The organism is Flavobacterium hankyongi (assembly GCF_036840915.1).
Classification (GTDB): Bacteria; Bacteroidota; Bacteroidia; order Flavobacteriales; family Flavobacteriaceae; genus Flavobacterium; species Flavobacterium hankyongi.
The window spans coordinates 634,385-1,557,130 of sequence record NZ_CP085725.1 but is presented as its reverse complement, the minus strand read 5'-3'; the positions used below and the strand labels follow the sequence as shown (position 1 = coordinate 1,557,130).

At 31.8% G+C, this 922,746-nt stretch carries 828 protein-coding genes, 13 tRNA genes, 3 rRNA genes, 2 other RNA genes and 5 pseudogenes (2 of these 851 only partly in view); 428 read left to right on the top strand and 423 right to left on the bottom strand.

The features are described 5' to 3' along the window. Window positions 1-623, top strand: the 3' portion of a protein-coding gene (gene folP, locus LJY17_RS07210; RefSeq protein WP_264543171.1) for a dihydropteroate synthase. It extends 199 nt beyond the left edge of the window; the window shows 623 of its 822 coding nt (coding positions 200-822); the start codon falls outside the window, past its left edge; its stop codon occupies window positions 621-623. On the opposite strand, the gene LJY17_RS07205 is transcribed toward folP, so the two are convergent. The 11 genes from LJY17_RS07205 to LJY17_RS07155 form a co-directional block, all read right to left on the bottom strand. Further along, the gene (locus LJY17_RS07205; RefSeq protein WP_264543170.1) at window positions 620-1,018 is read right to left on the bottom strand and encodes an acyl-CoA thioesterase; all 399 of its coding nucleotides are present in this window, start codon (window positions 1,016-1,018) and stop codon (window positions 620-622) included. The genes folP and LJY17_RS07205 overlap by 4 nt on opposite strands. A 14-nt stretch (window positions 1,019-1,032) precedes the next feature. Then, window positions 1,033-2,787 (bottom strand): ABC transporter ATP-binding protein, encoded by a 1,755-nt coding sequence (locus tag LJY17_RS07200; RefSeq protein WP_264543169.1) that lies wholly within the window; start codon window positions 2,785-2,787, stop codon window positions 1,033-1,035. Next, the gene (gene truA / locus LJY17_RS07195; RefSeq protein WP_264543168.1) at window positions 2,774-3,526 is read right to left on the bottom strand and encodes a tRNA pseudouridine(38-40) synthase TruA; all 753 of its coding nucleotides are present in this window, start codon (window positions 3,524-3,526) and stop codon (window positions 2,774-2,776) included. The genes LJY17_RS07200 and truA overlap by 14 nt, the downstream gene beginning before the upstream one ends. A gap of 207 nt (window positions 3,527-3,733) precedes the next feature. Continuing rightward, entirely contained in the window at window positions 3,734-4,258 is a 525-nt protein-coding gene (locus LJY17_RS07190; RefSeq protein ID WP_264543167.1) for a hypothetical protein, read from the bottom strand. A 91-nt stretch (window positions 4,259-4,349) separates the two neighbouring features. Then, window positions 4,350-4,934, bottom strand: a complete 585-nt coding sequence (locus LJY17_RS07185; RefSeq protein WP_264543166.1) for a Maf-like protein — start codon at window positions 4,932-4,934, stop codon at window positions 4,350-4,352. Then, the gene (locus LJY17_RS07180) at window positions 4,924-5,847 is read right to left on the bottom strand and encodes a geranylgeranylglycerol-phosphate geranylgeranyltransferase (protein ID WP_264543165.1); all 924 of its coding nucleotides are present in this window, start codon (window positions 5,845-5,847) and stop codon (window positions 4,924-4,926) included. Before LJY17_RS07180 ends, LJY17_RS07185 begins: the two co-directional genes overlap by 11 nt. A gap of 9 nt (window positions 5,848-5,856) precedes the next feature. Next, on the bottom strand, window positions 5,857-6,384 hold the full coding sequence (locus LJY17_RS07175; RefSeq protein ID WP_264543164.1) for a KdsC family phosphatase: 528 nt from the start codon (window positions 6,382-6,384) through the stop codon (window positions 5,857-5,859). Continuing rightward, window positions 6,368-7,132: a Rossmann-like and DUF2520 domain-containing protein gene (locus LJY17_RS07170; RefSeq protein ID WP_264543163.1), complete on the bottom strand. Its 765-nt coding sequence runs from the start codon at window positions 7,130-7,132 to the stop codon at window positions 6,368-6,370. Before LJY17_RS07170 ends, LJY17_RS07175 begins: the two co-directional genes overlap by 17 nt. 95 nt (window positions 7,133-7,227) lie before the next feature. Then, the gene (locus tag LJY17_RS07165) at window positions 7,228-8,619 is read right to left on the bottom strand and encodes a hypothetical protein (protein WP_264543162.1); all 1,392 of its coding nucleotides are present in this window, start codon (window positions 8,617-8,619) and stop codon (window positions 7,228-7,230) included. Window positions 8,620-8,756: 137 nt separating this feature from the next. Further along, window positions 8,757-10,583, bottom strand: coding sequence for a tetratricopeptide repeat-containing sensor histidine kinase (locus tag LJY17_RS07160; protein WP_264543161.1), 1,827 nt, complete (start codon window positions 10,581-10,583; stop codon window positions 8,757-8,759). A gap of 80 nt (window positions 10,584-10,663) precedes the next feature. Next, on the bottom strand, window positions 10,664-11,287 hold the full coding sequence (locus tag LJY17_RS07155; protein WP_264543160.1) for a response regulator: 624 nt from the start codon (window positions 11,285-11,287) through the stop codon (window positions 10,664-10,666). A gap of 180 nt (window positions 11,288-11,467) precedes the next feature. Here LJY17_RS07155 and LJY17_RS07150 point away from each other — a divergent pair, with 180 nt between their 5' ends. The 3 genes from LJY17_RS07150 (at window position 11,468) to LJY17_RS07140 (ending at window position 15,781) form a co-directional block, all read left to right on the top strand. Further along, window positions 11,468-11,908, top strand: coding sequence for a hypothetical protein (locus LJY17_RS07150; protein ID WP_264543159.1), 441 nt, complete (start codon window positions 11,468-11,470; stop codon window positions 11,906-11,908). Between the two features lie 139 nt (window positions 11,909-12,047). Continuing rightward, the gene (gene ccsA, locus LJY17_RS07145; RefSeq protein WP_264543158.1) at window positions 12,048-15,179 is read left to right on the top strand and encodes a cytochrome c biogenesis protein CcsA; all 3,132 of its coding nucleotides are present in this window, start codon (window positions 12,048-12,050) and stop codon (window positions 15,177-15,179) included. Between the two features lie 2 nt (window positions 15,180-15,181). Beyond that, window positions 15,182-15,781, top strand: a complete 600-nt coding sequence (locus tag LJY17_RS07140) for a glutathione peroxidase (protein ID WP_264543157.1) — start codon at window positions 15,182-15,184, stop codon at window positions 15,779-15,781. A gap of 33 nt (window positions 15,782-15,814) precedes the next feature. On the opposite strand, the gene LJY17_RS07135 is transcribed toward LJY17_RS07140, so the two are convergent. Next, window positions 15,815-16,894 carry a serine hydrolase domain-containing protein gene (locus LJY17_RS07135; RefSeq protein ID WP_264543156.1) on the bottom strand — a complete coding sequence of 360 codons (1,080 nt, stop codon included), beginning with the start codon at window positions 16,892-16,894 and terminating at the stop codon, window positions 15,815-15,817. A gap of 86 nt (window positions 16,895-16,980) precedes the next feature. Between LJY17_RS07135 and LJY17_RS07130 the strand changes: the two genes are divergently transcribed. Beyond that, on the top strand, window positions 16,981-17,409 hold the full coding sequence (locus LJY17_RS07130) for a lipocalin family protein (RefSeq protein ID WP_264543155.1): 429 nt from the start codon (window positions 16,981-16,983) through the stop codon (window positions 17,407-17,409). Beyond that, window positions 17,390-17,686 carry a DUF721 domain-containing protein gene (locus LJY17_RS07125; RefSeq protein WP_264543154.1) on the top strand — a complete coding sequence of 99 codons (297 nt, stop codon included), beginning with the start codon at window positions 17,390-17,392 and terminating at the stop codon, window positions 17,684-17,686. The genes LJY17_RS07130 and LJY17_RS07125 overlap by 20 nt, the downstream gene beginning before the upstream one ends. 43 nt (window positions 17,687-17,729) lie before the next feature. Here the strand turns inward: LJY17_RS07125 and aceA are convergent, their stop codons facing one another. Continuing rightward, window positions 17,730-19,007: an isocitrate lyase gene (gene aceA / locus LJY17_RS07120; protein ID WP_264543153.1), complete on the bottom strand. Its 1,278-nt coding sequence runs from the start codon at window positions 19,005-19,007 to the stop codon at window positions 17,730-17,732. 76 nt (window positions 19,008-19,083) lie between these two features. Next, the gene (gene aceB, locus LJY17_RS07115; protein ID WP_264543152.1) at window positions 19,084-20,664 is read right to left on the bottom strand and encodes a malate synthase A; all 1,581 of its coding nucleotides are present in this window, start codon (window positions 20,662-20,664) and stop codon (window positions 19,084-19,086) included. A gap of 148 nt (window positions 20,665-20,812) precedes the next feature. On the opposite strand from aceB, the gene LJY17_RS07110 reads away from it, so the two are divergent. Continuing rightward, complete coding sequence (locus LJY17_RS07110) at window positions 20,813-22,291, top strand: helix-turn-helix domain-containing protein (protein WP_264543151.1); 1,479 nt, start codon at window positions 20,813-20,815, stop codon at window positions 22,289-22,291. 46 nt (window positions 22,292-22,337) lie between these two features. On the opposite strand, the gene LJY17_RS07105 is transcribed toward LJY17_RS07110, so the two are convergent. From LJY17_RS07105 to bshC, 4 genes are all read right to left on the bottom strand, one after another. Beyond that, a complete protein-coding gene (locus tag LJY17_RS07105; RefSeq protein ID WP_264543150.1) occupies window positions 22,338-22,757 on the bottom strand; it encodes a nucleoside-diphosphate kinase in 420 nt (139 codons plus the stop codon). Window positions 22,758-22,829: 72 nt separating this feature from the next. Further along, complete coding sequence (locus tag LJY17_RS07100; RefSeq protein ID WP_264543149.1) at window positions 22,830-23,651, bottom strand: formylglycine-generating enzyme family protein; 822 nt, start codon at window positions 23,649-23,651, stop codon at window positions 22,830-22,832. Between the two features lie 160 nt (window positions 23,652-23,811). Continuing rightward, window positions 23,812-25,524, bottom strand: coding sequence for a carbamoyltransferase family protein (locus tag LJY17_RS07095; RefSeq protein WP_264543148.1), 1,713 nt, complete (start codon window positions 25,522-25,524; stop codon window positions 23,812-23,814). 71 nt (window positions 25,525-25,595) lie between these two features. Further along, the gene (gene bshC, locus LJY17_RS07090) at window positions 25,596-27,185 is read right to left on the bottom strand and encodes a bacillithiol biosynthesis cysteine-adding enzyme BshC (protein WP_264543147.1); all 1,590 of its coding nucleotides are present in this window, start codon (window positions 27,183-27,185) and stop codon (window positions 25,596-25,598) included. Between the two features lie 114 nt (window positions 27,186-27,299). Between bshC and LJY17_RS07085 the strand changes: the two genes are divergently transcribed. Next, window positions 27,300-29,489, top strand: a complete 2,190-nt coding sequence (locus LJY17_RS07085) for a B12-binding domain-containing radical SAM protein (protein WP_264543146.1) — start codon at window positions 27,300-27,302, stop codon at window positions 29,487-29,489. 69 nt (window positions 29,490-29,558) lie between these two features. Here the strand turns inward: LJY17_RS07085 and LJY17_RS07080 are convergent, their stop codons facing one another. The 4 genes from LJY17_RS07080 to LJY17_RS07065 all read right to left on the bottom strand — a co-directional run bounded on the left by LJY17_RS07080 (window position 29,559) and on the right by LJY17_RS07065 (window position 34,361). Further along, entirely contained in the window at window positions 29,559-30,110 is a 552-nt protein-coding gene (locus tag LJY17_RS07080; protein WP_264543145.1) for a YfbU family protein, read from the bottom strand. Window positions 30,111-30,262: 152 nt separating this feature from the next. Beyond that, window positions 30,263-31,567, bottom strand: a complete 1,305-nt coding sequence (gene rimO / locus LJY17_RS07075; protein WP_264543144.1) for a 30S ribosomal protein S12 methylthiotransferase RimO — start codon at window positions 31,565-31,567, stop codon at window positions 30,263-30,265. A 147-nt stretch (window positions 31,568-31,714) separates the two neighbouring features. Further along, on the bottom strand, window positions 31,715-33,226 hold the full coding sequence (locus LJY17_RS07070) for an OmpP1/FadL family transporter (RefSeq protein ID WP_264543143.1): 1,512 nt from the start codon (window positions 33,224-33,226) through the stop codon (window positions 31,715-31,717). Between the two features lie 64 nt (window positions 33,227-33,290). Next, window positions 33,291-34,361, bottom strand: coding sequence for a hypothetical protein (locus LJY17_RS07065; protein WP_264543142.1), 1,071 nt, complete (start codon window positions 34,359-34,361; stop codon window positions 33,291-33,293). Window positions 34,362-34,460: 99 nt separating this feature from the next. Here LJY17_RS07065 and proS point away from each other — a divergent pair, with 99 nt between their 5' ends. The 4 genes from proS (at window position 34,461) to rpsT (ending at window position 36,645) form a co-directional block, all read left to right on the top strand. Continuing rightward, on the top strand, window positions 34,461-35,939 hold the full coding sequence (proS, locus tag LJY17_RS07060) for a proline--tRNA ligase (RefSeq protein ID WP_264543141.1): 1,479 nt from the start codon (window positions 34,461-34,463) through the stop codon (window positions 35,937-35,939). Between the two features lie 119 nt (window positions 35,940-36,058). Continuing rightward, window positions 36,059-36,130 (top strand) — tRNA-Glu (locus LJY17_RS07055). Between the two features lie 33 nt (window positions 36,131-36,163). Continuing rightward, a tRNA-Glu gene (locus LJY17_RS07050) sits at window positions 36,164-36,235 on the top strand. 158 nt (window positions 36,236-36,393) lie between these two features. After that, window positions 36,394-36,645 carry a 30S ribosomal protein S20 gene (gene rpsT, locus LJY17_RS07045; RefSeq protein ID WP_264543140.1) on the top strand — a complete coding sequence of 84 codons (252 nt, stop codon included), beginning with the start codon at window positions 36,394-36,396 and terminating at the stop codon, window positions 36,643-36,645. Window positions 36,646-36,706: 61 nt separating this feature from the next. On the opposite strand, the gene LJY17_RS07040 is transcribed toward rpsT, so the two are convergent. Next, on the bottom strand, window positions 36,707-37,459 hold the full coding sequence (locus tag LJY17_RS07040) for a DUF5995 family protein (protein ID WP_264543139.1): 753 nt from the start codon (window positions 37,457-37,459) through the stop codon (window positions 36,707-36,709). A gap of 187 nt (window positions 37,460-37,646) precedes the next feature. On the opposite strand from LJY17_RS07040, the gene typA reads away from it, so the two are divergent. Beyond that, window positions 37,647-39,446, top strand: coding sequence for a translational GTPase TypA (gene typA, locus LJY17_RS07035; protein WP_264543138.1), 1,800 nt, complete (start codon window positions 37,647-37,649; stop codon window positions 39,444-39,446). 48 nt (window positions 39,447-39,494) lie between these two features. Here typA and LJY17_RS07030 read toward each other — a convergent pair whose 3' ends face one another. The 12 genes from LJY17_RS07030 to LJY17_RS06975 all read right to left on the bottom strand — a co-directional run bounded on the left by LJY17_RS07030 (window position 39,495) and on the right by LJY17_RS06975 (window position 53,806). Then, a complete protein-coding gene (locus LJY17_RS07030; RefSeq protein ID WP_264543137.1) occupies window positions 39,495-39,743 on the bottom strand; it encodes a GlsB/YeaQ/YmgE family stress response membrane protein in 249 nt (82 codons plus the stop codon). 106 nt (window positions 39,744-39,849) lie between these two features. Next, the gene (locus LJY17_RS07025) at window positions 39,850-44,214 is read right to left on the bottom strand and encodes a T9SS type B sorting domain-containing protein (protein WP_264543136.1); all 4,365 of its coding nucleotides are present in this window, start codon (window positions 44,212-44,214) and stop codon (window positions 39,850-39,852) included. Between the two features lie 37 nt (window positions 44,215-44,251). After that, the gene (locus LJY17_RS07020; protein ID WP_264543135.1) at window positions 44,252-46,540 is read right to left on the bottom strand and encodes a T9SS type B sorting domain-containing protein; all 2,289 of its coding nucleotides are present in this window, start codon (window positions 46,538-46,540) and stop codon (window positions 44,252-44,254) included. Window positions 46,541-46,571: 31 nt separating this feature from the next. Further along, window positions 46,572-47,408: an ABC transporter permease gene (locus LJY17_RS07015; RefSeq protein ID WP_264543134.1), complete on the bottom strand. Its 837-nt coding sequence runs from the start codon at window positions 47,406-47,408 to the stop codon at window positions 46,572-46,574. Window positions 47,409-47,422: 14 nt separating this feature from the next. After that, window positions 47,423-48,331, bottom strand: a complete 909-nt coding sequence (locus tag LJY17_RS07010; RefSeq protein ID WP_264543133.1) for an ABC transporter ATP-binding protein — start codon at window positions 48,329-48,331, stop codon at window positions 47,423-47,425. A 130-nt stretch (window positions 48,332-48,461) separates the two neighbouring features. Next, window positions 48,462-48,707, bottom strand: coding sequence for a hypothetical protein (locus tag LJY17_RS07005; RefSeq protein ID WP_264543132.1), 246 nt, complete (start codon window positions 48,705-48,707; stop codon window positions 48,462-48,464). A 187-nt stretch (window positions 48,708-48,894) separates the two neighbouring features. Next, window positions 48,895-49,953: a nucleoid-associated protein gene (locus tag LJY17_RS07000; protein ID WP_264543131.1), complete on the bottom strand. Its 1,059-nt coding sequence runs from the start codon at window positions 49,951-49,953 to the stop codon at window positions 48,895-48,897. Window positions 49,954-50,033: 80 nt separating this feature from the next. Continuing rightward, window positions 50,034-50,570: a plasmid pRiA4b ORF-3 family protein gene (locus tag LJY17_RS06995; protein ID WP_264543130.1), complete on the bottom strand. Its 537-nt coding sequence runs from the start codon at window positions 50,568-50,570 to the stop codon at window positions 50,034-50,036. Between the two features lie 79 nt (window positions 50,571-50,649). Then, window positions 50,650-51,531, bottom strand: a complete 882-nt coding sequence (locus tag LJY17_RS06990; protein ID WP_264543129.1) for a tetratricopeptide repeat protein — start codon at window positions 51,529-51,531, stop codon at window positions 50,650-50,652. 4 nt (window positions 51,532-51,535) lie between these two features. Further along, window positions 51,536-51,922, bottom strand: coding sequence for a VOC family protein (locus tag LJY17_RS06985; RefSeq protein WP_264543128.1), 387 nt, complete (start codon window positions 51,920-51,922; stop codon window positions 51,536-51,538). Beyond that, window positions 51,912-52,526 carry an HPP family protein gene (locus LJY17_RS06980; RefSeq protein WP_264543127.1) on the bottom strand — a complete coding sequence of 205 codons (615 nt, stop codon included), beginning with the start codon at window positions 52,524-52,526 and terminating at the stop codon, window positions 51,912-51,914. The genes LJY17_RS06985 and LJY17_RS06980 overlap by 11 nt, the downstream gene beginning before the upstream one ends. After that, entirely contained in the window at window positions 52,526-53,806 is a 1,281-nt protein-coding gene (locus LJY17_RS06975) for a chloride channel protein (protein WP_264543126.1), read from the bottom strand. The genes LJY17_RS06980 and LJY17_RS06975 overlap by 1 nt, the downstream gene beginning before the upstream one ends. 445 nt (window positions 53,807-54,251) lie before the next feature. Here LJY17_RS06975 and LJY17_RS06970 point away from each other — a divergent pair, with 445 nt between their 5' ends. From LJY17_RS06970 to LJY17_RS06935, 8 genes are all read left to right on the top strand, one after another. After that, window positions 54,252-56,393, top strand: coding sequence for a TonB-dependent receptor (locus tag LJY17_RS06970; protein WP_264543125.1), 2,142 nt, complete (start codon window positions 54,252-54,254; stop codon window positions 56,391-56,393). Window positions 56,394-56,480: 87 nt separating this feature from the next. Next, the gene (locus tag LJY17_RS06965) at window positions 56,481-58,169 is read left to right on the top strand and encodes a T9SS type A sorting domain-containing protein (RefSeq protein WP_264543124.1); all 1,689 of its coding nucleotides are present in this window, start codon (window positions 56,481-56,483) and stop codon (window positions 58,167-58,169) included. A gap of 228 nt (window positions 58,170-58,397) precedes the next feature. Then, window positions 58,398-59,018: a hypothetical protein gene (locus LJY17_RS06960; protein WP_264543123.1), complete on the top strand. Its 621-nt coding sequence runs from the start codon at window positions 58,398-58,400 to the stop codon at window positions 59,016-59,018. Window positions 59,019-59,041: 23 nt separating this feature from the next. Further along, the gene (locus LJY17_RS06955; RefSeq protein ID WP_264543122.1) at window positions 59,042-60,382 is read left to right on the top strand and encodes a 2TM domain-containing protein; all 1,341 of its coding nucleotides are present in this window, start codon (window positions 59,042-59,044) and stop codon (window positions 60,380-60,382) included. Further along, window positions 60,382-60,705: a 2TM domain-containing protein gene (locus tag LJY17_RS06950; RefSeq protein WP_264543121.1), complete on the top strand. Its 324-nt coding sequence runs from the start codon at window positions 60,382-60,384 to the stop codon at window positions 60,703-60,705. Before LJY17_RS06955 ends, LJY17_RS06950 begins: the two co-directional genes overlap by 1 nt. Further along, complete coding sequence (locus tag LJY17_RS06945; RefSeq protein WP_264543120.1) at window positions 60,705-61,007, top strand: 2TM domain-containing protein; 303 nt, start codon at window positions 60,705-60,707, stop codon at window positions 61,005-61,007. The genes LJY17_RS06950 and LJY17_RS06945 overlap by 1 nt, the downstream gene beginning before the upstream one ends. A 2-nt stretch (window positions 61,008-61,009) precedes the next feature. Continuing rightward, window positions 61,010-61,396 carry a 2TM domain-containing protein gene (locus tag LJY17_RS06940; RefSeq protein WP_264543119.1) on the top strand — a complete coding sequence of 129 codons (387 nt, stop codon included), beginning with the start codon at window positions 61,010-61,012 and terminating at the stop codon, window positions 61,394-61,396. A 20-nt stretch (window positions 61,397-61,416) separates the two neighbouring features. Beyond that, window positions 61,417-62,169, top strand: coding sequence for a LytR/AlgR family response regulator transcription factor (locus LJY17_RS06935; RefSeq protein WP_264543118.1), 753 nt, complete (start codon window positions 61,417-61,419; stop codon window positions 62,167-62,169). A gap of 55 nt (window positions 62,170-62,224) precedes the next feature. On the opposite strand, the gene LJY17_RS06930 is transcribed toward LJY17_RS06935, so the two are convergent. The 3 genes from LJY17_RS06930 to LJY17_RS06920 form a co-directional block, all read right to left on the bottom strand. After that, window positions 62,225-63,250, bottom strand: a complete 1,026-nt coding sequence (locus LJY17_RS06930; RefSeq protein ID WP_264543117.1) for a COX15/CtaA family protein — start codon at window positions 63,248-63,250, stop codon at window positions 62,225-62,227. A gap of 65 nt (window positions 63,251-63,315) precedes the next feature. Then, window positions 63,316-64,734, bottom strand: coding sequence for a CCA tRNA nucleotidyltransferase (locus LJY17_RS06925; RefSeq protein WP_264543116.1), 1,419 nt, complete (start codon window positions 64,732-64,734; stop codon window positions 63,316-63,318). A 55-nt stretch (window positions 64,735-64,789) separates the two neighbouring features. After that, entirely contained in the window at window positions 64,790-65,356 is a 567-nt protein-coding gene (locus LJY17_RS06920; protein ID WP_264543115.1) for an L-threonylcarbamoyladenylate synthase, read from the bottom strand. A gap of 187 nt (window positions 65,357-65,543) precedes the next feature. On the opposite strand from LJY17_RS06920, the gene LJY17_RS06915 reads away from it, so the two are divergent. Further along, window positions 65,544-66,587, top strand: coding sequence for a glycosyltransferase family 2 protein (locus LJY17_RS06915; RefSeq protein WP_264543114.1), 1,044 nt, complete (start codon window positions 65,544-65,546; stop codon window positions 66,585-66,587). Window positions 66,588-66,613: 26 nt separating this feature from the next. Beyond that, on the top strand, window positions 66,614-67,750 hold the full coding sequence (locus tag LJY17_RS06910; RefSeq protein WP_264543113.1) for a glycosyltransferase: 1,137 nt from the start codon (window positions 66,614-66,616) through the stop codon (window positions 67,748-67,750). Here the strand turns inward: LJY17_RS06910 and LJY17_RS06905 are convergent. The 3 genes from LJY17_RS06905 to LJY17_RS06895 are packed head-to-tail and all read right to left on the bottom strand — an operon-like array spanning window position 67,745 to window position 70,638. Further along, window positions 67,745-68,932, bottom strand: a complete 1,188-nt coding sequence (locus tag LJY17_RS06905; RefSeq protein WP_264543112.1) for a glycosyltransferase — start codon at window positions 68,930-68,932, stop codon at window positions 67,745-67,747. The genes LJY17_RS06910 and LJY17_RS06905 overlap by 6 nt on opposite strands. Further along, on the bottom strand, window positions 68,920-69,843 hold the full coding sequence (locus LJY17_RS06900; protein ID WP_264543111.1) for a glycosyltransferase family 2 protein: 924 nt from the start codon (window positions 69,841-69,843) through the stop codon (window positions 68,920-68,922). The genes LJY17_RS06905 and LJY17_RS06900 overlap by 13 nt, the downstream gene beginning before the upstream one ends. Next, complete coding sequence (locus LJY17_RS06895; RefSeq protein WP_264543110.1) at window positions 69,844-70,638, bottom strand: glycosyltransferase family 2 protein; 795 nt, start codon at window positions 70,636-70,638, stop codon at window positions 69,844-69,846. Window positions 70,639-70,710: 72 nt separating this feature from the next. Between LJY17_RS06895 and LJY17_RS06890 the strand changes: the two genes are divergently transcribed. Next, on the top strand, window positions 70,711-71,472 hold the full coding sequence (locus tag LJY17_RS06890) for a Kdo domain containing protein (RefSeq protein ID WP_264543109.1): 762 nt from the start codon (window positions 70,711-70,713) through the stop codon (window positions 71,470-71,472). 3 nt (window positions 71,473-71,475) lie between these two features. Here LJY17_RS06890 and LJY17_RS06885 read toward each other — a convergent pair whose 3' ends face one another. Then, a complete protein-coding gene (locus LJY17_RS06885; RefSeq protein ID WP_264543108.1) occupies window positions 71,476-72,537 on the bottom strand; it encodes a glycosyltransferase family 9 protein in 1,062 nt (353 codons plus the stop codon). Between the two features lie 72 nt (window positions 72,538-72,609). Here LJY17_RS06885 and LJY17_RS06880 point away from each other — a divergent pair, with 72 nt between their 5' ends. From LJY17_RS06880 to LJY17_RS06870, 3 genes are all read left to right on the top strand, one after another. Continuing rightward, the gene (locus tag LJY17_RS06880; protein WP_264543107.1) at window positions 72,610-73,323 is read left to right on the top strand and encodes a polysaccharide deacetylase family protein; all 714 of its coding nucleotides are present in this window, start codon (window positions 72,610-72,612) and stop codon (window positions 73,321-73,323) included. A gap of 6 nt (window positions 73,324-73,329) precedes the next feature. Beyond that, entirely contained in the window at window positions 73,330-74,088 is a 759-nt protein-coding gene (locus LJY17_RS06875) for a glycosyltransferase family 2 protein (protein WP_264543106.1), read from the top strand. A gap of 163 nt (window positions 74,089-74,251) precedes the next feature. Next, the gene (locus LJY17_RS06870) at window positions 74,252-75,016 is read left to right on the top strand and encodes a glycosyltransferase family 2 protein (protein ID WP_264543105.1); all 765 of its coding nucleotides are present in this window, start codon (window positions 74,252-74,254) and stop codon (window positions 75,014-75,016) included. On the opposite strand, the gene LJY17_RS06865 is transcribed toward LJY17_RS06870, so the two are convergent. Then, a complete protein-coding gene (locus LJY17_RS06865; RefSeq protein ID WP_264543104.1) occupies window positions 75,013-75,744 on the bottom strand; it encodes a biotin--[acetyl-CoA-carboxylase] ligase in 732 nt (243 codons plus the stop codon). The genes LJY17_RS06870 and LJY17_RS06865 overlap by 4 nt on opposite strands. Before the next feature lie 100 nt (window positions 75,745-75,844). On the opposite strand from LJY17_RS06865, the gene rsfS reads away from it, so the two are divergent. From rsfS to LJY17_RS06830, 7 genes are all read left to right on the top strand, one after another. Beyond that, complete coding sequence (gene rsfS, locus LJY17_RS06860) at window positions 75,845-76,216, top strand: ribosome silencing factor (protein ID WP_073311152.1); 372 nt, start codon at window positions 75,845-75,847, stop codon at window positions 76,214-76,216. Between the two features lie 10 nt (window positions 76,217-76,226). Then, window positions 76,227-78,152, top strand: coding sequence for an ATP-dependent zinc metalloprotease FtsH (ftsH, locus tag LJY17_RS06855; protein WP_264543103.1), 1,926 nt, complete (start codon window positions 76,227-76,229; stop codon window positions 78,150-78,152). Window positions 78,153-78,261: 109 nt separating this feature from the next. Continuing rightward, window positions 78,262-78,867 (top strand): lactate utilization protein, encoded by a 606-nt coding sequence (locus LJY17_RS06850; protein WP_264543102.1) that lies wholly within the window; start codon window positions 78,262-78,264, stop codon window positions 78,865-78,867. A gap of 1 nt (window position 78,868) precedes the next feature. Further along, window positions 78,869-79,675 (top strand): phosphatidate cytidylyltransferase, encoded by an 807-nt coding sequence (locus LJY17_RS06845; protein ID WP_264543101.1) that lies wholly within the window; start codon window positions 78,869-78,871, stop codon window positions 79,673-79,675. Next, a complete protein-coding gene (locus LJY17_RS06840) occupies window positions 79,665-80,315 on the top strand; it encodes a phosphatidylserine decarboxylase family protein (protein ID WP_264543100.1) in 651 nt (216 codons plus the stop codon). Before LJY17_RS06845 ends, LJY17_RS06840 begins: the two co-directional genes overlap by 11 nt. A 5-nt stretch (window positions 80,316-80,320) precedes the next feature. Next, a complete protein-coding gene (locus tag LJY17_RS06835; protein ID WP_264543099.1) occupies window positions 80,321-80,617 on the top strand; it encodes an acyl-CoA-binding protein in 297 nt (98 codons plus the stop codon). After that, window positions 80,607-81,503, top strand: a complete 897-nt coding sequence (locus LJY17_RS06830) for a superoxide dismutase (protein WP_264543098.1) — start codon at window positions 80,607-80,609, stop codon at window positions 81,501-81,503. The genes LJY17_RS06835 and LJY17_RS06830 overlap by 11 nt, the downstream gene beginning before the upstream one ends. A gap of 67 nt (window positions 81,504-81,570) precedes the next feature. Here LJY17_RS06830 and LJY17_RS06825 read toward each other — a convergent pair whose 3' ends face one another. From LJY17_RS06825 to LJY17_RS06795, 7 genes are all read right to left on the bottom strand, one after another. Beyond that, window positions 81,571-82,386 carry a 2,3,4,5-tetrahydropyridine-2,6-dicarboxylate N-succinyltransferase gene (locus LJY17_RS06825; protein ID WP_264543097.1) on the bottom strand — a complete coding sequence of 272 codons (816 nt, stop codon included), beginning with the start codon at window positions 82,384-82,386 and terminating at the stop codon, window positions 81,571-81,573. Window positions 82,387-82,477: 91 nt separating this feature from the next. Beyond that, complete coding sequence (locus tag LJY17_RS06820) at window positions 82,478-82,912, bottom strand: META domain-containing protein (RefSeq protein WP_264543096.1); 435 nt, start codon at window positions 82,910-82,912, stop codon at window positions 82,478-82,480. A gap of 56 nt (window positions 82,913-82,968) precedes the next feature. Further along, window positions 82,969-83,670: a hypothetical protein gene (locus LJY17_RS06815; RefSeq protein ID WP_264543095.1), complete on the bottom strand. Its 702-nt coding sequence runs from the start codon at window positions 83,668-83,670 to the stop codon at window positions 82,969-82,971. Window positions 83,671-83,823: 153 nt separating this feature from the next. Continuing rightward, the gene (locus tag LJY17_RS06810) at window positions 83,824-84,285 is read right to left on the bottom strand and encodes a hypothetical protein (protein WP_264543094.1); all 462 of its coding nucleotides are present in this window, start codon (window positions 84,283-84,285) and stop codon (window positions 83,824-83,826) included. A gap of 499 nt (window positions 84,286-84,784) precedes the next feature. Further along, window positions 84,785-85,135: a hypothetical protein gene (locus LJY17_RS06805; RefSeq protein ID WP_264543092.1), complete on the bottom strand. Its 351-nt coding sequence runs from the start codon at window positions 85,133-85,135 to the stop codon at window positions 84,785-84,787. A 190-nt stretch (window positions 85,136-85,325) separates the two neighbouring features. Next, complete coding sequence (locus tag LJY17_RS06800) at window positions 85,326-85,700, bottom strand: DUF4160 domain-containing protein (protein ID WP_264543091.1); 375 nt, start codon at window positions 85,698-85,700, stop codon at window positions 85,326-85,328. A gap of 126 nt (window positions 85,701-85,826) precedes the next feature. Further along, on the bottom strand, window positions 85,827-86,294 hold the full coding sequence (locus tag LJY17_RS06795) for a hypothetical protein (protein WP_264543090.1): 468 nt from the start codon (window positions 86,292-86,294) through the stop codon (window positions 85,827-85,829). 253 nt (window positions 86,295-86,547) lie between these two features. Here LJY17_RS06795 and LJY17_RS06790 point away from each other — a divergent pair, with 253 nt between their 5' ends. Continuing rightward, complete coding sequence (locus LJY17_RS06790; RefSeq protein WP_264543089.1) at window positions 86,548-87,147, top strand: hypothetical protein; 600 nt, start codon at window positions 86,548-86,550, stop codon at window positions 87,145-87,147. A gap of 7 nt (window positions 87,148-87,154) precedes the next feature. Continuing rightward, on the top strand, window positions 87,155-88,075 hold the full coding sequence (locus tag LJY17_RS06785) for a T9SS C-terminal target domain-containing protein (protein ID WP_264543088.1): 921 nt from the start codon (window positions 87,155-87,157) through the stop codon (window positions 88,073-88,075). Here the strand turns inward: LJY17_RS06785 and LJY17_RS06780 are convergent. Both LJY17_RS06780 and LJY17_RS06775 read right to left on the bottom strand, forming a co-directional pair. Then, on the bottom strand, window positions 88,068-88,445 hold the full coding sequence (locus tag LJY17_RS06780; RefSeq protein WP_264543087.1) for a YchJ family protein: 378 nt from the start codon (window positions 88,443-88,445) through the stop codon (window positions 88,068-88,070). The two genes, LJY17_RS06785 and LJY17_RS06780, sit on opposite strands and share 8 nt — an antisense overlap. Window positions 88,446-88,450: 5 nt before the next feature. Next, window positions 88,451-89,404 carry a TerC family protein gene (locus LJY17_RS06775; protein WP_264543086.1) on the bottom strand — a complete coding sequence of 318 codons (954 nt, stop codon included), beginning with the start codon at window positions 89,402-89,404 and terminating at the stop codon, window positions 88,451-88,453. Between the two features lie 189 nt (window positions 89,405-89,593). On the opposite strand from LJY17_RS06775, the gene LJY17_RS06770 reads away from it, so the two are divergent. The 5 genes from LJY17_RS06770 (at window position 89,594) to LJY17_RS06750 (ending at window position 95,051) form a co-directional block, all read left to right on the top strand. After that, entirely contained in the window at window positions 89,594-91,783 is a 2,190-nt protein-coding gene (locus LJY17_RS06770; protein ID WP_264543085.1) for a glutamine synthetase III, read from the top strand. A gap of 67 nt (window positions 91,784-91,850) precedes the next feature. Then, window positions 91,851-92,735, top strand: coding sequence for an OmpA family protein (locus tag LJY17_RS06765; RefSeq protein ID WP_264543084.1), 885 nt, complete (start codon window positions 91,851-91,853; stop codon window positions 92,733-92,735). Between the two features lie 128 nt (window positions 92,736-92,863). Further along, a complete protein-coding gene (locus LJY17_RS06760) occupies window positions 92,864-94,042 on the top strand; it encodes an AIR synthase related protein (RefSeq protein WP_264543083.1) in 1,179 nt (392 codons plus the stop codon). Window positions 94,043-94,144: 102 nt separating this feature from the next. Further along, window positions 94,145-94,501 carry a hypothetical protein gene (locus LJY17_RS06755; RefSeq protein ID WP_264543082.1) on the top strand — a complete coding sequence of 119 codons (357 nt, stop codon included), beginning with the start codon at window positions 94,145-94,147 and terminating at the stop codon, window positions 94,499-94,501. Window positions 94,502-94,610: 109 nt separating this feature from the next. Then, the gene (locus LJY17_RS06750; protein ID WP_264543081.1) at window positions 94,611-95,051 is read left to right on the top strand and encodes a hypothetical protein; all 441 of its coding nucleotides are present in this window, start codon (window positions 94,611-94,613) and stop codon (window positions 95,049-95,051) included. An 87-nt stretch (window positions 95,052-95,138) separates the two neighbouring features. On the opposite strand, the gene LJY17_RS06745 is transcribed toward LJY17_RS06750, so the two are convergent. The 6 genes from LJY17_RS06745 to LJY17_RS06720 form a co-directional block, all read right to left on the bottom strand. Continuing rightward, entirely contained in the window at window positions 95,139-96,242 is a 1,104-nt protein-coding gene (locus LJY17_RS06745; RefSeq protein WP_413614506.1) for a peptidylprolyl isomerase, read from the bottom strand. A 23-nt stretch (window positions 96,243-96,265) separates the two neighbouring features. Then, window positions 96,266-96,844, bottom strand: a complete 579-nt coding sequence (gene gldI, locus LJY17_RS06740) for a gliding motility-associated peptidyl-prolyl isomerase GldI (RefSeq protein WP_264543079.1) — start codon at window positions 96,842-96,844, stop codon at window positions 96,266-96,268. A gap of 5 nt (window positions 96,845-96,849) precedes the next feature. Continuing rightward, window positions 96,850-97,857: a DHH family phosphoesterase gene (locus LJY17_RS06735; protein WP_264544884.1), complete on the bottom strand. Its 1,008-nt coding sequence runs from the start codon at window positions 97,855-97,857 to the stop codon at window positions 96,850-96,852. A gap of 308 nt (window positions 97,858-98,165) precedes the next feature. After that, entirely contained in the window at window positions 98,166-98,720 is a 555-nt protein-coding gene (locus LJY17_RS06730) for an REP-associated tyrosine transposase (RefSeq protein ID WP_264543078.1), read from the bottom strand. 145 nt (window positions 98,721-98,865) lie between these two features. Continuing rightward, window positions 98,866-99,324, bottom strand: coding sequence for a hypothetical protein (locus tag LJY17_RS06725; RefSeq protein WP_264543077.1), 459 nt, complete (start codon window positions 99,322-99,324; stop codon window positions 98,866-98,868). Window positions 99,325-99,404: 80 nt separating this feature from the next. Then, window positions 99,405-100,073, bottom strand: coding sequence for a hypothetical protein (locus LJY17_RS06720; protein WP_264543076.1), 669 nt, complete (start codon window positions 100,071-100,073; stop codon window positions 99,405-99,407). A gap of 241 nt (window positions 100,074-100,314) precedes the next feature. Between LJY17_RS06720 and LJY17_RS06715 the strand changes: the two genes are divergently transcribed. Together LJY17_RS06715 and LJY17_RS06710 are read left to right on the top strand one after the other, a co-directional pair. Continuing rightward, the gene (locus tag LJY17_RS06715; protein WP_264543075.1) at window positions 100,315-100,992 is read left to right on the top strand and encodes a hypothetical protein; all 678 of its coding nucleotides are present in this window, start codon (window positions 100,315-100,317) and stop codon (window positions 100,990-100,992) included. A 269-nt stretch (window positions 100,993-101,261) separates the two neighbouring features. Next, entirely contained in the window at window positions 101,262-101,828 is a 567-nt protein-coding gene (locus tag LJY17_RS06710; RefSeq protein ID WP_264543074.1) for a DUF2199 domain-containing protein, read from the top strand. Window positions 101,829-101,866: 38 nt separating this feature from the next. Here the strand turns inward: LJY17_RS06710 and LJY17_RS06705 are convergent, their stop codons facing one another. Next, the gene (locus LJY17_RS06705) at window positions 101,867-102,067 is read right to left on the bottom strand and encodes a hypothetical protein (protein WP_264543073.1); all 201 of its coding nucleotides are present in this window, start codon (window positions 102,065-102,067) and stop codon (window positions 101,867-101,869) included. A gap of 255 nt (window positions 102,068-102,322) precedes the next feature. Here LJY17_RS06705 and LJY17_RS06700 point away from each other — a divergent pair, with 255 nt between their 5' ends. Further along, the gene (locus tag LJY17_RS06700) at window positions 102,323-102,778 is read left to right on the top strand and encodes a hypothetical protein (RefSeq protein ID WP_264543072.1); all 456 of its coding nucleotides are present in this window, start codon (window positions 102,323-102,325) and stop codon (window positions 102,776-102,778) included. 110 nt (window positions 102,779-102,888) lie between these two features. Here the strand turns inward: LJY17_RS06700 and LJY17_RS06695 are convergent, their stop codons facing one another. The 4 genes and pseudogenes from LJY17_RS06695 to LJY17_RS06680 form a co-directional block, all read right to left on the bottom strand. Then, a complete protein-coding gene (locus LJY17_RS06695; protein ID WP_264543071.1) occupies window positions 102,889-103,596 on the bottom strand; it encodes a hypothetical protein in 708 nt (235 codons plus the stop codon). A gap of 64 nt (window positions 103,597-103,660) precedes the next feature. Beyond that, window positions 103,661-104,464, bottom strand: a pseudogene (locus tag LJY17_RS06690) (RHS repeat-associated core domain-containing protein); the annotation flags it as partial. A 201-nt stretch (window positions 104,465-104,665) separates the two neighbouring features. Beyond that, window positions 104,666-104,941 (bottom strand): Txe/YoeB family addiction module toxin, encoded by a 276-nt coding sequence (locus LJY17_RS06685; RefSeq protein ID WP_264543070.1) that lies wholly within the window; start codon window positions 104,939-104,941, stop codon window positions 104,666-104,668. Between the two features lie 3 nt (window positions 104,942-104,944). Continuing rightward, the gene (locus LJY17_RS06680; RefSeq protein WP_264543069.1) at window positions 104,945-105,211 is read right to left on the bottom strand and encodes a type II toxin-antitoxin system Phd/YefM family antitoxin; all 267 of its coding nucleotides are present in this window, start codon (window positions 105,209-105,211) and stop codon (window positions 104,945-104,947) included. 997 nt (window positions 105,212-106,208) lie between these two features. Here LJY17_RS06680 and LJY17_RS06675 point away from each other — a divergent pair. Continuing rightward, window positions 106,209-106,649 (top strand): hypothetical protein, encoded by a 441-nt coding sequence (locus LJY17_RS06675; protein ID WP_264543068.1) that lies wholly within the window; start codon window positions 106,209-106,211, stop codon window positions 106,647-106,649. Window positions 106,650-106,706: 57 nt separating this feature from the next. Here the strand turns inward: LJY17_RS06675 and LJY17_RS06670 are convergent, their stop codons facing one another. The 13 genes from LJY17_RS06670 to LJY17_RS06610 all read right to left on the bottom strand — a co-directional run bounded on the left by LJY17_RS06670 (window position 106,707) and on the right by LJY17_RS06610 (window position 117,783). After that, window positions 106,707-107,756 (bottom strand): restriction endonuclease, encoded by a 1,050-nt coding sequence (locus LJY17_RS06670; protein ID WP_264543067.1) that lies wholly within the window; start codon window positions 107,754-107,756, stop codon window positions 106,707-106,709. A gap of 18 nt (window positions 107,757-107,774) precedes the next feature. Then, the gene (locus LJY17_RS06665; RefSeq protein WP_264543066.1) at window positions 107,775-109,208 is read right to left on the bottom strand and encodes a hypothetical protein; all 1,434 of its coding nucleotides are present in this window, start codon (window positions 109,206-109,208) and stop codon (window positions 107,775-107,777) included. Between the two features lie 118 nt (window positions 109,209-109,326). Next, on the bottom strand, window positions 109,327-110,196 hold the full coding sequence (locus LJY17_RS06660) for a tyrosine-type recombinase/integrase (protein ID WP_264543065.1): 870 nt from the start codon (window positions 110,194-110,196) through the stop codon (window positions 109,327-109,329). Between the two features lie 10 nt (window positions 110,197-110,206). Further along, window positions 110,207-111,127, bottom strand: coding sequence for a tyrosine-type recombinase/integrase (locus tag LJY17_RS06655; RefSeq protein ID WP_264543064.1), 921 nt, complete (start codon window positions 111,125-111,127; stop codon window positions 110,207-110,209). Window positions 111,128-111,238: 111 nt separating this feature from the next. Then, complete coding sequence (locus LJY17_RS06650; protein WP_264543063.1) at window positions 111,239-111,766, bottom strand: hypothetical protein; 528 nt, start codon at window positions 111,764-111,766, stop codon at window positions 111,239-111,241. 18 nt (window positions 111,767-111,784) lie between these two features. Next, window positions 111,785-112,909 (bottom strand): hypothetical protein, encoded by a 1,125-nt coding sequence (locus tag LJY17_RS06645; RefSeq protein ID WP_264543062.1) that lies wholly within the window; start codon window positions 112,907-112,909, stop codon window positions 111,785-111,787. Window positions 112,910-112,913: 4 nt separating this feature from the next. After that, the gene (locus LJY17_RS06640) at window positions 112,914-113,477 is read right to left on the bottom strand and encodes a hypothetical protein (protein WP_264543061.1); all 564 of its coding nucleotides are present in this window, start codon (window positions 113,475-113,477) and stop codon (window positions 112,914-112,916) included. 13 nt (window positions 113,478-113,490) lie between these two features. After that, window positions 113,491-114,075: a hypothetical protein gene (locus tag LJY17_RS06635; RefSeq protein WP_264543060.1), complete on the bottom strand. Its 585-nt coding sequence runs from the start codon at window positions 114,073-114,075 to the stop codon at window positions 113,491-113,493. Window positions 114,076-114,339: 264 nt separating this feature from the next. Next, on the bottom strand, window positions 114,340-115,134 hold the full coding sequence (locus LJY17_RS06630; RefSeq protein ID WP_264543059.1) for a phage Gp37/Gp68 family protein: 795 nt from the start codon (window positions 115,132-115,134) through the stop codon (window positions 114,340-114,342). A gap of 43 nt (window positions 115,135-115,177) precedes the next feature. Further along, on the bottom strand, window positions 115,178-115,471 hold the full coding sequence (locus tag LJY17_RS06625) for a hypothetical protein (RefSeq protein ID WP_264543058.1): 294 nt from the start codon (window positions 115,469-115,471) through the stop codon (window positions 115,178-115,180). An 83-nt stretch (window positions 115,472-115,554) separates the two neighbouring features. Next, on the bottom strand, window positions 115,555-116,574 hold the full coding sequence (locus LJY17_RS06620; RefSeq protein ID WP_264543057.1) for a hypothetical protein: 1,020 nt from the start codon (window positions 116,572-116,574) through the stop codon (window positions 115,555-115,557). A gap of 32 nt (window positions 116,575-116,606) precedes the next feature. After that, complete coding sequence (locus tag LJY17_RS06615; RefSeq protein ID WP_264543056.1) at window positions 116,607-117,449, bottom strand: recombinase family protein; 843 nt, start codon at window positions 117,447-117,449, stop codon at window positions 116,607-116,609. Window positions 117,450-117,471: 22 nt separating this feature from the next. Beyond that, window positions 117,472-117,783: a hypothetical protein gene (locus tag LJY17_RS06610; protein ID WP_264543055.1), complete on the bottom strand. Its 312-nt coding sequence runs from the start codon at window positions 117,781-117,783 to the stop codon at window positions 117,472-117,474. 198 nt (window positions 117,784-117,981) lie between these two features. Here LJY17_RS06610 and LJY17_RS06605 point away from each other — a divergent pair, with 198 nt between their 5' ends. Next, window positions 117,982-118,971, top strand: a complete 990-nt coding sequence (locus LJY17_RS06605; RefSeq protein WP_264543054.1) for a DNA cytosine methyltransferase — start codon at window positions 117,982-117,984, stop codon at window positions 118,969-118,971. A gap of 34 nt (window positions 118,972-119,005) precedes the next feature. Here the strand turns inward: LJY17_RS06605 and LJY17_RS06600 are convergent, their stop codons facing one another. Both LJY17_RS06600 and LJY17_RS06595 read right to left on the bottom strand, forming a co-directional pair. Beyond that, window positions 119,006-119,275, bottom strand: a complete 270-nt coding sequence (locus tag LJY17_RS06600; RefSeq protein ID WP_264543053.1) for a hypothetical protein — start codon at window positions 119,273-119,275, stop codon at window positions 119,006-119,008. A gap of 26 nt (window positions 119,276-119,301) precedes the next feature. Next, a complete protein-coding gene (locus tag LJY17_RS06595) occupies window positions 119,302-120,198 on the bottom strand; it encodes a hypothetical protein (RefSeq protein ID WP_264543052.1) in 897 nt (298 codons plus the stop codon). Between the two features lie 99 nt (window positions 120,199-120,297). On the opposite strand from LJY17_RS06595, the gene LJY17_RS06590 reads away from it, so the two are divergent. Then, window positions 120,298-120,543: an XRE family transcriptional regulator gene (locus LJY17_RS06590; RefSeq protein ID WP_264543051.1), complete on the top strand. Its 246-nt coding sequence runs from the start codon at window positions 120,298-120,300 to the stop codon at window positions 120,541-120,543. Here the strand turns inward: LJY17_RS06590 and LJY17_RS06585 are convergent. Continuing rightward, window positions 120,540-120,722 carry a hypothetical protein gene (locus tag LJY17_RS06585; RefSeq protein ID WP_264543050.1) on the bottom strand — a complete coding sequence of 61 codons (183 nt, stop codon included), beginning with the start codon at window positions 120,720-120,722 and terminating at the stop codon, window positions 120,540-120,542. The two genes, LJY17_RS06590 and LJY17_RS06585, sit on opposite strands and share 4 nt — an antisense overlap. 304 nt (window positions 120,723-121,026) lie before the next feature. Here LJY17_RS06585 and LJY17_RS06580 point away from each other — a divergent pair, with 304 nt between their 5' ends. The 6 genes from LJY17_RS06580 to LJY17_RS06555 all read left to right on the top strand — a co-directional run bounded on the left by LJY17_RS06580 (window position 121,027) and on the right by LJY17_RS06555 (window position 128,073). Continuing rightward, on the top strand, window positions 121,027-121,272 hold the full coding sequence (locus tag LJY17_RS06580; protein ID WP_264543049.1) for a hypothetical protein: 246 nt from the start codon (window positions 121,027-121,029) through the stop codon (window positions 121,270-121,272). A 490-nt stretch (window positions 121,273-121,762) separates the two neighbouring features. Further along, window positions 121,763-123,175 carry a hypothetical protein gene (locus LJY17_RS06575; protein ID WP_264543048.1) on the top strand — a complete coding sequence of 471 codons (1,413 nt, stop codon included), beginning with the start codon at window positions 121,763-121,765 and terminating at the stop codon, window positions 123,173-123,175. 84 nt (window positions 123,176-123,259) lie between these two features. Further along, a complete protein-coding gene (locus tag LJY17_RS06570; RefSeq protein ID WP_264543047.1) occupies window positions 123,260-126,238 on the top strand; it encodes a hypothetical protein in 2,979 nt (992 codons plus the stop codon). Next, the gene (locus LJY17_RS06565) at window positions 126,213-127,064 is read left to right on the top strand and encodes a hypothetical protein (RefSeq protein WP_264543046.1); all 852 of its coding nucleotides are present in this window, start codon (window positions 126,213-126,215) and stop codon (window positions 127,062-127,064) included. The genes LJY17_RS06570 and LJY17_RS06565 overlap by 26 nt, the downstream gene beginning before the upstream one ends. Before the next feature lie 53 nt (window positions 127,065-127,117). After that, window positions 127,118-127,762, top strand: coding sequence for a PIN domain-containing protein (locus LJY17_RS06560; RefSeq protein WP_264543045.1), 645 nt, complete (start codon window positions 127,118-127,120; stop codon window positions 127,760-127,762). Then, on the top strand, window positions 127,717-128,073 hold the full coding sequence (locus LJY17_RS06555; protein WP_264543044.1) for a hypothetical protein: 357 nt from the start codon (window positions 127,717-127,719) through the stop codon (window positions 128,071-128,073). Before LJY17_RS06560 ends, LJY17_RS06555 begins: the two co-directional genes overlap by 46 nt. A 155-nt stretch (window positions 128,074-128,228) precedes the next feature. Here LJY17_RS06555 and LJY17_RS06550 read toward each other — a convergent pair whose 3' ends face one another. Beyond that, the gene (locus tag LJY17_RS06550; RefSeq protein WP_264543043.1) at window positions 128,229-128,783 is read right to left on the bottom strand and encodes a hypothetical protein; all 555 of its coding nucleotides are present in this window, start codon (window positions 128,781-128,783) and stop codon (window positions 128,229-128,231) included. A gap of 316 nt (window positions 128,784-129,099) precedes the next feature. Here LJY17_RS06550 and LJY17_RS06545 point away from each other — a divergent pair, with 316 nt between their 5' ends. Next, a complete protein-coding gene (locus tag LJY17_RS06545) occupies window positions 129,100-130,218 on the top strand; it encodes an RES domain-containing protein (protein ID WP_264543042.1) in 1,119 nt (372 codons plus the stop codon). On the opposite strand, the gene LJY17_RS06540 is transcribed toward LJY17_RS06545, so the two are convergent. Beyond that, window positions 130,208-131,434, bottom strand: a complete 1,227-nt coding sequence (locus tag LJY17_RS06540; protein ID WP_264543041.1) for a hypothetical protein — start codon at window positions 131,432-131,434, stop codon at window positions 130,208-130,210. The genes LJY17_RS06545 and LJY17_RS06540 overlap by 11 nt on opposite strands. A 175-nt stretch (window positions 131,435-131,609) precedes the next feature. Here LJY17_RS06540 and LJY17_RS06535 point away from each other — a divergent pair, with 175 nt between their 5' ends. Next, window positions 131,610-132,356 carry a toll/interleukin-1 receptor domain-containing protein gene (locus tag LJY17_RS06535; protein WP_264543040.1) on the top strand — a complete coding sequence of 249 codons (747 nt, stop codon included), beginning with the start codon at window positions 131,610-131,612 and terminating at the stop codon, window positions 132,354-132,356. A 130-nt stretch (window positions 132,357-132,486) separates the two neighbouring features. Here LJY17_RS06535 and LJY17_RS06530 read toward each other — a convergent pair whose 3' ends face one another. From LJY17_RS06530 to LJY17_RS06510, 5 genes are all read right to left on the bottom strand, one after another. Then, on the bottom strand, window positions 132,487-133,140 hold the full coding sequence (locus LJY17_RS06530) for a hypothetical protein (RefSeq protein ID WP_264543039.1): 654 nt from the start codon (window positions 133,138-133,140) through the stop codon (window positions 132,487-132,489). Continuing rightward, the gene (locus LJY17_RS06525; protein ID WP_264543038.1) at window positions 133,140-136,577 is read right to left on the bottom strand and encodes a DUF6443 domain-containing protein; all 3,438 of its coding nucleotides are present in this window, start codon (window positions 136,575-136,577) and stop codon (window positions 133,140-133,142) included. The genes LJY17_RS06530 and LJY17_RS06525 overlap by 1 nt, the downstream gene beginning before the upstream one ends. A gap of 14 nt (window positions 136,578-136,591) precedes the next feature. Continuing rightward, on the bottom strand, window positions 136,592-139,834 hold the full coding sequence (locus tag LJY17_RS06520) for a hypothetical protein (RefSeq protein WP_264543037.1): 3,243 nt from the start codon (window positions 139,832-139,834) through the stop codon (window positions 136,592-136,594). A gap of 2 nt (window positions 139,835-139,836) precedes the next feature. Further along, a complete protein-coding gene (locus tag LJY17_RS06515) occupies window positions 139,837-141,486 on the bottom strand; it encodes a T9SS type A sorting domain-containing protein (protein ID WP_264543036.1) in 1,650 nt (549 codons plus the stop codon). A 997-nt stretch (window positions 141,487-142,483) separates the two neighbouring features. After that, window positions 142,484-143,233: a hypothetical protein gene (locus tag LJY17_RS06510; protein ID WP_264543035.1), complete on the bottom strand. Its 750-nt coding sequence runs from the start codon at window positions 143,231-143,233 to the stop codon at window positions 142,484-142,486. A gap of 345 nt (window positions 143,234-143,578) precedes the next feature. Here LJY17_RS06510 and LJY17_RS06505 point away from each other — a divergent pair, with 345 nt between their 5' ends. From LJY17_RS06505 to proC, 10 genes are all read left to right on the top strand, one after another. Further along, entirely contained in the window at window positions 143,579-143,764 is a 186-nt protein-coding gene (locus LJY17_RS06505) for a hypothetical protein (protein ID WP_264543034.1), read from the top strand. A 222-nt stretch (window positions 143,765-143,986) separates the two neighbouring features. Further along, the gene (gene guaA, locus LJY17_RS06500; protein ID WP_264543033.1) at window positions 143,987-145,516 is read left to right on the top strand and encodes a glutamine-hydrolyzing GMP synthase; all 1,530 of its coding nucleotides are present in this window, start codon (window positions 143,987-143,989) and stop codon (window positions 145,514-145,516) included. Between the two features lie 110 nt (window positions 145,517-145,626). Continuing rightward, on the top strand, window positions 145,627-147,534 hold the full coding sequence (locus tag LJY17_RS06495; RefSeq protein ID WP_264543032.1) for a LysM peptidoglycan-binding domain-containing protein: 1,908 nt from the start codon (window positions 145,627-145,629) through the stop codon (window positions 147,532-147,534). A 40-nt stretch (window positions 147,535-147,574) separates the two neighbouring features. Then, window positions 147,575-149,533 (top strand): LysM peptidoglycan-binding domain-containing protein, encoded by a 1,959-nt coding sequence (locus LJY17_RS06490; protein WP_264543031.1) that lies wholly within the window; start codon window positions 147,575-147,577, stop codon window positions 149,531-149,533. Continuing rightward, window positions 149,533-149,937: an OsmC family protein gene (locus LJY17_RS06485; RefSeq protein ID WP_264543030.1), complete on the top strand. Its 405-nt coding sequence runs from the start codon at window positions 149,533-149,535 to the stop codon at window positions 149,935-149,937. Before LJY17_RS06490 ends, LJY17_RS06485 begins: the two co-directional genes overlap by 1 nt. Window positions 149,938-149,943: 6 nt before the next feature. Continuing rightward, entirely contained in the window at window positions 149,944-150,843 is a 900-nt protein-coding gene (locus tag LJY17_RS06480; RefSeq protein ID WP_264543029.1) for a TlpA family protein disulfide reductase, read from the top strand. Between the two features lie 23 nt (window positions 150,844-150,866). Next, window positions 150,867-151,097: a DUF3820 family protein gene (locus LJY17_RS06475; protein WP_264543028.1), complete on the top strand. Its 231-nt coding sequence runs from the start codon at window positions 150,867-150,869 to the stop codon at window positions 151,095-151,097. A gap of 164 nt (window positions 151,098-151,261) precedes the next feature. Next, window positions 151,262-152,872, top strand: a complete 1,611-nt coding sequence (locus tag LJY17_RS06470; RefSeq protein WP_264543027.1) for a CTP synthase — start codon at window positions 151,262-151,264, stop codon at window positions 152,870-152,872. A 130-nt stretch (window positions 152,873-153,002) separates the two neighbouring features. Beyond that, window positions 153,003-154,892, top strand: a complete 1,890-nt coding sequence (gene yidC / locus LJY17_RS06465; protein ID WP_264543026.1) for a membrane protein insertase YidC — start codon at window positions 153,003-153,005, stop codon at window positions 154,890-154,892. Between the two features lie 98 nt (window positions 154,893-154,990). Next, window positions 154,991-155,791 (top strand): pyrroline-5-carboxylate reductase, encoded by an 801-nt coding sequence (gene proC, locus LJY17_RS06460; RefSeq protein WP_264543025.1) that lies wholly within the window; start codon window positions 154,991-154,993, stop codon window positions 155,789-155,791. 59 nt (window positions 155,792-155,850) lie between these two features. On the opposite strand, the gene LJY17_RS06455 is transcribed toward proC, so the two are convergent. Both LJY17_RS06455 and LJY17_RS06450 read right to left on the bottom strand, forming a co-directional pair. Continuing rightward, on the bottom strand, window positions 155,851-156,813 hold the full coding sequence (locus tag LJY17_RS06455; RefSeq protein ID WP_264543024.1) for a fasciclin domain-containing protein: 963 nt from the start codon (window positions 156,811-156,813) through the stop codon (window positions 155,851-155,853). A gap of 193 nt (window positions 156,814-157,006) precedes the next feature. Continuing rightward, window positions 157,007-159,337 (bottom strand): outer membrane beta-barrel family protein, encoded by a 2,331-nt coding sequence (locus LJY17_RS06450; RefSeq protein WP_264543023.1) that lies wholly within the window; start codon window positions 159,335-159,337, stop codon window positions 157,007-157,009. A gap of 217 nt (window positions 159,338-159,554) precedes the next feature. Here LJY17_RS06450 and LJY17_RS06445 point away from each other — a divergent pair, with 217 nt between their 5' ends. The 8 genes from LJY17_RS06445 to pafA all read left to right on the top strand — a co-directional run bounded on the left by LJY17_RS06445 (window position 159,555) and on the right by pafA (window position 168,276). Continuing rightward, on the top strand, window positions 159,555-160,625 hold the full coding sequence (locus LJY17_RS06445) for a sensor histidine kinase (RefSeq protein ID WP_264543022.1): 1,071 nt from the start codon (window positions 159,555-159,557) through the stop codon (window positions 160,623-160,625). Beyond that, on the top strand, window positions 160,615-161,328 hold the full coding sequence (locus tag LJY17_RS06440; RefSeq protein ID WP_264543021.1) for a LytR/AlgR family response regulator transcription factor: 714 nt from the start codon (window positions 160,615-160,617) through the stop codon (window positions 161,326-161,328). Before LJY17_RS06445 ends, LJY17_RS06440 begins: the two co-directional genes overlap by 11 nt. Before the next feature lie 154 nt (window positions 161,329-161,482). Next, window positions 161,483-162,205, top strand: coding sequence for a toxin-antitoxin system YwqK family antitoxin (locus LJY17_RS06435; protein WP_264543020.1), 723 nt, complete (start codon window positions 161,483-161,485; stop codon window positions 162,203-162,205). Window positions 162,206-162,335: 130 nt separating this feature from the next. Further along, window positions 162,336-163,523, top strand: a complete 1,188-nt coding sequence (gene mnmA / locus LJY17_RS06430) for a tRNA 2-thiouridine(34) synthase MnmA (RefSeq protein ID WP_264543019.1) — start codon at window positions 162,336-162,338, stop codon at window positions 163,521-163,523. A 55-nt stretch (window positions 163,524-163,578) separates the two neighbouring features. Continuing rightward, the gene (locus LJY17_RS06425; RefSeq protein WP_264543018.1) at window positions 163,579-165,213 is read left to right on the top strand and encodes a S8 family serine peptidase; all 1,635 of its coding nucleotides are present in this window, start codon (window positions 163,579-163,581) and stop codon (window positions 165,211-165,213) included. A 3-nt stretch (window positions 165,214-165,216) separates the two neighbouring features. Beyond that, window positions 165,217-166,155, top strand: coding sequence for an NAD(P)H-dependent flavin oxidoreductase (locus LJY17_RS06420; RefSeq protein WP_264543017.1), 939 nt, complete (start codon window positions 165,217-165,219; stop codon window positions 166,153-166,155). 1 nt (window position 166,156) lies between these two features. Beyond that, a complete protein-coding gene (locus LJY17_RS06415; protein ID WP_264543016.1) occupies window positions 166,157-166,561 on the top strand; it encodes a hypothetical protein in 405 nt (134 codons plus the stop codon). Window positions 166,562-166,635: 74 nt separating this feature from the next. After that, window positions 166,636-168,276 carry an alkaline phosphatase PafA gene (gene pafA / locus LJY17_RS06410; RefSeq protein WP_264543015.1) on the top strand — a complete coding sequence of 547 codons (1,641 nt, stop codon included), beginning with the start codon at window positions 166,636-166,638 and terminating at the stop codon, window positions 168,274-168,276. A gap of 51 nt (window positions 168,277-168,327) precedes the next feature. Here pafA and LJY17_RS06405 read toward each other — a convergent pair whose 3' ends face one another. From LJY17_RS06405 to lysA, 6 genes are all read right to left on the bottom strand, one after another. Next, window positions 168,328-168,939: a hypothetical protein gene (locus LJY17_RS06405; RefSeq protein ID WP_264543014.1), complete on the bottom strand. Its 612-nt coding sequence runs from the start codon at window positions 168,937-168,939 to the stop codon at window positions 168,328-168,330. Between the two features lie 53 nt (window positions 168,940-168,992). Then, complete coding sequence (locus LJY17_RS06400; protein ID WP_264543013.1) at window positions 168,993-169,487, bottom strand: SRPBCC family protein; 495 nt, start codon at window positions 169,485-169,487, stop codon at window positions 168,993-168,995. Continuing rightward, a complete protein-coding gene (locus tag LJY17_RS06395) occupies window positions 169,477-169,803 on the bottom strand; it encodes an ArsR/SmtB family transcription factor (protein WP_264543012.1) in 327 nt (108 codons plus the stop codon). Before LJY17_RS06395 ends, LJY17_RS06400 begins: the two co-directional genes overlap by 11 nt. A 142-nt stretch (window positions 169,804-169,945) precedes the next feature. Continuing rightward, window positions 169,946-170,383 carry a DUF1801 domain-containing protein gene (locus tag LJY17_RS06390; protein ID WP_264543011.1) on the bottom strand — a complete coding sequence of 146 codons (438 nt, stop codon included), beginning with the start codon at window positions 170,381-170,383 and terminating at the stop codon, window positions 169,946-169,948. Window positions 170,384-170,388: 5 nt separating this feature from the next. Beyond that, window positions 170,389-171,066: a hypothetical protein gene (locus LJY17_RS06385; RefSeq protein ID WP_264543010.1), complete on the bottom strand. Its 678-nt coding sequence runs from the start codon at window positions 171,064-171,066 to the stop codon at window positions 170,389-170,391. A 99-nt stretch (window positions 171,067-171,165) separates the two neighbouring features. Further along, on the bottom strand, window positions 171,166-172,371 hold the full coding sequence (lysA, locus tag LJY17_RS06380) for a diaminopimelate decarboxylase (protein ID WP_264543009.1): 1,206 nt from the start codon (window positions 172,369-172,371) through the stop codon (window positions 171,166-171,168). 210 nt (window positions 172,372-172,581) lie between these two features. Between lysA and sucC the strand changes: the two genes are divergently transcribed. Next, a complete protein-coding gene (gene sucC, locus LJY17_RS06375; protein ID WP_264543008.1) occupies window positions 172,582-173,775 on the top strand; it encodes an ADP-forming succinate--CoA ligase subunit beta in 1,194 nt (397 codons plus the stop codon). 318 nt (window positions 173,776-174,093) lie between these two features. Then, window positions 174,094-174,432, top strand: a complete 339-nt coding sequence (locus LJY17_RS06370) for a hypothetical protein (RefSeq protein WP_264543007.1) — start codon at window positions 174,094-174,096, stop codon at window positions 174,430-174,432. A gap of 46 nt (window positions 174,433-174,478) precedes the next feature. Here LJY17_RS06370 and LJY17_RS06365 read toward each other — a convergent pair whose 3' ends face one another. Further along, on the bottom strand, window positions 174,479-175,315 hold the full coding sequence (locus LJY17_RS06365; RefSeq protein ID WP_264543006.1) for a hypothetical protein: 837 nt from the start codon (window positions 175,313-175,315) through the stop codon (window positions 174,479-174,481). 385 nt (window positions 175,316-175,700) lie between these two features. Here LJY17_RS06365 and LJY17_RS06360 point away from each other — a divergent pair, with 385 nt between their 5' ends. Further along, window positions 175,701-176,135, top strand: a complete 435-nt coding sequence (locus LJY17_RS06360) for a hypothetical protein (protein WP_264543005.1) — start codon at window positions 175,701-175,703, stop codon at window positions 176,133-176,135. Between the two features lie 59 nt (window positions 176,136-176,194). On the opposite strand, the gene LJY17_RS06355 is transcribed toward LJY17_RS06360, so the two are convergent. Next, a complete protein-coding gene (locus LJY17_RS06355; protein WP_264543004.1) occupies window positions 176,195-176,617 on the bottom strand; it encodes a DUF1456 family protein in 423 nt (140 codons plus the stop codon). 7 nt (window positions 176,618-176,624) lie between these two features. Further along, window positions 176,625-177,425: an alpha/beta hydrolase gene (locus tag LJY17_RS06350; protein WP_264543003.1), complete on the bottom strand. Its 801-nt coding sequence runs from the start codon at window positions 177,423-177,425 to the stop codon at window positions 176,625-176,627. A gap of 49 nt (window positions 177,426-177,474) precedes the next feature. On the opposite strand from LJY17_RS06350, the gene LJY17_RS06345 reads away from it, so the two are divergent. Next, on the top strand, window positions 177,475-177,876 hold the full coding sequence (locus tag LJY17_RS06345; protein ID WP_264543002.1) for a TerB family tellurite resistance protein: 402 nt from the start codon (window positions 177,475-177,477) through the stop codon (window positions 177,874-177,876). On the opposite strand, the gene LJY17_RS06340 is transcribed toward LJY17_RS06345, so the two are convergent. Together LJY17_RS06340 and LJY17_RS06335 are read right to left on the bottom strand one after the other, a co-directional pair. Continuing rightward, window positions 177,873-178,619, bottom strand: coding sequence for a LytR/AlgR family response regulator transcription factor (locus LJY17_RS06340; protein WP_264543001.1), 747 nt, complete (start codon window positions 178,617-178,619; stop codon window positions 177,873-177,875). The genes LJY17_RS06345 and LJY17_RS06340 overlap by 4 nt on opposite strands. Next, window positions 178,616-181,378: a sensor histidine kinase gene (locus LJY17_RS06335; protein WP_264543000.1), complete on the bottom strand. Its 2,763-nt coding sequence runs from the start codon at window positions 181,376-181,378 to the stop codon at window positions 178,616-178,618. Before LJY17_RS06335 ends, LJY17_RS06340 begins: the two co-directional genes overlap by 4 nt. Window positions 181,379-181,667: 289 nt before the next feature. Between LJY17_RS06335 and LJY17_RS06330 the strand changes: the two genes are divergently transcribed. Beyond that, window positions 181,668-183,632 (top strand): LamG-like jellyroll fold domain-containing protein, encoded by a 1,965-nt coding sequence (locus LJY17_RS06330; protein ID WP_264542999.1) that lies wholly within the window; start codon window positions 181,668-181,670, stop codon window positions 183,630-183,632. Between the two features lie 55 nt (window positions 183,633-183,687). Here the strand turns inward: LJY17_RS06330 and uvrB are convergent, their stop codons facing one another. The 13 genes from uvrB to trmD all read right to left on the bottom strand — a co-directional run bounded on the left by uvrB (window position 183,688) and on the right by trmD (window position 198,261). Beyond that, entirely contained in the window at window positions 183,688-185,676 is a 1,989-nt protein-coding gene (gene uvrB, locus LJY17_RS06325) for an excinuclease ABC subunit UvrB (protein ID WP_264542998.1), read from the bottom strand. Between the two features lie 77 nt (window positions 185,677-185,753). Then, window positions 185,754-186,692: an alpha/beta fold hydrolase gene (locus LJY17_RS06320; RefSeq protein ID WP_264542997.1), complete on the bottom strand. Its 939-nt coding sequence runs from the start codon at window positions 186,690-186,692 to the stop codon at window positions 185,754-185,756. Window positions 186,693-186,728: 36 nt separating this feature from the next. Further along, the gene (rlmF, locus tag LJY17_RS06315; protein WP_264542996.1) at window positions 186,729-187,721 is read right to left on the bottom strand and encodes a 23S rRNA (adenine(1618)-N(6))-methyltransferase RlmF; all 993 of its coding nucleotides are present in this window, start codon (window positions 187,719-187,721) and stop codon (window positions 186,729-186,731) included. Window positions 187,722-187,766: 45 nt separating this feature from the next. Beyond that, entirely contained in the window at window positions 187,767-188,972 is a 1,206-nt protein-coding gene (locus LJY17_RS06310) for a DUF3570 domain-containing protein (RefSeq protein WP_264542995.1), read from the bottom strand. A 12-nt stretch (window positions 188,973-188,984) separates the two neighbouring features. Beyond that, entirely contained in the window at window positions 188,985-189,188 is a 204-nt protein-coding gene (locus tag LJY17_RS06305; RefSeq protein WP_264542994.1) for a DUF4266 domain-containing protein, read from the bottom strand. A 4-nt stretch (window positions 189,189-189,192) separates the two neighbouring features. Next, window positions 189,193-190,086, bottom strand: coding sequence for an FAD:protein FMN transferase (locus LJY17_RS06300; RefSeq protein WP_264542993.1), 894 nt, complete (start codon window positions 190,084-190,086; stop codon window positions 189,193-189,195). Window positions 190,087-190,112: 26 nt separating this feature from the next. After that, window positions 190,113-190,538 carry a thioredoxin family protein gene (locus tag LJY17_RS06295; protein WP_264542992.1) on the bottom strand — a complete coding sequence of 142 codons (426 nt, stop codon included), beginning with the start codon at window positions 190,536-190,538 and terminating at the stop codon, window positions 190,113-190,115. A gap of 2 nt (window positions 190,539-190,540) precedes the next feature. Beyond that, on the bottom strand, window positions 190,541-191,203 hold the full coding sequence (locus LJY17_RS06290; protein ID WP_264542991.1) for a thiamine diphosphokinase: 663 nt from the start codon (window positions 191,201-191,203) through the stop codon (window positions 190,541-190,543). Window positions 191,204-191,255: 52 nt separating this feature from the next. After that, entirely contained in the window at window positions 191,256-192,086 is an 831-nt protein-coding gene (locus LJY17_RS06285; protein ID WP_264542990.1) for a DUF4249 domain-containing protein, read from the bottom strand. Window positions 192,087-192,089: 3 nt separating this feature from the next. After that, window positions 192,090-194,474 carry a TonB-dependent receptor gene (locus LJY17_RS06280; RefSeq protein WP_264542989.1) on the bottom strand — a complete coding sequence of 795 codons (2,385 nt, stop codon included), beginning with the start codon at window positions 194,472-194,474 and terminating at the stop codon, window positions 192,090-192,092. 119 nt (window positions 194,475-194,593) lie between these two features. Next, a complete protein-coding gene (locus LJY17_RS06275; RefSeq protein WP_264542988.1) occupies window positions 194,594-196,816 on the bottom strand; it encodes an NADP-dependent isocitrate dehydrogenase in 2,223 nt (740 codons plus the stop codon). Window positions 196,817-197,045: 229 nt separating this feature from the next. Continuing rightward, a complete protein-coding gene (gene rplS / locus LJY17_RS06270; RefSeq protein ID WP_264542987.1) occupies window positions 197,046-197,396 on the bottom strand; it encodes a 50S ribosomal protein L19 in 351 nt (116 codons plus the stop codon). A 187-nt stretch (window positions 197,397-197,583) separates the two neighbouring features. Next, complete coding sequence (trmD, locus tag LJY17_RS06265) at window positions 197,584-198,261, bottom strand: tRNA (guanosine(37)-N1)-methyltransferase TrmD (protein ID WP_264542986.1); 678 nt, start codon at window positions 198,259-198,261, stop codon at window positions 197,584-197,586. 110 nt (window positions 198,262-198,371) lie between these two features. Between trmD and LJY17_RS06260 the strand changes: the two genes are divergently transcribed. Continuing rightward, entirely contained in the window at window positions 198,372-199,517 is a 1,146-nt protein-coding gene (locus LJY17_RS06260) for a sterol desaturase family protein (RefSeq protein ID WP_264542985.1), read from the top strand. Window positions 199,518-199,689: 172 nt separating this feature from the next. Here LJY17_RS06260 and LJY17_RS06255 read toward each other — a convergent pair whose 3' ends face one another. Then, the gene (locus LJY17_RS06255) at window positions 199,690-200,487 is read right to left on the bottom strand and encodes a class I SAM-dependent methyltransferase (RefSeq protein ID WP_264542984.1); all 798 of its coding nucleotides are present in this window, start codon (window positions 200,485-200,487) and stop codon (window positions 199,690-199,692) included. 2 nt (window positions 200,488-200,489) lie between these two features. Further along, window positions 200,490-200,975, bottom strand: coding sequence for a GNAT family N-acetyltransferase (locus LJY17_RS06250; RefSeq protein ID WP_264542983.1), 486 nt, complete (start codon window positions 200,973-200,975; stop codon window positions 200,490-200,492). A gap of 21 nt (window positions 200,976-200,996) precedes the next feature. On the opposite strand from LJY17_RS06250, the gene LJY17_RS06245 reads away from it, so the two are divergent. From LJY17_RS06245 to LJY17_RS06225, 5 genes are all read left to right on the top strand, one after another. Beyond that, window positions 200,997-201,929, top strand: coding sequence for a peptidylprolyl isomerase (locus LJY17_RS06245; RefSeq protein WP_264542982.1), 933 nt, complete (start codon window positions 200,997-200,999; stop codon window positions 201,927-201,929). A 174-nt stretch (window positions 201,930-202,103) separates the two neighbouring features. Further along, window positions 202,104-202,349: a microviridin/marinostatin family tricyclic proteinase inhibitor gene (locus LJY17_RS06240; protein WP_264542981.1), complete on the top strand. Its 246-nt coding sequence runs from the start codon at window positions 202,104-202,106 to the stop codon at window positions 202,347-202,349. Between the two features lie 49 nt (window positions 202,350-202,398). After that, entirely contained in the window at window positions 202,399-203,415 is a 1,017-nt protein-coding gene (locus tag LJY17_RS06235; RefSeq protein ID WP_264542980.1) for an MvdC/MvdD family ATP grasp protein, read from the top strand. Further along, entirely contained in the window at window positions 203,415-204,437 is a 1,023-nt protein-coding gene (locus LJY17_RS06230; RefSeq protein WP_264542979.1) for an MvdC/MvdD family ATP grasp protein, read from the top strand. Before LJY17_RS06235 ends, LJY17_RS06230 begins: the two co-directional genes overlap by 1 nt. 50 nt (window positions 204,438-204,487) lie before the next feature. After that, window positions 204,488-204,784 (top strand): c-type cytochrome, encoded by a 297-nt coding sequence (locus LJY17_RS06225; protein ID WP_264542978.1) that lies wholly within the window; start codon window positions 204,488-204,490, stop codon window positions 204,782-204,784. 27 nt (window positions 204,785-204,811) lie between these two features. Here LJY17_RS06225 and LJY17_RS06220 read toward each other — a convergent pair whose 3' ends face one another. Then, on the bottom strand, window positions 204,812-205,267 hold the full coding sequence (locus tag LJY17_RS06220) for a 2-dehydro-3-deoxyphosphooctonate aldolase (protein ID WP_264542977.1): 456 nt from the start codon (window positions 205,265-205,267) through the stop codon (window positions 204,812-204,814). A gap of 81 nt (window positions 205,268-205,348) precedes the next feature. On the opposite strand from LJY17_RS06220, the gene LJY17_RS06215 reads away from it, so the two are divergent. From LJY17_RS06215 to LJY17_RS06205, 3 genes are all read left to right on the top strand, one after another. Continuing rightward, window positions 205,349-205,909 carry a YeeE/YedE family protein gene (locus tag LJY17_RS06215; protein ID WP_264542976.1) on the top strand — a complete coding sequence of 187 codons (561 nt, stop codon included), beginning with the start codon at window positions 205,349-205,351 and terminating at the stop codon, window positions 205,907-205,909. 2 nt (window positions 205,910-205,911) lie between these two features. Next, window positions 205,912-206,325: a DUF6691 family protein gene (locus tag LJY17_RS06210; RefSeq protein WP_264542975.1), complete on the top strand. Its 414-nt coding sequence runs from the start codon at window positions 205,912-205,914 to the stop codon at window positions 206,323-206,325. Window positions 206,326-206,399: 74 nt separating this feature from the next. Further along, a complete protein-coding gene (locus LJY17_RS06205) occupies window positions 206,400-206,666 on the top strand; it encodes a heavy-metal-associated domain-containing protein (protein ID WP_264542974.1) in 267 nt (88 codons plus the stop codon). Here LJY17_RS06205 and LJY17_RS06200 read toward each other — a convergent pair. The 5 genes from LJY17_RS06200 to LJY17_RS06180 are packed head-to-tail and all read right to left on the bottom strand — an operon-like array spanning window position 206,663 to window position 210,349. Then, window positions 206,663-207,325, bottom strand: a complete 663-nt coding sequence (locus LJY17_RS06200; RefSeq protein WP_264542973.1) for a lysoplasmalogenase — start codon at window positions 207,323-207,325, stop codon at window positions 206,663-206,665. The genes LJY17_RS06205 and LJY17_RS06200 overlap by 4 nt on opposite strands. Before the next feature lie 4 nt (window positions 207,326-207,329). Then, window positions 207,330-208,601: a sterol desaturase family protein gene (locus tag LJY17_RS06195; protein WP_264542972.1), complete on the bottom strand. Its 1,272-nt coding sequence runs from the start codon at window positions 208,599-208,601 to the stop codon at window positions 207,330-207,332. Window positions 208,602-208,661: 60 nt separating this feature from the next. Continuing rightward, on the bottom strand, window positions 208,662-208,937 hold the full coding sequence (locus tag LJY17_RS06190; RefSeq protein ID WP_264542971.1) for an ATP-dependent Clp protease adaptor ClpS: 276 nt from the start codon (window positions 208,935-208,937) through the stop codon (window positions 208,662-208,664). A 25-nt stretch (window positions 208,938-208,962) separates the two neighbouring features. Further along, entirely contained in the window at window positions 208,963-209,799 is an 837-nt protein-coding gene (gene prmA, locus LJY17_RS06185; protein WP_264542970.1) for a 50S ribosomal protein L11 methyltransferase, read from the bottom strand. Between the two features lie 55 nt (window positions 209,800-209,854). Then, a complete protein-coding gene (locus LJY17_RS06180; protein WP_264542969.1) occupies window positions 209,855-210,349 on the bottom strand; it encodes a GNAT family N-acetyltransferase in 495 nt (164 codons plus the stop codon). Window positions 210,350-210,704: 355 nt separating this feature from the next. Here LJY17_RS06180 and LJY17_RS06175 point away from each other — a divergent pair, with 355 nt between their 5' ends. Continuing rightward, window positions 210,705-211,091, top strand: a complete 387-nt coding sequence (locus LJY17_RS06175) for a hypothetical protein (protein ID WP_264542968.1) — start codon at window positions 210,705-210,707, stop codon at window positions 211,089-211,091. Window positions 211,092-211,139: 48 nt separating this feature from the next. Here the strand turns inward: LJY17_RS06175 and LJY17_RS06170 are convergent, their stop codons facing one another. The 6 genes from LJY17_RS06170 to LJY17_RS06145 form a co-directional block, all read right to left on the bottom strand. After that, window positions 211,140-211,667 carry a GNAT family N-acetyltransferase gene (locus LJY17_RS06170; RefSeq protein WP_264542967.1) on the bottom strand — a complete coding sequence of 176 codons (528 nt, stop codon included), beginning with the start codon at window positions 211,665-211,667 and terminating at the stop codon, window positions 211,140-211,142. An 8-nt stretch (window positions 211,668-211,675) separates the two neighbouring features. Next, window positions 211,676-212,134, bottom strand: coding sequence for an SRPBCC domain-containing protein (locus LJY17_RS06165; RefSeq protein ID WP_264542966.1), 459 nt, complete (start codon window positions 212,132-212,134; stop codon window positions 211,676-211,678). Window positions 212,135-212,328: 194 nt separating this feature from the next. Then, a complete protein-coding gene (locus tag LJY17_RS06160; RefSeq protein WP_264542965.1) occupies window positions 212,329-212,751 on the bottom strand; it encodes an arsenate reductase ArsC in 423 nt (140 codons plus the stop codon). A 132-nt stretch (window positions 212,752-212,883) separates the two neighbouring features. Then, the gene (locus LJY17_RS06155) at window positions 212,884-213,330 is read right to left on the bottom strand and encodes a DUF6428 family protein (protein WP_264542964.1); all 447 of its coding nucleotides are present in this window, start codon (window positions 213,328-213,330) and stop codon (window positions 212,884-212,886) included. A gap of 57 nt (window positions 213,331-213,387) precedes the next feature. Next, entirely contained in the window at window positions 213,388-213,717 is a 330-nt protein-coding gene (locus tag LJY17_RS06150) for an ArsR/SmtB family transcription factor (RefSeq protein ID WP_264542963.1), read from the bottom strand. Window positions 213,718-213,945: 228 nt separating this feature from the next. Further along, on the bottom strand, window positions 213,946-214,365 hold the full coding sequence (locus tag LJY17_RS06145) for a winged helix-turn-helix transcriptional regulator (protein WP_264542962.1): 420 nt from the start codon (window positions 214,363-214,365) through the stop codon (window positions 213,946-213,948). A 106-nt stretch (window positions 214,366-214,471) separates the two neighbouring features. Between LJY17_RS06145 and LJY17_RS06140 the strand changes: the two genes are divergently transcribed. From LJY17_RS06140 to LJY17_RS06130, 3 genes are read left to right on the top strand one after another with little or no spacing between them, the layout of a single operon-like run. Further along, entirely contained in the window at window positions 214,472-215,269 is a 798-nt protein-coding gene (locus LJY17_RS06140; RefSeq protein WP_264542961.1) for an SDR family NAD(P)-dependent oxidoreductase, read from the top strand. A gap of 22 nt (window positions 215,270-215,291) precedes the next feature. Further along, window positions 215,292-215,852: an NAD(P)H-dependent oxidoreductase gene (locus LJY17_RS06135; protein WP_264542960.1), complete on the top strand. Its 561-nt coding sequence runs from the start codon at window positions 215,292-215,294 to the stop codon at window positions 215,850-215,852. Window positions 215,853-215,856: 4 nt separating this feature from the next. Continuing rightward, window positions 215,857-216,861, top strand: coding sequence for an NADP-dependent oxidoreductase (locus LJY17_RS06130; RefSeq protein WP_264542959.1), 1,005 nt, complete (start codon window positions 215,857-215,859; stop codon window positions 216,859-216,861). 226 nt (window positions 216,862-217,087) lie between these two features. On the opposite strand, the gene LJY17_RS06125 is transcribed toward LJY17_RS06130, so the two are convergent. Beyond that, window positions 217,088-219,589: a cation-translocating P-type ATPase gene (locus LJY17_RS06125; protein ID WP_264542958.1), complete on the bottom strand. Its 2,502-nt coding sequence runs from the start codon at window positions 219,587-219,589 to the stop codon at window positions 217,088-217,090. A gap of 383 nt (window positions 219,590-219,972) precedes the next feature. Between LJY17_RS06125 and LJY17_RS06120 the strand changes: the two genes are divergently transcribed. Continuing rightward, window positions 219,973-220,947, top strand: coding sequence for an IS110 family transposase (locus LJY17_RS06120; RefSeq protein WP_264541930.1), 975 nt, complete (start codon window positions 219,973-219,975; stop codon window positions 220,945-220,947). A 53-nt stretch (window positions 220,948-221,000) separates the two neighbouring features. On the opposite strand, the gene LJY17_RS06115 is transcribed toward LJY17_RS06120, so the two are convergent. The 6 genes from LJY17_RS06115 to pepT all read right to left on the bottom strand — a co-directional run bounded on the left by LJY17_RS06115 (window position 221,001) and on the right by pepT (window position 224,784). Beyond that, window positions 221,001-221,384: a DUF4160 domain-containing protein gene (locus LJY17_RS06115; protein ID WP_264542957.1), complete on the bottom strand. Its 384-nt coding sequence runs from the start codon at window positions 221,382-221,384 to the stop codon at window positions 221,001-221,003. Next, complete coding sequence (locus LJY17_RS06110) at window positions 221,384-221,776, bottom strand: XkdF-like putative serine protease domain-containing protein (RefSeq protein ID WP_264542956.1); 393 nt, start codon at window positions 221,774-221,776, stop codon at window positions 221,384-221,386. Before LJY17_RS06110 ends, LJY17_RS06115 begins: the two co-directional genes overlap by 1 nt. 168 nt (window positions 221,777-221,944) lie before the next feature. After that, on the bottom strand, window positions 221,945-222,373 hold the full coding sequence (locus LJY17_RS06105; protein ID WP_264542955.1) for a hypothetical protein: 429 nt from the start codon (window positions 222,371-222,373) through the stop codon (window positions 221,945-221,947). Next, window positions 222,370-222,738, bottom strand: a complete 369-nt coding sequence (locus LJY17_RS06100; protein WP_264542954.1) for a hypothetical protein — start codon at window positions 222,736-222,738, stop codon at window positions 222,370-222,372. Before LJY17_RS06100 ends, LJY17_RS06105 begins: the two co-directional genes overlap by 4 nt. Window positions 222,739-222,894: 156 nt before the next feature. Next, window positions 222,895-223,419, bottom strand: coding sequence for a hypothetical protein (locus tag LJY17_RS06095; protein WP_264541941.1), 525 nt, complete (start codon window positions 223,417-223,419; stop codon window positions 222,895-222,897). Between the two features lie 123 nt (window positions 223,420-223,542). Further along, window positions 223,543-224,784 carry a peptidase T gene (pepT, locus tag LJY17_RS06090; RefSeq protein WP_264542953.1) on the bottom strand — a complete coding sequence of 414 codons (1,242 nt, stop codon included), beginning with the start codon at window positions 224,782-224,784 and terminating at the stop codon, window positions 223,543-223,545. A 91-nt stretch (window positions 224,785-224,875) separates the two neighbouring features. Here pepT and LJY17_RS06085 point away from each other — a divergent pair, with 91 nt between their 5' ends. Both LJY17_RS06085 and LJY17_RS06080 read left to right on the top strand, forming a co-directional pair. Further along, on the top strand, window positions 224,876-225,895 hold the full coding sequence (locus tag LJY17_RS06085; protein ID WP_264542952.1) for a quinone-dependent dihydroorotate dehydrogenase: 1,020 nt from the start codon (window positions 224,876-224,878) through the stop codon (window positions 225,893-225,895). Window positions 225,896-225,915: 20 nt separating this feature from the next. Next, on the top strand, window positions 225,916-226,785 hold the full coding sequence (locus tag LJY17_RS06080) for a hydroxymethylglutaryl-CoA lyase (RefSeq protein ID WP_264542951.1): 870 nt from the start codon (window positions 225,916-225,918) through the stop codon (window positions 226,783-226,785). Here LJY17_RS06080 and LJY17_RS06075 read toward each other — a convergent pair. Together LJY17_RS06075 and LJY17_RS06070 are read right to left on the bottom strand one after the other, a co-directional pair. Next, window positions 226,782-227,474, bottom strand: coding sequence for a DUF3307 domain-containing protein (locus LJY17_RS06075; RefSeq protein ID WP_264542950.1), 693 nt, complete (start codon window positions 227,472-227,474; stop codon window positions 226,782-226,784). The two genes, LJY17_RS06080 and LJY17_RS06075, sit on opposite strands and share 4 nt — an antisense overlap. Continuing rightward, on the bottom strand, window positions 227,474-228,163 hold the full coding sequence (locus tag LJY17_RS06070; RefSeq protein WP_264542949.1) for a helix-turn-helix transcriptional regulator: 690 nt from the start codon (window positions 228,161-228,163) through the stop codon (window positions 227,474-227,476). Before LJY17_RS06070 ends, LJY17_RS06075 begins: the two co-directional genes overlap by 1 nt. Window positions 228,164-228,425: 262 nt before the next feature. On the opposite strand from LJY17_RS06070, the gene guaB reads away from it, so the two are divergent. Continuing rightward, the gene (gene guaB, locus LJY17_RS06065) at window positions 228,426-229,898 is read left to right on the top strand and encodes an IMP dehydrogenase (RefSeq protein ID WP_264542948.1); all 1,473 of its coding nucleotides are present in this window, start codon (window positions 228,426-228,428) and stop codon (window positions 229,896-229,898) included. Between the two features lie 50 nt (window positions 229,899-229,948). Here guaB and LJY17_RS06060 read toward each other — a convergent pair whose 3' ends face one another. Beyond that, window positions 229,949-232,189 (bottom strand): cation:proton antiporter, encoded by a 2,241-nt coding sequence (locus tag LJY17_RS06060; protein WP_264542947.1) that lies wholly within the window; start codon window positions 232,187-232,189, stop codon window positions 229,949-229,951. A gap of 237 nt (window positions 232,190-232,426) precedes the next feature. On the opposite strand from LJY17_RS06060, the gene LJY17_RS06055 reads away from it, so the two are divergent. Then, complete coding sequence (locus tag LJY17_RS06055; RefSeq protein ID WP_264542946.1) at window positions 232,427-233,740, top strand: ammonium transporter; 1,314 nt, start codon at window positions 232,427-232,429, stop codon at window positions 233,738-233,740. 30 nt (window positions 233,741-233,770) lie between these two features. On the opposite strand, the gene purB is transcribed toward LJY17_RS06055, so the two are convergent. Further along, the gene (gene purB / locus LJY17_RS06050) at window positions 233,771-235,114 is read right to left on the bottom strand and encodes an adenylosuccinate lyase (RefSeq protein WP_264542945.1); all 1,344 of its coding nucleotides are present in this window, start codon (window positions 235,112-235,114) and stop codon (window positions 233,771-233,773) included. An 81-nt stretch (window positions 235,115-235,195) separates the two neighbouring features. Further along, window positions 235,196-235,879 (bottom strand): SIR2 family NAD-dependent protein deacylase, encoded by a 684-nt coding sequence (locus LJY17_RS06045; RefSeq protein WP_264542944.1) that lies wholly within the window; start codon window positions 235,877-235,879, stop codon window positions 235,196-235,198. Window positions 235,880-235,921: 42 nt separating this feature from the next. Here LJY17_RS06045 and LJY17_RS06040 point away from each other — a divergent pair, with 42 nt between their 5' ends. After that, window positions 235,922-236,599, top strand: a complete 678-nt coding sequence (locus LJY17_RS06040) for a TrmH family RNA methyltransferase (RefSeq protein WP_264542943.1) — start codon at window positions 235,922-235,924, stop codon at window positions 236,597-236,599. A 29-nt stretch (window positions 236,600-236,628) separates the two neighbouring features. On the opposite strand, the gene LJY17_RS06035 is transcribed toward LJY17_RS06040, so the two are convergent. The 3 genes from LJY17_RS06035 to LJY17_RS06025 form a co-directional block, all read right to left on the bottom strand. Next, window positions 236,629-237,387 carry a carboxypeptidase-like regulatory domain-containing protein gene (locus LJY17_RS06035; protein ID WP_264544883.1) on the bottom strand — a complete coding sequence of 253 codons (759 nt, stop codon included), beginning with the start codon at window positions 237,385-237,387 and terminating at the stop codon, window positions 236,629-236,631. A gap of 85 nt (window positions 237,388-237,472) precedes the next feature. After that, entirely contained in the window at window positions 237,473-239,383 is a 1,911-nt protein-coding gene (locus LJY17_RS06030) for a DEAD/DEAH box helicase (protein ID WP_264542942.1), read from the bottom strand. A 178-nt stretch (window positions 239,384-239,561) separates the two neighbouring features. Further along, window positions 239,562-240,134, bottom strand: coding sequence for a non-canonical purine NTP diphosphatase (locus LJY17_RS06025; RefSeq protein ID WP_264542941.1), 573 nt, complete (start codon window positions 240,132-240,134; stop codon window positions 239,562-239,564). A gap of 630 nt (window positions 240,135-240,764) precedes the next feature. Here LJY17_RS06025 and LJY17_RS06020 point away from each other — a divergent pair. Beyond that, complete coding sequence (locus LJY17_RS06020) at window positions 240,765-242,024, top strand: aminotransferase class I/II-fold pyridoxal phosphate-dependent enzyme (protein WP_264542940.1); 1,260 nt, start codon at window positions 240,765-240,767, stop codon at window positions 242,022-242,024. Between the two features lie 58 nt (window positions 242,025-242,082). On the opposite strand, the gene LJY17_RS06015 is transcribed toward LJY17_RS06020, so the two are convergent. Together LJY17_RS06015 and LJY17_RS06010 are read right to left on the bottom strand one after the other, a co-directional pair. After that, the gene (locus LJY17_RS06015) at window positions 242,083-243,201 is read right to left on the bottom strand and encodes a GNAT family N-acetyltransferase (protein ID WP_264542939.1); all 1,119 of its coding nucleotides are present in this window, start codon (window positions 243,199-243,201) and stop codon (window positions 242,083-242,085) included. A gap of 5 nt (window positions 243,202-243,206) precedes the next feature. Continuing rightward, the gene (locus LJY17_RS06010; RefSeq protein ID WP_264542938.1) at window positions 243,207-244,295 is read right to left on the bottom strand and encodes a transporter; all 1,089 of its coding nucleotides are present in this window, start codon (window positions 244,293-244,295) and stop codon (window positions 243,207-243,209) included. A 96-nt stretch (window positions 244,296-244,391) separates the two neighbouring features. On the opposite strand from LJY17_RS06010, the gene LJY17_RS06005 reads away from it, so the two are divergent. The 4 genes from LJY17_RS06005 (at window position 244,392) to LJY17_RS05990 (ending at window position 248,830) form a co-directional block, all read left to right on the top strand. Then, window positions 244,392-244,667, top strand: coding sequence for a DUF4834 family protein (locus LJY17_RS06005; RefSeq protein ID WP_264542937.1), 276 nt, complete (start codon window positions 244,392-244,394; stop codon window positions 244,665-244,667). 102 nt (window positions 244,668-244,769) lie between these two features. Continuing rightward, entirely contained in the window at window positions 244,770-247,190 is a 2,421-nt protein-coding gene (locus LJY17_RS06000; protein WP_264542936.1) for a YfhO family protein, read from the top strand. Then, the gene (gene crcB, locus LJY17_RS05995; protein WP_264542935.1) at window positions 247,191-247,556 is read left to right on the top strand and encodes a fluoride efflux transporter CrcB; all 366 of its coding nucleotides are present in this window, start codon (window positions 247,191-247,193) and stop codon (window positions 247,554-247,556) included. Beyond that, entirely contained in the window at window positions 247,553-248,830 is a 1,278-nt protein-coding gene (locus tag LJY17_RS05990; RefSeq protein ID WP_264542934.1) for a glycosyltransferase family 4 protein, read from the top strand. Before crcB ends, LJY17_RS05990 begins: the two co-directional genes overlap by 4 nt. A gap of 175 nt (window positions 248,831-249,005) precedes the next feature. Here LJY17_RS05990 and LJY17_RS05985 read toward each other — a convergent pair whose 3' ends face one another. After that, window positions 249,006-249,650, bottom strand: coding sequence for a hypothetical protein (locus LJY17_RS05985; RefSeq protein ID WP_264542933.1), 645 nt, complete (start codon window positions 249,648-249,650; stop codon window positions 249,006-249,008). Between the two features lie 223 nt (window positions 249,651-249,873). On the opposite strand from LJY17_RS05985, the gene LJY17_RS05980 reads away from it, so the two are divergent. Beyond that, on the top strand, window positions 249,874-251,058 hold the full coding sequence (locus tag LJY17_RS05980) for a M20/M25/M40 family metallo-hydrolase (protein ID WP_264542932.1): 1,185 nt from the start codon (window positions 249,874-249,876) through the stop codon (window positions 251,056-251,058). 28 nt (window positions 251,059-251,086) lie between these two features. Here LJY17_RS05980 and uvrA (LJY17_RS05975) read toward each other — a convergent pair whose 3' ends face one another. Then, window positions 251,087-253,873 carry an excinuclease ABC subunit UvrA gene (gene uvrA / locus LJY17_RS05975; RefSeq protein ID WP_264542931.1) on the bottom strand — a complete coding sequence of 929 codons (2,787 nt, stop codon included), beginning with the start codon at window positions 253,871-253,873 and terminating at the stop codon, window positions 251,087-251,089. 165 nt (window positions 253,874-254,038) lie between these two features. On the opposite strand from uvrA (LJY17_RS05975), the gene LJY17_RS05970 reads away from it, so the two are divergent. From LJY17_RS05970 to LJY17_RS05935, 8 genes are all read left to right on the top strand, one after another. After that, window positions 254,039-256,837, top strand: a complete 2,799-nt coding sequence (locus LJY17_RS05970; protein WP_264542930.1) for a helix-turn-helix and ligand-binding sensor domain-containing protein — start codon at window positions 254,039-254,041, stop codon at window positions 256,835-256,837. A 251-nt stretch (window positions 256,838-257,088) separates the two neighbouring features. Further along, window positions 257,089-260,136, top strand: a complete 3,048-nt coding sequence (locus LJY17_RS05965; RefSeq protein WP_264542929.1) for a SusC/RagA family TonB-linked outer membrane protein — start codon at window positions 257,089-257,091, stop codon at window positions 260,134-260,136. Window positions 260,137-260,146: 10 nt separating this feature from the next. Continuing rightward, window positions 260,147-261,625: a RagB/SusD family nutrient uptake outer membrane protein gene (locus tag LJY17_RS05960; RefSeq protein WP_264542928.1), complete on the top strand. Its 1,479-nt coding sequence runs from the start codon at window positions 260,147-260,149 to the stop codon at window positions 261,623-261,625. A gap of 55 nt (window positions 261,626-261,680) precedes the next feature. After that, the gene (locus tag LJY17_RS05955) at window positions 261,681-263,234 is read left to right on the top strand and encodes a hypothetical protein (RefSeq protein ID WP_264542927.1); all 1,554 of its coding nucleotides are present in this window, start codon (window positions 261,681-261,683) and stop codon (window positions 263,232-263,234) included. A gap of 5 nt (window positions 263,235-263,239) precedes the next feature. Further along, window positions 263,240-264,895, top strand: coding sequence for a glycoside hydrolase family 16 protein (locus LJY17_RS05950; protein ID WP_264542926.1), 1,656 nt, complete (start codon window positions 263,240-263,242; stop codon window positions 264,893-264,895). Window positions 264,896-264,992: 97 nt separating this feature from the next. Continuing rightward, window positions 264,993-267,281: a beta-glucosidase BglX gene (bglX, locus tag LJY17_RS05945; protein ID WP_264542925.1), complete on the top strand. Its 2,289-nt coding sequence runs from the start codon at window positions 264,993-264,995 to the stop codon at window positions 267,279-267,281. A 45-nt stretch (window positions 267,282-267,326) separates the two neighbouring features. After that, window positions 267,327-269,966, top strand: a complete 2,640-nt coding sequence (locus LJY17_RS05940) for a beta-1,3-glucanase family protein (protein WP_264542924.1) — start codon at window positions 267,327-267,329, stop codon at window positions 269,964-269,966. A 368-nt stretch (window positions 269,967-270,334) separates the two neighbouring features. Next, the gene (locus LJY17_RS05935) at window positions 270,335-270,919 is read left to right on the top strand and encodes an RNA polymerase sigma factor (RefSeq protein ID WP_264542923.1); all 585 of its coding nucleotides are present in this window, start codon (window positions 270,335-270,337) and stop codon (window positions 270,917-270,919) included. 217 nt (window positions 270,920-271,136) lie between these two features. On the opposite strand, the gene LJY17_RS05930 is transcribed toward LJY17_RS05935, so the two are convergent. Further along, window positions 271,137-271,793, bottom strand: a complete 657-nt coding sequence (locus tag LJY17_RS05930) for an endonuclease III domain-containing protein (protein WP_264542922.1) — start codon at window positions 271,791-271,793, stop codon at window positions 271,137-271,139. A 63-nt stretch (window positions 271,794-271,856) separates the two neighbouring features. Here LJY17_RS05930 and bcp point away from each other — a divergent pair, with 63 nt between their 5' ends. Beyond that, entirely contained in the window at window positions 271,857-272,309 is a 453-nt protein-coding gene (gene bcp, locus LJY17_RS05925; RefSeq protein WP_264542921.1) for a thioredoxin-dependent thiol peroxidase, read from the top strand. A gap of 35 nt (window positions 272,310-272,344) precedes the next feature. Here bcp and LJY17_RS05920 read toward each other — a convergent pair whose 3' ends face one another. Beyond that, on the bottom strand, window positions 272,345-273,820 hold the full coding sequence (locus tag LJY17_RS05920) for a TonB-dependent receptor (RefSeq protein WP_264542920.1): 1,476 nt from the start codon (window positions 273,818-273,820) through the stop codon (window positions 272,345-272,347). An 83-nt stretch (window positions 273,821-273,903) separates the two neighbouring features. Here LJY17_RS05920 and LJY17_RS05915 point away from each other — a divergent pair, with 83 nt between their 5' ends. Together LJY17_RS05915 and LJY17_RS05910 are read left to right on the top strand one after the other, a co-directional pair. Next, window positions 273,904-274,668, top strand: a complete 765-nt coding sequence (locus LJY17_RS05915; protein WP_264542919.1) for an MBL fold metallo-hydrolase — start codon at window positions 273,904-273,906, stop codon at window positions 274,666-274,668. A 1-nt stretch (window position 274,669) separates the two neighbouring features. Then, window positions 274,670-275,137, top strand: a complete 468-nt coding sequence (locus LJY17_RS05910) for a hypothetical protein (RefSeq protein WP_264542918.1) — start codon at window positions 274,670-274,672, stop codon at window positions 275,135-275,137. Window positions 275,138-275,169: 32 nt separating this feature from the next. Here the strand turns inward: LJY17_RS05910 and LJY17_RS05905 are convergent, their stop codons facing one another. The 6 genes from LJY17_RS05905 to LJY17_RS05880 are packed head-to-tail and all read right to left on the bottom strand — an operon-like array spanning window position 275,170 to window position 281,242. Next, the gene (locus LJY17_RS05905; protein ID WP_264542917.1) at window positions 275,170-275,820 is read right to left on the bottom strand and encodes an alpha/beta hydrolase; all 651 of its coding nucleotides are present in this window, start codon (window positions 275,818-275,820) and stop codon (window positions 275,170-275,172) included. Beyond that, entirely contained in the window at window positions 275,820-276,143 is a 324-nt protein-coding gene (locus tag LJY17_RS05900) for a DUF4870 domain-containing protein (RefSeq protein ID WP_264542916.1), read from the bottom strand. Before LJY17_RS05900 ends, LJY17_RS05905 begins: the two co-directional genes overlap by 1 nt. A gap of 2 nt (window positions 276,144-276,145) precedes the next feature. Further along, window positions 276,146-277,402 carry a dihydroorotase gene (locus LJY17_RS05895; protein WP_264542915.1) on the bottom strand — a complete coding sequence of 419 codons (1,257 nt, stop codon included), beginning with the start codon at window positions 277,400-277,402 and terminating at the stop codon, window positions 276,146-276,148. Beyond that, a complete protein-coding gene (locus LJY17_RS05890; protein ID WP_264542914.1) occupies window positions 277,399-279,327 on the bottom strand; it encodes a BatA domain-containing protein in 1,929 nt (642 codons plus the stop codon). Before LJY17_RS05890 ends, LJY17_RS05895 begins: the two co-directional genes overlap by 4 nt. Before the next feature lie 45 nt (window positions 279,328-279,372). After that, complete coding sequence (locus LJY17_RS05885; protein ID WP_264542913.1) at window positions 279,373-279,888, bottom strand: PaaI family thioesterase; 516 nt, start codon at window positions 279,886-279,888, stop codon at window positions 279,373-279,375. Window positions 279,889-279,895: 7 nt separating this feature from the next. Next, window positions 279,896-281,242 carry a DEAD/DEAH box helicase gene (locus tag LJY17_RS05880; protein ID WP_264542912.1) on the bottom strand — a complete coding sequence of 449 codons (1,347 nt, stop codon included), beginning with the start codon at window positions 281,240-281,242 and terminating at the stop codon, window positions 279,896-279,898. Window positions 281,243-281,379: 137 nt separating this feature from the next. Between LJY17_RS05880 and LJY17_RS05875 the strand changes: the two genes are divergently transcribed. Both LJY17_RS05875 and LJY17_RS05870 read left to right on the top strand, forming a co-directional pair. Next, on the top strand, window positions 281,380-284,184 hold the full coding sequence (locus LJY17_RS05875; RefSeq protein WP_264542911.1) for a PAS domain-containing protein: 2,805 nt from the start codon (window positions 281,380-281,382) through the stop codon (window positions 284,182-284,184). Further along, window positions 284,181-284,564, top strand: coding sequence for a response regulator (locus tag LJY17_RS05870; protein ID WP_264542910.1), 384 nt, complete (start codon window positions 284,181-284,183; stop codon window positions 284,562-284,564). Before LJY17_RS05875 ends, LJY17_RS05870 begins: the two co-directional genes overlap by 4 nt. Window positions 284,565-284,630: 66 nt before the next feature. Here LJY17_RS05870 and dnaN read toward each other — a convergent pair whose 3' ends face one another. From dnaN to LJY17_RS05845, 5 genes are all read right to left on the bottom strand, one after another. Next, entirely contained in the window at window positions 284,631-285,749 is a 1,119-nt protein-coding gene (gene dnaN / locus LJY17_RS05865; protein ID WP_264542909.1) for a DNA polymerase III subunit beta, read from the bottom strand. Window positions 285,750-285,870: 121 nt separating this feature from the next. Then, entirely contained in the window at window positions 285,871-287,535 is a 1,665-nt protein-coding gene (gldG, locus tag LJY17_RS05860) for a gliding motility-associated ABC transporter substrate-binding protein GldG (protein ID WP_264542908.1), read from the bottom strand. Continuing rightward, window positions 287,535-288,266, bottom strand: coding sequence for a gliding motility-associated ABC transporter permease subunit GldF (gene gldF / locus LJY17_RS05855; RefSeq protein WP_264542907.1), 732 nt, complete (start codon window positions 288,264-288,266; stop codon window positions 287,535-287,537). The genes gldG and gldF overlap by 1 nt, the downstream gene beginning before the upstream one ends. A 74-nt stretch (window positions 288,267-288,340) precedes the next feature. Then, the gene (locus LJY17_RS05850) at window positions 288,341-288,637 is read right to left on the bottom strand and encodes a putative quinol monooxygenase (RefSeq protein ID WP_264542906.1); all 297 of its coding nucleotides are present in this window, start codon (window positions 288,635-288,637) and stop codon (window positions 288,341-288,343) included. A 2-nt stretch (window positions 288,638-288,639) separates the two neighbouring features. Further along, window positions 288,640-289,488 carry an SAM hydrolase/SAM-dependent halogenase family protein gene (locus LJY17_RS05845; protein ID WP_264542905.1) on the bottom strand — a complete coding sequence of 283 codons (849 nt, stop codon included), beginning with the start codon at window positions 289,486-289,488 and terminating at the stop codon, window positions 288,640-288,642. A 94-nt stretch (window positions 289,489-289,582) separates the two neighbouring features. Here LJY17_RS05845 and LJY17_RS05840 point away from each other — a divergent pair, with 94 nt between their 5' ends. From LJY17_RS05840 to LJY17_RS05820, 5 genes are all read left to right on the top strand, one after another. Beyond that, window positions 289,583-290,533, top strand: coding sequence for a PhoH family protein (locus LJY17_RS05840; RefSeq protein WP_264542904.1), 951 nt, complete (start codon window positions 289,583-289,585; stop codon window positions 290,531-290,533). Next, on the top strand, window positions 290,526-290,951 hold the full coding sequence (locus LJY17_RS05835; protein ID WP_264542903.1) for a hypothetical protein: 426 nt from the start codon (window positions 290,526-290,528) through the stop codon (window positions 290,949-290,951). Before LJY17_RS05840 ends, LJY17_RS05835 begins: the two co-directional genes overlap by 8 nt. A 163-nt stretch (window positions 290,952-291,114) precedes the next feature. Then, entirely contained in the window at window positions 291,115-292,551 is a 1,437-nt protein-coding gene (locus LJY17_RS05830) for an alpha-amylase (RefSeq protein ID WP_264542902.1), read from the top strand. A 105-nt stretch (window positions 292,552-292,656) separates the two neighbouring features. Then, window positions 292,657-293,604, top strand: a complete 948-nt coding sequence (locus tag LJY17_RS05825) for a phosphoribosylaminoimidazolesuccinocarboxamide synthase (protein ID WP_264542901.1) — start codon at window positions 292,657-292,659, stop codon at window positions 293,602-293,604. Window positions 293,605-293,777: 173 nt separating this feature from the next. After that, complete coding sequence (locus LJY17_RS05820; RefSeq protein WP_264542900.1) at window positions 293,778-294,143, top strand: ankyrin repeat domain-containing protein; 366 nt, start codon at window positions 293,778-293,780, stop codon at window positions 294,141-294,143. A gap of 59 nt (window positions 294,144-294,202) precedes the next feature. Here LJY17_RS05820 and LJY17_RS05815 read toward each other — a convergent pair whose 3' ends face one another. The 3 genes from LJY17_RS05815 to LJY17_RS05805 form a co-directional block, all read right to left on the bottom strand. Beyond that, window positions 294,203-294,736, bottom strand: coding sequence for an SRPBCC family protein (locus tag LJY17_RS05815; RefSeq protein WP_264542899.1), 534 nt, complete (start codon window positions 294,734-294,736; stop codon window positions 294,203-294,205). Between the two features lie 25 nt (window positions 294,737-294,761). Continuing rightward, complete coding sequence (locus LJY17_RS05810) at window positions 294,762-295,223, bottom strand: DUF1801 domain-containing protein (RefSeq protein ID WP_264542898.1); 462 nt, start codon at window positions 295,221-295,223, stop codon at window positions 294,762-294,764. A 75-nt stretch (window positions 295,224-295,298) separates the two neighbouring features. After that, window positions 295,299-296,387 (bottom strand): M42 family metallopeptidase, encoded by a 1,089-nt coding sequence (locus LJY17_RS05805; RefSeq protein ID WP_264542897.1) that lies wholly within the window; start codon window positions 296,385-296,387, stop codon window positions 295,299-295,301. Between the two features lie 79 nt (window positions 296,388-296,466). On the opposite strand from LJY17_RS05805, the gene LJY17_RS05800 reads away from it, so the two are divergent. From LJY17_RS05800 to rrf, 6 genes are all read left to right on the top strand, one after another. Then, a complete protein-coding gene (locus tag LJY17_RS05800) occupies window positions 296,467-297,150 on the top strand; it encodes a DUF4294 domain-containing protein (RefSeq protein WP_264542896.1) in 684 nt (227 codons plus the stop codon). Window positions 297,151-298,235: 1,085 nt separating this feature from the next. Beyond that, window positions 298,236-299,751 (top strand): 16S ribosomal RNA (locus LJY17_RS05795). A 90-nt stretch (window positions 299,752-299,841) separates the two neighbouring features. Further along, window positions 299,842-299,915 (top strand) — tRNA-Ile (locus tag LJY17_RS05790). Between the two features lie 94 nt (window positions 299,916-300,009). Continuing rightward, window positions 300,010-300,083 (top strand) — tRNA-Ala (locus tag LJY17_RS05785). Window positions 300,084-300,189: 106 nt separating this feature from the next. Further along, window positions 300,190-303,067, top strand: a 23S ribosomal RNA gene (locus tag LJY17_RS05780). 139 nt (window positions 303,068-303,206) lie between these two features. Continuing rightward, window positions 303,207-303,316, top strand: a 5S ribosomal RNA gene (gene rrf, locus LJY17_RS05775). Together the 16S, 23S and 5S rRNA genes with 2 tRNA genes alongside form the textbook arrangement of a ribosomal RNA operon. Before the next feature lie 299 nt (window positions 303,317-303,615). Here rrf and LJY17_RS05770 read toward each other — a convergent pair. Next, window positions 303,616-304,215 (bottom strand): ACP phosphodiesterase, encoded by a 600-nt coding sequence (locus LJY17_RS05770; protein ID WP_264542895.1) that lies wholly within the window; start codon window positions 304,213-304,215, stop codon window positions 303,616-303,618. A gap of 129 nt (window positions 304,216-304,344) precedes the next feature. Here LJY17_RS05770 and glmM point away from each other — a divergent pair, with 129 nt between their 5' ends. Then, window positions 304,345-305,733 (top strand): phosphoglucosamine mutase, encoded by a 1,389-nt coding sequence (gene glmM / locus LJY17_RS05765; protein ID WP_264542894.1) that lies wholly within the window; start codon window positions 304,345-304,347, stop codon window positions 305,731-305,733. Window positions 305,734-305,772: 39 nt separating this feature from the next. On the opposite strand, the gene LJY17_RS05760 is transcribed toward glmM, so the two are convergent. Genes LJY17_RS05760 through LJY17_RS05750 form a run of 3 tightly spaced genes read right to left on the bottom strand, consistent with a single transcriptional unit; the run spans window position 305,773 to window position 308,268 of the window. Further along, on the bottom strand, window positions 305,773-306,186 hold the full coding sequence (locus LJY17_RS05760) for a hypothetical protein (RefSeq protein WP_264542893.1): 414 nt from the start codon (window positions 306,184-306,186) through the stop codon (window positions 305,773-305,775). Window positions 306,187-306,231: 45 nt separating this feature from the next. Continuing rightward, window positions 306,232-306,663 carry a VOC family protein gene (locus LJY17_RS05755; protein ID WP_264542892.1) on the bottom strand — a complete coding sequence of 144 codons (432 nt, stop codon included), beginning with the start codon at window positions 306,661-306,663 and terminating at the stop codon, window positions 306,232-306,234. Between the two features lie 39 nt (window positions 306,664-306,702). Next, complete coding sequence (locus LJY17_RS05750; RefSeq protein ID WP_264542891.1) at window positions 306,703-308,268, bottom strand: protein adenylyltransferase SelO; 1,566 nt, start codon at window positions 308,266-308,268, stop codon at window positions 306,703-306,705. 113 nt (window positions 308,269-308,381) lie between these two features. Between LJY17_RS05750 and LJY17_RS05745 the strand changes: the two genes are divergently transcribed. Beyond that, complete coding sequence (locus LJY17_RS05745; protein ID WP_264542890.1) at window positions 308,382-309,869, top strand: aminotransferase class V-fold PLP-dependent enzyme; 1,488 nt, start codon at window positions 308,382-308,384, stop codon at window positions 309,867-309,869. Between the two features lie 18 nt (window positions 309,870-309,887). Here LJY17_RS05745 and LJY17_RS05740 read toward each other — a convergent pair whose 3' ends face one another. Then, window positions 309,888-310,763 (bottom strand): lysophospholipid acyltransferase family protein, encoded by an 876-nt coding sequence (locus LJY17_RS05740; protein WP_264542889.1) that lies wholly within the window; start codon window positions 310,761-310,763, stop codon window positions 309,888-309,890. 92 nt (window positions 310,764-310,855) lie between these two features. On the opposite strand from LJY17_RS05740, the gene LJY17_RS05735 reads away from it, so the two are divergent. From LJY17_RS05735 to LJY17_RS05710, 6 genes are all read left to right on the top strand, one after another. Beyond that, window positions 310,856-311,482 (top strand): rhomboid family intramembrane serine protease, encoded by a 627-nt coding sequence (locus LJY17_RS05735; RefSeq protein ID WP_264542888.1) that lies wholly within the window; start codon window positions 310,856-310,858, stop codon window positions 311,480-311,482. Window positions 311,483-311,524: 42 nt separating this feature from the next. Next, a complete protein-coding gene (locus tag LJY17_RS05730) occupies window positions 311,525-312,217 on the top strand; it encodes an SIMPL domain-containing protein (RefSeq protein WP_264542887.1) in 693 nt (230 codons plus the stop codon). An 89-nt stretch (window positions 312,218-312,306) separates the two neighbouring features. Continuing rightward, window positions 312,307-313,092, top strand: coding sequence for a patatin-like phospholipase family protein (locus tag LJY17_RS05725; protein ID WP_264542886.1), 786 nt, complete (start codon window positions 312,307-312,309; stop codon window positions 313,090-313,092). A 503-nt stretch (window positions 313,093-313,595) separates the two neighbouring features. Continuing rightward, window positions 313,596-314,678, top strand: coding sequence for a Fic family protein (locus LJY17_RS05720; RefSeq protein WP_264542885.1), 1,083 nt, complete (start codon window positions 313,596-313,598; stop codon window positions 314,676-314,678). Between the two features lie 150 nt (window positions 314,679-314,828). Then, window positions 314,829-318,482 (top strand): hypothetical protein, encoded by a 3,654-nt coding sequence (locus LJY17_RS05715; RefSeq protein ID WP_264542884.1) that lies wholly within the window; start codon window positions 314,829-314,831, stop codon window positions 318,480-318,482. Between the two features lie 94 nt (window positions 318,483-318,576). Then, a complete protein-coding gene (locus tag LJY17_RS05710) occupies window positions 318,577-322,833 on the top strand; it encodes a hypothetical protein (protein ID WP_264542883.1) in 4,257 nt (1,418 codons plus the stop codon). Between the two features lie 351 nt (window positions 322,834-323,184). Here LJY17_RS05710 and LJY17_RS05705 read toward each other — a convergent pair whose 3' ends face one another. The 4 genes from LJY17_RS05705 to LJY17_RS05690 all read right to left on the bottom strand — a co-directional run bounded on the left by LJY17_RS05705 (window position 323,185) and on the right by LJY17_RS05690 (window position 328,525). Continuing rightward, complete coding sequence (locus tag LJY17_RS05705) at window positions 323,185-323,937, bottom strand: HNH endonuclease (protein WP_264542882.1); 753 nt, start codon at window positions 323,935-323,937, stop codon at window positions 323,185-323,187. Next, a complete protein-coding gene (locus LJY17_RS05700) occupies window positions 323,937-325,256 on the bottom strand; it encodes an AAA family ATPase (RefSeq protein WP_264542881.1) in 1,320 nt (439 codons plus the stop codon). Before LJY17_RS05700 ends, LJY17_RS05705 begins: the two co-directional genes overlap by 1 nt. A 495-nt stretch (window positions 325,257-325,751) precedes the next feature. Then, window positions 325,752-328,070: a hypothetical protein gene (locus LJY17_RS05695; protein WP_264542880.1), complete on the bottom strand. Its 2,319-nt coding sequence runs from the start codon at window positions 328,068-328,070 to the stop codon at window positions 325,752-325,754. 218 nt (window positions 328,071-328,288) lie between these two features. Then, window positions 328,289-328,525, bottom strand: coding sequence for a helix-turn-helix domain-containing protein (locus tag LJY17_RS05690; protein ID WP_264542879.1), 237 nt, complete (start codon window positions 328,523-328,525; stop codon window positions 328,289-328,291). Between the two features lie 569 nt (window positions 328,526-329,094). Here LJY17_RS05690 and LJY17_RS05685 point away from each other — a divergent pair. From LJY17_RS05685 to LJY17_RS05675, 3 genes are all read left to right on the top strand, one after another. Further along, complete coding sequence (locus LJY17_RS05685) at window positions 329,095-332,064, top strand: SusC/RagA family TonB-linked outer membrane protein (protein ID WP_264542878.1); 2,970 nt, start codon at window positions 329,095-329,097, stop codon at window positions 332,062-332,064. Between the two features lie 15 nt (window positions 332,065-332,079). Beyond that, window positions 332,080-333,453: a RagB/SusD family nutrient uptake outer membrane protein gene (locus tag LJY17_RS05680; protein WP_264542877.1), complete on the top strand. Its 1,374-nt coding sequence runs from the start codon at window positions 332,080-332,082 to the stop codon at window positions 333,451-333,453. 347 nt (window positions 333,454-333,800) lie between these two features. Further along, window positions 333,801-336,080, top strand: coding sequence for an alpha/beta hydrolase family protein (locus LJY17_RS05675; protein WP_264542876.1), 2,280 nt, complete (start codon window positions 333,801-333,803; stop codon window positions 336,078-336,080). Window positions 336,081-336,128: 48 nt separating this feature from the next. Here the strand turns inward: LJY17_RS05675 and LJY17_RS05670 are convergent, their stop codons facing one another. The 4 genes from LJY17_RS05670 to LJY17_RS05655 all read right to left on the bottom strand — a co-directional run bounded on the left by LJY17_RS05670 (window position 336,129) and on the right by LJY17_RS05655 (window position 339,543). Further along, entirely contained in the window at window positions 336,129-336,413 is a 285-nt protein-coding gene (locus tag LJY17_RS05670; protein WP_264542875.1) for a DUF6520 family protein, read from the bottom strand. Window positions 336,414-336,495: 82 nt separating this feature from the next. Next, on the bottom strand, window positions 336,496-337,983 hold the full coding sequence (locus LJY17_RS05665; protein ID WP_264542874.1) for a DoxX family protein: 1,488 nt from the start codon (window positions 337,981-337,983) through the stop codon (window positions 336,496-336,498). Window positions 337,984-338,233: 250 nt separating this feature from the next. Continuing rightward, complete coding sequence (locus LJY17_RS05660) at window positions 338,234-339,097, bottom strand: AraC family transcriptional regulator (protein ID WP_264542873.1); 864 nt, start codon at window positions 339,095-339,097, stop codon at window positions 338,234-338,236. 62 nt (window positions 339,098-339,159) lie between these two features. Next, window positions 339,160-339,543 (bottom strand): hypothetical protein, encoded by a 384-nt coding sequence (locus LJY17_RS05655; RefSeq protein WP_264542872.1) that lies wholly within the window; start codon window positions 339,541-339,543, stop codon window positions 339,160-339,162. 227 nt (window positions 339,544-339,770) lie between these two features. On the opposite strand from LJY17_RS05655, the gene LJY17_RS05650 reads away from it, so the two are divergent. The 26 genes and pseudogenes from LJY17_RS05650 (at window position 339,771) to LJY17_RS05520 (ending at window position 366,580) form a co-directional block, all read left to right on the top strand. Beyond that, window positions 339,771-341,684, top strand: coding sequence for an aminotransferase class I/II-fold pyridoxal phosphate-dependent enzyme (locus LJY17_RS05650; RefSeq protein WP_264542871.1), 1,914 nt, complete (start codon window positions 339,771-339,773; stop codon window positions 341,682-341,684). 52 nt (window positions 341,685-341,736) lie between these two features. Beyond that, the gene (locus LJY17_RS05645; RefSeq protein ID WP_264542870.1) at window positions 341,737-342,198 is read left to right on the top strand and encodes a hypothetical protein; all 462 of its coding nucleotides are present in this window, start codon (window positions 341,737-341,739) and stop codon (window positions 342,196-342,198) included. Between the two features lie 37 nt (window positions 342,199-342,235). Then, the gene (locus tag LJY17_RS05640; RefSeq protein WP_264542869.1) at window positions 342,236-343,075 is read left to right on the top strand and encodes an RteC domain-containing protein; all 840 of its coding nucleotides are present in this window, start codon (window positions 342,236-342,238) and stop codon (window positions 343,073-343,075) included. Window positions 343,076-343,414: 339 nt separating this feature from the next. Next, complete coding sequence (locus LJY17_RS05635) at window positions 343,415-343,693, top strand: helix-turn-helix domain-containing protein (protein ID WP_264542868.1); 279 nt, start codon at window positions 343,415-343,417, stop codon at window positions 343,691-343,693. A 396-nt stretch (window positions 343,694-344,089) separates the two neighbouring features. Next, entirely contained in the window at window positions 344,090-344,734 is a 645-nt protein-coding gene (locus LJY17_RS05630; RefSeq protein ID WP_264542867.1) for a transcriptional regulator, read from the top strand. Next, window positions 344,718-345,374, top strand: a complete 657-nt coding sequence (locus LJY17_RS05625) for an ATPase (RefSeq protein WP_264542866.1) — start codon at window positions 344,718-344,720, stop codon at window positions 345,372-345,374. The genes LJY17_RS05630 and LJY17_RS05625 overlap by 17 nt, the downstream gene beginning before the upstream one ends. A gap of 121 nt (window positions 345,375-345,495) precedes the next feature. Beyond that, entirely contained in the window at window positions 345,496-345,867 is a 372-nt protein-coding gene (locus tag LJY17_RS05620) for a hypothetical protein (RefSeq protein WP_264542865.1), read from the top strand. A 189-nt stretch (window positions 345,868-346,056) separates the two neighbouring features. After that, the gene (locus LJY17_RS05615; protein WP_264542864.1) at window positions 346,057-346,929 is read left to right on the top strand and encodes a DUF3347 domain-containing protein; all 873 of its coding nucleotides are present in this window, start codon (window positions 346,057-346,059) and stop codon (window positions 346,927-346,929) included. Between the two features lie 18 nt (window positions 346,930-346,947). Further along, complete coding sequence (locus LJY17_RS05610; protein ID WP_264542863.1) at window positions 346,948-347,997, top strand: YncE family protein; 1,050 nt, start codon at window positions 346,948-346,950, stop codon at window positions 347,995-347,997. A gap of 76 nt (window positions 347,998-348,073) precedes the next feature. Further along, window positions 348,074-348,550, top strand: coding sequence for a TlpA family protein disulfide reductase (locus LJY17_RS05605; protein WP_264542862.1), 477 nt, complete (start codon window positions 348,074-348,076; stop codon window positions 348,548-348,550). A gap of 2 nt (window positions 348,551-348,552) precedes the next feature. Then, on the top strand, window positions 348,553-349,050 hold the full coding sequence (locus LJY17_RS05600) for a heavy-metal-associated domain-containing protein (RefSeq protein ID WP_264542861.1): 498 nt from the start codon (window positions 348,553-348,555) through the stop codon (window positions 349,048-349,050). Beyond that, window positions 349,050-349,865: a hypothetical protein gene (locus LJY17_RS05595; RefSeq protein WP_264542860.1), complete on the top strand. Its 816-nt coding sequence runs from the start codon at window positions 349,050-349,052 to the stop codon at window positions 349,863-349,865. The genes LJY17_RS05600 and LJY17_RS05595 overlap by 1 nt, the downstream gene beginning before the upstream one ends. Before the next feature lies 1 nt (window position 349,866). Further along, window positions 349,867-350,523, top strand: a complete 657-nt coding sequence (locus LJY17_RS05590; protein ID WP_231836797.1) for a class I SAM-dependent methyltransferase — start codon at window positions 349,867-349,869, stop codon at window positions 350,521-350,523. A gap of 35 nt (window positions 350,524-350,558) precedes the next feature. Next, window positions 350,559-351,029, top strand: a complete 471-nt coding sequence (locus tag LJY17_RS05585) for a hypothetical protein (protein ID WP_264542859.1) — start codon at window positions 350,559-350,561, stop codon at window positions 351,027-351,029. 36 nt (window positions 351,030-351,065) lie between these two features. Then, window positions 351,066-351,815, top strand: coding sequence for a DUF3347 domain-containing protein (locus tag LJY17_RS05580; protein WP_264542858.1), 750 nt, complete (start codon window positions 351,066-351,068; stop codon window positions 351,813-351,815). 1 nt (window position 351,816) lies between these two features. Continuing rightward, the gene (locus tag LJY17_RS05575; RefSeq protein ID WP_264542857.1) at window positions 351,817-352,287 is read left to right on the top strand and encodes a heme-binding domain-containing protein; all 471 of its coding nucleotides are present in this window, start codon (window positions 351,817-351,819) and stop codon (window positions 352,285-352,287) included. Window positions 352,288-352,293: 6 nt separating this feature from the next. Next, a pseudogene (locus tag LJY17_RS15860) lies at window positions 352,294-355,521 on the top strand (efflux RND transporter permease subunit). After that, a complete protein-coding gene (locus LJY17_RS05560; protein ID WP_026704796.1) occupies window positions 355,508-356,761 on the top strand; it encodes a TolC family protein in 1,254 nt (417 codons plus the stop codon). The pseudogene LJY17_RS15860 and the gene LJY17_RS05560 overlap by 14 nt, the downstream one beginning before the upstream one ends. A 2-nt stretch (window positions 356,762-356,763) precedes the next feature. Beyond that, complete coding sequence (locus LJY17_RS05555; protein WP_231836801.1) at window positions 356,764-358,011, top strand: HlyD family efflux transporter periplasmic adaptor subunit; 1,248 nt, start codon at window positions 356,764-356,766, stop codon at window positions 358,009-358,011. Between the two features lie 2 nt (window positions 358,012-358,013). Beyond that, complete coding sequence (locus LJY17_RS05550) at window positions 358,014-359,261, top strand: efflux RND transporter periplasmic adaptor subunit (RefSeq protein WP_026726773.1); 1,248 nt, start codon at window positions 358,014-358,016, stop codon at window positions 359,259-359,261. 14 nt (window positions 359,262-359,275) lie between these two features. Further along, window positions 359,276-360,520 carry a hypothetical protein gene (locus tag LJY17_RS05545; protein ID WP_264542855.1) on the top strand — a complete coding sequence of 415 codons (1,245 nt, stop codon included), beginning with the start codon at window positions 359,276-359,278 and terminating at the stop codon, window positions 360,518-360,520. Between the two features lie 10 nt (window positions 360,521-360,530). Then, window positions 360,531-361,091, top strand: a complete 561-nt coding sequence (locus LJY17_RS05540; protein ID WP_026726771.1) for a helix-turn-helix domain-containing protein — start codon at window positions 360,531-360,533, stop codon at window positions 361,089-361,091. Between the two features lie 78 nt (window positions 361,092-361,169). After that, window positions 361,170-363,707 (top strand): heavy metal translocating P-type ATPase, encoded by a 2,538-nt coding sequence (locus LJY17_RS05535; RefSeq protein WP_264542854.1) that lies wholly within the window; start codon window positions 361,170-361,172, stop codon window positions 363,705-363,707. 18 nt (window positions 363,708-363,725) lie between these two features. Beyond that, a pseudogene (locus tag LJY17_RS05530) lies at window positions 363,726-364,064 on the top strand (MerC domain-containing protein); the annotation flags it as partial. Window positions 364,065-364,115: 51 nt separating this feature from the next. Continuing rightward, on the top strand, window positions 364,116-364,334 hold the full coding sequence (locus tag LJY17_RS05525; RefSeq protein ID WP_026726769.1) for a GDCCVxC domain-containing (seleno)protein: 219 nt from the start codon (window positions 364,116-364,118) through the stop codon (window positions 364,332-364,334). A 17-nt stretch (window positions 364,335-364,351) separates the two neighbouring features. After that, a complete protein-coding gene (locus LJY17_RS05520; RefSeq protein WP_264542853.1) occupies window positions 364,352-366,580 on the top strand; it encodes a multicopper oxidase domain-containing protein in 2,229 nt (742 codons plus the stop codon). 40 nt (window positions 366,581-366,620) lie between these two features. On the opposite strand, the gene LJY17_RS05515 is transcribed toward LJY17_RS05520, so the two are convergent. The 3 genes from LJY17_RS05515 to LJY17_RS05505 are packed head-to-tail and all read right to left on the bottom strand — an operon-like array spanning window position 366,621 to window position 369,493. Continuing rightward, window positions 366,621-367,847 carry a hypothetical protein gene (locus LJY17_RS05515; protein ID WP_264542852.1) on the bottom strand — a complete coding sequence of 409 codons (1,227 nt, stop codon included), beginning with the start codon at window positions 367,845-367,847 and terminating at the stop codon, window positions 366,621-366,623. A gap of 1 nt (window position 367,848) precedes the next feature. Next, the gene (locus LJY17_RS05510; protein WP_264542851.1) at window positions 367,849-368,289 is read right to left on the bottom strand and encodes a Rieske (2Fe-2S) protein; all 441 of its coding nucleotides are present in this window, start codon (window positions 368,287-368,289) and stop codon (window positions 367,849-367,851) included. 1 nt (window position 368,290) lies between these two features. Beyond that, window positions 368,291-369,493: a di-heme oxidoredictase family protein gene (locus tag LJY17_RS05505; protein ID WP_264542850.1), complete on the bottom strand. Its 1,203-nt coding sequence runs from the start codon at window positions 369,491-369,493 to the stop codon at window positions 368,291-368,293. 121 nt (window positions 369,494-369,614) lie between these two features. Here LJY17_RS05505 and LJY17_RS05500 point away from each other — a divergent pair, with 121 nt between their 5' ends. The 13 genes from LJY17_RS05500 (at window position 369,615) to LJY17_RS05440 (ending at window position 386,763) form a co-directional block, all read left to right on the top strand. Beyond that, entirely contained in the window at window positions 369,615-369,941 is a 327-nt protein-coding gene (locus LJY17_RS05500; RefSeq protein ID WP_319800119.1) for a DUF6660 family protein, read from the top strand. A gap of 99 nt (window positions 369,942-370,040) precedes the next feature. Then, a complete protein-coding gene (locus tag LJY17_RS05495) occupies window positions 370,041-374,357 on the top strand; it encodes a CusA/CzcA family heavy metal efflux RND transporter (RefSeq protein WP_264542848.1) in 4,317 nt (1,438 codons plus the stop codon). Window positions 374,358-374,368: 11 nt separating this feature from the next. Next, entirely contained in the window at window positions 374,369-375,637 is a 1,269-nt protein-coding gene (locus tag LJY17_RS05490; RefSeq protein ID WP_264542847.1) for an efflux RND transporter periplasmic adaptor subunit, read from the top strand. Between the two features lie 29 nt (window positions 375,638-375,666). Then, window positions 375,667-376,026, top strand: coding sequence for a heavy-metal-associated domain-containing protein (locus LJY17_RS05485; protein ID WP_264542846.1), 360 nt, complete (start codon window positions 375,667-375,669; stop codon window positions 376,024-376,026). Window positions 376,027-376,284: 258 nt separating this feature from the next. Then, window positions 376,285-376,683 carry an STAS/SEC14 domain-containing protein gene (locus LJY17_RS05480; RefSeq protein WP_264542845.1) on the top strand — a complete coding sequence of 133 codons (399 nt, stop codon included), beginning with the start codon at window positions 376,285-376,287 and terminating at the stop codon, window positions 376,681-376,683. A 51-nt stretch (window positions 376,684-376,734) separates the two neighbouring features. Next, complete coding sequence (gene lpdA / locus LJY17_RS05475; protein ID WP_264542844.1) at window positions 376,735-378,132, top strand: dihydrolipoyl dehydrogenase; 1,398 nt, start codon at window positions 376,735-376,737, stop codon at window positions 378,130-378,132. Window positions 378,133-378,162: 30 nt separating this feature from the next. Further along, window positions 378,163-378,630 carry an MgtC/SapB family protein gene (locus LJY17_RS05470; protein ID WP_264542843.1) on the top strand — a complete coding sequence of 156 codons (468 nt, stop codon included), beginning with the start codon at window positions 378,163-378,165 and terminating at the stop codon, window positions 378,628-378,630. Between the two features lie 17 nt (window positions 378,631-378,647). Then, window positions 378,648-379,547 carry a cation diffusion facilitator family transporter gene (locus LJY17_RS05465; protein ID WP_264542842.1) on the top strand — a complete coding sequence of 300 codons (900 nt, stop codon included), beginning with the start codon at window positions 378,648-378,650 and terminating at the stop codon, window positions 379,545-379,547. Window positions 379,548-379,748: 201 nt separating this feature from the next. After that, window positions 379,749-380,642 (top strand): bestrophin family protein, encoded by an 894-nt coding sequence (locus LJY17_RS05460; RefSeq protein WP_264542841.1) that lies wholly within the window; start codon window positions 379,749-379,751, stop codon window positions 380,640-380,642. Window positions 380,643-380,921: 279 nt separating this feature from the next. Then, the gene (locus LJY17_RS05455) at window positions 380,922-382,613 is read left to right on the top strand and encodes an LTA synthase family protein (protein ID WP_264542840.1); all 1,692 of its coding nucleotides are present in this window, start codon (window positions 380,922-380,924) and stop codon (window positions 382,611-382,613) included. A gap of 64 nt (window positions 382,614-382,677) precedes the next feature. Next, on the top strand, window positions 382,678-384,717 hold the full coding sequence (locus LJY17_RS05450) for a heavy metal translocating P-type ATPase (RefSeq protein ID WP_264542839.1): 2,040 nt from the start codon (window positions 382,678-382,680) through the stop codon (window positions 384,715-384,717). A 1,411-nt stretch (window positions 384,718-386,128) separates the two neighbouring features. Further along, entirely contained in the window at window positions 386,129-386,551 is a 423-nt protein-coding gene (locus tag LJY17_RS05445; RefSeq protein ID WP_264542838.1) for a DUF6943 family protein, read from the top strand. A 32-nt stretch (window positions 386,552-386,583) separates the two neighbouring features. Next, entirely contained in the window at window positions 386,584-386,763 is a 180-nt protein-coding gene (locus LJY17_RS05440; RefSeq protein ID WP_264542837.1) for a hypothetical protein, read from the top strand. A gap of 235 nt (window positions 386,764-386,998) precedes the next feature. Here LJY17_RS05440 and LJY17_RS05435 read toward each other — a convergent pair whose 3' ends face one another. The 5 genes from LJY17_RS05435 to LJY17_RS05415 all read right to left on the bottom strand — a co-directional run bounded on the left by LJY17_RS05435 (window position 386,999) and on the right by LJY17_RS05415 (window position 391,473). Continuing rightward, on the bottom strand, window positions 386,999-387,277 hold the full coding sequence (locus tag LJY17_RS05435) for a hypothetical protein (protein ID WP_264542836.1): 279 nt from the start codon (window positions 387,275-387,277) through the stop codon (window positions 386,999-387,001). A 28-nt stretch (window positions 387,278-387,305) separates the two neighbouring features. After that, window positions 387,306-388,061, bottom strand: a complete 756-nt coding sequence (locus LJY17_RS05430; protein ID WP_264542835.1) for a hypothetical protein — start codon at window positions 388,059-388,061, stop codon at window positions 387,306-387,308. Window positions 388,062-388,591: 530 nt separating this feature from the next. Next, the gene (locus LJY17_RS05425) at window positions 388,592-389,830 is read right to left on the bottom strand and encodes a site-specific integrase (RefSeq protein ID WP_264542833.1); all 1,239 of its coding nucleotides are present in this window, start codon (window positions 389,828-389,830) and stop codon (window positions 388,592-388,594) included. Between the two features lie 273 nt (window positions 389,831-390,103). Then, window positions 390,104-390,184, bottom strand: a tRNA-Tyr gene (locus LJY17_RS05420). Window positions 390,185-390,354: 170 nt separating this feature from the next. Then, window positions 390,355-391,473, bottom strand: coding sequence for a TlpA disulfide reductase family protein (locus LJY17_RS05415; RefSeq protein WP_264542832.1), 1,119 nt, complete (start codon window positions 391,471-391,473; stop codon window positions 390,355-390,357). A gap of 107 nt (window positions 391,474-391,580) precedes the next feature. Here LJY17_RS05415 and LJY17_RS05410 point away from each other — a divergent pair, with 107 nt between their 5' ends. Beyond that, the gene (locus tag LJY17_RS05410) at window positions 391,581-392,120 is read left to right on the top strand and encodes a hypothetical protein (protein ID WP_264542831.1); all 540 of its coding nucleotides are present in this window, start codon (window positions 391,581-391,583) and stop codon (window positions 392,118-392,120) included. After that, complete coding sequence (locus tag LJY17_RS05405) at window positions 392,117-392,257, top strand: hypothetical protein (protein ID WP_264542830.1); 141 nt, start codon at window positions 392,117-392,119, stop codon at window positions 392,255-392,257. Before LJY17_RS05410 ends, LJY17_RS05405 begins: the two co-directional genes overlap by 4 nt. On the opposite strand, the gene LJY17_RS05400 is transcribed toward LJY17_RS05405, so the two are convergent. From LJY17_RS05400 to LJY17_RS05355, 10 genes are all read right to left on the bottom strand, one after another. Then, complete coding sequence (locus LJY17_RS05400) at window positions 392,254-392,439, bottom strand: YgaP family membrane protein (protein WP_264542829.1); 186 nt, start codon at window positions 392,437-392,439, stop codon at window positions 392,254-392,256. The two genes, LJY17_RS05405 and LJY17_RS05400, sit on opposite strands and share 4 nt — an antisense overlap. Before the next feature lie 15 nt (window positions 392,440-392,454). Continuing rightward, window positions 392,455-395,646, bottom strand: a complete 3,192-nt coding sequence (locus LJY17_RS05395; RefSeq protein WP_264542828.1) for an efflux RND transporter permease subunit — start codon at window positions 395,644-395,646, stop codon at window positions 392,455-392,457. Window positions 395,647-395,714: 68 nt separating this feature from the next. Continuing rightward, window positions 395,715-396,800 (bottom strand): efflux RND transporter periplasmic adaptor subunit, encoded by a 1,086-nt coding sequence (locus LJY17_RS05390; RefSeq protein WP_264542827.1) that lies wholly within the window; start codon window positions 396,798-396,800, stop codon window positions 395,715-395,717. A 45-nt stretch (window positions 396,801-396,845) separates the two neighbouring features. Next, complete coding sequence (locus tag LJY17_RS05385) at window positions 396,846-398,153, bottom strand: TolC family protein (RefSeq protein WP_264542826.1); 1,308 nt, start codon at window positions 398,151-398,153, stop codon at window positions 396,846-396,848. Window positions 398,154-398,293: 140 nt separating this feature from the next. Further along, entirely contained in the window at window positions 398,294-398,485 is a 192-nt protein-coding gene (locus LJY17_RS05380; protein ID WP_264542825.1) for a hypothetical protein, read from the bottom strand. Window positions 398,486-398,502: 17 nt separating this feature from the next. Then, on the bottom strand, window positions 398,503-398,688 hold the full coding sequence (locus LJY17_RS05375; protein ID WP_264542824.1) for a DUF6132 family protein: 186 nt from the start codon (window positions 398,686-398,688) through the stop codon (window positions 398,503-398,505). A 4-nt stretch (window positions 398,689-398,692) separates the two neighbouring features. Further along, a complete protein-coding gene (trxA, locus tag LJY17_RS05370) occupies window positions 398,693-398,995 on the bottom strand; it encodes a thioredoxin (protein WP_264542823.1) in 303 nt (100 codons plus the stop codon). 193 nt (window positions 398,996-399,188) lie between these two features. Beyond that, the gene (locus tag LJY17_RS05365; protein WP_264542822.1) at window positions 399,189-400,601 is read right to left on the bottom strand and encodes an MBL fold metallo-hydrolase; all 1,413 of its coding nucleotides are present in this window, start codon (window positions 400,599-400,601) and stop codon (window positions 399,189-399,191) included. A 69-nt stretch (window positions 400,602-400,670) separates the two neighbouring features. After that, entirely contained in the window at window positions 400,671-401,456 is a 786-nt protein-coding gene (locus tag LJY17_RS05360; RefSeq protein ID WP_264542821.1) for a sulfite exporter TauE/SafE family protein, read from the bottom strand. A gap of 71 nt (window positions 401,457-401,527) precedes the next feature. Continuing rightward, the gene (locus LJY17_RS05355) at window positions 401,528-402,154 is read right to left on the bottom strand and encodes a Crp/Fnr family transcriptional regulator (RefSeq protein ID WP_264542820.1); all 627 of its coding nucleotides are present in this window, start codon (window positions 402,152-402,154) and stop codon (window positions 401,528-401,530) included. Between the two features lie 119 nt (window positions 402,155-402,273). On the opposite strand from LJY17_RS05355, the gene LJY17_RS05350 reads away from it, so the two are divergent. Beyond that, the gene (locus LJY17_RS05350; RefSeq protein ID WP_264542819.1) at window positions 402,274-403,878 is read left to right on the top strand and encodes a class I SAM-dependent methyltransferase; all 1,605 of its coding nucleotides are present in this window, start codon (window positions 402,274-402,276) and stop codon (window positions 403,876-403,878) included. A gap of 27 nt (window positions 403,879-403,905) precedes the next feature. On the opposite strand, the gene LJY17_RS05345 is transcribed toward LJY17_RS05350, so the two are convergent. The 6 genes from LJY17_RS05345 to LJY17_RS05320 all read right to left on the bottom strand — a co-directional run bounded on the left by LJY17_RS05345 (window position 403,906) and on the right by LJY17_RS05320 (window position 409,641). Beyond that, a complete protein-coding gene (locus LJY17_RS05345) occupies window positions 403,906-405,546 on the bottom strand; it encodes a phospholipase D-like domain-containing protein (protein ID WP_264542818.1) in 1,641 nt (546 codons plus the stop codon). A 139-nt stretch (window positions 405,547-405,685) separates the two neighbouring features. Then, on the bottom strand, window positions 405,686-406,237 hold the full coding sequence (locus LJY17_RS05340) for a 2'-5' RNA ligase family protein (protein ID WP_264542817.1): 552 nt from the start codon (window positions 406,235-406,237) through the stop codon (window positions 405,686-405,688). Between the two features lie 18 nt (window positions 406,238-406,255). Further along, complete coding sequence (locus LJY17_RS05335; protein WP_264542816.1) at window positions 406,256-406,813, bottom strand: DUF6642 family protein; 558 nt, start codon at window positions 406,811-406,813, stop codon at window positions 406,256-406,258. Between the two features lie 125 nt (window positions 406,814-406,938). Continuing rightward, window positions 406,939-407,601 carry a response regulator gene (locus LJY17_RS05330; RefSeq protein WP_264542815.1) on the bottom strand — a complete coding sequence of 221 codons (663 nt, stop codon included), beginning with the start codon at window positions 407,599-407,601 and terminating at the stop codon, window positions 406,939-406,941. Beyond that, window positions 407,598-408,380: a sensor histidine kinase gene (locus LJY17_RS05325; RefSeq protein WP_264542814.1), complete on the bottom strand. Its 783-nt coding sequence runs from the start codon at window positions 408,378-408,380 to the stop codon at window positions 407,598-407,600. The genes LJY17_RS05330 and LJY17_RS05325 overlap by 4 nt, the downstream gene beginning before the upstream one ends. Window positions 408,381-409,032: 652 nt before the next feature. Then, a complete protein-coding gene (locus LJY17_RS05320) occupies window positions 409,033-409,641 on the bottom strand; it encodes a hypothetical protein (RefSeq protein WP_264542813.1) in 609 nt (202 codons plus the stop codon). A gap of 263 nt (window positions 409,642-409,904) precedes the next feature. On the opposite strand from LJY17_RS05320, the gene LJY17_RS05315 reads away from it, so the two are divergent. The 4 genes from LJY17_RS05315 (at window position 409,905) to LJY17_RS05300 (ending at window position 414,472) form a co-directional block, all read left to right on the top strand. Continuing rightward, a complete protein-coding gene (locus LJY17_RS05315; RefSeq protein WP_264542812.1) occupies window positions 409,905-410,300 on the top strand; it encodes a hypothetical protein in 396 nt (131 codons plus the stop codon). Between the two features lie 11 nt (window positions 410,301-410,311). Further along, window positions 410,312-411,211, top strand: a complete 900-nt coding sequence (locus LJY17_RS05310; RefSeq protein ID WP_264542811.1) for a hypothetical protein — start codon at window positions 410,312-410,314, stop codon at window positions 411,209-411,211. A 40-nt stretch (window positions 411,212-411,251) separates the two neighbouring features. Next, the gene (locus LJY17_RS05305; protein WP_264542810.1) at window positions 411,252-413,252 is read left to right on the top strand and encodes a hypothetical protein; all 2,001 of its coding nucleotides are present in this window, start codon (window positions 411,252-411,254) and stop codon (window positions 413,250-413,252) included. Window positions 413,253-413,416: 164 nt separating this feature from the next. Next, window positions 413,417-414,472: a hypothetical protein gene (locus LJY17_RS05300; RefSeq protein WP_264542809.1), complete on the top strand. Its 1,056-nt coding sequence runs from the start codon at window positions 413,417-413,419 to the stop codon at window positions 414,470-414,472. 177 nt (window positions 414,473-414,649) lie between these two features. Here the strand turns inward: LJY17_RS05300 and LJY17_RS05295 are convergent, their stop codons facing one another. Continuing rightward, window positions 414,650-415,198 carry a helix-turn-helix domain-containing protein gene (locus LJY17_RS05295; protein ID WP_264542808.1) on the bottom strand — a complete coding sequence of 183 codons (549 nt, stop codon included), beginning with the start codon at window positions 415,196-415,198 and terminating at the stop codon, window positions 414,650-414,652. A 594-nt stretch (window positions 415,199-415,792) separates the two neighbouring features. On the opposite strand from LJY17_RS05295, the gene LJY17_RS05290 reads away from it, so the two are divergent. The 14 genes from LJY17_RS05290 (at window position 415,793) to LJY17_RS05225 (ending at window position 430,777) form a co-directional block, all read left to right on the top strand. Next, window positions 415,793-416,140 (top strand): GIY-YIG nuclease family protein, encoded by a 348-nt coding sequence (locus tag LJY17_RS05290; RefSeq protein ID WP_264542807.1) that lies wholly within the window; start codon window positions 415,793-415,795, stop codon window positions 416,138-416,140. A 164-nt stretch (window positions 416,141-416,304) separates the two neighbouring features. Further along, complete coding sequence (locus LJY17_RS05285; protein ID WP_319800118.1) at window positions 416,305-416,553, top strand: GIY-YIG nuclease family protein; 249 nt, start codon at window positions 416,305-416,307, stop codon at window positions 416,551-416,553. 342 nt (window positions 416,554-416,895) lie between these two features. Continuing rightward, the gene (locus LJY17_RS05280; protein ID WP_264542806.1) at window positions 416,896-418,464 is read left to right on the top strand and encodes a type I restriction-modification system subunit M; all 1,569 of its coding nucleotides are present in this window, start codon (window positions 416,896-416,898) and stop codon (window positions 418,462-418,464) included. Continuing rightward, window positions 418,448-419,713: a restriction endonuclease subunit S gene (locus tag LJY17_RS05275; RefSeq protein WP_264542805.1), complete on the top strand. Its 1,266-nt coding sequence runs from the start codon at window positions 418,448-418,450 to the stop codon at window positions 419,711-419,713. The genes LJY17_RS05280 and LJY17_RS05275 overlap by 17 nt, the downstream gene beginning before the upstream one ends. Window positions 419,714-419,729: 16 nt before the next feature. Then, on the top strand, window positions 419,730-421,070 hold the full coding sequence (locus LJY17_RS05270) for a hypothetical protein (RefSeq protein WP_264542804.1): 1,341 nt from the start codon (window positions 419,730-419,732) through the stop codon (window positions 421,068-421,070). 98 nt (window positions 421,071-421,168) lie between these two features. After that, window positions 421,169-422,707 (top strand): ATP-binding protein, encoded by a 1,539-nt coding sequence (locus LJY17_RS05265; protein WP_264542803.1) that lies wholly within the window; start codon window positions 421,169-421,171, stop codon window positions 422,705-422,707. An 11-nt stretch (window positions 422,708-422,718) separates the two neighbouring features. Next, a complete protein-coding gene (locus LJY17_RS05260) occupies window positions 422,719-423,723 on the top strand; it encodes a hypothetical protein (RefSeq protein ID WP_264542802.1) in 1,005 nt (334 codons plus the stop codon). 5 nt (window positions 423,724-423,728) lie between these two features. Continuing rightward, window positions 423,729-424,187 carry a DUF6998 domain-containing protein gene (locus tag LJY17_RS05255; protein WP_264542801.1) on the top strand — a complete coding sequence of 153 codons (459 nt, stop codon included), beginning with the start codon at window positions 423,729-423,731 and terminating at the stop codon, window positions 424,185-424,187. A gap of 2 nt (window positions 424,188-424,189) precedes the next feature. Continuing rightward, complete coding sequence (locus LJY17_RS05250; RefSeq protein ID WP_264542800.1) at window positions 424,190-425,314, top strand: PD-(D/E)XK nuclease family protein; 1,125 nt, start codon at window positions 424,190-424,192, stop codon at window positions 425,312-425,314. 22 nt (window positions 425,315-425,336) lie between these two features. After that, window positions 425,337-428,522 carry a type I restriction endonuclease subunit R gene (locus LJY17_RS05245; RefSeq protein ID WP_264542799.1) on the top strand — a complete coding sequence of 1,062 codons (3,186 nt, stop codon included), beginning with the start codon at window positions 425,337-425,339 and terminating at the stop codon, window positions 428,520-428,522. An 11-nt stretch (window positions 428,523-428,533) separates the two neighbouring features. Next, on the top strand, window positions 428,534-429,292 hold the full coding sequence (locus LJY17_RS05240) for a LytR/AlgR family response regulator transcription factor (RefSeq protein ID WP_264542798.1): 759 nt from the start codon (window positions 428,534-428,536) through the stop codon (window positions 429,290-429,292). A 138-nt stretch (window positions 429,293-429,430) separates the two neighbouring features. Next, window positions 429,431-429,577 (top strand): hypothetical protein, encoded by a 147-nt coding sequence (locus LJY17_RS05235; protein WP_264542797.1) that lies wholly within the window; start codon window positions 429,431-429,433, stop codon window positions 429,575-429,577. Between the two features lie 5 nt (window positions 429,578-429,582). Then, window positions 429,583-429,744, top strand: a complete 162-nt coding sequence (locus LJY17_RS05230; RefSeq protein ID WP_264542796.1) for a DUF1737 domain-containing protein — start codon at window positions 429,583-429,585, stop codon at window positions 429,742-429,744. Between the two features lie 475 nt (window positions 429,745-430,219). Continuing rightward, window positions 430,220-430,777, top strand: coding sequence for a DUF4494 domain-containing protein (locus LJY17_RS05225; RefSeq protein WP_264542795.1), 558 nt, complete (start codon window positions 430,220-430,222; stop codon window positions 430,775-430,777). 86 nt (window positions 430,778-430,863) lie between these two features. Here the strand turns inward: LJY17_RS05225 and LJY17_RS05220 are convergent, their stop codons facing one another. Beyond that, on the bottom strand, window positions 430,864-431,796 hold the full coding sequence (locus LJY17_RS05220; RefSeq protein WP_264542794.1) for a hypothetical protein: 933 nt from the start codon (window positions 431,794-431,796) through the stop codon (window positions 430,864-430,866). Between the two features lie 230 nt (window positions 431,797-432,026). Beyond that, window positions 432,027-433,916 (bottom strand): T9SS type A sorting domain-containing protein, encoded by a 1,890-nt coding sequence (locus tag LJY17_RS05215; protein WP_264542793.1) that lies wholly within the window; start codon window positions 433,914-433,916, stop codon window positions 432,027-432,029. 1,027 nt (window positions 433,917-434,943) lie between these two features. Between LJY17_RS05215 and tssD (LJY17_RS05210) the strand changes: the two genes are divergently transcribed. From tssD (LJY17_RS05210) to LJY17_RS05030, 37 genes are all read left to right on the top strand, one after another. After that, window positions 434,944-435,330 carry a type VI secretion system tube protein TssD gene (gene tssD / locus LJY17_RS05210; protein WP_264542388.1) on the top strand — a complete coding sequence of 129 codons (387 nt, stop codon included), beginning with the start codon at window positions 434,944-434,946 and terminating at the stop codon, window positions 435,328-435,330. 126 nt (window positions 435,331-435,456) lie between these two features. Then, on the top strand, window positions 435,457-435,852 hold the full coding sequence (tssD, locus tag LJY17_RS05205; RefSeq protein WP_264542389.1) for a type VI secretion system tube protein TssD: 396 nt from the start codon (window positions 435,457-435,459) through the stop codon (window positions 435,850-435,852). Between the two features lie 72 nt (window positions 435,853-435,924). Next, window positions 435,925-437,757 carry a type VI secretion system Vgr family protein gene (locus tag LJY17_RS05200; RefSeq protein WP_264542792.1) on the top strand — a complete coding sequence of 611 codons (1,833 nt, stop codon included), beginning with the start codon at window positions 435,925-435,927 and terminating at the stop codon, window positions 437,755-437,757. 3 nt (window positions 437,758-437,760) lie between these two features. Continuing rightward, entirely contained in the window at window positions 437,761-439,449 is a 1,689-nt protein-coding gene (locus LJY17_RS05195) for a T6SS phospholipase effector Tle1-like catalytic domain-containing protein (RefSeq protein WP_264542791.1), read from the top strand. A gap of 40 nt (window positions 439,450-439,489) precedes the next feature. Further along, window positions 439,490-439,924, top strand: a complete 435-nt coding sequence (locus tag LJY17_RS05190; RefSeq protein ID WP_264542790.1) for a hypothetical protein — start codon at window positions 439,490-439,492, stop codon at window positions 439,922-439,924. 118 nt (window positions 439,925-440,042) lie between these two features. Further along, window positions 440,043-441,059, top strand: a complete 1,017-nt coding sequence (locus tag LJY17_RS05185) for a DUF2931 family protein (RefSeq protein WP_264542789.1) — start codon at window positions 440,043-440,045, stop codon at window positions 441,057-441,059. Window positions 441,060-441,865: 806 nt separating this feature from the next. Further along, entirely contained in the window at window positions 441,866-442,252 is a 387-nt protein-coding gene (gene tssD / locus LJY17_RS05180) for a type VI secretion system tube protein TssD (protein WP_264542788.1), read from the top strand. Window positions 442,253-442,378: 126 nt separating this feature from the next. After that, window positions 442,379-442,774 (top strand): type VI secretion system tube protein TssD, encoded by a 396-nt coding sequence (tssD, locus tag LJY17_RS05175; RefSeq protein ID WP_264542389.1) that lies wholly within the window; start codon window positions 442,379-442,381, stop codon window positions 442,772-442,774. A gap of 72 nt (window positions 442,775-442,846) precedes the next feature. Then, window positions 442,847-444,676, top strand: a complete 1,830-nt coding sequence (locus tag LJY17_RS05170) for a type VI secretion system Vgr family protein (protein WP_264542787.1) — start codon at window positions 442,847-442,849, stop codon at window positions 444,674-444,676. A 1-nt stretch (window position 444,677) separates the two neighbouring features. Continuing rightward, a complete protein-coding gene (locus LJY17_RS05165; protein WP_264542786.1) occupies window positions 444,678-444,851 on the top strand; it encodes a hypothetical protein in 174 nt (57 codons plus the stop codon). A 61-nt stretch (window positions 444,852-444,912) separates the two neighbouring features. Beyond that, on the top strand, window positions 444,913-445,869 hold the full coding sequence (locus LJY17_RS05160) for a DUF2931 family protein (RefSeq protein ID WP_264542785.1): 957 nt from the start codon (window positions 444,913-444,915) through the stop codon (window positions 445,867-445,869). 19 nt (window positions 445,870-445,888) lie between these two features. After that, a complete protein-coding gene (locus tag LJY17_RS05155) occupies window positions 445,889-447,289 on the top strand; it encodes a T6SS phospholipase effector Tle1-like catalytic domain-containing protein (RefSeq protein ID WP_264542784.1) in 1,401 nt (466 codons plus the stop codon). An 8-nt stretch (window positions 447,290-447,297) separates the two neighbouring features. Beyond that, window positions 447,298-448,455: a hypothetical protein gene (locus LJY17_RS05150; RefSeq protein ID WP_264542783.1), complete on the top strand. Its 1,158-nt coding sequence runs from the start codon at window positions 447,298-447,300 to the stop codon at window positions 448,453-448,455. A 9-nt stretch (window positions 448,456-448,464) separates the two neighbouring features. Then, complete coding sequence (locus LJY17_RS05145; protein WP_264542782.1) at window positions 448,465-448,956, top strand: DUF4280 domain-containing protein; 492 nt, start codon at window positions 448,465-448,467, stop codon at window positions 448,954-448,956. Window positions 448,957-448,967: 11 nt separating this feature from the next. Then, window positions 448,968-451,292 carry a hypothetical protein gene (locus LJY17_RS05140; RefSeq protein ID WP_264542781.1) on the top strand — a complete coding sequence of 775 codons (2,325 nt, stop codon included), beginning with the start codon at window positions 448,968-448,970 and terminating at the stop codon, window positions 451,290-451,292. Beyond that, window positions 451,285-452,238 carry a hypothetical protein gene (locus LJY17_RS05135; protein WP_264542780.1) on the top strand — a complete coding sequence of 318 codons (954 nt, stop codon included), beginning with the start codon at window positions 451,285-451,287 and terminating at the stop codon, window positions 452,236-452,238. The genes LJY17_RS05140 and LJY17_RS05135 overlap by 8 nt, the downstream gene beginning before the upstream one ends. Window positions 452,239-452,288: 50 nt before the next feature. Continuing rightward, window positions 452,289-453,029 (top strand): hypothetical protein, encoded by a 741-nt coding sequence (locus LJY17_RS05130; RefSeq protein WP_338442008.1) that lies wholly within the window; start codon window positions 452,289-452,291, stop codon window positions 453,027-453,029. A 298-nt stretch (window positions 453,030-453,327) separates the two neighbouring features. Then, on the top strand, window positions 453,328-454,164 hold the full coding sequence (locus LJY17_RS05125) for a hypothetical protein (RefSeq protein ID WP_264542779.1): 837 nt from the start codon (window positions 453,328-453,330) through the stop codon (window positions 454,162-454,164). 2 nt (window positions 454,165-454,166) lie between these two features. Next, window positions 454,167-454,634 carry a hypothetical protein gene (locus LJY17_RS05120; protein WP_264542778.1) on the top strand — a complete coding sequence of 156 codons (468 nt, stop codon included), beginning with the start codon at window positions 454,167-454,169 and terminating at the stop codon, window positions 454,632-454,634. Window positions 454,635-455,549: 915 nt separating this feature from the next. Further along, the gene (locus tag LJY17_RS05115; RefSeq protein ID WP_264542777.1) at window positions 455,550-455,780 is read left to right on the top strand and encodes a hypothetical protein; all 231 of its coding nucleotides are present in this window, start codon (window positions 455,550-455,552) and stop codon (window positions 455,778-455,780) included. 11 nt (window positions 455,781-455,791) lie between these two features. Further along, window positions 455,792-456,487, top strand: a complete 696-nt coding sequence (locus LJY17_RS05110) for a hypothetical protein (RefSeq protein WP_264542776.1) — start codon at window positions 455,792-455,794, stop codon at window positions 456,485-456,487. A gap of 8 nt (window positions 456,488-456,495) precedes the next feature. Beyond that, window positions 456,496-457,278: a hypothetical protein gene (locus LJY17_RS05105; RefSeq protein ID WP_264542775.1), complete on the top strand. Its 783-nt coding sequence runs from the start codon at window positions 456,496-456,498 to the stop codon at window positions 457,276-457,278. Continuing rightward, entirely contained in the window at window positions 457,278-458,036 is a 759-nt protein-coding gene (locus LJY17_RS05100) for a hypothetical protein (protein ID WP_264542774.1), read from the top strand. Before LJY17_RS05105 ends, LJY17_RS05100 begins: the two co-directional genes overlap by 1 nt. Before the next feature lie 117 nt (window positions 458,037-458,153). Beyond that, entirely contained in the window at window positions 458,154-458,792 is a 639-nt protein-coding gene (locus tag LJY17_RS05095; protein WP_264542773.1) for a hypothetical protein, read from the top strand. A 7-nt stretch (window positions 458,793-458,799) separates the two neighbouring features. Continuing rightward, window positions 458,800-459,573, top strand: coding sequence for a hypothetical protein (locus tag LJY17_RS05090; RefSeq protein ID WP_264542772.1), 774 nt, complete (start codon window positions 458,800-458,802; stop codon window positions 459,571-459,573). Between the two features lie 28 nt (window positions 459,574-459,601). Further along, complete coding sequence (locus LJY17_RS05085) at window positions 459,602-460,759, top strand: hypothetical protein (protein WP_264542771.1); 1,158 nt, start codon at window positions 459,602-459,604, stop codon at window positions 460,757-460,759. Between the two features lie 12 nt (window positions 460,760-460,771). Continuing rightward, window positions 460,772-461,332 (top strand): LemA family protein, encoded by a 561-nt coding sequence (locus LJY17_RS05080; protein ID WP_264542770.1) that lies wholly within the window; start codon window positions 460,772-460,774, stop codon window positions 461,330-461,332. Beyond that, on the top strand, window positions 461,316-461,672 hold the full coding sequence (locus LJY17_RS05075; RefSeq protein ID WP_264542769.1) for a hypothetical protein: 357 nt from the start codon (window positions 461,316-461,318) through the stop codon (window positions 461,670-461,672). The genes LJY17_RS05080 and LJY17_RS05075 overlap by 17 nt, the downstream gene beginning before the upstream one ends. 147 nt (window positions 461,673-461,819) lie before the next feature. After that, window positions 461,820-462,584 carry a hypothetical protein gene (locus LJY17_RS05070; protein ID WP_264542768.1) on the top strand — a complete coding sequence of 255 codons (765 nt, stop codon included), beginning with the start codon at window positions 461,820-461,822 and terminating at the stop codon, window positions 462,582-462,584. 31 nt (window positions 462,585-462,615) lie between these two features. Then, entirely contained in the window at window positions 462,616-463,107 is a 492-nt protein-coding gene (locus LJY17_RS05065; RefSeq protein ID WP_264542767.1) for a DUF4280 domain-containing protein, read from the top strand. Next, a complete protein-coding gene (locus LJY17_RS05060) occupies window positions 463,107-466,370 on the top strand; it encodes a LysM peptidoglycan-binding domain-containing protein (protein WP_264542766.1) in 3,264 nt (1,087 codons plus the stop codon). The genes LJY17_RS05065 and LJY17_RS05060 overlap by 1 nt, the downstream gene beginning before the upstream one ends. Further along, window positions 466,367-467,302, top strand: coding sequence for a hypothetical protein (locus LJY17_RS05055; RefSeq protein ID WP_264542765.1), 936 nt, complete (start codon window positions 466,367-466,369; stop codon window positions 467,300-467,302). The genes LJY17_RS05060 and LJY17_RS05055 overlap by 4 nt, the downstream gene beginning before the upstream one ends. Before the next feature lie 15 nt (window positions 467,303-467,317). Beyond that, complete coding sequence (locus tag LJY17_RS05050; protein ID WP_264542764.1) at window positions 467,318-467,938, top strand: hypothetical protein; 621 nt, start codon at window positions 467,318-467,320, stop codon at window positions 467,936-467,938. A 17-nt stretch (window positions 467,939-467,955) separates the two neighbouring features. Continuing rightward, the gene (locus LJY17_RS05045) at window positions 467,956-468,561 is read left to right on the top strand and encodes a hypothetical protein (RefSeq protein WP_264542763.1); all 606 of its coding nucleotides are present in this window, start codon (window positions 467,956-467,958) and stop codon (window positions 468,559-468,561) included. 135 nt (window positions 468,562-468,696) lie between these two features. Beyond that, entirely contained in the window at window positions 468,697-469,410 is a 714-nt protein-coding gene (locus LJY17_RS05040) for a DsbA family oxidoreductase (RefSeq protein WP_264542762.1), read from the top strand. 73 nt (window positions 469,411-469,483) lie between these two features. Beyond that, window positions 469,484-470,056 carry a Crp/Fnr family transcriptional regulator gene (locus LJY17_RS05035; protein WP_264542761.1) on the top strand — a complete coding sequence of 191 codons (573 nt, stop codon included), beginning with the start codon at window positions 469,484-469,486 and terminating at the stop codon, window positions 470,054-470,056. A gap of 156 nt (window positions 470,057-470,212) precedes the next feature. After that, window positions 470,213-470,995: a type 1 glutamine amidotransferase domain-containing protein gene (locus LJY17_RS05030; protein ID WP_264542760.1), complete on the top strand. Its 783-nt coding sequence runs from the start codon at window positions 470,213-470,215 to the stop codon at window positions 470,993-470,995. A gap of 86 nt (window positions 470,996-471,081) precedes the next feature. Here the strand turns inward: LJY17_RS05030 and LJY17_RS05025 are convergent, their stop codons facing one another. From LJY17_RS05025 to LJY17_RS04990, 8 genes are all read right to left on the bottom strand, one after another. After that, complete coding sequence (locus LJY17_RS05025) at window positions 471,082-471,771, bottom strand: Bax inhibitor-1/YccA family protein (protein ID WP_264542759.1); 690 nt, start codon at window positions 471,769-471,771, stop codon at window positions 471,082-471,084. Between the two features lie 284 nt (window positions 471,772-472,055). Continuing rightward, window positions 472,056-472,931 carry a cation diffusion facilitator family transporter gene (locus tag LJY17_RS05020; protein ID WP_264542758.1) on the bottom strand — a complete coding sequence of 292 codons (876 nt, stop codon included), beginning with the start codon at window positions 472,929-472,931 and terminating at the stop codon, window positions 472,056-472,058. 111 nt (window positions 472,932-473,042) lie between these two features. Next, window positions 473,043-473,768: a phosphodiester glycosidase family protein gene (locus LJY17_RS05015; RefSeq protein ID WP_264542757.1), complete on the bottom strand. Its 726-nt coding sequence runs from the start codon at window positions 473,766-473,768 to the stop codon at window positions 473,043-473,045. Between the two features lie 40 nt (window positions 473,769-473,808). Continuing rightward, a complete protein-coding gene (locus tag LJY17_RS05010; RefSeq protein WP_264544881.1) occupies window positions 473,809-474,450 on the bottom strand; it encodes a class I SAM-dependent methyltransferase in 642 nt (213 codons plus the stop codon). A 143-nt stretch (window positions 474,451-474,593) separates the two neighbouring features. Continuing rightward, window positions 474,594-474,977 (bottom strand): DoxX family protein, encoded by a 384-nt coding sequence (locus LJY17_RS05005; protein WP_264542756.1) that lies wholly within the window; start codon window positions 474,975-474,977, stop codon window positions 474,594-474,596. A gap of 20 nt (window positions 474,978-474,997) precedes the next feature. After that, complete coding sequence (locus LJY17_RS05000) at window positions 474,998-475,411, bottom strand: VOC family protein (RefSeq protein WP_264542755.1); 414 nt, start codon at window positions 475,409-475,411, stop codon at window positions 474,998-475,000. 32 nt (window positions 475,412-475,443) lie between these two features. Continuing rightward, the gene (locus tag LJY17_RS04995) at window positions 475,444-475,893 is read right to left on the bottom strand and encodes an SRPBCC family protein (RefSeq protein ID WP_264542754.1); all 450 of its coding nucleotides are present in this window, start codon (window positions 475,891-475,893) and stop codon (window positions 475,444-475,446) included. 12 nt (window positions 475,894-475,905) lie between these two features. Next, a complete protein-coding gene (locus tag LJY17_RS04990; protein ID WP_264542753.1) occupies window positions 475,906-476,319 on the bottom strand; it encodes an SRPBCC family protein in 414 nt (137 codons plus the stop codon). Between the two features lie 143 nt (window positions 476,320-476,462). On the opposite strand from LJY17_RS04990, the gene LJY17_RS04985 reads away from it, so the two are divergent. Continuing rightward, window positions 476,463-477,440, top strand: coding sequence for a GlxA family transcriptional regulator (locus tag LJY17_RS04985; RefSeq protein WP_264542752.1), 978 nt, complete (start codon window positions 476,463-476,465; stop codon window positions 477,438-477,440). Window positions 477,441-477,469: 29 nt separating this feature from the next. Here the strand turns inward: LJY17_RS04985 and LJY17_RS04980 are convergent, their stop codons facing one another. The 7 genes from LJY17_RS04980 to LJY17_RS04950 form a co-directional block, all read right to left on the bottom strand. Next, complete coding sequence (locus LJY17_RS04980; protein ID WP_264542751.1) at window positions 477,470-477,967, bottom strand: MepB family protein; 498 nt, start codon at window positions 477,965-477,967, stop codon at window positions 477,470-477,472. Between the two features lie 23 nt (window positions 477,968-477,990). Further along, window positions 477,991-478,335: an MmcQ/YjbR family DNA-binding protein gene (locus LJY17_RS04975; RefSeq protein WP_264542750.1), complete on the bottom strand. Its 345-nt coding sequence runs from the start codon at window positions 478,333-478,335 to the stop codon at window positions 477,991-477,993. A 57-nt stretch (window positions 478,336-478,392) separates the two neighbouring features. Continuing rightward, window positions 478,393-478,848, bottom strand: coding sequence for a DUF1440 domain-containing protein (locus tag LJY17_RS04970; RefSeq protein ID WP_264542749.1), 456 nt, complete (start codon window positions 478,846-478,848; stop codon window positions 478,393-478,395). Between the two features lie 154 nt (window positions 478,849-479,002). Next, window positions 479,003-479,341: a hypothetical protein gene (locus LJY17_RS04965; RefSeq protein WP_264542748.1), complete on the bottom strand. Its 339-nt coding sequence runs from the start codon at window positions 479,339-479,341 to the stop codon at window positions 479,003-479,005. Between the two features lie 220 nt (window positions 479,342-479,561). Continuing rightward, window positions 479,562-479,906, bottom strand: coding sequence for a hypothetical protein (locus LJY17_RS04960; protein ID WP_264542747.1), 345 nt, complete (start codon window positions 479,904-479,906; stop codon window positions 479,562-479,564). Next, entirely contained in the window at window positions 479,878-480,525 is a 648-nt protein-coding gene (locus tag LJY17_RS04955; protein WP_264542746.1) for a hypothetical protein, read from the bottom strand. Before LJY17_RS04955 ends, LJY17_RS04960 begins: the two co-directional genes overlap by 29 nt. 361 nt (window positions 480,526-480,886) lie before the next feature. Next, entirely contained in the window at window positions 480,887-481,522 is a 636-nt protein-coding gene (locus LJY17_RS04950; RefSeq protein WP_264542745.1) for a heavy metal-binding domain-containing protein, read from the bottom strand. Between the two features lie 468 nt (window positions 481,523-481,990). Here LJY17_RS04950 and LJY17_RS04945 point away from each other — a divergent pair, with 468 nt between their 5' ends. The 8 genes from LJY17_RS04945 (at window position 481,991) to LJY17_RS04910 (ending at window position 492,303) form a co-directional block, all read left to right on the top strand. Beyond that, a complete protein-coding gene (locus LJY17_RS04945; protein WP_264542744.1) occupies window positions 481,991-483,346 on the top strand; it encodes a sigma-54-dependent transcriptional regulator in 1,356 nt (451 codons plus the stop codon). Between the two features lie 165 nt (window positions 483,347-483,511). After that, complete coding sequence (locus LJY17_RS04940; protein WP_264542743.1) at window positions 483,512-483,793, top strand: DUF7674 family protein; 282 nt, start codon at window positions 483,512-483,514, stop codon at window positions 483,791-483,793. A gap of 163 nt (window positions 483,794-483,956) precedes the next feature. Next, window positions 483,957-485,645 (top strand): potassium-transporting ATPase subunit KdpA, encoded by a 1,689-nt coding sequence (gene kdpA / locus LJY17_RS04935; protein ID WP_264542742.1) that lies wholly within the window; start codon window positions 483,957-483,959, stop codon window positions 485,643-485,645. Window positions 485,646-485,711: 66 nt separating this feature from the next. Further along, window positions 485,712-487,757 (top strand): potassium-transporting ATPase subunit KdpB, encoded by a 2,046-nt coding sequence (gene kdpB, locus LJY17_RS04930; RefSeq protein ID WP_264542741.1) that lies wholly within the window; start codon window positions 485,712-485,714, stop codon window positions 487,755-487,757. Between the two features lie 16 nt (window positions 487,758-487,773). Then, a complete protein-coding gene (locus LJY17_RS04925) occupies window positions 487,774-488,334 on the top strand; it encodes a K(+)-transporting ATPase subunit C (protein ID WP_264542740.1) in 561 nt (186 codons plus the stop codon). Between the two features lies 1 nt (window position 488,335). Continuing rightward, window positions 488,336-489,421: a porin gene (locus LJY17_RS04920; RefSeq protein WP_264542739.1), complete on the top strand. Its 1,086-nt coding sequence runs from the start codon at window positions 488,336-488,338 to the stop codon at window positions 489,419-489,421. Between the two features lie 20 nt (window positions 489,422-489,441). Next, window positions 489,442-490,569: a universal stress protein gene (locus LJY17_RS04915; protein WP_264542738.1), complete on the top strand. Its 1,128-nt coding sequence runs from the start codon at window positions 489,442-489,444 to the stop codon at window positions 490,567-490,569. A 3-nt stretch (window positions 490,570-490,572) separates the two neighbouring features. Beyond that, a complete protein-coding gene (locus LJY17_RS04910; protein WP_264542737.1) occupies window positions 490,573-492,303 on the top strand; it encodes a cell wall metabolism sensor histidine kinase WalK in 1,731 nt (576 codons plus the stop codon). 155 nt (window positions 492,304-492,458) lie between these two features. Here LJY17_RS04910 and LJY17_RS04905 read toward each other — a convergent pair whose 3' ends face one another. The 21 genes and pseudogenes from LJY17_RS04905 to LJY17_RS04805 all read right to left on the bottom strand — a co-directional run bounded on the left by LJY17_RS04905 (window position 492,459) and on the right by LJY17_RS04805 (window position 511,260). After that, window positions 492,459-493,103: a hypothetical protein gene (locus LJY17_RS04905; RefSeq protein WP_264542736.1), complete on the bottom strand. Its 645-nt coding sequence runs from the start codon at window positions 493,101-493,103 to the stop codon at window positions 492,459-492,461. A 29-nt stretch (window positions 493,104-493,132) separates the two neighbouring features. Beyond that, entirely contained in the window at window positions 493,133-494,146 is a 1,014-nt protein-coding gene (locus LJY17_RS04900) for a D-alanine--D-alanine ligase (RefSeq protein WP_264542735.1), read from the bottom strand. Beyond that, window positions 494,146-494,856 (bottom strand): NRDE family protein, encoded by a 711-nt coding sequence (locus LJY17_RS04895; RefSeq protein ID WP_264542734.1) that lies wholly within the window; start codon window positions 494,854-494,856, stop codon window positions 494,146-494,148. Before LJY17_RS04895 ends, LJY17_RS04900 begins: the two co-directional genes overlap by 1 nt. Continuing rightward, the gene (locus tag LJY17_RS04890; RefSeq protein ID WP_264542733.1) at window positions 494,844-495,332 is read right to left on the bottom strand and encodes a DinB family protein; all 489 of its coding nucleotides are present in this window, start codon (window positions 495,330-495,332) and stop codon (window positions 494,844-494,846) included. The genes LJY17_RS04895 and LJY17_RS04890 overlap by 13 nt, the downstream gene beginning before the upstream one ends. Further along, window positions 495,333-495,731 (bottom strand): DoxX family protein, encoded by a 399-nt coding sequence (locus tag LJY17_RS04885; RefSeq protein WP_264542732.1) that lies wholly within the window; start codon window positions 495,729-495,731, stop codon window positions 495,333-495,335. Continuing rightward, window positions 495,731-496,189 carry a YHS domain-containing (seleno)protein gene (locus LJY17_RS04880; protein WP_264542731.1) on the bottom strand — a complete coding sequence of 153 codons (459 nt, stop codon included), beginning with the start codon at window positions 496,187-496,189 and terminating at the stop codon, window positions 495,731-495,733. Before LJY17_RS04880 ends, LJY17_RS04885 begins: the two co-directional genes overlap by 1 nt. A 24-nt stretch (window positions 496,190-496,213) precedes the next feature. Then, complete coding sequence (locus tag LJY17_RS04875) at window positions 496,214-496,807, bottom strand: peroxiredoxin-like family protein (RefSeq protein WP_264542730.1); 594 nt, start codon at window positions 496,805-496,807, stop codon at window positions 496,214-496,216. A gap of 80 nt (window positions 496,808-496,887) precedes the next feature. After that, entirely contained in the window at window positions 496,888-497,568 is a 681-nt protein-coding gene (locus LJY17_RS04870) for a Crp/Fnr family transcriptional regulator (protein WP_264542729.1), read from the bottom strand. A 186-nt stretch (window positions 497,569-497,754) separates the two neighbouring features. After that, a complete protein-coding gene (locus LJY17_RS04865; protein ID WP_264542728.1) occupies window positions 497,755-498,441 on the bottom strand; it encodes a phosphatidylserine decarboxylase in 687 nt (228 codons plus the stop codon). Further along, on the bottom strand, window positions 498,416-499,144 hold the full coding sequence (locus LJY17_RS04860) for a phophatidylserine decarboxylase associated domain-containing protein (protein ID WP_264542727.1): 729 nt from the start codon (window positions 499,142-499,144) through the stop codon (window positions 498,416-498,418). The genes LJY17_RS04865 and LJY17_RS04860 overlap by 26 nt, the downstream gene beginning before the upstream one ends. Before the next feature lie 144 nt (window positions 499,145-499,288). Continuing rightward, entirely contained in the window at window positions 499,289-499,852 is a 564-nt protein-coding gene (locus tag LJY17_RS04855; protein WP_264542726.1) for a YdeI/OmpD-associated family protein, read from the bottom strand. 98 nt (window positions 499,853-499,950) lie between these two features. Beyond that, the gene (locus LJY17_RS04850; RefSeq protein ID WP_264542725.1) at window positions 499,951-500,472 is read right to left on the bottom strand and encodes a superoxide dismutase family protein; all 522 of its coding nucleotides are present in this window, start codon (window positions 500,470-500,472) and stop codon (window positions 499,951-499,953) included. Between the two features lie 108 nt (window positions 500,473-500,580). Then, window positions 500,581-502,378: pseudogene (locus LJY17_RS04845) on the bottom strand (acyl-CoA dehydrogenase family protein). Between the two features lie 44 nt (window positions 502,379-502,422). Next, on the bottom strand, window positions 502,423-502,773 hold the full coding sequence (locus LJY17_RS04840; protein WP_264542724.1) for a four helix bundle protein: 351 nt from the start codon (window positions 502,771-502,773) through the stop codon (window positions 502,423-502,425). A gap of 36 nt (window positions 502,774-502,809) precedes the next feature. Next, a pseudogene (locus LJY17_RS04835) lies at window positions 502,810-503,992 on the bottom strand (acetyl-CoA C-acyltransferase). Window positions 503,993-504,067: 75 nt separating this feature from the next. Continuing rightward, window positions 504,068-506,458, bottom strand: coding sequence for a 3-hydroxyacyl-CoA dehydrogenase/enoyl-CoA hydratase family protein (locus tag LJY17_RS04830; RefSeq protein WP_264542723.1), 2,391 nt, complete (start codon window positions 506,456-506,458; stop codon window positions 504,068-504,070). A gap of 5 nt (window positions 506,459-506,463) precedes the next feature. Then, window positions 506,464-506,907, bottom strand: a complete 444-nt coding sequence (locus tag LJY17_RS04825; RefSeq protein ID WP_264542722.1) for a MarR family winged helix-turn-helix transcriptional regulator — start codon at window positions 506,905-506,907, stop codon at window positions 506,464-506,466. Window positions 506,908-507,026: 119 nt separating this feature from the next. Beyond that, entirely contained in the window at window positions 507,027-508,064 is a 1,038-nt protein-coding gene (locus LJY17_RS04820; RefSeq protein ID WP_264542721.1) for a proline iminopeptidase-family hydrolase, read from the bottom strand. Between the two features lie 11 nt (window positions 508,065-508,075). Then, entirely contained in the window at window positions 508,076-509,848 is a 1,773-nt protein-coding gene (locus tag LJY17_RS04815; RefSeq protein WP_264542720.1) for an AMP-dependent synthetase/ligase, read from the bottom strand. A 61-nt stretch (window positions 509,849-509,909) separates the two neighbouring features. Beyond that, the gene (gene msrB / locus LJY17_RS04810) at window positions 509,910-510,299 is read right to left on the bottom strand and encodes a peptide-methionine (R)-S-oxide reductase MsrB (protein ID WP_264544880.1); all 390 of its coding nucleotides are present in this window, start codon (window positions 510,297-510,299) and stop codon (window positions 509,910-509,912) included. 106 nt (window positions 510,300-510,405) lie between these two features. Beyond that, window positions 510,406-511,260: an alpha/beta hydrolase gene (locus LJY17_RS04805; RefSeq protein ID WP_264542719.1), complete on the bottom strand. Its 855-nt coding sequence runs from the start codon at window positions 511,258-511,260 to the stop codon at window positions 510,406-510,408. Window positions 511,261-511,403: 143 nt separating this feature from the next. Between LJY17_RS04805 and LJY17_RS04800 the strand changes: the two genes are divergently transcribed. The 13 genes from LJY17_RS04800 to LJY17_RS04740 all read left to right on the top strand — a co-directional run bounded on the left by LJY17_RS04800 (window position 511,404) and on the right by LJY17_RS04740 (window position 528,885). After that, window positions 511,404-512,222: a M48 family metallopeptidase gene (locus tag LJY17_RS04800; RefSeq protein ID WP_264542718.1), complete on the top strand. Its 819-nt coding sequence runs from the start codon at window positions 511,404-511,406 to the stop codon at window positions 512,220-512,222. 77 nt (window positions 512,223-512,299) lie between these two features. After that, entirely contained in the window at window positions 512,300-513,595 is a 1,296-nt protein-coding gene (locus LJY17_RS04795) for an MFS transporter (protein ID WP_264542717.1), read from the top strand. A gap of 36 nt (window positions 513,596-513,631) precedes the next feature. After that, on the top strand, window positions 513,632-514,603 hold the full coding sequence (locus LJY17_RS04790) for a DUF6252 family protein (RefSeq protein WP_264542716.1): 972 nt from the start codon (window positions 513,632-513,634) through the stop codon (window positions 514,601-514,603). Between the two features lie 194 nt (window positions 514,604-514,797). Beyond that, on the top strand, window positions 514,798-517,248 hold the full coding sequence (gene lon / locus LJY17_RS04785; RefSeq protein WP_264542715.1) for an endopeptidase La: 2,451 nt from the start codon (window positions 514,798-514,800) through the stop codon (window positions 517,246-517,248). Between the two features lie 85 nt (window positions 517,249-517,333). Further along, the gene (porQ, locus tag LJY17_RS04780; protein WP_264542714.1) at window positions 517,334-518,350 is read left to right on the top strand and encodes a type IX secretion system protein PorQ; all 1,017 of its coding nucleotides are present in this window, start codon (window positions 517,334-517,336) and stop codon (window positions 518,348-518,350) included. 138 nt (window positions 518,351-518,488) lie between these two features. Continuing rightward, entirely contained in the window at window positions 518,489-519,169 is a 681-nt protein-coding gene (gene cmk / locus LJY17_RS04775; RefSeq protein WP_264542713.1) for a (d)CMP kinase, read from the top strand. Window positions 519,170-519,249: 80 nt separating this feature from the next. Beyond that, window positions 519,250-520,503, top strand: coding sequence for a nucleoside permease (locus LJY17_RS04770; RefSeq protein WP_264542712.1), 1,254 nt, complete (start codon window positions 519,250-519,252; stop codon window positions 520,501-520,503). A gap of 261 nt (window positions 520,504-520,764) precedes the next feature. Then, window positions 520,765-522,534, top strand: a complete 1,770-nt coding sequence (rpsA, locus tag LJY17_RS04765; RefSeq protein WP_264542711.1) for a 30S ribosomal protein S1 — start codon at window positions 520,765-520,767, stop codon at window positions 522,532-522,534. Between the two features lie 104 nt (window positions 522,535-522,638). Further along, entirely contained in the window at window positions 522,639-524,801 is a 2,163-nt protein-coding gene (locus tag LJY17_RS04760) for a DUF7619 domain-containing protein (protein ID WP_264542710.1), read from the top strand. Window positions 524,802-524,865: 64 nt separating this feature from the next. Then, window positions 524,866-526,983, top strand: a complete 2,118-nt coding sequence (locus LJY17_RS04755; RefSeq protein ID WP_264542709.1) for a DUF7619 domain-containing protein — start codon at window positions 524,866-524,868, stop codon at window positions 526,981-526,983. A 77-nt stretch (window positions 526,984-527,060) separates the two neighbouring features. Then, a complete protein-coding gene (gene pyrR / locus LJY17_RS04750) occupies window positions 527,061-527,615 on the top strand; it encodes a bifunctional pyr operon transcriptional regulator/uracil phosphoribosyltransferase PyrR (RefSeq protein WP_264542708.1) in 555 nt (184 codons plus the stop codon). Between the two features lies 1 nt (window position 527,616). Further along, entirely contained in the window at window positions 527,617-528,543 is a 927-nt protein-coding gene (locus LJY17_RS04745) for an aspartate carbamoyltransferase catalytic subunit (RefSeq protein ID WP_264542707.1), read from the top strand. 9 nt (window positions 528,544-528,552) lie between these two features. Next, a complete protein-coding gene (locus tag LJY17_RS04740) occupies window positions 528,553-528,885 on the top strand; it encodes a ribonuclease Z (RefSeq protein WP_264542706.1) in 333 nt (110 codons plus the stop codon). Between the two features lie 51 nt (window positions 528,886-528,936). On the opposite strand, the gene LJY17_RS04735 is transcribed toward LJY17_RS04740, so the two are convergent. Genes LJY17_RS04735 through aroB form a run of 5 tightly spaced genes read right to left on the bottom strand, consistent with a single transcriptional unit; the run spans window position 528,937 to window position 533,120 of the window. Next, window positions 528,937-529,341, bottom strand: a complete 405-nt coding sequence (locus tag LJY17_RS04735; protein WP_264542705.1) for a DNA primase — start codon at window positions 529,339-529,341, stop codon at window positions 528,937-528,939. 17 nt (window positions 529,342-529,358) lie between these two features. Beyond that, window positions 529,359-530,333, bottom strand: coding sequence for a deoxyhypusine synthase family protein (locus LJY17_RS04730; RefSeq protein WP_264542704.1), 975 nt, complete (start codon window positions 530,331-530,333; stop codon window positions 529,359-529,361). A 31-nt stretch (window positions 530,334-530,364) separates the two neighbouring features. Further along, a complete protein-coding gene (locus tag LJY17_RS04725; RefSeq protein ID WP_264542703.1) occupies window positions 530,365-531,765 on the bottom strand; it encodes an arginine decarboxylase in 1,401 nt (466 codons plus the stop codon). Between the two features lie 54 nt (window positions 531,766-531,819). After that, window positions 531,820-531,996: a hypothetical protein gene (locus LJY17_RS04720; protein WP_264542702.1), complete on the bottom strand. Its 177-nt coding sequence runs from the start codon at window positions 531,994-531,996 to the stop codon at window positions 531,820-531,822. Between the two features lie 56 nt (window positions 531,997-532,052). Next, window positions 532,053-533,120, bottom strand: coding sequence for a 3-dehydroquinate synthase (gene aroB / locus LJY17_RS04715; protein WP_264542701.1), 1,068 nt, complete (start codon window positions 533,118-533,120; stop codon window positions 532,053-532,055). A gap of 99 nt (window positions 533,121-533,219) precedes the next feature. Between aroB and LJY17_RS04710 the strand changes: the two genes are divergently transcribed. From LJY17_RS04710 to LJY17_RS04695, 4 genes are all read left to right on the top strand, one after another. Next, entirely contained in the window at window positions 533,220-534,395 is a 1,176-nt protein-coding gene (locus LJY17_RS04710; protein ID WP_264544879.1) for a proline dehydrogenase family protein, read from the top strand. Next, window positions 534,395-535,300, top strand: coding sequence for a ribonuclease Z (locus tag LJY17_RS04705; RefSeq protein ID WP_264542700.1), 906 nt, complete (start codon window positions 534,395-534,397; stop codon window positions 535,298-535,300). The genes LJY17_RS04710 and LJY17_RS04705 overlap by 1 nt, the downstream gene beginning before the upstream one ends. Window positions 535,301-535,317: 17 nt before the next feature. Continuing rightward, a complete protein-coding gene (gene pdxH, locus LJY17_RS04700; RefSeq protein ID WP_264542699.1) occupies window positions 535,318-535,962 on the top strand; it encodes a pyridoxamine 5'-phosphate oxidase in 645 nt (214 codons plus the stop codon). A gap of 147 nt (window positions 535,963-536,109) precedes the next feature. Beyond that, a complete protein-coding gene (locus tag LJY17_RS04695; protein ID WP_264542698.1) occupies window positions 536,110-536,607 on the top strand; it encodes a CAP domain-containing protein in 498 nt (165 codons plus the stop codon). A gap of 75 nt (window positions 536,608-536,682) precedes the next feature. Here LJY17_RS04695 and LJY17_RS04690 read toward each other — a convergent pair whose 3' ends face one another. Both LJY17_RS04690 and LJY17_RS04685 read right to left on the bottom strand, forming a co-directional pair. Continuing rightward, window positions 536,683-537,966, bottom strand: coding sequence for a DEAD/DEAH box helicase (locus tag LJY17_RS04690; RefSeq protein WP_264542697.1), 1,284 nt, complete (start codon window positions 537,964-537,966; stop codon window positions 536,683-536,685). 30 nt (window positions 537,967-537,996) lie between these two features. Continuing rightward, a complete protein-coding gene (locus tag LJY17_RS04685) occupies window positions 537,997-539,031 on the bottom strand; it encodes a formimidoylglutamase (protein ID WP_264542696.1) in 1,035 nt (344 codons plus the stop codon). 103 nt (window positions 539,032-539,134) lie between these two features. On the opposite strand from LJY17_RS04685, the gene LJY17_RS04680 reads away from it, so the two are divergent. Next, a complete protein-coding gene (locus LJY17_RS04680) occupies window positions 539,135-540,013 on the top strand; it encodes a hypothetical protein (RefSeq protein WP_264542695.1) in 879 nt (292 codons plus the stop codon). Window positions 540,014-540,237: 224 nt separating this feature from the next. Then, on the top strand, window positions 540,238-541,032 hold the full coding sequence (locus LJY17_RS04675) for a hypothetical protein (RefSeq protein WP_264542694.1): 795 nt from the start codon (window positions 540,238-540,240) through the stop codon (window positions 541,030-541,032). A 60-nt stretch (window positions 541,033-541,092) separates the two neighbouring features. On the opposite strand, the gene LJY17_RS04670 is transcribed toward LJY17_RS04675, so the two are convergent. The 5 genes from LJY17_RS04670 to panB are packed head-to-tail and all read right to left on the bottom strand — an operon-like array spanning window position 541,093 to window position 545,174. Beyond that, window positions 541,093-541,821, bottom strand: a complete 729-nt coding sequence (locus LJY17_RS04670; RefSeq protein WP_264542693.1) for a hypothetical protein — start codon at window positions 541,819-541,821, stop codon at window positions 541,093-541,095. A gap of 5 nt (window positions 541,822-541,826) precedes the next feature. Beyond that, window positions 541,827-543,155 carry an aldehyde dehydrogenase gene (locus LJY17_RS04665; protein WP_264542692.1) on the bottom strand — a complete coding sequence of 443 codons (1,329 nt, stop codon included), beginning with the start codon at window positions 543,153-543,155 and terminating at the stop codon, window positions 541,827-541,829. Window positions 543,156-543,186: 31 nt separating this feature from the next. Beyond that, window positions 543,187-543,888, bottom strand: a complete 702-nt coding sequence (locus tag LJY17_RS04660) for an RluA family pseudouridine synthase (protein ID WP_264542691.1) — start codon at window positions 543,886-543,888, stop codon at window positions 543,187-543,189. Beyond that, window positions 543,878-544,369 carry a GNAT family N-acetyltransferase gene (locus LJY17_RS04655; RefSeq protein ID WP_264542690.1) on the bottom strand — a complete coding sequence of 164 codons (492 nt, stop codon included), beginning with the start codon at window positions 544,367-544,369 and terminating at the stop codon, window positions 543,878-543,880. The genes LJY17_RS04660 and LJY17_RS04655 overlap by 11 nt, the downstream gene beginning before the upstream one ends. Beyond that, the gene (gene panB / locus LJY17_RS04650) at window positions 544,356-545,174 is read right to left on the bottom strand and encodes a 3-methyl-2-oxobutanoate hydroxymethyltransferase (RefSeq protein ID WP_264542689.1); all 819 of its coding nucleotides are present in this window, start codon (window positions 545,172-545,174) and stop codon (window positions 544,356-544,358) included. The genes LJY17_RS04655 and panB overlap by 14 nt, the downstream gene beginning before the upstream one ends. 94 nt (window positions 545,175-545,268) lie before the next feature. On the opposite strand from panB, the gene LJY17_RS04645 reads away from it, so the two are divergent. Beyond that, window positions 545,269-545,703 (top strand): nuclear transport factor 2 family protein, encoded by a 435-nt coding sequence (locus tag LJY17_RS04645; protein WP_264542688.1) that lies wholly within the window; start codon window positions 545,269-545,271, stop codon window positions 545,701-545,703. A 156-nt stretch (window positions 545,704-545,859) separates the two neighbouring features. Here the strand turns inward: LJY17_RS04645 and LJY17_RS04640 are convergent, their stop codons facing one another. After that, window positions 545,860-547,278 (bottom strand): L-serine ammonia-lyase, encoded by a 1,419-nt coding sequence (locus LJY17_RS04640; RefSeq protein ID WP_264542687.1) that lies wholly within the window; start codon window positions 547,276-547,278, stop codon window positions 545,860-545,862. A 70-nt stretch (window positions 547,279-547,348) separates the two neighbouring features. After that, on the bottom strand, window positions 547,349-548,209 hold the full coding sequence (locus LJY17_RS04635; protein ID WP_264542686.1) for a DMT family transporter: 861 nt from the start codon (window positions 548,207-548,209) through the stop codon (window positions 547,349-547,351). Window positions 548,210-548,370: 161 nt separating this feature from the next. Here LJY17_RS04635 and LJY17_RS04630 point away from each other — a divergent pair, with 161 nt between their 5' ends. Continuing rightward, window positions 548,371-550,614, top strand: a complete 2,244-nt coding sequence (locus LJY17_RS04630) for a tetratricopeptide repeat-containing hybrid sensor histidine kinase/response regulator (RefSeq protein WP_264542685.1) — start codon at window positions 548,371-548,373, stop codon at window positions 550,612-550,614. Window positions 550,615-550,639: 25 nt separating this feature from the next. On the opposite strand, the gene purL is transcribed toward LJY17_RS04630, so the two are convergent. The 5 genes from purL to LJY17_RS04605 form a co-directional block, all read right to left on the bottom strand. Beyond that, complete coding sequence (gene purL / locus LJY17_RS04625; protein ID WP_264542684.1) at window positions 550,640-554,308, bottom strand: phosphoribosylformylglycinamidine synthase; 3,669 nt, start codon at window positions 554,306-554,308, stop codon at window positions 550,640-550,642. A gap of 98 nt (window positions 554,309-554,406) precedes the next feature. Continuing rightward, window positions 554,407-556,242 (bottom strand): endonuclease, encoded by a 1,836-nt coding sequence (locus LJY17_RS04620; protein ID WP_264542683.1) that lies wholly within the window; start codon window positions 556,240-556,242, stop codon window positions 554,407-554,409. Between the two features lie 330 nt (window positions 556,243-556,572). Further along, the gene (locus LJY17_RS04615) at window positions 556,573-558,354 is read right to left on the bottom strand and encodes an endonuclease (protein ID WP_264542682.1); all 1,782 of its coding nucleotides are present in this window, start codon (window positions 558,352-558,354) and stop codon (window positions 556,573-556,575) included. A gap of 66 nt (window positions 558,355-558,420) precedes the next feature. Further along, window positions 558,421-559,527, bottom strand: coding sequence for an endonuclease (locus tag LJY17_RS04610; RefSeq protein ID WP_264542681.1), 1,107 nt, complete (start codon window positions 559,525-559,527; stop codon window positions 558,421-558,423). Between the two features lie 111 nt (window positions 559,528-559,638). Further along, the gene (locus LJY17_RS04605) at window positions 559,639-560,853 is read right to left on the bottom strand and encodes an RsmB/NOP family class I SAM-dependent RNA methyltransferase (protein WP_264542680.1); all 1,215 of its coding nucleotides are present in this window, start codon (window positions 560,851-560,853) and stop codon (window positions 559,639-559,641) included. A 250-nt stretch (window positions 560,854-561,103) separates the two neighbouring features. Between LJY17_RS04605 and lpdA (LJY17_RS04600) the strand changes: the two genes are divergently transcribed. The 16 genes from lpdA (LJY17_RS04600) to LJY17_RS04525 all read left to right on the top strand — a co-directional run bounded on the left by lpdA (LJY17_RS04600) (window position 561,104) and on the right by LJY17_RS04525 (window position 581,175). After that, the gene (gene lpdA / locus LJY17_RS04600; protein ID WP_264542679.1) at window positions 561,104-562,492 is read left to right on the top strand and encodes a dihydrolipoyl dehydrogenase; all 1,389 of its coding nucleotides are present in this window, start codon (window positions 561,104-561,106) and stop codon (window positions 562,490-562,492) included. Between the two features lie 172 nt (window positions 562,493-562,664). Further along, entirely contained in the window at window positions 562,665-563,441 is a 777-nt protein-coding gene (locus LJY17_RS04595) for an ABC transporter permease (RefSeq protein WP_338441974.1), read from the top strand. Between the two features lie 17 nt (window positions 563,442-563,458). Further along, window positions 563,459-564,181: an ABC transporter ATP-binding protein gene (locus LJY17_RS04590; RefSeq protein ID WP_264542677.1), complete on the top strand. Its 723-nt coding sequence runs from the start codon at window positions 563,459-563,461 to the stop codon at window positions 564,179-564,181. Between the two features lie 6 nt (window positions 564,182-564,187). Next, window positions 564,188-565,162 carry an MlaD family protein gene (locus tag LJY17_RS04585; protein ID WP_264542676.1) on the top strand — a complete coding sequence of 325 codons (975 nt, stop codon included), beginning with the start codon at window positions 564,188-564,190 and terminating at the stop codon, window positions 565,160-565,162. 12 nt (window positions 565,163-565,174) lie between these two features. Beyond that, window positions 565,175-567,394, top strand: coding sequence for a M20/M25/M40 family metallo-hydrolase (locus LJY17_RS04580; protein WP_264542675.1), 2,220 nt, complete (start codon window positions 565,175-565,177; stop codon window positions 567,392-567,394). A 230-nt stretch (window positions 567,395-567,624) separates the two neighbouring features. Then, complete coding sequence (locus tag LJY17_RS04575) at window positions 567,625-569,529, top strand: SPFH domain-containing protein (RefSeq protein WP_264542674.1); 1,905 nt, start codon at window positions 567,625-567,627, stop codon at window positions 569,527-569,529. 223 nt (window positions 569,530-569,752) lie between these two features. Further along, the gene (locus tag LJY17_RS04570; RefSeq protein WP_264542673.1) at window positions 569,753-570,667 is read left to right on the top strand and encodes a GLPGLI family protein; all 915 of its coding nucleotides are present in this window, start codon (window positions 569,753-569,755) and stop codon (window positions 570,665-570,667) included. A gap of 54 nt (window positions 570,668-570,721) precedes the next feature. Next, window positions 570,722-570,889 carry a hypothetical protein gene (locus tag LJY17_RS04565; RefSeq protein WP_264542672.1) on the top strand — a complete coding sequence of 56 codons (168 nt, stop codon included), beginning with the start codon at window positions 570,722-570,724 and terminating at the stop codon, window positions 570,887-570,889. Window positions 570,890-571,199: 310 nt separating this feature from the next. Beyond that, a complete protein-coding gene (locus LJY17_RS04560) occupies window positions 571,200-573,200 on the top strand; it encodes a prenyltransferase/squalene oxidase repeat-containing protein (protein WP_264542671.1) in 2,001 nt (666 codons plus the stop codon). A 2-nt stretch (window positions 573,201-573,202) separates the two neighbouring features. Beyond that, complete coding sequence (locus tag LJY17_RS04555) at window positions 573,203-574,432, top strand: hypothetical protein (protein WP_264542670.1); 1,230 nt, start codon at window positions 573,203-573,205, stop codon at window positions 574,430-574,432. Continuing rightward, window positions 574,419-575,828 (top strand): radical SAM/SPASM domain-containing protein, encoded by a 1,410-nt coding sequence (locus LJY17_RS04550; RefSeq protein ID WP_264542669.1) that lies wholly within the window; start codon window positions 574,419-574,421, stop codon window positions 575,826-575,828. The genes LJY17_RS04555 and LJY17_RS04550 overlap by 14 nt, the downstream gene beginning before the upstream one ends. 2 nt (window positions 575,829-575,830) lie before the next feature. After that, window positions 575,831-577,024, top strand: coding sequence for a cytochrome P450 (locus tag LJY17_RS04545; RefSeq protein ID WP_264542668.1), 1,194 nt, complete (start codon window positions 575,831-575,833; stop codon window positions 577,022-577,024). A 1-nt stretch (window position 577,025) separates the two neighbouring features. Next, window positions 577,026-577,679, top strand: coding sequence for a hypothetical protein (locus LJY17_RS04540; RefSeq protein WP_264542667.1), 654 nt, complete (start codon window positions 577,026-577,028; stop codon window positions 577,677-577,679). Continuing rightward, window positions 577,663-577,908, top strand: a complete 246-nt coding sequence (locus tag LJY17_RS04535) for a hypothetical protein (protein WP_264542666.1) — start codon at window positions 577,663-577,665, stop codon at window positions 577,906-577,908. Before LJY17_RS04540 ends, LJY17_RS04535 begins: the two co-directional genes overlap by 17 nt. 82 nt (window positions 577,909-577,990) lie before the next feature. Continuing rightward, window positions 577,991-578,497, top strand: coding sequence for a hypothetical protein (locus LJY17_RS04530; RefSeq protein WP_264542665.1), 507 nt, complete (start codon window positions 577,991-577,993; stop codon window positions 578,495-578,497). 26 nt (window positions 578,498-578,523) lie between these two features. Next, window positions 578,524-581,175 (top strand): hypothetical protein, encoded by a 2,652-nt coding sequence (locus LJY17_RS04525; protein ID WP_264542664.1) that lies wholly within the window; start codon window positions 578,524-578,526, stop codon window positions 581,173-581,175. A 46-nt stretch (window positions 581,176-581,221) separates the two neighbouring features. On the opposite strand, the gene LJY17_RS04520 is transcribed toward LJY17_RS04525, so the two are convergent. Both LJY17_RS04520 and LJY17_RS04515 read right to left on the bottom strand, forming a co-directional pair. Beyond that, window positions 581,222-582,106: a glycerophosphodiester phosphodiesterase gene (locus LJY17_RS04520; RefSeq protein WP_264542663.1), complete on the bottom strand. Its 885-nt coding sequence runs from the start codon at window positions 582,104-582,106 to the stop codon at window positions 581,222-581,224. Next, window positions 582,107-583,234, bottom strand: coding sequence for a cysteine desulfurase family protein (locus tag LJY17_RS04515; protein WP_264542662.1), 1,128 nt, complete (start codon window positions 583,232-583,234; stop codon window positions 582,107-582,109). Window positions 583,235-583,280: 46 nt separating this feature from the next. On the opposite strand from LJY17_RS04515, the gene LJY17_RS04510 reads away from it, so the two are divergent. Further along, complete coding sequence (locus tag LJY17_RS04510) at window positions 583,281-583,775, top strand: metallophosphoesterase family protein (protein ID WP_264542661.1); 495 nt, start codon at window positions 583,281-583,283, stop codon at window positions 583,773-583,775. On the opposite strand, the gene LJY17_RS04505 is transcribed toward LJY17_RS04510, so the two are convergent. The 4 genes from LJY17_RS04505 to LJY17_RS04490 form a co-directional block, all read right to left on the bottom strand. After that, the gene (locus LJY17_RS04505; protein WP_264542660.1) at window positions 583,776-585,551 is read right to left on the bottom strand and encodes a sensor histidine kinase; all 1,776 of its coding nucleotides are present in this window, start codon (window positions 585,549-585,551) and stop codon (window positions 583,776-583,778) included. After that, on the bottom strand, window positions 585,541-585,855 hold the full coding sequence (locus tag LJY17_RS04500) for a hypothetical protein (RefSeq protein WP_264542659.1): 315 nt from the start codon (window positions 585,853-585,855) through the stop codon (window positions 585,541-585,543). Before LJY17_RS04500 ends, LJY17_RS04505 begins: the two co-directional genes overlap by 11 nt. Before the next feature lie 26 nt (window positions 585,856-585,881). Next, the gene (locus LJY17_RS04495) at window positions 585,882-586,547 is read right to left on the bottom strand and encodes a response regulator transcription factor (protein WP_264542658.1); all 666 of its coding nucleotides are present in this window, start codon (window positions 586,545-586,547) and stop codon (window positions 585,882-585,884) included. A gap of 189 nt (window positions 586,548-586,736) precedes the next feature. Further along, the gene (locus LJY17_RS04490; protein ID WP_264542657.1) at window positions 586,737-587,147 is read right to left on the bottom strand and encodes a DUF4293 domain-containing protein; all 411 of its coding nucleotides are present in this window, start codon (window positions 587,145-587,147) and stop codon (window positions 586,737-586,739) included. A 171-nt stretch (window positions 587,148-587,318) separates the two neighbouring features. On the opposite strand from LJY17_RS04490, the gene rho reads away from it, so the two are divergent. Continuing rightward, window positions 587,319-589,049 carry a transcription termination factor Rho gene (gene rho / locus LJY17_RS04485; RefSeq protein ID WP_264542656.1) on the top strand — a complete coding sequence of 577 codons (1,731 nt, stop codon included), beginning with the start codon at window positions 587,319-587,321 and terminating at the stop codon, window positions 589,047-589,049. Between the two features lie 48 nt (window positions 589,050-589,097). On the opposite strand, the gene yaaA is transcribed toward rho, so the two are convergent. From yaaA to LJY17_RS04440, 9 genes are all read right to left on the bottom strand, one after another. Beyond that, the gene (yaaA, locus tag LJY17_RS04480) at window positions 589,098-589,856 is read right to left on the bottom strand and encodes a peroxide stress protein YaaA (protein WP_264542655.1); all 759 of its coding nucleotides are present in this window, start codon (window positions 589,854-589,856) and stop codon (window positions 589,098-589,100) included. A gap of 128 nt (window positions 589,857-589,984) precedes the next feature. Then, window positions 589,985-590,542, bottom strand: a complete 558-nt coding sequence (locus LJY17_RS04475; protein ID WP_264542654.1) for a fasciclin domain-containing protein — start codon at window positions 590,540-590,542, stop codon at window positions 589,985-589,987. Window positions 590,543-590,658: 116 nt separating this feature from the next. After that, entirely contained in the window at window positions 590,659-591,111 is a 453-nt protein-coding gene (locus tag LJY17_RS04470) for a hypothetical protein (protein WP_264542653.1), read from the bottom strand. Between the two features lie 74 nt (window positions 591,112-591,185). After that, window positions 591,186-591,593, bottom strand: a complete 408-nt coding sequence (locus LJY17_RS04465) for a response regulator (RefSeq protein ID WP_264542652.1) — start codon at window positions 591,591-591,593, stop codon at window positions 591,186-591,188. Next, window positions 591,583-592,707 carry a PAS domain-containing sensor histidine kinase gene (locus LJY17_RS04460; RefSeq protein WP_264542651.1) on the bottom strand — a complete coding sequence of 375 codons (1,125 nt, stop codon included), beginning with the start codon at window positions 592,705-592,707 and terminating at the stop codon, window positions 591,583-591,585. Before LJY17_RS04460 ends, LJY17_RS04465 begins: the two co-directional genes overlap by 11 nt. 192 nt (window positions 592,708-592,899) lie before the next feature. Next, window positions 592,900-595,302, bottom strand: coding sequence for an alpha-ketoacid dehydrogenase subunit alpha/beta (locus LJY17_RS04455; protein WP_264542650.1), 2,403 nt, complete (start codon window positions 595,300-595,302; stop codon window positions 592,900-592,902). Window positions 595,303-595,484: 182 nt separating this feature from the next. After that, window positions 595,485-598,310 carry an aminopeptidase gene (locus tag LJY17_RS04450; RefSeq protein ID WP_264542649.1) on the bottom strand — a complete coding sequence of 942 codons (2,826 nt, stop codon included), beginning with the start codon at window positions 598,308-598,310 and terminating at the stop codon, window positions 595,485-595,487. Between the two features lie 51 nt (window positions 598,311-598,361). Further along, a complete protein-coding gene (locus LJY17_RS04445) occupies window positions 598,362-599,225 on the bottom strand; it encodes a bestrophin family protein (RefSeq protein ID WP_264542648.1) in 864 nt (287 codons plus the stop codon). Then, a complete protein-coding gene (locus tag LJY17_RS04440) occupies window positions 599,226-601,211 on the bottom strand; it encodes a KUP/HAK/KT family potassium transporter (RefSeq protein WP_264542647.1) in 1,986 nt (661 codons plus the stop codon). 114 nt (window positions 601,212-601,325) lie between these two features. Here LJY17_RS04440 and LJY17_RS04435 point away from each other — a divergent pair, with 114 nt between their 5' ends. Beyond that, window positions 601,326-602,414 (top strand): sialidase family protein, encoded by a 1,089-nt coding sequence (locus LJY17_RS04435; RefSeq protein ID WP_264542646.1) that lies wholly within the window; start codon window positions 601,326-601,328, stop codon window positions 602,412-602,414. A 20-nt stretch (window positions 602,415-602,434) separates the two neighbouring features. Here LJY17_RS04435 and LJY17_RS04430 read toward each other — a convergent pair whose 3' ends face one another. From LJY17_RS04430 to LJY17_RS04420, 3 genes are read right to left on the bottom strand one after another with little or no spacing between them, the layout of a single operon-like run. Continuing rightward, complete coding sequence (locus LJY17_RS04430) at window positions 602,435-602,881, bottom strand: sensor of ECF-type sigma factor (RefSeq protein WP_264542645.1); 447 nt, start codon at window positions 602,879-602,881, stop codon at window positions 602,435-602,437. A 1-nt stretch (window position 602,882) separates the two neighbouring features. Then, a complete protein-coding gene (locus tag LJY17_RS04425; RefSeq protein ID WP_264542644.1) occupies window positions 602,883-603,272 on the bottom strand; it encodes a hypothetical protein in 390 nt (129 codons plus the stop codon). A gap of 30 nt (window positions 603,273-603,302) precedes the next feature. Next, window positions 603,303-603,845 (bottom strand): RNA polymerase sigma factor, encoded by a 543-nt coding sequence (locus tag LJY17_RS04420; RefSeq protein ID WP_264542643.1) that lies wholly within the window; start codon window positions 603,843-603,845, stop codon window positions 603,303-603,305. A 99-nt stretch (window positions 603,846-603,944) separates the two neighbouring features. Between LJY17_RS04420 and LJY17_RS04415 the strand changes: the two genes are divergently transcribed. Continuing rightward, entirely contained in the window at window positions 603,945-604,580 is a 636-nt protein-coding gene (locus LJY17_RS04415; RefSeq protein ID WP_264542642.1) for an HAD family hydrolase, read from the top strand. Here the strand turns inward: LJY17_RS04415 and LJY17_RS04410 are convergent. The 3 genes from LJY17_RS04410 to LJY17_RS04400 are packed head-to-tail and all read right to left on the bottom strand — an operon-like array spanning window position 604,577 to window position 607,781. After that, entirely contained in the window at window positions 604,577-606,037 is a 1,461-nt protein-coding gene (locus LJY17_RS04410) for a cryptochrome/deoxyribodipyrimidine photo-lyase family protein (protein ID WP_264542641.1), read from the bottom strand. The two genes, LJY17_RS04415 and LJY17_RS04410, sit on opposite strands and share 4 nt — an antisense overlap. Next, window positions 606,037-607,323 (bottom strand): cryptochrome/photolyase family protein, encoded by a 1,287-nt coding sequence (locus LJY17_RS04405; protein WP_264542640.1) that lies wholly within the window; start codon window positions 607,321-607,323, stop codon window positions 606,037-606,039. Before LJY17_RS04405 ends, LJY17_RS04410 begins: the two co-directional genes overlap by 1 nt. Next, the gene (locus LJY17_RS04400; protein ID WP_264542639.1) at window positions 607,320-607,781 is read right to left on the bottom strand and encodes an SRPBCC family protein; all 462 of its coding nucleotides are present in this window, start codon (window positions 607,779-607,781) and stop codon (window positions 607,320-607,322) included. The genes LJY17_RS04405 and LJY17_RS04400 overlap by 4 nt, the downstream gene beginning before the upstream one ends. A 126-nt stretch (window positions 607,782-607,907) precedes the next feature. Between LJY17_RS04400 and LJY17_RS04395 the strand changes: the two genes are divergently transcribed. Next, complete coding sequence (locus LJY17_RS04395; protein WP_264542638.1) at window positions 607,908-608,753, top strand: DUF2911 domain-containing protein; 846 nt, start codon at window positions 607,908-607,910, stop codon at window positions 608,751-608,753. A gap of 51 nt (window positions 608,754-608,804) precedes the next feature. Here the strand turns inward: LJY17_RS04395 and LJY17_RS04390 are convergent, their stop codons facing one another. Genes LJY17_RS04390 through LJY17_RS04370 form a run of 5 tightly spaced genes read right to left on the bottom strand, consistent with a single transcriptional unit; the run spans window position 608,805 to window position 613,700 of the window. Next, window positions 608,805-609,641 carry a GNAT family N-acetyltransferase gene (locus LJY17_RS04390; RefSeq protein WP_264542637.1) on the bottom strand — a complete coding sequence of 279 codons (837 nt, stop codon included), beginning with the start codon at window positions 609,639-609,641 and terminating at the stop codon, window positions 608,805-608,807. Then, window positions 609,642-611,750 carry an ATP-dependent DNA helicase RecG gene (gene recG, locus LJY17_RS04385; protein WP_264542636.1) on the bottom strand — a complete coding sequence of 703 codons (2,109 nt, stop codon included), beginning with the start codon at window positions 611,748-611,750 and terminating at the stop codon, window positions 609,642-609,644. It abuts the gene before it with no gap. Window positions 611,751-611,756: 6 nt separating this feature from the next. Continuing rightward, window positions 611,757-612,458, bottom strand: coding sequence for an aspartyl/asparaginyl beta-hydroxylase domain-containing protein (locus tag LJY17_RS04380; RefSeq protein ID WP_264542635.1), 702 nt, complete (start codon window positions 612,456-612,458; stop codon window positions 611,757-611,759). A gap of 3 nt (window positions 612,459-612,461) precedes the next feature. After that, window positions 612,462-612,962 carry a hypothetical protein gene (locus LJY17_RS04375; protein ID WP_264542634.1) on the bottom strand — a complete coding sequence of 167 codons (501 nt, stop codon included), beginning with the start codon at window positions 612,960-612,962 and terminating at the stop codon, window positions 612,462-612,464. A gap of 6 nt (window positions 612,963-612,968) precedes the next feature. Further along, window positions 612,969-613,700 (bottom strand): diphthine--ammonia ligase, encoded by a 732-nt coding sequence (locus tag LJY17_RS04370; RefSeq protein ID WP_264542633.1) that lies wholly within the window; start codon window positions 613,698-613,700, stop codon window positions 612,969-612,971. Between the two features lie 72 nt (window positions 613,701-613,772). On the opposite strand from LJY17_RS04370, the gene LJY17_RS04365 reads away from it, so the two are divergent. Continuing rightward, window positions 613,773-615,848 carry a M1 family metallopeptidase gene (locus LJY17_RS04365; RefSeq protein WP_264542632.1) on the top strand — a complete coding sequence of 692 codons (2,076 nt, stop codon included), beginning with the start codon at window positions 613,773-613,775 and terminating at the stop codon, window positions 615,846-615,848. Between the two features lie 28 nt (window positions 615,849-615,876). Here LJY17_RS04365 and LJY17_RS04360 read toward each other — a convergent pair whose 3' ends face one another. Next, on the bottom strand, window positions 615,877-616,398 hold the full coding sequence (locus LJY17_RS04360) for a hypothetical protein (protein ID WP_264542631.1): 522 nt from the start codon (window positions 616,396-616,398) through the stop codon (window positions 615,877-615,879). A gap of 102 nt (window positions 616,399-616,500) precedes the next feature. Here LJY17_RS04360 and LJY17_RS04355 point away from each other — a divergent pair, with 102 nt between their 5' ends. From LJY17_RS04355 to LJY17_RS04345, 3 genes are all read left to right on the top strand, one after another. Continuing rightward, window positions 616,501-617,691 carry a carboxypeptidase-like regulatory domain-containing protein gene (locus tag LJY17_RS04355; RefSeq protein ID WP_264542630.1) on the top strand — a complete coding sequence of 397 codons (1,191 nt, stop codon included), beginning with the start codon at window positions 616,501-616,503 and terminating at the stop codon, window positions 617,689-617,691. A gap of 80 nt (window positions 617,692-617,771) precedes the next feature. After that, window positions 617,772-620,102, top strand: a complete 2,331-nt coding sequence (locus LJY17_RS04350) for an ATP-dependent helicase (RefSeq protein ID WP_264542629.1) — start codon at window positions 617,772-617,774, stop codon at window positions 620,100-620,102. A 65-nt stretch (window positions 620,103-620,167) separates the two neighbouring features. After that, window positions 620,168-620,788: an L-threonylcarbamoyladenylate synthase gene (locus LJY17_RS04345; RefSeq protein WP_264542628.1), complete on the top strand. Its 621-nt coding sequence runs from the start codon at window positions 620,168-620,170 to the stop codon at window positions 620,786-620,788. A gap of 68 nt (window positions 620,789-620,856) precedes the next feature. Here LJY17_RS04345 and LJY17_RS04340 read toward each other — a convergent pair whose 3' ends face one another. The 3 genes from LJY17_RS04340 to LJY17_RS04330 are packed head-to-tail and all read right to left on the bottom strand — an operon-like array spanning window position 620,857 to window position 623,181. Next, window positions 620,857-621,711, bottom strand: a complete 855-nt coding sequence (locus tag LJY17_RS04340) for an OmpA/MotB family protein (protein WP_264542627.1) — start codon at window positions 621,709-621,711, stop codon at window positions 620,857-620,859. Window positions 621,712-621,729: 18 nt separating this feature from the next. Beyond that, the gene (locus tag LJY17_RS04335) at window positions 621,730-622,719 is read right to left on the bottom strand and encodes a glycosyltransferase family 2 protein (RefSeq protein WP_264542626.1); all 990 of its coding nucleotides are present in this window, start codon (window positions 622,717-622,719) and stop codon (window positions 621,730-621,732) included. A 9-nt stretch (window positions 622,720-622,728) separates the two neighbouring features. Then, window positions 622,729-623,181 carry a type I restriction enzyme HsdR N-terminal domain-containing protein gene (locus LJY17_RS04330; protein WP_264542625.1) on the bottom strand — a complete coding sequence of 151 codons (453 nt, stop codon included), beginning with the start codon at window positions 623,179-623,181 and terminating at the stop codon, window positions 622,729-622,731. Window positions 623,182-623,219: 38 nt separating this feature from the next. On the opposite strand from LJY17_RS04330, the gene holA reads away from it, so the two are divergent. From holA to LJY17_RS04315, 3 genes are all read left to right on the top strand, one after another. Then, window positions 623,220-624,224 carry a DNA polymerase III subunit delta gene (holA, locus tag LJY17_RS04325; RefSeq protein ID WP_264542624.1) on the top strand — a complete coding sequence of 335 codons (1,005 nt, stop codon included), beginning with the start codon at window positions 623,220-623,222 and terminating at the stop codon, window positions 624,222-624,224. 13 nt (window positions 624,225-624,237) lie between these two features. Next, window positions 624,238-624,651 (top strand): hypothetical protein, encoded by a 414-nt coding sequence (locus LJY17_RS04320; RefSeq protein WP_264542623.1) that lies wholly within the window; start codon window positions 624,238-624,240, stop codon window positions 624,649-624,651. 87 nt (window positions 624,652-624,738) lie between these two features. Next, on the top strand, window positions 624,739-624,915 hold the full coding sequence (locus tag LJY17_RS04315; protein WP_264544878.1) for a CAL67264 family membrane protein: 177 nt from the start codon (window positions 624,739-624,741) through the stop codon (window positions 624,913-624,915). Window positions 624,916-624,922: 7 nt separating this feature from the next. Here the strand turns inward: LJY17_RS04315 and LJY17_RS04310 are convergent, their stop codons facing one another. Continuing rightward, a complete protein-coding gene (locus LJY17_RS04310) occupies window positions 624,923-626,416 on the bottom strand; it encodes a carboxypeptidase-like regulatory domain-containing protein (protein ID WP_264542622.1) in 1,494 nt (497 codons plus the stop codon). 167 nt (window positions 626,417-626,583) lie between these two features. Here LJY17_RS04310 and ettA point away from each other — a divergent pair, with 167 nt between their 5' ends. Beyond that, window positions 626,584-628,272, top strand: a complete 1,689-nt coding sequence (ettA, locus tag LJY17_RS04305) for an energy-dependent translational throttle protein EttA (RefSeq protein ID WP_264542621.1) — start codon at window positions 626,584-626,586, stop codon at window positions 628,270-628,272. 43 nt (window positions 628,273-628,315) lie between these two features. Here the strand turns inward: ettA and LJY17_RS04300 are convergent, their stop codons facing one another. The 3 genes from LJY17_RS04300 to LJY17_RS04290 are packed head-to-tail and all read right to left on the bottom strand — an operon-like array spanning window position 628,316 to window position 635,705. Continuing rightward, window positions 628,316-630,259, bottom strand: coding sequence for an OmpA family protein (locus tag LJY17_RS04300; protein WP_264542620.1), 1,944 nt, complete (start codon window positions 630,257-630,259; stop codon window positions 628,316-628,318). 17 nt (window positions 630,260-630,276) lie between these two features. Further along, window positions 630,277-631,188, bottom strand: coding sequence for a PorP/SprF family type IX secretion system membrane protein (locus LJY17_RS04295; protein WP_264542619.1), 912 nt, complete (start codon window positions 631,186-631,188; stop codon window positions 630,277-630,279). A gap of 5 nt (window positions 631,189-631,193) precedes the next feature. Next, entirely contained in the window at window positions 631,194-635,705 is a 4,512-nt protein-coding gene (locus tag LJY17_RS04290) for a gliding motility-associated C-terminal domain-containing protein (protein ID WP_264542618.1), read from the bottom strand. Window positions 635,706-636,048: 343 nt separating this feature from the next. Between LJY17_RS04290 and LJY17_RS04285 the strand changes: the two genes are divergently transcribed. The 3 genes from LJY17_RS04285 to LJY17_RS04275 are packed head-to-tail and all read left to right on the top strand — an operon-like array spanning window position 636,049 to window position 639,563. Further along, on the top strand, window positions 636,049-636,531 hold the full coding sequence (locus LJY17_RS04285) for a SixA phosphatase family protein (protein ID WP_264542617.1): 483 nt from the start codon (window positions 636,049-636,051) through the stop codon (window positions 636,529-636,531). Window positions 636,532-636,534: 3 nt separating this feature from the next. Beyond that, complete coding sequence (gene ppk1, locus LJY17_RS04280) at window positions 636,535-638,649, top strand: polyphosphate kinase 1 (protein WP_264542616.1); 2,115 nt, start codon at window positions 636,535-636,537, stop codon at window positions 638,647-638,649. A gap of 23 nt (window positions 638,650-638,672) precedes the next feature. Beyond that, window positions 638,673-639,563, top strand: a complete 891-nt coding sequence (locus LJY17_RS04275; protein ID WP_264542615.1) for a Ppx/GppA phosphatase family protein — start codon at window positions 638,673-638,675, stop codon at window positions 639,561-639,563. A 10-nt stretch (window positions 639,564-639,573) separates the two neighbouring features. Here the strand turns inward: LJY17_RS04275 and LJY17_RS04270 are convergent, their stop codons facing one another. From LJY17_RS04270 to LJY17_RS04260, 3 genes are all read right to left on the bottom strand, one after another. After that, a complete protein-coding gene (locus LJY17_RS04270) occupies window positions 639,574-639,912 on the bottom strand; it encodes a hypothetical protein (RefSeq protein WP_264542614.1) in 339 nt (112 codons plus the stop codon). A gap of 329 nt (window positions 639,913-640,241) precedes the next feature. Beyond that, on the bottom strand, window positions 640,242-641,327 hold the full coding sequence (gene dnaX / locus LJY17_RS04265; protein ID WP_264542613.1) for a DNA polymerase III subunit gamma/tau: 1,086 nt from the start codon (window positions 641,325-641,327) through the stop codon (window positions 640,242-640,244). A 108-nt stretch (window positions 641,328-641,435) separates the two neighbouring features. Continuing rightward, window positions 641,436-641,738 carry a hypothetical protein gene (locus tag LJY17_RS04260; protein WP_264542612.1) on the bottom strand — a complete coding sequence of 101 codons (303 nt, stop codon included), beginning with the start codon at window positions 641,736-641,738 and terminating at the stop codon, window positions 641,436-641,438. Window positions 641,739-641,835: 97 nt separating this feature from the next. On the opposite strand from LJY17_RS04260, the gene rnpB reads away from it, so the two are divergent. Beyond that, window positions 641,836-642,148, top strand: an RNA gene (gene rnpB, locus LJY17_RS04255) — RNase P RNA component class A. Window positions 642,149-642,192: 44 nt separating this feature from the next. Beyond that, window positions 642,193-643,059 (top strand): cupin-like domain-containing protein, encoded by an 867-nt coding sequence (locus tag LJY17_RS04250; RefSeq protein ID WP_264542611.1) that lies wholly within the window; start codon window positions 642,193-642,195, stop codon window positions 643,057-643,059. Here LJY17_RS04250 and LJY17_RS04245 read toward each other — a convergent pair. Genes LJY17_RS04245 through LJY17_RS04235 form a run of 3 tightly spaced genes read right to left on the bottom strand, consistent with a single transcriptional unit; the run spans window position 643,056 to window position 645,147 of the window. After that, window positions 643,056-643,736: a DUF4328 domain-containing protein gene (locus tag LJY17_RS04245; RefSeq protein ID WP_264542610.1), complete on the bottom strand. Its 681-nt coding sequence runs from the start codon at window positions 643,734-643,736 to the stop codon at window positions 643,056-643,058. The two genes, LJY17_RS04250 and LJY17_RS04245, sit on opposite strands and share 4 nt — an antisense overlap. A gap of 20 nt (window positions 643,737-643,756) precedes the next feature. Beyond that, the gene (gene rsmD / locus LJY17_RS04240; RefSeq protein ID WP_264542609.1) at window positions 643,757-644,332 is read right to left on the bottom strand and encodes a 16S rRNA (guanine(966)-N(2))-methyltransferase RsmD; all 576 of its coding nucleotides are present in this window, start codon (window positions 644,330-644,332) and stop codon (window positions 643,757-643,759) included. Beyond that, window positions 644,323-645,147, bottom strand: coding sequence for a DUF3822 family protein (locus tag LJY17_RS04235; RefSeq protein ID WP_264542608.1), 825 nt, complete (start codon window positions 645,145-645,147; stop codon window positions 644,323-644,325). The genes rsmD and LJY17_RS04235 overlap by 10 nt, the downstream gene beginning before the upstream one ends. 106 nt (window positions 645,148-645,253) lie before the next feature. Between LJY17_RS04235 and LJY17_RS04230 the strand changes: the two genes are divergently transcribed. Genes LJY17_RS04230 through kdsB form a run of 3 tightly spaced genes read left to right on the top strand, consistent with a single transcriptional unit; the run spans window position 645,254 to window position 647,980 of the window. Beyond that, window positions 645,254-646,678, top strand: coding sequence for an ATP-dependent DNA helicase (locus tag LJY17_RS04230; RefSeq protein WP_264542607.1), 1,425 nt, complete (start codon window positions 645,254-645,256; stop codon window positions 646,676-646,678). Window positions 646,679-646,684: 6 nt separating this feature from the next. Next, window positions 646,685-647,242 (top strand): DUF4126 domain-containing protein, encoded by a 558-nt coding sequence (locus tag LJY17_RS04225; RefSeq protein WP_264542606.1) that lies wholly within the window; start codon window positions 646,685-646,687, stop codon window positions 647,240-647,242. A 12-nt stretch (window positions 647,243-647,254) separates the two neighbouring features. Further along, on the top strand, window positions 647,255-647,980 hold the full coding sequence (gene kdsB / locus LJY17_RS04220) for a 3-deoxy-manno-octulosonate cytidylyltransferase (RefSeq protein ID WP_264542605.1): 726 nt from the start codon (window positions 647,255-647,257) through the stop codon (window positions 647,978-647,980). A 4-nt stretch (window positions 647,981-647,984) separates the two neighbouring features. Here kdsB and LJY17_RS04215 read toward each other — a convergent pair whose 3' ends face one another. Together LJY17_RS04215 and LJY17_RS04210 are read right to left on the bottom strand one after the other, a co-directional pair. Continuing rightward, the gene (locus LJY17_RS04215) at window positions 647,985-648,695 is read right to left on the bottom strand and encodes a potassium channel family protein (protein ID WP_264542604.1); all 711 of its coding nucleotides are present in this window, start codon (window positions 648,693-648,695) and stop codon (window positions 647,985-647,987) included. After that, the gene (locus LJY17_RS04210) at window positions 648,679-649,353 is read right to left on the bottom strand and encodes a spermidine synthase (RefSeq protein WP_264542603.1); all 675 of its coding nucleotides are present in this window, start codon (window positions 649,351-649,353) and stop codon (window positions 648,679-648,681) included. Before LJY17_RS04210 ends, LJY17_RS04215 begins: the two co-directional genes overlap by 17 nt. A gap of 53 nt (window positions 649,354-649,406) precedes the next feature. Between LJY17_RS04210 and LJY17_RS04205 the strand changes: the two genes are divergently transcribed. From LJY17_RS04205 to LJY17_RS04185, 5 genes are all read left to right on the top strand, one after another. Next, the gene (locus LJY17_RS04205) at window positions 649,407-649,967 is read left to right on the top strand and encodes a 1-acyl-sn-glycerol-3-phosphate acyltransferase (protein ID WP_264542602.1); all 561 of its coding nucleotides are present in this window, start codon (window positions 649,407-649,409) and stop codon (window positions 649,965-649,967) included. A gap of 64 nt (window positions 649,968-650,031) precedes the next feature. Beyond that, complete coding sequence (locus LJY17_RS04200; RefSeq protein ID WP_264542601.1) at window positions 650,032-651,048, top strand: hypothetical protein; 1,017 nt, start codon at window positions 650,032-650,034, stop codon at window positions 651,046-651,048. A gap of 240 nt (window positions 651,049-651,288) precedes the next feature. Further along, window positions 651,289-652,443, top strand: a complete 1,155-nt coding sequence (locus LJY17_RS04195) for a M14 family metallopeptidase (RefSeq protein WP_264542600.1) — start codon at window positions 651,289-651,291, stop codon at window positions 652,441-652,443. Between the two features lie 78 nt (window positions 652,444-652,521). Continuing rightward, window positions 652,522-653,001, top strand: coding sequence for an Lrp/AsnC family transcriptional regulator (locus tag LJY17_RS04190; protein ID WP_073310450.1), 480 nt, complete (start codon window positions 652,522-652,524; stop codon window positions 652,999-653,001). A 42-nt stretch (window positions 653,002-653,043) separates the two neighbouring features. Further along, complete coding sequence (locus tag LJY17_RS04185; RefSeq protein WP_264542599.1) at window positions 653,044-653,556, top strand: DinB family protein; 513 nt, start codon at window positions 653,044-653,046, stop codon at window positions 653,554-653,556. Window positions 653,557-653,589: 33 nt separating this feature from the next. On the opposite strand, the gene LJY17_RS04180 is transcribed toward LJY17_RS04185, so the two are convergent. From LJY17_RS04180 to LJY17_RS04165, 4 genes are read right to left on the bottom strand one after another with little or no spacing between them, the layout of a single operon-like run. Beyond that, window positions 653,590-653,973, bottom strand: a complete 384-nt coding sequence (locus LJY17_RS04180) for a DUF4258 domain-containing protein (protein ID WP_264542598.1) — start codon at window positions 653,971-653,973, stop codon at window positions 653,590-653,592. 36 nt (window positions 653,974-654,009) lie between these two features. Continuing rightward, entirely contained in the window at window positions 654,010-655,203 is a 1,194-nt protein-coding gene (locus LJY17_RS04175) for an alanine dehydrogenase (protein ID WP_264542597.1), read from the bottom strand. 37 nt (window positions 655,204-655,240) lie between these two features. Continuing rightward, on the bottom strand, window positions 655,241-655,654 hold the full coding sequence (gene tsaE, locus LJY17_RS04170) for a tRNA (adenosine(37)-N6)-threonylcarbamoyltransferase complex ATPase subunit type 1 TsaE (protein WP_264542596.1): 414 nt from the start codon (window positions 655,652-655,654) through the stop codon (window positions 655,241-655,243). Between the two features lies 1 nt (window position 655,655). Next, window positions 655,656-657,206: a bifunctional response regulator/alkaline phosphatase family protein gene (locus tag LJY17_RS04165; RefSeq protein ID WP_264542595.1), complete on the bottom strand. Its 1,551-nt coding sequence runs from the start codon at window positions 657,204-657,206 to the stop codon at window positions 655,656-655,658. Window positions 657,207-657,334: 128 nt separating this feature from the next. Between LJY17_RS04165 and LJY17_RS04160 the strand changes: the two genes are divergently transcribed. The 9 genes from LJY17_RS04160 (at window position 657,335) to sucD (ending at window position 666,829) form a co-directional block, all read left to right on the top strand. Beyond that, window positions 657,335-659,380, top strand: coding sequence for a M13 family metallopeptidase (locus LJY17_RS04160; protein ID WP_264542594.1), 2,046 nt, complete (start codon window positions 657,335-657,337; stop codon window positions 659,378-659,380). Between the two features lie 89 nt (window positions 659,381-659,469). After that, on the top strand, window positions 659,470-660,705 hold the full coding sequence (locus LJY17_RS04155) for an HD domain-containing protein (RefSeq protein ID WP_264542593.1): 1,236 nt from the start codon (window positions 659,470-659,472) through the stop codon (window positions 660,703-660,705). Between the two features lie 32 nt (window positions 660,706-660,737). Continuing rightward, complete coding sequence (lpxD, locus tag LJY17_RS04150) at window positions 660,738-661,757, top strand: UDP-3-O-(3-hydroxymyristoyl)glucosamine N-acyltransferase (protein WP_264544877.1); 1,020 nt, start codon at window positions 660,738-660,740, stop codon at window positions 661,755-661,757. A gap of 3 nt (window positions 661,758-661,760) precedes the next feature. Further along, window positions 661,761-663,149, top strand: a complete 1,389-nt coding sequence (locus LJY17_RS04145) for a bifunctional UDP-3-O-[3-hydroxymyristoyl] N-acetylglucosamine deacetylase/3-hydroxyacyl-ACP dehydratase (protein ID WP_264542592.1) — start codon at window positions 661,761-661,763, stop codon at window positions 663,147-663,149. Between the two features lie 9 nt (window positions 663,150-663,158). Continuing rightward, window positions 663,159-663,941 carry an acyl-ACP--UDP-N-acetylglucosamine O-acyltransferase gene (lpxA, locus tag LJY17_RS04140; RefSeq protein ID WP_264542591.1) on the top strand — a complete coding sequence of 261 codons (783 nt, stop codon included), beginning with the start codon at window positions 663,159-663,161 and terminating at the stop codon, window positions 663,939-663,941. An 82-nt stretch (window positions 663,942-664,023) separates the two neighbouring features. Continuing rightward, a complete protein-coding gene (efp, locus tag LJY17_RS04135) occupies window positions 664,024-664,584 on the top strand; it encodes an elongation factor P (RefSeq protein WP_264542590.1) in 561 nt (186 codons plus the stop codon). A 3-nt stretch (window positions 664,585-664,587) separates the two neighbouring features. Next, window positions 664,588-665,529, top strand: a complete 942-nt coding sequence (locus LJY17_RS04130) for a UDP-3-O-(3-hydroxymyristoyl)glucosamine N-acyltransferase (RefSeq protein ID WP_264542589.1) — start codon at window positions 664,588-664,590, stop codon at window positions 665,527-665,529. Continuing rightward, on the top strand, window positions 665,519-665,881 hold the full coding sequence (locus LJY17_RS04125) for a nuclear transport factor 2 family protein (RefSeq protein ID WP_264542588.1): 363 nt from the start codon (window positions 665,519-665,521) through the stop codon (window positions 665,879-665,881). Before LJY17_RS04130 ends, LJY17_RS04125 begins: the two co-directional genes overlap by 11 nt. Window positions 665,882-665,956: 75 nt before the next feature. Then, window positions 665,957-666,829 carry a succinate--CoA ligase subunit alpha gene (sucD, locus tag LJY17_RS04120; RefSeq protein ID WP_264542587.1) on the top strand — a complete coding sequence of 291 codons (873 nt, stop codon included), beginning with the start codon at window positions 665,957-665,959 and terminating at the stop codon, window positions 666,827-666,829. A gap of 46 nt (window positions 666,830-666,875) precedes the next feature. Here sucD and LJY17_RS04115 read toward each other — a convergent pair whose 3' ends face one another. From LJY17_RS04115 to recJ, 14 genes are all read right to left on the bottom strand, one after another. Next, window positions 666,876-667,136: a hypothetical protein gene (locus LJY17_RS04115; RefSeq protein WP_264542586.1), complete on the bottom strand. Its 261-nt coding sequence runs from the start codon at window positions 667,134-667,136 to the stop codon at window positions 666,876-666,878. Window positions 667,137-667,184: 48 nt separating this feature from the next. Continuing rightward, a complete protein-coding gene (locus LJY17_RS04110) occupies window positions 667,185-667,592 on the bottom strand; it encodes an MFS transporter (protein ID WP_264542585.1) in 408 nt (135 codons plus the stop codon). A 58-nt stretch (window positions 667,593-667,650) separates the two neighbouring features. Next, a complete protein-coding gene (locus LJY17_RS04105) occupies window positions 667,651-668,964 on the bottom strand; it encodes an alpha/beta fold hydrolase (RefSeq protein ID WP_264542584.1) in 1,314 nt (437 codons plus the stop codon). 25 nt (window positions 668,965-668,989) lie between these two features. Further along, window positions 668,990-669,610, bottom strand: coding sequence for a Pr6Pr family membrane protein (locus LJY17_RS04100; protein ID WP_264542583.1), 621 nt, complete (start codon window positions 669,608-669,610; stop codon window positions 668,990-668,992). A gap of 13 nt (window positions 669,611-669,623) precedes the next feature. Continuing rightward, window positions 669,624-670,070 (bottom strand): GNAT family N-acetyltransferase, encoded by a 447-nt coding sequence (locus LJY17_RS04095; RefSeq protein ID WP_264542582.1) that lies wholly within the window; start codon window positions 670,068-670,070, stop codon window positions 669,624-669,626. A 29-nt stretch (window positions 670,071-670,099) separates the two neighbouring features. After that, on the bottom strand, window positions 670,100-670,498 hold the full coding sequence (locus LJY17_RS04090) for a hypothetical protein (protein ID WP_264542581.1): 399 nt from the start codon (window positions 670,496-670,498) through the stop codon (window positions 670,100-670,102). Window positions 670,499-670,672: 174 nt separating this feature from the next. Next, window positions 670,673-671,059 carry an RDD family protein gene (locus tag LJY17_RS04085; RefSeq protein ID WP_264542580.1) on the bottom strand — a complete coding sequence of 129 codons (387 nt, stop codon included), beginning with the start codon at window positions 671,057-671,059 and terminating at the stop codon, window positions 670,673-670,675. A 204-nt stretch (window positions 671,060-671,263) separates the two neighbouring features. Then, entirely contained in the window at window positions 671,264-671,701 is a 438-nt protein-coding gene (locus tag LJY17_RS04080) for a DUF4844 domain-containing protein (RefSeq protein ID WP_264542579.1), read from the bottom strand. 122 nt (window positions 671,702-671,823) lie between these two features. Then, window positions 671,824-672,546, bottom strand: coding sequence for a TIGR00730 family Rossman fold protein (locus LJY17_RS04075; protein WP_264542578.1), 723 nt, complete (start codon window positions 672,544-672,546; stop codon window positions 671,824-671,826). A gap of 29 nt (window positions 672,547-672,575) precedes the next feature. Further along, on the bottom strand, window positions 672,576-675,407 hold the full coding sequence (uvrA, locus tag LJY17_RS04070) for an excinuclease ABC subunit UvrA (protein ID WP_264542577.1): 2,832 nt from the start codon (window positions 675,405-675,407) through the stop codon (window positions 672,576-672,578). 44 nt (window positions 675,408-675,451) lie between these two features. Then, window positions 675,452-675,577: a hypothetical protein gene (locus tag LJY17_RS04065; protein WP_264542576.1), complete on the bottom strand. Its 126-nt coding sequence runs from the start codon at window positions 675,575-675,577 to the stop codon at window positions 675,452-675,454. 32 nt (window positions 675,578-675,609) lie between these two features. Then, complete coding sequence (locus tag LJY17_RS04060) at window positions 675,610-676,200, bottom strand: hypothetical protein (protein WP_264542575.1); 591 nt, start codon at window positions 676,198-676,200, stop codon at window positions 675,610-675,612. Next, window positions 676,197-677,456: an MFS transporter gene (locus LJY17_RS04055; RefSeq protein ID WP_264542574.1), complete on the bottom strand. Its 1,260-nt coding sequence runs from the start codon at window positions 677,454-677,456 to the stop codon at window positions 676,197-676,199. Before LJY17_RS04055 ends, LJY17_RS04060 begins: the two co-directional genes overlap by 4 nt. Window positions 677,457-677,463: 7 nt before the next feature. Continuing rightward, the gene (gene recJ, locus LJY17_RS04050) at window positions 677,464-679,152 is read right to left on the bottom strand and encodes a single-stranded-DNA-specific exonuclease RecJ (RefSeq protein WP_264542573.1); all 1,689 of its coding nucleotides are present in this window, start codon (window positions 679,150-679,152) and stop codon (window positions 677,464-677,466) included. 106 nt (window positions 679,153-679,258) lie between these two features. Between recJ and ade the strand changes: the two genes are divergently transcribed. Beyond that, window positions 679,259-680,881 (top strand): adenine deaminase, encoded by a 1,623-nt coding sequence (gene ade / locus LJY17_RS04045; RefSeq protein WP_264542572.1) that lies wholly within the window; start codon window positions 679,259-679,261, stop codon window positions 680,879-680,881. Here the strand turns inward: ade and LJY17_RS04040 are convergent, their stop codons facing one another. The 4 genes from LJY17_RS04040 to LJY17_RS04025 are packed head-to-tail and all read right to left on the bottom strand — an operon-like array spanning window position 680,882 to window position 683,283. Next, the gene (locus LJY17_RS04040) at window positions 680,882-681,214 is read right to left on the bottom strand and encodes a HopJ type III effector protein (RefSeq protein ID WP_264542571.1); all 333 of its coding nucleotides are present in this window, start codon (window positions 681,212-681,214) and stop codon (window positions 680,882-680,884) included. It lies immediately after the preceding gene. Next, complete coding sequence (locus LJY17_RS04035) at window positions 681,204-681,662, bottom strand: DUF2750 domain-containing protein (protein ID WP_264542570.1); 459 nt, start codon at window positions 681,660-681,662, stop codon at window positions 681,204-681,206. The genes LJY17_RS04040 and LJY17_RS04035 overlap by 11 nt, the downstream gene beginning before the upstream one ends. 28 nt (window positions 681,663-681,690) lie before the next feature. Further along, window positions 681,691-682,365, bottom strand: a complete 675-nt coding sequence (gene rsmI / locus LJY17_RS04030) for a 16S rRNA (cytidine(1402)-2'-O)-methyltransferase (RefSeq protein WP_264542569.1) — start codon at window positions 682,363-682,365, stop codon at window positions 681,691-681,693. Beyond that, window positions 682,366-683,283 carry a hypothetical protein gene (locus tag LJY17_RS04025; RefSeq protein ID WP_264542568.1) on the bottom strand — a complete coding sequence of 306 codons (918 nt, stop codon included), beginning with the start codon at window positions 683,281-683,283 and terminating at the stop codon, window positions 682,366-682,368. Window positions 683,284-683,427: 144 nt separating this feature from the next. Here LJY17_RS04025 and LJY17_RS04020 point away from each other — a divergent pair, with 144 nt between their 5' ends. From LJY17_RS04020 to LJY17_RS03995, 6 genes are all read left to right on the top strand, one after another. Further along, window positions 683,428-684,036 carry a thymidine kinase gene (locus tag LJY17_RS04020; RefSeq protein ID WP_264542567.1) on the top strand — a complete coding sequence of 203 codons (609 nt, stop codon included), beginning with the start codon at window positions 683,428-683,430 and terminating at the stop codon, window positions 684,034-684,036. Between the two features lie 3 nt (window positions 684,037-684,039). Then, window positions 684,040-686,484 carry a bifunctional UDP-N-acetylmuramoyl-tripeptide:D-alanyl-D-alanine ligase/alanine racemase gene (locus LJY17_RS04015; protein ID WP_264542566.1) on the top strand — a complete coding sequence of 815 codons (2,445 nt, stop codon included), beginning with the start codon at window positions 684,040-684,042 and terminating at the stop codon, window positions 686,482-686,484. A 69-nt stretch (window positions 686,485-686,553) separates the two neighbouring features. Then, a complete protein-coding gene (mscL, locus tag LJY17_RS04010; protein WP_264542565.1) occupies window positions 686,554-686,979 on the top strand; it encodes a large conductance mechanosensitive channel protein MscL in 426 nt (141 codons plus the stop codon). A 120-nt stretch (window positions 686,980-687,099) separates the two neighbouring features. Continuing rightward, complete coding sequence (locus LJY17_RS04005) at window positions 687,100-688,089, top strand: aspartate-semialdehyde dehydrogenase (RefSeq protein ID WP_264542564.1); 990 nt, start codon at window positions 687,100-687,102, stop codon at window positions 688,087-688,089. Between the two features lie 69 nt (window positions 688,090-688,158). Continuing rightward, a complete protein-coding gene (locus LJY17_RS04000) occupies window positions 688,159-688,506 on the top strand; it encodes a hypothetical protein (RefSeq protein WP_264542563.1) in 348 nt (115 codons plus the stop codon). A gap of 47 nt (window positions 688,507-688,553) precedes the next feature. Beyond that, the gene (locus LJY17_RS03995; protein WP_264542562.1) at window positions 688,554-690,761 is read left to right on the top strand and encodes a TonB-dependent receptor; all 2,208 of its coding nucleotides are present in this window, start codon (window positions 688,554-688,556) and stop codon (window positions 690,759-690,761) included. A gap of 122 nt (window positions 690,762-690,883) precedes the next feature. Here the strand turns inward: LJY17_RS03995 and LJY17_RS03990 are convergent, their stop codons facing one another. Genes LJY17_RS03990 through LJY17_RS03980 form a run of 3 tightly spaced genes read right to left on the bottom strand, consistent with a single transcriptional unit; the run spans window position 690,884 to window position 694,353 of the window. Next, window positions 690,884-691,738, bottom strand: a complete 855-nt coding sequence (locus LJY17_RS03990) for a phytanoyl-CoA dioxygenase family protein (protein ID WP_264542561.1) — start codon at window positions 691,736-691,738, stop codon at window positions 690,884-690,886. A gap of 28 nt (window positions 691,739-691,766) precedes the next feature. Beyond that, the gene (locus LJY17_RS03985) at window positions 691,767-692,183 is read right to left on the bottom strand and encodes a thiol-disulfide oxidoreductase DCC family protein (RefSeq protein ID WP_264542560.1); all 417 of its coding nucleotides are present in this window, start codon (window positions 692,181-692,183) and stop codon (window positions 691,767-691,769) included. A 1-nt stretch (window position 692,184) separates the two neighbouring features. Beyond that, window positions 692,185-694,353 (bottom strand): endonuclease MutS2, encoded by a 2,169-nt coding sequence (locus LJY17_RS03980; RefSeq protein WP_264542559.1) that lies wholly within the window; start codon window positions 694,351-694,353, stop codon window positions 692,185-692,187. Between the two features lie 73 nt (window positions 694,354-694,426). On the opposite strand from LJY17_RS03980, the gene LJY17_RS03975 reads away from it, so the two are divergent. Continuing rightward, window positions 694,427-695,095, top strand: a complete 669-nt coding sequence (locus LJY17_RS03975) for a uracil-DNA glycosylase (protein ID WP_264542558.1) — start codon at window positions 694,427-694,429, stop codon at window positions 695,093-695,095. A gap of 3 nt (window positions 695,096-695,098) precedes the next feature. On the opposite strand, the gene LJY17_RS03970 is transcribed toward LJY17_RS03975, so the two are convergent. From LJY17_RS03970 to LJY17_RS03940, 7 genes are all read right to left on the bottom strand, one after another. Continuing rightward, on the bottom strand, window positions 695,099-696,043 hold the full coding sequence (locus LJY17_RS03970) for a transglutaminase domain-containing protein (protein ID WP_264542557.1): 945 nt from the start codon (window positions 696,041-696,043) through the stop codon (window positions 695,099-695,101). A 26-nt stretch (window positions 696,044-696,069) separates the two neighbouring features. Continuing rightward, complete coding sequence (locus tag LJY17_RS03965; protein ID WP_264542556.1) at window positions 696,070-696,915, bottom strand: substrate-binding domain-containing protein; 846 nt, start codon at window positions 696,913-696,915, stop codon at window positions 696,070-696,072. 20 nt (window positions 696,916-696,935) lie between these two features. Continuing rightward, window positions 696,936-697,460: a GNAT family N-acetyltransferase gene (locus LJY17_RS03960; RefSeq protein ID WP_264542555.1), complete on the bottom strand. Its 525-nt coding sequence runs from the start codon at window positions 697,458-697,460 to the stop codon at window positions 696,936-696,938. Further along, entirely contained in the window at window positions 697,460-697,906 is a 447-nt protein-coding gene (locus tag LJY17_RS03955; RefSeq protein ID WP_264542554.1) for a DinB family protein, read from the bottom strand. Before LJY17_RS03955 ends, LJY17_RS03960 begins: the two co-directional genes overlap by 1 nt. After that, window positions 697,906-698,778, bottom strand: coding sequence for a nucleoside phosphorylase (locus LJY17_RS03950; protein ID WP_264542553.1), 873 nt, complete (start codon window positions 698,776-698,778; stop codon window positions 697,906-697,908). The genes LJY17_RS03955 and LJY17_RS03950 overlap by 1 nt, the downstream gene beginning before the upstream one ends. Window positions 698,779-698,790: 12 nt before the next feature. After that, a complete protein-coding gene (locus LJY17_RS03945; protein WP_264542552.1) occupies window positions 698,791-699,123 on the bottom strand; it encodes a translation initiation factor in 333 nt (110 codons plus the stop codon). 78 nt (window positions 699,124-699,201) lie between these two features. Further along, complete coding sequence (locus LJY17_RS03940) at window positions 699,202-700,155, bottom strand: isopenicillin N synthase family dioxygenase (protein WP_264542551.1); 954 nt, start codon at window positions 700,153-700,155, stop codon at window positions 699,202-699,204. Between the two features lie 177 nt (window positions 700,156-700,332). Here LJY17_RS03940 and LJY17_RS03935 point away from each other — a divergent pair, with 177 nt between their 5' ends. The 3 genes from LJY17_RS03935 to LJY17_RS03925 all read left to right on the top strand — a co-directional run bounded on the left by LJY17_RS03935 (window position 700,333) and on the right by LJY17_RS03925 (window position 706,485). Beyond that, window positions 700,333-702,309, top strand: coding sequence for an alpha-ketoacid dehydrogenase subunit alpha/beta (locus LJY17_RS03935; RefSeq protein WP_264542550.1), 1,977 nt, complete (start codon window positions 700,333-700,335; stop codon window positions 702,307-702,309). A 795-nt stretch (window positions 702,310-703,104) separates the two neighbouring features. Then, window positions 703,105-703,590, top strand: a complete 486-nt coding sequence (locus LJY17_RS03930; RefSeq protein WP_264542549.1) for a T9SS type A sorting domain-containing protein — start codon at window positions 703,105-703,107, stop codon at window positions 703,588-703,590. Between the two features lie 3 nt (window positions 703,591-703,593). After that, the gene (locus LJY17_RS03925) at window positions 703,594-706,485 is read left to right on the top strand and encodes a hypothetical protein (RefSeq protein WP_264542548.1); all 2,892 of its coding nucleotides are present in this window, start codon (window positions 703,594-703,596) and stop codon (window positions 706,483-706,485) included. A gap of 514 nt (window positions 706,486-706,999) precedes the next feature. Here LJY17_RS03925 and LJY17_RS03920 read toward each other — a convergent pair. From LJY17_RS03920 to LJY17_RS03910, 3 genes are all read right to left on the bottom strand, one after another. Further along, window positions 707,000-708,472 carry a T9SS type A sorting domain-containing protein gene (locus LJY17_RS03920; RefSeq protein WP_264542547.1) on the bottom strand — a complete coding sequence of 491 codons (1,473 nt, stop codon included), beginning with the start codon at window positions 708,470-708,472 and terminating at the stop codon, window positions 707,000-707,002. A 296-nt stretch (window positions 708,473-708,768) separates the two neighbouring features. Then, the gene (locus LJY17_RS03915; RefSeq protein WP_264542546.1) at window positions 708,769-710,223 is read right to left on the bottom strand and encodes a T9SS type A sorting domain-containing protein; all 1,455 of its coding nucleotides are present in this window, start codon (window positions 710,221-710,223) and stop codon (window positions 708,769-708,771) included. A 162-nt stretch (window positions 710,224-710,385) separates the two neighbouring features. Next, window positions 710,386-710,736 carry a DUF2200 domain-containing protein gene (locus tag LJY17_RS03910; protein ID WP_264542545.1) on the bottom strand — a complete coding sequence of 117 codons (351 nt, stop codon included), beginning with the start codon at window positions 710,734-710,736 and terminating at the stop codon, window positions 710,386-710,388. Window positions 710,737-710,962: 226 nt separating this feature from the next. Here LJY17_RS03910 and LJY17_RS03905 point away from each other — a divergent pair, with 226 nt between their 5' ends. From LJY17_RS03905 to LJY17_RS03895, 3 genes are read left to right on the top strand one after another with little or no spacing between them, the layout of a single operon-like run. Next, window positions 710,963-711,904, top strand: coding sequence for a multicopper oxidase domain-containing protein (locus LJY17_RS03905; RefSeq protein WP_264542544.1), 942 nt, complete (start codon window positions 710,963-710,965; stop codon window positions 711,902-711,904). Window positions 711,905-711,920: 16 nt separating this feature from the next. After that, window positions 711,921-712,349: a hypothetical protein gene (locus LJY17_RS03900; protein ID WP_264542543.1), complete on the top strand. Its 429-nt coding sequence runs from the start codon at window positions 711,921-711,923 to the stop codon at window positions 712,347-712,349. A gap of 38 nt (window positions 712,350-712,387) precedes the next feature. Further along, window positions 712,388-713,857, top strand: a complete 1,470-nt coding sequence (locus tag LJY17_RS03895; RefSeq protein ID WP_264542542.1) for a tyrosinase family protein — start codon at window positions 712,388-712,390, stop codon at window positions 713,855-713,857. A gap of 122 nt (window positions 713,858-713,979) precedes the next feature. Here LJY17_RS03895 and LJY17_RS03890 read toward each other — a convergent pair whose 3' ends face one another. The 3 genes from LJY17_RS03890 to LJY17_RS03880 all read right to left on the bottom strand — a co-directional run bounded on the left by LJY17_RS03890 (window position 713,980) and on the right by LJY17_RS03880 (window position 716,305). Next, the gene (locus LJY17_RS03890) at window positions 713,980-714,534 is read right to left on the bottom strand and encodes a DUF4256 domain-containing protein (RefSeq protein ID WP_264542541.1); all 555 of its coding nucleotides are present in this window, start codon (window positions 714,532-714,534) and stop codon (window positions 713,980-713,982) included. A gap of 89 nt (window positions 714,535-714,623) precedes the next feature. Then, on the bottom strand, window positions 714,624-715,658 hold the full coding sequence (locus LJY17_RS03885) for a helix-turn-helix transcriptional regulator (protein WP_264542540.1): 1,035 nt from the start codon (window positions 715,656-715,658) through the stop codon (window positions 714,624-714,626). 35 nt (window positions 715,659-715,693) lie between these two features. After that, window positions 715,694-716,305, bottom strand: a complete 612-nt coding sequence (locus tag LJY17_RS03880; RefSeq protein ID WP_264542539.1) for a hypothetical protein — start codon at window positions 716,303-716,305, stop codon at window positions 715,694-715,696. 116 nt (window positions 716,306-716,421) lie between these two features. On the opposite strand from LJY17_RS03880, the gene LJY17_RS03875 reads away from it, so the two are divergent. From LJY17_RS03875 to LJY17_RS03845, 7 genes are all read left to right on the top strand, one after another. After that, window positions 716,422-717,939, top strand: a complete 1,518-nt coding sequence (locus tag LJY17_RS03875; protein WP_264542538.1) for a TROVE domain-containing protein — start codon at window positions 716,422-716,424, stop codon at window positions 717,937-717,939. A gap of 446 nt (window positions 717,940-718,385) precedes the next feature. Continuing rightward, complete coding sequence (locus LJY17_RS03870) at window positions 718,386-718,616, top strand: phosphate ABC transporter substrate-binding protein (protein WP_264542537.1); 231 nt, start codon at window positions 718,386-718,388, stop codon at window positions 718,614-718,616. A gap of 327 nt (window positions 718,617-718,943) precedes the next feature. Further along, window positions 718,944-719,477: an SMI1/KNR4 family protein gene (locus tag LJY17_RS03865; protein WP_264542536.1), complete on the top strand. Its 534-nt coding sequence runs from the start codon at window positions 718,944-718,946 to the stop codon at window positions 719,475-719,477. A gap of 70 nt (window positions 719,478-719,547) precedes the next feature. Next, window positions 719,548-719,994, top strand: coding sequence for a hypothetical protein (locus LJY17_RS03860; RefSeq protein WP_264542535.1), 447 nt, complete (start codon window positions 719,548-719,550; stop codon window positions 719,992-719,994). Between the two features lie 339 nt (window positions 719,995-720,333). Continuing rightward, window positions 720,334-721,755, top strand: coding sequence for an RtcB family protein (locus LJY17_RS03855; protein ID WP_264542534.1), 1,422 nt, complete (start codon window positions 720,334-720,336; stop codon window positions 721,753-721,755). Window positions 721,756-721,820: 65 nt separating this feature from the next. After that, window positions 721,821-722,630 carry a TatD family hydrolase gene (locus LJY17_RS03850; RefSeq protein WP_264542533.1) on the top strand — a complete coding sequence of 270 codons (810 nt, stop codon included), beginning with the start codon at window positions 721,821-721,823 and terminating at the stop codon, window positions 722,628-722,630. Window positions 722,631-722,842: 212 nt separating this feature from the next. Continuing rightward, window positions 722,843-723,382 (top strand): helix-turn-helix domain-containing protein, encoded by a 540-nt coding sequence (locus tag LJY17_RS03845; protein ID WP_264542532.1) that lies wholly within the window; start codon window positions 722,843-722,845, stop codon window positions 723,380-723,382. 58 nt (window positions 723,383-723,440) lie between these two features. On the opposite strand, the gene LJY17_RS03840 is transcribed toward LJY17_RS03845, so the two are convergent. Next, window positions 723,441-723,620 carry a hypothetical protein gene (locus tag LJY17_RS03840; RefSeq protein ID WP_264542531.1) on the bottom strand — a complete coding sequence of 60 codons (180 nt, stop codon included), beginning with the start codon at window positions 723,618-723,620 and terminating at the stop codon, window positions 723,441-723,443. A 484-nt stretch (window positions 723,621-724,104) separates the two neighbouring features. Here LJY17_RS03840 and LJY17_RS03835 point away from each other — a divergent pair, with 484 nt between their 5' ends. From LJY17_RS03835 to LJY17_RS03825, 3 genes are all read left to right on the top strand, one after another. Then, window positions 724,105-726,210: a hypothetical protein gene (locus tag LJY17_RS03835; protein ID WP_264542530.1), complete on the top strand. Its 2,106-nt coding sequence runs from the start codon at window positions 724,105-724,107 to the stop codon at window positions 726,208-726,210. Window positions 726,211-726,222: 12 nt separating this feature from the next. Then, window positions 726,223-727,155, top strand: a complete 933-nt coding sequence (locus LJY17_RS03830) for a hypothetical protein (RefSeq protein WP_264542529.1) — start codon at window positions 726,223-726,225, stop codon at window positions 727,153-727,155. 642 nt (window positions 727,156-727,797) lie between these two features. Next, the gene (locus LJY17_RS03825) at window positions 727,798-728,100 is read left to right on the top strand and encodes an endonuclease domain-containing protein (protein WP_264542528.1); all 303 of its coding nucleotides are present in this window, start codon (window positions 727,798-727,800) and stop codon (window positions 728,098-728,100) included. Window positions 728,101-728,923: 823 nt separating this feature from the next. Here the strand turns inward: LJY17_RS03825 and LJY17_RS03820 are convergent. Further along, window positions 728,924-730,402: a hypothetical protein gene (locus LJY17_RS03820; RefSeq protein WP_264542527.1), complete on the bottom strand. Its 1,479-nt coding sequence runs from the start codon at window positions 730,400-730,402 to the stop codon at window positions 728,924-728,926. 166 nt (window positions 730,403-730,568) lie between these two features. On the opposite strand from LJY17_RS03820, the gene LJY17_RS03815 reads away from it, so the two are divergent. From LJY17_RS03815 to LJY17_RS03725, 19 genes are all read left to right on the top strand, one after another. Continuing rightward, window positions 730,569-731,105, top strand: a complete 537-nt coding sequence (locus LJY17_RS03815) for an ExbD/TolR family protein (RefSeq protein WP_264542526.1) — start codon at window positions 730,569-730,571, stop codon at window positions 731,103-731,105. Between the two features lie 399 nt (window positions 731,106-731,504). Further along, the gene (locus LJY17_RS03810; RefSeq protein WP_264542525.1) at window positions 731,505-731,846 is read left to right on the top strand and encodes a hypothetical protein; all 342 of its coding nucleotides are present in this window, start codon (window positions 731,505-731,507) and stop codon (window positions 731,844-731,846) included. 33 nt (window positions 731,847-731,879) lie between these two features. After that, window positions 731,880-732,545 carry a hypothetical protein gene (locus tag LJY17_RS03805; protein WP_264542524.1) on the top strand — a complete coding sequence of 222 codons (666 nt, stop codon included), beginning with the start codon at window positions 731,880-731,882 and terminating at the stop codon, window positions 732,543-732,545. A 12-nt stretch (window positions 732,546-732,557) separates the two neighbouring features. After that, the gene (locus LJY17_RS03800; protein WP_264542523.1) at window positions 732,558-733,580 is read left to right on the top strand and encodes a hypothetical protein; all 1,023 of its coding nucleotides are present in this window, start codon (window positions 732,558-732,560) and stop codon (window positions 733,578-733,580) included. A 123-nt stretch (window positions 733,581-733,703) separates the two neighbouring features. After that, on the top strand, window positions 733,704-734,009 hold the full coding sequence (locus LJY17_RS03795) for a hypothetical protein (protein ID WP_264542522.1): 306 nt from the start codon (window positions 733,704-733,706) through the stop codon (window positions 734,007-734,009). A gap of 26 nt (window positions 734,010-734,035) precedes the next feature. Continuing rightward, window positions 734,036-734,890: a phytanoyl-CoA dioxygenase family protein gene (locus tag LJY17_RS03790; protein WP_264542521.1), complete on the top strand. Its 855-nt coding sequence runs from the start codon at window positions 734,036-734,038 to the stop codon at window positions 734,888-734,890. Next, a complete protein-coding gene (locus tag LJY17_RS03785; protein ID WP_264542520.1) occupies window positions 734,891-735,760 on the top strand; it encodes a phytanoyl-CoA dioxygenase family protein in 870 nt (289 codons plus the stop codon). Further along, window positions 735,744-736,862, top strand: a complete 1,119-nt coding sequence (locus tag LJY17_RS03780) for a prenyltransferase/squalene oxidase repeat-containing protein (protein ID WP_264542519.1) — start codon at window positions 735,744-735,746, stop codon at window positions 736,860-736,862. Before LJY17_RS03785 ends, LJY17_RS03780 begins: the two co-directional genes overlap by 17 nt. A 29-nt stretch (window positions 736,863-736,891) precedes the next feature. Then, window positions 736,892-745,123, top strand: a complete 8,232-nt coding sequence (locus tag LJY17_RS03775) for an RHS repeat domain-containing protein (RefSeq protein WP_264542518.1) — start codon at window positions 736,892-736,894, stop codon at window positions 745,121-745,123. 18 nt (window positions 745,124-745,141) lie between these two features. Then, window positions 745,142-745,729 (top strand): 2OG-Fe(II) oxygenase, encoded by a 588-nt coding sequence (locus tag LJY17_RS03770; RefSeq protein WP_264542517.1) that lies wholly within the window; start codon window positions 745,142-745,144, stop codon window positions 745,727-745,729. Between the two features lie 21 nt (window positions 745,730-745,750). Further along, window positions 745,751-747,469: a cholesterol oxidase substrate-binding domain-containing protein gene (locus LJY17_RS03765; protein WP_264542516.1), complete on the top strand. Its 1,719-nt coding sequence runs from the start codon at window positions 745,751-745,753 to the stop codon at window positions 747,467-747,469. 18 nt (window positions 747,470-747,487) lie between these two features. Then, entirely contained in the window at window positions 747,488-747,763 is a 276-nt protein-coding gene (locus tag LJY17_RS03760) for a hypothetical protein (RefSeq protein ID WP_264542515.1), read from the top strand. Window positions 747,764-748,669: 906 nt separating this feature from the next. Further along, window positions 748,670-748,741 (top strand) — tRNA-Arg (locus tag LJY17_RS03755). A gap of 27 nt (window positions 748,742-748,768) precedes the next feature. Beyond that, window positions 748,769-748,842: transfer RNA gene (locus tag LJY17_RS03750), tRNA-Asp, on the top strand. 4 nt (window positions 748,843-748,846) lie between these two features. Then, a tRNA-His gene (locus tag LJY17_RS03745) sits at window positions 748,847-748,917 on the top strand. Between the two features lie 4 nt (window positions 748,918-748,921). Beyond that, window positions 748,922-748,994 (top strand) — tRNA-Pro (locus LJY17_RS03740). A gap of 100 nt (window positions 748,995-749,094) precedes the next feature. Beyond that, a complete protein-coding gene (locus tag LJY17_RS03735; protein ID WP_264542514.1) occupies window positions 749,095-749,487 on the top strand; it encodes a hypothetical protein in 393 nt (130 codons plus the stop codon). A 172-nt stretch (window positions 749,488-749,659) separates the two neighbouring features. Further along, window positions 749,660-749,715, top strand: a tRNA-OTHER gene (locus LJY17_RS03730). A gap of 340 nt (window positions 749,716-750,055) precedes the next feature. Then, on the top strand, window positions 750,056-751,153 hold the full coding sequence (locus LJY17_RS03725) for a slipin family protein (protein WP_264542513.1): 1,098 nt from the start codon (window positions 750,056-750,058) through the stop codon (window positions 751,151-751,153). Between the two features lie 77 nt (window positions 751,154-751,230). On the opposite strand, the gene LJY17_RS03720 is transcribed toward LJY17_RS03725, so the two are convergent. Both LJY17_RS03720 and LJY17_RS03715 read right to left on the bottom strand, forming a co-directional pair. Beyond that, on the bottom strand, window positions 751,231-752,037 hold the full coding sequence (locus tag LJY17_RS03720; protein ID WP_264542512.1) for a tetratricopeptide repeat protein: 807 nt from the start codon (window positions 752,035-752,037) through the stop codon (window positions 751,231-751,233). After that, entirely contained in the window at window positions 752,022-752,582 is a 561-nt protein-coding gene (locus LJY17_RS03715; protein ID WP_264542511.1) for an RNA polymerase sigma factor, read from the bottom strand. The genes LJY17_RS03720 and LJY17_RS03715 overlap by 16 nt, the downstream gene beginning before the upstream one ends. Before the next feature lie 173 nt (window positions 752,583-752,755). Between LJY17_RS03715 and LJY17_RS03710 the strand changes: the two genes are divergently transcribed. The 5 genes from LJY17_RS03710 (at window position 752,756) to LJY17_RS03690 (ending at window position 759,730) form a co-directional block, all read left to right on the top strand. Continuing rightward, window positions 752,756-754,057, top strand: coding sequence for a S8 family peptidase (locus tag LJY17_RS03710; RefSeq protein ID WP_264542510.1), 1,302 nt, complete (start codon window positions 752,756-752,758; stop codon window positions 754,055-754,057). Between the two features lie 78 nt (window positions 754,058-754,135). After that, window positions 754,136-756,886, top strand: coding sequence for a CHAT domain-containing protein (locus LJY17_RS03705; protein WP_264542509.1), 2,751 nt, complete (start codon window positions 754,136-754,138; stop codon window positions 756,884-756,886). A 103-nt stretch (window positions 756,887-756,989) separates the two neighbouring features. Next, complete coding sequence (locus LJY17_RS03700; protein ID WP_264542508.1) at window positions 756,990-758,189, top strand: T9SS type A sorting domain-containing protein; 1,200 nt, start codon at window positions 756,990-756,992, stop codon at window positions 758,187-758,189. Between the two features lie 179 nt (window positions 758,190-758,368). Beyond that, window positions 758,369-758,515, top strand: coding sequence for a hypothetical protein (locus LJY17_RS03695; protein ID WP_264542507.1), 147 nt, complete (start codon window positions 758,369-758,371; stop codon window positions 758,513-758,515). A gap of 141 nt (window positions 758,516-758,656) precedes the next feature. After that, the gene (locus LJY17_RS03690; RefSeq protein WP_264542506.1) at window positions 758,657-759,730 is read left to right on the top strand and encodes a T9SS type A sorting domain-containing protein; all 1,074 of its coding nucleotides are present in this window, start codon (window positions 758,657-758,659) and stop codon (window positions 759,728-759,730) included. A 41-nt stretch (window positions 759,731-759,771) separates the two neighbouring features. Here LJY17_RS03690 and LJY17_RS03685 read toward each other — a convergent pair whose 3' ends face one another. The 11 genes from LJY17_RS03685 to LJY17_RS03635 all read right to left on the bottom strand — a co-directional run bounded on the left by LJY17_RS03685 (window position 759,772) and on the right by LJY17_RS03635 (window position 770,560). Next, a complete protein-coding gene (locus tag LJY17_RS03685) occupies window positions 759,772-760,521 on the bottom strand; it encodes a maleate cis-trans isomerase family protein (protein ID WP_413614505.1) in 750 nt (249 codons plus the stop codon). 12 nt (window positions 760,522-760,533) lie between these two features. After that, on the bottom strand, window positions 760,534-761,568 hold the full coding sequence (locus tag LJY17_RS03680) for a DUF4932 domain-containing protein (RefSeq protein WP_264542505.1): 1,035 nt from the start codon (window positions 761,566-761,568) through the stop codon (window positions 760,534-760,536). A gap of 66 nt (window positions 761,569-761,634) precedes the next feature. After that, window positions 761,635-762,543: a fumarylacetoacetate hydrolase family protein gene (locus LJY17_RS03675; protein ID WP_264542504.1), complete on the bottom strand. Its 909-nt coding sequence runs from the start codon at window positions 762,541-762,543 to the stop codon at window positions 761,635-761,637. A gap of 49 nt (window positions 762,544-762,592) precedes the next feature. Then, on the bottom strand, window positions 762,593-763,705 hold the full coding sequence (locus LJY17_RS03670; protein ID WP_264542503.1) for a cupin domain-containing protein: 1,113 nt from the start codon (window positions 763,703-763,705) through the stop codon (window positions 762,593-762,595). A gap of 99 nt (window positions 763,706-763,804) precedes the next feature. Continuing rightward, on the bottom strand, window positions 763,805-764,116 hold the full coding sequence (locus LJY17_RS03665) for a GIY-YIG nuclease family protein (protein ID WP_264542502.1): 312 nt from the start codon (window positions 764,114-764,116) through the stop codon (window positions 763,805-763,807). 65 nt (window positions 764,117-764,181) lie between these two features. Further along, the gene (locus LJY17_RS03660; protein WP_264542501.1) at window positions 764,182-765,162 is read right to left on the bottom strand and encodes a carbon-nitrogen hydrolase family protein; all 981 of its coding nucleotides are present in this window, start codon (window positions 765,160-765,162) and stop codon (window positions 764,182-764,184) included. 7 nt (window positions 765,163-765,169) lie between these two features. Further along, complete coding sequence (locus LJY17_RS03655) at window positions 765,170-765,595, bottom strand: acyl-CoA thioesterase (protein WP_264542500.1); 426 nt, start codon at window positions 765,593-765,595, stop codon at window positions 765,170-765,172. A gap of 15 nt (window positions 765,596-765,610) precedes the next feature. Continuing rightward, window positions 765,611-767,200, bottom strand: coding sequence for an AMP-binding protein (locus LJY17_RS03650; protein WP_264542499.1), 1,590 nt, complete (start codon window positions 767,198-767,200; stop codon window positions 765,611-765,613). Window positions 767,201-767,202: 2 nt separating this feature from the next. Next, complete coding sequence (locus tag LJY17_RS03645) at window positions 767,203-769,494, bottom strand: FAD-dependent monooxygenase (RefSeq protein ID WP_264542498.1); 2,292 nt, start codon at window positions 769,492-769,494, stop codon at window positions 767,203-767,205. A 2-nt stretch (window positions 769,495-769,496) separates the two neighbouring features. Then, window positions 769,497-769,952 carry an SRPBCC domain-containing protein gene (locus tag LJY17_RS03640; protein WP_264542497.1) on the bottom strand — a complete coding sequence of 152 codons (456 nt, stop codon included), beginning with the start codon at window positions 769,950-769,952 and terminating at the stop codon, window positions 769,497-769,499. A gap of 2 nt (window positions 769,953-769,954) precedes the next feature. Further along, window positions 769,955-770,560 (bottom strand): flavin reductase family protein, encoded by a 606-nt coding sequence (locus tag LJY17_RS03635; protein ID WP_264542496.1) that lies wholly within the window; start codon window positions 770,558-770,560, stop codon window positions 769,955-769,957. Between the two features lie 258 nt (window positions 770,561-770,818). Here LJY17_RS03635 and LJY17_RS03630 point away from each other — a divergent pair, with 258 nt between their 5' ends. From LJY17_RS03630 to acs, 8 genes are all read left to right on the top strand, one after another. Next, window positions 770,819-771,238: an IS1/IS1595 family N-terminal zinc-binding domain-containing protein gene (locus LJY17_RS03630; RefSeq protein WP_264542495.1), complete on the top strand. Its 420-nt coding sequence runs from the start codon at window positions 770,819-770,821 to the stop codon at window positions 771,236-771,238. 98 nt (window positions 771,239-771,336) lie between these two features. Then, window positions 771,337-772,635, top strand: a complete 1,299-nt coding sequence (locus LJY17_RS03625) for a hypothetical protein (protein WP_264542494.1) — start codon at window positions 771,337-771,339, stop codon at window positions 772,633-772,635. A 28-nt stretch (window positions 772,636-772,663) separates the two neighbouring features. Further along, the gene (locus LJY17_RS03620; protein WP_264542493.1) at window positions 772,664-774,202 is read left to right on the top strand and encodes an MFS transporter; all 1,539 of its coding nucleotides are present in this window, start codon (window positions 772,664-772,666) and stop codon (window positions 774,200-774,202) included. Window positions 774,203-774,214: 12 nt separating this feature from the next. Beyond that, entirely contained in the window at window positions 774,215-774,430 is a 216-nt protein-coding gene (locus LJY17_RS03615; RefSeq protein ID WP_264542492.1) for a DUF6814 family protein, read from the top strand. 247 nt (window positions 774,431-774,677) lie between these two features. After that, window positions 774,678-777,377, top strand: a complete 2,700-nt coding sequence (locus tag LJY17_RS03610; protein WP_264542490.1) for an ATP-binding protein — start codon at window positions 774,678-774,680, stop codon at window positions 777,375-777,377. A gap of 2 nt (window positions 777,378-777,379) precedes the next feature. Then, entirely contained in the window at window positions 777,380-777,745 is a 366-nt protein-coding gene (locus LJY17_RS03605; protein WP_264542489.1) for a response regulator transcription factor, read from the top strand. 23 nt (window positions 777,746-777,768) lie between these two features. Next, entirely contained in the window at window positions 777,769-779,676 is a 1,908-nt protein-coding gene (locus LJY17_RS03600) for an acetate--CoA ligase (RefSeq protein WP_264542488.1), read from the top strand. Window positions 779,677-779,789: 113 nt separating this feature from the next. Next, window positions 779,790-781,697, top strand: a complete 1,908-nt coding sequence (acs, locus tag LJY17_RS03595; RefSeq protein ID WP_264542487.1) for an acetate--CoA ligase — start codon at window positions 779,790-779,792, stop codon at window positions 781,695-781,697. 25 nt (window positions 781,698-781,722) lie between these two features. Here the strand turns inward: acs and LJY17_RS03590 are convergent, their stop codons facing one another. The 3 genes from LJY17_RS03590 to LJY17_RS03580 all read right to left on the bottom strand — a co-directional run bounded on the left by LJY17_RS03590 (window position 781,723) and on the right by LJY17_RS03580 (window position 785,826). After that, a complete protein-coding gene (locus LJY17_RS03590) occupies window positions 781,723-782,262 on the bottom strand; it encodes a 3'-5' exonuclease (RefSeq protein ID WP_264542486.1) in 540 nt (179 codons plus the stop codon). A 1-nt stretch (window position 782,263) separates the two neighbouring features. Further along, window positions 782,264-784,171, bottom strand: a complete 1,908-nt coding sequence (locus LJY17_RS03585) for a DUF294 nucleotidyltransferase-like domain-containing protein (protein ID WP_264542485.1) — start codon at window positions 784,169-784,171, stop codon at window positions 782,264-782,266. A 116-nt stretch (window positions 784,172-784,287) separates the two neighbouring features. Then, window positions 784,288-785,826: a DEAD/DEAH box helicase gene (locus LJY17_RS03580; protein WP_264542484.1), complete on the bottom strand. Its 1,539-nt coding sequence runs from the start codon at window positions 785,824-785,826 to the stop codon at window positions 784,288-784,290. A 169-nt stretch (window positions 785,827-785,995) separates the two neighbouring features. On the opposite strand from LJY17_RS03580, the gene LJY17_RS03575 reads away from it, so the two are divergent. After that, window positions 785,996-786,280: a DUF3817 domain-containing protein gene (locus LJY17_RS03575; RefSeq protein ID WP_264542483.1), complete on the top strand. Its 285-nt coding sequence runs from the start codon at window positions 785,996-785,998 to the stop codon at window positions 786,278-786,280. After that, entirely contained in the window at window positions 786,273-787,535 is a 1,263-nt protein-coding gene (locus LJY17_RS03570; protein ID WP_264542482.1) for a mechanosensitive ion channel family protein, read from the top strand. Before LJY17_RS03575 ends, LJY17_RS03570 begins: the two co-directional genes overlap by 8 nt. Before the next feature lie 6 nt (window positions 787,536-787,541). Here the strand turns inward: LJY17_RS03570 and LJY17_RS03565 are convergent, their stop codons facing one another. Both LJY17_RS03565 and LJY17_RS03560 read right to left on the bottom strand, forming a co-directional pair. After that, the gene (locus LJY17_RS03565) at window positions 787,542-787,937 is read right to left on the bottom strand and encodes an acyl-CoA thioesterase (RefSeq protein ID WP_264542481.1); all 396 of its coding nucleotides are present in this window, start codon (window positions 787,935-787,937) and stop codon (window positions 787,542-787,544) included. A 10-nt stretch (window positions 787,938-787,947) separates the two neighbouring features. After that, a complete protein-coding gene (locus LJY17_RS03560; protein ID WP_264542480.1) occupies window positions 787,948-788,355 on the bottom strand; it encodes an NUDIX hydrolase in 408 nt (135 codons plus the stop codon). Window positions 788,356-788,447: 92 nt separating this feature from the next. Between LJY17_RS03560 and LJY17_RS03555 the strand changes: the two genes are divergently transcribed. Then, complete coding sequence (locus tag LJY17_RS03555) at window positions 788,448-788,846, top strand: glyoxalase (protein ID WP_264542479.1); 399 nt, start codon at window positions 788,448-788,450, stop codon at window positions 788,844-788,846. Here LJY17_RS03555 and LJY17_RS03550 read toward each other — a convergent pair. The 11 genes from LJY17_RS03550 to LJY17_RS03500 all read right to left on the bottom strand — a co-directional run bounded on the left by LJY17_RS03550 (window position 788,843) and on the right by LJY17_RS03500 (window position 798,009). Then, complete coding sequence (locus tag LJY17_RS03550) at window positions 788,843-789,508, bottom strand: DUF2461 domain-containing protein (RefSeq protein WP_264542478.1); 666 nt, start codon at window positions 789,506-789,508, stop codon at window positions 788,843-788,845. The genes LJY17_RS03555 and LJY17_RS03550 overlap by 4 nt on opposite strands. A gap of 43 nt (window positions 789,509-789,551) precedes the next feature. Further along, window positions 789,552-790,151 carry a bifunctional phosphoribosyl-AMP cyclohydrolase/phosphoribosyl-ATP diphosphatase HisIE gene (gene hisIE / locus LJY17_RS03545; protein WP_264542477.1) on the bottom strand — a complete coding sequence of 200 codons (600 nt, stop codon included), beginning with the start codon at window positions 790,149-790,151 and terminating at the stop codon, window positions 789,552-789,554. A 26-nt stretch (window positions 790,152-790,177) separates the two neighbouring features. Further along, entirely contained in the window at window positions 790,178-790,933 is a 756-nt protein-coding gene (gene hisF / locus LJY17_RS03540; RefSeq protein ID WP_264542476.1) for an imidazole glycerol phosphate synthase subunit HisF, read from the bottom strand. Between the two features lies 1 nt (window position 790,934). Then, window positions 790,935-791,663: a 1-(5-phosphoribosyl)-5-[(5-phosphoribosylamino)methylideneamino]imidazole-4-carboxamide isomerase gene (hisA, locus tag LJY17_RS03535; RefSeq protein ID WP_264542475.1), complete on the bottom strand. Its 729-nt coding sequence runs from the start codon at window positions 791,661-791,663 to the stop codon at window positions 790,935-790,937. Beyond that, on the bottom strand, window positions 791,660-792,250 hold the full coding sequence (gene hisH, locus LJY17_RS03530; protein ID WP_264542474.1) for an imidazole glycerol phosphate synthase subunit HisH: 591 nt from the start codon (window positions 792,248-792,250) through the stop codon (window positions 791,660-791,662). The genes hisA and hisH overlap by 4 nt, the downstream gene beginning before the upstream one ends. Further along, window positions 792,250-793,386 (bottom strand): bifunctional histidinol-phosphatase/imidazoleglycerol-phosphate dehydratase HisB, encoded by a 1,137-nt coding sequence (hisB, locus tag LJY17_RS03525; RefSeq protein ID WP_264542473.1) that lies wholly within the window; start codon window positions 793,384-793,386, stop codon window positions 792,250-792,252. Before hisB ends, hisH begins: the two co-directional genes overlap by 1 nt. Then, window positions 793,379-794,422, bottom strand: a complete 1,044-nt coding sequence (gene hisC / locus LJY17_RS03520; protein WP_264542472.1) for a histidinol-phosphate transaminase — start codon at window positions 794,420-794,422, stop codon at window positions 793,379-793,381. The genes hisB and hisC overlap by 8 nt, the downstream gene beginning before the upstream one ends. Then, the gene (hisD, locus tag LJY17_RS03515) at window positions 794,412-795,704 is read right to left on the bottom strand and encodes a histidinol dehydrogenase (protein WP_264542471.1); all 1,293 of its coding nucleotides are present in this window, start codon (window positions 795,702-795,704) and stop codon (window positions 794,412-794,414) included. Before hisD ends, hisC begins: the two co-directional genes overlap by 11 nt. A gap of 12 nt (window positions 795,705-795,716) precedes the next feature. After that, on the bottom strand, window positions 795,717-796,574 hold the full coding sequence (gene hisG / locus LJY17_RS03510; protein ID WP_264542470.1) for an ATP phosphoribosyltransferase: 858 nt from the start codon (window positions 796,572-796,574) through the stop codon (window positions 795,717-795,719). A 228-nt stretch (window positions 796,575-796,802) separates the two neighbouring features. Continuing rightward, complete coding sequence (locus LJY17_RS03505) at window positions 796,803-797,525, bottom strand: VIT1/CCC1 transporter family protein (RefSeq protein ID WP_264542469.1); 723 nt, start codon at window positions 797,523-797,525, stop codon at window positions 796,803-796,805. Next, window positions 797,515-798,009, bottom strand: a complete 495-nt coding sequence (locus tag LJY17_RS03500; protein ID WP_264542468.1) for a hypothetical protein — start codon at window positions 798,007-798,009, stop codon at window positions 797,515-797,517. Before LJY17_RS03500 ends, LJY17_RS03505 begins: the two co-directional genes overlap by 11 nt. A 120-nt stretch (window positions 798,010-798,129) precedes the next feature. Here LJY17_RS03500 and LJY17_RS03495 point away from each other — a divergent pair, with 120 nt between their 5' ends. Next, complete coding sequence (locus LJY17_RS03495; protein WP_264542467.1) at window positions 798,130-800,220, top strand: LTA synthase family protein; 2,091 nt, start codon at window positions 798,130-798,132, stop codon at window positions 800,218-800,220. Window positions 800,221-800,222: 2 nt separating this feature from the next. On the opposite strand, the gene LJY17_RS03490 is transcribed toward LJY17_RS03495, so the two are convergent. Beyond that, a complete protein-coding gene (locus tag LJY17_RS03490; protein WP_264542466.1) occupies window positions 800,223-802,250 on the bottom strand; it encodes a hypothetical protein in 2,028 nt (675 codons plus the stop codon). An 82-nt stretch (window positions 802,251-802,332) separates the two neighbouring features. Continuing rightward, entirely contained in the window at window positions 802,333-803,079 is a 747-nt protein-coding gene (gene fabG, locus LJY17_RS03485) for a 3-oxoacyl-[acyl-carrier-protein] reductase (RefSeq protein ID WP_264542465.1), read from the bottom strand. Between the two features lie 141 nt (window positions 803,080-803,220). Between fabG and pheT the strand changes: the two genes are divergently transcribed. From pheT to LJY17_RS03450, 7 genes are all read left to right on the top strand, one after another. Next, entirely contained in the window at window positions 803,221-805,641 is a 2,421-nt protein-coding gene (pheT, locus tag LJY17_RS03480) for a phenylalanine--tRNA ligase subunit beta (RefSeq protein ID WP_264542464.1), read from the top strand. 77 nt (window positions 805,642-805,718) lie between these two features. Continuing rightward, window positions 805,719-806,402 carry a hypothetical protein gene (locus LJY17_RS03475; RefSeq protein ID WP_264542463.1) on the top strand — a complete coding sequence of 228 codons (684 nt, stop codon included), beginning with the start codon at window positions 805,719-805,721 and terminating at the stop codon, window positions 806,400-806,402. Between the two features lie 91 nt (window positions 806,403-806,493). Beyond that, entirely contained in the window at window positions 806,494-807,372 is an 879-nt protein-coding gene (locus LJY17_RS03470; RefSeq protein WP_264542462.1) for a pirin family protein, read from the top strand. 27 nt (window positions 807,373-807,399) lie between these two features. Beyond that, window positions 807,400-807,714 (top strand): GNAT family N-acetyltransferase, encoded by a 315-nt coding sequence (locus tag LJY17_RS03465; protein ID WP_264542461.1) that lies wholly within the window; start codon window positions 807,400-807,402, stop codon window positions 807,712-807,714. A 27-nt stretch (window positions 807,715-807,741) separates the two neighbouring features. Continuing rightward, window positions 807,742-808,623: a pirin family protein gene (locus LJY17_RS03460; protein WP_264542460.1), complete on the top strand. Its 882-nt coding sequence runs from the start codon at window positions 807,742-807,744 to the stop codon at window positions 808,621-808,623. A gap of 15 nt (window positions 808,624-808,638) precedes the next feature. Further along, window positions 808,639-809,400 carry a hypothetical protein gene (locus LJY17_RS03455; protein ID WP_264542459.1) on the top strand — a complete coding sequence of 254 codons (762 nt, stop codon included), beginning with the start codon at window positions 808,639-808,641 and terminating at the stop codon, window positions 809,398-809,400. A 27-nt stretch (window positions 809,401-809,427) separates the two neighbouring features. Further along, window positions 809,428-809,820, top strand: coding sequence for an OsmC family protein (locus LJY17_RS03450; RefSeq protein ID WP_264542458.1), 393 nt, complete (start codon window positions 809,428-809,430; stop codon window positions 809,818-809,820). Window positions 809,821-809,853: 33 nt separating this feature from the next. Here LJY17_RS03450 and LJY17_RS03445 read toward each other — a convergent pair whose 3' ends face one another. Beyond that, window positions 809,854-812,598, bottom strand: coding sequence for a fibronectin type III domain-containing protein (locus LJY17_RS03445; RefSeq protein WP_264542457.1), 2,745 nt, complete (start codon window positions 812,596-812,598; stop codon window positions 809,854-809,856). Window positions 812,599-812,843: 245 nt separating this feature from the next. On the opposite strand from LJY17_RS03445, the gene LJY17_RS03440 reads away from it, so the two are divergent. Genes LJY17_RS03440 through LJY17_RS03430 form a run of 3 tightly spaced genes read left to right on the top strand, consistent with a single transcriptional unit; the run spans window position 812,844 to window position 814,757 of the window. Continuing rightward, a complete protein-coding gene (locus LJY17_RS03440) occupies window positions 812,844-813,389 on the top strand; it encodes a carboxymuconolactone decarboxylase family protein (RefSeq protein ID WP_264542456.1) in 546 nt (181 codons plus the stop codon). 58 nt (window positions 813,390-813,447) lie between these two features. Further along, entirely contained in the window at window positions 813,448-813,861 is a 414-nt protein-coding gene (locus LJY17_RS03435) for a nuclear transport factor 2 family protein (RefSeq protein WP_264542455.1), read from the top strand. Then, on the top strand, window positions 813,861-814,757 hold the full coding sequence (locus tag LJY17_RS03430) for an AraC family transcriptional regulator (RefSeq protein WP_264542454.1): 897 nt from the start codon (window positions 813,861-813,863) through the stop codon (window positions 814,755-814,757). Before LJY17_RS03435 ends, LJY17_RS03430 begins: the two co-directional genes overlap by 1 nt. A gap of 354 nt (window positions 814,758-815,111) precedes the next feature. Here the strand turns inward: LJY17_RS03430 and LJY17_RS03425 are convergent, their stop codons facing one another. Then, the gene (locus LJY17_RS03425; protein WP_264542453.1) at window positions 815,112-816,728 is read right to left on the bottom strand and encodes an ABC-F family ATP-binding cassette domain-containing protein; all 1,617 of its coding nucleotides are present in this window, start codon (window positions 816,726-816,728) and stop codon (window positions 815,112-815,114) included. Window positions 816,729-816,879: 151 nt separating this feature from the next. Between LJY17_RS03425 and LJY17_RS03420 the strand changes: the two genes are divergently transcribed. Beyond that, window positions 816,880-818,274 (top strand): TlpA family protein disulfide reductase, encoded by a 1,395-nt coding sequence (locus LJY17_RS03420; RefSeq protein ID WP_264542452.1) that lies wholly within the window; start codon window positions 816,880-816,882, stop codon window positions 818,272-818,274. 79 nt (window positions 818,275-818,353) lie between these two features. On the opposite strand, the gene fsa is transcribed toward LJY17_RS03420, so the two are convergent. From fsa to ffs, 4 genes are all read right to left on the bottom strand, one after another. After that, on the bottom strand, window positions 818,354-819,010 hold the full coding sequence (gene fsa / locus LJY17_RS03415; RefSeq protein WP_264542451.1) for a fructose-6-phosphate aldolase: 657 nt from the start codon (window positions 819,008-819,010) through the stop codon (window positions 818,354-818,356). Between the two features lie 74 nt (window positions 819,011-819,084). After that, window positions 819,085-819,888, bottom strand: a complete 804-nt coding sequence (locus LJY17_RS03410; protein WP_264542450.1) for an SDR family oxidoreductase — start codon at window positions 819,886-819,888, stop codon at window positions 819,085-819,087. 11 nt (window positions 819,889-819,899) lie between these two features. Further along, window positions 819,900-820,895, bottom strand: coding sequence for an enolase C-terminal domain-like protein (locus tag LJY17_RS03405; protein ID WP_264542449.1), 996 nt, complete (start codon window positions 820,893-820,895; stop codon window positions 819,900-819,902). A gap of 74 nt (window positions 820,896-820,969) precedes the next feature. Further along, window positions 820,970-821,068: signal recognition particle sRNA small type (ffs, locus tag LJY17_RS03400), an RNA gene on the bottom strand. An 88-nt stretch (window positions 821,069-821,156) separates the two neighbouring features. Between ffs and LJY17_RS03395 the strand changes: the two genes are divergently transcribed. Next, on the top strand, window positions 821,157-822,224 hold the full coding sequence (locus LJY17_RS03395) for a glutaminyl-peptide cyclotransferase (RefSeq protein ID WP_264542448.1): 1,068 nt from the start codon (window positions 821,157-821,159) through the stop codon (window positions 822,222-822,224). A 78-nt stretch (window positions 822,225-822,302) separates the two neighbouring features. Further along, window positions 822,303-822,989 (top strand): carboxypeptidase-like regulatory domain-containing protein, encoded by a 687-nt coding sequence (locus tag LJY17_RS03390; RefSeq protein WP_264542447.1) that lies wholly within the window; start codon window positions 822,303-822,305, stop codon window positions 822,987-822,989. Window positions 822,990-823,031: 42 nt separating this feature from the next. On the opposite strand, the gene LJY17_RS03385 is transcribed toward LJY17_RS03390, so the two are convergent. From LJY17_RS03385 to LJY17_RS03360, 6 genes are all read right to left on the bottom strand, one after another. Further along, window positions 823,032-823,604, bottom strand: a complete 573-nt coding sequence (locus LJY17_RS03385) for a hypothetical protein (RefSeq protein WP_264542446.1) — start codon at window positions 823,602-823,604, stop codon at window positions 823,032-823,034. A gap of 83 nt (window positions 823,605-823,687) precedes the next feature. Continuing rightward, window positions 823,688-824,056, bottom strand: a complete 369-nt coding sequence (locus LJY17_RS03380; protein WP_264542445.1) for a methylglyoxal synthase — start codon at window positions 824,054-824,056, stop codon at window positions 823,688-823,690. A gap of 2 nt (window positions 824,057-824,058) precedes the next feature. Beyond that, window positions 824,059-824,910, bottom strand: coding sequence for an N-acetylglucosamine kinase (locus LJY17_RS03375; protein ID WP_264542444.1), 852 nt, complete (start codon window positions 824,908-824,910; stop codon window positions 824,059-824,061). Between the two features lie 168 nt (window positions 824,911-825,078). Continuing rightward, window positions 825,079-826,086 (bottom strand): type I glyceraldehyde-3-phosphate dehydrogenase, encoded by a 1,008-nt coding sequence (gene gap, locus LJY17_RS03370; protein WP_264542443.1) that lies wholly within the window; start codon window positions 826,084-826,086, stop codon window positions 825,079-825,081. Window positions 826,087-826,200: 114 nt separating this feature from the next. After that, entirely contained in the window at window positions 826,201-827,187 is a 987-nt protein-coding gene (gene pfkA, locus LJY17_RS03365) for a 6-phosphofructokinase (protein ID WP_264542442.1), read from the bottom strand. Between the two features lie 126 nt (window positions 827,188-827,313). Then, window positions 827,314-831,843, bottom strand: coding sequence for a translocation/assembly module TamB domain-containing protein (locus tag LJY17_RS03360; RefSeq protein ID WP_264542441.1), 4,530 nt, complete (start codon window positions 831,841-831,843; stop codon window positions 827,314-827,316). Window positions 831,844-831,978: 135 nt separating this feature from the next. Here LJY17_RS03360 and tsaD point away from each other — a divergent pair, with 135 nt between their 5' ends. The 8 genes from tsaD (at window position 831,979) to LJY17_RS03320 (ending at window position 839,822) form a co-directional block, all read left to right on the top strand. Beyond that, a complete protein-coding gene (gene tsaD / locus LJY17_RS03355; RefSeq protein ID WP_264542440.1) occupies window positions 831,979-833,001 on the top strand; it encodes a tRNA (adenosine(37)-N6)-threonylcarbamoyltransferase complex transferase subunit TsaD in 1,023 nt (340 codons plus the stop codon). Between the two features lies 1 nt (window position 833,002). Then, window positions 833,003-833,707, top strand: coding sequence for a 16S rRNA (uracil(1498)-N(3))-methyltransferase (locus LJY17_RS03350; RefSeq protein ID WP_264542439.1), 705 nt, complete (start codon window positions 833,003-833,005; stop codon window positions 833,705-833,707). Between the two features lies 1 nt (window position 833,708). Then, window positions 833,709-834,350: a DUF4159 domain-containing protein gene (locus LJY17_RS03345; protein ID WP_264542438.1), complete on the top strand. Its 642-nt coding sequence runs from the start codon at window positions 833,709-833,711 to the stop codon at window positions 834,348-834,350. Between the two features lie 327 nt (window positions 834,351-834,677). After that, complete coding sequence (locus tag LJY17_RS03340) at window positions 834,678-835,643, top strand: zinc metalloprotease (RefSeq protein ID WP_264542437.1); 966 nt, start codon at window positions 834,678-834,680, stop codon at window positions 835,641-835,643. Between the two features lie 299 nt (window positions 835,644-835,942). Next, a complete protein-coding gene (locus LJY17_RS03335) occupies window positions 835,943-836,899 on the top strand; it encodes a zinc metalloprotease (RefSeq protein WP_264542436.1) in 957 nt (318 codons plus the stop codon). 79 nt (window positions 836,900-836,978) lie between these two features. After that, window positions 836,979-838,067 (top strand): AI-2E family transporter, encoded by a 1,089-nt coding sequence (locus tag LJY17_RS03330; RefSeq protein WP_264542435.1) that lies wholly within the window; start codon window positions 836,979-836,981, stop codon window positions 838,065-838,067. 2 nt (window positions 838,068-838,069) lie between these two features. Beyond that, a complete protein-coding gene (locus LJY17_RS03325) occupies window positions 838,070-839,248 on the top strand; it encodes a class I SAM-dependent methyltransferase (protein ID WP_264542434.1) in 1,179 nt (392 codons plus the stop codon). A gap of 4 nt (window positions 839,249-839,252) precedes the next feature. Then, the gene (locus LJY17_RS03320; protein WP_264542433.1) at window positions 839,253-839,822 is read left to right on the top strand and encodes a hypothetical protein; all 570 of its coding nucleotides are present in this window, start codon (window positions 839,253-839,255) and stop codon (window positions 839,820-839,822) included. Window positions 839,823-839,824: 2 nt separating this feature from the next. On the opposite strand, the gene LJY17_RS03315 is transcribed toward LJY17_RS03320, so the two are convergent. Beyond that, a complete protein-coding gene (locus LJY17_RS03315; protein WP_413614504.1) occupies window positions 839,825-840,508 on the bottom strand; it encodes a M15 family metallopeptidase in 684 nt (227 codons plus the stop codon). A gap of 258 nt (window positions 840,509-840,766) precedes the next feature. Here LJY17_RS03315 and LJY17_RS03310 point away from each other — a divergent pair, with 258 nt between their 5' ends. Continuing rightward, window positions 840,767-841,489: a hypothetical protein gene (locus tag LJY17_RS03310; protein ID WP_264542432.1), complete on the top strand. Its 723-nt coding sequence runs from the start codon at window positions 840,767-840,769 to the stop codon at window positions 841,487-841,489. Window positions 841,490-841,877: 388 nt separating this feature from the next. After that, complete coding sequence (locus LJY17_RS03305) at window positions 841,878-843,419, top strand: hypothetical protein (RefSeq protein WP_264542431.1); 1,542 nt, start codon at window positions 841,878-841,880, stop codon at window positions 843,417-843,419. 235 nt (window positions 843,420-843,654) lie between these two features. Here the strand turns inward: LJY17_RS03305 and LJY17_RS03300 are convergent. The 3 genes from LJY17_RS03300 to LJY17_RS03290 form a co-directional block, all read right to left on the bottom strand. Next, window positions 843,655-843,728: transfer RNA gene (locus LJY17_RS03300), tRNA-Arg, on the bottom strand. 35 nt (window positions 843,729-843,763) lie between these two features. Further along, a tRNA-Pro gene (locus LJY17_RS03295) sits at window positions 843,764-843,838 on the bottom strand. 13 nt (window positions 843,839-843,851) lie between these two features. Then, window positions 843,852-843,935: transfer RNA gene (locus LJY17_RS03290), tRNA-Ser, on the bottom strand. A gap of 257 nt (window positions 843,936-844,192) precedes the next feature. Here LJY17_RS03290 and LJY17_RS03285 point away from each other — a divergent pair. Next, complete coding sequence (locus LJY17_RS03285) at window positions 844,193-845,368, top strand: acetyl-CoA C-acyltransferase (protein WP_264542430.1); 1,176 nt, start codon at window positions 844,193-844,195, stop codon at window positions 845,366-845,368. A 141-nt stretch (window positions 845,369-845,509) separates the two neighbouring features. After that, on the top strand, window positions 845,510-846,271 hold the full coding sequence (locus tag LJY17_RS03280) for a C40 family peptidase (protein ID WP_264542429.1): 762 nt from the start codon (window positions 845,510-845,512) through the stop codon (window positions 846,269-846,271). A 62-nt stretch (window positions 846,272-846,333) separates the two neighbouring features. Here LJY17_RS03280 and LJY17_RS03275 read toward each other — a convergent pair whose 3' ends face one another. Together LJY17_RS03275 and gyrA are read right to left on the bottom strand one after the other, a co-directional pair. Next, window positions 846,334-847,611 (bottom strand): tetratricopeptide repeat protein, encoded by a 1,278-nt coding sequence (locus LJY17_RS03275; protein ID WP_264542428.1) that lies wholly within the window; start codon window positions 847,609-847,611, stop codon window positions 846,334-846,336. 15 nt (window positions 847,612-847,626) lie between these two features. After that, window positions 847,627-850,173, bottom strand: coding sequence for a DNA gyrase subunit A (gyrA, locus tag LJY17_RS03270; protein WP_264542427.1), 2,547 nt, complete (start codon window positions 850,171-850,173; stop codon window positions 847,627-847,629). A 258-nt stretch (window positions 850,174-850,431) separates the two neighbouring features. Here gyrA and LJY17_RS03265 point away from each other — a divergent pair, with 258 nt between their 5' ends. The 5 genes from LJY17_RS03265 to LJY17_RS03245 all read left to right on the top strand — a co-directional run bounded on the left by LJY17_RS03265 (window position 850,432) and on the right by LJY17_RS03245 (window position 856,289). Next, window positions 850,432-852,978: an ATP-dependent Clp protease ATP-binding subunit gene (locus LJY17_RS03265; protein WP_264542426.1), complete on the top strand. Its 2,547-nt coding sequence runs from the start codon at window positions 850,432-850,434 to the stop codon at window positions 852,976-852,978. Window positions 852,979-853,036: 58 nt separating this feature from the next. Then, on the top strand, window positions 853,037-854,407 hold the full coding sequence (gene rimK / locus LJY17_RS03260) for a 30S ribosomal protein S6--L-glutamate ligase (protein ID WP_264542425.1): 1,371 nt from the start codon (window positions 853,037-853,039) through the stop codon (window positions 854,405-854,407). After that, window positions 854,407-854,916 carry a DUF421 domain-containing protein gene (locus LJY17_RS03255; RefSeq protein ID WP_264542424.1) on the top strand — a complete coding sequence of 170 codons (510 nt, stop codon included), beginning with the start codon at window positions 854,407-854,409 and terminating at the stop codon, window positions 854,914-854,916. Before rimK ends, LJY17_RS03255 begins: the two co-directional genes overlap by 1 nt. 206 nt (window positions 854,917-855,122) lie before the next feature. Beyond that, window positions 855,123-855,710, top strand: a complete 588-nt coding sequence (locus LJY17_RS03250; protein WP_264542423.1) for a TMEM175 family protein — start codon at window positions 855,123-855,125, stop codon at window positions 855,708-855,710. Window positions 855,711-855,926: 216 nt separating this feature from the next. Then, window positions 855,927-856,289: a DUF1304 domain-containing protein gene (locus LJY17_RS03245; protein WP_264542422.1), complete on the top strand. Its 363-nt coding sequence runs from the start codon at window positions 855,927-855,929 to the stop codon at window positions 856,287-856,289. Here LJY17_RS03245 and LJY17_RS03240 read toward each other — a convergent pair. Then, on the bottom strand, window positions 856,278-856,760 hold the full coding sequence (locus tag LJY17_RS03240) for a GyrI-like domain-containing protein (protein WP_264542421.1): 483 nt from the start codon (window positions 856,758-856,760) through the stop codon (window positions 856,278-856,280). The two genes, LJY17_RS03245 and LJY17_RS03240, sit on opposite strands and share 12 nt — an antisense overlap. Further along, complete coding sequence (hutH, locus tag LJY17_RS03235; RefSeq protein WP_264542420.1) at window positions 856,760-858,262, bottom strand: histidine ammonia-lyase; 1,503 nt, start codon at window positions 858,260-858,262, stop codon at window positions 856,760-856,762. Before hutH ends, LJY17_RS03240 begins: the two co-directional genes overlap by 1 nt. A 126-nt stretch (window positions 858,263-858,388) precedes the next feature. Between hutH and LJY17_RS03230 the strand changes: the two genes are divergently transcribed. Then, the gene (locus LJY17_RS03230; protein ID WP_264542419.1) at window positions 858,389-859,753 is read left to right on the top strand and encodes a TlpA family protein disulfide reductase; all 1,365 of its coding nucleotides are present in this window, start codon (window positions 858,389-858,391) and stop codon (window positions 859,751-859,753) included. Window positions 859,754-859,780: 27 nt separating this feature from the next. Here the strand turns inward: LJY17_RS03230 and LJY17_RS03225 are convergent, their stop codons facing one another. Next, the gene (locus LJY17_RS03225; protein WP_264542418.1) at window positions 859,781-860,629 is read right to left on the bottom strand and encodes an NAD(P)H-hydrate dehydratase; all 849 of its coding nucleotides are present in this window, start codon (window positions 860,627-860,629) and stop codon (window positions 859,781-859,783) included. Between the two features lie 92 nt (window positions 860,630-860,721). Here LJY17_RS03225 and gcvT point away from each other — a divergent pair, with 92 nt between their 5' ends. The 4 genes from gcvT to LJY17_RS03205 all read left to right on the top strand — a co-directional run bounded on the left by gcvT (window position 860,722) and on the right by LJY17_RS03205 (window position 865,314). After that, window positions 860,722-861,804, top strand: a complete 1,083-nt coding sequence (gene gcvT / locus LJY17_RS03220; protein ID WP_264542417.1) for a glycine cleavage system aminomethyltransferase GcvT — start codon at window positions 860,722-860,724, stop codon at window positions 861,802-861,804. 5 nt (window positions 861,805-861,809) lie between these two features. After that, window positions 861,810-863,828: a S41 family peptidase gene (locus tag LJY17_RS03215; protein ID WP_264542416.1), complete on the top strand. Its 2,019-nt coding sequence runs from the start codon at window positions 861,810-861,812 to the stop codon at window positions 863,826-863,828. 88 nt (window positions 863,829-863,916) lie between these two features. Next, on the top strand, window positions 863,917-864,627 hold the full coding sequence (locus LJY17_RS03210; RefSeq protein WP_264542415.1) for a YebC/PmpR family DNA-binding transcriptional regulator: 711 nt from the start codon (window positions 863,917-863,919) through the stop codon (window positions 864,625-864,627). 150 nt (window positions 864,628-864,777) lie between these two features. Next, entirely contained in the window at window positions 864,778-865,314 is a 537-nt protein-coding gene (locus tag LJY17_RS03205) for a hypothetical protein (RefSeq protein WP_264542414.1), read from the top strand. 85 nt (window positions 865,315-865,399) lie between these two features. Here LJY17_RS03205 and LJY17_RS03200 read toward each other — a convergent pair whose 3' ends face one another. Together LJY17_RS03200 and LJY17_RS03195 are read right to left on the bottom strand one after the other, a co-directional pair. Then, a complete protein-coding gene (locus tag LJY17_RS03200; protein ID WP_264542413.1) occupies window positions 865,400-866,440 on the bottom strand; it encodes a PLP-dependent cysteine synthase family protein in 1,041 nt (346 codons plus the stop codon). Between the two features lie 77 nt (window positions 866,441-866,517). Next, window positions 866,518-868,578 (bottom strand): S9 family peptidase, encoded by a 2,061-nt coding sequence (locus LJY17_RS03195; RefSeq protein WP_338441888.1) that lies wholly within the window; start codon window positions 868,576-868,578, stop codon window positions 866,518-866,520. A 142-nt stretch (window positions 868,579-868,720) separates the two neighbouring features. Between LJY17_RS03195 and LJY17_RS03190 the strand changes: the two genes are divergently transcribed. Beyond that, a complete protein-coding gene (locus LJY17_RS03190) occupies window positions 868,721-869,047 on the top strand; it encodes a YbaB/EbfC family nucleoid-associated protein (RefSeq protein ID WP_264542411.1) in 327 nt (108 codons plus the stop codon). Between the two features lie 64 nt (window positions 869,048-869,111). On the opposite strand, the gene LJY17_RS03185 is transcribed toward LJY17_RS03190, so the two are convergent. Next, window positions 869,112-870,137, bottom strand: coding sequence for a threonine aldolase family protein (locus tag LJY17_RS03185; protein WP_264542410.1), 1,026 nt, complete (start codon window positions 870,135-870,137; stop codon window positions 869,112-869,114). 185 nt (window positions 870,138-870,322) lie between these two features. Between LJY17_RS03185 and prfB the strand changes: the two genes are divergently transcribed. Both prfB and LJY17_RS03175 read left to right on the top strand, forming a co-directional pair. Next, a protein-coding gene (prfB, locus tag LJY17_RS03180; RefSeq protein ID WP_264542409.1) for a peptide chain release factor 2 occupies window positions 870,323-871,418 on the top strand; the annotation gives its coding sequence in 2 pieces (ribosomal slippage) (window positions 870,323-870,385 and window positions 870,387-871,418; 1,095 coding nt in all). A 25-nt stretch (window positions 871,419-871,443) separates the two neighbouring features. Beyond that, on the top strand, window positions 871,444-872,244 hold the full coding sequence (locus LJY17_RS03175) for an HNH endonuclease (protein WP_264542408.1): 801 nt from the start codon (window positions 871,444-871,446) through the stop codon (window positions 872,242-872,244). A 43-nt stretch (window positions 872,245-872,287) separates the two neighbouring features. Here the strand turns inward: LJY17_RS03175 and LJY17_RS03170 are convergent, their stop codons facing one another. From LJY17_RS03170 to LJY17_RS03155, 4 genes are all read right to left on the bottom strand, one after another. Beyond that, window positions 872,288-872,710, bottom strand: coding sequence for a DoxX family protein (locus LJY17_RS03170; protein WP_264542407.1), 423 nt, complete (start codon window positions 872,708-872,710; stop codon window positions 872,288-872,290). 63 nt (window positions 872,711-872,773) lie between these two features. Beyond that, on the bottom strand, window positions 872,774-874,402 hold the full coding sequence (locus LJY17_RS03165; RefSeq protein WP_264542406.1) for a M1 family metallopeptidase: 1,629 nt from the start codon (window positions 874,400-874,402) through the stop codon (window positions 872,774-872,776). Window positions 874,403-874,487: 85 nt separating this feature from the next. Further along, window positions 874,488-875,009 carry a hypothetical protein gene (locus tag LJY17_RS03160; RefSeq protein WP_264542405.1) on the bottom strand — a complete coding sequence of 174 codons (522 nt, stop codon included), beginning with the start codon at window positions 875,007-875,009 and terminating at the stop codon, window positions 874,488-874,490. A gap of 16 nt (window positions 875,010-875,025) precedes the next feature. Further along, a complete protein-coding gene (locus tag LJY17_RS03155) occupies window positions 875,026-876,669 on the bottom strand; it encodes an acyl-CoA carboxylase subunit beta (protein ID WP_264542404.1) in 1,644 nt (547 codons plus the stop codon). 182 nt (window positions 876,670-876,851) lie between these two features. Here LJY17_RS03155 and LJY17_RS03150 point away from each other — a divergent pair, with 182 nt between their 5' ends. The 3 genes from LJY17_RS03150 (at window position 876,852) to LJY17_RS03140 (ending at window position 879,699) form a co-directional block, all read left to right on the top strand. Continuing rightward, complete coding sequence (locus tag LJY17_RS03150) at window positions 876,852-877,496, top strand: DUF47 domain-containing protein (protein ID WP_264542403.1); 645 nt, start codon at window positions 876,852-876,854, stop codon at window positions 877,494-877,496. A gap of 21 nt (window positions 877,497-877,517) precedes the next feature. Further along, on the top strand, window positions 877,518-878,837 hold the full coding sequence (locus LJY17_RS03145; protein ID WP_264542402.1) for an inorganic phosphate transporter: 1,320 nt from the start codon (window positions 877,518-877,520) through the stop codon (window positions 878,835-878,837). A gap of 133 nt (window positions 878,838-878,970) precedes the next feature. Next, window positions 878,971-879,699 (top strand): DUF2490 domain-containing protein, encoded by a 729-nt coding sequence (locus LJY17_RS03140; protein WP_264542401.1) that lies wholly within the window; start codon window positions 878,971-878,973, stop codon window positions 879,697-879,699. Between the two features lie 47 nt (window positions 879,700-879,746). Here the strand turns inward: LJY17_RS03140 and LJY17_RS03135 are convergent, their stop codons facing one another. Further along, the gene (locus LJY17_RS03135; RefSeq protein ID WP_264542400.1) at window positions 879,747-880,793 is read right to left on the bottom strand and encodes an AMP-binding protein; all 1,047 of its coding nucleotides are present in this window, start codon (window positions 880,791-880,793) and stop codon (window positions 879,747-879,749) included. 10 nt (window positions 880,794-880,803) lie between these two features. Next, window positions 880,804-881,739, bottom strand: coding sequence for a CPBP family intramembrane glutamic endopeptidase (locus LJY17_RS03130; RefSeq protein ID WP_264542399.1), 936 nt, complete (start codon window positions 881,737-881,739; stop codon window positions 880,804-880,806). Between the two features lie 74 nt (window positions 881,740-881,813). Here LJY17_RS03130 and arsC point away from each other — a divergent pair, with 74 nt between their 5' ends. After that, entirely contained in the window at window positions 881,814-882,155 is a 342-nt protein-coding gene (arsC, locus tag LJY17_RS03125; RefSeq protein WP_264542398.1) for an arsenate reductase (glutaredoxin), read from the top strand. Between the two features lie 74 nt (window positions 882,156-882,229). Next, window positions 882,230-884,779 (top strand): outer membrane beta-barrel family protein, encoded by a 2,550-nt coding sequence (locus LJY17_RS03120; RefSeq protein WP_264542397.1) that lies wholly within the window; start codon window positions 882,230-882,232, stop codon window positions 884,777-884,779. Between the two features lie 49 nt (window positions 884,780-884,828). On the opposite strand, the gene LJY17_RS03115 is transcribed toward LJY17_RS03120, so the two are convergent. Together LJY17_RS03115 and corA are read right to left on the bottom strand one after the other, a co-directional pair. Next, window positions 884,829-885,005 (bottom strand): hypothetical protein, encoded by a 177-nt coding sequence (locus LJY17_RS03115; RefSeq protein ID WP_264542396.1) that lies wholly within the window; start codon window positions 885,003-885,005, stop codon window positions 884,829-884,831. A 170-nt stretch (window positions 885,006-885,175) separates the two neighbouring features. Further along, entirely contained in the window at window positions 885,176-886,246 is a 1,071-nt protein-coding gene (gene corA, locus LJY17_RS03110; RefSeq protein WP_264542395.1) for a magnesium/cobalt transporter CorA, read from the bottom strand. A 343-nt stretch (window positions 886,247-886,589) separates the two neighbouring features. On the opposite strand from corA, the gene hutI reads away from it, so the two are divergent. Next, entirely contained in the window at window positions 886,590-887,825 is a 1,236-nt protein-coding gene (hutI, locus tag LJY17_RS03105; RefSeq protein ID WP_264542394.1) for an imidazolonepropionase, read from the top strand. 72 nt (window positions 887,826-887,897) lie between these two features. On the opposite strand, the gene LJY17_RS03100 is transcribed toward hutI, so the two are convergent. From LJY17_RS03100 to LJY17_RS03035, 14 genes are all read right to left on the bottom strand, one after another. Beyond that, window positions 887,898-889,301 carry a tetratricopeptide repeat protein gene (locus LJY17_RS03100; protein ID WP_264542393.1) on the bottom strand — a complete coding sequence of 468 codons (1,404 nt, stop codon included), beginning with the start codon at window positions 889,299-889,301 and terminating at the stop codon, window positions 887,898-887,900. Window positions 889,302-889,381: 80 nt separating this feature from the next. Next, on the bottom strand, window positions 889,382-890,233 hold the full coding sequence (locus tag LJY17_RS03095) for a hypothetical protein (RefSeq protein WP_264542392.1): 852 nt from the start codon (window positions 890,231-890,233) through the stop codon (window positions 889,382-889,384). Next, a complete protein-coding gene (locus tag LJY17_RS03090) occupies window positions 890,223-893,303 on the bottom strand; it encodes a Het-C domain-containing protein (RefSeq protein ID WP_264542391.1) in 3,081 nt (1,026 codons plus the stop codon). Before LJY17_RS03090 ends, LJY17_RS03095 begins: the two co-directional genes overlap by 11 nt. Before the next feature lie 3 nt (window positions 893,304-893,306). After that, on the bottom strand, window positions 893,307-895,142 hold the full coding sequence (locus LJY17_RS03085) for a type VI secretion system Vgr family protein (protein WP_264542390.1): 1,836 nt from the start codon (window positions 895,140-895,142) through the stop codon (window positions 893,307-893,309). Window positions 895,143-895,214: 72 nt separating this feature from the next. Next, window positions 895,215-895,610, bottom strand: coding sequence for a type VI secretion system tube protein TssD (gene tssD / locus LJY17_RS03080; protein WP_264542389.1), 396 nt, complete (start codon window positions 895,608-895,610; stop codon window positions 895,215-895,217). Window positions 895,611-895,736: 126 nt separating this feature from the next. Then, the gene (tssD, locus tag LJY17_RS03075; protein ID WP_264542388.1) at window positions 895,737-896,123 is read right to left on the bottom strand and encodes a type VI secretion system tube protein TssD; all 387 of its coding nucleotides are present in this window, start codon (window positions 896,121-896,123) and stop codon (window positions 895,737-895,739) included. 255 nt (window positions 896,124-896,378) lie between these two features. Then, complete coding sequence (locus tag LJY17_RS03070) at window positions 896,379-896,915, bottom strand: hypothetical protein (protein ID WP_264542387.1); 537 nt, start codon at window positions 896,913-896,915, stop codon at window positions 896,379-896,381. Window positions 896,916-896,973: 58 nt separating this feature from the next. Continuing rightward, window positions 896,974-898,341 (bottom strand): DUF5458 family protein, encoded by a 1,368-nt coding sequence (locus LJY17_RS03065; protein ID WP_264542386.1) that lies wholly within the window; start codon window positions 898,339-898,341, stop codon window positions 896,974-896,976. A gap of 28 nt (window positions 898,342-898,369) precedes the next feature. Beyond that, window positions 898,370-898,810, bottom strand: coding sequence for a hypothetical protein (locus LJY17_RS03060; RefSeq protein WP_264542385.1), 441 nt, complete (start codon window positions 898,808-898,810; stop codon window positions 898,370-898,372). Window positions 898,811-898,838: 28 nt separating this feature from the next. Then, complete coding sequence (locus LJY17_RS03055) at window positions 898,839-899,354, bottom strand: type VI secretion system transmembrane protein TssO (protein ID WP_264542384.1); 516 nt, start codon at window positions 899,352-899,354, stop codon at window positions 898,839-898,841. A 6-nt stretch (window positions 899,355-899,360) separates the two neighbouring features. Beyond that, window positions 899,361-900,515, bottom strand: a complete 1,155-nt coding sequence (locus tag LJY17_RS03050; RefSeq protein ID WP_264542383.1) for a hypothetical protein — start codon at window positions 900,513-900,515, stop codon at window positions 899,361-899,363. A 28-nt stretch (window positions 900,516-900,543) separates the two neighbouring features. Continuing rightward, window positions 900,544-901,476 (bottom strand): TssN family type VI secretion system protein, encoded by a 933-nt coding sequence (locus LJY17_RS03045; protein WP_264542382.1) that lies wholly within the window; start codon window positions 901,474-901,476, stop codon window positions 900,544-900,546. 1 nt (window position 901,477) lies between these two features. Continuing rightward, on the bottom strand, window positions 901,478-902,410 hold the full coding sequence (locus LJY17_RS03040) for a hypothetical protein (protein ID WP_264542381.1): 933 nt from the start codon (window positions 902,408-902,410) through the stop codon (window positions 901,478-901,480). A gap of 9 nt (window positions 902,411-902,419) precedes the next feature. After that, entirely contained in the window at window positions 902,420-902,977 is a 558-nt protein-coding gene (locus tag LJY17_RS03035) for a C40 family peptidase (protein ID WP_264542380.1), read from the bottom strand. A 333-nt stretch (window positions 902,978-903,310) separates the two neighbouring features. Between LJY17_RS03035 and LJY17_RS03030 the strand changes: the two genes are divergently transcribed. From LJY17_RS03030 to LJY17_RS03020, 3 genes are all read left to right on the top strand, one after another. Then, on the top strand, window positions 903,311-904,387 hold the full coding sequence (locus LJY17_RS03030) for a PKD domain-containing protein (protein WP_264542379.1): 1,077 nt from the start codon (window positions 903,311-903,313) through the stop codon (window positions 904,385-904,387). 99 nt (window positions 904,388-904,486) lie between these two features. Next, on the top strand, window positions 904,487-905,476 hold the full coding sequence (locus LJY17_RS03025) for a PKD domain-containing protein (protein ID WP_264542378.1): 990 nt from the start codon (window positions 904,487-904,489) through the stop codon (window positions 905,474-905,476). Window positions 905,477-905,490: 14 nt separating this feature from the next. Next, a complete protein-coding gene (locus LJY17_RS03020) occupies window positions 905,491-907,938 on the top strand; it encodes an ATP-dependent Clp protease ATP-binding subunit (protein ID WP_264542377.1) in 2,448 nt (815 codons plus the stop codon). Between the two features lie 43 nt (window positions 907,939-907,981). On the opposite strand, the gene LJY17_RS03015 is transcribed toward LJY17_RS03020, so the two are convergent. From LJY17_RS03015 to LJY17_RS03005, 3 genes are read right to left on the bottom strand one after another with little or no spacing between them, the layout of a single operon-like run. Then, on the bottom strand, window positions 907,982-909,826 hold the full coding sequence (locus tag LJY17_RS03015) for a type VI secretion system baseplate subunit TssF (protein ID WP_264542376.1): 1,845 nt from the start codon (window positions 909,824-909,826) through the stop codon (window positions 907,982-907,984). 5 nt (window positions 909,827-909,831) lie between these two features. After that, the gene (locus LJY17_RS03010) at window positions 909,832-910,266 is read right to left on the bottom strand and encodes a GPW/gp25 family protein (protein ID WP_264542375.1); all 435 of its coding nucleotides are present in this window, start codon (window positions 910,264-910,266) and stop codon (window positions 909,832-909,834) included. Continuing rightward, entirely contained in the window at window positions 910,266-910,982 is a 717-nt protein-coding gene (locus LJY17_RS03005) for a hypothetical protein (RefSeq protein WP_264542374.1), read from the bottom strand. The genes LJY17_RS03010 and LJY17_RS03005 overlap by 1 nt, the downstream gene beginning before the upstream one ends. Before the next feature lie 895 nt (window positions 910,983-911,877). On the opposite strand from LJY17_RS03005, the gene LJY17_RS03000 reads away from it, so the two are divergent. Genes LJY17_RS03000 through LJY17_RS02985 form a run of 4 tightly spaced genes read left to right on the top strand, consistent with a single transcriptional unit; the run spans window position 911,878 to window position 913,419 of the window. After that, entirely contained in the window at window positions 911,878-912,636 is a 759-nt protein-coding gene (locus LJY17_RS03000) for a hypothetical protein (RefSeq protein WP_264542373.1), read from the top strand. Beyond that, window positions 912,636-913,031: a DUF5675 family protein gene (locus LJY17_RS02995; protein ID WP_026713551.1), complete on the top strand. Its 396-nt coding sequence runs from the start codon at window positions 912,636-912,638 to the stop codon at window positions 913,029-913,031. The genes LJY17_RS03000 and LJY17_RS02995 overlap by 1 nt, the downstream gene beginning before the upstream one ends. 9 nt (window positions 913,032-913,040) lie before the next feature. Continuing rightward, window positions 913,041-913,256 (top strand): hypothetical protein, encoded by a 216-nt coding sequence (locus LJY17_RS02990; RefSeq protein WP_026713550.1) that lies wholly within the window; start codon window positions 913,041-913,043, stop codon window positions 913,254-913,256. Beyond that, window positions 913,243-913,419, top strand: a complete 177-nt coding sequence (locus tag LJY17_RS02985) for a hypothetical protein (protein WP_264542372.1) — start codon at window positions 913,243-913,245, stop codon at window positions 913,417-913,419. Before LJY17_RS02990 ends, LJY17_RS02985 begins: the two co-directional genes overlap by 14 nt. 70 nt (window positions 913,420-913,489) lie before the next feature. Here LJY17_RS02985 and LJY17_RS02980 read toward each other — a convergent pair whose 3' ends face one another. Beyond that, window positions 913,490-913,912: a DUF6943 family protein gene (locus tag LJY17_RS02980; protein ID WP_264542371.1), complete on the bottom strand. Its 423-nt coding sequence runs from the start codon at window positions 913,910-913,912 to the stop codon at window positions 913,490-913,492. A 380-nt stretch (window positions 913,913-914,292) separates the two neighbouring features. On the opposite strand from LJY17_RS02980, the gene LJY17_RS02975 reads away from it, so the two are divergent. Further along, window positions 914,293-914,424: a hypothetical protein gene (locus tag LJY17_RS02975; protein WP_264542370.1), complete on the top strand. Its 132-nt coding sequence runs from the start codon at window positions 914,293-914,295 to the stop codon at window positions 914,422-914,424. Window positions 914,425-915,363: 939 nt separating this feature from the next. On the opposite strand, the gene LJY17_RS02970 is transcribed toward LJY17_RS02975, so the two are convergent. The 4 genes in view from LJY17_RS02970 to LJY17_RS02955 are tightly spaced (at most 49 nt apart) and all read right to left on the bottom strand, a layout consistent with a single transcriptional unit that may run on beyond the window. After that, window positions 915,364-919,410 carry a hypothetical protein gene (locus LJY17_RS02970; protein WP_264542369.1) on the bottom strand — a complete coding sequence of 1,349 codons (4,047 nt, stop codon included), beginning with the start codon at window positions 919,408-919,410 and terminating at the stop codon, window positions 915,364-915,366. 20 nt (window positions 919,411-919,430) lie between these two features. Then, window positions 919,431-921,182, bottom strand: a complete 1,752-nt coding sequence (locus LJY17_RS02965; RefSeq protein ID WP_264542368.1) for a hypothetical protein — start codon at window positions 921,180-921,182, stop codon at window positions 919,431-919,433. Between the two features lie 49 nt (window positions 921,183-921,231). Further along, entirely contained in the window at window positions 921,232-922,029 is a 798-nt protein-coding gene (locus tag LJY17_RS02960; protein WP_264542367.1) for an HNH endonuclease, read from the bottom strand. A gap of 2 nt (window positions 922,030-922,031) precedes the next feature. Continuing rightward, window positions 922,032-922,746, bottom strand: partial view of a retron system putative HNH endonuclease gene (locus LJY17_RS02955; RefSeq protein WP_264542366.1) — the 3' portion only. Its footprint extends 179 nt past the window's final position; 715 of the gene's 894 nt are visible here — the last part of the coding sequence; its start codon lies beyond the right edge, outside the window — the gene reads right to left on this strand; it ends in the stop codon at window positions 922,032-922,034.

The window sequence follows — 922,746 nt, the reverse complement described above, 5'->3', positions numbered from 1 at the left end:
ATTTGATTACTGCTGAAGAAGAATTACTACGCGTAATTCCAGTAGTAGAATCAGTTTTGAAGAATTTTCCCGAAACCTTACTTTCTATCGATACATTTTATGCTAAAGTGGCTGAAGAAAGCATTAAAAGCGGAGCAGCAATTATTAACGATGTTTCGGCTGGGAATATAGATTCAGAGATGTTGCCAACTGTTGCAAAACTTCAAGTGCCTTACATCATGATGCATATGAGAGGAACTCCTCAAACCATGCAAAAATTGACTACTTATGATGATTTGGTCAAAGAAGTATTATTTTATTTTTCTGAAAAAATAAGTACTGCAAGAACTTTAGGAATAAATGATATTATTTTTGATCCAGGCTTTGGTTTTGCAAAAACAACTGAACAAAATTTCGAATTGTTTTCTAAACTAGAGTTATTTCAAATGTTTGAATTACCAATTTTAGTTGGTGTTTCTAGAAAATCAATGATTTATAAAACACTTGAAACAACACCACAGAATGCTTTAAATGGAACAACAGTTCTTAATACATTAGCCTTGAGTAAAGGTGCTAACATTTTAAGAGTTCATGATGTAAAAGAAGCAGTAGAATGTGTGAAGCTTTTAAATAAGTTTAATTAACTCAAAAAGCCTTCAATTTGCGGAATAGTGTCTGGAGCAACGGGTCTTCCGTTTTTGATGGCTACTCCAGTTACTTTAGCAGATAAAATGGCTTTGTTGTCAGCTAATCTTATGATATCTTGATGGAAAACCACTTTTAAATTTCCTTCTTTTTCAGCAGAAACTTCAATTTTGAATTTGTCACGACTTACTAACGAATTTTTAAAATTCATTTCGATAGTTTTTACAACTAACATAATATTGTTTTGAGCAAAATCTACAAAATCAATTCCATGATGATGTAAAAATTCATGGCGTGCATGTTCTAGATAATTTTGATAAACAGAATTATTCACGATGCCTTGAACATCTAATTCGTAGTCTCTTACGTCTAATTCAATTGAAAATTTTTGCATTTTTAAATAATGATTTATACTTCTTCGTGGTTAATAAATTGTGCTTCGTATAGTTTTTTGTAATAGCCGTTATCTTTCTGTAGTAATTGTTGATGGTTTCCTTCTTCTACAACTATTCCTTTGTCTAATACTACGATTTTATCTGCATTGATAACAGTAGCTAAGCGATGCGCAATAACAATAGATGTTCTGCCTTTTGTTAAGGTATCAGTCGCTTTTTGAATTAATTCTTCTAAATATGCATCAATTGATGAAGTAGCTTCGTCTAAAATTAAAATACTCGGATTGCTAACATAAGCTCTTAAAAAAGCGATTAGTTGTCTTTGACCAGAAGATAACATTATTCCTCTTTCTTTTACATCATAATCGTAATTACCAGGCAAACTCATGATGAAGTTGTGCGCTCCAATTTCTTTTGCCGCAGTAATAACTTCTTCTCTCGATATGTTTAGGTTGTTTAGTGTTATATTGTTGTGAATAGTATCTGCAAATAAGAAAACATCTTGAAGTACAATAGCAATTTGTTTGCGAAGACTCTCTAAAGTGTACTCATTTATATTATGACCGTCAATGCATATTTCACCCGATTTTATTTCGTAAAACCTGTTTAGTAAATTAATGATTGTCGATTTTCCTGCTCCAGTAGCTCCAACAATAGCAACAGTTTGTCCTTTATTGATGTGTAAATTGATGTTTTTTAGGACGTCTTCATCTTTTTTGTATCCAAAAACAACATTTTTAAATTCGATATTTCCTTCAAAATTAGGAGCTGGTTTTGTGCCATCAGTTTCAATGTGATTATTATTATCCAAAACTTCAAATACACGATTTGCAGCAATCATTCCCATTTGCATTTCGTTGAATTTATCAGCAATTTGACGAAGCGGAGTGAAAAATATTGAAATGTACATCGTGTAAGCAAATAAATCACCTTTAGCTGTAAAAGGATCATGGTTTAGTACCAAAATTGCTCCATAATAAATAATGAAGCTTAGTGTTAAGGAGGTAACAATATCTGCAATTGGGAAAAATATGGAGTTGTACCAAACGTTTTTCACCCATGCTACTCTGTGCTTATGATTTATTTCTTTGAATTTTTCATATTCGATATCTTCTCTTGTAAAAAGCTGAACGATTTTCATTCCGGTTACTCTTTCTTGAACAAAGGTGTTCATTTCGGATATTTGATTTCGAACTTCTTCAAAAGCATCTTTCATTTTTATTTGAAAAACCCTTGTCGCATAGATCAAAATAGGCATCGAAAATAAAACAATCATTGTAAGCTTCCAGTTCATGTAAAACATGAAAATCAAGATAGCAAACATTTTCATTAAGTCACTTATAATCATAAATAGCCCTTGGCTAAATATTCTGGCGATTGCTTCAATATCTGAAACAGTTCTTGTTACTAATTTTCCAACGGGTTCATGATCATAATAACTCATTTTAAAGCTTGATAAATGCTTGAAGAGTTTAATTCGAATGTCTTTAATAATATCCTGACCCAACCAGTTTGCCCAGTATACAAAATAGAACTGTGCTAAAACCTCAAGAACCAGTGTGATTCCCATAATGGTTAACATTAAAATGAATCCGTTGTTGTTTTTTGGGAAAACGTAATCGTCAATTATATTTTTTAAAAGATAGGGGCGAAGTGCAGCAAAAATAGAAAGCAAAATTGCCCAAATAATTACACTGTTGTAGCGAAATTTATATGGTTTAGTGTATTCTAATATACGTTTAAAAAGTCGTGTATCAAATGTTTTCATCGTTGTTGATGTACGGATATTTTATTTGTGTTAGAAATAATCCTTGTGCTGGTACTGAAAATCCTGCTTTTTTTCGGTCTTTACTTTCTATGATAGTAATAAAATCTTCAATTGTTATTTTGTGCAATCCTATATTTACTAATGTTCCGACAATAGCGCGAACCATATTGCGAAGAAACCTGTCGGCAGTAATTGTGAAAATCAATTCATTGTTTTTTACTGTCCAATATGCTTCTGTTATGTCGCAGTTGTATGTGAAAACGTCAGTATTTGATTTTGAAAAGCATTGAAAATCAGTAAATTCTAATAACTTTTTCGCAGCTGTATTCATAGCTTCAATATCTAACTTTTGCTGAGAATACCACGTTAATTCATTGTTAAAAACATCTTTTACAGTTGAAATGTGGTAATGATAGGTTCTTGAAGTAGCGTCAAATCTAGCATGAGCATCGTTGTGAACTTTTATAATATTGAAGACAGCAATGTCTTTTGGTAAAAATGAATTTGCCTTGTATTTGAGTTGGTCTAAATCGAAAAGTTTCTCGGTATCAAAATGACCATACATTTGAGAAGCATGAACACCAGAGTCGGTTCTTCCAGCTCCAACAATATCAATTTCGTCTTGTAAAAGGGTAGAAAATACCTTGTTTAAGATTTCTTGTACTGATATGGCGCTTGGCTGGTATTGCCAACCGTGATAATGAGTCCCTTTGTAAGCGAATTCTATAAAATACCTCAATGTAAAATCTTTTTTGCAAAGATAATGTAATTGATGCAGGAATAAAATGTTTTAAAGTACTCCTTTTGTTGGCCTTTAGTCCGATGGGAGTAAGGTGCCGTGCACCACGGACAGCGGGAATTACGATAGCTGAAAAGCCTTATGTGTATGCTTCAAAAAAAAAACAGAGAACCGAAGTTCTCTGAATTTATAGTAAGTAGATGATTGTTAACGTCTTCCGTGTCCATTACCATGTCCTCTTCCGTTTCCGTGTCCTCCTCTGTCATCATCATCGCGATCTCTTTTGTAATAACGTGGACCATTATCGTAATCTCTATGTTGAACTACAGCTACATGTTTGCTTCTTCTGTATTGTGGACCATAGTATTCTTGGCGATAGTTACGGTATCCATCTCTGTAATACATACGACGGTGATCGTTAAAATATCTCCAAGGCGAATGTCCTCTGTAATCAATAACTACGTAACGAGCTCTGTTTATATCATATCCATGGCAATATTCAGGTAAATATCTTGAACGAATCCATCCATTAGGTCCCATATAAAGATACACAGATGCATAATTATCGTAATAACACTCTAATTCTGGTAAGTAAACATATTGAACTCTTTCGTCATGATGATCGCACCAGTCACGAGGTCCTCCAATGTTTAAACTAACTGATACTTGTGCACTAGATTGCAACGCAAAAAGTAGTATAAATGTTCCTAAAATTAATTTGATATTTTTCATAATCTATGGTTTTAAGTTATGGGTAATACTATAACGAACTTGTTTGGGTAATATTATCCAACAACTGTGCCAGAAAAATTATGAAGAGGTTTTAAAATTGAAATTTTAACAGATACTGATAGACTTTTTCGGTAGGTAAACCAACTACATTTGTATAAGATCCTTCTATTTTTGAAATCCCGATAAGGCCAATCCAGTCTTGGATTCCGTAGCTTCCTGCTTTGTCAAGAGGTTTGTATTTTGTAATATAATATTGTATGCTTTCTAAGGATAATTCTGCAAAAGTAACTTTTGTTATATCGTGTAAGATTTCGGTTTTGTTTTTTGTTTTAAAGCATACAGATGTAATAACATCGTGAGTTTTTCCTGATAGATTTTGGAGCATTTTGATAGCATCTTCTTCGGAAGTTGGTTTTCCTAATGTTTTTCCATCCAATAAGACTAAAGTGTCACTTGTAATTAGTAATTCGTCTGAATCTAAATCATTAAAAGCATTGGCTTTAAGCTCTGCTAAATAATTTGTGATTTCATAAGATTGTAGGTGAGGCGGGAAGACTTCTTTAACTTCACGTATTCTTATTTCGAATTCTAAATCTAAATCTTTGAAGAATTGTTGTCTTCGTGGAGATCCAGAAGCTAAGATTATTTTGATGTCTTTAAGTTTATTATGCAACATAATATTTTATGTTTAATCCAATTACTCCTATGCAAAGAATTCCGAAGAATATGATTAGTTTTAAAACATCACTTAAATGTTTAAAATCTTTTTTGGTTTTAGCTGCACTAACTTTAATCATAAAATAAATTAGAGGACCAATTAAAAAAGCCAATATATAAATAGTCGCATATTGCAAGTGAAATAAATAGGTGTAAGTATAGTATAAAATACCTACAAAAGGTAAAACTGATAAAGCTAAAGTAACTTTTGCTGTTCTTGTAGTTCCTAAAACAATAGGTAATGTTTTGATACCATTGTTATAATCACCATTGATATCTTCAAGGTCTTTGACTATTTCTCTAATGAAGTTGATAATAAATGCAATAATGGAAAAATCAACAAGAATAGAGAAAGTCATTTTCATTTGAGGCTGGTTACCAGTATGGGTAACAGGGAAAATGTCTAATAATCCAACTATTATAATGCTAAAAGCAAGTAGGAAGGCGACAACGAGATTTTTAACTAATAATATTTGTTTAAAGTTTGTTGCATATATATAAAGTAATGCAGCACAAAGAATGAAAAGCGTTACGAAACTTGGTTTTTCAACAAAGTTTGACAAATAAAATCCAATACCCACACCAACAATTGTAAAGCCAACATACAAATTGTAGGCTAGTGATTCGGTAATTTGAGTGCCAACAATTACTCTTTTTGGATTATTTATTTTATCTGAATCTTGATCATTAATATCATTAATAATATATCCACCAGCAGCAATACAAATTGTAGAAAGTATTAGTAAAAAGTATTGCCAATCATTTAATGCTAAATCTATACTCTGTACTTTTAAAAAACCATACAAAACAATTAATTGCATTAAAGCAATTAGAATTAAATTTGGATATCGAATAAGTTTAAGATATTTCATTTTATGTTATTAATCGTGTTTTCCGTTAAAGTAAGTATTCCATTTATCTTGAACTTTCATCACTTGTTCAATCACATCCCTAACAGCACCTTTACCGCCATTTTTGTGTGAAATGTAGTTAGATATTTCTTTTATCTCTGGGCTTGCGTCTTGCGGGCATGTTGGTAATCCTACTAATTTCATTACGTGATAATCTGGAATATCATCACCCATATACAATACTTGTTCGGGTTTGATGTTATAAATGTCACAATATTCTTTAAAGGTTTCTACTTTATCTGGAGATCCTAAATAAATATCTTTTATTCCTAAATTACGAAGTCTAATACGAACGCCTTCGTTGCTTCCTCCAGAAATTATGCAAATATGATAATTGCTTTCTATGGCTGCTTTCATTGCAAATCCGTCACGAATATTCATTTCGCGGAGCATTTCGCCAGTTTGAGAAACATGTACAGTTCCATCAGTTAATACTCCATCGACATCAAAAATAAATGTGGTGATGTCGTTCATAAGTTCTTTATAGCTTTTTGACATGGGTGTCTATAATAGATTTTGTTAGTAATTTATAGATTTCTTTATTGGTTTCGTTTGATAAAAAATTCAAGTGTGTATTAATGGTTTCGGTATCATTTCTTTTAGCAGGTCCTGTTTGTGCTTCAATTGGAGAAAGAGTTTTGATTTTATTTGCTGTTTCTTCAATAAGTGGGTGAAGAATTTCAAAAGGAATATTGTTTTGCATACAAATTTCATTTCCTATTTGGTACAAATGATTTACAAAATTACAAACAAATACTGCCGAAACATGAATGGCTTTTCGCTGTTCTGACGTTATTTTTATTGCTTTTTCAGATATAGTTTGCGCTACTTTCTGTAAAAAAGTATAATCTTCTTCATTTTGAGCTTCTAAACAAATAGGGATTTCTTTAAAATCGACTTCTTTACCTTTTGTAAAAGTTTGCAAAGGATAAAAAACACCTTTTCTGTTTTTATTATTTAAGATGTCCATTGAAGTTGTCCCCGAAGTATGTACAACTAGTTTATTGTTAAAAGGTAAATTTCCTGAAACTTCTGCAATCGAATTATCTGTAACAGATATAATGTATAAATCAGCCTCTTTAATTGCAGTTATATCATTAGTTACTTTTTCTGAAGAAATAATTGAATTATCTAAATTGTTACTTCTTGAATAAACTTGAATCACTTCAATATCTGTACTTTTTTTAAAAGCTGAAATCAAGTGTTGCGCGACATTTCCTGAACCAATAATTACTATCCGAATCATTTGGCTAAAATAATAAAAAGGTTTCACTAGAGTAAAACCTTTTTATAACTAACAATAAATTAAGTATGAAATAATTTTTTAAGAATCATTATTTTTTAATGAGCAGCATAGAAAATATAACCTCCAGATATCCAACTTCCGTTGCTGTAATTCCAGTAACCGTCCCAATCACCACTAGCAGGCATGGTTGCATTACCGTCACCATTAGTGTCTCCACCTTTTGAGTCATCTTTAATGGAAGTAAATACAGCTCCAGTACCAATATTTACAGTTCTTGAATTGCCTTTTGAGATTCCCGCACTAGCGCCAGCAAATTTTACTATAACATTAGGTCCTATATTAACAGTGTCTGTGGCACCGCTACCACCTCCATTAAAAAACGCAGAAACTACATAAGGTACTTCACTAATATTCCAAGAAACCGTGGCTCCTTGATTAGTGGTGTTGTACAACCAAATACCATTTCGGGCATTTTTTTGATTGACATTAGCGGGGTTATGAAAAATATTATTTGTGTTTAAAGTATAATATGAATTTAAATAAATAGGTCTATCACAATCGTAGAAAGCATTGTTTGTAAATTTAGAAACTGTGTTGTCAATCATATATGATCCACCATGAAAAGCAAAAGCTGTCGAATTAGAACTTGATAAAGAATGCACGAAAGTACAATTGTCAAATTCAAATTTATAACCAACTACACTAATTAATACTGAATTGTTGTAACCTCCATCGTTTCCTCCTGCATATAAAAAGTCACAATATTTAAATGATGTTGTAGCTGAACTATTTAAGTACAAACTTTTCCAATCTCCTTTTTGTGGTAATGTTGCATTTCCATCATTATTAGTGTCCCCACAAAAGCTATCGTCTGAAAGTGAAGTAAAAACGATGCGATTAGTACTTGTGCCGTTAGCTATAATTGTTCCGCTAGAATCAGTTCTTAAAGTTGCATTTTGAAGTTTAATGATTGTACCTGGTTCAATTGTTAATGAAGATGTTACAGATACATTGCTGGTAAGAACATATACTTTATCAGATGTCCATGTAGTTGGAGAAGAAATAGTACCTGAAACATTAACAATTTGACAACCTGATGATCCTAAAGTTGTAAAACTTTTATCCTCTCCATACACTGTTTTTTCGGATGTTTTAGCATAAGCTCTAACATGATAAGATGTTGCTGGATCAAATCCAGAAAAGTTATCAGAAAAGAAATTATTTGCCAAATCAATATTGATTGTCATATCGTTAGGGTCTTCAAGTGTTGGGTTAATGTCATAAGAAATACAAATCCCTGTTTCTATAATTGGTTTATCTCCAACGATTAATACTTTGCCTCCTAATGTTGCAGTTGTTTCTGTAATGTCTGATGGAATGTTTGTTTCAACTTTTAATTGTTCAATTGGAGTAGTCTCGCTATCTTCTGAACACGAATTAAATGCAACCATGCATATTGATAAAAATAATAGTTTTAGTGTTTTCATGATTTTTTAGTTTACTAATTATGATGTAAAATTACTTTTGAGAGTATCACCTGTCAATCAACCTTTTGTACCATTTTTAAAATGAGAAAGGGAGTAAATAATAAATTTGCTCCCTTTCTTTAAAAATTAAAATTTGTTTATAATGGAATATTGTATTCTATTGTGGTTCCTTTTCCAATTTCGGAGTTTATGTTGTAACTGCCTCCAAGTTTTTCAATTCTTTTAGCATAATTATTCAAACCGTTTCCTGGATACTTTTTTGAACTGTCAAATCCTTTTCCATCATCTGATATGATAATTTTTAGTTTTAAATCAATTTCAAATTTCAAATAAATATTTTTTGCGTTTGAGTGTTTAATGGCATTGTTTATTGTTTCCTTAACAAGTAAATAGGTGTTTCTGTTTCGCATCCATCCAAAGCTTATGTTGGGTATTGTTTCAGGTAGTTCACCAGTGAAGTTTATGTTGGCGTTTTCTACCATTTCATAAGAGTTTGAGCGAATGTGATATATTAGTTCTTCAAGATTTTGATTATTTTCATTAAGAGCCCAAATTATTTCACTCATTTTCCCAATAGAATCGTCACTTATTTCGGTTACTTTATTTAAACCTTCTTGAGGAGGTGTATTTCCTTCCTTTATCGAGTTTATAATATATCTAATTCTGCTCAGTCCTGTGCCTACATCATCGTGCATATCACTAGCTATACGAAGTCGTTCTTCTGCTACAGCTGTTTTTTGTTGTTCTATAAGTAGTTCTTTTTTTGTTTTGAAATTTTTAAACTGTAGGAATGCAAAATATGCCAAACTCAATAAAATGAGACTTAATGTTAGCATTATCCAAAAACGACGTTTTATTTTTAAGTTTTGAATATCATTCTCTTGAGTTAGGTTTTTAATTTTAAGTTCTTTTTTTTCGGTTTCATATTTGAGCTTAAGATCTTCAATTTTATTTCTTGTTTCATCTAGTTTTATAACATTTGAGATAGAATCTGCTTTAAATTTTAGATAACTTCCCTTTGAAGGATTTTGTTTGCTAAAAGCTATTTCTGATAGTAAAATTAATGTTTCGTATAATCTAGACTTGTTTTCATATTTTTCTGCCTCATTGAATGAATTTAAAGCATAAAACTGTGCTTTATCATAATCTTTTTGATGTAGATAGTAAATTCCGAGTCCTTTTAAAGCAAGTATTTTACTTTCTAAAAAATTTATTTCCTGAGCTATTTTAAGAGCTTCTTCGGCATAGGGTTTTATCTCATTGAATTTTCTCGATTTTATTTTTAAATCACAAATATTAAGTAATGATGTTGCATATAAATTCTGGTTGTTTATTTGTTTGCTTTTAATTAAAGCTTCATTTAGTGGCGCTTCAGCTTCTTTAAGGTTATCTAAAAAAATATATGCAATGCCTTTGTTGTTGAGAGCCATACATAATTCATTAACCATATTTAATTCTCTAAAAATTGTTTCGGCTTTTTTAGAGTAATATAAATATTTGTCATTTTGACCAAGTTCATTGTAAATTACACCTATGTTTAAGTATAAATTTGCTTGATATTGGTTTATGTTTAGTTTTTTAAAAATTTTTGATGAAGCAATCATATAATTTATTGCCTCTTCATATTTTCCCATCAACTGATAAGAAGCTCCAGTATTTGCATAAGCTTTTCCTATGTATTTATTGTCTTTTAGTCGCTTTGCTAATGCAATAGCCTTTTTGTTTAAAAAAAGCGACTGTTTGAAGTCACCTTCATTGTTTAGGATGAAAGTATAGTTCGCAATAAAATTTAATTCACCTCTAACATAATTTAATTGTCTACTCAAATCGCGAGCTTTGAAATAATAATATTTAGAAGAATCAATAATGTTTCCTTCATATTGTTGTCCTATGTCTATATATAATTGAACTAATGAAGTGTCTTTTTTTGTTTTTATTAATGATAATAAGCTGTCTTTATTCATAAATGTTTGTGAATAAAGAGTATTAAAAAGCAAGAATAAAAACAGCAAAAAAGTTTTTTTAAGATTCATTGATCGTAAATTTATCGTCCCAACATTTTGTTTATGGCTTCAGTTTTATTTTGTACTTGTAGTTTTTGATAAATATGGTTCAAATGTCTTTTAACCGTACTTATAGAAATATTTAGTTTATCTGCGATTTCTTTATATAAAAAACCTTTACTTAATAATACTAAAACTTCATGCTCACGTTTACTAATTAAATCTAAAACATTATTTTTAGAAGCATCATATGAAAATGAACTTAAAACTTTTCGAGCTATTTTAGGCGACATTGGACTTCCGCCATCATAAAGTTCTATCAATGAATCTATGATTTTTTCTGGAGATGTATTTTTTAGTATATATCCACTAGCTCCCGCCTTTAAGGCATCAAATACCTGGTCACTATCTTCATATATAGTAAACATTATAAATTGTATTTCAGGAGAATTTGGTTTTATTTCCATCAAACAATCAATTCCAGACTTTTGTGGCAAATTAATGTCAGTCAATACCAAACTTGGATTCAATGAAGGGATTTCGTTTATAGCGTCTTCAGCATTAGTGAAACTTTTGAGTAGATTAAAACGATTGTCTTTTTTAATAATTGATTCTAATTCGTTGAGAATGTCTAGAATGTCTTCAATAATACAAATTGTAATCATTTTGAATGAGTTATATTTTACAAAGTAATGTTTTTAAAGATAATTATTCAATTGTACAAAAGGTTGATTTTTTTAATTTACATTTTTTAACTATTAAGTTGTTGATAAATAATTTTTTAAATTTTTTACAAAAACATTTTTTTGTTATGTTTGGCAAATATTAATTTTAACCCAATGACCATGAAAAAAATCATTACAGCTCTTGCACTTCTTTTAAGTTGTATGGCATTTAGCCAAATTAAGGTATTACCAACTACTCCTTTAGAAAAATTAGGAAGAGTAGGTACAAATGATGTTTATATTCAAAAAGAAGGATCACAGTATACTTTTTTCTATAAAAATATCGAAAACAAAGAAGATGAAAGCATTAGAAACTTTTCATTTAAAAACGTTGAGAATGATTTTGAAAATTTCTATAAAATTATCATTGATGGATTTAATGCAAACCCAATCTATGATATTAAATTAGAATTACCTAACGATTATGTTTGGTTACATTACACAAAAACAACAAGTAAATTAGGAGTTCAATTCATGACTACTAACAAGGTTACTCAATCTACAGGAATTTCTCAAATAATGTCTGTTGAAGATGTGAAAAAACTTTTCGAGAAAATCTAATTATCAATAAAGTTTTAAAAAAAGGCGAAACATTTGTTTCGCCTTTTTTGTTTTTTTTAACATGATAAAGTTCCAACCAATAATGCTTTACAATAACAAATTGAGTATTTTTGTTGCACTAAAAATATAATCCAAACTAATGGACAAAAAAATATTCTCCTTCCTATTTTCAACAAAACTTATGGCTGTTTTATTTATTGTATTTGCAGCAGCCATGGCAGCAGGAACTTTTATTGAAGATGCTTACAATACAGACACAGCTAGAATCATAATTTACAATTCCTGGTGGTTCGAAGTAATCATGTTTTTCTTTATGATTAACTTTTTAGGTAATATAAAAAGATATCAGTTGTATAAAAAAGAAAAATGGGCAACTTTAACGCTGCATCTGTCATTTATTTTAATTCTTTTGGGAGCTTTCGTAACAAGATATATTAGTTATGAAGGAATGATGCCTATAAGAGAAGGAGCTACTGAAAGTCAGTTTTTTTCTGACAGGACTTATCTTACTCTGTATGTTGATGGTCAACATGAAGGTGAAACTAAAAGACGAACATTTGAAAAACCGTTACTGCTTTCTGGAGCTGTAGATAACACTTTTACAGACGAGTATCAGTTTAGTAAAATTCCTTTTAAAGTTGAGCTTCTAGATTATATTATGGGAGCAAAAGAAACCATAAAACAAGATGACAAAGGCGTTTTATATCTAAAAATGGTTGAAGCTGGTCAAGGTGGTCGTCATGAACATTATTTGAAAGAAGGGGAAGTTCAAAGTATTCATAATATTTTATTCGCGCTCAATAAGTATACAAAAGGAGCCGTAAATATTACTATAAATGATAAAATCTCTACAATAGAGACACCTTTTGATGGTAATTTCATGCGTATGGCTGATCAGTTCAAAGGAAATGTTGTAAAAGATACTAAAGCTGATTTAATGTACCGATCATTGTATAATGTAGGAGGAGCACAGTTTGTATTTCCAGAAGCCGCATTAAAAGGAATCAAAGAGTATAAATCTAACGGTGATTATAAGGATAAAGAAACGGATGATGCTTTAGTGTTAAAAATTTCTAACCAAAATCAAGAAAAAACAATCACATTATTAGGTTCAAAAGGAAAAATAAGTGAGCCACAAAGTTTTAAAATTGGCGATTTAGATTACACTGTTATTTTTGGTAGTAAAGTATATGACTTACCTTTTAAAATAAAGCTTAATAAATTCATTGCGTCTAAATACCCTGGAACAGAAAAGAGTTATTCTGCTTTTGAAAGTCAAGTAACAATTCAAGATGAGAAACCATTTGATGCTCGAATTTTCATGAATAATATTTTAGATTATAAAGGATATCGTTTTTTTCAAGCAGGCTTCGATCCAGATGAAAAAGGAACTAAATTATCAGTTAACCATGATTTTTGGGGAACTTGGATAACATATATAGGATACTTTTTATTATATTTTGGGATGATGGCAATTTTATTTACCAAGTATTCTCGTTTTGGGGAACTTAAAGAAAAATTGGATAAAATACGAATTAAAAAATCGGCACTTTCTGTAATCATTCTATTATTTTCATTCGCTGGTTTTGCACAGCATGATAATCATGCACACCAAAAGGTTACTGAAAAACAAATAGATTCCATACTAAATAAATTTTTAGTGCCAACAGAACACGCAGAAAAGTTTGGACGACTTGTTATTCAGGATGAAGGTGGTCGTATGAAGCCTATCAATACTTTTTCATCTGAATTACTTCGTAAAGTAAGTAAAAGTGATACGTACAAAGACATGAATGCTGACCAAGTATTTTTGTCAATTACGCAATTTCCACAAGTTTGGTATGAAGTACCAATTATTTTCTTGAAAAAAGGAAATGATAGTATCAGAAAAGTTATTGGAGTAGATAAAGAAGCAAAGTATGCTAAAATGATTGATTTTTTTGATGAAAAAGGAAATTATAAGTTAACTAATCAAATAGATAAAGCATACAAAGCAGCTGTGCCAACTCAGTTTGAAAAAGATTTTATCGATGCAGATAGAAAAGTAAATCTTTTGTATTCGGCTTTAAGTGGACAAATATTAAAGATTTTTCCTAAACCGTATGACAAAAACAATAAATGGGTAAGTTATCTTGAACTCAATGAGACAACTAATACGGCTTTAGATACAATAAAAAATGTATTACCATTTTATTTAAATTCGTTAGATAAAGCCGCTTTATCAAACGATTATAAACTGGCTAATAGTTTAGTAGTTGGATTAGATAAGTACCAGAAAAAGTATGGCTATGAAGTTCGACCTACAGACAAACAAATTGGTCTTGAAGTAGCATATAATAAATATGATGTCTTTAAAAAGCTTTATTCTTGGTATATCTATGCGGGATTATTAATGTTTTTATTTGTAATCATTAATATATTCAACAAAAAGAAATGGGTTTCAGTTACTATTAATGTTTTTCATGGAATCATCGCTTTGTTGTTCTTATTGCATACAGCTGGATTAATTGCCAGATGGTATATTTCTGGACATGCACCTTGGAGTAACGCCTATGAGTCAATGATATATGTGGGTTGGTCAATAATGTTCTTTGGATTGGCTTTTGGTAGAAAATCCAAATTAACTGTGGCATCAACAGCATTTGTTGCAGCTATGATTTTAATGGTGGCACATTGGAGTTGGATGGATCCTGAAATTGCGAATTTGCAACCTGTACTAAATTCTTATTGGTTGATGATTCACGTAGCAGTGATTGTGGCTAGTTATGGTCCTTTTGCATTAGGAGCAATTTTAGGTTTGGTAGCTATGTTATTGATGCTGTTTACTACTAAGGAGAATAAAAAAGTAATGGATCTTAATATTAAGGAAATAACTTATATTAACGAAATGGCGTTAACCGTTGGTTTAGTGATGCTTACAATAGGTAACTTTTTGGGAGGTCAATGGGCAAATGAAAGTTGGGGACGTTATTGGGGTTGGGATCCAAAAGAAACTTGGGCGTTAATCAGTATAATGGTTTATGCTTTTGTAATTCATATGCGTTTTGTTCCTGCTTTGCGTGGCAAATTCATCTATAATTTCATGAGTGTACTAGCATTTGCTTCTATTCTAATGACTTACTTCGGGGTTAATTTTCACTTAAGTGGTCTGCATTCATATGCTTCTGGTGAGAAACAAAATGTTAAAATTTATGGATATGTGTTAATTTTTTTCATAACGTTTTCGATAATTGTTTATATTAGACGCAAGCTAATTGAAAAAACCAAATAACCATGAAACGAAAATTACTTACTATTGGCCTAATGGCGGTTGTTGCATTTAGTTGCAAAAATCAAGAAGACAGTATTAAAAACAAAGCAGTAAACGTGGAATCAATTCAAGAAAACACAGCTGGTGAGGATATCTATCAATTCAAAGTCAAAGATATTTCTGGAAAAGAATTTGATCTTGCCTCATTAAAAGGGAAAAAGGTGATGATTGTAAATACAGCTTCAGAGTGTGGTTTAACACCTCAGTATGAGCAATTACAAGCATTGTATGACGAATTTAAAGGAAAGAATTTTGTTGTAATTGGATTTCCGGCAAATGATTTTGCAAATCAAGAGCCTGGAACAAATGCAGACATTGCTACTTTTTGTACTAAAAATTATGGAGTGACTTTTCCTATGATGGAAAAAATTTCTGTAAAAGGGGAAACAATGCATCCGTTGTACCAATTTTTAACTTCAAAAGCTAAAAATGGTATTGAAGAAAATAAAGTAGAATGGAATTTTCAAAAATACTTAATTAACGAAAAAGGACATTTGGATAAAGTGTTATCGCCTCAAACACTACCTATTGACGAAGTTATTATCAACTGGATTAGCTCTTAAATAAAATACAAATATTATATTAAAATAAATGCACTATGGAAATAGTGCATTTATTTTTTGCCAAAGAACTTCGTCAAAATCAGATAATGCCATGTTGCTTCCGTCCGCAGCATCTCCCATTCTAATAATCACCATTTTTTTGCTAGGAACTACATAGATTTTCTGGTCATTTTTGCCTAGAGCCATAAACATATCACTAGGTCCCGAAGGTATAATACTTCCATTAAATTGAAGTTGACTTTGAGGGAGATGATAACTTGATTTGCCATTAAGCCACCAAAGATACCCATATGACTGATTTATATTTTGTGAAGTTGAAGTAGCTTCATTAAAATAGGCTTGATTAACAATTTGTGTTCCGTTCCAATTGCCTTTGTTTAGAGCTAATAACCCAAAACGAGCCATACTTCTACTGTCACTTGCGTAAACCGAATTATCACCGCTCTGAACCCAACTTCCATTCATCCCAATTTTGTCTCTCAGTTTTGTGTTAAAATAGTTACTCCAAGTCTGGCCAGTTGCTTGTGCTATAACATCCTGAAGTTTAACATAAACATTATGGTATGCCCATCTTGTGCCCGCATCTGCTTTATATTGCAAGTTGCTTGGATCAACATTATCTCCTAAAGCATCATCAAGTCCTGACGACATGCTAAGTAAGTGTTTACAGGTAATGAGGTTTTCTTTTACTAAAGTCTCACTTGTCCATCCTGTACCAATATATGTAGATACTTTGCTATTAATATTTAAAAAGTTTTCCTGCTGTGCGATTCCTGTTACTGTTGATGTAAGCGTTTTTCCAGCGCTTGCCCAATACCATAATGAAGTTGATGTATGGCTGTTGAAATAATTTTCCATTACGATTCTTCCATTTACTAAAATGATGAAAGATTTAGTATGTTTTAAATCTAAATAATCTAATAGTGGTTGAACAGCAGTTTGATTCCAGTTTAGTGATGAAATTGATTTTGTTTCCCATGTCGAAGAATTATTAGGAGGGAAATACATATTCTCTTCTGGAATTGCTTGGGAAGGAGTTGTTGTAGTTTCATCATCTGAACTGCAGCCTACAATACTCATAAGACAAAGGCTTAATGCATAAAATAGTTTCATTTTGGTCGATTTAGTTATTTTCAAATTTAGACTATAATTTTTCAAAAAGGTTTAACCGAATGTTTTAATTTTACGATATGAAAAAAATGGCATTTATAATAGCGTGTTTGGTTGTTCTTTCTTGTAAGGAAAAAGCAACTATAAAAAATATTGATAAAATTAAAGGATACTGGCAAATTACAAAAGTAGAAACTGTTGAAGGTAATGAGAAAGATTATCCAGTAAACGAAAATTATGAATATTTTGATATTAAGGATAAAGTAGGGTTTCATAAAAAAGTAAGATGGCAACCTATGGGAACATTTTTGGTAGATGATTTACAAGAAAAAATAGTTGCTTCTGAGAAAGATGGGCAACTAGTGTTGGATTTCTCTTCTAATTTTGGAAAGCATACAGAATCAGTAATTGAATTATCTGATAGTTTATTGGTTCTAGAATCAAAGGAAGGAGCTGAATTTTATTATAAAAAAGTAAACGTTAACGCATTATCACAATATGACAAAAAGGCTGAGTAACGAGAGTTCTATTAGTGATGTTTTAAAAGAAATCATTGAAGTAAATAAGTTAGATAAAGGCTTGAATCAGATTTCTGTGGCTGATGCATGGAAAAATTTGATGGGAAATGGAGTAAACAATTACACTCGAAATGTGTTGCTGAAAGGTTCAACCTTATATGTGGAACTTACTTCTTCAGTCTTACGAGAAGAATTAAGTTACGGTAAAGATAAAATCATCAAAATGATCAACGAAGAACTCAAGAGAGAAGTCGTTAAAGAAGTTGTCTTAAAATAAAAAATGCCCCAATTCGGGGCATTTTTACTAACCAATAAAAAAATTAAAATTGCGCACTTTCGGTCGAATCTTTCATAGCTACAGTTGAAGCTAATCCTGCCGTTACTGCATTTTGTACTTCGTCAAAGTAAGTTGTTCCAACAAAGTTTTGATGTTTTACAGCTCTGAATCCTTCAGCTTGTAATGCAAATTCTTTTTGCTGTAATTCTGAATAACCAGCCATTCCTTTTTTCTTATAAGCTAAAGCTAACTCAAACATTGATGTGTTTAAAGCATGGAATCCAGCCAATGTGATAAATTGGAATTTATAGCCTAAAGCGGCTAAATCTTCACGGAATGTTTCCATTTCGGCTACCGATAATTTTACTGCCCAGTTAAACGATGGTGAACAGTTGTATGCTAATAATTTACCTGGATATTGTGCATGTATCGCTTCAGCAAATTTTCGTGCTTCGGTAATATCAGGAGTTGATGTTTCTAACCAAATTAAATCAGCATATGGTGCATAAGATAAGCCGCGACTAATTCCTTGTTCTAATCCAGCATTAACATAAAAGAAACCTTCGGGAGTTCTTTCGCCAGTAATGAATTTTCTGTCTCTATAATCCACATCACTTGTTAGTAAATTTGCTGCATCAGCATCTGTACGGGCAACAATTAATGTTGGAACTCCCATTACATCAGCTGCCAAACGTGCTGCTACTAATTTATTGATTGCTTCTTGTGTTGGTACTAAAACTTTTCCACCTAAATGCCCGCATTTTTTCGCCGATGATAATTGATCTTCAAAATGTACACCTGCAGCTCCAGCCTCGATCATACCTTTCATTAATTCGAACGCATTTAAGTTTCCACCAAAACCAGCTTCTGCATCTGCAACAATTGGAACTAGATATTCTTTTTTATTTTCTACTTTATTAACCGATTGAATTTGATCGGCACGCAACAAAGCATTATTGATTCTTTTTACCACCTGTGGAACGCTATTTGCGGGATATAATGATTGATCTGGATACATTTCGCCTGCTAAATTAGCATCGGCTGCTACTTGCCATCCACTTAAATATATAGCTTCCAATCCGGCTTCCACTTCCTGGATTGCCTGATTTCCTGTCATAGCTCCTAATCCGGCCACCCAGTCCTGAGAATGTAATTTTTTCCATAGTACTTCAGCGCCACGACGTGCAATGGAATGTTCAATTTGATAAGAGCCTTGTAAATCCACTACTTTTTCAGCAGTGTATGGTCTTTCTATACCTTTCCATCTTGGGTTTGTTGTCCAATCTGTTACTAATTGTTGAATTCTTTCTTCAGTTTTCATAATTTTGTTGTGCTTTAAATAGTTATTGTTAATTATTTGAATTTAAGCTGTCAGATGTTGCCGCATCTGGCAGTTTTTAAATATACTTGTAGGCAGTAGTTGTTAAGAAATCGTCTAATTCGGGTTTAAATGACATTTCAGTGAACAGTTCTGCAGCCAATCCGAATCTTCCTTTAACATATCTTTCTTCACCTACCTCTTCTTTAATTTTTAGCATTTCTATTTCGGTCAATTCTTTTAGTAGGTAAGGAGTGAATGTTTTTCCGTTTTCTAAAACTACTTTCTTTTGTAACCAAAGCCATATTTGTGTTCTTGAAATTTCAGCAGTGGCAGCATCTTCCATTAAATAATATAGTGCAGCAGCGCCAACACCACTTAACCAAGATTCAATATAAAGAATTGCAATATTGATATTTTTTTGAATACCTTTCAAAGTGATATTTCCTTCAGGAATTTCTAATAGCTGTTTTTCAGTAATACTTATTTCATTTCGTTTGATATGCATTTGATTTTTAGTACGCATGTTATCATTAAAAACTTTCATGGCAATCGGAACTAATGCTGGGTGGGCAACCCAAGTGCCATCATGACCGTTTTTTACCTCACGTTCTTTATCAGCTATTACTTTGTTAAAAGCAGCTTGATTGGCTTCATCATTGTTTTTGATTGGAATTTGGGCTGCCATGCCTCCAATGGCTAATACATTACGTTTGTGACAAATTTGTATTACACGTAATGAGTAGGCACTCATAAATGGACTTGTCATGGTAATTTGGTCACGATCAGGAACAATGAAGTCTTTGTGGTTTTTTAGCTTTTTTATATAAGAGAATATGTAATCCCAACGACCACAATTCAAACCAGCGATGTGATCTTTTAATTCGTAGATAATTTCATCTAACTGAAAGCTGGCAGTGATAGTTTCGATTAGAACTGTAGCTTTAATTGTTCCTTGTTTAATTCCTAAATAGTCCTGACTAAATGCAAAAACTTCATTCCACCAACGCGCTTCTTCATAATGTTCTAGTTTAGGTAAATAAAAGTAAGGACCAAATCCTTGTTCAATCAATGTTTTGGCATTGTGGAAGAAAAACAGTCCAAAATCCACTAATGATCCCGATGCTAATTCGTCATCAAATACAATATTTTTTTCTTTTAAATGTAAACCACGTGGACGTACTAAAAGAACAGCAGTTTTTTCATTAAGAGTGTATTCTTTTCCATTTTGTACAAAATTGATGGTTTTGTTAATGGCATCTTTCAAATTTTGTTGGCCTTCTATTAAGTTTGACCAAGTAGGAGAGCAGCTGTCTTCAAAATCGGCCATGAATGTTTTAGCGCCCGAATTCAATGCGTTAATTACCATTTTTCGGTCTACAGGTCCAGTAATTTCAACTCTTCGGTCTAATAATGCATCAGGAATTTTTGCAGCAGTCCAAGCAGTATTTCTGATTTTTTTTGTTTCTAATGGAAAAATTGGTTTTTCACCAGAATTAAAAATTTCTTGTTGTATTTCTCTTTTTTCTAAAAGTGAAATTCTACTTTGATTGAATTTTGTGTGTAGGGCTTCTAAAAAAATCAAAGCATCCTCTGTGAGAATCTCAGAATATAACTCTTGATTTTTTATTGTTGTGGTTTTATTGATTGTTAGTTCCATGCTGTGGTTTACTATTTAGTTGTTTTCTGCGAACAAATTTATAAAATAAAAAAATACAAAACAAGCGAACGTTCGCAAAATATTTTAAAATTGCAAAATTCATTAAAAGTTATATCTTTGTTTGTAAGTAATAATTCCAGTATTTATAATGATTGAAGAAGAATATATACGTTTGATCTTCGGATTGAAATTGAAACAGATGCGAACTGAGAAAAATCTGTCACTATTTGGTTTGGCCAAAATGACTGGCTTGTCTAAATCGTATCTGAATGAAATTGAGAAAGGGAAGAAGTATCCGAAACGAGATAAGATATTATTGTTAGCGGAAGCATTGGAATCAAATTATGATCATTTGGTTTCCTTAAAACTGGATAAAAACCTGGCGCCAATCGGTGAAATTCTTCAATCTAATATACTGAAGGAAATTCCTTTGGAGTTATTCGGAATAAAGGAAAGTGACTTGATCGATATTATTGCTGAAGCACCAGTAAAAGTCAATGCTTTTATCAGTACACTTTTTGAAATCGCAAAGCATTATAACCTGACTCGTGAAAGCTTCTTTTTGGCAGCCTTACGATCGTATCAGGAGGCAAATAATAATTATTTTGATGAAATAGAAAGTCAAGTAGAGAAATTTGCAAAAGCTTACTCTATAGATTTGAACAAGAGATTGGCTGTTTCTGAATTAGAAGAAATTTTAATTGAAGAATATGGTTATACGATCAACAATGAAGAATTGTCACAGCATAAGGAATTGATTAATCTCCGCTCTGTTTTTGTTCCAACTTCTAAGACGCTTTTGGTTTCTTCTGAAACAGACGAGTCACAGCGAATGTTTATTTATGCCAAAGAAATTGCCTACAACTTTTTGAATATTACCGATAGATTGTACACATTCTCTTGGATTAAGTTTGAACGTTTCGATCAGGTGTTGAATAATTTTCTTGCTTCTTATTTTGCAGGTGCTTTGCTAATCCCTAGAAAACCATTGGTAAAAAAACTGAAAACTTTTTTTGAAAAAAAAACATTCGATGCCGTTGAATTCCAAAGTTTAATAGCTGAGTATACTGATTCTCCTGAAACTTTCTATCAGCGTCTTACTAATATTCTTCCGAAGGACTTCAATCTTAAAAACTTATTCTTTTTGCGTTTCAGTTACAAGCCAGATCGTAGCGATATCAAATTGACAAAGGAATTACATATCACCAATTTATTAGAGCCACACGCCAATGAAAGTTATGAGCATTATTGTAGAAGATGGATTTCGTTAAAAACCATAAAAGAAATCCCGAATGTAAATGATGAGCATTTGTTTGACAGTCAGATTTCTTCCTACACACATAGCGGAGTGGAATATTTTACGATGTCATCGGCGACTAAAGATCCGTTCAGAAAAGGGTATTACAGAAGTATTGGTTTTGGAATCATGATTACGCCGAATTCGTCTTCTAAAATTGCTTTCTTAAATGATGAAAAGATAAAAAGACGTGAAGTAGGGGTGACCTGTGAATCTTGTAGGATTTTAGATTGTGCTGAAAGGGTTGTGCCACCAAAAACAGTAGAGAAAAAAGTCAGATTTGCCCAAACTGATGAAGTAGTTCAGGGTATTTTTGAAAAGTATAAATAATAAAAAAGCCGTTCTATTGAACGGCTTTTTTATATTGTATGTTTTATTAGAACATTTCTCTTCCTGCAAAGTGGAAAGCACCTTCGATTGCTGCATTTTCATCAGAATCAGATCCGTGAACTGCATTTTCTCCAATTGAAGTAGCGTATTTTTTTCGGATTGTCCCTTCAGCTGCATCAGCCGGGTTAGTAGCTCCGATTAAAGTACGGAAATCTTCAACAGCGTTATCTTTTTCTAAGATAGCAGCTACGATTGGACCTCTTGTCATGAATTCTACTAATTCACCGAAGAATGGTCTTTCAGCGTGAACTGCATAAAATTTTTGAGCATCAGCTACAGTTAACTGTGTTAATTTTAAAGAAACGATTCTGAAACCACCTTCAGTAATCATGTTTAAAATTCCACCGATGTTTCCTTTTTCAACCGCATCCGGTTTGATCATAGTAAAAGTTCTATTACTTGCCATTTTTTCCTTTTTTAATTTGCGTGCAAAAGTATAACTTTTTAATCAATCTGAAAGAAAAGTTTTAATGATATTTTAGTTAAGAGTTCTAGCCAATCTAAATCCGTAGAATTCATTCGTTTTATTAGGATCAGTACTAATTCTGTTTGCAGTTCTTAAATAATTTTCTTGGCTGTCCCATGAACCACCACGAACTGCTTTTTTCTCACCGCGTATTGGTCCTCTTGGATTATTTCCATCTTCTGTTTTGTAATAATCTTTGTTGTACCAATCCCAACACCATTCCCAAACATTACCACTCATATCATGTAGACCTAATTCATTGGGTAATTTTGTACCAACTGAATGTGGTTTTCTATCACTATTTTTAATCCACCAAGCTATTTCATTTGAGTTGTTTGCCCCAGCAAAAACATTTCCTTTTGATTTGTTTCCACCTTTAGCAGCAAATTCCCATTCTGCTTCTGTTGGTAAACGATAGCCATTTGCCGTAAAATCACATTTTACATTTGGTCCTACAACTATATAGGCTTGTTTTAAACCTTCAACTTTACTTAACCAATTGCAATATTCAACAGCATCAAACCATGTAATATTAGTAACTGGATTATTGTCATTCCAGCCCCAAACTGGAGTTTGCGGCATTTTTTTCTTTGTTTTTTTGCAATAGTCTTTCCATTCCCAAACAGTTACTTCCAGTTTATTAATTTCGAAAGAATTTAATTTTACTTCGTGCTGTTTTTGTTCGTCGTTCTCAGCAACACGGTTATCGTCTTTTGAGCCCATCATAAAAGTTCCACCTTCAACTTTTACCATTTCAAGTACAGGATTTCCTATTCTGTAAAATGATAGTAAAGTAAAAGAGACAGCGCTCACGAGTATTAATTTTTTTAACATAAGGGTTTTGTTTTGTTATAAAAATTTCAATCAAATCGGGCGCAAAAGTATATTTAATTATGAATTAAGTTAAGTGTTTGTGTGTTTAATCGATATAAATGCAAAAATAATCGTTAAAACGACTATTATATTGAAAAATTATCAATAAATGATTAAAAATTTAAATTTCGAGTTGATTTTTTTCAATTACAAAATTCTCCAAGACCAAAATGTCAAGTGCTGTTTCTTCAAAAAGGGTTATTGCTTGTTCTGGTGTTTCTACCATTGGCATACCCCGTCTGTTTAAGCTTGTGTTTAATAAAATTGGAATTCCTGATTCTTTTTCAAAATATTCAATAAGTTTATAGAAACGCTCATTCCATTGTTTATTAACGGTTTGCACCCTGGCAGAACCATCTTCATGGGTTGTGTTTTTAAGTATTTCTATGAATTCTTCACGAGTTTTATCTACTAGAATCATGTAAGGACTGTTTCTTCCTTTTTCAAAATATTCTGAAACTTTTTCTTCTAATACAGCAGGAGCAAAAGGTCTAAAATCTTCTCTGAATTTAATATTACTGTTGATGTGCTGTTTCATCCCTTTTATACCAGGATGTGCTAAAATACTTCGCCTTCCCAATGCTCTTGGGCCAAATTCTGATTCGGCATGAAACCAAGCAATTGTTTTGCCTAAGTTAATTTTTAAAGCACAATGTTTTAATAATTCATCTTCTGTTTGAAAATGACTTATTTGATAATGATTGTACAGCTCTTCTTGTATTGCTTTTTCAACTTCATTTTCAGTATATTTTTTTCCAAAACAGGTTGAACCATTATGAGGTATTTTAGACATTTTTAAATGTTGAAGCCAACCGTAAAAAGCGCAACCCAAAGCCAAACCATTATCCGCTGCTGCGGGTTCCCAATAGATGTTTTGCGCTAACTTAGTATCTTGGAGTTTGGCATTGGCTACTGCATTTAAAGCCACACCACCTGAGTAGCAAAGATTGGGATGGGAAAAGAGGGAATAACGATTGGTTATGCATTCCAAAACTGCTTTTTCAACTTGTTCTTGAGCCCATTTTGCTACATCTGCATAATAGGAAAAATTAGCTTTGAAATAATCATAACCTTCAGATGGGTTGTTTAATAGTGCTTTCCAATCGTCAGAAACATATACATTCTGATTTTTAAAATAAAAAGCTTCCATGTCAAATACTTCTGTTTTTCCATAAGGAGCCAGCCCCATTAATTTTCCTACGTCGTCCATGTTTCCAAAAACATAATGGCTTACAGCAGCATAAAAGCCTCCTATAGAATGGCGAGTTGTAGGGAGTTTTAATAAGTCTTTTTGTGCTTCAGCCATAGGACTAAAATCCTTATAAATGGTCGTTAGTTTTGTTCCGTCATAATAATAAAAACTATCTTTTTCACATAGCATTTCATTGGCAGCTAAAAAGTGTTCTGCTATTGTGTGTTTTTCATTTGGATTTAATTCTAAAAAATGTTCCAATGGACTTCCGCATCCATCAATAACCATGACAGCACATTCGGTAAAAGGTGAGGTTCCAATTGCACTGTAAGCATGAGCAAGATGATGAGAAATAGTAATAATTTCAGGATTGGATTTTTCTGCAAAGATTCGTTTTCCCTTGAAACGCTCTCGAGATGGAATTGTGAAGTTTTCACTCTGTACAACTAGAGTAATATCGTTGATTGTTATGTTTTCTGCTTCGAGACAGTATTGAATAGCTTCTGTGTCGTTACCACCATCGTGTTTTATTCTTGTAATGCGTTCTTTTTCAATAGCTACACAAACTTTTCCGTCTTTTAATAATACAGCAGAACCATCATGAGATAATCCGGTTCCCAGTACGTAAATTGGCTTATTCATTCTTCGATTTTGTTCAATCGAAAGTTATAAATAATCTTTTGATTTACTAATTGAATTTTTTAGCTATGTTTTTATACAATCAATGTTGAAAAATTTTGATCCAACGGATTTAATTCGGAGAGTAATTTTGAAATCAATTCATCTCCACTTTCGATATAAAATTCCGAAAAATTCTGTTTGCGTTCTTGAAGTCCACCATTAGGGAATAATTCGTTTTGTATATTGGTTATACGTTCCAATTGATCTGCTAAAACTCTTTTTTCTGCTTTAAGTAAACGCTTTTCGAGGTTTTCTAATCCTTTAATTTGTTTTGCTTCCTGTGCTTTTACAGCACCTAAAAAAGATTTGTCAGTTTGCTGAGCAATTTTGTTAAGTGTACTAAATTGCTGTTTTAAGAACTCTTTCTGTAGTGTAAAATCAATGTTATAGTTAGAAAGTTCTTTGGCTTTTTTATTAATTAAATCTTGTTGTTTTAGGAATAAATCAGACCAATTCAAATGAAGTTTGTCAATTTTACTGACTTGTTTAGTAAATGCCAGAAGAACCGAATTACGCAATAGTAGAATAGGAAAGGTTATATTATTGCTTTCAAAATTAGATTTAAGTTGCAACCAATAAGCAATTTCTCCACCACCACCGATGTAGCATAAATTTGGAAGTATAATTTCTTGATATAGTGGGCGTAAAATTACATTAGGACTGAATTTTTCAGGGTGATTTTTTAATTCAGTAAGAATTTCATTTTTAGAAAATTCAATCTTGGTATTATTTACAATGTATTTTCCTTTCTCATATACAATTCGTTCACGTAGATTATCTTCTATATAAAATAGATTGATTTCTCTAGGATTTACCTGGATATCGTATTCATTAAGTTTTTTATTGCTTTCTGAAACGTTCTGAAATGAGGTTTGCTCTACTAATTCTTTTTGGACATAAGGAGCGAACAGTTTTTTTAAACTCAAATCATCTCCATCAACAATTATCAATCCTTCTTCCTTAAATAATTCATTAGCCAGAAAACGGGTAGCTTCAGTTAAATTATCATGTTCCAAATAAGCTTTTCTGAATAACTCTTTTAAGTAATTTGCATTATCACCAATTCCCAGTTCTTTTGCAAATTGTTCATATACTTCATCTAGTCCTTGAGTAGATAGTCTTCCTACTGGACCTTTACTAGAAGTGTCCCATTTTATCTTTTTATTTTTGAAAGTAAAATGATTGATTTCTTCAAAATCATGGTCCTCTGTTGCCATCCAATATACCGGAACAAAATCGTAAGTAGGATATTTTACTTTTAATTCCTTACTCAGATTAATTGTAGACACAATTTTGTAAAGAAAATATAAGGGACCAGTAAATAAGTTTAACTGATGACCAGTTGTAATAGTAAAAGTTGTTGATTCTTTCAGTAACTCAATGTTTTCTAGAGACTTCTCTGATAAAACAAAGTTTTTATTTTGCTCAAACAGACTATCAACTAGTATTTGTCTATTTTCCTGAGAGAAATTTTTTGTTTTTTCTTCAATTTGGGGAAGAAAATTTTCAATCTTTGGGAAACGATGATATAATGACTGTAATTCAGGTTTTTGGTTTAAATAATCAATAATAAGTTTTGAGAAATATCCTGAATTTTGATAGCTGATACAGTCTGATGGCATAACTTTTCTTTGTTTCTGCTAAATTAGCAAAAATAAAGGTAGCTAAAATCGGTTTAACAAAGGGTTATGATTTTAGTTTTTTAGGATTACTTTTGTAGTCTAATTAAAGAAGTTTTGAAAAATATTCTCCTTATCACACCACCTTTTACCCAGCTTAATACTCCGTATCCAGCAACGGCTTATTTAAAAGGATTTCTGAATACTAAAAGAATCTCTTCATTTCAGATGGATTTGGGAATTGAAGTGATTCTGGAATTGTTTTCGAAAAAAGGATTAACTACTATTTTTAATTTTGTTTCAGGGAATGGAATGGAAATGTCTCAGAACTCTGAAAGAATTTTAGCATTACAGAAAGATTATATAAAGACAATAGATTCAGTAATTGAATTTTTACAAAGTAAAAATCCAACATTGGCGAGGCAAATATGTTCCGGGAATTTTCTTCCGGAAGCATCACGTTTCGAACAGCTTGATGACATGGATTGGGCTTTTGGTTCTATGGGTATGCAGGATAAAGCAAAGCATTTGGCTACTTTATACCTTGAGGATTTATCTGATTTTATTGTTGAATGTATTGATGAAAATTTTGGTTTTAGCCGTTATGCTGAACGATTAGGAAGAAGTGCAAATTCGTTTGATGAATTATATGGATACCTACAAACAGAATCAACATATATTGATGGTATAACTCTTGATATTTTGGAGCAAAGGATTAAAGATATAAGCCCAAAACTTGTTTGCTTGTCTGTTCCATTTCCAGGTAATTTGTATAGCGCTTTTCGTTGTGCACAGTTTATAAAAGATAATTATCCTCAGATCAAAGTATCAATGGGAGGTGGTTTTCCTAATACTGAGTTGCGTGACTTAAAGGACGCACGTGTATTTGAGTTTTTCGACTATATTACACTTGATGATGGAGAACTTCCTGTAGAATTACTGATTTCTAATTTGAATGAAGAAAATACTAAAGAATTCAAACGCACTTTTCTTCTTGAAAACGGAGATGTAGTGTATAAAAATGATACACTACGCCATGATTATAAGCAAAGTGATGTAGGAACCCCTGATTATACAGATTTATTGTTAGATAAATATATTTCGGTTATTGAAATAGCAAACCCCATGCACAGTTTGTGGAGTGATGGGCGCTGGAATAAACTCACAATGGCACACGGATGTTATTGGGGAAAATGTACGTTTTGTGATATTTCATTAGATTATATTAAAGTATACGAGCCTATTCATGCTAAAATTTTAGTGGATAGGATGGAAGAGCTCATTGCTCAAACTGGAGAAAATGGTTTTCATTTTGTAGATGAAGCAGCTCCTCCGGCTTTGATGCGTGAGGTCGCCATAGAAATTTTACGAAGAAATCTGACAGTAACTTGGTGGACAAATATTCGTTTTGAAAAAAGTTTTACTACTGACTTATGTGTTTTGTTGAAAGCTTCAGGTTGTATTGCTGTCTCTGGAGGTTTAGAAGTGGCTTCGGATCGTTTATTGGAGCTTATTAAGAAAGGAGTCACAGTTGAACAAGTTGCAAAAGTGACAAGAAATTTTACTGAATCAGGAATTATGGTGCATGCCTACTTAATGTATGGTTATCCTACACAAACTGTTCAAGAAACGGTTGATAGTCTTGAAATGGTTCGTCAAATGTTTGAATTAGGTATTCTGCAATCGGGATTTTGGCATCAGTTTGCAATGACTGCGCATAGTCCAGTGGGAATGAATCCTGATGAATTTGGTGTAGTACCTCAATTAAACGAGATTACTTTCGCAAATAACGACATTGAGTTTAAAGATAAAACTGGAATCAATCATGATAAATTCAGTTTTGGTTTAAAAAAATCTCTTTTTAACTATATGCATGGAATTTGTTTTGATTATCCTTTGCAGGATTGGTTCGATTTTAAAATACCGAATACAAAAATAAATCCTGATTTTATTAATGAGTGTCTTCATGAAGAAAGTGAGTTTCATAATAAACCTAACTCTAAAGTTGTTTGGATTGGCGGAATACCTTCTTTTGAAACGTTTTCAAAATCAAAAAAAGGAAATACTTGGGAAATGATGAAGTTTACTTTTCACGACAAAAGAGAAACTTTTGATATTGCAGTTGATAAGGAAAAAGGGGAGTGGTTAAAGAATATTTTGGTAAAGATATCTATTTCAAGCGAAAAGTTAATGACTTATCAAAATGTAAAATTAGATTATGAAAACAATGGATTGGAAGATTTTGAGTTGTTTTGGCTTTCTAAGTCCATTATTACTTTGAGGGAAATTGGATTGTTACTATTATAAAATATAAAAGTCTTCACTTTTTGAGTTGTGAAGACTTTTAAAATCCTAGGAATATTGTATAACTAAAAGTTAAACAGCTAACTGAAATGGATTTGAATTACTAGGATCGGCTACAACGTTTATTAGATGACACAAATCTTCTTTTCTTAATATATACTGATCATTATCAAGTAAGAAAATTTGATAATCTAGCATTTTTTTATATTTACTTAATTGAGATTCATCAGCTGAAATAAAATACATTTCTGAATATTCATCCCATTGATTAGTTTTCTCAACTAAAAATTCAAAATATTGGTAATGCAAGTTTCTTCTTGCATTGAATCCTTCAAAACGAATGATATCTAAATCTAATTCTTGCTTTTCAGATTCTGTTAATGATTCAATTGCAGCATTGATTCTTTTGTACATGAATAGAATTTGTGTAGTTTCTTCACATATTTCTATTGGAATTTCCTCAATTGCTACATCAAAGATTTCATAATACTTTTCTGTATAACCATTTTCAAGAATATCAATTCTTAAGTCATAGTTCTCAGATGGATCACCTATCTTCGATAATATTCTAAATTGATTGACAAGCATTTGTCTCTCAACTACTGATAGTGTTTCTGGTATCATGTTGGCTAAATTTGTTAAGTCAAAGATAGAGCTACAGTTTTGTTTGATATTACGGTTTTACCGTAAGAAATGTTAAACTTTGAGTTAAGAAATTAATTATATAAGAAAAGACCTTCATTGAAGGCCTTTTTAAATTTATTATGTAACTAAAATTAGTTTACAGGAGTTCCATATAAATCAAATTCTGTTGCTTCTGTTATTTTTATATTTACAAAATCTCCAGTTTTTAAATAATGGGTTGTTGCATCTATTAAAACTTCATTGTCAACATCAGGGCTATCAAACTCTGTTCTAGCTACAAAATACTGTCCTTCTTTTCTGTCTACTATACATTTGTATGTTTGGCCAATTTTCTCTTGGTTTAGTTCCCAAGAAATTTGAGCTTGTAGTTCCATGATTTCATTAGCACGAGCTTGTTTTACATCGGCAGGAACATCATCTTCTAAAGAAAAAGCATGTGTGTTTTCTTCATGTGAATACGCAAAACATCCTAAACGTTCAAAGCGCATTTCTTCTACCCAATTTTTAAGAATCTGAAAATCTTCTTCTGTTTCTCCAGGATAGCCAACAATCAAAGTTGTTCTAATTGCCATTCCTGGAACGGCAACTCTAAAATCTTTTAATAACTGTGTGGTTTTGGCATATGTTGTCCCACGGCGCATCGATTTTAGAATATTATCAGAAATATGTTGTAAAGGTATATCAATGTAGTTGCAAATTTTAGGTTCGTTTTTCATTAACTCTAAAACATCCATAGGGAAACCCGTTGGGAATGCATAATGTAGACGAATCCATTCGATACCTTCAACTTTTACTAAATTTTCAAGTAATTCAGCAAGATTACGCTTTTTGTATAGGTCTAAACCATAGTAAGTTAAGTCTTGTGCAATTAAAATAAGCTCTTTTACGCCATTGGCAGCTAAGCCTTCAGCTTCTTTAACTAATTTTTCAATTGGCTGAGAAATGTGTTTTCCTCTCATTAATGGAATAGCACAAAAGCTACATGGTCTGTCACAACCTTCGGCAATTTTTAAATAAGCATAATTTTTAGGAGTTGTAGTTAAACGCTCTCCTAGTAGTTCATGTTTATAATCGGCACCTAATGCTTTTAATAATTGAGGGAGTTCAGTAGTTCCAAAATATTTATCTACATCTGGAATTTCTTTTTCTAAATCTGGACGATATCTTTCAGATAAACATCCTGTTACAAAAACCTTGTCTACAATACCTTGTTCTTTTTTATCTACATACTCTAAAATAGTGTTTACAGATTCTTCTTTAGCATTGTTGATAAAACCACATGTGTTAATTACTACAATATTGCCTTCTTGCTCATGTACTACGTCTTTTCCACTTGCTTTTAATTGTCCCATTAGCACTTCACTGTCGTAAACGTTTTTTGAACAACCTAAGGTAATTACATTGATTTTATTTTTTTTTAAAGACTTGGTTCTCATATATTTAGTATTCTACTTTTTTAGAAAGTGTGCAAAATTACGCTTTTTATATTAAGGAGCGTTAACGTTTGTGATTTTTTTAAAGGTTGAAAATAAAAAAGCCTTCATAAAAGAAGGCTTTTTATTGTTTATATAAGAAATTTAATTTTATAATTTAAATGATATTGTAGCTATGAAGTTGTCCATTCTATTGTTAATTGCTGCTCTATCGTTAAGTCCAGCTAAAAATAGTTGCTCACCATAATTTCTTTTAGCAGTTGAATATGCAAAATCTAACTTAGTTCTTCCAAAATCGTATCCTATACCTGCAGAATATCCTTTAAGATCATCCATGATTTTTTTGCCTTTATAAGGACTTTCTTCAAAACGATAACCAGCTCTTAAACTCCATTGATGGATTTTATGTTCTGCTCCAATACGTAATTCTCTAGTATTGTCAAGGTTGTCTCTTAAAGCTTTATTTAATCCGTCATAATCTCTTATTGGCTTAAATTTTGTATTGCCATAGTCTTTAAACGAATAATCAAGACTCAATAAACCAATTTTGGCAAAAACCAAAGCTCCACTCAATGTAACTTTTCCTGGAGTTTTTAAATTATAAGGATCATATACGATTGTTATGTTAGGGTCTGCTGTATCAGGATATAATTCTCCATTGGTACTTCCGCTTACTCCTTTTGCATTTTGAGTTAGTTCATCTGTAAATTCATACCATGTAGGTGATTCATATGCAGCCCCAAGTCTTAAAATATTAGTTACTTTAAAAATTGCTCCAAGTTGAAAAGAAAATCCATTTCCGGTAGTATGTAGGTCATTGTTAAAATATACTCTTTTAATTTTGTCTATTGTAGTTGTGTTGTTTTCATTGCTTTCGAAGAAATATGAACTTCTTTTAAAATCTGAAAAATGTGAATTTAAACTTAAACCAATTGACAGCCACTCTGCATATTGTGCTGATGCGTTAAAAGTAAGTTTTCCATTATAACCTGTTGTTTGAATACTTTTTTCTTGATAATAATTCCCTCCTGAAGGAACTAAGGAAGTGTATAGTCTATTGTTGCTTTCATTGTAGCTAGGATCTGTATCAATAATATATGATTGATATCCTAACCAAGCTTGCTGCTCTTCATAAGTTAATTCATCGTAATAATAATTATCCAAATTAAAAGCAGACACACCACCATCTCTATTGGCATAGTATAGGAAATATTTGTCTATAGAATTTGTTGGGTTTATTCCGCTGAAGTATAAAGAATTGTCAAAATTATTTTGATTTTCATAGTTTATAGACAATGCAAATTTATTCCATTGGTTCTTCTCACCACTTTTTTCAAAAACGAAAACACCTCCTACTTGATTTAAATCAAAAGCATTGGATGATTCTGAATTTTTAGTTCCAAAATAATTTGAATTATTTTTATTGTTTGAATTATTAAGTGTAACTGATATTTGGTTATTATTAAAGATAGAAGAACTAGCTGGATTTATACTAATGGCTGATAGATCTCCGCCAAGAGCTCCCATGGCACCACTTAAAGCTCTAAAACGAGCTGTGCCTAATTGGTTGGTTTGACTGTATCTTAAAGCATCAGTAAAATCTTGAGCTTGTGTGGCACTTGATCCAATAATTATAATTAATAATGATAGATATTTTTTCATAACGTATGTATTAAAAAGCCTATACATGCCAATTGTTTAGTTGTATAGGCTGTGTAGATTTTATTTATCCTCTGCGACCACCTCTTCCACCACCGCCAAAAGATCCACCGCCATTACCACCAGAAGATCGAGGACTGTCAAAACTTCTCGGGCTTTCACTACGGGGTCTCGGTGTGTTATAGTCAGAACTTCTTGGACTTTCAGGTCTAGGTCTAGGATTCATGAATTCAGAATTTCTTGGATTTTCTGTTCTCGGTCTTGGAGTGTTGTATTCTTGATTCCTAGGATTGTCAATTCTTGGTCTTGGATTTACATTATCATTTTGTGAATCTCCTTTTGGATTGCTAATTCTTGGCCTTGGAGTGTTGTTAATCATACTATTATTGTATTCACCTCTTCTTGGTCTCGGAGTATAATTTCTTGGAGAATTTGATGTGCCATAATTGCTTGAGGTATATGATCTTCTTCCAATTGAATAGCCATTAGAATTGTATCTGTCATTGTAATATGAAGAACCTCTGGTTCCATGACTATAAGCATAATTTCTTCCATAATAACCATTACCATAATAATAAGGTGATCCATAATAACCTCCATAGTAGTAGGGATTGTACCAGCTCCATGAAGGACCATAATAACCAGTATATCCCCAATAAGGATCGTACCAACCATAATTCCATGAGCTCCATCCTAAATAAATTCCAGATCTCCATGGTCTGTATCCCCAGTAATTATTCCAATACCAGCCTGAATTCCATCCCCAATCGTTATTGTAATAGTTTATAGTAACATTACTGTTGTTATCTCCCCATCCGGCATAACTTTTACTCTCTGTTTTCTTAATTGTGTCATTTGTATCACTCGAGTATCCTTCTACATCAGTAAAAACTTCTGTATTGTTATTACTGTAGTTGTTTGCGTTTGCGGCAAAATATTCTTTGTATTTGTTTCCTGACGGATTTTCTACAACAGAACTTTCATTTTGTGCAGTTTCTCTTTTCTCACTGCCATAAATCCCGTCATTATCGTAATAGGATTTATTTTGATAAGAACCACAAGAAACTACAGTTAGTCCTAATAATCCAACAAGGGACATAAGGATTCTGTTTTTAAAAGAAAAGTAGTAAGTTTTCATTTCTATTTAGTTTTTATTGTTGGACAACACAAAAATAGTTAGTTTTGCCAAACTATTTCAAGTATAAATATAAACAATTTTTGTGCCAAACTATTCAATATGAGCAAGAACTTAACAAAACGCGAAGAAGATTATTCTAAATGGTATAACGAGCTAGTTGTCAAAGCTGATTTAGCTGAGAACTCAGGTGTAAGAGGTTGTATGGTAATCAAGCCCTATGGGTATGCGATTTGGGAAAAAATGCAGGCAGAATTAGATAGAATGTTTAAAGAAACTGGACATAGTAATGCTTATTTTCCTTTGTTTGTGCCAAAAAGCATGTTCGAAGCTGAAGAGAAAAATGCAGAAGGATTTGCAAAAGAATGTGCTATTGTTACTCATTATCGCTTAAAAAATGATGAAGAAAGACCAGGTAAATTGATGGTGGATCCAAATGCTAAACTAGAGGAAGAACTAATTGTTCGTCCTACGAGTGAAGCTATCATTTGGAGTACTTATAAAAACTGGGTTCAATCCTATAGAGATTTACCATTGTTGATTAATCAATGGGCAAATGTAGTTCGTTGGGAAATGCGTACACGTTTGTTTTTACGTACCGCTGAATTTTTATGGCAAGAAGGACATACTGCCCATGCAACAAAACAAGAAGCATTGAATGAAACAGTTCAGATGATGAATGTGTATGCTGATTTTGTTGAGAACTTTATGGCGATTCCAGTTGTAAAAGGTGTAAAAACAGAAACGGAACGATTTGCAGGAGCTGATGAGACTTATTGTATTGAAGCATTAATGCAAGATGGTAAAGCTTTGCAAGCAGGAACTTCTCACTTTTTAGGACAAAATTTTGCGAAAGCATTTGATGTAAAGTTTGCTAATCAAGAAGGCAAGCAGGAACATGTTTGGGGGACTTCTTGGGGAGTTTCAACACGTTTGATGGGAGCCTTAGTGATGACTCATTCTGATGATAACGGATTAGTGTTGCCTCCAAATTTGGCACCTATTCAAGTTGTTATTGTACCAATTTTTAGATCTGATGAAGAATTTGAAGCAATTTCGGCTGTAGCCAAAGATTTGATAACTAAATTCAGAAAATTAGGTATTTCTATTAAGTATGATGACAGAACGACACAAAAACCAGGATTTAAATTTGCTGAATGGGAATTAAAAGGTGTGCCAGTTCGTATAGCTGTTGGTCCAAAAGATTTAGAGAATGGAACTTTTGAAGTAGCTCGTCGTGATACGTTGTCAAAAGAAGTAATCGCTGCTAATGGAATTATAGATTATATCGAAGGGTTGTTGGAGCAAATTCAAAAAGATTTATTTGATAAAGCGTTGAATTATAGAAATACTCATGTAACAGAAGTGAATTCATTCGATGAGTTTAAAGATGTTTTAGATGGTAAAGGTGGTTTTGTATCAGCACATTGGGATGGTACTGCGGAAACTGAAGAAAAGATAAAAGAATTAACAAAAGCGACCATTCGTTGTGTGCCTTTAGATAGAAAAGAAGAGGAAGGAGTTTGTGTTTTGACAGGAAAACCTTCAAATGGAAGAGTCTTATTTGCAAAGGCTTACTAAGAAAGTCGAAAAAAAAGATAAAAAAAAACGAAAGTAGTGTTGCAGGAATAAAAAATGTGTATATCTTTGCACTCGCATTACAGAAATGAGTACTCTTGAAGAGTTCAGAGTAAGTAAAAGGCCCGTTCGTCTATCGGTTAGGACGCCAGGTTTTCATCCTGGTAAGAAGGGTTCGATTCCCTTACGGGCTACAATTTTTGAAATACTGAAATTAGATTATAGATGGCCCGTTCGTCTATCGGTTAGGACGCCAGGTTTTCATCCTGGTAAGAAGGGTTCGATTCCCTTACGGGCTACAAAATTAGTTGTAAATAAGTTTTATAAAATAAACTCTTAGTGTCTCAAGATTTATTTTATTAGTTAAAACCAAAGTGATTGCAAAAGTAATTGTGGGAGGTTTTTCTTTTTTAACTGATAGTTTATAAATAATTATTACAATTAAAATTAAAAGAAAATGGCAAATCATAAGTCAGCTCTAAAGAGAATTAGAAGTAACGAAAAGAAAAGAGTATTAAACAGATATCAGCACAAAACTACTCGTAATGCTATCAAAGCAATCCGTTTAGCAACTGATAAAGCTGAAGCTTCTGCAAAATTATCAACTGTTATTTCAATGATTGATAAATTAGCTAAGAAAAACATTATTCACGATAACAAGGCATCTAACTTAAAGTCTAAATTGACTAAACACGTAGCTGCTTTATAATTCAATTAGTGTTCAAAATTTACTCAAAAGCCTTGCATTTGCAGGGCTTTTTTGTTTTATACTATGATAATTTCTTTTCCAGTGTCTCCATTTTGGATTTGACAGTACCATATTCAAAAAAACGAATAGTGTTTAGTATCCATTGTAAAGTCCTTACTGGATTGATTAGTTTGAAGGCCAGATTGGCAATTTGAATGTCTCTTTCTTTAATTAAGTTATCTGATTTATCTGGATCTTTGTATAAACATTCTGCAAATGTCCAAGCCCCATCTCTGGCAGTTTCAATACTGAATTGAATTACTTTATCATCCCATTTTTTTGCTAAAGGCATTAGTATTCCAAAAACTGGAGAAATACTTCCCATGTTTTGTTTAACTTCATCTGTCATATCAGAAAGAAGTTTATTGATGTGGTTAAAATCACTTTTTATCCCTTCTAATGGTTCTTTTTCTATGGTATTGATGGTGACAATTCCTAAATCTAGATTGATATGAGCATTAATGCCTAATAATAAATGTTGTAATACAAGGTATTCTCCAGCGCCTGCTTTTAGAGCAGTTTCCCAACTTTTAGTAGTGGGTTGGTTGTTTTTTAAGTCAAAATAAGCTTTGAAGTAACGGTTAGCAAATATAACATCAAGTTTTTCCATTCTTTTATTGTCTTCAAAACGATTGTTTATAATGCCTTCTTTTACATTGATGGTTACTTTTCTGTATAATACTGCAAAATATCCTAATGGGTTGTTGGTGTTTTTGCATTCTTCAACTATTATGTTTAGAATGTCTATTACTTCGTTTATAGTATTGGCTTGCATGTAAGTTAATTCTTCTAATTTTTTATAAATGTATTAATTAAATTTGATTGGTTTCGAGTTTTTTATCCTATAAATTGAGTTGATTTTGTTTAATTATTATGTCTTAATTGTTAAGTATTTAGCTCATGAATTAAAAATGTTTTTTATGTAAAAAATAATCGTACTTTTGCACCACAAAAAAATACACATGGAATCAATTAGAAATATTGCGATTATTGCGCACGTTGACCACGGAAAGACTACGTTGGTTGATAAAATCATGTATCACTGTCAGTTATTTCGTGAAAACGAAAACACAGGTGATTTAATTTTGGATAACAATGACCTTGAACGCGAGCGCGGAATTACAATTACTTCTAAGAACGTTTCGGTAACTTACAAAGGAACAAAAATCAACATTATCGATACTCCGGGTCACGCCGATTTTGGTGGTGAAGTAGAGCGTGTATTGAATATGGCTGATGGTGTTTGTTTATTGGTAGATGCTTTTGAAGGACCAATGCCACAAACACGTTTCGTATTACAAAAAGCAATCGACTTAGGTTTAAAACCATGTGTTGTAATCAATAAAGTTGATAAAGAGAACTGTACTCCTGAAGAAGTTCATGAAAAAGTTTTCGACTTAATGTTCGAATTAGGTGCTACTGAAGAGCAGTTAGATTTCCCTACTGTTTATGGTTCTGCTAAGAACAACTGGATGAGCGAAGACTGGAAAAATCAGACTGAAAACATTGAGCCGTTATTAGACATGGTTTTAAATAATGTGCCAGCTCCAAAAGTTTCTGAAGGTACTCCTCAAATGTTAATCACTTCATTAGACTTCTCTTCTTTTACTGGTCGTATCGCTATTGGTCGTTTACAAAGAGGTGTTTTAAAAGAAGGAATGAATGTTTCTTTAGTAAAACGTGACGGTTCTATTTCTAAATCAAAAATTAAAGAGTTACATACTTTTGAAGGTTTAGGACGTAAGAAAGTTACTGAAGTTGTTGCAGGTGATATTTGTGCTATTGTTGGTTTAGAAGGATTTGAAATTGGTGATACTGTTGCTGATTTTGAAAACCCAGAGGCTTTAGCTTCAATTGCTATCGATGAGCCTACAATGAGTATGTTGTTTACAATTAACGATTCACCTTTCTTTGGTAAAGAAGGTAAATTTGTTACTTCTAGACACGTAAAAGATAGATTGACAAAAGAATTAGAGAAAAATTTAGCGTTACGCGTTAATGAAACTGATTCTGCAGATAAATTCATGGTATTTGGACGTGGGGTATTACACTTATCAGTTTTAATTGAAACTATGCGTCGTGAAGGATATGAGTTACAAATTGGTCAGCCACAAGTAATCATCAAAGAAATTGATGGAGTTAAATGTGAGCCAATCGAAGAATTAACTATTGACTTACCAGAAAACGTTTCAGGTAAAGCGGTAGAATTCGTAACAGTTCGTAAGGGTGAAATGTTGAGTATGGAACCAAGAGGTGAGCGTATGATTATTAAATTTATCATTCCTTCACGTGGTATTATTGGTTTACGTAACCAATTATTAACGGCTACGGCTGGTGAAGCTATCATGGCACACCGTTTCTTAGAATACCAACCATACAAAGGAGAAATTGCTGGACGTATCAACGGTTCATTAATTTCAATGGAAAATGGTAAAGCAATTCCTTACTCTATCAATAAATTACAAGATCGTGGTAAATTCTTCGTAGATCCAAATGAAGATGTTTATGAAGGTCAGGTTATTGGTGAGAATTCAAGAGGTGATGATATGGTTGTTAATATCACTAAAACTAAGCAGTTAACAAACTTCCGTTCTGCTGGTGCTGATGATAAGACTAGAATTGTTCCTGCTATCAAATTCACTTTAGAAGAAGCTTTAGAGTACATTCAAAAAGATGAATATGTAGAGGTTACTCCTAAGTCATTACGTTTACGTAAAATTTACTTAAACGAAAATGATAGAAAGCGTTTTAAAATAGCTTAATATACTTTTATTATAAAAGAAAAGCCTCTCAAATTTGAGAGGCTTTTTTTATTTTGATTTGAAAATTAAATTGAGAACTGCTAAAATTACTATTGCTCCAAAAGCTCCAGTTATAATTGAACCAATAAGTCCGCTACCAATACTGATACCAAGCTTACCAAAAACCCAAGAACCAACAAAGCTTCCTAAAATTCCAACAACAATGTTGCCAATTAATCCTAAACTACTCCCTTTAAAAATTTGACTACCAAGCCAACCTGCAATAGCACCAATAATTAATGTTACAATAATTCCCATAATTTAATTTTTAGGTAAAACGTTTTAATAAAAATACGTTTTTTCTTTCAAATATTTATGTTTGATTTTTTCAATAAAAAAATCCCGAACATTGTCGGGATTTAATTTATCGTTTTAAAGTAAAATGTCCTTTTGCTGTGCGTCCATTTTCTAATTCTAAAGTATACCAATAATCATCAGCTGGTTGAGGTTCTCCATTAAATGTTCCGTTCCAACCTTGATCAGTAGCACTTATTTGTTTCATTAGTTTACCATATCTGTTATAAATGTGAATTTTGGCATTAGCATTAAATGTTTTACTAAAGCCAATAATATTCCAATGATCATGATATCCATCACCATTAGGAGTGAAGAATTTAGGAGCACCAACCACGTTTACAGTTTCTTGAGAAGTTCTACAGCCAAATAAGTCTTTTACATAAGCTGTATGAATACCAGGAGAAACTTCGTAAAATGTATTACTCTCTTGAAATGGACCTAGCTCATTATCCAAGCTGTAAACATAATTACCATCTCCTGTAACATTAATTGTAACCGTATTCTCTTCTTGTAAATCTATGATAGTCGTTCCAAGAAAAACAGCAGCATTAGATTTGGTAACAGTTATAGTTCTTGTTCTAGAGCAATTAAAACTTGTAGTCACTTCAACTGTATATACTCCTTCTTGATTCACTTGTAAAGTTGAACCTGTTTGACCAACTACCTCTACAGTATTTTTAAACCATTTATAAGTGTAATTTGCTGTAGAACTTCCATCATTGATTCCAGCGTTTAATGTAATTAAATATAATGGGTTATCTGAACAAATATAATCTTGATCAGTCAAGTCTATACTTGGAAGAGGATTAACAACTAAATTTATTTTAGCATAACCAAAACAAGCATTACTTACTGAGCTATCGACACGTGCCCATATTACTTGTGCATTCGGGATGTCATTTCTAAAGTTTGATGGATTTGCAATAGCGTTTAATTGTGAGTCTCTATCAGCTACATTTCTATAGTATTTTATTGAATATGTCCCTGCAGGAAGCACGTTAGTTGTTAAATCAATTGTAACTGAAGATACGTCAAAAGTTGCGAAACCGTCTGTATCAGGATTCGCTGCATCGATATAATCATCACAAACATTAAATGTTTGTGTGTATGAAGCAGGAATTTGTGTAGTAATTACCTGAACATTTATCTGAGCTATTCTAAAGCATCCGTTAGCATTTTCAACTCTTGTCCACACAGTGAAAAATCCTGGGGAAGCAGAATTCAGATAAGCTGTAGGATTTGTAATTTGAGTTGCTGTATTTTCGTTTTGTGCATCCGTTTGACTCGTGTAATAAGTAAATGTTTGTGTTGCAGCATCAACAGATATTTGAGAATTGTTAACTGTTAAATTTACTGTTGCAATTCCGTCAAGATTATCGTCACATTGTACAATCGTAATAGGTGAACTTACAACAGGTAGTGCAAGGATTGATAAGGAAGTATCATTTGATAATAATCCACAAGAATTTCCTGTTTTGTCTAAACGAACTCTATATTTATAACTACTCATTGCATTAGTAATGTTGTTTACAGACAAAGTGTTTGTAGTAACATTTGAATATATAGTGTTGTTTGATAAATTACTCCATGTTGCACCATTATCTGTAGATAATTGCCATTGATAAGTATTTCCTCCATTGTCAGCAACAGTAATTGTAGCTGTTTCTAATTCACATGTTGGATTTGTCTGTGGTTGTTGCGTGATTTCTATTGGAGCAGAAACAATATAATTTAAATTTGGAGTTGTGTATCCTACACCGCTTGTTACCAATCCATTTTGGTTGACAGTTGGGGGCGTTAGTGCTCCTAAAATTCCATCACTATTTCCGTCTAAAAACCCTGCTTCAATAACATCATTACATAAATCGTTATCAGAATCTAAATCTCTATAATTTTTAATTCCGTCATTGTCTGTATCAACAATTCCTTCATTTAAATCTGTAATTCCATCATTGTCTGAATCAAGATCTAAATAATCTGGAATTAAATCTAAATCAGTATCGACAGGTGTTAAGCCTGGTTCGAAAGCATTATCTAAGCCGTTTGAATTAGTATCAGCATTTGATAAAGCAAGCGCATTGTTTCCTTGCACTTCTGTGATGTCTAAAATACCATCATTGTCGTTATCGGAATCTAATTGATTTGGAATACCATCACCATCTGTATCATTTGGAACACAAGTAGCTGTTAATTTAAAAGTTGATTTGTTGCCTGTTGAATCAAGTAAGTTTTTGTGTGTTACTTTGAATGTTGATGTTTGATACGATTGAAATTTAAATGTTCCTGTTCCTGCTGCTAATGGAACACTACCATTTAATCTGAAACGAATTTCAAATGATGAAAATTCTGTAACACCACTTTCATAAATTCCATCATAATTAGTGTCAATTAATAATTGATTTGTTGGATTAAGTACAGTTACAGTTTTATTCGTATCAGCATTAACAACATATTCTGCATTAGCATTAATCAAATCAGTTGCATTTGCAGTTAATGGATATTCTAAAGTTATATTTATAGGTTGAGCATAGGTTTGTTTATATGATACATAATAACCTTTTCCTGCGGGTATTTCCGTTACAAAACTGCCATTTGCATTGCCAATAAATGGTGTTGTTGCAGTTGGTAATGAATTAGTAATTAATCCAGTAAAGGTATTATTGTAAGTTCCTACAGAAACAAGTCCTGAATTTGGATTTACAATATTGATATCTTGATTTCCATAAGATTCTGCGCAGTTTAAAATGCCGTTATTATTGTTGTCTATATCAATATTATCATTTGCTAAATCTCCATCAATATTAGTAGGACATGAACTTACTGGAATTTCATCTGATTCAATTGGTGTTCCACAACCAGAAATACTAGCTTTTACTTTGTAATACCCTGGTTGGGTTGGTGTGTATTCATTAGTAATTGCTCCAGGAATTAAAACACCATTAAAAAACCATTCAAAAGTGTCAAATGAAGTAATACTATTTACAGCTAGTTTTACATTAGGAATACAATTAGTTGATGTTACTGTAATTTTATTGAATGATATTTCTGGCTTGAATGTAAATCCAGAATAAAACCCTCCATATGTAGCTGCGCCTGACGAACCATAGTAAGATAAATAAACTGATTTACTTGAAAATACAGACACATTGCCCGTTAAACCATTTATCATATAGGTTTGATATAATGGATTTCCTGTAACATTAAATGGACCATTAGCTACTACTCCAGGTGGAAGATTAGTTAAAGTATGGTTTGTACCATTAATTATGAAATCTAGAGAAGCACCTGTTTCAGTAACTAAGCAAACTGTTCCTGTGAAACTCGGATTTGAGCCTACTGAATTAATAAAAGGAATGTTGTTTATTGCTTTTGGAGTTTCACAACTAAGTGGAGGTAAAAAATGCATGTTTTGATTGGCCTGTGTACTTCCTCCAATTCCTTGATATGCAAAAGCTTTTTTTGAAGTTTTAACATATAAGTTGTTTAAAACAGAAAATTGAGAACCATTTAAGGCTACATATTCACCAGCATTTAAAACTATAAAAGGAGTAGTATTTCCATTTAAAAATACTTCGGTGTTATTTTCGTTTGCAACAATTGTTGGTCGTTCAATAACATCTTCACCATCACCTCTAATAAATATATATTCTGTTCCTGTTCTTTCTGCAGAAACAATTTGATCGAAACCAATATCAGAGTTGTTGCTAATAGTTCCATTAGACCCTCCATAAGAACCACAATTTACTGCCACAGGCTTGGTTGAAGATATTAAAGCTCCAATTAAGCCGTCAGCATTTTGTAGATGGGGTCCTTCTGCAGAGATAATGTAACTTTCGCCAGCATTTAATGTTACATTCGCAGGAGTATTGCCTGCTGCTGTATTGTTGTTAAGTATAACCCCAGGTTTTATATCACTAAAAGAAATGACCGTATTATTTTCTGTAGCTAAAATTGAAGCAAATGTATAGTGTCTGGAATCTGTAGCTATTCCAGTATTTATCATAGCACCAATTCTAAACTGAGTTCCTAATGCTGCCAGTCCTTTGGAAACCAATCCTCCAGCGTGGTTGTTACTAGCTGCGGTCAATCTTACAGTTACATAAATCAGATCATCAGCTTCAACTATATAGCCTTTATCGTTTAGAATTGTACTTACATCATGGCCATTAGCTAATAATTGAGTATCTGAACCTGTTCCAATAAATACTGTTTGAGGATTGTCTCTTCTTACAGTTCCTGTAGTAACGGCTCCTCCAATGGCGATTACTCTATAATTTATATCTGTAATACTCGGAGTAGAAATATACATGTATTGGCCTAATGTTTCATAGGCATCGGTATTTGATAAAGGCGGAATATAATGTGTTTTACTAAACTGAGAAAAACAATTTAAACTAAAAAATAAGGCTAATAAAAGTAACTTTGATTTCATGCGGTTTTTATATAACAAAAACCCCAAAGATAGTTTTTTATCTCTTAAGCGCGAAATGCCCTCTTACTATATTTCCATTAGTAAGTGTTAAAGTAAACCAATAATCTGTTGCTGGTAAATTTTGACCATTAAAAGTACCATTCCAACCTTCTGAATTAGAATTAAATTGTTTTACAAGCTTTCCAAACCTATCAAAAACGCTAATTAATGTATTTGGTTTCGTTTTTATATTTTTAATTACCCAAGTATCGTTATAACCATCTCCGTTTGGAGTAAAAAAGCTAGGGTAATCTAGAACATAAATTGTTTTTGTTGGAGTTGGAAGACATCCATTTAGATCTTTAACTGAAATAGTATACTCTCCAGCTGGAACATTTTCAAATAAAGGACTTGATTGATAATTTATTTGGTCAATTGAGAATGCATAATTACCTCCATTATCTGTGTAAGTAATTAAAATTGAATTGTTTTCATTGCCAGTAAACTCAGTTATTTCTGCATTAATATTAGATGCAGGGGCAGAAGTCTTAACAATGAAGTTTTTAGTTGCTTTACATCCGTTAGCATCGGTAACTACAACTGAATAATTTCCAGAGGAAGAAATAGTTGCTTCATTTGTAGTACTTACAACATTTAACCATGAATAATTGCTATAGATATTTGGAACACTTAAGGTTAAAGGACTTCCTTGACAAATACCAAAAGTTTCGGTATTAAAATTGATTGGATCCAGATAGTTTACTGTTAAGTTTACTTCAACTAAACCATAGCAATCTGGACCATTTATAATTCTAGCAAAAATGGTTTGATTGTTTGCAGTTGTATTTATAAAATTATTTGGAAGTGCATTATTTTCTGTTGTAGCATTAACTTTTGAAGAATAATATTGAACTGTTAAACCTGAAGGTAGTCCAGTTGTTACAATTGGAGTTATTTCTGCATTTAAATCAAAGGTTGTTATTCCGTTTTTAGTACCATCTTCATCACATTTTTGGTATGAAACGGGAGAATTGACAGGATTATTGGCAATTTGTAAATTTATTTGGCAAGTCGATTTACATCCGTTAGAATTTGCTACTTCAGCATAAATAATCTTAGGAATACTTGTATATGATGTTGTATTGACAATTGCTGTACCTCCAATAGTTTCATAATAAGATACATTTCCTAATGAAGTGTCGCCGTTTTTTATTAAGTTGTCTAATTTTGTAAGGTTAAAAATAGCACTACCATCGTTATTGTCATCACATTGGACTAAAACTTGATTACTTAAATTGGGAAGAGCGGCAAACTGCAATTTTACTTCACCAGTAGAAAGACAAGAACCATTTATCAAAACTTCTACCTTATATGTAACAACATTTGAATTAGTATTATCCGTTACAGGGAATGTTGGTGTTGTAATTCCTGTATCAATACCATTCTTAAACCATTTATAAGTATTTGTTCCAGGTTGTGTTGCATTTAATGTTACATTTTCTCCTGCACAATAAGGATTATTTGTTGTAATTAAATGATCTACTCCTAAATCGGTACTACTTTGAAAACTTCCTCCACCTAGAAATATAGCAGAATCGTATAAATTATTTCCTTGGTCAGCAATTACTAATTTGATATGGTAGGTTACTCCAGGCGTTACTACTGATTTTGCTTTTAAAATTTTAGTTTGACCGTTAAAAGTTGTTGGATGATTAAATCCGTTGAAAGCATCAAAATAAGGTTCGTTTGCCGGAGGACAAATTGTTCCAGATCCTCTAATAGTATTAACACTCACAGGAATATTTGTACCTGGTACCAGTGCCAAATTTTGATAAGTTGAGGATCCTACTGGTTTAAGTAAAAACGCAAATCCATCAGTATAACCACATTGATTTGCTGATGGACTTGATAAATATTGTTCTGATGAAAAAATATAATCAAAACTTATATTGTTTGTAAAAGGAATGAAATCAAATTCAATGACAGTTGCATTGATTGTATTGTTAACACTAATGGCTTGTTCTAAATCCGCATCACCACTCCAAGAAGTATCCCCTTCGCTAGAGTTTCCTGTATTAGGACCAATCGCAGAAACTGCTTTTCCTGTACTTAAAACTATACCATTAGCAAACGGAAATGTACTGGTGCCTTGGTTGAAATAACCATAACTTTGCTCTGCTCCAAAGTTTCCTCCAGAAACAACTACATTAGATACATTTGCACATCCACTGCTTGCAAAGACATTCTGAATAAGTTGTTGCGCTGTATAAGTATCATCAACTTGAATGTATTGAGCGTTACTAATTGTAAAACTTAAGAATGTAAGTAGTTTTAAAAATGATTTCATGTATTTTACACATTTTGGGCGTGCAAAGATACTACAAATCTCTTCTTTTGAGTATTTTATAAGATAAAATTATGAAAATTGCTGTCCAAACTATAACTGTAATAATCGAAAGATAATCAACACTATAGTTTTTGGTATTTTCAACTCCTATTTGAGTTCCAATTGTTTTTACAAAAGATAATCGTGTAAACGGTTCTACTATCAGACTAGACATTGATTCTAAAGGGAAAAACTGAAATGCTGTATCTACTTTTTCACTTCCGTTGAATATTTTGAACTTTAAAACTCCATAGGCAATATTTTCTAAAATACTCCAAATTAAAAGGAAACCTAATGCAAAAGCAGAACGTTTAACTAAGATTCCTAAAAACAAGCAGAATGAGAAAAATCCAACAAGCTTTACAAAATAGGCTAATAGATAATCTAAATCTGAAAAAATTATTGAAAATTCATTATACGATGAAAATAAAAGTCCTAAGATTAGCGACATTACAAAAACAAATGCAGTCGAAATTCCTGAAAACGCTAAGACAGTTAAAAACTTTGATTTTATGAACTCTTCTTTACTCATTCCGTCAATCAAGTTTTGTTTTAAAGTGCCATAGCTGTATTCATTTGCCATCATAGAAACTATAACAACAGCTAAAAAGAATTTAAGAATTGCTGCGATGTAAGTATTAAAATGCCATATGAAAGGAAAATTGAAAATGCCAGTTTCTGCCAAGTCTATTTTAATAGGTCCTATTTCAAATTTTATAGAAGCAATAAGTGCTATGAATGATAAAATAACGAAGTAAGCAATACTTAATACTCGACTCGCTTTATTTTTCCATATTTTTTGAAATTCTATTGATAGTAATCGTTTCATTTTGATTGATGATGTTAGTTTGATTGATGATTGTTTGTTAATTCTAGGAATTGTGCTTCTAGACTATGTTTACGTTTTACCAAATGTTGTAAAACAATATTTTTTTGAAACAAATATTGATTAAGTTCTTCTGATTCAAGATCTGATTTTAGATAAACCATTAACTTTCCTTCTTCTTCAGTTATTTTTTCTACTGATGAATGATGTTCTAAAACAGATTTTAGTTCATTGTTGTCTTTAGATTTTAGTTCAAAAAATCCTTGCTTATTTGTCATTCCATCGACAGTTCCTGAATATAACATTTCCCCTTTTCTGAGAACAAGAACATGAGAACACACTTTTTCTACTTCGTCTAAAAGGTGAGAGGCAAGTAAAATTGTAGTTCCTTGAGAGGCGATAAGTTTTATAATATCTCTAATTTGGTGAATTCCTTGAGGATCTAAACCATTTGTTGGTTCGTCAAGAATTAAAATTTCAGGGTCATTCAATAGAGCAGAAGCAATTGCTAAACGTTGTTTCATTCCCAAAGAAAAAGTGCTGAATTTACTATTCATTCGCTCAGTTAATCCAACGATTTCTAGTTTTTCCTGAACTTTAGTAAAAGGGATGTTTTTTATTTTACAAACTAGCTCCAGATTTTCTTTAGCAGTCATGTAAGGATAAAAGTTAGGACGTTCAATTATAGCTCCAACTTTTTTTAATGCGTCATGAGTTTGCATCTTTCCTTCAAACCATTGGTAATCACCAGATGTTTTGTTTACCACATTAAGAACTATACCAAGTGTTGTTGATTTTCCAGAACCATTAGGACCAAGGATACCATAAACATTGCCTTTGTGTATTTCCAGAGATAGGTTTTTTACAGCATGAACATATTTATTGTAAACCTTGTTAAGATTTGTAATTGTTAAGATTGTTTCCAAAATAATTGTTTTTTGATTGATAAAAGTAAGACGAAATAGTTTTATAAATGTTACAAAAAAAATCCTCAACTTGTGAGTTGAGGATTCATGGTATTTAAGGAGGTAATAGGTTATTTTGAACAATAATATGCTAAGCTGATAAATGATGGTGCTTTTTTTTATAAAACTGTAATAAAGTTTCATTCACTTCTTTCAATTCAGGAGTAAGATAAGTTTTACTTCCCTTAATATCGTTTGTAAGCTCCAACTGACAATGAACACATTGATATTCACTAAAGTGATTTGTAACTTTTCGTGTTGTAACTAGTTTATGACCAAAAAGGTAGCAGAAAATTTTTTTCGAAAACCATTTTTCTTTGAAGCTCATCTTGTTCATAACTAGAGTATTAACATTATTGTTATGTAAAAATATAAATATTTCGATAAAGCGTGTAAAAAAATCGTTTAAATGTAATTCTTAATATATAAATTGATATTTTTCTTACAAAATTATCAATTTTTAAATAAAAAATACTCAACGTTAAGTATTGAGGATTAGGTTATTATGTTTTAAAAGTTGATGGTTAACTTTTTTGTTCTTTATTAAAATATACTAAGTAGTAATACATTTGTTTTTCTTCGTCCCAGCCTTTTTCAACAAATTTTTCAGCACTCTCTGGATTTACAAAGTCTAATTTGATTTGAATGTTTGTATCTAATTCGATAACATTTTTCATTTTACGACGCGCATCAGTAACTGCGGCATTTGCAATCGGGAAAGTCGTCAAATCTTCGATACTGTATTTTTCTCCTTTATCTATTTTATAGTTTTTAAACTCCGAAATCAAATCAGGATTATCAATCACTTCATTTAAGAAATTAGTTTCTTCAAAATTATCATTCTTAGCAAAGTGATTTACTGCACGATTCATGAATAAAACTTCTTCTTTTTTATCTTCTGCAGGTAAAACAACATCTTTTGCAAAGTCCTGACAGAATTTTAAATACTTTTTAGTCATGAAGTTCTCATCCTGAAAAGCATCCACAGAAAGGAAATGTTCTAACCAATAACGAGCATCATATCTGTTGCTATCAACTGTTAAAATTTTGTAACCTTCTTCTTTTTTATAATTGAAAATTAAACACCCTTTATCTAGTTTTTGAAGATTGATTCCTTGTTGAAGAATCATTTCTAGATTTGTTTCTTTCTCTTCAAACTGAAGGAAATCGGTTTTAATTTCACTTTTAAAAATCCCAATTGCATCTACAGGGTTATTATCGATGGAAACATTTGTTAGATAAGCGATATAAACTTCACCGTTTTTAATGTGCGGATGATTAGACTGCTCAAATAAGTGTTTTGTAATCTTTTTAGAAACTTCATGAACATTGCTTGGGTTGTTGAAAATTTCTGAAGCCAAATTGTACATTTCGTTGTATTCTAAATCAACATCATGTGCAAACTGATAGTAGTTTTCTTCGCCACTTCTAAACGGTTTGAAGAAAAATTCTTTAAGTAAAGGCATTATTTCATCATTTAGTGCATAGGGTTGTTCTGAAACAAAAACAGCTTCATTTCTACTTTTATTTCCAACTCTATGAATAGAAAGATTGTCGATGTGGGTATTAAAAAGATTTATCATTTTGATACTATTTTAGATAAAAAAACCAAGAAAAAAGAGAAATCTAAAATCTTGGTTCTATAATAATTTATTTTAATTTTTTAGTTCCAATTGTCTTCGAATCCATAATCTTCGAAAGAATCATCTCCTTCAAACATATCAAGGTCTTCGTCGTCGTAATCGTCTTCGAACTCACTTCCAAATTCATCTTTTTCTGAAGCAAATTCTTTATCAGGAGCTGTCATTGGCATAATTCCGTGAGAAAATAAAACATCAGGATAGCTTACGCCGCTTTCTGGTTCTTCAATAGCCGCAAGTTCTACAAAGAATGTCCACATATTGAAAAAATCATATACATAAATCATTTTTGTACTGTCCTTATCAAACATACCAGACAATAAATAATCTGCCATTGTTAATCCTTCTCCAGGATTGTCACCTGTATCAAATAAAGGAATTTCTTGGTCTTGATTCCATTTGTCATCACAAGTGTAAAACGCAGCCATTTCCATGCCATCAAAATCAAAAGAATTTACAATACTATTGTGTAAATCCTCTAAAGTATCATTTTCATCTATAGCGATATCTCTAAATATATCTTCTTCTGCATCTAAAATGACTCTAAATTTGTAAATCATAAGCTTGAATTATTGAAAGGTCAAAGGTAAAATATTAATTACGAATTATTAATTATGAATTACGATTTGTTGATAATATTTATTCCATCTGTTTAAGTTTCTCTTTTGCAAGCTTTTTTTGATTTTCATCTCCTTTATCTAAAAGAACAGTGAAGAAACGTTTTGCGTTTTTGTAATCTTTATTGTTGAAATATGACAAAGCCAAATTGTTAATTATGATAGTGTCATCAGATTTTAATGAATACGCTTTTTCAAATATTGGAAGTGCTTTTTCCAGTTTATTATCCATTAGATAAGCAGAACCAAGGGTACATAAAATAATAGGATCATTAGGGAAAATACTATTCATTTTTTCAGCTAATTGAAGCATATTACCATCTTCATTATTTTTATATAAAGTGTTTTGGTAATCTTGAACCGCAGCTTTTAAGAAATTAATTTCGTCTTTTAAAGGCTCATTATTTGACCATAACCACTTGTGGTTTATTTTTTTTGAGTATTCTAAGGTCTCAAGTAATTCCCTCGTAAAATCATTGAATCGATTAAAAGTTCCCAAAGCATATATTTTCCCAAATCGCATATCTAATCGCTTTGGGTTTTTCTTAATACCTTCCACTAAAAAGTTTTGTGAAACATTAAACAAAGAATCATTTTGTGTTTTTTGACCTCCTAGGTAAGCAACAGGTTTTTTTGTAGAGTCTTGTACTTCATACTGAGGATTCTCAGTAGGAGAAGGTGTTAGACTCATTATTTCTTTAGTGGCTTCTTGGTAATAGAAATTGAATCCGCCAATATATAATTCAGGATTTGAAGGTTCTTTTTGTTTCCATTCTTTAAATAGGTTATCCATTGATTTTGCATCTGAACCTAATTGCATTAAAATTTTAAATCGGTCATTGAAACTTTGACTTTGAGATGCTACAGAACAAAGAACAGTAAGTATAAAAAGTACTTTTTTCATTTTTTTATTTTTGGTAAAATTCGATTGGTAAATTGTCAGGATCGGTAATAAAGAAAAATTTCTTCTCAGTGTATTCGTCTATTCTTATTGTTTCACATTCTATTGAATACGAAAGTAAATAATTTCTAGTTTTTTCTATATCATCTACTTCAAAAGCTAAATGTCTTAATCCCGATGCTTCTGGTCTGGAAACTCTTTCGGGAGGATTAGGAAACGAAAACAACTCTATGGCATAATTTCCGTTTATTGCCAAATCGAGTTTATACGATTTCCTTTCAGATCTAAAAACTTCTTCAATAATCTCTAAACCTAAAATTTGCGTATAAAAACGCTTTGATTTTTCATAATCAGAACAAATGATAGCAATATGATGGATTTTGTTAATTTTCATCTGTTTTTTTGAAAGAAATTTTATGTTTAATTCGCTTTTTAAATTTAGTAAACTTTTTGCTAGTCGGATATTGTCTGTTGGACGTCATATTGTTAAAGACCAAAGCCACTAATAAAAGTATTGTAGCTCCAGTTAATACTGGTGTTATAACATACCAATAACCCAATTTTAAAATGGTAGGTGACCCTGTTACAGCAATTAAAGCTGTAGCTCCCCCTGGAGGATGTAATGTTTTTGTTACTTGCATTAAAACGATTGCTCCAGCAACCGCTAAAGCCGAAGCCAACCAAATAATATCAGGGAAAAGTTTAGCCATTGATACTCCTACTATTGCTGAAACTATATGTCCACCAATTAAATTTCGTGGTTGTGCGAGCGGACTCTGAATTACTCCATATACTAAAACACATGAGGCACCAAATGAACCAATAAGAAAAACAAAATCTTCTTTAGGAAAAGCATCATATTGCAAATAGGCAATAATTCCCATGCCAACAAAAGCTCCAACAAAGGCCCAAAAATGCTCTTTGAAATCAACTAATGTTTCTTTGTAAAGAATATATTTTGTCCTACGATAACCACGTTTAATAATTTTTTTTGGCATTAATTGATATTCTTTGGTTTGTATGTATAAACGGTATACGGATAAATAAACTGTGCAGTTGTTTTAGAAATTAAACAAACTACTAAAATTGGAATGAATAATGTGTAGTCGTTTATTAGTCCGCAAATTAAGAAAATTGATGTGAAAGGAGCGTGAATACTAGCACTAAGCATGGCAGCCATACCAATTACCATAAAGTTGATAGGAATCACATTAGCGTTAAAGAAAGTATTTAAAATTACTGCTACCAATAGCCCTAAAAATGCACCTAAAAACATACTTGGAGCAAATACACCTCCATCGCCACCAGATGCTAGTGTTACCGAAGTAATGATGGGTTTTAAAAATAAGATTCCCAATACGGTAACTGCAAATGATGTTGAGAAGGTTAAGTTTTGTGCATTAAAAAATAGTTCTTTTACCGCATGATAACCTTCTCCATATAATTGAGGTAAAAGCAGTAAAGAAACACCAATAGTTAATGAGCCAATTATAATTTTAGTACTATATTTTTCAATTTCAATAAATTTAGATTTTATATAGATGACACATCTTGTAAGGTATACCGAATTTACTCCTGCAAGTAATCCTAGTAAAATAAAATAAGGAAATGCTTTTAAGTGCCAAGTTGTAATAACTACTTCAAAAAGTGGTTTTTCATCCAATAATAAAATGAAAGTATAGGAAATAGCCACAGCAATAGTAATGGTTATGGCATAAAAGCGAGATATTTTTCTCGAAATTACTTCAAAAGAAAAAAGTATCCCTGCAATTGGACTGTTAAATAAAGCGGTAATTCCTGCTGCAATTCCTGCACAAACTAATTCGGTTTTATGACGTTTAAAAACATTCTCCTTTTGCTGCGCAACAGAACCAATTGCTGCCGAAGCTACCACCGTCGAGACTTCGATACCTGTAGAACCACCAAAAATAACAGTTAGTAATCCATTAAAAAAGTGAGAAGGAATTTTATAAACTGGAAGTCTCTTTGTTGGAGAACCAGTGCTTTCAAAAATTTCTTTTATGCCTTTATTTTCTTTCTTTTTAAATAAATATTCGCGTAAAAAATAAATTACAGATAATCCAAATAATGGGAAAACTAGAAATAAGAACCAATTAGCATTTGCCTTATGAAATAGGATTTCTTCATAATGTTCTGTCAATTTTTTTAAAGAAACAGCTAAAAATACAGCCGAAAAACCAATTAACACCGAAGCTATAATTAGTTTTTGAGAAGTAATTGCTTTATGATTTTTACGAAGTTGTGTTGTTTTGTTCATCAATAATAGATTCTACCCATGTTGGTTTACAAAAATAAGCACTCAACCTCAAAAAGTATTTTAAAAAAAGTTAAAAGTTGAAAATAATTGACTGAAATCTAAATTAATGCAAGCTCTTTTTAAATTTTTAAAGGCAATTTTTCTTCTGCAGTTGCCTTAGTATTTGATACTGTTTTTATAATATAGAAAAATAGTCTTTATCCCATATTCATCGGCAGCTAATTCCTTGTTCAATTTTCCGTCATAAGGAGTAAGGTTATCTTGAGCTAGTAATACTGAAAAGGCTAATAATAGTATTGATAGGATATGTTTTTTATAACTGGTTTTATTTCAAAGAAAAAAATGGAGCATTTACAATTCGGTATCAAAATTCTACATTTCAGTAATTATAAATTTAATAGTATCGATTGAGATTGCAATTTTGCTTCATCAAATAAACAAAACCATGAAGACTACAATTACATTTATTTTAACTTTATTTTCGACTTTTAGCTTTGCTCAAACAACAGTTTCGGGAAAAGTGTTCGATAATAAAAACAAACCACTCGAAGGAGTTAACGTATACATCGAAGGTACTTATGACGGTGTTATGACAAATGCAAATGGGGAATTTGTGTTTACTACTTTCGAAAAAGGGCAGCAAATATTAGTAGCTACTTTACTCGCTTTTGATGATTTTAAATTAGTTATTGAAGTTGAAAAATCACAAAATCTTATTCTTAAAATGCGTCCAAGTGTAAATACGCTTGATGCTGTGGTTATTACTGCAGGAACTCTTGAAGCTGGAGATAAAGCAAGAGTTTCAGTTTTAAAACCGCTTGATATTGTTACAACAGCAGGGTCTGCGGGTGATATTGTTGGTGCTTTACAAACACTACCAGGAACACAAACAGTAGGTGAAAGTGGAAGATTATTTGTACGTGGTGGAGAAGCAGATGAAGCACAAACCTATGTTGATGGATTACGAGTTTCACAACCTTATGGAGCTTCTACAAATAATTTACCAACTAGAGGGCGTTTTTCACCTTTCCTTTTTAGCGGAATTTCTTTCTCAACAGGTGGTTATTCAGCTGAGTATGGAGGAGCACTTTCAAGTATTTTACAGTTAAATACTATTGAAGAACCAATACAGGATCAAACAGATATATCACTAATGACAGTTGGATTAGGTTTAGGCCATACAAAAAAATGGGAGAAAAGCTCCATAAGTGTAAACACTGCTTATATAGATTTGGCTCCATACCAAGCCGTTGCTCCACAAAATGTAAGTTGGAATAGAGCTTTTCAATCTTTATCTGGTGAAACAGTGTATCGATACAAATTTAATTCTGGAATGTTTAAAATGTATGCTGCTTTTGATGCTTCTCGTTTTGATGTTAACCAAGAATCAATTAATACACCACTTCCAACTCGTGTAAATCTTAACAACAACAACTTTTACTTTAATTCTTCATATAAAGGGAAATTTGGAAGTAATTGGCAGTTAACAACAGGTTTAAGTTACGGTTATGGAGCAACTAATACATCTTTAATTATTGGTGATATAGAAAATAAAGAACATGCTTCTCATTTAAAAGTAAAATTGAAAAAGAGTTTTTCAGATAGAGTTAAACTTTCTTTTGGTGCAGATTACTTTATCACAAAGTTTGATGAAAGTTTTAATGTAAATGCAAAAGTGAATTACAATCAAAACATTGTTGCTGCTTATAGTGAAGCTGATATTTTCTTCTCTAAAGAGTTTGCTGCAAAAGTGGGAGTACGTTTAGCCAATGATAATTTGCTTAATGAAACATCTATTTCACCAAGAGCTTCTTTAGCTTATAAAGTTAGTGATGGGAGTCAGTTTTCATTTGCTTACGGAATGTTTGATCAAGCGCCTAATCAAAGTTATTTAAAATATAATTCTTCATTGCAAAACGAAAGAGCGTCTCATTATATCTTTAATTATCAGTACACAAAAAACAAACGTACGTTGCGTACAGAACTTTACTATAAAGATTATAAGAATCTAATAAAGTATGATAATGGAATGCCAATGTTTAACAGTAATTTCAATAACGATGGCTTTGGTTATGCAAAAGGATTAGATGTTTTTTGGAGAGATGGTAAATCAATTAAATATTTAGAATATTGGTTGTCGTATTCTTACATCGATACAAAAAGAGATTATAAAAACTATACTACACAAGTAACCCCAAGTTTTGTTGCGACACACAATGCATCATTGGTGACCAAATATTTTATAGAAGAATGGAAGTCACAAGTTGGTTTTTCTCATACGTTCAATTCAGGAAGACCATATAACAATCCTAATGAGTCAACTTTTATGAATGGTAAAACTAAAACGTATAATAATTTAAGTGTTAACTGGGCTTATCTTATAACACAACAAAAAATATTGTATTTCTCGGTTTCAAATGTAATGGGAACACAAAATGTATTTGGTTACGAATATGCAAATACTCCAGACTCAAATGGTACATACAATAGAAGAGCAATTACACCTACAGCAGATAGATTTTTCTTTGTAGGATTCTTTTGGACGATTAGTAACGATAAGAAAACGAATCAGTTGGATAATCTTTAGAAGTTTGTGTAAGGATTGTAAAAATTAGCAAAATTTTTTTGTTAAAGTAAAATTAGTTACCTTAGTTAGGAACTAAAACAATATCTTATGAGAAAAATTACGCTAATTTTTACATTTCTAATTTTAAATATTGGATTTACCTATGGTCAGGTAACAGCTGTTGTTAATGCCCCGCCAAACGATGCTTCAACAACACAAAATCGTGCCCCAAATGGCACTAGTACACATTCTTTTATGAGAGGTTCTGCGCTCGTATTAACATCAGAATTAACCTCAATTCCAGTTAGTTCTTCGTTGAATTTATTTGGTTTTGTTACTACAGCAGGTGCAAATGTTGCCGTTACTGGAACATTAACTGTTTATATGAAAAATAGTACTGATACTTCTTTTACTTTAGGAACAAATTGGAGCACAATTATTACTGGCATGACACAAGTTTATTCTGGTACTTATACAGTTCCTGCAAGCGCTACAAATATTGATTTAACTTTGAGTACTCCATTGGTTTATACTGGAGGTTCTATTTATGTTGCTTATGATTTTGTAAGAACAGGTACAGCAGCTACAACGGCAGCTACTTATGGTTCTAATTCCACTGGATTAGTAGGTGGATGTGTTTCGGCTGCAAGTGCAAGTGCAGCGCCTACAACATTAGCTTCAACAAGTTTTAGACCTGTTATGCGTTTTGGATACCCTAATCCTTATTCGAATGATGTGTCTATTGAGAGCATTAATAGTTTAGGAAATGTAGCAAATGTGTTAGGCACACCAGTTCCAATCTCTGCATTAGTAATGAATAAAAGTAACACTACTTTAAATAATGTTACAGTAAATGCTAACTTGACAGGTGCTAATGCTTATACCGATGCAAAAATTATTGCTACAATAGAGCCAGGTGCAACTCAAACAGTAAACTTTAATGATTGGACTCCAACAACTTTAGGAGCAAATACATTAAATGTAAGTGTTCCCACCGATCAAGTGAATACAAACAACTCCTTAAGCTTTAACAATACTGTAAGTTGTAATACTTTTGGTATATCCCAAAATCCTGTAAGTTATACTGGAGCCGTTGGTTTTGGTACAGGTTCAGGAATTTTGAGCACACCGTTTCAAGTTTCTACCGCAACAACAATTACAGGTGTAAATGCTGCTATTTCAAATAATACAGCATCAGTAGGTAGAAATGTATATGGTGTAATTTTAAGTAGTACAGGTACTATTTTAGCAACTAGTACAAATACCTTAACTATTGCAAATGGGGATTTAAATAGTATAAAAACATTTAACTTTAGTCCTTCTGTTTCAGTTGCAGCTAATCAATTAGTATATTATGGTTTAGCTCAAACAGCAAACGCAACAGCTTATTATCCTTTGGGAACTTATACAAATGCTTATTTAACCACTTCTTACTATACGACCGCTTTAACAGGAGGAGCGCAAACTCTTGTGCCATCAAATTTAGGACAAATGGGTATTGAACTAAATTTAACAGGAACTTGCGCTCTAGGAGTAGAATCTTTAGAATCGATTGATAATAATTTAACTGTATTCCCTAATCCAGCAAGTTCTATTTTAAGTGTAAAATTGAATTCGTTTAATAATAATACAAGTTTTGAAGTTTACAATACAATAGGTCAATTAATAATTCCAACTAAAAAAATAGATAATAATAAGTTTGAGATTAATGTTGCATCACTAACAAAAGGAGTTTACTTTTTAAAAGTAAATGACAACAATAAGTTAAGTAGTGTAAAATTTGTAGTAGAAAGATAGTTTATTTATATCATAAATTTTTTATAAACCTGAAGCTAAGTACTTCAGGTTTTTTTTATACTGTATTAATACTATAACGTTTATAAAAACAATTCATCCTCAAAAAACAACAGTTCAGTAAGTATAAATTTTATGAGAGATATTGTCGAAGTACTTTTGATTCAGAAATTCAAACAAAGGGTTTCAATCATCAAATATCAAATTATTAACAAACTAAATTTTAAAACTATGTTACGAATTATTACTTTTTTAGCTTTATTGATTAGCACAACAATTTTCGGTCAAGCAAAATACGAACAAGGAATGGGACAAGCTCTTGGAATGTGGAAAGAAGGAAAATCTACTGAAGCTTCCGCATTATTTGAAAGAATCGCATCTGTAGAGAAAACAAATTGGTTACCAAATTATTATGTCGCAATGGTTAACTGTGTGGAAGCATTCAAACCAGAAAACAAAGAAAAAATATCTGTATTGCTTGATAAAGCACAAAAAGCAACAGATGAAGCATTTTTGCAAAGTCCAAACAACCCTGAAGTAATGGTAATGCAAGCTATGATTTACACAGTGTGGATTGTTCAAGATCCAATGACAAATGGAATGAAATATTCAGGAAAGGCAATGGAGCAATATTATAAAGCACAAGCAATTGCACCTAACAATCCACGTGTGGTTTTTTGCAAAGCCGAATTTGAATTAGGCGGAGCGAAATGGTCTGGTGCCGATACTAAACCTATCTGTGCTCAAGTGGAGAAATCAATCGAACTTTTTGCTAATTTTAAACCAGAATCTCCTTTTCATCCAAACTGGGGATTGGACAGAGCAAAACAAACTCTTGAAAGTTGTAAATAATATAAAGATAAAAGCATAGATTAATGAAAATTAGTAATAAAGAAATTGGTAAAGTATTCTTTTTTGGGATAATAGTTTTTATTATCATTCAACTAATCAACTTAGCTTATGGTGGAGAGATAAAATTTAATAATCATCTTTTGATAAGTTTTATTTACACAATGCTTTATACTTTTTCTTTAGGTTATGCTAATAAAGCGGTCTTTATTTTTCTGGATAAAATTTTTGAAGAAAATAGGTTTTCCTTAAAAAGAATAATAATTGGTTTTTTCGCATCATTTATAGTGTCATTAGTTGTTATTTTTCTGCTTCGCATTACTGAAGATGTAATTATAGAAAAGAAAACATTTGCAGAGTTTATAGCCAATGAAAATGCAGGAAACTATGTTTTTGCGATAATTATTACTTTCATGGTTTCTATTTCTCTATATGCTTTTCACTTTTACAGAGCATATCAAGAAAATAAATTAAAGGAACAAAAGGTGATTGCAGGAACAGCTTCTGCAAAGTTTGAAACTCTAAAAAATCAAATCGATCCTCATTTCTTATTTAATAGTTTAAATGTGTTAAGTTCATTAATAGAAGAGAATCCTGAAAGTGCTCAAAAATTTACTACTTCTTTATCTAAAATTTATAGGTATGTTTTAGAACAAAAAGATAAAGAATTGGTTTCGGTTGATGAAGAATTATCATTTGCAAAAACCTATATGAATTTGCTTAAAATGAGATTTGAAAACAGTTTAACTTTCGAATTGCCTTCAGATTTTAGTAATAACGAAGCAAAAGTAGTTCCTCTTTCATTACAATTACTTTTAGAAAATACAATTAAACATAATGTTGTGAGTGAAAAAAAACCGCTGAACATTAAAATTTATATCCAAAATAATTATCTGATAGTAGAAAACAATTTGCAAAAGAAAGAAGTGCTTCAAGATCGTAAAGGAGTAGGGCTACAAAATATTGTAAATCGCTACGGATTAATATCTGAACGAAAAGTATTAATAGAAGAAAACGAATCATTCTTTAGAGTTATGATTCCAATTTTAACAAAACAAGTTGCATACATGGAAAGTCAAAATATATATAACGAAAATATGGCTTACGTTAAAGCCAAAGAGCGAGTAGAACAGTTGAAAGGATTTTATGGAAATTTAATTTCCTACTGTTGTGTAATACCAATTTTAATAGCAATAAACTTAAATACAAGTGTTGGTTTTCAATGGTTTTGGTTTCCATTGTTAGGTTGGGGAATGGGATTAACTTTTCATGCTATTGAAGTTTTTGGATACGGGAAAAATTGGGAAGAACGTAAAATTCAAGAAATTCTTAAAAAGGAAGATCAACAAAACAACAAATGGAACTAATGGAAGAATATAAAACCCCTGAAGAAAGAAGAATAGAACAAGCTCGAGATAGAGTTCAAAAAATTAAAAAATACTACGGTAATTTGTTTATTTATGCAGTTGGAATTGTAATTTATGTTGCTAAGACTTATTTTGGGGCTCCATTAAACTTTTTTCCAATTAGATATTTAAATGAGTTTGTAATGTGGTGTTGGACTTTCTTTATCGTCATTCAAACCTTGAAAATATTGTTTGCTGAGAAATTATTTGGAACTAATTGGGAACAAAGAAAAATTAATGAGATTTTAGAGAAAGATAATCAATCAAAAAAACGCTGGGAATAATGGAAAATTTAAACGAAGAATATAAAAGATATGAACGCGCAAAAGAGCGTGTCAAAGATATAAAAGAATTTTACACACATCTTTTTACTTACATCTGTGTAATCTCATTTTTGGTATTTATCAATTTAAAATATTCACCCGAACATTTATGGTTTTATTGGCCAATGTTGGGTTGGGGAATAGGATTGTTATTTCATGGGTTAAAAGCTTTAGATGTTACTTTTATGAGTAAAGATTGGGAAGAAAGAAAAATCCGAGAGTATATGGAAAATGAAAAGAAAAATCAAAACAAATTCGAATAAGTATGAGTATTCAAGATAGAATTGATCGTCGTGCTGCACGCCGAATTGATCGTAGAAATATGAAAAATTTTGTTCCTTCAAACGAAGAAGAGGCAAAATACTTTGAAGCTTACAAAAGAGTAAAGAGAGTAAAAGGTTTTTATACCCATGCTATAGTTTACCTTGTTATTAACATTATGATTGTTATCATAAATATTCAAGATTTAGATCCAGGAGAGTCATATTTTCAAATGCATAACTTTTTTACCGCTTTTTTCTGGGGATTAGGGTTACTTGCCCATGGTTTATCTGTATTTTTACCTAACCTGATTTTAGGGAATAACTGGGAAGAAAGAAAAATTCAGGAGTTAATGGAAAAGGAGAGAAGTAATCAAAACAAATGGAAATAATTTAGTTTTAAACTAGTACAATGAATATTATCATTATAGAAGACGAAAAGCCAGCGGCACGTTTATTGCAACGAAAACTTGAAAAATTAGGATTACAAGTCAATCAAATGTTACATTCTGTAGAAGAAGCTGTAATTTGGTTCCAAGATAACACACATCCTGACTTGATTTTCTTAGATATTCAACTTTCAGATGGTTTGTCGTTTGAAATTTTCGAAACTATTGATATTAAAAGCGCAGTTATTTTTACTACTGCCTATGATGAGTATGCTTTACGCGCTTTTAAATTGAATAGCATCGATTATTTGTTAAAACCTATTGACGAGGATGAACTAGAAGTTTCCATAAATAAATTCAAGCAACGCAATCAACCACAAAATTTGTCCTTAGATTTTGAAATGATAAAACGTATGCTAGTTAACCCTGTTGAGAAAGAATATAAAAAGCGATTTACAGTAAAAATTGGGCAACAATTAAAATTGATAGATATTCAAGAAGTTGAATGTTTCTTTAGTCAAGATAAAGGAACGTATTTGCATACTTTAGATAATCGTGATTACTTACTCGAAGGTACTCTTGAGCAATTGGAAACAGAACTTAATCCAGAAGACTTCTATCGCGTTTCCCGTAAATTCATTGTACCAATGAAAGCCATAAAAGAAATCCAAATGCATAGCAACTCTCGTTTAAAACTTATTTTACCTACCTACAAAGAAGATGAGGTAATTGTAGCTCGTGAACGTGTTGGCGATTTCAAGGATTGGATTGGTTAATTAATAAAAAATAATCATTTTATGAGATTGAGCTTCATAGTTGTTTCTCTTTTATTTATTTACTCAATCGATGCAACGTAAATGTCATTGCAGTCAATAAAAAGAAAGCCATTACCTGATGGATTAATCCCAACCAAAGTGGTACACTGTATAAAAGTGTGAAAACACCCAGAGCAAATTGCAGAAACACAATAATGACTAAAGTTTGAATTCCTTTGCATTGTGTGGTTGTTAAAATGAATTTTTTACTTTTGAAATACAAGAACAAAATTAATCCAACTACTACATAAGCCATTGTTCGGTGCACAAATTGTACGCCACTTTTACCTTCCGTAAAACGCAATAGCCAAGAATCTTTTTCTAAAGCAATACTTTCATGAAAAAACTGTCCGTCACTCATCAAAGGCCAATGATTGTGAATTAATCCTGCATTTAAACCAGCAACAAATCCACCATAAATGATTTGAATCAACAAGAAAACAATAGCAAATCGTGCAATTTTACGCAACGGAACTATAACTTCATTACGTTCTGGATAAATCAAGTCTAAAGCCACCCATAATGTATAGGCAAATGTTAAAAATGCAAACGTTAAATGCAATGATAATCTGAAATGGCTTACATCCGGATTGTCAACCAATCCACTTTTTACCATGAACCAACCAAAAAAACCTTGTAAGGCTCCCATGCCCAGAAGTATAAAACATTTTTTGAGCGTGGGTTTGTCAATCTTCTTTTTAAGTAAAAAGTAAAAGAATGGTATAATGAATACCAATCCTATAATACGTCCGATGAATCGGTGAAACCATTCCCAGAAATAAATAAACTTATAATCAGAAAGAGTAAAACCACCCTCTTGATACTGGTTAATTTTTTGATATTCAGGAAATTGCTTGTAAGCATCAAAAGCTTTCTGCCATTTTTCTTCTGTTAAAGGAGGAAAGGTGTCGGTAACTAAATGCCAATCGGTCATAGACAACCCTGAATTGGTCAAACGGGTAATTCCACCCACTACGACCATTATAAAAACTAATACACAACCCGAAAGTAACCAATAAATTACGGCTTTGTTTTGTTTCATATCATACTATTTTGTCATGAATTCACTATACTATTTTAAATTGTCTGTGAATTCTTGATAATTTTTTAATTCACTCTTTTCAATCCCATTCTTTCAGCCTTCTTCATTACAAAATCAAATGCGGCTTGGTATTCATTTGGGATTTCACCTTCTAAAATTGCTTCTTTTACAGCTTCTTTTAAAATACCAATTTCACGTGAGGGTTTTAAATTGAATAGCTCCATAATTTCTTCTCCGGTAATTGGCGGTTGAAAAACCCGAACTTTGTCACGTTCCTCTACTTCAACTATTTTTTCACGAACAGTCTTGAAGTTGTTATGATATTTCTGAAACTTTTTAGGGTTTTTGGTGGTAATATCGGCTTCACACAAAGTCATCAAACTCTCTACATCTTCACCAGCATCAAAAACTAATCTACGTACAGCACTATCAGTAACTATATCTTGAGCCAAAACGATAGGTCGTGAACTCATAATAACCATTTTTTGAACAAATTTCATTTTATGGTTTAATGGCATATGTAATCGTTCAAAGATTTTCTTAACCATTTTTCCACCTAAAAATTCGTGACCATGAAAAGTCCAACCTTGTTTTTTATGAAATTTTTTGGTTGGAGCTTTACCAATGTCGTGTAATAATGCACTCCAACGTAACCAAACATCGTCAGTATTGGGACAAATATTATCAACTACTTCTAACGTGTGGTAAAAGTTATTTTTATGAGTATGACCTTCTACTTCTTCAACATTGTTTAAAGCAGTTAATTCTGGAAGAATAATATCAAGTAAGCCAGTTTTATGAAGCAATAAAAAACCGACAGATGGTTGGACTGATAGTAATATTTTGTTGAGTTCGTCAACAATTCTTTCTCCAGAGATGATTTTAATACGTTCTTTATTTCGAGTAATAGCTTCCAAAGATTCTGTTTCAATTTCAAAATGCAATTGAGAAGCAAAACGAATAGCACGCATCATTCGCAATGGATCGTCAGAATAGGTAATATCTGGATCAAGTGGTGTACGGATGATTTTATTTTCTAAATCAGAAACACCATTAAAAGGATCTACCAATTCACCAAAATTATCTGAATTTAAAGAAAAAGCCATTGCGTTGATTGTAAAATCCCTACGATCTTGATCGTCTTTTAAAGATCCGTTTTCTACCAAAGGTTTACGACTATCAAAGTTGTAGCTTTCTTTACGGGCACCTACAAATTCAATATCCATATCTTCAAAACGAAGCATAGCAGTACCATAGTTTTTAAAAACCTGAACTTTAGGGTTATGAGGAATTAATTCAGATACTTTTAAAGCCAAATCAATACCGCTGCCTACTGCTACAATATCTATATCTTTTTTATGCTCTCTTTGTAATAAAATATCACGAACAAAACCACCAATAACATAACAATCAACGTTAAGTGATTTAGCTGCTTGCGATACAATATCAAATATTTTATGTTCTAAATGTTGCTTGTAGTTCATTATAATAGTCTAAGGTTTAAAGTCGATTTCAGAGACTTTAAACTAGAAATAAAATTTACTTACGAATAATTTTCACTTGACAATCATTTGTTAATTTAATGATAGTAGAAGGCTTATCGCAAATTTTATCGTGGTGCAAATTTACTACATAGTCAACACCTTTAATAATTTCAGGCGATATTTCTTTAAAAGATTTTGGTGTAGGTTCTCCAGAAATATTTGCTGAGGTAGAAACTAGTGGTTTTTTCATTCGTTCCATTAGCTTAAAGCAAAATGGTTCTGTTACCATTCTAACCCCAAGAGTTTTGTCTTCGGCTATTACATTATCAGCCACATTTCTTGGATTGTCAAGAATTAAAGTAGTGGGTTTTTCAGATAAATCGAGGATTTGCCAAGCTACTTCTGGAATTTCCTTGAATATATTGTACATCATACGGTCACCATTTGTAAGTACAATCATACTTTTAGTTTCTTCACGTTGCTTTAGTGCAAAAATTTTCTTGATCGCTTCTGGATTTGTAGCATCACAACCTATTCCCCAAACGGTATCTGTTGGATAAAGAATAATTCCTCCATTTTTAATGACTTCGAATGCGTTGTGAACTTCTGTGTTGATGTCCATTTTATTGTTTTTTTACAAATATAAATCAAACTGTAAAAAAATCAATCAGTAAGGTGTAATAATCAAAGATGTGATTTCTGTATTAATTAAGGGTTGAAAAGAAATTTTAATGCAAATAAACCAATACTGACTTATTAGGTTCGTGTTAAGTATTTTTTTAAATTTGATGCCTATTCTAAATTTTTAAATGAACAACATTTTAGTTTCAATTATCATTCCTGTCTACAATGTAGAAAAATTTATTGTGGAAACTATTGAAAGTGTTCTAAATCAAAATTTTAAAGGGATAGAGCTTATTTTGGTTGACGATGGTTCTACTGATAACTCTTTAAAATTATGTGAACAATTTTTAGAAAAGGATTATAATATTACACTTTTAAGGCAAAAAAATTCAGGTGTTTCAATAGCAAGAAATAATGGATTGAATCAAGCAAAAGGTAAATATATTTATTTTTTAGATTCAGACGACACTATTGCTACTGATTTTATTAAAACCTCTTATGAAATTGCTAAAAAAGGAGATTGCGATATAGTAGTTGTTGGAGATTATTATTGTAATCGCATTCAAAATGTTTTTGTGTTGCCTACATGTGCTTTGTTTCTTAAGCTAGACTTTTTAGAAAATCATCAAGACATAAGATTTCCTGAAAAAATTCAGCCTTGTGAAGATGGATTGTTTTCTCATCAATTATTAGTCTTAACAGATAAAATAGGAATCAATCCTGCAGCTGAATATTATTACAGGGAGCATGAAAATCAAAATCATCTAATGATAAACAATCAGGCAGAAAAATTACTAAGACAGATACCCGAATGGTTTAGAATATTAATTGATTTTTATAAAAGATATAATTTATTTCAAACTCATTCTATAGATCTTGCTCGTTTTGTTGAGCATGAACCTTTTGAATTGAGATATCTTTCAATGCCTTTTAATTTGAACCAAAAAAAGGAATTACATCAGTTAATAAAAGACTTTGTGACCAAAGAGATATTTCCTTTTATGTCGAGAAAGCAACAAAAAAGATTGAGTTCTTCTTTCTTGTTGTTTGTAAATTCTAAAAATTCTTTGGAATTCGATAGAAAGTATATACTTAAACTTAGAAAAGAGAAAATTATCTGTAAAGCTAAGTTGATACTAATAAATACCATTCCTTTTCGGAAAATTAGAAAAAGTCTCAGAACGCAATTGAAGGAAAAGTACAATAAATTGCAGATCTCGTCTATTTAGAGTGAATAAAAAAAGTTAATTAACCTATGAGAATATTATATTTCTATCCAGAGAATCCGTTATTAAAAAACCAAGGAAATAACGCTAGGGCGTTGTCCTTGCTTAATTATTTTAAAAATAGAAATATAACGGTTGATTTTGTTGGAGTTGCTGAAGATAAATTTAAACAAGAAGATATTATAGAAATTGAGAAATCAGGATTAATAAAAAAAGGGTATTTGCTTAATTGTTTCAAGAGAAGTAAGCATCAGCTTAAGTATTTTTTTTGCTTTTCATTGCCAAATAAAATTTTTAAGAAAATTAAAGAGTTCGATAGAATTCGTTTTGGACAGAAAGAAAATTTTGAAACCATACTAAAACAAAATCAATATGACTACATTATCATATCTTATGTTTATTGGGCAAATTTAGTTAAAAACAGAAGTTTGTGTAAAAATGCTAAATTACTAATAGATACACATGATTTTTTAACTTCTCAATTTCAAGAATCTAAAAACTTTAAACTAGGAAAATGGTTTGAAAAGGAAATTTCAATTTTAAATACTTTCGATAAGATTTTGGCAATTTCTATTGAAGAGCAATTTGTTTTTTCTCAGTTTATAGATAAAGAAATTAAAATAGTGGCTCATACTTTGTCTAATAAATCTTCTTTAAAAACAGATCCAACTTATGATATTGTATATGTAGCGAGTGATAATGATCATAATAAAAAAGCTGTAAAATGGTTTTTTGATAAAGTATATCCTTTGTTGCCTAAAAATTTAAAAATATGTGTTGTGGGGAGGATATCAAATTATATTGATGATTATCCAAATGTAGAAAAAAATGTATTTGTGGAAGATTTAGACTCTGTTTATTCCGCTTCAAGAATTGCTATTTGTCCGATGCTTAGCGGGACAGGTGTAAAAATAAAAGTGATAGAAGCTATGTCTTTTGGTTTGCCTATTGTATGCAATGATAGAGGTGTTGATGGATTAACCAATAAAACACACAATGGATGCTTAGTTACAAATAACGAAGTAGAGTTTGCTCAAAATATAGAAAAACTACTTTCAGATAGTAGTTACTATGACAAAGTTTCGACTGAAGCTAAAATCTATTTTAATGAAAATCATAATCAAGATACTGTTTACAAGGAACTTGATAAAATTTTTAATTTATAAGTCTATGATAGTTTCGTTTAATTTTTCTTTTGAAAATGGATAAAGACTTTTTTCAGAATTATTAGACAATAGATTCCAGTGAGATTTGTTTGAATATGTATTAATAATTCTTTCAGCAAATTCATTTGTATCGTCTGTGATATCAGCATTAATTTTATCTATTAAAAACATACCTTCAGCTCCAATTGATGTGGTTACCACAGGAAGATAAAATTCAAATGCTTGGCCAATTTTCCCTTTAACACCAGCGCCATAAGTTAGTGGTGCAACCATTAATCTTGAATTAAAAAAATAAGATTCAACATTTTCAACAAAGCCAAGAAAATGAAAATTTGGATGATTTATAGAATCAATACATTCTTTAACATTACCAATAATGTTAACATTGATTTCAGGGAGTTTTTTCCATACAAGAGGCATTATTTTATTGTATAAATAATGAACAGCATCTATGTTTGGGGTATGTGCAGAACCAATGAAAAGAATATCTTTTCTTTCTTCAAAAGTTGGAACAGAATGCTTATCTACTTTAGGGTAGTGAACATTTGAAATAATTATAATGTTGCTTTCTGGAAGATATTTATGCATAAAACCTTTTTCTTTTTCAGAAATAGCAACAACAATATCAGCCTTTTTCGCTAACTGCGTTTCAATTTTGAAGTATTTATTATATCTTTTTTTTAAGGAAATTTTTGAAGGATTTAATTCTATAGCCCTTTTGTATCGCAAAAAATGGATATCCACCATATCAAAAATAGATTTGGCGTTGGGAAATCTTTTTGAAAGATTTTCAAGATGAGTTTTTAATGTGTTAGGGCCATAGAACCATATGTAATCTATAGTTTTTATTGATCCTAGAAAGGTAGTTAGATTTTTAAATTTATTGGATTCAACATAAACAATGATTCCTAAATTTTTATAAAATTGAACATATTTGTCGTTCTCAAATACATTTTCGACAGAGAGAATACAATTGTAATTTTGATTTTTAAATGCTAAAATTATTTCCAATAACCGATTAGATCCTGAATCTTTATCATGGGTTGGTAGTGCTCCAGAAACAAAAACAATGGTTCTTTTATCTGAATCAAAGAAATTCAAATTAGGAATGTTTTCTGTTTTTAGTTGTTTTAGCTTTTCTTTTTTATGGAAATATTTTTTTATTTTTTTTACAACTCCCATATTTTTTGTTTTTGTTTTAGTGAACTTGATAAATGAGCTCCTTTAATTAAAACGAAAAATAGTGGCCAATATTTCGATTTAAAAAGACTACTAAAAAAGTAACGAATGCTTAAAAAAAGCAAGAAAAACTTGTGCCAAAGGTAGCCATAATGTTTTCGAATTATATATAATAAAGAGATTTTTAATTCTGTTTTTATGGCTATTGATTTTGGAGTACTTGCTCCATGATAATGGATAAATTTTGCATCAGGAATGAGATAAGCAAATTTGTTTATTTTTTGTAAACGTTTACAAACATCAGTTTCTTCATAATAAAGAAAAATGTTTGTGTCAAATCCTCCCACACTATTAAAATCTTTTGATCTTACCATCATAAAGCTACCTGATACAAATTGACCTTGTTGTGGTTTTGTGTATTCTTTTTTTCTGTTAGGGTATTTTTCTGAATTTATTTTTTCAAGAATTGAACGTCCAAATAATTCTTTGATAGGTGAGGCAAAATGGTCGAGAGTAGGTAGTAGTTTTCCATCTTCCTTATAACACATTGGACCACAAATTCCATATTCATTATTATTTTCCATATGATTGTAAATAATCCCCAAACAATCATTGATGAAAATTGAATCGTTATTTATAAAAGCATAATATTTAGCATTGCTAAATTGAACACCGTGCATATTTCCTCCTCCAAATCCCGTGTTTATTTTGCTTCTAACCAATTGAAGATTACTAAAAGAAATTGATTTTATCTTTTCAGATAATTTTAAAAAATCTTCTTTTTCTGAAGCGTTGTCAATTACAATGATTTGATAATTAAGATTTTTTTTACTCTTTTCAATTATACTATTAATACAATTAATTGTGTAATCACTAGAATTGTAATTGATTATAATGGCTGCTATATCAAACATCTATAAATATTGATTTATTCCTTTTTCAATAAATTTAATTTTCTTTTCCCTTACCTCGTCTTCAATGGCATTGTTTAGAGCAATGTGACTTTTATCTTGTTCCTTGTGATAAATGTGAAACGCAATACCGGCATGTTTTAATCTCTTGCCAACAATTCCAATATTGTGTAATCTTTGAATCATTTCAGAATCATCGACTCCCCAACCTACAAGACTTTCATTAAATCCATTGATTTTAATAAAATCCTCTCTCCAAAAAGACATGTTACAACCTCTTAATTTTTTAGAAATTGATGTATGTTCTTTTTCGAAATTCATAAAAAAAGGCATTCTTAGTGTACGAGTCCTTTTTTTAATTCCTTTAGAGAAAAAGCCAAAATGGGTTGTTTTATTTTTGAAAATATCTTCTAAAATTATTTTTTGAATATTTACTCTTGAACCAAAAAGATATTGCCCTTTTTTAGCAAAAGTTAAATGGTCTTTCACAAAATCTTTGTGCATGATTATGTCACCATCTATTTCGACGATATAATCGTATTTGGCTTTGGCAATAGCTTTGTTCATAATGGCTGGTTTTTGATTGCCATTATCTTCATGCCATATATGAACTAGAGGAATGGGGAAATTTTCTTGAAATTTTTTTATAAGTTCAGTAGTTTCAGGTCTTGATCCATCATCAGCAATAATAACCTCATTTGGCAATACACTTTGATTTTTTATGCTTAATAGCAGTAATTCAAGAGCTTGTGGCCAGTTGTATGTAGGAGTTACTAATGAACAAGTAGGTAAATGCATGCAATTTTTTGGTAAAAATAAGCAAATGTTTTCTTGAAAAATAATTTACATTTGTATTCCTAGTTTTAATACATGAGATATTCAATAAATCCTAAGTTTTTAGCATTAGAGAAACGATTGCTAACTATTATAAGCAACTTTGATAATCAAGGTGAAGTATTAGTAAAAGGACAAAGAAATTCTATAAAGTTATTTACAGAAGAAAATCTTGTTATTAATATAAAATCATTCAAAAAACCTAATTTAGTGAATAAATTTGTGTATCGTTTTTTTAGAAAATCGAAAGCACAACGCTCTTATGAATTTGCTTTAGAATTGCTTAAAAAAGGAATTGGAACACCAAATCCAATTGGATATTTTGAAAACAGAAGTCTTTTTACACTTCAGGACAGTTATTATGCTTGTGAGCATTTAAAATATGATTTGACCTATAGAGAACTTGTCGAAACTGATTATCCGGATGCAGATAATATTTTACGTCAATTTACACAGTTTACTTATATGATGCATCAAAAAGGAGTAGAATTTCTTGATCATTCTCCTGGAAATACATTAATCCAAAATAAAGGAAATGGGAAATATGAGTTTTTTTTGGTCGATTTGAATAGAATGAAATTTCATGAAAGCATTGACTTTAAAACTAGAATGAAAAACTTGTCTAAAATTACGCCTCATAAAGAAATGGTTGCTGTAATGAGTAATGAGTATGCTAAACTTTCGGGCGAAAGCGAACAACTTGTCTTTAATACTATGTGGCAACTAACCGAAGATTTTCAGTACCGTTTTTACAGAAAAAAGCGCATCAAGAAAAAATTAAAATTTTGGAAGAAGTAATCTTTATAATATAGTTTTATAGAAATCCTGTAATTTTTCTAACAATAACTCAAACGGATATTCTTCAAAATATTTGAAAGTTTCTACTTTGATTTCCTTCTCTGTGAATTGTTTGTATATTTCAGGTTTAAGATCTTTTAAATGGATAGAAATATTCTTTTCGTCTTCAAAAATCTGCCATGTTTCTTTATCTACCGAAGGGGAAAAGATTGAAAAAGTAGGAATATTTAATCCTTTTGCCATGTTTACCGCACCACCTTCATTACCGATTAAAGCATCGCAATGTGAAAGTAAGCCTAAGAATCCTCTGAGCTCTTTTGCATATAAATCAAATACTATATTCTGTTTCGTTTCGTTTTTACAAATGTCATAAATCTTTTGAGCATCTTCTTTTTGTGACGGAATGTAGTTAAAAAGTATTGTTGCGTTTGTTTTTGCTACTGTGAAATCAATAATCTGTGCCATTTTTTCAATTGGATAAGTTTTGTACCATTCGCTACCTAAAATTCCAAACATGAAAATTGGTTTGTCTTTTTTTATATCAAACTGTTTTAATAACGCTAATCCTTGGAGTTTTTCTGCTTCGGTTAAAAAAATCTTAGGTTTGTAATCTATAATTTCTTCCTTTATTAATGGTTTTAATAGAAGTAATCTATTAATGATGGCTAGGCCAATGTCTGATTTAGTACCAACTTCAACACGTTTAATATTATGATTGTAAAATAAGTTAGAATATCCTTTATCGTATGAAATTCGATATTTTGCTCCTGAGAAAAAGGTGATTAAATTACTTTCCAATTTACTGTAAACATCAATTACAGCATCATATTTCCTTTTTTTGATTGAGAAAATAAATTTAGCTAATGAAAGATAATTTTTCCTTACTTTTTCTTCCAAAACTATAACTTCGTTTATGTTTGGATTATTTTCTAAAATAGCTACACAATTTGCATAACACATATAATCAATTTTAGCATCAGGATAATATTTTTTTAAATTGTTGCTAATGATGGTACTAGTAAGTACATCGCCAATTCGCTTTTGCTGAATCACTAAAATTTTCATTTGTGTATGAGATGTTTTTTTAAATAAAAAAGGTACTTTTGAAAAGTCATCAATATTACAAAAAAATAATTAATGTCGAAGCTACCAATCTTAATGTATCATAATGTTACAGATGATGTTTCTAAGTCTATAGATTTAACTATTTCTAAAGAAAAGCTTGAGTCTCATTTCAAGTTTTTACATGAAAAAAAATATAAAACATTTCATTTTGATGAATTAGAAGGGATTACAAAATTACCCAAAAAAAGTGTTGTAATTACTTTTGATGATGTTACCGAAAATCAACTTGTTTATGCTGTTCCTTTACTTGAAAAGTATCAATTAAAAGCTTCTTTTTTTGTTCCTTTCTCATATGTTGGTAACTACGATTATTGGATTGAAGGGAAAGAGAAAATAATGAGTGTTGAGCAATTGAATGGATTAGATAGTAATCTTATTGAGTTAGGATATCATTCTTTTGAGCATAAGAAGTATGCATCAATGTCTGAAGAGGAACTAATGGTTGATTTTGAAAAATGTAATTCTTTTATAAAAGATAATGAACTAAAAATTAAACCTTTTTTAGCATATCCATTTGGTAATTACCCCAAAAAAAAGGATCAATTTGATATTTTTGAAAAAGTGCTCCAAGAAAATAATATAAAGTTTGGTCTTAGAATAGGAAATAGATTAAATAAATTTCCATTTAAAAATAATTATCTAATTAAAAGAATTGATATTAAGGGAGAAGATGGTTTATTTAGATTTAAATTAAAATTAAGAATAGGAAAGCTTAAGTTATTTTGATATAGTATGAAGATTAGTGGGTTAGTTATAACGTATAACGAAGAGAAGCATATAGGTAAATGTATTGATGCACTTAATAAAATTTGTGATGAAGTAATTGTGGTTGATTCATTAAGTATTGATAATACAGTAAAAATAGCAGAAGAAAAAGGTGCTAAGGTTATTTTGCAATCTTTTTTAGGAGATGGTCCTCAACGAATCCATGGGCTTGATTACTGTAAAAATAATTGGATTTTGAATCTTGATGCTGATGAAATTTTAGCTACTGATGCTGAAGAATTTATAAAATCTGGTAAATATGAAAATGATGAGTTCGATCACTATGCTTTTAGATTGTATAATTTTATGGGAGGAGATAAATTAATCAACTTTTCAGGTTGGTATCCAGATTATACAGTTAGGTTTTTCAATAAAAAAACTGCTTCACCATCAAATGACAGAGTCCATCAAAAAGTCTCTGGTTTGAAGAAAAAAGAACTTGAAGTTCATATAAATCATTACGCTTGGGAAAATTTTAATCAATTAATTGCTAAAAAGAATTTGTACTCTTCTTGGCATGCCCAACAACTTTATGATCAAGGAAAAAGAGTAAGGAGTTTTAAACCCGTTTTAAATGGCTTGGTAAGTTTTTTTAGACTTTATTTTTTTAAAAAAGGAATTTTTAAAGGCATTGATGGTATTACTTTCGCATTAATTCAGGCCTTTTCAACTTATATGAAATATGCTAAACTCATTGAAATTCAAAATAAAAATAGCTTTAAGTAATAAAATCAAATCCCAATTCGTTCTTAATTGGGATTTTTTATTGTAGTCAATAATTTAATTTTTTGATAGAGGTATTAAACCAAAACAATAAATTATAGTCCAATAGTTGATGTAGATGTTTTTTTCTAGATTCTAATTTAATGGTATTAATTGATTTTGGTGTATGAGTATAAGTGGATTAGTGATAACTTATAACGAAGAAAAAAACATTGGTAAATGTATTGATGCTTTGTTTAAGGTCTGTGATGAGATTATAATAGTCGATTCGTACAGTAAAGATAAAACTGTAGAGATAGCTAAAAGTAAAGGGGCTATAGTTGTTTTACAATCTTTTCTAGGAGATGGTCCTCAGCGTAAAGTTGGATTGCCATATTGCAAGAATGATTGGATTTTGAATCTTGATGCTGATGAGTTTTTAGACACAGATGCCGAGGAATTTCTTTTAAAAGGGAATTACCTAGAAGGAAATTACGACGCTTTTTCGTTTAGAGTAAAAAACTTTCTAGCAGATAAGCTGATTGATTTTTCAGGATGGTATCCAGACCATAAAGTACGTTTTTTTAATAAAAAGACTGCTTCTCCATCTGAGGCAAAAGTGCATCAGAAAATAGTGACTACTAAAGAGAAAAAAGTATCAGTTCACATATTGCATTATGGTTGGGATTCGTTTAATCAAATTATCGCTAAAAAAAATCAGTATTCAACATGGCATGCACAACAACTTTTTGATCAAGGAAAAAGAGTTGGGCCATTCAAGCCGATTATAAATGGATTGGTAGCATTTATACGTTGTTATTTTTTTAAGAAAGGGATTTTTAATGGTATAGATGGAGTAACAATTGCTTTAATTCAAGGTTTTTTCTCCCATATGAAGTATGCAAAGCTTATAAACTTACAAAATGAAGAAAAGAACTTATTAAGATTTTAATAAAGCATCTTAATTTCTTTGATTCCGTATTGTTTAACCAAATCGTTTTCGAGTATTATTTCTAGTTTTCCATCTTTGTTAACTCCTTGAATTATACCCATAAATCGTTCTCCTTGTTCGTTTTCAAATGCCATTGGAGTACCTTTTTTGTAAAGCCATTTGTGATAGTTTTCCCATAAATATGCTTCTTGATTAAAAAGTATTTTTTCAATATTGAGTTTTAGCTCTGTTACTATTTTGTTTAGTATATATTCAATGTCAAATTCTTTGTCAGTAATGTTTTTTAGTGAACTGGCCTTAGTTAAATCCTCAAATTTTGTTTGGTTTACATTTAGACCAATACCAACAATAGACTCAATTTTCCCTTTTTCTTTTATTAAACTTTCAATTAATATGCCAGCAATTTTTTTATTTTCTGACATAATGTCGTTTGGCCATTTAATATGCAAAGAAGGAATTTTTAAAGTTTTTAAGGCTTCAATGATACTCAATGCCACTGAAATATTTAGTAAAAACACACCTCTAATGTCGCTTATAGTGTTTGATATTAAAATACTGGTTATTAGGTTCTTTCCTGGCTCTGAAAGCCATTTTGCTCCTTGTTGTCCTTTCCCTTTATTTTGAGTTTCGGCAAGTACTACAGTGAAATTTTCTAGCTCCTGATTTTGTGACATCTTCTTCAAAAAATCGTTAGTAGAATCTATGGCATTGAGTTTGATTAATTTCATGTGTCAGAATTTGAAACGCTATCAGAAAAGTTACTTTAATATTAAGTTCAAAATAAAGACAAAAATCAATAACTTTGTGCAAAATATTTTTAAGATTTAAATGACGAAAAAAGAAGTAAGCAACGATATTTTATTAGCAAATATCATTAAAGGGATTGAAGAAGTTAAAGGTAACGATATAGATATTCTTGATTTAAGAGAATTGGATAATACGGTTTGTGATTATTTTGTAATTTGTAATGGTAATTCAAATACACAAGTGAACGCAATTGTAAATTCAATTCAAAAAGTAGTTTCAAAAGAACTCAAAGACAAACCTTGGCATGTAGAAGGAACAGATAACGGGGAATGGGTTTTAATGGATTACATTCACATTGTTGTGCATGTGTTTCAAAAACACATCCGTGAATACTACAATATAGAAAGTCTTTGGGGTGACGCAAAAATCACATCTATTGAAAATAAATATTAATTAAATATCTATGTCTAACGAAACAAAGCAAAACAATTTTAAGTTTAATCCTTGGTGGATTTACGGTATCATAGCAGCCATATTTGTTGTTATGTGGATATCTGGGCAATCACGTTGGGTTGAACCTTCAAAAACATCTATTTCTAAATTTTATGAGTATTTAGATGCAGGAGATGTAGATAAGGTCGAGGTAGAAAATGATAAATTTGTTACTGTATATCTTAAGGAATCAGCACTAAAAAAAGAAGCTTACAAAAAACTTCCCAAAGAAGATATTTTAGGAAATAAAAATCTGGGGCCTCATTATACTTTTCAAATAGGAACAGGTGATGAAAACTTTTCTAAAGATTTAAAAGAAGCAAAGACAAACAAAAAAATTACAGATTACGATTATAAAACATCTAGTGATTTTACTGATTTGTTGATCAATCTACTTCCAATAATTTTATTATTAGGTTTCTGGATTTTCATGATGCGTCGCATGTCTGGCGGAGGTGCTGGCGGAGGTGGAGGCCAAATCTTTAGTATAGGGAAATCGAAAGCTAAATTATTTGATGAAAAGAATGATGTAAAGACAACATTTAAAGATGTTGCTGGACTTGAAGGAGCTAAAGAAGAAATTCAGGAAATAGTTGAATTTTTAAAGAATCCTAAAAAATATACTGATTTAGGAGGTAAAATTCCTAAAGGAGCATTATTGGTTGGGCCTCCGGGAACAGGTAAGACATTGCTGGCTAAAGCAGTAGCTGGTGAAGCAAAAGTTCCTTTCTTTTCATTATCTGGTTCAGATTTCGTTGAAATGTTTGTTGGAGTAGGTGCTTCAAGAGTGCGTGATTTGTTTAAACAAGCTAAAGAAAAATCGCCAGCGATTATTTTTATTGATGAAATTGATGCTGTAGGTCGTGCGAGAGGTAAAAACAACTTCTCAGGATCTAACGACGAACGTGAAAACACATTAAATCAGTTGTTAACTGAAATGGATGGTTTTGGTACAGATACTAGTGTGATTGTACTTGCAGCTACAAATAGAGCTGATGTTTTAGACAAAGCTTTAATGCGTGCTGGACGTTTTGACCGTCAAATCTATGTTGATTTACCAGACATTAGAGAACGTAAAGAAATCTTTGAAGTGCATTTAGCGCCACTTAAAAAAGTTGAAAATTTAGATACTGACTTTTTGGCAAAACAAACTCCGGGATTTTCTGGTGCAGATATTGCAAATGTTTGTAACGAAGCTGCCTTGATTGCTGCACGTAATAATAAAACAGCTGTTGACAAACAAGATTTTCTTGATGCAGTTGATAGAATAGTTGGAGGACTTGAAAAGAAAAATAAAATTATTACTCCAGAAGAGAAAAAAGCTATTGCTATTCATGAAGCTGGACATGCAACTGTGAGTTGGATGTTAGAACACGCTGCTCCGCTAGTTAAAGTGACAATTGTTCCTCGTGGTCAAAGTTTAGGGGCTGCATGGTATTTGCCAGAAGAAAGACAAATTGTTCGTCCTGATCAAATGCTTGATGAAATGTGTGCAACCATGGGTGGTCGTGCTGCAGAAAAAGTAATTTTTGATAAAATTTCGACAGGAGCTTTAAGTGATCTTGAGAAAGTTACAAAGCAAGCTCGTGCAATGGTTACCGTTTATGGTTTAAATGATAAATTGGGTAATATTACTTATTATGATTCGTCTGGTCAAACAGATTATAATTTTTCTAAGCCTTATTCAGAAGAAACTGCTCGTACAATAGATCAAGAAATATCTGTAATTATTGAAGCGCAATATCAAAGAGCTATAAAGCTTCTTGAGGAAAATAAAGACAAGCTTAATCAATTAGCAAATATCTTAATTGAAAAAGAAGTAATCTTTAAAGATGATTTAGAAACAATTTTCGGAAAGAGACCTTTTGATAAGGTTTCGCATGAAGAAATTGTTTAAAACTTAGTTAATAAAATGCTTTAAAATCTTAACCTATTTCAAAAAAATGGGTTAGGATTTTTTTATCTTTGGTACATATAGCAATTAATATCCTTGGGATTCTAGGCGTATGAGTATATTTAAAAAAATATTTGGTTCAGGACATGATGCTTCAAACGATGCGGGAGAAAGTGAATATAATCCGTTTCAAGATTTACATTCACAATTGCCAGTAGATGAGCAATTCACGCATAATTTCAAGAAAAACGGAGGTAAGTTTTTATATTGTGAAAATGTTGCTGAACTTAATGAACAATTTGAAAATATATTGGAAGAAAATGATTGGTTTGAATCGGAAGCGATGTGTTTAGAGCCAAGATTATTCAAGATGCTAGAGGAAAATAATATTAAATATCAAAATGTTGTTAATCCAAAGTTTTTATTTGCTAGTTGCGAAAATTTAATTGCCGAGGATGGTTCAATACTTTTTTCTTCTAATCAAATAAAGCAAAACAAACCAAATCAATTGCCTGACAATATCGTATTAGTAGCAACTACCAGTCAAATTATTTTAAGTAAAAGTGATGGTTTGAGAGAAATTAAAAAAAGATATACTACAGATTACCCAACAAACATCACAAGTATTAAATATTTTGAAAAGGTTAAAGAAGAAGACTTTTTACACTACGGAAGTTCTCCAAAAAACTTATATTTGTTGCTGCTAGAGGATTTATAGGATGAATGAAAATGTTATACGTTCATTATCAGGGTTAGTTTATATTTTTCTACTGGTATCTGCAACGCTTTTTTCCAGAGAGACATTCTTGGCTCTTTTTGGACTTTTCTTATTACAAACGGTTAGAGAGTTCTCTTCTTTAATTAATTTGCCTAAAATGCCAGCGGTTATAGTTTCTGGTTTGATGTATTTACTATTTACTTTATTCGTAGAAACTACTTACTTCTTAGATTTTGGTTTAATTATAGCTTCAATGTTTGTTTCGATTCAGCTTCTTTTTTGGCTTTTTTCAGATAAATTCGAACATCAAGATTTACAATCAAAATGGGTGAAATTGATAGGATATATTACTTTGCCGTTTATACTCATAGCTAAAATTCCTTACGAGCAAAATCAATTTACGCCTTCAATTATAATTGCTATCTTTATACTTATATGGACAAACGATACTTTTGCCTACATAGTAGGTAAATCTATTGGAAAAAATAAATTATTAGAAAAGATTTCACCTAAAAAAACGATCGAAGGATTTTTTGGAGGAGTTGTTTTTGCGATTATAGCAGGAGTTATTATTGCTAAGTATTATATACACTCATCTATTCTTGTCTGGATTATAACTGCATTAATAGTCAGTGTTTTTGGAACCATCGGTGATTTAATTGAATCTAAATTCAAAAGATTGGCAAATGTTAAGGATAGTGGTAATATTATGCCAGGTCATGGAGGTATTTTAGATAGGCTAGATAGTATTATATTTGTAGCTCCATTTTTATTTTTATTTTATAAAATCATAACTTATGTTTCATAAAGAAGGATCAAAGATCATTTTAACAGCTTCGGTAATTGTAATTCTTTCCGTTTTATTAGCCGATAAATTTATAGATATTGCTTGGTTAAGAATGGCCATTCAAATTGTTGCATTATTTTTTTATGTAATGATTTTACAATTTTTTAGAAATCCTAATCGAACAGTAGCACCAAACGAGAATCAAATCGTTGCGCCTGTTGACGGTAAAGTTGTTGTTATCGAAGAGGTTTTTGAAGAAGAATATTTTAAAGATAAAAGATTAATGGTGTCTATTTTTATGTCGCCTATTAATGTTCATGTGACAAGATATGCAGTTTCTGGAAAGGTAAAGTATAGTAAATATCATCCTGGGAAATATTTAGTGGCATGGCATCCAAAAGCTAGTACCGAAAACGAACGTACATCTGTAGTAATTGAAAGTAAGGTTTTTGGTGAAATCATGTATCGTCAAATAGCTGGAGCTCTTGCTAAACGTATAGTAAATTACGCTGAAGAAGGAACTGAAGTTGTTCAAGGAACCGATGCAGGTTTTATTAAATTTGGATCAAGAGTAGATTTATATTTGCCTTTAGGAACAAAAGTAAATGTAAAGCTTAACGAAAAAGCTACAGGAAATAAAACAGTTATTGCAATTGGATAAATTGTATGTCTGAAAAAGATTTAGATACTTTATTTAAGGAAGCTTTTGAGAAAGCTTCTAATATGGAACAAGATTCTGTGCCACAGGATACTATGTTGCGTCTTTATGCTTATTATAAACAAGCAACACATGGTGCAATAGGAGCAAATCCAAATAGTTTCAATTATTACACAGGACAAGACGTTCGTGATGCTTTCAAAACAAATGCATGGCTTCAAATAAGTAATGTGTCTGAAGAAGAAGCAAAGCGTTGTTATATAAATTTAGTAAATGAAATTCTTGAAGGAAAGAATGAAAAATAATAAAATTTTATACATCAGTTTTATTGCTGTTTCTACATTAGTTTCTTGTAAAAAAGACACTTTGGTTGAAGTGGTTGACGTGCCAGATACTCCTATAGTTAAAATTGAACAAAAAGGAGGAAAGCCTTCAGATATTAAGGCAAATGAAGGGGCTTTTAGTCTTTATGCATTGCCTTTTGATTATAATGAATTAGAGCCAGATTTTGATGCTGCTACTATGGAATTGCATTATTCTAAGCATTATTTAGGATACGTAAATAATTTGAATAAGTCAATTGTTGGTACCAAGTATGAAATTTTAGAACTTGATCCTATATTAAAAAATTTAAATTTATCTGATGCCGTTATTAGAGATAATGCTGGAGGAGTTTATAACCATACTTTTTTCTTTGAAGCACTTGCGCCAAAAGCAGGAGGGGAACCATCAGGTAGTTTATTAGAGTCTATTAATAAGGATTTTGGTTCTTTTGATGAATTTAGAAGACAATTTGTAGAGACTTCTGTAAGACTCACAGGTTCTGGATGGACATGGTTGGTTTCAGATAAGACTGGAAAGCTTAAAATTGTCAGTTCTGCAAATAATGATAATCCGTTGATGAAAAATTTAGGAATTTCAGGTATTCCAATTTTGAATCTTGATATGTGGGAACATGCTTATTATTTAAAGTTTCAAACAAGAAAAAGAGAATATGCAAATACTTTTTTTAGTGTAATAAATTGGGAAGTAGCTCAAAAAAGATATGAAGCTTTTGGTAAATCTGCAAGAGTTGAAGTTACAGAAGGAACAACAACAACAACAGAAGCTCCAGTACAGCAAACTACTCAGCCTGTAAAACAACCGACCCCTGTGAAGCAACCAGAAAATAGTGTTGATGAGTTTCAATAAAAATTTATAAATAAATAAAAAAGCCATTCTTTTTAGAATGGCTTTTTTATTTAAACAGTTTATATTATTATACTGCTACGTTATATTCACGTAAAGCATCGTTTAATGATGTTTTTAAATCAGTTGATGGTTTACGTTTACCAATAATTAAAGCGCAAGGAACTTGGTATTCACCAGCTTCAAACTTTTTAGCATAGCTTCCAGGGATTACTACAGAACGAGCTGGAACAATACCTTTGTATTCTACTGGTTCAGGACCTGTAACATCTATAATTTTAGTTGATGCTGTTAAACATACATTAGCGCCCAATACAGCTTCTTTTTCAACACGAACACCTTCTACAACTATACAACGAGAACCAACAAAAGCACCATCTTCGATGATAACTGGAGCAGCTTGTAATGGCTCTAAAACACCACCAATACCAACACCACCACTCAAGTGAACATCTTTACCTATTTGAGCACAACTTCCTACAGTTGCCCATGTATCTACCATAGTTCCCTCATCTACATAAGCACCAATGTTTACATAACTTGGCATCATAATCACACCTTTTGAAATGTAAGCACCATGACGCGCTACAGCATGAGGAACTACACGAATCCCTTTTTCAGCATAACCTCTTTTTAGTGGAATTTTATCATGATATTCAAAAATACCAACTTCAAATGTTTCCATTTTTTGAATAGGAAAGTACATTACTACTGCTTTTTTTACCCATTCGTTTACCTGCCAACCTTCAGCTGTTGGTTCTGCAACGCGTAAAGTTCCTGCGTCTAGTAAATCAACAACTTCTCTAATCGCTTTTTGAGTTGCTTCTTCTTGTAATAAAGCTCTGTTTTCCCAAGCCTGTTCTATAATTGATTGTAACTTTTGCATAAAAAATCTATTTAGAGCAAAGATAAAGTTTTGAAAGTGCCAAAACTACTGATACACTAAAAAACTTGATTTTGTTAAAAAATGAGTATTATCAATCCCAATCAGCGGCAATAAACTTCATTTGCTGTTCTTTTTCATTGTATAAATAAAGGAAATGACCTTCAATTTTATAATGAGTTATTTTTTCTATTGCTTTTGAAAAGTCATTTTCAAGATTTTCAGGACAAAACATACGTGTACTTATCAGGTCAGAGAAAGTGACTTTACCATCATTGGAAAATTTGGCTTTCAATCTTATATTGTTGCAACCCATGTAAGCAGTACCAGATTCAGAATTATCTTCGCCTTGTATTGGAGAAAGATTTAATGCGGCTTTTTTTTCTATTAAAAATTCTTTGGTATAATCCTTAAAAGTAACCAACATCCATTGTCTTTTGTAATTTGTTGTTTTCTGTGAACTACAACCATTTAATAGTATAATAATAAATGCGGCAAGCAGAACTTGAATGTATTTATTTGTCTTCATGAGATTATATTTATAATATAAAATTATAAAGTTTTGATTTGATGATGAATATTAATTTAGAATATATTTCTATCGTCAGTAACCAAGGTTAGTTTTTCAAAAATGCTTCGGTCAAATTTTAAGCGACTGGCTTTTACAGCAATAGGGAAAAAATTATCTCCTTCCGAAATCATTTTTAAGGTATTATTGTTTTTCATTGTAAAATCAATTTTGCCATCGGCTATGTTATTTAGTTTTGCGATTAATGATACGTCTAGAGAAAAATCGGTTTCAATTTCTACAATTAAGTTTTTAGCAAATACAGTTCCTGTAATAATCAGGATATTATCACGATTGGCATTTTTTAACAATTGTGGGTTGGGATGTACAAAGTCAGCAACAGATAAATAACTTTCAATATTTCCTATCGCATATTCTTTTGTGATGGAATTATCATAACTAATCACTACTTTTTTTCCAGTTTTGACCGATGCAAAAATTTCAACATCTCCTAATCCTAACGAACTCAATATTTCTTCTAATAATGTAATTCCAATATTAAAACCATATTCGTTAGTGTTTGAAGTATTTACCGTAAGTGCTTGATTCTCTATTTCGATTAAAACTTCTTCACTTTTAAAAGCATGTTCTAGTGTTGCATAATACAGTTCAGCCTCGCTAAATGTTTTTTTTATCCATAATTGTAGGGGTTTGTGGTTTCGTATAGGTCCTTCAATTAGATCGTAGCCTTGATTGCTTAAGTATTGGGTAAGTTTCATAAATTATAGTTTTGTACGAATATACATATAATAACTATGAAGGGAAATGGTAATACTAAAATTAACAGTATATTTAAAAAGCAAAACTAAAGTTTTTTACGGTTGTAGTTTGTGTTCTTTGTTGGCATAGATTGTAAATTCATACGATATTAATCAATTTATTTTAGAAAATATCCAGCTCGATAATCTTGGATAACAAATTAAATTTTTACAAGCTAAATTCTCTTTGTCAGGATCAACAAGTTTTATATTAAGAAGTGATTCAATTTTTAATATTGATATTTCAAAAATCGAATAAAATCCTTCTTTAGAATCAATTAATTTGTTTTTTACTCTATGCTCTCCATTAATAAGATAATAGTTTGATAAGTAACAAAATGTCTTGTTATTATCTTTGTTTAAATAAGTTTTAAAAGAACTAATAGGTTGGAAATTTTCGTCTAATTTTATAACTTGTGATTTTAAATTATCAAATCCAAAATTTATTGTCATTAAATTTTTTTTAGAAAAATTGATTGAGCCAGCTCCCATATCAGAACTAATATGTATAAGACTATTATTAATTCTATCATAGATTAAAAAGGATTCAATTGAATTTGGTTTAGAAATATTCATTTTGGCTTTTTTTACATCATTAAGTCCATCAATTATCATAGAATTAGGTAAATAAACATAAACGTCAAACTCATTTATTGAGTATAAATGAATTAAACTAATATCAAGCTTTTTGTTATTTTTTGAATATAAGTCTATTATTTTTGAGCGGGAAGTATTTTTTAAATTATTTTCTCCAATAAAATATTTTTGTTTTTACTAGATATGTGAATTTTTACTTCACCATTGATCAGTTTTTGGTTTTTTAATATCGTTTCTAAAGTAGTTTGTGAAAAAACAGTATATACAATAAGTAAACTTGTGTATAAGATTAAGTTTTTCATATTTTATTTTTTAAAACCCTATAATGTCATTTTTTGTAGCTCTTATTCCATAAAAATTTAAAGGAGATTCTCCATTACAATTAGTTCTGTATTGTTTAATATGAAATGGTAAATTATCTTGCCTTATTACAAAATCAGAGTTGTAGTTTGTGTTATTTGTGGGCTCGGATTGTAAATCATAAGTGTTCGAAACCAACTTTTTTAATCTTATTAATATCAGTAACTTCTTCATTGTATAATATTTCGCTATCATTTGGATATTTACTTGATAAGATAATTTTATAATATTTTCCTATATACTTTTTAGGATTATCATGAACAATTTCATAGGTTTCATATCTCTTGCCTTTAAAATAAAAATAACCACTAATATCTTTAGAACTTCTATTTATGTTTCCGTTATTTACATAGCAAATTGTTTCAAATTCAATTTTTCTTCTCTCTTCTTTACATTTATTCAAACCTAAAAAGATACATAGAAATAATATAGTAATTATAAAAAACTGTATAACTTTAACTTTATTCATAAATACTTTATTTAGTTAATCAATCACTAGTTTTTTTACCTCTCAAAGATCACGCGAGCTTCCAGCTCGTGCACACAATTAAAATTAATGTACTTCAATTTCTGAAATTCAGCTAAAAATATTTTGTTTTAAAATTGACAAGAGCGAGACGCTCTCGCCAGCTAGGGGGGAACCGTTTTTAGAGGTAGTTTTAATTTAAAGCGGATAAATCAATTGTCTGCCCGGATTGGATATTATTCCAAATGATTAATAATTTATCACTATTTTTAGAGATCCACTCAAATACTTTTCTTTCATATTTTCTTTCAATTGAACCAGCTAAAATTCTAGGGTTATTAATACTAATACTTGCACCATGTATAGATTTTCCAATATCAACATGAATATGAGGTTCTCCATGATGTTCTTGATACATTTTTATTTTGACATTTAAATCCATTTTGAAAATGAGCTGTTTAATAACAAATTCTCCAGGATTGGATTTTTCATTAATCAAATCGATAAATTGAATTGACTTTTTTAATTGTAAAGCTTCTTGATATAATTTTTCAAGTATTTTTTCCATTAGTAATTGATAATTTAACGTAATTATATTGTGATATCTGAAGCCCACTCAGCTACGCAAAGTCTCCTGACTTAGAGTAAAGAATATATTTTGTTTTTTTAATTAGGCACGAGCGAGACGCTCGCGTCAGCTAGAGGTAGTATTATTTTTTGCTTTCAGCTTGTTAATTTTATTTTCGATTACTTGTATTCTTTCTTTTATTGACTGTGTTTCGCGATTCGTTTGTCCATTATTTTTTAGAATAACTAAAATTGTTATTATTAAAGATAAAACGGGAATCAAAATGCTTACAATGTCTTTAATGTTATTTTTTATTCTCGAATTTCTAGCGCGCAAATATTTTTTGTACGTATATGAAGAAATACCTTTTTCAGTAGCGCACAAGCCATTAACTCCATAATTATTATGATAAATTACTTCTTTTTCTATATATAGTAAAGAAGATATTTGATATAATTCCGTTCTATCACATTTTAATTTTTTACAAATCTCTTCGTATGATACTCCTGTAGCACTTTCTTTGATTTCCCTAAGATTAATAGCAATTGCTCTAGTCGCTAAAATTTCTAAAAGCTTATGCCTTTTTGTTTCCATAAAATCTATTCGTAAAGTTTTTCCAAACTGACACATAACTCAAAAATAGGTTAACCTATTCAATCGCGTTTACATTGCTTCTCCCAAATATAACGAAAATGATTGTTAAAATAAAGGTATTGTACTCTTGTGTTAGCTTCTTGAAAACAAATGTGATAATTTTATTTATCACAAAAAAAATATCACAAAGTAGTAATGGTGAACAACGATAAATAGTTCGTTACATTTACAAGGATTAACTTTTACAATATAAATGGCAATAGAAACCCATCCCAATTGGTTTTACGATTTTTCACCAATGAAAACCTTAGTGTTGGGGAGTTTTCCGCCCTATCAAAGCAAATGGTCATTTCCGTTTTACTATCCCAACAAACAAAATAGATTTTGGAAAGTCATGGCGCAAATTTCTGGGATAGAGTTGGTAGCTAATCTTTCCGATACACGCAAAGCTATTGAAGAACGTAAAGCGATAATGAGGAAACTTCATTTAGGTATTCACGATATCGCTTTGAAAATAAAAAGGAAAAACAATAGTTCGCTAGATTCGAACATAGAAATTGTCGAGTTTCAAGATATAATTTCAATCGTGAATAATCATCCAGAATTAGAGCAAATAGTATTACTTGGTTTCTCCGCCAAAAATAGTGCGGCTCAAAACTTTATAAAGTATACAGAAAAGCAAAAGCTATTTGCAAAGTATCCTATCGATTTTAAAATAGCCTCCGAAAGAAATTTTCATATTTACATCGACAAACGAAAAATAAATTGCATCATTTTAAATTCTACTTCCTCAGCAAGCCGAATTACATTAGAAGAGCTTGTTAGTCAATTTTCAAAATATATTAAAATGTAATTTTTTGATGAGTAATTTTAATTTTTTTAGGACTAAAACGACTATTTTATTTTGCTTGATACTTTCAACTTTGATGAATGCTCAAGAGATAAAAAAAGAAACTTTTAAAAAGAATAAAATAAGGCTTACTAATTCTTTGATTCTAGAGAATAAGCTAAAAGAAACCTCTGGCTTGATTCATTGGAATGGAAAACTTTGGACGCATAATGACGATACTGATACTAGTTTGTATGCATTAGATACATTAAACGGTTCAATTCTGGAAACATATTCATTGCCTAATGTTGTGAATCAAGATTGGGAAGAAATTGCTCAAGATGAGGGGTTTGTTTATATAGGAGATTTAGGTAATAATACTTCAGGTAATAGACAGAATTTAAATATTCTTAAAATTGATAAGTTGTTATTAATTAATAAATCACCTAAAATTGAATACATCAAATTTAAGTATGAAAATCAAAACGAATTTGATCATAAAAAGCCCAATAATACCAATTTTGATTGTGAAGCTTTTGTTGTAACTCAGGACAGTATTTATTTGTTTACGAAAGAATGGAAAACTAATTATACAACTATCTATACTTTGCCTAAAGCGTCTGGAGAATATATCGCAAAGCAAAAGGAAGTATTTAATGTAAAAGGATTAGTGACTGGTGCTTCTTTGTTTGAAAACAGATTGCTCTTATGTGGTTATTCTAAAAAAGGTAAGCCTTTTATTGATTTGTTTTATGATTTTTCAGCAAATGATTTCTTTTCAGGAAGTCATAAAAAGATAAAAGTAAAACCAAGATTTCTTCAAATTGAGTCCATTACTACTAAAGATGGTAAAAAATATTATCTAACTAACGAAGAATTGAAATTTGGACCAATTCATAAGCCCCAACAAATGCACAAACTTGATTTATCAAGATTTTTTAATGCTAATTAAACTCGCCATCTACATAAAACCAAATTCCGTTTTCTAAAGCAAAAGTTGATTTTTCGTAATGAATTTGCGCTTTTAGTCTTTCGTCTAAGTAATAGGCTTTAAAAGTAACTGTGGTTTCTGTAGCTTCTAAAACCTCCAAACGAATCCATTGGTTACTTTTTGACCAGTTTAAAATGTCATCTTTTTTATGGAATTTCCGAGTCGAAATATGAGTAGTTTTAACCAAATAATCAGCTGCACCAGTTGCAAATGCACTATAGCGTGAACGCATTAAATCTTCTGCTGAAGAAGCTTTTTTCTTGCCTTCAATTATTGGTTTACAACAATCTTCAAAAGAAAGTGTTTTGCCACAATAACAGTTAGAACTCATTTTGATTATTCTTCTAAATCTTCTTCTCCTCCTAATCTAATAGAAACTAAAATGCCAGTTATCAAAGAAATTGCAATAAATCCTAATGAAACCCATTCAGGGAATTTGTAGTAATGAACTAAAAGCATTTTAATACCTACGAAAGTCAAAATCGCTATTAAGCTATATTCTAAGTAGCTAAATTTTTCGAGCATATTAGCTAAGAAGAAATACATGGATCTTAAACCAAGGATTGCAAAAATATTAGAACTGAATACTAAAAATGGATCAGATGTAATGGCTAAAATAGCAGGAACGCTATCAACAGCAAATAAAACATCCATTACTTCAATAACTATTAAGGCTACAAATAAAGGGGTTGCAGCTCTTCCTTTTTTAGTGGGTATGAAAAATTTTTCACCATCACTTTCTGAAGTAAGTGGCATGACTTTGCCTAGTGCTCTGTAAATAAAAGATTCTTTAGGTTCAAAGTCATCTTCTTCACTATTAAATAACATTTTTATTGCTGTGAACAATAAGAATCCGCCAAACAAATAGGTAGTCCAACTGAATTTGTTGATAATTAATACGCCAAAGTATATCATTAATCCTCTAAAAACAATGGCGCCAAGGATTCCCCAAAACAAAACTCGGTGTTGGTATTTTTGCGGAATCTTAAATGAGGCAAAAATTACGGCTATTACAAATATATTGTCAATACTTAAGGATAGTTCAATTAAATAACCAGTAATGTATTTCATTGTGGCCGCTGCAGGCTTCAATTGATCAGGATTTGCTACATAACCACTTTGGTATAGCCAGTAAATAACGCCTGAAAAAGCAAATGATAAAGAAACCCAAATTGCTGTCCACATGCTGGCTTCTTTTGTGGAAATGATATGTGGGTTTTTGTTAAAAACCCCTAAGTCTAATGCAAGAAAAATAAATACGGCTACTAAAAAACAAATCCAAACAATCATATCTTACTATTTTGAGGTTTACAAATATAATCTTTGATTTTGGAATATTAAAGTTTTAGAGGTTTTGTGTCTTGAAATTAAATTTTTTACAATTTACCATTAAATTTACAGGGGTGTATGTTGATTAAATTCAAAATTTGAATATATTTGCTTAAAATTTAAGGGGTATAACTCAAATTATTTAATTTTATGGCAACACTACGATTTCAATCTCTACAAAAAGCGACTAGCAGAAAGCCGGTAGCAGTGGAAGAACTAGACAGAAAGTCGGCAATTTTTGGTACAAACGTTTTTGGCGATAAAGCCATGCGACAATTTTTAACTCCAGAAGCTTATAAAGCAGTACAAAGCGCTATTCAGCACGGAACTAAAATTGACCGTAAATTAGCAGAATACATCGCTATGGGGATGAAAGAATGGGCGTTGTCTAAAGGAGTTACTCACTATACACACTGGTTCCAACCTTTAACAGGTACTACTGCTGAAAAACACGATGCTTTCTTTGAAACATCTATGGACGGTAGTGATCCAGTAGAGAAATTCGGTGGAAGTCAATTAGTACAGCAGGAGCCAGATGCTTCTTCTTTCCCTAATGGTGGAATTAGAAATACTTTTGAAGCTCGTGGATATACAGCATGGGATCCAACATCTCCTGCGTTCATCTTTGGTACTACTTTATGTATTCCAACGGTTTTCGTATCTTATACTGGGGAAGCGCTGGATAATAAAACGCCTTTGTTAAGAGCGTTACATGCTATCGATACAGCTGCAACGGATGTAGCTAAATATTTTGATAAAAACGTTAAAAAAATTACGCCAACATTAGGTTGGGAACAGGAATATTTCCTTGTAGACAGTGCTTTGGCTTATTCACGTCCTGATATCTTGGCAACAGGAAGAACGTTATTGGGGCACACGTCTTCTAAAGGGCAACAATTGGATGATCATTATTTTGGTTCGATTCCAACGCGTGTATTACAATACATGAGAGACCTTGAAAATGAGTGCATGTTATTAGGTATTCCGGTAAAAACACGTCATAACGAGGTGGCTCCTAACCAGTTTGAGTTGGCTCCAATTTTTGAAGAGACTAACTTGGCTGTGGATCATAACTCTTTGTTAATGGATGTTATGCAAAAAGTGGCAGAGCGTCATGACTTTAAAGTATTATTCCACGAAAAGCCTTTCAAAGGAGTAAATGGTTCAGGTAAACACAATAACTGGTCATTGGCAACAGATACGGGAATTAACTTGTTAAGTCCTGGTAAAACGCCTATGAGTAACTTACAGTTCTTAACGTTCTTCATCAATACGATCAAAGCGGTTCACGACTATGAAGAATTATTGAGAGCATCAATCGCTTCGGCAAGTAATGACCACCGTCTTGGTGCTAACGAAGCACCTCCCGCTATCATCTCTGTGTTTATCGGACAACAGTTGACGAAAGTATTGGCTGAATTAGAAGGGGTGTCTAACGGAAAATTATCTCCTGAAGAGAAAACCGATTTAAAACTAAACGTGGTTGGTAAATTACCAGACGTTTTATTGGACAATACCGACAGAAACAGAACGTCTCCGTTCGCCTTCACAGGTAATAAATTCGAATTCCGTGCTGTAGGTTCTTCGGCTAACTGTGCTGTTTCAATGACAACTCTAAACTCAATTGTAGCGAAGCAGTTAATTGATTTCAAAGCGGAAGTAGATGCATTGATCGATAAAAAAGGATTGAAGAAAGATGAAGCAATCTTCAATGTATTGAGAGAATATATCAAAGTAACTAAAAATATCCTTTTCGAAGGAGATGGTTATAGCGAAGCTTGGGAAAAAGAAGCTAAAAAGCGAGGTTTAAGCAATCATAAAACAACTCCAAAAGCATTAAAATCTAAAGTTTCTAAAATAGCAATGGATTTATTCCATGAATTAGGAGTAATGAACCATGTTGAGGTTGAAGCTCGTTACGAAATCGAATTGGAAGAATACACTAAGAAAATTCAAATCGAAGGACGTGTGTTAGGTGATATAGCTCGTAACCATGTTATCCCAACGGCTATTCGTTACCAAAATATCCTAATCGAAAACGTGAAAGGGTTGAAGGAAATTTTTGGAAAGGATTTTGAAAAAATTGCAAAAGAGCAAATCGGTTTAATCAAAGAAATCTCTGAACATATCGAAGGAATCAACAGTAATGTGGATGCTATGATCGAAGAGCGTAAGAAAGCAAATAATTTGACTAGTACCGAAAAAATGGCAGAGGCTTACTGTGATAAAGTGAAACCTTATTTCGATGTTATACGCGAACACTGCGATAAGTTAGAATTATTGGTTGATGACGAAATTTGGACATTGACTAAGTACAGAGAATTATTATTTACAAAATAATTTTGAACTTCATAATATTGAAGCTGTCTGGAGTAATCCAGACAGTTTTTTTGTTTATATTCGTTATATGAAGAATTTGGTTGTGTTATTGTTGTTTGGTCTTGTAGCATCTTTAAAAATAAATGCTCAGGAACAATATTCTATTTATTTTGACAGTAATAAGCATACTTTAAACACCTCTGAATACGAGTCATTCCTCAATTGGATGATGAAAAACAAAGAGTCTAAAATTTTATCGATGTATGGTTTTACAGATGAAGATGGAACCAATCAATACAACGATACTTTAGCAGTAAAAAGAGTTGAATCAATCTATAAAATCATTAACGGAAAAGTGAAAATTCGTGAAGATTTTAAAAAGATAAGTTTTGGTGAAAACTTTCAGCAATCTCCTAATAAAAAAGAAAATAGAAAGGTTATTATTTATTACTTACTTTCCAAAGATTTGTCACGCGAAGAAGAAATTTTGGGATTAAAAGCAAAAGGATATACTATTAAGAAAAAACCATCTTTCCCAAGTAAAGTAACGGTTACGAATCCTAACGGCACAAAATCGGAATATAGCTTAGATGTTAACTTTATGAAGACATTAAATGAAGCTCAAAAAGGTCAAAAACTAAAAATAGAGAACCTAAATTTTATTTTAAATACGTTTGCTGTAACTAATGAATCAAGAGGTAAATTGTACGAATTACTCTTGGTAATGCAAAACAATCCAAAACTCAAAATCGATATTCAAGGTCATGTGTGTTGTGTAAAATCAGACAAGCAAGATTTATCTACACAACGAGCCAAAGCTGTTTATAAGTTTTTAGAAATCAATGAAATTGATAAGGCACGCATGAGTTACCAAGGTTTTGGAAGTACGCAGCCATTATTTGTTTTACCTGAAAAAACAGAAATAGAACGAGCAGCCAACCGCCGCGTAGAAATTGAAATAATTGCAAACTAAAAATGAACTCATAATTCATAATTAAATTTTATCTTTGCAAAACAACAACTAATTAGTGCACTGAGCTGCTTGTGCTGAACATAGTCGAAGCATCGAAGTGAAACTGAAAAAACAACACTAACTATTTCATGAGTTCAGATACTTCAAAAAGGTATGCACTTCGTGGCGTTTCTGCTGCCAAAGAAGATGTGCATAATGCTATCAAAAACATTGACAAAGGATTATTCCCAAAGGCATTTTGTAAAATTGTTCCAGATTATTTAACAAACGATGATGATTATTGCTTAATCATGCACGCAGACGGTGCAGGGACAAAATCATCATTGGCATACATGTATTGGAAAGAGACAGGTGATATTTCTGTTTGGAAAGGTATTGCTCAGGATGCATTAATCATGAATATTGATGATTTATTGTGTGTGGGTGCTGTCGATAATATTATGTTGTCTTCAACCATTGGAAGAAATAAAAATCTGATTCCTGGTGAAGTACTTTCAGCAATCATCAATGGGACAGAAGAATTAATAGAAGAATTAAAATCATTTGGTGTTACCATCAATTCTACTGGCGGTGAAACTGCCGATGTGGGAGATTTGGTACGCACAATTATAGTAGATTCTACAGTTACAGCACGTATGAAACGTAGCGATGTAATCGATAATGCTAATATTAAGGTAGGTGATGTTATCGTAGGATTAGCTTCTTTTGGTCAGGCAAAATACGAGAAATCATATAATGGCGGAATGGGTAGTAACGGATTAACTTCTGCCCGTCACGATGTTTTTGCTAAATATTTGGCAGAAAAATATCCTGAAAGTTACGATGCTTCGGTTCCAACTGATTTAGTGTATTCAGGAAATGTAAAATTGACAGATACTGTAGAAGGTTCTCCTATAGATGCTGGTAAATTGGTGTTATCACCAACACGTACTTACGCACCTATTATTAAAAAAATACTAGAAAAATATACTCCAAACGACATTCACGGAATGGTACATTGTAGCGGTGGAGCACAAACAAAAGTGTTGCACTTTGTAGACAATGTACATGTGATTAAAGATAATTTATTCCCTGTGCCTCCTTTGTTCAAATTGATTCAGGAGCAATCTGGAACCGATTGGAAAGAAATGTATCAGGTTTTTAACTCTGGTCACCGTATGGAATTGTATGTTCCTGCAGAAATCGCTTCAGATATTATAGAAATTTCTAATTCTTTTGGAGTAGATGCGCAAATCGTAGGTAGAGTAGAAGCTTCAGACGACAAAAAACTGACTATTACATCTGAATTTGGTACTTTTGAATATTAGTAGCAATTTCCCGCTGTACGCTGTATCTTTTTTGTAGCCTGAGGTTCTCGAAGGCTGCAAAAAAGGATGCCGCTTCCATCGGGGCTAAAATAAAATTCAAACATGTACGAACTACTTTTCTGGAAATACTTAGATGAGGTTTATTTAAATCATCAAGAAGTTTATGAATCTTTAATTGAAAATCAACCTGTTGAAGGTCTGGAAGAATTACCAATTCAAGTAATTTTGAGTAGAATTGCTAATGCTTTTTCAAATTGGGAAAGAGTAGACGAATTTAGTTTTAAGAATACAAAAGGAGCAGGGGCGTTTCATATAGTTACCACAAAGCAAAGTGTTCAAATTAATTGTTACGGAACAAAAGGAAATGATATGGAAAAACTATGTCAAATGATGGAAGAATTTAAATGTCCGTTATATGATCCCCAAGTGCCAGTGCGTTACGATGAGTTTAATGAGTAAAATTAGTTTTCATTAATAAGTAAAAGAAATTTTGTAAATCTTTTTTAGTATTGAACCCTGAGCGGAGTCGAAGGGTGGTCAAGAAAAGAAATTAGCATAAATAAAAAATATGAAAATAAATCCGAAAATAGGTATTGACCAATTAGTATTCGGGATGAAACAAAAAGACGTAGAAAAAATCTATGGCACTCCTGATAAACAATTTAATGACGAAGATCAAAACATCATTTATATCTATAATGATAAAAAATGGCGCTTGACATTTTATGAAGACGAAGAATTTCGTTTTGGTTACATCATTTCTTCAAATCCTGAATTAGAATTGTTTGATGAGAAGATAATCAATCAACCAATCCAAAAAATTGAAGAATTATTAAAGTCAAAGAATTTTAAAGCAATGGAAGTAGAATCGTTTGATTCGGTTGACAATTACTTTAACGAAAGTAACTGGATGATTTTTCAGGTAGAATATAACGAAGTTATTCGTTTCGAATTAGGAGCTGTTTTTAACGAAAAAGCTGATGAATTCGACTGGAAGTTTAAAGGTTAAATCTTCTTAGGATCCCTGAGCGTAGTCGAAGGGAGAGTTGTATAAAATAAAAAAATCCCGCCTTTTGAGCGGGATTTTTTATTTGTATTATTTCGTTAAAGTTGCATTTGGCATAACTTCTAATAATTCTAATTCGAAAACTAAATTAGTATTAGGAGGAATAACACCACCAGCACCTTGAGCTCCGTATCCTAAATTTGATGGAATGAAAAGTAATGCTTTGTCACCAATGTTCATTTTCTCTAAACCTTCTAAAAAGCCTGGGATTAAACCATCTTTTTTTCCAGCTTGGAAAGGGAAAGGTTGGTAGCCATTTTGAGCAGCACGTTGAGCATCCCATTTCCCGTATGCTTTATTTATATCTGCATAACTTGAATCAAATAAGTTGCCATCTTCAAAATATCCAGCGTAGTTAACATATACTGTAGAACCTGCTACTGGCTTTTTGCCAGAACCTTTTTGGATAATGTTATAAACTAATCCAGATTCTGTTTTTGTTCCTGATGCTTTAGCTTGTGCAAATGCCGCTACTTTATCCGCTTTTACTTTTGCATATTTAGCTTCATTAGCCTTTTGTTCAGCTACTTGATTTTGCACGTGATCTTTAAAGATTTTTGCTGCATCAAACTTTTTAGCTTTTGCACCTTTACGGATGATAGTAACTTTTTTAATTACATCATCTTGAGCAATAGCATTTACAACATCTTGACCAGTTACCACATGACCAAATACTGTATGACGACCGTCTAACCAAGGTGTTGCTTTGTGAGTAATAAAAAATTGTGAACCATTTGTACCTGGTCCAGCATTTGCCATCGACAAAATTCCTGCTCCTGTATGTTTTAATTCAGGAACTATTTCATCTTTAAATTTATATCCTGGTCCTCCAGAACCGTTTCCGTCAGGATCACCACCTTGAATCATGAAATCAGCAATAACTCTATGAAATTTTAATCCGTCATAAAAAGGTTTGCCGCTGTATTTTTCATTAACCATAGTGTTTTTTCCTTCGGCTAATGCAACGAAGTTGGCAACCGTTACCGGAGTTTTTTCGTATTCTAATTGTAAAACGATTTTTCCTTTGCTTGTTTCTAATTCTGCATACATTCCGTCAGGTAAATTTTGATCACCTGAATTGCATGAAAATAAGAAAGCGAAAAAACTTAAAAATAAACTTGTCATTCGATTCATTTTAGTTAATAATAGTTATATAGTTATTCAATTTTAGTTTCTGGTTTTGCTGTAGGGTCTGGTTTAACATCATTAAGTGTAACAATACACATTAAAGGTTGGTTCGTGCCAATTCTGTTATTGTCACCATGATACCCAAAAGCCAAATGAGAAGGGAAAAGGAATTTAACCTTATCGCCTGTATTCATTAGTTTAAGACCGTATCGTATTCCAATCAGCATGTCTTGTTTGTCAACTCTATATTGCTGAGGCTTCAATTCGGTTTGAGAATAAATGGTCTTACCGTTTAAATCTTTAATTTCGTAATCAAAGAAAGCAATTTCACCTTTTTCAGGTTTTTCTGTCGAGGCTTCGTTTTTAGCTAAATAGGTGTACCAATATCCTTTTGTCGAAGCAATATAATCTGAAGCTGTATCTTTTTTAATGATATTAGCAATAATGCTTTCTTCGTTTTGGTTTAATTTTTTATTTCTTTCTACTGATTGTTTCATAAACTCACCCGAAGCATGAGAAACAGGTCTTCTTGCTTCTTGTTTTTGTGAACAACAAGTAACTAAATTCATGCCAAGAAGTAAACATCCTACAATTTTTAAAGCCTTCATATTTTTTACTTTTTAGTTTCTTTTACAATTTTGATGAATTTGGCAACGGTTTCTTCCAATGTCTCTAATGATTTTCCGCCAGCTGCATTTATATGCCCTCCACCGTTAAAATAATCTCTGGCAAACTGATTTACATCAAAGTGACCTTGAGAACGGAATGAAATTTTAATGATTCCTTCCGATTTATTTTCGATAAAGATAGCAGTAAAATCGATTCCGTCAATAGTTAATCCATAATTAACAAAACCTTCTGTATCTCCTTTTTGATAATAATGTGAATCAAGCTCTTCTTGAGTAAGAGTAATATAGGAAGTTTTGTATTCAGGCATAAGCTTCATGTTTTGTAAAGCCTTTCCTAAAAGCTGTAATCTATTGTACGAACTTGTATCAAATAAGTTGTTGTGAATTTGAGCACTGTTAACACCTTTGTCTACTAAATTGGCTGCAACGCGTAAAGTGGTGCTAGTTGTTGATGAAAATCGAAATGAACCAGTATCGGTCACTAAACCTGTATATAAACAAGTGCCAACAGTAGCATTTATTAAATCTTCTTGACCCAATTGAGTGATAAAATGATACACCATTTCACAGGTCGAACTCATTTTAGTATCAGAATACATGTATTTTGCATATCCATCTGGTAACTGATGATGGTCTATCATGATGAAAGTTTTATCTAATTTTTCCAAAAAACTTCCCATGAACTCACCAGTTCTATGAAGTGCGTTAAAATCTAAAGTAAAAATAATGTCAGCCTCGTTTAATTTAGGTTCGCAAGCTTCATTATTTTCTTCAAAAAGCAATACTTTATCGGCATCAGGCATCCAAGCTAAATAATCTGCAAATTCGTTGGGTGAAATTACAGTTACTTCGTGTTGCAACTGAATCAAAAAATGATACAATCCTAAGGTCGAGCCCATAGAGTCTCCATCCTGATTGCGATGTGGTATTATAATTATTTTTTTTGGTGAAGCTAATAGTGTTTTTATTGCTTCAATATCTTGTTCATTCATCATGTTGCGAAAATACAATTTATTCTACTTAAAAAATAAACTTATAAAGTGTGTTTTTTTGAATAAAAAAAGCTGTAATGTTTTTGTTATAGCTTTTGTATTAATATCTCTCAAAGTCGTGAAATCGAAAATTCGACGTAGTCATACTTTGTTCAGATGTGTTATTCGTTAATTATTAATTCTTTAAAATTTCTAGCTTTTCTGATGTTTTCTGCCCATTTTATTTTATATTCATTTGTTTCCAGATTATTTACTCTTTTTAAAATAAAACCCGATAGCGCGGATTTGCAATCCGTGCCATAAATAAATTAAAACAAATCTAACAAAATCAGTTCTAAATCATTTTCTAAACCCGCATAATTTCTTGCTGAGCTAAAATAATAATCTTCTGGTAATGACACTATTTTGTCTTTTACAGGATTATTATGAATATAGTTTATCTTCTGTTTTATAAACGAATTGCTATAAATCTGTTCTGCATGATAACCATCTTGCCAAACCTTATAATGCTGCTCTCTTTTTAAATGTTCGCACGTTTTTTTAAAATACTCTAATAACCATTCTCTTCGACTTTCAGGCTCATCAATTATAGTTTGGATTATCTTTTTTGAAGTAAATTTTTTAAAATCTCTGATGACATCTGATAAAATGAAACCATCTGTAGCTTTGCAAAGCAAGTGTAAATGACTTGACATAATGCAATAAGCATAAATTTCGAGTCCTTTATGTAACTGGCAGTAGTGTAGTGCATTGATGATGTTTTGTTTTTGATTTAATCTTGTAAACACATCTATCCAGCCTACAGTTGTAATAGTGATAAAATAGGCTTCATCTGTAGTTGTGGCTTTATATTTTGTTGACATGGTGTATGTAAAAAAAAACAAAACTACAACTTTTTACAGTTGCAGTTTATATTCTTTGATGGCACGGATTGCAAATCCGCGCTATCGGGTTGATGCCCATCCCTTTAGGTGCGTTATAATGCCGAATGCCATTGCTGGAAACAGATTATTTTTCCTTTTTATAAACAACCTGAATTCCAGTTCCTTGTATAATCATTTCTTTATCTGTCAATTTTAAAACTTTAGAGTCATCCTTCTGATAATACTTACCGTCTTTTTGCTTTTTTGCTAATCCTTGCTTTATTAAGTCTTTACCAATAAAATCTGTACTATCAATGAACAAATCATGTTCTATGGTCATGGTTTTAGAATTAAATTTCCATTTTCCAGTATCAGAATTTTCAGGAGTAAATATCTTTTTGTAATTAAAATCATTACTATAAAATAGGTTAGGTTCATTCATTAAAATTCTTATCCCATTGTCGGGTTCTATTTTCTTTCCTTGTTCATCTCTTGACTCTACGTAACTCCAAGAACCAATTAGTTTTGATGAATAATCAACTTTCTGACCAAAACATTGTAAAGAGAAAACAGTCATTAATAATAAACTATAAAATTTCCACATTGTTGTTTTTTTTAATTCAATTTTAAATCCGCGCTATCGGTTTTTTTGTTATGTAATAGTTTCAATAGAAAAACTTAGCTTTAATTTTCGGGAGCAATTCCTACGTAAATATTATTAGTTTTTTCATTTTCATCCCACTTTATTTCAGCACCATAAAAAGGTGGAGTTCGCATATACGTTCTAATATTTTGATATACGTTTGAATATTTTGAAGTAATTAAAAAGGTATGAATCTGTTTCGCAAATTTATAAGATTCAGGGTCACCCATAAGTGACCAGACAGTTATGGCTTGGTCTTTATATGGCAATTTGACTGATAAAGAAACTTCATCCTGCATTTTCAGAACCCTATCTTTTTTTATTTTTTCGATAGTGACTTTATTAGCGGTTATCCCCCCAGATTGATTATAGCTGGTAACATTTACTTGGGAAGATGTACTTTTAGATGTATCAACCTTTGTTAATTCAGGTTTAGTTTTTATGTATATAATTTTCGGGTTATCGCTTTTCTCTTTATTTTCAATAGAATTGGGTTCGTTTTTTTTAGTAATTATTGTTGGATTATTTTCTTTTTTTTGGGGAGCAAATTCTCCATATTTTCCGCTGTAAACATAACCATGGGTAAAACCATAAATAATACAACCAGATATAACCAGAGCAACGAAGCTAGCAATTGTTACAAATGTTATTTTCATCCATCTATTTGCGTGGAGTAATGACCAAAATCCATTAACTTCATTCTTTGCCATCTTTTTTAAAATTTGAATTTACTTACAAACCTAAACACAATTCATTAAAAAACCTAACCACAGATTCCTTCATCTATTGATTAAGGTGGGGTGGTGGAAACAAAAAAGAGATGAGCGTGATGCCCATCCCTTTAGGTGCGTTTTAATGCCAAATCAGATTAACAAAATGCATTATCGATGTTTTTCTTTAGTTTTGTTATACATATAAATAAGTTAGCGGTCATTGTAAACAAAACTTTCCATGAAACAATCATATTTTATAATAGGCTTTTTTTTACTGCTTATCGGGTGCAGAAATGAAGAAAAAAAGGTTAAACCAAAATCCGAACTCCCAACTGCATTTCCAACAATAATAAATCCAATAAATATAAAATATGAATCCACTTTTGGAGAGGAAAATCCAACATGGATTTCTACAGCAGATTACAATTTTAATTATCTAGGAAAGTTACAAGACTCAATTTCATTGAAGAGAATATCATTTTCAATTCTTGAAACTTTAGAAAGCCCCCCAAAAAAATCTAAAATTAAAAGAAAAAAGCGACCATATGCAGATTATTATATTGAATGGGATAAAGAAAATCGATTTTCATTTATGTCAGAGCCAAAAATCGAAATTCAAGTAAGCTCAAAACAAATCAATAATTTTCATCCAGCATTATTAAGAAATAGAACAAAAGATACTATCCCAATTGGCTATGGTGATATAATTCCTTTGATTTTAGAAGCAAAAGACAAATCGGGCAAATGGAAACCTATACAGGAAAAGTTCGTATATATGTGTGGAAATGGTGTTGGAACAATCGTTTTACCTCCCAAAGAAATAGCCGTAACATTAGTACCAATTTTTAACGGAAATTATAAAACTCAATTACGCCTTTCAATGGGGAGCAATAAATCCAATGTTTTTTGGGGGTAAAATTAACCATAGACAATTCGAAAGTATGTTTGATGAAAATGGAAATTATAAAGAAGAATATAAAAAAGAAATGAAAATACAAGAAAACAACGACCACTAACAACGATAGAATTAAACTTAATTATAAATTTGTCTAAACTTTTGGGCGCACTCTGTTGACGCTCATTCCTTTAGGTGTGTTTGTATGCCAATGCCATTTTGCTTCGTTGGTAAGTTTTGTCATACATATGAGTAAGTTAGCAGGGATTGGTCAAAAAAAATGAAAAGAAATGAACGATTCAACCAAATACATTTGTGAATGTTGTGGGAAGACACATGAAAGTTGGCCAGCATTAACATTCATTTCACCCGATAATTATGATTATCTTTCACAGCATGATAAAGAAAATATTGCTGAACTAGACAGTGATACTTGCATAATCAATCATTCAAATCAAATTGATAGATTTATTCGTTGCACGTTGACACAAACGGTTAATGACCATTGTGAGGATTTAGATTATGGTCTTTGGGTTTCTTTAAGCGAGAAGAGTTTTCAGGATTATATGGAGAACTTTGATAATGAAAACCATGAAACACAATATTTCGGTTGGCTAAGCAATGATATCCCAGAATATGAATTCTCAGAAAGTATTCCAACAACAGTTAGAACAAAAAAAGGAAATCAAAGACCTGAAATTTTCCCTCATGAAAGTTTTGACCACCCATTTGTAAAAGATTATTATAATGGGATAAGTAAAGAGGAAGCTGAGACAAGAATTAAAACTATGCTTCAAAAAACTGAAAATGATGAATCAGTCATTTATTCTAAAAAAGCATGGTGGAAATTTTGGTAATAAACAAAAAACATCTGATTCATCATTCAATTCTTAGTTTAATTTATTGCTAGTATGTTTCTCAACCAGATTTTTATTTTTCCATCTGGACAAGGATATTTTACTGAATTTCCATCCAATCTGTTGTAGGATTTTCTAGTTGTTTGACCTAATTCTCTTTTAACATCTGCTATCCAGCAAGTTTTAATAGTTCTGTTAAAAGTTTCTCTGTAAAGTTCCTGAATCATTTTGTATGTCATGATAAAATTTTATGATTTAAGTTAACATATAACTTAAATTTTTAAAATCAAAATGTCTGTTATATATCAAATAAAAAAGAGATGAGCGTGATACCCATCCCTTTAGGTGCGTTTTAATGCCGAATGCCATTGCTGGAATTATATTTTTTTAGTGTCGTCACTTGTAGCATTCATCAACTTAAAAGGTCTTTTGATAATTTATATTTTAATTACTATTTTAGCGGATAAATATAGCTCTTGCAACACATAACCTACATGAAAAAAATATATCTTTTACTTATAAGTTTTTGTTTTCTATCGTTCACAAATGATAATGGAAATTCATTCAATATTGAATTGAAACAGAAAATAGTTTTAAAGGTAACTCGGAAAAATTCAACTGAATTTGAATTTACTGAAATAAAAAGAGAACCTTTTGATAAAATTATTGATATTTGGAACAATAATGAAGCATTATCAAGAATTGAAAAAAAGGAAACAATTGAATTTTACTTCTGTCAAGCTCAAGAAAATGAAGAAGAAGCTACAGTGCTTTTAATTAATAGCAGAAGTAAATTTTCATTTCAATTTGACACCGAAATTCAGAAAACTGACAAATCAGAGTTTGAAAAAGTTCCAAATGTAGGAACTCATAGAAATTCCAAAACACAAGAAAGTTGGGCATGGAAAATCAAACAAATTCGGATTAGTAATTTTAGATTAAAAAAGTAAACAATACTGCCAACTTAGTTTAGAATTATAGCCTTTATTATAAAAAAAGGGATGGGAAACCATCCCTTTTGATACGTTTTAAATAATGCTATTGAAAACGAATTAATACTTTAATTTACATTTACATCAAACGAAAGTGTATCAGTAAAAACAGGTGTAACCTTGTCGTTGAACTCATAACGAACAATACTCCTGATAGTATTTTTACCTTTTTTGGTTAACACTTCCTCTACATCTATTTGAGTAGGGGGAACATTTTTTAAAATTCGCTCAGCTTTAGCATTATCAATTCCTATATTTTCAATCGTAAAACTACGTTTTGCATTAGGAATGTTAGCAACCATATAACTGTATTTTAATTTATCTCCAACTTTTAGAGAATTTTGGATTTGCTCATTTTGATGAGTTTGGATATTGACTTTATGTTGATATATTTCTAATTGTGGATTACCTTTATAACTGTCTATTACACCACTTTTATCATATTTTATAATAAAAATTGGTTCTCCAAAATTGGCATACATTGTATATTGTTCAGTTTTACCATCAGGATAGTTATCAATAGATTCTAAAGTTATTTTGCTGTTTTGACGATAATAAATTGATTTTATATTTTTATTATCATAATAGTAAACACATTTTCCATAAATATCACCATCAATAAATTGACCTTCTGCTATTTTATTACCTTGTTCATTGTAGTTTACAAATTTACCATGCATAATGGTATCTCCGTTTCTAATTACATATTCGTTTGTTCCTACCAATTTCCCTGATGGACTAAACTCTTGTAGAATAGATATTTTATTAGATTCCATTTTATAATAAAAAAACACACACAATAGAAATCCAATGAATCCTATAATAATAATTGTTTGCTTTTTATTTATCTTTTTTTCGTGTACCATCTTCGTTGTAAAAAGTTTTATTTAAATAGGTAGTGTTCCCTGTTTTCTTGTCTTCATTTATGTAATAAATATCTTCAGGCTTTTGCTTTTCTGGCTCAGCTTCTTCCTTATTTGCTTGTTCAATAGCATTTTTTCCTTCAGTAGTTGCACCTGCGCCTGCGCCAACAGCATCAATTGCTTCACCAGTTTTACTGTCTGCATTGCCAGTACCATTAGTACCTTTTCCATTATCATGTGCTTTCCCCATTTTACCTGGTTCTCGTCCTAGTAGTAAGTCAATCAGTCCTATCAATCCTTTTAAGTCAACCCACTGTGCATTTCTTCCACCTCTATCTAAAGAACTAGGGTCTTGACTGTTTCCGCCATCTGCAAGTGCATATCCACCATATTCAGCTTTTGGATTTTGACTAAAATCTGCCAGAACCTTACCGTTATAAGAAATTTGCTTGGTATCTCCATCTAACAATGCTCTATTACCATTTTTATCTGTATACCCACGAGTATGTCCCAATCTTTCATAACCTAATCTTTCCTTTTGACCATCTTTCCAAGATATTTTACCCGTTATCTTATGGCGATACCAATCCACAGGTTTCATTCCATCAGGGTCAGTAAATCTCATTGGATTGTTAAAGCAGTAATTATATGGTGACCATCTCCTCATTTCTTCAGCTTTAGGGTCAATATTACTCCAACCCGCTCTCGCTGGGTCGTATAAGCGACTACCATAATCATACATGTTCAGTCCCAGCTCGTCCTGCAACTCTTTACCGTTGAACTTATACTTATAGGACTTTGTGAAATTTCCCTAATTCAGTAAAGCAAAAGGTCTCCAATCGTGATTAATAAGAACGTTTTCTCTGACGAAAATAATGGGATTTGTATAGAAATCCTAATAAATCGATTATTTAGTGATTATCAGTACGACCAAAACAATAGCCCATAAAAAAAGCCCCCGATTTGGGAGCTAATCTTTTTATTAATCATCGTAATGAAACCTACATTGAAGTATAATACACCTCTGGTCAGTTCCTTTCGTACCAGTCACCTTGTAAACTAATCGATGTTCATCGGTAATTCTTCGTGACCAAAACCCTTTCAAATCATACCGTAATGGTTCTGGTTTTCCAAGACCTTTAAACGGGTCTTGCTTTATTGACATCATTAAATCTTTGATTTTTACTACTATACTTGCGTCATTTTCAATCCAGTATTCAAAATCTTCCCAGCCGTTTTTTGTAAAATCGATATTCATTGATTATGCTGGTTCTAATTCATCAAGGTTGTATGCTTTCAATTCACCTTTTTCAATTTGTTCAACGGATTCAAAAAGTCTTTTTCTATTTGCATTGGTTGATAATAGGTGTTGTGTTTCCATAAAGGAATTATATTCTTTAATCGATATAATAACCACAGCATCGTCATCGTTATTTCTAGGAACGATAATTGTTTCTGAGGATTCTGAAACTTCATCAAAATAATCTTTGATGTGTTTTCTTAATGTTGATATAGTTACTGCTTTCATAATCTTAAATTTTGTTGTACTTCTTATTGTACGTTCAAATGTACAAAAAAGTTACAAACATTTGCAAACAATTTGAAACAAATACAAACAATTAACAACATTTTACAAACTTGTTTGTATTTTACTACAACGGAAAGCGAAGGTTATTTTTTGTCTTTGTCAAAATAAGCTATCAGAGCATTACAGATAGGAGCTATTACTAAACTCAAAGCAAAAAAAACAATGACAACTCTGTCAGGAAAAGCCAATCCAAGTATAATTACTAAAAGGAAAAAGACAAGCACGATTATTAATTTATTCATTTTCTAATATATTTTTAAGTTATATCCTGATTTTTGAATTTGTTTACAAATTGATTCATATTATTTTCAACGATAGGAAACAATTTGTCACTTTCTCGTGAGCTAAGGTATTTACTGAGGTTCTGAAAAAATAGGACAGAAAAAATCCAGTAAAATCAGTAGTTCACAATCATGGTGCTAAATAAATTCATTCGTTTTTTTAATTTAAGACATGAAATTTTAGCGATTCAAATATTCAGATTACGAATGACATAAAAAAGGACATCAAAGTGCAAGAAAAAATCGATGAGAAAGCCTATGAATAAAGGACTTTTGATTTTATAGTCTTTTTTATAAAAATGAAAACCCCAGTAAACACTGTGGCCTGTGGTGGACAATTTGCGGGAAAAAAAATTTGTCCACTTTTTAATTTGTCAATTTCTTATTTTTTGTATTTTCACTTTATGGATTTAGAAAGTTTTATAGGAACTCTAGCTAGTTTGCTAGGAATTTATTCATTTTTAAAAAATGACACTTCACTATTTCCGTCAAAAAAAAAACTGAATGTTGTGCAAATGTTGTGCAGATTTTAAATTCACAATTTGTATCTCAGTAAATCCAACGCTTTACGAATGTTTTTTGTGACCTCGATTTGATTCGGTTTTTGTAGATTTTTTTATGTATTGTTATAAATCCAAAAAATATTTTTAAAAATTATGGCAGGATTAAGTGGTCCAGGAAATGACTTTAGACATCAGCAAATCATATCCTATGTAATTTATGATTTAATGAAAAAAATGGTTGAGGTTAAAAGCTACAGGAATTTTATTGCTTTACCCGAGCTTTCTCTCAAACCTAAAAGTCCTAAAATTCCAGATTTAACTGTTTACAAGACGATAAGAGGAATTCCAGCAGAAGCTGTTTTGCTAATTGAAATATGTAATGCCGGTAAAGTAAAAGATGATGCTAGGAAATTATCTGAATTAATGGAAAATATGCAATCAGTAAAAGAAGCTTTCGTTATTGATAAAGAAAGTTTAGAAATATATAAAATTAGCAGAACCAAAACTAATAAACCAACCGCATTCAAGAGAGATTCTAGGGTAGAGTTGTTAAAAGTAGATTTGTGTAAAGTTTTGGAAGTTTTAAAACACTAACCCAGTTAAGTTATTAAAATATAGCACCACACTTATTGACTCTAAAATCTGATACTTTTACTCAAAAATTTCTAAATAACTTTTGTAGTCTTCTATAATTGTTCCACTTTTATTAATTGCAATTTCAGAAATTTTATCAGGATTGAAATCGTTTATGATTCTTATCTGAGTCTCATCGTCATTAAAAATTTCAAATGCAACATCTTCAAAAATTACAAAAACGTAAAGTCCAACTTTCCAATTCTCAGTTTCTTTACTTGGAAATAGATGTAAATGATAAAATTGAAAATTAAAGTTTCCAACTTCATCTTCCTCGTCTAAATATCCAATATTTTCCATTTCGTCAAGAAATCCAACACCACCTAATACATCAAAATCATTTTTATATTTATTAAATGAATTCAATTCATCATTAGTAATTATTTGCTTAAGATGAGCTAGAATCTTGTCAATAATTGTAATATCAAAATTACCTGTATATTCACCCGCTAAATCAAATAAGTTATACTGCATATAAAAGTTAACAATAATAAATCCAAAATCTTCAATTTCAAGCTTTGAATAATCTATGTTCTCAATAATTTCTTTTAAAACTTCATAACTTGGCTTAATACCAAATTTGACTTTAAAATCTTTTATGCTTCTAAATAAATCTTCGTATTGGTTTTGAGAAAAATATCGTTCAACTAAGTCTGAATATTTTACTATTTTATTTTTAATTTCTTCACCTTCTACTGTAATTATTTTGTAACTCTTTTGCGATTGTATCATTTCTAACCAAGTTCGTGTCGCGTTTGTTAGATATGAACTAATAAAAAAAACAAGATAATTTGGTTGTTCAGCATCAGCCCACGCTATTTTAGAAGTCAATTCATTGACTGGAACTCCATTTGAATAATGTTTACATTCAAAAAACCATTTTGTTTCAACATTGTTTATTGGATTAGCAAAATTATAACTTGCTTCTATATCTCGTCCATTATCAGCGCCTCCCTCTCTCCAAATAAGATTGTGGAAATTATATTGAACTAATAAGTCATAACACAAGTTTTCAAAACCTCTTGGTGAAACATTTTTAAAATCTATATCCTCAACTTTGTATTTCATTTTATTTTCTTTAAAGCCTTATCTTAAAAGTGTTCTCAAATTTTCTACAGAGGTTTTTACAGTTTTATCGTTCATTAAGAATTGAGGCTTTCCTTTGTAATCATTTTGAATATAATTAATTAAATCATTTACAGGTGGTGAAGTAATGCTTGGTTTCACAATTTCAATTAATTGCTGAAATTTCCTTTGAGAAAGTGTAAACTGTAACCTACTGCTTATTCTCGTATCAGTAAAAGATAGAATTGCAATATTGGCTTGATGTGAATCAAGATTTGACAATATTTCTGTATAAATATCATTAGCACTTACAGCAACTCCATTGCCATTTGTGAGAAATGTTTCTACAATTGCAATAATAAATTTCTTCTCAACAGATTTAGGTACTTTGATAGGTTGACCTATAATTCTTTGTAACTGACGTGCAAAAGCAGGTTCATTATAAAAATTATTAAAGCCTCTATGGGCTGATAGCAAGTTGTTAATTGTATTGTCTATTTCTATAGCTCGCAAATCATCAGGAATATAACTTTCCGCTCCAACAATTTGTAAAAATTGTCTAGAAAGTCTTTTCTCATCTTGACTATTGTTAGCCGTAAAATGGGCATACTTAAGGCCAAAAGTTTGTTTCACATCCTCATCAACTCTTCCCCATATTTCAGGCAAAAGCTTATTAATATTTTGATGCGTTTGACTCTCAGTTTCGGGTTTTACATATATTCCAAAAAAACCAGATGCTAAGTTATTTATCTGCTCTTGTGTTAAACTGGTTGTAAAGACAGCTATTTCTTGAGCATCACTATTTGAAATTACTGTATTCTTAACTCCTTGCAGTAACTGCTTTATTCTAATTGTAACGTTAGAAATTGGTAGCGTTATTACTTCTTTTATACAAGTTTCAAGCCAAGAAACCAACTGAAGTCCAGTTATCTCACTATTATTTGGATGAGCTGCGCTTGCCCAATTTCTCATATAATTAATATATTCAAGATGCTTAAACCCTAAATCGGAAATCAATCCTATTTCTTTTGCACCTCGTATTAAATCGTAATCATCAACTTTATTTAAATCATTTTCATCTTTTAAGCGCTTTCTCCTGTCTTCAGTTACAGCATTATCATAAAAAAACTCAATATCATATTGTGAAACTCTTTTCCTAATCTGCAAAATGGTTTCATCCCACAAATAATTTAAAGAAGCATCAAATAAGCCTGATGCAGTACTTGCAATAAATTTAGATAGATAGAGAGATTGACCTTTTTCATCAACTGAAATTTGAGCTAAAACTGAATCAAGATTTTTAAAGACATTAACTCTTTCTGGAATATCTACAAATACACCTTCACTTGGTAGCGAATGCAAACTTAATACTTGTTTTAATCCAGATTCAAATTCCTTCAATTGTATTAAGCTATTATTACTTGAATCCTGAACTTGTGGTAAATTTTCATTCATATATTTTTTTAATTGGTTAATAATAATTTCATGTGTAATGTATTATAAAACCAAATATCAAACAATCCCTATTTATAATGATTTTCTTAGTAACTAAATTTAGTGATATACTATAAGTCTAAATCAGGGGAAAATACCTATTTATCAATTCCCTTTCTGCATTTACATCAACTCGGATATATTTCTCAGTTGTCCCAGGCCATTTATGTCCAGCCAATTCCTGAACCTTTACCAAATCATATTTTTTTTCATTCAGCCAATTACAAATCACACTCATTCGAATAGTTTGCGGATTCAATTTCCTGTCTGGAAACAAAGTCTTTAATGGTTCGATAATCGAATGAATGCCATCAACCGAAATCGGTTTTCCAAGCTTATTTAAAATGAGCTTATCAGTATTGCAACGAAGCATTTTTTGTCTAACCTCCTCAATGTATTTGGATAATGGAAGTATTTGCTTGTTGAGGAGTTCAAGGGTTCTTCTGTTAAGGGTATTAGATGCTTTGATATATATGGTCCCGTTTTCCAAATCAATGTCTTTTAATTCAAGGTTCGTGATTTCTTCACTGGTAAGACCTTGATAAATTAAAAGCGACAAAAGCACATTGTTTCGGGATTCCAAAAACCAATAGCGGTTTTCCCTTTGTAGTAGCAATTGCAATTCTTCGCTGCTAAACAAATCCTGTAATTGGATATCCTGATTGCTTCTGTTTTTAATATTCAGTTTTTTGCAGGGATGGTCTTTTCTTACTCCAGTCATCACCAGATACTCGTAGTACTTTTTAATGGCTGATAGGATTCGGATTCTGTATTGGGTATTGGATTGTTTCTGCGTAACCTCATCCATATAGTTGATGATATCGTGAAACTTATATCGTTTACACTTGGGATTGGTCTTGATAAAATTATTGATAGTGAAAAGATAGCTCTGGGCTGTTTTATCTGCCAATCGCTGTTTTAGATAATCCTCTAATTTGATTTTTTCCATAAGCTTGATTTTAAAAGGTTACTACTGGCTTTCGCTTTTTGTTCTTAATGGCATATATGTAGGTGGTATTGATTTCAGAATGACCAAGGAAACGCCTAATAAATTCAATACCTGCATCATTATCGGAAAGATGACTGGCAATACTATGGCGAAGACAATGGAGCGAGATGTCTTTTTGAATCAGCTCATAATTATCTGTTTGCTCGATAATCCTTTTCAGCATATCATTGAGGATTTCACCACTTGCTCTTTTTCCTCTGGCATTGACAAAAAGAGCCTCTTCCAACTGGTTTCTACCTATCAGTTTCTGATACCGTTCTTCAGTAATGTATTGCTTTAAGCATTTAAGAACCGAGTCACTCATAGGGACTTCACGTCTCTTGCTACCTTTTCCCTTACGGACCATCAGCATTCCACTTGTGAGTTGTACGTCTTTGACATCCAGTTTCTCAATTTCAGACCTTCTAAGACCACAGCCATAGGCAACTGACAACAAAGCTCTTTCAATTTCAGATGTACAGTTATCGAAGAGCATTTTAACCTCAACAGTTGAAAGTATGTTTCTCGGATTCTGAATCCCGTTTCCGTACGTTGGAATGTAGAACTCTTTATCAATTTCCTTGTTTTCCAAAAGGTTCAACATGAAAAGTCCCATAGTGAATAAATGAAATTTGATGGTCTTCTCGGCCAAAGTGCCTTCACCTCGTTGTTTGGGTCTCGCTATTAGGTATTCAAAATAACTTATTGTCTCTTGGCTGTCTACATCCTTTATCTTGGTCACTCCCGAATCTTCCAGCCAAATGAGAAACTCCTTTACTGCATTCTGGTACATTTTCCCTCTTTGACCCTGTTTGTAGTTCCTTACTTTTACAAACCTGTCAAACTCTTTAAGAAGGTTCTCATAGGCTGGTGTTTTTATCGTCTTTTTCATGGTCATTATCATTTGGTTTTACAATCTTTCCTTATGCACACTTTCAAAAACATCGAACACTAGCATCATATAACCTTATTTTACTGGCATTCCAGTGTTCTTTTTGGTGTTTTACAATTGTTTTAGCTGATTATTCAAGTCTTCCCTGATTTTAGCTTTCATCTTTTCCATATTATCCCAATAGGAAATGACATACTTGAATCCCTTATTGGGAGAACCTTCCACGGCTTGTATGTATTCCAGCTTCTGCAATAATTCAAAATACTTGAAAGCCGATGTCTTGCTCATGTTCAGGCTTTGGCGAACTTCTCTTGCCGTAAACCTGTAAGTTGAACCGTTGGGTTGGCTCTTTACATAGCCTTTTAGTTGCTCAAAGAACTGTCTGCTGCTTTTATCCAATTCATCCACCTTGATTACAATCGAGCTGAAGAAAACCTCAACCGCTTTTTCAATATCCTCTTTGGTTGTGATTAACCTTCCTTTGTCATCGATTTTTCTCCTGAATTGATTCAGGATAGTGATTTGGGAAACGAAATTCTGGAAATGGCTGTTGAGTCTTCTAAGCATCTTGGCTTCCAATGGCAACATCAATTGATTGGCAAACGGATTGACTACTTCATAGGATTTGAGTACCCGCATGCAGTTTCTAAGAAGCTGTTAGGCCTGTTGTTCGCTTTCTTTATCATAAAGCCCAGCAATGCGTTTGTTTTGGGCTTCTATGATTTTAAGCGTCTGTTCACGGCTTTCATCCACTCCCAATACTACCGAACGGCTCATATTGTCAAAATACACATCGGATTTGGTAGTAGCTGTAAGACTGGAAAAATGAGCTTGAACCGTTTTCATCTTTCCTCTTGTATTGCCAAACATATCTTTGACAACCGTAGAACTTGACAGGAACTTGGCCGACTGCATTTCCCGAAATGCTAACTGTGCGTCTTCATCAAGTCCATCAAAATCCTGAATCAGCACCAGTTTGTTCATCAATTCCTTTTCTTTGTAATGGTATAAGGATTTGCTTGTAATTCGGGTCATGTTCATCACATCTTCCTGCGGCATGCAATCTGCAATGGCATTGATGAGATGGCTCTTTCCTTCACCGCTGGAGCCTTGCACGAGTCCATGAAGCAGATAAGGCATTTTATAGCTGCTTGCGATGATGAACATCAAAAGCCTATTGTCTTCTTCACCAACAATCCCGCTTTGCCCCAATAGTTTGCTTACATTCTGCAATACCCTAGGATTCTTAAGGAATTCTATTGCTTTTTCATGGGCTTGTGGAGTAAGCTCTTTCTCCGAATATTGGTCGGTCACTGGATTCATTTCTTCATTGAATAGTGATTCCCTATATTCTTCCAAAAGGTCAGTAAAAAGTATCAAATCGGCTTCCAATAGGTTCGCATCAAAACCTTGTTTTTCATTGAGTTCCCTACATTGGTTCTGGACATTTACAAAATCAAACAAATCAATTTTCAATCGGTGTTTCTTCTGGTTGTGCTTTTCCACAATTTGGAGTGATACCCTAAGGTTTCCCAAATCCATCGGTAAGGCTCCGATTACATAGAACATCCCCGTTCTGCCCTTAAAGCCAATTTTGAAATCCCCAATGATTTCCAAGACATTGCTTTCTTCTTCTCCCGTTGGATTGTTTAAGAATTCTCCAATGCTTTCAGGGCCGTAGTTGACCAGCATCGTATTTAGGTTTTCCCCTTCAGGCAGTTCAATCAAGTTGATTGGTAAATCAGGTCTAGTGTTTTGCAATTGTAGTTTTATGGTTTCCATAGTTTTAGTTTTTAATGATTATTATTTCTTCCAGTTCATGTAGGGATTTGATAGCTTCCAAATGCTGGGTTAATAGTTTTCCATTGTGCATCGCCATAACGGCATCCCTGTTTTCCAATGTCTTGCTTTGCAGTAGGCTGGCGCATTCCATTACCGTTGTGGTCAGGTAGAGTCTTTTAGTATTTCTATTGGGGTGGCTTGGATAGATGCCCGTTTCGTTGAGATATTCCTCTCTTTGGGTTTCCATGTCAAACCTCAGCGCAAAGAAATTTACAATCCTATTTTGCTCATTCAGTAGGGGGAAGACCAGCCCATACCTACCAAATACGGTATAGGCTGTCAATCCTTCTTTATTTACCCCGGCATCACTCTTTTTTAGCACTCCTAAAGCCTCGAATTCATCTTTGGTGGTTTGGCTTTCCCGATGATGGAATTGACCTGAATTAAAGCCAATTCTAAGCTCGTTGTAGTCCAATCCGATTTCCTTTAGGTATTCTTTTGGCTTTATGGCCTTACTGCTTCTAATGCCTGTCTCGAAAGACAGAAATAATGATTCCAATGTTTCCATAATTAAAAGGCTTTTAGTTTGTAAATGAGACAAAATCATTTTTGACAAATCCATCATTTCTTTGGATTCTCGCAAACCATCTCTCATTTGAAATCGATAGCATAAATCCAATTAAATCTTCCTCTTTTACAGCGCAAATACCTTTTGAGTCTCCTTTTAAATCCAGTATATTGACAAAGAAATCATATTCATTTTCCATGGTTTCATCAATGAATTCTTCTAGGGTCTGCACTTCAGGGTTCCACGAAATTGGGCTTTGAGTTTCATCGTCTGTTAAAATCTCATGAACTTTTGAAGATGGACATTGCATATCCATATCATGGTACATTTCTTCATCTTTATCCCAGAACTCATCGAGTGCGGACATCAAAACGATTAAACGAATGTTGGTATGGGATTCCAGTTTTAGAAATAATTCCTCTTTGTCAACTTGCCACCTTTGAAAATGGTTTTGCTCTTCATTGGAGTAATCTCTTAAGCCAGACATGAAAGTCGCTCTCCAATATACATCCGTAAAATCAACGGTTCTACCATTCATAAAATCACACATTAGGTTAAACTCTCTTGGGTTTAACTCATCAAAAAAACTTTTTTTCATAATACTTATTTTTTAAATTAATAATTAGGTTAAATCAGGATAAAAGAATCCCTGTTCGGATATTTCACCGAATACTTTCTACTGATAAACAGTTATTTATATTTTATTGATTTGGTGAAAGATTACCTTTCTTTCACATTTTTGAACTTAATGAATAAGCAATCGAATTGCTTAATTACTGCGAGGATAGAAGGAAAATTTGATTCTCGCCAGCTTTTTTGGATTTTTCCTCTCCGTTGTATTGAAATAGGGCTTTTAGAACTTTTAAGCTACCCTGTATTTTTCAATGCTTTCAGGAAATTCCCTAATCTGTAAAGATTCTTCCCATTCCTCAATATTGCCCCCGTGACGGTCTTTTAAGCCAAATTCACCTGCCAAGTGCGTTCCCAACTGTTTCACGAAGACTTTCATATTTGTTTGTCGTGAGACATCAATCAGCTTTGTGAACCATTCCATTTTACATTCTCTGAATAGGTATTTTCCAGTTTTGTTACCACTTTCACCACCAAGGATAATCCAATGAAATTTCTGTGTTAGGATTTCAGAATAATCCTCTAGGTTCAGTTCACCAATTAATGGTTCTGCTGAAAAGAATCGGATTCTAGCTGGAACTTTTGAAAGCGTTTCGATTCGGTGCTTTTCTGCATCACTCTCAACACTTACCCCAAGCCATACGTTCGGATAACCATCACCCCAATCTTCTGGAAGACATTCTAAAATTCTTTCTGGTCTTTTGGTCAGGATTTGATAAGTATGTTCTGGAGTGTTCTTGATGATTTCCCAAGCATCTTTTCTCCATTCATCCGCATCTTTGATGAACCAATCTGACCAACTGCAAGTGAATATCAGTTGCGGCTCTTTCCATTTTAGTGGGGCATCGAAGCTAGTCTTTGATTTCAATACTGTCGTTGGGTTTTGTCCATAACGCTCTTTATCCCTAAACATATAGCAAAATTTACACGCGGCACTTACTTTAGCACAGCCATGCCAAGGATTCCATGTTGGTCCAGTCCATTGAATTTTGGATAATTCTACTTTACTTTTTTTGTTTTTTTCCATAATAAAATAATTTTAAATTAATACTTAACTATCTGCTTTGCTATTAGAATTCATTTTCTTCCAAGAAAACTTCAATAAATTCATTCATTTGATGAAAGTCTGGTATAAAGTCAACAACATCGCTATAAACTTTATCACATGCTTTTTCAAGACCTTCAGGGAATTCCCATAAATCTATTTCATGATGAAAAACTATTCCACCTGAGCCCATTTGTAAAATATCTTCAAGTACTCCTGAATCATAATACATTTCATTTGAATTGAGAATTTCGATAATTGATTCAATTTGACTTTTAATAGAATCTAATTGTTCTGTGGTGATGTTAAATTGTTCCATAATAATTTTTGGTTTTAAATTTCTATGGTACAAAGAGAGTTGGGGTACAAAAAAGGGTCTACCGAAATAGACCCTTTTTTAATTTATTTATTTAATTTTATTTTATTCCTTTCCATGAAATCCTTTATTTCATTGGTGATTTCAGCTTTTTTAATTTTTGCTTTTTCTTTGTCGGGGTTTAATTTATAAGTACCATTAAGAAGTTTTTTTGCATTTTCAACACTGACCCCCATTATTAATCCAAGTAACATGTTTTTACTGTTTTTAGATGTATCTAGCTTTGATATAATATTTTCAATCCCCAATTGAACTAATATCTCATATCTCTCTGCTAAACTATAACTTGGCAGTTGAGAAAGGTTAAGAGATGTGTCTTCATCATTATCAATAAAACTTTCAACTATGGGTATTAGATTAATTTTGATTTCATCTCCATCTTGTAAAGCTTCAATTTGGAAACCATGACTTTTAATCTCCTCAGCAATAAAATCTATTTTTCGCTGATTAACTAAACTAAAAAACATATCGTTTTCAAAATCTAATTTTGAATTAAAGTATAAAAAACCATTCAAATATTTATTTGTAATTTCTTTATGAACTACATTTACTTTGTTTTCTTTATTTAAGTAAAAATATTGATATTCTGATTTTAAAAAATCCAACTCATTAGAAATAGGGTATTTCTCTGAAAAAATTACTTTCAGCACAGAATAATTAGATTTATAAACATCTACTGAACTATAGCACCAAAACTTATCATTTGCCTCACAAAATTCATAGATTATCCTAATTAATTCACTAATTTTTTTATTACATACGACCATTTTATTTGATAAATCCAGAAATTTTTTCCTTACTTTTTCCTCTTCCTCATCATCTAAAACATGTGATTTCTTGATTAATCGTTTTATTTTCCTTTCTAATGAATTTGATAAACTTAAACCCGAATGGTAAGCTTCTGAAAAATTTTTAAGCTCTATATTTATTTCCTCTTCACTGTCTAAAATATATTTTGGCGATGAGTCTTCAAGAAACTCTAATTCTTCTTCTGACAAAAAATCTTCATCATCTCCTGAAAAATCGTGAACTATATTATCTCCCATTTTAATTGCATTTAAAACGTAAATATATAATTTTAGCTAATAGGTAATGTATTTAGATGCCTTTTGTACAATCTGTGTACACTTGTAGAATTATGCATTTTACCGTTAGCAGTACCAAAGTTTAATTGATTTAGTGCATTTGCTATCTTGTCATAGCTGAACCCCTTTGCTCTATACTCAACAATGAGTGCAGTTGCTTGAATATTGGCTTTATTGTTGATTGCCTTCTGTCTGATTATTTCAAGCCCTTTCTTTTTTGATTCATCGGTAAGATTTGCTGGTGTTCCAAGCTTAAACCCCTGTTTTTTCTTTTCAGCCAAAGCATTTCGGGTACGTTCAGCTATAAGTTTGGCCTCCATCTCTGCTAGAGCTGCATATAGATGAATGGTAAAATTGGTGGCCTGTGGCAAATCACAAGCAACGAACTCAACGCCTGTTTCCATCAAGGAAGAAACGAAGAAAACATTTCTGGCCAACCTATCAATTTTTGCTATTACCAAAACCGCATTATTCTTTTTAGCAAAATCTATGGCTTTGTAGATTTCAGTACGTTTTCTCTTTGAGGTACCAGTTTCGATTTCAGTGAAGCTGTCAATCAAAACTCCATTGTTAGAGTTCACAAAATTATCCACAACCGATTTTTGAGATTCCAGACCCAAACCAGATTTACCCTGTTCGGAAGTACTCACACGAAAATAACCCACATATTTCTTCATAATCCTAAAATTTTGTTCTTTTATGGCGGACTCTAAACGAGTGTTTGGAATCCGCTGTACTCCACGAGTGTAAGAGGAAATATCTTCCTGCGCCAGCTTTTTTGAATATTTTTTTCTATTTCTTCCAAAAAGAAAACCCTGCTCAAAAGCAGGGTCCATACTTATATATTATATAGGTGAATTATTTTCCCTCAATGAAGTCGATAACTGGAACCAGCATATCACAATAACAGCCTTCAACAGTTTTCACAACTTCACGATTCTTATTGATGAATATGATTGTGTAATCATCAACCCAACGCAAACACACTTTTACCCATCCTTTATGGGTTAATCCATTTACCTGAAAAGCTAAACCGCCTTGAAATTCTTTTGATTCACTAATTGCTGCGAAATGTTTAGCTCCCCATGCCCAAAGTGCCGAACGGTCAGCATATTTGATTTGGTCCATAATTGCTTGAGCGATTTCCATTGTTCTTTCCGATGTTTTCATAATACTATATTTTAATATTCCTTGTATCCCACGAGGATACAAGGAATATTATTCCCGTGCCAGCTTTTTTGCAATTATTTTAAAAAATATTTATCTGTAAAGCCCCGTGAATAGGGAGATTATAAAAATATTTCAATTCTCCCATAGCAAAATCTGTCTTTTCCTCCAGGGCGAAATATTTATCAATAAACGATAAATATGATAAATGAAAAGACTGAAGGGATTAATATACTTTCCCTATTTGACGGCATTTCATGTGCCAAATTGGCCCTTGAGAGAGCAGGAATAAAAATCAATAAATATTATTGCTCCGAAATCGATAAATCAGCATTGGCCATCCAAAAGCATCACTACGGAAAAGACAAGAATTTTATCCAATTGGGTGATGTAAAAGACATCAATGGAATCGAATTAAGCGATGAAATTGATTTGGTGGTATTTGGTAGCCCTTGCACCAATTTAAGCAGCATAAATCCTATTGATAGGCGTGGATTGGAAGGTGAGGAATCCAAATTGTTTTACGAAGCTCTTAGGATATTAACCGAAATTAGGGTGTCCAAACCAGCAAGTAAAAAACTTTATTTTCTAATGGAAAATGTAGCGAGCATGAAAGCAGTCGATAGGGATAAGATAACCGAGGAACTATCAAAGATATTTTATGATGCCCAGCTATTGAAAATCGATTCGGCCTTGATTACACCAGCACATAGAAGACGCTTATACTGGACCAACATTCCAAATGTTTCAGTTCCTGATGCTACGGATGTAACGTTTTCGGATATATTGGAGAATGGTTTTGTGGACCGTGATAAGGCTAATGTTTTATTATCTGGAAATGTAACGTTGACCAATGGAATCTTTAGGCATTTCAAGATGAATATAGGCAACATCATTTATAAGGATGAATCATTTGCCAAACTGCCAAAAGAAGAAAAATTATTGAGATATCCTGCCATTCTGGAAGCATCGGGATATATCGGTAAATCTGGAAGCAATCCTGAAGAATTGGATTTCCCGAATGGTTGTTACCGTCACCCAAGCATTAAGGAATACTCAAGATTAATGACTGTACCTGACCTCTATGTTGATGGAGTGCCGAAAATTTCCAAAACCGATAAACTGAAAGTGTTGGGGTTAGCGTTTTCAGTTAATGTTGTTGCACACTTGTTTAAAGGATTAAGACAGTAAAAGAAAAAGAGCCGGAGACGGCTCTTTTTTATTTCTAATCATATCCTTCGGCTTGTATTTCTCTATGGACATCTCGCATTGTTGCTTTATAGCATGGAGTACAGTAGTAATTTCCATTCCCATTTGGCGAAATCCTATTGTAATCTTCTGTTAGGTCTTTACCACAAACCATACAGTTTATTTTCTTTTTAGGTTCGGTATTGGTTTCTGCTTCTTTGTTTAGATTGTTGTCGCATTTATTAGCCCACATGAATATAAGAAATATGAATCCTATAATATACAGCCAATTATTGTTACTTTTCATTTTTATAGCTTTAAGATTAGTATTATTTATTTCGGTTTTATTGGTGAAATGTAATAAGAGTTGAATAGTCTTATTCTATCCCCTGGATTATAAAATGTGACTTCATCAATTATTCGTGGGGAAAGTCCATTTATTCTAATTGCCAAATGACCAACTTTACCATTTTTTTGTGCAACGAAATAATATACGTCCCATTCTAGTTGATTATAATCAAATATATCGTCTGGTTCTCCAAGCATCTCTTTGATAGTTGATATATTAGTTTCTTGAATTAAAGTCCCTCTTATATCAGCATAACTTGGTAGATTTTTACTTGCTACATTATTTTCTAAAATTTCTAAATTGAGATATTTTGAAAGTTCGGGCATAGCATTTAAAATTTCATTTGGTATTTGCTCTTCCTTATAACATTCAGTAAAACCCTCAATCTCATCCCATTTTTTTAAATCATTATTTTTTGTTACATCTTGCTTTTTAAAAGTCATGAACTGCTCATAAATTTCCCCATAGCCTTCAAAATAGTTGTAATCACCTGTTTTAAAATAATTAAGAGTTACTTGTTTATAGCTAAACTGAATAATATTTCCTTCTAGTTCACAATCTTTGAATTCACATATTTCTTTTAAATTATGCTTAGGATTATAAGTAAACAAACAACCTGTACAAGCTCCATTTTGGTACTTTACTATTATTCCAGATTGTTGAGTTGGTGTGTAATCATTTTCAGGAAACATAAAGACTTTTACATAGTTTAATCCTTTTGCTTTGTTGGTATGTTCTTCTTCAGTTGTTGATGCAACCGAATCATTCTGCTCTATTGTTTGATTTTTTCCATTTTCTTTAGGAGGTGTTTCTTTTGGATTTTGGCAAGAAACGGACAAAAGGGTTACAATTATAATTTTGATAAATGAAGTTACTTTCATGGCTCTTATATTAAGTTACAGAGCAAATATAAATAAAAAACGGAGTAAACTCCGTTTGCGTAAAACTTTATTCTAGGAAGTCTTATGCAATTTTGCTATATGCAGAAACAGCTAGACGATATTAAAAAAGAAGTGACTCGTAGAATCCATCAAGAATTCTTAAAGAAGTTTGATGGGAATAAGACACACTTTGCTAAAAAGGCTGGTTGTGATGAAAAAACAATACGCTTACTTTTCGATTTTGGACAAGGAATGACTTTGAATTTACTTTTTAAATTGGCATTTGCTTTAGATTTAAATCCTAGTGATATAATTAAAGATTTATCAATAAAAAAGGAAGATTAACTCTTCTTTTTCTTTTTTAGTAGCTTATAAAGCTCATCCAATTCCTTATCGGTAATCCCATCCATTATTAGTATCAAAGGAAATTTAGGCTCTTCCGTGCTTAATATTTCTCTCAGTTGCGAGAATTTTATTTTCAGTTTTCTTTTCATAATATCTTTTATAATAAATACTTTCCCCATAGGATTTAGTCAAAATTTTACCAAAAAAATTTTCAGAAAATTTCTGAATCTCTCTGAGTGCTTCAAAAAATGGGAAAATTAAATTCTCTTGAAGAGGGCGGTCATCGCAGATTGAATAACTTTAAAGACTTACATACCTTGAAGTTATGAGCAGGGAGCCCCTAGGGATGTTTTTAAGTTTCTAAATTAGACCTCACCAGCAAAGAGTTGTCCATCAAGTGCGGAAAACACCAGGTTTTATGGGCTTTATGTTGGTTTATTCATATGGTTTTGATACATTCACGGAGTATAAAATCCTGTAAACATGAGCAATAAACAAGATTTCAATAGTTTCTTCCCAACAGATAATTCATCAAAGACCAATTTAAAGTACGATTTGGTATCCAGTAAATTCGTGACTGGAATTGAAAATCATCAAATGAGGCAGTATCATAATTCCCAATCTACTGCATTCCTTTTTGGAATGATTGGAGGAATATTCCAAATTGTCATTGGAATAATCATCTTCTCATTTGGACTTTTGAGAACCATTTTCAAAGCCTTAAACTAGTAAAATTCCTTAAATATTCATTTTTGCGAAATTTATGAATTTTGTGAAGTATTGATTTTATTGGCACTTCCAACTATTTTTTACATTTTTGATACACATAAGGAGCGGTGCGCTTTGAAAATTCCAACCGCAGGCGGTCCTTATGTGTATTATTTTTTCAAAATATCTTCCGAAAGCCTTACTAATAAAGGGATTGAATAGAATCATAAATTTCGCATTTTTGAATTTCTCATTAAAATCCTATTATTTCTGGTGTTTTCATTTTTCTCAGATACTTATTAATAAATGCCCATGGCAAATTTTCTTACCCAATTCACTTGACAATGTTTTAAACAATTCGTATATTTTAACAAAAACGGATAAGTAGGAGAATAAACTCTATAAAATTCTTGCTTGCTGACAGGTCGCAACTGTCAGCTGCTCTTAGCAAGTAAAATAAGGAGCAAATAAGCATTCCGTAAGGAATGGGAGAATAAGAGCATAAATATTAATGAAAATTGCAAAAAATGAGCAGAGGTATGTTACCCAACCAATTTTAGATTACATTACCAAAACAGATTACAAAAGAAAAGATGATTTATACTGCATCATCGATTTAATTTACAGAAGACAAATCTACTTCAAGACTGAACTCCAAAGGCGTTACGGCTATATTGAAATCCCAAGGTCTTCATTCCAAAAACTAATACCAAGCCCAAATTACATCAGGGAAGCATTGGACTTCTTGGTGGAAAACGGACTTATTAAAAGAAACGACTTCTACCAGTATGGGACCATATCCAAAGCCAAAGGATATAAGATAATGACTGAATATCTTGGTTCAAAGGTTCCTGTTGAAATAACTGATTCCAAAATCAATAAGCGCATCAAGGAAATCAAACTGAATAATAGGAAAAAAAGAGTGAAGAATCTGGAATTCTTCAAATCCAAATACTATAAGAATTTCAAGATTGACTTTGATGCTGCTATGTCTGCCATTACTGAAAATGCCATAAGTGAGATTAGTGAATTATGCAAAAAAATCAAATACGATATCAGTGACAAAAGGATATTGGAGTTAATCGAATGCAGAAGTAATACAACAATGGACAGGATAATCATTACGCAACGTTGCGGTTATGAACTGAATAATATATTGCATCGATTGATGGTCCACCAACAGCAGGTTTATGCCATTCATGATGGTTATTTATTCTTCAAAAGAAACAAGACTAACGGGCGTTTGGATACCAATCTAACATCATTGCCATCTTATCTTAGAAAGTTCCTTAAAAGCGATGAAAAGCTATTTAGTTTGGATATCAAAAACAGTCAGCCGTTCTTCCTCTACACTAAACTCCAAAATGAAATTGGAATCAATAAAGATGAACTGGAATTGTATGGTGAATTGGCAGTTAATGGGGTGTTGTATGAATATTTGGCTAATGATTTTTTTGGAATTGATTACGATTCTTTGGATGATGAAAACAAGGTGGTTTACCGTGAAAAATCCAAAATCAACCTATTTAGGATTCTCTACTCGAAAGTGGAATCATATCTGAGTATAAAGGAGGTATTTGCGGAGAAATTTCCAACAATTATGAAGTACATCAATCAGGTGAATTTCAAGAAGAACAACACACTTGCGGTTTTGCTTCAGGAAAGGGAATCATTGACTGTATTGGATATGGTCATGGTCAGACTTCAGGAGAAGAATATAAATCCGTTTACGATTCACGATTCTTTTCTGGTTACTGAAAGTGAGTTATCGGTTGTAAGGGAGACTTTGGTGAGTGTTTGTATTGAAATGTATGGTATTGCACCGCAATTGCATGAAAAGGATTTATTGGAGGAAAAAATGGATTCTGAAGAGGATTATAAATTTATTGATGATGGATATGATTTACCTGAGAGTTTTTTTTGAATAAGTGAATAATCACGATGCAGAAATAAATTAGTATTTATAACTTTTACATATTTGTTTTTCATATATTGTAAATAAAAGACTATGAGATTTATAACTACAAATGATATAGAAAACTGGAGCAATTCGGTAGATTGTAGATACCATCTACCTCATTTAATAAGAAAGCTGATTCTTGCAACGATTAATTTGAACAATATAAAATCGATTAATTTTTCATATGGTGATGACATTCAAACAGGTGGATATGATGGGGAACTTCTTGTTGATTCAGAAAATTTATTTATTCCATTAGGAGATAGTGTATGGGAATTTGGTTCAACCAACAATAAAAAAGGTAAAGCTGATGAAGATTATCAAAAAAGAAAAGCGGATACCTTAGGCAAAATTCCAAATGAAACTACATATATAAATGTCACAGCAAAAAAATATCGTGACAAGAAAAAATGGTCTGATGATAAAAAAGCTGAGGGTTTTTGGAAAGATGTAAAATACTATGACGCTCTTGATATAGAGCAATGGCTAGAAATAGCTCCATCAGTAGAGATATGGTTAGCTGAAAAATTAGGAAAGCCAACATACGGAATATATTCTGCCGAAGAATATTGGAATAAATGGAGTAATAATGGTAGAATAAAAGTTCTACCTGAAATTATTGCTGGAAATAGTCGAAATAAACAAATTGAAATAGTAAAAGATTTTTTTGATAGTAAAGATGACATTCTGTATTTAAAATCTATAACTAAAGATGAAGCAGTAATCTTTCCCCTAGCTATAATAGAGCAGTTAGATTCTTACAATAAAACTGATTTATCAAATAGAACTATAGTAATCGATAATAGAGAATCATTTAGTAAAATTATAAACAATAATTCTCAATTAATAATAATTATAAAATTTAGTATTGAAAATATTGATATTAATGCCTCAATATTAAAAGGACATAAATTAATTATACCATTAAGCCCCTCAGATGAAATTAGAGGAAATAGTATTCAACTACCTATCGTATCAGGAGATGATTTTGAAAACAGTCTTATTAGAATGGGAATTGACCGTGAAAAATCAAGAGTATTGACATCTAGTTCAGGAAGAAACATATCAGTTTTGAGGAGGGTCTTAGAAATTGATACCACTTCTCCTAAATGGATGAGTAATATTAACTATTCGGATATTATACCAATCTTAATTTTAAATCAATATAGTGAAAATTATGATGGGGATAAATATATTGTAGAAACAATAACAGGTAAATCTTATATAGAATATGAAAAATTTCTATTTTTCTTATTAAATCAGGAAGACACACCTATTTATCATATTAACGGGGTTTGGAGATTGATTTCACCAACAGATTTATGGTTGCATTTTTCAAAGTTCTTAACTCAAAATGATTATGACAATATTCATAAAATAGCAGTTGAAATATTAAGTGAAATACATTATAAATTCACAATTCCATTGGATGATAGAGGAGTATTTTTTCAAACCCCTGAAAATCGGCCAAAATATTCTTCAAAACTAAAAAAAGGAATTTGTGAATCACTTAATATAATTTCCGTCTTTGGAGAGAAATATGGAGTTAGCATCATATCTACTGAAACATTTATTAATAATGTAGTTAATGAAATTTTAAACAAAGATTTAGCTGTTTGGTGTTCACTATCTACAGAATTAATGGTTTTAGCTGAAGCATCTCCAATAGTGTTTTTGAATCATTTGGAAAGAACTATTAAAAGTGGAGAAATCAAAATGTTTTTTGATGAAGAGAAAAGCCTTATAATGGGGAATTCAAATTATCTACCTTCTTTATTGTGGTCATTGGAAATAGTTGGCTGGATGCCAGAAAATCTAATGCGAGTATCAACTGCATTATGCGAATTAATATTGTCATCACCTGAAAAACTTCCTACATCAAATACACCATATAATTCTTTAAAAAATATTTTCAGGACTTGGTATCCGCAAACAAATGCCAATGCAGAAGAAAGGAAAGCAATATTGGAAATACTTGTTAAAAAATATCCAGATATTATATTCAACTTAATGATTGGTATGGTCAGCAGCAAAAATGACACAGCAATGCATGTACCAAGACCAAAAATGCGTTTGTTTTCTGAATTAAGGGAAATTCGTGTTACAACCAAGGAAATTGTCTATATGTTAAACTTTTATATTGATGTTATTATCGAAAAATCTAAGAATGATTTTTCCAAAATCTTAATATTAATTGACTTATTAGACGATATTGATTGGCATAGAATTGACGAGATTCTTGTTGTAATAGGAACACTGGATTCGAATAATGCAGAGAAGAGAAATGAAATTTACCAAAAGTTTAGACAATTTATTGGTCGACACCGTAGCTATCCAGATGCGAATTGGTCTTTACCTGAAGATATCTTAAAAAAGATTGAAGAAACAGCTAATAAATTTAAAACAGATGATATTATTTTAAATGGATTGTTTCTATTTGATGAGCATGTCCCAACATTCATTGATGGTAAAGAGGAAGAAGATTGGCAAATTAGAAATCAAATGATTTCGGATAAAAGAGTAGTATTTATTAAGGAAGTCATTTCAAAAAATAATTTAGAAAAGATTTTTGAATTAGCTAACAAATCAGAATGCCCATTTTTATTTGGAAATGCATTAGCCTTATTTAGTGATTTATCCGATGAAGACAAACTCAAAGTTTATAAAAAGATAGAATCTGAAAATAGCAAAGAAATATCGTTAGCAAATGAGTTTATTAGAGTTTGCGAAATTAAAAACTCACAAGCTGTACAATTTGAGATACTTGAGGAATTAGTAAAGAGTGGTTTGTCAAAAGATGGTATAGTTAGGTTTTACAACGCTCTTAATAGTAATGTTAATTTATGGAAATATATTCAAGAAAAAGGTGCTGAAATTGAAAGCCTCTTTTGGAAATCTCAAGGTAGGGAATTATATATAAATGACAAAATAAGACTGCTGTTTGCTGTAGATAAATTAAATATTTTTAATAAACATATTGTACTCTTAAACACTTTTAGGGATGAGTTTATTTCAGCAAAATGTTAAAAAAGAATTTACATCTGATGAGATTCTAAATATTTTGGAAGGAATTGATTTAAATTCTATTGATGACAATGCACAATTTGACCAAAATCATTTTAATTATATAATGGAGTTTTTATATGAAAAGGATGATTATGATGAAGAAAGAGGTGCAAAAGTTGAAATGAAATTTTTCTTTGCATTTAGTAGTTATTATTCCGTTACTCCCAAAAATCTTTTCAAGGTAATGTCTAAAAACCCACAAGAATATTTTGATTTTCTTACTTGGTTTTATTTACCAGAAGACGAAGAATTGGCAGAAAAAGAACTTCAAGAAAGAGAAAAGCAAGAAAATTCAAAATTATTTTATGAATTCAAATATCATATATTTGATAAGTTTAATTTAATACCTTCAATGCAGGAAGATGGTTCGCTGGATGAGGATATACTTACAGGTTGGATAAATAGAGTTAGGGAGTTGGCAGAAGAAAAAACAAAATTAAAATCGGCTGATAATTGTATCGGAAAAATGTTAGCTAAATATCCGATAAGCTTACAGGAGAAAAGAGGTTTTCCAAAAGCAATTTATAATATTATTGAAAATATAAACAGTAATGCGATGAAATTAGCATTTGATGTTCAGCTTGGGAATAACTTAAGTTTTACCAGCAGAGGAGCTTTCGAAGGTGGAAATATCGAAAGATTTAGGGCTGAATATTTTGATTCACTATTTGAACAAACTAAAATAACTCATCCTAACGTATCCATAATTTTCAAAAATAAGAGAGATGAATATATAAAAGAGTCTAATCGGGAAGATGAAAACGCTTTATTGAGAAGTTTAAATTAGCCTTATTCAAATGGAAAAATTAGACCCTAAAATTTAACGCTATTATCTATGTCATGAGAAGAAATTTATATATAGATACTAATGTTTATCTGACTTTCTATCATTTTTCTAATGAAGACTTAGAAGAATTGAAAAAACTTATTGCATTAATTAATACTGACAATATCAAATTGTACCTCCCTGAGCAAACAAAAAATGAGTTCGATAGGAATAGAGAAGTTAAAATTGCAGATTCTTTAGATAAACTAAGAGGAGTAAAACTCGGAAATCAATTTCCAATGATTTGTCATTCTTATGATGAATATGATTTAATGAAAAAAGCTATCAAGCAGTTTGAAACAAATAAAAGTAAGTTATTAGAGAAACTTCAACATGATGCTGAATCTGAGACTCTGCTTGCAGATGAAGTTTTAAATCAATTATTTTCAAAAGCTGAATTTATTGAAACAAGTAATGAAGTTTTAAATAGAGCAATTTTAAGATATGATATTGGCAACCCTCCTGGAAAAGACAAATCATATGGAGATGCCATAAATTGGGAAAGTCTTCTAGAGGATGCTTCCGACTATGAAGATTTATTTTTCATTTCAGATGATAAAGACTATTATTCGAAACTTAATGATAAAAAATTTAATGAATACTTGTTAAAAGAGTGGAAAGAAAAAAAGATTCCGATTTACACTATTTTAAAAAAATAACAGATTTTTTTAAAAAATTCTACCCAGATATAGAAATATCAAGTGAGACTGAAAAAGAAATAATTATTAAAAATCTATTCGAGGCTTATTCATTTGATAATGCAAAAAGCGTTATTAGAAAACTTAGAGATTTTGATAATTTTTCAATTAAACAATTGAATGACATCACAAGTGCATTTGCTTCAAATAATCAAATATATTGGATAAAAAATGATTATTCTGTCTCTAATGCAAGAAGAGAAATTATTGAAGCTAATAAAGACAAGATTGATTCAGTTATATACAAAACATTCGAAAAAACATTTGGATAGAACATTATTATTTTTCGATTGGTTAGGAATTTGAAATTTGGGATAATAAGAATGAGTACAAAACTCATCCTTATTTTATATGTTTGTAAAAAAAATCAACAGTTTAGAAAACTATATTTTTGACATATTCTTAGTTATTTTTTCCAAAAGTATTTTTAAAGATTATGGGCAATTTTTACTTCATTTTTAATATTCTCAATAATTAGTTTAGAAGAATTTAATCTAAAAATTTTGTATGCTCTCTTTTTTTCTAGCAAATGTTTAGTGGGCGTTAAATTTATGTTGCGATAAACACCAGCATATCCATTGGATATAATTATTGGTTCATTTTTATATTTAGTCATATACTCCGAAGTACCAATTTGGGATTTAACAAATTTTGCCAGTTCATCAAAAACTTTTCTTTCATTTTCGTCTAGCTCATAAATTCCTCCTTTTGTGACAGAACACTTGACTTGAATTAACATAATGTGCCAATAACCTTTTCTTTTAGCAACAGTATAAATATCTGATGGTGTTTGGCTACCTTTTGATTTTATCGAAATATATTTTGGGTTTAAAACTTTTATTTTTCTTAAGATATAATCTTCCGCTAAATCCCCAACTTCTCTGTTACTTGGGCTTCCAAGTCCTTTATTTTCAAGAATGGCTTTTTTTTCTTTTCTCCATTTACCAACTATTTCATCAACAAATAATTCAAAATTCTTCATTTTATAAAGTTTATTTATGCGTTAATAATTAGGGACAATATATAGGAATATTTTAATGCTAAACAATCCTTAATTTTGAGGATATTTCATCTAACTAAATTTAGTTAGACACTTGAATTCTTAACGCATAAATAAACTTTATAAATTCATTATTTCATTACTGAAAACCATAACAAGGAAATAAATCCTACAATATTACACAATACGTATTTATAATGATTTTTATTTTAGATTATCTCAAAATGACTAAGTAATTGTAATATTTTAATACATTTACAGGAATAGTTAACTATTAAATTGCTTGATAAAATAGATTATGACTTTTGAAGATATAATTACAAATCCATTTTTGCATTTACCACTTAAAAAAAGTTCCCAAGATTCATTCAGAACTTTCCTGTTTAAAACTTTAGATGACTATTTAGAGTTATTGGGAAAAATAACGGAAGAAAGTTTTAAAATTGATGGACTTTCTGGGACAAAAAAAATATCTAACACAATTAGAATACAGTCAGAATTCATAGAAGGTTTAAAGGACACACTAAATTTTTATTTAAACGGTCAGCCTTCCAATTCTTATCAAAAGTTTAGTGATACATTGGATAATAGAGCAAAAAAGTACAAACAAATTTTTAATATAAATTCATTTGATACTGACCAAAATTTTTATCGCATCAGGATTAAAAAGGAAAATTTTGCGCTGAATCAAACAGAAATGTTTCACATCCCGTTTGAGTTACGAAATAGAGTTAATACCCAAAGATATAGTATCCCAGGATTTCCTTCGCTATATTTAAGCAAAACACTATATGTAGCTTGGGAAGAGCTAAAAAGACCTTCTGTTAATAATTTTCAAGCGGTTCGATTGAAAAGCGTTCAAAAAATAAAATATTTAGATTTAACAGGTAGCAACATATCAAATAATTATTATTCTGACATTGCTTATAAGTATCTAATGACTTGGCCTCTTATAGCTTGCTGCTCTGTGAAAGTTAATAATTATGACGATAGTTTCAAACCTGAATATATTTTTCCTCAACTATTACTCCAATGGATTAGAAATAATAAAGATATAGATGCTATTAAATATAACTCAACACATATAAGTTATGATGGTATTGAAACCAAAGGAGATTTGTACAATTTGGTATTACCAGTTAAAGAAAATAAAGATGTTGGTCATTGTGAAGAGTTATTATCCATGTTTGAAATGACTAGTACTATTTCTAATCAGTTACTTGAATTTTCTTCAGGAGGTATGATGTTTTTTGAGAGTGATGAACAAATAAGAAAAATAAACGATAAAATACCAAGAATTGAATTCATAGCAGGAAGTAAATCACCATACGGTTATTCAATATTAGGAAAGATTGAAAGAAAACTAGATTCCATGAGAACGAAAGAAATTGTTTCAAGAGGACATATTAATTCATAAGAGGGTCTTGATTCAATATCCTATTTGTTTTTTGCATATCTATGAAAACACTTTGCCCTCGATTTATAATCTTATCTAGTATTTTTTTGGAAATATTCATTTGTTCCATCAAACCTAAACCTACTGTATAGTCCAAAAGGAAACTAATGTACAGTAATTCAAAATCAGAAAATATATTGTTATTTTTTAAATTACTGTGAACATGGTAATCTCTGGAACGAACTAATTTCGAAGCAAAATCATAAAATTCGCTTTCGTCTATTTTACTCATTGCCATTATGTTTTCGATATTAGAGTTTAAATAATTTGTGAGTTTGGTGTTTTTCTGATTCTTAAATAATTTATTGAACGCTTCAAAAGTTGAAATTGAATTTGTAAATCTTCTACTATGGCTAAGCTTTATTCCTAGCAAATTTTCCATCAGTTTATCTAAACAAAACTTAAATTCATCAGAAGTGTATGCATTTTTAATCAATATTGGTAGTTCTTCTGAAATTTCATTATAGCTTAAATGAATATAGCTTGACCCTGATTTTTCAAATCTATCTTCTTTATAATAAACACTAATCCATTCACCACAAGTTAAACATTGGTAAGAAAAAAATGTAAATTGCTTCGTATTTGCAGAAAGGAATTGCAATAATTTTTGAAATGTTTTATAATACTCAAATGCATCCAGAAGGAGAATTTCATTTTCTGATTCAAAATTTAAATATCCGTTATTAATAAGTTTAAATTCTTTATGCCCCAAATTAGAAGAGGTAGATTGTTTTAATTCAATTGACAATCCAATTTCACTTATATTGAATACTTGAGAAACATCATCTTTTTTTATCAATTTATCTTCCGTAAAATTATACCAATGCATCTGGTGAATCCAATCCACTATTGCATCATTTGAAATTTGAAATTTTTTAAATTTAAGACCTTGAGTTTCTACATGGTGTGAAGCCGAAATGAAAGAATATTTTGGTTGATATATATTAGTTTCAATAATTCCATTCTCATTGTATTTAATCTTGCAGTCTATAAATGTTAAATGTCCTAAACCAGTAAAATGACCTAAAATTATTTGATGTTTGAAAACAGGCTTTCCATAACTTAAATTTGTTTCTAATAATACTTCACCATTTGTAAATGTCAGAATACAAAAGCATTTGAAATCTTCTTGACTTACAAACCAAACTTCGCCATAGTATTTATTTTCTTTAAACATATCTCAATATTTATATTTTACCTCATCAGAATTCATATATCAAATGTAATAAAAAAATAAAGGGACGGTTTTCCATCCCTTTAGGTGCTTTTACATGCTGAATACCATAGGAAATGGATTGAAAATTTTGAATACTATTCCTTAATTATTATTATATTAGTCAAAAGCAAATATTATGAGTGAGGACACCCTGCTTGATGTTATTGTTAAAAGTTTGAATTCGGATGATTTTAAAAAAATTGACCCACACGGTTATGCACGTAAAATCGGAATAATCCCAATTGAGATGTTTGACGCATTAAATCAAGCAAAACATGAAGGCTTGATAGAATTAGAGGATAATGATTTTACAGTAGTTAAATTAACCCCTTTTGGTGAACGAGTTAAAAATGTTGGTGGGTGGCTTGAGTTTAAATTTCTTGACAAAAGTGAGCAGAAGCAAATCAAAAAACCTAAGAAGCCAAAGAAAGAAAAAAAGCCGAAAGAGGTTATAATAGTTGCGGAAGAAAGCACAGATTCTAAAGAGTTTGATTTTTTTATTTCTCATGCGTCCGAAGACAAAGACGATATCGTAAGAGAATTGGCTGAAGCACTAAAAGAAAATGATTTTGAAGTTTGGTATGATGAATTCGAATTGAAAATAGGAGATAGTTTAAGAAAAAAAATAGATAGTGGTCTTTCAAAATCTCGATTTGGAATAGTAATAATTTCACCTTCTTTTGTGAAAAAAAATTGGACTGAATATGAACTTAATGGAATGGTAGCAAGAGAAATGAATGGACATAAAGTTATATTACCCATTTGGCACAAAGTATCTAAAGATGAAGTTTTAAAATTTAGTCCATCACTTGCAGATAAAATGGCATTAAATACATCTATTCATACAATTCAAGATATTGTTAATTCACTTAAAGAATTGTAGAATGACACTAGTCTTTGTTTATGGTGGGGTGGTGGTATAAAAAAAGAGATGAGCGTGATGCCCATCCCTTTAGGTGCGTTTAAATGCCGAATGCCATTGCTGGAAACGGATTATTTTTCCTTTTATAATTCTACCAGATAACACTCCAGTAAATTACTGTTCCTTTTTGTTTGTCAATTGCAATTCCTTTAGAATATCCATTTTTCCAGTCATCTGGCATTTGAGGATTAGGCTCTAAATTGAATTTTTCAAAGTGATTACCCGATTTAGCATCCAAAACATAAATCACAAAATTTTCATCTTTCCAAAAATCCGTATTACGTTGTATTGAAAAATCAATAAAGTTTGGAACAGGTAAAAGATTTTTATAACATGGGTCATTCACTTTGCTAATATCTTCGACTGTAACGATTTCAAGACTGTCTTTAGTTCTTTTTGTTTCAAAACGATTCACTATCAATAGACATTTTTCACGACTGTCGTACTTATATTTCAAATCCTTTGAAAACTTTTTCTCTAATAATTTGATAGAATCTTTTGGGACTTTATATTCAATTAAAAATAAGCTAACATCGTTTTTCTCTTGATTAGTATTTAAAATTTTAAAACTTTCGACATACTCAATCTTATTAGGAAAGTGACTTACTAATGTTGAATCAAATTCTTTTTTATACTCTAAATAACTATCTTGATTAACATTTGCGCTATTGTTAAAAGATTTTTTTTCATTGCAACCATTAAGTGATAACAAAAATGAAAAAAATATAAAACTTAATTTAACCATTATTTTATTGATTTTAAAATTGCTTTTATAACGTGAATTGTTTTGTCAACGAATGTTGCTCCCGCAGCTAAATTAGTTCCTCTATTACTATAATACTCTGCTGTTACATGGTTGTCTTGTCCTACGGTTTTAGGTATGGTATATGTTATACTTCTTGAAGAAGAGTATGCACTAGAGCCTTCAGTTTTACCCAATACTGTTTTTTTATTCATATCAGCATCTTTAACATAAGTTATCTTTGATTCACCTATTTGTTTTAAATCAGAATTAACCTGTGTTATTCTTTCTTCACCACCCATATTACCACCGCTTGTGAACTCAGTTTCCTTAATTTTAACTTTTTCTGCCTTTTCATATCCTTGATTATCCATAAATTTTTCAGGATTTTCAACATTATAGGCACCACCATCTAAAATATTGCTATCCATACCATAAGCAACCTTATCGCCAAACATTTTATCTCCGCCTAATCTGTCATAATTTTTAGCATCTCCAGCCCCAATTTTATCAGCTGTTGCTTGAGTAAGTTTAGATTCGCCAGGAACATATACGACAGCTCCAGTTTTATTATTGACAAACCAATCTGGTGGGGTTGTATCCTGTGGAGACATTCCGTCAGGGTCAACAAACCTCATTGGATTGTTAAAGCAATAACTGTAAGGACTGTATCGTCTCATTTTCTCTGCTAGCTGGTCAAGATTATTTCTTCTACCCAAAGCAGGGTCATACATCATCATCCCATAGTCATAAACATTAAGCCCTAATTCGTCTTGCAGCTCTTTTCCGTTATACTTATAATTATAAATAGGTTTAATTATTTCTATTGTTCCAGTATCACCACCACCTCTTAAAGCAATTCTTCCAGATTCTATTTCTTCAAACTTCATCCAATCACTATTGTAATTAGTGTGTTTTAGACCAAAAGGATAGTAATGGTTTTCTTCAATAATTTTAAGAGTATTTGTCGCTGGGTCAATACCATAACTTAAACGGATGTTACCTAAATGGTCTGTATAGTTAAATACATAATTGTAATTACTTTCACCCAATATTAAAGTATTATTTACATATCCTTCGGCATGAGGGAAAAACTGCAATACCTCATCTTTGTACTGGAATCCTGTTAAATAATCTATTGAAGCACTACTTCTACCAATTATATCAATAATAGTTTTTTTAACTTTCTGACCTAGAGCATTGTAAATATACTCGATTTTGTTTCCTGAGCCAAATTGAATTTCAGTAGGTAAGTTTAAGTGGTTATAGATTATTTGTGTAATATTTTTATTCTCATCTTTAGTTAGATTTCCGTTAGCATCGTACTCATAATCATCATTAGGATCATTTATACCGTCAGAATCATCTGTAAAGCCTTTTGGGCTGTTACTCATATCCAAAACTTTCATCAGTTGGTTTTTTTTCTCTGAATGATAGGTATATTCTAAATCATCAATAACGTTTTCGCTAACATTACCATCAGAATCCAGATCTCCGTTTCGTCCTAAAGTAAGTATATTACCATTTTTGTCATAAGACATATACTCTTTATAATTATCTTGACTTGATGAAGATTGCGGTTTTGCATACGAAGCACCTAACAAACGGTTCAGGGAGTCATAATCGTAATTATATTTTCTAACGGTATTATCACCACTAGTACGCCAATACGCTTCGGAAATGTTACCATTATAAAGTAATGTAGACTGAGAATCATTTGAGCCTATATCATTATGAGCATTATATCCTATTCTAAAAGCAAACATGTCTGTTGCATTAAGGCTACTGCCTTGATATAAATTTGTGACATCATTAATATCTGTAAGCCATCCCCTAATGTTGTATTTATAATCAATGCTTTGCAATCCTTGAGATCCTGAAACATCATTTCCGCCAACATTTTTAGAAGTTAATTGCCCTAATTCATCATAGGTGTTTTTAGCAATAAGTTCTTCAGGGCCATTGTTAATTTGTTGTTTGCGTAATGATAATCTGTCTTGGGCAGTATATTCAAACATATCTTTAACAACGAGTTCAATATCTCCATTAAGGCGTTTGTGTCTTGTAGTGGTGCTTAACGTTTTTCCAGCCCAGTCTAATTGTGTTTCAATTTTAGTATATCCTCCTAAATAATTAGTTGTGTGGGTAACTACAGGACGATATTTGTAATCATACAACGTGTATGATAATTCACTGGCATTAGGATTAGTAGGATCAAGTACTTTTACCCAACTTCCTGTTTGTAGTCCCTTTACATTTGTAGCGTAGGGTGAACCTACAGATAGTCCTGAAAAGCTATAGTTATCATAAAATTTTTTAGTTAAAATATCAGTAGTGCTTAGTGTAAAAGGATTACTCCCAGTGTTAATGTTATTTTGCCATGTACCACGTGAGTTTTCATCAACACTCATAGCTTTCCACCCAGTTTGTGTAACTCGCCCAAAAGCATCGTATTGAGTAATCATCATTCCTACAGCTCCTGTTCCTAGTGGTGCAAAAGCAGGCCCTGTAGCCACAGGTCTATCCAGTTTGTCATACACAATGTATTCCCATTGCTTTCCGGGTAGTTTTTTAGCGGCCAGTCTATTTCGATAATCATATTTGTATTGATAACATAAACCATTTAAATTATTTTCAGAGATATCATCATCTGCTAATGGAGGAATTACATAAGTTAAGTTACCATATTGATCATAAACATAATAGGTGTCATATTTTTCTTCTACTCCTTTAGTATTGATATTGAATGTTCTTTTCAAAACTGCTCTTCCTTCTTTGTCTTTAAACTCTTGAGTAGTGTTGTTGTTACCCGATGTCCAGTTTTCGTCTTTGGTTATAGTTTTGTATAACTGATTGGCTTGATAATTTTCTGAATTAGAAATAGCAATTTCATACAATGCTTTTGATGCACTCCATGTTGTTGTTACGTTAAATCGTTTTACCTCAGTATCAGTATTGGTTTGATAATCAAATTTTATTTCGTGTCCATTACCCATAGCCCAATCATTACCTGGAGCAGCTTGTTTTAATACACGATTTAAAGGAGAGGCCTCAAGTTGCTTTTCGCTGTATGGATTGTTTGTTGCTTCAGCATTTGGGTTTCCATTACTTGAAGGGTTAGGATTCCCATAATAAGGAATCAATTGCGTTAGTGGATTGGTTACATAATCTAATGTTGTGACATCTGATTTATAAGGCAAATAGTCTTTAACTTGTCTCCCATAAGCATCATATTCTATATGAGTTACAATATTTTTTCCTGAATTGGATTGGGCATTGTCTACTTTTTGAATAGGTCGTCCAAGACCGTCAAAATAAACGACTTGATGTAAAGGTTTTGTTGCCCCTTGATCTCTGTATGTAGTGGTTTTAACAAAATTCTGATTTGTACTTTGTGCTAAAGCAAAACCAGGAATCAATAAAAATAATAATTTCTTCATTTTTGCTTTAGTATTTAGTTAGGTCTGTAATTGTAATTGTGTTCTTTAATAATATTTCCTTGATGGTCTTTAATGTATTTTAATCGGTTAAAGCTATCATAATCATAAGTTGTCTGGTTGCCTTTAGGGTCAGTAATGGTGCTTACTCCAACAAGTGGTTTATAAGTATAAGTGGTAACCATAGCATTAGGTAATGCATTACGAAGATTATTTAAATCTTCAATTAGCTCATTTTCAGTTCCTGTATTTGATTTAGATTGTAAATTACTTACATACGATTGTACGTCAGCATAAGAAGCATTTTCTATTTTAGCAATAGGTAAGGTTTTATTGTATCCCCAGATATAGACTATTTTTATACCGTCTACTTGTTGAACTTCTAACGGATTGCCGTTAGTATCAACTAAATTGTATTTGATTCTGTCCTCTAAGTTTTGGTTTGCTTTAGAAGTTTTTATTATTTCAGGAGCCAACAAATTATTTCCCCAATCTTTATAAGTGGTTACTTGAGTAGATAGTTTTTCATTGTTTCTAAAAGTTTCTGTTATTAAAGGAATACCTATCATGTTTCTATTAATCATGGCTAGGTTGTTTGCTTCATGCGCATATTGGTATTTGGTTTCTACAATTTCTCCTGTTGAACTTTTGAAAATTTGGGATGTTAATTGAGCACTTGTAGGATTATCATATTTATAATTTTCCTCAGTTTTTAAAATAGTACCATTAAGGTTTTCTTCTGTTGTTTTTTTATCCATATAATACCAAGCGGATATCAACTTGGAACTATTGTAACCATATATATTCCATGAGGCTGGATTTCTTCTCCAAGATAGAATTGCTAAACTTCTTTGATGAAACTCATTTGGAAATGTAGGGTTAGACAAGTGATTACCAGGCTCTAAAGAAGGAACACTTGTACTCGGGGTGTCTAAAAAACGATAGAAGAATTGTGTTTTTCTAATAATATTATTTTGATTGAATTCATTAACTTGAGAAAGTAAACCCCGTTTCCAATCATATGATATTTTCGAAAAATAACTTTGTTCACCGTATCGCAAATCATCTTGAAAACTGAAATATTTTTCAACTTTTATATTGTTACTCAAGTTATTTATGTCATTGTTTTTTTCGGTTACTTTTTGGTAAAAAATATGATAGCCACCAAAACCAAATAAATCTATTGGTAGTCTTGAGTGTTGTACAGCAAAATGTTGAGCTCCTGCTGAAAGTGAATTACTATAGTCTGTATTTAATGGAACAAAATAACTGTATTCATCAAAATAAGAAGGCTTTTCATATAGAATACCAGAAGATTGATTATTGTCACTTAGATATTCAAAAGAACGAAGACTTATTAAGTTACTATTATCCTTTGTTTTTATATCTTTTATTCGCAGACCACCAACAAAAGGATTTGCAATATGAATATCTGTTCTTTTTAAAAAACCGAAACCTATATATTTGTTTTCATTTTCCATATTATCAACACATTCTAAAACCAGCTTATATGTTTTTCCATTTTGTAGAAGACCTCCATCAAGAGGTTTTGTTTGATTACCTATGCCTATTGCCTGAAAATTTACAAGATGATTTTGATCATCATAAAGGGAAACTGATGCATAGTTTGTTGTTGTAAGTTCTCCACCATCAAATAAATTAAATTGAACAATAGGGATACTTTCAAAATTTTCAGGAACAGTAAAAATAACTTCATGTGATTCCCAATCATTGCTAAAGTTATCATTGGCATTAGAATAAACTGAATATGTTTCCCAAGTATACTCAGGATAAGTAATAGCACAATCAGAACAGGTATTTAGTTCATAATCAAATTCTACTTCCCCTTTTGTTGGTAGGATAATGCTTTTCAATATATTGGTTTTACTTCTTTCTAAATTAGGTTCTTTTAGATTGTTGTTAAAGTCTCCAAAAAGGAAATTCATAGTGTATCTGCCACAACTATGACTATAATAGCCCCAATGATCCAAACAAGAAGTGTATTTCTCTGTAGCAGCTTCATTATAGTATGAAAAAATATATGGGTTTTCTCCTGTTTTTTGAAAACTTTTTAATTTTAATCTATATGTTGTATCTTCATTCACTGCTATTCCCTCAAAAACAGTTGGATTATATACACTTTCATTAATACCAAAATACCCATAGTTAAAATGATAGGATTCAATTTCGTTTCCATATTTAATTTTAATTTCATCTAGAGTCTTTGGAGCATTTACTTGGGCATAACCTTTTAAATCTTTTCTATACTTATTGTACAAGAAATCAACTTCATAATTTTGATTAACTATTATTTTATTGAGAACCTTACTAGTAATTTCAGAATAATAGGATGTGATTTTTTCTGCACCTCCCAAGAATGAATGAAAATATCTTGTGTAATCTTTATCATTAATCAATTTATATTTTATGGTATCATATATAAATTCTACTGTTTCATTATTAGGTGTTATTATTTGTGTTAAATAATAAGTATATGAGTTATTCATTGAGTTTCCAGCTAATCTGTCGTTTGCATAGCATACATTTGTTGTAAAGTTTATATTTTCGGTTCTTATGCTGTATAAATACCTTACACCATCAGTATCTGTAATTTCAAAACTATGATTAGCAGCGTTGTAAATTATTTTTTCTTTTCCAAAAGGTATTTGTTTTGCTTCAAAATTATTGGCAAAGAAAAATTTACCAGATTTAGTTGGTGTTGAATAGTAAAAAGTATCAGGTTGAAGATCAATGTTATTTTGTTCAATTTGAGTAAACATAAAATAATCTGTACCTGCCGCATTTATACTATCCATATACTGTTGATTTATTAAGCTAAGAGAAGCCCCTTCAGCTGGTACCTCTTTTGGTATTTTAAAATCTCTGTTGTTTGGCAAATTCCAAAAAACGTTCCCTGGGCCAGGTACATCTATATCGTTTTGTCCAACTACATTTTGTACTATTTTGCCACCCACATTAAGTTCCCATCCTAAGCCTACGTTACTAGCAACTTCAGAAGGTTTGAATCCTGAAGATTGGTGTGATAAAGTGATTGGTATGTTCAAACCTTTCAATTTTATGTTGTGTACAGGGATTGAATAATTTGTAACTCCTGTCGAATAATTAACAGGAATATCAACATATTTAATTAATGAACTGGCTTCCGGAGCAGGAGGAAAGTAATTATCTTTTCCATTTTGAGACAGTAAAAAAGTGAATTTTAGTAGCAATAATGTTGTTATAAGAAATCTATTTTTCATGTCTATTTTTTAATAATTTTCAGAGAGTTCTCTCCGTTGTTTGTTTTAATGTTTACGATGTAAATTCCTTGAGGAAGGTTGTGTAATTGAATAGGGATGGTGTGTTCACCATGAAGTTCTATTTTTTGTAATTGTCGTCCGTTTAGGTCGTATAAAGTGGCCCAACCGTCACTATAATCGTAGTTTACAAGAGTATTGGTAAAACTCTCGGCAGGGTTAGGGTATGCTTCTATAGCTACTTTTGTTTTTTCTTTTTTGGCTTTGTCTTTTAGTTTCACTACCCAAAAATCGTTTCCACCTATAGAACTTGCTTTATCTCTTGATTGTTCTCCTTTAGAAGTTCCTGCCAGTAAATAACCTCCATCTCTGGTTTCTAAGAGTTTATTCATCACTTCATCTCCTTTACTGCCCACAGTTTGAGTCCAGATCTCTTCACCATTATCTTTTATCTTTAAAGCAATATAATCGTTTATGCCTTCTTTGTCTGATGTCTGAGTAAATTTTCCGGTTATTCCATTTTTGGAGGCTGAGGTTCTCGAAGCCTCACTTTGTGCATACCCACCTATAAGAAATGTATGATCCTCGTTTTCTACAATCGAAGTCAATACATCGGTTTTACCATAATCATAGGTTTCTTGCCATAAAATTTCTCCACTCTCATCAAGTTTAACCACCCAAAAATCAGTTCCTTTTCCGTTTCCTTTCTTTTTAGAGTTTGTAGCGTTTGAGTTTGAATTTCCTCCTAAAAGAAAGCCTTTGTCTTTGGTTTGAATTAAAGTAAATAAGTTATCATCTTTATCACCACCAATAGTTTTTTGCCAACTGATATTGCCAGTTTCGTCTAATTTTACAATCCAGTAATCTCCAAGACCAAAATTGTCAGCAGTTTTGTCTCCTGATATTGGAGAATTAGAATAACCTCCTAAAATATAGCCACCGTCGATAGTTTGCTCTATGCTTTTAAGTTCATCAAAATATTTCCCTCCTATAGTTTTTTGCCATTCAGGAGTTCCATTTGCACTAAGTTTAACTACCCAGTAATCTAAATTTCCTCTACTATTTTCAGATTTTTGATAAAGAGAGTTTCCTTCTTTGCTAAAAGTATTTTTGTCTGAACTAGACGAACCACCAATAATATAGCCGCCATCTTTTGTGCAAGCTATACTTTGTAATTTTTCTTGACCTGCACCGCCAATTGTTTTTTGCCACATTATGCCACCTTTAGCATCAAGTTTTATGATCCAAAAATCAGAATCACCATTACTGTCATTTTTTTTATCTTCAGATTTATTAGAAGTAGAAGCACCTGCTAAAATAAACCCACCATCGTTGGTTAGTGTTATACTTTGAAGTAAATCGGTGCCAGAACCACCAAAACTTTTTTGCCAGTCTAGTCCACCTCTTTCATCCATTTTCCAAACCCAATAATCTAAATCTCCTTTATTATTGTCAGATTTGTTACCATTTTTATTGGAAATTGAGCTTCCAGCAAGTATAAAACCATAATCAGGTGTTGGGATAGCATCAAAAAGATATTCGGCGTGTTTTCCTCCATATGATTTTTCCCAAAGAATGTCTTGAGAATATATTTGAATTGAAAAGAATAGTAAAAAACCAAAAAGTAGCTTTTTGTAAGTGTAATTTTGGGACATAATATTTCTTGTTTTTGTTAAGTGCTTGAAAAACAGTACATTTTTTGACAAGTAAAGTTTTACAAAATTACCGCAATATTACTCTTAACAAACCAATTACACAATAACTAATTTTAATGATTTTTTGTAAGAATTAAAAAATATTTTCCAAAGTGTCATTGGTTTCGCAAGTGAGTTTCCAATCATTGAAAAATCCGTTGAAAAGCAAAAGCTGTTTGATCTCGTCAGTCATGACGAGAGAGTTTTTTTGCTTTAGGATTTGAAATGCAATTGGAACACTGAGAAACTCAGACTTGAATTTTGGCACTTTAACTCATAAATAACATTTGTTTTGCTATTCGTTGAATCGTTGATGTGTTTGAAGATAAAATGTTATTAACGGATAGTATCAGCAATTAACAGTTTGAGTTATTCAACATAAAGATTCTCGTGTATAATTATAAAATGTCATTGGTTTCGCAAGTGAGTTTCCAATCATTGAAAAATCCGTTAAAAAGCAAAAGCTGTTTGATCTCGTCAGTCATGACGAGAGAGTTCTTTTTGCTTTAGGATTTGAAATGCAATTGGAATACTGAGAAATCCAGACTTGAATTTTGTCACTTTAACTCATAAATAACATTTGTTTTGCTATTCGTTGAATCGTTGATGTGTTTGAAGATAAAATGTTATTAACGGATAGTAATAAGCAATTAACAGTTTGAGTTATTCAACATAAAGATTCTCGTGTATAATTATAAAATGTCATTGGTTTCGCAAGTGAGTTTCCAATCATTGAAAAATCCGTTGAAAAGCAAAAGCTGTTTGATCTCGTCAGTCATGACGAGAGAGTTTTTTTGCTTTAGGATTTGAAATGCAATTGGAACACTGAGAAACCCAGACTTGAATTTTGGTACTTTGTTTCAAGACAAAGTACAACACTAAATTAACTATTAATCCATAGTTATTTTTAAACTTAAAAGCAGAACCCAGTAGTTTACTACTGGGTTTAAATAAAAAATTAAATAACATCTAAAATACAGAGTACATTATATTCTTCATTTTTTAACGAATATTGCACACCATTAACTTGTTGATAGAACGATATCATAAGCATAAAAAATTGCTGTCCACTTCCTGTAGGCATTTGTGAAGGAGATAAAAGCACTGAACTAGCCGTCATATTCAATGGTAAATTAATACTTGGACTGTAGAACATTTCTGAATTTTCGGTTTCAAAATCCAACATCAAAACCGAACTTTGAAAACTTACATGAGTAGCTCCTTGTGGAAATAAAATTTGTTCTGCGGTTAATAAATTAGGAATGGTTATCGTACCTGTTGTGGTGTCTAGGGTATAGGGAGCCATTAATACGCCACTCAAGGTAGATTTTGCATTAAAGTTGAATCCTCTTAATGCTTGTTTACCTTCAGGAGTACTTAAGCCTATAGATACTTTTCTTTCCCCTCTTGCAGATACAGTATCCATATTCTTGATTTGTGACATAACAGCTAACAATCGACTGGATAATTTACTGTCTTTAGCCTTTAATGCCATAGAACCTAGAGCACGACGCAAAATTTTGCCGCTGGTACCACTATGTCCAAATTCATTGTTGTTTTCTCTGGTTCTTACAAAGTTAGAATCAGAATTAATACGCTCTTTAGATACACCTCCTTTTCGGCGTACATAACTAACACCTTCTTTTTTGTAAAAGGTTAAATCTTCTACTGTTCCCTCAATTTTAATGAGGCCATTTACTCTAGCCATATGTTTGTGTTTTAAATGATTATGAAGCAATAGTAAAACAAGAAAAATTAATGTAAAAGAGGTATTGCCGTAATAGCCTTTTATTGCAGATAATTGCAGTTTTTTGCAGGAATAGTTAAAAGAAAAGTTAATTAAAATTAATTGTAAGAATAATAACATAAAATAGCATGATTCTTGTATGTGATTAAGAAGTAATAGAATTATTATACTTCGACTATACTCCGAGTTAAAGCCGAGGATACTCCGACTGTACTCCAAGTTAAAGCCGAGGATACTCCGACTGTACTCCGAGTTAAAGCCGAATAATGATAAAAGAAAAAGTTTAAAATATAAAATAGATTCCTAATGAAAAGAATTTGTATATACGCAAAAGACATTCAACAAATAACAGGTAAAAGCGAAAGGCAAAGCCGCTATATTATTATGAAAATAAGAGAATTACACAACAAACAAAAACATCAGGCAATAACTGTGGATGAGTTTTGTAGTTATATGGGAATAAACCCTGCAAGTGTAATGCAGTTACTTTAAATTTTATTTTAATTATATCTAGAAATGCTTAATAACTTTTTTAACACGACTGAGGTTCTCGAAGCCATATTTAGGAATAATCGAAAAGTAATAATATGTGTTTTATAAATAGTGGGGCTGTATATCAAATAACAGTTCTTCATTAAAAGGGAGAGATAGAAATATAAATCAAAAAACTTTTCGAGCTATTTTTCAGTCTAACAGAAATGTCTATTTTTGCACATGCAACACAACGTCCTTATTTTAGATTTTGGGTCTCAGTACACACAGCTGATTGCCCGTAGAGTTCGCGAGTTAAATATTTTCTGCGAAATTTTTCCTTACAATCACTTTCCAAGTGATTTATCAAGTTACAAAGCCGTGATTTTATCAGGTAGTCCTTTTTCGGTTCGTGCCGAAGATGCGCCGCATCCCGATTTATCTCAAATTCGTGGTAAAATGCCTTTATTAGCGGTTTGCTATGGAGCACAATACCTAGCACACTTTAGTGGTGGAGAAGTAGCACCTTCAAACATCCGTGAATATGGTCGTGCAAATTTATCGTTTATCAAAGAAGACGAATTGTTCTTTGATGATGTAAATTTAAACAGTCAAGTGTGGATGAGCCACAGCGATACCATTAAAAAAATGCCAACAAACGGTGTGCGTTTAGCGTCTACTAAAGATGTTGAAAATGCAGCATATCGTATCGAAGGAGAAACAACCTATGCTATTCAGTTTCATCCTGAAGTATATCACTCAGAAGATGGAAAACAAATGCTAGAAAACTTCTTAGTTAAAATCGCTGAAGTACCTCAAAACTTTACACCTAGCTCATTTGTGGAAGATATCGTTGCTGAAATGAAAGCAAAAATAGGAAACGACAAAGTAGTTTTAGGTCTTTCGGGTGGAGTAGATTCTACGGTAGCTGCAGTTTTATTAAACAAAGCGATTGGTAAAAATTTGTACTGTATTTTCGTTAATAACGGATTGCTTCGTAAAAATGAGTTCGAAAATGTTTTAAAACAATACGAAGGTATGGGATTAAACGTAAAAGGAGTAGATTCTTCTGAGCGTTTTCTTTCTGAATTAGCTGGAATTGATGATCCTGAAACAAAGCGTAAAACGATTGGTAGAGTTTTCATTGAAGTATTCGATGATGAAGCTCATAAAATAGAAGATGTCAAATTCTTGGCACAAGGAACAATCTATCCGGATGTTATCGAATCAGTTTCGGTAAAAGGACCATCTGCAACAATTAAATCACATCACAATGTAGGCGGATTGCCAGATTTTATGAAACTTCAAATTGTTGAGCCTCTTCGTATGTTGTTTAAAGATGAAGTACGTAGAGTAGGTAAAACATTAGGTATAGATGATGAGTTGTTAGGACGTCATCCTTTCCCAGGACCAGGACTTTCAATTCGTATTTTAGGAGATATCACTCCAGAAAAAGTTAGAATTCTTCAAGAAGTAGATTATATTTTTATTCAAGGATTAAAAGATCACGGGTTATACGATAAAGTATGGCAGGCAGGTGCTATTTTATTACCTGTGAATAGTGTAGGAGTAATGGGTGATGAGCGTACTTATGAAAAAGTGGTAGCCCTTCGTGCTGTAGAATCTACAGACGGTATGACTGCTGACTGGGTGCATTTACCATACGATTTCTTAATGAAAATTTCTAACGAAATTATTAATAAAGTAAAAGGGGTAAACCGCGTGGTATATGACATTAGCTCAAAACCACCAGCAACAATTGAATGGGAATAAATTAAAACATAATAAAATGTTAAAAAAGTCGTTACAAAGAATATATTTGTAGCGACTTTGTTTTTTTAATAAAGTTGGGACAAGAAAAACCAAACCAAAAACGAACCTACATGAAACAATTTTTACTCCTTTTTTTAGGAATGAGTCAGCTTGTACTTGCCCAACAAGAAAAGTCATTTAAACATAAAGTTGCTGCAAATGAAACTGTAGCTCAAATCGCAAAAAAATATAATGTTTCTGAAAGAGAAATTGTAGAACTCAACCCTGGTTCAGAACGTGGTCTTCAGGAAAATACGACTCTTATTATCCCCAATCCCCAATCTATTTCTTATTTATTAAAGAAGAATGACGTGTCTTCTGTGAATTATACAAAGCACGAAGTACAACCAAAAGAGACATTGTATAGCATTTCTAAACAGCATAATATCTCAGTAGAAGATATTCAAATGGCTAATGAATCGGTTTTAAGAGAAGGACTTAAAATTGGTCAAACACTTAATATTCCAGATAAAAAGATTGCAGTTGCTGAAAAAAAAGAATCATTGTTAAATGGTAATTTACATGAAGTTCTGCCAAAAGAAACCTTATTTAGCATTGCTCGTTTATACAATGTTTCGGTAAAAGATTTAGACGAATTAAATACTGATCTTTTAAAAGAAGGACTAAAAATTGGTCAAAAAATAGCTATTCCTAATAAAAAGAAAACCATAAATGGTCAGGCACGTATCATTAACAATGAGACTATTTTTCATGTAGTGCAGTCAAAAGAGACAAAGTATTCTATTTCTAAAAAATATGGCATAACTATTGAACAGTTAGAATTGCAAAACCCTGAAATTATTAATGGTTTAGTGGAAGGAAATAAATTAGCAATTAATAAATCAATGTTGAAGGCTAAGAATGAAAATGAAGAGTTGATGATTGCTTTGGCTGAAAAACAAGCGATTACTGAAAAATCAAAAGCTCAAAATGCAAAAATTGAAGATCTGGAAGATAGATTGACAGTACAGAAAGAGTTGAATAAAAAAATGATTACCCTTAACAGGTTAAACATTAATTTAAATGCTATTGATGAAACTAAAACAGGTTCTGTAGAGAAATTGAGATTAATTTTAGATGCCAATAAAAAAATACAAGATGTATTGGTTTGGAAATTAGATTCATTAGCAACTACAATGGCACAGGATTTGGCTCAATTAAAAGAGAAAGATATAGAAACCCTTGAAGAGTCTAAAAAATTAGAAAAAGAATCGTATAAAAACATTGGGGAGACCAATAAGTTAATCATTCAATTAAAAAGAGATTTAGCAGAAAATAGAAAGATTTTTACTGGAGTAATGCAAAAAGTACAGCGCTTAACAGTTCAGGAAAATCAAGAATATAAAAAGAAAGTTAGAGAAAATTTATCTGATAGAGATATAGCGTCAATTGATGAAATGAATAAATTAAATTTAGGTCAGACAATCAATGAGAGAAGAAATGAGGCTTTGTTTGCAAAAATTGAAAATATCGATGCCGAAAAGAAAACAGAGTTAAAAAGAAAAATTTCTAAAGCCTCTTTTTATAGCTCTGAAGCTCGTGAATATGATGATAAGTTGGCATTGGTAAAACTTCAGCGTCATCAAAAAACGATTAGTGAAAATCAAAAAGATGTGGCTTCTACAAATGAAAAAATGCCAGAATCAACGGAGGTTAGAAAGAAACTAAACGATAATGTTATTGATGTAGAAAGACCAACTAGAATTGAGATTGTTAGAAACTTGAAAGAACAAGAAAACGGATTTTATTTAGTAGCTGATATTTTCGAAGATGCAAAGCTACGTGATGAGTTTGCCGTAAAGCTTTCAGATTCAGGTGAAATGCAGACAAGCTTTTTCTATAACGTGAATAATTTTTCTTACTATGTTTATGTGAAAAAGTATGAAACATCAGATGAAGCGATATATGCTTACAATCAAAAGATAAATAAACCAAATTTTGATAAATTATTTATTGTACATATCCAAAATGAGCAATAATTTTGCGGATAAACAGTTTGAATCTTAAAGAATGAAAAAAATGAAGAGTTTAGTTAAAGTTTTAATTCTATTAGGTTTTACAACTGTATTCGGACAAAATTTAATAAAGCATAAAGTTTCTAAAGGCGAAACCATTACTAAAATTGCCCAAAAATACAGTGTTACGCCTAATGATATTTATAAAGTAAATCCAGATGCTTCAAAAGGAGTAGAGGAAAATACAATCCTGCTTATCCCTAATAAATCAAATGTGACTCCAAAAGCGGTTGCAGAGAATAAGCCTAAACTTAACTTAAAAAAACATGAGGTTAAGCCAAAGGAAACGTTGTATGGAATAGCAAATAGTTATGGTATAACAATTCAGGAATTAGAAAAAGCTAATGCTGAAGCCTTAAAAGAAGGGCTTAAAATAGGCTTGGTCTTAAATATTCCAGTAAAATCAAATACTACTAAGCCAGAAGTGAAAACTAATGTGGCAGATACCAAGAAAACAATTCTACATGAGGTTAAACCTAAAGAAACAAAATATGGAATTGCAAAAGAGTATGGTATTTCTGTCGAAGAATTAGAAAAGAAAAACCCTGAAATTAAGGACGGATTGCAAATTGGTTTTCAGTTAGTAATTAAAGGAGAAAGACCAAAACAACAAGTATCTCAGCCAATTGTTACAAAAGAAGTTAAAGAAGACACACCAAAAACTCAAACCTCAATCCCTGTAGTTGATAAAGTTTTAAGTACTAATGAATACACTGTTAAGCCAAAGGAAACATTGTATAGTTTGTCAACTCAATTTGGTGTTTCTCAAGAAAAACTTATCGAGCTTAATCCTGAATTAAAAGATGGACTAAAAGACGGAATGATCATCAAAGTGCCTGCAAAAGCTATTGTTGCAGTAACACCAAATCGCCAAAATAGCGACTTGTCTAAAACTGTAAAAAAAGGACAGAATAAAAAATTAGCGATGCTATTACCTTTTAACATTGCAAAATTAGATCAAGACACAATCAATTCTACGAAGTCAAGACTTAAAAAAGATAAATTTTTAAATATGACACTCGATTTTTATGCGGGTGCATTAATGGCGATAGATTCAGCAAAAACATTAGGAATAAATGTTGATATTTCAATTTTTGATTCAAATGAAACGAAATCTACTTCAGATGTTTCAGGATTGATTCAGAATAAAAATTTAAAAACGATGGATGCCATTATTGGTCCATTTTATCAAAATAATGTAGAAAAAGCAGCGTCATTATTGACTGATGTGCCAGTGATTTCCCCATTGTCGAAAGATTATGATAAAAAATTTCCAAACCTTATTCAAGCAACACCTACTAATGAAGATGTAAAATTGGCGATGTTTAATTTTATGCGTGAAAAAGGAGGAAACATTATTGCTGTTGTAGATCCTAAAAAAATGTCTTCAAAGCAATACATCTCTGAAAATCATAAAGATGTTTTGTTTGCAACAGTTAGTGATGCTGGTGTTCTTGATGTAGCAAGTTTAAAATCATTTTTAGTGAAAGATAAAATGAATTATGTCATTTTAGAAACTGAAAAAACGAACTTGATTTTAAGTACCACAACAGCGTTACTAGCTTCATTAAAAGATTTTCAAATTAATTTGGTAATTCTTGGAGAAAACGATGCCTTGGATTTTGATGAAATTCAAATGAACAGGTTAACTAAACTTAAAATGCATTATCCATCAATGGTTAGAGTAAATGATTCTGATGCTGCTACAGATTTCGAATCGGTTTTTAAAAAGAAAAATAAAATTCTTCCAAATCAGTTTGCTACTCGTGGTTTTGATGTTACTTTTGATGTGTTAATGCGTTTATCTCAAGAAAAGTCTTTAATTGAAACATTCAATGATGCGTCAACAGAGCAAGTAGAAAGTAAATTCAACTATGTTCAAAATCCAGATGGAGGCTATATGAACAAAGGAGTTTATATTTTATACTACGATACCGATTTAACAGTAAAACAAGAAAACTAATGGCAACTTCAAAAGTGACATATCTAGGCGATTTACGTACGTCTTCAATTCATATTAGTTCAGGATCTGAAATTATTTCTGATGCACCAGTAGATAATAACGGAAAAGGTGAAGCCTTCTCACCAACTGATACTGTGGCAAATGCTTTGGCGTCTTGTATGTTTACCGTTATGGGAATTAAGGCTCGTGAAATGGATGTCGATTTTTCAGGTTCTACTGCTGAGGTTACAAAAGTAATGGCTACAGATCCAAGAAGAATTTCAGAAATTCATATCACTTTCAATATGAATCTAGAAGTTGATGAAAAAACAAAAACTATCTTAGAACGTACCGGAATGACTTGTCCCGTGAATTATAGCTTGCATCCAGATATTAAAAAGGTGATTGTTTTTAATTGGAAGTAATTTTCTATGTTTAAAAAAAAATATAGAATACTTATTTCGCTGTTTTTTTTATTTTCCTTAAATGGATTTTCTCAGCAAAAAAATGATTGTTCAAAACTAGAGTTAGACAAACTGCATTCAAAAACAAAGTTTGTTAAGGATTCTATTACGGTTTTAAAAAAGACTGTTGAGGCTAAAATTAAAGATGAATCTAATAATTTGAAGAAAGATTTGTTAAAACTTAAATTAGACTCTTTATATAATGTTTTAGATAAAAATGATATAGAAGAATTAAAAATTGATATTCAGTTTTGTAAGCAAAATCCAGATTGTCTTTATAGCTTTGATCTTGTTAATGGTCAAGTTTCAAGACAGCCAGGGAAAGATTTTTACAATGATTTTGAATACGTTTATAATAATTCATCTAAAGAAATCAAAGAAAGTGAATCTGGGAAAAAAATGATAGAAAAGCTAAAATACTTTAAACAAAGTATGGTTGGAAGCTTGGCACCTAATTTATCAGGAATAGACATAAATGGAAAAAATATATCACTAACTAATTATAGGAAAAAGAAATTTGTCTTAATTGATTTTTGGGCAAGTTGGTGTGCGCCATGTAGAGAAGAAATACCATTTATAAAAACTGTTGGGAAAAAATATCAAGAATATTTAGAAATAATTGCTATTTCTGATGATAAATACATCAGTAAAATGATTGAAGCTATTAATAAAGAAGGGATAGAAGAGTGGAAGCATTATTCTATTGAACAAAACAATAGCTCAGCCCGAAAAGATTATTTTGTGAACGGAATTCCTCATAAAGTTTTAATTGACTTGAATGGAAAAATAATTGGTAAATGGAAGGGTAGTGGTGAATTAAATAAAAAAGAAATTAGTGTCTTACTGTTCAATACCTTTGGCTTTTAAAATTACAACTTATAGTTTATAATGTGACTACTAACAAAGACCTCCTCATAAAACTTGCACATACAAAAATGCCTTTCGGGAAATACGAAGGACGCTATCTTATAGACTTACCCGAACACTACGTAGTTTGGTATTCCCAAAAAGGATTTCCAAAAGGACAATTAGGGGAACAATTACAACTGGTTCATGAGTTAAAACTTAATGGATTAGAAGAACTGGTTCGTAACATTAAAAGAAACTTTCCCAAACCATAATTTCTTAACGAATAATTGTCAAATAGAGGTTGTCAATTATCAATTAATAATTGTATTTTTGCGCGGTTTTAATTTAAAATCAGAACAACAACTAAATTTACCCTAAGCTTAGTTTATGCTGAGCGTAGTCGAAGCAAAGGGCAACAACGCAACAACACAATAAAATGAATCAAACAAAGTATATTTTTGTTACAGGAGGTGTTACTTCTTCTTTAGGAAAAGGTATTATTGCAGCTTCGTTAGCAAAATTATTGCAAGCAAGAGGTTACCGAACGACTATTCAAAAATTCGATCCTTATATCAATGTGGATCCAGGAACCCTGAATCCTTACGAGCACGGAGAATGTTATGTGACAGATGATGGGGCAGAAACAGATTTGGATTTAGGTCACTACGAGCGTTTTTTGAATGTGCCTACTTCACAGGCGAATAACGTAACTACTGGAAGAGTATATCTTTCGGTTATTGAGAAAGAAAGAAGAGGAGAATTTTTAGGAAAAACAGTTCAGGTGGTACCTCATATCACTAACGAAATCAAGGAGCGTATGCAGTTGCTTGGACAAAGTGGTGACTATGACATTGTGATTACAGAAATTGGTGGAACTGTTGGTGATATAGAATCGTTACCATATATAGAGTCGGTTCGTCAATTGTTATGGGAATTGGGAGATAATAATGGAATTGTGATTCATTTAACATTGGTTCCTTATTTGTCTGCTGCAGGTGAGTTAAAAACAAAACCTACACAACACTCTGTAAAAACATTAATGGAAAGCGGAATCAAAGCAGATATTTTAGTTTGTCGTACCGAGCATGAAATTTCTCAGGACTTACGTCAAAAATTAGCTTTATTTTGTAATGTAAAGAAAGAAGCTGTTATTCAATCGATAGATGCTTCAACAATATATGACGTTCCTAATTTAATGTTGGAAGAAGGCCTGGATAAAGTGGCTTTAAAAAAGCTTGATTTACCTGAGAAAGCGACACCAGATTTAAAACAATGGAACGAGTTCTTGCACAGACTGAAAAATCCAAAGCACGAAATTAATATTGGTTTAATAGGTAAATATGTTGAATTACAAGATTCTTATAAATCTATATTAGAAGCTTTCATTCACGCTGGAGCCGCAAATGAGACAAAAGTGAATGTAATTTCAATTCATTCTGAACATTTAGATGCCAAAACGGCAGAAGAACAGTTAAAAGGATTAGATGGTATACTTGTTGCTCCAGGATTTGGCGAGAGAGGAATTGAAGGAAAAATTGAAACAGTGCGTTATGCTCGTGAGAATAAAGTTCCTTTCTTTGGAATTTGCTTAGGAATGCAAATGGCTGTAATAGAGTATTCTCGTAACGTGTTAGGTCATGTTGATGCGAACTCGACAGAAATGAATCAAAACACTTCTCATCCAGTGATTAACTTGATGGAAGAACAAAAAAATATTACTGATAAAGGCGGAACTATGCGTTTAGGAGCATGGAAATGTCATTTAGAAGAAAATTCATTGGCATACAAAATTTACGGAAAACAAGATATTTTGGAACGCCACCGTCACCGTTATGAGTTCAACGGTGATTATTTAGAAGCATTGCAAAATGCTGGTTTAAAAGCATCAGGTATTAATCCTGATACTGGTTTGGTAGAAGTGATAGAATTGGATAATCATCCGTTTTTCATTGGAGTACAATACCATCCAGAATATAAAAGTACAGTAGCAAATCCGCATCCTATTTTTGTCAAGTTTGTGGAAGCAGCTGTGAAAAATAAAAAATAATAAGTTTCTAGAGTACCTTGAAAAGCTTGTGTTAAGCGAAGTCAAAGTATGATTTTAGTAACAAATTATAAATTGAATAGACTAACAAGCTTACTGCTTAGAGCCTAATGCTTAGAGCAAAATTTTAAAAATGGAACAAAAAAAATTCGACCTTAATTCAATTATTGGATTTGCATTGATTTTTGGTATTATGATGTGGATCATGTATCAAAATCAGCCAACACAAGCTGAAATTAATGCAGAAAAAGCTAAAAAAGAGCAAGCTACTAAAGTAAAAGAGCAATCGCAAAAAGTTGCAGAAACAACTGCTTTGGTTACTTCAGCTACTTCAGATTCTACTAAAGTTTCGGCTGCGTTACAAGCTTCTTTAGGGAGCTTTGCATATTCTGCTTCTTTACCATCTGCAAAAAATGAATTCACTACTATTGAAAATGATTTGGTGACTTTAAAAATTGCTAATAAAGGAGGTTATATTGCTGATGCAACTCTTAAAAAATATAAGTCAATTGATAAGAATGGTAAATTAGTTCAATTAATTAAAGACAATAATGCTGGACTAAACATTGCTTTACAAACAAAAGATGGTAAAAAAGTAAATACTAAAGATGTTTTCTTTGAACCAACTCTAACTAAAGTTGATGGAAATCAAGTGCTTTCGATGAAATTGAAAGCAGGGGAAAATCAATTTTTAGAATATAAATATGTATTGAAAGCTAACGATTATATGTTAGATTTTGATGTGCGTTCACAAGGATTGGCATCAGTTCTTAATACAAGTAATGGAGCAAATTTAGAGTGGAACTTAAAAGGATATCGAAATGAGAAAAGTGTTAGCTATGAAAATACTTTAACAGAAGCTGTTTACGAGTACGAAGGAGGTAAGGATACGTATTTAGGTCAGTCACAAGACGAAAAAACAGTTGAAGATTTAACGTATGTCGCTTACAAACAACATTTCTTTACTTCAATCTTATTGACAAAAACACCTATTAAATCGGCTAAATTAACTTCTGAGAATTTAATTAAGGATACGGCAAAAGATACTATTTTTACAAAATCATTTAAATCTTCATTGCCTTTAGCATTCACAAATGGTGAATTAGATTATAAAATGAACTGGTATTATGGACCAGCCGATTACAAAACATTGAATGCATACGATAGAAATCTTGACGAAATTATCTCTTTTGGATGGGGAATATTCGGGTGGATTAACCAATTTATATTTGTGCCATTATTCGGTTTCTTGAGTGGTTTCTTGTCTTACGGAATTGCAATTATTTTATTCACTGTAATTATTAAATTGGCAATGGCACCGATTACCTATAAATCATTCTTGTCACAGGCAAAAATGAAGGTATTGCGTCCAGAATTGAATGAATTAAATGAGAAATTTAAAGATCCTGTAAAACGTCAGCAAGAGACTATGAAGTTGTACAACAAAGCAGGTGTGAATCCTATGGCAGGTTGTATTCCAGCTCTGATTCAAATGCCATTCATGTTTGCTTCGTTTAAATATTTCCCTTCAGCAATCGAATTAAGACAACAAGGGTTTTTGTGGGCAAAAGATTTATCATCTTATGACTCTATTATAAAGTTACCATTTAGTATTCCATTATACGGTGACCATGTGAGTTTGTTCCCTATTTTGGCAGCAATTGCAATTTTCTTTTACATGAAATATACAACTGGTGATCAACAAATGGCAGCGCCACAACAAGAAGGAATGCCAGATATGAGCAAAATCATGAAAATGATGATTTGGATTTCGCCAGTAATGATGTTAATTTTCTTCAACAACTATGGTTCAGGTTTGAGTTTATATAACTTGTTTTCTAATATTATGACATTAGGAATCATGTTCTATATCAAAAATTATGTGGTGGATGATAAAAAAATCCATGCACAAATTCAAGAGAATAAATTAAAAGAGCCTAAAAAACCCAGCAAGTTCCAGCAAAAATTACAAGAAGCTATGGAACAGGCTGAAGCACAGAAAAATGCGAAAGGAAAAAAATAATTAAAATAATTTCCTAAAAAATACAGTCCCTGTTTTGATTCTTGTTGAAGAATTGAAACAGGGATTTTTTTATTTGTTTAATTTTAAAAGCAATAATTATGAAAATTGCCATTATCGGTTTCGGGAATTTAGGCAAAACATTTGCCAGTAGTTTTATTAAATCAAGGGTCATTAAGAATGAAGATATTTATGTAGTAAGTAGAACGCTGCCCAAACTCGAGATGTCTTTAGGAATACCGATGATTAATTTTCAAAATACGCCTAGCTTAAAAATTGCTGAATCAGATATTATAATTCTTTGTACAAAACCACAGGATTTTGAAGAGGTAGTTAAAACTTTAAAACCAGTTATTTCAGAAGAACAAATTATATTATCTGTAATGGCTGGAGTTTCTATTGAAAAGATTAAAGAAAAATTAGGGATAAAAAAAGTGATTCGTTCGATGCCAAATTTAGGAACACAAATTGGCTTGGGAATGACAGTTTTTTCGGCTTCGGCAGAAATTGATAGAAAAGATTTGTTTATTGTTCAGAATCTAATAAATACCACAGGAAAATCAATTTATGTTGAAGACGAATCATTGATTAATCCAGCTACAGCAGTTTCTGGAAGCGGACCAGCCTATGTTTTTTATTTTATGAATGCAATGATTAAAGCGGCTGAAGAATTTGGGTTCTCATCATCAGAAGCAGAGGTCTTAGTGCATCAAACTTTTCTTGGTGCTGTCAATCTTCAAAGTGCTAGTAATTTATCCAACGAAGAATTAATCATGAAAGTAGCTTCAAAAGGAGGAACTACAGAAAGTGCATTAAATGTTTTTATTACTAATGCGTTAGATGAAACAATTGCCCAAGCCATGCAAAGTGCTAATAGCAGAGCTATTGAATTAGGAGCATAGAAGCTTTTAAATAAAAGACCGAATGTTACATTCGGTCTTTTTATTACATGACACTTTTGTTAAAATGAAGGTAACAATACTTTGTCAAGTACATGAATTACCCCATTGCTGCATTGTACATCTACAGCGGTTATATTGCTTACTCTTGCATTGACATCTGTAATTCTTGAAGGTGAAAGATTTACTGTGAAATTTTGCCCAAGAATAGTAGTTACCGATTGGTTATTGGTTAATGTATTTGAAAGTACATTTGCAGGACTAACAACATGGTATTGTAGCACTTTAGTTAAATTAGCAGTAGATACACCTGCAATGCCTCCTGGAGCTAATTCAGTATTTAAGTTTGTAAATGCAGTATTTGTTGGAGCAAATACAGTAAATGGACCAGTCCCTGATAAAATTCCTACAAAGTCGGGTTGACCGGCTCCTGTTAAGACTCCTACTAGTGATGAGAAATTTGGATTTGCTGTAGCGTGTGTTACTACGGTAGGAAGACCAATAACAGCATCTACAACATGAATTACTCCGTTTGAAGCCAATATGTTGGCTGTAGTTACAGATGAAACTCCATTTAATCGTACTCCGTTGGAAGTATTAACAAACATACTTAAGGTATTGGTTGATGAAGCACTTCCTTTTCCTAAAGTTTTAACATAACCTGTTGTTAAGGAAGAAGATTGTATTGAACCTGAAACTACATGGTTTAATAAAATTTCTTTTAGAGTAGCTACTGGAACAGCATCAAGATTTGCAAAACCGTTAGCAGTCAGAAAAGTGTTAAACGCAGCATTAGTAGGAGCAAAAACCGTGTAAGGACCATTACCTTTTAAAGTAATTGCTAAATCTGCTTTTGTAAGTGCTTGAACCAATACAGATAGATTGTCTGTTCTACTTGCAATACTAGTTATAGTATTATCAGTAACGATTGGTGTACTATCGTCATCATCATTACTGCATGAATTAAGCACTAAAATTCCTAGAAATAGTGCTGTAAAAAATTTAATTTTTCCAATGAATTCCATGATTTTGAGTTTTAAAGTTGAGTAAATTTAAAAATAAAAAAATATTTTGTTTAATCTTTTTAATTAAAAATTAAACAAAAATAAAATTTTAATATTTCTTTAACTTATTCATGGTCATGCTATTGGCTTTGTTTTTAATTTTTGTAATAATTAAAGCCGCCTCGTTATAAGAACGAGACAGCTTTTTGTATCTTTATTGAGGAAGACGATCTCTATCACCTTTTTTACGGTTGAATTTGTAGGTAAACGTTAAAGTTGCTCTAGTGCCAGAAAATCGTCTTTCGGCATCAATTGTGTAATTGTTTCCGCTGATATAATCTTTACTGATTCGGCTATCAAATATATTATCGACTTTTAATGTTAAAGAAGCTTTCTCTTTACAGAATTCTTTAGCGATAGCGATATCTGTCCAAAGTTGCTTTTGAGAATCTATTTGTCCGCTTTTTTTGGCTCCAATAATGTTGAAATTATTTTGAACTGACCAAGATGTTAGTTTTATTCTTGAATTTAATCGAGAAGTCCAACTATTATTAGATACATTGAATATTCCTTTTTGATCAAACTTATAAAAATTAAAATCACTTGATAAAAACCACCATTTGTAAGGCGTATATGTGGCATTTATTTCAAAACCATAACGATTTTCGGTTCCTAAATTGATTGATTTTTCGACCAAATAATCATTACTATTACGTGTTACAATAATGTCAAATAAATTGATAGTGTGTTGATGATAAACTGATGGATTCAAAGTTAATTTTTCCCATTTGTAAAGCGTTCCTAATTCGTACGAATCAATGTACATCGGATTTAGGTCTGGATTACCAATTCTGATATTTCTTCTGTCGGCAATCCCACCAAAAGGATTTAACTGAAAAAATGATGGTCTGTCAATTCTTCGGCTATAGCTTAACTGAACGTTAAAATTATTTTTTATTTCATAAGTAAGATGAACTGTAGGGAATAGTTTTGTGTAATTTTTATCTGTTTTGAATTCATTTTTTAAATCACTACTTCCTGTATTGAAATGTTCAGCTCTTAAACCTAATTGGTATTGAAATTTTTTAAATCCGTTTGAGTATTGTGAATACACGCCAAATATGCGCTCGTCATAATGTAGTAAGTTAGTTAAAGAATCTATTTGAACGGTATTGTCCCAAACGATGTAATCACTGTTTATTCTTCTAATTTCACCTTTTAAGCCAATATCAAATTTTGATTTCTCAGTTAAAGGAAATGACATGTCCGATTGAAAAACGACATCTTTACTGCTTTCAATGTCACGGCTTTTAAGTGTTTTTACTGTTGGTATCGGTATTTCGTTTCTTTCAACAATCCATTCGTTTTCATCATCATTCCAAAAATCGTACTGAACACTTGCTGTTAGTTTTTTGCCTTTCTTTTCAAAAGTTTTTACATAGTTCAGTTCTATTTGGTTTGAGATTTGTGGTTCTTTATAAGTTTCATTAGCAGTTGTTAATTGTGTGATGTTTTTATTAGTATCAAGATAAGCAAAACGGTAATCTACATTATTCTTGCTAACGTTGTTTCGGTAATAATAGCTTAAAGTCATAGTGTTATTTGTGTTGATGTAATAATCACTACCTAAATAAAGATTGAAACGGTTGAAATTTCGATTACGATCTGTTTTTTGGTCAATATAGTTTGTAACTTTTCCGTTTTCATAATTGGTACGAAATAATTCATCATCGCCAAAAACCGACATTCTACCGTAACCAATATCACTAAAAAGATTAAATTTTTCTTTTTTGTAGTTCATATTTACACCAATTAAATTGTAGTTTGGTACACCAACAGTTGCAGTTACAGAGCTTCCGAAGCCATTTGTTTTATTTTTCTTTAAAATAATATTGATAATACCCGAAGCACCTTGCGCATCATATTGAGCTGACGGGTTTGTAATTACTTCGATGCGTTCAATTGTTTCTGCTGGTATTTGCTGCAATCCGTTATTTTGTGTCATTACTGAAGGTTTTCCGTTAATGAGAATGCGTACGCTTGTATTTCCTCTTAAACTCACAGCGCCCAAAGCATTTACACTTACAGAAGGTACATTGTTTAATATATCATTTGCAGAACCACCTTTTGAAATTAAATCTTTTCCAACATTGAATATTTTTTTATCAAGACGGGTTTCTATCGATGATTTTTCTGCTACTATTTTGACTTCATCAAGGACTTTGGTTTCTTTTGCTATTAAAAACACTTTTCCTATGTTTTTATCTTCTAAAATTTGAATTTGGTTAAGTATTGCAGGCTCAAAATCAAAGAAATTAATGTGTAAATGATATTTTCCGGGTTTTATTTTTACTTCGAAATCTCCCTTCGCATCCGAAGTTGTTTCCTGAATTATAACATTAGTTTCACTATCAAATAAAGTGATACTTGCTAATTCGATAGGGTTTTGGTTTGTTTTTTCAAATACAGTACCTTTTACTATTACATCCTGTCCAAAGATTAGTGCAGGAAGCAATAAGGTGAGGGCATAAATTAATTGTTTCATTTGTTCGTTTTTTAATTTGGACCAAAAGTGATTATAATTAACAGACAAAATAATTGCAGTAGATAAATACCCCAAAAATCAAGATGTAAAGCTATTTTTAGCTTTTTATTCAAATTCGACGTTAGGTTTGGTATATTCGTGTTCAATTTTAACCCATTGGTCGACTGTTGGACTGTAAAAACTTTTAGTTGGTTACATTTGGGTAGATTTTTCACTTATGGATTTACACATTTTTAAATTACCTCGTGTTGTAAAGCACCTATTATTTTGGTTTGTTTTTATTGCTGTGGGAGTTTTTAGCGATTTTTCTAATTTAAATGAAGATTGTTTTATTGAAATAGTGGTTTACCACATTAATGACGCTTTTTTTGGAGCTGTATTGGCCTATTTAATGGCTTATTATTTTTTGACTGAACGATTTCTGAAAAAAGGTTATATAGTTTCTTCAATTGTTTTTTTATTTTCAGTTTACCTTTTGGCTGCTTTAAGCAGATTGTCTACAGTTCATTTGGCAGAACCATTAGTACGCAAGCCTCCTTTTATACAAGAATCACCATTTGAAATTCTTACTGATTTACGTTATATTGCTTTTAAATATGGACCAAGTGTTTTAACGGCAACCTTCATTTTTTATCTGGCCAAATTTTTCTCCGATTATTCAAAAGAAAGAGAAAAAAGGTTGTTGTTAAGTAAAGAAAAAACAGAAATTGAATTAAAGTCGTTGCGGTCACAACTTAATCCTCATTTTTTATTCAATACACTAAATAATATTTATTCATTATCTATAGATAATTCACCAAAAACTTCTCCGGCAATAGGAAAATTGTCCGATATTTTAGATTACGTATTGTATCGTTGTAATGATGATTTTGTTTCTGTGTCAAACGAAATGAAACTTATTGATGATTATATCGAATTGGAAAAGCTACGCTATGATGAACGTCTTGAAATAACGGTTGATACTTTTATTGAAATAGAAAATCAAGTGCCTCCACTTATTTTTCTTTCATTAGTTGAAAATGCTTTTAAGCATGGAGCAGGTGAGGACAGTGGCTTGCCAAAAATTTGGATAACTCTAAAAAGTACGATAGATCAAACGACATTCTCGGTTGTAAATACATGTTTAGATGTTGTTGTTGAAGAATTAAAGGAATCAATTGGATTAACCAACATAAAAAAGCAGTTGGAGTTAATATATGATAAACGTTACAGCATGTCTATAGAAAAAAAAGGTGGCTTATTTAGTGTAAATTTAATTCTGAAAAACGAAATTACTCATGAAAATTAAATGTCTTATAGTTGATGATGAACCTTTGGCTATAAGGTTGATTGAAAATCATATTTCAAAAATTGATGTATTAGAGGTCGTAGCTACTGCGAATAATGCAATGAAGGCGTTTGAAATTCTTAATACACAACAAATTGATTTACTTTTCTTGGATATAAAAATGCCTAATATTACAGGAATCGATTTTTTAAGAAGTTTGAAACATCCTCCAAAAACAATTTTTACTACGGCTTATAGAGATTTTGCTATTGAAAGTTATGAGTTGGAAGTTGTAGATTATTTGTTGAAACCAATAACATTTGAACGCTTTTTTAAATCAGTTGATAAGTTTTTGAGAGAAAAAATCTCTGTAAAAGTGGTTGATACAATACCTCAAAAAAAAGAAGAGTATATTTTGCTAAAATCAGCAGGTAAAAATTATAAAATAGCTTTAAATGATGTGGTTTATGTTGAAAGTATAAAAGATTATATTAAAGTTCATAAAACAGATGGTAGTTCTATCATTTCAAAATATAAAATTGGGAATCTTGAAGAAGAATTGCTAACACATGATTTCATAAGGATTCATAGATCTTACATTGTTAATGCTTCAAAAGTTACCGCTTTTTCTAATACAGATATTGAAGTTTCTGGTAAAGAGTTTCCCATTGGAGCTAGTTATAAAGATCAAGTTGATCTTTTCTTAGAAAAATTAAAAAAATGAAACTCCCATAGTGCTTTTTCTATGAGAAGTTACAAATCAATTAACATATTGTTAATGCAACTTGATTTATAATTCCTAAATAGTAAATTTGGGGAAAATTGTATAGACAATTAAAATTAAAAATCACAGTTATTGTTATATAAGAAATATTGAAATGAAATTGAACAAAACATTATTAATACTATTTGTTTTTACGCTAACTCTAGTAGGGTATAGTCAAGAAAAAATTAATCAATCAAATGCAAAAGGAGAGCGTCATGGTTTATGGAAAGGAATCTATGATGATTCAAAATTGCCTCGATATGAAGGGAATTTTGTAAATGGAAAGGAGCAAGGTGTTTTTACATATTATGCTAATAGCGATAAAAAAATAGTCATGGCTACTCGTAATTTTGATGGAAAGGGAGGAGCATATACCATATTTTTTGACGAAAAAGGAAATAAAGTTAGTGAAGGGAATGTCATAAATAAACTTAGAGAGGGTATTTGGAAATATTATCATAAAGGTGCTAACACAATTATGACAACCGAAAATTATATTAAAGATAAAATAGAAGGAGTTAGAAAAGTTTTTTATACAAATGGAGTCTTAGGAGAAGAAGTGATGTATAAAAATAATCTCAAACATGGTATTTCAAAAAAATACAATAAAGAAGGAAAACTTATTGAAGAATCTGTTTTTGCCCAAGATTTACTTCAAGGTCCATACAAAGTGTATGATGAATCTGGAAACCTTATTGTTGTTGGTAAATACAATAGTGATAAGAAAAAAGGAATTTGGAAATACTATGATAAAGGGAAATTAGTTCGTCAAATGAATGCTGATACTATAAACGGATATAAAAAACCAAGTGAGGCAAAAAAGATAAAAAAATAAATCTTTTTTGAGTAAAGTTTTAATTTGTTTTAAACTTTTGTTAAAAGCCACCTTACAGAGGTGGCTTTTATATTTGTTTTAAGATAGTACCAATAAATATTTTTAACTTTGCATCCTTAAAATTAATTTCATGAAAAGAGTTGTTGTAGGTTTATCAGGAGGAGTTGATTCGAGTGTTGCTGCTTATTTATTGAAGGAGCAGGGCTATGAAGTTATTGGCTTGTTTATGAAAAACTGGCACGATGATTCTGTTACAATTTCAAATGAATGTCCGTGGCTTGAAGATAGCAACGATGCATTACTGGTAGCTCAAAAATTGGGGATACCATTTCAAACTGTTGACTTAAGTGAACAATACAAGGAGAAAATTGTTGATTACATGTTCAGTGAATATGAAAAAGGACGTACGCCAAATCCTGATGTATTGTGTAATCGTGAGATCAAATTTGATGTTTTCATGAAAATAGCTCTTTCTCTAGGAGCAGATTATGTAGCAACTGGACATTATTGTCGCAAAGGTGAAATTGAAGTAGATGGAAAACCAATGTATCAGTTGTTAGCAGGAGTAGATGGAAATAAAGATCAATCTTATTTTTTATGTCAATTATCTCAAGATCAATTGGCTAAAGCATTATTTCCAATTGGTGAATTAACTAAACCTCAGGTTCGTGAAATTGCGGCTAAAATAGAATTAATTACAGCAGAAAAGAAAGATTCACAAGGACTTTGTTTTATTGGAAAAGTGCGTTTGCCAGAGTTTTTGCAACAACAATTACAGCCAAAGGAAGGGTTGATTTATGAAGTTTCTGCCGAAAATGAATTGTATCAAGAAAAACAAATTAATTTCGATTCTTTAGAAGAAAAATTAAAATACGAAGCAAAAAATACTCATTATACACCTAATACTGCCAAATTAGTTGGTAAGCATCAAGGAGCACATTACTATACAATTGGTCAACGAAAAGGATTGAATGTTGGAGGAACCAAAGAACCGTTGTTTATTATCGCGACAGATATTGAAACAAACTCAATTTATACAGGTCAAGGGCATAATCATCCAGGACTATTTAAAAAGGCTTTATTTGTTGCCAATGATGAGGTACACTGGATTCGTACAGATTTGAGTTTAAAATCGGGTGAAATCCTAAAAGTCAAAGCTCGTATTAGATATCGTCAGGAGTTGCAAGATGCAACACTTTATCAATTTGATAATGGAATGTATGTTGAGTTTAATCAGCCACAATCTGCTATTACAGAAGGACAATTTGTTTCATGGCATATTGGAGAGGAGTTAATAGGTTCGGGAGTTATTTCTTAAATAATTGTTTTATGAGATACTAGTTGTGTATATTTGAAAACCAAAAAACAACACAATGAAAACCATACTACTTGTATTTTTCTTCTTTTTCTCCCTTATTGCTTTTTCGCAGGAAGATGCATGGGTCTTTTTTACGGATAAACCCAATGCAAGTACTTTTTTCTCAAACCCATTGTCTGAATTAACTCAACGTTCTTTAGACAGAAGAACAACTCAGAATATAGCATTAGATATTAAAGACGCTCCTTTGCATCAACCTTACGTAAATCAAATTACTTCTGCTGCAGGAATTACTGTTTTAGCGAAGTCAAAATGGTTAAATATGCTTCATGTTAGAGGAACACAAGCTAATATTGCTGCTTTATCATCGTTGTCGTTTGTAGATCATATACAGTATGCTAACCATTCGTTAAATCCTGGAGGTAAAATTTCTGATTCATTTAATAAATCAAATTATGTTGATAAATGGTTAGATATAAATAACACTCAAGTGAATTATAACTATGGAAATTCAGCTGCACAAGTGCAAATGCTCAATTGTCATATTCTGCACCAACAAAACCATACTGGGCAAGGAAAAGTTGTAGCTATTTTAGATGCTGGATTTCCAGGTGTGAATACAGCTGCTCCTTTTTTAAGTTTGCGAGATAGAGGTTTAATACTTGGAGGATATGATTTTGTAAATAATTCGACTAGTTTTTATACAGGTAACCCTCATGGAACTAATGTGTTGTCAACTATGGGGGGCAATGCTGTCAATTTAGTTGGAACTGCCCCAGATGCATCATATTATTTGTTTATTACTGAAGATGTAGCTAGCGAAACGCCATTAGAGTTATCAAATTGGGTTGAAGCCGCTGAAGAAGCTGATAGGTTAGGGGTAGATGTTATTAATTCTTCTTTGGGATATTTTGGTTTTGATAATCCGGCTTATAGCTATACATATGCTAAGATGAACGGACAAACATCTGTTGCTTCAAGAGCTGTAGATATTGCTTTTTCAAAAGGAATGATTTGTGTGATTTCTGCTGGAAATGAAGGAGGTAAGGCTGAACCACATGTTGGTACGCCTGCAGATGCTCTTCATGCAATTACTGTAGGTTCAGTAACATCTGCTGAGGTAAAATCAGGGTTTAGTTCTATTGGCCCAACAGGTGATGGAAGAATGAAACCAGATTTAATGGCAATGGGTACTGCATCTGTTATTTCCAATACTTCAGGGACCATTACAACTGCTAATGGGACTTCTTTTTCATCTCCAATTTTAGCAGGAGCGATTGCTTCTTTTTGGTCGGCTTTTCCAAATAAAAAGAATTCGGAGATTGTACAGTTAGTTAAAGCGTCTGCAGATAGATATGCAGCTTCTGTTGTAACGCCAAACAATGATTATGGTTATGGTATTCCAGACTTCCAATTAGCCTTAAATACTGCTTTGTCTGTAACAGATTTTGAAAAAGAGAAAATTGCTTTGTATCCTAATCCAGTAAATGATTCATTTGTGGTTTCACTTCCTGAAAATTTACTTAATTCTCAGTTTGAACTTTTTAATTCTTTGGGGCAAAAAGTAAAATCAGAAATAATAGCACAACAAAAACAATCTATATACGTTCAAAATTTAAATTCTGGAATGTATTTTTATACGCTTTCTAATGGACAAAATAAGACTTCTGGAAAGCTAATCAAACAATAATTAATGAATAAAATAACTCAACTTTTTAATATTAAGTATCCAATCGTTCAAGGAGGAATGATTTGGAATAGTGGTTACAAACTTGCAAGTGCAGTTAGCAATGCAGGAGGATTAGGTTTAATTGGAGCAGGGTCAATGTATCCCAATGTTCTAAGAGAACATATTCAAAAATGTAAAAAAGCAACAGATAAACCGTTTGGAGTGAATGTTCCAATGTTGTATCCAAATATTGAAGAAATAATGGATATAATTGTTGAAGAGGGAGTGAAAATTGTATTTACTTCTGCAGGAAATCCAAAAACATGGACTAGTTTTTTAAAAGAAAAAGGAATTACAGTGGTTCATGTAGTAAGTAGTTCTAAATTTGCCTTGAAAGCACAAGAAGCGGGTGTAGATGCTATTGTAGCCGAAGGATTTGAAGCAGGCGGTCACAATGGAAGAGAAGAGACTACGACCTTGACGCTTATCCCTATGGTTAGAGAGAAAATTAGTATTCCCTTAATTGCTGCTGGAGGAATTGCGACAGGCAGAGGTATTTTGGCAGCAATGGTATTAGGAGCAGATGGTGTTCAGGTAGGTTCGCGTTTTGCGGCTTCGGTAGAAAGTTCTGCTCATGATGATTTCAAGAAAACCATAGTTGATTTAGAAGAAGGAGGAACACATCTTACTCTAAAAGAATTGGCACCAGTCAGACTTATAAAAAATAAATTCTACAACGATGTGCAAGAATTGTATACAAAATGTCCATCTGTAGATGATTTAAAAAACTTATTAGGAAGAGCAAGAGCAAAAAGAGGAATGTTTGAAGGGGATCTTGTAGAAGGGGAATTAGAAATTGGACAAATTTCTGGTCTTATTAAGGATATAAAACCAGTAAGCGAAATCGTTAACGATATGGTTACTGAATTTGAGAATGCTAAAAATAATATTCCACAATTATAATATGAAAAAATCAATCATAATCGTTTTTTTATTTTCAATTTTATTTACTTCAAAAGCTTTTAGTCAAAACTATAGATTTGAAATTTCTGAAGTTGCAATGTCTGTAAAGCAAGATGGGAAATGGAGCCCATTTACACCATTTAGAGAAGCAAAAATTGTTGCTACTTTAAATTCTAAAAAAAATCTAATTGCTATATACTCAGAATTGGTACAATTTTATAGAATTTATGAGTACAACGATAAGGTGAGTGTAGACGGAAAAGATATAGTTGGGTTTAACTGTATCGATCAGGATGGAGAAAAATGTAGAGTAGAAATTCATACCCGAAAGTCGAATAATACAAATCAATTATATGTAAGGCACCAAGGAAGAATTTTGGTCTATAACATGAAATATACAAAATAAAAAATCCCCTCAACTACGAGGGGATTTTTTACCTTTGCACTTAGCTACATGTTTAATTTTCTAATTAACAAAAAATGAAAAGAATACTATTATCTATAAATATTTTAATTGGTTTTACTGCTTTTGCTCAGCAACAACCACAGCCATCAACTCAACCTGCTCCAAAACCAAAGCTTGTTGTTGGAATTGTTGTAGATCAAATGAAAATGGAATATTTATATCGTTTTTCTGATGATTTTACTGAAGGCGGATTTAAGCGTTTAATGAACAACGGATTCACGTTTCATAATATGCATTACAATTATATGCCTACTTACACAGCTCCTGGTCACGCTTCAGTATATACAGGAACAACACCTGCTAGTCATGGTATTGTAGGTAATGAATGGTTTCATAGAACTTTAGGTAAAGAAGTATATTGTACAGATGATGCTTCTGTACAAACATTAGGTAATGGTACTGAAAAAGAAGGACAAATGTCACCTAAAAATTTGCAAGCGACTACAATTACTGATGAATTGCGTTTGGCAACAAATTTTAAAGGAAAAGTCATTGGAATAAGCATAAAAGATCGTGGTGCGATATTGCCTGCGGGACATTTTGCCAATTTTGCTTTTTGGTATAGTAAAACAGGATCTTTCATATCTAGTACTTTTTATGGAAAAGAATTGCCTTCATGGGTAACAGCTTTTAATGCAGAGAAAAATTATGAGAGATATATAAATCAAGGTTGGGGTCTTTTAAAGCCAAAAGAAGTATATAACGAAAGTCTTCCTGATGATAACCCTTATGAAGGTAAATTGTATAAAAAAGCAGCTTTTTTTCCGTACAACATGAAAGAAATGATGGATGCTAATGATGCAGGAGTTTTGCGTTCAAGTCCTTACGGAAATAACTTATTGGCTGATTTTGCGATAAGAGCAATCGATAAAGAAGGTTTGGGTACAGATAATATTACCGACTTTTTAACGGTTAGTTTTTCTTCGACAGATTATGTTGGACACACATTTGGCCCACGTTCTATAGAACTTCAGGATACTTATTTGCGTTTAGATCAAACTATTGGTTCATTTTTACAATATTTAGATGTTAAAGTAGGTAAAGGAAATTATTTGGTTTTCTTAACTGCTGACCATGCTGGAGCCGAAAATGTTAATCATTTAAAGGATAACAAATATGATGTAGAAAATATAAGTGAGAAAAATTTAGAAATGGCTATGGCCGAATTTTCTAAAACTTATTTTGGAGATGACTTGTTATTGAACTATTCAAATTACAATGTCTTTTTTGATAAAGAAAAATTAAAAGCTAAGGGATTAGAATTAGTTAAAGTAAAACAAGCTTTTAAAGAGTTTTTAATGACTCAAAAACATGTTCGTAGAGTTTATACAGAAGAAGAAATTTTAGCATCATCTGGAGCTGATTATTATTTAAATTTCATGCTGAAAGGGTATGATCCAACTCAAAATGGTGATTTAATTATTTTAGATAAACCGGGTTATATAGAATATTATGGAACAGGAACATCACATGGAACTCCATACAGCTATGATACCCATGTACCATGTATTTTCTTTGGTTGGGATATTAAGAAAGGTGAGTCTCATGATAAAAAAGAGATCACTCAAATTGCACCAACATTGGCACAAAAACTAAAAATCACTTTTCCAAATGCTACAGAAGCAAAAGTAATGACGGAAATATTTAATAAATAAAATAAAAGCCTCTTTTAAAGAGGCTTTTATTTTAAAAGTAATGTTTGAAAATTAATTTAACTTGTTGATATCAATTTTATTATAGAGTTTTCCATTGTTTGGGAAGTAATAGAACCCATCTTTTTCTTTTTCTTTGAATTTTTCCTCAGATTGTACTTTTGAAATCATTTTTAAGGTATTATTTTCATAAAAATAGATTCCTTCTTGTTTTGGCAATTTTCCTTTCCAATTTCTAGGAATTGAATCAACACTAAATTTTATACCATTTGTTTTAAAAACAAAACTACCCTCTGTATAAAAATCTGAATAAACCCAAATGCCGTTCTTTCTATTGTCACTATTCTCGTCAATTAAAAATTCTACAATTTTTGTATGAATAACTGAATCATTTGCTAGCTCACAATCTGAATTAAAAAGATATAATTTGTTGGATTTTACTAAAAGATTGGGATAAGGATCTGTTGCAGAATCGCCAGCTTTGTATATTGAATATTTAGGTTTTTTGACTAATGTTTTTTGAATGCTAAGATTTCGTAAGTCATTTTCATTTATTACTTTGTAAGGACTTTCACATGAGAAAAAAGTTATAGCCAATAAAAAAATAAAAAGCCATTTTATTTCAAATAGCTTTTTAGATAAATTACTGTAATTATGTTTTAGCATCGTAAAGTTCTTTAAAAAAAAGATTTTATTTCTTAATAAATATAGACATCTTTTTAAGATAATGATTTCAATAATTCTTCAAGATTGCTAATTGATGCTGTAAAACCTTCTTTGAAACCCATTTCTATCATTTTTTCCATGCGTTCACGCGATTCATTATAAATAGTAATACAAACATTTGTTTTTCCTTCCAGTTCACTAAATACATAATCCCAGTTTGATCCTGGTAATTGTGGGTTTTCATTTTCATCTGCAAAAGCATTAAACATTTTGAAATTTGTTTTTGGCTTTATAGCACTAAATTCTTGAATGGCCCAAAATTCTTTTCCATCAGGACTTACCATGGCATAAAATCTTTTACCTCCTTCTTCAAAATTCATGTATTTCGTTCTAGCCGTCCAAGGTTTTGGTGCTACCCATTGATCTAGTAGTTCTGCAGTGGTGAAAGCATCCCAAACTAATGAAAGATCTGCTGCAAATTCTCTGTTAATTGTTACCGTTTTTGCTTCTTTGTCAACGATAAAATCGAATAATAAATTACTTTCCATTTTTACTTTTTTTAATTGTTGATAATATTTTGTCAAGTTGATTGAAACTGGTTTCCCAAATTTTTCTGTATTGCTCTAACCAGTTGTCTATTTCTTTCATTTTGTCTATTTGAAGCGAATAATAAATCTCTCTTCCTTGATGCTCTTGTTTTACAAGTTCACATTCGGTCAAAATTTTTAAATGTTTTGAAACTGCCTGTCGTGTAGTGTTAAAATTATCAGCTATAGCATTTGGAGTCAATGCTTCAATAGCTATTAATGCTATAATGGCTCTTCTTGTAGGATCTGCTATCGCCTGAAAAACATCTCTTCTCATTGGTTTAAAAATTAAATTACGAAACCATTCAGTTGCAAATTTATATGAAACTTTTTGGTTGCGCAAATATTTTTTAAGTTTTTTATTGATTATTAGATACTTGAGGTGTAGAATGATTATTGTTTGATAAAAGGATTGCAATTTATTTTTGTCTGCAAGCACATTCATGATGTTTGTTAAGATTGTCAAAAGTATCCTCGCACATTTTTTTAAGCGTTTCAATATTGATATCTGATAGCTTTTTTATGTATATGCAAGCTTTACCCATTTTATACTTTCCAAGTTCGTCTAATAAATGTTTGTTTTCTTCAGTTGGTGAATATACATATAATGAAAATTCAGCTTTTCGGGGAGAAAAACCAATTAAAGGCGCATCACCTTCATGCCCGCTTGTGTATTTGTAATGATAACTCCCAAATCCAATTATCGTTGGTCCCCACATTTTAGGTTCAAACCCTGACCATTCACTCATTAGTTCAATGAGTTTTAGGCTGTCAGCCTTTTTTTGCTCATTGTCAACATAAGAATTCACAAATTCAATGACATTAACTTCGGTAGATGTAGTTTTGTTTTTTGCCATGTTTACTATAAAGCTTTACTATTTTCTGATTTTCTTTTATCATCTAGTTTTTGACCAGCTTGATAATAAATGAATAGTGTAAAAACTCCAATAATTATTGGTGTAAAAATAAATACATAATCAAGTATTTCATTCAAGCCTGTTTTTAAGTATAATGTTTTAACAGTGTAATATTCAAATAAGAATGGAAAAAAAACTAATCCAATAATTGTAGGAATCAAAAATAATCCAAGTATGCATCCTAATTTTTTAGATTTAACTTGGGTGTTATGATATATGATGTGATCGACAAATGAAAATGGTTTTAATCTCTCATTTAAATATGAGTATTCTTTGATTGAAAAAATTTTTGATGTAAGATTTTTGAAAATAAATTTTTGTTCAATTAATTCAATCCATAATGTTGCATATTTATAATAACTGTATGCAAAAATTGATGGTATTATTGAAATCGCAAACAAATGATCATCAAGTTTAAATGGACCAATTGAAATTTCGCTGATTTTTGTTTCAACTATTAAGGGGAAAGCAAAGGCCGTTAGTATGAGAATTATTAAAAGTGAGTTAAGAGATTTTCTATTTTCATCAATTCTTAAGTTAAGAAGATTTAAATATTTTTCTTTTAATTCAATTGTATTTAACTTTTCAAGTATAATTTTTGATATTTCTTCATCTTTTGTCATTTTAGTTTTTTTTAAGTCACTATCCCAAATATACGGAACTACTATTAATCTCAAATTACATAAAAACAAAAATCCCTAATTTATATTAGGGATTTTGTGCTAGAACTCAAGTTCTATTTGGTTTAGTAGTAAATCATCAAAAGTTTCTTTTTGTCGTATTAGGTGCGCTTTGCCATCTTTCCAAAGTATTTCTGCGGGTTTGTAGCGAGAGTTGTAGTTAGACGACATGCTAAAACAATACGCTCCAGCATTTTTAAAGCTTAAAATGTCGCCTTCTTTAATTTCGGCAATACGTCTGTTAGTGGCAAAAGTATCTGTTTCACAAATATATCCAACAACTGAGTAAAATCGTTCTTTCCCTTTTGGATGTGTAATGTTTTCTATATAATGTTCTGAACCGTAAAACATTGGGCGGATTAAATGGTTAAATCCAGAATCAATTCCTGCAAAAACGGTTGAAGTGGTTTGTTTTACCACATTCACTTTTGCTAAGAAAAAGCCTGCTTCACTTACTAAAAATTTACCTGGTTCAAAAGCTAATGTCAATTCTCTTCCGTATTCTTTTTCGAAAGCTAAAAATCGTTTAGTTAATTTTCTTCCTAATTCCTCTACATTGGTTTCAATATCACCTTTTTTGTAAGGTACTTTAAATCCGCTTCCAAAATCTATAAAGTCTAACTCTTTGAAATGTTTGGCAGTATCAAATAAAATTTCGGCAGCATATAAAAACACCTGAATATCTAAAATGTCAGATCCTGTATGCATGTGAATTCCGTTAATGTGCATTCCGGTGTTTTCTACAATGCGAAGAATGTGAGGTAATTGATGTATTGAAATACCAAATTTACTATCAATATGGCCTACGGATATGTTCGAGTTTCCGCCGGCCATGACATGAGGATTTATTCGGATGCAAACTGGGGTTTTGGGATGTTTTGCTCCAAATTGCTCTAATATAGAAAGGTTGTCGATGTTAATTTGTGCTCCTAATGCAGCTACTTCTTCAATTTCATCCATTGAAACACCATTAGGAGTATAGATAATGTTATCTGGAGAAAAGCCTGCACGGAGTCCTAATTGTACTTCTTGAATAGAAACAGTGTCTAATCCTGAGCCAAGCTGTTTAAAAAGTTTTAAAATGGAAATGTTAGATAAGGCCTTAACTGCATAATTAATACGTAGTTTTTCAACCTTAGCAAAAGCCGAAGTTAATCTATTATACTGTGATTCAATTTTATGGGCATCGTATACATAAACTGGTGCTCCATATTCATTTGCAATTTGTAAAAGTTGTTGCGTTTCCATTTCATTTAAATTTTGGCAAAAATAGGTTTATATAAATTAAGAATAAAATTATTAAACAAATAATATAAAAAAATAACAAAAAGTTATATTTAAAACAAAAGATAAAAAATATATTTTAAAAAACACACAAAAAAGAAAGTGATTTTAAGTATTAAATTGTTTAGGAATTTATTATTTTTGTTGCACTTTATTAAAGTCAAAAGATACATTATGAATTTACACGAATATCAAGGAAAACAGATATTAGCAAGCTACGGAGTGCGTGTTCAACGTGGTTATGTGGCGAACAACGCTGAAGAAGCGGTTGCAAAAGCAAAACAACTTACGGCAGAAACTGGAACAGGTTGGCACGTAATTAAAGCTCAAATTCACGCTGGTGGTCGTGGAAAAGGAGGAGGAGTGAAGTTGGCTAAAAATTTAGATCAAGTTCATGAAATTGCAGGTCAAATCATTGGAATGGATTTGATTACACCTCAAACACCTCCAACTGGTAAAAGAGTTCATAAAGTATTAGTAGCTGAGGATGTTTACTATCCAGGTGAAAGTGAAACTAAAGAGTTTTACATGTCGGTTTTATTAAACCGTGGTAAAGGTCGTAATATGATCATGTATTCTACAGAAGGTGGTATGGATATCGAAGAAGTGGCTGAGCACACTCCAGAGAAAATCTTTACTGAAGAAATTGATCCTGCTGTAGGTTTACAAGGTTTCCAAGCTAGAAGAATTGCTTTCAACTTAGGTTTATCTGGTGAAGCATTCAAAGAAATGGTAAAATTTGTTGATGCTTTATACAAAGCATATATTGGTTCAGATTCATCTATGTTTGAAATCAACCCAGTATTAAAAACTTCTGACAATAAAATCATGGCAGTTGATGCTAAAGTATCGTTAGATGACAATGCTTTATACCGTCATGCTGATTTAGCAGAAATGAGAGATATTACAGAAGAGCGTCCAATTGAAGTTGAAGCTAAAGAAGCTGGATTAAACTATGTTGATCTTGATGGAACTGTAGGTTGTATGGTAAACGGAGCTGGTTTAGCAATGGCTACTATGGACTTAATTAAATATGCAGGTTTCGAACCAGCTAACTTCCTTGATGTAGGTGGTACAGCTGATGCTAAACGTGTTGAGACAGCTTTCCGTATTATCTTAAAAGATCCTAACGTAAAAGCTATCTTAATTAACATTTTTGGTGGTATCGTTCGTTGTGACCGTGTTGCTCAAGGTGTTGTTGATGCTTACAAAAATATGGGAGACGATATTAAAGTGCCTATCATTGTACGTTTACAAGGAACAAATGCAGAAATTGCTAAAGAATTAATCGATAATTCTGGAATGCCAATCTTATCTGCAGTACAATTCCAAGAAGCTGCTGATCAAGTTAAAGCTGCTTTAAGCTAATAAAAGACATTTAGTCAAAATAATAAAAAAAGCCTTAGTGAAAACTAAGGCTTTTTTGTTACCACATTGTAAATTTTTAAGTTTCTTTTAAGATTAGTTAAGGTAATGCTTACTAATTTGAAAATTAGAATTGTGTTTTTTATAATAAATTTCTTTCTTATTTATGAGGTTGTTAAAGTTTTTTAATTTTCTTAAAAGGATTGATAATGTGTAATTTTTGAAAGATTAAAAGTAAGTTAAGCTATTGATTTGCATGTTTTTGTATGTATATCTGAAGTAATTTTGGACTGTAATCTTAAACAAATAAAAAAAGAAAACATGAAAAAATTAATGCTATTATTAGGTGTTTTATTGTTGAATGTTACGTTTGCAAAAGCAAATGATGTATTGCCTGTTGATGACTATCCAAAAGCTGTAAAAAACATTACTAAATTACTTGGATCATTAACTATTAATGAAGAATTTGAAAAAGCTGAAACAATACGATTTACTGCAATGGTGAATAATAATGATGAGCTTATTGTATTACAAGTAAATAGTAAAAATGATTCTTTTAAGAACTACTTGGTGAAAAATTTAAATTATCAAAAAATAGAAAAAGAAATAATGACTCCTGGTAAATTGTATTCTTTCGTAGTTACTTTTAGACCAGAATAATTCCATTAGAATAGATAAAAAATAAAAGGGCTTTTAAGCCCTTTTATTATATCGTATTTTGCTCTTGCGTTTCTTTGACTTCAGCAGAAAGATAGTTGTAATCAGGATTGTGGTTATCCCAAATTTTCCAAACACCTTGCCTCTTTTTAATAAAATAGGTTTGCTTGTTTAGCTTGTTATAGTTTTTAGCTATCCTGTTGTTTTCATCTAGCCATTCTATATTCCAAAATTCATTGACTTGAGCAACAACTAAGTCATTGTCTAAATGTTTGGTTTTGAAATCAAATACTTCGAAGTTAGATCTATTATCTTCATTATTTACTCTGTACTTTAGTTTGGCATGCCTTTCTAAATAATCTGATATCCTTTTTTTAAAAGGCGCATCATCAAATACATATTCAGTAATAGGAGTTAAATCTATAGTAGGAAGTTTTTGCATACAGATAAATTCTGAATGACAATAATTGTAAACTATATCTTGAAAAAAAAGATCATTAATTTCTTCTTCAATAATATTTTTTTTAGTTGTTACTTCATTAATGATTTCAGATTTCGATTGGTTTTTTAAGTAATTGTTTAGTGATGAATATCCTAAAAAAATCGCCAGTTTATCTAATGTTTTTAAAAAACGTAAATCTGGATTTTCTTTTGCTGAATAATCATCGTTAAAAATTCGTTGAAGCGTAATACTCGATATAGTAGTTCCTAGTTCATTTCGTTTCTTTCCTTGTAGATGCTCGGAGTTTGAAAGGGTATCTGCTATAATTTCAGAAAGTGTTATAAATTGTGCTCTTTTCCATTTTGTACAAACTCCTATAGAGCTGTTGGTTACAATTGGGGAATTGCAAATACTCATCTTAAGCAAATCAATTATCGCTTTCATGGTAGGTTCGGTTTTTGGTTGTTAAACATTAACTTAATTTGTTATTGTGATTAAGTTAATATTTTTTTATGAGTATTTTTCTGTCAAATTTTTGTTTTAAGGGTTAATAATTTTGCAATATTAAATAATTAACTACGTAAACCAAAGTATTTTATGAAAAAAACAATAAAATCGACAATTAAATCGTTAGGATTTTTTCTTTTTGCTATTTTAGTGTTTATTTCTTGTGAGAAAGACGTAGGTGATAACTGACAAGAAGGAAAGTTAATGAATGGAAAAGTCAATCTCCTTGATCCAAGAAGATATGGCTGTGCCGAATTTTCTCCAGAATATTTAAAATCATTGATTTACTTCTCCAGATGAATATAGAGCACAATTATCTCTATTGCGTCTAGATTTAACAGATTCACAAAAGAGTATTGCCAATATAACTGCATTACCTACAACACAAAAAAGAACTTGGGCAGCAGGAAGAAAATCGAATGGCTGGTTTTATGTTAACTCTACGTCTGTAGATGACATTAAATATTTTTTAAGTCAGAACCTATCCTATCCAGTTGCGGCTTGTTTTGATGTAAATCAGAGTTTTTATGATGCTAGAGACTATAATTATGTTTGGTCTTCGCTTTATGGTTCAAGACAAGGCGGGTATTGTGTTTGTATTGTTGGCTATAATGATACTACAGACAGTTTAAAGTTCAAAATTCTTGGGGATCAGGCTAGGGAGGGAATAAGTGGCTATTTTTATGTAACCTATGATAATATAACAAGAGGAGCATTTAATTGGTTAGGATGTATTTTACCAAATTTGGCTCAATAAATTAAGTATGGTTAATTAAAAAGAGCGGTTCAATTGGTCCGCCCTTTTGTTATATAATTTTATTGATTTTTCTTTGGTTTATTTTTACCATTTTTGAACTTCACATTTTGAACTACGGGTTCTTTTTTTGTAGTTGAAGATGATTTTGAATTAAAATTCTTCTTAAAATCAGTCTTTGGTTTATCTGTTTTAGGAGCGATTTTTACAAACGATTTTGCTTCAGTTTGATTTTTCTTTAAAACTTCTTTAGGATTCTTAGGATTTTCTTTTGTTCCTCTTAAATGAATAACCAATCCATTCAAAAAATTTCGTAATACCTGATCACCACATTCAATATATTTAGGGTGGTCATCTTGACGAAAAAAGTTTCCAACCTCTCCTTTAGACATTCTGAAATTTACTAATTGCATAATCTCTACAATTTGATCATCGCGTAATTGAAGTGCTACTCTAAGTTTTTTGAATATTTCATTGTTATTCATACATCATTTATTTTAAAAGCCAAAGGTACGCTTTTGGAAACGCTTCTCGCCATAATTTTTCATTATGTTGTCCTCCTTCAACTACTTGAATTTCAATTTGACTGAATGAATTCACTTTTCGTTTTAGTAAATCGGTCATTTTATTCATGTCAGTTACCATAGCTTCATCTTCATTATCACCACATAGAAAATACATTTTGGCATTAGTTTTCGGGCTATTTTCTGTCAAAGTATAGATTTCGTTACTAAACCAAAACGAGGGAGAAAAAACGATGGCTTTATCAAAAATATCAGGATATTGTAGTAATGCATAATAAGAAACCAAACCTCCTAATGAACTTCCTGCAATAGATGTTGATTCAGGTTTTTTTAATGTTCTGTAGTTTTTGTCCACATGAGGTTTTAAAGTTTTAACAATAAAATCCAAGTAGTTATATGCATCTCCACCACCGTATTTTTCATTTTTATATGGAGTTAATTCGCTTATTCGTTTATCATTGCCGTGTTCTATTCCAACAACAATTGTTTCGGCATTTAAACTGTCTAAAGTTTCGTCGATATTCCATTCACCAGAAAAAGAAGTTGATTTGTCAAACAAGTTTTGAGCATCATGCATGTAGATAACTGGATACTTCTTTTTGCTTTCTTCATAGTTTTTAGGTAAGTAAATCCATATTTTTTTTGAAGTTTTTAGTTGTGGAGCATCAATAGTAAAAGTAGAAACCTGTTTACTGGCAGTACTTTCCTGAGCTTTTAATCCTTCAAAAGCTAAAACGAACATAGTAAGTAGCAATATTTTTTTCAACATATTTCAGATTTACATTAAAAAGTATAGTTTTGCTAAAAATAGGTATTTTATGGATTCATACGAAGAGAAAATAAGTTTACTATCAGAAATGATTGCTTTTGCTGTAATTGATGGGGAATTACACGATCGAGAGTATGATTTTTTAAAAATGGTCTCGGAAGAATTACAGATTGATAAAGAGACTTTTTTAAGCTTGTTTAAAATGAGAAATGAGTTTGAAGTAATAAAAGACGAATTCCATAGAATATTACATTTCTATCGTTTAGCATTATTAATGTATTGTGATGGGATATTACACAATAGAGAGAAAATAGCAATTCACGAAATAGGAATTAACATGGGATTAAACCCAAATGCTATGAAAAAAATACTTCATTTGATGGAAGAGTCACCTGATAAAATGGTTGAAGCAGAAACACTTTTGTGTGCTTTCCACGAGCAATTGAATTAACGTTTTATAATAGTGATTGCCTCCAAAATCATGTCAACTTTATCGGACGAAATGGGTAAATGCAATCCATTTTTTAGCACAATACTTCCACCATCAGATTTGTTGTAGGCACTAATAAAATGGGTGTTGGCTATATATGATTTTTGGATGCGAATAAAGTTAGGGTAGGTACACAAAATGTCTTCAAAATTCTTTAGATTACGGCTTACTAGATGTTTTTCTTCTGTACAAATTATTTCTGAGTAAGCCCCTTCTCCTTTAATATAAATGATTTTATCCGTTTCTATGAAGACTAAACTGTTACCTAATGGAACAGCTATTTTTTTTAAGGAATCTTGTTTGATGTTTTCTTTTAAGAGTGCATAATTTTCTGTTTTTTGCTTTTCTTTTGACAGTCGTTCAATTGCTTTTGATAATTCTTCTGGATTAATGGGTTTTAACAAATAATCTACAGCCGAAAATTTGAATGCTTGAATGGCATATTCTTGATAAGCGGTCGTGAAAATAATTTTGAAATTGATGTCGTTCTGATCAAAAAAGTCTAGTAATTCCAGACCACTGTGTCCAGGCATCTCAATATCCAATAAAACTAAATCAGGCTGATGTTTTCGTATGGCTTTTACTCCTTCGGGTAAATTTTCGCATTCTGCCATAACAGACACATTAGGACAATAAGATTCAATTAATAGTCTCAAATTTAAACGGGCACGTTTTTCGTCGTCTATAATTATGGCTTTTATCATGAGGATATAGGAATTGTGAGAACAACAATAGTCCCTGAGGGCTGTTGTGTCGTGTTGTACTTATCAGTAATGGTTATGGTGATGTCTTGATGATTGTATTGGTTTAATAGATTAATTCTATTTTGTAAAGCATCAGTAGCAAAGGATTGATGCATTTTGTTTTTAATTTGATTTAATTCGCTACTTTTCTGTCTGCCAATACCATTGTCATCGATGGATATCTTTATATTTTTAGCTTCTTTGTCAAAGGAAATGATTAAAACTTTTATGCCAACTTTATGAAGTAATCCGTGTTTTATAGCATTTTCTACAAAAGGTTGTAAAAGCATTGATGGTATTCTAGATGTTTCGTCATCAATTTTCGGATCCACTATAATTTCATATTGAAAATCATCCTCAAAACGCCCTTTTTCTATATCTAAATATAGTTTTAGTGTTTTAACTTCTTCCGCAACAGAAATCCAATCTTTTTCTGTCATTTCTAAAATAGTCCGGGTTAAATTAGAAAATTTAGACAAGTATTCTATAGCTTCTTTTTTTTCATTAGATAAAATATAGGATTGCAAAGTGTTTAAGGCATTGTAAAAGAAATGAGGATTCATCTGGGATTTAATGGCTTTTAACTTGGATTGGTTTGCATTTTTTTCCAGATTGATTTTGTCCAAAACCATTTGATTTCGCTTTTCAATTTTTTTAATATTTTTTCTGTACAACCCATAGATAAGTCCCAAAACAAGGAGTGATGCTCCAATAACAAAAGGGAATCGTAACCAAAACGGGCGATGAATTGTAAAATAGATTTTTTTAGTATTCTTAAAATCAGAATTTAGTGCAAATTCAACAGTATACTTGCCATGGTTTAGGGAATTTAGTACTAATTCAGGATTTAAGATATCTGCTTTTTGCCAATGTGATTCGTTAATTCGATAGAGTAATTCATGTTCTTCAAAGGGTGTAGGTGATAAAATAGAATAATGAATTTGGATGTTATTTTCATCATAAGCCAAATCATCCAGATCTAATTTATCAAAAACTTGATTGTTTACTTTAATGGTTTTGATAGCAAAAGCAGGATTTGTTCGTTGATAAACTTCTTGTTTTTTTATAATTAGCCCTCTATTGGTTGAAATATAGTAACGGTTGTCTTTTAAAATAACATCATTTATTTCTATATTACTGTTAATGTGAATAACCTGCTTGAGGTCTTGTGAAGTTAGATTGTATTCGAAGATGTATTTGTTGGTAATTAGAAAAAGCAAATCGTCTTTTATAATAGCTTTTTCTATATTGTCTTTTTTGATGTTCTTGGGGAAATCAATTTCAGAAAGTTTTTTGTTTTGAATTTGAAAAAGTTTTAAGTCTCCATTACAAGCATACAGCCTTCCTTTTTTACAAGATAGTTTACTAATGTTTAAGGAAGTATTTTGGTATTTTAATTCTATAGGAATTCCTTTAACATCCAAGTAGAATAATCCATTATTAGTAGCATAATAAATGGTTTTATTTATCGAGTCGTAGACAGTGGCTTTTCCCTTTGCGTTAATAAGTAAATTGCTGTATGGTAATTTTTTTGACACAACTTTAGCATCAAAAGCATTATCCCAAGGGCTTATTGTCGTTGTATTGGTTTTAAAAATTCCAGAAGAACTACTTGCGGCATATGCTAAATATTTGTTGTCAACCGAGTAAACACTTTTTACTGCCATTGGTAATGTGGCTACTAGGCGTAAATTCTTGTCCAGCATTCCAAATTTTGACGAAGTAAAGAATAATTGATTCGAATAGTTATCATAAAATAGTTGCCCCATTTGATGATTGTCTTTTCCGGTATAAATCGTTTGGAATTGATTCTCTTTGAAAGTGAGAATTTTATCATTTTTGGTTCCGATGAAAAGTTGGTTGTTTTTGAAACATAAAGAAGTTAAGCTTTCATTAGAGCGTATTAATTGCGTATCAAAATCTTCAATATAAAACAAACCATCTGTTAAGGTTGATATCCAATAGTTGTTATTTTTGGTTTTGTAGATATAAGAAATATTGACATCTTTAAAGAATTCTTTTTTTGAATTGGAATTATTATCAATAGCAATAATTCCTGTGGTGGTACAAAGCCAATTTTTACCATTACACCAACTTAAGTTTTGAACAATAGTGTTTTTAATGTCTATGGTTTGTTTGATGAATTGATTATTCGCAAAAAAGTAGCAATAGTTTGAAAATTTAGAACTAATGATAAGACCATTATTTGTTTTTTCTACTAAAATGGAATTAAATGTTGAAGAGAAATCTTCTGGAAAATTAATTCTATGTATAATTTTATCATTTTTTATAACCAGTAATTGATTCGCAAAAACATAAATGGTGTCATCTGTAAAAAAGATAGTTTTAACGTCATTAGTGTTTAAATCAATTTTTTTTAAAGGTATGAGCCTTCTAGCATCATATACATCAATTGTTCTTTCACTAATAACATATAATTGGTCCTTGATAAAGCCATATTTAAAATAACCAATGGACTTGTTTTGATTTAATTTTTTTAATTGGTTGTTTTCAACATAATACAAATAACCATCAAAGTTTTCATACCAAATTCTTCCTAATTCATCTTGTTTAATACATGAACCTGCTTTAGAAGTCATTTTTTCTTCACTGTAATAGTGAAAGCTGTATCCATTAAATTGACATAAACCTTTTTCGGTTGCAAACCACATATAGTTGTCTTTGTCTTGAAAAATATCATAAATACTGTTAGTCAGCAAACCTTGTGATTTGTCTATAGTGTTGAAATAGGGATTTTGCCCGAAAATTACTTGGGTGGTTAGTAGTATAAATATGCAGTGAAAATATTTCAACTTTAGATTTTGTTCAAATGTAATAATATAGTGAAGATATCAAATCTTGAGTTAATGAAATTCGTCTTTCGGTTTAGGAATATCATAAAAAGGCTCTACAAGGTTTGGTTAACCCAAAAGGCGGTTTGGTTAACTCTGCCTAATTAGTATGGATTTCACCCTATAATTTTACATCGAAATTTTAAATTCTATACTTATGAAAACAAAATTATTTTCTTTTTTAAGCTTACTAGTAGTTGGTTTATCAACCGCACAAATTAATATTTCGGAAAGTTTTGAAACAGCTTTCCCAACTGGTTGGACTACTACTGGACAGTCGTTAGGATTTACAAGAAATAACAATACGACGTATTCATGTTCAGGAAGTTGGCTTATGTATACTACATTATACAGTAGTAATATGTATTCGGCAATTTACACTTCTGCTTATGTTTCTGATGGTAATCCAATTTCTGTGTCTTTTCAATATAATAGAGGGATAGGAAGTATTACAGGAAATGCTTATTTGTATTATGAAGTAAACAATAGTGGCTCTTGGCAACTAGTATCTTCAAGTTCAAATTTTAATTCTGGTTGTAAATTAGTTCAAGGAACTATTGCGGCAAGTAATGTTCCTGCAGGTGCTTCAGTAAGATTTAGAATGCAGCTTAATATGACCAATTCAGGAAATGTTGCGGTATATATTGACAATTTTAATGCGTCTCAAGTCTTACCTCTTAGTTCAACCGAATATACATTTAATAACACTTTAAACAACACAGTTGGAACTAATCCTTTTGGGTCAAATGTTGGTACTTCATTTGTTGCAGATAGAAACGGAAATGCAAACAGTGCTCTTAATATTTTAAATTCAGGTACTTCAGCAACAATCCCAGGGTTACCTTATGGCAATGCGCCAAGAACAATATCTTTTTGGGCTAAAACAAATACAATGCAATCTCCTTATAATGTGACTTTTTCTTATGGACTAGGATCGTTAGGAAATGCTTGTGGTGGTTCTTTTAATGATTCAAATATTGATTTCTTTGGATATGGATCTTCTTATAATACAAGTGCCGCAACTAGTAATACAGCAAATACCTGGTATTGTTTTACTTATGTTTATGATGGTGTTAATGCAAAAATTTATAAAAATGGTGTCTTATTAAATAGTACTGCTAAATCATGGAATACGATTAATAATAGTAATATATTTAAATTAGGAATAGGAGTAGCAGGTGAATTAAGTTTTGATGGAGCCATTGATGATTTAAAGATTTTTGGTTACGCATTAACGGATACTCAAATCTCGAATTTATATAATTATAATTCTTTAGAAAATAATTCTTTAGCCTACCAATTTAATTTTGATAATAATTATCAAGATACTACAGGAACAAAAAGTTTTGGGAGTGTTGGAAATTTTGAAGCGGATAGAAATGGAGTTGCTAATAAAGCATTACGTTTAAATAACTTAGGTACTTTTACTAACTTAAACGGAATTCCTGTTGGAAATGCTTCTCGTTCGGTTTCTATATGGTTTAAAATGTATGGGTTTAATAGTGATAATTTTTTATTTAGTTATGGTTCATCAACATCAAATCAATCGTATGGGTTTTCATTAACCTCAAATCAAATTAATAATTATGCATGGGCAAATGATTTAACACATACTACTAGTATTCCTTTAAATACTTGGAAACATTTAGTAGTTACTTTTGATAGTGCAACAGATGTAGCTTCCATATATTTAAATGGTGTTTTGATAACAAGTGCTGTTAAATCGGCATGGAATACATCAAATGATGTTAATTTTTATTTAGGAGCATCGCCTAATTCGGGTGATTTTTTTAATGGTGCAGTGGATGATTTAAAAATTTACAATTATCCATTAACACAAACAGAAATTACAAACCTATATAACAATAATGTATTGACTGCTTCAGATTTCAATCAAAACAATTTAAAAGTGTCCATGTATCCAAATCCTGTTCAAGAGGTTTTGAATATTCAAACTGAAACGAATTTGAAATCAATAGAAATATACAATTTGCAAGGACAAAAGGTATTAGAAGCAAAACAAAATAAAATCAATATTTCAAATTTGAAATCGGGAGTTTATATGGTCAGAATTGAAGATGAAAATAGTGGAGTAGCAAATAAAAGGATAATAAAAGAATAGTAAAATACATTATTATAAAAGGATTGTTTTAAAGTGATTTAAAGCAATCCTTTTTTTATATTTTTTCTTGTAAAACTTTTATCTCATCACGTAATTTTGCCGCTTGCATAAAATCTAAATCTTTAGCTGCTTTTTCCATAGCTTTTCTTTTTTCCCGAATTTTCTTTTCGATTTCAGGTTTCGATAAGTATTCGCTTTCTGGTTCAGCCGCTTTCAGCACTTGATTTTCGTAATATTTTGTAGAAACAGAATTTCCGCTCAAAGCACTTCCTAAACTTTTATTCAAGGCCTTTGGAACCAAGTTATTAGCAGTATTGAAATTCATCTGTTTTTCGCGACGATAATTGGTTTCGTCTATGGTTTTTTGCATCGAAGCCGTGATCTTATCAGCATACATGATTGCTTTACCGTTTACATTTCGGGCGGCACGACCAACCGTTTGAGTTAATGAACGGTGACTGCGTAAGAATCCTTCTTTATCTGCATCTAAAATGGCAACTAATGAAACTTCTGGTAAATCCAATCCTTCACGAAGTAAGTTTACTCCAATTAGCACATCAAATAATCCTTTTCGTAAATCCTGCATTATTTCTACACGCTCTAAAGTATCTACATCAGAATGTATATAACGACAACGAATAGAGACTTTAGTCAAGTATTTTGTCAATTCTTCGGCCATACGTTTGGTTAAAGTTGTTACTAAAACACGTTCATCAACCTCACAACGTTGTTGAATTTCTTCTATTAAATCATCAATTTGATTCAAACTAGGACGAACTTCTATAATTGGATCTAATAGACCTGTTGGACGAATAACTTGTTCTACATAAATACCTTCCGATTTTTGTAATTCATAATCGGCTGGAGTGGCAGAAACATATAAAACTTGGTTTTGTAAAGCTTCAAATTCTTCAAACTTTAACGGACGGTTGTCCATAGCAGCTGGTAAGCGGAAGCCATATTCTACGAGGTTTTCTTTACGACTTCTATCACCACCATACATGGCATGAACTTGCGAAATTGTAACATGACTTTCATCAACCACCATCAAGTAATCATCAGGGAAATAGTCTAACAAACAGAAGGGTCTTGTACCAGCTTCACGTCCGTCTAAATATCTTGAGTAGTTTTCAATTCCAGAACAATAACCTAGTTCCCGAATCATTTCTAAATCAAAATTGGTACGTTCTTCCAAACGTTTGGCTTCAAGATGTTTGTCAATTTCTTTAAAATAATCGACTTGTTTGACTAAATCTTGTTGAATCGCCCAAATGGCATTTTGAAGCACATCAGGTGAAGTCACAAACATGTTCGCTGGATAGATATTGAGCTTTTCGTAGCGTTCAATTACTTTTGAGGTCTTTGCATCAAAAGCTTCTATTTCTTCAATATCATCACCAAAAAAATGAATACGGAAAGGCTCATCAGCATAACTCGGGAAAACTTCTACAGTATCACCTTTAATGCGGAAAGTACCAGGATTGAAATCTGCTTCAGTACGCGCATATAAACTTTGAACTAAACGATGTAAAAATTTGGTTCTCGATATAGTCTGGTCTTTTTCTATAGAAACTACGTTTTTTTGGAACTCAACAGGATTTCCTATACCATATAAGCATGAAACAGAAGAAACTACGATCACATCTCTTCGACCAGAAAGAAGGGCAGAGGTAGTACTTAAACGTAGTTTTTCTAACTCCTCATTAATAGATAAATCTTTCTCAATATAAGTTCCAGTAACAGGAATAAAGGCTTCGGGTTGATAATAGTCATAATATGATACAAAGTATTGTACCGAATTGTTTGGAAAAAATTGTTTGAACTCAGAATATAATTGTGCAGCAAGTGTTTTGTTATGTGCTAAAATAAGCGTGGGCTTTTGTACTTCTTGAATTACATTGGCTACAGTAAATGTTTTTCCTGAACCAGTAACACCAAGTAGTGTTTGGTATTTTTCACCATTAACAATTCCTTTAGACAATTTTTCAATTGCCTGTGGTTGATCTCCCATGGGAGCAAATTCGGATACAACTTGGAACTTCATTTACGTAAAGGATTATATTAATTTTTATTGGTGATTTTGGCTTGAGTGTAAATTTACAAAGTAATCTGAAATAGAAATTACCTTTTTTGTTTAAGAAAATCTAAAATTACTTTATTTACAATTTCAGATTGATCAATACTTAAAAAATGTCCTGCATTTTTAATTGTTTTTGTTTTACAATTTGGTAAAAGTTTTTCGGCATTTTTGATGCTTTCTTCTGAATTGATTACATCGTGATCGCCAATAAGTACCAAGACAGGAATTTTTATTTTTTTTAAATCTTCATCAGAAAAAGGTAATAATTGCAGAAAACTAGAACTAGACTTAGCATGTTTATTGGCTAAATAAAGCTGATTTTTATAGTCTAAATTTATATTGTTGGGATAAAAAGAAAACGATTCTAAAGTTTTGTTTAATTTTTTTCTGGTTGGAAAAAGTTTTAAAAACAAAGCGGATGAAGCTTTTCCAGCTTTGTCTATTCCTTTGAAGGTTTCAGATGGACTGAGAAGTACAAGTTTATTTATTTTATGATTTTCCTGAGTTGCTAATAAAGCTCCTATCCAACCACCTTTGGAGGCGCCTATGACATCTACTTTTTTTAGTTTATAATGGTCGAAGATTTCGTTGTACCATTTTACAATTTCTTCTTTTGAAAGCGATTTTTCTATTGATTGTGATTTTCCAACTTCATTCAAAAAGTCTATGGCGTAAATTCGATGGTTTTTCGATAATGCTTTAATGTTTGGAAACCACATAGTTGATGTGGCATCCATTCCATGTAGTAATATCAATGGAGAACCATCTTTTTGTCCAGAAATAATTATATGTGCTTTTCCAAAACTTGTTTGAATATCTTCTTCCTGAAAGGGAACATCCCAAAGTTTTAATGATTTGTCATAAGATTGAATAAAGACTTTTTTATGATGCGGTCCTTTAAAAACATAGTCTTTTTCTTTAGTGGTAGCACAGCTAATTACTAAAATACAAATCAGTATTTTTAAGAATAACTTTTCCATAACTTAAAGTTGAATTCAACTCAAAATTACGAAACATCAAAAGAGTCTTTTAATACTATTTTTGAAAAATGTATTAAATTTCCAGCTTTTTTGTTGATTTTCAGTTAAAAAAGTCCATGCAACTATTCGACTGTTTTTTTGTCCTTGTGCCATATCAATAGTTTTGACATCAATAGCACCAACTTTTTTAAGTAATTTGTAAATAGCGTTCAGATTTTCTTTTTTGGATACCAAAGTAGTAAACCATAAAACATTTTCTGGGTATTTCACGCTTTCGTAAATCATTTGGGTAATGAAGGCAATTTCTCCGCCTTTACACCATAATTCAGCGTTTTGACCACCAAAATTTAATACTGGATTTGTAGTTTTTTTGTTTTGCAGGTTGCTAACTTTTCTTGAAGATGCTTTTACTGCTTCTTCTGCCGAACCATGAAAAGGGGGATTACAAATAGTAAAAGCAAAACGATCCTCAGGTTCGATGACGTTTTTGAAAATGAATCGAGATTCTACTTGTTTCTGTAAGCTTATAGCATCTATCAATTCAGGATTGTTTTGGATTATTTTTTTACAGTTTTGTAATGAATCTTCATTAATGTCAGTTCCAACAAAACTCCATCCGTAAGCTGAATTTCCAATGATAGGATAAATACAATTGGCTCCAATTCCAATATCCAAACCTTGTACAGTTGATCCTTCGGGAATATTTTGATTGTTGGTTTCGGCTAATAAATCAGCGATATAATGGATGTAATCGGCTCTTCCAGGAATTGGAGGACAAAGATAATCTTTGGGAATATCCCAAAACTTTATACCATAATGAGTAACCAAAAGCGCTCTATTGAGCGCTTTTACTGCTTTAGGATCACTAAAATCAATTGTTTTTTCTTTTGAATCAGGATTGAATTTATTTGGTTTAAGAAAATCTTTTAACTCCAAATTAGCCAAAATTAATTGCTCAAAATCATACCCAAAACGGTGTGGATTTCTTGAATGTAAATTCTTTTTTTCTGTAATTACTTTTGATTTCATTTATTAGCGAGCAAAGATTCTTTGATACAAAGGTATAAGATATCTTTACTTGAATTTCAACAAAAGAGTAACAATGTGAGAATTTAATCCATTATCTCTGGTGTAATATCCATACCTCAATTCGAGAGTGTTTATTCTTTTTACGTGAAAAATTCCATTTCCTGAATCTAATACTCTATAACTTGCCCCAATCATGTGACTGTTAAACTTAGATAAATCATAATCGCTAGTATATAAATCGTCTAAAACGGTATGTTTTTGGAAAGGTTTGAAATAATCGGCAGCACTTTGTGTATAAAAACGATACGGAATACTTATAGAACTAAATGCCGAAAATTTATAACTTGGTTCTAAGCTGATTGTATGCGAGTTGATTCCCCAATCGTCCCAATAATAACGGTAGTAACTTCTTAAAACAACATTGTCTCCTAAGAAATAATTAGCACGAACACCAAATGGAATTTTTAGTCTCGTATCAGGTAATTTTTCAGATTTTACCTCTCCAGTTTCTAAATATACACGGTTGAATTTGGTAGCCAAAAGCCCTTGTTGGTAGCCTAAATCGGTTAAGAATGCTATTTGAAATTCTCTGTTTATTACTTGCGATAAGGCAAAACCTAAATTATATGAAGTTCTTGGTTTACTATCTAAATGATTGGCTTCATTGTCTGATGGATTACTCCTTAGCTCAATAGGAAGAATTACTTTCCAAGTATCAAAAAAGGCCATCCCTTTGACCGAGAATTCTCTGTTTTTATCTTTTGAAAGTTTTGTAAAACCTGCATTTGCACCAATTGATGTGTAATCAAACTCTACAGAACCCGAAAGGCCCGCATTCAGACTATAATTCTTGTCTTCGTTTTCAAATGTATAGTTAAACGATGGGTAGATTCTTATATCTTGGTAAGAAGCAGAAGTTACTGTGCTTGGATCAATTTTATCAGATGAAGCTGAAGAGTATGAGTCAACGCCAATTTCAGCCACTAAACTGTGTTTGTGATTGTTTTTGTCATATTTAGAAAGATGAACGTCAATCGTGGTAGCGATATCGGTTAATTTTTCTGTTCCGATTCCTCCAGTTACAGCCGAATTGTTTCCATCTTGAGAATAATAACTAGAAATGAAGTTAACTTCTTCGATTTTTAATTTTTGTTTTTTATAAGCTGAACTATCTTGAACTGTATCTTGAGCTTTTGATTGGTTTCCAAAAATAAAAGCTAATAATGATGCTGTAATGATTCTCTTTTTCATTTTTTTAAAAAATTAGTTACAGCCGCAGCCACCACCTGTTTTACCTCCGTTTGCTCCCGAACTTGCCTCACGATACAACTCAAAAGTGTTCTCAAACTTTTCTGTTTTTTTTGCTGTCAGAGCCATTTCTGCATCGTTGATTTTTGATTTTTCGTATTCTTTTACCGAAGTACAACTTACTCCAAGTAAAAATAGTAGGCAAACAATAGGTTTCATAGTTCTAAGTTAGGTTTATATTTTTAGAAAAATATTTTCTGTCATTATCATCAATAATAATACAGCCAATGTGTTTTAATTGATTTATAAAATCCATTCCTACTTCGATACCCATTACTGTCACCGGAGTAGCTAATGCATCAGCAATTTCGGCATTTTGAGCAATTATTGTCACGCTTTTTATTCCTCTAACAGGAAAACCTGTTTTTGGGTCTATAGTGTGGGAATATTTTTTATTTCCAATCATTACAAATTTTTCATAATTTCCAGAAGTTGCAACAGCTGTATTAGAGATATTAAATGTAGAAAAAATTTCGTTACGGTGGTTAGGGTCGGCAACGCCAATTGTCCAATTTTTTCCGTTTTCTTGATTTCCCCATGCACATAAATCTCCAGAAGCATTTACAATACCGCTTTCAACTCCATTTTCAATGAGTTTTTTCTTTGCCATTTCGGCTGCATAGCCTTTTCCAATTCCACCAAAACCTATACGCATTCCTTTGTTTTTAAGGAAAATAGTTTTCTTTTCGGTATCAAGTAGAATATTTTTATAATTGATTAATGCAACTGATTTTTTTGCTAGTTCAGGATCTGGTAAAGAAGTCATTTTGGTGTCAAAATTCCAAAATTTTTTGTCCAATCCTCCATAACTTATATCAAACGCTCCTTGAGTCATTTGAGAAATCATTTGACATCTTTGAATTAGATTAAAAACTTCTTCTGGAACAACAACAGGTTTTATTCCAGCATTCTCATTTATCTGATAAGTAATACTTTCGTTTGAAAAAGTGGTTAAAAGTTTTTCGATACGCTTTATTTCTTGTATTGCTAAATTAATTTTATCAGAACACCAATTTTCATCAGCACCGATGACGGAAATCTCGAAGCGATTTCCCATTAATTTCTCAACCTTTTTTAAAAGCATTATGATTTTAGCTTTTCAATAAATTGTTCTAAAGTTTCTGTTGGAAGTTGTTCCCATTTTTTTAGCACATCTCCTTTTTCATTTAAAAGTAAAATCATTGGGAAATAACCTTTGGAGTTGTATTTCTCTGCTAATTTTCCATTTTCTTCCGCAACTTCTTTGGGTAATTGGTTTTTTTTCTGACGTGGAAAATCAGCATTATAAACAACTAAATTGCTATCAGCAAAAGATTTAAAAGTATCTGTTAAAACAAATTGTTTTTTAAATTTTACACATGGTGCGCACCAGTCTGAACCAGAAAAGAAAAGCATTACGTTTTTATGTTCTGTTTGAGCTTTTGAAAGTGATTGGTCAAAAGTTAGTTTTTCTTGTGCATTTACAGATAAACCAATAAGTAGAATTAAAATTTTAAATAGATTTTTCATGTTTAATCAAAGGATTCTATTAATAATAAGTTGCCTGTTTCGTAGACAACAATAACCATACCATCTTCTGCAACATGATTACTACTGCCTGTTCTGAAACCCAATGTTAAGTTATCATTTTCAAGTGGATAAAACAAATTTTTAGAATGTATTCCAGTAACATCTCCAATTGGAATAAGAGAAATGATACTGTCTTTTGTATACCATTTTTCAAATTTTTTTGGCAGAAGGAAAATTTTAGAATGATCATCAATAATGACAATTTTTAATTCGTCTTTAAAGCGTATGATATTTGTAATATTAGTTATAGTGTGATCTGCTCTTTTTCCTGTTGCCCAAACTACATTTACGGCTTTGTGTCCTTTTTCGATAAGGAATTCGAAAGCTTTTTCTAAATCTGTTTTTTCCTGATCAGGAGCATAAACAATTTCTAATGGATATTGTCTTTCCGTATAATATTCTGGGTTAAAACCTCGGTCAAAATCACCTAACAATACATCGACTTTAATTCCTAAATCAAAAACTCTTTCTATAGCTGAATCAAGTACTATTACATACGGAGACCACTCTAATAGTTGGCCTAGTAATTCAGAAGAGCATTCGGCTCCATTTGCTATGATTAAAGCAGGTTCTTGATCGTCGCGAACAATGTGATGTGATGACATTTTTATAAACTCAAAGTGAAAAGCACAAAGTTATAAGTTATTTGCAGTTATTTTACTGAATAATATAATCTCTTGTGTCTGTTTCACCTAAACTAAAATAGCCCAATGGATAATCATCTGGATTAGACTGATTAATAATGTTTCCTCTCAAAGTGGCTGGAGGCGTTGCGAACGGATTCCCATTGTTTGTTCCACTAATTGTAATTAGTTTGTTCATGTAATTGTAATAAGGATTTGAAACTCCTTGTAAATACAGTTTTAGATTTTGCCCAGGTTTAAGATTGTCATTTGCGTAGAAACCAAACATAACATTACCTTGAAAAAATTCATCATTTATTACTCCGTAATCTGGAGTTACGTAATTAGGATTTTGAACACCTACTAAATAAAAATTATCTTCTAATCCGTTGTCCTGAAAGAAAAATTTTACTTGAACAATTTCTTCACCACCACCAATGGGAGGGACGTTTGTTTGTTGAGTGTATAGAATAGGAGGTGTGGCATAAAGTTTATCAGTCGCAGTATATGTTTGTCCTTCAAAAGTTATATGTAAAGTATATGACTCGTTAATTGCTGGAACAAAATTATTACAGATATAATTACCAGTATTACCATCTTCAATGAAATTGAAAACTGTATTGATACTATTTGTAATAGTTACAGTGGCGCCTGAGGCAGGAGGAACTTCGTTGTTGTAAAAATTACTTGTTTTGGTTAGTTTAATTGTTTGACTCTCTCCAGTTGTTCCTTTTTGCCATTTTATCACGGCATCAACAACTAACTTTGGTTGTTCATCATTTAAATCGACATCGATAACTTTTTCACAACTAAAAAAAGTAAATGTGAATAGAGAGAGTAGTATGTATGGGATTATTTTTTTCATTTGTTAGTATTTAAAATTATAAGAAACTGAAGGAATTATACCAAATATCGATAATCTAGTTGCTTCGTTGACTCCTGTTTCATTGTTTTTACTAAAACTAATTGAAGCAGCATTATTTCTGTTATATAGATTGTAAATGCTGAATACCCATTCACTTTTAAATTTTTTCTCTCTTTTTTGTTTTGTAATTAGAGTTGCTGAAACATCAAGGTGATGGTATGTTGGTAATCGATTTTCGTTGCGTAAACCGTAACTAGGTACAGTTACTCCCTGGAAAGTATATTTTCCAGTAGGGAATGTAACTGGTTGTCCGGATTGAAGTGTGAAATTTGCACCAAAACTCCAGCGTTTGTTTAGTTTATAGCTCGCTGTTATTGCAAGATTATGTCTTTTGTCGTAAGCAGATCGATACCATTGTCCGTTATTTATTCCAACTTCATTAGGTGTTCTTCCGGGTGTTTTTTGCTCAGATTGAGATAGGGTATAGGCCACCCATCCAGTAAAATCTCCTGTGTTCTTTCTTAATAACATCTCTAAACCATTTGATCTCATTTCTCCATTCAAAATTACCTGTTCAATTGCTTCATTGGCAATCAAATCGGCACCATCAATGTAATCTAAACGATTTTTTACTGTTTTGTAAAAACTTTCTAATTCTAAAGTATAGTTATCGTTGCTGAAATTTTTGAAAAAACCAACTGCTACTTGATCTGCCAGTTGAGGTTTTATATAATTATCACTTGGTGTCCAAACATCAAGAGGAGTAGGAGAAGCTGTATTTGAAATTAACTGAAGATATTGAACCATTCTATTGTAACTAACTTTTACAGATTGGTTCTCATCAATCTCCATCGCTAGTGAAATTCTTGGTTCAAAATTACTGTAATCGGATATTTTTTTGTTTTTACCAAAGTATTGTGTTGAAATGGGTTTTGCTTTATCATACACTTTTAAGTCAGCATCATAAACTACTGGTTGATTATTTTCATAATAGTTAATTGTTGATTCTCCTAAACGATAAAATTGACTGTATCGCATACCATAATTAACTGAAAATATTTTAGATAATTTTTGTTCTGCATCAATATAAATAGCTGGTTCAAAAGCATATTTTTTATCTAATTGTTTATAGTTTATACTTGAGTTCTCACTTAATGGTTCAATTGTACCTGGGTTGAATTTATAATAAATCGAATTTATTCCGTAGCTTAATTTTAATTTGTCTGAAATATAGTGTTTGAAATCGTATTTGAAATTGTAACTATCTATACCTGATTTCCAATTAAAATCTACAAAATCTAAAACCAATCCGTAATAATAATTACTATAAATCACAGAAAGATTCGAGAATAATTTGTCTGAGAAAAGATGATTCCAACGTAAGTTAAAAGTTGAATTTCCATAAGTATTTGTAAAACTATCGCTTAAAGTAAAAACATCTCGACCAAAATAACCAGAAAGATATATGTTGTTGTTTTTGTTTAACTTATAATTCATTTTGGTGTTTAAATCATAGAAATAAGCCGAATTTTCATTATTTGAAAGTTTTAAGAATAAATGAGCATAGGAAGCTCTTCCTCCAATTAAAAAAGAACCTTTCTCTTTAACGATAGGCCCTTCGGCCAAAATTCTACTCGAAACAAGTCCAATCCCTCCGTTAAGATTGAAGTTATTACTGTTTCCATCTTTTTGATAAATATCTAATACAGATGATGCTCTTCCGCCAAAACGTGAAGGAATTCCGCCTTTGTAAAGCTTTAAATCTTTAATAGCATCAGGGTTAAATACTGAAAATAGTCCAAAAACATGGGATGTGTTGTAAATAGTTGCTTCATCAAGTAAAACTAAATTTTGATCGGCACCACCACCACGAACATTAAATCCGGATTGTCCTTCACCTGCATTTGTAACGCCTGGCAGAAAAAGAAGTGATTTAATGACATCAACTTCACCTAAAACTACAGGCATTTTCTTAATAGTTTGAATTGAGAGTTTATTAACACTCATTTCTGGTTTTCTAATATTTGCTATGTTTTTTTGTACAACGGTGATTTCATCCAACTGTTTTACATTTCTATTTTCTTCTTTTAGAGAAAAATTCTTTTTTGTGTTTGCATTTAAAATAATTTTTTCATCGATAGAAATAAATCCAGAATAATCAATTAAAACATTGTAATCCCCTTTTGGTAATGTAATTGAATAAAACCCGTATTCGTTAGTTGAGGTTGATGCGTTTGCTTCTTTAACGTAAATAGACACACCAATAAGTGTTTCGTTATTTTTCGCATCAGAAATAACTCCGCTAAGCGTGAATTTTTCTTGAGAAAAACCATCAAATATTCCTAAGAAAAGAATAAATAAGAAACTTATTTTTTGTAATGAAGGCATTTTTTTATTTTGTGAAGATTGAAATACAAATATCAGGAATTCTTACAAAAACATTTGTTAAAATAGGGTTAATAAAAAAGGCAGCCAATGGCTGCCTTAATGTACTTATTTATGAAAAATTAATTTAATTTAGATAAAATTGAATTAAAAGTACCACTAGGTCTCATTGCATTTGTAGTTGCGCTTTCAGAAGGCTGATAATAACCACCAATGTTTTGAGGCTTTCCTTGAGCACTAATTAATTCAGCATCTATTTTAGCTTCATTAGCACTCATTTCTTCAGCAATAGGAGCAAATTTAGCTTGTAATTCAGTATCTTTTGTTTGGTTTGCTAAAGCTTGTGCCCAGTATAACGCTAAATAAAAGTGAGAACCTCTATTATCGATTTGTCCTACTTTACGAGCAGGTGACTTATCGTTTGCTAAGAATTTAGCATTAGCTTCATCCAACGTATCTGCTAAGATTTGTGCTTTTGTATTGTTTTGTGTTTGTGCCAAATGTTCTAAAGAAGCTTGTAATGCTAAGAATTCACCTAATGAATCCCAACGTAAATAACCTTCTTCAACAAATTGTTCAACGTGTTTAGGGGCAGAACCTCCAGCGCCAGTTTCGAACAAACCGCCACCGTTCATTAATGGAACAATAGATAACATTTTTGCTGACGTTCCTAATTCTAAAATAGGGAATAGGTCTGTTAAATAGTCACGTAATACGTTTCCAGAAACAGAAATAGTATCTTTTCCTTCACGGATTCTTTTTAAAGTTTCTGCCATCGCATCTTTCACATCCATAATACGAATGTCAAGACCAGTAGTATCGAAATCTTTTAAATATTTCTCTACTTTTTTGATCATTTGACTATCGTGAGCACGACCTTTGTCTAACCAGAAAATAGCAGGAGTGTCTGATAAGCGAGCTCTGTTTACAGCTAGTTTTACCCAGTCTTGAATAGGAGCGTCTTTTGTTTGACACATTCTGAAAATGTCTCCTGCTTCAACAACTTGTGATAATAAAACAGTTCCATTTTCGTCTTCAACTTTTACAGTACCAGCTGCATCAAGTTGGAACGTTTTATCGTGTGAACCATATTCTTCTGCTTTTTGAGCCATCAAACCTACGTTAGGAACAGTTCCCATAGTTTTAGGATCTAATGCACCATTTGCAATCATATCATCAACAACAGCTTGATAGAAGCCTGCATAAGTGCGGTCTGGAATAATACAAACTGTATCTTCTTCTTTTCCTTCTGTATTCCACATTTTACCTCCGTTACGTGCTAATGCCGCCATAGAAGCATCAACAATGATGTCTGAAGAAACATGGAAATTTGTAATTCCTTTATCTGAATTCACCATAGCCACACGAGGACCGTTTGTTAAAGCAGTTTCGATTGCCGCTTTAACTTCAGCTTCTTGAGCATTTCCAGCTAGTTTTTCGTATAAATCTTGTAAACCATTGTTAGGATTAATATCTAATGATTTGAACAAATCGGCATATTTAGTGAAAACATCAGAAAAGAAAGTTTCTACGATAGCACCAAAAATAATTGGGTCAGAAACTTTCATCATCGTAGCTTTCAAGTGAGCCGAAAGCAATACATTTTTTTCTTTAGCTTGAGCAATAGCTTCTTTTACAAATGATTTTAAAGCTGCTAAATTCATCACAGATGAATCAATAACTTCACCTGCTTTTAAGTTTGAAAAGTCTTTTAAAACTTTTGTTGAACCATCGTTACCTGCAAATACAATTCTGAATTTACCTTCTTTTTCAACAGTAGTTGAATTTTCTGTTCCGTAGAAATCACCTGAGTTCATGTGGGCTACAGAAGTTTTGCTGTCTTGTGCCCAAACTCCCATTTTATGAGGGTTTTGTTTAGCATATTTTTTAACAGCTTTAGGGGCACGGCGATCCGAGTTACCTTCACGTAAAACAGGATTTACTGCTGAACCTAATACTCTTGAATATTTGGCTTTAATATTTTTTTCATCGTCATTTTGTGGCTCTTCTGGAAAGTTTGGAACAGCGAAACCATGAGATTGTAATTCGGCAATTGCTTCTTTTAACTGTACAATTGAAGCCGAAATATTAGGTAATTTAATAATGTTTGCTTCTGGAGTTGTAGCTAATTGTCCTAATTCGGCTAAATTATCTGCAACTTTTTGGTTGTCATTTAAATATTCAGGGAATTGTGATAAAATTCTACCTGCTAATGAAATGTCTCTTAATTCTATATCTATGTTTGCCGGAGCAGTAAATGCTTGTACTATTGGTAAAAACGAATGTGTTGCCAACATTGGCGCTTCATCGGTTAGTGTGTAATGAATTTTTGATTTTTGTGTCATCGTAGTATTTTTTCGTATGAATAAATGATGTAAAAGCTTTTTTTGAGCGTAGCAAATATAAGAAAATCAGTCTGAAAATGATTAAAAAGCAATCATAAAACAGCGATTTGTAGAATTGATTTTTTTGATAAAGAAGGAATGTGGAATTGATAATTTTAAATTGATTTTTTTGCCAAATAAAAAAGCCTCGAGGTTATCGAGGCTTTTTTTATGCATTTTAGAAAGTGAATTATCTTCTTCTTTCTTTGATTTTTGCTTTTTTACCAGTAAGATCTCTAAAGTAGAAGATACGAGCTCTACGTACTTTACCTCTTTGGTTTAATTCAATTTTTTGTAATGCTGGCATGTTTACAGGGAAGATACGTTCTACACCTACAGCACCTGACATTTTACGGATTGTAAAAGTTTCAGTAGCACCAGTACCTCTTCTTTGGATTACAACTCCTTTGAAGAACTGAGTTCTTGTTTTTTCACCCTCTTTAATTTCGTAGTATACAGTGATAGTGTCACCAGCTCCGAAAGTAGGGAAGTCTTTTCTTGCAGATAATTCGTTATTAACGAAATCTAATAAATTTGCCATTTTGACTAAATTTTAAATAATTAATTCTGAACAACATTCACGGTTTTCGCCAGAGGTTGATCAAATGTGGATGCAAAATTAAATAATTATTTTGAATTTTTAATTATAAATGATGAATTATTTTATTTTTTTAATTATTTCGATTTCAGACAGTTATATGTTACGGATTGAAATTTAGAATAATGTTTTATTCATTCAATAAATCAGGTCTTCTTGTTTTTGTATGTTCGTAAGCTTTTTCTTCTCGCCATTTTTCAATGTTGGCAAAATGACCACTTAATAAGACATCAGGAACTTTCATTCCTTTGTATTCAGCAGGACGAGTATATATAGGCGGAGATAATAGATTGTCTTGGAAACTATCTGTTAAAGCCGAAGTCTCATCACTTAAAACTCCAGGGATTAAACGAATTAACGCATCACAAAAAACAATAGCGCCAATTTCTCCACCCGAAAGTACATAATCTCCAATCGAAATTTCTTTAGTGATGTGTAAATCACGAACACGTTGATCAACACCTTTATAGTGACCGCACAAAATGATAATGTTTTTATACATTGACATTTTATTAGCCATGGGTTGATTTAGCGTTTCGCCGTCAGGGGTCATGTATATAATTTCGTCGTAATTTCTTTCCGACTTTAATTTTGTAATACATTCATCAATAGGCTGAATCATCATTACCATGCCTGCTCCACCTCCAAACTGATAATCATCTATGCTACGACGTTTGTCATAAGCATAGTCTCTTAAGTTGTGAAAATGAACTTCTACTAATCCTTTTTCGATGGCTCTTTTCATAATAGAACCTTCAAAAGGGCTACGCATTAGTTCGGGTAAAACAGTAATAATGTCGATGCGCATGACTTAAAATTTAAGCAAAAATAGTTTAAAAGTTTAATTGTATAAAATTGTTTGGGTAATATAAAAAACTAAATTTGGAAAAAATAAAATCAAAAGCATAATACTTATTTATGGAAATTAAAGAGAATGTAAAGTTTGGAGAAGGAATTATAAGCGGATACACGTCTATTTTTTTGGGTGTACTTTCTTTTTTAGGTGTTTTTTGTTTTAAATATCCTGAATGGTTAACCACTCCCGAGTTTAGAAATGTTTATACAGGCGAATCAATGAAAATTTTATTAACGGCTGTAATTATTGCATCTCTTTTTTTTGCTGTGATAAGTTTTATGTGGAGTAAACAAAAAAAATGGGCATTGTATGGAATGTCATTTTGTGTTTTGGCTATCGTATTGGGTGGGTTTGATGTTAGTCCAAGAAGTGTTACTATTACCAAAGTTCATTTAGGATTAGATTGGCTAATTCTAGATTTATTTTTAATGGCAATTTTATTTGTGCCAATAGAAATTGTTTTTCCAAAACGTAAAAATCAACCTACTTTTCATGAAGAATGGAGGACTGATTTAATGTACTTTGTAGTTAGTCATTTGCTCGTGCAGTTTTTTGGAGTAATTACACAACAACCAGCAAAAATGTTTTTTGGCTGGATGGGATTGGGCGGAATTCAAGATTTTGTTCAAAATCAGCCTATTTTATTGCAATTATTTTTCGCTTTTTTTATTTCTGATTTATTTCAGTATTGGACGCATCGTTTTTTCCACACTCACACTTTTTTATGGAGATTCCATTCCATACATCATTCTACCGAGAACATGGATTGGCTAGCTGGTTCAAGAACGCACTTTGTTGATATTTTTGTGACTAGGTCTATGGCTTTTGTACCTCTTTATATTTTAGGTTTTTCAACAATTACCTTTAATATTTATGTAATTTTTATGGCGATTCACGCAGTTCTGATTCATTCTAATACCCGAATTAATTTTGGGTTTTTCAAATACATTTTTGCAACACCACAATACCATCATTGGCATCATTGTAAAGATTCTGAATTCTATGGGAAAAATTTCGCAACAATATTTCCGTTTATTGATAGAATATTTGGAACGTATTATCTACCAAATAATGTTTGGCCTCAAGATACCGGTTTGTTAGAAATAGACTTTCCTAAAGGTTATATTAAACAAGCAGTTTATCCTTTCACAAAAAGTCCATTTGATAAAGATTTGAATATGGAGGAATACGATAAATCTAAAAGATAGAATTATACTCCAACTATTTTAAATAATAATTATTTAAGGTGTTTCCATATTAAAGTGTGCTATTCTTGTTCGTGCGTTGTCTTTTTCGACTATCCTTTCTGAATTTGGACTCAATTTGTTAATTGTTTAAATGATTTTTTATTGCTACTTGGACTAAAGGTACTGATATAATTTATTTTTTAGTTGCTGTTAATGAAAAAACCATTGGGATTTTATTTTGTAAATGTTTGATTCTGAATTTTCCAGTTTCAAACTCTTCAGTCTCATTAAAACAATTGTAAGGAGAATAATCGTATTCATCAAAAGAATTAATTTCTAATCCCGATTTGATTAAAGCATTCAAAACTTCACTGGTTGGATGATTCCAAGTTATGGTTTTGGTCTCAATAGATGAGTTTTTGTTAGCATAAGTTCCAGTTTCTTCTTCAATTATAGGTTCTACATTGAAATAACTGTAAAATACTTCTTTAAAATCATTATCAAACATCCAAACTATGGGGTGAAACTCAGCAAAAACGAATTTTCCACCAGGTTTTAAAAAACGAGAAACAACATTAGCCCATTTATCTAAATCTGGAAGCCAACCAATGGTTCCGTAACTTGTAAAAACAATATCAAATTGTTCGTTTAAATGATTGGGCAAATCATAAATATCACAACAAATAAATTTTGCATCGAGGTTTAACTGGTTGTTAAATTCTTTTGCTTTTGCAATGGCTTTGTCAGATAAATCTATTCCTGTAGCATTTGCTCCCATCCGTGAAAATGAAATAGTATCTTGTCCAAAGTGACATTGAAGATGTAAAATTGATTTTCCTTTTATATCTCCAAGTAGTTTTAGTTCGATATCATTAAGCGAAGATTTTCCTTTTAAAAAATCGTCATTGGCATAAAATTCCGAATTTACATGGATGTCCGTTTTTTCGTTCCATGTTTTTTTATTAATGGTAATATAATCTTGGTCTTTCATAATTATAAAGTTAATTCCATTTGGATATCTGCTCTGTCATAATCAGTTTCATCCATTGGTACTTCTACAAAGTTGTATTTTGAATATAAATTTAAAGCAGGTTTTAATATTCTGTTAGAAACTAAAAATATTTTTTTCGCATTATTTTGTTTGGCAAAATCAATACAAGCTTCCATTAGTAAGTTGCTTAATTTCATTCCTTGAAATTTTTTATCAACTGCCATTTTAGCCAATTCGTAAGTTTTATCATCAGCTTTTATCATAGCTACAGTACCAGCAATTTTTTTATCAACCAAACAAAAGAATATCTCTCCTTCCTTTTTTATAATGTCTTTCTCAATATTATTGAAGGTTTCTAAATCGTGAGGTTCTACATAAAAATATTCTTCTAGCCAAGCTTTGTTTAATTTTATAAAGTCATTTTTGTATTCTGGATTGTAACCAATTATTTTAATTTCCATTTGAATATAAAATCGTAATTTTGTCATTCAAATTTAATTATAATTACGATGCAAGACGGTATTTACGCAAAATTTAATACTTCAAAAGGGTCGATTTTAGTAAAATTAACTCACGATTTAACACCTGGTACAGTAGGGAACTTTGTTGGTTTAGCTGAAGGGAATTTAGAAAATTCAGTAAAACCACAAGGACAAAAATATTATGATGGACTAAAGTTTCATAGAGTTATTCCTGATTTTATGATTCAAGGTGGATGTCCTTTAGGAACTGGAACTGGTGATGCTGGTTATAAGTTTGATGATGAGTTTCATCCGTCATTAAAACACGACAAACCAGGCGTTTTATCAATGGCTAACGCTGGTCCTGGCACAAATGGATCACAATTTTTCATTACACATGTGGCTACACCTTGGTTAGATGGTAAACATTCAGTTTTTGGACATGTTGTTGAAGGTCAGGATGTGGTAGATGCTGTTGCTCAAGGAGATGTTTTGGAAAGTGTTGAAATTATTAGAGTTGGTGCTGAAGCAGAAGGATGGAATGCAATTGAATCTTTCAGAACATTTGAAGGATCAAGAGGAAAAAGATTGGCTGAGGAAAAAAGATTAGCTGAAGAAGCAATGGAAAAATTAGCTGCTGGTTTCGAGAAAACGGAAAGCGGATTACGTTATAAAATAATTCAAAAAGGAAATGGTAAGCAAGCTGAAGCAGGTAAAACAGTATCAGTTCATTACCAAGGTTCATTAGAAAATGGAAAAACATTTGATAGTTCTTACGCTCGTAAAAAACCTATTGAATTCCCATTAGGAAGAGGTCATGTTATTGAAGGTTGGGATGAAGGTATCGCTTTGTTACAAGTTGGTGATAAAGCACGTTTTGTAATTCCTGCATATTTAGGGTATGGTGAAAGAGGTGCTGGAGGGGTTATACCACCAAATGCTACATTGGTTTTTGATGTTGAGTTAATGGATGTTAAATAATCAACTCACTATTATGATATGAGAAAGCTGCCAAATAGGCGGCTTTTTTTGTCTTTTGTGTTAAATTTTGTGTAATAAAATTCCTATATAAATAAAAATTTATATTTTTATGAAGTCAAAATATTTGCAAATAAACAGACATTAAACTTAAAAAAAAATTAAAACTAAAAAATCATGAAAAAGAGCGAAAATTCTAAAAAGCCTTTTTTTGCTAATTTCTTAGAAAATCAAATTTCAAAAGATGAGCAAAACGCAATTCAAGGGGGAGCAGTAACTAGTGTTTTATCTGACACAGTTCAAACAATGAAATATCCTTCAGACAGCGAAGAAGGGCCAGGGAATCCAACTAAGCCATCATTAGATATTTACGAAACAATGAAATATCCTTCTGATAGCGACGAGGCTGGAACAGAAATCTAAATTATAAATGTTGAGCAATGCCATGGTATTGCTCAACTATTTTTTGCCTATGGTTTTATGTATTACGCACAGTAATGATTTTTATACAGTAGATATTGTTATAAATAGATTAAAAGAATTAGGAATTGAGGTTCTACGATTCAATTCTGATGATTTCTCGTATAAAATTAATTTTGAATACCATAATTCTTCAGGTAATCAAGTTGTAAAACTTGTAACTCCTGATTATGAAATTACTTCCGATAAAGTTAAAGCAGTTTGGTATAGAAAGCTTTGGAATATTTCTATTCCAGAAAATCTTGATGATAGTTATAAGCAAATATATTATCAAGAATATAATACCATGCGAAATATTTTTTTTGAATCTCTAAAAAATGTTCCATGGATTAACCCAATCCAAATAGATCATGAGATTGGGGAAAATAAATTAGAACAATTAAAATTAGCTTCAGAATCTGGACTAATCGTTCCCAAGAGTCTATTTACCAATAATGCTGAAGCTGTCAAGGATTTTTTCTTCTCAATTTGTAACGAACAAATGATTGCTAAGTTACATGGAGCTTTGTCTAGAAGTATGTCTGGAAATACTCCATTTTTTCCAACAACAATCATTCAACAGAATGATTTAGAAAATTTAGACTCTTTGGTGTATTGCCCAATGATTTTTCAAGAGAGAATAGATAAGCAATACGAATTAAGAGTAATATATGTTGATGGAGAATTTTTTACTGGAAAAATAAATGCTGAAAATTCAGCTGCAGGATCAATAGATTGGAGAGCAGCTACAGATATTAGACCTTCTTGGGAAAAATACGATTTACCTTTAGAAGTAGAAGAGTCTATTAAAAAAATGATGAAAAAAATGAACCTGTTTTTTGGAGCGATTGATATTATTCGTGAAAAAAAGGGTCAATATATATTCTTAGAAGTTAACCCACAAGGAGAATGGGGTATGCTTCAAAGGGATTTAGGGTTGCCTATTGGAGAAACTATAGCTGATAGAATAGTTAGCCAAATTATTAAAAAAGAAATTGAAATAAAAAAATCAACATATATAACAACATAATGAAAAAGATACTAATTATAACACATTCTCAAGACAACGAAAGCATTGAGACAGTTTCAAAAAAAATTAAAGCCTCAAACGGATTACCTATTCGTTTTAATGTTGATGAGTATCCTTTAAAATATAGTATAAGTTCTTGTTTTGAAAACAATGAATGGAAAGTTTATTTAGATTATCAGGGAGTAAGAGTTTCTATACATGATGTAGAAGCGGTTTGGTATAGACGAAGCCATAACCTTGGTTCAGGTCTTTCAAATGTTTTGGATAAAGAATTTTTGAGCAGTGCTTATGGTGAAATACGAACAACTTTGTTTGGAATGCTTGAAAGTCTTAATTGTTTTCAAATTAGTAAATTCAGTCAGTACAGAAGATTGGATAGTAAAGAAGAGCAAATGAAAATTGCGTCTCATTTAGGTTTAAAAGTTCCAGAAACGTGTATTACAAATAACCCACAGGAAGCGAAAAAATTTGTTCAAGAAAGACCTAATGGTGTAATTTCTAAAATGCAAAGTTCATTTGCAATTGTGCGTGATGGTGTTGAAAATGTGGTGTTTACAAATCTGGTAAAAGAAGAAGATCTTGAAGATATCGATACTTTGCAGTATTGTCCTATGCAATTTCAGGAAAAACTTGACAAGAAACTGGAATTAAGAATAACAATTGTTGGTGATCAAGTATTTGCATTTGCTATAGATTCTCAAAAAACTGAAAATGCAAAATTAGACTGGAGAAAAGAAGGAAGAACTTTAATAAGAGATTGGGTTCCTTATGAATTACCATTAGATATTAGAGAAAAGTTACTTCAAATGATGGATATTTATCAAATTAATTATGGAGCAATTGACATTATTGTTACTCCAGAAGATGAATATTATTTCTTAGAAATAAATTCAGCAGGAGAATTTTTTTGGTTGGATAGGCTTATTGATGGAGCAATTTCGGAACAAATTGCAAACGTTCTTTTAGGAAATGCATACAGAAGATATACTCCTGTTTTAGAAGAGAATTTTTCAAGAGCTTAAAATAGATAGAAAAGTTTGTTATATTTACCCTTCAATCAAAACAAAAAGATATGAAAAGTAAAGCTTTATTAGTAATTGCTGTTGTGGGAACTTTTGTTTATGCGTGTTCTCCTAAAACTGCAACTACAGCGCAAACATCTGAAGTGAAAAAAATAGAATTGACTCCTGAATTAGCAGAAGGTAAGTCGTTGTATGAAAATAATTGTGGTAAATGCCACAAATTATTCCAGCCTACAAAACACACTAAGGAAGACTGGGTTCCAACATTAGATAAAATGGCAAGAAAAGCTAAAATAACAGATGAGCAAAAAGCATCAATTTATAATTATCTTGTTGCTAACTTATAAAGAAAAAGCCCCAATTTGGGGCTTTTTTTATTTTCTAGCTGTGAAACCAACAGGTAACATTAGTTCTCCCTTTTCAAATTTATTTATATAAAGTAAAACTGGTTGTTTTTGACCTTCCCAAGTAATTTCAAATGTATCAATTAGTCCTGCTCCCATATCAGATCTTTTGGTTGGAAAAGGGCAACAGGGGTCTTTTTTTACAAAAGTGATTTTCTCGCCATTAGGCCCTGCCAAAGCATTTAAAAATCGTATCTGATTGTTATTTCCATCTTCTAAAGAAGTAAAACCTACATTTACAGGATAGTCTTCATTGTAAGCATACTTTTTATTGGGAGCCTTTTTTGTAATGATAAAACTGTTGAAAGTTTCATTTAAAGCAGGTCCGGGAATTGAGTCATCTATATTTTTTATCGTTGATCTTGTGCTTATACACGAGATAAAAGGTGTAAAAATCAGCAGTAAAATTAAAGTTCGAAATTTCATTAATTGTTTTCTTTTATAGATTTTGGTTGACTCATAACAAATATAGCAACATTCTTTTATTTTTGTACAAAAAATATTGAAATGGATTTTATTACTCATACATGGCATTGGAGTATTTCAGGTCTACTGATTGGTCTTGTAATGTTGGCTTTAACGTATTTTGGAAAAGCATTTGGGATGTCTTCCAATCTTAGAAGTTTGTGTTCAATGGCTGGTGCTGGCAAATTTGTTCCTTTTTTTGATTGGGATTGGAAATCACAACGATGGAATCTTGCTGTTGTTGTGGGAGCAATGTTAGGGGGTTACGTAGCAACTCATTTTTTGTCTGATTCTACAAATGTTTCAATTAATCCCACTACTATAAATCAATTGGCTGCAATGGGTATAGATGCTCCGCAAGGAAAATTAGCACCTGATACTTTATTTGGAATGCAAGTGTTTAGTTCGCCTAAAATATTAGCTATTTTATTGATTGGAGGATTGTTGATTGGTTTTGGTTCACGTTACGCAGGCGGATGTACTTCTGGACATGCAATTTCAGGATTAAGCAATCTTCAACTACCCTCATTAAAAGCTGTAATAGGATTTTTCGTGGGAGGGCTTATTGTTTCTCATTTTGTTTTACCTCTAATTTTTAATTAATCATGAAGCTGTTTAAATTTTTACTCGTTGGTTTTTTCTTTGGAATTGTTCTAACAAAATGTGAAGCGGTTTCATGGTATAGAATTTATGAAATGTTTCAATTTCAATCATTTCATATGTATGGTATAATTGGAGTAGCTGTTTTTACAGGTGTCATTGGAATTCAAATTATAAAAAAATATAATTTAAAAGATATAGATGGTTTGCCAATCGAAATCTTAGATAAAGAAAAAGGATCAATGCGATACTGGATTGGTGGACTTCTTTTTGGGTTAGGATGGGCTTTAGTGGGATCTTGTCCAGGACCAATTTTTATTCTTATTGGAGCGGGTTTCATGAGTGTAGGCGTTATTTTAGTTGGTGCTTTGCTTGGGACTTTTTTATACGGAGTGCTAAAAGATAAATTACCTCATTAATTTTATTGTAATACTGATAATTATCAGTCTTTTACTGAAAATCAATTGGTAACTTTAGATAAATATTTAAAGTTATGAAAGCATCAGTAATTGTTCAAAATTTAAAGTGTGGAGGTTGTGCCAACACTATTACATCAAAATTAGCTAGTATTAAAGGGATTCAAAATATTGAAGTTTTAATTGAAGAGAGTAAAGTCAATTTTGAGTACGTTTCTAATGATATAGTAGGAACTGTAAAAGAAATACTCGCTAAATTAGGTTATCCTGAAGAAGGAACTGCAAATTCAGTGGCTAAAAAAGCAAAATCGTATGTAAGTTGTGCAATAGGAAAGATTAGTTAATTTTTTTTATTGAGATTTAAAATCCCTTTGGTAATTAAAAACTGAGCAACAATATACGTTGTCATTATTAAAAACCCTGATTTTGGTAGTTCAGAGTGGAATTTATTTATTGCCAAAATACTATCTGAAGAAACAAAAATTAGAGCACCTAATAAAACAGTTTGATTGTAAGGTTTACTCCAATTAAAATAACCTTTTACAGCCATTAAAAGCATGGTTGATATGGTAACAGCATAAACAGTTACAGGAATTTTTAAATCGCCTAGACTTGGGAAGAGTAGGAACAACATTCCAAGAAGATAGATTCCAACTATAATCAATCCTATCCAAAACAATTTGTTTGTAGTAGTTGTTTCTTTTTCTTGTTTTATGAATAGAACAATGAATATAATATGGGCAATCAGGAAGGAAACTAAACCGAAGATAAAATACAATTCACCTTTATCTGCAAACATTAAAATTATATCTCCAATCCATGAAAAAATCAATGCCGAAAGGAGTAAGTTTTTGGTTTTGAAATTTTCTGATGAATAGGTTTCTAAAATTAAGAAAGGAAGTAAAAAGGGCTTTAAATACCAAGCGATTTCATCTTGACCAATAAATAATAGAACAAGATAAAACACACTTATTCCAGCGAAAATTTTTAAATAATTACTCATAAAATTAACTTAAGGCAGGTTGGTTTTGCGTTTCTTTAAATTCTACAGTCACAAAATAAATACTTATTAAAAGACATAAAGTCAAGTAACTCATAACGATAATTGTTCCATACGGAATTACATCATCAATTTTGAACCAGCTTCCTATTAGGAACACAATGGCAATTGCAAAAGCATAACGTATACCTTCATAGACAAAGGCATATTTGTTTTTATCCATCAATTCAGTATAGCTATAAACTGTAGCGAAAATAAAAAATCCGTAAATAAAAATTCCTGGTATACCAATTTTAGCAATATTATCAAAGAAATAAGTGATAAGTAGTAATGTAAGTAGTAATTGCGCTACCGACCAAGCAATCAATGTTTTGCTATTATTGGTTCCAAATTTTTGAAAATTGTAGACATTATCAATTTTATGAAGGGGATATTTTTTGTCAAATCCTTCAGGGCGCCAACCTGTTGGCATAAACCAAATTTTTAGTTTGTCCGAAAATTTTTCTGCACGCCACGCATCTCTTATTAAAACCCACATATGTTGGAAATTAATTTTGAATGGATTCCAGGTTTCGGCTGGACGAGTAATTCCAAATACTGCAGGAACTTCTGGTAATTCTTCTTGGAAAGTGCCAAACATTTTATCCCAAATAATAAAAACCTGCGAATGATTTTTATCCATGTATTCAGGGTTAATGGCATGATGAACTCTATGGTGTGAAGGAGTAACGATAATTTTTTCCAAAAAGCCCATTTTGTTAATGTATCTGGTATGATACCAAAATTGTATAAAAAACTGGATAGGAAGTGTAATGGCGATTACCTTAGCAGGAACACCTAACAAAGCAGCAGGTAATAATAGAAAAGTAAATAAATTAAAAAATTGTGAAACCGATTGACGTAAAGCACACGATAAGTTAAACTCTTCACTACTATGATGAATAGCATGTTTGTTCCAAAAAATATTAATTTGATGAGCCCATCGATGTGTCCAATACCCTTGAAAATCTATAGCAATAAAGGCAACAATATAGGCTAGGGCTGATTCTTGAATAGTGAATAATGCCATTTTAGAAACCATCCACTCATAAGTCAGAATGGTGATACTTAAACCCAAAACATCCTTTGTTGCATTGGTAACTCCGGAACTAATACTTGAAACACTGTCCATTAGCGGAGCATGATCAACCCCTTTGAAATAGCCGTACAATTTTTCAATAATAATGAGTGCCAAAAAACATGGCATCGCAATAATGAGTATTTTTCCGTAGACTTCCATATTTACTTTAAAATTTAAAAGTGAAAGATATGGAGAATTTAACGTTTAACAAATAATTTGTTAAATAATTTCAGCACTCAAACCAGCATCTAATAATGCACTACATTGTGGTTTTAATTCGTCAAAAGAACCTGTTTTTACACCGCATTTTCCAGTATAATGAACTAATAAAGCACATTGTTCTGCCTGAAGATCGTCGTGTTTACAAACACGTACTAAAGTGTCTATCACATGATCAAAAGTATTAACATCGTCGTTATACAAAATAATTTCATGGTTGGTAGCAACTAGTTCCAGTACCTCTAATTGTTCTTGTATTTTTTCAATCGTCGCCATTTAGATTTGGGGGTATTTTTCTTAATTACGAATTTACATATTTTAATGATACCCAGTTGTTTCGGTTTATTTTTTTAACAAAAGTTAAACCTTTTTCTGTACAAGAAGCATCAATGTGAGGTATGTCTTGTTCGTAAAATCCACTAAACAAAATAATACCTTTAGGATTTAAGCTATCTACATACGTTTGCATATCGTTTAATAGTATGTTTCGGTTGATGTTAGCAATAATTAAATCATATTTTTTACCTGCTAAAAGTGATGCATCTCCTTCGTATACTGAAATGTGTTGGCAATTGTTTCTTTCAGCATTTTCTATTGAATTTAAGTAGCACCAATTATCAATATCAATAGCATCTATTGGTTGAGCACCTTTCATTTCTGCTAAAATCGCTAAAATTGCTGTGCCACATCCCATATCAAGAGTTTTTAAACCTTCAACATCCATTTCTAATAGGTGTTGAATCATCATATGAGTTGTTTCATGATGACCAGTTCCAAAACTCATTTTTGGTTCAATTACAATATCGTATTGAGCATCTGTTTTTGGGTGGAAGGGTGCACGAACATGACAAAGACCATCTACATCAATTGGATCAAAGTTTTTTTCCCATTCGGCATTCCAGTTTTTTTGTTCAATTTCCTCAATAGTAAAACTAATTTTGAACTCAGGGTTATTCAAAATATAAATATCTTCTAAGATATTTTCGTTCCAGTTTTCTTTTGGTATATATGCTGAGAAACCATTTTCTGTTTCAATAAAACTATCAAAAGGAAGTTCTCCTAATTCGGCAATTAAAATTTCTGAACCTAAATCTTTTGGTTCTACTTGAAAATGATAACCTATATATAAATTTTGCATGTATTTATTTTTTTGCAAAGGTAAGAATTAATTTTTGCCAGTTCTAGGAAGAAAATTATAATAAAATTTGCACAAAAACAGAATCCAACCATCGATCAAATTTAAACCCTGTTTCTTTAATGTGTCCCACTTCTTGAAAACCAAGTTTTTTATGAAATGTAATACTACCATGATTTTCAGAATCGATAACACCAATCATCGTGTGTAAGTTTTGATTCCTAGCGATCTCAATTAATTCTTTGAGCAGTAGGGTGCCAATTCCATTGCCATGAAAATCTTTGTTAATGTAAACAGAATGTTCTACAGTAAATCGATACCCAATTTTAAATCGGAAAGTTCCATAAGTTCCAAAACCAACAATTTTACCATCTATTTCTGCAACTAAAAAAGGAAACTCTTTTTCAAGTTTTTCAATGTAAATTGCTTCTTGTTCTTCTAATGTCCTAAGGTCATAATCCCAAATAGCAGTTGTGTTTGAGATTTCGTAGTTTACAATCTCTAAAACCGAAATCATATCTGTAATTGTAGCTTTTCTTATTGTGACCGACATAATTAATTATTGTAAATGTTAATTTATTGTAGTAAATTTAAGGTATTAACTGCTTTAAATGGATTTGAAATTACACAAACTTTCAAAACTACTAATAATTTTATACTTCGGAAACCTGTTACTTTACAGTTTTTCATCAATGTTTGATTGGGAATTTTTTGAAAAAATATTTTGGTTTATAAGAATACCTATTTTACTTGTTTTATATTTTGTTAGCTCTTCAAAAAAGCAATTAGTCTATTTCTTAGCACTTTTGTTTTATCAGTTTGCATCAGTTTTTTTTACTTTAAGTTTCACTGATTTTTTTGCTTTAGCAAGTATTTGCTCACTGTTTTTTAAAATATGTCTGTGTTTTTTGGTTTTTGATTTAATAACCCAACAAACAAAAATTGCAGTATTTGTTGCTATTATTCCTTTTTTTGTATTGTACTTGTATCTAGTTGATTTTGTTGATAATAGTTTGGGTGATGCTTATTATATTTGGATATTGAATACTTTTTGTACATCACTTATTGGTGGTGTTGCTATTATAAATTATGTGAATAATTCGGATAAAAAAGGGTATTGGCTACTTATTAGCGCCATCTTGTTTGTTGTACAAATTGGCGCTTTTTTTATTAATAAGTTTTATGTGAAAAATGAAGCTATTTACCAAATTGTAATTTTAGCCTATGGTATTTCTCATTTCACATTCTATAAATTTTTACTCTTAAAAGAAAAGTCATCAGTCAGTACCAATTAAAACTAAATGAAAATCGTTTTCAGAGATTCGAATTTTCACTTTTAGTAGTTATTGTGTTAAAGTGAACATGATTAGGTTTGGATTTTCGTCATCTAATTCTGAAGATGCTACAAAATTAAATTTTGTTAATAGTTTTGTTGAGTTCAGATTTTCGTGATGAGTAAACGCAACTATTTTTTTAAATTTTAATGATTGAAAAACATAATCAATAACCACTTGCAGAGCTTCTTTCATTATACCTTGTCCTTGGAACTTTGTTATAAGTTCGTACCCTATTTCACAACTGCTTCTTTCGTTTGAAAAATCAAATAGACAAATCGTACCAACAAATGTTTTGGTATCTGTTAAAGTAATTGCCCAATAGAATGAAATGTTTTTTTCAATATTTTCGTTAACCTTATTGATAAAGTTTATAGCTTCTTCTTTTGTTTCACAAAGTTGTCTGCCAAGGTATTTATTAATATCTGGGTCAGAACGCAAATCAAAAATTGCTTGCTGATCGTCAATAGATAATTGTCTCAAAGTTAATTTTTCAGTTGTCAAAATTGAAAAAGTTGGAGAATTCAAATTGGTCATGCAATTATTTATTTTTTAGAAATCTCTTTTAATTTGTCTAATGCTTTTGGATAAATGTCATTGAAATATTCCAAGTATTCATCGATAGTATCCATATCTACCGTTACCGTTGTAATACCATTGTTTTCTTGAAAACTGTAATTTTCATGACCACCTGCCCATTTTTCTACTTGTTCACCTGTGGTAATTTCAAGATCACCGTCCAGAAATCCATAATGACGTATAGAAACAAACCCGGCAGGTTGATGCGCTACAATTTCTGAAGCCATTCCGCCTTTTTTACCGCTTTCATCTACCCCTACAAAATGAATTTTACTTCCTTTGTCCCAACTACCTTCATAAGTAGAAGTAGGATTAAAAGTTGCTGTCCAATATTCGTAAGTAGCTTTGTTTTTTAAGCCAAGCATCGTTTCATATACTTTTTGAGCTGATGCTTTTATTTCTTTTTTAAACTGTAATTTTTGCATTGCTTACTATGTTTTAAAATTTTAAATCAGCCTTATATTTTTTATACTGACTCAGGATAATAATACTAAATTTAAGACTAATTATTGCAAGTACAAAAGAATTTTTGGAATCTGTTATGATTCAAAAAAGAGTTAACAGCTATTACACCACTCGAATGAATAGAACTAATGAAAAAAAATAGCTGCACTAGCAGCTATTTTATGTTTGTTATTGCAAACTCCTGACAATATTTTTTAATAAGATCTCGTACTTCTCTAAATTTTTCCTCAACTTCTTTTTCTGATCCTGTTGCTTTTGCAGGGTCTGGAAAATTTTGATGAAACTTTTTTGCTTGTGACGGAAAGAAAGGACATCTTTCGTTAGCATTATCGCAAACGGTTATCACATAATCAAAATCAACATTGTAATATTCATTAACATTGTTTGAGGTATGATTTGAAATGTCAATATTGTCTTCTTTCATTATTGCAATTGCCTTTGGATTTACACCATGAGTTTCTACACCGGCACTATACACAATTGCTCGATTGTTTGTGTAGTGGCGTAAATAACCTTCAGCGATTTGGCTTCTGCAACTGTTTCCGGTACAAAGAACTAATATTTTTTTTACTTCCATGCTTTTAAACTAATAACCAAATCATATTAATAATGCAAAACTTAGGATCAAAACCAAAAAATAACTGTAATGCTATAACAGAAGTTGTTATGATGAGTGGCTTCTTATATTTGATAGCTTTTTCTATCATAGTTAGCAGCATTTAGAGTTAGGGGAACAGCAAGCTGTGTTTTCTTCTTTTTGAGATGGGATACCACAAGCATCTGAGGCTAAACATGCTGTTGTTTTGTTTTTTAATAAAAAATGGTTTCCATTAAATTCTAATTCGTATTTACCAATGGTTTCACCTTGATATTCCACTTCAATTTCCAAATCTTCAATGCCAAGCTTTTCTTCAGACAGTTTTATGATATTCATAAGTTTTGAAGGTTTAAGTCTATGTTCATAGTCGTTAGCATTCCACAACTGGAAGTTTGTAACTTTTTCGTTTCGAATTGTTCCTCCACAATCAATGAAATGTTTGGTCACAACACCAATTTCTGTTACGTGGAAATGTTCAGGAACATAGGTTCCGTTTTCTAATTGAAAAACAACATTGTCTAGTGTTGGTAAAATACTTTTTACATCTGATAGTTTCATAGTGATTTTATTTTATTGTTATATTGTAATATTACGATTGTTGTTTTCAAAAAAATACTAGCAGCTTTTTTTTGTTTTTACATCTTCTGTAAAGAAGAGTGTGAGTTCAGATTTAATTTGTAGCCAAATTTCTTCATCTATACAATAACAAACACTGGTTCCTTCTATATTTCCTTTGATGATGCCTATGTTTTTTAATTCTCTCAAATGCTGAGAGATTGTGGCTTGGGCTAAACCAAGTTCATTTACTAAATCATTACAAATACAAGCATTTTGCTTGATGATATGTTGAAGTATAGCAATACGTGCCGGATGTGCCAGTGCTTTTAGTATGGTTGCCAACTTGTTTTGCTGTTCGTTGAATATATCAGTTTTAGTAATTCCCATAATTAAATTAATTATCGCAATATTACGATTAATATTTTGATTGTTTAAAAAGATTTTGTTAAAAATGAATTTAGCTTTTGTTAAGCTACTAACTAGCGTTCTGTACTTATTGATGTTAGCGTTTTTAAATCGACTATTTATATTTAAGAAAAATCTATCGAAATGTAAACTTTAATTTACTCACAAAATTCGCAATATCCTCTGACTCTTGTTAGCAGTTCGATCTTTTTAACCCGCTATTTGCTTTTTTAATTGCTGCGTTGTAGCTTTTATAAAGGCCTCTTTTCCTTTTTTAGCATCATTTATCATGGCTTTTATGTCGGCTGGAATGGTAAAGTATTTATCTGCCCATAAATGGATTTCTACAATAATGGGTAATAAATCAATTGCTTTTGGTGTAAGCTTATATAAAACCTTGGCTTTACTTTCTGGGTGTTCTAGTTTCTCGATAAGCTCATTTTCTTCCAAATTTTGTAGTCTTGAAGCCAAAATATTGGTAGCAATTTTTTCTTCCGATTTTAAAAATTCCCCATAAGTCGATTTTTGACGAAACATCATATCTCTAATGATCAATAACGACCATTTATCGCCTAAAATATCAAGAGTACAACTAATTGGACAGTCCGATCTTTTTTTATTTTTTTCCATAACTATAAAAATATTTCAAAACTTCACTTGCATTTTGAAAGTAGTTTGTATATTTGCACTTGCAAAAAGCAAGCAAATTTATAAAATAATATTTAAAAGAAACGAAATGAAACCAACAATTTTAATAACAGGTGCCTCATCAGGCTTTGGGTTGTTAATCGCAAACCAATTACATAAATCGGGCTTCAATGTAATAGGCACCAGCAGAAATCCCGAAAAATATGCAGCAACTGTACCGTTCAAAATGATTGCATTAGATTTAGATTCAGAGCAATCCATTACTACTTTTTCAGAAAGACTTTTCAAAGAAACGACTCAATTAGACGTGCTTATCAATAATGCCGGATTTTATGTATCAGGAATTGCCGAAGAAACTCCTATTGAGTTGGGTAGACAACAATTAGAAACCAACTTCTGGGGAACCATCAAGGTTACCAATGCAATATTACCGCACTTTAGAAAACAAAAATCAGGTAAAATTATTACGGTAAGTTCTATTATTGGACTTGTATCTTTTCCAAATACGGCTTACTATGCTGCTTCCAAACACGCTTTAGAAGGCTATTTCAAATCCTTACGATATGAATTGAATGAGTTTAATATTGAAGTAGCCATGATTGAACCTGCGGCTTTTAAAACCAATGTCATCAATAATTCAACGGCTACAGTAAATAGAATTTCCGACTATAACACTTTGAGAAATAAGATTCAAAAATTTTCTGATGCCTTATTAGACAAGGCAGAAGATCCAATTCTTGTAGCCGAAAGAGTAATTAAAGTGATTCAAACGAAGTATCCAAAATTCAGAAATGTTGTGGGCAAAGGTTCTTCAACGCTAATTAACATGCAACATTTTGCTTACGGAACTTTAGAAAAAAGTATTCTGAAACAATTAAACCAATAATACAATTTTAAAATTTACAATTATGAAACATCTTATCATTTATTCGCACTTAAATCCTGCAAGTTTTACAAAAGCTATTGTTGATGAAGTTGAAAAAAAAGCAATTGCTAGAGGAGAAGAAGTAAAAATTATCGACCTTTATGGAGAGAAGTTCAATCCGGTTTTAGATATGCCCGATATTGAGTATATGTTTATGGGTAAAGAAATACCAAACGATACAGCGCATTATCAAAAATTGATACAATGGGCAGATCATTTGACAATTGTTTACCCTATGTGGTGGGCGCAAATGCCAGCGATGTTAAAAGGATTTATCGATAGGGTTTTTACGCACGGATTTGCTTATAAGATTACCGAAAATGGTTCAGTAGGTTTATTGAGTGAGAAAACAGCGCATGTTTACATCAATACCAATACACCAACAGCTATTTATGAAGAAACATTAATGAATCAGGCCCAAATAAGAGTAATTGAACAAGGTGTTTTTGAATTTTGTGGGATTAAAACCGAAACTACTTTTTTTGGTCAAGTTTCAAGCGGAACAGATGCATTACGAAAAAGTTATTTAGAAACGATAAAGTAAAATTATGAAAGCATTCATCGTAAAAAAATACGGCAAAAAAGAAACATTACATTTAACCAATGTGAATGAGCCAACCCTAAACGAAAATGAAGTTTTGGTTCAAATTGATGCTGCAGGTGTGAATTTATTAGATTCACTAATTAGAAATGGAGAATTCAAACTGTTTTTACCTTACAAAACGCCTTTTGTAAACGGACATGACATGGCGGGTGTGATTACAAAAGTAGGAGCGAAAGTTGCTAAGTTTAAAGTAGGAGATGAGGTTTATTCTAGAGTTGGCGATTTCAGAATTGGTACTTTTGCAGAACAAATCGCAGTTAATGAATCTGATTTAGCTCTGAAACCCAAAACTATTTCAATGGAAGAAGCAGCTTCTATTCCTTTAGTTGGATTAACATCTTGGCAAGCACTTGTCGAAATTGCTAACTTGAAGAAAGGTCAAAAAGTTTTTATTCAAGCAGGTTCTGGGGGTGTGGGAACTTTTGCTATTCAGTTAGCAAAACATCTTGGAGCTTTTGTGACAACTACAACGAGTTCGGCAAATACGGCTTTAGTTAAAAGTCTTGGTGCTGATTTAGTGATTGATTACAAAACGCAAGATTTTGCTACTATTTTAAAAGATTATGATGTGGTATTGCATAGCAATAGAGAAGCTGAAATTCTTGAAAAATCTTTAAAAATTCTAAAACCGGGCGGCACACTTGTTTCATTAACAGGACCCCCAACAGCCGAATTTGCTAAGAAAATTGGTTTGGCTTGGCCTTTTCAAATGCTGATGGGTTTATTGAGTATGTCGGTAAGACGAAAAGCAAAAAAGCTGAATGTCAATTTTAAGTTCTTATTTATGAGAGCAGAAGGCAAACAGTTAACCGAAATTACCAAGTTGATTGAAGCTGGAAAAATTCATCCAATAGTTGATAAAGTATTTCTGTTTGAACAAACCAATGAAGCACTGTCTTATGTTGAGTCAAGTCGTGCTAAGGGAAAAGTTGTTATAAAAGTAAAATAATCTGTTCGTTTGCCCTATGTTGCTAGGAATGCTCATAGGGTAACGGCCATCGTCTAATCTTTTATAAAGAGTGAAAAGTTGTTACTTTATGTTTACAAGTATACCGATAAGTTTAAAGGAAAAGGCTGTACATCGAGAGAGATTGCAGACACTAATACTTTCCGATAAATTTAAACCTTTGCTTACACAAAACCACGGTTAGCAGTTTTCATACTTTTTATTTGTCTCAATGCTGTTTTTTTTTAGATTTAAATTGTTTCAACCATTTTGTTAGTTCAAATAGTAGTAACATTACTGATGCTCCTAATATTGAAATTCTAAAGTGTTCATAGCCTGCAAATTGAAAACTGAAAATATTTTGTAAAAAAGGAATTGTAATGGTCAGGAAGAGAAGAACCAATGCCGTGATTGAAATAATTAAGACTGAAAGTTTTTTTTCTCTTATAATTGACATAAAACTTCTTGTGTTTGAAAGAGAGGTAAGTATTAAAAATACATTCCCAATGATTAGCGATGAAAAGGCTATAGCTCTTACTTCTCCAGATGTGTGTCCTTCATTTATGGAAAGAAAATAGACTGCAAGTACCATAAATAGTAAAAGTAAACCTCTAATTAAACTGGAAAATATTTTACTGAATCCAAAAAATAAATCATCAGGATTGCGTGGAGGACGACTCATGATGCCTTGTTCTTCCTGTTCTGATTCAAAGGCAATAGCACAAACAGGGTCAATGATTAATTCTAAAAACACGATATGTAAAGGCATTAAAAGAATTGGAAGAGAGGTAAAAAATGCAGGAAATAACACAAGACCAATAATCGGAATATGAATTGCTATTATATAAGACATTGCTTTTTGCAGGTTGTCAAATATTTTTCTGCCTGAACGAATGGCATGAACTATAGAAGCAAAATTGTCATCAAGCAATACAATCGAAGATGCTTCACGGGCAACATCCGTTCCTTTTAATCCCATAGCTATACCAATGTCGGCTGCTTTTAAGGCAGGAGCATCATTTACACCATCTCCAGTCATGGCAACAATTTCAGTGTTTGCTTTTAATGCCTGAATGATTTGAAGTTTCTGTTCGGGAATAATTCTGGCAAAAATATTAGTTTGGGTTATTTTTCGCTTTAATTCTTCGCTGCTTAGATTTGTTAGTTCTGTTCCAGTCAATACATTTTCATAATGCTGTAATCCAATTTTTGAAGCAATGCTTTTGGCGGTTGCAGGATAATCACCAGTAATCATGATAACTCTTATTCCTGCCTCATAGCATTCTTTTATTGCTGCAGGAACTTCTGGTCTTATTGGGTCTTCAAATCCAACTAAACCAACAAAGGAAAAATTAAAGTCACTTTGATTTTCGGGTAAAATTTTGTTTTGTAAATTACAGCTCGCAGCAGCAAGCACTCTCAAACCTTTTTGTGCAAATTCTTGAACTGTTTGAGTGTACGAAGCAATTTCCACTTCAGATAAATGACATAATTTGAAAATTGCTTCAGGTGCACCTTTGCAAAATGCAATACTCGAGTTTTCATTTTTTGATTTGAAAACCCTTGTCATAGCAAACAAATTTTTACTCAACGGATATTCCTTTAAAAATGCCAATTCATTATCATTCGAATCAGGCTTTTTAAATTCATTGACAATTGCCTTTTCCATTGGATCTATAGAATTTGCTGTAGAGGCAAAAAACAATGCTTTTAGTAACTCATCAATTTGTGTTTCATTGGCTTGGAATTCTTCCCTGTAATAACTTTTATTACTGCTATGCAAAGCGGCTATTTCCATTTTGTTTTGCGTAATAGTTCCTGTTTTATCGCTACATAAAACGGTAGCCGAGCCAAGCGTTTCAATAGCAGTTGGTTTTCGGGTTAATACATTCTTTTTTGAAATTCGCCAGGCTCCCAATGCAAGAAAAATAGTGAGAACAACAGGGAATTCTTCCGGTAAAAGAGCCATTGCAGTGGAAAGTCCGTTAAGAAGCGACTGAATAAAATTGCCTCTCGTAAAATAAAAAGCCGCAATTACTGCAACACTTATAACTGCACCAACGATAAATAAGTTTCGAACTAATTGTTTTATTTCGTGTTGCAATCGAGTTGTATCTTGTTCGATGGATTGAAGTGAAGTTCCAATTTTTCCAAATTGGGTTTTGGTACCGGTATTCAAAACCTTTGCGGTTCCTTTTCCTTGCACTACCAATGTACCGCTAAAAATTTGATTTTGCGCATTAGTTAGATCATTACCTACCAATTTAATTACAGGAATGGACTCGCCAGTCAAAAGAGATTCATCAATTGTTAGATGATTACTTTCTAAAAGTAATGCGTCAGCAGGGACACGATCGCCTTCATTTAAAAGAATAATATCACCTGGAACAACTTCTCTACCAGCAATTCGAATTTCTTTACCATCACGAATCACTAATGCTCTTGGAGAGGATAATTGTCTAAGCACTTCCAGTGATTTTTCGGTTTTCTGATTTTGATAGAAGGTTATGAAGATGATAATAAATATCCAACACAACAGAACGATTCCTTCTGAGTAGTCTCCTAAAATAAGGTATAATGAGCCACAAGCCAAAAGCAATATAAACATTGGTTCTTTAACTACCTCTAACGCAATTTTCCAAATCTTTTTTGGTTTGGCAGAAGACAATTCATTGTAACCATATTGTTTTAAAAGTTCTACTGCTTTTTCACTTGTAATTCCTTGTTCCATATAATTTATTGATTCTTTATAAAGTGTGAATTGTCGTTCTATATTTGTCTATAAGGCGCCTCATCTTGGACATTAGTCAGGCCATCAAACAGATTAATTTCTGTTAAAGATAAAATTTTTTGTAGAGGAAAAACGTCAAGGTAACAAAGTAATTCAACCATTGTTTTAAACCGCCTTAAGTTTACTATTGATAAATTTATATTATAAACAGAAAGAACAAAAGAGAGGAGTAAGGTTTACGATAACCGCAGGAACTTAAGATTCCGTCAACAGTGATAATCCCCTCTCTTTTCTACTTAAATTTCGAACAGTTCTGTGAGATTTAATCTCGATTTTAAGGTGATGAAAAGCAAGTAGTCTGTCCTTTCCAAAAAAAACTTGTTATGAGTAAAGATAAAAAAACATTTGGTATTGACATCAGTAAAGACACATTTGATGTTTATGATTGTTCGGGTAATTATTATCAATTCTCTAACAATTTAAAAGACTTTTTAAAGTTTTTGAAATTGTTGGATGCCACTTCCCATTGTGTCATGGAGGCAACGGGCTATTATCATTATCAATTGGCATATTTTTTAGTAGATCATCATATTGCAGTATCGGTAGAAAATCCGTTATCGATAAAGCGCTTTATTCAAATGAAACTGAGTAGGGTAAAGACGGATAAATCAGATGCTAAGATGATTTGTTTGTATGGTCAGCAACAAGAGCTTCCCTTATGGTTTGGTTATTCAAAATACCAGACACAATGTTTGCAAATGTTGAGATTATTAGACACTTATACCAAGCAAAGTGCTGCTTTAAAGAATAAAATACAAGCAGAGGAGGTATTGGGTAATCCTTGTAAAATAGTGGTTAGTTCATTAAAGAAGATTCTAAAACATTTACAAAAAGAGATTGGTTTGCTAGAAGCAGAGTTGTTGGTTTTGGTCAAATCAGAACAACAAGAGATGTTGACTAAGGTAGAGAGTATTCCAGGAATTGGACGTAAAACAGCGATGATGCTTTTAGTTTTAACAGATGGTTTTAAACGTTTTGAGGACAGTTCACAATTGTGTTCATTTTGTGGTTTAACTCCAGTAATTAGGCAGTCAGGAAGTAGTATAAAAGGAAAGGTTAGGATAAGTAAAGTTGGTAATTCCAAACTCAGAAATTTACTGTTTATGTGCAGTTTTACTGCTTGTAAATGCAATAAAGCTTGTAGGGAACTTTATGAACGAATAGTTAACAAAGGAAAAAGCAAGAAACTAGCTTTAATAGCGGTATGCAACAAGCTTTTAAAACAAGCATTTGCAATAGCAAAGTCAGGAGTAGAGTACAATGAAAACTATAGAAGTAAACTAGTAGTTAAAAACTAAAAATAAATCATTTTTTATTTGTTTTTAAGCACAGTTCTTTGTTATGTGCTGGCTTAAATTTTCAAATCAGGATTCTTGTTATTCCAAAATGCTGTTAATAGATTTTCAATTCCTGGAGTGACTAAAAAATCTTTTAGAACTTTTAGAGTCTTTTTATCTATCTGATTTTTGCCATTACTTTCAAAAATTTCTCCATTAAAACTAATTTTGCACTCAACATTTTTTGATTTGTTATCGAAATGAAAATGAGGTTTATTATCTATAAAATGGTCGTTAGAGTAAATGTTAAAAGTATAGCCGAATTTTGTTTTCCATTCTTTAACTTGTTCTAAGTCAAGAATTGTTGTTCCTTTCAGTATTTGTTCAACTGTATTTCCTTTGCTTATTTGAAATAGTAAATCGTCGAAAATTTTTTCAATTATATTTTCTTTTTCCATTATTCCTCAAATTTTACAAAATCAAAAATTCCTTCTATGCTAAATCCGTTTAACTTTCCATCTTGAACCATTTGCCAAATATCTTTATTAGTTATCAGATATTTAGCCACCCAAGTTCCATTTGGTAAATCAGATAGTTCATTTGGTAAAATATTTCGATTAGTTTCAGAAATAATGAAAGATTCCATTATTTCAACACCAGATATGTTTTTCCCATCATGATTTATGTTTACATTTTGTTCAAAATTATTTCTGTGAAAATTTTCCCGAACTGATTTAATCGTTTCTGCGGAAAAAACAATATTATGATATTCTGGTATTTTTAAATTAGGCGCTCTTAGAATTAATTTATTCGGTATTAGAACTGCTCCAAATATTGTGTTTTCTTTCATTATAGACTCTGTTGAGAAAAGCTTGCACATAACGTTCCGGCGCTTGGCGAGGTTGCGAACTTTGGAACCGATTATTTTCTATCAAAGATAAAATTTCTTGCGAGAAATAAACGTAAATTTACTACAAAATTCGCAATCTTGCCAAACGCCTGTTGTACGCAGGTTTTATTAATTTTCTGTTACGAGTTCAAGTTTATCAGAATTCATAAGAAAATTATAAGCTCCGTTTTCCAATTTTACTTTATTTATGTCAAAATTTGATTTTTTTACTCTAAATACTTTAACTCGTTCTCCATTTCCTTTTTCAGCCCAATCATAAAGGTCTTTTTTTATCGTTTTTTGTTTATCCCATACATAAACATTTCCCCAAGATTTTTCTATTATTCCGAACTCGTTAAATTTGGTTGTTTGTCCTAAACCTCCAGTATATTTACATCGAAAAATAATATCTCCATCTTCAACCTTTTGATCGAAATAAACTAAATCTCCATATCTGTCTTCATCAGCCATTAAATAAAGCCCGAATATTATTAACCCAAAAAAAGCAACTAAAAGTGTTGCTAAAACTCCAAGAATTATTTTTAGCTTTTTACTCATTCCAAGCTATTGTTTTTAATTAGTAAATTCAATTCCGCTTCGTATATTTTTCGCCATCCTTTTCCGTTTCTTTTTGTTAAATATTTTTCAATTTCAGCGTTATACATATCAATTCCACGTATAGTTGGTCCAGATTGAATACAACTAGCATAATGTTCATGAAATCCATATTTTTTTTTCAGTCCAATACAAGGAACACCGCAAGGATATAATGGTGGTTCAGTTATTACAATTCGAGCAGAATTTCTCCAACCGTCAATTTTTGCAGTCAAATAATTAAAGCGGTTAAAAAGTCCTAACTGCCAGAATAAAATTCCGACTAATAACATTCCAATCCCGATTATTATTTTCTTTTTACGTTTCATTTGTAAACTTGCGTACAACGTTTCGGCGCTTGGCGTCAGTTGCGAGCTTCGGAACTGATTATTTTCTTTTAAAGTTAATATTTCTTGCGAAATGTAAACGTGAATTTACTACAAATTTCGCAATTGTGCCAAACGCTTGTTAGCAGTAGTGATATTTTATTTAAGTTCAATTCCGTTATACAAACCTTTTTCGTCATCTATTTTTCCGTTGCATCTTAAATTTTTCGCTTCGCTTATTAAGTTTAGTGGTTTTTCAAATTTCATTCCGCTACTTATTTCTGCATTTAAGTATAATTTATTTTCCTTTTTTAAAAGTTTGAGATTGTATTCATAAAAATCATTGTCATTCGTACAAAATTGTCTGAATTGAAAGTAATATTTATTGTCATAGATTAGCAAGAAATCATTTTCGCCGTATTCAGTTTTTGCTCTTCCATTAGATTTTCCGTCAAATACAATTTTCGCAGACTTATCATTGAAAATTTCGGCGTCATTTTCTCTGTTTATTGTATAGTAACCTTGATAAATTTTTACCTTTTCAACGTCAATTTCGTTTTCCGTTTCAACATTAATTGAAGTTAGTTCTATTATTTTTATTCTCTGATTTATTTTAAAAAATAAGAAAGTCGAAATAAGAATTATGCTTAAAATTAAAAACCATTTTTTTGCTTTTTTATTCATAATTACTTTTTTAAGATGTGCGTCAAAATCATTACTGCTAACTTATAAATTGGCGAAACTTCCAATTACAAACGAATACAAATACTTATAATCATTTGTAATTGGGAGTGTTGATATTTAGATTTATTTCTGTTTCGCTACCAGTTGAGCAATTTCTACAATCACTTCTACTGCTTTTTGCATACTCTCTACAGGAACATATTCGTATTTGCCATGAAAGTTATGTCCACCAGCAAAAATATTAGGGCAAGGTAACCCCATATATGATAAACGAGAGCCATCTGTTCCACCACGGATAGGCTTTATAAGCGGTTTGATTCCTAAGTTTTTCATTGCTTTTTCGGCAATATCCACAATATGCATCATAGGTTCTACTTTTTCGCGCATGTTGTAGTATTGGTCTTTTACTTCAATTTCTACAATATTTTCCCCAAATTGTTTTGCATATTTAGCATTCAATTTATCGGCTATTTTTTGAACTAATTTTTTACGTTTTTCAAATTTTTTTCGGTTGTGATCACGAATAATTAATTGAACATTCGTTTCTTCAATGCTTCCATCTAAATGTACTACGTGAAAGAATCCTTGGTAATCTTTGGTACGTTCGGGAACTTCTTTTTTCGGGAGTTTGGAAATGTATTTTGTAGCTAAAAGCATTGAATTAATCATTTTCCCCTTTGCATATCCTGGGTGAACGCTTTTTCCTTTGAATTTTAATTTTACACCTGCGGCATTAAAGTTTTCGTATTCTAGTTCACCTATCTGGCTTCCGTCCATAGTATAGGCCCAATCACAGCCAAATTTCTCCACATCAAAGAAATCTGCACCACGACCAATTTCTTCATCTGGAGTAAAACCAACTTTGATTGTACCGTGTTTGATTTGCGGGTTTTTAATCAAGTATTCCATAGCAGTAACAATTTCTGTAATTCCCGCTTTGTCATCGGCTCCTAATAATGTAGTTCCATCAGTAGTAATTAGTGTTTGACCTTTGTATAAAAGTAAATCTTCAAAATAACTTGGTGATAAAACAATGTTCTTTTCTTTATTCAGGATAATGTCGCCACCATCATAATTAGGAACTATTTGAGGTTTTACATTGGCACCAGTAAAATCTGGAGTAGTATCAAAGTGTGAAATAAAACCTATTGTAGGTACTTTTTCTTCAATATTACTTGGTAAAGTGGCTTGGATATAAGCTTTGTCGTCAATAGTCACATCTTGTAAACCTATTGCTTTAAGTTCTTCGATTAATTTATTGGCTAAATCCCATTGTTTTGTTGAACTGGGAGTTGTGTTTGAGTTTGGGTCAGCTTCTGTATCTACAGTTACATAACTGATGAAACGGTCTATAATATGTTGCATTTTATAAAATAATTAGGATTACAAATATATTGATATTTCCATTCTTATTTCTGTATTCAATTTCCTATTTTTGCACCACAACACAACAATTATGTACAAATCACTTATTAGACCAATTCTTTTTGGATTTGATCCAGAAAAAATACATCATTTTTCTTTTTCTTCTATCCGATTTATTAATAAAATTCCAGGTTTTTCATCGTTAATTAAATCGATGTATCTTGTAAATGACAAACGTTTAGAGAGAGAAGTATTTGGATTAAAATTTAAAAATCCAGTTGGATTAGCAGCAGGTTTTGATAAAGATGCCAAGCTTTATAACGAATTGTCAAACTTTGGTTTTGGTTTTATCGAAATTGGAACATTAACACCAAAAGCACAAGAAGGAAATCCTAAAAAACGTTTGTTCCGTTTGTTGGAAGATTCAGCGATTATTAATCGCATGGGATTCAATAACGGAGGAGTTTTAGAAGCTGTTGAGCGTTTAAAAAAGAATAAGGGAGTTTTAATTGGAGGAAATATTGGTAAAAATAAAGTAACTCCAAACGAAGAAGCGGGAAAAGATTATGAAATTTGTTTTGAAGCTTTATATAATTATGTTGATTATTTTGTAGTGAATGTAAGTTCGCCTAACACGCCAGGTTTAAGAGAATTGCAAGATAAAGAACCGCTAACAAAACTTTTGATGGTTTTACAAAATATGAATCAGCAAAAACCGAAGCAGAAATCAATTTTATTGAAAATTGCTCCGGACTTAACAGACGAACAGCTTTTGGATATTATCGAAATTGTGAAGGATTCTAAGATTGCGGGTGTAATTGCTACAAATACAACCATTTCAAGAGAAGGATTGCAATCTGTTAATAAAATTGAAGCAGGAGGATTATCAGGTAAACCTTTAACCAAGCGTTCTACCGAAGTTATACGTTTCCTATCTGAAAAAAGTAATAAAGCATTTCCTATTATTGGAGTAGGAGGGATTCATACTCCCGAAGATGCTATTGAGAAACTTGAAGCAGGAGCTAGTTTAGTGCAATTGTATACTGGATTTATTTATGAAGGTCCTGCATTAGTAAAGGCAATTAATAAAAAGATTTTAGAAAACGCTTAAATAGTTATATTTTTGGAGCTATGAACGCCAATAAAATCAAACTTATTGAATGTCCTCGTGATGCCATGCAAGGCATTAAGGATTTTATTCCCACAGATAAAAAAGTACAATACATTCAATCTTTATTGCGTGTAGGTTTTGATTCGATTGATTTTGGAAGTTTTGTTTCAGCAAAGGCAATTCCACAAATGCAGGATACTGCAGAGGTATTGGCAAAGTTGGATTTATCTAAAACAGAAAGCAAGCTTTTAGCAATTATTGCCAATACTCAAGGTGCTGAAAATGCTTCGGTTCATCCAGAAATTCAATATTTAGGTTTTCCGTTTTCTATTTCTGAAAACTTTCAAATGCGTAACACGCATAAAACGATTGCTGAATCGTTAGTTACACTTCAGGAAATATTGAATATTGCTGATAAGAGTAATAAAGAAGTGGTAACTTACATTTCTATGGGCTTTGGTAATCCTTATGGTGATCCTTGGAATGTAGAAATAGTAGGAGAGTGGACAGAAAAGTTGGCCAATATGGGTGTTAAAATTCTATCGCTGTCTGATACAGTTGGTAGTTCTACTCCAGAAGTTATCGATTATTTATTCTCGAATTTAATTTCAAAATATCCTGATGTAGAGTTTGGTGCTCATCTTCATACAACTCCAGATAAATGGTTTGAAAAAGTAGATGCAGCTTACAAAGCAGGTTGTCGTCGTTTTGATGGAGCAATCCAAGGCTTTGGAGGTTGTCCTATGGCTACTGATAAACTTACTGGGAATATGCCAACAGAAAAGTTGTTGTCGTATTTTACAGCTCAAAAAGCAGATACTAATTTAAGTGCTATGAGTTTTGAAAGTGCTTACAATGAAGCATTGAAAATCTTTACAGTTTATCATTAAAATCGTTCTATTACTAAACCACAAAGCATAGCTATACCAAAACTTAACATGGTTCCTATTAAAACATATTCGGTTTTTATAGTATTTGTGTCTTTATAACGGAGTATTGATTTTGCAGCAATCATAAAACCGATTACTTCCAGTTTTCCTATTATCACGAAAGTAAGCACTAATATTCTTTCTAGAATTCCGATTAATTTTCCAGCATTCTTTAGTTCGGTTGTAGTATCTGAAATGCTTTCTATTTTGGCAACTACTAATACTTCACGAATAAAAATATTAGCTGGTTTAAAGCATATTAAATAGCTGGTTATTATTAATAATAATTTGGTATTTGTGATTTTTAGTATTGGATTTTCTTTGAAATACAATTCAAATAACCATACAAATAATACCATCATTATGAGGTGCAATGTTTGATCTATGAAAAAAGCAAATCTCCCTTTGTTTAAGGTGTTTTTTAGTCCATCAATAATTAAATGCGTTATTGCTATTCCTAAAGAGCATATGGTAAAATTAAAGTCAAATGATAAAACTAGTGAACTTGCAAAAGTTATTAAGGTGTGTTTAAAAATGAACTTACTTTTAAACCCATTTTCGTTTTTTTCCTTTGCGCTAGCATCAGTTTGAAAAACATAATCACTCAAAAGATGAGCTATAAATTGGAGTATAAGTAAGTTAATATTCATTATTTGTAATCTTTTATCGTTTCTTTAAAATAATTAACTGATTTGTCTATTGCATTCCAACCAATACTTGTAAGTTGTTTGTTTACTGTTGGTTGTTTTATGTTTAAATGTGTTGAAATTTCTTTTTCGCTTTTACCCAACAAACGCAAAAACAAAATATGACACTGTTTAGCTGTAGCATTTCCAATTAAAACATCCAACAAACTTATTATTGTGTCCATCATTTGATTCAGATTATCATCTTCTGAAATGAAAAACAATGTATTTTTTATTACAATTCGCTGTTTGTTATATGTTGATGCTTCTTCATTAATCTTTCTTCCTGAAAAATAAATAGCATCACCATCAATTACTCCTTTCTGTTTATCATATCGAGACAATTCACCAAAACCCATGGCGATTCTTATCCCGTAATTTTTAAACTTTTTGTATCTGCTACTATTGTTGTCTTGATCGTCAATTGCCGATTTTACAAAGCTTTTGATTAACAAGGTAACCAATAAAGCATCCTCAGGTTTTTCTACTACAACCTCTAAATAATCCCCTTTTATGATTCTTGCATAAATAGGAAAATTCTCAACTAAAATAGAAATTAATTCGTTTAGTTTTTTTTCTAATGTTATTTTTTCTTCAACATTTAAACTAGTAGAAGCAACTATATCTCCCGATAAAACAATTTTCTTTTTCATCTCAAAATAGGATTTAGAACAAATATATAGCTTTTTTTGGTTATAAATATTATTTATAGCCTTTATTAGCTATAAAATATAAATATAGCTTTTTTTAGCTATAAAATATAAATATAGCTTTTTTTGGCTATAAAATAATAATAGTGAGTAAGATTAAATTGTTGATAGAGAGGTTTTTTTAAAGTTAAGTTAAAAGCATTTCATAGGTATAGATAATTGTACTATATTTGCATGCAATTTAACTACAACTACAAATTGCAACATGAACGCACACGCTTCTAAAATCGTCGGAGAAGGACTTACTTACGATGATGTATTACTGGTTCCAAATTATTCTGAAGTACTTCCTAGAGAAGTGAGTATTAAAACAAAATTTTCAAAAAATATTTCTTTGAACGTTCCTATTGTGTCTGCTGCTATGGATACAGTTACTGAAAGCGCAATGGCTATTGCTATGGCGCAAGAAGGAGGTATAGGAGTGTTACACAAGAACATGTCTATTAAGAAACAAGCTGCTGAAGTTCGAAAAGTAAAAAGAGCTGAAAGCGGAATGATACTTGATCCAGTTACTTTACCATTAAATGCAATAGTTGAAGATGCTAAAAAAGCAATGCGAGAATATGGTATTGGAGGAATTCCAGTAGTTGATAATAATGGTATTTTAAAAGGAATTGTTACTAATAGAGATTTGCGTTTTGAAAAAGACAATAATAGAGCTATTACTGAAGTGATGACGTCTCAAAATTTAGTTACTGCTCCAGAAGGAACAACTTTAGCTAAAGCTGAAGAAATTCTGCAGGGAAATAAAATTGAAAAATTACCTGTTGTAAGTGCTGAAAATAAATTAGTTGGATTAATCACTTTTAGAGATATTACTAAACTGACTCAAAAACCAAATGCAAATAAGGATAAATATGGTCGTTTAAGAGTTGCAGCCGCTTTAGGAGTTACTGTTGATGCGGTTGAAAGAGCAGAAGCACTTGTTAATGCTGGTGTTGATGCAGTAATTATTGATACTGCTCACGGTCATACTAAAGGTGTCGTTGAGGTGTTAAAACAAGTAAAAAGTAAATTCCCAGAGTTGGATGTTGTAGTAGGAAATATTGCTACAGCAGAAGCTGCATTATATTTAGCTGAAAATGGAGCCGATGCCGTTAAAGTTGGTATTGGTCCTGGATCAATTTGTACAACTCGTGTGGTTGCGGGTGTTGGATTTCCACAATTTTCGGCGGTACTTGAAGTGGCGGCTGCTTTAAAAGGGACAGGTGTACCTGTTATTGCTGATGGAGGTATTCGTTACACAGGAGATATTCCTAAAGCAATTGCTGCAGGTGCTAATTGCGTGATGCTAGGATCATTGTTAGCAGGAACTAAAGAATCTCCAGGAGAAACAATCATTTTTGAAGGAAGAAAATTCAAATCATACCGTGGAATGGGTTCTGTTGAAGCTATGAAAGAAGGTTCAAAAGACCGTTATTTCCAAGATGTAGAGGATGATGTGAAAAAATTAGTTCCAGAAGGAATTGTAGGACGAGTTCCATACAAAGGAGAGTTAAATGAAAGTATGTTACAATTTATAGGAGGTCTTCGTGCTGGAATGGGATACTGTGGCTCGGCTACAATTGATGATTTACAAGAAAAAGGAAGATTTGTAAGAATCACTTCAAGTGGAATCAGCGAAAGTCATCCACACAATGTGACTATCACAAAAGAAGCTCCAAATTATTCTAGATAATTTTATCTAAAATACGTTTGAAAAAAAGGATAAGGAAACTTATCCTTTTTTTAATTATGTACTAAGCTAGTGAGTAGTTTTTTATCGCCAACTACCCATAAAATATCATCTTCTTCAAGAATTAAATGAGATTCAGGATTAAGCATACGTCTTCCATCTCGTTCAATTCCAACAACAAGTCCTTTTGTTTTTTCTCTAATTTTAGATTCCCTGATGCTTTTTCCAATAAATTCAGCGTTTTTTAGCTTAAGATGTTGTAAAACAATGTCAGTTTCTTCTGTTTCTTCAGGAGTTTCAATTTCATTTTGATCTAAATATTTCTTAAACTTTTTTACCTGTGCATCGGTACCAATTACACAAATTTCATCTTTAGGGAATAAACGCTCGTTTCTACTAGGTATGTTAATAGTTATATCACCACGTTTTATGAAGGCAATGTTTATTCCTGTGTTTTCACGCATACGTAATTCTTCTAGAGTTTTTCCAATAATGTTTGAAGATGGAACAACATCAAATGTGGCCATGTGTCCGTCCCAAGGTGTTAAATCTCTCCTTAGATGTTTTTCTTTAGTAATTTCTCGTTCATTAAGATTGCTTAAAAAATGCTGTTCAATTCTCAAATATCGAGCCTGTAATCTCTTTGGAAAAACAAAATAAGCTATAATGGCTCCAACAAGTGCAAATAAAGCAGTAACTGGAGAGAAAAAGTTATTTACGATGAAGCCTACAAAAAATAAGCCTAAGCCCAATCTTAAAAAAACTAAAAGTAGAATTGGTCCTCTTTGTTTTTTATTTGAAAATAGTTCATTAACAGCTTCTGAGGCAATTCTTCTAAGAGAGAGTGCCCATAAAAATGGAGATACTAGTATTAGTGTTACTAAAGCAGCTAATGTGTGACCAAATTTAATTTCTTCCACTAAAGGCAATAAATATTTACTAGATAGTAGAATAATTGCAATGATAATAATGGAGTGTAGAATTATCTGAGAAAGATAGGCTCTTATTGCAATTTGCCATGTAGTGACTGTTTTTATGGCTTCAGCATTTGCACTATAGTCGGCAATGCTTTTTGCCCATTTTCGGGGAAGTTTTTTTTCTAAATATACTGCCAATGGTGTGCCAAAGCTAACCATATAAGGAGTTGTAAAAGTTGTAACAGCCGAAACAGCTACAATAATGGGATATAAAAAATTGCTTGTAACTCCTAATGAAGTTCCTAAAGTTGCTATAATAAAGGAAAATTCTCCAATTTGTGATAAACTCACTCCTGATTGAACAGATTGTTTTAAGGGTTGTCCTGCTAATAGTGATCCGACAGTTGCGCTAATTGACTGACCAAAAATGGTAACCAAGGTTAATAGAAATACTGGCAAAGCATATTCAACTAAAGTATCTGGATTGATTAGCATACCAACAGATACGAAAAACACTGCGCCAAACAAATCTTTAACAGGTTTTACTAAATGCTCTATATGCTCAGCTTGTGTAGTTTCTGCTATTATAGAACCCATTATGAATGCTCCTAATGCTGGAGAAAAACCTACATTAGAAGCTAATATTACCATAACTAAGCATAGTGCTAATGATAAAATTAAAAGCATTTCATCTGAAAGTAAGTGTTTTGCTTTTTTAAGTAAAGTGGGTATGAAAAAGATTCCTGCAACAAACCAAATGGTTAGGAAGAAGACTAATTTTAGTACAGATTGCAATAATTCTCCACCAGAAAATTGTTGGCTAACAGCAATTGTCGATAGTAGTACCATCATTAAAATGGCTAGAATATCCTGAACAATAAGTGCTCCAATTACATTTCCTGCAAATTTTTGAGTTTTTACTCCTAATTCATCAAAGGTTTTTAAAATTATAGTTGTAGAAGAAATAGAAAGCATTACTCCAAGAAAAATGCTATCCATCATATTCCATCCTAATAAATATCCAGAAGCAAATCCAATGAGTACCATTGTAACAATTTGAGTTCCTGCCGTAATTGAGGCAGTTCCACCAACCTTCACTAATTTTTTAAAGCTAAATTCTAAACCAAGGCTAAACAATAAAAAGATGATGCCAATTTCTGCCCAAACTTCAACACTGTGAACATCCTTAACTGATGGGAAAAAATCAAAATGACTTCCTGCTAAGAAACCAGCAATTAAATAACCTAAAACCAATGGCTGTTTTAGAATTTTAAATAGTAAAACAGCAATTCCAGCCGTCATTAATATTAGGCCTAAATCGCTAATTAATGGCTGTAAGCTAGTTGAGGTAGTTGCAACGGTTAAGAACATAGGCATATAGTTTTAAATAATTTCTAAAATGAAAGAATCGTAAAATACGAAAAAAGTTTGAATTTTTAGATTGTGATGTGGAAACCTAATGATATTTATTGAATTTTTAACATTTTTTAGAGCGTAATTTTTTTAAACTATATTTTAAAGAGGGTGTAATTTAGAAAATAATAAAAATTAAAGGTGTGTAGGTATTTTTTTATGGGGTTTTGTAGATTTAAGTGAATTTTAAAACTCTCAATTATGAAAAGAAAGTATTTTTTAGCCTTTGTTTTGGCTTTTTTGGCCTTGAGTTGTTTGATAGTTGATTTTTCATTTGGTAAAACTACTTCTGCGTCAACTTCCAAGTTTGATACTGGCGATACTGCTTGGATGATTGTTGCGACTGCTTTAGTCTTACTAATGACACCAGGTTTAGGTTTCTTTTATGGTGGTATGGTAGGGAAGAAGAATGTAATTAGTACAATGTTGCAAAGCTATGTTGCTATGGTTGTGGTAACTATTTTGTGGGTAGTTATAGGTTACGGTCTTTCTTTTGGTGATTCTGTATATGGTCTTGTTGGAAATCCGTTTAAAAATTTGTTTTTTAATCAGGTTGGGATAAGTACTTGTTGGGAATTAGCGCCAACCATCCCTTTGCTATTATTTGCTTTGTTTCAAGCTAAATTTGCTATTATAACTCCAGCATTAGTAACAGGAGCATTTGCTGAGCGTATTCGTTTTTGGTCCTATTTGTTATTTATAGTGCTCTTTGTGTTATTTGTTTATGCGCCACTAACACATATGGTTTGGCACCCCAATGGAATCTTTTTCAAGTTAGGGATATTAGATTTTGCAGGAGGAATCGCGGTTCACATGAGTGCAGGTTGGGCGGCTTTGGCAGGTGCAATATTTTTAGGTAAACGTAAAGAAGTAAGTCACAATCCAGCAAGAGTTACCTATGTACTCTTAGGTACAGGTTTATTGTGGTTTGGCTGGTTCGGATTTAATGCCGGATCTGCTTTTGGTGCCAACGGTTTAGCAGTACAAGCTTTGTCTACGACAACAGTTGCAGCAGCAGCAGCGGCAATGACTTGGGGATTTTTTGATAAAATTAATAGCCGTAAATTTTCAGCTTTAGGATTATGTATAGGAGCAGTTGTTGGTTTAGTGGCTATTACCCCTGCTACTGGTTTTGTGAGTATTCCACATGCTATTTTTATAGGAATGGTAAGTAGTGTTGTAAGTAATATTTTAGTCGAAAAATTTCCTAAAGGAAAAATTGATGATGCGCTAGATGTGTTTAGTTGTCATGGAGTAGGTGGTATGGTAGGAATGTTGTTGACAGGTGTTTTTGCATCTAAAGAAATAAACCCTGCAATAAAACACCAAGGACTTATTTTTGGCGAATATAGATTATTTCTGAGCCAGGTTTTGGTTCTGGTGGTTGTTTCTGTTTTTTCTTTTGTAATGTCTTATATATTGTTTTATGTGGTGAATTTGATTTCGCCTTTGCGTGTCAGTGAAGAAAGAGAATTGTTGGGGTTGGATATTTCACAACATGGAGAGTATTTATAAAAAAGCCAGCTGAAAAGCTGGCTTTTATTATTAGATTCCTAGATAATTACTCGGTGTAATCGCTTTTAATTCTGCTTTAATTGCTTCTGATACATTTAGTGTTTCAATAAAAGCATGAATCGATTCTTTATTGATAACCGAATTGGTTCTTGTTAAATCTTTTAACGCTTCATATGGATTAGGATAGCCTTCGCGACGCAAAATAGTCTGAATAGCCTCAGCTACCACTGCCCAGTTTTTCTCTAAATCTTCAGCAAATTTATCCTCGTTCAATAATAACTTGTTTAGCCCTTTTAAGGTCGCTTCAAAAGCAATTAAAGTATGTCCCATTGGTACTCCAATGTTACGTAAAACCGTACTGTCTGTAAGGTCACGTTGTAATCTCGAAATAGGTAATTTTGCTGATAAATGTTCAAAAATAGCATTGGCGATTCCTAAATTTCCTTCGCTATTTTCAAAATCAATCGGGTTGACTTTATGAGGCATAGCAGATGAACCAATTTCACCAGCCTTAATTTTTTGTTTGAAATAATCCATCGAAACATACGTCCAAATGTCTCTGTCCAAATCAATTAAAATGGTATTGATTCTTTTCAAAGCATCAAAGAAAGCGGAAAAATGATCGTAATGCTCGATTTGTGTCGTTGGAAACGAATGGTGCATTCCAAGAATATTTTCTACAAAATTAGTTCCAAAGGCTTTCCAATCGTTATTAGGATAGGCCACTTTGTGTGCGTTATAATTTCCGGTTGCTCCACCAAATTTAGCGGCAAATGGTACATTGAACAATAAGCGCATTTGCTCTTCCAAACGTTCTACAAAAACTAGAATTTCCTTTCCTAAACGGGTAGGAGAGGCTGGCTGTCCGTGGGTACGAGCCAACATCGGAATATCCTTCCATTCAACACTCAATTCTTTTAATTTGGAAACCACACTAATTAAGCTTGGTAAATAAACTTTTTCAAAAGCTTCTTTGGTTGAAAGCGGAATGGCGGTGTTGTTGATATCTTGTGAAGTCAATCCGAAATGGATAAACTCTTTGTATTGTTGTAACCCTAAAGCATCAAATTTGGTTTTGATGAAATATTCAACAGCTTTAACGTCGTGATTGGTTGTTTTTTCGGTTTCTTTAATCCAAAGTGCATCTTCAGTAGAGAAATTCTCATAGATGTTTCTCAAATCGGAATAAAGACTCTTATTTACATTAGCTAATTGAGGGATTCCTGCTTCACAAAGTGCAATGAAGTATTCTACTTCAATTAATACGCGGTATTTGATTAAGGCTTCTTCAGAAAAATAAGGAGCTAAGGAAACAGTTTTATTTCTATAACGACCGTCAATAGGTGAAATAGCATTCAATTCAGTTAGTTGCATGTTGTTGTGTTGTTTTTTAGAAAGTGCAAAAATAGTTATAAGTTATAAGTTATAAGTTATGAGTGCCAAGTTTTTTATTGATTATTGTAATTGATTTTGAATTTTTGAAAGTCCCTCGCTGGCACTCATTTTTAAAACTTCTAACGGATTGGGTAAATCATAAATCGAAGCAGGTTTTGGGTCGATATAATAAACTGGGACATAACTTTTCGCATAATGCATTAATCCCGCAGCCGGATAAACCTGTAAGGAAGTGCCAATAATGATAACAATATTGGCTTGCTTCATCATTGGTATGGCTTCGTCTATTGCAGGAACGGCTTCGCCAAACCAAACGATATCAGGGCGTAATTGTTCGGCATTTTCGTTTACATCACCTATAGAAATGTCGTTTTCCCAGTATATACTTTCGTTTTCTGAAAATTCACCGCGAACTTTTACTAATTCTCCGTGTAAATGAAGAATTTTTGTACTTCCAGCTTTTTCATGTAAATTATCTACATTTTGAGTAATAATTTGAACATCAAAATCTTTTTCCAATTCGGCCAATATTTCATGACCTCTATTGGGTTTTACTTCTTTTAATTGTGCGCGACGTTTATTATAAAAGTCTATAACTAAAGCAGGATTTTTTCGCCAACCTTCTGGAGAAGCGACTTCCATAATATCGTGGTTCTCCCACAATCCGTTAGAATCTCTAAAAGTGTTTATACCACTTTCGGCGCTCATACCTGCTCCTGTTAATACGACTATTTTCTTTTTCATTTTAATTTTATCTTTGTCGAAATTAAAGAAAATTATCCATTCATGGAATCGCTATTTCAAGACAAAAACTATTTAGAGTATTTAGAGACTTTTATTTCAGAAAATCGTAAGGAGGGTTTTAAACGAGTTTTGGGAAATAGAACCAAACATTTTACGGTGGCAGTGGAGGATATTTTTCAGTTGCACAATACTAGTGCAGTTATGCGTAGTTGTGATGTCTTTGGAATTCAGGAACTACATGTTATTGAGCAAAAATTTGGAAAAACAATTGATACTGAAATTGCTATGGGAGCTCAAAAATGGGTTGATATTCACCGATATTCAAATAATCAAGCTTGCATAGACCAATTAAAAGCAAAAGGGTATCAGATTATTGCAACTACACCCCATGAAAATGATTGTATGCTGGAAGATTTTGATATAACAAAGCCTTCGGCTATTTTCTTTGGTACAGAAAGGCATGGGCTTTCAGAAGAAGTAATCAATCAGGCTGATGGTTATTTAAAAATACCAATGGTTGGTTTTACTGAGAGTTTAAATATTTCAGTATCTGCAGCGATAATTTTGCAAAATATTTCAACACGATTACGTAATTCTGACATAAATTGGCAACTTACAGAAGCAGAATTATTAGAAAAATGTATCGATTGGGCTCGTAAATCAATAAAAGATATAGATTTTATTACGCAGAAGTATTTAGAAAGAAATATAAGAACATAAAAAAAGATTGGTGAACCAATCTTTTAATTTTATTTTTTCTTCAAAATTTTATATTCCTCGTAGCAACCATTGATTGCATCTAGAACTTGAAGGTCGTTTGCTGATTTTGTAAAAGCTTCAGAATAATTACAACGCTCCAAAATTTCAAGTAATTCTTTTTCGTTGATACCAAACATCAAGTAAATAGCTTGACGATCGTATTTGTTTTGTAGAATATTACGAAGATTTTCGTCATTACGAATTTCACGTAACTTTTTAAGTTCCTTAGGTCTTTTACCAAAGAAATTATACAAAGCATCAGCAGGATTAAATAATGAACCCATTACTCTGTTAAATGCGTTAGGAGAGTTCTCTCCTCCTTCATATCTCTTAGTTAAACCAGCGATAGAGTACCAGTAGTTTTCTCTCTCTGGAATAAGTTTCGCATCAACTTCTAAGTATCCAGTAAGTGTGTAAGGTGGAATAACAATTTCTTCTAAAGCATATGCTTTTTCTGTAAGTCTAATACGTGAGTTTTGATTTTTTATCCAGTCATTAGTTACTTTAATTTCTATAGACTGAAATCCTAAACATGATATTAAAAGTATATCGTTTACATCTGCAAAAATTTCAAAATTACCTTTTGCGTCAGAAATTGCACCTCTGACTTTATTGGTATTTACAACATTTGCATTCCAAATAGGAAGTAAATTATTATCGTTTATGATGGTACCTTTTACAGTAGTAGTTTCTTGCGAAAATCCTGTAATTGAAAATATGAATAAAAAGAAAACAGTAAAATATCTCATGCCTAAATTTGTTGGGCTAATGTAATTATTCATTACGAGATATTTTACTGTTTTTATATAATTATAAGAAAATTAACAAAAAGTGTTAATCTCTTCTTGGTCTTCTTTCTCTTGGTGCACTTGAGTCAGAACGTCTTGGTGCAGCACTTGAGCGTCTTTCGTTTCTTGGAGCTCTTTCAGAAGAATCACTTCTTCTTTCAGTAGATCTTCCTTCGCCACGTCTTTCGGTTCTTGGAGCTCTGTCTGATGAACGAGATTCACTTCTTCCTCCAAATCCACCTTCTCTTCGTCCACCTGAACTTCTTTCTCCTCTAAAACCACCATCTCTTCTTCCACCACCAGAATTTCTTCCGTTATGGTCACGACGACCAGAGTTTCCTCCACCATCGTTTTTAGAGATTTCTACATTAATACGTCTGCCGTTTAGGTCATAACCATTTAAGATATCCATAACTTTAGCAGAGTGCTCGCCATCAGTATTAAAGAAAGAGAAACCTTCTTTAACATCAACTTTGAATACATCATCACGACCTAAGTCTAAAGTTTCTTTCAGGAAGTCTTTCAATTGCATCCAATCAAAATCGTCTCTAGCGCCAATGTTAATAAAATAACGCACTGGATCACCAGCTCTGATTTCTCTTGGTTCAGAACTTCTTTCTCCTCTTTCACTACCTTGACTTGATAAATCACGTTTTGATTTGTAGTACGATAAGAAACGGTTAAATTCAACAGAAACCATTCTTTTTACCAATTCTTCTTTTGTTAAGTCTTGGAAAACCTCATAGATTGCTGGTAAGTAGCTATCAATTTCGTGATCAACTTCCGTGTCGTGAATTTTATTTGCTAAATGTAATAACTGGATTTCACAGATTTCAATACCGCTCGGGATCGTTTTTTCTTCAAACTTCTGTTTGATGATTTTTTCAATCGAGTTGATTTTACGAATTTCACTTTTGGTTACGATTACAATAGAAGTACCTAATTTACCGGCACGACCTGTACGGCCAGAACGGTGATTGTACGTTTCAATTTCATCTGGTAACTGATAGTTTACAACGTGCGTTACGTTGTCTACGTCGATTCCACGAGCCGCTACGTCTGTAGCTACCAGCATTTGAACCTGACGACCACGGAACGCTTTCATTACCCCGTCACGTTGTGCTTGTGATAAATCACCGTGTAATGCTGCAGCGTTGTATCCGTCTTCGATTAATTTTTCGGCAACTGCCTGAGTGTCTCTTTTCGTACGACAGAAAACTACCGAGAAAATATCTGGATTTGCATCTGCCAAACGTTTTAAAGCTTCGTAACGGTCACGGGCATTTACAACGTAAAATTCGTGTGAAACCGTTGCCGATCCTGAGTTTTTATGTCCTACTGTAATTTCTACAGGGTTAGACATGAATTGTTTACCAATGCGTGCTACTTCAGCAGGCATGGTTGCGGAGAATAACCATGTGTTTTTCTCTTCCGGTGTGTCCGATAATATGGAACAAATGTCGTCGTAGAATCCCATGTTTAACATCTCATCTGCCTCATCCAAAATGCAGAAATCGATGTTTTTGATGTTTACAAGACCTCTGTTGATCATGTCTTGCATTCTACCTGGTGTAGCCACAATAATTTGTGCGCCACGTTTTACCTCTCTAGCTTGTTCTGTAATGCTTGCACCACCATAAACAGCCACAGTATGTAACCCCTTTATGTACTTTGAGTATAATTTAATCTCGTTAGTGATTTGTAAGCATAATTCACGCGTTGGTGACAAAATTAATGCCTGAGTATTTTTGTTCTCAGCATCAATTTTCTGAATTAGTGGAAAACCAAAAGCTGCGGTTTTTCCTGTACCTGTTTGCGCTAGGGCAACTAAATCTGTGTTTTGTTCCAATAGTACTGGAATCGCTTTTTCTTGCACTTCTGACGGATTCTCAAATCCTAGATCTTTAATCGCCAGCAGTAGCGACTCATTCAATCCTAATTGTTCAAATTTATTCATAAAATATTTTAAATTGGGTGCAAAAGTAGTGTTTATAAACGATATAAACTAGTGTAAAATTTTTATTTGTGAAATTATTAGTATTTGATAATCAATAATTTAGAAAATAAGGCATGAAGAATATTTGAAGATTTAAAGGTTATTAAGGCTATTTATTGAGAATTTTTCAATAAAATAACTATTTCTTGAGAAAAGAGATTAACTGTTTTACTGCTTTTCCGCGATGACTAATTGTCGCTTTTTCTTCCATTGACATTTCAGCAAATGTAGTTTCATAACCATCAGCTACAAATATGGGATCATAGCCAAATCCGTTATTTCCTTTGCGTTCTGTAATTATTTCACCATTAATAATTCCAGTAAACAAATGCTGTGAACCTTCTAAATTTAAAGCAATAACTGTTTTGAAATTGGCTTTACGGTTGGTTTTTTCAGAAAGTTCAAATAGCAATTTATCGATGTTTTTATTATCATCTTTTTCTTCACCAGCGTAACGTGCCGAATATACTCCTGGAGCTCCATTTAGGGCATCGACTTCAATTCCGCTATCATCTGCAAAGCATGGATACCCATAATTTTTAGTAATATAATCTGCTTTCAGAATTGCATTACCTTCTATAGTATCTGCTGTTTCAGGAATGTCTACATCGCAACCAATGTCTTCAAGACTTAAAATTGTAATATCTGAAGGTACTAATTGTTGAATTTCTTTGATTTTATTTTTGTTGTTTGAGGCGAAAACAAGTTCCATTTATGAGAATTTTAGAATTATGTCAAAGATAGTTATTTGACTTTGCTTAAAAAACCATTTTTAGGAATGAAGTAGGAAGGTATTAAAAAGTAAAAAGTCGAGGTGGAGCCCCCGACTTTTTGTCGAATGTGTAACCACATTGCTGTGTCATTCGGCTGCAAATGTATGCTTAATTTTTAGTTTTCCATAATAAAAATGACTCTTTTATTTAAAGCTTGGTTTTTTTAAATGTTAATTAATGCTTAAATAATTGATTTTTAATATAAAAGAGCTGAATATTTTGTATCTTTAATTTGTAATTCTGATTAGTCATTTTAAGAATTATTTTTTATAGTCGGTAGAGTCGAGGACGAAATTGATATTTTATTAATCAGAATCACACATATTGGAGGCCTGTAAAAGGCCTCCTTATTTTTTGAACAATACTGTTGGATTAAGTGAAATAAAGGTAGGTCTTTTTTAGCCCTGATGGAAACGGCATCCTTTTGTTTTTTTCTTTATAAAAACAAAAGATAAAGAGTACAGCAGGAAAAGCTTCAAAAAATAATTGCAAATTTCAATACTATAATACCATAGAAATGGTTACTTTTGAGCCGATTATAAAATCGTAAAAATTTACATTTTTGAATTATGGTTAAAGATTTATTTGAAAGAATACAAAACAATAAAGGTCCGTTAGGGAAATGGGCTTCACAAGCAGAAGGATATTATGTTTTCCCAAAATTAGAAGGTGATTTAGGACCAAGAATGAAATTTCACGGAAAAGAAATTTTAAACTGGTCTATTAATGATTATTTAGGATTAGCTAACCACCCAGAAGTGAGAAAAGCTGATGCTGATGCTGCAATGCAATTTGGTGCTGCTTATCCAATGGGTGCTCGTATGATGTCGGGTCATACAAATTACCACGAACAATTAGAAAAAGAATTGGCTGAGTTTGTAATGAAACCAGCAGCTTATTTATTGAATTTTGGTTACCAAGGAATGGTTTCTATCATTGATGCTTTGGTTACTAAAAATGATATTATTGTTTACGACGTAGATTCACATGCTTGTATTATTGATGGTGTTCGTTTGCATATGGGTAAACGTTTTACATACAAACATAATGATTTAGAGAGCATGGAGAAAAATCTTCAACGTGCTACTAAAATGGCAAAAGAAACTGGCGGAGGTATTTTATTTATTACTGAAGGCGTTTTTGGAATGCGTGGGCAACAAGGGAAATTGAAAGAAATTGTAGAAATGAAGAAAAAATACAATTTCCGTTTATTAGTTGATGATGCACATGGTTTTGGTACTTTGGGTAAAACTGGAGCTGGAGCAGGTGAGGAGCAAGGATGCCAGGATGGTATTGATGTTTATTTTTCTACATTCGCAAAATCGATGGCAAATATTGGTGCTTTCGTTGCTGCTGATCAAGATGTAATTGATTATTTAAAATATAATTTACGTTCGCAAATGTTTGCTAAAGCATTGCCAATGATTCAAACTATTGGATCGCTAAAACGTTTAGAATTATTACGTAAATCTTCTGAGATTAAAGATAAACTTTGGGTAAACGTTAATTCGTTACAAAACGGATTAAGAGAAAGAGGATTTAATATTGGAGATACAAACACTTGTATTACACCAGTATATTTAGAAGGATCTATTCCTGAAGCAATGGTAATGGTAAACGATTTACGTGAAAACTATGGTATTTTCCTTTCTATTGTTGTTTATCCAGTAATTCCTAAAGGTATTATTTTGTTAAGAATGATTCCAACGGCTTCACATACTCAAAAAGATATCGATGAAACTTTAGCAGCTTTTGAAGCTATCCGTGAAAAACTAAGTAACGGTACTTATAAAGCACTTGCCGAAGCTAACGTAGAGAATGTTTCTTAAACACAATCAAATAATAATATTAAATGTAAAACCCTATCAAATTTGATAGGGTTTTGTTTTATAGGTCTTTTTTATACGTTCTTCGTCTTTTATGAATGGTTGGATTGAAATTTTTCCATAAATTATGCATCGCATGGTTTTCCTCTAATTCTTGAGTACGTATGAATTTTTTAATATTCATTTGTTTAAAAACTTTGTAATATTCGTCAAAAATTATAGCTGTAATTCCTTTGTTTTGATATTCAGGACTTATTCCAATTAAATAAAAGACTACCTCTTCAGATGCTTTTTTAGCTTTTAATAAATGATAAAATCCAAAAGGGAATAACTTTCCTTTTGCCTTTTGCATTGCTCTTTCAAAAGAAGGCATAACGATAGTAAAACCAATCATTTTATCATTTTTGTCCATGAAAAATTTGATATATTCAGGATTGATAAAACTGATGTATTTCTTTTTGAAATAATCCCTCATTTCATCGTTTATAGGAACAAAAGTCTGTAATGCAGAATATGATTCATTAAATAAATCAAACATTTGATCTACATAAGGCATTACTTGGCTAGATTTTGTAAAGTTTAAAACTCTAACACCGTAACGCTCTTTAATCATTTTACTAGCCCTTTGAAAAGGTTCAGGGTTTATGGCATTCATTGAAAAATAGCTTTCAAAATATTCTTTTTCAACTGTCATTCCTAGCTTTTCAAAGTGTTCTTTGTAGTAAGGATGATTGTACCATGAAACCATCGTCCCTAATTGATCAAAACCTTCGGTTAATACACCTACTTTATCTAGATTGGTAAAACCAATAGGACCTTCGGCCATTTCCATGCCGTGTTTTTTTCCAAGCTCATAAACTTTGTTTAATAAAGCTTTGGTAACTTCTATATTATCAATAACGTCAAACCAACCAAAACGAACTTTCTTTTTTTTTTGTAAATTGACTTCGTCCCAATTAATTATAGCGGCAACTCGACCAACTATTTCATTGTTTTTGTAAGCCAAATAAAGTTCTACTTCAGCAGTTTTTAATGCTGGATTTTTTGTTTTATCAAAAGTTTCAACTTCCTCAGAAATAATAGGAGGAATCCAACAATTGTTTCCTTTAAAAATCTTGAAGGGAAATTTTACAAATTCGGTAATCTCTTTTTTGGTATGTATTTGTTTAATAGTAATCATAAAAATTATGGCGTTTCTTCAAGATCATCTAATCGTTTCTTTTTAGGTTCTTCTTTAGTTCCTTCTTCAGAATCACTTGAAGGTTCAATGTCGTTGTCTTTGTTTCTGCGTTTTTTTCTTTCTGCTTTTTTGGCTGCTTTTTCAAGTTCTTCTGGAGTTTTTATTGTACTTTTTCCGCCTCCTTCACCTTCTTTTTGATCTCCTTTTTCTTTAACCTCTTTTCCATCTTTAATTTGAATGTCTTTGTGTTTTTTGTCAAATCTCCATGAGAAACCTATTCCTCCATAAAAAATAGAAGGAGTGTATTTTATGTTTTTTGCAATGTTGATATCTATTTGAAGATTGTCTTTCAATAAATGAGTTGCTCCAACTGCAATGAAACCATCCGAATAATAATCGCCTTTTACACCTCTGTTTTCAAGAAATGCAGACCATTTTTCATGAACACCACATGTTAATGTTAGTATATAACCAAAATTTTGTGTTTCAGATGCAATTTTGTCGGCAATTAAATTTGTAACTAAAACCCAACGGCTTCCAAATCTGTTTTGTGCAATTGCCATAATTTTAGGACTTACCACAGCTTCTCCTGGAATACTATAATCGTTATCCATAGTATAATTTACACCAACATAACCTGAAATAGCTGGAATTAATTGCTTCCATTTAAAACGGTGGTTTGCTTTCCAGCTGTAAATATTTGGTTTTTCTTCTCCTTTTTTGAAAGGATCATAGAATAAATACTTTGCTCCAAGTGTTGTATTTCTTAATCCACTTCTATTTTTATCTACAAATAAGCTCGAATACTTGTCCATTTGGAACTGTGCATCAAGGGTAACTTCAAACTGTTCTTTCCAAACACCATATCTCGCTGTTAAATCTAATCCAAATCCTTTAGCATCATAATCTAAAATATTATGTGATTCCTTAATATAATATACTCCCGATTCTATTTGAAGCACTTTTTTACCAACCGAAAATGCTCCAGCAGATTTACCAGGTCTGTTTGAATTAATTTGATCTGTAAACTGTGAGTATATAGAAGAGGAAAAGCTTAAAATACTGATTAAAATAAAGGAACGTAATACTTTCATAGGTTTCAAGGTTTGGTTTGACCAAATGTAGTATATTTTATTATTATTTTAAGAAAGTGATAAATCAATTATGCTTATTTTTGAAAAAAAATTACAATGCAAGAGGCTTCATTTAGTGGTTTATTAAAAACCATCATTTATATTATAGGTTTCTATTATTTGGTTAAAATTTTGGCTCGTATTTTCATGCCAGTTTTAATGAAATCGATGATGAATAAAGCACAAGAAAACTTTAATCGTCACTACCAGCAAGGAGACTTTAATCAATCAACTTCAAACGATACTTTTACTCAAGAAAAATCACAACGTGATTTTAAAAAACCTACAAAACAGGTTGGTGAATACGTTGATTATGAGGAGGTAAAAGATTAAATAGAAGTCTTTTTATTTCTTCAAACAAACTCAAAATCGAAAACTGGGCTGGATACTAAAAAATTAGTATCTTCACGCCTTATTTGATTCAACCAAAATTTTATGAATAAACTAAAACGTTTTTATCCGCATGCACTGGCTGTATTGGGCTTTGTGCTGGTTTCGCTTATTTATTTTTATCCTGTATTACAAGGAAAGAAAATTCTGCAATCAGACATTGTGCAGTACACTGCAATGGCAAAAGAACAAAATGATTTTAGAGCCGAATATGATGCCGAACCCTATTGGACAAATAGTGCTTTTGGTGGAATGCCAACATATCAGTTAGGAGCAAATTATCCACATAATTATATTAAAACTCTTGATGGATTAATTCGTTTTTTACCTCGTCCAGCAGATTATTTATTCCTTTATTTTGTTGGATTTTATATTTTATTGATGGCATTGCGAATTAAGCCTTTGAAAGCTTTTTTTGGTGCCTTAGCTTTTGGTTTTTCAACATATCTTATCATTATTCTTGGAGTTGGTCATAATGCTAAAGCACATGCTATTGCTTATATGCCAATGGTTATTGCTGGAGTTTTATTAGTATATCAAAGACGATATTTAATTGGTGGATTGCTTACTCTTTTAGCAGCTGCTTTAGAGATTAATGCAAATCACTTTCAAATGACCTATTACTTACTAATTCTATTATTGGTAATTGCAGCTTATTATAAAATTAAAGCTATCAAAGCTAAAGATTTTGGACATCTTTGGAAATCAGCAGCAGTATTTGCAATTGCAGGTATTCTAGCCATTGGTGCTAATGCAACAAATATAATGGCTACTTCAGAATATGCTAAAGAAAGTACAAGAGGGAAAAGTGAATTAACTTTTAATCCTGATGGTTCTAAAAAGACCGAGGCTACTTCAATGACATACAATTATATCACAGAATATAGTTATGGAATATTAGAAAGCTTCAATTTAATTTCACCAAGAATTTTTGGTGGTTCTAATAGTGAAAATGTTGGTACAAATTCTGAGATGTACAAATATGTTGTTGCTCAAAATGTACCAGAAGATCAAGCAAAAGAAATTGTAAAAGGATTGCCAACATATTGGGGAGACCAACCAATTGTTGCTGCACCTGCTTATATTGGAGCAATTGTTTTCTTTCTTGCAGTACTTGCGTTATTTGCTGATACAAGAAAAATTAAATATGCTTTTCTTGCTGGAGCTTTAGTTTCGTTGTTTTTATCTTGGGGTAAAAATTTCCCATTATTAACAGATTTCTTTATCAATTATGTGCCAATGTACAACAAGTTTAGAGCAGTTTCATCTATACAAGTTGTATTAGAAATTTGTATTCCTGTTTTAGCAATTATGGGATTACAATCTTTCTTTAAGTTGGATGAAAAAGAAAAATGGACTAATTTGTGGAAGTCTGGAGCAGTAAGTGTAGGTGTTTTGGTATTGTTATTCCTTTTTAAAGGAAGTTTCAGTTTCGCAGGTGGAAGTGACTCTTATTTCATACAATCGTACGGACCAGAATTTGTTGATGCTTTAAAACAAGACAGAAAATCAATGTTCTCTGCAGATTTATTGCGCTCTGTCTTTTTTATAATTGTTGCTTTTGGAGCTTTATGGTTGTCTATTAAGAACAGAATTTCTGAAAAAGTAGCGATAATTCTTGTTGGAATTTTGATGGTAGCCGATTTGTTTTTTATTGATAAAAATTATTTGAATACTTCAAGTTTTGTATCAGCTCACGAAGTTGATGAACCATTTGTAGAAGCTCCTTTTGATGAAGCGATTTTGAAAGATCAATCACATTATAGAGTTTTTGAAGTATCACAAAATGCAATGAGTGATCCAAGAGCTTCCTATTTCCATAAATCAATTGGAGGATATCATGCAGCAAAACCGCGCAGGATGCAAGAATTGTTCGATTATCAAATCGCAAACAATAATTTGGAAGTACTAAATATGTTAAACGTTAAATACCTTATTCAAACTAATGAAAAAGAAGAACAAATAACTATTAAAAGTACGGGAGCTAATGGAAACGCTTGGTTCATAAAAGAAATTAAAGAGTTGAAATCTGCTGATGCTGAAATGAAGGCTTTAACCAAGTTTGATTCTAAAAATGTTGCTTTTATAAACAGTAACGAGTTTAAGTTACCAGCTAAACAATTTGTAAAAGATACTACAGCTGTTATTAAACTTGATTCATATAAATCAAATGAATTAAAATACACTTCAAATAACCCAAATAATGGTTTTGCCGTTTTCTCTGAAATGTATTATAAAAATGGATGGAATGCCTACATTGATGGTAAACTTACTGAACATTATAGAGTAGATTATGCTTTAAGAGGATTGCCAATCCCAGCTGGAAAACATACAGTTGAGTTTAAATTTGAACCGCAAGTGGTAAAAACTGGTAGTATGATTTCATTATTCAGTTTTATTGGAATTTTAGGATTGTTAGGCTTTGTAATTTATTCAGAAAGAAAAAAGATAGCTAGCGAAAAATAATTGAAAACCATTTTATACATAGCATTAGGAGGAGCTTTAGGTAGTGTTTTGCGCTACCTAACTTCTGTTGTAATCAAATCGATTACTTTTCCTTATGCTACGTTTATTACAAATATTTTGGGTTGTTTGTTAATTGGTTTATTCTTTGGTTACTTCGAAAAACAGAATATATTATCTCAAGATTTAAAGTTTTTCTTGATAACTGGTTTTTGTGGAGGTTATACAACATTCTCTACTTTTTCCCTTGAAAACATCCAATTAATACAAAATAATCAAATGGGGACTGCCATTATCTATATTGCATCTAGTATTATTATAGGATTATTGGCAACTTGGTTAGGAATGAATTTGGTTAAAGTGATATGAAAAAAGTACTCATTATAACTTATTATTGGCCACCAGCTGGAGGGCCAGGAGTACAGCGATGGCTTAAATTTGTTAAGTACTTGCCTGATTTTGATATTCAACCTATAGTTTATGTTCCTGAAAACCCAACGTATCCAATTATAGATAATGGATTAGTTAATGAAGTTTCAGACAAAGCAATAATTCTGCAACATAAAATTATTGAGCCATACGGTATGGCTTCAATCTTTTCAAAAAAGAACACAAAAGGCATTAGTTCAGGTATAATACCAAATCAAAAGAAACAGACTTTTTTGCAAAAAGCTATGCTTTGGATTCGTGGTAATCTTTTTATACCTGATGCACGAGTACTGTGGGTTAAACCTTCAGTTAAGTTTTTGAAAAAATATATTCAAGAGTATAACATTGATACTATTATTACTTCAGGGCCACCTCATAGTTTGCATTTAATAGGGCTTCAGTTAAAAAATGATTTAAAATTAAATTGGTTGGCCGATTTTAGAGATCCTTGGACTACTATTGGCTATCATTCGGCATTAAAATTATCAAGTTATGCTGATAAAAAACACAAAGCTTTAGAAAGTAAAGTTCTAAATACTGCTGATACTATTATTGTGACCAGTAAAACGACTAAAGCTGAGTTTGAAAGGTTAACAACCAAGCCAATAGAAGTAATTACTAATGGTTATGATGTTGAAAAAGTTTCTGTTGGACAATTGGACGAAAAGTTCACTTTGGCTCATATAGGTTCATTTTTATCAGATAGAAATCCTAAAATTTTATGGGAAGCATTGAGTGAATTGATTCATGAAAATGACCAATTTTCGCAGCAATTCACGCTAAAATTAATAGGGAAGGTGAGTCAGGAAATTCTGGATACTATTGAAAGTTTTGGATTAAAACCACATCTCAATAATTTGGGATATGTTTCTCATGCTGAAGCTATTCAACATCAAAGAAAATCACAGGTTTTATTATTGGTAGAAATAGATTCGGAAGAAACAAAAAGTATTATTCCTGGAAAAGTATTTGAGTATATGGTTTCTGAAAGACCAATTGTGGCTATTGGTCCTCAAGATTCTGATTTTGCCGAATTAATTGTTTCTACAAACACAGGAAGTTTCTTTACATATTCTGAAAAAGAGAGATTAAAAGCTACGCTACTTTCTCATTTTGAAAAATTTGTTGCTAAAGAATTAAAGGTATATCCAGTAGGATTGCAACAATATTCTCGTAAAAATCTTACCCAAAAATTGGCTAATTTTTTAAAATAGCCCTGATTGAGCCATTTTTGGAGCTCTTTTTTGTAGATTGAGGTTCTCGAAATCAACAAAAAAAGCGACTGGCGAAAGCAGGAAATAGCTCCTAAAAAGAAAAACCCCAGAGTTATGGCACCCCGAGGTTTAACATAAATAAACAAACCTAACCAAAATTTATTTTTAAAACTCTTTATTTTTTATCGTCTTCGATTTTTGCTTTTGTACCATCAGCTTTGTAATAGTAGTAATCATCGTCATTTTCACGTGGATCAGATGGATAATTGTTTCTTGGGCCATCATAATAGTTATCGTTATAATAACCAGTTGCTCTACCTTTTACACTACCAAACATATCGATGATTTGACATTTTCTGTTGTACATGATGCGTAATCCACCAATTTGTGTTAGTGCAAAACTGTTGTATCTCATGTAAACTGTACCAATTCGGCTTACTCTATCGTTGTAATCGTAGTTAATAAACGTGTTTCCAACTCGTCTTACTCGTCCAAAGCTATCATGTTCTATACGAACACCATAATTTACGGGTCTTCTACTAGCTATTTCTACTGAGCCTCTTTTTCCAGCTGCTTTAAAGTAGTAATCGCCTCCTTGTACATCGTCTGGTCTTGTGTTAAAATCGAATTCACCGTTAGGGAATACAAAAAACTCAATACCGCGTTCTATAAATGAAATAGGTTCTGCATCTCGATAATCTACAAAATGTTTAGGACCTTTTCCTTTTCCGTTATTGTCAGAAAAAAAATGGTTTTCTGACGCGTGAGCCATACTTCCCGCCAGGAAGATGCTGGCCACTAAAAGTGTAATCTTTTTCATAATACAATAATTTAATGGTTTGCTTACTCTTTCGATTTTTAGCTATCTCGAACAAGAAGAACATCTTGTTGAAATGATATGTTCAATTAGCGTGCCAAAACTTGTTATTCTAGTATAATATTTTGTAATTCATTGATTTTTAAATAATTAAAAAGTTTAAAAAAGATGCAGAAAAATGTTAAAAAAAATTAACTTTGCTGAAACCCAACACTATCAATAAATTATGAGACCAAAATTACGTGCTCTACTTTTGAGCATAACTCTAAGCCCGTTAAGTTTATTTGCACAAACTTTTGTGCAACGTTATGCAGATATTGCAAATCAAACCTCTCAAACAAACATTACTAATAATTTAACCGAGTATGAAGCTTTGGGAGTAAAATATAGAAATACTCAAGCGTTAGAAAACGCTTATCAATGGTTAGTGAATAAATACACTAGCTTTGGTTACTCAGCAGCTCAAATAACAACAGATACTTATTCATATTCAGGAAGCACATGCAAGAATCTTGTGGTTACTAAAGTTGGGACGTTGTATCCTAATACATATGTTATTGTTTGTGGACATTATGATTCTATAACAGGAACAGGAACAAATGATAACGGAAGTGGAGTAGTAAGTATATTAGAAATTGCTAGATTATTAAAAAATGTGAATACTGAATATTCTATAAAATTCATCAACTTTAGCGGTGAAGAAGATGGTTTGAGAGGTAGTCAGCATTATGTATCTTCTGTTGTTAATGGTACGACGCCTAAAATGGATATTAGATTGGTATTCAATTTAGATGAAGTCGGAGGTGTGGCTGGCATGACAAATAACACTATTACGTGTGAAAGAGATACTAACGGAACTCCATCTACAAACAATGCAGCTTCGTCTGCAATTACAAATGAATTGATTACTTGTGTTGGATTGTATTCTCCTTTGCAAACTACTTTATCTTATGCATATGCATCGGATTATATGCCATTTCAAGCCAATAATGAAATAATAACTGGTTTTTTTGAAACTAATGAAACACCACACAAACATACCGCTACAGATTTATTAGTAAATATGGATCCAGTATATAACTTTAAAGTTGCAAAAGCTGCTACAGGAGCTGTATTGCATTTTGCTAAGGCTGAAACAACATTAGGAATAAATACTTTTGATGCGGATAATCAGATAAGCTTTTTTCCTAATCCTACTAAAGATTCTTTACACATCAATATGGGTAATTTGCAAGTTGATAAGTATAATTTAGTAGTAACTGATGTTAACGGTAAAAATGTAATAAGTAAGAATATTTCTAATCCTAAACTGATTGAGACAGTTGGATTGGAAGGACTATTGAAAGGAATGTATTTGGTAACGCTAAGTTCAGGAGAAAAAAAAATAAGTAAGAAAATAGTAATAGAATAAAAGAAAAGCCTCATTTGAGGCTTTTCTTTTATAACTTGTCTTTTAGGTATTTAGCAGTAACTGAAGATTCATTCTTTGCTATTTCTTCAGGAGTTCCAAAGGCTAGGAGTCGTCCTCCATTTTCTCCTCCTTCAGGACCTAAATCAATGATGTAATCGGCACACTTTATCAAATCTAAATTGTGTTCAATAACTATAATTGAATGTCCTTTTTCTAGCAAAGCATCAAATGATTTAAGTAGTTTCTTAATATCATGAAAATGTAATCCAGTTGTAGGTTCATCAAAAATGAAAAGTGCTTTGTCTTTCGTGGCTCCTTTTACCAAAAAGGAAGCTAGTTTGATACGTTGTGCTTCGCCACCAGATAAAGTTGATGATGATTGTCCCAATTGAACATATCCTAAACCTACATCCTGTAAAGGTTGTAGTTTTTGAACAATTTTAGCACAATTTTTTTCCTTAAAAAACTTCAATGACTCATCAATAGTCATTGTTAGTACATCGTCTATGTTCTTTCCTTCAAATTGTACTTCAAGGACTTCCTTTTTAAATCGTTTACCATTACAAGTTTCACATGGTAAAGAAACATCGGCCATGAAAACCATCTCAACATTTATAGAACCTTCTCCTTTACAGGTTTCACATCTTCCACCATCAACGTTAAATGAAAAATGTTTAGCCTGATAACCTCTATTTTTAGACAATTTTTCTTTAGCAAACAAATCTCGGATATCGTCATAAGCCTTTATGTAAGTAACAGGATTAGAACGTGAACTACGGCCAATAGGGTTTTGATCTACATATTCTATATGTTTTATGTGAGAAAAGTTTCCTTCCATATCAGTGAATTGGCCTGCTTTTTCACCTACACCTTCCAATTTCTTCTGCATAGCAGGATACAATATCTTTTTGACTAAAGTACTTTTTCCTGAACCAGAAACTCCAGTGATTACCGTTAACACATCTAACGGGAAAGTAACATCTATGTTTTGAAGGTTATTTTCTCGTGCGCCTTTTACTTCAATAAAATTCTTGAATTTTCTTCTTTTTTTAGGTGTTTCAATTTCTAATTTTCCATTAAGATATTGAGCTGTCAAAGAATTTGATTGAAGTATTTCATCATAAGTCCCTTGGGCTACCAGTTCACCTCCATATGACCCCGCTTCAGGCCCAATATCAATAATCATATCAGCAGCCTTCATGATGTCTTCATCGTGTTCAACAACGATAACAGTATTTCCTAAATCTCTTAATGAAATCAATACTTTTATTAAGCGTTCAGTATCTTTTGGATGTAAACCTATACTTGGCTCATCTAAAATGTACATAGAACCTACCAGACTACTTCCTAATGAGGTAGCTAGATTGATTCGTTGCGATTCTCCTCCAGAAAGTGTTGCAGAGTTTCGGTTTAAGGTAAGATAATCTAATCCTACATCTTCTAAAAAAGATAATCGGTTATTGATTTCTATTAGCAATCGCTTTGCAACTTTTTGATCGTATTCTGATAATTCTAAATTCTTAAAGAAAGGAATTAGTTTTTTTATTGGTAAATCAACCAATTCCGATAATGTGATACCTCCAATTTTTATATTATTGGTCTCAGCTCGTAATCTTTTTCCTTTACAAGTAGTACATTTAGTTTTTCCTCTATAACGAGAAAGCATTACTCTGTTTTGAATCTTGTAATTTTTTTCTTCAAGCTCCTTAAAGAAGTCATTTAACCCTTCAAAGTATTTATTTCCTTTCCAAACCAAATCTTTTTGTTCGGTTGTTAATTGAAAGTAAGGTTTATGAATAGGAAAATCAAATTTATGACTGTTATTTACTAATTGATCTCTGTACCAACTCATGCTTTCGCCTTTCCAAGGAGCAATACAGTTTTCATATATTGAGAGAGCAGTGTTTGGGATGACTAAATCTTCATCAATTCCTATGATGTTTCCGTAACCCTCACATTGTGGGCAGGCGCCATAAGGATTGTTAAAACTGAATAAGTGAATGTTTGGCTCTAAAAAGGTTAATCCGTCAAGTTCAAAGTTTGAACTGTACACAATTTTTTTATTGGTGTTTAACTCTTGAAGATAGCAAATTCCTTTCCCCTCGTAAAAAGCAGTTTGAGTGGCATCGGCTAGTCTGTTGTAAAAATCTTCTTCGTTCTTAACAACAATACGATCAATAATTAATAAAACATCTTTATTGTTGAGTGAATGTTGTTCAATTTCATCAATTCTGATCATTTCGTTGTTTACTAAAATACGAATGAAACCTTGTTGTAATAAGACTTTTAATTTGTTTTCAAGATCTCTTCCTTCTTCTAGATGAATTGGAGAAAGAAGTAACCATTTGCTATTTTCATCAAACAATTTGACATCATTAATAACATCAGAAACAGTATTCTTTTTAACCTCAAGTCCAGAAATGGGAGAGTAGGTTTTACCAACACGGGCAAAAAGTAATTTTAGATAATCATAAATCTCAGTCGAAGTACCAACTGTCGAACGGGCATTAGTTGTATTTACTTTTTGCTCGATAGCTACAGCAGGAGCGATTCCTTTTATATAATCAACTTTTGGTTTATCTAAACGTCCTAAAAATTGTCGGGCATAGCTTGATAAACTTTCTACATAACGACGTTGACCTTCGGCATATAAAGTGTCAAAAGCCAAACTTGATTTTCCAGAACCTGACAAACCCGTAATAACCACCAGTTTGTTTCGGGGAATGGCTACATCAAGGTTTTTTAAGTTATGAATTTGAGCACCTTTTATAAGAATGTTTTTCTTAGGTTCAAGAGTTGAAATATCTGTAAGCATATAAGAAAATAACCTTTTTTACAAAGGTAACTATTTCGTATTAGTTTTAATTAACCTGATGTTATACTAAATTACTTTTTTTTGAATAATAGTTTTAAAAAGTTATTTTTACTTCAAACAACTAAACAAACTAACAAAATCAACGTGGATATATACAAAGGCAAAATGAATTGGTTTACAATTCTGCTCATTATAATTGCATTCAATAGTTTTTCTCAAGAACTACCTCCAATAGTTAAATACACACCAAATAGTTACGGTGCAGGAAATCAAAACTGGATGATTTCTCAAGATGAAAAGCAATTTATATTTTTTGCCAATCATGAAGGATTGTTAGAATTTAATGGATCAAATTTTACACTTTATCCTTCTCCAAATGAATCAATAATACGATCAGTAAACGTTGTTAAAGATAAAATCTATACAGGATGTTATATGGAGTTTGGTTATTGGGCCAGACAATCTAATGGAAGATTAAAATATACTTCGTTAAGCAAAAAAATAAAAAATAAAATTATAGATGACGAGCAGTTTTGGAATATTTTAAATTATGATCAATGGATTTTGTTTCAATCATTCAGCTCAATATACATATATGATACGGTAACAGGAAAATTTAATAGAATTTCTTCTAAAACTGGTATTTCGAAAACATTTAGAACACAAAATTCGATTTACTTTCATGCTTTTAATGAAGGATTATTAGAAATAGAGAACGGAAAATCTAAATTAGTTTCAAATGATCCTGTGCTTACAAAAAATGTTATTATAAATGTTTTTTCTATTGATGAGGGTTTGTTGATTCTTACAGAACAAAATGGATTCTATAAATTAGTTAACAGTAAAATAAGTAAGTATTCTATTCCTGCCGATGCTGAATTGTTGTCTTCTACTATTTATTCGGCAAAAAAACTTTCTAACAATGGTTTTGCATTGGGCACAGTTTCAGATGGAGTGTATGTACTAAATACAGCTGGAGAAATTCAAAACCATATTACCCAAAGTTCAGGTTTAAGCAATAATACAGCTTTATCATTGTTTGAAGATAGTGATAACAATCTTTGGATAGGCTTAGATAATGGTATAAACTGTATAAATTTAAATTCACCTATCAAAAGTTATGCAGATAATACAGGAATATTAGGAACTGTATATGTTTCACAATTGTATAAAAACAAACTCTATATAGGAACTAATCAAGGATTGTTTTATAAAGATTTTGGTACTAAAAATCAATTTAAGTTTATTTCAGGTACTAAGGGACAGGTGTGGTCATTGTTTGAGTATGATGGAACTCTTTTTTGCGGACATAATCTTGGAACGTTTATCATTAATGGCGAGAATGCTAAAAATATTTTCAGAGAATCAGGTACATGGAAGTTTGTAAAAGTTCCTCACAGAAGTGATATGTTGTTGCAAGGAAATTATTTTGGCGTTTCAGTATTAAAAAAAATAGGTAATCAATGGACTTTTAAGAATAAAATAGATGGATTTAATTATTCGTCGAGACATTTAGAGATAAATAATGCCAACGAAGTTTATGTTTCACATGAATACAAAGGAATATTCAGATTTAAAGTCGACAAAAATTTTGAAAAAGCAAATTCATTATACACCTATTCTTCACCTGGTAAAGGAAAAAATGCAGCACTTATAAAATATAATAATGAAATTTATTATGCCTATAAAAACGGAATTTTTAAGCTCAATAATAAAAGTAAAGAGTTTAAAAAGGATAAAATATTAAGCTCAATTTTTGAAAAAGACGAATATACTTCTGGAAATTTAATAGTTGATAATTCAAACAAACTATGGCTGTTTTCTAAAAATTACATTCATTATTTCTCTTTAAACAAATTGAACTATAAACTCAGAGAAAATACGATACCTATTCCAGCTTCTTTGACAAATTCGATGTCGGGATACGAAAATATTTGCCAGTTATCTAATTCTAAGTATTTAATAGGAACTACAGATGGATACTATATAATTAATCTAGATGGTTTAAGTTTTAAAAATTATGATGTAAGTATTTCCAACATTTCAGTTAACAAATTAAGTAAACGTCCCATAAATGCTTCTATTTATAATAACGGTGAATTTGCACACACTGAAAATAATGTCACCTTTAGTTTCACTGTTCCCGAATATAATAAGTATATAAATGCAGAATATCAGTTTTTACTGGAAGGACTTTTAGACGAGTGGAGTGAATGGAATTCTAAATCGTCAATTAATTTTAAGAATTTGTCACCTGGAGATTATACATTTAAAGTAAGAGCCAAAATTGCCAATTCTACGCCAGCCAATATTGCAATTTACAAGTTTACTATTCTTAAACCTTGGTATTGGACAAATCTTGCAAAATTTATCTATTTGATTATCCTCTGCGTTGGGGCATATTTAATCAATAAAGCTTACCGCAATTATTATAATAATCAAAGAGAGAAATTAATTGAAGAGAACAATCGTTTGCTTGAAATTCAGGAGCTTGAGAACGAAAGAAGATTAATGGAAATTAGAAATGAGCAATTGACTAGTGATTTTGATGCAAAAAATAAGGAGTTGGCCGTTTCTACAATGAATTTAATCAAGAAGAATGAATTGTTATCAATGATTAAAGAAGATTTAAAGAAAACCACTGAAGTTGGCGATAAAAATATTAAATCTGTTATTACGACAATCAATCAAAATATCAAGGAAGAAGATAATTGGAACGTATTTAAAGAAGCCTTTGATAGTGCTGATAAGGACTTTTTGAAGAAAGTTAAGGTTGCGCATCCGCTTCTCACTCCCAACGATTTACGTTTATGTGCTTACTTGAGATTGAATTTGTCATCAAAGGAAATAGCTCCACTTTTAAATATTTCTGTTCGTAGTGTAGAAATTAAACGATATCGTTTGCGTAAAAAAATGGATTTATCACACGAACAAGGTTTAGTAGAGTATATTTTGTCCATATAAAACTTAACAAACAGAGACTCAAAAACTATACATTACCTCAACATTTTGGTTTTTTAGGATTCAAATAAATTCTTGGAATTATTTTTTATTGAGTTTTTGTACCGATTAAAATTCCTTATAAAAGCTAATTTTTTTTAAGAAATTGATAAAAAATTGTATATTTTTTTATGGTGTATGTTTTTTGTAGGGGTTCTTTTTAACTTTTTATTAATAGATAAATCTAATTTTAACTTCAAACTAATCACACTAATATGAAGTCAAACTATTTATTAATTTATTTTTTACTCATTTCAACATTTGGGTTCTCACAAAACATAGATGTAAGTGGTACAGTAAAAGAAAAAGGAACTAATATTCCTATTACTGGTGCCAATATTAAAATTAAAGACGGACAAAAATCTACCACAACAAATTTTGATGGGACTTTTGTTTTAAAAGGAGTTGCTAAAGGTGAAACTTTAGTAGTTAGCTTTTTGGGCTTTAAAACACAAGAATATTTAATTTCTGATAATCAAGGGAATTTGAATATTTATTTAACAGAAGATAAAAACACTTTAGAACAAATCGTAGTTATTGGCTATGGAACTCAAAAAAAGAAGGAAGTTACTGGTGCTGTATCCGTTGTTGATTCAAAAACAATTGAAAATCTTAAGCCTATAAAAGTTGAACAAGCTTTACAAGGGACAGTTTCGGGAGTAAATGTAACATCTCAATCAGGCGCTCCTGGAGCAGCTTTGGATATAAGAATTAGGGGAATTGCAACTAACGGACAAAATGCTCCAACAGCAATTATTGATGGTTATGTAGGAGATTTAAGTTTGTTAAACCCAAGTGATATTGAAACTATTACTGTTCTAAAAGACGCTCAAGCAGCTATTTATGGAACAATTGGTGCAAACGGTATCATTTTAATTACAACAAAATCAGGAAAAAAGAATTCTAAAACTAAGTTTTCTTATAATAGTTACTTAGGAATTCAAGAAACATCAAGAAAGCTACCTCTTTTAAATGCGACTGAATATGCTCTTCTATTGAATGAGCGTTATGCTAATGGAGGACAAGTATTACCTTATCCAAATGTTTCAAATTTAGGAGCTGGAACAGATTGGCAAGAAGAAGTATTCTCCAAAAGACCTATTGTAAATCATGATTTTTCTCTTTCTGGTGGTTCAGAAAAAATAGGATATACATTAAGTGCTTCAAATCTGGATCAGGAAGGCATTGTAGGAAAAGACAAATCTGGTTTTGTAAGAAACACTGCTAGAATTGGACTTAACACTGACTTGAGTTCAAAAATCAAATTCAATTCAAATGTTATCTATACACAATTTAGTAGAAATACATTAAACGAAAACGGACTTGGTTCTGTTTTGTTTAATGCACTAAATGTACCTTCTACCTTAACTCCTTATGATAATAACGGAGATTATACTTTAGTACCTAATACAACTGGTTTAGGGAATGAAATCATCAATCCATTGGCTCAAATTTCTAATACTTATAACGATTATAAGTATAGAAAAATTAATGGTAAAGTCGGTTTAGACTATAAAGTATTTAAAGGATTTGAAGTGTCAAGCTCATTTGGATTTAATACTTCAAATAGTAAATCAAAGGTTTTTAATAAAAAGATCAGTTATGGTGGAAAAGTATTTGATGTTAACCGAAGTTCAGTGACTCAAGGAAGCGTAAACGATAATAATTTTTCTTTCGATTTGTATGGAACATATTCCTTCAGTTTGGCAGAAGAGGCTCACAATTTTACAACAACTTTTGGAACAACAGTTTTTAAAGAATATGGCAATGGATTATTTGCAACAGGTTTTGATGTCCCTAATAACTCATGGGAATTTGCAGACATTAGCTTAACTACTGGAATTAGTGATTCTAAGCCTAATAGTTCTTATAATTATGATGAAAGAAGATTATCATATTTTGGAAGATTACAATATGATTTTAAAAAGAAGTATTTGTTATCATTTATGATTAGACGTGATGCGTCAACCAAATTTGGCCCAAATAATGCAGTGGCTTATTTTCCTTCTGCAACAGCAGGTTGGGTAATTTCAGAAGAAGGATTTTTGAAAGAATCAAATTTTTTAAACTTTTTAAAGTTTAGAGCTAGTTATGGATCATTAGGAAACGATCAAATAGATAATAACCTTTATTTAGGAGTATTAAATGGTGAAGCAACTTATGTTTTTGATGATACCTTAACTAACGGAACTGCTGGAGGAATAATTCCTAATCCAGATATTAAATGGGAAGAAGCTAGAAAGCTCGATTTAGGATTAGATTTTGAATTTTTAAACAAAAATTTGTCTTTAACAACTGATTATTTTATTGATGATAGAAAAGATTTGTTAATTAAAAATGTTCCTGTATCAGGTATTAATGGTACTGGAGCTCCCGGAAGTGGAGCACCAACAATTAATGCTGGAGATGTTAGAAACTCAGGTTTAGAATTTGCAATAAATTATAAAAATAAAGCTTCTGAAAACTTCGATTTTAGTATTGGTTATAATGCTACTTTTTTAAAAAACGAAGTTATGGCTGTTAATAATGGTACTGGGTATTTTGAAAAAGGAGCTTTTGGAGTGAGTCAACCAATTCCAACTCGTATGCAAGTAGGTCATGAAATGGGGTATTTTTATGGATACAAAACTGCTGGAATTTTTCAAAATCAAGACGAGGTGAATGCTCATCCATCACAAATAGCTCTAGGAGCAGTTGCACAACCAGGAGACATCCGCTATGTTGACATAAATAATGACGGAGTTATTAATACAAATGACAGAACAGATCTAGGAAGTCCTATACCAGATGTTACAATGGGCTTTAATATTCAGGCAAATTATATAGGTTTTGATATATCAGCATATAGTTTTGCTTCTTTAGGTAACAAAATGATACGTAACTATGAGCGAAATCTTTCAGATGCTAATAGATTAGATTATGTTTTAGATAGATGGACAGGTGAAGGTACCAGTAATACAGTGCCAAGAGTAACTACAGCAGCAACTGCTAATAATGTTTTTTCTGACTTTTTTGTTGAAGATGCTTCTTATCTAAGAATTCAAAATGTACAATTAGGCTATACTTTAAAACAAGATTTTTCTGAAAAAATAGGTATTACTAAAGTTAGAATTTATACAGGTGTAAATAATCTATACACATTCACTAAATATAAAGGTTATAATCCAGGAGCATCTTCAGGAGATCCTATATCAGGAGGTATTGATTTTGGATTTTACCCATTACCTAGAATATACATGTTTGGTATACATGTTAATTTTTAAAAAACTAAAAATGAAAAAGTATATATATATAGGATTACTTATTGCAATAATTCCTTCTGTAATTCTGATTTCATGCTCAGATGATTTTGTTGAAAGAAAACCAGCATATTCAATAGACTCAGAAAATTATTTTAATTCTCAAGAAGAGTATGAAAAGGCTCTAATTGCAGTATATGATATTTTGCAATCTACATACGTAAATGTTATTTTAGGAGAAATTGCTTCAGATAATACTTTGTGTGGAGGAGAAAGTCCAACAGATGTTATCGGTTTTCAACAAATTGATGATATGATTCACACACCAGTTAACAGTAATTTAAAAAACATTTGGGATTGGAATTTTGCAGGTGTACAGCGAGCAAATTACATTTTAGAGTTTAAGGATAAAACTGATTTCGCAGGAAAAGAAAAAATTCTTGCAGAAACAAGATTCCTTAGAGCATATTTTCATTTTGAATTGGTTAAATGGTTTGGAGGAATTCCTTTAAAAGGGGATATGCGTTTTAAATTAGGTGATGAAAAGACAATTCCTAGATCTTCAGTCGCTAATGTATATGCCTCTATAGAAGCAGATTTAATTTTTGCTTCTCAAAATTTACCACAAACTCAAGCTCAAAAAGGAAGAATAACAAAAGGAGCGGCGCTTTCTTTATTAGGCAAAGCTTACTTATTTCAAAATAAGTTTACCCAAGCGGCTGATGTTTTAGATGATGTTATTGATTCTAACGCCTATTCTTTGGTAACAGATTATAATACCATTTTTGAAAATAGTGGTGAAAATGGACCTGAGTCTGTTTTTGAAGTTCAATATGTAGAATCTGAAGGAGCTGGATTTGGATGTTTGCAATGTAGTGAAGGAAATGTGGCAGTTGGTTTTAGTGGGATAAGAAACTATTCGGGTACTTTATTTACATCAGGTTTTAGTTTTAACGTTCCTACTCAGGAAGCAGCAAATGCTTTTGAAAGTGGTGATAATAGAAAAAATGTTGCAATTCTCGATATACAAGCTTGGGCAAACAGTACTGGAGCTACTTACGGTGTAGGTAATGAGCATACAGGGTATTTTAATCGTAAATATTTACCAAGAAAAAGAAGTAATGATGCTCAAGGTGATTTGAATTTAACAAATCCGAATAATTATAGATCTATTCGTTATGCCGATGTTTTATTAATGGCTGCTGAAGCTTATAATAGAGGAAATATTGATGATGGAAAAGCCCGTTTGTATTTAAACCAAGTTCGTAGTAGAGCATTTGGAAATACAGGCCATAATATAAACTCAACAGGAGCAGCTCTTACAGATGCTATTTTGGCAGAGCGTAGAGTAGAATTAATGGGAGAAGGTCATCGTTTTTTTGATTTGGTAAGAACAGGAAAAGCTGCTGGAACTATCCCAGGATTTACGGCTAATAAAAACGAAGTATTCCCAATTCCTATTGAAGAAATTCAATTTTCTGCTGGAAACTGGAGTCAAAATCAAGGATATTAATAATTCGAATTTTACTCTTTAGTTACAAACTACAGAGCATTTAAAATATAAGCTTATGAAAAAAATTAAATATATACTTTACATCATCTTGATTGCAGCTTTTGTTGGTTGCTCTCAGGATGAAGATAATTTCGATTATCTTAATTCTGCAAAAGACCCAAGTAATATTTCTGCATTGTTTTTAATTACTAATGATAATACAGGAAAGGTAACAATAAGGCCAAATGGAGAAGGAGTTAGTTCATATCAAGTATTTTTTGGAGATGCATCTAATCAAAGCCAAATAGTAGCTCCAGGTGCCAGTGCTCAGCATACTTATGCTGAAGGTCAATATACAGTGAAAATTATAGCAACTAATTTAAATGGTAAAACTACAGAATATACACAATTACTTACCGTTACTTTTGTTGCTCCAACAAATTTGATAGTAACAGCTGAAAAGGAAGCAGGAAACCCTTTTAAATTAAATGTTACTGCAAAAGCTAATTTTGAGACTTATTTTGATGTATATTTTGGTGATGTTCCAAATGAAGTACCTCAACAATTTAACGAAGGACAAACTATTTCTCATGTTTACGCTAGTATTGGAACATACACTTTGAGAATAGTGGCGCATAGTGGAGGTTTAGCTACTACAGAAACTACACAACAAATAAATATTTTCAATCCATTGTTATTACCTATCAACTTTGATTCATCAATACTAAATTATGATTTTGTAAATTTTGGTGGTGCAACTTCTACAGTAGTTAATAATCCTTCTATAACAACATATAATCCAAGTTCAAAAGTAGCAAGATTACAAAAAGCATCTGGTTCAGAGGTATGGGCAGGTTCATTATTGCAACTAGATGAACCAATTAATTTTACAACTTTAAAAAAGATAAGAATTCGATCATATTCTCCAGTTGTTGGAGCGGTTATCAAAATGAAACTTGAAAATTTAACGGATGCTAATATTAATTACGAAGTTGACGTACCAACTACAGTTGCAAATTCATGGGAAACTCTAGTTTTCGATTTTACTCCTATTAGTACAACAAATTCCTACCAAAAATTAGTGATTTTCTATGATTTTGGTAATTCTGGAAATGGAGCTAATTATTATTTTGATGACATCAAACAAACCAATTCAAATAGTCAAGTTGAGTTTCCATTAACTTTTGAAGATAATTCCTTAACCTACACATTTTCAAACTTTGGTGGAGCAGGAACTGGAGTTGCTAATAATCCATCTGTTACAGGCATAAATGTTAGTGCAAAAGTGGCACAATTTACTAAGCCTAGTAATACAGAAACTTGGGCGGGTTCATTTATCGATTTAGCAGAGCCAATTGACTTTACAAATCTTAAAAAAATCAAGATCAAAGTTTGGTCGCCACAATCTGGAATACCTGTTTTATTAAAATTTGAGAATCTAGGTAATGGATCTATAAATGTTGAGCGTACAGCTAATACAACAATTGCAAATGGCTGGGAAGAATTAACTTATGATTTTACAGGTGTTGATAGTTCAAATGACTACCAAAGACTCGTACTGTTTTTTAACTTCGGAACGTCAGGTACAGGTGAAAATTATTATTTTGATGATTTAAAACTTTCAAATTAGAAATTATGAAAAATTATGTATATACTTTTTTAGTAGCTATTTCTTCGTTACTAATTATAGGAGGTTGTCAAGAAGATGATAATTCTTTTGGAGACATAATAACTCCTGAAAATTTAAATATTGTAGCAGAAATTGTAGGTAAAGATGCTACTCATCCTGATGGAGACGGATCAGGACTAGTTAATTTTACAGCAACTGCCAGTAATTCATTAAATTATAAATACATATTTAGTGACGGTAGCTCACAAAGTGTACAAAGTGGAAAGTACCAAAAAAGATTCAATATAACTGGGGTTAATACTTACCAAGTTACAGTTTTAGCTAGTGGTACAGGGGGTGTTTCTTCTTCTAAAACTATTGATGTAACCGTTCGTAGTGATTTTTCTGATCCAGATGCTTTGCAAAAGTTAACTGGTGGAAGCACAAAAAAATGGTATTGGGCTGCTGCAGAAGCAGGTCATTTAGGAGTTGGACCAAACAATGATAATCCAGCTCAAAACAGTTCACCTATTTGGTATGCAGCGGCTCCATTTGAAAAAGCAAATTCTCCTGAAAGTAGTTGTTTGTACGACAATGAATTAACTTTTATCAAGGACGGTAATAGCTTAAAGTATACACTAAATAATCAAGGGAAAACATTTTTTAATGTAGCGTTTAATAGCGTTGTAGGAGCAACTTCAACTAGTGATGGTTGTTATGCTTACAATACTTCTGGTACAAAGAATGTTTTATTAGGTCCATCAGATTCTATTTTAACAACCACAAATCCTACTGCTACTAGAGGGACTACAATGACTTTTTCTGATGGTGGATTTATGGGGTATTACATAGGTCAATCTAAATACGAAATATTATCAATTACAGATAACAGAATGGTTGTTAGAGTAGTAATGGGTAATGATAATAGTATTGCGTGGTATCATATATTTACAACTTCTCCACCAAGTCAAGGAGGCAATTTTACAAATTTAGTTTGGCAAGATGAATTTAATGTAGATGGTGCTCCTGATGCCAGTAAGTGGGTATTAGAAACTGGAAGAGGTCCTGGAAATGATGGATGGGGTAATCAAGAAGCTCAATATTATACAACAAGTTCAAATAATGTTTCAATTTCTGGAGGGACATTAAAAATTACTGCAATAAAAGAAAATTTTAATGGAGCAGCATACACTTCGGCACGTTTAAAAACACAAGGAAAGTTTGACTTTAAGTATGGAAAAGTAGTGATGCGAGCAAAATTACCTTCTGGAGGTGGTACATGGCCGGCCTTATGGATGTTAGGTAGTAATATAACTTCTGTTCCTTGGCCTGATTGTGGAGAAATAGACATAATGGAACATGTAGGTAATCAGCAAAATAAAATATTTAGTACACTGCATTATCCTGGTCATTCTGGTGGTAATGGTGTTTCTGGAAATACAATAAATGCTACAGTATCATCCGCTTTTCATGAATACTCAATGGTTTGGACAGATACAGCAATTAAATTTTATATAGATAATGTTCAGTTCCATTCGTTTACTAACACAGGTAGTTTGCCATTTAACCAAAACTTCTTCTTACTGTTAAATTTCGCAATGGGAGGTAATTTTGGAGGTGCAATCGATCCTAATTTTACACAATCTACTTATGAAATAGACTATGTAAAAGTCTATCAATAATATTTTTCATTCAATTTGTTTCTCAACTAGTTACAAAGAGATTAGATTCTTTTCTAATCTCTTTGAGGTTGGGTTATACCAAAAAATACCTCCATAAATGAATTTTAATCAACTGAGATATGTTTCCTTGATAGTTGCTTTACTGTTTTTGAACTGTAAATCATCTAAAGAAATACTTATCAATAATAAGCAAACGAGTATTGAAAAAGGAGTCGATTCGCTTTTGAATTTGATGACTTTGGAAGAGAAAATAGGTCAAATGAATCAATATAATGGCTTTTTTGATGTTACGGGACCTGTACCAAAAAACGGATCAGCTGCTCAAAAATATGAAAACCTAAAAAAAGGTTGGGTTGGGGCAATGCTTAATGTAAAAGGAGTGAAAGAAGTGAGAGTACTCCAAAAAATTACAGTCGAAGAAACACGTTTAAAAATTCCTTTGCTTTTTGGATTTGATGTTGTTCACGGATATAAAACAATCAGTCCAATTCCATTAGCAGAAGCTGCAAGCTGGGACTTAGAGGCGATTGAAAAATCAGCTCAAATTGCTGCTGAAGAAGCATCTTCTACTGGAATAAACTGGACTTTTGCTCCAATGGTAGATATAACAAGAGATGCAAGATGGGGTAGGGTAATGGAAGGAGCTGGCGAAGATCCTTTTTTAGGAAGCAAAATAGCAATTGCTAGAGTTAAAGGTTTTCAAGGAGATTTAACTTCAAATAAAAATATTTTGGCTTGTACTAAGCATTTTGCTGGATATGGTTTTGCCGAATCTGGAAGAGATTATAACACAGTAATTACAAGTGATGATGTTTTGCAAAATGTGATTTTGCCACCTTTTAAGGCAACAATTGATGCTAATGTTAAAACTTTCATGAATTCATTTAATGAACTAAATGGTATTCCTGCTACCGGTAGTTCTTTTTTACAAAGAGATATTTTGAAAGGGAATTGGAAATTTCAAGGTTTTGTTGTTTCAGATTGGGGATCTGTAAACGAAATGATTGCACACGGTTATGCAAAAAACAGTAAACAAGCTGCAGAAATAGCTGCAAATGCTGGTTCGGACATGGATATGGAATCGTATGCTTATGTAGAAAATCTAGCGCAATTAGTAAAGGAAGGAAAAGTAAAAGAAACTATTATTGATGACGCTGTTAAAAGAATTTTAAGAGTAAAGTTTGAATTGGGATTATTTGAAAATCCTTATAAATATTGTGATGAAGTTCGTGAAAAGGAAACCATAGGTAAGGAAGAATTTCATAAAGATGTTTTAGACATAGCTAAAAAATCGATAGTCCTTTTAAAAAATGAAAACGAACTACTTCCAATTCCTAAAGAAGGGAAAAAAATTGCAGTCATAGGAGCTTTGGCAAATGATAAGACCAGTCCACTTGGCAGCTGGAGAATAGGTGCCGACGATGAAACAGCAGTTTCTGTATTAGAAGGATTAAAAAAATACACTGGAAATCAAATAACCTATGCAAAAGGAGTTGATGTAGCTGTTGGAAGAACCCAATTTATGTGGGAAACTAAAATCAATATGACTGATAAAAGTGGTTTTCCAGAAGCCATTAAAACAGCCAAAAATGCAGATGTTGTAATCATGGTTTTAGGCGAACACGGACTACAATCTGGAGAAGGTAGAAGTAGAGCAGATATTACGTTACCAGGAGTACAGCAAGAGTTGTTGGAAGAAATCTACAAAGTAAATCCTAACATAGTCTTAGTTTTAAACAATGGCCGACCTCTTGCAATTCCTTGGGCCGACAAACATATTCCAGCTATAGTTGAAGCTTGGCATTTAGGGACAGAATCGGGTAATGCAATTGCTGAGGTTTTATATGGAGATTATAATCCTAGTGGGAAATTACCCATAACTTTTCCAAGAAATGTTGGCCAGGTTCCTATTTATTATAATCATAAGAATACAGGAAGACCAATTATGAACGAACCAGAAAGTGTTTTTTGGTCACATTATATTGACGAAAAAAATACTCCTCTTTATCCATTTGGATATGGCTTGAGTTATTCAAAATTTGAATATTCAAACTTAACGTTAAACTCAAATTCTTTTTCTAAGAATGGAAAAATTGAAGTTTCTGTTGATGTTAAAAATACGGGAAAGGTAAAAGGGAAAGAGGTAGTACAACTCTATATAAGAGATTTATTAGGAAGCTACACTCGTCCTGTAAAAGAACTAAAAGGTTTCGAAATGATAGATTTAGAGCCTAATCAGTCTCAAAAAGTAAAGTTTACTATTGATGAGAAAATGATAGAGTATTATACGGCTAATGCTAAATGGGAAGCAGAACCAGGAGATTTCAAAGTATTTGTGGGGACAAATTCTGCGGATGTTTTAGAAAAAGATTTTCAATTTAAATAAACCAAAATCAAATACCAATTAACAAATAAACCTAAACTAAAAATTATGAAAAGAATGTTTTATTTCAAGCTTCTCGCAGTATTGCAAATACTGTTCTTGAGCACAATGGGTTTTGCGCAAGGAGCAATCCCTTTTACGGTTAGTAATAACTCACCATTTAACGACGCAGACATTTATGTTGCCATTGTAGGGAAAGACATAAATACAGGTAATCACATTTGGGTAAATCCAAGAACAAGTCAAATTTTACCTATGGATGCTTCTTACAACACTGTACAAGGTCCCACACCTAATGGTAATTTAGGTCCAGGAGGCAATGGAAGATATGCCAATTGTTTTGCTAAACTAAGTGAAATCCCTAATAAGACTTTCACTTTACCTTTAATTGCAGGGTGTAGAGTATTTATTTCAAAAGGATCTCAAATGTATTTATATTTCTTTGGATCTTCAGGTGCTCCATCTGGTTATGCAGGACATAATCCTTTAAACCCTACTGATCCAAATAATGGAATCCTTTATGAAATGATTGAGTTAACAAATAATCAATACGGTTTCTTTGGAAATCCTACACGTGTAGACTCATTCAAATATCCTATCGGACTTGAGTTATTTGGTACAAATGGGTATCAAAAAAAGGTCGGAGAATATAAAACGCAAAGCGAAATAGTTGCTTTGTTTAAAACTAATGTTTCTGCTGAGTTTCAAGGTTGTGTTAATGATGCTACCGGTGAAATTACTGCCCCTTCAAAAACCCCAGCTTTTGCCGAAGGTTCTGGTGCTTATGCAAATTATATGAAATCATATGTAGATGCCATTTGGAACAAATATAAAAATGAGGATTTAATATTTTATGCAGGTGATGCAGGTGTTTTTAAAGGAAGGATAATTGGCGAACAATTAGAAGTAGTGGGACAATCGGGAGGTTTTGTTGGTCGCACAGGAAGGGTACAATACAGACCGTCAACACAGGAAGTCTTAGAAGGAAAAGGGGTTTTGGATAGAAGATTAGTTGATGGAGATTTAGATTTAGTAGTTCAAGCGCAGCTTTGTGCAGCTATAAACAGACACATGGTGAATGTGACAACATCAAATCCAGGTCAACAAAATTGGTACGACGCTCCTAATTTTTATAAAGCAAATCCAATGAATCATTATGCTAAATTTTGGCACTTATCAGGAGTTAGTTTAGATAATTTATCTTACGGTTTTGCCTATGATGATGTTGCAGATCAATCACCTTCATTACATACACCGCAACCTACAAAAGTGATCGCAACTTTTGGAGGATATGTTGGTATTACAAATCCCTCGGTTCCTGCTACCACTGGAATCATAACATCATATGATGATTGTAATTTTACTGGATTCTCAGCTGGATTTGGTATTGGTGATTATAATCTTGCTGCATTGCAAGCAAAAGGTGTTAGAAATGATGCCATTTCTTCATTAAAAATAACGCAAGGTTTTAAAGTTATTTTATATATGGATGATAATTTTACAGGAACTTCTACAACATTAACCTCAGATTCTTCTTGTTTTAATTCAACTTGGAATGATAAGGTATCCTCAATGAGAGTTTTACCAAACGGAGATACTAACGTAGGAAATGTTACTTATCATTTACAAAATCGTAATAGCGGATTATACATGGACGTATTGGGTGCTAGTAATGCTAATGGAGCAAATGTGGCTCAAGGAACATTTAATGGTGGAAACAATCAAAAATTTACTTTTACTCATTTAGGAGATGGATTGTACAAGATAATAGCAAATCATAGTGGACAATCTTTAGATGTCAATAATTTTAATGTCGCTAATGGAGCTAATGTTGAGCAGTATCCTTATAATGCTACACCAAATCAACAATTTATTTTAGTTTCAACAGGTGACGGATATTATAAAATTATTGCTAAACATAGTGGTAAGCTGGTTGAGGTTGCTGGATTTAGTACTGCAAATGGAGGTAATGTTCAGCAATGGGAAAATGTGAATCAATCTAGTGGACATTGGAAATTAGTTTCTGTTGTGAATTCAAATTTAATTCAGGCTGAGAATTATTCTGCTATGAGTGGAATACAAGTTGAAGCTACTACAGATGCCGGAGGAGGTTCAAATGTTGGCTATTGTGATACTGGTGATTGGATGGCTTATAATAGCATTAATTTCCCAACATCAGGCCCATATTTAATAGAATATAGAGTAGCAAGTGCTGTAACGGGAGCCAAAATTTCATCTGATTTAAATGCAGGATCAATAGTTTTGGGAACATTAAATGTACCAAATACTGGAGGATGGCAAAATTGGCAAACCATTTCACATACCGTTAATGTGAACGCAGGAACATATAATTTTGGAATTTTTATTCAAACTTCAGGGGTAAATATTAATTGGATTAGAATTACTAAAGTGTCTACTGCCCGAATCAGTGAAAATATAATTCTTGAAGTAAATAAAGATAGTGAAGTTGATTTTTCAATTTTCCCTAATCCTACATCAGATTATTTATTCTTTTCAAAAGATGTTAGTGACAAAAAACTATCTATTGTTAATTTATCAGGGAATGTTATTTTAAAGACTACTATGTCTCAAAATAGTCTTGATGTTTCAAGTCTGTCATCAGGAGTTTATTTTGTCATAATAGAAGATGCTAACAATAAAGCTACTAAACGATTTTTGAAAAAATAAAATTTAATATAACTTGATCAGTTACTATTTGAGTTTTCTTTTGAGCGTTCGATTTTATCGGACGCTTTTTTTAATGATTATAATTTTATTTTAAGTAGCTAAAATTACTTTTTCTTTATTTTAGTTTACCATTTTTAGGCATATTAGTACTCTAAAATGGCATTTGAAATTAAATTTTAAAATCTATTGCAACTATTATTTTCAATTTTTATTTTCTTACAAATGTTAATTTTTTAGATAAATTTTGCATTTCTAAAATAAAATGCATTAAATTTGGCACATAACACCAAAACAAACGCTTATAACATAAAAATACTTTTTCAGAGAAAATTCTCTTTAATGATTAACCCAATCTAAAAAGTATTGTTATGGCTACAAATCAACTCCCAGACGCTTTATTAGTTAGAGATTACATTAATGGTAATGAAAACGCATTGGCTGTTTTGATTAACAGACACCAATCTAAAATTTATGGTTTTATTTATTCTAAAGTTTTAGATAGAGATTTATCAGATGATATATTTCAGGATACGTTTATTAAGGTAATTAAAACTTTAAAATCGAACTCATATAATGAAGAAGGCAAATTTTTACCTTGGGTTATGCGTATTGCTCATAATTTGATTATAGATACATTCAGAAGAGACAAAAAAATGCCGAAGTATCGTGATTCGGATGAATTTTCTATCTTTTCGATTTTAATGGATAACAGTCCTAATATTGAGGGGCAAATGATTACAGAACAAGTAGAGTCTGATTTACTTAAATTAATTAACGAACTTCCAGACGATCAAAGAGAAGTATTGGAAATGCGTATTTATCAGGATCTTAGTTTTAAAGAAATTGCTGATTTAACTGACGTTAGTATTAATACTGCCTTAGGTAGAATGCGTTATGCAGTTTTAAATTTGAGAAAGATTATAGAAAAAAATCAAATTATTTTGACAAATTAGACAATATAATTTTAAGAGATGCGTTATATTTAAAATTTCAAAAATTAAATATGGCAAAACTCTACACTAAGAAAAAAAATGAAACCCAAGAGATGTTACCAAAAAAGGAAACAGTGGATTTTATATTAAACTATTCAAAAGCAGTACGAATAGTTAAAACTACAACGAAAGAAAACTTTGAGATAGTTGTAAATTGAGCTAGAATAACGCCCTTTTTTTAGGGCGTTTTTTTATTGTATTCTTTTAGCACCGAAGCTCTTCCAATTGTTTTTGTAATAATATCTTTTTCAAGATTCCAACCTCGGGCAGGTGAATACTCACGTCCATACCATATTATTTGAAGATGTAAATCATTCCATAATTCTTTAGGAAATATTTTTTTGGCATCAGCTTCAGTTTTTTGAACATTTTTTCCATCAGATAAATTCCAACGATACATTAAACGATGAATGTGAGTATCTACAGGAAAGGCAGGAACACCAAACGCTTGACTCATAACCACACTTGCTGTTTTATGTCCTACAGCTGGTAATTCTTCTAAGGCTTCAAAACTTTGTGGAACTTGTCCGTTGTGTTTTTCGATCAAGATTTGAGATAAACCATATATGCCTTTCGATTTCATGGGTGATAATCCACATGGTTTTATTATTTCCTTAATTTCTTCAACAGATAATTTAACCATATCATAAGGATTGTCTGCTTTAGCAAATAAAAGAGGTGTTATTTGATTAACCCTAACATCTGTACATTGAGCAGATAATAAGACTGCAATGAGTAATGTATATGGATCTTTATGATCTAATGGAATAGGAATTTCAGGATATAGTTGATTAAGTGTGTCAATTACAAACTGAATTTTCTCTTTTTTAGTCATTTTAGTTTAATTTTGGTAAATCTAAAAACTAAATAGAAAAACTCCTAAAAATTAATTTTAAAAATGACAACATTAAAAATAGGTGATAAGGCTCCAAATTTTTCCGCAGTAGATCAAGATGGAAAAAATCATTCTCTGAATGATTATAAAGGTTCAAAATTAGTAGTGTTCTTTTATCCAGCAGCTAGTACGCCAAGCTGTACCGTTGAAGTTTGCAATTTGAGAGACAATTATTCAGAGTTTATAAGTAAAGGTTATAAATTATTGGGTGTAAGTGCAGATACAGCAAAAAAGCAATCTAGTTTTATTAAAAAAAACGAATTGCCTTTTTCTTTATTGGCAGATGTTGATAAAAAGGTGATTGAAGCTTTTGGTGTTTGGGGACCTAAAAAATTCATGGGAAGAGAATTTGATGGTATTCATAGAACTACTTTTGTAATTGATGAAAAAGGAATCATTGAAGATATTATTGAGAAAGTAAATACAAAAGAACATTCAAAACAGATTTTAAAATAACAAAAAAGCCATTCTTAATGAATGGCTTTTTTATTTTATACAATCTCTTTTTCTAGAGAATTTGTGGTTTCTTGATATCCAAACAAATGATCTCTCTTAATCATTTCCGCAATACCTTCAGGTAACATTTCTTCCCAACCAGTTTTATTTTTACTAATCATTTTTAAAACCTCTCTTGAGAAGATTTTAAGATGTGATTTATCAAAATCAGTTATATCAATTACTTTTCCATTATATGCGAAGAATTTGTACAACTCTTTCATACGTGGATGTACTTTAAGGTTTTGTGAGTTTAAAATTGTACCATCTTCATCTTCCATAGGATATAGATATACTTTCAAATCACGATAGAATAATTTTCCAAATGCTTCAAGGATTCCCCCACTTAAGTGACGATAGTACTTTTCATCAAAAATGTCAATTAAATTGTTAACTCCCAATGCAAGTCCCATTCTTTCTTTTGAGTAATTTGAAAAATATTCAACTACTTTAAAATATTCTTGGAAGTTTGAAATCATTACAGTTTGACCTAACGAACAAAGTAATTCTGCTCTATCCATAAAGTCTCTCTCATCAATTTCTCCATCAGAACGTAGATTTGATAGTGTAATTTCAAAAACAACTAGTGTATTTTCTTTTTTTACTTTATTTTCTTCTAGGAACATTTGTAGCGATTTCTCGTACATATCCATGTTGACCTTTGTAACTGGTCTAAAACTTCCGCGAAGGGCTAAAATATTCTTTTTATATAATACAGCAGCAGGTAAAATATTTTTACCAGTTGGATCGAACATAACTGCATCAGTCATTCCATTTTTTACTAACTGTAAACTCATTAAACGATTGTCTACTTCAGCAAAACGTGGCCCAGAGAAATTGATAGTATCAATCTCTAACTGATCTTTATCTAAGTGATCATATAAATAACGTAACAAACGTTTAGGATCGTTATACTTGTAAAAAGCACCATAAATTAAGTTTACACCTAATTTCCCTAATGTCTCTTGCTGAAGTTTAGCATCGGTCTCTTTAAAGCGAATGTGTATTATAATTTCATTATAGGCTTCATCAGCTTCTAATTGATATTTTATTCCAACCCATCCATGTCCTTTATATTGTTTAGCAAAATCAATGGTTGCTACTGTATTAGCGTAGCTAAAGAACATTTTTGAAGGATGTTTTTCTCTTTTTAAACGCTCTTCAATTAGTTCAACCTCATGGTTTAACATTTTTCTTAAACGACTTTCCGTAACGTAACGTCCATCATCTTCAATACCATAAATCGCATCACTAAAATCTTTATCATACGCAGACATCGCTTTTGCAATGGTACCTGAAGAACCACCAGCTCTAAAAAAATGACGTACAGTTTCCTGTCCGGCACCAATTTCGGCAAAGGTTCCGTAGATGTTATCATTTAGATTTATTCGTAATGCTTTATCAGTTATTGAAGGGATTGTTTCAATAACTTTGTCTCCTTTTAGTTTAATTTCGTTCTCTAGATTTCTCATTATTGGGGTACTACTTTGCAAAGTTAATAAAACGAAGGGCTTTTTATCAAATTAATCTTTAATTTTGAGAAAAAATTAAGCATTTGAAAGTCTATTTTTTAGGTACAGGTACTTCACAAGGAATTCCAGTAATAGGAAGTCAGCATTTAGTTAATAAAAGTACTGATTATAAGGATAAAAGATTACGTGTTTCTGTTTGGGTAGAATGGGACAATCTTTCATTTGTGATAGATTGTGGCCCAGATTTCAGACAACAAATGTTGACATCAAATTGTCAACATATCGACGCTATTTTATTTACTCATGAACATTCTGATCATACTGCTGGACTAGATGATATTCGTCCTTTTTTCTTTAAGCAAGGCGAAATTCCAATTTATGCTCACAGCAGGGTTTTAAAAAATTTAGAAAAACGTTTCGATTATATTTTTGAAACAGAGAACAAGTATCCTGGAGCTCCTGGCGTTTTTCCAATAGAAGTTATTAATAATCAAAACATTTTTATTTCCAACAAAGAGATTATTCCAATTGATGTGATGCATGGAAACCTTCAAGTCTTTGGTTACAGATTTGATAAGTTTGCTTATTTGACTGATGTGAAGGAAGTTTCGGACAGCGAAATTGAGAAGCTTAAGGGATTAGAGGTATTGGTTATTAATGCATTACGTGAAGAATCTCATCCTACACATTTTAATTTGCAGGAAGCTTTAGATTTTATTAAAATTGTGCAACCCAAAAAGGCCTATTTAACCCATATAAGTCATGTTTTAGGTTTCCATGAAGAAGTGCAACAAAAATTGCCCGAAAATGTTTATTTGGCTTATGATAATTTAATACTTACTATTTAAAATGAAGAAATTAATTTTATACGGATTTATATTTTCCGTTTTGGTAAACATTTTTCAGTTGATGTATTCCTCAAAAAAATTCAACTTTGAAAATGAACGTTTTGAGAGTTATAAAACAAAAATGAAAGATAGTATCACTAAAATTGTTGCAGACAAGGAAGAAGGAGATTATTTTTCGCTTGCCCACAACGATAAAGCTATCGACTACCTTGAAGATTATGATGTAAATAAATTAATGCCAGAAATTAAGGAACAGTTATTGGAATATAATAATAATCCAGAAGGTAATCCATTAATTTCTTACGAAGGAATGTCGATTAATAAAGTTCGTTTTTTAAACCATCGCTGGATTATTGCTGATTTTACAGGGCCAACTGGTTGGGGAGAAGTAATTTTTAAATACTTTATTGAAAAAGATGGTAAAGTAACATTTGAACCTGCCGAAACTCTTTTATATCCGCAGAATTAAATAAAAAAGGACTCAAGATGAGTCCTTTTTTATTATTTAGTTTCGTCTAACCAATTTCTAAAATCATAAAAATTTTGAGGAGCAACTCCGTGTCCAACAGGATATTCTTTATACACATTTTGTATGTGCAAACTATCCAAAACGGGTTTTGCTTTACGTGCCCATTCGACAGGAACTACTTGGTCAACATTTCCGTGTGATGCGAATATTTTTAAATTAGAAAAATCATTGCTTTTAAATTCATCTTTAGCAATATCATCATTAAAATAGCCACTCATTGCCACTACACGTTGTACTTTTTCGGGATAAGAAAGGGCTATAGCATAACTTAAAATACATCCTTGGCTAAAACCAATTAATGTTATTTTTTGAGAATCTATTGCATAATTAGCAGTTAATTCATCAATGAAATTAGCAATTAAATCACGAGATGTTTTCGCTTGGTCTAAATCTGAGAACTTTTTTTCATCAGCATCAAAATTTATTGCATACCAAGCATAGGCATTATACATTAAATCATATGGAGCACGAGCTGAAATGACATAATATTCGTCTGGTAGTTCTGAAGCGAATGAAAATAGATCTTCTTCGTTGCTTCCGTATCCATGAAGTAATAAAAGAAGCGGGTTTTTATCAAGTTTTACTTTAGGTTCTCTAACTAAGTGATGTAATGAAAATTGCATTAATTTAAATTTTGAAATATTTTTTGATACCATTCACCAACTAATGGTACAATTTTTTGTTCTCCTTGTAAAGCTCCTAAGAAGCCATACAACCAAAGTATAAATATAAAAGTCCAAAAGGCTGATGAAACTAACCAACTATCAAAGTAACCAATAAAATATCCTAAAAAGAAATAGGTTAGATTAATCCCTAAAGCTTGTCTGATATGAAATGAAGCAAATGGATTCTTCTTTTCATTATTCATAAAAATGGCAATGACAGTTCCAATAATGGTAATATAGCTAATTACTGCTGTATTCTTACCTTCTTCAATTGTATGCATGATTAGTTGTTTAAAATTAAATTTGTTTGATTATAAATTCCGTACACTTTTCCTTTTACTTTGCTTCCCAAAAAGGCTGAGTTTTTAGATTTTGAAAGTATGTTTTCTTGACTAAATTCTGAACTTCCTTCAGGATTAAAAAGCGAAATATTTGCTTTTTCACCTTCTTTAATAGTAACTGTTTCTAGCCCTAGAGCTTTTCTTCCAGCTGTTAATTTTTCAATTATGATTTCTGTTGGCAAAATAGCTTGTAAAGCAGTATAAGCACTTTCAAGTCCTATCGTACCATTTTTAGCCAAATCAAATTCTAGTTTTTTAAACTCAATATCGATAGGGTTGTGGTCTGATGTTATACAATCAATTGTTCCATCAATAACACCTTCAATTAAAGCTTTACGGTCTTCTTCGGTTCTAATTGGTGGAGTAACTCTAAAGTTGGCGTCAAATCCTTTCAAAACATCATCGTTAAAGAATAAATTGTGAACTGCTACACTACAAGTCACAGCTAATCCTTTTGCTTTTGCATCACGAATTAATTGAACTGATTTTGCTGTAGAAATAGTAGGAATGTGTAGTTTTCCTCCTGTATACTCTAAAATAAAAAGGTTTCTGTTAATGATTATTTCTTCTGCTAATGAAGAAATACCTTTTAGACCCAATTGAGTTGCTGATATTCCTTCGTTGACAATCCCTTTGCCCTTAATATTATTGTCTTGTGAAAATGCAATCACTAATCCGTCAAAATCTTGAGCATATTGTAAAGCTACTTTTAATAAGTTAGCGTTTTCGATACTTTTGTTGTAGTCTCCAAAAGCTATAGCTCCAGCATTTTTCATGTCGAATAATTCTGCAAGTTCAACGCCATCGCTATTTTTTGTCAGTGCTCCAATAGGAAAAAGTTCTGTAGATGAATTATTGGCTTTTTGTTTTACAAAATGTATTTGGGATTGATTGTCTATAATTGGATTTGAATTTGGTTGTAATGCAATACCAGTAAAACCTGATTTTGCGGCAACTTCTAATCCATTTGTAATGGTTTCTCTTTCTTCATAACCTGGCTCTCCCAGAGAAACACTAGTGTCGAACCAACCGGTAGAGATATGTAAATTATCTAACTCAATTGCCGTAAAACCTTCTTCTGACTGAATATTTGTATCTATTTTTTGAATGATTCCATCTTTTATTTTGATGTCAATCACTTTGTTGTGAAACAAATTTCCGGGTTCAATAAGTCGGGCTTTTTTTAGAATTAAGTTCATTTTATGAATTTTTGTATAAGAATTTCAAGTATAAAGAACACTAGTGTAAAAATAAGAAACCATTTCCAAATTTGATTGTCGGTTCTTTCAATCTGAATGGTTTCAAAAAATTTATCTAAGCTATCTATCTCATTTAAGTTATCTAAACTTTCGCTACTTGATTTTGTTAAATTGCTTTCCTTTCGGTCAAAATTAAAGCTCAGGTTTCCAATCGTTTTGTTATTTTGAACAATAGAATAGTTCCCTGCTTTTTTAGGATTGTCTCCATTAGAAAATTTCACTTTATCTTCCATTATTTGTTGCATTGGAATGAAGTCTTCTTCATTATTTTTTACCGAAATAACTTCGTCTTTGTTTACTGAAGCATCTATAAGTATACTTTTGCTATTTCCAATAGTTTCAAATTTAACTCCGTTTTTATTATTGTTAACTCCCATTTTATAGAATACAGGAACGATTAATGGAGAATTCTGGAAATTACTATTTTGTTTATTTATTGGAGATGAAAAGACATAAACAGCTCCTGTGTTTTTATATATTGTAGATAAAAATGCTGATTGATCTTCGTAAGAAATAGCTTGAGAAACAACTGATTTAAGTCTGAAATTTTGTTTTACGGTAGGGTATTGAAAATTTGAAATTTTCTTCTCAAAAACATCAGAAAATAAAGGATTTGAAAAATTAATTTTGGTTATTTTCTTTTCGAAGTTTTCAAGATTTGAAAATTGTATTCCACCAAAAATCGAAAGAAATGAATTGATATTTTGTATTTCATTTTTTTCAGAAGGAATAACGATTAGATTGCCTCCTTTTTGCACAAATTGCTTCAGGTTTGTATGCATTGCAACCGGAATGCTTTCTAATTCGTTTAAAATTATGGCATCATGTTTTTGTAATATGCTATAATCAAGTGAACTTAAAGTAGAATTTGAAAAATTGAAATCAGGTTTGGTGTAAATTTTAGATAAAAAATTACTCTTTTCAATATCGCCAACGCTTAAAACATTAATAATTTCAGGCTTTTTGATGTTGAAATAAAATGTGTTGTCAAAACTTAAGCTATTGTCATGTAACGAAACGTAACCATTAAAATCGTCTTTTGGAATAGTAAAATTTAGAACTTGCTTACGTTTATTTAGCTGTAATATTGCTTTTGCAATTAGGTTTTCTTTATTGTAAACAGAAACAGGAATTGATTTTTCATCCTCAAAATTAGAACTAACCTGAACACCTATTTCGTAAAAATTATCAAGTGTTTGACTTAAATATACACTGTCAATAGCAATGTTTTCTAAATTTTCAGCTTCAGGAATAACAAAGTAAGTCTTTGTATTTTCTGGTAATTTTTCTATCGAAGTTGTTTTTAAACCGATAGCATCCGTAACAATTACAATATCTTTTCCTTGATTGCTGTTGTGCGATTTTATTTTTACCAACGCATTGTCTAAAGAAAAAGGAATTGCCGAATAATTTAACTTTTGCAGGTCTTTTTCAATCGATTTAATATTTGTATCCCAAAATTCATCCGAATTTGTAATAACAGAAATATTTGTTTCTTCTGGAGTTACTTCTAATAAATCTTGAACGGCTCTTTTTAATAATTCTCCTTTTTGTCCTTTGGCTTGCATACTAAAGGAATTGTCCAGAATGACAAAAAGTTGATTGTTTTTTGATTGACTGTCTTTTGCTTCAAAATAGGGTTGGGCAAAAGCAAAAATTAAAGATGTAAGTAATAATAATCGAGTAGCTAATAATAAAAACTTTTTGATTTTAGAACTTTTTCGAGTTTGTGTAGAAAGTTCTTTGAGCAGTTTTACGTTTGTGAAGTATTCTTTTTTAAAACGTCTTAATTGAAATAAATGGACTAAAATTGGTATCACCAATAAAAAAAGGAAATACAGAATTTCGGGATTTTTGAAGTGCATTTATCAAAAGTTTTTCAAAGATACATTTTTGGTTTAAAAGTTTAGCTATTCTCTTTTCGCTTTTTTCTCTTTATAGAATTCTTTTTGGGCGATATAAATTGTTTTTGTCACTTCACAAAACACAACATCACCAGTTTTGTTTGTAATTTGAGTAAGTTTATGATGTTCAAATTCTTTTTGCTCCATCACTTTAGCAATAATATCTTCAATTTCTTTATTTGTAAATTCGAAAGTAGCATACATATCTTCACGAGCTGGTCTTTTGAATTTGATATTTGCTGCTTTATCCCAAACAATATATTCCTCCTTTAAAATATACATTAGCTGTATCATAGGAATTGGGTCTACTGCTGCAAACAAACTACCGCCAAAAATTGAACCCACATAATTTCTGTTTTTATAACTGAGAGGAATCTTTATTTTGACAGTTTTAATATCGTCAGATATATATATTACTCGTGCTGTACTTCTTCGGTACATAGGTGAGATGTTGAAGCCAAACTTTAAAAAAGTTGATTCTTTTATAAATTTTTGGGCTATTTTGGCTAGCTGTTGGTACATTTTAAGTTTATTTCTTTTTCTTTTTAGCAGCTCTGCTTTTTAAAATGTTTCGGTTTACTGAAGTTCCTGTTTTTTTCTTGGTTTTAGAAGGACCACCAAGATTTACTTTTTTATTCTTTTCAGATTTTTCGTGAAAACCACTGTTTTCACTTAATTTAGGTTTCTTGGTTAAGAATTTAATTTTCTGTTTCTCTTTTTCAGGACCAATTAATTGTGTTGAAATTTCTACTTCAGAAGGAGTCTCTAAAATTTTAATTTCCATTTCCATAAGCATTTCTGCTTCTATTTTGATGTCTTCCTCACGAGGTGCTATGAAACTTATCGCAATACCCGAAGCATCCGCACGACCTGTACGCCCAATTCGGTGAATGTATTGCTCAGGAACTTCTGCCATTTCAAAGTTGATAACATGAGTGATGTTAGATATATCTAAGCCACGAGCCATTACATCAGTAGTAATTAATCCACGTAAAACACCATTTTGAAAATCTTGCATGGTCAACAAACGGTAATTTTGTGACTTATTAGAGTGTATTACTCCAAATTGACCAGGAAAATCTGCGTCAATTTTATCGAAAAGCATATCGGCAATTTTCTTGTTGTTCACAAATACTAAAAGCCTTTCAAGTGATTCATCTGTATTTAGTAAATGTTTTAGTAAGTTAACTTTTGTATTAAAGTTAGGTATGTGGTAAGATAATTGTTCAATTTTTTCAAGAGGAGTTCCAGAAGCTGCCAATGTTACTTCTTCAGGAAAATCGAAATAATCATTTAGAATCTCATCTACTTCATCAGTCATCGTAGCCGAAAACAAAATGTTTTGTCTCTTTGGTTTTAACATGGATAAAATAGATGTTAATTGAGGACGGAAACCTAAATTAAGCATTTCATCAAACTCATCAATAACCAATTTAGTTACTTCCTGTAAGCCTAATACACCATCAAGAGCTAAATCCATAATACGACCAGGTGTCCCTACCAAAATGTCTATTCCTTGGTATACTTGATTTTTTTGTGTATTAATATTTACTCCACCATAAATGCCTAATGTTCTAACAGACATATAGGTTGTTAACTTCTCTACTTCTTCAACAACTTGTACAACAAGTTCACGAGTAGGAACCAAAATCATTATTCTGGGATTGTAGGTATTTACAAATTTGTATTGTTTTAGTAATGGTAATAAATATGCAAAAGTTTTTCCGGTACCAGTTTGAGCAATTCCCATCATATCACGTCCTGACATAATAACAGAAAACGATTTTTCCTGAATAGGAGTAGGGGTTGTGAAGTGTAAATCATCTATAGCTTTTTGTAAAGATTTAGGAAGATTGAACTGTTCGAAATTTGCCATTTTGTATTATTTTTTGCAAAGGTATTGTTTAAAGTCTATTATTTGTCAATTTTTAAGGTTGTTCATCGAAAAAAAAGGTATTTAATATGATATTACACAATTTTGTCTTAAATTTTCAGTGTTAATCAAACTTAAAAATGCATCAGAATAATTATATAAAAGATCATTTCTTTTCATACATAAAGCAAGATCATGAATTATTCAACCTCATTATTGTTTTAAATAAGAAACGTTTTTTTGTATTAGATTGCATTAATCAGGATTTTCTTTGGATGTCTAGACATTTATTTAAGAAACTAGGGTTTAGAGATAAAGAAAATGATTTACTTTTTTGGAAAGAATATTTCCAATTTTCATCTCAAATATTTAATGATAAAATAGCTGTTATAGAGTTTAAAAATGATAAAGGCAATAAAGCTTCCTCTTCAACTGTAATATATAAGATTTTTGATGAAAACAATAGCTTAAAATTTATTGTAGGGATTTTGGAATCACCACTTCTTTTTAAAACATCAACTAAAAAGAAAAATAGGATAAAGCATTTTCAAAATACACTTGATGAAAATGAAGATAGATTTAACTTTATTTCAGAAAACATTTCTGATGGTATTTATATAATCGAGAAAGAACAATTAGTCTTTGCTTCAGGTGCATATCTTAAAATGATGTGCTTGACACAATCTCAAAAGCAGCAAAGTCATAAAGTAGATATGTTTAGTTTGGTTCACCCAGAAGACCTTGAAGATGTAAAGAATATAATTTATGGTGCAGCAGCTCAAAAATTACCTTCTATCAAATATGTTTTTAGATGTCGTAGAGGAGATGGAGAGTATATATGGCGTGAAGATATTATGAATATTCTTTACAATGAAAGCAAAGAACCTATAAAAGTAGTAACCATTGCCCGTGATATCACTCAAGAAAAGATTGAAAAAATTGAAAATGAGAAAAGACAGAAAGCCATTGATTTACAAAATCACCTATTGATTGAATTGTATTCGAGTATTGATAAGGAAAAGCTAAAAGATAAAATTAAGGAAGTCACTATAATTGCGACTAAAGGTTTGAAAATTGATCGCGCTAGTTTTTGGGAAATTAATAATGATGAGCTAGTTTGTAAAAATTTGTTTGATAAAAACGAAAACTCGCATCTAAAAAATCAAGCATTAAAAGTTAGAGAAATACCTAAATATATTGCAGCGGTAAATAACCAAGTGGCTCTTGTAGCATATGATGTTTATGATAATGAGGCAACCTCCGAATTAATTGACAACTACTTAAAGCCCTTAGGAATAACAGATATGTTGGATATTCCTATTAGAGCCAACGGTAAATTTTATGGTGTTTTGTGTTGCGAACATCGTGATGATCCCAGAGTTTGGAGTGAAAATGATATTTCTTTTGCCAGAGCACTTGCAGATTATTTAAGTTTAGCCATTGAAGAAAATAAAAGAATTCAAGCAGAAATTCAGTTAAATGAAAATCAGGAACAACTTAAATTTATATCTGAAAATACTTCTGATGGTATTTTGGTAATTGAAAATAATAAAATTAGTTATGTTTCTCCTGTATTTGCTAAACTTTCAGGGTATACGGAATCATATATAAAAAAGTTGAGTTTGGGTGAAGTCTTTAATTTCATTTATCCAGAAGATGCTATTAAAATTTCTGAAATTATTTATAAAAACCTATCTCTTCAAAATGAAAAATTTAGTTATGAATATCGATTTAAAGGAGCTTCTGGGGAATATCAATGGAGAGAAGATTCTGCCAATGTTATTTATAATTCAAATGGGAGTTATTCAAAATATATTTTGGTATCAAGAGATATTTCTGAAAGAAAACAAACCGAAAAAAAGCTTATAGAAAGTGAGCAACAATTGCGATTAATTACTGAAAATACTTCTGATGGAGTGGCAGTTATTGAAGGAGGTAGACTTACTTATGTTTCGCCATCTTACGTTAAATTACTTAATTACACAAAAGAGGAATATTTGAATTATACTCCCAATGATATTTATGAAAAATTTCATCCTGATGATTTAGTAAGAGTGAAACCATATATAAATGAATGCTTAATGAAACAAATGAAGGAGTTTAAATATGAAATGCGTTTTAGGGATGTAAATGGGGAATACCATTGGCGAGAAGACTCTGCAAATGTTATTTATGATGAACATGGTAAATCTGCAAAATATATTGTTGTTACAAGGGATATATCGGCAAGAAAAGAATCAGATAAGGAAAAAAACAGATTGTATGAGATTACAGAAAAACAAAATCAAAAATTAATTAATTTCACACATATTGTATCGCATGATATTCGCTCACATACTAGCAATTTATCTATGATTCTAGATTTGTTTGAAGAATCGAATGATTCTGATGAGAAAAGAGAATACTTTAATATGATGAAGCAAAGTACAAACAAGCTTTCGGATACTATTTTCTTTTTGAATGAAACTGTTGCCATTCAGAGTGGGGGTAAAAATGAGTTTGAAAATCTCAATCTAAAACAAGAAATAGAACAGGCTATTTTAGGAATAAATGCCATTATTAAGAGCAACAAAGCGATTATTAATATTAATGTTGATGAAAATATCCAAATAAAAGCGACACAATCTTACTTGGAAAGTATTATTTTTAACTTACTTACCAATGCAATTAAATATCACTCAAAAGATAGACTACCTGTTATAAATATTGTTGCTAATGTTGATAACGATGAAACGATATTACAGGTAAGCGATAATGGTTTGGGGATTGATTTAGAGAAGAATAAAGAAAAAGTTTTTGGTATGTATAAAACCTTTCACGGAAATTCAGATGCAGTAGGTTTGGGATTGTTTATGGTTAAAAACCATATTGAATCGATGGGAGGAAGAGTTGAAGTTGAAAGCGAGGTCAATAAAGGAAGTACTTTTACCTTGTATTTTGTATGAAGAAAGCACAACTTACATTTATAATAGATGATGACAATATTTTTGTTTTTGTCCTGAAAAAACTACTGGAAAAAAATGAAAACTTCGTTGAATTTAGAGACTTTAAAAACGGAGAAGATGTGATAGAAATCTTAGAAAAAGATGTAGCACAATTTCCTGATATTATATTGCTTGACATTAACATGCCCGTTGTAGATGGCTGGCAGTTTTTGCAAAAACTGGAAGAATTACCTAACAAAGACAGATTAAACATTTTTGTGATGTCTTCTTCCATAGATGTTGCTGATGTAGAGAAAGCAAAGCAATTTACTACGGTTAAAAATTACGTTTCAAAACCAATTAATCAGGATAAGCTTAATCAATTACTCGAACAGATATAAAAAGAAAAACCATCTCGTAAAGGAGATGGTGTTTTCAAAATATAGGTTTGGTTTGGTTTAAGATTTTTAGTTGTTAAGCATAACTGGCATAACAAGCATTGTAACCGTTTCACCTTCATCAAGACCATCTGCAGGAGTCAAGATACCAGCTCTGTTAGGCATTGACATTTCAAGCATAATCATGTCAGATTGAAGGTTTGTAAGCATTTCTGTCAAGAAACGTGAATTGAAACCAATTTGCATATCGTCACCTTGATAATCACAAGTTAAACGCTCTTCAGCTTTATTTGAGTAATCAATATCTTCAGCAGAAATGTTTAATTCGGTTCCAGCAATTTTTAAACGAATTTGGTGAGTGGTTTTGTTTGAGAAAATAGCCACACGACGAACTGAATTTAAAAATTGTGTTCTGTCTATTAATAATTTGTTTGGATTCTCCTTAGGTATTACAGCTTCGTAATTAGGGTATTTACCATCAATTAAACGACAAGTCAATACATAATTATCAAAAGAAAATGTTGCATTAGCATCATTATATTCGATAGTCACTTCAGCATCAGAAGTTGCTAAAATACCTTTTAAAATAGTTAAAGGTTTTCTTGGCATAATGAATTCAGCTACTTGAGACGCTTTAACATCAGCGCGGGCATATTTCACTAATTTGTGAGCATCTGTAGCCACAAAAATTAATCCATCTGTAGAAAACTGGAAGAATACACCACTCATTACTGGACGTAAATCGTCATTACCCGCCGCAAAAATTGTTTTGCTTACTGCTGTAGAAAGTACTTCAGCAGGAACAATAGTTTTTGAAGGCTCTTCTAAATTAACTGATTTAGGGAACTCTTCTCCTGGAGCATATGCTAAGGCATATTTTCCTGATTGAGAACTAATCTCAATTGTGTTATTTTCTTCAACAGTGAATGTTAAAGGTTGTTCAGGGAAAGTTTTTAATATTTCTAATAATAACTTAGCAGGAACAGCAACGCTTCCTTCGCTTGTAGAATCGATAGAAAGAGTAGCAGACATTGTTGTTTCTAAATCTGATGAAGAAACGATTAATTGATTTTGTTTTAACTCAAACAAAAAATTATCTAATATAGGTAAAGTATTGCTACTATTAATAACACTACCTAAAACCTGAAGTTGTTTTAGTAAATAAGAACTTGATACTATAAATTTCATTTGCATCTTTTTAAATAATGGTCTTATAGATTATGAGACACTTTATGTTTTACAAATATATTTTAAACCATTCAGTATTAAAAACAATTTTATCAACAAGAATTGCGGTTTTTCAACATAATTAACGCGAAAATTGTCTTTTTCTAAAGTAAGTAATAGCTATTCCGAACAGAGTTAAAATCAACAAAGGTAAGCCAACTGTAAGCAACTGAGTGTATGTGTACTCTTCGTACACTTTTTCTTTGTCTAATAAAGGTAAATCAACTTCCTTGCTTCTAATGTTAATAAGTCCGTTGTCATCCAGTAAATAATTGACACAATTCATTAAAAACTCTTTGTTAGAATACATTTGATTAGTCCATTTGTCATATCCTAATTCCATAGGTTGCCCTTTTTCGTCCAATTGATTTTTGATAATGTCTCCATCAGCAACAACGATCATTTTTGACGATTTTCCTTTGGCTTTAAAATCAGGATCTTTAAAAGGTAATACTCTATTTTCATATACAGATGAAAAATAACCTTCTAAAAGCAATGCTACAGGTAAATTTCCCGGAGTATAATCCTGAGGGTTTGGTTTTTCATTTACAGTTTTCAAATCAATTTCGACTGGTGTTCCAATTTTTTTAGAATAAATAGAAGATTGTAATAAAACAGTCTTCTTAATATCATTCTTTAATACGTCAATTGGATTTGTAAAGTCAAGCTTTACACCATCTATATTGTTTACAATAGGATGATGACTTTGAGGAAAGACATAAGGAGCAAAAAACCACGGATAGTTTTCATATTGTGTTTCATTGCCACGTTCTCCAGTTGCCAAGGCAATAGGAGTTGCTTGTAAATCTTTCACTAAATGCGGATTAATTCTGAAACCGTATTTAAAGAACATATCGTTTAGACCTAAGTCGAATGGAAAAGCAAAAGCTGAGCCATTTTGTTTTAGGTTATCCATATCTATGTTTACAGATTCGACCAACCAGATCGTTTTTCCGCCATTAATTAAAAACTGATCTAAAACTTGTTTTTCCTGGTCTGAAAAAGCTTCTTTGGGTTTTGCTATTAAGGCTAAATCAAAATTTTGAAGCTGTTTTAAAGTTTTTACAGGATTTTTAGCAACAGAATCTAAAGTAAAGGCTCCTAAAAAATAGCTTTCTCCCAGAGTTCTTAAAAAATCCACTTGATAAGCATCTGCCATTTCACCATTTCCTTTAATAACAGCAATTTTCTTTTCTTTTGGAGTGGTAATTTTGTGAAAAGCATCTGCAAAAGCGTATTCTAAATGTTGTACAGAGCTAATGACTTTTTCTTGGGTTGATGCTCCTAATCGGTTTTTAAGTAAAGGTATTTTGGTACTTTCATCTTTATAGGTAGCAACTGCCCATGGAAATACTACTTCTTGAGATTGTTTTCCTTTATCATCAACAGTTACTTTTATTGGCGTTAATCCTCTTTCCAAAAAAGATTCCATCGTAGCCTCTGCTTTATCAGAATCTTCCAAAGGATTAACAAATTGATAGATAATGTTAGGGTTATAGGCTTTAAATTCTTCTAAAATTTGCTTTGTCTCTGTTTGTAAACGCTTGAATTCGGCAGGAAAACTTCCTTCTAGAAAAACATCTACATATATAGGTTCTTTAGCATTTTTTAGAATGTTTAATGAAGTTTCAGATAAGGTATATCTTTTATCAGCAGTTAAATCGAAACGATGAAAAAAGAAATTACTAATTGTATTTACTGCAATCAGTACAATAATTGTTACAACTAAAGTCTTTGTATTTTTCATTATAATTTGTACGATTTTAGTTTGTGAACAGTTAAAGAAAGAAATAAGAAGATGATGCTTGCAAAATAAATCACATCTCGTGTATCAATTACACCTCTACTCATACTTTTATAATGATAATCCATACCAAATGAGGCAATTACTGAGCTAAAACTTTCTAATGCTTTATAATTTGAAATCCCTTGAAAACCAAAATAAATGATAAAACATAGAAGTACCGAAATCAAAAACGAAACAATTTGATTGTCAGATAGCGATGACGTATATATACCAATAGAAGTATAAGCTCCCATAAGAAATAATAATCCAAAATAAGAACCTAAAGTACTTCCAAAATCGAGATTACCTTCTGGTAAGCCTAAATCATAAACTACTTTAACATATACTAGCGTTGGTATAATTGCTATGATAAGTAATAGAAAAGATCCAAAAAATTTACCATTTACGATTTCCCACAAAGACATTGGTTTTGTAAGTAATAATTCCATAGTTCCTTGTTTTTTTTCATCTGAAAAACTGCGCATGGTTACAGCAGGAATCAAGAAAAGTAAAATCCACGGAGCTATTGTAAAGAAAGGAGTTAAATCGGCAAATCCTGTATTAAGAATATTGTAATCTCCTTCAAAAACCCAAAGAAATAATCCATTGAGAATTAAAAATATTGCAATTACCAAATATCCTATTGGCGAACCAAAAAAGGAACGGAATTCTTTAAATAAAATGGCTTTCATTATTTAATTTAAAGTTTTTATGTTTAAAGTTTAAAAACGAACAAAAGTAGTTCAATAACATTAGAATTGAAACATTAAGCTAAAGAAACTAATCGATCAACACTCCATGCTTCGGGTTTGTCATTAAATAGTTTTTTTGTAAATGTCCAAACTTCATCAAATAAGGCAGAATTTCTATAGTTTTCTAAGTCCTGTTCTGTTTCCCAATAACTATAAGTGAAAAATATACAAGGATTGTTTTTGTCTTGATATAATTCTAATAATTGATTGCCAGGGGAGTTTCTGATTTTATCTTTGATTTCTTCAAAGTTTTCTAAAAACACAGTAATGTTTTCTTGGTGGAAACTAAGTTTTACTATTCTTATGAACATTGTTAAGAAAATTGAATGGTTATTTCATCATAATAATTAAGACCTAATAATGATTTGGCAGATCCAACAGTGTTGGGATTACTTTTATAGATACAAATTTCTAAAAAACCACTTTCATTAAAAAGAGCAAGTTTTTCACCTTCATAATTTTTTAATTTAAAGGAGTCATTCACTACAAAATCTGAATAGGATTTGTGTATTTTTTTAATGGTTTTTTTATCTATTTTGACTCTGTTTTTCTCGTAAAAAATCTCAAATTGCCTTTTTTTGCCAATTTCTTCAAATTGTTTTTTTGAAATATTTGTAATACAGTTCCCAAAATGGTCTATGTAAACAATATACCCTTTTATTGAATTTAAATCAGAAGAAACAACCGCTTTGATAGTGCTAATAGTTTTTAAAGATTCAATTTCTTTACCAACAACACTAATCGCACCTCCTTTAGCCAAATGATTTGCAACAGTTATAAAAACATCCATATCAGTTGATGATTCAGGTAGTCTGTCATGAATGTTAATTTCTGCAATTTTTTGTGGCTTTATTTTTTGAGTCAAAATACTTAAAATCCCATTATCCGCACAAACAAAGTAATGATCATTCCATTGCATTACAATATGAGAAGTGTCAATTGTACGTTCACTATCAACTCCAATTAAGTGTACAGTTCCTTTTGGAAAACTACTATAAGCAGCACTAATAATATAACTAGCTTCAGTAATATTAAATAAATCGATACAGTGTGAAATGTCAACAATTTGAGCGTCAGGATTTTCTGATAATATTTTACCTTTTAACGCACCCACAAAGTGGTCTTTTAGTCCAAAGTCGGTAGTGAGTGTAATTATTGACATTATTTTGTTTATAACTAATCCTGAAAAGTTTTGGTAAATTTAGTAGATTTGAGAGAAAGAAAACGAATTTATTTAGAACTAAATTTTATAGCCTTTGAACGAAAGAATTATTGAATTGGAGAATATCGCTCCTAAAGATTTTTGGGGAGCACATGATAGTCATTTGGAAACTATTAAAAAATATTATCCAAAGCTAAAAATTGTGGCAAGAGGAACTACGTTGAAAGCTTTTGGAGAAGAAGAAGTTTTAGATGAATTTGAGATTAGATTTAGGCGTTTAATGACTCACTTTTCTCGTTTTAACAATATCGATGATAATGTTATTATGAGAGTTATAGAAGGCGATGCTCAGCAAACTGGTGTGATGGATTCTAAAGATGAAATTCTGGTTCACGGTTTAGGAGGTAAGTTAATTAAAGCCATGACGCCTAATCAGCAAAAGCTTGTTGATTTTGTTCGAAAAAATGATATGGTTTTTGCAGTTGGACCAGCAGGTACTGGAAAAACATATACAGGTGTTGCGCTTGCAGTAAAGGCTTTAAAAGAAAAACAGGTTAAAAGAATAATTTTAACACGTCCTGCTGTTGAAGCTGGAGAAAATTTAGGATTTTTGCCTGGGGATATGAAAGAAAAGTTGGATCCATACATGCAACCATTATACGATGCATTACGTGATATGATTCCTCCTCAAACACTAGAAGATTATTTATTAAAAGGTATTATACAAATTGCTCCTTTGGCTTTTATGAGAGGTAGAACGTTAGATAATGCTTTTGTTATTCTTGATGAAGCACAAAATACAACACATTCACAAATGAAAATGTTTTTAACTCGTATGGGGAAAAATGCAAAGTTTATCATTACAGGTGATCCGGGTCAAGTAGATTTACCTAGAAGAACTATTTCTGGGTTAAAAGAAGCTATACTAGTTTTGAAAGATGTAGATGGAATTGGAATAATTTATTTAGACGACAAAGATATTGTTCGCCATAGATTGGTGAAAAAAATAATTGATGCATATAAGAGTATAGAAAATCATGATTAATAAATTTTTAAAGGTTGCTATTGCTCTTATATCGTTCTTGATTATTTTACTTATTTTCAGAATTATTTTACCTATATATGATTTGTATGCTTACAAATTAACTGATGAATACTATTTAGTAGGTGTAGGAAATAAAAAATATGAAATACGAAAAGAGATTTTTGGAAATCCAATTATTTCAAATATAACTCTTGACGGGGAGTGGATTATAACATCAAATGAAATTTATGGAATTAAAGGAAATCCTGGCAGTATTGATGATGATTACTTTTTTTTAGAAAAACGTGGAGATGCCATAGCGGTTTTTGATGATTTATATTCCCTTAATCAATTTTTAAAAGAAAAAGGTTTCGAAGAATATTCAATGCTGAATTCTGAGAAAGTTGTTCATCTTAAAATCGACAGAAGAAAATTTTAATATTTAAAGCAGATTTTTTACTTAAAAATCTGCTTTTTTATTTAATATTATAAAACTTTTCAACACGAAAACGTTTTCGTTGCTGTTGTAACTTATTCATAATGTTGTTCTTAAGTATAAAGTCATAAATTTAGTTCAAACAAAAAACAAAAAACTAAATTTTATGAAACAATCAACCTCAAAATTAGTTGGTCTATCCATGCTTATTATGACAATAGCATGTGAGAAAGATGAAACTAAACCAGACAAATCGCTCGAATTTGCAAAACAAACAAAAATTATTAATGTAACGAATCACGATGGAAAACCATTTACTACAGGAGTAAGTTCAAACATAAATTCAAAGTATGTAGCAAATCCAGGAGGAGGAGTTATGATGCAAGCTTTCTATTGGGATGTTCCTTCTGGAGGTACTTGGTGGAACACTGTTAAGTCAAAAGTAACCGCTTGGGGTAATGCAGGAATAGGGTCTATTTGGTTGCCCCCAGCTTCTAAAGCACAAAATGGTCCTTATTCAATGGGATATGATCCAACAGATTATTATGATTTTGGAGATTATAATCAAAATGGGACTATAGAAACTCGTTTTGGTTCCAAAACAGAACTTGTGAGTTTAATTACTCAAGCACATACTGAAAATATGCAGGTATATGCCGACATTGTAATCAATCACAATAGTGGCGGTCAGTCTGAAGCAAATCCTTATACAGGAACAAATACTTGGACAAACTTTTCAGGTGTAGCTTCTGGAAAATTTACAAGAAACTATAATGATTTTTATAAAAATTCTTATGGCAATAATGACGAAGGTTCTTTTGGTGGTTATCCAGATTTATGTCACGCTAATCCTCATGTGCAAGATTGGTTATGGGGAAGAACAGATGCTATAGGGAAATATTATAAGAATACAATGAAGTTTGACGGATGGCGATTTGATTATGTGAAAGGATTTGGTCCTTGGGTTGTAAATAATTGGAATGCTAATGTAGGTGGATTTTCAGTAGGTGAATATTGGGATTCAAATGTGAATACGTTAGAATGGTGGGCAAATAATGCAAATTCTTCAGTGTTTGATTTTGCTTGTTATTATAAAATGAATGATGCTTTTGACGGAAATAATTTAGCGTTATTAAATGATGATATGATGTGGAAACGTAATCCGTACAAAGCAGTAACATTTGTTTCTAATCATGATACAGATGAAATTTGGAACAAAACATTAGCTTATGCTTATATTTTAACACACGAAGGATATCCAACAATTTTTTATCGTGACTATGAAGAATGGTTAGATAAAAATAAATTAAACAATCTTATCTGGATTCATAATAATAAAGCAACGGGAACAACCTCTATATTATATAGTGATAATGATGAATATATCGCAAGACGTAATGGATATAACGGAAATGTTGGTTTAGTTGTTTATTTAAATAATTCATCTTCATGGCAAGAAAGATGGATACAAACTAACTGGGCAAATGCTCAAATTAAGGATTTTACTGGGCATTCATCTTGGTATCCTACCACACAAGGGGATAAATGGGTTAAAATACAATGTCCTCCTAATAGTTATTCAGTGTGGTCTATAAATATGTAGTTGTTTTTTTATTTGCAAAAAGTCACTCATAAACGGGTGACTTTTTGTTTTTGTAATCATTTAAAATAAATTACTTTTGTGACACAAAACAACAACACAACATTAATGAATACTATTACTTCTACCCAGTTTAACTTTCCAGGACAAAAATCAGTTTATCACGGAAAAGTGCGTGAGGTTTACAATATCAATGACGAACTTTTAGTGATGATTGCTACTGATAGACTTTCGGCATTTGATGTGATTATGCCAAAAGGAATTCCATACAAAGGCCAAATCTTAAATCAGATTGCAACAAAATTTATGCAATTAACAGAAGATATCGTTCCTAATTGGTTGGTTGCAACTCCAGATCCAAGTGTAGCAATAGGTCATTTATGTGAGCCTTTTAAAGTAGAAATGGTAATTCGAGGGTATCTTTCGGGGCATGCTGCACGTGAATATGCTACAGGAAAAAGAGTGCTTTGTGGTGTTGCTATGCCAGAAGGAATGAAAGAAAATGATAAATTTCCACAACCAATTATTACTCCAACTACAAAAGCTGCTGTAGGAACTCATGATGAAGATATTTCGAGAGAAGATATTTTAGCACACGGAATTGTTTCGGAAGAAGATTATTTAGTATTAGAAAAATATACAAGAGATTTATTTCAAAGAGGAACTGAAATTGCAGCTTCAAGAGGATTGATTTTAGTAGATACCAAATATGAATTTGGAAAAACTAAAGATGGGAAAATAGTTTTAATTGATGAAATCCACACTCCAGATTCATCTCGTTATTTTTATGCAGATGGTTACCAAGACCGTCAGGATAGAGGAGAATCTCAAAAACAATTATCTAAAGAGTTTGTACGTCAATGGTTAATAGCTAATGGCTTTCAAGGAAAAGACGGACAACAAATTCCAGAAATGACCGATGAGTATATTGAAACAGTATCGGAAAGATATATAGAATTGTATGAAAATATCATTGGAGAAAAATTTATAAAAGCAGATGTTAGTAATATTCAAGAAAGAATTGAAAACAATGTTGTTGCTTTTTTGAGTAAATAATACAAACATATCTTAAAGTTTAATTAACCACGTTTTGCATGGTTTTTTTGTCCTTTGCAACGTACAAGTGTAAAGACGTTAATGTTAAAATTATGTTATAATAAAAATTTTATGTAACACAATATTCGATATGACGTCTATTAATATAAATCATTAATCAAAAATCAATCATCATGAAAAAATCAATTGTTATTTTAGGTTTAGCTCTTGGAGCTTTTGCAACTCAATCTTTTGCATCAAATGTTAGTGTTTCTCACGAAAAAACAATTTTTGCTAGTGTTAATTCGCCATTGTGCGCAGCAATCATTAAAGGAGATTTAGAAGCAGTTAAGAAATTTGTTGAGTATGGAGTTGACGTAAACGAAACTTCTAATGGAATGACTCCACTAATGTTTGCAGCACGTTTTAATAGAGTAGATATTATTGAAGTCTTATTAAAAAACGGAGCTGACAAAAAAACTAAAGATGAAAAAGGTTACACAGCACTAAAATATGCTGAACAATCTAAAGCAAATGATGCTATTCAAGCTCTAAAGTAAATTTAATTAAATAAAAAAAGTCCCTATCATGGGACTTTTTTTATTTATAAAGGAATTTTTTATTTCTTTTCTAGATTAGCTTTCAAATTGTCTAGACCAGCTTGTAATTGTTTCCCTATCATATTCCCCATAATGAATTTTATGCCATTCATAGGATAAGGCATTTCTCCCTTAAAACCCCATTTTACTTTAGTTTGTGCTGGAGAAAGAGATTCAGTTGTGAAATATGCATAATCAGTCGAAACCATCGGACGCTTAAAACGTAATTCCATATCGATGCGTTCACCAGGTGTAATTTTTTTAATTTCTTGCTCACCTTCTCCTACATCATCATTTCCGTTCCAACTGTAAATAAATCCTACTTCTCCATCAGTTCCCGTAAAGTTTCTTTTAGAATTAGGATCTTTCATATTCCAAACACTAAAATGATCTTGGTTTTTCATCATTTTTATATAATTAAAAACACTGTCTTTAGGTTGATTAATCATCACTTCTCTTTCAACCGCATAATCTTTTGATATTACTAATCCTGCTATTAATAAAATTCCGATAAGAGCAAGCAAAACAAAAATAATTTTTTTTAGAATTCTCATAGTTCATAGTTTTAGTTAATGTTAGTTACTTTGATTTCTTAAAAGCAGATTCGTAAGTTTCAATCCAATCTTGAGTACTCATTTTAGTCATCAATTCCCCAATTAATTCAAACGGAACGTCTTCAGGTTTTTTAAATCGTACACAACTTTTCCCTATGTCCAACTTTTTCTTAGAATATTTTGGATATTCAGATGTAAACCAATTTAAAAGTTCTGGATTTGCATAAATCCCCATATGATAAAAAGCGATGAAATTTTTTTGAGAAGCAAGTCCTGCAAAAGGTAATGGATCTTTAGGGTTGCAATGATAACCATTTGGATAAATTGAATGAGGAACCGAATATCCTATCATGCCATATCTCATGCCTTCTTGAAATCCTTTAGGTAAACTTTCTATTATTGTGTTACGTAGTTTAGTAAAAGCAGCTTTTCTTTCTTCTGGAATTTCGTTTAGATAATCAGTTACTGATGTCGCTTTTGATTGCATATAGTAGTATGTATAAAAGTAAAGTTATAAAAAAACCATTCGATTATGAATGGTTTTTTTAAAAGTACCCTCAGATTATTTAAAATATGAGAACGATTTGTTGTTTTCAATCTTTAATAATGTTTCATAAATTAATTTAATCACATTTTCTACATCTTCTTTATGAACCATTTCTACAGTGGTGTGCATATATCTTAATGGTAAAGAAATTAAAGCCGATGCAACTCCTCCATTACTATAAGCAAAAGCATCAGTGTCTGTTCCTGTTACTCTCGAAGTTGCATGACGTTGAAAAGGGATTTGCTTTTCATCTGCAGTGTCAGTAATCAGTTCACGTAATTTATTTTGTACTGCTGGTGCATAAGCAATAACCGGACCACGACCAATTTTTAAGTCTCCTTCAATTTTTTTATCAATCATTGGAGTAGTAGTATCGTGGCAAACATCTGTTACAATAGCAACATTAGGTTTTATAGTTTGAGTTATCATTTCCGCACCACGTAATCCAATTTCTTCTTGAACGGCATTTACAATATATAGTCCAAAAGGAAGTTTCTTCTTGTTCTCTTTCAATAAACGAGCTACTTCTGCAATCATAAAACCACCCATACGGTTGTCAATAGCACGACAAACAAATTTGTTTTCGTTTAAAATCATAAACTCATCTGGATAAGTAATAACACATCCTACATGAATATCTAATTTTTCAACTTCTTCTTTCGTCGTACATCCACAGTCTATAAAAATATTGTGCAAAGTTGCATTTTCTTCTTTACCACGACCACGTGTGTGAATTGCTGGCCAACCAAAAACTCCCTTAACAATTCCGTTTTTAGTATGTATGTTTACTCTTTTAGATGGAGCAATTTGATGGTCTGAACCTCCATTTCTAATAACATAGATTAAACCATCATCAGTAATATAATTTACATACCATGAAATTTCATCACTATGACCTTCAATTACTACTTTATAAGGAGCATCAGGATTAATAATTCCAACAGCAGTTCCATATGTATCTGTAATAAAGGTATCAACGTAGGGTTTTAAATAATCCATCCAAATTTTTTGTCCTTCATTTTCATAGCCTGTTGGTGATGCATTATTAAGATATTTTTCAAGAAAAGCCATAGAAGCTTTGTTTAGTACTGATTTTGATGACATAAAATATTTTTTTGCTAATTTAAGCATTTGGCATTACACTTGCTGAATAATTTATATTTTTGAACAAACAATCTATATAATGAAATCTATAAAACTAATTGTCGGTTTATTGCTATTTGGTCTCGCAACTAATGCCCAAATAAAAAAAGACACCACAGCAGTTACCCAAGCCGATTTAGATAATGATACAGTTACACACGTTAGTTATACTCTAGAAGAAATATATGTTTCCAACAGAGACTATTTTAAATCTGCTGAAGAAAGAAAGAAGTTTCTAATTCTACAAAGAAGAGTACACAAAACATATCCATATGCAAAAATAGCAGCAGATAGATTAGTGGCGCTTAACGAAGGGATGAAAGCATTAAAGTCTGAAAGAGATAAAAAGAAGTATTTTAAATTGGTCGAGAATTATCTAACCAATGAGTTTGAAGACCAATTAAAAAAGTTGAGTCGTAAAGATGGTCAAATATTGGTTAAGTTAATTCACCGTCAAACTGGAAGCACAACTTTTGATCTTATAAAAGAATTAAAAAGTGGCTGGAAAGCTTTTTGGTCTAACAACACTGCAAAATTATTTGATATCAATTTAAAAACACAATACGATCCTTATAACGTTTCAGAAGACTTTATTATAGAAGGAATATTGTTTAGAGGTTTCTCAGATGGTAAACTTCCTAAGCAAGGCTCAAAAGTTGAAATGAACTATTCCGAACTGGCCAAGCTATGGCGAGAACGAATAAAAGCAAGTAAGCAACAATAGATTATGACACCTTATATATATAAGGTGTTTTTTATTTCTGGCGTGTCCCTATGCTTTGCATTGGGGTCTGGCTTTTCGTTATATCTTTTATTTGTTGACTGAGGTGTCACACTGAGCTTGCCGAAGTGCTCTCGAAGTCAACAAATAAAAGGATGCTGCTTCACCCGAGGTCGAGCTGACCGAAGGTAATCCCTCACGCGAATAATACCTGACTGCCATTGGCAGTCCTCCTTTTAATTTCAAATCTCATGCGTACCATATATATAGTATACCTATATATAATAGTGTATAGGATAAGTATATATGTAGTATACATAATAAAGAATATACCTATTATATATTTATAGTGTAAAACGGATGTTTAAATTCCATTACTTTTCGACACTGTAATACTATCAAAAAAAACTTTTACATCTAACTTACTGTGGGTCAGAGTAAGTGTAAAAAAGATTAAAAAAAGTTTTATAAAAGGCTTGCGTAATTGAAAAAAGGTGGTACTTTTGCACCCGCAATCAACAACAAAACGGTTGTAAACAAGCAAAGTTCTTTATCATAGTGTTAAAAAATCTTTAAGTGATTGAGTTTAAAGCGAGAGCAAAAAAATTAAAAAAAATCACGAAAAAGATTTGGAGATAAGAAAATAAAGATGTTATCTTTGCACCCCGCAACGGAGAGGTTCTTAAGTATTATTGATTAGAAAAACGGATTGAAAATTTTCTCAAAAAAAAGTTTCAAGAAGTTTTGGTAAATAAGAAAAGAGTTTTTACCTTTGCACCCCGCAAACGAAGAGAAGTTCATTTGAAATATTGAGTAAATAATTTAAGATTTTAGTCTTGAAAAAAGATAAAAAATAAATCAAAAATTATTTGCGAGATTAGAAAAAGATTTCTACCTTTGCACCCGCAAAAACAACGAAAGAAGTTTAGCGAAAAACAAGAAGAAACGTTCATAGACATATTGGATTGACAGCCGCTTCGAGCAGAGATGTTTGAAGCACAAAAAAATAAGAGTAAGAGAAATCGAGAGATTTGAAAAACCTAGCATTCTTTGTCTACAAATCAAAAGCGCAAGCTTTTAAAAATTATACGATGAAGAGTTTGATCCTGGCTCAGGATGAACGCTAGCGGCAGGCTTAACACATGCAAGTCGAGGGGTAGAGGAAGCTTGCTTCCTTGAGACCGGCGCACGGGTGCGTAACGCGTATGCAATCTACCTTGTACAGGGGGATAGCCCAGAGAAATTTGGATTAATACCCCATAGTGTAATGAATAGGCATCTATTTATTACTAAAGTTCCAACGGTACAAGATGAGCATGCGTCCCATTAGCTAGTTGGTGTGGTAACGGCATACCAAGGCAACGATGGGTAGGGGTCCTGAGAGGGAGATCCCCCACACTGGTACTGAGACACGGACCAGACTCCTACGGGAGGCAGCAGTGAGGAATATTGGTCAATGGGCGCAAGCCTGAACCAGCCATGCCGCGTGCAGGATGAAGCATCTATGGTGTGTAAACTGCTTTTGTACGGGAAGAAACAACTCTTCGTGAAGAGTCTTGACGGTACCGTAAGAATAAGGATCGGCTAACTCCGTGCCAGCAGCCGCGGTAATACGGAGGATCCAAGCGTTATCCGGAATCATTGGGTTTAAAGGGTCCGTAGGCGGTTTTATAAGTCAGTGGTGAAATCTGGTCGCTCAACGATCAAACGGCCATTGATACTGTAGAACTTGAATTACTTGGAAGTAACTAGAATATGTAGTGTAGCGGTGAAATGCTTAGAGATTACATGGAATACCAATTGCGAAGGCAGGTTACTACAAGTGGATTGACGCTGATGGACGAAAGCGTGGGGAGCGAACAGGATTAGATACCCTGGTAGTCCACGCCGTAAACGATGGATACTAGCTGTTCGGAGCAATCTGAGTGGCTAAGCGAAAGTGATAAGTATCCCACCTGGGGAGTACGAACGCAAGTTTGAAACTCAAAGGAATTGACGGGGGCCCGCACAAGCGGAGGAGCATGTGGTTTAATTCGATGATACGCGAGGAACCTTACCAAGGCTTAAATGGGAAACGACAGGTTTGGAAACAGACTTTTCTTCGGACGTTTTTCAAGGTGCTGCATGGTTGTCGTCAGCTCGTGCCGTGAGGTGTCAGGTTAAGTCCTATAACGAGCGCAACCCCTGTTGTTAGTTGCCAGCGAGTCATGTCGGGAACTCTAGCAAGACTGCCAGTGCAAACTGTGAGGAAGGTGGGGATGACGTCAAATCATCACGGCCCTTACGCCTTGGGCTACACACGTGCTACAATGGACGGTACAGAGAGCAGCCACTACGCAAGTAGGAGCGAATCTACAAAACCGTTCTCAGTTCGGATCGGAGTCTGCAACTCGACTCCGTGAAGCTGGATTCGCTAGTAATCGCAGATCAGCCATGCTGCGGTGAATACGTTCCCGGGCCTTGTACACACCGCCCGTCAAGCCATGGAAGCTGGGGGTACCTGAAGTCGGTGACCGCAAGGAGCTGCCTAGGGTAAAACTGGTAACTAGGGCTAAGTCGTAACAAGGTAGCCGTACCGGAAGGTGCGGCTGGAACACCTCCTTTCTAGAGACTATAAAAAGAAGTTAGGAAAAAGTTCTTAAGATTTTTTTTACTCTTGCTGTTAATTCAAATAATACAATAATTAAAAAACAGAGTCTCGTAGCTCAGCTGGTTAGAGTACTACACTGATAATGTAGGGGTCCCCAGTTCGAGTCTGGGCGGGACTACTAAGTTTTTTTGATTAAAAAAGGAAATTTTAGAGGTTGAGTAACCGTTTGAAGTACTGTTAACTGAAAACTGTTAACTGACGACTAAATATACGGGGGATTAGCTCAGCTGGCTAGAGCGCCTGCCTTGCACGCAGGAGGTCATCGGTTCGACTCCGATATTCTCCACTGGTTCCAAAAGGAACAACCGTTCATTGACATATTGAGATAAAAAAACATTTAAAAAGTAGAAAGAACACAGTTTTTATACAGTAATGTATAAAAACGAAAAGTACAATAAGCAAAATAAGGGCGTATGGGGGATGCCTAGGCTCTCAGAGGCGAAGAAGGACGTGATAAGCTGCGAAAAGCTACGGGGATTGGCACACACGAATTGATCCGTAGATATCCGAATGGGGCAACCCACTATATTGAAGATATAGTACCCGATAGGGGGCAAACCCGCTGAACTGAAACATCTAAGTAGGCGGAGGAGAAGAAAACAAAAGTGATTCCGTAAGTAGTGGCGAGCGAACGCGGATTAGCCCAAACCAATGTTGTTACGGCAATGTTGGGGTTGTAGGACCACGATATTTCTTGCGGATTGAATTAGAATTACCTGGAAAGGTAAACCACAGAGGGTGATAGTCCCGTATAAGTAAGAAAAGATAAGAATAGTGGTATCCTGAGTAGGGCGGGGCACGTGAAACCCTGTCTGAATCTGGCGGGACCATCCGCTAAGGCTAAATACTCCTGAGAGACCGATAGTGAACCAGTACTGTGAAGGAAAGGTGAAAAGAACCGTGAATAACGGAGTGAAATAGATCCTGAAACCATACGCTTACAAGCGGTCGGAGCCCTTTCGTGGGGTGACGGCGTGCCTTTTGCATAATGAGCCTACGAGTTAACGTTGCTGGCAAGGTTAAGTGATTAAGTCACGGATCCGTAGCGAAAGCGAGTCTGAATAGGGCGCTTTAGTCAGTAGTGTTAGACGCGAAACCGTGTGATCTACCCATGGGCAGGATGAAGCTGTGGTAACACATAGTGGAGGTCCGAACCGGTTGACGTTGAAAAGTCTTCGGATGACCTGTGGGTAGGGGTGAAAGGCCAATCAAACTCGGAAATAGCTCGTACTCCCCGAAATGCATTTAGGTGCAGCGTTAGTTATAAAGTTATATAGAGGTAGAGCTACTGATTGGATGCGGGGGCTTCACCGCCTACCAATTCCTGACAAACTCCGAATGCTATATAATGTTCACTAACAGTGAGGGCTTGGGTGCTAAGGTCCAAGTCCGAGAGGGAAAGAACCCAGACCATCAGCTAAGGTCCCCAAATGTATGCTAAGTTGAAAGAACGCGGTTTGTCTGCATCGACAGCTAGGATGTTGGCTTGGAAGCAGCCATTCATTTAAAGAGTGCGTAACAGCTCACTAGTCGAGCGGACGAGCATGGATAATAATCGGGCATAAGTATACTACCGAAGCTATGGATTTGTATTATATACAAGTGGTAGGGGAGCATTCTAACAGGGTTGAAGGTGTATCGTAAGGTATGCTGGACTGGTTAGAAAAGAAAATGTAGGCATAAGTAACGATAATGCGGGCGAGAAACCCGCACACCGAAAAACTAAGGTTTCCGCAGCTATGCTAATCAGCTGCGGGTTAGTCGGGTCCTAAGGCGCACCCGAAAGGGGAAGTCGATGGCCAACGGGTTAATATTCCCGTACTTCTTATAATTGTGATGGGGTGACGGAGTGATGAAAGCACCGCGAACTGACGGAATAGTTCGTTAAAGCACTTAGCTATAGGTTCTCTAGGCAAATCCGGAGAATTTGGTGAAATGCGATAGTACTCGGCGTCTTCGGACAAAGGGATAGTGTGCCTAAGGGCTTCCAAGAAAAACCTCTAAACTTAGATTATAAGAACCCGTACCGTAAACCGACACAGGTAGTTGAGGAGAGAATCCTAAGGTGCTCGAGAGATTCATGGCTAAGGAATTAGGCAAAATAGACCTGTAACTTCGGGAGAAAGGTCGCCAGCGCAAGCTGGCCGCAGTGAAAAGGTCCAGGCGACTGTTTATCAAAAACACAGGGCTCTGCAAAATCGTAAGATGAAGTATAGGGCCTGACACCTGCCCGGTGCTGGAAGGTTAAGAGGAGATGTTATCTTCGGAGAAGCATTGAATTGAAGCCCCAGTAAACGGCGGCCGTAACTATAACGGTCCTAAGGTAGCGAAATTCCTTGTCGGGTAAGTTCCGACCTGCACGAATGGTGTAACGATCTGGACACTGTCTCAGCCATGAGCTCGGTGAAATTGTAGTAACGGTGAAGATGCCGTTTACCCGCAGTGGGACGAAAAGACCCTGTGCACCTTTACTATAGCTTAGTATTGGTCTTGGATAAGTGATGTGTAGGATAGGTGGGAGACTGTGAAATGGCGTCGCCAGGCGTTGTGGAGTCATTGTTGAAATACCACCCTTTGCTTATCTGAGGTCTAACCCCATATTGTGGGGGACATTGCTTGGTGGGTAGTTTGACTGGGGTGGTCGCCTCCAAAAGAGTAACGGAGGCTTCTAAAGGTTCCCTCAGCACGCTTGGTAACCGTGCGTAGAGTGCAATGGCATAAGGGAGCTTGACTGAGAGACATACAGGTCGATCAGGTACGAAAGTAGAGCATAGTGATCCGGTGGTTCCGCATGGAAGGGCCATCGCTCAAAGGATAAAAGGTACGCCGGGGATAACAGGCTGATCTCCCCCAAGAGCTCATATCGACGGGGGGGTTTGGCACCTCGATGTCGGCTCGTCACATCCTGGGGCTGGAGAAGGTCCCAAGGGTTGGGCTGTTCGCCCATTAAAGTGGCACGCGAGCTGGGTTCAGAACGTCGTGAGACAGTTCGGTCTCTATCTACTGTGGGCGTTAGAAATTTGAGTGGATCTGATTCTAGTACGAGAGGACCGAATTGGACTGACCTCTAGTGTATCTGTTGTCTCGCCAGGGGCATCGCAGAGTAGCTACGTCGGGAAGGGATAAGCGCTGAAAGCATATAAGCGCGAAACCCACCACAAGATGAGATTTCTTTTAAGGGTCGTGGAAGATGACCACGTTGATAGGCTATAGATGTAAAGGCAGTAATGTCATAGTCGAGTAGTACTAATAACCCGTAAGCTTATGTACGTGCATGCGCCCCGCAAGGGGCGCGGCAAACTTTCTCCCTTCGAGTATACCTCAGGGATCAATGATTTTTATCTCAGTATGTTAAGATATTGTGTAATGTTGGTCTGGTTTTAACCAAATCACCCTTGCAAAACGACCTTAAGGTGGTTATTGCGGCGGGGCTCACCTCTTCCCATCTCGAACAGAGAAGTTAAGCCCGCCTGCGCAGATGGTACTGCAATCCTGTGGGAGAGTATGTCGCTGCCTTTCTTTAGAAAACCCTTCATCATTCGATGAGGGGTTTTTTGTTTTATAATCTTGTAAGAATTACTTGTAGGTGAACTAAAGTTAACGTACCTGGCTGCCACTGGCAATCCTCCTTTTAAGATCAAATTTTTCTTTAGAGAATCTTCATCAGTAATGATGGGGATTTTTATATATTGGTTTTGTAATAAAATAGAAATATGTACAGATTATAAGAAAAGAATCCCTATTCATGCTTTAAATGTTTGATACAGATAGATTGAAAAGGTATAGAGTATACAGAAAAAAATCCTGTAAGTGAAGTTTTATTTAAAGTTTTTGTTGATTTCTATCAATTTTTTTGCAGAATGTTCTTGTAATTCTTTAAAAAAAGTGAAGAATTCTTCTTCAAAATAGATATAGAACTCTTGTAATTCGACTATTGCTTCCTGCATATTTACTCTATTTTTTGTACGATGATCCATTTGGAACAATATCATTTCCAGTCCCGAAATTGTCGCATAACTTTTTAGCCAATTGCGAGCTATCATATAAGGCATCATATTCTTAGTTTTATCAGTAAGAATACTATAATTCTGTTTTAATGATTGATAAAAATTATTGGCATAATCATCTAAATCTTCATTAGAATAATTGTTCCAGTTTTTTGCTAAAAAATGGTCATAAACAATATCCATTATAACACCAGAATAATGCCCATATTTTTCATGTAATCTATGTTTACTTTTTCTGTAAGTTATATTAGCATCAGTAAAAGTGTCAATTGCTCTATGTAGTAGTACTCCTTTTTGTATTTCAATAGGAAAGTTTTTGTATTGTTGACCACGAATTCCATCAGCCATAAAATTGCCAATTTTTATTAATTCGTTGTCACCAGATAAATATATGTGAGCAAGAAAATTCATCTTTTAGTTGTAATTATCTCAAATATACAAACTTTAAGGATTATTCAATCAGTTAAAAAAACTGTTTGATGTGATAGTTATGAACTCAGTAACTTTTATATTTGTATATTAACTTTTGAAAATATTTTAATGACTTTAATAAAATCTATATCAGGTATTCGTGGCACAATCGGTGGAAAGGTTGGAGATAATTTAACACCAGTAGATGCAGTAAAATTTGCTTCGGCTTATGGGACATTTTTAAAGAATACATTGGAGAAAGAAAAATTGGTTGTAGTTATTGGTAGAGATGCTAGAATCTCAGGACCAATGATTCATAATTTGGTAACAAACACTTTGATAGGCTTAGGTATTGATGTTATTGATTTAGGTTTATCTACTACTCCTACAGTTGAAGTTGCGGTACCTCTAGAAAAAGCAGATGGAGGTATAATCTTGACAGCTTCCCATAATCCCAAACAATGGAATGCTCTGAAATTGTTAAATGCTAAAGGTGAATTTTTAAGTGGAGCAGATGGAGCAAAGATTCTTGAAATTGCTGAAGCAGGAGTTTTTGATTTTGTTGATGTCGATAATTTAGGATTAATTACAGAAAATGCTGCTTACATGGATATTCATATCGATGAAGTACTGGAGTTGCCTTTAGTTGATACTGACATTGTTTCTAAAAAGAAATTTAAAGTAGTTGTTGATGGAGTTAATTCTTCTGGAGGAATAATTATTCCAAAGTTATTGGAACAAATGGGGGTGGAAGTTGTAAAACTTTATTGTGAACCTAATGGTCATTTTCCTCATAATCCCGAGCCTTTAAAAGAACACTTAGGGGATATTTGTAAACTTGTTGTTGAAGAGAGAGCTGATTTTGGAATTGTTGTAGATCCTGATGTAGATCGTTTGGCTTTTATATCTAATGATGGCGAAATGTTTGGAGAGGAATATACTTTAGTAGCTGTTGCTGATTATGTTTTAAGTAAAACACCCGGAAATACAGTTTCTAATATGTCTTCATCTCGAGCTTTACGTGATATTACCGAGAAACACAATGGAAGCTATCAGGCAAGTGCAGTAGGTGAGGTGAACGTTGTGGAATTAATGAAGAAAACGAATGCGATTATTGGTGGTGAAGGAAATGGCGGAATCATTTATCCAGAGTTGCATTATGGAAGAGATAGTTTGGTTGGAGTTGCATTGTTTTTAACATACTTAGCCGGTCAAGAGAAAACAGTTGCTGAGTTACGTGCGAGTTATCCACAATATTATATGAGTAAAAATAAAATTGAATTAACTCCTCAAATTGATGTTGATTCAGTTTTAGAAACAATGACTAAGAAATATAGTTCAGAAAATATTTCGACGATAGATGGCGTAAAAATAGATTTACCTACAGAATGGGTTCATTTGCGTAAATCAAATACTGAGCCTATAATTCGTATTTATACAGAAGCTCCTACACAAAAGGAAGCGGATGTTTTAGCTGAACGATTTGTTAATGAATTAAAAGATATAGCTGGAATTTAATAAAAAAAGCCCTTAAAATTTTTAAGGGCTTTTATATTATTAATGTTTATGCTTTCCATGACCTTTGTGATGATGATGGTCATGATCATCATAATGAATAACTTTTACCTTGTGTTTTTTAGGTTTTTTGTATTTTACCACGTGAACATGGTTATCTCTGTAAGGATTGTGGCCAATAAAATCTAGTTGAACCTGAGGAGCAACTCCTAAATTTATATTGATAAACGGTCTTGGAATAGTAGCACTTATAGACCAGTGTCCACCGTTTAAATAAATATAATTACGAGCTTCTATATCATAATAGAAGTTTTGTTCAGGAAAGTAAATATGCTTCGTTTTAGCTCTGTATCCATGTGCCGGGGCCCATGGTGGCGGACCTTGGGCAAACATATTTTCCGGAATAATTAAAAATAATAAGGCCGCAATTACTGTGGTTTTAATTAAATTCTTCATTGGTTATAGATTTTTATGGTATAAACGTTAATTTAAATAGAAATATTATTTGTAATCAAAGTTTACCATCCAATTTATTCCAAATCTATCAATAAACATGCCAAAGTATGCTCCCCAAAAAGTGTCACCCAAAGGCATTACTATATTTCCATCAGCTGAAAGCCCATTAAATAAGTTATTTGCCTCTTCTTTACTTTCTGCATTTATTGATATTGAAAAGTTGTTTCCAAAAGTTAGATTTCCACCAAATCCTTCAGAGGTATCACTGCCAAAAAGTGAACTTCCGTTTCCAATCGGTAAACTAATATGCATTATTTTATCAGCATCTGCTTCTGAAACTGGAGGTTGACCTTCTGCAGGTGGCATATCTTTGAATTTTCCGATATATTCAAATTCTCCACCAAAAACTGATTTATAAAAATTAAAAGCAGCTTCGCAATTTCCATTAAAAGTCAAATAAGTGTGTACACTTGCCATAGTTATATAGTTTTTAGTTAATTTAAATATAATAGTTTTTTAAGAACTGCAACTTAACATTGAGCAACCTATTTTTTCTCTTGCCCAATCAGGTCTTTTAGCAAACCATTTTTCTTTTTCCGGTTGTTCGTCGTAAGGTCTTTGCAAAAGAGTGTATAATTCATCAATTATTGAATAATCTTCTTTATCTGCTGCATCAATAGCAATTTGTGACATGTAGTTACGAAGTACATATTTAGGATTTGTAATATTCATTTTTTGTTTTCTTTCAGAATCTTTTATGTTTTCTAGGTTTATCCTTTCAATATATTGATTAAGCCAAAAGTGCCACGCATTTAAAATCTCATCTTTAATTTCATCTAATTGATAGAAAGCAGTATTAATTTTTGAAAAGGCTTGTTCCTGATTATCATTTTTTTTGATGTTTGATAATAATCTAAAGAAGATTGTCATATCAATTTCTTTTACTGTTAGTAATTCGGTTAACTGATAAATCAACTTGATATCAGTTTCATTATCTAAAGTGATGCCTAATTTTCCTTTCATCATCTCCAAGTATTTAGCCTCATATTCTGTTTGAAAACTATTTAAAATATCTTCAAAAGGCTTTGCCTCATCTACTAATGGATACAAAGCATTAGCCAATTGATAAAGGTTCCAAAGTGCAATTTCGGGTTGATTTCCAAATCGGTATCGTTTGTGTTGAATATCAGTAGTGTTTGGAGTCCAGTCTGGGTTGTAATCTTCTAACCAACCATAAGGACCATAATCGATTGTTAAACCATGAATGCTCATGTTATCAGTATTCATGACTCCGTGAACAAAACCAACACGTTGCCATTCAACAATCATCAAAAGCGTTTTTTTGACAACATTTTCGAGTAAATCAACATACTTGTCTTTTTTTTCAGAAGTAATTTCAGGAAAATAATGTTTTATAGTAAAATCAGCCAGTTGTTGAAGTGTTTTTAAATCATTTCTTGAAGCAAAAATTTCAAAATTTCCGAAGCGAATAAAAGAAGGAGCAACCCTACAAACAATAGCTCCTTTTTCGAGAGCGGGATTTCCGTTGTACATAATATCACGTAAGACTTCGTCTCCTGATAATGATAAAGACAATGACCTTGTTGTAGGAACTCCTAAATGATGCATGGCTTCGGCACATAAATATTCTCGAATTGAAGAACGTAAAACAGCTAAACCATCTGCATTTCTTGAATAAGGAGTTTTCCCTGCACCTTTTAGTTGTAAAGTATAATATTGATTGTTGTTTTCTGTCTCAAATAAATTTATGGCTCTGCCATCACCCAATTGGCCTGCCCAAGTACCAAATTGATGTCCTCCGTAACATATAGCATAGGGTTTTGTGTTTTCTAGAATTTTGTTTCCTGTAAAAACATTCAAAAATTCATCAGATGTTATATCATCTTCTTTTAAACCAATCATTTCAACTACGTCAGTTATAGCGTGGATTAATTTAGGATTTGATGTTGGTGTTGGTTTTACGAATGAAAAACATGCATCAAAAACCTTTCTAACTTCGTTAGAATTGTCTTTATCTGCAGGAAGCTCATTTGTAAATCTATTTTGAATTGAAAGAAGCATATTTAATAAAAGAAAATTGAATTTGTTATATAACTCAAAAGTAGTCATTAAATAGTTTTATTAACGTTATAGAATTGGTAAATGATGTATATTTGGCGTCAAATTACAACACAATGATTGCAACAGAATCTTCTACAGCTTTAGAACAATACTTTCAACAATTTAGAGAAAATATTATTGGTATAAATCAGGAATTTGAGTCTCCTTTTGGGAAACAGAAAATTATTTATACTGATTGGACAGCTAGCGGAAGATTATACCGTCCTATTGAAGAAAAAATGATGAATGAGTTTGGTCCTTTTGTAGCAAATACTCATACAGAAACTACAGTTTCTGGAACTACTATGACAATGGCTTATCATGAAGCTCGTCATATTATTAAGCATCATGTAAATGCAAATGAGAATGATGTTTTAATTACCGATGGAACAGGTATGACAGGTGTTGTAAACAAGTTTCAAAGAATTTTAGGACTTCGTGTTTCTGAAAATCTTAAAGAGTTTACTAACATACCAAAAGAGTTAAAACCAATTGTTTTTATTTCTCACATGGAACATCATTCTAATCAAACATCTTGGTTAGAAACCATTGCTGATGTTGTAGTTGTTCCAGCAGATGATGAAGGTTTATTCTCGTTAGAAAATTTTAGAAACGCAGTAAATCAATATAAAGATAGAAGTTTCAAAATTGCCTCAATAACTTCTTGTTCAAATGTAACTGGTATAACTACTCCATATCATGAAGTAGCTAAAATTATGCATCAAAATAATGGTGTTTGTTTTGTGGATTTTGCGTGTTCAGGACCTTATGTTGATATCGATATGCATCCAGCGGATAAAGAGTCTTACCTTGATGCTATTTTCTTTTCACCACATAAATTTTTAGGAGGTCCTGGTACTTCAGGAGTTTTAGTATTCAATAAAAACTTATATAGAAACAATGTTCCAGATTGTCCTGGCGGAGGAACTGTATCTTGGACAAACCCTTGGGGAGAACATAAATATATAGATAATATTGAAGATAGAGAAGATGGTGGAACTCCTGGTTTTTTACAAGTAATTAAAACTGCTTTAGCAATTCAGTTGAAGGAGAAAATGGGAGTTAAAAATATTCTTGAAAGAGAACATGAGATAGTTGATTTTGTTTTTGACAGATTATCATCAATTCCTAATTTGAATATTTTGGCTGGTCAACACAAAGATAGGTTAGGAGTGATCTCGTTTTATATTGACGATTTACATTATAATCTAGGTGTTAAATTGTTGAATGATAAATTTGGAATCCAAACTCGCGGTGGATGTAGCTGTGCAGGGACTTATGGTCACTTTTTACTTCATGTAGATCAAGAAACTTCAAACAGTATTACATGCAATATTGATACAGGAAATTTAGAGCAAAAACCTGGATGGATAAGAATGTCTATTCATCCAACAACTACTAATAAAGAGATTGATTTTGTTGTAACTTCTATTGAAGAGTTAGCTAAAAATCATAAAGTATGGGCTAATGATTATGAGTATAATACTAAATCAAATGAATTTGCTCATAAAAATGCATCTAATAATTATGAGGATGAGATAAAGAGTTTGTTCGAGTTATAATTTGAAGTTATTAATCAATTAATCGTATTTTTTATGTTTCCATCGTTTATGAGTCCATAAATAATACTCAGGGGCTTCAATGATTTGTTGTTCAACATTTCTCATAAATTCTTCCGAAATTTTATAATTAGGAACAGATTTTACATCTTCTGTTGGTACTTCAAAACTAGCTTGGTAATATCCTCTTTTTATTTTTTTTACTTTTAAGAAAATAATATTCATATCAAATTCTTTGGCCAAATTTTCAGCACCATAATGAATAGCAGTAGTTTGTCCAAAAAATGTATACCAGTACATGTTGTCTGATCTTCTTGGGGTTTGATCACTCGCAAATCCATAAACCGCTAATACCCCATTTTTATAGTTATTTGCAATAGTTTTTTTAGTTTCTTTAGTAGTAATTAGATAAGCTTTAAAGCGTGAACGTATTTTTTTTACTAAATCATCAAAGTAAGGATTCGTTATTTGCTTATAAATGCCATAACCTTTATGAGAAATTTTTCTATTCATAGAAATTACCCATTCGTAACTAGCGTAATGAGAAGTTAATAAAGCAATACTCTTACCTTTTTTTTCTAAATCTTTGTAGACTTCAAGATTTGCATAGGTAAAACGTTCTTCGATTTGCTTATCAGTAATACTTAATGTCTTTATCATTTCTAAAAACATATCACATAAATGCTGAAATGATTTTTTCTCAATAGCTAGTCTTTCTTTATCAGAAAGGTGTGGAAAAGCAATTAATAAGTTCTCTCTAACAGTTTTTTTTCTGTAACCAATAACATGGTAAACCATAAAATAAACAAAATCAGAAAAAATATATAAAAGTCGGAAGGGTAAAATTGAAATAATCCACAAAAGCGGATAAATTATAAGAAAAACAAGTAATTGCATTAGTTAAAAGTTTAAGCAAATATAAATTATTATTCTACTCTTATTACGTAAATATATGTTAAAAGCTTTTCTTATATTTACTAATAAAAAACATGAACCCAATTTTATTAGGAATAATAGGGGCAAATCTCCTCTTGAGTTATAAGGCTTTTCAAGATATTTCCTTTTTTAGAAAATACGAATTTCACATAGCAAGTATAAGAGCAGGTGAGCAAATTAGAATGCTTTCATCAGCTTTTTTACACGCAGATTGGGCTCATTTATTCTTCAATATGTTTACCTTATATATGTTTGCTCCAGTAGTATTTGGTAATATGGGCAATATTTCTTTTTTACTAATATATGTAGGTAGTTTAATCTGCGGAAGTTTGCTAACATTATATTTTCACCAAAACGATTATTCCTATAGAGCTGTTGGAGCTTCTGGCGCAGTAACTGGAATAATTTTTAGTTCTATTTTGCTTGAAGATAGGTTAATGATTTTTGGCTTTTTGCCAGGTTCTATTTATGGTTTTATTTATTTACTCTCATCTATTTACGGAATGAAGGTAAAAAACGATAATATAGGACACACGGCACATTTTGGAGGGGCAATAGGTGGTTATGTAATCACTTTATCACAAAGACCAGAATTGTTTACAGAGAACACATATATGGTAATTTTGTTAGCAGTGCCAATAGTAATATTATTTTTTCTGACAAAGAGTGGAAAAATATAATTGGCACAGACTTTGTAATAGCAATCTTATAAAAATATAAATATGAAAAATTTAGTAGTAACATTAATGACAATTTTTACGGTTATGACTTATGCTCAAGATCAAAGACCACAAGTACCACAAATAAGTGTTGCAGGAGAAGGTAAAATAAAAGTAACGCCAGATCAGGTAATTATTTCTGTAGGTGTTCAAAATACAGGAAAAGATGCCGCTGAAGTAAAAAAAGCGAATGATGTAATTATCGAAAAAGTTATCAAATACATAAAAGGTCAAAATATCCCTCAATCAGATTATCAAACTACAAATGTGAATTTGTATAAGAATTATGATTATGAGAAAAAGAAATATAATTATACGGCTAACCAGACGATATCAATTACTCTTAAAGATATTAAAAAGTATGATGCTTTTATGATGGATTTACCAGATACAGGAATAACAAATATAAATGGAGTAGAGTTTAAATCATCTAAATTAGAGCAATACATATCTGAAGCTAGAAAAAAAGCTATGTTTGATGCTAAACAAAAAGCAACTGATTATACGTCAGCTTTGAATTTAAAATTAGGGAAAGTTTTGTTGATTACTGATAACTCACAAACGTATTATCCACAACCAGTATTTGCAGGTCGTGAAATGATGTTAGCTAAAGCCGATTCAGCGCCAAGAGAAACACTCGCTGTAGGAGAAATTGAAGTCACGGCAAACGTACAAGTAGCGTTTGTTCTAGAATAATTTAAAAAGCCTCGTTTAACGAGGCTTTTTTTGTTTTTTGAAATTGACTAAATACTATTCTATATTTGTTGTAAGAATTTACTTTTTTAATGAAACTGCATCAAAATTCAATCGGTTTAATTTTATCAGGAGGAGGGACCAAAGGTTTGGCTCATGCTGGTGTTTTAAAATTTTTAGAAGAGAAAAATATAAAACCTATTCATATAGCTGGCACAAGTGCAGGATCTATAGTGGCAGCATTGTACGCTGGTGGTCAATCACCAGATGATATTTTGAACTTTTTTAAATCTATTTATTTCTTCAACTGGAAACATTTTACATTCAAGAAAGCAGGGTTAATTGATTCTGATGCCTTCAAGATGTATTTTAATACAATTTTTGGTGATAAGAAGATTGGCGATTTGCCAATCCAAATTCATATAACAGCTACAGATCTTGTAAAAGGAAAATTAAAAGTATTTGATAATAATGTAAAAGTTGTTGATGCTGTATTAGCTTCTTCATCCTTTCCTGGTGTTTTGTCTCCGTTTGAGGTTGATGGAAATTTGTATAGTGATGGAGGAATATTGAATCATTTTCCAACAGATATTCTTCAGGGAAGATGTGAGTCTTTAATTGGTGTTTATGTAAGTCCAATTCAAAAAATTGAAAGAAAAGATTTGTCATCCATAAAAGCAGTAACCACAAGAGCGTTTGATTTACTTTCGGCTAATTCTAACACTCATAAGTTTAATATTTGTGATTGGGTTATAGAACCTGAAGAATTAGCTCGTTTTGGTACATTTGAAACAAGTCGGGCTAAAATGGATGAGATTTTTAAAGTGGGTTATGAAGAAGCAAAAAAATCATATAATGAACTAAATATTGATGAGTAAAAAAAAAGACTCTTTATGTAGTTTCTTTTATGTTTTTGGATACTACTTTTTATTGAATAGAAAAATTTTTAGTATCAAAGAATAATAATTTATAAATTGAATTCAATAAAAAAAGCGAATCATTTAGATTCGCTTTTTTGTGGGGAGAGCAGGATTCGAACATCCTGACTAATCCGTTGATATATAATGAAATATACTTAGTCAAAAAAACAAGGTCTCGATTTTGCATCTGTACTGCAAATAGCTTCAAATCTTATATTGCTAAGATAGTTATTATTGGTAATTTGACCAAATAAAACACTCTAAATCAGACTAAAAATACAAAGGTTTTTTGATGCTATTTTCATGCTTAAATTTCTTCATTTTTACAAGTTTGGTGTTCACGGTGCGGTGATAAATAAATATAATCACCGCATAAATACGGCAATAAAATCAAATAATCACCGCAAAGCAATGAAAGTGCGGCAAAAAAACCTTATATTTACCGCAAAACAGCGGTGATTATGTACATACATCAAAGAAAAGACTGGCCAAATTTCACTTGGGATGCCGATAAAATTTCACCATTACTAGGAGCAGTAAGGCATAATCAAGGAAGGATACTTGGGCAAATGCAAGCTTTAGGTTTTAAGCTACAGGAAGAAACTATGTTAAAGGCGCTTACCTTAGATGTAGTAAAAACAAGTCAGATAGAAGGAGAACTGCTAAACCCAGAACAAGTGCGCTCATCCATAGCCAGACGTTTAGGAATTGAAATAGCTGGAGCTGTACCGGCAGAGCGTAGCGTCGAGGGAATAGTAGAAATGCTTTTAGATGCAACACAATCCTACGCAAAGCCATTAACAGCCGAGCGGCTTTTCGATTGGCATGCAGCATTATTCCCAACGGGAAGAAGCGGCATGTACAAAATTAATGTAGGAGCGTGGAGGACGGATGTAATGCAGGTAACCTCGGGTCCTATGGGTAAAGAAATAATACATTTTGAAGCTCCACCTGCTGCAAAAGTTCCGGCAGAAATGCAACAGTTTCTGGATTGGATGGAAGCAAATCAAGATATAGATCCCGTAATAAAAGCAGCGATAGCACATTTATGGTTTGTAACGATACACCCTTTCGACGATGGTAACGGCCGTATCGCCCGGGCAATTGCCGATTTGCAACTAGCACGAGCAGACCAAAGTTCGCAGCGATTTTATTCTATGTCAGCACAAATACAGGCAGAAAGGAATAAGTATTACGACATACTGGAAAACACCCAAAAAGGAGACTTAGACATAACGCCCTGGTTAGAATGGTTCTTAGATTGCCTTATGCACTCTATGGCACAAACAGACGAGGTAGTTTCTAAAACATTAACACGCGCAAAATTTTGGGAAACTCACAGGGAAACTGAGCTTAATGCCAGACAACAAAAAATACTTCATTTACTTCTCGACGATTTCTTTGGGGTGCTCAATGTATCAAAATATGCAAAAATCAATAAGACTTCTACAGATACTGCCTTGCGTGATATTAAGGACCTTATGCAAAAAGATATTCTGGAGCAGGAAGGAAGCGGTAGGAGTACTACGTATAGGCTTAAATAATTTGGAAATTTGAAACTAGAAGGTTTGATTTTAATGAAAGTCAAACCTTTTTTATGATGTAAATAAATCCTTTATCGTGGTTAATAACTACTGTGAAATTAAGTAATAGATGAATTTATAATAGTTTATTTTTGTTACAAACGACTACTTATGATTACAGCCATTGAACAAGCGCTTCTAAGATGCAACCCTGATAAATTCGCAAATATTTGTAGGTTATATTTAGCTTATAGATATCCGATAGTAAATCCCACAGGAATTGTTGTTGGCAAGGAAAAATCTAAGAAAGGAACACCTGATAATTTCGTTCCAGATAATGATAAGTACGTTTTTAGTGAAATAACCACTACAGACAAAATAACGTTGGTTCCTAAGCTTAAAAAGGATATTGAACATTGCTTTAATCAAAAAGATATACCATCAGATAAAATATCAAGGATTATCTTGATATGTAATCAGGAGATTACAACTAAAATACAAGAAGAACTTAATGTCCATAAAAATTCAATAAATAATTTTACACAGCTTGAAGTTATTGGGTTAAATGCTTTTGCAAATTATATTTTTAAAGACTATCCTTCATTAGCTAGAGAACTGGGATTATCAATTGACACGGGGCAAATTTTAGAAATGAGTGACTTTGTAAGGCAGTATGAAAAATCAAAATTTGCTACTCCTTTATCAAATGCATTTTATAATAGAATTACAGAATTAGAAAGCAGTAAAGAACAATTAAATAATAGTGATTTTTTACTAATTACTGGTCAAGCAGGGGTGGGGAAAACAAGATTTTCTTTAGAGTTGGTTACAAATTACATTAAAGATAATCCAGATTATATTGTAAAATACATTAGAAATAATAATCAATTAATTTGGGAAGACTTAAAGATTCAGCTTACTAAAGATAGAAAGTACTTAATTGTAGTTGATGATGCGAACAAGTTGAAAAGCAATCTGATATCAATAATTAATTTTAAAAATGAATTTAAGGATTCAGACATTAAAATAATATTGACGGTTAGAAATTATCTGAAGCGAGAAGTAGAATCAGAACTTAGAAATTATGAGTTATTAGAATTGAAAAATTTCGATAGAAATGACTTAGCAAAAATTTTACAATCACCAGAGTATAAAATCAGTAGTTATTATGTTGATAGAATATTTTCAATTTCGAGAGGAAACCCGAGGATTGCTTTAATGGCAGCAATAGCTGGTTTAAATAATGATATTGAAAAACTTAATAAAGCATCATTAATATTAGAAGAGTATTTTTCTTCTGCAAATAGTAGTATAAAGGATGATTTGGTGTTACTTAAGACTGCTGGAATTCTAACTTTATTTAGATCAATAGATATTTCCAATTCAGATCTAACGGATGCTATCTTTAATTATTTCGGAATTGCAAAAAATGATTTAGTAGAAAAACTAAGCTTACTTGTTAAGAATGAATTAGCCGACGAATTCAAAAACACATATAAGATAGCAGATCAGATTTTAGGTGAATACATCTTTTATTTAATTTTTATTAAGGAGCAACACATTCCATTTAGCCAATTATTGGATTTGCATTTCGACGAGCGTAAAATATCATTAATACACCTTTTAAACCCAATCATTAGTAATTATGGTTTTTATGAAGTTAAAGATTTAATTCTTTATGATCTTAATCAAAAATGGAATTCATTAAGAGAAGACCAAAATAAGGCAATTACTTTTTTGGAGAACTTTTGGTTTTACTTAGAAACAGAAACTATTCTATATGTAAATAGCTGTTTGAAATCTCTAAATCAGGTTGGGTTTGATAAGCTTAAATTTGAAATTTATAAAGACAATCATATTGAAACTTATGACGATCGAATAATTAATCTTTTAGTTAATTTTCAAAATTTGCCTGATAAGTTTGAAATTGCGCTTGATTTGTTAATGAAATATGGCTTGTCAAGTGAATTGTTATTTACAAAAGTTTTAAAAGTATTCAAGCAATCATTTACATATAAAAGATTTAGCTATGAGTATGGATATAAAACTCAATTAAAACTTTTTGATTTTTTATACTCCAAAATAAACGAGAATAAGATTTTCTATTCGAAGATAATAGTATTTATAGCTGATAAATATTTAATTGATAGTTATGACTGTTTTCACAGTGGAGATGGAAATAAATTTTACACCAACCACGAATACATTGCATTAACAGAAGAGCATAAAAAATTCAGAGAAAAATTATTCAATTTCATTTTTAACTGTTATGAAAATGAAAGCCTGAAAGAAGATGTTTATGAATTTTTTGAGAGGCATCATTATACACGATATCATGAGAAAGAAAAAAGAATATTGAGTTTTGATAAGAAACTAATCGTTTCTTTTTTTGAAGAAAATTTTGTCAATAATGATTTCAGAGAGTCCTCAATTATACATACATATTTAAGGACACTATCCTTTTCAAAAATTAATTATAAAAAAGAAATTCGAGATCTAATTAGTTCAAAAGAATTTAAACTTTGTTTGCTTTTAGACGAAAGAGGAGAAACAAACAAAAAAAGTGTTATTAATAGCTTTTCTGGATATAAGTTTGAGGATTATTTAGATTTTGCAAAATCTTTAGATGTAATATACAATCATCAGAAAAAGCATTTTTCAATAACCGGTATCGTATCGGACATAATTGAGAACCTTGCAAAAAAGGATTTCAATTTATTTTTAAGAGTAATCGAAGTAATTTTTAGTTATGAATACTATAATAGTCTCTATTGGCGTAAAATACTGTCAAGTATTGACTATAACGAGGAAAAAATTTCTAGTTTAAAGTTATTGTTCAAAAATAAGCCTAAAACAGAAATCTACTTATTAGATCTTTTTATAAAATCACCAAAGGAGTATTTGACCATTGAAGATTACAACTTCGTTTTAGATTTCATTAAAAAGAATGATTTTACAAACATTTGGTTTATTGATGATCTCATTAATAAAATGAATGTTTTGGACTTGGTTATTGATGATGAAATTAGAAAAATACTAAACATTTTAATTTCTAAAATTCAGTCAGATAATGATCTTATGATGTATGATAGTTTTTTTAAAATCATAAACGAAAAACACCAATATGTATTTATAGATAACTTAAAAACAATTGAAACGCTTTATTTGTATTTTGATAAGCAAAGAAGACATTTTGATTATGATTTAGAAGTGTTGAAAATTATTTTATCCTACAATCCGGACTTTATTGTGGAGCTGTTAAAATATAGCTTTGACGAAAAAGACTATCTATCGAGGAGAGATTTTAATGATAATGATTTTAAGAAATTATGGGACTTAGATAATTATGAAGTTGTTTTAGGTAAAATGATGGATTATCTGGTAAAGTTCAAGAGTATTTATTTACATGGCGAATCAGAATTTTCAAAAGCATTCAAAGGGAATAGTCAAAAGGAAATTGATTTTTTGAATAATAAATTAGTTGCGACTAACGATAATAAAATGATTGAATTAATATTCAATATTGTTACGACCGTCTATAGAGATAAAATGCTGGATTTCCTCAAAGTGATTTTAGAAAAAGGTTGTGACTTGGAGCTTTTTAGAAGATTAGATTTTTATACTTCAGCGGGTGTTACAATGGGTAGTAGGCTGCCAAATATGCAGTTTGAACTATCGCAGTATGAAAAAGTGAAAGACTTTCTAGTGACACAAAATAATCTCAATTATTATGAATTCATTGAAATTATCGATAGAAGCATTATGTACACAAAAATGAGTATTGAAAGAGAAAGAAAAAGTGAATTTGTTAGTGAGTGGGATTAAAATTTTAATTTTTCACTCTTGATAAAGGAGATTAGAGATGTTGATTTTTTTTACAACAATAAAATAATAATAAACTGATAGATATTTTTTACGAATGTTTAAAGAAATTACGAATAGGGATGCTTGGAGTACAATAAGAGGATTTGTTTATCAAGTTGATATGACTATTCTTCGTTGGTTAGATTTAAAAGATAATGAGGTTTTAGATTTGGAAAGGGGCGAGGATATTGATATTGTTGAAAATAGTAACGAAGGAGAAGAGTTATCTCGAAAATTAGAACAGATTAAATATAGAGAATCTTCAATATCTTTAAATAATGAGCTTACACTGGAGTTGCTACTTAATTTTTTCTTACATAAATCAAACAATCCAACTAAAAAAGTTTTGTTCAGATTTGTTACTAATGCGAAGTACACAAAAGAGAGACCATCGCTTTTTACTAATGGCTCTTCGGGGATAAGTGTTTGGCAGAATCTTTTTGTAGAGGATACTGTGAAATTAGATGATAAACGTCTTGAAAGTATTAAAGATCATCTTGTTAAAAAAGTTAGTGAGAAATTAATAGATCCTGCCAAAGTAGAAGAAAAGGACAAAGAAAGTCAAGAAAAGTGGAAGAATTTTAAAATATTTATTGAAGATTCATCTAAGCTTTTATCCTTTATAAAAGATTTTGAGTGGAGTACAAATTTTCTTGACAGTGATTCTATAAGTGAAAATGTAAAGAAAAAAATTTCAGAAATAGATATTTTACCAGAAAGAGTTAATGCAGATATCCTTTATCCTAGATTGTTTTTGTATGTATTTAGGCTATTAACAAATAAGTCTGCCAAGTCGGTGAATCTTAAAGTATTAAAAGCTCAATGTCTTTTACCGTCACTTAATCAAGAAGAAAATTTAATGTTTGAAGTTGTCTCTAATTTATTAGAGAGTATCAATAAAAGGGTTTTTAATATTGAAAATAATTTAACAAATATTGAAAATAGCTTATCTTTAAGTATCCAAAAGATAGATATTTTGGATGAAGATATTCAGGCAATTAAAAATTCAGATACAGTTTTTGATGTTAGAATTAAAAATTTATCATCAATACCGCCTGTAGAAGTAAAAAAAGGCACAACTCGTGATAGAAAAATAAATGAAATTTATTCTCTTTTAGAGGAAACCTCATGGGTAAATTTTCAAGGAATAAATGGTACGGGTAAAACTCATACGGCTATTTTGACATCGAAACGTTTCGATAATATTCATTGGATAGAGCTAAGAGAATATAATGATTCTCAAGAAAAGTCGACTTTGTTAATAGAGGCTTTTCTGTCATCAATATCTAATATTCCTATAAATGTTAATCGTAATCTTTGGGTTAATGATATAATAAATCAATTCCCTCCAAGAACAATTATTGTTATTAATGATTTACCAGAAATAAATAATGGCAGTTCACTTCAACAATTGTTAGTTCTTTTAGCATCAAAGATTAAAGAAAAACAAATTTATTTGCTGACAACTTCAAATTATAAAATTCCACGATCTCTAATAGCTTTATTATCTGCCAATAATTTTAGTGAATATACAGATTTTATATTTAGTGATGAAGAAATAAAAGAAATCCTTTTAAAAAATGAAGCTCCTGATTATGTTATTGAGTGTGTTAATCTTATTGCACTTGCAAGTCATCGTAACCCTCAAATCCTTTATGCATTAGTTAATCGATTAAAAACTTTGAATTGGCTTGAGAATCCTACACTTTTGTTTGAAGATATTTTTAATAAAGAGTTTTCGGAAGAAATCTTAAAAGATTCTCAATTAATTATATCAAGCTTCATTAAAGATAGTCAAATAAGAGAGTTGCTTTATAGGCTAACTCTTATTCATTGGGGATATAGATTTGAGGAAGTTAAAGCAGTTTGTGATGTTGAAGGTAAAATCAGTTCACCTTTTGAAAAATTACAATGTCTCGTAAATGTTTGGATCGAAGAATCTGGCACTCAGTATAAAACTTCTCCATTGATTTATGACTTGGGGGTTAAAAATCTTTCAAATGAAACTATTAAGTCAACTTATTCAGCAATAGCTCAATCAATTCTTGCTACTAAGAAAGTTAATGTAATAAATGCTATACATATAATTTCCTCTTTTATAAAAGGAGAAAATTATAATTCAGCGGGGATTATACTTCTAAAACTTTTTAATTCAGCACAAACTAAAGAAACAGTTAGTTATTTGGATAATTGGGGTTATCTTGATTTTTGGACTAGTACTGATTTTCCAAAAAATATGTTACCTGTTTTAAAAGTTCAATTAAGTTCAGAACAAATTAGGTTAAGAAAAATTTTAGATAAAGATATTACTGTATTTACTGAAAAATTAAGAAATGTTTCTTTAGAGGCTATTAATGTATCTGAAAAATTATTGATAGATATAACTGTACTTATTAACGATGCGTCACTCGATGTTAAAGATTATTTTAATCGATTAAAATTTATTCTTGAGAATTTTTCGCAAATACAAGAACCATTTAAAGATACTATTTCTGTTGAATTATTAGAAGGGTTTCTTTGGATTCCGGTACAACAGTTAACAACGGAAGAACAGGTTTGGACTTGGATCGAATTGGTTCAAGTATTTAATGTTAAAGCTCAAACAGATTTTTTTATCAAAGACGTGGCTCAACTAGCAGTTGGTGTTCTTGTTGGTCATATTGTTCAAAATGAAAAATCAAATCAGTCTTTTAATCCAAAAAATCTTGCTACTATTCTTGATAGAATTGCTAAGTTTTTTATAGAAAGAAATTTTGAAATTTTGTCAGCAGTTATTTTAAAAGAAAGGATTGCCCTAGAATTTCAAGCGAATAAAGATGAAGCAGAAAGAATTACAATTAAATTCAGCGAGGAATTTGAATCGATTGAAGCAAAGTATCTTTTGTATGAGAATTTAGGGAAATTATTTTTTAATGATGAGAAAAACATTAAGAATGAAAGGTGGCTTGAGAGAGCAATAGCAACTAATTGTGATGAACAAATCACTTTTAGTGAAACTTTAGCTTACGGTGCTGCATCAATATCTGAAACTAATAGTTTAAAAGCCGTTAGTTATTTGGAAAGAGCTGTGAAACTATTAAATAATTCTCAAGAATCCTCCGATCTAGATTATATTCAAATGCTAAGTGAATTAGGTATAGCATATTGGAAAAATAATCAAAGTAAAAGAAGTTATGAGACTTTTGCGGATGCCGTATCTAGATTGTTCGTTATTAAAAGCGAAAAGTACGGGCCATATTGGATTAGACTCCTTTCATGGATGGCTCATGCGTTAGGATATATTTCTGCTTCCGTGGCCAAAGATAAGGTTCCAGAATATGTTGCTGATGGTTCAAATTATGTAAAGCCATATCAAGGAATTTTTCTTTTCAATACAAAAGATTTATCAGACCTATATACACCGAATAAAGATGTTCTGTTGTTTGCACAAATGGCTATTTTTTCTGAAGGGATTGATGATATTTCAAGTGCTTACAAATGGTCATTAAAAGCTTTTGATGAAACTCGTAAAATTGGCGATCCAGCTTTAATGATGATGATTTCCACTGTCTGTAACCAATATCCGTTAATTAATTTTGAATTAGAAGTTCATTTTGAATGGGCTCTTCAATTTCATGTCATTTCTGCGTATGCTAATGCCTTTACGCCTGAAGAAAGGTATGATATTGCGTCTAAATTAAATTTTGATGAATTATTATTGAAACGACCAAGCGGGGAGTGGAATGCTGCAGAAGAAACTTTAATTTCTATGTCTGTTTTACCAATGTTTATAATGGTTTTACTTTCATTCAGCAACAAAGAGCAAGAAGCAAATGTTAAGCTGGAAATATTTTTAAAATGGATTAGAAATTATGTTCATATTGCTTCTAATAAAAAATTATGGGAGGATATAGAATTTTTGATTGTAAGGATAATGGTGAATAAATTTACTCCCAATGAACTTATTATAGAGGCAAATAAATATGGTGAAAGAGAGAACAAAGATTTCCAGTTTATATGTATACTTGGGTATATTTTTCTTGAGACTGATAGTATTAAAAGATTTAACCAAATCATAAATATATTCCCATATCTAACAAGTATCTTTGAAAATGCTCCGGCAATTAAACGAAATATACTTATTCCTTTTGTTAAGTTCTATTCATTAAAAGCTGTTCAAGATAATTATGTGGGGACAAGAGAAGAGTTAGAGGAAATTATTGCCCTGATAAATATTGAAACAAATATTGTTCAGAAATTGATTCGGCCTGTTGTTGAAACTTGTGACATTACTGTAATAGAAGAAAGAAGAGAGTGGCTTGGAAACTACTAGTTTTTATTATATACATCAAAATAATTAGGAAGAAAAGAAAATGAAAGACTCCCAAAAGCGTCTTTCATTTCCTATTCCTCCAACTATCATTATACCCACGATACTTCCGACCATCATAAACCTTTCCCCGCAACCAAACCCCGGCAAGCACAAATACAATTATTCCTAAAATTTCATACCATTCCATAACCCAAAAATACAGTAAGCAGGTTAGTGGTAGTTATGGTAACAGTAAAAATGCTTCGTTTTTGATAACTATTTATTCTAAATTAATAATAACATTATGAAAAGTATCAATAAACAATATTATTAAAATATTTTTTTTGTAGAATATATCTTAATGTTTGTAATTTAAATGTTGTCAGCTAAATTTATTGGGTTGCGAGGAATAGGATTAAAGTTAGCATCAAAGGAAGTATCTGATGTATTCGGTAGACAATTGATAACAATTTTTAAAACATCAGTTGCACCATTAAAGGCATTTAACCATAGAGAAAAAAAACCTGTTTTGTGAACTAACGGTGAGATTGTATTTAAGTAGGCGGTTTGTTGCTGAGGTGTAGTTAATTGATCCCATAGATTTCTTTGTGTCTTAGTAACCTGATAAGCATTGTATCTATTATGCCAACGAACATCTGTCATTTTTCTCTGACGTATCGGAGTTTGCTCAATTCTGTTTAGTTCTGTGTATGCAATCGTATTAATAGATTTTGCTTGTTGGTGTTGAGTTAAATTTGGATGGAAAATAGGAATACAAGCATACTTGCCATTTTTCTTATGTTTTCTAATTGAATATTCAAAAATCAAGTGAGTATTATTGGAATTTGGAAGATAGTGGGTGGAGGTATTCGCAACTTTATTGGATTTTGCCAAGTTACAAGGACCACAAGCAAGAAACAGATTATTCCAAGCCAAAGGAGAAACTATTCCCAAAGATTGAGCTACCAAATGTTCAACCTCAAACCTACTTTGTAATCTATCATTACAAAATACACAATGCTGTCCATAAGCATTTGTAATGTCTTCACGCCATTCTTGATAATTTGTGTAAGATTTATTTACACCGTTCACCTGTGGTATGGGACTATTTTTTATTGGTCGCATCAAATAATATTTTTGGCTATTCTATGGGTTTTTAAATAAGCTCTTAAGCCAGTATCAGTTATTGAATTTTCAAGTTGCTCCAATTTCATTTTGTAGACATCTTTGTTGCTACTTTTTTCTGCTTCCGCTAAAAGTTGAAAATATTCAAGGCTTTGACTTTCCTCTTCGTTCTTTTCAGTTCCGTATGAGCCATCTACATTCATAACTTCTTCAGATATAATTTCGATTGAATAATCTTTAGGATTTATAGTGGTTAAAACATCTAGATTTATTAGTTCATCAGCATTTATACTTTGTACAATAAATGGGGAATGTGTTGTTACTACAAACTGAATTTTAGGAAAAGCAGTTTTTAAATCGTTTATTACATGTCGTTGCCAAGTTGGATGTAAGTGCATATCTAGTTCATCTATTAATACAATTCCAGGACTATTTTTTATTGCATCAAATCCTAACTTCCCATTAAGCATAACACAACGATAAGCAATTTCTGCAACCATATATAACATTGCTTTCATTCCGTCACTTAACATAGAAGCAATTTTTCTTTCTATTGGTTGACCGTCTTTGAAATCAACTAAAACTTCAAACTCATCATACTTTGAATTATATTCAATTTCTTTTATATAAGGTATTGCAGTTGTTATAGCAAGATACATTGCTTGGATTGTACCTTCAAACTCTACATCGTCCCTTACTTTCTTTTCATAACTGTACAGCCACTCATATACACCTGTAAAATCAACACTTTCTCCTAAAGCTGTATAGTATCCTTTTTCAAGTCGAGACATTCTGCGCCATTTTTTATCAACTCTTCTAACTTGAGCATTAGTTCTATTAATATGGAAATTTGCTAAAACAGGATATAAGATGTCTGAATTTTTATCATGATTATCAAATAAATAATTCGCGTAATGAATAATATCGACTGAATGTTCTTTTTTATGTGTGGTGGAGTTACTTAGTAGATATTCTCTATGCCAACTGATAGTTTCAGAAATTTCATCAAACAAATTACTATTATAGCATGATGAAGTTACTGTAATTGAGGGATTTTCCTTATTTGGTAAATAATCTTTTCTGTCAGCATGATATTTTACAAACCTTTCTCCTTTTTTAAATTGCCTTCTGTATATGTAGTTGGCTGGTAGAGTTGGCATCGATTGTAAGAACGCACCTAAACCAACTTGTAATGCGTTTAATAAGGTCGATTTTCCAAGTCCATTATTTCCAATAGCCACAGTGAATCTTTCTTTAAAGGTAAACGATTTATCCTCAAAGCCTCTGAAATTTTTAATGTGTATGTGTTTTATTTGCATCTTAATTTTTCATCGTCGAAATATAGTTAATTTATTTAGAATTTACCTATTCAGACAAGTTACTTGAGGTAATTTTATTGACGTATATTGAGATAATTTTTTAATAGAATACAGTTTCAAACTTTTACCTACAAAAAAAGACACCCTAAAGCGCCTTTCATTTCCTTTTCCTAGTCCTCCAACTTCCATTATATCCCCTATAATAATCCTTCTTATACTCAATAAGCTTCCCCCTCAAGTAAAGTCCTAAAACCCAAATCACAAGTAACCCAATAATTTCATACCATTCCATAACCCAAAAATACAATAAGCAGGGTAGTGGGGGTTAGGGTAAAAGTAAATGCTCCGTTTTTGATAACTGTTTCTACCAAATTGACAATTACATCATGTAACTATAAAAACAAAAAGATGCCCTAAAGCATCTTTCTATCAACAGTAAATAATTTTTTTGCACCAAAGCTTCGCTTACTCAAAAGCACTGCTGTATTTTCGTTGTTATTTAACAACTATTTCATTTCGATTAGTGTCAATCTCTTTGATAATAGCATCTATTTTGTTAAACAAAGAATCATTAACTATCCCTTTTTCTTTAACGCTGCTTATTTCTTCACTTAAAATATTGAAAGTTAAATCAAAATACTCTTGCTTAGTAAATATTTCTTTAAATGAATAAAAGACACCTTCACCTGCATGAATATAATTACGAAATAATTCTTGAAATACTATGTCAACTGGAGTAAGTTCAATTGACTCATCATGGATGTTATCTGGTTGTTCATCAACTTGGATAATTTCTTTTTGCTTTAATTCAGCTAATTTATTTGCATATTTTAAACCGACACTATCATTAGGGTTAATAATTGTTATCATTGCATCGAGTAAGGTTTGAGTTTTTTCTTGAAAACCAAAATCAACGTCAAGTATCGAAAGTATTTCATTAAATAATGTTCCTTTTCTTACTTGGAAATTCATCATTGAAAAATGATCCATCAATCTAGTTGGTGTATACATTAACCACTTAGTACAATTTGGAAACTCACTAAAATAGTTTCGTCTTACTCTGAATAAAGACATATCCCAAGTACAAAATATTGGGTCAATTGGATTGACATCAACATCGCTATCGGCAAGTCGACATAACATAATTGCATCATTATTAATTGCGAAATTAGGCTTGTACTTTTGATGCGTTTTTAGGTCATTTGTTATTATTTCTCGTGTTCGACTTAAATCATATTTTTCAGGAGTTTCTACTTCAATTTCCATCGAGTTAAGAAGCCATTCCATTTGTTCCAAATAATTATATTCTGGCTGACCTTTTTTTATTTCAAACTTAAATTCTTTTAAGAAATCCTCGAAAGATTCTTTTTCACTATGTAGTTCTCCATAGTCTTTTAGATGTTTGTAAAATCTATATAAAATATTACTACTACCTCCTAAAGACTCAAAAAGTTCAAGTTTAGTGAAAGGTATAATATCTAATGCATCTTTAAAAAGATTAGCAGTTTCAATTGCATAACTGCGTAACGCAACAAGATTTAAATTGTTCTTTTTTGAAAAATTTAGAAATTGTTTTGCCACTTTGAAATGATAGTTGTCATATTCTGTAGATGATTCATAAAATACACATAGTGCAACAATCAAAAAGTTGGTGTCTAGAAATATTGTCTTGTTATTATTGTGCTGCGAAATATAATCTTGTAATCGATCAGGATCACTTACCTCAGAATAAACTTGCCCAGCAGCAATCCGAGATAAGAGGTCACTCTTATCAGCAATACTTAATAAATCTTTTGCTACATTCTCTGATTCAGAAGGCTCATTAAGTTTGCTCTTTAAAAATTCATTAAAGGCTTTAGTAGATGATTGTAAATCTTGTAATGATGATTCTCGCTTGGTAAATTCTCCTAAATTAATTGAATAATTACTTTCGTATAGTTCTGTGAGCTTTGGTATAATTTCATCTAACGAAGCCAACAATTTATACTTATCTAATACTTTTGATAATTCTTTTTTTAATAACGCTTCTTCTTTTCCATAATCATCAAGTAACTTCGAAATTCGAATCTTCTCCCTATCCGTTAATTTCAACTCACCGTCAGTATGGACAATTAATCTTTCGGAACTCATACGTCTCAATAAACTTTCAAAATAATGAGAGTCAAACTGTGAAGTAAAGTGCTTGTTTATAATTTCTAATAAATCTTTAACCTCGACATTTTCTTTTTCACTGAGATAATATAAAATATAAGCTTTTACAATGTTATATTTTATATCGGTTGAACTACCAAAAGACATTAGGTCATAAAAAGATTTAACACGTGAATTATTAAAGAATTCATCACCACCTCGATATCTATCAAAATCAGCAATTTTGAATAATAAGTCCCCAATATTTGGGTAATAAGATGTTATTTCAGCTAAAGAATTTGCTTCAATTACATCAAGTATAATATCATGAGTATCTTTAGCCAGTTTTTTATATTTTAAAACTTGAGTATTTGATAATGGTAATGAATAAAAATATTTAACTTTATTTGGTAATTTATATTCTTCAACGTTCCTCTTAGCTTTTTTTAAATCATCTATAATTTTTGCTTCAAGCTTTTTTTCAGCAATTGTAGTAATTTGATATTGATTTTCAATTTGAGAAACATTAACATGTCTCATATCAAGCCCTTTATCCCATGGCCCATTGCAATTAATTATATTTTTAATTCCATCTACTTCTTGTAAGTAGAGTTTTGCAACTTCATCAAACTCTGGGTCTTCTAAAGATGATATTAGACTTACAAAAAAATTAGATTGAGACATGATTTTATTTTTTTATGTATATATAATAATTTTCATATAATGCAATTATGGTAGTATGACACCTAAGCATAAATATCATTCAATATTTCAAATATAGATATTATTTAAAGTTTTCTTTTTATTTGAATATTGAAAACTTCGTTTTTGATAATTTATTCTTCTAAATTGCCAACTTTGCTCATTAGTTATAAATAAAAAAGATGCTTAAAAGCATCTTTTTAGTTTTCCTCAAAATCTATTTCAAAATCAAATAGCTCTTTTGGGTGTTTATTTAAACCTTTAGCTAACTCCAAAATGGTTTTTAATTGAATATCAACTTTTCCTTTTTCGATTTTACTTATATCACTTGAATCTACATCACATCTTTCTGCCATAGCTCGATAAGACAAATCTTGCTGAGTCCTTAGTTGCTCTAACCTTTTACCAAACAGTATTTTAAATTCGTCTTTAGTCAAAATTTAATTTTCTTGTGATTATTGGCAATTTCAATACATTTTTAAAAAATATCGTGGGTTAAAAAACCTACATTTAAAAATATTTCTTACATTTGCTTTGAAATACATATTTTTGCGATTCTTTAAATAAAATATTTGAAGCTCTCGCTTTGAATCTCGCTTTTGAAAACTGGTAATTTTTAAATTGGAACGAGACGATAAGTATGAAGCTCACGGCCATGGCGTGGGCTCGCTTATTTGTTCCTATGGTATACCAGTACCTCAAAAGCATTTAAGTTGAGTTCCACGCTTTTTTATGCGTTAAACTTTCCTTTTTCAAAGCAAAATTTCACTTTCACAGGCTCGCAAAATCATAATAAAACCGGCTGGGTTATCCTTGCCGTTATATGCCACTATGGCTTAGCTGCATTAAGCGTGTAGTGGCATTGTTTTACAATGTCAAATTAAATGGTTGTGCCTATGGTGTAAATTCTCTTAAAAATAAAAAAAACCTCCTGTCCCAGTGTTGGCGCATCAGGCAGAAGGTTCAAGCTAATAAAACTTTCGTTTAACTTAACTAATCCAATACTATGAAAATTTTTTCATTCAGGGGGTATAGGCAGTCCGTTTTTTGCTCTTTTTTTTGCATCACGGCTATAAACCTCTTACCGTCTGTTGCTTGGGGGCAACAGGCTATCACAGTACAAGGGAAAATTTATGATAATTTATCCTCTTTACCCGGTGTCAATATAACCGTTAAAGGTACAGCCGTCCAAACAATCTCTAATTATGATGGTAGTTACATCATAAAGACCACAACAAAAGATACGTTGGTATTTTCCATGATGGGATATGCCAAAAAGGAGATTGCAATTCAAGGTCGCAATACTATCAATGTAGCAATGGTAGAAGAAGCAACCGCACTCCAAGAAGTCAAAATTAATGCGGGCTATTATTCTGTAAAAGAAAAAGAACGCACGGGTAGTATCGCAAGAATGACATCTAAAGATATTGAAAAACAACCGGTCGCAAATGTGCTGGCCACGATGCAAGGCCGCATGGCAGGGGTAGAGGTAACACAGGACAGCGGCGCACCAGGCGGCACTTTCCAAATCAAAATCCGTGGGCAAAACAGTCTTCGGGCAGACGGTAACCAACCGTTGTATATTATCGATGGAGTATCATACTCGTCTGAAACCATTGGTTCCATCAATACCTCAGGGATGATGCCCACCATGACAAGTCCGCTAAACAGTATAAACCCTTCCGATATCGAAAGTATCGAAATCCTCAAAGATGCCGATGCCACCGCAATTTACGGTTCAAGAGGAGCAAATGGGGTCGTACTCATGACCACAAAAAAGGGGAAGTCGGGTAAAACGGTTTTTAGCGTCAATGTGTCAAAGGGTGTAGCTTCTATCACTAAAAAGCTAGACCTTATGAACACGCAGGAGTATTTGGCAATGCGCGCTCAAGCTTTTGCAAACGATGGTATCACAACCTATCCCGATTATGCCTACGACATCAACGGCACTTGGGATCAAAACTGCTATACCGATTGGCAGGAGGAATTAATTGGAGGAACTGCCGAAATCAACAACCTGCAAGCTTCGGTATCCGGTGGCTCTAAAAACACACAGTACTTGCTAAGTGGTAATACTCGATCCGAAACTACAGTATATCCAAAAGCTTTCAAATACAAGAAAAGCGCAGCACATTTCAGCATGAACCATGCAGCAGATGATAACCGCTTCAAATTAAACTTTTCAGCCAATTACACCGCGCAAAACAACAACCAACCGGCTACAGATTTAACGGCTGTTTCAAGAACATTGGCACCAAACGCTCCGGCTTTATACGATGCCAATGGAAACCTAAATTGGGAAAACAGTACTTGGGACAATCCTTTGGCATTACTGGAATCCGAGTTTCTTTCTAAGATTAAAGATTTCAATGCGAATACGGTTTTGTCTTATAACGTGTTACCCAACCTACAACTCAAAACCAGTTTAGGCTATACCGATTTGCGCAGTAACGAGAGCAACACTCAACCTTCCACAATGTACAATCCTGCGTATGGTTTGGGTAGCGAGATTTCTGGCATCAGCAACAATATCACATCAAGAACATCATGGATAGCCGAACCGCAAATCAACTGGAATTGGAATCTCGGGAAAGCCAAAATAGAAACATTGCTGGGTACTACTTTTCAAAGCCAAACCACCAATCGTTTGTTTCAGTCCGGTTTTGGTTTTTCCAGTAACAGTCTAATTCACGACTTAGCTTCAGCAAACCTAAAAACCATCGACCTAAGCGACGAAACGGTTTATAAATATCAGGCGGTTTTCGCGCGTATCAACTACAATTACGATAGTCGTTATATTCTGAATATTACAGCCAGACGCGATGGTTCAAGCCGCTTCGGTCCCGGCAAACAGTTCGCCAACTTCGGGGCGATTGGTGCCGCTTGGGTTTTCTCAGAAGAAGAGTTTTTGCAAGGCAACAACATCCTAAGTTTCGGAAAACTTCGCACCAGTTACGGTACAACAGGTAACGACCAAATTGGCGATTACCAGTTTTTAGATACTTATGTGTCTTCCGGAAATACCTACAACGGTACAATCGGTTTGCAACCTATACGATTATTCAATCCAGAGTTCGGTTGGGAAACCAATAAAAAGTTTGAAGTGGCTTTGGAAACAGGTTTCTTTCAGGATCGTATTTTCCTAACCTCAGCCTATTATAATAACCGCTCGACAAACCAATTGGTAGGCATCCCGCTTCCGGGTACTACAGGTTTTCAAACGCTACAAGGTAATCTCGATGCTACAGTCCAAAACACAGGTTTAGAGTTCACACTCGCTACCAAAAACGTTACCGGGAATGATTTCTCTTGGTCAACCAATTTCAATATTTCGTTCAACAGAAACAAGTTACTGTCATATCCAGGGTTGGAAACGTCGTCTTATGCAAATACGTATGTAGTAGGGCAGTCGGTCAACATTGTAAAATTGTACCATTACACAGGTTTTAATCCAGTAACAAACCTATACGAGTTTGAAGATGTAAATAACGACGGCCAGATTACCTCATTGGCAGACAGGCAAACCATCGCCAATCTAAGCCCTAAATATTTCGGAGGGGTACAAAACAATTTCCGTTACAAAAACCTGCAACTGGATTTCTTGTTTCATTTTGTAAAACAAGAGAGTTTTGGTTACATGCCGGGCGTTCCCGGTACTGCGGTAAACCAACTTTCAGAGGTAAGCAACCAACAATTACCGTATACATCGGGAGCAAACGGAGCGGTTATTTCAGCCTACTACCGTTACGGCCTAAGTGATGCCGCATTGCAGGACGCTTCATTTGTAAGGCTTAAAAACGTGTCGCTAACGTATGATATTCCTTTAAAGGCAAAGAGTTTAAAATGCCAGTTGTATTTCCAGGGGCAAAACCTGCTAACATTCACATCCTACAACAGCGGAGATCCCGAGTTCAAATTCTCAGGCTATCTGCCTCCGCTAAGGGTATTCACCACCGGAGTAAAAGTAACCTTATAACAAAATAGAATCATCATGCGAAAATCAATTATAATATACTGTTTATTGATGGTGTTAGTAGTAACAACGGCTTGCGAGAATTTTGTCGAAGTCGACACACCAAAAAACCAACTCACCGGCGTAGTGGTTTTCGAAGACCGTAACACAGCCAACGCCGCCGTATCGGATATCTTCGCCAAACTCCGTGATAACGGATTAATTACGGGAACTTCACTTGGGACTTCCGTAAATCTTGGGTTGTACTCAGATGAGTTATTATATTACGGCACGGCCGACGAAAACGTATCCCATATTTTCAACAACAGCCTAATGGCATCCAATCCAACCGCAAGGCAATTCTGGAATGATGGCTACCATCAAATTTATTGTGCCAATGCAGTTATAGAAGGCTGTCTGCAATCGGTTAAACTTTCGCAATCAGATAAAAACCTGTTTATTGGCGAAGCCCTTTTTATAAGAGCGCTGGTACATTTTTATTTGGTTAATCTCTTTAACGATGTGCCTTACATTACCACTACAGATTATCAGCAAAATCGTTTAGCGACGCGTATTTCAAAAGCACAGGTATATGAGCAGGTAGTTTCAGATTTACTTCAGGCTATGGAACTCTTGCCGCAGAGTTATCTAACCCCGGAGCGCGTCCGCCCAAATAAAGCCACCGCCAAAGCATTACTGGCAAGAGTATTTTTGTATCAGGAAAATTGGTTGCTTGCCGAAACCATGGCAACAGAAGTTATCGATAATCCCGATTACATTTGGGAGCCGAATTTAGATAGAATCTTCCTCAAAGAAAGCACAGCAACCATTTGGCAGTTCGCTCCAAAACTTTCGGGAAATAATGCAGATGAAGCTTCGGTTTTTATTTTCACAAGTGGTCCACCGCCATTTGTCGGGTTAAATCCAAACTTAGTTACAGCTTTCGAACCAACAGACCTTCGAAAGTCCCATTGGATAAACACAATAACAGACGGAACAAATGCTTGGTATCACGCCTACAAGTACAAGCAAAATACTAATACCGGAACGTCTTTAGAATATTCGGTAATCTTCCGTCTGGCAGAACAGTATTTAATCAGGGCAGAAGCAAGGTTAAAACAAGGAAACGAGATTGGGGCAAAATCAGATGTAAACCTTATCCGAAACACTGCGGGCTTACCAGATACACCAGCAACCACCGAAGCATCGTTATTCGATGAAATCATGGCACAACGCCGTTTAGAATTTTTTACCGAATATGGTCACCGCTTTTTCGACCTCAAAAGAACAGGACGCTTAAACACAGAACTAAGTCCAAACAAACCCGGTTGGAATACTACAGATGCTCACTGGCCAATTCCCGAAACCGAATTACTTGCAAACCCCAACATGACACAAAACTCAGGATACTAATGAAAAAAACACATTTACAAGTTGTTTACAGCGTTCTGGCTGTATTCATATTTGGGTTTGTTTCCTGCCCTGTAATGGGGCAGGTAGCAACCAAAATACCGCTTACCGAAAAAGACTATCACTTATGGGGCACATTACAAACCCGAGCTATTTCAGATAGCGGCCAATGGGTGAGTTATATTATGGCTTACCCATCAGGCGCCGATACCCTTTTTGTCTCAAACACCCAAATCGAGAAAAAATATATACTGCCCAAAGCCTTTGACGGCAGGTTCATACAGGATAACATTTTTGCATACCGCAAAAACAACAACCTGATACTGCTTAACCTTTCAAAAGGAACAGAAATGGGCATCACAAATGTTTCCAATTACGAGGGAACCTCTAATGGAAATTATCTCATTACTGAAGAAACGATATCAAGCGAAAGTAAAAGACTTTGCATCCGGAATCTTCAAGGGAAACTATTGCAAGCCATAGATGAAGTAGGGCAGTATGTTTGGAATGATGCCAAAACAAAAATCCTGTTCACAACAACAGGTTCAATACCTTCTGTTACTATAATCAGTCTTGTTGCAAAACCACAAATTAAATTGGTTTATCAAAATACAAATACTATATACAGTGCTTTGACTTGGCAGGAAAACGGGGAAGATGTGGTGTTTTATCGAACAAGTGTTAAAAACGATAAGCAATCCGAAGTGGTGTATTTCAATAGTAAAGAAAACAAGTGCTATAACTTAAATGAAACAAGTTCAGGTTTTCCAAAAGACTTTAGAATAGATACCAATTCTAACATTGCATTAAAACTTTCAACCGATGGGAGCAAAGTGTTTTTCGGAATACAAAGCACACTCGAAAAACCTGATAAGGAAAACTTCGAGGGTGTTGAAATATGGAATGCGAACGACAAGATGATTTACCCTGAAAGAAAATTGCGGGCTTCTGTAGGTAATCCACAATTGTTGGCAGTATGGTGGCCTAAAACCGGAAAGGTGAAAACAATTACCTCAGAAGAAGAATCGTGGGTAATGCTAACAGGTAATCAGCAATACGCCATAACTGCCAATCCAATCCAGTACGAACCCGAATACAAACTTTTTGCAGACAGAGACTTTTACCTCACGGAACTGGCAACCGGAAATAAAATAAAGCTCTTGGAAAAACAATCAGGTCAGCAGGAAATGATAAGAGTGCAACCCAACGGAAAGTATATTGTTTATTTTAGAGAAGGCAATTGGTGGAGTTATGATACTAACCTGAATAAGCATAGAAATATTACAAAACAGTTACAGTCAGATTGGGATAACCGTAAAACAGATCCCGGAGCAGAACAAAATGTATGGGGCTTGGCAGGTTTCACAAGCGATTACAAATCAGTACTGCTTTACGATTATTACGATGTTTGGTTAATCGATTTGCAAGGAAAGAAAAGCTATAGGCTTACAAAAGGTAAAGAAACCAAAACTAGGTTTCGTATTAAAGTAAGCCCGACATCGTATACTAACTATTCAGGCCTTCCGGATGCTTTAATCAATCTAAAAGATACACAAATACTAACGGCATTAAATCTTTACGATGGGAGCAATGGCTTTCACAAGTTGCGACCAAATAAATCGATAATTTCGTTAGTTACAGAACAGGGAGCAGCAGGCAGATTGTTTATGTCGAAGAATGAACAGGCTTTTGTTTATGAAACTCAAAAGTTTGATGTACCGCCAAGGCTAATGTTTAAAGAAAAAGATAAGGTAAATCATAAGATTATATATAAAAGTAATCCGCATCACGACAAGTATTTTTGGGGCAAGTCAGAAATGATACACTTCAAAGCGCCCTCAGGAAATCAACTAAACGGAGCACTGTTTTATCCGGAAAATTACAAGCCGGGTCAAAAATACCCTATGATAGTCTGGATTTACGATACGGTCTCACGGGAACTAAACCAATATGTAAATCCAACACTCAATAATCCCATTGGCTTAAACATTACCAATCTTACGGCTAACGGATATTTTGTTTTATTACCGGATATCGAATTTCAAAAAGGTAGTCCGGGAAAATCCGCTTTAAATTGTGTAACTGTTGCCGTCAATAAAGTAATCGAAATGGGTTACACAGAGCTGGGTAAAATAGGGTTAAAAGGACAATCATTCGGAGCCTACGAAACTAATTACATTATATCCCAAACCAATTTGTTTTCCGCTGCGGTTAGTGGGGCAGGCGTTTCTGATGTTGCAAGACATTATTTCACGATAAACAGTAACGATAATTTGATAGATGCTTGGCGATACGAAAACCAACAGTATCGTATGGGAAAATCTTTTTTTGATGATCCGCAGGGCTATCTGGATAATTCACCATTAATGCAAGCAACTGGAATAAATACCCCTTTATTAACGTGGGCTGGTTTAGAAGACGACAATGTAAGACCGGAACAAGCCTTAACTTTATACATCGCCTTAAGAAGAGTAAACAAAAAGCACATTATGCTCAGGTATCCCAATGATGGTCACATCTTTGTTAATGCTAACAATCAGATAGATTTGACTAACCGTATACAACAATGGTTCGACCATTTTCTAAAGAAAGAACCGGCAGCAAATTGGATTCATAAAGGAACAGAATAAATGTAAAAGTGCCTCCATTCTTTTAATGGAGGCACTTTTTTTACTGTATTAGTGAAGCACTTTATACAGGTTCAGACTACACTGGTTAGCAGCGTTTTTTCGCCAAACCTGTCTTGGAGTAGCTTCGCTAGTCATACAGATCTGTCCGGTGTTTATGGGAGAACATTCTACTGCAACATCCAAACAGTTTGATGGAGAAGGATTTTGAATGAATCCTGTAATTAGAACAGGTTTTTCAGCTTCCTTAACTTTTGCGTCATTAGTACTGATAGCACCTGCGCTGGCCATTGTGAATGCCAATACTGGCAAAATCACTTTTGCAATTGTTTTCATAATAATAAAATTTAGATATGGTTTTTTGATCTACTCTTTTCTACAGGTTTTCGATCTCAGTCCTGCTACCGGCCGGTATATTTTAAGTCTTTTTACGGATAAGATTTGTATTCAGATGGTATCGGTGCAAGTTGGAACCAATAATGGCATATAGATTATCCCCAATAACATACATCGATTGTAGCCTTTCTTTTCCCACATGATAGATGTAAATGCTCGATAAATAAGAATTGTTCCGTGTGTCATAAATATCCACAATAGAAGCTTGCTGCCACATTTCTTTAGCTTCATAGCGACCAGCAATTTTAGAATTCACAAACAACAAACCGTTTGAAAAAGCAGTCAGTTGATTTACTGTAAGGGGTGGTGAAGCCATTTTTCGTTGTTTGGTTTCCTTTATGTAGGCAGTTTTAAAGTTTACATGACTAATAGTATCAATGGTCTTACCACGATAATCAAGTTTTAAACTTGGGTCAGATACAATAAACTGATTTCGGTAATAATAAGTGTATATAAATTTTTTGGTTAAGTTGTCAAATGTCATAGTCCCGTCAGTATCAAAAAAACCGTCAACTTGTTTTTCTAAAAGTTTAGGAGCATAAGTAACTTTCAAAGAATCATCAAATTGAAATGTTCCCAATACATTGTTCCCATTATTTATATTTTGAGCTCGGAAAACGACAGTTGTCGGTGTAGTAACTTCCGCTTTCGAGAAATAATAGCCATTCGGCTTCATCAGGATTTTTCCTTTCCAATCCGAGAGTAATCCACGATAGATAACCGGAACCGTGCCATCCATGAGATAGAAATAAGGAGGCAGTACTTTAACTTGTACAGTACGAAAAGGAAAATCGTCACGTTCCAGCTCAATTTTGAATCGTTTCTTGGTTTTTAATGTGGTGTCATAAGCGGTAATGTGCAAAGGAGCTAAATGATCGGCTAAGTAAACAGTTTCATTATCAGAACCTGCGATGTATTGCGAGTTATTAATCAACTTTGTTTCATCAGTCTTAAATGCCGAGCCTTGGATAAACCTACGGATAAAGGGATTTTCCTGATGCATGGTCCGTTCCGAAGCTATATAAAGCCCAACCATAATTGCAATACAAGAGGGAAAAATAATAGAGAGCTGAAGAATAGTTTTACGAATATTACTTGTGATAAGAAGCAAACCAATCAATGCCAAAACCACAAAACCTATATTAAAAACAAGATGTTCCTTCCATCCAAGCGATTCCAAAATGCCGCCACAAGAACAAGGTACAAAGTACGAGTAGTTTAAAATAATTACGATATAAGCAGTAAAAAGGACCATCAGCCCTAAAGCAGATAACAAACCAACATACCGTGTTCTAGAAAAACAAAGCAGTAGTGCAATAATAAGCTCAGTCCCAAGTACGCTGTAAGACATAACTCCTGTAAAAGCACTCAAAAGAGGGGATTGCCCAAGTTGTGCCTGAAAGTTGTCAAATTCAAGTAGTTTACTTAAAGCCGCGTAAGCAAATAAAACAACATACAGTAAACAAATACTTTCAAGTAAAATAGTTTTAAAAGTTGCATTCCATTTCATAACATTAACTCGTTTGATTTAATGATGTAAAATTCTGAAATACAATTAATAAAGGCTTTTCAATTCGGGACAACGATTTGTCTAAAAAGGAGAAAAATATAATTAAGAATATTCAATAGATATTTCTTCCAAGACTGTTTCTCTGATGATTGTATATCCGGTGATTGTATCTCTGATGATTGTATCTCCGGTGATTGTATCTCCGGTGGCTGAGGCTCTCGAAGCCACACAAAGAAATAAGCAATAAAAACTATTTACTGCAATCCCTTTTCAAATCAGTAGGCGAGTACCCATATTTCTTCTTAAAAGCTTTCGAAAAATTAGGATACGTATTAAAGCCATTCATATAAGCAATGCTCTTCAAAGGCATATTGGTTTGTTCAATAAGTAAATGCACTCTTTTTAATCGTTCGTCATTATAAAACTGATAAATGCTGGTGTTAAAGAAGTATTTAAAAGCTTCTTTTAGTTTGTGTTCATTCGTTCCAAAAATCTTGGAAAGTTCTTTTAGTGAAGGAAGCGGGTTTTCTAAATTAGATAGAATATAATCATATACTTGCTGCATTAATCGGGCGTCGTCTCGTCTCGTTTTGGGTAATCGAATTGGAGTATCGAAATCTTCATGGTTATTTCCATTTTCTAAAGAATCAACAAAAATAGAATGAATAATAAATTTATTTTCATTTGAGATTCTGGAGATGCTACTGAACAATGACGTTATTTCCGTTTGGTTTGAAGTAAGATAATTCAGGGAAAGAGTGGAAACTTTTTCATTGACCAAAATAGTAGCCAATAATCGCTCAAAATTTTGAGCTGAGGTATCCGTTAACAATTTCGAAAACGCTAAACCTTCGATTGAAACGGTATCATAATTTAAAAGGGTGTTGGCTTCGGGAATAGTACTTAGGATTATAAAGTCCTCATCAACAATAAAACTCAAGCTGGTCAGGTTTTGCTGTAAATGATGCGTATTGATGTAACCTTTAGGAAACAGTGTTTCCTGCATTTCCTCAGCCACCATATTGATAAGCACAGTTAAAGACTCCAATTCATCATCTTCATCGGTTCGTGCTATTCGCTGACTAAAATTGCCACTGGCCATTTCAAGCAACATCTGCCGGATGCTGTGAATCCGTTTCTGGTTGATTTCCCTATTCATAAAACACTGATATTTAATTATAAATAAGTTTTCAAGAATGCCAATGCATGCTCTTCATTAGTGAAAAAAGAAGTGGGGATAGTAGGTTTATTTACCTTCAGATAAAAATCACTCATGGTTTCGGAAACTTGCGGATTGCCAAGAATAGCAACAGCTTTGGTGAGTACCGAACCAAATTGAGCAAGGTAATCCCTGCCGGCTTTGTTCGAATCTTTTATACCTCTTATGTCGCATAAAACAGGATAAATCATTTCGTTTTGAAATTGAATCCGGTCAGACACGACTTTTCGGGCTACAGTTAAAGAAATAACGGTATCCGGCTTATATTCAAAATAGAGAATGCCATGCACTATGCAAAATCGTGCATGTGCATTTTCGTAACAATCATGAGCTGCATTCATGATATATCAGATAAAATGGTATAATTCTGCAAAAATAGAAATATTAATGGATTAAAAAACCTACAAAATAAGCTAATTCTCCCTAAAATAAATTTGTGTTTGTCAATTCGGGAATATGAGTTGTCAAAATAGGAGTAAGCACAAATCACTATAAAACACATCAAAATTTATCTACAATTTTGGCGCCTTAATAACCCAAACGTAACACACTACTAATCAAAACAGAAATGGCTAAAATTAAACACAACAACTTTATCGACACTGTAAATAGTGTCATTTCGGGTGCTAAAAATGAAGGCGTACTCCATTTGTATGCTGAAGATTCTTTCTTAAATGGCAGAACATTGCAAATTGAAGGTAAGCAAATGTTTCATTTCGGAACAACCGGTTACCTCGGTTTAGAGCAGGATGAAAGAATTAAGCAAGCAGCAATAAATGCAATTCAAAAATTCGGGACACAGTTCCCGCTTTCCAAAACGTATATATCAAATCCATTGTATGCTGAATTGGAAGCTAAAATTGAAAATATGTATGGCATAACACCTGTAATTACTAAAAACAGTACACTAGGGCATTTGGCAGTTATTCCAACAGTAGTTCGTGATGAAGATGCCGTTATCTTAGATCATCAGGTACATTGGAGCGTTCAAAATGCATGTCAGCAGCTCAAACTAAGAGGTATTCCGGTAGAAATGATTCGCCATAATAACCTAAACATGTTGGAAGACAAAATCAAAGAACTAACGAACAGAAACGGTAAGATATGGTATATGGCTGATGGTGTTTATTCTATGTTTGGCGATTTTGCACCAATCCCGGAATTGATAAAACTAACCCAGAAATACCCTCAGTTGCATTTGTATTTTGATGATGTTCACGGTATGAGTTGGAAAGGTAAAAACGGAACAGGCTATGTATTCGACTCTTTTAATGAATTATCAAACAATGTTTTAATCGTTACTACTTTAAGCAAAACTTTTGGGGCAAGTGGAGCAATCCTTATTTGTTCAGACGGGAAGCTAAGAGAGCAAATAAAAAACTTTGGAGGTCCACTAACATTTTCCGCACAACTAGAACCGGCTTCACTCGCAGCTGCATCTCGTTCAGCTGATATTCATTTATCTCCTGAAATCACAGTATTACAAAATGAATTAACGGAACGAATATATTACTTCAATTCATTATTAGAAAATTCAAATGTGCCACTAATTGTTAAGAATGATTCACCGGTTTTCTTTATAGGAACAGGTATGCCGGCTACTGCATATAATCTTACCCAAAAGCTTTTTAAGGAAGGCTTTTTTGTTAATCCGGGATTGTATCCTGCCGTTCCTGTTAAGAACACAGGTATTCGCATAACGATATCGCAGCACAATCAAAAAGAAGATATTAAAGCACTGGCGGATGCTTTGCAATTTCATTTACCGAAAGCTTTGGAAGAAACCGATAACAGTTTGGAAAAAATCCAAAGAAGTTTTCGTCTTGAAACAGTATTTAATAAAGTCAAAAAGGAAAACACTGATTCCGGGTTGTTGCAATTCCAGTTTGAAACATCAATTCATAGCATAGATAAAGAGCTTTGGAATAGTGCACTGGGAGGTCAAAGCGTTTTCGATTGGGAAGGAATGTGTTATTTAGAAGAAACATTCAAGAACAATCCGAATCCACAGGATAATTGGGATTTTTACTATTGTGTTGTAAAAGATACCGATAACACTCCAATCCTTGTAACGTTCTTCACTTGTGCACTATGGAAAGACGATATGCTGTTACCAGAATCCATTTCAAAACAGTTGGAGGAAAAACGAAAATCAAATCCTTTGTACCATACTTCAAAAGTATTGAGCATGGGATCACTTTTTACCGAAGGGCAGCACTATTATTGCAATAATCAGCATCATTTACAAAATAAGGCAATAAAAATGTTGCTTTCAAAAGTAGAGGAGGTGTACCATGATATAAATGCAGACATGCTGGTATTGAGAGATTTTGAATCAAATAACAGTTGGAATGATTTGCTGCACAATCAGGGTTTTGTAAAAGTAGATATGCCGGAAGCTTGTACGGTAACAGATAATACTTGGGCTACTATTGAAGATTTTACTAAGAAATTATCCCCCTCGTTCCAGAAAACATTTTAATAAGGAAATCTTTCCTTTTGAATTCTGCTTTGATATTCAGGTTAAAAGTAGCTTGTCAGATTTAGAGTTAGAAAAAGCTTACAAGCTATATACAAACGTAAAAGAGAACAATTTTGCAATTAACACATTCACCTATCCATTAAATGTTTTCAAGAAAATGAATGACTATGCTTCATGGGAATTTATACTACTATACTTAAAAGCAAATGAATTGACAGAACCTGAAATGATTGGCGTGGTATTCGGGTATAAAAATTTGAATAGAACCTATGTTCCAACGCTAATTGGGATGAATTACAGCTATGTACAGGAATTGAATTTATATCGTCAGTTATTGTTTCAGATTATTAAGAGAACTAATACTTTAGGTTTTTCAAAAATAGATTTTGGCTTTTCTGCCACTTTCGAAAAACGAAAACTGGGGGCAGAAATAACGCCAAAAATAGCCTACATACAAGCCAAAGACAATTATTCATTCGAGGCATTAAACAGTTTACAAAACGAAATAAAGTAACAAACCAAAAATGCTCACTATTAGCCAAACCCAGCAAATGAAAACGATTACAGCGCACATTGACGATTTCAACCAAAAATGCAATGCCATTTTAGAAACAAACGATAACCATTTAAAGAAAGCAAACGAAGGTATTCAGTTATGCAACAGAACACTGTCGGTGTTAAAAGATAAGGTAGAGCAGCATGATTTTGAAAATGTGCCGGATGAAATCGAGTTCTTTAAAAATCATAAGCCCATTCCTATGAGTTACCTCATCTATTTTACAGAAGTTAGGTCGTGTGAGCTGCGCACGCCCAAAGCAGGTACTTCTTATAAGATTGAATTTCTTCAAAAAGAACTAAAAAAAGTCAATAAGTTTTTCTGTAAAAATGCTGATTTTGTGCATTATATGGAGCAAGGGTATAGTTACCTGGATCATCAGTTTTTTACAAGGAATCAAAGAGACAACTTCCCCTTTACTCCAATGACCGATTACTATCAGTTTCCTGAATTTTCCACTTCTCAGGATATGCTTTGGTCTAAAGTAAAAGCTATGTACCGATTCATTCACTACATAAGGGAAGCACTGAAGAATCTAAAGGTCAACGACGCTGAAATATTTGAAGAAAAAAGGCATAAGGTTTTGGTTTGGACTGCTCCAAAAACGGCCTTGATTGAGCTTATCTATGCACTTTATTCCAGTGGAGCGCTAAATCATGGAGCAGCCGATATTAATACCATTACCTCATCTTTCGAAGATTTCTTCAATGTGAAGCTGGACAATGTTTACAAAACTTACAATGAGATAAAAGAAAGGAAGAGCAGTAAAACCAAATTCCTTGAAGAATTAATGCTCAATTTGCAGCTGAAAATCAGTAAAGAAGAAAGTGTTTGAGATTTCGTAGGTAATCGTAACTACGAAGTTTATAATGTTTTATTGTTTGTTTTGAGTTAATTACATTTTTTAAAGTAGGAATATGGAATCCGAATTGGCAGTAAAACACTAATTCGGATTTTTTGTTGATGGATAAAAGTAATGCGATTAAAAAAGTTTGATTTCAATTGTCTTGTAAACAGGCATTTTTTAGCTTTTTGATGTTAAATTTTCTCGTAACTACGATACGCATTGGGAAAAGAAAAGAATAAAACGCAACAATTTTGTGCTGTTCGAACAAAGCAAAACAAGTAACAAGAAATGACGTCATTCAAAATCGTTTAACATTTAAAATGCACTATGGCAGCAACAATTATTACAACCGAAGACTTAAGAGAGTTTAAGAAAGAACTATTGGAGGATATCAAAAAGCTATTAGAGGTCAAATCTACATCAGTTTCAAAACAATGGTTAAAATCAAACGAGGTTAGAAAACTGCTCGGAATTTCTTCCGGCACACTCCAAAATTATAGAATCAACGGAAGCCTTACATATACCAAAATAGGCGGCACTCTCTTTTATTCCAATGACGATATTGAAAAATTACTCTCCCAAAACAAAATCAACACAGCTAGATAATTCCCCTCCTCTGGAGGGGTGCCCGCAGGGCGGGGTGGATCTCTATCACATTGCGAGGAGTCATGACGAAGCACCTGAGCAGACGAAGTAATCTCAAATCACAATCTCATTATTCACAAACAAAATAAACCTTAGCAACTCAGAACCTTAGTGCCCCAGAGCCTAAGAAACTCAGAAACTCAGCAACTCAAAAAAAAAATGAATTATATAAAACACCTCACGGCTTATTTCGATAGGGTGGTAGACGACCATTCCCTAAACCCAACCCACATCAGTTTATACATCGCACTCTTTCAGTTCTGGAACCTTAATCGGTTTCAGAATCCCATAAGTATCACCCGCGATGAGGTAATGAGAATTAGTAAGATATGTTCAAAAGCAACCTATCACAAATGCATGCGGGAACTGCATGAGAAAGGATATGTTATTTACGAACCTTCATACAATCCGTTTAAAGGAAGTATGCTGCAAATGGTCAATTTATCCCATGAGCTAAAACCTGTAAAAAGAAGTGAAAAAACCAATTCAAAAAATAAACAAGTTATTGAACAGGAAGTAAACAAGCAGCAAACAAGTAGTGAAACAGCTACTGAACAAGCGCTGGTATCTTCTATAAACAATATAAACAATACAAACAATGCAAACATTTTAAACTTGGACAAAAGCAAAAATGACTTGAAAAAAGACGAGTTCAAAAATCAGTCAGCTATTAGTCTTTCCGAGCCTGTCGAGGAATCTAAAACCAAAAAAAAGTTGCGCGAAAAAAAAGGTGAAGCAACAGAAAATGCAATCCCGCCACAATGGCAATATGTAGTGCAGTTTTTCAGCGAGTGTAATGTTCCCGAAATCGAAGCCCAAAAATACTATAACCATTTTCAAAGCAACGGTTGGCTGGTAAGCGGAAAGTCAAAGATGAAAAACTGGAAAGCGGCAGCTAGAAATTGGATGCTGAACAGTCAAAAATTTAACAAAACTAACACGCAACCTCAACCAAATCATCTTCATACCTCAATTCATAAAAATTATGCAGAACCACTTTAGTTTTACTAGCACATTCGTCGTAAAAGACAATTTTAGAACGTACAATTTAGAACAGTGCTTTAGATATCTTGAGCAACAAGGTAAAGAAGCGTATGGAAAAAGTTTCAGAATATATGATGAGGATAAACCGGTTATTTGCAAGTTACTCATATACGCAATCCAAGATGTCGAAAATGCATTAAAGTTGGGTTTAGATCTTGGTAAAGGAATTATTTTGTCAGGTCCCGTTGGCTGTGGAAAAACATCAATCATACACTTAATAAAGCCGTTTGTACCACCTAGATATGACTATAAAATAAAGTCGGCAAGGGAAGTTTCTTTTGAATTTGCAAAACACGGTTACGAAGCTCTAAATTTTTATACTCAAAAAGCGACCAATCAAAACCGTTTGACAGGTTATTGTTTTGACGATTTAGGAGCCGAACAACAAATCAAGCATTTCGGTAACGATTGCAATGTAATGGCAGAAATACTAATCAGTCGTTACGAACAGTTCGTGGAAAATAAGTCAGTAACTCACATTACGACTAATTTAACGGCATCTGAGCTCGAAAATCTTTATGGAAACCGTTTACGTTCCCGTATGCGAAGCATGTTCAATCTGATTAGTTTTGATAGAAATTCAAAGGACAAACGTTAATTATGCTGTCAAATTAATTAAAATGTTGGCTTTGAATTACAAAACAGTATGAGTTTTTTACAATTATTTAGTACAAATTGATTTAAATTGTATAAATTTGTTTTTTTGTTATTCAGCGCAAATGAAAAAGTTTCACTTGGTTTTAATCTTTGTATTAGGCATTTTTTTAATGCCCAGCGAAGCATTTGCATGTGGTAAAGAAAACGTAAAAAAAGAAAAATCCTGCTGTAGCAAAGAAAAATCAGAAACTAAAACTGAGAAAAATTCATGCTGCGATAAAGATAATCACTCTGAAAAGGGATGTAGTGGTAAATGTGGTAATTCAAATTGCACGTCCACTTCCAACGCACATTTTAGTGTAATTACTTTCAACGAAATTGAAATCAAAAGCAACCTTTGCGTTGTAATTGATAAAAAACAAAACTTTTTTCATAATGAAGTCAATATTTCATCTGGCTTCTGTTCTTTATGGCTTATACCTAAAATAAGCTAAATCCCTTTTTTGACAGCCATAGGTGTGTCAAACCCATAGCTATAAGCTATAATTTTCTAACAGTTTAATGAATAAATTTCTACACTTTTTTAGTGTAGCTAAATGTATTTCTATTCCCTAACTGTTTATTTATCCAATTTTATTTATCAATTAATCAGAGGATTCTTTGATTATATACATTATTTAAAGATGAAAAATTCATTTAAAAAAATAATGGTAGCAGCTTTTGTTTTGCTATCAATTACAATCAACGCACAAATAAAAAATTCAAAAACAGAAACCGTTAAGATATATGGCAACTGCGGGATGTGTGAATCCAAAATCGAAAAAGCAGGAAGTATCAAAAAAATAGCTAAAGTAGATTGGAATCAGGAAACCAAAATGGCAACTTTAACATATAATTCTAAAAAAACAAATCAAGACGAGATACTTAAAAGAATTGCACTTGCCGGATATGATAGCGATAAGTTCTTAGCCCCTGATGATGTTTATAATAACCTTCATGGTTGTTGTCAATACGACAGGGTTGCTAAAGTTCCTGTAAAAGAAACCACTAATACTGTGGCATCCAATGAAGACCATTCAGCGCACAATAATCACAATGAAGTTTCAGCAATTGAAAATCAAAATGATAATCAAATAAAGTTGGTCATTGATAATTACTTTTTGGTAAAGGATGCCTTAATTACTTCAGATGGTAATGCTGTGACAACAGCTTCCAAAGGCCTATTAGCGGCCATCAATAATGTGAAGATGGAAAAGCTTGACATGAATGTTCATATGGTATGGATGAAAGTGGTAAACCAATTAAAAGAAGATGCAGAACATATCTCCGATACTAAAGATGTAAAGCACCAAAGAGATCATTTTGTTTCATTATCAGCGGATATGTATGCATTAATCAAAGTTTCCAAATATGAAAAACCAGTTTACTACCAATTTTGCCCAATGTACAATAATGGCAAAGGCGCTAATTGGTTAAGTCAGGAAAATGCTGTAAAAAACCCTTATTATGGTTCAATGATGCTTACTTGTGGTAAGACTGTTGAAACAATCAAATAACCTTCAAAAAAACTATAAATGAAAAATTTATCAATCATAGCTTCGTTCGTTGGAGCATTATTTCTGTCTTCTTGTAATGACAATGACGACAAAATGGATATGGCCGTAAATATTGATTATCCGGCTGCTTATGTAATAAATGGTGAAGATGCTTCGGTTTCTGTAATTAAATTATCTACAGGTGAAGTTACCCAAACAATTGAATTAATGGGAAGTGGTGCAGATATGATTATGTGGCCACATCACATTTCATCACACCAAGATCATTTGGCTATTGGTGTACCTGGAATGGATTTCTCAGCAGGTCATACAGGTAGTACATCGGGAATGACAGGAAAAATGCTGATTATTAATGCTATGACTGGTAAAACGATAGAAAACATGAATCTTCCTGCTATGAACCACAATACAATTTATTCACCGGATGGCACAGAAATTTGGGTACCGCAAATGGATATAGATGGAAAAGTATTGGTATATAATGCTACTACTTATGCACTAAAAAACACAATAACAGTCGGAATGATGCCTGCCGAATTAACATTTTCATCAGATGGTACAAAAGCTTATGTGGCAAATGGTGATGATGACAGTATATCTGTAATCAATGTAAGTTCAAAAACGGTCGTAGCTACAATAACTGTAGGTGATAATCCGGTAGGAGCTTGGACTGGAAGTAACGGAAAAATGTATGTAGATAACGAAGACGGGCAAACCATTTCGGTTATAGACGTGGCAACTGATACGGTCGAAGAAACAATTGCATTAGGATTTATGCCGGGAATAGCATCATATAACGGTATCAAAAATGAACTATGGGTTTCAGACCCGATGAATGGTAAGGTACATTACTATACTTGGGATGCAGGTATGGGTATGTGGATGCATGGAAGTTCATTTAATACAGGAGCCGGAGCCCATGCAATTGCCTTTACAACTGACGGTAATACGGCTTATGTAACCAATCAAGCAGCCAATACTGTGTCAGTTGTTAATACTACAAGTCATACGGTAACTAAAACGATAAACGTTGGGGTAAAACCTAACGGAATAGTTATTAAAATGTAAAGGCTATTAGATTAAGCCTGATTGTAATATTAGGCTTAATCTTCATAAAACAAAAGGTTAAAATGATTTTAAAAAAATGAAAGGTAAAACGAAATATTTCATAGCACTTCTTATACTGTTTTCATTTTCAATGAAAGCTCAAATTAGTATTGGTGATGAATTGCCAAAAGTTGTATTAAAAAATAGTCATAACCAAGAGATAGAAATTACTTCTTTCAAAGGAAAATACATCCTTGTAGATTTTTGGGCTTCATGGTGTCAACCGTGTCGTCTTGGAAATAAAAAATTAGTAAAACTCCATAAAGATTTAAATACTGAGAAAATCGAGATAATAGGAATTTCGATTGATGCAGATAAAAGTAAATGGATAAAAGCTATTGAAAAGGATAAAATAAAATTTACGCAGCTTATCGACCCTAAAGGTTTTGATGCCAAAACTGCCATTTTGTTTGGAGTAGACGAATTACCATCCAAATACTTATTTAACCCTGAAGGTATTCTAATTAAAAAAAATCCAACAGAAGAAGAAATATTGAAATTAATAAAAGAGTAAAAATGAAAAAAATAAATATAGTTTATGTATTGGTTGCATCAATGGTTTTGATGTTTTCAATGAAAAGTAATGCTCAAATTTCAAAAGCTGAAATTAGAGCAACCGGACTAACATGTTCAATGTGTTCAAATGCTATAAACAAGCAGCTTAAAAGCTTACCCGAAGTGGTTAATGTGGAAACAGATTTAAATACAAATACATTCACGGTAACACTTAAAGAAGGTAATGAATTAAGCCCAAAAGTATTTAAGGAGAAAGTAGAAAAAGCAGGTTTTTTTATCGGTTCATTAGTTGTAACAGCAAAACCTGAAACCATAGCTAAAAATTCTTACATTTTGGTTAATGACAAACCAAATAACGTGACCGAAATACAATTTCAAGTAATTGACAAGGGCTATGTTACTGAAAAGGAATATAAAAAATTATCCAAATCATATAAGAATGTCGAAACGTATGCTTCAAATAATGAAGATGATTTTCACATTAAAATTCTAAATTAATGAGAAAGATTATTTTATTTTTTGTTGCAATAAGTTGTCAAAATGTTTTTAGCCAGGAATTATTTGTAATTACTGACCCTGCAAGTAATGTTCCTGCAAATTCGCTCGGAGTTAATGTAATGCAGTCACTTTTTAAAGAAGAAATGAAATCGGGTTATAATTATCATTTTATGCCTGAAGTATCATATGGATTAAATAAAAATATAATGTTTCGTGCTTCTGCTTTTGTAAGTAATAGAAATAATGATTTGGTTACTGAAGGTGGTAGTTTTTATACGAAATATCGTTTTTATTCTACAGATGATTTAAATAGTCATTTCCGATTAGCAGCTTATGGTAGATATAGTTTCAATAATGCAGATATTCACCAAGAACAGATTGAAATTTTAGGACACAATTCAGGTTTTGAAACAGGATTAATAGCTACAAAATTGATTAAAAAAGTTGCAATAAGTTCTTCAATAAGTTTTGAGAAAGCTTTAGATAACAAACCAAGTTATCCATTTCCGGATAATATTGGTGATAATGCAACTAATTATACACTTTCTTTTGGTAAATTGATGTACCCCAAAAAGTACACAAATTACAAACAAACAAACATTAATTTAATGGTTGAATTTGTTGGACAAACTATTAATGAAAATGGTAAATCTTATTTGGATGTGATGCCTGCTGTGCAATTTATTTTTAATAGCCAAGCACGTTTGGATTTTGCATATCGTCAAGAATTAGTAAGTTCAATGGTACGCTCAGCTCCAAATGGATTTTATTTCAATCTGTACTATACTTTTTTCGATTTAAAAAAACAAAAATAAAATGAGTACAACAAAATTTATTCCAGCATTGGGTTATGATTTTTTAAGTGATTACTATGATTTAGCAATCAAAATAACTATGCCTGAGAAAAAATTCAGAAACAGGTTAGTAGATTTTGTTAACCCTAAAGAGGATGAAAAAATATTAGAATTTGGGTTTGGAACAGCTCAAAACATTATTATTCTCAAACAACGATTTCCTGATAGTGATGTTCAAGGTGTTGATATTGACCCTAAAATTAAATCAATAGCTGAGTATAAATTAAATAAGGCAGGAATTCACGCACCGCTTTTTTTGTATGATGGAAATAAGTTGCCATTTGAAGATAAATCATTTGATAAGGTTTATAGTTCTCTTGTTTTTCATCAGTTAGATAGTGTCACAAAATTAAAATGCTTACTGGAAATTAATAGGATACTAAAACCAGAGGGTGAGCTAATTATTGGAGATTGGGGTAAAGCAAAAACAAAATGGATGCGGTTCTCATTTTACTTAGTTCAATTACTTGACGGTTTCAAAACCACCAATGATAATGTAAATGGTTTAATGATAAAATACATTTCAGATGCAAGATTTAAAAATGTAGAGGAAATAGACCATATCAATACATCAATTGGTACTTATTCTTATTATTTAGCAAATAAAATTAATTATTAATCAGTTTCTTAAAATTAACTCTAAAAAAATGAATAATGAATGAAATTGTAAAAAGAAATAACCAAATAATTATTGCAATATTAATTGCAATAATGCCAATAATGAATTTATTCGCACAAAACGGAAACAATTCTAATGGTCCTCATAATGGAACCATCAAAAAAGTAAAAAGTTATCATATCGAAACTTTAATTAAGGATAGCAAAGTATATTTTTTCATACTTGATGAAAAATTGAAACCATTAAGCAATACTGAAATAACAGGAACAGCTTCATTAATATTTGCTGATGGAAAATCAAATAAAGTTGAATTAACAAGTATAGATACAGAAGCTTTTATTGTTAACGAAATAAATGCAAATACGTATACCGATATTCAAGTAACTTTTAAAATAAGAGGAAAATCTATCTCAACAATATTTTCAAAAGATAGAAAACTAGAACGTATTCCTAAAGAAATAACGAAACATTATCACGAACAAAGCACAGAACATAGTTACAAATAAAAATTATTTAATAATAACTTCAAAATTTTAAAAAAAATGAAAAAAGTAGTAATTTTAATAGCATTAGTTACAACATTAATCTCTTGTAACAAAACAACAAAGTCAGAGGGGGGTGAAAACACATCTACCGAAAACAATATGAGCGATACTCAAAAAGACCAACTTTTCGCTTGTCCAATGCACCCTGAAGTAACAGGAAAAAAAGGAGAAAAATGCTCCAAATGTGGTATGGAATTAACAGAACCAGTTGTACAAAAAGAACCATCTCATGACCATAGCGATGGTACTCATGATCATAATGATAATTCAACAGTCGAACCAAAAGTGGTAGAAACTACACAAACTTCTTCCACTCCGTTTTCTACTAATGGGATCATTGATGATTATTTAAAAATCAAGAACGCTCTAACTAAAGATGATGCTAATGGTGCAGCTAAAGCAGGTAAAACTTTGTATAAAACGTTTAATTCTATTAATACAACTAGTTTAACCGCGAGTCAGAAAAAAGAGTACTTAGACATTGCTGATGATGCTAAAGAACACGCAGAGCATATTGGCGACAATGCAGGTAAAATTGACCATCAAAGAGAACATTTTGCCATACTAAGTAAGGACATCAATGATTTAATAAAACTTTTGGGTTCAAATAAAAAATTATATCAGGACCATTGTCCAATGTATGACGACGGTAAAGGCGCTATTTGGATCAGCGAATCCAAAGAAATCAAAAATCCATATTATGGCTCTAAGATGCTTACTTGTGGCAGTTTGAAAAAGACGTTATAAAATGAAAAATAGTTTAAAGAAAGTAGGTATTTTACTTTTTTTGGTAGTGGTTGCAATACAATTTTATCAACCTGCCCTGAATCAAAATCCCGACCAGGATTATACAAATGATTTTATTATTACAACCAATGCACCAAGTAATATTTCAAAACTTATAAAGACATCTTGTTACGATTGTCACAGCAATAACACTGACTATTTGTGGTATGATTACCTTCAGCCTGTTCGAATGTTTGTAGAAAAACATATAACAGATGGGAAAAAAGAGTTAAACTTTAATGAGTTTGGCAGTTATTCAAATCGAAAGCAGCAAAGTAAACTAGAAGCCATCGGTAAACAAATTAAATCGGATGAAATGCCATTAACTTCATATACCCTATTACATCGCGATGCAATAATTAATGAAGTCCAAAAACAGGAATTAATAACCTGGATTAATTCAATAAAACAAAACAGTTTATCTGAAAAATAAGGAAATATGGTAGAAAAACTAATAACATTCTCACTAAAAAACAGAGCAATTGTGCTACTGGTTTCGGCTTGTTTATTTGTGTGGGGAATCTATAGCGTGAAACAAAATCCTATAGATGCTATCCCTGATTTATCAGAAAATCAGGTTATTGTATTTACCGAGTGGATGGGTAGAAGCCCACAGGTTATTGAGGCACAAGTAACTTATCCTTTGGTTTCTAATCTTCAAGGGATACCAAAAGTTAAAAATATACGGGGAGCCTCCATGTTTGGGATGAGTTTTGTCTATATCATTTTTGAAGACAATGTAGATACCTACTGGGCAAGAACCCGTGTGTTGGAACGATTAAATTATGCCCAACGTTTACTTCCACAAAATGTTGTTCCAACCTTAGGACCAGATGGTACAGGTGTTGGCCATATTTTTTGGTATCATTTGGAAGCTAACGGAATGGATCTTGGGGAACAACGTGCCTTACAGGATTGGTATGTGAAATTTGCACTGCAAACTGTTCCCGGTGTAGCAGAAGTTGCTTCATTCGGAGGTTTTGAAAAGCAATATCAATTGGTTTTAGATCCACTAAAAATGCAGTATTATAATGTCAGTATGATGGAAGTAATGAATGCTGTTAAGGCTAATAACAATGATGTAGGCGGCCGAAAGTTTGAAATGAGTAATATGTCTTATATCATTAGAGGTTTAGGCTACATAAAGAACAGTAAAGATGTCGAGGATATTTCGATTAAAAATTACAATTCTATCCCTGTGAAGGTAAAAGACATAGGTTCAGTACAAATGGGTGGAGATTTACGCCTTGGAATTTTTGACCAAAACGGAACTGGGGAAGTCGTAGGCGGTATAGTGGTAATGCGTTACGGCGAAAATGCTGATAAAGTCATCAAAGCGGTTAAAGCAAAGATGAAAGAAGTTGAAAAAGGATTGCCCGAAGGAGTGAAATTTAAAACTTCCTATGACAGAAGCGAGTTAATCGAAAAAGCTATTGAATCTGTCAAGGGAACACTTATAGAAGAAATGATAGCAGTTTCACTCGTTATCTTAATTTTTCTGTTCCATTGGAGAAGCGCCCTTATAATCTTAATTCAACTTCCTATATCCGTAGCAATTGGCTTCATATTGCTTGAAGCATTTGGTATTTCATCTAATATTATGTCATTAACCGGTATTGCACTCGCTATTGGAGTTGTTGTGGATGATGGAATTGTAATGGTTGAAAACGCCTACAGGACAATCTCAGAGAAACAAGAAGAAATGATTGATAACAAGTAAATTGGTATGATGATAGAAAAAATTAAAAATTTATTTAAAAAGGAACACGACCCTTTATCCTCTGATGAAAAACTTCAACTAATTGAAAAATCATCAAAGTTAGTAGGACCGGGTGTTTTTTACTCAACACTGATCGTAATTGCGTCTTTTCTACCGGTTTTTTTACTCACAGGTATGGAAGGAAAATTATTTAGTCCCTTGGCTTGGACAAAATCATTCATTCTAATCGTTGATGCTTTTTTAGCCATTACACTCACACCGGTGCTTATAAGCTTTTTATTAAAAGGTAAACTTCGTCCTGAGAATAAAAACCCAATCAATAAAAAACTGGAAAGTGTATACACTCCTATTTTGGTTTTTTGTTTGAAATGGAGGAAAACGGTTTTAGGAATTAATGTAGTAGCTTTACTAATCGGTTTAGTCATGTTTACTCGTTTAGGTTCCGAGTTTATGCCACCATTGGATGAAGGTTCAGTACTTTTCATGCCGGTTACCTTGCCCGATGTTTCAAACTCGGAAGTAAAAAGAATATTGCAGGTTCAAGACAAATTGATAAAATCAATTCCCGAAGTAGACCATGTATTGGGAAAAGCTGGTAGAGCCAATACTGCTACAGATAATAGCCCTATTAGCATGATTGAAACCATCATTTTATTAAAACCTCAAAGTGAATGGAGAGAAGGAAAAACAAAGAATGATATTATAACCGAAATAAATAATAAACTCCAAATTCCGGGAGTAACCAACGGCTTTACACAGCCTATCATTAATAGAATAAACATGCTATCTACTGGTATTCGAACAGATGTTGGAATTAAAGTTTATGGAGAAAGTTTAGATACCATTAATGCACTATCTCAAAAAATCAAAAAAGCACTCGAAGGTACTTCGGGTGTAAAAGATTTGTATGCGGAGCCAATAACTGGTGGAAGGTACATTGACATTGAGCCAAAGAGGGAGCTTTTGGGCAGATACGGCCTTTCAATTGACGATATTAATGCAGTTGTTGAAGCAGCTATCGGAGGAATGAAACTGACAACTACAATTGAAGGACGACAACGCTTCTCTGTAAATGCAAGATATGCACAAGAATATAGAAACAGTATTGATGCACTGAAAAAATTGCAAGTCCAAACGATGCAATATGGCCCAATTCCTTTAGAAACCATTGCAGAGGTAAAAATAAGCGATGGGCCGCCTATGATAAATAGCGAAAATGCCATGCTTCGGGGAAGTGTGCTGTTTAATGTACGTGATCGAGATTTAGGTAGTACTGTGAAAGAAGCTCAGAAAAAATTAAATTCAATGATGTCTAAAATGCCAAAAGGATATTACATTGAATGGAGTGGCCAGTGGGAAAATCAGTTGAGAGCCAATAAAACGCTAAGCATGATACTACCAATTGTGGTGATAATTATCTTCCTTATTTTATATTTTACTTACCACTCCATGAAAGAATCCCTCATTACAATGATAACAGTGCCTTTTGCTTTAATCGGTGGTGTTTTTATGGTCTATTTCTACGGAATAAATTTATCTGTTGCGGTTGCGGTTGGTTTTATTGCCCTCTTCGGAATGGCCATTGAAACAGCTATGTTAATGACGATCTATTTAAATGAATCGATGAACAAAATGGTTGAGAAATACGGAAATAGCAAAGAGGTTATCACCGAAGAAATATTGAGACAATATATTATTGATGGATCAGCCAAAAGGTTGCGACCAAAACTAATGACGGTTTCTGTTTCTTTATTTGGTCTTATTCCGATACTTTGGGCAACAGGTACAGGTGCCGATGTAATGTTACCTATCACAGTTCCTCTTATTGGTGGGACAATTACTTCTACAATTTATGTATTATTAGTAACTCCTATTGTTTTTGAAATGGTGAAACTTCACGAATTAAAAACTAAAGGCAAAATAGAACTTATAGATGTTAAAGAATAAATATTATATCGTTATAAGCTTTTTGATTTTAAGCTTTACAATTGCTAATGCACAGATTGTTTCACTGGATAATATCTTGAGCACAATCAAAACCGATAATCCGCAGCTAAAAATGTATGATGCCGATATCCAAAGTATGGATGCTGCTGCAAAAGGGGCTAAAAGCTGGATGGCACCTCAAGTAGAAACCGGTTTTTTTATGACGCCCTACAATACCAAAATGTGGAAAGCAGATGATATGAGTCCTGGCATGGGCAGTTATATGATTGGAGTCTCACAAATGATTCCCAATTCAAAAAAACAAAATGCCGAATACAAGTATATGAACGCAATGTCATCTGTTGAAAAAGAAAACAAAAATTACACTTTAAATCAGCTTTATGCTATAGCCAAGACAAATTATTATCAATGGCTTGTACTAAACAAAAAAGTCAAAGTGGCCAATGATAACTTACTACTCTTAAAATACATGATAAAAAGCATGGAAATAAGATACCAGTACAATATGGATAAACTCCCCACTTATTATAAAGCAAAATCTCAATATAATGAGTTAGAAAGTATGATTATAATGCTTCAGAATGATATTTCACAAAAAAGAATTATGCTCAACACTCTAATGTCAAGAGATAAAAATATGGTGTTTGAAATTGAAGAAGCATTCGAACTAAAGGAATACAATTCACAACTATTGGACACCTCATCAATTTCCAAAAACAGAAGTGATATAAATGCCATCAAAAGAACCATGGAAGTAAACCAACTGAAAATTGATGCAGAAAAATCAAAATTTCTACCCGAATTTGGAGTTAAATATGACCACATGTTTGCTTTTGGACAACAGCCACAGCAATTCTCACTAATGGGCATGATGACTATCCCCATGCCTTGGTCAACAAAAATGAACAAAGCCAATATCAGTAGCTTTCAAATTAAAAATGAAAGTCTCAATTGGCAAAAACAAATGATTTTAAATGAAACAGTTGGAATGATTTCGGGCATGAATACAGAGCTTTCTAACCTCAATAAACAATACAATATCTCCGAAAAAAGCATCATCCCTTCATTGCGCAAAAATTATGATACCGCCGTTTTGGCTTGGCAAAATAACACTGGTGATTTGTTCATTGTCTTAGACGCATGGGAAGCTTTGAACATGGCCCAAATGGACGCTCTCGACAAATTGCAGTCCATACTAAACACTCAGGTCGAAATCGAAAAACAACTCGAAATTAAGTAACTATGAATAAGTATATAAAATATGGTTTGATTCTAGGTATAATAGCAATAATCGGTTCTGCTATTTATTTCTATGTCATAAAACCTGAAGTACATGACGCAAGCTCTCATCAAAACGTTGTCTATACCTGTTCAATGCATCCGCAAATTATTAGAGATAAACCTGGAAACTGCCCTATTTGCGGAATGACTTTAGTAAAAAAAGTAATTGACAATCATGCTATTGAAGATTATAATATTGAAAATGTCATCAAGCCAACAGATAACTTTGTAGTGGGTAAATTTCAAACTATAACAGCAATAGATTCAACTTTAAGTGGTGAAATCAATCTTCCTGGCACTGTCGCTTATGACCCAAATTCAGCGGTAAATATTGCAGCAAGAATAAGTGGCCGAATTGAAAAAATATATGTGAATTTTAAATACCAACGAATTAATAAAGGACAAAAATTATTTGATTTATATAGCCCTGAACTTTTAACTGAGCAAGAAAACTTTATTTATTTACTTTCAAATGATATTGATAACAGCTCAATTATTGAGGCATCAAAACAAAAGTTGTTGCTTTACGGTATGACTCAAAATCAAATAAGTGCTTTAGCTAATTCAAAAAAAGCCAATCCTAAAATAGCCATTTACAGTCCTTCTAATGGAATTGTCATAGGGTCAGAAACAATGGTTACTCCATCAAATTCTGCAATGCAAAGTATGAATAACAGTACTGAAAAACTTGAGTTAAAAGAAGGAAACTATGTCAAAAAAGGAGAAGTTGTGTTTAAATTAGTAAATACTGATAAAGTTTGGGGAGTATTCAACATTACTCAGGAAAGCAGCAGTTTTATTGAAGTCAATCAAGCCATTAAAATAACTTCTGAACTCAATGCTGAAGAATCAATAGAAGCGAAAATAAATTTTATTGAAACACAATTTAATGCTACCGACAAAACCAATAGAATTAGGGTTTATTTAAACAACAATACACTCAAATTGCCGATAGGTTTGAGATTGCAAGGTATTATAAAAACACGGTCAATTAGCGGTCTTTGGATACAAAAAAACGCATTGGTAAGTACAGGTAATAAAAAAATTGTTTTTGTTAAATCTCACAATGGTTTTAAAGCAACACCGGTAAAAACAGGGTTTGAACTGAACGGTTATATTCAAATCATTAAAGGTATTTCTGTTAGTGATACTATTGCAAAAAATGCACAATATTTAATCGATAGCGAAAGCTTTATTAAAACGGAGTAAGTATGAAAAATTTAAATCAAATAGGCATCTTTTTATTGCTTTCCCTAATATTTACAGCTTGTAATTCTTCTAAAAAAGAAGACCATTCTCAGCATGAGAATAAAAAAGAAGACCACTCTCAACATGATAAAAATAAAGAAACTACTTTTTATACATGTTCTATGGATCCTCAAGTAAAAGAAGATAAACCCGGCAAGTGTCCTATTTGCCACATGGAGTTAACACCCATAAAACAGGATGATAGTGAGGTTAACCAAATAAGTTTAAGTAAACAACAAATTCAACTTGGTAATATCACAACTCAAGTTATAGGACAAACACAAAACAATTTAGAACAAAACTACACAGGTGTTTTAACATTCAATCAAGAAAAATCTAAAACCTTTTCTTCAAAAGCAATGGGTAGAATTGAAAAATTATATTTCAAATCCACTGGTGATTACCTATCCAAAAACCAGCCTGTCTTTCAATTATACAGTGAGGATATTGCAATAGCAAAACAAGACTATTATACAGCATTTAAACAACTGGAAATGCCCGGTAATTTTGGAAAAAACGCAAAAAATATAATGAATGCCGCCAAACAAAAACTCTTATTCTATGGTTTGTCCAATACTCAAATTGAGAATATTAAAAGTAATAAAGATGTTTCCCCATATACCACATTTTATAGCACTGTCAGCGGCACAGTTTCAGAAATAAGTACTGCTGAAGGAAGCTATATCATGGAAGGCGAACCAATCATCAAAGTAACTGATTTGAATAAACTCTGGCTTGAAACACAAGTTAATATCAACTACTTCAAAAGCCTCAAAATAGGCCAAATTGCTACAATAACATTTGTCGATTTCCCTGATAAATCAATAAGCGCTAAAATCTCATTTATCAATCCTGAAATAAACCCGGAAACCCGTTTACTTTTGATTCGATTTGAAATACCAAATCAAAATCTAATTTTAAAACCGGGAATGCAGGCCATTGCAAAATTGATGATTTCCGGCGGTAAAGGAATATACATTCCCACCGATGCAGTAATTAGAGAAGAAAACGCATCCTACATCTGGGTAGAAAAAAAACCGGGTGTTTATGAAAATCTAATGGTAGAAACAGGAATTGAAACTAATGGACTGATAGAAATCAAAACAAAAATTGCCAATGGTCAAAAAGTAGTGATAACGGGTGCCTATGCCATCAATAGCGAATATAAATTCCGCAAAGGCAGTAACCCGATGGAAGGAATGAAAATGTAATTTAAATAGTAAGAATGAACAATTTTAATCAAATAATACAGCAATACAAAAACGATACAGAGAGTGTTTATAATACTTGGTTTGTTGACAATGACCAACGGTTAAAGGCATTCAGAACTATCCGCCGCGGAATTATTCAGGTTGTTGAAGATATCAAAAACAAATCATTCCCAAACGATTTTAAAAATAGCAGCTTAGAATTTGTACTGAATTGCATTGCCGAGCAAAAACAGGTATTTGTTGGGGTTTCACATCCTTTTTATTGGAAACCAAAACTCCGAATTCCTGATATCTATGAAAATCAAACCAATAAAATTGCTTTTGGCCAATTCTTAGAAAATTGTATTAACGCAAAAAATGAAGAACAGGTACTTAAAGAAATTGTTAAACTGGACGAATTACGCATCAAAGGATTGGGGCCGGCCGTTGCCAGTATTTTGTATTTTTTGCACCCAACGTGGTTTCCTCCTTTCAACACGGCAATTGTAAATGGTTTTAATTTTTTATTCAAGGATAAAAAAAAAATGGGGAGCTGGAGTGAATACTTAAAAATTAGAGAGACACTACTGGAAACAAATTCAAAATTCAAATCGGAACTATCCAATGATTTAGGTGCAATCGCAGGATTGTGTTTTGAAATTGGGACTCAAAAAATGCTAATAGGAAATGATGATTATCTGAGTGAAGAAGAGCGTCATAAATTCGAAAAAAACATAGTAAAACGCCAAAAAGAAATTATCGAAGAAAAAAAAGAAGATAATCTGCATAGTGAAATGCAATACCATCTATTGAAAATTGGGGCATCATTAGGATTCGATGTTACACCGGCAAGTAATGATAAAAGCAAAGCTTTCAACGGACAAAATTTTTCTTTTATCTCTATAAATAAATTCCCTGAATTACCTTGTGACAAAGACACTCAGAACACCATCAAACTCATAGATGTTTTATGGTTTGAAAAAGGAACTGACAACATTATCGGAGCATTTGAAGTAGAAAAAAGCACTAGTATTTACTCTGGGATTTTGCGTCTTTCAGATCTTTATTTCAGTATTTCTGATGGTGATGAAGTATTTTATATCATAATCCCTGACAGTCGCGAAAAAGATGTCATTCAGCAACTCAATAGACCTGTTATAAAAAATTCAAAAATGAATATTAAATACATTCTCTTTTCAGAACTAAGAACCAATTGTGATGCAATTTGCAAATTCGGTACAGACCATTCGATCATGGATAAAATAGCAAAAACAATTTAATAACTCAATGATGAAGCTACACATTAAAAATATGGTATGCAGCCGCTGCAAGATAGTAGTAAAATCTGTATTTGAAAATATGGGCATCAATCCTGTTTCAGTTGATTTAGGTGAAGTTGAATTGAAAAATGACATTCAGGAAATCCAAAAAAACGAATTATTAAAAAAGCTTCATGCTGTAGGCTTTGATTTGATTGATGATAGGAAAAGCAAAACTATCGATAAGATTAAAACATTGATTATTGATTTGGTTCAAAATAAAAACAATCATTTAAAAACAAATCTATCCGAGTTTCTATTCCAAGAGCTACACCAAGACTATAATACCTTGAGCAACCTCTTTTCCGAAGTAGAAAACACAACAATTGAAAAATACTTCATTAATCTGAAAATTGAGAAAGTAAAAGAGTTGATCATCTATGATGAATTATCCCTAAGCCAAATAGCTTACTCTTTAAACTATAGTAGCGTTTCACATTTAAGTAATCAATTCAAAAAAGTAACCGGCTTTTCACCAACACACTTTAAGAATATAAAAACCATTAAACGAAAGCAAATCGAAGACTTATAAATCTTGCAAATCAAACCCAAAATTTTGCAAATACAAAAAGCAGTTATGATAGAAATTTGTATTAAAATAATATAAAAAATGATACATACTTACAGCATTACCGGAATGACTTGCGATGGTTGTCGCTCTAAAGTCGAGAAAGCATTGAATACTATTGATGGTATTGAAGCAAAAGTTTCATTAAGCCCACCAGTGGCCATAATTACTATGGACAAACACATTCCAACATCAAAGTTGCAGGAAGCACTGACGACTGTTGGAAAATACACCATAGAAATGAGCAATGATAAAACTACAGAAGATACTACAACTAATGAATCCGCTGCAAAGTCATGTTGTTCTACTCATGAGCATAATTATAAAAAAGAGGCTGTTATACCAACCAACGCCGCTGGTAAATATTATTGCCCAATGCATTGCGAAGGCGAAAAAGTCTATGACAAAGCGGGCGATTGTCCTGTGTGTGGAATGGATCTAGTCAAAGCACCTGAACTAACCGTAAACAAGACACTATATACTTGTCCAATGCATCCCGAAGTAATTAGTGAAACTCCGGGTTCCTGTCCTATATGCGGTATGGATTTAGTACCAATGGAACCAAGCGAAAGCGAAGACCAAAGGACTTATAAAGATTTGGTTAAGAAAATGAAAATAGCAGTTGTGTTTACAGTTCCCATTTTCGCCATTGCCATGATTGAAATGGCACACAATAATCCTTTATTGCAACTAATGGATGCGGACAAATGGAACTGGGTACAGCTTATTTTATCTCTTCCTGTTGTTTTTTATGCCTGTTGGGTATTTTTTGTCCGCGCCTGGAAATCAATTATTACTTGGAATCTGAATATGTTCACACTCATCGGAATTGGAACGGGAGTGGCATTTTTATTTAGTTTAGTCGGAATGTTTTTTCCGGATATTTTTCCAAGTGAATTCAAAACAGAACACGGAACTGTATTATTATACTTTGAAGCAACAACAGTTATTCTGACTTTAGTTTTGTTAGGACAATTACTCGAAGCAAGGGCACACAGCCAAACCAGCGGAGCTATCAAAGAATTATTAAAACTTGCGCCAACTGAAGCTACTTTGGTTATTGATGGCGGTGATAAAGTAATATCAATCCACGACATCAAAAAAGGCGATTTATTGAGAGTAAAACCCGGAGATAAAATTCCTGTTGACGGTAAAATAACCGATGGGGAAAGCAGTATAGATGAAGCCATGATTACTGGTGAGCCAATACCGGTTGATAAAAAGAAAGGCGATAACGTAATTTCCGGAACAATAAACGGAAACAAATCATTTGTGATGATAGCCGAAAAAGTAGGTTCCGAAACCTTGCTATCTCAAATCGTGCAAATGGTAAATGATGCCAGTCGTTCACGAGCTCCAATTCAGAAATTAGCAGATAGTATCTCCAAGTACTTTGTGCCAATTGTGGTTATTATATCAGCAATAACCTTTTTTGTTTGGGCAAAATTTGGTCCCGAACCAGCATTAGTATATGGTTTTATAAATGCCATTGCAGTATTAATTATTGCCTGTCCCTGTGCATTAGGCTTAGCAACCCCAATGTCAGTAATGGTAGGTGTTGGTAAAGGGGCACAATCAGGCGTTTTGATAAAGAACGCTGAAGCTTTAGAGAATATGAATAAGGTTAATGTGTTAATTACCGATAAAACAGGAACCATCACCGAAGGAAAACCATCTGTCGAAAAAATTTATGCATCCAATAACAACGATAGTGACTTATTGCAAAGCATCGCTTCCTTAAATCAATATAGTGAACATCCACTGGCACAAGCTGTGGTAATTTATGCCAAAACAAAATCCATTTCTTTAATCGAAGTAAAAGATTTTGAAGCCATTGCCGGAAAGGGTGTTATAGGAACAGTGACTAATAAAAAAGTGGCATTAGGCAATAAAAAACTAATGGAGCAAGTCAAGGCAACAGTTTCTGACGATTTAGAAAACAAAATCATTACCGAACAAAAATTAGGTAAAACGGTTTCATACATAGCCATTGATGGCGTTGCTGTTGGTTTTGTATCAATTACAGATGCTATTAAAACTTCTAGCAGAGACGCAATAAAAGAATTAATGCAACAGGGTGTCGAGGTAATCATGATGACTGGTGACAATGTTAATACAGCCAAAGCAGTTGCTGATGAATTGGGATTAACAACTTATAAAGCAAGATGTTTACCCGAAGACAAACTCAAAGAAATTAAAAAATTACAAGCCGAAGGCAAAATTGTGGCCATGGCAGGCGATGGTATAAACGACGCACCGGCATTAGCCCAAGCCAATATTGGAATTGCAATGGGAACTGGAACAGATGTCGCTATAGAAAGTGCCAAAATAACTTTAGTCAAAGGAGATTTACAAGGCATTGTAAAAGCTAAGAATTTAAGCCATGCTGTTATGAGAAATATTAAGCAAAATCTATTTTTTGCCTTTTTCTATAATGTATTGGGAGTACCAATCGCAGCTGGAGTTTTATATCCTGTTTTCGGTATTTTACTATCTCCTATGATTGCAGCTTTAGCAATGTCTTTCAGCTCTGTATCCGTAATTGTAAATGCATTAAGATTAAGAAGTTTAAAACTCTAATAAAAAATAATAAAAAGAATGAAAATAGCAAATAATATAGATAAATTCGGAACAATTGGTATGTTCTTCACAGCAATATTTTCACCTTGTTGCTTTCCACTTTTTGCATTTGCAGCATCTGCTTTAGGTTTAGGTAGTTTTGAACTTTTTGGCGGATGGACGATGTGGATTTTTCAAGGTATGGTTCTAGTTTCTGTTATTGGTTTTTTTCTTTCCTATCATAGGCATAAAAGTCTATATCCTTTATTAATAGCAATTCCAAGTACATTGGTCATTTTTTACAGCTATTATTTTTGCAATAATGATTATCAAGTATATTTTTTATATGCTGGTATGTTTGGGCTTCTTATTGCTACAATAGTTAATTATTACAGAAATAAACTTCATAATGGTTGCGACACATGTACCATCTACAATGGTAAATTAGTAGAACTAAAATCAAAAATTACATGTCCAAATTGCGGTCATAAAAAAGAGGAAATAATGCCTACAAATGCCTGCGAGTTTTTTTATGAATGTGAAAATTGTAAAAAAAGATTACGTCCATTAGAAGGGGATTGTTGTGTATACTGTAGTTACGGAAGTGTAAAATGCCCGCCAATTCAAGTTGGAACTGGTTGTTGTTAAAATATAAAATATTACTTATGAAAATTAAATTATCAATTCTTATAGCATTTACTACATTAAGTATAACTGCTCAAAATATAGTACGTTACGATTTATATGTAAGAGATACCATAGTAAACTATTCCGGAAAAGAAAAAAGAGCAATAGCAGTGAATGGTCAAATACCAATGCCTACATTAACTTTTACTGAAGGTGATATTGCAGAAATTTATGTGCATAATGAGTTAGAAGAGGAAACATCATTACATTGGCATGGTTTGTTTTTGCCAAATAAAGAAGATGGAGTGCCTAATCTTACGCAAATGCCTATCAAACCGGGTACAATTCATAAATACACTTTCCCGATAATCCAAACCGGAACCCATTGGTACCATAGCCATTCAGGTTTACAGGAGCAAATTGGAATGTATGGAATGTTTATAATGAACAAAAAACAGAATGATCCAACATTTAGAAAAGGAATTGATGACTTACCAACTGTTCCAATAATTTTAAGTGAATGGACGGATATGAAACCAGAAAATGTACATCGGATGCTTCATAATGCAACGGATTGGTTTGCAATTAAAAAAGGGACTACTCAAAGTTATGTAGAGGCAATTCGAGGAGGTCATTTTAAAACTAAAATTACAAACGAGTGGAAGCGTATGAACGCTATGGATGTGAGTGATGTGTATTATGAAAAATTTCTAATAAATGGTAAAAATGAAAGTCAGTTATCTCAATTTAAGGTTGGTGATAAAGTACGTCTTCGGATAGCCAATGGTGGTGCATCATCATACTTTTGGTTAACCTATGCAGGAGGTAAAATTACTGTAGTGGCAAATGACGGTAATGATGTTGAGCCTGTTGAAGTAGACAGACTCATCATAGCTGTTTCAGAAACATATGATGTTGTAGTTACCATTCCAGCGGAAAACACTTCTTATGAATTTTTGGCAACTGCCGAAGATAGAACCAAGTCCGCATCATTGTATATTGGGGACGGTATTAGGCAGTTAATATCCCCATTGCCAAAACTCAAATATTTTGAGGGAATGAAAATGATGAATGATATGATGAAAATGAACGGAGATTTAGATGATATGGGAATGCAGATGTCCTTGAACCAAATGGATATGAATGTGGTGATGTATCCTGAAATTACTGGGCAATCAGTTAAAAAGAACGAAAATAAAATGGACAATATGGCAATGCCGGAAAACCAATATAATAGTAATAAACTCTCTAACATTACCACTTTAAATTATGCAATGCTGAAATCACCTACGAAAACAACTTTGCCAAAAGATGCTCCAGTAAAAGAATTGCGTTTCGAATTATCCGGTAACATGAACCGATATGTTTGGAGTTTGGATAACAAAGTTGTTTCTGAAACAGACAAGATACTAATTAAAAAAGGAGAAAATGTTAGAATCATATTGCATAATGGTTCAATGATGCGCCACCCGATGCACTTGCACGGTCATGATTTCAGAGTTATAAATGGACAAGAGGAGTATGCCCCTTTAAAGAATGTCATAGATATTATGCCAATGGAAACCGATACTTTGGAATTTAACGCAAATGTTGATGGAGATTGGTTTTTTCATTGTCATATTCTATATCATATGATGGCTGGAATGGGTAGAGTTTTTACCTATGAAAATCAAGCCCCCAATCCATTAATACCCAATCCTAAATTAGCCCAACGTAAATTATTTGCAGACGATAGGCAATTTCATCTTATGGGTGAGAGTGATTTTGCAACCAACGGAATTGATGGTGAGGCTATGCTTGGTAATACACGTTGGAGTATTGGTTCCGAGTGGCGTTTAGGTTATAACGATCATCACGGTTACGAGATGGAAACCCACATCGGCAGATACATTGGGAAAATGCAATGGTTAATGCCATTTATTGGTTTTGATTGGAGATACAGAAAAATGGGTATTGATGAACATGAGAAAAATCTATTTAACCAAACAGATACTAAAGACAAGCGTGCAGTCTTCAGTGCAGGGGTAAACTATACTTTACCAATGCTCATCGTAGCACAAGCTGAAGTTTTTACAGATGGAAATTTAAGATTTCAATTGGAACGTAAAGACATACCACTTTCAAAACGACTTCGAATGGGATTAATGTGGAATACTGATTTTGAATATATGGCTGATTTGAGATATATTTTTACACGAAATTTAAGTCTTCGCACACACTATGATAGTGATATGGGGTTTGGAGCTGGAATGACTTTGAATTATTAGTTCACATAAAGACGCTTCTAATTTTAGGAGCGTTTTTTTATTAAAAGTAAGTTGAAAATCCAAACTGAATACCAGCCGTTTTCGAAGGGTCATTACCAAAAATATCCGTTTCCCATATATAACGGTAATTCAATCGGAATACCGTTTGTGACGATGGTCTGAAACTAATTCCCGGCGTAATGGCCATTACATCATCGTGAATCTTTTCGTTAGTTTCATTAAAAGTACCAACATTATAGTCGGTATATTCCATTCTGAGAGCTAAGTTTAATGTGCTGTTTTGCCAGCCTAATACATCACGTTTTAAAATGGGTTGTACAATGTCTATAAAACCACCTTTTTGTTTTGATCCAAATTGTTGTGAGTAAGTGTCAGGAACATCTATATAAGCCCAAACCCATTCGGCATTAATATAGGTTTTCCATTTCGGAACGATTGTATTGAAATCCAATGCGAATAAATCTACTCTACGTTTTTTGTCAATCTGAATGCCATCTTCCTGAAACTTATTGTAAACACCGCCCATCCATGAAATACCAAATTCACCTATTTTTCTGTGCTTTAAGGCTGTTTTTGCAGTAATTAGTGGTACACCATTAAAACTTTCTTCAAAGCGTTCATTGTTTTCTTTGGTTGCCGGAAGCCATGTTTTGTTTTGTGGATTGGAGATAATTTTATCATCGAATCCATTGGAAAAATAGCCTTCGTATGCCCAAACTAAATTATTCTTAGCATACTTTCCGAAGATTCCGAAACCTACATTACTCCATGTTGAAGGTATAATGGTGGTTGATGAAATAGGACGGTCAATAAACTCCCATTTCGGGCCATCATGATTTTGGTTGAAAGAACCTATGGGATTCATAATAATACCACCACGTAAATTGAATAACGGGTGCAACTCTACATCAAGCGAAGCAAATTCAATATTAATTTCTTTTCCCCCTTCTTCAAATTCTATTTCTGATAAAAATTTAATTCGGTTCTTTATGGTTGACGATACAAAAAGCGTCATTCTCGGCATCTGAAAAGACATTCCCTCGGTAATTCCATCAGTAGCAAAGTAACTTGTATTGGCTTCCACATAGCCACCTATTGAAATAGGTAATTTTCCTAATTTCAAAAACGGACGTGCATACACCGCATCCATATTCAAAGCTAATTTTGTGGTGTCTTTTTGTGTGGTTGCAACTTTTGTAGAATCAACCTGCGCCTGTAAAGAAAAATTTAAAAGTAAGGTTAGTGCAGTTATGTAAAGTAATTTCATTTTAGGATAATTGAATGTAAATGTTTTGTGCATCAGTCAGCACTTTAAATGCGGTTAATTGTTGCTCTGCGGGTCCTTGAATGACATCGCCGTTTTTTCCAAATTCACTTCCATGCGCCGAGCAGGTGAGTAGATCGCCATTAACGGTAAGTTCAGCGCCTTGGTGCGAGCATCGGAGTAAAAGTGCTGTATAGGTATCGTTCAGGTTTTTGTAAATGATAATCGGGTAGTTGATTCCGTCCACTTTGCTTACAACATAATTTCTGTATCGTGTAGTTGTGTTTTCAGTAATCTCAAATTCTTGTTTAGAAATGATTAGTTGATTATCTTTTATATTAGAAACCGCATAATGGGTTGAGCCACAGCTTTGCATCAAACCAGACAATCCCAAAACACCCAAACAGGAAAACCCACAAATCTTTAGAAATTCTTTTCTGTCCATACTATAAACTTTCGATGAATTTTACAAGCTTTTGCTTCTCACCTGAGGTTAGTTGCTGGTAAGCGTTTTTGCTGTTAGCTGCTTCGCCACCGTGCATCAAAATAGCCTGCTCAATACTTCTTGCCCTTCCATCGTGTAATAGAAAATATTGTCCACCTTGCGATTTTTTAGACAAACCAATTCCCCATAAAGGCGGTGTTCTCCATTCACTTGTTAGGGCTTGTCCTTCGGTATAACCATCATCCAATCCGCTTCCCATATCGTGTAAAAGTAAATCGGTGTAGGGATAGAAAGTTTTGTTGGATAATCCGGCAATGTCACTGTTTTGCGTTGTCCATTGCGGTTTATGGCATTCTGCGCATTTTAAATTTGAGAATAAAGCTTCACCAGCTTGCACTTCAGCATTGTTTTGATTTCTTCTCGGAGGAGCTTTTAACGTTCTTAAATAAAAAACAACACTGTTAACGGTTTTATTTGATACTTCGGGGTCAATCTCTAATCCGGTATAGGTATCAATAGGGGAAAAGGAAGATGTAATTCCCATATCCTGATTGTAAGCATTTACGGTTTGATGCAGTAAATCAATCGCAGCTGCTTTTTTTCCGAAACGGCCAATATATTTTCCGTTACTCTCTTGATGAAACCATTTAGGTGAAAAGAAAGAAGGAGGTGTTATGTAATTCGGTACACCCGAAATTCCGTCATTGTTGTTATCGAATGGATCGGCAACAGCTAAAATCTGCGCATCGGTTAGAGCAGCTAAAAAGCCTAAACCGGTATTGGCAGGAGGCATGAATTTAGCAGATGACGCACCGCTTGGAATTTGTTCGGGTAAGTAGCCGGGTATTGCTCTGTTTTGTAGTTGTGGTGCTCCCAAATGCATAAACTGATTACCTGATGCGTCCGATTGTCCAAAACGTGTTAAAGTGGTAAAGGGATGTCCTTTTCCATCTCCTGCATGACAAGACACACAACTTGTTGCTACAAATAAAGGTCCTAAACCTGTTTCTGCTGTAAATACTTCCTCATTAAAAGCAACATCACCTTCTATAAATTCCAAGCTTTCAGACGATGACAATCCGTCAATTGGTCCGTCTAAAATGTCTTCCATTTTAGGCTCTGGTGTTAATATATCTTCACAAGAAGTTAAGGTACAGAATCCTAAAAAGACTAACGAAATTGTTAGGAGTATGTAATTTTTCATATATGTTTGTTCTAAATAAATTTTTAGGCAATGCTAAAAAAATATTTTAGACTATACCAAAAAGCACTAAAATATTTTATCAATTGCAAAAACAAACAATTTTATTACTATTTTTACACTCGTGAAATGGTTGAACATAATATTGTCGATTTACTTGATAGCTTTGGCGTGTATGCCCTGTGCTGATATGGAAGTAAATAGTGCGGGTCATTCTTTGGCAGTGCATCAGTCAGACCGTGACAACCATTCACACGATAAGAGTAAAGATTTGTGTTCGCCTTTTTGCATCTGCAATTGTTGTGGTGCACAGATTTTGAGTTATTTTCCAGTAATCAGTTATGAATTTCCTTTAATTTCTACGGTTATTAAAACCAAAGAACCTTTTTATAAATCTGTTTTTGCTTCCAATTTCTACGGGAGTATTTGGCAGCCCCCTCAAATAGTATAATGATGCCCCGCCCATTTTGGCGGGGTTAGAAAGTTGTGGTTTTACCGCAAATGTTGGCAAAAGCGATTTTGCTTATTTTCTAATTCATTATAATATTTCATGTTAGACAAAATCATACAATTCAGTATAAAGAATAAATTCATTATACTATTATTAACCCTTGTTTTAATAGCTTGGGGGAGTTATTCCGTTAAAAATTTACCACTTGATGCTTTGCCTGATGTCACCAATAATCAGGTTCAAATTATTACAACCGCACCTACACTTGCCAGTCAGGAAGTAGAGCAATTAATTACATATCCTTTAGAGCAATCTGTAAAAACAATCCCAAAAGTAATTGAGCTTCGTAGTATTTCTCGTTTCGGACTTTCGGTAGTTACGGTCGTTTTCAAAGACGATGTAGATATTTATTGGGCAAGAGAACAAATCTTTCAAAGGCTTAGTCAAGCTAAAGAAAGTATACCTGCCTATGCAGGTTCACCAGAGTTAGGACCGATTTCTACAGGTCTTGGGGAAATTTATCAATATGATGTCTATGCTAAAAAAGGGTATGAAGATAAATATGATGCCATCAAGTTAAGAACCATTCAGGATTGGATTATTATTCCGCAATTACAAGGTGTGGAGGGTGTCGCAGAAGTAAGTACTTGGGGTGGTAAATTAAAGCAGTATGAAATCGCTGTAAATCCAAACACACTCAATAGCCTTGGGGTAACGATTACTGAAATTTTTGAAGCACTCGAAAAAAACAATCAAAATACAGGTGGTGCTTATATCGAAAAAGACCAATACTCCTATTTCATTCGCGGTGTGGGTATGGCATCAGGAATTAATGATTTGGAGAAGGTTGTAATTAAAAATCGAAATGGAGCGCCCGTTTTGGTTAGAGATGTTGCAAAGGTTAGAGAAGGTGTCGCATTACGTTATGGTGCTTCAACAAAAGACGGGAAAGGCGAAATCGTTTGTGGTATGGCTCTTATGCTCAAAGGTGAAAATTCAAAAGCTGTAAATGAAAGAGTTAAAGAAAAAATGGAACAAATCAACAAAACACTTCCTGAAGGTGTGGTTGCTGAGGCATTTATCGATAGAGGTAAGTTGGTGGATAATGCTATAGGAACGGTTACCAAAAACCTTTTGGAAGGGGCTTTAATTGTGATTTTTGTACTGATATTATTCCTTGGTAATCTTCGTGCCGGATTAATTGTAGCTTCAGTGATTCCATTATCAATGCTCTTTGCTGTGGTACTTATGAATCATTTCGGAGTTAGTGGCAACTTAATGAGTTTAGGGGCAATCGATTTTGGTATTATAGTCGACGGTGCTGTAATTATAGTCGAAGCCACAATGCACCATTTACAAAAACTAAAAAGGCAAAAGAACCTGACCCAAGCTGAAATGGATAGTGAAGTATATCATTCTGCTTCAAAAATCCGTAACAGTGCCGCTTTTGGGGAAATTATTATCCTGATCGTTTATCTGCCAATATTAGCATTAGTAGGAACAGAGGGAAAAATGTTCAAACCAATGGCTATGACGGTTGGCTTTGCTGTAATTGGAGCATTCGTTTTATCACTGACTTATGTGCCAATGATGAGTGCAATGTTTCTGTCAAAAAATACAGAACACAAACCCAACTTTAGTGATAGAATGATGGCATGGTTAGAGAAAATATATGCACCATTTTTAGAAAAAGCATTACGATTAAAAAAATCAGTTTTAGCTATTTCATTTGGGTTGTTTGCTTTGGCTCTTGTAGTTTTCCAAAATATGGGTGGCGAATTTATTCCAACCATTGAAGAAGGGGATTTAGCCATTAATGTAACTATTATGACAGGAAGTTCCTTAACGCAAATGGTTGAAACAACTACCAGATACGAAAAAATTCTAAAAGCAAAATTCCCCGAAATAAAAACTATCGTAACAAAAATCGGAAGTGGAGAAATTCCAACAGATCCAATGCCTATTGAAAGTGGCGATTTTATTATTGTTCTGAAAGACAAAAGCGAATGGACTTCGGCCGATAATTGGGAAGATTTAGCCAATTTAATGAAAGAGGAAATGGAAGCTATTCCTGGGGCGAATATTGAAATTTCCCAACCCATTCAAATGCGATTTAATGAGTTAATGACAGGAAGCCGAAGTGATATAGCGATTAAAATTTTTGGTGACGATTTAGAAATTTTAGATTCAAAAGCCAAAGAATTGATTTCTAAAGTGAATAAAATAGAAGGTATTGGCGACTTAAAAGCAGAAAAATTAGCAGGTCTGCCACAAATCACAGTCAAATACGATTACAATAAGATTGCATTATATGGTCTAAATATTGTTGATATCAACCAAATTATTCGTTCCTCATTTGCAGGCGAGAGTGCCGGTAAAATTTATGAGGAAAGCAAACGATTTGATGTAGTAGTGCGTATGAATGAAGCCAATAGAAGTGATATAACCGATGTGAGTAATTTATTTATTCCTTTGCCAAATGGTCAACAAATTCCCCTTTCTCAAGTGGCAACAATTAGCTACGAACAAGGACCAGTTCAGGTAAGCCGTGCAAATGGAAAACGAAGAATCACCGTGGGCTTAAATGTTCGTGGCCGTGATGTGAAAAGTGTCGTTGAAGAAATCCAACAAAAATTAGAAACCAACTTTAAACTTCCTTCTGGGTATTATGTTACTTATGGAGGACAATTTGAAAATTTAGTGGAAGCTAATAAACGTCTTTCAATAGCATTGCCAGTTGCGTTAGCTTTAATATTGGTGTTGTTATTTTTTACATTTAACAGTGTCAAGCAATCCATTTTAATTTTTACAGCTATTCCATTATCAGCAATAGGAGGTGTTTTCGCATTGTGGCTTCGAGGAATGCCTTTCAGTATTTCGGCAGGAATTGGATTTATTGCCTTGTTTGGTATCGCAGTTTTAAACGGGATTGTATTGATTTCTTGCTTCAATCAACTCAAAGAAGATGGAATAATTGACCCGTTGCAACGGGTTTTAAAAGGTACAAGAATACGACTTCGACCAGTTCTGATGACTGCTGCCGTTGCTTCCTTAGGTTTTATGCCAATGGCATTATCAACCAGTGGCGGTGCCGAGGTGCAAAAACCATTAGCAACCGTAGTTATTGGCGGACTATTTTCGGCAACACTACTAACCCTAATTGTTTTACCGATACTTTATTTGCTATTTGAAAACGGAATAAAAAGAAGAAAAAAGATGTCAAAGCCTATTGTAACAGTAATCATTTTATTATTTAGCACATTTTCATTTGCACAAAATAAGCAAACGGTAACTTTAGAACAAGCCATTGTTTTGGCAAAAAAGAGTAATATAAATCTCAAAATTGCCGATAAGGAAATTGAAAAACAAACGGTTCTTAAAAAAGCCTCTTTTCAAGTTGACCCTTTGCAAGTTCAATATCAAGGCGGACAGTTTAATAGTGCTGATTATGACCATAATGTTTCTATTCAACAATATTTTCCAATTGGAAAAATCACTAAAGCCAATCGTCAACTTCAGGAAGAATTAGCAAAACTGGCTGAAAAGCGAAAAGCATTATCGGAATATGAAATTGAAAAAGCAGTAACACTGGCTTATTATCAATATTTGTATGGGGTTTCTGTTCAAAAGTTGAATAATGAATTGAATGATATTTACATTAAGTTTCTGAAAAATGCCGAGTTGCGTTTTGACACTGGAGAAAGCGGCAATATCGAAGTTATAAGTGCTAAAGCGAAAGTGAAAGAAATTGAAACTCAAAAAGCACAGTTAGAATATGATTTGGTTGTCTATCAAAGACAATTACAATACTTCGTTCAAACGGAAGAGAATATTGTGCCCGATGCCAATACAACTTTGCAATATTCAAGCATATCAACTGAAAACAAGGATAAGTTAGAAGGATTGGTAAACGATTATTATACACAGCAAATTTCAGTATATCAGAAGGAAGCCAATACTTTCAAAGCATTGCGAACACCAAAACTGGGATTAGGTTATTTTGGACAAACCATTGATACCAAATCCTATTTTCAAGGTTTTACCGCTGGTTTGCAAATTCCGTTGTTTGGCGGTGTAAATAAAGCTCGTGCAAAGGCATCCGAGATAAGTATTTCACAATCTCAATTAGAATTAGATAAAAGTAAATTGACTTTGAAATTGCAAAAGGAAGAATTGCAAAATGAGTTTGAGAAACAGAAAAAAGCAGTAGCCTATTATCAAAATGAAGGATTGCAATATGCTGACCAAATTATTAAGACAGCTCAAAAAAGCTATGCTAATGGCGATATGAGTTATTGGTCATACATCAGTTTTCTAAACCAAGCGATTGATATTAAAAAGCAAAACACAGAAGCGGTAAATGCTTATAATCAAAGTGCGATTCAATTGCAATTCCCATCATTCAACAATAATTAATATTCTATTTTATGAAAAATATATTTTTAAAATCTCATTATAATTTTGGTTCTATTTTCAACCTCTTTATTCTATTTTCTATTCTTTTTACTCTAAATTCTTGTGGAGACAAGAAAGCAGAAGAAACCCACGAAGAAGAAAAATCGGAAACCGAAGTTGCATTGACCGAAGCACAATTTAAAACTATTGGTATAGTAACAGGAAGTATAGAAATGAAAAACCTAAACACGGTTATAAAAGCCAATGGTTATACAGCTGTTCCACCGCAAAACATGGCAAATGTATCTACTTTAATTGGTGGTGTTGTCAAAGATATTTATGTATTGGAAGGTACTTATGTCGCTAAAGGGAAAACGCTGGCAACTATTCAAAACCTTGAAGTTACGGAAATGCAGGAAGAATACAATTCGGCGGTTGCTAACATTGAATACTTACAGTTGGAGTTTAACCGTCAAAAAACATTGAGTGATGAAAATGTAAATCCACGCAAAGTTTTTCAAGAAATAAAATCGAAGTTAGCAGTTGAAAAAGCTAGAGCACAAGCCGCAAAAAACAAGTTGCAGGCATTGAATGTCAGTTTAAGTGGAAATAGTTCGTTAATCCCTATTGTTTCCCCCATAAGTGGTTATGTAGGTAAAATTAGCATAACTAAAGGAGCATTTGCAGAAACGGGAGTAACACTTTTTGAAGTGGTCGATAACAGCCAAATGCACTTGGATTTGAATGTTTTTGAAAAAGATTTGGGTAAAATTTCAGTAGGTCAGGAAGTAGATTTTGTATTAACCAATCAATCGAATAAATCCATTAAAGGAAAAATATTTGGCATCAATAAATCATTTTCAAACGAAAGTAAAACGGTGGCGGTTCATGCTAAAATCAATCCAAGCGATGCCAAAAATTTAATTTCGGGAATGTATGTTGCAGCTAATATTAACATCACAAATCAAACAGTTCAGGCACTTCCTAAAGATGCTATTGTTAGAAATGGAGACAAATATTATATTTATATACAGGAAGAACACCACGAAGAAGTACCAAAAGTTAAAGCAGAAGAGCATAAACATGAAGAAGGCGAAGCACATTCAGAGCATGCGGAAGGCGAAGAAGAAGAACACAAAGAAATTCACTTTAAAGCCATTGAAGTAGTACCTGGAACAACCGATTTGGGTTATACGGAAGTAAAGTTAGTTGAAGAAATTCCAAATAATGCAAAAATTGTTATCAAAGGTGCTTTCTATTTATTAGCCACCTCAAAAGGCGGAGGAGAACACGAACATTAATATCAAAACGATAATTAAATACTATAAAAATGAAAAACTCAATTTTAAAATCAATGATGTTTTTAGTGGCAATATTCTTCATTTCAAATGTAGCAGTAGCCCAACAAAAAACTAATCAGAAGGCAGTAATCAAAACCAATATCACTTGCGACCATTGCAAAGAATGTGAAACCTGTGGCTTAAAATTCAAAGACCATATGTTGAAAATTACTGGTGTAAAAATGTATGAATTGGATGAAAAAAAAATGACGATTACAGTCTATTACAATGCCAAGAAAACAGATTTGACTACTATTAAAAAGGCAATCAGCAAATTGGGTTATGATGCGGATGATGTAAAAGCCGACCCTAAGGCGTATGATAATCTTGATGGATGTTGCAAAGTTTAATGCAATATAGTCACAGACAAATTACATAAGTAAAATGATTTTATATATTCTGAACACCTGTAATTCCATTTTAATAGGTGGAATTACAGGTTTGTTTAAAATCTTACAGATAATTTAAGTCTTATGACAATAGTGAGTCTAATTTAAAAAAAATTAACTGGAGATAAATACTTTTTCAAAAAAAATCTTTTACATTTTGTAAATTCATTAGTGATAATTGCTATTGACTTTTGTTTTAAATTTTAAAATATCAAAAATATGTTACAACTTTTAGATTTTACTGGAGGGAATATTATAGCTACAAGAGCAAATGACTTATTAGGTATTAAAGATTATGAAAAAATTCATCCGTTTATTCATAATATTATGAGTACAGGTAAAAAGGTGCGATGGTATTTTGAAATGGATGATAGTTCTAGTTCAAATTCGATTGGTTTTTGGGAAGATGGTGAAATTGAAATTAATTATGGTAATATTAAATTCACTCATTCTAACGATATAGAATTAATTGCTATTGTAGGTGATAAAAAATGGAAAAAGTGTATGATTTCAATAATGAAACCATTCACAATGGCAAATCTTAGATATTTTGAATTATCAGAAAAAGAAAAAGCTAAAGAATGGATTATAAATGAAGTTAATGCAGACGAACTATGACTAAATAAAAAATAGTTTTCAAATAAAATAATTTTTATTAAAAATACAACTATGCAATACAATTTAGCAATTATAGGTTCAGGACCTGGCGGATATGTTGCCGCAATAAGAGCCGCACAATTAGGGCAAACTGTTGCCATAATCGAAAAATATAGCACACTTGGCGGTACTTGCCTTAATGTCGGTTGTATTCCTTCAAAATCTTTATTAGATAGTTCGGAGCATTTTTTTAATGCCAAACACACTTTTGCCGAACACGGTATAAAAACTGGAACGCTCGAAGTAGATATTTTCCAAATGATAACTCGAAAAAATGTAGTTATCAAAAAAATAAATGATGGTATCAATTATTTGATGAAAAAAAATAAAATTACGGTTTATAATGGTTTAGGTTCGTTTGTTGATAAAAATACCATTAAAATAACCAAAACAGATGCCACTGAAGAAAACATAACAGCTGAAAATATTATTATTGCAACAGGTTCTAAACCAACTGTTTTACCATTTATTCCAGTAGATAAAAAACGAATTATTACTTCTACTGAAGCATTGAGCTTATCCGAAATTCCAAAAAACCTTATCATCATTGGAGCAGGTGTAATTGGAGCAGAATTAGGTTCTGTCTATGCAAGAATTGGTTCTAAAATTACCTTTGTAGAGTTTGCTGATAGTATGATTTCTACGATGGACAAAACAATGGGAAAAGAATTGCAAAGAACAATGAAAAAAGATTTTGCCCCTAATTTCTATTTCAATCATAAAGTTACAAAAGTAGAAAATTTAGGTAATGAAGTAATAGTAATAGCAGAAAGTAGCGGACAAACTGTTGAGTTAAAAGGCGATTATTGTTTGGTTTGCATAGGTAGGAAACCATATACTGATGGATTAAATGCCGAAGGACTTGGTATTGAATTTGATAAAGGAAAAATTGTAATAAATGAAGCGACTATGCAAACCAATATCCCAAATATTTATGCTATAGGTGATGTAGTTCGTGGTGCAATGTTAGCACACAAAGCATCAGAAGAAGGTGTATTGGTTGCCGAAATTATCGCTGGACAAAAGCCATATATCAATTACGATCTTGTTCCAAATGTAGTTTATACTTGGCCAGAAGTAGCATCTGTAGGACTGACCGAAGAACAACTCAAAGAAAAAGGAATTGCATACAAAGTGGGAAGTTTCCCTTTTGTTGCCTTGGGCAGAGCTGTTGCAAGTGGTGATACTGACGGTTTGATAAAAGTATTATCAAATAGTATGACCGATGAAATTTTAGGGGTGCATATGATTGGAGCAAGAGCAGCTGATTTAATTGCCGAAGCGGTGTCTGCAATGGAATTTAGAGCATCTTGCGAAGACATTATTCGTACAAGTCATGCACATCCTACTTATACAGAAGCTTTTAGAGAAGCATGTATGGCAACAAATAATACAGCTATTCACATTTAAAAATTAAAACGAATAAAAAATATAGAAATTATGGATATTAATGCCGAATTAATTATCATCTCCAAACTGATTATTTCTTTTTTATTAGGGGGGTTTATTGGTTTAGATAGAGAGAAACATGGTCGTGATGCCGGAATAAGAACGTATTCTGCGGTTTGTATTGGAGCAACCTTATTTACTGCTATTACAGCTCATTTGGTAAATAATCCAGCAGATACTTCAAGAGTAATAGCAAATATTATAACAGGTGTTGGTTTTCTTGGTGCAGGAATTATTTATCGCAATTCAAGTACAGGATCATCAAGCGGATTAACAACAGCTGCAACAGTATGGTGTACTTCAGCCGTTGGGGTTGCTGTAGGATTGAATATGTTTATTATAGCAATAATAGGTGCGATTGCATTGTACTTTTTACTTTCATTACACCATCTAAAATGGTATGTAAAATGGAAAGAAAAAATGATTAGAAAACATGGAGAAGAAAATAAGAATGACTAAATATTTAAAACAAAAAAATGTCAACACTAAATATAACATCAGCGGGCAATAAATACAACAAATCTATAAAGATTGTATTTGTCATAACACTAACCTACTTTGTTATTGAAGTAATTGTAGGATTTATAACCAATAGCTTAGCATTACTTTCTGATGCTGCACATATGTTAACAGATGTTGCAGGTCAAGGACTAGCACTTTTTGCAATTTGGATGGCTTCAAAACCTCGAAACAGTAAAAAGTCTTATGGTTATTTAAGAACCGAAATATTTTCTGCTTTGATAAATGCTATTGTACTTATATTTATTTCAGGCTATATATTGTATGAAGCATGGCAAAGATTTGAAAACCCACCAGCAGTAGCTGGAGTTCCCATGCTTATAGTTGCTTCAATTGGTTTAATAATCAATTTAATTTCTATGAAAATTTTGAGTGCTGGTTCAAAGGAAAGCATCAATATTAAAGGAGCTTTTTTAGAGGTTGTAAGTGATATGTTAAGTTCTATTGCGGTCATTATTGCGGGGATTATTATTTTGGCAACAGGATGGCTATTAATCGATCCAATTATAAGCGCATTAATTGGCTTATTTATTTTACCAAGAACATTTAGTTTATTGAAAGAATCAGTTGATATTCTTTTAGAAGGTGTTCCAAAAGATGTAGATTTTTATGCAATTGAAAAATACATTTCACAAAAATCGGGTGTTGATTCAATTCACGATTTGCATATTTGGTCTCTAACCTCTGGCGTAAATGCGTTAAGTGTTCATATTATTATGAAATCACAAAATACAATCGCAGAGATGAATGACACTATTTTTGAGATAAAAAAAGAATTAAATACAAGTTATAAAATAAATCATACTACCGTAGAAGTTCATTTAAATAAAGCAGATTATAAACCAAATAATATCTAATTTAAACTATTAAATTTTTCACAATAGTGACTTAATATTACTTACGTAAATGGTGTAGATGATAAAAAAACGGACTCAATTGGTGCAATAAAGAGATATTTAATCTGCATACAACAATGAAAGAAGCTGGTAACACTAAATAATAAATCTTTAATAATTATATTTTCTTCAAATACAATTGGAAACAAAATAATGAACGACATGCTGATAAAAAATAATTATAAAGCTACAATTTTTTTTCTCAAAGGACTCAAATGGCAAATTACATTGATAATTTCATATGCAATTATAGCAAGCCTTTTTGATCATAGCTCTATTGGAGTTTCAATAAATATTCCAATTACAATTTCAACAGTTATAGCCACAATGATATCATTATTATTAGCATTCCGAATTGCTCAATCTTATGATAGATGGTGGGAAGCCAGAAAAGTATGGGGCGAAATCGTTAATGATTCCAGAACACTGATTAGACAAATAATGCTCTTTCTACCTAATAGCCAGGAGCGAAAATCAGAAATTAAAAATTATGCAGATAGACAAATAATCTGGTGTTTTTCACTTTCAGAATTGTTGAGAAAACAAAAAGCATCTAAAAAAGTAGAGCAATATTTGACTTCGAATAATTTTCAAGCCGACAATATTCCACTGCTTTTACTGCAAAAACATTCTGAAAACTTGCATTTACTCACAGAAAAATATTCATTAAATGTAAATCAGCAAGTGCAAATAGATGCCACAATAGCAAGATTGACTGATGCTATGGGTAAGTGCGAACGAATAAAAAATACAGTTTTCCCAAAAAATTACAGCCATTTAATTCATTGTTTAATTTATGTTTTTACAACCCTATTGCCATTTGGTCTAAGTGATATAGATATTATTACAGAAATTTTGTTAACCGCATTAATCCCTTTAATGTTTATAGGATTTGAAAAAACTGCTATAATAATGCAAGACCCGTTTGAAAATGTACCTACCGATATACCTATGACTACACTTAGTAATACCATAGAAAATAATATCAATCAAATGATAGGAGAAGTGAACCATCAAAAGGAAAATGAACGATATGGTAAATATTATAAAAACTAAAATTTTATGAAGAAAAAAGTCAAAAACAGGTATGCACTGCTTTTCGCATTCTTGCTATTATATATAATCATCGCGTTTTTGGTAAGATGCGCATTTGCGGTACTTTCTGCCGAAAATTTATCCGAAAATTTGCCCCAACTTTTTATTGTTTTTTTTAAAGGTTTTTTGTTCGATTTTTGCGTCGCATTATTTTTCGTGATTTTCTATTCGTTTTATTTATTAGTGTTCCCATCAAAATGGATTGGAAGTAAAGCAGATGTAATCTTAAATTATTTTTTTATGTCTATCATGCTTTTTATAGAATTATTTTCTTTTGCTGCTGAATTTCCTTTTTGGGACGAATTCAAAACAAAATTTAATTTTATTGCAGTAGATTACCTCATTTACACATACGAAGTAGTGGAAAACATAAATCAATCGTATCCTATTCCAATGTTAATCTTTGGTTTAGCTGTATGTATTTTTCTTATTCTTTATTTTTTTAGAAAAAAAGGAATTTTCAAATATGCATTTTCTGATCAAATGAGATTTGGAGAAAGATTTATTTACACTGCAATAATTGTCATTTCCAGTTTGGGAATGTTAAAGTTGTTACAAAACAAACAAGCCGAATTTAGTTCCAATACTTATGTAAACGAGCTAACTAAAAACGGTGTTTTTTCGTTTTTTTCAGCTTTAATAGCCAATGAATTAGACTACCAACAATTTTACAGCACATTGCCAGAAAAAGAAGTGTACACTCTTTTAAAAAAAGAGCTTTTGCAAGAAAATGAAAATTTCACCAACACAAAATTCGATAATATTACAAGAAAAAGGGAAGGAAAAAGCACCGAAAATCCCAATATTATTTTGATTTCTATTGAAAGTTTTAGTGCCGAATTTTTACAAAAATTCGGGAATAAGCAAAACCTTACTACTAGCTATGAAAATTTAGCAAGTGATGGTATTTTCTTCACAAATATGTTTGCAACCGGAACTAGAACAGTTCGTGGAATGGAAGCGCTCATGCTTTGTGTTCCGCCAACTCCGGGTAATAGTATTGTAAGAAGACCAAATAATGACCAGCTTTTTTCTATTGCAACAATTTTGAAAAAGAAAAATTATGATTTGAAATTCATATACGGAGGCGATGGTTATTTTGATAATATGAACGCTTTTTTTGGTGGTCAAGGTTTTACCATTGTTGATAGAAACCGAGGGAATCCTCTACCAGAAAATATTAAAACCGAAAGAATTAATATTGAAGATAAGGATGTTACGTTTGAAAATGCGTGGGGAATTTGCGATGAAGATATTTATAATCAATCACTGAAAATGGCTGACTTAAAGACTAAAAGCAACCAGCCGTTTTTTCAGTTTATTATGACTACTTCAAATCATAAACCATTCACTTTTCCTGAGAATAAAATTTCGATGAAGGAAGGAAGTCGAGAATCTGCTATAAAATACACCGATTATGCATTGGGAGAATTTATAAAAAATGCAAAAACTAAATCTTGGTTTAGCAATACCGTTTTCGTTATTGTAGCCGATCATTGTGCAAGTAGTGCAGGTAAATGGGAAATTAATACCGAAAAACACCACATTCCGGCCGTAATTTTCAATTTCAAATCTACAAAAATGGAAGTGGGAAAATTAGCTTCACAAATAGATTTGATGCCTACTTTATTTTCCTTATTCGATTGGAATTTTGAAAACGCCACCTTCGGAAAAAATATTTTTATAATGAAACCAGAAGAAGAGCGCGCTTTAATCGGAAATTACAGAACTTTAGGATTGCTTAAAAACAACATTTTTACGCAAATTGACGACCATAAAAACACACGACAATTCCTGTATAATCATGAAAATAAAACCATTTCTAATGAATTAAAACTCAAAAATGAAGTACTAAAAAAAGTAACTATATCTTATTATCAAGCTGCAAGCGAACGCTTTAAAAATGGGAAGATGAAAGAAAGAAGCAACTAATATTTAATAATCAACATCTTCACTATTTTTAAGCAGAAGGACTTGTCAATTTTAAAATAAAACAATGAAAAATTCAAACCACAACCATAAATACGATGCAAACGGCAAACAGCTTTGTTGCACTTTAGAAGAAAAAATCCATCATAAAACAGATAATGAAACTGGTTGTTGCACAGCAGCACACAATGACCATGAACATTCTAACGATGACGGACACAATCACGAGCATTCAAACGAGGAAAAATCTACTTTTCAAATGTTCTTGCCTGCAATATTAAGTTTTGTTTTATTATTGGTTGCCATAGGTTTTGATAATTATTTTACACCGTCTTGGTTCACAGTTTGGGTACGAATTGGATGGTATATTGTGGCATATATTCCTGTGGGTTTGCCTGTAGTAAAAGAAGCTGTAGAGAGTATGCGCAAAGGCGAAATCTTTTCAGAGTTTTTATTGATGAGTATAGCTACTATTGGAGCATTTGTCATTGGCGAATTTCCCGAGGGCGTAGCGGTAATGCTCTTTTATGCCATTGGCGAAATATTCCAAACAATGGCAGTTAAAAGAGCTAAAGCCAATATCAAATCCTTACTTGACCAACGCCCTGATGAAGTAACCGTGTTAGAAAATAATGTTGCTAAAACCATCAAAGCTGAAACAGCCAAAATTGGAGATATTATACAATTAAAACCAGGAGAAAAATTAGGTTTGGATGGCGAATTACTTTCGGAAATAGCATCATTCAATACAGCAGCACTCACAGGAGAAAGTAAACCCGATACCAAAAGTAAAGGCGAAACTGTTTTAGCCGGAATGATTAATTTGAATACCGTTTCTCAGATAAAAGTAACTACAGCTTATACCGATAGTAAGTTGAGTAAAATCTTAGAATTGGTTCAGAATGCTACTGCTCAAAAAGCACCAACCGAATTATTTATCAGAAAGTTTGCCAAAATTTACACCCCGATTGTAGTGTTTTTAGCCATAGCCATTTGTGTTTTACCTATGCTGTTTGTGGCTAATTATGTGTTTAGCGATTGGTTGTACAGAGCGTTGGTTTTCTTGGTAATTTCTTGCCCATGCGCCTTGGTTATCAGTATTCCGTTGGGTTATTTCGGCGGAATCGGAGCAGCAAGTAAAAACGGTATTCTGTTCAAAGGAAGTAACTTTCTTGATGTAATGGCTTCTGTCCAAAATGTCGTAATGGATAAAACCGGTACAATGACCGAAGGTGTTTTTAAAGTACAGGAAGTAGTTATCAAACCCGAATTTAACAAAGAGGATATATTAAAAATGGTCAATGCATTGGAAGGACAAAGTACCCATCCCGTTGCAACAGCTATTCATCAATACGTTGGAACTATCGATGCTTCAATTGAATTGCAAAATGTGGAAGAAATATCAGGATACGGATTGAAAGCCATTGTTAAAGGAAAAGAATTATTGGTTGGTAATTTCAAACTGATGGACAAGTTTTCTATTGCTTATGATATTGATCCTTCAAGTATCGTTTATACTTTAATTGCGATTGCGTACGATTCTAAATTCGTTGGTTACATCACCATTGCCGACAGTATAAAAGAAGACGCACAAATCACAATTGACAAACTAAAAGCGTTGGGAGTAAAAACAACAATGTTAAGTGGTGATAAAAACACAGTTGTTCAATTTGTTGCTTCAAAACTTGGTATTTCAAATGCCTTTGGCGAATTACTTCCCGAAGACAAGGTAAACAAGGTAAAAGAAATCAAAGCTAAAAACGAAACCGTTGCTTTTGTGGGTGATGGGGTAAACGATGCGCCTGTGGTGGCGTTGAGTAATGTTGGTATTGCAATGGGAGGTTTAGGCAGCGATGCCACCATAGAAACCGCCGATGTGGTTATTCAGGATGACAAACCAAGCAAGATTCCAATGGCAATTGCTATTGGGAAGCAAACCAAGAAAATAGTTTGGCAAAATATTGGTTTGGCATTCACAGTAAAGGCAGTTGTTCTTATTCTTGGAGCAGGAGGATTAGCTACAATGTGGGAAGCCGTATTTGCAGATGTAGGTGTTGCTTTATTGGCTATTCTTAATGCTGTACGGATTCAGAGGACGAAATTTTAGTGTTAGTTATAATTCAAAAGAAAATGATGTTTGCTGTAATAAGTAAGCATCTTTTTTTTATAAAGTCATTACCTTATTCAGCTGCACAAAAACCGTCTTTAGTCCAAGTATTCCTAAAGCCTGTTCTTTGTTTGCTTCATTTCGTTAATTTCTTCAGAGAAATGGTACTTTCTTTATTGATTGTGTAAAGTAGTTCAATAGAATTATTTACCATCCCTTAAAAAAATTACTGTCACAGTTTTTGATGCAAAAACACGTATGCTTCGCAACTTGCGCCAGTAATTTTTTTCCCCAAGCTGTGTTACATAATGCAGTCTTATAGTTCATGTCAGACCTAGTTATTGTTTTTTTGGAAAGCCAAGAACTATAAGATGTCATTATGTAAAACAGCCGCGCAGGGTAGTGGCTCCAGGGCAACATTTTTGGCAGCTTCCATCGCACCACCCAGCTACCAAAAACACCGCCCTTCGCCACCACCATTAAGAACGTCCTGTTTTTCATAAGAAACCATTCGGTTTTCTGTACTTTAAAGAAAGTATGTCTTCCCTGTTTTTACATTCGTTGCGTTTACATCGGTAGTACTTGCATTGTCTTTGTAAGTGCTGTAGCATTTCCATAACACAACTCACTTGTAAACTGTGACTGTGACTGTCCACTCAAGTAAGCAGCACCCACAAAGCCAAAATTTGCCCGCAAGAGTATTGTTTTTTCATTTGTCAGTAGCATTGTCTTAATTGCTTCCCCGCCGTCTTAATGCCAAAACAATTCATAACACCAATTAACTATTCACTTCCCATAGTTCACTATTCACCAGTCAAGGCATCAAGCCGGCACAAAAGCAATCACAAGTAAGGTGGTTCACAAATAAAAAAACAATACCCTTACTTCCGCTACTGCCACCGCACTACGTAGTGTTTTCATTGTTTTTTGAAGATGCTTTCCGTTTTCATAGCATCAACTCTCACTTAACAGTACTAACTGCTTTCTTAACCCTGTGCAGGCATCCCCAAAAAACAAATCCAAGAAAGAGTTTGAAATTTTAGTTCATTTTGAAACGCACTATGCTTTTACTGACAAGTTTCTTTTATTCAAACTGCCCAAAAATTTCAAACCCTTTCAAGACGATTAGCTCTCAATTCATGAAGAACAGGATTTCAGAAGAAACAATTCGGATATCAAAACAAAAAAGAGAAAAAAAGAAGGCAAAGATTAGTTCCGGTCTTCAAAAAAGCAAGTTCAAGCCCTACGGGTTTCTGTAAAAATCTCCACCCATTCGGGTAGTATTTTTCCAGAAAAACTTGCTTTTCTGAACCCCTCCACAGTGTTGTATGGCTTTCTTTTTTACTCTTTTTTCTTTTGAAAAAATTGTTGTGAAAGGAAGGAAACGAGCATTAAACTAAAATCCGAAGCCATGACAAATTACATCGTTAAAACCCACAGAAAGGACACTATTTACGGTAAACCACATTTATTTGTCCTAAACAAAGGACTTAACAGCGGTAAACCGCAAAAAGAGCCATTTACAAACAGTTTCGTACTTATTTTTCAAAACGAAGAAGATTGCGAAAATATTTACTGGGTAACTTTCAGTTTATGGAAGTCAAAATTTTGGCATCAGTTTTTAATAGGTTCGGTTATACCTTTTATACGATTGCAGGAATTTAAAAAAGAGTTGTTTCCAAGAGTAACAGAAATGTATGATGACTACGAGCAACACAAAAAAAACATTCAGGCATTACGCCTTTTGGAATCAAAAGAAAAGCAATTTCAAGAGAATATCAATCTTATTAACGATTTGCGTAGAACTATCCTGTACAGGTATTGCAAGAGATAAAGTAAAAGCCATTAACATAACAAGAACATCCTATGACACTATTTATTTTGTACCAAACAGATGCTTGGAAAACCAAATCATCGAGAATTTATTTTGGAATATTCGACAGCAGAAACAAAGCTGTCGATATTGCAAAATATAACGGATTGTATACTTCAGATGCTGAGGTAGTAATTGAAGAAGTAACTTTAAATCAATTTCAGGAAGGATAACATAAAAAAAGCCTAATCGTCACAAGATTAGGCTTTCTAATTATCCGGAAAAGGTTACCAATCAAAACCGGACTATTTATTTTTGGATTTTGTCAGCCTCTTTAAGAGTAGAGAGACTGTAAAACTTACGATTGCTCCGACAATTGCCAAAACAATCGTTTTTAAAACATCTTCGGAACTGATATTAGGCACAATACTTAAAACTGTTCCGGCTGCCGTTCCCACATGGATTGTATTATTTGATTCCATCACGAGGTAAGTATTTATTTTCTTCCTCCAGGCGTTTCACAATTTCATGCTCGCGCTTTGCATCATCATCAACCGTAACCTGGCTTACAGCAGATAAAACAGTTCCAGCGACTGCGGCATAACCGGCAACAGTTACAATAACTGCGGGTAGTGCCACAGGAGCAGCAGCAATACTACCACCAACCGCCAATAATGCTAAACCTACTGTTCTCAAAACTCTGAAAAACTTTGGTGTTGGAGCCTTAGCTCTTTCAACTACATTCATAAATTCTCTATTTTAAGATTAGACACTATTACAATCCGCTTACAGAAACCAAAGCCAATGGGTTAAAAGCTCCATTTTTCAAAGGATACATCTGGCCATTTACCTGCTGATAGAACTCAATTCCTAGTGCTAAAAACAAAGGATGCGTACTATTCGCAGTTATCACATTCGTTTGACTGATAACGGCAGTTGCGGTAGTATCCCAAGGCAAAATAGCCGTTTCGGAATGAGCTTCAATAAAAGTTTCTGCTTCAAAATCAATTTCAGTACCCGCAGAAATAATTTTAAAGTGTGTTGTTCCGGTTGGAGCAGCAATCATATTAGACGGAATGAATGAAGCCAAATCAACTTTAATAGTACCCGTTACCCGATCAATAGTTGCTACAAATGGAGCAAACAAACTTGTTCCCAATTTACCTCTAATGTTAAACTCAAAACCCGTTAACAATTCTGCTTCACCATCAATAACATTTCGCAAACCACGCTCGCTGGTTGTGTCAGCCTGAATAACTTTAACCATTCGCTGTGTCAATCGGCTTACCATTCTACCATCGGCAGAATTTAAAAGCAAACCTCTTAACGATGTTCTCAAAACCTTACCGGCTTTTCCGGCTCTTCCAAACTCAGAACCGTTTTCCCTTGTTCTCTGAAAGGCTGGATCACTCGCAATTCTGCTTGCATCGATTCCGCCTTTTTCACGAGCCAAATGCCCGTCTTGTGTTTTATAAAAAGTAATATCCCCGATAGTACCTTTTAGTTTAATTATGCCTTTCTGTCTAGCCATAATATTTCAAATAGATTAGATTAATAATTCGTTTTCAAATTCATAAATCTTCATCTTGTTGCAACAATTCCTGAAGGATTCGAAAGCAAATATTATAATTAATTTAATGCTTTAAATAATCATATTAAACCAAATGACATCAAATGATATAAATGTCCACATGAAACATAAGTGACCATCAAAAACGACTCTAATAATTATCTATTTTAGCGTTTCAAGACAATAAATCAAGTATAGTAAAGCCATATCAAAAGCATAGATAAAGTATGAAATCAGAGCCAAAAAGAGTATGCATCTACCCAAAGGACATACAACGTATTACTGGAAAAAGTTACCGCCAAAGCACAAGACTTCTTCAAAAGATAAAGGAGGGCTTAAATAAGTCCAAAGACAATTTTGTGAGTATAGAAGAATTCTGCCAATATACAGGCTTAAAATATGAAGATATTGAACCGCATATTTTAGGTTAAAGAATAATTAAAAAGGATATTCTAGGCGATAAACTTGCAATAAATCGCCTAGAATAATAATTATGCTTGTTTCGTTTGAAGATTTTGTATTGATAGTTTTTGCTTTAGTATAGCCATGTCATCACTTACTCGCTTATCTACAATCTTTGCATAGTGTTGGGTTGTTCTTAGACTTTTATGTCCTAGCATTTTACTTACGCTCTCAATGGGAACGCCATTAGTGAGCGTTACAGACGTTGCAAAGGAGTGTCTGGCCATATGGAAGGTTATTTCTTTTTGAATACCGCATACGTCTCCAATTTCTTTTAGATAGCTATTCATCTTCTGATTGCTTAATACTGGTAGAATTCTATCCTCATTAATGCATTTCGGATGGTCTGAATACTTCTGTATTAATTCTTCGGCAATAGGGAGTAGAGGGATTTTAGATCTGGTATCCGTTTTCTGTCTGTTTTTGAATATCCATTTATTACCATCGATACCAATTCCTAAATGGTCTTTTCGTAATTGTTGCACATCAATGTAGGCCAAACCTGTAAAGCAGCAAAAAATGAATATATCCTTGACTAATTCCAGACGCGCATTGATAAATTTTTTAGTGTAGATTTTTTGTATTTCTTCTTCAGTTAGGAATTCTTTATCGACCTCAATAACCTTTCCCTCGTATTTGCTGAATGGATTCTTTTCTAGCCAATCATTGTTTAAACAAATCTTTATAATTTTTCTGAAATTACGGACATACTTTACTGATGTATTATTACTGCAATTTTTCACGCTTCTTAGATAGAATTCAAGTTCGGTAATAAAGCAATGGTCTACCTTGTCAATTCGGATATCAGTAACATTGTATTTCCATTGCAGAAAGTTTTGGATATGATTTAAAGTAACCTCAAAACGCTGCAATGTTCCTGGAGCATATTTTTTTCCTATAAGCTCTTTCATTTTATTATTATGATCTTGGAAAACCGGTATCAACATTCTGTGATTCTTATTTTTTTCAAGCAATATCGATTGGAAATTTTCAATGGATAATTCCTCTTCTTTATGTAGTAATTCCATTTCTGCACTCAGAACCTTAGATCTCATCATATCAAGGTAACTATTAATTGATCGGGCTTCTTCTGTATTGCCTTTCATTTTAGCTAGCTCAGAGGACCATTTGGTTTTTTCTATGAATTTTTTAGAACTAAATTCAAGTCGTTGGCCATTTACAGTCAGTCGAACATAAATTGGTAATTTGCCGTTAGCATTCACTTTTGTGCTTTTAGCATAAAAATGCAGAGTGATTTTTGTTTTCATAACGGTAACCTTTTAATTATTATTCAATTTAAATTTCTGAGTAATAACAAACAAGATGTACATCATTTGAACCGAATAGTGAACAGGCTGATAGTACAGTGTTTGCAAGGCTTAAGTGAATTTAGCGAGACCCTAAATTTGAGTTTTTTTCAGGGTCTCGATTTTATCCCTTAAGATTTAAGATTGAATGAATATTTTGAAAGTACCAAAAACGAAAAAACCCAGTAAATCATAAGATTTACTGGGTTTTGATTCCATTTGTTTTTTTGTTTGTGGGGAGAGCAGGATTCGAACCTGCGAAGGTTTCCCAACGGATTTACAGTCCGTCCTCGTTGGCCGCTTGAGTATCTCCCCAACTATTTCTAATAGATCGCTCTCAAAGCGGTTGCAAATATAGAATTGTTTTTTTGGTTTGCAAACAAAAAATACACTTTATTTTTGACTTTTTTGTAAGTATTTGTATATAAGCAAAATAAAAAAGCCTCAATATTTGTTGAGGCTTTTAAAAGTATGTTTTAGAAGGATTATTTAGCTAATAACTCAGTAATTTTTGCTCTTAATTCAGCTCCACTAAGGTTTTTTGCAACGATAATTCCATTTTTGTCTAAAATAAAAGTTGCTGGTATACTTTGTATGTTGTATTGTTTTGCAATAGGTTCATCCCAAAATTTAAGGTTTGAGACATGGTTCCATATAAGTTTATCCTTTGCAATTGCTTCTTTCCATTTTGCAGATTCACCTTCTCTGTCTAAAGAAACACCAATAATATTTAATCCTTTAGAATGAAATTCATTGTATAATGCAACAACATTAGGGTTTTCTTTTCTGCAAGGAGTACACCAAGAAGCCCAAAAATCAACAATTGTTACTTTTCCTAATGATTGTTTTAATGAAATAGATTTTCCATCTGGAGTTGGACCAGAAAAATCTGGAGCTTTTTGACCAACTTCTACAGTTTTTAATTTATCCAGTTTTTCTTTAATTTTTTTACCAGGAGAAGTCATTTTCACCTCATCTGCTAATGAATCATAATACTTCTTTACTTTTTCTACTTGAGGGTCTTGTTGATTTAACATTCCTTCAATTAATACTACAGAAAGAAAAGATTTTGGGTTCTTTTGAATGTATTCTTCATTTTTAACAGTAAACTCCTTAGTTAAATTGATATATTCTTTTTGAAGTCTTTTAATGGTTACAGTATCCTTTTTTTGCTGAGCTGCTTGCATGGTAGCCATATTTTTTCCTTGAAAGTCATTCAACTTTTTTTGAATTTTATCCATCTCAGCGTTATACTTCATTAACTCCTCGTTATTGTAAGTACCTGATATTTTAGCTTTCCCTAAACTGTCTTTGTTTATTATTGCATCAATATTACCATTTTCAACAACTATTGCAAAACCTCCATTAATATTTTCAAAACGTATACCATGTATTGCTGGCTCTTTTGTTTCTCCTTCAAATGTGAATTTTCCTTTTTCAATTTTTACTGTATCAACAGGAGTAATTCCTGTAATCAAGTCTCTTTTTTCTAGAAAAACTTTTGTTCCATCTGCTAATCCTTTTATTTCCCCAGAAATTTTGTAACCATTACTATTACAAGAAAATAAAATTCCTGTAAGAGCTAATAAAGCTAATTTTTTCATTTGTAGTTTTTAAAAAATTTGAAGCAAAAATAGAGTATTTATCTAAAATTTTAGAACTCTTTGTTTCTAAAATGTGTTATTTTGTTGTTAATATCCAATTTGTCTCAATGAAAAATAGTTTTAGACCTAATCCAAATTCACTTAAAAATACGTTTTGTGTTTTTGATGAAGTTGACTCAAGTTGTATTGATGGATTAATTACTGATTTTCAGAGTGAATCGGGGAGTAAATATTTTTACACCGAAAAAGGAATGTATAGACTCTCTAATCATTGGGGAAGATTAGCAAATAGTAAATGGCGCTTAATTGATAAAGGAATTTCGACTACAAAATTAAAAGTTGGATTTGCAACTTGGGATAGTTTTTATTCAGATAATGATTATGAACAGTTGTATTATCTAGATTGGAATAAATCGGTTAATGAAATTTTATATCAACATAAACAAAATCCTGATTATGACAATAGAGCTGTTTTAAGAACCTCCAAAGAAACCCAAAAAAGATTAAAAAATGCTAGAAATATTTTAGAATTGAGTAATTGGGCTAAATATTTTGATGAGGATATTGAGCAATTACGGGAAAAGATAATTGATGATTTAATTTATACCGAAATGCCACTTGAAGAAATTAAAAGAAAATTTTTATGAGTAGAAAGAACCAGAAAAATATTAAAAAACACAACGATAAACTACATAAAGCCGAAGCAAAGGTTAAAAAGCAAAAAGTTGAGCGAAAGGCCCAACTTAAAGCAATTTTAAAGAAGTTTAATGAAGATAAAGGTTAGTCTTCTACTCCCATTTTTGTTAAAATAGTTTCTAGCAGACACCATTTTGTTATAGACGATTGTAATAAATTTGCCCCAACAAAAGCGGTAAACCAATACCAGTTTGAGTCTATATAATGTGCTAATACTAAGCTTATCAGTATGAATGAGCCAGCAAATGCCCTAATAATCCTGTTTTTCATAATCTTGAATTTTTATTAATTAGATTCCCATTTTTTCTTTTCAGTGATATAATAAATCAACGGTACAACAATCAATGTTAATATAGTTGAAACAATTGCACCAGCTACTAATGATATTGCCAACCCTTGGAAAATTGGATCGAATAAGATGATAGACGCTCCTATAACGACTGCACCAGTTGTTAATAAGATAGGTGTTGTTCTTACCGCTCCGGCTTCAATAATTGCCTGTTTCAATGGAATACCGTCATTCAGCCTTATTTCGATGAAGTCAATCAGCAGCACTGAATTTCGTACCATAACCCCTGCCAATGCAATCATACCAATGAACGATGTGGCAGTAAAATAAGCGCCCAGCATCCAGTGTCCTAATACAATTCCAACTAATGACAATGGAATGGCTACCATCATGACTATCGGGGTTTTAAAGTTTTGGAACCAGCCTACAATCAGCATATAAATGATGATGATTACAATCATAAATGCGGCTCCTAAATCACGGAATACTTCAAGTGTTATCTGCCATTCACCATCCCATTTTACTGTAAAATTGTTTTCGCTTTCAGGTTGGCCCATATACATTTCGTTGACAGCATATCCTTTTGGCAGTTGCATTTTCTGCAGTTTCTCTTCCATTCCCAGAATAGCATATACAGGGCTTTCCAGTGCTCCTGCCATATCACCAGTTATATAAACCACCCGTTTTTGATCTTTTCTGTAAATTGTTTTCTGTAGCGTGTCTTTTTTGACTTCAACTAGATCGTTTACCGGTACAACATTGCCATTGTTTCCTTTGATTTTCAGATTTTTCAAATCATCTAAAGACGTTTTGTCTTTGTCATCCAAGGCTAAAACTATTCCCACAGGATTATTGGAACGCTCATCATATAAATTTGTTACAGGCATTTCTCTTAGCAAATATGTTAGATTTCCCACAATTTGCTGCGGAGCGATACCATTCAGCATTGCTTTTTCTTTGTCTACTTCTAACTTATATTCGGTTTGTGCGTCTTCCACATACCAATCTACATCAACGATATCCTGTGTGTTATTCAAAATATCCTTTACCTGATGCGCCACTTTGATTTGTTCTTTGTAGTCTGGTCCGTATACTTCAGCAACTAAAGTTGATAAAACCGGTGGTCCTGGTGGTACTTCGATTACTTTTACGTTAGCACCATATTTTTTGGCAATTTTCTGAATTTCCGGACGTACAATTTTAGCCAAATCATGACTTTGTAAGTCTCTTTCTCCTTTGTCTAAAAGATTAACCTGAATGTCTGCCATGTTGCTTCCTCCGCGCATATCGTAATGACGAACCAAACCGTTGAAAGTAATAGGAGCGGAAGTTCCTATATAGTTTTGGTAATTTACAACTTCGGGAATAGTGGAAATATACTGAGCAATTTCTTTTGTAACCACTGCCGTTCTTTCCAGTGTAGTCCCTTCCGGCATGTCGATTACAATTTGAAATTCATTTTTGTTATCAAACGGAAGCATTTTTACAGCAACCGATTTGGTGAAAAACATCGCAATTGAACCTAACAATAAGAAAATGGTAATGGCAAACATTAAATTCCGTTTCGCCGAACTTTCCAGCATAGGTTGTTCCATTTTTTGGTAGATTTTATAAATCCAGCTGGTTTCCAACCCTTGTTCTGCTTTATGCTCCTGTTCGTCTTTCTCATGCAATAAATGATAGCCCAAATATGGTGTTACGGTTAAAGCAACAAACAATGACAACAACATGGCGATTGAAGCACCAATAGGCATCGGACTCATGTAAGGTCCCATCATTCCTGATACGAATGCCATTGGTAAAATAGCTGCAATTACTGTAAAAGTGGCTAAAATGGTTGGATTTCCTACTTCGTTAATCGCATAAATTGCCGCATCTTTAAAAGGTAATTTCTTCATTTTGAAATGCCTGTGCATATTTTCGGCAATAATAATACTGTCATCTACCACAATACCCACTACAAATACCAAGGCAAATAATGTAATACGGTTTAACGTATATCCTAGCATATAGTAACTGAACAATGTCAGTGCAAAGGTTAGTGGAACCGAGAAGAATACGACTAATCCGCCTCTCCATCCCATAGCGAGCATAACTAAAACGGTTACCGCTAAAATAGCCACACCTAAGTGCATTAATAATTCACCTACTTTATGAGAAGCTGTTTCACCATAATTTCTTGTGATTTCAACATGAACATCCTCAGTAATTAAGTTTTGTTTCAATTCTTCTACATGAGAGATGATTTTTTCCGAAATCTTCATGGCATCAGCACCTTTTACTTTGGCTACAGAGATAGTAACCGCAGGATATTCTGATGGATTTTTACCAAATTTCTCATTTCCTTTTCCGTAACCAAAAGATACATAACTTCTTGGAGTAGAAGGGCCATCCTGAACAGTGGCTATTTGTTTTAAATATACGGGCATGTTTTGATTGACACCTACAACCAGATTTTCAACATCTTCAGAAGTCGCCAGAAACTGACCGGTTGTAACCAAAAATTCTTCATCTTTTTGTACAAAACTGCCTGACTGTGCACTACCATTATTGGCTTGAATCATTTGCATTATGTTCAATGCGTCTACATGGTTTTCAGCCATTTTGTCTTTATCCAAAACGACTTTAACTTCACGGTTTCTTCCGCCAATCTCTTTTGTAATGGCTACATCTTTAACTTTTTCTATTTCAGAGGTTACCTCTTCAGCAACCTGACGTATTTCAAAATCATCCATTTTTTCACTCCAAAGTGTAATTCCCAGCATAGGAACATCGTCAATGGAACGGGTTTTCACCATAGGTTGCATTACTCCTTGAGGAAACATATTTTGATGCTTCATCAATTCGTCGTATAATTTCACATACGAACGTTCGATGTCCTCACCCACATAAAATTGGACAATCATCATGGCTTGGCCATTCATGGCCATGCTATGTATGTGTTCGACACCTTTTATATTTGAAATAACTTTTTCAAGTGGTTTTATCACTCTGCTTTCCACTTCTGATGGACTTGCTCCCGGATATCCAACCATGACGTCGGCCATAGGAACATTTATTTGTGGTTCTTCTTCTCTTGGAATCAAGAACGAACTATATGAACCAACAATCATCAATGCCACCATCAATAGAATGGTCAACTTCGAATTGATGAAAAAATTGGCTATTTTACCTGATATACCTTTCATTTCTTTTAGTTTAAGAGTTTCAAATTTCAGGTTCTGCATGGAGAACTGTAATTGAAACCGATTGCTGTTTACTGAACATTAACTTTTGCTCCGTTAAATAATTTACCCTCAGCGGAAACGATATAGGCTTCATTTGCTGTTAATCCAGATAATACTTCTACCTGATCACCATAAACTTTTCCTAAACGAAGCCATCTTAGTATAGCTGTGTTTCCGTTTCCAACTGTATATACACCAGAGAGTTGTCCTTGTTTTACTAAAGCTGCACTTGGGATCAATAATCTTTCAGAAGATGAAGTGTTTGCCACGGCAGTTTTTTCAACTGGGAATTGTACATTGACAAACATGCCGGACAATATACTTTTGTCTGATTTGTCTAAATTTACTTTGACTAAATACTGACCTCCGGTGTTTTTTGCGGATAAACTTATTTCGGAAACCCGTCCGGAAACAACTTTATTTAAAGATTTAATATTGATTTTTACAGCCATTCCTTGTTTTACATTGGCAATATCGCTTTCTGATACCATGGCTGTTACTTGTAATTTTGATGCCCCTTCAACACTAACGAGCGGCATTCCTGGATTAGCCATGTCACCTTCTTTAATGAAAGTATTGGTAACCACACCACTAAAAGGAGCTGTAATATTTGAATATGAAAATTGAGCCTGAATTTCGTTACGCATTTGTTTTGCTGCTTCTAAACCGGCTTTTGCCATTTCATAGCGGGCAGTCATATCATCCAACTCTTTTTGAGAAGCACTTTGCTGTGCAAATAAATTCACAAAACGGCCATAGTCTTTTTTTGCATTGTTGTACGTTGCCTGTGCTTGAATAATCGAAGCATCCACCTGTGCTTTTTTAGCCTGTAAATCAGTATTGTTCACACTAACCAATAATTGTCCGGCATGAACATTTTGACCTACTTTTACATGAACTTTTGTAACATACCCCATCATTCTGGTGCTTAAATTAGCGCTGTTTTCTGCTTCAATTTTACCGCTTGCAGTAACAAATGAACTGTTGTTAATGTCTAGTTTTCCATTAATTTTTACAGGAATGGCTGGTAATTCAGCTGTTTTTTCTTTCTTGTCACCATCACATGAGGTTATAATCAATGATGATAGGATTGTAATTGCGATTATTTTTTTCATGTTTTTCGTCTTTATCTTTTATATTTCGTCTTTTGTACTTTTGTTTTATTTACTTAAAAATTCCAAATAGCTTTTTGTGAAATTATATTCAAAAATGGCCTGCAGATGCTCCAGTTCTTTTTGTGCCATCTGGGTTTCAGATAATAATAAATCGGTTGTTTTTTCCAATCCTTGTCTGAATCTGTTTTCGCGGATTCTGAAAGCTTCCTGAGATTGTTCATGTGCCAGTTTTGATAAGTTTATTTTATTTTCAGCATCTTTCAGCTGACGCGAAGTTTTATTCAATTCCAGCTGACTCTGTTTTTTATATTGTTCTGTTTCTACTTCGGCTTTTTGAAAATCGGCTTTTGCCTTTTCTGTTTTGCTGATTGTTTTCATACCGTCAAATACATTCCAGGACAATTGCGCACCTACTAAATAACCGCTGGCTTTTATTCCTATGATATTTTTATCATACATTTCATAACTGCCAAAGGCATTCAAGCGAGGCAGCATTCCCAACTTGGAAGATTTGAACATTTTTTCGTAGGCATTGACTGATTTCTGCATGGCTTGAATATCTTTTCGTTCTTCAGAAAGTTTTGTTTCAAAAGAAGATTGAGTAACCGAATTTTCCAACTCATCAGATGGTTTGAAAATTTTATTGTTGTTGTCTTCGTTCAGAAGAAAGGCTAAATAATCAGATGCATTCTGCACATTTGATTTTGCGTATTGCAGCTGATTCGAGATTTCGGTCACACGTACCTGTACATTCAGCAGGTCGGTTTTTTGAAGCATTCCGTTTTTAAAATAGTTTTCCACCAATTTTAAATTCGCTTTTGTAGTTTCTTCGGCTTTTTTCAAAACGTTAACCGCTTTGTAAGCCAGTTGTAACTGCATGTATGCTTTGTTTATTTCTAATTCCAAATATTCTTTAGTACGTTCAGTTTGTAATTGATACGCTTCCATTTTAGCTTTGGCCGCTTGACGACCATAAATTCCGTCAACATTAATCAACGGCTGTTGAATTTCTATTTTAGTGGCAAAATTCTGAGTTCGTTTTGGGTCGTTAAGCAAAGCAGGATTAAAATCAGAAGCCGTTAAAATTTCCTGATTCAATTTAGAGCCAAATGCCATTAATGGATTCGTGGTTACTATACCAGTATGTGATGCAGTAACATTAGGTAAAAAAAGTGATTTTGACTGATTATAATCGGCTTTAGCTGATTGATAATTTTTCTCAGCTATTTTAATCTGCAAATTGTTTTCTACAATTTTAGCTTGCAAATCAGATTTAGATAGTTGTATCGTGTCCTGCGACCAAGAATTTAAGCTTAAAATACTTGTAATCAATAATATATAATTATGTTTCATAGCATGTTTAATAAATTATGAAGCAAATTTATATTGATAAAAACTTTTAGTCAGTAACTATAGTCACATAGAAATATTTATAGAAGAGATAAAAAAAACACCTACAGAAGTAGGTGTTTTTTTTATTATTTAATTGTGAATTAAGCTTTTTTTACAGCACTTTTAGAAGCACAACACGCTTTTTTATCGGTACTACATGCTTTCTTTTCTTCTGTTGTACAAGCTTTTTCAGTTTTAGCTTTTTTAGCAGATGTTTCCTTCTTCACTTCTTGTGCAAAAGTACTTGTTGAAAATAATACTACTAATGCTAATGATGCTACAAGTTTTTTCATAGTTAAATTTTTTAAAATTATTTTTTAGTTTGAAATAAGTTACCAACTAAACCACCCATAATTGCACCATATAATGAACTATTAATTGGTTTAGAAGTAATCGCACAAGTGCCAGAAATACAACCTATATATTTGTAATACAAATACCCTGCTATAGTCCCAAAAATAATACCAATGATTGTTGAAAGATATTTCTTTAACATTAATTTATAGGCTTTTATCAGTAATGGTCTTAATGATGTCATCTTTTGATAAGACCCCAGATTGTCTCCATAATTGCTTACCATTTTTAAACAACATCATTGTAGGAACACCTCTTACTTGATATTTTGTTGCTAATTCTTGATTTTTATCTACATCAATTTTAATAATAGAAATTCTTTCTCCTAAATTATCTTTTACTTCTTTGAGAATTGGTGATAACATTTTACAAGGTCCACACCAATTAGCAAAAAAATCTACCAAGACAGGTTTGTCAGTATTAATTATGTTTTGAAATGAATCAGTCATACTACATTTATTTTTTTGGGATTGAACATCCGTTTGTAGAACATCCTAAATTGAACAAAGCTTGTATTAAAAAGAATCCTGCGAATATCAAAAAAATCCATTGACGCGTATCGAAAGCCTGAAAAATTAGAAAAGTTCCCATGGCCAATCGAATAAATCGCATAAGATGCCAATTGTTTAAAACAGTTTTCATTTATAAAACTTTACTTTGACAAACAAAATCGGTTCTTGGTAATTCAGTTTTTGCGATAGCACTAAAACCTCCTTCAATTTCTGTGAAATTTCTGTATCCGCGTGCTTGTAAAATCGATGCAGCTATCATACTGCGATATCCTCCTGCACAATGAATGTAAAAATGTTCTTTAGGATCTATTTCGTTAATCCAATTATTAATGTATGCTAAAGGTTTGCTATATGCTTCATCTAGATGTTCTGCACTGTATTCGCCTTCTTTACGAATGTCGATTACTTTATCAGTACCAATTTTTACTTCTTGAGCAAATTGTTCTGCTGAAATACGTTTAACACTATCAATTTCTTTACTTGCTTTTTCCCAAGCTTCAAACCCTCCTTGTAAATGTCCAAGTACGTTATCAAAACCAACACGACTTAATCGCGTAATAGTTTCTTCTTCTTTACCTAAATCGGTAACAATTAATATAGGTTGATTTACATCGGCAATTAGAGTTCCAACCCATGGAGCAAAATCACCACCAATTCCAATATTTATAGATTGTGGAATGTGTTTTTTATAAAATTCGGCAGCATTACGAGTGTCTAAAATTAGAGCCTCAGTATTTTCGGCCATTTCTTCAAACTCGTTTGGAGATAAGCTTTTCATTCCGTTATTTAAAACCTCTTCAAAGCTGTTGTATCCTTTTTTGTTCATGGCTACATTCATTCCAAAATAGGCTGGAGGAGGTGTTAAACCATCAAGTACTTCGGTTACAAACTCAGCTTCCGTCATATTTGCTCTAAGAGCATAGTTTTTTTCTTTTTGCTCCCCAATAGTAGAAACTGTTTCTTTACTCATGTTTTTACCACAAGCACTTCCAGCACCGTGAGCAGGGTAAACAATAACATCATCTGCTAAAGTCATTATTTTGTCACGCAATGAATGAAATAAGATAGCAGCTAATTGTTCTTGAGTCATTTCTGCTGCTTTTTGAGCTAAATCAGGTCGTCCAACATCTCCAATAAACAAAGTATCTCCAGAGAAAATAGCATGTTCTTTTCCGTTTTTGTCAATTAATAAGTACGTTGTACTTTCCATAGTATGACCAGGAGTGTGTAATGCTTTTATTTTTATATCACCAATTTCAAATACTTGATTGTCTGTGGCAATTACTGCTTCAAATTCGGGTTGAGCCGTTGGACCATAAACAATAGATGCACCTGTTGCTTTGCTTAAGTCTAAATGTCCAGAAACAAAATCGGCATGAAAATGTGTTTCAAAAATATATTTTAAAGAAACGCCATCAAGTGATAATCTATTAATATAAGGTTGTACCTCACGAAGTGGATCAATTATAGCAGCCTCCCCGTTAGAAGTAATATAATATGCTCCTTGAGCTAAACAACCAGTGTATATTTGTTCTATTTTCATAGTTTGTATTTTTATTATTTTTCTTTAAACAAAAATAAAGTATATCTAAGTTATAATTAGTGATAATTATCACATGTTTAAAAATTCTTTACTAATAATATAAATTCCCATTAGTAGTACAAACCAGCCAAAAGCAGGTTTGAGTTTTTTTCCATCGATTGTTTTTGAAAGTTTCGTTCCAATTAAAATTCCTATAGAAGCAATTAACGTAATTGAAATCAAGAAAGTATAATTAATAACAACACCATTTAAAACATCTCCTAAAAAGCCTAAAGTTGAGTTTATAAAGATAATGAATAATGAGCTGCCTATAGCTTGTTTCATAGATAGATTTCCAAAAAGTACCAAAGCAGGGATAATTAAAAATCCGCCACCAGCACCTAAAAATCCAGTTATTATTCCTATGACTAAACCAAGAACAATTAATTTAGTTAAATTGATTTCTTTATTAATCGTTTCGGGTTGTTTCCTAATCATTGAAAAAGCCGCAAAAATCATCAAAATTGAAAAAACAATCATAATCAAAATATCTTTGGTAATGAGCATTTGACCGATTTCAAAAATTTTTGAAGGCAAACTAGGTAAAATAAATTTTCGTGTAAGCAATAATGATATAACTGATGGTATTCCAAAATAAAGCGCTGGTTTTAATTGCAAATTACCTAATTTGTAATGTTTGTAAGTTCCCAATAGAGAAGTAGTCCCAACAATAAATAAAGAATAACTTGTAGCGTTTTCAGGATTAATTTTGAATAAATATACCAGAATAGGAATGGTCAAAATAGAGCCGCCACCTCCAATAAGTCCTAAAGAAATACCAATTAGTACGGATGATAAATAACCTAAAATTTCCATATTGAATAATTATATCGCAAAATTCATTTATTATAGCATAAATGATGGTAACATTTATCACACGGATAAAATTATTTTATCAGTTCTATATGATTTCTATATAAACTAACTAAGCCCTGTTGCTCCATTTTTTTTAGTAATCTTGAAATGACTTCGCGAGAAGTATTTAATTCAGTAGCAATTTCCTGATGAGAAAGTTTAATATCTTTAGATTGCGTAACTTCTTTGTGTTTTTTTAGATAAAATGCTAAACGTTCATCCATTGCTTTAAAAGCAATATTATCAATCACCTCGAGTACTTCTTCAAAACGTTTTCTATAAGTATCAATAACAAACTCATACCAACTGCGATGTTGTGCCATCCATTTTTCCATAAGTGGTAAGGGTAATTGTACAACTTCTGCATCTTCAACTACTTTTGCCATCACAGCACTAGTTTCACTTTTCGTTGCACAAATCATAGATATGGCACAGGCCTGACCGGGCTGTAAATAGTACATAAAGAATTCGTTTCCATCATCGTCTTCTCGATAAATTTTAATTTTTCCTTTAAGGACTAAAATGGTGTTTTTAATGTATTGTCCAGAACGAATAAGTACTTCTCCAGCATTAAATTCTTTAATTGCAGCATTTTTTTCAATGTCATCGAGTAATAATTGATTAAAACTGGGAAAATTGTCCTTTACTATTTGTTTCATAATTTTTTTATTGTGGTTCGAAGTTACGAAATAGTACTTGAAAGTTCTTTTGTTGAGTTATAATAAGTTCGTTTTATTGTGCAATATTTTTATATATTTGAGAAACAACATAAATTTTTATGATACCAAAAAACAAATTACGTGAATCGATATTTAGACATTTAGATGGCATTGTTACTGCACCAGTAGCACATATTTTAAAAGAAAAAGGAATTTTAGATTATATTCTAAAAAATAAAAAAGTTACTCTTGCCAAGTTAGTTGAAGAATTTAAAGCTAATGAAGGCTATCTCAATGTGGCCCTTAGAGTATTAGCTTCACAGGGATTTTTAGATTATGACATCGATATTCAAAATGATGTTATTACGGTTGAGGTAAATCAGAAAAGTGAATATGCTTTTAGTCTGTTCTATCTTTATAAAGACGTGGTAACATTATTGAACACTTCAACTATTTTTACTGCCAATGTTATCACTGCTGATAGTATAAGTGTTTTGGAACCAATTTTTGAAAAATATAAAGCTTCTTATGATTTAAAGTGGGAAACCGATGAAAATTTAAAAAGTATTCAAGAGCAAATTCTCATGCATATTGAAGGTTATTTGGTTGCTCCAATAACGGTTAGCTTGGGAATGAGTGGTATGTTTCATAAGTACTTTATGGAATCTTCTTTTAGTGCCGATGAATTTCATAAAAATCCCGAATCGTTTTCAAAAATGCTTGACTTTTTAGCCTATTTGGGATGGTTTTTACAGAAAAAAGGGAAATATCAATTTACTGAAGATGGATTGTTTATAGCCAAAAGAGCTTCAGCATACGGTGTAACTGTTTCCTACTTACCAATGTTTAAGAATTTAGAAACATTGATTTTTGGAAATCCTAATAAACTAAGAGACATTGGGCAAAATGAAGAAGAGATTCATGTAAACAGAGAAATGAATGTGTGGGGTAGTGGAGGAGCACATACAACTTATTTTAAGGTTATAGACGATATAATTATCGAATTATTTAATAAACCAATTCATGAACAACCCAAGGGAATTCTTGATATGGGGTGTGGTAATGGCGCTTTCTTACAACATATTTTTGAAGTGATAGAAAGACAAACTCTTCGTGGGAAATTATTAGACGAGCATCCACTGTTTTTAGTTGGCGCCGATTATAATCAAGCTGCATTAAAAGTGACAAGAGCTAATTTAATCAAAGCAGATATTTGGGCTAAAGTAATTTGGGGTGATATTGGAAATCCTCAGCAATTATCAGATGATTTGAAAGAGGATTACAATATTGATTTAAAAGATTTGCTTAATGTGCGTACGTTTTTAGATCATAATCGTATTTGGGAAGTACCTTCTCAAAAAACAGAAGGTAGAGTAAGCACTTCTTCTGGAGCGTTTGCACATAGAGGAGTTAGGATTAATAATAATGATGTTGAAGATAATTTACTAGAACATTTCAAGAAATGGGCACCTTATGTACATCGATTCGGATTGTTAATTATTGAGTTGCATACAGTTTCTCCAGATTTAACAGCTAATAACGTTGGAAGTACTGCAGCAACAGCTTATGATGCCACACATGGCTTTTCGGATCAATTTATTGTAGAGATAGATGTACTACATAAAATAGCCGCAGAAGCAGGACTTTTCCCTGATAAAGAATATTTCAAAAAATATCCTAATACTGACTACGCAACAGTAAGTATTAATTTGCTGAAAGGATAAATAAAAAGGCCTCAACAGAGGCCTTTTTTATTGTTTTACTACTTTAAAACTTTTTACTTTATCATCACTTTTTATATTCAAAATGTAAACGCCAGTTTGCTGATTTGATAAATCGATAGTCTCATTGAATAAAAGCCCAATTTCTTTTTCATAAATTTTCTTACCCATAAAATCGTAAAGGACTATTGAACAGTTATTAATATCATCTTCTCCAGAATTTCTAATAGTAATGTTATTATTTGTTGGGTTAGGATATAAAGTAAGAGATTGCTCATTGAAAGTTGAACTATTTACAGATAAAACTCCAGCTGCAAGTGTATACAAATAATGAAAAGCTTGATAGTACTGATTTGCAATATTGGCATCGTGTACCACAACTGTATTTTCATCATTTCTAGTTTCAGCCGAAGAACTCCAGTTATGAGAACCAGTTAAAACTTGTGCGTCTGATGTTGGGTTGCTGTTGTCAATAACAACAAATTTGTGATGCATAATGCTACCTGTTACCACATCTTTTACGGCGTGACCAGAAGCAATATTACTTTGGATTAAATTGAAATCGTTTCCAGAAGGGTTTTGCGTATCTGTAAGAAGATTTGTATTAGTAATTCCAGCATTATATTTATTTATAATAGCATTGGCAATATCATCCCTAGTAATAAGCATAGTGGCAATATCGATGTCTGAATTTGCTGAGTTGATACAATTTATAATAGCTGTAGTAGGGCCATCCGTAGGACTAAAATAATTTTCCACAGCCTTTCCGCCAATAACATAATTGTGTGGAGTATTGTCAGTTTTGTAGGGACCAAATTTAGAATTAACAAGATTAGGAGTCATTGTATTGCTTCCCCACATTTCTTCAAATTCTAATTTATATCCTAAGGCTAAAGCTTGATCCTGAAAAGTGATTACATTGTTAGAATCTGGTCCATCAATTTGTACCACTGTCCAGTTTGTAGCACCAGTCCAGACTAAAGGTTTGTTTGCGTCTGCATCATTAGCATCAAAAATGACAAACTTGTTGTGCATAATTCCATAATCAGATGTAGTTGGACTCGCAAGTTTTGGTATACCAGCATTTAATAAAGGAATCATGGCGCTACTTGTAGATCCGTCATATATTACTCTCACTTGCACACCTCTTGTATAAGCAGCGTTTATTGCACCAGCAATTCCAGAAGTAGCATTTGGTGAAGCCGAATTATAAATAGCAATGTCTAAAGTTGAGGTACAAGCATTTATTTTTTCAATTAATTTGTCATCTAATGTGTTTCCTAGATTTGTTGCATTATTTCCAGGGTAAGCTACTGATGTACTTACTGCATGATTGAAATACACTTTTATTTCCCCAGTTGAAAGGGACTGAGTTGCCAATCGTGTTGTTTTTTCTACTCCGTTTTCGATATAATTTACTACCAATATCTGTCCGGGTTTAGAAACAGGAATAGTGTATGTTGTGTTTTGTTTGTTTGATGAAAAATATAGTTTTTCACCGCTAAATGCATCTGAAATAGTTATAATGCTTGCTGGATTATCAAAGCTTACTTCAATTTTGTTAGTGAAATATTTACTTGTAAAATTATTTTCTCTAATTGTTGTTTGACTACTAACAATTGATGTGATTAAACAAAATGGTAAAAGGTATAATAGTAGTTTTTTTTTCATAGCCTCTATCTATTTGATGTTGGGGGGTTCAAATATATAAACACTATTGAATCAGGCACTATAAAGTATTGTTTTTCAACTTTTTAGTAGGTTTAGTATTACAAAAAATAAATTTAAAAGGTTAGTTAAAAATAAAAGACTAGAAAAGAACTAATTGACTTTCGGGTTCACTTTTAAACCAAAATTTTTCTATGACAAAATATTGCTTTACTTCTGGGTTGAATTTTCTCAAAACGATATTGTCACAATAAAAGCTCTCATTATAGTTTTTAAATAATTCTTGTGCAGAATTAAGCTGCTGAGGTTTTAATCCTCGACCAATTGTTATGTGTGGAGTGTCGCTATGATGATAGGTTTTAACGGATAAACTATTATGGTAACGTTTCATTATAGGACGAAGTTGTTTTTTAGATTCTTCTTCAATAGCCATGTAGAAAGCACCATTAGGAAATGAATCAAAATCTTTAATTGAAACCGTAAGGGGGGTAATAGGGGCTGAAAGTTGTGTTAATTCGGAATAAACTTTTTTTAAATCATTTTCAGTAGCTTCAAATTCGCAAATTGTAATATGAGCTACAGCATTTTTACTTCCAAACCAACCTACATGATTGGCTAAAAGTTCTTTCATCTTTTTAACCTCTTCAATAATTTCTTCTGAAGGATGTATTACTATTGAATACTTTTCTGTCATAATTTGGTTACAATGAATTTAATAATACATTTTAAACCCCATAGTTTTACAAATAGTATATTGCTTTTCATAGAGTACTTCTACTATTTCGGTTGGATCATCAAATTCTTCTCCTAATGAAAAATATAAATTATCGAGTGCAGCACTTAGCACTGGTACTCGATTTCCATAGCCTGAAATAGCTTTTGCTCCAGTAACATCAAGAAAATATTGAAAAGTTTCTTCTTCTAAATCTAAAAGGAAAGTGTTCGAAAAATGAATGATTTTACCTTTTAGCTTTCCCTCAAAAAATTCTGCCAATTCTTCAAAACTGTAATAGTAATTATCAATTTTTAGTTCATTTTCTTTGCCTTCAAAAACTAAGTAAATAATAGAGTAGTCTTTAAAATTACGATCTTCATAAACTAAAGTACTTATGCTTTCTTCAAATCCTTCAATACTATCGCAGGTTTTGTACACATTAGTAATCCCATATTGAAGAGCTAAATTTTCTAACTCAGGGAGGAAAAGACTTTTGCTTGGAGATTCTACATCAGGAACCGATTCTAAACAATAAATGCGTTTTTTAGAAAACATTAGATCAGATTTATGAGGAATTAAAAGTAATGTATTTTTTCAATACAATTTTACTGATAATGTTCAATAAATAGTACTCATGTAAGTTTAAATTCCTTGCATTTAGATTATTCTTGTCTGGAAACTTAAATAAACGGTTCAGTAAGTTTGTATTTGTGAGAAAACAAGACTAAACCAACTTTCGATTTAATATTAAAACGCTCAAAAAGTGCCGTGCGATAGGCTTCGATAGACTTTAAGGAGAGATTCATCATATCGGCCATTTGATCATAGGTAAATTCGTTGGCATCACACACTAGTTTTAAAAAAGTGAGTTCTCTATCAGAAAGTACTATATCTACTTTTTCTGTCAATGTTGGTATATTATAGTTTTTTATGCGTTTAAGTATATCGGAGATATTGTTGTAACCTATTTTGATGATATTGTCAATCGCAAATTGTAAGTCGGAAGCACTACAGTTTTTATGCAAAAAGCCTCTTGCTCCATGATGATAGGCTGAATTGATAATGTTTTCATCAAAATGCTGGGTCAGTAATAAAACTTTGTATTCCTCTTCTTTTTCTTCCAATGCCTGTAAAACTTCAATTCCATTCCTATTTGGCATAGAATAGTCTAAAATGTAGACATCAGGTTTTGGGTTTAACGGAAGGCTTTCTAAAAAATCTTCTCCGTTATCAAATTCGCTAATCACATTATAAGTACCTATTTTATGTAAAAGCTCTTTAAGCCCTTGTCTCACAATGGCGTGGTCATCAATAATACAAATGGTAGCTTTGTTTGTTGTCATAATTTATTTTTTTCAGAAAGTACAATAGTGGTGCCTTCTCCAAGTTTTGATGTGATATGTAGCTCATGATTAATAATGGCTGCACGCGAACTCATGTTATGAATTCCAAGCGTTTTAGCATTAACTTTGGCTTTATCATAATCAAATCCTTTACCGTTGTCCTTTACTGTCATTTTAAAATAAGGATTTGTACTAATATTTATTCTTATTTCAGTGGCCTTAGCATGCTTGAGACAATTGTTGATGATTTCTTGGAAGATACGATAAATTACAATTTTCTCGTTTGTCGAATATTCTTTACCAGTATCACTTTCTAAAGAAAATTTGATGTTAATTTTAGAATTTTTCTGTAATCGTTTCACTTCACTAGTAATAGCCCTAATAATATTCTGTTGTACCAATAATTGATTGCTTAATGAATGGCTTATACTTCTTATAGAATGTGCTAAATGTCCCACCGATTCAGAAAGTGGATTTAGAACAGTTTTGAAATCAGTATTATCCAGTTTTAGATTCTCTAGTTGAAAATTAATATACGTAAGTTGTTGTCCTACATCATCATGTAAATCCTGTGCGATGTTGTTAAGCACCTGCTCTTGTGTTTCCAGTATGGTTTGGTTTAGCGTTTTTTGAAAGTCAATATCTTTCTGGTAAATAACTTTGGTGTAGTTTTTTACTTTGTTAATGTAGAGTTTGACTATCAGCACACAAAACAATACTATTAGGCTTATGAAAAATAATCCAATAATAATTCCCAAAGCAATTTTTTCATTAGTCATTTGAATTTCTTTCTTTAAAAATATAATAATTTAAAAGTAGGTAATAGCTTATGTTTACAATGTATCCTATAAAATCATATAATTCAATTGTCCTAAATATTTTAACTGATATGACATTGTAATCCTGAAAAGCAAACATGAAGCTGTACCCTAAAAAGAAGAAAACAGGTGAGAAGAGTAAAAGGAAATTATTGGAAGTAAAAAACGAAAAATTGTCTCTCTTCAACTGGAAGAAGCTTTCCGAAATAAAAAAAAACAGATAGATAAAAGCTCCGAAAATAAATGTATAATAATTCAGGTTTTGGATTCCTTCAAAGGACAAAATATTCAGAATTCCAAAGAGAACAAAAATTCCAATCCAAATGCGCATTCTCTCTTTGTTCTCGATAAAATAACTTAGCAAAAGTAACCAAGCCGAATGGTGGAAAATAAAGCTTATGGAGTATAAAAGACTTATAGGAAGTTTGAAGTACAATAAAATAAAGACACTATACTCAGTAATAAAACTGATTATTAGTATCCATAATATGCATTTATGAATTTTATTTTTTCTTTTTAAATACATAAACCCAAAGATCAAAGTCAAAAAAACAATGATTTTGATTGGGTTTATGTATTTAAAAATTAGATCTAACATATTATGTCAGGAAGTTTAAAGTGTATTATTTTTTTTGGTAGGCTTTGTTGAGTAATTCATTTCGAAACCAGTGCCAGATACCCTAAATACAATTGGTGATTCTGTTTTTTTTGTTCTAATAAATTCAAATACTGTTGTATTATCAGCTCCTAAATTTAATGTATCAGCTATACTCCAAAATAGCGGAATTGAGTAGCAACATCTTTTTTCAGTATATGCATCAATTAGTTCCAATGAGAAAGAACCATCTATTTCATCTTTAAAACCTACATATTTGTCATAAAAATGACCATCAATTTTTGCTCTAATATCTTTCCACTTCAATTTCAAAGGTTCTTGAGTACCATAACCTATTCTAAGATCTTCATATTCCTGACTTTTCAATCCGTGCTCTTTCAGAATGTAAGGATACAAATCTTTCTTACACACTTTAGCACCATTGTCTCTTAACCATTTCGCTTGTTCTTGAACATTTGGTTTAGCTTCATATTCTGACAAATCTGAGCTACAGCCTAAACCAACTACTTTCTGTGTTTCGGCTTCAATTATTTCTTCCTTTTTAGATTCTTCTTTACACCCCACCATTACCATAGTGAATAATGCCATAAGTACTGTTTTTTTCATAATTAAAAGTATTTAGTTGATTGTTGGTTACAAAGTTTGTGATTACTCCTTTTTCATGTAGTAGGGGAAACCCTATTTTCTAGATCATTTTCCCCTAAAGCCTTGATTACTGCTAAAATATCACTTTTTTCTTAATAAAATGTTGTAGACCATTGCTATTTAAAGGATAGGGTAAAAACTATTTTTAGTTAGGGATTTCTCCATTGATGAGGAGAAGATGGTCAGGTAATTTTGAAGTGTATATTTCTTAAAACACAGAAATCATGAAAACAAATAGTAAAATCAAAGTCAACACTTACGGGCTGTACAAAATTTTGAATCAACTCTCCAATGCTGAGAATTTTAAATCAGACTTGGATGCTAAAACCTTAAGAAGTCAACTTCTGTCTGTTACTGATATTGGCGATTTTTATGATGATATCGGAATTGAAATTGAGGTTAAAAGAATAATTATATTGGTTACAGGGATGAATAAAACACCTGAAGAACTTAAAAACTCAACAAAAGTTTCATTTAGTGATATGGACTTAATAGCTCTTCAGGAAGAGTTTGAAATTATTATAAAAAAACACAAAGAAGAATCTGAAATTACTATTGATGAGATAGTTGAATGTAAAACGGTTAAAGATTGTGTAGATCTAGTTATATCTAAAGTTTAATACACACAAACATGAAAAATATATTTTTTCTTTGTTGCCTGCTGGGATTGCAGGTAGCAAATGGGCAAGGTAATCAAAACACGGTAGAAATAACCAGAGATACCCTTGCTGTTGCCGAAGACAAAGATACTTTCTGGGACAAAGTTACCATATCAGAATCTATGGAAACAAGTGAACAAATAGCAGAACCTGCTCAATTTCAATTCACTTTCCCAAAAGATGGCACAGAATCTTATGTTATCAATCTTGGTGCTTCCTATAGACTAAATGCAAGAAGTAGATTTATTTCAAGAATAAAAACTGAATTTCACAAGAATACTTTATTGGAGAAAGAACAGGAAAATCTTGATCTAGGTTATCAAGCAACACTGGGAATGCCTTTTACAAAAGGGTTTTTATTTCTGCTTTTTGACCCAAAATATGTTTATAACGGCATTGAGCACAAAAGTGCGGCTGCTGGAAACATTTTGTTTACTCTGAAAAATTACAAGTCTTCATTTTTTAAATTGAACACTAATAACCGAATTACAAACTGTATCAATTTTGTTCCTTCCTTGTTTGCAGGTTTGCAATTACAGAGCAATTTTAAAGCTAAAGAAGAGATAAACGAAGGCTTTATCATGCGTCCCATTTTTTCTTGTTCCGCTTCCTTTTATCTGAATAAGTCAAATGAAAATAAAGACGGAATTGTTAAAGCGAGTGTCATTTACAGAGGTAGACAGGATATAATTAATGATACTGACACAGAAAAAGAAGGCTATACAGATCTCTTGAAAGCTAAAGCAGAAGTTTTTTTAATCAACGCCCCCGTCAGAGTGTCTATTGGTGTAAGTTTTAATAAAGGCTCAGATCCCATAAAAGGATTGACTGAGCAGGAGTATTGGCTTCTATCTTTAAACTTCTTAAAATAATTTTTTACTACACACTAAAAACAACTTAAATAAAAAAGCTATGAAACTATTTCAAAAAATTATTTTTATGGCAACTACAGCAATAATTTTGTTTAGTTGCAAGCCAGTTAAGGCATTGGTAAATAGGGAGTTTCCACCTCTTTCAACAATTGATCAGCAATATGCATCGACCGATGCAAATATGAAAGGACTTACTGATTTTAATTCTCATATAGGAGTTCATATAGATAAAGATGTGATTAATCAATATCTACCTAGAGAATTAAAAAAAGCAGCAGAAGCGGTAAAAAGTGACGATGTAATGCTAAAAAGTATAGAACCTAAACTATCTTTTGACAGACAAGGTGTTTTTGTTGAAGCAGATTTCTTGCTTAACATTCCTGAATACAATGTAGATATCGAGGGTGCTTTTAGTGGAGTTACAGCTATTTCTACAGTAAAAGACTCATTGTATTTACGTAATGCCATAGAATCATTAAAAGTGAGTACTGTTAAATTTCATAAAAGACCTAAACTTTCAGGAAAAGCAATGGCGAAATTAATAACGCCAATCCTTAAGAATTTTATTGATAACGCAAATGGGGAAATTTTTAAAAAACCTACAGTAATTAATATTGGTTGGGGAGAAGTTTACAAACTTAAGTTGAAGGAGGTATTTAGAGATCAAAATACAGAAGTAAGTATAGATTCGATTATGGTGTCCAGATTTGTAAAAAGTACCTCTATCCGAGTTAAATCTGAGGGAATTTCTTTAATGGCAGAATTACAAGAGAGCAAGCCTACCTTAACAGTATTGAAAGGAGGTCAAACACAAGGACGAACCAATTCTGAACTGAACAAATTATTTAAAAAGTACAATGAAAAATTTGATAGTATTTGGTTAAAAGTGTATGAACCTATCGATATTGCCTCTTTAACTACAGTGAATATTAGTAAAAGTGAAATCGCAACTATTTTGAATACTGCATTTTCAAAACCAATTGAGCTAAAACAAACTTTCGAAATTCCTAAATCTAGTTTTAATGAAAAACTGGAAGTTAAAAGAGGGGATATAGATTGTCAGAAAGTAAGAACCTCGTTTAGTTATCCTGATTTCAATGGAGATAGTTGTGATTGGAATTGTATGCGAAGAGTTACTATTGGTGTATGTCCTTTTTGTAGAAGAGTTCGTGTCGAAGATCCTGTTTGTGCTGCAAGTAGAAAAGCTTGTAGATTAAGAGTTGAAGCAGAGAGAATTGTTTGGCAAACTGCAAGGGAAACTGCCCGCATTGCCCATCAAATAGAAAATGAAACCAAAGTAGGTGCTTGTAATGTATGGAGAGAAACTTTAGATTTTTTAGCTTTAGGACGATTTAAAGGAAGTGTCTCAGGGAATGGTAAAGCGGCTATCAATTTTGATTCACCAAACTTTAATTCTGACCTTTCTGAAATAAATTTAAAATATTCTGGGAATGTTGATGGGACTTTAAAATCAAATATAGAATTGATACCTGTAGATTTAGGTCATGTATTTTTTTGCTACACCAGCTATGAAAAAAATGCGACAAGTAGTGTGAGTGTCAATATTCCTACTGATACTCCTAAAATAAAAATCAATTCAGAACGAGAAGATGAAAACTTAATTCTTAAAATTAAGCTTGACAAGATTAAGTACAACGCTTCCATTAGCCCAAGTCCTTTGCATGTATTGTTAACAGACCCGCAGTTTATGGTAAAATGTCCTATTCATACATTAATTGGTATTGGTTCTGGAGCAGCTGCAATAGCTAATTTTCTTGGCTTAATTAAATTAGCTCCTGAACAAGAATTAATTTTAGCTGGTAGAGTAAACGGAGAATATGGTCTTGATGAAATGCGTGTTCCTTTTAAACCAATCATTTTTAAAGTTAATGGTGAAGAAAAGAAATCATTACTTTTTTGGCATGACAAATCAATACAGGCTAAATACCTAAAGTCTAATGGTGTACAACAACAAAACCAAAAAGAAACACAAGTAAGTCAAACAGTGGCTAAAAATGTCACAGTGACTAACGAAAACTAAAAGTTTTAAAGTTGTTTACTTACAAAAAAGAGCATCAAGTGATGCTCTTTTTTACTATAATGATATTTTAAAGTAATATATTTTTAATAAATATTTAAAAGACTTATTATTTTTAATAAGTAAGAATTTACTTAACTTAGTGACTAACATTAACAACTATTCTCATGAAAAAAACAATACTATTTCTTTGGCTATTATTTAGTTTTTCGAATTTTGGTTATTCCCAAATGACAGGAATACGTGTACAACAAAATAAAAGTCTTCCAGAGGATACTTCAAATCCAGCAACAACAATTACAAGTAATGATACCCTCACGCGATTTTATTATGCCTATCACAAGAAAAATCAAAAAAAGGTACTTGCTGAGCTAAAAGATTTAGAAAATGAAGTTAGTGATATTACTGATGTTACCAATATAACTCAATTACAGAACTTACAAAAAAGAATAGAAATTAAGAAAAGTGTTTTAGCCAAATATGAAAATTATTTTGATAAGATTATGAAAGAAAATGGCTTTAAAACTTTTTTTCCTTCTACTGGTACTCATAAAGAAGATTTCTTTAATATGATTTATAATAAAAACAGTGATAATGATATTTATTTTGTAAATAACGCTGCTGTACAGCTTAATAATTCTGGTGCAGCTATTCAGTCAGAACTTACTTCGGCATTTATGGGACCACTTCGTTTTTCTTTTGGAACCATTGTAAGTAATGCGAAGAATAACGAAAATACAGCTGAAGAGACAGCCGTTGAAGATACTGATGCTTTTAAGCGTTTGGCTTCGGGTGGTGGTAATATCTATTTAAACGCTGAATTCCCTTTGCTGTATAAAGGCAACAACCGTTTCCAGTGTGTCGTAAATAGTTTTGCAAAAGGAGCTTTGGATATCTCTGAATTTAGTGATGATGTTGATACTTCGACAGGTAATGGTAGTGCAGGAGGGAATTTATATGCGAGTGTGGCTACAGACAAGGGCGAATTTAACTTTTTTATTAGTGGAAATTATGCATTATATGCAGGAAGTAATTCATTTTATGAAAGACTTCAGGTGATGAATCATAAACCATTTGGTTTTGGACAGTTAAGCGTAGGCGTAACCATTTTAGATCGCTTGCGCATTTCATGTATCACTAATCAGTTTGGATCACAATCTCAGCTTAGAAGTGGTAAGGTAATCGTTGGTGTACAAATTCTATCTGGATTGTTTAAGTCGTAAGTATAAAACAATAAAGAAGGCCTCTAGGAGGCCTTCTTTAAATTTAGCTCTGCAATGTAGCTTTATGCGCTGTGATACCAGTGATAAAAGCATCAACTTCATTGATTTCTTTGTTAATTTGTTCAAGTTGAGATAAGATTAACTTTTTTGTAAGAAAAATATAAATTACATTTAAGGTTATAGGAAATCATCAGGTGATTCGTTTTGTTTCGATTTTATCTTTTCTAATAGGGTATAAGTTTGATGTTCCATTAATTGTTGCTTCATTTTTAACTGTTCTATATTCACTTCGCTGTACTTTTTTAGTAAGTGTAGCGAGCGAAACTCTATTTGTAATATTAAGGACTTATTTTTATCGTCATGGTCTTTCGCTTTTAGATAAGCAACCAGTTCCATAGCTGCAAAACCCTCTTTGCGTAGCTTTTCCATTACCACAATCTTTCGTGCTATGAATTGTTTTTTATGCGTTACAATTTGTAATTCGTTTTCTAATTGTTTTTGCATTTCCTTTTTCTCATTGCTTCTTAGTTGCTGCAATTCTATATTAGTTGTTTCCTTTTTTTGAAGATATATAAGCAATTGTGCTAGTTCTTGCTTGGCATGCAAAGGCAAGTCTCGTTTGCCCAGTTCATACATAGACCATTGACTACGAGTAATACCTAACAAAATAGCAATTTCCTCTTGGGATATTCCTAGCAGACTCTTTAAATTTTGTTTGTGTTTCATATTGTAAAAGTTGTGGCAAAATTTTCTTCACAAATATTTTGCCACAAAAGCTGTGGCAAAAAAATCAAACGAAATAATTTGCCACAAAAAGTGTGGCATTTTTTTATTTTAAAATATTTTGACACAGATTTTTTTACTAGGTGGCTGAGGTGTCATACTGAGCTTGCCGAAGTGCTCTCGAAGCCACAGTTCACTACGATTTCGCTTTTTAGTTAGGTTCATGGAAAGGTGGTTTCGCCCTTCGACAGGCTCAGGGAACGGCTCAACCACCGAAAAAATAATACGGTGACTGAGCGTAGTCGAAGTCACACTACGATTTCGCTTTTTAGTTAGGTTCATGGAAAGGTGGTTTCGCCCTTCGACAGGCTCAGGGAACGGCACAACCATCGAAAAAATACTATGGTGACTGAGCGTAGCCGAAGTCACATTTTTTCAGTGTGGTCGAAGTCACATTTCACTACGATTTCGACTCCGCTCAATCTCCGTTTAGCTAACGTTTTTCTAGGGTGACTGAGCGTAGTCGAAGTCACAGTTCTTAAAAAAGAAGCCAAATAAGAAACTATTTTTTATATTTAGATCAAAGAATTACACGCCATGAAAGGATATATGTATATTTTAGAATGTTCAGATGGGAGTTATTACACTGGAAGTACTATCGATTTAGAACGAAGGATTGAGGAGCATCAAAATGGGGAAGGAGCCAATCATACTAAAAAGAGACTGCCAGTTACTCTGGTGTATTATGAGGAATACGCACGTATTGATGAAGCTTTTTACAGAGAAAAACAAATTCAGGGTTGGAGTAGGAAAAAGAAAGAGGCTTTGATTGGATCTTGTGAAAAGTCATTGAAAGAAGCAGCACAATGTATTAATGAAACTCATTTTAAGAATTATAAAGGTGGTTTCGACTCCGCTCAACCACCGCTAGTTAATGGTGACTGAGCGTAGCCGAAGTCACACTACGATTTCGATACTTCGACGAGCTCAGGGAATATGTGGTTTCGACTCCGCTCAACCACCGTTGACAATACTTCGACATGCTCAGGAACCAGCTCAATCTCCGTGTAATTTCTCAGGCTACTTTTTGATAATTTTTTTATATTTAGATGAATGAATTACACGCCATGAAAGGATATATGTATATTTTAGAATGTTCCGACGGAAGTTATTATACCGGAAGTACAATAGATTTGGAGCGACGATTGCAAGAACATCAAAATGGGGAAGAAGCCAATCATACTAAAAAGAGACTGCCAGTTACTCTGGTGTGCCTTCGAGAACCTCAGGCAACAGCGAGAAATTTTCTATGGTGGCTTCGACAATTCGAGTACCTCAGTGTGCGAAGCTCAGCATAACACCTCAGTCACCGTTTACTTCGATTTCGATACTTCTGCCTTCGACAGGCTCAGGCATCAGCTCAGTGTGACACGTCAGTCACCATTGAAAATACTTCGCCAGGCTTAGTAGGTGGCTTCGAGAGCCTCAGCCACCGTTTACTTCGATTTCGATACTTCTGCCTTCGACAGGCTCAGGCATCAGCTCAGTAACCAGCTCAATCTCTGTTAATTTAGGTGACTGAGCGTAGTCGAAGTCACATTTCTGACTGTATAGCCAAAGTCACCAATTTTAGTGATTGTGTAAGTGTATATTTATGGTTAAGTTTGATAACTTACAATAATACCACATTTATTACCCCAATGGCTAAACAAGCAAAAGCAAAAAAAGAAAAATCGATTGAGGAAACCCTTTGGGATTCAGCGAATAAACTAAGAGGAACCGTTGAATCGTCGGAATACAAACACGTTGTTTTGGGATTGATCTTCCTGAAGTTTGCGAGTGATAAATTTGAAGACCGCCGAAAAGAACTTATTGCCGATGGCAAGGAAAAGTTTTTGGAGATGAAGGAGTTTTACAACATGTCTAACATTTTCTATTTGCCGGAAGAAGCGCGTTGGTCGTTTGTTATTGAAAACTCCAAGCAGGCGGATATTGCTTTGAAGATTGATACCGCTTTGCATACCATTGAGAAAAACAATCCTTCGCTGAAAGGCGCTTTGCCGGACAATTACTTTTCCCGTTTGAATATGGATGTGAGCAAGCTGGCGGCTTTGCTGGACACCATTAACAATATTGATACCACCAAAGACAAAGAACAGGATATTGTGGGGCGTGTGTATGAATACTTTTTGAGCAAGTTTGCCATAGCGGAAGGTAAAGGAAAAGGGGAATTCTATACCCCGAAAAGTATTGTAAACCTGATTGCCGAAATGATTGAGCCGTACCGGGGGATTATTTATGACCCTGCCTGTGGATCGGGTGGTATGTTTGTGCAGTCGATTAAGTTTATTGAGAACCATCACGGGAATAAAAAAGAAATTTCCATTTACGGACAGGAATATACGGCCACTACCTATAAACTGGCGAAGATGAACCTTGCCATTCGCGGGATTTCGGCCAACTTGGGCGATGTGCCTGCTGATACCTTTGGTAAAGACCAGCACCCTGATTTGAAAGCCGATTTTATCATGGCCAATCCGCCTTTTAACCAAAAAGACTGGAGAGCTGCCGATGAACTGACCGACGACCCGCGTTGGAGAGGTTATGACATACCTCCTACCAGCAATGCCAATTACGGTTGGATTTTGAACATGGTGAGCAAGCTTTCTGAAAACGGCGTTGCCGGATTCATCTTGGCCAATGGTGCTTTATCCGGTGGCGGTACCGAATATGAAATTAGAAAAAAACTGATTGAAAATGACTTGGTAGAAGCTATTGTGATTTTACCACAAAATATGTTTTACACCACTGGTATCAGTGTGACTCTTTGGATAATAAACAAAAACAAAAAAGAACGCATTGTACAATTGCCGGATGAAATCCGAAACTACCGCAAACGTGAAGATGAGATTCTATTCATGGATTTACGCCAAAAAGGGATTCCGTTTGAGAAGAAGTACACTCAGTTTTCGGAAAAGGAGATTGTAGCCATCGCAAAAAACTACCATACTTGGCAGACTGATTTAAAATCCTATCAGAACATCCCTGAGTTTTGTTATGGCGCTACTAAAAGTGAAGTGGCTGCAAAAGATTATTCGCTTGTTCCCAGCAAATATATTGAGTTTGTAAACCGTGATGAAAACATAGATTACGAACACAAAATGCTTGCCTTACAAAAGGAGATTAACCAACTGTTACAAGAGGAAGCCCAATCAAAAGAAGATTTATTAAACGTGTTTAAAGAATTGGGTTATGAAATCAAGTTATAAAAGATTAGGTGATTTCATTAAAGAAATAAATATCAAAAATTCAGATTTAAAAATAAAGAATTTAGTTGGTGTAAGTATTGAGAAAACCTTGATTAAGTCTGTTGCTAATACAATTGGCACAGATATGTCAACATATAAGATTATCAAAAAAAATCAATTGGCATGTAAGTTAATGAGTGTTGGTAGAGATGAAAAATTACCCGTTGATTTATATACAGATGAAAATCCTTCAATCATATCAGCTGCATATTACGTATTTGAACCTGTTAGTAGTGACATTTTATTGCCTGAATATTTAAAAATGTGGCTTTTCCGAAAAGAAACTGACAGATATGTAGGTTATGTTAGTGGTGGAGATGTAAGAGGTGGTATTTCATGGGAAACGTTTTCTGAAATGCCTATCAAAGTTCCTACCATTGAAAAACAACAAGAAATTATAAAGGAATACAACATCATCCAAAACCGTATTACCCTGAACAACCAGCTTATTGCCAAATTGGAAGAAACGGCGCAAACGATTTATAAGCAGTGGTTTGTGGATTTTGAGTTTCCCATTTCTGACACTGAGGCTCTCGAAGTGATTGAAAAACAAAAGGGGTACAAATCTTCTGGAGGTAAGATGGTTTGGTGTGAGGAGTTGGATAAAGAGGTTCCAGGGGGGTGGAATGTTGGTACATTAAGTGAATTATCTCAAATGATTGACGGCGATAGAGGAAGCAATTATCCTAATAGCAATGATTTCTTTGAAAACGAGTATTGTTTGTTTTTAAATGCGAGTAATGTTACTAAAAGTGGTTTTAATTTTAGCAAGTGTCAATTTATAAATAAAGAAAAAGATGAGTTATTAAGAAAAGGTAAATTGCAAATAAATGATATTGTTTTAACTTCAAGAGGAACGGTTGGAAATCTAGCTTTTTTTTCAGATAAAATTCGATATAAAAATATTAGAATCAATTCAGGAATGTTAATTATTAGACCCAAAATTGAAGCTAGTTATTTGTTTTCAATGCTAAATTCATTTGAATTTGGCAAAGCAATTGAAAATTATATTTCGGGTTCGGCTGTCCCGCAACTTCCTATAAAAGATTTAAGTGTCATTAAAATATTAATCCCAAATAAATTAGTTATGAATAATTTTTCCAAAATAGGATTATCATTATTTAGAGAGATTGACATCATAAAAAATCAGAACCAAAAACTTGAGGAGTTGAAGGAGTTGTTGTTGGGGAGAATGGTTAGAGAGAATTAAATAAACCGTTATATGTATGGTATCTAACACTAGAATAAATAAAATTGGTGAAAACATTGCGGCTCGAGGTGGAAAAATAACACCCGATGAGTTAGAATTACTACAAGAGTTTAGAACTTCTTTTTCCAAACCATTAGTTAATGTCTTTAATATAATGCGGGACTTGGCTGATGTTGTGCACCAGTCCAGTATAATTGCTTTTAGACTAAAGAGAATTGATACCATAATCAATAAATTAAGTCGTGAACAAGGAATGGAGTTAAGTAGAATGGGCGATATTGGCGGTGTCAGGTGTATATTCTACAATGAAGGTGAAGTTTATAAAGCAAAAGCACTAATTGAAAATAAATTTGAATCTGCAGGCAAAACTAGAGACTATATAAATGAAATAAAACGTGATATAGGTTACAAAAGTGTTCATATGTATGTGAAAGACCCTATTTCGCAAAAACGAATCGAAATACAATTACGAACTGTAGACCATCATAATTGGGCGACCCTTATTGAAATTACAGATTTACTTTATGATTTACGTTTAAAAGAACTAGGATTTGAGTCAAATGAAAAATTTGGAAGATTCCATGCACTGATGTCAAGCGATAAAGAATTAACAAAAGAGGAGGCTCACTTAATTTACGATGTTTTAGATGAGCATAATTTTATATCTGTTTTAAGTAAAACATTCAGAAAAAATAATGCAGAAGTTAAAAAAAGATGGTCTGGGGAAGATAAAAAGAATTCATTTTTTTTGATTGAAGCTTCTAAAACGGAAATTCCATCTTTGAAGTCCTTTGCTACTTTTGAAGAAGCTGAAAATGCTTACTTTGAAAGGTATAAAGAGAACAGCTCTGCTGAAATAGTTTTAACATCGATTAAGACACCAAATTTTAAACAGATTAGTGTAGCTTATGCAAATTATATATTATCGTACCACACATTTACGAGTGATATACGCCCAATTATTCAGGAGTTAGCCAGAGAAGCCCTAGAAGATAGAAAGATTAATAAGTTTAAAAAGATTTTTAAAACATATGAAGATCTATTAGCGAATCTTATTCTCGAAGTTATTGCTGAAAGCGCCGACCTTATTTTTAATAGATTAGAAAACGACAAGGTAATTATTGGACGAACTAACAAGATGAATAAATTACAAGAAAGAGAAATCATGAGAAAAATTGATCTTAAAGTGAGGGATCATCAGAAGTCTCATAAATATTTTATCGAAGAACTCGAGTTGTATATTCCGAGAGATTTTATTAGAAAGAGAATTGTTGAAAAATTTTTAAATAAACATAACGAAAGAATTAAAACGATTATGCTTAGTAAACAAGTAGAATTTGAGAGTTTGATAAAATAGTATTGTGTTTAAGTAAGATAAAAAATATAATACTTGAAAATTTTGCTACAGGTAAAATAATCAATGAGAATTTTTAAAATAAATAACAAGTATTTCACATGAGACTTACAAAATTAAAACTAAAAAACTTCAGAGGGTATAAAGAAGAAACAATCATTGATATTGATAATTTAACAGTTATTGTTGGTAAAAATGACATTGGAAAATCCACCATATTAGAAGCGTTAGATATATTTTTTAACGATGGAAAAGGAGTTATTAAAATTGACAAAGATGATATTAACAAAACCGCATTAGCGGATGGAGATAAAGATATCTACATAACAGGTATTTTTTCAGATTTACCAGAAAATATAATAATTGATTCTGTCAATGAAACAACATTTGGAGCAGAATATTTATTAAATAGGGATGGCAATCTTGAGATTATTAAAAAATATTCTAATGCCGGAACAGCAAAAGTTTTCATAAAAGCTAATCATCCAACTAATCCTAATTGTGCAGATTTATTATTAAAAAAGATTACTGAATATAGAAGAATTGTTCTACAGCATAATATTGAATGTGAAAATCAAACGGTAAATGCTATACTGAGAAATGCTATTTGGAATCATTTTTTAGATGATTTACAAATACAAGAAATTGAAATAGACACCTCCAAAGAAGACGCAAAAAACATTTGGGATAAAATTCAAAATTATTTACCTCTTTATTCGTTATTTCAATCGGATAGAAAGAACAGTGATAACGACAGTGAAGTTCAAGATCCTCTAAAAGAAGCCGTAAAGCAAATTTTAGCCGATGGAGAGATTTCTAATATTCTAAATGATGTTGCGGAAAGGGTTGCTAGAAAATTAAATGATGTGTCAAATAGTACCTTAGAAAAATTAAAAGAAATGAATCCGGAAGTAGCATCAACTTTAAGCCCTATTATTCCTGCTTCCAGTGCATTAAAATGGTCCGATGTCTTTAAAAGCGTTTCAATTACAGGAGATGAAAATATTCCGATTAATAAAAGAGGGAGTGGTATAAAAAGGTTAATACTGTTAAATTTCTTTAGAGCTGAAGCTGAGAGAAGAATGAAAGCAGGCAATTCATCTTCTATTATTTACGCAATAGAAGAACCTGAAACTTCCCAACATACGGATCATCAAAAACTTTTAATTAAAGCAATTAAAGAATTATCACAAGCAGAAAACACACAAGTATTATTAACAACACACAGTTCTACAATTGTCAAAGGCTTAGATTTTAATCATTTAAGATTAATTACAAAAATTGAAAATGGTGACAAAATTATTGAAGATATTGTTCCCAATGAATTACCGTATCCTTCACTAAACGAAATAAACTTTATTGCATTTAGGGATTTAACAGAAGAATATCATAATGAACTTTATGGATATATAGAGGCTGAAGGTTTACTTGCTGATTATAAAAATGGAAGACCAACTTTAAATTATACAAAAATTTATAGAGGGGGTAGAACAGGTATTGAACAAATTGTATTAACTGAATTTATTAGACATCAAATCCATCATCCAGAAAATACACACAATACAAAGTTTACATTTGAAAACTTAGAAGATTCAGTAAACCAAATGAGACAGTTTATTATTGATTCACGTCAAATCTAATTATAAAAGAAATGGCAAAAGAAATAAACGAAAAAACATTTGAATTAAATATAACAAGTGAACTTCTTGATATTAGTAACTCATATATTCACTATATGACAAATAAACATATCAGCAAAATAAAGTCAGAAGATGAATGGTTTGATTTTTTTCAGAATAAAAAAATATTTGCTGAAGGTTTAACACAAGCGCAAGAAACCAACCCTAAAACTGGAGGCTATGATGTATCAATAAACTATAAAACTGATAAAGATAATGTTGGAAGATTACTGTTTTTACAATATAAATCAGGTGAACATTGTGATTATTGTATGAATCCAAAATCTCAATTCTATGGTAGTAGGAAAAATAAAAAAGAGCATATTGCTTTTACATTTAATGATGCTGCAAATGGAACTCAGCATTCAACATTAAGGAGGTTAGCTAAAAAAAAGGAAATAATCTCTGAATCTGTTTTATATGTCTTTCCACGTATTACTAAAATGTCTGAATTTAATGTTGGTTCACTATTAAATAATACTTCTTTTGTTCCCGTTTTAGAAATAGATAAACAAGGTAAAAAGCAAAAACCGCCTATCAAAATAATAGATCGAGTTACTCATAGATATAGAACATCATATGACGGATGCAAAAGTGAAGTTAATTATTTTTATTACTTTTTCTTTTATAATAATTTGATATTATCAGAATTATTATCAGAACTAATTTGTATTCAATTTGAACGGTTTTTTAAAAATTATATTAAGAATACTACGTTTGCTGCTGAAGTTGAACAATTACTTGAAGCAATAAAAGATTCTATTGATAGTCATTCTAGTTTCTACAAGGACGTATTCTTTGATAAGAATATAATATTAGATTATTTAAATCTGTTTGAAATCAAAAGTTTGAATATATCTGAACTCAAAATTCCTCACGCTCCCCAAAAGTATTCGTCAATAATACCGATTGAAGGATTAAAATTAAGTTTTGAAAATGAGACAGATTTATCAAATATTACATATCAAATAATTTAATATTCATGCAAGAAATCCAACAACTCCTAACCATTACCCAAAAACTAAGAGAGCAATACGGTAGAAGTTTTCCCTTAGACGGTCGTCTTGTAGGCGATATTGGCGAAGTATTGGCTGCTGAAAAATATGGCATACAACTGTATAAAGAAAACGTGTCGGTGCACGATGGTGAAGAAATAGACACTAGACGGAAAGTGCAAATAAAAGCTTCGTTTAAAAATTACAGTTATTTTCCTTATGGAGCGGATAAACTCCCCGATTATTTTTTGAGTGTGAATATATTAGAAAATGGCGATCTGGAAGAACTGTTTAATGGTCCGGGACATTTTGTTATGGAGCATTATATAAAAAAACATGGCTTAAAACATTATAAAGAAACCTTTTATACCTTATCGAAAGGGCGATTAAAAGAATTAAACAAACAGGTTCCGGCAGAAGAAAAAATAAAAGTAGTAAAGCCCTAAAAATGGATATAAAAGTATTGGAACATTTTTTAAACCAAAACGAGATACCTATAATCAAAGGCAAACCAAAAACTTTTTTGGGTATAGCCAAACAGCCTCATTATGAGAATGTATTGTCTAATATTTATGCATTCTTTTTTAATGTAAATGAAGTACATAAATTAAAAGACTTATTCATAAAAAGTCTAGTTGAACTAATTAATACATCCAAATTAGGAAAAGAGAATAAAGTATTCGAATCGTTTTTAAATTTTGAGGTTTTAACGGAATATGGTACGATAAATCAGAAACGTATTGACATACTGTTACAGAATAATGAGCAGGCTATTATTATTGAAAATAAAGTTTATCATGAGTTAAATAACGATTTGGAGGAATATTACAATGAAATAAAAGTAACTACTAAAATGGGAATTGTTTTATCCTTACACCCTATTTCAGATATTAGCCATGATCGTTACATTAATATAACACACCAGCAATACATGGCAAAAGTAATGCATAATCTAGGTAATTATGTATTGCATGCTAATGATAAATATTTAGTTTTCTTAAAAGATTTTTACCAAAATATCATCAACTTAAGTCATCCGGTTATGGAAAAAGAAGCAATACAATTTTACTATAAAAATCAGCAAGAAATTAATGAGTTGGTACGATTCAAATTTAAATTGAGAGAACATATCGTAAATCAAATTGTTACTGCCGGCAACAGGTTAGATGGCGTAAGTAAATACGAACCAAGAGCTAATACCTTTAATGATAAAAGATTAGTATACTACGTTTCAAATAAACACAAAGAATTGATGTTTACAGTAGTTTATGAGAATTTGTTAACCGATGAAAAGGTTATGTATATAGCTGTTGAAATGGAAGGATCTTTATTAAAAGACAGAACTATTTACAATCAGATAGATTTTACAGAAGAAGAAAAGAAATATGCTTTTGCTGAACATTTTAAAACGACTACTGAATATTGGTCTCATTTTGCGGTAGTACATTATCATCCTACAGAAGATGAAATTTCTAATTTGTCACAATTTATAATTGATAAATTAAAAAATGATTGTCTATTATCAATTTTCAATAAATTAGAGATGTTCATTGATACTAATTTAAAAAGCTAACTTATTTCATAATTTAAACAAAATGAAATTCACCGAAGCCCAATTAGAACAAGCCTTCATCGACTTATTACAAGACGAAAACATGACCCATCTTGTAGGGAACGAAGTGCGCAAAGCGGAAAGCGATACCGTGCAGGAACCTCCTGCCCAATACGGCCATATCGCTACCGAAAAAGTACTGATTGAAAACGATTTGGAAGCGTATTTGCAACATCAGTATGCGGCTGACAATATTACTTCGGGTGAAATACAATCGATTATTCGTGAACTGGAGAAGCTACCCGCTTCGGATTTGTATGAATCCAACAAGCAGTTCATGAACCAACTCAGCAACGGGTTTGTTTTAAAGCGTGAAGACCGTTCGCAGAAAGATATCTTTATCCAGTTTGTTGACTTTAGCGAACAGGACAGCAACCATTATAAAATCGTGAATCAATTGGCCATTAAAGGCTATGAGATGCGCATCCCAGATTTGATTTTGTATGTTAACGGGTTGCCTTTGGTGGTGTTTGAATTTAAGTCGGCCATAAAGGAAGAGACAACCATTCACGATGCGTATGTGCAACTGACCACGCGCTACAAAAGAGACATACCGGAACTGTTTAAGTACAATGCCTTTTGCGTGATTAGTGATGGGGTGAATACCAAAGCCGGTTCGTTTTTTGCGCCGTATGAGTTTTATTATGCCTGGCGCAAAATTGAAGGTATGCCCAATGAAGTAGATGGTATTGATGCGATGTTTACGCTGATACAAGGCATGTTTAACCGCAAGCGTTTGCGGGATATTATCCAGCATTTTATTTATTTGCCGGACAGTTCGAAAACGAACGAGAAGATTGTTTGCCGTTATCCGCAGTACTATGCTACGGTGAAACTGCTTGACATTATTAAGCAAAACCAGAAACCCGAAGGCAACGGTAAAGGCGGTACTTATTTTGGGACTACCGGATGCGGGAAGAGTTACACCATGTTGTTCCTGAGCCGAATGCTGATGCGAAGCACCCATTTTAAGAGTCCGACGATTGTACTTATTACCGATCGAACCGACCTTGACGACCAATTGTCTAAACAGTTTACCAATGCCAAAGGCTTTATTGGCGATGAAACGGTTATAAGCGTTGAAAGCCGTGCTGATTTGAGAACGTTGCTACAAGGCAGAAACAGCGGCGGGGTTTTCCTTACTACCATACATAAGTTTACTGAGGATACCCAATTGCTGACCGACCGAAGCAATGTGATTTGTATTTCGGACGAAGCGCACCGCAGTCAAACCAATTTAAACCAAAAAGTCAACTATTCTGAAAAAGGGGTTAAAAAGACGTATGGTTTTGCGAAGTACTTACACGACTCGTTACCCAATGCTACTTATGTGGGCTTTACCGGTACGCCAGTAGATGCTACGTTGGATGTGTTTGGGGATATTGTGGATGCGTATACCATGCGGGAATCAGTAGCCGATGAAATTACCGTGCCGTTGGTATATGAAGGCAGAGCCGCCAAAGTACTGTTGCACAATGAGCAATTGAAAGAAATTGAAGGCTACTACGACCAATGTGCCGAAGAAGGCAGTAACGAAAACCAGATTGAGGAGAGCAAGAAAGCCATGTCGCAAATGAATGTGATTTTGGGCGACCCTTCCCGACTGAAAGCTATAGCCGAGGATTTTGTGAAGCATTATGAAAAGCGTGTTGCAGAGAAATCCAGCGTTGCCGGAAAGGCAATGTTTGTTTCCAGCAGCCGAGAAATTGCGTATCAGTTGTATCAAAATATTTTGGAATTACGCCCTGATTGGGGTGTTGCCAAGGAAGCGGAAAATGTGGCCCTTTTAAGCGATAAAGAAAAACGGGAACTTATTGCTATTGAGCGTGTGAAAATGGTAATGACCCGAGGCAAAGATGATGAAAAGGAACTGTATGATTTGTTAGGTACTAAGGAGTACCGCAAAGGGTTAGACCGTCAGTTTAAGTTTCAACATTCCAATTTTAAGATTGCCATTGTGGTGGATATGTGGCTGACCGGTTTTGATGTGCCGTTTTTGGATACGATATACATTGATAAGCCGATTCAAAGGCATAACCTGATTCAGACGATTTCGCGTGTAAACCGAAAGTTTGAAGGGAAAGAAAAAGGTTTAGTGGTGGATTATATCGGGATTAAAAAGCAGATGAATCTGGCTTTGGCACAGTATAATTCCGGTAAGGAAACCAATATTGAAGAAGTGGAACAATCGGTACTTGTGGTTAAGAATCAGTTGGATTTGTTGGCTAAGATTTTCCACACTTTTGATGCTTCCAACTACTTTAACGGTACGGCTTTAGAACAGTTGCAAACACTAAACAAAGGCGCTGAGTTTGTACAGCTCACCAAAGAGATTGAAAACCGTTTTATGAATATTGTAAAACGACTGAAAGCGGCTTTTGATATCTGTTCAGGCAGTGAATTAATCAGCGAAACGGAAAAGGATTATGTGCATTTTTATCTGGCTATCCGATCTATAGTGTACAAACTGACTAAAGGCGTAGCGCCGGATGCGGCACAGATGAATGAGAAGGTTCGGGTGATGATTCAGCAGGCTATTGAAAGTGAAGGTGTAGAAGAAATTTTTAAACTGGGTGATGAAGAGGCTACGGAGATTGATTTATTCTCGGAAGACTATTTAGCCAAACTGGATAAGATAAAACTGCCGCATACCAAGTTTAAACTGTTGCAGAAAATGCTACAGCAGGCTATCGATAAGATGAAGAAAATGAATCGGGTAACCGGGATTGATTTTTCGAAACGCTTGGAATTTATCGTAAACAAATACAACGAGCGTAAAGAGAGCGATGTTTTGCAGAGTGTTGTTTTAGAAGACTTCACCAATGAAATCATCGAGCTTTACTATGCCTTAAAGAAAGAAAATGATGCCATTAATGATTTAGGCATCGATATTCAAGAAAAAGCTTTCTATGATATTTTGAAAATGCTTACGGTGAAATATGATTTTGCTTATCCGGATGAAAGACTGATTCATTTGGCAAAGGAGGTAAAATCTGTAGTGGATGATAAAACGAAATACACCGACTGGAGCAAAAGAGACGACATTAAAGCAGAGTTGAAAGTAGATTTGATTATTCTATTGGCTGACAATGATTACCCTCCCGTTGACCGCGACGAGGTTTATAAAGAGATTTTTGAACAGGCAGAGAATTATAAAAAGTATAATTAAAAAATCTCATAATGTCCTACAAAATAGCTTTACTCGACGATAACCCAGAACAATTGCAAAGTAATTGTAATTACTTAAAAAGTGTAGATAGCACCATAGTAGTTATAGCTTGTACCAGTGCTAAAACCTTTATGGAAGAAGTAAAGTTGAGTAAACCAGATGTATTGGTACTCGATTTGAACCTTGGTGATTCGTACATGACCGGTATGGAGGTGGCGTATGAGCTTAAGTTGCCTGTTTTGTTTGCGAGTAGTAATGTGCCCCAATATATAAAAGAGATAGAGACCCTAAAAAGAGAGTATGGTGTGTGTGTGGAGCATATAACCAAACCGTTTACTGAGGATGCTTTTATTAAAACGATGCATCGTTTTTTGAAAGAGATTCAGTTTTTTGGCGCTATCGATTATGTGCACTTGCATTTGGGTAAAAAGGGGAGGACAAAAATTGCGACGAATAGTATTGTGTTTTTGTCTTCGGATAAAGAAAATGGATCAGAGTCGAACAACAAGATGGTGCATTTTACGCATCAAAAGCCTGAAAAGTTAATTGACTTTTCGTTTACACGAATGGAGGAAATAGGATTGCAAAAATCGCAGTTTGTGACCATTCATAAATCGTATCGTGTAAACAAACATCACATTAAAAGTTTTGATAAAAAAAGAGAAACCCTTGCCGTAGAGATTTTTGATGGGGTACAAAATAGTACTGTCGTGAAGCATCTTCCAGTTTCTGAAAATTATATTTCTGCCCTTAAAAAAATACTAAAATAACCGATCTTGTTACTGGAGTTTTCGGTTTTGTTATTCTGTTAAGGCTGATATTTCCCAACATTGTGCCATCTCGTATAAAAAGTAAACATTTGAATCATCAAAGCATAAGCTTTGTGTGAACTTAAAAAACTATTTAGAATGAAAAGTACAAATTCAGTAGTGAAGCCAGGAAGTAAACCAGCCACTCCATCGATTAGTCCATCTCCAAAGCCTAATCCTAACTATCCAAGTAAAAATCCAGGAATGCCATCTGGACCACGTAGAGGTAATACTCCTAAAAAGTAATGGCTATGGAATATAAGATTGTTACAGATACGTCTGAATTATTGATTGAAGAGAAGGTTGCAGCTTTATTAAAACAAGGTTGGAAACTTCAAGGCGGAATCAGTATTACTTTCAATGCAGGTCGTGGAAATAGTGACCTTTACTTTGCTCAGGCATTAATTAAGTAGTAAAGTTTTGGCTTTCAGATTCATTATCTTAAGTAAAAGCTAAAAGTAAGCCCTTTAGGTTTAAACCTAAGGGGTTTATTGTTTTTGACACCCCTGAAGTCCCCTCAAGGGGACAATTATGTGGTGGTGATTTTAGCTTTCTAAAGTCTTTTCAAGGGACAGTGGTTTGAGTTGATTTAGATGTTGTTGTTTTTGCACCCCTAAAGTCCCCTCAAGGGGACAATTATGTGGTAGCGATTTTAGCTATCTGAAGTCTCTTCAAGGGGACAGGACAGTGGTTTGAGTTGGTTGGATGTAGCTCCGACACTTCGAGTGCCTCAGTGTACGAAGCTCAGTGGTGCCTGAGGCTCTCGAAGGCACAGTTTTGTGTTAGTGTTTATATTCTCAATTTGTATTTTGTGAATATCTCTTTTTAAAAATCACAGTTTTCTTTGTCTTTAAAAATTACCTTTGCGCTCCTTAAAAAAAAATAATTATGAGTGCAACTTGGTATGAATGTAAAGTAAAATTTAGAAAAGTAGATGAAAATGGTGTACAAAAGGTAACGACAGAGCCTTATCTGGTAGATGCTTTATCGTATACAGAAGCTGAGTCTAGAATTACACAGGAAATGATGAGTTATGTAAGTGAAGAATTCAAGATTACCAATATTAAAGTGGCCAATTACAATGAAATTCATCCGTTTGAAAATGCAGACCGTTGGTTTCGTTCTAAAGTGGCTTTAACGGCTTATGATGAAGAGAGTGGGAAGGAACGCAAAACGAATTTGTATTTATTAGTTCAGGCTAATGATGTGAAAGAAGCTTTTGATAATACTATGTTTGCCATGAAAAATACTATGGGTGATTTTTCGATACCTGCAATTTCGGAGTCGCCTATTATGGATGTTTTTCCATACTTTAGTGGGGAAGAAGACGGTCTGGAGCAAATTGAAAAATTTAATGCACTTAAAGCTTCTAAACCTGAATCTGTTGCAGAGATCATAGATCACATGGAGTTTGATGCTGCTGTTGTAGCAGCATACGAAGAATAATAACAGTATTGTTTTAAAACAAAGAAACATCCTAACATAGTCTATAACAACTAGATTAGGATGTTTCTATTTTGCTTTATTGCGTATTAAATCTTAGCCATAAAATCATAAATATACCAGTAGTTTTGACCTGTTGTGGTAGTATTTAATAAGAAAGTTGGGTTAGGTAATACACAAGGTGTAATATTGGTATTGTGTGAAATAATTCCAGATGAACTTCCCACAGTCCAACGTTTTCCGCAGCAAGCATCAAAATGGAATCCTAATTCTTTCATAGTCCAAGTAGGATTAGCTGTTAAATTTTTATACGAGTACTTGGCAATATAAGCTCCGCCTGCAGTAGTGTATTCAAAAATATCTCCAGATGTTGGACTACAAATCAAGTTGGTTATACCTGAAATAGCCTGAAAGTTATTACCTACAACTGCTAGTCCGTTGTATTGAGGTGTAGGCCCCACAGGCGCAAATGCAGTACACGCTCCACTAGGAACAGATACTTTCATTAATTGTGATGTACCTTCTTTAATCGCTACAAACAATCCAGTGTTGCCAAAGTTTTCAATATCCTGTAAAGGTACTGTCGTATTTGCTACCACACTAGCTGCACCAGTAGAAATTTGAACACGTAATAGTTTGCTTGGAAAGTTTGAATTGATACCAGTAACCGCCCAGGCAAAGTCTGGTACTCCTGGCATGTCACATAATCCTGTTACCGAACGTACTAAGACACCACCAATATTGATTTGCGATACAAAGCTATATCCTGTTGGGCTTGTACACAAATCGACTTTAAAAATTGTAGAAGCAAATCCTGCAGGAATGGGTGAACCACTTGATCCTGATAATACCAAGGCATAAGTTGTTGGACACGGTGCCAAAGCTTGTGCTGTGTTTGCTTGACTCTTTTGAGTGGCTTTGTTGGTTGTGGTAGTTTCTTGATCAACTTCTGTTTTTTCACAAGAAATAACGGCTGTTGCCATTAATAGGGTAAAAGCTACCCTTGTAAAATAGTTTTTCATAACATGTAGTTTTTTAGTTTGTTTATTGATGTTTAAAGTAAGCAGTTTTTTCCTACGAAAGGTACAGGAAAATCACCCTATTTTTTTACGGTAAAACCGTAAATTTCAATGTATTATGTTGTGATAAAGTAGCTTTTTTATGAGATAATGTAAGGCACCATTTATTTCAAAAAAAAAATCCTTTCTGAGCAGTTCGTCAGAAAGGATTTTATAATTAGAATGTTTTGAAATTATTTAATTACCACTTTTTTGATAATTGCTGTACCGTCTTTACACAAAAGTTTTAATGTATAAATGCCTGACTTGTATTGATTGTTTAAACTAATTTCATAAGTTTTTGAATTCGTTTTTGCAAAAGGTAATACACGAGCGTTACCTGTATAATCTATTAGTTTTGTTTCTTTCAATTCATGGTTATCTATTGATACAGTTAGCTTTTCGCCAGATGTCACTGGATTAGGATACAGTTGGACTTCTTCATTAGTTGCCATTTTGTTGGCTTGTGGTTCTTTTGTTCCTTCGTCTATTAAAGATTCTTCAATCGCATAATTTGGTGTGCCATTCGCTTGTAGCCCTTGGATAACAACTCTGAAAGCTTTGCGAGTTTCATTCCATGGCATACAGTCATTCCAAATTCCGTGTTTAATATAATACCATTGGTTCACGACTAAATTAGCACTAAAGGTAGCTGTAGCATTTGAACAACATTGATCAGGATTTCCAGGAACGTTACTATTTCCTGTTGTTACACCATTAGGTGCGTAAAAAATAGACCAGTGATGATTCACTGTAACAGGATTACTATGAGCTGCAGCAGTTACAGTAACAGTACCGTTTAAATTGCCGCTAGGTGCTACATTAAAATTTGTAGTATAGTTTGCCCAACTTACATTTTGTGGTAGTGCGGTGCGTTGTTCTCTCCATGTCATGCAATCGCCATATACACCATGTTTTATATAATAATTTTTAGTATTGCTCAATCCAGTAAAGGTTACTGTATTTCCCATTAAAATCGAACCAACTTGCCCTATCGTAGCAGCATCTGAAGTTGCTCCTGGGGTATTAGTTTCCATAAGTGCCCACCACTGGCTTATTCCAGGTGCAGTATTTGAAGCGGTTGCTGTTACACTAATAGTTCCGTTTGAAGCACAAGTACTTGTGAATGTAAATGCAGGAGATACATTGTTAGAAAGGACTCTAAATGTTCTTGTTATTTCTACCCAAGGTATGCAAGAGTTTCCTACTGCTAGTTTTACTTGATATTCAAATCCATCAGTGAAAAAATAGTTTTGTGCAGCAAATAAGTTAGAAAGGTTTAATACACCTACTTGTCCGATGGTCCAACCATTTGTCCCTAGTTGGGTTTGCCACTGAAAAGCTGCTGTTGAACCTATTGGTCTTCTCCAAACATCAATATAATATTGTGTTTCATTTGTTGAGTTTGATCCATTCATGTACACGTTTTCACCTGGACAAAAGTCGGTTTTCATGGTTCCAGCCAAATTTTGAAAGTGCATTGAAGCAATTACAGCTGGGGAAATCGCTATGTCATCGACTTCCATTTGTATTTGTGCACTACCATTACTTCCAGAATTTGCTGTCATTAAAGGATGTAGCCAAAGTTGTGTTTGGTTATTTGATGCTGTAAAGGGTACCGTAATTGTTTGCCAATTTGCACCTACTGCAGCAACTGTACTACTCCAAATGGTTTGTACGCTTGATGGAGTAGGTATTGTGTAGCTACTTCCTGAAACAAGACCCGAAGCAATTTTAACATTAAGAGTTGAGTTTAAAACAGTTGTATTAGGATTACTTACATTTGTAGTTGCTCTGATACGAAATGAGATTAAATAGTTTTGTCCTGACTGAAAGTTGTAGTTTGTCATAATTCCTTCTCCCTTATTGCTATGCGACCACATCCATGCCCATGTGTTTCCTCCTAGAGTTCCCATAGCTGTTGGGTCTCCATGACTGGCTAGCCAATTGGGTACACATTGATTAGTTGTATTATAACCATCTCCAATACAGCTACTGTTTAATGCTCCGTTATTGATTAGGCATTGAGCATTTACCAATCCCCAGAAAAGTAATAATGCTTTTGTAAAAATAATTTTTTTCATTTTTTTGATGTTTAAGTGATTTTATTTGTAAGCTTACTTTGCAAAGATGTTGAGTAATTGAATTATTTTTATTAGGACTATTCCTGTAAAAAAATAGAAAAACACCCTGATTTTTGTAACCTAATTAAGTGAGTCCTTTTTCACCATAAATAGTAATAGACGTTCTTTTGTATGATAGTAGAAGCCTACATTATATGATGCAGGGTTTTATAATTTGTTTTTAAATAGATAATTTATGTTTCTTCAATTATGTTTAAAACAAGTTCAATGTGAGACTTATAATGTAAGATGTCTTTGAGAGCACTTCGACAAACTCAGTGTGACACCTCAGTCACATCTTTTTGACTTCGATTTCGACTCCGCTCAATCTTCGTGTTGCATTTTGACAGCGTAGCTATCTTTTTTGTTTCGATTTCGACTCCGCTCAATCTTCGTGTGGTATTTTGATAGTGTTTTATTATATGATTTAAGGTGATTTCGAGAGCACTTCGACAAACTCAGTGTGACACCTCAGTCATCTTTTTCACTTCGATTTCGACTCCGCTCAATCTTCGTGTTGCATTTTGATAGTGTTTTATTATATGATTTAGGTTGACTTCGAGAGCACTTCGACAAACTCAGTGTGACACCTCAGTCACCTTTTATAGGTAATTTAATGTTTCTTTGATTACATTTCCATAGCCCTATTTATAAGACTTGAGAAGGCATTTTGTTATATGATTTAAAAATCCACAATGTTAATTTTAAGAAAAATATTACAATATATTTTTTTATTTGAAATATAATTCTTACAATTGTATTGATATTTATTATCTGATTGGTGTATTATTTAGTAACATTAAATTCAAGTACAGATGAATAGAATTAAGAGACTTCATATTATATGGTAGCTGATATTCTTTCGGCTATTTGAGCTTCAGAGAATTATTATTTAAGATGCTTTTAAAAAGCATAAAAGTCAAGGCATTATGGATGCTTTGCGGAATAGTATTGTTTTTATTTATTAATTATTTAAATATTTTTTATTATGTCATTTAAAGCAAGATTAAACGTTGGCGGTAAAGAGTTCAATGTATTAAACATTAACTATGGTTTATTTCAAGAAACAGACGCAACAGGACGTCCCTCAACAGTAACAAGAGGAGGTAAAATTGAAGTTACAATCGAAGGAACAGGATCTACAGAATTATTCGAGTGGATGACTAATAGCTTTGAGCGTAAAGACGGAAGTGTTAAATTCTTCAAAAGAGACAGCGATGCTACTTTAAAAGAGTTAAAATTCACTGAAGGTTATTTAGTAAAACACAGAGAAAATTTTGATTCAACAGGAGTAAATCCCTTAACAGAATCGTTCACAATTTCAGCAAGAAAGATTGAAATGGGAACAGGAGTTTACGAAAACGAATGGGTATAATCTGTCAAGGGATTATAATAGTATAAGTTCTTATTTGTGATGTCGGAATGCATAGGGATAAAGACCCCAAACTTTATCCCGGTGTTTCGATAAATTTTATAAACACTCACCTTAAAGTAAAACAGTATGTCTTTTTTAGCAAAATTGGAATTAGATGGGGAAACCTATAATGTCTTAGAATTTGACCTTCATATCACCCAAGAAGTAGATCATAACGGTAAACCTCAAACCATAGCTCAAGGAGGTAATATTAGATTGGTGGTTGAATCGACCAAGAGTGTTGATTTTATGAAATGGATGATTAGCAGCACCCAAACCAAAAATGGTAAAATAACTTTTTTCAGACGAGATGCGATGTCAAAAATGAAAGAGTTAAAATTTGAGAAAGCTTTTTGTGTGAATTTTCACGAAAGTTTTCGATCAAATAACGAAGTTCCTATGCAGATAGAGATTCTTCTTTCGGCCAAAGATATCGATTTCAGCGGAGCTGTATTAGGTAAACCTTGGTCATTGGATTTATAATCCAGCCTAAATTTAGAAAATTACAATAGTCAAGAACACTTTTTGACAACAATTATATAAAAACATAAGCCCATGAGTACCGTTAATAACCTTATTAAAAAAGTTACTGATGCCATGGTTGACAAGGTAAGCATCGAAATAGGAAGCTTCTCTCAACCGGTTGTCTATTATAATTTAATATTAAATCAGCAATTGTTAGGTCACCATTCTTTTAGTTTTACTTGGAGAATTGGCGATGTTGTGATGGACTTTAAGAGTCAGGCCGATTTTATTAAAAAGTACATGGGAGCCAAAGTGATTATCACACTTAAGGATACCGCTCGTGGAGAAAATGTTTATTTTAAAGGAATTATTTCCGAAATGGAGCTTTTAGACAACGATGGCGCTTCAAAAGGCTTTCATATCGTAGGAAAGAGTCCCACCATATTATTGGATGAAATTCAGCAAAGTGAAACCCATTTTTCACACAAGCTCAATGAAATTGTGCATAAAGTAGATGAGAACATCATAAAAGGTGTGCTCACAGGAATGGATATCAATCCAAAATATCAAACCGTATTACCGTATATTGTTCAGTACAATGAGACCGATTTTCAGTTTCTAAAACGTTTAGCAGTTCAGTATGGAGAATGGATGTTTTACGACGGAGATTATTTGAGATTTGGAGAATTGAAAACCTCAAAAGCATCGTTAGAAAACGGAGTAAACCTACATCATTTTAAAGTCACCAGCCGATTACGATCTCAAAAAGTATCGTACAAAGGATATGATTACAATTCGGCTTCAGAAATTGGCGCCCAAAATTTAGAACCACAAAACAACACCCAAAGCTATATAGCCCAAAATGCGCAACAAGCCTCGAGTAGTGTTTTTGACAGAGCCAACGCCAATCATTCCTTTATAAGCAATGCCAATGATTCGCAGGATATTACAAGAATACAGGAATTAAGCCAACAGGCCAAAGAAGCCAATGTACTTACGTATTCAGGCTTGAGTAAAATTCCGTTGCAAATAGGAGGAATGTTTACTGTAAGTAAAGATGGTATTGAAGGGGACTTTATCGCCACAGAAGTACAACATTATTCAAAAGGATTTGGACATTACGAGTGTCAGTTCGAATCGATTCCAAGAGACGTGAAAGTACCCCCATACACGAATCCATTAGTATATCCCAAAGCCGAAACCCAAGGCGCAGTAGTAACTGACAATAATGATCCACAAGGGATGGGACGCATTAAAGTCAAATTCTTTTGGGGACATGAAAGCGATTGGACACGACTAGTAACCTCACATGCAGGTTCAGGGAAAGGTTTTTATTTTATACCAGAAATAGGAGAAGAAGTATTTGTATCCTTTGAAGGAGGCAACCCAGAAAAACCCTTTGTTATTGGCACTCAATACAACGGACAGGAAATCTCAGGCTACAACACAGCAGGCAATGACCAAAAAGTAATCCATACCCGTTCAGGCACAAAAATGATTTTCAACGATGCCCAAGGAAGCATCTTCATTGAAGACCCAAGCGGCAACACTTGGCTCATGGACGGTCAAGGTAATATTAGTGTCAATGCGCCTAATGATATAAGTATTACAGCAGGAAAGAACATGAGAATTGATGCAGGTCAAAATATAGCTATTTCAGCAGGTGTAGATATTACAGAAACAGCTGGTTCAAATAAAAATCTTATTGCAGGTGCTTTTCATAATGTATCTGTAGGGAAAAATTATTTGATAAATGTAATGGGAAGTTTACTAGAGATAGTTAAGGGAAATAGAGAATCTGAAACTACAGAGCGTAAAGAAATAGCAAAATCAGCTCAACTGAGTACTACCGAGAAAAGTATTGTGGTTAATGCCTCTCAAAAGGTGGTGAAAAAAAGTGGTGAAAAATCTAATTCATTCTAAACTATGGGTATCACGAGAATAGTTGAAGGGGATTTAGTCAATACTTCCACCGCAATGAATTTGACTGCAAATGCAGGCAATTATGAATTTCAAACTCCAATGAAGAATCAATGGAAGGGGGAAGGTGATGGTGTGGTTGAATCAAATTATGAAGCTTCAAACAAAGAGGATACTTTGTCAAATTCAATCAATGTGAATTTGAATCTATTTTTTGATGGTACACAAAATAATAAAACGAACACCGAAGCTAGAAACCCTAATTCAAGCAATCATCAAGCTTATATAAAAAAAGGAAATAAAAATGATGATAGCTTTGAAAATGATTACACCAATGTAGCTCGCGGATTTGACGCTATAGATTCGGATGCCGAAAACCAGATAGCAGTTTATATTGAAGGAATTGGAACTGAAGATTTAAAAGGAGATACAACTTTCCCTGGTGTGGCAACAGGTCAAGGTGATACAGGTGTTCCTGCAAAAGTTACTAAAGGCTGCATGGATGCCGTGAAACAAATGGAAAGAAAAGGGTATCAGTCTAAAGAAATTGATATTCTACATGTAAACGTTTATGGTTTTAGTCGTGGAGCTGCTGCTGCAAGACATTTTGTTTATGTCGCCAGTAAAATGGCTAATTATTTTTTAATGCAAAGGGTAGGAGATAAAAAGTATAAATATCAAATTTATCCTGATTATGCTTTTAATGATAGGTCTTATACTTTTTATCTCACTCTTGAAAATACAGGTTTCATCGATAAATACGGTTATTTTGGAGCTTGTTTGTTGAATGCAGGCATGAAAATAAAAGAAATAAGATTCAATTTTGTTGGTGTTTACGATACTGTTGCTTCTTTTGGAGTATATCATGGTAATGATGTAAGTGATCTTAATTTAGATAGCATCCAAAAGGCTAGATATGTATTTCACTTAGCTTCAGATGATGAGTATAGAGAGAACTTTGATTTATCAGATATAAATTCAGCTGGTTTACGAGGTTTGGAATTAACATTACCTGGAGTTCACTCAGATATTGGGGGTTCTTATCTTGATAATATTCAAGAAATTTCTGTAATTGACAATATTCAAATTGCGGATACTCCTGAGCACAGAGAAATGGCTATAAATAGTAAAAGCAAAGAGTTTGATAAATTTAAAGCCTATGTGGTTGATGAAGGTTGGTTTAAAGACCCTCAAATTAACAAACAATTTTTTTACGAAAAGGAGTTTGACCCATCGACAAGTTGGTATGAAAATCAATTTAATTATGGGCTTGTTGGTAAAAGAATGCTCTATAATAAGTATGATAAGATTCCGTTAAAACTAATGACAGAACAGTCAAAAAATTTTGATGTTGTTTACAAAGAATCTTCTTTAAAGAAATATGAAATAAAAGATGATTTTATTAACAGTGTTTATAATCAAGTTTTAGGCTACTTTAATGCTTGCGCTTCGATACGAAATAAGTATGTAGGGACATATAATAGAACCAAAAAAGATTTCGATATTTTTTCAAGGGTTTATATTAAAGAAATTAAAAATGAAAATTACACAAACTATATCAATGAAACCGATTTGAAAAAATTGAGAAATGAATATTTGCATTGGTCAGTAAAGAGTAATTTGTTTGGATTATCAGCAAGAGAAGAAGGTGCTTTACCTCAAAATAAACGTAAAAGGGAAATACATAATGGATAAAATTTTTAAATTTTTTTTCATTCTTTTAACCTCAAGTGTTATGTTTTCTCAAAGTTCAAAGTCAAATTTAAACGACATTTATAACTCTTATTTAAAGTCAGATTCAAAAAAGGAAAATAAAGAAGGAGTAGACTTTTTAGTGAAGCAATATTATATTTTAGAAAAAATTGAAAAAGATGGTTTAGCGCTTTTAAAAACAAATGCTGATTCTGAAATTCAAAATTTAGAATCTGATACCTATTTGTTTTGGGAGAACGTTATGAATTTTGAAAAAGTCTTTCCTGATTTTGAAAAAAATATTCAAAAGGAAAAACTAAATACTTTTCTGTATGTAACTGGTCAACTTAAGGAGAGTTATGAAATTTTTGCAAGGTTTTTGAATAACACTGCTAAAAGAAAAGAATATTTTGATGAGTTTAAGCTCAAAAAAGATACTGTAAAAGATTTGCTAATTGACTTATTAAGAGATTTTTAGTTTTACAATTATAAATTTTGAAATAATATAAAGAACAATCTGAATATATAATATGCTTAGTTACTTAAGGAGAATACTTATTTTAATTGTTCTATCACAATTTAATTTGCATTGCCAAATGAAAACTTATACACCTGAATTCAACACTGAAATTTGTCATCCCAATAACAATTATGAAATAACCCCAGTTTTAGATTATATAACTACACTCGAAGGAACTCCTGCGGGGTTACCATACGGAAGTAGCAGTGGTCAATGGGGATCATCAGGAAAAATGTGGACTAAGCAAAAAGGTACACCCATAGGCTTTGGAGTTACTTATTATTCTTATTATGAAAATAAATATTATGAAATAAAACAAGATTTTGATGTCGAGTATATGAAAGAGATGACCAATAGATGTTATCCGATTTCAGACAGAAGTGAAAGTCCAATTAAGGAGTTTATTTCGTTGCAGGATTATAATAATAATTTTGATGAATATAGAAATACTTATAGTCCGTTTAGTACTCTTGTCTTTGGTTTTGCTCCAAAAGGGATGGTTGTAGTTTGGATATGTTACGCTAATATTTCGATTGAAATTGGACGTTTTACGGCTCATGAATTAAAGGATGAAAAGAAAATTAAAGAATGTGAAGCTAAACTATTAACCACATATCGAATTGAACCTGAAACTCACAAAGAATTAATTGAATCAATGAGTATACCTAATGCTTCACCTCAATTGTGGGATAATTATAGAACTAAGTATGATTGGAGTTTTAAGGTGACATCTACCAATGATAATTTCAGGTTTTTATCTTTGGACAATGATTTTTACAATGGTGAGTTTGAATCATTGTACAGTTCCTATGCTTTAAATCCAGATTTTAAAAAAAGAGCTATTCCTGAAATTTTAAATATCTACTGGGAAACTGGTAAAAATGAACGATACATTGGAAAATTATTTTTTAACTGGGATAAAACAAATGATATGTTTAAATCTTCTGGTAAAAAAGATAATATTTTTAACATAAAAGTGAATAAAGATAACGATCAGATTGTTATTGATTTAAATGGTAAACCAATCGAAGTAGATAGCATTCGTATTTATCCTAATAGCCAAATGCGTTTTAGGGATTCTTACGAAGATTAATAAAAGAAAATCATAAATAGTAAACTTAAAATCATAATTATACTATTATCTATCTCAATAATCTCTATTAGCATATGTGATTTTTTTGGATATTATTTTCATTTTCAAAGAGGAGTTAATTTCTTCCGAACAATAATTGATTTAATTGTTTTAGGTTTTTTATTGTCTTTGTTTAAGAATGATCATTTGAGAAAATTGAATTTAGATGAAACAAATGGTAGTGAAAATTGGTTGAGACATTTTTTGATACGGTTTTCAATATTATCTGTCATAACTGGTTTAACTTATTTGTTTACATTGTTCTCAAATGGAGGTTATTCTGAAGGTTATTTTTTTTGCAATCCTTGTTTTTTCTTTTATTATAATAGCGACTTTATATTTATTTATAGAAGGAATCGTCTTATTTAGAAGGAAAAGATACAATAGTTTTATTTTTACTGTGTGTTTCCTTTTTTTTATTGGTTTTATTTACACGACTTATTTTAGTAGATAGATTTTCTCTAATTATTTGTAAATAAATTATTTTAAGAAAAATATTACAATATATTTTTTTATTTGAAATATAATTCTTACAATTGTACTATTATTTATTATCTGATTGGTGTATTATTTAGTAACATTAAATTCAAGTACAGATGAATAGAATTAAGAGACTTCATATTATATGGTAGCTGATATTCTTTCGGCTATTTGAGCTTCAGAGAATTTTATTAAGATGCTTTTAAAAAGCATAAAAGTCAAGGCATTATGGATGCTTTGCGGAATAGTATTGTTTTTATTTATTAATTATTTAAATATTTTTTATTATGTCATTTAAAGCAAGATTAAACGTTGGCGGTAAAGAGTTCAATGTATTAAACATTAACTATGGTTTATTTCAAGAAACAGACGCAACAGGACGTCCCTCAACAGTAACAAGAGGAGGTAAAATTGAAGTTACAATCGAAGGAACAGGATCTACAGAATTATTCGAGTGGATGACTAATAGCTTTGAGCGTAAAGATGGAAGTATCAAATTCTTCAAGAGAGACAGCGATGCTACTTTAAAAGAATTAAAATTCACTGAAGGTTATTTAGTAAAACACAGAGAAAATTTTGATTCAACAGGAGTAAATCCCTTAACAGAATCGTTCACAATTTCAGCAAGAAAGATTGAAATGGGAACAGGAGTTTACGAAAACGAATGGGTATAATCTGTCAAGGGATTATAATAGTATAAGTTCTTATTTGTGATGTCGGAATGCATAGGGATAAAGACCCCAAACTTTATCCCGGTGTTTCGACAAATTTTATAAACACTCACCTTAAAGTAAAACAGTATGTCTTTTTTAGCAAAATTGGAATTAGATGGGGAAACCTATAATGTCTTAGAATTTGACCTTCATATCACCCAAGAAGTAGATCATAACGGTAAACCTCAAACCATAGCTCAAGGAGGTAATATTAGATTGGTGGTTGAATCGACCAAGAGTGTTGATTTTATGAAATGGATGATTAGCAGCACCCAAACCAAAAATGGTAAAATAACTTTTTTCAGACGAGATGCAATGTCAAAAATGAAAGAGTTAAAATTTGAGAAAGCGTTTTGTGTGAATTTTCACGAAAGTTTTCGATCAAATAACGAAGTTCCTATGCAGATAGAAATACTTCTTTCGGCCAAAGATATCGATTTCAGCGGAGCTGTATTAGGTAAACCTTGGTCATTGGATTTATAATCCAGCCTAAATTTAGAAAATTACAATAGTCAAGAACACTTTTTGACAACAATTATATAAAAACATAAGCCCATGAGTACCGTTAATAACCTTATTAAAAAAGTTACTGATGCCATGGTTGACAAGGTAAGCATCGAAATAGGAAGCTTCTCTCAACCGGTTGTCTATTATAATTTAATACTAAATCAGCAATTGTTAGGTCACCATTCTTTTAGTTTTACCTGGAGAATTGGCGATGTTGTGATGGACTTTAAGAGTCAGGCCGATTTTATTAAAAAGTACATGGGAGCCAAAGTGATTATCACACTTAAGGATACCGCTCGTGGAGAAAATGTTTATTTTAAAGGAATTATTTCCGAAATGGAGCTTTTAGACAACGATGGCGCTTCAAAAGGCTTTCATATCGTAGGAAAGAGTCCCACCATATTATTGGATGAAATTCAGCAAAGTGAAACCCATTTTTCACACAAGCTCAATGAAATTGTGCATAAAGTAGATGAGAACATCATAAAAGGTGTGCTCACAGGAATGGATATCAATCCAAAATATCAAACGGTATTACCGTATATTGTTCAGTACAATGAGACCGATTTTCAGTTTTTAAAACGTTTAGCAGTTCAGTATGGAGAATGGATGTTTTACGACGGAGATTATTTGAGATTTGGAGAATTGAAAACCTCAAAAGCATCGTTAGAAAACGGAGTAAACCTACATCATTTTAAAGTCACCAGCCGATTACGATCTCAAAAAGTATCGTACAAAGGATATGATTACAATTCGGCTTCAGAAATTGGCGCCCAAAATCTAGAACCACAAAACAACACCCAAAGCTATATAGCCCAAAATGCGCAACAAGCCTCGAGTAGTGTTTTTGACAGAGCCAACGCCAATCATTCCTTTATAAGCAATGCCAATGATTCGCAGGATATTACAAGAATACAGGAATTAAGCCAACAGGCCAAAGAAGCCAATGTACTTACGTATTCAGGCTTGAGTAAAATTCCGTTGCAAATAGGAGGTATGTTTACTGTAAGTAAAGATGGTATCGAGGGAGATTTTATCGCTACAGAAGTACAACATTATTCAAAAGGATTTGGACATTACGAGTGTCAGTTCGAATCGATTCCAAGAGATGTAAAAGTACCCCCATACACGAATCCATTAGTATATCCCAAAGCCGAAACCCAAGGCGCAGTAGTAACTGACAATAATGACCCACAAGGCATGGGACGCATTAAAGTCAAATTCTTTTGGGGACATGAAAGCGATTGGACACGACTAGTAACCTCACATGCAGGTTCAGGGAAAGGTTTTTATTTTATACCAGAAATAGGAGAAGAAGTTTTTGTATCCTTTGAAGGAGGCAACCCAGAAAAACCCTTTGTAATAGGCACCCAGTACAACGGACAAGAAATCTCAGGATACAACACCGCAGGCAATGACCAAAAAGTAATCCATACCCGTTCAGGGACAAAAATGATCTTCAACGATGCCCAAGGAAGCATCTTCATTGAAGACCCAAGTGGTAACACTTGGCTCATGGACGGTCAAGGAAATATTAGTGTGAATGCGCCTAAAAACTTTACGTTAACAGCAGGAGATGATGTTATTATAAATGCAGGGAAAAATATTTCGGTAAGTGCTGGTGAAAATATTTCGAATTCGGCAAATGAGAACATTACATCAGTAGCAGGAACAGATATTGTACAAACAGCTACAGGAGATATTAAAGAAACTTCAGACAACAGAAGCGAATTAATTGAGAAGAATTTTAAGCGACAAGCTGCCATTTCTGATGAGATAGCTGGAGAGGTTTCCATCTTTAGTGAAAAAGAAAATATGACTATGCAAAGTGGCAAAACGGTAGAATTTAATAGCGCAGAAAAATCTAAAATGTTCTAATATGGCCATATTAAAACAAAGTAAAAATATGATTGTAACTGTGAAAAACAATTATGATTTGCAGGTTGGACAAAAGTTAGAAAAAATTGCTTCCAAGCTTAATGTAGAAGCAATGAAGGGTAATTTAGTATTGGCCTCTAATAAAAAGATAGTTGCAGATGGGAATAAAGGTTAAAGCGATAAGCTACACATTACTATTTTACATCAGTATAATAATAACATCATGTCAAAATAAGATGATTGAAGAAAAATATGATTGGTCGGCAACGTTGTCTGCGCCAGAAGAGTATCCAATAGAAGTGTATAAAGGAGAAATTATTGCAGATGATTTTCGCCAATTTTTAAAAGGATTTGGTACAATTGATAAGGGTTGGGGTGAAAACGGCCCAATGGTCGTTATTGGTCCTGATTATAAAAATTTGCCAGACAGTCTTACAATATCATGGCGTTCGTTAATAGAGAAAAAAAATTATTCGGGTAAATGGGCATTGCCTACGAATGAAATTAAGGAATATTTTAAAACTGGATTTGTCAATCCTGACAACAACAAAAAGGAAACGTATAATTCATTTGTAATTGGGTTAGCTCCAAAAGGAAATGTTGTGGTTTGGCTTTCAGGTGCTTCTAAACAATTTGAAGTAGCTTCATTTAAAGCACAAGAAACAGTAATTAATTCATCAAATTTAGATGAAGATGAAAAATATTTGTTTAGTCAGGAGTATTATGATATAACGCTGAGAAACATTGAAAAAGAAAAGCCTGAAATCTATCAAAAAATTAAGGCTAATTCATTGCCTATACCAGAAATTTATGAGAAAATAAGAACAAAATTTCTTTGGAAACCAGAAGTACTTCTCCCAGATGCCACTGATAATTTGAAAGAGGTAACCATCACAACTTTTAGTGGAGAACTAGAAGTTTTGTTTGATGATGAATTGCTTGCAAACAATTATGAAGAAAGAAAAATACCAAACGAAATATCATTTGTTGCCAAAACAAATGATAAAACTGAGAAATGGTATTGGGTAAAAAAGCTTGATGTTAATGAGTTATTAAATGTTTTTAATGATTTTGAAACGGGAGCCAAAATAAAGTTTGTAATTGATTTAAAATCAAGTAGCAAGCCCTCATTTTATTTGAGTGATGGTAAAGTGAAAAAAAATATAAATCATATCTCTTTGGAAACTAAGTAATCACATAAATCTTTAATTTATGAGTAATGTAACTTTTAATGATTATTCTCCACCAGAAGCTCAATCTGCGGATGTTATCGATATAACAATTGGTGTTTTTTTTGATGGAACTTTAAATAATAAAAACAATACCGAGGAAAGAAAAAATAATTCTACCGCTTTTAACAAAAATGGAAAAGACGATGAATCGTCGAGTTATTATAACGATTGGTCAAATGTTGCCAGATTATGGGAGTTTTATAACGAGACGAATAAGCTTTACATAGAAGGTATAGGAACAGACGATAAAGAAGAAGATTCAACTATGGGTTTTGCCTATGGTACAGGTGATACAGGTATTAGAGGTAAAGTTCGAAAAGGATGTGAAAAGATAGTTGATCTTGCTGCAAACAAAAAAAGATCCGCAAAGGCTCAAAAAATAGGCACACTTACATTGGATGTGTATGGTTTTAGTAGAGGAGCAGCAGCAGCCCGTAATTTTGTTTATGAGGTAAGTAAATCAAAATATAAAGCAATTGTCAAAGTTGCGAGTAGTCATGGGATGTCCGCTTCTCAAAATCAAGATAGCGATGGTAACATAACTACTAGAGATGAATTCCCAAAAAGAGGACATCTTGGGTTAAAACTTGAAGAAAAAGGTATTGAGGTTGATTTTGTAAAAGTAAGATTCCTAGGTGTTTTTGATACGGTATCGTCTTATTCTAAACATTTTAGTGTGTCTCCAGATTTCTCTAATGATGTAAACGAATTAAGTCTCAATAATATAGGACATGCCTCAAAAGTGGTGCATTATATAGCAGAAAACGAGCACCGTGAGAATTTCTCAATTACGCATACACATGTAGGTGTTCAAAAAACTTTTCCTGGTGTACACTCAGATATTGGGGGAAGTTACAATGATGGTGTTGAAGTGATTGAAGAAATTGAAACTTCTTGGACCTTTAAATCGAACTTAGATACCTTAAAGGAAAGGCTAGTAAATGAAGGTTGGTATAAAAAAGAACAACTCAAAGTTACAGGTGGTAATTTATATTGGGCATTACAAGGAACGAGAAATCTTAAAAAGTCATTTAGTTACATACCATTGCATTTTATGGCAGAGTCGAGCGTAAATGAAGAAGTGGTGTATAAAACTGAAAATCTAGAAGCTAAATACAAGATGTCAAATGATGAATTGTTGGTTAGAGTAAAAGATAAATTGAGACCTTATATAATGGGTGATGGATCATCTTATAAATTCAAATGGTTTACAGATATCCATGAAAAATATGAAAATAATAAATCGTCTCCCAACTATCAAAAAGAACTCAATGAGCAAAAAGATTTGAGAACGTTAAGAAACGAATACCTTCATTGGTCAGCAAGAAGAGAAGGTATTGGAATGGATCCTACGTCAGATAGAAAGAGAATGGTTTACTAATATTTACTATGAATCCCCAATTCAAAAAATATAAAATACTAAAAGGCGACACTTTAAGTAGTGTCGCTTTAAAACTTAATTGTAATGAATATGATTTAAAATCATTTCATAATACCTATTGTGAAATTGTAGATTTGATAGGGGTGAAGTTCCCTGAGCATTTAACAGAATTGATTGTTCCTTCTTTTGAATTTGATAAAAAAGAAGATACATTGAGTTTACCTAAACCAGTTCGATTAGGTTTTAATGGAAAACTTGATTTTTATCCCTTAGCGATTAATAAAAATTACGGAGTTCTTATTGTTTTTGAAAAGGACAATGATTCTCAAAGTATAAAATATGAAATAAACCTTCGTTATGTAAGACAGGAAGAAAAAGAAAAAGTTTTTGAACTCAATAGGATTTCGAAAGTTTATATAAATGACGAAGAAGCGGATGGAATTGCTGATGATTTAGCCATAAGAGTTGCTCAAGTGCTTTATCCTTTACAGATTTTGATTGATGAAAACGGAAACTTTTCTGGGATCGCAAATTATGAGCAAATTAAGGGAAGATGGGAGAGTGTAAAAGAGCGAATTTATAATGATTATGAAGGGGAATGGGTAGAGAAATATATAGAACTCAATGAAGAAGTCTTGAACGAAAAAGAGTCAATAGAGTTTTCATTGCTTAGTGATTATTTTATTAGGACTTATTTTAATGCTCTTTACAGTGAATATCCAGATAAAAAATCAAAAACTAATGACGTTCAATTTCCTGTTTTGAATGATGTTAGCGATATAAAGTATAACGTAAAAAGCGAAATAGAAGAATTTTACGATGAATCAAATTATATCGTAATCAATCAGGACGGTGAAATAAACGACGAACGCTCTAAAGAAGATTTAGTATCTAAGTTTAATTTTCCTTTTTATGCTAATCCAGACACAAGCCATACAATAGCTGAAGGTAGTTATAGAGGAAAATATTTTCTTAATCCTAATGATCGATCTATCGAGGCTGCTTATGTAGAAGCTTCGGTTGAAGTTGAAGCTGTCGAAAGAATTAAAGTTTCGATAGCAAACCTTAATCCAAGTTCTAATTTAGATCTAAAAGACACGAATTCTAAGGTTTCTATTGAAGGAACAAAAGTTTTGCAAAAGCAAAGTCATTTTTTAATTGATTAATTACAAGCCATGAGTGAAAAACATTTAGTTGTACAAGATGCTTTATGCAAATGTCAGTTTGGAAGTGCTCCAGATAAGTTAAAAGTGCTTTCGCATAAAAAAGAATATGCTAACGACAAAGATGGAAGCAAAAAATTAATTGCTACCACTAAAGAAATTGGCGCTGCTACTTTTGAAAAAAACACTTTTGGGAACTGCCCTAAGATGGGTAATCCACCACCACCTTGCAAGCCTAATGTGACTGAATGGGAAGGATTTTATAAAGATGTTGTTATGAGTAATAAGGGAAATCCTTTATTAGAAGATAGTAAAGCAGTTTGTGCAGTTGCAGGTTCTCCCTGTATAGAAATTATCAAACACGGACAAATGACTTCGGCTGGTGCGCAAAATTTTAAAAATGCGAATCCTGCAGTGCAAAAACAGTTGAATCCTATGGTAAGCAGTTCTACCATGCTTGAAAAAAAGCCCAAGAATGATGGCCTTGAAGTTGGACAAGAATAATTATAGAGAGTATGGTAAAAGGAGTAAAAAAAATACAATATACCGGAGGTAAAATTTATCCTAATAAAAGTGTTCTTAATAAAAGTTTGGTTATACCACCAAATGAGGATGTTTTTTTTAATGTAAAAGAATGGGAGAAAGATACAACTGAAGCTGATAAAAAAAAGCATCTTACTTGGATTTGGCAAGAAGGTAATAATTCCAGAAAAATAATTGGACAATTGTCTATCGCGACTCCTATAGGGTTTAAATTTAAATTGCCTAAGAAACTTTGTGGTTCCTATACTTATTACATAGAGGCAAGCTGGTCTGGTAAAAGAGATTTTAAAAATATTACAGGATTATATGTAAAGGGGAGTTGTCCTTCAAAAGTTATGAGCACCAAATGGTGTACTATTTTGGACGGAAAAGATGAGAGAAGTAAATTATTCAATTATGGAGAGAAAATATTTTTAAGTGTCAGTACTGAGGGGCTTAATGGAAATTTATTAACGGTAGAAATATACAGAATAGTAAAGGGAGATTTATCAGGAAGTAAAAAAGATGACCAAATAAAAATCATACCTAATGTGGCAGTGATTGATGGCGAAATAAATGTTGAAATTGAAGGAACCGCTTTATGGCCTGGTAAAATCAATAAAATTAATATTCTTGAGCAATTTTATGTTAAAATAAAAGATGCTTTTGGAAATTATATAATAGATGATAATAATGATATTTGCCATGCTCGTTTTTTAAAAATAAAGAAGGAAATAGTAACACAAGCTACAAAAAAGCCTGACAATAAGACTGCTGCTAAAGTAGGAGAGACTGATAAAAAGCATGAAAACTATGGATTATGCTCTTTTGAAAAAATAAATATTGTTCATTCTAAAAATGGAGAGGGAAAAATTACTGCAATTAATTGTGAAGCGTTTAATAAAGGAAAAATTAATAATAAGTTAAAAAGAAGAAACGGAGCTCCAATATTTGAAATAGTGGCTTCAAGTAGTGAAACAAAAATATTAGTCGATGTATTTAATTTCAAAAATAAATGTTTTAGAAATGAAAATAAACATAAGAAAAATATAATAGTAAAATCAAGTGAGTTTGAAGGGAATGGACAAATTAAGAAAGAAAGTTCTTCAATTGAAATACCTGTACATTCAACCCTGTCATATCTCAATCCAGCACCGATGCAATATTTTTGGCCATCAAAAGGAAATGTTGCGAGATATAATTTTTATGCAAATACATGTAGTTATTTCAATAATGCAAATGATTCAGCTTTTTCAATAATTGTTTATCCAGATATAAAATGGGTATTGAAGTTCGAATATAACTCAAAAAATCCTATAAAATATAGGGATACCTGGGTCAAAATGAGGCAATCTAGGATTAATGATGCTTATAATAATGCACAAGCTGGAGATTTAGATGGTTATGATGGAAATTTAGAAACAGAATTCAAAGTTGCTCTTGGGGCTGAATTTGACGATTCTAAACAGAAGTTTGATTTTTCAAAAGAACTGAAATATAAAATTGAAAGATTAATTAAAATCTTCTTAGGAATAAAAAAAGGGATAAACTATCTAATAGGAGATACGGAAGATGGAGGATTAGTAAAAAAATTACCCAATTCTGTCAAAGAGCAAATGAATCGAACTGCTTCAAAGTTAGGTAGATTGCCTATGAATTTTACTATAATGTCACCAGGTTTAAGTGCTGAATTTTCTTGGTATTTAGCTTCAAGAGATGAGCCATTTTATGAAGTTGTGACAATGATTGAAGGTGAAGCTAATTTTGGCCCTTTAATTGGAGGTAAAGGAACATTAGATTTAATTGCAGTAGCTGAATATATACCATACATAGGGCAAGTCGTTAAAGCTGTTGATTTAAGTCTTAATGCTTTGGGATTCAATACTGTTTTTGCTTTATCAGCTGTTGGAGAAGTAAGTTTGAAAGCCAAACTGAACACTTATTATTCTGAACTTACAAAGTTACATATTCAAGATAAAAGTAAATATTTGGTTGAATTAGCTGGTAAATTTGGATTAGAAGTCGAACTATCTGTAAAAGGAAAATGGGAATTTAAGACTTTCGTTATAGTAGGAGATGAACACGAATTGATAGCTGAAGGTAGTGCGAAAGCTACTTCATATATAAAACCAAGTGTTGGAATAGAAGCTGATGAAAAAGGAATTTTTATTAGGGCAAAGGCTGATTTTGATGGTTTAAAAATTGTTTTAGAGATAAAAGGAGGTTTTGATAAAGTTTCTAGAAGTAGAGTAGTAAATATAGTGATTGTTGAAGAAAAGAAAGATATTATTAACATGAAAAAATATTTTAATGATTGATTTTAAGTTTAAAAAATGCACAGGCACGATTATTTTAATGCTTTTTTTAGCCATTGATTGCTTTGCGTTTATTGATTTAGTTTCTAATGATAAAAATAAAATAACAAATATGAGTTTAGAAATGACTAGTAATAACTATAGTGGTAAAAATAAAGTCTACTATTTGCAAGTTTATAGTAACAATTGTAGATGGGAAATTTTTACAAATGAAATTTTAGCATCATACAATGAGGATTCTAGAGTTGTGAATACAACTTTTGGGATTAATCAAAATATTTTGACAAGTGGGAAACAGAGAATATACTTTAGAGTGTATCCAAATAAAAACGAAAAGACGATTAATAACTATGCTGTATTTAAAGTAACATTATCATACAATGAGATTGGTAATGAAAACGAGTCTGAAATTGTGAAAAGTTATATTATGCCTGATCAGGAAAATAAAATTTCTTTAATTGAAAATGAATTGATTTTTGATGTTGATGTTCCTTATGTTATAGATAAATTGGTAAATGCACAAAAACTGAATGAAATCAATAAAATTGGTGATAAGATTGTTTCAAAATTAAACGAGTTTAAATCTATAATTGAAAAAGGTGACTCAAAAAAATACCTTGATATTTATGAAGGCTTTTTAAAAAGAAGACATATTACTTACTTTTCAACAAAGGAAGAAATTGAATTAGATTTGAAAAATGAGTCATTAGAGTCTTTTATGTCTGAAATTTATGATTTGGAAATTTTACCTATTCAAAAAGATGCTAAAATTGTCTATTTTGGAAATGGAAAAGTAGCTTGTTTATTGCAAAATGATATGAAATCAGGAGAAAAAAAATATGGATTAATTTACAAAGCGAAATATAAAGATGATAATTCAATTTGTTTTGGGACAATAAATTTTCTCTTATATATGCCAAATAATAGTAACGAACTTCTATTGTACTAACATTATTTGATATTTTAATGTTTTTAAAAATAAGTCTATTTGTATTTGTTTTGGCGTGTTATTTCACGTACAAAATTTTAAAAATTGAAAAATATAGAGGATATGGTATTAGTATTCTTTTTATCACTACTTTTTCATTACTATTTGTTTGTGTTTTTTCGGTTTATTTATGTTCAAAGCAAATATTAATCCATTATAAAGGTGATTCTTACACGGCTTCTATTGTTCGTATAAAAAAAATTGAGAGTGTAGATAAAACTAAAGATATTAATAAAAGAAATGTCTATTCTGAATCTGTAGTATATAGGAAATGGGTAGAATTTATAGACAAGAATAATGTCAGAAGGGTTATGCAGACGGACATAGAAACCAGTGATGTTCCTATTGTTGGAAGTAAAATGCAAATCATATTTCTTGAAGGTAAAAAGTGGGTAACTGAGAAGTCTTTTACTCAATATCTATTTGTATTACTCTTATTTTTGGTTTTTGTAAATACAGCACTAGTAATATATAAATTATTTACAATAACACATAATATATACTTTTTAAATTTTAGAAATGTTGTTAGAAGAATGCTGTTATCTTCTCTGGTTCTGTTATTTAGTATAGTTGTTATTTGTTTTCTATATATAAGGTTCTTCTACAATACGATAGATATTTTAATAGGTTTTATATTATGTTTGTTAATAAGTGTGATTGTTACTATGTTTTTTGATCGTTTAATTAATCAATCGTTAAATGATAAATATGTAAAAAAGAATAATAATATAGAATTCAGTAAAAGAGATTAAAAAATATCAACTTGTGAGATTAGATAACGAATAGGAAGTGATTTCTTTAACTAGAAAAGCAGAGGATGGTTTCGAAAGCATTAGTGATTAAGTACTTTATTAAATCTTCCAGTTGGATAAGTAGAATTTAGAAGTTATTAATTTATTGATGATATTTAAAAAAATATATCATACAATTGTCTTCAATTTGCTTTTGAGTTTCTTACATTTCAAACAACTTGTATTTCTAGGAAATGAAAAGGAGCATTTTTTAAAAGGTAAAATACCAAATATGCTGAAATTTTATTTGAATTAAATTATGAAAAATAAGATAATAAAACCATCTTACGAAATATATCCTAATCTAAATTGTGCGGTTATCGTTTATGTGAATGATGTACCTGTCTTCGAATATTTAGGAGATAAAACTATTGATGGGATTTATGATGGTAGTGTACCAATTAATCATATTTTGTTAGAAAGCGGGAAATATGAAGTAAAGGGCGTTATGTATCCTAGACATAAACAAAATTCATTAACCGAAAATGATGGAATGTCCATAGAATTTAATTTATCTGATATAGATAATTGGAAAGAGACAAAACACTCTTTTCACCCAGAGTTAAGTACTCCGGATGCTTTTTTTGATAAAAATGGCGCAATTACTAATGTATATAAAGGACTGGACTCTTATATAATTAAAACTACAATTGATGTTACACTACCATTTAAACTTAAAGGCTGGCAAAATTCAATTAATTTAAAAGAATTAGATCAAAAAAGACTTCAAAGTGAAGTTTTTGAAGCCTATACAAAAATTCATAGTTTATTGAAAACATATAATGCTAGCGAATTTATTGAAGTATCAAAGGATAAAGAAAAGTTACAATCAGAAGGCTTTTACTTTAACAAAGAAAAAGAAAATGAAATTCGTAGTAAAATCAATCAGGTTTTCAATAAAAAATTAGAAGTTAAACCCTTAGATTTTTCAAAATTAAAATTAAATATTTTTGGTTACGGTAAGCTGGTAAATCTCTTGAATCCTGATGGAAGCAGTCCAATTGTTTTCTTTGACCCAATTGAGCCAGAGATTAAGGTTGAGTTTGATATTAAGTTACATAAAAAATCCTTGAGAGATAATTTAACAATTATTTGATTATGGAAAGGAGACATTTTCTTAAAAACACCTCTCTTTTATTTCTAGGAATTTGTTTTTCTTCTGAATTGATTTCTTGTTCAGAAAAAAAAATCGATTTAAATTTTCTTATTGGAAAAAAGAATAGCGAGTTATCATTTTTCGACTCTAATTTAATAAATGGTACAAATGATTTTTATTATATAGTTTTAGAAAATATTACTGGTAGTTCAATTGGTATGACTTTAAAAGGAAAACAAAAATTAGTATTGTATTTCAAAAATGATATTGTGAATGGATTTACTTTAATATCGGATAATTTGGAAGATTATATACTTTTTGATAAAAAATATGATTCTGTGGAAAATATAACTAATAGATTTGGTAAAATAAAAGTAATAAAAAACTTAAAATACAACGCAAATATTAGTTATTCGAAATTCAATGATAATAATGGTTATGTGTTTTTTACAAACTTTCTTAATCACTAATGTAATATCAACAAATACCTATTTGACTTTTACTTATATAATATGTATAATTTTTTTATCATACAAAATAAATAAAAGGGTTGGTGAAAGAGGTTGTCTTACAAATATATTTGCCTTTGTTACTATTTTTAGCATTTTTACTTTGCTTTTGGGATCTTTATACATTGGCAAAAATCTATGCTTTCATTTTCTTAAAGGACAAATATATAAGGCTAAAGTTATAAAAATAGAATCCTACACAGAAAGTGAAAGAGTTAATAATAGGACAAAAACAGTAAAATATTATACTCCAATTTTTCAATTTATTGATAATGAAAATAATGTTCTAAAATTAAAATCATCCACTAGTGGAACTGATTCACCAACAATAGGTAGTGAAAAAGAAGTTGTATACATAAAGGGTAACAACTCTGTATTAGAAAATGGAGTAACATCTATTCTATTTTTGTTATTTGCATTTTTATCTACTACAATATTTGGTTTTATATCATTTTCAATTATTCAATATGCGCTTGGAAAAGACATGACTTTTAATAAAAAAATCTTTTTTTCGAGCATGTTTTATGGGTTAAAATGTGGGATTATAATATTTGAAATTCTTCTCATATATAGTTTTTTTAATACTCTAAACAATGGATTGTTAAACTATTTATTATTACTATTTATTGTCATTTTATCGCCTATAATTTATTTATTATGGCGAAATAATTTCACTACAACATCTTAGGTTTGAATACCACATACATATTGTATTAAATAGTTTTGTGCTTATCATAAAATGTACAAAATGGAGAAGTTGTAATAAAAGGTGATATAGAATCAATTAAAAATACTAAGGGTAAAGTTGGTGTCGAAGGAAAAATACAAGTCAAACTTGAATTTAAAGCTGGTTCGGCAAATATTGGAGTAGATGGAGTGGTTAAAGCCGATGTTAGTACATCTATTTCTGGTGGTGTTAAAGTAGGTGCAGATAAAAAAGGAATTTATTCATCACCAATTGCAGAGTTTGGAGGAATAAAGGCTACATTCATAGCAGCTGCAACAGTAAAATTTGGTGTTTTTAAAAGAAGTTTCACTTATGAAGATGAGGCAATTTTAGTAGAACCAGATGAAATTAAATTTAATAAGTATTATTTAGATTTATGAAAAGTAAGATTATGTTAGTTTTAACTTTATTAGTATTGATTAGTTGTAATAATAAAGAACTTGATTTATCAAAAATAGATTTTAATCAAAAGGCAAGTATATATTTAGACGATCTTAACGTGTATAAAAAAGAGGAACAGAAGGGACACTATGTTTTGGATTATCAAAATGATGAAGTCTCATTGGGGTTAAGGGATGATGGTGAAAGAGTTGTTAAATATACTTTTATGGAAGAAAAAAACACTAATCAATTAAATTATAGTGGATTGAGAGTTAATGATGTTATGGGGGTTTCTATTAGTGTTTATGATGAAAAAATATCGTTTATGAGAATTCATGTGAAAAATACTCAAACATTAGATTTTTTTGATGTGTTAAAAAAGAAATTAGGAAATCCAACAGAAATTTTAATTAAAGATGGTGTAAATTTTGATGATAAAAATATTTCTCAAAAAATGCTAATTGAAAAAATGCCTAATCAAGCAAAAAAGTACAAGGATGAAGTACTAGAACAATTTTATTTTTCATATCCTGAACATTTTATCTGGGTTGATAGTGATATAATTTATCAATTAACACTAGTTCCCGTAGGAAATTATATAAGTAATAGTTTGGTTGTCATTTCTAAAAAAGCACTCAAAGACAAAGTTATTTTTGGATTTCATAATCCTAATGAAGATCCAATATTGAGTAAATATTTAAACTAAAGAACATAATGAATAATTTTATTGAACCTTATTATCTAGTTGATTTCAATTCGTCAATATGTAACTTCGATATATATATTAATGATTTACCTGCGTTTATTCATAATGTAGGAGGCTCTATTTTTTCTCATTATCCGATAAATCACCTTATTCTTGGGAAAGGACTGCAAAAGATTAGATTAAGAATTAAGCCTTTAAAAACGGAAAGTAAATTGAGAGATGATGGTTTTGTTAAAATAAAAGTATTCTATTATGATTCATCAACTACTGATTATGAAAATGTTTTCAATGTTTTTAAGTTTGAGACTCCGGATTTATCTAAATCTGAGTATTCATTTATCGAATATGAATCGACTTTTGATTCAGTAGTAAATTATGAACTAAGAGGATGGAAGAGCTCTTTAAAAATTGAAGAAGAAGATTACAAAAATGAAATTATAGCTTTTTACAAAAAAATTTACGAATTATTTAGAGAAAATAATGTTGATAAAATCTCCTTTGAGATGTTAAATAGGTTTGAAGAAACTGATATTGCTATGTATCTTCAAAATACAAACAACAAAAAGGAATTAGAAGATTTAATAGCTACTTTAAAAAATGATAATTTTATAATTGAATCTTTTCCTCAAGTAACAACTATTCAAAAATTCGCTAATTCATGTGTCATAAATTTGGTTAGAGAGAATGGCTTACCAATTATTTATTATAAAAATCAAAATAATGAAGAGTTTAGTTATCCGATTTTAATTCATAAGATAAAAAATAAACAAGTATTCGAAATAATTAGGTAATGTTTCCACTATTGAAAATTACTAATACAGGGTATTTAATAATTATACTCATTTTATTCTCTGTATTTATTAGTCTTAAAATCTCTAAAAGACTTGAAGATAAGGGGTGCTTGTCAATTTCATTTACTTTTATCTTGTTTTTAAGTGTGATTTCAATTTTTGTATCAACTTTTTATATGTCTGTGGATTCTCTTAAGACATATTTTTATGGGGATAGCTATTCTGCCAAGATTGTTAATTATAAAACAAATAAAGAAAGACAGGAAAGCACAGATGGTAGATATAGATTCAAGACTTTACATATAACTATTTTTAAGTTTGATGATAAATATGGAGATGAAAAAGTTTTAGAATCTGTTACGCATTCAGGTTCAATTCCTGAAGTTGGCAAAACAGTCAAAGTATCTTATTTTGAAGGAAGTGAAACTGTATTGGAACATAATTTTAAAACTTACTTTTTGTTATTTATTGGCTTTTTGTTCTCAATAATTTTTGGTTTCATATCAATTACTTTAATTAAATATACCTTTGGCTATTCAGTTCAAAGCTTTAAGAGTGTTTTTGTGAAAGCGTTAATAATTGGCTTTAAAATGGGTTTGACCTTGTTTACTTTTGGTTTAGTCTATCCAATATATAATTATTTATTTGGAGAATCTGATATGCCTGTCTGGGCATTTGTGACCTGTTTGATTTTCTTCTTGATCCTTTTATTCTCTTTGTATGCAGTTTTTAAAGGTTTTAGAAATAAAGCAATATGATTTTTCTAAATGTGTAATTTATAGTTCTCAAAGCTACAATTATAACGTATTAAATACATCAACAACAGGATCAGTACCGATATACCTATCATAAAAAGTTAATAATTTCATATTATCATGAAAACAAATTGTATATATTTTTTAATTATTATGTTATTTTCTAATTCGTGTATTACACAAGAAAAAGATTTAAATAATTTGAATTTTGCTGAAAATTATAAAGATCTTTTTAAAGACAAAAAAATAATGACAGAGCAATATGATATTGCTGCTAAATTACCTTTAGCTTATACATATGAAACAAAAGGTTTTAGGTTTGGAATTGTAAATATTCCTGAAAACGCTGAAGATCAAATTGCAATGAATTCAGTGGGAACGTTTCTTAATAATGTAAAAGAGCGAAAAATTGTTGGTATAAAAATTTCAATTGAAGGTAAAGAAAATTGCAAGAAGGCCCTAGATTATTTGCAAAGTCAATATGGAAATCCTAAAATTTTGAAGCAATTACCAAATAAAAACAAAGAAGGATGGCTTGTGGGTAATTCAGCATATTCATGGGACTTAAAATCGGTCAACAGAAGCCTAATAGTTTCTCAAACATTTGATTTAAATTTTGTTGAATCTAATAAAGGGAAAAAGTATAGTCAAAATGAAGGTATCACCATTTTTGTAATTGATAACAATATTAAATCTGATGTACAAGGTTATACTGAACTAACAACGAAAGAGCTATTAATAAAAACATTTTCTTCATAAAGTTCAAATGACACAACAACCTTATTATATGATCGATTTTAGTGCTTCAGCATGTATGTTTGAAATACTAATTAATGACTATCCAGTAATTTCAATGAATGTTGAAGGACAAGTTTCTACAAATTTGCCTATCAATTATGCTATTCTGGAGAGTGGTGAACAACTACTATCACATAAAATTCTTCCTTTGCTGGGGGAAACCTCAATACACGAAAAGGCTGAGCTAAAATACGATATAAAATTATTTGATGTTTCTAACGATTTTGTTTTTAAGGAGCAATTTGCTGAATATAAATCGGAACCAATAGAAGATAAAAAATTGCCAGTAATAGCATCTAGTAAAAAATTTAATGCTAAAGTGCCTTATAAACTTGAAGCTTGGCAAAATGGAGTAAGTATTAAAAATGATGATAATCATAAGGATAAATTGCATCTGGCTTATAATGAAATAGTTGGTTTGATTAATAAAGGAGATTATACTGGTTTTCAAAAGAAGATAACAGCTAGAGAACATAATATGACGTCTTCTATGTATTTAAGCAAATCAGAATCAGATTCAAGAATTGAAGAATTAATTGAAGATTTTAAAAGCGGATTTAAAACAATTCCGGTTGATAAAAAATCAGTATTCCATATTTATGGTTTTGGTAAAGTAGCAATGCTTAAAAAGTTAAATGGTGAATCAGGATTGACATTGGTTAATGAAAAAACTAAGGAAGAACTAATGCTAGATATTTCATTTTATTTGCCTCAAGGGAGTGATAAGTTTGAAGTAATTTAAACAAAGAATTAGTTGAGATTAAATATAAATGAACGAATTTCTAAACTCGATCTTAAACCAGGATATTGACAATCCACTAATTATTTTCCTAATGCTTTTTAGTTTAGGAATGGCTATATTTCATACAGTCATTGTTTCAGTATTGTTTGAAATTAAAATCAAAGGTTGGTTTTTCTTCGTTTTTAATCCATTGGTTTTAGGGGTTACAGCACTTCTTTATAAACAAGCAGTTTTCTTGGTTTTTTTAGTGATGGTAATTTCTGTATTTGCTCTAGGTATTATAGGAATGATTTATGCAGGAATAAGAGATGGTTTCAAAGAATCAAAAAAGAATGAGAGATTTTACAAAAAATACAACATCAAACCCAAGTCAAAAACTAGGAAGACTATATATGGATTATTAACTTTAGTTCTTTTTGTAGTATTAGGTCTGAGCGGGTTTTACATGTTTTTGATCATATTTGCTATAATCATTTTGCAACCCTTTTTGCCTAACAATAAGAATAGGTTTTTAAAATTTCAAGGTATTTTACCTACTTCAAAAATTCATACTGTTGCCATGGGGCTTGCTGAGGTTAAGGGTAAGTTGCAGTATAAAGAACGACCAATTTTAGCTCCTATAAAAGACAAAGAATGTATAGGCTTTAGATATGTAATAGAGCAAATATCCAGAGATAAGGATGGAAAGACAAGTTATACAACCATTTTTGAAGAAACTAAATGTAATCGTTTTTACATCGAGGACGAAACAGGGAAAATAGAAGTAAAACCTGAGGAATTAGAAATGATTTGGCTTTCTGAAAACTCACAATATTCCGATAGTGGAAAAAGATTTACGCAGTATTTGTTGCAACCAAACGATCAAATGATTCTTGTGGGAAAAGTTAGTCTTGAAAACAATACCCCTGTTTTTGAGTACGAGAGTATAAAAAAAGTTTTTGCCATTGCACCTTTAGATAAGCTAGAAGAACATAATGAGTCAAAGCCTTTTACAGATTCAATCCATAGATTTACAGCTGTTTTTGTAATGATTGTAGCTTTAATTTTAATTACCCCAATCAAAATAGAAAAAAACACAATTTTTATAAGTAAACCTCAATTTGGTAATCCATTTAAGGATGTCAAGAGTTTTGAGGATTTTATGGAAAAGATTCACGAACAACCTGAAAATGAACAAACCAATTAATATTTAAATTTTATGCCAACTATTGTATCGTACATACTTATAGCACTTTTAGTAATTATTGTTGTTTCATCAATAGTTTCAATGTATAACAAATTAGTGATGTTGAAATTTAATGTCGAAAAGGCATTTGCCAACATTGATATTATTTTAAAGCAAAGAGCTGATGAGATTCCTGAAGTAATAAAGGTGCTAAAAGAATCGATGCGATACGAAGAAAGTGTTTTAGAAAAACTGACGCAACTGAGAACTAGCTTTTTAAATACTAAAAGTAATGATGAAAAAATTACCCTTTCTAATGATATAGCCAGTACATTAAAAAACGTTTTTTCAGTTTCAGAAAATTATCCTGATTTAAAGGTAAACCAAAATTTTTTATCACTTCAAGCAAGAGTATCTCAAATTGAAGATGCAATTTCTGATCGAAGAGAATTTTTTAATGAAAGTATAAATATGTACAATATTGGAATCAATGAATTTCCAAGTTTTATACTTGCTAAATTGCTTTTTTATAAAGAAAAACCGCTTTTAATAATAACTGAAGAAGAAAAAAAATACAATGGAATTCAGTTCTAGTTATGTTGGTATTTTAGATTTGATGGTTTCAGAAAGAGACGCTTTATTGGTAGCTTTTATTTTTGGAGTAATGGGAGTTGCCTTTGTAGTGTTCATTTTAATGGCATTATTAAAAAGATTTGGAGCTCATCAATTCATTATTAATTTATTTTTGCTTTTAGGAAGTACACTTTTTATTTGCCTTTTCGCGGGTTTGATTGTCTTAATGCCTTTATTCTTCATGGGAGTTTCAGGTTTGAAAATGTTGCTAATATGGATAATTATGTTTTTGATGATTTTTTCATTTTTGATTTATCAATTCAAAGTTATAGGTGCTAAAATCAAAAAAGTTATGAATTGATTTAATTAAAAATCCATAATCATAATAATCAACTGTTTATTGATCCTTTTTTTTAAAACTATCAATTATCTTTTTACAAAAAATAGCACAATTTGTATTTGTAAAATATAAGAATTGTATTACATTAGCTACATTCTAAATTTAGTTATGAATTTATCATTTTCATCCAATCAAAAGATATTGACTCACACTCAAATAGGTAAAAAAATCTTTGAAGTTAGTCACAAGCAATATGTGAGCGGTTTGCTTGACAAAACACTTCAGTACGAAATGGAGGTAACGCTGTTGGGACAAGCAGCAGCTGGTGTGACAGGTTATGAAATTGATAGAAAAAATGTACTCATAGATAAAGAGGAGCCAAATACCGTTTTTGAAATCTTGGCGATGGAATGTGGTAAAGCACTTTTTCCGCTTCGATTTTCTGTAGATGAGAAAGGGAATGTAGTTACTATTTATGAATACCCTAAAGTGTTAGAGCGTTGGGAAATTATTAAAAGTCAATTGCTTAACTATTATGAAGGAGATATGGCTGTGAGCTATATAAAATGTAATGATAGTAATCTTAAAAATATTGAAACACTCAAAAAAATGCTTAGGAATCAGCTGTTTGGTTATTTTTTTTTCAATCCGTTGATTAAAAAGAATGCAGAGAATAAGCAATCTGTTATTTGGAAAACAGCTCCGTTTATGGATTTTGAGGGAGAAATACAGATGAATAATGCGCAAGAAAATGTGAATACAACCGAGTTAATCTTAGAGTCAGATTCACCGTTTATAAAGATTACTGCGCAATATACATTTGATGAAAAAAATAAAAGTATAGATTCTTGTAAAGCTTCTATTGTTCAGGATAATGATACAAAAATTGAGTTGTCTTTTATAGCAAAACAAGCTGAAGTATCACAAAATTAATGGTAGTAATGTGTAATTTTTAGTAAAAGCCATGTCAGAAAAACATCTAGTTTGTCAAGGGGCAATTTGCCAATGTAAGTTTGGTAGTACGCCAGATAAGTTGAAAGTCAAAACCCAAAAGAAAACTTTCATCAATGATCCAGAAGGTAGCGAAAAATTAATGGCTACTAATAAGGATATTGGTCAAACATTCGAAAAAAATACTTTCGGACCTTGTAAGCAACAACCCATACCGGGAGGATACAAAACCTGTCAAGCACAGGTTACACAATGGACTGGTTTTTACGAGAAAATTACCTTAGATGAAAACAAAGGTAAAGCACTTACGGAATCTAGCAAAGCCACTTGTCCTATTGGTGGTCCTGACTGTATTACAATAACAGATCACGGACAAAAAGCAAAGCCAAGTCAGCAACAAGCCAGAAAAGCCAATCCAACGGCTACCAATCAGCTTAATCCTGCTGTAGACACAGCTTCATATCAGATTGAAGAAGAACAAATGCAAACCAATCACGCTGAATAATGAACACAAAGTACAACGACTTTAAGACACATACTGTTAAGCAGAATGAGACAGTTCAGGATATTTGCATGTCAAATAATATTTCTGAAAGTGATTTAGCACAAGCCAATCCTCAAATTCCACTTGCTTCCTATGGCGGAGGGTTCTTTAGTTCAGAAAAGTTTAAGTTAGATATTAAACCCGGTGACGAACTCAAGATTCCTTTTCATAATGAAGAAAAAGATAAAAAGGGTGTAAAAACTATAAAAGGCAATAACACTGTAAAAGTAGGTATTTGGGAAAATTATGAAGTAACCGATTGGTTTGAAGGTACCCCTGAAGAAGACAGAACTGAAGAAAAAGTAAAGTGGGATTTGTATTATATGCAAAATGGCACTAAACCCGAGCTTGTTTTACAGAAAGAAGAAGGTAAAATTCGTTTTCAGGAAAAAGCTGTTGGTAATAAATACAAAGTAGTGGCTTATCTTGATGAACCCAATTTAAACAATGGTAGCGCGTTATTACTTAATGTAGAAGCTTCTGAGAAAAAAGAAATCTTAAGTATTAAAATATCCGATGTAAACAATAAACCCATTAATGGTACATTATCTTATGGACAAATCATAAATGTTCATGTAGAAACGACAGGAATGAAAGGTGAATATATTGATATATCATTATGGGAGGATGATGCAAAAGGTGAAGGACATAGCGATACTAATAAATATAATGAGGTTGATAAAAAAGAAAAAGTATTAATTGGGAATAAAGGTGTTGCACATACACAGTTTACTTTGAAACCTGATTTCAAAAAAATTGCCAATGCTCATTTGTCTAAAGGAGATTCTAGTGAAGGAAGTCAACACGAATATTATGTAACAGCCTATGCATCTGGTGAATCTAAGGCTAGTCCTAATATTAACGTAAGGAACCCTGATTATAAAGAAAAGAAGAACACAGAAACCCAGGATCATTTAAACGGAAACAAACCTAAACCTTCAGCACCCGATTATAAAGGACCAGCAAAAAATGAACAACCCAAGCCAGCAACATCAGATCAAACAGGGATAAGCGCTATTTATATTACGGATGACAAAGGTGTTAAATTGACTAAGAGTGCTTATGGTAAAACAATAAGGGTATATGTAGCTTCTAAAGGTCTTAAAAATAAAAAAGTTAGACTGTGGTTATATGAGCATGATACTTTCGATTCTAATGATGAATTATATTCAAAAGACATTATTATTACTTCAGATTTATGTTACGATAACATAAAGCTTACAGAAAAGATGCAAACCAAAGGGAATGAATACGAGATAGGTGAAGGTATTTCTCAAGAATTATTTGCTCGAGCAAAAATAATGGATGTCCCAGCTCATATTATTAGTAAAAGTTTAAAGGCAGATGTTACTTCTACAGTTGTTGATGTAGCAGAGAGTACTACAGTGGCGAAGGTGGCTGATTCTAAGGTTGAAGCGCCAAAAGGCAATAGCTGTGGAGAGAAATTCTGTATTAAGAAAGGTGATAAGAGTGAATTAATTCGTGAAATTAATATACGCCTTGCAGGTTTTGGAGGAAATGTGCCAACCGATGAATTTACAGATAGAACTGAAAAAATGATTAAGCAGTTTCAGCGAGACTATATGAAAGTTCCTGAGACAGGAAAAGTGTGTGGAAATGTGTTGTTAGCAATAGACGATTTTTCACTTAAATTTGATATATCAACTGCTATTTGGAATCAGCTTAAATGTAGTTGTTCAACCAAAGGAAAGCAAGTAATAAGTAAACTTAGAGGTATTAAAGAGCTTAATAGTTGCAGTGGTTTTGGTGATTCGACAGGTAAGGATACTTATGGTGGAAATGCTAAATCTGAAAAATTTCACAGATATGAATATCCAGGTATTCACCGCTCTTTACTTTTTGGAATAAAAGCATTACAATTTTACTTTAGCAAGCAGACAACTTATAAAATTGATCAAATAACTTCAGGTTATAGATGTCGTTTTAAAAATTATACAACAACTAATCATCAAGGTAAAGCAATTGATATTCAATTTAGTAAGGGAGATTGGCAAATTAGGGGAGAGCAAAAAAAGAATTTAGAGCCATTAAGAGATATAAGAGACAGTCTTTATATTAAATATCTTGGTGCACAAAAAGAATGGCCTGCTAAAAATTTGTTTTCCATTGAACCTATCGATTTGCTTTATGACAAAAAAGGAAATGTTAGATTTGATCATACTTTTAGTTGGATCCATGTTGATGTAAGAGAGTTCGATTCAAAATATTTAGAGGATAAGTATTTTTGTAAAAATTCAACTTCTTTAAATAGTAAAAGTATAATGCAATTAGCCAGAGAAAGTGGTTATGAAAATACATGTGCATGCATGGCACCTAAAGCAGTTGTAGAACCACCTAAAAAAGAAACTAAGTCTGGTTGTTATTGCAAGAAAGATTTGACAGAAGATTTATTGAAAAAAATTGCATCTAATGCAACTGATGCAAATGTGAAAAAATATTTAGATGGATTCAATAAGACTTTTGATAAATTTAAAATGGATAGTTGTTTGAAAAAAGCTCATTTTTTTGGACAAGTAATAGTTGAATCAGGAAGTTTTAAATATAATGTGGAACAAGGAAGTGCAGAATATTTAGCTAAATATGGTGGTTGGCATGGTCGAGGGCTAATACAATTGACTTCAAAAGCTAATTATGAAGAATTTGAAAAAGCAATTGGAGAAGATTTTACTTCTTCTGAAAAAAATAGAGATAAAGTCGCAGAATCTCCTTATGCAGTATATTCGGCTGGTTGGTTTTGGGACAATAGAAGTTTAAATGATTTAGCAGCTAATAATGACTTTATTTACATCTGCTATAAGGTTAATGGAGGGTTTAATCATATTGATGATAGATTAAAAAGTGTAAAAAAAGGTTTTGAAGTTCTTTATGATAGTTGTGTTAATGACAAGAATAAAAAAACGGATTATAAATTTTCAGAGAGTAAGGCGTATAATGTAAAAAAAGCTGCTTTTGCTTGGGGACTTTGGCATGATTCTGCTTTTGATAAAAAAGGATGCGAAAAGAGCAAAGAAAAGGCAATTGAAGGATATCAGCGCTATGTTGATATGACTACATCTACTGATGATGAGACAAATTGGTATGGAATATCTGGATTAAGTGAATTTTCAGATTTAGTATATACTAAAGTTATTTCAGGAAAAGTCAAGAAGTTTGTTAATGTAAGAAAAGCAGCAGAAAAAAGATTAAAAGATTTAAAAAAATGAGAAAAGTAATGTTTGTAGTTTTGGTTATCAATTTATTTTTTCCAATAACCGGAAGAGCTTTAGAATTAAATAAAGTAAGCCAAAAGCCAAATGAAAAAATAAAAGGATATTTTAATAATGATAGTTTAGAAGACTATATAACTATTGATAAAAAAACATCTGATGTAGTATATTATTCAATTTATTTGAATTTAGGCAAGAATTATGTGAAAACGACATCTTTTGAAGTTAGTAATGATACATTCAATGGTATAGAAAACGCTTTGGAAAATTCGTTTATTAGTAACCCTAAAAAAGGTGAATTGTTAATTGGAACATCTTGTTGTGGAAGTCTTAAGCAAACCGAAACTAATTATTATAAATATTTTGATGAATGTAAAAATTGGATTTTTTATAAAACCATTACCTCTGTTGTTGAGGAAGATAGAGTTCCAAAAATAGAATTAAGTTATTCAGATTATTTGTACACAATTGATAACAAAAAAAACAATAACAATAGCTTAAGTAAAAAGGAATCAGTAAATAGGATTACAGAAAAGCAAACCTACTTAGATTCATTATACAATAAGTTAAAAAGCGCTTCAAACAATAAAACAATTAATGCAATTGACGCTAATTTAAATTTTGATGATTTAGCAGAACTATTATATGTTATACCAATTAGTGATAAAAATATTAACAAGTATAATGATTTGGCTTACTATTTAAGCCAAACCAAAAGCGGAAAAACTAGTGCAATTTTTTTATTAAAAAGTATAATTAAAAAAAATGAAACAAGAGTTGTGACATATTTAAATATTGCAGATGCTCAATGGGACACTGAAAGAAAAAATGATGCTAAAAAGTCATATCAAAAGTATATTTCCTTAATGAAATCTCAAAATAAAGATTTAAATAAAATCCCTCAGAGAGTAAAGGATCGAATTAAATAATTTAATATTTTAAATATGAAAAAGTATATTTTTTTAGTTAGTATTTTTTTGTGGACTCTTTTTAACTGTAAGAGTAATGATAGTGATACTAAAATTGTTCAAAATGTAGAAACAAAAAACGAAGTTATTGCTACAGAGAATAAAAATGTAGGGAACAAGGACACTCTAACAAGTAATAAAGAAGATACTAATATACCTATTAATTTAGTTAATTTGCCTTTCGATTTTGAGGAAAAAAATAAGTTAGCAAATCAAAATGAAGCAAAATTTAAAGAAGTTTACCCTACTTTAAAAGAAGAGAAATTCGAAAGTATTAAGAAAATAATATATGAGAATAATGAAGATAATCCTGATCAGATTTTCCAAATAAATAACGGAGGATTAAGTTTTGATACTTATGTTTATTGTACATATGGTGACTCAGATTCACAAACATTAATAAATATAAATAACAATAAGATTATTTCAAGTGAATCGATTGGGTATGCAATGCCAGAAAATGAGACTTATCAATCATTTGTTATAAATAAAGATATATCAGTCATAGTTTATGATATAAATTATAATACTAGATCTAAAAAAAGTATAGAGAAGTATCAAATTAAAAAGGATGGTTTAATTATAAAGCTTAAATAAGTTTAGTAAGTTAACAAATGAAATTTTTAAAACAGTTTTTTAAAGTAGTACCAATTATTATTTTTTCTTTATTTCTTAGTTGTAAAGAAAATGAGGTAGCAAAGAACAATCTAGAAAGTACAAAAATAGATACGGTGGCTACTGTACAATCAAAAGATACTCTAGTTGAAGCATCAGCAACTGAAAATAAAGAATGTCTGCTAAAATCTACTTTAGAGTTGCCATATTCTAAAAAAATTGACATTAATAAAATAAAGTACAGTACTACAGACTGTAAGTTTGAAGGAATTGATGAATTGCTTTGTGATAGCAGTACATTACGCTATATAGCATTACCTAATTTTGAAAACAGCAAAGTTATTTTAGTTCCTGTAGATTGTGGTGATTTTGATTATAGGTTTTTTCTTGCTACAATTTTTGAAAACAAACTTCTTTCAAAACTTTATGTGGAAGGAGAATGGCATGAACCTGGAGACGATTCTTATAAAGAAATAACAAGTTTTTCAATTGATGAAGATTATATAATTACAGTAACTAAAAAATCTTTGGAAAATGGTAAAAACACGTCTACAGAATCTTTAAAGTATTCTATCGATTCTGATGGAAGTTTTGTCAAACAATAAAGTATTTTCCATTTAAATAGAATATAAGAGCTGCTTTTAGCAGCTTTTTTGCTTTATAATAACATACCATTCAGCTCTTTTTAACTGAAAATTAAGGAAAAGAAAATTCCCAACTTTTACCTTTGCAATAAAAACATGAATTCTAAACTTACACTAGATATTTGGTCTGACATGCTTTGTCCATTTTGTTTCATAGGTAAACGAAATTTGGACAAGGCATTAGCACAATTTTCACATGCAGCAGATATTGATATTCGTTGGCACAGTTATCAATTGGCACCAAATTTAGAATACAATCCAGATAAAGATGCGCATCAGGCACTAGCAGATCACAAAGGAATGTCGTATGAAACAGCAAAACAATTAAATGAACAAGTAGTCCAAATGGCAGTTCACTCAGGTATTACTTTTGATATCGACAATATGAAATGGGCCAATTCATTCTTGGCACACCGTTTATTGCAATGGGCCAAAACAGAAGGGAAAGCACATGAACTGGAAGAACGTTTGTTTGAGGCTGTATTTGTAAAAGGCGAAAATATAAGTGACACTAAGCAATTGATTAATATTGCTAAAGAAATAGGACTATCAGAAACCGAAGTAGAAAAAGCACTCACAGGCGATTTTTTTACTAAAGAAGTACAAGAGGATATTAGTAATGCACAATATGTGGGTCTAAGAGGTGTTCCTCATTTTGTAATTAATGATCAAGCAACTTTTAGTGGAGCATTATCTCCAGATAGTTTTTTACAAATCCTTGTACAATACCATGAGAACTGGAAAAAGAATCAGGATATTTCTGTTGGTCTAGCTGGTGAAAGTTGTGATATTGAGGGTAATTGTGAATAATTTTTTTCTGTATTTATTATAGTGAAATTTTCTTCTTAAAAGTCCATTTTATTACTTTTGCCCGTATCATTTTATGGAAGAAAATTACACGCTGTTACGTAAACATATAGAAGAAATTATAGCACTCACCGATGAGGAGTGGATTTTTGTGTCACAATTTTTCAAATATAAAAAGCTAAAAAAACATCAGTTTCTTGTTCAGAAAGACGAAGCTGTCCCTGCGGAATTCTGGATTATTAGCGGACTTACAAAAGCGTATGCTATAGATAGTAATGGGAAAGAACATATTCTTCAATTTGCTTTGGAAGAGTATTGGACAACAGATTTTAATGCTTTCCAAAATCAAATTCCGGCTACTATTTTCATTGATTGTATTGAAGATTCAGAGTTTTTCTCACTTCGTTTAGAAGATCTTAATATGCTTTGTGCTGAAGTACCAAAAATGTCAAATTTTTTCCGAATAAAATCGCATTACGGATATATTGCCTTGCAACAACGTATTTTGTCTTTACTAACTGAAACGGCCGAAGAACGATACAACAACTTGATTAAAAAACTACCTAAATTAATACAACGCGTTCCTAAAAAGATGTTGGCAGCTTATTTAGGAGTTACTCGAGAAACTTTGAGCCGTCTGAAAGCATAAAATGTGATTTACCTCACCCCAAAAGGTTGATTTATCTCCTTGCTAACGTTTCCAAATATTATGAATTTTGTACTATTGATTTTATTAATAGCGATATAAACAACTATTGTGTAAAACCAATGAAAAGTAATTTATATAATTTTTAAATTTATAACTATGAAACAAATTATTAAAAGAATACAAAAAGGAGTAATGATTTTTTCAGGTTTTGCTCTTATGATTTCAGGAACAGAAGCAATGGCACAAACGAAACAAGCTAAAAAAATGAAAAAGATTTTATTTGTAGTAACTAGTCACGATAAAAAAGGGGACACTGGTCAGCCTACAGGCTATTATTTAAGTGAAGTTTCTCATCCATGGGAAGTGCTTCAAGAAGCAGGTTACGAGATAGATTTCGTGAGCCCTAAAGGAGGTAAAGCGCCTGTTGATGGTTTTGATTTAAAAGATCCTATTAATAAAAAGTTTTGGGAAAATGATGTATATCATCACAAGGTTGAGAACACTTTAAAGCCATCAGAAATTAATCCATCAAACTATGTTGCGATTCATTTTGCGGGTGGACATGGAGCTGTGTGGGATTTACCAGATAACGCTGAAATTGCTTCAATTGCAACAAAAATTTATGAAAACAACGGAATTGTAAGCGCTGTTTGTCACGGTCCGGCTGGAATTGTGAATATTAAATTGAGTAATGGAAAATATTTGGTTGATGGGAAAAAAGTAAACGCTTTTACTAATGAAGAAGAAACAGCAGTTGGTCTTGAAAAAGTAGTTCCATTTTTATTAGAAGACAAACTTAAGGAAAGAGGAGTGATTTTTGAAAAATCAGGTGTATGGCAATCTCATGTTGTGACTGACCAGCGTTTGGTTACTGGGCAAAATCCACAATCGGCAGAAGCTGTTGGAAAAGCAGTTCTTTCTGAATTAAAAAAACTATAATTCTTTAATTTTTATTTTAAATAAAAATCCCTGATTTAATGATATAATCAGGGATTTTTTTATGTTTATGAGAGGAAAGTTTCCGTTTAGTTTTTTCTACTCATTAAGATACGTAAAATGTACCAAAACAATAACATTACTGATGCGAAAAGACGCAATGCAGCTCCCACATATTGTTCTGTATTATATTGATCTTTAAGTTTGCTAGTTTCATACAAAATACTTGCTGATGCTAATACAACCATTCCTACAGAAAACCAAAGGCCAAGGTTGAAGCCAAAAATAGCTCCGCAAACAATTAATCCTAATGCAATAAATCCTCCAACAGTAATTGCAGTTCTTAAAAAAGAAAAATCTGCTTTAGTAAGAAAAACAACAGCTGTCAATCCAGAAAACATAAAAAGTGTAATTAAAGCAGCTTGTGATAAAATTTCAGTTCCCGCAGTTGCCATTGCAATAGTAATAAGCGGTAAGAAAATAATAGCTTCTAAAATTACATAAGCACCTAAACCTAGATATTGTTGCTGACGTGAAGGATGAAAAGTCATTCTTTCAGACAAAGATGATCCTAACCACATTAATCCAATGATGAATAACCACATGAATTTGTGTGCTACCATACCAATAATCCACTCAATAGGAAGGATGTTTAGTAATAGAGTTTCTACAACAATAAAAGCTAAAATGGCTACAGCTACGTGTGAATAGGTTTTTTTGTAAAATTGAGCTTTTTCTAACTCGCTGGCCTGTGCTACAATAATGTTTTCGTTTTCCATATTTAAATATTGTTTTTGTTACCGATAAAAATAATAAAAAGCAATCACATTACATTACAAGTTGTTTAAAGATAATAACAAGTTATTAAGAAGTAAATATTGCTAATTTATAATATTAAGAACAGAATGTTCAACTTATTGCTAAGGTTAATTAAGATTCATTGATGATGTAACAGTATTGTGTGATAAGTTCTTTTTTAAATTATGTAGGGTTTTTGATGAGAATCAAACTAGAGTAATTGTATCAGTAACAAATTAATATGATCTATCTAAGAATATTTTTTCTATTCATTAGGTTCAATATGTATTAAAACATGTCCTAATTGAGGTATTTCGTATCGTAAAGTATCTTTTAGGTCGTGTGCTATTTCATGACCTTGTTTAACAGAAATATTTGCATCTACAATGGCGTGAAGATCAACATGATATTTCATTCCAGCTTTTCTAATAAAGCACTTTTCGGTTCCAAAGATACCATTTACAGTTAGTGATATTTTTCGAATATCATCAATTAAATCATCATATAAATGTTCGTCCATTATTTCTCCAAGAGCGGGTCTAAAAATCAAATAGCTATTGTACAAAATAAATCCTGAAGCAAATAATGCTGCCCAATCGTCGGCGGTTTCATAACCTTTACCAAAATATAGGGCAATAGAAATACCAATTAAAGCAGCAATAGAAGTAATTGCATCACTTCTGTGATGCCAAGCATCAGCTTTAAGAGAGGAGCTATTTGTTTCTTTTGCTTTTTTCATAACCAATTGAAAAGAAATTTCTTTCCAGATAATTAGCGGGATAACAACAAACAATGTCCATACTTTTGGGAGTTCGTGTGGTGTTCCAATGTTTTTTATGCTTTCATAAGCAATTATTGTTGCAGATGTAATTAAAAAACCGACTACTAAAAATGTAATTAGAGGTTCTGCTCGTCCGTGCCCGTATGGATGATTTTTGTCAGCAGGTTTGTTCGCATATTTTAACCCGAATAGAACCAATAAAGAAGAAAAAATATCTGTTGTTGACTCGATAGCATCTGCAATTAATGCGTATGAGTTTCCAAAAAGTCCCGCAATTCCCTTTATTACAGCTAAGCTTGCATTTCCAATGATACTGAAATAAGTTGTTTTTATTGCTGTTTCTTCGTGAGTAGCTGCCATTCTTTATTTTCGAGTTTCTTTGATGAGGCCAAAGGTTTTATTGATGTCTGCAAAGATATAGCAAAGATTTATTGAAAAAAGTAAAATGTTATTGCTATAAGCAATGATAATTTATTTCGTGACTCCAATTATCACTCCAAAATCACCATCAGTTTGAATCCATTTTTTTTCAGGTAAATACATTCTTGATACAAAACCGTCTAGATAAAGAGCATTTTTGCAGCCAAGATTTTTGAAAAATTCTGCAAACTCATAGAAATTTATTTCCTTTTTAGACATTGCAAATAATACCTCATTATTAGGTAAAATTCCAACACCATTCCTAATGTTCAAATTAGTTGAATTTTCTTTGAAAGCAGTATGAATGGCTCCATTAATTACTAGCATTGGCCCGGATTGTGTAGCATATTTTATTTTGTCATTATCTATGAAATCATTTGACAAACAAATTTTAGCTGTTTTATCAGTTGTTAAGTAAAAAATTCCATTTGGTTTAAGATAAAAATTACCGTTGCCTCTTGTTGTAGTGTCAATTTTATTTTTCGTAATCTTATTTTCGATGTAAAGACCTTGAGGAGAATTATCTTTTTTATACATCCCACCATTTGTTGCGAAAACAAGGTTTTGTTTTTTCTTGTTCAACCAAAGTCTTAAATTTTCTGCATTTTTAAAGTTTTTATCCTTTTCGTTTTTCCAGTAAAATTCAATTTTTAGTTTCTTTGGATTAACAATATAACTTATAAAACGTTCATCATCAATTTTTGATTTATCAGACTGAACAAAAAAGCCTACTGAAACAAGCAAAATTATAGATAGAATAGCTACTTTTTTAGTCATTTTAAAAATTGTTGTAGTTAACGTTTTAGTTTGTGGTTTACTATTTTTTTCGACCAATAAATCGTATTACAGAACCTTTACCATTATGAAAAAGGCCCTCATTAAGTTCAATTTCTGTTTCTACTAATTCTAAAATTTCGTAATCTGGAAAGTCAGCTTTTATTTCCTCTATCGAAAATAAACTTTCAATATCTCTTGGTCCACCAACTTTTTCATTAGCATTCACATAATCGATATGCTTTTTACTAAAGGCTTCAAAAATAATTGTTCCGCCAATTTTTAAATACTGTGCCAGTGTTTTGTGTAACTTTGATTTAATATCAGCGGGGAAGTGCGCATAAATTAACGCTATTGTATCAAATTGTTCATTCTTATAACCAAGAGATTGTAATTCTCCAACTTTATAATCTATAGTTGTGTTATTCTTTTCGGCAAGTATCATTGCTTTGTTTTTGCCTTCTTGGCTAATGTCAAATGCAGAAACTGTCCAACCTAATTTGGCCGCAAATACAGCATTTCTTCCTTCACCTTCAGCAGGAAAAAGTATTGTTGCTGGAGATAGTTTTTTTAATTGCTCTTCTAAGTAGTTGTTTGGTTCTTCGCCATAAGCAAATTCTTCATTACTATATCTATTATCCCATCTGGCAGTCCAGGCATCGTTTAAACTTTGGTTGTCATTCATAATGTGGTTTTTCTTCTCGGATATTTTATGTTTAGTTTGTGGTTGAGTTTTTGTCATTCTTACGAAGTTCCGAAAAAAATACCAGAGATTTAAAATAAACTTTAAATCTCTGGTATTTGGTAAATAATTATTGATGTGTTCTCTTAGCTATTGTATTCATTTTTAGGTGAATAAATCTTGTTGTAATACGTGTAAGAGATTCCTAATATTACCAAAAACAGCAATGGAAAGAATGACTGAAAATCTACTCCGTCTACTGCGAAGTGACTAATACTCGCAAATAGAAAATTAAATGTAAAACCAGCATAAGCAAATTCTTTAAAACGTTTAGGAATTTGTGGAATTACTAAAGACAATGCTCCAAGTATTTTAAAAACCACCAATGCGTTTCCAAAATAAACAGGATAGCCTAAATGACTAATACCTTGTTTGGCTAATTCTGTTTGTGAAGTTAGTGCAGGCATAACTCCTTCCATTAAAAAAAGGATGATTGTTGTCGTCCAATAAATTATTTTATCTTTTTTCATTTTTTATAGCATTTTAGTTGTTAGATTTTTTTTGTGTAATTAAGTATCCAATGAGTACCAAACTTATCGGTAAGGTCACCAAACAAAGCTCCCCAAAAGCTTTCTTCTAATTTGTGATTTGCTGTTCCTCCTGCTGAGAGTTTAGCATAACAATTTTTAATTTCTTCTTCACTGCTACAATTTAAAGAAAGTGAAACACTGTTGCCTTTAATGAGACCTTTTTCACTTACCATATCGGAGCCCATAAGTATCAAAGCATTTTTAGTAAGGGTAGAATGTAAAATACAGTTTTTCATTCGCTCTGGCATGTTGGAAGACAATGGAGATTCACCAACAGTCTGAAAAACGAGCTCACCACCTAAGCATTCTTTGTAGAATGTCATAGCCTCCTTACAGTTGCCATTAAAAGTGAGGTAAGAATTTATTTGTATCATTTACTTTTCAATAAGTATTTAGAATCTAATTTTTACGCATCAGGTATATTTGGCTCAGTCAATTTTTTCAACTTTTCTAATGATTCCTGCCAACCTAAATAGCACATTTCTGTTGGAATCATATCAGGTATGCCTGTTTGTGTAATATGTAATTCTGTGCCACAACTTACAGCTTTTATTTGTACTGTTGTTACCATTTTTCCTGATAGATTAGGATCGTCAAATCTATCTGAATATTTTAATAATTGATTAGGAACAATTTCTAAATATTCACCACCAAACGAATGGGAATTTCCTGTGGTAAAATTGGTAAAACTCATTTTGTAAATACCACCCACTTTAAAATCTAATTCGTGTACCTTACAGGTAAAACCAAAAGGAGGTAACCAGCTTGCCATGGCATCTGCATCAGCAAAGGCACGAAACACTTTCTCTGGAGAGGCTGTTAAAACCCTGTGCAATGTTACTTTGTTCGTTTCCATCTTCTTTATATTTTAGTTGTTTTCTGTATAATTTTTAAAATTATTTAAAATGGCTTGCCATCCGCCTTTTTGCATTTCAATAGAATTTTCTGTTTCTGGATCAAAAGAAACAATAACTTCTGTTTTGTTGCCATTGTCATCAAATTGAACGGTAGCAGTTCTTCCACCAAATTCATAAGTAAACTCTTGACCTTCTTTGATATCAGTGTAAATAGCTTCAAAGTCAAAACCAAAACTACCATCTTTTGCTTCCATTCTGGCTTTGTAAGTGCCACCAATTTTCATATCGTTTTCGGCTTTAGGGCAGTGCCAACTTGGGTCTGCAAAATTCCAATTAGTAATGTGATTTGGAGAATTATAGTAATTCCAAACCTTTTTTGCGTTTGCTTCAACAGTTGCTTGAACTGTGATTTTTGAGTTTTTCATTTCTTTATTTTTTTAGATTGTTTATTTATACTACAAAGATGCAACGACTATTTATATAGTACTATGTGTAATAATGACAACTAAAGGGTGATTTACGACAAACTTTGTTTTATATTTATTCTTGTAACTAAATTATATAGAAAATGAAGAATGTAAGTATTCTTGTTCCTGAAAATTCGGTAATGCAAGCCATTGCTGATCCGCAATATTTGTTTTCGGCAGTAAATCAGTTTATGGCTGTATCAGGTAAAATGCCATTGTTTAATGTGGAGTTGGTAGGTTTAAAAAAACAAGTGAAAATCAATGATGGTTTATTTTCTATTAATACATCACAGCTTTTAAATGAGGTAACTAAAACAGATTTAGTTATAATTCCTGCTTTGTTTGGTGATATGAAAACAGCCATTGATGCTAATAAAAAGGCCTTGCCTTGGATAAAGGAACAATACAATAATGGGGCAGAAGTAGCTTCGCTTTGTGTAGGCGCTTTTTTACTGGCTTCTACAGGTTTACTTAATGGTAAAAAGTGTTCAACACATTGGGGTTTTCAAAACGAATTTCAGGAGATGTTTCCTGAAGTAGAAGTGATAGATGGTAGCATTGTTACCGAAGAACAGCGATTGTATTCAAGTGGTGGTGCTATGTCTTATTGGAATTTATTATTGTATTTGGTAGAGAAGTACACCGATAGGGAAACGGCTATTTTGGCTTCCAAATATTTTGCTATTGATATTGATAGAGATAGTCAAGCAGCTTTTGCAATGTTTAAAGGGCAGAAAAATCATACTGATGAAGCGATAAAACAGGCTCAGGATTTTATTGATAAAAACATTCAGGAAAAAATTACGATTGATGAATTGGCAGATTTGGTTTCCTTAGGAAGAAGAAGTTTTGAAAGACGATTTAAAATAGCGACAAATAATTCTGTTCTGGAATATATCAACAGAGTAAAAATTGAATTTGCAAAACGAAGCTTCGAATCAAGCCGAAAAAATATTAACGAAGTAATGTATGATGTAGGCTATACTGACACAAAAGCTTTTCGCTCTATTTTCAAAAAAATCACTGGACTTACACCAGTTGAATATCGTAACAAATACAATAAAATGGCGATGGTATAGTATTCTAGATATTATTAAGAGATGTATTCTTAATCTGAATTAAGTATTAGATTAAATTTTTGAATACTTTCAACTTCGTTATTCAGATTTATAAAGTATTCACATTGCCAAGATTTTGTTTTTTCGGCTTGTTTATTTTCTGTTTTCGTCCAGTCTGGATAAACTCTGAAGCCTCGTTTTCCAACTTTCTCATTTGTTGTCAAAATTTGGTTTTTACTAAGTGCTAATTTTGGAAAAAAGAAAAAACCAAATTCATCGTCTTGTTCGGTAACAATGATGTAAAAATCAAAATTATCTTTAGCAGTAAATGGTTCAGTTTCTTTGTTAGAGTTTCGTCTCCATAAAGTTACGAACTGGCCAACTTTTTTTGGAGTTATTTTAGCTTTTCTGAATTTGATATTCAGTTGATTCAAGCAAAAATTAAAGCCTAAATATTCCTCACATTCCTTTTCATTCAGCAAATTTGTAATTTTTAAATTACTAATTTTAAAAATTGATTTTTCAATTCTTTTTAATTCATCTATCATTTTTTCTTTTCTGTTATCCTGTTTTAATAATTTAATCTAACCTGATTGGCAAGTTTTTTTGGAGCAACTTCGCAGTATGCAGTTGTCAAAGCATCTATAAATAGATCTTTATGAACTTTACTCATTTCAATTAGTGTCCACCCTTGTTTGCCCCATTTATTGTCAAGAGGAAAAATAATGGTTTCATCGGCAGATGAAAAAACATTTTGATCAATTTCTGATAGTTTGATGCAAGTTCGATTTTTTGTCTCATCATAAGTAGCAAAAATTTTTTTCTTTACTCTGAAAGAAGTTTTTTCAAAATGAGGTTCTTCTGTTGTTTCTGGAAACGAAAGTGCTAATTCTCTTAAAATATCGATAGTAATCATTTGTTTTATGTTTAAGTAGTTTCTCGATTATGATTTATAGAGTGTTATTTTATTTTCTCATTTCAGTGAATTAGAATAAAAGCGTTTCGTGATAAGTGCAATTGGGATACCTATGCAGAAAAATAAGATAGCTATTGCGATAACATCTTTTTTCAAATTGAATGGAGAAGGTTGAATTTCACTCAGTGGAATAATTATTTTAGTTGTTACTATCCAAGCGGTCAATGCTACTAAAAACGAACTCAGTAAAATATTTTTATTCAATAAGGGAAACTTAGGGTAAAAATAGAAATAAGTAATAACACACATAAACACGATAAAAAAGTGAACTAACAAGCCAAATAACATATACTCGATTCCTCCAGAATATGCCGTTTTGCCAAATATGCCACTCGCAATAAACTTTAGTACAATATCAGGCGTCAACCCTTTTAATATATAAGTTTGAATGGATGCGGCAGTTATATCTAAACTCCCAGCTATAAGAGTAGTTTTAAGAATGAGTTTCCACATTTGCACTAGTTTTAGGATTTTAGAAATACAGCTACTAATATTCCGCTTTTGCCGTCAGTTAATGTGCGGGACTAATTTGTTTCTGACTAAGATAAGGTTTTTGAGTGGAAAATTGGCGCCTGACTTAAACAACTTCGGCTATTTTATCAGAAAATTATTTTGTATTTTTTTCTGTATCCTTTATTGAGTTTCCTATAATAATTGAGATGATTGTGATGAGTATCGTAGTTATGATTCTCAATATATCAGAGTTCAAAATGAAATTTGTGATAGTTGATGTTATTCCGTTAATAATTATCATCAGAACTATTGTTTTTTCTGAATTTATAAGTGTTTTATTAAGTCTAACACGATGATATAAAAATACAATTGAAGCAATTAAGGCTATTACATTCCACAAGTAAAATTTATCGGTTTTAATTTTCTCAAAAACTAAATAGGATTGTAGTATAAGTATGAAAATCCAATAATATTTTGGGTAGTCTTTCTTCATATATCTGTTTGTTTACTTTTTCTTATTTGTGATAATTGTTAAATTCTGTACTGTTATTTTGGTTTAAAAAAAAATCAAAGCCTGTTTGCTTTATTACAATTTCAAAATCTCTTTTTACCGAAATTTGTTATCAGGTATAAATGCCAAAAGTATTTCTCCAATTTTGTAAATAAAAAAATCACGAGCGAGACGCTCGTGCCAGCAGGGGGGAGCAGTAGTTTTATTTTTTTTTCATTTGATTAAAAAAGAATTTTATCACTTCAAAATTCATATCTGATGTCGTCCAATGTCCTACATTTTCATAGGTTTTAAAAATTGGAAAAATATTCTTTTTTTGATATAGCTCCTGACATTTTAAATACCTTTCCTGTACTTTTTCGCTAATATTATTATTAATTATTTGACGTTCAATATCATTGTAAGCATCATCAAACTGAACAGCATCATTTTCATCTAATTTTCCCATATAGATGAATTGAGGGATTTGCTTATAGGAGTTTATATCAAAATTTTTATCAAATAAATTGCTGAAGTCGTTAAGTCCCAATGGATAATTTAATTTCATTAATTGTATTTTGAGGAAGCATGAGTTCTCCATTAAACCCACCAATGGCTAATGCTTTTATAATTTGAGGGTGAATAAATGAAAAGCGGTTTGTAAACGTAGCTGAAGCAGAAAACCCATTCATAAAAATTTTTGACTCAACATTAATACCCATAGCGTCTAAAACCATTTTAGCATCCTTGATCATTGCTAATAGTTGTAAATCTAACCGTTTTAGTGTAGGAGATTTTTCAAGTATTACATCGCGATCTAAAGCATGGGTGTACATTAGCTCTTGTGAAGCTGGCCTTGGAAAAATAGGAACAAGTAAAGGGATTTTTAGCATGGTAGAAATGTTGTTCCCGACCGAACTTACAGATGCTAAGTCAATAGCATTTTTTTTGTGTACTTCCATACTGTCAGTTGGTCTACCTGTATTGTTTGGTTCTACTAATAGATATATTTTATTACTTAAGGGAATTTCTTTAGGAACAAATAAGATATAATCATGATAGAATCCTTTTTCTGGATTTTTTTTGATAATAAACAAAGTATCTTTTTTAAGAGATTCTAACGTAGAACTTTGAGAAAAAGAAGTTATATGAGTGATTGAGAGAATAAAGAAGAAAATAGTACGCATTTGCATTTTTATTTATTTCAAATAGACGATTACATAAGAAATTTGTTACCATTTTTTTTAATTATTGTTTGTGTTTGTTTAGTTGGAAACATTTGTGAGCTTCATAACTGATTATTTTCTATTAAAGATAGGATTCTTTGTAAAAAAGAACTTCATTTTTAAGGTTAATCATTGCAAGAGAAAAGAAAAGTAATGAAATATTCTATTCTTTAAGCAATAGTAATAATCTAACTTCTAAAGAGATTGTCGATATCTACAAACAGCTATGGGAGATTGAAGTATTTTTTAAACAATATTTAGAATAGCACAAAGTCAGGAGACTTTGCGCAACGAGGTAGGAGTTGTTAGCAGTAGTTACATTTCAAAGATCTAGTGGAAATGTTGATAGATAATTAAATCTTGAATTTATTTCAGTTAATCTTGTAATGTCCCTTGAACGTTCTTCCCCAAGAATTTCTAAGTTTTTTAATTTCACCGCCGTTCCACCCATACAGACCATTAACATTCCCTTATCTCCGCCGATTTCTGAGTAATCAATATCAGTAGCTATTACTGCATTTCCGCCAATATCAATTGTTTTTTTTCGTAATTGAGTAAAACAAAGGTCTTCGCCATTCTTTAATTTTTTGTTAAAACGTTCCGATTGAACACCAAAGATATCACTAAATGTCGAAGTGAATTCAGAAATGACACCAGTTCCAGTGGTAGTTTGACCTGTAATCATATCTAAAATTTCGTAATCCCAATTAAGTGGTGCTTGTATGGAAATAACAGGAATTTTAAATATCAACTTTTCAATTTCTTTGAGTAAGTTATTTTTTTCGGTTGTAATTAAAAGCCTAGTTTCTAAATATAAATCTTCTCCACATTTATTGCAATACTGGGTTTCTGGATTGCCACTAAAAACATTTATTAGATTGTTTTTGTCTTTAGATAGCAAAAAGTTGTTATTGAACATTCCTGTCATTTTGACTTGACAATTAGGACAGTTTTCCATGTTAAAATGTTTTTTATATTTAATAGTTTCCAATTAACTACCGCTAACTCATAAATAAACAATAATTATTTTGAATATTTTCGCTTAATTTAATTGTAATACTAAGATAAAAAGTATCTGTAAGAAAAATTATGGTTTCCCATAAAAGAGTGAAATGTTTTTAGTTTAGGGTCACAACTTTAAAAACAATAATTAAAAGTTGCCTATACATTTGTTGTGAGAAAAAAAATATTTTAAAAAGTTTTCTCACAAGGCTGTGAGAATTTTTATTGTGAGAGAAAAAAATCTCACAAACTTTTTCTCACAACAGTCTAGTTATAATGCAACGACTTAGAACGTTGTTTTTTGTGAGTATTATAATCTTTCATTAGAAAAAAACTCTCCATTTATGAAATAATTTGAAAGTTCAATGACTTTTAAAAGTTGCTGCATCAATCAAAACTGTAATTTTGTACAAATTTTACTCCATTGAAAAAAATACTCATCATCGACGACGAAGAAAAACTTCGTGGATTAATTGCCAGAATCATTTCTTTGGAAGGCTTTGAAGTCATCGAGGCAGGAGATTGCAAATCAGGTTTGAAAAAACTGGAACAAAGCACAATTGATGTTGTATTTTGCGATGTTAAGCTTCCTGATGGCAATGGTGTAGATTTGACCGCTGTTATTAAAGAAAAGAATCCCTCGGTTGAAGTTATTTTACTAACCGCTTATGGTAATATTCCAGATGGAGTTCAAGCCATTAAAAACGGAGCTTTTGATTATATCGTGAAAGGGGACGATAACAATAAAATAATTCCACTCCTTCATCGTGCTATCGAAAAAAACAGTCTTACAAAAAGAGTGGCACAACTCGAGGCGCAATTGGAATCCAAATTTTCTTTTGATGGGATTATAGGAACTTCCAAATCATTGCAACAATCTATCGAATTAGCAAAAAAGGTAGCAATGACAGATACTACGGTTTTTCTTACAGGTGAAACTGGAACTGGGAAAGAAGTTTTTGCACAAGCCATTCATCAGTCAAGTCTTCGAAAAAATAAAAGTTTTGTAGCAATAAACTGTTCAGCTTTTAGTCATGATTTATTGGAAAGCGAAATGTTTGGTCACAAGGCTGGCGCTTTTACAGGAGCCACAAAAGACAAGAAAGGACTGTTTGAAGAAGCCAACAACGGGACAATATTTTTAGATGAAGTAGGGGAAATGGCCCTTGATCTACAAGCCAAACTACTTAGAGTGATTGAAAATGGAGAATTTATAAAAGTTGGAGAAAGTAAAATAACCAAAGTCGATGTTAGGATAATTACCGCAACCAATCGTGATTTGCGTAAAGAAATCGAAACTGGTCAATTCCGTCAGGATTTATATTACCGTCTTTCGGTTTTTCAAATTCAATTGCCAGCATTGCGTGAGCGTGTGCTTGATATTGAACTTTTGGCAAAATACTTCCTTAATTTATTTACTTTAAAAACGAATAAAAAAATAAAAGCTATTTCAGATGATTTTATTCAATTGCTAAAACTTCATACTTGGCCAGGAAACATTCGCGAGCTTAAAAATGTTCTGGAGCGAAGTGTTATTCTAGAAACTGAAAGTGTGTTGATGCCCGATAGTCTTCCTATCGAAATTCAGGAGCTCAAAGGAACAAATCAGGATTCAAATCAAGATAAAATGCTATCGGCTTTTTCATTGGCTTCGGCTGAAAAACTTCACATTCAAAAAGTACTGAATTATACAAATGGCAATAAAACTGAAACGGCACGATTACTCGGTATTGCTCTAACTACACTATACAGAAAACTGGAAGAATATAAAATTAGCTAAAAACACTATCGTTTTGAAAGTCCTAACCCTATCGTTTTGATAGGGTTTTTTATTGTTCAAAATCTTGAAAACAGTATAAAGCCAATAAAATCAATTGGTTAGTGGTATTGGTGTAACTCAGGCCCGTTTTTTGGCATAAGTGAGAAAAATAAATTTCAATTATTTATGAAAAAAGTAAATACTAACCTGATTAAAAAAATGGAACGTTTTGCGGAAGTAACCGTAAACAGTTTGAAGTTGGGCAAAATGGTTAGAGCAAAAAGATGCTTTGCTCTGGCAGAAGATTTATTTCAGAAAGGAAATGCTGAAGTTAAAAATGCCATTTCAAATGTGTATCTGTACTCAGTATCACATTATCTGGAACTCAATCATTTTACAATGAAACAGTTTTTACCTGTAGAACTTCACAAGGAATATGTAAAACAAATTAATACTTCGGGGGTATGATGACAATAGTTTTAACGGGAGTTGGATTGCTTTGCTTCGCACTCCTTTATGTATCGGTTAATTATTTTGAAAAAATTTAAGATATGATAGCCTTATTTATAATTGCCATAGCAGTGTTTGTATACATCTGTTATGTGCTGGTAAAACCTAAGAAATTTTAATCATGAACACAGAAATTTTAGGAATTATTGCAATGTTTCTCATTACGTTGGGATTATCTATTCCGTTGGGAAAATACATTGCAAAAGTATATTCAGGACAAAAAACATTTTTAGATCCTGTTTTCAATCCAATTGAAGAATTATTTTATAAAATTAGCGGCATTGATGCTTCTAAAGAAATGAACTGGAAGCAACATATGATTGTTTTGCTAACCCTGAACATGATCTGGTTTTTACTAGTAATGCTAGTTTTAATGTGTCAGGGATGGCTTCCATTAAATCCAGACAACAACCCAAGCATGACTGCCGATTTAGCTTTTAACACTGCTATTTCTTTCATTGTTAATTGCAACCTGCAACACTATTCTGGGGAAACTGGTTTAAGTTATTTAGGACAATTGTTTTTAATGTTCTTACAGTTTGTTTCTGCTGGTATAGGATTAGCAGCCGCAGCAGTATTGTTTAATGCCTTAAAAGAAAGAACTACCGAAAAACTGGGTAATTTCTACAACTATTTTATTAAATCATGCACTCGTATTTTGTTGCCTGTTTCAGTAGTCGTAGCAGTTATTTTGTTATTCAATGGTACACCAATGACTTTTAAAGGAAAAGAAACAATAACAACACTTCAGGGAGATACTGTTCAGGTTTCTCAAGGCCCAGTTGCCGCTTTTACCGCTATCAAGCACGTAGGAACTAATGGAGGTGGCTTTTTCGGAGTCAACTCTGCACACCCTTTTGAAAATCCCAACTATTTTACCAATATGGTCGAAATGGTGGCACAAATGATAATACCTTTTGCGATGATTTTTGCTCTCGGTTTCTATTTGAACCGCCGCAAATTGTCGTGGATGATTTTTAGCGTGATGACCATTGGGTTTCTTGTTTTAACCGTTCCAACGGTAATTACAGAAATGAACGGTAATCCTGAGATTGCAAAAATGGGGATTGATATATCTAACGGAGCGACAGAAGGAAAGGAAGTGCGCTTTGGAGCTGCTGCTTCTGGATATTGGAGTATTGCTACAACCGTTATTTCAACTGGTTCTGTGAATTCAATGCACGATAGCGCCATGCCACTTTCGGGAATGAATCAATTGTTAGCCATGATGGTAAATTGTTTTTATGGTGGTTGTGGTGTTGGGATATTAAACTTCTACATTTTTATCATTCTTGCAGTTTTCATCAGCGGATTAATGGTAGGAAGGACACCTGAGTTTTTAGGAAAGAAAATTGAAGCCAGAGAAATGAAAATAGCCATGATTGTTGCTTTGCTGCATACCTTGCTGATTTTAGCAGGAACAGCACTTTCGACAGGATTCCCTGAATTGGGAGCAAGTACCTTAAACAACCCTGGGTTTCATGGTTTTAGTGAAATACTGTATGAGTTTACCTCTTCTTCAGCAAATAACGGAAGTGGATTTGAAGGTCTTGGAGACAATAATCCGTGGTGGAACATCACAACAGGAATTGTACTGATTTTATCAAGATTCTTACCCATTATAGGTCCAATCGCAATTGCAGGTATTTTGGCAAATAAAAAACATATTCCTGAGAGTGCTGGAACCTTAAAAACAGATACAGCAACTTTTGGACTGATGATTTTTTCTGTCATTGCTATCATTGCTGCTTTGTCTTTCTTTCCAGCTTTAGCTTTAGGTCCGATTGCTGAATATTTTTCAATGAAATAATATAAAAAATGAAATGAGCACTATGCGAATTCCATATGACCTATTGAAAAACAATAAAATTAACATATGAAAACTAAAAATAAATCATTGTTTCAGAAAGAGTTGGTTCTGGAAGCGTTAAAACAATCTTTTTTGAAGCTAAATCCTGCCACACTTTTTAGAAATCCAATCATGTTTACCGTAGAAATCGGTACAGCAGTAATGTTTTGTGTTTGCCTTTGGATTTTGTCTGGAGAACAGTCACAAGGCAGTTTCGCCTACAATTTTGCGATCTTTTTAATTCTGCTATTTACACTTTTGTTTGCCAATTTTGCTGAAGCAATAGCTGAAGCCAGAGGTAAAGCACAAGCAGACAGTTTAAGAAAAACCCGCGAAGAAACACCTGCAAAGAAAGTTCTTGAATTAGGTCAAATCTATTCTGATGATGTAGTGATGGTTTCCTCTTCTCAATTAAAAAAAGGAGATATGTTTTTTTGTGAAGCGGGAGATATTATACCAACAGATGGAGAAATTATAGAAGGATTAGCTACTATTGATGAAAGCGCCATTACGGGAGAAAGCGCACCTGTTATTCGTGAAGCTGGCGGAGATAAAAGTTCAGTCACAGGAGGTACAAAGGTATTAAGTGACAGAATAACTGTTAAAGTTACTACTGAACCTGGTGAAAGTTTTTTAGATAAAATGATTGCCTTGGTAGAAGGTGCTTCACGTCAAAAAACACCTAACGAAATTGCGCTGACAATTCTTTTGGCAGGATTCACTTTAGTATTCATAATCGTTTGTGTCACATTGAAACCTTTTGCAGATTATGCCAATATTCCAATCACAATTGCAGCGTTTATTTCATTATTCGTTTGTTTGATACCAACAACAATTGGAGGTCTCCTGTCTGCAATTGGTATAGCGGGAATGGACAGAGCTTTGCGTGCCAATGTAATCACAAAGTCGGGTAAAGCAGTGGAAACTGCAGGAGATATTGATGTTTTATTGTTAGATAAAACAGGAACAATTACGATCGGAAACAGAAAAGCGACTCACTTTTACCCCACAAATGGTGTTACTGAAAATGATTTTATTAAAGCTTGTGCGCTTTCTTCTTTAGCAGATGAAACTCCAGAAGGGAAATCAATTATTGAATTAGCGGGAAAAGATATTGTCAAAAAACTATCATTGGACGGAGCTACTTTAATAAAATTCACTGCTGAGACTAGAAGCAGCGGTGTTAATTTGTCGAACGGAACCAAAATAAGAAAAGGAGCGTTCGATGCTATCCGTAGCCTAAGCGAAAATGCAGGTTTTGCCTTTCCTAAAGAAACTGCTGATAAAGTAACCGAAATTTCAAGTAATGGAGGAACTCCATTGGTAGTTTCGGAAAACGAAAAAGTTTTGGGAGTGATAGAATTACAGGATATTATTAAGCCAGGTATTCAGGAGCGTTTCGAACGTTTGCGTAAAATGGGTGTAAAAACCGTGATGGTAACCGGAGATAATCCGTTAACCGCCAAATTTATAGCCGATAAAGCAGGTGTTGATGATTTCATCGCCGAAGCCAAACCGGAAGACAAAATGAATTACATCAAGAATGAACAGCAGTTGGGTAAACTCGTAGCCATGATGGGTGACGGTACTAATGATGCTCCTGCTTTAGCTCAGGCTGATGTTGGAGTTGCTATGAACAGTGGAACACAAGCGGCAAAAGAAGCCGGTAACATGGTAGATTTGGATAACGATCCAACCAAACTGATTGAAATTGTCGAAATAGGGAAACAATTGTTAATGACAAGAGGAACCTTAACCACCTTCAGTATTGCCAATGACGTAGCGAAATATTTTGCGATTATCCCAGCCCTTTTCATTGCAGCCATTCCTTCATTACAGGGATTGAATATTATGCATCTGCATAGTCCTGAAAGTGCTATTTTATCAGCAGTAATCTTTAACGCTATTGTTATACCATTCTTAATCCCTTTAGCTTTAAAAGGAGTAACCTACAAACCGATAGGAGCTTCGGCCTTATTGATAAGAAATCTATTGTGGTATGGATTGGGAGGTATTATTGTTCCATTTATCGGAATCAAAGCCATAGATGTTGTAGTGGCATTATTCATGTAAACCAAAATTTAATAAAATGAAAAAACATATTATATCTGGAGTTAAATTGACCGCATTATGTTTGGTTTTTTTCTCAGGAATTTACACGCTATTTATTTTAGGAATTGCCCAAATCACTCCAAACAAAGGGAAAGGTGAAATCGTTGAAGTAAACGGTAAAAAACAATATCTAAACATCGGACAATCCTTTACGGACACCAAATATTTTAATTCTCGTCCTTCAGCAGTAGCTTACAATGCTGCTGGTTCGGGAGGAAGTAATAAAGGCCCAAGCAATCCGGAATATTTAGCCGAAGTACAAAAAAGAATTGATACGTTCTTAATGCAAAATCCTGAGATTAAGAAAAGTGAGATTCCTGCTGATTTAGTAACAGCAAGCGGAAGTGGATTAGATCCGAACATTTCGATACAGGCGGCTGAAGTTCAGGTGAAACGAATCGCAAAAATCAGAAATATAGACGAACAAAAATTGGTACATTTAATCACTGAAAACACCGAAAAACCTGTAGCACGTGTTTTCGGTCCAGAAAAAATCAACGTACTTAAATTAAATATTGCCCTAGATAAGTTAAAATAAAATGAATACAAAAATCACGATAATTACAACGGCCTTGTTTTCATTAGGTTTACAAGCACAAACTGATTCAACAAAAACAATCAATCCCTTAAAAATAAGTGGTTATATTGAAACCTATTATGCTTATGACTTCGGACAACCTGAAAACAGCACACGTCCTGGTTTTATTTATTCTCACAACCGACACAATGAAGTTGCCTTAAATTTAGGTTTTATTAAGGCTGCTTATGAAAAAGATAACGTGAGAGCAAATTTGGCACTAATGGCCGGAACCTATAGTAATGCCAATTTAACGGCTGAAGAAGGTGTTTTAAAAAATATTTATGAAGCTAATGCCGGAGTAAAACTTTCGAAAACAAAAAACCTTTGGGTAGATGCCGGAATTTTTGCATCCCACATCGGTTTTGAAAGTGCCATCGGAAAAGATTGCTGGAATGTAACCAGAAGTATGCTGGCAGACAACTCCCCTTATTATGAAAGCGGAGTAAAACTATCTTATACATCTGATAGCGGAAAATGGTTTGTTAGCGGATTGGTTCTTAACGGTTGGCAACGTATCCAACGTGTGGACGGAAATAAAACCTTGGCTTTCGGACATCAGTTAACGTATAAACCAAATGAAAAAGTTACTTTAAACAGTAGTTCATTCATCGGAAATGACAAACCGAATGATTCAAAACAAATGCGCTATTTCCACAATCTGTACGGTCAATTTCAGTTAAATGAAAAATGGGGCGTAACTGCAGGTTTTGATATTGGTGCTGAACAAAAAACTAAAGGAAGTAAAAGTTACAACTGTTGGTACTCACCGGTTTTAATTGCAAAATATAAAGCGACTGATAAAATCAATATTGCAGCACGTGGTGAATATTATTCTGATGAAAACGCTGTAATCATTGCTACTGGAACGCCAAACGGTTTTCAAACTTTCGGTTATTCTGTAAATCTAGACTACAATATTTATAACAATGTGGTTTGGCGTATTGAAGGAAGGAATTTAAGCAGTAAAGATGAGGTGTTCAGTAAAAATGGAAATCCATCAGATCAAAATTTCGTTGCCGTAACAGCATTGGCTATTTCATTTTAACACAAGTAAAAAAGCGTATTTTGGAAAGTAATAGAGAAGATAACGTTCAGCACTTTCTCGATTTAATAAAAAAATCGCGCAGAGGGAAATTTAAAGTCTACATCGGGATGAGTGCTGGTGTAGGCAAAAGTTTCCGTATGCTTCAAGAGGCACATTCTTTACTGAAGAGCGGGATTGATATTAAAATTGGATTTATCGAAACTCACAACCGAAAAGAAACACATGATTTACTGGAAGGTTTACCAGTAATTCCTCGCAGAAAACTTTTCTACAAAGGCAAAGAATTGGAAGAAATGGACGTTCAGGCGATTATCAATTTGCGACCTGAAGTGGTTATTGTGGATGAATTAGCACACACCAACATTGAAGGCAGTAAAAATGAAAAACGCTGGCAGGATGTGATGGAAATACTCGAAGCGGGCATCAATGTAATTAGCGCTGTTAATATCCAACATATCGAGAGTTTAAATGAAGAAGTAAAATTTATTACTGGTGTTGAGGTAAAAGAACGCATACCAGACAGTGTACTGGCTCAGGCCGATGAAGTCGTAAATATCGATTTAACTTCTGATGAGCTGATAACACGTCTGAAAGAAGGTAAAATTTATCAGGCAGAAAAAATCGAAACGGCCTTGAAAAACTTTTTCAAGAGCGAACACATTCTGCAATTGCGGGAGTTGGCACTGAAAGAAGTAGCCAGTCAGGTAGAACGAAAGGTGGAAATAGAAGTTCCTAAGAATAAAGGGGTACGTCATGAGAAATTTTTAGCCTGTATCAGCAGTAACGAAAGCACTGCTAAAAAAGTGATCCGTAAAACGGCAAGACTTGCAAATTACTATAACAGCAAATGGTATGTTTTATATGTTCAATTACCTAATGAAAGTGTAGATAAAATCCCTCTTGACAAACAACGTCACCTTATTAATAATTTCAAACTGGCAACAGAATTGGGTGGCGAAGTTATTAAGGTTGAACATACAAAAATTGCGAAAGCTATAATAGAACTTGCCGAGCAGAAAAACATTACAACGGTTTGCATCGGAAAACCGCGAATGAACCTAATGAAGATTATTCTCTCAACGAATATTTTCAAGGAACTTTTAAATAAACTATCTTCGAGTGACATCGATTTAATCATTTTAAGTTAAAAAATGAGAATTAAAACAAAACTTACACTTGGCGTTGGATTGCTATTTTTTTTAATAGTACTACTTGTGGGATTAGCTGTTCGACAAGTGCATAAATTATCCAACGATACTGAGAACATACTGGTTGCCAACTACAATTCATTAGATTATTCCCGAAATATGCTCAAAGAGTTAGAAAAGATTGAAAAAGAAGGGAAATCGTTTAAAAAATTTGATAGCTTTTTACTATTACAATCTAAAAATATTACTGAAATAGGAGAAGATGAATTTACACAGAATCTTACCGATGATGTTACAATGTATAAAAAGCAAAGGACAAGTATTTTAGCCGGTAAAATTAGGAATGATATAAATGATATTATGAAGCTCAATATGGATGCTATTCAACGTAAAAGTAATATAGCTTCCAAGACTGCTCAAGATGCAATACTTTGGATATCTTTAACTGGTACTGCTTGTTTTATCATAGCCTTTACACTTCTTGTAAATTTACCTAGTAATATAGCTAATCCAATAAAGAATCTAACGGATAGTATTCGTCAGATTGCGGCTAAAAATTATCATCAGCGAGTACATTTTGAAGATCATAATGAGTTTGGTGATTTGGCTAAATCTTTTAACACCATGGCTGAAAAATTACAGGAATACAATGAAAGTAATTTGTCCAAACTCATGATGGAAAAAAAGCGTATTGAGACACTAATTAACAATATGCATGATCCAGTGATAGGGCTTGACGATAAAAATATTATCTTGTTTGTTAATGAACAAGCCTTAGCTATTTCAGGTTTAAAAGCAACAGATGTTATTGGGAAATCTGCTAAAGAAGTGGCACTTTCAAATGATTTGATACGCTCTCTATTGCAACATTTGGTTGGGAATCAATCTGAAAAAAAATCTGAAACTTTAAAGATTTATGCCGATAAAAAAGAAAGTTATTTTGAAAAACAGCTTGTACCTATCGGAATTATTCCTACCGGCGAGAAAGAGAAAATTCATATTGGCTCTTTTATCATACTCCGCAACGTGACGGCTTATAAAGAATTGGATGAAGCTAAAACTAATTTTATTGCCACAGTTTCCCACGAATTTAAAACACCGATTGCTTCTATGAAAATGAGTTTGCAGTTGTTGGAAAATGAAGGAATTGGTAAACTGAATCCAGAACAAAAAGAATTAGTTCATAGTATTTATGATGATGCTGACAGATTGCTAAAAACTACTGGGGAATTATTAAATATTACTCAAGTAGAATCTGGAAAATCTAAAATGAATATTGAATTTTGTGAAATAAAGCCAATCATTACGCAAGCTATTGAATCTACAAAAAACTTGGCAGAACAGAACAGAATTAAGCTAGAATTGCTGATTGAGGAAAATTTACCAGAAGTCCAAATTGACAAAGAAAAAACGGCTTGGGTGATTTCAAACTTAATTTCAAATGCAATCAGATATTCTTATGAGAATTCTTCAGTGAGAGTTGAAGTGAAAAAAACTTTTGATGTGGTGTCTATAAGTGTTATAGATAGTGGTCTTGGTATATCCTCTCAATATAAAGACAAAATCTTTGATAAATATTTTAGAGTCCCTGGAACAGATAAGGATGGCACAGGTCTGGGGCTGGCTATTAGTAAAGAGTTTATCGAGGCTCAGGGAGGCGTTATCTCTGTGGAAAGTGAATTAGGCTCAGGGAGTACTTTTTCAATCAGTTGTAGCACTAATAAGTTATTTTAAATTTGTTTGTACCTATGTACAAGTTGTGATATTTTTTTCGTGATAATTTAAATTATCACAAATTTTTTATCACAAGACTGTGATAATTTTTTTCATTTAGAAAAAAATATCACAAAAATCTATTTTTAGTATGTGTAGTAGGAGAGGGAATTATTTTAAATCTTTTCCACTTTTGTTAGTCTATTTTTAATCAAAACAAAAAATTGCCATATCGCCAAACCTATAAAAATAAACGGTATATACTTTTGAAATGAAAACTGGGTATAGCTTACCGTTTTATGTAACGCTATAATAAGGCATAGCATTCCTGTAAAAGTACCTATAACAGCACCAAAAGTGTACCATACCAATCCGTTTTGTTGTGGTGTAACATATTTTTCGTTAAGCATATAAACATTCCAACTGAGCCAAAAGGGTATTTGCGCAAAGTTGAGGCTACTTAATACGATACCTGTAAGTAAGGGATACTGAACAAAATTAAAAAAAGGAACCGTTGGATTAGTGGTTTCTTGTAGAGCAGTAGGTTTTGCTAAATAGGCAAGAAGCATTAAAAAGGTAATGCTAAATAACGAGATTTTGGTTTTTAAGTGGGGTTGTAACGCTATTTTTGAAGCCCCTTTTGCCGTATAATAAATCACCATACTTTCTATGACTACCACACCCAGCAAAAAGAGTAGTGTAGATACTAAACTCTCTCTTTGATAATATTGCAGGCCTATCAAATTCAAATACCCCAGTGGTATTGAACCTATGAAACTAATGGTAAAACCTACGGCAGTATTTTTAAGGTTAGGTATCATCTAGTACTCTTTTTTCTTTACTCTTTGTTCTAAATCTGCGTAATTATATTAAAATGTTCTTGATGTTTGCGGTATTCCTGCATTCCTTCTTTATGGTTGAGATAAGGAACTCCTTTAGTATGGTTTTGTTGGCTTATTTGAAACATATAGGTAATATGTCGGGCAATTTCCTTCCAGGCAAAAAAGATAGAATGGTTAGGGTCATAAATGTGTGTGGGTTCACTGGCAGAGCCGTTTAATTCTACAATCGAGAAATTTTTACCATTTTCTAACTCTTCCCACGAATTATACATTAAGTCCATTCGTCCATAATAAAAACCCTCAATTTGCTGACATATGGCATCGATAGTATCGGTTAGTTTTACACTTATTTTATGACTGGCATCGATGAATTTTGTACCTCGGCAATGGTTGCCAAAAGGAACTAGATTTAGTTGTTCACCTTCTGGTAAAATAGTATGTATTTTTTCCTTTAATTCGTTTTGGAGTACTGTTAATTGAAATTCGTATCGAGGATCTTGTTTAATTAGTTGTTCCAATGTGCTTTTACCATCACCAGTAACAATCATAAATTCTTTGGCCACTATACCTGTTATTCGCCCTTTTTGTTCATTAGGAAATCGAACATAAAAAATACCCACTTCGTTAGGATAGGGAATCAAATCTTGGATTAAATAATCAAAATTTACTTGGTTGTGATAGGTTTGAAGTTCTTTAAAATTATTAATTTTCTTTACTGCGGAACCTCTCAAACCAATATCCGGTTTTACGATAAAAGGAAATTTGAGATCCGTAATATCTAATTGTTCTTGGTGTACAACCAATCGGGTTTTAGGATAAAATTCCTGCGGAATTAAATCATATATATCCTTTTTACTTTCGTTAAAAAAGCCTCCATTTTTTATGGTTGGGTTAACAGCATTGAAAAAGAAAAGCGAACGAGACTTTACAGCATAATAAGCCCAAAGAAAATAAATAGGAATATATACCACCTGAAAAGGCCAGTATTCCCAATTAGTAAGTTTATGTAGAAAAAGTCTCATTATATAATTAAAAAGTTATTTTGGTGTATTTTGTTTTCCAATAAATCTTTGTGTGTAAATTGTATTTTGTTGTGATGAATTACCGTTTGTGTAATGCTTAACGTTACTAATTTGTTGTTTCGGTTAATGATAAGACCGTATTTAGGATCATCATCTTTTGTATGTTCATGAAAATGAGACATGTCTACAGGTAATATCACTGTTTTAGATTGTGTGAACTCATTAAATAGCGTTTCTCTTTCTTTTCGTATTTCTAAAGGATACAAGGTGGAAGATGACCAAATGTATTTTCCTTTTGCATCTAATTCGATGATTTGTTTTGTAATCCCATCCCATCTACATTGAAACAATTTTTTTTCGAAATAGACCACTAGTGTAAAAGGTTCAATGTTATTTAAATCGATTGTGTTCCATTGTACAATACAATTGGAACTATCAAAAATCTCTAAAAGAATTAACCCACGGCTTTTACGATAATTATTTTGTAACTCATGCTTTTCGCTAGCCCCATTTAATAAAACGATAACATTACCATAATCATCTAACACATACCAAGTTCCACCAGCTTTGGCATCCTTAGGAAAATACATTTTCTTGTAATTTCCTAAATAGGTTTTGGGGTTAATGGCTTTAGGGCGTGCCACTTTTTCATCTCTATTGGATGTTATAATGATTGTATCGTTGCTATAAACAAAACTTACTGTGCACATGCTTTACGAAATTCTAAAGTTGATGGTGCAACACCAAATGTTTCATTAATAGTAATGTTATTAAAAGATAGCAACCCTACTTTTATCAAGGCTTGATGATGAATACAGTGTTCTAAATTGTATAAAATCTCTCTGAAGTAATTAGTTTCGATCAACGTGACAGAATTCGAAATACAATGTTTCATGGTTAGTTTTTTGTCCTCTTTTTCAACGTTTTTAATAATATTATCTATTGTGATTAAAGCAATGTTTTTGTTTTCTTGGATTGTTTTATTTCGCTCCCTGTCATCATAATTTAAAACTCCAGTATGGTAGGCAGTTAGTACGGCTTGGTACAATTCAATGATGTGACGAGTATGTTCTCCAATAGTTGCATTGCTTAGGCTGAGAATAGGTGCTGAAAAAGTTTCATTGTTTAATTGATTTAGTACATCCTTTAACTCAATAAGAGAGTTTTTGATTGAAGAAAAGTCCATTTAGTTTATTTGTTTAATTGTTTTTAAATCATTTATAAAATCATTTTTGTATCGAAATACTAAGTAGCTACTTATAAAAAAACAAACACAGGCTAATAAGAATAAGGTTCCTCCATCATTCATAATTTCAATACCTAAAATGGTTAGATGAGATACTATTGCACCTAACATGGTTCCTAAAACGGCCAAAGAAGCGTAAAACTGTGTCTTTCTGAAAAATAACAAAAAAGATGCAAACAATTCAATTATTCCTGAGCCTATTCTACCATAAGGTTCAGCATTTAATTTTGAGAATATGTAAACCGATTCTGAGCTTGCTGTAAATTTGAAAAATAGTGTCTGAAGCAAAATAATTGCCAATGCAATTTTTAATATAAGTTGTAAGTTTATTATTTTCATTAGTTAATTATTTTTTTCCAGTTGGTGTCTGCTTTTGACTTAAGATTTTTTTCATCTTTATTCCATGATTTTAAGGTGTTATTGAAGAAAGCGTTATAAAAAAGATATAACTTACCATCTACGATTTTAAAAGTCTCAGGATTTATTTCTACTTTCTCCCCAACACTTCCCATGGCATAAGCACACCAACCACCATATTGAGGCTCATATTTTTGAGGTGTTTTTTGAAAATCATCTATATTTTCTTTAGTTGTAAAGTGATATGTAGCACCTTCAAATACATAACTAAATTCTTTTTTCCCTTTAAGTGCTTTGTTCATTTTAAAATATGCAACTGGATCATAACCTTGAATAGCTAATGAAGATTCAAGATTAAATTGTTTGGTTCGCTTTGAGTTATTTTGACCAAAACTGATTATGCTAAATAATACTAAGAGTGTAAAAAATAGATTTTTCATAATATGGTTTAAATTTTAATTAATTCAATTTACATTCTTTAAAGCTGCCAATAATAATTGCTCTGATATACGATGTTTGTAGTCAGGAGCGATGTACTCAAATACTATTTTATTACTCTCATTTATCACATATACGGAAGGAACGGGTAAAAAGTTTTTATTTATTTTATTTGAGCCTTTATTAATTATTGGTTTGTAAATAAGTGGAGCTTCAAAAGTGATTCCTAAAGCTGTTAGAAAATCTCCTTTACTGTCTGAAAGTAGGGTGTAGTTTAAATGATCTTTGTCTAATGTTTTTGATAATGAACTAGGGGAATCTGGGCTAATTGCCAGTATTTGATATCCTAAATTTAGAATTTCACTTTCTATAGTGGCTACATTTTTTAAATGTTGATTGCAATAAGGACACCAACCACCTCTATAAACTATTAGAACAGTCTTTTTTTTGTTGGTTAAATCATGTATTGATACCAATGTACTGTCTGTTTTTTGAACAGTTGCTTTGGGTAATTCGGCTCCAATTAATAATGGTGAAATTTCTTCTGCAGAGTTGGCTACCTTCTTTTGAGCGATTGTAAGAATTGGAATAAGTAATAAAAATAAAAATACATTTTTCATAAGGTTTTTTTTTAATTATATTGTAAAAGTAGCCTGACCGAAAAATGTATTTTGTAATGCTGATTACAAATAGGTGAAATTTATTTCAGAAGATTGATATTTGGAATGACTATTTCTTTTCTGTTGTATTGTATAAGTCCTTCTTCTTCTAACTCAATAATTAATTTAGTAGCAGTGGGTCTTGAAGTGCAAATTATTTGAGCTATATCGTTTTGGGTTAAATAATTGTCTATAGCAATTGAAGTTTCAGAATCTTTAGTATCTCTAGTTGCCCAATCGTATAAAAATGTTTTTAGTCTTGTTTTAGCATCCTTTGAAATTAAATTGGTGTAATTGTTTCTTACTCTTTTTAATTTCAATCCTACAAATTTGGTATAACTTAAAGCAAGGTTGGGATACTTAAGCATTAAATTTTCAAAATCAGAAAGTAAAAAGCTACAAATAGACACTTCATTTGTTAGCGCCATGGCAAATTCGTTTGAACTTTTATCTTGTTCAAGAGTTAATTCACCAAATAAATCACCCTTTTGAATAATGTCTTTAATTGTTTCTTCACCGTTTTCATCTACTGAAACAATTTTTATATTTCCTTTTTTTAGTAAAAAGACTCTTGGTGTTTCAGAGTCAGAAAAATATATTATTTCCCCTTTTTTAGCTTGTTTAAAACCAATAATCATGCACAATTGTTTGAGTTGCGACATGCTTAATGTTCTAAATAGTTTATGGTCTCTTAAATACCAATATTTTAGTTCTTCATACATTTTGAAAGAAATTCATTTTGAATTAAAAGTAGGAAAAAGGTTTGTATAATATTTCTGATTAACAATTTTTTATTAGATAAGGTTGACAAAATAATAAAAATGAAATAGTTATAAAATAAGATGTCCTAAAAGTTAGATTCAAATGGTAACTTTTAGGACATACTCAAAAAGTAATATTCTCAGATTTTATGAAATTACTCTAGCAATTTGTGTATTGACACGAATATTATTTGCTGCATCTAGGCCTGGAGTTTCCCCATAGGTATTGAATTCTAAGTTTACGCCAGGTTGGAAAATCAAACAATGCGTTGAACCTCCAAAATGGAACATTCCTAGCTGGTCTCCTTTTTTTACTTTATCACCAGTTTTTACTGTGATTTCACAACTAGAGACCTCGGCCATACCCACAGGCATTACACACATTAAACCTATAGCTGGATTATCTGCCTGAATAAAAATTAAGGCTCTGGTTGCCACAGCTGTCAAAAAAGCTTGTGAATTATTGGGAGCTGCTGCATCTGGACCGTCAGGATTAAAGAAACCTTGTCCTAAATTTTCAAGATAATACGTTCCATTTACTACATACGCTTTAACGATCGTACCGTTTACAGGACTATGCCAACGGTGGAAGCTTAAGGCACTAAGAAAGGCTTGATACACAGTTCCTCCTTTGAATTGAGGAGTGAATTCGTCAAAATTTAGCATGTTTTCCAATGAGTAAGGTTGGCCTTTTAACCAAAATTGATCTGATAATGCTACATTTTTTACAATTTGTAATGGAGCCGATTCACATGCGTTCGTTATGATGGCATCATTATCAGGTTCGGTTATAGGACGTACTTGTGCTTTAAAAGTTCTGGTAAAAAAAGTCATCCCAGCTTTTGTAACCATAATACAAATCCGAAGGATCACAGTTAAAGATATCTGCAAAAGTTGCATTAGGAGAAATAGGATTAGGCTCCATACCTAGAGATGATTCTGCTACTTGAACCATTTCTTGCTGAGCGGTTTCACTTAACCAAGCAATGACATCTTCTGAAAGATCATTTTCTATTAATACATATCTTGAATCCTCAGTCACTAAAAATTTAGACCAATATGCTAAGATTTTTTTAAGTTGTTGATTTACTAATGCATTTGAAAATACATCATAACCAAAAGTGGTTGCCATAGGCCATGCTAACAAAGCATTAATAGGGAAACCAATCATACCAGCCGGAGATTGATTGCCAGGAACTCCGGTTTGATAAGCTTCAGGAGCAGTGTACATGATTGCATTTAATAACTGAATAAAGTCTTCAAAGTTAGTAGGCTCTGCTTCCCAAATCAGAGGTGTTCTTTTTTTTAAATAGTGCGCTTCCGAAAACATTCCCTGCATATTAGCATACAGAACAGGATCTGAATAGACCATTTGTTGAAATTCTGCAATTTCAGGGATGAACGGTTGTGGATTTTCGGCCACTGATTTTTTTAGTTTTTTGATCCAAAACTCCACTGCTTGTGGATTTTTTGGCAACCAATGACCAAGGCCTTGGTTTTTGGAATAATGAATTCCTAGTGTGTCAGTATTATGCATAGTTAGTTTGTTTTTGGTGCCAATTTTAATTTTGACACAGATTTATTTGTACTAATTTACGTATTAATTTTTTTTATGACACAGTAATTTGATTTTTAAGTTTTTAGTTTGTGAATTTTAGAAGGTTTTATTTAATTGAAAGCCTTATCGTTGTTTGATGTTTTTTTCACACAAATCAATAATTGTTTCTATGCGTATTTTTCTGGTTTCTTCCCTTTTTGCTTGGTTAAGCCAATACAAGTAACTTTTACGATAGGAAGGGCTAAAGTTTAAGTAGTTTTTATGGGCTAAATTGTTTTTATGAAATGCTTGTAGTAAATCGTCAGGAAGTTCGTGATTCTCTACATTATCTAAAGATGTCCAAGAACCATTTTGTTTGGCGATTTCGATTTTACGTAAGCCGCTTTCATGCATCAAGTTTTCGGCAATGAGTTTTTCGATATAGGTTTTGTTGAGTTTACTCCAAACACTTTTATCTTTTCGAGGGCCAAAAGATTGTTTACGCTTTTCATCATCTATTTTACGAACGGTTGAATCAATCCATCCATAACAAAGTGCTACCTGAACTGCTTCTTCCCAACGCATGCTTTCATATTCTGAATCTACACGGTAAAAAATTAATTCGACTCCAATACAGCTTAAATGATTTTCGTGTAACCATTCTCGCCATTCTTGGGCATTTTTGAAATAGAGGAGGGGTTTGGTCATTTTTTTGAAAATATATAAGGCATATAAAAAATATATAAGGCATATAAGAAATATATTTTTTATACCTGACAGGTTTTTTAAACCTGTCAGGTATAAAATTACTTTATTATTCCTGCACACGCCACTCTTCCACCAGCATTTCCAGTTGGTTGCGTTGTAAAATCGTCTGTACCTTTATGAACAATTAGTCCTTTGCCTATAATATCTTTAGTTGCATCGCCACAACCAATACACCATTCATTTGTTGAGAATTTAATAGTTCCGTTACCGTTAGCATCTGCCGTAAAGTTGCCAATATCCCCTTTATGGTATTCAGCAGAACCCCATTTTCCGTGTTTTTTGAACGTTGGGTTCCAATGTCCTCCTGCGCTTGATGCATCTGGAGCAGAACAATCTGCTTTTTCATGTATATGAATTGCGTGTTCTCCAGGAGTTAGTCCTTTCATATTTGCTTCAAAAGTTACTACACCACCTTTTTCTACAAAGGTTGCAGATCCTGATACTTGAGTGTCGCTTTTAGGTTGAAGCATTACTACAATTTCGTTTTTACCTCCTGAAGCTGTTTTACAAGCAAAAATAGTAGCACCAGTTAGTATGGTAAGAATGATTATTTTTTTCATGATATAAAGTTTATCAAGTAAAGTTACATAAAATACTTTGTAAAGAAAAAAGCCACAGTAGAATTAACTACCGTGACTTTTTCAACCAAACTAATTAAAATTTAAATTTTAGAAGCAATAAGTATTTTCTGCTACCAATTTTGAAGCAATTGTTTCTCTTAGTGCTACTACATTAGGCATGTTTACATATTTTGTGAAACGACGTAATCCCATTAACATCATACGTTGCTCATCACCTTCAGCAAAAGAAACAATTCCTTCTTTTCCTTTTTGAGTAATGATATCAACCGCATTGTATAAGTATAATTGAGCCATTGCGATTTGTTCTTTTACGTTTTCCGCACCTTTAGCTTTAGCTAATTTTTCAGTACGTAAAATTCCGCTTTCTGCCATGTAGATTTCGATTAGCATATCAGATGCAGCCATCAATAATTGTTGGTGCGCTTCTAAGTCTGGACCATATTTTTGAACGGCAGCTCCAGCAACCATTAAGAATGATTTTTTCAATTTACCGATTAATTCTTTTTCTTCAGCAAATAATTCTGAATAATCTGGAGTGTTGAAATCAGGAATACCCATTAACTCTTCTGCCACTTTCATAGCTGGACCTAATAAATCAACGTGACCTTTCATTGCTTTTTTGACCAACATACCTACCGATAACATACGGTTGATTTCGTTTGTTCCTTCATAGATACGAGCAATACGAGCATCTCTCCAAGCAGATTCCATAGGAGTATCTTCAGAGAATCCCATACCACCAAAGATTTGGATTCCTTCGTCAGCACAGTTTTGGATATCTTCAGAAACAGCCACTTTAAGAATTGAACATTCGATAGCAAATTCTTCTACACCTTTTAATTCAGCTTCTTGGTGAGAAATTCCTTCTGCTACACGTGCATTAATTCTGTCTTCGATGCTTTTTGCAGCACGGTAAGAAGCAGATTCGCCAACATAAGCGTTAGTTGCCATTTCAGCTAATTTAGCACGGATAGCACCAAAGTTAGCGATAGGGGTATTGAACTGTAAACGTTCGTTAGCATATTTTACTGCACCAGAAATTGTTCTTCTTTGTGCATCCAAACAAGCTGCAGCCAATTTGATACGACCAACATTTAAAGCATTCATTGCAATTTTGAATCCTTCACCACGTCCTGCCAACATATTTTCTATCGGAACAATTGTATCGTTGAAGAATACCTGACGCGTTGAACTCGCACGAATACCTAATTTGTGTTCTTCTTCACCTAAAGTGATTCCGTTAGGATTAGCCGCATCGTATTCAACGATGAAACCAGTGATATTTTTATCATCTTCGATTCTTGCGAAAACAATCATTAGACTACAGAAACCTGCATTTGAAATCCACATTTTCTGACCGTTGATTTTGTATGATTTTCCATCAGCAGAAAGTTCTGCTTTAGTTTTACCTGAATTAGCATCAGAACCAGCTCCTGGCTCTGTTAAACAGTATGAACCAAACCATTCTCCTGAAGCTAATTTTGGAACATATTTTAATTTTTTGCTCCTCAGTTCCGTATAAAGTAATTGGCATTGTTCCAATTCCTGTGTGTGCACCAAAAGCAGTCGAGAATGATCCTGTTGCTCCTGAAATATAATCACATGTTAACATCGTAGAAACGAATCCCATTCCTAATCCTCCGTAAGCTTCTGGAACAGCTACACCCAATAAACCTAATTCACCTGCTTTGCGCATAGTTTCTTCAGTATAAGCGTAATCTTTCTTTTCGAATTTTTCTTTGTGTGCCCAAAGTTCTTTGTCTACAAATTCCTTAACGGTGTCACGCATCATGATTTGCTCTTCCGAAAAATCTTCAGGTGTGAAAATATTTTCACATTTAGTTTCTTTAACAAGGAATTGACCTCCTCTTGTAATATCTTCCATAATTTTATTTTTTAGATAAAAGAGAAAAGAAGAAAGAAAAAAGATTATGCTAACTTTGAAATGAAACCAGAAATCATTTTCTGTAATTCAATAATCTTATTTTCTAAATCTATCACTTTTTCATTGGTTATATAATTGTTTTGTAATGCTATTAATAATTGTGTTTGTAATTCGAAAGAAGAACCAAGACTAATATTAAGAAAGTGTTTGAAATGATTATTTTCTCTATTCGATCCTTCTGCAATATTGGAAGGTATAGAAATAGCAGCTCTATTCATTTGACTTGTTAAACCATACACTTCATTTTTTGGAAAATCTAATGTTATTTTATGTGTATCAGAAGCAATTTCCATTGCGAGTGACCAAATTTTTAGATTTTTGAAGTTATGTTTCACAAGTCTTTTCTCTTTCTTCTTTTCTCTTTTTTCTAATTACAATAATTCAAAAATACCTGCAGTTCCTTGACCGGTACCTACACACATAGTTACCATTCCGTATTTGTTACCACGACGTTTCATTTCGTCAAATAACTGAACTGATAATTTAGCTCCTGTACATCCAAGTGGGTGACCTAAAGCAATAGCTCCACCATTTACGTTTATGATTTCAGGATTTAAGTCTAATTCACGGATTACTGCTAAAGATTGAGCAGCAAAAGCTTCATTCAACTCGAATAATTCGATATCAGAAATTTTTAAACCAGCTTGTTGAACTGCTTTTGGAATAGCTTTCACTGGACCGATACCCATGATTCTTGGTTCAACACCAGCAGAAGCGAAGTTTACCAAACGTGCGATTGGTTCAAGGTTTAATTCTTTCACCATTTCTTCGCTCATAATTAATACGAAAGCTGCGCCATCACTCATTTGAGAAGAGTTACCCGCAGTTACTGAACCATCTGCTGCAAAAAACTGGTTTTAAGCCTGCTAACGCTTCAACAGAAGTTCCAGCTCTTGGTCCTTCATCTTTAATTACCGTGTATGATTTAGTTTCTTTTTTACCTGCTTCATTTAAGAAAGTGTGTTCTACAGTGATAGGAGCAATTTGAGCATCAAATTTACCTTCAGCTTGTGCTTTCAAAGCCTTCATATGTGATTGATATGCAAATTCATCTTGATCGGCACGGGAAACATTGAATTGTTTAGCAACAGCTTCAGCTGTTAATCCCATTCCCCAGTAGTAATCTTCGTGACCAGCAGCTGCGGCTTTATAATCCGGAGTTGGTTTATAACCACCCATTGGAATGTAACTCATGCTTTCTGCACCACCAGCGATAATACAATTTGCCATTCCTGATTGGATTTTGGCTGTCGCCATACCAATAGTTTCTAAACCAGAGGCACAGTAACGGTTTACGGTTACACCAGGAACATCATCTACTTTTAATCCCATTAGCGAAATTAAACGACCAACGTTTAATCCTTGTTCTGCTTCCGGCATGGCATTTCCTACCATTACGTCGTCAATTCTTGTTTTATCAAAACCTGGTAATTGCGCCATCAAATACTCGATAGTTTCAGCGGCTAATTCGTCAGGTCTTTTGAAACGGAACAATCCTTTTGGTGCTTTACCAACGGCTGTTCTATATCCTTTTACTATATATGCTGTTTTCATATTTTACTTTTTAGAGAAAAGAAGAAAGAGAAAAGATGAAAGAAATTCTTTGTTCTTGCTTCTTTGTTCTTGTTTCTAGTTTCTAAGCGGTTTTCCTTTAGTTAACATAAATTGGATACGCTCCAATGTTTTTCGTTCGGTACAAAGCGATAAGAAAGCTTCTCTTTCGATATCTAATAAATATTGCTCTGTAACTAATGTAGGCTCAGATAAATCACCTCCAGCCATAACATATGCTAATTTGTTAGCAATTTTTTGATCGTGTTCTGAGATGTATTGTCCAGCAACCATTTGATCTGTTCCTACTAAGAACATACCTAAAGCTTGTTTTCCCAATACTTTAATGTCTTTTCTACGAACCGGTTGTGTATAACCCGCTTCAGCCATTAATAAAGCGTGTTTCTTAGCTTCAGCAATCTGACGGTCTTTGTTTACTACAACAACGTCTTTTCCTTTTTGCAGGATGCCTAAATCGTAGGCTTCATAAGCTGAAGTAGCTACTTTAGCCATACCGATAGTTAAGAAGTATTCTTGAAGAACATTTAATTCAACGTCATTTTTACGGAAAGTATCTGCAGCACGTAAAGCCATTTCTTTAGATCCACCACCACCAGGGATAACTCCAACACCGAATTCAACCAATCCGATATACGTTTCTGCGGCAGCAACTACTTTATCAGCATGCATTGAAAGTTCACAACCACCACCTAAAGTCATTCCGTGAGGAGCGGCAATTACTGGAATTGAAGAGTAACGAGCACGCATCATAGTGTCCTGGAACATTTTGATAGCCATGTTTAACTCATCATATTCTTGCTCAACTGCCATCATGAAAATCATTCCGATGTTAGCTCCAACTGAGAAATTTGTTCCTTGGTTACCAACAACCAATCCGTTGTACTCTTTTTCAGCTAAATCGATAGCTTTGTTTATTCCTTGAAGGACACCACCACCAATTGTATTCATTTTTGAATGGAATTCTAAGTTTAAGATTCCGTCTCCAATATTATGTACCGTACAATCGGCATTACCCCAAACTTTTTTAGTCTCACGGATATTGTTTAAGATGATAAATGCATCTTGACCCGGTACTTTAGTTTGTGATTTTGAAGCAATGTTGTAGAAATGAGTTGATCCTTCTTTTACAGTATAGAAAGATGTGTTTCCACTTGCAATCATATCATTAACCCAAGCAGCTGGTTCGTAACCTTCTGCCTTCATTAATTCGATACCTTTTTGAACACCAATAGCATCCCAAATTTCGAAAGGACCATTTTCCCACCCGAAACCTGCTTTCATGGCATCATCGATTTTGTAAAATTCGTCAGTGATTTCAGGAACTCGGTTAGACACATAAGCAAACATAGATGAGAATGATTTTCTGTAGAATTCACCTGCTTTATCTGTTCCTTTTACTAGTACTTTGAATCTATCGATAGGTTTTTCGATAGTTTTTGTCATTTCCAGCGTGGCAAATGACGCTCTTTTATTGGGACGATATTCTAAAGTGTTTAAGTCTAATGACAGAATATCTTTTCCTTCTTTTTTATAGAAACCTTGTCCAGTTTTGCTTCCTAACCATTTGTTTTCCATCATTTTGTTGATGAAATCAGGAAGTTTGAATAATTCGTGTGCTTCGTCGTTTGGACAGTTTTCATAAATACCGTTAGCCACGTGTACTAAAGTATCTAAACCTACCACATCTACAGTACGGAAAGTAGCCGATTTTGGACGACCAATTACTGGTCCAGTTAATTTATCAACCTCCTCAATAGTTAATCCCATATCTTTTACCAAGTGGAATAAACTCTGGATTCCGAAGATTCCGATTCTGTTTCCAATGAAAGCCGGAGTATCTTTAGCAACAACAGAAGTTTTACCTAAGAACTGCTCACCATAGTTATTTAGGAAGTCTAATACTTCTTGAGAAGTTTTTGGACCAGGAATAATTTCAAATAATTTCAAATAACGTGCAGGGTTGAAGAAGTGCGTTCCGCAGAAATGCTTTTGGAAATCTTCGCTTCTTCCTTCACTCATGAAATGAATTGGAATACCAGAAGTGTTTGACGTAATTAATGTTCCTGGTTTTCTGTGTTGGTCAAGTTGTTCAAAAACAGATTTTTTAATATCTAATCTTTCAACAACTACTTCGATAATCCAATCTACATCCTTTACTTTTGCGATATCATCTGTTAAGTTTCCTGTTGTGATACGATCAGCAAATTTTGGATGATAAATAGGAGAGGGTTTCGATTTTAAAGCGTTAGCTAAACTGTCATTAACAATTCGGTTTCTTACCGCTTTACTTTCAAGGGTTAAACCTTTTTTCTGTTCAGCTTCGTTTAGTTCGCGAGGTAAAATATCAAGTAGTAATACTTCTACTCCAATATTTGCAAAATGGCAGGCAATACCTGAACCCATGATACCTGAACCAACGACAGCAACTTTTTTAATTACTCTTTTCATTTTGATTACTCTGGTTGATTGAATATGTTTTTATCTTGTATTAATTCGTTTATTACTTCGGCAACTTCCACAAAATGGATTAGTTTTTCTTCAGCTATATGCTGTTTTACAGCTTCATTAAACTTTAAAACGGTTTGTTTTGAAAGCTCTCTTTTTAGTTTTCCTTCTTCAGTTAAATAGATTAACACGCCTCGACCGTCATTTGGATTTGGTTTTCTAATGATTAGGCCTTTTTCTTCTAATGTTTTTAGGGTTCTGGTAAGACTTGTAGCTTCCATTCCCATGCGGCTGCTTATTTTTGTAGAAGGAGTTCCTTCTTCTCTGTCTATACTTAAAAGGGCAAAACCAATAGCCATCGAACCTTCGTATTTTGAAGCTTCTTCATTATACATACGAGCAACTGCCTGCCATGTAGAACGAAGTATGTAATCTATAGTTTTATCTTTCATATTTAATTTTGGAAAATCAAATATACAAAAAAAATAGTATGCATGCATAATAAATTGATGATTTTTTTATGCGTGCATATAAAAAAAATAAAAGCCCTTGTAGAAAAGGGCTTGAGAGGTTAAAATTTATTTTCGTTTACATCATTTAAGAATTTTATGACTCCTGGGATGTATGTTTTTTGATCATCATATTGTGAAAGGTGACTTCCGTTAGGACAATATAAAAATCTTCCGTGTTGCACTTCCTTAGACATCCATTTCATGTGTTCAGGATCCATTGTGTCATGTTTTGAACCAATTACTAATGTTGGAACTGAAATGGTTTTTAATTTATCTCTGACATCCCAATTTTTTAGTGAAGCATTTCCAGTAATTCCAAATTCGCTTGGCCCTTGCATGAAAATATATACGTTTGGATTGAGGTGTTTGAAGCATCTGTTCACAGCTTCTGGCCATTCATTTAATGGTTTTCTTAAAATATGTTCTGTATAATAATATTTAAAGAGTAAGTCTTGATATTTAGGATTATGATAATCTTTGTTTTTTTCGAAAGTTTTGATTTGTTCAAAAACTTCTTTTGGAAGTTTAGGGCCTAGAGCTTCTTCTGCATACTTATTATATAAAGGGACACTTGACATCATATTGGAAATAATTAATCCTTTTAAATTATTTTGATATTTAAAAGCATATTCCATGGCAAGAATACCTCCCCAAGATTGTCCTAATATATAGAAGTTGTCTTTATTTAAACCTAAAGCTTTACGAACTTGCTCGACTTCGTCTACAAAACGATCGTTTGTCCATAGTCGATTATCATTTGGTTGGTCGCTGTAATAAGAACCCAATTGGTCATAATATATGTATTCGATCCCTTCTTTTGGGAAATAGCCGTCAAAACATTCATACAGTTCATGAGTAACCCCAGGACCACCATGTAGTAAAAGGACTTTTATTTTTGGATTGTTACCAATGCGTTTTGTCCAGACTTTAAATTCACCTGCTGGAGTTTTGATAGGAATCATTCTGATTCCACCAGTATATTGATCTTCGGGATTTGAATAATCGAAGTAATTTAAACTAGAAACTTCCTCTTTGTTTTTACAATTAGAGAATGTTACCATAATTAGAGAAAAACAAAGAAGAAGTTTAAGTTTCATAACAATTGATTTTAGTTATATATTTTATCGTAAAGACCTTTGTATTTTTCCAATACTACTTTACGTTTTAATTTTAATGTAGGAGTAAGTTGTCCACCATCTATTGACCAAATATCTGGAGTAAGTTCAAAACGTTTGATTTTTTCCCAATTTCCAAATTTAGTATTATAGGTGTCGATTTCTTGTTGGATTCTATTGATAACCTCTGAATTTGAAATAATTTCTTCGTTAGTGTTACCAATGTTTATTTTATGAATTGATGCCCATTCTTTTACAAAATCAAATGAAGGCTGAATAATAGCAGCTGGCATTTTTTGCCCATCACCAATTACCATGATTTGTTCGATAAAACGAGATTGCTTAAATGTGTTTTCAAGAATTTGAGGCGCGATATATTTACCACCAGATGTTTTGAACATTTCCTTTTTACGATCAGTAATTCTTAAGAAACCATCCTTGTCAAACTCACCAATATCACCCGTATGGAAGTATCCGTCTTTAATAACATCGGCAGTTTGTTGCTCATCTTTATAATAGCCCATCATAACATTTGGTCCTTTACAAAGAATTTCTCCATCTTCAGCAATTTTAACTTCAACGTTTTTGATAAGTTTACCAACTGTTCCAACGCGGAAAAGTTTATTACGCATATCATTTACAGAAATTACGGGAGAAGTTTCAGACAAACCATAACCTTCTACAACTGACATTCCAGCGGCTGCAAATACTCTTGTTAAACGTGTTTGTAATGCTGCACTTCCAGAAACCATTAATTTAACGTTACCACCAAGAGCTTCTTGCCACTTACTGAATATTAATTTACGAGCAATTTTTAATTGGAATTCATAGAACCATCCGTTTTGACCATAAGGTTCATATTTAAGTCCTAAATCGATTGCCCAGAAGAAAAGTTTCTTTTTTATACCAGTTAATTCGGTTCCTTTTGCATAGATTTTGTCATATACTTTTTCAAGTAAACGTGGTACTACAGAGAATACGTCTGGTTTTACTTCTTTAAAATTTTCTGAAATTTTATCAATGGACTCTCCAAAATAAATTGAAATCGAGTAGTATTGATAAATGTATACAACCATTCTTTCAAAAATATGACAAATTGGTAAGAAGCTCATTGCTCTTGCTGCACCTTCGGCAAGTGGAATTCTATCTGAGCTATCAATAACATTGGAAACAATATTATTATGTGATAGCATAACTCCTTTAGGTTTACCTGTAGTTCCAGAAGTATATATAATAGTGGCTAAATCGGTAGATTTTACTGCATTTTTACGCTCTTCAACAAAGTTTTGTGTAGAGGTGTCTTTCCCAATTGCTAATAAATCTTTCCAATTATTTTCTCCAGAAATTTCATCAAATGTATAAACTCCTACAAGTGAAGGGACGTTTGCTTTAATTTGATTAAGCTTTCTTAAAACTTCAACATCAGAAACGAAGCAATATTTAGCTTCTGAATGATTTAATATATATTCGTAATCTTGTTCTGAAATAGTAGGATAAATAGGCACAGTTTGTGCTCCAGTTTGTAAAGTACCAATATCCATGATATTCCATTCTGTCCTGTTGGTAGATGAAATAATGGCTATTTTATCATTTTTTTGAACTCCCATAGAAATAAGAGCTCTCGAAATAGCATTGGCTTTATCAATATATTCTTGTGTAGATGTTTTTACCCATTCACCATTATATTTAGTTACTAAGGCATCAGGTAAATCGTTTTTTTCTAGCTGATAATATGGGAAATCAAATAGACGGGTAATTTTGGTCATTATAAATAGGTATGGTTAATAATGCAAATAAAAGAAAATTAATGAGAATATGAATAATTCTTTATTTTTTAAAATCAACAGACAAAGAGTTAACACAAAATCTGGTTCCAGTTTTAGTTGGTCCATCATCAAAAACGTGTCCTAAATGACCTCCACATTTAGCACAAAGTATTTCAGTTCTTGACATTCCAAAGGAAACATCTTTTTTATATTCAACTTTTCCTGGTAAGGCTTCATCGAATGAAGGCCAGCCACAATGTGATTCAAATTTAGATTCTGATGAAAAAAGCGGTTCGCCACATCCACCACAAAGGTAAGTTCCCTTTTCAAAATGTAAGTTATATTTTCCTGTGCCAGCATATTCTGTACCTTTTTCACGTAAAATACGATAGCGTTCTTCTCCTAACTGAGCTTTCCACTCGGCATCTGTTTTTTCAACTGAATATTTCATGGTTTTATTTTCTTTTTTTACAATTGTTTTTTTGTCTTGACCTTGGCAGGATGTCACAATAAGAATTATTATAAGCAAGGTGTATTTTACAATTGTAGTCATGATATTATTGATTTATAAATGACATTGTTTTTTCTATTACTGCTGCATCTCCCAAAATTTTACGATGTCCTAATTTTTTGGTTCTATACAACTCTCCATTTTGAAGATGTTTATATATGTTTTCGGCACAAAGTATAGGAACTTCATAATCATTTTCGTCGTGAATGATAAGCGTTGGTATTTCTACTTTTTGTGCGGCAACATGTGCGGCATAATTTTCCATAGGTTCGCCAAACTTTTTCTCAAAAAGAGTTTTCATCTTTATGGCAATTTCAGGTTTCAGTTTTAGTTTTTGAACAAAATCATTTAAAATATCCTGAATTTTATCGGCACTACCTATTGTTACTAATTTTTTAAGTTGAAGTCCCTGTTTAACTGAATTTAATAATGACATTCCTCCTAATGAATGACCAATTGCAAACTCAAAGGGGCCGTGTTTTTTTTCTAACTCTAAAATCGAAGCAATAAATTCTGGCATTAATGTTGTCGAGCTACCTGATTTTCCATGTGCGGGAGCGTCAAAACTAATCGTACTATATCCTTTGCTTACAAGTTCATCTGCAAATTTTACTAACTGTGTTCCTCTGCCTGACCAACCATGAACTAACAATACTTTTCTTGGACTATGACCATAATGATAAACGACAATACTCTTGTTTATTTTTGGAATAAAAACGTTTTCTTTGATTGCGTTTTTGTCCATTTCAAATTCACGCTTAGGTGTTTTATGTTTTATTGGTGTTGTAAATATTTTTGCTCCAACTTTAGTAACTAAATCTTTAGAAAAAAACTCAATAAGTTTTACACTGTAAATTATAGGTTTAGGAACATGTATTCCTTCTTTTTTTTTGGCTTTCAAAACAATTTTATTAAAATGCTATGCAATTTAGCTTTTTTTTGCGTTTTGGTATAAACTTTGTTTCATAAATTAATCTTAAAATACCTTATAGATTTTAAGTTTTTTAAAAAATGAATTAATTTTACTACACAAAATAAACAAGTATGAAGACAAAATTGATAGTTACAACAATTGGATTAGCAGCATTGACGTTTGCTTGTGCAACAAATCCATTTACAGGAAAGAAAACAATGGCTTTAGTTCCTGACAGTGAAATATTTCCATCTGCATTTCAGGAATACAATCAATTTTTATCTGAAAATAAAGTAATTAAAGGAACAAAAGATGCTCAAAGAGTTGAGACCGTTGGGATGAAGATTAAAACAGCTGCTGAAAGATGGTTGACAGCAAATGGGAATGCTACTTATTTAAAAGACTATAAATGGGAATATAATTTAGTAGATAGTAAAGAGGTTAACGCTTGGTGTATGCCTGGAGGGAAAATAGTATTTTACACTGGTATTTTGCCAATTACGAAAGATGATGCTGGAATGGCTGCAGTAATGGGGCACGAAGTAGCTCACGCGTTGGCTAATCATGGTCAGCAACGCATGAGTGCAGGTCTATTACAACAAGCAGGAGCTGTAGGAGTAGCAGTTGCTACACAGAACAAATCAGTAGAAAGTCAACAATTATTTATGCAAGCCTATGGAGTAGGGAGTCAAGTAGGAGGTATGTTACCATTTAGTCGCAGCCACGAAAGCGAAGCAGATATGATTGGATTAACGTTAATGGCAATTGCAGGCTATAATCCTGAAAATGCTGTGTTTGTTTGGGAAAGAATGTCGGCTCAAGCAGGAGGTCAAGCGCCGCCAGAATTTTTAAGTACACACCCAAGTAATCAAACACGTATCAATGAATTGAAAAAGTTACTACCTGAAGCTAAAGCTGAAGCTGCTAAATTTGGAGTAGTTTTTAAATAAGAAGTTGTTTTTAGATAAAATAATAGTATTTTCGAACCACGCTTTATGCGTGGTTTTTTATTTTAAAAATTTACATTATGCCACAACTTCAAAAAGGAGATAAAAAATTATTAAATGCTTGGGCTTTTTACGACTGGGCTAACTCAGTATACAGCTTGGTAATTGCATCGGCTATCTTTCCTATATTTTATAATGCTTTGTTCAAAATAAGAGGTAATAATTATGTTGATGTATTTGGTTATCATTTCAAAGATACTGCCATGATAACTTTTGTTACTGCATTAGCCTTCTTAATAGTTGCTTTTATTTCTCCAATTCTTTCTGGTATTGCAGATTATGTTGGAAATAAGAAAGCTTTTTTAAGATTCTTTTGTTACATGGGCGGAATTTCTTGTATTGGATTATATTGGTTTAATGTTGAAAATTTCTTTATTAGTTATACTGTTTATTTATTTGGATTAATAGGTTTTTGGGCAAGTTTAGTATTTTATAATTCTTATTTACCAGATATAGCTTTTCCTGAACAGCAAGATAAAGTTAGTGCCCGTGGTTTTTCAATGGGATATATAGGAAGTACTATTTTGCTAATTATCAATTTGGCAATGGTAATGCTTGTTCCTGATGAGAAAAAAATGGAAATGATGAGATATTCATTTTTAATGGTTGGGGTATGGTGGATTGGTTTTAGCCATGTCACATATTATTATCTTCCTAAAGGAGTTTCAACTGGTCATAAAGTTACTAAAGCGGTTATTTTAGACGGATTTAAAGAGTTGAGGTTAGTTTGGAAAGATGTTAAAAAAAATATTATTTTAAAAAGATATTTAGCCAGTTATTTTGTCTTTATTATGGCTGTTCAAACAGTTATGTTGGTAGCGACATATTTTGGTGCCGAGGAAATAGCATGGGAAACGGAAAGTCAAGAAACTACTGGTTTAATCATAAGTATATTACTTATACAGTTGGTTGCGGTGGTTGGAGCCTTTTTTACGTCAAGAGCTTCAGGGAAGTTTGGAAACATAAATGTATTGATTTTCTTAAATGCTTTTTGGGCTGCATTATGTTGTTTTGCATATTTTGTTGAAACTCCAAACGAGTTTTATGCAACAGCAGGTTTTGTTGGATTAGTTATGGGAGGAATTCAGTCACTAGCAAGATCAACTTATTCAAAATTTTTACCAGATACTACAGATACTGCATCTTATTTTAGTTTTTATGATGTTACTGAAAAAGTTGCAATTGTGATAGGAATGTCTGTATATGGAATAATAGATCAAGTAACTGGGTCAATGAGAAACTCAATTGTTTTTTTAGGCATTTTCTTTGTTATAGGACTTGTTCTACTATTGAGAGTTCCTAACAAAAAGTCATAAATAATTATATATTTGCAAAAATAAAAACTCAAAACCATGAACTTAACAAAAAGAATATTTCAGTTAACTGCATTATTTGCCTTTTTCTCATTGGCTTCATGTTCAACTGATATTGAACCTTATGAAGGAGGAATTCCTCCTTCAAATCAAACAGATAATTCGAATCCCACTAATCCTTCTACCACTTCAGTTTTTAAAGCAGATTTTGATGGGCAAACTTTTACAGCAAATACTACTCAGGCAATAGTTAATTCTAATTATATGTCTATCACTGGGACAAAAACTACTGGAGAATTTTTTCAAATAACTATTCCAGGTGTTGCAGTTGGTACATATACAATGCATTCTCCTACAACATCGGCTATGCCGTTTGGATTGTTATATTCTCCTGGATCAGGAAATGTTCCCTTTTTAGCAACTGATGATCAAACAGGTCCATTTGCAAGTTTTCCTAGTTATGTTGATACATCTGAAATTGTAATTACTAATATTGATCAGGTTAACAAAAGAATTGTGGGGACTTTTAAGTTCACAGGAGCGAGATTTGTAGGAACTTCTGGAACTTCTATAGAAACTAAAGTTTTTACAAGTGGTGTTTTTAACTTACCTTTTACTAATGATGTACCAGCTCCAGCAGGTAACAGTTTTACTGCAAAATTAAATGGAAATAACTTTGTGCCAACAAATATTTCTGGAATCAAAATGAGTGGAATGATTTCTTTAATTGGAAGAAGAGGAAATGTCGAAAATATTGGAGTAGTTGTGCAGGATAATGTAACGGCAGGTACAACAGTTAATTTCACTGCATTTAGTTCAGATGCTAGAGGACAATATGTTTTGAATTCAACTCCTCAAGGAGTTTTTGGAGGAGATGGTACAGTAACTGTAACTTTCCATGACACTATTGCAAAAAGAATAAAAGGTACTTTTAGTTTCCATGCAACTTCATTCTTTGATCCAGCAGTTTTTGATATTACAGCAGGAACTTTTGATATTACTTACATGTAATCATTGAATTAATCAAATAATTTTGAAATCCCGAATATTCGGGATTTTTTTATGGCACAATACTTGTCCAATCTTTAATGTAAATTTGTAAGTAAAATGTTTATTTATTGATTTTCAGTTAGATGATTGTTTTTAATGTAATAACTTTGCATTACTACTTTCTGTGTTTAATGACAAAATGACTTAAATTATATATGTCTCAACAAAAAATTATCACATTTGACAGTTTGTCACTTCAAGAAATCGATTCCGAAGCCGATTTAATTCCTTTATTGACTCCCGAAGATGAGGAGGAAATGAATAATGAAGAGCTTCCATCAGATTTACCTATCTTACCTTTGAGAAATACTGTGTTATTTCCTGGGGTTGTTATTCCTATTACTGCGGGTAGAGATAAATCTATTAAATTATTAAATGATGCTAATGCTTCAGATAAAATAATTGGAGTAGTTTCTCAAAAAAATGAAGAAGATGAAGATCCAAATGAATCGCAAATCAATAAAGTAGGAACTGTAGCTAGAATTCTTCGAATTTTAAAAATGCCTGATGGTAACGTTACTGTTATTCTTCAAGGAAAAAAAAGATTTGAAATAGATAAGGTTACTACCACTGAGCCTTATTTACGAGCAACAATCAAAGAAGTTGCTGAAGAACGTCCAAAAGAAAAGGATAAAGAATTTCAAGCCATAATAGATTCGGTTAGAGAATTAGCAATTCAAATTATCAAGGAGAGTCCAAATATTCCTACTGAAGCTACTTTTGCAATTAAGAATATAGAAAGTAATTCGTTTTTGGTCAATTTTGTGTCGTCTAACATGAATTTGACAGTAGTTGAAAAACAAGAACTTTTAGAAGTAAATAATCTTAAGGATAGAGCTTTAAATACATTAAAGCATATGAATGTTGAGCTTCAAAAATTGGAGCTGAAAAATGATATTCAGTCTAAAGTTCGTTTTGATTTAGATCAACAGCAACGTGAATATTTTCTGCAACAGCAAATGAAAACTATTCAAGAAGAATTGGGAGGTGTTTCTCATGAAGCTGAAATTGAAGAAATGCGCAATAAAGCAAACGAAATGAACTGGGATGCAAAAACCAGAAAACATTTCGATAAAGAAATTTCTAAATTGCAGCGAACAAATCCAAACTCTCCAGATTTTGGCATCCAAAGAAATTATTTAGAGTTGTTTCTAGAATTGCCATGGAATAAATTTTCAAAAGATAATTTTGATTTAAAAAGAGCTCAAAAAATATTAGACAGAGATCATTTTGGTCTTGATGATGTTAAAAAAAGAATTATAGAGCATTTAGCTGTGCTTAAACTTCGTAATGATATGAAATCGCCTATTATATGTTTGACGGGACCTCCGGGGGTCGGTAAAACCTCTATTGGGAAATCGGTTGCAGAAGCATTGGGTAGAGAGTACGTTCGTATGTCATTAGGAGGTTTACGTGATGAAGCCGAAATTAGAGGACATCGTAAAACATATATAGGAGCAATGCCTGGTCGCATTATTCAAAGCATTAAAAAAGCTGGAACAGCTAATCCGGTATTTATTTTAGATGAAATTGACAAATTATCAGTGAGTAATCATGGTGATCCATCATCGGCGTTATTAGAAGTATTAGATCCTGAACAAAACAAAGAGTTTTACGACAATTTCCTAGAAATGGGATTCGATTTATCTAAAGTAATGTTCATTGCTACTTCAAATAATATTGCAAATGTGCAACCTGCTTTACGTGATCGTATGGAAATTATCACAATGACAGGTTATACTATTGAGGAAAAAATAGAAATTGCTAAACAACATTTGGTTCCTAAACAAATAACAGAACACGGCCTAGATAACAAACAAATTGTTATTGGTAAAAAGCAAATTGAAAAAATTGTTGAAGGTTATACTAGAGAATCAGGTGTTCGTGGTTTAGAGAAAAAAATTGCTCAAGTTGTTCGTAATGCAGCAAAATCTATCGCGTTGGAAGAAGAATATAACGTAAAAGTTACTGACGAAGATATTGTAAAGATATTAGGTCCTGCAAAATTAGAACGTGATAAATACGAAAATAACGATACAGCTGGTTTAGTAACAGGATTGGCTTGGACAAGTGTTGGAGGCGATATTTTATTTATAGAATCTATTATTTCTGAAGGAAAAGGAAACTTGACCTTTACTGGAAATATGGGAACTGTAATGAAAGAATCGATTACCATTGCCATGGAATATGTTAAGGCAAATGCAAAAAAGCTTGGGATAAATACCGAGATTTTTACGAAGTACAACATTCACGTTCATATTCCCGAGGGAGCTACTCCAAAAGATGGACCAAGTGCGGGAATTGCAATGCTTACTTCTTTAGTGTCTTTGTTAACACAAAGAAAAGTGAAGAAAAATTTAGCCATGACAGGTGAAATTACTCTTCGTGGAAGAGTACTCCCGGTAGGAGGAATAAAAGAAAAAATATTGGCTGCAAAAAGAGCTAAGATTAAAGAAATTATTCTTTCAGAAGAAAACAAAAAAGATATCGAAGAAATTAAAAAAGAATATGTTCAAGGACTTACTTTCCACTTTGTAAACGATATGCAAGAAGTTTTAGAACTTGCTATAACGAAGGAAAAAGTCAAGTTTGCAAAACACTTATAATTTAAAACGGCTATTATTAGCCGTTTTTTTGTAAAAAATAAATATATTCGCCGTGCGTTATATATCATTATAACAGGCTAAATAGATGCAAAACAAATTAACCTTTCTCTTCTTGTTGTTTATAACTCACTCGGCTTTTTCACAAGTTGGAGGAGAGAATGTTTATCAGTTTTTAAATTTAATTTCATCACCACGTCAAGCGGCCTTGGGAGGAAAAACAATCACTACTTACGATTATGATGTAAACCAACCGTTATTTAATCCAGCTTCAATTAATGAAGAAATGAATGGTCGATTGGCACTCAATTACTCTAATTATTTGGGCGATGTAAATTATGGAACAGCTTCGTATGCCTATACATACGACAAGCACGTGAATACCTTTCATGCAGGTGTAACCTATATAAATTACGGAAAATTTGATGGACGAAATGAGTTTGGTGAAGCAACGGGTAGTTTTTCTGGAGGTGAAGTTGCTTTGTCATTAGGATACGCTTACAATGTACCTTGGACAAATTTATATTTTGGTGCTAATGCTAAATTTATATCATCAACATTAGAAAGTTATCAATCTTTTGGAGCAGCTGTAGACTTAGGAGCTATTTATGTAGATGATAAAAATGATATAAATTATGGTTTGGTGGTTCGTAATTTTGGAACACAAATTACGACTTACAATGGCGTAAATGAAAAATTACCATTTGAAGTAATTGCTGGAATCTCTCAAGAATTAGAAAATGTTCCTGTTCGTTGGCATTTAACACTTGAAAATCTTCAAAGATGGAAAGTAGCTTTTTCGAATCCTGCTAGAAGTGAACAAACTATAGATGGGGGAGTTCAGGAAGAAAAAGTAGGTTTTTTGGCAAATGCTTTCCGCCACGTGATTTTTGGTGTCGAAATACTTCCACAAAGAGCCATCAACTTTAGATTAAGCTACAATTTCCGTAGAGCAGCCGAACTTAAAATTGTAGACCAACGTACGTTTTCTGGAATTTCTGCAGGATTTGGAATTCGCTTTAATAAATTCAGATTCGATTATTCTTACTCACGATATACATCTGCATCAAATACTAGCCAATTTGGTTTGATGATTAATTTGTAGCCAAACAATAGGAATAGTACATTTGTATTTCCCGCTGTACGTTTCAATCTGTCATTGCGAGCTTGCCGAACAATCTCACAAAGTCAGGATTTCTACTTCCATCGGGGCTAGCACAAACATTAGGCATTTTTTAAACAAATGAAAAAAATAACGATAGCCATCGATGGTTTTTCTTCAACAGGGAAAAGTACTTTAGCAAAACAAGTTGCCAAACAATTAGGCTATGTATATGTAGATACAGGAGCAATGTACAGAGCTGTAACATTGTTTGCAATGCAAAACAATTTAATTGATGAAATAGATTTTAATAAAGAAGAGTTAATAAAAAGACTTTCTGAAATTCATTTAAGCTTTCAATTCAATCCACAATTAGGTTTTGCCGAAATGTATTTAAATAATGTAAATGTCGAAAAGCAGATCAGAACACTAGAAGTATCAAACTTTGTAAGTCAAATTGCAGAGGTGTCTCAAGTAAGAGCTATGTTGGTTAAGCAACAACAACAAATGGGTAAAGACAAAGGTGTTGTGATGGATGGAAGAGATATTGGTACTGTAGTATTTCCAAATGCAGAATTAAAAATTTTCATGAATGCGAGCCCAGATGTTCGTGCCCAAAGACGTTATGATGAACTTTCAGAAAAAGGACAATTGGTTTCCTATGATAGAGTTCTTGAAAACGTTATGCAACGCGATTATATAGATACTCACAGAGAAGATTCACCACTTGTCAAAGCGGATGATGCTATCGAAATAGATAATTCTTATTTAAGTAGAGAAGAACAATTTAAGAAAGTACTTGAATTAGTTAATAATATTTAGGTAAAAACTATTTGTAGGTTTATTTTATTTGTTAGATTTACCGGCTTTTTTAAATCAAACAAAAACCAAAAATAAATTTTATGAATATTAAGTTTAGATTAACGTTAATGAGCTTTCTTCAATTCTTTGTGTGGGGAGCTTGGTTAATTACAGTAGGAAATTATTGGTTCGGGACAAAACAATGGAGCGGAGCAGAATTTGGAGCCATTTTTTCTACACTTGGAATTTCTTCTATTATTATGCCTGCAATTACAGGTATTATTGCTGATAAATGGTTAAATGCAGAAAGATTATATGGAATCTTGCACATTATAGGTGGGTTATTTATCGCTTATCTTCCGCAAGTTGAAGATCCTTCAACATTTTATTGGGTTATTTTTGGTGCGATGATGTGCTATATGCCTACTATTTCGTTATCAAACTCAGTAGCATATACAATTCTTAAAAATAGTGACTACGATGTAATTAAAGTTTTTCCTCCTATTAGAGTTTGGGGAACTGTTGGTTTTATTGTAGCCATGTGGATAACAAATTTAACAGGGAATAAAGCATCTGTTAATATGTTTTATATCTCAGCTTTTGCAGCATTTGTTTTAGGGGCTTATTCGTTTACATTACCGCAATGTAAGCCGCAAAACTTAATTGATGAAGATGCGACTCTTACAAAAAAATTAGGATTAGACGCATTTAAATTATTTGGGACATATAAAATGGCACTGTTTTTCATCTTCTCAATGTTTTTGGGAGGTGCATTACAGTTAACAAATATGTATGGAGATACTTATTTGTCAGAATTTGAAAAAATTCCTCAGTATGCAAATTCATTCGTAGTAAAATATTCTACTATTATAATGTCGATTTCTCAAATATCTGAGACACTATTCATTTTAGCAATTCCTTTCTTTTTAAAACGTTTTGGTATAAAGCAAGTGATGTTGATTTCAATGTTGGCTTGGGTGTTACGTTTTGGTTTGTTTGCTTATGGCGATCCTGCTGGTGGATTATGGATGATTATTCTTTCTTGTATCGTTTATGGAATGGCATTTGACTTCTTTAATATATCAGGGTCATTGTTTGTAGAAACTACTACAAGTTCTAGAATGCGTTCATCGGCTCAAGGTTTATTCATGATGATGACCAATGGTTTTGGGGCTTTTTTTGGAGGTTTGATAAGTGGTAAAGTTATTGATACTTATTATACTGTAGATGGTCAACGAGATTGGCATGGTATATGGTTCGCATTTGCTATTTATGCATTAATCATTGCAATTGCTTTTGCAATATTATTTAAACACAAGCACAATCCTAAAGATGTAGAAAATATCACACATTAACAAAAAAACCAATGAATTCATCGGTTTTTTTTGTTGGTTCAAATTTTATGATTACTTATTTAGCTTATTAAAAACGAATTGTTGATTGTTAAAACCTTATGAGTAAAAACTTTGGTAATTAAATAATTATTGTTAATTTTGCGCACCTTTTGGTGAAGAAGAGTTTCCTTTAGGTATCAATCATTTATGTAAAACACTTCTGTTATTTTCTACCACTTTGAGAAACTCAAGAGAATACAGAATACAAATTTATTATCAGACATGTCTGAATTAAACAAAACACAAGAGGATTTTTTATCAACTTTTAACTGGCATAATTATGCTGAAGGAATTGATGCTGTTGATGAAAAAAACTTAAGAGAATTTGAAGAATTAGTTGCTAAAACTTTTATTTCAACTGATCAAGAAGAAGTAGTAGAAGGAGTAGTTGTAAGAATTACAGAAAGAGATGCTATCGTTGATATCAACGCTAAATCTGAAGGTGTAATTTCTTTAAACGAATTCCGTTACAATCCAAACTTAAAAGTAGGAGACAAAGTTGAGGTATTAATTGACGTTCGTGAGGACAAAACAGGTCAATTAGTATTATCTCACCGTAAAGCTCGTACTATCAAAGCTTGGGATAGAGTTATTGCTGCAAATGAAACAGGAGAAATCGTTAATGGTTTCGTAAAATGTCGTACTAAAGGTGGTATGATCGTTGATGTATTTGGTATCGAAGCTTTCTTACCAGGTTCTCAAATCGATGTTAAACCTATCCGTGATTACGATCAATATGTAAACAAAATGATGGAATTCAAAGTGGTTAAAATCAACCATGAATTCAAAAACGTTGTTGTTTCTCACAAAGCGCTTATCGAAGCTGATATTGAAGTACAGAAAAAAGAAATTATTGGTCAATTAGAAAAAGGACAAGTATTAGAAGGTGTTGTTAAAAACATTACTTCTTACGGTGTATTCATTGACTTAGGAGGTGTTGACGGATTAATCCACATTACGGATTTATCTTGGTCTAGAATTAACCACCCAAGTGAAGTTCTTGAATTAGATCAAAAATTAAACGTTGTAATCCTTGATTTCGATGATGAGAAAACAAGAATCCAATTAGGTTTAAAACAATTAAACGCTCACCCATGGGATGCTTTAGATGCTAACTTAAAAGTTGGTGACAAAGTGAAAGGTAAAGTTGTTGTTTTAGCTGATTACGGTGCTTTCATCGAAGTTGCTGAAGGAGTAGAAGGTTTAATCCACGTTTCTGAAATGTCTTGGTCTACACACTTACGTTCAGCTCAAGATTTCGTAAAAATTGGAGATACAGTTGAGGCAGTTATCTTAACTCTTGATAGAGAGGAAAGAAAAATGTCTTTAGGTATCAAACAAATGACTCAAGATCCATGGACAGATATTACTGCTAAATACCCAGTAGGTTCTAAACATACAGGTACAGTAAGAAACTTTACTAACTTTGGTATCTTCGTAGAATTAGAAGAAGGAATTGATGGATTAGTTTACATCTCTGACTTATCTTGGACTAAGAAAATCAAACATCCATCTGAATTCATCAATGTTGGTGAAAAATTAGATGTAGTAGTATTAGAATTAGATGTTGACGGACGTAAATTATCTTTAGGTCACAAACAAACTACTGCTAATCCTTGGGATAAACACGAAGATGCTTTCGCTGTAGGAACTATCCACAACGGTGTAATTGCTGAAATCGTTGACAAAGGAGCTACTGTAGATTTCGGAGATGATGTAGTTGCATTTATTCCAACTCGTCACTTAGAAAAAGAAGATGGTAAAAAATTGAAAAAAGGTGAAGCTGCTGATTTCAAAGTAATTGAATTCAATAAAGAATTCAAAAGAGTAGTAGCATCTCACACAGCTATCTTCCGTGAAGAAGAAGAGAAAAATGTGAAATCATCTAATGAAAACAATACTTCTTCAAGCAACAATGCACCAGCATCTACATTAGGAGATATCGATGCATTAGCTGAATTAAAAGCTAAAATGGAAAAAGGAGGAAAATAATTCTTTCTCCTGCACTGAGCTAGTCGAAGTGTATCTAAATAAGCAAAAGCCTCACAGAAATGTGAGGCTTTTTTTATTATTTTTGCTCAACTAAATTTTCTAAATTGAGAAAACTCTACTTTTTACTTACTGCTTTGTGTCTTTTTACTAGTGTTAATGCACAAATTATCAATTTTCCTGATGCTAATTTTAAAGCTAAGTTGTTAGCGGCCAGCCCAAGTAATACAATTGCTCAAAATTTATCAGGATCTGATTTTAAAATAGATGCAAATTCAAATGGACAAATTGAAATTAGTGAAGCTTTACAAGTAAAAAAACTAAGTTTAGCAGGTGGTTTTTTACCTATAACAGATTTGACTGGTATTTTATATTTTTCTAATATCGAAGTTTTAAATTGTGGTCATTTACAGTTAACCTCATTAAATTTGAATGGATTAGTTAAGTTAAAGTATCTTGAATGTTTTTATAATAATTTGACTTCTCTAGATCTGAGCGGGGTTCCGAATCTTGTGAATCTAAAATGTTCTTCAAACAGTCTTTTGTCTTCATTGAATGTTGCAGGTTTAATTAACCTTAAGACATTAGATTGCTCTTTTGGTAATTTAACATCTTTGAATTTAAGTGGTTTAATTAATTTGATAAGTTTAGATTGTCAGCAAAATGAAATCAATCAATTAAGTGTTATTGGTTTGAGTAATCTAGTAGATGTAAATTGTTCAATGAATAATCTTTCGAGTCTATTTATAAAAAATGGAAATCCTAGTGCATGGAATAGTTTATATTTTTCGAGTAATCCAAATCTTCGATACATATGTGCTGATGATGAAGATATTGTGCTTGTACAAAATAATATTTCACAATGGGGATTAACTAACTGCCATGTAAATACTTATTGTTCATTTACACCAGAAGGAACATATTATACAATTCAAGGAAACAATAAATTCGACGTAAACAATAACGGTTGTGATGCTTCGGATATAAGTTTGCCAAATTTAAAATTTAGTATTATTAACGGAAGTAATACTGGAAGTTTAATAGCTAATACTTCGGGAAACTATTATATTCTTGTTCAGGCGGGTACACATACTGTAATACCAGTTTTTGAGAATCCTTCTTACTTTACAGTTTCTCCAGCTTCAGTAAATGTTACATTTCCAACACAAGCGAGTCCGTTTACTCAAAATTTTTGTGTAACTGCTAACGGTGTTCATCCGGATTTAGAAATTATTATTTTACCAGTTAATGTGGCTAGACCTGGTTTTGATGCAAAATATAAATTGATTTATAAAAACAAAGGAAATATTACACAATCAGGAACGGTTAATTTAGCTTTTAATGATGCTGTTTTAGATTTTGTTTCAGCAAATCCAGTTGTAACAACTCAAACTATAAATAATCTATTTTGGAATTTTACGAATTTATTGCCATTTGAAACTAGAGAAATTACTTTTACTTTGAATGTTAACTCTCCAATGGAAACACCTGCAGTTAATAGTGGTGATGTTTTAAATTATGCTGCTACAGTTACTTCACCAACAACAGATGATTTACCAAATGATAATACCTTTGTATTTAATCAAACAGTTGTAAACTCTTTTGATCCAAATGATAAAACCTGTTTAGAAGGAGCTACAATTTCTCCAAGTAAAGTTGGAGATTATGTCAATTATATGATTCGTTTTGAAAATAATGGGACTGCAAATGCGCAAAATATTGTAGTAAAAGACATGATTGATACAACAAAATTTGATATCAATTCATTAGTGCCAATAAAAGGTAGCCATTCATTTGTGACAAATATTACATCAGGAAATAAAGTTGAATTTATTTTTGAGAACATCAATCTTCCGTTTAATGATGCAAACAATGATGGTTATGTATCTTTTAAAATTAAAACCAAACCAACTTTAACTAACGGAGATACTTTTAGTAATACAGCAAGTATTTATTTTGATTATAATTTCCCAATTGTAACAAATACAGCAACTACTACTATTCAAGCGTTAAGTCGTCAGGATTTTGATTTCTCCAGTTATTTTAAGTTATATCCAAATCCAGTTAGTAACAATTTGAATATTGAGGCAAAAGACACAATTGAAATAAGTTCAATAAGTATATACAATACTCTAGGGCAATTAGTTTTAGTTGTACCAAATGCACAAAACATAAAAACCGTAGATGTTTCAAATTTGAGTTCAGGAAATTATTTTATCAAAATAAATTCAGATAAAGGAACTTCAAATACGAAGTTTATTAAAAATTAATTAAGCAAAGCCTCACAGAAATGTGGGGCTTTTTTTTGTTATTTTTACTTTTTAAATTACCCAAATGAAGAAAATCTACTTTTTATTATTGGCATTGTGCCTTTTTACCAAAGCAAATTCCCAAATTATTAATTTTCCTGACCCAATTTTTAAAGAAAGATTGGTAAATTCTACTGCATTAAATTATCGTGCAACAGATTTATCAGGTAATTATTTCGCTATTGATAGTAATGGAGATGGTGAAATTCAAATTTCTGAGGCATCGCAAGTTAAAAGCATTGAACTTTCGTATTATAATGGTGATGGACTTGGAATTACTTCATTGGTTGGTATTAATGAGTTTCCTAATCTGGTTTCTTTTGGATGCAGTGATGCAAGTCTATCAAGTTTAGATATTCATGGATTGCAACATTTAGAAAATTTATTTACTGAAAATTCTGGATTAAATACCGTTACAGTTTATGATTTACCTCAACTAAAATACTTACAACTTGAACATAATAATCTTTCTGATTTATCTTTAAATAATTTTCCCAATTTGAAATGGATTTATTGTGGTTACAACAGTCTCACAAATTTAGATTTATCTATGTTGACAGGTCTAGAGAGAATCTTGTGTAACAACAATCAATTAGTAAGCATTAATATGAAAAATGGTATAAGTCAAACTATTGTAAGTGGTACAGTTATTAATGGCTTTTATGAAAATCCAACATTGAGATATGTTTGTGTAGATGACTCCGAGTTAACCTATGTTCAAAATAAGATTTCAGCACTTCCATATGGTGCATTAGTATCAGTGAATTCGTATTGTGATTTTGTTCCTGGTGGACAATATTATACAATTCAAGGGAATAATAAATTTGATGAAAATAATAATGGTTGTGATGTTTTAGATTTTGCCTTAAATAATTTAAAATTTAATATCACTAACGGAAGTAATTCAGGAAATTTAATTGCTAATACTTCAGGAAATTATAATATCCCCGTTCAAACAGGTACATACACAATTACTCCTGTTTTTGAAAATCCAGCTTATTTTACAGCTTCCCCATCTTCGGTAAATGTTACATTTCCTGTACAGGCGAATCCTTTTAATCAAGATTTTTGTGTGATAGCAACTGGTGTTAATCCTGATTTGGAAGTTACTTCATTTGCTGCTACTCCAGCACTTCCAGGGACTCATGTAATGTATATATTGAGTTATAAAAACAAAGGAAATACAACGCAATCTGGTACAGTAAATTTAGTTTTTAATGATGCTGTTTTAGATTTTGTAGATTCTACTCCAGCAACTTCATCTCAAACTGTAAATAATTTATCTTGGAATTTTACCAATTTAAGACCCTTTGAGAAAAGAAGAATTCTATTATCATTTATTACAAATTCTCCTTCAGACACTCCTCCTTTAAATAGTGGTGATGTACTAAACTACACAGCAACCATTACTTCAGCAGCAACTGATGATTTACCAAATGATAACACTTTTGTTTTTAATCAAGTGGTTGTTAACTCATTTGACCCAAATGATAAAACTTGTTTAGAAGGTGCTACAATTACTCCTGATAAAGTTGGTGATTATGTTCATTATATGATTCGTTTCGAAAACAATGGAACTGCAAATGCACACAATATTATGGTTAAGGATATGATTGATGCAAATAAGTTTGATGTCAATTCTTTAATAGCAATTGACGGAAGTCACGAATTTTTTACTAGAATTAACGGTAATAAAGTTGAATTTATTTTTGAGAATATCAATCTGCCTTTTGATGATGCCAATAACGGTGGTTATGTAGCCTTCAAAATTAAAACCAAGCCAACTTTAATAAACGGAGATACTTTTAGCAATACTGCAAGTATTTATTTTGATTATAATTTGCCAATCGTGACTAACACTGCAACAACGACAATTGCAGCATTAAATCGTCAGGATTTTGAATTTGCTAATTATTTTAAATTGTATCCTAATCCAGTGCATGATGTTTTAAATATCAATTCTAAAGAAGACATTGAAATTTCTTCGATTAGTATTTACAATACTTTAGGGCAATTGGTTTTAGTAGTACCAAACGCTCAAAATACAAAAACGGTTAATGTTTCTAATATGCCGTCAGGGAATTATTTTATCAAAATAAATTCAAGTAAAGGAAGTAGTAATACGAAATTTATTAAACAATAATTTTAGTCCCGATTCATTCGGGACTTTTTTTATCCAAAAAAATCATTAATTTTACATTCCAAACACAACTAACTACAATGAGTCAAAAAACTTTGCTCACAGCTACTGAAGTCAATATCATACTTCATCGTTTGGCTTGTCAATTAATAGAAAATCACCTTGATTTTAGTAACACGGTTTTAATAGGTATTCAGCCTCGTGGTACACAATTAGCTTCACGTTTAAAACAAATTTTGCATGAAGAGTATAAGGTTCCTACTATTGCTTTAGGTTTTTTAGATATTACTTTTTTTAGAGATGATTTCCGCAGAGGAGAAACTTTGGAAGCCAATAAAACCCAAATTGATTTTTTAGTAGAAAACAAAAAAGTGATTTTTATTGATGATGTGCTTTATACTGGTAGAAGTATTAATGCAGCACTTCAAGCTATTCAATCTTTCGGTAGGCCAAGTGAGGTTGAACTGCTAGTGCTTATCGATAGACGTTTTAGTCGTCATTTGCCAATTCAGCCAGATTATAGAGGAAGACAGGTAGATGCCATCAATAATGAAAAGGTAGTGGTAAAGTGGAAGGACACTTCGGCACCGCTCAGTGAACAGGGAGAAGACTCAGTAGAATTAATAACAAAATAAAATGAAAGAATTAAGCGTAAATCATTTACTTGGAATTAAATACATCACAGAAGAAGATATTCAACTGATTTTTGAAACCGCTGATCATTTTAAAGAAGTTATTAATCGCCCCATAAAAAAAGTTCCTTCACTTCGAGATATTACCATTGCCAACATTTTCTTCGAAAACAGTACTAGAACAAAATTATCGTTTGAATTAGCACAAAAAAGACTTTCGGCAGATGTAGTAAATTTTGCAGCATCAAGTTCTTCGGTTACAAAAGGTGAAACATTAATTGATACTGTAAATAATATACTTTCTATGAAAGTAGATATGGTTGTAATGCGTCATTCATCGCCTGGTGCAGCAGTATTTCTTTCAAAAAATGTAAATGCAAGTATTGTAAATGCAGGAGATGGTGCTCATGAGCATCCAACACAAGCTTTATTAGATGCTTATACTATTCGTGAAAAACTAGGAGATGTTGCAGGTAAAAAAGTAGTAATTGTGGGTGATATTTTGCATTCACGTGTAGCACTTTCAAACATATATTCACTACAAAAACTAGGAGCGCAAATTAAAGTTTGTGGGCCAAATACTTTAATACCAAGATACATTCGTGAACTTGGAGTAGAAGTAGAGCCTAATTTAAGAAAAGCCTTAGAGTGGTGTGATGTTGCCAATATGCTTCGTGTGCAAAACGAACGCTTAGATATCAGTTATTTTCCTTCTACAAGAGAATATGCTATGCAATATGGTGTAGACAAGCAATTGTTAGATTCATTAAATAAAGAAATTGTAATTATGCACCCAGGACCAATAAATAGAGGAGTTGAAATTACCAGTGATGTAGCTGATTCTAAACAATCCGTAATTTTAGAACAGGTTGAAAATGGCGTTGCTGTAAGAATGGCTGTTATTTATTTGTTGGCTTCAAAAAAATTGTAAATTTATAACATGAAAGTAGAACACAAAGGACATACCACAATAATTAAAGATACAGAAGGAGATTCTAAAACTTTTTTAGAAAAAGTTAGTAATCAGTTTACAACCTTTAAAGTAACCAATATTATATTGGATATTACTCACGACAAATCAGTTGATATTAAGTCAATTAAAAACTTTGTTGATTTGGCTAAAAAATTTAAAAAAGAAAAAAAATCTTTTGTTATAGTGGCTGATGGTATTGATTTTAATGAAGTACCGCCATCTTTACATGTTGTACCAACAGTTCTCGAGGCTCATGATATGATTGAGATGGAAGAAATAGAGCGTGATTTAGGTTTTTAATTTCAAAAATATAATATAATAAAAAAGGAACTCATTTGAGTTCCTTTTTTATTATTCGTCTTCATCATCTTCATCATCATCTTCGCTACTTTCAGAATCTTCGTCGTCATCTTCGTCATCGGCATCAACATCGTCTTCTTTTGAACTAGGTTTGTCATCATCGTCATCATCATTAGAGTCGATTTCAAGTTCTTTTAATGCGTCTAATGAATCATCACCTCCGTTTTCGATATCATCATCTTCATCATAGTTTTCAATTCTGTCAGCCAGCTTTGTACTAACTTTTACAAGATAGATTGTATCCTCAGTTTTAACTTCGACTGCTTCAATAGTTTCGTTTTTAGCATTTTTGAAACGGATAATGTCTGAATCATCATATCCATCGGGAAACTTTTCTACTAATAGGTTTAAAATTTCACTCGTTAATTTTGAATAATCAACTATAACTCTTTTCATATTGGGGTATTCTATAATTATTGGCCTAAGATATATGCAAATATAAGAGGTGCAACGATAGTTGCATCAGATTCTACAATAAATTTTGGAGTTGTGATATCTAATTTACCCCAAGTAATTTTCTCATTTGGAACTGCTCCTGAATAAGAACCATAACTTGTCGTTGAATCAGATATTTGACAGAAATAAGCCCAAAAAGGCACATCATGCATTTCCATGTCTTGGTAAAGCATTGGAACGACACAAATAGGGAAGTCCCCAGCAATACCTCCACCAATTTGGAAAAACCCAATTCCTTTTCCTGAACAATTATCTTTGTACCAATCAGCTAACCACATCATATATTCAATACCACTTTTCATTGTTGTGGCTTTGAATTCACCTTTAATACAGTATGAGGCGAAAATGTTACCCATTGTACTATCTTCCCATCCGGGAACAACAATAGGTAAGTTTTTTTCTGCGGCTGCTATCATCCAAGAGTCTTTAGGATCAATTTCGTAATATTGTTCTAAGACTCCAGAGTTAATCATTTGGTACATGAATTCGTGTGGAAAATATCTTTCTCCTTTAGAATCTGCATTATTCCAAATATCAAATAAATGTTGTTGTAAACGACGAAAAGCTTCTTCCTCAGGAATACAAGTATCTGTTACGCGGTTAAAATGGTTTTCTAATAAATCCCATTCTTCCTGTGGTGATAAATCACGGTAGTTAGGTACTCTTTTATATGAATTATGAGCAACAAGATTCATGATATCTTCCTCAAGGTTTGCCCCTGTACAAGATATAATATGCACTTTGTCCTGACGAATCATTTCGGCTAATGATTTTCCTAATTCAGCTGTACTCATTGCACCAGCTAAAGTGATCATCATTTTACCATTATCCAATAAATGTTCTTCATAACCTTTAGCTGCATCTACTAATGCAGCTGCATTAAAATGTAGATAATGCTTTTCAATAAATTGACTAATTGGTCCTTTGCTCATTTTGTTTGTATTTTGCTAATATAGCAAGTTATTATTTTTTGTTGTATCCTAAAATTTCTAAAATTTGTTCTGCACTTTGTTCTTCAGAAAAAATTTCGTGTGCAAAAATTCCGTTTTTATCTTTATCTATCAAGATATGTTTGGGTTGCGGAAGAATGCAGTGGTGTAAACCACCGTGTCCACCAATAGTTTCTTGATACGCACCAGTATTAAAGAAACCAATATATAAAGGTTTTTCTTTATTATATTTTGGAAGATAAATGGCATTCATGTGCTGTTCAGAATTGTAATAATCATCTCCATCACAAGTTAATCCTCCTAAAAGTACACGTTCATAGGTGTCATTCCATCTATTAACAGCCATCATTACAAATCGTTTGTTGATTGCCCACGTGTCTGGAAGTGTTGTAATGAAAGAAGAATCAATCATATTCCAGTTTTCACGATCATTTTGCTTCTTTTGATATAATACTTGAAAAATTGCTCCTCCAGATTCACCAACTGTAAATGATCCAAATTCAGTAAAAATATGAGGCACAGGTACTTCTGCTTCATCACAAGCAATTTTAATTTGATTTAGAATTTCTTCTACCATGTATTGGTAATCATAATCAAAAGCTAATGAATTTTTAATTGGAAAACCGCCACCAATATTTAGACTATCTAATGAAGGACACTCTTTTTTCAAAGCTATATATACCTTCATACATTTTAGTAACTCATTCCAGTAATAAGCAGTATCACGAATACCTGCATTAATAAAAAAGTGAAGCATTTTAAGTTCTACTTTTTTATTATCCTGAATATTTTTTCTATAAAAAGGAACAATGTCTTTGTAACCAATTCCTAAACGAGATGTGTAGAACTCAAATTTAGGATCTTCTTCTGCAGCAATACGAATACCAATTTTAAATTTTCCATCGATTTCTTCTTGAAGTAAATCTAATTCTTCAAAGTTGTCTATAACTGGAATGGTATTTTTATGACCATTGTTCACCAAGCGTGCAATATTTGTAACGTAAGCCCCACGCTTAAATCCGTTACAAACGACAAATGTGTTTTTGTTTATTTTGCCTTCTTCCATTAGTCTTTCAACAATGTTGATATCAAATGCTGAAGAAGTTTCAATATGAATATTATTTTTTAAAGCTTCATTTAAAATAAATTCAAAATGTGAACTTTTAGTACAATAACAATAAAAGTATTTTGCTTCGTAACCTTGCTTTTCCATAGCGTTACGAAACCACATTTTTGCTTTATTAATGTTTTCAGAAATCTTAGGTAAATAAGTAAATTTTAATGGAGTACCATATTCTTCAACCAATTTCATTAAATCGATTCCATGAAACTGTAGGTGGTCTTTATTAAGAGTGAATTCTTCCTGTGGAAAGTAAAACGTTTGATTTATAAGGTCGTAATATTTTGTATTCATTTAGTTATCAGTAATTTGTAATTAAAATTAGTAAAAAAAATAACACAAAATTTTTCAAACCCTAATATTTGCAAATTCTATTTCTAGCTCGCTGTAAATTTTTTGATTGATTGCAAAAAGACTGTTTGCTTCCCATTTGATGATAGTTACAACTTTTAAAATGGCATTTCTCACTTCAAGAATAGTTTCCTGAAATGTTCTAAATAAATTCCATTTATTGTGTTTTATCATGCGGGCAAATTTAAAAAATTATATTTCGGATATAAAAACAAATTTTTAAAAAATGTTTAGTTGTTGTAATCTTCAAAAGACTTTATAATTATCTCGTTGTCAGCGGATTGATTTATTTTTATGTTTCCTATTCCGTCTAACAAAGCAAACTGAACTTTTCCGTATTCATTTTTTTTGTCATGAATAAGTAAATTTATGATGTCAATTTTATCATTTTCACTAAAAGTTATTGGCTCATAAATTGATAATAAATGATTCTTAATTTCTGAATATTCTAAAGCTGTAATCAAGCCTTTTTTAAAAGACAGATAACTTTCTAAAACCATACCTGTTGCAATTGCTTCACCATGAAGCAAATTATCTTTTTCAGGTGTTTCTAAAAATAACGTTTCAATAGCGTGTCCTAGTGTGTGACCAAAATTAAGTGCTTTTCTAATTCCGTTTTCAGTTGGATCCTGATTTACAATATTATTTTTAATTTCAACTGACTCAGCTATTAATTCGTCAAAAGTGTCAAAATCAATTTCAGATAAATTTTTGAATTTATCCCAGTGTGATTTTTTTGCAATTAAACCATGTTTTAGCATTTCGGCTAATCCAGATTTCATTTCTCTTTGTGATAATGATTCTAGGAATGAAGTATCGATAATTATCATTGCTGGATTGGTTATTGTTCCAATTTGGTTTTTTAATCCGTCTAAATCAACTCCGTTTTTCCCGCCAACAGATGCATCTACCATTGATAATAATGAAGTTGGAATGTTTATGAAAGGAATACCTCTTTTATAAGTGGACGCTATAAAACCTCCCATATCGGTAATAACGCCTCCACCAACATTTATAACCAAACTCTTTCTATCAGCACCAAGTTCAATTAAAACTTTCCAAACTTGTGTACAGGTTTCAATGGTTTTGTTCTCTTCTCCAGGTTCAAGTTCAATAATTTCAAAAGGAACTTCGGTTTCAATTAAAGGCAAAATTTTTGGTAAGCAAAGTTCATTTGTGTTTTCATCAGCAATAAAGAAAATTTTAGAGAAGTTATTCTCCTTTAAATAATTGTTTAAATGAGTGTAACTTTCTTTATTAAAGTGAATTGTATAATTATTGGCTTGAATTGATTTCATTTCACAAATGAGTATTAAAATGTTGCGCAAAATAAAGTAAAAATACTATAATAAAATAGTGTGGTGTTTTATATTTGCATAACATTTACGTAATACATGATGAATAAAATTTTTGACAATACACAAAACGCATTTTCACTAAAAAGTGATACCGAATTAGAGAGAGCTTATTTTCTTTTTAAATTGATAGATTCTGAACCATTAGTTAAAATTGGAACAGCGGTTACCAATTTTGCTTTAAAAGCACATTTACCTGTTGAAGGATTAATTCGTGCTACAGTTTTTGATCATTTTTGCGGAGGTGTTTCAGAAGATGATTGTATTCCAGTAGTAGATAAAATGTTCACGAAAGGAGGAGTTTCTTCTGTCTTAGATTATTCTGTTGAAGGAAAAGAAGATGAAACGGCTTTTGATGATGCGATGAATAAAACATTAAAAATCATCAATTTCGCTAAAGAAAAGAAAGCCATTCCTTTCGCAGTATTCAAACCAACTGGTTTTGGACGTTTTGAATTGTATGAAAAATTAGGTGAAGGTCAAACTTTGAATGATACTGAGCAAGAAGAATGGAATAGAGTAGTGGAGCGTTTTGACAGAGTTTGTAAAGCAGCTCACGAAAATGATATTGCTCTTTTAATTGATGGTGAGGAAAGTTGGATGCAAGATGCTGCTGATGATTTGGTTGCTGATATGATGCGTAAATATAACAAAAACAAAGCTATTGTTTACAATACATTACAAATGTATCGTTGGGATCGTTTAGATTATTTGAAAAATTTACATGCTCAAGGACAACAAGAAGGTTTTCATATAGGAATGAAACTGGTTCGCGGCGCTTACATGGAAAAAGAAAATAAACGTGCTGAAGAGAAAGGATATAAATCACCTATTTGCGCTTCAAAACAAGCGACTGATTATAATTTTGATGATGCTGTGACTTATATGATGGAACATATTGATACTATGGCAATTTTTGCAGGAACTCATAATGAAGACAGTTCATATAAACTAATAGAGTTGATGGCACATAAAGGCATCGTTAAAAACGATTTTAGAGTATGGTTTGGTCAGTTATATGGAATGAGTGATAATATTAGTTTTAACTTGGCTGCCGAAGGATATAATGTTGCTAAATACCTTCCTTTTGGTCCTGTAAAGGATGTTATGCCATATTTAATTCGTCGTGCCGAAGAAAATACATCGGTAGCTGGGCAAACAAGTCGCGAATTGACACTTATAAAAAGAGAAAGAGATAGAAGAAAGAGTAAAAAATAATGAACTTAACCATTTTAGGTTGCTATGCTGCAACGCCAAGAACTTTTACCAATCCAACATCACAAGTATTAGAAATAAATAATCGATTGTTTTTAATTGATTGTGGGGAAGGAACACAGGTTCAGTTGCGCAAGAATAAAGTAAAATTCTCCGCTATTAACCATATTTTTATTTCTCATCTTCATGGAGATCATTTTTATGGATTAATTGGGCTTATATCAACCTTCAATTTGTTAAATAGGAATAATCCTTTGACGGTTTATGGTCCTGTTGGAGTTAAAGAAATTATTAAACTTCAGCTTAAGTTGTCTAATTCTTGGCCACAATACGAACTTAATTTTGTTGAGTTGTCATCTAATCAATCAGAAATTATTTTTGAAGATGATAGAGTAATAGTTAAAACTATTCCTCTAAAACATCGTATATATACTAATGGATTTTTATTTAATGAAAAACCTAAAGAAAGAAAGCTTAATGTTGCTGCAGTTCAGGAATATGAGATAGAAACTTGTTACTATCAAAATATAAAAAATGGACGTGATATAACTTTAGATGATGGTCGAATAATTTCTAATGAATTACTGACTTTTGATCCGCCAGCACCAAAGAGTTATGCTTTCTGTTCTGATACAGTTTACAATGAAGAAATTGTCAACGTCATTAAAAATGTTGATGTTTTATATCATGAATCAACCTTTTTAGATTCAGAAGAAGTATTAGCAGAGAAAACAATGCATTCAACTGCAAAACAAGCTGCAAAAATTGCCAAACTGGCAAATGCTAAACAATTGGTTTTAGGACATTATTCTACACGATATACTTCTATAGATTTGTTTAAAGAGGAAGCACAAAGTGTTTTTGAAGAAATACTGCTTTCTGATGATGGAGTTACTTTTGAATTTTAATCTTTAAAAATTTAATTATGGAAGATTTAAGTGATTACAGAAAATCATACGATAAAAGTGAATTATTGGAAACCAATCTTCCAGAAGATCCTATTAATTTATTTAATAGATGGTTTTTTGAAGTAACGGATTTTGGTGGTGTAGATGAAGTTAATGCAATGACAGTTTCGACCATAGGTTTGGATGGATTTCCAAAATCGCGTGTAGTTTTGTTAAAGCATTTTTCTTATGAAGGTTTTATATTTTACACTAATTATAATTCGGAAAAAGGAAAAGCAATAGAAGCAAATCCTAATATTTGTCTTTCTTTTTTCTGGCATTCAATGGAAAGGCAGGTAATTATAAAAGGGAAAGCAGTTAAAGTAGCTGAAAATATTTCTGATAATTATTTTGATTCCAGACCTGATGGAAGTAAGCTTGGAGCTATAGTTTCAAATCAAAGTGAAGTTATTCCATCTCGAGAATATTTAGATAATAAATTAAAGGATTTAGAAAAAGAATTATCAGGTAAAGAAATTTTACGACCAAAAAATTGGGGAGGATATATTGTTGAACCACAAGAAATTGAATTTTGGCAAGGACGTCCAAATCGTCTTCATGATCGAATTCGATATCAACTTCAAAAAGATTATAGCTGGAAAATTGAAAGACTCTCTTCTTAAAATGTAAGATTTTTTGCAGTAAAATATAAAATTTATGCATTTCATCGATTTTTTTTGGTGTTTTATCGATTAAGTTTGTAATGTTGCTACGTCGGAATGGGTTACCGACATATTGCTAAGTAACACACACACAAACTATTATCGATTATGAAGAAGACTTTTGCTAAAATCGCTTTAATTGGGTTAATATCATTTTCATTATTTTCTTGCTCAAAAGATTCAGTATCAGATGAACCAAAAGACACAGTAAGTGTTGATGCAAAGTATTCTTATAGATCTGATGAAGATGAAGTATTAAGTCTTATAAATAATCATAGAGCTAGTTTAGGACTAGTTAAATTAGAAAAGATAGATTACGTTTCTGTTAAATCAGAAGAGCATACAAATTATATGGTTTCTACAAATACTGTAAACCATAATTATTTTGCAGATAGATATGTAAGCATAATGAGTGCATTATCTGCAAAAAACGTAAGTGAGAATGTAGCTTACAAATATTCAACTTCGCAAAGTGTTGTAAATGCATGGTTAAATAGCGAAGGACACCGAGCAAATATTGAAGGTGATTTTACTCATTTCGGAATTTCGATTAGAACAAATTCTGCTGGAGAAAAATTCTATACCAACATATTTGTGAAAAAATAGTTAGTTTTTTAGTTTGTTTATTTGATTGTAAAAAGTGCCGTAAATCCCCAATTTCGGCACTTTTTCTTCTTTTGGTTAATACCAACGTTTTTTCTTCTTTTTTGAATTTTCAGATTTTCGCGAGTCACCAGATTTACTTTTCCCACTTCGGTTATTCTTTTTAGGTCCAGGATTACCAGTGGTAGTCTTTTCTTTTATTGTTGTTGAAGGAGCAACTTTCCCTTGCCAAGGAAATGGATGGTCCTCAATAACTTTAAAATTCGACTTTGTTAGTTTAATAATATCTTTCCAGTATACTTCTTCGTCTTTTCCACAAAACGAAATAGCAATACCATTGTTTCCTGCACGACCAGTTCTACCAATTCGATGAACATAAGTTTCTGGGATGTTTGGCAAGTCAAAATTAATAACATAAGGTAATTGCTCAATATCAATCCCACGTGCAGCTACATCAGTAGCTACTAAAATATCAATTTCTTTATCTTTAAAACCATTCAACACTCTTTGGCGAGCACTTTGCGATTTATCACCATGGATAGCTTCAGCATTAAAACCATTTTTCTTTAATGATTTGGCGATATTATCTGCTCCATGTTTAGTTCTTGAAAAAACCAACACATTTTTTAAATTATCTTCTCTCAAAACATGGAGTAAAAGTTGTTTTTTCTCTGGCTTTTCAACAAAATAAATTCGTTGCTGTACCATTTCTGTAGTTGAAGAAACAGGAGTTACTTGTACGGTTTCAGGATTTTTTAGAAATTGTTCAGCCAGTTCACGTATTGGTAAAGGCATTGTTGCCGAAAACAATAAGGTTTGTCTGTTTGCAGGAGTTAGTTTTATAATTTTTTTTACATCATTTATAAAACCCATGTCAAACATTTGATCAGCCTCATCTAATACCAAATGATATAGATGGTCTAAATCAATGAATCCTTGCTTATGAAGATCTAAAAGCCTTCCTGGTGTTGTTATTAAGATATCTACACCTTTTTTTAATTCATCTACTTGAGGTACTTGTGATACACCTCCAAAGATGGTTAATTGCTTAGTATTAAGAAACTTTCCGTATGTATCGAAACTTTCTCCAATTTGAATAGCTAATTCTCTTGTAGGTGTTACAACAAGGGTTCTTATTTTTTTTCCTTTGGTTGCTTTGCTAACTACCGGATGCAAATGACTTAATATGGGAATAGCAAATGCAGCAGTTTTACCAGTTCCAGTTTGTGCACAACCAATTAAATCTTTTCCTTCAAGGATGATAGGAATAGCTTTTTCTTGTATTGGGGTTGGATTGGTATAACCTTCTTCAGTTATGGCTAGTAAAACACTTTTGGAAATAGATAAATCTTCAAATTGCATATAAAAACTTTTATACAAAGATAGAGTAATTTATTTTGGAGTATTGGCTTTAATGAAGTCGGTTACTAAATATCCTATAAGTTTACCAATTAAGTGATTGTTTTTGTCTTCTCCTAAAGAAGGAGCACCTTCACAAATATGTATGTAGGCAGCATTTTTATGCGCTCCAAAATGGTTTACAAAAACACGAAGCTCTTCAGCAGAAAATCCGCTTAATGTCATTGCGCTCGAAGCAATATTGGGAACAGCATCTAAATCTATTTCAATACCAAATGAATCATATTTTATATGTTCTAAGGCATTTGTCATTTCCTGATAAAAGCTTTTCTCTTGTCTTATTTTAATTTCGTCATACGTATTGTAACGAACACGATCATTAATTTTTTTTAGGCTATCTAAAACACTTTTAGAAGTGTAGCTTTCATGTAAGCCAAAAACAAAGTAATTTTTTAGAAAACCTTCTTCATAAGCGTACGAAAATCCATTGCCACTATGTCTACCTTCAAGAATTCTAAAATCAGAATGTGCATCAAAATTAACTGCGCTAATTGGTTTTCCTTTGGCTAATGCTGTACCTTTAATATTTCCGTAGGCATTATTGTGACCTCCACCAATTATAATAGGTGTTTTGCCAGCTTTTACAATTGAGAAAATAATATGAGAAACTTCTTTATCGATTTGTTCGACTATTTTAAAAAGTTTTTTTCTCTCCTCAGGATCGTTTTCGTTTAATGTACTGGCTTCTTCTATTTCTTGTGAAACGTCAACTTGGCCCAAAACCAAAACCGAATTTCCTTTGCAAAATCTATTATGCTGAATATTTGCAATACTTTGAATAGCACTTTTCCAAGCGCTTTCGGCTCCAGGACGCCCTAAATTTGCACGAACTCCAACATCTTCAGGAATTCCAAGAATAACATATTTTGCTTCACAGTTAAGTATAAAATTAGAAACATCTTCATCTTTAGGGACAACATACATTTTTTCGCCAAATTTTACTTCGCCATTTCTAAAATTGGTGATTTTAGCTAAATCTGATTGTCTAAATCGAATTAAATTTTCCATTTTTTTGTTTTTCTGTAAGCCCAAAAATACTATTTTTATCGAAACTTGCGTTATACAATCATAATTGAATAAATAAATTTAAATAATCAACACCAAAAACAAGATGAGTGCCCAAAACAGTAACAATTCTGGATTGAAAGCAATAATTGCTATTTTATCCCTATTATTAATAGGGAGTTTAATTTATATGTATAAGTTAACTTCTGATTCAAAGCAAGTTGAAGAAGTATTGATTACCGAAAAAGATGCTGTACTTAAAGATCTTGCTATTGCAAAAGATTCATTAGAATCTGCAATATCTTCTAACACTACTTTATCTGATGAATTAGTAGCAGAAAGAGATCGAGTGCAAAAATTAATTGCTGACATCGAAAAATCTAAAGGAGATGCTCAAGCAATGACAAAATATAAAGAAGAAGCTTTAAAACTTAGAGGTAGTATAGCTAGGTTAATGAAAGAAGTTGAAGCACTTAAAAAAGAAAATAAAAATCTTGTGACTAGAATAGATAGTACAAATGTTGTTCTAACTGATACTAGAAAAGTGAATGATACCTTAGTATCTCAAAATGACTATTTAGCTAAAACAGTTGAAAGAGGATCGAAATTAACAGTTTTAAATCTTCAATCGACAGCTCTAAAACAAAGAAGTTCTGGTAAACAAGTTGAAACTGATAAAGCAAGCAGAGCAGATGTTCTTAAAATTAGCTTTATGATTGCAGAAAATCAAATTGCTAAATCAGGTGACAAAACATATTATGTTCAGATTATTGATAGTAAGAATAATGTCATTGGGGAAAAGAAAACTGAAACTTTTGGAGACAAAAACTTAACATATAGTTTTATTGCAACAGTAAAATATGAAAATAAAACGGTAAAAGTTGAAAAAGATTTACCAGTAACAAATGTTCAATCTGGATCATATTTTGTCAATATTTTTGATAAATCAGATTTAATATCTAAAACGAGTTTTACTTTAAGATAAAATTAAAAACAATAAAAAAGGCCTCAATTTTGAGGCCTTTTTTATTATGTAAGATTAATAATACATACTTATTTTGTCTTCTAACTAAATATAGTTAGAATAAAATAACATATAAAGCATTGATTTTCAAGACAACGATTTTATTTGATAAACAACGACTTTTTTATGTCGATAAAGTGCATGCCCCCTAAATTTGGCTTAATAAATTCATAGGCTACAATAAAATGAATACAACTTCTCAAAATACATTTTCAAATATAGGTCGCATTTTTGTTGCAACAGTTTTGTTTGGTTGTTTAAGTTTTTCATTTAATTTTTTAGCTGGTGTTCAGCAAGAAAAAAAACAAGCAGTCTCTGATAAAAAACAAAGTAAAGTATCAGCAGAAAGTAAGCCTTTTGTTTTTGTTAGAAAAGATGAAGTGGTTAAGGAGGACCAAATACCAGTTAATTATCAATCAAAAAAGAGCAAAATAGAAATTGAAAATTTGAAAAATGAAGTTGCTAATTTAAAAGCACAGCATGAATATTTAAAAGAAGAAAATAGCTTTTTACGAAAAGAAAGGGATAGTGTTTTATCTGTAATCGAAAATTCTAATGAATACTATGGAATTTTAAAAAATACTATTAAAAAAGGATCACAAGTTTGGATTTCTGATGTAAAACTCAACTTTCTAAAAGAATTATCAAATGGTAAATTTAAACCAACACATAGAGCTAAAAGCACTGATGTTATTCAAGTTGGTTTTACAGTAAATGGAAGCAAAATTTCATTGGCAACAGATAAAACCTATTACATTCAAATAGTTGATGATAATAATAATATTGTAGGAAAAAAAGATCGTAAAGATTTTGGAAACATGACCTTAGAGTACAGCGATCTTTTAACAGTTATGTATTTTGATAAGAATATTGAAGCTAAAGCTGATATACAAACTTACGAATTAAAAAAAGGAATTTACAGCGTGTTTATTTTTGATGATCGTGAGTTAGTTACAAAATCTTCATTTGAACTAGAATGAATTTGGTTTGGTTGTGCTTGAAGTGCGAAGGAAACAATTTATTTTCTTCGCACTTTTTTATTACTTAACCGATTTGTAAATCGCATATTGAGTAGCATAATATATTGGGAATGTGAAAAGAACTCCAAAGCAAAAGGCTATTATACCCACATAACCTAATATTATAGAAATGATTACAAGCAGAAGAATTTGAAAGAAGTTTTTTGAACAGCTTTGTAAACTTTTATTTATGGCTTTTAGAGCGTCTAAATCTTCAAATATTATAAAAGGAATCACTAGATATAAAAACATACTAACTATAATAGATAATATTGAAGTAATAACTGAAGATAAAATTTCATTTTCTGATAAAATATATTGTAACCCAAAATTTATAATAAACGATAGCGAAACGGTTATAAATGTAGCAAAAACTAGATCTAAATAATGTTTACTATTTACATATGTAAAAATAGTTGAAGTAGAAATTTCTTCATCTTTATCAGCATTGTCCATAATTTTTAAAATTCCAGCATTGAATGGTGCTATAAGAATCGAGAATGTTAAAACAACAAAATAATAGATTATACCCGCTTTTAAATCCATTGCTTTAGGATCAATCTTTTTTGCTAATTCTTGGATATTTTCAAAACCTACAAAAAATTGTATTCCTACTAAAGCCATACCAGTCACAAAAAACATTAATAGTCCAAATGCCAATCCAGCAGTTAAAAATGTTTTTTTAAATAATTCGAAAGAATCATTTAGCACATTACCAATATCAACTTTTTTTGTTTGTTCGTTTGTCATTTTAATTAGATCCAGTTTAAAATTCGTTTAATCATTTTTAATTTTCCTTTGTATGGGGCATATCGTAAAGGAATATCTATCCTATTAGGTCTTTTTACTACTGCTTTTTTATGTGAAAAAGTATCAAATCCTAATTTACCATGATAGGCACCAATTCCTGAATGTCCAACTCCTCCAAACGGAAGTCGTTTGTTTGCAAAATGAATTAGAGTATCATTCACACATCCTCCTCCAAAAGAGTATTTTTCTAAAACCTCTTTTATAAAAGTTTTATTTTCAGAAAAAATATAAAGAGATAATGGTTTTTCGTATTTATTTACAGTTTTAGCAATCTCATCTCTATGTTCGTAAGAACGTATTGGAAGTATTGGACCAAATATTTCTTCTTGCATCAATGTACTTTCTAAAAACGGCTCATCTACAAGGGTAGGAGCTAAGTATAAAGTTTCTTCATCATGTTCACCACCATAAATAATATTTTGGTTTTCTATTAGGCTTATCTGACGTCTCCAATTTTTTAAATTTACAATTCTTGCTAAATCTTCAGATTCTTTAGGGTTTTCTCCTAATGCATTCTCAATTTCTTCTATTAGATGTTTAATGAGTTTCTTTTTTACTCTATAATGTACCAAAAGATAATCAGGTGCGATGCAAGTTTGTCCTCCATTAAAAAACTTACCCCAAACAATTCTTTTAGCGGCTAAAGGAAGATTTGCAGTTTCATCAATAATACAAGGGTTTTTTCCTCCAAGTTCTAAAGTAACAGGTGTTAAATTCTCGGCTGCTGCCTTAGCTACTATCTTACCTACAGGAACACTTCCTGTAAAGAAAATATAATCCCATCTTTTTTGTAGTAAATCTTGCGCAATTGTGTGATCACCAGTAACACAAAGAGCTTGTTTAACATCAAATGTTTCTCTGACAATTTTTGAAATCAAAGCAGACGTATATGGAGTAAGCTCCGATGGTTTTAGTGTTACACTGTTACCAGCAGCAATTGCAGCAATTAATGGCGAAAATGCTAGTTGAAAAGGATAATTCCAAGGACCAATTATTAAAACTTTTCCGTAAGGTTCACTATAAATATAATCCGATGATGGGAAGTTTAATAAAGAAGGTAAAACACGTTTTGGTTTTGCCCATGAATCTAAACTTTTGATAGTATTTTTTAAATCGGAAATAATATATGCTGTTTCCGATATTACACCTTCAAATCTTGGTTTTTTGAAATCTTTATGTAATGCATCAAGAATTTCTTCTTCATGAATGATTACATTTCTAAGAAGTTTTTTTAAAACTTCTTTTCTTTCTGCAACAGAAGGAATATTTCTCATAGTAAAGGAATATTTTTTCTAAAGATAAAAATTAAATTGAATTCCAAATCACATCATCTGGTGTTGGCGCAATGATTTCGATGCTTTCTTTAGTAACAGGATGAATAAATTTGAGCTTACGAGCGTGTAAGTGTATACCACCATCTGGATTACTTCTATCAAAACCATATTTTAAATCACCTTTGATTGGACAACCAATTGCCGATAATTGGCTACGAATTTGATGATGGCGACCTGTATGTAAATTGATTTCTAACGCAAAATAACTTTTAAGTTCAGCAATGATTTTATAGTCTAAACTGGCCTTTTTGCTATCAGGTACTTCTTTTAAATGCGCCTTTGAAGTATTACTTTGTTGGTTTCTTTTTAAAAAATGTACGAGATTGTCTTCCTGCTTAGGTGGTTTATTTTTAACTACTGCCCAATAGGTTTTTTGAGTTTCTCGTTCACTAAACATTTTATTAAGTCTCTCAAGAGCTTTGCTAGTTCTCGCAAAAACAACAATTCCCGTAGTTGGTCTATCCAATCGATGTACAACACCCAGAAAAACGTCACCTGGTTTGTTATATTTGTACTTGATGTATTCTTTTACTACTTCAGATAAAGGTTTATCACCTGTTTTATCACCTTGAACAATATCGCCCACACGCTTATTGACTACAATAATGTGATTGTCTTCGTGAAGTACCTGAAGATTATCTTTAGTGGATATAATTTTAGTATTAGAACTCAATTTCAAAAAGGTTTAATTGTTCATCATTTTCATAAATTACTTCTTTGAATTTTAAACCTAATTTTTCAATAAGCTTAATAGAAGTTACATTTTCTAAATTTGTGATTGCAGAAAGTTTTGAATATTCTTTAGACAAAATCTCTATGAAAGCATTTGCACTTTCATAAGCAAACCCTTTTCCATTGAACTCAGGAAGAAAAGCAAAACCAATATCGGGATGATTTAAAAACTCTCTTTTTATAATTGTAAATAGACCAATTTTCTTGTGAGTTTTTTTCTCGGTAATTACAAAATATTTTATGTTTTTAGCTTTTTCTATTTTATCTATGTACAGTTTTGCTTCTTCATATGAGTGAATATTTCTATCTCCAATGAAGCGTTTCCATCCTTCAGTGTTTAGTAACTTATAAATGAATTCGTAATCTAAAATGTCAAGAGGTTTTGAAAAAACTCTTTCGGTATCAATTTTAATACTGCTCATTTGAATTAGGGAAGTCAACAGCTTTTACATCACTTACATATTCTCCAATTGCTTTTGTCATATCTTCAAAAAGATTCATATAACGGCGTAAAAAACGTGGACTAAATTCATGTGTCATTCCTATCATATCATGAAGAACTAATACTTGTCCGTCAACTCCGCTTCCGGCACCAATTCCAATTACTGGTATTGAAATACTTTCTGCAACTCTTTGAGCTAACGCAGCAGGAATTTTTTCAAGGACCAATGCAAAACAGCCTAATTTTTCTAATAATTGTGCGTCTTCAATTAATTTTTCTGCTTCTGCATCTTCTTTAGCACGAACAGTATAGGTTCCAAATTTATAAATTGATTGAGGTGTTAATCCTAAATGCCCCATAACAGGAATTCCTGCCTGAAGAATTTTCTTGATAGATTCTTTTATTTCTTTACCACCTTCAAGTTTTACAGCATGTCCGCCACTTTCTTTCATTACTCTAATTGCAGATCGCAATGCTTCTTTAGAATCTGATTGATATGAACCAAAAGGTAAGTCAACTACCACTAATGCTCTTTCTGCAGCACGAACTACTGATGAAGCATGATAAATCATTTGGTCTAAAGTAATAGGAAGTGTGGTTTCATGGCCAGCCATTACATTACTGGCAGAATCACCTACAAGAATTACATCAACTCCGGCTGTGTCTACAATTTTTGCCATTGTGAAATCGTATGCTGTAAGCATAGAAATTTTTTCACCTTTGGCTTTCATATCAATTAATGATTTTGTGGTAACTCTTTTGTAATCACTTTTAGCTGTTGACATAATTTAAATGTTTAGGAAGTGTAAAATTACTAAAAAGAATGGTTTTGTAACAAAATACTTAAGTTTTCGTCAAATGATTTAAAATCAAAAAACTATGAAAAAAATCATTATTTATCTGCTAATACTTTTGCCATTTTATAGCAATGCACAAAATCAAGAAGTTGAAAATACAGTAAAAGCTTTTTTTGAAGGTTTTCATGCAAAAGATACTACAAAAATTAAATCGGTTTGTCATGATAAAATGCTTTTACAATCAATAATGGAAGGACAAAAAGCGACAAAGCTAGAAGAAGAGAAATCCTCTGAATTTATTAAATCATTTGCAACATTTCCCAAAGATTTAAAATTTGAAGAACGAATTTTAAGTTACAAAGTTCAAATTGATGGCGCTATGGCTCACGCTTGGACTCCCTATGAATTTTATATTAACGATAAATTAAGTCACAGTGGTGTAAATTCCTTTACTTTGTATCGTGAGAACAATCAATGGAAGATTGTTCATATTATAGATACAAGAAGAAAACCTTAAATATTTTGTGGGAAAGACAAAGCGAACCTTAAAGTGTTGTCATATAGTATATAATATATCGCCAACAAATAAGGGGATAAAATCTAATTTTAGGGATGCTATTTCAGTGAGAATAATAAAAAGATAACAATGAAATAAGATGTAAGGTTTTTCGAATTAGCAATCAGCCACATTAACGGCCACAGCAAGCCCACCTTCTGAAGTTTCTTTGTATTTGTTGTTCATGTCTTTTGCTGTTTGCCACATCGTGTTAACAACTTTGTCTAAAGGTACTTTTGCGTTTTTAGGGTCAGTTTCTAAAGCTAATTCGGCAGCATTTATGGCTTTTATGGCTCCCATAGTATTTCGTTCAATACACGGAATCTGAACCAAACCACCAATTGGGTCACAAGTTAATCCCAAGTGATGTTCCATAGCAATTTCAGCAGCCATTAAAACCTGTTCAGGAGTTCCACCCATTACTTCGCATAAAGCTCCCGCTGCCATTGCAGAGGAAACACCAATTTCGGCTTGACAACCACCCATTGCAGCAGAAATGGTTGCGCCTTTTTTAAAGATGCTACCTATTTCACCAGCTACCATTAAGAATTGTTTTATTTGGTCTTCGTTTGCCTGATGATTTTCAATTACCATATAATACATTAAAACCGCAGGAATCACACCAGCACTTCCATTGGTAGGAGCTGTAACTACACGACCTAAAGAAGCATTTACTTCGTTAACAGCTAAGGCAAAACAAGAAACCCATTTTAATATTTGACGAAATTTTACTTCTGTTTTTCTGATTGTTTCTAACCATTCTTGAGGATTTGAATAATTAGCTAAACCAATTAGATTTTGATGCATATCAAACGCACGACGACGTACATTTAATCCTCCAGGAAGAATTCCTTCGCTGTGACAACCAATGTACATACATTCTAACATAGTGTTCCAAACTCTTAATAATTCATTATGAATTTCTTCTTCTGAGCGCATGGATTTTTCATTGTCATATACAATTTCAGAAATTTTTCTATTCTGATTTTGACAATAGTCTAATAATTCAGAAGCCAAATCAATTGGATAAGGGAAAGCACATTTTATAACTGATTTTGTTGAAATAACTTCTTCTTTTACTACAAATCCACCACCAATCGAATAGAAAGTAGATTCATATTTAGAATCACCAAAAAAAGCTGTAAACGTTAATCCGTTTGCATGAAAAGGGAGGAAGTTCTTGTTGAAGATAATTTCTGTTTCAGGATTAAAGTCAACCTCAAACTGATTCGCTATTTTTAGTTTATGAGTAGTTTTAATGACTTTGATGATGCCATCAATATCCTGAACCGGAATGTACTCAGGATCTTGGCCACTAAGTCCAAGCATAACTGCTAAATCGGTAGCATGACCAATTCCCGTCAAGGAAAGAGAACCATACAAATCTACTTTGACTGAAGTAATTTTTTCAAGAATGTTTTCTTCTTTTAATTCGTTTAAAAATCGTTCGGCGGCACGCCAAGGCCCCAAAGTATGAGAACTCGATGGTCCAACACCAATTTTTAACATATCAAATACCGAAATACATTCTTCCATAACTATAACGTTTTAGTAAAACAAAGATAGTTTCTATGTTTCTAACAAAAAAGTAATAAAATTTTAAAAACTAATTAAATTGTGAAAAAGCTATCAAAGCAATGGAAACTAAAGAGAGTAGTAGTCCGATGTAATTTAGCTTACTAAGCTTTTCTTTGAAGTACAAAATACCAATTATACTGCCCAATAGAATGACTCCCATGTTCATAGCTATAAATACTGTTGAAGGATTAGATGATAAGGATTGATGTGCTTTGATATAAAATGAAATATTACCAAAATTTAAGACTCCAACAAGTATTCCCCAATATAGATTTTTTATTGAGAAGATTTCTCTTTTTTGTGAAATGTTGTAACCTGAAATTAAGAGCGAAACAATAAATGCTCCACTAAATACAAGCAATAGCAACTCGGTAAAAGACAAATCTCCTATAGTAGCAACTTTTTTAAATAATATATCGATAATACCAAATCCGCATAGGACAAATAAGAGATAGTATGATTTATTTTGATTTGTTTCAGTTTGATGCTTTTTATAAAAAGTAAAAAATATAGCTATAAATGCAACAACCAATCCAATGATTTTATAGGAATTAAAAACTTCTTTGGCTACAAATAAAGAAAAACTTATCGAAATAAATAAGGATAGGCGTTGAACAATATCTGTTTTTACAATCCCTGAGTATTTTATGGCTTTGGCTTGAAAAACAAAAATTATTGGTAAAAGGAAAATTAAGCTTCCAGTTATGATTCCAGTTGGTAAACTAAATGACGTATTTATTTTAGGGTTATAAAATATAAGGAGTGAAATTAAAGCAAAGACATAATTCCATGAAATAATTTGGTAAATACTGAGTTCTTTTTTGCGTGCAATTTTAAGTAATACACCAACAAAAACACTACATATAATGCTTAATAGTATAAAATACATTTTTAAATTTTATTCAAATATAGTAATCTGACTAAAATGGACAATTTTAAATTGATTATTGCGTTTTCTGATAACTACATCGGGAAAAGGAGTATGATAAACTAATAAATTTGATTACAAGTAATTATTATTGTAAATTCATTATAAATAATCAATTAAGAGTGAAATTTACAATTACAGCTTATTTTGGAATGAATCCAAAAATGATAACAAAGTTGCTATCATGTTGGTTTATCGTAGTTGTTTTTTTTACTTCTAATTATGTTCTCGCTCAAGAACAAACAGCAATTGATCCAAAAGTTTTAAAAGAGTTTGAAGAAGCTCGAAAAGTATTAGATATTGATGATTATGAGCATTATCAGCTAGGATCAAAAATGGTCAATGAATTAGAAAAGAAATTGATTGATAATCAAAATTTTGATCAACTACTTTATTTATATCTTGAGATATCATACTATTATGTTACCAAATTCGATTATGCTACGAGTAAAAAAGTTCTTGATAAGGCAGAGAAAGTACTAAGTGAACACAACAATAATTGTATCAGGGGCGAGTATTATGAACATTTAGCAGTTTTTTATAATTCACAAGGAAATGAAAAGCTTGATGAAAAATATACTTTACTTGCAGAACAATATCTAAAAAAATATGCTCCAAAAGTAAAGCAAGTCGACATGTATTACAATCTCACACTTTTATATTTAAAGAAAGAAGATTGGAAAGAAACATTATACAATGGATTAAAATATTTAGAAATTAATAAAGAAACTGGTGGTGATTTAGATCAACCCGAAGTTAATTTACTCATTGCTGAAAGTTATTATAATTTAAATCAATTTGAAAAAGCTTTAGAGTATTTAAGAGTAGCCAAATACTCAACTATTTTCCAAAAATATGATGAAGATTTTCTTTTAAAATCTCGTTATTATTCGGTTTTAGGTAAACTTTATGAAAAGCAGGGTAAATACAAAGAATCAGCAGAAAATTTAAGAATTGCCAGTGATTATTTTAAAAAGCGTTTGGTTTATAGGATTGTTAGAATGAATAACTCTTTAAACCAGAAACGAGAATTAGAAATTAAAAATATTGAATTCCAATCTATTATTAAAGAAAACAAGCTTAGGAGTGAAAATGAAAAGTATAAAAATTATCTGCTTATAATATTTCCCATTGCAATTTTAACCCTAATGGTTTTGTTGTATTTTCAATACCGTAATGCCAAATTCAAAAATTATACTAACAAATTACTTAATGAAAAAAATGAAATGCTTCATAAAGTAAACTCTAAATTAGAAACTGCATTAGGTATTAAGAAAAAATTATTAGATACTATTTCCCACGAATTGCGAACACCTATTTATACATTGAATGGTTTACTCCATTTGATGGAAGAGGATAAAAGCGATTACGAAAAAAATATAGACCAATTGCAAGCTTCTGTACAAAAGTTATATAGTTTATCTGGTAACATTATTGAAATTAACGTCATTGATAGTTTAGAAAATGATTATGTTCCCAAAAAAGACGTCGTTAATCTCGAAGGAATGCTTAATAAAATCTTAGAGACTGTAAAAAAGAGTAGAATTAATAACAACACAGCTACATTAACTTATGACGACGGTATTCCTAGTAAATTAATTTTTGATGAAGCCAAATTATATCAGGTCTTATTTAGTTTGATTGATAATGCATTTAAATTCTCAAAAAATAGTAATGTTGTTGTTGAGGCAAATAAAATCAATCAAAATGAAAAAATAATTGAAATTCAGTTTGTAATTAAGGATGCAGGAATAGGAATCAATGAAGAGATAAAAGAAAAAATATATGATTTGTTTTTTCAAGGATCTGAAAAAATCAATTATGAATATGGAGGTTCGGGACTAGGTCTAACTTTAGTGAAAAAAACTTTAGAATTATTTAATAAAACGATTTTGATTGATTCTGAACCTAATAAAGGAACAACAATATCTTTTTCACTTGATTTTGAAAAATATCAAGAAGATTTAAATGCTGTTACAATCAAAAAAGAAATTAAAGATCCATCAACAATTACAATTTTATTGGTCGAAGATAATAAGACCAATCAGTTAATTACTCAAAGAATTATCACAAGAAAAGGATATAAATGTGAAATTGCTAATGATGGTTTAGAAGCTTGTAAAAAAGTTGATGAAAAAGATTATGACTTAGTTTTAATGGATATTATGATGCCTATTATGGATGGATTTGAAGCTTCAGATTATATTTCAAAGAAAAAGCCCTATATCCCTATTGTGGCTCTAACTGCAATTTCTGAAGATATAAATAAGGAATTATTTGTTGCGGCCAGCATAAAAAAGGTGCTTAGTAAACCTGTTAATGTAGAAGAACTTTATGATGCAATATTCCAATTTGTGGTCGAATAAAAAAAGCACCTTTAAGGTGCTTTTTTTATTTATTTTGTTCTTCAATCCATTTGCGGGCATTCACAAAAGCTTCATGCCAAGGCGTTACCTCGTCTTTTTGTCCGTTCTCCGGATAATACGCCCAGTTCCAAGGGAAAGTAGAACGTTCAATGTGCGGCATCGTTACCAAATGGCGACCGGTTTTGTCACACATCATCGCAGTATTGAAAACCGAACCGTTCGGATTCGCCGGATAGCCTTCGTAACCGTATTTTCCAACGATGTCATACTGATCTTCTGAATAAGGTAAGTTGAATTTACCTTCACCATGCGAAACCCAAACCCCTAAAGTTGTACCTTCCAACGATGAAAGCATAACAGAATTGTTTTTCTGAACTGTCACCGAAGTAAAGATACTTTCGTGTTTGTGCGAGTTGTTGTGTAGCATTTTTCCGTGAACTTCATGCTCCGGATTAATTAATTCCAATTCCATAAACAACTGACAACCATTACAGATGCCGACCGATAAAGTATCTTCTCTTTTAAAGAAGTTTTTCAGTGCTGTATTGGCTTTTTCGTTGTACAAAAATGCTCCGGCCCAACCTTTGGCAGAACCTAAAACATCTGAATTTGAGAAACCACCCACTGCTCCGATGAACTGAATGTCTTCCAAAGTCTCACGACCGGAAATCAAATCCGTCATGTGAACGTCTTTTACGTCAAATCCTGCCAAGTACATTGAATTCGCCATTTCACGCTCGGAATTACTTCCTTTTTCGCGGATGATAGCTGCTTTCGGTCTTGGTTTTGAATTATCGATAACCGGTGCTTTTCCGTCAAAATGAGAAGGGAAAGTGTAAGTTAACGGCTGGTTTTTATAGTTTTCATAACGGGCTGCTGCCATTCCGTTTTTCGATTGTTTTGAATCTAAAAGGAAAGATGTTTTGAACCACGTATCTCTTAATTTGGAAACACTTAAGGTAAATGCATCGTCGTTATTGATGAAAGTCACCACATCACCTTCAACTACAGAACCGATGTTGAAGATTTCAATATTATTCTTAGCAAAAACAGCCTCAACTGAAGCGTCCGCCTGGAAAACCACACCGATATTTTCGTTGAATAACGCTTTAACCGTGTCTTTTTCGCCTAACGAAGTCAAATCAAACGAAGCGCCTAATTTTACGTCGGCAAAACACATTTCCAATAAAGTTGTGATTAAACCACCGCTTCCGATATCGTGTCCGGCCTGAATTTTACGCTCTTTAATTAAATCCTGTAAAACGTTGAATGCCTTTTTGAAATATTCCGCATTTTTAATCGTTGGCACTTCATTTCCGATTTTATTCAAAACCTGTGCGAAAGAAGAACCTCCTAATTTGAAGGTATCCTGAGATAAATTGATATAGTAAATGTTTCCGCCGTTTCTTTTCAAAACAGGTTCCACCACTTTAGTAATGTTCGAACAGTTTCCGGCTGCCGAAATGATAACCGTTCCCGGTGCAATCACTTCATCGTTCGGATATTTCTGTTTCATCGAAAGCGAATCTTTTCCGGTTGGAATGTTGATACCCAATTCGATCGCAAAATCCGAACAGCCTTTAACCGCTTCGTATAATCTTGCATCTTCGCCTTCGTTTTTACAAGCCCACATCCAGTTGGCGGAAAGCGAAACCGATTTTAAATTGTCTTTCAACGGCGCCCAAACGATATTGGACAATGCCTCGGCAATCGCTGTTCTGGAACCCGCAACCGGATCCACCAAAGCAGCAATAGGCGAGTGGCCAATAGAGGTCGCAATTCCTTCTTTTCCTTTGAAATCCAACGCCATAACTCCAACGTTGTTCAACGGCAATTGTAACGGTCCGGCACATTGTTGCTTGGCAACGCGTCCGCCCACACAACGGTCTACTTTGTTGGTTAACCAGTCTTTACAAGCAACCGCTTCTAATTGCAATACTTGGTTTAAATAGGTTGGAATATTTTCTGTTGCATAGTGTAAATCCGAGTAATTTGTCGCAACCGTTTTGTCGGTCATGATGGTTTTTGGCGAACTTCCGAAGAAATCTTCCAACGCATAATCCATTGGTTTTGCGCCGGTTGTTTTGGATTCAAACGTAAAACGATGATCCGCAGTTACATCACCTACCTGATACATTGGAGAACGCTCACGGTCGGCAATTTTCTGAAGGATATCAATGTCTTTTTCACCAATAACCAATCCCATTCGTTCCTGAGATTCGTTTCCGATGATTTCTTTTGCGGATAGCGTAGGGTCGCCGACAGGTAATTTATCCAAATCGATTAAACCTCCGGTATCTTCCACTAATTCTGAAAGACAGTTTAAGTGTCCACCAGCACCGTGATCGTGAATCGATACGATAGGGTTGTTATCGCTTTCCACCAAACCACGAATGGCGTTGGCAGCACGTTTTTGCATTTCAGGGTTGGAACGTTGAATCGCATTCAATTCGATTCCCGAACCGAAAGCTCCGGTATCTGAAGAAGAAACCGCAGCACCACCCATCCCGATTCTATAGTTTTCGCCACCAAGAATTACGATTTTATCGCCTTCCTGTGGTTTCTTTTTAATGGCTTGGTCTAATTTTCCGTATCCGATTCCGCCCGCTTGCATGATTACTTTGTCGTAACCTATTTTGCGGTTGTTTTCTTCGTGTTCGAAAGTTAAAATAGAACCTGTAATTAACGGTTGTCCGAATTTATTCCCGAAATCTGAAGCTCCGTTAGAGGCTTTGATTAGGATGTCCATTGGCGTTTGGTACAACCAAGGTCTTTCGTTCATAGCTTCTTCCCAAGCTCGGTTTTCTTCCAATCTTGAATAAGAAGTCATGTAAACCGCCGTTCCTGCTAATGGCAAAGAACCTTGTCCTCCAGCTAAACGGTCACGAATTTCTCCTCCCGAACCCGTTGCAGCGCCACTGAAGGGTTCAACTGTAGTAGGAAAGTTGTGGGTTTCCGCTTTTAAGGAAAGAACCGAATCGAATTCTTTTTCCTGGTAAAAATCAGGTTTGTCGGCACTTTTTGGTGCGAATTGTGTCACTTTCGGTCCTTTAACGAAAGCTACGTTATCTTTATAAGCGGAAACAATATCGTTAGGATTGGTCTCCGATGTTTTCTTGATTAATTTGAATAGGGAAGTCGGTTTTTCTTCACCATCCACAACAAACGTTCCGTTGAAGATTTTGTGACGGCAGTGTTCTGAATTGGCTTGTGAGAACGCAAAAACTTCAGAATCCGTTAGTTTTCTTCCGATTTTAACCGCTAAATTATTAAGGTATTCTACTTCTTCGTCGCTTAAAGCCAAACCTTCCTGTTTGTTGTACGTAGCAATATCTTCAATGTCCAGAATCGCTTCCGGCTGAATATTGATGGTGAAAATATCCTGATTTAATTCAGCATATTTTTGAGAAATCATCGGGTCGAAAGCGGTGAAATCGGAAGTGGTTTTTTCAAATTCCTCAATTCGGATGATTCCTGAAATCCCCATATTTTGAGTGATTTCAACGGCATTGGTACTCCAAGGCGTCACCATAGCGGCACGGGGTCCAACAAAAAAATCCGACAGTGCGGATTTTTCTATTTTATGTGCGTTGCCAAAAAGCCAGTTTAATTTGTTGATGTCTTCAGTCGATAATTCGTTTTGCGTCTGAACTGCAAAAACAGTGTTGGTTGAGTTACCAAAAAAATGAATCATTATAAGTGTGTTGTTGTGTTTTGTGTGGCAAATTTAATTATTTCAAAAGAAATAATAAATAAAAAAAGCGACTAAAATTTTAGTCGCTTTTAAGAAAATTACTGAACAATTATCTTTTTCGTTATTACTTCATTATCCTGAGTGATATTAATTAGGTAAACTCCATGAGTAAGATTATTGATTTGTATAGTAGGAGTAGTTATGTCTTTTTTCTCAAACACTTTTTTTCCTATTAAATTGTAAATTTCAATGTTAGTGTTTGCATTTACTTTTTCAAAAATAACTTCAAAATTACCATTAGAAGGATTTGGATAAATAGTAATCTCTTTATTCTCTTTAGTAAATTTTGTGTCATTTACGTTTCCTGTTCTATTTCCTAAACCAGAACAAATATCAGTACCATAGACATTCCAATCAGAGGTTTTACTGAAAGTGGTTTTTGGAACGGTCACAGTTGTTTTTCTTCTCAATGTTTCATCGACTGAAAAATCTGCAGTACCACCATTGAAAGTTCCTATAATATCAATTAAAGTTCCATTTTTGAATAAACCTATAGCATCATTACCGTTAAAGGCCATTTCAGTTGCTGATGTTGATAAATTTGCCGTTGAAGTTGAATAACAAGCTGAAGAAATTAAGCTATTTACAATTACAAACTTACCATTATTTGCTAAATTACCTGATAGTGTTATACCAGTACTCCAAGAACCTGCTCCATTAGTTTGCTTTTTTATACTATATGCAGATAGATTTATTGAAGTTCCAGTTGCATTAGTAATTTCCAGAGCTTTATTGTTTGAAGAACCTTCAAGGTATTCAGAAAAATACAGTTCTGTAACAGTTGGAGTTGATCCAGAAGTGGTAACATTTAATGTGTTGCTAGAAGCAGAAACATTACCTGCAACATCTTTAGCTTTAACAGTAAAAGAATACGTAGTTGATGCAGTTAAGCCATTAATTGAAGCTGATGTTCCTGAAAATGAGATTTTTAATGAACCATTTTGATAAACATCATAGCCAGTAACTCCAACATTATCAGTAGAAGCTGTCCATGATAATGTAAATGTTGTAGAAGTAATGTTTGATGATAGTAAATTTGTTGGTATTGACGGAGCTGTTGTATCTGGAGTACCACCTCCCCAAATCATGTTCACATAATTTGGATTATCAATAAAAGGATTTCTATTCCCTTGTCTTGCATAAATAGCATTATTTCTTGCAATTTCACGTGAACTTACAGGGTCTGCAGCATGCCAAGCTAAAAGCATATCTCTAAAAGCATTAGTGAAAACTTGGTTACTTGTTTTGTTAAACATTGGATATGTATATCCAGCAACAACATTTTCGTAGCGTGTAGCGAAATAAAAATACATACGAGCAATATCACCTTTAAAAGCAGGATTAGGTTCAAACACTGTTCCAGTGTAACCAGAAACTGCGCTAGTTCCCAACTTACTTCCGTTAAGGGAAGTCCAGCTAGCTGAAGCTACGTTTCCATGTGGGTAATCAGAACGCATACCGTTTACTTTACCATCAGTAGGAGGAATAAAGTGTGCATCTGAAACCATTGGCGCGTTTGAGTTGAAAACCGATTGTGGAATCATGTGCTCCCGATTATAACAATCTCCTTCTATCGAGTAAGTACCACATTGGTCTGTACTGTAAGTATAATTGTAAGGATCACTTCCGGATTGGTTTTCTGAATATAAATCAAAGATTGTGTTGTCGTTTTCATTTTGATTGTCTCTGTCTGAAGTCTGATAAGTCGTCCAAAGACCAGCATATCCTCTATCAGTATGTCCTTTTATAATATTGTATAATTGCGTTTTTAAAGTGTAACCAGTACCGGTTGCAGAATTATAGTATCCAGCAGGTGCTTGCGCGTAGATGCCCCCTGATATTATTAATACTAGTATTTGCAGTTGTTTTCTCATTTGTTTTGTTTAGTTTTTTTGTTTAGTTTTTTTGTTTTCAAATACTGTAAAAGTATTTTTTCAAATTACATTGGGTTTTAGTTGAATATTAAATTTTTGTTATCTTATTGATGATTATAATTCTGTGAAAAATAAATATAAAAATAGCGGCATGTTAGCCGCTAAAATATTAGTTAATAACAATTTCATTAACAATATATTGAAAATCAGTAATTTAATTATTTTGATTTGAGTTAAACTTATTTTTTAAATAATTAATTATGACAAATGTTTCTGTTTTTTTGTTGTTAACAAGGCATAAAAAAAGCGGCCAAGCCGCTAATTTATTTATTAATTGATAACAATTTTCTTTACTATCGATTTTGAATCCTTAGTGATTTTGACTAAATAAATTCCATTTTGTAAACCGTTTGTTGAAATTATATTGTTATTTATATTTTGCTTTTCGAAAACTTTTTGACCTAAAGTTGAATAAATCTCAACATCTATATTTCCAATTGTTATATCATAATCTATTCTAAAACTACCATTCGATGGATTTGGATAAATTTTGAAATCAGTTGTATCTTTAAAATCATCAGTTCGAAGAGCAGTGTAACATGTCCATGTTAGGTCATCAATTGCAACACGGTTTGTTGTAGTGTTATTTCCATCTAAACTGATTATTACATTACCATCCACATTAATATCACTAATTGTAACAGTATTTACTGTTGCACTGTAAGGTATAGTTGCTTTTGTTATTCCGTTAACTTTTAAATTAAAAGTCCCAGCTGATCCAGTAAATTTCAATTGCGTTGTAATGGTCAAGTCTCCAACTCCATTAGGAACGGCAGATGATGTTAATGAACCATTTCTTACCATAATTGCTCTAGTATTTATTGTTTGATCTGTTCTTGAATCAGTTGATGTCCAAGAAACACCGCCGTTAGTCCAGTTATACGTTCCATACGAAGATGAGCTTGCAGGAATGGTTTCAAATGTTTCGTTACCACAAGTTGAACCACCTGAAGGTCCAGCAATAGTTGTAGGATTTACTACATTACTTTGACCTGAAAGGTTATTTTGACAGTCTTTTGCAATTACATATATTGAGTATGAAGTTGAAGGATTTAATCCAGTGATTGTAATTGAAGTTGCTCCTCCACTTGAAGCATATTTTACCCCATCAATATAGATATCATAATTAGTTACACCTGTATTATCTGTACTTGCTGACCAAGAAAGAACAATAGATGACGAAGTTATTGTCCCAACTGTTAGTGCTGTTGGAGCTGTTGGAGCTTGTGAATCTGCAGGGCAACTTCCAGCTCCCCAAACAAGACCAACATATTCAGGATGGTCAATATATGGGTTACGATTATTTTGTCTCGCATATATTTTATTATTTCTATTAATTTCAAATGCACTAACTGGATCATTATTGTGCCAATTGATTAACATTGTAAGAAACGAAGAATCTATGGCTGGGTATGTGTTGCCACTAAAAACTGCGTATGGATATCCCGCAACTGTATTTTCATAACGTGTTACAAAGTAAAAATACATACGTGCAATATCACCTTTAAACTCGTTAATTGGTTCAAAAACAGTACCAGTATATCCAGAAACACTACTATTACCTAATTTACCTCCATTTAATGAAGTCCAAGTTGCAGTTGAAACAGTGCCATGTGGATAATTACTTCTCATTCCATTAACTTTTCCATCAGTCGGAGTAATGAAATGTGCATCTGCTACCATTGGATTTGCAGAATTGAAAGTTGATTGAGGTATTATATGTTCTCTATTATAGCAATCTCCTTCAGAGCTATAATTTCCACATCTCTGAGTTGAACCTGAACTGTAGTTATAAGGATCAGCAGCGGTTGGACGTTCAGAATACATGTCCATTATTGTTCCATCATTTTCGTAATAATTATCAATATCTGAGGTTTGATAAGTTGTATAAAGCCCATCATATCCATTATTGGTATGACCTTTAATGATATTGTACAATTGAGTTTTTAAAACAGCACCAGTTCCTGTTGCAGTATTGTAATATCCCGATGGAATTTGTGCAAATGAAATGCATGTAATTAATAATAAAAGAAAAGTAATTTTCTGTTTCATAAACGTTTAAGTTTTATTTTTTTTAGGATTGGGGCGACAAATCTATTAAAAAACTTAGGAAAACAATTAGTTTATAATTATTTTTTTAGTTGAGACGGCATTACCTGATGAAAGTTTCAGTAAATAAAGGCCTTGCGGTAAATTATTTATTGTAGTACTTTTCTGGTTATTGGATAAATCCTTGATGATTTGTATCAATTGTCCGTTTAAATTGATGACTTCAATTTTGTCCAAATCTACCTCTGATGAAATAGTAATTGTGTTATCATTTGAAGGATTTGGATAAACTGTCGTTCTTTCCAATGCAACAAATTCATCAGTAGAAAGGAATATTGCAGGCCAACGATTTTGTGCAGCAATACCTCCCCAAATTACAGTGGCCAAGTAAGGATTGTCAATAAAAGGGTTTCTGTTACCTTGTGCATATGTTCCGTTTGAATCATGATAAGTGTTTCTGTTGTCTTCATATTGAGAAACAGGATCTTCTGCATTCCATTGTAAAAAAAGATTAATCATGTTTGTATCTCCAGCAACTGTAGCTCCTGTACCAACATTTATTGGTAAACATTGAGTTGGATATCTTAAATACATATACATCATCATACGAGCGACATCACCTTTCCATTCATCTCCTGGATACCAGTCACCTCCTACATTACCTGAATTACCTGATCCTGTTGCAAATTTTCTGTTTCCTCTGTTTGCGTTTCTTTGTACATCGGCAGCTCTTAAATGATGTGCATCTTCACCAGCATCACTTGGTGCGGCATCATCTAAAGGAGGCGTACCTAAAGATTTAGCGTAAACGTGCTCTCTGTTCCATTCACATGAATTATTCCCTCCGTTTGAATCTTTATTTCTACGTCTGTGATCGTTATCGTCAGCTGTAGATGCAGGACACATATTATTGCTAAATCCATAAAGTAATAATACGTTAGTATTTGTTGCATCATTAGGATCCAAGTCAGTTATTTTAGAAGCTTCCCAAATACCAGGTGTGTAAGATAAAAAGTTTGTGTGTGTGTTAATGATTTTTGTGGACAAAGCATTTTTTAGATTTTGACCTGTCAAAGTCCAATTGAACCCATTATAATAAGGTGCAGCTGGTGCTCCATTTTGAGAAAATGCTATTAAAGAGCATAGCAAACTAGTTAAAAAGTAGATTTTTTTCATACTATTATTATTTTAAATTGAGGTTAGAATTTGGTTAGTAATAAAGCGTAATTACCTGCTTACAATTAGCAAATTGTAAAAAAATAGTTTTTGGAAGTCTTTAGTTATTTTTTATTGCTTTCTTTCTAATAAAGCCATATAAAATCCATCGTAGCCAGATTCATGTGCAAGAATCTTATGATCTTCTACAAAGGTAAAGTTTTTTCCGCTTTCAGTAGTTAAAAAGCGTTGTATTTGTTCTTGATTTTCAGAGGGTAAGACTGAGCAAGTGGCATAAACAAGTTTTCCTCCTGGTTTCACAATTTTAGAATAATTTTCTAAAACTTCTGCCTGAATTTTTTTGATATTTTCAATGAATTCAGGTTGTAATTTCCATTTACTGTCTGGATTACGTTTTAAAACACCTAAACCGCTACAAGGTGCATCAATTAAAACCCTGTCCGCTTTTTCATGAAGTTTTTTGATGGTTTTTGAACTTTCAATAACACGAGTTTCTATGTTGTGAACCCCATTGCGACGAGCACGTAATTTTAACTGGTTTAATTTACTTTCGTATAAATCTAAAGCAATTAATTGCCCTTTGTTTTCCATAATAGAAGCCAAATGCAATGTTTTTCCACCTGCACCTGCACAAGTATCTACAACACGCATTCCTGGTTTAACATCTAATAATGGTGCTACTAATTGTGAAGAAGCATCTTGTACCTCAAATAAACCGTCTTTGAATTCTTGTGTAAGAAAAACATTAGCACGCTCTTTTAAAACCAAGGCTTGAGGTTGATTTTTGATATATTCAGTTTCGATATTTGCATCCATTAAACGTGAACGCAATTTATCTGGAGAAATTTTTAAAGTGTTAACACGTAAAATAACCTTTGCCTGTTCGTTTTGAGCTTTTATTTCTTTATTCCAAACAGCTTCACCTAATTCTTTTACACCTAATTCATCCATCCAATCAGGAATAGATTCTTTGATAGCTCTGTTTTTTGATAATTCATCAAAACGCCCTTTGATTTTGCGTTCTGGAGTTCCTTGTAACTGAGTCCAATCAGGAATTTGATAACCTCTCAGAACAGCCCATGAAGCAAACATTCTCCATAAGTTATCGCGATCAAAAGGTTCTTTTACTTCAGCAATTTCAGCATATAAACGTTTCCAACGTACAATTTCATAGATGGTTTCAGCGACAAACTTACGGTCCGCACTTCCCCAACGTTTGTCTTTTTTTAAAGCGCGGGCCACCACTTTATCAGCATATTCACCTTCGTTAAAAATGGCATTTAAAGAGTCTATTGTTGTGTAAACCAAGTTTCTATGTAATCGCATGATGTTAATTTTGAGCGTGCAAAGATAGTATAAAGTTGGAAGTTAGGAGTTAGAAGTTAGAAGTTTTTTTAATTATCAAAGTTTAATTATGATGGAGCCTTCATTTTAAATGCGTTAACGGGTGAAGCAAGCTACCATGTAGCGCGGAACACGTGACCCGAAGGGTAACGCCCAAATAATTAATAGAATATTTGAGTACTCTATATTTATTATGTATTTTCGTGCTCTGAAATTTAGAAAATTTTACGTTATGAAATACGATATTATTGTTTTAGGAAGTGGTCCTGGTGGTTATGTAACTGCCATTAGAGCATCACAATTAGGCTTTAAAGTTGCCGTTATTGAAAAAGAAAATCTTGGTGGAATTTGTTTGAACTGGGGATGTATCCCAACGAAAGCATTATTAAAATCTGCACAGGTTTTTGATTACCTAAAGCATGCTTCTGATTATGGTTTAAAAGTAGACAATGTTGATAAAGACTTTGGAGCAGTAATTGCACGTTCTCGTGGTGTTGCGGAAGGAATGAGCAAAGGTGTTCAGTTCTTAATGAAGAAAAATAAAATTGACGTTATTGATGGTTTTGGGAAAGTGAAACCGGGCAAGAAAGTTGATGTTACTGCTGCAGATGGTAAAGTAACTGAATATTCTGCGGATCATATTATCATTGCTACTGGTGCACGTTCAAGAGAATTACCTAATTTACCTCAAGATGGTAAAAAAGTAATAGGATACCGTCAAGCAATGGTATTACCTGAGCAACCTAAGAAAATGATTGTTGTAGGTTCTGGAGCTATTGGAGTTGAGTTTGCTCACTTCTATAATTCTATGGGAACAGAAGTTACTATCGTTGAGTTTATGCCAAATGTAGTACCTGTTGAAGACGAAGATATCTCAAAACAATTTGAGCGTTCTTTAAAGAAAGCTGGTATCAATGTAATGACAAACGCATCTGTTGAAAAAGTAGATACAACTGGAGCAGGAGTGAAAGCTACAGTTAAAACAGCTAAAGGAGAAGAAATTCTTGAAGCAGATATCGTTCTTTCTGCTGTAGGTATCAAAACAAACATCGAAAATATTGGTTTAGAAGAAACTGGTATTGCTACAGACAAAGATAAAATCTTAGTTAATTCATATTATCAAACTAACGTTCCTGGTTACTACGCTATTGGTGACGTTACTCCGGGACAGGCTTTGGCTCACGTTGCTTCTGCTGAAGGAATTTTATGTGTTGAAAAAATCGCAGGTTTACATGTTGAACCATTAGATTATGGAAACATTCCTGGTTGTACCTATGCTACTCCTGAAATTGCGTCTGTTGGTTTAACAGAAAAAGCGGCTAAAGAAAAAGGATACGAATTGAAAATTGGTAAGTTCCCATTCTCAGCTTCTGGAAAAGCTAAAGCTGCAGGAACTCCTGATGGTTTCGTAAAAGTTATTTTTGATGCGAAATACGGAGAGTGGTTGGGTTGTCACATGATTGGAGCTGGTGTTACAGATATGATTGCTGAAGCAGTTGTAGCACGTAAATTAGAAACTACAGGTCACGAAATCTTAAAAGCAGTTCATCCACACCCTACAATGAGTGAGGCAGTTATGGAAGCAGTTGCTGACGCTTATGGTGAAGTAATTCACTTGTAATTTAAATTATTTGAAAGTCTGATTTTTAGACTTCTTAGATATGAATCCGTTTTGTGTAAACAAAACGGATTTTTTATTTTGTTATATATTTTATAACTTTTGTACGATTTTAATTATTTTTTAAATATAAGAATCGTAAATTTGAGTAAATCACTTAATTCGTATATCTTCTATGGATGTATTTAGGCCAATGATAGATTCATTCAAAGCATTTCTTGCTGAAATAGGTGATCTTACATTTTTTTCCATCCGTTTTTTCAAAGAAGTATTTAAAAGTCCTTATGAATTCAATGAGTTATTGAAGCAATGTTATAATATAGGTAATAAGTCATTGACATTAGTTTTAGTTACTGGTTTTATCATAGGTTTAGTTTTTACCTTACAATCAAGACCTACATTAGAAGAATTTGGAGCTGTTTCTTGGATGCCTTCTATGGTTAGTATTTCAATAATAAGAGAGATAGGACCTATCATAACTGGATTAATCTGCGCTGGTAAAATAGGCTCTGGTATTGGTGCCGAGATAGGTTCTATGAGGGTTACTGAGCAAATTGATGCTATGGAAGTTTCTGGAACAAATCCTTTTAAATATCTAGTAGTAACCCGAATTTTAGCTACCACTTTAATGCTACCATTGCTTGTGTTGTGTGGGGATACTATTGCAATTTTTGGCTCTTATTTAGTTGAAAATACCAAAGGGAATGTTTCCTTTTTGCTATATTTTAATCAAGTTTTCAATAATTTAGAATTTTCTGATTTGTTTCCTGCAATTGTAAAGAGTTTCTTTTTTGGTTTTGCTATAGGTTTAGTGGGTTGCTATAAAGGATATAATTGTAAAAAAGGAACTGTAGGTGTTGGTCTCGCGGCAAATTCTGCGGTGGTATATACCTCCATGTTGCTTTTTGTTATTGATTTTATTGTAGTTTTAATAACCAATATCTTTATTTAGTTATGGATAGAAAAATTATGATAGAAATAAAAAATCTGCATAAAAAATTTGGAGATAATGCTGTCCTCAATGGTTTTTCCATGGATTTGTATGAAGGAGAGAATGTGGTTATCATGGGAAAATCGGGTTCAGGGAAATCGGTTATGATAAAATGCGTCATTGGTCTCGAGACAATAGACAGCGGAAGTATTAATGTGATGGGGAATGATATTTCTTCACTTACTCAAGAGCAATGGGACGAATTAAGAACCGAAATTGGATTTCTGTTTCAAGGAAGTGCTTTGTATGATTCCATGTCAGTTAGAGAGAATTTGGAATTTCCATTAAGGAGACATACCAAAAAGTTTGGAGTTATTGAAGATACAACACCTTTGGTAATGGAGGCTTTGGAGAACGTGGGTCTGGCAAAAGCTATCGACTTAATGCCCAATGAACTTTCCGGAGGAATGAAAAGGAGAATAGCTTTGGCACGGACTTTAATTTTACAGCCAAAAATAATTTTGTATGATGAACCTACAACTGGTTTGGATCCTATTACTTCCAAAGAAATTATAATGCTAATGAAATCAATTCAAGAAAAATATAAAACATCATCTTTAATAATTACTCATGATGTGGATTGTGCCAGAGTAACCGCAGACAGAATGATTTTACTTATTGATGGTATTAATTATGCCGAAGGAACTTTTAATGAGTTGGCATCATCTAAAGATGAAAATGTACAAGCCTTTTTTAAATAGGGAATTATGGAAAAAACATTTACGCAGAAGTTTAAATTAGGCATTTTTGTGATTGCAGGGACAGTCATATTTATTGCAGCTATATATTTTATTGGAAGCAAGCAGCTTTTTTTTAGTAAAACAAAACAGTTGCATGCAGTTTTTAATGATGCCGCAGGATTGCAAATAGGCAACAATGTAAGATATTCAGGAATTAATATTGGTACAGTAAGAGAAATAAAAATTATCACTGATACTTCAATATGTATTTCAATGCACATCAATAATGAGGCGTTCACTCATATTAAAAAGAGTGCTATAGCATCAATTGGTTCAGATGGATTGGTAGGAAATATGGTTGTTAATATACTTCCTGCAAAAGGGGATGATACATTAGTGGAATCAGGTGACACAATTGTTACTATAAGGAAAATAAGAACCAACGACTTAATAAACACTCTAAGTATATCAAATAATAATGCTGCTTTAATTACAGCAGATTTATTGAAAATTACCCATGAAATTACAAAAGGGCAAGGAACATTAGGACTTTTGGTTCATGATACTGATATGGCAAATGACTTAAAACAGACTTTGTTTTATCTAAAAACTACAAGTAAAGAAACATCAGAGACAGTTAAAAAAATAAATGTTTTGATAACATCTTTGGATGATAAAGACAACGTTGTAGGTGTAATAAAAGATACGGCTGTAGCTAATAAAATGAAATCAATAGTGACAAATCTTGAAAAATCATCCTCAGAAATTAATGCAGTCGTGAATAATTTAAATGGGACGATTACAAACATGAAAGAAGGGAAAGGTGCTATTAATTATCTTTCTAATAATCCTGATTTGGTCAAAAAAATAGATTCAACAATGATTAATATAAATTCTGCAAGTTTACTGTTAAATCAAAATTTAGAAGCTCTCAAACATAACTTTTTGCTGAGGGGTTATTTTAAAAAACAGGAGAAAAAGAAAAACATAAAGAATAAATAAAACAATTACAAAATGAACCCAGCCAGATTTTTACCAATTGTTATTTTACTATCGACTTTAATAAGTAATGCACAGGAAAGAAATTTAAAAAACATAAAGAAACTAACTTTTGGAGGCGATAATGCCGAAGCCTATTTTAGTCCAAATGGTCAAATGTTGACACTTCAAGTTACCAATCCAGAAATTGGAACACAATGTGATCAAATTTATTCTTTAAACTTATCACAACCTATAACTGATAGTAAGGCTTTAAAATTGATTTCTACAGGAAAAGGAAGAACTACGTGTTCTTATTTTATGCCTGATGGTAAACATATTATTTATGCTTCAACTCATCATAAAAATGAAGCTTGTCCAGCACCTCCAAAACCAAAAGATGGAAAGTATTTATGGGCAATTTATCCAGAGTTTGACATTTTTATGGCTGACTTAAATGCAAAAATTATCAAGCAGTTAACAGATTCTCCAGGATATGATGCAGAAGCAGTAGTTTCTCCAGACGGTAAAAAAATTGCTTTTACAAGTGTGCGTTCAGGTGATCTCGAAATTTACACCATGAATATTGATGGTTCAAATGTGAAGCAGATAACTTCTGGTTTAGGGTATGATGGCGGATGTTTCTTTTCTCATGATAGTAAAAAATTGGTTTTTAGATCTTCTAGACCAAAAACAGAAGCTGAAATAAAAGAGTATAAAGAATTATTAGCAGAAAATTTGGTAGCACCAACAAGTATGGAAATCTATACTTGTAATGTTGATGGAACTGATTTAAAACAAATTACTAATTTAGGAAAAGCCAATTGGGCTCCCTTCTTTCATTCTTCAGATAAAAAAATTATTTTCTCGTCAAATCATCATGCTACCAGAGGTTATGATTTTCAATTGTATATGATTAATACTGATGGAACGGGTTTAAAACAAATTACTTATGAAAGTGAATTTAATGCTTTTCCAATGTTTTCTCCTGATGGTAAGAAACTTGTTTTCTCAAGTAATCGTCAACAAAGTAAACCAAGAGAGACAAATGTTTTTATTGCTGATTGGGTAGAGATTGATGAAAACGAATATGCTAAAACAAATAATTTAAAGAAACATATTACATATTTAGCCTCAGATGAATTGAAAGGTCGCTTAACAGGTTCAAAAGGAGAGGAGCTGGCTGCAAATTATATTGTAAGCGAATTGAAAAAATTGAAATTAAAACCATTTAATGGAAAATTTTTGCATCCATTCACATATTCTATACGATTGAATCCACACGATACTATTTCGCAAGGAAAATTAAATAAAGGAACTAATGTCATAGCATATTTAGATAATGGAGCTAAAAAAACAATTGTTATAGGTGCACACTATGATCATTTAGGTTTGAATGAACATCATCATTCTACTAAAATGAATTCAGAAGGTGAAATTCACAATGGTGCAGATGATAATGCTTCGGGAGTTGCTGGTGTTTTAGAATTGGCACGTATGTATTCTCAAAATAAGTCAAAAGAAAATGTAAATTTTGTTTTTGCTTTATTTTCTGGTGAAGAAGATGGTTTGATAGGTTCAAAAGAATTAGCAAAAACTATTAAAGAGTTGTATCCTAATACCATTGCTATGATTAATATGGATATGATTGGTCGTTTGGATGATAAAAAATCATTAATTATAAGTGGAGTAGGAACATCTCCTAAGTTTTCTGATATAATTGAAAAAAATAAACCAGCAGGTTTTTCTGTAACACAGGAAATGAGTGGAATAGGTCCTTCAGATCATGCTTCCTTTTATTTAAAAGATATTCCAGTGCTATTTTTCTTTACTGGAACTCATTCTGACTATCATAAACCAAGTGATGATGAAGATAAAATCAATTATTATGGAGTTGAAAATGTGGTAAACTATGTTTTTAGATCTATAAATGCTATTGCCGACTTAGATAAGGTTGAATTCACAAAAACTAAAATAACTTCAGATAAAAAAGTTCCCAAATATAAAGTAACATTGGGTATTATGCCCGATTATACGGATCATGGAGACGGTCTGCATGTTGATGGTGTAACGGAAAACCGTCCGGCACATACAGCTGGGATTTTACAAGGAGATATTATAACTAAAATTGGAGACTGTGTTATCAAGGAAGTTTATAGTTATATGGATTGTCTTTCAAAACTAAATTCTGGTGACGAAAAGGAAGTAATCATTGTTAGAAATGAAAAGGAGATGAAAGTTATGGTTAAGTTTTAAAAATCTTTTTATTTAAAATGTAACTTTTTAAAGCATCGTACGTAAAATTACAGATTTAAAAAATTAATCAATTTATAATATGGCACTAAGGTGTTAAATTCAAGTAATCTCGATTCAAAATATTTTTCTGCAGTTAGAATCTGGATTAACCAATAAAGGAATAACCAGTATTTAGAGATTAATTTTTTAAAAATTCAAAAACAAAATGTTCTAATCAAATTTTCTAAAAAATGACATCAATTTTTTCATTTTGGTGGCTAATACTTATTGTATTTGCTGTCCTATTTTACAAATTCGTTTTACGAGTTTTCTTCGGTATGGTAATAGTACCAGAAGACAAAATTGGTTTGGTAACCAAAAAATTCGTGCTTTTTGGAGCAGATAAATCATTACCTGATGGACGCATCATTGCAACAAAAGGAGAAGCTGGTTTTCAGGCTCAAACATTAGCTCCTGGTTTATACTGGGGAATGTGGATTTGGCAGTATTCTGTCGATATGACTCCTTTTACAATTATTCCTGAGGGAAAGATTGGTTTAGTATTAAGTAAAGATGGTAAGGAAATTCCAACAGGTAGAATTTTAGCTAGAAAAGTAGATTGTGATAATTTTCAAGATGCTACATCATTCTTAAATAATGGAGGGCAAAAAGGGCGCCAAACAGCTTTCATAACAACAGGTTCTTACCGTATAAATACCTTTTTATTTGAAATCGTTATTGCAGATCAAATAAAAATCTTTGAAAATATGGTGGGAATTGTTACTGCTCTTGACGGTGAACCAATTCCAATTGGACAAATTGCAGGTAAATTTGTTGATGGTCATAATAATTTTCAGGATTTTGATGCCTTTTTAAGTCAAGGAGGAAATCGTGGTTTACAACCTCAAGTGATGTTAGCAGGTTCATATTATATTAATTCTTGGGCCATTCAAATAGAACAAACACCCATGACAGACGTCCCTATTGGTTATGTTGGTGTTGTTATTTCATATATTGGTGAAGATGGTCAAGATGTAACTGGCGAGCATTTTAAACACGGTAATATTGTATCTAAAGGACAAAGAGGTGTTTGGATGGAGCCTCTTGGACCAGGAAAGTATGCCTTGAATAAGTATACCACTAAATTGGAACCAGTGCCAACTACTAACTTAGTATTAAACTGGGCTGATGCTCGTAGTGAGTCACATAATCTAGACCACAACTTATCTACGATAACCGTTCGTTCACAAGATGGTTTCCCATTCAATCTTGACGTGTCGCAAATTATCCATGTACCAGCTAACGAAGCACCTAAAGTTATTGCACGTTTTGGTAGTATGACAAATTTGGTTTCTCAGGTATTAGAACCAACAATTGGTAACTATTTCCGTAACTCGGCGCAAGAAAGTGATGTGATTTCGTTCTTAAGTACCCGTAAAGAGCGTCAGGAATCGGCAAAAAATCATATCAAAGTGGTTTTAGATGAGTACAATGTAAATGCAGTGGATACTTTAATTGGTGATATTGTTCCTCCAGATTCATTAATGAAAACGTTGACTGATAGAAAAATTGCTGAAGAGGAGCAAAAAACATATCAGACGCAAAAAATGGCTCAAGAACAACGTCAGGGAATGGAGAAAGAGACAGCAATTGCTGATATGCAAAAAGAAATTGTTCGAGCTTCACAAAGTGTTGAAATTGCACAACGTACTGCCGATGCTACAGTTAAGAAGGCTGAAGGGGATGCAACTAGTTTGAAATTGAATGTGAATGCTGAAGCTGAAGCTACAAAAATGAGAGCTATCGCTGATGCGGAAGCTACTAAAGCAAAAGCTGCTGCTCAAGCTGAAGCTACAAGATTGAATGCTAGTGCTGAAGCAGAAAAAATTTCTAAAACAGGTTTGGCAGAAGCAGAAAAGATTATGGCAATAGGAAAATCAACTGCAGAATCATATCAGTTACAAGTATCTGCGATGGGTGGTGATAACTTTACGCGTTACAAAATTACCGAAGAAATTGGTAAAGGTAATATTAAGGTTATTCCAGATGTATTAATTTCTGGAACTAATGGTGCTGATGGTGGTATTAGCGGTTTGTTAGGTATGAAATTAATGGAATTGATGGATGCCAATAAGGACAAAAAAGAAAATGATTAAAAATGAAAACGCCTCAATTGAGGCGTTTTTTTATACATACTACTTTAGTTATCCAACAAATAATAGTTTCAAATTAGACATAGCTTCAATAGAGTCTAATTTAATAATATAAGAATATATTTGTTAATTTAATCTAATTATAAATAAACTAGTTTTTTAATTATTTTTTTGGATTATATCTAATAATTATTAAATTTACTAAAAAATAAGAAAAATCTTACAAATGACATTGAATTTTAACTTTACTATTGTTTCAAAAAAACACTTCCAAATATTTCTTTCATCTTCATTTTTGCTGATTTCTTTTTTTGTCAAAGGTCAAGATAAACAAAATTTACAAGTAGCACAAAGATTTTTTTATGAGCTTTCTTATAAGCCAAATAAAAATGTACAACAAGTAGAAAAAATCATCACGATTCTTGATGTCTTAAAAGAAAAATCAATTTACAGAGATTACACAGTTATGTCTCAAGATTCTATTTTGCAGTTAGAGGTAGAAAAAATGAAAAAAACTGGTGTTTTTGTTCAGATGGAAAAATTGATAAAGATGCCAAAATTTAGTTACAAAGTATATAAATCATATCCAGATTTTGAAATTTCGTTTGTTGAAGGAATTGAAAAAAATTTATATGGTTATAAAGAAAAAGTTGATTTGAATTGGAAAGTACTTGCTGAAAAATCTGTAATTGAAGGTTATAATTGCCAGAAAGCCATCATGGAATATGGAGGTAGAGCATGGGAGGCTTGGTTTACATTGGATTTACCTTTTCAAGATGGGCCATATAAATTTAAGGGACTTCCGGGTATGATAGTTAGTATTAATGATTTGGAAAATGATTATCAATGGATATTGAAAGGAAATAAAAAAATTGAAAAGTATAATGAATATTCATTTTCTGATAACCTATATTATAATGGTAATTTTAAAGTAAACTATATCAATAGATCAAAGTTTGAAAAAGTTTACAGTGAGTATAAGAAAGATCCATTGGCTGCTATGAGAGGGCAAGTGAAACCAGAGATGATGTCACAAAAAATGCCTGGAAGCCAAATTACGTATGGGCAAATGATAGATAATCAGAATAAAATTTTAAAAGATATATTGAATTCAAATAGTAATCCTATTGAATTGAACTAAGATACTGTTTAAGAGTAACTTAAACTTTTTTTATTAACCTTTAAAATCAAATTTATGAACAACAAGAACCAAAAAGATGCTAACATCGAAATTGTATCTGAACAAGAAATGTTAAACCTATTTCAGGTTGAGGAATTAGAAAACAGATTAGAAATGGCTTCTATTTCTGCTTCAGAAATTGAAGCTGCAGATGGAGGAAACAAAATCTGTTGGTTAGCTTAATTAGCTCTAACCTCAAAAATAAAGGCTTCTGTTTTTTTAGGAGCCTTTTTTTTTAACAAAAACTAAACATTCAAAAGTTGCGTGTTAAATGATATTTTAAATCTTTTTATCATTTGAGTTTAGCTAATTTTTAAGGTTAATATTTTCAAAAAAATGTAAGTATTAGTTTAAACTACTTTGATAGCTATAAGTATCAATTTAATATTCTCCTCTGATATTTTTTTAAAACAATTAAAAATCTTGAAGTTGTTCAGTTTTTTAAACTTATTGATTTTTAAAATATTGTAAGAATTTAAATCCATGTAATATTATGTTGAATTTAACAAATAGACTTCAGATTGATCTAAATGAAAATGATTTGAATTCCTCTTTGAATCATATTTATAATTTAATTGACAATATAAATATTCCAAGTAGCCTTAAGCAGATAGCTTTCCCTGAAAATTTTTTAGATCACAAATTTTATTTTATAATACCAAAATTTTTTAAAGAAGCATTTGGTTTACGAAATAAAAAATTCATTAATGATATCTGTAATTCAGGTTATTTTTATTTTAAATATTTGCTTTGCCTTGATTCATTAACTGATCAAGATATGATATTGGAAAATGAAGAGTTAAAGAAAAATATTTATAAAATTCAAATTTTGCAATCTCATATTTATCATGAGCAAGCATTAATGATATTAGGTTATTATTTTGGAAAGAATGACTCATTTTGGAAAACTTGGGAGAAAAGAAATAATGATTTCTTGAAGAGTATTCAAATGGATAGCTTTTATAATATTGATTTAACTGTAAATGAATATGAATTTTTATGTGTTGGAAAATGTAGTTTCACAAATGTTGCAGTAGATGTTTTCAATTTTTATTGTAACAATGAAAATGAGGAAATGTATGATGATTTAGTTAAAATAAATAATTTCTTTTCAATTGGACGCTGTATTCTTGATGATATAGAGGATTTTAAGAAAGACTTGATTTTCAAAAAGAATAATTTAGGTCATGTGTTTTTAAATGAATGGTTGAAAAATAAGAATTTAGTATTTAATGATTATAGTAATGAAGAACTAGAAAAACTCTTAATTTCTACTGGGGTTTTAGAAAAATTACTCACATTGTCTATAGAGTATCTGCAAAAAGCTATATTAATATGCGAGAAATATGACACTAAGTTAGTTAAATATAAAAAGCTTTTGTCTTCTGTTTTAAATTCTATAGTTTTTTACAAAGTGCAAACTGAAAGTTATAGAGTCGATGTATTAATTAAAAACAAAACAAAAGATAAAGTTAAACTTGATTCAAATACTTTAAATAATGCAATTTCAATTTCAAAGAAATATATTACTAGTCTTCAATTTCAGAATGGTAGTTGGTATGAAAATTCCAATAAGCAAGGTTTAAGTAATTTATGGGCTACAGGTTTTATTTCTTCTTTTTTAAGCGATGAAGATGTTGAGAGAAAAAAATCTGTTGAGTTTTTGAATAAGTTCCAAAATAACAATTTATGGGGCTACAATACTGATTGGTCTTACGATTTTGATTCTACTACATGTGCTCTTATTAATGTAATTGAGAATAATGATGATCACGAGCGTATTAAAGCATGGCAATATGGTCAAAATGAGGATGGTGGTTTTAGTACTTATTCAAAAAATGATACCTATTTATTAGAAAAATTAAATCTTAAAGAGAATCATGTTAAAGGTTGGGTTCAATCTCATGTTTGTGTTAGTGCACTTGCTTATTATTTTGTGGTTACCAAGAAAATGGAAAAACATGTTGATGTAAAAAAATTGAAACAATATCTTCTTTCAAACACTAATAAAAATGGGGTTTGGGATTCATATTGGTGGACATCACCAATATATTCAACCTGTTTTATTATTCAATCTTTAATTAATGAGAATGAAGAAGACACTGCATTGATTAAGGAAAAAATCGAAACATTATTAAAATTACAGGCCAAGAATGGAAGCTTCGTTTGTCCTTTAAATAAAAAGGAGAGTGCGTTCTACTCAGCTCTAGTTTTAGACACAATTTGTTTGAATAAAGACTACTTTGAATTATTTTCAGTTGAAGCAGAAAAAATATGCAAATGGCTTCTTGATAATCAGCTTTCAAATGGTTCTTTTGAAAATACTAATTATCAGGTCATTCCGAATCCAAATGTTAAGCAATGGAAACCAAATAATAAATTCGTCTTTAATTCATATGGAGCCGGTAACAGTATTACGGGAGAACAATATGCTTTATTCACTACAAGTATCGCGTTAAGAGCTTTTAGAAGATTTTCGAAATTAAAAAATTAGGAATGGAAACTACTATTGACCTATCTAGAGTACTTAGGATTAACGATAATTGTTCATGGAAAAAATTTGATGAAAAAAATCACATCATTTGTATTGATGATGAAATAAAATCAAAGTTGTATTTAACTAATGAAGTAATTGAAATTTTAAAATTAGTTAATGGAAAAAATTCTATAGAGGATATAAAAAATATTTATAATGAAAATTCTAGCTATAAGTTGTCTAATCAAACAATTTTAAGAATTTTTCAAGAAAAATTATTTGGTTATGGAATTTTTGATGGTGATGATGTAAGCCGTATTGAGACTAAAAATAAATATATATGGTTCAAGATTACAATTTTTAACAAAAACATTGTAAAAAGAGTTTCAAAATTATTCACACCAGCTTTTGATAAAACCTTTTTTTATCCAATACTTTTTTTGTCAACTTTAATTACGATTTCACCATTTTTCTATGTGAGTTTTTCCAAAGTTTATCATGCAGTTGATGGCGATCTATTTGTGAACTTTATAATCATAAACTTATTGACTTTAATTTTTCATGAATTTGGTCATTCTGCAGCCTGTCAAAAGTATGGAGGTGAAGGTGGAAGCATTGGTTTTGGGTTTTATATTTTATCACCTGTATTCTTTTCTGATGTTACTGATGCATGGCGTTTACACAGAAAAGAAAGATTAATTGTTGATTTAGGCGGAGTTTATATGCAATTAATAATTACAGCCTTTTTTAGCATACTTTTTTTTGTATATCATGATATAAGGATAGTTTCCTTAATAAGTTTAATTCTTATTGGTGTGGTATTTAATCTTAATCCCTTTTTAAGATATGACGGATATTGGGCATTAAGTGATTTGATGAATATAACTAATTTGAGGGAAAGGTCCTCTAGAATTACAGGCAAATTTTATGGATGGATAGTTGGAATAAATAAAAATTTTAATCCTTCAAAACGAGATGTTATGCTAATAGTTTATGGAAATATCTCTATACTTTTTATCTTATATATTCTTTTTTATATGGTAATTAAGCAACACAATTCAATCATATATTTTCCTAAAAATCTATACTATTTTGTTTGCGGAATTTTAATCAATCAGCCTACAGAATTTAATTGGTATAAAAAAAATATAGTTGCATTGTTCCCATTTGCAGTCTTTTATGCAATTATTATTATTTCTTTCTACAAAAACTTTAAAGATCATTTTAACAAACGTTATGGAAAAATATAGACTTTCTCATTATTTATTTTTTAATCAAAGTTTTATAGATAGTAATCAAACTTTGATATACTCTACTATTACAAATAAGCTTTTAAGAATATCAAATTTGTTTGCAGATTTATTGAAGAACAATGACTTTAGTAAAATACCCTCTTCAACTTTTGATAAGTTTATCAACGACAAAATAATAGTTAATTCTGATGATGATGAGTTGTTAACTTTAATTGGAGAAAATAAGAAGCATGAAATTGATGATTCGACGTTATTTGAAGTTATTCAACCAAGTGCTTGGTGTCAATTAGGTTGCTATTATTGTGGTCAAAGTCACAAAAAAGATGTTTTGACAGATGAAACAATAGCTAATATTGGTAAAAGGATATACGAAAAATTAAAAAAAAATACTAAGTACAAAGCTTTAACCATTGGTTGGTTTGGTGGAGAACCATTAACTGGTATTAATACAATGAGGAAGCTTAATACTATAATTAGAAATTATTGTGATGAATTAGAAGTTGAGTTGAAAAATTCTATTTTGGTTACCAATGGAATGAGTTTGAAACCAGATATATATAGAGAAATGGTTGACGATTTTAAAATTACTCAATTTGAAATCACTTTAGACGGTTTGAAAGAATTTCATGATTCACACAGATACTTAAAAAAAGATCAAGAAGGTTCTTTTGATATTATATACAATAACGTTTTCAATATCTTAAATTCTGATTTCTTTTCGAGAGAAAATCAAAAAGTCACAATAAGATGTAATGTAGATAAAAAGAACTTTTTAGGTGTAGAACCACTTATCAAAAAATTAGCTGAGGATAACTTGCACAATAAAATAGAGCATTTATATTTTGCATCCATTTATTCCTGGGCGCAAAACGATGCACATATGGAATCACTCCGAAAAGAAGAATTTGCGTATTACAAATTAAAATGGGAGTTGTTAAAAATTAAGTTAGGGTACAATGTAAATAATATTGCAAAAAGGAAGTACAATACATGCATGCTTACTAGCAATAATTCTGAAATGTATGACACATACGGAAACGTATACAATTGTACAGAAGTTTCTTTTACTGATGTATATAAAAATTCAAAATATGTAGTTGGTAATGTTAACAAAGGAATATCAAATGAAAGAAATCATTTGGATTGGTACGATAAAGTTTGGGGGAATAAAGGATATCAATGTAATTCATGTAAAATATTTCCAATTTGTGGTAGTGCATGTCCTAAGTCATGGATGGAAGGAAATGCTCCATGTCCAACTATCAGATATAGTATAAAAGATGAAATTCAATTACAGGAGATAAAAATACATAGTAAAACAAAAACTGAACTATTTGAATATCTAGAAGTTTTCGAAAAAAATATTCAAATAGAGAACATGAAATATTGCTAATTATGGAAAAAGCTTTGGTCAAAAGTTTTTTAGGAGGTATACCTAATATGTTTAATGGGAATAACCCTTATAAAGATTATAAAAAAATAAGAGATAAAATGCCTATCCAAAGATTATCACCAATGAGATGGTTGGTTATGAAGTATGATGATGCAGTTTCTATAATGCAAAATCCTTCTGTTTCTCATTGGGGTCAAGATACACAAACTCAATTTGCGCTTTTTGGAAAACAAAGTACAATGTCTAAAACAATGTATGCTTATGCTCCAGAAATAGATAGCCCACATAGGAAAAAAGTTCTCCATGGATTGGCTGCACGAAATTTAAAATTTGAAAAAGTTGCTATGAAGCTTACAGCAGAAAAGTACATAAAAGAATGCTTGAGCAAAGGTAAATTTGATTTCGTAAGTGATTTTGCAAACCCATATACGTTTGAAACTATAAGTAGAATAATAGGTATTCCAGAAGATGATATTCCATATTTAATTAATCTGGTTGGAAAACTAAAAAATGGATATTTAACACTTATAAACGATTTAAATCCTGAAGATCCTATTGAAAAAGAATTTTTAATTTTTTTGCAAAAATTTATCGATAATAAATCTAAAACACTAGATGATGATTTGGCTAGTTCACTAATTGAGTCATGTAAATTAGCAGGGGAATCAAATGAATTTGCATTGTGTTTGTTATTATTTCTTTTTTATGCTGGTCATGACAATATGATGAATTTTTTAGGGAATGGGTTTCTATCACTTTATGAAAACCAAGACGTTTACAACAATTTGAAAAATTCACCAGAATTAATAGCTAATTGTATTGATGAATTATTAAGATATGACAGTCCAGTTCAGTTTTCATTAATGTTTACCAAAAATGATATTGTAGTTAGAAATGTAAAAATTGTAGCTGGAAGTCAAATTCTTGTTTGTATTGGATCTGCGAATAGAGATCCTGAAAAATTCGAAAATCCCGAAGAAATAAAAATTGATAGAAATCCTCAGCACCTAAGTTATGGATTTGGTGCATACAGATGTATTGGTGCAAGATTAGCTCAATTACAATCTGCTACTGCATTTGAGGTCTTAATAAGCAATTTGGATATTGATCATTTAAAAGTTTCAAATACATCATGGAAAAATGAGCAATATATACAAAGAGGACCAAAGAAAATAATTGTTAGCATAAACAAATAGTATGGAATTTAAGCTTTCTAAATATATAATATTGAGCGATTCATTCGTAGAAAATGATGATCAAAAAGAGTCAAAAATCATTTTTTCATGTAGAAAAAAAATGGGAATAAAAATTCATGCTGGTTTGAGTGAATTACTAAAAAGAGGTGACTTTTCTATTTTACCAGACAATATATTTTCAATGCTAATGCACTATGAAATTATAATCCCAAAAGAAGAAAATGAAGAACTATATCTTTTAAATTTAAATAGAATTCTTTATCAAAATTATGAGGAAAATGAAGATAAAAATTACGATTTAAATAATGTTAAAGGAACATTGTCAGAATATTTGATGAAAGAAAAATCAAAATTAAAAGAGTTCATGGATAATGGAGAAGAGTTTGATTTTTTAGATAACAATGAAAAAATGTACTTGGTTTATGTGTCTGATAATGAAAATCTTTTTTTGCCTTTAAATGATGTTTCGGTTCAAAATAGTTATACTTATTATTCAGAAGTGATTGAAAGAAATATTGATACGCAGGCATTTTTACTTCCTATTGATGAATATAAAATGTTTGGAAAAATTGATAAACAAAATCTAGAACAGATTATTGAAAATTTCAAATTGAAACTACTTTTAAAATATAAGATCAATGCAAAAAATAATTAATCAGAAAAATAGATTACAATGGCACAAAAATACATTGATTGAAAAAAGTGGATATGTGCTTTATTATATGAATTCTTTGAAGAATCATCTAACGGTTGAAGAAAGACAAACCTTATACATGGTTTCTAAATTTTTTACAGACGGGGTTGAATCTGCTAGAGCAAATATAAATTTGGCTGAATATTTTTTTGCAATTGGTGAACACTATCAAAAAAAAAGTTTCAAATAATAATCTCTTGTTATCTCAACTGATTTGGAATTCCTATGACAGAGCTAAATCTTATTATTATTTTAAAATTAAAAATTATGATATGGCTCTTGAAAGAATTTATAATACTCTTGAGATAAACAAAAACATTAGAGATAAGTTCCCAATTATAATTTTTGATAGTATTTCACACTATAAAAACCTCTTAAAAGTACTTGTTTTTAAAGAAGAAATCAATGAAGCTAATAATATGGTCTATGAGATAGTTAATTTTTTAATCTCAGGTAAAACTTCATTAGAGCCTCTTAATGATTGTTATGAAACTATTGAAGGGGACGAATATCAAGAATTTCGTTTATTCTTCTTAAATGATTTAATCTTTAATTACATGTTTTTAAATTCAGAATTCAATGATTCAAAATCCAGATTAATATCATTGTTTAATTATAATAAAGAGCAATTTCAAAGATATATGCCTTTATATCATTTTTTAGAAATTTATTTATCAGAAAGTATTGAACCTCAAAAAATCAATTTTTTTAATGCAACGTATGATAAATATTTTGGTTCAATTCCTTTAGAGATACTTAAAGAAAAACAATTAGTTTAATCTTAAAGGTACTTTTAAATACTTCTATGCTATTAAAAAAAATAATATTTATCTGTTTATTATTATTCTCAGGTGCAGTTTTATCTCAAAAAAGTATCACAGGTGTTGCAAAGGATATTGATGGTAATTTAATTGCAAGTGCAAGCGTCACAATTGAAGAAATTGGAAAAGAAACAGTTATAGCTTATGGAATTACTAATTCTAAAGGAGAATATAACGTTACATTTACATCTTCAGAATCAAATATGGATCTTAAGATTAAGGCTTTTAACTACAAATCTCAGGTTAAACGTGTTACTAATGAGAGTCAAAAGCATGATTTTATTTTAGAAGCAGAAGTTATTGAGATACAAGAAATAAAGCTAAAAACACAATTAATTACAAAAAGAGGAGATACTATATCTTATAATCTAAAATCATTTGAAAGTAAATCTGATAGAACCCTTTCAGATGTTCTTAAGAAAATTCCAGGGGTTGATGTCAGCCCTGAAGGATTAGTACTTTATCAAGGTACAGCTATTAATAAATTTTATGTTAATGGCAAAGATTTAATGGAGGGTGCTTATGGAACGATTAATAATTCACTTCCTAAAGATGATGTATTGAGGGTTGAAGTTTTAGAAAATCATCAACCTGTTAAGATGTTGCAAGATAAAATTATCTCTGAACAAGCTGCCATAAACATAAAACTTAAAAAGAAAGTAGCAATGACGGGTAGAGCCGAATTAGGATCTGGTTATGGAGATACTTTTCTATGGAATGCAAAATTAACCCCAATGTTTTTTGGGCAAAAAAATCAATGGGTGATTAACTATAAGTCTAATAATTTTGGAGAAAGTGTTGAGAATGAGGATAAAATATTAGCCTTTGGTAATGTTTGGGAAGGTAAGCGTAATCAAGTATCCCAAAAGGAATGGTTAGCCCTAGAAACCTTTAATATGCCAAATATCCCAGAAAAAAGGTATTTGAGAAACAATGTCCATTATCTATCTATTAATCTTTTAACAAATCCATTTAAAAACAAAGAATGGGAATTGAAGGCAAATTCTAATTATACCAACAACGAAGTAAAAAATGAATCTTATTCTGATATATTTTATTTTCAAGATAATAATTATTTAGTTAACAAGATTGCTAACATTTTTTATACAAATAAATTTAAAACAGAAGTAATTCTTACTAAGAATTCCAAAAGCACATTTTTTAAAAATATTTCATCTTTTTCTAGATTTTGGAACATAAGTAAAGCCACAACTCAACTCAATTCTTATATAGGAAAAGAAAGACTTGAATCGCCAACATTATCGTTTCAAAATTCTTTAAGTGCCATTGTACCTTGGAAATACAAAATGATAAACATTAAATCATATTTTAATTATCAAACAGATAATCAATTGCTTATTGTAGACCCAAAAGATTATGTTGGAATTTTGCGTGATAGAATAAGTTCGTCAAGTATATTTCAAGATTTTAGTATTAAATCGATTCAAGCAGATCAATCTGCTAATATTGGTTTTAGTAAAAATGCATGGACATTTACTCCTGAAGTAGGTTTGAATTATGACTTTAATTATATGACTTCAAATATCTATTCGATTGATGCAACTCAGGCAAATCCAAATGATTTTTTAAACGATGTATCATACAATTATTACAACCCCTATTCTTCATTAGATATAAATTACAAAAAAGATTCTTGGATGTTTTATTTCAAAATGCCATTAAATCTTAATTACATTAACATTAATGATTCTCTTAGAAATACTTCAAAACTTTTTTCTAAGACTACATTTGAACCTATTATTTATGCACAATATTTATTTGCATCATTTTGGAAAACCTCTTTACAGAGTGGTATAAATTATAAGTTTGGAGATATCAGTAACATTTATTCGGGAAATATATTGTTGAATCCGCTGAATTTAACTAGGATGAATTCTGACAATCCTATACAAGAAAATAATAGCAAAAATGTTAATGCAAAAATAGAATATAGAAACCCTTTTAATAATTTCTTTTTTAATATTGGTAACCGTTATTCTCATTCTAGAAGAAATTTAATAGCAAATAGTACCGTGATTAACGGTGCTAAACAAGTCGATTTTGAAATTTTTTCCAACAGAAGTTTAACAAATACTTTTGTTAGTGAGTTTGGTAAGTATTTTCCAAAAATTAAGACAAATTCGTCAATATCTTATGGCTATACAAATTCAAATGATCAGCAAAAATATAATGGGAGCCTAAGTGATGTCGATACACAAGCTCAAAGTATCGGATTTAAGATAAATAATTCTTTTTTTAAGTGGTTAAGTTTTGATTATAATGTAACTTATAGAGAAACAAAACAATTTGGTTTTAGTAACATAGAAATAATTAATAAAATGTTAGTTCACAAGTTGAATTTGTTTATCTATCCTTTAGAAAATCATACGGTTGGTTTTAATTGGGATCAAATAAATTCTAAAGACTTGAATTCAACTTATAAAAATCCATTTTATGACATTTCTTACCAGTTTACATATACAAAGAAGAAAATTGATTTTGAATTAAAATGGTCAAACATAACTAATAGATCTGTGTTTGAAACCTACAATTTAAATTCACTTTATGAATCTTATTCCAGAATACAGCTTCGTCCAAGCCAGATAACTTTTGTTGTCAAGTTTAATTTTAACTAATTATTTTAGCTCGTTTTAATTGTTTATTTTGAAGGCTAAAATTTAATTACTTCAAAACCATTTCAAAATATCTGTTAGGATAATCAGAAATTAAACCGTCAACACCGTAGCTAATAACTTGTTTTATGTCTTCAGGATTATTAACTGTCCAAGGAATGACTTTTATCCCTTTTTTATGAAGAAAATTTACTTGCTTTTTGTCTAACAAAATAAATTCTGGACTGTACACATTTGGTTTGAAACCAAGAATTTTTAAATTCTCTTCTATAGACATCTTATTTTCGACCAATAATACAGTTTTATATTCTGGGTATTTTTGATGTAAATATTGTAGTGTTCTCACATCAAACGATTGAATGTAAGCTCTATTAGAAATTGTAGTATTTTTTAAAACGCTTACTAATAAATCTACAAATTCTTTTGGAGCAGGATGATAAATTTCATCTCCTTTTGGATCTGATTTGGTTTCAATGTTATAGTATATTTTCCTTCCAGGATCTCCTTTTTGCAACTTACTTACATATTCTTCAATAAAGTAAATTACTTCACTTAACAATGGTTTGTACGTTTCTAACTTTTCTTGGTCTTTAAATCTAGGATGAACTTTACTACCACAATCGCAATTTTTAATTTCGTCATAATTCATTTGGTATAAATTATAAGAATGTTCATTAACTTCGGTAATTTCTTTTTTGTTTTTATCTAAGCAAATTTCGTGTGATAAAAAAGGTTCATGTGATAGAAGAATTTGTTTATCTTTTGAAATTACAACATCCATTTCAAGTGATATAACTCCAAGATCAATTGCCTTTTTCATTGCTTCGATAGTGTTTTCAGGCATTAAACCACGACAACCACGGTGTCCTTGGATATCAAAATTCTGCGAAAAAAGAATAAAAGGAAAAAGTAAGAAAGAAATGAATAGTTTCATCTATATTTTTTTAAGAATATCAATTAAATAATCTATATCATCTTTAGTATTATTATGGGAAAATGAAACTCTAATATTTGGTTTTTGAAGTAATTCTTTTGGTAAAAAGGCTTTCAGAACATGAGATGGCTTAACGCTTCCTGATTGACAAGCGCTACCTCTTGAAACTGCAATTCCATTCATATCTAATTGAAACAGTAACATACTTGTTTTGTTTTCGTCAAAAGGTAAAATTACATTTATTACATTGTAAAACGTGTCTTCAGGATTACCTGCAAATGAAATTTCTGTAAAATTTAGATTAAGTTGCTCAATTAAATATCTTTTTAATTTTGAAACTTTTATTTTTTCTTGTTCCAATTTTTCAAAAGAAATCTCTAGAGCTTTTGCCATTCCTACAATGTTATGAACGCTTTCTGTACCAGCTCTTAAGCCTTTTTCTTGTTCACCACCTAATAAAAGGGGCTGTAAAACAATTTGTTTTCTAATAAAAGCAAATCCTATACCTTTTGGGCCATGAAATTTATGTGCACTGGCGACTAAAAAGTCAATTGGTAATTCTGTCAAATCAATTTTTGTTTTCCCAATAGACTGAACAGTATCAGTATGAAAGTATGCATTATTATTTTTACAAAGTGACACTACTTTTTCTAAATTTAAAACAGTCCCAATTTCGTTATTTACATGCATTAAACTTACTAAGGTTTTTTTATCGTCATTTAAAAGCTCCTCTAAATCATTATAATCAACAGTTCCGTCTTCTAAAATGTTGACATAATCAACTTGAATATCAAACTGTTTCTGAAAAACTTCTATAGTATGTAAAACAGCATGATGTTCTATTTTGCTAGTAATAATTCTGTTGACTTTTAAATCTCTGATACATGAAAGAATTATGAAGTTATTAGCCTCGGTACCGCAAGAGGTAAAAATAATTTCCTTTGCGTTGCAATTAAGTTGTTTAGCGATACTTTTTCGGGATAACTCTATAAGATTTTTTGAGCTTCTACCAAAAGCATGAGATGAGGATGGATTGCCAAAGTTTTCTGTCAAAACTTTAGTCATTTCTGTTATTACTTCAGGTCTTAAAGCTGTTGTCGAAGCGTTATCAAGGTATATATTTTTCATAGGTCCAAATTTAGCAATTTTATATCTTTGAAAAAAAAGCAAAACTTTGAAAAAAATCCTTCTTTTATCAGACACTCATGGACATATAGATGAGGCAATTTTAAAACATGTTTCTTGGGCTGATGAAGTTTGGCATGCCGGCGATATTGGAGACTTAAATGTTACTGATTCTATTAAGAAAATGAAACCTTTAAGAGCTGTTTTTGGTAATATTGATGGAGGAGGAGCAAGGCTAGAATTTCCGTTAAATAATCGTTTTATGTGTGAAGGAGTAGATGTTTGGATTACTCATATAGGAGGCTATCCAAGTAAATACAGTCCAAGTATAAAAGAAGAATTGAAGCTAAATCCTCCCAAACTTTTCATTTGTGGTCACTCACATATTTTGAAAGTGCAATTTGACAAAACTCTAAACTTACTGCACATGAATCCTGGAGCTGCAGGTAAAAGTGGTTTTCATCAAATACGAACCATGCTTAGATTTGTTATTGAAGGAGATAAAATAAAGGATTTGGAAATAGTGGAATTAGGAAAAAAATAATTATTCGTCAACACTTATTTGAATCGTAGTCCCTTTGTTGATGATTGATTTTATTTTCATTTTTCCGTTCATGTTATTGACTCTGGCTTTAATTTGAGTTAAACCAAAACCATTAGACTTATTTATGTTTTTGGTATCAAAACCTTTTCCGTTGTCTTCAATAGTAATGTGTAATTTTTCTCCTAATTCTTCAATGGTTAGTTTTGCTTGAGAGGCACCACTGTGTTTTATAATATTATTCAATAATTCAGAAACAATAAAATAGATTCTATTTTCAAAGTCTGGATGAAATCTTTTTTCTCTTGGTAAGGTAGAATGAAATTCAAAATGAATTAACTTATTTGAGTTATTTTCACATAAATCTTTAAGTGCATACTGAAGTCCAAGTTTTACCAAAAGTGGAGGAACTAACTCATGCGATAAATCACGTACCTTATCATGAGCATCTTTAAGCAAAGAGCGTGTTTTTTTTAAATCTTCTATTTGTTCTTTAGTTAGACTAGATTCAAAGGCAGATAAATGTAATCCTACTGATGATAATATAGCACTCACATGATCGTGTAATATCCCAGAAATTTTATTTCTTTCTTGATCTTGCCCATCTAAAGTGGCACTAATAATTTTGTATTGTAAATCGTTATCAAGATCTTTTATCTTATTTTTTTGCTTTAAAAGTAAATTTTGGTAATAGAAATAAAATATAAACCCAGCTAAAATAAATATTGAAGCAAATAATAACAAGAGTCTCTGATTTCTTGTTTGTCGTTCTTCTATTAAAGATTGTTTTTCTTTAAATTCATCTTCAATTTTTTTGATTTGATATTTAGTTTCAATTTCTTGTCTTGCAGCATCTAATCTCCCAGATAATATTTCTTCAAATAACTCATAATATTTATTATTATATTCTAGGGCTTTTTTGTAATTACCCATTTTTTCATAGCAATAAGAAATATTGGCATAGGATATATTCAACACTCTTGAATTGTTAGAGTTACTAGAAACATCAAATAATTCTATAGCTTCAAAGAATTTTTCTAATGCTTTTGGGTAATTTTTTTCAACATTTATATAGTAAATACCAAAGTCGTTTAGGGTGTTGGCTATATTTTCTCTTTTGCCTATTTTTTTTGCAATTGTATATGAACTATCTAAATATTTCTTTCCTATAGGATTGCCTTTATCTAAATAGATCTTAGAAAAATTACTGTAATTTTTATATTTATCAGATAAATTATTTGATTTACTGGTGTAAAAGGCTATTTTTTTTAAATAATATTCGACACTATCAGAACCAGTTTCGTAATGAATACGTAAAAGTCCTTGATTTGCTTTATTTAACAAGTCATTATTGTTTAATTTTAAAGCTATTTTTAATGCTTTATGGAGATATTTTTTGGCTTTTGTAAATTCAAATGAAAGTCCATTTACATTTCCTATTCCTCTATAAATAAGAGATTGTTTGTCTTGTAAATTGTATTTTTCAGCTACAGGTAATGCTTCGTAAAGTGTATTTAAAGCATTTTCATAGTCATTTAAATTTCTGAAAATTTCAGATTTTTGAATCATTAAATCACAATAATTTCTGTAATTTTTAGATGATAGTAAAAGTGCTGATTCTTTTCTTGCAAAGGATATTGCTTTTAGGGGTTTGTTTTTTTCAGTGTAATAGAAAATAGAATCTGTTTTGACTCTTTGTTTAATAGAGCCAAAACAGGTTATAGATGTAATTAGTGAAATAATTACAATAATTTTTGAAAACCGTATATTAAAGTTCAATTCCAATCTTAGGTTTTCTTGTCGTAGTTGTTAAGTCAACTTGTTCAAAAGTGATTTTAAGAACGTTGCTTGTATTAGCAGTTAATGTTTCTTCAATATCTTGAAAAGTTGTAGAAGGATTTTTTTCACCTTCAAGGAGTGTAATTGTTATTGTTGCTTCTCCATTGTTGCAAACTGTTTTTTGTTCACAGTTGTCAGGAATTTGAAATGTAGAAGTTACTTGATTACCAGTTTCTTTTCTGTAATCAAAATTACGTAGCATAGTGTAAGGCATACTTTTAATTTTTGTAGTTAATAAATCCATTTTTTTAATTGTTAATTATAATTGTTTTACTGTATTGAAATGAGATTGTGTTTAGTTGCAAAAAGAACTAATCCGACAGAACTTTTAACTTTAAGTTTTTTCATTAAATTTTTACGATGGGTTTCTACAGTATTTGGGCTTATATTTAATAATTCACTAATATCTTTTCCACTTTTTTCTTCACAGATATAACCTAAAATTTCTAACTCTCGTGATGTTATTCCTGATATAATGTCTTCTATACTTAAGGCTTTTTGTTGATTGTTTTCAGTAAAAATATCAAAAACTTTGTCTTTAATTGTAGAAGAGAAATATTGATTTCCTTGAGCTACGGATGTGATTGCATCAACTATATTTTCACCTGCACATTGCTTGGTCAAATAACCACTTGCTCCTAATTTTATAACTTCTTTTATTAGTTTTGGATCATCATAGCTTGAAAGAATAATGACTTTACATGTAAACCCTTTTTCATTGAATTCTCTTAAAACTTGTATGCCGTCTTTTTCAGGCATGTTTATATCCATAACAAGAACATGAGCTTGATTTTTAGCTACTCTTTCTACTAAATTTTCTCCATTTAGAGAAAATCCAACAACTTCAAAATTAGGATTGGTTTTAAGAACTGCTAATATTCCATCTATAAGAACTTGATGGTCATCAGCTAAATGTATTTTTATTTTAGTTTCCATTTGTTTTTGTTTCTGATTTCAAATGTATATGATTATAAATTTACATCAAATACTCTAAATTAATGATTTTTATATCACCAATTTTGGTGAGAAAACTACTTAAAAGTAAGTACAAAAAAGTTCTTAAAAATGAAAAGCTAACCAATTTTGGTTAGCTTTTCTTCGCACTAATAAACTAAGATGATAGGTTTATCTTAATCGATCCACAGATTTTACGAGATCTTCATCCTTCTTGATGGCTTTATTAGCAAAAACTAATAATAAGATAGTTAAGATAGGTAAGAACATCCCAATACCCTTCTCAGATATGACAGGCATATCTCCAGATAGATTTAGTGTACGATATACAAATAATCCTAGTAAAATTAAGTTCAATATTATATTCAATCTGTTCATCACAAATTGTTGTTGTCTCTTTTTAAATGAAATTAAACTTAACAAAGCCAATGATGTGCTTAGCCCAAATAAAATGGTATATGTAATATCACTCATAAAGTATATAGCATTGGTTTCTATTTTCCATAAATGAAAAACAAAAGGCAATGCTCCATTACAAATAACTGCTAAAACTAAATATACACTTTGAATTCTTTGAATCATTTTACTTAAATGTTGAGCAAAAATATATTTTCTTTTTTTAAAAAACTATTGTTTACTTAAATAAAATTCGTAATATTGCCTAAACAATCCGTAAGCACTTCATACTTCGGAATATAAGTTTCAAAAAAACACCACGTTAACTTATTATCACTTTAATCCCAACATCTATTTATGTTTGATATTTCTGTTTTAAAAGAAATGAAATTATCTGAGTTGCAAGAAATTGCTAAGATTGCAAAAATTTCAAAATTCAAAACACTTAAAAAGGATGAGCTTGTTTACCAGATATTAGATTATCAAGCAGCAAATCCAGAAAAGATTTCTAATCCGGATAGTTCAGCCCCCATTGAGGAGCCTAAACAAAAAAGAGCAAGAATTGCTAAAGATACCAAGCCACAGGTTGCTAAGCAACAAATGGAAAAAAAACCAGAGGAGCAACAAGCTATAACTTTTGAAGAAGAAAGACCAACTGAAAAAGTTGAAAATGAATCTTCAAAAGAATCAACTAGAGAATTTAAAGATTCTCGCAACCAAAAAAATAATCGTTTTCAAAAAAATGATAAGCAAAAAAATCAAAAACCACTTGCTGAAAACGAAACTTCAAATCAAAATATTCCTGCCTTAGCGTCAGATACTGAACCAGTACAAGCTCAATCACAATCACAAGAAGTCGAAGCAAAAGTAGAGACTGAGAATCCTGAAAAAGGCTTTAAGAATAATAATCCTAATCAAAATCAGAATCAAAAGCACAAAAAAACAACTAATTTCCGTGAACCGGATTACGAGTTCGAAGGAATTATAGAAAGTGAAGGTGTTTTAGAAATGATGCCTGATGGTTATGGTTTTTTGCGTTCATCAGATTACAACTATTTAGCATCACCAGATGATATCTATTTATCAACGTCGCAAATTCGTTTGTTTGGTTTAAAAACTGGTGATACAGTTAAAGGGGTGGTTCGTCCTCCAAAAGAAGGAGAGAAGTATTTTCCTTTGGTAAAAGTATTAAAAATCAATGGTCATGACCCACAAGTTGTTCGTGACAGAGTTTCATTTGAACACTTAACCCCAGTTTTCCCAACAGAAAAATTCAAATTGGCAGAAAAAGGGAGCTCTATATCAACACGTATTATCGATTTGTTTTCACCTATTGGTAAAGGTCAACGTGGTATGATTGTAGCACAACCTAAAACTGGTAAAACTATGTTACTTAAGGATATTGCTAATGCTATTGCTGCAAATCATCCTGAAGTTTACATGATTGTATTACTTATTGATGAGCGTCCTGAAGAGGTAACAGACATGCAACGCAGTGTTCGTGCGGAAGTTGTAGCTTCTACATTTGATAGAGAACCACAAGAGCATGTTAAAATTGCCAATATTGTTTTAGAAAAAGCTAAGCGTTTGGTAGAATGTGGTCACGATGTAGTAATTCTTTTAGATTCAATTACACGTTTAGCACGTGCTTATAATACTGTACAACCAGCTTCGGGTAAAGTTTTAAGTGGTGGTGTTGATGCTAATGCATTACAAAAACCAAAACGTTTCTTTGGAGCGGCTCGTAATGTAGAAAACGGAGGATCGTTAAGTATAATAGCAACAGCGTTAACAGAGACTGGTTCTAAAATGGATGAAGTTATCTTCGAAGAATTTAAAGGAACTGGTAACATGGAACTTCAGTTAGATCGTAAGATTGCTAATCGTCGTATTTTCCCATCTGTTGACCTTACATCGTCAAGTACTCGTCGTGACGATTTATTATTAGATGAAAAAACAATTCAACGTATGTGGATTATGCGCAAGTATCTTGCAGATATGAATCCTGTTGAAGCTATGGAATTCATTAATGATAGATTTAAGAAAACTAGAAATAATGAAGAATTTCTTATTTCAATGAATGATTAAAAAGTAAAAATGAAATAAAATCCCAAAGTAAACTACTTTGGGATTTTTTTATCTTGTAAAGACCAGTGTATTCCCTTTTGATAAATTCGCATCAAAAGCATAACCTTCATAATTAAAACCTTTCAGGCCTTCTAGTGTTTCAATATCATAATCAATAATATATCTAACCATCATTCCTCGGGCTTTTTTGGCAAAAAATGAAATCATTTTCAGTTTTCCGTCTTTATAATCTTTAAACTCAAGAGTTATTACCGGAACTTTTAAGGTTTTAGTATCAATAGCAGAAAAATATTCGTTACTCGCTAGATTAATGAATAGTTCGTTCTTTTTTAATTCTTTATTTAGTGCTTTTGTAAGTGTTTCTTTCCAATATGCATAAAGATTTTTACTCTCACCAATAGCTAAATTGGTTCCCATTTCTAAACGATAGGGTTGTATTAAATCTAACGGTTTTAAAAGACCATATTGACCTGAAAGAATTCGAAGCTTATCTTGTAATATGTCTAATTTTTCTTCAGGAATAGAGTAGGAGTCAAGCCCTTGGTAAACATCTCCATTGAAAGCGTAAATTGCTGGTCGAGCGTTTTCAGGAGTAAAAGGTGTTTTGAATTTTTTGTTACGTTGCCAATTTAATTCCCCTAAAGCATCTGAAATATCCATCAGTTCTGATAAATCTTTCGGTTTTAGTGTTTTTAAAACTTTTATAATTTCTTTAGATTGCTTTAAATAATTAGGCTTAGTATATTTTTCTGTAGGAAGACTTTTTTCGAAGTCTAGAGATTTTGCAGGAGAAATAACAATTTTCATGATTGTTTTAATTCGTTTGTTTAATATTCACAAATATAAAGAAATCGAGTCTCCATATTCCTAGAAACTATACAGAAAAAAAATCCCTTAATAGGGATTTTTTATAGTTGTGACAAAAAAAGCTTGGTTTAATTTGGTAATACAACTGAGTCTATAACATGTATTACTCCGTTCGATTGATACACATTTGCTGTGGTAACCATAGATTTGTTGCCTTTTTCATCAGTAATAATAAGATTTTTCCCTTCCATTGTGCATACTAGTTTTCCGCCTTGTACCGTTGTAAGAGTTGCTTTTCCATTTCCGTCTTTAATCGCTTTTGCAATAGCTTTGCTGTCTAAACTTCCAGATACAACATGATAAGTCAATATTGCTTGTAATGTTGCTTTGTTTTCTGGTTTCAGTAAATTATCAACTGTTCCCATAGGTAATTTTTCGAAGGCAGAATTTGTAGGGGCAAAAACGGTAAATGGGCCTTTTCCAGATAATACCGAAATTAAATCACCAGCTTTAACAGCTTCAACTAAAGTTGTATGGTCTTTTGAGTTTACAGCATTTTCAATAATGTTTTTTGTTGGATACATTGGAGCACCACCTACAATTACTGATTTTTGTGCATTTGACGAGATACCAAATGATAATGCAATTCCTAAAAATGCTACTGATAAAAATTTTTGTGTTTTCATGTTTTGAATATTTTTGTTATGTATTCATTTACGGAAAACACACTTGATTGGTTTTAATAAGATTAATTTTAACATTATTTTATTAAAAAAAAACAATTGTGGCGAGGTAGGCATAACTACATTGGTCTTGGTTTAATTTCTTTAGTAGAGATAGCTGAAACCTTATTGTCTTTATTTATAGTAACACTTAATTCACGCATAAAATATTTTTTTTCGTAGTCAATATTATATCGAAATATATATTCTTCGCTTTCCTTTAAATAAGTAACATCTAAAAGTTTGATGAAATTAAATTTTCCATTTCGTTGTCTTATTTTTTGACAAGTTAAAGAGATTTTATCAGGAGTTGCATTTTGAATTACTTTTTCAGTAGCCTCCTCTTTAGTGAATGCTTTAAATTTTGATGAATTGCATGATTCAAGAAGCCTTGTACCTAAGTCAAAAGCTCTATTTTTTTTAATAGCTTCTACTTTGCTAGATTCAATAATTACAGATGTTTCACTATTTTTTTTGCTCTTACAAGAAATTATAACTAATAAAAGGAGTATACTTATGCTTTTAAGTTTCATTTTTTCACTATTTTATCTTAAAACGTATTATAACTTGGTATTAGTATTTTGAAGATAAAATAGTTATGCATTTTTTATTGAGTTTTATTTTTAAGTATTTTTAGAAATACTTCTTTAGTCATTGGTTTTACAATAAAGTCTGTAACATGTCCCAGTGATTTAGATTTTTGAATATCAATTGGATCTATGGATGAAGAAACGATATAAATAGGAATTTTTTTTACTAATTTAGATTCTATTTCAGTGTAATTTTTTAAAAACCCCCATCCATCCATAACTGGCATGAAAAGATCAAGCAAAATTATATCAGGTAATTTTTTTTCATCTAAACAGTTGTTCTGTAAATAATTTAAAGCGTCTAATCCATTAGAAAACATTTCAATGTCTTGAATAAGATGAGTGTCTGTAATAACACAATGTGTTAAATACTGAAAAGTCTTATCATCATCAATCACACATATGTTTTTTACTCTATTCTTCATGATTAATTTTATAAAGTTTTATAGTAAAGATGCTGCCTTTATTTACATTACTTTTTACAAAAACTTCACCACCTAGAGATTCAACTTGAATTTTTGTTAAAAATAATCCAAAACCCTTAGCTTCTGGATGATTGTGAAATGTCTTGTGAAGTTTAAAAATATCGGATTTGTATCTTTTTAAATCTATGCCTAATCCGTTGTCTTCTATGTCGATACATATCCAATTGTCTTTTTTATAACTTTTAATATGTATTGTTGGAATTCTTTCGGGTGAGCTAAATTTAATAGCGTTACTTATTAAGTTTACTAAAATGTTTTTTATGTACTTTTTTGAATAATATATATTTTTTACATCTTCAAAATCAGAGGAAATATTTACTTCATTAATAGATCTTTTTTTTCTGATTTTTTTAATTGACTTATTTGTTATATTTTCCAAATCAATTTTTTTCTTTTTAATGGTGGCATCCATTTTTATTTGTGTAGCTTGAACCAATTCTTCAAATATTGATTGAAGTGATTTTATTATTGGCATTTGCATTTCAAAATATTTGTATTTGTCATCTAAAGAATGATTTTCTGCTAACATTTCGCCAATTAATAGAAGATTACTTAATGGGGCTCTAAGGTTATGAGAAATAATTTGACAAAATTCTTCTAATTGTTTTTTTTGACTAATAATTTGAGCTAATAATTCGTTTTTTTCATCAAGCTTTTTCTTAAGCTCAATATCAGCTCTTTTAAGTTTTGTAATATCTGATGATAGTACTAGAATTCCTTCTGGAACAGGTTGTATACTTAATTCAAACCATCCTTTTAATCCATCAGGAAAATCAAATTCTGAAATAACTTCTGAAGGAACTCTTTCATCCATACACTTTTGTAAAGATTTAAACATTTCGGTTTTTTCAATACCTGGATATTTTTCCATCATGGTATTACTTAAGAGTTCTTCTTTGCTAGAAAATCCTTGTAACGTAATTGATTTGTTCACATAAAAATATCTCCAATTAAAATCAATAACCTGAACACCTTCAATTAAGTTGTCAAAAACAGCATACTTAAGACGCTCTAAATCAATTCTATCTTTTGTATAAAAAGTTGGGTTTTTCACGTTTATTATTTTTAGATGCCATTATGAAGTAATAAAGTTTTTCTATTTTAATTAGAGACAGAAAACTCGTCACCTAAAATTAATACTTTGCAGGTAAGTTGTTTTACGGTTTTTCCGTAATTTTTGTTAAAAAAAGACATAAAAAAAGTCCTATACGAGGGTATAGGACTATGATATAATAAAAATTTTAGTTTAGTATAAACTTGGATATTTAGCTGGATTACTTTCGTGCATCATTTCATAAACTTTTTCGTAAATATCTTCTACTGAAGGTTTAGAAAAATAATCCCCATCGGTACCATATGCAGGGCGGTGTGCCTTTGCTGCTAAAGTTTCTGGTTGACTGTCAAGATGTTTATATCCCTTTTGTTCATCTAGAATTTGTTGTAAAATGAAAGCTGAAGCGCCTCCAGGGACATCTTCATCAATCACTAATAAGCGATTCGTTTTGGCTAATGACTTTACAATATCGTGATTGATGTCAAAAGGTAATAATGATTGAGTGTCAATAATTTCAGCATCAATACCTACTTCAAGTAATTCTTTTGCAGCTTGCTCTACTAAGCGTAAAGTGGAACCGTAAGAAACTAAAGTAATATCTGCACCTTCTTTGATGGTTTCTACAACTCCAATAGGCGTTTTGAATTCTCCAAGATTGGTTGGCATTTTTTCTTTTAAACGATACCCATTCAAACATTCTACAACCAATGCAGGCTCATCTGTTTGCAATAAAGTATTATAGAAACCAGCTGCTTTAGTCATATTTCGTGGAACTAAAACATGAATACCACGAATAGCATTAATAATCATTCCCATTGGTGAACCAGAATGCCAAATTCCCTCTAAACGGTGTCCGCGAGTACGAATGATTAATGGTGCTTTTTGACGTCCAGCAGTTCTATATTGTAGTGTAGCTAAATCATCGCTCATGATTTGAATAGCATATAATAAATAGTCTAAGTATTGGATTTCTGCAATAGGGCGTAAACCACGCATCGCCATACCAATTCCTTGACCAAGAATGGTTGCTTCACGAATACCGGCATCGGAAACTCGTAATTCTCCATATTTTTCTTGCATTCCTTCTAATCCTTGGTTTACGTCACCAATGTTTCCGGAATCTTCACCAAAAATTAAGGCTTCTGGATATTTAGAGAAAATAGCATCAAAGTTATCTCTCAATACTAAACGGGCATCTACCTCTTCAGCAGATTCATCATAAGTAGGTAGTACTTCATTTATTGAAAATACATTCTTATCAGACTGTGAGAGTAAATGTGAACTGAATTTAGGTTGGATTTTTTTGTTATAGGAAGTAATCCATGAAGCTAGTTGTGCTTTTCCGTTCTCTTTAATTACCATGCGTAAAACTTTACGGGCTAGGGTAATTAAGTCTTTGCGAATCGGTTCTTTGATTGCGGCTAAATCAGCAGCATATTTTTCAATGAATATTTTATTTTCTGAAGATGAAGCCACTGAGTTTAAAACAGCAACCAATTCGTCTCTTTCTGCTTTAATAGGGTTGGTAAAGTTTGTCCAAGCCACTTTTTTTCCTTCTAAAACATCTTTTTTAGCTTGAGTATCGATTTCTTCTAATTCTTCAACAGTTGCTAAATTATTCTCCAATAACCATTTACGCATTTGTGCTAAACAGTCAAATTCAGCTTCCCATGCTAAACGTTCAGCATTTTTGTAACGCTCATGTGAGCCTGAAGTGGAATGTCCTTGAGGTTGTGTTAATTCATCAACGTGAATTAGAACAGGCACATGCTCTTCTCTTGCAATGGTAGACGCTTTTTGGTATGTCTCTACTAATGCAGGGTAGTCCCAACCTTTTACTTTAAGTATTTCATAACCGTTGTTATCCTCATCACGTTGGAAACCTTTTAAAATCTCCGATATATTTTCTTTGGTGGTTTGGTAACGGGCATGAACGGAAATACCATACTCATCATCCCAAACGCTCATGACCATTGGCACTTGTAAAACACCAGCAGCGTTTATGGTTTCAAAGAATAATCCTTCAGAAGTGGAGGCATTACCGATCGTTCCCCAAGCGACTTCGTTTCCTTTTTCAGAAAAGTTAGTTTGGTTGATACCTTCAACATTTCTGTACATTTTAGAGGCTTGAGCTAAACCTAATAAACGTGGCATTTGACCTGCTGTAGGAGAGATGTCGGCACTTGAGTTTTTTTGTTGTGTTAGATTTTTCCAGTTTCCGTTTTCGTCAAGTGAATGAGTAGCAAAGTGTCCACCCATTTGACGACCAGCACTCATAGGATCGAAATCGAGGTCGGTATGCCCGTATAATCCTGCAAAAAACTGTTCTATCGTCATGGCTCCAATGGCCATCATAAAAGTTTGATCACGATAGTATCCCGAACGAAAATCACCGTTTTGAAACGCTTTGGCTAAGGCTAATTGAGGGACTTCTTTTCCGTCTCCAAAAATTCCAAATTTAGCTTTTCCAGTAAGTACTTCTTTTCTTCCAAGAAGACTGCATTCACGGCTTGTGCGTGCAATTTTATAATCGTTTAAAACTTCTGTTTTAAAATCTTCAAAAGTCAATTCTTTTTTATCTTCCACTTGTATCATAATGTGTACTTGTAACGATGACAAATTTAAACAAAAACACGATATATTCTAATTTTGATGAGAAAATATTAATTATACTTTTTGTATTTTAAAAGTTAAAAAATGCTTTTAAAATAAATATAATTTATTTAAAATCTTCTTTTTATGAATAATAATTAATTAAAATACTTTTTTTCTGATTATTAAAACCATTTTCTAGTAAAAAGGCTAATTAATGTTCTAGGGCTCAAAGTGACAGTAAAACGTATTTTTTCTTGATAGTTTTTTTGACCTAATTCGAAACCATTACTTGAATAAACAGGAAAAAATAATTCGAAGTAACCTGGTACTAAATTTACTTGAACACCACTATCATAAACAAATTTTGAATCAAAGCCTTTGTTTTTATACAATCCAGCATCACCATACAATTGAATTGATTTCCATACTGACGAAGTAACATTTAAGCTTGTTAGCCACTGATTAGCATATGGATTAACAAATTTTGATTTAAAACCACCTTCAGCTATTATGATTTGTTGGCTAAATAATCCTGATGTTTCTGATCTTCCGTAAAAGTTATAATCAAACAAATAGTCTTTAGGTCTGTCTAAGCCAAAATTGAAGTAATCAGTGTCTGTTTTTTTATACATAAAGGTACCTGCATAAACTCTAACTCCTATTTGGTAATTACTTTCAAATAATTTGCTATATCCGCCTTCAATGATAAATTTTCCAAACTTACCTGAAAGTTGAACATTTGAAGATAGTCCATAAGATTTAGCGGTTTCATTGTTTCCAAAACCGTAGCGTACATCAAATACTGAATAATTTAAAGGTGTTGTTTCGATAATTTTTAAAGGGTTAGGTTCTTTGTTTACAACAACTTGTCTCAAAGTGATTGTGTGTCTGAAATTTTTTCTTAAATCAGGATCTCTAAATCTAAAACTAATAAAAGGATTTAATCTTAAATAAGTTGCATCTTGAACATAATGAAAATAGGATCCACTCAATGAATATCTAATTTGATATAATTTAGAATTAGGTCTTTGTTGTGTGTATCCAACTGAGGCATCACCAGTTAAAGAGCTTGTTCTTGTAGAAAAACTTGGTGCTAAATCAATAGAAAAAGGTTTCTCGATCAATGAACGATTATTGAATTTTAAAGATAAAATTGCTCCATCGTAAACATTGTATGCAATTTCTGGATAATAGAAAATCTGACTGTAATTTCTGTTTTCTATGTCTTTTATTAAGGTAAATTTTAATGGTCTGTTTAATGAAAAAGGCCCTTTTAACGATTTTAAATTATTACGATTGTTAATTTCAAGTAAACTATTGTCATTATTGATTACAAGTTTATCTATTTCGTTTTTATTGAATATAAGCGTAGAATCAGTTTTAATATTTGGTAACCATTTTTCAAAGACTAACTTTCTTTTTTTGAATCCAGATAAGGTTATAGGCACATCATTCTTGCTCTTATTTACAATTTGTATTTTAATTGAGTCATTTAATTTTTCCGATTTACCAAATCCATAATTAACAGATGTTTTTGACTTAATTATATTGTTGAAGAACCAATTAACATCTTGTTTTGCATTTTTCAGAATAATTTCTTCAAATTGATTTGAAGTTGTTTTTTTGTTAATGTTTGATTGAGTAAATTCTTTGAAAGAATTCACAACTATATTTTCTCCGAGATATTTATTGAGATACTGAAAACTTAAACCAGCTTTGTATTTACTGGAAATACGTTCGTTAAATTTTATTAAATTCTCTTTTGATTCGTCAAGATTTTGATCTAAATTTTTCCTAGCAGTCAGTAAATAAACTATTTCGTATTGTTTGTTGAATTTTGCTTTTGATAGTTGAAATCCTTTTAAGAGTCTTATTTTTCCAATGTTGCCTATTAAATCTAAATCAGGATAAAACTCATTGATATAATCAATCAAAAGATAAGTTTGAATTGCATCAATAACATAATGATCTTTTCTGTAATCAATTTTTAAATTTTGCTTCAGAAAATTATTTGAATAAGCTTTAAGGAATTCAAGTTCATATAAGAATGAATTTGGAAATGGGCTCAAAAAACTAGGTAATTGATTCAAACCATATAACGGATTTCTATCATAATCGATTTGGGAAACCATTATTTTGGAATTTTGAGAATTACCTAAATATCCTTCAATGAATTTTATAACTTTATCAATAATAATTGCTTTTTGAATTTCTGTTACTTTATTGACTCTTAAGTTTGTTTCAATCTGCATTGTATCATTTGAATAGCTCTCAAAAGTGTTTTTTGGTTCTATTGCAAAAGTGTAGTCGGTTATATTTGAACCTTCAAATGTGATTGTTTTTACTGAGTTTATCTCTTCATTTTTTTGAATCAAATTTGAAGCTATAGAATATTTTTTTGGGATAGTAAATTCGGCTGCAATAAAATCAATAATTTCATTTGAAGAATCATCAATATTTTCGTTACTGTATTCAACAAATTTTCCGTTATCATTTAAACGAGCAATGTTTAAAAAGAAATCTTTTAAATAAAAATTGCCCTTGTTGTAACCGTATCTTGTGAATTTATCTTCTGGGATTTTTAGAATATAATCAAATTCAATATTAATTGACTCTCCAGGTAAAAGTTTCTTGTCAAGTTTGATGCTAATTAAGTCAGTTTTATTTTCTAGACGTTCCCAAGTAGAAATTGTTTCGTTAACAGTAACTGAGTTTATGGTTGTATTACCTCTTTCTCTCTCTCTTGATAAATGGAAACTACGAACATACTCATCTGACAGTCTTTTGCCTAAATTTGTTTTTCTGTTCGAATAGGCTTGATTCCAGTCGTTTACAATAATTTCTGATAAAGATTTTTGAGAAGAATTTGTAAAAATGACTGTTTGATTGACTTTTAAAATAGAGCTTGTAGAATCAACTTTTACAGATAGTCTGATTTTTTGTTGACTATATGTTTCTGTTAAAATTAAAAAGAAACTAAATAAAAGTATTTTCGTTAAAAATCTCAAGGCTTCATTGCTTTTTTATATCAATTGCAATGTAAGATTTTTATAGTTATTTTAAAGAATTTCGTCGATATTCTTTTTGATATTTTCTGCTATTTGCGCTGTTGGCAAATCATTTTCATCATTACCAAAAGGATCTTCAATTTCTTCGGCAATTAGTTCAAGACTAGCTAAAACATAAAATATAAAAATCACTACAGGAATAGTGTAATAACCCAAACTAAAAACATATCCAAATGGGAGTGTCATAACGTAAAAAAAGATGAATTTTTTTAAGAAAACACTATAGGAAAAGGGTATAGGTGTATTTTTAATTCTTTCACATGCTCCACAAATATCTAAGAAAGAAGTTAGCTCTGGATTTATAAATAGTAGGTTTTCTTCTGTAAGCTTATTTTGTCTCTTTAATTCAAAAAGTTTTTTAGACATTAATTTGACCAATTGATTAGGCTTGTGTTTTTTATGTGAAACATTGATATTGTATTCTTCAAAAAGTTCATGACTAATTTTTTCATCTTTAAGATGTAAGTTCAATGTTTGAGCAAAGTTTGGGATGGCTTTTTTGAAGAAAATCTTATCTTCTTTTTCAGTTAAAATTGCTGAGAGTTTGACTGCTAAATTTCGGCTATTATTTACTAAAGAACCCCATTGTCTTCTTCCTTCCCACCAGCGGTCGTATGCTGTATTTGTTCTAAAAACAAGAAGTAGTGATATAACAAACCCTAACAAGCTATGCATTAGGGTTATGTTTTTTACATAATCTTTATGTGATAAGTTTAAATAATGTAATTCTAAATATGAAACGATAGTAGAATAAATTCCAATCCCAATTATTAGAGGAAGTAGTTCTCTAAAAGTATCTGCTTTGTGGAATTTGAAAATAAAGCCAAACCAGTCTTTGGGATTGTATGAAATCATTTATTCTCTTTCTTTTTTCTCTTTATAAATTCTTGTCATCACTATTTTCTCAGGGGCATGTAGTACCATAGGGAATTTCTCTATTTTTACTGAGCTACTATCAAGTCCAAAAGCTTTTTCTTCAGATAATGAGAAGTTCTTTAAGAAGAAGTAGGTATTCATCACTACTTTTTCATAGAAATGCATAAAACTGTCGTTAGATAGGAATTTTTCAGATAGAACGAATTTAAAATCACCAATAATATTATTTTTATGTAATGATTCGTAACGGCTGGTAATATCAACTTCTCCATTAGCAACCATATCTTTAATTACTTCTTTAAACATTAGGTTGATTTTTGTTGGCTCTCTAAATCCTAAGTTAAAGTCAATACGATATAAATCGTCTTTAATAATTTCAGTTACTTTGTATTCTTTATTGTAAGGCTCTGCGGTTACATTTACGTGAATAAACCAATACATATCTGCACGTTTTGGTCTCTTTTGTAAAATAGAATACATTACTTTTTCTTCAATTTCATCAACTCTGTTTGCATTGGTCATATATACCAAGTGTGTAGCATATTTAGGAATTGATAAATCGACACTTAATTCAGCTAACACTTTTTTGTAATTGTCGATTTTTACAATCTTAGTGTAGTTTTTACTGATTTTCTTAGCGGTATGCCAAATAGTCATTATAAAAACCAATACAGCAGCAATGATAATAGTAACATAACCACCATGAGGGAATTTATCTAAACAAGCAATTAAGAAGCTAAATTCAATGGTTAAGTAGACTAAAATGATTGGAATAATTATATAAACTGCGACTCTTTTTATGATCATGTAATACATTAATAATAATGTGGTCATAATCATACAAAGTACAATAGCTAAACCATAGGCAGCTTCCATCTTTCCAGACTCTTTAAAATACAATACAATTCCTATACAACCTGCTAAAAGTAACCAGTTAATAGAAGGTATGTATAATTGTCCTTTAAGTTCAGTAGGATATTTAATTTTAACTTTTGGCCAGAAATTTAATCTCATGGCTTCATTGATAAGTGTAAACGATCCAGAAATTAAAGCCTGAGACGCTATTACAGCAGCCATTGTTGCGATAACAATTCCAAATGGTTGAAACCAATCGGCCATAATCAAATAAAATGGATTTCCATTATTGGCATCGATGCTTTTTAATGTTTCACCTTGATGTTTAATTAAAAAGGCTCCTTGTCCAAAATAATTTAGAAGTAAAGCTAGTTTAACGAACACCCAGCTAATTCTGATATTTTTTCTACCACAGTGACCCATGTCTGAGTATAATGCCTCAGCACCAGTTGTACATAAGAATACAAAACCTAAAACATAAAATCCTTCTGGGTGAATACTTAATAAATGATATGCATAGTAAGGATTAACAGCACATAAAACATCAGTATTGTGAGAAATTTGTATTATTCCTAATACTGCTAACATTCCAAACCAAATCATCATCATAGGCGCAAAAAACTTTCCTACTAGACTCGTTCCGAATTGCTGGATAATAAATAAAATACAAAGAATTGCAATAACAATTGGTACAGTGTCTAATTCTGGAAAATAAATTTTCACTCCTTCAACTGCTGAAGAAACCGAAATGGGGGGGGTGATAATTCCATCGGCTAGTAAGGCACTACCTCCTATAATCGCAGGGATTATTAACCATTTTACTTTAGTCCTTTTTACAAGGGCATACAATGCAAAAATTCCACCTTCGCCATTATTATCGGCTGAAAGTGTCATAAAAACATATTTTAAAGTAGTTTGTAAAGTTAATGTCCAGAGAATGGCCGAAATTCCGCCTAAAACTACATCCCTGTCGATTCCATGTGTACCAATAATGGCCTTCATTACATACAAGGGCGAAGTCCCTATATCTCCATAAATAATACCTAAAGTGATTAAAATTCCCGCTATAGAATACTTACTATGAAGATCCTGATGACTTGAAGAACTCATTTATGTTAAATTTAAAAGCCCAAAATTATAACATTATTATTTATCCTATTAATTTTTAATTAAAAAATATAAATCTATTTTTACAATGTATTGTTAATTAGTAAATTACATGAAATGAAAAATACTTTTTTATTCTTAATTGCTTCATTTTTAATGTTTTCTTGCTCTATTGATAAAAAAATAGTATCAGATTTTGACTCAAAAAAGGATAGTACTTCAACCTATAAAAAAATTACAAGTGTTACTATAGATACACTTTTAAACGACGCAATCAGTTCAAGGGCCATAATAATTGATAGTAATAGAGTTTGGTATGCAGGAAATAAAGGAAAAATAGGTTCGATTTTACTTTCTAATAAAGATGTAAAGTATAGTGGTATAATTCAAAGAGAAAACTTAAATATTGAATTTAGAAGTATTGCACAAACATCGAGTGATATTTTTATTTTATCTGTTGCTAATCCAGCATTGTTATACAGAATCAATAAGAAAAGTAAAGAAATTCAGTTGGTTTATCAAGAAAAGCATGACAAAGTGTTTTATGATAGTATGCAATTCTTAAATGATAAAGAAGGATTTGCAATTGGTGATCCAACCGAGGATTGTCCGTCTTTTATAAAAACTATTGATGGTGGAAAAACATGGAAAAAAGTTTCCTGTAACAATTTGCCCAAATTCGAAGAAGGGGAAGCTTTTTTTGCGGCTAGTAACACAAATTTAATTTTGAGAAATAATGCCATTTTTATGGTTTCTGGGGGTAAAAAATCAAGAGTTGCTGTTTCTGATAATAAAGGAGAGAAATGGACAATCCATGAAACACCAATTATTCAAGGCGGAGCTATGACTGGAGCATTTTGTGCCGATTTTTATAATGATTCAATAGGAATTATTGCAGGCGGAGATTATGAAAAACCTTTACAGAATTCTCAAAACAAAGCAATCACAAATGATGGTGGAAAAACTTGGAAAATAGTTTCCAATGATCAAGGTTTTGGTTATGCATCATGTATCCAATACGTACCAAATAGTGGAGGAAGAGGAATTGTTGAAGTAGGTGCAAACGGAATTTTTTACTCTAGTGATTTTGGTGAGAACTGGATAAAACTTGCAGAAGATAAAGATTTATTAACCTTTCGATTTGTGGATGAAAAAACAGCAGTTGCAACAGGTAAAAATAGAATCATAAAATTGATATTCAAATAAAAAGAGCCTAACGGCTCTTTTTACTTTCTAAATTCTCTGCGATTTTTTATTTGTTTTAAAAGTTTTTGCTTGAACTCAATTTCTATTTGACGTAGCATTAAAATTTTCTGATTAGGAATTACACCTTGTAAATTTTTCACCAGTTGTTTTTTGTTGTTCTGAATTTCAGTTTCTATTCTATCATCTTCATCCATTAGTTGAGCTGATTCTTTGTCAGATAAATTAGATGCATTTTCAGGACGTAATTTGAACATTAATTGCCTTTTTTGTTTATGTAGATCATCCATTTTATCATCAAATTGATTAAAAACTGGCCAAAACCTTTGTGCTTCTTCTGGAGTTAAATCTAATCTATCAGAAATATATGCTACTCTTAAGGCTTTTACACGTTCGATTCTTTCACCTATATCTTGACTAAAAATAAAAGTGCTAAATAGTAGAAATAATATAGTAAAAATTTGTTTCATTTTAATTTAAGTATTCATTTATATATGACTCAGTTTGTGTATCAAAATCTGTTATTTCTAATTCTAAATTTGTTAATTCATCATCAGTTAAATGTTTTGCTATATCTTCTGTGGTTATGTCACTCTCGTAAGCTAGATATTCCTGTGATATTTCAATACTTTCTGTTTTTTGTTGCTCAAAATATATCCACGTTCCAATTGATATAACAAATACAGCTGCAACTCCCGAAATCCAAACAGATTTACGTTGCCACAAAGAAACTACTTTTGCCTTTTCAGGTGCAGATTCGATTTTCTGCATTAATCGATCTTCAAAAGAATCGAAATAGTTATCAGGAATTTTAAATCCTGTTACTATTTTGTTATCGTTTTCTAAATCTATCTTTTTCATATAAGTTTGACAAAATTAAGAGGAAATGGTTTAATTAGAATTTAAAAATTCTTCTATTTTTTTCACTGCATGAAAGTAAGATGCTTTTAACGCACCAACCGAAGTTTGTAAAATTTCACTCATTTCTTCATATTTTAATTCTTCAAAGTACTTCATTTTAAACACTTGTTGTTGTTTTTCAGGTAATGTGGCTACAGCTTTTTGTAATTTTAACTGAATTTCATTTCCGTCATAATCAACATCAGCTTCAAGATTTTTTACCAATTTATCTTTTAATTCTTCATTTGAAATACCACTTTTTTTGGCTCTTGTATTAATAAAGTTAATAGCTTCATTTGTAGCAATTCTGTACATCCACGAATACAATTTACTTTCGCCTTTAAAGTTTTTTAAGTTTTGGAAAATCTTCACAAAAGTATTCTGTAAAACATCATCAGCATCGTCATGATTCATTACCATATTACGGACATGGGTATAGAGCGGGCGTTGATATTCACGTACTAACTTGCGAAACGCTTCATTTTGCGTTTTAGGATTTAGTAACTCGGCGATAAATATTTTCTCTTCCTGCAATTGAGGTAATTTAAACAGTAAGACTAAAGATATTTAAAAAGGTTTAATTTGAAATAAAAACTTTGCACCTTTGTATTCTAAAATTTGAAGATTTGCATCATGATAAAAACAGTGATTTTTGATATGGATGGAGTAATTGTGGATACTGAACCAGTTCATAAATATGCTTATGACCAACATTTTAAGGAACTTAATATCGAAGTTTCTGAAGAAATGTATACCACTTTTACTGGAAATTCAACTCGAAACGTTTTTCAGAAAATAAAAAGTCATTTCAATTTAGAAAATGATGTAGAGGAATTAATTTTAAGAAAACGTCATTTATTTAATGAGGCATTTGATACAAAACCTGATTTAGAATTGATTGAAGGCGTTTTGGATTTAATTAAAAGTTTACATGCAAATAATATTCAATTGATTTTAGCTTCATCAGCTTCTAATAGTACCATTAATAGAGTTTTTAACCGATTTGATTTAAATCAGTATTTCACTCATAAAGTTAGTGGAGAAGATTTTCCAAAATCAAAACCAGATCCAGCTATTTTTTTACATGCTGCCTCACTTTCTGAAGCACCTAAGAATAATTGTATTGTTATAGAAGATAGTACTAATGGAATTAAAGCCGCAAAAGATGCTGATATTTATTGTATAGGATATAAAAGTAAAAATTCAAAAAATCAAGATTATAGCCTAGCCGATCAAATCATTGAACACTTTTCTGAAATTAGATTTTAAGAAGACTTGCGATCTGAAAATGTATGAATAGCTACTATTCTTGTACTATCATTTTTAGCTTCATCTGATTTTTTGATATTCCAAAAGAAGTCAGTTGCTCTTTTTCTTGCCACATCAGGAACGATTATTGGTTTTGGATAGGTAATACCCAAATAGAAGTCATATAATTGCTCTTCAATAGATGTTATTTTCCAAGGTTCATGAATTAATGCATCGGGAATATTTTGTAATTCTGGAATCCATTTTCTGATAAAAGTTCCGCTTTCATCATGTTCATAAGAATTTTTAATTACATTATATATTCGTATGGTATTAATACCTGTAACTCCTGCTTGCATTTGAATTTGTGGATAATGTATTCCAGGTTCAAAATCTAAAAACTGTTGGGCTAAATAATGTACGCAATCTTTCCAAGGTTGAAATAAATCATGAGTAAAAAAAGATACTACTAAAGCGCGCATTCTAAAATTTAAATACCCCGTTTCTTTTAAACAACGCATGCAAGCATCAACCAAAGGAAATCCGGTTTTCCCATCTTCCCATGCCTTTTGAAAAGTTATGTTTTTAGTTTGATTTAAGTTTCTAAATGCTCTGTTTATGGATTGGAATTCTATTGCAGACTCCATTTCAAATTTTTGAATAAAATGAGCTTGCCAGCGTAATCGTGAAGTAAAATTACTTATGGATGTTTTAAATTTACCTTCTTGTTTTTTTTTCCAAGCTTCATGATATACTTGACGAACTGATAAATTACCCCATGTGATATATGGTGACAATCTACTGCAACTTTTACGACCTAATTCTGGTTTTGATATATGTTTGGAATAGTTTTGTACGCGTTCATCAAAAAACGAATTCATATAGCGTAAGCCTGTTTTAACGCCACCTTTTTGAAAATTTGAAATAGATTTCGTTTTTAGGTTTGGTATTGAAAAATAGTTTTCAAATTGTTCAATTTCTGTATACTTTATAAATGCTCTAGAATTAGTTGGTGCAGGAAGGATATTACTTTCCATGAAAGCAAACCAATCATTTTTCCATGTAGTTCTATTTTTTCGACCTCTAAAAACACCATTCCAGACATATTCTTGCCATGGTATGTTTTTACTTTTCAACCAGTTATTTAGAGCTTTATCCCTTTGATAAGTTATTTCAATACCAGTTTCTTGATGCGAAAAAACTTGTTTTATAGGATGTAATCCATGTAATTTTTTAAATACAGCTACCACATTTCCTTCAACAATTAGGATTTGTGTATGTAGCTTTGATAATTCCGTTTGAAGTTCTTGTAATGATTCTTTGATAAAATCAAAATGTCTCTTACTGTAATGAGGGTCTTTTAAAAGTTCTGTTTCAAAGATGAAAAGCAATAGAATTTTTTCGTTGCACTTTTGTGCTTCAAATAGCGGTTGATGATCTTCTAGTCTCAAATCTTTTTTTAACCAAACTACATTCATTATCCAAGGGCTTCTTTATATGTTTTCAAACATTTTTCTCTAGCTTCTTTGTGATCAACTATTGGAGATGGATATTTTGAAGTTTCAAGTTCGGGAACCCATTTTTTGATGTATTTCAAATCTTTGTCAAACTTTTTAATTTGTTCAGATGGATTAAAAATCCTGAAATATGGAGCAGCATCAACACCACTTCCAGCTGCCCATTGCCAATTACCAATATTGCTTGATTGTTCATAATCCAAAAGTTTGTTGGCAAAATAGGCTTCGCCCCAACGCCAATCAATAAGTAAATGTTTACACAAGAAACTGGCAACAATCATCCGCACGCGATTGTGCATGTGTCCAGTGGTGTTTAATTCTCGCATACCAGCATCTACAAATGGATAACCTGTTTTACCTTCACACCACTTCTTGAAATTCTCTTCGTTATTTTCCCAAACAATGTAATCGTATTTTTCCTTGAAGCTTTTGTTTACAGTATGCGGAAAATGCCAAAGAATTTGCATGAAAAACTCCCTCCAAATCAATTCATTTAAAAATGTTTGATTTTGGAATTCAAGAGCATAAAGTACCAATTTTCGTATTGAAATACTGCCAAACCTAAGGTGTGGGGCTAGGAGAGAAGTTCCTTTAATTGCTGGAAAGTTTCTGGTATCTTGATAATTATTGATTAAAGATTCTTGAATGTTATATTCAGGAACTTTAATATCAGATTTTAAAAAGCCAATGTCTTCTAAACTAAGAAAAGGATAATTATGATTTGTTATTCTATTTAGATATTCTTCAGAAGAAAAAGATTTAATAGTTGATTTACTTAATTTCTCTTTCCATTTTTTAGAATAAGGAGTATAAACTACATAGGGGCTTCCATCATCTTTTATGACTTCATTTTTTTCAAAAATTACTTGATCTTTACAGGTTTTAAATGAGATTCCATACGATTTAAAAAAATTGTTTAAATCTTTGTCACGTTTTCGAGCATAAGGCTCGTAATCGTGATTGGCGTAAATAGATGTTATTTTGTTTTCAGAAATAAGTTTTTCAAAAACTTCTTTTGGTTTACCATAAAATATAGCTAAGGATTTCCCTTGGCTATTTAGCTGTTCCTGAATTTTACTCAGTAATTCATGAATGAAAGTAACTCGAGCATCATTTTTTTCTAATAGTGATAATATAGAGGTATCAAATATAAATATGGTAAGCACTTCTTCATTTTCAAATAATGAATGAAAAAGGCCAACATTGTCTTCTAATCTTAAATCACGTCTAAACCAGAAAATTGTCATAAAGCTCCAAATAATTCAGTTAATTTTTGTTTTCTAAAGGCAAAAATTTCTTCCAGCTTAGGTCTAACAATTATAGGATGAAACATTTGTCCAACAATTCCAAAAGGAACTTTATAGTGTACAATATCTTCCATTAAAATGCCATCTTCGGTTTCAGTAAAAAAGTGTTTATGGTGCCAAAAAGAGTAAGGTCCAAATCGTTGTTCATCGACAAAAAACTTTTTGTCATCAACATGGGTAATCTCGGTTACCCATTGCATTGTTATGAATGGAAATGGTGATATTTTATAATGAATTATTTGTCCTGAAAACATTTTTTTATCGTCACCAGAAAGCGTGATAAACTTCATAGAATCTGGAGTAATTGCATTCAAATTTTTAGGATCACTAAAAAAAATCCAAGCAGTATCTATTGAAATTGGAAGTTTTTGTTTTGTGTGTATTGAATATAGTTTCATTTGAATAAATTGTTTAACAAAATTAAAAATAAATTAAACAACATTTATTTTATTTTATAGTTTTATTAACAATAAAAAAATGTTTAGAAACTTATCTTTGATAAATAAACAAATTAATATATAAAAATGATACGATTTATTGTAGCTATTGCTGTTTTTATTGCTTCTTTGTCTGTTGAAGCACAAATTAAGGTTCCTCAAGCTAGTCCAAAATCAACTTTAATTCAAAAAGTAGGATTAACTGATATAGAAATTGAGTATTCTAGACCTAGCGCAAAAGGGCGTGTAATTTTTGGAGATTTAGTTCCTTTTGGAAAGGTATGGAGAACTGGTGCTAATGCAAATACTACAATCTCTTTTTCTGAAGATGTTGTTATAAATGGTGCTACTTTAAAGAAAGGCAAATATGCTCTTTATGTAACTCCTAAAGCTGATGAATGGGAAATTTTCTTTTATACAGATACAAACAACTGGGGAAATCCAGAAAAATGGGACGATAGTAAAGTAGCTTTGAAAGCTTCTGCAAAAACAGAATTGTTGAATAGAAATGTAGAAACTTTTACAATTGGTATAAATAATACTGATAGTAATTTTGCTAATTTAGAATTATCTTGGGAGAAGACTTTAGTAGCTTTAAAATTTGAAGTACCAACGCAAAAAATTGCTATGGAAAGTATTGATAAAGTTTTAGCAGGTCCTTCAGCTGCTGATTATTATAGTGCTGCTAGCTATTACTTTACTTCAAATGGAGATCTTAATAAAGCATTGACTTATGTTACTAAAGCTTATGATATGCACGAGAAAAAACCTTACTGGTATTCTCGTTTAAAATCACAAATTCAAGCTAAATTAGGAGACAAAAAAGGAGCTCTTGAAACAGCAAAAATATCTCTTGAATCAGCAAAAGTTGCTAATAATGCAGACTACGTAAAAATGAATGAAGATAGTATCAAAGAGTGGAGTAAGAAATAATCTCAAATTTTCTATATAAAAAAAACGCCTAAGATATTCTTAGGCGTTTTTTTATATTTTCATTAGCATTTCATACTGTTGTAAGAAGCAATCAAATCCAACGTATTCAAAAATTTCGTTTGTAATTTTAGAAGAATAGTCAATATTTATGGCAACAAAAGTATTTGAATATTTTTTTGAAATGAAATTAAATAATTCTTTTGTGATTAACTCTCTGTCAGAACTATTTTGATCTATTTTGATTTGATGAATTTTTCTAGAAGTAGTATTGTAAATTATAAATCCAATGTTTTTTTTCTGATAAAATAATTGGAAACACTTTATGTCTTCTAGTTTTGATAAGTTACTTACTGAAACGTTATCATTTTGCCAAGTAGGATAATAATCAGTAATTAATCGTATATTATTTAAATCAGCTTCAATGAATTCTAAATTTTTTTCAAACGAAATAAATGATTCTAAATTTAAAACTCCTTTGTAACAATTTAGAGTTCTAACTTTTTTAAATCCTATTTGTTCATAAATATTTATTGCTTTTTTATTTTCTGTAATAACTTCAAGTTGAATACATTCTATTTTTTCTGCTTTGGCTTTTGGTAATAGAAAAGAATATAGTTGCTGTGTGATCTTATTTCCTCTAAATTCAGGGATAACTCCAGTTCCTCCATTGTATAATGTATTACTTCTAAGGCCATGGAGAATGTATCCAACAAGTTTTTCACTCTCAAAGGCTCCAAGAGACCAATTGAGATTAATATCTTCAGCAATTATTTTATTTTGTAATTGTTGTAGCGTTAACTGTAAGGGTGTGACATAATCAGAAAATGCAAGATTAAAAGCTTCCATAATTTCTGTTAAGGATGTGTTTTCTAATGTTCTAAATTCCATTTAGCTGATGTAATTCCAAATATTTTTCTTTTTACCTAATTCAATAAAAACTTCACGTAGTTTTTGATGTTCAGGTTTTATCATTGAAGAATCTTCTTTTAACAATCTAATAGCATAATGACGAGCTAGTTGTAAAATGTCTTTATCTCTTACTAAATCGGCAATTTGAAGATTTAGAACTCCGCTTTGTTGTGTTCCCATTATATCTCCTGGGCCACGAAGTTTCAAATCTACTTCTGCAATTTCGAATCCATCGTTGGTTTTACACATAGTTTCTAAACGGATTTTACTTTCGTTACTCAATTTATGTCCTGTCATTAGTATGCAATAACTTTGTTCAGCTCCACGACCAACACGACCGCGCAATTGATGCAGTTGAGACAATCCAAAACGTTCAGCACTTTCAATAATCATTACAGATGCATTAGGAACATTAACCCCGACTTCAATTACAGTTGTAGCCACCATTATATTGGTTTTTCCTTCCGAAAATCGTTTCATTTCAGCATCCTTTTCTGCTGGTTTCATTTTTCCATGAACAATAGAAACAGAATATTTTGGTAAAGGGAAATCACGAGAAATGCCTTCATAACCATCCATTAAATCTTTATAATCTAAGGTTTCAGATTCTTGTATTAAGGGATAAACAATATAAATTTGACGACCTTTTTCGATTTCATCTCGAATGAATTTCCAAACTTTTAATCGGTTACTGTCATAACGATGCACCGTTTGAATAGGTTTTCTTCCTGGAGGTAATTCATCAATAACTGAAATGTCCAAATCACCATACAAACTCATTGCTAATGTACGTGGAATAGGAGTGGCAGTCATTACCAAAACATGAGGAGGAATTTCGTTTTTCTTCCAAAGCTTACTTCTTTGTTCAACGCCAAAACGATGTTGCTCATCAATAATAGCAAGCCCTAAATTTTTAAATTTCACTTTATCTTCTAGTAAAGCATGTGTGCCAACAATAATATTTAAAGTTCCATTTTCAAGCTCTTCGTGAATTATTCTTCTATCTGCAGTTTTTGTTGATCCTGTTAATAGTTTTATATTTATTCCAAGTGGTTCCGCTAATTCTGAAATTCCATTAAAATGTTGTGTCGCCAGAATTTCTGTAGGTGCCATGATACAAGCTTGAAATCCGTTATCAATAGCTAAGAGCATACTCATTAACGCTACAATTGTTTTGCCCGAACCAACATCTCCTTGTAATAAACGATTCATTTGGGCTGGATTTCCTAAATCGTTCCGAATTTCTTTTAATACTTTTTTTTGTGCATTGGTTAAATCGAAAGGTAAATGTTTTGTGTAAAATTCATTAAAGTAATAACCAACATTTTCAAAGGCATGTCCTTTGATTTTATGCTTTCGAATTAAGTTTTTAGAAATTAATTGTAATTGAATAAAGAATAATTCTTCAAATTTTAATCGAAATTGTGCTTTTGATAAAAGTTCTTGACTTTTAGGAAAATGTACATTGAATAATGCCGCATTTTTTGGAATCAATTGTAATTCCTCTAAAAGGTATGTTGGAAGTGTTTCTGTAAATAAAGCATGTGTCTCAATAAATAACTGTTGCATTATTTTATTGATGACTTTATTTGTAACTCCTTTGTTTGCTAACTTTTCGGTAGAAGGATACACAGATTGCATGGCACTTCGCAAACTTGCTTTATGTTCTTCAAGCAGTTCCATTTCTGGATGAGGCATCGAGAATTGACCATTAAAATTATTGGTTTTACCAAAAATTACATAAGGAATATTAATTTTCAGACTTTCTCTAATCCATTTAATCCCTTGGAACCAAACTAATTCAATTTCGCCAGTATCATCAATAAAGGTAGCACTCAAACGCTTTTTACCTTTGCCAAATTCAACAGTTTTTACATGAATGATTTTACCAACAATTTGAACTTCACTATTATTTGGAGTAAGTTCGTTTATTTTATAATATCTCGTCCTATCTATATATCTATTTGGGAATAGATTTACTAAATCTCCATATTTATGAATGCTCAACTCCTTACGTAATAATTCACCACGCTGAGGACCAACACCTTTTAGGTATTCTATTGGAGTTTCAAGGAGATTGTTTTGCATTAAAAATTAATCTATTTCATTTAACAAATCAGAAATTAGCTTGTCAGCAACTGGAGTATTCATTTTTCTTAATTCCTGAATTATTTTTTCCTTTTCTTCTTTAGTATTTTGAACTATTTTTTTCTCAAATCCATCTTTTCTAGCATTTTTGAAGAAAAGATTATCGGTCCATTCATTTCGTATGCCATCAATTACTAAATGAATTCTATCTTCTTTACCTCGATTAGCAACAGAATGCGTAAAATTGGCATTGATATACCAGCATTCGCCTTCATTCATTATAAGTCTTGTATTGTCTAGAATAAATTCGACTTCAGGATTTGTTATAATTGGAATATGTATTCTAAAACAGCCGTCTTCATAGCCAAGACAATAATCTTTATGTGGTTTAATTTCGGCTCCAACAGATAAACGAAGGAGTCTAACTGATGTTTTTTGAAATTTGAATTGATTGATTACTTCTTTGAAATATGAACAACTATCTAATGCTTCAGTAAAAATAACTTCATCATTATTCGATGGTAAAGCATAAATATTCCCTGACTTTCCTCCTTGTGACATTAAAGCAATGGAATCCCAATCACCCGAATAATCATTAGTATTATAATGTTTTACCCAATTATCTGATAAAACTTTGCTAACATCGTTTTTGAGAAGTTTTTTGTCAAAAAGCAATGGGAATTGTATGTATCTAACAAGTTCAGTCATTTTTTAATCTCTTAACCATTTAACCATTTTTGGTAATGAATTATTTGTGTCGGAGGTTTCTTTTGAGGCAAGTCCCATCCATTCTAAAAGAGGTAATCCAATATAATTTCCTTTCGAATAGTTTTCGATTAACCACTCCGATTGATTTTTATAACCATTAGGATGAAATACAAAATCTATAGGAAGATTTAAATGTTCTGAAGCTAAAAATGACCATAACATAGTGGCTATTTCATCTCCTTGAGTTGGCCATTCCTCAGGCATTTCATTTGTACCGATTAAATTTCTTTGTTCTTTTGTAGTTACCGCTATATGTCCAGCTTCGTGTAAAATATCCCCAGGATAAAGTAATTTGTCGAAATCAATTTCTATGCCTTCAGCACTTAGTGCTAATCCAGGTAAGAATGTGTCATTTTGCAATTGTTTTTCTATAACATTAATCCCAATGTTGTTTAAAAAATCTAATATTTTAGTTACTTCCTTTGTTTCTTTAGTTGTACTCATAAGAATTTAATTAGGAATTAAATCACAATACCAAAATCCATAATCGAAATCAGTATCATCAGTATCGCAACCTGAATTTGAAACTGAGGTTTTTGGTTTTTCATATTTGCGATGTACAATTTCACCTTTTTTAAATTCAATTGGTTTTGAAAAAATTGGTCCATCAAAAGTAAAAGTATGAAATTCTCCATTTTCACCACAAACATCAACGTTATCTGGTAAATCATTTATAAACTGTTCATCAATAATTCTTCCTACAAAGCTTTGATTTAAATAACGTTCGTTTACGCAAGTAACAATTGTTTTAAAACCTAAATCTAAAAATTTGTGAATTAAATCTGTTGTGTTAATCTTCCAAAGAGGGAAAACACCTGTGAAACCTATATTTTCAAGCTTTTCTTCTCTATATTTTCGTAAATCTTCAAGGAAAATATCTCCAAAAATGGAATGAGTAACGCCTTGATCTTTAAAATTATTTAAAGTATTTCGCATCACTTCTTCATAGGTTTCCATCGAAGGCATTTCGGGGATTTCCATTTTATAAAATGGCAAATTCAAACTCTCAGCTTGCTTTTCAAGAAGCTCGGCACGAACCCCATGCATTGAAATACGATTGTAGTGACTATTTACACTGGTCAATAACGAGTGAATCTCAAATTCATTTGCCTGCAAAGTTTTATAAAGTGCCAGAGCAGAATCTTTACCGCTGCTCCAGTTGAAAATAGCTTTTGGTTTCAAATCTTAAAATTTAGCGTAAACTTACAAAAAGTCGGAAAATCCAACTATTTTTGAGTCATACAAAATGTATTTATGCGTTATTTTTTTCTATTAGTATCAGTAGTTGCATTTGGGCAGCAAATTCAGAAAGTTGATTTTACCAAAATGAATGCTCAATTGAGTTTATATCCTTCAGAAAAATTAGTTTCTGGAAGTATTCAATATGATTTTGATGTCAAGCAAACTATTGATACCATTAAAATTGATGCTAAAAACATGGAAATTACAGACGTAAGTATAAACGGCGTTGTGGTTCCATTTAAAAATACGGGTAAAACTCTTAATCTTTTCCAAGGATATAAAGTTGGAAAAAACGCATTAACTTTTTTGTATTCAGCAAAGCCAAAACAAACTTTGTATTTTGTAGGTTGGGATTCTGCTAATGGAGTGCAACAAATATGGACACAAGGACAAGGAAAATATACATCACATTGGTTACCAAGTTTTGATGATGTAAATGAAAAAGTAATTTTTAATCTTTCTATTGCTTTTAATCCTTTTTATCAGGTTGTTTCAAACGGGAAGTTGATTAATGTGAATATGAATGAAAAAGGTAGTGCTAAAGTCTGGAAATACGAGATGCAAAAACCTATGTCATCGTATTTGGTTATGTTGTCCATAGGACAATTTGATTATAAAATATTGTATTCTTCAACAAATGTACCTTTGGTATTATATTATAAACCTGAAGACGCTTCTAAATTTGAACCAACTTACAAATACTCAAAACAAATTTTTGACTTTTTAGAAAAAGAAACAGGTTATAAATATCCATGGGAAGTTTATAAGCAGATTCCTGTTCACGATTTTTTATATGCTGGAATGGAAAACACAACAGCAACATTATTTTCGCAGGATTTTGTAGTTGATGAAATTGGTTTTAACGATCAAAATTATATCAATGTTAACGCTCATGAATTAGCACATCATTGGTTTGGTGATTTGATTACAGCTAAAGAAGGTAAACATCATTGGTTGCAAGAAGGTTTTGCAACATATTATGCTTTATTGGCAGAAAAACAGTTGTTTGGAGATAATCATTTTCAATATGAATTATTAAAAAATGCTGAAGAAATTAAAAAAGCATCAAAATATGATACCATTCCAATTTTAAATGAAAAAGCAAGTTCACTTACATTTTACAAAAAAGGAGCTTGGGCATTGCATTATTTAAGAGAATCTATTGGTGCTAAAAACTTTCAAAAAGTTGTAAAAAACTATCTCAATAAATATCAATTTAAAACTGTTGATTCTAATAATTTCTTAGCTGAAATTAGAAAAGTTTCATCAAAATTTGATACAGAAAAATTCAAAAAAGAATGGTTAGAGGCTAAGACTTTTGATGCCCAAAAAGCTATTGCAATGATGAGTAAAAATCAAGTGATGAAGAAGTATTTTGAATTACAGAAAATGCAAAACCAATCATTTGAAAGCAAAAGAAGTATTTTTTTAACTATTTTAAAATCAAATCAATATTACATTTTATCTCAAGAAATTATTTATCAATTAATTGATGTGCCTTTTGAACAGAAAAAGGAATTGTTACAGTTAGCATTTAACTCCAATAATTTAAAAATTCGTCAAGCAATAGCAGAATCGACAAAACAAATTCCAGTTGAACTTAAAACTCAATATGAAAGTTTGTTAAAAGACAATTCATATGTTACCAAAGAAATTGTTTTCCAGCAATTGTGCAATGAATTTCCTGAAGAACGAGCTAAATATTTATCGGCAACAGAAAATATAATTGGCAATAATGATAAGAGCTTTAGAACGATTTGGTTGTTACATGCTTGTTTAGATAAAAATTTTAAACCAGAAGAAAAGCCAAAATTTTATGATGAGTTGCTAAATTATGCATCAACACAATATGATGCAACTGTTAGAAAGAATGCTTTAGAAGTTTTATTACAAATTAATCCTATGGACGAAAAGGTTTTATCATCATTAGTTAATGCAACTACTCATCATAAATGGCAGTTTGTAGCTTTTGCAAAAAATACCATTCGCGGAATGCTTAAAAAGGAAAAATTTAAAAATGGCTTTACAGATTTATTACCTAAACTAAATGAAAGAGAACAGAATTTTTTGAAAAGCGAGATAAAATAAAAAACTCCTCAATTGAGGAGTTTTTTATTTAGATAAGTTGAGATACCTCCTTCTTTAAATAAGCTAATGCAATTGTGGTAGGTGATTCATTTTCTAGTAAATCACTTAAAATAACTTCTCGAAGTTTATCGGCACTTGTAATTTCACCACTCATGTTGGTCTTGCGGATAGTTTGAATGATAGTATTTTTTGCAGTTAAAATGATTTTCCAACACTCATCAGAAACATAAATTTGTTGCGCTAAGTTGTGTTCAAATTCCTGTTCAATGTTTTCTATAATAAATGTCTCATAATGTTTTTTATCTGATGAAAAAGGAGCAACTCTAATGAGTAATTTCGATGGGTGAATTCTTTCTAAAAAAATTGCCATTCTTTCATAGGCTTGTAATTTTAATGGAAGTGCGTCTTTTTGGGTGTTTTTCAATAATAAATATTTTCTTCTTTTTTCTTCATTGTTAAAATGTGTTTGAAAAAGATAATAAGAAACAGCTCCAGTAATTATTGAAGGAAGGGTATAAGCAAGTATTTCAATTATTTTATTTGTCTCCATTATGATGATTTCTTTGGTGCAAAAATATAATTTTTAACAAATAAAATAGATTAATTTTTTTCTTTCTTTGTAGAAATAACACCAATTTATTTATAATCGACTATGAAAAAAACTATCTTATTTGTTCTGTTACTTTTTTCAATTACTAACTTATTTTCTCAACAAAATTTTATTCTACATTTAAAAAATACTACAAATAATGAACCTATTCAAAGCGCAACCATAACAGTTAAAAATTCAGGTTTTGGAACAGTTTCTAACGATGAAGGAACTTTTCAAATTGTAGCTTCAAGCAATTCTGATATTTTGATTTCACATTTAGAGTTTAAAACAACTACTATTTCTTTAGATAAAATAGATTCTAAAACAAATACTATTTTATTAGAACCTAATACAATAGAACTAGAGGATATAATTGTAACAAAAGAGCCAATAAATGAATTGTTGTATAAGGCAGTCGAAACTTCAAAGTCAAGATTTAATAAGCCTATTGTTTTGAATACCTACTATCGTGAATTTGTAAAAGTAAATGATAAATATACTCGATTTACAGATGGATTGGTAGATTACCATATGATTAAATCAAAAGCAGATTTAATAGTTAATCAAAGTAGAGCTGCCAGACTGATTAGTGAAGATGATCAAACACTTGATGTTGCTTCAGGATTAGATGTAAGATCAGCTACTACAAAACAATATACTTTTAGTGCTCTTGAAAAAATACTTTTTGACGGAAAAAAATATGAAGATTATGATTTTGAGTTAAAATCAAGAGTTGAAAAGTCAGGAAATGAAGTTTATATTATCAATTTTAAACCAAAAGAAGAATTAAAAAAGTATCTGTATAAAGGTACGGTGGTTTTTAACCCAGAAAATTATCTAATTACAGATGTAGAAATTAATTCTGATCAATCAAAATTAGAATATTCTAAAACTATTAATATACTCATTGTTAAAGCTGCTATGCTTGATCTTAAAGTTAAGTCAACTTATAAAGTAACTAATGGAGGCAATTATCTATTAGCTTTTAGTTCAAGAAGAGGAAAAATTAAAATTTGGAACAAAAGAAAATATAATGACGTAATCGAATTTAAAAGTGATTTAGTGGTAACTGACTTTAAAAAGGAAGACTTTGTGTACAACAAGAAAGATGTCTATAATGAGAGATCACTTTACGAAAGGGGAAATAAATATTCAGATAAATTTTGGAAAAAAAATAATTCGATGGTCCTAACAGATGAAGAAGCTGAGATTATTAAAAAGCTTGAATTAGAAAGTAAATCTGTAAATTAAAAACAAAGACATTCTTTTTAGAATGTCTTTTTTATAGTTCATATTTATAGTTATTTTTGCAAACAAAGGAAGTCTTCAAAATGCAAAAATATATAAGTCAACTTAATGAAGCACAGCAAGCACCAGTCCTACAAAAAGATGGACCAATGATTGTTATTGCTGGAGCAGGTTCAGGTAAAACAAGGGTATTAACAGTTCGTATCGCCAACTTGATGAATCAAGGAGTCGACGCGTTTAATATTTTAGCATTAACGTTTACTAACAAGGCAGCACGCGAAATGAAAAAGCGTATTGCAGATATTGTTGGAAACAATGAAGCTAAAAACCTCTGGATGGGAACCTTTCATTCGGTTTTTGCTAAAATTTTACGTATCGAATCAGAAAAATTAGGTTATCCTTCCAATTTTACTATTTATGATTCTCAGGATTCTGTTCGCTTGATTGGGCAGATTATTAAAGAAATGCAATTAGATAAAGATGTTTATAAACCAAAACAGGTTTTAAGCCGTATTTCTCAATATAAAAACAGTTTGATTACTGTTAAAGCCTACTTCAATAATCCTGAATTGCAAGAGGCTGACGCCATGAGTAAAAAACCTCGTTTAGGTGAAATTTATCAAAACTATGTGGAGCGTTGTTTCAAATCTGGTGCTATGGATTTTGATGACTTATTATTGAAAACCAATGAACTACTAACACGTTTTCCAGATGTGTTAATGAAGTATCAAGATCGTTTTAGATATATTTTGGTTGATGAGTATCAAGATACAAATCACTCTCAATATTTGATTGTTCGAGCACTTTCGGATAGATTTCAGAACATTTGTGTAGTTGGAGATGATGCGCAAAGTATTTATGCATTCCGTGGAGCAAACATTAATAATATTTTAAACTTTCAAAAGGATTATGAAGGTGTAAAAATGTACCGATTGGAACAAAATTATCGCTCCTCTAAAAATATTGTTGAAGCTGCTAATAATGTCATTGACAATAATAAAACGAAACTCGATAAAGTTGTTTGGACGGCTAATGATGACGGACCAAAAATTAAGGTACATCGTAGTTTGACAGATGGTGAAGAAGGACGTTTTGTAGCATCAACAATTTTTGAAGAAAAGATGCAAAAGCAAATGCACAACGGTCAGTTTGCTATTTTATATCGTACCAATGCACAATCACGTGCGATGGAAGATGCGTTGCGTAAAAGAGATATTCCATACAGAATATATGGAGGCTTATCGTTTTATCAACGCAAGGAAATAAAAGATGTTTTGTGCTATTTGCGTTTAGTCATAAATCCTAAAGATGAGGAAGCCTTAGTTAGGGTTATAAATTATCCAGCACGTGGAATAGGGGATACTACGGTTGAGAAACTAACTGTTGCTGCAAATCACTACAAACGTTCCATTTTTGAAGTGATGGAAAATATTGATAAGATTGATTTAAAACTGAATTCAGGAACCAAACAAAAGTTGCAGGATTTTGTAACGATGATTAAGAGTTTCCAAATTATCAATGAAAATCAAGATGCTTTTTTCTTGACTGATCATGTAACTAAAAAAACAGGTTTGATTCAAGAATTAAAAAAAGATGGAACTCCCGAAGGTATTGCCCGTATTGAAAATATTGAAGAATTACTAAATGGTATAAAAGATTTCATTGAAGGTCAAAAAGAAATCGATGGGGCTCGTGGTGCTTTATCTGAGTTTTTAGAAGATGTGGCTCTTGCAACCGATTTAGATAATGACACTGGTGATGATGACCGAGTAGCTTTAATGACCATTCACTTAGCAAAAGGATTAGAATTCCCTACGGTTTTTATTGTAGGAATGGAAGAAGATTTATTTCCCAGTGCGATGAGTATGAATACTCGAAGTGAACTCGAAGAAGAACGTCGTTTGTTTTATGTAGCACTAACACGTGCTGAGCATCAAGCATATCTGACATATGCGCAATCGCGTTATCGTTGGGGAAAATTGGTGGATAGTGAACCATCACGTTTTGTTGAAGAAATTAATGGAAAGTATTTAGAATATTTAACTCCAGTCGAAACAAATTACCGTTACAAGCCAAGTTTTGACGCTGATATTTTTGGTGATGTAGATAAGTCAAAATTACGCTCGAGTAAACCTGTTTCAGGTACTCCACCTAAGTATATTACAAACAACGAACCTAAGCCAAATTTAAATATCCGAAAGTTAAAGCCTGTTGGAAATACATCGTCAGGAAACACTAATTTATTTGATAACAAGTTAGTTCCTGGCAATATAGTTATGCACGAACGTTTTGGAAAAGGTGAAGTATTAAACCTTGAAGGAGCTGGCGCCGATAAAAAAGCAGAAATTAGATTTGAAGTAGGAGGAATCAAGAAATTATTGCTTCGTTTTGCGAAGCTTGATGTGATTGGATAAAAATATATTGTAAAAAGTAAGAAAAAGCCTTAACTTTATTACTTCATTGCTTATAGCTAAATAGAATGGCTCAATTCATCAAAATATATCCTGAAAATCCTAATGAAAAGGAAATTGCAAAAGTGATTAAAGTCCTTAAAGATGGAGGTTTAATAATTTATCCTACAGATACTGTTTATGGTTTAGGATGCGATATTACCAACACTAAAGCTTTAGAGAGAATCGCAAAAATTAAAGGAGTTAAGCTAGAAAAAGCCAATTTTTCTTTTGTTTGTAGTGACTTAAGTCATATTTCAGATTATATAAAACAAATTGACACTTCGACTTTTAAGATTCTAAAACGAGCTTTACCTGGTCCTTACACCTTTATTTTGCCAGGAAATAATAGTTTACCAAAAGAATTTAAAAAGAAAACCACTGTAGGTATTCGTGTGCCTGACAATGAAATAGCTTTGGAAATCGTTCGCAAATTAGGAAATCCAATTGTGTCAACTTCTATTCATGATGAAGATGAAGTAATTGAATATACCACTGACCCTGAATTAATATTTGAAAAATGGCAAAATTTAGTTGATGTAGTTATTGATGGAGGTTATGGTGATAATGAAGCCTCGACAATAATTGACTTATCAGAAGGGGAACCCATTGTAATTCGTGAAGGCAAAGGAAGTCTGGATATCTTATAATATTTTGATAACGATAAATAAAAAAGCCTTGAAATTTCAAGGCTTTTTTTATGTTCAAGAAGTAATGATTACTTACTCATATTTTTCATTTCCTTCTCAATCATATCATAGAACTGATCGATTTTAGGCATGATAATAATGCGAGTTCTTCTGTTTTTTGCTCTATTTTCAGGAGTATCATTATCATTTAAAGGAATATAGAAACTTCTTCCAGCTGGAATTAATTGTTTAGGGCTTACACCTAAGTCATTCTGTAATACACGTACAATAGATGTTGATCTCTTAACTGACAAATCCCAGTTGTCTAAAAGTACAGCATTTTTAATAGGCACATTATCTGTGTGACCTTCAATCATACATTCAAAGTCTGGTTTACTGTTGATTACTTTTGCCACTTTACCTAAAACTCCTTTTGCTCTGTCACTAACATCATAACTTCCAGATTTGAAAAGTAGATTATCTGCAATCGAAATCATTACAACACCTTTTTCTACATTAATGTTGATATCTGGATCGTCAATACCAACTTCTCTTTTTAAACTTGTAACAAGTGCAAGGGTTACAGAGTCTTTTTTAGTTAAAGCATCTTGTAATCTTGAAATTTTTAAATCTTTTTCTCTTAAACTTTCTAACGATTTTTCAAGGTTTTGAGCACCTTTAGTAGTTAAAACCGTCATTTCTTTAGAGCTGTTTATTAAATCAGAATTGTTCTTTTTTAAGTTTTCATTTTCGCTTTGCAATGCAGCTAAAGAAGCACTTAAACCTGATTTTTCTTCTAAACAAGAATTTAATTTAACAGTACAAGTGTTTAATAAGTCTTGAGTTTCTTTGTTTTTTGCTTCTAATTCAGCAAATTTTTTCTTCGATACACAAGACGTTGCCGTAAGGGCTAAGGCTGATAATACTAAAATTGATTTTCTCATATTTTGATTTTTGATTTTTTATAAGTCTGCAAATATTTTGCCATTCTTAACAAAATAACGGTATACGACCGAGTTTATTTTGTAATATTTTTCTTTTTGAAATAAAGATCTCTTTTTCAGAAACTTAGGTAAGTAAAGATAAAAATAAAAATGTGATTGTAGAACTGCAAAAAAGTGTTTTGGTTTCCCTTGCATTAAAAATCGGGTACCTGCAATACCGTCAAAAATCATTCTGATCAATATAATCGGTATTAATTTCCCCGAAGGAAGATTTTTTAGTATCATCCATAGTGAATTTCTAAAATTTAGAAATGTTTTTTTAGGATTTCCGGTATCTAAAGTAGCTCCACCCACATGATAAACCGTAGATTTTCCACAATATTTTATGAAATGATTATTATTAAAAGCTCTCCAACATAAATCTATTTCTTCCTGATGTGCAAAAAAATCTGGGTCAAAACCATTTAGGCTTCTAAAAACATCTTTTCTGATAAAAAAACAAGCTCCTGATGCCCAAAAAATAGGAATTGTATCATTGTATTGTCCGTTATCTTTTTCTAAAGTATCAAAAACTCGACCTCTACAAAACGGAAAAGCATATTTGTCTATAAAACCACCACCAGCTCCTGCATATTCAAAGCATTCTTTGTTTTTAAAATCAAGAATTTTTGGTTGAATGATGGCAGTTTCAGATTCAGTTTCAAATAATGAAATTATTGGTCCTAACCAGTTTTCGGTAACTTCAATATCTGAATTTACCAATGCATAAATTTCTTCCTCAACAAATTGTAAAGCCTCATTGTATCCTTTGGCAAAGCCAAAATTACCTTTGTTCTGAATTATTTTTATTTGTGGAAAATGATTTTTAACATAATCAACAGAAGTGTCTGAAGAAGCGTTGTCAGCGACGTAAATTGTTGCTTGTGGGGAATATTTTATTACAGAAGGTAAAAATTGTTCAAGTAATTTTACACCATTCCAGTTTAGGATGACTACAGCGACTTTCAAGACAGATATTTATTTGTTTATTGGGTAATCAGGTAATTCTTTAAGAAAATTATATTTTTCATTTTCGAAATCCATCTGACAAAAATAATGATTCAAACCATTTGTCACCATCAAATATTGAGCATTTAACACTAAATTATAACGTGCAATTTGATCAAAAGTTTGTTGTGTAATTTGGACTTCAGGAGCTTTACATTCAATTAATAAAAATATTTCTCCATTTGGTTGAAATACAACAATATCATATCGTTTATTTAAATCATTTATTTTAATTAATTTTTCGACGTTAATATATGATTTTGAATACTTTTTTTCTTCCAATAAAAAACGAACAACATTTTGGCGAACCCATTCTTCGGGGGTGAGAATCATAAATTTTTTACGTATCTCATCAAAAATGGCTACTTTATTTTCGTTATTTTTGAACCGGAACGAATAGGATGGAAAATTAAGTTGTTGCATTTAGCAAAGCTATCATCAAATAAACAAATTATCAAACTTTGGACGAAGTAATTAAAATAATCAAAGACATACAAGCCGGAAATATAAAGCCTATTTATTTTTTGATGGGTGAAGAGCCTTATTATATTGATAAACTTTCAGAATATATTGAGCAAAATATTTTACAGGAACATGAGAGAGATTTTAATCAAACTGTGCTTTATGGCCGTGATGTTTCGATAGAAGATGTTGTTGGTAATGCAAAGCGTTATCCCATGATGGCTGATAGGCAAGTGGTTATTGTAAAAGAAGCTCAAGAGTTATCAAGAACGATTGACAAGTTAGAAGCTTATGCCGAGAACCCTCAGGATACAACTGTTTTAGTGATTTGTTATAAGTATAAAACTTTAGATAAACGAAAAAAAGTGACTAAAGTTTTAGAAAAAAACGGAGTAGTTTTTGAAAGTAAAAAATTATATGAAAATCAAGTAGGAGATTGGTTAAAGAGGGTTTTGCAAGGTAAGAAACTCAATATTGAGCCTAAAGCTGTTCAAATGTTTGTCGATTTTCTTGGAAATGATTTAAGCCGAATTGCTAACGAAATTGATAAGTTGGCAATTATTTTAAAGTCAGGTGATGTGATAACGCCAGCAATTATTGAAGAGAATATTGGACTAAGTAAAGACTTTAATCCATTTGAATTAAGGAAAGCCATTGGTGAGAAAGATCAATATAAATCGTATTTGATTGCTAATCATTTTGCTGCTAATCCAAAAGACAATCCTATTGTTTTAACCATTGGTTTGGTGTTTAGTTTCTTTTCACAATTATTACAGTATCACGGATTAAAAGATAAAAATCCTAAAAATGTAGCTTCGGTATTAAAAGTGAACCCATTTTTTGTGAAGGATTATGAGTTGGCAGCCAGAAACTATCCAATGAAAAAGGTAAGTGGTATTGTTGCTACTTTAAAAGATATTGATTTAAAAAGTAAAGGGGTAGGAGGTAATTCGTTACCACAATCAGATTTATTAAAGGAAATGTTAGCAAAAATTTTTAATTAGAATTTTATATATCATGAACCCAACAATTAAAAACATTTTAGTAGTTATTGCAGGACTATTCATAGGAAGCGTTGTTAATATGTTAATTATTATTGGAGGAACTTCAATTTTAGGGTTGCCTGAAGGGATTGAATCTAATAGTGTTGAAAGCATTAAAAATGGGATTCATCTTTTTGAGCCAAAACATTTTTTAACACCTTTCTTAGCACATGTCATAGGAACTTTGACTGGTGCTTTTATAGCTACAAAATATGGAGTATCTAAGAAAATGGTTTTGGCAATGATTGTTGGTGGTCTATTTTTATTGGGAGGTATTTCTAATTCTTTTTCAATACCTGCGCCTATATGGTTTAATCTTTTAGATTTAGTTGTTGCTTACATTCCTATGACTTATTTGGGTTATAAATTAGGCACTAAAGAAAATTAGAATCGTAATAAGTTTCTAATTAAATTTTAAAATCACGATATTTGCCCTCTAAATTAACCTATAAATAAAATTGTAATGAGCGTAGGAATGAATAAAAATACTGTATTAGGCTGGGCTACTCTAATTATGATACTAATGGGATTATTATTAATTGGATTAGGAGTTTACCGTTATGCTGATGTAGCTGGTTGGGGATTTGCAGCAGTAGGTATTGGATTTTTAGCTAATGCTTGGGTATTTAACGCTTTAAAAGGAAGGGTGTAAGTTCCTTTTAAAGCGCTTTATATTGTTTCATTATTTCTAATGGTTCTATTGAAATGTAATTATCCCATATTTTAGGATTATATTGTTTTAAATTTATATAACTAAATTCTTTCTCTTTTAGACCATCAAATATGTTTTGAGTTATTTCTGTTTTTGAGATTGATAATAATTCTGTTTTAGAAATTAAATTTCCTTCAATTTTCAAATCAAAATCTAAAACATCTTTTTCTCCTTTAATTAATTCAACAAACTTTACTGGTCTATTTAAATAGAAATATTGACCGTTTTCTTCTAAAACATATTGAAGTTCGTATGTTTTTTTATCAGCTGCTTTTTTGAATAATAAAGTCCCGTTGCTAATGTTTTCTTGGACTTTAATACCAAGTAACATTTTTAAATTTAAGCCTTCAACTATTTTACCTTCCGCTAAAGAGTAATTACATTTTACAACGGCATAATCTGACTCAGAGATGTATAATTTTCCAGTATATTTCGCTTTACTTTTTTTAGGTGTAAAACCTAAAATATAAACTAAATCATTAGTTTCATCATCATACAATTTACCATTGTAACTATACTCATATATCTCAGGATTGTACACAAAATCAAACTTTGATTTTTCTGAAAATTTTTGTTCAAAAAGGAAAGTGTTTATTTTTGATTTTGTATTTACTAGATTTGAGTTTTTTGCATCTTCTTTCTTTGAATCATTTTTAAAACTAATTGTATCTTTTGATCCAAACCAACCGCTTTTTACTCTATAAAACTTAGTGGAATCCAAATGTTTTAATAAAATAGAAAGTCCTTTTTTTTGAAAATCTTCCATCGAAGTTGAAGAACCATCTCCTTTTATACTAGTTGCTTTTATGACATTAATTTTAGAATCAATTTTAGTATTATTTGACTGATAGTACTCTAAAAGTAGATCGTCATATTTTTTTGATGGATTTGATTTTAGCTTATTGCAAAACAAATTAATTTCACTATCAACCTCTTTCAATTGTTTTTTTGAAAAACCAGTCGATTTATTAATATCAATATTTATTTGTGAAGGATTGAAATGGATTCCTTCTCTTATAAAAAAGGTATTTTTTGTAGTATTATCAATGGAAGCATAATTGCCTTGCAAGCGTTTTTTTACTTCTAGCATTATTGCGCTAGGATTTGGTTTAGCATTATTAATAGCTACTTCGTTAAGTTGATAAACAACTTCATTCAGTTTTATGATTAAATTTTGCTCTTTTATTTCTTTAATAGATATTTTTTGAGTTTGATAACCTAAGAAGCTTATCGTTATACTATTTTCATCTATATTTTGCTGTTCAGATAAATTGAAAACACCTTCGTCATTTGAAATTAAATCTATAGTATTACTCAATTTAATATTTACATAGGGTAATGGTAAGCTATTTTTTGAATCAATAATTTTGATTGAGATGCTTTGTGCAGAAGTAGATAAACCTATAAAGAGTAGAAAGAATATAAATTTGATTTTTACCATTTTTTAGTTTTATTCAAATGTATGGTAAAACTTACAGAAATTGATTTTCAAAGAATTTTTTTCTAGGAAAGATGTGCAGAAATAAAAGCTATTTGCATAATTAAAGTTCATTAAATCTTTATATTTGCATAAATTTTTTATAAATAAAGAATAATAATTTTTGAAATATGTCAGACGATAAGAAAGTAATATTTTCCATGTCGAGAGTAAGTAAAACGTACTCTTCAACAAACAAACAAGTTTTAAAAGATATTTATTTGAGTTTTTTCTATGGTGCCAAAATTGGTATTTTAGGTTTGAATGGTTCGGGTAAATCATCATTGTTAAAGATCATAGCTGGTGTTGATAAAAACTATCAAGGTGATGTGGTTTTTGCTCCAGGTTATACAGTTGGCTATTTAGAGCAAGAGCCTCAACTTGACGAAAATAAAACAGTTATCGAAATTGTGCGTGAAGGTGCTGCTGAAGCAGTTAAATTATTAGAGGAGTTTAATAAAATTAATGACGATTTTGGTCTTCCAGAAGTGTATGAAGATGCAGACAAAATGCAAAAACTAATGGATCGTCAAGCCGAATTACAAGACAAAATTGATGCTTGTGGCGCTTGGGAATTAGATACAAAATTAGAAATTGCAATGGATGCTTTACGTTGTCCAGATGCTGATACACCTATTAAAGTGTTGTCTGGAGGAGAGCGTCGTCGTGTAGCTTTATGTCGTTTATTATTACAAGAACCAGATGTATTATTATTAGATGAGCCTACCAACCACTTAGATGCTGAGTCGGTTCATTGGTTAGAACACCACTTACAACAATACAAAGGAACTATTATTGCAGTAACGCACGACCGTTATTTCTTAGATAACGTTGCTGGATGGATTTTAGAATTGGATAGAGGAGAAGGTATTCCTTGGAAAGGAAATTATTCTTCTTGGTTAGATCAAAAATCTAAACGAATGGAGTTGGAAGAAAAAGTTGCTTCCAAAAGAAGAAAAACATTAGAAAGAGAGTTGGATTGGGTTCGTCAAGGTGCAAAAGGCCGTCAAACGAAGCAAAAAGCTCGTTTACAAAATTACGACCGATTGTTAAATGAGGATCAAAAAGAACTAGACGAAAAATTAGAATTATATATTCCTAACGGACCGCGTTTGGGAACTAACGTAATTAATGCAAATCATGTTGCGAAAGCATTTGGGGACAAATTATTGTACGATGATTTGAATTTTACATTACCACAAGCTGGAATTGTTGGAATTATAGGTCCAAATGGTGCTGGTAAAACAACCATTTTCAAAATGATTATGAAAGAATTACAGCCAGATAGCGGGGAATTTACTATTGGAGAAACGGTTAAGATTGCTTATGTAGATCAAACACATTCTAATATTGATCCTGAAAAATCAATCTGGGAAAACTTCTGTGATGGTCAGGAATTAATTATGATGGGCGGTCGTCAGGTAAACTCAAGAGCATATTTATCTCGTTTTAATTTTGGAGGAAGTGATCAAAATAAAAAGGTAAATACTCTTTCAGGAGGTGAACGTAACCGTTTACACTTAGCAATGACTTTACGTGAGGAAGGAAACGTATTGTTACTGGATGAGCCTACGAATGATTTAGATATCAACACACTTCGTGCACTTGAAGAAGGTTTAGAGAACTTTGCAGGTTGTGCAGTAGTAATTTCTCACGACCGTTGGTTCTTAGATAGAATTTGTACTCATATACTTGCTTTTGAAGGAGACTCACAAGTTTATTTCTTTGAAGGTGGTTTTTCTGATTATGAAGAAAATCGTAAGAAACGCCTAGGTGACGTTGCACCAACAAAACTTAAGTACAAAAAATTAGTTAGATAATTAATAAAAAAGGCTCAGTTTACTGAGCCTTTTTTATTAAAGATTATTTTTCCGCCATTCGTTGCATAGAGAGTACTTTGAAAACGGAACGTCTGTTAAGTTGATGTGCTGCTTCAGAACAATCCACACCATCTTTACAATCATTAACTAAGTTGTACTCACCAAATCCTTCGTGCTTTTTAATTCTATTAGGATTAATCCCTCTAGAAACTAAATACTCGTAAGTGGAATTAGCTCTTCTAATTCCAAGTGCCTCATTATATCTAAAACTACCTCTACTATCTGTGTGGGAATCAATTTCAATCTCCATACTAGGATAAGTTATAAGCATCATATCAGCAATTTTATCAAGCTCAACCGCTGCATCTTTTCTGATATTCTGCTTATCAAAATCAAAATAGATATTATCAATATTTACATCAGCCAAGATATCAACATCTTGTATAGGATCAAGTTCGAAATCAACAATGATTTCGTTTTTACCTTTTGAATTTCTTGAATCAGCAATTTTAGAAGGCTCTGCCTGATATTTCATATGAGAAGCTTCTATGGTATACGTTGTTTCTCTATCAATATTCATGCTATATTTTCCTTTGTCATCAGTTACTAAATCCGCAATTTGGATTCCATCTTTGTCTTTAATAACAATTTTAGCATCTTTAATGGGTTGTTTATTTATTGCATCTGTAACCGTTCCTTTTACAGAGAAAAGAGGAATTCTATCAAATCCATAAATATCATCATCACCCATACCGCCTTCACGGTTTGAAGCAATGTAGCCAGTATCGCCTGCATCATTTAAGAAAAATGAAAAGTCATCCATAGGTGAGTTAACAGGCATACCTAGATTAATGATTTCTTGAATTTTTCCATCATCATCTAATACAGTTGTAAAAATATCCAACTGACCCAAACCTTGTAAACCATCTGATGAGAAAAATAAATTTCCATCATTGTGAACAAATGGGAACAGCTCATTTCCCTCGGTGTTAATTTTATCCCCTAAATTTTCAGGTTTTCCATAAGAATCTCCGTTTACTGCTACTTTGTAAATGTCAGATTTCCCTTTTCCTCCAGGCATATCTGAAGCGAAATAAAGTGTTTTTCCGTCAGATGATAAACTTGGATGCCCTACAGAATAATTATTATTATTAAATGGAAGTTCTTTGATATCTGTCCATTTGTTGTCTTTATCCAATGTAGCTCTGTAAATTTTTAGATTATTGGTTCCATTGGCGTCTTTTCCTTTTTTACTGCCTAAATAATTATTTCTAGTAAAGAACATCGTTTTACCGTCTTTTGAAACGGTAACCTGACCTTCATGAAATTTAGTATTTACATCACCCTCAACTTTATCAGCTTCAGAAAAACTATCTCCATTATGTTTTAGTTGATATAAATCAAGGAAAGGTTGCTGATTCCAAGTGTAAGTTCTTTTTATTCCAACACCTTTATCTCGGCTTGATGCAAAAGTTACAACTCCATTTTTTTCATAAGCTCCAAAATCACTAAGCTCTGAATTAAAAGGAACAGGTTTCGAAAAATACTGTTGTTTCACTTGATAAATATTAGAGATGAAATTTTCATCTTCCATTATTTTCTGAATGCGTGAATCTACAACACCAGTTTCTTTGTATTTGTTTAACCAAACTGCAGATTCGTCATATTTTTTCAATGCTCTCAATGATAATGCATAGTTTAAGTAATATTCAGGATCAATATTTGGCTGCATAACCACATCTTTGTAATATAATGAAGCATTTTCTGGATCACGTAGCATCATATAACTGTCAGCTAATCTTCGCTTTGCATAATTAGCATTGTAGTTATTGTCAAGCATTTCTTTGTATGTTTCGATTGCCTTTACAAATGAAAAACTGTTATACAAAGCATCGGCCTTTTTTTGTTTGCCATATTGCGCCATGACAGTAGAAACATTTCCACAAATCAAAACTGAAAGAATGATATATTTCAGTAAATTTTTCATAATTCAATCGTTTTAAGTTAGAAATAACGAGGAGATTTATATTTTGACTTATCAAATTTGAAATCAAACATTAACATGATTTCGTGAGTTCCATCAGTGTATGGTCTGATATCAGATGTAGGATAATCATAGGCATACCCAAGTCTGAACTGTTTTGTAATTTGAAAGTCTATCAATGCACCAACAGAATCATCAAATCTATAAGAACCTCCTATCCACATTCTTTCAAAAAAGAAGAATGATAAAGTCGCATCGTAAGAAGTTGGTGTCCCTTTAGAAATTTTAACTAAACCTGTTGGTCTCATTTTAACGCTTTCACCTAAATCAAATACATAACCCGCAATTCCGTAGTAATGTCTCTGCTCCAGAGCTACATAATTACCGTTTTTGTTATAATCATTTTGAACAAGCTTAGGAGATGATAGCCCCACATACCATTTAGGTTGATGCAGATAAAGACCTACACCTCCATTAAAAGTCCATCGGTTTAGTTTGTCTCTAAAGTATGGGTCATTATAAACCTCAGGATCATTAAATAAACGTTCATCAATAGAATAATTACTAAAACCTCCTTTTACCCCAAAAGCTAATTTGGTTTGTTCAGAAAGGTTTACGGTATATGATAAATCAGCGTATAAATAGCTAAAGTTTTCATAGCCTAATTTATCATTTATAAACGATAGACCTACACCAATTTTTTCATTTCTTAAAGGTGTATGTATAGATACAGTTTGTGTTTCAGGACCATTTTCGATCCCTACCCATTGACTTCTATGTAGCCCTACAATTGTTAAAGCTTCCCTGCTGCCAGCATATCCCGGATTTACCGAAATGGTGTTATACATATATTGTGTAAATTGTGGCATTTGTTGAGCATAACTTGTAAACATACTTAGAACTATTACGGCTGATATAAATAAATTTTTCATGATGTTTAATTTTTAGTTCCTAAATAGATATAACCGGTAAATATATCAAGACCACTATCTACAATGTCTACAATGTAGTAGTAAGTACCTGCTGGCAAATTGCTTGATGAAATTGCACTTCGAGCTTTTCCATCCCAGTCATTTTTGTAATTAGGATTTTCATAAACCAAAGCACCCCATCTATTGAAAATTTTTACATTAAATTTAAATCCACATTCTTCTGTTCCTCCAATGAAGAAATAATCATTGTATCCATCATTGTTTGGAGTTACAACTTTTGATATTGATATGTCATTAAGAGAACACGGTAATACTATACAGTCGTCTTTGATAGTCAGAATTACTTCTATTATTCTAGGACAAGTTCCTGTAGATAAGGTATATCTGTATTTGTAAACACCTGCAATAATTCCCATTGGATCTAAAATACTTCCTGTTAAACCACCTGAATTGTTAACGTCAACCCAAGTGCCTGAATGATCTATTGTTGGATCTAAATAGCTGAATAGATCTATAGGTCCCCCATCAGTACAAATAGGATCTTGAACAAAAATATTTTCAAAAGGTTTGTCTATAGTCACGGTAATTGTTCTAATTACTTCAGTTTGATTACCACAATCATCTGTTGCAATCCATTGTTGATTTAATATATATCCATAATCAGTTACATTAACAGGTGTATTATTGTCTGGTGAAGCAACTACAGTTACTCCTGAACAATTATCTTGAAATTGTGGTTCTGATGTTGGAATGTTTGAACAAGATGCACTAACTTCTGTTTCAAATTCTTGACTTACAATAGGGTCTAAATTATCCAGTACGGTGATTGTTTGCAATTGTGGAGCTGTTTGATTACCACAGTTGTCTACCAATGTCCAAGTTCTGGTAATAACATGAGAACCCTGACATTGCCCATCCGCTACTGAGTCTGTATAAGTGGCTTGTAATCCAGTAGAGCAATTATCAGCTTCGTTGGTTACATCACCAGTAATTCCCACAGAAGCATCGTAATTACATTGTGCATCGGCATAGATTGTTATGTTTGCTGGTGCAGTAAATGTAGGCGCGATGTTATCCAGTACAGTGATTGTTTGTACTTGCGTAGTAGCTTCATTACCACATTTGTCTACCAATGTCCAAGTTCTGGTAATAACATGAGAACCCTGACATTGCCCATCCGCTACTGAGTCTGTATAAGTGGCTTGTAATCCAGTAGAGCAATTATCAGCTTCGTTGGTTACATCACCAGTAATTCCCACAGAAGCATCGTAGTTACATTGTGCATCGGCATAGATTGTTATGTTTACTGGTGCAGTAAATGTAGGCGCGATGTTATCCAGTACAATGATTGTTTGTACTTGCGTAGTAGCTTGGTTACCACAGTTGTCTACTAAAGTCCAAGTTCTGGTAATAACATGAGAACCTTGACAAGCGCCATCGGTTACTGAGTCAGTGTATGTTGCTTGTAATCCAGTTGAACAATTATCAGCTTCGTTAGTCACATCACCAGTAATTCCAACAGAAGCATCATAGTTACATTGTGCATCGGCATAGATTGTCGCATTGGCAGGTACAGTGAATGTAGGTGCGATATTGTCCAGTACAGTGATTGTTTGTACTTGCGGAGCGGCTTGATTACCGCAGTTGTCTACTAAAGTCCAAGTTCTGGTAATGATGTGAGAACCTTGACATTGACCATCAGCTACTGAATCAGTGTATGTTGCTTGTAATCCAGTTGAACAATTATCAGCTTCGTTAGTCACATCACCAGTAATTCCAACAGAAGCATCGTAATTACATTGTGTATCGGCATAGATTGTTGCATTGGCAGGTGCAGTGAATGTAGGCGCAATGTTGTCCAGTACAGTAATTGTTTGTACTTGCGGAGCGGCTTGGTTACCGCAATTGTCTACTAAAGTCCAAGTTCTGGTAATAACATGAGAACCTTGACATTGCCCATCAGCTACTGAGTCAGTATAAGTGGCTTGTAATCCAGTTGAGCAATTATCGGCTTCATTGGTTACATCACCAGTAATTCCCACAGAAGCATCGTAGTTACATTGCGCATCGGCGTATATATTTACGTTTGCTGGTGCAGTGAATGTAGGCGCGATGTTGTCCAGTACAGTAATTGTTTGTACTTGCGGAACGGCTTGATTACCGCAATTGTCTACTAAAGTCCAAGTTCTAGTAATGATGTGAGAACCTTGACATTGACCATCAGCTACTGAATCAGTGTATGTTGCTTGTAATCCAGTAGAACAATTATCGGCTTCATTGGTTACATCACCAGTAATTCCCACAGAAGCATCGTAGTTACATTGTGCATCGGCATAGATTGTTATGTTTGCTGGTGCAGTAAATGTAGGCGCGATGTTATCCAGTACAGTGATTGTTTGTACTTGCGTAGTAGCTTCATTACCACATTTGTCTACCAATGTCCAAGTTCTGGTAATAACATGAGAACCCTGACATTGCCCATCCGCTACTGAGTCTGTATAAGTGGCTTGTAATCCAGTAGAGCAATTATCAGCTTCGTTGGTTACATCACCAGTAATTCCCACAGAAGCATCGTAGTTACATTGTGCATCGGCATAGATTGTTATGTTTACTGGTGCAGTAAATGTAGGCGCGATGTTATCCAGTACAATGATTGTTTGTACTTGCGTAGTAGCTTGGTTACCACAGTTGTCTACTAAAGTCCAAGTTCTGGTAATAACATGAGAACCTTGACAAGCGCCATCGGTTACTGAGTCAGTGTATGTTGCTTGTAATCCAGTTGAACAATTATCAGCTTCGTTAGTCACATCACCAGTAATTCCAACAGAAGCATCATAGTTACATTGTGCATCGGCATAGATTGTCGCATTGGCAGGTACAGTGAATGTAGGTGCGATATTGTCCAGTACAGTGATTGTTTGTACTTGCGGAGCGGCTTGATTACCGCAGTTGTCTACTAAAGTCCAAGTTCTGGTAATGATGTGAGAACCTTGACATTGACCATCAGCTACTGAATCAGTGTATGTTGCTTGTAATCCAGTTGAACAATTATCAGCTTCGTTAGTCACATCACCAGTAATTCCAACAGAAGCATCGTAATTACATTGTGTATCGGCATAGATTGTTGCATTGGCAGGTGCAGTGAATGTAGGCGCAATGTTGTCCAGTACAGTAATTGTTTGTACTTGCGGAGCGGCTTGGTTACCGCAATTGTCTACTAAAGTCCAAGTTCTGGTAATAACATGAGAACCTTGACATTGCCCATCAGCTACTGAGTCAGTATAAGTGGCTTGTAATCCAGTTGAGCAATTATCGGCTTCATTGGTTACATCACCAGTAATTCCCACAGAAGCATCGTAGTTACATTGCGCATCGGCGTATATATTTACGTTTGCTGGTGCAGTGAATGTAGGTGGAGTATTATCGTTTACTTTAATGTTTTGAACACAAGTTGTGAATGGAACTCCATCATATAGAAGGGTGTAAGTTCTATTAAAATCAGCACCATCTCCATCACCACAAATAATAGTATCTCCACTATCACTACTAGTTATTGTTGCAACTTTTCCACAAGATTGAAATGTAAATACATCTGAAGGATTTGTAAAAGCGGGCGGAATTGAACAACTATTAGCAACTAGAGGACTTAAATTACAAGTTGCAGCTGGAACGCAGCAAGAACCAATATTTATAATTTGAGTATTTGTACTTATGGTAGGTGAAGAATTACTATCAGTAACTTGTAACGTTACTGAATATGCTCCAGCACCTCCTAGGTTGGAAAAGTCAAGTGTAAGAGGAGAACCTGAAAAAGGTGAGCCAGGTACAGGATTTCCATTTTTTGTAATTATCCAGCTATAACTATATGGGGTTACGCCTCCACTTGTTGTAGAAGTAAAAACAAATGTTTGAGCTAAATTATTAGGAGGACATGAACCAACAGCTGTAAAGTTTACACTCAAAGGAGTGATTACAACAAAATTAGTATCAATATTGTATTTATAACAATGAGGGCCTACATCACAGTTTCCTACATTACAAACATTGTTAGCAGCTGAATTTCCCCAGCCAATAAAAATATTTCTTAAAGAAAGTGTTGTTCCACATGTCCAACTGATAGGATTACCTATAAGAGGAATGTATAAATAATAAGTTCCAGAATTAAAAGTATTACAACTTTCAAAATCAATATGATCGTCATATACACCGTTTATAAATACATCAGCATCTATTTGTATACCATATCTTGTAGTTGCGTTTTGATCAAGAGTGACTTTTAAATAGCCATTAATAATATCTCCGCTATTACAAGCTGTTGGAAGAGGGAGGTAACCTCCATTCCCATCGGATGTCGCAGAAACCAATTCAACTTTCTGTATACTAATATCATTAGAAGAACAGTTGTTACAGTTATAAGGATTTTGCGAAAAGACAATGGTTGTGCATAATAGCACAAAAGACAGGAAGAGATTTTGCTTGCGGTTTGGTGTCGTTTGCAAAATAGTAGAATTTTCCATAAACATCGCGTTTTAGTTAAAAAATGAGATAACGAGTCGGTTATAGCTAAAGATTAGTTATAACTGAACAAAGCAATAATAAAACTATAATGGATTTTGGGTAAAAAGTAAATTGTAAATTCTGCGAAGTGGTATTATGAATTTACTATTTATGGAAACTTGTTATTGGTATTTTTAGTTACCTTTAACAATGCTAAATTATCACTTTAAATAAAAAAGTGTTCACTGGTTTTCCTTTTTTCGATAAAATCACAATAATTATCCATGAAGTAACTGTTTTTTTATAAAAAAAGGATTAATCAATTTTTTAAGCATTTAATTTATAATTGTTTGAGGTTAGGATATGAAGTCATTAATTTTAGTTAGACATGCAAAATCTAGTTGGGATTTTGGTGTCATAGATAAACAAAGACCATTAGAAGAAAAAGGAATTTCAGCTATTAAAAAAGTTGCTGAAAAAGTTGCTAGTATTTTACCAGAAAATTTACTATTTTGGTGTAGTACTGCATTGAGAGCATCACAAACTTCTAAGATTTTTTGTGAGACGCTTAGCATTGATGCATCAAAAATTAATTTTATTGATAAGCTGTATACGTTTGATGAGAGTCAATTAGAATCAGAAATTAAAAAATGTGATGATGTAATTGAAAATTTAATTCTTTTTGGACATAACGAGGCTATTACAAATTTTGTCAATAAATTTGGAAATAAATACATAGAGAATGTTCCTACAGCTGGCTTTGTATATTTACAATTCGAGCAAAGTAGTTGGAAAAATATTAACGGAGGAAAAATAATTAAAACAGTTTTTCCTAAAGAAATTTAATGAATGCCATTGATAGTAAACCGATATATAGATAGAGAAAAGAGCTGGTTAGCATTTAATTTTAGGGTATTACAAGAAGCCGCAGATGAAAGAGTTCCATTGTTGGATAGAATGAGGTTTTTGGGTATTTTTTCAAATAATTTAGATGAGTTTTTTAGAGTAAGGTATGCAGCAATCCGTCGTTTAAATATGACTGGACAAACAAATGAAGATATACTTGGAGGAATTTCATCTCAAAAACTCTTAAAAGATATTACAGAAACGGTAATTGATCAGCAATCTGAAAGTTTACGTATATTAAGTATCATTGAAAAAGAATTAGAAAAAGAAGGTATCTACATAATTAATGAAACTGAAGTCAATAAAGAACAGCAGATGTTTTTGAAGGACTTTTTTAATCAAAAAGTAAGCCCAGAACTTGTAACTATTATCTTAAATGATCTTGATGAATTTCCGTTACTTAAAGACACATCTGGATATTTAGCAATTAAATTAGTAATGAGTCCTACTGAAAACTCTTCTATTTTAGAGAAGATGAAAGTAAAAAAGGATATTCGTTACGCTGTTATAGAAATTCCGAAAACAATTAATCGATTTGTTGTTTTGCCATCAAGTAATGATAAGCAGTATATTATTTTACTTGATGATGTTATTAGATATAATTTACATAAGATCTTTAATATTTTCGATTATGAGAGTATCTCAGCTCATATGATCAAAATTACAAGAGATGCTCAGTTGGATTTAGATAGTGATTTAAATAAGAGTTTTATTGAAAAAATTTCATCCAGTGTAAAGGATAGGAGAATTGGAGAACCTGTTCGTTTTGTTTACGATCAAACAATTGATAAGGATACACTTAAATTTTTCCTCCGAAAGATGGGGATTGATTCAAAAGATAGTATTATTCCTGGAGGTCGTTACCACAATAGAAGGGATTATATGGATTTCCCTAATTTAGGAAGATATGATTTGCTTTACAAAGTAAATACACCACTTCCTGTTGAAGACTTACATTTGGACGGGAGTATCCTTAAAATGATTGATAAAAGAGATTATCTCATTAATGCTCCTTACCAATCATTTTCATATATAATTAAGTTTTTGCGTGAAGCTGCGCTTGATCCACGAGTTACAGCAATTAAAATCACACTGTATCGTTTAGCAAAAAATTCTCAAATTGTTAGTTCATTGATTAATGCAGCTAAAAATGGGAAAAAAGTAACAGTTCAAATAGAACTTCAAGCTCGTTTTGATGAAGCTAGTAATATATCGTATGCCGAAATGATGCAGACTGAAGGTATTGAACTCATTTTTGGTGTAAAAGGATTAAAAGTTCATAGTAAAATATGCTTAATTGAACGAATAAACGAAGAAGGAAAATTACGTCGCTACGGATTTATTTCTACAGGAAATTTCAATGAATCAACTGCAAAAGTTTATACCGATGTAACTTTGTTAACTGCACATCAGCAAATTTTAAAGGAAGCAGCAAAGGTTTTTGAATTTTTCCAAATTAATTACAGATTACATAGATACAAGCATTTAATTATATCTCCGCACTATACACGTAGTCGTTTTTATAAACTAATTGATCGTGAAATTTTAAATGCTAGCCTTGGTAAACCAGCTTATATAAAGCTAAAAATGAATAGTTTGTCTGATTATAAAATGATTGATAAATTATACGATGCGAGTAGAGCGGGGGTAAAAATACAGCTCATAATAAGAGGAATTTGTTCGTTAATTCCAGGAGTAAAAGGAATGAGCGAAAATATAGAAGCAATTTCGATTGTAGATGCCTATTTAGAACATTCAAGAGTTTATATTTTCTGTAATAATGAAAATCCTGATATTTATATTTCTTCGGCAGATTTTATGACAAGAAACCTAGATAGTAGAGTAGAAGTTACCTGTCCTATTTATGATGAAAATATTAGAAAGGAATTGCTTGAAACATTTGAAATAGGTTGGAAAGCAAACGTAAAAGCACGTTATCATTCAGAAAAACTTGATAATAAATATAGAGTACGTGGTGATAATCCAATTTTTAGAGCACAACACGAAATGTACAAATACTATCAAAACAAAATTGAAGTAATTACTGAAAAACTGTAAGTTTTATACTGATTAATGATTTTATGATTACAATTAAAAAATATGCCGCAATCGATATTGGATCAAATGCCATGCGTTTGCTAATTACTAATGTTGTTGAACAAGAAGGAAAAGAAACACAGTTTAATAAAAGTGCTTTATTTAGAGTGCCCATTCGTTTAGGTCAAGATGCTTTTACTGTTGGAGAAATCACAGAAGAGAATATTGATCGAATGATTGATGCTATGAAAGCTTTCAAACTACTAATGAAAGTATATAAAGTAGAGCGTTATATGGCGTGCGCAACTTCTGCAATGCGAGAAGCTTATAATGGTAAAGAAGTAACTGAAATAATCAAGAAAAAAGCGGATGTTAAAATTGATATAATCGATGGAAAAAAAGAAGCAGCAATTATAGCCGCTTCAGATTTACATCACTTCATACGAACAGATGCAACTTATTTGTATGTTGATGTGGGTGGTGGTAGCACTGAGTTTTCCTTGTTTTCAGAAGGGAAAATGATTGCTTCAAAATCTTTTAAAAATGGTACCGTTCGTTTGCTGAACGATATGGTAAACGATGTGGTTTGGCAAGAAATAGAAAAGTGGATAAAAGCCAATACTGAAGATTATGAAAATATTACCTTGATAGGTTCAGGAGGAAACATTAACAAGATATTTAAATTGTCTGGAAAAATGCAAGACAAACCCTTGTCATACATTTATCTAAATTCTCAATATCAATACCTAAATTCATTAACTTACGAACAACGAATTGCCGAATTAGGTTTAAATACAGACCGTGCCGATGTTATTATTCATGCACTACGTATTTATTTGAATGCTATGAAGTGGAGTAGAGCAAATAAAATATTTGTTCCTAAAATTGGACTTTCAGATGGTATCGTAAAAGCAATGTATCAAGGTAAAATATAGTTTGAAAAGACTATAAATCTAAATCAAACATTTTTTTAAGTAGTTCTAAAGCTGGATTTAATTCCTTTAAACGATTGTATTTTTCTTCAACAGTAAATGCTTTTTTACTTTCAATAGTCTCGTTTATTACAATTTCGATAGTGATGTTATGGTTGTGAAGTTTACCTCTTAGGTAACCTAATAAATCATGTCTTTCACCATCAAAATCAATCTTAGAACTTTCATTTGGCAACTCATGATAAATAGTCGTACCTTCTAATTTAGGATCATTGATAAGTAATAATGATTCTAAAATTTTATATCCTTTGTTCCCTAATTTTTGAGCATATTTTACCCATTGCTCTTGCATTTGAGTTTCTGTAAACGGTTCAGTAGGTAATTCTTCGTGATGTTTTTGCTCAGGTTTTAATTGGGCTTCGAGTTCTCTTTTGGCACGAATACTTGATAATGAAAGTGCAGAAACCTTTGGTTGATTTGTGCTTACTGGCTTCTGATTTGATGTTTCTAACGTTTTATTTAAAACTTCATTAGTAACTGAATTTGTTTCAACTACTTTTTGAACTGAAATTTCAACGTCAGTTTTGTTTGAGATTTGTGAATCTGTAGGAGTAACTTCTCTAATTGTGCTTTTTACTTCAGTAATAGAATACCCTGAATTTCTAAAATAAGTAGGAGGTATTATAAAGGACTTAGCTTTTTTTTTTCTCCATCAAAAGTGATAGAGGCAAGCTGCATTAAACATAACTCGACTAATAATCTCTGGTTTTGAGACGCTTTGTATTTTAAATCACAATCGTTAGCTAAATCAATTCCTTGTAGTAAAAACTCTTGAGAAGCTTTTTGCGATTGTTCTCCGTAAAGCTTTTGTGCATGTTCACCAGCTTCAAGTAAAGAAAGTGTTGCAGGATTTTTACAAACCAATAAATCTCTAAAGTGAGATGCTAAACCAGCAATAAAATGGTGTCCGTCAAAACCTTTTGATAAAATATCGTTGTAGGCTAAAAGTAAATCTGGTATTTTATTCTCAAGAATTAAATTGGTAACATTTATATAATAATCAAAGTCTAAAACATTTAGATTCTCCGTTACAGCTTGTCTTGTTAAGTTATTTCCACAATAAGAGACAACTCTGTCAAAAATAGACAAAGCATCACGCATTGCACCATCAGCCTTTTGGGCTATAATGTGTAACGCATCATCTTCAAATGATACTCCTTGGCTTTGAGCAACTTCGGCTAAATGATTTTTAGCATCTCTAACTGTAATTCGTTTAAAATCAAAAATTTGACAACGAGATAAAATCGTTGGAATAATTTTATGTTTTTCAGTGGTTGCTAATATGAAAATAGCATGACGAGGAGGTTCTTCTAATGTTTTAAGAAAAGCATTGAAAGCGGCTTGTGACAGCATATGTACCTCATCAATAATATATACTTTATATTTTCCTGTCTGAGGTGGTATTCTTACTTGATCGATCAGATTTCTAATATCATCAACCGAATTGTTTGACGCCGCATCTAATTCAAATACGTTGAAAGCAAAATCTTCATTAGGGTCATCATAACCTTCCTGATTAATTTTACGAGCCAAAATACGGGCACAAGTTGTTTTTCCAACACCACGAGGCCCTGTAAATAATAAGGCTTGTGCTAAATGGTTGTTCTCTATGGCGTTTAATAAAGTATTGGTAATAGCTTGCTGCCCAACAACATCTTTAAATGTTTGTGGACGATACTTACGTGCCGATACTATGAACTGTTCCATAAATTCTAATGAAGTACAAATATAGAAGTTGAAATATCAAAACACAAACTGCATTATTGAAATAAAGGAAAAGTTATTCACAAAAAAGATTTCAGTATTTGAAGAATATTAGAGTCCTTTTCTTCCTTTTATGGAAAGTTCTCTAAGGAAACGTGCTGATTTAGATTCGGAATTTGCAGTATATCCTGAAACATAGACTCCTTTTTGACCTGTTTTTGATTTTATTCCATAAACAGTAGCTTCATCGTCTGGACTTGAATCTCCTTCATATCTAAAAATATGAACAATCTCAAAATCATGAGGATTAGATATAAAACCACTCTCATTGATATTATAATCAACGGTAAAACCTAAGCTTTTGAGCTCGTTTAAGGCATTTAAAACACTATCATAATTATATCTGTGAATCATAACTTTTTGAAAATTAATGAAATAATAAATTTACAAAAAATAGGCTGATTAAGATTACTTTTCATAAAATTTAGATAAAAGAATTGTGTAATTTTGCACTGCAGACCGCCTTATCGCCGTTTTGATTTATCAGAAAGGAGGAAAGTCCGGACACCACAGAGTAAGCATAGCGGGTAATGCCCGTCCGTCGTGAGGCGAGGACAAGTGCAACAGAAAGTATGTACAGGTAATGCTGTAGTGAAACCAGGTAAACTCTATGCGGTGAAATGCCATGTATATCAGCAGTTAAGGGCTACTCGTCCGTTGCTGAGGGGTAGGCAGCTCGATCTTATAAGTAATTGTAAGGCTAGATAAATGATAAGGCTACATTTTTATGTAGACAGAATCCGGCTTATAGGTCTGCATTTTTTTATAAAATTTTTGTTAAATTAGAGTTTTATATTCTTTAATGTATATGAAGTTAAACTTAACAGAAATACCAAGGGTAAAAACCATTTCTAAAGAAGATTTCTATAACAATTATGTGAAAACGCAAAAACCCCTCGTTATTGAGGAGCTTACAACTGATTGGCCTGCTTTTCATAAATGGAAATTAGAATATATTAAAGATATAGCAGGGGAAAAAATAGTCCCGCTTTATGACGATAGACCCGTTTCTCACAAAGATGGTTTTAATGAGGCTCATGCAGAAATGAAAATGAGTGATTATATAAATCTACTTCAAAAAGAGCCAACAAACTATCGTATTTTTCTCTACAATTTAATGAAAGAAGTACCGGTGTTGCGAGAAGACTTTAAATGGCCAGATATAGGATTAAAGTTGATAAAGCAGCTCCCGATGTTATTTTTTGGTGGAGAAGGGGCAAAAGTCTTTATTCATTATGATATTGATTATTCTAATATTTTGCATTTTCATTTCCATGGGAAAAAGCAATGTATTCTATTTACTCCTGATCAAACTCCTTATTTATACAAAGTTCCACATTCTTTAATATCCAGAGAAGATATAGACTATGATAATCCTGACTTTGATAAGTTTCCTGCTTTAAAAGAGGCTAAAGGGTTAATCTGTAATTTAAAACATGGTGAGATGTTATATATGCCCGAAGGCTATTGGCATTATATGAAATATTTAACACCCGGATTTTCAATGAGTTTAAGAGCATATCCAATACGTTTAAGTAGTTTATTTAAAACTGGATACAACTTACTAATTATGCGTCACTTTGATGTGGTGATGCGTAAATGGAAAGGACAAAAATGGATTGATTATAAAAATGAAAGAGCTATTGTTAATACTCACAAGAATTTAAAAATTTAGTTTTCTTCGACCGTTGTTAATTCTATTTTTGGATTATCATTTTTAATGTTAAATAATACTTTTTCTAAATTAGAATAATCATATATTACTTTTATTGTAACCAAAGCTAAAGGTATTGAAATAGCAGTGTTTATAATACTTAATTTGTTACTTTCAAGTAATTCAGAAATTGTATCTGCATTCATTGTTTCTTTGAAATAAATTCTCCCTAAAAAATTTGAAATAATCCAAAGTGTCCACCAAAAACCTATAAAATAGGAATAATATTGATTTCCTATTTTTTTGTTTTGATCTTCAAGATAATCAACTGTTTCAGTATACATTTCTTTCATGATTTGGTAAGGTCTGTATAAGCAAATGAAAGGAATAAACCAACTTCCTGCTGCCCAACCCTCGCTATGACTTAAATGATCGATTTTTGTATGAAGATTGTAATATGCTCTTCTAAACCATCTAATGAAAAATACTACCGAAGTTATATATACTAAAATATATAAAATACCTAAAATACTTTGTCTTAAATCATTGTTTTCAGCCTCAGTAACAATATCTTGGTTGAAATCAGAAGTCAATAGTAAGTACTCTAAATAGTCAAAAAGTAGAGAAAATAAATCTAAAATGAATATTAAAGCAATGAAAACGATTGCATATTTTGCTCTTGAATGGTTTGGTTTCAATTTATTTGTTTTTAGTATTATTAATTTTCGTCTTCTTCAATTTCTTCCTCTTCATCATATTCATATTCAAAAAATGAAAAGACAGAACCACCATAGTTTTTCGCATAAGAAAAGTTTTCCATGTGTTCCAGCGAAGTATACTTTGAATGCTCAATAATCATCATACCATCTTTCTCTAAAAGTTCATTTTGACAGATAATTTCGATTATTTTTTCAAAATCTTTTTGTTCCATTCCGTAAGGAGGATCAGCAAATATGATATCGTAGCTTCCTTTGCTTTTTTCTAAAAATTTAAAAACATCACTTTTAATAGCAGTTATATCAAAATCAAATTCTTTGGCTGTTTTTTTGATAAAATTTACACAGCCCATATCTCCGTCAACACTTATAATGGGTTCGCTTCCGCGTGATGCAAATTCATAACTAATACTTCCAGTACCAGAAAATAAGTCAAGAACTTTTAATCCTGAAAAATTAAAATGGTTGTTTAAAATATTAAATAAAGCTTCCTTACACATGTCTGTAGTAGGGCGAACAGGTAGGTTTTTAGGAGGATTAATTCTTCGACCTTTATATTTTCCAGAAATTATTCGCATGCGTGTATAAGGATAAAATGATTTAGATAATCTTGTTGTGCTATTTTATTTTCAATATCGTTGTGATCGAAAAACAGTGAAACATTACGAACGTATTTGTAAGCAATTTTATAAATTTCATCATTTTTAGAAACCTTTCCGAAAAGCTTTAAATGAAAAGTCTCAGGATTTAATTGTAATTGTTCTGCTGTAAAAAGTAAATAATAAATAAAGTCTTCTTTGGTTTTATATTCAAATGAATTAAAAAGTAAAAGCTTTTGGTTTTTTACAGCAATTATTTGAAAATTATCCTCTTGGCAATGAACAAATATTTGAGATTCATCATTGTTTTTACTCAAATCTAATATTTTTTTGACAAGTACAGAATAAGAATGTTTATAATTAAAGTTTCCGTAACAATCTATTAATGAATTGTTTAAATTAACAAAAGGAATGTACACGCAATTCATTTCATAATTTTGAATTTCATCAAAAGAGATAAAATCAGAATCAAAAACTTTTACATTGTACTGTAGATAACTACTCAGTAAATTCTCGTCAAATAACACTTGAGGAACAAAAGTAGTTAGATTGTTATTGTGCAAAACTAAAACCTCATCAAATTTAGATTGAAGAACAGGTGTTTGCTTTATGAAATTGATTATCGAATTTTCGGTATCGGATACGTTTGTTGATTTTTCTAAAGGAAAATCTCCAAGTGTTGTTGCCTTATTGGATAAAGTATCAACAATACAAAACGAAATTTCAGAAAGTGAAATTTGCAAGACTAATTTGCTGTATTTTTTGTCTAAAATTGATGCGTTCGAAACTTGCATTGCCTGTTTTTAGGTTATTAGGCAAATCTACAATTTTTTTTGAACTATATTATGTTGCGAAGTATTACTACGTATATTTGACCTTTAATGTTATTCTTTTATAAAAATGAGTGCTCAATTGTTTTACAGTATTTTACAAAAAAAATTTCCTTTTCAACCTACTGTAAAGCAAGATATTTTTTTTTCTAAAGTCGCCGATTTCGTTTCTAGTCCAGCTCAAAATGAAATTTTTGTCCTAAAAGGATATGCAGGAACTGGAAAAACTACTGTGATTTCTACCATAGTTAATAATTTGGTAGAAGTAAAAAAGAAATATGTGCTATTAGCACCAACAGGTAGAGCAGCAAAAGTTATTGCTAATTATTCTGGAAAAACGGCTCAAACAATTCATAAAAAAATTTATTTCCCTAAAAAAGGAAAAGCAGGCGGTGTTAGCTTTACTATGCAAACAAATAAGCATACCAATACCATTTTTATTGTTGATGAATCTTCAATGATTTCTGATGTAGATTCAGATTCTAAAATGTATGCTAATGGTTCTTTATTAGACGATTTGATTTCTTATGTGTATTCTGGTCAAAATTGTAAAATGATTTTATTAGGTGACACGGCTCAGTTACCACCAGTGCAGTTAGATATATCTCCAGCTTTAAATACAGATACATTAAGTTTAAATTATAATAAAGAAGTTATTTCTATCGAGTTTGACGAAGTAATGCGTCAGGAAGAAAATTCAGGAATTCTCTATAATGCGACAGAACTTAGAGAATTATTGAAAGATAGTTTTATTACCGATTTTCAGTTTAAACTGAAAGGATTTAAAGACATAATTAGACTTGTAGATGGTTACGAAATCCAAGACGCAATAAATCAATCTTACAGTAATTATAGTATTGAAGACACCTGTTTTATTGTACGTTCTAACAAAAGAGCCAATCAGTATAACCAACAAATAAGAACCAAAATATTAGGTAAGGAAAGTGAGCTTTCTGCCGGTGATTTATTGATGGTTGTAAAAAATAATTATTTTTGGTTGAAAGAGACAGATGAAGCCGGATTCATTGCAAACGGTGATATTATAGAAATTCTTGAAATTAGATCTATTAAAGAATTATATGGTTTTAGATTTGCGGTAGTCAAGATTAGAATGGTCGATTATCCAAATCAAAGAGCTTTCGATACTATTTTATTATTAGATACAATTACAAGTGAATCACCATCATTAACTTATGAAGAATCTAATAAGTTGTATCAGGAAGTGATGAAAGATTATGAAAATGAAACAGCTTCCTATCGTAAGTTGTTGAAAATTAAAGGAAATGAATACTTTAATGCGCTCCAGGTGAAATTTTCTTACGCAATTACGTGTCATAAATCACAAGGAGGACAGTGGAATACCGTTTTTATTGAACAACCTTATTTGCCAAATGGGATTGATAGAGATTACATAAGATGGTTGTATACCGCCATTACAAGAGCAAAAGATAAATTATATTTGATAGGGTTTAAAAACGAATACTTTGAAAATTAATTTTATATGGATATGCAAACCTTACTTAGTATTTTCTTAGGAATTGGATTGGCAGCTTCGGCTGGGTTCAGAGTCTTTTTGCCTTTGTTTGTGCTAAGTTTAGCTGCTCATTTTAATGTTGTTCCTTTAAATGATAGTTGGTTATGGATTGGAGGTTTTCCAGCTTTGATAACACTTGGAATTGCTATGATCGCCGAAATTTTTGCTTATTATATTCCTTTTGTAGATAACTTATTAGATACAATTGCTACGCCTCTGGCTGCTATCGCAGGAACAATAGTAATGGCTTCAACAATGATTGACTTGGATCCAATGATGACTTGGGGATTGGCAATTATAGCAGGAGGAGGAACAGCAACTGCAATGCAAGGAATGACAAGCGTAACAAGATTAGCATCTTCAGTAAAAACAGGCGGCTTGGGAAATCCAGTAGTTTCAACTGCTGAAACAGGAACAGCCATAACACTAAGTACATTATCGATCTTTGTGCCTATTTTAGCCTTAATAATTGTAATTTTTATTTTTGCGATTGTTTTTTGGGTATATAGAAAATTTAGGAAATAAATAAAAAATCAAATGAAAATAATCGCCGTAATACCAGCACGATACGCTTCAACCAGGTTTCCAGCTAAGTTAATGCAAGACTTAGGTGGAAAAACAGTTATTCTAAGAACTTATGAAGCTGCTCTCGAAACAAAATTATTTCATGATGTTTTTGTGGTTACAGATTCTGAATTGATTTATGATGAAATTATTTCAAATGGAGGTAAAGCAATCATGAGTATAAAGGAACATGAATCGGGGAGTGATCGTATCGCCGAAGCAGTTGAGAATATGGATGTTGATGTGGTGATTAATGTTCAAGGAGATGAACCTTTTATCAATAAAAAACCATTAGAACAAGTCATTGAAATTTTTAAAAATGATTTTGAAAAGAAAGTTGATTTAGCTTCGTTAATGTTCGAAATTAAGGATAAAGCTGATATCGAAAGCCCTAATAACGTTAAAGTAATTGTAGATCAACAAGGTTTTGCATTGTATTTTTCACGTTCAGTAATCCCTTATCCTAGAGAAGAGAATGTTGGTGTTCGTTATATGAAACATATCGGAATTTATGCTTTTAGGAAAGAGGCCCTAATGGACTTTTATCGTTTGCCGATGCTTTCATTAGAAGCTTCCGAAAAACTTGAGCAACTTCGTTATTTAGAATACGGTAAGCGAATTAGAATGGTTGAAACAGATCATGGAAGTATTGGCATAGATACTCCTGAGGATTTAGAAAAAGCTAGGCTTTTACTTTAAAATATTAACTTTCGTTATCATGATCAAAATATCCTTTCATTTTCATTTTGGCTGAGAAAAAATTTAAAAACAAAATGATAAATGATAAAAAGAACATTGATTGAATACTTACTAAAACTTTACCAAATAAGGTTATAGGATAATAATCACCATAGCCAATCGAATTTGAAGTTATAATACTAAAATAGATTGGGTCAAGCCAATGATTAAATGGTTTGTTCATTTGATTTCCTAAAGTGTAAAGTACAGAAAAAGCTAATATCATTTCCAAATAATTAAAAAACAGTAAAAGCATTGAGCGTCTATATGAACGAGGTTTTGAAAATGAATCAGATGCAAAAATTAATGTAGGTATATAAAAAAATGTTTCGAATAAAAAATAAGTCATTAGAACCACCAAAAAAAAAGAATTTTGGAAGTTGTTGTATAAAATTATAAAAGGAAAAACCACTTTTGCTAATACATATAAATCCATAGCAATGTCATCGTATTCAGCTCCAATATTATATGCTATCTGTTTTATGTATATACCTGGAAACAAAAGTTGTGAAGAAGAAAGCAATAAGCGAACAATTTTTTCTATCCCATTATCGTCTTGATGATCATTATTCCAAATAGCTTTAATGTTTAAAATTCGTTTTTTTACTGGACCTTGAATTGAACGATCTCTTTTATAATTTTTTCCTAAAATTAATTTTCTAAAGAATGATTTCATTTTTTATAATGAATATTTCGTTGTTCCCTTCAACTTTGGTTATTTTTTTTACAAAAGCAAATTGATTATTCAAATCTAATTCTAGTTTTTTATTTCTTTCATAATCAATACTTAATTCAGCTATTGTGTTGAATAAAATTGAACCACCGTTGGTTAATATCAATTTTAATTTGGCAATAAATGCTTTTTCAAATAAAAAATCAGGCATGATATTGTCCTGAAATATATCTATTATAATTAAATTATATTTAGCTTTGGTTTTAGTTACAAAATTTTGCGCATCATCATTTATAATTTCAACATCAGTCAATTTATTTAATCCAAAATAAGCATTCGCAATTTCAATAGTCTTTTTATCTAATTCTACACCAGTAATTTTACCATTAAAATCAAATTCTTCTTTTAAAGTCTTAATTACGCTCCCTCCTGCAACACCTAATATCAAAGCTGAATTATAATTTTTTATAACATCGCTGCCAATATTTGCTAATGCAATTCGCATTACACGTTGTAAGCTGCCGTATGAGAAGTTGGTGTTTTTAGAGTCTAAAACCAACTGACCATTATTCCAAGTAACTTCAAGGGACTTATTAATTTCAGAATCTATTTCATATACTTTAATAGGTATAAAATAACTTAGAATGCGTTTTAAATTCATGGTTCAGATTTTCTATTAGTAAATATAATGCTATTTTTGACCAAATATTTATCATGAAAAAGAAAATTTACCAATTCATATTTTTTAAATTAATGGGATGGAAAGTCCTAGGTAATTTTGATACTTCTATTAAAAAAAGTGTTGTAATTGTTATTCCCCATACGAGTTGGCATGATTTTTATATTGGAGTTTTTACTAGAGGTGTGATGGGGATAAATATAAATTTTGTTGGAAAAAAAGAGTTATTCATTTTTCCTTTTGGATATTATTTTAGATGGATGGGGGGAGCTGCTTTGAATAGATTTAAAAATGAGAATAAAGTTGATGCTATAGCAAAAATATTTGAAGGAAGAGATGAGTTTAGATTAGCCATCGCTCCTGAAGGTACTCGTAAAAAGGTAACCGAATTAAAAACAGGTTTTTATTACATTGCAATGAAGGCAAATGTGCCAATTATACCTGTTTCGTTTGATTGGACAAAAAAAGAAGTTACAGTTTTCCCAGAATTTTATCCAACTGGAAATAAAGAAGCAGATTTTACTATTTTAGAACAAAACTTTATAGGTGTAGAAGGAAAAGTTAAAGAATATAGCTATAATTATGAAAAAAAATAAATAAAAATAAAACCAAAAGAAAAGAATTTTCGTAAATGATTTTATAACAAAAAAACTTAACATTATGAAAAATCTTTTTTTTACTCTTTTCGTATTTACCTTAACATTAGGATCTTGTTCGAATGATAATGATAACGAACAAAATAATTCTCAAACTACTAATAGTGAGTTAAAATTAATAACAGGAAGTAACACTTCTGGAAAAGTATCTTTTACAAATCTACTAGATACTTCTCCCGTGTCTAAAAGTCTAAGTGTTATTGGGGCTGATTCTGATGGTACATACTACGATAGTAATAGTGATCAGTTAATTGTCGCTTCAAGAACCAATAATAGACTAGAGATGTATACTGGATTGAAAAATGCCGTAATGAATAATACAGATAATTTATCTTTACAATTCTTTAGTACTCCCGATTTTAATAATGCTAGAGAAATTGCTGTTATTGGTGATAAGATAATTGTCACTCAAGATCAAAATGCGGCAAATAGTAATGTTAATAAATTGATTGTTTATCAAAAAACGTCAACTGGTTTCCAATTATTAAATAGTTATACTGTAGATTTTAAAGTTTGGGGTATACACGTTGAAGGTACAACTTTGTATGCAGTAGCAGATTTAACAAGCGATATAGTAATTTTTAATAACTTTTTTGCTAATACTAATGGATCGATAACTGCTTCAAAAAGAGTTACAATCGAAGGTTTAGTGAGAACTCATGGAATTACACTTTCGTCAACTGACAATAGATTAATATTAACAGATGTAGGTAGTGCAACATCAGATACCGATGGAGGTTTAATTGTAATTAATAATTTTTCAAGTGTATTAGGAGCAACGCCAAACGTTGGTACTATTACTTTAAGTAATCAAATAAGAATTTATGGTCCAAACTCTAAGTTAGGTAATCCAGTAGATGTAGCATATGATAATGTTACTAAAAACATATATGTAGCTGAAAGATTAAATGCGGGAGGACAAGTTTTAGTATTTTCTACACCAACATCAAATGGAGACGCAACTCCAATTAGTTCAAGAGCAGAATTAGGAGTAGCTTCTGTTTTCTTGTTAAGAAAGTAAATTACTCTTTAGGATTGTAAGTTTTAAAACTACCATCCTTATATAAGATTATAATTTTTCGATTTCTAAATCATTTTCTGAGTTTTCCAAAAATCGCTTATTTGAGATTTTATTTTCAAAATTTTAAAATATGCGATTTTTTTTTAAAATTCATTTCTATTCTTTATTTATCATTATTAATTAGATTATTTATTATTGTAAAATATATCTTATATACTTTTGTAGTGATAAATAAAAAATATGGATTTAGATAAAATTTACACACTTTGCAAAGAGGTTAGAGTACACGGTAGATATATAACAAATGTACATATTGAACCAATACTTAAAAGTCTACCAGAATATTTTAATTTGTCAGTTATTGGAAAATCTGTGAAAGCTAAACCAATTTATGCTGTAAAAATTGGTACAGGTAAAACAAAAATATTTATGTGGTCTCAAATGCATGGTAATGAATCTACAACTACTAAAGCATTGTTTGATTTATTTAATTTTTTAAATGATGATACTGATGAAGCACGCCAAATAAAAAATGATTTTACCTTATTAATTATTCCAATTTTAAATCCTGATGGCGCTAAGGCTTACACTAGAGTTAATGCTAATGATGTTGATTTAAATCGTGATTCGGTTAACTTATCTCAACCTGAAAGTTTATTGTTGCGTAAGACTTTTGAAGAATTTGCTCCTGATTTTTGTTATAATTTACATGATCAACGAACAATTTTTGCTGCAGGAGATACTAATAACCCTGCAACTGTTTCATTTTTAGCGCCTTCGTATAATTCAGAAAAAGAGTACAATAAAACTAGGATGATTGCAGTTAATGTAATTGCCGATATGAATGCTGTACTTCAAAAATATATACCTAATCAGATTGGACGATTTGATGATTCTTTCAATATAAATTGTATTGGAGATATGTTTCAGTCTTTAGGAGTTCCAACAATTTTATTTGAAGCAGGACATTTTCAAGAAGATTATGAAAGAGAAGAAACTAGAAAATTTATTTTCATTTCAATTATTTCAAGTTTATTAAATATTAAAAATAACAACATTTTTGATAATAAACTTAACGATTATTTAAAAATTCCGCAAAATAAAGTTAATTTTTACGACATCGTTTATAAAAAAGTCAAAATTAACAATGGTTCTTTAAAAATAATTACTAATTTTGCCGCCCATTACAAAGAGGTACTTGTTGGTGAAAATATTGTTTTTGAGGCAAATATCGCTGAGATAGGTGATGATATAAATAAGTTTGGTCATTTAGAGTATGATTGTGAGGGTTTGGAATATTCTGATAATTTTAACAACATTCCTGAAATCGACAGAAAAGCCGACTTTTATTTGAATAAAAACAAAAAATTTGTTAATGGTTTGAATAAAATGTAATATTTTTTCATTACTTTTAAATAAAATAATTAATTGAAGAAATAATTTTATAAAATTTTTAAATTTAAATAACTAATTATGAGTAAGTTCCGTTTGGATGAAGTTGACCATCAAATCCTTGATATGTTAATTGATAATACGAGAATCCCATTTACAGACATTGCAAAAAAATTATTGATTTCTGCTGGAACGGTACATGTGAGAGTGAAAAAGTTAGAAGATGCAGGAATAATCCAAGGTTCATCACTAACATTAGATTATGAGAAATTAGGTTACTCATTTATAGCATACGTTGGAGTTTTCTTAAATAATACTTCTCAAACAAAATTTGTTTTAGAAAGAATTAATGAGATTCCTTATGTAACAGTTGCCCATGTAACTACAGGGAAATTTAATATTTTTTGTAAAATTAGAGCTAGAGATACTAAACATGCTAAAGATGTTATTTATATGATAGATGATATTGATGGTGTTTACAGAACAGAGACTATGATATCTCTTGATGAGAGTATTAACGATAAAAAGAGGTTAATGCATACGATCTTTAGAGAAATGTAATAAAATGAAAGACCTTTTTAAGGTCTTTTTTTATATTTGTATATGAAAAATCTGCAACCAAACGAGTATCCAGAATATTTTGGAAATTACATTAATAAAGTAGAGATAGATGATTTCATTGAAGCTCTAGAGGAGAATTTAGATAATTTTTCAAATTTTATTGAAAACATAGTTCCTGAGTCAAAATATGAATTTCGTTATCAACCTGAAAAATGGTCTATAAAGGAAATTGTTCAGCATACTATAGATACGGAAAGAATTTTTGCATACAGAGCTCTGCGTTTTGCTCGATTTGACGCTACACCTTTATCTGGTTTTGAAGAAGATGATTATGTTCTTGTTGCAAAATCAGACAACAGAACTATGGAAGATTTGATTAGAGAGTTTGTTTTGGTAAGAAAGTCTACAATTGCATTGTTTGAAAGTTTTACTGAGGAAATGTTAAAAAGCACTGGGGTTTCTTCAGGTAAAATTTCTTCGGTAAGAGCGCTTGGATATGTGATTTCTGGACACTGTATACATCATCAGCAAGTTATTAAAGAAAGATATTTGTAACAAAAAAGAGCAACCTAAGTTGCTCTTTTTTATTTATTCGGCTTGAATCTTTTTAATTTCTTTAAGAATCGCTTTGTCTTCCTGGTTAATAATACTTAACTCTATAAATTGATTTTTTGTTGTTTTTCCTTCAATTATATAAAGCTTGCCATTTCCTGTTTTTACATTGCTTCTATCAAAATCAACATCACCGTATGTTAATGTGTTTTTGATGTCTAATGTGTCTATCCACCCTTCGTCTAATACTTTTGAAGCTTCAGGGGAATAATGAAAAGGTTTGGAAACTATATTATTTAAGACTCGGTCATTAGGGAAATAACTGCAACGAGTTTGTTTTTTATTTAAAAAGAAGAATAAAAAGACACATCCAAAAAGAAAGCCTAATAAATAATAACTTAAGCGCTGATAAAATTTCATTGTAAAATATTTTAGCAAAAATAGGTAGAATAAAACTTAAAACACAATTAAATTGATGTCTCTAAAAGTTAAATCAAACCATTCGCCAATTGTTTTGTTTGTCAAAATGCCATGATAAAAATAAACACCATTTTTTAAGCCAGCATCACATCGTATAGCTGATTCTATTCCTCCATCATTTGCAATTTGAAGCAAATAAGGAGTTATGATATTGCTTATGGATAATGAAGCTGTTTTAGAATATCTAGACGGAATATTAGGTACACAATAATGAATTACACCGTTTTTTATAAAGGTGGGATTTTCGTGAGTTGTAATTTCCGAAGTTTCAAAACATCCACCTGTATCGATGCTGACATCGACAATTATAGCTCCTTTTTTCATGTGAGATACCATGTCTTCGGTAACTACAATTGGAGTACGATATTTTCCACGCATGGCTCCAATTGCCACATCGCATCTTCTTAAAGATTTTAAAAGTGTTTTGTTCTGTATTGTTGAAGTAAAGATTCGTTGATTCAGATTGTTTTGAAGTCGTCTTAATTTTGTGATTGAATTGTCAAAAACTTTTACAGAAGCTCCTAAGCCTAATGCTGTTTTAACAGCATATTCAGCAACGGTTCCAGCTCCTAATATTACAACTTCGGTTGGTCGTACTCCTGTGATATTTCCGAAAAGCAATCCATTTCCTGAGTTACTTGTGGTCATTAATTCTGCAGCAACAAGAACTGAAGCTGTTCCGGCAATTTCGCTTAATGATTTTACAGCAGGGAAGGAGTTGTCATCGTCTTTTATGTATTCAAAGGCTAAAGCGGTAATTTTTTTCTTCTTTAATGCTTCGAAATATTCTTTTTTTCTGGTTTTTATCTGAATTGCCGAAATAATGATTGTTTGTGGTTTAATCATTTCTATTTCTGCCAAAGTAGGAGGTTCTACTTTTAACAGCATTGGGCATTCAAAGATTTTTTTGGTGTCACTGGTTATTTCTGCGCCTGCGTCGCTATAGTCTTTGTCAGAATAACTGGCGTGTTTTCCTGCGCCAGATTCAATTAAAACTCGATGTCCGTGACAAACTAAAGAGCTAACAGCATCAGGAGTCAAACAAATACGACGTTCTTGATATGAGGTTTCCTTAGGAATACCAATAAAAAGTTCGCTTTTATGCTTGGCTATCTCTAGTTTCTCTTCTTGAGGAAGCAACTCTTGTTTGCTAAATGGTGTAATGCCCATGACCAAATTTTAATTGGCCCAAATTACAAAAAAAATCTCACAATAATTTTAATTCCAATAATCTTTTACCGTTAGAAAGAGTTGATATTGTTATGATTGAATGGTTTTCCGGAATTAAATCTTCTATTTTTTCTGCCCATTCTATAAAACACCAATTTCCAGAATATAAATACTCATCGATGCCCATATCAAGAGCTTCATTTTGATTTTTTAATCTATAAACATCAAAATGATAAACTAATTGGTTATTAGGTATTTCGTATTCATTAACTAAACTAAAAGTAGGGCTACTTGTTGGATTTTCTACTCCAAGATATTTGCAAATACTTTTAATTAAAGTTGTTTTGCCAGCACCCATTTCTCCATTAAAAAGAATTACTTTTTCAGGATTTGATTCGATGACTTTTTGGGCTATTTTGTTTATTTCCTCTAGTGAAAACTCGATTTTCATTTTACTTCTTTGGACTAAATACTAAAAAGGGAACAATCATTTCTTCTAACGAAATACCTCCATGTTGATAGGTGTTTCTGTAAAAACTCACATAATGATTATAGTTATTTACGTAAGCAAGAAAATAATCATTTTTTGCAAAAATATAAGAACTTGTCATGTTTACAATTGGCAAGCCGATTTTTTTAGGTTCTTTTACAGCATATACATCCTTTTGTTCATAAGTAAGACTTCGGCCAGTTTTGTAGCGTAAATTCAAACTAGTGTTTTTATCTCCAATTACTTTCGATGGGTTTTTACAGTTAATTGTCCCATGATCAGTAGTTAAAATAAGTTTAAATCCTAGTTTTTGTGCTTGTTGAATAATTTCTAATAATGGAGAATTTTTAAACCAACTTAAAGTTAATGATCTATATGCCTTGTCATCAGATGCTAATTCTTTAACAACTTCCATGTCAGTTTTTGCATGGGATAGCATATCGACGAAGTTGTACACTACCGAGACTAGCTTTTTATCCTTTAAAGCTTTGAAATTTTCGGCTAATTTTTTTCCATTTGTAAAGTTGGTAATTTTGAAATATTCGTGTTGAATATTTAATCCAAGTCTTTTTATTTGTGCATCTAAAAATTCAGCTTCATATAAATTTTTACCACCTTCATCTATATCGTTTTTCCAATACTGTGGAAATTGTTTTTCCATGTCTAAAGGTAATAGACCTGAAAATAATGCATTTCTGGCATATTGAGTAGCTGTAGGCAAAATGGCATAATATGGTGTTTCCGCTTCAAGTTTGTAATGATTTCCTATTACACTTTCAAAAGCTTTCCATTGATCATATCGTAAGTTGTCAATTACAACAAATAAAACATTTTCACTACCTTTTAATTCGGGAACAACAAGTTGTTTGAAAACTTCATGTGACTGAATTGGTTTGTCAGCTTTTGGCTGAAACCAATCTTCGTAATTTTTCTCAATAAACTTACCAAATTGTGAATTGGCTTCAGCTTTTTGAGATTCAAGAATTTGGGACATATTTTGATCGTCTATGTTTTCCAGCTCCATTTCCCAAAACATTAATTTTTTATATAAATCAATCCATTCTTCATAAGAATTAACCATTACCATATCCATAGATATTTTACGGAATTCTTTTTGATAATCAAGCGTAGTCTTTTCAGAAATTAATCGTGAGTGATCCAAATTCTTTTTTAAACTTAATAGAATTTGGTTTGGATTTACAGGTTTGATTAAGTAATCGGCTATTTTAGAACCAATGGCTTCCTCCATGATATATTCCTCTTCGCTTTTAGTAATCATAATTACTGGAACTGTAGATATTTTTTCCTTTATCTCAGATAAAGTCTCTAATCCTGACATTCCTGGCATGTTTTCGTCCAGAAAAACAATATCGAAATTTTCTTCCTGAATTAAGTCTACAGCATCACGTCCGTTGTTACATGTTTTGACTGTATAATTTTTCTTTTCAAGAAATAATATGTGTGGTTTTAATAAGTCGATTTCATCATCAACCCAAAGTATCTTAATGCTCATATAATTCGATTTCTGTTGCAATTTACTACTTATTAAACATCAGTTTCATAAAAATATTGTAAAATATTGCTGAGTTTTTATTAATAATTAGTTTTCAATATATTTGGGGCCAAACAAACAAAAAAAATATGAATTATAATAAAGTTGCAATCCTTGTACTTGGGGTTGCTTTATTTGTGACAAGTTGCAAAAAAGAAAAAGTATTTGATGTCAATGCTCCCGATGTATTGGTTACTAATAGAGATACATTAATAGATCCTTCTGATGATTTCTTTAGTTATGCAAACGGAGGATGGTTTAAAAAAAACCCAATTCCAGATTCGGAACGAAGTAATGGAATTTTTAGAACTATTGGTGATACAATCAATAGTCAAATAAGACAAATCTGTGAAAAATCTGCTTCGGAAAATGCAGACAAAGGAACTAACAAACAAAAAATAGGCGATTTTTATGCATCAGGTATGGATACAATTACTATTAATAAGCAAGGTATTAACCCTTTGAAAAATGAGTTAGCTAAAATTGATGCTATAAAAGATATTCCTTCTCTTGTAAACTCTATTGCTTATTTACATACTATTGGTGCAAATCCAGCATTTGGTTTTTATGTAGGTCAAGATGATAAAATTAGTGAAAAATATGCTTTGTTCTTTTCTCAAGGCGGGTTAGGAATGGGTAATCGTGATTACTATTTTAATACTGATAAAGAAACGGTTACAATTAGAGCTGAATATGTAAAGCATCTTGAAGCAATGTCAAAATTGATGGGCAATGATGTTTCTTCGGCAAAGTCGAATGCTCAAGTAATTATGAAGTTAGAAACAGAATTGGCGAACAATTCTAGAAAACTTGAAGCACTTCGTGATCCAATTAAGAATTACAACAAAATGTCTTTAACCGAATTTAAATCGGTTACGCCAAATATTGCTTGGGACAAAATGCTTTCAATAATGAATATAAAAAAGGCAGATACGGTAATTGTTGGTCAACCTGAATTCTATAAAGCATTAGATAAAACAATTAAGTCGTACTCAATCAATGATTGGAAAACCTATTTAAAATGGGATTTGGTTAATAGTTACGCTTCTTATTTGAGTAATGATTTTGAGAAACAAAATTTCTACTTTTATTCAACAGTAATGAGTGGTGTAAAAGAACAAAAACCGCGTTGGAAAAGAGTTGTGGAGCAAACAGACGGTTCTTTAGGGGAATTGATTGGGCAAGTTTATGTAGATGAATATTTACCAAAAGGTACAAAAGAGAAGCTTTTAGAGATTGGTAACAATATTCGCGATGTTTATGCTGAACGAATTAAGAAGCTTGACTGGATGAGTCCAGAAACTAAGAAAAAAGCATTGCATAAGCTTTCAAAAATAGTTATGAAAGTTGGTTATCCGGATAAGTGGAAAGACATGTCTTCTGTTTCTATTAGCAGAGATGCATATTGTGCTAATGTGATTTCTGTAAACAAATGGAGCTATAATGATATGTCTAATAAATTTGGTAAAGCTGTAGATAGAACAGAATGGGGAATGTATCCACAAACATATAATGCTTATTACAGTCCAAGCAATAATGAAATTTGTGTTCCTGCATGTAATATAATTGTTCCTGGATTTGAAGGAAGAATGCCAGATGATGCCATTTTATATGGAATTATTGGAGGTTCGACTTTTGGTCACGAAATCACTCATGGTTTTGATGATCAAGGAAGTCAGTATGATGAAAAAGGTAATTTAAATAACTGGTGGACTTCAGATGATTTGAAAAAATTTAAAGAAAAAACTAAAGCTATAGTAGCTCAATACAGTAAATATGAGGCTTTGCCAGGTAAATTTGTTAATGGAGATGCAACTCAAGGTGAAAATATTGCTGATTTAGGTGGAGTGGTAATGGGTTATGAAGCATTTAAAAAAACAAATCAGTTTAAGGAGAATAAAAAAATAGCTGGTTTAACACCAAATCAAAGATTCTTTTTAGCTTATGGTTATGCTTGGATGGTAAATATAAAACCAGAATCACTAGGTCAACAATTGATAACAGATGTTCATGCTCCAGCAAAATATAGAATTAATGGAGTGTTGAGTAATATTGATGAGTTTTATAAAACATTCAATATTAAAAAAGGTGGTAAAATGTTTATTCCTGTAAAAGATAGAATCGTGATTTGGTAAAATCATTAATAAAATCCCTAATTGATACAAAATAATTAGGGATTTTATTTTTAAAATAATCCTATATTTGTTAGCCTAAATAGTATTTTGTGAGTAAAACAAACAAACTAAAAATCTTTAATGATCCCATATATGGTTTTATAACCATGCCTAATCCTTTCATTTATGATTTAATCCAACATCCATATTTTCAACGTTTGCGAAGAATTTCTCAAATGGGATTGTCTTATTTAGTTTATCCAGGAGCAAATCACACCCGATTTCATCATGCGTTAGGTTGTTTGCATATCATGCAAAAAGCAGTAAATGTATTACGATTTAAAAACGTTCAAATTTCAGAAGAAGAAGAAAATGCTTTGTATGTGGCAATTTTGCTTCATGATATTGGCCATGGACCTTTTTCTCACGCTATGGAACATAGCATTGTTGAAGATGTGCATCATGAAGAAATTTCACTTTTATTTATGAATAAACTCAATAAAGAGTTTAATGGAAAATTAAGTTTAGCAATTCAAATATTCAAAGGAGAATACCACCGAAAATTCATGCTTCAATTGATATCTAGTCAATTAGATATGGATCGTATGGATTATTTAAAGCGTGATAGTTTTTATAGTGGAGTAGAAGAAGGAAAAATTAATTCTGATCGATTAATTCAAATGATGAATGTGGTTGATGATGTTTTGGTTATTGAAGAGAAAGGAATTTATTCTGTTGAAAAATTCTTAATGGCTCGTCGTTTAATGTACTGGCAGGTTTATTTGCACAAAACAAGTTTGGTAGCTGAAGAAATTTTAACCAGAATTCTTAAAAGGGCAAAGGAGTTATATCAAAAAGGATCTGATGTAGAATGTAGTAAGCCTTTGCATTTTTTCATTGAAAACAAAATTATGCTTCATGATTTCAATGATGAAATTCTTGAAGAATTTGCCAAATTGGATGACACGGATATTATTGGAGCAATTAAAAACTGGCAATATCACGAAGATTTTACGTTATCTACTTTAAGTAAGATGATTATTAATAGAGATTTGCTTAAAATAAAAATGAGCAACGAGAAGTTTTCTACTGAAGAAATACAATCGCTTTTAGAGCAATACTCTAAAGAAAGCAAATTATCTGTTCTGGAATCAAAATATTTTGTTTTTAAAGGAAAAATAAAAAATCAAGCATACAGTAAAATAGCTGAACCAATAAGGATTTTACAAAAAGATGGTGGTTTAGAAGATGTTGCAATATTATCAGACCAGTTATCCTTAAATGCATTGTCAAAGCATGTTACAAAATACTATTTGTGTTTTCCAAAACAGCTTAATAAAAGTTAAAATTCACAAAAAATTTATACTTTTGCATGAATATGAAATTTACGGCCGAGCAAATAGCAGGTATTCTAGAAGGTGAAGTAGTAGGAAATCCTAATGCTGAAGTTTCTAAGTTATCAAAAATTGAAGAAGGTACTGAAGGTTCGCTTACATTTTTAGCAAACCCTAAGTATATTAATTATATATATGAAACAAAGGCTACAATAACTATTGTAAATAAAACCTTTGAACCAGAGAGTCCACTCACAACAACCCTTATTAAGGTTGAGGATGCTTATAAATCTTTTTCAAAATTACTAGAGTTCTACAATCAAATTAAACTAAATAAAGTAGGAATTGAAGTTCCCTGTGTATTGTCAGAAACTGCACAACATGGAGATAATTTCTATTTAGGAGCATTTAGTTATGTTGGGGAAAATGTATTTATTGGAGAAAATGTGAAAATTTATCCAAATAGTTTTGTGGGTGATAATGTGATAATTGGAGACAATACTACGATCTTTGCAGGAGCAAAAATTTATTCTGAAACCATTATAGGAAAAAACTGCACTATACATTCGGGAACAGTTATTGGAGCCGATGGCTTTGGTTTTGCACCAAATGAAAATGGAGAATATAGTAAAGTGCCACAAATAGGTAATGTTATTATAGAAGATAATGTAGATGTAGGAGCAGGAACAACTATTGATAGAGCGACTTTAGGATCAACAATAATTCGTAAAGGAGTAAAGCTTGATAACCAAATTCAAATTGCCCATAATGTTGAAATTGGTGAAAATACAGTTATCGCTGCACAAACAGGCGTTGCAGGATCAACTAAAATTGGTAAAAACTGTATGATTGGTGGGCAAGTTGGTATAGCTGGCCATTTGGTTGTTGGAAATAATGTTAAAATACAAGCTCAAACAGGAGTTGGTAGGAATATAAAAGATAACGAAACAATACAAGGAAGCCCTGCTTTGGGGTATAGTGATTATAATAAATCATATGTACACTTTAAAAATCTTCCTAAAATAGTATCCGAATTAGAAGTATTAAAAAAGAAAAACAATTAAATCATGGTTAAGCAAAAAACCATCCAATCAGAAATTACCCTAACTGGTGTTGGACTTCACACTGGAAGAGAAGTTACAATGACTTTTAAACCAGCACCCGTAAATAATGGATTTACTTTTGTACGTGTTGACTTAGAAGGACAACCAATCATCGAAGCTGATGCAGCTTATGTAGTAACAACGCAAAGAGGTACAAATCTTGAGAAATTAGGAGTTATGATTCAAACTCCTGAGCACGTTTTGGCCGCTGTTGTAGGTTGTGATTTAGATAATGTTATTATCGAATTAAATGCTTCTGAACTACCAATTATGGATGGTTCATCAAAGTATTTTGTTGAAGCGATCGAAAAAGTTGGAGTAGTAGATCAAGATGCAGATAGAAATGTATTTGTTGTAAAGGATGTTATTTCCTATGTAGATGAATCTACAGGAAGTGAAATAACAGTCATTCCTGCAGATGATTATCAAGTGACTGCAATGGTTGATTTTGGTACAAAAGTTCTTGGTACCCAAAATGCTAGCATGAAAAATATTTCAGAATTTAAAACTGAAATAGCTGCTTGTCGTACATTTAGTTTCTTGCATGAACTTGAAATGCTTCTGGAAAATGGATTAATTAAAGGAGGGGATTTAAATAATGCTATTGTTTATGTTGATAAAGAATTATCTACAGAAACAATGGAAAAATTAAAAGTTGCCTTCGGAAAAGATAAAATATCAGTTACTCCAAACGGAGTTTTAGATAACTTAACTCTTCATTTCCCTAATGAAGCAGCTCGTCACAAACTATTAGATGTTGTGGGAGATTTAGCTTTAATTGGTACAAAAATAAAAGGTAAAGTTATTGCTAACAAACCTGGGCATTTTGTAAACACTCAGTTTGCTAAAAAAATGTCTAAACTTATTAAAAACGAGCAACGCAATAATGTTCCTGTTTATGATTTAAACAAAGAGCCATTAATGGACATTCACAAAATTATGTCTATGTTGCCGCATCGTCCTCCATTCTTACTTGTTGATAGAATTTTAGAAATGACTGACACGCAAGTGGTAGGACTTAAAAATGTTACTATGAATGAAGATTTCTTCGTAGGGCATTTTCCAGGAGCACCAGTAATGCCAGGGGTTTTAATAGTTGAGGCAATGGCACAAACAGGAGGTATTTTAATTTTAAGTACTGTTCCAGATCCTGAAAATTATTTAACTTATTTCATGAAAATAGATAATGTAAAGTTCAAGCATAAGGTATTGCCTGGAGATACATTAATTTTTAAATTAGATTTACTTTCGCCAATTCGAAGAGGTATTTGTCACATGCAAGCTAACGCTTATGCAAATGGTAAATTAGTTGCCGAAGCAGAATTAATGGCTCAAATAGTAAAAAAACAATAAGCAAAACAGATGAATCAACCTTTAGCATATGTTCACCCAGGTGCAAAAATTGCCAAGAATGTGGTAATAGAGCCTTTTACAACAATTCATAATAATGTGGTTATTGGAGATGGTACATGGATAGGTTCTAATGTGACTATTATGGAAGGAGCCAGAATAGGTAAAAACTGTAATATTTTCCCTGGAGCTGTTATTTCTGCTGTGCCACAAGATCTAAAATTCGGAGGTGAAGAATCGCTTGCGGTAATTGGTGACAATACTACTATTCGTGAGTGTGTTACGATTAATAGAGGTACTGTGGCATCAGGCCAAACTGTGATTGGAAATAACTGTCTTATCATGGCAACAGCGCACATCGCTCACGATTGTCATATTGGTAATAATGCTATTGTGGTTAATGGTGTTGCTCTTGCTGGACACGTTACGGTTGGAGATTTTGCTATCATCGGAGGTTTAGCAGCAGTGCATCAATTTATTTCTATTGGAGATCATGCAATGGTTTCTGGAGGTTCTTTAGTTAGAAAAGATGTCCCTCCATTTACTAAAGCGGCAAAAGAGCCACTTTCTTATGTTGGGATTAATTCAGTTGGATTACGTAGAAGAGGTTTCTCTACTGAAAAAATAAAAGAAGTTCAGGATATTTATAGAATTTTATATCAAAAAAATTACAATACCTCTCAAGCATTGGCAATTATTGAAGCTGAAATGCAAGCTACACCAGAGCGTGATGAAATTTTAGATTTTATCAGAAACTCATCAAGAGGTATTATGAAAGGATACACAGGAGTATAATAAAAATTCAATAATAAATTAATTACAACAAATTAGATTTTAAGATTTTTCTAAAGTCTAATTTCTAAATTCTAAAATAAAAATGGCAAGTACGGCAGACATTAGAAACGGATTATGTATTAAGTTTAACCATGATATCTACAAAATTGTAGAATTCTTACACGTTAAACCTGGGAAAGGTCCTGCTTTCGTTAGAACAAAATTAAAAAGTTTAACATCAGGAAAAGTTTTAGATAATACTTTCTCGGCAGGTCATAAAATTGATGTTGTTCGTGTTGAAACACATACTTTTCAGTTTTTATATGCAGAAGGAAGTGATTTTCACTTTATGAATGCTGAAACTTTTGAACAAATCACGTTAAATAAAGATATTCTTGATGCTCCAGATTTGTTAAAAGAAGGAACTAATGTAATGGTTCAAATTAATACTGAAACAGATTTACCTTTATCAGTTGATATGCCAGCTTCAATTGTTCTTGAAGTAACTTATGCTGAGCCAGGAATCAAAGGGAATACTGCTACAAATGCTACTAAACCTGCAACTGTAGAAACTGGAGCAAGTGTAAACGTTCCTTTATTCATCAACGAAGGTGACAAAATTAAAATTGATACCGCTACTGGTAAATACATGGAAAGAGTTTAATATATGAAATTCTCTCAAGCACATACCTTAAAACAAATTGCAGGAATATTAGACTGTAAATTTGTTGGTAATGAAAATTTTCCAGTTCTAGGAATGAATGAGATTCATGTGGTAGAACCAGGAGATATTGTGTTTGTTGACCATCCAAAATATTACGATAAAGCTTTACAATCAGCAGCAACTATTGTTTTAATTAATAAAGAAGTAGATTGTCCTGAAGGTAAGGCTTTATTGATTTCTGATGATCCTTTCAGAGATTTTAATAAACTAACTAAGTATTTTAATCCTTTTCAGTCTTCGTCAAAATCGATTTCAGATTCTGCCAAAATAGGAGAGGGAACAATAATTCAACCCAATTCTTTTATTGGAAATAATGTAGTTATAGGAAAGAATTGTTTGATTCATTCAAACGTTTCTGTTTATGACAATACAATAATTGGAGACAATGTAATTATCCATTCAGGTACTATTTTAGGAGCCGATGCTTTTTACTATAAAAAACGTCCTGAAGGGTTTGATCAACTAATCTCTGGCGGTAGAGTTGTTATTGAAGATAACGTAGGTATTGGAGCACTTTGTACTATAGATAAGGGGGTTACAGGTGATACAACCATTGGTGAAGGAACTAAAATTGATAATCAAGTTCATGTTGGTCATGACACGGTTATTGGAAAAAAATGTTTGATTGCCTCACAAACAGGAATTGCTGGTTGTGTTGTTATTGAAGACGAAGTTACACTTTGGGGACAAGTTGGTACTACTAGCGGAATCAAAATTGGTTCAAAAGCTGTAGTGATGGGACAAACAGGTGTGACAAAGTCTATAGAAGGAGGTAAGACCTATTTTGGAACTCCTGTAGAAGAATCACGCGAAAAATTAAAGCAATTAGCAAATCTCAAAAAAATTCCTGAAATACTTAATAAACTAAATCAAAATGAAGGTTAGGAAATTTATCAGAGAGCTTTATGAATCTGATGCTTTATACAATGCTGAAGTATTAGAGCAATTCATTCATCCAGAAATCACATTAGAATGGTATAGCAGTAAAGGTCTTCTTAAGATGAAAAAGAAAGATATTTTATTATTAGCCAAAGAATTGGAACGTACCTATAAATCGATGCGTTCTGATATTTCACACATTTTAAAGGATGAAGATAAAGTAACAGTTCGTTATAAACACTTTGGTAAAACTATAGAAAATCCATCTGAAGAAATTCTATTAGCTTCATTTATAGTAATTTGGCAAATTAAGGAGGAAAAACTTTTTTGCGGCTATCAAATGAGCCAATTATATTAAAAAAGTTTACCAAAAATTTAAACTCTTTTCATTACTTTTGCTTCACAAAAATAAATAACAAACAATACACATATTATGAGTGTTTTAGTAAATAAAGATTCAAAAATTATCGTACAAGGTTTCACAGGAAGTGAAGGAACTTTCCATGCATCTCAAATGATTGAGTACGGAACAAATGTTGTAGGTGGTGTAACTCCAGGAAAAGGAGGAACTTCTCACTTAGACCGTCCAGTTTTTAATACAGTAAAAGATGCTGTAGAACAAGCTGGTGCAGATACTTCTATCATTTTCGTTCCGCCTGCATTTGCTGCTGATGCGATTATGGAAGCTGCTGACGCTGGTATCAAAGTAATCATTTGTATTACTGAAGGTATTCCTGTAGCTGATATGATTAAAGCATACGATTACATTAAAGCAAAAGACTGTCGTTTAGTTGGTCCTAACTGTCCAGGTGTAATTACTCCAGAAGAAGCTAAAGTTGGTATCATGCCAGGTTTCGTTTTCAAAAAAGGAAAAGTAGGTATTGTTTCTAAATCAGGTACTTTAACTTATGAAGCTGCTGATCAAGTAGTGCGTCAAGGTTTTGGTATTACAACAGCTATCGGAATTGGTGGTGACCCAATCATCGGAACTACTACTAAAGAGGCGGTTGAATTATTAATGAACGATCCAGAAACTGAATGTATCATTATGATTGGTGAAATTGGTGGTCAATTAGAAGCTGATGCTGCTAAATGGATTAAAGCTGATGGTAACCGTAAACCAGTTGTAGGTTTCATCGCTGGTGAAACTGCTCCAAAAGGACGTACAATGGGTCACGCAGGTGCTATTGTAGGTGGTGCTGATGATACAGCTGAAGCTAAAAAACGTATCATGAGAGAAAACGGAATCCACGTTGTTGACTCTCCAGCTGAAATTGGTAAAAAAGTAAAAGAAGTTTTAGGATAATCCTAATTTAATCATATAAAAAAGCCAGCTATTTTAGCTGGTTTTTTTATTTAGATTTTCTTGATTCAAGTATTTTTTGTAGCTCTTGTTCTAAAATTTTATTATTATTCGAATTTCTAACAATCAAATAGGTTAAAATTAAAGGGAAGAATGTAAAAAATCCAAAGCCATTTTTTACAGCACTGTATACTACGATTCCTATTGTTATACCAACAGCAAAGGCATCAACGATTTTGTTTGTCTTTAAACTTTTAATTTTTTGTATAAGTTCTTGATCACTTAATTCTGTAAAATTATCGGATTTCATATTATGATTTTTTTTAATTCAAATATATTGAAAAATGTAAGAAAAGATTTAAAATTTTTTTAGATCATTTTTGATTCTTTCTTCGGTAGGCATCAAAGAGACAAGATAAACTATCAACAATATTCCAAAGATTACAAAATCAGGTTTCGAAAATAATATGAAGAAAGCCATTCCTTCTAAAATTGCCCATCTTATAAGAGAAGCAGTTTGATATAGAGCAAAATTATCTTCAAGTTTTTGATTATTTTCGATTTTTTTAAGTTGCGATTTAAATAAGAAATTACCAACCAAAATAGCAGCGACTGGAATAATAATATATACAATTGATGAGGAATCGATATTTGGAACATTCTTCAAATTATCAATAGATATATTTCCTATTACTATATAAGCTAGAATTGTTCCAGCACAAATTGCAAAATGAATAATTCTAAGAGTTTTAAGTTTTTCAGACATATTGTTAAAGTTGGTTTTAGATAATTGATTTGATTAAAATGGAAATATAGTTTTTATATTAATAATTACCTATCCAACTTTTTGTGTCAGGCATCACAAAAGGCTTGTCAAAGAAATCATAAAGTAATTTTAAAAATAAATCTTGTTTTTCCCATGAAGCCCCGTGTGTTGCTCCAGGTATTATACACAAATGTGAATTTGGTATATTTTGAAACATTTTAACAGTGTGTTCCAATGTGATGAAATCTCTGTCTCCCGACATAATTAGTACAGGAGCTTTTATTTTATTTAATTCTTTGAAATCAAAGTTAGGATAATCACGCATTAATACTAACAGCTTTCTTTCTTTTTCAGGTGTTTTTGGATTGGCTATTTTTTCTGCTTCATAATCAATAGACCACTCATGTATAGCCGATTTATCAGGTTGAATATTTGCTCCAAATGCCAAAGCTCGTCTTACTTTTTTAGGATAATCTTTAGCTAACAACAAACTTAAAATCCCACCGTCACTTTGTCCCCAAACATTAACCGAATCAATTTTTAAAATATTTAAAAGTTCATTGACGTCGCTAGCCATTTGATCATAAGTGAGTGGTTTATCTGTGTCAGTTGATTTTCCTTGACCACGGCTGTCAACAGCTATAACTTTATATTTTTTCATTAATTCTGGATAAAAATTACCAGCATTAGAAATGTCTCCTCCATTACCATGTAAAACAAGTAGAGGTTGACCTTCTCCGTAAATTTCGTAGTACAATTTGATTCCGTTAACATCAGCAAATTTGCCTACTTGCTTATTTTGCCCAAAATTGGAAATGTTTTTTCCAGTAATTTTTAGATAATACTTGCCATTAGGTGTTTTTTCTAAACTTTCTACTATGCTAGAATATAAATCATTTACGCCGACATTTGGTTTCCCGCTTCCTTGTTTTAAGGTCGAAATCTGATTTTCAAAATCTTCTTCATAAACTTTTTCCCATTTGTTTTTACTGTTTAAAATAGAAAGTGTTACATCGTCATAATAAAAATCTCCGTTAAACATTGACCAATTTCCAAAAAATATTTTCTCAGCACTAGCATCAATAGTTCCCTCAATTGAATATTTTTTCCATTCTGAATTTTTTATTGGATTTTTATACATATTTTCTGAAAAACCTTTTTCATCATTAGATTTATCAACTCTTACCCATAAATAAGTTGCAGAATTATCTTCGGAACCATTTGATTTTACCCAGGCTTCAAATTTGAATTTTTTTCCTTGGTATTTTGTAGCGTCAACGCTATAATGATATGATGACCATTTTGATTGCGCATTGGTAATACTAGATAATAATACAAAACACAAGAAGAGTGTGTGGCGAATAGATTTCATGTTTTTAGCTGTTTATTTTAATTTTCTATGTTTTATTTTTTGACACTAATTTACCAATTCCAACAAACAAAATTGACAGGATCAGAAATACACTAAACAGGACAAGAATATTAATTCCTATTTGTGGCCAACCTAACTCAGTAACATTTATAAATGGATAAGGATAAAAGTCTGAAAATTTTCCTCTAAGTAGAATGTATCCTAAATAGAATAGGGGATAGAGCAAAAATTTAGGGATCATTTTCCATTTAAGTTTAAGTTTTTGTTCATAAAAAAACCAGTAAATAATTACCAGAGTAGGAATGACAGTATGAAGTAATTCATCAATAATTCTTTGCAGGCCTGTTGGTTTCCATAAGTGTCGTAAAGCTATTTGATAAACCAATCCTACAACGGTAATATAAATTGTAATTGCTGTGAGAGAACCAGCTTTATTAAATAAACTTTCTGAAGTTTTCTTCGATGTAAAGAATTGATTCGTAAAATAAAAAGCAACTATAATATTGGTTAAAATAGTGAAGAAACTAAAAAAACGTATAATCATTTCAGGGACAGAAGTTGTTCTGTTTTCAAGCATTAGTAAAAACTGATCAATAATAGCAAACCATCCTAGTAATGCTAACAGTAAATTGAATGTTCTTTTCATTTCTTATGACAAATTATTTTAAATACACTTTTTTATCGTGAAGTTCCATCCATTTTGTGGGATCTGCAATATTTGTCCATCCGTATTGACGATACAGTTCATGTGCATCACCAGTGAGTAAAATCCATCGTCTTAATCCTTGTAAATTCTCATAATTCATGATAGTTTCCATTAACCATTTAGAAAGACCTTTACCTCTGTATTCTTCTAAAATATACACGTCTCCTAAATATGAAATCGTTGAAAAATCAGTAATAACTCTTGCAAAACCAATCTGCTTTTCAGCTTCATAAACACCAAAACATAATGAGTTTTCTATTGCAGTTTGTATTTTTTCTTTAGGGATATTTAAACACCAATAGGCTTTGATGGATAAAAACTCATGAATAGAATTTACATCTAACTTTGACTTGTCAGTTGAAATGCTGAATTGGTCTCTATGTGTTGTTAATTCTTTCATAGAAAGTTAGCCATAGATTTTAGCCTGTGTTATGAGCTGGCTTGATTTTTAAGTTTTTTATATTCCCGAATTAAATCTTTAAGTTGTCGATTTGAAGTAACATCAATTTGTTTATCTGATAGGAAATGTTTAAATCTGAATTTGCTATTATAATTTTTTGAAATTATTTCTTGGTCAACAACAAAGAGCTCATTCCTTAAATGTTGTTTTTCATTTTCAAGACTTTCCAAATTTTGAAATTTATCTTTTAAATCTCTACGAAAAGTGGTCGTATTGAAAGGAATAGAGTTTAAAATTTGCATTTGTTTTTTAGACTTAAAATCTAAACTTGCAATAATCTTAATGGCAATTTCTTTAATATCATTTTTTGATAAAGTGTCAATTTTTTTAGGGAGAAAAGATTCTAGTTTAGATTTTTTGGTTGTCATATTTTTTGATTATTTTTTTTAAGTTGGCTCATAACGTTTCAAGGCTTGGGTTATAAAGACCTGTGGAACGATGACCTTTACAAATATAGATAAACCAATTGAAAATCCTCTGGATTTTCTAAACTGGCGCGAGATTAGTCATTGTAGCAAACCGTTGTTACAAGTGGTGCTTATTTAAACTTCAATTGTTGTCGCTCCAGTTATTAAATCATGGATTGCTCTTTTTCTAGGATTTTTAAATATAGTGATATATGAAATCCAACCAAAAATCAATTTTGAGACAAAACGGCTTACGGATCTTAGTATATTTAATTTTTTTGAATCATTAGAACTTCTGCGAATTCTAATATTCATTACATGATTACCTATTGTTGCTCCAAAGGATATGCAAATAGGTTCGTATATTACTAGGGAAGAAAATAATGAGACTCTAAGCCAAGTTGGTACATTTTCAAAGTTACTTAATACTTCAGCTATTATAAAAGCTAAAGCTATAAGAAATAAAGTATCAATCGTAGATGACTTTGTTCTATCAAGTAGTGCAGCAGTTGGTTTGGACATTTAATTCTCCGATGTGTTTTAGTGTTTGTTCAAGTTCGTCCCGCCGACTTTGCGAAGCTTGGGATTTTTGTTACTGTTGCCAACAAATATACCGAAAAGTTGAAAGTAAAAAGATCAGTTTACAACAGAAAGTGCAAACACAAACTCTTCCAGATACACACTTCTACCCAAATTTCACAAAACCGCGCTGTTAACTGCCGTTGATTATATATTATTTGGATCAAAACCGTACATAAAATCGTTTAATTTTCCTTCTGAACTTTCCAATCCTACTATATCCATAATTTCCTCAAAATAAGAGCAAACACGTTCTCTATCTTCAGTATCTAAATCGATATAAATATCCGCAAAATTTGCCAATCCTTTTTCAATTGCTTTTTGATAATCTTCGTCAGTAGGATTTTGAGTTTTAGATATAGTTTGGAAACTATCCGCAACGTTATTAATTTTTTCAGTCAGTACTGGTTTTAATTTTTGATTTCCAATTCCAGAATAGAAGTTGGGATAGGGGATAGCTACGAATTTTTCTTTCGCTTTAAATTGTTCGAACTTATTCATCGCATTTTTTGGCGTTTCAATTTTCTTTGGCTGACATGCAGCTAAAGTTAAAATGGTCAATATTGTAATTATAGTTTTCGTCATGTTTAAATTGGAGCTAACTTATAAATATATGCAAGTTCCGTTTACGAACAAAAATTATTGTAAGTATTTTATTGTTTTTCAAATATAAAAAAAACCTCCAGTTTTCACTAGAGGTTTTACTATTAAAAGTTTGGTGATAAGTTATACTTTTTGTAGAAGTTATCAAGTGCTTCAACTACTTCTTGTTCAGTATCAACAATTTGAATTAAATCCATATCGCCAGGGCTTACCGTCTTTTCTTGATTAATCATGATTTCTTTTACCCAATCAATTAATCCTTTCCAGAACTGGCTTCCTACCAATATGATAGGGAATTTTCCAATTTTTTTAGTTTGAATTAATGTTATCGCTTCAAACAATTCATCCAATGTTCCAAATCCTCCAGGCATTACTACAAAACCTTGTGAGTATTTTACAAACATTACTTTACGAACAAAGAAATAATCAAAATTTAGATTTTTGTCTTTGTCAATATAGGGATTGAAATGTTGTTCAAAAGGTAACTCGATATTTAATCCTACCGAAATTCCTTCACCACGGTGTGCTCCTTTATTACCCGCTTCCATGATACCAGGACCACCACCAGTAATTACACCGTAACCGGCTTTTGTGATTTCAAAAGCAATTCTTTCTGCTAATTGATAGTATTTATCTTCAGGTTTTGTTCTTGCAGAGCCAAAAATAGACACACACGGACCAATACGAGCCATGCTTTCATATCCATTAACAAACTCAGACATAATTTTAAAAATTGCCCAAGAGTCGTTTGATCGTATTTCGTTCCAGGTTTTTTGGCTTAATTTGTCTTTAATTCTATCGTCTTCGTTTGTAAATTCTTCTTTCATCGTATCTTCTTTAATTTTTAAACAGCCGACTAAAATAATTCTTTTTTTAGAAATTGGGCTGTATAGCTCTTTTTATTTTTTATTATTTCTTCTGGAGTTCCTTTGGCAATAATTTCTCCACCACCTTTTCCGCCTTCATAACCTACATCAATAATATAATCCGCTAATTTGATTACGTCCATATTGTGTTCGATAATAAGAACTGTATTCCCTTTGTCGACCAACTTGTTTATTACATCCATCAAAACTCTAATGTCTTCAAAATGTAAACCAGTGGTAGGTTCGTCCATGATATAGAACGTATTTCCGGTATCTTTTTTAGATAATTCAGTCGCTAATTTTATACGTTGTGCTTCACCACCAGAAAGGGTAGTGCTTTGTTGTCCCAAAGTGATATAACCCAGTCCAACATCCTGAATGGTTTTAATTTTTCGAAAGATTTTAGGAATGTTTTCAAAGAACTCAACACCTTCATCAACGGTCATATTCAATACATCCGAAATTGATTTTCCTTTATAGCGAATTTCTAACGTTTCTCTGTTAAAACGTTTTCCTTGACATGTTTCACATTCTACATATACATCAGGCAAGAAGCTCATCTCAATAGTTCTTACGCCACTTCCTTCGCAAGTTTCACAACGACCTCCAGCAACATTAAAACTAAAACGGCCTGGTTTGTAACCACGAATTTGAGCTTCTGGTGTTTGTGTAAATAAACTTCTTATTTCAGAAAAAACTTCAGTATAAGTTGCAGGATTAGAACGTGGTGTACGGCCAATTGGACTTTGGTCAATATCAATTACTTTATCAATATGTTCCAAACCTTCAATTTTTTTGTACGGTTGTGGTTTTTTAACAGCATTAAAGAAGTGCTCGTTCAAAATAGGATAGAGGGTTTCATTAATCAAAGTTGATTTTCCTGAACCCGAAACTCCTGTCACACAAATTAATTTTCCTAATGGAAATTCAGCCGAAACATTCTTTAAATTATTTCCCGTAGCTCCGGAAATCTTAACCGATTTTCCATTTCCTTCACGACGTTTTTTTGGAATTTCAATTTTCATTTTACCACTCATAAACTGAGCAGTAATGGTATTTTCCTTAAGTAAAGCTTTAGGTGTTCCTTGACTAATGATTTGTCCTCCGTATTTACCAGCTTTTGGTCCAATATCAATAACATGATCAGCACGTTCAATCATATCTTTATCGTGTTCCACCACTAAAACGGAATTGCCAATATCGCGTAATTGTTCCAAAGATTTAATTAACCTTTCGTTATCACGTTGGTGCAAACCAATACTTGGTTCGTCTAAAATATAAAGTACGCCTACTAATTGCGAACCAATTTGTGTTGCCAAACGTATACGTTGCGCTTCACCACCCGAAAGTGATTTTGAGCTTCGGCTTAAAGAAAGATAATTTAGTCCTACATCAACTAAAAACTGCAAACGAGCTTTGATTTCTTTTACAACTTCACTGGCAATTACTTTTTGTTTTTCGGTTAAATGAGTATCTAATTCATTAAACCAAATACTTAAATCAGAAACATCTGCATTAGATAATTCCTGAATATTTTTTTCGTTTATTTTGAAGTACAAAGCCTCTTTTTTCAAACGCGAACCATTACAAACAGGACAATCTACCTCGTCCATAAAATCTTTTGCCCAGCGTTTTATAGAAGTCGATTCGGTTTCGTCGTGTTGTGTTTTGATGAAATTTGCGATCCCTTCAAATTCAATTTTATATTCTTTTGTTACCCCAGCAGTTTTTGAGCTGATAGCAAATTTTTCGTTGCCACCATTCAAAATCATGTCCATCGCTTCAGCAGAAATTTTTTCAATTGGATCAGTTAATTTGAATCCAAATTTTTCTCCAATAGTTTCTAATTGCTTGAATATCCAAGACGATTTGTATTCACCAATGGCTACAATTCCACCACTTTTTATAGATATTTTAGTGTCAGGAATAATTTTTTTTAGATTGATTTCACTTACTGTTCCCAATCCGTTACAGTTTTCACAAGCTCCTTTTGGTGAATTGAAAGAAAACAAGTTGGGCTCTGGATTTTGATAGGAAATTCCGGTTGACGGACACATTAAATTTCGGCTGAAATAACGAATCTCATTAGAGTCCTGATCTAAAATCATTAAAACATTTTCACCATGATACATGGCAGTTTTAATACTTTCTGCCAAACGTTTTTCACTATCAACAGAATCATCTATTACCAGTCTGTCAATTACAATTTCTATATCATGGGTTTTGTAACGATCCAGTTTCATTCCAGAAACTATATCCAGAACTTCGCCGTTAACACGTACTTTTAAAAAACCTTGCTTGGCAATTTGTTGGAATAATTCGGCGTAATGTCCTTTACGTGCACGGATAACAGGCGCAAGGATATTGATTCGTTTTCCTTTAAAGTTTTCCGTAATCAAATCCTTAATTTGCTCATCAGAATACGAAACCATTTTTTCGCCCGTATTGTAACTGTAAGCATCTGCAGCTCGGGCAAAAAGTAAACGAAGGAAATCGTAAATTTCTGTAATAGTTCCAACAGTTGATCGAGGACTTTTACTAGTTGTTTTTTGTTCAATCGCAATTACTGGTGATAGACCATCGATTTTGTCTACATCTGGACGTTCTAATCCGCCAAGGAACTGACGTGCATAAGCTGAGAAAGTTTCGATATAACGACGCTGACCTTCGGCGTAGATGGTATCGAAAGCTAAAGATGATTTTCCAGAACCAGACAAACCAGTAATCACTACTAGTTTTTCACGAGGAATAGAAAGGTCTATGTTTTTAAGATTATGGACGCGAGCGCCTATGATTTCAATGGTTTCGTCAGTATGTTGCATAAATTTTGAGCAAAATACAAAGGTATTATTTTTAAATGAGTTGATTATTCAAACTTAATAAGTTTATCATTTGGTAAATCATATTCATAAATAGTGAATTCTTCAGGTTCAATATATAGCCATTGGATTATACTGTTTTGATTATTAGAATTGTCATAAATCCCAATCATATAGTACTCTTTTCCATCTTTGATATTGTCTTCTATGCTATATTCGATTTTAATGTTTTCATAATTATTAAACAAAACATTTTAGAATTAGCTATATAATATTCTACAGTAAGATATATTTTATCAAAAAACCAATCAGTTCTTTCTTCATAATTATGATGATATGAGAGTGGTTCTTTGTACTTTTTACGAAATTTAGATACTTTGCCGTCTTCAATTTTCTTTACTTCAAAACCTATCTCAGTAAAATCAAGTGTTTCTCCATCACCAGCAATCCAAATACTATCCATTTTCCATTTCACAGATAAAATATCACCTCTGCAAAAATCATTATTTTTAGTTCTTTCCCAATTATAAATAAATGAACCTTCTTTTACATTCATTAATGAATAATCACCATCATCATTATAATCAATGAATTCAACTCTATTTTCATAAATTTCGCCTAATTCAGTTTTTTGATTAGGTCTAAAATCACTTTTAAAAATCTTTTTAGATTCTTTATTTTTAGCAGTTTTATTAGTAGATGATTCTTCAGGTTTTTTATTTAATTCCTCTTTTTTACATGAGCATAAAACAAAAAAAGTCAAAAGCAATACTTTTGATAAAATATTTTTCATCATTTGACGTCATTTTTTATATCTAATTCTCTGAACTTAGGCGAAGCAAAAGCAGTAGTTCCGACTACAACAAGTGTCATTATTCCTCCAAAAACAACAGCGTTTACAGTTCCCATTAATTTGGAAGTAAAACCACTTTCAAATGCTCCTAATTCATTTGAAGAACCTACAAATATTGAGTTTACAGAAGATACACGTCCACGCATATTGTCAGGAGTATATAGCTGTAAAATTGTTGAACGAATTACCACCGAGATTCCATCAGTTACACCACTCATAAAAAGCGCAACTACCGAAACCCAGAAATTGACCGATAATCCAAAAATAATGATACAAATTCCGAAGCCAAAAATAGCTAATAATAATTTTCTTCCTGCTCGATGATTTAAATCGAAATGCGTGGCGACAAGCATTGTAATTAATCCACCAACTGCAGGTGCAGCACGTAATATTCCGAAACCTTGAGAACCTACTTTTAGAATATCCTGAGCGAAAATAGGAAGTAAAGCTACAGCACCACCAAATAAAACGGCAAACATGTCTAATGATATAGCATTAAGAATAGTTTTGTTTTCAAAAACAAAAGTGATACCTCGTTTAAGACTTTTAAAAATTGGTTCTCCTAAATCTGGATTTAAAATTGGCTTTCTACTAATTTGTGTTAAGAATATAATTCCTATGATAATTGAAGAAGTTACTACACACATGGAACTAAAAGCGCCAATCCAACCAATTAAAAAACCTGCCAATGCTGGACCAATAACAGCTGCAACTTGCCAAGTAGAACTGCTCCAAGCAGCAGCGTTAGGCTTTTCTTTATTTGGAACAATTAATCCTAATAAGCTAAAAATAGAAGGAATAATAAAAGCACGAATGATTCCACCAAAAAAAACTAAAGTATAAAATCCATTAACAATTAATGACTTTGATAGCGCATCATGAATTTTAGGATGCACCAATACACACATGAAAGCGCTTATGAGTCCTAATCCAATAAAACATTTTACCAGCATTGATTTTTTTTCGTTTTGATCAACAAAGTGCCCAGCAAATAAAGCCATTCCTATGGCAGGAATAACTTCCATTAAGCCTATTAATCCCAATGATAACGGATCTTTTGTTAGTCGATACACTTCCCACTCGATAAGTACAAACTGCATGGACCAAGCCAATACAATTGCTAAGCGCATGGCTAAAAACCATCTGAATTCTTTAATTCTTAATGATGAATATGGATCTTTTTTTATTGCTTCTTCCATAATGTTATTATTTTAAATCTTTCATTTGTAATTGAATAGAAGTGTTTCCGTTCCATTCGTTTTCTTCAATAGAATATACTAAATCGAAAACATTTCTGTTTCTTGCAATTTCTATTTTCTTTCCTAAACCAAATCCTATAGTGCCAAATCCTTCGGAATCATCTTGTTTGACAAAAAGCCTTAAATGTTCGTTTTCACTACCTAATTGCTTTGGATAACCAGTATCATAAACATTCTTAGTTAGAAAAATAGGAGTCATATTTTCTGGCCCAAATGGTTCAAATTGCCTTAAAATTCGTAATAGCTTTTCATTGATTTCATTGAGGTTAATTTCTAAATCAATAGATACTTCTGGAGTCAATAAATCGGGATGAATGTTTTTTTCAACTACTTCTTCAAATGCTTGTTTGAAAGCTTGTAGATTTTCTTCTTTAATGGTCATACCAGCAGCATACATGTGACCACCAAATTGTTCCAAATGTTCTGCACAAGCCTCTAAAGCATTATAAATGTCAAAATCTTTCACTGAACGAGCAGACGCAGCCAGTTTCTCTCCGCTTTTTGTAAAAACAACCGTAGGACGGTAATAGTTTTCTACCAAACGTGAAGCAACGATGCCAATTACTCCTTTGTGCCAATCTTCTTGATAAACAACGGTTGAAAATCGTTTTTCTTCATTGTTTTTTATGATTTGTGAAAGCGCTTCTTTTGTAATTTGTTTGTCTAAATCTTTTCTGTCGGCATTAAACGTTTCTATTTCAGCAGCAAATTGTATGGCTTGCTCTAGATCAAATTCGGTTAATAACTCCACAGCGTAGTTTCCGTGTTTAATGCGGCCAGCAGCATTAATTCGCGGTGCAATAATGAAAACAACATCAGAAATCGTTAGTGTTTTCTTTTTTACATTCTGAATTAAAGCTTTGATTCCAGCTCTCGGTGCCGAATTAATTACTTCTAAGCCAAATTTAGCCAAAACTCTGTTTTCTCCTGTAATGGGAACAATATCGGCAGCAATAGCGGTAGCAACTAAATCAAGATAAGGAACTAAATCGTTTATTGATTGATTTCTATTTTTTCCTAAAGCCTGAATAAGTTTAAAACCTACTCCGCAACCACATAATTCTTTATAGGGATAATCACAATCTCCTCTTTTTGGATCTAAAACTGCCACAGCATCGGGTAATTCATCTCCAGGACGGTGGTGATCGCAAATGATAAAGTCGATGCCTTTTTGTTTTGCATAATCAATATGTTCAATCGATTTAATTCCGCAGTCAAGCGCTATAATCAAAGAAACTCCATTATCGTCAGCATAGTCAATTCCTAAGTAAGAAATTCCGTAGCCTTCATTATAACGATCGGGTATATATGTCGCTATATTTGGTGATACTGTTTTTAAGTAAGATGACATTAAAGAAACGGCTGTAGTGCCGTCAACATCATAATCGCCAAAAACCAGTATGTTTTCCTGATTTTGAATTGCTTTTTCAATACGTTTAACCGCTTTGTCCATGTCTTTCATTAGAAATGGATCATGTAAGTCATTTAAAGTTGGACGAAAAAAAGTCTTTGCATCTTCATAGGTTTCTATACCTCTTTGAAGTAGTAAAGTGGCAACAACATCATCTATATTAAGTGCGTCTTGTAAGGCTTTTATTTTTTGTTTTTCGGGCTTCGGTTTTAAATTCCAACGCATGTTATTTTCAGGAAAGTTTATTTTTCAAATGTACTTAAAAATAGCATGATTTATTAGGTTCGTATTAATAAAAAGTACTTATTTTGAATTTGTAAAAATGAAGAACATGAATATAGAAGGACAAATAGTTGATATACTTAATAGAAAGATTTTTTCTGGTGAAGTAATTGTTGAAAACGGTAAAATTATTTCAATTCAGGAAAAAGAACATGCTAACAAAAATTATATTTTACCTGGATTTATTGATGCGCATATTCATATTGAAAGTTCGATGCTTGTTCCTTCAGAATTTGCCAAAGTAGCTGTTTTACACGGAACTGTTGGAACTATTTCTGATCCCCATGAAATTGCTAATGTTCTTGGAAATGAAGGTGTATATTACATGATTGAAAATGGAAAGAAAACGCCTTTGAAATTCCATTTTGGAGCGCCATCTTGTGTTCCTGCAACTTCTTTTGAAACTGCGGGTGCTATTATTGATTCTGATGATATTAAGGAATTATTGGCTTCACCGGATATTAATTATTTGGCCGAAATGATGAATTATCCGGGAGTTCTTTTTGATGACGAAGAAGTAATGAAGAAGATTGCTTGGGCAAAACATTTTAATAAACCAATTGATGGTCATGCTCCAGGATTAAGAGGCGAACCAATCAAAAAATATATCGGAGCAGGTATTTCTACTGATCATGAGTGTTTTACCTATGATGAAGCCTTAGAAAAGCTTGGTTTGGGAATGAAAGTTATTGTGAGAGAGGGTAGTGCAGCCAAAAATTTTGAAGCACTTATTGATTTATTACCTGAACATTATGAGCAAATGATGTTTTGTTCAGATGACAAGCATCCTGATGATTTGCTTTTAGGACATATTAATATACTTTGTGCAAGAGCTGTTGCTAAAGGAATTGATGTTTTTAAAGTTTTGCAATCGGCTTGCATTAATCCTGTTAAACATTACAATATGAATGTTGGTTTGTTAAATGTTAATGATGCAGCTGACTTTATTATTGTTGAAGATTTAGTTGATTTTAAAGTACTTCAAACATATATTGATGGAAGTTTAGTTGCCAATAATGGTGAATCATTTGTTCAACATGTTGATTTTGAAACACCCAATAATTTTGATACTGATAAAAAAGAAGTTTCTGATTTTAGGGTAAATAGTAATTCTAAAACTATTCGTGTTATTGAAGCTTTAGAAGGGCAGTTGATAACCAATGAAATACATCATAAATCACTGATTGAAAACAACAACTTAGTTTCTAATATTGACAACGATATCTTAAAAATGGCTGTTGTAAATAGATACCAAAATGCAGAACCAGCTATAGCTTTCATTAAAAATATAGGATTAAAAAAAGGAGCAATTGCGAGTTCTGTAGCACACGATTGTCATAACATAGTTGTTGTAGGAACCTCTGACGAAGAAATTTGTAAAGCGGTTAATTTGCTTATAGAAAATAGAGGAGGAGTTTGTGCTGTAAATGGAGATGTAGCAAAAGTATTACCACTTCCAGTAGCTGGAATTATGAGTGATAAAGATTGTTGGGAAACAGGAAGATTATATCAGGAAATCGATGTGATGGCAAAAGATTTAGGTAGCAACTTAAAAGCACCGTTTATGACACTTTCATTCATGGCTTTATTGGTGATTCCTGATTTAAAATTGTCTGATAAAGGACTTTTTAGCGGAAACACGTTTCAATTTGTTGATTTAGAAGTAAATTAATTACTTTTTGTTAAGAGCCTGACCTTCAAAATGAATTCTATCCCATCCGAATTTCATAAAATTACGGATGTTTTGATGGTCGGTAGCTTCAGGAGTATTTAGAACATCTTTGTAATAATCACCAAACATAGATAACGTTTCTTCTTTTGATAAATTATGAAGTTTTGCGAAAGAAAATATTTTGCACGAACCATTATTTTCTCCAATGTTGTTTATTTGGTCTCCATTTTTAAACAAAGTAGGAGTGAAGTTGTAGTTCTCGTCAATGAAAGCAATTACTTCTTGAAAAGAAATTGGATTTGTATTGAAAAGTCTTTGAATTTTATTCTCCATGTAAAGCAACTTTAATTTGATTTTCTAGATCATCTATATTTTCGAAATTTTCAAATGTCACTTTTTTATCAAGTGTTTTCAATTTTTCAATTATTTCAAGGATAAGTTCTAATGGATCAGCTTCATGTCCATATAGATTTGAATCGAAATCAGTTCCAATCATAAATCCGTCATGATCAATTCCAATACACCAATATTCAATAAATTTATCCAAAGGGATTGAATAAATTTTGAATTCTGACCACTCTTCTTTTATACAAGATTTTGCTAAAGCTTCATTGCTCCAAAAGCAATTTAATTGAATAGGTTCGCCATCTTCATCTTCATAATTATTTGAATAAGAGATTGCAAAACCTTCTTCATTTTCAAGGGTATAAACTAATTCAGTTTCACAAATTTGTTCTACAAATTTTTTATGTCTTTCGATTATTTCTATTGAGTCTTTCATTTGTTTTAAATTTTAAAATCATCAAATTTTATTTGGACTTACCCGCCACACAAACTACAATTTCCCCTTTAGGAGGTTTTGTTTCGAAATGTTTCAATACTTCTTCAGCTGTTCCTCGAACGGTTTCCTCATGTAGTTTTGATAACTCTCTAGATACAGTTACTTGTCTGTCAGAACCAAAATACTGTACAAATTCGGCTAAAGTTTTTATCAATTTATGAGGAGATACATATAATATCATGGTTCTTGTTTCTTCGGCAAGAGCTAAATATCTTGTTTGACGTCCTTTTTTATCAGGTAAAAAGCCTTCAAAAACAAATTTATCATTAGGGAGACCACTATTTACCAAAGCAGGCACAAAAGCTGTAGCTCCAGGTAAACATTCAACCTCAATATTATTTTCTACGCAAGCACGAGTTAATAAAAAGCCCGGATCTGAAATTGCAGGAGTTCCGGCATCACTAATTAAAGCAATTGTTTCACCTGCTTGCATACGTTTTATCAAACCTTCAACTGTTTTGTGTTCGTTATGCATGTGGTGGCTTTGCATATGCGTAGTAATCTCGAAATGTTTGAGTAATTTTCCGCTATTACGTGTGTCTTCAGCTAAAATAGAATCGACTTCTTTAAGTACTTTTATGGCTCTAAAAGTCATGTCTTCTAGATTTCCTATTGGAGTTGGGACTATGTATAATTTTCCCATTTATGCAAATTTACCTTCTACAAGCTCCATAAATCGAGTAACAAATTCGTCTTTTCCTTCCCAATTGTTATAATCAGGTTTTACCATTTCATCTATGAAGTTTTTAGCATCTTCTAAACTATCTAATGTATTTAGCTGAGAAATAACACGATTTAAGTCTTCACTACTTCCTCCAAAAAGATTTTTTTCAAAAGCGATACGATCATTTAAGGCAATGTTTAAACCCTTATTTAGTTTGTCGTTTAAGTTCGCTCCAGATTTCTCTTCTTTTTTAGAAACAACAACTGGTTTTTCTTCATTGTTTTTTTCTTCAAAAGCAGTTTCAAGTATTGGTTCAAAGATACTTTTAGGTTCTTTTTTAGTTTCAACTTTATCTATTCTTTCAAAAATAGGTTCTGCTGGAATTCCTCCTAAAAGCTCTTCAAAAGAAATTTGCTTTTTATCTTTTGTAGAAATCTCTTCCTTAACTTCTTCTTTAGTTTCTTCAACTTCAACAACTTCTTCTATCTCAACTGCTACAGGTTCTTCTTCAGTACTTGTAACCTCTTCAATAATTTCTTCTTTTGCTTGTTCAAAAGTTGTTTCCTCGTTAGGAATATCCTCTTTAGGTAATTCTTCTTCTATTGGTTTTTCTTCAACTTTAGTTTCAACAGTCAATTCATGATTAGCATCTTCTTTAATTTCTGCTACAACAATTTTTTCATCAAAATCAAAGGCTTTCTCAAGTTTTGATTCAATTTCATGAATTCCTATAGTTGGTTTTACACCATCAAAATTTTCTTCAACAAATAACAAAACCGATAATTTCTCATATAACTTTTGTGCTTCATGATGCAATTCCTTTACGTCATCTTTATTTTTCATTTTCAAGATTCGGTGAGCAATGCTAATTAATTCGGCTTCTAATTTCTTTTTCATTTGGTTACAGATATTGTTTGATGTGCGACTTAAAATTATTTATAACTTTTATAATTATAGTAACTAAAGCGTTTGTTTTTTAATAAATTTGTTCTGTTACAAAGTAATAAAAACTATTCTTTTTTATCGTTATAAAAATAAAAAATGTTTCTTGAAAATACAGTAAACCATAAAGAACAATTTGGCTGGATCGAAGTAATCTGTGGGTCAATGTTTTCTGGTAAAACAGAAGAATTAATACGCAGGTTAAAAAGAGCTCAGTTTGCTAAACAAAAGGTCGAAATTTTTAAACCATCTATTGATACTCGCTATGATGAAGAGATGGTTGTTTCACATAACAAAAACGAAATACGTTCTACTCCTGTGCCTGCAGCTGCTAATATTAGAATATTAGCGCAAGGATGTGATGTTGTAGGAATTGATGAAGCGCAGTTTTTTGATGATGAAATCGTGTCAATTTGTAATGATTTGGCAAATTCAGGGATTCGAGTAATTGTGGCTGGTTTAGATATGGATTTTAAAGGAAATCCTTTTGGACCAATGCCTGCACTCATGGCAACTGCTGAATATGTAACTAAAGTACACGCCGTTTGTACACGCACAGGAAATTTAGCAAATTATAGTTTTAGAAAAACGCAAAATGATAATTTGGTTTTGCTTGGTGAAACTGAAGAATATGAGCCTTTAAGTCGTGCAGCATATTATAATGCCATGAAAAAATTAGAAGAAGAAAAGCAACAAAAAAGAAAATAAAAGTTGAGTATTTCATTAAAAAATATCATTCCCGTAATAGGAGCTAAAGCTAATATTGAATTAGCAACGGGAATTATAGACAATGTTTCTATTGATAGTCGTTCACAACAAAACAATGGTAGAACCTTATTTTTTGCATTGGTTGGGCCTAATCATGACGCTCATGTCTATATAAATGACTTAATTACCAAAGGAGTGAATAGTTTTGTTGTTAATTATATTCCTGATAGCATAAATGATAAAGCAAACTTTTTAGTTGTAGAGAACACTTTACAAGCTTTACAAAATTTTGCTGCATATTATAGAAGTTTGTTTAATTTTCCGGTTATAGGAATTACAGGAAGTAACGGAAAAACAATCGTTAAGGAATGGCTAAACTTTTTACTAAGTCCTGATTATAATATTATAAGAAGTCCTAAAAGTTATAATTCCCAAGTGGGAGTGCCACTTTCTGTGATTGCTATTAATGAAAATCATAATCTTGGAATTTTTGAAGCAGGAATTTCTACAACCGGAGAAATGGTTTATTTGCAAAAAGTAATTAATCCTACTATTGGGATACTTACAAATATAGGAACTGCTCATGATGAAGGTTTTGTTGATATTTCTCAGAAAATAAAGGAAAAACTAAGGTTGTTTTCAGATGTTGAAATTCTCATAATGAATAAAAACAAAACAGTTCAAGCATTCCTGAAACCTGAAATTAAAACTTTTACATGGAGTACACACGATAGAAATGCTGATGTATTTTGTCAGATTAAGTCATTTGAAAATCATTCAAATTTAAATCTGACGTATAAAAAGTTGTGCTTTTCTATTTCAATTCCTTTTATAGATGATGCTTCGATTGAAAACTGTATGCATTGTGTTTTAACAATGTTATACATGCACTATAATGAAGAAACAATTCAAAGTAGAGTTTCTGAATTGTTTCCAGTTGAGATGCGCTTAAAAGTTAAAAACGGAATTAACAATTGTACTTTAATTGATGATAGTTACAGTTCAGATTTTCAATCACTTAAAATTGCATTAGATTTTTTAGAAAATCAAAAACAACACAAAAAAAGAACGCTAATACTATCTGATATTTTTCAGTCTGGATTGTCAGACGAAGAGTTGTATTCAAGAGTTTCACAATTAATTATTTCTCATAAAATTAAACGAGTGATTTGTATTGGTGAAACGATTGTTAGATATAAAAGCAAATTTTTAAATTCAATTGCATTTGCTTCAACAAAGGATTTTATAAAAGCTTTTGATAGTCTAGAATTCAATAATGAAACTATACTTATAAAAGGATCCAGACAATTTGAATTTGAAAATATTGTTTCATTGCTTGAAGAAAAAACGCATGAAACAGTTTTAGAAATTAATTTAAACGCAATTAGTCACAACTTAAATTATTTTAAATCAAAACTTAAGCCTAAAACTAAAGTGATGGTTATGGTTAAAGCCTTTGGATATGGTAGCGGAAGTTTTGAAATTGCGAAACTTTTATCACATCATAAGGTTGATTATTTAGGTGTTGCTTTTGCAGATGAAGGGATTGAACTTAGAAAAGCAGGGATAGAATTACCAATTATGGTCATGAATCCTGAAATGACAAGTTTCAGTTCGATGATACAATATAATTTGGAGCCAGAAATTTATAGTATTCGAGAATTAAAGGCATTTTTAAAAATAGCAGATCAGAAAGAATTAGTAAACTATCCAATTCATATTAAAATTAATACTGGCATGAATCGTTTAGGGTTCGATACTTTAGTAATTCCTGAACTAGTGTCAATTTTGAAAGGAATTACATCTGTTAAAATTAAGAGTATTTTATCTCACTTAGCATCGAGTGATGTTTCGTCACATAAAGAATTTACATTAACTCAAATTTCAGATTTTGAAAGAGATTCTTCTTTTATAATGAAAGAGCTTAAGATAAACCCTATTCGTCATATTTGTAACACTTCAGGAATCAGTAATTTTCCTGATGCGCAATATGATATGGTTCGATTAGGTATTGGTTTATATGGTGTTTCAAATGATGAAGATGAAATGCTTCTGTTAGAAAATGTAGGAACCTTAAAATCTGTTATTTCACAAATTAGAGATATTAATGAAGGGCAAAGTGTAGGGTATAGTAGAAGATTTATTGCAGAGAATAAAACACGTGTTGCTACTGTTCCTATTGGTTACGCTGATGGAATTTCAAGAGCTTGGGGTAATGGAGTAGGGTATGTTGTTGTAAATAATCAAAAAGCACCTATAATAGGAAGTATTTGTATGGATATGCTAATGGTTGATGTAACGGGTATCAATTGTACTGAAGGGACATCGGTGGTTATTTTTGGTAAAGATCCTTCGGTAGTTGAAATTGCAAAAGGTATAAAGACTATTCCTTATGAAATTCTTACTAGTATTTCTGGAAGAGTAAAAAGGGTTTTTTATAGAGAATAATCTTCTTCATTTGTTTTTTCTCAATAAAATGTTAAATTAGTAACTAAAATTAACTAAAAAATAAAAATTATGGGGTTTATTTCTGAATTTAAAGAATTTGCTATGAAAGGCAATTTAGTCGATATGGCAATTGCTTTTGTTATGGGAGGAGCATTTGGTAAAGTTGTAACTGCTTTTGTTGAGAAAATGTTTGCACCTGTGGTTGGTCTCTTGATGGGAGGTATTGATTTAAATGATAAAAAAGTAGTTATAGTTGATGCTGTAGCCGAAATTAAGGATGCAGCCGGTGCGGTTACCACACCAGCAGTTGCTGAAGTAGCGATTCAATGGGGAGCATTTTTAACTGCTCTAATTGACTTTATCATCGTAGCTTTTGTTATGTTTCTGATTATTAAGGCAATAAATAAGTTAAAAAAGCCAGAGCCAGTAACTCAACCTGCTGGGCCAACACAAGAAGAGCTACTTACTCAAATTAGAGATTTATTGAAAAAATAGCCCGCTACATTCATATTCTAACTAAACCACACATTTTTGTGTGGTTTTTCTTTTTTGTATATTTTTAACATCAATATTATTTACTTTTGTGAAGTCAAAATTTAAACACACACATTTAAGATGAAAGTAGCCGTTGTAGGTGCTACCGGTATGGTAGGAGAAGTAATGCTTCAAGTTTTAGCAGAAAGAAATTTTCCAATAACAGAATTAATTCCCGTTGCTTCTGAAAGATCTGTAGGTAACGAAATTGAATTTAAAGGTAATAAGTATAAGGTTGTGGGAATGCAAACGGCGATTGATATGAAACCCGCTATTGCGATTTTTTCTGCTGGTGGAGATACTTCAAAAGAATGGGCTCCAAAGTTTGCTGAAGCTGGTACTACTGTAATCGATAATTCATCTGCATGGAGAATGGATCCAACAAAAAAACTGGTTGTTCCTGAAATTAATGCTTCAGTTTTGACTAAAGAAGACAAAATTATCGCAAACCCTAACTGTTCGACGATTCAAATGGTAATGGTTTTAGCGCCACTTCATAAAGAATATGATATCAAGCGTGTAGTTGTTTCAACATATCAATCGATTACTGGAACTGGGGTAAAAGCTGTTCGCCAATTGGAGAACGAATATGAAGGAGTTAAGGGTGAAATGGCTTATAAATACCAAATTCACCGTAATGCTATTCCTCAATGTGATATTTTTGAAGACAATGATTACACTAAAGAAGAAATGAAATTAGTGCGTGAAACTCAAAAAATATTAGATGACAAAACTATTGCAGTAACAGCTACTGCTGTAAGAATTCCAGTTGTTGGAGGGCACAGCGAAGCAGTAAACGTTGAGTTTGAAAAAGATTATGAAGTTAGTAATGTACGTCAAATTTTGCATCATACAAAAGGAGTAACTGTTCAAGATAATGTAGATACATTTACTTTCCCAATGCCATTATATGCTCAAGGAAAAGATGATGTTTTTGTTGGAAGAATACGTCGTGATGAAAGTCAGCCTAATACATTAAACATGTGGATTGTTGCTGATAATTTACGTAAAGGAGCGGCTACCAATGCTGTGCAAATTGCAGAATATTTGGTTGCAAACAATTTAGTTTAATAAATTTCTTTTATCATATTAATCCGTTATGCCTTAGTATAACGGATTTCTTTTTTATATTTGTTTCAAATGAAAAAGAAATTACTATTTTTTAATTACTCTCTGCTTGGCGCAATATTGTTCGCAATATTGTTTCAATCTGGGCATTCATTTGAACACTTAGTAAAACAGCTCACAACTGAGCATTGCCATCACAAGTACAATACAAACAAAACCGAATTTTCTCATGCTCATAATGATTTTGACGATTGTTTTGTTTGTGAGTATTCTTTCAGTAATTATATACCAACAGAATTTTATTCATTTGAATTTAAAAATTTTGTTGTTAACTATGATGTAATATTTGGTTATAAAAGTGTAGAAATTAATTGCAACTCTACTACTTTTTATCTCAGAGGTCCTCCTGTGAATGTTTAATATCAAATACTTTGTATTAATCTTTATTAAACATTAAAATCAATTAAATGAAATCTTTTTTTATAGCCCTATTTATAGGGTTTTCAATATTTGCCCATGCTCAAACATCATTAAAGGGAACAATAACCGATGAAAAATCAAATAAAATTAATGGTGTAATCATATCTATTCCTGATTTGCATAAAGAAACTAAATCGGATGAAAATGGTAATTATCAGTTTAATCAACTTCCTTATGGAAATTTCATAGTAATCTTTTCTCATCCTGAATTTGATGCAGTTACATCAGCAATTACTTTAAATACTTCTGAAGTTATACATGATGTTATTTTGTCAGAAGAACATTCCCATCACATTGATGAAGTTATAGTATCTACTGTTTTTAACAAAATTCAATCTCAAAATGTAATGAAGGTTGAAAATAAAAAGATAAAAGAATTGCAACAGTCAGGTGCAGCAACTTTGGCAGAAGGATTATCAAAAATACCCGGTGTCTCTAATATTTCAACAGGTACATCAATAGGAAAACCAGTAATTAGAGGTTTGAGTGGTAATCGAGTTCTAGTATATTCTCAAGGCGTTCGATTAGAAAACCAACAATTTGGAGAAGAACATGGTTTAGGATTAAACGATAGTGGTGTAGAAAGTGTAGAAGTAATAAAAGGACCAGCTTCTTTATTGTATGGATCAGATGCTCTTGGAGGTGTTTTATATTTTAATCCTGAAAAATTTGCGAAATCAAATTCATATTCGAGTGATTTTAGCCAAAAGTTCTTTACTAACACATTAGGAAGTAACACAAGTTTTGGATTAAAAACTTCTTCAGAAAATTGGAAATTTCTTATTAGAGGTGGTTACAATATTCATTCAGATTATGAAATGCCAAATGGTAATCGTGTTACAAATACTCGCTTTGAAGAAACTGATTTAAAAACAGGGATTGGTTATAGTAACAAATCGTTTTCAACAACTTTTCGCTATAACTTAAATAATTTAAATCTTGGCTTACCAGAAGAGATTGGAGAAAACACAATTAAAAAAGATCCAGATTATCCAAGACAAGGTGTTTTAAATCACATTGCAAGTTTACATAATACCTTATTTTTTAAAAAATCTAAACTAGATTTTGATTTTGGTTACATAGCAAACGATAGAAACGAATTTGAAGATTCAAAGATTCCAATTTTGAGAATGGATTTGCAAACATTTAATTATGATATTAAATATTATTTACCAAAAGTTGGAAATTTTGAGACTATAATTGGTATACAAGGAATGAATCAAACCAATAAAAATTTAGGTGAAGAAATATTAATTCCTGATGCAAAAACAAAAGATATGGGCTTTTTGATCACATCCAACTACGAATGGAATAAAAATGTAATTCAAGCGGGGCTTAGATTTGATAACAGAAGTGTTGAAACCCAAACACATGGTGAAATAGGAGAGGAAGGATATTTTGAAGCTATTAACAAAAAATTTCATAGTTTCAATGCTTCTTTAGGTTATAAAACTAATTTGTTAGAAAAACTTACTTTACGTGCTAATTTAGCTTCAGGGTTTAGAGCGCCAAATCTAGCCGAATTAACTTCTAATGGCGTGCATGAAGGAAGTAATCGTTACGAAATAGGAAATTCAAATTTAAAAAACGAGCAAAATATTCAGGCTGATGTAAATATTGAATATGGCAACTCACATTTTGAATTCTTTGTAAATGGGTTTTATAATCACATTAATAATTACATCTTTATCGCTCCAACATTAGATTTTATAGATGATAATTTAGTTTACAATTACATGCAAGCTAACAGTGTGCTTTATGGTGGAGAGGCAGGAATACACTTTCACCCACATCCAATAGACTGGCTTCATTATACAAGCAGTTTTGAAAGTGTAACAGGTAAAATGTCTGGTGGTGAAAATCTTCCACTAATTCCAGCGAATAAACTTAATAATACAATTAGAGTAGAAGTAAAATCTTTTAATTGGCTTAAGAAATCATATGTTTCATTAAATCTAGAAACTTATTTGAAGCAAACTAAAGTGAGTGCATTCGAAACTTCAACTAATGATTATTCATTGCTAAATTTTGGACTAGGTGGAAATATAAACTTATTTAATACTAAGTTTGAATTTAATATAAGCGGAAATAATTTACTTGATAAAGAATATATTTCTCATTTATCTAGGTTAAAAACAGATGGAATACCTAACATTGGAAGAAATATAATGCTAGGAGTTAATTTTAATCTATAGAAAAAAGCCTCTTAATTGAGGCTTTTTTTATTCAATAAACTTAGCTTTTATTTTTAGAATAGGCATTCATTATGTAGAATTATTTTTTTCTTTTACCCTTGAAAATAAAAACATAAAGTAAATTATTTGAGTAATTCAAAACAATAATTTGAAGGCTTTGCATGTATTGGCATTGCATAAATTATGTCTAAAGCAGCTCGTATTTGAGCTTCATCTTCATAGATTGAAGTTTGTTCTCTTTGCCAATCAAATTGAGGTAATAAAGGGTTTTGTAATTTATAATAACTTGTAGCAACTTCTAGTAATTTGGTTCTATTGTCTACTAATTCTTGAGTATAGATATGTTCTTTTAAAACTTGTTTAGCTGACAAAAATTCGAAATAAATGACACGCCTTTTTTTATTTTTTTGCAAAATATCTGAACAATGTGCTAACATCATATCATGAATAAGAATATCTCCTCGTTTCATTGGTACTTCTATTGCCTCTTCCTGAGCTAGTTCACAAATCGTTTTTTTACTCAAATGACTTTTTGGTATTACTTTAAGAGCACCATCACCTTCATTAGCATCATCAATATAAATACCTGCTGTAAAACAATTTCCAGGTTGTTCGTTTACCATATCTTGATGCCACAAAACAGGCAACTGATCGCCAGAGTTTTTAATTACTGCAAATTCTTGTATAGCAAAAAAATCTTTTCCGCAAATGGTTTCAGCTATGTTAAGCAATAAAGGACCACCCAATAATTCTAAACAAGCTAAATTATTTTTATAACACAACAACTCAATGTTGGTAACAAATTTTTGTTCTCCTACAGTAATGATTACTTTTTGAGTGTCTCCTTCATCTGACATTACTTCATCAAAATAGACTTGCAATTTGTGTAATAATTCAGTAGGTAGACAATTGGTTAATTTTAAAAAGCCTTCTTTGTAAAACTCTTCTAACTGTTTGGCTGTTATAATTGAATTCATTTTATAAATGTAGTCAATGTCAGTTAGTTTAATCCAAAAACTTTTCTTTCAACTCAGGAGTTGGTATCATACATGATTCTTTTTTTCCGAACCAATTGTATCTATTTTTGGCAATAAAATCATACAAAGTATCACGAATAAATCCAGGAATATATTTGAATATGATTGCATATGCATAAGGGCCTCCCAAATTTTTAGCAATTTTTAAAGCGGCCTGTGATTTATAATAATATGCCTTTCCTGGTTCATAAAACACTACGCTGTCAATGTTTCTTTCGGAAATTCCAATGTGTTTTAAAATTTTTTGACCTAAATCAGACTGAAAAGAAACAAATCTAAAAATATCTTTTTTATCACGCTTAATAATATAATTAACAGTAGAATCACATAAGTTGCAAACACCGTCAAACAATATTATTTTTTTATTTTGCGGGATACCTTCCATTTTATTTTGGCTGAATATATTCTAATTGGTCTAAACTAACTTTTGAAGTAAAGATACCATAATTTACCGTTGCTTTGTTTTTTTCTATTATATCAATTGTGCCTATTGATTTGCCATCAATCATTCGAACACGATCACCAACTTTAAGTATTACTTTTGGTTTGTTTTCTTCTTCAATTTTTGCTTTGAGTTTTTTTTCCTTTTTCTCTTTTCGAATTTCTTCTACTTTAATTTGAACTTCTTCGATAACTTTTTTAACAATAACTTCTTTTTCTTTTTTCTCTTTAATCGTTAGTTTTTTACGCTTCGAATTTTCAATCTCCACCATTTTCAAAAACTCACCAATTAGCTCTTTTTTGTTTTTATTGTTGAAGTATTTTTCAGAAATGTCATCAATTTTTTGACCAATGTAAACCAAACGCTGATTTGCATCATATAACTCTTGATAACGCTCCAATTTATCTTGGATTTTAGCGTTAATGTTTTCCATTTTTTTGCTTTCTTCTCTTGCTTTAATTTCTTCTTCTTTTAGATTTTGAGAAGTTTTTTCAAGCTTTGAACGTTCCTTTTGAAGATTAGCAATTGTTTTGTCGAAACGTACTTTACCACCTTCAATTTTCTTTTTGGCACGATTAATCAATCCGTAAGGAATACCATTTTTTTGTGCTACTTCAAATGTGAATGAACTACCAGCCTGACCAAGAACTAATTTGTACATTGGTTCCAATGATTTTTCATCAAAAAGCATATTGGCATTGGTTGCATGTGGCAATTCGTTGGCCAACATTTTTAAATTTGAATAATGCGTTGTAATGATCCCAAATGCTTCTCTTTCATAGAATTCTTCAAGAAAAACTTCAGCCAAAGCACCACCTAATTCAGGGTCTGATCCAGTTCCGAATTCGTCAATAAGAAATAAAGTTTTAGAATTACATTTTTTTAAGAAGTAATTCATGTTTTTCAATCGGTAGCTATATGTACTTAAATGATTTTCTATCGATTGATTATCACCAATATCTGTCATTATTCTATCAAACAGGCAAGTTTCACTACGTTCATGAACAGGTATCAACATACCAGATTGTAACATCAATTGCAGTAAACCAACTGTTTTCATTGAAATGGTTTTACCACCAGCATTTGGCCCGGAAATTACTACTATTCTGTTCTCACTATTAAAATCAAATGTTTGTGGATACGTAACTTCTTTTTTTGCCTTGTTTGTTAAATATAAAATAGGATGGAAAGCATCTCTAAAGTAAATTTTACGTTCTCTTGTAATATTTGGCAATAAACCATTAATCTTTCTTGCATATTTAGCTTTTGCGGCAATTACATCTACATCACTTAAAAAGTCTTGATACTGAATTAATAATGGTAAAAAAGGACGAATAGAATTGGTTAAGTTTTTGAGAATTTTAATAATTTCCTCTCTTTCTTCATATTCTAAATTGGCTAATTCTCTCGAATATCGTAATGTAGATTCTGGTTCTATATAAGCGATGCTTCCTGTTTTTGAACTTCCTAAAATGGAACCTTTAACCTTACGGCGATACATCGCTAAAACTGCCAAAACACGTCTATTGTCAACTACAGTTTCTCTAATTTCATCTAGATAACCTAACGAATTATACTGACTTAAAGCCAAACCGAAACTTTGATTTACTTTACCTCGTATAGTATTCATGTTTCTGCGAATATCGAGTAATGTTGGTGTAGCATCATCTTTAACTTCACCGTATTTGTCTAATACGGTGTCGATCGATTTTGTTATTTCTTTGGTAATCTCTATTTCGCCTGCCTTTAAAGCTAAAGCTGGATAATACTCCTGAAATTTTTTTAAGAACAGTAATAAGGTATTTGTGTTTTCTGAAATAGAATGAATTTTTTTAAAACTCGGTAATTCTAGAAAACTATCCTCTATACCTAGAAATTTGATCTCATTTATGATAGGTTCAAATCCATGATTAGGAAGTGCATTGTTATTATCGAAAGAAGATCTGTATTCAGACGTTTCTAATAGCGATTGCATCAATTCCTCTTCATTTTTTAGAGGCTTGATGTTTAGTGCTTTTTCGTTACCAATTTCGGTAATACATAGTTCCGAAATGGTTTCTAAAACTGTTTGAAATTGTAAATCTTGTAGTGTTTTTGTATTTATTGAAATCATTTTTAAAGAAAGTGACTAAGTAGCAAAGTTACAAAGTTTCAAAATAATATATTTGCTTAAAATACACCTAAAAATGCAGTTTATTATTCATTCTTCCTGGCAACCTTTTTTTGATCTAGAACAAGCAAAGCCCTATTTTATAGAACTTACTAAACAAGTTGATGAGGAATATGAAACAAATGTTTGTTTTCCTCCAAAAGAGTTGATATTTAATGCCTTTAATAAATGTTCTTTAAACGATTTAAAAGTTGTAATTATTGGTCAAGATCCCTATCATGGAACAGGTGAGGCTAACGGGCTGTGTTTTTCTGTTAATGATGGAGTAGCCATTCCACCATCATTAAAAAATATATTGATTGAAATTAATAATGAGTATGAACGTGTGTTTTTTCCAACTTCAGGAAATTTAGAGCATTGGGCAAATCAAGGTGTTTTACTCTTAAATGCTTCATTAACTGTACGAAAAGATTTGGCTAACAGTCATAAACATTTAAAATGGAATGTTTTTACCGATAATGCAATTCAATATATCTCTGAAAATACAAAAGGTGTAGTCTTCTTACTTTGGGGGAGTTTTGCACAGAAAAAAGGAGCAAAAATCAATAAAGAAGAGCATTTGGTTTTAGAAACAGGGCATCCATCGCCATTAAGTGCTAACCGAGGTTTTTGGTTTGGAAACAATCATTTTTTAAAAACAAATGAGTATTTAAAAAGTCTAAACAAGCAAGAAATTTTGTGGTAACTATTAATTGTATAGCGTTAATTCACCCAGAATTTTTTCACTCATAAAACGTCCTCCAGGATAATAACCAGTATAATCTAAATTTAGCCATATTTGCCCACGTTCGTCAATATGGTAGTGAATCTCTTTGTTTTTACTTTCTTCAACAAAAAGAACTTTTTTTATTAGGAAAATCACATTCTCTAAATCTCTTTTGTTGCCAATTAGCATCTCAGGATAAATATGAGCATCAGTATGAATAAGTCTCGGTGTTCCTCCAACAGCTTTAACACAAGCAGCCATAAGCACGGCATGATCATCACAATCACCAGAAAAATGCTGTAATGTTTCTGATGCTGATGCAATGTAATTATTTCCAATGGGATCACTGACATAATTCCAACGGGATTTAATTTCTTTAAATACTGCAAAGCATTGAATAGTAGTTCTGTAATAACTGTATCCTTTGAGTTTTTTTGCTTCAGAAAAATGTTTAGTTGTGGCTAATAGAGCGAAGTTTCTAACCTTTGGATTTTGAAAATCAATTGATCGTAATACTTTTGTTTTGTTAGGGAAAGGTAATAGTTTACTAACAATAAGATCTTGCGGATGAGCCGAATCTCCCATGGTATACATCATAGATCTATAATCGTCATAAACGCGATAAAAGCTGTATTCACCAAATAAAGTGCCATAGGTTAAAAATAAAATATAGACGAATACACAAACTAGAATTGTCTTTTTTAGTTTTAGGAGTATAAATTGAAATACTGTCAAAAGTGCTATAAAAATAAGAATTCTGTCAATTGGAATTCGTAAATCGATTTCAGCAAGATTTTGGTGAATGATAATAAATACAGGAATTGTAAAAAGTACATTCAATAAAAAAATTACAATACTATCCCAAGGCTTTGGAAGAGAAAGCTTGTTTTTATAGGCAGTATAATAATTTTTAAGGGCTGAAAACATTTTATTAAAACGATAAAAATAACGAATTATTTAACTACCGCTTCATAAGGGATTTTATTTTCAATTAAATTTAACTCAAATAGCTGATTTTGTACTTTATCAAAAGTAGTACTGTCTAATTTCTTTTGTGACCAACGTGTTAATTTTAACCATTCCTGAATGTCTTCTAACTTTTGATTGTATCTTGAGGCTAAGGTTCTGTCTATACTTGGTATCGTTTTAAATTCTATTGTGGTATTATTTATTATTTCTAAAATCAAATCAACAGTCGAAGAATTGTTTTTTAAGAATTCATTTCTAACAGCAATGACAAAACACGGCCAGGGAGTAGGACAGTCGGCAATTCTTCTAAAAGTACCGTTATCGACTAATGGTTTAGTCATAAAGCGTTCCCACATAAAGTAATCTGCTTTACCATTTTGTAATGTTTTTACAGCACCATCAATAGTGTTTACAATTTCGAATTTTAAGTTAGATGTATCCCAATTTTGTTGTTTTGCATTTACAAAACTCATCAAATGAGAACCTGAACCAATTCTTGATATAGCCGATGTAGTATTTTCTAAATCAAATAATTGTAAATAATTTGAATTTACATCAACATGGATACCCCAAATTAATGGTGATTGAACATAAACTTGAACAATAGTAGCATCATTACCAGCAGCAATGTCTTTTATTATTCCTTCTGTGAGAATTACTGCGATGTCGGTTTCATCATTTCGAAGCATTTGACACATTTTACCAGTGCCTTCAGGTATATCTGTCCATTGTAAATCTATGCCTACTTCATCAAACTCTCCATTTTCTATACACAAATGCCATGGCAAATTAAAATGTTCTGGTACTCCTATAATTCTTACTGATTTCATTTTTAAACTTAATAAATAATTTATTTTTTAGCTTGCCACCAATTCCATTGAATACCATCTTCAGCAGTATACTCTTCCATAAAATTGAACCCAACTTTTTTTAGAACCTGATTTGAAGCTCCATTTTGACTGTGTGTGTATGCATTGAGATTTTCAACTTTCAATTCGTTTAAACCATAGTTTAACCAAAATTTTGTTGCTTCTGTTGCATAGCCTTTGTTCCAAAATCGTTCATCTAAGCGATAACCATAATCGAAGAAATTTGTATTGCCATTTTCTGTGTGATCATCAACAAATTTTATCCCTGTCCATCCAATAAATTCACCTGTTTCTTTTAAAATGGTGGCAAAACGACCAATATTATTTCTTTGATATTGTTCATTAACATAATTGATGACTTTTATTACTTCATCGATTTCTTGGACAGGTTTTTGCCAAAGATATTTATGGACACTAGGATTTTTATCCATTATAAACATATCTTCTGCATCCGTTAAAGCTAACGGACGAAGAAGTAATCTGTCGGTTTCAAATAGTATATTCATTATTCAAAAATTTGCTTTAAATGATGTTTCATGTGAGTGATATAATCTTCAATTAAAAACTCTAAATCGCAAATTGATAAATCATATAAATTTATTTTCGTTTTTAATTGTTCTTCAGGAATATCTTTTAAAATAAAAGCAATTTGTTTATTAAGATGATACCATAATTTTAATAAATCATCAAACTTTTTTTTCTGATATTTATTAATTCGAACTAATTCATCCTGATTATAGACTGTTACCAAATAAGTGGTATCTGAAAGCTGTGATTCTGTAAATCTTTTTAGATTGTTGATTGCAGAATCAACCAAATGACCTAGTATTTCATTTTTTGACCATTTATCATCCGAAGACTTAAAGCTGTAGTCACAGTTAATATTCTTGAGATACAGCTGTTTTGTTTCTTTAATGAGTTCTTCAATCTGATAGGCGTAAAAATGAATCATTACTCAGTGAGCTTTTGTAAGGTATAAGCGATTAATTCATCAACTGCTTTATATGGATCAGCGCTAAAAGTTCCATCAGCACGATTTGCAATAATAGCGTTTAATGATAATGTTTCGTGTCCTAATAGTTTACCTAGTCCATAAATGGCAGCTGTTTCCATTTCAAGATTTGTCATTCTTGTTCCTTCAAAATTAAAGGCATCCATTTTACTATTCAATTCAGGATCTTGAATGTTTAATCGTAAAACACGTCCTTGAGGCCCATAGAAACCACCAGCCGTACCAGTGAAACCTTTGTGAATTTGCTCACTTTCAATCCATTTTTCTAATTTTTCAGAACAACTTACTACATAAGGTTTTCCTTTTCTAAGATCCCAATTCGTTTGAGAAATAAAGGCTTCTTCAATTTCTTTTTCTGAAATATCATCAATTAGATAAGAGCGTAACATATTGTCTAATCCTAAACCGTATTTAGACATTACAAAACTATCACAAGGAATATCTGCTTGTAAAGATCCCGAAGTACCAATACGTACAATGTTTAATTTTGTTAATGTTTCTTTTGGTTGTCGCGTCTCTAAATCGATATTTACTAAAGCATCAAGTTCATTCATCACGATATCGATATTGTCTGGGCCAATTCCAGTCGACATTACAGTGATACGTTTTCCTTTAAATATTCCAGTTTGTGTTTTGAATTCTCTTTTTTGAGTAGAGAATTCAACTGAGTCAAAGAATTTTGTAATTTTTTCAACTCTATTTTGATCACCCACAAAAATGATGTCATGTGCAATATGTTCTGGTTTAAGATTTAAGTGATACACACTTCCATCAGGGTTCAGAATTAATTCTGAAGATTTAATTTCACTCATTTTATTAATATTTTATCCGCCTACGCGTTTAACTTTAAATCCTTTTTCTTTTAAAATTGTCATAATCTTATCACGATAATCACCTTGGATTATGATTTCTCCGTCTTTAAAACTGCCACCAACAGCAAGTTTGTTTTTAATTTCTTTGGCTAACAATTTAAAGTCTTCGTCTTCACCTTCATATCCTGCTATAATCGTGGTAGGTTTCCCTTTTCGTTTTTCGTACTTACAAATCATAGGTGCTCCCTGAACATATAATTCGTGTTCTGTTTCTTGAATTTCTTCCGGTTCATTGGAAGGAACATGATCAGGGAATAAGTTTTTTAGTTGGTCTTGTAAATCCATGTTCTATAAAATTACAAAAATAAAAAATCCCAAATTCCAATATTTCATGGAACTTGGAATTTTTAATTTATACTAGAATTACTTTTTAATCAATCCTAAATCAACCAAACGCTCATATAAGAATTCCCCAGCGGTAATATCTTCATATAATTTTGGGTTGTTTTCATCAATACATTCAGGCAAACAGTTTAGTGACATATCACTAACAGGGTGCATAAAGAATGGAATTGAGTAACGAGAAGTTCCCCATAATTCTCTTGGTGGATTTACCACTTGGTGAATAGTTGATTTTAGTTTATTGTTAGTGTGGCGAGACAACATATCTCCCACGTTAATTACTAATTCATCAGGTTCTGCAATTGCGTCAATCCATTGACCTTCATGATTTTGTACTTGTAATCCTTTTCCTTGAGCACCCATTAATAAGGTAATTAAATTAATGTCTCCATGGGCTGCAGCACGAACAGCACCATCAGCAGGTTCACTAGTAATAGGAGGGTAGTGGATTGGTCTTAAAATACTGTTTCCTTGATTAGCATATTGGTCAAAATAAAACTCATCAAGTCCTATGTAAAGTGCCAAGGCTCTTAATACATAAACTCCAGTTTTTTCAAGCATTTGGTATGCTTCTTTACCCACTTCATTAAAGCGAGGTAATTCTGTTACTTCAACATTGGCTGGGTATTCTGTAGCATACTTAGAATCAGCATCTACATATTGACCAAAATGCCAAAACTCTTTTAAATCTCCAGCCGAACGACCTTTAGCATGTTCTTTCCCAAAAGAAATATAGCCTCTTTGTCCTCCAATACCTGAAATTTCGTATTTTTCTTTCGTCTCAAGTGGAAGCGAAAAGAAGTTACGCACTTCTGAATATAAGTCTTCAACTAATTTGTCATCTAAAAAATGACCTTTTAATGCTACGAAGCCTATTTCTTCGTATGCCTTTCCGATTTCATTTACAAATTTTTGTTTACGTACCGGGTCGCCCGATAGGAAATCACGTAAGTCAACACTTGGAATGTTTTGCATTGTACTTAGTTTTTGTTAATAACTTAATTTCAAGGGAATACCTTGATTTTACAAATGTATATATAAATTTATTTATTTAATTTTAAAAGTTATCAACATTTTAAAAAAATATAACAAAGCCAAGAGTTTCTGTTATTTTTTATTAATTTTGGAATCGATTTAAAAAACCATTTAGTAATGAATTTCGAAAGAAAGAACTTAACCAACGAACAGCTTTTAGATTTATATAAAAAGTTATTAAAACCAAGATTAATTGAAGAAAAAATGTTGATTCTAATCCGTCAAGGAAAAGTTTCAAAATGGTTTTCAGGAATTGGTCAAGAAGCAATATCGGTAGGTATTACTTCTGTTTTAGATAAAGACGAATATATTTTACCAATGCACCGTAACTTAGGTGTGTTTACAACAAGAGAAATTCCGTTACACCGCTTGTTTTCACAATGGCAAGGAAAACGAAACGGATTTACAAAAGGACGTGACCGTTCATTCCACTTTGGTACACAAGAATTCAATATTATAGGTATGATTTCTCATCTTGGTCCACAAATGGGTGTAGCTGACGGAATTGCTTTGGCCAACAGATTAAAGAAAAACGGAAAAGTTACTGCTGTATTTACAGGGGAAGGTGCTACTTCTGAAGGAGATTTTCACGAGGCTTTAAATGTGGCTTCTGTATGGGATTTACCAGTTTTATTTGTTATTGAAAATAACGGTTATGGATTATCTACCCCAACAAATGAGCAGTATCGTTGTAAGCAATTGGCGGATAGAGGTGCTGGTTATGGTATGGAAAGCCATGTGGTTGATGGTAATAACATATTAGAAGTATATAATTTGATTTCTGAATTAAAAGCTTCTATGGTAGACAATCCTCGTCCGGTATTGTTAGAGTTTATGACTTTCCGTATGCGTGGACATGAGGAGGCGAGTGGTACAAAATATGTTCCTCAGGAATTAATGGATATGTGGGCAATTAAAGACCCAGTAGAAAACTACAGAAGTTATTTGAAAGCGACAGCAGTTTTAACTGATGAGCAAGACGAAGATTTCCGTGCTGAAATTAAAAAAGAAATTGATACTGATTGGGCAAAAGTTCAGGAAGAACCTGCAATTGTTGCTGATTTAGATGAAGAATTGAACGATGTATATTGTCCTTGGGAATACGAACAAATTGATCATTTTGACGAGTTAGAAAATATTCGTTTAATTGATGCCATTTCACAAGGATTAAGTCAATCGATGGAACGACATCCTAATTTGGTTGTGATGGGACAAGATATTGCCGAATACGGTGGTGCTTTCAAAATTACTGAAGGATTTGTAGATAAGTTTGGGAAAGAACGAGTTCGTAATACACCAATCTGCGAAAGCGTAATTGTTTCTGCTGCAAATGGATTGTCTATCAACGGACACAAAGCTGTTGTAGAAATGCAATTTGCCGATTTCGTTTCGACAGGATTTAACCCAATTGTAAACTTATTAGCAAAACAACACTATCGTTGGCAAGAAAAATCAGATGTGGTAGTGCGTATGCCTTGTGGGGGTGGTACTCAAGCTGGACCATTTCACTCACAGACTAATGAAGCTTGGTTTACTAAAACACCAGGATTAAAAGTAGTTTATCCTGCATTTCCTTATGATGCTAAAGGATTATTAGCAACAGCAATTAATGATCCAAATCCAGTAATGTTCTTTGAGCACAAACAATTGTACAGAAGTGTTTATCAAGATGTCCCTAAAGATTATTATACACTACCATTAGGGAAAGCATCGTTACTAAAAGAAGGTAATGACGTGACTATTATCTCTTTTGGAGCAGGCGTGCATTGGGCTTTAGAAACATTAGCTAAAAACCCTGAAATTTCAGCTGATTTATTAGATTTACGTTCATTGCAGCCATTAGATTGGGAAGCAATTTATACTTCTGTTAAAAAAACTAACCGTGTGATTATCCTTCAAGAAGATACATTGTTTGGTGGAGTTGCTAGTGATATTTCTTCTATGATTATGGAAAACTGTTTTGAACATTTAGATGCTCCTGTAAAAAGGGTAGGAAGTTTAGAATCAGCTATTCCTTTTATGAAATCGTTAGAAGATCAATATTTGCCGAAAGAACGATTTGAAACCGAATTGAAAGAATTGTTGGCGTACTAAAAAGAGCCAATCATAATAAAGAAAGCCGTCCCAATTGGAGCGGCTTTTTTGATGATTTCATATTGCAGTCTTGTTGCACTTAGTATTTTTTTCCATAACTCAAATCAAAAAGACGAGGGGACTTCAAAAGAAAATTGTAAATCCGCTACCCAAAGAACGTAAAAGTTTGTTGTGTTTTTACACTATTTTGCAAGACTATGATAGTGTTTCTTTTATAGATTAGCTTTTGCATCACTACGTGTGACAAGAAAATTGTGGATTAATCAATATACACAATGTTTAAGGAATGTATGTTTTGTTTTCAACATTCCAATCCCAAAAAACATTTTACACGTTTTGGAAAAGTAGCGGTTGATGAATTTGGACATAATTTAGGTTTACCTCATTGTTCAGATAAACTTGTGTAATGACAGATGCTGTTGAAAGTGAAAAAATAGGGTTAAACTAGAGTATAAATTTTAATAATATTCATTAATAATATGCTTAATTAAGCATATTATTAATGAATATTATTTTTTTTAATAAAAATCTGATTTTAAGATGAATACAAGTTATTTTTCCTTTTTTTTTAATCAATTTTTACTCTATTTTATAATCACTTCTTGTTTTTTTTATCCACTTATTCTTAAAAGAATACCACTTAAACTCGTCTATTAGGCAACTGTTAAGTTGGACTATCAATCTATTCTTTCTCTATTGTTTTTTGGATAATTTTAATAAATAAACATTTTAAGAGTTTAAGTACACTTTTTGTCTTCTTATATCTAACTCTAAAAAACTTAAAAACTATTCAAAATGAAAAAATTATTACTCATTGGAGTGTATTTATCTGTGACACAGATATATGCTCAAGAATCGGTTTTGTCCTCGGGAGGCAATTCCTCAGGTGCTAACGGTAGTGTAAGCTATTCCGTAGGTCAACTATTTTACAAAACGGTTAATGGAGGTAACGCTAATTTATCGCCAGGGGCAGAACAACCATTTGAAATTCAGACGGTATTGGGATTAGATAATTTTAATATTAGTTTAGAATTATCGGTGTATCCGAACCCAACAACAGATAAGATTTACTTGAAAGTAAAAGAATCTAGTTTTGAATCTCTTCAATATCGATTGTTTGACATGAATGGAAGATTGTTAGAGAGTAATAAAATTTATGATAGTTTAACAATAGTTCAAATGGATAATTATCCAGAGGCAATTTATTTGTTTAAAGTTATAGACAAAGAAAAAGAGGTCAAAACTTTTAAAATCATAAAAAATAAACAATTAAGTAAATAAAATATGAAAAAAATATACTACTTAGCATTGCTGTTATTTGTTTCTATAGCAGCCTTTTCACAGAGTCAGAATTATATGAGTTACCAAGCGGTAATAAGAAATTCCTCAAACAATTTGATTACTAACCAAGCCGTTGGGATGAGAATTAGCATTTTACAAGGTTCTGTTGTTGGTACAGAAGCTTATGTAGAAACACAGGCTCCCATTTCAAATATTAATGGATTGGTTACATTAGAAATAGGTAATGGAACACCAATAATTGGTACTTATAATGCAATAAATTGGGCAACTGGTCCTTACTTTATTAAAACGGAAACAGATCCAACAGGTGGAAATTCATACACAATCGTTGGTGTCTCTCAATTAATGAGTGTTCCTTATGCTCTTTATGCTTTAAATTCAGGTAGTTCAATTCCTGGTCCAGCAGGTCCTCAAGGTCCAGCAGGTAATGATGGTTTAGATGGAGCTACAGGTCCGATGGGTCCTCAAGGTCCAGCAGGAGTAAATGGATTAGACGGAGCAACAGGTCCAATGGGGCCACAAGGTCCAGCAGGTAATGATGGTTTAGATGGAGCAACAGGTCCAATGGGTCCACAAGGTCCAGCAGGAGTGAATGGATTAGACGGAGCAACAGGCCCTATGGGTCCACAAGGTCCAGCAGGATTAAACGGCGTTGATGGAATTAATGGTTTAGACGGAGCAACAGGTCCGATGGGTCCACAAGGTCCAGCAGGAGTAAATGGATTAGACGGAGCAACAGGTCCAATGGGTCCACAAGGTCCAGCAGGAGTAAATGGATTAGACGGAGCAACAGGTCCAATGGGTCCACAAGGTCCAGCAGGAGTAAATGGATTAGATGGAGCAACAGGTCCAATGGGTCCACAAGGTCCAGCAGGAGTAAACGGTTTAGATGGAGCAACAGGTCCAATGGGTCCACAAGGTCCAGCAGGAGTAAACGGTTTAGATGGAGCTACAGGTCCAATGGGTCCACAAGGTCCAGCAGGTAATGATGGTTTAGATGGAGCAACAGGTCCAATGGGTCCACAAGGTCCAGCAGGAGTAAACGGTTTAGATGGAGCAACAGGTCCAATGGGTCCACAAGGTCCAGCAGGATTAAACGGTGTTGATGGAGCAACAGGTCCAATGGGGCCACAAGGTCCAGCAGGAGTAAATGGATTAGACGGAGCAACAGGTCCAATGGGTCCACAAGGTCCAGCAGGAGTAAATGGATTAGATGGAGCTACAGGTCCAATGGGTCCACAAGGTCCAGCAGGTAATGATGGTTTAGACGGAGCAACAGGTCCGATGGGTCCACAAGGTCCAGCAGGAGTAAATGGATTAGACGGAGCAACAGGTCCAATGGGTCCACAAGGTCCAGCAGGAGTAAATGGATTAGACGGAGCAACAGGTCCAATGGGTCCACAAGGTCCAGCAGGAGTAAACGGTTTAGATGGAGCTACAGGTCCAATGGGTCCACAAGGTCCAGCAGGTAATGATGGTTTAGATGGAGCAACAGGTCCAATGGGTCCACAAGGTCCAGCAGGATTAAACGGTGTTGATGGAATAAACGGTTTAGATGGAGCTACAGGTCCAATGGGTCCACAAGGTCCAGCAGGTAATGATGGTTTAGATGGAGCAACAGGTCCAATGGGTCCACAAGGTCCAGCAGGAGTAAATGGATTAGACGGAGCAACAGGTCCAATGGGTCCACAAGGTCCAGCAGGTAATGATGGTTTAGATGGAGCAACAGGTCCAATGGGTCCACAAGGTCCAGCAGGAGTAAATGGATTAGATGGAGCTACAGGTCCGATGGGTCCTCAAGGTCCAGCAGGAGTAAATGGATTAGATGGAGCTACAGGTCCGATGGGTCCTCAAGGTCCAGCAGGATTAAACGGCGTTGATGGAATTAATGGTTTAGACGGAGCAACAGGTCCAATGGGTCCGCAAGGTCCAGCAGGATTAAACGGTGTTGATGGAATAAATGGATTAGACGGAGCAACAGGTCCGATGGGTCCACAAGGTCCAGCAGGAGTAAATGGATTAGATGGAGCTACAGGTCCAATGGGTCCACAAGGTCCAGCAGGTAATGATGGTTTAGACGGAGCAACAGGTCCGATGGGTCCACAAGGTCCAGCAGGAGTAAATGGATTAGACGGAGCAACAGGTCCAATGGGTCCACAAGGTCCAGCAGGAGTAAATGGATTAGACGGAGCAACAGGTCCAATGGGTCCACAAGGTCCAGCAGGAGTAAACGGTTTAGATGGAGCTACAGGTCCAATGGGTCCACAAGGTCCAGCAGGTAATGATGGTTTAGATGGAGCAACAGGTCCAATGGGTCCACAAGGTCCAGCAGGAGTAAACGGTTTAGATGGAGCTACAGGTCCAATGGGTCCACAAGGTCCAGCAGGTAATGATGGTTTAGATGGAGCAACAGGTCCAATGGGTCCACAAGGTCCAGCAGGTAATGATGGTTTAGATGGAGCAACAGGTCCAATGGGTCCACAAGGTCCACAAGGTCCTCAGGGTTTGCAAGGCCCAGCAGGCTCTCCTGCAACTATGGCATTCAGCTTTATGTCTAAAACAGCTGATTACACAATTACTTCAGGTGATGCCACCAATAATCTTATTGTAAAAAATAGCAGCAATTCCGTTGTTACATTTACATTGCCAAGTGCAAGTGCAGTTGGAATAGGTAAAATGATTTATATTACATCTACTTCAACTTCTTCTCCACAATCAATCAATGTATTGACAAATGGCAGTGATTTGTTCTTCGGATTCTATACAACTCCTTCTGGAACAACGGATATCTCTGCAACTACATTATCTAACATCAGTTGGGTTCAATTAATTAGTGATGGAACAAGTTGGAATATTTTAGGAATGTATTGGTAATAATCTTTTAAATCTTATTTCTTATTTTGTGTATAAAATTTTTATAACATATGATTAGATGTTTTGATAAGAGTTTAAAGATTCAAAATAATTAATTACAAAAAAGCTACAATTCATATGAGTTGTAGCTTTTTTATATTTGTGGTATTTAATTTTCCACTCAATAATTCACCTCTAATAGCAGATTTTGTTTTGATTACTAATTTCTTCATCATTTTGTGAGTGCACAAATTGAAGCTTCTAAAATATCTAAATCTTTTAAATTTAATTGTTTGTAAATTTCCAATAAATCAATAGAGTCTTGCGCTACTACTTCTAAGTTATCCTAAATTTCTAAGGTACTTCGTATTCAACCCGAGTAAAAATGACTAAACAAAGTAATTAGCGTAATCGTTGCTGAACTATTAATATTATGTAACGTAATCAATCAATGGAAATAAATTTTAGTGAAATAAAAAAAGCCGTCTCGTTACCTAAAATAAGACAGCTTTTTTATTATTAAAGTGATTTGAAATTATTCTACTATAATTTTCTTTGTTGCTTTTCCTTGGTTTGTAAAAACTTCTACATAATACGCTCCTTTTGTTAATTCTGAAGTATGTATTACATTAGTTGCTGTTGTTTTTACAAGTTGACCTAATTGGTTATAAATGTTTACTTTTTCTAATTGTAAATTGTTTTTCAAAGAGATATTCACAATTCCATTTGAAGGATTTGGATAAATAGAAAAATTAGTTTGTACAAAAGTATCGGAAGCTAAAACAACTCCTAAATTATATACTCGTACCTGACCTGAATTAGTACCATTTGCGTCACTATAATTAGAACCAACAGCTAGAATATTTCCATTTGATGATAATGATATACCATAACCACAATAATCACCTGCAGCTTCTCCGTCAATATCTGTTCCGATTTTTGTCCAAACTCCTGAAATATATTGATACACACGGACATGGCCTGAATCAGTGCCGTTTCCATCATTTTGATAAGCCCCAATAGCAACAATACTTCCATCTGATGATAAGGAAACGCTGTGACCACTATAATCATTTGCAGCCTCACCATTAATATCAGCTCCTATTTGTGTCCACAATCCTGAAATATTCTTGTAAACACGAACATGACCAGAATCAGTACCATTCCCGTCATTTAGTCGAGCACCAATAGCTACAATACTTCCATCTGATGACAAAGAAACACTTCTACCACTATTATCATTTGCCGCTTCTCCATTAATATCAGCTCCTATTTTTGTCCAAACACCAGATATATTTTGATACACACGAACATGACCTGAATTAGAACCGTTTCCATCATTTTGATAAGCCCCAATAGCTACAATACTTCCATCTGATGACAAAGAAACACTATAACCACTATAATCACCTGCAGCTTCTCCATTAATATCAGCTCCTATTTTTGTCCAAACACCAGATATATTTTGATACACACGAACATGACCTGAATCAGTACCATTTCCGGCATTATAACGAGCACCTATAGCTACAATGTTTCCATTAGATGATAAGGAAACACTTTCACCACTTTGATCATACGCGGCTTCTCCGTCAATGTCAGCTCCTATTTTTGTCCAAACCCCTGAAATATTTTGATACACACGAACATGGCCGGAAAGATTACCATTTCCATCATTTGCATTAGCCCCAATAGCTACAATACTTCCATCTGATGATAAAGAAACACAAACACCGCTTAAATCAACATCAGCTTCTCCATTAATATCTGATCCTATTTGCGTCCAAATCCCTGATATATTTTGATATACACGAACATGGCCTGCATCATCAGTACCACTTCCATTATTTTGAGCGGCGCCAATGGCTACAATAGTTCCATCTGATGATAAAGAAACACTGCGACCACTATAATCATTTGTAGCTTCTCCATTAATATCAGATCCTATTTGAGTTTGAGCTAAAGATGTTAAAGAACTAAGAAATAGTAAATAGTAAATTTTTTTCATTTATTTTTTTTAAAAATTTAGGCAAAAGAACACAATTAAATTCATTTATTAAAACAAATACATAAACGTAATGATTTAGCTGAAAAGCGTATATAATTTGAATATATTCGTTTTTGATTCTTCACTTTAAAAGTTTGAATCCACTTTAGTAAGTAAAAATAAAATTCCCAATTCGGGAGTATTTTGTTTTTAGAATTAAGACTAAGATTTTGCTTTTTATAGAAATTGTTTAGTAGTTCTAATACTCGTCTACGATATCGACTATTTAATTAGACCTAGTGGGTTACTTTTTAAAATTATTCTACTATAATTTTCTTTGTTGCTTTTCCTTGATTAGTAATAACCTCTATATAGTAAGTCTCTTTTGCTAATTCTGATGCAGATATTACATTAGTTGCTGTTGTTTTTACTAATTGACCTAATTGGTTATAAATATTCACTTTTTTTAATTTTAAATTATTTTCTAAAGAAATATTTATAATTCCATTTGAGGGATTTGGGTAAATTAAAAAATTGGTTTGAATGAAAGAATCTGAAGATAAGACAGTTGTTAAATCATATACTCTTACATTACCAGAATTAGAACCATTAGTATCATTAAGATAAGCACCTGTAGCCAGGACACCTCCGTTTGATGATAAGGAAACGCTATAACCACAATAATCAGTAGCAGCTTCTCCATTAATATCTGTTCCTATTTGTGTCCAAACACCGGATACATTTCGATAAGCGCGTACATGTCCCGAATTAGAACCATTGCCGTCATTTTGATAAGCACCAATAGCCAATATACTTCCATCGGATGATAAAGAAATATTATAGCCGCTTCGATCTCCTGCGGCTTCTCCAACAATATTAGATCCTATTTGTGTCCAAACGCCAGACAGATTTTGATATACACGTACATGGCCGGTATTATTACCATTTTCATCACTAAAAGGAGCACCAATAGCTACGATACTTCCATCGGATGATAAGGAAATACTCGAACCAAAATTAATTCCAGCTTCAGCATTAATATTGGATCCTATTTTTGTCCAAACACCTGACACATTTTGATACACGCGGACATGACCCGATCCAGTACTATATGGGGAACCCATAGCTACAATACTTCCATCGGATGATAAAGAAACACTTAAACCACTTCGATCTCCTGCTGCTTCACCATCAATATCAGCACCTATTTGTGTCCAAACACCTGAAATATTTCGATACACACGAACATGGCCAGAACCAGCACCATTACCAGCATTGTAAGAAGCACCAATCGCTACAATGCTGCCGTCTGAAGATAAGGAAATACTTGAGCCACTTTCATCATACATTGCTTCACCATTAATATCAGCGCCAATTTGTGTCCAAATGCCTGAAATGTTTTGATACACACGCACATGACCAGAACTATTACCATTTCCATCATTACGAGAAGCACCAATCGCTACAATACTACCATCGGATGATAAGGAAACACTGTCACCACTAATATCGTCTACAGCTTCACCATTAATATCAGCGCCTATTTGTGTCCAAACTCCTGATACATTTTGATAAACGCGTACATGCCCCGAATTAGAACCATTTCCGTCATTATTTCTAGCACCAATAGCTATAATACTACCGTCTGAAGATAAGGAAATGCTCCAGCCACTCCAATCATCTGCTGCTTCACCATTAATAGCCGATCCTATTTGAGTTTGAGCTGTGAAAATTGCGGAATTTAATAGTAATAAAAAGTAGATTTTCTTCATTTTAAATTATTTAATTTCGACAAAAGAAAGGAATTAAATTGATTTATTAAAACAAATGCATAACCGTAATAGTTCAAATGAAAAACGTAGATAATTTGAATATATTCGTTTTACAATTTTAAATTTATAAGTGTATTTGTTGTATGAATTGGGGTATGAAAGTTATTGTCTCAAAATTTTATCCATAGATTTTCCTTTGGCTAATTCATCAATCATTTTGTCGAGATAACGAATTTTTTGCATCAGTTTATCTTCAATTTCTTCTACTCGATAACCGCAAATTACACCAGTTATTTTTGATGCGTTGGGATTCATTTTGGGAGCGTTATTAAAGAAATCTTCAAAATTGGTTTTATCATCAAGAATCTTCTGAAATGATTCTTCGTTATAACCTGTTAGCCAAAAAATAATTTGATGCACTTCTTCTTTAGTTCTTCCTTTTTTTTCAGCTTTGGCAATATAATGAGGGTAAACTCCTGCAAAAGACATTTTATAAATTCTAGTATTTTCCATATTCTAAATGTTTTATAAAATTAGCTAAATTAAACAGAAAGTATTTTTCTATTTATGTGGTTCAAAACCTTTTCTATTGCTTAAATGATTTTTCGCGTATACCAATGATCTTTATCAAACTCAAAATATTTTATAATTATTTATAAACGCGTATTTGTACGTATTTTCTTCTTTTAAAATAGTGGTACATTTGGTTAACAAAATTTATTTTGGTTTTGGATAAGAGATGAAAAAACTATTTACCATATTAGTATTTTACATTTTCCTTTTATGGATAACACCATTGTTTTCTCAAAAAGAACAATTAATTATTGGAAGAACAACAGGGATACTATTTCTAAATAACAAGAAAAGTATTCGCACTTTTGGTTTTACAAATTCTCTTTCTGGTCAAGTGACTTTACCTGGACATATTATCAGTGCTAAAGTAGGGGATAGTGTTCATCTTGATTTTTGGAATATTTCCCAAGGTAACCCAGTTTCTTTGTATTGCAAGGAAATTGATTTTTTGCAACGCGATAGTAATCATGAAATCATGGTAAAAAAAGAGCCTGTGCATCACATGGAACATGGGTATTACTCTTTTCTTGCAAAAAAAACAGGTACCTATTTGTATTATAGTCCAGAAAATTATCCTTTTCATTTACAAGCGGGTATGTTTGGGCTAATTATAATAAAATCACCAAATACATATTCACAATCAGTAACTTCTATGGAAGAAGTGCTTTGGTGTAGTCATGAAATTGATACTGAATGGCATACTGATGATCTTATGGGAACCGAATATGACCCATCAAATAAGCCAATAATTATTCCTCGTTATGCACCAAATTACTTTTGTATTAATGGGGAAAACAGTAAAAAAGTAAAAGGTTTACTGGACAGAAATAATAATCATAAAACCATTTTGATTCGTCTGGTTAATGCAGGTTTGTATTTACATTCCGTACAATTTCCATCTAAAGTAAAACTTCAAATAAATAATGGTATAGATTCTAATTTCAATCAAAAAACAAAAGAAAATAAAATCTTTATTGCCTCGGGTGAAACCATAGAATTATTGGCAAATCTAGAAGATGTTAGTGCCAAAGAAAAAATATTTTATCAATTTATTGAACCAGAGACTCAAAAGGAATGCTTTAGAGCAGAGATTCCAGTTCTATATTAAAAAGGATTACAACACTATGAAAACTATTTTTTTAAAACTATTATTATTTGTAGTATTTACTACTGCTTATGCTCAGCAAAAACCTACTTTTTTGATTATTGGCAAGGATAGTAATAAAGAAATCTTGTCAAAAGATAAACGTTTGGATATCTCCAAAATTAAAGTAGAAAATATCTCTAACAAGCCTATCTATTTGGTCTGGGAAACGTTATCGAATACTTTTCCTAAAGAATGGGATTGTTCTATGTGTCAACATGGTGCATGCCAAATCGGAATTCCAAAAGGTTCATCTTTTAGCAAGCTAAATCCTGATCAGCAGGGATTCATAGCTATTCATGTAATCCCTGATAATACTCCAGGGCATGGAATTGTAAAATTTAAAATCTATGACAAACAAAATCCTAGTTACTCGCAGATTATGACTTTTGAAGTACAAGTCTTATAACTAAATAAACAATCAACAAACTTTAAAACTAACTAAAAATGAAAAAAAACTTTCTATTATGGACAACTATTTTGATTGCAAGCGTAAGCTTTGCTCAAGATAAAACACCAACGAAGTTCATTCGTCGCAATGCAAATACTCCAGAAGCTCAAGCTGATTTAGATGCAATGAATACAGCATTTAAAAAAATGAGAGAAATGGGTTGTGATAAAGGCCTAGCTTGGTATTACCAAGGCGCTATTCATAATATTCCAAGTGTTATTAATGGTACTAATGCGTTATGTGCACAATATCAAACCAGTAAAGATAAATTATGGGCTTGGGGCGATTGTACGCACAATAGTTCACAAAATGCATCTTTGAATTTTTTATTTTGGCACAGAATGTACATTTGGTATTTAGAAAAAATTGTAAGAGACTTATCTGGAAAACAAGATTTTGCACTACCTTATTGGAACTATGGAAGCACAGATGTTACTAATAATGTTATGGCAGAGGCTATTCGAAAAAAAGATGGGTCTTTGTTTGAAACGGCGCGTTGGAGTATTTTGAATGCTGGACAGCCAATTCCAACAGAGCAGGTTGACCAAATTCAATTATCACTGGAAGAATTAAAAACTAATCCTTCTTTTGCAGGATCAGCCGGATTTAGTAAAAGTTTAGAAATAGCTCCACATGGTTTTATGCATGATTTAATTGGTGGAGAATATGCAGAACCAGCAGAAACATATTATAATTCTATCTATCAAAAAGACATGTCAGGACTTATGGCTAATGTCCCATCAGCTGGATTTGACCCAGTATTTTGGTTGCATCATAGTATGATTGACCGTATTTGGGAGTCTTGGGATGTTTCTTCTTATGGCCAACGTCCTAGCTTAGATGATTTAAAAGCAAACCCTTGGCCGTATGAATTCATAGCGCCAAATGGAGATAAAATAACTTATACTATGGAAGAAATGTATAATGTGGTTTTTAATTTAGATTACAAATACGATTCGTTGTTATACGGTTCAAGCACGCCTGTTTTAGCTTCTAATGAGAATAAAGTAAAAATTGCAGGTGCTTTACAAGATAAGAAAGAACAAGTAGTTTGGGAACAAAAAGTAGGTAAAGTTATTGGTGAAGATACTTTTGTACATAAAGTTTCTAATAAATTTGCATTAAGTACTAGTAAATCTATAAAGAGCAAACCAAATGCTAAAATGATTCTTAACTTGGATGTTGCTGTGTATAAAGAACCTAAAGATTACTACACTATTTATCTTCGTTATCCTGGTAAAAAAGATCAGTATGTTGGTCTTATGACATTCTTTGGGGTAGCACATGATCATGGAACTGGAGAAAATCATGAAATAGGAGAGAGCGGTGTGAAGTTAAAATATTCCTATTATATAAATGATGATTTAGCAAATACAGATGCTAATTTTGAAATAATTTTGAAAAAGAAAGGGATTGGAGACGCTAAAGTAACTTTGGAAAAAATTAGCGTAGTACAATCAAATTAATTGATTGGTAATTTTTTATTAAAAAAGCGATACCATATGGTATCGCTTTTTTTGATTTGTATTTTTTCTTTTTTGGTTTGAGGAATATAATGAGATTAAATCCAATAGATTACAGAATAAAGTTATACTTTAAGTATCCCTCTAAAACCTCTAGCAGCATAATAGGATTCTGCTCCATTGTGATATAAAAAAACTGTATCGTAACGTCTATCGCAGAACAAAGCTCCTCCAAGTTTTCTAATAGATTCAGGAGTTTGCACCCAACTAGAAGTCTTTAAATCAAATTTACCTAGTTGTTGTAGTCCACGATATTGGGCTTCGGTTAATAATAGGATACCCATTTCATCCGCTAATGCTTCGGCACTGTTTTGTGGTTTATGTTCTTTTCTGGATTCTAAAGCTGCATGGTCATAACAAACACTTCTACGTCCTTTAGGACTTTCAGCGGAACAATCACAAAAAATATATTCATTTGTTTTAGCATCAAACCCTATAACATCAGGTTCTCCACCAGTTTCTTCCATTAAATCCAATGACCAAAGTTTGTTAGGATTTGTCTCTAGTTTTGTCACTACAGCTTCCCATTCAATATCTTTATGACGTGTTTTATTTTGTTCGAAGCGAGTTTTTAGTATTTGAAGCAATTCATTTTTTTGCTCTTGAGATAATTGTTTCATTCTTTGTTTTTTTTAGTTGATTGTAATCTCAAAGCTACAAAAAATGACAATGACTGTCTCGATTTTTAAAGATGCAATCCATCAAAAACTCACTCTTCATTATTATCAATATCTTCTTCATAATGCTTTATTGCGTCATTAAGAATGTTTCTCATGCGCTTGCGTAAGAAATTAGGTCGCATGACGTTAAGCCCGTTACCAAAGCCTAGTAGAATCCTTTCAAATTCATAATTTATGATTAAAAAAACATGAATAATAATACTGCCGTCTTCATTGGTTTTAATAAGTCGTTGCGAATGATGTAGCGGTTTGGTTATTACATAAGGGGCATTCATTTTGTCAATCCAAAGTTCTATTCTTTGTGGTCGTAAGCCTTCGTTTACTGTTACTCCAATTACATTTTTATAAAATTTTTCAGGGTCGAAAGTATCTTCTATGTAACTCGCATTAAAATCATAATCAATAGAAACGATTCGATCTAAAGCCAAATTAGATACGGGTTGATTTTTCCATTTTTTACCAATTAAAAACCAACGGTTATTAAATTCTTTAAGAATAAAAGGATGAAAAGTAAATTTTTGTTCGTCTCTAGATTTGAATGATTTATAAGTGATTACTAGTACTACTTTCTTAACAATAGCTTGATAGATTTCATCCAAAAAATGTAAACCTTTCAGTTTATCGTTTTTGTCTAAATGAATCACTGGCTTTGTATGTGATTTCTCTGCATAGATCTTATCTTCTAAACGTTGAAGAATATCTGAAACATCATTAAAAAGTGAAAAGTCTTTAAACTGCTTCAGCATCGATACGGTTTCAGTCAGTACGTTGATATCGGTCTCTGTTAAAGGAATATCGGTAATAGAAAAATCCTCAACAGCGTAATGATAATATTTTTTATCATAGACTTCTATAGGTGCATTGTAACCTAACTTCTCGCTACGCATCATTTGAATATCTAACTGAATGGTGCGTTTGCTCACTGCATTTTCTTTTCCTTCATATTCATACAATGCCTCAGAGCAGGCTTCTATCAAATCCTCCAATGTCCATTGACAGTATTTGTTTTGTAAGCATTTATCAATGGTTTTATATCGAATCAGTGCATTTTTATTTTGAGCCACAGTTCTGAATTATAAGTTATAAATTATGAGTTGTTTTAAAGAAGATCTATTTCACGTTTGATGTTTTCTCTTGCTTGTTGTTCATATAAATCTCGAAAAACATCGGTTTGGTAAATGAATTTGTTTTCCAGAAAATGTTCCAAAGCTTTTTTGCGCCCAGGATTGTAAAGAAAGTCAGGATAAATCTTGTATTCTTTTCTAATTTGCTGATAATAGGTTTGGTACTCATCCCAATCTTTTGATAGTATTTTCAAGTCGAAGTCAATGAGCCATTTTTCATCATCTTTAGTTTTTGGCTGATGATTTTTAGTTGCCATGATAAGATCGAAAACTAATTCTTTGTTAAGTGTAGTAGTTGCCGGAAGAATTTTGACAGCAAATTCGGCACTTTTCAGCTCATTATCCTTTCTAGTGCTATTGTATACATAATCGTGATAGAATATAGAGTACAGCACTTCATCCGGAAACTGAAGCTCATTTTTATATTTTTCAAACCAGAAAATCATTTCTTCCAAATGGATCAGATTGTGATAATGCCTTGATTTATGGGAATATGCTTTTTGAAGTTCATTCCACCGAATAAAAATTTCATCCACCGAAAAACCAATGTTCGTAAGTAGTTCCGTGAATATTTGCTGTAATTCCATTATAAAAATTTTATCAAAAATAGGATTCTTTTTTTACTGCGCAAAATAATTGCGCATACCACTATGCATCTTTGTCATGTCGAAAGGAACAAATGTTTAATTTAAAAGTAACCGAGATGAAATTTAATTATTTTAAAAGAGAAAAAAATGAGGTAATCAACTACGAAGGTGCAAAAGCGTACAGCATGACACCAGAAATGGAATTGTATTCAGCTGTGGTAACTTCGGGATTAAATGATGTTACTTACGAAAAAGAAAATGATCGTTTAAAAAGAGTCCAAAACCTGATTCAGAAATGTGATCCTCAGTTTATTGCTAAGTTAGCCGTATATGTTCGTACTCAAATGTATATGCGTTCGGTTCCTATGGTATTGACAGTAGAGTTGGCAAAAATCAATTCAGGTAACAATTTGGTAAACAAAACAGTTCAGAAAGTGATTCAGCGCGCTGATGAGATAACAGAGCTATTGGCTTACTATCAAATGGCAAATAATCGTACTGAAACTAAGAAACTAAACCGTTTGTCAAAACAGATACAAAAAGGTTTGGCTGATTCTTTCAATCGATTTGATGAGTATCAGTTTGCAAAATACAACCGTCAGGGTGAAGTAAAATTGCGCGATGCTTTGTTTTTGGTACATCCAAAAGCAAAAGATGAAGCACAACAAGTAATTTTCAATAAAATTGCCGATAATAATCTGGCTGTTCCTTACACATGGGAAACTGAGTTGTCACAAGTAGGTCAGCATTCGTTTATAAATGATGCGGAAAAGAAACAAGCCTTTAAACAAAAGTGGGAGGAATTGATCGATAGCAACCGAGTAGGTTATATGGCCATGATGCGTAATCTACGTAATATTATCGAGGCAGAAGTTTCATTCCAACATATAGAAAAAGTATGTCAGTATTTGAGCAATGAAAAGGCTGTGGCAAATTCTAAACAATTACCATTCCGATTTTTGGCCGCATATCGTGAGATTAAGGCTTTGAAATCTCGTTATACAACAATGATTTTGGATGCTTTGGAAGATGCCGTAATGTATAGTGCACAGAATATTAAAGGTTTTGATGGTAATACTTCAGTTGTAATTGCTTGCGACGTTTCGGGTTCTATGCAACAGCCTATTTCAAAAAATAGTAAAGTACTATTGTATGATATTGGTTTGATGTTGGGTATGCTAATGCATTCTCGTTGTAAAAATGTGATAAGTGGTATGTTTGGTGATACTTGGAAAGTGATTAATATGTCAAAACGAAATATTTTGGCTAATGTTCAGGAGTTTTACCGACGTGAAGGTGAGGTAGGTTATTCTACAAACGGTTATTTGGTAATCGAGGATTTGATCAAACGAAAAGAAATTGTGGATAAAGTCATGTTGTTTACCGATGTTCAAATGTGGAATAGTAATGGTACTGCTTATTCTTTTGAAAATTCATGGAAGCGCTATAAAACCATTGCGCCAAATGTAAAATTGTATTTGTTCGATTTGGCTGGTTATGGTCAAGTACCATTGGATATCAAAAATAATGATGTGCATTTGATTGCAGGTTGGTCAGATAAAGTGTTTGACATATTGCATGCTTTGGAGAATAAAACTTCTGCTTTGCAATACATCAATAGTATTGAATTGTAAAAAAGCCGCAGTTGCAAAGGCTGCGGTAATTTTTAAAATACTGCGTAAAATAATTGCGTAGAATATATAAACCTTTGCATCAGAAAATTATTGAAAAAATATAACAAGTGCCGTAGATAAGTGTTACTTCGATCTTAACGACAGGGTCGCGGGTTCGAATCCCGCCTCTTCTACTAAATGAATAGAAAATGGAAGAGTAGCTCAGCTGGTAGAGCATGCAATGTCACTTATCGTTTTTTGCCTTGTTATATTATCAGGTGTTGTAAAAAAGAGTTACTTCGATTAAGGTTCGTCAATTCAGGTTCGATTCCTGATTAATCGTCTAAAGGAAAGACTACGGAAAGTCTCTTTTTGATTGTTACCCTGATTAATTAAAAGAAATATGAAATATTATAAAAAAATTAGAAAAGGAGCATTTTATTGAGGTTTAACCCAATAAATATGTCATGAAAAAAATAAAAGCCTTAAATAAGGCTCTGGGAAAAAATGAAATTGGAGGTGTAAATTTTCCTTCAAAGATTTCAAATATAAAAATTTCAAGAATTGTGAACAATGATGCTATGGGAGGATGTTCCTTTTGTTTTCCACACGGATTTGATACAATAAATTCGAAGGAAATGAAGTATCAGCGTAACTGGAAAAAATTTAGAAAAAAACAATGGAAAGATAATAATTAAAGAATGCCGTAGTAAAGTGTTACTTCGTCACCTTTGGGGAGGAATAGCGAAGTTGTAAAACCAGCAAGGCTATCCGGTTCGACTCCGGCTTCGACATGCCCCGTTTCACTTTACGCTTTTTGCTTCTTTATCTTTAATTAAGATGCCGTTTATAACTGTTACTTCGATTGGTTTGATTTTTATATAGGTTCGAGTCCTATAGAAACAGTTATATATTATTGCTCTTATGTATAAAGAGTGTCGTACTGTATAGTTACTTCGTATTCCAATTGAAATTTAAACTATACAGGTTTGTTACCTCTTTTTAAAATAAAAACATTTTATCTCATGATGACCATCAAAGAAATTAAATTTAAGATTGAAAATAAATTCAAAAAAATAAAAGTCCGCAATAACGTTTACGGATTTCAAATTCAGCCCAAGACAAGGTTTTTAAAAGGAATCAGCAGAATAGAAATCGAAAAATTAGAGCAATTATTTGGTTTTGATTTTCCTTGGGATTACAGAGAAATGCTTTTAACAATTGGTGGGTTTGATACTCTCAAAATTTCAATTGATCCGAAAGGAGAAAAGGAAACAAAGTTTGATGATTTCTTTTACCAATATCCAAGAGATATTGACAAATCAAAATGGGTGCTTGAAGACATCGATAAATTCAAAACTTATGCTGAAGATGCTCTGATTGAAGCTGGTTTTGACGTGTCTAAAATTGTGGGCTATGTTCCAATTTACCATCATAGAGCATTAGTTGTTTTTGAAAACAAATATCTTTCTCCAGTCATTTCAGTTTGGGGTGCTGATATAATTGTTTATGGAAATAATTTGAAAGAATACTTAAAAAATGAATTTTTAAGATTTTAAAATAACGACGCAAAATAATTGCGCAGTAATTTTAAATCTTTGTAAAGAAATAATTTAAAACTCTTTATAGATGATATATACAATAGAAAAAGCAAACTTAATTATTGAACAATTGGCCAAATTTAAGAGTATACCTTCATATAAACTTTCAGGTCATTTTGCAAATTTTGGATTTTGGGAAGTTGAAGTTAAAAGCGCATTAAAAGCAATTGATGAGCATTACGAAAGATTTAAAATCATGTCGAATGGACAATTAAATTATATAGACAATCATGGAGAACCAATTCACGATTACTTTAATATTTGTGATGGAGTTTGTGAATTTTCAACAGGAAGACCAATTTTACCAAAGAGAATAGTCAATAGTGAATTGAAAGAAAAAAGAATAGAACTATTGAATTCTTATTATGGTTTATTAGTAAGAAGCTTCAATTCAAAAATTATTGATAAAGATCAGCTGCAAAAATTTTGCTTCGATGTTAATATTAGCATAGATGTAAACGATTTGAAAAAATAATTTATTTAAATAACATACGACCCTGTAGCTTAAAGGGAAAAGCCTATAGCAAAATAGTACTTACTATAGTGTTTGTGGATATTCCGGTTAGACCTGCGCGGACTAATGGGTAGAATTTACAGAAGCACCGAAATTGTTAGGGAAAGTAAGGAAGCGTATTTAGAGCCGCAATGCCCGAGAGGGAATATGAGTTCGAATCTCATCAGGGTTACGAATGAATGATATGATAAAAAAAAAGCTTGTTTGCTTTTTTATTTATAGCATTCTCAAAGCGAAGCTTTGCAAGATGGGCGAAGCCAATCTCATCAGGGTTACAAAAAATATATATAATTTAGAATTATGAATACACAAATTAACGGAAACGATTTATTAGCCATCGGTTACGAACAAAGCGAAGCGTTAGGAATTGCTTTAAGAATCAATAAAAAGAGACTTGGTTTTTCACGTGAGCAAATGATGGAAAACTTCAAGAATGTATTAGAATCACCTGAAAATTATTTAGACGATAAGAATTTCAGCAAATTAGCTTCGGCTTTAATTGAAAAAGCGAATCAAAAACCAGAGGATTTCATAAGCTTAAACCAAACACCAAACGATTACACGCTTTTCGGTACAGATCATATCGAAGAAGGAGCCAAAAAACAAATGGAAGTAGCAATGAAGTTACCCGTTACGGTTGCAGGTGCTTTAATGCCTGATGCTCATCAAGGGTATGGTTTACCAATTGGCGGTGTATTAGCTACCAACAATGCCATCATTCCGTATGGAGTAGGTGTAGATATTGGTTGTAGAATGGCCTTGTCGGTTTATGATATTCCAGAACTGTTCTATTATGAAAACGAAGATAAATTCAAACGTGAATTGATAGCACATTCAAAATTTGGAGCTGGTCATGGTTTTCACGGTCAATACAAATCAGATCACGAAGTATTGGGTAGAAAAGAATTCGACGAGCATTTGTTTATTAAAAACTTAAAGAATAAGGCTTGGTCACAATTAGGTTCGTCAGGTGGTGGTAACCATTTCGTGGAATTTGGTATCATGGAATTTATGGAAGACGATGCGGCTTTGAATATTCTTAAAGGAAAATATGTCGCGCTGTTAACACATTCGGGTTCAAGAGGTTTAGGAGCTACTATTGCCGGACATTATACTAAAATGGCAAAACAAGTTTGTAAATTGCCTTATGAAGCGCAAAATTTGGCGTATTTGGATTTAAATTCAGAATTGGGTCAGGAATACTGGATTGCTATGAATCTTGCGGGTGACTACGCATCAGCTTGCCATGAAATCATTCATGATAAAATGGAAAAGGCTTTAGGAGCCACTGTTTTAGCCAAAGTAGAAAACCATCATAATTTTGCTTGGAAAGAAGTTTGGAACGGTGAAGAAGTAATTGTTCATCGTAAAGGCGCAACTCCAGCTGGTAAAGGCGTTATGGGAATTATTCCAGGTAGTATGACTGCACCAGGATTTCTAGTGAGAGGAAAAGGTGAGGAGCAAGCCATTAACTCTGCATCGCATGGTGCCGGAAGACAAATGAGTAGAACACAAGCCATTAAAAACATCACCAAAAATGAGATGCAAACCATTTTGAAAGATCATGGCGTAACTTTAATTGGAGCTGGTTTAGACGAAGCGCCTATGGCCTATAAAGACATCAATTTGGTGATGGAATCGCAAAAAGAGTTGGTAGATGTAGTAGCCAAATTTACGCCAAAGATGGTTAGAATGGCTGATGACGGAAGTAGAGAAGATTAAACTTAAAAAATAATTTAAAACAAAATTGCTGCTTAAAATGAAGAGGCAGCAGTAATACAATAACAATGAATAATTATATAGATATAGGTATAAACCTAACCAATCGCCAATTTGAAGGCGATATTGACGACATCATTCAGGATGCGTTAGACGAAGAGGTATTGCAAATGATTTTAACCGGAACGAGTGTCCGTAACAGTCAGGCTTCGGCACAATTGGCAAAGCAATATCCTGATGTGTTGTACAGCACAGCAGGTATTCATCCGCATGATGCGAAGAGTATGACTAACGAAAGTATACCTGCTTTGCGGAAATTATTGCAAATGAAACAAGTGGTATCAGTAGGAGAGTGCGGACTCGATTTTGACCGTGATTTTTCTCCAAGACCAATACAGGAGAAATGTTACAAAGCTCACTTGGCCTTGGCTACAGAAGTACAGAAGCCATTGTTTTTACACGAACGTGCTGCTTTTAGCAGGTTTGTTAGTATAACCAAAGAGCATTTACCCAAATTACCACAAGGCGTGGTGCATTGCTTTACGGGAACATTGACAGAAGCCAAAGCGTATTTAGATATGGGATTTTATCTTGGTTTTACTGGAGCTATAAGTGATGTGAAACGATTTTCTCATTTAAAAGAAGTCTTGACCTATGTTCCGTTGGACAAAATCATGATTGAAACTGATGCACCATTTATGTTACCTAAAAATGTTCCGACAGGAAGCTTAAAGAAATACCATGAACGACGCAACGAACCGGCTTTTTTACCTTATGTTGCAGGAACAATAGCACAGTTCAAAGGAATTTCCCTCGATAAAGTTGCCGAAGCAACCACAGCAAATGCCAAACAGTTTTTTAATTTGAATGTAAAATAAAAGTCCCCAGTAACATTGGGGATTTTTTATTTATAATTGGATGGTTGCAATTAAAATGAATCTGTGATAAAATTTTTTTTGCAAAAATAATTATCACAATATTGTGATAAAAAAACTGTGATAATTTAAATTATCACAAAAAAAATATCACAACAAATCCTTAAAGAGAATTATTCTTACAAAAATGTCATGATTTTTGATGTTCATTAATCATGATGAAAGTAAATAATCGTAGCCTTTTAAGAACAACGTTGGGGCTAACACAGGAAGAATTTTCAATGCTATTTAAAATCCCAATTAGTTTAATAGCCATGTATGAAACCAACAAACGTGACTTGCCTTCTAAAGTTAGTGTTCAGATGATGCAACTGTATGCGCATGTATTGGAAAAACAAAAGCAGGAATTTGTACCGTCCAATCTAAAAACAGAAAATGCAAAAGTGGTATCGTTTCTGGAAGATGAAATTCAAACCAATGAAGCATTACAATGGAAGTATGCCAAGAAAATAGAAAACATGAAGGTTAAATATGAAAAGGCAAAAGCCAATTTATATTTGGCTGAATATTTTGAAAGTAAAGAAACCATTAACAATAAACCTTCAAGTAATCATGTTACGTTTTTGCATACACTTGCTAAAGAGAAGTTTGAAAAAAATGGACCACCAGCTCAAATGAAATATAAAGTACAACTGGAAACCCTAAAATGGCAACACAATCATTTACAGGAAGAACTTAAAAAGATAAGGGAATAAAAAAATCCTCAATATAGGTTTACTATGTTGAGGATCTTAAAGTATAATGCTTTAACTATTACATGTCAGCAGCACAAAATTGAGCTATTACTTCTTGGCAGGTATCTCCGTGAGCGATAACTCTTGATCCATCAGGACAAGTACAAGCTAATAAATCGCCACCTTTTCCTTTAATTTCTTTTTGTTCGTTTTTTGAAAGCGTACTTGCTCCTTGCAAGTTTAAAATGTTTTGTAACATAATTTCTACTGTTTTTAAAGTTTGTAATGATTTAAATTTAAGTGTAGAGAGTTTAACCTCTACCAAAAACTTATACTAAAATAAAAACATTCATCAGTTAGCCTTATCTATTTTGTGTTAAAATTCTTATAAATTTATCAACACAACATAATTATTATGAAGAAAAGAAAAACCATTACGTAAAATAATTGCGTAGCGTATTATTTATTTTGTATTCAAGTATTTATACGGGGTTGTATGTAATACAATTTATTAAATTTGAGAAAACATGAAACTAGGCATGAAAGTAAAGCTATATTATTGCTAGATGCAAAAGCCAAGTAAAACGAAAATTATTTACATCCTAAAGAGGTATTGATAACAAACTTTTTAATAGAAACGGTTACATTTAATGAATAGCATGCGAATGATTTGGAGAGTGAGAAGAAGAAGAGCGAGGTGTTGGATTGTTTTTTTAAAATATAATTAAGTAATAAAAAAGATAATGAATTTTAAATTGTTAAGTATTAGACCATTGGATGGTTGTGATTACAAATTTTTAAAAAATTTAGAAGAAAATAGAATTTATAAATTTTATAATGAATATGATTTTTTAGATGAAAAAGGGAATGAAATTAAAGAGTTTGGAAGCAAAAATTATAAAATTGTAAAAAATATTCGATATACTAATACTTTACCTGATGATCTTTATAATCTAAATAACACAAAAATTAATGTTTCTGCAATAGTTGGTAAAAACGGCAGTGGTAAAAGTGCTTTGATGGAAATTCTTTATGGAGCAATTTATAATTTTTCTATTAAAAATATTAATGGCTTTAATGCTAAATACAAAAAAAATAATATTGCATGTGAATTATTTTTTTGTATTCACTATAAGGGGATTCAAAATGAAGAAATTATTGATTATTATGTTTTGAAAAATAAAAGTAATAGTATCCAAATATTTTCTTTGAATGGAGCTTCATTAGAGAATTTTAATGATTTTTTGTTTTATACTGTTGCATCTAATTATTCACTATACGGATTGAACTCTGATTTAATTGGACCTTGGATTGAAAATTTATTTCATAAAAATGATGGATATCAAGTACCGATAGTTTTAAACCCAATGAGAACATCTGGAATAATTAATGTCAATAGAGAATATGAATTTGCAAAGGACAGATTATTGTCTAATATACTAAACAGTAAAGAAATAGATAAAAATTCAAGATTTGTACTTCAAAATAAAAAAGTAAATAGGATTAGCTTAAAATTAAAAGAAAAAAAAATTAAATTATATCATAAGGATAGAACTAATAAAAATGAATATTTAAAAAAGTATTTAAAATCAATTTTTAATTCATTTAAAATTAGTGAATTTGAAAAAGATATTGATGAATTTAAAATTGATGAAATAATCGATTCCCAAAATGAAGTAATTAATTATTGCACAGATTATTTATTATATAAACTAAAAAAAATATCAAAAAACTATTCAAAAGAGGGGACAAGATTTAAAGTCATAAATTATGAAAATGGAGAGTCGGTTGAGATGTTTTTAAATAATATTAGACAAAATGACTTGGGATCTCATATAACATTTAAAATAAGAAGACTCTTGAATTTTTTGAAATATGATTTTTATGAAAAGAAAATATTAATTGAGTATAACGATAATGATATTGATCTTTTATCAAAAAAAATATTTGATTTTAGAAAAAAACAAATTGAAATGTATAAATCTAAAGTCATAGATAGCTACAAAAAAGAATCGTTGAATATAACTTATCCTTTTTTCCTTTTGACTAATATGACATTAATTCCCCCTTCAATTTACGATGTTGATTACGAATTTGAAGATGGAGGACACTTTTCATTACTTAGTTCGGGTGAAACTCAAAAAATATTTTCAATTAATACAATTTTTTATCATCTAATAAATCTTAATTCTAAGCATAATAATTATTTATTTAATGATGATATAGAAACAAAAATCAGATATGAAATTGAATCAAAAAAAGATATAAAGTATCAATTTGTAAATCTCATATTGGATGAAATTGAATTATATTTTCATCCACAAATGCAAAAAGAATATCTTAATGATATTTTGTATAAAATTGATACGACTTATCTAAATGGAATAAAATCAATAAATATTTTATTTATAACTCATTCACCATTTATCTTATCAGATATTCCAAAGCAAAATGTATTGTTTTTAGATAATGGAAAGCCACAAAATTTTGAAAAGATGAATACGTTTGGTGCTAATATAGCTGATTTGCTAATTGATAGTTTTTTCTTTGGTGAAAATGAAAATAAATTATTGATTGGAGATTTTGCTAAAATGAAAATTAATGAGACTATTGAATGGATAAATGAAGAAAAAATAAAAAAACTTAATAAAAGTTACAATAAACCTAACGATGCTTTAAAAAAATTTCACAAAGGTATAATTGACTTAATTGATGAACCCCTAATGAAATATAAACTGAATGAGATGTTTAATGAAGTTATTATGGATTTTTCAAGAGCAGATGTGTTAAAAAATAAAATTGAAGAAATGCAGCTAGAATTAGATTCACTTAATAAAATAAAAAAATAAAATCAATATTTCATGCTAACACTCGAATACTCTGACGTTAAATCTCTAAGATTTTATAACGAAATCAAAAATAAGATTTCTGGATGTATTGATAAGTATAATGGATCTATAGTTTCTCCTGAAGAAATTAAAGAAATTATACTTGCAAATCCAGAAGATTTAATTAACCTCAATAATCAATTAATAGTTCAGGTGATTGAAGATTTTGATCAAAATGAATTTGAAACATATTTAAAATTAAATAAAAAGTCTAGAGCTCAAAATTCTAAGTATCATAACAAAATAAAAGAAATAAATGAGGTACTAAATTATGCTAGAATAGTAGGAAGCGATTATTTTTTAGCAGATTTACTTAATCAAGCAACTTGTATTCATTGTAACAGGAATTATACAATTACAATTGGAAATAAAAATAGTAAAATTGTTAGACCTGAATATGATCATTGGTTTAGCAAAAGTAAATATCCACTATTATCAATAAGTTTTTATAATTTAATTCCTTCATGTTCTTCTTGTAATAAAAAAAGGAGTAATAAAAATTTTCAATTAGACACACATTTAAACCCATATAAAATGACTGATGATGAGAAAAAATTTAGTTTTTCATTTAGGAAGACAAATTTTATTGAAAACAATGTTATTTTAAAAATAAATTCAAAAGAAGATATTTCTAAACAGAAAATAGAAAATCATTTTCGCGATTTATGTTTAAATGAAATTTATAATAAACACTCAAATTTAGAACTTAGAGATTTATTGGATTTAAGATATAAGTATTCCGAAAATTACATCGATTTACTAATTAATACGTTGAAAAATAATTTATCAAAAGAAGAGGTTTATAGATTAGTATTTGGTATTGAAATAAATGAAATTGATTTTCATAAAAGACCTCTTTCAAAATTCAAAAAGGACATAATCAATGAATTATTGAATATAAAATAATATGAAACTATTTTTTTCTATATTGAATAAAGTTTTTAGTTATTAACTCAGTAGCTGTCTTTATAAATGCTGTGATAAAATGAAAAAACGCAAAATAATTACGTAGTCTCTTTTCAATTTTGTATCTTGAAATTATAAAGATCATGATAATAAAAGATAATGATCTAATCCGCTACTCAAAGTCTCCTGACTTTGAGTTGCTGAAAGCTTTGTGTTCTTTGCACTTAACTTTGTGTAACAAAACGCAAAGACAACAACTTTCCTTATGTGTTTTTTAAAAATTAATAATCAATATTATCACTCCTAAAGTCCCCAAGGGGACAGTTGTAAAAAAAATATAGTTACATGATCATCATCTAAAGCTAATAATATTAAATCACTATTGTCTCCTCAAGAGGACAGTTGTAAAAAGTAATAGTTACATGATCATCATCTAAAACTAATAGTATTCAATCACTATTGTCTCCTCAAGGGGATAGTTTAAAAAAGTAACATTTACATCATAATTTACTTTAAATCATATTTCACAAACTTCATAAGATAATCGTCATCTAAAACCAAAATTATTCAATTACTATTGTCCCCTTGAGGGGACTTTAGGGGTGTATTAAATATATTTATATCTTTATTCAAATACACGCCATGAAAAATAAAATTATCCCTTATGCACCTCATTTGAGGGAATATGCTCGTCAACTTCGCAACAACAGTACTTTGAGCGAAGTGCTACTTTGGCAAAAAATAAAACAAAAAGGATTTGATTATCAATTCCACCGTCAAGTACCCATGCTCAATTATATTGTAGATTTTTATTGCCATGAATTAATGTTGGCTATTGAAATCAATGGTGATAGCCATTTGTATAAATACGAATACGATACATTACGACAAGGCGAATTGGAAAAACAAGGAGTTCAGTTTTTGTTTTTTCTGATGGTGATGTGAAACATAATATGTTTTCGGTTTTGTTGTCTATTGAAGAAACAATACAAGAACTAACAAAACACCCCTAAAGTCCCCTCAAGGGGACAGTTGTAATCTTGTGGTAAATTTATAATTTAAGTTAAATAGACAGTACCTTTTGTTATTTTGATAATACATTTCAAATAAAACTTTTTTCTATTTCACACAAAGTCCCCCCAAGGGGACAGTTGTAATGTTGTGGTGAATTCATGATTTAAGTTAAGTAGTCAGTACGTCTTTTGTTATTTTTATAATTCATCTACCAAAACTTTTCTTTTATTTCCTCGCTGCGCAAAGTCTCCTGACTTTGAGTTGCTAAAAGCTTTGTGTAACAAAACGCAAAGACAACAACTTTCCTTATGTGTTTTTTAAAAATTAATAATCAATATTATCACCCCTGAAGTCCCCTCAAGGGGACAGTTGTAATGTCAGTGGTGAATTCATGATTTAAGTTAAGTAGACAGTACGTCTTTTGTTATTTTTATAATACATCTACCAAAACTTTTCTTTTATTTCCCAAAAAGTCCCCTCAAGGGAACATTTTAATGTTGGGGTTAAGTTTATGATTTTAGTAAAGTTTGGTTCAAATATGAAAAGAATTGTATGATATAAAATAAAAAAAGACCAATATATATTGGTCTTTTCTTTTTCTTTTAACTGAACGTAATTCCCCAATCAATTTCAGCTTTTCACATAACGGGGCTACAATACTTTTATTATATAAATTTTATGAAAAATTTATTTTTAATAAAAAACGCCCTGATAAAGGGCGTTCATTACTTTAAAATTAAAGTGAAACTTTAAATCATTTTTTAGGTTTTTCACCCACACGTTGAGGAGGTACAGGAAGTCCTTTTAATAATCCGCTATATACATGGCTCAAGTCATCTGGTTTTAAACCATTCTTATTTGAATGGCATGAAAAACAAGAACCATAAGCATTATAAGTTTGTCCGTTTTGTGCATACGTTTCCATAGTAGAATTTGCTAATTGACTTGCTCCAATGGCAACACCATTTACTTTTAGTGAATCTACTTTAGGATTAAAGCTATAACCATTAGGTCCTGTTCCGCTATTTGTCCAAGTTGCACCAATGAAAATGTAGTTTTTACGTACATCTTTACCTTGAAGTTTAGACATAATAGCATTGTTTATTGCAATGATTTCACTGTTTGAAGCAGCTGGTGATGCATCTTCGGCATTAGGCTGTACATCCACTGAACTTCCCCAAGGTTTTGTTCTTACCGTGTTACTAGGAGAGATAGTAAAACCTTTATTTGCTTTTATAGAATCACCTGAGAATGTCATGTGTGATACATTTGCAGAATCTTTTAAATCCTTATTCAATAACCAATGATTACCTTCGTCTGGTAAGACAGTTATAATTGAACCATCTTTTGCAACATATTGATAGGCGGCATTAGGAGTGTTTCTTTTATGTTCAAAAGTAGCCCAAATCATTTCAGGATGTCCGCTCGCACTTCCCACAATGTGCATACCTACTAAAGCTAATTTTGCTTTACGTTCGCTTTTTATTGTCCATAATGTATCACTAATTTTTTTATAAACAGGGATCGTAGCATCGATAACCACAAATTCTTCAGTGTTTTTAACTTTAGAAACATCTACCCATGAGGTTTTAATTTCTAATGCTAAAGCATCTGGATTTTTAAGTGTGACATGATTTTTTTTTGCAAATGCAAAAATACTATCTCTTTCCGCCTTGGTCGTTGGGAAAGTATTTCCAGCCATTTTCTTTTGGTTAACAGCATTTAGAAATTCGACATATACATCGTTTACCATAGAGATGTAATACACTAAATTTCCATTAGCATCCATTAAAACATCATCAGTAGCTTGACCTTCTTCACTTATAATTTTACCTGTTTTGTCCACGTTGGCAAAGGCTCTAAGTAATTGTCCTTCCTTGTGCGGAATCAAATTTCTTTGCCCGTTTACTTTAGGAGAAACAGTGTAAAATTCAGATGATTCAAATACTGTTTTGTTTTTACCATCACTAGAAGTCATCCATAAAAACATGCGTTCAGACCATTTGTAAAAATCACAATTATTATCATGTACAAAGTCAACACTATTAGCAGGTGTTACTTGGCCATTTTCTTTAACAGATTTGTCCTTAAACCAAGTTGCAAATTCAGCATCAGTTAATTCACATGTTGTGGCTACATTTTTAGGTAATTTTCCGTTTTCTAATTTACAACTTAAGACAAGTGTACCTAGAATACTCAATAGAAGAAATTTGGTTAGAGTTCTTTTTTTCATAGTTGAAAGTTATTTTAGTTTGTTTTAGATAAAGTGAAATTAATCTTCAAACATGAATTTTTCTACCGTAGAAACACCTGTTTTTATTTTATTGAAGTTTTATTAAAACACGTTGAAAGTTTAGTAAAAGAATATTATATTGTATATTCAATTAAAGCATATCACTATGAGCGAAGCAAGAAACGATTTTGGTAGAAAACCCATAACTCCAAAGACTAAGAAATTACATCCTAGAGTAGATCTAACTGCTATGGTTAGCGTTTCGTTTTTATTGATTGTATTTTTTATGTTGACTTCTTTTTTGTCACGTTCTAATATGATGAATTTAGGAATGCCTGAAAAACGTACTCGTTGTGGTTGGAGTTGTCCTGGCACATCAGACAATAGATCAATAACTATTTTACTTGGAGACAATAATAAAATAATGACATATTTTGGAATGTTCTCATCTCCAGTAGAAGGTCCAAAATCATTAACTTATGATAAAAATTCCTTGAGAAAAGAGTTGCTTACAAAAGGTAATCAAATCATTAATGCTACAGGAGATCCTAAAAAAGGGCTAATCGTTATTATAAAACCCAGTAAAGAATCTAGTTATGGTGATTTAGTAAATGTTTTAGATGAAATGGCTATTGTAAAAGTTCCTACTTATGCAGTTGTAGATATAACACCAGAAGAAGAAAAATTATTTACTAAGTTTTAGTTTTTTTATTGGAAAGATATTTATTCTGTAGGAATAATCTTATTTAAAAAAACACCCATTTTAAAGGACTTTAATTCAATTTTATATGAATTAAAGTCTTTTTTTATTTCTTTGAACATAATTTAATATATTGTTTTTCAGTTGTTTATATTTAAAAATGCAATGAAAATTTAAAAACAGGTAGTTTCACCTATAAACCCACTTTTCATTTTATCTACTTTTGAAATGGTAGTACTACACAATCTAATTACAATTGTGAGATAAGCTTTAATCATAATTGTAATTTAATGAAATTTTGGATAAACTGGAGACGTCTATAATTATCCTTTTTCAAACTATTAATCGAAGTTTTATACTTCGATAATCAAATCATTATTAACTAATTAACAAATTAAAAAAATGAGTGCAACAGATATTTCTACAGCAAACGGAAAATTATTTTTTTCAAACCCTCCACATCCTGAAAGTACATTTCAACCAGAGTTGAAAGATTTAAATGACTTGACGGATTTTAAAATTGATACTTCAGCCGCAAAAACAAGTAAATCTGCAGCAGCTTTACCTAAAGTAGCTGTGTACACAGTAGCCGCTGATGTTGTTGTCACACCTGCTAATCCATTAATTATCTCAGGAAGTGGCCCAGTACAGGTTAGTTATAACAAAGTAACTATCCAACCAGGAGGACAAATTAAAGTATTAACTACAGCAGATATTAGAATTGCTGAATTAATCAAACAATAATCAAATATATTAACAAACTAAAATAAAGAAATCATGAGTGTTTTAAACGGAGATATAATAATTTCAGGTGCAGATGGCGCTAATGGGACTGCTGGTCAAGGCTTTAATTCGCCAGCTCCAAGTGGTAATAATGGTACTAATGCAAGTTGTGACTGGGATTCAGTGTGTAGACCGAATTCTACAGCTGGAACTGCAGGTGCTAATGGAGCAGAAGCAGGATCAGGATCATCAGGAGGAAATGGAACTGACTGTCCTTCAGTAAATATTACAATTGGACAATTGACAGGTTCTTTACTTGTTTCTGCAGCTGCTGGTGATGGCGGAAATGGTGGTAATGGTGGTGCTGGTCAATCTGGAGGTAATGGTGGTGACGGAGGTAAAGCTTCAGGGTGTCCTGCTGGATCAGATTGCTCTGGAAGTAATGGAGGAGCTGCTGGTAGCGGTGGTAACGGTGGTAATGGTGGTAATGGTGGTAATGGCGGTAACGGTAATACTGTTGTTGTACAATACCATGGAGGAAGTGTAATGTCTTCTTCACCAGTTCCTAAAGGAGGACAAGGTGGAGTAGGTGGTAATGGCGGTAGTTCTGGTCAAGCAGGTTCTCCTAATGGAGGCCAAGGTTCTGGTGGAAAAGCTGGAGCTGCTGGAACAGCAGGAAACGCTGGAACTCAAGCTCAAATTATTTTACAACAAGTATAGAATTGTAACGCTATGAATACGACTAAAGATTCAATTTTGTCAAACGTAGCAAAACTTTCTTCTTATGCATCCACACTTAGTTTGGCTTCGGCCAAACAAGTGTTGGATTTAAGAGATGAACTACTTGCTTTGCCCGCTGAGACCAATCTTCAATTAGGAGGTAGATCGGGGTTAAATATAGATGGAACTCCATTACAGTACTGCATTAGTTCTTCAAGTGAAGGCTTGCACAACCGTTTTATAAGTGATCCTTCATGTATTATAGGTTCGCCAGAAGAACGATTTGAGTACAGCTACCAAGCTTTACAAAAATTGTATGTTACCACACAAACAGAAGAAATAAAAGAAATCTGTGAAGGAATGTTAGATTTTCATTTGCCTGTTTCGAAAGAAAATATGGAAGATTATCCTGATGGCGTTTTTTGGTTAGGAGCTTCTCCTGATAGTAAAGGAATGGCTGTTTATATAGATGGTAGAAGAGGAGGAAAAGAAGAATCATGGGAGAGATTTAGAGCTTGGTTACATCACTTAATGCCAGATAATACAGAAGTTGATGATTTTGTTAAAACCCTAAGTCCTTATGCAAATATTATGAGTATAGGCTTAGAAGGAAGTTCATTAAAAAATCTAAGAGCTAAAATCTATTTTAGATTAACACATAAGCTTTCAATAGATGATTTAAAAATACCGGTACTGCTTAACGAGTCGGTTTCAAATTTTTTAAATGATGTTATTGGTGACAAAGATGTAAACTTAGCTGGTGTTGTTTTTAATGTTGGTTTTCATATTGCCAGTTCTAAATTGTTTGATGCTAAAATTGATGTTTGTGCTTGTCCTTCTTACGTAGAACTAAATCCTAGTGAATGGATTGTTTTATTGGATAAAACAGCATCAAAAAATAATGTAACCAAATTTCCACTAAAAGAAGAAGTTTTGGAAAATGACTGCTCTGTTTCTTATTACGGATTAGGGATAGATATTATGGGAAATAAAAGATTAAACCTTTATCTGAAGAATAAAATCACTGCTAATTAAAATTTTGTAAACCAAAGTATTAGTTCTTAAAGTCTTCTTTTTAAGCTAAATATTTAATTATTTAAAATTTACTGTTGTAGAATGCATATTGCAATCTGCATAAGGCTCTTATTATCTACACATATGAAACAAAGCATAATTATTCCTAAGAATAAGATAGCCATTTATTACCAAGGATATTGCGGAAAATGCAAGTTTTTATCAAAGTTGGTGGTTGTTTTGTCCTTATACATCATTGAAAGGATTCCTTTAGAAGTAGATGAAAGCATTCAACTTTTTTTTGAAGATTATCCTAAAGCTAAAGGGTATCCAATACTCTTTCTTGGCCAAACGCCAATTTATAATTACTGGGTTTTCCCAGCTGTTCCTTTTGCTATTGTATTGTCTTGGTTTTATAAACTTCAAGATTTATTTACCAGAGACAATTAATCAACGTCTAATTTTTTATAAAAAATATGAGAAATGTTTTCAATGATCCTATTCTACAAAAAGAGTTTGAAGAAAAGGGATATGTGGTAATTGACTTCTTAAATCATTCTGAAGTTGCTTCATTACAACAACTATATAATCAGTTAAATGCACAACCAAAAGAAAGAGGTTTTTCGACTTCCAATATGAGCATGGATGCCGATTACAGAAAAAAAGTTTCGGATGGCATCACAAATACTTTTGCAAAAGCTGTGGCTTCACATTTGGATAATTTTAAGCTCTTCTTCGGAATATTTACTTCCAAACAAGCGAATCAATCGGAGAGTATTTGTTCTATCCATCAGGATCCTGCTTATGTAGATGAATCAAAATATCAAGGCATTACTTTATGGGTACCACTTATTGATACCAATCAAATGAATGGAGCTCTTGAAGTTATAGATGGTAGTCAGCGACTAAATAATGGTCCAAGAAGTACTCTTCCTAAGTTTCCATACAATGAATTGAGTCCTTATTTGATAGAAAATTACTTTAAGCGCCTAGATATAAAGGCAGGACAAGCTTATATAGGAAGTTCAAAAGTATTCCATTGGTCTCCATCCAATTATAGTGATACTGAAAGGGTAGCTGCTTTGGCTTGGTTAGCTGAAGAAGAAAGTCAAATGCGTTGCTATTATCAAGATTTTAGAAATCCAAGTACTGTTATGGAAGTGTTCGAATTAGAACCTGATTATTATATAGAAACGCCACTTTTTAGCAGACCTGATGAGTCAATTGCTAAAAAAATTGGAGAAGTACCGTATCATTTCGACGCTCTTGATCAAGAGAAAATCAGAATGATTCTAGGAGAATCAAAAAAGGAAAGTAAACTACCTGTTTAAATGAATACAACAAATAAAAATAGAGCTCTTTTTAAAAATCATGAGCATCAAGATCTGTTTAATAAAAAAGGATATGTTGTAGTTGATTTTTTATCTTCAAACGAAGTTAGTTCACTTAGAGCTGCTTACGATAATCTTGAAGGCGATCTTGGCGAGGCTGCTTTTGCTTCGACGATTATGAGCAAGAATGTTGTTTTTAGAAATGAAGTTTCTAACGTAATAGAGGCATTTTTTAAAAATGCAATGCAAAATATTTTTATTGATGTTACTTTCTTTTGGGGAAATTTTAATGTCAAATATCCAAATTCAAACATTGGAACAGTTCCATTACATCAAGATCCTTCATTTTTAGATGAACAAATTTATCAACCTTTTGGTCTGTGGGTGCCGCTTATCGGTACTAATGAAGTTAATGGTGGATTACAAGTAATACCAGGAAGTCAGTATTTTTTACATTTTCCAAGATGTGGAGGAGAGCCATTTCCTTTTATAACAATACAACAAGAACTTTTAGAACAGTTTGGTGAGTTATTGTATATGAAAGCAGGTCAGGCTTACATAGGTAATCCAGCTGTTTTTCATGCTTCTCCAACAAATAAAAGTACAGAGCCAAGAATTGTTGCTGCTGGTTTGGCTGGTCCCAAAGAATCTAATCTGAGATATCATTATCATAATACATGTAATCAAACAGCAGAAGTATTTAATGTAGATCAAAAATACTACCTCTCAGCACCTCTTTTTAGTAAACCAAATCCCGAAGAGTACGAACTTATTCAAAGTATAAACCTAGAAAAAGAAATAGCATCAAAAGAAAAGCTATTTAATTATTTAAGCCAATTTAAAAAGGAAAGCCATGTCACAAGTTTCTAAAGAAATAATTGATAATCATATCTCAATCCAAAACAAAGCAATGTCGTGGAAAGGACTCTTTGATAAAGGTATTCAACATTTGTTAGAGGAACAAAAAAATGGTTTTGTCAATACGAAACATTCTATGCCTTTTTCAAAAGAAATTTTTCTTGTTGAAGAAGAATTACAAGTGACCGACATCTTTCAAAGAGCTTTGATTGTTGATACGTTTATTAATGCCAATGAAAAGACAAACTTAAACCTAGATACGGTTATTATTTCAGAATTAGATTATTTACGCAATTCAAGAAGAAAAGATGCAATAGGAGGGTGGAGTTATTTTGTTGATTTAATAGAATTACCTGCTGATGTAGATGATTTGGCTCAAATTTTACAAGCTTTTTGTCATTACTATCCTAAAGCTTTTTTTGAGGATTTATTTGAAATTCCAATTCAAACCATACTAAATGAACAGGCAAATGAAGATTTAGGTTGGGAAACTTGGATTCTACCTAAAGAAAACTTGACAAAAGAACAGCTACTACAATATGAATGGATCCATAAAGGTTGGGGAACAGGATCTGATGTAGATGTAGTCGCTAATTTTTTATATGCTCTGAATTTATATGATAAAGAGCGATTTGAAAAAGATATTCAAAGAGGATTACAATTTTTATATAACAAACAGAATCATGGTACTTGGGGAAGCACTTGGTATCACGGATTATATTACGGAACATTTGTTAGTATAAAAGCGATTTGTAAAAACTTTGGTAATAAAGAAGTTATAAACAATGCTTTAAACTTTTTGTTTAGCACAAGAAGATCTGACGGAGGATGGGGATTAGAAGACCAAGAATCGGATTCTTTACAAACAGCTTTGGCTTTGCTAGGTATTTCAATCGCTTCTAATTATTTAAATAGAGAGATTGATTCTCAATGGTTAGACAAAAGTTTACAGTTTCTAACTGAACGATATATTGAAAATCAAGGATGGGAATCTTGCCCATTTATCCAAATGCCTATGGGACGCCCTATAGGTTACATACACACCATACTTACCTATGAAAGTGCGCCTATAACCACAAGTTTTGTTACAAGAGCTTGCGCCGCATTCTTCTAAAAAACTATTAATCAAATAAACTACTAAAAATGAACTCAAACAATACAACACCTAACAATGACCAGAATAAGCCTCAGGTTACGACGTTCCAGTTTAATAATAAAGCTGTAGGTCAAATAAAAGAAAGTGTCAATTTATTCACTGGTACTGCAAATATTCCTGTAAACATAGCAACTTTTCAGGGAAGAAAAGGATTAGATGTAGATGTGAATATAATGTACACCAGCAATATAAAAAATTCTGTAGAAAACTGGAATCTTACCAATCCAACTGGAATTTTAGGTTTAGGTTGGGATATGTCATTTGACAAAATTGTAGTCAATAAAAACGGTAGTGGTACTACTTCGTCAGATGATTATTTTCTAATGGAAAATGGAAGTTCAAATCCTTTAATACAAGATGGAATGTTACCTGGAAATCCAGCTAGTTTATTGTTCCAACTTAGAAATTTTGAATTTTGGGACATACAATACGATCCATATAATGAAAAATGGACTATCATTAAAGAAGATGGAACTGTTTTTATTTATGGTGACAAGAACAGTGGACGAAACACTGTTCAATACGGCGTGCAATGGGGGAACTGGATGGGGACTTCTAATGTTACCTCGGGACAAGAAAACTATGTAGCTGCTTGGAACCTATCCGAAGTTCGAAATACTTGGGACCAATCGGTCTTATACACTTACGATAATGTGAACATTCCTGTGGGGAATTCAAATGGTTTGGTGTACACACAAGCTTCATATCTTAAACAAATTGAAGATAGTTTTCAAAGAACAATTTCATTCTTTTATGGGGAAAAATTTGGTACTAATAACCCAAGTCCGCAAAATATAATTGAATATCAGGCGATGCATACCAATCAGCCTGCACCAAATGCCTATCAAGATGGTTATGAAACTCGCTTTTTAGATTATATAGAAGTCAAAAATAAGTTGAATATATTGCAATTCACGATTGTTTTTGAATACGATTTTATCAATCTGGGATCTAATAGTCAAACAACTGTTTATCCTTTGATGTGGAAAAGGGTTTTAAAAAGTTTTTGGCAAGTGCAACCTAAGGGGAACACTTTACCAGGAATGGAGTTTGATTACTATGACAAAATACAAGATACCAATGCAGGTGCATTAAAAAGTATTTTATATCCTCAAGGTGCTAGAGCAATTTACACTTATAAAGATGAACCATTAAATAGTTCACGAAATGTAAAAGTAACCAGTCCAATGACTAATGCCATTCCTAGAGTTTGGTTTGGTACCGACTATACTGTGATTACTTGGTATGATAAAGTCAATAAAAAACTAGTGGCCAAAGTACATTCTTGGTCTGGAAATTGGTCAACTTACGAGTTAAATTCAGATGTTCCTACTACACCATATTTTACGAATATTGATTTTGATATCGATACTTTAGGAGTTATTGCAAAATCTGATTATATAGCACTTTATTTTACTGAAAAAACAAGAAAGCAAGTTCAATTATTTTTATACAGAAGAAATCCAGAGAAATTTGGTACATTCAACTTGACTAATGGTGTACAAAATTTTCCTCTAAAATCAGATACATCTAAAGTTGGAATAGATTCAGGTAAGGATTTTGTCATTGTTTCTAGCAAAGAAATCACAACTAATCCTGTTACTGTATTTCAATGGAACTGGAAGCAAAAAACATGGAATAACTCGGTTAATCCTGTACAAGGAGGTATTTCTATATTAACACCTTCACCTTCAGATATAGCAAATGCTTCTAATATCTTATTAAAAGCAAAAGACAATTATTATATAGCTTCTTTTTACAATTATACTACAAAAGTATTACAGTTTCAGTTATTTTATCATAATGGAAACAATGTTTGGACAAAGAGCACATTGTATAGTACATCAAATGTTACTATTTATAAAGATACTTCAGATGCTTCTAATTTTCCTTTTAATATAAACTTAAGCAATGCCTTTGCTGTAGCGACTTACATTACAGCACAGACCAATGATAAAATAAACTATAGTTTAAGAATTCTGCAATGGGATAAAAATTTTAATTTACTTGACGCTGCAAGTCCTTTGGTTAGAAATTATGAATCACCAATTGTAGAGGGAAAATCTCAATTTCAATTATTCTCAACCATTTTAACCGATGCATTAATTACAAATAATCCATTTGCAAATAGATACATAGGAGGTGCTGGAAGTAGTAATAATGCTCAAAATTGGAAATCGACGGCTTTTACAACAAAAGCTGATGATAAAGTAAACTTTGCTACAGGTATCGATATTATTGCGATGTCTAAAGTACAAGGGGCAAACAATGTTAATCAATATTTTCAATTTAATCCTAATATAGGGAATTGGGGTTTGCTTCAAAATTTAGTTTCTACCGATAAAAATATTACATTCAGTGGCAATTATATGACTGTTGGTAAAGATGTATATTATCTAAATACTAAAGGAACTTGGCTTAAGTTATCACAACAGCTAAATAACTTGAATGCACCCAATACAGTTCAAAATAGAGCTTCATCATATATTGCTTATCAAGATACTACAGATAACAATGCACAAACTTATTTTGTAAATCCTAGTAATGGTAGTATTGACGCTCCTATAAAATTACCTATTACGGGAGATGGATTTGGTCAAAAAATAGTTGTTGATTCAGACAATGTAAAACCTGGAACACTTCTTGCAGGATCAGACACTTTTGTTACGTACCCTTCAAATCAAGATTTTGACAGTTGTAATTCCTTATCCATTTATAAAGTTGTTGATGGAAAAGCAACAGATTCCGTAACGATAACGCCTGTTTCTTACATCACAATTACAAACGATGTCAATGAAGAACAAGCCTATTATCAGTCGTATGATTATGCCCGTTCAGCTCAATCCATTATTACTTATGATGGACGTTCAGGTTTAGCGCAGTTTCCTAAAGTGACTACATTTTTTGGAACTAAAATTCCAGATGTTACTAAAACTACAAGCGGCATTTCTATAAGTTATTTTTCTAACGGAGTATCAGCTCAAAATGAAATTCCTTATGATACCAATTGGGTTTATAATTATAGTGCGCTTTTGAATGGTGCACTATTACAAAAATTACAATATGATAAGGAAGGTAAATTAATTACTAAAGAAGTAAACTATTGGCAAATATTTAAAAATAATGTCAATCAGAAAAATTATCTCTACGGGGCATTTTACAGAATTAATAAAGTCTTATCACAACAAGATGGAGTTTCGCAACTTTCTACAGTAAATTATTATCAGGATTTGGGATTACCAATGACCTCTATAACATCTTATTATGATTCAGAAGGTACATTAAAGACCCTTACAAACGAAAAAAAATATGCAATACAAATTTCGGACTATCAGTCGGTCATGAAACAAAAACATTTGTTGAATGCAATTGCGCAAGAATCTGTATTTGTTAGTGATAAAAATAACGCCAAAAATTATGTAAGCTCTAAAGTAGTTACATGGAAAAATTGGTCTGATAGCAATGTATGGAAGTGGTCTCCATTTCAAAATTTTGAATGGCTAGGGAATAATGCTAATCAACCTATTTTTGATTATACTTCTCCACAAAACAATGAAGATTGGTTAAAAAAACAAGAAGTTGTTACACGTGGGGAATATGATACTGTTGATGAAATGATGAATGTAGAAGGTGTTCACTCTTCATACATTTATAGTAATGATGCACAGTTTCAGGTAGCCGAATTTTTAACGGCGAGTAAAATAGGTAATGAAGCTTCATTTTATAGTTTTGAATCTTATGAAAGTTCTAATGGCTGGGAAATAACTTCAAAAGCGTCTATCATACCTAATCAAAATGATACTACTATAGATGCTAAATTTGGTCAATCTTCTTTAAAAATTAGTAATGGAGTAGGTGTACAAAATAGTTTTACGCCACACAATCAAGAACAAGATTATGTTTTTTCTAGTTATGTAAAACTCCCTGATGGTTTTGATATCACAAAAGGAAATGCAAAATGGATTTTGTCATTCACACAAAATGGGAACCCTATTGGACAAGACATTATATTACCTTTTGGAGAGCAAGTGGGGAAATGGACGTATCTTTTTAAAGTATTTAACTTCAAACAAATTGCAACTAATAACCCGATTACAATTATCGTAAAAGCTCAAAATGACAATACACAAAGTGCTGTTTTAGTAGATTGTATTCGATTTTCACCATTGCATAGCTTGTTTTCTGCTGTTTCTATAAATCAGGAAATTGATGTTGTAGAATCTAGCTTAGGAAGTAACGGAGAAATTCAAACTAAGTTTTTTGATGATTACCAAAGGGTAGTGTCTAATACCAGTTTTGCTGAAAAAACAGCAGCCATGGCAACAAACTATTTTTCAAGAACAGGAAACGACAATGCGTTTTCAATTACTGATCCTAATAGTAAATTAAAACTATTAGCGGTTGATGGAGGTGATGCTGTTCGATTTACTCAGGCAAACGAATGGAAACAATATTGGACTCCAATGGAAGATGCTGATTGGCAAATTGAAAACGGAATCTTGAATTATACTGCTTCAAACAAAGAAGGAATTCTTGATTATAAAAGTGATAAAGTCAATAATTACGGTCTATTAGTACAATTAACACCTAAAGAAGTTATTTCAAATTCACTGGGATTAAGAATTGGTAATATGTTCACTATTCAATGGAATCCATCGACTCATCAATGGGAATTGTTGGACAATAGTAATCATATTATTTCTAGTAAAAAACAAGTAATTACCTTAGATTCTGCAACTTCAGAAAGCAAAGGCCAAAGTAAACTGTTGCGAAAAGGTTTGTATTCTAAAACAATTAAAAAAGGAATCAAATCAAAAGAAAAAGCAATTTACGACTCAGAATTCAATAAATTTTACAGTGTAAATTATACTTCAAATGAAGTTGAAGTTACCAATCTGGCAGATCAATGGTTAGTTCTTGTTAATAAAAATAGCTTATTGTTTTTTGCAGATGGTGTACTCATTTTTAATTATACCACAACAGAAGTGATATCAGGAAAACTAAGCTTATTTACAAATAATAAAATCAGTATTGATTATTTGTTGACTGCTTTTAATACAATGGTAACGCAAACTTTTGTGAATGCTACAGGTAATGATTTACAGTCTCAGTTGTTAGATAATACTCGTATGACTGTGATGCAAAATATTTTTAATCCGCAAGGGAATCTAATTGCTAGTACCAAACCAGCTTTTATAGATGCTTCTTCAACAACTCCTCTTTTTAACTATTTAACTGATTTTGCTATTTATGATTTACAAAACCAACAAATGCATGGTTTAATTTCTGACTATTATCCTGAAGACGCTGGCTACCCATTTTTTGGTTATTTATATGAAACTTCTCCTTTAGGTAGAGTCATCGAAAAATCAATGCCTGGTGCTGATTATAAGCTAGGTACAAATACACAAAAATTCTATTATAGTAGTAATAATGGTGATTTTGATTTACCAAAAGGAGAATACTATCAATTAACGATAGAAGATCAAAATGGTAATACTACAACAACTATTTCTAATAAAAGAAATCAAGAGGTTCGAAAAGTAAGTCAAAAAACACCAACACAGGAAATTGTTTCGGCAGTTTATTATAACGATTTAGGTTATCCAATAAGAGCCTTGTCACCTAATTATGAAGAAGGATCAGAAAACAATGAGAATTGGGTAAGTTATCAAACCTATAATTTCTTAGGGCAATTGATGTCTACAACTTCTGCTAATGGAGGAACAACTGAAATGATTTATGATAAGGCAGATCGCTTGCGTTTTCGTCAAGATGCCGAAGCAAAAAATCAAGGAACGTATCAGTATTATAAGTATGATCTTTCAGGTAGGATAATAGAAAGTGGCTATGTAATGGGCACTTGGGATAGAAATGCTTTACAAGAAATAGCAAATAATCAGCCCAATTATCCTGAAAATGTAAATACTTGGCGCTTAAAAACGCAGTATGATTTTGATGGAACTCCTCTTCCTAACCAAATTGGACAGGTAGTTAGTACTGAAAATAATCATTCTGATGACGGTCAAGCTGATGTAATCGAAAATTTCACTTATGATGTTTACGGAAATGTGATCCAAAGAACCCAAAAAGTAACTGATTTTGATTCTGAGGAGTATAAAACAGGTTTTCATTACAACAATTTAGGTGGAATTATCCAAATAGATTATCCTGTTCAAAAAGATACAGCTTCTTATTCAATCTATTACAGTTATAATATAATTGGACAAATAGCAACTATTGGAACAGAAAAAGGGTCAAGTGATATTGCTTTCTATACTTACAATCCAACTGGAAAAATTCTACAGGAAATATTAAATCCAAATGCTTCAAGCATGATTCGTAATTATGGTTATGATTCACCGGTTTGGTTAAATAATATGACTGATGTGAAGCATGATAATTCTATTGTATTTGAAGAAAATATTAAAACTGCTGTTCCAAACGGAAAGGCATATTATAACGGACAGCCAGCAGCGATTAGTTTTGACTATCCTTCTAACATGGATGCAGGTTCAACATTTACCAATACATACAATTCATTAAATGCTATAGAAAATGTTGTAGAAACTAGAGGTCAACAAACAAATAATAAGACATATCAATTTGATAACAATGGAAATTTTGACACCATAACAATAAACTCTAAAACCTATCAATTTGAATCCGAATCTGGAAAAGGGGATCGCTTACAAAAAGTTGTTGATTCCAACCAAAATTCAATTTTTAATTTCCAATACAATTTAAATGGAGCAATTGGAACTTATCAAGCGACAGAAGATGATGGATATGCGGCACAGAATTTACAGTTTTTATATGATTCTGGTACTCGAATAACTAGCAAAATCAATGATTTGACTTTAGAGAAACAATACAAGTTCTTTTACAGCAGTTCGAGTGATAGAGTTTTAAAACAACAATTTTCTGGTAATATCCTTCAAGAAAGTACTTTGTATGTAAAGAGTTTGTCAGGAAATCCACTGGTACAAATTAAAAAGACCGAGAATACTCAAAACACTATCTATTTTATTTATGGACCAGTAGGTATTGTTTCATTTGTTAAAAATGATGCTTCTTACTATACTTTGAAAGATCACTTAGGTTCTATCAGAGTAATCATGAATACTAATGCCGAACCAGTTGCAGCTTATGAGTACGATGTTTATGGAAACGTAAAAATAATTGCTCAACCAGAAGCAGAGTTTTTCCCTTATTTATTCACCAGTCAAGAATATGATTACGATTTAGGCATTTACAACTATAAGGCCAGATTCTATTTTAGTAGAATAGGAAGATTTGGGGTTATGGATAGCTACAATCAATTTTTTAGTCCTTATATCTATGCAGGAAACAATCCATTTGTATTTATAGATCCTTCTGGTCATTTTTCTATTGGTAATTTCTTTTCAGCAATTGGAGGTGCCATTATTGGTGCTATCGAAATTCTAATAGGTCTTGTTATTGATGCTGTTGCTGGAGTCTTAGAAGTCATAACAGGTGGACTATCCACTCCTGTTAGTGTTGGACTTGCTTCCCTAGCGGGTGCTTTTATTGGAGCTGGTGTAAGTGCTGTGACGTATTCTGCAGTTAGTTTAGTAACTAATGAATTTAGTTGGAAAGAATACGGTATCAATACAGCAGTAGGTTTTGTTGCTGGAGCAATAACGGCAGGTTTTGGTGCAGCAGGTTCCATAGCCGCAGAAGCCGCTACAGGTGTAAAAGCCGCAGCAGAAGCTGGACAGGCAGTAAGCACATTAGCCAAAGTTGCCAATGCAGGTATAAAAGGTGCCTTTGCAGTAGGCGGTGCCGAATTAGCTGCAACAACATCCAGTTTAATAGATAATGCAGCTCATGGAAATGATTTAAGCACAGGTTTAGATGAAGCTTTAGTAAAAGGAGTTTTAAGTTCGAGTTTATCTTGGGCAATACCTGGAATAGATTATAAATCGGGTTGGGGTAATTTGTTTGCCAGAATGTCTGCAAGTATTGCTAAATCAGAAGCTATCGATATTTCTATACAATTAGGTTCTAATGCTATAAATGGAAATAGTATGGATACAGGAATATTAAATACTGTAGTAGGAGGAGTTGTTGGTGGTAGCATAGGAGGCTTGGAAACTAACTCTTTTGCTCAAGAACGTACTAAGCAAGAACTCAATTTTATGAATCTTCCAGTGGCCAATAATCCAATGCCAGCTGATGGAATTATTAGACTATAAATTCTAAGTAAATTTCTTATGAATAATCAATTAATTGATTTTAACCAGTGCCAATTAGATAATTGGTACTGGTATCAAGATTCTTTTACAGAAGAAGAATTACTAAGGATAGAGCAAATTCAAGAATCCATTTCATTTGAAAAAGCTAAAATAGCTATTGATACAGCTTGTCTTGAAACAAAAAGAAAAAGCAGTATTAAATGGTTAAAGAAAGATTCTCCTGATTGTAAATGGTTATATGATAAGTTCATTGGCTTGGTAACACAAGCTAATGATGCCATGTGGAAATTTGAACTTACAGAAATCATTGATGATTTGCAATATACTGTTTATGAAGATAATGGAGGACACTTTGGTTGGCATATGGATTTAGGCAGTGGTAAGTATGCAAAAAGAAAAGTTAGTATTACCATGCAACTTTCTGATCCGGAAGAATATGAAGGCGGTGATTTTGAATTTATGATTGGAAATGAAGTTTCAAAATTGCCAAGAAAAAAAGGATGTGTCATTGTGTTTCCTTCCTATTTTATGCACAGAGTCACACCCGTAAGAAAAGGAACCAGAAAGTCATTAGTATTATGGATTTCGGGTCAACCATTCAAATAAACAATAAAAACTAACTAATTTATGAAAACAGAAAATAATCAAGGTTTGGAAGGCTTCCCTCCAAATATTCCCGTTAAACAAGAAACTTTTTCAAACTGGGCAAACGCTATAGTTGTTCCTAATATTTGGACTTGTGTTCCAGCAAATGAAAAAGATATTGCAATAGTTTGTAATTGGGCAGCCAGTAATGGTTGGACAGTTCGAGCTAGAGGTATTATGCATAATTGGTCACCTTTGGCAGTAACTCCAAATTTACCTTCATATGATAAATTACTGTTAGTTGATACTACTGTATCATTAAATGACATGTCTTTTATTCCTGATTTTGAAGGAAAAGGACCAGCTGTAAAAGTGAAAACTGGCGCTACAATGAGTGATCTTCTACAATATTTGGAGAATGTATCTGGAGGAAATGGTGCTGCCAGCGGATACAGTTTTCCTCACATACCAGCTCCAGATCATTTGACAGTAGGAGGAGTAATAAGTATAAATGCTCACGGTACCGCAGTCCCAACAAGTCCCAATGATGATTTCAAAACTACATACGGTTCTATGAGTAATAGAATTCTATCTCTTACAGCTGTTGTTACTGATCCTGAAAGCGCCAATCCAAATGACTATCAGTTAAAAACTTTTAAGAGAGGAGATAAAGAAATGAATGCTTTGATGACTCAGCTGGGGCGTAGTTTAATTACAGAAGTTACTTTTCAAGTCATAGAAAACTATAATTTAAGATGTCTTTCTATAACAGATATTGATGCCAAAACATTATTTACTCCTTATACTGGTACAACACCCCCTCCAAATAGCTGTGGCGATTTTTTAAATAAAAGTGGTAGAATAGAAATTATTTGGTTCCCATTTACAGATTACCCATGGTTAAAAGTATGGACAGTAGAAAAAAAACAGCCTTCAGCATCTAGAAAAGTTGATCAACCAAATAATTATCCTTTTTCTGATAATTTACCAGATTTCGTGGTGAAAATGATAGATCTTATTATGGGTATAGCACCTGGTTTAACACCTGATTTTGGGCAATTAATGTACAAAATGACGAATGAAGGTCTGGATGGAAAAATCTTAGGATTCCCTATTTATGATCAATCTAGAGATATTTGGGGGGCTTCAAAAAATACTCTTTTTTATGTTAAAGACACCACATTAAGAGTAACTGCAAATGGGTATGCCATTTTGATGAACAAAAATGATGTACAACAAGCAATTTCAGATTTTGCAAAACAATTCGAAGCAATGTTGAAAAAATATCAGTCACAGGATAAGTTTCCAATCAATTCGCCTTTAGAAATAAGAGTAACAGGTTTAGATAGTGGTGACGATATGCCTTCATTTAATAATAACCCAGCTGGAAGACCTACAATATCAAGTTTAGCTACAGATGATGAAACAGTTAAAAATGGATGGGATGTTGCTTTGTGGTTGGATGTATTGACTATTCCTGGTACTAAATATTCCGATGAATTTTTTACTGAATTAGAACAATGGTTCTTAGATCATTTTAAAAGACCCACTGCAAAAGTTGTTCCTGAATGGTCAAAAGGATGGGGATATACTAATTCGGGAGCATGGACTAGTACTGAATTTATAGATAGAGTTAAGTCTGAATTTACTATTTCCAGAGCTAGTGATGATAATTGGGAATGGGAATCTTCAGTTTTAGCAAAGTATGACTCACATAATATTTATCAAAGTAAACTAATAGAACAATTATTCAATAGCTAATCATTAAAAACTATAATTATGTCAAAATCAAAAACTTTCAACAATGTTACTCCCGCAATTTGGGAGTGTGTTAAAGCGACAAGCTATAAAGAACACGGAACTATTTATGCCCCTCCAGGTGCTAATGAAGGAACAGCAACTACAAACTCAATTGTAGGTGATGTAGTGTTAACTTTTAATTATAATCCAGCAAATAATAGTGTTGATTATACAATCACTAAAAAACCTGGAATCGTTTCAGAAAATCAAATTTGGAGTGGAATTGAAAGCACCATTAAAGGTTGTTCAAAGTAATTTAATTTAGTTTTAAATAATTTATATTTTTGCATCGCAATGAAAATGACAAAACAACATATAGCATTAGAAAATAAATCTCAATCTCTAAGAGGTCGAGATAGTCTTCCTATGCCAAAAAATGGATGTTTTATACTAAGTAATGTAATATTTATATGATTTTAAACTAAATATAGTAGCAATATTAGTAAAGCGTCCTTCAAAAAGGGCGCTTTTTTAGTTTTATAGAGTTTTGAAAACAGATAAAATTGACTTAAAACACATTGAAAGAATGATGAATAAATGAAATTTTTAGAAAAAAAATAAAAAAATGTTTAATGCATAATCAAAATAGAATTTAAGAAGCTTTGAAAGTTAATCAGATGAGAGACAGTCATTTGAAAAAATAAAGAGTATCCGTTGTAAATGGACAAGGTTTTTATTGTCTAAATTTTAATTTAACTATATGAAAATCAATTATTTATTTTTAAAAATATTTGGAAGTTACTTTTTTTTGACTTTATCTTTGTCATCGAAATAATAACTGAAAACAATCAGACAAGACATTTGAATAGAAATATAATGAAAATACAATTTCAACATAAAACGCAATTTAGAAATGATCTAGTAATAGCTAGACAAGATTTTCGCTCACTGCCGAGTGTGGATTTCAATTGTACAATCAAAGGTGTAAGTATTAGCAGGAACATATAATTTATTATGTAGCAATTAATATAGAGGCACCCACTAGGGTGCTTTTTTTATGCTCAAAAAATAGGAGAGTAGGTCTTATTTATTAATAACAATAGTTATGTATAAGTGTTCAATTTACTTACTCTCTTAATATCTAATAGCTCAAATGGATAGAGTATTCGCCTACAAAGCGAAGGGTTTCAGGTTCGAGTCCTGATTGGATCACAAAAATAAGGTTTTATAGTTCAATGGATAGAATAGCTGTCTTCTAAACAGCAGATACAAGTTCGAATCTTGTTAGAACCTCACACAAAGTTCTTTAGAAAGGGAACTGGCTCATTGTGGTAATGGCAACCTATCCGACTGTCTCTCGGATGCCACGGGTTCGATTCCCGTATGAGCCGCCAAATGGTGTTTTTAGTTTATTTGGTAAAACCCCGGTTTGTGGATCCGGAGAACAGGGTTCGATTCCCGAAAACACCCTAACTGGGAAGATAACGATTGGTTGTTTACCTGCTTTGGATGCAGGAGGTTGCAGGTTCGAGTCCTGTTTCCCAGACAAAAATAGATGTATAAATTGTTTTTTTAAGTGATTTTTAGTAGTACGCAAAATAATTGCGTACTGTATTTGAAATCTTTGTTTAGAAATTAAGTAGAACATGAGAACAATTAAGATGTATTGCAAAAAATGCAATCTAAAGTTAACTGATGAACTTTATGAAGTACACAAAAGTGCACTGAGGTTTGATGACGGAACAGACATGATTGAAAAGAATAAATATTCTGTTATTACCAATGAATGCAACAAGCAAAAAGAATTGGTCATTGCCGTTGATGATTACTATTTCAAAAACCATGAAGATTCAAGAAGATTTACAGGATGCTGCGGGAGTTCTGGAATGGATGGAATGAATAAGGTATGTACCAACGGTCATGAAGTAGCTACGGAATTCTCAGACTGTTATATGTCTCATTACATTTCAGTTAATATGGAAAATGTCTTGATCAAAGAAGTTAGCAATACTTATGAAATAAAGGAAATAAAATTATAACAATATCAAACAAGTCCTGTTGGGTGTTTCTATATAGCACTAATGTGGTAAAAGTTATACTAAAGTATATTATTATTTACTATGCAACTTGATTTGGAGGTTTCGAGGGTTTGCCAAAAATCTTCCGACTCTATCGGTCGTGGGTTCGAGTCCCACTCCTGATTTTCAGGATAGTTCAGTTGGTTAGAACAATAGACTTTGGTTACGTAGGTTCGAATCCTATCATAACCTATCGGTTATGTTGACAGCGGTTGTCACCAACAGACTTTTAATCTGTTTAAAAGAGTTTCATTCTCTCTTTAAAAAGAATGATCATTAAAGAAAACCAAAGGTTTTTATCAGTTGGTATTGATTTCTTCAATAAACAACACTTATGGTCAGACCTGAAAGCAGCTTCGTTTGCTAAACCGTTCTTTTCTTTGGTACTTGCTGAATTCAACTAAAGTAGTATTCAAAAACAGTGCAAAACCATTAGAATGCTTTTTCAAACTGGCCTATTTCCGTCCTTATCTGAGGATAAAGTTCCTAAGGTTTTCTTATTTAAAAGATTAACAATTAAAAAAATATTATGATTAAGAGAATTACAATTAAAGCATACCAAGTAGGTTTGGTATTTGAAAATAGAAAATTGATTACTGTTTTAAAAGAAGGTAATCATTGGATTATTGGTAACAAACAAATTGAAATATTTGAGATGAAACAATCATTTGTTGCCCCTGTTGAATTGAATATTTTATTGCAAAATGAAGAATTAGCTTCAATGTTGGAAGTTATTGAAATTGCCGACAATGAAATGGTATTATATTTTGTGAATGGTATTTTTAAAGAAGTATTAGCAACAGGAAGATTTGCTTTTTGGAAAGGATATATTAAAAATGAATTCATTAAAGTTGACTTGTCTAAAGTAGAAATTACTGAGGATATTCCATTAACTTTATTGGAAAACGTAAAAGTTAGATCATTTACAAGAAGATTTCAGGTAATGAGCCATGAAAAAGGATTGTTGTTTGTTGATGGTAAGTTTGCAAAAGAGGTGGGAGCTGGTACTCATTATTTTTGGAACAATACTATTCCAGTAGAAATCAAAACAATTGATTTGAGACAACAGCAAATGGAAATTTCTGGTCAGGAATTATTAACGAAAGATAAGGCTTCATTGCGAATTAACTTTTTTGTTAAGTATCAAGTTGTTGATATATCAAAGGCTTTGCTTGAGAATAAAGATTTTGAAAAACAGTTGTATGTTTTAATGCAATTGGCATTAAGAGCTTTTATTGGTGGTTTTACTTTAGATGAATTATTAAGTAAAAAAGATACAATTGCTGAAATTATTTTGGAAGAAATAAAAGATAAAATTCAGAATCTTGGAGTTTCCGTTTCTGATGCAGGTATTAGAGATGTTATTTTACCAGGTGATATGAAAGAAATCATGAATCAGGTATTGTTGGCTGAGAAAAAAGCTCAGGCTAATAGCATTATGAGACGTGAAGAAACCGCTGCTACCAGAAGCTTGCTAAATACAGCTAAGTTAATGGAAGAAAATGAAATGTTGTGGAAATTGAAAGAGATGGAATATGTTGAAAAAATTGCTGATAGAATTGGTGAAATTACTATTTCTGGAAGTGGAAACATTATTGGTCAGTTGAAAGAAATTTTTGTTAAATAAGAAAAAGAAAACCTCGATTAATACTCGAGGTTTATTTTTAAACTAGGTTGAATAAATTTATTCAACCTTTTGGATTCTTAAAACTCTAGTATTTTAACTTTATCATAATTATAATTATCAGGATTTTTCAAAATTAGTTCTTTCATTTCCTTAGCTTTTTCTTTGTTATTTTGTTTAGAATAAACTAAAAGTTTATACCAATATCCTCTTGAGTATTCAATAAAATTCTTTCTTTTTATGATTTGATCAAAAGTTTCTAAAGACTTTTCATTTTCATTTAGTTGTTCATAAGCTGCACCAATATACATTAAAGCATACGGATACATTTGATCTGAAGGACTAATTGTTTTAAATACTTCTATGGATTTTGCAAACTCATTACTTCTAAACAATTGTTCTCCTTTTGAAAAAAAAGTTTCATTTTGATCACTTTTGATCACATAAGAAGGCAAGTCGTCCCAATTTGAATAGTTTTTATATACATTTTCTAAATCTGATGAGGAATTTAGAAAAAAGATAGTTGTAAATAACAAAGCTATTGATGCTGCTACATAATATATTAAATACTTGTTTTTTTTGGTCTTATTTTTTTGTTTATACTTTTCACTAGCTTCTTTTATTTTTGAAAAAAGTTTTTGATTTTCATCCTTATTAATTTGTTCTCTATAATGATTTATAGCTTCTGATGTAGAAGAGTTGTTAGTTTCTTTAATAAATTTATAGTCATTAATATCAAATAAACCCTCCTGTATCAAAACTATTTCTTTTAGTTCAGGGTTTGTATCGATTTCTTTTCTAAAATTAAGACTTTCTTGAGAAGACAAGTTTCCTTTTAGATAATTATCAATTTTTTCTAATAACTCTTCTGTTACATTAATTCCCATTTTCTTAGTAATTGAAATTCTTTATCTTCTTTTATAAGCTCAATTAATTTAGATCTACATTTAAAAACTCTTTGTCTTACAGTATTTACAGTAGCATAGTCATTCTCATTTGCTATTTCTTCATAGCTTGCACCATTAAAGTAAACAGCTAAAATCTCTTTACAATTTTCAGATAATAAATTAAATTTTGCAGTATACAAATCAAAATATTTCTGTTCTACTATTAATTCAGCTAAATCCGATTCTTTATTTACCAGTGTAACAACATCCGTATTTATTACCCTGTTTGTTAATTTTTTTTTCCAAATATTTCTACAAACAACGAATAAATAAGCTTCAAAATTTAATATTTCAGTTCGCTTTTCTTTTTGTGTTATCAAAATATACATTAATGCTTCTTGAAAAATATCCATTGCTTCATCAGCATTTCCTTTATTGGATTTAATGTAAGAACTTATTTTTGGAAAATTTTTCTTGTAAATTTGGTCTATAATACTACTATTACCTGTAAGTAATGCATCTATATAAATATTTGCTTCTTCCATTTTTATTATAGTATTTCTATAAAATTATTTTTTTTCATTAATTCTCTTTTTGAGATTTTAATATAATTTTCAGTAAAAATAAAGCTATAATAAGTGACTTTTATTTTTTTTAATCTTTTTTTGGGTAATATATTTTAAAATTAAGTACTACATTATAAACTAAAAATATAAACATGAAAAAATTAATTATTTTTTTTATAGTATTTAATCTTTCATTGGCATGTACAGTGCCTAGTCAAGATGAAAATTTTAATTCTACTTCTTTAGAGCAGCAACAAAATAAAAGAGTAGCAGTAAATGCTAATACTGTTGTTAAAAATTATTCTTCAAACAGTTTAGTAATTAAATACGGAAATTGGGTTGATAGCAATCAAAAAAGATTTTTAAGAAGTTATTTTAATGTTTCAAGTTATCAACTATGTAATAAATGTTCAAATGCTTCTATTGAATTATGGATGTTTGATGATAACATTGAGATAGAGCCTAAAAAAGAGACTATTAACAATCCAACTGGAGGGTTTGGTTATCCAACAAATCCAAATGAAAGGGAAAAAGCAATTGCTTATGTAGAATTCAATTACACAATTAATACTTCTACTAAGTCTAGGCTTTTGAAAACAAGCATCACTCCTAGTTCAAATACTAATTATACAAATCATATAAAAACTATTAATAATGGTCTTACCATTGCTGTTTTTGATACAGGGATTAATCCTTCATTTGGAAATGCTGCACATTTTCCAGAAAAGTTCTTGTATAATGCTGCTTCTGATGGCATTCCTGGCGTGTATTCTGGATGGGATTTTGTAAATAACGATGATAATACTTTTGATGATGACCCAAATATTCACGGTTCTGCAGTCACATCTATTATCACACGTAACTTAAATTATTATAACATTCCTTATCAAATTTTGCCTTTAAAAGTTTGTAATTCTAATGGAAAAGGAAATTATTTTAACTTAATATGCTCTTTAAACTTTGCTCTTGAAAGAAAAGCAAGTATTTTACAAATGAGTCTAGGTTGGTACAATATATTTGAAAATCCATCAAATAATATTTTCACAAACTTAGTAAGTCAATATCCTAACGTGACATTAATCTGTTCTGCAGGAAACGATGAAATAAATAATGATTTACAGACTCATTTTCCTTCTGGCTATCCAATAAATAACATTATAGCTGTTGCCTCATGCAATCAAAATGCTACCGATATCTCAAATTGGTCTAATTATGGAAAAACAACAGTTGATTTTTTTGCAAAAGGGGAGGGAATAGATTTTTTGCAAACTTCTATACAGGGTACATCATTTGCTTCACCAAATGTAGCGGCTAAGGTAGCTTTCTTTAAAAACAATAATCCAACAATTTCGAATTTAAGTTTATTATATAATTTAAATATGATTGGAGTAACTAAACCACCTAGTTTCAATAATTCAAAACTAGTTAAGTATGACAAAATTATTAATCCTTAGTTTTTTTTAATAATTTAGATTTCTCATTTATTGCCAATTACAAGTGATAAATAAGTTTTCTTATTATCAAAAACTATAATGAATTTTACCAAATTTTTCTTTGTTTTATTATTCTTAACAATTCAATTTGCAAATGCACAAGAAACGTTAAGTAAGGAAATTAAGTTTACATTAAATACTACTATTTCTGAAGAAGAGAAAATATTTAAATTAGAAAATCTCAAAAAAAAATATAAAAACTATCCAAATTCTCCCCAAAAAGGGATTTTAAATAGTGAATTAGGAGTTCTTTACTTTAATAGTAATAATAAAGAATATGCTATTTCTTGTTTAAAAAATTCTATTTCAATTTTAAAAGATTATAAGAAAAATAATGCTTTTTTATTAGAATTAAATAGATCCCGAAGTAATCTAGCATGGATTTACATGTTAAACAAAGAGGTATCAAAACAGTATGATTTGCTAAATGAAATCATAAAAGATAAAGCATTAGATAAATATACTTTTAATGCTAAAATTAATATTGCTATATTGGATTCTGAAAGAGGTGATTATTATTTAGCCCTTAAAAGATTAGATTTATTATTGTTACAAAAAAATGATATTAACAATGAGATAATTATACGTACGAGCATTGTGAAAATATTTGCTTTAATGACTGAATTAGATTCAGGAAAAACAATAAAGATCTATGAAAGTGGAATAAAAAAACATCAAAAATTTGTTGAAATTAATTTTAAAATTTCTTCATTAGATAACAATTTACTTTTTGAATTTTATAATAATCTAGCCAATATTTATGAGGCTTGGGGTGAAAATAAAACAGCTTTAAGCTTGTATATTAAATCCAAAGATTTTTTTAAATCCCAAAATAATTCCAAAGATTATTTCTCTGTACTCAACAATATAGGTTTCTTGCATGCCAAACAAAATCAATTGATTTTAGCATCAAATTGTTTTAAAGAAATAATTAAAAAGTCATCTAATATTAATCAAATAGCCACAGCTTATGACAACTTCGCTTATTTTTCTAATATCAAACCAGTCGAAAAAATTACTTATTTTCAAAAAGCAATACAAATAATTCTAGATAAAGAACAGTCATCATTCGAGCTACCAAAATTAGAAACAATTATAGATTCTGGTTACCAACAAGATATTATGGTCTATTTGGTTGACTTAGCTTTTAACTACGTAGAAAGTTATAAGAATACAAAAAATAAAGCATACTTATTTAAAGCTAAAGAAGTATTATATCTTATTGATGAAATTGTATCTGTAATTAGATATGAAAGTACAACTGACCAATCAAAATTATTTTGGATAGAAAAAGGAGTGAACACTTATTTATTGGGAGCTGAAGTTTGTTTTTTGTTAAATAAACCTGATGAAGGGTTTTATTTTATGGAAAAAAATAAAGCATTATTACTTCAAGAAAATATAAAAAAATATCAAGCAAAATTAGAATTACAAGTTCCAAAAAGCATTACAGAAAAAGAGTTTAAATTACATAATGAATTGCTAACTGTTGAGAAAAAAAATAGACAGTTTCCTAATAGTGTTCAATTCAAAAAAGCTTATTTAAAAAAACTTAAAGAATATGAGAGTTATATGGGTTTTTTGGTTGCAAAATATCCACAATATGCTAGATTTAAACAAAAAATTGACATTATTCCGTTAAAAAAAGTAATACATTCATTAGATAATGAAGAATGTTTTGTCTCTTATATTTTAACTGATGATAAAGGTTATGGATTATTTGTGAATAAATCAGAGAAGATTTTTTATGCAATATCTAACGTTTCAACACTACAAAAAGATATAAGAGTCCTCAAAAAAAATAATTCACAAGTTTTATTAGATAAACAAGAAAGTATTCAATTTCAGTCAACTTCTGCAAATGTTTTTAAATCATTATTTCCGTTTGAAAATGCCATAAATAAAATAAAAAATAAAAGATTAATAATTGTAGCAGACGACTCATTAATAAACTTGCCTTTTGAATCATTATGTGTTTATGATTCAAAAAAGTATTTAAAAAATAGTTACTTAATCAACTTCTCAGAAATTTCTTATCTACAATCGTTTTCTACTTTTGAAAAAATTAAGCAATGGAAAAGTAAAGCTTCAAAAAAATTGATTCTAACAGTACCATACCAATTTGAAGATAAAAGCTTGACTAATTTATCTCGTTCAAAAGAAGTCATTGATAAATTAGAAAAATATACATCAACAACCGTATTATTTGATGATGCAGCAACTAAGGAAAAATTTTGTAGCCTTATTAATCAGTATCAAATTATTCATTTAAATACTCACGCTGGATTAGATATTTCTGACCAAAAAACACCTTGGATTGCATTTAGAAATTCAAAAATGACTTTAGAAGAACTTTATGGTATTCAAAACCAAGCAGAACTTGTAATTCTTGATGCATGTAAAACAAATGATGGGCAAATACAATCAGGTGAAGGTGTTTTAAGTTTATCAAGAGGTTTCTTCATGAATGGTACAAAAAGCGTTTTATCATCTTTGTGGAATGTTAATGAAAAAGCAGGTAACGAAATTATTTTGTCTTTTTATAACGAGCTTGAAAAAGGAAAGACCAAATCTAAAGCCTTACAATTGGCAAAAATAAACTATTTAAAACATCATCAACTCTCTGAAGTATTACCTTATCATTGGGCTTCATTTGTTTTGACTGGAGATACAGCTTCTATCGAATTGAATCAAAAATGGTATTACCATAATTATATTTTAATTCTTCTTGCTTTTACGAGTATTATAATTACAGTTTTATTGATCAAGTTTATTTTTTTAAAAAAATAACGTAAATTTTAGGTAATAAATTTTAATAATCCACACTTAGTATTATATAAACTAAAGGTGGAACCCGAAAAACCAATCAAAGAGTAGGGATTAATTTTATTTTATGAAGAATATATTAAAGATTTTATTTTTTATCCTTATCAATTTTAAAATTTATGCTCAAGAGCAACCAACAATTAAATTTACGACACATTTGAGTAGTGTTGGTGATACTTACATTCCAATTTGTGGAACAGAGCAAAGAGTAGATAATATAAAAGTTGGTTTTTCTTATTGTGGAGGAACAAATTTACCAAATGATTGTGTAAGTCCTAAATGTAATATTGGAAATCCTTATAAAGCAATCGTAACGTTATTTAAAAATAATACAGTTTTTTCAGAACATGAATTTACTTTATCAAGCTTGTATTTTTACGAGACCTTTACGAACGTGTCAGTATCAAGTGGTTCTATTTTCAAAGCAAGAGTTCAGTTTTTTAGGAAAAAAAATTTATGCATTGGATATGAATTACTAAGAGATATATATTCATCAAATTTAACAGTTCCTGTTTTAAATGGAACTCCTGATTTTAATATAAACGGGATACCCATTCCTATTGATGGTTCAGCTATTCAGGCTTGTATAAGTAACATTAAAATAAATGCAGGAGCAACAAGTTGTGAAACAGCTTATAATATAACTGTTGAAGAATGTGATCAATATTGGAATAGAACTTATGACTATGAATTTGGTGTCTGGCTAAATGGTGAAGCTCCAGATAATATTAATTTGCAAAATATAGCTTCAACCTATAGTGTTCCACCTTATTACACTGGAAATCCATCTAGAGCAGGTAGTATATTAATAGACGGTAATTTAGCTAATGGAAGTGAAAGATATTATAGGGTAAAGGTTTGTACTGGTCCTATTTGGACTTGTAAAACAGCCCTCTTGAAAGTAATTTCAGGATGTAAGCAAGCTAATGATTCAAACATATCTGAGAATCAAAACGAATCTAATCCTAAAGTCACCGTGATTTCAAATAATGATAATTCATTGATTTTAAATAATATAAATAAAATTGATGATAATTATGATTTAATTTCGGTTTATCCAAATCCAACTAATGGTGTATTTAAAATTAACATTAATGAAGAAAATGCTAATTATAAAATATATAATTCAAATGGAAATATTGTCCAAAGTAAATTTCTTATAAAAGATGAAAATTTAATTGATTTGAGTAATGAGCCAAAAGGAATTTACTTAATAAATATTCATATTAAGAATAAAATTATTTTGAAAAAAATAGTCAAACAATAACCTAATTTGTAAAAAATAAAAGAGGCTCTTTTACTTTTAAAAGAGCCTCTTTTATTTTTTAATAACTTTTTAGCATATATAATGGGTAATAGATTTTAATAATCCACACTAGTAATATATAAACTAAAGGTGGAACCCGAAAAACCAATCAAAGAGTAGGGGTTATTAAATTTATTTTTATGAAAAATCTACAATCAAAATTTAAACAATTTGAATTACCCAAGGAAAGTATTAAAAAAATTAGAGGTGGAGAAGATATTACATCTATTCCTCTTTTAAATCTGAGTTTAATCACCGATCCACTTAGAAAGAAAGATAAAAAATAATACTTGAAATTGAGGTTAAGGAGTTTAAAAACGGCTCATTATTAAAAAAAGATTAATAATGAGCTTTAAACTCTTGTTCTTATTTAAAATGGTGAAACCCGAAAAACCAATTATAGAGTAGGGAATAATAGACTGATTTTTATGAAAAAAATACTTTTTTTAGCGTTGTTATTAAATGCTTTTACAAATTACGCACAATTAACAATGTCATTTGGTACTACAAATGCTGCAACAGTAACCGCATCCGGACTAACTTATACTGTGAATATACCTTTTTTTGCGTCTCAACTAACTGGTAATTTTAAAATAACTAAAACCAGTTTTACTTGTACCACACTAGGGGCTATAAAGACTATGTCTGTTAATAATTATAACACAGGGGCTTTTATAGCAAATAATGGTAGTACAAATACAAATTATGTTAATTTGCCAAGCTCTTACACTTTTCCTATCGGAACAACAGTTTTAAGAGTACGATCAGAATGTTATGTACCTGACGTATCAAATTCACCTGTATACAATAATATCACAGTAATTGTAAATAGATTACCAGAACCAATTTTAAATATTACACTAGCACCATATTGTCAAGTAGATAACCATACTGGAAATTATACAAATTATTTTGGATATAAAGTAACTGGTTCAGCAACAAATAGAGCAGGATTACGTTTTAAAGTGGTTCCTGACAATACGCTTGCTTGTCCTACACAAACGTATTGGAATTTGAATACAAGTTTTACTTTTACAGGTAATAATTTTAATCCAGGCTCAAGTTTTTACTCTTGTAATTATGCTACTTGGTATAGTGTTTATCTTGAATATGTTTACACACCATATGGAGCAAGTACACCAGTAATTTATCCTATCACTAATGGTACATATGGATGGCAAGATCATAGATGGAGAAAAACATTTGCAACATGTATTCCTATCGTTGAAGGAGAAAATGATCCAAAATTACTGCAAAAATCAGCTCAAAGTCAAACAACAGTATTTCCTAATCCAACAGACAATATTTTAAAAATAAATATTTCTGAAGATGATAGAGAAGTTAAATTAGTTAGAGTGTATGATTTAACAAATATTCAATTACTTGAAATAAAGAATCCAAAATCAAATGAAATTGATTTATCAAATTTCAAAAAAGGAACTTACATTATTCATATTGAAACTTCAAAAGGAATAATTAAAAAACAAGTTTCAAAAAATTAGATAAATATAATTAGCAGTCTGATAAAACAGACTGCTAATATTTAATATTTTCCGCTTAATAATTCTCCTCCAATAGGTGCTTTAGCTTCGATTCCGAGTTTTTTCATCATTTCATACGTTGTGCAAACCGCTGCAGAAGTAACCGGTATTCCGCATTCAGCTTGGATTAAATCGATAGCTTCTAAAGATGGCATTTGTACGCAGGCCGAAACTACTAAAACATCAACATCCGTTAAATCCAATCGTTTGTAGATTTCCAACAAATTCATAGGATCTTGTGCCGCTACTTCTAAATTATCCGGAATTTCAAGTGCAATGCTTTCTTTCACTTTTATACCTTGATGCTCAATATAATCGACTACTTTATCCGTCAGTGGACGCATATACGGCGTAATAATGGAAATTTGTTTGGCTCTCAACACTTTTAATCCGTTAATCAACGCCCCAGCTGAAGTCACAATAGGAGTAGGAAAGTCATTAGCAACCGTTTCTTGATGTAAATTGACTTCCGAAACACAATGATAGCCGCGCCCCATACTCATAATCGCCACCAAACACGCATAGCCCATCACATCTACATGAGCATCGGATAATTCTTGAGCGCATTTCAAACTCATAGCATCCATTGCTTCCAGTTCTTCTTTGGTTACTTTTTTCATGCGCATTCTACTGCTATGGAACGTAAAACGTTCAGGTAAGATAGTTTCACGAGAGCGAAAAATAGCGGGTATTTCGGTTTCCATCGTAACGTTTGATGATGGAACGATTTGTCCTATTTTGTATTTTTTCATTTTAATTAAATCTTATTTTAAATCTTCAAAGAATTTTATAATTTCAGGATAAAAAAAGGTTATTGAACTATATTTTTCTCTATTTTTTGTATAATTATCAAAAAAATTATTTAATGCTTTTATGTGCTTATAATGTTTTGCTTGATTTTCAATTTCTTTTTGTTCTTTTTCAATTCCGAATTTTATGCCTAATATTTTAGCCACACAAGTTCTAACAATTAATTCGTCTAATTCATTTTTCCATTCTTTTTCATTTAAAATTTTATCGTCTGAAGTAGTTAAAAACAGATTTTTTTTCAAACTTAATTGCTCTATATATTTTGGAATGAAATCTTGTACAAATAAATGAGATATTTCATGGATTACCACATTAGGTAATGGTATAAAATTTACTTCAGTTTCATTTGTTTGAGCTATATTTTTATTTTTTAAGTATGCTAATTTTATGAATCTATAATTGCTATACTTTTTATCATTTATTACTATGGCATTGTTAATTATAGCATTTAGCAAATCTGGTAATACTATTAATTTATGCTTTGTAGGCTTGTTGTAAAATTTTTTTACATCCAACAAAATATCATTTTCTTCAATTGATTTTTTTATAGAAGTTTCAATTTTTAAATAATCATTTTTGTGGTTCTTGATAAATTGTTCTACTTCGCATTCTTTGTAAAATTTATTTAAGTGTGATAGAAAAGTGTAAAGCTCTGAACTTTTTAAATGTGTTTCATTATACGGAATAACTAATTTAAATGGATATTTGTCTGATAGATACAATCCTAAACTAGACACGTCATAGGCATCCCACTTTTCTAAATTTCTATACCAATTTAAAGATTCGTGATTTTTATATTTTTCAAAATAACTATCAAAATCTTTATAGTATGAGGATGGAGTGGGCTTTACATCTAATGTGTCTCTTGTGGCTAAAGTGTAAAAAATTGTGATTGCTTCAACTCTTTTATCTATTCTAACTTCCAAGCTTTTTTGACTAAAAGAGTTATTTAAAAACAATATTGTGATGATTAAAAATATTTTCTTCATTTAATTTATTATTTAACCTTTACAAAAAATAGTTTTTACAAAATTCCCAAAGGTTTTAATTGGATACTAAATCTCTTTCACAATATTCACAATCGTTCCAATCCCTTCTACTGTAGTTTCTACGACATCCCCATCATACAACCATTCTTGTGGGTTACGACCAGCACCAACACCAGCTGGCGTGCCAGTAGCAATGATATCTCCTGGTTCTAGCGTAAAAACAATACTTAAATCTTCAATTAAATCATTGATGTTGAACAACATGAATTTCGTATTTGAGTTTTGCTTTTCAATTCCGTTTACTTTTAATGATAAATTTAAATTATGCGGATTTTCAATTTCGTCTTTGGTTACTAAAATAGGTCCCATTGGTGCAAATGTATCTTGTCCTTTAGAAACAATCCATTGTCCTTCGCGACGACAATCACGTGCGGAAACATCATTAATCACAGTATAGCCAAATACGTAATCTAAAGCTTCAGCTTTTGATACGTATTTCCCTTTTTTTGAGATGATTACAGCTAATTCACATTCCCAATCTAATTGCGAAGTTAGCTTAGTGTTTTTGATAATATTGGTGTTTGTAGCCGTTACGGTTGTAGGAGGTTTTGAGAAAATAATTGGTTTTTCGGGCAGTTTTCCTGTAGTATCTAAAGATCTTGCGCTTTCCGCCACGTGTTCAGTATAATTTAATCCAATACCGATAATGTTTTTTCTGGGCTTCGGAATGGGCGCAAGAAAGGTTACTTGCTCGATAGCATAGGCTAATTCCTCAAATTGTTTATCGCTTGTTTCAGAAATTAAATCGTTTATTTCTTCGATTACTTCAAATCCCATATCAATTAATTCCAACATGGTTTTGGGCAATGGAAAATTGGATACTTCTCCAAAATCTTCCATGTCGATGACTTGATTGTTGTGTATAAATCCTAATCGAGGTTCGGAATCTTCAATAGTGTAGGTGAGTAGTTTCATTTTATTTATGTTTCAATGTTGCTGGATTACAAAGCAACTAAGTCAATTTTTATTTTATTATTTGATGTCCGTTATTTTCTTCTAATTCTCTGGATTGATATAAGCCTAAACTCTCTATGACAGGTAAATCATTAAATTGAAACAAACAGGCATCTTCAGTATCTGATAGGTTATGATGCTCATGCCAAGCCCAAGAAGGAATACAAAAAATATCGCGTTCCTTCCAATCGAAACGTTTTCCGTTAATTATTGAAAACCCTTTTCCCTTGGCGCACTGATAAACGAAAGAACCTGTGTGTTTGTGTGCTTTGCCCTTAAAACCTGCGGGTAATAATTGCATCGCTGCTCCCATGGTTTGCATAACATGACCGCCAGTTAAAGGATTAGAATATTTCATAAAAATACCATCAAACGGATTCACTTCAGTTACTTTTTGTGCCTCTAACAAGGCTGGATATACTTTTGACCAAGAAAATTTGAACAAAGGCGAGTAGGGTTTGGTCCATGTTGTGGTATCTGCAGGAATCAATCCAGCGCAGTTATAAGTCATCGGACTATAATTTAGAGGATAATCTAAAGGTTGTTTTCCGTCATACACCGCATAATCATTCGCTTCTAAGGCATTGACTAACGGAATATCCAGACCATCTTGCCAAATACAGGTTGCGCCGTCTTCTTCAACACCATGCTCATGCCAAGTAGAATTGGGAGTGATGACAAAGTCGTTAACTTCCAACATTATTTTATTACCATCTACAACGGTGTATCCTTTATTACCTTCCATAATAAAACGTAATGCTGACGCTCTGTGTCGGTGTGCCGATGTGCTTTCGCTTGGACGAGTCACTTGTATGCCCGTATACAACCAACCCACAGCTGCCGATACGTCTTTGCGCTTATCATTTACCAAGTAAACTACACGACGTCCTGCTTGTTCTGGTGTGACTAATTCGGAAGATTTTAAAACTAATTCCCTTAAATCTTCATATTTCCATAACATGGGTACCGAATTCGATTTAGGTTCCCAAGGTTCAATATCATTCGCTACTGTCCACAAGGCACCAGCTCCTAAAGCTTCTAATTCTTTGTAATAAGCTTCGAGTTCTGGAGTATCTTTCACTCGGGCACGACCAATTTGGTCATCTGAATATTTATCTTCCATTGTTATTTATTTTATTTTGTCCCTCGACTGCGCTCGGGAAGACAACTCAACAAATTTGTTATTCTTTTGTCAGCCTGAGCGCAGTCGAAGGCACATTATCTATGGTTTATAATCAGAATGAGTAGCATTTCTGCATTCTGAAAGTGTTTGAATTAAATCAAAATCTCCTTTTATTAATGCTTCCTTTTTTTGTTTAGACCATTTTTTCAATTTCTTTTCAAAATATATAGCTTGATTAGGTTCTGTAAAATCTTGAAACCACTCCAATTGAACTGGTCTTTTATTAAATGTATATGCATTTGGTAACAGCCCATCATTATGTTCATTAACTCTTCTTTCTAAATCATTTGTGATTCCTATATATAAAGAATTGTCATTACATCGCAATATATAAACATAATAAAATTTCATTGTTCTCTTTTTTTGTCCCTCGACTGCGCTCGGGATGACAACCTCGACTGCTCGAGATGATAAATTTATCTTTTATTAAACTCCTCATGATTGTTTACAAATGTTATTTTTCGAGTAGGAGCAGTGTTCACTCTTAAATCGAAAATATCGAATCGGTTATAATGACCAAGTATATCGTGCATTTGTTTCGGTTGAATACACTTTTCTAAATCAATATCGGCATAAATAATTCCTTCCTCATCAATTAAAGGTTCGCCAATTACGGCTCCATTCGGGCCGATAAATCCTGAAAAAGCAGAGTTTTTTCGAGTCAATAATTCTTCAACATTAGGCACATCTTCTTTTAATGCTTCCATAATTTCTTTTGAAATGGTCGAACAGGAAACAATCGTAAACAACTTTCCTTCAAACGAATGCGCAGCCGCACGAATTTTAATTGCTTCTGCCATATTATAATCTGGTGGTGCCACTGGAAGCGAAATATAATTGGCAATATGAATTAACTCGCCTTGTGATAAAAGCGTAAAACGTGCCAAAGTATTGGTATTTTCGCCACAGGCAAGAGTTCCTACAGGGCCTATTTCTGTATCATACACCTTTAGGGAAGAACCGTCTCCTGAGGTCCACGTGAGTTTTTCAGCCCAAGTAGGGACTAACTTCCGATGTTTTCCGATTACGTTTCCGTGGTTATCGATGATTAAATTTGTGTTGTAGATTTCTCCATAACTATCGCCACGTTCGTTGATTCCAATAACGATGTTAATTTTATAGTCTTTTGCCGCTTGAAACAAGGGTTGCATTAGTTCGTCTTCTGTTTTTACAGCGCACTTGTATAATTTTTCATACCATTGACTTCCTTGAACAGGGGTCATAATCCAATTCCAATAGGGATAACCCGCTACAAAAACTTCTGGAAATGCAATTAATTGCGCGCCATTTTGACTCGCCTCTTTGATGTAAGCAATCGCTTTTTCAATTGTTTTTTCTACATTTAGAAAAACAGGGGATGTTTGAACAGTAGCCGCTTTAAATTTTTTAAATTCCATCATTGCTTTATTCTGATATAAGGAAATAACTGATTTTTGCTCTCATAGCTTCATTGAAAGCTTCTGAAGTAATTGTTTTTCTATCGTCGCCAATTTTTACATTAACTAGAGTAACTTCTCCTTCTAAAATCGTTTCATTTTGTTGGTTTTTGAATAAAAATCCGCAAAGTAGGGAAGAGGAACGCAAATCTTTTACCCAAAGTTCTTTGATGATAACTTCTCCCAATCGTGCTGCTTTTTTAAATTGCACTTTCAAGTCAACTGTTGGTATGCCGTTGGTTTCATGCATTTTAGAAAAAGGTCTGTCTAAAGCTTCTTCAAACCAGTCTTCTACTAATCCGTTTAACATTTCCAAGAATCTTGGATAGAAGACAATTCCAGCAAAATCTATATGTTGAAAACGTATTTTTTCCGTCTTTATAAAATATTTCATGTATAAATGTAATTATTATTTTAATTTAAATCGTTGGATTTTTCCTGTTTCCGTTTTGGGTAAAAAATCCATGAAATTAATTATTCTAGGATATTTATAAGGAGCCGCTACTTCCTTGAACCACTGCTGAATAGATTTAGCTAATTCATCTGTTGCTTTATCTTTTTCCTTTAAAACAATATGTGCACAAACTAACATACCGCGTTCTTCATCAGGCAGACCCACGACCGCACATTCTAATATTTCATCGTGTGTTAAAAGTACACTTTCTACTTCAATTACAGCAATATTATAACCCGAAGAAATAATCATATCATCCCCTCTTGCAACAAACCAAAAGTAACCGTCTTCGTCTTGACGAAAGATATCTCCCGTCAAATTCCAACCGTTTTCAACATACTCTAGTTGTTTTTCTTCTCTGTTCAAGTATTTACAGCCCGTTATTCCTCTTACTGCTAATCTTCCTGGTTCGTTTCTAGCTACTTCATTGCCATCATTATCAATAATTTTGGCTTCATATCCAGTTATAGCTACACCTGTAGCTCCAGGTTTCATATTGGTCTCATTGGAAGAAATAAAGATATGAAGCATTTCGGTAGCGCCAATGCCGTCAATAATTTTCAATCCTGTAGTTTTATACCAGTCTTCCCATACCTTTAACGGAAGTGTTTCTCCTGCCGAGATACATTTTCGCAAACTAGAAATGTTGTATTCATTAGCCTTTGTGGTTAAAATACGCCAAGCTGTTGGTGCTGTAAAACAGATCGATACCTTGTAATCCTGAATGGCTTGCAAAAGCAAATCGGGTGTGGGTTTTTCAATCAAAAAGGTAGAAGCACCAAAATACATGGGAAACAATACCAATCCTCCTAAACCAAAGGTAAAACCTAAAGGTGGACTTCCGGTAAATACGTCGTCTGATGTTGGTTGTAATGAATATTGAGGAAACGCTTCGCAGATATTTAAAATATCTTTATGATAATGCGCAGTCATTTTAGGCAAACCCGTAGTTCCTGATGTGAAACCAATCAACGCAATACTATCAGATTTTGAATGATAATTGGAAAACATTTTAGGTTTATCTTCCATCAAACTTTCCAATTCTGATGTGTTATAATAACAGGTTCTTTTCAAAAACGGTGATTTGACCAATTCCATTTCTTCCGCTAAAGTACTATCACATAAAACATGTGAAATTTCAGCGCAATCAATTATGGTGGTCAATTCTTTGGAACGCAATAAAGGCATGGTAGCTACAACAATTCCTCCTGCTTTCAAAATGGCGAACCAACAAGCCACCATCTTGGGATTATTGGCCGAGCGAATTAGCACTCGATTGCCGGATTTTAATCCTAAATCTTCTACTAAAACATGCGCAATCTGATTGGCTTTTTCATACAAGTCATTATAGGTCCAACGTTCTTTGAAGGTTTGAATACAAACAGCATCTCCATGGCCATTTTTAATATGATAATCTAACAAACGTTCAACGCAATTGAGCATTTCCGGACGTTTAAATTGTGGCAAATCCAGAAAAGTATAATCCGGTTGCAATTCAGGATTTGGTAAACTATCATGAGCAAAATTATCTTCGTAATGCTTCATAATTAACTATTTTTATGACTTTCAGGTTTCAAAGCTTTCTTCATGCCTTCTACCATTTTACGTTCTGAAGTTTTTAATGGATACAAATGCGTCGTACCAGTCATATATTGCCTTGGAATATCAGTTGGTTTAAAATTTTCGTAGGCTTGAGCATTTCTTACAAAATAAGGATCCAAAAGTAACGGTCGTCCTAATGCAACCAAATCGGCACGGCCATTTAATAAAATAGTATTGATTTGATCGATATCTTGAATGTAACCGGCTGTTATGGTTGGAATATGAACCGTATTGCGAACCATATCCGAAAAAGGAGTTTGCCACATTCTTCCGGTTTGCGGTTTTTGATTGGCTACCGTATTTCCTGTAGAAACACTGATAATATCGGCTCCGGCATTTTTGAAAGCTTCTGAAATAGCAATTACATCTTCTTCCGAAATTCCGTTTTCTGCCCAATCACATGCTGAAATTCGAACTGACATTGGCTTCTCTTTTGGGAATTCCTTTCGCATTTCGGTAAAAACGCGAAGAGGAAATTTCAGTCTATTTTCTATACTTCCGCCAAATTCATCAGTCCTAATGTTGGTTAGAGGTGATAGAAAGGAAGATAATAAGAATCCATGATGTGCTTGTAATTCAATCATGTCGAATCCAGCATCATTTGCATTTTTAGCGGTTTGGACAAATTGAGAGGTAATTAAATTCATATCGTCCAAAGACATTTCTTTTGGAATGGCTGAATTTTCATTGAATGGAATAGCAGAAGCAGAAAGCAATTCCCAAGATTTTCCTTTGAATGAGTCTTCCCATGGCTTTTTTGTAGCTCCTTTTCTTCCAGAATGTCCTATCTGAATGCCTATTTTGGTTTGCGTGTTTTGATGAATAAAATCATTTATTCTTTTCCAGCTTTGAACTTGTTCTGCATTATAAATTCCTGTGCACCCCTCTGTAATACGACCTGTTTCTGAAATAGCTGTCATTTCTGCAATAATAAACCCAACTCCTCCAATAGCACGACTAGTATAATGCTGAAAATGCCAATCGTTTGGTAAACCATTTTCTGCCGAATATTGCCCCATGGGAGACATTACTATCCGATTTTGAAGCGTCATTTCTCTTAACTTAAAAGGAGTAAATGCAGCTGGAGTTTTAGTATCTGTTCCTATTTTTGAATTAAATTCGGTTAATACTTTTTCAGGGAAAGAAGCATCTCGAATGGCTAAATTTTCAAATGTGACTTTTTTGGAACGTGTCATCACGCCAAATGCAAATTGTTGGAAATCATGCTGAACGTGTCGGTCCATGTGTTCAAACCAATCTAAGGAGACATTGGCCGCATGCTGAATCATTTCTACACGATTTCTTCTAGATTGCTCGTATTGTTCAAAAGCAGCTGAAACATCATTTTCATTCGCAACAACTGCATCAGAAAGTGCGATGGCACACTCCATTGCTAATTTTGTTCCTGAACCAATAGAGTAGTGGGCTGTAGCTTTTGCATCTCCTAATAAAACAATATTGTCTTTTGACCAATTTTCATTGGTCACCTGCGGAAATTGACGCCAGTGAGATTTATTGGTAATTAAAGGATGACCTTCCAATTCATCTTTGAAGATTTCGGCTAATTTGGCAACCGTAGCGGTTTCATTTTCAATTTCAAATCCAGCTTTTTGCCAAGTTTCTTCCGAACACTCAAAAATCCATGTACTCATTCCGGCTTCATATTGATAGGTATGTGCTACAAAAGTTCCGAATTCTGTTGTTTTAAAAAAATAGGTGAAAGCATCTAAAGGTTTTGTAGAACCTAACCAAACGAATCTGTTTTTTTGAAGTTTTACTGAAGTTCCAAAATCATTTGCAAACTTTGTTCGAATGGCACTTCCAATACCATCGGATGCAACAATAATGTCACTGTCTTTAAATTGTGATAAGTCGTCCACATTTTGTTCGAAATGAAGTCCAATTCCTTCTTCGCTACAACGCTGTTGTAAAAGTTGTAATAAAGTTTTACGGGAACAACCACAAAATCCGTTTCCTGAGATACTCACTTTTTCACCATCACGCGCCACCACAATATCATCCCAATACGCAAATTTACTGCGGATTAATTCATAAGATTTGGTATCTCGGGTTAAGAATTCACCCAAAGTTTCATCCGAAAACACCACGCCAAAACCGAAACTATCATCGGGTTTGTTGCGTTCGTACACATCGATTTGACAATGAGGTAGCGCTTTTTTGGTTAATATTGCGAAATAGAGTCCACCAGGACCACCACCAATTACCGTAATTTTCATAATTATTGTTTCATAAAATCAAAGGAACCTTTTCTAATATTGATTCCATATTCTAAATAGGCTTTCAGACAGGCTAAAAAGTTAGACCAGCCAAAGGAATTACCGGATAACCATTTTAAACCGGCTTCGTTGTTTTCCATTTCTTTTTCGGAAATCGAAACTAAAGTAGAATGGTTTAAGCTTTCTGATAAGGAAATCTCAACCAGTAGTTCTTTTCCTGAGTTTTCCCAGTAATAGGATATGTATTTATCTTGTTCTATTTTTCCAACACGTATGGGACATTCAAAGTCGAATTCAGGAAATTTCCAAATAAGCTTTTTACCTTCTTCCATTCTTCCAGTACTTTCTGAAATGAAATAGTTAGCCATTTTTTCAGGATTTACAATAGCTTCAAAAACTTCACTGATTGGTTTTGAAATTTGCATCGCCACTTTAATTTCTAATTTTTCTGGGCTCATCATTAATTTCTTTTAATGGAAAAAATTTCTCCTAATTTAGAATAATTAGAACCCGCCAAACGAGCGACTGGTTTATAAGCTTCCATATTGATTTTATAATTGTCTAATAAAACGCTTTCATCAATATGCATCATGACAATTCGACCTATAATAATACAAGCACCACCATTTTTATAATCTTCTAAGAAATAATGATGTACCAATTCACATTCAAAAGTAATCGGACTTTCTTTGACACGCATGGGTTTAATCTTAACTGAAGGAATAGGGGTTACGTTGGCCAATTGAAACTCATCGACATCTGAAGCCACTGATTGTGAGGTCAAATTCATTTGCTCAACTGTGGTTTCAGTAACCATGTTCACTACAAATTGTTTGGTTTCCAAAACATTGTTCAAAGTGTCTTTGTTGGTATTATTTCCCCTTACTGTCGAAAACATGACATGCGGTGGATCCTCTCCAACAGCATTAAAATAAGAGAAAGGGGCAAGGTTGTTAATTCCATTACTATCTATCGAAGAAATCCAACCAATAGGTCTTGGAATTACCGAGCCAGTAAGAAGTTTGTATATCGCCGATGGTTCTAACGTTTGTGGGTCAAATTCCATAAAATAGTTGTTGTTGTTATGCAAATTAACATAAATAAAGCAGGAATTCAGGAGGTGATTGTTTAAAATTATTAACTATTTTACTATTTTTTTCACATTTATCTATTAATCATAGGTTTTAATCAAATAAAAAATAAATACATTTTATTAATTTTTAAGGGCTATTATTTATATTATTTGTATTTTTTGTTCTATATAATTATAGATAATATTTTTATATTTTTGCTAAATTAGTATATTTATGCAAATTTTATATATATGGATATTGTAAGTTGTCCTAAATGTCAAAACATAAAAATTGTAAAAAGCGGTGTCATCAAAGACAGACAGCGGTATTTATGCAAATCCTGCAACTATTTCTTTACAGTCAATAAACTAGGTAAAAAGATAGATGATTACTATGTAACCAAAGCTTTGCAATTGTATTTAGAGGGATTAAGTTATCGTGAAATTGAGCGAATTTTGGGCGTTTCACACGTATCGATAAGTAATTGGGTTAAAGAATTTAAAATCAAAAAGCCTCCTCATCCCAATTATCATCCTACTTATAAGATTTTTAATCATTTAGAACTCGTAGAGTACCTAAAAAACAAAGAACAATTATCTGGAGCAGGTATGATCATTACCGAGCTAGGAGACAAGTTTATGCTTATAAAATGGGAACGTTTTAAAGATTAACTATAATCGTTTTACAGATATATATATTATAATTTTTTTCATTGGTTATTTTTTCCAAATTCGAATAACAAATCAAAATCTAACCAATTTGAATGATTATGAAAAAAAGTATCTTTTTGTGTATGTTTATGATAGCTTTCTCTGGCTATGCACAGACAACACCAACAACTCCAGCTACGACCACTGAAGTTCCTCCAGAAAAGGAATGGGAAGTTAGTCTTTACGGTTTTATTAGAACCGACTATATGTGGGACACTCGAAAGTCTTCCCAAGTTCGAGAAGGAAATCTAAACCTCTATCCGTTAGATGCACCAGCAGCAGGAAATGATTTTAATGCAGTGGGTTCATCTAATTTTTTATCTGTTGTTTCTAGACTTGGCACCAAAGTCAAAGGTCCAAGTGTTTGGGGAGCTAAAATGAGTGGAACTTTAGAAGGGGATTTCTTTGGAAATGTCGAAGGCTCTACCATTGGATTGTTGCGTTTGCGTCATGCTTATGTGAATATGGAGTGGAGCAAAACATCTTTAACTATGGGACAAACTTGGTACCCAACTTTTATTCCCGAAGTATTTCCTGGCGTAGCTAATTTTAATACCGGAATTCTATTCAATCCGTTTGGATGGGCCACCCAAGTGAGACTAAAATACAATTTGACCAAGGAGTTTTCAGTAGCAGCTACAGCCTATAAAGAAAGAGAATTTACCGCAACGGTGTCTACTATTGGGACACAAAATTCAGCATCCATCAACTCTTCTTTACCCACTTTTCATGGTCAATTGCAATACAAAAATAAAAATTGGATTGCTGGTGTAGGTGCTGAAATAAAAACCTTACAACCTTTAACTGAATTCACTTTAACGCCTTCAAATGTAAAAGTACCCACTACAGAAAAAGTAAACAGTAGTTCTTTTATGGCTTATTTAAAATATTCTAATGATACGTTTTTAGTGAAAGCCTATGGGATTTCAGGAACCAATTTACAAAGTTTAGTAATGTTGGGAGGTTTTGTTGGCTATAATGCTACAGACAAAGTAGAGCAATACGAAGCTTCTAAAACATCGGCTTTTTGGATTGATCTTGCTGGAAACGGTAAAAAAGTTGGACCAGGATTATTCTTTGGATATACTTCAAATAATGGAACTTCTAGAACTTTAGCCGCAGGTGAAACGGCAAAATATTACATGAGAGGAGTGACCGGAAATCGAGTAATTGACAATGTCATGAGATTATCGGGCAGAGTTGATTTTAAACAAAACAAATTCAGAGTTACTCCCGAAATTGAATACACTCAAGCCACTTGGGGAGATTTAAATGCCAACGGAGATGCTTCTGCCGATTTAAACCAAAGAGATGTGCACAACACCCGATTTATGGTCTCTTGCGCGTATTCTTTCTAAACTAACTAACCAATTTAAACTTATATTTATGAGTAATAAATCAACAAAAGGAATTTGGAAAGTGATTTCCGCTTCCTCAATGGGAACAATGATTGAATGGTATGACTTCTATATTTTTGGAAGTTTGGCCGTAGTAATATCTACTAAATTTTTCCCTTCCGATAATCCAACGGCAGCCTTTTTATCGACGTTAGCCACTTTTGCCGCAGGTTTTGTGGTACGACCATTTGGAGCCTTATTCTTTGGGCGCTTAGGGGATTTAATTGGACGAAAATATACGTTCATGGTGACTTTACTTTTAATGGGAGGAGCAACCTTTTTAATTGGATGTATTCCGAGTTATGAAACCATTGGTTTTATGGCGCCCTTGTTAGTATTAATCCTTCGTTTGTTACAAGGTTTAGCCTTAGGAGGTGAATATGGCGGTGCAGCTACTTATGTGGCAGAACACGCACCTGCAGGTCAAAAAGGGTATTGGACCTCTTGGATTCAAACGACAGCTACCGTGGGATTATTTATTTCCTTGATGGTAATTCTGTTAACCAAAAGTGCTTTATCCAAAGAAGCTTTTGACGAGTGGGGCTGGAGAGTACCTTTTTGGGTATCAATTCTAATGGTTTTGGTGTCCTATTTAATTCGAAAAAATATGCACGAATCACCTGTTTTTGCTAAAGCCAAAGCAGAAGGAAAAACCACTACAAATCCTTTAAAAGAAAGTTTTGGGAACAAATACAATTTAAAATTTGTCTTGTTAGCCTTGTTCGGAGCAACTATGGGACAAGGTGTGGTTTGGTATACAGGACAATTTTATGCCATGAACTTTTTAAAAACAGTTATGAGTGTCGATTCGTCACAAGTAGATACGCTTCTTGGAATTGCGTTGTTACTAGGTACTCCTTTCTTTATTGTATTTGGTTGGCTGAGTGATAAAGTTGGTCGTAAATACATCATGATGGGAGGGATGTTAATCGCTATTTTATCCTACCGCCCAATTTATAAAGCAATGTATCAAACCACCGATTTGGCTTTAAAAACAGAGTTGGTTGATAAAACAAAAACAGTCCCTTCTGTAAAAGAAATTGATGCTACTAAATTGGATTCCATTTATACTACCAATAAAGAATTTGCCGATGGCACTTTGGTTGAAGAAATTAAAACCATTCATTTAGAAAATGGAAAAATAATGGTGGATGATAAGGGGAAAGACAAAGTAGAAACAAAAGTGACCAAAACGATTAACAGTAATGACAAGTGGATGTTGGTATTTTTAGTCTTCATTCAGGTTATTTTTGTAACTATGGTTTACGGTCCAATTGCAGCATTTTTAGTTGAAATGTTTCCTGTAAAAATTAGATATACTTCCATGTCATTACCATATCACGTTGGAAACGGAATTTTCGGAGGATTACTTCCTGCTATTTCAACTTATTTTGTAACTTCGGCTAAAGACGCGGGTGATCCACAATTTTATTTGGAAGGACTTTGGTATCCAATAGGTATTGCAGCAGTCTGCTTTGTAATTGGAATGATTTATATCGATAAAAAAATTAATACACTTCACGACTAATACATCAAAATTATGAACACATTAAAAAAATATTTAGGAATAGTTTGGATTGCATTAGCCATTGTAGTAGCCTATTACAGTATTGGAATTTTTGGAAGCAAACTAACATCAGGAAAACAAGATGATTTGGTTTTTGGTATTATTGTTTTCTTTATTCTTTTGCCGATGGTTGTTACCGGTTTGACTATATTTGGTTGGTATGCGATAACCAATGAATATGAAGATTAAAATCAACTAATACTTACTTAAAGCTCTTTTTCATAAGGGCTTTAAGTTTTTTAAGTTTTTATGAAAAAAAGACACCAACAAAAATTAGTAATTGTTTCAATTGTGCTTCTCATCGGGCTGAATTTGCCCATTGTATTGTTATTTGATTCATCAGAAAGCGTAATGGGATTTCCTGCGATTTATATTTACTTTTTTTCGATTTGGTTACTTTCCATTTTAGTTTCATTTTTAATCGTAAAACGTTACCATGAATAGTGTCTTACTTTTAATTATTCTCACAGGCTATTTAGCAGTACTTTTTTTTATTGCCCATTGGGCCGAAAAAAAAGGAAATAGTAAATGGACGAATAATCCGTATGTATACACTTTATCATTGGCGGTTTACTGTACCGCATGGACTTATTATGGAAGTATTGGTGTTGCCGCCGAAAGTGGTTTGGGATATTTGCCCATTTATTTGGGACCTATAATTGTTGCGCCTTCTTGGATTTTAATTCTTAAAAAAATCATCAGAATTTCAAGAGTCAATAAAATTTCAAGTATTGCCGATTTTATTTCGCTTCGTTACGGAAATAGTCGTTTTTTAGGAGCTATTGTCACTATAATCTCATTAACCGGAATATTGCCTTACATAGCTTTACAATTAAAAGCCATTTCGGAAACATTTCACATTGTAACTAAAACCAATACGAGTTCATTTATTTTTAATGATACTACTACCTATGTTGCCATTGCTCTAGCCTTATTTTCTTCTTATTACGGTACGCGTTATGTAGATGCTTCCGAGAAACGAAAAGGAATTGTAACGGCTGTGGCCATGGAAAGTGTTTTAAAATTGATCTTTTTTGTCATCATTGGTATTTATGTGACTTATTTTGTTTTTGATGGTTTTGATGATATTTATCAAAAAGCGTCAGTATTGGAAAATTTCAACCAAAAGAATACTCTTGGAGGTCTACCACAAGCCATTAATTGGTTTTTACTTTGTGTACTTTCTATGTTTGCTATTTTTTTGTTACCTAGACAATTTCAGGTATCTGTAATCGAAAATAACAGAGAAAACCATATCAATACTGCTGTTTGGTTGTTCCCTTTGTATCTTTTAATATTCAATTTATTTGTATATCCAATTGCTTGGGGCGGAAATGTTTTATTTGATGGTCAAACAGTAAATTCGGATACCTATTCTTTGTTGATTCCTCAGTTTTTTAATAATAAAATACTAACTGTTATTGTTTTCCTTGGAGGATTTTCAGCAGCTATTTCAATGATTGTGGTCTCGTCTATTGGACTTTCTACCATGCTTACCAACAATGTGTTAATTCCGTATAATTTATTAGGACAATTAAAAGGGGATGAACAAACCATTAGTAGTCGAAAAATTGTCAACAGCCGTAAATTTGGAATATTCTCTCTAATCATATTGTCTTATTTTATTTATCGTTTTTTTGGACTGGATTATAGTTTGGTTTCCATCGGATTAGTTGCTTTTGTAATCATTGCACAATTGGCACCTGCTTTTTTTGGAGCTTTGTTTTGGAGAAGAGGTTCTCGTTTAGGCGCCATTTACAGTATTTTAGTTGGATTCATAATTTGCATCTACACCTTATTAATTCCATACTCAATTGGCATCAGTAATCAAGAAAGTTCCTTTATTTCAAAGGGATTTATGGATATTGCGCTATTGAAACCTTTTCAATTGTTTGGTTTAGATTATTTACAACCAGTTCCACATGCTTTATTTTGGAGTTTATTGTTCAATTCCTTTACCTATTTTGCTGTTTCGGTTAGTTTTAAAGGAAATTACCGCGAACGTAACTATGCCGAAATGTTTGTAGATATCAATAAATACATCACCAACCACGAGAATGCTTTTATTTGGAAAGGAACTGCCTATCGCAATGATATTGAAAAAGTATTAATTCGATTTTTAGGAGAAGACCGAACCCGACGAGCTATGAATATTTTTAATGTCAAATATAATGTTGATAAAAATCAAGAGCTTGCAGACGCACGTTTAATAAAATTCTCTGAAAATCTATTAACAGGACATATTGGAACGGCTTCTGCCAGAATATTAATTTCAAGTGTTGTAAAAGAAGAAAAAATCACTTTGCCAGAGGTTCTCAAAATTCTAGAAGAATCAAAAGAAAATATTATCATCAATAAGAAGCTTACCGAAACGTCTAATGAATTAAAAGAAATTTCGGCTAAATTACAGAATGCAAACAGTGCTTTAATTAAAAAAGACCAACAAAAAGATGAGTTTTTAGACACCGTTACTCACGAACTTCGCACACCAATAACGGCTATTAGAGCGGCGAGTGAAATTTTGCACGATGATGATGAAATTCCAGAAGAGTTAAAAAAACAGTTTCTTCAAAACATTATTTCAGAATCGGATCGATTGAATAGATTGATTGACAAAATTCTAGATTTGGAAAAATTTGAAACGGGAAAACAAACACTTCATTTGGCCAAAAACAATCTGGTTGAAATTGTAGAAAAGGCCATTGAACCTTTACAACAATTAATAAAAAACAAAAAAATAACAGTCCATATAGAAAGTAAAAACAAAGTAAATGCCTATTTTGATGAAGATAGAATTTTTCAAGTGGTTACCAATTTACTTTCCAATGCTATCAAATTTTGTCCGGAAACTGGAGGTTTAATAACAATTCAAATTTCAGAAAAAGAGGATTTTGTAATAACTTCAGTTCATGATAACGGAAAAGGAATTCCAACAAGTGATTTTGAAGTAATCTTTGATAAATTTTATCAATCGACAAATCAAAATATAAAAAAACCCGTAGGAAGTGGTTTAGGACTTGCTATTTGCAAACAAATTATAGAACATCACAAAGGTAAAATATGGGTACAACCTAGCATAAAAGGAGCCTGTGTCACTTTTACATTGCCTAAGAATAAAAATATAGAAAACGAATAAAGATGAAAAAGATTTTAATAGTAGATGACGAACCCAACATTGTCATGTCTTTAGAATACACATTTAAGAAAAATAATTATCAAGTATTTATTGCCCGAGACGGACAAGAAGCGCTAGATATTGTCAAAACTAATTTTCCAGATGTGATTATTTTGGACGTGATGATGCCTATGGTAGATGGCTATGCTACATTAGAACAAATAAAAAAAGACGATAATTTAAAACATACCAAAGTGATATTTCTTTCGGCAAAAAATAAAGAAAGTGATATCGAAAAAGGATTATCACTTGGCGCCGATGCTTACTTGACTAAACCCTTTTCTATTAAAAAAATTGTAGAACAAGTAAGTGAACTTTTGCAAGAATAGTGGGATATTAAAAATAAAATGCCATGAATTATAACGAATTATACAATCAAAGTATTCATTTTCCTTCCGAATTTTGGGAAAAACAAGCCAATGAAATCGAATGGTACAGTAAACCAAGTACTATTTTATCGCAAGACGATAACGGTTATCCACTTTGGTTTAAAGATGGCAAATTAAATGCTTGTTATTTAGCATTAGATAAGCACATTCAAGATGGTTTTGGAGATCAAACAGCCATCATATATGATTCTCCTGTTACTCAAACGATCAAAAAATATACCTTTAATGAAGTAAAGACAGAAGTAGCTAAATTGGCAGGTGGTATGCTTTCTTTAGGATTAAAAAAAGGAGATACCGCTGTAATTTACATGCCTATGATTCCGCAGGCTGCCTTTGCAATGTTAGCTTGTGCGAGAATAGGGGTAACGCATTCGGTAGTTTTTGGCGGATTTGCTCCTCATGAACTTGCTATTCGAATTGATGATTGCAAACCAAGACTGATTATCACTGCTTCCTCAGGAATCGAAGTTGACCGATTGATTGCCTATAAACCTTTAGTCGATGAAGCTATCGAATTAGCCCAACACAAACCTAAAAAAGTAATTGTACTGAATCGAAAATTAGGCGCTAGAATTCCATTCAAAAAGTATGATGTCGACTATGAAGCTATTGTATATGGTTCAGAAGAAACGCCTTGTGTTCCAGTAGAAGCTACTCATCCATTATATGTTTTATATACTTCAGGAACAACAGGAAAACCAAAAGGAATTGTCAGAGACACAGGTGGACATGCTACAGCACTTAAATTTTCAATGCAATATATTTATGGTATAAAAGAAGATGAAGTATTCTGGGCTGCTTCAGATATTGGATGGGCTGTTGGGCACAGTTATACGATTTATGGACCATTATTCAATCGAAATACTTCTATCATATTTGAAGGAAAACCAGTAAAAACACCTGATGCTTCAACCTTTTGGAGAATTATTTCAGAACATAAGGTTAATGTAATGTTTACAGCACCTACAGCTATCAGAGCTATTAAAAAAGAGGATCCAAATGGTGAATTTATAAAACAATATGATTTAAGCAGTCTTAGAACACAGTTTTTAGCTGGTGAACGCTGTGATGTTGCCACTTTGGAATGGTATCAAAAGCATATTTCAATCCCAGTGATTGATCACTGGTGGCAAACTGAATCTGGCTGGCCCATGATTGCAAACATGATGGGGGTAGAGTTTTTACCAATTAAACCAGGTTCTTCAGGAAAACCAGTTACTGGTTATGATATCAGAATTTTTAATGAAAATGGTCAGGAATTAGCCCCAACAGAAGAAGGTTACGTAGTAATTAAATTACCTTTGCCACCAGGAATGATGCTTGATATATGGAACGATCATGAACGTTTCCAAAAAGGATATCTGGATAAATTTCCAGGCTATTATTTCTCAGGTGACGGCGGATTTAAAGATGAAGAAGGTTATGTTTTCATCACCGGAAGGATCGATGACGTAATTAATGTAGCAGGGCATCGTTTGTCTACTGCCGAAATGGAAGAAATTGTTTCCTCACATGATGCTGTGGCCGAGTGTGCCGTTATAGGAATAAATGACGAGTTAAAAGGCCAAATACCTTTAGCCTTAGTGGTTATAAAATCGGGAGAAACCATCGAAAATTTCCAAACACAATACGAGATTGTTCAATTGGTTAGAGATAAAATTGGAGCTGTGGCTTCGTTACGTGATGTGGTAGTAGTGCAACGATTACCCAAAACACGTTCTGGTAAAATATTAAGAAAACTTATTAGAAGTATCGCTGATGGTATAGAGTTTCAAATACCATCAACCATTGATGATGAATCGATTATAGAGGAAATAAAAGAGGATTTTCAAAAACAAAGCATAGGAATTTATAAAAACAGTCCTATCTAAGAAAAACAGAATTAACTAAAAATGACCTATACCTATTTAGCAAAATTATTCATTACAGCAAAAATAGTTTGGTTATATTTACACTACAAATGGTAATATAATATAGAAAGATAATGAGTTATTATAAAATTCAAAATTTAGAGCATTATTTCAAAATGTATAAAAAATCGGTTCGTGAGCCCAAAAAGTTTTGGGATAAAATAGCCGATGAAAACTTTGTTTGGTACCAAAAATGGGACAAAGTTTTTGATGTTAATATGCAAGAAGCGCAGTTCAAATGGTTTTTGGATGCCAAAGTCAATATCACAAAAAATTGTATCGATAGACATTTAGCCCGTCGTGGTGACAAAACGGCTATTATTTTTGAGCCGAATAATCCTGAAGAAGAAGCACTTCATATTTCTTACAACGAGCTATACAAACGAGTATCTAAAATGGCTAATGTTTTGCGAGAGCAAGGCGTTAAAAAGGGAGATAGAGTGTGTATTTATTTGCCAATGATTCCGGAACTAGCGGTTGCTGTTTTGGCTTGTGCGCGAATAGGAGCTATACATTCGGTTATATTTGCGGGTTTCTCAGCTTCAGCTGTGGCTGCCAGAATCCAAGATTGTGAATGTTCGATGGTAATTACTTCTGATGGTGGTTATCGTGGAGAAAAAACGATAAATCTGAAGGGAATTATTGACGAAGCTTTGGAAAAATGCCCTACCGTCGAAAAAGTATTAATGGTAAAAAGAACCCATGAAACAGTTCCAATGAAGGACGGCCGTGATATATGGTTACAACCATTATTAGATAATGCCTTAGACAACAATGTCGCAGAAATTATGGATGCCGAAGATCCTTTATTCATACTTTATACCTCAGGCTCAACCGGTAAACCAAAAGGAATGTTACATACTACTGCAGGATATATGGTGTATACGGGATATACTTTTAAAAACGTCTTCAACTATGAAGAAAATGACATTTTTTGGTGTACTGCCGATATAGGTTGGATTACGGGACATTCTTATATTTTATATGGACCACTACTAAACGGTGCAACGACAGTAATTTTTGAAGGTGTGCCTTCATATCCTGATTTTAGTCGTTTTTGGGAAGTTATCGAAAAACACAATGTAACTCAATTTTATACCGCGCCAACGGCCATTCGTGCTTTGGCAAAAGAAAATTTAGATTACGTACAACGTTTTCCTTTAAGTTCTTTAAAAGTGATTGGAAGTGTTGGAGAACCCATAAACGAAGAAGCTTGGCACTGGTACAATGATCACGTAGGTGGTAAGCGTTGTCCGTTAGTCGATACTTGGTGGCAAACCGAAACAGGTGGAATTATGATATCACCGATTCCTTTTGTAACTCCAACAAAACCAACCTATGCTTCCTTACCATTACCTGGAATTCAACCTGTTCTAATGGATGAATTGCGTAACGAAATTGAAGGAAATCAAGTCACTGGTAGTTTGTGTATAAAATTTCCTTGGCCTAGTATTGCTAGAACGATTTGGGGAGATCATCAAAGATATAAAGAGACTTATTTTACCGCTTTCCCAGGTAAATATTTTACAGGAGATGGTGCGTTGCGTGATGAAGTCGGCTATTACCGAATCACCGGTAGAGTTGACGATGTAGTAATTGTTTCAGGTCATAATTTGGGTACAGCACCAATTGAAGATGCTATTAATGAACATCCAGCTGTGGCCGAAAGTGCTATTGTTGGTTTTCCTCATGATATTAAAGGAAATGCACTTTACGGATTTATTATTTTGAAGGAAGTAGGAGAGAGTAGAGACCGTAATAACTTAGCAAAAGAAATTAATCAGTTGGTATCAGACCAAATTGGCCCTATAGCTAAATTAGATAAAATTCAGTTTGTATCTGGATTACCAAAAACTCGTTCTGGAAAAATCATGCGTCGTATTTTACGTAAGATCGCTGAAGGAGATTTTAGTAATTTTGGAGATATTTCTACGTTATTAAATCCTGAAATTGTAGATGAAATTAAAGATAATAGAGTATAATTAAAAAGCCCTGAATCAGGGCTTTTTATTTTAATTGAAGTTGAGATTTTAATTTTAAAAACAATAAAGCTATTGTAAATGCATCATCTGCATTTGAGCTTTTATCTGCATGAATTATTTTATAATGAGAAACTATTTCATTTAGAGACATTGGTTTATCTTCATGAATATCAAATAATTTTTTATGCATAATTTCAACATCCAACGCTTCATTTTTAATTCTACCACAATCCATTTTGCTTAATGCTTCATTAATCATTTCGACATCTAAATAAATTCTATGTCCAACTAAAGTTGCATTTCCTATATATTCAATAAACTTTTGAATTGCATCAGCTTCCGTTTCAAAATCATTCATTGAAAATTCAAAATAATCATTAACAATAATATTTTGATTAACAATTCCTATGGCAGCAAATGATAATATCACATTTTTTTTAGGATTAATTCCAGATGTCTCAACCGTTAAAGCTACATATCTATTTGATTTTTCTTCAAATTTAGAAATATACTCCATCCAGAAATCTGGATAATCTTTTCCTATTTTTTTAAACCAATCAAGCATTCTATGAAAATTGTGTTAATTGAAAACGGTCTTTTATAATTTCTTCTAAATTGTCCATGGCGTGCAATGCTTGTTTAAGTTTTTCTTTATCTGCTTTTGATAGCTCATCTATATCAATAAAACTACCATCACTATCGTTTTTTAGACCTTCAATTGTTCTAATTCTAGACAATGTTAAAAACGATTCAGCACATTCTAAATAAATTTCAGCATGGGCAGTATCAGTAATAGCAAGTTGCTTAAATCTCAAATAGGTATTATTAATCCCTTTGATCCCCATATTCATAACAAACAATCTAGCACCATCAATTAAAGGCATCAACGCTTTTGTTTTAATATTGAATTTTCCTTTGTGCTCACCTTCTTCTTCTAAATTAAATTTTTTGAAAAAGTTTAAAGGAGCAGGTTTTTTTAAAGCATCATTTCCTAGATAATCATAGAAAAGCACGCTGTTTTTAGCATTTTTGAATATATTTTCAGTAATTTCTGCTTCAATTTTTGGGTCTCCAAAAGCTAATTCGTAGTCAAAATAAATAGTGAAAATTTCGTTAGAAGTTTCACCTGGAGTATTCATCCAACTATTATATTGCTTAATCCATTCTGAAAGAGATCTACATAAATTAGGATTACTAGCCACATGCCCGTAGGCACTATGTTTGTATCCAGCTTGTTCTAACATTGCTGAAGATTTTTTGGATAATTGCACAAAATAATCTTTAACATCTCTGTATTTTTCAGGTTCAACATCCTGGAAAACCAAAATGCTATTATGATCTGTATATAATAATTGTTCTTTCCTTCCTGCACTACCAGTACTTAAAAAAGAAAATGGAACAGGAGGGGAGCCTAATTCTAAAATAGCAATCTCAACAGTCCTTCTTACAATTGCCAAAATAACTTCTCCAGCAATTGCATTTATATGGTTTAAAGGAATGTTTTTAGAAATAGATGTGTTTATAATTTCATCAAGGCTCTGTCTTACTTCTTTTAGTGCTGCACCTGATAGTGCTTTTTTAATTTCCTTTAAAAGGACACCAGGATTATTTGCCTGTGCAGCAATTAAATCTTTTTGTGAAATAATTCCTTTGACAGGTGAGGCGTCTGTACCATCTTCGGTAACACATAAATGGTTTAAATTATGTGTAATCATAACCAATTGAGCCTCTGCAAGTGATATATTTTCCGGAACCGTGAGCACAGGTGAACTCATTATTTTATCAATGTAAGATTGAATTCCATGTTTTCCAGTAGCAACTTTTATTCTAAAGTCGGCATCTGTCACAATTCCTTTAACCAAATCATTTTCAACAACTAAAGCGCTTTCTAAAAGATTATCGCTCATCAAGATTGCAACTTCTTTAATAGAATCTTCTGGGTTAACTTTTAAAGGTTTTCTATTATAGCTAAGTGTTTGAAAAAAAGAAACATCTGTTTGATTTTCGCTTGCATTTACATAAGAAACAATTCTATTAGTATTTTCCTTGTCATTACGTGCATTTGTTGCAAAACTCTCTAATAAAAAGTCTAAAACATCCTGATTTTGAGAAACAAAAGGCTTGAAAGCTTCTATAGGAATAGCATAAATAATACTTTCTTCACGAGCTTTTGCTGTCATTTGGTAATTATTTTTGGCAAAAAAAGGACGTAAACCAAAAATATCTCCTGGATAACATTTATTCAACAATGCTTCTTCAGCATCTGAAATCACTGTAAGATGAATAACGCCTTGATTAACAACATAAAAACAATCATGCAAATTATCATCAACTTTAAAAAGAGTTTTTTCTTTATCTAAATTGATAACACGTATTGAGTTTGCGATATTTTTTAAATCATCAAAACTTAAATAGTTAAATGGCTTAAATTCTTTTAAAAAAAGAGCAACGTGTTCAGCAATTGAATTTTTCATGGAAAGTATACTTAATCGGAAATGTAAAAATAATCACATTTTTTGTAAGAAAGAAGAGTTACTTTAAAAATTCTATTTTACATAATATAAATTATAGTTCAATATATGCATCGAAATCAATCAGCAATACTGAATAATCGTTCACGAAATTTACGTCCAATAGCAATTTGTAGATTTTTTTTATATTCCTCAATTAACCAATCACGATAATTCTTTGTAGAATTTGATAAACAACGACAAAATATTTTTACGCGATAATTCAAAGATTCTTCTAAATATTTGGCTAATTTTTTTGCTTCATTTAAATCATCAGAATTTTCAACACACATTAATGCATGTTGTTCTATAGATTCATCGATAACAAATTTTGGTCGTAAATTTTTAGCTAACGCTTTTTTAAATTCTTCTTCAATATCAAATTCGATATTAATTGAGTTTTTAAATTTTTCACGGATCTCTAATGGCATTTCATATTTAAAATGCATTTCAATTTCTGCGTCTTCACGGAGATTATCTAAATAATATTCTGGAGATTTAAAAATATGTTGCCAATCTACTGGTTCATTCCATAATCCAAATCGAGCTGCATTATTTCCTAAATCAATAATTGAAAATTCTTTTTTATTTGGTAACAATCTAGAGCCGCGACCAATCATTTGAAAATATAATGTTAATGACTTTGTCGCACGATTAATGATAATTGTCTCCACAGATGGTTCATCAAATCCTGTTGTCAAGATTCCAACGGAAGTTAAAATGGCATCTGGTGTATGTTTAAACCACTTAAGAATATCTTTTCTTTCTTCAGCTGGCGTTGTATTATCTAAGTGTTTTATAGTATATCCAGCTTCACGAAATGTGTCGTGTACATATAACGATGTATGAATTCCGTTGTTGAAAATTAATGTCTTTTTACCTTTTGATTGTTCTTCATAAGCAGACAATAATTTGCTTTGCATATCCAATTGTGAATACAATTCATCTGATGATTTAACTGTATAATCACCATTAATACCTATTTTTAAACTAGATAATCCAACATCATAACTATATGTATTAGCTTTTGCTAAAAATCCGTTTTGGATTAATTTATTTATTGGATCACCAACGATAAGTTCTTTATAGTTCTCATACATTGGTAGTTTGATATTCGAACTCAATGGTGTTGCTGTAACTCCCAGAATAAAAGAGTTTTTGAAAGAATTTAGAAGTTTTCTAAATGAATTATAATGTGCTTCGTCAATAATAACTAAACCAACGTTATCAATTTGAAGTTTTTCGTCATTTAATCTATTCTTAAGAGTTTCAACCATAGCTACAAAACATGAATAATCATGCTGGTCCGGCATCTCTTTTACTTTAGAATTAATGATTTTGTTTTTTACACCAAAACTATCAAGCATTTTAGATGTTTGCTTGCATAATTCAATACGGTGTGTCAATACAACAACTTTTTTGTTGTGACTTTCTATATATCGTCTAACAATTTCAGAGAAAATAACTGTTTTTCCTCCTCCTGTTGGCAATTGATAAAGTAAGTGATAATTTTGAGAAACGTTATCCATCTTATCAAAAATGGCGTTTATATCGCGTTTTTGATAATCATATAGTTCTTTTTTCCCTTCAATTATTTCTTCAAAGGAGTTGTGTTGCATGTTGTTTTTATTCAATTTTTGCAAAAGTACTGCTAAAAAAGTGTTATTCAGTACTTTTTCTGAGAAATTTAATATTTATATAATTTTTAACTTATTTTAAAAGCACAGTTAATAATCTCTTTGTAAAAGATTTCTTTACTTTGCAGTATCTAATTTTCCAGTGTTTATTATGTTAAAATTTTTCAGAAAAGTTGCCTTGCTTGAAGGTGTTTCATATTTAGCTTTATTTGCTAATATGCTTTTGATAAAACCAACAAACATTGATCTATACAAACAAATTCTTTTTCCGTTAGGAATGGCTCATGGAATTCTATTTATAGGTTATATTTTATTAGCAATTTTACTTAAAAAATCGCAAGCATGGAATATCAAAACATTTGGATTAATTTTGATTGCCTCTCTCCTACCTTTTGGAACATTTTATATTGAGAAGAAATATTTAAGAAATGCTTAAATTCACAGAGAAAATCTTTGGTTGGTGCTTTAAATTATTAATGAAATTAGACTTTAATGAGACACTTGCTGCTTATTTAAGTCTAACTGTCAATATAATTATTTTAGGTTTCATTTCCTATATTATATACATGGTTTCAAGATTTTTTCTTGTTACCATTATGGCAGTAGTAGCTAAAAAAACGAAAACTAAATTTGATGATTTATTGGTTTCTAATGAAACGGCTAAATATATTTCTCACTTAATTCCTTTAATTTATATATATAAGTCGGTTCCAATAATTTTGGAAGATTTTACTTCGTGGGAAGCAATATTTTCTAGACTTGTAGCAGTTTATATTGTTGTTTTGACTCTTTGGGTCATTAATTCAATTCTAAAAGCTATTAGAGATCACTTAAAGACTAAAAGTGAATATAGTGACAAACCAATAGATAGTTATGTTCAAGTAATCATGATTTTATTATGGATTCTTGGAATAACAATAATTGTAGCAAAAATTTTTGATGTAGATCCTAATACATTATTTAAAACAATTGGTGCTGTTTCTGCAATTATTATATTGATTTTCAGGGATTCAATCTTAGGATTTGTAGCGAGTGTTCAAGTATCTATTAATGATATGGTTCGTATTGGTGATTGGATTACTATGGAAAAATTTGGTGCCGATGGAGATGTAATAGAAATTAATTTATCGACCGTAAAAGTTAGAAATTTTGATCATACAACTACCACTATTCCAACATACAGTTTAATTTCTGATAGTTTCAGAAACTGGCGAGGGATGATTTCTTCAGATGGAAGAAGAATAAAACGCCACATATCTATAAAAACAAGTTCTATTAAATTTTTGAATGAAGAAGAATTAGAGGAATACAAAAAAATTCATTTGCTTAAAAATTATATAGAAAAGAAAGTAAAAGATATAAACGCTCATAATAAAACACATAGCATTGATAAATCATTAGCTATTAACGGTCGTAATCTTACTAATTTAGGTTTGTTTAGAAAATATCTTACGGCATACTTAGAAAATTATCCTGGATTAAATAAAGATATGTTATTAATGGTTAGACATTTACAACCTACAGACAAAGGAATACCAATTGAGATTTATGCTTTTTCAAAAGATAAACGTTGGTTGAATTATGAGTATATCATGAGCGATATTTTTGATCATGTTATTGCGTCTGTTAGTTATTTTGATTTAGAAGTTTTTGAATTGCCTTCAGGAAAAAATGCTGTTAGTGAGGCTTAATGATTATTAATCCTCATTTTGCATTCTATCTTTAACAAATTCAACCTTGGTTTTTCCATGAGCTTTTGGTTTTCCATCCTCTCCAAGGCTTACCATTGTAATTGTGTCAATTGTAATTATGGTTTCACGTGTCATCATGTTGCGAACTTCACATTTTAAAATCAGAGAAGAATTTCCAAACTTTACCACATCTAAACCAATTTCTACAATATCACCTTGTTTGGCAGAACTGATAAAATTAATCTCCGACATGTGTTTGGTTACTACTCTTGGATTTTCTAATTGTACAATTGAGTATAAAGCTGCTTCTTCATCTATCCATGCCAATAGTTTTCCTCCAAATAAGGAGTGATTTGGATTTAAATCTTCGGGTTTTACCCATTTTCTAGTGTGAAATCGCATATTTCAATATTTAATTAATTTGTTTAGACAAAAAAGTGTCTATTATATCTTTATGGTCAAAAGCCAATTCAGGTAAATCATCAATAGCAAACCAATACGCTTCTTTTGCATCGTCAGCAGCTATAGCAATTGTATCATCTGCTACTTTACCAAAATAGGCAACCGAAACTGTATGACTTCTAGGATCTCGACCTGGCTTTCCAAAAGCTCCAATTTGCTCTAATGCATCCACTTTTATTGATGTTTCTTCAAGCAATTCCCTTTTAGCTGCATCTTCCAGATCTTCGTTTTCATCTACAAAACCTCCAGGCAACGCCCAACAATCTTTAAAAGGATCTTTTAAGCGCTTAATCAACAAAATTTTATTGCATTTACGCAGGACAATATCAACAGTTACAAATATTTTTGAAGTGTACATAACAGAGGTTTTCAACACTAAATTACTAATAACTTTTGAAAGTAAATTCTCATTCTGGAAGGATTTTTACTAAATTTAATAAAAAACAAAAAATGGATACCCGTGATGAAAAACTCTTAAATTTAAGAGGTGAAATTTTAGGAAATGTGAATGCACAATCTTCATCTGAAGAAGCATTTCAAAATAAAACTATCCGTCCAATTTTAAAATTCCAAAATGATTTGTTTGTTCAAGTCTTTATTAATTATGCTGTAAAACAAAAGAATGTGTTTTTTACACTTCCTCCCGAAAAAAAAATGGCATACATTGAAAACGTCATTCAAAAAGACATCAAATTTCGTAATTCGCTAAAAGGAATTGTCATGGCCTTATTTACAGTCGATGAATACACGGAATACATAAAAAATTCATCAAACCTAAATAAAAGAATGATGAATTTATTAATTGAACGACTTAAAAGTCAAGTAATGTTATTAGAAGAAATAATTTAATAAATAGGTTCGCCATTTAAGTTTGTTCCTAGTACATCACTCATGTAATCAAAGAAAGGTCTCATTGCCATGAACGTATTTATAGCCTCCTCTTTGAAATTAGAACTAATCACTTCTTTGTCTGTAAAACGGCGGTAAACCAAATATTGTTTCTTGCGGATTAAATCAATCGCTGGATGTTCTTTATCAAAGTCTTTTGGAGCTGTTTTTAATTCGGCACCTTGCAAAGTACCAAAATACTTTACAAAATTTTCTTCGGAAACAATTGAACGTATTTCGGTATCATCTAATTCAAATTCTTTTCTAATACGTTTCAAATCTTCTGCATTTGGTTCCCAAAATCCGCCACCAATAAAGCTTCCACTAGGTTGAATGTGTAAATAATATCCGCCTCTTAAATAAGGCTTCGCTCTATCATAACTTACACTGAAATTATTTTTATAGGGTGTTTTATCTTTAGAAAACCGAATGTCACGATAAATACGGTGAATTTGCATTTTCTCCAACTTATCTTTCACAGATAATTCTAGATTAATTTCCTGAAAAAGTGATTTAACAACTTCCTGATGTTTTTCAAATCTCTTTTTATGTTCGTTAAACCAATCTCTGTTATTGTTTTGGGCCAATTCTGAAAGAAAATCGAGTTCTTCTTTTGAAATCATTTTTTATTTTAAAAATACCAAAATTCAATCTGTAACTCCAAAATTATCTAGTCCTTTCTTTTAAAACTTCAACAACATTATCTAACTTGAATCCTTTTGCTTGTAACAGAATAAGATAGTGAAACAATAAATCGGCACTTTCATTTAGGAATAGACTATCATCGTTGTCTTTAGCTTCAATAACAACTTCTACAGCCTCCTCTCCTACCTTTTGCGCAATTTTATTGATTCCTTTCTCAAAAAGCGAAGCCACATAACTATTTTCTTTCGTCGAATTATTTTTTCTATCCTGAATAACGTTTTCAAGTTGTGATAAAAATCCAAAATTACTTTCATTAGCTTCCTGCCAACACGTAGCTGCTCCTGTATGACAAGTCGGTCCAAGAGGTTTAACTTTTATAAGCAAAGTATCTTCATCACAATCGTTTTGAATGGAGAACAATTCCAAAAAATTACCACTTTCCTCTCCTTTTGTCCATAATCTATTTTTTGAGCGCGAGAAAAAAGTTACTTTTTTAGTTTCCAATGTTTTATCCAATGCTTCCTGATTCATATAACCCAGCATTAACACAGTTTTTGTTCCATTATCCTGAATAATGGCAGGAATGAGTCCGTTAGTGTATTTTGTAAAATCCAGTTTCATAAAAATTATAAGTTATTAATTATGAGTTATACTCTCATAAGTATATTGTTCTGATTTAAATAATCTTTTAAATCTGGGACTTGAATTTCATCAAAGTGAAAAACGCTGGCTGCCAAACAAGCATCGGCTTTTCCTTTTTGGAATCCCTCCAAAAAATGTTCTCTTGTTCCTGCTCCGCCCGATGCAATGATTGGGATATTAACCAACTGCGTTAACTCGAATAAAGCATCATTGGCAAAACCATCTTTGGTGCCATCGTTATTCATAGAGGTAAATAAAATTTCTCCTGCACCGCGTTGCTCCGCCTCTTTTGCCCAATCGAACAAATTAATTTCAGTAGGTTGCTTCCCTCCTACTAAATGTACTTTCCAAACTCCGTCTATTTGCTTAGCATCAATGGCTACCACAATACACTGACTGCCAAATTTGGCCGACAATTCATTAATTAAATCTGGATTTTTAACTGCAGAAGAATTTACCGAAACTTTATCTGCTCCATTTCTTAACAGCAATTCAACATCTTTAACAGAAGAAATTCCACCGCCAACCGTAAACGGAATGTTAATGGCTTTGGCGACCTCTCTAACCAACGGAATTAATGTTTTTCTTCTTTCTTCTGTGGCAGAAATATCCAAAAAAACCAATTCATCAGCACCCGAATTGGTATATTTTTTTGCCAATTCTACTGGATCACCAGCATCACGAAGTCCAACAAAATTTACTCCTTTAACGGTTCTTCCGTTTTTGATATCCAAACAAGGAATGATTCTTTTTGTTAGCATCTTACTTATTATTTAAAATGAATTGTTCCAATTGATTTAAACCAATCTTTCCTTCATAAATGGCTTTACCAATAATAGCTCCTTCACAACCTATTTCGGCTAATTGCGGTAATTCTTCAAAAATTGAAATACCACCAGAAGCAATGAGTTTAACGTTTTTACATTCAGACAAAATCTTTTTATATAAATCGAAACTTGGTCCTTGTAACATTCCGTCTTTATCAATATCAGTACAAATCACATAGCTAATCCCTTTATTTTGATAAGCTTGAATAAAAGGAATCAATTCCTCCTTACTTTCTTCTAACCAACCTGAAACGGCAATTTTTTCATTTTTGACATCGGCTCCTAAAATAATTTTTTCAGAACCATAATTCTCTATCCAATTTGCAAAAAGTTCTGGATTTTTAACCGCAATACTTCCTCCTGTAATTTGGTTAGCACCACATTCAAAAGCGATTCGCAAATCATCTTCAGATTTTAATCCACCTCCAAAATCAATTTTTAAGTTCGTTTTTGAAACTATTTGCTCTAAAATTTTATGGTTGATGATTCTGCTTGATTTTGCTCCGTCTAAATCTACCAAATGCAAATACTGTATTCCATAATCTTCAAATTGTTTAGCTACTTCCAATGGATTTTCGTTATATACTTTTATAGTATCGTAATTACCTTTTGATAAGCGAACACACTTTCCTTCAATAATATCTATGGCTGGTATAATTCTCATTTTGATTCTAGATTTAAAAAATTCTTTAGTATTAATTCACCTGCTTTTCCGCTTTTTTCAGGGTGAAATTGTACTCCATAAAAATTATCTTTCTGAATAGCCGATGCATATTCGATACCGTAATTAGTAGTTGCAATCGAATATTCGTTGGCGGGCGCATAAAAGCTGTGTACCAAATACATGTATTCTTTTTCTGAAATTCCGTCAAATAATGAAGATTTCAAATTATAAATAGTATTCCAGCCCATTTGAGGTACCTTCATTTGATTGGAAAATTTTTTAATAGCAATATCAAAAATTCCCAAGCCTTTTGCATTTCCTTCTTCTGACGATTTACACAATAATTGCATACCCAAACAAATACCCAAGACAGGTTGTTTTAATTGAAGTATTACTTTATCTAAACCTTTCTCATGTAGCATTTTCATTGCACTACTAGCCTCTCCTACTCCTGGAAAAATAACTTTATCAGCAGTATTAATTTCATTAGCATCTGAAGTCACTTTTCCCGTAAAACCAAGTCTTTCTAGAGCAAAAAGTACGCTTTGTACATTTCCTGCTCCATAATCTATAATGGCAATGTTCATTATAACATTCCTTTTGTAGATGGTAAAATCATTTTTTCGGCATCTCTTTTAACAGCCATTTTGATGGCTTTTGCAAAGGCTTTGAAAATAGCTTCAATTTTGTGGTGTTCATTAGTACCTTCAGCTTTGATATTCAGATTGCATTTTGAACCATCTGTAAACGATTTAAAAAAGTGATAAAACATTTCGGTAGGCATTTCCCCTATTTTTTCACGCTTGAATTCGGCATCCCATACCAACCAATTTCTTCCGCCAAAATCGATAGCTACCTGCGCTAAACAATCATCCATTGGCAATGTAAAACCATAACGTTCAATACCTAACTTGTTTCCTAGAGCCTGATTAAAAACTTCACCTAATGCAATTGCAGTATCTTCAATGGCGTGGTGTTCGTCTACTTCCAAATCTCCGTTTACTTGAATATCCAAATCCATTTGTCCGTGACGAGCAATTTGGTCTAACATATGATCAAAAAAAGCCAAACCTGTTTTGATGTTACTTTTACCAGTTCCATCTAGATTTATGTTGATTTGAATATCCGTTTCATTTGTTTTTCGAGTGATAGAAGCAACTCTGTTTTCCAACTTTAAAAATGCATAAATTTTTTCCCAATCATTAGTCTCTAAAGCAATGAAAGATTGTAATTCCTCTTGCTTAACAGAAATTTCACCAGTTCCCAAATTGGTATTATCTTGAATAAAAATTCCTTTTGCTCCAAGGTTTTTGGCTAGTTCAACATCGGTTAATCGATCACCAATGACGAATGAGTTTACTAAATCATAGTTTTCTGAAAAATATTCGGTTAATAATCCAGTTCTCGGTTTTCTGGTGTTGGCATTTTCATGAGGAAATGTCCTGTCAATAAGAACTTTATTGAATATGATTCCTTCATTTTCGTACGTTTTCATGATGAAATTATGTACTGGCCAGAATGTTTCTTCAGGAAATGAAGTTGTACCTAATCCGTCCTGATTGGTTATCATAACCAACTCATAGTCTAATTCTTTAGCTATTTTACTTAAAAAAGGAATACATTTAGGATAGAAAATCATTTTTTCAAAACCATCAATCTGTTCATCAATGGTTTCTTTTATAATAGTACCGTCCCGGTCAATAAATAAAACTTTCTTAGGCATTTTGTAATGATTTTAGTGTGTTTAATAATTTGTTATTCTCGTCAGCAGTTCCTATGGTAATCCGTAAACAATTTTCACATAAAGTTTGATTACTTCTATTACGAACTACAATTCCTTGTTCCAGTAGTTGCTTGTATCTTTTTGAAGCATCATCTACTTTTACCAATATAAAGTTTGCATCTGATTCATATATTTTTACAACAAAATTAACTTCAAGTAATTGTTTAAATAAAAGCTCCTTATTACCCTTTAAAACAGAAATTTCCTTTTTAACCGAATCGTTTTTTTTAAGCCTTTCAATCGCTTTTAATTGAGTCAATACATTAACATTGTATGGTGGTTTAATCTTGTTCAAAATTGATGTTATTTCTTTTGAGGCATATAAAATACCCAAACGAATTCCTGCCATGCCATAAGCTTTAGAAAGAGTTTGTGTGATAATTAAATTAGGATAATCATTTAATTCTTGTAACCAACTTTCTTTATCTGAAAAGTCGATATAAGCTTCATCTATAACTATCAAGCCTTTAAACTTTTGTAATAAAGTTACAATACTTTCATCTGAAAATGAATTCCCTGTTGGATTATTGGGCGAACACAAGAAAATAATTTTAGTTTTCTGGTCAACAGCCTCTAATATCTGTACTAAATCTGGTTGAAAATCTTTAGTTAGAATTACTTCCCTATTTTCTATTGCATTCAAATTAGCCAACACATCATACATCCCATATGTAGGAGGCAAAGTAATTACATTGTCCTGTCTGGGTTCACAAAAAGCTCTAAATAATAAATCCAACACTTCATCACTTCCGTTTCCTAGAAGGATTTGATCTTCAGTTATATTATTGATCTTTGATAAAATTGATTTTACCGACTTTTGTTGTGGGTCAGGATAACGATTTACCCCATTCTCAAAGGGATTCTCGTTGGCATCTAAAAAAATCATTTCTTTTTCAAAATCCTCAAATTCATCTCTTGCTGATGAATAAGATTTCATTTGCTTAATATTTTTTCTGATTAAATTTTCAATATTCATTTTGTAGTGCTTTTAATCGTATAGAAACAGCGTTTTTGTGAGCTTGTAAACCTTCGGCTTCGGCCATAATTTCAATTGTTTTCCCTAAATTTAGTATGCCTTCTTTACTGATTTTTTGAAAAGTGATTGACTTTAAAAAGCTATCTAAACTTACACCGCTGTAATTTTTAGCATAACCATTTGTAGGCAACGTATGATTTGTACCTGAGGCGTAATCACCAGCGCTTTCAGGAGTGTAATCTCCAATGAATACTGAGCCGGCATTACTAATATTTTCAACAAAATATTCTTCTTTTTTAGAACAAATTATAAAATGTTCAGGGGCGTATAAATTGATAAAATCTAAAGCTTCTTCAGCACTTTTAAAAAGAATCATTTTAGAGTTTTCAATGGCTTTTTCGGCTATTTCTTTTCTCGTTAATACAGTTAATTGTGATTTGAGTTCGTTTTCTACCAATTTTAGAAAAGATTTTGATGTCGTAGCAAAAATTACTTGACTATCCGTTCCGTGCTCCGCTTGGCTCAATAAGTCAGAAGCAACAAACCTTGGATTAGCTGATTCATCAGCAAATACTAAAAGTTCACTTGGTCCTGCAGGCATATCGATAGCTACTCCATATTGCGTTGCGACTTGTTTAGCTACGGTGACAAATTGGTTTCCTGGTCCAAAAATTTTAGAAACTTTAGGAATAGTGTTTGTTCCAAATGTTAGACCAGCAATGGCTTGGATTCCACCAACTTTCAAAATTTGGGTAACTCCACATAACTGTGCTGTGAAAAGGATTGCAGGATTTATTTTACCATTTTTATCTGGTGGTGAACACAATACAATTTCTTTACAACCTGCAATTTGAGCTGGAATAGCCAACATTAAAACTGTTGAAAACAAAGGAGCTGTTCCTCCAGGAATATACAATCCAACTTTTTCTATGGGACGTTTTTCCATCCAACAATTTACACCCATAGTTGTTTCTACTTCAATTTTTGAACGTTTTTGAATCATGTGAAACTTAGTGATATTCGCCTTTGCAGTTGCTATAGCTACTTTCAATTCAGCACTGATTTGTTGATTGGCTTCTAAAAACTCGGTTTGAGAAACTCGGATATCTTCAATCACAACTCCATCAAATACCGAGGTATATTTAGCAACTGCATTGTCGCCATTAGTTTGAATGTCTTTAAAAATTAATTTTGTAGTTTCTTCAATTTCTTTAAAGGATTGAGTTGGTCTTTCTGTTAATTTTTCCCACTCGTTTGTTTTTGGATAAATATATTTTTTCATTTTTTTGATAATTTATAAAACAATTTTTTCTATTGGACATATAAGAATTCCTTCAGCTCCTGCTGATTTGAGTTGATCTATTACCTCCCAAAATTTTTCTTCATCTATGACAGAGTGTAAACTGCTCCATCCCTCTTCTGCCAAAGGCATGATGGTAGGGCTTTTTAAAACCGGTAAAATGGTACTTACTTTTTGAATTTTATCATTAGGTACGTTCATTAAAATATACTTTGACTTTCTAGCTCGTAAAACCGATTGAATTCTAAATAAAAGTTTTTCTAATACTTGCTCAGAATCTTTTGAAATTTTAGGTGAAACAGCTAATACTGCTTCACTTTTTAAAATGACTTCTACTTCTTTCAAATTGTTTTTAAATAATGTACTCCCACTGGAAACTATGTCTACAATTGCATCAGAAAGCCCAATATTGGGTGCGATTTCAACAGACCCGGAAATTTGGTGTACATCAACTGTTACTCCTTTAGATTTAAAATAGTTTAAAACAGTATTGGGATAAGAAGTCGCGACATTTAATCCGTTTAAGTCTTTGATAGATTTATAATTAAAAGTTTTGGGAACCGCTACTGAAACTCTACATTTAGAGAAACCTAATTTCTCAGCAACAATAATATTTTGTCCTTTTTCGACCAAAAGATTATCGCCTACAATAGCTACATCAACGACTCCGTCAATTAGATACTGAGGGATATCAGAATTTCGCAAATAGTATACTTCCAAAGGAAAATTAGAAGCCGTTGTTTTAAGTTGGTCGTTACCATTGTTAATCGAAATACCGCAATCTTTTAGGATTTGGATACTGTCTTCGTTTAACCGACCTGATTTTTGAATTGCAATTTTTAAAATACTCATTTTGTTTAGGGATTAATGAGTATATCAAGTAAGTTATCAGAATGAAAAGAAAAACCCGCTTGATATACTCAAACGGGTTTATAGTTTATATGATTTACAACAATATCATCACTACCTCGCTCGAGCGTGGGAAAAATGATGATGATGTAATTGATTTAAAAACATAATTTCTTTTGTTGGTACAAAGATATTGGAATTATTTTCGAATAAACAAATTTTATTTCAACTTTAAGAAATGTTTACCCCAAAAAGATGTCCTACTAAGGCTGTTAAACCCATAGCAATTGTACCCCAGAATGTGATTCTTGAAATAGCTTTAAATACATTTGAACCTCCTGTTTTTGCGGCTATTGTTCCTAGAATTATTAAAAAAATAATTGCCAGTCCATAAAGGTAATATTCCATGTTTAGGACAGGAAAAAATAAAGTAACAAGTAATGGCAATATTCCTCCAAATATAAATGCTGCTCCCGAAGCTAATGCCGCCTGCAATGGGTTTGCTTGCGAAATTTCATTTATACCTAATTCATCACGAATGTGTGTTCCTAATGCATCATGAGCTGTCAATTCTTTAGCCACCTGAAGAGCTGTTTCCCTTTGTAGTCCTCGTTTTTGATAAATTTGAGCTAAAATGCTTAATTCAGCTTCAGGCATTTCTGCTAGCTCCTTTTTCTCTCTTTCTATATCCGATTTTTCGACATCGGTTTGTGAACTTACCGAAACATATTCACCAGCTGCCATAGACAATGCACCAGCTACTAAACCAGCTAATGTCGCTAAAACAATTGCATCTCGTGTATCGCTTGCTGCGGCAACACCAATTGCAATACTAGAAATGGATAAAATTCCATCATTTGCACCTAAAACCGCAGCGCGAAGCCAATTACTACGATGTATGTAATGACTATCTAAATAATTGTCTATATTTAATTCTTTAGAATTATTCATCATGATCGTTATTTTCAGTTTTGACATTAGTATCAACTGATGTATTACCTTCACGTATTTCAGTATGACGGATTTCACCTCCTGATGTTCCTACAGGCTTAGCAAATAAAATCGCTACAACTGCAACAATTAAAACAATATATGAAAACATAAATGCCTTTGCATGTTTTTTGAAAGCAGTAAATAAACCCAAAATTGACGCTAAACCTAATAAATACATGATTTTCATGAAGCCTTCAGCCAATTCCTCGTGTTCTTCCATCAAATTATCTGAAAACCCAGATAAATTTTCAACAAAATGCTCAGCTTTATCTCCTGTCATCATAGACAATTGACCTGTTATCATACAAATAATAAAAAAAACATAAGCAATATTTAAGATCAAAGGATTCTTTTTTAAAATTCCAAAAATTAATATTCCAATACCGAAAAACAATCCAATGATTGGAAAATGATTAATTAACATGTGGTAATGTGCATCATTCATAGTTTTATTTTTTATAAATTCTTACTAAACAAACTTATTTAAATTAGATAAATTGCAATATGACAATTATCACATTAAACATAGTGAAAAATTAATTAATTTGGCTAAAATTTTATGCAAATGATTTTTTTGAAAAAAATAGCTCCTTACAAAAATTTACTAAAACTTTACTTAATTGTAACATTAATTTTAAGAATAGTTTTACTGTTTCATCCAATAACTTCAGCTAGTTTTACTTGGTCAGAAATTTTAAAAATTTTTATTACAGGAGTAATTTCTGACTTCTTTGTATTTATAATCGCAACAGGAATTTTATGGTTATATCTACTATTTTTATCAAACTCTAAATATAGTAAGCCTTGGGGTTATGTTATTTTTGGGATTCTATTAAGTTTATTGCTGTATGTTTACTTTTTCAATACAATTTTAAATGAGTATGGTGGAGCTTTACCTCAAATTGGTATAAGCTTTATTGCATTAAAAACAATTTTTTTTGGGTTAATGCTTTTTATTCCAAAGTATAGAAATCAAATTAGACTTGTTCTCTTTTCAATAGCCATATTTATTGCTACATTATTGATAATTCAGAATGCTATAAGTGAATTTTTCTTTTGGAATGAATTTGGTGTAAGATACAATTTCATTGCTGTTGATTATTTAGTATACACAAATGAGGTTATTAAAAACATAATGGAATCGTATCCAGTTGTTCCCCTATTTACAGCAGTTGGGTTAATAACTGGATTTTTCACTTATCTAATTGTTAAGAAATCTCAATCTTTTTTAAATGATTTACCATCTTTCAAAGAAAAATTACAATTATCTGCAGTATACATAGGTTTGTTTTTAATTGGTTTATTTTTGGTACCTACTTTAGCTAAACAAGAAACTTCTCCAAACGTTTTCACAAATGAACTGCAAGCTAATGGTTTGTATAGATTTTACTTGGCCTTTATGAATAGCGAGCTTGATTATGACAAGTTCTACAAAACAATGCCTGAAAAAGATGCTTTTGCTTTGTTAAAAACTCAAATTCCAGATATTAAAAATTTATCAACTGAAAGAGAAATAAAATCGGACAAACCAGAAATTCATAAAAATGTAGTTTTAATAACTATAGAAAGTTTAAGTGCAGATTTTATGAAATGTTATGGCAATGAAAACAACATTACCCCTTTTTTAGATAGCTTATCTACTAAAAGTACAATGTTTAGTAATTTGTATGCTGTAGGGAATAGAACAATACGCGGATTAGAGGCTGTTACATTATGTTTACCCCCTTCTCCAGGAGAAAGCATTGTAAAGCGTAAAGACAATAAAAATAAATTTTCTACTGGAAGTATTTTTAAACAAAAAGGATATACAGTAAAATACCTTTATGGTGGTGATGCTTATTTTGATAACATGGAGGATTTTTTCAAAGGAAATGGCTATGACATTGTAGATAAAAAAACTATGAAACCTGAAGAGATAACTTTTTCTAATGTTTGGGGAGTTTGCGACGAAGATATGGCAAAAAAGGCTATAAAAGTAATGAATGAAGAAGCTAAAACTGGTAAACCATTTTTCAACCATTGGATGACTGTTAGTAACCATAGGCCATTTACATACCCTGCTGGAAAGATTGATATCCCTAATGATTCTAAATCAAGAGAAGGTGGTGTAAAATACACTGATTATGCATTGAAACAATTTTTTAAAATGGCAAAAAAACAATCATGGTATAACAATACCGTTTTTGTTATTTTAGCAGATCATTGTGCGTCAAGCGCTGGAAAAACAGAACTTCCTGTTGATAAATATCACATTCCTGCGATGATTTTTGATTCAACTACGCTAGGAAAAATTAATCCTGTGCTTATGTCACAAATAGACATAATGCCAACTCTTTTTGGAATGTTGAATTTTAATTATAAAAGTAAATTCTATGGTCAAGATGTAAACATTCCTTACTTTGAACAAAGAGCTTTAATTGCAACTTATCAAGATTTAGGACTTATTAAACAAAATAAGTTAACGATTATTTCTCCAAAGCAAAAAGCCAAACAATTCGATTTGATTCCTGATACAAATGTGAAAGATCAAAACTTCATTCTCAAGTATGAAGAAAAGCCAGTTAAAAAAATGGATGAAACTTTAGTAAAGAAAACTGTAGCATTTTATCAAACAGCATCTATATTACTTAAACAAAAAAAATATCAGAAGAATTAATTTTATAAAAGTCCGTTGTACTTTCTGGTAAACCATTCAGTAGCCAAAAGTATCGCTAACAATATCAATCCCCACATCCAATCGATAAGTGGGGATTTTTTTACCACTTCTTTTTGAATAGGTTTATAGATATCTGTATTCTCTAAAAATTTAATTAAATCTTGTATTTGGTCAGTGAAATAAGTTTTTCCTTGAGTGTTTTCTGCTAATTGTTTTAATCGAGATATATCAGCATTCACAAATTGTTTTTCGGTATCGAAATCAATTATATGAAACGTTCCAGCATGTTGTGCACCTGATTGCTTTTCTTTTACAGTAAAGCTATAATTTCCTGAAGGTAAATCATCAAATCCAACCGAATAATCATTAGTTCCTTTCACGAAATCATAGACTTTAGCGGTGTTATTTTCTTTGTTTTTTAACTGAATTGTTAATTGTGCATTTTCATCAAACTCATAGTTTTTATTGAAATATTGAGCTGAAATTGTGATAGTTTCTCCTGAATTATAAAAATTCTCATGATTCACTACAAGATTTTTCTTTTTGGTATTTGAAGCTAAGTATTGGATGATTTTATCGAAAAAAACATCAAATTTATCAAAAGATTTCTCTCTTAAATAACTCTCCATTCGCCATTTCCAAATATTTTCTCCAAATAAGTAAGCATTTCTGTTTACTCCATTTTCAGTGAAAGCTAGTAATGGTCCTTCTGTTTTTACTGTACGAATTCTTGCATCTAATAATGTATTCACATTACTTTTAGGAGTTATTGATCCAAAGGGATTTTCAAGAGGTGGAAATTGCTCGAATCCTAAATTGTCAATTGAGAAAGAGTTAAAATTAGAATTAAAATCAGCAGAATAGTCTTCTTTTTGTGTAGACATTTTAAAATCAAAATGATTTTGAAACTTGCTTAAAAAATTAAAATCAGTATTCAATCCTGTGATAACCAAACTATTGGTTTTAAGGTTTTCATTCTGACTTAAAACAGATCTAAATTCGGAAGTAGGTTGATAAAAAATCAATACATTAAAATTGTTTAAGTCTTTGATTTCTTTTGGCTTAACAAAAGTTACCTTACGTTGTGCGTTAGCTTCAATTGCTCTTTTAATAGCACCTAAATCAGGATGTATAATGCTAGATACAACAGCTACTTCTGTTCTTTGATCTATAACTTCAACTGCAAAGTTTTTTACATTATTAAATTTATTTTTTTCATTTTCTACCGAAGAAATTACTGCCTTATAAGTATGCACCCCTACTTTATCGGCATTCAATAAAACAGAAACCACTTCAGATTTTTTATTCGACGAAAAAGAAACATTTTGCTTATAAACAGATGAGTTACCTGACTGAATATTCAAGACTGCATTTACAGGTTTACTACCAGTATAATTTAAGAAAACTTCTACTGGGAATTTATTTTTTAGAAAAGCATACTTATTGGCATTTAATTGAGTGATTTTCAAATCTAAATGTTCAATAGTATCTCCTAAAACAACTGGTAAAACATTTGCATTTTGCTGAATCTTAAACACATAATCACTTCCTTGAGTCTGATTTCCATCAGTAAGTAAAACGACAGGATGATTTTGAGTGCGATATAATTGTTTTAGATTTTCAAATACTTTATAAATATTCGATTGCTTACCTTTAAAATCAAATGGCTTATCAGAGTTAAATTCTTCGTCAAACGAAAATAATTGAACCTGATATTTGTCTTGTAATTTAGAATTAGAGTTTAATAAGTCAGCTATTTCCTTGGCTTTTTTATCTTGACTCAGGAAAGAAATAGATTCTGAATTATCTACAACAATTGGTAAAGGAGTTTTTTGGGTTTCGTAAGTTTTTCTTGAAATAATTGGGTTAATTAATAACAACAAAACCAAGAAAATTGACGCAAAACGTAAAAAAGCCAAAAACAAATGCAAACGCGATTTGTAATTGGCTTTGTATAAATATTGATAAAATGCAATTCCAGCTGATACTATTAAAGCTAAAAGTAAGAGTAAAATCGTATTTATCGTCATATAATTTATTTTGAAGAATGAATTTTAAATTTAAAATGTTTTTGAATCATTTTATTCATAATTCAAAATTTACAATTCAAAATTATGTCAACATACCTCCATCAACATTCATCACTTGACCAGTAACATAAGCACTCATATCTGAAGCAAGGAAAACACAAGCATTTGCAACATCTTCTGGAGTTCCTCCTCTTTTTAAAGGAATAGAATCTCTCCAACCTTGAACAACATCATCATTTAATTTTGCAGTCATCTCAGTTTCAATAAATCCAGGAGCAATAGCATTACAACGGATATTTCTTGAACCTAATTCTAAAGCTACAGATTTTGTGAAACCAATAACTCCAGCCTTAGAAGCTGCGTAATTAGTTTGTCCAGCATTCCCTTTAACACCAACTACAGAACTCATATTTATGATTGAACCTGCACGGTTTTTAAGCATTATTTTTTGAACCGCTTTGGTCATATTAAATACTGACTTAAGATTTACATTGATTACTTGATCAAAATCTTCTTCAGAAATACGCATTAATAAGTTATCCTTAGTAATACCTGCATTATTTATTAAAATATCAACTGTTCCAAAAGTTGCAATAACATCATCAACCAATTTTTGAGCTTCATTAAAATCAGCTGCATTCGATTGATAACCTTTTGCTTTTACTCCCAAAGCACTTAATTCATTTTCTAACTCTTGAGCTGCAGATGCAGACGAACTATACGTAAAAGCTACATTTGCACCTTGTTGCGCAAATACAACAGCAATTCCTCTACCAATACCACGACTTGCACCAGTAATAATTGCTGTTTTTCCTTCTAATAATTTCATATTAACTTGTTTCTTTAATTTTAATAATTTGGTGAAACAAATATAGAATAAAAAACTTCCATAATCCAACAATAACTTTTTTATCCTGAGCTTGCCGAAGGAGTAACTTCTTGCTATCTTTGCGTTCTTTAAAAATATTTTATGAAAATTTCATATAACTGGTTAAAACAATTTATAAAGACTGATTGGGACTCTGAAAAAACTGGAGCAATGCTTACTGACCTTGGGTTAGAAGTGGAAGGAATAGAAAAATTTCAATCAATTAAAGGCGGTTTAGAGGGTGTAGTTGTAGGTCATGTCCTTACTTGTGTACAACATCCTAATGCTGATAAACTTAAAATAACAACTGTAGATTTAGGAGGAGAAACTCCAGTTCAAATTGTTTGTGGAGCGAATAATGTTGCTGTTGGACAAAAAGTTCCAGTTGCTACAATTGGTACAAAACTTTATGACAAAGAAGGTAAAGAGCTCGAAATAAAGAAAGGGAAAATTCGTGGCGAAGAAAGTCACGGAATGATTTGTGCTGAAGATGAATTAGGTTTAGGCGAAAGTCATGATGGAATCATGATTCTTGACGAAAACATAACTCCTGGAACTCCTGCTTCAAAAGTTTTTAATATTGAAAATGACGAAGTTTTCGAGATTGGACTAACTCCAAATCGTGCTGATGCAATGAGTCATTGGGGTGTTGCTCGTGATTTACGTGCAGGAATGCTTCAAAATGGCGAACACATTGAATTAATAACTCCTTCTGTTACATCTTACAAAGTAGAAAAAAGAACTTTGAAAATTGATGTAAATGTTGATGATAGTAAATTAGTACCTAGATATTGCGGAGTAACAATTTCTGATATCAAAGTTGGAGCTTCTCCAGCTTGGTTACAAAATCGTTTAAAAGCTATTGGTATTACACCAAAGAATAATGTTGTCGATGTAACTAATTATGTTTTACATGAATTAGGACAGCCATTGCATGCTTTTGATGCTTCAAAAATTAATGGTAAGATAATTGTAAAAAACGCTGAGCAAGGAACTAAATTTATTACTCTTGATGATGTTGAAAGAACATTAAGTTCTGATGATATTATGATTAATGATGAAAAAGGACCATTATGTATTGCAGGTGTTTTAGGAGGAAAAAATTCTGGAGTTACAAATGAAACTACTTCTATATTTTTAGAAAGTGCTTATTTTAATCCTGTTTCGGTTCGTAAAACAGCAAAAAGACATGCAATAAATACAGATGCATCATTTAGATTTGAAAGAGGAATTGATCCTAATATTACTGAATATGCTTTAAAACGTGCAGCAATTTTAATTAAAGAAGTTGCTGGTGGTGAAATGACTTCAGATCTTATTGATATTTATCCTAAAAAAGTTGAAGATCATCAAGTTTTATTAAATCTTGAAAAAGTAAACAAACTTATTGGCCAAGTAATTCCAGACGATGTAATTAAAAAAATATTAGTATCATTAGATATTAAAGTAAATAGTATCTCAAAAGTTGGTTTAGGATTAATTGTTCCTGCTTACAGAGTTGATGTTACAAGAGAAATAGATGTTATAGAAGAAATTTTAAGAGTATATGGATACAACAATATCAATTTTACTCAAAAATTAAATGCTTCAACCTCACACTCTTCAAGAACTGAAGATTATAAAATTCAAAATATTGTTGCTGGAATATTAGTTGGCAATGGATTTAATGAAATGATGGCCAATTCATTAACTACTCCTAACTATTCAAAACTAAGCGACAACATTAATGAAAATAATAATGTATTGATGTTAAATCCGTTGAGTAGTGATTTATCAGCAATGAGGCAATCATTATTATTCTCGGCTTTAGAAGCAGTATCATTTAATATCAATAGAAGAAATTCCGATTTAAAATTATTTGAATTCGGAAAAACCTATCACAAATTACTTTCTGGTTACCAAGAAAATTCACACTTAACATTGACTTTGACTGGAAACAGAGGTGAAGAAAGTTGGACTAATCCGCAAAAACCTACAGATTTCTTTTTATTTAAAAGTTATGTATTAGGTATTTTGGAAAGATTAGGAATTAAAAACATAGTTGCTACACCTCTCAAAACAGATGTATTTGCTGAAGGAATTGTTCTTGAAGTTGGAACATCAACTTTGGTTGAATTTGGAACAATAAAAAAATCGGTTTTAAAACATTTTGATATAAAACAAGAAGTTTTCTTTGCTGATTTTAATTGGTCTTCAGTATTAAAGCATGTGACGAATAATGTAAAATATAGCGAGATTTCGAAATATCCAGAAGTTCGTCGTGACTTAGCTCTTTTAATTGATAATTCAGTAGAATTTGCTAAGATTTATGATCTAGCTTATAAAACAGAAAAGAATTTACTTAAATGCATCAATTTATTTGATGTTTACCAAGGTAAAAATCTTCCAGAAGGTAAAAAATCATACGCTGTAAGTTTCACATTACAAGACAGTTCAAAAACGTTGACTGATTCTCAAATCGATAAAGTGATGAGTAAATTAACTCAAACTTTTGAAACCGAATTAGGAGCCAGTTTAAGATAACATACAACTGTTAAATACAGTAATTTTATTGTAACACAATCTGTAAATCACTAACTTAGTGAGATATAGATTGTGTTATGTTTTTTAACAGGGTTAATATTGAAGATGTACTACTAAGAGAAAACTCAAAGCAGGGGCATGAATCTTCATTGCTTCAATTTGCACAATCTGTAATTGATACTGACGATTCAAATCAATATACACTCGTCAATAAACTCTTCATTGACAAATTAGAAAGCAATAAAGTTTTCCATATCAATACCATCCAAAAAATATGCATCACCTACCGGTTGCGTTTTCTAGACAGTAAATATTATAAATTGGAAATTCCTGAGGAAGCCAATACAAAAATCAGGCAACTAGAAAAAGAACACAATACATCACTGCATAGTTTCAAAATACTCGCTCCTGCAAAAGCTCTGAAGCTCAAAAATTATGACGATCCTTTGTTGTTTGTTCCCATGGGCAATAATTGTTACTATTTAATCCACAAATGGGGAAACGATTTGAGTCCGTTACGGAAATGGAAAGCATTACCTTATAAAAACTTTGGCAATTTGCTAACATTTATATTACTGTTGAGTATTGCCACAACTTTCATTTTGCCTTATGAAAAACTGGGAAATGAATCCTATACGACAGTAAAACTGATTACTTTCCTCTTCATTTTCAAAACCTACTGTGCCATTTACATTTACTATTTCTTCTGGAAAGGAAAAAATTTCAGTACGAATAACTGGAATAGTATTTATTACAATTAGTAGCTGTTTTTTACAATCCTTTTCTTAACCTAGATTAAGTATATCCGTCAATATTCGAAGTATCTTTGATTATCATTTAAAAAAAGAAACAATGGCAACAAAAAAAATCGAATTGGTAGCCGAGCCAAGAGCACCGCATTTTGTTGGTGATGGTTTTAGAGTACACAATTTTATTCCAAGTGGTTACCGTTTGGATATGGAACGTATGAGTCCGTTTATCATGTTAGATTACAATTCAAAATATAACTTCCCTCCTTCTGAGATTCCTAAAGGTGTTGGTGTTCATCCACATCGCGGTTTCGAAACCGTAACGATTGCTTATAAAGGAAAAGTTGCACATCATGACAGTGCAGGTGGTGGCGGAATCATTGGTGAGGGTGATGTACAATGGATGACAGCTGCTTCTGGAGTATTGCATAAAGAATATCATGAAGAAGAGTTTAGTAAAACAGGTGGTGAATTCCAGATGGTACAACTTTGGGTGAATTTACCGGCCAAGGATAAAATGAGTCAACCTAAATATCAAGCAATTGAAAATAACAAAATGGGGCATTATGAACTTCCTGATAATGCTGGTTTCATAGAAGTAATTGCAGGAAGTTATCAAGGTGTTAAAGGTCCAGCTTATACGTTTACACCTGTACACATGCAAAATGCTAAATTAAATAAAGGTGGTAAAGCAAATTTTTCGTTTCCAGCCAATTATAATACTTCTTTATTAGTGATTGAAGGAAATATAAAAGTGAACGATACGGAAATAGTTCCTACCGATCATTTTGTACTATTTGAAAATGAAGGAGAAGATTTTACCATTGAAGCACTCGAAAACGCAGTTGTTTTAGTATTAAGCGGAGAACCTATCAATGAACCAATTTTTCCTCACGGTCCATTTGTAATGAATACTCGTGAAGAAATCATTCAGGCAATTGAGGATTTCAATCAAGGCAAATTTGGACATTTAGAAGACTAATCAATTATAAATGCAATAACCATAATTATGAAACCTGAATTCGAAAACATTCCACTACACAAAAACGAAGAAACGCATCGCTTTGAAATCATTATAGAAAATCACAAAGCCTTTATCGATTATAAAGAACGTTCAGGCAAAATAACATTAATTCATACCGAAGTAGAACCTGAATTAGAAGGCAAAGGCGCTGCAACAGCTGTAATCGAAAAGACACTTGAGTATATAGAACAAAACAATTATAAACTTATACCACTTTGTCCATTGGTATTTGCATACATCAAAAGACATCCAGAATGGAAACGCATAGTCGATGAAAATTTCAAAGGATTTGAGGAATAAACAGTAATTTTAGACAAAAGAAACAATATGTCAAACATACAATTAATCATTGAGGAACGCTCTGCTGAAATTGGTAATTTCATGGTTGGAAGATTATTGCCATTCCGAGAGAAAAGAGCCGTTGGTCCTTTTACATTTATAGATCACATGGGGCCAGCTTATTTAAAAGACTATCAAAATTTAGATGTCCCTCCTCATCCCCATATTGGCTTGTCAACACTTACCTATCTTTTTGAGGGAAGTATTATGCACAGAGACAGTCTTGGAACCGAGGTAAAAATACAGCCTGGAGCAGTTAATTGGATGACTGCTGGAAAAGGCATTACGCATTCAGAAAGAACTCCTGAATATTTAAGAACTTCAGATAAAAAATTACATGGCTTACAAATTTGGGTAGCACTTCCTAAAGAATTGGAAGAAATGGAACCGAATTTTGCTCATGTAGAAAAAGAAGATATTCCTCATTGGAAACAAGATGGCCTTTCCTTTAAATTAATCGCTGGAGAAGCTTTTGGGAGAAAATCTCCTGTTCCTGTATACAGTCCATTGTATTTTCTTGAGATAAAATCAAAAGAAAAACAAACAATAAGTATTGGTGAAAATTTATTTGGCGAAAGCGCTTTGTATATTTTAGAAGGAAACATTACTGACGGTACGAATACCTTTGAACCAAAACAGATTCTTATTGCTAAAGATAGTACACTTTGTAGTTTTGAGATGGCTGCAAATACAACTGTTTATATTTTTGGAGGAGAACCTTTTTCAGAAGAACGATTTATTTTCTGGAACTTTGTTTCATCACGAAAAGAACGCATTGAACAAGCAAAAACAGATTGGGAAAATCAAATCTTTCCAAAAGTTCCAGGTGAAACAGAATTTGTTCCTTTACCTAAACCAATAAAATTCTAAATAAAAGTCGAACGAATGCCTTTATTGTTGAAAGCTAAAAATCTGATATTCTTTTTAATATTGAATTACAATCTTGGTTATTCACAAGAATGGAGAAACTTTAATTCTTATAAAAGAGAAACTGGACATTCAACACTTGATCAAGGCTGCTGGTTAAAAAAAGACAGAAAGAAAAAAACTGAAGTATGGCAAAATGCCAATTCATTTAATTTATCCATAACAAACGGATACCTTAAATATAAGTCTATCAGTGAGATTAGAGATTTTTACTCATGGTTTGAAGAGCAAAGAAAAATAAAAGGACATGAAATAAAATGGATTGGAGTATCAAAAATTGTAGCAAATCAACTTTCAAATTTTGATAATGGATTGATTCGATTTTTCATTGTACGAAATAAAGAAGTAACTCAATTTGCAAATGAAGGATCTGCAAAAGTGTTAGAATTTGCTTTCCCTAAATTGCAAAGTGTTTATTTTTCAAAAGAGCCAATAACAGGAAAAGCTGCTCAAAAATGGGACTATGATTACGGAACAAACGAACAATGTATTATTTTAGAACCACTATATCAGAAATTATCTCCAAGAGCGATTTCAAGGCTTAACCGGATTGCCAAAGGAAAAGGAATATTTTCCTTTGCCGTAAAAAAACAAATGAAATATATTGGAAATATTGAAGACTGTCATTCAAGATATGAACATGGGCTAAAAATAAGCAATATGAATCCAGAATTGAAGAAAGCTGAGCAAATAAGCAATACAAGTAATGTTGCTAATTAACTTTTAGCATTTTAAAAAACAAAAGTCATGGAAAAGATAACTGTACATATTGGAAAACAAAATTATAAAGTTGATGCTAAAGGAGCTCGACAATCATTAGTAATTGATGAACCTGTTGAAGTTGGGGGTCAAGATTTAGGATTAAGTCCTAAAGAACTTCTTGCTGTATCTTTAGGTTCTTGTACTTCTATTACCTTAAAAATGTATACCAATCATAAGGGTTGGGATTTAAACGATGTAAATATTGAAGTGACTTTAGATTGGAACAAAGAAACTTTAACTACATCATTTACCAGAAAAATAGAATTAATCGGTAATTTAGATGATACTCAACGTGAACGATTATTAAAAATTGCAGACAGTTGTCCAGTTCATAAAATATTAACCAATTCAACAGAAATTGAAACCAAAATCATTTAATAAAAAATCCCGCACTATAGCGGGATTTTTTTATTACTCTACTATCAATTTTGCTGTAAATAACTTTCTCGAATGAATTTTTAGAATGTAGATTCCTTTTGATAAATCCTGGGTTATTAATGAGTACTTGTTATTGTTCACGTTTTTAGTCGCATATAATAATTTTCCTTCTGTATTGAAAATTTCAATTTCATCTATAGGATAATCTGATTGGATAAAAGTCTGATTATTACTTTGTGCTGGATTAGGGTACACTTTTAATCCGTTATCAATTTTAAATTCATCTTTTCCTAATGTTGGATCCACAACCTGAAAAGTAACTCTATTAGAAACTTCATTATAGGAATCATTGGTGAACATTACCATAAAATAATTTCCAGTTTGCGTTGGAAGTTCAGCAGGAGCTATATTTTTTGAACCTTGCGCAAGACCTTCAAAATAAGTATAACTCACTAATGGATTTAAATTTGGATTGTCTCCTTCGTGGTAAATTCCTAACCAATCTTTTACAATACCTGGAGCATCTGTCCAAGAAGCAGTAATTTGTTCTCCTAAATCATAAACTGGTTTGTTGATCCATAATTCCGTTACGATATCCCCTACTTTAAAAAACACTTTATTACCAATAGAATTATACCCATTTTGTAAATAATATTCGACATAATAATATCCTTTAGGCAAATTATTAAAAGTCTTAGTTCCAGAAACTGTAGTTACATATTGCCAAGAAACCGAAGCTACACTCCCTCCTGGTGTCACTCCCATTTTGTAAATTCCAATCCAATCATTTGTCAATTGTGGACCGTTACTAAAATTAACTGTTACTGGAGTACCCACTGCATATTCCGTCTGATTTGTGCTTAACACTGGAACTGGACCTACATAAAAATATTTACGTGAAGCTATTTCTGTGTAACCTCCATTTGAAAAAATTGCAGCAAAGTAACGACCTTTATTAGGTAATCCGCTAGTAAAATTGATAAAACCACTTGAACTACCATTTGTATATTGCCATGTTTGAGACGGAGATGTTGATCCAGGTGTTTGTCCTTCTTTATACAAACCAATCCATGTTGACGTGCTCGCTGGAGCATCAGTGAAGTTCACTTTAATTGGCGCATTTTGAGCATAAGTTATAGCATCAGTAGCAATTTCAGTATTAACAGTCGTACTTCCTGCAACTGTAAATGACTTAACATCACTCCAAGGCGACCATTCTAAGTTTCGATCACGATATCTAAGTTTTATGTAATATTGACCATTAGGTAATGAATTAGAAGCTAAAGTCATTTTAGTAATATCTACACCCAAATTTATATTTACAGTCGAATCTTTTCTTGTACCATATTTACCATATAAATTTTCAAAATCCCTGTAAACCTCTTTTTTGATAATATCAAATGTTGGTGTTTGCGAAATAAGAAACTGACTTGTGTTTAATAATTCATTAGTTGAAGTAGCATACGCAGATCCATTTACAGTTAAAGGTAAAGTTATATTACCTGTAAAATTATTTGTAATGGCTGGTTTAGAAGGAGCTACTTTGTTTTTATAACGGTGAAACGTATCCATCAACTGATTGTTTTTCCATTGATCCACACTTCCAATAGAGTAACTTTCAACATCCATTTTCCCATTTGTCACATCAATATCTACAATTTGGTAAATCCAATTACAAATAGTTTTCTGAACATCATCAAAATCTTGTTCTGTTGATGAGCCCCAATATTGATCCCAAGCTGTTCCTCCCGAAATAATATTATATGTTGGAGTCTCTTTTAATTGTCCTCTATGATAAAGGTGATGATGCGCTCCAATATGCATAGCATATTTAGAAGAAGAAACTAACAATGGAACAGCAGTATTTCTTACCCATGTAGAAATATCTCCTACATATTGTTCTGCCTGATAAGGTCTATGGCTCAAGGAGAAAATCCAATCGACAGTAGTATCTGTATTTGCTGCATTAAGAACTTGCTGCAACCAATTTAACTGTGCAGTTCCAGTGTGCTCAGAACTCAAACTGATGAATAGAACATTTCCAGCTTGTTGCGCATAATAGTTTTCTGTACCAGAAGAAATTCCTTTGTATGTTAACTCACTTATGTAGAAATGATCATAATAAGAATTCATTCCTAAAGTCCCATATGTTTCATGGTTTCCAACGGTGGTCTGGATTGGAATATTTCCTGACAAACCTCTATTTTTTTTAAAATGTACATTTTCATAATGATCTAAAGTTCCCACATCAACTTGATCACCTACCATAAATGTCATCGAAATATTATCATCAGGAGATAAAGTAGCTCCCCATTTTTGTTTAATTTTTCTTTTAGCTGCAGAAACCAATGAGTCATAACGAGGTACGGCTTTTAACTGATTGTCACCCATAATCAAAAAACGGATATGCCCGTCGACAGTAGCAGCCTGGCCCGGTAATGGTAATGTTTTGAAAGAGCTCACCGCTGAATATGAAGTTCCGGTTTTAATTCTGTAATAATACTTGGTATTAGGAGTAAGATTTGCAATTTTCACGCTATGGTAAAAATAATTACCTGGATACCCTGAATCTGTAAAAACATTTGTGTTACCTGTAACCGTCACGTTCAAATTATTGGAAGCAGTTCCATATTCGACACTTGATTCTGAGTTGCTTTCTGTTTTCCAATTCACATAAATAGAACTTGGTGTTGCATTTTGAAGATATGGATACAAACTCTGCGCTCTACTGACCACAGCAGTGCATAAAAGCATTAATAATAATGTGATTTTTTTCATTTTGTAGTTAGTTTTTTAGTTGGTGCCAAAACTACCACTCTGAATTTCAATCGCTTTTAAGACAATGTTACAGTTCCTTTATGGTTACCTCTCCTTTATGTTAAGCGTGTTAAATTAGTACAAAAAGGCATTTATAAAGACTGGGGAAAATTGTCCATTACATGGCGGAGATCATCCATTTTAACTCCAATGTCATCGTCGCATCTTTGCCTTGTCAATAAGACATAACAATTAAAATAAAAACTATGACACGATTAAACGCATTAAGTCCTGATCAAGCAACTGGAAAGACAAAAGAATTATTCAATGCAATAGAAAGCAAATTAGGGATGGTTCCTAACATGATGAGAACTATGGGAAATTCGCCAGCTCTATTAGAAGGTTATCTTAATTTAAGTGGTGCTTTGGGAGGAGGAGCTCTCGGTGCTAAGACTGGAGAACTTATTGCTATTGCAGTTGCCACAAATAACAATTGTGATTACTGTTTGACAGCTCACAATTATATTGGAGGGGAACTACTTAAAATTGATGGAGAGACATTGAATGGTGCAAAAAGAGCACATTCAACTGATACCAAAACAAACGCAATTTTACAATTTGCCAAAGCTTTAAGTGAAAAAAGAGGTTTAGTAAGCGATGAAGAAATTAATGCAGTAAAGGATGCTGGTGTTAGTGAAGGACAAATAGCAGAAATTGTGGGACATGTTGGTTTAAACCTTCTGACTAATTATTTTAACCATGTTGCCAATACTACTGTCGATTTTACTGTTTTTAATACAGCAACAGTTTAATTAAAAAATATAAAGGCAATTGTTTTTTGACAGTTGCCTTTCTTTATTTATACATCTTATGAAAGAAAAAAGATATCCTATTCCGCCTTTTACAATGGAAACAGCCTTGCAAAAAGTCCAAATTGCAGAAGATCTATGGAATACAAAAAATCCAGAAGCGGTAGCTTTAGGTTATACTAACGATACACAATGGAGAAACAGAACCCAATTTATTAACGGACATGAAGAAGTTGTTGCTTTTCTAACCGAAAAATGGAAAAAAGAATTAAATTACAAGCTAAAAAAAGAGCTTTGGGGGTTCCGTGAAAACCGGATGGCTGTTCAGTTTGAATATGAATGGCATGATCATAAAGGACAATGGTTCAGAAGCTATGGCAATGAACTTTGGGAGTTCGACGAAGACGGTTATATGCAAAAACGTGTGGCAAGCATCAATGATTTGCCAATTAATGAACAAGACCGAAAATTATAATGGAAAACGATACTGTATTCACGCTCATAAATCCGCAAAATGGTAATCTTGCCTTTAAGATTTTCTCCTTTGAGGGGAATTCTTCCTTCGATCACATACAGCGGCATAATTACTATTCATTGATTTGGGTTTTAGAAGGAAGTGGAACAGTACGTTCCGATTTTTCAGAATATTATTTTGAAGCAAATTCATTGTTTGCTTTTTCACCCTATCAACCATTTATGCTTACTTCAACAGAAAATTTAAAAGGATTTGTATTGCATTTCCACCCTGATTTTTACTGTATTCATATGCATCAAAAAGAAGTAGCATGCAACGGTGTACTTTTCAATAACATTTATGAACCACCATTTACCCTAATTGATGAAGCATCTACACAAACTCTTCATATGCTTTTACAACAAATGAAGGCAGAAATGCAACAACCTGCACTGGCACAACATGAACTTCTTGTTTCATATCTGAAAATATTTTTAATTACAGCTTCTAGACTTAAAACAGAGCAAAATCCAATGGCTTCACTTTGGGTTTCCAGCAATAAAGAACCGTTCATTTTACAAGCATTAAAAGATTCAATCGAGAAAGATTTTAAAGTCAAACATGCACCCAACGAATATGCAGAAGCATTGAATATATCTCAAAAAGCATTAGCTAAAATTACCAAAACGCATTTCAACAAAACACTGACACAACTTATTTCGGAACGAATTATTATAGAAGCCAAAAGAGAACTATACCTAACGGACAAATCGGTTAAAACTATTGCTTATGAACTGGGTTATGATGATGAATATTATTTCAGCCGATTTTTTAAAACTAATGCTGATGTATCACCTCAAATGTATAGAGAAACTGTTGGGTATGCCAAAGCTGTAGGCAGACAAACACCTATTTGAAAACACTAATTACATAAATCTAGAGTTTAATTTAGACAAAATCATTGCCATTCTTGAATGTACTTCACTCCTGTTGAGAGCTTTTTTTAAATGAATTTAAAGAAATAGAGGTTTCAATTTTCAGATTTTAAAATCTAAAAATATTACAATTGCTAATTTTTTAAAAAAGGAACCCATCTAGCTTTAGGCGAAACAAAACTTGAGAATTTACTTTCCACCTGGATAGTTCATGATTTGAATCATTTGTTAAAAATTTGGAGAGTAATAGGAAAACGATATAAAGAAAATATGGCTATGATTGCTTATCTTCTTCATTATAATAAAAAAATCCCACTCGTAAGCGGGATTTTTTATTTAAGAATACATTTTCTTTCTCATTTCTTGAATTTTTTCATCTTCAAGATATTCGTCAAAAGTCATATAACGATCAATTACTCCGTTAGGAGTGATTTCCAACACTCTGTTAGCAACAGTTTGTGCAAACTCGTGGTCATGCGTTGTAAACAATACAGAACCTTTAAAGTTTTTTAGAGAGTTGTTAAAAGCTGTAATCGATTCTAAGTCCAAGTGATTTGTTGGCTCATCTAACATCAATACATTAGCTCTCATCATCATCATTCTGGATAACATACAACGTACTTTTTCTCCTCCAGATAATACACGTCCTGTTTTTAAAGCTTCTTCACCAGAAAAAATCATTTTTCCTAAGAAACCACGAACATATACTTCATCTCTTTCTTCCTCAGTTTTTGCCCATTGGCGTAACCAATCTACTAAAGTCAAATCGTTTTCAAAGAAACTGTGATTATCACCTGGTAGATACGATTGGTTTGTTGTAATTCCCCAATCAAAAGTACCAGAATCTGGAGTTAAATTCCCGTTTAAAACTTCATAAAACGCAGAAGTAGCGCGTGAATCTCTTGAAAATACAACTATTTTATCTCCTTTGGCCATATTTAAATCCACATTCTTGAACAAAACTTCTCCATCTATTGAAGCAGATAAACCCTGAACATTTAAAATCTGATCACCCGCTTCGCGTTCTTGATCAAAAATAATGGCTGGGTAACGACGGCTTGAAGGTTTGATTTCACCAATATTTAATTTCTCGATCATTTTTTTACGTGAAGTAGCTTGTTTTGATTTTGCTACATTCGCAGAGAAACGACGGATAAATTCTTCTAATTCTGCTTTTTTCTCTTCTGCCTTTTTATTTTGTTGCGCTCTTTGTTTAGCTGCTAACTGAGACGATTCGTACCAGAAAGTATAGTTTCCTGAATAATGATTAATTTTTCCGAAGTCAATATCCGATACATGTGTACAAACTGCATCTAGAAAGTGGCGGTCGTGAGAAACAACCAATACAGTATTCTCATAATTTGCCAAGAAATTCTCCAACCAACCAATAGTTTCAAAATCCAAATCATTGGTAGGCTCATCCATGATTAATACATCAGGATTTCCAAATAAAGCTTGTGCTAATAACACACGAACTTTCATTTTTCCTTCCATATCGCTCATCATTGTATAATGATAATCTGCCCCGATTCCTAAATTTGACAATAAAGTAGCCGCATCAGAATCGGCATTCCATCCGTTCATTTCCTCAAATTGAACTTGCAACTCCCCTATTCTGTCTACTTTATCATCAGAATAGTCGGCATACAAATCATCCATTTCTTTTTTAACTGCAAATAATGTTTTATTCCCCATTAAAACGGTTTCTAAAACTGTGTGTTCGTCAAACATATTGTGGTTCTGATTAAGAACCGACATACGTTTTCCAGGCTCAAGAATAACACGACCTGAAGTAGGATCGATATCTCCTGATAATATTTTCAAGAATGTTGATTTTCCTGCACCATTTGCACCAATAATTCCGTAGCAGTTACCTTGTGTAAAAGTTACGTTTACCTCGTCAAACAAAATTCGTTTACCAAATTGAACTGATAAATTTGAAACTGTAAGCATTTATTTATTTTTAAAAAGTGTTGCAAAAGTAGTAAAAATGAATGAGTTTTGAGTTAAAACTTTAATACAGCTGTACAGATAACTTTAACTGTACATTAACAACGTTATATTATTTATAAAAATATATTTGCTATATCGTAAATAAGTTAGAATGTTTGCCTATTTCAAAAAACTACAATGTTTAACTCTATTAGTGAATGCAGTTTTTTTAAGTTCTTGTCACCAAGGATTTAAGGAAGATGATTATTCTGCTTATTTTGGAGGTGAGATTATCAATCCAAACTCTAAATATGTGTATTTATGTAAAAACAATGAAGTAATTGATACAATTCAATTAGACAAAAACAATAGATTTTTTACAAAATATGATTCTCTTACTCCGGGAATGTACACATTTAAACACGATCCCGAATATCAGTACATTTATTTTGACAAAAATGATAGTTTGATGATTCGTTTAAATACTAACGAATTTGATAACTCACTTACTTTTTGCGGTCGTGGAGATGAAAAAAATAATTTCTTAATTGAATTATTTTTAAAAAATGAAGATGATAAAAACGCTTCTTTTGATATTTATGATTACGATTTGAAGAAATTTGATGAGAAGATAAATTCTGATTATAAAATCAAGAATGCTTTTTATGAAAGAAGAAAAAAAGATATCAGCTGGGATGAGGATTTTGATATTTATGCAAAATCAATGCTTGAAATGCCATACTTAGCTAAGAAAGAAATGTACCCTTTAGCACATAAATTCAGAACAAACCAAGATGTGTGCGCAAATCTTCCTAAAGGTTATTATGATTATAGAAAAGACATTGATTTTAATAACGAAAAATTAACAAACTTCGCTCCTTTCGTTCGTTATTTAACATCAATGCTCAGCAATATCACTTGCAGAAAAGATGTAATGGGTAAATCAATAGAAAATAATATCCATAAATTAAAAGTTGCTGATTCTATTTTTGAAAACCAAAAAATCAAAAATGCTGTATTAAATAATATTGCATTCATGTATTTGTTAGAAGATCAAAACATTGAAAACAACAAAAAATTCTTAGGAGAATATTTAAAACTTTCTACTGATAAAGAACGTCAAAAAGAAATCAAGAAAATTGGAGACGCGATTCAAAATCTAGCACAGAAAAAAAGACTTGAAGATGTCGAGCTTATTGATGCAAATTCGAATCCTGTTACTATCAATAAGCTTGTTAAGAAAAAAACGGTTCTTTTCTTTTGGACTTCTGAGGCTAAATCACATATGGAATTAGTTCATAAGCGTGCTGTAGAACTTCAACAAAAACACCCAAATTGGGACTTTATAGCAGTAAATATCGATGATTCTGTTGAAAATTGGAAAGAGAATTTAAATAAGAATAATTTTAAAAATATTACTGAGCTTCATTCTACAAATTTTAGCTCAATAAAAGACAAATGGGTAATTACCAAAATTCATAGAACAATGCTTTTAAATGCAGATGGAACAATAAAAAATGGTTTTGTTAGTATTTTTGATGCAAACTTCGAAGAATACTTACAATAAACTAATCCTCAAACCAAACGAAAAAGCGGTTTCAAAGTTTTGAAACCGCTTTTTCAATTTTATAAAGTTTTAATTAAAACTATTTATTTCCTTTTTCGTAATCAGCAACAAATTGCGCAATTCCAATATCAGTTAATGGATGTTTTAATAATCCTGTAATAGACGATAATGGTCCTGTCATAACATCAGCACCAATTTTAGCGCAGTTTACAACATGCATCGTGTGACGAACAGAAGCTGCTAAGATTTGAGTTTCGAAACCATAATTATCATAAATATCGCGGATTTCTTGAATTAAATTTAAACCATCTGTAGAAACGTCATCTAAACGTCCTAAGAAAGGAGAAACATAAGTTGCTCCAGCTTTTGCAGCTAATAGAGCCTGTCCAGCAGAAAACACCAAAGTTACATTTGTTTTAATTCCTCTATCGGAAAAGTATTTACATGCTTTTACACCTTCTTTAGTCATTGGTAATTTAACAACAATTTGTTCGTGTAATTCAGCCAACTCTTCACCCTCTTTTACCATTCCTTCAAAGTCAAGCGCATTTACTTCGGCACTCACATCACCATCAACAATATTACAGATATCAACATAATGCTTTAAAATGTTGTTCGTTCCTGTAATTCCTTCTTTTGCCATTAATGATGGGTTTGTTGTAACACCATCAAGAATTCCTAAAGCTTGTGCTTCCTTAATTTGCTCTAAATTGGCTGTGTCAATAAAAAATTTCATCTGTTTGTATTTAAAATAGTTGTGTTTTAAGGTTATTACTATTTGGTTGGTTGAATTCTAACGCGATTGCAAAATTACAATTTATAATGATTCATTAGCATTTTTTCATATACTTTATCTGGCAATGTTCTTTTTAAAACAACCGAAAATTTTTGCATAAATGCCCCAACCTTATAATGAATTTTTGGTTTTGAAGTATTTATGATTTTATAAACTGCCTGAGCCATTTCAATAGGATTACTACCTGAATCGACGTGTGTATTCATTTCTGACAATGTGTTTCCGTACACTTTCTCATAAGCTGATCCCTTAATCACTGGTGCATGATAACGACCTGCAGCAATATTTGTTGCAAAATCTCCGGGCGCAATGTTTGTAATTTCAACTCCAAACTGTTTTGTTTCCATACGAAGAGCTTCTGTCACTAATTCTAAAGCTCCTTTTGATGCCGAGTAAATTCCCCTATAAGGTAATCCCATATAACCAGCAATTGATGTAATATTGATTATTAATCCTAAGTTCTGACTTCTCATTTGCGGCAAAACCGCTTTAATTACTTCGATTGGTCCAAAGAAATTGGTTTCAAAATTATTGCGCATTTCTTCTGTTGGAATTTCCTCGATTGGCCCAGTAATACCAACTCCAGCATTATTTATTAAAACATCTATTTTTCCGGATTTAGCAATTACTTCACCAATTGCTTTATATATAGATTCACTATTTCTTACATCCAAGGCAACCAATGGAATTTTTGAGTTTTGAACTTTTTCAGGATTACGGCTTGTGCCATAAACAGTATAACCTTTGTCTTGTAAAAACTCCCCTATTGATTTTCCAATTCCTGATGAACCACCAGTTATTATTACAACTTTACTCATTATCGATTCGTTTATTTAATTAATTCAATTCCTAAACCAGGCTTGTCTGATAATTGAATTTTTCCATTTATTATTTTACTACCCATAGCAACATCTTCAGCTATTAAATTGGCTCCATCCAAATCACAATAATCCACTAAAGGTGTTAAAACTGCACCTGCCGAAATACCCACCGTAGATTCGGTCATACAGCCAATCATTATATTATAATTTAATTGTCTAGCTTCTTTTATAATCTCCAAAGCTGGAGTAAGACCTCCACATTTAACTAATTTAATGTTTAAACTTTTATAATGCGAGAGCAAAGAAACTAAATTATTATTGTTCTGAAAATCTTCATCGGCCATCCAATTTGCAAATTTATCTCTTGATAAATTAGTATAATTTTTCACTTGCATTGGCTGCTCCAAATAAGTGAAATTTGAAGCCAACTCATTATTTTCAATCCAATGACAATCTTCAATAGTAAAACTTGCATTCGAATCGAGAGCTATATTTCTATTTAAGCTAGATAATCTTGTAAAAGATTCTTTATTTAGCCCTTTACATTTTACTTTAAATTTACTCCAACTCGAATTTTCTATTTTTTTTATTTGATTCTCAATATCATCAATACTTATTGTTATTGAAGATTCTGGAATTACTTTTAGATCGATTGCATTTATTTCTAAAAAACTTTTATTCTCTAATTTCCCAAATAAATCCCAATACGCACAATCTAAAGCAGAAGTTACAAACGAACTTAAATGTAAACTTTTTATAAAAGAATAAAATGATTGAGGAACAGATATTTGTTGATTTTCAATTAAAGTTTTACTTAATATTAACTGATTAACTAAATCATCAAGATTTATTCCATAATAATCTATTATTGTGCACTCACCATAACCAGAAATACCTTTATATGATAAAGTAACTATTAATGCTTCCCTAAAGGAATAATCACCATAGGATATTGAAAAAGTTTCTTTAAGAGGAAGTTTGACCTTTTGCCAAGCAAGTTGCATTCTGGAATAATTTGGTCTAAAAATAAAAAATCCCGAACAATCGGGACCACAAAATTAAAATTATCTTTAATAAAAAATGGCAAGCGACCTACATCGCACCGCTACAACCGCATACCTTTGCTGTGTTCCCACCCTGGAGGAGTCTGCAGGAGCTGGTCGTGTAGGACTTGCCGATGCAAATATACAATCTTTTTGTATTTTTACAAGCAAATTTGATTAGGTAAAAACCTTTTGTATATTGTATTCTCAAATATTTAAATAATGATAAAACATAAACTTCTAGCTATCACTTCATTAGTTCTTTTAAGCGCAAGTTGTGCGGGTGATAAAAAAAATTTATTTTCTATTGATGATTCTAAATTTAAGCTTTTATATCACCAAGATGACAATGTTTCTTTGTCTTTACTAAATAAAAAAGACAAATCAATCGACTCTATCGTATATTTTAATAGCGAAAAAAGAATTGGATCTGTAAAAGGAAATACAGTTTTTAATTACAGTTTGAAGAATCAAAAATTAGGTTATCAAAATTTAAAAGCGGTAGTTTATTTTGAAGGAGATTCAACAAAAACTGAATCAAGAATTGAATTGGTTTCACATATAGAACCAAAATTATTGACTTATACTGTCCTTAACACTTATCCTCACGATATTAAAGCATATACTCAAGGATTAGAATTTCATAACGATATATTGTTTGAAGGAACTGGTAATGGTGCTGGTAATGGAACAGGCGTAAGAGGAATTTCAAGTTTAAGAAAAACTGATTACAAAACTGGAAAAGTTTTGAAAAAAGTTGAACTTGGAGCTGATTATTTTGGAGAAGGAATTACAATTTTAAATAATAAAGTGTATCAATTAACTTGGTTAAACAATGAAGGGTATGTTTATGATGCCGAAACTTTCAAAAAGGAAAAAACATTTAAATACTTCAAAAAAATGGAAGGATGGGGTTTGACTAATGATGGTAAAAACCTTTATCAGAGTGATGGAACAGAAAGAATTACAGTATTAAGTCCTGAAACTTTTCAACAAGTTGATTTTATAAATGTTTATACTGCTCAAAATAAAATTAAAGCCGTAAATGAATTAGAGTGGATTGATGGTAAAATTTATGCCAACATATATCAAATGGATGCTTTAGCCATTATAGACCCAAAATCAGGAGCAGTTGAAGCTGTTATTGATTTATCAGCTTTAAAGAAAAAAGTGACACAACATCCTGACATTGACGTATTGAACGGTATAGCTTATAATCCTAAAACAAAAACGATTTTTGTAACTGGCAAAAATTGGGATAAAATGTTTGAGATTAAAATAAATCATTAAAATTTAGTTCTCATTCCAACCTTTTATAACGAAATGGTCTCTATTTATATATAGACCATTTTTTTATTTATTATAGTTATGAGAAAATTTCAGCTTACAATACCAGAACCATGTCATGAAGACTGGAATAATATGAACCCAGTAGAAAAGGGAAGATTTTGCTCTTCATGCGAAAAAAATGTTTTCGATTTTACTAAATCAACTGATTTACAAATCATCGAAACATACAATAAAAATCATTCTATTTGTGGCAGGTTTTTACCTTCACAATTAGATAGAGAATTATTTTATCCCAAAAAGAAAAAATCACTTTGGTTAGCTTCAGTATTCTTTGGAATAACTACTTTTTTTATCACAAAAATTTCTGCTCAAGAAAAACCAAAAATTGAACAAACGGAAGTTAAAGATATTATTGTTGGAAAAGTTACTTATCATCCAGAAAATGAAACTAATGAAGTAACTATTACTGGAATTGTCAGTGATTCTTCTGGTCCATTACCAGGTGTAAATGTTATTATTAAAGGCAGTAAGAATGGTGTACAAAGTGATATGCAAGGACTTTTTAAAATTAAAGCACGAAAAGGAGATGTTTTAATTTTTTCATTCATGGGAATGGAGGATACTGAAAGAACAATTAAGAATTCTAGAATAATAAATGTAAAAATGAAAGAAGGAAAATATATGTTAGGTGGACTTGGTGTTATTGAAGAAAATCAAAAGCTTTCAATTCTTAATCTTTTCAAAAAGAAAGAAAGAAATTCATAATAAAAAAGCGAAGTTTAAAACTTCGCTTTTTTTATCTTATCATTACTTTTTAACTGGCTCGTATCTAGACGATTTATCATTATAAGCATACTTTGTTGATGAAGTTTTATTACTTAATGTAAAATCTCCATTTCCTAGTAAAGTAAACTGATATCCTTCGTTGCGTTTTTTGTAAACTGTTTGTGAAGCTGTTTTTAGTTTGTCTAAATACTCAATTTCTTGAACTTCAACAGCTTTTTGTGTATTACCTATTAACAATGTTTTTGTAGCAGGATTCCACAATTGATTTTCTGTAACTGCAGCAGTTTCTTTTTTACCTTTAGAATCTGTTTTTACAGTTTCATTCCAAGTTACACAATAAAAAGTATTCGTTTTGACTTTTACAGGAGAAACTTTTACGTTAGATGGCGCAAAATCAGCTCTGTTCTTTGACAAAACCATAGTGTCTTTAGTTGTAACTAAAACCAAATCATTCTTTTTATTAAATAATACTGATGCATCACCAGATTTTGCTAAAACACCAGCTGGAGTTTTTGCTGCTGTAGATTTCTTTTTCTTTTGTCCGTAAGAGAAACTCACAGATAATACCATTAATAGTAGTGCAATTTTTTTCATATTTTAAGTAGTTTATGGTTCACCAAGATATTAAAAATTTTGTTTAAAAAAACAAAAAATCGCGCCATAGAGTGCGATTAATTTTATTCTGCAATTGCATTAAGTAAAAGCTGTGCTGTTGCTTCGTTTGTAGCTAATGGGATATTGTGAACATCACATATCCTAATGAGCATATTAATATCTGGTTCATGAGGATGACTGCTCATAGGATCCTTAAAAAATAACACCATTTTGCATTTTCCTTCTGCAACTCGAGCTGCTATTTGTGCATCGCCACCGAGTGGGCCACTCAACATCTTTTTTACTTTAATTCCAGCAGCCTCTGCTTTACTTCCAGTAGTTCCAGTTGCGATGATTTTAATATTTTCTTTATGTAGAATATCAATATTTCTATTTAAAAACTGAACCATGTCAGCTTTTTTTCCGTCATGAGCTATTATTGCAATTTCCATGATTATTTGTTTAAAACGTGATATTCAATAAGTCCGTCGATTGGACGTCGCAATACATTTCCTAATTGGATTCCGTGTTTATCTAAAACACCTTTTAATTCATCTTTTAAATAAAAAGCTATTGAACCTATAAAATGAACAGGTACTTCTTTATAATTATCAAATTGCTTAATATAGTTATCTACAAAAGCTTCCATTTCTTCAAAAATATACTGACGGCAAAATTCGGTGTCTTTATGCTTGATTAAAAATTTTGCAAACGTTGCTAAATAAGCATTAGGATTAGGTTCTTTATATAAATTATGTTTTACAGGATCTGGTTCTACATTATATGTTGTTTCAAATTCCTTTGCCATGTCTTTTGGCATTTTATTAAAGTAATAACCACGCAATAAATGTCTTCCGAAACGATTTCCTGAGCAATCATCCATTGCGATATAACCTAAGGATTGTACTTTTTGATGTAAAACTTGTCCGTCGAAATAACTACAGTTTGAACCTGTTCCTAAAATGCTTACGATTGCTTTTTCTCCTTTTGGAGTTGTTGCATAAACGGCTGCATAGGTATCTTCATGTACAGTCACTATTGCGTTTTTAAAATACTCTTGAAAAACTTCGGTTAAAAAATTTTTCATTCTATCGGTACCACAACCAGCTCCGTAAAAAAACAAATGTGAAACTTGCTCTTTATTATGTGAAATATCAAAACGATCTTCTAATCGATTGATGATTTCGTCTTTTGATAAAACTTCAGGGTTTAATCCTAATGATTGCGTGGTGAACAATACTTTTCCAGTATCTTCTATGGAAATCCAATCGGCTTTTGTAGAGCCGCTATCTACTAGTAATTTCATTACGTTGGTTGGTTGTAATTTAAAAGTTGATTTAATTAGCCCTGATGGTAGCGGCATCCTTTTTTTGCTTTAACAAATGGCAAAAAAAGATATAGCGTACAGCAGCAGGAATAGCTTTAAATAAAAAATCCCGCCAATGTAAATTAACGGGATGATAAATATAGGTAATTATTTTAAACCTGATACGTGAACAGCTAAATCAATTAATTTGCTTGAATAACCGTATTCGTTATCGTACCAAGATACTAATTTGAAGAATGTTGAATTTAGTCCGATACCCGCTTTAGCATCAATAATTGAAGTACGTGAATCACCTAAGAAATCTTGAGAAACAACATCATCTTCTGTAAATCCAAGGATTCCTTTCATTGAAGTTTCTGAAGCATTTTTAAGAACCGACATGATTTCGTCGTAAGTTGTCTCTTTGGCTAATTTTACAGTCAAATCGACCACTGAAACGTCAGCAGTTGGTACACGCATAGACATTCCTGTAAGTTTTCCATTCAAATCAGGAATTACTTTTCCAACTGCTTTTGCAGCTCCTGTTTGTGACGGAATGATATTGATTAAAGCTGAACGACCACCACGGAAATCTTTTCTTGAAGGACCGTCAACTGTTAACTGAGTAGCTGTTGTAGCATGAATAGTAGTCATTAAACCTTCTACAATTCCGAAATTATCATTGATAACTTTTGCCAAAGGCGCTAAACAGTTTGTTGTACATGATGCATTAGAAACAATTTTATCATTTGCTGTTGCTTTCTCATGGTTAACTCCCATAACAAACATAGGCGCATCTGCTGAAGGTGCTGAAATTACAACTTTTTTAGCTCCGCCGTCTAGGTGTGCTTGAGCAGTTTCTAACGTTGTAAAAACACCTGTACATTCTGCTACTACATCAACATCTACTGATGCGTCGTCCCATTTGATTAATTTAGGATCTCTTTCTGCAGTAACACGAATGTATTTATCGTTTACATATAATTTTCCTTCTTTTACTTCTACTTTTCCGTCAAAACGACCATGAACTGAATCGTATTTTAATAAATAAGCTAAATGCTCAACATCTAATAAATCGTTTATGGCAACTACTTCTACATTATCTCTGTTAAATGTTTCTCTGAAAACAATACGACCAATACGGCCAAAACCATTAATTCCTAATCTTACTTTCATATTCGTTTTTTGCTTTAGGCTTTAAGCAATAGGCTTAAAGCTTTTCATTGTTCTTTGTTTTGTTTTTCTATTTATCATTCGCTTAAAGCTTACAGCCAAAAGCTTATTGTTTTTTTATGTAGACATTATGTCTGAAACTCGTAGTAATTCTTTATCTATTTTAGAACTTCCTTTTATTGCTTGTTCCAATGGAGTTAGGGTAACCTTATCTTGATACAGACCAACCATGAAGTTTGATTTTCCTTCTAAGATAGATTCAACTGCTTTTACTCCCAATCGTGAAGCTAAAACCCTATCGAAGCATGAAGGCGAACCACCGCGCTGCATGTGTCCTAAAACAGACACACGGACATCATATTCAGGCATGTGTTCTTCAACGTATTCTTTTAATTCGAAAACATTTTTACCAATTTTATCTCCTTCAGAGACCACCACAATGCTTGATGATTTTCCAGAAGCTTTACTTTTTTGCAAAGATTCTAAAAGACGCTCTAATCCTAAATCTTCTTCTGGAATAAGAATTTCCTCTGCTCCTGCTCCAATTCCTGCATTTAAAGCAATATGCCCAGCATCACGCCCCATTACTTCGACAAAAAATAAGCGATTGTGTGAACTGGCAGTATCTCGAATTTTATCTATACACTCTACAACAGTATTTAATGCTGTATCATAGCCTAAAGTATGACTTGTACCATAAATATCATTATCAATTGTACCAGGGATTCCCATAACTGGATATCCAAATTCGTTATTGAATATTTCAGCACCTGTAAAAGTTCCATCACCACCAATAACAACTAATGCATCTATACCAGCATTTACAAGGTTTTGGTGAGCTTTTTTACGTCCTTCAGTAGTTTTAAAATCTAACGAACGAGCTGACTTTAAAATTGTACCTCCTTTATTTACTATATTGTTTACTGAACGAGGACCCATTTCTTTAAAATCACCTTCAATCATTCCTTGGTAACCTCTATAAATCCCTATACATTCTATATTATGATAAGCACAAGTACGAACTACTGATCGAATCGCTGCATTCATTCCTGGAGAATCTCCTCCTGAGGTTAAAACCCCAATTTTTTTAATGTTTTTTGACATTTCAAAACGTTTGATATTGTAAAGTTAGTAAAGAAAATTAGTAATAATTCAGTGTAATGTTAAAAAACCGAGATAACTAAAATATTCAAACGTTTTCGTTAATAAGTTTTTAAAAATCAGCAAAAATTAGTTGGGATCTGGAGGCGTATCATCTTGATTTTTTGGTTTTTCGGTAGATTTTTTCTGACGTTGTTCAGTAAATTGAATAAAATCTGGTGACAAATCTGAATCAGGAACATCTTGTGGACTTTGATCCTGTTGCTTATTCTTTTTAGAATTTAATATTTTAGAAACTAATTCTTTGAAAGTATTAAAATCTACTTCATAAGAAATACCGACACCTTGAGTATAACCAATACCCTCACCTATATAATTAATATCATTTTCACGATTAAAAACCCTTGCTTTTAAAGATCCATCTTCGTTTAAACGTAATTGAATCTCAACATCACCAACAACAGCAGTTTCAGTGATACCACCCACTGGAACTCCTAATTTACCATTGATAGTAATTTTATCACTTATTTGTGTAGAAACTGTAACACCAATACGTCCATCTGTTTCAAGACCTTGATTGGTTTTACTTCCTTGTACGTAATTTGGTCTGATTTTTAATTTTGAATCTTCATCTGCAAAAATATCATCAAACAAACTATTTGCTCTCTCTAATAGATTTCCAGTAATGGCGTTTTCTGCAACTCCTTTATCACTTAAAAAGCTACCTGATGAAAGTAAATATATAGCTTGAGTTTGTCTAGTATCATTATCACTTAATTTATAGTCCAACTCAGATCTTAAAACTGAACTAACTGTTGGGAAATTAATTGAAATATCAGGAACAGGATTAGTTAACTTATCTGTTAACTTAATTACAACCTCCGTTGGAATTTTTTTATTGAATGAAGGATTTTCCAGCAACACTGCAGGATTAGCTTCAGTTTTATATACAGCCTCCATGTTAAGTGTTGCATTTAATGGATCCCCATCCCATGAAATAGAACCTCCTTTTTTCAATTCAAATTTCTTGTCAATAATTCCTCCATATTTAAAGTTATAAGTTCCTTCATATGCCTGGAAATCTCCCCACATATTGAATTTACCTAAAGTATTAATTTCCATTAAAAGCGATCCGAAACCACGACCTTTTAAGCCGTGACCGGTACTTTTGTTAATTATCACCTCAATCTCAGCATCTGGTGTAATATCTAACTCAAAATTTAGCTCAACACCATCATATTTTTTTGTTTTGGGACCTTTACCTATTGCTTCAGCTAGTTTTTCTTTAGCAGAAGTAAATTTTATATAATCTCGTTCCGAAGAAGTTTCAGAATCGCTAATAGGAATTTTGATTGATGTTCCTTTTTCAGATTTTGCATTTACATTAATTACTAATCCATTTAAAGGCCCACGAATCGATGCATCTCCATTAATAAAAGCTGTCCCATAATACAATGCATCGTCAGAATCTTTTGTATTTAGTGCCAATAACCTTTTCGAATCAACATTCAAGTCTAAATACCAATCTGCAAACTTAGTGTGTCGTATAGAACCACTCAATACTCCTTGAGTTTTAAACTTAGTATCAATGAGATCAATATTTCTGAAGGTAAACTGATTTTCTGTTATATCGACAATGGCATTGTTTTCGAAATCATAATCAGCATTTAAATACGGTATTTTTAAGCCTGCTTTGTTAAGATAAAGCCTTCCGGTTATATCAGGATTTTCAAAATCACCTTCAAATTTTGCGGCACCTGAAGCCAGCCCTCTAATATTGGTTATAATATTTCCTCCCAAAGGGCTAAATGCCCCCATATTAAATTCATCAAGTCTTAAGTCTAAATCAAGAGTTGTTTTTTTATCTTCAGCATATACAAAACCTTGAGCGGTAAATGATTCTAACCCTTCATTTCTAAGAACCGAATTAACTTCAAAATTCTTGAAAGTGTTATCACCTTTTACACTTAAATCTAGCTTTCCTAAATGATAATTATTAATTCCTAAACTATCGATTGTCACTAAAGCTGTAGGTTCATAGATTGATTTTCTTTGTTTATAATCAATCATCCCGTTTACATTTCCTTTAAGTTTTAAGCTATCAATAGAAGGTGTAATTTTATCTAGATGTACATTATTGAAAGTAAGTTTAAGATCTTTATAAGTTGAATCTTTTATTACTCCCATCAAATTAACCATTTGATTTTCATGAGACATCGAAATTTTTTCAATGTCAAACTCAGTTAATTTTTTATTAAAAACAATTTTATTGTCTTTAGATTCATCTTCATTTAGAAACCACAGAACATCTTTGAAATTAACTTCCGATTTTTTTATACCAACAACACTCCTCTTATCTTCATTTATTGTGTGGTATAAGTTTAAATTATAATAATCTTCTGCTTTATTTCCGCCTTTAAATTCAGTTCTAAAAAACAAAGTATCATTTGCAGTAACATTAATCAAGCTTAAGTCTGAAACTTTATAATGCTTTGTTTTTATACTATCCATCTCAATATAAGCATTATAAAGAGGGTTTTTATTGTCTATATCAATATTTACATTGTCAAATTGATTGTTGTAAGCAGTAATACTAGGAGATTTAAAATTAAACTTAAATTCGCCATTATCAGAATTAATATATCCTTTTGCGAAAGTATTTTCTCCAAGCGAAACCTCTGGATAAAAAATTTCAATTAATTTACTGTAAACATTAAAATCAAATTTAATATACTGTCCTTTTTTAACTTTATTAGGAGAATAGTTTGCGTAAAGACTTCCTAATGAATTTTCGATTAACTTCATTAATTGGCTAAACTGGAATTTACCTTCTATTTTTCCATCAATAATATCTGGTGAATTAACTGTAATTGTTCTCACACGATTTTCATCAAAAGATGATTTAATCATGAAATCATCAAAGAAATAAGTATCCTTATTGTTTTCGTAAGATGTTTTATTTATGTAAACATCGCCATGCAAATTATCTATAGAATTACCATGCAAATTCATTAATACATCACCTCTAAAAACAGAAACTGAATCGGCTGTATAAATTTTTAGTTTTTCAAGGTTTGCATATTCCACTTTTGCATGAAAATCATATTTGTTTTCTCTTTTACTTAAATCGAGATTACCATCAAATTCCATTACTAAATTAGGATCATTTGCTGTAATGTTTCCTTTAAAAACAGATTTGACCATTGTACCGTCTACAACAATGTTTTTATAATTGTATTTATTGTAATAAACGCTTTGAACTTTTCCTTTTAATTTGGTGTCTAAGTATTTTTCTGTGAATCCTTTTCCGTCTACATCGACATCTAAATTTACAACACCAATATCCTCTCGAGATAAAAACTTTCCTAAATCAAAATTATCAAACTTTATATTTCCTACATATGTTGCATTATCAATATTATTGATATTTGTCATACTCAAATTTGACTGAGCATTTCCTAATGCTGTTTTCAATATAATATTAGCTTTTACTGTTTTAAGAGTAACTTCTGTAGTTCCCGAAAGAGTGAAAGTTCCAAACTTCTTAAAGGTTGATGGTAAATTATCTCCAAGAACTCTTGGTAAAAGAGCATCAAGATTATCGTAAGTAGATGATATTTTAGAAAAATTACCTTTCATGTAGAAAGCATCTTTTTCCTTTGAAAACAAATTTTTAAAAGTAAAATTCCCAACAATAATTGAATTGTTTTTATCTCTTAAATTTAGATTTTTAGCAGTAAAATCATTTAAGGTTCCTAAAATTTTACCTCTTAAATTAAATTGTTGATTTTTACCAAATTCTCCATAAAAAAGATTTAATTCATTTGTCGATACTGAAGCTTTATCGATTTTTACATCAAATACAACTTTATTATTGAAATCTGAGAAATCTTCTCTCTTATAACGTAATTCTAAGTCTCCTACCAAATTAGATTCATTAGTTTTTAAATCTAAATTTTTAAGATGTATGTTTTTCTTAGTATATGTAAAATCAGAATTTAAATTATCAACTATTAAACCTCTATGATCTAAGAAGCTCATTTCATTGATTTTTGTAGTCACATCTGGCCCATACACCATAAAGTTTGAAGTATGAGCATTAAGCTTTGTAAAGTCAATAACCTTAGGTGTTTTTAAATTTTCATCTATATATAAAAAATGACCATTTAAAAGATGAATATCTTTTGCCTTTAACAAAAATTTCTTTTTACTTTTCTTAGTTGGTTTATCTTCATCAAAAAGAGCAATGAATTTGTCAAGATTAGTATCTCTTTCGCCTTTATAATTTTTAAGATGAAAATCTATTCCATGGAGTCGAACTTCTCCAAAATGCAAATCTCCATCAACTAATTTCTTAAAATCAAGAATATTTGTTTTTAAAATTTGAATATGAAAAAGCGTATCTTTCTTATAATCCTTAACTAAAACATTTTTTAATTTGACTCCACCAAAAATAGATACGTTGGCATTTTCTACTGTAATATCTGTACCAAAATCCTCATTAAGTCTTTCTGTCGCGTATTGAGCAAGCTTTGTTTGAACTACTGGAAGAGATAGAAGAATACCTAAGGTAAGTATAAGTAAAACTAACCCTAGCAGGAAAAACAAAACAATTTTTCTAAGTTTTTTTAGGCCTGTATTTTTTTTAGTTTCTTCCAAGGATTTATTTTCGAAAAGTGAAGCGATTCAATAAGATGCAATTCCAATAAAAATCTTTAATTTTGGGCTTCGATGTAAAATTAATTATTTTAAATTGGTTTTTCAAAATATAACACAAATTCTGTGCCCTTTATTATGTCTAAATCTCCTATTTATATATTAGCAATAGAAAGTTCATGTGATGATACTGCTGCTGCAGTTCTTAAAGATAGTAAAGTATTGTCGAATGTTGTGGCTAGACAAGAAATCCATGAAGAATATGGAGGTGTAGTTCCTGAATTAGCTTCCAGAGCTCACCAACAAAATATTGTACCTGTTGTAGATGTTGCATTAAAAAAAGCCGGAATAGATAAAAATGACCTTTCAGGGATTGCTTTTACACAAGGCCCTGGATTAATGGGATCGCTTTTGGTAGGTAGTTCTTTTGCTAAATCATTAGCTATGTCATTACAAGTTCCTTTAATGGCAGTTCATCATATGCATGCTCATGTTTTAGCACATTTTATAGATGAAGAAGGTTATGATAAACCCGAATTTCCTTTTTTAGCCATGACTATTTCAGGTGGACATACTCAAATTATTAAAGTGAATAGTTTTTTTGATATGGAAATTATAGGCGAAACAACTGATGATGCAGTTGGAGAAGCCTTTGATAAAACCGCAAAAATATTAGGACTTCCCTATCCTGGTGGACCATTAATAGATAAATATGCTAAAGAAGGAAATCCAAAAGTATATCAATTTACAAAACCTAAAGTTGACGGACTTAACTTTAGCTTTAGTGGTTTAAAAACTCAAATATTATATTTTATTCAAAAAAATGTAAAGGAAAATCCTAATTTTATTGAAGAAAATAAAGCTGATATTTGTGCCTCAATACAAAACATCATCATTCAAATTTTGATGGATAAAATTAAAATGGCTGTTGAAGAAACTGGAATTAATCAAATTGCAATTGGCGGTGGAGTATCTGCTAATTCCGGAATTAGAATAACATTAAAAGAAGCTGAAAGTAAATACGGATGGAAAACTTTTGTTCCAAAATTTGAATACACAACAGATAATGCTGCCATGATTGGTATTGTTGGTTATCATAAATATTTAGAAAATAAATTTGAAGATTCATCAGTAGTATCTAAAGCTAGAATAGAATTTTAATATGCAGTTATTTTATAATCCTGATATAAATACAAATAGTTCAGAGTTTTCTTTTGACAAAGAAGAAAGCAAACATATTTCTAAAGTATTACGTAAGAAAGAAGGCGATATTTTATTTGTTACCAATGGATTAGGATTCTTATTTCATTCAGAAATTGTTTTAGCATCTGAAAAAAAATGCACTGTAAAAATTACTAAAACCGAAACACAAAAGCATACAGAATTTTACACCCATATTGCAGTTGCACCAACAAAAATGAATGAACGCTTTGAATGGTTTCTAGAAAAAGCAACCGAGATTGGTATTCATGAAATCACTCCTGTAATATGTGATCATTCAGAAAGAAAATCAATTAAAACTGAACGCTTCGATAAAATCATTCAATCTGCAATGAAACAATCTAATCAGTTTTACTTACCAAAACTAAACGAGCCCATTTCTTTTAAGGATTTTATCAATAAAAAAAATGATGGTGTTTTGTGTATTGCTCACTGTGAAGAAACAAACAAAAAACTTCTTAAAGAAATTACAAAACCTAAAACCAAACACACAATCTTAATAGGTCCCGAAGGTGATTTTTCAACAAAAGAAATTGAATTGGCTCTTAAAAATGATTATATTCCAGTGTCATTAGGAAACACCCGTTTAAGAACCGAAACTGCAGCATTAGTAGCTTGTCATAGCATTGTTTTTAGTAATGAATAAAATGAAAAAAATAGTTTTACTCACAATTTTATTTTATTGTAACCTAGGGTTTTCTCAGGAAATTGCACTATTAAAATATAATGGTGGCGGTGATTGGTATGCCAATCCAACATCATTACCCAACTTAATAAAGTTTTGCAATTCAAACATCAATACTAGAATAAAAACTAAACCAAGTACAGTATCACCAGGAAGTCCTGATATATTTTCATATCCTTTTATACATATGACAGGACATGGAAACGTAATTTTCAATAATCAAGAAATCGAAAACCTTAGAAATTATTTAACAAGTGGCGGTTTCTTACATATCGATGATAATTATGGAATGGATAAATACATAAGAAACGAAATAAAAAAACTTTTTCCAAATAACGATTTAGTCGAGTTACCATCAACTCATACCATATTTCAAAAACCATTTTCTTTTCCAAGCGGATTACCAAAAATCCATGAACACGAAGCAAAAAGACCTCAAGCTTTTGGAGTGTTTATTAATAATAAACTAGTACTACTTTACACTTTCGAATGTGATTTAGGTGATGGATGGGAAGATTTCGAAGTGCATAACGACCCAAAAGAAGTTAGAGAAAAAGCCTTAAAAATGGGAGCCAACATAATTAATTATGTCTTTGAAAATTAAAACTCTAAAAATCCATCTAATAATAGACGATAAAATCTAGAACAAACTAAATATTCTAATTAACTTAGATTATACATAAATATCTACTTTTCTATTTTCACATTCTCTTTCCTCAGCTCAGAACAGGTACCATAATCGATAAACAAAAAAATATAAACTATGATTTATTAGTACTTAAAAAAAATTATAAAATTTAACATTTTTTACACAATAAAAAAAAACAAACATTTAAAAGTGCAAAATTTGGTTTGTTAAGAAATAAATTATAGAATTGTTATACCATTTAACAAAAAAAATTAATAATTTATTAATTAAACCAAACTAATTATGAAAAAATTATTGTTAAGTGCTTCAGTAGCATTATTAATGTTTTCTTGTCAAAAAGACAATGATACAGTAACTGAAGACCAATCAACAACTACTGCTTCCGCTCACAGAGGATGTGCTTCACAAGAAGTTTTAGAGCAACAATTAAGAGAAGATCCAGGATTAGCTCAAAGAATGGCTGACATTGAAGCTCAGACTCAAAAAGCCTTAACTACAGGGAGATTAGTTAATGGGAAAATTGAAATTCCAGTTGTTGTTAATGTATTATATAGAACAGCAGCTGAAAACATTTCTTTAGCTCAAATTCAATCACAAATTGATGTGCTAAACAAAGATTTCAACGCTCAAAATTCAGATTACAATCAAGTACCTGCTTTATTCTCAGGAGTAAAAGCAAATGTTGGAATTTCATTTGTATTAGACCAAGTAATTAGAAAATCTACAACTAAATCATCTTGGGGAACAAGAGATGCTATGAAAAAATCTAAACAAGGTGGTATTGACCCAACTTCTCCAACAACCAAATTAAACCTTTGGATTTGTACAATTGGTGGTGGTATTTTAGGATATGCTCAATTCCCTGGAGGTTCATCTTCAACTGATGGTGTTGTAATAGATTCTAAATATACAGGTGTCACTAGCGATTCAGGCTCTAGTTATCCTTATAATTTAGGAAGAACTGCTACTCACGAAGTTGGTCACTGGATGAATTTACGTCACATTTGGGGAGATGCAACTTGTGGATCTGACTTAGTATCAGATACACCAGTTCATAATGCAGCTAATTATGGTGTTCCAGCTTATCCTCACTATAGTACTTGTACTGGCACTCCTGTCGAAATGACAATGAACTACATGGACTATACTGACGATAGAGGAATGTACATGTTCTCATTAGGTCAAAAAGCTAGAATTGATGCAATTTTTGTTGCTGGAGGAGCTAGAAATTCTTTTGCTCAACCATAATCGATATAACATACACAAATCAAAACTCGCTCAATGAGCGAGTTTTTTCATTATCAATCGATTAGAATATTAAAAACAATAATTTTAAAACAAAAAATCCTACAAAAGTTATTAACAATCCACACTATCTAAAGCCTTATATTTATTAGTTTTCTTAAGTTATCAACAATTTTTATAAATTAAAAAAAATAAACCTTAGAACAATAATTACTTTATTTTTTTGTTAAATAAACTTAAAATATTTAGTATTGCGTCGCAATTAATTAAAAAACCAAAATTATTAACCAAACCAAAAAACTATGAAAAAATTATTATTGACTGCTTCTGCAGCATTATTAATGTTCTCTTGTCAAAATGACAATGAATCAATCTCTAATGAAACAAATACTGTTGATGCTTCTGCACACAGAGGTTGTGCTTCACAAGAAGTATTAGAGGCACAATTAAGAGCAAATCCAGAATTAGCTACTAGAATGGCTAAATTTGAAAGAATTGCTAACGAAGCTATAAAAACTGGAAGATTAGTAAACGGGGTTATGGAAATTCCTGTAGTGTTCAATGTATTATACAGAACTACTGCTGAAAACATTTCTTTAGCTCAATTGCAGTCACAGATTGACGTTTTAAACAGAGACTTCTCTGCAACTAATACTGATTACAATACAGCTAACAATCCTTATTCATCTGTTCGTAGTGGTAATACAAATATTAGATTTGTATTAGATCAAGTGATCCGTAAATCAACTACAAAAACTTCTTGGGGAACTAATGACGCGATGAAAAAATCATCTCAAGGTGGTATCGATGCAACTTCTCCTACTACTAAATTAAATTACTGGGTATGTACTATCGGTGGTGGAATTCTAGGATATGCCCAATTTCCTGGAGGTGCTGCAGCTACAGATGGTGTTGCAATTGATTCTAAATATACTGGTAATACTGGTACAGCAACTTATCCATTTAACTTAGGTAGAACTGCAACTCATGAAATTGGTCACTGGTTAAACTTACGTCACATTTGGGGAGACGCTACTTGTGGATCTGATTTAGTATCTGATACTCCGGTTCACAATGCAGCTAATTATGGTGTTCCAGCGGTAGGTCATAGATCAACTTGTTCAGGTACTCCTCTTGAAATGTATATGAACTATATGGATTATACTGATGATAGAGGAATGTATATGTTCTCAGTTGGTCAAAAAACTAGAATGAATGCTGTTTTTGCAGTTGGTGCTGCTAGAGCTTCTTTTAGATAATCTTTGTAAATATAATATGATAAAACTCGCTCATAGTAGCGAGTTTTTTTATTATATTCGTTTCTTAAATCATTCACAAATGAATTCAAAAGCAATTGCTAATGGTATTGTTCGTGCTGTTTTAATACTTGCACTTATTTCGGTTATCATTTATTTTCTATATAAAATCCAACTTGTTATAGCATACATTTTAGTTTCTATAATATTGTCAATGATAGGAACTCCAATTGTTGATTTTTTAAGAAAAAAATTAAAATTTAAACTTACTACCGCTGTTGTTTTTACTTTATTATTTTATGGATTAATTATTTTTGGATTTATAATGATGTTCATTCCATTAATAACCACACAAGGACAAAAATTATCCTTATTAGATTCTAATGCATTACAATCACAAATTAATGAACTGACAATCCAAATAAAAAGTTTTTTAGATAACAGAGGAGTAAACGGAAGTAAATTAATGAAGGAATACAATTTAATTTCCAAATTAAATTTTAATTTTCTTTCAGATTTTTTAAACAACACTCTCAATACCATTAGTAATATAGGAATGGGATTAGCCTCTGTTTTTTTTATTACTTTTTTCTTTTTGAAAGAACGAGTTATATTCTTGAAAATATTTAAATATATACTTCCAGATGAGCATGAAGAAAAAATATTAAATTCAGTATCTCAAATCAACGTTCTTCTTTCAAGATATTTTTTAGGAATTTTACTGCAACTATTTATAATCTTTATTTTATACTTGATTGTTTTACTTGTTTTTGGTGTAGAAAATGCATTTATCATTGCTTTTTTATGCGCTTTTTTAAATATAATTCCTTATGTGGGACCACTAATTGGAACTGTTTTAGCTGTAATTCTGACACTACTAGGAAATTTCACAGGAACATTTACTCATGAAATGTTAATGACAACTATTTATGTTATGATTGGATTTTTCGCAGTTCAATTTATTGACAACAACATAAGTCAACCTTATATTTTTTCAAATAGTACAAAATCACATCCACTTGAAATATTTTTAATAATACTTATTTTTGGCTTTTTGTTTGGAATATTAGGAATGATAATAGCTGTTCCAGTATATACAATTTTAAAAGTTGTAGGAAAAGAATTCCTACCTGAAAACCGAATCATACAATCATTAACCAAAGATTTATAACTTTGAATAAAGATTTACTCAAGTCTGAAGTCCAAAAATTTATAAACGAATCATTAGAAGCTAATTTTTCTAAAATTGCTTTATTAAAGAACCCGTTTCCAGAAATTTCATGGACAGAAATTCTAACTCAAATTGCATCTAAAGCAAAAGCCAAAACAAAACTCCCAACATGGTTTAATACTAATAATATTATTTATCCGAGTAAAATATCTATTGAACAAACCTCTTCTGAAATAACTGCAAATTATAAAGCAAAATTAATTTCAGGTGATTCAATAATTGATTTAACAGGTGGTTTTGGAATAGATGATTATTATTTTTCTAAAGTTTTTTTTAAAGTAGTTCATTGTGAATTAAATCAAGAATTACATGAAATTGTAAAAAACAATTTTTTATCTCTTTCTGTTGAAAATATTGAATTTTACAAGGGTGATAGTTTAGATATTCTTAAAAATTTAAATTCAAAATTTGATTGGATTTATATAGACCCTTCAAGAAGAAACGAGGCAAAAGGGAAAGTTTTCATGCTTAAAGATTGTTTACCAAACGTCCCAGAAAATTTGGATTTATATTTTACTTTTTCTGATAACATCTTGATTAAAACTGCTCCTCTTCTGGATATATCTGCTGGTTTGTCAGAATTAAAAAACGTTTCAGAAATTCACGTTGTAGCCATCAATAATGAAGTGAAAGAGCTTTTATGGATACTTAAAAAGAATTTTCTTGGAGGTCAAAAAATAAAAACAATAAACATCTCTAAAGATAAGGACGAAATTTTTGACTTTGATTTAGTTAGCAATGATGATTTACCAACCTTTTCTGAACCAAAAAAATATCTTTACGAACCTAATAGTGCAATTTTAAAATCTGGAGGGTTCAATAACGTAGCCATTAAATATAATTTATCAAAACTACAGCAGCACTCCCATTTATATACATCAGAAGAGTTAATTAAATTCCCTGGAAGGAGCTTTAAGATCAATCAAACATTTGAATACAACAAGGCTAATATGAAGGAGTCTTTAATGAATCTAAAAGCCAATATTACTACACGAAATTTTCCAGAAAGTGTAGAAGAACTTCGAAAAAAATGGAAAATAAAAGACGGAGGAGAACTATATTCTTTTTTTACGACAGATAAAACTAATCGCAAAATTGTTTTAATTTGCGACAAAATTTAAAAAAATGCGTTTCTATATTATTACAATAGCTTTACTAATTCAATCAGTTGCTTTTTCTCAAAAAAAATGTGAATATGATGTAAACATTAATGACTCTTTAGGAAATTATAAAGAAACAAAAACTAATCTGGTCTATGAGAAAGTATTTGGTAACTCAAAAGAATTAGTATTTTTTACTTTGGCTGTTGATAACGGAACACCTATTTTAAAGCTTCAAATTATACAAAAAGACAAAGATTTTATTAATCCAAAATGTATTGATGAAAAGTCTAGAATTTTTTTACAACTAAATAGTGGCAAAATTTATACTTTAATCGCTAATGAAAATAAATGTGATAATTTAATTTACAATTCTGTTGATAAGGAAAATAACAGAATATTGGACGCAAACTTTTTGTTTGTAAAAAATGACTTTGAAGATTTAAAAAATTCACCAATAATGTTGATGAAAATTAGATTTGCCAATGAAGAAAAAGAATATTTTCTTCAAAAGGAGCTGGTATCAGAAAAAGTTGCGTCTAAGACAAAACCTTCTTTATTCTTTATTGATTACTTCCACTGTATCGAACAATAAAACTAATCACACTCCCAATTAAAATTTGAAAGTTTATCCTTTTTAGCATCAGTTAAATTATAATGCCACCACTCTGAATCAAAAGATTCAAAACCGTATTTAAGCATTATTTTTTTTAACATTTTTCTATTTTTTATTACTTCAGAGGATAAATTCGAAAAAAAATGTGAGGATTCAGGACCAAAATGATCAAATTTTGTACCCATATCTAACTCCTTTCCATTTTTGTCAACCAAAGTAATGTCAACAGCTCCTCCTCTATTATGTATTGAACCTCTCTTGGGATTAGCTACATAAGTTGCATTAGGAACTATTTCCCACATTCTTTTTTGCACATCTAAAGGACGATAACAATCAAACAATTTTATTTTGTATCCTTTTTTAATGAACTCTTTATTTGCTTCTACTAGCGATTTTATCGTTTTACTTCTCAAATAACAAGAACCGCAATCATAAACTTTTGATTTAAGAAAATTATCATCTGTCGCATATTTCATATCAAGAATAAAATCTTTGCTATAATCCGAAAGATTTACAAAAACTGAATCATTTACTAACTTATTTAGCATACTAATATCATTACTTTTGGAAAAAGTTGATTCAGCAATCAAATTTGTATTAGTTGCTGTTTTGCATGAAAACAAAGTAAAAATGTAAATTGAAGCTAGCATTCTTTTTAATTTCATTTAATAATTCTTTTTAGGAAATTTAGTCAAAAAATTGGAATTATAAAATTCAAATTTATTAATAATAATGAACTAAGTTTAATTAAAAAACAGAGACAACAAACAAATAAATTCTATTCAATATTTTTCTCTCATTTGTCTATTTTCAAAACTCTTTGAGAAATTTAAAATTCATATATTTACCCCCTTGTTTGATAAAATTGCGTTATACAAATAGCTAATCCTGTAATCTTAAATAAATTAATTTTAGTTATCAAGATGGAAAAACATACTGTATCTCTACAAAATAATCCAATACCAAATAATTTGATTAGGAAAGCTGATTTATTGCCCGATCCAGCATCTCGATTAGATTCTATGGAAATGAAAGAAAAACCTCTTGGAGATTCTAGTATTCCGTTTAGAAATTTAGAAAGCCCAACAAGTAAAAAGGAAAGCATAGAACAATTAATAAATAAATTGAATGTAGCTGAAAATCTTAGATATCAACGAACGGTAGAAGATACATATTGCAATGTTTACTCTTATGATTATTGCTATTTCTCCAAAGTATACCTTCCAACAGTTTGGTGGACAGATGAGTCTCTAGAAAAGATAATGATGGGACAGGAAGTAGAAGCTGTTTTTGAACAAACTGTTGATCGTATTTATTCGAGTGCAATACACGATTGGTTCTTAGAATGGGGAGCAAGTTTTGGTTGGAAAAGAATGTTCACAGCTGATGAAATTCAAAATAAAGTAAATACTGAAGGTGGTATTGGGATAATTTGTGCTAAAAGAAAAGAAAAAGGCCTTTCTGGGCATATTGTACCTGTTGTACCTGAGACGAATTTACATAAAGCTTATCGAGAAAACGGCATAGTAATTTATCCACTACAATCGCAAGCAGGAAAGATTAATTACAACTATTTTTCTGAAGTTAGGAAGGATTGGTGGAATGACGAATTGTATTCCTCTTATGTATTTTATTACCATGAATAAGCATAATCAGGCTAATTTTTTCAACATCAAAAAAAATTGATTCTCAATATTAACTACTTGGAAATAAGATAATAAAAAACTACTTTTGCAACTTAGAAAAACCATGAATGTTGAAAGTTAGAATCTCACCATTCTTCTTCTTAAATTATTGATATAAAAGTGATTAATCACAATTTTATTTTTTATCAATCTTTCAGTTGATACAAGTGCAAATTTTCTAAAATAGAAATTCCTAAATTTTTAAAACAGACTTAAACTTTTTTAATGGAGGCAAAAACATGCTTACTCATTATGAGATTTTCTGTCACTGATTTTTAATCTAATGAATCTATATTTCTGAATAAAAACATTAAAATATAATTAATCTTAAAAACGAAAATTAGTATAAATGAAAAACAAAGAGACAAAAAAATATTATTGGGGAATTGGATTAGAAAACGAAACCTACATGCAATTTGAAGAACCATTAATTGTTTCTGGAGAATTTATACAAGAAAAAATTGGATTTGAAAGATACAGCATTGACTACAGAAAATGCTACAAACCAGAAAGCTTAGCTCCTGTTCTCGAAAAAGCTTTTGATTTGAATAAAAATTATACAGTGAGTCGAATGATAAATAGTCATTCGTTAGAAAAACTAGATGTAAACTATCAACATAAAACGTTACCAGAAGTAAAAACATCAAATGATGCAACAGATAGTGAATCAGGCTCAAAACCAACTGAAAATCCAGAATACCTTGGAAAATCGATTATGGAACTTTTCCTTGAAGATCAACCATATAATATTCAAAGCATGATCACCCAAAGAAACAAAACAATGGGATCTGTACACTTTGATGGTGATTCAATCGAATTTGTAACCAAATATTTTGAGAATCGAACAATTATTGATTCGTGTAAGGAACTTAACGCAACCAAAAAATTATTTCTGGACAAAATCAATGAATCTTCAGTATTAAATGGCAAACTTAATTTTCCTAAATATAACAATGGACTTAATATGTTCATGACCAATCAGGAAAAGTTGGTTTTGTTTAACAATGGTACATATCACTTTCACATTACTTTACCTACCCTAACTCAAGACAGCAGAATTATAGATTACAATAAATTTGACACAACACACCTCAATGCTATTTATCTATTACAATGGTTTGAGCCATTTTTTATAGCAACACTTGGAAGTCCCGATATAATGGGAGTAATAAGTAACGAATATAATTTGGATAAGAAATTTACTTTGGGTTCAATGAGAAACGCCATGTCGCGTTATATAGGTGTTGGAACGTTTAATAAATCGATGACAAAGGGTAAAATTCTAACATATAAAGTAGATGATTTCAGAAAATTTCTAAAATTTGAAAAAGAAGAAAATATTTGGTGGAGAGATCGAATTGAATCAGATATGGACTATGAATTACTTCCTGAAGTGGGCCTTGATTTTAATCAGGAAAAAATGTATCAGAGTGGCTTTGAATTCAGAAGTTTTGACGAATTTCCGGCAGAGTATCTGAATGATGTCCTTTTTTCTATTATACTAATTTGTGAACATTCTTTAAATTTACCTGATGTTCAATGGGGACATGACAGTGTAGCTTGGAATAATTTGGTTTACAAAACCTTAAAAAAAGGTTATTTAACCAAAATTAATGAAGCTGAAAAAAATGAAGTTCTTAACTTATTACAAATACTACATCCATCAAACAGTAATTATGATGCTCTAAAATCGGAATTTGAAAGTATTGTCATGCTAGATGAATTTTTCTTTAAAATTTTAGAGGTTTTACATGATAAGTATAAAGACAACAATATTTGTCTAGATTCTATGTATGGGCAAAAAACAAGTTTACCTCCAAAATGGGATAACTTTAATAAATACCAAACAGAACGACATTTACAGCAAATAAAGGCTCTTATTGAGAATTAAAAGCCAAATATTAGTTCTCTTTTTATAAATCATTATTAATTTCAAATAAAGAATCAATAATGAGTTCCGGTAGAATAATACTCCTTTTTAGGAGTTTTATTTCTATTTCATATCCACAAAAAAAATCCGAAATTTTATACCAAAAGCAACTATTTTCTATTGGTATATATTTAAATGAATTTTATAGTGAAATATAAAAACGACAAAAGCCCTTGATATCAAGGGCTTTTACTTGTGATCCAATCAGGATTCGAACCTGAGACCTACTGCTTAGAAGGCAGTTGCTCTATCCAGCTGAGCTATTGGACCTCATTTTAGTAAACTAAAACAATTTGTCATCATTGTCGGGGTGGCAGGATTCGAACCTGCGACCTCCTGGTCCCAAACCAGGCGCGATGACCGGGCTACGCTACACCCCGAAGACAAAAAAAGCGGAGAGACAGGGACTCGAACCCTGGCGACGGTTACCCGTCGACAGATTAGCAATCTGCTCCGTTACCACTCCGGCACCTCTCCTAATTGCAAAGAACTTGACCTTTTTTGCGGTTGCAAATGTAAGTCATCATTCCTTTATTACCAACTTTTTTCATCACTTTTTTAATATATTTTTTTATGTTTTTTAAAACTATTTAAAAATCAACTATATAGGAAAATATAAAATTACTGAAACAATTAATTAATCTTCAATTTACGGAGAATTAATATTTAAAAACATACTGTGAAATCTGTCTTTAAATTAGTAAATTCGCAAATAATTTTTGAAAAACCACAAAATGAAAAAAGTTGTAATCGTTTCAGCTGTTCGTACACCTATAGGAAGCTTCATGGGTTCTTTGTCAAGTGTATCAGCTCCACAATTAGGTGCCACTGCAATTAAAGGTGCTTTAAATAAAATTAATTTAGATCCTGCTTTAGTTAACGAAGTATATATGGGTCATGTTGTTCAAGCTGGTGCTGGACAGGCTCCTGCAAGACAAGCAGCTATTTATGCTGGTTTACCAAATGATGTTGCTTGTACAACTGTAAACAAAGTTTGTGCTTCTGGTATGAAATCTGTTATGTTGGGCGCTCAAGCCATCATGTGTGGTGATGCTGAAATAGTTGTTGCTGGTGGTATGGAAAATATGAGCTTAATCCCTCATTATATACATATGAGAAACGGAGCAAAATTTGGCCCTGCTACATTATTAGACGGTATGCAAAAAGACGGACTTGTTGATGCTTATGACCAACAAGCTATGGGTGTTTTTGCAGATTTATGTGCGACTGAATACAAAATAACTCGTGAAGAGCAAGATGCTTTTGCAATTCAATCGTATGAGCGTTCTGCAAAGGCGTGGGAAGCTGGAAAATTTGATAACGAAATTGTTCCTGTAAGCATTCCTCAAAGAAAAGGAGATCCTATTGTTTTTGCTAAAGATGAAGAATATACTAATGTTCGTTTAGATAAAATCCCTACATTAAATGCTGTTTTTACTAAAGAAGGTACAGTAACAGCTGCAAATGCATCTACAATTAATGACGGTGCTGCTGCTCTAGTTTTAATGAGTGAAGAAAAAGCAAATGAACTTAATTTAAAACCATTAGCTTATATAAAAAGTTATGCAGATGCTGCTCAGGAGCCAAAATGGTTTACTACTGCACCTGCAAAAGCATTACCAATTGCTTTGAAAAAAGCTGGAATTAATAGTGATGAAGTTGATTTCTTTGAGTTTAACGAAGCTTTCTCTGTTGTTGGTTTAGCAAATGCTAAAATATTAGGTTTAGATAACAACAAAGTAAATGTGAATGGTGGAGCTGTTTCATTAGGACATCCTCTAGGATGCTCTGGAGCAAGAATCATTGTAACATTAATTAATGTTTTAGAACAAAACAATGCAAAAATTGGAGCCGCTGCTATATGCAATGGAGGTGGTGGTGCTTCAGCAATTGTTATTGAAAGAGCTTAAAAATAATTACGAATTAAAAATTACGAATTAAAAATTTCACAATGTAGTTATTGGAAATGTGAAATTCCCTTATTTAATCAATGTACTAATTGTCGATTTTTAATTCGTAATTTTTAATTTATAATTCGTAATTCAAAAATTATGTTTGGTATTTGTAATTTAGCCAATATTCCTTTACGATTTGAGCCTAGTGACAGAAGCGAACTTGTTTCTCAAGTTCTTTTTGGAGAACATTTTCAAATTTTAGAACAAAATCAAAAATGGTCAAAAATTAAGCTTGCTTACGATGACTATGAAGGCTGGATCGACAACAAACAGTTTAAAACAATTTCAGAAGAACAGTATGATCTACTTTCAAAAGATAGTATTATTTTAAATGCTGATTTGATTGAATATGTTACTTCTCCAGACAATTTATTGATGCCAATTTCCTTAGGCGCTTCATTATCATTTTTAAATTATGATACAATAAACACCGAAAAATTTTCATTTGAAGGAATGAAAACGAGTGGCGTAAAACCAAAAGAAAACATTCTTGACTCTGCGTTTATGTATTTGAATGCGCCCTATTTATGGGGTGGAAAAACTCCTTTTGGGATTGATTGCTCTGGCTTTACTCAGATGGTTTATAAACTTAACGGATATAAATTATTACGTGATGCATCACAACAAGCAACTCAAGGCTCAGCATTAAGTTTTATTGAAGAAAGTGAACCTGGTGATTTAGCATTTTTTGATAATGACGAAGGAAATATTGTACATGTAGGTATAATAATGGAAAACAATTATATTATTCATGCAAGCGGCAAAGTTAGAATTGATCGCTTAGATCATTTAGGTATTTATAATGCCGAAACCAATAGACACACTCATAAACTTCGAGTTATAAAAAAAGTTATATAAATAAAAAAAGCTCCAAATTTAATTTTTGGAGCTTTTTTTATTTATAATATATATGACTACTTCTAATTTCTAGCCTTAAGAGCTTTATACTTTTCAGTCATATCTAATGCATTATACATATTTAAAAGTGTTGCTTTAATATCTTTATCACCTCCAAATAATTCATAGGCTTTTTCCAAGTGTGGAATTGCTGATTTATATATAGCTTCACGCTTTTCTTTAAGAACTTCATATTTTTTATTATCTGCCGGGGATGTTCCTAATTTATTCATAGCCTCTACTATTTCTTTTTCTCCATCTAACTTTAAAACTGCTAAATTCATGTAAGCGTTTTTATACTTTGGATCGATTTGAATAGTTTTTAAATAATAACCTTCTGCATCGATTTTTGCATTTTTATCTTTTGATTGAGCAGTAATAACTCCTAAATTGTAATATAAATCTGCATTATTAGGATCTTTAGCTAATACTTCTGAAATTAAATTTTTATAAGTAACATAGTCATTTGTTTGCAAATACAAATCAGCTTCAGACATAATTAATGAAATATCATCTGGATTTGTTTTTCTGGCATCAACAATTGCTTTTTTTGCAGAGGCTACATCATTTTTCTGAATATAAATCAAAGAAATATTTTTATAAATTTCTCCTCTTTTAGAAGAAACATTTTCTGTTCTAGGACTATCATGTGTACCTAATTTAACAGCTTTATCTCTATCAGAAAGTGAAGGAAAGGTTTCTTCATTATTATTAATTTTATTCTTAGCAAGATAATTAGTTGCTTTACCAGAATAATTTAACTGTTTTAGTTTATTATAATAATTTAAAGCCAAATCATAATCTTGAGCATTAATTGCTGATCCAGCCGCATAGTATAACATACTTGTATCTTTAGGCTCAAGAGTATACACTTGATACAATTTTAAAGCACTTTCTTTATATTTTTTCGCATCACTATCAGCAATTGCACTATTGGTTAATTCTCTTTTTAATTCAACTAAAGAATTTTGCGCTTGAGAGGTATATTTTGATTTACCAGATTTTTTTTCAACAGAAAGTAATTCATTATAAGCTTTAGCAGCTTCAGTAAAATTAGCATCTGTATCAATATTTTTCTTTGCCAAATCAAAATATGTATTCCCTTTTAAAAAATAAAATTGAGCTTTCTGACTATCTTCAGCATTAACAATTAAAGATTCAGCTTGACTTAAAGCTGATTTAGCTTCATTAGGATTACCAGCCTTTAGTGCTTTTTCGGCAACCTTTAATTCATCTTTTTGAGCAAATGAAACTACCGAAGTTAATAAAACAGTAGCAATTGCTAAATTTTTAATTTTCATTCTTTTAATTTTTAATTATTCTTGTGTTTCTGATTCTGTTGAAGTTTCATTTGTGATATCATCATTCAAATCTTCTAAGTTTTCATCAGATTCTTCATCTTCACGCATTACTTTACAAACCGCCGCTATAGAGTCACTTCCTTTAATATTAATTAAACGAACACCTTGCGTTGCGCGTCCCATAACTCGTAAATCTGAAACTCTCATTCTGATTGTCAATCCAGATTTATTGATAATCATTAAATCGTCTTCATCAGTTACATTGTTGATAGCAATAAGTGAGCCAGTTTTTTCAGTGATATTAAGAGTTTTAACCCCTTTACCTCCGCGATTAGTGATACGGTAAACATCTTCACCGTCTTCATCAACTAATTTGGTACGTTTACCATAACCTTTCTCCGTAACTACTAATATTTGAGAATCATTTACATGGTCTCTATCGATAGACACCATTCCAATTACTTCGTCTTTTTCATCAGCTAATGTAATTCCTCTAACTCCAGAAGCAGTTCTTCCCATTGGTCTGGTTTTTTCCTCTTCAAAACGAACCAACTTACCAGATTTAGAAGCTACTAATACTTGACTATTTCCTGTTGTTAATTTTGCTTCTAATAACTCATCTCCTTCTTTAATAGTAATTGCAGCAACGCCATTAGTTCTTGGACGAGAGTATGATTCTAAAGAAGTCTTTTTAACTTGTCCCTCTTTAGTAACCATTATTACATAATGACTATTAATGTATTCTTGATCTTTCAAATCTTGAGTACAAATGAAAGCTTTTACCTTATCATCTTGCTCAATATTGATTAAGTTTTGAATAGCACGCCCTTTTGCAGTTTTACTTCCTTCCGGAATTTCATACACACGCATCCAGAAACATTTTCCTTTTTGTGTAAAGAATAACATGTACTGGTGATTTGTTGCCACGTACATATGCTCTAAGAAATCCTGATCGCGAGTTCCAGCTGATTTTTGCCCAACCCCTCCTCTATTTTGTGTTTTATATTCGGAAAGTGGCGTACGTTTAATATAGCCAGCATGCGAAATGGTAATTACCACTTGTTCATCAGCAATTAAATCTTCAATACTTACATCTCCTCCAGAATATTCGATAGTTGAACGACGCTCATCTCCGTATTTATCTTTGATTTCATTCAGCTCATCCTTGATTACTTGCATTCTCATCTCTTTACTTGCAAGTAATTCTTTTAAATAGTTGATGGTTTTCATGATTTCTTCATATTCTGCACGTAACTTATCTTGTTCAAGACCAGTTAACTGACGCAAACGCATCTCAACAATTGCACGAGCCTGAATTTCAGATAAACTGAAACGCTCGATTAATTTAGCTCTTGCTTCGTCTCCATCTTTAGACGATCTAATTAACGCAATTACTTCGTCAATATTATCTGAAGCAATAATTAAACCTTCTAAAATATGTGCTCTTTCTTCTGCTTTACGTAAATCGAATTGTGCTCTACGAGTAACAACTTCATGTCTATGCTCAACAAAATGATGAATTAAATCTTTTAAATTCAACATTTGTGGACGACCTTTTACCAATGCAATATTATTTACACTGAAAGAAGATTGTAACTGTGTATATTTATATAAGGTATTTAAAACTACATTAGGAACTGCATCACGTTTTAAAATATAAACAATACGCATACCATTTCTATCGGATTCGTCACGGATAGTAGAAATTCCTTCGATTTTCTTTTCATTAACCAAATCAGCCGTTTTCTTAATCATTTCGGCTTTGTTAACTTGATATGGAATTTCAGTAACAATTATAGCTTCACGACCATCAACCTCTTCGAAACCAACTTTTGCTCTAATTACAACACGTCCACGACCTGTTTTGAATGCTTCACGCACTCCATCCATACCATAAATAACACCTCCTGTTGGGAAATCGGGTGCTTTGATATGAGTGATTAATTCGTCTATTTCAATATCATTATTATCAATATAAGCCAATGTACCATCAACAACTTCTGTTAAGTTATGTGGTGCCATGTTTGTAGCCATACCAACAGCAATACCAGAGGCTCCATTTACCAATAAGTTAGGAACTTTTGTAGGCATTACTTTTGGTTCCTCCAAAGTATCATCGAAGTTTAACTGAAAATCTACTGTTTCTTTTTCGATATCAGCCAACATCTCTTCCGAGAATTTTTTCATTCTTGCCTCGGTATAACGCATTGCCGCAGGACTATCTCCGTCAATAGAACCAAAGTTACCTTGACCGTCTACCATTAAATAACGTAAACTCCAATCTTGAGCCATACGAACCATAGCATCATAAACTGATGAGTCTCCATGTGGGTGATACTTACCTAATACCTCCCCTACAATTCTTGCTGATTTTTTATGTGCTCTGTTTGAATATACTCCTAATTCATGCATTCCAAATAAAACCCTACGATGAACTGGTTTTAAACCATCTCTAACATCAGGTAGCGCACGCGACACAATAACCGACATCGAATAATCGATGTAAGCTGATTTCATTTCGTCTTCAATGTTAATTGGAATTAACTTTTCTCCGTCAGACATAACTATTTATGTTATTAATTTAATTTATTTACAAAACGCGCTAATATACGATATTTTAGACTCATTAAATAGTAATACACTAACATATTTACACGATTTATCAACAAAAAAAAGTTATTCTTTGGTTAATAAATTATATTATTATTAACGCTGATTTTAAATATTTTTTTGTCTCTTAGCTGTCAGACCCCAGATAAGGAACGATTTTTGCAATTAGCCTTATAAATCATTAAATTTACATTCAAATCCTTTTAAGTTATGGATGATAATTTTTCACCAAGAGTAAAAGATGTTATTACTTACAGTAAAGAAGAAGCCTTACGTTTAGGTCACGATTTTATTGGAACTGAACATCTTATGCTTGGAATTTTAAGAGACGGTAATGGAACCGCTATTAATATACTAAACAATCTTTCTATTGATTTAGATCACTTAAGAAAAAAAGTTGAAATATTAAGCCCTGCTAATCCTAATCCCTTAAGTGGAAACGATAAAAAAAACCTGCATCTTACACGCCAAGCAGAACGAGCATTAAAAACCACCTTCCTAGAAGCCAAGGTTTTTCAAAGCAGCACTATAAGCACAGGGCATTTACTTTTATGTATTTTACGTAATGAAAATGACCCTACTACAAAATTATTAAACAAGCTGAAAATCGATTATGATACAGCAAAAGAACAATATTTAACTATGATGCCAAACGAAGAAGATTTTCAAGATAATTTCCCGAAAAACGAATCTCAATACGGCGACGATTCGGGACAAGATGACAGTTTAAGAGAAGGTGCTTTTAACAACCCTGCCAATAAGTCAAATAAAAAATCAAAAACTCCTGTTTTAGACAACTTTGGACGTGACTTAACCGAAATGGCAGAAGAAGGCAAACTAGATCCTGTTGTGGGACGCGAAAAAGAAATTGAACGCGTTTCTCAAATCTTAAGTAGAAGAAAGAAAAACAATCCATTATTGATTGGAGAACCCGGCGTAGGTAAATCTGCAATTGCAGAAGGATTAGCATTACGAATCATTCAGAAAAAAGTTTCTAGAATTCTTTACAACAAACGCGTTGTTACTTTGGACTTGGCTTCATTAGTTGCTGGAACAAAGTACCGCGGACAGTTTGAAGAGCGAATGAAAGCCGTAATGAATGAACTGGAAAAGAATGATGATATTATCCTTTTCATCGATGAAATTCATACAATTGTTGGTGCTGGTGGAGCAACTGGGTCGCTAGATGCTTCAAACATGTTTAAACCTGCTTTAGCAAGAGGTGAAATACAATGTATTGGTGCTACTACATTAGATGAATACCGTCAATACATTGAAAAAGATGGTGCATTAGAACGTCGTTTCCAAAAGGTAATTGTAGATCCAACTTCTATAGAAGAGACTATCACAATTCTTAACAATATTAAAGGAAAATATGAAGATCATCATAATGTAATTTATACTCCAGAGGCTGTTGAAGCTTGTGTTAAATTAACAGAACGATACATGTCAGAACGTTTCTTACCAGACAAGGCTATTGATGCAATGGACGAGGCTGGTTCGAGAGTTCATATCACTAATATTGATGTTCCTAAACAAATTCTTGATTTAGAGCGTCAGCTAGAAGAAGTTCGTGAACTTAAAAATTCTGTTGTAAAAAGACAGAAATACGAAGAAGCAGCAAAACTTCGTGATGATGAAAAACGATTAGAAAAAGAATTAGCAATTGCTCAAGAGCAATGGGAAGAAGATTCTAAAAATAATAGAATTCAAGTAACCGAAGACAACGTTGCCGATGTAGTTTCTATGATGACTGGAATTCCTGTTAATCGTATTGCACAAACTGAAAGCAACAAATTAGCTAAACTTCCAGAACTTATTGAAAATAAAGTAATTGGTCAAAAAGAAGCCGTTCAAAAAATTGCTAGAGCAATTCAAAGAAATCGTGCAGGATTAAAAGATCCAAACAAGCCAATTGGATCATTCATTTTCCTTGGTCAAACAGGTGTTGGTAAAACACAATTAGCAAAAGTTTTGGCCAAAGAATTATTTGATTCTGAAGATGCACTTATCCGTATTGATATGAGTGAATACATGGAGAAATTTGCGATATCAAGATTAGTTGGAGCACCTCCAGGTTATGTTGGTTACGAAGAAGGTGGACAATTGACCGAGAAAGTTCGTCGCAAACCTTATTGTGTTGTTCTTTTGGACGAAATCGAAAAAGCACACCCTGATGTATTCAATATGATGCTTCAGGTATTAGATGATGGTTATCTAACAGACAGTTTAGGAAGAAAAATTGATTTTAGAAATACTATCATAATCATGACTTCTAATGTTGGAGCTCGTCAATTAAAAGATTTTGGTCAAGGAGTTGGATTTGGTACAGCAGCAAAATCAGCACAAGCTGACGAACATTCTAAAGGTGTAATCGAAAATGCTTTAAAGAAAACATTTGCACCAGAATTTTTAAATAGAATTGACGATGTTATTGTTTTCAATGCATTAGAAAAAGAAGATATCGACTTAATCATCGAAATTGAATTGAAAAAACTTTACGGAAGAATCAAAGATTTAGGATACAATCTTAAATTATCTGATGATGCTAAAGCTTTTATCGCAGAGAAAGGTTTTGACAAACAATTTGGAGCAAGACCTCTAAAAAGGGCAATTCAGAAGTATGTTGAAGATGCACTTGCCGAAGAAATCATAACTTCAAAAATTCACGAAGGTGATACCATAGAAATGGATTTAGATAAAGATTTACAAGAGCTTAAAGTCAAAATAAAAAAAGCACAAAAACCTACTAATTAGTAGGTTTTTTTATTTAAAATAATATACTACCTTAGTTTTTTAAATAAAAAACAAAAACATGCCACAAAGTAAAGTAATCATTGGAAGTGAAGAATGGTGCTCTTTCCCTGAATTGCAAATACCTTTTATTAAAGCCAGAGTAGATTCTGGCGCAAAAACTTCGGCTTTACATGCCTTAAACATTACTCCATTTTTAAAAAACAACGAAAACTGGGTTCATTTCGAAATTAATCCTCTTCAAAATAACACAAAAATAACAAAACGTTGTGAAGCAAGATTGATAGATAAACGTGTTGTAAAAAGTTCAAGTGGCTTTAGAGAACAACGATATGTTATAATAACACAACTTCATATTGGTGATAAAACTTTTAATATCGAAGTTACACTTACAAATCGTGACTCTATGGGATTTCGTATGTTATTAGGACGCGAGGCCATGATTGGAAGATTGGTAGTTGATCCAGAAGACAAATACAAATTAGGACAGCCTTCATTTGACGAAATAAAAAATTATTATCAAGCTTCTGAAATTGTAAAAAACGGATTGAGAATTGGTGTTTTAGCAAGTAATCCAGAATTATACAGCAACCGTAGAATCATGGAAGCTGGTGAAATGCGTGGTCACGAAATGCACTTTCTAAACATTAAAGAATGTTATATGAAGCTTGATGCTACCAAACCAGAAATTCACTATCGTGGCGGTCGTGTTTTGAATGATTTTGATGCCATAATTCCTAGAATTCGACCAAGCATTACTTTTTACGGCTGTGCTTTAACTCGTCAGTTCGAAGCTTTAAAAGTTTATACTCTAAACTCGGCCGCTGCTATAACACAATCCAGAGATAAGCTATTCTCTTTACAATTATTATTAAATCACGGTGTTGACATACCTACAACAGGTTTTGCTAATTCACCTTTAGACACAAATGACCTTATCCAAATGGTAGGTGGTTCACCTTTGATTGTAAAATTATTAGAAGGAACACAAGGAAAAGGAGTTGTTCTTGCCGAAACCAAGAAAGCAGCCGAATCAGTAATTAATGCTTTCAAGAGTTTAAATGCTAATATTTTGGTACAAGAATTTATTAAAGAAGCAAACGGTAAAGACTTACGTTTATTTGTTGTAGATGGTAAAGTTGTTGCTGCAATGCAACGCGAAGCTGCTCCTGGCGAATTCAGAGCCAATATTCATATGGGAGGAACCGCCTCTGTAGTAAAAGTAACTGCTGAAGAAAAGAAAATTGCCATTCGCGCAGCAAAAGCAATGGATCTAAAAGTTGCTGGTGTCGATATTATTCGCTCATCAAAAGGGCCATTATTACTAGAAGTTAATTCATCACCAGGTCTAGAAGGTATTGAAGGAGCTACACACAAAGATATTGCTGGTGAAATGATTAAAGCAATCGAAAAAAACTTTAAACTAAAATAGTGAATCCATATCTAGATATAGTATTACGAAGTGTTGCTGTATATTTTTTTATGGTAATTGCGTTACGTGTCTTTGGAAAAAAAGAACTCTCACAATTAAATACGGCCGATATTATTCTAATTTTGTTAATCAGCAATTCGGTTCAAAATGCAATGGTTGGCAGTGACTCTTCACTATCAGGAGGCATTATTGCCGCTTGTGCTTTATTTTTTATAAATTTTCTTTTTAAGAAAATCATGCTAAAATCTTCTTTTATAAAAGAATTGGTTCAGGACAAACCAGAAATTCTAATTCATAATGGCAAGACCGATTATAAAGCTTTAGCACGATTAGGAATCACTTCAGATGAATTGGAAGAAGCTATGAGAGAACATGGAGTTATTCATCAAAACGAAGTGAAGTTAGCGATGTTTGAGATTGATGGAAATATTAGCATTATTTCTGGCAATGAAAACTTAAAACATTCTAAGCACAAAAGAAGAATACATAAATCTTTAAGCAAATCATAATTAAAAAAACAATTTGCATTAGCTGAAATGCTTATTCATTTTTGTGAGGAAAATAAAATGAAAATTATAAAGGTATCCCGATAAAATTTCATATCAAGTCAGAGTTCAACCGAACGATTTACTTTAGTTGTAGCTGACTTAAAAACTTATATGGAACATAATATACAATTAAATTTAGTCGCTAATAGATTTCCAAAAACTTAACTATGAATAAAAACAGACTTGAAGCATTTAGCGATGGGGTTTTAGCCATAATCATCACAATAATGGTTTTAGAACTAAGAGTTCCAGAAGGAAGTGATTTAAAGGCACTTTTAAACTTGTTTCCCATATTTGTTAGTTATATTTTGAGCTTTATTTATGTTGGAATTTACTGGAACAATCATCATCATATGATGCATACAGTAAAAAAAGTAACTGGTGGTATCCTTTGGGCCAATTTACATTTGCTTTTTTGGCTCTCATTAATACCTTTTGCAACAGCTTGGATAGGTGAACATCATTTTGCTCCCTTCCCTATGTTATTCTATGGTTTCGTTCTTTTAATGTGCGGAATTGCTTATGTAATTCTTCAAAATCTAATTATAAAAACACAAGGTGAAAACTCTATTTTATCTAAAGCTATAGGTAATGATTTTAAAGGAAAAGTATCACCAGTTCTATATTTAATTGCTATCTTTTCTACTTATTATCATGAAGCTGTTTCAGGTATTATATATAGTTTAGTGGCATTAATGTGGTTAATTCCAGATAAAAGAATTGAAAAGATTTTCAAAGCTGAAAAAGAAGATTAAATACGAAAAAGAAATTGAATTCAAGATAACCAAAACCATGAATGAATGTTTGTCAACAAATTTTGTATTCATTTTAAAGAAAGAACATTGTTGCTATTATTTTATCATGAAAGATAGATTGAAGCAGGAATTTAGAGTTACTTTTACACCTATCGACTCAGATAAATGAAATAACATAGAAAAAAATAATAACCCAAATTTGAAAAAGAAATTAATATGGAAATCATTGCAAAAATCATCATCGCCTTTGTAGCATTTATTCACATTTATATTGTTTGGCTAGAAATGTTTGCTTGGACAACAAAAGCTCCAAAAGTATTTAGAACAATTCCTAAAGATTTATTTGAACCCACCAAAGTCTTGGCAGCTAACCAAGGTTTATACAATGGTTTTCTAGCTGCAGGTTTAATTTGGTCGCTACTGATATGTGATATAGAATGGTCAAAAAATGTTGCGCTATTCTTTCTAGGATGTGTTGCAGTTGCTGGAATATATGGAGCAATTACAGCTTCTAAGAGAATTTTATATGTGCAAACTGTTCCTGCAGTTTTAGGAATAGTAGCAGTATTATTTTTTTAATTTTATAGGTATATAAATATCTTCTTCTGAATTTTCATCCATTGGGTCATATTTTCCTATTGGAAGTATTTCAAAATGAGGTCTGGAATTATCCACTTCATATTCTGAAGCAGGAATCCATTCAGTAAAAATATTTTTAAAATATGATGCAGCTTGAACAACGTTTCCTTTGTAGTGAAACACAGCATATAACCCAGCATTTAATTCAAGTTTTTCTAAATGTGATGGAATTTCATCAAAATTTGAAACTTCAACCGTTGCCCATTTGGTGAAAGGAATTGAAGGATTTTTCATAAAATCATCACCATAAAATTGTAATGAAACACGTTCACCTCCTACTCTATTTTTTATTTCTTTAATACTAGGAGCAAAACTTGCCCACAACACACCTGTTGCATTATTTAAAAAACTCATTGATAATGATTTACCAATGAGTTTTTTGGGTTGTATATCTATTATTTTGAACTCCATTATTCTAAATCATCAATTAAAAAGCTATTTAAGAAAGCAATAGATTTCTCTATATCATAATGCAAGATTCTGTCTTCTTTTACCAATGGCACATCTTCGCGATACGATTTCAAAAACATTTCAATAAAGTCGCTAGATTTTAAAGGCCTTCTAAATTCGATTGCTTGAGACGCATTCATCAATTCGATTGCCAAAATACGCTCAAGATTTTCCATAATTTTCAAGCATTTTGTTGCAGCATTGGCTCCCATACTCACATGATCTTCTTGACCGTTTGATGAAACAATACTATCAATACTTGCAGGTGTTGCCAACTGCTTATTCTGACTCACAATACTTGCAGCTGTATATTGAGGAATCATGAAACCAGAGTTTAATCCTGGATCGCTAACTAAAAATGCAGGCAATTCTCTTAAACCAGAAATTAATTGATACGTTCTTCTTTCAGAAATGCTTCCTAACTCGGCTAAAGCAAGTCCTAGAAAATCTAATGCTAATGCCAAAGGCTGACCATGGAAATTTCCTCCTGATATAATTAAATCTTCATCGACAAAAATATTAGGATTATCTGTTACCGAATTGATTTCTGTTTTAAAAACCTTTTTTACATAATCAATTGTATCTTTTGATGCACCATGAACTTGTGGAATACATCTAAAAGAATATGGATCCTGAACATGTTTTTTAGCTTGATTAATAATTTCGCTTCCGTCTAATAAATCATTAAAACGCTGAGCCGTTGTAATTTGTCCTTTGTGAGGTCTTACTAAATGAATTAACTCATTGAAAGGCTCAATTCTTCCATCAAAACCTTCTAATGAAATTGCACCAATAACATCTGCCAAATAAGAAAATTTCATTGCTTTAAGCAATGTATAACATCCATATGCACTCATAAATTGAGTTCCATTGAGTAATGCCAAACCTTCTTTAGATTTTAACAAGATTGGTTGCCAACCCATTTTATCCATGACTTTTGCAGCCGGCTGACGGAATCCATCTACATATACCTCTCCTTCACCAATTAAAGGCAAACATAAATGAGCTAATGGAGCTAAATCTCCTGACGCTCCTAATGACCCTTGAGTATAAACTACAGGAAGAATATCATTATTGTAAAAATCAATTAAACGCTCAACGGTTTGCAATTGCACACCCGAATTGCCATAGCTTAATGATTTAATTTTTAAAAGCAACATTATTTTAACCACTTCATGAGGTACTTCATCACCAGTACCACAAGCATGCGATTTCATTAAATTCTCTTGAAGCTTTGTAAGATTTTCGTTCGAAATTTTAATGTTATACAAAGACCCAAAACCAGTGTTAATGCCATAGATTGGTTCTTTTTGAGTTTCCATTTTTTTATCTAAATAAGCCCTACATTTTTCAATGTTAATTCTAGCTTCTTCTGATAATTGTAAAGTAAAATTTTGAGAGATTATTTCATGAAGCAATTCTAATGAAAACACATCAGAACTAATATAATGCACTGTATCCATTTGGTTGTTTATTTGGAAGCCAAAATTCTACAAAAACACAGTAAAAAGCAAGTTAATTTATTAGTATTTATTTAAGATTAATTTTTAAACGCTTTATTATCTTTGATATTTTAAAAATGACCAACTATGAAAAAGAGCATCTACATTTTATTTTTCTTTCTTAACAGTCTTTTGATGTTTTCTGCGGACAACATCACACTTACAGGAAAAATAACCAATCCATCTGGTGACAAACTTACAGTAAGAGGAGAATTATTTGAAAAAGAAATTCCCTTAAAAAGTGACGGAACATTTAACATATCATTTCCGATTGAGTATGATGGTGTTTACCTTATGGCTACAAAAAATAATCGTGCTCCAATTTATTTAACAAAAACAAGTAAGTTAAATATTTCTGCAGATGATGCAAACTTCAACAACACTATAAAATTTGAAGGAGCTGGAAGCGCTGAAAATAATTATTGGCAACAAAAGAATACTATTTTAAGCAAGGAAATGTCTAATCCTCAATTATTTTATTCAACTGAAGAATTAGTTTATTTAGAAAAAATTAAAACATTAAAAAACAATATTTTAGCATTAATTAATACTACTAAACTTTCAGATAAATCTTTTAAAGAAAATGAAAAGAAAAGTTTAGATTATTTTGAACAATTACAAATTTTGGTATACGAAAGATATCATTCACATTATGCAAAAAAAGAAGGTTTTAAAACTTCAGAAAGCTTTCCTAAAGTTAACCCTTCAATCGATTATGACAACGAAGCAGATTATCAATTTTCTAGCCACTACAAACAATTAGTTAATGCAAATTTCAACAACAACTTGACTTCTAAAATAAGTAATGAAGATGAGTACACTTATAAAGTTGCTTTACCTGAAATAAAAAAAATCAAAAGTAAATCAATTAAAAATGCTTTAATCCAAAATTTAGCTTACGAAGTTATTGCTGGAAATCCAGATTCTGAAATGCTATATAATGAGATAATGGCACTTTCTGACAACACAAAACTTAAAGAATCTTTAACTGCAAAGTATAACAAAATCAAAACAGTGGCAGTTGGAAAAGTTTCACCAACATTTGAGTACGAAAATTTTAAAGGAGGAAAAACTTCTTTAGAAAGCTTAAAAGGAAAATATGTTTACATTGATGTTTGGGCAACTTGGTGTGGTCCTTGCCGTAAAGAAATTCCAAGTTTACAGAGCTTAGAAGAAAAATATCATGGAAAAAACATAGAATTTGTAAGTATATCTATAGATACTAAAAAAGACTACGACAAATGGAAAAAGTTTGTTGAAGAAAAAAGTCTTGGAGGAATTCAACTTTTTGCAGACAACGATTGGAATTCAAAATTTATAACTGACTATGCAATTGAAGGAATACCAAGATTTATTTTAGTTGATCCACAAGGCAATATCACTTCAGCAGATGCTCCTCGCCCATCAGATCCAAAACTAATCGAAAAATTTGATGAATTAGGAATAAAATAATCGAAAAGGCTGTTAATACAGCCTTTTTTATTTTTTCAAAGTTAAAAATGCTTTTCCTAAATATTGAATAATATCTGAAGCTATAAAAGAATTATAACTTGTTTCGTGTACTGCTAAATCTGCTGTCAACCCATGTAGATAAACTCCTAAAATAGCAGCATCAATCATATCATATCCCTGAGCAATTAAACCTGTAATTATCCCTGTTAAAACATCTCCGCTACCAGCAGTGGCTAAAGCCTGATTTCCTGTCGTATTTACATAAACATCATTTTTATACACAATCATTGTTGGTGCTCCTTTGACCACAATTACAATGTTGTATTTTTTTGAAAATTCCTTAACCATTTCCAACATTTGTTCTTGACTTTCCCAAATTCCTATCAATCTTTCCAATTCTTTACGATGAGGTGTTAGAACAGTTTTGTCAGACAAATTTTCGAGCCAAGTTTTGTTTTCTGAAAGAATGTTTAAACCATCAGCATCGATAACTATCGGTAAATAATTCATCTTTAAAAACTGAAAAAAAGCTTGTTGCGTTTCTTTATGTAATCCCATTCCCATCCCCATTCCAATAACTTGAATTGATAAAGTAGTCTGAATTGAAGAAATATACTCATTACACTCATCTGTCAAAACCATTACTTCAGGCATAACGGTTTGTACAATTTCATAGCCACATTTAGGGACATAGACAGTGACAAGTCCAGCTCCAGACTTTAAACAAGCTTTAGCAGAAAGGCAAACAGACCCTATTTTACCATAACTTCCACCAATAATCAATGCATGTCCCTGAATTCCTTTGTGAGCTTGATTTACAATTGGCTTAAATCTTCTTTTAGCCTGTTCATAATCGATATAAAAATACTTTTCCATAACATAAATTTACAAAATATGAATGTTTTATCCTTTTGTAACTCCGTAAAAAATCGGTACATTAGCGCTCGAAAATTATTATACAACACAAAATGAAAAATACAGCATTAACGCACATTCACGAAAGTTTAGGTGCAAAAATGGTTCCGTTCGCAGGTTATAACATGCCTGTTCAATATGAAGGAGTTAATATAGAGCATGAAACAGTTCGTAATAGCGTAGGAGTTTTTGATGTATCTCACATGGGAGAATTCTTTTTAAAAGGAGAAAATGCCTTGGCATTAATTCAAAAAGTAACTTCAAATGATGCTTCAAAGTTAGTTGACGGAAAAGCACAATATTCTTGTTTGCCAAATAATGAAGGTGGAATTGTAGATGATTTAATTGTTTACAAAATTGCAGACAATCATTATATGTTAGTGGTAAATGCTTCAAATATTGAAAAAGACTGGAACTGGATTTCCGCTCACAACGATTTAGACGTTGAAATGGAAAACCTATCAGATGCTTATTCTTTATTGGCCATCCAAGGACCAAAAGCAGCTGAAGCAATGCAATCTCTAACATCTATAGATTTAGTAAATATGCCGTATTATTCATTCCAAATTGGTGAATTTGCTGGTGTAAATGATGTAATAGTTTCTGCTACTGGTTATACTGGTTCTGGAGGATTTGAAATTTATTTCAAAAACGAAGATGCTGTGACAATTTGGGCAAAAGTTTTTGAAGCTGGAGCTCCTTTTGGGATTAAACCAATTGGATTGGCTGCACGTGATACATTACGCTTAGAAATGGGCTTCTGCTTGTATGGAAACGACATAAACGATACAACTTCTCCATTAGAAGCTGGCTTAGGATGGATTACAAAATTTGACAAAGAATTCACTAACTCTTCTAATTTAAAGAAACAAAAAGAAGAAGGTGTTTCTCGTAAATTAGTTGCTTTCGAATTAATCGAAAGAGGTATTCCTCGTCATGATTATGAAATCGTTGATGCAAACGGAAATGTAATTGGTATCGTAACATCGGGAACTCAATCACCATCAATGAATAAAGGAATTGGATTAGGTTATGTTCCAACTTCTTTATCAACAGTAGATTCAGAAATTTATATCCGTATCAGAAACAAAGACATTGCTGCCAAAGTGGTTAAATTACCTTTTTATAAAAAATAAAAAGTTTGAAAAAATATTTTCTTTTTTTAATGATTTTTTGGGCTACAATTTTACATGCACAATCTGAAATGGATGCATGTAGTACATTAACAAAAATGAGCCAATTAATCAAAAAATTACATTATAAACCAAAACCGATAAATGACAGTTTATCGGTTTATCTTTTTACGAACTTTCTTGACAACCTTGATCCAAATAATGATTTATTTTTAAGCTCGGATATTGAACTACTGAAGAAATACAAATACAAGATTGACGACTATATAAATAGTGAAAATTGTGACTTTTTAAATACATTTTTTAAAACTTATAATACCGCTGTAGACAGACGTGCCAAAATTATAAGTGAAATTAAAAATGAACCTTTTTCTTTAACTAATCCAGAAGTAATTCGATTTTATTCAAAGAAAAGACCTCACTTGAATACTACAATTGAATTAAAGAAAATCTTTAAAAAGAAAATGTTGATGGATTTATTCTTTGATATTTCTACAATGAGTACAAAAAAAGATTCTTTATCATCAGTTTTTTCAACATTAGTTCCAGATTCGAAACAAAAAATTTTTGATCAATTTACCTGTGAAACCAGTAAATTCTCGATAACTAAAGAAGAATTTTACAATCGCTTTTTTGGTATTTTCAGTAATTATTTTGATCCGCATACTCAATATTTTTCCAAAAGTGCAAAATCAAACTTCTTAACAACAGTAAGTTCAGACAATTATACTTTTGGACTATTTTTAGCTTTTAACGAAAATAATCAGATTCTAGTTTCAGGCACTCTTCCAGGAACATCAACGTACTTTTTAGAAAAAATAGAACCTGGTGATATCATCACCAAAATAAAATCTTCTAATGAAGAATACTTAGCGAACTGCCTAAACATGGAAAAAATTGAAAACATTTTCAATTCCAGTGAATATAAAAAAGCTGATTTCACTTTTCAAAAAAAAAGTGGTGAAGTTTACGGATTGACTTTGGTCAAACAAATCATGAAAGACTATCAAAACAGTGCTTATAGTTTTATTTTAGAATTTGATAATAAAAAAACAGGTTATATCAATATCCCTTCTTTTTATTCAACTATTGAAGATGGAAAAACGAATGTTAGTGAAGATGTAGCTAAAGAAATACACAAACTAAAGCAAGATAATATTTCAGGTTTAATAATTGATCTTGAGAACAACGGAGGAGGGTCAATGAATGAAGCCATAAAATTATGCAGCTTATTTATAAAAGGAGCCCCAATAGGTCAGGCTCAAAATAAAGCACATAAAAGAGAAATTATATCTTCTCAAAATGAAAAAGTTATTTACACAGGGCCTATTATTATTCTCCAAAATGGAAATTCTGCTTCTGCAAGTGAGTTTTTTACTAATGCAATGCAAGATTATCGATTAGCACTGGTCGCAGGAACTAAATCTTTTGGAAAAGCAAGTTTTCAAGAAATCATTCCTTTAGATGATAAAGAAACTCAATTTCTTAAATTGACTGTCGGCAAATTTTACAGAATTACAGGTAAAAGCAATCAATCTATAGGTATTTTACCAGATATTGAAATTCCTAATGTTTTTGATGGACAAATTCAAAGAGAACAAGATGCTAAAACAGCCCTTAAAAATGACAAAATAGAAGGTGTTGTTACTATTGAATCATTTCCTTTTAATGAAAAACAAAAACAGGTTGTAAAAACACAAACCGACAAAAACAAAACTGATCCTGAACTTCAAAAAATAAAAGTATTAAGAAACAAAATTAATAATTTGTTGAATGTTCCTATGGAGCCATTGACACTAAAATTTGGTCCTGTTTATGACCGAATTTTTAAATTAGCTAAAGACTGGCAAGAATTTGAAGAACAAACTAAAAAAGATTATAATTTTCTAATTTATAAAACTTCGTACGATACTGAAAAAATAAAATTAGATGATTATTTAAAATCCATTAGTGAAAAACAGATTAAAATTTTAAAACAGAACTATAGTATTTACAGAACAATACAAATAATGACAGATTTAAAATAATTTATCATTGATTTGATTAAAAAACTATAAAAAGACTTTTAAAAACAATTGAATCATTTATTTTTGCATCATAATAAAAACTTAAGAAATGGGAAGAGCATTTGAATTTAGAAAAGCACGTAAAATGAAGCGTTGGTCAGCAATGGCAAAAACGTTTACAAAAATTGGTAAAGATATTGTAATGGCAGTTAAAGAAGGAGGTCCAAATCCTGAAACTAACTCGCGTTTAAGAGCAGTTATTCAAAATGCGAAAGCTGCTAATATGCCAAAAGACAATGTTGAACGTGCTATTAAAAAAGCTTCAGATAAAGAAACTGCCAACTATAAAGAAGTATTGTTTGAAGGATATGCTCCTCACGGAATTGCAATTTTAATTGAAACTGCTACTGATAACAACAATAGAACGGTTGCCAACATTAGAAGTTATTTTAATAAATGTAATGGAGCTTTAGGAACACAAGGTTCGGTAGAATTTATGTTTGATCATACCTGTAACTTCCGTATTCCTGCTGAAGGGCAAGATGTTGAAGAATTAGAATTAGAAATGATTGATTTCGGAGTAGAAGAAATTTTCGCTGATGAAGACGGAATTGTAATGTATGCTCCGTTTGAAAGTTTTGGTGCTATTCAAAAAGAATTAGAAAACAGAGGAATTGAAGTATTATCTTCTGGATTTGAGAGAATTCCACAAGTAACAAAAGAATTAACTCCTGAGCAAGTTGCAGACGTAGAAAAATTATTAGAGAAAATTGAAGAGGATGACGACGTTATGAACGTTTTCCATACAATGCAAGAATAATTAAACTACTTATTATATCACTAAACTCCTGAATATTCAGGAGTTTTTTTGTTTTATATGAGAATTATATAATTCTTCCTTAAAATGATATAAAACGCTTGATTAACTACTAATCTAAATTTGTATATGTAATAATAAAACTCAAAAATTATGAAAACTACAATTTTAGGAATGCTTGCAGTAGTATTTACGCTAAATATCCAAGCGCAGAACAAAAACTTACAAACAGAGGTAAAAACAACAGTTACCACTATCAAGGATTCTGATGGAGAAAAAAAATTAGTCAAATCTGAGGTTACTAAAGAGGTGCAAAAAGTAGAGGTTGAGGCCGAAAGACCAGGAACAAAAAATATTCCAATTGCAAATACACCAGTTGAGGTAACCAATACCACAACGGTTAATCATAATGGTGTAGCTAAAGTTGTTGAAGTAGATCATTCAAGTTATTATATGCTTGACGGAATGAAATATCAGTTAAAATCTGAAGAAGGAGGCTCATACACAATGTATACTGATCAAAACAAACCAAGTGGTATAATGAGAAAAACTTCAAACAACAATTATATTTTTTACAATAAAAATAAATTTTCTGTTGGTTATTTTGATGCAGAAGGAAATTTTATCTTAGATACATACAATAACAAATCAGATAAGATAACTACAGAAAAATTTATGATTCAGAAATAATGCTGAACAAAGCAACCCGAAGTACAAACAAAAAACTCCGAATCAACGATTCGGAGTTTTTTATATTTTATAATATCTAAAATAATTATTTTATGAATTCTATCTTCTGAGCTTCTTCAGCATTTACACTATCAAAGAACCCTTGAGCACTCATCCATTCGTCACTAAACACTTTACTCATATATCTTGAACCGTGATCAGGAAAAATGGCAATTACATTGCTATTTTCATCAAATTCATTTTCTTCTGCATATTGTTTGATGGCTTGCATTACTGCTCCTGATGTGTAACCTACAAACAAACCTTCGGTTTTTGCAATGTTACGAGTCATGTGAGCACTATCTTCATCAGTAACTTTTACAAATTTATCTATCAAATCAAAATCTGTAGCAGTAGGAATTAAATTTTTTCCTAATCCTTCAATTCTGTATGGATAAATTTCTTCAGCGTCAAATTCTCTAGTTTCATGGTATTTTTTCAATACCGAACCATACGCATCAACACCTAATATTCTAATGTTTGGATTTTTTTCTTTTAAGAACTTAGCAGCACCAGATAATGTCCCTCCAGTACCTGTACAAGCTACAACGTGAGTTACTTTACCGTTTGTTTGCTCCCAAATTTCTGGATCAGTAGTTTTATAATGTGCTTCGATATTTAACTCATTAAAGTATTGATTAATGTATACCGAACCTTTAGTTTCTTCGTGCAATCTTTTTGCAACATTATAGTAAGAACGTTCATCATCTGCAGAAACGTGTGCAGGGCACACATATACTTTGGCACCCAGACTACGTAACATATCTATTTTATCTGGAGATGATTTTGAACTAACTGCTAGAATACATTCATAACCTTTGATTATACTAACCATTGCTAAACTAAACCCAGTATTTCCAGATGTTGTTTCAATAATAGTATCACCTGGCTTGATGATTCCTTGTCTTTCAGCTTCCTCAATAATGTATAATGCGATACGGTCTTTTGTTGAATGACCTGGATTAAAGGCTTCTACTTTTGCATAAAAATTTCCTTTAATTTCTTCAGTAACCTTATTGATTTTAATTAGCGGAGTATTCCCTATTAATTCCAATACATTATTGTAAGCTTGTATATCTTGTCCCATATATTTTTATAATCGAGGCTTTTTGTTTCGAAATTTTATCAACAACAAAACTTTGCAAATCTATAAAAAAAAATTAACTATTGCTTAATTCCTTCTAAATCTAATAAAAAACTAAACTCTTTTGCTACTTCTTTTAAGGACTCAAACCTTCCGGAAGCACCGCCATGTCCAGTATCCATATTAGTATCTAAATATAATAGTTTTTTATCACTTTTCAAAGTTCTTAATTTAGCTACCCACTTTGCCGGCTCCCAATATTGCACCTGAGAATCATGTAAACCTGTCGTTACTAACATATTAGGATATTCTTGCTCAGTAATATTATCATAAGGAGAATATGACTTCATATAGTCATAATATTTTTTTTCGTTAGGATTTCCCCACTCATCGTACTCACCAGTTGTTAAAGGAATAGATTCATCTAACATTGTAGTTACAACATCTACAAATGGAACTGCTGCTATTACACCATTATACAAATTGGGCGCCATGTTAATTACTGCTCCCATTAATAATCCTCCAGCTGAACCTCCTTCGGCATATAAATGATTAGCTGAAGTATATTTTTGTTCTATCAAATACTTTGAACAATCAATAAAATCTGTAAATGTATTTTTCTTTTTTAATAATTTTCCATCTTCATACCAAGGCCTTCCTAAGTCTTCACCACCACGAATATGAGCAATCGCATAAATAAAACCTCTATCAAGTAAACTTAAACGAGTAGTCGAAAATGTGCAATCCATAGAATAGCCATAAGATCCATAAGCATACTGAAGTAATGGATTTTGACCATCAAGCTTAATTCCTTTACGATACACTAATGAAATTGGAACCTTAACCCCATCCTGAGCTGTTGCCCAGATACGTTTTTCTTCGTAATTATTTTTATCAAACTTACCTCCTAAAACCTCTTGCTCTTTCTTGATTTCTTTAGTTTTATCTTTCATATTGAAATCAATAATAGACGATGGAGTTGTTAACGATTGATAACCATAACGCAATATATCTGTATCAAAATCTACATTAGTAGAGGTGTATGCTGTATATGTTTCGCTATCGAATGGTAAGTAATATTCCCCTTCCCCACTCCATGGCATGATTCGTAATTTTGTCAGACCATTGTCACGCTCTTCAACTACCAAATAGTCTTTAAAAATTTCGATGTCTTCCAATAAAACTGTATCTCTGTGAGGAATTAAATCAACCCAATTTTCTTTTGTAGTATTACTTTCAGAAGTTTTCATCAACTTGAAATTGGTTGCTTCATCTTTATTGGTCAAAATATAGAAACTATCATTGTAATGAGAAATACTATACTCTAAACCTCTTGTTCTTTTTTGAAAAACTTTAAATGAATCGTTTGGAGCATCAGCATTTAAAATCTGATATTCGGTTGTCATTGTACTTTGAGAGCCAATTACAATGTATTTCTTCGATTTTTCTTTATAAATGAATACACTAAACGTATCGTCTTTTTCTTCGAAAATTAAAACATCTTCACTAGAGTTTGTTCCTAATTTATGACGGTACACTTTGTCTGATCTTAACGTTACAGGATCTTTAGTAACATAAAAAATAGTTTCATTATCATTTGCCCAAACCGAACCTCCTGTACAATTTTCTATTTTGTCAGATAATATTTCGTTTGTTTCTAAATTTTTTACTTGAATGGTGTAAATCCTTCTACTTACTAAATCAGTACCAAAAGTGGCATATTTATTATTAGGACTAACGCTCACGCCTGCAAGCTGAAAATACGCATGATTTCTTGCCATTTCATTGCAATCAAACATAATTTCCTCTTTAGCTTCAAGACTTCCCTTTTTTCTTGAATAAATTGGATAATCACCTCCAGTTACAAATTTTGAAATATAATAATATCCGTTATATAGATAAGGTACAGATTCATCATCTTCCTTAATTCTAGATTTCATTTCAGTAAACAACTCACCTTGAAAATCTTTTGTATGAGCAGTCATCTCTTCATAATATTTATTTTCAGCGTTTAAATAATCAATAACTTCTTTATTATCACGATCATTAAGCCAATAATAATTATCTATTCGTATGTCTTTATGTTTTTCTAAAGTATGAGGAATAATTTTAGCAATAGGAGGTTGTATTTCTTTTGACATTTTCTTTTGGGCTGTTATAATATTTATTGAGGATGCAAAAATAAGACTTAGCAAGCTTACTTTAACTAATTTATTCATAATAGTTAGTTGTGTTTTTGCATTGCAATTTAGTATTTTTGTGTGTCATTTAAAAATAATAACAATGTTTGGAGATATTATGGGTATGATGGGTAAGCTAAAAGAAACCCAACAAAAAGTAGAAGATACTAAAAAAAGATTAGATCATGTTTTAGTTGACGAACAAAGTTCTGATGGTTTATTAAAAACTACTTTAACTGCCAACAGAAAAATCAAGTCTATTTCTATTGATGATGCTTTACTAAAAGACAAAGAACAACTCGAGGATTATTTACTTTTAGTATTAAACAAAGCCATTGAAAAAGCAACCAATGTTCACGAAACTGAACTTGCGGCTGTTGCCAAAGAAGGGATGCCAAATATTCCTGGAATGGACGGCCTTTTTAAATAAAATTGATTACTTACAAAAAATCCCGAAGATTACTTCGGGATTTTAATTTATTGCTTGATAATAATTACATTGCAACTTTAGGAAGTATATTCATTACATATTCATGCATCACTTGACGATAATCTAAATGTGTAACTATACGAAGTTTACCATGCCCCATAGAACTTATATGAATTCCTTTTTCTTTTAATTTTTCTATGATTACTTTTTCATTCAAATACGATTGAACAGAAAAAATTAAAATATTTGTTTCCACTGGCTCTACAGAAGCCACCCATGGCAATTGTTTTAAAATATGACCTAATTCTTTAGCACGTCTGTGATCGTCTTCTAAACGTCCTACATGATGATCAAGTGCATAAATTCCAGCCGCTGCCAAATAACCAGCTTGACGCATTCCTCCTCCAAATATTTTTCTAACTCTTAGAGCCTTTTTTATTGTTTTAGCATCTGAAATTAAAACAGAACCTACTGGAGCTCCCAAACCTTTGCTTAAGCAAACAGAAATCGTATCGAATAATTGTCCAAATTGCCTAGGCGATTGTCTTTTCGCTACTAAAGCATTCCATATTCGAGCACCATCTAAATGATATTTTAAATTATTTTGAACGCAAACTTTTTTTATTTCGACCAATGTATCTATTTCATAACAAGCACCACCACCTTTATTTGTCGTATTTTCAATACTTACCAATTTACTTAATGGGGCGTGATAAAATTCAGGATCATTAATTGCATTCCTTACTAATGAAGCATTAATCATCCCTCTATCTCCATCAACAAGATTACAAGAGACACCGCTATTAAAAGAAGCTCCTCCTCCTTCATAATGATAAATGTGAGACCATTTATCACAAATAACCTGATCTCCAGGATTAGTATGCAGTTTTATTGCGGTTTGATTAGCCATTGTTCCTGAAGGAAAAAATAAAGCAGCTTCCATTCCAAAAATTGAAGCAACTTTTTCTTCTAAAGCATTTACAGATGGATCTTGTTTATAAACATCATCACCTACTTTTGCGCTAAACATAGCATGTAACATTTCTTGAGTAGGCTTGGTTACGGTATCACTTACCAGGTTTATTTCCATATTGATAAAAAATCAATCTAAATTGTAAGAATTAACTTGTTCTGAACTCACTATTTTTGGGGAGAAAAAAATTTTTAGTATCTTTCCCAAGTATTTCAAAAACATATCACTTTTAAAACCTTTTAGGTTAATATTAGAAATACATTTGAAAATTCAAAAATAGAAATCAAAAGTATAAAATTATTATGACAAATGTCGACCAAATTAAAGGTATTGTAGAACGCCTTGGTGCGTTGAGGAGGTATCTTTGACATTGATGCCAAATTAATCGAAATTGCTAACGAAGAAGAGAAAACTTTTGCTCCTGATTTTTGGAACAATGCAAAAGAAGCTGAAGTAATTGTGAAGAATCTACGCTCAAAGAAAAAATGGGTTGAAGATTATGAAAAAGCAATAAATCTTTCAGATGAACTTCAAATTGCTTATGACTTTTTTAAAGAAGGTGAGTTAAGTGAGACCGAGCTCGACGAATTATATGAATCTGTTAATACTCATATAGAAAACATAGAGTTCAAAAACATGCTTTCAGACGAAGGAGATTCCTTGAGTGCTGTACTACAAATTACTGCTGGAGCTGGAGGTACTGAAAGTTGTGACTGGGCAAGTATGTTAATGCGTATGTATATGATGTGGGGAGAAAAAAATGGATATAAGGTTAAGGAATTAAACTTTCAAGAAGGGGATGTTGCTGGCATAAAAACAGTGACATTAGAATTTGAAGGAGACTATTCATTTGGATACCTTAAAGGAGAAAACGGTGTTCATCGTTTGGTTAGAATTTCGCCTTTCGACAGCAATGCTAAAAGACATACTTCATTTGCATCAGTATATGTTTATCCGTTGGTTGATGATAGTATTGAAATTGACATTAATCCAGCAGACATTGAAATTACAACATCACGTTCGAGTGGTGCTGGTGGACAAAATGTAAATAAAGTTGAAACTAAAGTTCAATTATTTCACAAACCAACTGGAATTCAAATTCAGTGTTCCGAAACAAGATCTCAACAAGATAACAGACAAAGAGCTATGCAAATGTTACGTTCTCAATTGTATGAAATTGAATTAAAGAAACGCATGGAACAAAGAGCAGACATTGAAGCAAACAAAATGAAAATCGAGTGGGGCTCACAAATACGTAACTACGTTATGCATCCTTACAAATTAATTAAAGATGTAAGAACCCAACATGAAACTAGTGATGTTGAAGGAGTTATGAACGGAAACCTAGATGATTTCTTGAAAGCATATCTCATGATGATGGGGCAAAAAGAAAGTTAAACTAATATCTTAATTGTTTTTTATTATGTATTTAAAAAGATATTTTGACGAAGAAATTTGGAAAGAAGTTGAATTAAAATCTCCTTTTAAGGAGAAACACAAAGTATTCGTTTCCAATTATGGTAATTTACGAAAGATAAATCTTGATACTAATACCGAAATTTCAATTAAACAAGCTTTAACAGAAGGCTATCCATCATTTGGTCTAAGTGTTTTTACAGAACAAAGTGAAAATGATAAAGTTTATTTATCAGAAACAAGACAAGCAATTGCTGCTATAAGAAATGAGATTCGAGCTCTAAACAAAAAGCTCAAACAATGTGATGGAAAAAATGCAGATTATTATAGAATTTCAAAAGAGATTGACTCAAAAGAAGATTTACTTTACTCTAGCAAAAAATCTTATCAAAAAAAATACAGAAAAATAGAAAACGCTAGAAGGAAAAATTTTGGAGCTTTAACTCATCGTTTGGTTGCCCTCAATTTTATTGAACAACCTACAGAAAAGCATAGTTTTGTTGCGCATCTTGATTTTGACAAATTAAACAATCATCATTCAAATTTAAAATGGATGACAAGCGAGGAAAATATAAAACATCAACAGAATAGTCCATATGTTATTAAAGCAAAGGCAATAGCAAACATTAACAGATCTGGAAGAATTACTCGTTCAAAGCTAAGTATTCATCAAGTGATGATGATTAAAAAGAAGATTAATGAAGACGTTCCTTTACGGAAATTAGCCAAAAGATATAATGTTTCAGAAACACAACTTTTGAGAATAAAAAGAGGAATTAATTGGGCAAATATTGCTCCAGCTAGATAAACAAAAAGAGCCAATTTAAATTGGCTCTTTTTTATTTTATATACTATTGTTGCATCTTAAAATAATAATCGGCGGAGTGCTTTCCACTTCCATAAAAAAGAAAGAACACACAAATTACAAATAATAAAAATGATAATATCATATTTCCTACATTCATTTCACCAATAAAATTAACCAAAAAGGCTCCTAGCAAAATTGGTAATTGAGCTGCAATTGCCCATCTTGTTAAAAGACCTACTATAATCATTATCCCTCCCATCATATGAGCAGCTACAACATAATGTACAATTAACATACCTCCTCCTAAGTTTTTGATTGGTTCTGAAAGTTGATTATAATACTCTGTATTGGTCAAAAAGGAAACTCCTTTCCAAAAAAGGAAAACCCCAACAATAATTCGTAAAATATCTAATGAATAATAGGTATGAGCGTTTGCCCACTTGTTTAAACTTTTAACGGTTTCCATAATGCTTCAGTTTAAAATTAGATATCTAATTTAATAAACATTACAGAAATAACCTACTACAAATCAGTATTTTATATAAAAATCAGTTTTTATCGGTTGAATATCACTTATTGATTTTACATTTTCTGAAAGAACTTTCCAAAATGAACTTGCTTCTAACCTGATTTTTTTTCCTTTGATCATTACATCAATTGGCATTGAAAAGTTTGGTGCTTCAGCTTTCCATTTATATTCTATAACCTTTCCAGATTTTCTAAATTCTAATTCAGGAATTGTTGTATAACGTAGATATTGATTAAAAACTGGAGTTAAATCTAAACCTGACTCTTTATTGAAAAAATCAACAACGTCTTGGGTTTTAATAATCTGTTTTTTGAATGTCTCAGAATATTTTAAAAGCATTTTCCACCATTTTGAATCATTGTTCACAATGTGGCGTATAGTATTCAACATTAATGCCCCTTTAGGATACATATCACCACTACCCTCTTTATTCACTCCATAATGGCCAATTATTGGTCGGTCATTACTAACTGCATTACGTAAACCATAAGCGTATTGCATTGCTTTATCATATCCAAACTGACATTCTATAAAAACAATCTCTGAATACATAGTAAATCCTTCATGTATCCACATATCAGCAATATCTTTACTGGTTATACTGTTTCCAAACCATTCGTGACCACTTTCGTGAATTGTTATATAATCAAATAATAATCCAACACCTGTACCAGACAAATCATTACCCATGTATCCTTTCATATAATGGTTCCCATAAGCTACTGCACTTTGATGCTCCATTCCCAAATATGGCGTTTCAACCAATTTGTAACCATCATCGCTAAAAGGATATTTTCCAAATTTTGACTGAAAACAATCCATCATTGGTTTTACCTCTTCAAAATGTTTTCTTGCTTTTGCTTCGTTTGCTCTTAAAACATAATAATCTAAATCAAGCCCTTTATGAGTATCATTAATATGAACATAATCAGCGATATTTACTGTAATATCATATGTATTGATTGGATTTTTAACTTCCCAATCCCAACGTGTATATCCGTTTTGAAGGTTTTCCATACCTAAGAAACGACCATTGGAAACGTTCATTAATCCATTTGGGACAGCAACTTTTATTGTTGCACCAAAATCTGGTTCATCACTTTGAGAGTCTTTTACAGGAAACCAGCAACTTGCTCCAAATCCCTGACAGGCAACACCTATCCATGGTTTTCCAGCCTCATCTTTACTAAAAACAAAACCTCCATCCCAAGGAGCTTTCTTTGCAATTACTGGATTTCCTGAATAGTAAAATCGGATTTTGTTTTCTGAATTTTTTTGAAGTGCCGAAGGAAAATTTATGAATGTTGCAATTTCTTCCCTTTTATAATCTAATTTTTTTCCGTTAAAAATAATACTATCAACATTCATGTTCTCAAATAAATCAATTTGAATTTTAGAAGTATTATCTGTGGTTTTAAAAGTAATATCATTATACCCAACAATAGATTTTTGATTAGGGCTAATCTTGATATTTAAATCATATCGTAAAACATCAAAACTTGTACGTTCAGGTCGTAAACCGCCTTGTAAAGAATCACGTCGTGTAAAATGTTCTTTAGGGACAGTTAACTGAGCTGATGCGCTGAATAAGTTTAGGAAAAAAATTAAAATAAGTATACTGTTTTTCATGGATTTGGGGGTTTGTAAAACAAAAAACTACTACGTAAAATTAGTAGTAGTTTTTAATATATTGTTACATTTAAGAAAAGTTTAATTATTGAAATACAATTTCACTTGATTTAAAAACTTTACTCCATTTCTCTTCAAACTTTTTAGATATTTTCTTTTCCTTAATTCCAACCAAATTCACATATAAAGATGAATCTCCTTGAATAATATAATAAACTTGAGATTCAGGCTTGATATCATCAAGATATTCTTCTACTTCTATTTTAAATAATATCCAAGGATATTTATCCTGTTCATTTTTTTCTAAAATAGTTAATTTTGCATTTTGAGCATTTTGTTTTGTTTGTGAATAAAACAAATCAGCTGCTTTATCCATTCCCATATCTCTAACATTTTTTAAAGACATCATTGTTCCTATAATTGACCAATTTTCAAGAGATTCTTTATCTGGAACTAACTCAACAAAATGTACTGTTTCATTTTCTTGATTATTTGCAATTTTCCATTTGTATTCCTCAGGCCAGTTTACTTTTAAATTTTCAATTTTCTCTTGTGCTATTGTTGAAATAGAAATTACTAACAACAAAAATAAAATTATTTTTTTCATTATTTATTTTAAAAAATTAAACCTGAATCACTCCTAAATTAAATTGTTTTTCAATTGGTGCATGATTAGCTGCCTCAATACCCATAGAAATCCAGGTTCTTGTTTCAAGTGGATCAATAATAGCATCTGTCCACAAACGAGAAGCCGCATAATAAGGTGACACTTGTTCGTCGTAACGTGATTTAATTTTAGTAAACAATTCTTCCTCTTTTTCTGGCGTAATTTCTTCTCCTTTTGCTTTTAAAGAAGCTGCTTCAATTTGCATTAATACTTTTGCTGCCTGCGCTCCTCCCATTACAGCAAGCTCTGCGCTTGGCCAGGCAAAGATCAATCTTGGATCGTAAGCTTTACCACACATTGCATAATTCCCAGCTCCGTATGAATTTCCAACCACAACGGTAAACTTAGGTACTACACTATTTGCAACTGCATTCACCATTTTAGCTCCGTCTTTAATGATTCCACCATGTTCCGATTTTGAACCTACCATAAAACCAGTTACATCATGAACAAATACCAACGGAATTTTCTTTTGGTTACAGTTCGCAATAAAACGTGTTGCTTTATCAGCCGAATCAGAATAGATAACCCCACCAAACTGCATTTCGCTTGGTTTTGTTTTTGCACCTGTAGTCTTAGCAATTAAACGCTGGTTTGCTACAATTCCTACTGCCCAACCATCAATACGAGCATAACCTGTAATTATTGTCTGACCATAACCCTCTTTATATTCATCAAATTCCGAATTATCAACCAAACGTTTAATGATTTCCATCATATCATATTGTTCAGCACGAGATTTAGGCAAAATTCCGTAAATATCTTGCGGATTTAGAGCTGGCTTTTCTGATTTAACACGGTTATAACCCGCTTTGTCAAAATCGCCCATTTTACCTACGACACTTTTAATTCTATCTAAAGCATCTTTATCATCTTTTGCTTTAAAATCAGTCACTCCTGATATCTCACAATGTGTGGTTGCACCTCCAAGCGTTTCGTTATCTATGGTCTCACCTATGGCAGCTTTAACCAAGTAACTTCCTGCCAAGAAAATACTTCCTGTTTTATCAACGATTAATGCTTCATCGCTCATAATTGGCAAATAAGCCCCTCCAGCTACACAACTTCCCATAACAGCGGCAATCTGCGTAATCCCCATGCTGCTCATGATAGCATTATTTCTGAAAATTCGTCCGAAATGCTCTTTATCAGGGAAAATTTCATCTTGCATTGGTAAATAAACTCCTGCCGAATCCACTAGATAAATAATAGGCAATCTATTTTCAATAGCAATTTCTTGTGCTCTTAGATTTTTCTTTGCCGTGATAGGAAACCAAGCTCCTGCTTTTACCGTTGCATCATTTGCCACGACTATACATTGTTTGCCTTGTATGTATCCAATTTTAACAACCACTCCCCCACTTGGACAACCGCCATGTTCAACATACATCCCGTCACCAACGAATGCACCTATTTCAATTGATTTTTCATCTTTATCCAACAAATAATCAATGCGTTCACGAGCTGTCATTTTACCTTCAGCATGAAGCTTTTCGATTCTTTTTTCTCCACCACCAAGCTTTACTTTTGCAAAGCGTTGCCTTAATTCTGAAAGTAAAAGTTTGTTATGATCTTCGTTTTTATTGAAGTTTAAGTCCATAATAAATGTATAGTTGTGTAAATTATTTATATTTTTGAGTGGCTAAAATACAAAAACCAATTCAATCATTCTTTCCGAATTTTCCTTAAATATTTCTTTACAATCTTAATGTGTTTTTCATCTTATGTTAATGATTTCTTAACATTGAAAAATTACTTTTGCGGCATAAAAAATTAAAAAACATGAACCTAAACAGTATATTTCAATTTTTAGTGCCAAAAGACACAAAATTCTTTCCTTTATTTGAACAAGCTAGTAGTACACTTGTAGTTTTAGCAGAAACGTTACACGAAGCTGTAAATGCACCTAAAGAAGAAAGAGACAGTTATTACCAAAAAATTGAAGAATTAGAAAATAAAATTGAAGGAATTGCTCACAAAACTCAATTAGAGTTAAGCAAAAACTTTATTACACCATTTGACAGAGAAGATATTAATGCATTAATCAAATCTATTGATAACGTCGCCGATAATATGCACGGTGCAGCAAGCAGAATGCGTTTATACCAAGTTGAGAAAATCACAAAATCTATCCGTAAATTAACTGAAATCAACTTAGAAGCATGTCAATTAATTGATAAAGCTGTTAAAGAATTAAAAGACTTAAAAAATCACCAATCAATTAAAGGTTTGTGTAAACGTATAAACAAATTAGAGAGTAAAGGTGATGTGGTTTTTGATAAAGCTGTTGCTGATATTTTTGAAAATGAAACAGATGCTATTAAAGTTATTAAATACAAAGAAGTACTTTCTGCACTTGAAATGGCATCAGACAGATGTAAAGGCGTTTCAAACGTTATCGAACAAATATCAGTAAAACACTCTTAATTACCGTTTTCGGTTTTAATTATGACTTTATTAATTATCATTATCATATTAGCATTACTATTTGATTATATTAATGGTTTCCATGATGCAGCAAACTCAATTGCAACTATTGTTGCCACTAAAGTTCTTACTCCTTTTCAAGCGGTACTTTGGGCTGCATTTTTTAACTTCTTAGCGTATTGGGTTTTTGGTTTTGGAGTTGCTGATACAGTTGCTAAAACTGCTAAAACTTCAAGCATCGATTTAACCGTTATTCTGGCAGGAATTATAGCAGCAATTATTTGGAACTTATTCACTTGGTGGAAAGGAATTCCATCATCATCATCACATACACTTATTGGAGGATTTGCTGGGGCTGCATTAGCACACGGATTTTCAGGTAGAGTTACTGATCCTGAGCATTACGGATTTGCTATTGTAAACTGGTTCAAAGCTGCTAAAGAAGGTGAACTATTACCAAGTGGTGTTTTAGTAGTTATTGCATTTATAGCATTAGCTCCTATTGTAGGTATGCTTATATCTTATCTAGTTTCACTATGGTTCATGCATTCGGCTAAAAAAAGTTTATACCCTAAAATATTCACTGTAGCATTTCTTGCATCAACTGTTTGGTTTTTATCGACAGTAATGAAAGGATATGATAAAATTAAGAAACCACGTTTCGAGTCTGAATTCTGGAGTGTTGTCGGTGAGCCTGAAAATATTAAATGGCTTTTGGTAGGATTTATCGTTTTTGCACTTGGAACTATATGCTTACTTTTTAGTAGTTTCTCAGCAGGTAAAGCCGAATCTATCCTTAAAAAAACGCAGTTATTATCATCAGCAGCATTCAGCTTAGGTCACGGTGGTAATGACTCTCAAAAAGTAATGGGAATCATTGCAGCTGCAGTAGCTGTATATATTAATACAGCTGGTGTTGATGTAATGCAAATGCCAGAATGGTTGCAAGTAGTTTTACCTAATGAAGAAAAAGGAATTAAAGCTCATATGCCTGAATGGATTCCATTAGCATGTTATACAGTTATTGGTCTAGGTACTTTAAGTGGTGGATGGAAAATTGTAAAAACAATGGGATCTAAGATTACTAAAGTAACCGCTTTTGAAGGTGTTGTTGCAGAATCTGCAGGTGCTTTAACATTATTTATTACTGAACACTTTAAAATCCCAGTATCTACAACACACACAATTACAGGTTCAATTATTGGTGTTGGAGTGACAAAACGTGTATCAGCAGTACGCTGGGGAGTGACCGTAAACCTTTTATGGGCTTGGATACTTACAATTCCGGTATCAGCACTCTTAGCAACGATAACCTATTTTATTTTAAGAATTTTTATCTAATAAAAATATACTCTAAAAAAAGAGACTAGTTTTAGTCTCTTTTTTTTAAACCTTTTTTAAAAAAAATAACAATCATTTATACAATACACAACTTTTAAATAACAACAAAACACTATAACTACAACACACAACAATGAAAAAAATAATTTTTATTTTAATCTTATCATTATTCTACAACCTGCAATCAAACGCTCAAAATGATGAACATTTATCAGGATTTTCGAGTCTTTCTTTAACTTATAAATTCAACAAAAAATGGTATGGATACGTTGAACTCCAAGAACGTTCCATCGCCGATTTTTCTAAAATTGATTATTACGAAGTAAAAGGAGGAATGGGTTATAACATCAATGGAAGTAATCAAGCTTTTATTGGCTTAGGTCGATATGCAAATTACAAAGACAGTAGATTATCAAGAGAAGAATTACGTTTTTGGTTACAATATACTTTTAGCAAAAACATTTCAAGAGTTAAATTTGAACAACGTGTACGACTTGAAAAAAGACTTTTTCACAATCCTGTTACTGATGCTAACACCAATACTGAAAGATATAGATACAGATTGAATTTGATAGTACCTATAAATAAAGAAAAAGTAGAAGCAAAAACAATCTTCTTAAATACTTATGATGAACTTTTTATTGGTCCAGAGAAACCAACAATAAATAGAAACAGAATGTATTTGGGAGGTGGATATCAATTCACCAAATCATTTGGAGTGTCTTTAGGATATTTGTTTCAAAGAGAATTTGGAGCAACTGCAAACAGTAACTTTCATTTTCTATTCTGTGGTTTAAATTTTACTATTGATGGTTCAAAATCAGATATTCCTGTTCAGGCACCATCTCCTGATCATGATTAAACCCTCTAACATACACTATAAAAAAGCAACTCTATCGAGTTGCTTTTTTATTTGAATTGATTAATAATTTCTTTTCTTTTTATCTTTCCTGTTTCGGTTTCGGAAAATTTATTTATGAAAAATATTTCTTTTGGTTTTTCAAATTTATCTAGTTCATCAAAAACTGAAATATCAAACTTAAACTCTTCACCTTCAATAAAGAGAACTAATTTTTCATTAAAAATTTCATCGGGAACTCCAGCAACAAAAAACCGATTTTGAATTTTATTTACTAGCTTCTCTTCTATTTGTTCAGGAAAAAGTTTAATTCCACCGCTGTTTACAACATTATCAATCCTCCCCTTCCAAATAAATTCAAATTCCGAGATCAAATCAACAACATCATTAGTTATTAACTCTTCAGGATTCAATTGTGGTGCATTAATAATCAAACAATTTCTATTATCAATACTTATTTTCACATTAGATAAAACTCTAAAAGATTTATTTCCAACCTTTTTCAGTGCCACATGGGTCACTGTTTCAGTCATGCTATAGGATTCGTAAGCATTACATCTTAATTCAATCAACTTTGCAGACAATTGTTTATTTAATGGAGCTCCTCCAATCAATAAAGTTTTAACTCGATCTAATTTGTCTAACGAATTTTCAACCTGAAGTGGAACCATAGCAACAAAATCAAAAACTTTATCTATACCTTTCAAAGGATTTGATGAAGGCTCAACTATATCTATTTCCCATCCCAAAACCATAGCTCTCACAAGCATCATTTTACCAGCAATATATTTAACTGGTAAACAGCAAAGAGCCTTGGATCCTTTACCCAAATTAAAAAAATCTCCAGTAGCAACAGCCGAATTTATCATGGCTGATTTTTCTATTTTTATTTCTTTAGATTTGCCAGTGGTACCAGATGTCTTAACAATTAAATAAGGACTTTTATTAAACCAATTATTTATAAAAAAACCAATATCTTTTTGATAATCAATATTTGAACTAATAAAATTATCTGCTTTAAAAAGCAATTCTTTTATATTAACTCTCTCGTTATTAAGCTTAAAATTTGGATGTATATCGAAATGAAAATTTTCCACAACAATCAATTTATTCTTGAGTAAGTTTACCAGTAAGTTTACCAGTAAGTTTTTCTTTCCAATTATTCCAATTGTACTTTTTACTAAACACAAACAATAAAATAGGATAAACAATAAAAACAGGTAAAATCGTTTCAAATCCTGCACTTGGATCAGAAACATCAATAAAAATAGAATCTGTTTGTAAAGCAGACCATTCAGAAGTTACTAACAAAGCAGTAACCAAATTGTTTGCAGCATGAAAACCTAAGGACAATTCCACACCTTCGTCTAAAAGTGTCAAAACACCCAAAAATAAACCAGTACCTATATAATAGATCATTACGATACTGCCTAACTTATCAACTTCTGGGTTAGCAAAATGCAACAATCCAAAGGATACAGAAGTAACTACTAGTGGAACCCACTTGTTTTTAGCCAATACTCCAAATCCTTGCATTAGATAACCTCTAAACATCAATTCTTCAGCACTCGTTTGTAATGGAATCATAACAACAGCAATTGCAAATAAAATTAGAAAAGGTTCCAATTGAAAATTCAATTTAAAATCTTCGGGAGAGGCATAATAACTAATTATTGTTACAATTATTTGAAAAACAGCCCATAATGTAAAAGAAAACAATATTCTGCTCCAATCAACTTTTGGTCTTGATGTAATTACATTTTTAAATTTCTGATTATGCAACCATTTTACAACTAATGGCACCGAAAAAAAAACAGTCACAAATGACAACAACATCAAGAAAAGTGTTGTGTTTTTGTCTAAAACATTCATCAGTTGAGCTTCATCCATATTGTAAAAGCTCTTCCCATCTGAAATTAATTTATAAACTACCGCCCCTAATAATGGTAATTGCCCAATAATTGAAGCAATCACCAATAAAAAAGAACCTAAAATATATTTCAAAAAACGATTTCCTGGTAAAAAGGCTTGTAATAAAAACATAAAACAATTTTTTAAAGAAAGATAAGTTATTTTACTTTTGTAGAAATTTCACAAAAGCATAAAAGTAACAAAAAATGATTACAATTTACCACAATAACCGTTGTTCGAAATCAAGAGAAGGAGTATGTTTTTTAGAGGATGCAAAGACTGAATTTGAAATTGTAAACTATTTAGAAAAATCTCCAAAAAAAAGAGAAATCAAATCGTTACTTAAAAAACTGAAATTCAAACCTATTGAGTTAGTAAGACAAAAAGAAGCTATTTGGATTGAGAACTATAAAGATAAAAATTTATGTGATGATGAAATAATTGAAGCTATGATTAAATTTCCAATACTTATAGAAAGACCAATTATAGTTAATGGAAATAAAGCAATTATTGCCAGACCTACAGAAAAAATTCTTGAAATATTATAGTTTTAAGACCATTTAACAATACTTTGGCAAAAACTACAATTTTCAATTTTAAATTTGCGGCTTAATTTAAAGTCATGAAGTTTTTTAAAGTATTATTTTTTATTCCATTTTTCCTTTTAATTTCAACTTTATCGCTTGCACAGCAAAGAAATGAAGGAAATAAAATCACCTTTTCAGGAAAAATTATTGAAAAAACAAGTTCTCTTCCTTTAGAGTATGCAACGGTTACCATTATCAATCCTACAACAGCTAAACCTGTATCTGGTGCCGTAACTGATAACAAAGGTGAATTTAAAATCCAAGTTAACCCAGGAACTTACAATATTAAATACGAATACATTTCCTTTAAGACTTTAGAAACAAAAGGAAAAAATTTAACTACAAACACAAACGTTGGTACAATTGCTCTTGAAGACGAAGCAAAACAATTAGATGCTGTCGAAATTCGTGTCGAAAAAACAGCTGTTGACATTAAACTTGACAAAAAAGTTTATACCGTTGGAAAAGATATTATTGTACGAGGAGGAACTGTCAGTGATGTTCTAGACAATGTACCATCTGTATCGGTTGATGCTGAAGGAACTGTTTCATTAAGAGGTAATGAAAGTGTTAGAATATTGATTGATGGAAAACCATCTAACATGGGTAATATCAGTGATGCATTAAAACTAATTCCTGCTGAAGCAATTGACAAAGTAGAAATTGTAACCAATCCTTCTGCTCGTTATGATGCTGAAGGTGGAGGCGGTATCTTAAATATAATCCTTAAAAAAGGGAAAAACCAAGGCATAAATGGAACATTTGTTGCTTCTATTGGAGATCCAAGAAACACAGGACTTTCTGCAAACTTAAACTTTAAGCAAGAACACTCAAACTTTTTTACTACAATTGGTTACAACAATAGAAGTAATCCAGGAAACATAAAAATCGATCAGCAAAATTTCGATGAGAACGGAGCTTTAAAATCTATTTTAAACGAAAGAAGAAAAAATGATCGTTTTGGAGAAGGGTTAAATGCTAATTTTGGAATTGAATTATTCTTAGACAAATCTACTTCATGGACAAACTCATTAAACATGAGAACCAATAAAGGTGGTAATATTGAGAATGTACTGTATTATAATTACGATGCTTTGGGACAGTATTTAAATACAAGACAACGTTATAACGATTTAAAATCGACAAGTGAAAACGTTGATTATTCATCAAATTTTATCAAAAAATTTAAAAAAGACGGACACAAGCTAACAGCTGATATTTCTATTTCTCAAAATAAAGACAATGATAATTCATCTATTGAAGGTGTAATTTTAGATAACAACAAATTTGTTTCTTCTGAAAGAACTCGTAAAAATGACAAGCAACAAAGAAATTTATTTCAAGTTGATTATGTTTTACCTATTGGAAAAAAATCTCAATTTGAAGCAGGTTTTAGAGGTAATTACGTGAAAACAACTACTGATTACCAAGTTCAAGAAAGACTAACAGAAAATAGCTCTTTTACAAACATTGATGAATTCACAAATATTTTACAGTATAATGAAAATGTAACGGCAGTTTACACTCAGTTTGGATCGAAAATCAATAAATTCTCATACCTAGCTGGATTACGTTTTGAAGATTCTAAAATTGAAATCAATCAGTTAACCTCTGATATTTTTAAAACAAAAAAATACAACAACCTATTTCCAAGTTTATTTTTAACATATGAGATAAGCGATAACAGTAGCATTTCATTAAATTATAGTAAAAGAATATCAAGACCAAGAGATCGTTTCATTAATCCATTTGCTTCTTATACAAGTAACGTAAACTTATTTCAAGGAAATCCTGATATCAATCCAGCATATACGGATGCTTATGACTTTGGATACTTAAAAAAATGGGAAAAGCTAACTTTAAACACTTCATTGTACTATAATCATACCACAGATTCATTTGAGCAAGTTCGAAAAGAACGAGGCGATTTTGTTTTCACTCCAGTGGGTGGCGCCGATGTAATTGTTAATGGTGAAATCGTTACTGTTGTTGATGGGGAAGACATCAAAACTCCTGTAATTGTAAATACTTTTTTCAATTTAGGTAAAAACGATCGTTATGGATTTGAGTTTACTTTAAACTATAACTTTAAGAAATGGTGGAAATTAAATGGAAACTTCAATTTCTTTAACAGTCAAAATACTGGAAGCTATACTTATACAAATAGTAAAAATGAAGTAATTACTCAAAGCTTTAACAGAAATGCTACTACTTGGTTTACTAGAATCACTTCAAAAGTAACTTTACCATATAAAATAGAATGGCAAACGAATGGAACTTATAATGCTGCACAAAAAACAGCTCAAGGTTCAAATAAAGGAATTGCTGCAATGAATCTAGCATTTAGTAAAGATGTTCTAAAAGATATGGGAACTATATCTTTTAATGTTAATGATGTATTCAATTCACGTAAAAGAATTCAAGACATGCAACTTCCTAATGTAAACTCACACAGTGAAATGCAATGGAGAAGAAGAGCTTTTACGCTTTCGTTTACTTATCGTTTTAACAAACAAAAAACAGAAAGGGAACAAAAACCCAAACAAAACGGTAACGGAAATAACGATGACGAGTTCATGGGATAACATAAAAAAAGGTACGCTATGCGTACCTTTTTATTTTTAAACAAAGCAATTAAGCTTGTTCACTTTCTGCGAGTTTTTTAGCAGCTCTTTTTTCTTTCCACATTTCCCACATTGCACCACCTATCCAGTAGAATACGAAGTTAACTAAGAAAATCATTAACCAAAAACCCATGGTTAATATGGTTAAGAAAAGTAAGAACCCTAAATACTGTTGAAATTCAAACATGTTTTCCGGAATTTTTGAATACCCTACAAATGTAAACGTATTATTTGGGTTAACCAATAATTAATTTAATTTTATTTTTAGGAGCTTTATCCTGCTGTCCGCTATATCTTTTTTGTTCATTTCGGCTCAGCTCAATGAACTTAAAAAGGATGTCGCTTCCATCAGGGCTATTAAAACCACTTCCTCAATTTAAAATATATTATCATTCCTATAGTAATCATAAACATAATCGCTACTGTAATAAAATAACCATTCTCAGCTTTCAATTCTGGCATATTCTCAAAATTCATCCCATAGACACCAGCTATAAATGTTAGCGGAATAAATATCGCCGAAACAATTGTCAGCGTCTTCATAATTTCATTCATCTTATGACTCTGTGCAGAGAAGAAGAAATGCGTAGCACTATCTAGCGTTGCCATATCGTCTTCAATTTGTTCAAGCAATTCAAGACTTTTTTGGTATAATCGCGTAAAGAAACTATAATTCTCTGGCTCAATTGCATTAAAAACATTATCATCTTTAATACTTGTGATGGTATGTAATGAATCTCGAAGCGGAATAATAGCTCTCTTCAAAAAGCTGTAATTGTCTTTATGTTTTTCTATCTTTTCAATTGTTCTTGGGTTAATATCAATTTTTGAAAGATTCAATAATTCGTCAACTATATTTTCTTCATTTTCAATGGTAATATAAAAATTTTCCATTATTGCATCGAGCAAAATATAAAGCAAATAATCAGCCTTTTTGGTTCGTACAATACCAGAATGTGTTCTAATTCTCTCTCTTATATGAGTAAAAAAATCACTTCTCTTTTCTTGAAAAGACACCAAAACACCATCTTTAAGCAAAAAACTAATTTGCTCTACATTCAATTGCAATGACTCATTACTTGGTAGCAACGATTTAATATTAAAAAACAAAGTATCATGATATTCTTCAACCTTTGTTCTCTTTATGGTGTTTAAAATATCACCTAACATGAAATTATCTACTTTAAAAAAATCACCAATTTCTTTAATAATATTCATATCATTAAGTCCATGTATGTTTAACCAATTAATTTTAGTCAAATCAATCGAGTTTAACATATCACGACACTTTAAATTCTCACATTCTGTTAACTCATCATTATTATATACAAACAATTGCATTTCTGTTTTTATATCTTTATGATGACCAGTATACTCTAAAAAAGTAGGCTGAACTTTACGTCCCTTTTTGTATTTTATTTTTCGCACAAGTATTGTATTTATAAGTAATATTACGAAACTTCCTGCAAATAAAAAAAGCTGTTAAAACTAAATTTCAACAGCTTTTTTGAATTAATATAACTAACCTCTTTTTATAATATATATTTAACTCTATATTTTATTGTTTTCAAATCATTTATAGCTTAACAAATTAAAAATAAAATTATTTAATCATCTCAAATTTAACAAATTATATTAAATTTTAAATCAAAAAAAGTATTTTTTTGATTTATTTTTTTACTTAAAAAGTTAAATTTTTAAAAAATACCGATTAATAAAAATCAGCTTATGAAAAGAAAAAAGTATCTTATTTTTACAGAAATATTGAGCCATGAAGACATTAATTATTAACATAAAAGAGTTATTACAAGTTAGAGAAGAAAACGTGTTGAAAGTGAGTGGACAAGAAATGAAAATTTTACCTAAACTTGAAAATGCTTATTTGGTTATTGAAAATAATTTAATTCAAGATTTTGGATTAATGGACAAATGTCCAAATGAAAATTTTGATAAAGTTATTAATGCTTCTGGAAGAGTAGTTTTACCTACTTGGTGTGACAGTCATACCCATATAGTTTATTCTGGAAATAGAGTTCAAGAGTTTGTTGATAGGATAAACGGATTGAGTTATGAAGAAATAGCAAATCGTGGTGGTGGTATTTTAAATTCGGCAAAAAGAGTTAATGAGGCCTCAGAAGATATAATTTATGATGAATCAAAAGCCAGACTTGAAGAAATAATGAAACAAGGAACAGGAGCTGTAGAAATAAAATCGGGCTATGGATTAACTGTTGAAGGAGAATTAAAAATGTTGCGTGTTATAAAACGCTTGGCTCAAAACTATCCAATCAAGATTAAATCTACATTTTTAGGAGCTCACGCCTTCCCTACTGAGTTTAAAGAAAATCATTCAGCTTATATTGACTTAATAATTAATGAAATGCTTCCTAAAATAGCGGAAGAAAATCTAGCAGATTATATCGACGCTTTCCTTGAAACTGGCTATTTTTCTGTAGAAGAAACAGAAAAGATTATGATTGCAGGAAAAAAGTATGGATTAACTCCTAAAATTCACGTAAATCAGTTTACTGCAATAGAAGGTATAAAAGCTTGTGTAAAACACGAAGCCCTTTCAGTAGATCATTTAGAAATTGTTACCGATGAAGACATTGAAGTTTTAAAAAACAGCAAAACAATGCCAGTAGCATTACCAAGTTGTTCTTACTTCATCAGTATTCCTTATACACCTGCCCGCAAGATGATTGAAGCAGGATTGCCATTAGCATTAGCAACCGATTATAATCCTGGTACTACTCCATCAGGAAACATGAATTTTGTGGTAGCAACTGCCTGTATCAAAATGAAAATGACTCCTGAAGAAGCTGTGAATGCTGCTACAATTAATGGTGCATATGCAATGGGAATTTCTGAAACACATGGAAGTATTACTAAAGGAAAAAGTGCTAATTTAATTATTACTAAACCAATCGTATCATACTATCAATTACCATACGAATTTGGAAGTAATTTAATTGAAAATGTTATTATTGAAGGGAAAATCATTTAAATCATATTTTAAAAATAGAATTTCTTAATCCAACTTACATTAAAAAAGAATATTGTTGCCAACAATCCTTATTTAATGCAGAGATTTATAAAATTCATGATCTTTAAAAACGTCTTGAAATGATTTTACTGTAGCCTGCAATATGGGAATAAAAAAAACTTCATTATCTCTAAATTTGAAAGTGTAACTATATCTTTCTCCTTTTTTTAGTGATTTTAAGGCTTTATCTAAATCTTTTTTGAATTCTTTTTTATCTTCATTTTGCTCTTTGAAATAAATATTAAGATCCTTTATTACATCTATCTCGCTAGTAAACATGAGTGCAATTAAAAAAGCATAAGCTTCATCCTTTTTCCCAGCTTTATAAGCATTTTTAGCAAGATCATATATAGTTCTGTCAATGTCTTTTTTAACTTTCGTCCAGCTTAATTCTATTAATGGATTTGTAAAGATAGCTTTTGTATAAAACTCTTTAGCAAGCTGATATTTCCCTTGAGAAAAATAAATATCACCCAAACTGTGGCACGATAAATGTAAAATATTTTCAACTTCATATTCGCCGTGCGGAATTGCATCAAAGTGTTCTTTTAAAAAACTCTCGCTAATTTTTAAATCACTAAAATAAGTAAGCTCTTTTAGATAATTCCGAATATTGAATCGGTCCAATTTCTCACTTAATCTATTGGCATGATTCAGTAATTCATTATCTGATTTATAGGGCTCATATACTAAAAGTTGTTTCAAACCAATCCTTAAATCATCTATCCTAAAATCGTGATATAAAGGGTAGTTTTCACGGTCTTCTTCGTGTTTTGATTGTTTTTTTTCTCTTCTTTTTTCAACATTTTCAAGAGAATTATTTAAGCTAAAAATATCTTTTCCAGAAATAGACTTCTTAAAACAATACACTATAATTCTAGAATTGGTTATATTTTCATAATCATCATCAATAGAAATAATATACATCCAATCCTCGTTTCCACGAATGAATGAAACTGTATTTGGCTCATTTACTACATATTCTGATTTATTTTCGACAAATGTACCTTCGGTTGTTATTTCCTTTAAAATAAGTTTTTGAAATAATTCAGTAGTACCTATACTTTCAAATTCAGTAAGATATTTTTGTACATACTCTTTCATATAATCAGGTAATTCGCTAGGGTTTTGCGGACCAATTGCTGATATGTTTATTTTTTCATCTAAAAAAGTATATTTTGCAGGAGAAATTATTAAATCTGGATTATCTTCTGAAAGTATAATACAAATGCCTACATTATCTTTTTTTAAATCCTTTAATTCAATTTTTGGGGATTCATTGAAATTTGAAATAATGGTATTTAAATGCTTATTTATTTTACCTTCTCTTTTATATATTTGAATATATTCTTCAACGTTTTTCTTTACATTTTGATAGCTCTCTTGTGCTGACAACTGCAAAGAGATTAAAATTAAGATTTGTAGATATTTCATCATTTTTTTAATACGGCCTTACTACAGCAGTTAAAGTAAAATATACTATTAACAATATTTACCTTTGTAAATCATTATATTAGTTAATTTGAAATTTGTATATACTTAACTGCATTAACAACACCTATTTCACTTACATGAAAACCATCTGTACTACCCAACTCATTACTCTCTCGAATCATTTCTACAGATAAATTACGCTCAGAAATTATTCTTGACCATTGCTTAGAGTCTCCTGGAGGGTCATAGCTTTCTCCTTCTATTTTTAAATCTTTAACAGTTTTAAACCAATTATCATACCCCATTTTTCCAAAATCTACTGTATGACCATTGTAGGTATACATCCCTTTATACTCTTGCTTGGGAGCATTGTTATAAATTAAATCAGAGTTTTCTAAATCTTCTTTTGAGATTTGTTTGGTCTTGCTATAATGAAGTGTATGCAAATAAATACAATTTATTTCTTCATTTTTGGTAACAAATATTTCTATACCCAATTTATCCCAAATATAATATTTGCGAACATCTAAAGGCTGTTTATCTTCTTTATACTCATCGAATTTTCCATGTACCTTCACAGCTTCTTCAATAGAATTATATTCTTTACCTGGATCAATACTTTTAATATTGAATACTTCTACTTTTTTATTTTTATTGATGTATGCTTCATCACCTGTTTTATTCCATTTCCAAGATTTATTGGAATTACCTCCTGATGAATCAATTACTGTTCTATCTGGTTTACCAGCAATATCTATAAAATCTTTTACCGATCCTGCAATATCAAATTTTTTACCATTGTAATAAGTTAGTGAATCTTGAATGCAAAAACCCTGCATATTATAAATTTGTTTAGGTTGAGATTTATTTTGACAGCTAGCTAAATTTGACATAATGATAAGCAATGCTATTAATTTTGTTATTTTATTTACCATATCCACTTTGTTCCAAATGTTCTTGATGAGTCTCTTCAGCATCTTTGACAGTTACAGCTGGTAATCCTTGTTTTTTCCATAAAACATCTAATCGCTCTTTACCTTTATGCCAACGATTACTCATTCCTGCAATAGCAGAATCATATTCTTTTTTTTGTTCATCATTTAAACCAAAATCTCTAATGATTTGTATTTCATGACTTAACTCGGCTATTTCTTGATATGCATGACGAATACCATACAATACTATACTAGCTTGATGTGCAAACTTAACTTGGATAGAATTTTTTTTACACCAATTAATCACTAATTCATCCATCCAGTCTGTATACATAGGGTGAACAAAAAGTGTTCTACGTGCTAAATTTTTTATACCTTCTAAGTCTCTATTTTTAAAAAGTTCACCAACCTGATGTATAGCATTTGCAACAAGCTCAACAGCTAAATGATGTAACGGTTGTATTCCATTATCTTTAGCTAATTGTGTATGTGAAGGACCATAAGAATTTACTTTCCAAGTTCCATTTTCTAATAGAGTAAGCTCGTTTTCCAAATAGGTTTGATAATCATCAATTAAATTGATTGCAGTAAGACTCAAAAAATGATTTCTAATATTTTGTATAACTTTTATGTACTGCGTAACAAATTCAAATATACCAAATACATTTGTAACATCCTTGAACGAATAGCCAAGCACTCTTTCTTTTACCATAAAATCTCTAAATTGCAGGTATTTTAAAAAAACATCTGCATAAACCCCATCATTAGTCCCTTTATAGTTGCTGTTGGTCTCTTTAGTATCATCGGCCTGAGCATTAGAAACATCTTTTAGTAACTCATAAATAAGAGCATCATTAAAAGTACGTTCTCCTTCCTTCATTTTTTCCTGCTCTTCTACATGAATCGAGAAAATCTTGTTATTTATTTTAGGAGCAATACTAGCAATTGTATCTAACAATCCAAAACTTCCTGTTTGAACAATAGCTGCTTCGCCCATTGAGTAATAAAGTCCTCTATTAGTTGTTGAATTAGCCCCCAAAGAAGCATAATAATCACTAGCGTTTTTGTTTGGATTGGTTTTAAGATAATTTGCAACAGCACTACTATGTAAATCTGGGTTTGAGACAGTATTAAATTTAATTTTGCTTCTATCTAACAACCCATTTTTTATAAAACTATTGGAAGAAATATCAGCTTTGTGTCTTTTTAATTGATCTTTTGGCGCAGTTGCAGGTATATTATCCCATGGGAAAACTTCAGGATCATACACCTTCATAATAGCAAGCTCACAAAAATTACTATGTGCAAAATAATCTTCTAAAATATGTAAAGCAGCTCCAAAATTAATCCTTCCTTGAACTGTATTGGGATCAGACTTATTTATAAAATTTATAAAACAATCAAAGGCACTTTCAAAAGGTTCAGGGCCATTACCACGAATGTAATTTTTTGTTCCGAAATCTTTATTATTATTCCACTGTGAATCAATAGGATCTTTTACAAAATCAGGGTCTAATTTATGGTTTAAATCAGGCGGAGGGCATTTCATCCCTTTTGCTTTGTTAGCTTCACATATAAATTTTGGATGTAATGCCAGTGGGTTGTCTATATGTTCTTGTGGCTTATAAACCCCTAAAAGTTCTGGTGTTATTTTTGCATAGCTGACTCTAAAATCTGACAAATACTTCATGAAGTTTTGTGGCTTACCTTCTTTGTTGTCTGCTTCAGTTTTTAATTTTCCAAATTCTTTTATCCCCAAAAGCTCTACAAGAGTAGTAATTGCTTCACGACTTAATTTTACAGGTGAAATCGTAGTTGGCTCCCATTTTATTTGTGCTTCAAAACCTTTTAATGAAAAACCAGTAGGAACGCTAAATCCACCTACTTTTTGATAATTTAAACTGATATCAGGTCTTTGAATATCAATATTTACTGGAAGTTTAAAAGTTCTCCTGTCTAAATGAGTAACCTTATTTTCTTCCATTAATTTACCTAAATCATCAATAACACTATTAAACTCTTTAGGATTATTATTTTTAGTCTTATATTCTTCACTTAACATTTCCAAAGCATTCGCCATAGGACGAACAACCATAGGATCCACAAATTGTGAAAAATCACGCAACCAGTTTCCAAAATAGATTTGAAGTCTTTCTTTGTTAGGATTGTCTTTACTTCTATCTCTATATCTGTCAATTTCACCTAACCCTCTATTTTCAATAGATTGATGCCCCAATCCATGCATAGAGTCTCCTAATCCTGCACCAAAAAACTCAAATCCAGCAAAATAATTATCATCTTTTTCAATTCTATTCTCAACAAAAACCGCTAGTTTTTCATGTAAATCGCTAAAATCCCAAATTAGTTTTTTCTCTTCACCATTAATTACAGCTGTTGCATAATGCTGGTTTTTTTCCTTGAAAGGATCTATTATATATTTTTTATACCGTTTATTTATAGTGCTAGAATAAGCGGCTCCTTCATCACCTGAAGCATCTCCATTGACTGAGGAGTATTCATTTCTTAAGAGATAATCTAAATGATGACCAAATTCTTCAACTAAAGATAAAAGCAATGCTTTTTGATATTCATTACTTATAAGGGCATTATCTATAAAACCTTGTGAAATGACAATATGATTGGCGTATTTTGAACTCTTATCAAAATTATAAGTTGCTCCATAGCCTGGAACATCTAATGCAACAACAATTTTTGGATTAATACTTTCCTTTTTATCACTTGCATCTTCGTATAGTTTTTCATATGCTTCTAGAGGAATATCTGCTCCAAAAATTTCTGATGCCCAAAAACAAAACATTGCTTTACTGTCCTTTTTTGCGAATGCAAAAAGTTGCTCTAAAGCAAATTTACTCTCAAGTTCATAGGTGCTCTTTTCAATTTTAAACTCAGGATGCGATATTTTGGGCTCACCATAAGTAACGCCTTTTTCTTCTCCCTTTTCAGAAACAATTTTATCTGAATGAAAAACTATATTCTCTTCAGCATACATATTGTGTTTACCAACTGTATGCTTTGCAATTGTTCCACCAACAATACGTACTCTACTCATATGTTAATAAGCTTTTGACTTTTCTGCACTATTATTTTGCACTTCTTTGTTAGAGTTTTTTGTAATTACATCACTACTTGTTATCTGTATCCCTTTCATACTAGATTCTTGTCTTTCTTTTTCTGAATGTGAATCAAGATTTCCTTGAATAAATTCCATCATATTACCAGTAACATTCAACATACTATTTCCGCCAACAAAAGTATTTGACATCATACCAATAGTTGCAGATTTATCAACACCAACTGTTTCGATCATGTTAACCCCTACTGATGTAGACATATTATTCCCTACATTGATATTAAGATTTTTACCAACAGTAATATTCATATCATTAGGCGCATTCACACTAATATTTCCTTGACCGTCCATGAGCCAAGTGTTACCACTTGGGTCTTCAATGAAGATGCTTCCTTGGGCATCGTTGAAGATCATTTTTGTCCCTGAACGGGTATGGATTACTTTTTGGTCATTGCCTGCGGTGTTGTATCCTGAGATTTCTTGTCCGTTGTACTGGGTGCCTATTACAAAGGGTTTTTCTGGGTTGCCTCCTTCAAAGGATACAAAAACTTCTTCTCCTATTTCTGGTATAAAATAAAAACCTTTCCCTGAACCTGCATGTGAGGTTACTAGTCGTGTCCAATCGCTTTCATGTCCCCAAAAGAATTTGACTTTAATGCGTCCCATGCCTTGTGGGTCATTATTGTCAGTTACTACTGCGCCTTGGGTTTCGGCTTTGGGATATACTAATGGATTCGTGTATGGGGGTACTTTTACATCTCTTGGAATCGATTCGAACTGACACTCGTAATGTCCAAATCCTTTTGAATAATGTTGTACTTCTGTAGCGATAAAATCTCCCTCGATACCATCTTTACTTACAGTAAACATACCTCCTATTTGCAACGGAATTTTACTCAAGCCTGAATACGTAAGTACATTGGCTTCTTTGGCCTGTTGGCTTAATTCCTGTATTCTTGTAATATCCTGCGAATCATTGGCATTGCTTATAAAGGAATGATTGGCGTTGGCTCTGTCAAAAACACTACTCGAGGCTTGTTGCGCATTTTGGGCTATATAGCTTTGGGTGTTGTTTTGTGGTTCTAGATTTTGGGCGCCAATTTCTGAAGCCGAATTGTAATCATATCCTTTGTACGATACTTTTTGAGATCGTAATCGGCTGGTGACTTTAAAATGATGTAGGTTTACTCCGTTTTCTAACGATGCTTTTGAGGTTTTCAATTCTCCAAATCTCAAATAATCTCCGTCGTAAAACATCCATTCTCCGTATTGCACAGCCAGACGTTTTAAAAACTGAAAATCGGTTTCATTGTACTGAACAATATACGGTAATACGGTTTGATATTTTGGATTGATATCCATTCCTGTGAGCACACCTTTTATGATGTTCTCATCTACTTTATGCACAATTTCATTGAGCTTGTGTGAAAAATGGGTTTCACTTTGCTGAATTTCATCCAATAATATGGTGGGACTCTTTCCTACGATATGAAAGCCTTTTGAAGCGCCATCGTTGTCTAAAAGCTCCATTTCGGAAATAATTCCTTTAAAATAAACATTTTCTCCACGAGCGGTATCCTTAAGTGTGATAATCACTTTGGCTCCCATGTACTTTTTAATAAAATCGGCCTGACTCTTAAAGTCCATCACAACATCGCCAATTCTCCAAGTAAAACTAAAAGAATGGTGACCTAACAATTGCTGATTTAATATTAAATTATAATAGACAACCGGTTGAGAGAAGCTTCCTATTTCGATGCTTACCTTGTCAACCATGGCATCAGTAACTTTTTTAATAAGGTTATTAACGGTACTCATGGGCTTATGTTTTTATATAATTGTTGTCAAAAAGTGTTCTTGACTATTGTAATTTTCTAAATTTAGGCTGGATTATAAATCCAATGACCAAGGTTTACCTAATACAGCTCCGCTGAAATCGATATCTTTGGCCGAAAGAAGAATCTCTATCTGCATAGGAACTTCGTTATTTGATCGAAAACTTTCGTGAAAATTCACACAAAAAGCTTTCTCAAATTTTAACTCTTTCATTTTTGACATCGCATCTCGTCTGAAAAAAGTTATTTTACCATTTTTGGTTTGGGTGCTGCTAATCATCCATTTCATAAAATCAACACTCTTGGTCGATTCAACCACCAATCTAATATTACCTCCTTGAGCTATGGTTTGAGGTTTACCGTTATGATCTACTTCTTGGGTGATATGAAGGTCAAATTCTAAGACATTATAGGTTTCCCCATCTAATTCCAATTTTGCTAAAAAAGACATACTGTTTTACTTTAAGGTGAGTGTTTATAAAATTTATCGAAACACCGGGATAAAGTTTGGGGTCTTTATCCCTATGCATTCCGACATCACAAATAAGAACTTATACTATTATAATCCCTTGACAGATTATACCCATTCGTTTTCGTAAACTCCTGTTCCCATTTCAATCTTTCTTGCTGAAATTGTGAACGATTCTGTTAAGGGATTTACTCCTGTTGAATCAAAATTTTCTCTGTGTTTTACTAAATAACCTTCAGTGAATTTTAACTCTTTTAAAGTAGCATCGCTGTCTCTTTTGAAGAATTTAACACTTCCGTCTTTACGCTCAAAGCTATTAGTCATCCACTCGAATAATTCTGTAGATCCTGTTCCTTCGATTGTAACTTCAATTTTACCTCCTCTTGTTACTGTTGAGGGACGTCCTGTTGCGTCTGTTTCTTGAAATAAACCATAGTTAATGTTTAATACATTGAACTCTTTACCGCCAACGTTTAATCTTGCTTTAAATGACATAATAAAAAATATTTAAATAATTAATAAATAAAAACAATACAATTCCGCAAAGCATCCATAATGCCTTGTCTTTTATGCTTTTTAAAAGCATCTTAAATAATAATTCTCTGAAGCTCAAATAGCCGAAAGAATATCAGCTACCATATAATATGAAGTCTCTTAATTCTATTCATCTGTACTTGAATTTAATGTTACTAAATAATACACCAATCAGATAATAAATAATAGTACAATTATAAAATTTTTCTTACCAAATTAATACTTTCGAAGACATTGAATATCTTCATTTATTTGCTTAGCCGTCTTATTGTCAACTCTAAACTCATAATCTTTTTGATATGTGTGAATCATAAATCCTTTAATAAGGCTCTTTTTAATATATTTAATATCATATCCTCTTAATTCGACTACTATATAACCCTCACAATTAACTTGGTATTTATTAATAAGTTCATACTTATCATCGTTAACAAAAGTTAATTCGACTACATCGTCCTTTTTAATACAAGCATTAAATGAAAAAAGTTTTATATATAAGAATACCTTAGAACCTTTACGTTTACCTAACTGAAAAGATATGTAATCAGGATCTGTATTATAAACCTTGAAGTAATAAGGCTCTGTATAAGCGTAGGCTTTTTTATCAAGAAAATTTTCTTTACTTCTAGTTACTTTTACTCTGTTTTTACAACGAATACGCAATGAATCTTTATGAGACATTTGTGCATTAGATTCAATAGAGAAAAACGCTAAAAAGCAAATTACTATGATTTTAAGTATATGATTCTGCATAACTTTTAAAGATTAATAAAAAAGGGATTTTACAATCCCTTTTTCAAGTAATAATCAATTATTTTTGTTCGTATTCTGTATCCCAATCAGTTCCATCATCACCTTTTTGACCTTCCATTTTGATCATGAAGTTTTTAGCTGGAAAATATGGTTTCATGTGAATATCTAAATAGATTCTATCTTTTTGAATAGGATCTTGTTCAAATCTTCTTATTTCAAAATTTTCAATTAATTTATCTGGACCAGTAATTCCATCTAAAAACTGAACAATTTGTCCCATGATTTCTTTTCTTGTCTTAGCAGTAAAGTTTTCGAATGCTCTTCTGTTTAAGAAATCCATTAATACTTTAGTTACATAATCGAAAACACGAACAACAGAATATGTTTGTAATCCTAAATTATCACCGTTAAATAAAGTTTTTCCAGAGAAAGCCATTACTTTACCATACTCATTAACCATCGGGATTAATCCCATGTTCTCTAAGTTAGCTATTTCGCTTTTCTTTAAGTCAAAACGAACTCCATCAACCTCGTTGATACCACCAAATTTCTTACCAGCAGTAACTTGAGACATTAATGTTTTGTAAATTTTTCCAGCAAGAGCAGCAGATGGTGGAATAAATAAATCTTCAGATTCACCTACAACATCAAATTTACCTCTTCCAACTAACCAGTTACAAGTCATCAATACATTTGAACGATAAATATCTCCACCTGTTAAATAAGCAGCATCAAACATTTCCATTACATCATCCGGCTCATCAAGATGCGCGAAGTCAGTTACTAGCATTACTTTGTTTTCATGCGCAATTTTTGCCCATTTCTCAACTACTTTATTACTTCCTAAATAACCAGGAACCACTAACAATCCATAGTTATTTTTTAAGTCTAATCTATCATAATTATCAACTAATTCATTGTGAATGGCGTCAATAAAACGTGTATTGTCTAAATCTTGTAATTGATCTAATTCTGCATTAACAATAGTTACATTTTTAACTTTATCAGTTTCAGTATTTTTGTAGAACAAACCAATAGTTCTGTAAGCTTGCTCTAATTCTTTTGTTTCGTGAATAGCGATTGCTAAATTTTTAAGTAAAGTTTCCTCTGCTACTTTACTTTTATCCTCGCATTGAGCAACCATATCTGTTAATGATTCGTTTTCTTTTAAAACGTTAGCCCACATTTGAAGTGTTTTTTTAAGAGTTTCTCTCTCCCCTTCTTTGTTTGCTTCGCTCATAAAAATTTGACGACGCGCTTTTCTATCAGGGTTCATATTTTGAGCACCTTCAATTGAAGTTTCTAACAAATCAAATCCTCCATATTTGGCTAATTTTTCAGCACTTATTTTAACCCCAACTTCTTTCTTTTTTGGCTCTAATACAGCAGCATCTGCATTTTGAGCTTGTAGTTGTTCTTTAGACATAATGTTTATTTTTAGTGTTTTGTGATTCTTATTTTAATTCAGAAATTAATTCTTCAATAGTTTCTAAAAGAGCTTTTTTAGCATCTGGATTTTCTAGAGCACTTTTAAGAATTTTATTCGTTTTTAACTGCTTGATAATTTTTTGGTACTGATCCTTTTCAGTTTCCATGTTTGTTAAAAATTTACTTTGAGCGGTAATACCTTTAACTCCAAAATCACCAAGATTGTCAAATTTTAGTTCTTCGTTTTTTGTTGCTCCATCAGCATCCTCAAAAGAAACTTTTGCAGTAGGTTTATAATGGGCAAATACTTGTTCAACATTTGTTAAACCTTCAACCAACTCAGGTTTTACTGGAGTATCTCCTGTAAGCTTTTGAGCAATTAACGTTCTGTTTTGAGGGATTTCTAGAATTGCTTCGCTAGCATCTAATTTTACCTCATTTCCTCCAATTCCGTAATTTGATAACATAAGATTTCAATTTATTTATTAATACTATTTAATTTGCTTTATTTATTTGACGACAAACTTCTAAATCACGTTTAACTATTTCAAGTTCACTTTTATACGTTTCAATCTGTTGTAGCAGTTTGTCCATTTCCTCTTTACTCTCTCCCATCATTTGAATACTTTTTTTAGCATCAATTAATTGTCTATTGGTTAGAATAATATTGTCATACATATTATCTCTCATCAAACTATCTTTTGTAGGGATAGATTGCTGCATAGTGATGATAGTAGAAATTGCTTTTTGCTGATTGTAATAAAAATCCTGTCCAGGAGCATTTAGAGAATCTATTGAAGATTTTAAATCTTCCATATTTTTAGCAAACTCTTCCTGAAACATGAACTCTCTACTCATCATATCATTTTCTTTTTTTAATTCACTGTTTTCTTTCCATGGTAGATAATAATCAAAGAAAATTGCACCAATGATTACTGCCATTGTAATTCCAAAAACACATAAAAAAGCTAAAAAAGACTTTGCTCTTTCTTTCTTATTTAAAACTTCCATACTCTATTAATCTTCTAAAAATGTTCTATTACGTTTTGATGTATCCAAAGCAACACTTTCTAACTCCAATCTTTCTTTAACAAAAATTCCGTTGTCTTTTCGTTTTCCTATGTAATCTAAATGATTGAGTGTTGTAAACAATTCACTAATTATATTCATAAAATGAAGCGTTTTCTTGGCTGTTTTATCTATTTGAGTATGATTGTAACCTACGTTAACTAAATCGGTAAACATTACTTCAAAATCTCCTTGACTTATACCACACCACTCTGCTATGTAGTTTAAAAGTTCTTCTTTTCCAGCTCCTGACTTAGAATCGATATAGTTTTTCATAATTCTTGCTAGCGCAATAACAGTATCAAACATATATGCTGGTGGCTGAGAAATAGTGAACCATCTAAATGAATTTATGTTATTCCCTAAATAGGTTATAATTTTTTGACATAAATCAAGAATAATAATAGCCAATTCATTCGATTGATTTTTACGATTAATCTTTTGAGAAATTTGAACTGAATACAATTCTAGTTGTCCAAAAAAACGATCAATTTTAGTATGAATATCAATTAATTTCTGGTGACTTTGAACTGAAGTACAAGGCGGAATATAATCAGTCATTAAATAACTTTCGTTCCTGTTTATAATGATTTTCCCAAGAGTCAAGTGATACCCACCATGTGTAATATCATTATTTTTCTCTTGGATAAGATTAAGATTAAAGGTAGGAATGACATTTGGATACCTTGGAGGATTTTCATTAGGATCAGGATCTCCAAAAGGTCTTTTATCAAATAAATTAACCGAAACATTTGCCAATAGAACCATATCTTGGTCGTAATCTAACTCATATACTGCCTCTGGATATGGCATTTCCATGTTTAGCATATGGGCATTATTACCACTAATATCAATTCTACAACCATTAGGTGTTATTGCATGACACTCTTCTACCTTTACTCTTAATAATTTATGATTATCAATAACCAATGAAATTTTAACTGATTCCCCAGAAGTTCCAAAAGGAAGTAGTCCATAATTTATTGGAGTCATTTGCGTCCCAATTGCATCTCTTACAATATCACTCATGTGATCTTGCATTGCGATAAAATGGGATTTGTTAATTTTCATTCCGTCTACCCAATTGACAGGAAAATGATTCATTTTTTCTAACATATCTTCTTACTTATGATTAACTATTTTGAGGCACTAACCATTCTTGTTGCCAATTTTCTTCATTAATTGGTCTAGTTCTTAAACATATTACAGTACTATCTTCCTGAATGCCATTCATATACATTGTTAAATCTGGGTCAATATATTTTGACACTCCATACCAGTTTGGCTTTAAATAGAAAACCCAATGTTGAGGATTTCCAATTTCATCTAACAACTCAATAGGACTATCTGCATTTCTTGTGTTGTAATCATTAACAAAATGATAGAACAAACGCCCAAAATCCATGCGAATTGGTGACTTTGCTCTGAACTCAGTTCGAATACTAGAATGAGGATTTTTATAGAATACAAAGGTTATTACCACCATATCCCTAAACTCATCATCTTTTGGTTCGGAAAAGGTTCCAAACTCTGGAAATGGCCATGTCTTATATATTTTGGCTGGAATAGAAATAGAGGACTTAAATGTTGAGTAAACCCAAGTAGGTACTAAAAACATTATTATACTTGAAACTATACTGAATGTAAAAGTTATTCCATTCATATAGGTATAAAGTAACAGAAAAGGTATTGTACCAAAAACAGCAATTAATAAATTATAAATTCCTTCTAACCAAATATTATCTAGTTCATATTTACGTAAATAAGTTCTGTAAATGATTACATGTAATCCGCCTAAACCAAAAAGAAGCACTTGATAAAAAACGAATTCGCCAAACAATGAATTAATAGTTTTTGATTGTCCCAAGAAGGAAACCAAAGTGAACACTAAAATAGCTGAGAATAAGTATATATAATATTTCGTTTTGTATTCTGATTTGAAATTTTTTACCTTGTCTGTAAAAAACATAGTCAAGATAGTACCCAAAAGCAATAATATTGCTACAGTTATTAGCAAACTTGGATCTATTAATTCTTTAAAATTAGGTCTAAAAGCTGGTCTCATTTTATATTCTGGTAGTAATTCCTAAAACTGGTAGTTGATCATTAAAATTAAATGTTTCGACATCTTCTGATAACAGAATAGTTGTTTTAACATCAATTTCTATTGGTAAAAAATATTCGTAAAAAAGAGTTATAACTTTTTTTATACCTCCATCATGTATGTATTCATGAAATGAAGTATTTTGAAGTGGACCTATTTTAAATTCAAGATTTAAAGAATAGCCCATATATGAAGCTCCTGATATCATATCAAGTCCCAAGCAACATTCGTTCAATCTTACATTTTGTTGACTTTCTGATAATTCTTGATAACCTAACTCTACAATCTCGACTTCTTCACCTAGTATATATTGTAAACAGTAAGCTGTGTGATTGAGTTTTCCCACTATTTTATGTACAAATGGAAGCATTCTAATTAATTTGGACATTAAAACTTCTGGATAAGATTTATCTAAATCCCAAAAATCATATAAGAAATCAATTTGTTTCCCTTCATTAAGTTTAAACAAGAAGTCTTTCTCGAATTTCTCTCTTTGCAAACCCGCAAGAAAAAATTCATTCTCGAAAGGCATAAAAAACTGACGTGCTTCTTCTTCTTCTTTTTGCTGTAATCGATATTCTTTGGTCATATCGTCTACAGCCTGATTTAATTTTTGAGATTTTGGATAATGAAAAATTCCTTCTGGTAAGGCATCATAAATTCCATCTCTTGAGATGTTTATTTTTAAGAACTGAGTTGCATCATAATCATAATCAACTATTTCACAACTTAAAACATCTGTGCTGTATGGTCTTCTAAATTGACCTTCATAATTTATTATAAAATCAGATCCGTCCTCCTTAAACGATTCCAAAACAGAAGAAAGAACAACTTCAGCTTTGATATCGTAAGGGATAGAATTGATTTTATTTTTTATATCAATAATTTTATCCATGCCTCTTCACTATTTTTCATCCTCTTCTTTAATTCTTCCTGAAGCAAAATATCGTGTCTGAAAGTAATCATCATTAAAATTATATACCCTCAAACCTGACGATTTAGTTGTAGCTAATATTCTATCATTTTTGAGATAAATAGCTACGTCAGATATTGGATTATCTTTATTATATCTCAAAAAAATGAAATCACCTTCCTCTAGATCTACACGAGATAAAAAGAGCTCAATGTCTTTAGATTTAAAAATACCTAAAGCAGTTTTAGGTAAACTCTTCTTATATGTTTTACTGTATAAAGCCTGTACGAATGGAACCATTGCTAAACTATCTTTAGAAAAAGATCGAGTTCCATATGGCGTACCAATCCATTTATCTATATACTCGTAGAAATCATAATGCTTAATTTCGTCAGGCCTAACACTCAACAAAACCGCATACTTCTCTTTTACCCTAATTTGTTCATCTGTCAAACCTTCTTCATATTGATCTGCCAAACGTTGGTTATTCTGATTTTCTTTAATACCCAAAGTCTTTTTTATCTTTTGTTCATCGAACTTTAATTTCAATGGAACTTCTTCAATGTATTTGGGTATGCCGCAAGCGACAACAACAAGTAATATTAAAGCTAAAGGAAGTATTTTTTTCAAAGCAATTATATATTATATAATAAGTAATTCCTTACAAAAATATAATTTTTATGAAATAAACAAATTTTAAATGAAGAAATTTTACAAAGTATTAATGTAGTAATTGTAAGAAAAAACGTTAAAACACTGATTACCAATCAGTAATACAATTCTTACAGATTCAAAAATATAAAATTTATTTAATTGTAAGAAATTTTACACTAAAAATTAGTAGCAACTATTTTTTTTATTTAAGTTCGTGTCAAAAAAAAAATGAAACGCGGTTCAAGAAGCCTCCAAGACTTATTAATAAACTTCGATTATAGAATTTTAGGGTTGTTCATTGCATTAATGCTTATTGGAACAATTTTCTTTTTTTCTAAAGCGATTAATAATGTTGATTGTGAAAACTCAACCTTTTATGTAGTTGCCAAAAATAGACTCGAAGGAGAAACTATTGAATTTTACAATGAAACACCAAATGCAAGTACATGGAAATGGGACTTTGGTGATAATTCAAAAAATGAATATGAAAAAAACACTACTCATATATACAAAAAATCTGGTAAATACAGAGTGACATTAACCTTAAATGACAATTGTATCACATATAAGGATGTAGTTATCAAATCTGTGGGAGATTTATCTAAAAAGATTAAAGTTCCAGAAATTATTGCACCAAAAGTAGTAAAAGTTGGAGAAGAAGTTTTATTTGATTATTACTATAGTGGAACAGATATATTTTCATGGGAATGGAGTTTTGGTGAATCCTCAAGATTAGATAATACAGACAGCAATCCAACACATATTTATAGAACTCCAGGAATAAAAAAAGTGACATTAATTATAAATGGAAACATAAATAGTATAACTTCTCTAACAATTTTAGTTAAACCACAAGAGCAAGCTGTTACACAAGCTTATGCTGAAGATGTTGAAATAAAACCATTAAAATTAAGAAAGGGACCCGCTCAAATAGATCCAGCTGAAGAATTTGCTATGACTTTACCTGTAGTTCCTCCTTCTTCAAAAAAGAAACAAAAAGAATCACAAAAAAGTGCTAGTACTGCACCATCTATCTCAGAAGAGCAATTTGAACTTTTATTACACCAAGTAGCAAAACAAAGTAAAACCAAAGATGATTTTGGAGCTTTCCTTTGTGATGATTTTAAAATTCCAGTGCTCATAAATGACTCTAAAATTATGCCATTCGATGAGTTCTGTAAAAAATTGATTGGAAAAACATTAAAAATCTCAAAGATCAGACTTACAACAAATGAAAATAATTGCATTATTAATGTTGAAATCACTTATAAAATAAAAAAACACCTCATTTGGATTAATGACTAATCATCTATTAATGATATGAAAAAAAATAGCAATAGCTTTAAACTTGTCTTTTCAAATTTTGAAACAAAAATTATATCTCTCTTTGTAATACTATTATTAGTGAGTGTAGTAATCTTTAGTTTCAAATACAAAAAACATGTTGATTGTGATACTTCTGATTTTTATATAGTTGCAGAAAATTTTTCTGTTGGTGAAGTAATTGAATTTCATAACGAGACTCCTAATGCAACTAATTGGAAATGGGATTTTGGTGATGGAAGTCCAAAAGAAACAAAAAATCATGTACTTCATAAATATACAGAACCTGGCATTTATACGATTACATTAGTAATTAATGGTTTTTGTTTGAAAGAGAAAAAAATTCAAATTAAAAATCATGGTGAAATACTTGACAGGACTAAATTACCTGTAATTATAGCTCCTAAAATTGCAGCTGTTGGTCAAAAAGTTAACTTCACCTATAAATATTATACAAATGAAACTTTTTCGTGGGAATGGAGTTTTGGTGAAACAGGCCAGATTGACAATACTAATGAGTTTCCAAATTATAGCTTTAGAACACCTGGTCCTAAAACTGTCACACTTATTGTAAATGGAGAATATAAATTTAAGACTTCAAAAATTATCTACATAAAACCTCGACCAGCATTTAAAAAAGATAGTGAAATGATGCTTGAGGAAGGCTACACTTATGAAAAACCTGTTGAAGCTTTTTATAAGCCAAAAGGAAATCCTAAACCTGATGTAACAGATAAGATACTTAAAACAATTCCAACTCGTTCACGTGAAAGACATATAAGTGAATTTGCTCCTGATATTTCTGAAAATCAGTTTGAATTACTACTTCATCAAGTTGCAAATCAAACAAAAGAAAAAGAAGATTTCAGCAAATACATTTGTGGTAATTATCAAATTCCGGTTATCAAAAACGGTGACCAAGTTATATCATTTGAAGAGTTCTGCAAAAGAATTAAAGGGAAAGAAATTAAAATTGAATCGTTCAGACTTACAAAAGACAATTTAAATTGTATTGATGGATTTACCATTAGCTACAAAGTGAAGGGCCTTATAGGCTGGACAGAAGATTAATAAAAGATATAGAAATGATTACAGAAAATATAATTTTTAATGAAGAGCTTCAATCAGCACTTGAAATTGCTAAGAGAATTGCACATGAAGCTAAACAAAACCATTATACTGCTGCACATTTATTAAAAGCAATTTTACATCGCGATTTGACTCTCTTAAAAGAATTAGAATCGATGGGAAAAGATGTTTTTTTCATTGAAGAATGGGCAGAAGTTAGAATTGACGAATTTCCTAAAACTACAAAACCTACAGAAGTTGAAGCTCACGAAAGCATTGACGATATCATTGCTGAAGCTGATGCTGTACGTGATATTTTAGGAAAAGAAGAAATTGATCTGTTTGCAACTATGGTTGCATTAGCAACACCAGGTGTAGGTTTCAACTTTGATCAAATGAAGAGTTTTCCAGTAACACGCTCTGAACTACTTACGGAAAGAGAAGATGGAAAATTAAATTCTGAATTAATGAATCTTCCTTCTGAAAGATCTGTTTCTAAATACATTCACAAATATTGTTCTAATAAAACAGCGAAGCTTAAAAAGAACAAAATAGAAATTGTTGGTAGAGATAAAGAAATAAAAGAAATCACAGAAATTTTATGCCGTTTTTCTAAACCTAATGTATTGCTTAATGGTTATCCAGGAGTAGGGAAATCTTCAGTTGTGAATGGTTTTGCCAATGCTATTGTTTCTAATCAGGTTCCTGAAAAACTACTTAATACTGATGTTTTTGAATTAGATCTAGGAACACTAATTGCTGGAGCATCTTATAAAGGTGAGATTGAAGATAGGCTAAAAAAATTGATTCAGGAACTAAAATCATATCCAAAAGCTATTTTGGTTATTGATGGAATTCATGTTTTGCTAGATAAAAACAGTGATAATGCTGGAATTTCTAGTATACTAAAAAGTGAATTGTCAAAAGGATTAACGCTGATTGCAACAACAACAGTTGATGAATTCACAAAAAAAATTGAAAAAGACGAAGTATTGTCAGGAATGTTTGAAATGATAAAAATTGATGAACCTGATGATGAGAAAGCTTTCAGAATAATCAAAACAGCATTGAAATCATATCATGCACATCACAATATCAAAACTAGTGATGATACTATTAGAGAATCTATCCGATTATCTAAGCGTTATTTAAAAGAAAAAAGTTTACCAGAATCAGCACTTAATTTACTTGACAGAACAATGTCAGTAATTAAAACAGCTGGAGAATCATTTCTTTCTGAGAAGGATCTTTTACTGAAAAAATTAGAAACAATCAAAGAGCTAAATGAAGATGCTAAATTACAAGAAGCTAAATGGTTTTATGAAGACGTTAAACGCAAAGCTCACTACTTATTAACTCAAGAACAACATACTGAAGATGAAAATTTAACAGAGATTGAGACTGAAACTTTAATTTCAAAATTAGAAAATCTTTTAGAGAGACTTACTACTATCGCACAAAGTAAAAAAGACCATATAGAACCTATTGATTTGGGTGCTATTGTTGCACAAAAAACAAATATTCCTTTAGGAAAATTGCAAAGTGAAGAGAAAGATCGTCTTCAAAACATGGAGGAAATTTTAAAGAAAAGAGTTGTTGGTCAAGATTTAGCCATTGAAATAGTTTCTGAATCTGTATTAGAATCTAGATCAGGATTGAGCAAAGCTGGTCAACCCATGGGTTCTTTCTTCTTTTTAGGCCCAACAGGAACTGGTAAAACCGAATTAGCAAAATCATTGGCCGATTTTCTTTTTCAGGACGAAAGTGCGATTATTCGTTTCGATATGTCTGAATTTAAAGAAGAACATTCGGCAGCTTTGTTATATGGGGCACCTCCGGGATATGTTGGTTATGAAGATGGAGGATTACTTGTGAATAAAATTAGACAAAAGCCCTACTCTATTGTTCTTTTTGATGAAATTGAAAAAGCACACCCTTCGGTTTTTGATGTTTTCTTACAAATTATGGATGAAGGAAAACTACACGATCGCCTAGGAAAAGAAGGTGATTTTTCAAATGCTTTAATTTTATTTACATCAAACATAGGTTCTCAGTTTATTGTTGAATCTATAACTAATGGAAGCGGATATCCATCATCAAACCAATTGATGGAAATAATGACTAAACATTTTAGACCTGAATTCCTTGGTCGTTTAACTGAGATTATTCCGTTCGCACCAATTTCTAAAGAAAATGCTCTTGGAATTTTTGAAATACATCTTAAAAAGGAATTATATGATTTACTTAAATCGCTAGAAATTTCTATTACTATTTCTGAAGAAGCTAAATCATTTTTAGTAGATAATGGTTTTAATGCAACTTATGGTGCCAGACCCCTAAAAGGAATTATACGATCTGAACTTAGAAGACCTTTGGCTAAAAAAATTATCGCCAATGAAGTCCTTGAAGGAAGTAATGTAAGTGTTAGTTTAAAAGACAACAATTTAGTTTGGGAAATCAAATAAAAAAAAGGAGCTAAAGGCTCCTTTTTTTCTAACTAACTTAACTTTAATTTACAATTAATCTGTATGGATAAATATTAGAGGAAACCTGATCTAACTTGTGCATCAAATTATCACATAGATAATTCCATTCATTATCAGAAAACTGAATTTCATCATCAGTATTTTTAAATACTTTAATATCTATTGTTCTCACAAACCCTGTCTTTAAAGAAGGATCTATTTTAGTTCCTTTATCTACTTCAATTCTAGAAATTGTATAACCAAAATGCTTTAAACAAAATGTTTTAATATCAGCAAATGTTACAATCCTTCCATGTGACAATAAAGCTTCTCTATAAGAAAGTATTTTTTCTCTTGAAGTAAGTCTTGTCTTCCCTCCTACACTTGGTTGTACTAGATACATCGAATTTCCTATAAAATCAGATCCAAAAGGTAATTCTAATTTTGTTCCAGGTTTGATATCATTGGCATCTTCCCCACATGTCGACCAAAAATTGACGAAAAAGGTATCATTTTCAGTTCTTTCATCTAACAATTTAGACTTAATCACCACATATGGAAAATTGGATTTTAAGAAAGAACTTTCTTTTGTTTGTTGTTCTAGAGTTGCAATAAGCTGATTCATTTCGCCAATTATACTTCTCACAAAATCACCGCCTAAAACAGAAAAAGAAGCGCTTTCATCTTTAAGTAATTCTAAAAGATATTGCATCATCTCCGAAGCATTTCGCTCATCAAAACGGTTCACTCCGTTGCTTCTTAAACTGGCTTGTCCAGCTTCTAATGTTTTATTTGAAAAATCTTTCAAATGATATTCGAATCCTCTCGAATCCGTGATATCCTCTAAATCTAAAAAGTGATCATTATTAATTAACGGAATGTAATTAATGAAAGGATCTATTCTTTGTGCTAAATTTATCAGTTTTTTATTTATTACTGGAAAACAGTTTAATGTGAAATTTATACTTTCAAAAATGGCACTATTTATTACTTCTGGAAACTCAATTCTAAGCCATAAAATATCTTTTAAAGTACTTATTTTGTCATTATCAAAAGCATCAATTATTGCCTGAGGAGTTGTGAAAATTGAGTTTTCAAGTTGAATATCCTCAGTTAAATGGAAGAATTTGTCAAAATAAAATGTGTTAACTTCCGAATAAATTTGATTAATTCTATTGTAATTTTTGGTAACTATCGCATCAACATCAAGTTCCTTTGTTACTGCATTATAACCTTCCTTGAAACTAATTTCCTTTTCTCCTAAGAATATCTTTGCTTGTTTTAAATAATGATAAAACACTTCTCGTTGATGTGTATTTTTCACATCTACAAAAAACATTAATTGCTTTAAAATCTCATTGGGCTCAAGACATTTTACTCCTAACCAAAGCGTAGATTGAGGTAATGATTTGTTTGATTTTAAGAAAAATTCTTTATGTATAGTTTTATTAAAACTGTAAAGAGATTTATCAAAGGCCATAAATTGTACTTCGGCACTTGTGAGAATGAAATTTGCTGTTGGTCCAAAATAAACTTCTTTTATTATAGGTTTAATAGGATCGTAAATATTTGGAATATTTTTTTTACAATGAAATTGATGCTCAAGCATTAATTTATAATTGTTTTCAGAAGGAGTTGCATGAATAATTGTCCTTGAAGGTAACGCTCCTGTATTTGAAGCAGGCGACATCACTTCAAGCAAACGTTCTATAATTCTCGCATCTGAATTATTAAGTTCTACAGATAATTTCTCTAATTCTGAAGCACAAGCTTCAAGTAGCATAGCCACAATTGGGTCAAATGAAGTTTCTAACTCACTATCACTATAACCCCAAACTCTAGCTGCTCTTTTTAAAATTCTATCTTTAATACGTTCTTGAATTTCCATAAATTTTAAATATATGATAGTGGCCCTACGAAAAAGTAACCATAAAAATTAAAGTCTCTATTTGTTTTTTTTACATTGCCCTTGACAGTAACATTTACTTTTTTCTTCATTCGTAAATTGTTATTATATGATACAGCTTTAGCCTCTGTTATACTAACTTCTATCTCTGTAACGTCAAGTCGATATTCATGAGCTTTAATAGCAACTTTTAAGGCATCTCGAATTTTATCTTTTAGTGTATTTTGATCCGAAAGCAAATCGAAATCGGTTTCCCAAATTTTGCATCCAAACATTTCATCAAATTTACATTCTCCAAATGATGTTGTCGCAACAAGATTAATATATTGTGCAATGGAATGTTCTAAATTTGTTTTATCAATCTCTTTTTTAGCCATCAAGTCTTTAAAACTTATTGGCGTTTTATAGTAAACTCCGTACATTATAAATAGACAATTTTATTTACTTTTCCTGATTTATCAAGTTCAAATTCCTTAACAGATTTATTTCTTTTAATTACCTGAATTTCTACGTTAGGTATGGTTTTAATAAATTTCTCTCTGTATTTAATATCCCCTATGAAACGCTGTCCGTCACTATTGTCAATTACACAGAAGAAATTTTCATTTTTAGAATCCAAAAATGTTTTTTCAGGAAGTTGTCCTGCAACCAAATGAGCAACCGTAGTTCCTTTTTTAAGACTATATGCAAGGTAATTTTCTCTTAAAGTTCTATATCTAGACACTTCAAAATATTCAATTGTAGTTTTTAATGGTTCGTAAGATATCGCAGGAAGTTTCGTGATTTGCCTTTTAAACCATTCAATTCCAAGAAAAGTAAATCTACTTACTGATTTCTCTTTAATTTCTTTTAAAAGCAGTGTATCACGTGTAACTTCGTAATAATTTGTTTCATTTGTCTTATCATCAGTAATACTCATTTTATAAGTTACCAATTCTACTTCAGAAGTCTTATTTCCTTTTTTAAGATTAACTGTCACTTTTCCAGCTTCTTCATCAGTAATTATGATTGTGATTGTATGCTTTGTCAATGCAGAATCAAAACTGGTCATATGTTCTCTTTGACCAACGCCAGCATATAAAGGTGATCCATCATTGTCTGTAATTGACATTGAAAGACCTAATTGTGGTATTGACATATTTTTTTTGGCTAAATGTAAGAAAAATATGTCATACAATTCTCATATATTTTTGAGAATAAAAAAAACTTAAAAATATTGTTGAATTCAGAAATAAATTCAATAAAAAAAACCTTCAAAATTTTGAAGGGTTTACCATTAGCTTAAAGCTCGCGGAGAAAGAGGGATTTGTTTGCTCTTTCTTATGCTAATGTTTTCAAGGGTTTCGCTGTATTATGTTTTGATAGGTCATTAAATAGGTCACTAATGAATACCAATAAAGAACATCAAATTGTATGAGGCAAAAATAATCATTATTCCTTTATAATCCAATAGTTAAGACCATTATTTGAACTACTAAATGAACAAGTTTTTATACTTTGTAAACTTATTTTGAGGTTAAAATTGACCTCAACTTTTACCCAACAATTAAAGGAAGTACAAGTTCTATTTTTAGCCCTGTGTAGGTGCAAAACTCTTCAATAGTTATAAATTGATGTTCTTGTTTATTTAAATGCTTCTTGATGCTTAATAATAGTAATCTTGCTGTTCTATAACTCTTTCCGGTAATTCTTTGTACGTCTTTTGGGTATATGCAAACTCTTTTTTGTTCTAATCTCATACACTATCCATGCCTTTGGTATGCATTTGCTGTACAGTATTCATTATTGATTTGCAAGTGATATTAAAGCATTTTCAAAGGTATTTATTCTAATTTATTTAATCAAGGGTAAAATAGTCTAAAAAGGTCGTTTTAGTTACTTGTAGGCGTTTATGGTACCAGCTGCTTTGAATATAATAGATTTTGTGAAAGCTTTGTGTAATAATTCTGTTTTGAAGATGCATCTGGGATTGAATTGTGAGGTTTGAAGGAATGTACCAAACATTCTGAATGTAGAATATAAATTTTGAAGTTATGGCTAGACAGAAAGGCATAATTAAATTAAAAGGTACTATCGGAGATATTACTTTTTACAAAACGCAAGATGGTCACTTGGCCAGAGAAAAAGGCGGCATAGACGCTAGTAGAATTGCCAGTGATCCTGCGTTTCAAAGAACTCGTGAGAATGGCTCTGAGTTTGGTAGAGATGGAAAGGCAGGAAAAATGCTTAGAACGGCTTTAAGACCGTTGCTTTTAAATTCTGCAGATAGCAGAATGGTTAGCAGACTTACTCAAAGAATGGTGAAAGTTATCCAAGCGGATACGACTAGCGAAAGAGGTTTGCGTAATGTAATTGATGGTGAAGCTGAATTGCTATTTGGTTTTGAATTCAATATTCGTGGTAAGCTTGGAACTAGTTTGTTTGCTCCGTTTGTAGCAACGATTGACCGTGTAGCGGGTGAAATTAAAGTTGATTTAGCATCATTTATTCCTGCAAATATGATTGCTGCTCCAAGTGGTACTACGCATTTTAAAATCATCTCTGGTGGTGCTGAAGTAGATTTTGAAGCAGAAACTTTTGTGGTTGCTACTTCTGAAACTGCAATCTTACCTTGGGATGGAACTGCTACGGCAGCTATCAATCAAACCAATGTGGTTACTGCTAACTCAACAAAACCATTGTTTTTGGCTTTAGGTCTTGAGTTTTATCAGGAGATAAATGGACAAATGTACCCATTGAAAAATGGTGCTTTTAACCCATTATCGATTGCGAAAGTTGATAGCGGTGTGTAATGGTTATTTGGTTAACTAGAACTTATTTCCCTGAAGGAACTAATGGGAAACTCGAATGGGAAGGCAAATTTATTTGTTATACGATTGAATTGCCTTGGAAGAATAATGAAAGGAGAGTTTCTTGTACTCCAGAAGGGAAATATTTTATTAGAAAGCGTTACAGTCAGAAGTTCAAATGGCATTTAGAAGTGGTTGATGTTGAAAATAGAAGTTTGATTCTATTTCATCCTGCTAATAACGCTTTGAAAGAATTAAATGGTTGTATCGCTCCCGTTACCAAACTTTCTGGTCCTGGACTTGGTTTGATGTCTCGAATAGCTTTTGAAAAGCTTAAAAAGATTGTTTATCAAGCATTGGACAATAAAGAAAGTGTTGAAATACTAATCCAATCTTAATTTTAAATTATGAAAAAAATCATTAATAGAGCAAAAGCTCCTACGCCTAAGTTTTTTAAAGTGCTTCGAACTGTTGGGTTGGCATTGGCTGCCGTTGGTGGAACTATTTTAGCTGCTCCAATAGCACTTCCAGTAATCGTTACGACTATTGGTGGCTATGTTGCATTAGCTGGAGGTGTTTTGACAGCTGCAAGTCAGTTGACCACAACTAATGACAGCGAATAATCATACCTTAATTGGTACAGCTGGAGGTACATTTTTAAGTATTGTTCCGAATATTCAATCTGAAGATATTGCAAAAACGGTTATCTTAGCCACTATTGGAGCGGTTGTCAGTTTTACGATTTCGTTACTGCTTAAAAACCTAAATAAGAAGCACAAAAAATAAGTTTAGCCCTAGTTGTGGTGACCATTGGGTTAAACAAAATGAAAGCTCAAACCGAAAGGGATGAGTTTTTTTATTTACTTATATATCTAAATAAGATTACTCTGCGCATATCATTAATGAGATTTAGGTTTTCATTAAAACGTTTTTCGCTTTGTTCTAAAAGCTTCAAAGTTTGCACGTTTTTAACATGTTCCTTGTGGTCTTTTATCTCCTGGTTAACTTTAGTTGAAAACTCTTTTCTAACATCATTTAAACGCAAAAACGGAATAACCGAACCAGAAAGAAATTGATGCCAAAATTTAGTTTTCCAAAGTGCATAAGCCGTTAAATTGATGGTGTCAAAATCAGAATCACGTTCAAAAATGATAACAAAACTGTTTGTAAAGGGCTCTTTTTGAGGCTTTCCACTGTTCATCCCTTTGTTAAGTAGGAATAAATGCGGTTTTGAGTAAATAGTTCCTTTTTTATGGGTTTTAATGATAAATTTCAGCATAACATTGGCTTTTAAAAATTAAATTAATTTTCAATTTTTCGTATTGTTTCTTTTGAAATGCAGATGTGCCTCGCTACGCTTCGCCCATAAAATTTTTCAAAAGAAAAAAAAGAAAAAAAGAAAGCCGTCCGTTTAAGTGGAAGGTTTCAAAAAAGCAAGTTTTTCAGAAAAAATACTACCCGATGCGTGATAGAAATCGGTAGCGTCTAATCGAAAACTAAATATGTTTTGAAACGATATGGGTGGAGATTTTTTCTGAAACCCGTAGGGCTTGAACTTGCTTTTTTGAATACCTGGAACTTATCTTTGCTCTTTTTTTTTTATTTTTATTTTGAATATCCAAATCAAATGTTCTTGTTTAATTGGATTTTATCTGAAGAATGGGTGCTGAATTGGAAACTGGTCGTCTTTGGAAAGGGTATCAAATTCTTTGGATGGATGAAAAAACCAAATCAAACAATAAAAATGCTTTTTATCCGGCCAAAGAATTTGATACTCTTTCTTGGATTTGATTTTTGAGGATGCTTATTAGTCAGTTGGCAGTAACAGTGTTCAGTTTAAAATAAATATTCTTATGAAAATGGGAGGCATCTTCAAAAAACAATGCAAAAAATTGCCTAGTGTGATGAGGCAGTAGCGCAAGCATGGGTATTGTTTTTTATTTGCTTACATGAGATTTTGTGATTGCTTTTGTAATAGCCAATACCAAGATTTATGTATAAAATCAGGATATCATTTACAGACAAAAAGTTTTTGAAAAACGGCATGGTATTGAGCTATTGCGGAAGTAATATTTACGGATGTTACTGGCAAATAAAAACTATACTTATGCTGGGTATTTTGGTTTTGTGGGTTTTAAAAATGGCTTTAACCAATGGAAAAGCAACTGAAATTTTAAGCCATTTTTAAAACTTACAAAAGCAATGCAAATACTACCGATTTAAACACACAGTTGATAAAAACAGTTGTGAATTTCCTGCGATGGACAAATATTCAATTTCAGATAATTGTTGTATGGAATTGTGAAAGTGGTTTGTGAAGGATGGCTTTTTGAGTAGCCGGGTGATGCGATGGAAGCTGCTCAAAAAGTTGTCCTAGAGCAAACCACACGAGCGTTGGCAAAGCGGCTTTTTTACATAATGTTATTATAGTGCATCCGTGAATTTCTTTAGTAGCAGGATAGTTCTTTATGCACTATAATGCCACATTATGTAACTAAGCTTGGGAAAAAAAATTACTGGCATGAGTTGCGAAGCGTACGTGTTTTTGTTTTGAGCGTTGGGCAAGCTCTTTGACTGATGGCTTCTTGAATTTTTCTGTTTTTAAACAAAACGCTCTAGCCAACAGGCAATGTGCTTGATGTGCGGTGGGACAAAAACCATGACAGTAATTTTTTTAGGAGCGTTGGCAAGGAGTGGCAATAAGAGTTTATTTTATAACACCTTAAAATTTTATACTTTGTATTTTAAATTAATCATCAAATGATGTATAGTAGTGTTTTTTCCGTGGAATGTCATTCCAATTTTAATTGCAGATGCTTTATAATTGAATTCTTCTGTTAAATCTTTGGTTTTGGAGGAGTCAATTTCAAAATCTGTTGGATAATTTAATTTTGGTAATGTCTCTTTCAAATACTTTTTCCATTTATTTTCAAAATTAGAAGGTAATCCTAAATTGTAAATAAGTATTATAAGATTCTCTTTTTGATGATGATAATTAAATATTTTCTTGAGATGTGATTGTGTGGTTCTGATATCACGATATATAAATGCTTCACATACTAATATGGCTTCATTATTGCTGTTTTGAATCACGATATCTCTTTCTCCTAGATTTAGTCCTTTTCCTGAAAATGCTCCTCGAGTTTGGTCTTTAACGACCCAACCAAATACACTAAATCTGGACTCTAAAGAAACTTGAACTAAATCATTATATTTATCTTCATTTTTAATCTCATCAATTGCTAATATTTTATCTAAAGCCTTATTTATTGCTATCGCAAACTCCTTGGTAATAAACTTTCCTATATCAATCTGTCCATTTAATTTTTCTGGAAAAATTTTAATTAGGGTTTGCGGTTTTTTGGAGAAAATTTCATTATAACTTGCTTTTAAAAGTTCAATATTACTTTTATCATCAACTAAGGAAGATAATTCATTTATAAAATCAAGATTACTACCATCAGAGAATTTATGATATTCTTTAACTTTGTTTAAATAATAAATAGCTTCCTGTTGCTTTATTTGGTACAAAAACAACTCTATTCTCATTCTAGCAACTTCTTCCATCATTTGATAAGGATCTGGCAAACTTAGAAATAGTTGTTCAAACTCATTAACGTTTTTTAAGTGATAATAAACAGTCAATTTATTCACCCATACTTTGTCTATTATGGACTCTATTGATTGTTCAGAAAGATTCTTTCCAGCATCTTCCCATTCTTCTAAAGCTTCATTTAGTAATTTATTTTTAATAATAATATCATCCTTTTTTGTTGCCAAATTAATTTTTGCTGCAAAACGATTAATGCACACTGAAGAACTTTCCTTAAATTGATTATAAAGCTTATCAAATATTTCATAAGCTATTTTCGGTTTATCTTCAAAATGAATTAGTCCAATAAAAAACTGTTTATAATGATACGGTTTAAAACCTCTGACTTCAAATGCGTTCTGTCCTGGTTCTTCTAACTTGTTGATTTGCTGTATATCTTTTTGATTGTATGCTAACATTAAACGTACAACAAATGAAGCTTGTTTATATTTTATTTCATTACGCTTAAAAGTTATATTTTTCTCCCAATAATCTAATGCTTCTTCTGTCTGTTCAATTAATTCTTTATAATGAGACAATTTTGATAATGTCAATTCAATTTCAGGTATCCAGCTTTGAGATTCGAAAAAATCAATAATTTTAGCTTTTTTAATTCTTTCAATTATTTCTTTTTTAATTCCTTCTGAGGTAACCCAATCTAGAATTATTAATAAGCGCAATAAATCACTTGTATCTATTAAGATGCTGATTACTTTATTTTTATCACCAAACCAATTAATTGCTTGTGCTACTTGAGGTAATAATTCCTCTTCTTTTGAAGCTCTAAATATCTTTTGCTCAAATGATGAGCTTAGAATATCTATTTTTGAAGGTTTACCAGCTACTGCATATTGCTTTAGTAAGTCAAGTATATTTTGCTCAATACTGATTTTGATATCTTTTAGCTTATCATATATCAGAAAGTATTCTGCTTTATTAGTAGTCATTCTTTTTAGAAGAGTGAGCAATACAAACAAATGAGTACAAATTTTACTCGCATTAAATCTATTTTCTTCGTCATATTCGTGCTCAGCCTTTTTTAATTTAATTCTAGGGGATAAGAATTCTTTTAGCTTTTTTGTATCATTTAATAAAGCTATTGGATAAATCCAGTCTATGAGATTTAACCTTTCATTTCTTTCCGCCCAGCTAGGTAAGCCTTGTATAATATTATTTGATGGAAAATCTTTTTTTTGAACAGATTTTTGTTCAATTTTATTTAAATATATTTCTTTAAAATAGTCAGATAATACTTCTCGAATATCTTCAATATCCTGAATTTGTTTTTCATATTTACTGTAAATAATACATTTCGATAGCCAACTTAAACCATCTAGTGCTAAAATTGGAAATTGAATAGTGCCATTTAAATATACAATGGGGTCTTCATAATTTTTGAATATTTCGATTAGATCAGAAATTATTTTTGGTAACAAGAATTCAGATGAAGGACTATATGTATCAAATCCATTAACACGACAATCTTCAATAGTTAAAATTAGTAGTTGTTCTTTTTTCTTTTGATATTCTCTAATTTCATATACATCTTCTTCTCTGCTAATATTTATTAATGATTCGTATTTATTTTTGTTTATTTCTTTATAACATTGAAATATGATAAGTGCAATTTCTTGATTTATATGTTTTTGACTTGAAAGTATGGAATTTAAACATAATTTTATACTATCTTCAATGAGTTTAAGTTTTATATTCCTGTCAATTTCTCCAACTGAACTTTCAATTTTTACTTTATCAATTAAATTGAAAGCCAACGAAGCAAATTCTGAAACTTCCAGTAAATAGGGAATTATAGTAGGTTTATCTTGAACTAAAAAATGGCAAGTCTCCCATAGTAAATATGGTTTACCTAAGCTATTTTTTAAAAGAGATTTTACTAAAGGGTAATGTTCAATTTTTACCGAATCACTACTTCCTGTATTAGAAAAAGGGGTATCACAACAAACAATTGTTTTAATTAAGAATGCTAAATCGTTACGAACCTCCTGAACATAAAATAAATTTCCTTGATGTTTCTTTGAAATAAAACGCATCTGTTCATACAATTCGTAATAGTCAGTAGACGGTTTCAGAGCTTCTTCAGTTAAGTCTATGCCCCCTTGAAAAGCATACCTAGAGCCAATACTTTCATCTATATAACATTTAAAGAACTCATTTTCTACTCCGATAACATCTTGTTCTTCAAGAATTAGTTCTAATGCTGATTTTATAAACCGATTTTTAGATTCTTTGGTAATATGTTTGTAAAAATCAGACCAACTATTTTCCCAATAAAGCATCTTTTTTACAAATATTATGACTCTCTCTTTGTCATCAGGAATTTTATCATCACCTATTAAATCTTCCCAAACAAATCCACCTATCTTATCACATAAAGTATCCCAATATGACACTTTACAATTGTAGAAATCAATATAATATTTGTTATCAATCTCTCTAATAACTTCCTGTTCTTTTAAGTCATCAAGACTTGGAGCTTTTATAAAATATGATTTATGTGCGGTGTGTATAGCATTAAAGTTATCCTTTGATATTTCCAAACCTTTATAGGGATATTCCAGTTTATTTTTTTTTAATTTGTAAAGAAATCCAAACTCATCCCAGTTATCTAATAATACTGAATAGTAAACAATATTACCAATATCTATAGCCTCATCAGATTTCTTATTTGTTTTTATCCATTTTGAATTAAGCCAATCCTCGTCTAAATTGACATTGTTTTCTATTTTGTATTTTGCTATAAACTTTTGATACTCTGTTTTATTTATTGTCTTTGTTTGGTAAGTTTTATATACTTCTCTAACAAAGAGCAATTCCTCTTTGTAGGATTGATTTTTTTCAAAATCATAAATTACTTTTCTAACAGCATCGGGAATATGTATTATTCCTAATATCTCACGGAGCCAAAATTTATTAAATAATGAATCTATATCAATAGAGACATTGTTTTCAGTTTTATATTTTTTAGAGAATTTTTCAACATCCTCTTTTGAGCAATAATTTTTTGGGATTACTGTTTTAACTAAGATTTTAGCAAAAAAGATTGAAGCATTCCAATTTATATCTTCGTGTAGAGCTTTATCATTTCTATTATAATTCCTATCTATTTCAAAAGGTTTTATTATATTCTGAATCCTTTCGATTTTTTCCTTGTTTTTGTAATACATTCATCTAAGTATTAAAATTTCTATTTATCAAACAGACCATAAGTTTTTTCCATAAGTTCTTTTGGAACTTCTCTTAATTTTTTCAAATCAACCTTGTTATCCAGATAATGTCCGAAAGGTATAAATGAATTTTTTGAAGCTTGTAGAGCATCTTCTTCGCTTCTGTATTTTTTTCCCTTTACAGTGAAGTTGATATAATCATTACCATATTCATTCAATACTTCTTCTAAGGATAGTTTACGACCAGCAAAAACTTCTTTATGAAAGATCAATGTATCTATATCAATAAGGATTAAAGGTTTTATATTGGAAATATTGAATCCTTCTTTTTCCAATTTATCTAATTCTTTCTGAAACCAAAAATTAATCCACTTATTTAGTCCTGCAGTATTAAATATTCTATAGTGTAAAATCAATACAGGGTATACAATTACATTTTTAGTACTATAGTTAAAATCAAATTCTAGTTTTTTAGAAAGTATTTTTCGAATATTATTTATAATCTGTAAGACAGCCTTTGGTTTACCTTCTTCATTTTTATATAGTTTAATAAACAGTTCTTTCTCAATTTCTCTGAAATCAGATGATTGTTTAGCTATAGCATTTATTAAAATGTCCTTGGATTCAAATAAAAATATTTTCTTTCCATTTCGAACATAATAATCAGGTGCACCGTCATATTGTGCATCCAGTTCATCTCCATTTTTTTGAAAATATCTCTTACCAAAATATTCTTTTAAAATTTTATGCAGAATATATTTTTCAGAAAAATCATAGGTTTTTAATCCATATAAATCTTTTACTTTTTTCTCCTTAGGAAGTCTGTCATTGATATGTTTAAATTTAAAATACAAACCATTTCCAATTAACTCAAGTACAAACAATGGAGATATCAATCTAAAAGTATTTTCATCAAACCTGTACATTGGAGCTGATCTGATATTTCTGAAATCAAAATCTTTAAGTAATTTAGATTCTTTAATTGAAAATTTATTAAGAAAGGAGATACTTGATTCTTTACCATCATTTTGAGTGATATTGATATCGGTATGAGCCTCTTTTCCTTTTTTCAGGACAGCAATCTGTATGGGTAATAATCTTTTTATGTATTCCTGATAGTTGGAAATATCATATTCTTTGTATAATTCCTTTAATAATTCTTTAGTATCATTTCTTGATTCTAAGAATTCGAAAAATGATATCGCTCTTAATACCTGAGTTGTAAAAACTTTTTTGACATCATAGTTTACTAAATCTGAATTATTCAAGAATAATCCTAAACAATAGGCAGTTGCATATTTTGAAGCATTTTCTTTCAAATATTCTAAGCTATTATTTAAAATAAGTGTTCTTTCGGTAGTATGGAATTTATTGAATAACAAATAAGCTTTAAAAACCCGTATCTCAATTTCCTGATGTGTATAGTTTTTAGTTATTCCATACTCTTTATCGAAAGCATTCTCAAAGAAAGACAGACTACTTGATACATAAGGAAAAGAATAACTGTCTATTTCCCATTTCGTTTGTTTTATAAACTGATCTAAACCTGAAAGTACTTTATGGAAAAATTCTTGATTTTCCTGAGAAAAGTACATCTTTAAAAACTCTAAAGGATTTTCGTATTTAGAATTTTGTGAGAATCCTAGAAGAAAAGTGCCAAACTTTAATAAGAGATCTTTATCAATACCATCGAGATATTCATTTATTACTTTTGGTTCCTCATCAGGAAAGATGTCATTAAATGTTATTACTATTTTTCCAGTTAGGTTCATGATTCTTTTTGAAGGATATTGATTAATGATTTTTTAAACGGATTATTTTTTACTTAATAAAAATTTTTTCTCTATGAAATTTAAGTGCAACTGTACTTATCTCATAATTTAAAGGAAGTGAAATCGTTTTTTCAGAAATCGCGTTCAACCAATTTTGAGTTTGTAAACTCAATTCATCTAATTTTGAAGTAATGATTACTTCAAACTTGTCGTTTAGTGTAAAATATCCCTTGTCAAATAAACTATCATATAGAGTAGAAAAGCAAAGACCATTATGAGGTGATAATCTTGTCTCAATTTTAGCTGCCCAAGGAATAATATGACTTGCTACTAATAAATCATTTTCTGTAACTCCTGTTAGACAACATTTGAATTCAAAATTTTTTAGTACTTTTTTTCGGAAAGTGGATTGCTTAATTCTTATTTGTATTTCTCTTTTCGCGTTTTCTATTGCATAGTCATTAGTGCCTTCTGTACTTATAATTAAAGGTTCAATAATTAACGAAATAGGCACGCTATATCTGTGAGCAATATTAAGCTTCACACCTGTATTACTTAATGAAATCTGATGATTGATAATATTTCCGATCCACCGTCTTCTTCCTTCACTCTTAGCAAAATTGTTTTCAAGTAAAAGGTGCTTTAATTCCTCAAAAGGAATTATATAAAAATCAGTTTCAATATCCTCATCTCCATAAATAATAATATTGAAATTATCACTTGTCAGATCCCTATAATGGTTAATTCTTCCCTCTGATAAATCAAGCCAATAATTAGTTTTCGAATCTGCTTTTCTTACATAGTTATTTATGGCGAGCTGATTCCTATTTTCTTTTACCCAGTTCATAATTATATAGCAATACCAAAATTTACTCTTAAAAACTCACCCACTACTTGTCTTGCCATACCAACATATTCTTCTTCTGGATTTAAAAACTTTTTTAAACCTTCCATCTCTCTTTTTAAGATTCGCTCAAAGTAAAATTTTTTTGTTGTGTCAGTAGATCCAATAATATCATTATAATTTTCAGTTGCCTCTTTCACTCTTTGTATTTGTGCTTGCATTTCAATAAGTTTCTTTTCCCGAGATTGGACAAGATACATTCTTTGTAAAACATAAACGTCTATTGATTTTTTAGCCTTGATACTTTCGTTTCCATCAGCATCTTTTTTAGGACGTATAACGCCTTCATCACCATATTCTAAATGATCTTCCGGATTATCAATACATGGATTTAATAATAGTCGATACGGTTCTTCATCTGCAATTCCATTAACATTATCATGTATACGTACATATTTCGTTATATCTGACAAAGGGAATTGGTTCATTTTCCCCATTGTCTTTTTTGTTCCTATCCCGTACATGGAATGAGATAGCTTTTGATTACAATTTCTACAAGACAACAACAAGTTATCCCAATCTGCTGCTAGCCAATAATAACCTGGTTTCTTATCTGGAGTAGCTTCTTCAATTTCTCCTTTAGGGCGAAAATGCTCGACATCCCCAGAATAAACGTGCAGAAATGTGCTTTCACAATAGGCACATTTTCCTTTGAATAGC

Coding starts and splice junctions, on each gene's coding strand:
- LJY17_RS07205 (WP_264543170.1), bottom strand. CDS start 1,018: ATGCAAAAATTTTCAATTGAATTAGACGTAAGAGACTACGAATTAGAT.
- LJY17_RS07200 (WP_264543169.1), bottom strand. CDS start 2,787: ATGAAAACATTTGATACACGACTTTTTAAACGTATATTAGAATACACT.
- LJY17_RS07190 (WP_264543167.1), bottom strand. CDS start 4,258: ATGAAAAATATCAAATTAATTTTAGGAACATTTATACTACTTTTTGCG.
- LJY17_RS07185 (WP_264543166.1), bottom strand. CDS start 4,934: ATGTTGCATAATAAACTTAAAGACATCAAAATAATCTTAGCTTCTGGA.
- LJY17_RS07180 (WP_264543165.1), bottom strand. CDS start 5,847: ATGAAATATCTTAAACTTATTCGATATCCAAATTTAATTCTAATTGCT.
- LJY17_RS07175 (WP_264543164.1), bottom strand. CDS start 6,384: ATGTCAAAAAGCTATAAAGAACTTATGAACGACATCACCACATTTATT.
- LJY17_RS07170 (WP_264543163.1), bottom strand. CDS start 7,132: ATGATTCGGATAGTAATTATTGGTTCAGGAAATGTCGCGCAACACTTG.
- LJY17_RS07165 (WP_264543162.1), bottom strand. CDS start 8,619: ATGAAAACACTAAAACTATTATTTTTATCAATATGCATGGTTGCATTT.
- LJY17_RS07160 (WP_264543161.1), bottom strand. CDS start 10,583: ATGAATAAAGACAGCTTATTATCATTAATAAAAACAAAAAAAGACACT.
- LJY17_RS07155 (WP_264543160.1), bottom strand. CDS start 11,287: ATGATTACAATTTGTATTATTGAAGACATTCTAGACATTCTCAACGAA.
- LJY17_RS07150 (WP_264543159.1), top strand. CDS start 11,468: ATGAAAAAAATCATTACAGCTCTTGCACTTCTTTTAAGTTGTATGGCA.
- ccsA (WP_264543158.1), top strand. CDS start 12,048: ATGGACAAAAAAATATTCTCCTTCCTATTTTCAACAAAACTTATGGCT.
- LJY17_RS07140 (WP_264543157.1), top strand. CDS start 15,182: ATGAAACGAAAATTACTTACTATTGGCCTAATGGCGGTTGTTGCATTT.
- LJY17_RS07135 (WP_264543156.1), bottom strand. CDS start 16,894: ATGAAACTATTTTATGCATTAAGCCTTTGTCTTATGAGTATTGTAGGC.
- LJY17_RS07130 (WP_264543155.1), top strand. CDS start 16,981: ATGGCATTTATAATAGCGTGTTTGGTTGTTCTTTCTTGTAAGGAAAAA.
- LJY17_RS07125 (WP_264543154.1), top strand. CDS start 17,390: ATGACAAAAAGGCTGAGTAACGAGAGTTCTATTAGTGATGTTTTAAAA.
- aceA (WP_264543153.1), bottom strand. CDS start 19,007: ATGAAAACTGAAGAAAGAATTCAACAATTAGTAACAGATTGGACAACA.
- aceB (WP_264543152.1), bottom strand. CDS start 20,664: ATGGAACTAACAATCAATAAAACCACAACAATAAAAAATCAAGAGTTA.
- LJY17_RS07110 (WP_264543151.1), top strand. CDS start 20,813: ATGATTGAAGAAGAATATATACGTTTGATCTTCGGATTGAAATTGAAA.
- LJY17_RS07105 (WP_264543150.1), bottom strand. CDS start 22,757: ATGGCAAGTAATAGAACTTTTACTATGATCAAACCGGATGCGGTTGAA.
- LJY17_RS07100 (WP_264543149.1), bottom strand. CDS start 23,651: ATGTTAAAAAAATTAATACTCGTGAGCGCTGTCTCTTTTACTTTACTA.
- LJY17_RS07095 (WP_264543148.1), bottom strand. CDS start 25,524: ATGAATAAGCCAATTTACGTACTGGGAACCGGATTATCTCATGATGGT.
- bshC (WP_264543147.1), bottom strand. CDS start 27,185: ATGCCATCAGACTGTATCAGCTATCAAAATTCAGGATATTTCTCAAAA.
- LJY17_RS07080 (WP_264543145.1), bottom strand. CDS start 30,110: ATGATACCAGAAACACTATCAGTAGTTGAGAGACAAATGCTTGTCAAT.
- rimO (WP_264543144.1), bottom strand. CDS start 31,567: ATGAGAACCAAGTCTTTAAAAAAAAATAAAATCAATGTAATTACCTTA.
- LJY17_RS07070 (WP_264543143.1), bottom strand. CDS start 33,226: ATGAAAAAATATCTATCATTATTAATTATAATTATTGGATCAAGTGCC.
- LJY17_RS07065 (WP_264543142.1), bottom strand. CDS start 34,361: ATGAAAACTTACTACTTTTCTTTTAAAAACAGAATCCTTATGTCCCTT.
- proS (WP_264543141.1), top strand. CDS start 34,461: ATGAGCAAGAACTTAACAAAACGCGAAGAAGATTATTCTAAATGGTAT.
- rpsT (WP_264543140.1), top strand. CDS start 36,394: ATGGCAAATCATAAGTCAGCTCTAAAGAGAATTAGAAGTAACGAAAAG.
- LJY17_RS07040 (WP_264543139.1), bottom strand. CDS start 37,459: ATGCAAGCCAATACTATAAACGAAGTAATAGACATTCTAAACATAATA.
- typA (WP_264543138.1), top strand. CDS start 37,647: ATGGAATCAATTAGAAATATTGCGATTATTGCGCACGTTGACCACGGA.
- LJY17_RS07030 (WP_264543137.1), bottom strand. CDS start 39,743: ATGGGAATTATTGTAACATTAATTATTGGTGCTATTGCAGGTTGGCTT.
- LJY17_RS07025 (WP_264543136.1), bottom strand. CDS start 44,214: ATGAAATCAAAGTTACTTTTATTAGCCTTATTTTTTAGTTTAAATTGT.
- LJY17_RS07020 (WP_264543135.1), bottom strand. CDS start 46,540: ATGAAATCATTTTTAAAACTACTTACATTCTTAAGTTTTACAATTAGT.
- LJY17_RS07015 (WP_264543134.1), bottom strand. CDS start 47,408: ATGAAACGATTACTATCAATAGAATTTCAAAAAATATGGAAAAATAAA.
- LJY17_RS07005 (WP_264543132.1), bottom strand. CDS start 48,707: ATGAACAAGATGAGCTTCAAAGAAAAATGGTTTTCGAAAAAAATTTTC.
- LJY17_RS07000 (WP_264543131.1), bottom strand. CDS start 49,953: ATGATAAATCTTTTTAATACCCACATCGACAATCTTTCTATTCATAGA.
- LJY17_RS06995 (WP_264543130.1), bottom strand. CDS start 50,570: ATGATTTACAAATTTAGAGTCATTTTAGATGCAGAAGAAGATATATTT.
- LJY17_RS06990 (WP_264543129.1), bottom strand. CDS start 51,531: ATGAAAAAAGTACTTTTTATACTTACTGTTCTTTGTTCTGTAGCATCT.
- LJY17_RS06985 (WP_264543128.1), bottom strand. CDS start 51,922: ATGAAAATTAACAAAATCCATCATATTGCTATCATTTGTTCTGATTAT.
- LJY17_RS06980 (WP_264543127.1), bottom strand. CDS start 52,526: ATGCCAAAAAAAATTATTAAACGTGGTTATCGTAGGACAAAATATATT.
- LJY17_RS06975 (WP_264543126.1), bottom strand. CDS start 53,806: ATGAACAAAACAACACAACTTCGTAAAAATCATAAAGCAATTACTTCT.
- LJY17_RS06970 (WP_264543125.1), top strand. CDS start 54,252: ATGAAGACTACAATTACATTTATTTTAACTTTATTTTCGACTTTTAGC.
- LJY17_RS06965 (WP_264543124.1), top strand. CDS start 56,481: ATGAGAAAAATTACGCTAATTTTTACATTTCTAATTTTAAATATTGGA.
- LJY17_RS06960 (WP_264543123.1), top strand. CDS start 58,398: ATGTTACGAATTATTACTTTTTTAGCTTTATTGATTAGCACAACAATT.
- LJY17_RS06955 (WP_264543122.1), top strand. CDS start 59,042: ATGAAAATTAGTAATAAAGAAATTGGTAAAGTATTCTTTTTTGGGATA.
- LJY17_RS06950 (WP_264543121.1), top strand. CDS start 60,382: ATGGAAGAATATAAAACCCCTGAAGAAAGAAGAATAGAACAAGCTCGA.
- LJY17_RS06945 (WP_264543120.1), top strand. CDS start 60,705: ATGGAAAATTTAAACGAAGAATATAAAAGATATGAACGCGCAAAAGAG.
- LJY17_RS06940 (WP_264543119.1), top strand. CDS start 61,010: ATGAGTATTCAAGATAGAATTGATCGTCGTGCTGCACGCCGAATTGAT.
- LJY17_RS06935 (WP_264543118.1), top strand. CDS start 61,417: ATGAATATTATCATTATAGAAGACGAAAAGCCAGCGGCACGTTTATTG.
- LJY17_RS06930 (WP_264543117.1), bottom strand. CDS start 63,250: ATGAAACAAAACAAAGCCGTAATTTATTGGTTACTTTCGGGTTGTGTA.
- LJY17_RS06925 (WP_264543116.1), bottom strand. CDS start 64,734: ATGAACTACAAGCAACATTTAGAACATAAAATATTTGATATTGTATCG.
- LJY17_RS06920 (WP_264543115.1), bottom strand. CDS start 65,356: ATGGACATCAACACAGAAGTTCACAACGCATTCGAAGTCATTAAAAAT.
- LJY17_RS06915 (WP_264543114.1), top strand. CDS start 65,544: ATGAACAACATTTTAGTTTCAATTATCATTCCTGTCTACAATGTAGAA.
- LJY17_RS06910 (WP_264543113.1), top strand. CDS start 66,614: ATGAGAATATTATATTTCTATCCAGAGAATCCGTTATTAAAAAACCAA.
- LJY17_RS06905 (WP_264543112.1), bottom strand. CDS start 68,932: ATGGGAGTTGTAAAAAAAATAAAAAAATATTTCCATAAAAAAGAAAAG.
- LJY17_RS06900 (WP_264543111.1), bottom strand. CDS start 69,843: ATGTTTGATATAGCAGCCATTATAATCAATTACAATTCTAGTGATTAC.
- LJY17_RS06895 (WP_264543110.1), bottom strand. CDS start 70,638: ATGCATTTACCTACTTGTTCATTAGTAACTCCTACATACAACTGGCCA.
- LJY17_RS06890 (WP_264543109.1), top strand. CDS start 70,711: ATGAGATATTCAATAAATCCTAAGTTTTTAGCATTAGAGAAACGATTG.
- LJY17_RS06885 (WP_264543108.1), bottom strand. CDS start 72,537: ATGAAAATTTTAGTGATTCAGCAAAAGCGAATTGGCGATGTACTTACT.
- LJY17_RS06880 (WP_264543107.1), top strand. CDS start 72,610: ATGTCGAAGCTACCAATCTTAATGTATCATAATGTTACAGATGATGTT.
- LJY17_RS06875 (WP_264543106.1), top strand. CDS start 73,330: ATGAAGATTAGTGGGTTAGTTATAACGTATAACGAAGAGAAGCATATA.
- LJY17_RS06870 (WP_264543105.1), top strand. CDS start 74,252: ATGAGTATAAGTGGATTAGTGATAACTTATAACGAAGAAAAAAACATT.
- LJY17_RS06865 (WP_264543104.1), bottom strand. CDS start 75,744: ATGAAATTAATCAAACTCAATGCCATAGATTCTACTAACGATTTTTTG.
- rsfS (WP_073311152.1), top strand. CDS start 75,845: ATGACGAAAAAAGAAGTAAGCAACGATATTTTATTAGCAAATATCATT.
- ftsH (WP_264543103.1), top strand. CDS start 76,227: ATGTCTAACGAAACAAAGCAAAACAATTTTAAGTTTAATCCTTGGTGG.
- LJY17_RS06850 (WP_264543102.1), top strand. CDS start 78,262: ATGAGTATATTTAAAAAAATATTTGGTTCAGGACATGATGCTTCAAAC.
- LJY17_RS06845 (WP_264543101.1), top strand. CDS start 78,869: ATGAATGAAAATGTTATACGTTCATTATCAGGGTTAGTTTATATTTTT.
- LJY17_RS06840 (WP_264543100.1), top strand. CDS start 79,665: ATGTTTCATAAAGAAGGATCAAAGATCATTTTAACAGCTTCGGTAATT.
- LJY17_RS06835 (WP_264543099.1), top strand. CDS start 80,321: ATGTCTGAAAAAGATTTAGATACTTTATTTAAGGAAGCTTTTGAGAAA.
- LJY17_RS06830 (WP_264543098.1), top strand. CDS start 80,607: ATGAAAAATAATAAAATTTTATACATCAGTTTTATTGCTGTTTCTACA.
- LJY17_RS06825 (WP_264543097.1), bottom strand. CDS start 82,386: ATGCAAAAGTTACAATCAATTATAGAACAGGCTTGGGAAAACAGAGCT.
- LJY17_RS06820 (WP_264543096.1), bottom strand. CDS start 82,912: ATGAAGACAAATAAATACATTCAAGTTCTGCTTGCCGCATTTATTATT.
- LJY17_RS06815 (WP_264543095.1), bottom strand. CDS start 83,670: ATGAAACTTACCCAATACTTAAGCAATCAAGGCTACGATCTAATTGAA.
- LJY17_RS06810 (WP_264543094.1), bottom strand. CDS start 84,285: ATGAATATTTCTAAACCAAATTCAATTGAATCCTTTTTAATCTATGAT.
- LJY17_RS06805 (WP_264543092.1), bottom strand. CDS start 85,135: ATGAATAAAGTTAAAGTTATACAGTTTTTTATAATTACTATATTATTT.
- LJY17_RS06800 (WP_264543091.1), bottom strand. CDS start 85,700: ATGGAAAAAATACTTGAAAAATTATATCAAGAAGCTTTACAATTAAAA.
- LJY17_RS06795 (WP_264543090.1), bottom strand. CDS start 86,294: ATGGAAACAAAAAGGCATAAGCTTTTAGAAATTTTAGCGACTAGAGCA.
- LJY17_RS06790 (WP_264543089.1), top strand. CDS start 86,548: ATGGCAATAGAAACCCATCCCAATTGGTTTTACGATTTTTCACCAATG.
- LJY17_RS06785 (WP_264543088.1), top strand. CDS start 87,155: ATGAGTAATTTTAATTTTTTTAGGACTAAAACGACTATTTTATTTTGC.
- LJY17_RS06780 (WP_264543087.1), bottom strand. CDS start 88,445: ATGAGTTCTAACTGTTATTGTGGCAAAACACTTTCTTTTGAAGATTGT.
- LJY17_RS06775 (WP_264543086.1), bottom strand. CDS start 89,404: ATGATTGTTTGGATTTGTTTTTTAGTAGCCGTATTTATTTTTCTTGCA.
- LJY17_RS06770 (WP_264543085.1), top strand. CDS start 89,594: ATGGCAACACTACGATTTCAATCTCTACAAAAAGCGACTAGCAGAAAG.
- LJY17_RS06765 (WP_264543084.1), top strand. CDS start 91,851: ATGAAGAATTTGGTTGTGTTATTGTTGTTTGGTCTTGTAGCATCTTTA.
- LJY17_RS06760 (WP_264543083.1), top strand. CDS start 92,864: ATGAGTTCAGATACTTCAAAAAGGTATGCACTTCGTGGCGTTTCTGCT.
- LJY17_RS06755 (WP_264543082.1), top strand. CDS start 94,145: ATGTACGAACTACTTTTCTGGAAATACTTAGATGAGGTTTATTTAAAT.
- LJY17_RS06750 (WP_264543081.1), top strand. CDS start 94,611: ATGAAAATAAATCCGAAAATAGGTATTGACCAATTAGTATTCGGGATG.
- LJY17_RS06745 (WP_413614506.1), bottom strand. CDS start 96,242: ATGAATCGAATGACAAGTTTATTTTTAAGTTTTTTCGCTTTCTTATTT.
- gldI (WP_264543079.1), bottom strand. CDS start 96,844: ATGAAGGCTTTAAAAATTGTAGGATGTTTACTTCTTGGCATGAATTTA.
- LJY17_RS06735 (WP_264544884.1), bottom strand. CDS start 97,857: ATGAATGAACAAGATATTGAAGCAATAAAAACACTATTAGCTTCACCA.
- LJY17_RS06730 (WP_264543078.1), bottom strand. CDS start 98,720: ATGTCAACAAAATATAAAGCCACAACTACAGATGAAGCCTATTTTATC.
- LJY17_RS06725 (WP_264543077.1), bottom strand. CDS start 99,324: ATGTGGAAATTTTATAGTTTATTATTAATGACTGTTTTCTCTTTACAA.
- LJY17_RS06720 (WP_264543076.1), bottom strand. CDS start 100,073: ATGGCAAAGAATGAAGTTAATGGATTTTGGTCATTACTCCACGCAAAT.
- LJY17_RS06715 (WP_264543075.1), top strand. CDS start 100,315: ATGAAACAATCATATTTTATAATAGGCTTTTTTTTACTGCTTATCGGG.
- LJY17_RS06710 (WP_264543074.1), top strand. CDS start 101,262: ATGAACGATTCAACCAAATACATTTGTGAATGTTGTGGGAAGACACAT.
- LJY17_RS06705 (WP_264543073.1), bottom strand. CDS start 102,067: ATGACATACAAAATGATTCAGGAACTTTACAGAGAAACTTTTAACAGA.
- LJY17_RS06700 (WP_264543072.1), top strand. CDS start 102,323: ATGAAAAAAATATATCTTTTACTTATAAGTTTTTGTTTTCTATCGTTC.
- LJY17_RS06695 (WP_264543071.1), bottom strand. CDS start 103,596: ATGGAATCTAATAAAATATCTATTCTACAAGAGTTTAGTCCATCAGGG.
- LJY17_RS06685 (WP_264543070.1), bottom strand. CDS start 104,941: ATGAATATCGATTTTACAAAAAACGGCTGGGAAGATTTTGAATACTGG.
- LJY17_RS06680 (WP_264543069.1), bottom strand. CDS start 105,211: ATGAAAGCAGTAACTATATCAACATTAAGAAAACACATCAAAGATTAT.
- LJY17_RS06675 (WP_264543068.1), top strand. CDS start 106,209: ATGGCAGGATTAAGTGGTCCAGGAAATGACTTTAGACATCAGCAAATC.
- LJY17_RS06670 (WP_264543067.1), bottom strand. CDS start 107,756: ATGAAATACAAAGTTGAGGATATAGATTTTAAAAATGTTTCACCAAGA.
- LJY17_RS06665 (WP_264543066.1), bottom strand. CDS start 109,208: ATGAATGAAAATTTACCACAAGTTCAGGATTCAAGTAATAATAGCTTA.
- LJY17_RS06660 (WP_264543065.1), bottom strand. CDS start 110,196: ATGGAAAAAATCAAATTAGAGGATTATCTAAAACAGCGATTGGCAGAT.
- LJY17_RS06655 (WP_264543064.1), bottom strand. CDS start 111,127: ATGAAAAAGACGATAAAAACACCAGCCTATGAGAACCTTCTTAAAGAG.
- LJY17_RS06650 (WP_264543063.1), bottom strand. CDS start 111,766: ATGCGGGTACTCAAATCCTATGAAGTAGTCAATCCGTTTGCCAATCAA.
- LJY17_RS06645 (WP_264543062.1), bottom strand. CDS start 112,909: ATGGAAACCATAAAACTACAATTGCAAAACACTAGACCTGATTTACCA.
- LJY17_RS06640 (WP_264543061.1), bottom strand. CDS start 113,477: ATGGAAACATTGGAATCATTATTTCTGTCTTTCGAGACAGGCATTAGA.
- LJY17_RS06635 (WP_264543060.1), bottom strand. CDS start 114,075: ATGAAAAAAAGTTTTTTTGATGAGTTAAACCCAAGAGAGTTTAACCTA.
- LJY17_RS06630 (WP_264543059.1), bottom strand. CDS start 115,134: ATGGAAAAAAACAAAAAAAGTAAAGTAGAATTATCCAAAATTCAATGG.
- LJY17_RS06625 (WP_264543058.1), bottom strand. CDS start 115,471: ATGGAACAATTTAACATCACCACAGAACAATTAGATTCTATTAAAAGT.
- LJY17_RS06620 (WP_264543057.1), bottom strand. CDS start 116,574: ATGGGAGATAATATAGTTCACGATTTTTCAGGAGATGATGAAGATTTT.
- LJY17_RS06615 (WP_264543056.1), bottom strand. CDS start 117,449: ATGGACCCTGCTTTTGAGCAGGGTTTTCTTTTTGGAAGAAATAGAAAA.
- LJY17_RS06610 (WP_264543055.1), bottom strand. CDS start 117,783: ATGAAAACATCGGAAAGAACAATGGAAATCGCTCAAGCAATTATGGAC.
- LJY17_RS06605 (WP_264543054.1), top strand. CDS start 117,982: ATGATAAATGAAAAGACTGAAGGGATTAATATACTTTCCCTATTTGAC.
- LJY17_RS06600 (WP_264543053.1), bottom strand. CDS start 119,275: ATGAAAAGTAACAATAATTGGCTGTATATTATAGGATTCATATTTCTT.
- LJY17_RS06595 (WP_264543052.1), bottom strand. CDS start 120,198: ATGAAAGTAACTTCATTTATCAAAATTATAATTGTAACCCTTTTGTCC.
- LJY17_RS06590 (WP_264543051.1), top strand. CDS start 120,298: ATGCAGAAACAGCTAGACGATATTAAAAAAGAAGTGACTCGTAGAATC.
- LJY17_RS06585 (WP_264543050.1), bottom strand. CDS start 120,722: ATGGGGAAAGTATTTATTATAAAAGATATTATGAAAAGAAAACTGAAA.
- LJY17_RS06580 (WP_264543049.1), top strand. CDS start 121,027: ATGAGCAATAAACAAGATTTCAATAGTTTCTTCCCAACAGATAATTCA.
- LJY17_RS06575 (WP_264543048.1), top strand. CDS start 121,763: ATGAAAATTGCAAAAAATGAGCAGAGGTATGTTACCCAACCAATTTTA.
- LJY17_RS06570 (WP_264543047.1), top strand. CDS start 123,260: ATGAGATTTATAACTACAAATGATATAGAAAACTGGAGCAATTCGGTA.
- LJY17_RS06565 (WP_264543046.1), top strand. CDS start 126,213: ATGAGTTTATTTCAGCAAAATGTTAAAAAAGAATTTACATCTGATGAG.
- LJY17_RS06560 (WP_264543045.1), top strand. CDS start 127,118: ATGAGAAGAAATTTATATATAGATACTAATGTTTATCTGACTTTCTAT.
- LJY17_RS06550 (WP_264543043.1), bottom strand. CDS start 128,783: ATGAAGAATTTTGAATTATTTGTTGATGAAATAGTTGGTAAATGGAGA.
- LJY17_RS06545 (WP_264543042.1), top strand. CDS start 129,100: ATGACTTTTGAAGATATAATTACAAATCCATTTTTGCATTTACCACTT.
- LJY17_RS06540 (WP_264543041.1), bottom strand. CDS start 131,434: ATGTTTAAAGAAAATAAATACTATGGCGAAGTTTGGTTTGTAAGTCAA.
- LJY17_RS06535 (WP_264543040.1), top strand. CDS start 131,610: ATGAGTGAGGACACCCTGCTTGATGTTATTGTTAAAAGTTTGAATTCG.
- LJY17_RS06530 (WP_264543039.1), bottom strand. CDS start 133,140: ATGGTTAAATTAAGTTTTATATTTTTTTCATTTTTGTTATCACTTAAT.
- LJY17_RS06525 (WP_264543038.1), bottom strand. CDS start 136,577: ATGAAGAAATTATTATTTTTATTGATTCCTGGTTTTGCTTTAGCACAA.
- LJY17_RS06520 (WP_264543037.1), bottom strand. CDS start 139,834: ATGAAAAATAGATTTCTTATAACAACATTATTGCTACTAAAATTCACT.
- LJY17_RS06515 (WP_264543036.1), bottom strand. CDS start 141,486: ATGTCCCAAAATTACACTTACAAAAAGCTACTTTTTGGTTTTTTACTA.
- LJY17_RS06510 (WP_264543035.1), bottom strand. CDS start 143,233: ATGGCTAGAGTAAATGGCCTCATTAAAATTGAGGGAACAGTAGAAGAT.
- LJY17_RS06505 (WP_264543034.1), top strand. CDS start 143,579: ATGAAAAGAATTTGTATATACGCAAAAGACATTCAACAAATAACAGGT.
- guaA (WP_264543033.1), top strand. CDS start 143,987: ATGCAACACAACGTCCTTATTTTAGATTTTGGGTCTCAGTACACACAG.
- LJY17_RS06495 (WP_264543032.1), top strand. CDS start 145,627: ATGAAACAATTTTTACTCCTTTTTTTAGGAATGAGTCAGCTTGTACTT.
- LJY17_RS06490 (WP_264543031.1), top strand. CDS start 147,575: ATGAAGAGTTTAGTTAAAGTTTTAATTCTATTAGGTTTTACAACTGTA.
- LJY17_RS06485 (WP_264543030.1), top strand. CDS start 149,533: ATGGCAACTTCAAAAGTGACATATCTAGGCGATTTACGTACGTCTTCA.
- LJY17_RS06480 (WP_264543029.1), top strand. CDS start 149,944: ATGTTTAAAAAAAAATATAGAATACTTATTTCGCTGTTTTTTTTATTT.
- LJY17_RS06470 (WP_264543027.1), top strand. CDS start 151,262: ATGAATCAAACAAAGTATATTTTTGTTACAGGAGGTGTTACTTCTTCT.
- yidC (WP_264543026.1), top strand. CDS start 153,003: ATGGAACAAAAAAAATTCGACCTTAATTCAATTATTGGATTTGCATTG.
- proC (WP_264543025.1), top strand. CDS start 154,991: ATGAAAATTGCCATTATCGGTTTCGGGAATTTAGGCAAAACATTTGCC.
- LJY17_RS06455 (WP_264543024.1), bottom strand. CDS start 156,813: ATGGAATTCATTGGAAAAATTAAATTTTTTACAGCACTATTTCTAGGA.
- LJY17_RS06450 (WP_264543023.1), bottom strand. CDS start 159,337: ATGAAACAATTAATTTATGCCCTCACCTTATTGCTTCCTGCACTAATC.
- LJY17_RS06445 (WP_264543022.1), top strand. CDS start 159,555: ATGGATTTACACATTTTTAAATTACCTCGTGTTGTAAAGCACCTATTA.
- LJY17_RS06440 (WP_264543021.1), top strand. CDS start 160,615: ATGAAAATTAAATGTCTTATAGTTGATGATGAACCTTTGGCTATAAGG.
- LJY17_RS06435 (WP_264543020.1), top strand. CDS start 161,483: ATGAAATTGAACAAAACATTATTAATACTATTTGTTTTTACGCTAACT.
- mnmA (WP_264543019.1), top strand. CDS start 162,336: ATGAAAAGAGTTGTTGTAGGTTTATCAGGAGGAGTTGATTCGAGTGTT.
- LJY17_RS06425 (WP_264543018.1), top strand. CDS start 163,579: ATGAAAACCATACTACTTGTATTTTTCTTCTTTTTCTCCCTTATTGCT.
- LJY17_RS06420 (WP_264543017.1), top strand. CDS start 165,217: ATGAATAAAATAACTCAACTTTTTAATATTAAGTATCCAATCGTTCAA.
- LJY17_RS06415 (WP_264543016.1), top strand. CDS start 166,157: ATGAAAAAATCAATCATAATCGTTTTTTTATTTTCAATTTTATTTACT.
- pafA (WP_264543015.1), top strand. CDS start 166,636: ATGAAAAGAATACTATTATCTATAAATATTTTAATTGGTTTTACTGCT.
- LJY17_RS06405 (WP_264543014.1), bottom strand. CDS start 168,939: ATGCTAAAACATAATTACAGTAATTTATCTAAAAAGCTATTTGAAATA.
- LJY17_RS06400 (WP_264543013.1), bottom strand. CDS start 169,487: ATGGAAAGTAATTTATTATTCGATTTTATCGTTGACAAAGAAGCAAAA.
- LJY17_RS06395 (WP_264543012.1), bottom strand. CDS start 169,803: ATGAGAAGAGATGTTTTTCAGGCGATAGCAGATCCTACAAGAAGAGCC.
- LJY17_RS06390 (WP_264543011.1), bottom strand. CDS start 170,383: ATGGCAAAAAACAAAACTACATCTACCGAAGTTAATGTCATTGAATTT.
- LJY17_RS06385 (WP_264543010.1), bottom strand. CDS start 171,066: ATGACAAAAGATGAAGAAATATCAAAAATTATACTTGAAAAGTTAAAT.
- lysA (WP_264543009.1), bottom strand. CDS start 172,371: ATGGAAACGCAACAACTTTTACAAATTGCAAATGAATATGGAGCACCA.
- sucC (WP_264543008.1), top strand. CDS start 172,582: ATGAATTTACACGAATATCAAGGAAAACAGATATTAGCAAGCTACGGA.
- LJY17_RS06370 (WP_264543007.1), top strand. CDS start 174,094: ATGAAAAAATTAATGCTATTATTAGGTGTTTTATTGTTGAATGTTACG.
- LJY17_RS06365 (WP_264543006.1), bottom strand. CDS start 175,315: ATGAAAGCGATAATTGATTTGCTTAAGATGAGTATTTGCAATTCCCCA.
- LJY17_RS06355 (WP_264543004.1), bottom strand. CDS start 176,617: ATGAATAACAATGAAATATTCAAAAAACTTAGAGTAGCACTTCAATTA.
- LJY17_RS06350 (WP_264543003.1), bottom strand. CDS start 177,425: ATGTTGAAAAAAATATTGCTACTTACTATGTTCGTTTTAGCTTTTGAA.
- LJY17_RS06345 (WP_264543002.1), top strand. CDS start 177,475: ATGGATTCATACGAAGAGAAAATAAGTTTACTATCAGAAATGATTGCT.
- LJY17_RS06340 (WP_264543001.1), bottom strand. CDS start 178,619: ATGATAAAAGCCATAATTATAGACGACGAAAAACGTGCCCGTTTAAAT.
- LJY17_RS06330 (WP_264542999.1), top strand. CDS start 181,668: ATGAAAACAAAATTATTTTCTTTTTTAAGCTTACTAGTAGTTGGTTTA.
- uvrB (WP_264542998.1), bottom strand. CDS start 185,676: ATGAAGTTCCAAGTTGTATCCGAATTTGCTCCCATGGGAGATCAACCA.
- LJY17_RS06320 (WP_264542997.1), bottom strand. CDS start 186,692: ATGGAAAAGTTATTCTTAAAAATACTGATTTGTATTTTAGTAATTAGC.
- rlmF (WP_264542996.1), bottom strand. CDS start 187,721: ATGAAATCAAAAGTAATTACAGAAAAAAAGAATTTACATTCAAGAAAT.
- LJY17_RS06310 (WP_264542995.1), bottom strand. CDS start 188,972: ATGAAAAAGAGAATCATTACAGCATCATTATTAGCTTTTATTTTTGGA.
- LJY17_RS06305 (WP_264542994.1), bottom strand. CDS start 189,188: ATGAAACCTATTGTTTGCCTACTATTTTTACTTGGAGTAAGTTGTACT.
- LJY17_RS06300 (WP_264542993.1), bottom strand. CDS start 190,086: ATGGGAAATCGCTTCGAGATTTCCGTCATCGGTGCTGATGAAAATTGG.
- LJY17_RS06295 (WP_264542992.1), bottom strand. CDS start 190,538: ATGAAAAATCTATTTAAAATTTTAATTCTACTTATTGGTTTATCTGTA.
- LJY17_RS06290 (WP_264542991.1), bottom strand. CDS start 191,203: ATGTCATCACATCACATTGTTCGCGACGATCAAGAACCTGCTTTAATC.
- LJY17_RS06285 (WP_264542990.1), bottom strand. CDS start 192,086: ATGAAAAAAATAATCCCATACATACTACTCTCTCTATTCACATTTACT.
- LJY17_RS06280 (WP_264542989.1), bottom strand. CDS start 194,474: ATGCCTTCATTACAAAAAATAAGTTTCTTATTTATTCTTTTCTTAGGA.
- LJY17_RS06275 (WP_264542988.1), bottom strand. CDS start 196,816: ATGACACAAAAATCAAAAATTCATTACACACTAACCGATGAAGCGCCA.
- rplS (WP_264542987.1), bottom strand. CDS start 197,396: ATGGCAAATTTATTAGATTTCGTTAATAACGAATTATCTGCAAGAAAA.
- trmD (WP_264542986.1), bottom strand. CDS start 198,261: ATGCGCATCGACATTATTACTGTTTTACCCGAACTAATGCGTAGCCCT.
- LJY17_RS06260 (WP_264542985.1), top strand. CDS start 198,372: ATGGAAATTAAAGAGAATGTAAAGTTTGGAGAAGGAATTATAAGCGGA.
- LJY17_RS06255 (WP_264542984.1), bottom strand. CDS start 200,487: ATGAAAGACCAAGATTATATTACCATTAATAAAAAAACATGGAACGAA.
- LJY17_RS06250 (WP_264542983.1), bottom strand. CDS start 200,975: ATGACAAAATTACGATTTTATATTCAAATGGAAATTAAAATAATTGGT.
- LJY17_RS06245 (WP_264542982.1), top strand. CDS start 200,997: ATGCAAGACGGTATTTACGCAAAATTTAATACTTCAAAAGGGTCGATT.
- LJY17_RS06240 (WP_264542981.1), top strand. CDS start 202,104: ATGAAAAAGAGCGAAAATTCTAAAAAGCCTTTTTTTGCTAATTTCTTA.
- LJY17_RS06235 (WP_264542980.1), top strand. CDS start 202,399: ATGGTTTTATGTATTACGCACAGTAATGATTTTTATACAGTAGATATT.
- LJY17_RS06230 (WP_264542979.1), top strand. CDS start 203,415: ATGAAAAAGATACTAATTATAACACATTCTCAAGACAACGAAAGCATT.
- LJY17_RS06225 (WP_264542978.1), top strand. CDS start 204,488: ATGAAAAGTAAAGCTTTATTAGTAATTGCTGTTGTGGGAACTTTTGTT.
- LJY17_RS06220 (WP_264542977.1), bottom strand. CDS start 205,267: ATGAAATTTCGAACTTTAATTTTACTGCTGATTTTTACACCTTTTATC.
- LJY17_RS06215 (WP_264542976.1), top strand. CDS start 205,349: ATGGATTTTATTACTCATACATGGCATTGGAGTATTTCAGGTCTACTG.
- LJY17_RS06210 (WP_264542975.1), top strand. CDS start 205,912: ATGAAGCTGTTTAAATTTTTACTCGTTGGTTTTTTCTTTGGAATTGTT.
- LJY17_RS06205 (WP_264542974.1), top strand. CDS start 206,400: ATGAAAGCATCAGTAATTGTTCAAAATTTAAAGTGTGGAGGTTGTGCC.
- LJY17_RS06200 (WP_264542973.1), bottom strand. CDS start 207,325: ATGAGTAATTATTTAAAAATTTTCGCTGGAATAAGTGTGTTTTATCTT.
- LJY17_RS06195 (WP_264542972.1), bottom strand. CDS start 208,601: ATGGAAGTCTACGGAAAAATACTCATTATTGCGATGCCATGTTTTTTG.
- LJY17_RS06190 (WP_264542971.1), bottom strand. CDS start 208,937: ATGGCGACGATTGAAAAAATACAAGAACAATTAGAGGTACTGGAACTA.
- prmA (WP_264542970.1), bottom strand. CDS start 209,799: ATGCAAAATTTATATATAGGTTATCATTTTCAAGTAGAACCAAAAGAT.
- LJY17_RS06180 (WP_264542969.1), bottom strand. CDS start 210,349: ATGTCGGTCACAATAAGAAAAGCTACAATTACAGATATGATTTCGGTT.
- LJY17_RS06170 (WP_264542967.1), bottom strand. CDS start 211,667: ATGACCAATTTGAATTCTCCAACTTTTTCAATTTTGACAACTGAAAAA.
- LJY17_RS06165 (WP_264542966.1), bottom strand. CDS start 212,134: ATGCAAAAATTACAGTTTAAAAAAGAAATAAAAGCATCAGCTCAAAAA.
- LJY17_RS06160 (WP_264542965.1), bottom strand. CDS start 212,751: ATGGAAGTAAAAAAAATATTAGTTCTTTGTACCGGAAACAGTTGCAGA.
- LJY17_RS06155 (WP_264542964.1), bottom strand. CDS start 213,330: ATGAAACTATCAGATGTAAAAAGTATTTTACCAACACTAGACAATGTT.
- LJY17_RS06150 (WP_264542963.1), bottom strand. CDS start 213,717: ATGGGAATTACTAAAACTGATATATTCAACGAACAGCAAAACAAGTTG.
- LJY17_RS06145 (WP_264542962.1), bottom strand. CDS start 214,365: ATGGAAAAAAATAAAAAAAGATCGGACTGTCCAATTAGTTGTACTCTT.
- LJY17_RS06140 (WP_264542961.1), top strand. CDS start 214,472: ATGAAACCAACAATTTTAATAACAGGTGCCTCATCAGGCTTTGGGTTG.
- LJY17_RS06135 (WP_264542960.1), top strand. CDS start 215,292: ATGAAACATCTTATCATTTATTCGCACTTAAATCCTGCAAGTTTTACA.
- LJY17_RS06130 (WP_264542959.1), top strand. CDS start 215,857: ATGAAAGCATTCATCGTAAAAAAATACGGCAAAAAAGAAACATTACAT.
- LJY17_RS06125 (WP_264542958.1), bottom strand. CDS start 219,589: ATGGAACAAGGAATTACAAGTGAAAAAGCAGTAGAACTTTTAAAACAA.
- LJY17_RS06120 (WP_264541930.1), top strand. CDS start 219,973: ATGAGTAAAGATAAAAAAACATTTGGTATTGACATCAGTAAAGACACA.
- LJY17_RS06115 (WP_264542957.1), bottom strand. CDS start 221,384: ATGGAAAAAGAAAATATAATTGAAAAAATTTTCGACGATTTACTATTT.
- LJY17_RS06110 (WP_264542956.1), bottom strand. CDS start 221,776: ATGAAAGAAAACACAATATTTGGAGCAGTTCTAATACCGAATAAATTA.
- LJY17_RS06105 (WP_264542955.1), bottom strand. CDS start 222,373: ATGAGTAAAAAGCTAAAAATAATTCTTGGAGTTTTAGCAACACTTTTA.
- LJY17_RS06100 (WP_264542954.1), bottom strand. CDS start 222,738: ATGAAACGTAAAAAGAAAATAATAATCGGGATTGGAATGTTATTAGTC.
- LJY17_RS06095 (WP_264541941.1), bottom strand. CDS start 223,419: ATGAATAAAAAAGCAAAAAAATGGTTTTTAATTTTAAGCATAATTCTT.
- pepT (WP_264542953.1), bottom strand. CDS start 224,784: ATGCAACATATTATAGACCGTTTCATCAGTTATGTAACTGTAGATACA.
- LJY17_RS06085 (WP_264542952.1), top strand. CDS start 224,876: ATGTACAAATCACTTATTAGACCAATTCTTTTTGGATTTGATCCAGAA.
- LJY17_RS06080 (WP_264542951.1), top strand. CDS start 225,916: ATGAACGCCAATAAAATCAAACTTATTGAATGTCCTCGTGATGCCATG.
- LJY17_RS06075 (WP_264542950.1), bottom strand. CDS start 227,474: ATGAATATTAACTTACTTATACTCCAATTTATAGCTCATCTTTTGAGT.
- LJY17_RS06070 (WP_264542949.1), bottom strand. CDS start 228,163: ATGAAAAAGAAAATTGTTTTATCGGGAGATATAGTTGCTTCTACTAGT.
- guaB (WP_264542948.1), top strand. CDS start 228,426: ATGAACGCACACGCTTCTAAAATCGTCGGAGAAGGACTTACTTACGAT.
- LJY17_RS06060 (WP_264542947.1), bottom strand. CDS start 232,189: ATGCCTATGTTCTTAACCGTTGCAACTACCTCAACTAGCTTACAGCCA.
- LJY17_RS06055 (WP_264542946.1), top strand. CDS start 232,427: ATGAAAAGAAAGTATTTTTTAGCCTTTGTTTTGGCTTTTTTGGCCTTG.
- purB (WP_264542945.1), bottom strand. CDS start 235,114: ATGCAACTAACTGAATTGAATGCTATTTCACCTATTGACGGTCGTTAT.
- LJY17_RS06045 (WP_264542944.1), bottom strand. CDS start 235,879: ATGAAAAAGAAAATAGTCGTATTAACAGGAGCAGGTATGAGCGCCGAA.
- LJY17_RS06040 (WP_264542943.1), top strand. CDS start 235,922: ATGGAATCGCTATTTCAAGACAAAAACTATTTAGAGTATTTAGAGACT.
- LJY17_RS06035 (WP_264544883.1), bottom strand. CDS start 237,387: ATGAGATATTTTACTGTTTTCTTTTTATTCATATTTTCAATTACAGGA.
- LJY17_RS06030 (WP_264542942.1), bottom strand. CDS start 239,383: ATGAATAAATTTGAACAATTAGGATTGAATGAGTCGCTACTGCTGGCG.
- LJY17_RS06025 (WP_264542941.1), bottom strand. CDS start 240,134: ATGGAACTTGTTTTCGCCTCAAACAACAAAAATAAAATCAAAGAAATT.
- LJY17_RS06020 (WP_264542940.1), top strand. CDS start 240,765: ATGGTTAAAGATTTATTTGAAAGAATACAAAACAATAAAGGTCCGTTA.
- LJY17_RS06015 (WP_264542939.1), bottom strand. CDS start 243,201: ATGATTACTATTAAACAAATACATACCAAAAAAGAGATTACCGAATTT.
- LJY17_RS06010 (WP_264542938.1), bottom strand. CDS start 244,295: ATGAAAGTATTACGTTCCTTTATTTTAATCAGTATTTTAAGCTTTTCC.
- LJY17_RS06005 (WP_264542937.1), top strand. CDS start 244,392: ATGCAAGAGGCTTCATTTAGTGGTTTATTAAAAACCATCATTTATATT.
- LJY17_RS06000 (WP_264542936.1), top strand. CDS start 244,770: ATGAATAAACTAAAACGTTTTTATCCGCATGCACTGGCTGTATTGGGC.
- LJY17_RS05990 (WP_264542934.1), top strand. CDS start 247,553: ATGAAAAAAGTACTCATTATAACTTATTATTGGCCACCAGCTGGAGGG.
- LJY17_RS05985 (WP_264542933.1), bottom strand. CDS start 249,650: ATGAAAAAGATTACACTTTTAGTGGCCAGCATCTTCCTGGCGGGAAGT.
- LJY17_RS05980 (WP_264542932.1), top strand. CDS start 249,874: ATGAGACCAAAATTACGTGCTCTACTTTTGAGCATAACTCTAAGCCCG.
- uvrA (WP_264542931.1), bottom strand. CDS start 253,873: ATGCTTACAGATATTTCAACTCTTGAACCTAAGAAAAACATTCTTATA.
- LJY17_RS05970 (WP_264542930.1), top strand. CDS start 254,039: ATGAATTGGTTTACAATTCTGCTCATTATAATTGCATTCAATAGTTTT.
- LJY17_RS05965 (WP_264542929.1), top strand. CDS start 257,089: ATGAAGTCAAACTATTTATTAATTTATTTTTTACTCATTTCAACATTT.
- LJY17_RS05960 (WP_264542928.1), top strand. CDS start 260,147: ATGAAAAAGTATATATATATAGGATTACTTATTGCAATAATTCCTTCT.
- LJY17_RS05955 (WP_264542927.1), top strand. CDS start 261,681: ATGAAAAAAATTAAATATATACTTTACATCATCTTGATTGCAGCTTTT.
- LJY17_RS05950 (WP_264542926.1), top strand. CDS start 263,240: ATGAAAAATTATGTATATACTTTTTTAGTAGCTATTTCTTCGTTACTA.
- bglX (WP_264542925.1), top strand. CDS start 264,993: ATGAATTTTAATCAACTGAGATATGTTTCCTTGATAGTTGCTTTACTG.
- LJY17_RS05940 (WP_264542924.1), top strand. CDS start 267,327: ATGAAAAGAATGTTTTATTTCAAGCTTCTCGCAGTATTGCAAATACTG.
- LJY17_RS05935 (WP_264542923.1), top strand. CDS start 270,335: ATGGCTACAAATCAACTCCCAGACGCTTTATTAGTTAGAGATTACATT.
- LJY17_RS05930 (WP_264542922.1), bottom strand. CDS start 271,793: ATGACTAAAAAAGAGAAAATTCAGTTTGTAATTGACACACTTAATCAA.
- bcp (WP_264542921.1), top strand. CDS start 271,857: ATGACAACATTAAAAATAGGTGATAAGGCTCCAAATTTTTCCGCAGTA.
- LJY17_RS05920 (WP_264542920.1), bottom strand. CDS start 273,820: ATGAGAAATCTAGAGAACGAAATTAAACTAAAAGGAGACAAAGTTATT.
- LJY17_RS05910 (WP_264542918.1), top strand. CDS start 274,670: ATGAAGAAATTAATTTTATACGGATTTATATTTTCCGTTTTGGTAAAC.
- LJY17_RS05905 (WP_264542917.1), bottom strand. CDS start 275,820: ATGCAATTTTCATTACATCACTTAGTTAGAGAACCTAAAGTAAAACTT.
- LJY17_RS05900 (WP_264542916.1), bottom strand. CDS start 276,143: ATGCATACAATTGAAGAAGGTAAGAATACAGCAGTAATTAGCTATATT.
- LJY17_RS05895 (WP_264542915.1), bottom strand. CDS start 277,402: ATGAACTTAATTCTAAAAAAAGCCCGACTTATTGAACCCGGAAATTTG.
- LJY17_RS05890 (WP_264542914.1), bottom strand. CDS start 279,327: ATGCACTTCAAAAATCCCGAAATTCTGTATTTCCTTTTTTTATTGGTG.
- LJY17_RS05885 (WP_264542913.1), bottom strand. CDS start 279,888: ATGTACCAACAGCTAGCCAAAATAGCCCAAAAATTTATAAAAGAATCA.
- LJY17_RS05880 (WP_264542912.1), bottom strand. CDS start 281,242: ATGGCAAATTTCGAACAGTTCAATCTTCCTAAATCTTTACAAAAAGCT.
- LJY17_RS05875 (WP_264542911.1), top strand. CDS start 281,380: ATGCATCAGAATAATTATATAAAAGATCATTTCTTTTCATACATAAAG.
- LJY17_RS05870 (WP_264542910.1), top strand. CDS start 284,181: ATGAAGAAAGCACAACTTACATTTATAATAGATGATGACAATATTTTT.
- dnaN (WP_264542909.1), bottom strand. CDS start 285,749: ATGAAATTTATAGTATCAAGTTCTTATTTACTAAAACAACTTCAGGTT.
- gldG (WP_264542908.1), bottom strand. CDS start 287,535: ATGAAAAATACAAAGACTTTAGTTGTAACAATTATTGTACTGATTGCA.
- gldF (WP_264542907.1), bottom strand. CDS start 288,266: ATGAAAGCCATTTTATTTAAAGAATTCCGTTCCTTTTTTGGTTCGCCA.
- LJY17_RS05850 (WP_264542906.1), bottom strand. CDS start 288,637: ATGTTCATAAGAATAGTAAAACTTAGTTTCCACCAAGAAAACATTACT.
- LJY17_RS05845 (WP_264542905.1), bottom strand. CDS start 289,488: ATGTCAATAATTACACTCACTACCGACTTTGGACTAAAAGACCACTTT.
- LJY17_RS05835 (WP_264542903.1), top strand. CDS start 290,526: ATGATTAATAAATTTTTAAAGGTTGCTATTGCTCTTATATCGTTCTTG.
- LJY17_RS05830 (WP_264542902.1), top strand. CDS start 291,115: ATGAAACAATCAACCTCAAAATTAGTTGGTCTATCCATGCTTATTATG.
- LJY17_RS05825 (WP_264542901.1), top strand. CDS start 292,657: ATGAATACTATTACTTCTACCCAGTTTAACTTTCCAGGACAAAAATCA.
- LJY17_RS05820 (WP_264542900.1), top strand. CDS start 293,778: ATGAAAAAATCAATTGTTATTTTAGGTTTAGCTCTTGGAGCTTTTGCA.
- LJY17_RS05815 (WP_264542899.1), bottom strand. CDS start 294,736: ATGAGAATTCTAAAAAAAATTATTTTTGTTTTGCTTGCTCTTATCGGA.
- LJY17_RS05810 (WP_264542898.1), bottom strand. CDS start 295,223: ATGCAATCAAAAGCGACATCAGTAACTGATTATCTAAACGAAATTCCA.
- LJY17_RS05805 (WP_264542897.1), bottom strand. CDS start 296,387: ATGTCATCAAAATCAGTACTAAACAAAGCTTCTATGGCTTTTCTTGAA.
- LJY17_RS05800 (WP_264542896.1), top strand. CDS start 296,467: ATGAAATCTATAAAACTAATTGTCGGTTTATTGCTATTTGGTCTCGCA.
- LJY17_RS05770 (WP_264542895.1), bottom strand. CDS start 304,215: ATGAATTTTCTTGCTCACATATATTTATCTGGTGACAACGAATTAATA.
- glmM (WP_264542894.1), top strand. CDS start 304,345: ATGACTTTAATAAAATCTATATCAGGTATTCGTGGCACAATCGGTGGA.
- LJY17_RS05760 (WP_264542893.1), bottom strand. CDS start 306,186: ATGAAGAATTTAATTAAAACCACAGTAATTGCGGCCTTATTATTTTTA.
- LJY17_RS05755 (WP_264542892.1), bottom strand. CDS start 306,663: ATGGCAAGTGTACACACTTATTTGACTTTTAATGGAAATTGCGAAGCT.
- LJY17_RS05750 (WP_264542891.1), bottom strand. CDS start 308,268: ATGCTTCTTTCAATTCAAAATAGATTTACAAATGAGCTTCCTGCAGAT.
- LJY17_RS05745 (WP_264542890.1), top strand. CDS start 308,382: ATGATTGCAACAGAATCTTCTACAGCTTTAGAACAATACTTTCAACAA.
- LJY17_RS05740 (WP_264542889.1), bottom strand. CDS start 310,763: ATGCAATTACTTGTTTTTCTTATAATTTATCCGCTTTTGTGGATTATT.
- LJY17_RS05735 (WP_264542888.1), top strand. CDS start 310,856: ATGAACCCAATTTTATTAGGAATAATAGGGGCAAATCTCCTCTTGAGT.
- LJY17_RS05730 (WP_264542887.1), top strand. CDS start 311,525: ATGAAAAATTTAGTAGTAACATTAATGACAATTTTTACGGTTATGACT.
- LJY17_RS05725 (WP_264542886.1), top strand. CDS start 312,307: ATGAAACTGCATCAAAATTCAATCGGTTTAATTTTATCAGGAGGAGGG.
- LJY17_RS05720 (WP_264542885.1), top strand. CDS start 313,596: ATGTACATACATCAAAGAAAAGACTGGCCAAATTTCACTTGGGATGCC.
- LJY17_RS05715 (WP_264542884.1), top strand. CDS start 314,829: ATGATTACAGCCATTGAACAAGCGCTTCTAAGATGCAACCCTGATAAA.
- LJY17_RS05710 (WP_264542883.1), top strand. CDS start 318,577: ATGTTTAAAGAAATTACGAATAGGGATGCTTGGAGTACAATAAGAGGA.
- LJY17_RS05705 (WP_264542882.1), bottom strand. CDS start 323,937: ATGCGACCAATAAAAAATAGTCCCATACCACAGGTGAACGGTGTAAAT.
- LJY17_RS05700 (WP_264542881.1), bottom strand. CDS start 325,256: ATGCAAATAAAACACATACACATTAAAAATTTCAGAGGCTTTGAGGAT.
- LJY17_RS05695 (WP_264542880.1), bottom strand. CDS start 328,070: ATGTCTCAATCTAATTTTTTTGTAAGTCTAATATCATCTTTAGAAGAC.
- LJY17_RS05685 (WP_264542878.1), top strand. CDS start 329,095: ATGAAAATTTTTTCATTCAGGGGGTATAGGCAGTCCGTTTTTTGCTCT.
- LJY17_RS05680 (WP_264542877.1), top strand. CDS start 332,080: ATGCGAAAATCAATTATAATATACTGTTTATTGATGGTGTTAGTAGTA.
- LJY17_RS05675 (WP_264542876.1), top strand. CDS start 333,801: ATGGGCATCACAAATGTTTCCAATTACGAGGGAACCTCTAATGGAAAT.
- LJY17_RS05670 (WP_264542875.1), bottom strand. CDS start 336,413: ATGAAAACAATTGCAAAAGTGATTTTGCCAGTATTGGCATTCACAATG.
- LJY17_RS05665 (WP_264542874.1), bottom strand. CDS start 337,983: ATGAAATGGAATGCAACTTTTAAAACTATTTTACTTGAAAGTATTTGT.
- LJY17_RS05660 (WP_264542873.1), bottom strand. CDS start 339,097: ATGTTGCTTGAAATGGCCAGTGGCAATTTTAGTCAGCGAATAGCACGA.
- LJY17_RS05655 (WP_264542872.1), bottom strand. CDS start 339,543: ATGAATGCAGCTCATGATTGTTACGAAAATGCACATGCACGATTTTGC.
- LJY17_RS05650 (WP_264542871.1), top strand. CDS start 339,771: ATGGCTAAAATTAAACACAACAACTTTATCGACACTGTAAATAGTGTC.
- LJY17_RS05640 (WP_264542869.1), top strand. CDS start 342,236: ATGAAAACGATTACAGCGCACATTGACGATTTCAACCAAAAATGCAAT.
- LJY17_RS05635 (WP_264542868.1), top strand. CDS start 343,415: ATGGCAGCAACAATTATTACAACCGAAGACTTAAGAGAGTTTAAGAAA.
- LJY17_RS05630 (WP_264542867.1), top strand. CDS start 344,090: ATGCGGGAACTGCATGAGAAAGGATATGTTATTTACGAACCTTCATAC.
- LJY17_RS05625 (WP_264542866.1), top strand. CDS start 344,718: ATGCAGAACCACTTTAGTTTTACTAGCACATTCGTCGTAAAAGACAAT.
- LJY17_RS05620 (WP_264542865.1), top strand. CDS start 345,496: ATGAAAAAGTTTCACTTGGTTTTAATCTTTGTATTAGGCATTTTTTTA.
- LJY17_RS05615 (WP_264542864.1), top strand. CDS start 346,057: ATGAAAAATTCATTTAAAAAAATAATGGTAGCAGCTTTTGTTTTGCTA.
- LJY17_RS05610 (WP_264542863.1), top strand. CDS start 346,948: ATGAAAAATTTATCAATCATAGCTTCGTTCGTTGGAGCATTATTTCTG.
- LJY17_RS05605 (WP_264542862.1), top strand. CDS start 348,074: ATGAAAGGTAAAACGAAATATTTCATAGCACTTCTTATACTGTTTTCA.
- LJY17_RS05600 (WP_264542861.1), top strand. CDS start 348,553: ATGAAAAAAATAAATATAGTTTATGTATTGGTTGCATCAATGGTTTTG.
- LJY17_RS05595 (WP_264542860.1), top strand. CDS start 349,050: ATGAGAAAGATTATTTTATTTTTTGTTGCAATAAGTTGTCAAAATGTT.
- LJY17_RS05590 (WP_231836797.1), top strand. CDS start 349,867: ATGAGTACAACAAAATTTATTCCAGCATTGGGTTATGATTTTTTAAGT.
- LJY17_RS05585 (WP_264542859.1), top strand. CDS start 350,559: ATGAATGAAATTGTAAAAAGAAATAACCAAATAATTATTGCAATATTA.
- LJY17_RS05580 (WP_264542858.1), top strand. CDS start 351,066: ATGAAAAAAGTAGTAATTTTAATAGCATTAGTTACAACATTAATCTCT.
- LJY17_RS05575 (WP_264542857.1), top strand. CDS start 351,817: ATGAAAAATAGTTTAAAGAAAGTAGGTATTTTACTTTTTTTGGTAGTG.
- LJY17_RS05560 (WP_026704796.1), top strand. CDS start 355,508: ATGTTAAAGAATAAATATTATATCGTTATAAGCTTTTTGATTTTAAGC.
- LJY17_RS05555 (WP_231836801.1), top strand. CDS start 356,764: ATGAATAAGTATATAAAATATGGTTTGATTCTAGGTATAATAGCAATA.
- LJY17_RS05550 (WP_026726773.1), top strand. CDS start 358,014: ATGAAAAATTTAAATCAAATAGGCATCTTTTTATTGCTTTCCCTAATA.
- LJY17_RS05545 (WP_264542855.1), top strand. CDS start 359,276: ATGAACAATTTTAATCAAATAATACAGCAATACAAAAACGATACAGAG.
- LJY17_RS05540 (WP_026726771.1), top strand. CDS start 360,531: ATGAAGCTACACATTAAAAATATGGTATGCAGCCGCTGCAAGATAGTA.
- LJY17_RS05535 (WP_264542854.1), top strand. CDS start 361,170: ATGATACATACTTACAGCATTACCGGAATGACTTGCGATGGTTGTCGC.
- LJY17_RS05520 (WP_264542853.1), top strand. CDS start 364,352: ATGAAAATTAAATTATCAATTCTTATAGCATTTACTACATTAAGTATA.
- LJY17_RS05515 (WP_264542852.1), bottom strand. CDS start 367,847: ATGAAATTACTTTACATAACTGCACTAACCTTACTTTTAAATTTTTCT.
- LJY17_RS05510 (WP_264542851.1), bottom strand. CDS start 368,289: ATGGACAGAAAAGAATTTCTAAAGATTTGTGGGTTTTCCTGTTTGGGT.
- LJY17_RS05505 (WP_264542850.1), bottom strand. CDS start 369,493: ATGAAAAATTACATACTCCTAACAATTTCGTTAGTCTTTTTAGGATTC.
- LJY17_RS05495 (WP_264542848.1), top strand. CDS start 370,041: ATGTTAGACAAAATCATACAATTCAGTATAAAGAATAAATTCATTATA.
- LJY17_RS05490 (WP_264542847.1), top strand. CDS start 374,369: ATGAAAAATATATTTTTAAAATCTCATTATAATTTTGGTTCTATTTTC.
- LJY17_RS05485 (WP_264542846.1), top strand. CDS start 375,667: ATGAAAAACTCAATTTTAAAATCAATGATGTTTTTAGTGGCAATATTC.
- LJY17_RS05480 (WP_264542845.1), top strand. CDS start 376,285: ATGTTACAACTTTTAGATTTTACTGGAGGGAATATTATAGCTACAAGA.
- lpdA (WP_264542844.1), top strand. CDS start 376,735: ATGCAATACAATTTAGCAATTATAGGTTCAGGACCTGGCGGATATGTT.
- LJY17_RS05470 (WP_264542843.1), top strand. CDS start 378,163: ATGGATATTAATGCCGAATTAATTATCATCTCCAAACTGATTATTTCT.
- LJY17_RS05465 (WP_264542842.1), top strand. CDS start 378,648: ATGTCAACACTAAATATAACATCAGCGGGCAATAAATACAACAAATCT.
- LJY17_RS05460 (WP_264542841.1), top strand. CDS start 379,749: ATGCTGATAAAAAATAATTATAAAGCTACAATTTTTTTTCTCAAAGGA.
- LJY17_RS05455 (WP_264542840.1), top strand. CDS start 380,922: ATGTCTATCATGCTTTTTATAGAATTATTTTCTTTTGCTGCTGAATTT.
- LJY17_RS05450 (WP_264542839.1), top strand. CDS start 382,678: ATGAAAAATTCAAACCACAACCATAAATACGATGCAAACGGCAAACAG.
- LJY17_RS05445 (WP_264542838.1), top strand. CDS start 386,129: ATGACAAATTACATCGTTAAAACCCACAGAAAGGACACTATTTACGGT.
- LJY17_RS05440 (WP_264542837.1), top strand. CDS start 386,584: ATGACACTATTTATTTTGTACCAAACAGATGCTTGGAAAACCAAATCA.
- LJY17_RS05435 (WP_264542836.1), bottom strand. CDS start 387,277: ATGAATGTAGTTGAAAGAGCTAAGGCTCCAACACCAAAGTTTTTCAGA.
- LJY17_RS05430 (WP_264542835.1), bottom strand. CDS start 388,061: ATGGCTAGACAGAAAGGCATAATTAAACTAAAAGGTACTATCGGGGAT.
- LJY17_RS05425 (WP_264542833.1), bottom strand. CDS start 389,830: ATGAAAACAAAAATCACTCTGCATTTTTATGCTAAAAGCACAAAAGTG.
- LJY17_RS05415 (WP_264542832.1), bottom strand. CDS start 391,473: ATGAAAAAATTAGCTTTATTAGCTCTTACAGGAATTTTATTTTCTTGT.
- LJY17_RS05410 (WP_264542831.1), top strand. CDS start 391,581: ATGAAAAATAGTTTTAGACCTAATCCAAATTCACTTAAAAATACGTTT.
- LJY17_RS05405 (WP_264542830.1), top strand. CDS start 392,117: ATGAGTAGAAAGAACCAGAAAAATATTAAAAAACACAACGATAAACTA.
- LJY17_RS05400 (WP_264542829.1), bottom strand. CDS start 392,439: ATGAAAAACAGGATTATTAGGGCATTTGCTGGCTCATTCATACTGATA.
- LJY17_RS05395 (WP_264542828.1), bottom strand. CDS start 395,646: ATGAAAGGTATATCAGGTAAAATAGCCAATTTTTTCATCAATTCGAAG.
- LJY17_RS05390 (WP_264542827.1), bottom strand. CDS start 396,800: ATGAAAAAAATAATCGCAATTACAATCCTATCATCATTGATTATAACC.
- LJY17_RS05385 (WP_264542826.1), bottom strand. CDS start 398,153: ATGAAACATAATTATATATTATTGATTACAAGTATTTTAAGCTTAAAT.
- LJY17_RS05380 (WP_264542825.1), bottom strand. CDS start 398,485: ATGAAAAAACTTGTAGCATCATTAGCATTAGTAGTATTATTTTCAACA.
- LJY17_RS05375 (WP_264542824.1), bottom strand. CDS start 398,688: ATGTTAAAGAAATATCTTTCAACAATCATTGGTATTATTTTTGGGACT.
- trxA (WP_264542823.1), bottom strand. CDS start 398,995: ATGACTGATTCATTTCAAAACATAATTAATACTGACAAACCTGTCTTG.
- LJY17_RS05365 (WP_264542822.1), bottom strand. CDS start 400,601: ATGAAAATAGAACAAATATACACTGGTTGTTTAGCTCAAGGAGCATAT.
- LJY17_RS05360 (WP_264542821.1), bottom strand. CDS start 401,456: ATGGAAATTTTAGGTTATTTATCATCCGTACTAATTGGTATTTCTTTA.
- LJY17_RS05355 (WP_264542820.1), bottom strand. CDS start 402,154: ATGAAACAAATAGTAAAGGACAATTTTCCCAGTTTTAATCAATTATTA.
- LJY17_RS05350 (WP_264542819.1), top strand. CDS start 402,274: ATGATACCAAAAAACAAATTACGTGAATCGATATTTAGACATTTAGAT.
- LJY17_RS05345 (WP_264542818.1), bottom strand. CDS start 405,546: ATGAAAAAAAAACTACTATTATACCTTTTACCATTTTGTTTAATCACA.
- LJY17_RS05340 (WP_264542817.1), bottom strand. CDS start 406,237: ATGACAGAAAAGTATTCAATAGTAATACATCCTTCAGAAGAAATTATT.
- LJY17_RS05335 (WP_264542816.1), bottom strand. CDS start 406,813: ATGTTTTCTAAAAAACGCATTTATTGTTTAGAATCGGTTCCTGATGTA.
- LJY17_RS05330 (WP_264542815.1), bottom strand. CDS start 407,601: ATGACAACAAACAAAGCTACCATTTGTATTATTGATGACCACGCCATT.
- LJY17_RS05325 (WP_264542814.1), bottom strand. CDS start 408,380: ATGACTAATGAAAAAATTGCTTTGGGAATTATTATTGGATTATTTTTC.
- LJY17_RS05320 (WP_264542813.1), bottom strand. CDS start 409,641: ATGAAAAAAACAGTACTTATGGCATTATTCACTATGGTAATGGTGGGG.
- LJY17_RS05315 (WP_264542812.1), top strand. CDS start 409,905: ATGAAAACAAATAGTAAAATCAAAGTCAACACTTACGGGCTGTACAAA.
- LJY17_RS05310 (WP_264542811.1), top strand. CDS start 410,312: ATGAAAAATATATTTTTTCTTTGTTGCCTGCTGGGATTGCAGGTAGCA.
- LJY17_RS05305 (WP_264542810.1), top strand. CDS start 411,252: ATGAAACTATTTCAAAAAATTATTTTTATGGCAACTACAGCAATAATT.
- LJY17_RS05300 (WP_264542809.1), top strand. CDS start 413,417: ATGAAAAAAACAATACTATTTCTTTGGCTATTATTTAGTTTTTCGAAT.
- LJY17_RS05295 (WP_264542808.1), bottom strand. CDS start 415,198: ATGAAACACAAACAAAATTTAAAGAGTCTGCTAGGAATATCCCAAGAG.
- LJY17_RS05290 (WP_264542807.1), top strand. CDS start 415,793: ATGAAAGGATATATGTATATTTTAGAATGTTCAGATGGGAGTTATTAC.
- LJY17_RS05285 (WP_319800118.1), top strand. CDS start 416,305: ATGAATGAATTACACGCCATGAAAGGATATATGTATATTTTAGAATGT.
- LJY17_RS05280 (WP_264542806.1), top strand. CDS start 416,896: ATGGCTAAACAAGCAAAAGCAAAAAAAGAAAAATCGATTGAGGAAACC.
- LJY17_RS05275 (WP_264542805.1), top strand. CDS start 418,448: ATGAAATCAAGTTATAAAAGATTAGGTGATTTCATTAAAGAAATAAAT.
- LJY17_RS05270 (WP_264542804.1), top strand. CDS start 419,730: ATGGTATCTAACACTAGAATAAATAAAATTGGTGAAAACATTGCGGCT.
- LJY17_RS05265 (WP_264542803.1), top strand. CDS start 421,169: ATGAGACTTACAAAATTAAAACTAAAAAACTTCAGAGGGTATAAAGAA.
- LJY17_RS05260 (WP_264542802.1), top strand. CDS start 422,719: ATGGCAAAAGAAATAAACGAAAAAACATTTGAATTAAATATAACAAGT.
- LJY17_RS05255 (WP_264542801.1), top strand. CDS start 423,729: ATGCAAGAAATCCAACAACTCCTAACCATTACCCAAAAACTAAGAGAG.
- LJY17_RS05250 (WP_264542800.1), top strand. CDS start 424,190: ATGGATATAAAAGTATTGGAACATTTTTTAAACCAAAACGAGATACCT.
- LJY17_RS05245 (WP_264542799.1), top strand. CDS start 425,337: ATGAAATTCACCGAAGCCCAATTAGAACAAGCCTTCATCGACTTATTA.
- LJY17_RS05240 (WP_264542798.1), top strand. CDS start 428,534: ATGTCCTACAAAATAGCTTTACTCGACGATAACCCAGAACAATTGCAA.
- LJY17_RS05235 (WP_264542797.1), top strand. CDS start 429,431: ATGAAAAGTACAAATTCAGTAGTGAAGCCAGGAAGTAAACCAGCCACT.
- LJY17_RS05230 (WP_264542796.1), top strand. CDS start 429,583: ATGGAATATAAGATTGTTACAGATACGTCTGAATTATTGATTGAAGAG.
- LJY17_RS05225 (WP_264542795.1), top strand. CDS start 430,220: ATGAGTGCAACTTGGTATGAATGTAAAGTAAAATTTAGAAAAGTAGAT.
- LJY17_RS05220 (WP_264542794.1), bottom strand. CDS start 431,796: ATGAAAAACTATTTTACAAGGGTAGCTTTTACCCTATTAATGGCAACA.
- LJY17_RS05215 (WP_264542793.1), bottom strand. CDS start 433,916: ATGAAAAAAATTATTTTTACAAAAGCATTATTACTTTTCTGGGGATTG.
- tssD (WP_264542388.1), top strand. CDS start 434,944: ATGTCATTTAAAGCAAGATTAAACGTTGGCGGTAAAGAGTTCAATGTA.
- tssD (WP_264542389.1), top strand. CDS start 435,457: ATGTCTTTTTTAGCAAAATTGGAATTAGATGGGGAAACCTATAATGTC.
- LJY17_RS05200 (WP_264542792.1), top strand. CDS start 435,925: ATGAGTACCGTTAATAACCTTATTAAAAAAGTTACTGATGCCATGGTT.
- LJY17_RS05195 (WP_264542791.1), top strand. CDS start 437,761: ATGGGTATCACGAGAATAGTTGAAGGGGATTTAGTCAATACTTCCACC.
- LJY17_RS05190 (WP_264542790.1), top strand. CDS start 439,490: ATGTTTTCTCAAAGTTCAAAGTCAAATTTAAACGACATTTATAACTCT.
- LJY17_RS05185 (WP_264542789.1), top strand. CDS start 440,043: ATGAAAACTTATACACCTGAATTCAACACTGAAATTTGTCATCCCAAT.
- tssD (WP_264542788.1), top strand. CDS start 441,866: ATGTCATTTAAAGCAAGATTAAACGTTGGCGGTAAAGAGTTCAATGTA.
- tssD (WP_264542389.1), top strand. CDS start 442,379: ATGTCTTTTTTAGCAAAATTGGAATTAGATGGGGAAACCTATAATGTC.
- LJY17_RS05170 (WP_264542787.1), top strand. CDS start 442,847: ATGAGTACCGTTAATAACCTTATTAAAAAAGTTACTGATGCCATGGTT.
- LJY17_RS05165 (WP_264542786.1), top strand. CDS start 444,678: ATGGCCATATTAAAACAAAGTAAAAATATGATTGTAACTGTGAAAAAC.
- LJY17_RS05160 (WP_264542785.1), top strand. CDS start 444,913: ATGATTGAAGAAAAATATGATTGGTCGGCAACGTTGTCTGCGCCAGAA.
- LJY17_RS05155 (WP_264542784.1), top strand. CDS start 445,889: ATGAGTAATGTAACTTTTAATGATTATTCTCCACCAGAAGCTCAATCT.
- LJY17_RS05150 (WP_264542783.1), top strand. CDS start 447,298: ATGAATCCCCAATTCAAAAAATATAAAATACTAAAAGGCGACACTTTA.
- LJY17_RS05145 (WP_264542782.1), top strand. CDS start 448,465: ATGAGTGAAAAACATTTAGTTGTACAAGATGCTTTATGCAAATGTCAG.
- LJY17_RS05140 (WP_264542781.1), top strand. CDS start 448,968: ATGGTAAAAGGAGTAAAAAAAATACAATATACCGGAGGTAAAATTTAT.
- LJY17_RS05135 (WP_264542780.1), top strand. CDS start 451,285: ATGATTGATTTTAAGTTTAAAAAATGCACAGGCACGATTATTTTAATG.
- LJY17_RS05125 (WP_264542779.1), top strand. CDS start 453,328: ATGAAAAATAAGATAATAAAACCATCTTACGAAATATATCCTAATCTA.
- LJY17_RS05120 (WP_264542778.1), top strand. CDS start 454,167: ATGGAAAGGAGACATTTTCTTAAAAACACCTCTCTTTTATTTCTAGGA.
- LJY17_RS05110 (WP_264542776.1), top strand. CDS start 455,792: ATGTTAGTTTTAACTTTATTAGTATTGATTAGTTGTAATAATAAAGAA.
- LJY17_RS05105 (WP_264542775.1), top strand. CDS start 456,496: ATGAATAATTTTATTGAACCTTATTATCTAGTTGATTTCAATTCGTCA.
- LJY17_RS05100 (WP_264542774.1), top strand. CDS start 457,278: ATGTTTCCACTATTGAAAATTACTAATACAGGGTATTTAATAATTATA.
- LJY17_RS05095 (WP_264542773.1), top strand. CDS start 458,154: ATGAAAACAAATTGTATATATTTTTTAATTATTATGTTATTTTCTAAT.
- LJY17_RS05090 (WP_264542772.1), top strand. CDS start 458,800: ATGACACAACAACCTTATTATATGATCGATTTTAGTGCTTCAGCATGT.
- LJY17_RS05085 (WP_264542771.1), top strand. CDS start 459,602: ATGAACGAATTTCTAAACTCGATCTTAAACCAGGATATTGACAATCCA.
- LJY17_RS05080 (WP_264542770.1), top strand. CDS start 460,772: ATGCCAACTATTGTATCGTACATACTTATAGCACTTTTAGTAATTATT.
- LJY17_RS05075 (WP_264542769.1), top strand. CDS start 461,316: ATGGAATTCAGTTCTAGTTATGTTGGTATTTTAGATTTGATGGTTTCA.
- LJY17_RS05070 (WP_264542768.1), top strand. CDS start 461,820: ATGAATTTATCATTTTCATCCAATCAAAAGATATTGACTCACACTCAA.
- LJY17_RS05065 (WP_264542767.1), top strand. CDS start 462,616: ATGTCAGAAAAACATCTAGTTTGTCAAGGGGCAATTTGCCAATGTAAG.
- LJY17_RS05060 (WP_264542766.1), top strand. CDS start 463,107: ATGAACACAAAGTACAACGACTTTAAGACACATACTGTTAAGCAGAAT.
- LJY17_RS05055 (WP_264542765.1), top strand. CDS start 466,367: ATGAGAAAAGTAATGTTTGTAGTTTTGGTTATCAATTTATTTTTTCCA.
- LJY17_RS05050 (WP_264542764.1), top strand. CDS start 467,318: ATGAAAAAGTATATTTTTTTAGTTAGTATTTTTTTGTGGACTCTTTTT.
- LJY17_RS05045 (WP_264542763.1), top strand. CDS start 467,956: ATGAAATTTTTAAAACAGTTTTTTAAAGTAGTACCAATTATTATTTTT.
- LJY17_RS05040 (WP_264542762.1), top strand. CDS start 468,697: ATGAATTCTAAACTTACACTAGATATTTGGTCTGACATGCTTTGTCCA.
- LJY17_RS05035 (WP_264542761.1), top strand. CDS start 469,484: ATGGAAGAAAATTACACGCTGTTACGTAAACATATAGAAGAAATTATA.
- LJY17_RS05030 (WP_264542760.1), top strand. CDS start 470,213: ATGAAACAAATTATTAAAAGAATACAAAAAGGAGTAATGATTTTTTCA.
- LJY17_RS05025 (WP_264542759.1), bottom strand. CDS start 471,771: ATGGAAAACGAAAACATTATTGTAGCACAGGCCAGCGAGTTAGAAAAA.
- LJY17_RS05020 (WP_264542758.1), bottom strand. CDS start 472,931: ATGGCAGCTACTCACGAAGAAACAGCAATAAAAACAACTTATTTCAGT.
- LJY17_RS05015 (WP_264542757.1), bottom strand. CDS start 473,768: ATGACTAAAAAAGTAGCTATTCTATCTATAATTTTGCTTGTTTCAGTA.
- LJY17_RS05010 (WP_264544881.1), bottom strand. CDS start 474,450: ATGAATGACAACCAAAGTTTAAACGATGCCTGGACTGCCAGATGGGAT.
- LJY17_RS05005 (WP_264542756.1), bottom strand. CDS start 474,977: ATGAAAAAAGATAAAATAATTTATTGGACGACAACAATCATCCTTTTT.
- LJY17_RS05000 (WP_264542755.1), bottom strand. CDS start 475,411: ATGATACAAATAAATTCTTACCTCACTTTTAATGGCAACTGTAAGGAG.
- LJY17_RS04995 (WP_264542754.1), bottom strand. CDS start 475,893: ATGGAAACGAACAAAGTAACATTGCACAGGGTTTTAACAGCCTCTCCA.
- LJY17_RS04990 (WP_264542753.1), bottom strand. CDS start 476,319: ATGAAAAACTCAAAAATCACAGTTCAAGCAACTGTTGAAGCAAACGCA.
- LJY17_RS04985 (WP_264542752.1), top strand. CDS start 476,463: ATGAAGAATGTAAGTATTCTTGTTCCTGAAAATTCGGTAATGCAAGCC.
- LJY17_RS04980 (WP_264542751.1), bottom strand. CDS start 477,967: ATGATAGATGAATTAAAAAGAATTGAAAAATCAATTTTTAAAATTAGT.
- LJY17_RS04975 (WP_264542750.1), bottom strand. CDS start 478,335: ATGATTACTATCGATATTTTAAGAGAATTAGCACTTTCGTTTCCAGAA.
- LJY17_RS04970 (WP_264542749.1), bottom strand. CDS start 478,848: ATGTGGAAACTCATTCTTAAAACTACTCTTATAGCTGGGAGTTTAGAT.
- LJY17_RS04965 (WP_264542748.1), bottom strand. CDS start 479,341: ATGAAGAAAGACTACCCAAAATATTATTGGATTTTCATACTTATACTA.
- LJY17_RS04960 (WP_264542747.1), bottom strand. CDS start 479,906: ATGAAATTAAATTATCCATTGGGACTTAACGACTTCAGCAATTTATTT.
- LJY17_RS04955 (WP_264542746.1), bottom strand. CDS start 480,525: ATGCGTACTATTTTCTTCTTTATTCTCTCAATCACTCATATAACTTCT.
- LJY17_RS04950 (WP_264542745.1), bottom strand. CDS start 481,522: ATGGAAAACTGTCCTAATTGTCAAGTCAAAATGACAGGAATGTTCAAT.
- LJY17_RS04940 (WP_264542743.1), top strand. CDS start 483,512: ATGAAAAAAGTAAATACTAACCTGATTAAAAAAATGGAACGTTTTGCG.
- kdpA (WP_264542742.1), top strand. CDS start 483,957: ATGAACACAGAAATTTTAGGAATTATTGCAATGTTTCTCATTACGTTG.
- kdpB (WP_264542741.1), top strand. CDS start 485,712: ATGAAAACTAAAAATAAATCATTGTTTCAGAAAGAGTTGGTTCTGGAA.
- LJY17_RS04925 (WP_264542740.1), top strand. CDS start 487,774: ATGAAAAAACATATTATATCTGGAGTTAAATTGACCGCATTATGTTTG.
- LJY17_RS04920 (WP_264542739.1), top strand. CDS start 488,336: ATGAATACAAAAATCACGATAATTACAACGGCCTTGTTTTCATTAGGT.
- LJY17_RS04910 (WP_264542737.1), top strand. CDS start 490,573: ATGAGAATTAAAACAAAACTTACACTTGGCGTTGGATTGCTATTTTTT.
- LJY17_RS04905 (WP_264542736.1), bottom strand. CDS start 493,103: ATGATACCTAACCTTAAAAATACTGCCGTAGGTTTTACCATTAGTTTC.
- LJY17_RS04900 (WP_264542735.1), bottom strand. CDS start 494,146: ATGAGACTTTTTCTACATAAACTTACTAATTGGGAATACTGGCCTTTT.
- LJY17_RS04895 (WP_264542734.1), bottom strand. CDS start 494,856: ATGTGCACAGTAAGTTTTGTTTATAGCAACGATACAATCATTATAACA.
- LJY17_RS04890 (WP_264542733.1), bottom strand. CDS start 495,332: ATGGACTTTTCTTCAATCAAAAACTCTCTTATTGAGTTAAAGGATGTA.
- LJY17_RS04885 (WP_264542732.1), bottom strand. CDS start 495,731: ATGAAAATAATAAACTTACAACTTATATTAAAAATTGCATTGGCAATT.
- LJY17_RS04880 (WP_264542731.1), bottom strand. CDS start 496,189: ATGAAAAATCTATTTTTTACACTCTTAGTATTATTTAGCATAATCAGT.
- LJY17_RS04875 (WP_264542730.1), bottom strand. CDS start 496,807: ATGAAAAATGTATTTTTATTTTTATTACTTATTCCAATTCTTACAATC.
- LJY17_RS04870 (WP_264542729.1), bottom strand. CDS start 497,568: ATGTATGAAGAACTAAAATATTGGTATTTAAGAGACCATAAACTATTT.
- LJY17_RS04865 (WP_264542728.1), bottom strand. CDS start 498,441: ATGACTTTTTTTACCAGAACTTTTAAAGCACAAGTACGTCCTATAACC.
- LJY17_RS04860 (WP_264542727.1), bottom strand. CDS start 499,144: ATGCATAATACTGACACACTAGGAATTCATTATTCCAAAAACCAAGGC.
- LJY17_RS04855 (WP_264542726.1), bottom strand. CDS start 499,852: ATGACCAAACCCCTCCTCTATTTCAAAAATGCCCAAGAATGGCGAGAA.
- LJY17_RS04850 (WP_264542725.1), bottom strand. CDS start 500,472: ATGAAAAAAATAATCATTCTTACCATACTAACTGGTGCTACTATTTTT.
- LJY17_RS04830 (WP_264542723.1), bottom strand. CDS start 506,458: ATGAAAAGAGTAATTAAAAAAGTTGCTGTCGTTGGTTCAGGTATCATG.
- LJY17_RS04825 (WP_264542722.1), bottom strand. CDS start 506,907: ATGAAAGATAAAACTATAGATTACATACTTCGTTCTACATGGCAGGCA.
- LJY17_RS04820 (WP_264542721.1), bottom strand. CDS start 508,064: ATGAAACTTAAACTTCTTCTTTGTTTTTCTCTAATTATGGTAACATTC.
- LJY17_RS04815 (WP_264542720.1), bottom strand. CDS start 509,848: ATGACCAAAATTACCCGTCTATTTGATTTCCCATATTATCAGCTAGAA.
- msrB (WP_264544880.1), bottom strand. CDS start 510,299: ATGAAATATTCAGTTGAAAAAACAGATGCCGAGTGGAAAGCTCAGTTA.
- LJY17_RS04800 (WP_264542718.1), top strand. CDS start 511,404: ATGAAGACAAAATTGATAGTTACAACAATTGGATTAGCAGCATTGACG.
- LJY17_RS04795 (WP_264542717.1), top strand. CDS start 512,300: ATGCCACAACTTCAAAAAGGAGATAAAAAATTATTAAATGCTTGGGCT.
- LJY17_RS04790 (WP_264542716.1), top strand. CDS start 513,632: ATGAACTTAACAAAAAGAATATTTCAGTTAACTGCATTATTTGCCTTT.
- lon (WP_264542715.1), top strand. CDS start 514,798: ATGTCTCAACAAAAAATTATCACATTTGACAGTTTGTCACTTCAAGAA.
- porQ (WP_264542714.1), top strand. CDS start 517,334: ATGCAAAACAAATTAACCTTTCTCTTCTTGTTGTTTATAACTCACTCG.
- cmk (WP_264542713.1), top strand. CDS start 518,489: ATGAAAAAAATAACGATAGCCATCGATGGTTTTTCTTCAACAGGGAAA.
- LJY17_RS04770 (WP_264542712.1), top strand. CDS start 519,250: ATGAATATTAAGTTTAGATTAACGTTAATGAGCTTTCTTCAATTCTTT.
- rpsA (WP_264542711.1), top strand. CDS start 520,765: ATGTCTGAATTAAACAAAACACAAGAGGATTTTTTATCAACTTTTAAC.
- LJY17_RS04755 (WP_264542709.1), top strand. CDS start 524,866: ATGAAGAAAATCTACTTTTTATTATTGGCATTGTGCCTTTTTACCAAA.
- pyrR (WP_264542708.1), top strand. CDS start 527,061: ATGAGTCAAAAAACTTTGCTCACAGCTACTGAAGTCAATATCATACTT.
- LJY17_RS04745 (WP_264542707.1), top strand. CDS start 527,617: ATGAAAGAATTAAGCGTAAATCATTTACTTGGAATTAAATACATCACA.
- LJY17_RS04740 (WP_264542706.1), top strand. CDS start 528,553: ATGAAAGTAGAACACAAAGGACATACCACAATAATTAAAGATACAGAA.
- LJY17_RS04735 (WP_264542705.1), bottom strand. CDS start 529,341: ATGAAAAGAGTTATAGTTGATTATTCAAAATTAACGAGTGAAATTTTA.
- LJY17_RS04730 (WP_264542704.1), bottom strand. CDS start 530,333: ATGAGCAAAGGACCAATTAGTCAATTTATTGAAAAGCATTATCTACAT.
- LJY17_RS04725 (WP_264542703.1), bottom strand. CDS start 531,765: ATGAATACAAAATATTACGACCTTATAAATCAAACGTTTTACTTTCCA.
- LJY17_RS04720 (WP_264542702.1), bottom strand. CDS start 531,996: ATGATAAAACACAATAAATGGAATTTATTTAGAACATTTCAGGAAACT.
- aroB (WP_264542701.1), bottom strand. CDS start 533,120: ATGAAATCAATTCAAGCCAATAATTATACAATTCACTTTAATAAAGAA.
- LJY17_RS04710 (WP_264544879.1), top strand. CDS start 533,220: ATGAATAAAATTTTTGACAATACACAAAACGCATTTTCACTAAAAAGT.
- LJY17_RS04705 (WP_264542700.1), top strand. CDS start 534,395: ATGAACTTAACCATTTTAGGTTGCTATGCTGCAACGCCAAGAACTTTT.
- pdxH (WP_264542699.1), top strand. CDS start 535,318: ATGGAAGATTTAAGTGATTACAGAAAATCATACGATAAAAGTGAATTA.
- LJY17_RS04695 (WP_264542698.1), top strand. CDS start 536,110: ATGAAGAAGACTTTTGCTAAAATCGCTTTAATTGGGTTAATATCATTT.
- LJY17_RS04690 (WP_264542697.1), bottom strand. CDS start 537,966: ATGCAATTTGAAGATTTATCTATTTCCAAAAGTGTTTTACTAGCCATA.
- LJY17_RS04685 (WP_264542696.1), bottom strand. CDS start 539,031: ATGGAAAATTTAATTCGATTTAGACAATCAGATTTAGCTAAAATCACC.
- LJY17_RS04680 (WP_264542695.1), top strand. CDS start 539,135: ATGAGTGCCCAAAACAGTAACAATTCTGGATTGAAAGCAATAATTGCT.
- LJY17_RS04675 (WP_264542694.1), top strand. CDS start 540,238: ATGAATACAACTTCTCAAAATACATTTTCAAATATAGGTCGCATTTTT.
- LJY17_RS04670 (WP_264542693.1), bottom strand. CDS start 541,821: ATGACAAACGAACAAACAAAAAAAGTTGATATTGGTAATGTGCTAAAT.
- LJY17_RS04665 (WP_264542692.1), bottom strand. CDS start 543,155: ATGAGAAATATTCCTTCTGTTGCAGAAAGAAAAGAAGTTTTAAAAAAA.
- LJY17_RS04655 (WP_264542690.1), bottom strand. CDS start 544,369: ATGAGCAGTATTAAAATTGATACCGAAAGAGTTTTTTCAAAACCTCTT.
- panB (WP_264542689.1), bottom strand. CDS start 545,174: ATGTCAACAGCTAAAAGTGATTACAAAAGAGTTACCACAAAATCATTA.
- LJY17_RS04645 (WP_264542688.1), top strand. CDS start 545,269: ATGAAAAAAATCATTATTTATCTGCTAATACTTTTGCCATTTTATAGC.
- LJY17_RS04640 (WP_264542687.1), bottom strand. CDS start 547,278: ATGGAAGAATGTATTTCGGTATTTGATATGTTAAAAATTGGTGTTGGA.
- LJY17_RS04635 (WP_264542686.1), bottom strand. CDS start 548,209: ATGTATTTTATACTATTAAGCATTATATGTAGTGTTTTTGTTGGTGTA.
- purL (WP_264542684.1), bottom strand. CDS start 554,308: ATGATTCATTTTTTTGGTAACTCAACCAACACTGTTTTTGCAGTTCAG.
- LJY17_RS04620 (WP_264542683.1), bottom strand. CDS start 556,242: ATGAGAAAACAACTGCAAATACTAGTATTAATAATATCAGGGGGCATC.
- LJY17_RS04615 (WP_264542682.1), bottom strand. CDS start 558,354: ATGAAACAGAAAATTACTTTTCTTTTATTATTAATTACATGCATTTCA.
- LJY17_RS04610 (WP_264542681.1), bottom strand. CDS start 559,527: ATGAAAAAAATCTACTTTTTAACTAGTTTGCTATGCTCTTTAATAGCA.
- LJY17_RS04605 (WP_264542680.1), bottom strand. CDS start 560,853: ATGCGATTACATAGAAACTTGGTTTACACAACAATAGACTCTTTAAAT.
- lpdA (WP_264542679.1), top strand. CDS start 561,104: ATGAAATACGATATTATTGTTTTAGGAAGTGGTCCTGGTGGTTATGTA.
- LJY17_RS04595 (WP_338441974.1), top strand. CDS start 562,665: ATGGATGTATTTAGGCCAATGATAGATTCATTCAAAGCATTTCTTGCT.
- LJY17_RS04590 (WP_264542677.1), top strand. CDS start 563,459: ATGATAGAAATAAAAAATCTGCATAAAAAATTTGGAGATAATGCTGTC.
- LJY17_RS04585 (WP_264542676.1), top strand. CDS start 564,188: ATGGAAAAAACATTTACGCAGAAGTTTAAATTAGGCATTTTTGTGATT.
- LJY17_RS04580 (WP_264542675.1), top strand. CDS start 565,175: ATGAACCCAGCCAGATTTTTACCAATTGTTATTTTACTATCGACTTTA.
- LJY17_RS04575 (WP_264542674.1), top strand. CDS start 567,625: ATGACATCAATTTTTTCATTTTGGTGGCTAATACTTATTGTATTTGCT.
- LJY17_RS04570 (WP_264542673.1), top strand. CDS start 569,753: ATGACATTGAATTTTAACTTTACTATTGTTTCAAAAAAACACTTCCAA.
- LJY17_RS04565 (WP_264542672.1), top strand. CDS start 570,722: ATGAACAACAAGAACCAAAAAGATGCTAACATCGAAATTGTATCTGAA.
- LJY17_RS04560 (WP_264542671.1), top strand. CDS start 571,200: ATGTTGAATTTAACAAATAGACTTCAGATTGATCTAAATGAAAATGAT.
- LJY17_RS04555 (WP_264542670.1), top strand. CDS start 573,203: ATGGAAACTACTATTGACCTATCTAGAGTACTTAGGATTAACGATAAT.
- LJY17_RS04550 (WP_264542669.1), top strand. CDS start 574,419: ATGGAAAAATATAGACTTTCTCATTATTTATTTTTTAATCAAAGTTTT.
- LJY17_RS04545 (WP_264542668.1), top strand. CDS start 575,831: ATGGAAAAAGCTTTGGTCAAAAGTTTTTTAGGAGGTATACCTAATATG.
- LJY17_RS04540 (WP_264542667.1), top strand. CDS start 577,026: ATGGAATTTAAGCTTTCTAAATATATAATATTGAGCGATTCATTCGTA.
- LJY17_RS04535 (WP_264542666.1), top strand. CDS start 577,663: ATGCAAAAAATAATTAATCAGAAAAATAGATTACAATGGCACAAAAAT.
- LJY17_RS04530 (WP_264542665.1), top strand. CDS start 577,991: ATGGCTCTTGAAAGAATTTATAATACTCTTGAGATAAACAAAAACATT.
- LJY17_RS04525 (WP_264542664.1), top strand. CDS start 578,524: ATGCTATTAAAAAAAATAATATTTATCTGTTTATTATTATTCTCAGGT.
- LJY17_RS04520 (WP_264542663.1), bottom strand. CDS start 582,106: ATGAAACTATTCATTTCTTTCTTACTTTTTCCTTTTATTCTTTTTTCG.
- LJY17_RS04515 (WP_264542662.1), bottom strand. CDS start 583,234: ATGAAAAATATATACCTTGATAACGCTTCGACAACAGCTTTAAGACCT.
- LJY17_RS04500 (WP_264542659.1), bottom strand. CDS start 585,855: ATGGATTTATTAACTACAAAAATTAAAAGTATGCCTTACACTATGCTA.
- LJY17_RS04495 (WP_264542658.1), bottom strand. CDS start 586,547: ATGGAAACTAAAATAAAAATACATTTAGCTGATGACCATCAAGTTCTT.
- LJY17_RS04490 (WP_264542657.1), bottom strand. CDS start 587,147: ATGATTCAAAGAATTCAAAGTGTATATTTAGTTTTAGCAGTTATTTGT.
- rho (WP_264542656.1), top strand. CDS start 587,319: ATGTTTGATATTTCTGTTTTAAAAGAAATGAAATTATCTGAGTTGCAA.
- yaaA (WP_264542655.1), bottom strand. CDS start 589,856: ATGAAAATTGTTATTTCTCCTGCAAAATCTCTAGACTTCGAAAAAAGT.
- LJY17_RS04475 (WP_264542654.1), bottom strand. CDS start 590,542: ATGAAAACACAAAAATTTTTATCAGTAGCATTTTTAGGAATTGCATTA.
- LJY17_RS04470 (WP_264542653.1), bottom strand. CDS start 591,111: ATGAAACTTAAAAGCATAAGTATACTCCTTTTATTAGTTATAATTTCT.
- LJY17_RS04465 (WP_264542652.1), bottom strand. CDS start 591,593: ATGAAGAATAGAGTAAAAAACATATGTGTGATTGATGATGATAAGACT.
- LJY17_RS04455 (WP_264542650.1), bottom strand. CDS start 595,302: ATGATACAAGTGGAAGATAAAAAAGAATTGACTTTTGAAGATTTTAAA.
- LJY17_RS04445 (WP_264542648.1), bottom strand. CDS start 599,225: ATGATTTCATACAATCCCAAAGACTGGTTTGGCTTTATTTTCAAATTC.
- LJY17_RS04440 (WP_264542647.1), bottom strand. CDS start 601,211: ATGAGTTCTTCAAGTCATCAGGATCTTCATAGTAAGTATTCTATAGCG.
- LJY17_RS04435 (WP_264542646.1), top strand. CDS start 601,326: ATGAAAAATACTTTTTTATTCTTAATTGCTTCATTTTTAATGTTTTCT.
- LJY17_RS04430 (WP_264542645.1), bottom strand. CDS start 602,881: ATGAAACAAATTTTTACTATATTATTTCTACTATTTAGCACTTTTATT.
- LJY17_RS04425 (WP_264542644.1), bottom strand. CDS start 603,272: ATGAAAAAGATAGATTTAGAAAACGATAACAAAATAGTAACAGGATTT.
- LJY17_RS04415 (WP_264542642.1), top strand. CDS start 603,945: ATGATAAAAACAGTGATTTTTGATATGGATGGAGTAATTGTGGATACT.
- LJY17_RS04410 (WP_264542641.1), bottom strand. CDS start 606,037: ATGAATGTAGTTTGGTTAAAAAAAGATTTGAGACTAGAAGATCATCAA.
- LJY17_RS04405 (WP_264542640.1), bottom strand. CDS start 607,323: ATGACAATTTTCTGGTTTAGACGTGATTTAAGATTAGAAGACAATGTT.
- LJY17_RS04400 (WP_264542639.1), bottom strand. CDS start 607,781: ATGAAACTATATTCAATACACACAAAACAAAAACTTCCAATTTCAATA.
- LJY17_RS04395 (WP_264542638.1), top strand. CDS start 607,908: ATGATACGATTTATTGTAGCTATTGCTGTTTTTATTGCTTCTTTGTCT.
- LJY17_RS04390 (WP_264542637.1), bottom strand. CDS start 609,641: ATGGAATTTAGAACATTAGAAAACACATCCTTAACAGAAATTATGGAA.
- recG (WP_264542636.1), bottom strand. CDS start 611,750: ATGCAAAACAATCTCCTTGAAACTCCAATAGAATACCTAAAAGGTGTT.
- LJY17_RS04380 (WP_264542635.1), bottom strand. CDS start 612,458: ATGACTGAACTTGTTAGATACATACAATTCCCATTGCTTTTTGACAAA.
- LJY17_RS04375 (WP_264542634.1), bottom strand. CDS start 612,962: ATGAGTACAACTAAAGAAACAAAGGAAGTAACTAAAATATTAGATTTT.
- LJY17_RS04365 (WP_264542632.1), top strand. CDS start 613,773: ATGCGTTATTTTTTTCTATTAGTATCAGTAGTTGCATTTGGGCAGCAA.
- LJY17_RS04360 (WP_264542631.1), bottom strand. CDS start 616,398: ATGGAGACAAATAAAATAATTGAAATACTTGCTTATACCCTTCCTTCA.
- LJY17_RS04355 (WP_264542630.1), top strand. CDS start 616,501: ATGAAAAAAACTATCTTATTTGTTCTGTTACTTTTTTCAATTACTAAC.
- LJY17_RS04350 (WP_264542629.1), top strand. CDS start 617,772: ATGCAAAAATATATAAGTCAACTTAATGAAGCACAGCAAGCACCAGTC.
- LJY17_RS04345 (WP_264542628.1), top strand. CDS start 620,168: ATGGCTCAATTCATCAAAATATATCCTGAAAATCCTAATGAAAAGGAA.
- LJY17_RS04340 (WP_264542627.1), bottom strand. CDS start 621,711: ATGAGAAAATCAATTTTAGTATTATCAGCCTTAGCCCTTACGGCAACG.
- LJY17_RS04330 (WP_264542625.1), bottom strand. CDS start 623,181: ATGCAACAACTTAATTTTCCATCCTATTCGTTCCGGTTCAAAAATAAC.
- LJY17_RS04320 (WP_264542623.1), top strand. CDS start 624,238: ATGAACCCAACAATTAAAAACATTTTAGTAGTTATTGCAGGACTATTC.
- LJY17_RS04315 (WP_264544878.1), top strand. CDS start 624,739: ATGAATAAAAATACTGTATTAGGCTGGGCTACTCTAATTATGATACTA.
- LJY17_RS04310 (WP_264542622.1), bottom strand. CDS start 626,416: ATGGTAAAAATCAAATTTATATTCTTTCTACTCTTTATAGGTTTATCT.
- ettA (WP_264542621.1), top strand. CDS start 626,584: ATGTCAGACGATAAGAAAGTAATATTTTCCATGTCGAGAGTAAGTAAA.
- LJY17_RS04300 (WP_264542620.1), bottom strand. CDS start 630,259: ATGAAAAATTTACTGAAATATATCATTCTTTCAGTTTTGATTTGTGGA.
- LJY17_RS04295 (WP_264542619.1), bottom strand. CDS start 631,188: ATGAAAAATTTATTTATATCAGCCGTAATAGTTCTAAGTATGTTTACA.
- LJY17_RS04290 (WP_264542618.1), bottom strand. CDS start 635,705: ATGGAAAATTCTACTATTTTGCAAACGACACCAAACCGCAAGCAAAAT.
- LJY17_RS04285 (WP_264542617.1), top strand. CDS start 636,049: ATGAAGTCATTAATTTTAGTTAGACATGCAAAATCTAGTTGGGATTTT.
- ppk1 (WP_264542616.1), top strand. CDS start 636,535: ATGCCATTGATAGTAAACCGATATATAGATAGAGAAAAGAGCTGGTTA.
- LJY17_RS04275 (WP_264542615.1), top strand. CDS start 638,673: ATGATTACAATTAAAAAATATGCCGCAATCGATATTGGATCAAATGCC.
- LJY17_RS04270 (WP_264542614.1), bottom strand. CDS start 639,912: ATGCAAGAGCAATGGGTAAAATATGCTCAAAAATTAGGGAACAAAGGA.
- dnaX (WP_264542613.1), bottom strand. CDS start 641,327: ATGGAACAGTTCATAGTATCGGCACGTAAGTATCGTCCACAAACATTT.
- LJY17_RS04260 (WP_264542612.1), bottom strand. CDS start 641,738: ATGATTCACAGATATAATTATGATAGTGTTTTAAATGCCTTAAACGAG.
- LJY17_RS04250 (WP_264542611.1), top strand. CDS start 642,193: ATGAAGTTAAACTTAACAGAAATACCAAGGGTAAAAACCATTTCTAAA.
- rsmD (WP_264542609.1), bottom strand. CDS start 644,332: ATGCGAATAATTTCTGGAAAATATAAAGGTCGAAGAATTAATCCTCCT.
- LJY17_RS04235 (WP_264542608.1), bottom strand. CDS start 645,147: ATGCAAGTTTCGAACGCATCAATTTTAGACAAAAAATACAGCAAATTA.
- LJY17_RS04230 (WP_264542607.1), top strand. CDS start 645,254: ATGAGTGCTCAATTGTTTTACAGTATTTTACAAAAAAAATTTCCTTTT.
- LJY17_RS04225 (WP_264542606.1), top strand. CDS start 646,685: ATGGATATGCAAACCTTACTTAGTATTTTCTTAGGAATTGGATTGGCA.
- kdsB (WP_264542605.1), top strand. CDS start 647,255: ATGAAAATAATCGCCGTAATACCAGCACGATACGCTTCAACCAGGTTT.
- LJY17_RS04215 (WP_264542604.1), bottom strand. CDS start 648,695: ATGAAATCATTCTTTAGAAAATTAATTTTAGGAAAAAATTATAAAAGA.
- LJY17_RS04210 (WP_264542603.1), bottom strand. CDS start 649,353: ATGAATTTAAAACGCATTCTAAGTTATTTTATACCTATTAAAGTATAT.
- LJY17_RS04205 (WP_264542602.1), top strand. CDS start 649,407: ATGAAAAAGAAAATTTACCAATTCATATTTTTTAAATTAATGGGATGG.
- LJY17_RS04200 (WP_264542601.1), top strand. CDS start 650,032: ATGAAAAATCTTTTTTTTACTCTTTTCGTATTTACCTTAACATTAGGA.
- LJY17_RS04195 (WP_264542600.1), top strand. CDS start 651,289: ATGGATTTAGATAAAATTTACACACTTTGCAAAGAGGTTAGAGTACAC.
- LJY17_RS04190 (WP_073310450.1), top strand. CDS start 652,522: ATGAGTAAGTTCCGTTTGGATGAAGTTGACCATCAAATCCTTGATATG.
- LJY17_RS04185 (WP_264542599.1), top strand. CDS start 653,044: ATGAAAAATCTGCAACCAAACGAGTATCCAGAATATTTTGGAAATTAC.
- LJY17_RS04180 (WP_264542598.1), bottom strand. CDS start 653,973: ATGAAATTTTATCAGCGCTTAAGTTATTATTTATTAGGCTTTCTTTTT.
- LJY17_RS04175 (WP_264542597.1), bottom strand. CDS start 655,203: ATGGGCATTACACCATTTAGCAAACAAGAGTTGCTTCCTCAAGAAGAG.
- tsaE (WP_264542596.1), bottom strand. CDS start 655,654: ATGAAAATCGAGTTTTCACTAGAGGAAATAAACAAAATAGCCCAAAAA.
- LJY17_RS04165 (WP_264542595.1), bottom strand. CDS start 657,206: ATGAGCATTAAGATACTTTGGGTTGATGATGAAATCGACTTATTAAAA.
- LJY17_RS04160 (WP_264542594.1), top strand. CDS start 657,335: ATGAATTATAATAAAGTTGCAATCCTTGTACTTGGGGTTGCTTTATTT.
- lpxD (WP_264544877.1), top strand. CDS start 660,738: ATGAAATTTACGGCCGAGCAAATAGCAGGTATTCTAGAAGGTGAAGTA.
- LJY17_RS04145 (WP_264542592.1), top strand. CDS start 661,761: ATGGTTAAGCAAAAAACCATCCAATCAGAAATTACCCTAACTGGTGTT.
- lpxA (WP_264542591.1), top strand. CDS start 663,159: ATGAATCAACCTTTAGCATATGTTCACCCAGGTGCAAAAATTGCCAAG.
- efp (WP_264542590.1), top strand. CDS start 664,024: ATGGCAAGTACGGCAGACATTAGAAACGGATTATGTATTAAGTTTAAC.
- LJY17_RS04130 (WP_264542589.1), top strand. CDS start 664,588: ATGAAATTCTCTCAAGCACATACCTTAAAACAAATTGCAGGAATATTA.
- LJY17_RS04125 (WP_264542588.1), top strand. CDS start 665,519: ATGAAGGTTAGGAAATTTATCAGAGAGCTTTATGAATCTGATGCTTTA.
- sucD (WP_264542587.1), top strand. CDS start 665,957: ATGAGTGTTTTAGTAAATAAAGATTCAAAAATTATCGTACAAGGTTTC.
- LJY17_RS04115 (WP_264542586.1), bottom strand. CDS start 667,136: ATGAAATCCGATAATTTTACAGAATTAAGTGATCAAGAACTTATACAA.
- LJY17_RS04110 (WP_264542585.1), bottom strand. CDS start 667,592: ATGTCTGAAAAACTTAAAACTCTTAGAATTATTCATTTTGCAATTTGT.
- LJY17_RS04105 (WP_264542584.1), bottom strand. CDS start 668,964: ATGAAATCTATTCGCCACACACTCTTCTTGTGTTTTGTATTATTATCT.
- LJY17_RS04100 (WP_264542583.1), bottom strand. CDS start 669,610: ATGAAAAGAACATTCAATTTACTGTTAGCATTACTAGGATGGTTTGCT.
- LJY17_RS04095 (WP_264542582.1), bottom strand. CDS start 670,070: ATGAAAGAATTAACAACACATAGAGACCAATTCAGCATTTCAACTGAC.
- LJY17_RS04090 (WP_264542581.1), bottom strand. CDS start 670,498: ATGACAACCAAAAAATCTAAACTAGAATCTTTTCTCCCTAAAAAAATT.
- LJY17_RS04085 (WP_264542580.1), bottom strand. CDS start 671,059: ATGTCCAAACCAACTGCTGCACTACTTGATAGAACAAAGTCATCTACG.
- LJY17_RS04080 (WP_264542579.1), bottom strand. CDS start 671,701: ATGACGAAAACTATAATTACAATATTGACCATTTTAACTTTAGCTGCA.
- LJY17_RS04075 (WP_264542578.1), bottom strand. CDS start 672,546: ATGAAAGAAGAATTTACAAACGAAGACGATAGAATTAAAGACAAATTA.
- uvrA (WP_264542577.1), bottom strand. CDS start 675,407: ATGCAACATACTGACGAAACCATTGAAATCATAGGCGCTCGCGTCCAT.
- LJY17_RS04065 (WP_264542576.1), bottom strand. CDS start 675,577: ATGATTGGGATTTATGACAATTCTAATAATCAAAACAGTATAATCCAA.
- LJY17_RS04060 (WP_264542575.1), bottom strand. CDS start 676,200: ATGATGAAAAATATTTTATCAAAAGTATTGCTTTTGACTTTTTTTGTT.
- LJY17_RS04055 (WP_264542574.1), bottom strand. CDS start 677,456: ATGGAAGAAGCAATAAAAAAAGATCCATATTCATCATTAAGAATTAAA.
- recJ (WP_264542573.1), bottom strand. CDS start 679,152: ATGCGTTGGAATTTAAAACCGAAGCCCGAAAAACAAAAAATAAAAGCC.
- ade (WP_264542572.1), top strand. CDS start 679,259: ATGAATATAGAAGGACAAATAGTTGATATACTTAATAGAAAGATTTTT.
- LJY17_RS04040 (WP_264542571.1), bottom strand. CDS start 681,214: ATGGAGAATAAAATTCAAAGACTTTTCAATACAAATCCAATTTCTTTT.
- LJY17_RS04035 (WP_264542570.1), bottom strand. CDS start 681,662: ATGAAAGACTCAATAGAAATAATCGAAAGACATAAAAAATTTGTAGAA.
- rsmI (WP_264542569.1), bottom strand. CDS start 682,365: ATGGGAAAATTATACATAGTCCCAACTCCAATAGGAAATCTAGAAGAC.
- LJY17_RS04025 (WP_264542568.1), bottom strand. CDS start 683,283: ATGAAAAAGAAATTAGAAGCCGAATTAATTAGCATTGCTCACCGAATC.
- LJY17_RS04020 (WP_264542567.1), top strand. CDS start 683,428: ATGTTTCTTGAAAATACAGTAAACCATAAAGAACAATTTGGCTGGATC.
- mscL (WP_264542565.1), top strand. CDS start 686,554: ATGGGGTTTATTTCTGAATTTAAAGAATTTGCTATGAAAGGCAATTTA.
- LJY17_RS04005 (WP_264542564.1), top strand. CDS start 687,100: ATGAAAGTAGCCGTTGTAGGTGCTACCGGTATGGTAGGAGAAGTAATG.
- LJY17_RS04000 (WP_264542563.1), top strand. CDS start 688,159: ATGAAAAAGAAATTACTATTTTTTAATTACTCTCTGCTTGGCGCAATA.
- LJY17_RS03995 (WP_264542562.1), top strand. CDS start 688,554: ATGAAATCTTTTTTTATAGCCCTATTTATAGGGTTTTCAATATTTGCC.
- LJY17_RS03990 (WP_264542561.1), bottom strand. CDS start 691,738: ATGAATTCAATTATAACAGCCAAACAGTTAGAAGAGTTTTACAAAGAA.
- LJY17_RS03985 (WP_264542560.1), bottom strand. CDS start 692,183: ATGGAAGGTATCCCGCAAAATAAAAAAATAATATTGTTTGACGGTGTT.
- LJY17_RS03980 (WP_264542559.1), bottom strand. CDS start 694,353: ATGATTTCAATAAATACAAAAACACTACAAGATTTACAATTTCAAACA.
- LJY17_RS03975 (WP_264542558.1), top strand. CDS start 694,427: ATGCAGTTTATTATTCATTCTTCCTGGCAACCTTTTTTTGATCTAGAA.
- LJY17_RS03970 (WP_264542557.1), bottom strand. CDS start 696,043: ATGTTTTCAGCCCTTAAAAATTATTATACTGCCTATAAAAACAAGCTT.
- LJY17_RS03965 (WP_264542556.1), bottom strand. CDS start 696,915: ATGAAATCAGTAAGAATTATAGGAGTACCAGAACATTTTAATTTGCCA.
- LJY17_RS03960 (WP_264542555.1), bottom strand. CDS start 697,460: ATGAATATACTATTTGAAACCGACAGATTACTTCTTCGTCCGTTAGCT.
- LJY17_RS03955 (WP_264542554.1), bottom strand. CDS start 697,906: ATGATTCATTTTTACGCCTATCAGATTGAAGAACTCATTAAAGAAACA.
- LJY17_RS03950 (WP_264542553.1), bottom strand. CDS start 698,778: ATGAGTGAAATTAAATCTTCAGAATTAATTCTGAACCCTGATGGAAGT.
- LJY17_RS03945 (WP_264542552.1), bottom strand. CDS start 699,123: ATGGATTTACAAGACCAACTAAAAAACTTATTCCCTGATCATGTTCCT.
- LJY17_RS03940 (WP_264542551.1), bottom strand. CDS start 700,155: ATGCAAAACATTCCAAGTGTTGACTTACGTGATTTCCTATCGGGCGAC.
- LJY17_RS03935 (WP_264542550.1), top strand. CDS start 700,333: ATGAATTTCGAAAGAAAGAACTTAACCAACGAACAGCTTTTAGATTTA.
- LJY17_RS03930 (WP_264542549.1), top strand. CDS start 703,105: ATGAAAAAATTATTACTCATTGGAGTGTATTTATCTGTGACACAGATA.
- LJY17_RS03925 (WP_264542548.1), top strand. CDS start 703,594: ATGAAAAAAATATACTACTTAGCATTGCTGTTATTTGTTTCTATAGCA.
- LJY17_RS03920 (WP_264542547.1), bottom strand. CDS start 708,472: ATGAAAAAAATTTACTATTTACTATTTCTTAGTTCTTTAACATCTTTA.
- LJY17_RS03915 (WP_264542546.1), bottom strand. CDS start 710,223: ATGAAGAAAATCTACTTTTTATTACTATTAAATTCCGCAATTTTCACA.
- LJY17_RS03910 (WP_264542545.1), bottom strand. CDS start 710,736: ATGGAAAATACTAGAATTTATAAAATGTCTTTTGCAGGAGTTTACCCT.
- LJY17_RS03905 (WP_264542544.1), top strand. CDS start 710,963: ATGAAAAAACTATTTACCATATTAGTATTTTACATTTTCCTTTTATGG.
- LJY17_RS03900 (WP_264542543.1), top strand. CDS start 711,921: ATGAAAACTATTTTTTTAAAACTATTATTATTTGTAGTATTTACTACT.
- LJY17_RS03895 (WP_264542542.1), top strand. CDS start 712,388: ATGAAAAAAAACTTTCTATTATGGACAACTATTTTGATTGCAAGCGTA.
- LJY17_RS03890 (WP_264542541.1), bottom strand. CDS start 714,534: ATGAAACAATTATCTCAAGAGCAAAAAAATGAATTGCTTCAAATACTA.
- LJY17_RS03880 (WP_264542539.1), bottom strand. CDS start 716,305: ATGGAATTACAGCAAATATTCACGGAACTACTTACGAACATTGGTTTT.
- LJY17_RS03875 (WP_264542538.1), top strand. CDS start 716,422: ATGAAATTTAATTATTTTAAAAGAGAAAAAAATGAGGTAATCAACTAC.
- LJY17_RS03870 (WP_264542537.1), top strand. CDS start 718,386: ATGAAAAAAATAAAAGCCTTAAATAAGGCTCTGGGAAAAAATGAAATT.
- LJY17_RS03865 (WP_264542536.1), top strand. CDS start 718,944: ATGATGACCATCAAAGAAATTAAATTTAAGATTGAAAATAAATTCAAA.
- LJY17_RS03860 (WP_264542535.1), top strand. CDS start 719,548: ATGATATATACAATAGAAAAAGCAAACTTAATTATTGAACAATTGGCC.
- LJY17_RS03855 (WP_264542534.1), top strand. CDS start 720,334: ATGAATACACAAATTAACGGAAACGATTTATTAGCCATCGGTTACGAA.
- LJY17_RS03850 (WP_264542533.1), top strand. CDS start 721,821: ATGAATAATTATATAGATATAGGTATAAACCTAACCAATCGCCAATTT.
- LJY17_RS03845 (WP_264542532.1), top strand. CDS start 722,843: ATGATGAAAGTAAATAATCGTAGCCTTTTAAGAACAACGTTGGGGCTA.
- LJY17_RS03840 (WP_264542531.1), bottom strand. CDS start 723,620: ATGTTACAAAACATTTTAAACTTGCAAGGAGCAAGTACGCTTTCAAAA.
- LJY17_RS03835 (WP_264542530.1), top strand. CDS start 724,105: ATGAATTTTAAATTGTTAAGTATTAGACCATTGGATGGTTGTGATTAC.
- LJY17_RS03830 (WP_264542529.1), top strand. CDS start 726,223: ATGCTAACACTCGAATACTCTGACGTTAAATCTCTAAGATTTTATAAC.
- LJY17_RS03825 (WP_264542528.1), top strand. CDS start 727,798: ATGAAAAATAAAATTATCCCTTATGCACCTCATTTGAGGGAATATGCT.
- LJY17_RS03820 (WP_264542527.1), bottom strand. CDS start 730,402: ATGAAAAAAAGAACTCTAACCAAATTTCTTCTATTGAGTATTCTAGGT.
- LJY17_RS03815 (WP_264542526.1), top strand. CDS start 730,569: ATGAGCGAAGCAAGAAACGATTTTGGTAGAAAACCCATAACTCCAAAG.
- LJY17_RS03810 (WP_264542525.1), top strand. CDS start 731,505: ATGAGTGCAACAGATATTTCTACAGCAAACGGAAAATTATTTTTTTCA.
- LJY17_RS03805 (WP_264542524.1), top strand. CDS start 731,880: ATGAGTGTTTTAAACGGAGATATAATAATTTCAGGTGCAGATGGCGCT.
- LJY17_RS03800 (WP_264542523.1), top strand. CDS start 732,558: ATGAATACGACTAAAGATTCAATTTTGTCAAACGTAGCAAAACTTTCT.
- LJY17_RS03795 (WP_264542522.1), top strand. CDS start 733,704: ATGAAACAAAGCATAATTATTCCTAAGAATAAGATAGCCATTTATTAC.
- LJY17_RS03790 (WP_264542521.1), top strand. CDS start 734,036: ATGAGAAATGTTTTCAATGATCCTATTCTACAAAAAGAGTTTGAAGAA.
- LJY17_RS03785 (WP_264542520.1), top strand. CDS start 734,891: ATGAATACAACAAATAAAAATAGAGCTCTTTTTAAAAATCATGAGCAT.
- LJY17_RS03780 (WP_264542519.1), top strand. CDS start 735,744: ATGTCACAAGTTTCTAAAGAAATAATTGATAATCATATCTCAATCCAA.
- LJY17_RS03775 (WP_264542518.1), top strand. CDS start 736,892: ATGAACTCAAACAATACAACACCTAACAATGACCAGAATAAGCCTCAG.
- LJY17_RS03770 (WP_264542517.1), top strand. CDS start 745,142: ATGAATAATCAATTAATTGATTTTAACCAGTGCCAATTAGATAATTGG.
- LJY17_RS03765 (WP_264542516.1), top strand. CDS start 745,751: ATGAAAACAGAAAATAATCAAGGTTTGGAAGGCTTCCCTCCAAATATT.
- LJY17_RS03760 (WP_264542515.1), top strand. CDS start 747,488: ATGTCAAAATCAAAAACTTTCAACAATGTTACTCCCGCAATTTGGGAG.
- LJY17_RS03735 (WP_264542514.1), top strand. CDS start 749,095: ATGAGAACAATTAAGATGTATTGCAAAAAATGCAATCTAAAGTTAACT.
- LJY17_RS03725 (WP_264542513.1), top strand. CDS start 750,056: ATGATTAAGAGAATTACAATTAAAGCATACCAAGTAGGTTTGGTATTT.
- LJY17_RS03720 (WP_264542512.1), bottom strand. CDS start 752,037: ATGGGAATTAATGTAACAGAAGAGTTATTAGAAAAAATTGATAATTAT.
- LJY17_RS03715 (WP_264542511.1), bottom strand. CDS start 752,582: ATGGAAGAAGCAAATATTTATATAGATGCATTACTTACAGGTAATAGT.
- LJY17_RS03710 (WP_264542510.1), top strand. CDS start 752,756: ATGAAAAAATTAATTATTTTTTTTATAGTATTTAATCTTTCATTGGCA.
- LJY17_RS03705 (WP_264542509.1), top strand. CDS start 754,136: ATGAATTTTACCAAATTTTTCTTTGTTTTATTATTCTTAACAATTCAA.
- LJY17_RS03700 (WP_264542508.1), top strand. CDS start 756,990: ATGAAGAATATATTAAAGATTTTATTTTTTATCCTTATCAATTTTAAA.
- LJY17_RS03695 (WP_264542507.1), top strand. CDS start 758,369: ATGAAAAATCTACAATCAAAATTTAAACAATTTGAATTACCCAAGGAA.
- LJY17_RS03690 (WP_264542506.1), top strand. CDS start 758,657: ATGAAAAAAATACTTTTTTTAGCGTTGTTATTAAATGCTTTTACAAAT.
- LJY17_RS03685 (WP_413614505.1), bottom strand. CDS start 760,521: ATGAAAAAATACAAAATAGGACAAATCGTTCCATCATCAAACGTTACG.
- LJY17_RS03680 (WP_264542505.1), bottom strand. CDS start 761,568: ATGAAGAAAATATTTTTAATCATCACAATATTGTTTTTAAATAACTCT.
- LJY17_RS03675 (WP_264542504.1), bottom strand. CDS start 762,543: ATGAAACTACTCACCTACACTATTGAAGATTCCGAACCTCGATTAGGA.
- LJY17_RS03670 (WP_264542503.1), bottom strand. CDS start 763,705: ATGGAAGATAAATATTCAGATGACCAAATTGGTCGTGCCCGAGTGAAA.
- LJY17_RS03665 (WP_264542502.1), bottom strand. CDS start 764,116: ATGAAATTTTATTATGTTTATATATTGCGATGTAATGACAATTCTTTA.
- LJY17_RS03660 (WP_264542501.1), bottom strand. CDS start 765,162: ATGGAATTTAAAAAATTTAAAGCGGCTACTGTTCAAACATCCCCTGTT.
- LJY17_RS03655 (WP_264542500.1), bottom strand. CDS start 765,595: ATGAAATATTTTATAAAGACGGAAAAAATACGTTTTCAACATATAGAT.
- LJY17_RS03650 (WP_264542499.1), bottom strand. CDS start 767,200: ATGAAGCATTACGAAGATAATTTTGCTCATGATAGTTTACCAAATCCT.
- LJY17_RS03645 (WP_264542498.1), bottom strand. CDS start 769,494: ATGAAAATTACGGTAATTGGTGGTGGTCCTGGTGGACTCTATTTCGCA.
- LJY17_RS03640 (WP_264542497.1), bottom strand. CDS start 769,952: ATGAGCCCAGAAAAATTAGAAATTAAAGTGGCGATGCAAATTTCAAAA.
- LJY17_RS03635 (WP_264542496.1), bottom strand. CDS start 770,560: ATGGAATTTGACCCACAAACGTTAGAACCATCGGCGATATACAAACTT.
- LJY17_RS03630 (WP_264542495.1), top strand. CDS start 770,819: ATGGATATTGTAAGTTGTCCTAAATGTCAAAACATAAAAATTGTAAAA.
- LJY17_RS03625 (WP_264542494.1), top strand. CDS start 771,337: ATGAAAAAAAGTATCTTTTTGTGTATGTTTATGATAGCTTTCTCTGGC.
- LJY17_RS03620 (WP_264542493.1), top strand. CDS start 772,664: ATGAGTAATAAATCAACAAAAGGAATTTGGAAAGTGATTTCCGCTTCC.
- LJY17_RS03615 (WP_264542492.1), top strand. CDS start 774,215: ATGAACACATTAAAAAAATATTTAGGAATAGTTTGGATTGCATTAGCC.
- LJY17_RS03610 (WP_264542490.1), top strand. CDS start 774,678: ATGAATAGTGTCTTACTTTTAATTATTCTCACAGGCTATTTAGCAGTA.
- LJY17_RS03605 (WP_264542489.1), top strand. CDS start 777,380: ATGAAAAAGATTTTAATAGTAGATGACGAACCCAACATTGTCATGTCT.
- LJY17_RS03600 (WP_264542488.1), top strand. CDS start 777,769: ATGAATTATAACGAATTATACAATCAAAGTATTCATTTTCCTTCCGAA.
- acs (WP_264542487.1), top strand. CDS start 779,790: ATGAGTTATTATAAAATTCAAAATTTAGAGCATTATTTCAAAATGTAT.
- LJY17_RS03590 (WP_264542486.1), bottom strand. CDS start 782,262: ATGCTTGATTGGTTTAAAAAAATAGGAAAAGATTATCCAGATTTCTGG.
- LJY17_RS03585 (WP_264542485.1), bottom strand. CDS start 784,171: ATGAAAAATTCAATTGCTGAACACGTTGCTCTTTTTTTAAAAGAATTT.
- LJY17_RS03580 (WP_264542484.1), bottom strand. CDS start 785,826: ATGCAACACAACTCCTTTGAAGAAATAATTGAAGGGAAAAAAGAACTA.
- LJY17_RS03575 (WP_264542483.1), top strand. CDS start 785,996: ATGTTAAAATTTTTCAGAAAAGTTGCCTTGCTTGAAGGTGTTTCATAT.
- LJY17_RS03570 (WP_264542482.1), top strand. CDS start 786,273: ATGCTTAAATTCACAGAGAAAATCTTTGGTTGGTGCTTTAAATTATTA.
- LJY17_RS03565 (WP_264542481.1), bottom strand. CDS start 787,937: ATGCGATTTCACACTAGAAAATGGGTAAAACCCGAAGATTTAAATCCA.
- LJY17_RS03560 (WP_264542480.1), bottom strand. CDS start 788,355: ATGTACACTTCAAAAATATTTGTAACTGTTGATATTGTCCTGCGTAAA.
- LJY17_RS03555 (WP_264542479.1), top strand. CDS start 788,448: ATGGATACCCGTGATGAAAAACTCTTAAATTTAAGAGGTGAAATTTTA.
- LJY17_RS03550 (WP_264542478.1), bottom strand. CDS start 789,508: ATGATTTCAAAAGAAGAACTCGATTTTCTTTCAGAATTGGCCCAAAAC.
- hisIE (WP_264542477.1), bottom strand. CDS start 790,151: ATGAAACTGGATTTTACAAAATACACTAACGGACTCATTCCTGCCATT.
- hisF (WP_264542476.1), bottom strand. CDS start 790,933: ATGCTAACAAAAAGAATCATTCCTTGTTTGGATATCAAAAACGGAAGA.
- hisA (WP_264542475.1), bottom strand. CDS start 791,663: ATGAGAATTATACCAGCCATAGATATTATTGAAGGAAAGTGTGTTCGC.
- hisH (WP_264542474.1), bottom strand. CDS start 792,250: ATGAACATTGCCATTATAGATTATGGAGCAGGAAATGTACAAAGCGTA.
- hisB (WP_264542473.1), bottom strand. CDS start 793,386: ATGCCTAAGAAAGTTTTATTTATTGACCGGGACGGTACTATTATAAAA.
- hisC (WP_264542472.1), bottom strand. CDS start 794,422: ATGAATATTGAAAATTTAATCAGAAAAAATATTAAGCAAATGAAATCT.
- hisD (WP_264542471.1), bottom strand. CDS start 795,704: ATGAAAAAATATATTTATCCAAAAACAAACGAGTGGGAAAAATTAACA.
- hisG (WP_264542470.1), bottom strand. CDS start 796,574: ATGAGTATTTTAAAAATTGCAATTCAAAAATCAGGTCGGTTAAACGAA.
- LJY17_RS03505 (WP_264542469.1), bottom strand. CDS start 797,525: ATGATGAATAATTCTAAAGAATTAAATATAGACAATTATTTAGATAGT.
- LJY17_RS03500 (WP_264542468.1), bottom strand. CDS start 798,009: ATGAATGATGCACATTACCACATGTTAATTAATCATTTTCCAATCATT.
- LJY17_RS03495 (WP_264542467.1), top strand. CDS start 798,130: ATGATTTTTTTGAAAAAAATAGCTCCTTACAAAAATTTACTAAAACTT.
- LJY17_RS03490 (WP_264542466.1), bottom strand. CDS start 802,250: ATGACGATAAATACGATTTTACTCTTACTTTTAGCTTTAATAGTATCA.
- fabG (WP_264542465.1), bottom strand. CDS start 803,079: ATGAAATTATTAGAAGGAAAAACAGCAATTATTACTGGTGCAAGTCGT.
- pheT (WP_264542464.1), top strand. CDS start 803,221: ATGAAAATTTCATATAACTGGTTAAAACAATTTATAAAGACTGATTGG.
- LJY17_RS03475 (WP_264542463.1), top strand. CDS start 805,719: ATGTTTTTTAACAGGGTTAATATTGAAGATGTACTACTAAGAGAAAAC.
- LJY17_RS03470 (WP_264542462.1), top strand. CDS start 806,494: ATGGCAACAAAAAAAATCGAATTGGTAGCCGAGCCAAGAGCACCGCAT.
- LJY17_RS03465 (WP_264542461.1), top strand. CDS start 807,400: ATGAAACCTGAATTCGAAAACATTCCACTACACAAAAACGAAGAAACG.
- LJY17_RS03460 (WP_264542460.1), top strand. CDS start 807,742: ATGTCAAACATACAATTAATCATTGAGGAACGCTCTGCTGAAATTGGT.
- LJY17_RS03455 (WP_264542459.1), top strand. CDS start 808,639: ATGCCTTTATTGTTGAAAGCTAAAAATCTGATATTCTTTTTAATATTG.
- LJY17_RS03450 (WP_264542458.1), top strand. CDS start 809,428: ATGGAAAAGATAACTGTACATATTGGAAAACAAAATTATAAAGTTGAT.
- LJY17_RS03445 (WP_264542457.1), bottom strand. CDS start 812,598: ATGAAAAAAATCACATTATTATTAATGCTTTTATGCACTGCTGTGGTC.
- LJY17_RS03440 (WP_264542456.1), top strand. CDS start 812,844: ATGACACGATTAAACGCATTAAGTCCTGATCAAGCAACTGGAAAGACA.
- LJY17_RS03435 (WP_264542455.1), top strand. CDS start 813,448: ATGAAAGAAAAAAGATATCCTATTCCGCCTTTTACAATGGAAACAGCC.
- LJY17_RS03430 (WP_264542454.1), top strand. CDS start 813,861: ATGGAAAACGATACTGTATTCACGCTCATAAATCCGCAAAATGGTAAT.
- LJY17_RS03425 (WP_264542453.1), bottom strand. CDS start 816,728: ATGCTTACAGTTTCAAATTTATCAGTTCAATTTGGTAAACGAATTTTG.
- LJY17_RS03420 (WP_264542452.1), top strand. CDS start 816,880: ATGTTTGCCTATTTCAAAAAACTACAATGTTTAACTCTATTAGTGAAT.
- fsa (WP_264542451.1), bottom strand. CDS start 819,010: ATGAAATTTTTTATTGACACAGCCAATTTAGAGCAAATTAAGGAAGCA.
- LJY17_RS03410 (WP_264542450.1), bottom strand. CDS start 819,888: ATGAGTAAAGTTGTAATAATAACTGGTGGTTCATCAGGAATTGGAAAA.
- LJY17_RS03405 (WP_264542449.1), bottom strand. CDS start 820,895: ATGCAACTTGCTTGGCAAAAGGTCAAACTTCCTCTTAAAGAAACTTTT.
- LJY17_RS03395 (WP_264542448.1), top strand. CDS start 821,157: ATGATAAAACATAAACTTCTAGCTATCACTTCATTAGTTCTTTTAAGC.
- LJY17_RS03390 (WP_264542447.1), top strand. CDS start 822,303: ATGAGAAAATTTCAGCTTACAATACCAGAACCATGTCATGAAGACTGG.
- LJY17_RS03385 (WP_264542446.1), bottom strand. CDS start 823,604: ATGAAAAAAATTGCACTACTATTAATGGTATTATCTGTGAGTTTCTCT.
- LJY17_RS03380 (WP_264542445.1), bottom strand. CDS start 824,056: ATGGAAATTGCAATAATAGCTCATGACGGAAAAAAAGCTGACATGGTT.
- LJY17_RS03375 (WP_264542444.1), bottom strand. CDS start 824,910: ATGAAATTACTAGTAGATAGCGGCTCTACAAAAGCCGATTGGATTTCC.
- gap (WP_264542443.1), bottom strand. CDS start 826,086: ATGAAAGTAAGATTAGGAATTAATGGTTTTGGCCGTATTGGTCGTATT.
- pfkA (WP_264542442.1), bottom strand. CDS start 827,187: ATGTCAAAAAACATTAAAAAAATTGGGGTTTTAACCTCAGGAGGAGAT.
- tsaD (WP_264542440.1), top strand. CDS start 831,979: ATGTCTAAATCTCCTATTTATATATTAGCAATAGAAAGTTCATGTGAT.
- LJY17_RS03350 (WP_264542439.1), top strand. CDS start 833,003: ATGCAGTTATTTTATAATCCTGATATAAATACAAATAGTTCAGAGTTT.
- LJY17_RS03345 (WP_264542438.1), top strand. CDS start 833,709: ATGAAAAAAATAGTTTTACTCACAATTTTATTTTATTGTAACCTAGGG.
- LJY17_RS03340 (WP_264542437.1), top strand. CDS start 834,678: ATGAAAAAATTATTGTTAAGTGCTTCAGTAGCATTATTAATGTTTTCT.
- LJY17_RS03335 (WP_264542436.1), top strand. CDS start 835,943: ATGAAAAAATTATTATTGACTGCTTCTGCAGCATTATTAATGTTCTCT.
- LJY17_RS03330 (WP_264542435.1), top strand. CDS start 836,979: ATGAATTCAAAAGCAATTGCTAATGGTATTGTTCGTGCTGTTTTAATA.
- LJY17_RS03320 (WP_264542433.1), top strand. CDS start 839,253: ATGCGTTTCTATATTATTACAATAGCTTTACTAATTCAATCAGTTGCT.
- LJY17_RS03315 (WP_413614504.1), bottom strand. CDS start 840,508: ATGAAATTAAAAAGAATGCTAGCTTCAATTTACATTTTTACTTTGTTT.
- LJY17_RS03310 (WP_264542432.1), top strand. CDS start 840,767: ATGGAAAAACATACTGTATCTCTACAAAATAATCCAATACCAAATAAT.
- LJY17_RS03305 (WP_264542431.1), top strand. CDS start 841,878: ATGAAAAACAAAGAGACAAAAAAATATTATTGGGGAATTGGATTAGAA.
- LJY17_RS03285 (WP_264542430.1), top strand. CDS start 844,193: ATGAAAAAAGTTGTAATCGTTTCAGCTGTTCGTACACCTATAGGAAGC.
- LJY17_RS03280 (WP_264542429.1), top strand. CDS start 845,510: ATGTTTGGTATTTGTAATTTAGCCAATATTCCTTTACGATTTGAGCCT.
- LJY17_RS03275 (WP_264542428.1), bottom strand. CDS start 847,611: ATGAAAATTAAAAATTTAGCAATTGCTACTGTTTTATTAACTTCGGTA.
- gyrA (WP_264542427.1), bottom strand. CDS start 850,173: ATGTCTGACGGAGAAAAGTTAATTCCAATTAACATTGAAGACGAAATG.
- LJY17_RS03265 (WP_264542426.1), top strand. CDS start 850,432: ATGGATGATAATTTTTCACCAAGAGTAAAAGATGTTATTACTTACAGT.
- rimK (WP_264542425.1), top strand. CDS start 853,037: ATGCCACAAAGTAAAGTAATCATTGGAAGTGAAGAATGGTGCTCTTTC.
- LJY17_RS03250 (WP_264542423.1), top strand. CDS start 855,123: ATGAATAAAAACAGACTTGAAGCATTTAGCGATGGGGTTTTAGCCATA.
- LJY17_RS03245 (WP_264542422.1), top strand. CDS start 855,927: ATGGAAATCATTGCAAAAATCATCATCGCCTTTGTAGCATTTATTCAC.
- LJY17_RS03240 (WP_264542421.1), bottom strand. CDS start 856,760: ATGGAGTTCAAAATAATAGATATACAACCCAAAAAACTCATTGGTAAA.
- hutH (WP_264542420.1), bottom strand. CDS start 858,262: ATGGATACAGTGCATTATATTAGTTCTGATGTGTTTTCATTAGAATTG.
- LJY17_RS03230 (WP_264542419.1), top strand. CDS start 858,389: ATGAAAAAGAGCATCTACATTTTATTTTTCTTTCTTAACAGTCTTTTG.
- LJY17_RS03225 (WP_264542418.1), bottom strand. CDS start 860,629: ATGGAAAAGTATTTTTATATCGATTATGAACAGGCTAAAAGAAGATTT.
- gcvT (WP_264542417.1), top strand. CDS start 860,722: ATGAAAAATACAGCATTAACGCACATTCACGAAAGTTTAGGTGCAAAA.
- LJY17_RS03210 (WP_264542415.1), top strand. CDS start 863,917: ATGGGAAGAGCATTTGAATTTAGAAAAGCACGTAAAATGAAGCGTTGG.
- LJY17_RS03205 (WP_264542414.1), top strand. CDS start 864,778: ATGAAAACTACAATTTTAGGAATGCTTGCAGTAGTATTTACGCTAAAT.
- LJY17_RS03200 (WP_264542413.1), bottom strand. CDS start 866,440: ATGGGACAAGATATACAAGCTTACAATAATGTATTGGAATTAATAGGG.
- LJY17_RS03195 (WP_338441888.1), bottom strand. CDS start 868,578: ATGTCAAAAGAAATACAACCTCCTATTGCTAAAATTATTCCTCATACT.
- LJY17_RS03190 (WP_264542411.1), top strand. CDS start 868,721: ATGTTTGGAGATATTATGGGTATGATGGGTAAGCTAAAAGAAACCCAA.
- LJY17_RS03185 (WP_264542410.1), bottom strand. CDS start 870,137: ATGGAAATAAACCTGGTAAGTGATACCGTAACCAAGCCTACTCAAGAA.
- LJY17_RS03175 (WP_264542408.1), top strand. CDS start 871,444: ATGTATTTAAAAAGATATTTTGACGAAGAAATTTGGAAAGAAGTTGAA.
- LJY17_RS03170 (WP_264542407.1), bottom strand. CDS start 872,710: ATGGAAACCGTTAAAAGTTTAAACAAGTGGGCAAACGCTCATACCTAT.
- LJY17_RS03165 (WP_264542406.1), bottom strand. CDS start 874,402: ATGAAAAACAGTATACTTATTTTAATTTTTTTCCTAAACTTATTCAGC.
- LJY17_RS03160 (WP_264542405.1), bottom strand. CDS start 875,009: ATGAAAAAAATAATTTTATTTTTGTTGTTAGTAATTTCTATTTCAACA.
- LJY17_RS03155 (WP_264542404.1), bottom strand. CDS start 876,669: ATGGACTTAAACTTCAATAAAAACGAAGATCATAACAAACTTTTACTT.
- LJY17_RS03150 (WP_264542403.1), top strand. CDS start 876,852: ATGAACCTAAACAGTATATTTCAATTTTTAGTGCCAAAAGACACAAAA.
- LJY17_RS03145 (WP_264542402.1), top strand. CDS start 877,518: ATGACTTTATTAATTATCATTATCATATTAGCATTACTATTTGATTAT.
- LJY17_RS03140 (WP_264542401.1), top strand. CDS start 878,971: ATGAAAAAAATAATTTTTATTTTAATCTTATCATTATTCTACAACCTG.
- LJY17_RS03130 (WP_264542399.1), bottom strand. CDS start 881,739: ATGTTTTTATTACAAGCCTTTTTACCAGGAAATCGTTTTTTGAAATAT.
- arsC (WP_264542398.1), top strand. CDS start 881,814: ATGATTACAATTTACCACAATAACCGTTGTTCGAAATCAAGAGAAGGA.
- LJY17_RS03120 (WP_264542397.1), top strand. CDS start 882,230: ATGAAGTTTTTTAAAGTATTATTTTTTATTCCATTTTTCCTTTTAATT.
- LJY17_RS03115 (WP_264542396.1), bottom strand. CDS start 885,005: ATGTTTGAATTTCAACAGTATTTAGGGTTCTTACTTTTCTTAACCATA.
- hutI (WP_264542394.1), top strand. CDS start 886,590: ATGAAGACATTAATTATTAACATAAAAGAGTTATTACAAGTTAGAGAA.
- LJY17_RS03100 (WP_264542393.1), bottom strand. CDS start 889,301: ATGATGAAATATCTACAAATCTTAATTTTAATCTCTTTGCAGTTGTCA.
- LJY17_RS03095 (WP_264542392.1), bottom strand. CDS start 890,233: ATGGTAAATAAAATAACAAAATTAATAGCATTGCTTATCATTATGTCA.
- LJY17_RS03090 (WP_264542391.1), bottom strand. CDS start 893,303: ATGAGTAGAGTACGTATTGTTGGTGGAACAATTGCAAAGCATACAGTT.
- LJY17_RS03085 (WP_264542390.1), bottom strand. CDS start 895,142: ATGAGTACCGTTAATAACCTTATTAAAAAAGTTACTGATGCCATGGTT.
- tssD (WP_264542389.1), bottom strand. CDS start 895,610: ATGTCTTTTTTAGCAAAATTGGAATTAGATGGGGAAACCTATAATGTC.
- tssD (WP_264542388.1), bottom strand. CDS start 896,123: ATGTCATTTAAAGCAAGATTAAACGTTGGCGGTAAAGAGTTCAATGTA.
- LJY17_RS03070 (WP_264542387.1), bottom strand. CDS start 896,915: ATGCAGAATCATATACTTAAAATCATAGTAATTTGCTTTTTAGCGTTT.
- LJY17_RS03065 (WP_264542386.1), bottom strand. CDS start 898,341: ATGTCTAAAGAACAACTACAAGCTCAAAATGCAGATGCTGCTGTATTA.
- LJY17_RS03060 (WP_264542385.1), bottom strand. CDS start 898,810: ATGTTATCAAATTACGGAATTGGAGGAAATGAGGTAAAATTAGATGCT.
- LJY17_RS03055 (WP_264542384.1), bottom strand. CDS start 899,354: ATGGAAGTTTTAAATAAGAAAGAAAGAGCAAAGTCTTTTTTAGCTTTT.
- LJY17_RS03050 (WP_264542383.1), bottom strand. CDS start 900,515: ATGAATCATTTTCCTGTCAATTGGGTAGACGGAATGAAAATTAACAAA.
- LJY17_RS03045 (WP_264542382.1), bottom strand. CDS start 901,476: ATGAGACCAGCTTTTAGACCTAATTTTAAAGAATTAATAGATCCAAGT.
- LJY17_RS03040 (WP_264542381.1), bottom strand. CDS start 902,410: ATGGATAAAATTATTGATATAAAAAATAAAATCAATTCTATCCCTTAC.
- LJY17_RS03030 (WP_264542379.1), top strand. CDS start 903,311: ATGAAACGCGGTTCAAGAAGCCTCCAAGACTTATTAATAAACTTCGAT.
- LJY17_RS03020 (WP_264542377.1), top strand. CDS start 905,491: ATGATTACAGAAAATATAATTTTTAATGAAGAGCTTCAATCAGCACTT.
- LJY17_RS03015 (WP_264542376.1), bottom strand. CDS start 909,826: ATGGAAATTCAAGAACGTATTAAAGATAGAATTTTAAAAAGAGCAGCT.
- LJY17_RS03010 (WP_264542375.1), bottom strand. CDS start 910,266: ATGTACGGAGTTTACTATAAAACGCCAATAAGTTTTAAAGACTTGATG.
- LJY17_RS03005 (WP_264542374.1), bottom strand. CDS start 910,982: ATGTCAATACCACAATTAGGTCTTTCAATGTCAATTACAGACAATGAT.
- LJY17_RS03000 (WP_264542373.1), top strand. CDS start 911,878: ATGGCTAGACAGAAAGGCATAATTAAATTAAAAGGTACTATCGGAGAT.
- LJY17_RS02995 (WP_026713551.1), top strand. CDS start 912,636: ATGGTTATTTGGTTAACTAGAACTTATTTCCCTGAAGGAACTAATGGG.
- LJY17_RS02990 (WP_026713550.1), top strand. CDS start 913,041: ATGAAAAAAATCATTAATAGAGCAAAAGCTCCTACGCCTAAGTTTTTT.
- LJY17_RS02985 (WP_264542372.1), top strand. CDS start 913,243: ATGACAGCGAATAATCATACCTTAATTGGTACAGCTGGAGGTACATTT.
- LJY17_RS02980 (WP_264542371.1), bottom strand. CDS start 913,912: ATGCTGAAATTTATCATTAAAACCCATAAAAAAGGAACTATTTACTCA.
- LJY17_RS02975 (WP_264542370.1), top strand. CDS start 914,293: ATGGGTGCTGAATTGGAAACTGGTCGTCTTTGGAAAGGGTATCAAATT.
- LJY17_RS02970 (WP_264542369.1), bottom strand. CDS start 919,410: ATGTATTACAAAAACAAGGAAAAAATCGAAAGGATTCAGAATATAATA.
- LJY17_RS02965 (WP_264542368.1), bottom strand. CDS start 921,182: ATGAACCTAACTGGAAAAATAGTAATAACATTTAATGACATCTTTCCT.
- LJY17_RS02960 (WP_264542367.1), bottom strand. CDS start 922,029: ATGAACTGGGTAAAAGAAAATAGGAATCAGCTCGCCATAAATAACTAT.